Raw genomic sequence first — 922746 nt, forward strand, 5'->3', positions numbered from 1 at the left:
ACAGGCCCCGTCCGGGGAACTCGGGGACCGCTTTGCCGGCGGACGGTGGACCGGCGGCGCCGGGGACCGTTCCCGGAGCCGTTCCCGGGGCCGTTCCGGAGTCGGTTCCGGGCGCCGGGCCTTCCGGCCCGTCATCGGCCCCGATGTCGTTCCCCATCCCGGTCACCAGCAGTTCCCAGGTACGCGGCCCCGGCAGTCCGTCCGCCGCCGTGCCCTGCCAGCCCTGGGCCTGCTGGAACGCCCGGGTCGCCCTGCGGTCCGCGTCCGACCAGCGCGGGCCGGGGCCCGAGGTGTAGTAGCGGGCGCCGCCGCGCTCCACGAGCATCCGGCCGAGCTGGGTCACGTACTTGTTGCTGGCGCCGGTACCGAAGTACGCCCGCCCCGGGAACCGGGCCGCCGGGTCCGGGGATGCGCCGGGTGCCGAGCCCACCGTGCCGTCCGTGTCGTCCGGGTCGTCCGCGCCGGCGGTGTCGCCCGGGTCCGAGGTGCCGCCCGTGTTCGCGGCGAGGCCCTTGTAGCGGTAGGCCTGATAACGGTCCGAGTGGCTCCAGTACGCGAGCGGGGTGGCCTGCCGGCGGGCGTGCGGGCGGGTCTCCTCGTAGGCGATGTAATAGGTGTGCGTGTAGTCCGTCCAGCCGCCGAAAATGACGACGTGCGAGCCCTTCTCCGGGTCCGACGGATTGTGGAACAGGAGAATGTCTCCGGGTTGCAGATCCTCCTTCGGAATGAGTACTCCGTACTTGTCGAGGCTGCCCGTCCATTCGTTCCCCGGGAGGTTCCAGGCCATGGAGACGAAGCCCGAGCAGTCCTGCCGGTAACCGTCTCCCCAATAGGTGCTCATGCTGTACGGCACCCGCGCGGCGACCCAGGTCCTGGCCCGGTTGACGATCTCCGCCCGGGTGGTCGGCCGGAGCTTTCCCCATGCCGGTTTCCCGGCCGGGCCGTGCAGCGGGGCCTTGCCGCCCTGAGGGGTGTCGGGCTCGTCACCTGCGGGTACGCCCGGACGGTGGGGGGCTTGCGGGGCGGCTGCGGCCGGCAGGGCGTGCCCCGCGCCGAGCACCGTGGAGGCCGTCGCGGCGACGACGAGGGTCCGCCGTACCGCCGTACGGGCGGGTCCCGGACCCGTTCCCGAGACCGGTCCGGAATACGGGGCGACCTGTCGCCGAAGAACACATCCGGGGCATTCGCAGTCGCTCGCGGGATCGAATTCCTCGAATACCGGAGTCGCCATACGATTCCCCTCACGTCCCAGGCGATGACTTGCGCGCTTCTGCACCCTCGCAGTTTCTCAACTGTCACCCGCTGTCGCATGTTGACGGTCCGAATGATGTACAGCCGGCGTTCGGCCCGGCGCGCGAGTCGGGCGGTCCGGACCACCCATCGGTGTCGGGTAGAGTTGTCGACGTCACCGCGCGCCGCTAGCTCAGTTGGTTAGAGCAGCTGACTCTTAATCAGCGGGTCCGGGGTTCGAGTCCCTGGCGGCGCACAGACGAACGGCAGGCCCTCCGCTGAGGCGGGGGGCCTGTTCGCGTACTGACCGTAAACACTTCGGAACCATCCGCGCACAAGCGGTCCCAATTGCACCAATCGGGCTCAACAGCCGTCACAATGAGCGCGTATGACCGGTAAACACCGTGTTTCGCATCTTGCGATCATGCTGAACGGCGTAGAACCCTGGGCTGCAAGATGCTGCGGATACGCAGCCATTGGGGGCGGACCGGTTGCGCCGGCACGGGGATGGGGCCTCGTTCATGAACGGATGCCGAGGGGGGCATCATGCAACCGGAAGGGCGCTCTTCCATGTCTATAGAGTGTGGATTATGGATGACGTGGGGGCAGTGGTCCATTACTGATGCGTCTGTGACGGCCAAGGGGGGCCCAGCAGACGTATAAGAACCGACAAACACGCGGTGACATGCGTGTGGGGGGATGACTCATGACGTCGACGCCGACGGGCGCCCGGCATAACTTCGACGCATCACAGACGACCCAGCTCAGGGTGCCGTCAAACCGGACCGGTGGATTCCGCCGGATCAAGAAGAGTCTGCCGAAGTACGACTACGAGCACTACAGCCGGCTGGCCGGACCCCTCACACAGCCCGACCCGACCAAGCCGTACACGGTCAAGTACCGGTCTCTGCTCTCCCAGGAGCCGCACCGCCTGCGGGCCGCGCTGATGCTGGGCGCCGCACCGCTGCTCTCCGTCGTCCTGCTGGTCTGGCTGCTCCAGCCCGCGCACTGGACGGAACGCGACTACCCGGCCTTCGACTTCCTGCCGGCGCTCGACATCGTGATGCTCGTCTCGATCGGCCTGATCGAGCTGTTCCGCTGCCTGAACGTGCTGTCGAACGCGCACGCCACGCTGGTCGCCCGCGACCCGATCCCGGTGGTGCCCGAGACCGGCACGAGAGTGGCGTTCCTCACCTCCTTCGTGCCCGGCAAGGAACCGCTGGACATGGTGACCAAGACGCTCGAAGCCGCGGTGCGGATCCGGCACCGCGGCCTCATGCATGTCTGGCTGCTGGACGAGGGCGACGACCCCGAGGTGAAGGCCGTCTGCGCCCGCCTCGGGGTGCACCACTTCTCCCGCAAGGGCATCGCGAAGTGGAACCAGCCCAAGGGCCCGCACCGCGCCAAGACGAAGCACGGCAACTACAACGCCTGGCTCGACGCGCACGGCGACGACTACGACTTCTTCGCCTCCGTCGACACCGACCACGTACCGCTGCCCAACTACCTGGAGCGGATGCTCGGCTTCTTCCGGGACCCGAACATCGGCTTCGTCATCGGCCCGCAGGTGTACGGCAACTACGACAACTTCGTCACCAAGGCCGCCGAGTCCCAGCAGTTCCTCTTCCACGCGCTGATCCAGCGGGCCGGCAACGCCTACGGCTCCCCGATGTTCGTGGGGACCAGCAACGCCGTACGCATCAGCGCGCTGAAGCAGATCGGCGGGCTGTACGACTCGATCACCGAGGACATGGCGACCGGCTTCGAGATCCACCGCCACAAGAACCCGGCGACGGGCAAGAAGTGGCGCTCGGTCTACACGCCGGACGTGCTCGCGGTCGGTGAGGGTCCCAGTGCCTGGACGGACTTCTTCACCCAGCAGATGCGCTGGTCGCGCGGGACGTACGAGACGATCCTCAAGCAGTACTGGAAGGGCTGGTACTCGCTGCCGCCGAGCAAGCTCTTCAACTACACGATGATGATCATCTTCTACCCGATGTCCGCCCTCAACTGGATCCTGGCCGCGCTGAGTTGCGCGCTGTTCCTGGGCCTGGGCGCCTCGGGTGTGAACATCGACCCGACCGTGTGGCTGATGCTCTACGGCAACGCCTCGGCGCTGCAGATCGGCCTGTACATCTGGAACCGCCGGCACAACGTCTCCCCGCACGAGCCCGAGGGCTCCGGCGGTGTGGCGGGCATGGTCATGTCGGCGCTGTCCGCGCCGCTCTACGCGAAGGCCCTGATCGACTCGGCGCTGCGGCGCAAGAGCAAGTTCGTGGTCACGCCCAAGGGCGACTCGGCGAGCCCGGACCGCTGGTTCGCGACGTTCCGCTACCACTGGTACTTCATCCTGATCTTCGGCGGCTCGATCGCGGCCGGCTTCACCTTCGGGCACTCGCACCCCGCGATGATCATCTGGGCGACGTTCGCCACGGCGATCACCGCGACGCCGATGGTCGTCTGGCGGCTCATGCTGCGCCAGGAGAAGAAGAAGCTCGCCGCCGGCCCCGGTCCCGCCGAACCGCAGGACGCCGTGGCCACGCCGCAGCCGTTCGTGCCCGCCCAGCCGACGCCACACGCGCCACACGGCTCACTTCCGTCGCACGCCCCACACGCCCCCCACTCCACCCACGCGCCGCAGCACAAGCCCCAGTGGGCCGCATCGGGCGGGACCGGCGGGGGCAGCGTAGGGGGCGAGGGCAACGACCAGACCATGCAGATCGCCCTTGGTGGACTTGGGGGACGTAAGGAATGACAGACCGTGCAGGCCGCCGCCGCGCCCGTCGTCTCGCGATAGGCACGGCGGTGGTCCTCGCGTTGGCGGGGATGAACGGGCCGTGGGTGTACCGCTTCAGTACCGAGAAGTACCACGACTACAAGATCAACAGACCGGAGTACAAGGCCGAGAACGGCAAGTGGGAGGTGGTGAACTTCCCGGAGGAGTACCGGCAGAACACCATCCACGCGGCCCTGCTGCACACCGGCAAGGTGCTCCTCGTCGCGGGCTCCGGCAACAACGCGGACAACTTCGACGCGAAGAAGTTCGACACCCGCGTCTGGGACCCGGTCAAGGGCACGATCAAGAAGATCCCGACGCCCGCCGACCTGTTCTGCACCGGCCACACGCAGCTCTCCAACGGCAATCTGCTGATCGCGGGCGGTACGAAGCGGTACGAGAAGCTGAAGGGTGACGTCACCAAGGCGGGCGGCCTGATGGTCGTCCACAACGAGAACCCGGACAAGCCGATCACCCTGCCCGCGGGCACCAAGTTCACCGGCAAGGAGAACGGCAAGACGTTCGTGTCGAAGGACCCGGTCGTCGTGGAGCGCGCGACGAAGGTCTTCGACAAGGCGACGGGCGCGTTCCTGCGCAACGAGCCGGGGCTCGGCCGAATCTATGTCGAGGCGCAGAAGAAGGGCGCCAAGTACGAGACCGGTACGCAGGACAACTACCGCGTGCAGGGCCTGTCGGGCGCCGACTCCCGCAACACGTACGGCATCGCCGAGAAGATCGCCCTGGACAAGAAGGACTTCCAGGGCATCCGGGACGCCTATGAGTTCGACCCGGTCGCCGAGAAGTACATCAAGGTCGACCCGATGAACGAGGCCCGCTGGTACCCCACGCTCACGACCATGTCGGACGGCAAGATCCTCAGCCTCTCCGGCCTGGACGAGATCGGCCAGCTGGTGCCGGGCAAGAACGAGGTGTACGACCCGAAGACCAAGAAGTGGACGTACACGACCCACACACGCCAGTTCCCGACGTACCCGGCGATCTCGCTGATGCAGAACGGCGAGATGTTCTACTCGGGCGCGAACGCGGGCTACGGCCCCGACAACGTCGGCCGTGACCCGGGCGTCTGGAACGTGGCGACCAACAAGTTCACCAAGCTGAAGGGTCTGAGCGACCCCAACATGCTGGAGACCGCCGGCACGGTGCTGCTGCCGCCGGCGCAGGACGAGAAGTACATGGTGATCGGCGGGGGCGGGGTCGGCGAGTCCAAGCTCTCCAGCAGGAAGACCCGCGTGATCGACCTCCTGGCGGACGACCCGAAGTTCACGGACGGCCCGTCCCTGGAGAAGGGGACGCGCTACCCGCAGTACTCGATCCTGCCCGACGACACGGTGATGATCTCGGGCGGCTCGGAGGACTACCGGGGCCGTGGCGACTCCAACATCCTCCAGGCCCGTATGTACGACGCGAAGACCGGCAAGATGAACAGGGTCGCCGACCCTCTGGTGGGCCGGAACTACCACTCGGGCTCGATCCTGCTGCCCGACGGCCGTCTCATGTTCTTCGGCTCGGACTCGCTGTACGCGGACAAGGCCGACACCAAGCCGGGCAAGTTCGAGCAGCGCATCGAGATCTACACGCCGCCGTACCTGTACCGCGACGCGCAGCCCTCGCTGTCGGGAGGCCCGCAGACGATCGCACGCGGCGCGTCGGGGACCTTCAAGTCCCAGCACACGTCGACGATCAAGGCGGCCCGTCTGATCCGCCCGAGCGCCTCGACGCACGTCACGGACGTCGACCAGCGCTCCATCGCCCTCGACCTGAAGAAGACGAAGGACAGCATCACGGTGACGGTCCCGAAGAACCGGAACCTGGTGGAGTCGGGCTGGTACATGCTCTTCGTCACGGACGACCAGGGCACACCGAGCAAGGCCCAGTGGGTCAAGGTGCCTTGATCGGGCTGCGAAAGCCGGTTGGCGCCCTTCGAAAGAAGGGCGCCAACCGGCTTTCGCCTTTCAGGGGCGCGGGGAACTGCGCGACAAGCCACGACGCACCCGCAGCCGACACGCCACAGAACCCCCCACCCCCTTGGTCACCCAGTGGCCTTCGCAAGCTTCAACGCATAAGAAGCCCACCACTGCCCGGCCTTCGGCCCCCCCTTGCACTCCCCGTCGGACTCCCCGGGCCGCTTGACCCACAGATACGCGTCCACAAGCGGATCAGCCGTCTTCACGGTCGGAGACTCCCCCAGCGCCCTCCCGGGAGGGTTGCACCAGTTCTCGTCCGCCTCGCCCCCGGTGTAGGGCCCGTTCCCGTTACGGGACGTGTCCACCACGAAGTGCTTCCCGCCGACCTTCGCGGACAGTTCCTTGCCGTACTTGATGGAGTCGGCCGTCGAGTAGAAGTTGGACACGTTGACGGAGAACCCGTCCGCCTTCTCGATGCCCGCCCACTTGAGCGGCTCGAAGATCTGGTCGGGATGTGTCCATCCCGCGTTCCCCGCGTCCAGGTACACCTTCGTGTTCTTCAGCGCCGAGAGCGTGTCGATCGCGCCGCTCAGCAGGTCGTACCGCTCCTCGTGGAACTCGTCCTGGGTGCAGCCGTCCACCAGGTGGAGGATCGCGTCCGGTTCCAGGATCACCGTGGCCGCGCGGTCGCCGATGCCCTTGGCGACGCCGTCGATCCAGGCGCGGTAGCTGTCGCCGTCGGCGGCGCCTCCGCTCGAGTACTGGCCGCAGTCGCGGTGCGGGATGTTGTAGAGGACGAGGAGTGCGGAGCGGTCCGCCTTCTGCGCGGCCTCCGTGAAGCCGCGGGCCTCCGCCTCCGGGTTCTCCGGGCTGATCCACTCACCTGTCGGCTGCTCGGCGATCTTCCGGATCTGCTCGGCGTCCGTGGTCTTGTCGTCCTTGACGTACGCGGCGACCTGTTCCGCCGCGTTGCCGTCGGGGTTCACCCAGAACGGGTTGGTCCCCTTGGGCTGCTGGGTGATCCGGGCTTCCGCCTCCTTGCCCGGCTCGTCGCCGTCCCCCTTGTCGGAGGACCCGGAACAACCGGTGAACAGCAGCGCCGCCCCCAGCGCCGCCACGGACGCCCGCCCCCAGGTCGCCCCCTTACTGCCGAACATCGAACTCCCCCTCGGATGCACTGTCCTGGTCCCCCCCTGGATGCAGTGTCGTAAGCCTCAATCCTGACATAGGTGGCCTGGCACCCACGAGGTCGCCAGTGCCTTGTCGGTTACCTGTTACACCGTGTTCGGCCGGGGTAGACGAGGGCCGGGGACTTTGAACGCCCGGGCCCGAACCGCGACACGGAGCAGCTCGTAGAACTATCTACTACCTGCATGGATAACTCACAGCCACAGGAACGGGACTTGGCGTCAATCTCCCTCTAGGCCTAGGCGCTCATCCGTTCTACAGTCGTCTCAGACGGCCCCAGCCCCCGGCCATCAGTTCACCGTCCGTAATCATGGGCGGGCACCGAACCTCCCGCGCCGGTCGCCGGGTTACTCCCGCAGCCCGTGCGCCCGCGGTCGAGGACCAGCCCGGTCGACGGCTCTGGGGGGAGCGGGTCGTCGACCGGGCAGGTTGGGACTGGGAGGGACGTACCGGAGGGCAGGGTCAGACGGCCGCGCCCGTCAGGTACGCCGACACGATCACGTTCGCCGTGTAGGTGCGGGAGGCCCGGTCGAACGTACCGCCGCAGGTGATGAGCCGGAGTTCCGCGCGGCCCGACTGCCGTGTGCCGTACGCCTGTTGGGCGTCGAAGCGGTCGCGGGACAGGACCCGGACGTCGTCGACGGTGAACTCGGCGACCTTGCCGTCGGCGCGGGTGACCCGGATCGTCGCGCCCGGCCGCAGGGTGCTGACCTTGTAGAAGACGGCGGGCCTGGTCTCGGTGTCGACGTGTCCGACGAGGAGGGCGGTACCGGCGGCGCCGGGCCGGGTGCCGGATCCGTACCAGCCCACGACGCCCGCCTGGTCGAAGGGCGGCGGGTCGATCGCGCCGAGCCGGTCGAGGCCGCGGGCCACCACCGGGGCCTGCACGCCGAGTTCGGGTATGTCCACGCGCTGCGGCAGGGCGCCGCTCAACGGTTCGTGCGCGGGCGGGAGTTCGGGGTCCGGGGGGCGGCCGACGGCGGCGACGTCGCCGGTGGTCGGCGCGGATATGCCATGGCGTACGTCGGTCATCTCGCGGCCCCACAGCCACAGCCCGAGAAGCAGCAGCGCCCAGGTCACGCCCATGGTCAGGCGCCCGGTGCCGGGGGATCGTTCGCGGTCGTCGTCGGACATGGCGTCTCAGTCCGTCCCACGGCCCCGGCGGAACCCGCGCACCGCGACGACGACCGCCGCCACACCCGCGAGGACGAGACCGACCACCGCCTGCCGGGTGCCGGGGCCGGTGCCCCGGGCCTCGTCGGCGGCCAGTTCCTCCGCCGCACCGCCACCACCGGCGGGCACGGGGGCGACGGGCGAGGCGGCGGCCGTACGGGAGGGCTCGACGGGGGACTGCTTGTCGGCCCCTTCGTCCGCTTCCTTGGCGGCCACGGCGATCACGCCCCTGACCTTGCCCTCCTGCCCGCCGCAGCCGACCGTGACGTCGTACGTGCCAGGCGCGAGCGAGGAGCGGACGCGGGACCCGCCGACGAGCGCCCCGTCCTGCCCCTGCACGGCGAGCAGCACATCGGCGACGAAGGCCTCCGACTTCGCGGTCCCCGTCTTGCCCGTACAGCCGCGTACGACCAGCCGTACGTCGCTGCCGGGTGCCGGGGACGCCGGAGTCACCGAGACGCCCCCGCCGGCGGCGAACGCAACGGGTACGGGAGCGAGCGCTGCGGCGACCGTGGCACCGGCACAGAGAGTGAGCCGCACAAAACCCATCGTGAACCTCCAGACATCTGGAGACTCCTCCTCCGGGCCCCGGTCCGCATCTCCGGAGCGGGTACGGCTGCTCCGTACGGGTTGTGGATGGTTTGGCTCGGGCGCGAAGGACGACCGGCTCAGACGCGGTCGACGAGGTCCGCGATGGAGTTGACGATCTTGGACGGGCGGTACGGGAAGTTCTCGACCTGGTCGGGGCCGGTCAGACCGGTGAGCACCAGGAAGGTCTGCATCCCGGCCTCGATGCCGGCCAGGACGTCGGTGTCCATGCGGTCGCCGATCATCGCGCTGGTCTCGGAGTGGGCGCCGATCGCGTTCAGCCCGGTCCGCATCATCAGGGGGTTCGGCTTGCCCGCGAAGTACGGCTTCCGGCCGGTCGCCTTGGTGATCAGTGCGGCCACCGCGCCGGTCGCGGGCAGCGGGCCCTCGGTGGAGGGGCCGGTCTCGTCCGGGTTGGTGGCGATGAAACGGGCGCCGCCCTCGATCAGGCGTACAGCCTTGGTCATGGCCTCGAAGGAGTAGGTGCGGGTCTCGCCCAGGACCACGTAGTCGGGCTCGTGGTCGGTGAGGATGTACCCGATGTCGTGCAGGGCGGTGGTCAGGCCGGCCTCGCCGATGACGTAGGCGGTCCCGCCGGGGCGCTGGTCGTCGAGGAACTTGGCGGTGGCGAGCGCCGAGGTCCAGATGTTGTCGACGGGCACCTCCAGGCCCATGCGGCGCAGGCGGGCGTGCAGGTCGCGCGGGGTGTAGATCGAGTTGTTGGTGAGCACCAGGAAGGGCTTGCCCGACTCGCGCAGCTTCTTGATGAAGGCATCGGCGCCGGGGATCGGCACGCCCTCGTGAATGAGCACACCGTCCATGTCGGTGAGCCACGAGTCGATGGGCTTGCGGTCTGCCATGTCCGGTCTCCTGCTCCTGCACTGCGATCTGCGTTGCGTCCAGCATTTCCGTACACGCGTACGAGGTGTCGCGTGCGCCCCAGCCTGTCACAGCCCGGATCTTGGGGGAATGGCCGGTTTATGTCCGTCCCACGGGTCGGACCCGGGCGAGCAGCATCATTCCGGCACCGGCCAGCACCAGGGCGAGGGCGATGCCCGCGAGGCGGAGGGCGGTGTCGTGCCGACCGGTGCCGGCGAGCTCGCCGATGTGCGGTGGCAGTCCGTCCCGTACGCCGGGTACGGGACGGGTGGACGACGGGTCGGTGGCGGAGGAGGCGGGGGCTACGACGCGGAAACGGTAGTCGTTGGACTGGCCGACCCAGTCGCCGTCGCCGTCGTGCCGCTGGACCACGGCGGCGTTGGCGACGACGTCGTTGGCCACCGCTCCGGCGCCGATCGCGAGCCGCACCCGCACGGAGACGGTCCGCCCGGGCCCGACGGTGAACCCGGGAAACCCGTCGCCGTCGAACACCCCGATGGTCTCGTCGGCGTCGGTGGCCTCGAACCGCACCGGGTAGGGGCGGGTGCGGTGCTCGTCGTAGAACTCCAGGCGCGGCTGAGCCGTCGTCAGGGCACGGCGCTCGTCGACGAGTACGAGGACGGGGTGGATGTCCGTGCAGACGCGGGCGGTGTTGTTGGTGAGGTCGAGGCGCCAGGTCCGGTGCTCACCACCGGCTTCGTAGGCGGCGGGGCCGCCGTGGATGCGGGTGGTGAGGGGGAAGGTCCGGTCGGTGGGGGCGGTGGCGCAGGTGGCCGCGGGGGCGAGGGCGGGGGCGGCCAGGGCGCCCGGCGCGGCGAGGAGGGCGGCGGTCACGGTCGCGGTGACGGTCGTGGTCACGCAGGTACACAGTCGCATGAACACATGACCATGCCGGTGTGGTGGGGTCGGTGGACGGCACCGCTCCGGGGGGTGTGGCGCTACGCCCCGAACGGGCTCGCGAATGCGCCCGATCGGCGGATGCGACGGACGCGGCGGATGCGGGGGACGCGGCGGTGATTCACGCTTCTTCGTCGGCGTGGGTGAGATGGCCGTCGGTGAGGCGCCAGTAGTGGAGGTGGTGGGTCTGGCGCCAGGTCTCGGGGCCGGCGAGGCCCTGCGCGATCCAGGCGTGGAGTTGCGGGAGTGCGGCTTCCTTCAGGGTGGCGCGGATGACGGCTCGGTCGGCCGCGTCGACCGGGTGGACGTCCACGTAGAAGCCGACGCTGTCCGGGTGGATGCCCCCGCCGTAGGTGCGGGACTCGGGGGCGAGCCACCTGGCTCCGAGCACGATCGTCCCGCTGTCGGTCCCGGTGAGGAAGCTCAACTCCCTTATGTGGGAGGCGAGATCACCGAGGGACTCGTTGACGTCGGTGGTGGTCAGCGGCCAGGCACGATGCCGGGGAAGTCTGCGGCTGCGGCGCCGGCGCCGGTTGCGTGCGGTCATGGGCTGAGGATCGCAGGATTGGGCGGCCGGCCCCACGGAGTTTTTCCGGGGAAGGGGGAGGGAGGAGTCGCACGGGCGGTGGTCCCGCTATCCCTCGGCCCGTCCGAACAGCGGCGCGAGGAGCAGTTGGGCCGCGCCCTCGGCGACTCCGCGCGCCCCGCCGGGGGCGACCCGCACGGGCACCGGCTGCTCGGCGCCCTCGCGCCGGGCGCGGCCGGTGAGAACGGCGGCTACCCCTAGTACGAACCGTTCCGGTTCCGCGGCGACGGTACGACCGCCCAGCAGCACCCGGTCGATGTCCAGCAGCCCCACGAGGTTCGCGGCGCCGGCGCCGAGCACCCGGGCCGCCTCGTCCAGGTCGCCCCGCGCAACGGCGCCGAGACACAGCGCCTCGATGCAGCCTCGGTCGCCGCAGCTACAGGGCGGCCCGTCCAGTTGGACGACCTGGTGCCCGAACTCGCCCGCGCCGGTCCTGGTCCCCCGGTGCAGCGCGCCGCCGATCACCAGACCGGCCCCGAGCCCCGTACCGAGGTGGAGGTAGGCGAAGGATCCGCCCTCGCCCCCGAGCGCCAGCCCGAGCGCGGCGGCGTTGGTGTCCTTGTCGACGGCGACCGGCACCCCGAGCCGCCGTGCCAGCGCATCCCGCAACGGAAACCCGTCCCACTCGGGAAACCCGGTGACCCGGTGCAGCACGCCCCGGACGTGATCGAGCGGCCCGGGCAGAGCCACCCCGACCCCGAGCAGGACACCGCCTCGCACACCCGACCCACCGGGCCCGCCGGGCCCACCGGCCTCACCGGGCCCGCCAATCGCACCGGACCTGCCGACCTCCCCGGCCACCCCTGGTTCGCCTGGGACGACGGCCTCCCCGGGGTCTCCGGGGTCCCCGAGCTCTCCGGGCTCCCCGCCGAGCAGCGCCTCGGCCTTCGGCGACCCTTCGCCGAGCCGTGCCCCGCTCCTCCCGTGCCACCCGCCGCGCGGCGCCCCGGCCTCCCTGCGCGACACCTCGCTCGCTCCCGACTTCCCGCCGGACAGTCCACCGGCATCCCCCGGCCCTCCGCCGAGCGGCGCCTCGTCCTCCCCGGGCCCCCCACCAAGCAGCGCCTCACCCTGCCTCGGCTCCCCACCAAGCAGCACCGCGATCTCCCCGCGCGACGCCCCGCTCGCCCCGGGCCGCCCGCCCGGCAGTACCTCCCACTCCCGCGCCCCCTCGCCGCGAAGCGCCACGCTCCTCCCGGGCCCTCCGCCAAGGAGCGCTCCGACCTGCCCGCGCGGCAGCCCGCTCGTCCCCGGCCCCCCGCCGAGCAGTCCCCCAGCGCCCCCCAGCCCTCCCCCGAGCAGCGCCTCCACCTCGCCGGCCACCCCCTCGACCACCTCATCCGCGCCCGCGCCCAGGTCCAGCGGCGCTCGCCGCTCCCCCACCACGGTCCCCATGAGGTCGACCAGCACCACCCTCACCTCGTCCCGGTCCAGGTGGACGCCCACCGCGTGGCCCGCCTCCGGCACCAGCCGCAGTACCGTGCGCGGCTTGCCGCCCGTCGAGGCGCGGTGGCCCGCCTGGGCGGCCAGGCCCTCTGCGCGCAGACGTGCGGTGATCTTGCTGACCGCCTGGGGGGTCAGACCGGTCCGCTCGGCCAGTTCGAGGCGGCTGATGCCCTCGGCACCGGCCGTGCGCAGGAGGTCGAGGACGAGTGCGGCGTTGTGGCTGCGCAGGGCCGGCAGGTTCACCCCGGGAACCGTGACGGTGGCGGTCGTGGTGGGGGTGGCGTTCGTCCTGTTCACGCGAACCATTGTCCCCGGCGCTTGCACTTTGGCAACAGCGTTGCCAAAGTGGACGGCATGACTGGTACGACTGGTACGACTGGAATGCCCCGCACGTCCGGTGCACCCCTCCGCCTCGGCCTCGTCGGGTACGGCCTCGCGGGCTCCGTCTTCCACGCCCCGCTGATCGCCGCCACCGAGGGCCTCGTCCTCGACACGGTCGTCACGGCGAACCCCGAGCGGCAGGCGCAGGCCCGCGCCGGGTTCCCGGACGTACGGATCGCCGCCACCCCGGACGAGCTGTTCGCCCGCGCCGACGAGCTGGACCTGGTCGTCGTCGCGTCCCCGAACAAGACGCACGTCCCGCTGGCCACCGCCGCACTCAAGGCGGGTCTGCCGGTCGTGGTCGACAAGCCGGTCGCGGGCACGGCGGCCGAGGCGCGTGACCTCGCCGCCCTCGCCGACCAGCAGGGACTGCTCCTCTCCGTCTTCCAGAACCGCCGCTGGGACCATGACTTCCGCACGCTCCGCAAGCTGGTCGCGGAGGGCGAGCTGGGCGACGTGTGGCGGTTCGAGTCACGGTTCGAGCGGTGGCGACCGCAGACCAAGGGCGGCTGGCGCGAGTCCGGCGACCCGGCGGAGTTCGGCGGCCTGCTGTACGACCTCGGCAGTCACGTCGTCGACCAGGCACTGGTCCTCTTCGGCCCCGTCGCCTCCGTGTACGCCGAGACGGACATCCGCCGCCAGGGCGCCGAGACCGACGACGACACGTTCATCGCCCTCACCCACACGAGCGGCGTCCGCACCCATCTGTACGTCTCCGCGACCACCGCCCAACTCGGGCCGAGGTTCAGGGTGTTGGGCTCGCGGGCCGGGTACGTGAAGTACGGCCTCGATCCGCAGGAGGACGCCCTGAAGGCGGGCGGGCGGCCGGGGGACGCGGGCTGGGGGCTCGAACCCGAGAGCATGTGGGGGCGCGTCGGGGCCGGCGAGTCCCCGCTCACGGGTGGCGGACGACCGGAGCCGACACTGCCCGGCTCGTACGAGAAGTACTACTCTGCGATCGCCGCGGCCCTGCGCGACGGCGGTCCCAACCCGGTGACCGCGCTGGAGGCGGCAGCCGCGCTCGACGTGCTGGAGGCGGCCCGGCGTTCCGCGAACGAGAAGGTGACGGTGACCCTGCGATGACCAGCCACAGCCAGAAGGCCGGCAGCCACAAGGTGAGCGGACAGCCGTCGCTCGGGCCGCGCATCGCGCCCGAACTCACCCCGAGCGTCGAGGAACTCGAAGCACAGCAACGGCACCTGGTGTTCCGGCAGTTCTCGTACGAGGACGCGTGGGCGCTGGGTTCGCTGCTGGTGGAGCTGGCGCGGGAGCGGCAGGCGCCGGTGGCCGTCGACATCCACCGGGCCGGTCAGCAGCTCTTCCACGCCGCCCTGCCCGGCTCGACCCCCGACAACGACGCCTGGATCGACCGCAAGCGCCGGGTGGTGGAGCGCTACGGCGCCCCCTCCTACCTGGTGGGCGCCCGATTCCGCGCCAAGGGCACGACGTTCGAGGACGACTCGCGCCTCGACCCCGACACCTATGCGGCCCACGGCGGCTCGTTCCCGATCACCGTCGAGGGCGTCGGCGTGATCGGGTCGGTGACGGTGTCGGGGCTGCCCCAGCTCCAGGACCACCGCATGGTCGTGGAGGCGCTGGAGATCTTCCTCAAGGTGTGACGGGAATTATCCCGAGGGACCCTCCGTTTCAGGGAGCCAGGCACGGCATCCGGACTCGGAGGGGAACAGAACCGATGACCCAGGTCAGCACGTCACAGGTCGGCTCACTGAAGGAAACCGTCGGGCGGTACGGCATCTGGAGTTTCGGGCTGCGTTCGGAGGACCGCGAGGGGCTCACCGAGCGCACCGAGGCCGCCGCCGAACTGGAGGAACTGGGCTTCCGCGCCCTCTGGTTGGGCGGCAGCCCGGGCGTACAGCAGGCGGTCCCGCTCGTCCGGGCGACCTCGCGGCTCGTCGTGGCGACCGGCATCCAGAGCATCTGGCAGCACGGGGCCACCGAAACGGCGTCCGCCGTAGCGGAGTTGGAGGCGACCCATCCCAGCCGCTTCCTGCTCGGCCTGGGGGTGAGCCACGCCGGGATGGCGGACCGCTACCGTCGCCCGTACGCCTCGATGGTCGAGTACCTCGACGCCCTGGACGCGGCCGGACTGTCCGCCGACCGCCGGGTGCTGGCCGCGCTCGGCCCGAAGATGCTGGGGCTCTCGCGGGACCGCGCCGCCGGCTCGCACCCGTATCTGGTGACCCCCGAGCACACCGCGCAGGCTCGTGAAGCGTTGGGCGAAACGCCTTTGCTGGCACCGGAGTTGAAGGTCGTACTGGACACCGACCCGGAACGGGCCCGGACGACCGCCCGTGGCACCCTCGCCATGTATCTGGCCCTGCCGAACTACACCAACAACTTCCTGCGTATCGGCTTCACCGAGGACGACATCAAGGACGGCGGCAGCGACCGTCTTGTCGACGCGGTGTTCGCCTGGGGCAGCGAGGACCGGATCCGTGAGCGGATCGACGCCTTCCACACGGCGGGCGCGGACCATGTCACCCTCCAGGTCATCGAGGACCAGAGCAGGGGCACCCTCCCTCGCGACGGCTGGCGCCGGCTGGCGGGCCTGCTGAAGCCCTGAACCGGCGGCGTTTCCTCCGGATGTGTTCGGTCGTTGGTCTGCACGTGTCATCGGGCGGGATCCAGGAGCCCGGTGACACGCATGCGAACGGAGAAGTCCCGTGCGATTGACCGATATCCACCGTTGCGAGATCCGGCCCGGACGGCTCGTGACTTGGACCCTGCATCCGACGACCGTCGAGAGCGCCGCCGAACTGCCGGAGGACACCCGCCCACCGGCGTACGTGCAGGAGGCCCATGTCCGGACCGCGCGTACGGTGCGCGAGGACGGCCTGTTCGTACCGACCTGGCTCGGTACGGCCTTCGACATCCCCGGACGGGTCGATCTCGACGTCCTCCAGGGCGCGTTGCGGGCCTGGACGCTGCGGCACGAGACGCTGCGCAGCGGATTCCGGTGGGTCGACGGCCCACCCGGTTCCCCGGACGACGAGCTGCGGCGCTTCACGCTCGCCCCCGAGGACGTCGTCCTGCACCGCGAGGACGTCGGTGAGTTCCGGGACGGAGCGGTGCTGCCCCGCTATCTGCAGGATCGGTTCGACATCGCGGCGGACGCGCTGACCTGGCCGAACTTCATCTACAGCGCGGTCGTCAGGGACGACAGCACCAGCGTGTACATGGCGTTCGACCACACCAACGTCGACTCGTACTCGATCTTCCGTATCGCCGACGAGATCCACCAGCTCTACACGGCCGCCCTCGACGGCAGGACGCTGGACACTGCGCCGGTCGCCAGTTACGTCGACTTCTGCGCGAGCGAGCGTACGCACGCCGACGGGATCGACGAGACGCACGCGATCGTCGACGAGTGGCGGAAGTTCATCGCCCGGTGCGACGGCAGGCTGCCGAACTTCCCCGTCGACCTCGGCCTCGACCCCGAAGGACCGCTCCCCACCCAGAAGTTGATGCGGGAGTGGCTCACGGACGACGCGGACGCGGCGGCCTTCGAGGCGTACTGCCGTCCGTACGGCGGCAGCATGACCGGCATCCTCGCGGCCACCGCTCTCATCGTGCGGGACATCGGCGGCCAGCAGGTGTACCGCACCGTCGTGCCCTTCCACACCCGGGCCAGGTCCGAGTGGTCGGACTCGGTGGGCTGGTACGTGGGCGGCGCGCCGATCGAGATCCCGGTGGGCCAGGTGTCGGACTTCGACGGCGCGCTGGACCTGGTCCGCACCGCGCTGCGGGCCAAGCGACCGCTGTCGAGGATGCCCATCGCCCGGGTGCTGAAGCTGCTGGGCTCCGACTTCCGGCCCACCTCACCGGACCTGTACTCGATCGTGTCGTTCGTCGACACCCGGGGCATCGCGGGCTCGGAGCGGTGGGACGACCTGAAGGCGTACGGGCTGATCCGGGTCTCCTACGGCGACCAGGTGTGCGCCTGGACCACCCGCCTCCACGAGGGCCTCCAGTTCGCGGCCCGCTACCCGGACACGGACATCGCGCAGAAGAACATGCGCCTGTACGTGGCCGAGCTGCGAAACCTGATCAGGTCGGTGGCGCGGGACGCGCCCACCGACAGGGGCGCGGGGAACTGCGCGACCAGCCCCCACGGACCCGCAGCCGAAGATCCCGCCCCCAGCGGAGCGCTCACGCGTCCTTGAACTCCTGACGCTGCCGCCCGAGCCCCCCGATCTCCAGCTCCACCACATCCCCGGCCCGAAGGAACGGCTTGGGCTCGGGCGCACCCAGCGCAACCCCGGCCGGCGTACCCGTGTTGATGACGTCACCCGGGTACAGGGTCATGAACTGGCTGACGTACCGCACGACTTCGGCGACCCCGAAGATCTGCTCGGCGGTCGTCCCGTTCTGCTTCAGCTCACCGTTCACCCACAACCGCAGTCCGAGGGCCTGCGGGTCGGGCACCTCGTCCGCGGTCACCAGCCAGGGCCCGAGCGGGTTGAACGTCTCGCAGTTCTTCCCCTTGTCCCAGGTCCCGCCCCGCTCCAGCTGGAACTCGCGCTCGGACACGTCGTGCGCGACCGCGTACCCCGCGACATGCGCGAGCGCCTCCTCGTGCGAGCCGAGGTAACGGGCCGTACGTCCGATGACTACCGCGAGTTCGACCTCCCAGTCGGTCTGCGTCGACTCACGCGGCACAAGCACCGTGTCGTACGGCCCGACGACCGTGTCCGCCGCCTTGAAGAAGATCACCGGCTCGGCGGGCGGCTCGGCGCCGGTCTCGCGGGCGTGGTCGTGGTAGTTGAGCCCGATGCACACGATCTTGCCGATACGGGCCAGCGGAGGCCCGATCCGCAGTCCGGTCGCGTCCAGCACGGGCAGCTCACCGGCGTCGGCGGCGGCCCTGATCCGGGCGAGCGCCGCGTCGTCGGCGAGCAGCGGTCCGTCGATGTCCGGGACGACTCCCGACAGGTCCCTCAGGGTTCCCTCGGTGTCGAGCAGTGCGGGCCGCTCAGCCCCTGCCGTACCGACTCGCAGCAGCTTCATGATCGATCTCTCCCTCGGATACGTCTACGTCCCCGGCCATGCCCTCGGTCATTATTCATCGGAGGACTGGTCGATCGTCCAAGGTAGACGGCCTGTCCGCAATACCCGGTTCACGTAGTGGACCCCGTAGGGGATCCCGCGGTCACCGGCGCGAGCTGCCAGCGGTACAGCACCGCCCGCTCGACGGCGCTCCAGGTCGTGCTGGTCACCATGTAGAGCGCGGCGGCCAGCGGCATCACGGCCACGGAGAAGAGCGTGAAGAAGGACATGAAGGGCGCAAACTTCGCGGCGGACGCGAGCCCGGGCACCGCCTCGTCGCCTCCGGTGTTCACCGACATCGGGTTGGCCGCCATCACTCGCTTCATACGCCGGTAGTTGAAGGTGGCGACACCGGCGACAAGGACGAACAGGCCGAGGTAGACGAGCCCGGCGGCCCCGAGGATCCCGTCACCGCCGAGCGCGTCGGCCCACCGGTCGCCGAGCGGCGCGGCGAACAGCTGGTGGGTGAGGAGACCGTTGGTCCGGCCGCCGATCTCCGGGTTGGAGAAGAGGTGGTAGAGCAGGAAGAACGCCGGCAACTGGAACAGGCTCGGGAAGCACCCCGACAGCGGCGAGACCTTCTCCTCGGCGTGCAGTGCCATGATCGCCTGCTGGAGCTTCTTGGGGTCCTTCGCGTGCCGTTTCCGCAGCTCGGCGACGCGCGGCTGCAGCGCGGCACGGGCCCGCTGGCCACGCGCCGCCGCACGGGACAGGGGGTGCACGAGGAGTCGTACGAACGCGGTGAACAGGATGATCGCGACGGCGGCCGAGGAAGCGTGGAAGAGGGGCTGGAGCAGGTCGGCGAGATGGGCGACCAGGCCCGCGAAAGCGGACAGGAAGGTGGACATGGGTGAGCCCTCCGAGGGGTCTCGTCGTGCCGGGATGAGGAGAGATCGGCAGGACGACCCGCGCGGGGGCACGCCACAGAGGATTGTGGTGCTGCGTGCCCTACGCGGTGGCCGTCGGGAGGGCGAGTCCGGGGGCGCGGGGGCGGGTACGGCCGCGGGCGTCGGGGTCCCGTTGCGGCAGGAAGGCCGTGCGGCGGGCGCGGTCGCGGATGGCCGTACGGACCCGGGTGGGCGGCACGGCGGGCGCACAGCGCGAGGCGATGAGCGAGCAGGCGACGAACGCGGACCCGGCCGCGGCGGTCGCCGCGAGGGCGACGGCGGCGGAGAGGCTGCCCGCGTCGAGCAGGGCGACCTCGATGAGGAGCAGGAACAGCGCGGCGGCGGTACGCGGGTTCACCCGGACCGGACTCCAGCTCCGGATCATGCCCACGCCCCCCTTCTCGTACGACTGTCTGCGCTGCACTGCGGTGCGGTGCTCTGCGGTGCGTGCGTCCTGCTGTTCGTTATACAGGATGCCCGGCTCGGCTCAGCGGGGTCGCATCGATGTGAGCCTGCCCCAGACGACCAGACGGTAACGGGACGTGTACTCCGGGGTGCAGGTGGTGAGGGTGAGGTAGTAGCCGGGGGCTCGGTAGCCGTAGGCCGGCCTGACGATGGAGCGGGGGACGGCCCTGATCACGCCGTCGTCGCGGGCGGAGGTCTGCGGAAGGGTCCGGTCGACGGTGTACGAGTACACCGCGTCGGCGGTCTCGACCTGGACGGCGTCGCCGCGTCGCAGCCGGTTGATGTACCGGAAGGGTTCGCCGTGGGTGTTGCGGTGCCCGGCGAGGGCGAAGTTCCCGGCCTGGCCCGGCTGTTGGGTGCCGGGGTAGTGGCCGACGTACCCCTTGTTGAGTACGGCCGGCTTGCTGACGCCCTCGGCGACGGGGACGCGGAGGCCGAGCCGGGGGATGCTGAGGATGGCGTACGCCTGGGACCAACTGGGCGTGGAGTAGCTGGAGTTGGCGAGCCGGGTGCCGTCCCGGCCGACGGCACCGGAGGAGTCGGCGGAGCCCGATGGATCGGAGCCGCTTTCCCGGCCCGCCGGGCCGTCCTGGCTCCCGCCGGGACCCGCGGGGTTCCCCCACTCTTCCTCCAGGGCCCGCACCTCCCGCTGGGCGCCCTGCTCGGCCTGGTGGTTGGTCCACCACAGCTGGTGGACGACGAGGAGCGCGAGGACGGTGCCGAGGGTGACGAGGAGTTCGCCGCAGCTCCACGCCACGCGGCGGCGGAGTGCGCGCCGGCGGAGCGTGCGGTGCCGTACGACAGAAGCCCGAGCCCGCATGCGTACGCCTCCTCCGCGCCCTCACATGGGTCGGGCGCACCATAGGCCAGACCTCGCGAAGTCACCAGGCCTGCCTCCGGCCCTGTCCCCCTCCCCTGTCCGTCCCCTCCCTGTGAGCCCCCTTTGTCCAATGGTTTTAGAAAGCGCTGTCATAACTCTCGACAACCCCACGCGCCGCACCTGATGCTTCCTTCTGGCAAGAACGGGGCAGGTCACATCCGGACGGAGAAGCCATGATCCGACGCAGATCGCTGCTGGCCGCGGCAGGAGGCACTGTCCTCGGCAGCGCCCTGGCGACGGGCACCGCACGGGCCGACGCGACCATCACCGTCAACCCCGCGACGAAGTACGGGACTTGGGAAGGCTGGGGCACCTCGCTCGCCTGGTGGGCGAATGTGTTCGGCGCCCGGGACGACTTCGCGGACCTCTTCTTCACCACCAAGTCGGTGACGTACAACGGGACGTCGCTGCCCGGCCTCGGCCTGAACATCGCCCGCTACAACCTCGGCGCGTGCAGCTGGAACAGCGTCGGCGGCACGACCATGGTGGCGTCGGCGAACATCCCGGCGTACAAGCAGATCGAGGGCTACTGGCAGGACTGGAACAACGAGGACCCCACGTCCTCGGCCTGGGACTGGAGCGCCGACGCGACACAGCGGGCGGCGCTGACGAAGGCGGTGGCACGCGGTGCGACCACCGAGCTGTTCGCCAACTCGCCCATGTGGTGGATGTGTTCGAACCACAACCCGTCGGGTGCCTCGGGCGGCGGCAACAACCTCCAGACCTGGAACTACCGCCAGCACGCCTCGCACCTGGCAGCCGTGGCCCTGTACGCGAAGAACAACTGGGGCGTGAACTTCGCGACGGTGGACCCCTTCAACGAGCCCTCGGCGAGCTGGTGGACGGCCACCGGCACGCAGGAGGGCTGCCACATGGACTCGTCGGTCCAGGCCGCCGTACTCCCGTACATGCGAAGCGAGTTGAACGCCCGGGGCCTGACGGGCGTGAAGATCTCGGCCTCGGACGAGACGAACTACGACGTGGCCCGCTCGACCTGGGCGGCCTTCGGATCGTCGACGAAGGCCCTGGTGAACCAGGTCAACGTGCACGGTTATCAGGGTTCCGGTGGCCGCCGCGACCTCCTCTACACGGACGTGGTGACGACGTCCGGCAAGAAGCTGTGGAACTCGGAGACGGGCGACAAGGACGGGACCGGCCTGACCCTGGCGTCGAACCTCCTCTACGACTTCCGGTGGCTGCACCCCACGGCCTGGGTGTACTGGCAGGTCATGGACCCGACGGCGGGCTGGGCGATGATCGCCTACGACCCGAGCACCCTCCAGCCGACGACGGTCCAGACGAAGCACTACGTGATGGCCCAGTTCAGCCGTCACATCCGCCCCGGCATGACTATCCTCGACACGGGCGTCAGCTACGCGGTGGCGGCGTACGACGCGAGCGCGAAGCGCCTGGTGATCGTGGCCCTGAACACGTCCACGTCGGCCCAGACGCTGACCTTCAACCTCGGCAACTTCACCACGGTGACGGGCGGCTCGGGCGGTCTGGTCCCGCGCTGGAACACGGTGACGGGTGGCGGCGGTGACCTCTACACGGCCCGCTCGGACAGGTACCTGAGCGGCAAGACGGTGGCGGTGCCGTTCGCGGCGGGCGCGGTGCAGACGTTGCAGGTGGACGGCGTGACCATCTGAGCCGAGGAGAGACGGTCGGCACTGTGCCGACTGTCTCTCTTCTTTGTCGGGCGTCGGCAGTACGGTGATCTCATGCGCCCCGACACGCCTCCGGAAAACGTCGACCACATCGCCGAAGCGGCCCGCCTGGAGCGGACCGCCGGCCTCTACCCCGAGGACGCCGAACACCTGCTCGTGCAGGCCTCGGCCCACCTGGAACTGGCCGGCGACCGCCCCGCCGCGTCAGCCCTGTACGACCGCCTGCTGCAGTCCCCCGCCTCCCTGGAGAACCCGCACCTCGTGCGGGCCCTGAAGGCGTCGAACCTGTGGGAGTACGGCCACGAGGCGGAGGCCCGAGCGATCATCGACGGTGTCCGCGCGGCCCGCCCGCGCGACCCGGCGCCCTGGGTGATCGTCGCGGAGTCCCTGGAGTCCCACGACGAGTTGGAGGCGGCCCAGGAGACGTTCACGGAGGCGGCCCGTCTGCTGGTCTCGGACGCGCAGGAACCCCCGTACTCGACCCATCCGCTCCTCTACGGCCGCCACCGCGTACGCCGGATGCTGGGTGTCGCCCACGACGAATGGGACACCCTGGCCGACACCCTCCACTCGTCGCCGGTGTCGCTGGACGAGCTCCACGACCCCAAGCGCGTCTGGTCCCTGGGCTCGGACAACCCGGCGGAGCTGCAGGCGGAGATCTCCCGGCTGCGGGCGGAACTGGGCGCGTTCAGGGAGGCGCTGTCCCGGCCGTTCCCGGTGGCGGTCCTGCACTGGCCGGCGGAGGAACTGACGGAGCTGGTCACCGCGTATCCCGGCCTGGCGGACGAGTACCCCTCGCACGAGGAGCACCTCGCGACGATAGAGGCGTCCCTGCGGGAGCTGGCGGCCTCCGGCACGGCCAACCTGGGGATCGTCACGGGGACGGTGCCTTCCTACGAGGCGTTCGCGGCTTCGGAGCAGTCGTCTCCGGGGGCTGTGGAGCTGTTGCCGCAGTACGCGACGACGCTGGCGGCCCGGGGGAAGGCTGTGGGGTGGCCTCCGCAGCGGGGGGCGGTTTGCTGGTGCGGTTCGGGGACCGCTTACGAGGGATGCCACGGGCGGGTGGCGGTGTAGGGGGCGCGAGGACGAGGTCGGGTGGGGCGGTCGGGGGCCGTGATTTCCGCCCCCTGTCCGCCCGTTGAAGTGGTCGGCCGGATCAAGTAGCGTCACCGACATGAACACCGGACCGGCGCTTCGACGCCACACACGGATCGGCTGTCCGGTGGAGGTCTGACCCTGCGGCGGGTGCGCAGAAGGCACCCGCTCGGTTCGACATCCACTTCGGCGCCCAGTTCGGCACGCGGACCTCCCAGTGCTTGTGCACTCCGAGTCCGTTCCTCGTGTCGAACAATATTGAGGTCAGCCGAATGACAGTCGCGTTCAACCACACCATCATCGCGTCCAAGGACCGCCAGGAGTCGGCCCGCTTCTTCCGGGAGCTGCTGGAACTGCCGGAAGCGCCTTCCTGGGGCCCGTTCACCAACATCCAGCTCCCCGACGGGGTGTTGCTGCAGTTCGCCGAGCCGCCGGTGGACATCCAGATGCAGCACTACGCGTTCCTGATCGACGACGAGCTGTTCGACCGGGCGTACCGGCGGCTCTGTGACCAGGGCGTCGAGCACTGGGCCGACCCCCAGATGCGACACCCTGGCGAGATCAACAACGAGCACGGCGGCCGAGGCGTGTACTTCAAGGACCCCGGCGGCCACGCGATCGAGCTGATCACCCGCCCGTACCTGTAGTCGTCCGTACCTGTAGCTGCCTGTACCTGTGATCCGTATCCGTACATGTGGCTGTCCGTACCTGTAGCCGCCCGTGGGCCTTGCGGGGCCCGGGGGCGGTTCACCCGACGGTCGGCCGGCCCGGTACGTCCGGTGCCTGGGGCCTCATCGCGTCCGACACGGACCTGACTCCGCCGTGCGCGGTGAGGCCTTCGTCGACGGGGATCTCCGCTCCGGTGATGAAGGAGGACGCGTCGGAGAGTCGGAGAGGAGGAAGACCACGGCCCTCACTTCTCACGCGTGAGGCCGGGGTGACTCCGCCGCCGGCGCTTCGGTCTCCGCTCTCGATCCCGGGCAGGCGGCAGATCGTCACTCCGGGTGCGGAGCAGGTCGCACGCCCGCGTCGGAAGCGGCCGCGGATGCGCTCGCGCGTCGGTCGCGGACTGCCTCAGTCGAACCACTCCGGCTCGCCCGCGTCGATCAACTCCCCCAGCAGACGGTGGTCTTCGAGCGCCCGCACCAGCAGCGGCGCCAGGGCCCGCAGGGCGTCCGCGTCCTCGCCGTACGCGACACACATACCCGCCTCGGGGTCGAGGCCGAAGCGGTCGGTCAGTTCGGGGGCGAGTGAACGCACCGCGGATCGTGCCACGCCGGCCCAGCTGTACCCACCGCCTTCGTACCCGCGGTCCGCGAAGACCTTCTCGGTGGCCAGCATGTGCTGGTCACTGAGCATGAGGCAGTAACTGCCGGGCTTGTGGTCGTACTCGAAGAAGACCAGGGGGGCGAAAGTGTCGCGATCAGTCATGCGCCGACCATATGGGCCGCCACTGACAATCGAACACGCCCGGCTCGTCGGGTTGAACGTCGCTCACTCCCTGGTGAAGGTACCGAGCCCGGTCGTGTCGAGGTTCTCGACCCGGACCTTGCCGACGCGTGAGTCGGACCCGGTACCGAAGCCGCCGAAGGTCACGCCGGACAGCCCGACGGCGTTTTCGCCCGTGGTGCGGTAGCTGAAGGTGTCGCCGTCGTAGTGCCGCAGGGTGAACCGCTGTTTCTTCGGCCCCAGTTGCATGACGAGGTCGTCGCCCTGGGCGCTCACGGTCATCGGGCCGTAGAAGTCGTTGGCGTACGTTCCGGTGTAGGCGCTGTCCGCCCTGGCCGGTGCGGGCCGTGGCGGAGGCTTGGTGTAGTCGGTCTCGGAGCGTTCGCCCGCCGCCGCCCGCTGGATGACCGGGCCGAGGAACGTCAGCCAGTCGACCGTGGGCCCACCCGTCTGCGCGGTGTCGAGGAAGGTACTGGCGATCGCCTCGGGTACGCCGATGGGCTCGCCGTTGGTGAGGACGACGATGCCGAGGTTCTCCGAGGGCAGCAGCGTGACGTTGGTGGCCGCGCCCATGGCGAAGGCGCCGGAGTGGCCGAGCTTCAGCCTGCCCTCGTCGTCGTAACCGACGTTCCAGCCGAGCCCGTAGAACCCGGTCCTGCCCGCCGGCGTGTGCGGCGGCCCGGAGACGATGTGCGGCAGGTGGGTCTCGTCCAGCGCGGCGCCGTCGACGACCTGCCGTCCCTCGAACTCCCCGTTGCCGAGCTGTAGTCGGAGCCACTTCACCATGTCCCGGACGGTGGAGCTGGCCCCGCCCGCCGGGCTCTGCGCGTCCGCGTCCCGCACGAACTCGGCCTGCCAGGTGTCGCCCTGCCTCACATGGGTGACGGCCTTGTTCTTGGCCTTCTCGTAGTCGGCGAAGGAGGAGCTGGTGGAGTCCATGCCCAGCGGCCGGTACAGCTTGTCGGCGGACAGCTTCTCCCAGCTGGTGCCCGCCGCCCGCGCGACGGCGACCGCGGCTTCGGTCGGCCCGAAGTTGGTGTACGCGTAGCTGGCACGGAACGGCGTCAGCGGTTCGTGGCGCAGCCGCTCCAGGATGTACGAGCGGTCGTAGCCGAGGTCCTCCAGGAGGTCCCCGGCGTGGTCGGGCAGCCCGCTGCGGTGCGAGAACAGGTCGGCGAGCGTGACATGGCGGGTGACCCAGGGGTCCTTGAGGGCGAAGCCGGGACTGTGCTCGACGACCGGGTCGTCCCAGCCGACGGTCTTCTCGCCCACGGCCGCGGCGACCACGGTCGACGCGACCGGCTTGGAGACCGAGGCGAGCTGGAAGACGGTGTCGGGGCCGACCTTGCCCTCCGCGCCGGCCTTCCGTTCGCCGAAGCCCTTCAGATACAGCACCTCGTCGTCATGGACCACCCCGACGGCGACCCCCGGCACACCGGTCCTGCGCATGGCGTCCCGTACGACTCCGTCGAGCCGGTCCACCGCGGCGTCGACCTTGGCCCGCGTGAGCCTCGGCGGCGGCTGGGCCGGCGGGACGGTGGGCAGCCGCGACGCCTGGGCGGCGGCCACCCTGTGGACGGCGGCGGAGGTGTCGGCGTCGGCGTCGATACCCGTGCAGCCGCTGCCGGCCAGGGCCGCGATCAGACCCAGTACCGCAGCGGAGCGAAGGCGCCGGGCGTGCGCCTGGTCAAGGCGAGACATGTTCTCCAGTGAAGGCCCTGCCTCGACGCCTGTCGCGTCGACGAGCCATTCGGGGGCCATTCGCGGGCCACCTTCTCGGTCACCCGTGCGACTCCGAACGAGTGGACTCGCCGGTACTCGATCGGAAGGGGGTCTTCTCGACGAGTCGCCGATGGTGATGTTGCCGCCCGAACCCGTGACTGGAAGAGGCACCCCCAGATGCGACGTACCTCCCGCCGCCGGATGCTCGCCGCAACACTGTTCGCGGCATGTGCTCTGGTCCCGATGGCAGCGCCTCCCGCCGCGGCCGTCCAGACCGCAAGGGTCGACCGGCCCGACCGGCACAACTGGCACGACCGGCACGACCGGCACGACCGGGACAACTGCCCGCCGGACGGTCTCGGCCCGGAGGTGACCGCCCGGCTGGACAAGGCGATCGAGGACGTCCGCCGACAGGCCGACATCCCCGGTGTCGTCGTAGGCCTGTGGATGCCCGGCAAGGGAAGCTACGTCCGCGCGACCGGTGTCGCCGACACCACCACCAGCCGGCCGATGACCACCGACGGCTTCGTACGGATCGGCAGCGAGACCAAGACCTTCACGGTCACCGCGTTGCTCGAACTCGTCGACGACCGGCGCATCCGGCTGGACGACCCGATCTCCCGCTACGTCCACGGCGTACCGAACGGTGGCCGGATCACGCTGCGGCACCTCGCGGAGATGCGCAGCGGCCTGTTCCCGTACACCTCCGATCCGGACTTCGTCCAGGACCTGTTGAGCGACCCGCAGCGCTCCTTCACACCTCGGGAAGTGCTCGCGTACGGCTTCAAGCACAAGAACACCTTCGCGCCGGGGAAGGAGTTCCAGTACTCCAACACCAACCTCGTCCTGCTCGGCCTGGTGATCGAGAAGGTCAGCGGTCAGCGGCTCGCCGACTTCATCGACGGGCGGGTACTGCGGCCGGCTCGCCTGCCCCACACCCTCTTCCCCCAGGGACCCGAGTTCCCCGAGCCGCATCCCCGCGGCTACACGAACCAGACGTTGAGCGGCGCGGTCACCGACTCCACGGACTGGAACCCCAGCTGGGCCTGGGCGGCCGGGGCGATGATCTCCGACCTGCACGACCTGCGCCGCTGGGCGGGCATCGTCGCCACCGGGAAGCTGCTCAGCCCCGAGACCCAGGCCCAGCGCCTCAAGACGTTGCCGACCGGCCTCCCCGGCCTCAGCTACGGCCTCGGCATCTTCGAGACCGGCGGCTGGATCGGGCACAACGGCTCCATCCCGGGCTACGAGACGGTGACCGTCTATCTGCCCTCGAAGAAGGCCACGCTGGTCATCATGATCAACACGGACATCACGAGCGGGGGGCAGGAGCCGTCGACGCTGCTGGCTCGGGCGGTTACGGGGGTTGTTACGCCGGGGGATGTGTATGACGGGGGGATTGCTCCGCGGTAGGGGTTTTGCCGGGTGAGGTGAGCTGGGGGTGGTGGGGCCGGGTGCAGCTCACCTCACTCTGGAACCGCGACGCTGAAAACACTCGATGACAGCGGACAGAATCCGTATGCCGCCGACTTCGACACCCCGAACAGCGAAGCCAGTTGGCGCACAGTGAGGTTGGTCCGCCAGTACGTAGCCACCAGCAGCACCCTGTTCTTCAACCGCGGCTTCCGCCACCGCCTCTTCCCACTGTGCCAGTGCCTTCGCGTCGCAGCCGGACCAAATTGCCAAACGCACACGGATTGAGCCCTACGCACCAGGCTGTCCAGACACCTCGGGGCCCTAACTCTCGTCAAGCTGGGGGGCTCAGATAAGCGCTAAAATCGCTCTTGCCGGTAACAGAGGCGAGGTCAGTATCCGGACCACCGGACGTAGCAATCGCCGTGCTGGTCCGATCCGCTAGGGTCGTCATTCCGATAGGGATACCACCAGTCCTCACCCTTTTCCTTAGCGAGTTCCTCGATGTCCTTTTGAGTGAAGATGAGACAGAACTCTTCGATGAGTGACTGTTGGCCGCTCGCTCGATGGAGCGTCAACGTTCCCTTGTACTCTCCAGCCGCGAATTTCCAATCCTCTGCCACGAAGCTAAGGAAAGGCATCTGCGGCTTATCCTGTGCGATCACGAAAGGGTTTGGGTCCCCGGCGTGCTCCCATCCATCCTCCGGACGGCGCTTAAATCTGATCACCTCGTCCCACCAGAAGCGGGCGCGTGGGGAACGGTCGGATTTCCCTTCAGGATTCAGCTGAAAATCCACATCGGTGACGATTTCGAGATCCTCGGTCTTTTTCGGTGCAGCGATAGTGAGCTGCATGAAAAAATAGGCGTTGCCATTCTGCCCGACGCGCAAAACGTGAGGCAGCGACAGCTTGATGGCAGGCCTCTCATGAAAGAGCACAAGGTTGTAGATGGACAGACTCAAGGCCGCGAGACTGGCGACGGTAGTGGTCCAGCTCTGCAGTGCCCCCAGCCGCCCAGGCCATCGGCTGGGCTCATCCGGCGTACCTCCGTACATGTACTTCAAGCTGAGCGGCATGTGAATCGACGTCAAACGGGAAGGGCCCACGAGAGTGACCCGACCGAAAGTAGGGTGTCGAATCACACGTAACGGGACCCCGACTCCGCAACGGCTCGACTGGCACCGCAACGGCTTCAGGGCGGAGTGTCAGTGGGCTCTGTTACACATGAGCGCAGCCGTCTGCGCGATCAAAGGAGCCTGCGTGTCTGAGTCGGGAAGCCTGTCGCACCCTGTCGCGGGGGTGTACGAGGAGCTCATCACGCTGCGGTGCGAGCAGCAGTTGAAGGAGCTCGCGAGCCTCGGATGGCATCCGGTGAGTGACACGCTGGGAGCAGAATCGGTACCGCACGTCCTGGCAAGACATGTCGCGACGACCGTACGACGCGTGCTGTTGGGTCTCCCCGCCGAGGAGCGGGTACACGCGGCGAACCACATCCTGGAGTCCATCAGCACTCTCAAGGGAGCCCAGGAATGGGTGGACCTGGTCGCGGCCGGCCCGCGCCAGCTTCTTGCCCTGACTCGGCAAGAAGCCCCTGGCGTCTTCGCCGTACGCCCAGGCATCCCGCTATCCGACACCGCGCTCATCACTAATTCGCCGGATGACCCCAGCCTCGGCTTCGAGTTGCGTGCCGAGCTCGCCACCGCTGATCGCGTCGATCTGCTCTGCGCCTTCGTCAAATGGCACGGCCTGCGCATCATCGAGCAGTCACTACAAGCCGCCCGTGAGCGGGACGTGCCGATACGCGTCATCACGACGACCTACATCGGGGCGACCGAGCGACGCGCACTGGATCGGCTGGTGCAAGAGTTCAATGCCGAGGTCAAGGTCAACTACGAGACGAGGTCGACTCGACTCCACGCCAAGGCCTGGTTGTTCCGGCGGATGAGCGGTTACGACACGGCGTATGTCGGCAGCTCCAACCTCTCCAAGGCGGCGCTGCTCGATGGGTTGGAGTGGAACGTCCGGCTGTCCTCCATCGCCACACCCGACGTGCTGCGGAAGTTCGACGCGACCTTCGAGGCCTACTGGAGTGACCCGTCCTTCGAGTTGTACGACCCGGACACCGACGGCGCTCGACTTCAGGAAGCGCTGGCGATCGCCGGGGGCACCTCAAATACCTCGGCTGCAGATCGCCGAATCACTCTGTCGGGTCTCGAAGTACGCCCCTACGCCCACCAACGCGACATGTTGGAGCGCCTCGAAGTAGAGCGTGAGGTGCATGACCGGCACCGGAACCTTCTGGTCGCGGCGACAGGCACCGGCAAGACCGTGATGGCCGCTCTGGACTACAAGCAGCTACGCAAGAAGCACGGCCGTGACCTGCGACTGCTGTTCGTCGCTCATCGCAAGGAGATCCTCCAGCAGTCCCTGCGGACCTACCAAGACGTCCTAGTAGACGCGAACTTCGGTGAATCCCTACACAGCGGGGAGATCCCAGAGCGTTGGACGCATGTCTTCGCCAGCGTGCAGTCACTCAACGCGCGGGCGCTGGACCGGCTCGCTGCTGATCACTTCGACGTGATCGTGATCGACGAGTTCCATCACGGGACTTCGCCGACGTACCGGAAGATCCTCGATCACTTCGAGCCACTGGAGTTGCTCGGACTGACCGCGACTCCCGAGCGCATGGACGGCAAGAACATCCAGGACGAGTTCTTCGATGGGCGCATCGCTGCCGAGATGCGGCTGTGGGAGGCCCTGGAGAACGAACTGCTGAGTCCCTTCCACTACCTCGGTATCAGCGACAACACCGACCTCAGTACGGTGAAATGGCATCGCGGGGCGTACGACGCAAGCGCTCTGAGTGAAGTGCTGTCCGCTAACCATGCGCGAGCCCTGCTGGTCCTGAAGGCCGTTCAGGAGAAAATCGCCGACCCACGTGCCATGCGCGCGTTGGGCTTCTGTGTCTCTGTCGCGCACGCGCACTTCATGGCGGAGTCCTTCCGCAAGACCGGCCTCAACGCCGTTGCCCTGTCTGCCGGAACGCCTTCTGACGAGCGCAAGCAGGCACTGGCTGACCTCGCCTCTGGGACGTTGCAGGTGATCTTCTCGGTCGACCTCTTCAACGAGGGCCTCGACATCCCTGACGTAGACACTCTGCTCCTGCTGCGCCCCACCTCTAGCGCGACGGTGTTCTTGCAGCAACTCGGCCGAGGACTCCGGCGTACCGAGAACAAGGCGGTACTGACAGTGCTGGACTTCATCGGCCAGCACCGCAAAGAGTTCCGCTTCGAGAACCAGTTCCGTGCCCTGACAAATCTGACCCGCAAGCGGCTCCTGGACAACATCGAGCATGACTTCCCACAGCTTCCATCCGGCTGCGAGATCATCCTTGAGGAGAAGGCGAAGAAAACCATCATCGCCAACATCAAGGACCAGATCGGCGTCAACGTCACTGCCCTGGCACGCGAGGTAGCTGATTACGCCGAGCTGAAGCTCAGCCATTACCTGGACGAGAGCGGACGCGAGCTCAAGGAGCTCTACCGGGGCAACGGGAACTCCTGGACTGGCCTACTCCGTCGCTCCGGCCTCCTGAAAGGGGAGGCTCCGGAAGGTGAGGGCGCGCTCCTCAAGCGCGTCTCCGCGTTCCTGCACGTGGACGACCCGCTACGGGTTGCCGCGTACACCCGGATGCTGGAGGACGACGCCCCTGCCTACAGTGCCCTTGACGAGCAGGGACAGGCTTACGCCCGCATGCTCTTCTTCCAGTTGTGGCCACTCGGCGGCATTGTCCGCAAGGGGTACGCCAACTACGACGCTGGATTTGCGACCTTGCGCAAGCAGCACGCGTTCCGAAGTGAGCTGCGCCAGGTGCTGGCGTACAACCTCGCCCACACCGAGCACGTACCGATCCCTCTCTTGGGCTTGGGCGGTCCGGGTGGCGTCCCACTCACCGTGCATGCCTCGTACAGCCGCGAGGAGATCCTGCCTGCGTTGGGGCAGTCGTACATCGGGGGCTTCATGCCGGCCGATTTCCGCGAGGGCGTGAAGTGGTGCGACTCGATCAAGACGGATGCGCTTCTCATCACGCTGGAGAAGGACGAGAAGGACTTCTCGCCGCAGACCAGGTACCACGACTACGCGCAGAGCGAGACTCAGTTCCATTGGGAGTCCCAGAACCAGACGTCAGAGACCTCCCCTACCGGCCTTCGCTACCAACGGCATGTCGCTGAGGGCAGTCATGTCCTGCTCTTCGTGCGCCGCTACAAGAGCACCGACATAGGGGGTGCCCAGCCGTGGATGCTGCTCGGCCCTGCGGAGTACGAAAAGCACTCGGGTAGCAAACCGATGGCGATCACGTGGAAGCTGAAGCATGAGATCCCGGCGGACGTCTGGACGTACTCGACGATCAAAGCTGGGTAGCGCCTCACGTTGAGCTGCCCACCACCCCCGCTTCCGCTTCGAAGTGCATCTGTGCTCGGTCCAACGCCTCATCCGCGTCGCGGCCGTGTGCCCGGAGCCAGTGGAGGAGGTCAGCGATCGCACCGATTGCTGCCTCCTCCGCAAAGGCTGCGCTCAGCCGCTCCGAGGCGGCTGTGGGCGGCAACTTCACCCCGCCGTAGAGGTCGAGCACCTCTTCCGCTCTCGTCACGTGAGGTCCTCCGCGGTGACTGTTAGGCGAGGTCAGCGTGGTGGGGAGCTCGCACCACGTCATCTTGCGGTCTGCGAGAAGCTGCACGCCCCAACGGTCTGCGATGAAAGTGATGAGCTCCATCCCTCGCCCGGATTCGGAGTTGAGGCCCTGGTTAAGGAGCGTGGGCAACGCGCGGGTGTCGGGATCGTAGACCTCGATCCGAAGGCGGGTGCCCTTCATAGAGACAGCAAGGGTGGTGGGGGTGCCGGGACCGATGTGTGTGATCACGTTGGAGACGAGTTCGCTGACGCAGAGCTGGGCCGCGTCGATGAGCTCGTCCAAGCCCCAGAGTCCGAGATGGATCCGAAGCACGCGCCGTAGGCCCGCGACTTCCTCCGGCTCTGCCAGAAAGTGAAGGTCCCAGGGCTTCCTTGGCATGCAGGTGGTGCAGTCCATGCTCAACTCCTTCTCACCCCCGCCGAGTTGCACAGCGCACTCGGTCGCACACCTAGAGTTGCATTGGAACTCTCAAAATGGAACTCTCATAACAGCCGAGAAGGAGCGCGCCGCCGAAACTCGCGCCCCCGGCGCACACCGCCTTGCCGACCTGCGCAGGCAACCAGGACGATCTGATGGATCGACACGAAGGGTTTGTAGGCATGCCGATTGGACCCACCACGCGAAGGCGCCAGCTGGGCGCGGACCTGCGCCGTCTACGCGAACTCAAGAGGCTGACCCTTGAGGAAGCAGGCTCACGCGTCGGCATCTCAAAGGCAACGCTGAGTCGGTACGAGACGAAGGAAGGCACGGTCAAGTGGCCGGCCGTGGACGCGCTTTGCCGCGAATACGGAGCCACCGAGGCGGAACGGCTGGCTCTTGTTGAGCTAGCGAAGGGCGCCCGAATCCAAGGTTGGTGGCGGTCACTCGCCGACCCCATCCCCGACTCCATGAACCTCATGCTCACGCTTGAAGACGAGGTCGTACGCGAAGATCACTACGCCTGTATGTACATCCCTGGGTTGCTCCAGACCCGCAAGTATGCGGAAGCCGTTCACCGGGCTTCGGAGGTTCAGTGCGCGGAGCGGGAAGTACAGCACATGGTGGACATTCGTATGAAGCGGCAGGAGCTCCTTGAGCGGGAGGAGCCGCCGCACATCTGGTCCGTGGTCGACGAGGCAGCCATCAGGCGGAACGTCGGCGGACGTGAGGTCATGCGGGAGCAGCTGCAGCATCTGCTCACCATGTGCGAGCGCCCGAATATCACCATCCAAGTACTCCCCTTCTCAACAGGAGCCCACGCAGCCGCAGTTGGTAGCTTTGCCGTCCTGCGCGGGCCGCAGCCCGACCTGGATGTGGTCTACGTAGACCTTCTCGGCGGCGGACTCTTCATGGAGAAGCCCCAGGAACTGGACCGCTACAGGTTGGCGTTCGAGTACCTGAGCGCACAGGCGCTCGATCTTGAGTCTTCGGCAGCACTCATCGCCCGTATAAGCAAGGAGACGTGATGACCGCACCGTCCGCGCCCGCTCTTTCGTGGTTGAAGTCCTCTTACAGCGGGGGAAGTGGGACGGAATGCGTTGAGTGTGCGCGGACGGCAGACGGCACCGTCATACGCGACTCAAAGCGTTCCAGAGGTCCTGTAGTTGCTGTTCGAGGCCAGGCGTGGCAGGTGTTCATAGGGGCGTTGAGGAACTTGGGGCTTGGAGGTTGAGGACTCGCGCCTTCAACGCCGCCTCAATCAACGGTCTTTGCCTGCCCTGGTGTTGCTCATAACCACGCGCAGTCGTTACAGCGCATCGATGGCCTTCACGATCAGCACCCGAGCCTCCGCCCCGTACACAGCCAGGCCCCGGAGCTACTCAAAAGCCTTGATGTACAGGGCAATCTCGGAGGGCTGCGTAATGTTCACCTCCGCAGAGAACAGTTCCACGGACACAAGCGTGTCGTCGTGCACGTCAAACGTCTCCTGTGGCCACAACGCACGCTCTCGCGTCGACATGGGGATGATGCCGAACGACACCGCCGGCAGCACCCCAGACTCCCCCGACTACGGCCTGATGTCACCTACGCCGGACGGTCGACATATCGCACACTGTTCGACAAGGACAGGTTTGTCATGTCCACACCTCGATGAGGGAGGATGTCCGATGGAAGAAGGATGTAGGTTCACGCGGCGCGCGGCGCTGGCTGCGGCGGCCGGAGGGGTCGTAGCGCTGGGTTCCGGGGCGTTCGCCGGCACCGCCCGGGCGGCGACGGGATCGGCAGGGCGGAGCGCCGCTGCCCCGCCGACCGGGACGGTGCGGGTGTTCTGGCTCAGGCCCTCGGACGTGGCGAACGACTCGCGGTACCCCAACGGCATCACCAGCGTCATGGTGGAGTCGCAACGCTATTACCGCCAGGAACTCGGCGTGACGTTCAAGCTGAACAATCCGGCGGTGGAGGTGGTCCAGGGCAACCACGGACGGGCCTGGTACGAGAACACGCCGAACGGCGGCGAAGAGTACTGGTGGGTCGTCTTCAACATGCAGCAGGAGCTGAAAGCCAGGTTCGGTCTCGGAGATCCGGACTCGCGCTGGCTGTGCGTCGGCGAGGTCAGCGCCGAGAAGACGAACGTCTCCGGCGGCGGTGGAGGTGGCGGCTGGGTGCTCCTCAGCGGCCACGACGCCGACGGTGCCGCCGGGATCAACGGCGCGATGAACCGGTGGTACGGCGGCATGGTGCACGAGTTGGGCCACGCCTTCGGTCTGCCCGACTCCACGCACACCGACGGCACACCGATGTCCGCCTCGTTCTACGACTACCCGAACTGCCACTTCAACCAGCAGCAGAAGAACGGGATACGGAACGGCCCGTACCGCAGCTTCCTGTCCTGAACTCAGGGTTGCGTCGTTCTCTCGGTCGGCCGGTCGTTGCTGGTACGGGCCTGATGCCCCAGCTCGGACGTGATGGTGCGAACTCGTCTCCACCTGTGTGGACGTCCGGACATCACCGGCCTCGGGCGCCTTCCCCAACCGCCCCCTCAGCCCTCCTGGCCGCCTCGCCCCGCCCGTACCCAGGTCCGTATGCGCGTCCAGGGGCGCGGGCGGTCCCTCCGGGGGTGGATCACCTGGGTGTAGTGAGACCCCAGCCCGGCTGCCGACACTCCGGTGTTCCGTACCCGGTAGACCAGATTCCCGGCGATCACGGCGCTGAGGACCGTCAGCAGGAAACCGCCGTTTCCCGCGCCTTCGGAGTCCGTGGCGATGCCGTAGACGGTCATGACCGCGAAGGGGACCGTGACGGCGGCGAACATCCAGGCCAGCCCGCGGTACAGCTGCTGACGTCGTTGCGTCTCCCCGGCGTCGAGAACTCGGATGGTGACGTTCTTCCGGCACGCGGGGCAGACGACCTTGACGGCCTCGGGGCCGTGGTCGGGCCGGCGGAGACGTATTCGCGTCTTCCGTTCGGCCCTGCTGTTGTGGATGAGATGGAAATCAACGTGCGAGTGAACCGGCTGCACAACTCCCCCCGTTGGCGTGGTCGCGCCCACTGCCGACAGCACGCCTGGGCGGAGCATGGCAGCAAACGCACCAGGTGAACAGGGACCGGTACACGGGACTGATAGGCAGGGACTGGCGCACAGGGACTGGCGCACAAGCGCTGGGCACCAGCCTTCGTCCCTCGCTGCGGCCTCCACCTCAGGCTCCCCTCAGTTCAGTGCCTGCGGTTCGGGCTCCACTTGCACAGACCGAACTCATGGCCTGAGCAGCCGTACGAGGGCTGGCGGCAATGACAGTTGCAGCAGTAGCCGTCGGCCGCCGTCAGAAGCAGATCCGTGATCCACCGCCCGTGAAGCGGTCGAAAAACCAGTGGAACGGCGCCACTGTGCGCCATTACCGTGCTGCCGAGCCGAGTCGTCTGGGTAAGGACGTGCCGTTGTACACCGTGTGAGACCCCCCGAGTGCTGATCTGTCGCGCGTCGCGCATCCACGCATGTGCGCCGTGCTGCTTTTTGCTGCGGACTTCTCACACTGAAACCGGTGTACTTCTGTGCTCGAAAACTGGGTTGTCACGCCCACCTGCCTGCCGCTCGTTCTCCGTCGTTGCCACGCATGCGCGTCCGAGCGCTTCCGGGCGAACGGCAAGTTTCGCGTCAACGCCAACCACAAGCTCATCGACGCGTGGCTCCTCGTCCTCTGCACCTCTTGTGGGGAGACTGCGAAGCTCACGATCCTGGAGCGGATGAACGTGCGCTCCATACGGCCTGAGCTGCTGGACCTGATGCATGACAACGACCCTGTACTGGCAGCTGAGTTGCTCCAGGATCCGGTCGTACGGCACCGGAATCGCATCGCCCTCGACTGGGACGACGCATGGCGCCTCGACACCGGCGGATCGGATCACCCGGACCATGAGGTGAGCGATGCGATCGATGTATCGGTCCGCTTCGCAGCGCGGATCCCTGTCCGGCCGGTGCGACTGATCGCTGAAGGTTTCGGTCTCTCGCGGGCCGAGGTCGAGAGACTGGTCACCGAGGGGAAGCTCGTTTCGGCGGCCCGGCTGAGCGGCAAACTCTCCGGCGACTTCACCTTCACGCTCAAGCACTGAGCCTTCTTCGGGAGCAAGGGCCTGTCCGGCGGGATCCGCCGGACAGGCCGCCCGGCGCACGATGCTCAGCGGCCCCCGTCGGCGGCCGTCTCCCGCTTCTCCGAGCGCCGACACCGCCACCGCTACTGACACCGCCACGCGAAAGACCGGACGGTCAGAAGCCTCGGTGCACCCCGTCCGCATCGACGGCCTCCGCGAACTCCCTGAAGTCCATGTTCGAGATCGACAGGTTGTTCTCGATGCCCCACAGCTCGCTCGCCACGACCCGGAAGCAACGTCCGCGCTCCTCCTTCAGATCCACGACGAGGAGCGGGAACTGCACCGAGGCCAGGGCCGTCGTGTCCGCCAGGACGAGGATCGGGTGCTCGTAGTCGGCCGGGAGCCTGCCGATGACCTCCTCCGCGGTCACTCCGGTGAACCGGGCGTCGGCGACGAGTTCGACGTACGGCAGGAAACCGTCCTCGCTCGGTGTGGCGAGGGCCTGCCCCAGGGCCTCCCACGCGGGGTCGCCGGAAAAGTCGGTGCGCAACACCAACGTGCCCGAGGTGCGCGGCAGTTGTTCAGTCATCCGCGCACAGTACTGCCAGTCTTCAGGAGATCAGGTCTTCCTGGCCTTGTCGTAGCGCCCCAGGAAGCGCGGCGCACCGTTCTCCACCCGGTGCAGGAAGAGGCCGTTGACCAGGTTGAACTGGCCGGTCTTCGCGTCGAATTCGATGGTCTTGGCCAGTCCTTTGTAGGTGGACGCGCGGAGTCTGCGCACCATGGCGCCCCTCTCGACCTCGACAGCCCCCAGCCCGCCCAGGCTCTGGGCGACGAAGAGCAGCGCGTCGTACGCCTCCACCGCGAAGCGCTCGACGGTGCGCACCCCGAATCGCTTCTTGTACGCCGTCACGAAGCCTGCGGCGGCGGGCAGTTCGGCCGGGTCGACGTAGGTCGCGCTGATCAGCCAGCCCTCGGCCGCGGCACCCGCCTCGGTGAGGAACGTGGGCTCCAGGACCGGTTCGGGGGCCATGCGCGTGCCCTGGAACCCGGCCCGGACGAGTGAGCGGGCGCACAGGGCGGCCCGGTGCGGGGAGGTGCCGGAGTAGACCACGGCCTCTGCCCGGGCGGCGAGCACGGCGGCGGCGACCGTGTCGAAGTCCTCGCTGTCCGCGGGGACGGCATGGGTGGTCGTCGTGCCTTCGGCGGGCGGGTACATGGTCAGGGATCTGACGTTCTGCCAGCTGGTGCGGCCTGCCGCCTGATCGTCTATGAGGGCGGTCCTGCTGCTCTTCTCGACGTGGGTGAGGTAGTGGATGAAGGGCGTCGACAGTGTGTTCTCGTCGGGCCTGAGCTGGAAGAACGCGCGTTCGGAGAGGTCCGGGTCCAGGCCGGCGGAGACGGTGACGACGGGCAGCAGTGCCTTCTCGTAGCGGGCGATGGACGCCTGGGTCGCGGCGTTGCCGGTCGGGCCGATGACGGCGTACACGTCGGGGTCCGCGACGAACCTTCCGGCCACCTCCGCCGCCCGTTTCGCCTCCCCCGCGTCGTCGAGGACCTTCAGGGCCAACTCGAAGGTACGGCTGCCTGGCGAACCAGAACTTCCTGAACGGGAGCGGGAGTTGAAGTCCTCCACGGCCAGCCGCGCTCCCCTCTCCTGCGCCCGGCCGATCGTCCTGTCCGTGCCCGTGAGGTCCGCGTGCACTCCGATGACGTACCGGGACAGTGGTCCCGAGCCCGTTGTCCCGCCCTCGCCGCCCGCCGACGGCCGGGAGGCCGCCCAGGCCGCCAGGCCGCCGCCGGTCAGGGCCACCGCTGCCGCCGAGCCCAGGGTCAGCAGGCGGCGCCGGGAGGGGGAGGGCTGTTGCGCCGGCTGTACGAGGGTGGACGGGCCGGGGTCGGGGAGGGCCAGGACGGCGGCCGAGCGTCGTGCGATCAGCCGGGGCAGGGTGGGCGGCAGCCAGTCGTCCCCGGCCTCGCCCGCGCCTTCATCCTCGCCCTCGTCGGTCAGGGCGTCCCGTACCGCCCGTGCGGTGGGCCTGGCCTGCGGGTCCTTGGCCAGGCAACTCGTCAGCAGCGGGACCAGGGACCGGGGCACCGCTTCCAGGTCCGGTTCCTCGTGGACCGTACGGAAGAGGATGGCGGCCGGGGTGCCGGTGCCGAACGGGCGGTGGCCCGTTGCCGCGTACGCCAGGACGCAGCCCAGCGAGAAGACGTCGCTCGGTGGGCCCATGTCACCGGCTCGCGCCTGCGCCTGTTCCGGCGAGAGATAGCCGGGAGAGCCGATCACCACGTCGGTCGCGGTGAGCGAAGTCGCCGTGGTGGACCGCGCGATGCCGAAGTCGATCAGCCGGGGGCCGTCCAGGGCGAGCAGCACGTTGTGCGGCTTGACGTCCCGGTGCACCAGGCCCGCCGCGTGCACCTCGGTGAGCGCCTCGGCCAGCCGGGCGCCCAGCGCGCGTACCGTACGGTCCGGCAACGGCCCGTACAGCTCGACGGCCTCGGCGAGCGACGGGCCCGGTACGAAGGCGGTCGCCAGCCAGGGCTCGGGGGCCTCCGGTTCCGCCGTGGTGACCGGCACCACCCACCGTCCGGTGAACCCGGTCGCCGCCTCGGCCTCGCGCCGGAACCGGGTGCGGAAGCCGTCGTCGGCCGCGTACTCGGCGCGAATCACCTTCAGTGCGACCAGCGCCCCGCCCGTCGAACGGGCCAGGTAGACCACGCCCATACCGCCCGAGCCGAGCCGGCCCAGCAGCCGGTGGCCGCCGACGAAGGGCGGGTCGCCCGGCTTGAGCGCGTGCACTCCCACACGGCCTTCCGCACGGTCTTCGGCGCGCGGGTCGCCCGCGTGGCCGTCCGGGTGCGCCCCGCCAACCGCCCCGCCCACCGCTACGCCTCGGAGGGGGCTTCGCCGAGGAAGCGGAACCGGCCGCCCTCTACCTGGTGCAGGAAGACGCCCCACCCGGCGAACGTGCCGTCCTCCGGCTTGAAGGAGAACTCCTTGGTGATGCCCTTGTAGCGGCTCTTGCGCAGCAGACCCACCAACTCCTGGCGGCTCGGCGGCTGTCCGGTCTTCGCAGCCTTCGTACCCGTCGTGTTCTTCGTACCCGTCGTGTTCTTCGTTGCCGTCGTGTTCTTCGTTGCCGTCGTGGTCTTTGTTGCCTTCACCAACTCCTGGAGGACGAGGTTGACGGTGTCGTACGCCTCGGCGGCGTAGTAGCCGGGCGCGGCACCGTAGCGCTTGCGGAAGGCGGTGGTGAAGGCCGCCGCGGCCGGCACGGCGGTGGGGTCGACGAAGGAGGAGGTCATCAGCCATCCCTCGGCCGCGTCCCCGGCCAGATCGAGGAACGCCGGGTCGATCACTGCCTGCGAGCTCAGCCTCGGCCTGTCGAAGCCGACGCCCGCAAGTTCCCGGGCCGCCTGGGCCGCGCCCTGCGCGTACCCGGCGTAGATGAAGGAGCCGATCCCGGCCCGCAGCATGTCGGCGACCACGGGTGCCAGGTCGTCGGTGCCCGCCGGAACCACCCGGGGGTAGGCCGGCCTGCCCAGGTGACGCAGCATGAGAACGCTGATCGAGGCGGTTTCCTGGGCGTACGTCTGCCCGGTCCGGTCCTGGAGGACGCCGGGCCGCGCTGTCTCCTTCTGCCCCATGAGGTAGACGCTGATCGGGAGAGCGACCGCCGCGTCACTGGGGCGGCAGTGCACGAAGGACCGGTACTGAGCCGTCGTCAGGATCAGCCCTCCGGCCGAGACGCACAGCAGCGGCAGCAGGGCCTCGTCGTAGGCGGCGAGGACCGCGTGGGCGGTCTCGTCGTTGGTCGGGCCGAGCACGGCGAGTACGTCGGTGTCCTGGATCAGCGTCTTGGCCGCGGCGGGTGCCCGCGCCGCGCTGCCGCCGTCGTCGACCGTCTTCAGAGTGAGCTCGAACGGCTTGTCCTTACGGGAGTTGAACTGCTCGACCGCCAGTCGCGCGCCCCGCTCCTGCGCCCGGCCCGCCGTCCGCTGCGCGCCGCTGAGATCCGCCTGGACCCCGATGGCCCAGCGCCGGGCCGCCGGTGTGCCCGGGGTGTCCTCGTCGCGCAGTGCGGCCCAGGCCGCGGCCCCGCCCGCCGCCATGAGCACCGCCGCACCCGAGGCCAGGAGCAGTCGGCGCCGGCCCGGCGACGGCGGCTCCGCGTCCTGTCCTGCTTCGGCTGCCGCGCCGGCGGCCAGCACGGTCGGCTCGATGTCGGGAAGCGCCAGCATCTCGGACGAGCGGTCCGCGATTCCCCGTACGACGTCGTCGGGCAGCCAGTCGGTCTGGCCGCTGTCGGGGACGGCGTCCTCGACCAGCAGCACCGTGCAGATCTGCTCGGCCGTCGGACGGTCCGCGGGGTCCTTCGCCAGGCACATGTGCAGCAGCGTCAGCAGTTCGCCGCTCGCCGCGTCGTCGCCGGAACCGGTGCCGGGCTCGTCGCCCGACTCGATGCCTGCCAGGTCGGGCTCGTCGTGGACCGTGCGGTAGAGGAGGGCGTCCACCGCGCCGGTGCCGAACGGCGGATGGCCGGTCACCGCGTACGCCAGCAGACAGCCCAGCGAGAAGATGTCGCTCGCCGGGCCCACCTGGGCGCCGCGTGCCTCGGCCTGTTCCGGAGAGAGGAAGCCTGGTGTGCCGACGACCAGGTCGGCGGAGGTGATCGCGGTCTCGTCGACCACGCGGGCGATCCCGAAGTCGATGAGGCGCGGACCGTCCACGGCGAGCAGGACGTTGGCGGGCTTGACGTCGCGGTGGACCAGCCCGGCGGCGTGCACCTCGCTCAGCGCGGCGGCGAGCATCCTGCCCAGGAGTCGCACGCTCCGGGCGGGCAGCGGACCGTGGCGGGCGACGGCCTCGCCGAGCGAGGGGCCGGGCACGAAGGCGGTAGCCAGCCAGGGTTCCGCCGCGTCCGGGTCTGCGCCGGTGACGGGCACCGCCCAGGGGCTCGTCACCCGGCGGGCCGCCTCGACCTCGCGGCGGAACCGGGCACGGAAGTCCGGCTCGTCCGCGTACTCGGCCTGGATGACCTTGACTGCGGTCAACGTCCCGGCCTCGGTACGGCCGAGGTAGACCACACCCATGCCACCGGCGCCGAGGCGGGCCAGCAGTCGGTGTCCGCCGACGGAGGAGGGGTCGGTGGGGAGCAGACGCTCGCTCATTCCGCCGCCTCCAGTTCGGTCTCGACGTCGCTCAGCATCTGGGACAGTCCCGGCAGCAGTGCGGCGGTGACCTCTGCATCGGTCCGGCCTGTGGCGCCCCTGCCGACGGCAGCCACGGTGACCTGGCCCAGTCGGCTCTGAGACCAGTAGTAGTAGTGAGGGCCGCCGAGTTCGTCGCTGTGGTATTCGCCGGCTTCCGCGAGCGCGTCCTCGGAGGTGAAGTTGCCCCCCAGCCCGAACGCCGAGCCCTGGGAGATCAGTCCGGTGATCCGCTCGCCCTCGCGGAGCTGCTGGTCGGGGCAGCGCAGTCCCTCTTCGAGGGTCTCGGCCATCTCCCAGGCGGCGTCCGTCACGGTTCGGTGCACGGTGACGACGGAAGTGATGCGGATCGGGCCCTTGCCGTCCTCCGCGGGCAGTTCGCTGTAGCGGGTGAGTGAGGCGAGCACCGTCGCGGGCAGTGACTCGCGCCGCCAGACACAGTTCGCGTCGAGCACGGGCCAGTAGCCGGGGTCACTCTCGTACGGGTCGCGCCTGACGAAGCCGGGCCCCCAGCTCACGGGCTCCGCCGCGACGGCGCGGGCCAGGCGTACGGCCTGTGCGCGGGTCTTCGGCAGGCGGGCGGGGTCGGGGTCGAAGGCCAGAGCTGTGGGGCTGGGGGCCGGGGTCGCGCTTGAGTCCGCATCCGGGTCGGGGCTCGAAGCCGGGCTGGAGCGTGTGCCACCACTCGTTGTCGGGCCCTTGGACCCGGCGGTGCTGTCCCCTCCCGAACCGGAACAGCCGGTCAGTAACAGCCCGACGCCCACCAAGACGCCGCAACACCGCCCCAGCGGTCTCCGAAACACCCTCAACTCCCCCCACCCGCCCCCGCGTTCCCCCCGCTGGGAGCGTAGCGACTATGCCGGCGGGACACTACGAACATGTCGGAGTCCGTCGCTCCGTCCCGGACGGGACCGGTCACCCCGCCCGGCCGGTTACCCAGGATCACGGGTTAGCCTCGCCCGTAGCGCACGTACACGCACCCGTACACGACTGCTGTACGACCCGATCCAGCGGAGGCAGGCCACCATGGCGAAGACGACCAAGGTTCCTACGGCGCTCGTGGCCGCCACCGGCCTCGTCGGTGGGTACGCCGTCGCCCGCTGGAGCAGGAACCGGCAGCTCGGCGGGACCGTGCTGGCCGTCGCGGGTACCGTCGCCGCGCAGCGCTGGCAGGAGCAGGCGGGTGTGACGGCCGCCGGGGCGCTGACCGTCGCGTACGTCGCCGCCTTCGCCGGATCGCACCCGCTGGCCAAGAAGGTGGGCGCCTGGCCTGCCGTGTTCGGGGTCGCCGGAGCCGTCGCTCTCGCCTCCTGGGCCGTCGCCGACCGGCACGAGACGCTCCGCTGAGGTGCCGTGAATTGCTGCGGCGCCGTCGGGGCTGGTCGCGCAGTTCCCCGCGCCCCTTGGAGGAGGGGCCTGCGGCCCGCCTCCAAGGGGCGCTCATCCGGTGGTCTGGAACGCCCTCCGATACGCGTACGGGCTCGTCCCGACGACCCTTCTGAAACGGTCCCGGAAGGCCGTCGGCGACCCGAACCCCGTCTGGGCGGCGATCCGTTCGACCGGGTACGTCGTCGTCTCCAGCAGGTACTGCGCCCGCCGCACCCGCGCCCGGTGCAGCCACTGCAGGGGTGTTGTGCCCGTCTGTTCGCGGAAACGGCGGTTCAGGGTACGGGCGCTCATGCCGGCCTGCGTCGCGATGTCGGCCAGCGTCAGGTCGCCCTGGTCCGCGTGCTCCTCCAGCCAGCGCAGTACCGGTTCCATCGTCGCGCCCGCCGGGGCCGGCGGCTGGGCCTGGACGATGAACTGGGCCTGCCCGCCCTCCCGTTCGAGGGGCATGACGCACATCCGGGCCGCGTGCGCGGCGACCGCCGAGCCGTGGTCGTTGCGGATCATGTGCAGGCACATGTCCAGGGCCGCCGCCGCGCCCGCCGAGGTGAGGAACCGGCCGTTGTCGACGTACAGGACGTTCGGGTCGACGGTCACCTTCGGGTACCTGGCCGCGAGGTCCTGGGCGGCGATCCAGTGCGTGGTCGCGCGCAGGCCGTCCAGTAGGCCCGTCGCCGCGAAGAGGAACGCTCCGACGCAGATCGAGGCGATCCGCGTCCCGTTCGCCGCCGCCGCGCACAGCGCCTCCGCGACGCCCGGCGGCAACGGCCGGGTCGGGTCGGCGGTGCCCGGCAGGACGATCGTGTCGGCGTCCGCCAGCGCGTCGAGCCCGTACGGCGCCCGCACACCGAACGGCCCGGCGCTCACCTCGTCGCCCGCGGTCACCGAACAGACCCGAACGCGGTACGCCTCCCGTCCGTCCGGTAGCCGCGCCCATCCGAAGGCGTCGATCGGCGCGGAGAGATCGAACGGGATGACTCCCTCAAGAGCCAGTACGGCCACAGTGTGCATGGCGAGATCCTAGGCATACGACCGATTACAGCCAGGGGCTGCAGGGAGGGACCGATGGCAGGATCCCCTGCTGGATACGCCCTGGCGCCTTGGCGAGAATCCGTTGCCCCCTGGCAAAACCGCCACTTCTGCGCGCCGCTCCCCCGCCCCTACCGTCACCCCGTGACCAAGTTCCTCCTCGCCGTCCACGTCCTCGCCGCGATCGTCGCCGTCGGTCCCGTCACCGTCGCGGCCAGCATGTTCCCGCCCGGCGCCCGCAGGGCACTCGCGGCGCCCGACGATCCCCGGGCGCTGGAGACCGTACGGCTCCTGCACCGGATCTGCCGGGTGTACGCCGGGGTCGGCATCGCCGTACCCGCCCTCGGGATCGCCACGGCGGCCGGCATGGGGGTGATGGGCGACGCCTGGCTGATCGCCTCCATGGCGCTGACCGTGGCGGCGGCGATCGTCCTGGTGGTGCTGGTGCTGCCACGGCAGGAAGCGGTCGTCGAAGGTGCCGCGGGAGGCGCCGACCGGGCGACGACCGTTCAACTCGCCATGTTCACCGGCGTCTTCAACCTCCTGTGGGTCACCGTGACGGTCCTGATGATCGTCCGTCCCGGCTCCACCACAGGAGCCTGACCCGCCCCGCCCCGCTCCGCCCCGCCCCGCCGCGTCGCAACGCCGCCCCGGTCAGTCGCAGTTGTAGTTCTGCACCAGGTACTGGTCGGCGATCTGGCCGCGCCAGGCGATGCACTCACCGCGTGCCGGGATGGTCACGGGACCGGCGTAGGTCGTGAAGGCGCCCGAGTCGCCGTCGCTGATCTCGTTGTGGTCCATCTGGTACAGCTTCGCGTGCATGTAGAGCCGGGCGCCCGGCTTGCTGCGGACGGTCACCGCGCACGCCTCGCCCGTCTTCTCGTTCCACGTCAGGTACATCGTGCCCAGCTTGTCGAGGTCATAGAAGTCCACGACCTCGAACCCCTTTCCGCAGACCCCGTTGTACTGGGCCTCGACGACTCCCCGTGTCGCCGCGGACGCCGGCCCGGCGAGCGCGGTCGTACCGAACACGCCGGCGGCGGCCAGTGCGGTGACGACGACGGCCCGAACAGTGCGCTTCATCATGATTCCCCCGGTTTATGCCGATAGGCGCTTTCCGCGCCCGGCTAATGAGACCGGCGATGCGGGCCATCGGTTGCGGTACGCAGTGTCACCGTCTTGTCACCACTGTTCCCGGCGCACCCCCCGGCCTCCTCCGGCCTCACCGCCGACGGACCGGCACGCCGACACCAGCCCCTCCGTCGACTCCTCCTCCTCGCCCCGGAACGCCCGTCCGACCCCAGCCGCTACCAGCACCCCCGCCGCGATCACCAGCGTGAAGAAGGCCCAGGTCAGCGGCCAGGCGTTGGCGAAGCCGTCGGGCGGGCCCGGATGGGTTCGCAGGGAGACGTACATGAGCGTGGCCGGTGGGACCGCGATCAGGAGCAGCGGCCAGCCCCGGCTGTCGCGGTGCCCGAAGTAGGCGGCCAGAAGCAGCAGCAGGACGCCCAGGGCGACGACCCCGACGCCCGTCACCGGGGTCGTCTCGTCGATCGAACCCGCGCTCTCGACGCGGTTGCGCAGATCCCAGGGGACGCAGACGACGTACGACGCCGAAGCGACCGCGGCGCCGAGTGCGCGCGTCAGCCAACGCTCGGCCCAGGGACGTGTCCCCAGCGGCCCGAGCAGTTTCCCGGTGGTGCCGTTCCCCGTTGTCTCGGTCATACGTACGAGGGTCACCTGTCCGGAGGCGGTCCGACAGAGTACGCGTACTCAGGTGCCGGTACTCAAGCGCGAGTGATCAAGTGCGAGTGATCAAGTGCGAGTGCTCCGCCGCGTTCTCGACCGCGTACCCGACCGTGGGCGTGGGCTACACCCCCACCGCCCGCGACACCACGTAGATCAGCAGCCCCGCCAGTGAACCGACCACCGTGCCGTTGATGCGGATGAACTGGAGGTCGCGGCCGATGTGCGCCTCGATCTTCTTCGTCGTGTGCTCGGCGTCCCAGCCCGCGACCGTGTCCGTGATCAGGGAGGTGATCTCGCCCTGGTAGGTCGTCACGACATACACCGCCGCGCCCTCCACCCAGCCGTCCACCTTGTTCTGCAGTCCGGCGTCGACCGACATCCGGGACCCCAGCGACAGCAGCGACGCCCGTACGCGCAGCCGCAGTTCACTGCGCTCGTCCTCGGCCGCCGAGACGATCATCGAGCGTACGGCCGTCCAGGCGGACGCGATCAGGTCCTGGACCTCGCCGCGCCCCAGGACCTCGGTCTTCAGCCGCTCGACACGCGCGCGCGTGTCCGTGTCGGACTGGAGGTCGGAGGCGAAGTCGGTGAGGAAACGGTCCAGGGCGCCGCGCGCCGGGTGGGAGGGGGCGTCGCGCATCTCGGTGACGAACCGCAGCAGTTCCTTGTAGACGCGCTCGCCGACCTTCTTGTCGACGAACTTGGGCGTCCAGCCGGGCGCGCCGCCCTGCACCGCGCCCATGACCTCCTCCTCGTGCAGGACGAGCCAGTCGTGGGCGCGTACGCAGATCAGGTCGACGACGCGTTTGTGGCCGCCGTCCACGACGACCTTCTCCAGCATCTTCCCTATCCCGGGCGCGATCTCCTGGGCGTCGGCCCGCCGGGTGATGGCCTCGCCGACGACCGCCTGGACGTCGGAGTCGCGCAGGACGGTGAGGGCTCCGCGCAGGGCGGCCGACAGCTCCGCCGTGACCCGGTCCGCGTGCTCCGGCTCGGCGAGCCACGTACCGAGGCGGCTGCCGATGCCCACGGCCCGCAGACGCTGCCGTACGACGTCCTGGGAGAGGAAGTTCTCGCCGACGAACTCGCCGAGGGAAACGCCGAGTTGGTCCTTCTTGGTGGGGATGATCGCGGTGTGCGGGATGGGCAGGCCGAGAGGATGACGGAAGAGGGCGGTGACCGCGAACCAGTCGGCCAGCGCACCGACCATGCCCGCCTCGGCCGCCGCGGCGACATACCCCGTCCAGGCACCGGCGCCCTGCTCACCGGCCCACTTGGCGAGGACGTACACGACGGCGACGAAGAGCAGCAGCCCGGTCGCCGTGAGCTTCATACGGCGCACCCCGCGTTGGCGCTCCTCGTCGGCGGGGCTGAAGGAGGTCATCGCGCGGCCCGGGACAGCTCCGGCGCGGGCGACGGGCACGGCACGGGTCCGCCGCTGCCCATCAGTCCCATCAGTCCCATCAGTCCCGTGAGTCCCGCCGGTCCTGTCGGCCTCCCCGGTCCCTGTGGTCCCTGTGGCCCCTTCGACCCCTTCGGTACCGCCTTCTGATCCCGTTTTGGTCCGTTCCATTCGCTCCACCATTCAGTGATCCCTCACACATTGTCCCTTCCTGACCGACTCCCGGAACGGAACAAGAGTTCCCTGCGTATACCCGGAGGGAGCCGATCCGAAGGATTCGGCCGGCTCGCACAGGCCCATCCCGCATCATGGGCTCAGCCCACCGGAGCCCCACGCTCCCCGCCGTACGAGGAGTTACGCATCCCATGACCAGGCGCCACGGTTATGGCCTGCTCGCCGCGATGGTCACCCTCGTCGTGGCCATGTCGGCCGCGATATACGTCGGGGCGACCCTCGACGACGGCAGCCGGCACACCAGAGCCGGCAGCCAGGGTCGCGGCGACACGGGCAACGATGTCGCCCCCGCCTCCACCGGCGCCTGGGTCGCCACCTGGGCCGCCTCCCCGGTCGAGGGCGAGCCCGGCACCGAGGCAAAGGGCCTGGCAGGCCGCTCCCTGCGCAACGTCGTGCACACTGCGGCCGGCGGTACGGGTGCCCGTGTCACGCTCTCCAACCTCTACGGCAAGCAGCCGCTGACCATCGCCCACGCGTCGGTCGCCGTCGCCGCCGCCGAGAACAGCGCCGCCGCCGACGCCGCGACCATGCGCCGGCTCACCTTCGGCGGCAGCCCCTCGGTGACCGTCCCGGCCGGGCGGCAGATCGTCAGCGACGCGGTCCGGATCACCGTCCCCCGCGACAGCGACGTCCTGGTGACGACGTACTCGGCGGTCCCCTCCGGCCCGGTCACCTACCATCCCCGCGCCCGGCAGATCTCGTACGCCGCCCTCGGCGACCGCACCGAGGACCCGCACGCCACGGCATACACCGAGCGGACCGAGGCCTGGCGTTACGTCACCGCCCTGGACGTCCTCAGCGACCAGGCCAACGGCACGGTCGTCGTCCTCGGCGACTCGCTCACCGCGGGCAGCACGTCCAGCGTGGGCGCCAACAGTCGCTGGCCCGACGTCCTCGCCGACCGGCTGCACGCGGCGGCGGAGTCCGGCGCCGACGTGCCCCGCTACAGCGTCGTCAACCAGGGCATAGGCGGCAACCGCGTCCTGCGGCACGGCGGCGTCGGCGTGCCGGCGCCCAACGCGAGCGGACTGTCGCGGTTCGGACGGGACGTCCTGGGCCGTACGAACGTCAAGGTCGTCGTCATCGACCTGGGCGTCAACGACATCCTGCGCGCCCACGACCCCAAGACCCTCAGGGCGTCCTCGATCGTCTCCGGGCTGCGTGAGCTGGTCGACGACGCGCACCGACGGGGGCTGCGGGTGGTGGGCGCGACGCTGATGCCGTTCGGGGGCTTCCACGGCTACTCGGCGACCACGGAGGCGCTGCGGCAGGCCGTGAACGCGGAGATTCGGAGTGGGCGGGTGTTCGACGCGTACACGGACTTCGACAAGGCGCTGCGCGATCCGTACGACCCTCGGCGGTTCCGGGCGGACTACGACTCGGGGGATCACCTGCATCCGAGCGACAAGGGGTACGCGCGGATGGGTGAGGTGTTCGACCTGGAGAATCTGAAGGGGGCGGCACCGGCCCAGCTGTGAGCCGGCCCGGCCCAGCGACAGCCCCGGCTCAGTCCTCGTCCCGCTTGTGCAGGTCGTGCACGCCGTGCCGGAACCCGGAACCCGGGCCGAAACCGGAGGCGGAGCCACCAAGCTCTCCCCGGCCCTCCCGCCGCTCCAGCTTCTCCTGACGGCGTTCCTCCTTCAGGCGCTGACGCTCCGCCTTCGGAAGTTTGCGGGTCACTCCGACACCGCCCCAGAAGGCGAACCCCTGGATGATCACGCGGGGCGCGCCGGGATCGCCCACCACACCCTCCTGGCTGTGGTCGAACCCGCCCATGATGCCGATGCCTCGCACGACGACCTCGACACCGGGCGGTACGACGATGTTCACACCACCCATGATCGCGACACAGTTGATGACCACCTCACGGTCGGCGAAGTTCGCCTCGCGCAGGTCGAGTTCACCGCCACCCCAGAACGCGAACGAGTTGAACTGCCTCGGCACCGTCCAGCGCCCCCTGCGCTGGAACCCGCCCATGATGGCGACACCCCACCGCGAGGACCCCTCACCCCCGACGATCCGGTCCGGCCAACTCCCGCTCCCCGCAGGCTGCTTGACCATGTTCACGGCGGGCACACTCACCCCGGCCCCAGGCAGGTCACGGGTGATCGGCGCCAACTCGCCGTACGTACGCGCCTGGTAGGTCGCGTCCAGCCGCTCCTCGAACTCGGCCATGTCGAGCCGGCCCTCCGCGAGGGCGTCCCGCAGTACCTCGGCGACTCGTTCACGATCGGCGTCGGAGGCGCGCAGCTCCGGAAGGTCGTCCGTCATGCACGCAGCCTACGAGGTCCCCGCGAGGGAGGCTACGAGGCCGCGCGCCCCGACTTCTCGGCCTGCTCGGCGTACATTTTCGCGATCACGGCCTCGATGTCCGGCTCCCGCACCGACAGATCCACCAGCGGATACTCCGCCGCGATCCGCGCGACCAGCGGAGCCGCCGACTCCGACGCCGGGAACGCCAGCCACTGACGCGGGCCCTCCACCCGTACGACCCGCGCCGACGGCACGTCGATCGGGGGCAGTTCGCGCTCCAGGTCCACGACGAGGGTCCGCTCGCTGTCGCCCACCTCGTGCAGGCCGGTCAGCGGGCCGTCGTACATGAGCCTGCCGTGGTCGATGACCATGACCCGCGAGCACAGCTGCTCGATGTCCTGGAGATCGTGCGTGGTGAGCAGGACCGTCGTACCGCGCTCGGCGTTCAGGTCGCGCAGGAACTCACGCACCCGGGCCTTGGAGATGACGTCCAGGCCGATCGTCGGCTCATCGAGGTACAGCACCTCGGGGTCGTGCAGCAGCGCCGCCGCGATGTCGCCCCGCATCCTCTGGCCGAGGGACAGTTGACGGACCGGCACGTCCAACAGATCGGCCAGTTCGAGGAGTTCGACACAGCGGTCGAGATTCTCACGGTAACGGGCGTCGGGGATGCGGTACATGCGGTGCATCAGCCTGTACGAGTCGATCAACGGGAGATCCCACCACAACGTCGTACGCTGCCCGAACACCACCCCGATGCGCCGCGCGAGACGCGTACGCTCACGGGACGGGTCGATGCCGGCGACGCGCAGCCGACCGCCGCTGGGGGTGAGGATGCCCGTCAGCATCTTGATGGTCGTGGACTTCCCGGCACCGTTCGGACCGATGTAGCCGACCATCTCGCCGCGCGCCACCCGGAAGGAGATCGAGTCGACCGCCCGCACCTCACGCCGCTCACTGCGCATGAACCCGGTCTTCTTGCGCACGTCGAAGACCTTCTCGACACCGTCCAGCTCGATGAAGGACTCGTTGAAGGACTCGTTGAAGGACTCGTTGGACGAGTCGTTCGACTCGTCGAAGGAACCGTCCACTCGACTGTGACCGCGACTGTCCATGCGCCCTAACTCCCCGTGCTCCGGTACGAACGAAGTCCCGCCCGCCAGGCCAGCCCGGCCAGCGCACAACAGCCCGCCGCCACCAGCGGCGGCAGGAACGCCACCCACTCCGGCAGGTCGAGCGGGTAGGGGCGGCCCAGCACATACAGCGCGGGCAGCCAGTTGACGAAGGCCAGCGGGAAGACGAACGTCACCCCGCGCACCAGGTCCTGCGCGAAGAGACCCGGCGGATACTGCAACAGCGTGGCGCCGCCGTACGTGAACGCGTTCTGCACCTCGGAGGCGTCCCGCGCCACGAACTGGAAGGCCGCGCCCCCGACGAACACCGCGCAGAAGATCGCCCCACCACTGATCACCATCACCGGCACCAGCAGCACCTTGAGCACCGTCCAGTGGACGTCGTCGAGCGCGAGCAGGGCGTAGCCGAGCACCAACAGACCCTGGGTGATCCGGCCGAGGCGGCGCAACGCGAACCGGTCCGCGGCGACCTGCGCGAGCACCGGCGCCGGCCGGACCAGCAGCGTGTCCAGGGTGCCGTCGCGGACCCGGCGCCCGAGCCGGTCCATCGACCCCACGACGAGATCCGCGGTCCCGAACGCGATCGCCGACAGCCCGTACAGGAACGCGATCTCGGGCAGCGAGTAGCCGCCGAGCCGGTCGATCTGGGAGAACATCAGCACGATCGCCAGGAAGTCGAGCCCGGTCGCCGCGAAGTTCCCGATCGTGGTCATCACGAAGGAGGCCCGGTAGGCCATCGTCGACCGGATCCACATCGCGGCGATCATCCGATAGGTCCGTACGCCGTCGACCACACGCTCCCGGCGGCTGAGCGGCCCGTCGTCCCAGTCGTCGCGAGTCCACCGCTCGCCCCGGACACCGGTCTTCACCGCACCGGCGACACCCACGTCACCCACCCTGAACCACCACCCGCCGAGTAGCGACCGCCTGCAACAAACGCCCCGCCCCCAGCAGCGCCACCGCCCACCCGGCCTGGAAGGCGAACGTGCCCAGCGGATCCGCCGCCCCCAGCAGCATGTCCGCCGGCGCCTGGATCAGCGCCGCCCACGGCAGGGCCCTTACGACCTCGCCAAGCACCCCCGGGAAGACGTTCAGCGGCAGCACCATGCCCGAGCAGAAGACACCCGCGAGCCACGCCATCTGGGTGATGCCCGCGCCGTCCATCAGCCAGAACGCGGCCAGCGCCACCAGGAACCGGAAGGAGTAGCTGACCAGTACCCCCAGCACGACCGCGACCAGGAACGTCAGCCAGGTCAGCGGTGAGGCCGGGAGCGACAGGTCGAAGAGCCAGGCGCCGATCACGAACGGGATCAGCCCGCGGCCCAGCAGCTGGAACAGGGCCCGGCCCAGGTCCTGGGCCAGCCACCACAGCTGGAGGTCGGCCGGCCGGTACAGGTCGATCGCGATGTCACCCGTACGGATACGCTCGATCAGCTCTTCCTCGAAGCCCGTGCCCATCACGCACATGGTCGTCAGCAGTGCCTGGCCGAGCCACACGTAGGTGAGGGCGTCGGACTGGTCGTACCCGCCGAGGTGGGGTCTCTCGTCCCACAGGGCGATGTAGGTGTAGGCCAGGATGATCCCGAAGACCGTGTTGGTGAACACCCCCGCCAGCGTGGCCGCCCGATAGGTGGCATACCGTCGGAAACCCCCCGCAGCGACGGCCGCGTACAACCGCCCAGAACCCACGAGACCAGCCTTTCCCAACGCGTCCGGACCGAAGCGCAGGAGCCTAGTCCTCACTCCTGTCCGCCCGCCACGCGTTTTCCGGCAGGAAGCGTGCCGAGGTCAGGGAACTGATCGCCTGGTGCGACAGTCTTCAAGAGGGGGCGCAGAAAACGTTTGAAGTGGTGAATGAGGTCGTACGGGAACGTACGACGCGAAACAGGAGTCCGTGCACGACATGAGCGACCAGCCAGAGCCGCAGCAGCCGACGCAGGGCTCGGCACCCAAAGAACCCGACGCGCAGCCCGAGCGAACCGTCGAGCAGCCCGCCGTGCGAGCCGACGCGGAACCCGACATGGAACCCGTTGCGGAGCCCGACGTCGAACCCGTCGCGCGACCCGAGCAGACCCTCGCGCAAGCCGCCGCGGAGCCAGAGGCACAAGCCGAGCGAACCGTCGTGCAACCGGTCGTCCAGGCCGACGTACGGACCGACGTACGAACAGACGCGCAGCCCGAGGTGATGGCCGGCGGGAAGCCCGAGACCGCCAAGAAGGCCAAGAAGGGCAAGCGTCCCCGGCGGACCGGATGGCGGCGGCTGGTCCCGACCTGGCGGTTCCTGCTCAGCGCGTTCGTGCTCGGAACCATGATGCTCATCGCCCTGTTCGCGCTCGGCTACTACATGGTGAACATCCCGGCGGCGAACGCGGCGGCCACCAAGCAGAGCAACGTCTACCTCTACGCCGACGGCAGCCAACTCGCCCGCGACGGCGAGGTCAACCGGGAGAACGTGACGCTGTCGCAGATCTCCAAGGACGCCCAGCACGCCGTACTGGCCGCCGAGGACCGCGACTTCTACACCGAGTCCGCCATCGATCCCAAGGCGATGATCCGCGCCGCCTGGAACACGGTGACCGGCAAGGGCAAACAGTCCGGCTCGACGATCACCCAGCAGTACGTGAAGAACTACTACCTCGCGCAGGAGCAGACCGTCACCCGAAAGGTGAAGGAGTTCTTCATCTCGATCAAGCTGGACCGGGTGAAGACGAAGGACGAGATCCTCGAGGGCTACCTCAACACCAGCTACGCCGGCCGCAACTCGTACGGCCTCCAGGCAGCCGCCCAGGCCTACTACGGCGTCGACGCCGTCGACCTGACCGCCGGCCAGGGCGCCTACCTCGCCGCGCTGCTGAACGCGCCGAGCGAGTACGACGTGATCGCCCACCCCGAGAACAGGCCGGCCGCACTCGCCCGCTGGAACTACGTCCTCGACGGCATGGTCACGAAGGGCTGGCTGACCGAGTCCGCGCGCAAGGCCATCACCTTCCCCGAGCCGAAGCAGTCGATCGTCTCGACGGGCATGTCCGGCCAGCGCGGCTACCTGGTCAAGGCGGTCAACGACTACCTCTTCGAGAACAAGATCCTCACCGAAGACCAACTCCAGCTCGGCGGCTACCGCATCACCACCACCCTGCAGAAGTCCAAGCAGGACGCCTTCGTCAAGGCGGTCAACGACAAGGTGATGAAGAAGCTCGACAAGAAGAACAACAAGGTCGACAACTACGTCCGCGCGGGCGGCGTCGCCATCGACCCGGCCACCGGCAAGGTCCTCGCGATGTACGGCGGCATCGACTACACCAAGCAGTACGTCAACAACGCCACCCGCCGCGACTACCAGGACGGATCGACCTTCAAGCCGTTCGTGTTCACCTCGGCCGTCCAGAACGGCTCGCAGACCCAGGACGGCCGGACGATCACCCCGAACACCTACTACGACGGCACCAACAAGCGCCCGGTCGAGGGCTGGAACGGCGGCGAGTACGCCCCCGAGAACGAGGACCAGTACTCGTACGGCAACATCACCGTCCGCACGGCGACGAACAAGTCCGTCAACTCCGTGTACGCGCAGATGGCCGTGGACGTCGGCCCCGCAAAGGTCAAGCAGACGGCGATCGACCTCGGCCTGCCCTCCGACACCCCCGACCTCAACCCGTACCCGTCCATCGCGCTCGGCACGTCGACGGCCAGCGTCCTCGACATGGCGGAGGCGTACGCCACGCTCGCCAACCACGGCAAGCACGGCACGTACACGATCATCGACAAGATCACGAAGGACGGCGAGGAGGGCGCCGTGACCCTCCGGAAGCAGGAGACGAAGCAGGTCGTGACGCGCGAGGCCGCCGACACGACCACGGCGGTCCTGCAGAGCGTGGTCGAGGACGGCACGGCGACGGCGGCCCAGGAGGCCGACCGCCCGGTCGCCGGCAAGACCGGCACGGCCGAGGAGGACACCGCGGCCTGGTTCGCGGGCTACACCCCCGACCTCGCGACCGTCGTCTCGGTCATGGGCCAGGACCCGGTCACCGGCAAGCACAAGTCGCTGTACGGCGCGATGGGCCTCGACCGGATCAACGGCGGCGGCGCCCCCGCCGAGATCTGGGCACAGTTCACCAAGGACGCCCTGAAGGGCAAGAAGGCGAAGGACTTCGACCTCCAGCTCCAGCCAGGCGCCGACGAGGTGCAACTCCCGCCCGCCGACACGCAGCCCGACCCCGGCACGGACGCCGGCCAGGACAACGGCGGCACCACGGACGGCGGCCAGGAAACCCCGGGCGCGACGAACGGCGCCACGACCGGGGCCACCCCGACGACCGGCGGCACGACCACGGACGGCGGCACCACCACAGGCGGCACGACCACGACCGGCGGCACGACGGACACCGGCGGGACCACCACCACAGGCGGCACGACGGACACCGGCGGCACGACGGACACGGGCGGCACCACCGACACCGGCGGCACAACGGACTCGGGCGGCACCACCGCCGACACCGGCGGCACGACGGACTCGGGCGGCACCACGGGAGGAACGACACCGGGGACGACAGGCGGCGGACTCAGCGCGTTGAGACGGGACTGACGCCACCACCGACACCGAGACCGGCACCGACACCGACACCGACACCGACGGCAGACGACAAAGGGGCTGGTGACCATCGTCACCAGCCCCTTTGGGCGCCGCCGCCCCACAGGCCTACAGATACAGGCCGGTCGAGTCCTCGGAGCCCTCGAACCGGTCGGCCGCGACGGCATGCAGATCGCGCTCACGCATCAGCACATAGGCGACCCCGCGCACCTCGACCTCGGCAAGATCCTCCGGGTCGTACAGAACACGGTCGCCCGGCTCCACCGTCCGTACGTTCTGCCCGACCGCGACGACCTCAGCCCAGGCCAGCCGACGCCCGACGGCCGCCGTGGCGGGAATCAGGATGCCGCCGCCGGAACGCCGCTCGCCCTCGCTGGCGTCCTGCCGCACGAGCACACGGTCGTGCAGCATCCGGATCGGCAGCTTGTCGTGATGGGTGCTCTGCTCATTGCTTTTGGCGCTCACACTCCGAACCTACCTGCCTCTTCAGCCCTTGCGCCGCCGGGTGCCGAGAGCGAGCAGCCCGACCAGCCCCACGACCACCAGGGCAACAGGCACGATCCGCTCGATCCGGGGCGCCCCGTCCTCATCGACGAACTGTCCCTTGACGTCACCGACGACCCGGTTGACGCCGACGTAGGCGCGCCCAAGGGTGTGATCGATGTTCGAAACGACCTTGGCCTTGGCATCGCCGACGATCGTCTTCGGGTGCACCCGCACCCCGATCTCGTCGAGCGTCTCGGCCAGCGTCTCGCGACGACGCCTGATGTCCGCCTCGATCTGCGCCGGGGTTCTGCTGCTGTCCGAGGTGTCCGCCACCGTACGCCCTCCGAAGTCCGCTGATGCATTGCTCCGGACAGTCTGTCAGTTCCACTCGGGCCCGCACTGTCAGCACCCCCGGTTAGGCTCGGACCGGCACCTTTCCAGGCCGCACGAGGACGTACGAGGAGACCAGACGGATGAGCGAGCGACTCCAGCCCGGTGACGTGGCCCCGGCCTTCACCCTGCCCGACGCCGACGGCAACGAGGTGTCGCTGGCCGACCACAAGGGCCGCAAGGTCATCGTCTACTTCTACCCGGCAGCCCTGACCCCCGGCTGCACCAAGCAGGCCTGCGACTTCACGGACAACCTCGACGTCCTCGCCGGCGCGGGCTACGACGTGATCGGCATCTCCCCCGACAAGCCGGAGAAGCTCGCGAAGTTCCGCGAGAAGGAGAACCTGAAGGTCACCCTGCTCGGCGACACGGACAAGACGGTCCTTCAGGCGTACGGCGCCTTCGGCGAAAAGATGAACTACGGCAAGACGTACGTCGGCGTCATCCGCTCCACGGTCATCGTGGACGAGGAGGGCAAGGTCGAACGGGCGCTGTACAACGTCCGGGCGACGGGCCACGTAGCGAAGATCATCAAGGACCTGGGCGTCTGACACCCCCTTCCCCGCTGCTCGCGCGGCCCGTACCGAAGCAATTCCGGTGCGGGCCGCTTTGCGTTTTGGGCGTGACTGTCCGATAAGCGGTTCGTTACTCCGTACGAGACCGCGAACTGGTGGTCGGGAGACGGAGGGGACTCGATGGGGGCAAGTGCGTACAGCAAAGAGCGGCTGGAGGAGGCGGCTCGGGGGGCGCGGACGCTGTCGGAGGCATGCGGGAGATTGGGGGTGGATCCGACGAGTCAGAAGCGGCGGTACATCTCCCAGCGGATGAAGAAACTAGGGGTGGATGTCGTTCACTTCGAGCGCGAAGGGGCCAAGTGGACGAGGGAGATCCTTGAGCCGGTGGTTTCGGCGTCATCGAGCGTCAACGAGGTTCTACGGCGACTCGGGCTCGAGGTGGTCGGCGGGCATCACACGAACATCTCCCGTCGCATCAAGGCTTACGGCATCGACACCTCGCACTTCACGCCAGTGGTCCGAACGGAGCGGCAGCGTTACAACCAGCGTCGGCGGGCTGCCGAGGAGATCCTGGCCGAGGACACCTCGGCACATCCCAAACGGGTCCCGAGCAGTCGCCTGAAGCGGGCGATGGGCGAGCTGGGCATGGAGGAGCACTGCGCCCTGTGCGGGATCGAAGGGGTTTGGCTCGGGGAGCAGCTCCCCCTCGAAGTCGACCACATCGACGGCAACTGGCGGAACAACCGCGTTGAGAACCTGAGGCTCCTTTGCCCCAACTGTCACTCGACAACGGACAGTTACCGCGGACGCGGCAAGGGGCGTGCCTCATGACCAGCGGAGTGCAGTACACCCGCGAGCGCTTGGCCGAGGCAGCGGCTCGGTGTTCCGACCTCGACGAGGTCATTGCCTTCTTCGGCACCTCGCCATACGGCTACCTCCGCAAGTACCTCACCAAGCGATTCGCCCACTTCGCCATCGACATCTCGCACTTCGCCCCATGCGGCAGGTCCGCCCGGCCCACCACCGACGAATTACGGACGGCCGTCGCCGAATCCACCTCCTTGGCGGAGGTGCTACGCCACCTCGGGCGCACGGACAACGGCACCCAGCGGACGAAGCTGCACAAGTGGATTGCCGACGATCAGTTGGTGACGGCACATTTCCTGGGGCAGGCACACCAGCGGGGAAGGCCGGCCCCGAACTCCAAACGGCCTGAGGATGTCCTGGTGAAGCACGAGGGCAAGCAACGGACGACGACAACGCGTCTGCGTCGAGCGCTCAACGAGGTCGGCGTAGCCGAGGAATGCGCCGGGTGCGGCACCGGCCCGGAGTGGCGCGGCAAACCCATGACCCTGGAGATCGATCACATCAACGGGGACTGGAGCGACGACCGGCGGGAGAACCTGCGGTTGCTCTGCCCCAACTGTCACGCGATCACCAGCACCTGGTGCAGGGGAGGCAGAGGGCGGCAAGCAACTCCCGGTACGATGGCAGGCGGCTAGCGGCGGTGGTGCAATGGCGACACAGCAGACTTAGGATCTGTGGCCCTTGATCGGGCTTGAGGGTTCGAATCCCTTCCGCCGCACACAAGCGGCCTGTGAATCGAAGGATTGATTCACAGGCCGTTCCTGTTCTCACATCTCAGCCCAACAACTCCCGAACCACCGGCACCAACCCCCGGAACGCCTGCCCCCGATGACTGATCGCGTTCTTCTCGGCCGCCGTCAGCTGTGCGCACGTCCTCGTGTCGCCCTCCGGCTGGAGAATCGGGTCATAGCCGAAGCCGCCCGAGCCCTCCGGGGCGTGTCGCAGTACGCCCCGCATCCGGCCCTCGACCACCCGTTCCGTGCCATCCGGAAGCGCCAGGGCCGCCGCGCAGGCGAAGTGGGCGCCCCGGTGTTCGTCCGCGATGTCCGACAGCTGGGCCAGGAGCAGCTCCAGGTTGGCCCTGTCGTCGCCGTGCTTCCCTGCCCAGCGGGCCGAGAAGATTCCCGGGGCGCCGTTGAGGACGTCGACGCAGAGGCCCGAGTCGTCGGCCACCGCAGGGAGGCCCGTTGCCTGGGCCAGGGCGTGGGCCTTGAGGAGGGCGTTCTCCGCGAAGGTGACGCCTGTTTCCTTGACGTCGGGGATGTCGGGGTAGGCCTCCGCGCCGACCAGGTCCATGGGGAGGGCCGCGTCGGCGAGGATCTGCCTCAGCTCGGTGATCTTTCCGGCGTTGCGGGTGGCGAGGATCAGGCGTGTCATGGCGTCCAGTATCCCGGGCTCACCCGCGGCCGCTCACTCCGTTTTACGACAGCTACGACGTGCAGACCTTCGTCAGTTCGCCCGCCGCGTCGGTGACTCCGCTGATGTCCGGGGTCGCGTCGCCCTTGTCGATGGCCGTACGGACGTTGTCCACGGCCGTGTTGAGGTTGTCGACCGCCTTGTTGACGTCGGCGTTGTCCGTCTTGTCGCCGATGTCGGTGAGGTTCTTGTCGATCGACTCCAGGGCTTCGCTCGCCTGGGTCGGGTCGTTCGCCGCGTTCTCGACGGCCTGCTGGAGGTCGGAGACGCTGGTGGCGATGGCGTCGGCGGTCTGGACGCAGTCCAGGGCCTTGTTGACGGCGTCGCATCCGGTGGTGAGCCCGGCGGTCAGCGCGACGGCCGCCACGGTGGCGGCGATGGCGGTGGCGCGGCGCCCCTTTCCGAGTCCTCGTGCGGTGCGGATTCGGCGGCTGACGGGCATGGTTCGGGTTCCCTCCGTTGACTGTTGACTACTGGTCGGGCGCGCGGCAGCACTCGTCGCCGTACACCCGTCTTCCTGCGTGTTCTGCGTGTCCCTGCATCCCTGGAGACGCTGTGGAGTGGCGGTGCGGTTGCCCGCGACCGCCACTCTATTTGGTGTTCCCTTTACCTTTCCAGGGTGGCGTCCAGCGCCTTGCGCTGGAGGGCCGTCAGGTCCGTGCAGCCGGCGACCGCGAGGTCGAGGAGTGCGTTGAGCTCCTCGCGGGCGAACGGTTCGGCTTCGGCGGTGCCCTGGACCTCGACGAAGCGGCCGTCGCCGGTGCAGACGACGTTCATGTCGGTCTCGGCGCGTACGTCCTCCTCGTAGCAGAGGTCCAGCAACGGCACTCCGCCCACGATGCCTACCGACACCGCGCTCACCGTGCCTGTGAGGGGCTGGCGGTTGGCGCGGATCAGCTTCTTGCCCTGGGCCCAGGTGATGGCGTCGGCGAGGGCGACGTACGCGCCGGTGATGGCGGCCGTGCGGGTGCCGCCGTCGGCCTGGAGGACGTCGCAGTCGAGGACGATCGTGTTCTCGCCGAGCGCCTTGTAGTCGATGACCGCGCGCAGGGAGCGGCCGATGAGGCGGCTGATCTCGTGCGTGCGGCCGCCGATCTTGCCGCGCACGGATTCGCGGTCGCCGCGGGTGTTGGTGGCGCGCGGGAGCATCGAGTATTCGGCGGTGACCCAGCCCTCGCCGCTGCCCTTGCGCCAGCGCGGGACGCCCTCGGTGACGGAGGCTGTGCAGAAGACCTTGGTGTCGCCGAAGGAGACGAGGACGGAGCCCTCGGCGTGCTTGCTCCAACCGCGTTCGATGGTGACGGGGCGGAGTTGTTCGGGGGTGCGGCCGTCGATACGTGACATGGCGACGAGCCTAGCCGTAACGGCGGAAGGGGCCCTTCCCGTACTAGGAGAGGGCCCTTCAGGGGTGAACGCCCGTGCTGGGTACGGGGGTTCGGATCCGCGTTCGGATCGGTATTCAGATCTGAACGCGGATCCGCGGTTCAGAGCCGTGGCCAGATCCGGGATCTACATCATGTCTTCGATGTCCGCCGCGATCGGGTCGGCGTCCGTGCCGATGACGACCTGGATGGCGGTGCCCATCTTGACGACGCCGTGGGCGCCGGCGGCCTTCAGGGCGGCGTCGTCGACCAGCGAGGCGTCGATGACCTCGCAGCGCAGCCGCGTGATGCAGCCCTCGACCTCTTCGATGTTGTCGAGGCCGCCGAGGCCGGCGACGATCTTCTCTGCCTTGGTGGACATGTCGTACTCCCTGGTCCGAGCCGCTTTGTCGCAGTAACCCACAGTTGACCGATCTTCGCGAGCGGTCTGCGCACCGTCCGCGCACTGTTCGCGACTGGTCTACACCAGTCTGCATCCGTTGTGAAATCGTGGGTTCCTTATGCGCCCTTCACCGTGCTACAACATGGTCTACACCACTGACTGGTGTAGACCATGTACCACCCGTTGGAGGAAGTATGAGCACCGCCACCACCGCGGCGGTCCCCGCGAAGAAGAGGGGATCCGGCCTGATCCAGGGCCTGCAGAAGGTCGGCCGCAGCCTGCAGCTCCCGATCGCCGTACTTCCGGCGGCGGGCCTTCTGCTCCGGCTCGGCCAAGCCGACTCCCAGGAGAGGTTCCACATCCCCGCCGATGTGGCGAAGGTGTTCGCCGGAGCCGGCGGCGCCCTGCTGGACAGCTCCTTCGGTCTGCCCCTGCTGTTCTGCATAGGCGTGGCCATCGGCTTCGCCAAGAAGGCCGACGGCTCGACGGCGCTGGCCGCAGTGGTCGGGTTCCTCACCTACTACGCGGTGATCCACCAGTACCCGATCAAGGACGGCCACGAGGGCGCCACCTACACGGGGACCGGACTCGGCGGCGGTTTCTGGCAGAAGGGCAACGAGGCCGCCCAGACCGCGACCTTCCAGAACCCGGGCGTGCTCGGCGGCATCATCCTCGGCCTTCTGACGGCGGTGCTCTGGCAGCGCTACCACCGCAAGCAGCTCGTCGACTGGCTCGGCTTCTTCAACGGCCGGCGACTTGTGCCGATCATCACGGCCGCCCTCGGCACCACCCTCGGCGTCCTGGTTGTCCTGGGCTGGCAGCCCATCGGTGACGTGATCACCAACTTCGGCGAGTGGATGACGGGTCTGGGTTCCTTCGGCGCCGCTCTCTTCGGTCTCATCAACCGCGCGCTGATCCCGATCGGCATGCACCAGTTCGTGAACTCGGTGGCCTGGTTCCAGATCGGCGACTTCACCAACTCCGCCGGCACCGTCTTCCACGGCGACCTGCCGCGCTTCTTCGGCGGTGACCCGTCCGCCGGAATGTTCATGACCGGCTTCTTCCCGATCATGATGTTCGGTCTGCCGGCCGCCGCCCTCGCGATCGCGCACTCCGCCCGGCCCGAGCGTCGCAAGGCCGTCCTGGGCATGATGATGTCGATGGCGCTGACCTCGTTCGTCACGGGTGTCACCGAGCCGATCGAGTTCACCTTCATGTTCATCGCCCCGGTGCTGTACGCCATCCACGCGGTCCTCACCGCGATCTCGATGGCTGTGACCTGGGCCCTGGGCATGCACATGGGCTTCAGCTTCTCGGCCGGCTTCATCGACGTCTTCATCAACTGGGGCATCTCCACCAAGCCCTGGCTGCTGATCCCCGTCGGCCTGGTCTTCGGCGCGATCTACTACGTCGTCTTCCGCTTCGCCATCACCAAGTTCAACCTCCCCACCCCCGGCCGCGAGCCCGACGAGGAGGTCGAGGATCTCACCAAGGCGTGAGAGTCCGGCCGTACCGCACAGCATGACGAGGGCCCCGGAACCCGAGAAGGAGTCGGTTCCGGGGCCCTCGTACGCCTACGGATGCCTATGAACGCCAGGAATGCCTACGAACGTCTATGAACGCCCACGAAGCGTCAGATCTCGTACGACGCCCTCGGCGCCGCCAGTTCCACCGGCCCGCTGAACTCCGCGCGGGCGTCGAGCAGGTTCACCTGCGGGTCGGTCCACGGGGGGATGTGGGTCAGGACGAGCTTGCGCGCCCCCGCGCGTTTCGCCGTCTGGCCTGCCTCGCGGCCGTTGAGGTGCAGGTCGGGGATGTTCTCCTTGCCGTGCGTGAACGCGGCCTCGCACAGGAACAGGTCGGTGTTCCGGGCGAGTTGCTCCAGCGTCTCGCTGACGCCGGTGTCCCCCGAGTACGTCAGTGACTTCCCGGCGTGCTCGATGCGGATGCCGTACGCCTCCACCGGGTGACGCACCCGCTCGGTGTGGACGGTGAACGGGCCGATGTCGAAGGTGCTCGGCTTGACCGTGTGGAAGTCGAAGACCTCGCTCATGGAGGAGGCGGTGGGGGTGTCGGCGTAGGCGGTGGTGAGGCGGTGTTCGGTGCCCTCGGGGCCGTAGACCGGGATCGGGTCGCAGCGCCCGCCGTCGTGGCGGTAGTACCGCGCGACGAAGTACGCGCACATGTCGATGCAGTGGTCGGCGTGCAGATGGCTGAGAAAGATCGCGTCGAGGTCGTACAGACCGCAGTGGCGCTGCAACTCGCCAAGGGCACCGTTGCCCATGTCGAGTAGCAGCCGGAAGCCGTCGGCCTCTACGAGGTAGCTCGAACAGGCCGATTCCGCGGACGGGAACGACCCCGAGCAGCCGACGACGGTGAGCTTCATAAAGCAGAAACCTCCGCGGGCGGGGAGCGTCAAAACGAACGTGACGGGGTTCTTGCGGTGCGTCGAGCGTAAGGCGCAAAACCTCCCGTCGCTCCTCCGCCAAGGGCTGTTGTGGGCGAACTCACCTGTGCTGTCACCGGTTCGGCTGGACCTGGAGTGCCGGTAGCGCGGGCGGGTCGGGGGGTGCGCCGGTACCGTCTTCCGTATGGACACGTCATGGTGGCTCGCCCTGGCGGCCGTCGTGCTGCTCGCGCTGGTCGCGGCGCTGGTGGACGGCTGGGGACGCGGGCACAAGCCGTCAAGGCGCGGGGGCAGGCCGCCGGGGCGGGCCGAGGGGCCGAAAGGTCAGCGGGGGCGGGCTGCGCGGCCCCGGCCCGCGGAGATCTGGTGGGCGAACGTGCCCTTCGAGGACGGGCCGGGCGGCAAGGACCGGCCGTGTCTGGTGCTCTCGGTGCGCGGGCGGCGTGCGACGGTCGCGAAGATCACCAGCAAGTACCACGACGAGCGGCCCGGAGTGATCCCGTTGCCGCCGGGTGCCGTGGGCGACGCCCAGGGCCGGCCGAGCTTCCTGGAGACGGACGAGCTGCGTGACCTGCCCGTGGGCGAGTTCCGGCGTCGGGTGGGGGTGGTGGACCCGGCCCTGTGGGACCAGGTCCGACACCTCGCCACGTAGATCACATGGATACGGGGCCTACGCCCAGAGCTGGCCCTGCAGGGTCTCGATGGCTTCCTCTGTGGTGGCCGCCGTGTAGACGCCTGTCGAGAGGTATTTCCAGCCACCGTCGGCGACGACGAAGACGATGTCCGCGCTCTCGCCCGCTTTGACGGCCTTGTTGCCGACGCCGATCGCGGCGTGCAGTGCGGCGCCGGTGGAGACGCCCGCGAAGATGCCCTCCTGCTGGAGGAGTTCCCGGGTGCGGGTGACCGCGTCCGCCGAGCCGACGGAGAAGCGGGTGGTGAGGACGGAGGCGTCGTACAGCTCGGGTACGAAGCCCTCGTCGAGGTTGCGCAGGCCGTACACCAGGTCGTCGTAGCGCGGCTCGGCGGCGACGATCTTCACGTCCGGCTTGTGCTCCCGGAGGTAGCGGCCGACGCCCATCAGGGTTCCCGTGGTGCCGAGGCCGGCCACGAAGTGGGTGATGGAGGGGAGGTCGGTGAGGATCTCCGGGCCGGTGCCGGCGTAGTGGGCGCCCGCGTTGTCGGGGTTGCCGTACTGGTAGAGCATCACCCAGTCCGGGTGCTCGGCGGCGAGTTCCTTGGCGACGCGTACGGCGGTGTTGGAGCCGCCGGCCGCGGGGCTGGGGATGATCTCGGCGCCCCACATGGCGAGCAGCTCGCGGCGTTCCTGCGAGGTGTTCTCGGGCATCACGCAGACCATGCGGTAGCCCTTGAGCTTGGCGGCCATGGCGAGCGAGATGCCGGTGTTGCCGGAGGTCGGTTCGAGGATCGTGCAGCCGGGGGTGAGCCGGCCGTCCTTCTCGGCCTGCTCGACCATGTGCAGGGCGGGGCGGTCCTTGACCGAGCCGGTGGGGTTGCGGTCCTCCAGCTTCGCCCAGATCCGTACGTCGGCGGACGGCGACAGCCGCGGCAGGCGCACCAGGGGGGTGTTGCCTACCGCGGCCAGCGGCGAGTCGTAGCGCATGGGTGCCAGGGGCCTATCAGGCCATGCCGCCGGCCACGGCCGGCAGGATCGTCACGGTGTCGCCGTCGGCGAGCTTGGTGTTGATGCCGTCGAGGAAGCGGACGTCCTCGTCGTTGAGGTAGACGTTGACGAAGCGGCGCAGCTTGCCGTCGTCCACGATGCGGGCCTGGACGCCCGTGTGCCGGGTTTCGAGGTCGGCGAAGAGCTCGGCGAGGGTCGCCCCGGCACCGGGGACGGCCTTCTCGCCGTCGGTGTAGGTGCGGAGGATGGTCGGGATGCGGACCTCGATGGCCATGGCTCGGGGCTCCTGTCGGGAGTGGTAGGTCGATGGGCGCGCGGCGGCGCGAAAAGCGTGTTTCAGCAGGTCATGCATGTGAGGCGCCGCGGCTCACGGCCGTACGGCGGCAGGGGGCAGCGTCAACAGATGGCGCTGGCCAGCCTGCACAGGTCGACGTGCAGCCGCGCCACGAGCAGCAGGGCGCCCGGCGTCTTCTCGCTCACGTCGTAGGAAACCATGGGCTCATCGTATCGATTCCCGGTGCGGATCCCGGAGACCTGTCCCGCATTCTGGATATTTTCGGGCCGCCAGGTGAGATAGGCAGGTCGCGGCGGGCGTCAGTAGGCCTCCACGACGTTGACTTCTTCCTCCGTGACGACACCCTCGATGATCCGGAAGGAGCGGAACTGGAACTCGCCGAGGCCGTCCGTGTCGGCCGTGGACACGAGGACGTAGTGGGCGCCGGGCTCGTTGGCGTAGGAGATGTCGGTGCGGGAGGGGTGGGCCTCGGTCGCCGTGTGGGAGTGGTAGATGATCACCGGCTCCTCGTCGCGGTCGTCCATCTCGCGGTAGAGCTTCAGCAGGTCGCCGGAGTCGAACTCGTAGAACGTGGGCGACATGGCCGCGTTCAGCATCGGGATGAAGCGCTCGGGGCGGTCGGTGCCCGCCGGTCCGGCGACGACGCCGCATGCCTCGTCGGGGTGGTCCTTGCGCACGTGGGCGACGATCTGGTCGACGAGGGCCTGGGTGATGGTCAGCATGTTCGCCAGGATAAGCAGAGGGGCCGCCCGGTACCGAGGAGTGGTACGGGACGGCCCACATGCCGGAATGCCATGACGCCTCGGAAGATCTCAGGGCATCAGGGTGGACACGAGTGTCTCCTGCAGGCCGCCCAGCCACAGATACGCCATCACCATCGGCTTACGCGGGTCCTCGTCCGGCAGCCGGTAGAGGAGGTCGGTGTCCTCCTCGTCGACGACGTCCAGGCGGGAGCCGATCGCCAGGCGCAGGTCGTTGAGCGTGCCCAGCCACTGCTGGGACTCCTCGTGCGCCAGTTTGAGCACCGCGCCCCCGTCGCCGGACGGCGTCAGCGCGTCCAGTGAGCGGATCACCGTGAGGGCGCCCTCCCGCTTGCCGGTCCGCAGGTCGTTCTCGGTGAACCGGCGGAACTCTGCGGAGTACTCCCGCTGCTCCTCGGCCTCGCCGGGCGACGACGGTACGTCGACGGGGTCGCCGTAGGCGTCCGGGAACAGGCGTTTGAGTACCGGGTCGGAGGGCGGCTCGCTGGGGCCCTCGGCGAACAGCTCGGCGAGCGGGTCGTCGGAGGCGTCCTCGGCGGGGCCGGGGCCGATCAGCTCCAGGAGCTGTACGGCCAGCGACCGGATGATGGAGATCTCGACGTCGTCGAGCGCGACGGCCGCGCCGCCGCCGGGGAGCGGTTCGAAGTGTCCTGGCATTGAGTGGTTCGCTACTTCCGGTCCTGCTGGAGGGTGGCCCACAGACCGTAGCCGTGCATCGCCTGCACGTCGCGTTCCATCTCCTCGCGACTGCCGCTGGAGACGACCGCCCGGCCCTTGTGGTGGACGTCCATCATGAGCTTGGTGGCCTTGTCCTTCGGGTAGCCGAAGTACGTCTGGAAGACGTAGGTCACATAGCTCATGAGGTTGACCGGGTCGTTGTGGACGATGGTGACCCACGGGACGTCGGGCTCGGGTACGGCGAAGGTCTCCTCCGCCGGCTCGGTGCGTTCGATCTCTACGGGAGCGGGTGACGTCACACGGCCCATGCTGCCACCAGAAGGGGGTCACGGGCCAAACGGAGCCCGGGAGGAGACTGCCTGGAGGCCGCTCGGGGGCCGCTCGTAGGTCTCTGGAAGGTCGCTGGAAGGTCGCTCGTGAGCAGAAATCGTCAAACTGACGAGATGGGGGTAGCATCCCGTCCATGAACACAGCGGACCTTGGGCTGCCGGTGGACGTTCCCTCGACGGCGCTCTTCACTGATCACTACGAGCTGACGATGCTCCAGGCGGCCCTGAAGGCGGGCACCGCCGACCGGCGGTCGGTCTTCGAGGCCTTCACCCGGCGGCTGCCGGAGGGCCGGCGCTACGGCGTCGTCGCGGGCACCGGACGGGTGCTCGACGCGGTGGAGAACTTCCGTTTCGACGCGGCCGTCATCGACTTCCTGCGTGAGCACCGGATCGTCAACGAGGAGACCCTGGAGTGGCTGGCCTCGTACCGGTTCCGCGGGGACATCTGGGGCTATCCCGAGGGCGAGGTCTACTTCCCGGGCTCGCCGATCCTCCGGGTGGAGGGGTCCTTCGCGGAGTGCGTGCTCCTGGAGACGGTGATCCTCTCCATCCTCAACCACGACTCGGCGATCGCGGCGGCGGCGTCCCGGATGGCCTCGGCCGCCGGTGAGCGCCCGCTGATCGAGATGGGCGCCCGGCGCACCCACGAACTGGCCGCGGTGGCCGCCTCCCGCGCCGCGTACGTCGGCGGCTTCACCAGCACGTCCGACCTGGCCGCCGGATTCCGCTACGGCATCCCGACCGTCGGGACGAGCGCCCACGCGTTCACCCTGCTCCACGACAGCGAGCGGGACGCCTTCCAGGCCCAGGTGGACTCGCTGGGCCGGAACACGACACTGCTGGTGGACACGTACGACGTCACCGAGGCGGTACGGGTGGCCGTGGAGGTCGCCGGGCCCGAGCTGGGCGCCGTGCGCATCGACTCCGGGGATCTGCTCCTGGTCGCGCACCGGGTGCGGCAGCAGCTGGACGCGCTGGGGGCCGGGCGGACGCGGATCATCGTGACCTCGGACCTCGACGAGTACGCGATCGCCTCCCTGGCCGCGGCGCCCGTGGACGCGTACGGGGTCGGCACCCAGTTGGTGACGGGTTCCGGCCACCCCACCTGCTCGATGGTCTACAAGCTGGTGGCCCGCGCCGAGTCGGCGGACCCGAAGGCTCCGCTCGTCCCGGTGGCGAAGAAGTCGAGCGGCGGCAAGACGTCGGTCGGCGGCCGGAAGTGGGCTGCCCGGCGGCTCGACCGGGACGGTGTCGCGGAGGCCGAGGTGATCGGTACGGGACCGGTGCCCGTCGAGCTGGCGGACCGGCAGCTGCTGGTCGAGCTGGTCAAGGGCGGCCGGGTCGTCGCCCGCGAGCCGCTGGACGTCGTACGGGACCGGCATGCCGCCGCGCGCGCCAACCTGCCGCTGTCGGCGACCCAGCTGTCGCGCGGGGAGGCCGTCATTCCGACGGAGTACGTGCCCGTGCACGTCTGACACCCCGGGTGCACAGGGGCAACGGGCGTCCGCGTCCGCCAGTTGCCCCGGTTGCCCCGAATGCCCCCTGCCGAAGCGGTGCGGAAGACTCTAGGCTCGGTGGTTCAGTAGTTCGCATTGTCCCACCGGCCGGGCCCGCACCCCTCCGTACGACCGACCCGCCGTCACCGCCGAAACGGCCGTACGGCCGAAACCGTCGAAGGAAGACCGCCCATGCGCCGCGCCTTGATCGTCGTAGACGTGCAGAACGACTTCTGCGAGGGAGGCAGTCTCGCGGTGACCGGGGGTGCCGACGTGGCCGCCGCGATCACCGAGCTGATCGGGCAGGCCCCCGCCGGTTACCGCCATGTCGTGGCGACCCGCGACCACCACATCGCTCCCGGCGGCCACTTCGCCGACAACCCCGATTTCCAGCACTCCTGGCCCGCGCACTGCGTGGCCGGCACGGAGGGCGTCGGTTTCCACCCGAACTTCGCCCCGGCGGTCGCCTCCGGCGCGGTCGACGCGGTCTTCGACAAGGGCGCGTACACGGCGGCCTACAGCGGCTTCGAGGGCGCCGACGAGAACGGGGTCGCGCTGGCCGACTGGCTGCGGGCCCGCGGGATCGACGAGGTGGACGTCGTCGGCATCGCGACCGACCACTGCGTCAGGGCCACCGCCCTGGACGCGGCCCGCGAGGGCTTCCGCACCCAGGTCCTGCTGGACCTCACCGCCGGAGTGGCCGAGGAGTCCACGGACCGGGCCCTGGAGGAGCTGCGGGCGGCGGGCGTGGAGCTGTCCGGCAAGCCAGTGGTGTGACGGCCCTACGCCCGCTCAGTCGCCCAGGACCAGCCACTCACCGTCGCGCATCAGATCCCGGTCGGCCATCTCGGGCACGGTTCCCCACGCCTTGACGACCTCCGGGGTGACCTGGAACCAGACGTACGAGGGGCCGCTCTCGCGGGGGTCCCAGCCGTCCTTCGCGGTGAAGGCGTCGCCCACGCCGGCCGGCAGTTCCTCGTGGGTCAGCGTGCGCGCGGTGCCGTGCATCAGGACCACGTCCCGGGTGGGGCCGAAGCAGAGCCGTACCCGGCCCGAGGCGCTCAGGTTGCGGCCGGTCGGGTTGGTGCGGCGGGTGGCCAGCCACACCGTCCCGCCGTCCCACCAGAAGGCCAGCGGGACGAGGGTGGGCTCGCCGTCGGCATCCGCCGTGGCGACCCATACGTCGTTGTCCCGGTCGAGCCGCTCCAGCGCCTCGCGCCTGCGCTGTTCGATGCTGCGGGGTCCGTCGGGGTGAGCTTCGGCTGCCGTCATCCGGCGAGGTTATGGCGTACGCCGGTACTTCACATCCCGCGACGGTCCTACGTCGCAGGGCTGAGGGCGGAGACCGGACCGCCGTGGAACTCCCTGGACCACCCTCGACACCCTCGACATCACCGACATCTCACACCCGCGCCGGCGGCCTCCGCAGGAGCGACCTGATCGGGTGCCACAGCTCCGGGCGCTCCGGGGCCGACGGGACGCCGTTGTCCGGGGCGGTGCGCCATATCAGGCCGTCGGGGTGGTGGAGGACGGCCGTGATCTCGTCGGGGCTGGGCGGGGCCGCGTTGCCCCGGAGGTAGACCGCCCGCAGGCCGAGGTTGCGCAGGCGGGTCAGGGCCCTGGCCCGGTTCTGGGCCAGCACCAGGACACGTACGTCGTCCAGTCCGACGCCTGTCGGTCTGCCGGTCGGGGCGGTGGGGCTGGGCAGGTTCAACGCCACCACCACGCTGCCACTGGGCAGCTTGCAGAAACCTCCTGCGGCCATGCGGTCACACCCCCCGTGGGACTCGGTGTCAATAAGAAAGCCACAGGAGGCACCTAAACACGATCGGCCGCGACCCGCCAGGGGGTCACGGCCGATCATGCTCTGACCTGCGATTATGTGGACTACTTCACCGCAGGGCCCACCTGGACCGAGATCGTGGAGCCGTCCTTGGCCTCCTTGACGATCTTGATCTTGGTGTTGGTGTCAGTGATCTTCACGCCCGCGAGCGGGGTCGCCGCGTCGTAGTACGTGGAGGTGTGGTCGTTGAAGACCGGCACGCCCTTCTGGGAGGCGACCTTCGTGAGCACGTCCGCCTTGTGAAGCCGGAGCGCGTCCGTGCGGTACAGGCTGAACGGGGAGTCGTAGGACTGGATGCGGTTGCGCATCAGCGTGCCGTCCGCCCACTTCAGCGGGGTGGGGTGCGCGTCCACCGGAAGGATCTTGCCGAGACCGTTGTGCGCGGTCACGTTGTTGTCCTTCTGGGAGGTGTCCCACTTCCAGATCAACAGGCCGTTCTGGTACGGGAAGTGCTCGACCCAGGACGGACGGGTCGTCGAGAAGCCGAAGTTGTACGGGCCGACCTTGAGGGTCTTGTCGTACGACACGTACTGGCGGTTCTCGGCGATGTAGTACTGCGCGTAGCTGTCCGTGAAGGACGCGCCGACGCGCTTGAAGCCCTTCGTCTTCCAGGCCGCGTCCGCGCTCTCCGCGTTGTCGGCGAAGAGCGTCGCGCCGTCGGCGGTGAGGGTGATCTCGTCGGCCGCGAAGCCGGTCTGGGAGACGCCGCCGTCGGACGAGTAGCGGAAGCGCAGGTCGAACTCCTGGCCCGCGTAGGCGTCCAGGGAGTACGACAGCTTCTTGTACGCGTCCACCGTGCCGGTGAGCGCCGGGTTGCCGCTGCCGTCACGCGGGATGGGCGCGCCGTCGACCGTGCCGTCGACGGGCTTGAAGGTGACGCCGCCGTCGGTGGAGACCTCGGTGTAGAGGAAGTCGTAGTCGGCCTCGATGTCGTACCAGCCGTCCAGGGCAAGGGTGGCCGAGGACTTGCCGGTGAGGTCGACCGAACGGGTCAGCGTGTTGTTGAGGTCGTTGTCGCTGCCGCTCCACCACTGGGTCGCGCCCTGTGCCGGGGTGACGACCTCGGTGGTGACCGTCTTGTTCGGCAGCTGGACGACGAGCGCCTGCGGGTTCCTGGTGTTGTACTCGGCGACGCCCAGCTTGTGGTTCGACTTCTTTCCGGCCTTCGCCGTGTCGTAGTCGAGCCAGCCCAGCTGGAGTTTGTCCCAGGCGGTCATGTCACCGGGCAGGTTGCCGATGTTGTCGCCGCCGGTGCCGAGCCAGGAACCGGACGACATCAGGGTCCAGAACCCGGTCGAGTTCTCACCGGTGTTGGTGGTGTCGTAGTGGTCCGGCAGACCGAGGTCGTGACCGAACTCGTGGGCGAAGACGCCGAGTCCGCCGTTCTCCGGCTGGATGGTGTAGTCGCCGACCCAGATGCCCGAGTTGCCGATCTCGGTGCCGCCGAGCAGGTTGCCCACCGGGCCGGTCGCGCCCTTGTCACTGCCGAACGCGAACCAGCGGTGCGCCCAGATGGCGTCCTCGCCCTGCGCGCCGCCGCCCGCGGACTCGTCCTCACCGGCGTGCACGATCTGGAAGTGGTCGATGTAGCCGTCGGGCTCGTTGAAGTTGCCGTCGGCGTCGAAGTCGTTGCGGTCCCACTGGTCGTACGCGGCCAGCTGGGTCTTGATCGCCGCGTCGGTCGCGCCGGCTGCCTTCTGCGCCGCGACCCATGCGGCGACCCCGTCCTGCACCGCGTACCAGGCGCAGTTGTCGGGATCGCAGCTGTTGGACCCGTAACGGGCCTCGTTGTAGGGGACCTTGACCCAGTCCGAGACCGTGCCCTCGATGGAGTAGCGGCCCGAGGACTGCTTCTCGTAGTACTTCTTCATCGACTCGGTGTTCTTGCCGGTGCCGAAGTAGAGCTTCTTGAAGTGCTCGGTGTTGTAGTCCGCCTGCCAGGCCGTGCTGTTGTCCTGGGTGCGGTCCGGCGCGGCTATCTCGTTGTGCAGCGGGCCGGGCGTGCCGCCGTAACGGCTGTCGATCTGGTCGCCGAACTCGACGAGGATCGTGAAGATCTTGTCGGTCCGCTCGCGGCCGAGCTCGACGTACTTGCCCTTGCCCTTGCCGCTCTTCAGCTGTACGACCTGCGAGCCGTTACGGGTCTGGGCCTTGGCCTCGCCGGAGATGACCTGCCTGAGGGCTTCCTCACGCTGGGCCTCCTGGGTCGCGCTGAGCGGCCCGTCGAGGTCGTGGTCGGCGTGCTGCTGCTCCGCCGGGTCGTGCCGGTTCGCGGCCGGCACGGCCGAAGCGCCCTTGCCTGCGCCCGAGTCGGCCTCCGCGATGGCATAGGTGGAGAAAGTGGCGGCGGCTGTGGCGAGTGCTACGCCGACGGCCGCCGTTCTGAACGTCCAGGGTCTGCTGGTCACTTGAGGGTCCCTCCCCCGCGCCCGTCCACGCGGATGGGGGGTTCCTGGTTCGGAAGCTCTCCGCGGGCGGTATACGCGTGTAGTCAAGTGACGTAATTTGACTAGAGGTTTAGAAGAAAAGACAGACCTTGACTTGAACAGGTCAAGTGCATTATGCGGAGTTGACGTCCGCCATATGTTCGCCATGCGGACACCGGGATCACGTGCCGCCCGCCGCCCGCCCATCGCCCGACCGGCGCGCGGGCGCGTCCACTTGCTGGACGCCATGACTCCGTGCGCCCCCTGTGCTCCGGAGCCGTGTGTTAGGTCACGCTTACTGCGCGTTCCAGTCGGGCATGGACGCGATTAGAGTCGGTCGGCGGAACGCCGGATGTCCGGTGCAAAGCCAGGCCGACCCGCGCCTCACCCCCCGTTCACCCCCCGAATCCAACGAGGACTCGATTGCCATGCCTCGTCAGACCGCGCCTCGTCCGACCGTCGCACAGCTCGCCTACGGGTCGTGCACCGTGATTCTCTCGACGCTCGCCATGCTGCTGCTGTCTCAGACGAATTCGGGTCCGGGGGTCGCACTGATCGCCCTCGTGGGACTCGTCCTGGGACTGCTCGTCGCCATGACCGTGCCCCGGCCCAAGCCGGCCCGGGCGACCTCACAGATCGTCGCCTCGTCGTCGGCCGCCCCGGCGCCGCGCGAACGCGTCCCGGTACAGGCCTCTTCGGGCCAGCAGGACTGACCCGCCCTTCCGCTCCGCCAACGGCGGTTGGGCGGGGCCCGCATGATGCGGGCCCCGCCCAACCGCCGTTGCCATCACCGGAGTTGATCAACCGGTGCTGACCACCACCGTCTTGGCCGCCTTGTCGTGCAGGCCCTGCCTGTACGGCTTGTCGAAGAAGCTCCAGCCTCCCGAGATCGCCGTCCAGATACAGGCACAGCAGAACGCGAACGGGATCCACAGCACGAGCGACCGGATGAGCGCGCTCTGCACGGAGGGCGTGGCGCCGTTGTCGAGGTTGGCGACCCGGAGCCGGAGCCACTTCTTGCCGAGCGTCTGCCCGGTCCGGGAGATCAGGATCGTGTCGTACGCGATGTAGAGCACGGCGGCGATGAACGACTGGCCGAGCGAGCGGCCGTACTCGATCTTGTCGCTGTCGACGTCGTACTCGTTGACGTTGAAGCCCAGGGTGATCAGCCAGACGACGACACCGACGAGGATCATGTCGATGAGCCGCGCGAGCACACGCCGGCCGCCGTCGGCGAGCGGGGGCATGCCCGAGAGGGGGTCGCCTGCACCGCCGTACGGGTCACCGCCGCCGCCCGCGTACGGCGGGCCGCCACCTCCATAAGGGGTGCCGCCACCTCCGTACGGCGAGCCGCCGCCGATGGGGCCTGAGCTGCCGTACGGATCGCCTGCGCCGTACGACGGAGGCGGTGGCTGCTTCCTGAACGGGTCGTCGTCCGGTGGCTGCTGACCGGAGCCGGGGGGCGGTTCGCTGCTCATGGCCCGAGTGGACCGCGAACCACCCGCCTCCGCATCCGGCGAGGGGCCGTCCGGGCTACCGGATCAGGTGATGCGCACGCCGTACCCGCCCCACCCACGTCGAACGTACGGCCGCCGCACGCCTGTGTGCGCTCAGCCCGCCACGAAGGTGTGCGCCGCCTTGTCGTGCCAGCACTGGCGCCACGGGCGGTCGAACAGACACCACAGGACACCGACGATGCCGATGCCCAGCAGCCCCGGGACGGCGTAGACGAGCCAGCGGCGCAGGGCCCCGCCGAACGACGGGGGCTCGTGGCCCTCGATGTCCCGCACCTCCAGGCCGACCAGCTTCTTGCCGAGAGTGCGGCCCCACTTGGCCGTGGGCCACGCCTCGGACAGGATCCCGGCCAGCAGCAGCACGGCCAGCACGATGCCCAGATACAGCCCGGTCGTGCCGTCCAGCAGCCACACGGTCACGGTCTCGCCGGAGAGCTTGGCCGCGTCGATCTTCTCCGTGATGTGGTCGACGGCCATGGTGCCCAGCGGCACGGCTGCCGCGGCGGTGAGTGCGCCGACGACCAGGGTGTCCACGAGCCGCGCGAACAGCCGCTTGCCGAGGCCCGCCGGACGGGCCGACGCCTGTCTGCGGGCGGCGGCCTGGAACACGTCCTCGACGGGCGGCTTCCAGGGCGCGAGGCGCCGTTCCCCGCCCTCCTCGGGTCCGCCCGGGCGGGGTGCCTGCATGGCCCAGGAGGGCTGGCCGCCGCCGCTGCCGGGGGCCATGGCCGCTCCGGCGCCGGGCGTGTTCTGCTGGGGGACGGCCGGGGTCGTGGGCAGCAGGGCCGGATTCGCGCCCTGGGCCGCCGACGCGCGGGCCGCCGCGGCCTTTCCGGCGCCGAAGCCGCGGCCGTTTCCGGGCGAGGGTGCGGGCGCGGGTGCCGTGACCGGGCCCTGCGCGCCCTCCGGCGAGCCCGCGCTCCCCGGCTGCGCGCCGCCCGCCCCGCCTTCGCGCTCCGTGCGCGGGGAGAGCGCACGGAAGGTCATGGTGCCCTCGGAAGGCGCGGGGCCACGGGTGCCGGGGACGCCTCCCTCGGCGCCGGCTGCGGCCGGTCCCGGGGTGGGCCGGCGGAACACGAACGTGCCCGACTCGGGCATGTCACCGGCGTCCGGCTCCATCGGCGGGATCGTCGCCGAACCGTCCGTACGGGCCGACCGCCCGTCCGGCTGGACCGGGGGCTCGTTCACAGCTCTGGGGTCGGCGGTCCTCGGGGAGGCGGCCGGCGCCGGGAAGCCCCAGGAGACATGGCGGTCCCGGTCGCCGCCGAACCCGGACTGATGGGAGCGGTCGGCGCCCCACGCGGACGCCGGTTCGGGCCGGCTGCCGTGCTGGGCCTCGGCCGGGGTCGCCCGGCGCGGCTCGGCGCCCGGCGAGTGCGGTTCCTCGTCGAAGAAGTGCGGCCCGGTCTCCTCGACCCGCGCCGCGGCGGGCGCGCCGTCGGACTGCGCCGGGCGGCTGGTGCCCGGCACCCAGGCGGTGCCGTTCCAGAACCGGACATATCCAGGAATGGACGGGTCCGGGTAAAACCCTTCGCGGGGCCTGTCGTCACCGGGGGCCGGGGTTGGGGCGCTCATGTCCGTCGTCCCGTATCTGCTCGGGGGTCATTTGGGGTGCCCCACATCTATCAGACCGGCGCATGCGCCGATGCCCCTCCCGCGCTACCTACTCCCTTCGTGACAGCTTCTGCCATCTGTCGCGACGGCTGCGACACCGTTCGCAAAAAACTTCTCCGAAAAACCTCTCGGAACCCGCGTAATGCTGACGCCTCCCCGCGCTCTCTCCTCGTACGGGCCCGATGCGGGCCCCTGAAACGAGAGGAAGTGCCCGTCATGAGTCACGCCATGAACACCGTGGTGGAACGGGAACTGGAGCTGAAACTCATCCTGTCGCCGGAGCGGAGCATTCCCGTCCCCGCCCGCCTCACCTACCGGACCAACGATCCGTTCGCCGTCCACATCGCCTTCCACATCAGCTCCGAGAACCCGGTGAACTGGACGTTCGCCCGTGAACTCCTGGTCGAGGGGGTGTTCCGGCCGTGCGGGCACGGTGACGTCCGGGTGTGGCCGACGAAGGTCGACGGGCGCAGCGTCATCCTGATGGCGCTGAGCTCACCCGACGGAGACGCCCTGCTGGAGGCGCCCACCGCTCAGGTGTCGGCGTGGCTGGAGCGCACCCTCCGGGCGGTCCCCCCGGGCTCTGAGGCCGAGCAGCTCGGCATCGACGACGGCCTGGCCGAGCTGCTCGCACCCACCCCTGGCTGTTACGACGAGCTGTGGCTTCGCGACCCGTGGCCCTCGGACGAGTCGCAGGACGGGGAGGGATAGGGATGACGCCCACCTCAAGTGGTTCAGAACAGTTTGCCCGGGTTCAGGAGGCCGAGAGGGTCGAAGGCCGCCTTGACCGCGCGTTGCATCTCCACGCCCACCGGGCCCAGCTCGCGCGCGAGCCACTCCTTCTTGAGGATGCCGACGCCGTGCTCGCCGGTGATCGTGCCGTCGAGTTCCAGGCCGAGGGCCATGATCTCGTCGAAGGACTCGCGGGCCCGCCGGGACTCGTCGGCGTCCTGGGCGTCGAAGCAGACCGTGGGGTGGGTGTTGCCGTCGCCGGCGTGGGCGCACACCCCGATGGTCAGCTGGTACTTCTCGGCGATGCGCTCGACCCCTTCCAGCAGCTCACCGAGGCGCGACCTGGGTACGCACACGTCGTCGATCATCGTCGTGCCCTTGACCGCTTCGAGCGCGACGAGGCACAGCCGCCGTGCCTGGAGGAGGAGTTCGGACTCGGCGGCGTCGTCGGCGGGGACGACCTGGGTGGCCCCGGCCGCCTCGCAGAGGGCGCCCACGGCGGCCAGGTCTGCGGCGGGGTCGTGGGTGTCGAAGGCGCAGAGGAGCAGGGCCTCGGTGGTCTCGGGCAGTCCCATGTTGGCCAGGTCGTTGACGGCCTTGACGGTCGTACGGTCCATCAGTTCGAGGAGGGACGGCACATGACCGCCCTCCATGATCCGGCACACGGCGTCGCACGCGGCGGCGGCCGACGCGAACTCGGCGGCCAGCACGAGCTGCTGGGGCGGCTGCGGCTTCAGTGCGAGCACCGCCCGTACGACGATGCCGAGCGAGCCCTCCGAGCCGACGAACAGGCGGGTGAGGTCGTATCCGGCGACGCCCTTCGCGGTCCGCCGCCCGGTGGACATGAGGCGCCCGTCGGCCAGCACCACGTCCAGGCCCAGTACGTACTCGGCCGTGACGCCGTACTTCACGCAGCACAGCCCGCCCGACGCGGTGCCGATGTTGCCGCCGATCGTGCACATCTCCCAGCTGCTGGGATCCGGGGGGTAGTACAGACCGTGTTCGTTGACCGCGCGGGAGAGCGTGGCGTTGATGACGCCGGGCTCGACGACGGCGACGCGGTCGACCGGGCTGATCTCCAGGATCCGGTCCATCTTCACCAGCGACAGCACGATGCAGCCCTCGGACGCGTTGGCCGCGCCCGACAGTCCGGTACGGGCGCCCTGCGGGACGACCGGGACGCGCAGTTCGGTGGCGATGCGCATGACGTGCTGGACCTGTTCGACCGTGCGCGGCAGAACGACCACGGCCGGGGTCCCGGCCTCGCAGAAGCTCGCCATGTCGTTGGCGTAGGCGGACGTGACGTCCGGATCGGTGAGCACCGCCTCGGCCGGCAGCTCCGCGAGCAGCCGGTCCGTGAGGTTGCCCTGGGCTTCGTCGGGTGCGGCTTGGATACGGCTCATGATCACAGCGTCGCACCCGGGGCCATCGGTGTGAACCCCGTCTGCGAGGCGCTTTCGGTACGGGAATCCGGTCGTCGTATTGACGCACAGTGAGCGCCATGGAGATGGAGAGAGTCCGTGGCCGTGGTCGTGTACATGTCCTTCCGCGCCCGTTGATCGCCGCACTCGCGGGGTGTGCGGTACTCGGCGGCGCGCTGATGCTGTTGCCCCCGGACCGCCCGGCCGCGGCGCCCGCACCGGCGCCGGGTCCGGCGGCCCGGGCGGAACTGGCGGTGACCGGCGGGGTGCCCGCCGCGCTGCCCGACCTGGCGGCGTTCATCGGTGACCGTGAGGCGTTCGTACGCACCCATGCGCGTGACGGGCAGGCCTGGGCGCAGCTCGGCTCGGCCTATGTGGAGCGCGGTCGGCGGACGGGGGACGCCGCCGACTTCCCCCGGGCGGAGCGGGCGCTGCGTACGTCGCTGAAGGTGCGGCCGGCGAACGGGGCCCGGAACGCCGAGGGGCTCGTGGGTATGGCCGCGCTGGCGAACGCGCGCCGTGATTTCCCGGCCGCCCGGGAGTGGGGGGAGGCGGCGCTGCGTCAGGCGCCGAAGCGCTGGACGTCGTACCCGCCGCTGCTCGACGCGTACACGGGCCTGGGTGACTACAAGGCGGTCCGGCGGACTCTGGAGCAGCTGCAGGGGCTGCGTTCCGGGGCGGCGGTGATGGCGCACGCTGCGGGCGTGTACCGGGACCGGGGGTGGCGCGAGGACGCGCAGGCGGCGCTCGCGGACGCGGCGGCGCGGGCCGCGACCCCGGCCGAGGAGGCCGAATGGCAGTACCGGGCGGGCGAGTTGGCGTGGGAACGCGGCGAACCGGCCGACGCGCTGCGGCACTTCGAGGCTGCGCTGCGGCTCGACCCCGGGCTGTCGTCCGCGCGGGCGGGTGAGGGGCGGGCGTTGGCCGCGCTGGGCCGTGCACGGGAGGCACAGAGCGCGTACCGGGCGGCGCTGGCCGAGCGGCCGTCGCCTCAGTACGCGCTGGAACTGGGCGAGTTGTACGACTCCCTGGGCCGGTCCGAGGATGCGCAGGCGCAGTACGCGGCGCTGCGGGCACGGGTGGTGAAGGAGCAAGCCGGTGGCGTGGACGGCGAGTTGCTGCTCGGGCGGTTCGAGGCGGATCACGGGGACGCGGGATCGGCAGTACGGCGGCTGCGCGCGGAGTGGGCGCGTCAGCCGGGGCTCGATGTCGCGGACGCGCTGGGCTGGGCGATGCACCGGGCGGGCCGGAGCGAGGAGGCGCTCGCCTGGGCGAAGCGGACGACCGACAAGGAGCACGGCGCCGAGGTGCGCAGTGCTCTGTACGTGTACCACCGGGGCATGATCGAGCGGGAGTTGGGGCTGACGGGTCCCGCGCGCCGGCACCTGGAGGAGGCGCTGCGGATCAACCCGTACTTCTCGCCGGTTGGCGTACCGGCGGCGAAGGAGGCGTTGGCGGCGCTGGGCGAGCCCGAAGCGTCGGGATCGCCCAACTGACCGCACGGGCAGACCGGTTACAGGTTGCCGCGCTTGTCCTGCTCCCGTTCGATCGCCTCGAAGAGGGCCTTGAAGTTGCCCTTGCCGAAGCCCATCGAGCCGTGCCGTTCGATGATCTCGAAGAAGACGGTCGGACGGTCCTGGACCGGCTTGGTGAAGATCTGGAGCAGGTAGCCGTCCTCGTCGCGGTCGACGAGGATCTTCAGCTCGCGGAGGGTCTCGACGGGGACGCGGGTGTCGCCGGCCCACTCCCCCAGGGTGTCGTAGTACGAGTCGGGTGTGTCGAGGAACTGGACCCCGGCCGCCCGCATGGTCCGTACGGTCTCGACGATGTCGCCCGAGTTGAGGGCGATGTGCTGGACGCCCGCGCCGCCGTAGAACTCCAGGTACTCGTCGATCTGGGACTTCTTCTTGGCGATGGCCGGCTCGTTGATCGGGAACTTGACCTTGAGGGTCCCGTCGGCGACGACTTTCGACATCAGCGCGCTGTACTCGGTGGCGATGTCGTCGCCCACGAACTCCTTCATGTTCGTGAAGCCCATGACCTTGTTGTAGAAGCCGACCCACTCGTTCATGTGGCCGAGTTCGACGTTGCCCACGCAGTGGTCGATCGCCTGGAAGGTGCGCTTGGCGGGCGGTTCGACGATCGGGGCCGCGGCGACGAATCCCGGGAGGTACGGGCCGTCGTACCCGACCCGCTCGACAAGGGTGTGGCGGGTCTGGCCGTACGTGGCGATCACGGCGAGGACGACCGTGCCGTGATCGTCCTTCAGCTCGTACGGCTCGGCCAGCGAGCGGGCGCCGTGTCCGACGGCGTACTCGTAGGCGGCACGGGCGTCCGGGACCTCGATGGCGAGGTCGACGACGCCGTCGCCGTGCTCGGCCACATGTGCGGCCAGGAAGTGGCCCCAGGTGGTGGCCGGCTTGACGACGGAGGTGAACACGAACCGGGCGGAGCCGTTCTCCAGGACGTACGACGCCGTCTCGCGGCTGCCCGTCTCCGGTCCGGAGTAGGCGACGAGCCGCATGCCGAAGGCCGTGGAGTAGTAGTGCGCCGCCTGTTTGGCGTTGCCCACGGCGAAGACGACCGCGTCCATTCCCTTGACCGGGAAGGGATCTGCCTGCCGGGCGGTGTCGGGAGTGTGGTGTGTGGTCTGCGTCATGCTCGCAGCCTGGTCCCGTCACGGCAAGATGCGCAACAGTTTGCGCGAGAGCTGGACATTCTGCTCAGCTGTGGGCAGGGATGTACGGGCTTTCTGTACAGGATGACCATCCCATCGGGGAGGCTGCTGTGGCGATCGACGAGCTGGACGGGCGGATCATCGTGCTGCTCGCGCGGGAGCCGCGGATCGGCGTACTGGAGATGTCCCGGCGGCTCGGAGTGGCACGAGGGACGGCGCAGGCGCGCCTGGACCGGCTTCAGTCGAATGGCGTCATCCGGGGGTTCGGGCCGCAGGTGGACCCGGCGGCCCTCGGCTATCCGGTCACCGCCTTCGCGACACTCCAGATCCGGCAGGGGCAAGGGCCGGACGTACGGGCCCACTTGGCGTCCGTACCGGAGGTGCTGGAGCTGCACACGACCACCGGCAGCGGGGACATGCTGTGCCGGCTCGTGGCCCGCTCGAACGCCGATCTCCAGCGGGTGATCGACCGGGTCGTCGGTTTTGATGGCATCGACCGGGCCGCCACGGCGATCGTCATGGAGAACCCCGTTCCGCTGCGGATCATCCCGCTGGTGGAGCAGGCGGCCTCGGAGCACGGCGACTGAACCGATACGGGTGAACCGGGCGGGTGAACCGGAACGGGCTGAGGGTGGTGGCGGTGAGCTTCTGGGAGTACCTCGGAAACCGCCATCAGCAGCTGCTGACCGACGCGTTCCAGCACGCCGGTGCCGTCTTCCAGTGCGTGGTCCTGGCGACCGTCCTCGGGGTGGCACTCGGTGCCGTCACCTACCGGAGCGAGTGGGCGGGGAATCTGGCCACCACTGCCACGTCGACGATCCTGACGATCCCCTCGCTCGCGATGATCGGCCTGCTGATCCCGGTGGTGGGCCTGGGTGGGCCGCCCACGGTCGTCACCCTCACCCTCTACGGCCTCCTCCCGATCGTGCGCAACGCGATCGTGGGCCTGCGCGGTGTCGACCCGTCCCTGGTGGACGCGGGGAAGGACATCGGGATGTCCCGGGTGGCACGGCTGGCCCGGGTGGAGCTGCCGCTGGCGTGGCCGCCGATCCTGACCGGTATCCGGGTCTCGACGCAGATACTCATGGGCATCGCGGCCATCGCCGCCTACGCCTCCGGTCCGGGGCTGGGCAATGAGATCTTCCGTGGCATCGCGTCGCCGGGCAGCAGGAACGCCCCGAACCAGGTCCTCGCGGGCACGCTGGGGATCATGGTGCTGGCGCTGCTGTTCGACGCGGCGTACGTGGTCGTCGGCCGGCTGACGATTCCGAGGGCGATCCGTGTCTCCTCGGCGAGCAACTACCACCCCGCCGAAGACCTTTCGTGTCCGGGTTCGTGGGCACGAGGGCGGTGGCGGCAGTGAAGCGGCTCAACCTCGCCCGCGTGCGGAATGCGGACGGAGAGGGATGTGCGGGCGTGACGACTACGACGGTCGACGCCGATGCGGATGCGGATGCGGATGCGGATGCGGAGAACAGGACCGGGACCGGCGGGGCTGCGGCTTCTGCCACCAAGTCCCCTACTGCCAGGCTCGGTTGGCAGCGGCTTACGCTTCTGCCCAGCTTCCTTGTCCTCGTGCTGTTCGCCACCTGGCTGTGGTTCCGGCAGGCCGATCTGGACGCGATCTCCGAGAACGCGCTGTCGAACGGGCAGGTGTCGAAGGCCCTTCGGCAGCATGTAGAGCTGACGGCGATCTCGACGTTCTTCGTACTCGTCCTCGCGATCCCGCTGGGCGTGCTGCTGACGCGCAGGGCTCTTCGCAGAGTGGCCCCGGTGGCGATGGCGGTCGTCGCCATAGGGCAGGCGACCCCGGCGATCGGTCTGCTGGCGCTGCTGGTGATCTGGCTGGGCACCGGCCGGAAGGCGGCCCTGATCGGCATCGTGGCGTACGCGGTCCTGCCCGTCCTGTCGAACACGATCGCCGGCCTGAAGGCCAACGACCCGGCTCTCCTGGAGGCCGCGCGGGGCATCGGCATGTCGTCGACGGAGGTGCTGGCCCGGGTCGAACTCCCGCTGGCGGTACCGCTGATCCTCGCGGGCGTGCGTACGGCGCTGGTGCTGAACGTGGGCACGGCGACGCTGGCAGCGTTCGGCGGGGGCGGTGGACTGGGGGTGCTGATCACTACCGGGATCACCAACCAGCGGATGCCGGTGCTGATGCTGGGCTCGGTCCTGACCGTCGTACTGGCGCTGCTGGTGGACTGGCTGGCCTCACTGGCCGAACTGCTGCTGCGGCCACGGGGGCTGGAGACGGAGACCTGGGGAGCGGACTGACATGGCTGTCCCCGTTCGCCCCGAACAACACGAACGCCCTGGCCGTGAACCAAGGCGAACTTGGGGCCTGAAGAGGTGGCCGGCGATCAGGGAGATCCTCGCCCCGGTGACAGCGAGGCTGACGAACACGGTGGCGCGGGACTGGATGCGGTCGGAAGGGTTCGTGAAGCAGGGGATACAAAGAGGGCGTTGCAAAGAAGTACTTGCAAGGGTTTCTTTGCAAGGCTATCTTTGTATGCATGACGGAGCACGAAGAACGCAAGGTTCGCCACCTTGATGCCCGCTCACTGCGCGGCCTCGCCCACCCGCTGCGCATGCAGTTGCTGGACTCCCTGCGTCTGCGCGGTCCGGCGACTGCGTCCCAACTGGCCGAGAAGCTCGGGGAGTCCAGTGGGGCGACCAGCTATCACCTGCGCCAGCTCGCCGCGCACGGCTTCGTCGAGGACGCGCCGGAGCACGGCAAGGGGCGGGAGCGGTGGTGGAAGGCGGTCGCCGATGGCCTGTACTTCGACAGCGGCCAGTTCAAGGACGCCGACCCCGAACTGCGCGGAGCGACGGAGCTGTACCTGCACGAGATCGCGAACAGCCACACCCGCGAGCTGTCCACCTGGCTCGGCACCCGGGACGACTGGCCCGAGGCCTGGTCGCGCGGCTCCGACATGAGCAACGCGACGCTACGGCTGACACCCGACCTCGCCGAAGAGCTCGTCCGCAAGATGCATGAACTGATCGAGGGATACCGCGGCGTCGTCGTCGCCGAGGACACCCCCGAGGCAGAGCAAGTGCGCGTTCACACCCATCTGTTCCCCGTCAAGACGGACTGAGAGGTCACCGCCGATGAACCCCGAGCCCTACCTCACCCTCCACCACCTCCGCGCCGCCGACCTCCGTGCCGAGGCCGACGCCCACCGACTCGCCCTCGCCGCCAAGCAGCCCCCGCAGGACCTCCGCACCCGCGTCGGCTGGACCCTCGTAGAGGTCGGCCTGCGGCTGGCCTCCGTGCCGCCGAAGCCGCGGATCGCCTGAGGCCTAGCGCCTCTCGGGCGGAGGCCCGCTGGACTCCCGTACGACCAGCGGCGGATCCACCTCGTGCAGGACGCGTTCCGTCGAGCCGGGGTTCGTGATCTCGTCGACCAGCAGGCCGATGCCCTCGGTGGCCACCGAGTCGAAGTCCTGCGCCACCGTGGTCAGCGCGGGCTGCTGGAAACGGGCGGCCGGGATGTCGTCCATCCCGACGACGCTCACCTCGTCCGGAACGCGGCGGCCCCGCTCGTGCAACGCCCTGACCAGGCCGATCGCCATGTCGTCATTGGCCACGAAGACCGCGGTCATCGCCTCGTCGTCCGCCAGTCGCAGGCCCGCCTCGTAACCGCTCGCGCAGGACCAGTCGCCCTCGACGGGCTCGGCCACGGGCAGGCCCGCCTCGGCCAGCGCGGACCGCCAGCCCTCCGCACGGTCGCGGGACGCCCACCACTGACCGGGGCCCGAGACATGCCGGATCTCGGTGTGCCCCAGATCGATGAGGTGCCGGGTCGCCACATACCCGCTGCGGTCCGACTTCTCCGCCGAACGGATCCGCCGGGCCGCGACCAGACCGGGAAAGCGGCCGATGGTGAGGATGGGGACGTCCAGCCAGACCTTGACGGGACTCCCCTCGTCGATCGCCTCCGACAGCACGATGCCGTCGACGCCCTGTTCGAGGAGGCTGTCGATGGCCTCGGCGGTGCTGTGTTCGTCGTCTTCGGTGGTGTGGGCGACGCTGACCGAGTAGCCGAGCCGGCGCGCCGAGCGCTCTATGGCGACGAGCATGGTCATGGGCCCGTAGAGGCGGGCGCCGAGGGAGATCACACCGAGGCGCCGGCTCCGGCCCGAAGTGAGGCTGCGCGCCGCGCCGTTGGGGCGGTACCCGAGTTGCTGGGCCGCCCGCAGGACACGCGTCCGGAGCTCTTCACGGACGTACGGCTCGTTGTTCATCACACGCGAGACCGTCTTCTGGGAGACACCGGCGAGCCGAGCGACATCGCTGCTCGTCGCCGGTGGCCGCGAAACGCCGTCCCGACCGTGGGTACCCGTACCGGCCACCGAAGCCTCTCCCCCGTTTTCGCCAAGACTGCGCTGTCAGAAATCTGTTGGGATCAGTGTGCGGCTCGACCCCGTGAATGGTCAATGATCACCGTAATCCACAGGAAACGGCGTGCAACAGCAGCGACACAAGTATTGACGTCGGCTTGATCCGAGCCACAGACTCCGGGCCTGACTACGCAGTCATGCGTGGACTCGGAACAGAGCGACCGGAGGGGTAATGCGGAGAAGGCAGACTAGACGAAAGCCGGCGAAGGTGCTGGGGAGTCTCGTCGCGGCAGGCGCGCTGCTGGCGGTGCCCATGGCCAGTGCGCAGGCCTACAACCCGACCGGCGGGATCCTCTACCAGCTCGGCGACGAGCCGTGTCTGAAGGGCCGGGGCAACTGCGCGGTCTACCCGAAGTCGGCGGAGCTGCCCGGCGGGCGGCTGGTCGCGTCGTTCGAGAAGTCCACCGTGGTGACGAAGTCGGGCAGCGCCGACGGCCAGACCCTCCCGGTCTACAAGAGCGACGACGAAGGAACGAGCTGGCAGCCGCTGTCCGAGGTCAAGGCTCCGGCGTACCTCTCCACGGACCCCAGGTACGCCAAGTACACGAGCAACTGGACCAACCCGTACCTCTACGTCCTTCCGCAGAAGGTCGGGGCGCTCAAGAAGGGCACCCTGCTGCTGGCCAGTGTGGTGTCGGGCGACGACTACTACTACAAGGAGCACAAGGCCGCCGACCCGAACTGGACGCCGAACAACGACGGTGACCGCAAGGACCTGGCGATCGCCCTGTACTCCAGTGTCGACGAGGGCAGGAGCTGGAAGGTCGTCAACGTCATCGCGACCGCCGGCTGGCAGGGCGGGAGCGCGGGCGCGGTCGGCCGGAACATCGCGGCGGCGAACACGTACCGGCAGGTGGACCCCCTCTGGGAGCCGTACCTGATGGTCTACGACGGCAAGCTGGTCTGCTTCTACTCCGACGAGAACGACTACACCGGCTTCGACCCGGCCACCGGTGTCCCGGTCCTCGACCCCGCCAACGACACGGCCACCGACTCGCACGGCCAGATCCTCGCCCACCGGACCTGGGACGGCAGTGCCGCCAAGTGGAGCGACCCGGTCGTCGACGTAGCCGGGGCCGCCCAGGACATGGGCGGCGGCAAGACGGAGATCGGCGGCGGACGGCCGGGCATGACCAACGTCGTCCCCACGACGGACGGCAGATGGCTGCTCACCTTCGAGTACTGGGGCGGCGGGGCCAACACCCGGTATGTGATCGCCGACAGCCCGCTGAAGTTCTTCCGCGGGAGCCAGACAGGCATGTCCGTCGGCTCGCTGCCGGTCGTATCCGGTTCCCGGCCGCTCTCGGGCGGCGGCAGCCCGGTCCTCATCCGGATCCCCGACGGGCGCCTGGTGTACAACGCCTCGAACAGCGGCGACGTCTGGGTCAACGAGAGCGGGCGCAGCGACGGGGTGTGGACGGAGTACCAGACGACCTCGCCGGCCGGCTACAGCCGCAACCTGCAGTACGTCGACAGCACCGGACGCGTCGCGATCCTCAACAACCAGGGCACCTCCACGATCGCCTTCGCCGAGGTCGACCTCGGCGAGTCGTCCGGCACGTACTACCGGCTGCTGAACCGGAAGACCGGACAGGTGATCGGCACCGGCAACAGGACCAACGACGCCAACCTGGGCAACGGGGACGTACCCGACGTGACCCTTGAGGACGCCGGGGCGGCGGCGAACCCCGACACCCAGTCCTGGCACGTGGTGACCGAGCCGAACGGCGGCACGACCCTGCTGAACAGGTCCGGCGGTCGCGCGGCCTCCATCTGGACCGGCAACGCGACGGTCGGCCAGCGCATCGGCCAGTGGGTCGACAACAGCGCCACGGGCAGCTGGAACCTGATCAAGACGGACGGCGGCTTCTACAAGCTCCAGTCGCTCAAGAACACGAACCTGTACCTGACCGGCGCGACGGCCGGGGCGCCTCTGACCTTGCAGAACGCGGCGACGGACGGCTCGCAGGACTGGAAGTTGGTCAAGTGAGGTGAGGTGAAGTGAGGTGAGACGGGGCCCGGGGGGAGGCTTTCAGGAGCGGGGTCTTTCAGGAGCGCGGGGAACTACGCGGCAAGCCCCCACCGGCTCGCAGGCGAACAACTGCGAGCACTGGCCGCCAGGCCACTGGCGGCTCGGCCACTAGCAACTCGGCACAGCCCCCCGCCCCGTCTCCAAGGCCACCAACGCCCCGATCGCCCCCTTGAGCGAGGTGACCGGAATCAACCGCAGCCCCTTCGGAAGCACCGACTCCGCGTCCGAGCACTCCGCCCTGGGCACCAGGAAGACGGTCGCCCCGTCCCGCCGCGCGGCCTGCGTCTTCAGGGCCACGCCCCCCACCGCGCCGACCGTGCCGTCCGCGTCGATCGTCCCCGTACCGGCGATGGTGCGACCACCGGTCAGGTCACCGCCCTTGCCGTCACCGTCCAGCTTGTCGACGATGCCGAGGGAGAAGAGGAGTCCCGCGCTGGGGCCGCCGACGTCGGAGAGCTTGAGGCTGACCTTGATCTTGCCGGAGTCCTCGTCCAGGTACTTCAGGGCCGCCTCGGCCGCCGCGTCCTGCGACTCCTTCATCTCGGCCGCGTTGTGCTCCTCGATCTCCTTGGTGCTGTTGCCGCTCGGGTAGACCGAGTCGCGCGGCATCACGGCCTGGTCGGTACGGAACCAGCCGTCGAGCACGTCGCCGAGGCTCACGTGGGTGTCCGGGCCGGTCGCCTCGATGGTCGTCATCCTCAGTTCGCCGCGCGTCTCGCGGGGCGTCGCGCCGGTGATCGTGATGACCGCGTCGCCGTCATTCTCGCCGAGCACGTTCGCCGTCATACCGGGCTGCGCCACGGCGAACGGCAGCGGCGCGAACACGGCCGTGGCGAGGAGGGCCACGACGGGCAGGGCACAGACGGCGACGGCCCGGGGGCGCGTGAGGCGAGAGAGCACGAGGTCAATCTAACGCGGGGGCCGCTTCCGCCCGGGGGCGGCTGCCCCGGCCCCGGGTTCGCGAGGGCCCGCCCGTCAGCGCAGTGCCTCGGACACTTCCCGGGCCGCGTCCATGACCCGCGGCCCGACCCGCTCGGGCACCGCGTCGGCGAGCATCACGACCCCGACGCTCCCCTCGACCCCCGTCACACCGATCAGCGGAGCCGCGGCCCCGCTCGCGCCGGCCTCCAACTCCCCGTGCGTGAGGGTGTATCCGGGGTCGGTGGGAGGCTGCTGCCGGGCGGAAAGGATGGCCTTGCCGGCCGCGCCGCGCTCCAGGGGGTGGCGGAAACCGGCCCGGTAGGCCACGTGGTAGTCGGTCCAGGTCGGCTCGACGACGGCCACGGCGAGCGCCTCCGTCCCGTCGACCAGGGTCAGATGGGCGGTGGCGCCTATGTCCTCGGCCAGCGACCTGAGCGCGGGCAGCGCTGCCTCCCGTACGAGCGGGTGCACCTGACGCCCCAGCCTCAGCACTCCCAGCCCCACCCTCGCCCGGCCGCCCAGATCACGGCGTACGAGCGCGTGCTGCTCCAGGGTGGCCAGCAGGCGGTACACGACGGTCCGGTTCACGCCGAGCCGGGTCGACAGTTCGGTGACGGTCAGACCGTGGTCGGTGTCGGCGAGCAGCTTGAGGACGCGCAGTCCCCGGTCGAGCGTCTGGGAGGTCTCCGCGGTCACGACGCCCACTCCTTCACGTGGTGAGGTCGGCAGCTCCCTGGCGGCGGGTGCGTCGCCGGTCCCGTGGGCGACGCGCGTCAGAGGCGGCCGATCGGCGGCGGCCCAGGGCTGTCCCGGACACTGTCGCTTCACGACTGCGCTCCGCGGCGTCGCTGCCACGGGGCGTGTGCGTTGCGGGGACAGTAGCGAAGGCGGTTCGCTCAGCGGAAGGCTACGTCCAGAATCCGGTCACTCCGCGGTACGGACTACTGCGCTTCCTCCCGATATGCACGGCGTGTGCATGGCCGCACACGCCCCTCACCGGACATGCCGGTCGACTGTGAGGCGATCACCGCATCCGGGTGGCCCACTCCTGCACCTTGGCGATGCGCTGTCGCAACTGTCCGGCGGTCGCCTCGGCGCTCGGGGGCCCGCCGCAGGCGCGCCGCAGCTCGGTGTGGATCACCCCGTGCGGCTTGCCGGTCTGATGGACGTACGCGCCGACCATGGTGTTGAGCTGCTTCCTCAGCTCCAACATCTCCTTGTGGGAGACCACGGGCCGCCGTTCGGCGGGCAGTTCGAGGAGATCGGCCTCGTCGTCGGGCTTCTTGCGGCTGTGCGCGATCTGCCGGGCCTGCCGCTTCTGCAGCAGCATCTGCACCTGGTCCGGCTCCAGCAGCCCCGGAATCCCGAGGTAGTCCTGCTCCTCCTCGCTCCCGGGGTGCGCCTGCATGCCGAACTCGGCACCGTCGTACAGCACCCGGTCGAAGACAGCGTCGGACTCCAGCGCCTCGAAGGAGAACTGCTCCTGCTCGCCGGTGTCCTCGTCCTCCTCCCGGTTCGCCTCCTCCATCTCCTTCTCGGATTCGGCGTACGGGTCCTCCTCGCCCTGTTTCTTGGGCTTGTCGAGGGCGTGGTCGCGCTCGACCTCCATCTCGTTGGCGAAGGTGAGGAGGTCGGGGACGGTCGGCAGGAACACGGAGGCGGTCTCACCGCGCCGCCGGGAGCGCACGAAGCGCCCGACTGCCTGGGCGAAGAAGAGAGGGGTGGAAATGGTCGTGGCATAGACGCCGACCGCCAGCCGGGGCACGTCGACGCCCTCGGACACCATGCGGACGGCGACCATCCAGCGGGAGTCGTTGTTGGCGAACTCGTCGATGCGGTTGGAGGCACCGGTGTCGTCGGAGAGGACGACGGTCGCCCTGGTCCCCGTGATGTCCCGGATCAGCTTGGCGTAGGCGCGGGCGGACTCCTGGTCGGTGGCGATGACGAGCGCCCCGGCGTCCGGGATGCCCTTGCGCACCTCGGTCAGCCGCTTGTCGGCGGCGCGCAGCACGCTGGGCATCCACTCACCACGCGGGTCGAGCGCGGTACGCCAGGCCTGCGAGACGGCGTCCTTGGTCATCGGCTCGCCGAGCCGGGCGGCGATCTCGTCCCCCGCCTTGGTACGCCACCGCATCTGCCCGCTGTAGGAGAGGAAGATGACCGGCCGCACGACATGGTCGGCCAGCGCGTTCCCGTACCCGTAGGTGTAGTCGGCTGAGGACCGCCGGATCCCGTCGTTCCCTTCTTCGTACGTGACGAAGGGAATGGGGTTGGTGTCGGAGCGGAACGGCGTACCGGTGAGCGCGAGTCGCCGGGTGGCGGGCTCGAAGGCCTCAAGACAGGCCTCACCCCAGGACTTCGAGTCACCGGCGTGGTGGATCTCGTCGAGGATGACGAGCGTCTTGCGCTGCTCGGAGCGATTGCGATGCAGCATCGGCCGCACGCCGACACCCGCATACGTGACGGCGACGCCGTGGTACTCCTTGCTGAGCGGCCCGGCGCTGTACTCGGGGTCGAGCTTGATCCCTATCCGCGCCGCCGCCTCGGCCCACTGCTTCTTCAGATGCTCGGTGGGTGCGACCACGGTCACCTGCTGCACGACGTGGTGGTGCAGCAGCCAGGAGGCGAGCGTCAGCGCGAACGTCGTCTTGCCGGCGCCGGGAGTGGCGACGGCGAGAAAGTCACGCGGCTGCTCCTTGAGGTACCTCTCCATGGCCTTCTGCTGCCAGGCCCGCAGCTTGCTGGCGGTGCCCCAGGGGGCACGGCCGGGGAAGGCGGGCGAGAGGTGATGGGCGGTACCGGGGGATGCGCTGGCGGCGGTGGTAGTCACGGTCTCCGGGGGTGCTGGGTCGGGCGGCTCTGGCGACGGCTGTAACCACAGCGACGACTGGGGCTACGGCTACGTATGACAACCGGGCCACCCTACCGGCGGCCCGGGGCTGTCAACGTGCGTACGACGCGGGGCGACCCGGGGATGGGACTCAGCTCACACCGACGGCTCGGCCAGGTCTCGCAGCACCTCGGAGATGGCCTTGACCTCGTCCACACTGCCGGTGGCCACCGCGATCACCAGACGTTCGGCGACATCGATGTCCGGCCGCAGCTGGACATCGTTCAGCGCCAGAAAGACGACGCAGGAGGTCCACGCCGTGCGCTTGTTGCCGTCGACGAAGGGGTGATTGACAGCGAGCGACTGCAGGAGGGCCGCCGCCTTGTCGAACAGGTCGGAGTACGCCTCCTGCCCGAACATCGCAGCCGAGGGACGATGCACGGCCGACTCCAGCAGACCGGCGTCTCGGACGACAACTTGCTGATCATCGACAGCGAGTCCGGCGATGTCCAGAACGTCCTCGGCCGACAGATAGACGTATGTCACTTGAGCCGCTCCAGCAGTTCGGCCCACTTGACGGTCTGCTCCTTGGCGGCTTTACGGACCAGCGCCTCGTGGGCCGTCCTGGAGAGGTAGTCGTCCACAGCCTTCAGCAATATGGCGTGCATACTCGTCCCCTCCTCCTCGGCGCGCAGCTTCAGAGCTTCCGTCTGGTCGTCGCGAAGACGCAGGTTCATAGCCATACCAAAACGGTACCACTCGATGGGGCCAGACTGGTACCACTCAAGATGGAGTGGCCCGCACCCGCGTAGTCACCCAAGCCCCCACCAACGCCACCCCCGCCATCGGCAGAAACACCGCGGCGAAGGCACCCGGATGGGAGCCGCCGCCGGACGCGGCGGAGGCATGAGCCACCGTTCCCCCGCCCAGCGCGGCGAAGGCCGCACCCCCGCCGGCCAGCAGCACCACGTTGGAGAGCCCGTCGGAGATCTGCAGGGCTGCGGAGTTGGTGCCGGCCTCCTCGGGGGCGGAGAGCTGAAGCAGCAGCACGCTGGTACTGGCGATGACGAGCCCCATCCCGAAGCACCCGAACGCCCACACGACCGCGAGGGTCCACACCGGCACGGCGTCGATCAGCACGGCGGGCGCTGCTGCGATGGAGGCGGCGACGACGACCATCCCGACCGTCATCAGCCGCTCCCGATACGGCTCCATCCGCGCCCGTGCCTGCACGGACGACCCCAGCGCCCACGTGACGCCGCCCGCCGCGAGCGAGAACCCGGCCAGCGTCGGCGACAGCCCCCGCTGCGTGACGAGCATCAGCGGGATGAAGGACTCGGCAGAGATGAACGCCCCAGCGGCGACCCCGCGCAACAGGACGACGGAAGGCAGCCCGCGCGCGGCCCGATAGGTCCCCCGGGGAAGCAGCCCGAGCACGGCGGGCACGAGCAACGAGACGCCGAGGAGCCCGGGAAGGAGCGAGAACCAGCTCAAATCCTGGGCCGCGTACTGAAGCAGCCCGGCACCGAACGAGATCCCGAGCGCAAGCCGGATACGCCGCCGACCCCCCTGCTCGTCCCGCTCCCCCGCCTTCACGGGCCCGCCCGCCAGCCGCCGTATCTGAGGCAGCGCGAGGGCGAGCGGAAAGACGACAAGGACCGGAATCCCGACGAACACCCACCGCCAGCCGAGCTGCTCGGTGACGGCACCGGCGGCAAGCGGCCCCACGACGGAGGGCACAACCCAACTCGCGGCGAACGCGGCCATGATCGAGGCCCGCAACCGCTCCGGATAGGCCCGCCCGACCACCACGTACAGGGAAACGATCACCAGTCCACCCCCCAGCCCCTGCACGGCCCGCCCGGCGATGAACAGCCACATGACCCCGGCGGTCCCGGACAGCAGCAACCCGGCCGCGAAGGCGGCGATCCCGGTGGTCAGCGGCCCCAGCGGCCCTCTACGGTCCGACCACTGCCCGGCGAGCACCATCCCGAACAGACTGGTCGTGAAGTACCCGGAGAACGCGAACGCGTACAGCGACACCCCGTCCAGCTCCCGCGCGGCGACGGGCATGGCCGTCCCCACGGCGGTCGCCTCGAAGGCGATCAGCAGCACGACGGAGACGATCCCGACACTGAGCGCCCGATAGGAACGCCCCAGCACCCCCTCACCGGGTACGGCAGCCAAAGGGTTGTCCGCGCCGGCGGTGTCGTCAGCGACGCCGGTGTCGCCCGGTTCCAGTGAGGTCATGCAGGCCAGCGTAAGGGTCGTCCCCCACCTTGACCCCTGTCGGAGGTAGGACCCCACCCGGGACCTTGGTCGTACGCCCACCGGCCGCCGACCCCGCCCTTCCCCCCCGCCTGGTTCATGAACGGCGTGTGGCAGTCCCGTTGCAGCGCGCCCGGCTCCCTTGTTCCTCCGCCCACCCCGCCCCTACGGTCAAGTCACGAAGTTCGGAACGGAGAGGGAACGGTCACACAGACCACCCCACCACCCTCCGCTCCCAGCCCGGCCGTGTGCCCGAGTGGTTTAGGGACTCGCCTGCAAAGCGAGTTACGTGGGTTCGATTCCCGCCACGGCCTCAACGGCTTGAAGAGGCAAATTGATAGGGCGGCACTCCCTCAGGGGTGCCGCCCTATCGTTCGTCTCCGTCTGACCAACGGAGGACTGGCTCGCAGCAGCCCGACTAGGTTGGGCGCATGACGAGCCTTGAACATCCGCAACTGTCCGGGCTGGGAAGGAACCCAGCAGTTCCTCAGGACGTCTTGGTACGTCTGGCCACGCACAAGGCTGGTCGACACGGTATATCGCTGCGTCGCGGGCGGCTGGAGGACGCAGTTGTCGAGGCTCTGCTGAAACACGGCGACGGCAGGACCGCCGTGCCCCTTCACGGGGACCGGGTCTCCCCGGCGATGCGCCGAAGGATTGCAGAGCATCCCGATCCGGCGATCCGCGACGCGTACGTGGACTTCGTCCGCGACATGGTGGACTGCGGGGTGGCGATCGGCATCGACGATCTGGAGGAAGCCTACGGGCAGCCTCGGACCGCTCTCGCTGCCGCGCCGGATGCGAGGTTGCGCGCCGCGGTCGCGCGAACCTGGTACGGCCGGCCTCTCGCCGTGCAAGTGGGACTACTCGCCGATCCGGATCCACAGGTCCGCGCAGCCGCCACCGAACAGAAGAAGCCGGGTGTTCCTCCGGAGTGGAGGGACCGCTGCTTCACTGATCCTGCTGTGCGCGTCAACGTGGCGCGGTACACCCCGCTCACCCTGGACCAGTTCGCACAGCTCATGAGGAGCCAGGAAAAGGAGGTCTTTCAGGCTGTCGCCGGAAACCCATACCTGTCGGCAGAGATGGTCGCCCGGCTACTGGACATCGAAGACCCCTTCGTGCGGGTCGCGGTGGCACACAGTCGCCATGTGGACGACGAAACCCGGGACCGGCTGTATGCGCTCGTAGAAGCCGAACACGCGGACGGAAGCATCGAGGCCAACGTAGCTCTGAACTGGAATTTCACCGAGCCGGAATGGCTGCATGAAGCGCCCCTGAACGAGCGGATGACCTACCTGGACTGCCGGTACACGATATTTCGACGTGTACTGGCCTCCTGCCACGATCTACCTGCCGAGGCATGGCATCGGTTGGACAACGACCCGGAACTCGTAGTTCGCCGCGCCGCCGCCCGTCGGCCGGACACACCCTCGGATGTACTGGAACGACTGGTTCGCAGCGATGGCGACATACTCCACATCCGGCCACTACTCGTCGACCACCCCAACTTCCCTCGTCACACTCTGCGCACGCTCGTCGACGAACCAAGCGCGAACGTGCGCTACCTCGCCCTTCAGGACCCAGAACTACCCGTGGCAGCCCTTCAGCAACTCGCCTCGGACGCCGAGCCCTTCCTCCGCGGTGGGGTCGCCCGTCATCCCAACATCACGGAGGCGCTGCTGGAACAACTGCTGTCGGATCCGGACCCACAGGTCGCCGACGATGCTGCTGCCAACTCGGCGCTGCGGCCGACCCAGATGCATCGAATCCTCACCGCTGTCGGCTTGTAACGCCGAAAGGAGACTCAGGCACAGAACCCATGTTTTCCCGGTCTCCGTGGAGCTGGGAGGTAGCAGGACATGGTTCCGATCATCCACGTCAGCTCCTCGCCTTCAAACTTCCGGCTGCACGTTCCACTTCTCCAGAGACGACTTATTGGTGGAAGCGTCCGTGAACTCCAGTACCCATGGGCCCGTGTTCACGTCGACAGCTTTGCCGAACCCGATCCAATTGCCTTGATCCTGCACCCCATGTGCTCGATGAGCATCAGGAGCTCAGATGCTCATGCAGCATCTTCCAGCAACCGTCCCGCCACACGATGAGGTTGGTACCCCGCCCCTGGCCAGAGCGTGGTTCGCCGTCGACGACGCCGGTCCAGGCAAACCGATAACGGCACACCGCGACTTCTGCGGTCAGCACCGGCCACTCCAGATCCCGGATCTCGTACACCTCGTCGAGGATCCTCGCGAACGTCTTCTCGATCGCGGACCGGATCTCCCCGATGCCCTGATATGAGCCGTCCGAGAACCAGTACACGGGCGTCCTCAGCGATGAACGGCACGACCCGCTCGATGTCATGACTGTTGTTGGCCCGCTCGTACTCGCCCATGAACGCTGCGAGTTCAGGTTCCAGGGATGCCTGATTCGTCACGACGGTCATCATGCCGATGGCCGCGCTCCACCGTCACCACCGTCGTCCCCATTGCCGCCTGGGTAGTCCCACTTCAATCCCGCCCTCCGGGGTCACCGCACGACTCTGTTCTTCGCCATCCATCCACATACTGGCAGTTGGACTCGCCTCGGTGGAGCCGCCGGCGGACGCCCTGGCCACCGCAACCTCGGTCTGCCAGCAGGCTCATCACTCACTCGAGTGCGGCTGTGCGAACTCATCAGCGAGAATGCCCATCACCACGAGATCGTGGTACCGGCCGGCGCAGAATACGTGATCACGCAAGCGCCCCTCCTCGGCGAAGCCAAGCCGACGGTGCAGGGCCAGCGATGCCTCGTTGTGCGCGAAGATCCGCGCTTCGCACTTGTGGTATCGCCGCTCGGCGAACATAAAACGCAGCAGCATCCCCACAGCCTCAGCCGCGTAGCCCTTACGCCGGTGCCCGGCGCCCATCGTGACGCCGTACTCGAACCGCCCCGCACGTGGATCAGCGTGGCGCGAGCTGACAGCCCCGACGATCTTCCCCGTGTCCACGGCTTCGATGACCAACCCGAAGCAGTCTCCGCCGGACTTCGCGACGGCCTGCTCCTTCGCCCAGGCCCGGAACCCCTCGGCAGACCGGGGCGGGTTCAGCAGGTCGCCCAACCGCTCCTCGTCGACAGCGAAGCCCATGAAAGCCGCCCAGTCGTCAGGCTCGATACCGCGCAGACGTACCCGCTTACCGGTCCAGAACGAAGTCATCCCCTATTCGATCATGCGGATGACATGGCACACAGAACCTCCGGGTCCTACATGAACTGCCTTTTCATACCGGTGGAACCAAAACAACTTGGTACATCAGTGGAGCCACAAAAGGCTGGCGCGCTGGCGCCCAAAGAAGTGCCTACAAACAGCGATGCAAGTTCGGTACATCTAGGACAGAACCAGACCTATAGCCCACCTAGTACTCCAGCTGTAGATAGCGATCATGCTCTGCTCGCGGCTTGACGGCTGTAGTGGCTGGCCCGGGAACGAGCTTGATGACGCCGTCGCCAGCGGGACCAGCGGAGCCAGTGGTCTGGCTCGTGAACAGGCCGGCTAACCAGGGTGATGAAGAGTCTCTGGATTTCGTTGCAGGTCAACGGGATCAGGTCGTCGGGGCTGGGGCGGAGACGGTGCTCGTCGGCGCGGACGACGGCCAGGAAGGCGTGGGCGAGCATGGCGAGGGTGACCCAGCGGGACCAGGACGTGTAGCGGCGGAGCTGGTGCTCGTCCAGTCCAGCCAGACCCTTTCCTGACTGGAACGTCTCCTCGACCCTCCATCTGGATCCCGCGACCCGCACCAGGACGGTCAGGGGTACCGGCTCGGGTGAGTAGCAGCGGTAGTAGGCGAGTTCGCCGGTGGTGCGGTTGCGGCGGATCAGCAGGTGGCGGTGGCCTGGCGCGGTGCTGGGCAGGTCGATGTGGGCCCAGTCGTAGAAGCGGTGTCCTTTGGCTCCGGCTCCGGCGGACAGCTTCTGCCAGGCCCGCTTGGGGATCTTCTTGGCCAGGATGTCCGCGCGGAACTTCCTGGCCCCGGTGGTGACCTCATGGGTGCGGGCGACCGCGAGCACGTATCCGGTAGCGCGGTCCTCCAGGGCGGCGCGCAGTGTGGGGTTGCCGCCGTAGACCTCGTCCCCTGCCACCCAGGATGTCTGGTGGCCGGAGTCCAGGAATCGCATGATCATGCGGGCGGCCAATTCGGGCTTGGTGGCGAACGCGGTGCTCGGGTCGAGTCCAGCGGCCTGGCAACGGTCGGGTTGGTCGGTCCACGAGCGCGGGATGTACAGCTCGCGGTCCAGTGCGGCATGTCCGCGCCGACCTGCGTAGGCGAGGTAGACGGCGACTTGGGCGTTTTCGATTCTGCCCGCGGTGCCGGTGTACTGGCGCTGGACGCCGACGGTGTGGCTGCCCTTCTTAACGTCGCCGGTCTCGTCGACCACGAGCACCGCCTGGGCGTCGTGCAGGTGCTCGACCACGTAGTCGCGCAGATCGTCGCGGACTGCGTCGGCGTCCCACTTGGCGCGGCTCAGCAGGTGCTGCATGGCGTCGGGAGTGGCCTCGCCGGCCCATTCGGCGATGGTCCAGCAGTTCTTCCGAGGCAGGTCCGCGAGCAGTCCCAGGACCAGGTGCCGTATTCGCCGTCGGGGTTCGACCCGGGCGAACCTGCCCGCGATGCGGTCCATCAGCCCCTCGAAGGCTTCCTGCCAGGGGGCAGCGTCTACGCTGTGACCTGCGGCCACCGCGTGATTGTTTGTCTTCACACACCGATGATCAACGGTGGCCGCACCTACCAGTGCCAGCCGGGCGGCACGGCTCGTCGAAGGAGACGCAGTGCTGGGATTGCTGGGCTTCTACGACGAACTCGACACCCCCTCTGGCCAGCCGAACGGATCGATCCGCGACGCCGTCCGGTCCGTCGGCGAGCCGGACGAGGCGGACCTGGTGGCCTATCTGGACGCCGGCCACGTCCTGATCGACGTCATGGAAGCGGGCCACGACGTGATCACCGGCAGCACCCACCGACACTCTCCGGGATGCTCGTCACTGGTGACCGACGGCACCTGGTTGTGGCGCCAGGACTTCCCGCACTACCTGGAAACGCACCATGTTTCGCTGCCCCAGACGTTCCTCGAACACGTCCGCAGCCTGAACTACCGGATGCCCACCATCGCCGTCGCGCAGTTCGCTCCGCACTACGACGAGACCATGCACCTGGTCGGCTGGGCCTCGGCTGTCCCGTGGCGATCGACTGCGACCACGCTCGTACCTGAACCCCGAGCAGTGACCAGCAAAGCCCAGTTCGACGCGGCGATGCTGGCCCACGACCGGAACCGGCCTCAAGGCAGCTGGGGCAAGCGGCGTAAGCCACGAAAAGCGTAGGCACCAGCAGCTCAAGAGCGATCTACAGCTGGAGTACTAGCGTCGTTGCTGGCACAACCGACATCGGCGAGAGGATCACCCCCATGCCCGAGCAGACCAACGCCACCCCGGAGGGCTACACCACCGTCGCTCCCTGGGTCGTCACCGACGACACAGGGGCCTTCCTCGACTTCGTCGCCCAGGTCTTCGACGGCGAGGAGCTCGGGCGGGTGCTGACGGAGGACGGTCTGGTCGGGCATGGTGAGATCCGGGTCGGTGACACCGTCGTGCTGGCATTCGACCGGCATGCGGACTGGCCCGTCATGCCGAGTCTGCTGCGGGTGTTCGTCGCCGATGCGGAGAAGGTGTTCTCACGGGCCGTCGCTGTCGGCGGCCAGGTCGTCACCGCGGTGTCGGACAACGCCTTCGGGCAGCGCGGAGGGCGCATCAAGGATCCCTTCGGCAACATCTGGTGGGTGGTCAGCCACATCGAGGACGTCGCCGAGGACGAGATGTGGAAGCGGCTGCAGGACCCCGTGTACGCCGAGTCCATGCGCGTGGCCCAGGAGACTCTCGACGCCGAGCTCGGCGGTCGGGATCACGGGCGCAGCAGTACGCCTGTCCGGAAGACCGGCTGACGCGAGCCAGGAACGGCAGGCGGCAGGCCGACTCGCCTTCAGAGCACCCTGCCCGCCTCGCCGTCGAAGTCGATCGTCTTCGCTCGGTGCATCAGCCACAGGGTGAAGGCGAGGGTCGAGACGTCGGTGTTCAGGCGGTGGAGGGTGCCCTCGGGCTCGTTCCAGGTGAGGATCGTGCCCGTTCTGCCGTCCAGCACCAGGCTGTTGCTCTCCGCCGGACGGCCCAGGTGGCCCAGGCGGATCAAGTCGCCTGCCCCCTGCGGGAGTTCGGCTGCCGGGTCCTCGTCCGCGCAGTACTCGGCGAGTGTCGGCAGCGGTATCTCCGTGTCCAGTTGGAAGAGGGAGCCGTCCTCCGGGAGTCCCGTGCCGCTCAGGAAGCGGCGGGTCGGCTCGTGGGTGAGCGGTGCCGGGAAGTCGACGTCCTCGAAGCGCGCCACCCTGCCGTGGCCGAACGCCTGCTCAAGGAGCCGGGCGGGCAGGTCCAGGGCGAGGCCGGACTCCGCGCCGGAGGCCGCGATCCGGGCCAGCGGGCGGATCGAGGCCGCCATCTTCCAGTACGGCAGCACATCACCACCGCCGCCGGTGCCCTGCGCGAACACCGTCAGCAGGTGCCGGGACGTCTCCGCCAGGGTCCGAGGGCCGGACCGGCCCGCGGAGAAAGCCAGCTGGCCTCGCGCGGCAGCCATCTCCTCCGTCGCCGCCGCGAACCGCAGCAGCGACTCCAGGGAGGAAGCCGGTCCACGCCGGTTCGTCGTGGCGGGGCGGTGATGCGGGAAGCGCGTCGAGGGCGTCCCTCCCGCCGGGTTCACCACCGTCCGCAGGGCAGCGGTGCGCAGTGCGCCGAACCTCAACCGGCCTCTGCCGGAAGGCAGTCCCACGCGCGTCAGCGACTCGTACTCGTCCCTGGTCGGAGTGATCGTCGTGCTCATGGTTTCCCCCGCGCATGGTTGTTCACAGTCCCCCGGGCGCGACGTCGAAAACGTCCGCTGCCCGGCAGGCCCTCCCACTGACCAGAACACTACGCGGCACCACTGACAACGGCCCCTGACCTGCGACGGAGACCCAAATCCAGCCGTCGACCCAGCCCTCAGCCGAAGTACACGCCACCCACGACGACCACGACCGCCGCCACCAGGAACAGCAGCACCCACGCCAGCACCTTGCCGGGCGTCGGCCCGGGCTCGTAGCGCTGCGGCTCCTCCGACATCGGAGTCGGATTCGGAGTCGGTGTCTCGTCCGAATACGGATACGGATTCGGATTCGTCATGACGTCGCCGTCACTGTCACCACCGCCGCCTGCGGGCGGATCGGCAGGCGGTTCACCGGGCGGCCGGTCGCCGCGCGTACCGCCGAGGCGATGGCCGCCGGGGACGTCACCACCGGTACCGCGCTCGCCGCCTTCGCGCCGAAGGGGGCGACCACGTCCCGTTCCTCGACCAGCTTGACGATGTGGATGTCCGGGGCGTCCAGGGCGGTCGGGAGTGCGTAGCCCGTGAGGTCGGGGTGGCGGATCAGCCCGCGCGCGGAGCGCAGGTTCTCCGTGAGCGCGATGCCGACGCCCTGGGTGACGCCCGCCTCGATACGGGCCGCCAGCTGGGCGGGGTTCAGCACGCGGCCGACGTCCTGGGCGAGCGCCAGTTCCACCACACGCACCGAGCCGAGCTCGATGTCGACGTCCACCACCGCGCGGATCGCGCAGAACGCGAGGCCCACGAAGGCGTCGCCCTGGCCTGCCTCGTCGAGCGGTTCCGTGGGGTGGGGGCGGCACTGGGCCGTGGCCCAGAGTTCCTTGCCGTCCATCGCCTCCGTCACCGTGGTCGACAGGACGCCGTCGTACGAAGTGATCTTGCCGTCGGTGATCTGGAGCAGTTCCGTGGACATGCCGAACTTGTGCGCCAGGGGCTGGAGGAGCTGGGTGCGGACCATTTTCGCGGCCCGTTCCACCGCGCCGCCCGACACCCAGGTGTGGCGGCCTCGGGCGCCCGGGCCGGCCGGGGGCTGGTCGGTGTCGACCGGGGCCACGTGGACCTCGTCGATACCGAGCGTCTCCTGGACGATCTGGCGGGCCAGGGTGGTGAAGCCCTGGCCTGTCTCCACGGCCGCGCACAGGACCGTGGCGATGCCGTCGTGGACCTTGACGGTGGCCGTCGAGACCTCGTCGGCGCCCTCGGCACCGAGCATGTGGACCATGCCCAGTCCGTAGCCGACACCGCGCCGGACGGCGCCCGGTTCACCCGCGCCCTCGGGGCCGCCCGGGAGCAGCCACTCGTCCTCGGGGGTGTCCTTGGGAAGTGGCGGGAGCGGGAAGTCCCTTACCGCCTGGAGGAGTTCGGCGACCGGGGCCGGGCAGGTGACGGACTGGCCGGTCGGGAGCACGTCTCCCGTGGCCATCGCGTTGCGCAGACGCAGCTCGGCCGGGTCGACGCCCAGCTTCTTCGCCAGCTTGTCCATCTGGGCCTCGTAGGCCGCGCAGACCTGCATCGCGCCCTCGCCGCGCACATGGCCCGAGGGCGGGTTGTTGGTGCGCACCGCCCAGCCCTCGATGAAGGCGTTGGGGACGACGTAGGGGCCGCAGGCGAAGGAGACGGCCGCCGCGAGGGCCTCCCCCGAGGTGTCCGCGTACGCGCCCGCGTCGAGCAGGATCTGTGCCTCGACCTTCACCAGCTTGCCGTCGGTGTCCGCGTGGTGGCGGTAGCGCAGGAGGGTGGGATGTCTGTGGACGTGGCCCAGGAAGGACTCTTCGCGGGTCGCCGTCAGTTTCACCGGGCAGCCCGTTTTCAGGGCGAGGAGGCCGAGCGGGAGCTGGAAGCCCTGGTCCTCTCGGTCGGCGGTGGCGCCGGGGACTCCGGTGACGACCACCTTCACGCGCTCGGGTTCCAGGCCGTAGCAGGCGGCGGCCGCGTCACGGTCCGCGTGCGGGTCGGTGGAGGCGAGGTACAGCTCCACACCGCCGTCGGGGCGCGGTACGGCGAGCCCCGCCTCGGCGCCGATGGGGGCCGGGTCCTGGCGGCCGATCCGGTAGAGGCCCTCGACGACGATCTCGCCGACCGCGTCCGGGTCGCCGTGGCGCAGCGGGATGTGCCGGATCAGGTTGCCGTCGGGGTGCAGCGGTTCGGCCTCGAATGCCTGCTCGGGGTCGGTCACCGGGTCGAGTACTTCGTACTCGACGATGACGGCCGCCGCCGCCATGCGCGCGGTGTCCGGGTGGTCGGCGGCGACTGCGGCGATGGGCTCCCCGTGGTGGCGTACCACTTCTGAGGCGAACATCGGGCGGTCGGCTCTGCCGCGGCCGTGCAGTTCGACCCCGGGCACGTCCTCGTGCGTCACGACGGCCCGTACGCCGGGCATCTCACGCGCGTGGGTGGTGTCGATGGAGAGGATGCGCGCGTGCGGGTGCGGTGAGCGCAGCACGGCGGCCCACAGCAGGCCCTCGGCCCACAGGTCGGCGGCGTACGGGAACGTGCCCTCCGTCTTCGCGCGCGCGTCGGCGGCCGGCAGCGATACGCCGAGGCCGTGCGGGAGTGCCTCCGCGTCGGGGTCGGCCGCCGCGGCCGTGGTCGCGGTGGCGGCTTCGTTGCTCACGTCTGGCCTCCGTCCTGGCCGTGAGTCTGGTCATAGGCGTGCGAGTCGTGGTTCCGGGCGGGTTCGAAGCCCGGGGCGTCGAACGCGGAGGGGTTGACGCCGCCCCCGCCCGGTCCGGCCTGGTGCGGGATGCGTGTCTCGCCGTCCTCGCCCTCGGCGTCGGCGGCGTGCGCCTCGCGTTCGGCGACGACCTCGCGGACCGCCTCCAGGACGCCCCGGTAGCCGGAGCAGCGGCACAGGTTGCCGCACAGGGCCTGGCGCGTCTCCAGTTCGGTCGGGGCGGGGTTGCCCTCCAGGAGGTCGTGCACGGTCATCGCCATCCCGGGGACGCAGAAACCGCACTGCACGGCCCCGCACTTGGCGAGCGCCCGCTGTACGTCCGAGGGCTGCCCGTCGGTGGCGAGGCCCTCCACGGTGCGTACCTCGCTGCCGGCGGCGGTGACCGCGGGCACCAGGCAGGAGGCGACGAGCCGTCCGTCCACCTGCACGTTGCAGGCCCCGCACTCGCCCTGGGAGCAGCCGTCCTTGGCACCGGCGAGGCCGAGGCGCTCGCGCAGTACGTAGAGCAGCGACTCGCCGATCCAGGCGTCGGGGACGGGCCGGTCGGAGCCGTTGACGCGCAGCACGTACGAGGCGAGGGGGTGTTCCTCGCCGGGCAGCCCGGGGGCGTCGTCGGCCGGATCGGCCGCGTCGGGCTCTGCTGCGGGTTCCTCGTCGGTCGCCCTGGCACCGGATGCCTCGGGGTCCGCGTCCGGCTCACCCTCCACGCCCTCCACGGCCTCCTCGGCGGCCTCCGGGGAGGTTTCCGGCCCAGGAGCAGGGTCGGGCTCCGTGGCGGCCTCTGCGGGGCCGCCAGGGCCCTCGCCAGGGCCGGGGGCGACCGTGGTCGGATCCTGGTCCTTGTCGGCGACCGCGTGACCGGCTTCGGTGACGGCATGACCGGTGGCGTCGGACCGGTGACCGATCCCGTCGGCCGTACGACCGGCGCCGTCCGTTTCGTGCACCGTTTCGGGCGCGTACGTCGTCCCCGCGCCGTTCGTCCGGTCGGCCTGCGACTCCGGGTCGGTTCCGGGCGCCCAGGGCCGTGCCGGTGACTCCGTCGCCCAGGGCGCGGACGCGCCGCCGGGGAGCGTGGCGGGCGGCGTGCCGCCCCACTGCTCGACCAGCGCCGACGTGCTGAACTCGCCCGATTCGTCCGGAAGGTCGCCGTTGGCGACGGGGATCCGCCACTCCCCGGTCACCTCGCGGCCCGGGGATCCGGGAGCGGCGGCGCCCGGCGCACCGGTGCCCTGGTCGAAGGCCCACTGCCCCGTGGAGCTCTGGTCGTAGCTGAACCCGTCGTGCCGCTGCGCCTCCTGGGGCACGGCGTTCGGGTCCGGCCACTGGGTGCCGCCGGGGGGCGCGGGAGGCATCCCCCACGCGCCCGGGGAGCCGTCCTCGGCACCCGGAGCCGCCGCTATCTGCGGGGGCACGTATCCGTGGCCGGGCGCGGCCAGCGGGCTGTCCACGGAGGCCAGGAACGCGTCGATGCCCCCCTCGGGGAGCTTCACGAAGGCGGTCGCACCGTCGTCGTAGTCGCCCTGGGGCAGCGGGTCCCAGCGGCCCCCGCCACGGGGCGCGCCCTCTGCGCGCTGGTCCCCGTGCTGCTCCCGTTGCTGACTCCCGCGCCGGTCGCCGTACTGGTCGTCGCCGTACTGGTCGTCGGTCACGACAGTGCCCTCCCCAGTGCTCGTCGGGCCAGCGCGGCGACAGTGCGCCGCAGGTGCAGGACCGCGGGCGGAAGCGGTGGTACGGAGCCGTCCTCGGCCGGGGCCGGGTCGGGAATGCAGGCCGCGGCGACGTACTCGCCGAAGGCACCCAGTGCCTCCGGGACGATCGTGCGGTTGTTGTCCCAGTCGATGAGCCGGGCGACCCACTGCTCGGCGTCCAGGGGACGCAGCGGCATCGGCGCTATGGCGCCGACGGCGCACCTGACTCCGCGCCGGGCGGGGTCGAGGACGAGTGCGACGGACGCGAGGGCACGCCCGGGGCCGGTCCGTCCGGTGGCCTTCAGGAAGACCTGGGGTGCGTGCAGCAGGGGCACGCGCACGAAGCCGATAAGTTCACCGGCGCGCAACAATTCGACGCCTGCCAGCAGGTGCGACACCGGGATCTCACGGCGGGCGCCACCGGGGCCCGCGATGATCAGCGTCGCCTCCAGGGCGGCCAGCACGGGCAGCGCGTCCCCCGTGGGGGCGGCCGTGGCGATGTTGCCGCCCAGGGTGCCCGCGTTGCGGATCTGCGGCGGGCCCGCGGCACGCGCGGAGGCGGCCAGGGCCGGGATCAGGGCGGCGAAGTCGGGGCGGCCCATCCGCGCGTGGGTGAGGCCGGCGCCGAGCAGGGCATGGCCGTCCTGGTACTGCCAGCCGCGGATCTCGCTGATCCGGCCGAGGCCGACGAGTGCGGCGGGCCTGAGCTGCCCGGAGTTGACGGTGGCCATGAGGTCGGTGCCGCCCGCCACGGGGACGGCCGCCGGCATGGCTGCGAGCGCCGCGACGGCCTCGTCCAGCGAGGCGGGCAGCGTCACGGCCTGCGCCGCCTGCGGTGCGTGCGTGGTCAAACCGGCTGCCCCTTCCCGCTGCCCCACCTGGTCCCACCTGTGTTGCCGTACGGTACGTGCTGACAGGGCGGACGTGGCAACTCTGGCACATTCTCGCGAGACCCGAACGCAGGGGTCCGCTAGGAGGCATTCGCCCACCTCATCGGCGAGATGGTCCGTTTTCGCACGACATCACCGATCGGTTCCGATTGGAACTGATCGGTGAGCGTTGAGGGCGTTTTCATCTGTGAAGCCTCAGCGGGGCCTCACACGTTCGGGGGCGCTCCCTCGATCGGACGTCCGAGGACCCCTGGCCGCTGCTGCCACGGATGCGGCCCCGCCGGCGGCCGGTAACCGACACCTAGGGCGTCAAGTCGCCCGTAATGGGCGGTCATCCGGCGTTCGAAGCCGGCGTAGTCCCGTTCGGCGGGCGCGGGCAGGGCGCTCCAGGCGACCTCCGCGAAGGCGGCCAGCCGAGGGAACGCCTGGTAGTCCACGCGTCCGGTGTCCTCCATCACCTCGGTCCACAGGTTGGCCTGCGTGCCGAGGACGTGCCGCGACTCCTCGGGGCCCAACTCCGCTGGAACCGGCTCGAAGCGGAAGACATCCTCAAGGGTGCGGACGTACCCGATGGGGACGGGTTCGTCGGCGCCGCCGTGCTGACGGTGATCCAAGTACACCTGCTCCTGAGGGCACATGACGACGTCGTGACCCGCGCGCGCGGCCGTGATGCCGCCCGCGTAACCGCGCCAGGAGGAGACGGCGGCGCCGGGTGCGAGGCCGCCCTCCAGGATCTCGTCCCAGCCGATGAGCCGCCGCCCGTGCGCGGTGAGCCAGGTGTCGAAGTGCCTTACGAACCACGACTGGAGCCCGTCCTCGTCGCCGACCCCGAGTTCCTTGATGCGGGCCTGCGCGGTGCGCGACTCCCGCCACTGCTCCTTCGCGCACTCGTCGCCGCCGATGTGCACGAAACTCGAAAAGTGGCCGGCGTCCGCCGGGAACAGGTCGAGGACTTCCTCGAAGACGCCCTCGTAGAAGCGCAGGGCGGTGTCAGTGGGGGCGAGTACGTTGTGGCTGATCCCCCAGTTGTCCCAGACGGAGAGGGAGGTGGTGTCGATGACGTCGGTGTTGCCGAGTTCCGGATACGCGGCGATGGCGGCCTGCGAGTGCCCCGGCACGTCGATTTCGGGGACCACACTGATATGCCGTTCGGCGGCGTAGGCGACGATCTCGCGGATGTCGTCCTGGGTGTAGAAGCCACCGTGCGGCTTCTCCTCCCACAGCGGTGAGGCTCGGTGGCCGAATTTGGTCCGGGCCCGCCAGGAGCCGACCTCCGTCAGCTTCGGGTACCGCTTGATCTCGACGCGCCAGCCCTGGTCGTCCGTCAGATGGAAGTGGAAGACGTTGAGTTTGTGCGCCGCCATCAGGTCCAGGTAGCGAAGGACGCCTTCCTTGGGCATGAAGTGCCGGGCGACGTCGAGCATGAGGCCGCGCCAGCGGAATCGGGGGGTGTCCTCGACGATGGTGCCGGGGACGAGCCACTGCCGGCCAGGGGTGACAGGGGCACGCCGGAAGGCAGCGGGGCCGAGCAGCTGACGGAGCGTCTGCGCGCCCCAGAACACACCGGCCGGCCCGCCGCCGTGGATGGCGACGGCGTCCCCGTCGACGTACAGCTTGTAGCCCTCAGGACCCAGGTGACCGACGTCCTCGGGCAGCACCCGCAGCCGGACGGTCTCGCCTGCGGCCCCCGCTCCGGGCGGCAGCGAGAGGCCCGTCGCCGCCCCCAGGACACCGCGCAGCCAGCGGGCCGTCGCCTCGGTACCGGGCCCGGCGTCGATCACCGTGGTCTCGTCGAGCACGAAGCCACCCGCGTTGCCGACGCCACGCACGGGCGCCGGGATCAGTTCGGTCACGTCAGTCACGTCAGTCCTTAACCGCTCCACCGAGCCCCGACACCAGTCGGCGCTGCACGAGTACGAAGAACACCAGCACCGGAATCGTCATCACTGTGGAGGCGGCCATCACGCCGCCCCAGTCCGGGTCGTCGGGCTTGTAGAAGACCAGCAGGGCCATCGGCAGCGTCGGCTGGGAGAGGTCACTGATGTTGACTTCTTCCCTCTCGTGAACGAGGGGGATTCCTACGGCTCGCGCCGTAGGGGTTGTTCGCCGCGTTCAAGTCCCGGTCATGGGTCGTACCGCAGCTGTCGCACGTCCACGTACGGAGGCTGAGCGGCATCTTCTTCTGCAAGGTGCCGCAGACGGAACACAGCTTGGAAGAAGGGAAGAAGCGGTCCACCGCGATCACTTCCCGCCCGTACCAGGCGGCCTTGTACTCCAGCATGGAACGGAACTCGCTCCGACTCGCGTCCGAGATGGCCCGGGCGAGCGTGTGGTTCTTGACCATGTTGCGCACAGTCAGGTCCTCGATCACGAGCGTTTGGTTTTCACGCACGAGCCGAGTGGTGGGCTTGTGGAGCGTGTCCCGGCGCCGATCGGCGATCCGGGCGCGGATCCTGGCGACCTTGCGCCGCGCCTTGGCCCGGCTGGTTCCAGCACCCCTGGCCTTACGGGACAGCTCCCGCTGAGCCCTGGCGAGACGGGCGCGATCACGGCGCTCATGCCGGGGGTTGGTGATCTTCTCGCCGGTAGAGCCGGTAGAGAGGGTCAGTAGGTGGTCCGGGCCGACATCGATCCCGACCGCCACATCGGCGGCCGGAAGTGGCTGCAGGGTGAGGTCGTCGCACAACATCGAGACGAACCAACGACCCGCCGCGTCCTGCGAGACGGTCACCGTTGACGGCGTCGTCTGTTCCGGGAGCGGGCTCGACCACACAATTTCCAGCGGGTCCGTCATCTTCGCCAGCGTCAGACGGCCATCACGGAAACGGAACCCGCTGGTGGTGTATTCGGCGGACTTCCGGGACCTCTTCCGCGACTTGAAGCGCGGGTACCTCGCCCGCTTGCCGAAGAACTGGGTGAACGCGGCCTGCAAGTGCCGAAGTGTTTGCTGCAACGGCACCGACGACACATCGCTCAGGAACGCCAGTTCCTCCGTCTTCTTCCACGCCGTCAGCATCACCGAGGTGGCGTTGTGGTTGACCCGTTCCTGCCTGGTAGCCCACGCCTCCGTACGGGCGGCAGGGGCAAGGTTGCAGACCTTGCGGACGCAGCCGAACGTGCGCAACAGCTCAGCTGCCTGTACATCGTTCGGACAGAAGCGGTACTTGAACGCCCGCTTCACACATCCCTCAGCCATTCTCACAAACCAATAATGCAGTATGTGATGTTCAAATCCGCAGGTCATGGCACTGCGATCCGATCTGGAGAAGAGTCCCAGCCTCGCGCCCTGCTCCGCAGGAGTCCATTTCCCCCCCGGCCGACACCGGGGGTATCCGCGAAAGGACTCCGCTGAACATGACGGCAAGGGGTCTTGACGGCGTCTCCACCGCTCTGTGACCGGCCGACGCATCCCGTGCAGCGCCAGACAGCACAGAGGTCCCCAGGGCGCGCAAAACGCACCCGGGACCTCTGCGACTACTGAACCACCGGCCGGCGCGGCCTACTTCTTGCCGTCGCCCTTGCCCTCGTCGCCGCCGGAGCCCATGGACTCGTAGATCTCCTTGCACATGGGACACACCGGGTACTTCTTCGGGTCGCGGCCCGGTACCCAGACCTTGCCGCACAGCGCCACGACAGGAGTCCCGTCGAGGGCGCTCGCCATGATCTTGTCCTTCTGGACGTAGTGGGCGAAGCGCTCGTGGTCGCCGTCGCCGTGCGAGGTCTGCGGCGCCGGTTCGACGAGGGTCCCCGTACCAGTCCCGCGCTGGGGCTGGGTCTCAGGTTCAAGAGTGCTCATAACCGCAAGGGTACTGAAGGTCACACCCCTCAGTTCAGCGAAGGGTCGTCCGGATACGTCGCGACCATCGCCAGTTCGCTGCGCTGGCGCCTGAGAACCTCGCGCCACAGGCGTTCCGGGGACGGGCAGGAGACGTCTCCGGGTTCCGACTCGACGACGTACCAGGCGCCGTCCGTCAGCTCGGCCTCAAGCTGCCCCGGGCCCCAGCCCGCGTACCCGGCGAAGATGCGCAGTGACCCGAGCGCCTTCGCGAGCAGCTCCGGCGGTGCTTCCAGGTCGACGACGCCGATCGCGCCGTGCACGCGCCGCCAGCCGAGAGGGGTGCGCTCGCCGGACACGCCGCCGGGGATGACCGCGACGCCGAGTGCCGAGTCGAGGGCCACCGGGCCGCCCTGGAAGACGACCCCCGGTTCACCCGCGAGTTCCGCCCAGCCCTCCAGGATGTCCCCGACGTCCACCGGGGTCGGACGGTTGAGGACGACACCGAGGGAACCCTTCTGGTCGTGGTCGAGAAGGAGCACGACCGCGCGGTCGAAGTTCGGGTCCGCCAGGGCGGGCGTGGCCACGAGCAGTCGCCCTGTGAGCGAGGACACCTCGGTCATGCCAGACATGATCCCGCATCTTCCCCCTTTGCGGGGAGCCAATCGGGGTACCGGGGTGAAGGCAGGTCAGGGCGTGGAGGGGCGGAGCGGGCGCGCGCTCGCGCCGGTGACCCCATGTGCCCGGCGGCGAACGGTTCGTGTTGTGGCAAACCTATGACACGGCTGAGCGGCGCTTGGGCTTACAGAAGGGGGGTGTGCGGCGATTACCCTTGCTCCCTGGCTCCTGCGCGTGCCTGTACGACCGCGTCCTGCACGACGGGCCCGCCAACACCCCCCGCCCAACTCATCGGAACGCGAGATACATGACGGTCAACGGCACAGACGACGTACTGATTGTCCACGGCGGCACCCCGCTGGAGGGCGAGATCCGTGTCCGCGGTGCGAAGAACCTCGTACCGAAGGCCATGGTCGCCGCCCTGCTGGGCAGTGCGCCAAGTCGACTGCGCAATGTCCCCGACATCCGTGACGTCCGTGTCGTGCGCGGGCTGCTCCAGCTGCACGGGGTGACGGTCCGTCCGGGCGAGGAGCCCGGCGAGCTGATCATGGACCCGTCGCACGTGGAGAGCGCCAACGTCGCCGACATCGACGCGCACGCGGGGTCGAGCCGTATCCCGATCCTCCTCTGTGGTCCGCTGCTGCACCGTCTCGGGCACGCGTTCATCCCGGGGCTCGGCGGCTGCGACATCGGCGGCCGGCCCATCGACTTCCACTTCGAGGTGCTGCGCCAGTTCGGCGCGACGATCGAGAAGCGGGCGGACGGGCAGTACCTGGAGGCTCCACAGCGGCTGCGCGGTACGAAGATCGCACTGCCGTACCCGTCCGTGGGCGCGACCGAGCAGGTCCTGCTGACCGCGGTGCTGGCGGAGGGCGTCACCGAACTGTCCAACGCGGCCGTGGAGCCCGAGATCGAGGACCTCATCTGCGTACTGCAGAAGATGGGCGCGATCATCGCCATGGACACCGACCGCACCATCCGGGTCACCGGCGTGGACTCGCTCGGCGGCTACACCCACGCGGCCCTCCCGGACCGTCTGGAGGCCGCGTCGTGGGCGTCGGCGGCGCTGGCGACCGAGGGCAACATCTATGTCCGCGGCGCCCAGCAGCGGTCGATGATGACGTTCCTGAACACCTACCGGAAGGTGGGCGGTGCCTTCGAGATCGACGACGAGGGCATCCGCTTCTGGCACCCCGGCGGCCAGCTGAAGTCGATCGCGCTGGAGACGGACGTACACCCCGGTTTCCAGACCGACTGGCAGCAGCCCCTGGTGGTCGCGCTGACGCAGGCGACCGGCCTGTCCATCGTCCACGAGACGGTGTACGAGTCCCGCCTCGGTTTCACCTCCGCGCTCAACCAGATGGGCGCACACATCCAGCTCTACCGCGAGTGCCTCGGCGGCTCCCACTGCCGCTTCGGGCAGCGCAACTTCCTCCATTCGGCCGTCGTGTCGGGCCCCACGCGCCTCCAGGGCGCCGACCTGGTCATCCCGGACCTCCGGGGCGGCTTCTCGTACCTCATCGCGGCCCTGGCCGCCCAGGGGACGTCCAGGGTGCACGGCATCGACCTGATCAACCGGGGCTACGAGAACTTCATGGAGAAGCTCGTGGAGCTGGGCGCGAAGGTGGAACTACCGGGCAAGGCACTCGGCTGACCACCGGCCCTCTCTCCACTCCCGCCCAGGCCCGTTCCGGGTCTCGGCTGGGGGTCCGGGGGTTATCCCCGGGAAGACACAGCATGGAGAAGCTCGTGGAGCTGGGCGCGAAGGTGGAACTACCGGGCAAGGCACTCGGCTGACCACCGGTCGTACGAACGCCGATGGGCGGTCACCCCGATTTGGGTGACCGCCCATCGGCGTCAACTGCAGCGCCCTGAAGGGGCGCGGGGAACTGCGCGACCAGCCACGACGGCCCCGCAGTCGCCCACGGCGCCAAGCCATGACGGCGAACAGGCGCCCTTACTTACCCTTGGCGGCTTCCTTGAGCTTGGAGCCCGCGGAGACCTTGACGCTGTAGCCGGCGGGGATGTCGATCGGCTCGCCCGTCTGCGGGTTGCGCGCGGTGCGAGCGGCACGGTGGGTGCGCTCGAAGGTCAGGAAGCCGGGGATGGTGACCTTCTCGTCGCCCTTGGCGACGATCTCACCGACGGTCTCGGCGAACGCGGCCAGAACGGCGTCGGCGTCCTTGCGGGTGACCTCGGCGCGGTCGGCCAGCGCGGCCACCAGCTCACTGCGGTTCATGTTGTTACTCCCGTGTTCTTCTTGCTGTTGAGGCGTGCCCCGCGGCGGAGCCACATGGGGGGCACAGCGAAGCCGATGCTGCCAGGGTCCTCGGTGGGTCCCCGGACCCGGGTCCGCCGTCGGACCCTCACGCCCGAAGACGCATCCTGCCCCCACCTGCGGCGGGAAAGCCAATCCGGCGCCCCTGGGGAGTCACACGAACACCCTTGGGAGTCACACGGACAGCGTGAGCGGCCGGGGCCGACAGGCTGAACCTGGCCGCCACCCTAGAGCCGCCCGGGGGCAGGACGCCCCCGACGCGCCGGTACGAGGGCCCGTGGTAACCGTCACATATACGGCACCGGGAACCGGGAACTACTCGGCCGCCGCCTTCGCGGCTTCCCGCACCGCACCCGCCACCGCGCCCGCGACCTTGTCGTTGAAGACGCTCGGCACGATGTAGTTCGGGTTCAGCTCGTCCTCGGTGACGACGTTCGCGAGTGCGGTCGCCGCCGCGAGCATCATCTCGGTGTTGACCGTGCGGGACTGCGCGTCCAGGAGACCGCGGAAGACGCCCGGGAAGACCAGCACGTTGTTGATCTGGTTCGGGAAGTCCGAGCGGCCGGTGGCCACGACAGCGGCCGTCTGACGGGCGATCGTCGGGTCGACCTCAGGGTCGGGGTTCGCAAGTGCGAACACAATCGCGCCCTCCGCCATCGCGGCCACGTCGTCGCCGTCGAGGACGTTCGGGGCCGAGACACCGATGAAGACGTCGGCGCCGCGCACGGCCTCCTTGAGGGTGCCGGTGAGGCCCTCCAGGTTGGTGTTGTCGGCGATCCAGCGCAGCGGGGAGTCCGGGGCCGCGTTCACCAGGTCCGCGCGGTCCGCGTGGACGACGCCCTGGATGTCGGCGACGACCGCCTGCTTGACGCCGGCCGCGATCAGCAGCTTGAGGATGGCCGTACCGGCCGCGCCGGCGCCGGACATGACGACCCGGATGTCACCGATCGCCTTGCCCGTGACGCGCAGGGCGTTGGTGAGGGCGGCGAGGACGACGATCGCGGTGCCGTGCTGGTCGTCGTGGAAGACGGGGATGTCCAGGGCCTCGCGGAGGCGGGCCTCGATCTCGAAGCAACGCGGGGCCGAGATGTCCTCGAGGTTGATGCCGGCGAAGCCCGGGGCGATCGCCTTGACGATCGCGACGATCTCGTCGGTGTCCTGGGTGTCCAGGCACAGCGGCCAGGCGTCGATGTCGGCGAAGCGCTTGAAGAGGGCCGCCTTGCCCTCCATGACCGGCATGGCGGCCATCGGGCCGATGTTGCCGAGGCCCAGGACGGCCGAGCCGTCCGTCACGACCGCGACGGTGTTGCGCTTGATGGTGAGGCGGCGGGCGTCCTCGGGGTTCTCGGCGATCGCCATGCACACACGGGCCACGCCCGGGGTGTAGATCATCGAGAGGTCGTCACGGTTGCGGATGGGGTGCTTGGACGCCATCTCGATCTTGCCACCGAGGTGCATGAGGAACGTACGGTCCGAGACCTTGCCGAGGCTGACGCCCTCGATGCCGCGGAGCTTCTGCACGATCTCGTCGGCGTGCGCGGTCGACGTCGCCGCGATGGTGACGTCGATGCGGAGCAGTTCGTGGCCGGAAGCGGTGACGTCGAGGCCGGTCACCGAGCCTCCGGAGGACTCCACGGCGGTGGTGATCTGAGAGACCGCGGTTCCGCTCGCGGGCACCTCCAACCGGACCGTGATCGAGTAGGAGACGCTGGGCGCCGTTGCCATGGCCGACTTCCTTCTGCTTTCACCCTGATGCTTGGTTTGCCGTCCGATCGTCGCACCTACCGCGGAGTAGCTGGTAGCGGGGCCTCGATTGCGAACGTTTTGTTCTCAATAAGTTCTTCGGGACACACGAAACAGAAGACGAAACAGAAGAGGTCCACGTCACTGGTGACGTGGACCTCTTCCGTACTTCTGCGTTCAGTGGCACCGACCCGCCATGCTCGCCTCGCGGCAAGTGGTCGCTCGTAGCGACGAAGGTTGGGCCCGGGGGCTTGGATCGAGCCGGTGCCACGTCAACGGTAACAAACGATCCCCGTAAGGCAATTCCCATCGGCCACTGTCTTTGCCTCAGTCTCGGAGAAGGTCCGGTACCCCCTGGGCATCGGGCTCGTCGCGGTCCGCCGAGACGACCGTGAGCTGCTGGGTGGCGCGGGTCAGCGCGACGTACAGGACGCGCAGGCCCGCCGGGCTCTCGTCGGCGATCTCCGCCGGGGAGACGACCACTGTGGCGTCGTACTCCAGGCCCTTGGCCTCCAGGCTGCCCAGGGCCACCACGCGGTCGCCCAGGCCCGCCAGCCAGCGGGCCGCCTCCTCGCGGCGGTTCATGGCCACGACGACGCCCACCGTGCCGTCGACGAGGTCGAGGAGCCGGGCGGACTCGTCACGGACCGACTGGGCCAGCGAACCCCGTACAGCCACGAACCTCGGTTCCACGCCCGTCGAGCGGACCGCCCTGGGGGACTCCGAGCCCGGCATCGCCAGGGCCAGGACCTTGGCCGCCAGTTCGGCGATCTCGGCCGGGTTGCGGTAGTTGACGGTGAGGGTGAAACGGCGGCGCGGGCGGCTGCCCAGGGCCTCGTCGCGGGCCTGGGCCGCCTCGTCGGGGTCGGACCAGGAGGACTGGGCCGGGTCGCCGACGACCGTCCAGGTGGCGTGCCGGCCTCGGCGGCCGACCATGCGCCACTGCATCGGGGTGAGGTCCTGGGCCTCGTCGACGATGACGTGGGCGTACTCGGTGCGTTCCTCGGCGAGCCGTTCGGCCCGTTCGCGCTGTGTCTCCTCCCGTACCGGCATCAGCTCTTCGAGGCCGCTGAGCTGGTCCAGGGGGTCCGCCTCGCGTCTCTTGCGGGGGCGGGCCGGGGCGCCGAGGATCGCGCCCAGCTCGTCCAGCATGGCCACGTCGTGGACCGAGAGGCCGTCGCGCTTGAGGGCGCGGGCGACCCGCCGGACCTCACCCGGGTTGAGGATGCGGCGGGCCCAGCGGCCGAGACGGCGTTCGTCGGACATGGCGGCGAGGACCGACGCGGGGGTCAGTTCGGGCCACCAGGCGTCCAGGAACGCGATGAAGTCGTCCTCGCTCGTGACGTCCTCGTCGAAGGAGGACCGCAGTTCCGCGGCCAGCTCCCGGTCCGTGTGGCGGCTCTGGGCGCCCGAGCGGGCCCACAGGGCGTCCAGGAGAAGCCTGCGGGCGCGGGGGCGCAGCAGGTTGACCGGGGCCGTGCCGCTGAGCGCCGACTCGCGGATGCGGGCCAGCTCGGGGGCCTCCAGTTCGATGCGGCGGCCGAAGGCGACGACCCGGAGACGGCTGGTCGACGTGGCCTGGTCGTTGTGCTCCAGGGCGCCTCGCGCGGCCTTCCGCAGCACCCCGAGCATGCGGTACGAGCCCTTGGCGCGGGCCACCGCCGGGGAGTCGTACAGGGTGGCCTCGGCGCCGTCGACGAGGGATCCGATGGCGCGGATGGCGACCTGGCCCTCCTCGCCGAGGGAGGGCAGGACGCCCTCCGTGTACGCCACGAGCAAGGGCGTGGGCGAGACGATCAGGATGCCGCCCGCGTACCGGCGCCGGTCCTGGTAGAGCAGGTAGGCGGCGCGGTGCAGGGCGACGGCCGTCTTGCCGGTGCCCGGGCCGCCCTCGACGTATGTCACCGAGGCGGCGGGGGCCCGGATCACCAGGTCCTGTTCGGCCTGGATGGACGACACGATGTCCCGCATGGTGTGGCTGCGGGCCTGGCCGAGGGCGGCCATCAGTGCGCCGTCGCCGATCACCGCGAGCTCCCGGCCGTCCAGGGACGCCTTCAGCTCGGGGCGCATCAGGTCGTCCTCGACGCCGAGGACCCGCCGGCCCTTGGAGCGGATGACGCGGCGGCGGACCACCCGGCCCGGGTCGACCGGGGTGGAGCGGTAGAAGGGCGCGGCTGCGGGTGCGCGCCAGTCGATGACGAGGGGCGAGTAGTCCTCGTCGAGGACGCCGATACGGCCGATGTGGAGGGTCTCGGCGATGTCGGCGGTGCCGTCGGGGCTGACGGCCCCTTCCGCGGCCTCCACGGCCGTGTAGGCGCCGTCCGGGCCCTTCTTGCCGTCCATGCCCCGCAGCAGGTCGATACGGCCGAAGAGGAAGTCCTCGAACTCGTTGTTCAGCCTGTTGAGGTGGATGCCGGCGCGGAACACCTGGGCGTCCCGTTCGGCGAGCGCGCCCGGGGTGCCGACCTGGCCTCGTTTGGCCGCGTCGTGCATGAGGAACTCGGCCTCGTTGATCTTCTCCTCAAGACGCCGGTACACCCGGTCCAGGTGTTCCTGTTCGACGCTGATCTCGCGGTCGCGGACGGAGTCCTGTACTGAGGAGTCCTCGACCGGTACGAGCGCCGTTTCCTGCTGAGCCTGAGCGGCCACCGGGCCCCCTTCTGACGTGCTGGGCAGCCGTCAACCGTACGCGAAAAAGAGGCCCTGATGCTACGAGTCCGCCCCAGGACACCGTACGAGTCTTCGTACGAGGCGTCCTGGGGCGGTCACGGAGCGATGGTGAAACAGGGGTGGAACGGGTGGTGGAGGGTCAGGCGTCGACCTCGACGAGCTTCTTGCCGGTGGAGTCGACAACCTCGTAGTGGTCGATCTCGTCGGTGCTGAAGGCCGTTCCTCCATGGATGAAGAGCGGGTTGCGGGCCGCTTCGGTCGTGGCGTCCTTGATGCCGTAACCGGCCGTCGGGACTGACCAGTTGGACATCGTCTCGCGCGAGCCGTCCTTGCCGACGGCGATCAGGGAGCACTTCAGCGGGCCCTTGACGCCACCCAGCTCCAGGACCGCGCTGACGCCCCAGGCCTTCGACTGCGTCGCCACGGTCGCGGTGACCTTGGTGCTGGGGTCGGTGGCGGAGACCCGGTCGTCCATGAGACCGAAGGCGTCCTTGGCGGAGCCGGTGACCTTCGTCGTCGTCACGGTCGGCGACGGAGTGGCCTGGCTGGCGGTTTCGCCGCCGGTCGTGGCGAACACCGCGGTCGGGCCGCCGATGATGAGGGCCGCCGCGGCGGCCACCATGTAGAAGCTGCGCCGACGCTTGCTCGCACGCCGTTCCGCGACCTCGTCGACCAGCCGCGTCGCGAGCTGTGGGCTCGGGCGGGCGGACAGCGACTCGCCGATGGCGGGAGATCCCTGGGCACCGGGCAGGTCCGCGAGAGCGGCCAGCATCGGTTCCATCCCGGCCAGCTCGTCGAGCTGCTGGGCGCACCACTCGCAACCGGCGAGGTGTGCCTCGAAGGCCGTGGCCTCCGCGTCGTCGAGGATGCCGAGGGCGTAGGCGCCTACGGTTTCGTGTTCGTTCGGGCCTTGGGAACCCTGCATTCCTCGCATGGAACCAGGACTACCCGCTCCGAACCCCCCGTAAATGCTCATGCCGTCACCCCCCGCTCCTCCAGTGCGAGCTTCATCGAACGCAGGGCATAGAAGACCCGTGAGCGCACCGTTCCGCTGGGTATGCCCAGCGTTTCGGCGGCTTCGTTCACGGTACGCCCCTTGAAATAGGTCTCGACCAGGACCTCCCGGTGGGCAGGGGTCAGGTCGTCCAGCGCGTCCGACAACGTCATCAGCCACAACGCCTTGTCGATCTCGTCCTCCGCGGGGATTACCTCCAGCGGCGACGGGTCCACCTCCTGCGGCCGGGCCTGCCGGCTGCGGTGGCCGTCGATGACGATGCGCCGGGCGACCGTCACCAGCCAGGGGCGTACCGAACCGGTTGCCCGATTGAGCTGACCGGCGTTCTTCCAGGCACGGATCAGCGTCTCCTGCACGACGTCCTCGGCTCGCTGCCGGTCACCGGCGACCAGCCTGAGGACGTATGCCAGCAGGGGCCCTGCGTGCTCTCGGTACAGCGCACGCATCAAGTCCTCGTCGGGTTCCGAGGGCTGGGACATGCGATGTCGGGCCCTCGGTGCTTGTTCATTGGCCACGACGGAATACTTGCGCACGCCCACCTCCGCTGTCCCGGGTTCTCCCGGTCGGTCGCTCCCCCCCAGGTACGGAAGTGGCATGCGGGATGTTCAACGCGTCACCACAACTTTCTTTATCTGGATGCGACGTCAGGGACAAGGGAGCACATTCCTGCCGCAAGTGCTTTACATTTTCGCCACACTGGCAAGATCGGGGCGATGCCCGCGGCGCGCCGACTGGAAACTCACGTGTAACCAAGGTCACTGCCGCCCTTGCGAGTTGGCAAGCCCGATTCCGCCCGAGAGGCGCCCTATGGGTGATCTGCGACCGGAATCCGCGCGTGGTCCACGCGCACGCCCGGAGGGTCTACGCGCGCGCCAGAGCCGCCCGCCGACGATGTCTCGCGACCCGCTCCCGGTTGCCGCAGATTTCACTGGAGCACCATCTGCGCCGTCGGCCCCGGGAGGTGTCGAGGTAGACGATCGAGCAGTTGTCGCCCTCGCACTGGCGCAGGCACGCGCGTGCCACGGGGTCGGTGAGCAGTTCGACGGCGTCCCGGGCGACCGCGCCCAGCAGGGCCGCGCAGTCGGGCGGCCCGTGCAACTCCCGTACGAGCGTGCCGTCCTCGGCGTGGACGGCACGAGGGGCCGGGGGCGCCGGGCGGGCGAGTTCGTTGAGGCGGGTGACGGCCCGGTCGAGGGGACGGGGGTCGGCGCCGGGGGTGCTGTGCACCAGCTCACCGGTCAACCGGCCGGTCAGGTCCCGCAGTTCGCGGAAGTGCGCGACCCAGGAGGCGTCGGCGTGGTGCAGGGGTGTGCCCGCCGGGACGAGTCCGGAAGCGGCGATCCAGGCGCGGAGCGGCTCGACGGCGCCGAGCCGTTCGTCGGGATGGGCGGTCGCCAGCAGATCCAGGCAGACCCGCCCGGCGTCGAAACGAAGCTCGTACGAGGCTGTGGCCACGGTCGTCTCCGATGCCATGTGCCTGTCACCGCCTAGGAGTCGCCACCGTGCGGAGCAGCCGGGATGCCGGTGGGATGCCAGTGAGGGGAGTCCGAGGAACCGTTCCCTCTACAGTGCCTGGCCGGTGTCGCGGCCGGAACCCCTTGTACGGCTCGCTCCGCGGGATGGGCGGTTTCTTCGTCCGCGGGCCGGTGGGGGTCGCTCCGCGGGACAGGCGGTTCCTCGACCGCGGGCCGGTGGGGGTCGCTCCGCGGGACAGGCGGTTCCTCCACCCCAGGCCCGTGGGGGTCGCTCCGCGGGACAGGCGGTTCCTCCACCCCAGGCCCGTGGGGGTCGCTCCGCGGGACAGGCGGTTCCTCGACCCCAGGCCCGTGGGGGTCGCTCCGCAGGACAGGCGGTTCCTCGACCACGGGTCCGTGGGGGTTGGTCGCGCAGTTTCCCGCGCCCCTGGCGGGCGCGTCGCGCCCGGGGCGTCAGTGGGGCTCGCCCTGTCAGGGGCACGGGACGGCCCCACCGGCCCGCGGACGAAACAACTACCCGTCGGAGTACTTCGCGTCCGCCGCCGGGTCCAGGGCGAGGCGGTAACCGCGTTTGACGACCGTCTGGATCAGTTTGGGCGCGCCCAGGGCGGTGCGCAGGCGGGCCATCGCCGTCTCCACGGCGTGCTCGTCGCGGCCGGCTCCGGGCAGCGCGCGCAGCAGTTCGGCGCGGGCGACGACCCACCCCGGCCGCCGGGACAGCGCCCTCATCAGGGACATCCCGGCCGGCGGTACGGGCCGCAGCACGCCGTCGACGATGACGGCGTGCCCGCGGATCTCGACCCGGTGCCCGGCGATCGGCAACGCCCGTGCCCGGGCCGGGAGTTCCTGGCAGAGGAGCTGTACGAGGGGGCCGAGCCGGAAGCGTTCCGGGGACACCGTGTCGACGCCGTGGGCCTGGAGCGGCAGCGCGGTGACCGGGCCGACGCAGGCGGGGAGGACGTCGTGGTGGAGGGCGGCGAGGAGTTCGGGGAGCAGGCCCCGTTCCTCGGCGCGGGAGAGAAGGGACGCGGCGGCGGGGGCGCTGGTGAAGGTGAGCGCGTCCAGGCCGCGCGAGACGGTGGAGTCGAGGAGCCGGTCGACGGGGCCGATGTCCTCCGGTGGCATCCACCGGTAGACGGGCACACCGACGACCTCGGCGCCCGCCGCCCGCAGCGACTCCACGAAGCCGGGCAGGGGCTCGCCGTGCAGCTGGATGGCGATACGGCGCCCGTCGACGCCCTCCTCCAGAAGCCGGTCGAGCACCTCGGCCATGGACTCGGAGGAGGGCGACCACTCCTCCTTGAGCCCGGCGGCCCGGACGGACCCCTTGACCTTGGGCCCGCGCGCCAGCAGTTCCACGCCGCCGAGACAGGCGAGCAGGTCCTCCCCGAGCCCCCAGCCGTCGGCGGCCTCGATCCAGCCCCGGAAGCCGATGGCGGTGGTGGCGACGACGATGTCCGGCGCCTGCCCGATCAACTGCTTGGTGGCCGCGAGCAGCTCGCTGTCGTCGGCGAGCTGCACGATCCGCAGGGCGGGCGCGTGGACCACGGCGGCACCCCGCCGCTGGAGAAGTGTCCCGAGTTCGTCGGCCCGACGCGCGGCCGTGACACCCACGGTGAACCCCGCGAGGGGGCCGTGGTCGGGAGGCCCGTTCTCCGGTTGTGCCGGTCGCTGCTGTTCGTCGTACATGGCTCTCGTCCCGCAGTCGGGTCACGTCTGCACAAGCGTGCCGAACGAGCCTGTCAACAGCGCGTGACAGGCTCGGTTCGACTTCATGTCGCTGGTGTTACTTAAGCCGCTTTGGGCGAAGGTCACACCTCGGCGTAGCTGAGCTGGGGCTTCGCTTCGGAGGAGGCGGTTTCCGTGGCTTGTACACCCGCCGGGCGGCGAAGGTATACGGCCCAGGTGACCAGGAAGCAGAGCCCGTAGAAGGCGAGGAAGGCGACGAAGGCTCCGGTGCCGGAACCGACGCTCAGGAAGGACTGGCGGAAGGCGAGGTTGATACCGAGGCCGCCGAGCGCGCCCACCGCGCCGATGATGCCCATGGTGGCACCGGAGAGCCGGCGCCCGTACGCGGCGGCCTCCTCGCCCTCAAGCCCCTTGGCGAGCGCCTTGGCCTGGAAGATGCCGGGGATCATCTTGAAGGTGGAGCCGTTGCCGAGGCCGCTGAGGACGAAGAGCACGATGAACGCGACGGTGAACAGCGGCAGCGACTTCTGCATGGAGGCCATGACGATGACACCGGTGGCGCCTGCCATGGCGACGTAGTTCCACAGGGTGATCTTCGCGCCGCCGTACTTGTCCGCGAGGGCACCGCCGATGGGCCGGATCAGCGAGCCGAGCAGCGGGCCGATGAAGGTGACGTACGCGGACTGGAGCGGCGTACGCCCGAACTGGGTCTGGAGGACCAGGCCGAAGGCGAAGCTGTAGCCGATGAACGACCCGAACGTCCCGATGTAGAGGAACGACATGATCCAGGTGTGCGCGTCCTTGACGGCTTCCTTGGCGGCGCCCGTGTCGTTCTTCAGGTGCGCGATGTTGTCCATCTTGACCGCGGCGAGGACGGCGGCGATCAGGATGAGCGGGATGTAGATCCCCAGGAGCACCCGCGGCCCGCCGCTCGCGCCGATGACCGCGAGGCCGATGAGCTGCACGACCGGGACACCGATGTTGCCGCCGCCGGCGTTGAGCCCGAGAGCCCACCCCTTTTTCCTGAGCGGGAAGAAGGCGTTGATGTTGGTCATGCTGGAGGCGAAGTTGCCGCCGCCGATACCGGCGAGCATGGCGCAGGCGAGGAACGTGTTGAACGACGTCCCCGGTTCCATGACGACGAACGCCGCGATCGTCGGGATGAGCAGGAGCGACGCGGAGACGATGGTCCAGTTCCGGCCACCGAAGAGGGCTACGGCGAAGGTGTAGGGGACGCGGACGACGGCGCCGACGGCCGTGGCCATCGACACGATGAAGAACTTGTCGGCCGGGGTGAGCCCGTACTCCGGTCCCATGAACAGCACCATCACGGACCACAGCGTCCAGATGGAGAAGCCGATGTGCTCGGAGAGCACGGAGAAGAACAGGTTGCGGCGGGCGACCTTCTCGCCGGTCGCGTTCCAGAAGGCCTCGTCCTCGGGATCCCAGTGCTCGATCCAGCGGCCTCCCCTGCCGGGTGCGGGGGCTGAACTAGGGGCTGTCATGACGCCTCCACGGTGGTCCGGGGCTCGGGTGGTTCTTTTTTGGGGTGCTGAGCGGTGATGAGTCCCGAAGGTAGGCAGAGCGCGTTTCCGCCCTGTGGCTGTGGGTGACCGGAAGGGAACTTTGCTCTCACCCCGCGAGGAGGTGGGATGAGAGGTTACGCAGACGCAGGTAACGGCCAGGGCACGGCGGTGCCTCTTGGGGTACCGCGGGGTGGCTCCGTGAGTACGCGTACTCAGGACGACTGAGTCTCTCGGCTCTCACACGGCCGGTCCCTGTTCTCGACGATGAAGCGCCCGGTCCGCGTCGAGAGAGGTACCCATGCGTCGTGATCTGCAGTTGCGCGTTGCCACACCGGAGGATCTGGAGTGGGTCCACGAACTGCGTCATCGGGTGTACGCACAGGAGCTGGGCCAGCACGCGCCGGACCCGACCGGGCGGCTCAGCGACGGGCTGGACGGCGACAACGTCTACCTGGTCGCGGCGCGAGGGGCGGTCCGCATCGGTTTCGTCAGTCTGACTCCGCCTTGGCCGGGACGGTACGCACTCGACAAGTACCTCACCCGTGACGAGTTGCCGCTGCTGACCGAGGCCGGTCTGTTCGAGGTGCGCATCCTCACCGTCGAGCCGCGCTGGCGGGCGTCGGCGGCAGCACCACTGCTGATGTACGCGGCGCTGCGCTGGATCGCCTCCAGGGGCGGTCGCCGGATGGTGGCGATGGGGCGGACCGAACTGCTCGACATGTACCTGGCCGCCGGTCTGCGCCCGGTGGGCCGTACCGTCCGCAGCGGTGCGCTGACGTTCGAGGTGCTGACCGGGAACGTGACCGAGCTGTCGAAGGCCACGATGGACCGTTACCGCACCACCCTGGAGCGGCTGCGGTCCGAGGTGGACTGGCGGCTGGACATGCCGTTCGCGCCCCGACCGGACGGCTGCGAGCACGGCGGCGCCTCGTTCACCGCCATCGGCACGGACTTCCGCAACCTGCACCGGCGGCACCGGGTTGTCGCGGCCGACGTACTGGACGCCTGGTTCCCGCCGGCCCCCGGGGTGCGTGCGGCGCTCGCGGAGGATCCGGGCTGGGCCGCCCGGACCTCGCCGCCGACCGGCGCCGAGGGTCTGCTGGCGGAGATCGCCGCGGCCCGGGGGCTGCCGGAGGAGACGCTCACGGTCGGCGCCGGTTCCTCCGACCTGATCTTCCGGGCGTTCGGCCAGTGGCTGACCCCGGAGAGCCGGGTGCTTCTGATGGATCCGGGATACGGCGAGTACGCCCACGTCACGGAGCGGGTGATCGGATGCCGGGTGGACCGGTTCCGGCTGCGCCGCGAGGACGGCTGGCGGATCGATCCGGCCCGGCTGGCGGCAGCCGTCGGGTCCGGTCGCTACGACCTCGTGGTGGTGGTCAACCCCAACAACCCGACCGGCCGCCATGCGCCGGCCGCGGAGTTGCGCTCGTTGATCGCCGCCGCCCCGGCTCGAACCCGCTGGTGGATCGACGAGGCGTACCTCGGCTATGTCGACCTGGCCGAATCGCTCGCCGACCTGGCCGTCACGGACCCGCGGGTGGTGGTGTGCACCTCGCTCTCCAAGATGTACGCGCTGTCCGGCGTGCGGGCCGCGTACCTGGTGGCCGAGCCGGTCACCGCGGCGCGGCTGCGCCGGTGGACGCCACCCTGGCCGGTCGGTCTCCCCGCGCAGCTGGCGGCGGTGGCGGCCCTGCGCGACCCGGCGTACTACACCGGCTGCTGGCTTCGCACCCACGCGCTGCGCCGACGGCTGGCCGCCGACCTGGCCGGGCTGGACGAGGCCGTCGTGGTCGAGGAGGGCGTGGCGAACTTCCTCAACGTGACCCTGCCGTACGGCGGGCCGAGTGCCGCGCAGGTGGTCGCCGAGTGCCGCCGCCACGACGTGTATCTGCGCGACCTGTCGCCGTTGTCGCCGGAGTACCAGGGGCGCACCGTGCGGATCGCGGTCAGGGACACCGTCGAGAACGCGCGCATCGTGGCCGCCTTTCGGGCCGCGCTGGAGGTACTGCTGCCCGGTTCGGCCTCGCTGGTCTCTCCGGTCGAGGGCGTTCCGGCCGCCGGATCCGCCCGGTGATCACCGTGGCCTCCCTGACGCCCTGTCTTGGCGGGGCGCTGGCGCTGGGCGGCGTCGCGGTGGCGGCGTCCCGGCGCCGTGAGCTGATGGTCCGGTGGTGCGCCTGGGCCGTTGGGGTGCCGCTGGTCACCGGTGCGTTCTGGTGGGGCCGCCCGGGCGCCGCGGTCCTCGCCGTCGTGGTCGGGGTGATCGCGGTGATCGAGTTCGGCGGGCTGATGCGGCTGGGCCGGTTGGACCGGGTGGTGCTGGCCGCGGCGGTGACGGGCGTGGTGCTGGCCGCCTGGCTGGCGCCCGGACAGGTGCTCCGGGTGGTCGCGATCGGGGCACTCGCCGTGGCCGCGGTGCCGCTCCTGGCAGGCGACGCCGACCACGGCCTGCGCCGACTCTGTTCAGGCCTGCTCGGGCTGGCCTGGCTCAGCGTGCTGGCCGCACTGGTGCCGCTCGGGGCGAGCGCGCTCGCGCTGTTCATGGCCGTCTCGATCGCCGACATCGTGGCGTACTTCGCCGGTCGGGGTCTGGGCGGACCGCGCCTGTCGCCGCTGTCACCGGCCAAACGGTGGAGCGGGACCCTGGCAGGGGCCGCGGCCGGTCTCGGCGTGCTCGCCGCACTGTCCGCGCTGACCTGGCCGATGACGGCGGCGGTGGCGGTCGGCGGCCCGGCCGGAGACCTTCTCGAGTCCATGGTCAAGAGAGGGGCACAGGTGAAGGACACCGGCCGCTGGCTGCCCGGCTCCGGCGGCCTGCTGGACCGGATCGACTCACTGCTCGTCGCCCTGGCCGTCCTGCTGCTCCTGCGCTGACCGGGAAACCCGGCACCCACCGAGGTGCCGGGTCGTCCCACTCCCCGTCGCTCAGCCCCGCCGTCGTCCTCCCGCACGCTTCGCCCCGTCCGGCCACAGCCGTGGGCTCCGCTTGGCCGCCACGTCCTCGATCCAGCCCAGTGCCAGTATCGTCAGGCCGATCAGAGGCCAGACCAGGACGAACATCCACAGGTTGTACGTCGTGTCCAGCGCGGACACCATCCCCTCCGTCATGAACGGGAGTTCGTACAGGCGGTCGATCAGCGGGACCGTGGCCATGATCAGGAGGTTGTGCCAGAGATAGATCGTGACCGCCCGGTTGTTGGAGAGCGTGACCAGCCGGTCCCACTTCGCCAGGCGCCCCGGCAGCTCCTGCCACGACGGGGAGTACTGGAGCAGGATCACCACGAATCCGAACGACCACATCGCCTGGGCCAGCGGGATGTCGTTGAGGTCCCAGCCGTCGGGACCCTTGTGGCCCGAGGCCCACCAGATGCCGAAGGCCATGAGCAGGGCCGCGCACGACACGGACACATAGCGCGGGACCTTCTTCAGCAGGCCCTCGTGGTGGGCGAAGCCCAGCACCCAGCAGCCGCCGTACACCGCGAAGTCGGTCACCGCGTTGCCCGTCTCACCGGGGATGGTGACAACTCCCGTACCGACGATCGCCGTCAGGGCCAGTGGGGCGAGCAGTGTCGGCCACGGGAACCGGCGGAACGCCCACAGCAGCAGCGGCGACGCGATCACGAACCACAGATAGGCCCGCAGGTACCAGAGGGGGCCCGCGGCCTGGACCGCCCAGGTGTTCTCCAGGAGTCCGGACTGGGAGCCGATGCTCCACGGGTAGGGCGGGGCGCCGATCGGGATGAGGTAGTTCAGCAGTTCGACCAGGCCCCAGGTGCCGCCGTGGTCGGGGTCCTTCGCCGGGTTCCAGCCGCCGAGGAACATCAGCGCAAGCGCCACCGCGCTGAACGCCCACAGCGGGGGCAGCAGGCGCCGGATCCGGCCCCGGATCACCCCGAGCGCCGGGCGCTTCAGGGAGCGCGCCATCAGGGAGCCGGCCAGCGCGAACATCACGCCCATGGACGGGAACAGCACGGTCAGCCAGGCCCAGCCGAACAGGTGGTACACCACGACCCGGACCAGGGCGATGGTGCGGAGCAGGTCGAGATAGCGGTCACGTCCCGGCTTCTTCGCCGGGGCCTCGGTGACCGCTTCCTCGGGCACCGGCTGCTGCGGCACGCCGTACGGGGGTGTGCCGGTCTCGTCGTACGGCGTCGTGGCCGCCGTATGTCGCTCGGTCATGCCACGGGCCTCCGGTCGGCGCTGCCGCTCGTCCGGGCGGCCGGTACGGCGTCCGGCGCCGACCCGACGACGCCGGTGCGCCGCAGCTTCTGCCAGCGCAGCCGGCCGCCGGTGAGCGCGGTGATCCAGGACTGGAGCAGGACGACGTACATGAGCTGGCGGTACAGGATCTGTTGCAGGGGGAGGGAGATGAGGTGGGTCATCTTCTCTCTGTCGAGGCGGAACGCGTAGGCCGCGCAGATCAGTTGGATGGCGAGGACGCCCAGCCACGCGAAGACGGTCTTCTCCGTCGGGCCGAACACCAGCCCGTACAGAAGGAACACGTCGATCAGGGGGGCCAACAGCGGCGCCACCACCATGAACAGGGACACGAAGGGCAGGCCCACGCGGCCGAAGCGGCCCGACGGGCCCCGTTCGATCACGGAGCGGCGGTGCTTCCAGATCGCCTGCATGGTGCCGTACGACCAGCGGTAGCGCTGGGACCACAGCTGCTGGACGGATTCCGGGGCCTCGGTCCAGGCGCGGGCGTTCTCCGCGTACACGACCCGCCAGCCGTCGCGGTGCAGTGCCATGGTGATGTCGGTGTCCTCGGCGAGCGTGTCGTCGCTCATCCCGCCGACCCGCTTCAGGGCCGACCGGCGGAACGCGCCCACCGCGCCGGGGATCGTCGGCATGCAGCCCAGGACGTCGTACATCCGGCGGTCCAGGTTGAAGCCCATCACGTACTCGATGTGCTGCCAGGCGCCGATCAGGGAGTCCTTGTTGCCGACCTTGGCGTTGCCGGCGACGGCGCCGACGCGCGGGTCGCCGAAGGGCTGGACGAGTTCGCCGACGGTGCCGGGCTCGAAGACCGTGTCGCCGTCCATCATCACGATCAGGTTGTAACGGGCGTTCGCCACACCCCTGTTGAGGGCGGCGGGCTTGCCCGCGTTGAGCTGGCGCACGACGCGTACGTTCGGCAGGCCCATGTTCTCGACGATGCGGGCCGTGCCGTCGCTCGACCCGTCGTCGATGACGAGCACCTCGATGGGATGCTCGCTCCGCATCAGTGAACGCACGGTGGCCTCGATGCACTTGGCCTCGTTGTACGCCGGGACGAGCACCGACACCGGTTCGGTGATCGGCGGGCCCCAGCTGAAGTCGGGGCGCCGGGTGCGGCGGGCGTGGAGGACGGAGAGCAGCAGCATCAGGCCGAACCGGGCGAACACGAGGACACCGATGATCGCGAGGCAGACCACCAGTACGCCGGTGATCCCGTCGGAGGCCCGGACCAGGAAGGTCCACGCCTGGCCCTTCGCCAGTTCGACGCCGGCGACCGGCGTGTGCGCGCTGGGCGCGTCGAGGGCCTCGGTGAGGTTCTGGAACGCGTATCCCCGCTTCTTCATGTCGGGCAGGAAGCGGTCGAGGGCCTCTACGGTCTGGTGGCGGTCGCCGCCGGAGTCGTGCATGAGGACGATCGCGCCCTTGCCGCCCTTGGGGGTGGCCTGGCGGATGATCGCGTCGACGCCCGGCTTGCGCCAGTCCTCGCTGTCCGTGTTGTTGACGACGGTGATGTAGCCGCGCTTGCCGATGTACTCCGTGACCGGCCACGACTTGTTGTCCATGGCGTCGGCGAAGGAGGAGTACGGCGGCCGGAACAGCGAGGTACGGATGCCCGCCGCACCGGCGAGCGCCAGCTGGTTCTGGGACAGCTCCCAGTCGATTCGTTTCTTCGACTGGAAGGAGAGGTCGGGGTGGTTGAAGGTGTGCAGTCCCACCTCGTGGCCCTCGTCGACCATGCGCCGTACGAGTTCCGGGTAGCGCGAGGCCATGGTGCCGGTGACGAAGAAGACCGCGTGCGCGCGGTGCTCCTTGAGGACGTCCAGGACCTTGGGGGTCCACTTCGGGTCCGGGCCGTCGTCGAACGTGAGGACGAGTCGGTGGTCGGGCATCCGCAGGCTGGTGGTCTGGCCGCTTCTGGTGTCGATGACCGGGCCGCCCTCCAGGATCTTCTCCGGCACCCGGTCGGCGGAGGCCTCGGTCTGGATGCGGTGGTCGGCGAGGATTTCGCTGTGCACGTACCCGCGCAGCATCAGCATCGCCATCAGGGCGACCAGGATGAGCGAGGGAAGCAGCAGGCGCATGGGCAGCCGTCGGCGCCGGGCGGCGCCCCCGGCGCCGTTCCGGGCGCCGTGGCGGCGGGTGCGGGATGCCATCAGAGGTGGTTCTCCGGGGACGAGGAGATCAGAACAGGGTCGACAGGGACAGCGGATGTTCTGCTGGGCGGGGTGAGCGGGGCGCCGATGGCGCCGGGGTCACTCGGTGCGGCCGGGCTCGCGGCGGTCGGGGCCGGGTCGCCCGGACCGTCGGCGACCGTGCCGGTGCCACCGTCGGTGGCGGCCGGCGAGCGGGCCGACCGGATGCCGGCGCCGCCATGTGCCATCGGGAGCTCCTACGCCGTCGTGCCGGCCGGCGCCGAGGCGGTGCCCGGGTCGCCGGTGGCGTCCGAGCCGCTCGGTGCGGCCGGGCTCTCGGCGATCGGGGCCGGGTCGCCCGGACCGTCGGCGACCGTGCCGGTGCCACCGTCGGTGGCCGGGGAGGACGACGGCGACGGGTCGGGCGAGGTGGCGACGCTTTCCGACGGGCTCGGCTCCGGCGCGGTGGACACCGACACGGACGGCTCGGGGTCCGGGCCGGGTGTGGTGGTCCCCGGGTCGGGCCTGCCGACGCTGGCCGACGGCCTGGGCGCGACGGACGGACCCGGTTTCGTGGCACTGGGCGAAGCGCCCGGCGAGACGGCGGCGGCCCCCTGAGACGGAGCTACCCCCGCGCTCACGGACGCCCCCGAGGTCGGCACGACCCCGGCCGAGTCCGACGGCCGCACCGACTCGGCGGGCAGCGGCGAGGTGTCGACCTTGCCCGCCGGCTGCTCGTCCTGCTGGCCCGGTACCGGCAGCCAGGGCGCGTCCGAGTTGCCGGAGAGGAGGGTGGCGACGATGACGACGGCGTACACCGCGCAGGAGATGCCGACGACCATGCCGATCCGGCGGTACCGGCGGCTGCGGCGGCCGGTCTCGTCGACGAAGACGGGGCCGTCACCGGCACCGGCGTCCGAGCCGTCCTTGGCCTGCCGTACGAGGAGCTCCTCGAACTGCCGGCCCACTCCGTCGAGCTGGACCGTCACCTCGTGCGGATCGTGGGTGTGGCCGAACTCCGCCGCGTTCTCCCATGGGCGAGCGGGGAACGTTTCGTTTGGTCCGGTCGCTCCGGTCGCTCTGCTTTCGCCCGAGCGCGGCTGGGCGTGCGCGCCTCTGACTCCGGATCGCCCGGGGCGCACCGGTGCTCCGGCGTGCCTCTGTCGGGGCACAGGGCCGGTGCTGCCTGGGGTAACTCCGGGTAGCTGCTGGGTTCCGGACACGGTGGCGCCTTCTGCGTCGGACCGTTCCGGTTGGGCGCCTTCACGCCACTTTTTCACATGCACGCACATCCCCCCACGGGAGCTTTTCGGGCGCGCGTACGATTCCGGGATTTTCGTACTACCGATGTTCGAATCGGACCCCCATCCGAATCGAGCGCCCCATTTATCACACTGCATCCGGGCCTCGAATGTAGCGCACATGGAGGTCTCGTGTTTGCCATGTGTTACTTGTGAACCGAAATGAGGTCGGAGTCACTGGCCGGAATCCACCCGCCGACAGGCCTCCGCAACCACCCCTCCTCCGCCGCGAGTCGGGCCGCGGCCCGTCGCAGAGCGTGAAATCCCGGGTGCACCAGCCCCCTCCGCCACACCAACGACACGGGGGACAACGGAACGGGATCGACCAGCGGTCGCACCACCGTCCGAGGCAGGGCCGGGAATTCCACCACGGCGAGGACCGGGGTCCGCATCTTGGCCATGATCCGTTGGAACTCCTCGTCGCCCACCGCGAGCGGCGCCGGTGGCGCGATTTCGATGCCTCGGCCCGCGAACAGCTGACACGCGAGGTCGGTCCACTCCGGGGTCCGGGGGTTCCCGGCACCGGCGTACACGGTCTCCCCCGCCAGCGCCGCCAACGGCACCTCGGGCAGCGCGGCCAGCCGGTGGTCCTCGGGCAGGACGACCGCCATCGGCTCGTAGCGCACGAGCTGCTGGTCCAACTGCGCCCGCACCACCGGATCCAGGCCCGCGAACCGTCCGAACGACGCGTCGAGCCGGCCCGCGAGCAGCTCACCCGCCGCGAAGGTGAGCCCGCTCTCGAACCGGGCCATCAGCTCGTGCTCCGGGGCGAGTTCACGCGCCAGGTGCAGCACCCGCCGCCCGGTCGTCAGCCCCGGTGAGTTCAGGTCCACCAGCAGCGGCCGGGCCTCCCCGAACGCGGCGAGCAGCTCGTCGTGGGCCGCCAGCACCCGCCGGGCGTACGGCAGCAGCCGCTCCCCGTCGGCCGACAGCGCCACCCGCCGGGTCGACCGTACGAAGAGATCGGCGCCCAGCTCCCGTTCCAGACGCCGGATGTCACGGCTCAGCGCCTGCTGGGCCACGTAGAGGCGGGCGGCGGCCCGGGTGAAGTGCAGTTCCTCGGCCACGGCGACGAAGGCGCGGAGGAGACGGGGGTCGAGGTGACTCGTGGCAGACATCCGGCGAACTTACAACGAGAGTGCGTCAATCGCCGGGGATCAGGTGTTGGACCCCGTGATCGACTCCGGGCGACGGTGGACGCATGCCGCAACCAGCACCCCGACCACCTTCCCAGCCACTCTTCGCCGTCACCCAGGACTCCCTGGTCATCGCCGACCTCGGTTCCCGAGGCCGTACCCGTACGGCGGACGACCACCTCCCGCCAGGCCCGTACCGCCGCCTCTTCGCCGTCCCCGGTGCCCGCGCCTTCACCGCCGGGAACCTGATCGCCCGGCTCCCCATGGGCATGTTCAGCGTGAGCGCGGTCATCATGATCGCCGGGTCGCGCGGCTCGTACGCCCTCGCCGGCGCCGTCACCGCGACCGGGCTCGCCGCGACGGCCGTGGTCGCCCCCTGGACCGCACGGCTCGTCGACCGGTACGGCCAGGCACGGATCGCCGTACCGGCCACGGCACTTGCCGCCCTCGGCTCCCTCGCCCTGCTGCTCTGCGTGCACCACGGCGCCCCCGACTGGACCCTCTTCGCCGCGTACGCCGCCACCGCCACGACCCCCAACACGGGCGGGATGTCACGCGCCCGCTGGGCACATCTCCTGGACGGGGAAGCGGAAGCCCTGCACACCGCCAACTCCTTCGAACAGGCCGCCGACGAACTCTGCTTCATGCTCGGCCCGGTTCTCGCGGCCTTCCTCTGCGGGGCGTTGTTCCCGGAGGCGGGCACGCTGGTCGGGGCGGCCTTGATGATGACCGGCGTTCTCCTCTTCACCGCCCAGCGCTCGACCGAGCCGCCCGTCCGGCCCCGCGTCGAAGGGCTCCACACGCGCGGTACGTCTCCGCTGCGCGCCCCCGGCATGCGCCCCCTGCTCGCCGTCTGCCTGGCCACGGGCGCCGTGTTCGGGTCGATGGAGGTCGTCACGATCGCCTTCGCCGACGAACGGGGGCACCGGGCGGCCGCCGGTGCCGTCCTCGCCCTCCAGGCCGCCGGGTCGTGCACGGCCGGTCTGCTGTACGGGGCGCTGCGGCCGACCGGGTCCGCCGAGCGGCGCCACCCCTGGTGCCTGGCCGCGATGACGGCGCTGATGACACTGCCGCTGCTCGCCGCCGCCCTGACCGGCTCGCTCCTGGTCCTCGCGGGCGCGCTGCTCGTGGCGGGGATGGCCACCGCGCCCACCATGATCACCAACATGACCCTGGCACAGGACCGCACCCCCGAGGGCCGTCTGAACGAGGGCATGACCCTCGCGGTGACCGGCCTGCTCGGTGGCATCGCCTGCGGTTCGGCGGCCGGCGGGTGGGTCGCGGAACACGTGTCGGCCACGGCGGGGTTCGCCGTTCCGGTCGGGGCGGCGGCGAGCGCGCTGCTGCTGTCGCTGCTCACGCACGCCAACCGGGGTCCCGTCAGCCGTAGTTCACGACCCGCGCCGACCGGGACCGCGTAACCCGCGCTTCACGGCCCGCGCCAACCAGGGCCGCGCCACCCGCACCAACCGGAGCCGCGCCACCCGTACTTCACCGCCCGCACCGCCCGCGCCACTCACACGCCCCGCACGACCCTCAGCCAATTCGCGCGCACCCCATTGACTCGTTCACACGCCACACATACCTTCGCCCGTCGAAGCGCTTCGACTACGCACGTCGAATCAGTTCGACGACCCTGCACGACAGGTGACCGAGATCCATCCGACTCCCCTGGAGGCACTGGATGTTGACGGCGAAAAGGCATGGCAGGTGCATGATCACAGCGGCCTCGACCCTGGTCGGGGCCCTGTTGCTGGCTTCCTGCGGCGGCTCGGACAGCGGATCGTCCGACGGGAAGACCCTACGCCTCTGGCACTACGAGGGCCCCGACAGCGCGATGGGCGCGGCCTGGAAAGTGGCGGTGGAGGAGTTCGAGGCGACGCATCCGGGCGTCAAGGTGGAGTTCGAGGAGAAGGGCTTCGAACAGATCCAGAAGACCGCCCCCATGGTCCTCAACTCCTCCGACGCGCCGGACCTGATGGAGTACAACAAGGGCAACGCGACGGCCGGCCTGCTCTCCACACAGGGGCTGCTCACCGACCTGACCGCCGAGGTGACGAAGCGCGGCTGGGACAAGAAGATCGGCGCAGGTGTCCGCACCACCAGCCAGTACGACGCCAACGGCGTGATGGGCACCGGCAGTTGGTACGGCGTGCCCAACTACGCCGAGTACACGATGGTGTTCTACAACAAGGACCTCTTCGAGCGGCACGGGATCGCCGTACCGACATCGCTCGACGAACTCACCACCGCCATGGACAAGTTCGTCGCCGAGGGCATCACCCCGCTGGCGAGCGCGGGCGCCGAGTATCCGGCCCAGCAGTACCTGTACCAGCTCGCCCTGTCGAAGGCGGACCGTGCCTGGGTCGACAAGTACGAGCTGTACAAGGGGAAGACGGACTTCCATGACGCCGCCTGGACGTACGGCGCGGAGACCTTCGCCGACTGGGTGAAGAAGGGGTACTTCGGCAAGAACTCCAGCGGCCTGAAGGCCGAGGACGCCGGCGTCTCCTTCATCCAGGGCAAGAGCCCGATCCTTTTCTCCGGCAGCTGGTGGTACGGCCGCTTCAAGAGCGAGGCGAAGTTCGACTGGGGCACGTTCCTGTGGCCCGGCTCCGGCCTCACCCTCGGCTCCGGCGGCAATCTGTGGGTCGTGCCCAAGGGCGCCGGGAACAAGGAACTCGCCTACGACTTCATCGACATCACCATGTCGGAGAAGATCCAGAACCTGCTCGGCAACAGGGGCGGGATCCCGGTGGCGGCCGACCCTGCCGCCATCACCGACCCGCAGGCCAAGTCGCTCATCGCCGACTTCAACACCCTCTCCGACCGGGACGGGCTCGCCTTCTACCCCGACTGGCCGGTCCCCGGCTACTACGACGTCCTCGTCTCCGAGGTCCAGAAGCTGATCACGGGCAGCGCGAAACCGGACGCGGTCCTCGACTCGTTGCAGGAGGCGTACGACAAGGGCGTACCGAAGACATGACCGTCACCGTCGAACGGGCCGGCGGACGGGGCCGGAACCGGGTCGCCAACTCCTCGCGCCGGCACGGAAGTTCGCGGCGCCGGGAGGACTCGTACACCCTCTTCCTCCTCCCCGGAGCGCTCGCCTTCCTCGCCGTGATCGTCGTGCCGTTCCTGATGAACACGGGGGTGAGTTTCACCGACTGGCGGGGCGTGGGCACCCCGGAGTGGTCGGGGCTCGCCAACTACCGGGCGCTGATGGACGATTCGGAGTTCTGGGCGTCGTTCCGGCACAGCCTGTTCATGGTGGCGGCGATGGCGGCCGTGCCCACCGCGGTCGGACTCGTCCTCGCCGCCGCCCTGTTCGACTTCGTCGGCAAGTACTTCGGGAGTCGCTGGGCGGCCGTGCTCCGCGCCTGCTTCTATCTCCCGCAGGTGCTGCCGATCGCGGTCGCGGGCATCGTCTGGAGCTGGATCCTCGCACCCGAGAACGGCTCGCTGAACGAGGTGCTGAAAGCTGTCGGGCTCGGCTCCTGGCAGCAGGACTGGCTCGGCGACCCTGACATCGCGCTCTACAGCGTGATGGGCGTGATGGTCTGGGTCCAGCTCGGCTTCCCGCTGGTCGTCTTCATGGCGGGCCTGCAACGCGTCGACCCGCAGCTCTACGAGGCCGCCGAACTGGACGGCGCCGGCTGGTGGCGCCGCTTCCGGCACATCACGGTCCCGCAGATCCGCCCCGAGATCTACGTCGTCCTCACCTGGTGCACGATCGCCGCGCTGAAGGTGTTCGGCGCGGTGTACGTCCTGACGAAGGGCGGCCCGGGCGGCGCGACGAATGTGCCGTCCTACTTCTCCTTCACCACGTTCTTCGAGAAGACCCAGGTCGGCTACGGCGCAGCCGTCTCCACCGTCCTGACGGTGATCATCCTCGCCGTCTCGCTCATCGGCCTGAAGCTCCAGACCCGGGCCGAGGACGCCGAGGACGCTCCGACAGGGGGACGGGCATGACGACCGCCCTGCGCCGCTACCGCCGCCACCCGGTGCTCGTCGCCCTCGTCCTCGCCGCCCTGTTCATGGTCGTGCCGTTCCTGATCGTCGCCGTCAACGCCGTGAAGTCGCCCGCCGAGTACTCCGCCAACGGCCCGCTCAGCCTCCCCGAGGGCATCTACCTCGACGGGATCAAGGACTTCTGGGAACGGGTCGACTTCGGGCAGAAGCTCGTCAACTCGGCACTGATCAGCGGGTCGGTGGCCGCCCTGGCAGTCGTCCTGTCCGTGCTGAACGCGTACGCGATCGGCGTCGGCCGGATCAGGGGCCGCACCTGGGTCCTCGCCTTCTTCGTCCTCGCCAACATGCTGCCGCAGGAGGCGCTGGTCTACCCGGTGTACTACCTGAGCAAGGAAGCCGGCCTGTACGACACCCGGTTGAGCGTGATCATCGTCTTCACGGTGATCCAGGCCGCCTTCGGTACGTATCTCCTCTCCTCGGTGCTGGGCCAGTTCCCCCGGGAGATCATCGAGGCCGCGCGGATCGACGGCGCGAACAAGTGGCAGGTCCTGTGGCGGATCGTCGTCCCGGTCAGCCGCCCCACCCTCGGCGTGCTCCTCGTCTTCTTCTTCATCTGGACCTGGAACGAGTTCCTGCTTCCCCTGGTGATGCTGATCTCCAACGACAACCAGACGGTGTCGGTCGCCCTCGGCGTCCTCCAGGGCCAGCGCCTGATGGACGCCACGATGACCAACGCGGCTGCCCTGCTGGGTGTGTTGCCCGCTCTCGTCTTCTTCCTCGTCTTCCAGCGAACACTCACCCGCGGCATAGCCGTGGGTGCCGTCAAGTAATCCGGCCAAGCAAGCCCACCCAAGCCGAGTAGGCCAAGTAAGGGGTATGCGCGTGAAGTTCACCGACGGCTACTGGCTACTGCGCGAGGGCGTCACCGCCGCCCACCCGGTCGAGGTCCTCGATGTCACGGACGCCGACGGCACGTTGGACATCCACGCGCCGACCCAGCCCATCCGCCACCGCGGCGACCTGCTGAAGGGACCGGTCGTGACGATCAGCGCCCACGCCCCGATGCCCGACGTCATCGGCGTCACGTTCACGCACTTCCAGGGCGAGCAGCCGCAGAGCCCCCGGTTCGAGGTGCGGAAGGAGGATCTGACAGCCCACACCGAGTACGACGAGGAGCACGCGACCCTGACCTCCGGCACCCTCTCCGTCCGGGTCAGCCGCACCAGCCCCTGGCACGTCGACTTCCTCGCCCACGGCCGTGTCCTCACCAGCAGCGACCCCAAGGGCATGGGCATCATGCGGGACTCGACCACCGGCGCCCACTATCTGCGCGAGCAGCTGGGGTTGGGCGTCGGGACGAGCGTGTACGGCCTCGGTGAACGCTTCGGCCCGCTGGTCAAGAACGGCCAGGTCGTCGACATGTGGAACGCCGACGGCGGCACGGCGACCGAACAGGCCTACAAGAACGTCCCGTTCTACCTCACGGACGCGGGCTACGGAGTCTTCGTCGACCACCCCGGCCGGGTCTCCTTCGAGGTCGGCTCGGAGGCGGTGTCACGGGTTCAGTTCAGCGCCGAGACACAGCAGTTGACGTACTACGTCATCCACGGGCCGACCCCCAAGGACATCCTGCGCAAGTACACGGCCCTGACCGGCCGCCCGGCGCTCCCGCCGCCGTGGTCGTTCGGCCTGTGGCTGTCGACGTCCTTCACCACCTCCTACGACGAGGAGACGGTGACGTCGTTCATCGAGGGCATGCGGGAGCGCGAACTCCCGCTCTCCGTCTTCCACTTCGACTGCTTCTGGATGCGCGAGTTCAACTGGTGCGACTTCCGGTGGGACCCGCGGGTCTTCCCCGACCCCGAGGGCATGCTCCAGCGGCTGAAGTCGAAGGGCCTGCACATCAGCGTCTGGATCAACCCGTACATAGCCCAGCGGTCGCCACTCTTCGCGGAGGGCAAGGCACTTGGCCATCTGCTCCGCCGACCGGACGGCAGCGTGTGGCAGTGGGACCTGTGGCAGCCGGGCATGGCCCTGGTCGACTTCACCAGCCCGGCCGCCCGCGACTGGTACGCGTCGAAGCTGGAGGCGCTGCTCGCCCAGGGCGTCGACTGCTTCAAGACCGACTTCGGTGAACGGGTCCCGCTGGACGTGGAGTTCGCCGACGGCTCGGACCCGGAGCGGATGCACAACTACTACACCTACCTCTACAACAGGACAGTCTTCGACGTGCTGCGCAAGCACCGCGGCGAGGGCGAGGCGGTCGTGTTCGCACGGTCGGCGACGGCCGGCAGCCAGCAGTTCCCGGTCCACTGGGGCGGCGACTGCGAGGCGACGTACGAGTCGATGGCGGAGTCACTGCGCGGCGGACTGTCCCTCGGGCTCTCCGGCTTCGGCTACTGGAGCCATGACATCGGCGGCTTCGAGGGCACCCCGAGCCCGGCGCTCTTCAAACGCTGGATCGCCTTCGGTCTCCTCTCCTCCCACAGTCGCCTGCACGGCAGTTCCACCTACCGGGTGCCATGGCTGTTCGACGAGGAGGCCGTGGACGTACTGCGGCTGTTCACCCGGCTGAAGCTCCGACTCATGCCGTATCTGTACGAGGCCGCCCGCACCGCCCACACCGAGGGCGTCCCGATGATGCGGGCGATGGTCCTGGAGTTCCCGGACGACCCCGGATGCGCCCACCTGGAACGGCAGTTCATGCTCGGCCGGGACCTGCTCGTCGCCCCCGTGTTCAGCGACGAGGGCGAGGTCTCCTACTACGTCCCCGAGGGCGAGTGGACCCACTTCCTCACCGGCCGCACGGTCACCGGCCCCCGCTGGATACGCGATCGCCACGGCTTCGACAGCGTGCCGCTGCTGGTCCGCCCCGGGTCGGTGATCCCGGTGGGCGCGGTGGACGACCGCCCCGACTACGCGTACGCCGACGGGGTCACACTGCACGCGTACGGCCTGGAACGCGGCGCCCAAGTGACGGTCTCGATAGGCGACTTGACGTTCACGGTCGTCCGCGAGGGCGACACCCTGCGGGCGTCGTGCAGCGATCCGTCGGCGCCCTGGGGACTGGCGGCGGGCAGACGAGAGGTGCGGGCGAAGGCGGGCACCGGGTTCCTGACGGTGGAGCTGGGACCGGCCGGACCGAAGTCGGCGGAACAGGGATCGGCGGCACCGGGGCCGGTCGAGTCGGGAGACGAGTGATGGTGAAGATCACCGATGTGGCGCGGCACGCCGGGGTCTCCCCGAGCACGGTGTCGTACGCCCTCAGCGGCAAGCGCCCGATCTCCGAGGAGACCCGGCAGCGCATCGAACGCTCCATCCACGAACTCGGCTACCGCCCGCACGCGGGCGCCAGGGCCCTGGCGAGCAGCCGCTCCAACGTACTGGCGCTGGTGATCCCCTTGCGGACCGGCATCCACGTCCCGGTCGCGATGCAGTTCGCGGTGTCGGTGGTGACGGCGGCGCGCCGCCACGACCACGACGTCCTGCTGCTCACCCAGGAGGAGGGCGACGGCGGTCTGCGCCGGGTGGCGGACACGGCCCTGGTGGACGCGTTGATCGTGATGGACGTCCAACTCCACGACTCCCGGCTGCCGTTGCTGCGTGCGCTGGACCTGCCGTCGGTCCTGATCGGCTTCCCTTCCGAGCCGACCGGCCTGACCTGTATCGACCTGGACTTCAGGGCGGCGGGCGAGCTGTGCGTCGAACGGCTCGCGGCCCTGGGGCACCGGGTGATCGCCCTGGTCGGCTCACCGCCCGAGGTGTACGTACGCCGGACCGCGTTCGCCCAGCGCGTGGTCCAGGGGTTCACTGCGGCGGCGGACCGGGGCGGGCTGTCGTCCTCGGTGCACCCCTGTGAGGCGACGCCTGCCGCGGCGAGGGTGGTCGCGGAACAACTCCTGCGCGAACACCCGGCGTTGACAGGGGTCGTCGTCCACAACGAAGCGATCCTGGAACCCCTGATCGATGCCTTCGAGCATCTCGGCCTACGGGTCCCCGGCGACCTCTCGGTCACCGCGATCTGCCCGGACGACGTGGCCGAGAACCTGCCCGTACCGGTCACCTCGGTCGCCATACCGTCGGCGGAGATCGGGACGCGGGCCGTGGACCTGCTGATGAAGAAGCTCAACGGCACGGGCCACGTCCCGGAGGCGACACTCCTGCCACCCAGCCTGACGGAACGGGCGAGCACGGTGGCACGGGCGGCACCATGAACCCGTAACTCTGTCGGGCGAGTCGGCCGAACCAGCCGGTCCGGTCATGGGAACTACTCCACCGTCACCGACTTCGCCAGGTTCCGGGGCTGGTCCACCTCGTTGCCCCGGGCCGTGGCCAGCTCACAGGCGAAGACCTGCAACGGCACGGTGGTGACGAGCGGCTGCAGCAGGGTCGGGGTGGCCGGAACGCGGATCAGGTGGTCCGCGTACGGCACCACCGTCTCGTCCCCCTCCTCCGCGATGACGATGGTCCGCGCACCCCGGGCCCTGATCTCCTGGATGTTGGACACGATCTTGTCGTGGAGGACGGACCGCCCCCGCGGCGAAGGCACGACCACGACGACCGGCACGTCCTCCTCGATCAACGCGATGGGCCCGTGTTTCAGCTCACCGGCGGCAAAGCCCTCGGCGTGCATGTAGGCCAGTTCCTTCAGCTTGAGCGCGCCCTCCAGCGCCACCGGATACCCGACGTGCCGCCCCAGGAACAGCACCGTGTTCTTGTCGGCGAGCGAACGTGCCAGCTCACGCACGGGCTCCATGGTCTCCAGCACCCGCTCGACCTCACCGGAGATGTCCGCGAGGTCCCGCACGACGGCCCGGATCTCGTCGCCCCACTTGGTGCCGCGCACCTGCCCCAGATACAGGGCGACCAGATAGCAGGCCACCAACTGCGTGAGGAACGCCTTGGTCGAGGCCACCGCGACCTCGGGCCCCGCGTGCGTGTACAGCACCGCGTCCGACTCGCGCGGGATCGTCGAGCCGTTGGTGTTGCAGACGGCCAGCACCTTGGCACCCTGCTCGCGGGCGTGCCGCAGCGCCATCAGGGTGTCCATGGTCTCGCCGGACTGGGAGATGGCGATGACCAGGGTCCGCGCGTCGAGGATGGGATCCCGGTACCGGAACTCGCTCGCCAGCTCGACCTCGCACGGAATGCGTGTCCAGTGCTCGATGGCGTACTTGGCGATGAGCCCGGCGTGGAAGGCCGTACCGCATGCCACGACGACGACCTTCTCGACCTCCCGCAGCGCACTCGCGGGAATCCGCACCTCGTCGAGCGTCAGTGAGCCTGCCGCGTCGATACGGCCGAGCAGCGTGTCGGCGACGGCCTTGGGCTGCTCGGCGATCTCCTTGAGCATGAAGTAGTCGTAGCCACCCTTCTCCGCGGCCGACACATCCCAGTCGACGTGGTACGACCGCGCGTCCCCCGGACCGCCGTCGAAGCCCGTCACCGTGACCCCGTCCCGGCGCAGCTCCACGACCTGGTCCTGACCCAGCTCGATCGCCGACCGTGTGTGGGCGATGAACGCGGCGACGTCCGAGGCGAGAAAGGCCTCGCCCTCCCCGACGCCCACCACGAGCGGCGAGTTCCGCCGCGCCCCGACGACGACATCAGGCTCGTCGGCGTGCACGGCGACCAGCGTGAACGCACCCTCCAGCCGCCGGCAGACAAGCCGCATCGCCTCGGCCAGATCGGCACACGCGGAGAACTCCTCGGCGAGCAGATGGGCGACGACCTCGGTGTCGGTCTCGGAGACGAGTTCGTGCCCCCGCTCGGCCAACTCGGCCCGCAGACAGGCGAAGTTCTCGATGATCCCGTTGTGGACGACTGCGACGCGCCCCGCGTTGTCGAGATGCGGATGGGCGTTGGCGTCGGTCGGCCCGCCGTGGGTGGCCCACCGGGTGTGCCCGATGCCCGTACCGCCGGCCGGCAGCGGCCGTTCGACGAGTTCCTTCTCCAGGTTGACGAGCTTCCCGGCCTTCTTGGCACCGGCCAGCCCGCCATCGGCCAGTACAGCCACCCCGGCCGAGTCGTACCCCCGGTACTCCAGCCGCTTCAGCCCGGCCATCACGACATCGAGAGCCGACTGCGACCCCACATAACCCACGATTCCGCACATGCTGCGCAGCCTACGAGCGAACACGCGCCACACCTGTGCACCGAGTGCCCGAAATCGGAAATTCCCGCCGGGAGCACGAAGGCCCCCGGCGGAGAGGGAATCCCGGTGGATCAGGCGAGCTTGGCCAGCTGAGCGTCGACGATCTCCGTGGGGAAGTCGTAGTCCTTGCCGGTGGAGGCCGAGGCGAAGTTGACGGCGGGAACGTAGACGACGGTGGCGCCCTTGCGGACGACGACGGCCTTCATCGGAGCCTTCAGACCGGCGTCCACGGTCACCGTCAGGGCGAGCGCCTCGTCCGCTCCTTCGGGCGCCGCGGTCCTGGTCACCTTCAGGGCGTCGCTCTTCGTGCCGGTCACCGTGTAGGAGAACCCGGCGGCGCACTTCTCGGCAGAGGTGTTCAGGTCCTTCATGGCCTGCTCCGCGCCGCCGTCCTCGTAGGAGGCCAGCGTGATGACGGCCTGCTCAAGGTCGAGGGCGGCGAGGAACTGGTCCTCGTCACTCGCCCCGGCGGCGGGCTTCTCGGCGTCGCCCTTCCAGGTCCGCTTCACCGTGGCCGCCGGCTTGCCGACGTAGGAACCGGACTGGAGGTACGCCAGCGGCACGCAGGCCGCGTCGTCCGACGACACCTTGTCCTGCGCGATGTCGTCCTTGGCCGGCACCTTCTCGGTGAGGGTCCCGCTCTTCACATCCGCCTGGACGAGGGCGACCTTCGCCAACTCGGCGGCGGTGAGCGCCTTGGCTGCGGTCTTGCCCTCGCCGGCCTTGTCGCCTCCGCCGGCTGCCTCGGCGGCGGGTTCGGGAGCGCTGCCGCAGGCGGTGCCGAGAAAGGCGAGCGCGGCGACGGAGGCGGTGAGGGCGGTACGGCGAACGACGGTGGATCTCAAGGAAGAAGGCTCTTTCTCTTCGGATTCTCTGTGCGTGCTCCAGGCATGCTTTACGCGCACTTTACTCAAAGCCTCCACGCAAATGATCGACAAACTACTGTTCGATACCCGTCCGTGACACCGGGCGTGACGCACTCCACCCCCCACCCCGTCCACACTCCCGTAACAATGGACTGTGATCTCTCCGGTCTCCTCGATGCCCCGGAGCGCCCACCGGCAGCGGCCGGAGGCGACTCCCTACGTCGACCTCACCCGTGCCGAGTGGAGTGCGCTGCGCGACAAGACGCCGCTTCCCCTCACCGCCGAGGAGGTGGAGAAACTGCGCGGCCTGGGCGATGTCATCGACCTGGACGAGGTGCGGGACATCTACCTCCCGCTCTCCCGCCTCCTCAACCTCTACATCGGCGCCACGGACGGGCTCAGAGGAGCTCTGAACACCTTCCTGGGCGAACAGGGCGCCCAGACCGGCACCCCGTTCGTCATAGGAGTCGCGGGGTCCGTGGCCGTCGGGAAATCCACCGTCGCCCGACTCCTCCAGGCGCTGCTCTCCCGCTGGCCCGAACACCCCCGCGTCGAACTGGTGACCACCGACGGCTTCCTGCTCCCCACCGAGGAGCTGACAGCCCGCGGCCTGATGTCACGCAAGGGCTTCCCCGAGTCGTACGACCGCCGGGCCCTCACCCGCTTCGTCGCGGACATCAAGGCGGGAAAGGACGAGGTCACGGCCCCCGTCTACTCCCACCTCATCTACGACATCGTCCCCGACAAGAAGCTCACGGTCCGCCGCCCCGACATCCTGATCGTCGAGGGCCTGAACGTCCTCCAGCCGGCCCTCCCCGGCAGCGACGGCCGCACCCGCGTCGGCCTCGCCGACTACTTCGACTTCAGCGTGTACGTCGACGCCCGCCCCGAGGACATCGAGCGCTGGTACCTCAACCGCTTCCGACGGCTGCGCGAGACGGCGTTCCAGAACCCGTCCTCGTACTTCCGCAAGTACACGCAGGTGTCGGAGGAGGAGGCCCTGGACTACGCGCGCACCACCTGGCGCACCATCAACAAGGTGAACCTCCTGGAGAACGTGGCACCCACCCGGGGCCGCGCCACCCTCATCATCCGCAAGGGCCAGGACCACAAGGTGCAGCGTCTCAGCCTGCGCAAGCTGTAACCGGGCCCCGCCACAACACTCGCCGCACACGGCCCGGTTACCCTGCCCCCATGCTCCACCTACGCCTCATCACCCCGGCCGACAGAACGAACGACGTGGTCCAGCTGATCGGGAAGACGGTCGGCACGACCCACCTCGTCGTCCTGCCCGGCGCCGCGCGCAACCCCGCCGGGGACGTCGTGATGTGTGACGTGGCCCGGGAGGCGGGCGACGAACTCATCGCCGGGCTGCGGGAGTTGGACCTGGACGTGACCGGTTCGATCGCCGTGGAGAACATCGACCTGTCACTCTCCGAGCACGCCGACAAAGCGGAGAAGGACGCGCCCGGCGAGGGCGCGGACGCGGTCCTGTGGGAGCACCTCGCGGACGCGACGCACGAGGAGTCGACGCTGTCGATCACCTACGTCGCCTTCATCACGCTCGCCACGATGATCGCGGCCTGCGGTGTGGTCCTCGACAACGCGATCCTGATCGTGGGCGCGATGGCGGTGGGCCCGGAGTTCGGCCCCCTGGCCGGCCTGAGCACAGCCCTCGTCCAACGCCGCCCGAGACTGGCGGCCCGCTCCCTGATCGCCCTGCTGGTGGGCTTCGCGGCGGCGATGCTGGTGACGGTCGGTTTCAGCTACTTCATGGACGCGGTCGGCCTGTTCACCGAGGCGAAACTGGAGGCGGAGCGCCCCAACACGGGCTTTGTCTACGCCTACGACTGGTTCTCGTTCGTCGTGGCGGTCCTGGCAGGCATTGCCGGCACCCTCTCCCTGACGTCGGCGAAGTCCGGCGCCCTGGTAGGTGTCGCGATCTCCGTGACAACGATCCCGGCCGCCGCGAACGCGGCAGTGGCCCTGAGCTACGGCGACACCACCCAGACCACGGGCTCCACCATCCAGCTCCTCCTGAACCTCCTGGGCATCATCCTGGCCGCCACCCTCACGCTGCTGGCCCAGAAATGGCTGTGGAACACCCAAAGAAAAACAAGCCGAGCTTCCTGAGAGGGGCAAGCACGGACGTGCCCCTACAGGGGCGCGGGGAACTGCGCGACAAGCCACAACGAACCCGCGGCCCGCAGCGAGCCAGATCCCCACCCCCGAACCCGGCCCGCCAACTACCCAAGCGCGGACTTCACCACATCCGCCAACCGCCCAGCCACAGACCGAGCCTGATCAATATCAGCAGCCTCGACCATCACCCGAACCAACGGCTCGGTCCCGGAAGGCCGCAACAACACCCGCCCCGTAGCCCCGAGTTCCCGCTCGGCCTCGGCCACCGCAGCAGCCAGCTCCACGGACGACCCCACCCGGGTCCGGTCCACGTCAGGCACATTCACCAGCACCTGCGGCAACCGCACCATCACCCCGGCCAGATCCTTCAGCGTACGACCGGTCTGCGCGACCCGAGCCGCCAGCAGCAGCCCCGTCAGCGTCCCGTCGCCGGTGGTCGCGTGATCCGAGATGATCACGTGCCCGGACTGCTCACCGCCCAGCGCGTACCCGTGCTCCTTCATCTCCTCCAGCACATAGCGGTCCCCGACCGCCGTCTGGATCAGAGACAGCCCTTCCCGCTCCATCGCCAGCTTGAAGCCCAGGTTGGACATCACCGTCGCGACCACGGTGTCGGCACGCAGTACGCCACGCTCCCGCATCGCCAGCGCGAGTACGGCCATGATCTGGTCGCCGTCCACCTCCTCACCGGTGTGGTCGACGGCGAGGCAGCGGTCGGCGTCACCGTCGTGGGCGATGCCGAGGTCGGCGCCGTGTTCGAGGACGGCGGCCTGGAGCTTGCCGAGGTGGGTGGAGCCGCAGCCGTCGTTGATGTTGAGGCCGTCCGGCTCCGCGCCGATGGTGACGATCTCGGCGCCGGCCCGGGTGAACACCTCGGGCGAGACCAGGCTGGCAGCGCCGTGCGCCTCGTCCAGTACGACCTTCAGACCGTCCAGCCGGTTCGGGAGCACCCCGACGAGATGGCTGACGTACCGCTCGAAGCCCTCGTCGTACGACCGCACCCGGCCCACGCCACCGCCCGTCGGACGGTCCCAGGGAGCGCCGGTGCGGTGCTCCTCGTACACGGCCTCGATCCGCTCCTCCAGCTCGTCGTCGAGTTTGTGACCCCCGCGGGCCAGGAACTTGACGCCGTTGTCCGGCATGGCGTTGTGGCTGGCCGAGAGCATCACGCCGAGGTCGGCTTCCAGCTCGGCGGTGAGGAACGCCACCGCCGGGGTGGGCAGCACACCGACGAGCAGGACGTCGACGCCCGCGCTGGCGAGGCCCGCGACCACGGCGGCCTCCAGGAACTCCCCTGACGCACGTGGGTCCCGTCCGACCACGGCGACCGGCCGGTGGCCCTCGAACGAACCCGCCTCGCCGAGTACATGGGCCGCCGCGACGGACAGGCCGAGAGCCAGCTCGGCCGTCAGGTCCACGTTGGCGACACCGCGCACGCCGTCCGTGCCGAAGAGTCGTCCCACTGGTGTCCTCCGAAGATGCTGGGAATGTGCGCACTGTACGTAGTACGGCTCATGCGCTGAGGGGCCTGTGTGTCGTACGGCTCATGCCGAGTGTCCATGCCGGACCTGCCTACGTATATCCCCTGTGCCTGTTTCCAGGCTGTCGGGAACGATCCCCGAACCTGTGCCGCAGGCCTGTGATAGGTAGCCATGAGCCTCTGAAAAGTAACGTCCCCTGTAAACGAACCGCCCCGACGGCACGGAAGTGCCGCCGGGGCGATGCGTACGAGACGTGTGAAACGTCCGAGAACAGCGAGCGATTAACGCTTGCTGTACTGCGGGGCCTTGCGGGCCTTCTTGAGACCGGCCTTCTTGCGCTCGACCGCACGGTCGTCGCGACGGAGGAAGCCGGCCTTCTTGAGGGCGCCGCGGTTGTTGTCCACGTCGGCCTCGTTCAGCGCGCGGGCCACACCGAGGCGCAGGGCGCCGGCCTGGCCGGAGACGCCGCCACCCGTGATGCGGGCGACAACGTCGTAGCGGTTGTCGAGCTCGAGCACCTTGAAGGGCTCGTTGACTTCCTGCTGGTGCACCTTGTTGGGGAAGTAGTCCTCAAGGGTGCGACCGTTGATCTTCCACTTGCCGGTGCCCGGGACGATCCGGACGCGGGCGATGGCGTTCTTGCGACGGCCCAGGCCGGCGGCCGGCTGCGGGTCGCCGAAGCGACCGTCAAGGGCCTCCACGTACTCGCCCTCGACGACGGGCGCCTCGGACTCGGTGGTGTAGCTCTCGACGTCGGCGTTCTCGAACTCGACATCGGCGTTCTCGTCGAGCGGCTGCTCGACAGTGGTCTCGGCCACGATTCTCCTCAGAATTCTTTACGTCTTAGGGGGTGGCCGGAACTACTGCGCGACCTGGGTGATCTCGAACGGCACCGGCTGCTGGGCAGCGTGGGGGTGCTGGTCGCCCGAGTAGACCTTCAGCTTCGACAGGCACTGACGGCCCAGGGTGTTCTTGGGGATCATGCCCTTGATGGCCTTCTCGACGGCCTTCTCGGGGTTCTTCGCCAGAAGCTCGTCGTAACGGACGGAGCGGAGACCACCCGGGTAACCGGAGTGGCGGTACGCCATCTTCTGGGTCTTCTTGTTGCCGGAGAGGTGCACCTTGTCGGCGTTGATGATGATGACGAAGTCACCAGCGTCGACGTGGGGCGCGTAAATCGGCTTGTGCTTGCCGCGCAGAATGTTCGCGGCAGTGGTGGCCAGACGGCCCAGGACGACATCCTGGGCGTCGATGACGTACCACTGGCGAGTGATGTCGCCGGGCTTAGGGCTGAACGTACGCACTTCGTAGCCTTCGCTTCTTCAGTGGATGGGTCCTGACACATGGCATCACTGAAGCGATCGTGCAGCTGGGGACGACAGTGCCGGGAACGCTGCCCGTATGCCGCCCACTGGAAACTGCTCCAGGGAACCTACGTAAGGGCTTCTCGTGTGAGAACGACCAAGCCGATACGCATAACGAACGCCCAGGCTACCCGCGCGGCCCCGGACGGGTCAAAACGAGCCCGGCGGGCACCGGACGACAGCAGGCGGACGGCCACGCGCGGACCCGCCCAACGACCGCCGCAACGGACAGTACGGGCCGGTGCGTGAGAAACCCTGCTGAACCCCGACCGAACCCCGACCCGGCCCCGACGGCGTTGCCCCTGTGGCACATGAGAAGGCCCTGAGACGCATCGGCACAGGGGTTGCACGGCGTCTAAGATGCGCCCATGAGCTTTGGGCAGGGGGGACCTCAGTGGGATCCCTGGAAACCGAATACCCCGCAACAACCGTGGGACGACCAGAGCGGCCGGACCTCTCAGCCGTCATGGGAAGACCAGACCGGCCGGGCCCCGCAGCAGCAGCCGTGGGCCGGCCAGTTCGGCGGCCAGGCCCCCGACTGGGCGGCGCTCGCCGACGCCTCCGAGACCCGTAACAGACGCCGCAGACTCCTGCTGATCGTCGGGGCCGCGGTGGCCACCGTCGGCGTGGGCGCGGCCGTGGCGATGGCCGTGGTCAACGCGGACGGCGACAGCCAGGCCTCCAACAAACCGACCTCCGGCCTGCCCGCCACCGCGGACATCCCCAGCGACACCGCCTCGACGCCGTCGTTCGCGCCGACGAGCGCGCCGCCGCCGCTGGATCCGAAGGACTTCATATCCAGTGTGAAGAAGGACACGGCGCCGCTGAGCCCGGAGACCCTCTTCCCCGGTACCCAGCTGACGATGGGCGAGCGCCTCTACAAGAAGGGTCCGACCGCCGACACCAAGAACTGCGCGTCGGCCGCGAAGAACACCCTCCCGAAGATCCTCACGGACAACGGGTGCACACGCTTCCTGCGCGTCACGTACAGCAAGGACGGCATCGCGGTCACAGTCGGCGTGGCCGTCTTCGACACCGAGGCGCAGGCCACGAAGGTCAAGGCCACGGCGGACAAGAAGAGCATCGTCGAGTCCCTGTCCGGCGGCGGTGTCCCGACCTTCTGCCGCGCGGCGATCTGCCGCTCGACGACCAACTCCTACGGCCGCTACGCCTACTTCACGATCGCCGGCTTCACCGACGGCAAGAACGTGACGACGAAGAGCACGGCGGTCTTCACCACGGGCGACGACCTGGGTGAGTTCGCCTTCCGCCAGATCAGGCGCCGCGGCGAGGCCCAGGCTTCGGCGGCCAGCCAGTAGTACACCCCAGCAGCCCCCTCCCGCTCCGGCTCCCGATGGCCGACGATCACCGATCGTCGGCCATCGGCCGTCGTGCGCCCTTCGCTCAGTGCACTTCGCCCCGCACCCGCCGAGCCTGGAGCTGCCGCCCGGCGAGCTGGTCGTCCGCCGGATAGGCGACCTCCTCCAGGGTCAGCCCGTACGGCCGTACGACATGCACGGCACTGTCGCGCACCCGCGCGTCCAGCACCCGTCGCGGCCACTCCACCCCCCGGTGCCCGTCGCCCACGAACAGCAGCGCGCCGACCATGGACCGCACCTGGTTGTGGCAGAAGGCGTCGGCGCGGACCTCGATCTCGACGATGCCGTCCAGCCGCCGGCGCACCCCGAAGTCGAGGACCTCACGGACCGTCGACGCCCCCTCGCGCTTCTTCGCGTACGCGGCGAAGTCATGTTCCCCGACAAGGGACTTGGCGGCGGCGTCCATGGCGACGACGTCCAGCTCCCAGTCGTGCCAGAGCACATGGTTGCGCAGCAACGGATCCACGCCCCCGGGCCGGTCACCGACCCGGTACACATAACGCCGCCACAGGGCGGCGAACCGCGCGTTGAACCCGCCCGGCGCCTCTGCCGCACTCCACACCCGCACGTCTTTGCTGAGCCGTCCGGCAAGCCTCTTGAGTAGCTTCTCCTGGTGCTCGCCCCACACCTCCACCGGCAGATCGACATGGGCGACCTGCCCCCGAGCGTGCACCCCGGCATCGGTACGCCCGGCCACGGTCAGCTCGTACACGGCCTCCCCGGACCGGGTCACCGTCCGCAGGGCGTCCTCGATCTCCCCCTGTACGGTCCTACGGCCACCGGCCTGCTTGGCCCACCCGGAGAAAGCGGTGCCGTCATAGGAAAGGTCCAGTCGCACCCGCACGAACCCGGGCTGTACGTCGTCACTCACAAACAGATCCTCACTCACACAGGCACAGGCTGGGAACGCGAAAGCGGGCCCACCCGAAAGGGCGGACCCGCAACGCGAGGCAAAGGCCTCAGGCGTCCTTGGACTCCTCGTCCGCGGCCGGAGCCGCGTCCTCGACGACCTCGTCGGACTTGGCCTCGACGGCCTCGTCCTTCTTGAGGGTGTCTTCCTTGACGGCACGCTTGGTCGCCGCCTCGGCCTCACCGGTGGCCTGCTGGGCCACGGTCAGGGCCTCCACCAGCTCGATGACAGCCATGGGCGCGTTGTCGCCACGACGGTTACCAATCTTGGTGATACGGGTGTAACCACCCGGGCGGTTCTCGTAGCGCGGGCCGATCTCGGTGAAGAGCGTGTGGACGATGCTCTTGTCCGTGATGACCTGGAGCACCTGACGGCGGTTGTGAAGGTCGCCCTTCTTCGCCTTGGTGACCAGACGCTCGGCGTACGGACGGAGCCGGCGCGCCTTCGCCTCGGTGGTCGTGATCTTGCCGTGCTCGAAGAGCGACTTCGCGAGGTTCGCAAGAAGCAGCTTCTCGTGCGCGGCACTGCCGCCCAGACGGGCACCCTTGGCGGGCTTCGGCATGATCTTTCTCCTTGTTGTCTGCCCCGGCCGTATCAGGTACCAGAGTCAGTGTCCGAGCAGGCGATCACCTGTCGGAGATCCGGGAGCAGCCCCGAAGGGGCGATCCCGGAAGGGGCACGGGGAACTGCGCGACAAGCCACAACGCACCCGCACCCAAAATCAAACGCTGAGTCCCGAGCTCCTAGTACTGCTCAGTCTCAACAAACCCAGCATCCACATCATCGTCGGCGCCAAAGGCGTCAGCCGCGGCGGTCGGGTCGAACCCGGGAGGCGAGTCCTTGAGCGCGAGGCCCATCCCGGCAAGCTTAGCCTTGACCTCGTCGATCGACTTCGCGCCGAAGTTGCGGATGTCGAGCAGGTCCGCCTCGGACCGAGCCACGAGCTCACCCACGGAGTGGATGCCCTCACGCTTGAGGCAGTTGTACGACCGAACGGTGAGCTCCAGCTCCTCGATCGGCAGCGCGAGATCAGCGGCAAGCGCGGCATCCGTCGGGGACGGGCCCATGTCGATGCCCTCGGCGTCGACGTTGAGCTCACGGGCGAGCCCGAACAGCTCGACGAGCGTCTTACCGGCAGAAGCCATGGCGTCACGGGGACGCATGGCCTGCTTGGTCTCGACGTCGACGATCAGCTTGTCGAAGTCGGTGCGCTGCTCGACACGCGTGGCCTCGACCTTGTACGTGACCTTCAGAACCGGCGAGTAGATCGAGTCGACCGGAATACGACCGATCTCCTGCCCCACCTGCTTGTTCTGAACAGCGGAGACGTAGCCGCGACCGCGCTCGACGGTGAGCTCGACCTCCAGCTTGCCCTTGCCGTTGAGCGTGGCGAGGACGAGGTCGGGGTTGTGCACCTCGACACCGGCCGGCGGCGCGATGTCAGCGGCGGTGACCAGGCCGGGACCCTGCTTGCGCAGGTACATCACGACCGGCTCGTCGTGCTCGCTACTGACGACCAGCTGCTTGATGTTGAGGATGAGGTCCGTGACGTCTTCCTTGACACCCGGCACGGTGGTGAACTCGTGCAGAACGCCGTCGACACGGATGCTGGTGACAGCCGCACCCGGAATCGAGGACAGAAGGGTCCGGCGGAGGGAGTTACCGAGGGTGTAGCCGAACCCCGGCTCCAGCGGCTCGATGACGAACCGGGAGCGGAACTCGTCGACGACCTCTTCGGTCAACGAGGGACGCTGAGCGATCAGCATGTGGAAATCCTTCAGTCATGGACACCCGCTATTTGATGCCCGACCAGTAATACAAGGGTACGGGCGATACAGCTCCGAGGAGCCATACCGCCCGAAACCTCAAACCGCCAAACGACAGTCGAACGTCAGATCAGACGCGACGGCGCTTGGGCGGACGGCAGCCGTGCTGCGACATGTGGGGGCCGACCCCCACACCCCCAGCCGAAAGCAACCGCGCCACCCTGAACCGGTGCGTCAGACGCGACGGCGCTTGGGCGGACGGCAGCCGTTGTGCGGGGTGGGGGTGACGTCCTGGATGGAGCCGACCTCGAGACCCGTCGCCTGGAGCGAACGGATGGCCGTCTCGCGACCCGAGCCCGGGCCCTTGACGAAGACGTCAACCTTGCGCATGCCGTGCTCCTGCGCGCGACGGGCGGCCGACTCGGCGGCCATCTGCGCGGCGAAGGGGGTGGACTTGCGCGAGCCCTTGAAGCCGACGTGGCCGGCGGAGGCCCAGGAGATCACGTTGCCCGCGGGGTCGGTGATCGAGACGATCGTGTTGTTGAACGTGCTCTTGATGTGAGCGTGCCCGTGAGCGACGTTCTTCTTTTCCTTGCGGCGCACCTTCTTGGCAGCGCCCTGACGACCCTTGGGGGGCATCTACTACTCCTACGGGGAGGTGGTCGGTCCTACAGCGAAGACCGCTGATGAAGCGTTGTCCGCTGAGGACTACTTCTTGCCCGGCTTCTTCTTGCCGGCGATGGCGCGACGCGGGCCCTTGCGGGTACGAGCGTTCGTGCTGGTGCGCTGACCGTGGACGGGCAGGCCACGGCGGTGGCGAATACCCTGGTAGCAGCCGATCTCGATCTTCCGGCGGATGTCGCCCTGGATCTCGCGACGGAGGTCACCCTCGGTCTTGATGTTGGCGTCCACGTACTCGCGGATCGCGACGAGCTGCTCCTCGGAGAGGTCCCGAACACGGGTGTTCGGGTCAATGCCCGTCTCCGCCAGCGTCAGCTGGGAAAGGGTCCGGCCGATGCCGAACACGTAGGTGAGGGCGACCTCCACACGCTTTTCACGCGGGATGTCAACACCGGAAACGCGTGCCATTCAATGGCTCCAGTTGTCGTTCGGAGGTCTTCCACAAAGCCGTTTCCCAGCCGCCGTATGAGGTACGAACTGGGTCCCCGGCCTCCGACCGGGGGTATCAGCTCCACTGAACGACGGTCGAACTGCAACCACCGAACTTCGGACCTGGGCTCTGCGTATGAACATGTACTACTGCTCGCGTCGCGCGAATTTCTGCGGGTGCAGAAGGTGGGTCGTGCGTCAGCCCTGGCGCTGCTTGTGGCGCGGGTTCTCGCAGATGACCATGACCCGACCATGACGGCGGATCACCCTGCACTTGTCGCAGATCTTCTTGACGCTCGGCTTGACCTTCATGGGGTGAGGTTCTCCGGGTCAGTTGCCGGCGGCCCCGCTTTCACGGGACGTGGGCAAGATCTACTTGTATCGGTAGACGATGCGGCCACGCGTCAGGTCGTACGGAGACAGCTCCACCACGACCCGGTCGTCAGGGAGGATACGGATGTAGTGCATCCGCATCTTGCCGCTGATGTGTGCCAGGACCTGGTGGCCGTTCTGGAGCTCAACCTTGAACATGGCGTTCGGAAGAGACTCGACGACAGTGCCCTCGATCTCGATGGCACCTTGCTTCTTGGCCACGCTTCGCCCTTCGAATCGACTACCTTGATCGACTCCCATGCGTTCCCTGATGGGCGCATGCGGACATGCGGGTGCACGAGAGCCGACGAGTCAGTCTACGTCAGCACACCCGGAAAGACGAATCGAGGAAGAATGCCCCGCAGCGGTGATCCTTAACCAGCAAGGGGGTTCCACAGGCCCAGAAGCGGGGCGCGGAGGACACACCACCGACCCGACACAGGGCACAGGAGGGACCGAACACACTCTCGCCGAAGCCCCCAGGCCAGCACCGGAAAACCCAAAAATGGAACCCCACCAGGGATACAGGAACGGCCCCCTGGCCGGGGTCCACCGGGTCCGGGGCCACAATCCCGGGCGGGGCGCAGCGGACGCAACCCGCGGGATGCAGGGGACGCAGTCCCCGCGAGGGGCACACGGGCGAAGCCCCGAGCGGAATGCAAGGAAGTGCAGGAGCCGCACCCCCTGGTGGGGTTCAGGGCTCTGGCCCCGGGCCAGTTCGGGAGTACACCCCCGGGCCGGTTTCAGGACCCCAGCCCTCACCGGGGTGCAGGGGCGAAGCCCCGGACGGGGTGCAGGGGACGCAGTCCCCGCGAGGGGTGCAGGGGACGCAGTCCCCGCGAGGGGTGCAGGGGACGCAGTCCCCGCGAGGGGTGCAGGGGACGCAGTCCCCGCGAGGGGGTCCAGGGGACGCAGTCCCCGCGAGGGGGTCCAGGGGACGCAGTCCCCGCGAGGGGGTCCAGGGGACGCAGTCCCCGCGAGGGGGTCCAGGGGGCTGCGCCCCCTGGTGGGGTCGAAGGGGCGGAGCCCCTGGGGATGGGACGGGTAGGGGCGGCGGGGGCGAGGAAAGCTCCTACGCCAGCGGATCCGGCGCCGCAGTCACCCCATGCTCGGCCAACTTCGCCGCACCCCCGTCGGGAGACGTAAGCACCAACGGCCCCGCCTCGGTCAACGCCACCGAATGCTCCCAGTGCGACGACCACGTCCCGTCCGTCGTGATGACCGTCCAGTCGTCCGCCAGGACCTCCGTCCTCGGCGTACCCAACGACACCATCGGCTCGATGGCCAGACAGAACCCGGGGACCAGCTTCGGCCCCTTCCCCCGCTTGCGCTCGACGTAGTTCAGCAGATGCGGATCCATGTGCATCTCGGTCCCGATGCCATGCCCGCCGTAGTCCTCGATGATCCCGTACCGCCCGCCGCCCGCCTTCGGCTGACGCCGGATGTACGTCTCGATCGCACGCGAGATGTCGACCAGCCGGTTCCCCAGCTTCATCGCCGCGATCCCCGCCCACATCGACTCCTCCGTCACCCGGGACAGCTCGATCAGCTCCGGAGCATGCCCCGACCCGACGAACGCCGTGTACGCCGCGTCCCCGTGCCAGCCGTCGATGATCGCGCCGCAGTCGATGGAGATGATGTCCCCGTCCTTCAGCACGACCTCGTCGGACGGGATGCCATGGACGACCACCTCGTTGACGGAGGTGCAGATCGTCGCCGGGAACCCGCCGTACCCAAGGAAGTTCGGCTTCGCGTTGTGCTCTGCGAGCACCTTCCGCGCGACCTCGTCCAGATCCTTCGTACTGGCGCCCGGCACGGCCGCCTCACGAGTGGCCGCGTGGATGGCGGCGACGACAAGCCCCGCCTCGCGCATCTTGGCGATCTGCTCGGGGGTCTTGATCTGCACCATGGGAACTACGGCCTTTCCTGAACCGATCGGTCTGGGAGCGAACGAACACACAACAAGCCAACGATACGGCGCCCCGCCCCCCACGCAGCAGCCGCGGTCCCCTGACAGGAAACCGCGGCTGTCCGACGTACTGACAAGCACTGATCACTGAGCACTGGGTGCCCAGCACTGAACCGAAGGACTACTCGCCCTCGCCGTCACCCTTCAGCGCGGCCATCGCCTTGCTGGTGACATCCTCCACCTTGCCCAGCGCCGAGATCGTCACCACGAGGCCCTGGGCCTTGTAGTAGTCGATGATCGGCTCGGTCTGGGTGTGGTAGACCTCCAGCCGCTTGCGAACCGTCTCCTCGGAGTCGTCGTCACGCTGGTACAGCTCGCCACCGCAGGTGTCACAGACACCCTCGGCCTTCGGCGCCTGGTACGTGACGTGGAAGACGTGCGCCGAGTCGTTACGGCAGATGCGGCGGCCGGCGATGCGCTTGACCACCTCGTCCTCGGGGACCTCCAGGTCGAGGACCGCGTCCAGTTTCATGGACTCGGCCTTCAGCATCTCGTCCAGCGCCTCGGCCTGCGAAACGTTCCGCGGGAAGCCGTCCAGCAGAAAGCCGTTCACCGCGTCGGACTGCTCCATGCGGTCCTTGGCCATCGCGATGGTGACCTCGTCCGGCACCAGGTTGCCCGCGTCCATGTAGGACTTCGCGAGTTTCCCGAGATCCGTCTGCTTGCTGATGTTGGCCCGGAAGAGGTCGCCCGTGGAGATGTGCGGGATCAACAGGTTCTTGGCGAGGAACGCGGCCTGCGTTCCCTTCCCGGCACCAGGCGGCCCGACGAGGACGATTCGCATCAGCGGAGGAACCCTTCGTAATTGCGCTGCTGGAGCTGGCTCTCAATCTGCTTCACGGTCTCAAGACCCACACCCACGATGATGAGGATGCTGGTCCCGCCGAACGGGAAGTTCTGGTTTGCATTGAAACCGACCAACGCCATCGTCGGTACGAGAGCGATCAGACCCAGGTACAGCGAACCCGGCCAGGTGATCCGGTTGAGTACGTAACTCAGGTACTCAGCAGTCGGCCGACCAGCCCGGATGCCCGGGATGAAGCCACCATACTTCTTCATGTTGTCGGCTACTTCTTCGGGGTTGAAGGAGATGGCGACGTAGAAGAACGCGAAGAAAACGATCAGCAGGAAGTACGTGACGATGTAAACCGGGTGGTCACCCTTGGTCAGGTTCTGCTCGATCCATGTCTTCCAGGCGGACGTGCCGCCGGAGAACTGCGCGATCAGCGCGGGGATGTAGAGCAGTGACGAGGCAAAGATCACAGGGATGATGCCGGCCTGGTTGACCTTGAGCGGAATGTACGTCGACGTGCCGCCGTAGGACCGGCGGCCGATCATGCGCTTCGCGTACTGGACCGGAATACGGCGCTGAGCCTGCTCGACGAAGACCACCAGCGCGACCATGACGAGGCCGACGGCGATGACCGTACCGAACTCGATCCAGCCGTCCGCCAGGTCGCCCTGGGTCTTGATGGCCCACAGCGCGGACGGGAAGGTGGCGGCGATCGAGATGAACATCAGGATGGACATGCCGTTGCCGATACCGCGGTCGGTGATGAGCTCACCGAGCCACATGACGACGGCCGTGCCGGCGGTCATGGTGACGACCATGGTGATGGTCACGAAGATCGACTGGTCCGGGACGATCTCGCTGGCGACGGTGCAGCCGCTGAAGAGCGCACCGCTGCGCGCGGTGGCGACCAGACCGGTGCCCTGGAGGATGGCGAGAGCCACTGTCAGGTAACGGGTGTACTGCGTGATCTTCGCTGTGCCCGCCTGGCCCTCCTTCTTGAGGGCTTCCAGACGCGGGATCACCACCGTCAGCAGCTGCAGGATGATGCTCGCCGTGATGTACGGCATGATGCCCAGCGCGAAGATCGTGATCTGCAGCAGTGCCCCGCCGCTGAACATGTTCACCAGACCGAACAGGCCCTGGCTTCCGTTCTTCGAGACGGCGTCGATACACGTCTGGACGTTCTGATAGTCGACACCTGGGATCGGGATGTGCGTACCCACCCGATAGACCACGATGATGCCGAGCGTGAAGAGCAGCTTCTTGCGCAGGTCGGGCGTCTTGAACGCCCGGGCGAACGCGGTGAGCACGGTGCCTCCTGCGACCCCCGCGCTACTGCGTAGAGGTGACGGTTTTGAGGTTCGACGAATACGTTGACAGATAACTAACAGCCGAGAGGGGTCTGGAGTTCCTAGTGAACACAACAGACTCAACTTGACAGTGCTGGCCACCTTACCGGCGACCATGCTTCCTAGGAACGACCAACCGGGGATACCCCATTTGTGGGGTATCCCCGGTAGGGATCGCTCAAGTCATCGAGACGCCTGTGGTGTTCAGAGCAGCTCGGTGACGGTACCGCCGGCGGCGGTGATCTTCTCCTTGGCGGAGCCGGAGACGGCGTCGACCGTCACCTGCAGCGCCACGGAGATCTCGCCCTGGCCGAGGACCTTGACGAGGCTGTTCTTGCGAACCGCACCGTTGGCGACGAGCCCCTCGACGGTGACTTCGCCACCCTCCGGGTACAGCGACGCCAGCTTGTCGAGGTTCACGACCTGGTACTCGGTCTTGAACGGGTTCTTGAAGCCCTTGAGCTTCGGGAGACGCATGTGGAGGGGCATCTGGCCACCCTCGAAGCGCTCCGGAACCTGGTAACGAGCCTTCGTGCCCTTGGTACCACGTCCAGCCGTCTTACCCTTCGACGCCTCACCACGACCCACACGGGTCTTGGCGGTCTTGGCGCCCGGGGCAGGACGAAGGTTGTGGATCTTGAGCGGGTTGTTCTCCGCCATGATCAGTCGACCTCCTCAACCGTCACGAGGTGGCGGACGGTGTGAACCATTCCGCGGAACTCGGGGCGGTCCTCCTTGACGACCACGGTGTTGATCCCCTTGAGACCAAGGGACCGCAGGGTGTCACGGTGGTTCTGCTTGCTGCCGATGTACGACTTCGTCTGCGTGACCTTGAGGCGAGCCATTACGCACCCGCTCCCGCACGCGCACGGAGCAGAGCCGCGGGGGCGACGTCCTCGAGGGGCAGACCACGGCGAGCCGCGATCTCCTCGGGACGCTGCAGGCCCTTGAGGGCCGCCACGGTCGCGTGCACGATGTTGATCGCGTTCGACGAGCCGAGCGACTTCGACAGGATGTCGTGAACGCCGGCGCACTCGAGGACAGCACGCACCGGGCCACCGGCGATAACGCCGGTACCGGGGGAAGCAGGCTTGAGCAGGACGACGCCCGCGGCCTTCTCGCCCGTGATCGGGTGCGGGATGGTGCCCTGGATACGGGGGACCTTGAAGAAGTGCTTCTTGGCCTCTTCAACACCCTTGGCGATCGCGGCCGGCACCTCCTTGGCCTTGCCGTAACCGACACCGACGGTGCCATCGCCATCGCCCACTACGACGAGCGCAGTGAAGCTGAAGCGACGACCACCCTTCACAACCTTGGCGACGCGGTTGATCGCGACAACGCGCTCAACGTACGCGGTCTTCTCGGCGGCAGCAGCGCCGCCGTCACGGCCCTTCCGGTCCCGCCGCTCGCCGCCACCGGCACCGCTTCCGCGGCGCTGGGGTCCAGCCATTGGATTACCTCTCTCTTTTTCCGCTAGCTACGCTGCGCTGCGACGGTTAAGTCGCGAGCGCGACGGGCGGCTCAGAACTTGAGCCCGGCTTCGCGGGCGGCGTCGGCCAGGGCGGCGATACGCCCGGCGTACCGGCTGCCACCACGGTCGAACACGACGGTCTCGACACCGGCGGCCTTGGCGCGCTCGGCGACGAGTGCGCCGACCTTGCCGGCCTGCGCCGACTTGTCTTCGCCCTCGTTACCGCGGATCGAGGCGTCCAGGGTCGACGCCGACGCCAGGGTGTGACCCTTGATGTCGTCGATGACCTGGGCCACGATGTGGCGGTTCGAGCGGGTTACCACCAGGCGAGGACGCTCACCGGTTCCGTTGACCTTCTTACGGATCCGGATGTGACGACGCTTGATGGCAGCACGCTTGTAAGCGTCGCCCTTAGCGATCTTCGTACCGTATGCCATGGCTTACTTACCCGCCTTTCCGACCTTGCGCCGGATGACTTCGCCCTCGTACTTGACACCCTTGGCCTTGTACGGGTCGGGCTTGCGCAGCTTGCGGATGTTGGCCGCAACCTCGCCGACCTTCTGCTTGTCGATGCCCTCGACCGAGAACCGCGTGGGGTTCTCGACCTTGAAGCTGATGCCCTCGGGGGCGTCGACGGTGATCGGGTGGCTGTAGCCGAGCGCGAACTCAAGGCTCGTGCCCTTCGCCGCCACGCGGTAACCGACACCGCTGATCTCGAGCTTCTTCACGTAACCCGCGGTCACGCCGGTGATCATGTTCGCCACCAGCGTGCGGGACAGGCCGTGCAGGGCCTTGTTCTGACGCTCGTCGTTGGGGCGGGTGACGTTGAGAACGCCGTCCTCACCCTTGGCGATGTCGATCGGCGCAGCGACGGTGTGGGAGAGGGTGCCCTTGGGGCCCTTCACCTGGACCGTACGGCCGTCGATGGTGACGTCCACGCCGGCGGGAACCGTGATGGGGAGCTTGCCAATACGCGACATAGCTGTTTCCTCCGTTCCCTTCTACCAGACGTAGGCGAGGACTTCTCCGCCTACGCCCTTCTTGCCGGCCTGCTTGTCGGTGAGGAGACCGTGCGACGTGGAGATGATCGCCACGCCGAGGCCACCGAGCACCTTGGGCAGGGAGGTGGACTTCGCGTACACACGCAGACCCGGCTTCGAGATCCGCTTGATGCCCGCGATGGAGCGCTCACGGTTCGGGCCGAACTTCAGCTCGAGGACGAGCTTCTTGCCGACTTCGGCGTCCTCGACCTTCCAGCCGGTGATGAAGCCCTCCTGCTGGAGGATCTCCGCGATGTGCGACTTGATCTTGCTGTGCGGCATCGCGACATCGTCGTGGTACGCCGAGTTCGCGTTACGCAGACGAGTCAGCATGTCCGCGATCGGATCAGTCATGGTCATGAATTGGCCTTCGGCCTCTCTCGCCGGGGTTTCCTGGATGCGCCATCCCTCTCCCCACTCACTCAGTGGCGGGACGGGTGCGGTGCGGGGGACCTACGGCGTAGTAAGTCGTACGGGCGGCAATCAGGCGCCCAACCCTCCCAGCCTAAGCCATGGAGGGGTGGGCACCTGACCACCCATTTGCTTACCGAGAGCTTCCGGAATCCCGAATTAGGGGATTACCAGGAGCTCTTGGTCACGCCCGGCAGCTCGCCACGGTGAGCCATCTCACGAAGGCACACGCGGCACAGGCCGAACTTGCGGTACACGGAGTGCGGACGGCCACAGCGCTGGCAGCGCGTGTAGCCACGTACACCGAACTTGGGCTTACGAGCAGCCTTGGCAATCAGAGCCTTCTTCGCCATCTCGCTTACGCCTCCTTGAAGGGGAAGCCGAGGTGACGGAGGAGCGCGCGGCCCTCAGCGTCGTTGGTCGCCGTGGTCACCACGGTGATGTCCATACCCCGGGTGCGGTCGATCTTGTCCTGGTCGATCTCGTGGAACATGACCTGCTCGGTGAGACCGAAGGTGTAGTTGCCACGGCCGTCGAACTGCTTGGGAGACAGACCACGGAAGTCGCGGATGCGCGGAAGCGCGAGCGACAGGGTGCGGTCCAGGAACTCCCACATGCGGTCGCCACGAAGCGTGACGTGGGCACCGATCGGCTGACCCTCACGCAGCTTGAACTGCGCGATGGACTTGCGGGCCTTGGTGACGGCCGGCTTCTGACCGGTGATCGTGGTGAGGTCGCGGATGGCGCCCTCGATCAGCTTGGAGTCGCGGGCGGCATCGCCCACACCCATGTTGACCACGATCTTGACGAGGCCGGGGATCTGCATGACGTTCTCGTAGGAGAACTCCTCACGCAGCTTGCCCGCGATGTCCTCGCGGTACTTCGTCTTGAGACGCGGAGTCGTGGTGGTAGTCATCAGATGTCCTCACCCGTCCGCTTGGCAACGCGGATCTTGTTGCCCTCGTCGTCGAAGCGGTAACCGACACGCGTGACAACCTTGTTGCCGTCCTTCTCAACGACCAGCTGGACGTTGGAGACGTGGACGGGCGCCTCGGTCGTGACGATGCCGCCGGCCTGCGAACCCTTTGCGGTCGGGCCGGCCTTGGTGTGCTTCTTGACCCGGTTGACACCCTCGACCAGGACGCGGTCCTCACGGGGGAAGGCCGCGATGACCTTGCCCTGCTTGCCCTTGTCCTTACCGGTGATGACCTGAACCAGGTCGCCCTTCTTGATCTTCATGCTTACAGCACCTCCGGCGCGAGCGAGATGATCTTCATGAACTTCTTCTCGCGCAGCTCCCGGCCCACCGGGCCGAAGATACGGGTGCCACGAGGGTCGCCGTCGTTCTTCAGAACAACAGCGGCGTTCTCGTCAAAACGGATGTACGAGCCGTCCGGACGGCGGCGCTCCTTGACGGTGCGAACGATGACGGCCTTGATGACGTCACCCTTCTTCACGTTGCCACCGGGGATCGCGTCCTTGACGGTGGCGACGATGACGTCGCCGATGCCCGCGTAGCGGCGACCGGAGCCACCGAGGACACGGATGCAAAGGATTTCCTTCGCACCAGTGTTGTCGGCGACACGCAGTCGCGACTCCTGCTGGATCACGTCTATCTCCTGATTGTCTGCCGGTTCCCGGCGAGCTCCGCAAGGGTTCTGCGGAGCTCACCGAGCCTGGCGGAACTGTCCTGCGGGGGTGCCCGCAGGAGGACTTACTTGGCCTTCTCGAGGATCTCGACGATGCGCCACCGCTTCGAGGCGGACAGCGGCCGGGTCTCCATGATGAGGACACGGTCGCCGACGCCGGCAGCGTTCTGCTCGTCGTGGGCCTTGAGCTTGTTGGTACGGCGGATGACCTTGCCGTACAGCGCGTGCTTCACGCGGTCCTCGACAGCGACGACGACGGTCTTGTCCATCTTGTCGCTGACGACGAGACCCTCACGGGTCTTGCGGAAGCCACGGGCCTCAGTGGTGCTCTGCTCAGTCACGTTGCTCTCGCTCATCAGGCGCTCTCCACCGTTTCGATGCCCAGCTCGCGCTCACGCATCAGGGTGTAGATCCGCGCGATGTCCTTGCGGACGGCCTTGAGCCGCCCGTGGTTCTCGAGCTGACCGGTCGCCGCCTGGAAGCGGAGGTTGAACAGCTCTTCCTTGGCTTCGCGGAGCTTGTTGAGAAGCTCCTCGTCACCCAGTTCGCGCAGCTCGGACGCCTTGGTACCGGCCGACATCACGCTTCACCTGCCTCGCGCTTGACGATCCGGCACTTCATCGGCAGCTTGTGGGCTGCGCGAGTGAGGGCCTCACGGGCGATCTTCTCGTTGGGGTAGGACAGTTCGAACATGACCCGGCCCGGGTGCACGTTCGCGATCCACCACTCGGGGGAACCCTTACCGGAACCCATGCGGGTCTCGGCAGGCTTCTTCGTGAGCGGGCGGTCCGGGTAGATGTTGATCCAGACCTTGCCGCCACGCTTGATGTGGCGGGTCATCGCGATACGGGCCGCCTCGATCTGGCGGTTGGTCACGTATGCCGGCGTGACGGCCTGAATGCCGTACTCGCCGAACGAGACCGCCGTACCGCCCTTGGCCATGCCACGGCGCTTCGGGTGGTGCTGCTTGCGGTGCTTGACCCTACGGGGGATCAGCATTTCGGTCAGGCCTCCGTTCCGGTGCTTTCAGCAGCCGGAGCGGCAGCCGCCGGAGCCTCGGCCTTGGGGGCCTCGGCAGCGGGAGCCTGCTGCGGCTTGCGGCCGCGGCCGCCACGCTCGCCACCACGGCCACCACCACGGGCCGGACGGTCGCTGCCGCCACCGGCACCGCCGCGGGCCGGGCGGTTACCCGCACGGGCAGCAGCGTTCTCGGCGCGGACCTCGGCGATGTTCTTGACGTCGCCCTTGTAGATCCAGACCTTCACACCGATACGGCCGAAGGTCGTCTTGGCCTCGAAGAAGCCGTAGTCCACGTTCGCGCGGAGCGTGTGCAGGGGCACACGGCCCTCGCGGTAGAACTCCGAGCGGGACATCTCGGCGCCGCCGAGACGGCCACCGCACTGGATCTTGATGCCCTTGGCGCCGGCCTTCATCGTCGACTGCATGCTCTTACGCATGGCCCGACGGAAGGAGACACGCGAGGACAGCTGCTCGGCGACGGCCTGAGCGACCAGCTGAGCGTCGAGCTCGGGGTTCTTGACCTCGAGGATGTTGAGCTGGACCTGCTTCTTGGTCAGCTTCTCCAGGTCGCCGCGGATACGGTCGGCCTCGGCGCCACGGCGGCCGATGACGATGCCCGGACGCGCGGTGTGGATGTCGACGCGGACGCGGTCACGGGTGCGCTCGATCTCAACCTTCGAGATGCCGGCGCGCTCCATGCCGGACGTCATCATCCGACGGATGGCGACGTCTTCACCGACGTAGTCCTTGTACAGCTTGTCGGCGTACCACCGGGACTTGAAGTCCGTGGTGATGCCGAGCCGGAACCCATGCGGGTTAACCTTCTGGCCCATTACCGGGTTCCTTCCTTGCTGCTGACGACCACGGTGATGTGGCTGGTCCGCTTGCGGATCCGGTAGGCGCGACCCTGGGCACGCGGACGGAACCGCTTCAGAGTCGGACCCTCGTCGACGTACGCCTCGGTGATGACGAGGCTGCCGGCGTCGGTGTGGTCGTAGTTGTGTGCGGCGTTGGCGATGGCGCTGTCAAGCACCTTGCCGACCGGCACGCTCGCGGCCTGCGGGGCGAAACGCAGGACCGCCTGAGCCTCCGTGGCATCCATGCCACGGATAAGGTCCACCACGCGGCGGGCCTTCATGGGCGTAACGCGGATGTACCGCGCCTGGGCCCTGGCTTCCATGGTTGTCCTTCCAGTGTCTGTCATGGTCGATTCCACCCCGCGTTAGCGGCGCTTCGACTTCCGGTCGTCCTTGACGTGACCCCGGAAGGTGCGCGTCGGCGAGAACTCGCCGAGCTTGTGGCCGACCATCGACTCGGTGACAAACACCGGGATGTGGGTCTTGCCGTTGTGCACCGCGATCGTGTGGCCGAGCATGGCCGGGATGATCATCGAGCGACGGGACCAGGTCTTGATGACGTTCTTGGTACCGGCTTCGTTCTGTACGTCCACCTTCTTGATGAGGTGTCCGTCGACGAAGGGTCCCTTCTTGAGACTGCGCGGCATCTAAACCCGCTCCTAGCGCTTCTTGTTCGTCTTGCGGCGGCGGACGATGTACTTGTTCGAAGCCTTCTTCGGCGAACGAGTACGACCCTCCTTCTGACCCCACGGCGAGACCGGGTGACGACCACCGGAGGTCTTGCCTTCACCACCACCGTGCGGGTGGTCAACCGGGTTCATCGCCACACCGCGGACGGTCGGGCGGACGCCCAGCCAGCGCTTGCGGCCGGCCTTGCCCCAGTTGATGTTGCTCTGCTCGGCGTTGCCGACCTCGCCGACCGTGGCGCGGCAGCGCTGGTCGACCAGGCGGATCTCACCGGAGGGCATACGAAGGTGGGCCATCGTGCCCTCCTTCGCCAGCAGCTGCACCGAGGCACCGGCGGAGCGGGCGAACTTGGCGCCGCCACCGGGACGGATCTCGATCGCGTGGATCGTGGTACCGACCGGGATGTTGCGGAGCGCCAGGTTGTTGCCCGGCTTGATGTCGGCCCCAGGACCGTTCTCGACGCGGTCACCCTGCGACAGGTTGCGGGGGGCGAGGATGTAGCGCTTCTCGCCGTCCGCGTAGTGCAGCAGCGCGATGCGCGCGGTGCGGTTGGGGTCGTACTCGATGTGCGCGACCTTCGCCGGCACGCCGTCCTTGTCATGGCGACGGAAGTCGATGACGCGGTAGGCGCGCTTGTGTCCGCCACCCTGGTGGCGAACGGTCACACGACCGGAATTGTTACGGCCGCCCTTGCTGTGCAGGGGGCGAACCAGCGACTTCTCCGGCGTGGACCGCGTGACCTCGACGAAGTCGGCGACGCTGGAGCCACGGCGGCCCGGCGTAGTCGGCTTGTACTTGCGGATTCCCATTTCTCAGTCCTCGTCCGATATCGGACGATCCGACCCGCTTACGCGGCCGGACCGCCGAAGATGTCGATACGGTCGCCCTCGGCGAGGGTCACGATCGCGCGCTTGGTGTCAGCGCGCTTACCGAAACCGCTCTTGGTGCGCTTGCGCTTGCCGATGCGGTTGATCGTGTTGACCCCGGTGACCTTGACCGAGAAGACCGCCTGGACGGCCTGCTTGATCTGGGTCTTGTTGGTGCCGGGAGCGACGATGAACGTGTACTTGTTCTCGTCGATGAGCGCGTAGCTCTTCTCGGACACGACCGGCTTCAGCAGGACGTCACGGGGGTCCGTGTACGACTTGCTGACCGGCGTGACGACGGTGTTCTTGCCCTCGGCCTCGTGACGCTTCGCCTTGGCGACGCGCGCGGCCTTGGCGGCCTTGGCCGCCTTGGAGGCAATGGCGGGGTGACGGATCGCCATCAGACCTCGCTCCCTTCGGTGTCAGTGGCCTTGGGGCCGGACACGAAGGACTCGAAAGCGGCCTGGGTGAAGACCACGTCGTCCGAGACGAGAACGTCGTACGTGTTCAGCTGGCCCGGGTCCAGGATGTGCACCTGGGGCAGGTTGCGGGCGGAAAGCAGCCCGGCCTCGTCGGAGCGCTCGATGACCAGGAGCACGTTCTTGCGCTCGCTGACCTTGCCGAGGAAGCTCTTCGCGGCCTTGGTGGAGGGGGTGTCGCCCTCGATCACGCCGGTGATGACGTGGATACGAGCGTTGCGGGCCCGGTCGGTGAGGGCGTGGCGCAGGGCCGCGGCCTTCATCTTCTTCGGGGTCCGCTGCGAGTAGTCACGCGGGGTGGGGCCGTGAACGACGCCACCGCCGGCGAACTGCGGCGCACGGGTCGAACCCTGACGGGCGCGGCCGGTGCCCTTCTGACGGTAGGGCTTCCTACCGCCACCACGGACCTCGGCGCGGGTCTTGGTCTTGTGCGTGCCCTGACGGGCAGCGGCCAGCTGTGCGACGACGACCTGGTGAAGCAGCGGGATGCTGATCTTCTCTACGTCGAAGATCTCCGCGGGGAGCTCGACGCTTCCGGTCTTCTCGCCAGCGGGCGAAAGGATGTCAACAGTGCTCATCGGTACCTCAGGCCCCCTTGGCCGCGGTGCGGACCAGGACGAGGCCGCCGTTCGGACCAGGAATCGCGCCCTTGATGAGCAGCAGACCCTTCTCCGCGTCAACGGCGTGGACGGTCAGGTTCTGGGTGGTGACCCGCTCGTTGCCCATGCGGCCCGCCATGCGGACGCCCTTGAACACACGGCCGGGGGTGGCACAGCCACCGATCGAGCCGGGAGAGCGGTGCTTGCGCTGGACACCGTGGCCGGCGCCGAGGCCCTTGAAGTTGTGACGCTTCATGACACCGGCGAAGCCCTTGCCCTTGCTGTTGCCGGTCACATCCACCTTGACGCCGGCCTCGAAGGTCTCGGCGGTGATCTCCTGGCCGAGGGTGTACTCGCTGGCGTCAGCGGTACGGATCTCGACGAGGTGGCGGCGGGGGGTGACGTCAGCCTTGGCGAAGTGACCCTTGAGGGGCTTGTTCACCTTGCGAGGGTCGATCTCGCCGAAGGCGATCTGGACCGACTCGTAGCCGTCGGAGTCATTCGTACGGACCTGGGTCACGACGTTCGGACCGGCCTTGACGACGGTGACGGGAACAACACGGTTGTTCTCGTCCCACACCTGCGTCATGCCGAGCTTCTCGCCCAGGATGCCCTTGATCTGCTTAGCCATTCTCAGATCACCGTCCCCTAGAGCTTGATCTCGATGTCGACACCGGCCGGGAGGTCGAGTCGCATCAAAGAGTCAACGGTCTTGGGCGTCGGGTCGAGAATGTCGATCAGGCGCTTGTGCGTGCGCATCTCGAAGTGCTCGCGAGAGTCCTTGTACTTGTGCGGCGACTTGATGACGCAGTACACGTTCTTCTCAGTGGGCAGCGGCACCGGGCCCGCGACCGACGCACCAGTTCGCGTCACCGTCTCGACGATCTTCTTCGCCGAGGAATCGATGACCTCGTGGTCGTAGGCCTTGAGCCGGATGCGGATCTTCTGTCCCGCCATGGCTACTCAGTAGTCCTTTGTCTAGTGAAACGCTCTGCAACCCGGAGGTTCGGGTCCCGTCCTCCGACCCACGCGGTCGGGTGTGTCGCGCTCCTGCCGCACAGATATCCGCTAGGGATTTCCCTACGAGGGACGCGGCCCGCCCGAAAGCAACCGCAGGACCGGGGGCTGGGCTGCATCTAAATCCGCTAGATGCATGGCCACCGGGCGCCTGGTCTGCACCCCGCTGACACTTCCCGGAAGATTCCCGTACGTCCGCCCCAGCGCTGCCTTACGGCAGTTGAGGCGACGAGTACTGTGGGACTCGCTTCCGGTCCTCCCGACGGGAGGCGCGCAACATCGGCGCTCGACCGAGCAACTCCGACAGTCTGCCATACGGGGCAGGGCCTCCGCCAATCGAGCCGGAGAGAATACCCGCAGGGTGACGAAGGTCAAACCCTCGCGGGGCGTGTCCCCCGGTCGGCGGCATCGGCCATGATCCTGGTGTGACGCATGACATGGACCTGAACAGGGCGGCGGCGCGCCTGGAGTCCCACATACGGGACTGGCGGGCGCAGGGCATACGGGCCTCGGACGACCTGTGGGCGGCGGACGGGCGCGTGGTGGAGGTGCGGATCACGTCCCCGTCCTGGCAGATCCCGCTCATGGTCATACAACTGTACGAGTCCGGCCACGCCCGTGCCGTGTTCCTCTCGGCGGCCGAGACCGTCGAGGAACGTCACCAGGTCGCGTCCCTGGACGAGTGGAGCGCGGTACTGACGGGGGCGGTGACCCGGGCGGCCCGCATACGCCACGCACAGGCCCGCCTGCTGACCAAATCCTGTACGACCGGCTGGCTGGACTGGATCCACGGCGAGCTGTGGCTGCTCCCCGATGGCCTGCTGCGTATCCGCAGCGGCTTCATGACGACGTTGATGAACGGCAACGGCACGGGCTCCGGCCTGACGGCACAGGACCCGTACCGGCCCATCACCTACGACCCGGAGACCGTCCTGACGGCCCACCCCACGAACAAGCTGATCCCGTTCGCAGGGATGGCCACGGCACGCCTGCACGGCGGGGTGGCCACCTCCGGCCTGGAGGTGGCCATGACGGACGGCACCCGCCACAAACTCCTGTGGGCGTCCTTGGACCCGGCCCGGCGGGTACTGCGGGAGCGGTTGCTGCCGCTGCTGGGCGCGAGGCTCAGTCACTGACCGGATCAGCGGACGTCGATGTAGTCCTGGGCGCTGGTCGCGGTACCGGTCGTCGAGTTGCCGTAGTACACCCACCGGAAGAATCCGTCGGTGGAGGCGGTGACGGTCGTACGGAGGGCACCCGCACTGTTGGTGGTGACCTTCTTCAGCGTCTTGAACGTCGTGGCGTTCTTCGCGCGGAACTGGAGACTCACCGTGCTGCCGGCGTAGGGGCCGTTCTTGTGGGTGGTCCAGTTCGCCCGGGTGAGCTTGCTCGTCAGGGTGAGCAGCTTGCCCTTGGTGACGGGCTCGGGGGTGGCGTCGGCGACGGAGAGCTTGGCGGCGCGGCGGAGGGAGACACCTCCGGGCCTTGTCTCGAACTCCTGGGCCTCAGGAGTGACCTCGTCGGCCTTGAACAGCCGCAGCGACACAGCGATCTTCCAGTTGGTGGCGTCGCTGTTGGAGTCGATCTGCCCGCGGGACGGATGGGGATCGATGTAGAGGGTGGCCTCGCAGCGGGCCTTCTTGGAACTGACGTCGTAGCAGGTGTATCCGCCCAGCCCTATGTAGCTGTCGCCGGTGTCGGCCGCCTGCGTCAGACTTCCCCGATACAGGAAGGGCTCCGCGTAGTAGCGGAACGGGTGGTCAGTGCTGTACCCGGGAGGCAGCTCGATATTGAAGGTGACGGGCGGCTCCACGATCGCCGTGCCGACCACGATCGGCTTGCCGTTGTTGATGACAAGGTCCGACACGACGATGCCCGTGTCCTTCGCCTGCGCGGCCGGGGCGTTGAGCAGCGAGAGCGCGAGGGCTCCGGCTGTCGCGATCACGGCGGCGGTACGTCTTCGGTTCATTCAGACCTCTCCGATGTCCCAAGGGCTTCCAAAGGGAGCGGAAAGGCTACATCGGTGCGATCAACTGGGCGGTCGACGTCGGTCTCACCGAAACCGTCAGTCCCCCGCCCTCAGCCCCTCCCCCACCGCCGTGAACGCCGGCTTCCGCCCGAACTCCTCGTCCATCAGCGTCGCCGCCCCCTGTCCGCCGAAGACACCCGGCACCCACGAGTACTTGTCGCTGAAGCCCCACACGGTGAAGGAGGTGCACCGGCGCGCCTGGACACAGGCGTCCAGCAGCCCGCGGAAGTACGTCGCCTGCGTCGCCAGTTTCGTCTCGTCCACCGGGAGGATCATCCGTACGTCGACCTCGGTGAACGCCGTCTGCATGCCCAGCTTCTCGAAGCGGGCGAGGTTCTCGGCGACCTGGCCCGGGAAGCCGTACTGGATGGCCAGGTGCCCCTGGATGCCGAAGCCCTGTACCGGGACCCCTTCCGACCGCAGCCGCTTCGCCAAGTCGTAGTAGGCGGTCGACTTCGCGTTGATCCCCTCGACGTTGTAGTCGTTCAGGAACAGCTTGGCCTTCGGGTCGGCCGCGTGGGCCCAGCGGAAGGCGTCCTCGATGTACGAGGGCCCCAACTGCTGCAACCAGATCGAGTTCCGCGGTGAACCGTCCTCCTCGAAGACCTCGTTCACCACGTCCCACTGGTAGATCCTGCCCTTGTACCGCTTCACCTGCTTGGTGATGTGGTCCCGGAGAATGCCCCGCAGCTCGGTCGCTCCTATCGAGCCGTCCGCCACCCCCGTCGTCAGCCACCCCGGCAACTGGTTGTGCCACACCAGCGTGTGCCCTCGCACCGCCTGCCCGTGCGCCCGTGCGAAGCGCACCAGGTCGTCCGCCGGCTGCCAGTCGTACGTCCCCCGGCTCGGCTCCACCGACTCCCACTTCATGACGTTCTCGGCGGTCACCGAGTCGAACTCCCGTGCAGTGGTCCTGCGGTACGTCGTGTCGTCGGCCAGCGCCGCCATGTCAACAGCGGTGCCGATACGTACGCCGGTACCGGCCGCCAGCGCCCTCAGCGGGACGGGGTGTGGGTGCGCCGACGCGGGCTGCGCACCCACACCCGCGATCACCAGCATCGAGCCCAGTACCGCCGCCGAAACGGGCATGCGGAAGACGTTCATGTGCGGTCCCCTCACTTGGTGTGTTGCCTGTATGTGCTCAGCGGACGCGACGGCTCTCCAGCGGCCCCAGATACGTCGGTGTCAGCCCGCCCGTGTCGATCACCAGCCGCTGCACCACCACCGTCGGGTCGACCACCCAGAACTTCAGCCGGTGGACGCCCGCCGCGGCGACCGCGTGCCTCGTCGCCGTCACGTTCACGTTGTCGGAGGTGTGGCGGGCCCACTGCTTGTTCATCCGGCCGTCGTCCGCACCCGTGACCGCGTGGATGTCGACCTGCTGCGGCTCGGCCTCGTCGAACGACACCGCGTAGCGCAGCCCGCCCGTCGGGAGCGTCGGGTTGCGCGGCGACAGATACGCCCACACCGTCACCTCACCCGCCGACAGCAGGCTGACCTCGTACTCCAACCGCGGCGAGACCTCACCCGAAGCCCCACCCGGCGTCCGGCGCGGAGCCGTCACCGGCCACGGCGTCATCCCCGCGCCCGTGCGGCCGATGCGGTCCAGCCGCCGCCAACTCCCCACTTGCCGGGTGTAGTTGGCAGCGTCGATAGCCACATAGCCCCCCGCCTCCACAAACCCCCGCAGCCCCCGCCGCTGCCTACGCGAAGGTTTCTCCGCGACGCACCCGACGGTCACCGACGCCCCCGCGCCCGACACCGTCAACGAAGCTTCCGCACGGTCGCCGTCCGGCACCCGCGCCCAGTCCACCGACACCGTCAGGCGCACCTGCTGCTCGACCTGCCCCCTCGGCCGGTCCACCACCAGCCACGGCACCGACGACTCCACCCGGTACTCGAACGGCGTACGCCCCCGGTTGAACACCTCGACGTACTGGTCGGGCCGCGTCTGGTACGGGCTGAACACCGGCAGCGCGGCCGAACCGGAGGATCCCCCCGGCCACCACTCGCCCGAGTCCTCCGAGCCGTCGACCGCCACCCCCAACTCCGCGCCCACCGGCAGCTCCACGCGCCGCACGGCAGGGAACAGCACGTCCGGGAGCGCCACGTTGTCCTTCTCGGGCTGCTGCCAGGGCGCGTTGGGGCCGTACCGTGCCACGTCTCCGTAGTCGATGTGCGGCTGGGTCTGGAAGCCCTCCCACTTGCCGTCCGCCACCTGGTGGTTGAAGCGGTCGGCCAGCGCGAAGTCCCGCTCCAGGCCCTCCTCCGCCTCTGCCGCAAGGTCGTTCGTCGCCGCCCGCCCCTGGGCCGCGTACAGGAGGTTCTTGAACTCGGCCTCGCGCAGGCCGTACAGGTTCGCGGTCGCCTCCACCTCGTACCCGACGAGCTCGTACCACGCGTCCTGCACCCGGGCGGGCAGGCGTCTGCGCACCCGCTCCGCCTCCCTCGCCAGCCCCTGCCACTCCTCCGTCGCCCGCTCCAACTCCCGGTGGCCGAAGAAGAAGGGGGTCTCCTGGTCGTCGTACACGATCGCCGACTCGTCCTTCGTCGGGTCCTTCGCGGGGTTGAGCGTGATGCGGCGGTTGAGCAACTCGGGCTTGCGGCGGGCCTGCAGCTGCCCGTACTCGGCGAGCACCGAGGCGATCGCCGCCGCGTGTTCGGCGCCGAAGTTCTGGCGGGCGTACCGCCGCTCCCACTCCTCCAGGTTCGCCAGGTCCCAACGGGCCGGATTCCAGGCGTAGTCGAGGAAGAACTCCGTGGGCAGTTCGTTCCCCTTCAGGTCGCCGACGTTCGTCACCCACAGTCCGTGGTTCCCGTACGCGTGGGCCTGGTGGAGCTGGTCCCAGAGGTTGTGGAGGTTGGCGGTGTCCACCCACTTGTAGTTGCGGCCGACGCCCACATAGTCGAAGTGGTAGTACAGGCCGTAGCCGCCGCTCCTCGCCGGTTCCGCCGGGTCCGGGTGCTTGCGGATGTTGCCCCAGTTGTCGTCGGTCAGGACGACGGTGACGTCGCCGGGGACCCGTAGACCCCGGTCCCAGTAGCGCTGGACCTCCTTGTACAGGGTCCACACCTGCGGGGTCTCCCCTACGGGCTTCCCGGTCACCTCGGCGATGATCCCGCGCTGCGTCTCGATGATCTCCCGCATCAGCTCGATGCCGTCGCCGTCCGGCAGGCTCGTGTCGCCGTTGCCGCGCATGCCCAGGGTGACGACGCCCTCGAAGCCCTGGTCGACCATCCGCCGGATGCCGTCGCGCCAGTACGCCCGGACGGCCGCCGCGTTCCGCCGGTACGACCACTCGCCCGTGCCCCCGTACGGGTCCCGCCCGGGAGTCACCACATTCCCCGCGCTGTCGCGCACCGCCGGTACCGCGTGCCGGTTCCACTCCTCGATGCCCCGCATCATCGGCGCCTCGTGGGACGTGCCCATGACGATGCCGTACGCCTTCGCCCGAGCATGGTTCTCCGGGTCGTCCTCGGCGAACGCCCTGCCCCACACGGCCGGCCAGAGGTAGTTGGCCTTCAGGCGCAGCAGCACCTCGAAGACCCGCTCGAAGAAGTCGGCGTTGAAGCCTCCGGGGTGGCCCGGCGCCTTCCCGGGGCCGAAGAAACGAGGGGCCCAGGTCCCCAGCGCCGGGTTCTCGTCGTTGATGAAGATGCCCCGGTACTTCACGGCCGGGGTGCCCTGCGTATGCCTCCCCGGCAGCACGTACACCGCGTCCCGGTGGACCGGGGGTACGTCGTCCCACCAGTACCAGGGCGAGACCCCGATGCCGTACGAGACGTCGTACGCGCCGAAGATCGTGCCGCGCGGGTCGCTGCCCGCGATGACGAACGCCCGGTCGACACCCGGCATCGGACGCTCCACGACGGTCTGGAGCGAGGTCTCCCAGCGGCCCGCGATGCCCTTGACGTCCAGCTTGCCGGCCCGGATCAGACCGTCGATCAGCGGGCTGCGGCCGATCGTGCCGACGAGGATCACCTCGCGGGCGACGGTCGCGGCCGGACGTACGCCCGTGACGCGTTCGATGTCGTCCCGCAGGTCACCGGCGACCCGTACGACGCCGGGGTGGTCCTCGGCGCTGACGACGACCGGCGCCCCGACGACCGCGAACGCGCCGCCGGTGAACGAGATGTACGCGCCGGAGTCCGTGCGGCGCACCGCGCCCTCCCCCGCCCACGCGACCCCCGACAGCACCGGCACCGCCGCGAGACCGGCCCCAAGGACAGCTCTACGGCTGACGGCCCCAGACATGACGCACCCACCCCTCCGCCGAATTTGGTCAGTGGCATGACAAATGTTGGGGTGGGTGCACGGAGTGAACAATGGGTCGTACGCGCCGAATACTTTCGTAACAGCAAAGCCGGAAAAGCAAAGAGGCCCGCACGACCGAAGTCGTACGGGCCTCTTCAGGTAGCTCGTGAGAGATACCGGGGTCAGGCTCTCAAGCCAACAAGGACTACTTGTTGATCTTGATGACCTGGCCGGCGCCCACGGTCCGGCCACCCTCACGGATGGCGAACTTCAGGCCCTCTTCCATGGCGATGGGCTGGATGAGCTCGACGCTCATCTCGGTGTTGTCGCCCGGCATGACCATCTCGGTGCCCTCGGGGAGGGTAACGACACCGGTCACGTCCGTGGTGCGGAAGTAGAACTGGGGACGGTAGTTGTTGAAGAACGGCGTGTGACGGCCGCCCTCGTCCTTGGACAGGATGTACGCCTGCGCCTCGAACGAGGTGTGCGGGGTGACCGAGCCGGGCTTGATGATGACCTGGCCGCGCTCGACGTCCTCGCGCTTGATGCCACGGAGGAGCAGACCGACGTTCTCGCCCGCCTGGCCCTCGTCGAGCAGCTTGCGGAACATCTCGATGCCGGTGACCGTGGTGGTGGTCTTCTCCTGCTTGATGCCGATGATGTCAACGGTCTCGTTGACCTTCAGGACACCACGCTCGATACGGCCGGTGACGACCGTACCGCGACCGGTGATCGTGAAGACGTCCTCGACGGGCATGAGGAACGGCTTGTCGACGTCACGCTCGGGGGTCGGGATCGCCTCGTCGACAGCAGCCATGAGGTCGAGAACCGACTTGCCCCACTCGGCGTCGCCCTCGAGCGCCTTGAGCGCCGAGACCTTGACGACCGGCAGGTCGTCGCCCGGGAACTCGTACTCGGAGAGGAGCTCACGAACCTCGAGCTCGACGAGCTCCAGGATCTCCTCGTCGTCCACCATGTCGGCCTTGTTCAGCGCGACGACGATGTACGGCACGCCGACCTGGCGGGCCAGGAGCACGTGCTCCTTGGTCTGCGGCATCGGGCCGTCGGTGGCGGCCACGACCAGGATCGCGCCGTCCATCTGGGCGGCACCGGTGATCATGTTCTTGATGTAGTCCGCGTGACCCGGGCAGTCGACGTGGGCGTAGTGACGACCCTCCGTCTGGTACTCGACGTGCGCGATCGAGATCGTGATACCGCGCTGACGCTCTTCAGGAGCCTTGTCGATCTGGTCGAAGGCCGAGGCCTCGTTCAGGTCGGGGTACTTGTCGTGCAGCACCTTGGTAATGGCGGCCGTGAGGGTCGTCTTACCGTGGTCGATGTGACCGATGGTGCCGATGTTGACGTGCGGCTTAGTCCGCTCGAACTTTGCCTTCGCCACTGGGGTCCTCCTGCGGAGTGGTTCTGGTACGCCTTACTCATCGGCGCCAGGTGATCTTTGCTGGGATGCCGCCCGCCGGGGTCTGCCCTCCCGGGTTTTCCCCGGCGGTCGGTGTCAAGCCTAAAGCGTGTAAACGGGGTGTGTTACTCGCCCTTGGCCTTCGCGATGATCTCCTCGGCGACGTTCCTGGGAACCTCGGCGTAGGAGTCGAACTGCATCGAGTAGCTTGCGCGACCCGAGGTCTTGCTGCGGAGGTCACCGACGTAGCCGAACATCTCCGAGAGGGGCACAAGGCCCTTCACGACGCGGGCGCCGCTGCGCTCCTCCATGGCCTGGATCTGGCCACGGCGGGAGTTGAGGTCGCCGATGACATCGCCCATCGACTCCTCGGGCGTGGTGACCTCGACGGCCATCATCGGCTCCAGGAGCACGGGAGAGGCCTTGCGCGCGGCCTCCTTGAACGCCTGCGAACCGGCGATCTTGAACGCGAGTTCGGAGGAGTCGACCTCGTGGTAGCCACCGTCGAGAAGAATGACGCGGACGCCCGTCATCTCGTAGCCGGCCAGGATGCCGAACTGCATGGCCTCCTGCGCACCGGCGTCCACCGACGGGATGTACTCCCGGGGGATACGGCCACCGGTCACCTTGTTGACGAACTCGTACGCCGGGCCGTCGGACTCGGTGATGGGCTCGATCGCGATCTGCACCTTGGCGAACTGACCGGTACCACCGGTCTGCTTCTTGTGGGTGTAGTCGTGACGCTCGACGGCCTTGCGGATCGTCTCACGGTACGCGACCTGCGGCTTGCCGACGTTGGCCTCGACCTTGAACTCGCGCTTCATACGGTCGACCAGCACCTCGAGGTGCAGCTCGCCCATACCGCCGAGGATGGTCTGGCCCGTCTCCTCGTCCGAGTGAACGTGGAAGGAGGGGTCCTCCTCCGCGAGACGCTGGATGGCTACACCCAGCTTCTCCTGGTCACCCTTGGACTTGGGCTCGATGGCGACCTGGATGACCGGCGCCGGGAAGTCCATGGACTCCAGGATCACCGGGTTCTTGTCGTCACAGAGGGTCTCACCGGTCGTGGTCTGCTTCAGACCCATCACGGCGACGATGTCGCCGGCGCCCACCGCGTCGATCTCCTCACGCTTGTTCGCGTGCATGCGGTAGATCTTGCCGATGCGCTCCTTCTTGCCCTTGACGGAGTTCAGCACCGCGGTGCCGGTCTCCAGGCGGCCCGAGTAAACCCGGACGAAGGTGAGCTTGCCGAGGTGCGGGTCGCTCATGATCTTGAACGCCAGCGCGGACAGCGGCTCGTCCTCGGACGGCTTGCGCTTGACGACCAGCTCGGGGTCCTTCACGTCGTGGCCCTCGATGGCCTCGACGTCGAGCGGGGTCGGCAGGTAGCGCACGACCGCGTCGAGCAGGGGCTGGACGCCCTTGTTCTTGAACGCGGTACCACAGAACACCGGGGTGACCGTGACGCCGCCGGACTTGCCGGACGCGATGGTGACACGACGGACCGCGGCGTACAGCTGCTCCTCGGTGGGCTCCTGGCCCTCCAGGAACAGCTCCATGATCTCGTCGTCGTGCTCCGCGACCGTCTCGACCAGCTGGCCGCGGTACAGCTCGGCAGCCTCGGTGTGCGTGGCCGGGATGTCGACGACGTCGTACATCTCGCCCTTCGCCGCCTCGGCGGACCACACGAGCGCCTTCATGCGGACCAGGTCCACAACGCCCTTGAAGTCCATCTCGGAACCGATCGGCAGCTGCATGATGATCGGAACGGCACCCAGCCGGTCCTTGATCATGTCGACGCAGCGGTGGAACTCCGCGCCGGTCCGGTCGAGCTTGTTCACGAAGCAGATGCGCGGCACGCCGTAACGGTCGGCCTGACGCCACACCGTCTCGGACTGCGGCTCCACACCCGCGACACCGTCGAACACCGTGACGGCACCGTCGAGGACGCGCAGCGAGCGCTCTACCTCAACGGTGAAGTCGACGTGCCCGGGGGTGTCGATGATGTTGATGGTGTGGTCGACGTCGTCCAGCGGCCAGTGACAGGTGGTCGCAGCAGAGGTGATCGTGATGCCACGCTCCTGCTCCTGCTCCATCCAGTCCATGGTCGCGGCGCCGTCGTGGACCTCACCGATCTTGTAGCTGACGCCGGTGTAGAAGAGGATCCGCTCAGTGGTGGTCGTCTTGCCCGCGTCGATGTGGGCCATGATCCCGATGTTGCGGACCCTGGCCAGGTCAAGTGAAGTGGTAGCCATAAGGCTTCGGTCTTCTCTCGGTCTCGATGTGGGTTGCGACTACCAGCGGTAGTGCGCGAAGGCCTTGTTGGACTCGGCCATCTTGTGGGTGTCCTCACGCTTCTTGACGGCCGCACCGAGGCCGTTCGAAGCGTCGAGAAGCTCGTTGAGCAGACGCTCGGTCATGGTCTTCTCGCGACGGGCGCGGGAGTAACCGACCAGCCAGCGCAGCGCGAGCGTGTTGGCGCGACCGGGCTTGACCTCGATCGGAACCTGGTACGTCGCACCACCGACACGGCGGGACTTGACCTCAAGGGTCGGCTTGATGTTCTCCAGCGCGCGCTTCAGCGTGATGACCGGGTCGTTGCTGGTCTTCTCGCGCAGGCCCTCCATGGCGCCGTACACGATGCGCTCGGCGGTGGAGCGCTTGCCGTTCAGCAGCACCTTGTTGATCAGCGACGTGACAAGAGGAGAACCGTAGACCGGGTCGATGATGACCGGGCGCTTCGGGGCGGGGCCCTTACGAGGCATTTTCTACTTCTCCTTCTTGGCGCCGTAGCGGCTGCGGGCCTGCTTGCGGTTCTTGACACCCTGGGTGTCAAGCGAGCCGCGGATGATCTTGTAGCGAACACCGGGCAGGTCCTTCACACGGCCACCACGCACGAGCACGATGGAGTGCTCCTGCAGGTTGTGTCCCTCACCGGGAATGTAAGCCGTGACCTCGATCCCGCTGGTCAGACGCACACGCGCGACCTTACGCAGGGCCGAGTTCGGCTTCTTCGGGGTGGTCGTGAACACACGCGTGCAGACACCACGGCGCTGGGGCGAACCCTCGAGCGCGGGCGTCTTGTTCTTCTCGACCTTGTCTTGCCGGCCCTTCCGGACCAGCTGCTGGATCGTAGGCACTACTTCTCCGGTTTCTGTGTGCCGATGGTGAAGCTAACCTGGAACATCGCCGACCCACGCGGTCGGGTGTGTCGAATACTGCAGACTCCCACCGCGAGGCGGGAAGGGCGCAGATTGCGGCGGTCACTTACGGCTCCCCGTGCGGTTCGAAGGCACGCACGAGGGCCAGGGCACACCCCAGGCACAAGGTCTGAGCGTACCTACCTCAACGACTTCGGTCAAAACAAATGGAGGCCGGTACGACACGCCGGGCTTCGGACGGCTCGCGAGCCCACCTTTGACCGCTTGTGGCATTGTCCGCCAGCCTTTGATCGATTGCGAGCCATGATGGCTGAATCGCGCCCTTTACAGCCCTGAGGTGTCACCCGTTCAGTACCTTGATCCGTCCGCTGCGACGATTCGGGGGCAGAGCGTGATCAGGACGGCCGCGTATTCACCGGACGACGGGGGCCTGGACGACCGGGTGCCCTTCCTCGCCCGCCTTGAACAAGAGGACCGCACGGCCCTCCTGGCCCTGGGCCGCGAGCTGAATTTCGCCACCCGGGTGACCCTGATCCACCAGAGCGAGCCCTCCTCCCACGTCCTCTTCCTGGTCCAGGGCTGGACAAAGGTCACGGCGGCGGCGGCCAACGGCTATGAGGCACTTCTCTCACTGCGCGGCCCCGGCGACATCGTCGGCGAGTCGGCGGCGCTCACCGGGCGCCCCCGGTCGGCCACGGTGACCGCGCTGGAGTCGGTGCGGGCGGTGGTCGTGGAACACGAACGCTTCAAGGACTTCCTGGGCCGTTCACCAGCTGTCTCGTTCGCCCTGCTGGGCCTCACGGCCGACCGTACCCGGGCCGCGGACCGCCGCCGTCTGGAGTTCGCGTCCATGAACGTACGGGAACGCTTCGCGATACTCCTCCTCGACCTCGCCCGCACCCACGGCCGCCGCACCCCGGACGGCATCGAACTCTCGGTCCCCCTGAGCAAACAGGAACTGGCGGGCTCGGTGGGCGCCTCCAGGGAGATGGTCCAGCGCCTGCTGCGTGAACTGCGCGAGAAGGAGGCGGTGGAAACGGGGAGGCGGGCGATGCTGATACGCCGCCCGGACATCCTGCGAAAGATCGCGGCGTCCGAGGGATGACGAAGGTTTCCCTGCCGGCACCGGCCTCGACACCTCAAGCCCTGGCCTTGGCGTCTCAGGTCCCGGTCTCGGCGTCTCAGGTGCCGCTCTCGGCACCTCAAGCGCCAGCCTCAGCATCCCAAGCGCCGCTCTCGGCACCTCAAGCGCCAGCCTCAGCATCTCAAGCGCCGCTCTCCGACACCTCAAGCCCTGGCCTTGGCATCTCGCGCACAGGCCTCTGCACCTCAAGCCCTGGCCTTGGCATCTCAAACACTGGGCTAGACATCTCACGTGCCGGCCTCGGCATCTCAGGCGCCGACCCAGGCATCTGAAGCGCAGGCCCGCATTTCCAGCCCGTCCGGCGATTGAGGACGAGCGCGTTCAGCGCGAACGGGGGTCTGGGGGCAGCGCCCCCAGCAGACCAGCCGACCTCAGCCTCGAAATCCCCTTCTGTGTACCCCGTCACACTCCGACTGCGTCATCCGCCCTCACACACACCCACCCCCACCCGCCACGCTGCTGCAAGCAACCCCCACGCGTCGAAGGGCGACCATGACCGACCCCGTGAGCCGCACGATCCTGCTGCTGGACATAGAGAGGTTCAGCGACCGGGACGACGTGGAGCAGGCGTACCTGCGGCGCATGCTCTACGACATCACCGACCGCGCACTGGAAAGCGCCGGCATCGACGAGACCCGTCGCCTGCGTGCCGACCGCGGGGACTCCGTGATGGAGCTCATCGACGCGAACGCCCCGGTCACCGCCCTGCTGCGCGCCCTCCTCGTGGAGGTGCCGGCACAGTTGCGGGACGTCAACCGTCGCGCGTCCAGCTCGGCCCAGATCCGGCTGCGCGGGGTCGTGGCGACCGGGTACGTGGCCGTGGACGAGCACGACGGCTGGGTCGGCACCGACCTGAACAACGCCTGCCGGCTGCTGGACGCCCAGCTGCTGCGGGCGGCCCTGCGCGAACGCCCCCACGACTTCGCGCTGATCGTCTCGGACGCCCTGTACACCGGCGTCGTACGGCACGACCATCGCGGTATCCCGGCCGACGAGTTCCACCCGGTCGGGGTGGACACCAAGAACGGCCCGATGAGGGCCTGGCTGCACGGCCCACTGCCCAGCGGCCACAAGGCGGCCCCGGCCGACAGCCTCGGCCCGGCCGACCAGGACCACCGTGACACGGGGGCGGGGGAGGCGCCGGGCGGTCTGGGGGACCGCCCGGCGCCACAGACCCCGCCGGCACCGGAAGCGACGGAGGCGACGGCGGCACCGAGAGTGCCCGCACAGGGCACCTCCCCCGAGAGCCGTCCCGCCCCGGGCCCCGTCTTCAACTTCAACGGTGCCGTGAACATCGGCGGCAGCGTGGTCACCGGCGACCAGCACGGTGTCAGCGGCGGCCAGGTCACCGGAGACGTCAACCTGGGCGGCCACACCGGGGGTGACGGCTCATGAGCACCCCGGACGCGGCGGAGGCCGCCCGCCCCGGGCCCGAGGACGCGTCCGCCTCGGCCGACGGCAAGGACGGCAGAGACGGCACGGCCAAGGACTCGAAGGAGTCCAAGGAAGCGGAGGGCTCCGAGGGATCGGAGGAGCGCGAGCAGCCCCAGACCGCCTGGTCGGCCCGGCGCGATCTGATCGACCACAGCCCGCGGACCATGAACGTCGGCGACCGTTCCCGCTTCGGCGGCAGCATGGTCGGCGGCAGCCAGCACGGCGTCAGCGGCGGCCAGGTCGCCGGTGACGTGATCATGGGCAGCAAGACGGAGATCCACCAGTGGTCGTTACCCGGTCTGTCCGCACCGTCCGCCGCCACCTCCGCCTCCGGTGAGGTCCCGCAGACCACGCTCGACCGGCTCGCCGCCTCGTTCGTCGCCGCCGACGCGACCGTCGAGGCCCTGCTGGCCCGGCTGCGCAGAGACCGCGTCCTCGTCCTGTCGGGCGCCCGCTTCACCGGCAGACACACGGCCGCCCTGATGCTCCTGCACCAGCTCGGGGCGGCCCCCGTACACATGCTCGACCGCGACACGAACCCGGGCACGCTGGCGGACAGGTTCACCACACCGGACGTCACCGGCGAGGCAACCGCGGACCGAGCCACAGCCCACCCCCGCGGCTACGTCCTCGCCGACCTCGCCACCCGCCGGGACCGCCCCCTCCGCGAGCACCACCTCCTCGCCGCCCGCGACCGCCTGGCCGCGCAGGACGCGTATCTCGTCGTCACCGTCGGTCCGACGGCCGTCCTGGAGGACGTACAGGCCGTCAACTGGCAACCGCCCCAGACGGCCGACGTACTGGCCGCCCACCTCCGCACCCGCGTCGCCGACGACGAGACGGCGGCGAAGCTGCTCGGGCTCCCGGACGTCACCGAGTTCCTGAGCCGCAGCCACCAGCTCCGCGAGGTCGCCAACTTCGCCCAACTGCTCGGCCGGTACGCGGCCGGCGAGGTCGGCGAGAACGCCGTCGCCCAGTTCTCCCTGATCTCCCTGGAGAACCAGGTCCAGGAGTGGTTCGAGGAGGACGAGGCGTCGATCCATCTGCGCGACAAGGCGTTCCTGGTCGCGCTGGCCGCGTTCGACGACGGCCCGTACGCCCTCACCGCCGAACTCAGCGATCTGCTCTACCGGTTCCTCCAGCAGACCCAGAACCCGGCGGGCGTCCCCGAGGTCCCCGTCTTCGGCACCCACATCGGCAAACGCCTCCAACTCGCGCGCGCCGAGCGGTACGAGGACGACGAGCACACCGAGTGGGGTCCGGTGACCCAGCAGAAGGCCCGGTTCACGGACGACCGCGCCCCCCTCGTACTCCTGCGCGAGGTCTGGACGGGCCACCCCTCCGCGCGCCCCGCGCTGATCGACTGGCTGCGCCGGCTGGCCGACGACGGCCGCCCTCTCGTCCGTACCCGGGCCGCGTCCACGGTTGCCGTCCTGGCCCGTACGGACCTGCCCTCGGCCATGGCCCTGGTCATCGAACCCTGGGCGACCTCCAACCGCTTCCGGCACCGCCTGGTGGCCGTCAACGCGCTCACCCTCGCCCATCTCATCGACACGCCGAACATCCCGCGGATCCTCGACGAGTGGTCCAAGGGCGAGGATCGGCGACTGCGCTGGGTGGCTGTGCGGGCGTACGCGCTGATCGGCGCCGAACGCCCCGAGCAGGCCCTGGCCGCGCTGCGCACCGCGGCCCGCGGCCTGCGCCGGGACCTCGCCGACCCCGACGACTTCGACCGCGAGATGGCCCGTGAACTCAACGAGGCCGTCGCCCTGTTGCTCCTCTCCGAGGCCGGCGACCGGGTCCTCGCCGAACTGCGCCTGCACCTCCCCGACGACCGCGCGGTGCACGACCTGACCGTCGGCGGCTTCGTCAGCGCCTGCCGCCACACCCAGGACGACGAGCGGTACGGCCATCCGCTGGTCCTCGGCTGGTACGCGCAGTCGGTCACCGAGGGCTCGGCCGCCGCCCACGGCATCCCCTTCCTGTGGCGGGCGGCGCTGAGCGACCCGAACGCGACCCGGCCCGCCCTGGACGTCCTGCGCGAGTGGGTCCTCGTCGCCGACCGCTCGACGACCACGGAATGGGCGCTGGCGCACTTGTTGCCCACCCTGGTCACCACCCCGGCGGAGTACCAGCGCCTGGGCCACCTCCTGCGGACGATGCCCGGCGAGGACGGCGCGGCCCCGCCCGCGGTGGCGGCCCGCCTCCTCACCACGCTCCCGATCCGCTAGCACGTCACGTCCCCGCTCACCGAGGAGCAACGCACGATGCCCGCCTTCCACCGCCCGCCCGAGTGGCAGCAGTCCGCCGACCGGCACACCCAGCTGATCGACCCCGTACTCACGGTCCGCCAGTTGTCGCGCTTCGAGCTCTCCCTGAAGTCGACGGTCCGCATCGACCACGCGCTCGTCTTCGCGACCGCCAAGGGCGGCTACGAGGCCTACCTCCCGCCCCGCCGCCCGACCCGCAGCGAGATCGCGGCCCGGCACTACACGGCGGTGTACGAGGTCGACATGGGCGTCCACCCGTTCTCCGGCACGCTCACGCTCCCCAGTGACAACGACGCGTTCGAGTTCTCGGCCGAGGTCGACATGTCCTGGCAGGTCATCGATCCGGCCCGGTTCGTGGACAGCGGCCACCGGGACGTACCGGGCCTGCTCATCGGTGAACTCCAGCGCGCGGCACGCCCGGTGAGCCGGCGCTTCCAGATCGCGGACAGCGCGGCGGCGGAAGGGGAGCTCCTCCAGGCGATCAACGTCCTGGGCCCGCTGGGGTCCCCGGCCGGCCTCCAGACGACCTGGACCCTGCGCCTGCGCCGCGACCAGGAGAACATCGACCACCAGCGCCGCCTCCAGGCCATCGACCACTCGGCGACCGAGCAGGTGCGGGCGGCCCAGCGCGGCGCCGACATCGACGTGGAGGTGGACCGCCGCAACCGCGGGCAGGACGCCCTCCAGATCGAGCGCGCGATGGCGTACGGCGCCCAGCAACAGCACCTGGCCCTCCAGCAGCAGCGCTGGGACTACGAACAGGCGGCCCTGCAGAGCGGCCAGCAGCACCAGCTCTCCATCCAACAGGGCCACCAGGAACTGGAGTTGCAGCAGATAGAGGCCCAGAAGATCGCCTTCTACCAGTGGCACCTGCAACAGGGCGGCGTCCAGGCCTGGGCCCTCCACCTCGCCCAGCACCCCGAGGACTCGCGCATGGTCATGACGAGCATGCGCGACGACCAACTCCGCATGATCCAGGCCCAGATGGACCTGGTGAAGGACCTGCTGCACGGCGACAACGCGGAGAAGTTCGAGCTGGAGGGCCCCAAACAACTGGCCCTGCGCACAGTCAGCGACATCCTCACCCAACGCCTCCCGGGCGTCCCCCAGACCCCTCCGCCCCTGCCGGGCGGCGACCCGGCCCTCGGCGACCCGTACGCGGCGTCCGGCCAGGGAGCGCCAGGGGCGCCCGTTCAGCCCGGATTCACCCCCGGGCAACCGGGATCCGTCCCGGGCCGGCCCGTCCCCGACCGGTTCGACCCCGCGTACCCGCACCCCGGCCGCCCCGAACCCGCCGACCGGCCCCCGAGCGACGTGCCCCCGGCCCAGGCGACCCAGCCGCCGCCGATGCCCGCCTCGCCCGCATGGCCGACGGCCACCCCGGCCCCGGGCACCCAGCCCCCGGCAAGCCCGTACCAGGGCGCCCCGCAGCCTCCCGCGCCCGCCCCGGACCCCACCGCGCCCTACGGAACCGCCCCCGCGTACGGCGCCCCGGGCCCCGCCGGTTTCCCCGGCGCCCCCACACTCCCCGCCCACACCCCGCTGACCCCGCCCACTCCCCCGCCGTACCAGCAGCCGTACGTCGCTCCGCAGACGCCGGGCGCCCACGGCACTCCCGCGGCCCCCGCCTGGCAGCCGCCCCCGGGCTACGGCAGCACCCCGACCATCCCCGACCAGCAGAACGCGGCGCCGGCCGAGCCGGCAGAAGGCCCCGATGCCGGAACCGAGGACGACAGGGCAGGCAGCGCCACATGACGACGCTCGACCCCCGACCCACCCCGGCGCCGACCCCACCAGCCACCTCCGCCGACCAGACCCAGCTCTGCGAGCGCCTCCTCGCGGACCTCCGTACCGAGATCGCCCGCGCCGACACCAAGGCGTCCGTGCTGGTCGCCGCCCTGGGGATGACCGCCGGTGGGTTCAGCGGCCTGCTGGCCGGGCGGAACTGGAACCCGGCCTCGCTCACCGTTCTCGGCACCGTCGTCTGGGCCCTCGGGGCCGCGTCCCTGGTGCTGTCCCTGTTCTCGCTGCTCCTCGCCGTCCTGCCCCGCTACCGCTCCGAACCGTGGACTCCCGGCCAGCCCCTCTCCTACTTCGGCGACATCCAACAGGCCGTGCGGCTGGGCCAGTTGGAGGCAGCGCTCGCCGACACCCGGCGCGACCCCACGGCCGCGCTCACCTCGGCGCTCAGCGAGACGAGCCGCATCGCGGCCCGCAAGCACCAGTGGATCCGTACCGGCCTGATCTCCTTCTCCGCCGGAACGCTGCTCCTCCCCGCCTCACTGCTCATCGGCTGAACACAACGGACCGCTCACTCGCCGTCCCCGCCCGTGAAGGAAAACCATGACCCAGCCACCCTCGTCACCACCGGAACACCCCGAGCCCTCCGAGCAGTCCCTGTTCCCGCCGACATACCCCGAGCAGACAGCTGCCCAGCCCTCGCCCCCGCCGCAGTACCCCGGCCACCCCGCTCCCCCGTACCCACAGGCCGCACAACAACCACCCCGGTACCCGGACCCGCCCCAGCAACCCCGGTACCCGGACTCCACCGAGCCCCCGACCTACCCGGGCTCGGCCACACCACCCCCGTACCCGGGCACCGCCCAGCCCTCGACCTACTCCGGCGCGACTCAGCCGCCCCCGTACCCGAACCCCGCCCAGCACCCGACCTCGCCGGGCACCACCCAGCCGTCCACGTACCCGGGCACCACCCGGCCCCCGACCTACCCGGACTCGGCCACACCACCCCCGTACCCGGGCACCGCCGAGCCACCGACCTACCCCGGTGCGCCCCAGCAACCCCAGTACCCGGACGCCGCCCAACCCCCGACCTACCCCGGTGCGCCCCCGAACCAGCCCCAGCCGCCCACCTACCCAGGCGCGGCCCCGAACCAGCCCCAGCCCCCCGCATACCCCGGCGCGACCCCAACCCAACCCCCGCCCTACCCCCAGGCAACCGCCCAGCCCATCCCCCCGCAGTACGCTCCCCCGCAGCAATCTCCGACCCCACCCACCTCACCCACCACACCCACTTCACCCTTCACGCCCCCCGCAGCGAGCCCCACCTCTCCCCCAGCCCCGGCGGACGCCGCCACGCACCCCCACCACATCTCCACCGACCGCGGACGCGTCCACATCTCCGCCCACCAGCGCCGTACCGACGCCACCGCCGTGGGCAACCTCCTCCTCTACCTCCCGAACTTCCTCTGCAGCCTCCTTGTCGTCAGCATGTTCTCCCTCTTCTTCGGCGACCTCGCGTTCCTCGTGATCATCGCCTGGATACTGAGCGGCGCACTCGTCTTCCACCGGCCCACCGAAAGCGCCCTCGCGCGCCGTTTGCTCCACCTGCGCTACCCCACTCCACAAGAACGAGCCAAACTCGAACCGGTCTGGCGTGAGGTCACCGCCCGCGCGGGCGTCGAGGGCCGCAACTACGAGCTCTGGGTCGAGGACAGCGACGGCCTGAACGCGGTCGCCGCCGCCGGCCACATCGTCGGCGTCACCCGCTTCGCCATGAACGAGCTGCCCAACGGCGAACTCGCCGCCGTCATGGCGCACGAGCTGGGCCACCACGTCGGCGGCCACGCCTGGTCCGGGCTCCTCGGTTACTGGTACGCGCAGCCCGGTCGCCTCGCCTGGCGGTTCCTGCGCGCCTTCTCCGTGTTCGTCTTCAAGGTGTCCCGCGCCTTCTCCTGCTTCGGCGTCGGCTTCGTCGTGCTCGTCCTCGGCGGCATCGCCATGGCGACCATCAGCACCCTGTACGGCCTGCCCCTGCTGATCCTCGGCGTGCCGTACGCGCTCGCCGCCGTCGGCCGCCGCGCCGAACTCCGCGCCGACGAGCACGCGGCGGCCCTCGGCTTCGCCCCGATGCTGGCCTCCGTACTCGACAAGCTGCACCAGGAGGAGCAGCGGCAGACGGCCGCTCTCGCCGCGCTCAACAACGGCGTGGCGCCCCAGGAGAGCCCTCTGAGCAAGCTGCTCTCCTCGCACCCGGACCACCACACCCGGCTGCACCACCTCCAGCCGTACCTGCAACAGCGCTGAGGAAACGCCGAAGGGCGGCCACCCCGTACGAAACGGAGTGGCCGCCCTTCAGCGAACGTACGCCTTACTGGTTGTACGGACCGTAGTCGTAGTCCTCCAGCGGAACGGCCTGGCCGGAGCCCGTGCCGAACGGCGAGTAGTCGATGTCGTCGTAGCCGACGGCCGAGTACATCGCGGCCTTCGCTTCCTCGGTCGGCTCGACCCGGATGTTGCGGTAGCGGGACAGACCCGTACCGGCCGGGATGAGCTTACCGATGATGACGTTCTCCTTGAGGCCGATGAGGCTGTCGGACTTGGCGTTGATCGCCGCGTCCGTCAGAACTCGGGTCGTCTCCTGGAAGGAGGCGGCCGACAGCCAGGACTCCGTCGCCAGCGAGGCCTTGGTGATACCCATCAGCTGCGGACGGCCGGAGGCCGGGTGGCCGCCTTCCTGGACCACACGACGGTTCTCGGTCTCGAACTTGCCACGCTCGACCAGCTCGCCGGGCAGCAGCTCGGCGTCGCCGGACTCGATGATCGTCACGCGGCGGAGCATCTGCCGGATGATGATCTCGATGTGCTTGTCGTGGATCGACACACCCTGCGAGTTGTAGACCTTCTGGACTTCGCCGACCAGGTGGACCTGGACCGCGCGCTGACCGAGGATCCGCAGCACGTCGTGCGGGTTGGTGGCACCGAAGGTGAGCTTCTGGCCCACCTCGACGTGGTCACCCTCACGCACCATGACCTTGGCGCGCTTCGAGATCGGGAACGCCGTCTCGTCGCTGCCGTCGTCCGGGGTGATGACGATCTTCTTGGTCTTCTCGGTCTCCTCGATACGGACGCGGCCGGCCGCCTCCGAGATCGGGGCGACACCCTTGGGCGTACGAGCCTCGAAGAGCTCGACGACACGGGGCAGACCCTGGGTGATGTCGTCACCGGCCACACCACCGGTGTGGAAGGTACGCATCGTCAGCTGGGTGCCGGGCTCACCGATGGACTGGGCGGCGATGATGCCGACCGCCTCACCGATGTCGACCAGCTTGCCGGTGGCCAGCGAACGGCCGTAGCACATGGCGCAGGTGCCGACGGCGGACTCGCAGGTCAGGACCGAGCGGGTCTTGACCTCCTCGACGCCGTGCCGGACCAGCTCGTCGATGAGGACGTCACCGAGGTCGGTGTTGGCCGGGGCCAGCACACGTCCGTCGATGGTGATGTCCTCGGCCAGCGCACGGGCGTACACCGACGTCTCGACGTTCTCGGTCTTGCGCAGCACACCGGCTTCGTCGCGCTCGGCGATCGCCAGCTTGAGGCCACGGTCGGTGCCGCAGTCCTCCTCGCGGATGATGACGTCCTGCGAGACGTCCACCAGACGACGGGTGAGGTAACCCGAGTCGGCGGTACGCAGGGCGGTGTCGGCGAGACCCTTACGGGCACCGTGGGTGGAGATGAAGTACTCCAGCACGGACAGGCCCTCGCGGAAGGACGCCTTGATGGGACGAGGAATCGTCTCGTTCTTGGCGTTCGACACCAGACCACGCATACCGGCGATCTGACGCATCTGCATCATGTTTCCTCGGGCACCCGAGTCAACCATCATGAAGATGGGGTTCGTCTTGGGGAAGTTCGCGTTCATCGCCTCGGCAACCTCGTTGGTCGCCTTGGTCCAGATCGCGATGAGTTCCTGCGTGCGCTCGTCCTTGGTGATCAGACCGCGCTCGTACTGCTTCTGGACCTTCTCGTCCTGGGCCTCGTAGCCCTTGACGATCTCCTTCTTCGCCTCGGGAACGACGATGTCGGAGATGGCCACGGTGACACCGGAGCGCGTGCCCCAGTAGAAGCCGGCCGCCTTCAGGTTGTCGAGCGTCGCCGCCACGATGACCTTGGGGTAGCGCTCGGCGAGGTCGTTGACGATCTCACCGAGCTGCTTCTTGCCCACCGAGTAGTCGACGAACGGGTAGTCCTCGGGCAGCAGCTCGTTGAAGAGCGCGCGGCCCAGGGTGGTGCGCAGGCGGAAGGTGTCCCCCTGCTGCCACTCGGGCTCGTTCTCCTCGCGGGCCGGCGGGGTCCAGCCGCGCGGCGGGATGGTGCCCACCGGGAAGCGGATGTCGATCGCCGACTGGAGCGCGAGCTCGCCGTTGTCGAACGCCATGGTCGCCTCGGCGGTGGAGCCGAACGCGCGGCCCTCGCCCTTGACGTCACGCAGTTCACCGTCGGTGGTGAGGAAGAACAGACCGAGGACCATGTCCTGGGTCGGCATCGTCACCGGACGGCCGTCGGCGGGCTTGAGGATGTTGTTCGAGGACAGCATCAGGATGCGGGCCTCGGCCTGCGCCTCCGCGGAGAGCGGCAGGTGGACGGCCATCTGGTCACCGTCGAAGTCCGCGTTGAACGCGGTGCAGACGAGCGGGTGGATCTGGATGGCCTTGCCCTCGACCAGCTGCGGCTCGAAGGCCTGGATGCCGAGGCGGTGCAGCGTGGGCGCACGGTTCAGCAGAACCGGGTGCTCCGCGATGACCTCTTCCAGCACGTCGTACACGACGGTCCGGCCACGCTCGACCATGCGCTTCGCAGACTTGATGTTCTGCGCGTGGTTGAGGTCGACCAGCCGCTTCATGACGAACGGCTTGAACAGCTCCAGCGCCATCGCCTTCGGCAGACCGCACTGGTGCAGCTTCAGCTGCGGACCGACGACGATCACGGAACGCGCGGAGTAGTCCACACGCTTGCCGAGCAGGTTCTGACGGAATCGACCCTGCTTGCCCTTCAGCATGTCGCTGAGGGACTTCAGCGGGCGGTTACCGGGACCGGTGACCGGACGGCCACGACGACCGTTGTCGAACAGCGCGTCGACGGCCTCCTGGAGCATGCGCTTCTCGTTGTTCACGATGATCTCGGGAGCACCGAGGTCGAGAAGCCGCTTCAGACGGTTGTTCCGGTTGATCACACGGCGGTACAGGTCGTTCAGGTCGGAGGTCGCGAAGCGGCCACCGTCCAGCTGCACCATCGGGCGAAGGTCCGGCGGGATGACCGGGACGCAGTCGAGAACCATGCCCTTGGGGCTGTTGGAGGTCTGCAGGAAGGCAGACACGACCTTCAGCCGCTTCAGCGCACGGGTCTTCTTCTGGCCCTTGCCGGTACGGATGATCTCGCGGAGGCGCTCGGCCTCCTCCTCCAGGTCGAAGGACTCCAGGCGCTTCTGCAGCGCCGCGGCACCCATCGAACCGTCGAAGTAGGTCCCGAAGCGGTCGCGCAGCTCGCGGTAGAGCAGCTCGTCGCCCTCCAGGTCCTGGACCTTGAGGTTCTTGAACCGGGTCCACACCTCGTCGAGGCGGTCGATCTCGCGCTGCGAACGGTCGCGCAGCTGCTTCATCTCCCGCTCGGCACCTTCGCGCACCTTGCGGCGTACGTCGGCCTTGGCGCCCTCGGCCTCCAGCTCGCCCAGGTCGCTTTCCAGCTTCTTGGCGCGGGCTTCGAGGTCGGAGTCGCGGCGGTTCTCGATCTGCTGCCGCTCGACCGAGACGTGCGCCTCCAGCGAGGGCAGGTCACGGGTACGGCGCTCGTCGTCGACGTACGTGATCATGTACGCCGCGAAGTAGATGACCTTTTCGAGGTCCTTCGGGGCGAGGTCGAGCAGGTAGCCAAGACGCGACGGAACGCCCTTGAAGTACCAGATGTGGGTGACGGGAGCGGCGAGCTCGATGTGGCCCATCCGCTCACGGCGCACCTTGGCGCGAGTGACCTCGACGCCACAGCGCTCACAGATGATGCCCTTGAAGCGGACGCGCTTGTACTTGCCGCAGTAGCACTCCCAGTCCCGGGTCGGACCGAAGATCTTCTCGCAGAAGAGTCCGTCCTTTTCGGGCTTGAGCGTGCGGTAGTTGATCGTCTCGGGCTTCTTGACCTCGCCGTGGCTCCACTGACGGATGTCGTCCGCCGTAGCCAGGCCGATCCGGAGCTCGTCGAAGAAGTTGACGTCGAGCACTATGCGTCAATCCCTCTCAGGGTTGTAAGTCATGGGGTCTGATACGGGGGTCCTGGGGCCGGCGGGCCTTGATCGCTCAAGGCCCGCCGAACTCCCGTCAGACCTCTTCGACGCTGCTCGGCTCACGCCGGGACAGGTCGATGCCGAGCTCCTCCGCCGCGCGGAAGACGTCCTCGTCGGTGTCACGCATTTCGATGGACATACCGTCACTGGACAGCACCTCCACGTTGAGGCAGAGAGACTGCATCTCCTTGATGAGCACCTTGAAGGACTCGGGGATGCCGGGCTCGGGGATGTTCTCGCCCTTGACGATGGCCTCGTAGACCTTCACGCGGCCGGTCACGTCGTCGGACTTGATGGTCAGCAGCTCCTGGAGGGCGTATGCGGCGCCGTATGCCTCCAGCGCCCACACCTCCATCTCGCCGAATCGCTGGCCACCGAACTGGGCCTTACCACCCAGCGGCTGCTGGGTGATCATCGAGTACGGACCGGTCGAACGGGCGTGGAGCTTGTCGTCGACCAGGTGGTGGAGCTTGAGGATGTACATGTAACCGACGGAGACGGGCTCCGGGAACGGCTCGCCGGAGCGGCCGTCGAACAGCGGGGCCTTACCGGTCGGGAGCACCATGCGCGAACCGTCGCGGTTCGGGATGGTGTGGTTGAGCAGACCGGCCAGCTCGTCCTCACGCGCACCGTCGAAGACGGGGGTGGCGACGTTGGTGCCGGGAGCGACCACGTCGGCCTCGATGGCCTGGAGTCGCTGCGCCCAGTCGTCCGCGAGGCCGGAGACGTCCCAGCCGCGGCTGGCGAGCCAGCCGAGGTGGATCTCCAGCACCTGTCCCGGGTTCATTCGGGACGGCACACCCAGCGGGTTGAGGATGATGTCGACCGGAGTTCCGTCCTCGAGGAACGGCATGTCCTCGATCGGAAGGATCTTCGAAATAACACCCTTGTTGCCGTGACGGCCGGCGAGCTTGTCACCGTCCGTGATCTTGCGCTTCTGCGCCACGTAGACCCGAACCAGCTGGTTCACGCCCGGCGGCAGCTCGTCGCCCTCTTCACGGTCGAAGACGCGGACACCGATGACCTTGCCGATCTCACCGTGCGGCACCTTCAGCGAGGTGTCGCGCACCTCGCGCGCCTTCTCACCGAAGATCGCGCGGAGCAGGCGCTCCTCGGGGGTCAGCTCGGTCTCACCCTTGGGCGTGACCTTGCCGACGAGGATGTCACCGGCGACGACCTCGGCACCGATGCGGATGATGCCGCGCTCGTCGAGGTCGGCGAGGACCTCCTCGGAGACGTTCGGGATGTCCCGGGTGATCTCCTCGGGGCCGAGCTTGGTGTCACGGGCGTCGACCTCGTGCTCCTCGATGTGGATCGAGGAGAGGACGTCGTCCTGGACGAGGCGCTGCGACAGGATGATCGCGTCCTCGTAGTTGTGACCCTCCCAGGGCATGAAGGCGACGAGCAGGTTCTTGCCCAGCGCCATCTCGCCTTCCTGGGTGGCCGGACCGTCGGCGAGCACCTGGTGCTCGACGACCCGGTCGCCCTCGTTGACAACAACCTTCTGGTTGACCGAGGTGCCCTGGTTGGACCGCGAGAACTTCGCGACGCGGTACGTGGTGTACGTGCCGTCGTCGTTGGCGACGGTGACGTAGTCCGCGGAGACCTCCTGGACCACACCCGCCTTCTCGGCCTTGATGACGTCGCCGGCGTCGACGGCGCAGCGGTACTCCATGCCCGTACCGACGAGGGGAGCCTCGGCGGTGATCAGCGGCACGGCCTGGCGCATCATGTTCGCGCCCATGAGGGCACGGTTGGCGTCGTCGTGCTCCAGGAAGGGGATCATCGCGGTCGCGACGGACACCATCTGGCGCGGGGAGACGTCCATGTAGTCGACGTCGTCGCCGGGGATGTAGTCGATCTCGCCGCCACGGCGGCGGACGAGTACGCGGGACTCCTCGAAGCGCATGTCGTCGGAGAGGATCGCGTTCGCCTGGGCGATGACGAAGCGGTCTTCCTCGTCGGCGGTCAGGTAGTCGACGTCGTCGGTGACGACACCCTCGACGACCTTGCGGTACGGGGTCTCGACGAACCCGAACGCGTTGACCCGGCCGTAGGAGGCGAGCGAGCCGATCAGACCGATGTTCGGGCCTTCAGGGGTCTCGATCGGACACATGCGGCCGTAGTGCGAGGGGTGCACGTCACGGACCTCGAAGCCGGCCCGCTCACGGGAGAGACCACCCGGGCCAAGAGCCGACAGACGGCGCTTGTGGGTGAGACCCGACAGCGGGTTGTTCTGGTCCATGAACTGCGACAGCTGGCTGGTGCCGAAGAACTCCTTGATGGAGGCGACGACCGGCCGGATGTTGATCAGGGTCTGCGGCGTGATCGCCTCGACGTCCTGGGTCGTCATGCGCTCGCGGACGACTCGCTCCATACGCGCCAGACCCGTACGGACCTGGTTCTGGATGAGCTCGCCGACGTTGCGCAGACGACGGTTGCCGAAGTGGTCGATGTCGTCGGTCTCGACGACGATCGTCGTGCCGTTGTCGCCAACGGTCTCGGTCTCACCGGCGTGCAGCTTCACCAGGTACTTGATCGTCGAGATGATGTCCTCGACGGTCAGCACACCGGCGTCCAGCGGGGCCTCGCCACCCAGCTTCTTGTTGACCTTGTAACGGCCGACCTTGGCGAGGTCATAGCGCTTCGGGTTGAAGTACAGGTTCTCCAGAAGCGTCTGCGCGGCCTCACGGGTCGGCGGCTCGCCCGGACGGAGCTTGCGGTAGATGTCGAGCAGCGCGTCGTCCTGGCCCTGGGTGTGGTCCTTCTCCAGGGTGGCGCGCATCGACTCGTACTCGCCGAACTCCTCAAGGATCTGCTCGGTCGTCCAACCGAGAGCCTTCAGCAGAACGGTCACTGACTGCTTGCGCTTGCGGTCGATGCGGACACCGACCATGTCGCGCTTGTCGATCTCCATCTCCAGCCAGGCACCCCGGGAGGGGATCACCTTGGAGGAGAAGATGTCCTTGTCGGACGTCTTGTCGATGGAGGAGTCGAAGTAGACACCCGGCGAACGGACCAGCTGCGACACGACGACACGCTCGGTGCCGTTGATGACGAAGGTGCCCTTGTTGGTCATGAGCGGGAAGTCGCCCATGAAGACCGTCTGGGACTTGATCTCGCCGGTCTCGTTGTTGGTGAACTCGGCCGTGACGAAGAGGGGCGCGGAGTACGTGAAGTCGCGCTCCTTGCACTCGTCGATCGAGTTCTTAGGAGGCTCGAAGCGGTGGTCGCGGAACGTCAGGGACATCGACCCGGAGAAGTCCTCGATCGGGGAGATCTCCTCGAAGATCTCCTCCAGACCGGACTTGGTGGGGACGTCCTGTCCGCTGTCCAGAGCCGCCTCGACACGAGCCTTCCACGCGGCGTTACCGAGCAGCCAGTCGAAGCTCTCGGTTTGCAGCGCAAGGAGGTTCGGAACCTCGAGGGGCTCCTTGATCTTTGCAAAAGAGATGCGCAGCGGGGCAGTGCTGGCGCCATGGTTCGGATTCGCGGAGGCAGTGCGCGAGGCGGCCAAGAGGGGGTCCTTCCGAGGGCTCGGACTCACTACGCGCGTACCGGCCCCCCACTGGGGCACAGAGACGGGCATTCCTCGACCGGCCGGAAAAGGCCAGGTCGGAGACGGTCCGATCGTCGGTGCTCAAGCGAGGGCATGCCCCTGGTGACGGGCAGGAGGCAGCTAACAGGCAGCGCAAAGGGTCAGTGTAGCCACTAGGCTCACTGATGTCCAGTGCGGGTTTTTGAAGACCCTCGTTGTTCTCAACCCCTGCTGCAAGCCACGCCCTCGATGCCACATCGATACTGCCCTGTTCGCCACCGATCCATGCCTCGGATTCGGATCGTTGTGACGACGCGTCCTGAGAATTGCGCGCTCTGTGCGGTTCGTCAAGGCCTCCATGCCCAAACCCGGTGCTGCCATCGTCACGTGCGGCACAGCATCAGGGGCGTTCAGAGGCACGACGAAGATCACCTTACTCGCCGTCACCGAGCGTGCAAGGCAGCCACGACCCGACCCCTCGAACGCCGAAGAGCGACCACCCAGATGGATGATCGCTCTTCACTGCGTCAGCGTTACAGGGCTACCAGAAGCCCTACGTCAGCTGCCGCGAGAGTCCTCGACGGACCCTCAGTGGGGTCACTTGACCTCGACGCCGGCGCCGGCGGCCTTGAGGGACTCGGCAGCCTTCTCGGCGGCCTCCTTGGCGACCTTCTCGAGAACGGGCTTCGGGGCGCCGTCCACGAGGTCCTTGGCCTCCTTGAGACCCAGCGAGGTCAGCTCACGCACGACCTTGATGACCTGGATCTTCTTCTCGCCGGCACCCGTGAGGATGACGTCGAACTCGTCCTGCTCCTCGACGGCGTCGGCAACGGCGGCGGGGCCGGCCGGGGCAGCGGCGACCGCGGCGGCGGCGGTGACGTCGAACTTCTCCTCGAAGGCCTTAACGAACTCGGAGAGCTCGATGAGGGTGAGGGTCTCGAACTGCGCGAGCAGCTCTTCCTGGGACAGCTTCGTCGCCATGTTGGGCGATCCTTCCAGTCAATTCGGCAGGTGCCGATGTAAGTGTCGGCGGGCGTACGTTCGGCCCGCGTCGACCGCCACGTCAGGCGGCGGTCAGAGTGCGAGCCGAATTACTCGGCACCGCCCTGCTCGGCGAGCTTGACGCGAAGCGCTTCCGCGGTGCGGACGAACTTCGACGGAAGCGCCTGGAAGAGCGAGGCAGCCTGAGACTGCTTGCCCTTCATGGCGCCCGCCAGCTTGGCGAGCAGAACCTCGCGGGACTCGAGGTCCGCAAGCTTCTTGATCTCGTCGGCGGACAGCGCCTTACCGTCAAGGACACCGCCCTTGATGACGAGGTTCGGGTTGTCCTTGGCGAAGTCACGAAGACCCTTCGCCGACGTCACCGGGTCACCGGTGATGAAGGCAACCGCCGTCGGACCGTTGAACAGGTCGTCGAGCGTCGAGATCCCGGCCTCGTTGGCCGCGATCTTGGTCAGCGTGTTCTTCACCACGGCGTACTGGGCGTCTTCACCGAGCGAACGACGCAGCGTCTTGAGCTGCGCCACGGTGAGACCCCGGTACTCGGTCAGCACAGCGGCGTTCGAGCTACGGAACTGGTCCGCGAGCTCGGCTACCGCGGCAGCCTTGTCGGGCCTTGCCATAAGCGTGGCCTCCTTCCGGGTGATGAGGACCGCTCAGAAGGAGACTGGGAAAACGAAACGCCCCGGCGCAGGCGCACGGGGCGTGAGCTCGACCAACCGAATTCCGTGAGCGGAGTCCGTCCGGGAGCACATCCACAGTCACACCTGCGCGGGTCGTCCGCAGTTCAGCGGATCCTTCGGCCACCAAGTCCTCTTACGAGCACAAGGCAACGACCAGCGGTCTTTGGCTTCTGGACGAGAGTACGTGAGGGCGTCCCCGTCAAGCAAATCCGCGCCCCTGCAAGGGGCGCGGGGAACTGCGCGACAAGCCCCCACGGCCCCGCAGACAAAAGAACCGCGCACCCACCGCAGGCTCTAACCGGCCTGCCCACCCTTCATCATCTCCGCCAGGTCCGCGACATCCTTCGCAGCCGGCGCAGCAATACTCACCGGCTTGTTGAAGTCGTCGAAGGTGATGGTCATGTCGAGGGGGCCCTTGTCGGCCGCGCCGCGCATCCGGAACTGCTTGGTGATGTCACCCTCGCCGATCCACATGTCCATCGTGAACTTGTCGATGCCCATCTTCTCGTACTGCTCAAGGCTCTTCTCGCGCTGCTCGCGGGTCACCTTGGTCTGCGACTTGAGGGAGTCCCGGAACTGGTCGAGGGTGACCGTGCCCTGGTAGTGGGTGGTCTTCACCCCGTCCACGGTCTCCTTGCCGACCTCCTTCACGTCCTTGGAGCCGGTGAGGAAGGTGGACTCCTGGGCGGGGTTCTTGTCGGCCTGGCCCGCGGCCCCGAGGGACCCGCCCGCGCCGCCCAGCGCGCCCATGTCGAACTTGATCCAGCTCTTGCCGTCCATCTCCTTGGCGGCTGCCGCGCCGCCGCCTATGAACATCGCCTTGTCGACGAGCCGGATCTCGGCGGTGCCGTCCGCGCCCTTGTCGAGGGCGGTGATCTTCATGCTCATCGCCACGTCGGGCTTGAGGCGCATCTTGGCCTCGGCCTTGACGCGGCCCTCCTCCGGCGTCTTGCCGGTCATCCGGTAGCTGAGGGAGGTGATGTCCTCCACGTTCTTCGCCGCCTTGGCGACAGCCGCCGCCGGCGTCATCTTCGGCGACTCCTCCGAAGCCCCCTTGGAACAGGCGACAGCACCCGTGCCGATGAGCAGCACAGCGAGGCCTGCGGTTCCCGCACGTACAACAGAAGCAGCCATGATTCCCCCAAGGAACACTGCGAACACACGGTCGATTCACAGAGACCGTGAGCCTAACCCGGTGGGGCGGATGAGGCTTCCGAATTCCCCAACAGGTCCTTGAAGTCCGCGGTGTCCCCGGCGTCCGGCGCCGCGACCGCCGCCTTCACTCCGTACGCGCTGTAGTACGCCGTCGAGGACATCCGCCCGCTCGACAGCTCGCCCCGCTCGACCTTCTTGACCAGCAGATTCCGGTCGTTGACCCAGATGTCGACCGTCTCGGTGGTGACACCGGCCTGGACGAGCTGCTCCTTGAGGGCGGAGTCGGCGAGGGCGGCCACCTCCACCGCGCCCGAGTAGTGCGTCGTACGCTCCCCGCGCACCGTCTCCGTCCCGGCCCTGCGGACGTCGCCCGAGGCCAGCAGGAGCTTGACCGGCTGGATCGGGGCGGTGTTGCGCAGCTGGTCCTTCAGATACGTCCCCGAGCCGCCGGGCAGGTCGGCCAGGTCGTCGTAGTCGTACCTGATCCAGTGCTTGCCTCGCATCCGGGCGGCGAACTTGTCGCCGACCTTGGCGTAATAGGCGTCGGGCAGCAGCCTGGCCTCCATGGAGGAGCTGTTGAGCGCCCGCATGGACTCGGCCAGCTCTCCCCCGGTGTACGTGATGCTGAGCCTGCCCACCGGCTCACCGGCCCAGCCGAGAACGCCGGCCGTCCGCATGGAGAGCAGGTCACCCATGACGGAGGAGGAGCTGACCCGGGCGGAACCGGCCAGGTCGGTGGCCTTCTCGACGGCGTGCAGGGCGGCGGCCGTACGGGCGTCGAGGCGGTCCGCGCCCCGGGTCTGCTCGGCGCCCCCGTCGTCGGGTTCACCGGAGAAACTGCACGCGGACATCGTCGCGCCCACCGCGACCAGCACGGCGGTGACCACGACCGGCCGGACTCCCCGCCGCAGGCCCCGTATGCCCCGTACGCCGCTGTCCCTCATCCGTAACCAACCCCCTCGTACACCCCGTGATCTTCACGCTAACCCCTCGGTACGACAACGGGCCCCGCACCTCGAAAGGTTGCGGGGCCCGTCGTACGAACGCGTACGCGCGGCTACCGGGGTGAGCGGGAGGCTCAGACGGCGGCCGGGTCCTCCTCGACGAGGAGGTTGCGGGTGCGGTTGGGGTCGAGCGGAACACCGGGGCCGATCGTCGTGCTGACGGCGGCCTTCTTGATGTAACGGCCCTTGGCGGCGGACGGCTTCAGACGGAGGATCTCCTCCAGCGCGGCGCCGTAGTTCTCCACCAGCTTGGTGTCGTCGAACGACGTCTTGCCGATGATGAAGTGCAGGTTCGAGTGCTTGTCGACGCGGAACTCGATCTTGCCGCCCTTGATCTCGGTCACGGCCTTGACCACGTCCGGGGTCACGGTGCCCGTCTTCGGGTTCGGCATCAGACCACGCGGGCCGAGGACGCGGCCGAGGCGGCCGACCTTGCCCATGAGGTCCGGGGTGGCGACGACGGCGTCGAAGTCCAGACGGCCCTTCGCCACCTCGTCGATCAGTTCGTCGGAGCCGACGATGTCGGCGCCCGCGGCGGTCGCGGCCTCGGCACGGTCACCGGTCGCGAAGACCAGGACCCGGGCGGTCTTACCGGTGCCGTGCGGGAGGTTCACGGTGCCACGGACCATCTGGTCGGCCTTGCGCGGGTCTACACCCAGGCGGAAGGCGACCTCGACGGTGCCGTCGAACTTGCTCGTGGAGGTCTCCTTGGCGAGACGGACGGCCTCGAGCGGGGCGTAGAGCTTGTCCCGGTCGATCTTGGCGTCCGCAGCGCGGAGAGACTTGCTGCGCTTGCTCACTTCTGCTCCTGATGTTGTTCCGAGGAGTCGTGGTACGGACCGAGCAGGTCCTGCCACGCACTGCTTAAGGCTTACGAGGTGGGGCTCAGCCCTCGACCGTGATGCCCATCGAACGGGCGGTGCCGGCGATGATCTTCGACGCGGCGTCCAGGTCGTTGGCGTTCAGGTCGGGAAGCTTGGTCGTGGCGATCTCACGGACCTGCGCCTCGGTGATCTTGGCGACCTTGGTCTTGTGCGGCTCGCCAGAGCCCTTCTCGACACCCGCGGCCTTGAGGATCATCTTCGCGGCCGGCGGCGTCTTGGTGATGAAGGTGAAGGAGCGGTCTTCGTAGACCGTGATCTCCACCGGGATCACCCAGCCACGCTGCGACTCGGTCGCGGCGTTGTAGGCCTTGCAGAACTCCATGATGTTGACGCCGTGCTGGCCGAGCGCGGGCCCGACCGGCGGGGCGGGGTTGGCCGCTCCGGCGTTGATCTGGAGCTTGATGAGCCCCGTGACCTTCTTCTTCTTGGGAGGCATTGCTCTCTCCGGGTCCTAGTGAGAGTTTTCAGCCCCCTTTCCGGATCATCCGGACGGAGGCATACCGCACAACGATAACGGGTATCCATGCGCGGCCAAAAACCGAGCAGGTCAGACCGTCCCCCGCAAGCGGGAGGTGCCCCCAGTAGGAGCATGGTCTGACCTGGTCGGAGGCATCTGTTCCAGAAGTGCTAGTTCTTCTGGATCTGGTCGAACGACAGCTCGACCGGGGTCTCGCGGCCGAAGATCTCGACGAGGCCCTTGACCTTCTTCGAGTCGGCGTTGATCTCGTTGATGGTCGCCTGCAGCGTCGCGAACGGGCCGTCGGTGACGGTGACCGAGTCGCCGACCTCGAAGTCCAGCACCTGGACCTCGAGCTTGCGGGACGGAGCCGGCCTGCCCTCGGCCTCGGCGGCCTCACGGGCGGCCTTCTCCTCGGCCTCCGGCGCGAGCATCTTGACGATCTCGTCCAGGGTCAGCGGGTACGGGTCGTACGCGTTGCCCACGAAGCCGGTGACACCGGGGGTGTTGCGGACGACGCCCCAGGACTCGTTCGTCAGGTCCATGCGGACGAGAACGTATCCGGGAAGCTTGTTCTGGCGGACCGTCTTGCGCTCGCCGTTCTTGATCTGGGCGACCTCTTCCTGCGGCACCTCGGCCTGGAAGATGAAGTCCTCGACGTTGAGCGAGACGGCACGCTGTTCGAGGTTGGTCTTCACACGGTTCTCGTAACCGGCGTACGTGTGGATGACGTACCACTCACCGGGGAGCGTGCGCAGTTCCTCGCGGAGGGCCTCGACGGGGTCGACGGGCTCGGCCTCTTCCTCGACCTCTTCGGCCTCGACGAGCTCTTCGTCCTCGTCGGCATCGGCCTCGGTGACGTCGGCGTCCTCATCGTCCTCGATGTGGACGGCGTCTTCCTCGGCGGGCTCCCCCACGGCGGCGTCCGCAGCGTCCACCTCGTCCTCGACCTCGTCAACGCCCTCGACGATGTCGAGCTCGTCATCCACGGACTCGTCCGGCACGATGGCGTCGTTCAGGTTCGGGTCAGACACGGTGGCTGCTTCTTCCTGGATACATGTGGGTGGAACATGCGAAAGGGGCGCCGCACCCGGCGCCCTTCGCTCTTGGCTCAGCCGAAGACGTACTTGGCGGCTTTGTCGAGGCCAAAGTCAATCACAGTCACCAGGCCGATCATGACGATCACAAAGACGATCACCACGGTCGTGTACGTCGTCAGCTGGTTGCGCGTGGGCCAGACGACCTTGCGGAGCTCCGCGACAATCTGGCGGTAGAAAACCGCGAGACGCTTCAGCGGGCCCTTCTTGGCGCGCTTACCGCCCTTACGAGTCTTCTTGTCCGACTCGGGCGCCTCATCCTGGGCATCAGGCATATCGATGGAGCCCACGGCGTCCGCCATTCGTCCTCACCTGTTCCCGGGTCGTGGCCGTGCCGCGCCCGGTCTGAGCCGCACGGCGATGCATTGCAGTACGTACATGCGCACACCGCCTGGTGAAAGGCGCGTGTAGCAGGGCCGGAGGGACTTGAACCCCCAACCGCTGGTTTTGGAGACCAGTGCTCTACCAATTGAGCTACGACCCTTTGTGGTTACTCCAACGTACCGTACTCGTCCGGATGCAGGGTGTGCACCGAATAAGCGCGGGCCGGTGAAGGCCAACGAGGTGAGAGTGTACGTGCTTCGGAGCCGGTCGTCGAACAGAAAGCGCCCGCCGGGCCGTTGCGGGCGGAAGATCGCCCAGCCCAGGTGTCGGATCCGGACGCTTGTTCAGCCGTCGACCCTGCCTGGTGACCGTCCGCCGTTCCCGTAGGTGGTCCGGGCTGACCAATAGGTGAAACCCGTGTGCCGGGGAGGTTTCCGGTCTGAAACGATGGGCACCATGAGCGCTGCAACCCCTTCCACCGCGCGCCGGGTCTCCGCCCGAGTCGGCGCGATCTCCGAGTCCGCCACCCTCGCCGTGGACGCCAAGGCCAAGGCCCTGAAGGCCGCCGGGCGCCCGGTGATCGGCTTCGGCGCCGGTGAGCCGGACTTCCCGACCCCGGACTACATCGTCCAGGCCGCCGTCGAGGCCTGCTCGAACCCCAAGTACCACCGCTACACGCCGGCCGGCGGTCTGCCCGAGCTGAAGGCCGCGATCGTCGCCAAGACGCTCCGCGACTCGAACTACGAGGTGGACGCCTCCCAGGTCCTGGTGACCAACGGCGGCAAGCAGGCCATCTACGAGGCGTTCGCCGCGATCCTCGACCCGGGCGACGAGGTCATCGTCCCGGCCCCGTACTGGACGACGTACCCGGAGTCGATCCGTCTCGCCGGCGGTGTCCCGGTCGAGGTCGTCGCGGACGAGACCACCGGCTACCGGGTCAGCGTGGAGCAGCTGGAGGCGGCCCGTACCGAGCGGACGAAGGTCGTCCTGTTCGTCTCCCCCTCGAACCCGACCGGCGCGGTCTACAGCGCCGAGGACACCGAGGCGATCGGCCGCTGGGCCGTGGAGCACGGTCTGTGGGTGCTGACGGACGAGATCTACGAGCACCTCGTCTACGGCGACGCGAAGTTCACCTCGCTCCCCGCGATCCTCCCCGAGCTGCGCGACAAGTGCATCGTGGTCAACGGTGTCGCCAAGACGTACGCCATGACGGGCTGGCGGGTCGGCTGGATCATCGGCCCGAAGGACGTCGTCAAGGCCGCGACGAACCTCCAGTCGCACGCGACGTCCAACGTGTCGAACGTGGCCCAGGTCGCCGCCCTCGCCGCCGTCTCCGGGAACCTGGACGCCGTCGCGGAGATGCGCGTGGCCTTCGACCGCCGCCGCCACACCATCGTGCGGATGCTCAACGAGATCGACGGTGTGATCTGCCCGGAGCCCGAGGGCGCCTTCTACGTCTACCCGTCGGTGAAGGCCCTGCTGGGCAAGGAGATCCGCGGCAAGCGCCCGCAGGACTCGGTCGAGCTGGCCGCGCTGATCCTGGACGAGGTCGAGGTGGCCGTCGTACCCGGTGAGGCGTTCGGCACACCGGGCTACCTGCGCCTGTCGTACGCCCTGGGCGACGAGGACCTCGTCGAGGGCGTCAGCCGCATGCAGAAGCTGCTGGCCGAGGCGACGGACTGAACCCTGTACGGAACCTCGTACAGAACCTCGTGAGACGAGTGGGCCGCTTCCCTTCGGGGAGGCGGCCTTCTCTCGTCTCTCGGTACGAGCGTCAGTGCGAGCAAGACCACGTTCAGGGAAAGCGCTACCGATACGAGCCGGACGTACGGCAGGATCCGAGAATGGAGCACGTACGTGATGTCTCTGAACTGCCGAAAGCCCATCTGCATCTGCACTTCACCGGGTCGATGCGGTCCGCGACCCTGCTGGAACTGGCCGACAAGTACGGTGTGCGGCTGCCCGAGGCGCTGACCGACGCCCTCACCAGTGGCGAGCCGCCGAAACTCCGGGCGACCGACGAGCGGGGCTGGTTCCGCTTCCAACGGCTGTACGACGCGGCCCGGTCCTGTCTGCGGGAGCCCGAGGACATCCAGCGGCTGGTCCGCGAGGCCGCCGAGGAGGACGCGAAGGACGGCTCGGGCTGGCTGGAGATCCAGGTCGACCCGACGTCGTACGCCCCTCGTCTGGGTGGTCTCATCCCGGCGCTGGAGATCATCCTGGACGCGGTGGAGACCGCGGGCCGGGAGACCGGGATCGGGATGCGGGTCCTGGTGGCCGCGAACCGGATGAAGCACCCCCTGGACGCGCGCACGCTGGCCCGCCTCGCCGTGCGGTACGCGGACCGGGGTGTCGTGGGCTTCGGGCTCTCGAACGACGAACGGCGGGGCATGGCCCGGGACTTCGACCGGGCCTTCGCCATCGCGCGCGAGGGGGGTCTGCTGTCGGCCCCGCACGGCGGCGAGCTGACGGGACCGTCATCGGTCCGCGACTGTCTGGACGACCTGCACGCGACCCGGATCGGCCACGGGGTGCGGGCGGCGGAGGACCCGCGCCTGTTGAAGCGCCTCGCGGACCGCCAGATCACCTGCGAGGTGTGCCCGGCGTCGAACGTCGCCCTGGGGGTGTACGAGAAGCCCGAGGACGTGCCGTTGCGCAAGCTCTTCGAGGCCGGTGTGCCGCTGGCGCTGGGCGCCGACGACCCGCTGCTGTTCGGCTCACGGCTCGCGGCCCAGTACGAGATCGCCCGCGAGTACCACGCCTTCACGGACGCGGAACTGGCCGAACTGGCCCGCCAGTCGGTGCGCGGTTCGGCGGCACCCGAGGGCGTACAGACGAAGCTCCTGGCGGGGATCGACGACTGGCTGACCTCGTAGCCCTGGGGTCCCCAGGGGATTCCTAGAGGCTGACGCCGACCGTCACCGGTTCGTTGACGAGGGTGACCCCGAAGGCGTCCCGGACCCCGGTGACGACCTCGCGGGCGAGGGCGAGCAGGTCCTCCGTGGTGGCCCGGCCGCGGTTGGTGAGGGCCAGGGTGTGCTTGGTGGAGATTCGGGCGGGTCCGGTGCCGTACCCCTTGGTGAAGCCGGCCTTGTCGATCAGCCAGGCCGCCGAGGTCTTGGTGCGGCCCTCTCCTGCCGGGTAGGCGGGCGGTACGGCATCGGTGCCGAGCCGCTCCGCCACGCGCGCGTGGAACGCGGCGAACTCGGCGTCCGTGAGGATCGGGTTGGTGAAGAAGGACCCGGCGGACCAGGTGTCGTGGTCCTCGGGGTCCAGGACCATGCCCTTCCCCGCGCGCAGCTTCAGCACGGTCTCGCGGGCCGCGTCCAGCGCCACCCGCTCGCCGGGCTCGACACCGAGGGCGCGGGCCGTCTCGGCGTACTTCAGGGGCGCCGACAGCCCGTTCGCGTCCTCCAGGGCGAAGCGGACGCGCAGGACGACATGGCGCTCGGGGTCCGCCTTGAAACGGCTGTGGCGGTACGAGAAGGCGCAGTCGGGGCCCGCGATGGTGACCGTCTCGCGGGTGACCCGGTCGTAGGCGACGACCTCGGTGATCGTCGAGGACACCTCCTGCCCGTACGCACCCACGTTCTGGATGGGTGTCGCACCCGCCGAACCAGGGATTCCGGCGAGGCACTCGATCCCGGCGAGCCCAGCCTCGACCGTGCGCGCGACGGCGTCGGTCCACACCTCGCCGGCGGCCAGCTCCAGCTCCGTGCCGTCGAGGTCGACGCCGGTCGTGGCGATCCGCAGAGCCGTGCCCGCGAACCCCTTGTCGCCGATGACCAGGTTCGAGCCGCCGCCGATGACCAGCAGCGGGGTTCCGGAGTCGTCGGCCTCGCGGACGGCGGCGACGACCTCGGCGTCGGTCGTCGCCGTGATCAGCCGGTCCGCGGGACCTCCGAGCCGGAAGGTGGTCAGCGGGGCGAGGGGCGCGTCGTGGATTTCCTGCACGCGCCAAGACTACGAGACGGTTCCCGGGGACCACGCGGGCGTGAGCCCGTTCACCCGCGCGCCCGCCCATCCTCTGGCAGCAGCACGCGCGCGTACGGCCCCGCCGGCGAGGATCGGGGCCGTACGCGCGTGCAGCGGTCCTACGGGGGTTCAGTGGGCGGCCGTCTCCAGCACCGGCGCCGGCTCGGCGGACTCAGTCTTCGGCGCGGGGCGACGGGTGGCCGGGATCAGGAGGGCCGCGACGCCCGCGAGGGCGACCACCGCGGAGCCGACCACCAGGGCGGGCCGGAGACCGTCGACGAAGGTCTGGCCGGTCTCGTAGCCGCCCTGGGCCGCGAAGATCGATCCCATGACGGCGATGCCGAGAGCGCCGCCGACCTCGCGCAGGGCGTTGTTGGCCCCGGAGGCGATGCCCTGTTCGCTCGGGCGGACGCCGGACATCACCAGGTTGGCGGCCGGTGCGAAGAACAGGGCCATGCCGATGCCGCTGATGATCAGGCCGGGCAGCTGGATGGCGTAGGAGGCGTCCGCCGTGACCACGAAGGCCATGTAGCCGAGGCCGGCGGCCTGGAGGAAGAGGCCGGTGGCGACGACCGGCCGGCCGCCGATCCGGTCGGAGAGGATGCCGGCGATCGGGGCGACGAGCATCGGCATACCGGTCCAGGGCAGCATCCGCAGGCCCGCCTCGGTGGGCGAGTAGCCGAGTACGCCCTGCATGTACTGGCTGAGCAGGAAGATCGACCCGAACATCCCGAGGAACATCAGCAGGGAGGCCGCGTTGATCCCGGCGAAGGCGCGGGAGCGGAAGAGGCGCATGGGCAGCATCGGGTTCTTCGCCCGGATGCCGTGGACGACGAAGGCGACGAGGAGCGCACCGCCCGCGATCAGCCCGGTCAGGACGTAGGAGCTGGTCCAGCCGTCGGCCGGGCCACGCACGAGCCCGTAGACGATGCCGAACAGGCCGCCGCTGGCCAGCAGGGTGCCGGTGACGTCGAGCGGGGCGCCGGTGCCGTGCGACTCGGCGAGGCGCAGCCGGGCGAGCGGCAGCAGGGCGAGGCCCAGCGGAACGTTCAGCCAGAAGATCCAGTGCCAGGAGATGTGCTCGGTGAGGCTGCCCCCGATGAGCGGTCCGGAGGCCACGGCGAGACCGTTGACGGCACCCCAGATGCCGAACGCCATTCCGCGCTTGGCGGCCGGGACGGCGGCCGTGAGCAGGGTCAGCGTCAGCGGCATCATGATCGCCGCGCCGACGCCCTGGACCGCGCGGGCGGCGATCAGCGAGTCGATGCCGGGGGCCATGGCCGCGGCGGCGGAGGCGCCGGTGAAGACGGTGAGCCCCACGATGAACAGCCGACGTCGGCCGAAGCGGTCACCGAGGGCCGCGCCGAACATCAGCAGCACGGCGAAGGTGAGCGTGTAGGCACTCACGGTCCATTCCAGGTCCCCCAGCGCTCCCCCGAGATCCTTGCGGATGGAGGGCAGCGCGGTGGTGACGACGAGGTTGTCGAGGGCCGCCATGAACCCGGCGACGCTGGTGATGACGAGCGCCCAGACGGCTCCACCGCGCGGTGCGCCGGTCCTGCTCTGATCTCGCTGCTCGCTCTGCTGCTCTGACATCTCTCCCCCTGGGGATGATCGCTGCCGATGGTTCCGATGAGGTGACTTAGTTATTGATCACTAACTTTTACGGTCAAACGAAGGCCGCGAACACCGGCCCGTACCCCTCAGGGTTCGACCCGCCCCTTGATCTGCGCCGAGGGCCACATCCCCTGCCAGACCCGATGCCCGGACGGAAACCCCATGGCCGCAAGGGTGTTGATGAGCATCCCGTAGGCCAGGAAGGTCGTCGTCTCCTCCCCGACGGGCACCTCCACGGCATCCCAGAGCTTCATCCAGCCGGCCCGCACGGCCTCGCCGAACTCATGGTCGCCCTCGGCCTCGGCGGCGGCGACAGCCACGTACGTCTGCATCTGCATCTGCAGCCGCTCGGGGTGCTCACTGATCAACTGCGCGTACGCGTCCGCCATGGAATGCAGGGCTTCCTCACCCTCCAGCCCTTCGGCCGCCTCCCCCAGGACCCGACACACATCACCCATGCACCGCTGGGAGGCAGCGGCGAACATCGCCTTCTTGCCCGGGAAGAGTCGGAAGAGGTACGGCTGCGAGACGCCCACCCGCTTGGCGATCGCCTCGGTGGAGGTGCCGTAGTAGCCCCTCTGCGCGAACTCGGTGATCGCCGCGCGGATGACGCTCTCGCGTCGCTCCTCTGCGCTCATCCTGACCATGCGAGTAAGTTAGTACTCAATCACTAACCATGTCAACGGATCCCCGAAGCTGGAACTGGGTAAGGGGCGCCCGCCATAGCGAACGCCCCTTACCAAGCACCGGAATTCATCGAACTGTCGTGCTCAGCCCAGCCGGACGACAGCCCGGGACATGCCCAGCACCTTCTGTCCCGCGCACATCGCGAGGAGGTCGACGCGGACCGTGTTGTCGTCGAGCTTGGCCCCGACCTTGCCGCTGACCTCGATGGTCGCGCCCTGATCGTCGTTCGGGACGACGACCGGCTTGGTGAAGCGGACGCCGTACTCGACGACAGCCCCCGGGTCGCCGACCCAGTCGGTGACGACGCGGATCGCCTCGGCCATCGTGAACATGCCGTGCGCGATGACGTCGGGCAGACCGACCTCGACCGCGAACTTCTCGTTCCAGTGGATGGGGTTGAAGTCCCCCGAGGCGCCCGCGTACTGGACGAGGGTGGCGCGGGTCACGGGAAACGTCTGCGCGGGCAGTTCGGTGCCGACCTCGACGTCGGCGTAGGAGATCTTCGCGGAATCGTTCGCGGAATTGGCCGTCATGGGGTCAGCCCTCCTCGGCCGGGCGGGCGACGAGCTTGGTCCAGGCGGTCACGACGTGCTCGCCCGCCTCGTCGTGGACCTCGCCGCGGATGTCGATGATCTCGTTGCCCGCCATGGACTTGACGGCCTCGATGGTCGAGGTGACGGTGAGCCGGTCGCCGGCGCGGACGGGGCGGACGTAGGCGAACTTCTGGTCGCCGTGCACCACCCGGCTGTAGTCCAGACCGAGCCGCGGGTCCGCAACGACGTCTGCCGCCGCCTTGAAGGTGATCGTGAACACAAAGGTGGGCGGGGCGATCACATCGGAGTGACCGAGGGCCTTGGCTGCCTCGGGGTCCGTGTACGCGGGGTTGGCGTCACCCACCGCCTCCGCGAACTCGCGGATCTTCTCCCGGCCGACCTCATAGGGCTCGGTGGGCGGATAGGACCGCCCCACGAAGGACTGGTCGAGCGCCATGGGCTCGGCACCTCCTGAATCGAACTGGATCGCACTGGTCGCGTGGTCGCATGGTTCGCGGCTGCTGTGCTGCTGTAACGACGCGAGGCCGCCCCCCAACCAACAGGGGACGGCCTCGACGTACGAGCCTGATTTATCGCGTTTCGCGATGCGCGGTGTGCGCATTGCAACGCGGGCAGTGCTTCTTCATCTCCATTCGATCCGGGTTGTTACGCCGGTTCTTCTTGGTGATGTAGTTCCGCTCCTTGCACTCCACGCAGGCCAGCGTGATCTTCGGGCGGACGTCGGTGGCAGCCACAGGAGTGCTCCTTGACGAACGGATGGGACGTTGAACGCATACGAGAGTAGCCGATCGAAGGACCGACCCCGCAATCGGCTACTGTCAGTAGCGGTGACCGGACTTGAACCGGTGACACAGCGATTATGAGCCGCTTGCTCTACCGACTGAGCTACACCGCTGTGATGCGATCGGACCCCGTCTTGCGACGGGGACCTCTCACACCAGAGCCCCAATGCGGAATCGAACCGCAGACCTTCTCCTTACCATGGAGACGCTCTACCGACTGAGCTATTGGGGCGAGCGATGAAGACATTACACGCTCGCCACCGTTCACCCAAATCCGTTTCGCGGCACCCTCCCCGGCCTGTTCCGGCCCCCGTTCCGCACTCCGCCCGCGTTCCGTCCGGGCTCCCAAAACCCCTTCCCCAGCAGCCTCGAAGCCCCCTTCCGCAACCACTCCCGCAACCACTCCGGCATCCGCTCCCACACCCCCTCGCCAGCGAACTTTCCCGTCCGGCGGACCACACCGGTACGACTATTGCGCTCCTCCGCAACAGGGGAGGACGCCCGCCCTAGGCTCGACTCACTCTGCGTGATCTTGTGTCCCCGCTTGCGCGCAGCCGCCCCCGAGCACAGGAGCGCGATGCCCGACAGCCAGCCGCAGCCGCCCCGCTCCTCGTCGCCCGCTTCTTCGGGGGACCCGGCAGCGCTTCTCCTGTGTGGGGCACGTCTCACCGACGGCCGGACCGTGGACGTACGGCTGGGCGGCGGCCGTATCGAGGCGGTCGGTACGGTCGGCAGTCTCAGCGCGTACGCCGCCCGCGTCGACCTCAGCGGCTACCTGCTCCTGCCGGCCCCCGCCGAACCGCACGCGCACGGCGACACGGCCCTGTCCGCCGACGCCGACGGCCCGGTCTCCTACGACCCTCAGGACGTCCAGCGCCGGGCCACCGAGGCCGCTCTGCTCCAACTGGGCCACGGGGCCACAGCGTTGCGCTCGCACGTCCGCATCGGCGACGTACCGGGGCTGGGGGCCCTGGCCGCCGTACTGCAGGCGCGGCGGGCCCTGCGCGGCCTCGCCGAACTGACGGCGGTGGCGATGCCGCGCGTACTGACCGGCGCCGCCGGGGCGGACGGTCTGGCGATGCTGAGGGACGCCGTCAAGATGGGCGCCTCGGTGGTGGGCGGCTGCCCGGACCGCGACCCCGATCCGACCGGCTATGTGGAGGCGGTCCTGGAGGTCGCCTCGGAACACGGCTGCCCGGTCGATCTGCACACGGACGGTGACGACCCGGCCCGGCTGGCCCGGCTGGCGGCGATGGCGGGCGGTCTGCGCCCCGGCGTGGCCATCGGCCCCTGCGGCGGCCTCGGTCGGCTCCCCGCCGAAGTGGCCTCGCGGGCGGCGGACCAACTCGCCGCGGCGGGCGTGACGGTGACATGCCTCCCCCAGGGCGGCTGCGGCGGCGCGGAACGCCGTGCCACGGCTCCGGTACGACTGCTGCGGGCGGCCGGGGTACGGGTGGCGGCGGGCAGCGGCGCGCTGCGGGACGTGTCGAACCCGGTGGGCCGCGGGGACCCCCTGGAGGCGGCGTATCTGCTCGCGTCCCGGCACGGCCTGCGCCCGGAGGAGGCGTACGACGCCGTGAGCACGTCGGCGCGGGCGGTGCTCGGCCTGCCGGAGGTGCGGGTGGAGGCGGGCTTCCCGGCGGAGCTGCTGGCGGTCCGGGGCGACCGTCTGGCCGGCGCGCTGTCTCTCGCCTACAGCCGAATCGTGGTGCACAGGGGGCGCGTTGTGGCACGGACCAGCGCGGTGCGGGAGTACTGCAACACACCGGCAGTGGCCGCGCTGGACCTGCCGCGGCAGGGGCGTACGGGGCAGTCGTGAGGTGAGTGAACGGTGAGGCTTCGGCAGTGCGGACGGACGTCGTGCGGGCTGTGCGGCGAACGGGTTCGGCGGGGCGTACGGTCGAAGGCATGCGCATTGTCATCGCTGGAGGTCATGGTCAGATCGCGTTGCGGCTGGAGCGTCTGCTCGCCGCGCGTGGTGACGAGGTCGCGGGCATCATCCGCCGCCCCGAACAGAGCGACGATCTGAGGGCGGCCGGTGCGGAACCGGTCGTGTGCGACCTCGAGTCGGCGTCGGTGGAGGAGGTCGCGGAGCTGCTGCGGGGCGCTGACGCGGCGGTCTTCGCGGCGGGCGCGGGCCCGGGCAGCGGGACGGCCCGCAAGGACACGGTGGACCGGGGAGCGGCGGTGCTGTTCGCGGACGCGGCGGTCCGGGCGGGAGTACGCAGGCACGTGGTCGTGTCGTCGATGGGCGCGGATCCGGCCCACCGGGGTGACGACGTCTTCGACGTCTACCAGCGGGCGAAGGGCGAGGCCGACGCGTACGTCAGCGGCCTGGACGCGCTCGACTGGACGATCCTGCGCCCCGGCGCCCTGACGGACGACGCCGGCACGGGCCGCGTACGCCTGGAGGCCGACACGGGGCGCGGCTCCATCCCGCGCGACGACGTGGCCGCCGTCATCACGGAACTACTGGACACTCCGGCGACAGCGGGCCTGACGCTGGAGCTGATCGGCGGTTCGACGCCGGTTTCGGTCGCGGTGAAATCGGTCGCGGGGAACTGAGGGCGAGCGGACGAACGGTTGACGCGCCGGGGCCAGAAGATCGGCAGGGGCTAGAAGAGGGGCAGCTGGCCGGGGAATTCGGGTTGGACGTACCCGTCCAACGACGGCTGGGCCGCCCCGAGTTCCGCCTGCCGCCGCGATCCCGGGCACGAAACGAGCTCCCCGCTCCCCCGGGCTCCCTGCGGATCGTGCCGCGCGAACCTCCCGGCGACGACAGCGATCTCCCGCCGACACTCGGGACAGCTCCGGCGACGGGACGACGACACGAACGACGGCCGTGACAGCGATGACATGGGGTCACTCTCCCTCATGGCTCCAACGCGCGCCCGCAACGAAAAGACCCACTTGGCAACGCGTGGATTCGAACTGCGGAAGACAGCGGCGACGTGCCCCCCGTACGGCGATTCCTCACGACTGAGCGGCCCGTGGGCGCCGTCCGTGCCTCGTCCACGGATTCCGAAAGGGAGCGTTCGAACACGATGCGGAGTGAGATAGTGCACTGCTCTCACGGACGCACGACAAAGGGCCCGTCACCTGCGATGAAGTAGGTGACGGGCCCTTTGTTCAACCTGTGGCGGCGCCAGGGTTCGAACCTGGGTAGGCTGAGCCGGCAGATTTACAGTCTGCTCCCTTTGGCCGCTCGGGCACACCGCCAGGGTTTGCTGCCCTTTCGAACCGCTTTTCGGCGGTGCTCCGTGGCAACGACGTAAACGATACCCGATGGACAGGGGTGCTTCGCCACTCGATTGAGCGGCACTCGGAGGGGAGGGGGTGGCTAGGCTTATACGGATGCGGCCCGGGACGTACGCCGGGCTCGGCTGCTGTCCCCACGCATGCCGATACGCACCCCACAGATTCCGACAAGTACCCCATACAAGGAGCCACAGGACATGGCCGACTCCAGTTTCGACATCGTCTCGAAGGTCGAGCGGCAGGAGGTCGACAACGCCCTCAACCAGACCGCCAAGGAGATCTCCCAGCGCTACGACTTCAAGGGCGTGGGTGCCTCGATCTCGTGGTCCGGCGAGAAGATCCTCATGGAGGCGAACTCCGAGGAACGGGTCAAGGCGGTCCTCGATGTGTTCGAGACCAAGCTGATCAAGCGCGGCATCTCGCTGAAGTGCCTGGACGCGGGCGAGCCCCAGCTCTCCGGCAAGGAGTACAAGCTCTTCGCCTCGATCGAGGAGGGCATCTCCCAGGAGAACGCGAAGAAGGTCGCGAAGATCATCCGTGACGAGGGCCCGAAGGGCGCGAAGGCCCAGGTCCAGGGCGAGGAGCTGCGCGTCAGCTCGAAGAGCCGTGACGACCTTCAGGCCATCATCGCCCTCCTCAAGGGCAAGGACTTCGACTTCGCACTGCAGTTCGTGAACTACCGGTAGTCCACAAGTGGTCGGGGAGGGGTGGGCCGTCCTGCGGTGCCCACCCCTCCCCGCTGCCGGCAGCCGACTGCGGATCAAGTACGCGCTCAGTCGCGCGAGTTGCCGAACAGAATGCGGTACGCGATCAGCAGCACCAGTGAGCCGCCGATCGCCGCCGCCCACGTGGTTCCGTCGTAGAACTGTTTACTGATGGGGTGGTCCAGGAAGCGCGCCGAGATCCAGCCACCCAGGAACGCGCCCGCGACGCCGATGACCGTCGTGCCGATGAAACCGCCCGGGTCGCGCCCCGGCAGCAGAAACTTGGCGATGGCCCCGGCCAACAGCCCAAGGATGATCCAGCCGATGATGCTCATGTCCTGAACCTGCCCGTCTGTGCTGTGCTCGAACTGTCCCGGCGCTGTGACTTGCGACGTCGTCGACCTCGTCGTGTCGGTGCGTTCGGGCTGATGCGTTGTTCGTGTTGTGTTGCTGTGCACGACGTCAGCGCGGTGCCCGGCGGTTGCACCGGTCAGTAGGGTGCGGCCCATGACACAGCCCGGTGCCCGATCGACCCCTGAACTGCGACGCACCCTTGGTGTCGGGGACGCCGTTGTCATCGGGCTCGGGTCGATGGTCGGAGCCGGTGTCTTCGCAGCTCTGGGACCCGCGGCACGCGCGGCGGGGTCCGGGCTGCTGCTCGGGCTCGCCACAGCGGCCGTGGTCGCCCACTGCAACGCCATGTCGTCCGCCCGGCTGGCCGCCCTCTATCCCGCTTCCGGCGGCACCTACGTGTACGGGCGCGAGCGGCTCGGCGCCTTCTGGGGCTATCTCGCGGGGTGGTCGTTCGTCGTCGGGAAGACGGCTTCCTGTGCGGCGATGGCGCTCACCGTGGGCACGTACGTCTGGCCGGATCAGGCGCACGCTGTGGCGGTCGCGGCCGTGGTGGCGCTGACCGCGGTGAACTACGGCGGAGTCCAGAAGTCCGCCTGGCTGACTCGGGCGATCGTGGCAGTGGTCCTCGCTGTCCTCGCTTCCGTGGTGGTGGTGTGCCTGACCTCTGGCGCCGCCGATGCCGACCGGCTGGAGGTCGGGGCCTCCTTTGGCGTGGGCGGAGTGCTCCAGGCGGCCGGACTGCTGTTCTTCGCGTTCGCCGGGTACGCCCGGATCGCGACCCTCGGCGAGGACGTGCGGGATCCCGCGCGCACCATCCCGCGTGCGATCCCGACGGCCCTGGGCATCGCGCTGGCGGTGTACGCGGCGGTGTCGGTGGCTGTCCTTTCCGTGCTGGGGTCGGGCGGGCTCGGGCAGGCGACCGCCCCACTGGCCGACGCTGTACGGGCGGCGGGCGTGCCGGGGCTGGTGCCGGTCGTCCGGGCCGGTGCCGCCGTGGCCGCGCTGGGCTCGCTGCTCGCCCTGATCCTGGGCGTCTCGCGGACGACGCTGGCCATGGCCCGTGACCGTCATCTGCCGGGTGCCCTGGCCGCCGTGCATCCGCGCTTCGAGGTACCGCACCGGGCCGAGCTGGCCGTGGGCGCGGTGGTCGCTGTGCTGGCCGCGACGGTGGACGTACGGGGCGCTATCGGCTTCTCCTCCTTCGGGGTTCTGGCTTACTACGCGGTGGCCAACGCCTCCGCCTGGACTCTGAGTTCGGCTCCGGCGTCACGGGTGGTGCCGGCGGTGGGGCTCCTCGGCTGTGTGACGCTGGCGTTCGCGCTGCCGGGGGTGTCGGTGGTCGTGGGCGGGGGCGTGCTGGGCTTGGGGGCGGTCGCGTTCGGCGTACGACGGTGGTGGTCGGCTTCGCGGTCGTCGGCCGGACCTGACCGCTGACGGAACTCGCGTCGGCTACGAGGGCTCGACCGGCGGTGCTGTCGCCGTGCGTATGCGGAATTCGGGCCAGGGCTCCAGGTCCGTATCGTCGCTGGACTCCTCGTACCAGCCCGAGCCGTCGAGCCAGGTGTGCAGCCACTCCGCGAGGCCGGGGGCGTCGGTGTACCACGCGTGGTCGGCGTCGTCGGCGTTCGGTTCGAAGAGCAGGACGGTGCCTTCCGGTGTGCGGCAGTCCACGCACGCGTACATCCCGCAGCCCCAGTGGGATATCGGCAGGATGCCCTCGGGCCAGGGCCAGTCCGGGTCCTTGCGGGCCGCCTTGCGGTTGGCGAGGTACTGGGCGACGACGGGCGGCTCACCGGCGGGCGCGCCGTCGAGCAGGGGCAACAGGCCGTAGGAAGGGCCGAATCCGCCGTCTCCGATCCGGAGGTAGAGCTCGGCGAGGAGCGGCGGCAGACGGAAGCCGAGGACGGTCTCGGCACGGTCGAGCGTTGCCGCGTCCACGGGGGCGGGGAGTGAAGGCCAGCCCCACGGACGGGTGTTGTGCGCCGCGGCGGCCACCCGTGTCAGCAACTGCTCGGTCTCGGTCATGGATTCATCATGCAGGCCGCCACTGACAATCGCGGCGGCCTGTGGACAACCCACGGGCCGGGACACGATCCCGCCCGCAGGCTGTGGAAAACCGTCGGGCGGGGACGACGACGCCCCCGCCCTCTTCCGTCTCCGGCCGTGCTACCAGCGGGAGCTGAACGGCTGGTCCGTCGGCACGATTTCGCGGCCCAGCGGCAGCAGCGAGACGGGGATGAGCTTGAAGTTGGCGATGCCGAAGGGGATGCCGATGATCGTGATGCAGAGAGCCACGCCGGTGACGACGTGGGCCAGGGCGAGCCACCAGCCCGCGAGGACGAGCCACAGGACGTTGCCGACGCAGGAGGGGGCGCCCGCGTCGCGCCGCTCGACGGTCGTGCGGCCGAAGGGCCACAGGGCGTAGGCGCCGATCCGGAAGGCCGCGATGCCGAACGGAATTCCGATAATCGTGATGCAGAGCAGCGCGCCTGCCGCCAGATAGGCGAGGAACAGCCAGAAGCCGCTCAGGACGAGCCAAATGACGTTGAGGATTGTCTTCACTGGTGGCGACCTGCCATCTTTTCGAGCCGGGCGATGCGCTCCGCCATCGGCGGGTGCGTAGAGAACATCTTGGAGAGTCCCTGGCCTGGGCGGAAGGGGTTCGCGATCATCATGTGACTCGCGGTCTCGATACGCGGCTCGGGAGGCAGCGGGAGTTGTTTCGTGCCCGCCTCCAGTTTGCGCAGGGCGCTCGCGAGGGCCAGTGGGTCGCCGGTGAGCTGGGCGCCCGACGCGTCGGCCTCGTATTCCCTGGAGCGGCTGATGGCGAGCTGGATGACAGTGGCCGCGAGTGGGCCCAGGATCATGATCAGCAGCATGCCGAGGATGCCGGGGCCGTCGTCGTCGTTCGAGCGGCCGATCGGGATCAGCCAGGCGAAGTTGACCAGGAACATGATCACGGAGGCCAGCGCGCCGGCGACCGACGAGATGAGGATGTCGCGGTTGTAGACATGGCTCAGCTCATGGCCGATGACGCCGCGCAGCTCGCGCTCGTCCAGGATGCGCAGGATGCCCTCGGTGCAGCACACTGCCGCGTTGCGCGGATTGCGGCCCGTCGCGAACGCGTTCGGTGCTTCGGTGGGCGAGATGTACAGGCGCGGCATGGGCTGGCGGGCCTGGGTCGAGAGGTCGCGGACCATGCGGTACAGGGCCGGAGCCTCGAATTCGCTCACCGGGCGGGCGCGCATCGCGCGTAGAGCCAGCTTGTCGCTGTTCCAGTACGCGTACGCGTTCGTGCCGATCGCGATGAGGAGTGCGATCACAAGGCCCGTACGGCCGAAGAAGCTGCCGATGACGATGATGAGTGCGGACAGTCCCCCGAGGAGCAGGGCTGTCCTGAGCCCGTTGTGCCGGCGGTGCACGGTACGCCCTCCTAGTGGTGCGGCAGGGGAACCCTGGTGTCAGGTCCAGTGGACCCTTCTGTACTGGTCAACGCCAGGCGGGGATTCGCAGTTCCCTTGCGTGCTCGGAGGCACGCGTGAGCCGTCCGGGTGAGGTCCACGCGCGCGTGCCGGGAGGCGGGGGTCAGAAGAGGCCGGTGTCGGCGAAGCGCAGTACCAGCTGGGGTGCGCCGGAGAGGGCGATGGCCAGGACGGCGGTCAGCGCGATGGCGGCTGTCAGGGGGGCCGGGGCGCGGTGGCGTTCGTCGGTGCCCTCGGGGGCGCGGAAGAGCAGGGCCGTCCACTGGAGGTAGTAGAAGAGGGCGATCACCACGTTGACGGCCATGATCACGGCCAGCCAGCCGAGTCCGGCGTCGACGGCCGCGGAGAAGACGGTGACCTTCGCGAAGAGGCCGATGATGCCCGGCGGCAGTCCGGCGAGGCACAGCAGGAAGAAGCCCAGGACCAGCGCTGCCAGGGGGCGGGTGGCGTACAGGCCCCGGTAGTCGCTGACGCGGTTCAGGGGCTTCGTACGGGCCACCAGAGCCGCCACCGCGAAGGCGCCGAGGTTCACGGCGGCGTACATGAGGGCGTACGCGACGGTGGAGCCGATCGCCTTCTGGGCGTCGTCGGAGTACGCGGCGGCGGCGATCGGTACGAGGAGGTAGCCGGCCTGGCCGACGGAGGACCAGGCGAGCAGGCGTACCGCGCTGTACGCGCGCGTGGCCTGCTGGCGCAGGGCGCCGACGTTGCCGACGGTCATGGTGAGCGCGGCCAGGGCGGCCAGTGCCGGGCCCCAGACGTCGGCGTACGACGGGAAGGCGACGACGGTGACGAGGATCAGGCCGGAGAAGCCGACGGCCTTGCCGACGACCGACAGATAGGCGGCGATCGGCAGGGGCGCGCCCACGTAGGTGTCGGGTACCCAGAAGTGGAAGGGCACGGCTGCCGTTTTGAAGGCGAAGCCGATGAGGGTGAGGACGACGCCTGCCTGGGCGAGGGTGTGGAGCTGTGGGTCGACGTGCTGGATCCGGTCGGCGATCTCGGTGAGGTAGAGGGTGCCCGTGGACGCGTACACGAAGCTGATGCCCATGAGGCTGACCGCGGTCGCCGTCACGGAGGACAGGAAGAACTTGAGGGCCGCCTCGGAGGACTTCCGGTCGCCGTGCCGGATGCCGACAAGGGCGAAGGCGGGCAGGGAGGCGACCTCCAGGGCGACGATCAGGGTCGCGAGGTCGCGGGAGGCGGGCAGAAGGGCCGCCCCGGCGGCGGAGGACAGCAGCAGGAACCAGTACTCCCCTTCGGGGAGTCCCCGGTCTGCGTCCTTGAGGGCGGTGACCGAGAGGAGGGCGGCGAGCAACGCGCCGCCGAGCACCAGGAACTGGATGACGAGGGTGAAGCGGTCCGCCGTGTAACTGCAGACGTCGGTGCTGCCGTTGAGGCAGAAGGTGGAGCGGTCGCCGTCCAGGAGGGGCAGCAGAAGGAGGGCGGACGCGGCGAGGCCGGCGACCGAGGTCCAGCCGAGGACTGCCTTCCTGTTGTCGCCGATGAACAGGTCGCCGACCAGTACGGCAAGCCCCACGAGGGCCGCGACGGTGGGCGGCGCGATGGCGAGCCAGTCGACCGACTGGACGACGGACTGAGCCGCGGACTGAGCCGGGGAGCTCATCGGGGGCCTCCTGAGAGGAGCTGCTGCACGGCCGGGTCGGTCAGGCCGAGGAGGGCCTTCGGCCAGAGTCCGGCGACGACGGTGAGGGCGACGAGCGGGGCCCAGGCGGCGAGTTCGTACGTCTGTACGTCGGCGAGCTGGGGGGCGTCCGGCTGCGGGGCGGCGCCCATGCAGACGCGGCGTACGACGATGAGCATGTACGCGGCGGTGAGCAGGGTGCCGAACGCGGCGATCGCCGTGTAGGTGAGGAAAGCGGGGCGACTGAGGTCGTCGGCGGGGTCGAACGCGCCGAACAGGGCCAGCATCTCGCCCCAGAACCCGGCGAGACCGGGCAGTCCTAGCGAGGCGACGGCGGCGAAGGCCACGAGGCCGCCGAGGCGCGGGGCCCGGCCGTAGAGGGCGGCGCCTGTCTCCTCGGCGAGGGTGTCGAGGTCGGTGGTGCCCGTGCGGTCCTTCAGCGCACCGACCAGGAAGAAGAGGAGGCCGGTGATGAGGCCGTGGGCGATGTTGGCGAAGAGCGCGCCGTTCACGCCGGTCGGCGTCATGGTCGAGATACCGAGCAGCACGAAGCCCATGTGGCCGACGGAGGAGTAGGCGATGAGCCGCTTGAGATCGCCCTTCGCGCCCTGCCGGGCGAGGGCCAGACAGGCCAGGGAACCGTAGATGATCCCGACGACGGCGAACGCGGCGAGGTAGGGCGCGAACGTCCGGAATCCGTCAGGCGTGATCGGCAGCAGGATGCGTACGAACCCGTACGTGCCCATCTTGAGCAGGACGCCCGCCAGCAGGACCGAGCCGACGGTCGGGGCGGCGGTGTGGGCGTCGGGCAGCCAGCTGTGCAGCGGCCACATCGGCGTCTTGACCGCGAGCCCGATCCCGATCGCCAAAGCGGCCGTGACCTGCACGGATGTGCTCAGTCCAGAGCCGTTGTCAGTGGTGAGTGCCATGATGTCGAACGTGCCCGCTTTGATCCCGATCTGGAGCAGGCCCAGCAGCATGACCACGGATCCGAGCAGGGTGTAGAGGATGAACTTCCAGGCCGCTCGGGTCCGTTGCTCACCGCCCCAGCGGGCGATGAGGAAGTACATCGGGATGAGCACCATCTCGAAGGCGAGGAAGAACAGCAGCAGGTCGAGGACGGCGAAGGTCGCGAGGGTGCCGGACTCCAGGACGAGGAGGAGTGCGACGAAGGCCTTCGGGGAGGGGCCGGCGGGCAGCTTGAAGTAGGAGTAGAGCGCGCAGAGGAAGGTCAGCAGCGCGCTCAGGACCAGAAGGGGGAGGGAAATGCCGTCGACGCCGAGGTGGATCCGCACGTCGAGTGCGGGGATCCAGCTGATGTCGGTCGTGGCCTGCATCTTCGACGGGTGGTCGTGGTCGACGCCGAGCGCGAGGGCGATCGCGGCGATGAGCACCGCACCGGTGACGGTGACACCGTGCCGCAGCACGGCCTGCTCGGGCGACTTCCCCTTCAGTCCGGGCGGGGCCGGCAGAAGAGCGGCGACGGCGCCGATCAGCGGCCCCACGACGAGGAATGCCAGAAGGAACTGCATCACTGACTCGTTGATATCGATCACGCCTGCTCACGCTCCCGTGGCGACGAGGAGGACGGCGACCACCAGGACGACGGTGCCGGCGAGCAGCGCGCTCACATAGGTCTGGACGTTGCCGGTCTGTGCGCGCCGTACGGCGGTACCCAGCAGGCGGGGCAGGGCACTCGCACCGCGTACGTAGGTGTCGACGACCTCTCGGTCGAGGAACCGGACGACGGTCGCGGCGGCCTGGACCGGGCGGACGAGCAGCGCCGTGTACAGGGCGTCCAGATGGAAGCCGACGGCCGCGTGGCGGTGCAGCGGGCCGAGCAGAAGGCGTCCGGGGTCCGCCGGGTCGGGTGCGGTGGCCATGTCTCCGTAGGCGGGGGTGTGGGTGGCGATGGCCTCGGCCTCGACGAGACCGCCGTCCGCGTCAGGGTGGGCCGCGACCGCGCCCATGGGTACGCGGGCCGCCAGGGCGGTGAGCTGGCGCCAGGTTCCATAGGTGACGAGACCGCCGACGAGGGCCATTCCCGTGCCGAGGACCGAGGTGGTGAGGGTCGGGGTCAGGTCGTGTCCGTCGAACCAGTCGGGCAGCCTGCCGTACGCGAGCCCGCCGAGGGCGAGGGAGGGGATCGCGAGCACCCAGAGCACGGTGGTCATCGCGACGGGCTGCCTGCCGTGGTCGGGGGCCTCGGCGCCCCGGCCCCGGAAGGCGAGCAGCCAAAGGCGGGTCGCGTAGGCGGCGGTGAGCAGGGCCGAGGCGAGGCCGGCGACGAGGACGATCCAGCCGGCGGCGCCGGGGATGCCCTCGGCGTGGCCGGAGGTGACGTGTTCGGCGGCGCCGAGGACGGACTCCTTGGAGAAGAAGCCGCTGAAGGGCGGGATCGCGGCGAGCGCGAGGAGCGCCACGGTCATCGTCCAGTAGGCGTCGGGGATGCGGGTGCGCAGGTTGCCCATGCGGGACATGGCGGCCAGCGAGTTGGTGCCTGAGGCGTGGATGATCACGCCAGCCGCGAGGAAGAGCAGCGCCTTGAAGGCGCCGTGGGTGAGGAGGTGGAAGACGGCGGCACCGCGGTCGCCGACGGCGAGGGCGCCGGTCATGTAGCCGAGCTGGCCGATCGTCGAGTAGGCGAGGACGCGCTTGATGTCGTCCTGGGCGAGGGCGGCGAGGGCGGAGCCGGCCATCGTGACGGCGGCCATGACGGCGAGGACGACCAGTGCGGCCGCGGAGGCCGCGAAGACGGGGAGGAGCCGGGCGATGAAGTAGACACCGGCGGCGACCATCGTCGCGGCGTGGATCAGCGCGGAGACGGGCGTGGGGCCCGCCATCGCGTCGGGGAGCCAGGTGTGCAGCGGGAACTGCGCCGACTTGCCCGCCACACCGGCCAGGAGCAGCAGGGCGATGAGTGTCGGGTGGTCGAGTCCGCCGGTCGCGACGGTGCCGAGGATCTTCGTGATCCGGAAGGACCCGGCGTCGGTGGCGAGCGCGAACAGGCCGATCAGGAAGGGGACATCACCGAGCTTGGTGACGAGGAAGGCCTTGAGGGAGGCGGCCCGGGCTTCCGGGGTCTCCCAGTAGTGGCCGACCAGGAAGTACGAGCAGATGCCCATGATCTCCCAGCCGACCAGCAGCACCATCAGGTCGCCGGAGTAGACGACGAGCAGCATCGCGGAGGTGAAGAGGGAGACGAGAGCGGCGTACGAGGGGTAGCGCGGGTCGTCGCGCAGATAGGCCGTCGAGTAGATCTGCACGCAGGTCGCGACCAGGCCGACCAGGACGGCGACGAGGGCGGCGAAGCCGTCGATGTGCAGGGCGAGTTCGACGGGGACCGAGCCGGTGGGTGTGAGCTCGGTGGCGGCGTCGACGGCCCGGTCGCCGCCCTGGCGTACCGCGACGACCACGGCGAGGGCGAGCGCCGTGAGGGGCGGCAGTACGGCGAGGGGGCGTACGAAGCCGGGGGCCGTGCGGCCCAGGAGCAGGCCGGCCGCGGCGCCGAGGAACGGGAGGAGGGGGACGAGGACGGCGAGGGTGGTCGTGGTCACGCGGTGGCCTCATCCTTCTCGTCTTCCGTGAGGGTGGCTTCGTCGGGGCCGTGCGGCTCGGCGGTGTCGCGGAGCTTGTCGATGTCCGCGGTGCCGCGGTTGCGGTGGACGGCGAGGACGATCGCCAGGCCGATGCCGATCTCGGCGGCGGCGATGGCGATGGTGAACAGGGTGAGGGCCTGGCCGGAGTGCAGGGTCTCGCGGGTGGTCCTGCTGAGCCAGACGTCGAAGGCGACGAGGTTGAGGTTGACGGCGTTGAGCATCAGCTCGACGGACATCAGGACCAGGATCGCGTTGCGGCGGGCCAGGACGCCGTAGAGGCCGGTGCAGAAGAGGAGGGCGGAGAGTACGGCGGGATAGGCGAGGTGCATCAGCGGGCACCGTCCTGCTCGGTCGACTCGGTTCCCTTGACCGACCCATTTCGCCCGATCGGGTGATTACGGGAATCTGGGACAGAGGGGGAACTACCGGTCGCGGCTCGGGAGTTCAGAGGGGGAGAGCTCGACTCCGCCTTCGTCTTGCGGGACAGGACGATCGCCCCGACCAGGGCCGCGAGGAGAAGTACGGAGAGGGCCTCGAAGGGGAGGACCCAGTTCTGGAAGAGGCTCGCGCCGGTGACGGCGGTGGAGCCCGCGGCGGCGCCGTCCAGGTCGATCCAGGTCGTGCGGAAGGCGTCGACGACGACCCAGACCAGGGCGGCGGCCGAGGCGAGGGCCACGGCGAGGGCGGCCCAGCGGTTGCCGGAGTCGGCGTCCGGGGAGCGGCCGATGGGGGCCCTGGTGAGCATCAGACCGAAGAGGAGGAGGACGACGACGGAACCGACATAGATGAGGACCTGTACCCAGGCGATGAACTCGGCCGTGAGGAGGAGGTATTCGACGGCGAGGCCGCCGAGGGTCACCACCAGCCACAGGGCGGCGTGCACCAGTTGCCGGGTGGTGACGGTGACGAGCGCGGCGCCGAAGGTGACGAGGCCGACGAGGAGGAAGGCGATCTCGACACCGGTCGGGGAGAGGAAGCCGTGGCTTGCGGTGGCGAGGCTCACGACGTTCCCTCCTGCGGCTCGGTGGACAGGGTGGGCTCGTTCGGCCCGTTCGTCTCCGCCTGCGTGGCCTGCGTGGCCGCCAGTTTCTCCGCCGTCTTGCGGGCGGCGGCGATCTCCTTCGGTTCCTCGGCGGCGGGGTCGAGGGCGGGCGGGGCCGGGACCGTCCACATCCACTCGCGGAGCTTGTCGCGTTCATGGGTGAGTTCGTGGATGTCGGTCTCGGCGTACTCGAACTCCGGGGACCAGAAGAGTGCGTCGAAGGGGCACACCTCGATGCAGATACCGCAGTACATGCAGAGGGAGAAGTCGATGGCGAAGCGGTCGAGGACGTTGCGGCTGCGCTCCCGGCCACCGGGGGCGGCGGCCGGGACCGTCTCCTTGTGGGAGTCGATGTAGATGCACCAGTCCGGGCACTCGCGGGCGCACAGCATGCAGACCGTGCAGTTCTCCTCGAAGAGGCCGATGACTCCGCGGGAGCGGGGCGGAAGGTCGGGCTGGGCGTCCGGGTACTGCGCGGTGACGGTCTTCTTCGTCATCGTGCGGAGGGTGACGGCCAGGCCCTTGGCCAGGCCACTGCCGAGAATCGGAGCCATGGTTACTGGATCACCACCTTCACGATGCCGGTGAGGGCGATCTGGGCGAGGGAGAGGGGGACGAGGACGGTCCAGGAGAGCTTCTGGAGCTGGTCCTCGCGCAGGCGGGGGTAGGTGACGCGCAGCCAGATCACGACGAAGGCCAGCACTGCCGTCTTCAGGAGGGTCCAGACCCAGCCGAGGCCGTCGGCGGACCAGGGGCCGTGCCAGCCGCCCAGGAAGAGGACGGTGGTCAGGCCGCACAGGACGACGATCCCGGCGTACTCGGCGAGGAGGAAGAGGGCGAAGCGGAGACCGGTGTACTCGGTGTAGGCGCCGAAGATGATCTCCGAGTCGGCCACCGGCATGTCGAAGGGGGGCCGTTGGAGTTCGGCGAGGCCGGCCACGAAGAAGACGATCGCGCCGACGATCTGCCAGGGCAGCCACCACCACTCGAAGGCGTCGAGGATGCCGGGGAGCGAGACCGTTCCCGCGGCCATCGCGACCGAGGCGGCGGTGAGGAGCATCGGGAGTTCGTAGGCGAGGAGTTGCGCGGCGGTGCGCAGACCGCCGAGGAGGGAGAACTTGTTGGCCGACGCCCAGCCGGCCATGAGCGAGCCGAGGACGCCGACGCCCATGACGGCGAGGACGAAGAAGATGCCCGCGTCGACGACCTCGCCGACGGCGCCCTCGCCCGGGCCGATCGGGATGGCGAGGAGGACGAGGAGGTACGGGAGGAGGGCAACAGCGGGGGCGAGCTGGAAGATACGGCGGTCGGCGCCGGCCGGGACGATGTCTTCCTTCTGCACGAACTTGACGCCGTCCGCGACGAGTTGGGCCCAACCGTGGAAGCCGCCGGCGTACATCGGGCCGAGGCGGCCCTGCATGTGGGCCATCACCTTGTGCTCGGCCTGACCGACGATCAGGGGGAAGGTGAGGAAGACGACGAAGACGATCAGAAGTCGCAGGGCGACGTCGAGCGCGTCGTTCACTGCGAGCCTCCTGAGGGGGTGTCGGGCACGGGGTTGCCGGGGGCGGGATTCTCGGGGGCCGAGTTCTCGGGAGCGGGGTCCTCGGTCGCCTCAGGGGCCCTCGTGGGTTCGTCGAAGGCTGGGCGGGCGTGGTGCCAGGGGGCGTCCGCCGTGGATGGTGACTCGGGGGCCCCGGTCGCCGGCGGCTGCGGTTGCTGCGATGCCGAGCCCTGACTCGCGCTGCGCGCTCGGCGGGGTGCAGCCGTCGCGGTCGGCGGGGTCGGTGAGACCTCCGTCGGGGTGCCCTCCGGCGCCGGGGTCTCGCCTGCCGGGGCCTGGCTTGCCGAGCCGTCCGATGCCGTGCGGGCGCGGCGTACCGGGCGGTCGCCTGTCGCGCGGCCTGCGGCGGCGCGGGCCGGGCGGGCCGGGGCCGGAGGGAGCTGGCCCTTCAGGGGGCCCCATTCGTTGGGGTCGGGGACACCGGGCGGGAGCATCTGGCGGCGCTTGGGCCCGCCGTGTTCCGACTCCCCCGGTTCCTTCGCGCCCGGCCAGGCCTTGGCGACGCGGGCCGCCAGCACGAAGTCCTTGCGGAGGGGGTAGCCCTCGAAGGTCTCCGGCAGGAGGAGGTGGTCCAGTCCGGGGTGGCCCTCGAAACGTACGCCGAACATCTCGTGCGTCTCGCGCTCGTGCCAGGCGGCGCCCGCGTAGACGTCCACGAGGGAGGGGAGCACGGGGGACTCGTGCGGGACCGTCGTCCGTACGAGGAGGCGGCGGACCGGGGAGAGGGCGACCACGTGGGCGGCGACGCGGAAGCCCGTGCCCGGTTCGTCGACCGCGCTGAGCCAGTCGAAGTAGGTGCAGGAGAGGCGGTCGCGCGCTGTCTCCAGCGCGGCGGTCCAGGACGTCGGGGGTACGTCGACGGTCAGGACGTCGTACGACTCCTCGGCCGTGGCCTCCGTACCGAAGAGTTCCTCGGTGGGGGCGGGCAGCCAGCCGGTTGTCGTCATCTTCCGGTTCCCTCCCCCGTGGTCGGCGGCTGCACCAGGGGGCTCTGGAGTGCGGCCGGGGTCGGGCGGGTCGCCGCGCCGGACGCGTACCGCTCGCCCAGGGACTCCCGGGCGATCTTCTCCTGGAGTTTGAGGATGCCCTGGAGCAGCGCCTCGGGGCGGGGCGGGCAGCCGGGGACGTAGACGTCGACCGGGATGATCTGGTCGACGCCCTTCGTCACGGAGTAGGAGTCCCAGTACGGGCCGCCGCAGTTGCTGCACGCGCCGAAGGAGATGACGTACTTCGGCTCGGGCATCTGTTCGTACAGGCGCCGTACCGCCGGGGCCATCTTGTCCGTGACCGTGCCCGAGACCACCATCAGGTCGGCCTGGCGCGGCCCGGGGGCGAAGGGGATCACACCCAGGCGGATGAAGTCGTGGCGGGCCATGGACGCGGCGATGAACTCGATCGCGCAGCAGGCGAGGCCGAAGTTGAAGACCCAGAGCGAGTAGCGGCGGCCCCAGTTCAGGACCACCTTCATCGGCTCGGGGGCCAGGCGGGCGAGGGCGCCCAGGCGTTTCGGCTCCGGCAGCAGCACCGGCGCCGGAACGGGCACAGGGGCCGGAGCATTCGTTTCTGGCGTCACGTCCATGTCAGGACGCCCTTCTTGTATGCGTAGAGCAGGCCCACGGCCAGGAAGCCGAGGAAGACGAACATCTCGACGAGAGTGGCCGCGCCGTAGCCGGGGGCCGCGAAGACGGTCGCCCAGGGGAACAGGAAGATCGAGTCGACGGCGAAGATGACGTAGAGGAAGGCGTAGACGTAGTAGCGGACCTGGGTGTGGGCCCAGCCCTCGCCTACGGGGTCGACACCGCACTCGTACGTCAGGAGCTTCTCGGGGGTCGGGACCACGGGGCGCAGCAGGCGCCCGGCCCCGAAGGCGACCGCGACGAAGAGCACGCCGACGGCGGCGAGCAGTCCGACGACGGAGTAGGACTGGAAGTACTCCGACGCTGCGATGTGCTCTGTCGTGGCTACGGCGGTCGGTACCGGCATGTCCGTCCCTCGCTCCTCGGCCTGTCGGAGATCCGTACGGACGGGAGTCTAGGGCCTGCTAAAGAGACCGTAAGCAGCCCGTCACGCATGGCCATGCCCGACTGGTGCGCAAGTGGTGTGCAAGGTGGGGTTTTCCCCCGGGTCGCCGGGCGGTCCGCCTCATGGCGCCGGGGCGCGGCGGCGGGCAGGCTGGCGGGCATGACCGCACGTATCACCGCCGCCAGCGCGGAACCTGAGGGCGACCGACTGCCCCCTGTCCGTTTCGCCCTCGAACCGCACACCTGGAAGGAGATCGCCCACCTCCTGGCCAACCTGCCGATGGCGCTGTTCGGTTTCGTGTATGTGGTGACCGTGGTGAGCACGGGTGCCTTCCTCACGCTCACGGTCGTCGGTCTTCCGATGCTCGCCGCCGGGCTGATGGGCGCGCGCCTGCTGGGCAGGTTCGAGCGGGCGCGGGCCAGGGTGCTCCTCGGGGTGCGGGTGGACGAGCCGAGTCCACTGCCTCTGGGTGGCGGTCGGGGCGGCCGGGAGCTCGGGGTCTTCGGGCAGATGATGCTGGCACTGAAGGACCCGGTCGGCTGGCGCACCATCCTGTACGACTTCATCCGGCTGCCCTGGGGCATCCTCACCTTCACGCTCACGCTCGTGTCGCTCTTCGTGCTGTGGCCCGTACTGCCGTTCCTGGCACGGGCGCTCACGAACGTGGACCGGGCGATGGTGCGCGGGCTGCTGTCGCCCTCCGACGAGCTGGAACGCCGTATCGCCGAACTGGAGTCCGACCGGGGGGTCGTGGTCGACACGGCCGCCGCCGATCTGCGGCGTATCGAGCGTGATCTGCACGACGGGGCGCAGGCCCGGCTGGTGAACCTCGCGATGGGGCTCGGGCTGGCCAAGGAGAAGCTGCTGGAGGGCCAGGCCGACGAGCAGGTGGCGGCGATGGTCGACGAGGCGCACGGCGAGGTGAAGCTCGCGCTTCAGGAGCTGCGCGACCTGGCGCGCGGGATCCATCCGGCCGTGCTGACCGACCGGGGGCTGGACGCGGCGCTGTCCTCGGTGGCCTCGCGGTGCACCGTGCCGGTGAAGGTGAGCGCCGACCTGCCGGCCAGGCCTGCCGCCGCCATCGAGGGCATCGCCTACTTCACGGTCTCCGAGCTGCTCCAGAACATCAGCAAGCACAGCGGGGCACGGAACGCCTCCGTCGACGTCTGGCGCACCGAGGACAGGCTGCTGATCCAGGTCTGGGACGACGGGCGCGGCGGCGCGCGGCTCGACGGCGGTACGGGGATGGCGGGGCTCGCGGACCGGCTGGGCGCGGTGGACGGGCTGTTCGTCATCGACTCGCCCGAGGGCGGCCCCACGACGGTCACGGCCGAACTGCCCTGGCGGGAACGGGTCGAGGCGTAGGTAGGGAAAACCCCCGGGGGAAGACGCCTACGTGCTCCATGGTCCGTGGCGCTCGGTGCGAGCAGGCTGAAGACAGACGAGCAGGACACCGGCGAGCAGACAGGCAGACGAACGAGCTGTCTGGCCGGCGAGCCGACTAGTAGAAACGGACTGGACCGATGGCCATGGAGTACGGACAGGGGTACGGGCAGCAGGGCGGCCCCGGGGCCGGATTCCACGGGACGGCCGGCGGGGGCGCCGGAGAACGGCGGCATCGGTTGCCGGCCGTGTTGCGGGCGCCCGTCGAGGCGCGCAGCCTGCGTGAGTTCGCGTATGTGCTGCTGAGCCTGCCGGTCGGCGTGCTGGTGTTCTCGTACGCCGTCACCCTGGCCTTCACCGGCTCGCTCCTCCTCATCACCTTCCTCGGGATTCCGGTGCTGGCCGTGGGCCTGGCGGGGTGCCGGGGGTTCGGTGTGCTGGAGCGGAAGATGGCGCGCGGGCTGCTCGGGCTCGACGTGGCCGAACCGGAGCCGGCGCGGGGACGCAAGCCCGGAGCGGTGGCCTGGATGGGGGCCGTGCTCAAGAGCGGGACCTCGTGGCGGCATCTGCTGTATTCGGTGCTGCATCTGCCATGGGCGATGTTCTCCTTCCTGGTCTCGGTGATCTTCTGGGTGTACGGATGGGCGCTGCTCACGTATCCGGTGTGGTTCTGGCTCTTCCCGATGTACGGCGGACAGGACGGTCTTCAGCTGTACGGCGACGAGACCCACAGCATCTATCTCGACAACCCGTTCGAGATCACGGTGACCGCGCTGGTTGGGCTGTTGTTCACCATGGCAACGCCCTGGATCGTGCGGGCACTGACCCTCGTGGACCGGGTGATGGTGAAGGGGCTGCTCGGGCCGACGCGGCTGGCGACGCGCGTCGTCGAGCTGGAGTCCGACCGGGGGGTCGTCGTCGACACCGCCGCTGCCGATCTGCGCCGTATCGAACGGGATCTGCATGACGGTGCGCAGGCTCGGCTGGTGGCGCTGGCCATGGATCTGGGGCTCGCGAAGGAGAAGCTCACGGAGGATCCGCAGGCCGCGGCGCGGATGGTGGACGAGGCGCACGGCGAGGTGAAGACGGCGTTGCAGGAGCTGCGGGACCTGGCGCGGGGGATTCATCCGGCGGTGCTGACGGACCGGGGGCTGGACGCGGCGCTGTCCTCGGTGGCCTCCCGGTGTGTGGTGCCGGTGCGGGTGGAGGTGGATCTGGTGGAGCGGCCGGCCGCTGCGATCGAGGGGATCGCCTACTTCACGGTGTCGGAGCTGCTGCAGAACATCAGCAAGCATGCGCGGGCGACGGGGGCGTCGGTGGATGTGTGGCGGGTGGAGAACCGGCTGATGCTGCAGGTGGTGGATGACGGGGTGGGGGGTGCGGATGCCTCCGGCGGGTCCGGGTTGGCGGGGCTGGCGGGGCGGCTCGATGCGGTGGACGGGATTCTGGTGGTGGACTCTCCGGCGGGTGGGCCCACTCGGGTGACCGCGGAGTTGCCTTGGCGGGGGTGAGGTTGGTGGGGGGCGGGTTTTTCGCCCCCGCCGCCCTTACCCGCCCCATCCCGTTCCTGGGGCTGTGCCCCGGACCCCCTTCGCGCTGAAGGCGCTCGTCCTCAGACGCCGGACAGGCTGGAGGGTGCCGGGCGGCGCCTGAAGGTGCTGCCCCGGCTGGACCGGTGCGACGAGACGACGGGGACCACCTCCTGGGAAAACCCGTCGACAACAACCCCTTCCTCGTCCGAATACTGGGATGCTGGAGCCTGGTGTTCGGACGGGGTGGGGAGCCGGGAATCGTGGAGGACAGGGTGCGGGTGGTCATCGCCGAGGATTCAGTGCTGCTGAGAGAGGGCCTGACCCGGTTGTTGACCGACCGTGGGCATGATGTCATCGCCGGTGTGGGTGACGGGGTCGCGCTGATCAAGACCATTACCGAGCTCGCCGCGCAGGACGAGCTCCCGGATGTCGTCGTCGCGGATGTGCGGATGCCGCCCACCCATACCGACGAAGGGGTCCGGGCCGCCGTACAGCTGCGGAAATCGCATCCGGGACTGGGTGTGCTCGTGCTGTCGCAGTACGTCGAGGAGCGGTACGCGACCGAGTTGCTCGCCGGGTCGAGCCGGGGCGTCGGCTATCTCCTGAAGGACCGGGTCGCCGAGGTTCGGGAGTTCGTGGACGCGGTGGTTCGGGTGGCCCAGGGGGGTACCGCGCTCGATCCGGAGGTGGTGGCCCAGTTGCTGGGCCGCAGCCGTAAGCAGGACGTGCTCGCCGGGCTCACTCCCCGGGAGCGCGAGGTGCTGGGGCTCATGGCGGAGGGCCGGACGAATTCGGCCATCGCTCGTCAGCTCGTCGTGAGTGACGGTGCCGTCGAGAAGCACGTCAGCAACATATTCCTGAAGCTGGGGCTCTCCCCCAGCGACGGCGATCACCGGCGTGTACTGGCCGTTCTGACCTACCTCAACACCTGACCGCTTGACACCTGACACCCTGTCAGTGCCTCGGGGCGGGAAATCGTGACAAGTCCGGGCGTCGTAGCGTCTCAAATTGGCGTCCATCATGCGATCAGTCCCGGGAAGGCCACCCTTACCGACGTACTGTTGATCCTGGGAGGGTCCGCGGGAGGACCGGTCCCAGGCCGCCGCCTCGAAGGAGGTCCAGTTCAGTGACCAGCCAGGTCAGCAGTCCAGCGGAGAGTTCAGCGGAGAAGGCCGGCTCGGACGTCGGAGCCGTCGGAACCGTCGTGGGAGAGCAGCGCAATCCGGCGGGTGTGAAGGACGTACGCCGCCTCGATCGGGTGATTATTCGGTTCGCGGGGGACTCCGGGGACGGCATGCAGCTCACGGGGGACCGCTTCACCTCCGAGACCGCGTCCTTCGGGAACGATCTGTCCACTCTGCCGAACTTCCCCGCCGAGATCCGAGCGCCCGCAGGCACCCTGCCGGGCGTTTCCTCGTTCCAGCTGCATTTCGCCGACCACGACATCCTCACGCCCGGGGACGCGCCCAATGTGCTGGTCGCGATGAATCCGGCCGCGCTGAAGGCGAACATCGCCGATGTGCCGCGCGGCGCGGAGATCATCGTCAACACGGACGAGTTCACCAAGCGGGCCATGCAGAAAGTGGGGTACGCGGCCTCCCCGTTGGAGGACGGCTCGCTCGACGGGTACAGCCTGCATCCGGTGCCGCTGACCACCCTCACCGTCGAGGCCCTCAAGGAGTTCGCGCTCTCCCGCAAGGAGGCCGAGCGCAGCAAGAACATGTTCGCGCTGGGCCTGTTGAGCTGGATGTACCACCGGCCGACCGAGGGCACCGAGAAGTTTTTGGCCACGAAGTTCGCCAAGAAGCCCGAGATCGCCGCCGCCAACCTGGCCGCGTTCAGAGCCGGTTGGAACTTCGGGGAGACGACCGAGGACTTCGCGGTCAGTTACGAGGTCGCGCCGGCCTCCACCGCGTTTCCCACCGGTACCTATCGGAACATCTCGGGGAACCTGGCGCTGTCGTACGGGCTCATCGCGGCCGGTCAACAGGCCGATCTGCCGCTGTACCTGGGGTCCTACCCGATCACACCGGCCTCGGACATCCTGCACGAGCTGAGCAGACACAAGAACTTCGGTGTCCGCACCTTCCAGGCCGAGGACGAGATCGCCGGTATCGGGGCCGCGTTGGGCGCCGCCTTCGGCGGGTCGCTGGCCGTCACCACCACCTCGGGTCCCGGTGTGGCGCTGAAGTCCGAGGCGATCGGGCTGGCGGTGTCGATGGAACTGCCGTTGCTGGTCGTCGACATCCAGCGCGGCGGGCCGTCGACCGGGCTCCCGACCAAGACCGAGCAGGCCGATCTGCTGCAGGCCATGTTCGGCCGCAACGGTGAGGCCCCGGTCCCGATCGTGGCCCCGCGCACACCCGCAGACTGCTTCGACGCCGCCATCGAGGCCGCCCGTATCGCCCTCACCTACCGCACCCCGGTCTTCCTGCTCTCCGACGGGTACCTCGCCAACGGCTCCGAGCCCTGGCGCATCCCCGAGGTCGACCAACTCCCCGATCTGCGGGTGCAGTTCGCCCAGGGACCCAACCACACCCTCGACGACGGCACCGAGGTCTTCTGGCCCTACAAGCGGGACCCGCAGACCCTCGCCCGCCCCTGGGCCATCCCCGGCACACCCGGGCTCGAACACCGCATCGGTGGCATCGAGAAGCAGGACGGCACGGGCAACATCTCCTACGACCCCGCCAACCACGACCTGATGGTCCGTACCCGTCAGGCCAAGATCGACGGCATCGACGTACCGGATCTGACGGTCGACGAGCCGTCCGGCACGGCCAACACCCTGGTGCTGGGCTGGGGTTCCACCTACGGGCCGATCACCGCGGCCGTGCGCCGGCTGCGCGCGGCCGGGCAGCCGATCGCGCAGGCCCATCTGCGCCACCTCAATCCGTTCCCGAAGAATCTCGGCGAGGTGCTGCGGCGCTACGACCGTGTCGTGATCCCCGAGATGAACCTCGGCCAGCTCGCCACGCTGATCCGGGCGAAGTACCTGGTGGACGCCCACTCGTACAACCAGGTCAACGGTATGCCGTTCAAGGCCGAACAGCTCGCCACGGCTCTCAAGGAGGCCATCGATGGCTGAGACGTCCACGGAAGGCGCCGGTACCGGCTCGATCGAGGCACTCACTCTGGTGCCCAAGGCCGAGGCCAGGCAGTCCATGAAGGACTTCAAGTCCGACCAGGAAGTGCGCTGGTGCCCCGGCTGCGGGGACTACGCGGTCCTCGCCGCCGTGCAGGGCTTCATGCCCGAACTGGGGCTGGCGCGGGAGAACATCGTCTTCGTGTCCGGGATCGGGTGCTCCTCCCGCTTCCCGTACTACATGAACACCTACGGGATGCATTCGATTCACGGGCGGGCACCCGCCATCGCGACCGGGCTCGCCTCGTCGCGGCGCGATCTGTCCGTCTGGGTGGTCACCGGTGACGGCGACGCGCTCTCCATCGGCGGCAACCATCTGATCCATGCCCTGCGGCGCAACGTGAACCTCAAGATCCTGCTCTTCAACAACCGGATCTACGGGCTGACCAAGGGCCAGTACAGCCCGACGTCGGAGGTCGGCAAGATCACCAAGTCGACGCCGATGGGGTCGCTGGACGCGCCCTTCAACCCGGTGTCGCTGGCGATCGGCGCCGAGGCGTCCTTCGTCGCCCGGACCGTCGACTCCGACCGCAAGCACCTCACGAGCGTGCTGCGCGAGGCCGCGGCCCACCCCGGTACGGCGCTCGTCGAGATCTACCAGAACTGCAACATCTTCAACGACGGCGCCTTCGAGGTCCTCAAGGACCGGCAGCAGGCCGAGGAGGCGGTGATCCGGCTGGAGCACGGACAGCCGATCCGGTTCGGGGCCGACGGCGCCAAGGGTGTCGTACGGGACCGGGCGACCGGTGATCTGAAGGTGGTCGCCGTCACCGCCGACAACGAGGGCGACGTGCTTGTGCACGACGCGCGCTCCGCGTCCCCGACCACGGCGTTCGCGCTCTCCCGGCTCGCCGACCCGGACACCCTGCACCACACGCCGATCGGCGTCTTCCGCTCGGTCGACCGGCCCGTCTACGACACACAGATGGCCGAGCAGCTCGACACCGCGATCGTCCAGAACGGCAAGGGCGACCTGAGCGCGCTGCTCGCCGGCGGCGACACCTGGACCGTCGTCGGATAAGCGGACGGCGCGAGTGGCTACTGGGCCCGGGTCCTTTCGGCCCGGGCCTCGTCGTACGCCCGGCGGGCCTGGTCCACGTCAGGCATGCGCGCCGCCGTCCAGTCGGCCAGGGCCTTGACCTGGGTGGCGGCCTCACGGCCGATGTCGGTGAGCGAGTAGTCGACGCGCGGCGGGATGACCGGCTTCGCGTCCCGGTGGACCAGTCCGTCGCGCTCCAGCGTCTGGAGGGTCTGCGTCAGCATCTTCTCGCTGACCCTGCCGATGGCCCGGCGCAGCTCGCTGAAGCGGTACGGGCGCTCCAGCAGCTCCATGAGGACGAGCACACCCCAGCGACTGGTGACGTGCTCCAGGACCAGCCGGTGCGGACACATGCCCTCGGCGTCGACCGTCTCGTACTTGCCCATGATTTCGGCCTTGCCCATGATTTCGGCCTCGGCGCCAGCTGCCGTACTCGCTGCCGCATTGACTGCTGCACTTACTTCCATGTAAGTACCTTACTTGAAAGTGGGTACTTTCCATGAGTTAGCGCTTCTCCTAGGGTTAGTGCCAGCCCCACATCCCACAAGGAGATACGCAATGAGCATCGTCGTCACCGGAGCCACCGGCCACCTCGGTCGTCACGTGGTCGAGCAGCTGCTGGAGAAGGTTCCGGCCGACCAGATCACCGCCGTCGTGCGCGACGCGGAGAAGGCCTCCGGCTTCGCGGCCCGCGGTGTGAAGATCGCGGTCGCCGACTACAACGAGCCCGGGACCTTCGACGGCGTCATAGCCGCCGGTGACAAGGTGCTGCTCATCTCCGGCAACGAGTTCGACAAGGGCCGGGTCGGCCAGCACCAGGTCGTCATCGACGCCGCCAAGGCCGCGGATGCCGCGCTGCTCGCGTACACCAGCGCCCCGGGCTCCCTGTCGGCCGCTCTCGCCGACGACCACAGGGGCACCGAGGCGGCGATCCTCGCCTCCGGCGTCACGTACTCGCTGCTGCGCAACGGCTGGTACAACGAGAACTACACCGAGCAGCTGCCCGTCGCCCTTGAGCACGGCGTCACCCAGGCCGCCGGTGAGGGCCGGGTCGCCTCCGCCTCACGCGCCGACTACGCCGCCGCCGCTGTCGCGGTGCTGACCGGCGAGGGCCACGAGAACTCGACGTACGAGCTGAGCGGCGACACCAACTGGAGCTTCGCCGAGTACGCGGCCGAGGTGTCCAAGCAGTCCGGCAAGGACGTCGCCTACAACGCGGTCTCCGTCGAGGTCTTCACCGGCATCCTGGCCGGCGTCGGCCTGCCCGAGGCCCTCGCCGGGATCCTCGCGGGCGTGGACGCGTCGATCGAGAAGGGCGAGCTGGCCGGCACCCCCGGCGACCTGTCCCGTCTGACCGGCCGCCCGACCACGCCGATCGCCGAGTCGATCGCCGCCGCACTCAAGGCCTGACCCTCACATCTCTCAGGGGCGCGCACTCCCCCGTAGCGCCCCTGAGGACGCCCGCCCCCGCCTGTCATGACCGTATGCCGATACGAGCATGACAGCCGGGGGCGCTCGGCGTTACCGTCGTGAACGCATGTCCATATGGTCATGTGCTGGTACGAGGGGAGACGCCGGTGGCCGGCAAGCCGACGAGCGAACAGCGCACAGGTCTGCTGAACGGCTTCGCGGCATACGGGATGTGGGGCCTCGTCCCGCTCTTCTGGCCGCTGCTGAAGCCGTCCGGGGCGGTCGAGATCCTGGCCCACCGGATGGTGTGGTCCCTCGCCGTCGTCGGTATCGCCCTGCTGGCGCTGCGCCGTTGGGCCTGGGCGGGCGAGTTGCTGCGGCAACCGCGACGGCTGGCACTGGTCGCGGTCGCCGCGGCGTTCATCACGGTCAACTGGGGTGTCTACATCTGGGCCGTGAACACCGGGCACGTGGTCGAGGCCTCGCTCGGCTACTTCATCAACCCGCTCGTCACCATCGCCATGGGCGTGCTCCTGCTGAAGGAGCGGCTGCGGCCGGTGCAGTGGACCGCGGTCGGCGTCTGCCTGGCCGCCGTACTCGTCCTGACGATCGGCTACGGCCGGCCGCCCTGGATCTCCCTCTGCCTTGCCTTCTCCTTCGCCACGTACGGCCTGGTGAAGAAGAAGATCAACCTGGGCGGGGTGGAGTCGCTGGCCGCCGAGACCGCGGTCCTTTTCCTGCCCGCGCTGGCGTATCTGCTGTGGCTGGGCGGCCGGGGCGAGGCGACCTTCGGCGCACATGGCGCCGGGCACGCCGCCCTCCTCGCGGCGACCGGCATCGTGACCGCACTCCCGCTGGTCTGCTTCGGCGCGGCGGCGATCCGGGTGCCGTTGTCGACGCTGGGCCTGCTCCAGTACCTGGCCCCCGTCTTCCAGTTCCTCCTGGGCATCCTCTACTTCCACGAGGCCATGCCGCCGGAGCGCTGGGCCGGGTTCGCGCTGGTGTGGCTCGCCCTGATCCTGCTGACGTGGGACGCGCTGCGGGCGGCCCGGCGGGGAGCTCGGGCGCTCAGGACAGCGGCCGACCCGGTCCTCGTTCCGCCGACGGTGGAGGCCACTCAGGACGTACGCGGCTGACAGGGCGTACAGCGAGCCGTTGTCGGTGCGGCATGTTTGTCGGTACGGCATGTTCAGTGCGGCCTGTTTGTCAGTGCGGCACGTTATAAGTGGTCCCCATGACACAGACACCCGCACACGACGCCCCCACCCCCGTGCACTGGAAGCTGGTCATCGACTGCGCGGACCCGCACGCGCAGGCCGACTTCTGGGCCGCCGCCCTCGCGTACACGGTCGAGGACCACAGCGCGCTGGTCGAACGCCTGCTGGGTCTCGGCGCCGTACCGCCCGAGCTGACCGTCGAGGCGCACGGGCGCCGCGCCTGGCGGGACCTGGCCGCCGTACGGCATCCCGGTGACCCGTACCAGGAGGAGAGCGGGACGGGCCTCGGGCGGCGGCTGCTCTTCCAGCGTGTACCGGAGCCGAAGACGGGCAAGAACCGGCTCCACCTAGATCTGCACCCGGGCCCGGAGCGGCGGGTGGCCGAGGTCGAGCGGCTGACAGGGCTGGGGGCGAGCGTGCTGCGGGAGGTACGGGAGGCGGGCGGCGAGTGGGTGGTGATGGCGGATCCCGAGGGGAACGAGTTCTGCCTTCACTAGCCCCGCTCCGGGCCCGGACACGCTCCAGCCATCATCAACTGGTCATGTCCATGTTCATCCGGTATGCGAACCCGCTGTCCATATAGCGCTCTTGACGAACCATTAGCCAGAGCTTCACCATCCAGGCACCCATCCGTTGTGGAATCCCTGTGATTCCCGAGGAATTCGGAGCCCCCCACATGAAGCTCTCGGTTCCCGGACGCGCCGCAGCCACCGCTGTGGCCGTCACCGTGCTCGCCTCCACCGCGCTCCTCACCACGGGCTCGGCGGCCGGCGCGGCCCCCGCCCCCGACTCCGCGCCGGCGGTCAAGCTCGCCGCCGCGCCCGACCTGCCCCTGGCCAACGTCAAGGCACACCTGACCCAGTTGCAGTCCATAGCCACCGCCAACGGCGGCAACCGGGCCCACGGCAGAACCGGCTACCGTGCCTCGCTCGACTACGCGAAGGCCAAACTGGACGCGGCCGGATTCACCACCACCATCCAGCAGTTCACCGCGTCCGGCCGTACCGGCTACAACCTGATCGCCGACTGGCCCGGTGGCGACACCAACCAGGTGATCATGGCGGGCTCGCACCTCGACAGCGTGACCGCTGGCGCCGGCATCAACGACAACGGCAGTGGCTCGGCGGCCGTCCTGGAGATCGCGCTCGCCGTCTCGCGCGCCCAGTACCAGCCCACCAAGCATCTGAGATTCGGCTGGTGGGGGGCGGAGGAGCTGGGCATGGTCGGGTCCCGGTACTACGTCAACAACCTCTCCTCCGCGAACCGTTCACGCATCAAGGGCTATCTGAACTTCGACATGATCGGCTCGCCGAACCCCGGCTACTTCGTCTACGACGACGACCCGACCATCGAGCAGACCTTCAAGGACTACTACGCGGGCATCGGCATCGCGACCGAGATCGAGACCGAGGGCGACGGCCGCTCCGACCACGCGCCCTTCAAGAACGTGGGCATACCCGTCGGCGGTCTGTTCAGCGGCGCCGACTACATCAAGACGGCGGCACAGGCGACCAAGTGGGGCGGTACCTCGGGCCAGGCGTTCGACCGCTGCTACCACTCGTCCTGCGACACGACCGCCAACATCAACGACACCGCCCTCGACCGCAACAGTGACGCGGCCGCGTACGCCGTGTGGGAGCTGTCGGAGTAACAGCGCGCACCTTCCACAGGCTCAACAGGCTCGACGGACGCAATAGGCGCAACGAGTTCAACAGGTTCATCAGGTTCAACAGGGGGCGGTCAACCGGTCGGCACGTAGGCCGGGTTGGCCGTCCCCGCCGTCTGCCGCGGCCGGACGGAGGAGAATGCGGTATGACGGATCTCCTGATCTCGGAAATCGCCGCCGCCGTACGGGCACGGGAAGTGACGGCCGTCGACGTCGTCACGGCCGCGCTCGCGCGGATCACCGCCGTGGAGCCGGAGTTGTGCGCGTTCGCGGAGGTGTGGGGCGAGACGGCGGTACGGCGGGCGCGCGAGGTCGACGAACGGGTCGCCGCGGGTGAGCGGTTGCCGCTCGCGGGCGTTCCGGTCGCGGTGAAGGGGCGGTACGGGGAGCGGGCGGCGGACGCGGTACGGCTGACCGCCGCCGGGTGTGTGCCGCTGGGCGCCACGTCCGTACCCGCGCCCGGGGCCGGAACTCCCTGGCAGACATGGGGACTCGGGGCCGGCGGACGAACGGTCAACCCATGGCGGGCGGACCGGGTGCCGGGCGGTTCGTCGGCCGGGGCCGCTGCGGCGGTGGCAGCGGGTCTGGTGCCGCTCGCCACCGGCGCCGACGGGGCCGGGTCCGTCCGTATCCCGGCCGCGTGGTGCGGGGTGTTCGGCCTCAAGTCGACGAACGGAAGCCTGCCGCATCCCGACCGGACACGGCTGAGCGCGCCGGGTGCGGTCGCCCGGCGGGCGGCGGACCTGAGGGCGTACTGGCGGTGCGTGGCGGGGGCCGGTGGGCGAGCGATGGATGTGGCGGGCGGTAAGGCCGGCATCGGCGTCGGCGACCAGAATCGCGTGCGACGGCCGCTTGTCGCCGTCTGGTCCGACTCGCTCGGTTTCGCCCGCACCGATCCCGGGCCCGCCCTCGTCGCGCACGGCGCCGCGCTGCGGCTCGACGACGCCGGGGTCGTACGGCTGCTGCCGCCGGACGATGCCCCCTTGCGCCTCGACGACCCGGGGCCGGCCTGGCTGGCGCTACGGGCGCCGGACGCGGACACGGGTGACCGCACAGGCGGCGACGCGGCGACGGCGTACCGGCTGCGCGCCGTCAACGACCGGCGGCTGGCGGAGTTGTTCAGCCGGGCCGACCTGCTCCTGACCCCCACCACCCCGAACCCGCCGCACGGCCACGAGGGCCCGGGCGACCGGTACTCGACCGCGCTCACCTGGGCGTTCAACCTCAGCGGGCACCCGGCGGCGAGCATCCCCGCGGGCTTCGGCCCGGACGGCTGCCCGGTCGGCCTCCAGGTGGTGGCCCGGCACGGCGAGGAGGAGGTGCTGCTCCGGGTCATGGCGGAGGCGGAGGAACGGGCGGGGCTGCGGGCACCCCTGGCCCGATAGTGGGGCTAGCCAGCCATCAATGCGCATGCATATACTGCATGCGCATGCATGCATTGCTCGTGCGCCCACAGTCCCCGCGCACCCGCCGTACGTCCACCGCACCGCACCGCACCGCACCGGGAGTCGATCATGAACCGCAGCTTTCTCTTCCTGCTGGGCAGCAGCCGCAGCGACGGCAACACCGAGGCGCTGGCCCGCCGGGCCGCCGAACAACTGCCCGCCGATGTCGAGCAGCGCTGGCTGAGTCTCGCCGAGCACCCGCTGCCCGACTTCGAGGACCTGCGTCACGACGCGGACCATGTCCGGCCCACCGGGAACAACGCGGCTCTTCTGCTCGACGCCACGCTCGCGGCCACGGACATCGTGATCGCCTCGCCGCTGTACTGGTACTCGGTCTCCGCCTCCGTGAAGCGCTACCTCGACCACTGGTCGGGCTGGCTGCGCACACCCGGTCTGGACTTCAAGGACACCCTCGCCGGGCGCACCCTGTGGGGCGTCACCGTCCTCGCGGCGCCGGAGCAGACGTTCGCCGACCCGCTGGTCGGCACGCTCAGCAACTCGGCCGCCTATATGGAGATGCGGTTCGGCGGGGTGCTGCTCGGCAACGGGAGCAAGCCCGGTGACGTACTGAACGACACCGACGCGCTCACCCGCGCGAAGACGTTCTTCGACTCCGGGTTCAAGCAGTGATGTCCTTCGTCGTGAACCGCGCCCAGGCCGCCGAGCCGAACACCGCCGCGTACAGGGCCTGGATGCCGAGGTTCTTCACCAGGTCGTCCCAGTAGACCGGTTCGCGCATCAGGTCGGCGAAGGACAGCCAGTAGTGGGAGAAGAAGTACGGCTGGAGTGCGCTCAGTTGGGGTATCTGGTCGAGGATCTGGACGGTGATGAGCAGCCCGACGGTCGTCGCCATCGCCGCGATGCCGCTGCTCGTCACGGTGGAGACGAACAGGCCGAGAGCCGCCACCCCCATCAGTGACGCGGCGACGACCAGTGCGATCAGCAGCGCCCGGCCGAGGCCCTCCGTGAAGCTGATGCTCGTGCCGGAGATCGTCATCAGGTCGCCGAGCGGGAAGAGGAACGCGCCGACCGTGAGCGCCGATATCGCCACCACCAGCGTCGCCACCAGGCAGAACGTCAGCGTGGTCGCGTACTTGGTGAGGAGCAGGCGAGTACGGCCGGCCGGGGCGACCAGCAGATAGCGGAGCGTGCCCGCGCTCGACTCGCCGGCGATCGCGTCACCCGCGATGACGCCGACGGCCATCGGGAGGAAGAAGGGGAGGGTCGCGGCCAGCGCCGTGAACACCAGGAACAGACCGTTGTTGCTGATCTGCGAGATGAACGCGGGGCCGCCGCCTCCGGCGGGGCCGGCCGAGGAACCGTCGTCCGTCTCGATCTTGACCGCTGTGCCGACGAGGATCGGTACCGCCGCCAGTACGCCGAGCAGTGCGAGGGTGCGCCAGCGACGGAACGTGGTGAGAAGTTCGTTGCGGAAGAGAGCGCCGAGGAAGGTCGTTCGGCGGCCAACGGTCAGTTGTGACTTGTCGCGCGGTTCCCCGCGCTCCTTGGGGGCGCTCGTCTCAACCTGCGACATCGAAGCCCTCCCCCGTCAGCGCCACGAACGCGTCCTCCAGGGACGCCCGTTCGACGCCGAAGCCCCGGACGCGGACGCCCGCGCCGACCAACGCGGCGTTCAGATCGGCGAGTTCGCGCTCGCCGTCCGGCACCTCGCCGGTCACCCGGTCCCGGTTCTCGGTCACGACCACGTCGCCGACGCCCTGTTCCTTGAGTACGCGGGCCGCGTCCGCCGCGTCGGGCGTCGTCACGACCAGCCGGCCGCGGGCCCCGGCGGCCAACTCGGACACCGGGCCCTGGGTGATCAGCCGCCCCTGTGCCATCACGGCCGCGTGCGTACAGACCTGCTCGATCTCGTCGAGAAGGTGGGAGGAGAGGAAGACGGTGGTGCCGTCCAACGCCAACTCCCTTACCAGGGAGCGGATTTCACGCATCCCCTGTGGGTCCAGCCCGTTCGTCGGCTCGTCGAGGACGAGCAGCCGACGGGGCTGGAGCAGTGCCGCGGCGAGACCGAGCCGCTGTTTCATGCCCAGCGAGTACGCCTTCGCCTTCTTGCCTGCGGCGGCCGTCAGGCCCACCCGGTCCAGCGCCGCCGCGACGCGTGTACGCCGGGTGCGCGGATCGGCGGTCGGGTCGGCGGCGTCGTACCGTGCGAGGTTGTCGCGGCCCGAGAGGAAGCCGTACAGAGCGGGCCCCTCGATGAGTGCGCCGACGTGGGGCAGGACGGCGCGGGTGGCGCGGGGCATCGGCTGCCCCAGCACCCGCGCCGTGCCCGACGTCGGCTCGATCAGGCCCATCAGCATGCGGATGGTCGTCGTCTTGCCGGAGCCGTTGGGCCCGAGGAAACCGAAGACGCTGCCCGCCGGGACGGTGAGATCGAGAGCGTCGACGGCGAGCTGTCCGCCGCGGTAGCGCTTGGTGAGGGCACGGGTGACGATGACCGCGTCGTCGTCATCCCGGTCCACCTTCTGCGGCTCCGTGGCGGACGGTTCCTCCATGGGCTCCCTCAATCGTCATGCGTGTACGACGGTTCCCCTAGGGGAGTCACTGGGCCGCGTTGGCCGCCTTGACCAGGGCGTCCTTCGTGACGGCGCCGACGTAGAGCTTGCCGTCGTCCGTCATCAGGGCGTTGATCAGGCGGGTCTTGAAGACCGTGCCCGAGCCGAAGTCGCCGGAGACCTTGTCGCCGAAGGAGTCCAGGAACCCGCCGAACGCACCGGCGTCGGGCGAACTGCCGGCCGACGGCATACCGCCGCCCTCGGTCCCCGAGTCGAACGTGGCGATGGAGTTCCAGCCCTCGCCGATGACCTTGACGCCATCGTCTCCGAGCCCGTCCGGCGTGCCCTCGTGGCCCTCAAACCCCTTGAGGTCCCCGTCGAACTTCTTGTCGAACCTCTTGTCGAGGTCCGCCCCGCCCTTGTCAACGTCGTGCGGGACCTCCGTCCCGTTCTCCTCGGTGACCTTCGTCCCCTTGGGCGGGGTGAAGTCGAAGGTCGAGGCCGCGGGCTTGCCGAAGTCGACGTCGACGAAGCCGGCGTCCACGACGGCGGCACCGCCGCTCGCCGGGGTGAGCGTGAACTTCAGGGGCGTCCCGGTCTTCGAGTCGACCGCGATGCTGATCGCCCCGACCGTGGACCCGGACGCCTTCGGCTTGATGACCAGCTTGTACGCGTCCCGGCCGGCGACCTGGGCGGTGCCGTCGACGGTCACGGACGTCGTGTCGTCGACCGCCTTCAGGGCCTCCTCGGCGAGCTGACCGGGCGTGGCCGTCGTGTCGTCGCCGGGCAGGATCCGGTCCTTGCCATCGCCCTTGCCCTTGTCCTTGCCGCTCTCGGACGCGGGGGCCGTCGCGTGGTACGCCTCGTTCGACGCGCTGTCGTACGCCCACACCTCGTCGCCGTTGTGGATCACGCTGTACTCGGCTGCCTTCTCCAGCAGCGACAGCTTCTGCTTGTCGGGGCCGTCGGCGGCGACCCGCACCGTGTGCGTGCCGGTGGCCAGCTCAAGGAGTTTGGCGCTCGGGTCGGCGGCCGACCCCGAGCCGTCGGAGCCCCCTCCGAGTCCGCCGGACAGGAGTCCGCTCTCCAGGCCGCCGAGGTCGGGGAGTCCCAGATCCACGCTGATCTTGACCGTGCCGGACAACTGCTGCACGTCCGAAGCGGCGATCTTCTCGATGAGTTCCTGTGCGCTGATCTTCGGCAGATCGGGGTCGCCGGAGCCGGCGAACGCCGGTACCAGCCCGATCGTCGCGACCGTCAGACCGATCACCACGGCCGGGGCGGCGTACCGCGCGGCCTTGCGGCGCCGGGACGGCACGTCCTCGGCCTCGATCTCGGCCTCGATCCGGTTCCCGGCCTTGGCCTCTTCGTACGGTGCCATGTGTGCCTTACCTCCGTCGTCGGCGGCGGCTGTCCGTCCCACACTTGTCCACCCTGAGCCGCCATTCTCACCCGAACCGGTGAGGAGTGGTGGTTTCCATCTCACCAAATCGGCGACGGGGAATCGTCAGACCTTGGGCTCAACTCCGTGTACTGCTACGGGATGACATGAGGAGCCACAGCTTCCCCTGACCCGTAGGGGTCACCCCCTGCTTTCAGCCCGTCCGGCGTTTGAGGACGAGGCCCGTTCAGGGCCGAAGCGGGGGTCTGGGGGCGCAGCCCCCAGGAACGGGCTGGGCGAGGGGCAACCCCTCAGCCGGCCCGATGCACCACCGCATCGCACATCTCCACCAGCGCTGCCTTCGCATCGCACTCCAGCAACGGCGCCAGCGCGGCCCGCGCGTCCTCCGCATACCGCACCGTGTCCCGCCGAGCCTGCTCCAACGCCGGATGCACCCGCAGCCGGGCCAACGCCTCCGCATGCCGGGCGTCGTCACTCAGGTCGGAGTCCAGCAGCTCGCACAACGCGGCATCCTCGGCCAGCCCCAGCCGGGCCACCCGCTCCCGCAGCCGCAGCACGGGCATCGTGGGGATGCCCTCCCGCAGATCCGTCCCCGGCGTCTTCCCCGACTCGTGGGAGTCGGACGCGATGTCCAGCACATCGTCCGCGAGCTGGAAGGCGACGCCGAGCCGCTCCCCGTACTGGGTGAGCACATCCACGACGCTGTCGTCGGCCCCGGACATCATCGCCCCGAACCGGCAGGCCACGGCCACCAGCGAACCGGTCTTCCCGCCCAGCACGTCCAGATAGTGCTCGACGGGATCCCGCCCGTCCGACGGTCCGGCCGTCTCCAGGATCTGCCCGGTCACCAGCCGCTCGAACGCCTCCGCCTGCACCCGAACGGCCTCGGGCCCGAGGTCGGCGAGGATGTGCGAGGCGCGCGCGAAGAGGAAGTCGCCGGTCAGGACCGCGACGGAGTTCCCCCAGCGCGTGTTGGCGCTGGGCACCCCGCGCCGCACCTCGGCCTCGTCCATGACGTCGTCGTGATACAGCGTCGCGAGGTGGGTCAGCTCCACCACCACCGCCGACGGCACGATCCCCGGCGCATGCCGGTCGCCGAACTGCGCCGCGAGCATCACGAGCAGTGGCCGGAACCGCTTCCCGCCGGCCCGTACGAGATGCTGCGCGGCCTCCGTGATGAAGGGGACCTCGCTCTTGGTGGCTTCGAGCAACCCTTCCTCGACAGCTGCCAATCCGGCCTGGACATCGGCTTCGAGAGCCTGGTCCCGCACGCTCAGCCCGAACGGCCCGACGACGGTCACGAGGGATCTCCTGTCTGCTGGTGTCTACTGGCGGTCACACGGTGTGTCGATAGATCGCTGCCATCACTCAAGTCAGCGTATCCGGTCACGTTTCGATCACCGCGAGCGCCCGCCCGTCCAGGCCAGGCGCTATCGGATCACGACCGGAATGTTTTTGATCAGTCCAAAGCATGGACATTTATAAACATCCCGTACCCGGCCAGTGCACGCACACGCCCATACATCGCCTCACCTCTCCCCCCTCCACCGCGACCGTCACCGAGACAACGCCGTGCGTCACACGAGAGGTTCCGCCTTCGCAACGGACACGCACACCCAAGAGGCTCCAAATCCCCCAAAACGCCTACTCGCCCCACCTGCGCCACCGCTACCCCCACCCCGTGATTCGAGTCACGTCCGCAAACAACCCCCACCACCCCCACTCCGCAAACTCCCTATTCACAAAAGGCAAGTTACCTCTGCACGCCTTTCGTCGATTGACCCTTTTATCCCCAATGTGAATCCCAAATGGGCAAGTCCTGCATTTCTGCCCCTTGTTCCACCCGTGTGCTCTCGCATACGTTTCGCGCCACACCGGGCGGACCGCCGAATCCTGCCACCGCCCGCAGAGCAGACAACACACCCACCCACACGTGACTCACGCAGGCAGGAGCGGGGGACCCAGGCAAGCCGCCGGTCCGGACATCCACGCCGGAGCGGCTAGGGGTGAAGCCGTGCGCCGCCAACGCGCCCGGCCGGGCATCTCCCGCCCGAACCCGACAGCTCACCTCGCAGGCGCCGGAGAGGACTCACCATGCCCGTACGACGTCGGCACCACCGCGCGAGAACCCCCCGCCACCCGCTCGCGCTCACCCGCACACTCGCCATCGCCGGGACGGCCGCCGCAGCCCTGGTCATCCCCTTCCTGACCGCGACCACGGCATCGGCTGCACCGTCGGTCACGTCATCGACGACGACGTACTACGCGAACAACCTGGACGGCTGGATCCGCGAATCGCTCGACATCATGGCGCAGAACGGAATCCCCGGAACGTACGACGGCATCTACCGCAACATCATCCGCGAGTCGTCGGGCAACCCGTACGCCATCAACAACTGGGACTCGAACGCGGCAGCCGGCACCCCCTCCAAGGGGCTCCTCCAGGTCATCGACCCGACCTTCGCCGCCTACCACGTCGTCGGCACCTCGTACGACCCCTACGACCCGATCGCGAACATCACCGCGGCCTGCAACTACGCGGCGGCGCGCTACGGATCGATAGACAACGTGTTCGGGGCCTACTAGCCGGACCGGGTCGGTAGGCAGCCCGGTCGGCCGGGCCGGCCCAGACCTACCGGGCAGACCCGGCCGACCCGGCCGGGTCTCCTATCGGCCCGCGCCGCCCCCGAACAAGCGCTCCAGCACCACCGCGATCCCGTCGTCCTCGTTCGAGAGGGTGACCTCGTCCGCCACTGCCCTGAGCTCGGGATGGGCGTTGGCCATGGCGACCCCGTGGGCCGCCCAGTCGAACATCGGGATGTCGTTGGGCATGTCACCGAAGGCGATGGTGGCGGCCGAGGTCAGCCCGAGATACTCGGCCGCCAGCGCGAGCCCCGTCGCCTTGGTGATGCCGCATGGCTGGAGTTCGACGGTGCCCGGCCCCGACATGGTGACCGTCGCGAGGGAACCGACCGCTCCACGCGCCGCAGACGCCAACTCGTCGTCGGACAGGGACGGGTGGCGCAGCAGCACCTTGCTGATGGGCGCGGCCCACAGATCGTCCCGGTGCGGCACCCGTACGGCGGGCAGCGTCGGGTGCGGCATCAGGTACCCGGGTTCGATGAGCGTGAGCCCGTCGACGCCGTCCTGGTCGACGGCGGCGTACACCTGACCGACCTCGGCCTCGATCTTGCCGAGCGCGGTCTCCGCCAGCTCCTGGTCCAGGGTCACCGACCACAGCAGACGGTCGGCACCGGCGTCGTACAACTGCGCCCCCTGCCCGCACACCGCGAGCCCTCCGGCACCGAGGTCGTCGAGCAGCGGCCGGACTCTCGGAGCCGGCCGTCCCGTCACGACCAGATGCCGGGCACCTGCGGCCGTGGCACGCGCCAGCGCGGCCCGCGACCGGTCGGAGAGCGTGTCGTCGGCACGCAGGAGCGTTCCGTCCAGGTCCGTGGCGATCAGTGCGTATGAGGTGGGAGCGGCCATGATCCAGAGAATACGGACCGTTCGACCCATCGGTCTCCGTCCGAACCGGACGACGTTCGTTCTCCCTCCGGCAACAGCCCCCGTGTCTGCGCCAGTTCCTGCCACAGGCACTGGCGCGGGCACTGGCGCAGACAGGCACGAGCAGCCCGACGACGCGGTACGGCGAAGCCCTGGTTCACAAGATCGAGCGAGGCACGCGTTGACCGGGCGAACCAGAACCCGAGCCCTGTCTCTGCCCCACCCGCGCCCTACGCGTGCGCCGCCAGATGCCCCGCCAGCCTCGGTGACGCGAACTCCGTACCGCACACGAACCGCATCACCGGTCCGTACGAAGCGGCCGCCGGCAATCCCGTGAAGTACAACCCGGGTACGGAGGACTCATACCCGGTACCGAGCCTCGGCGTCCCCCGGCTCACCGCCAGCTCCGTCCGCAGCTCGTGCCCGAGGAAGTCCATCGCGGCTATGTCGACGTGGTAGCCGGTCGCGGCTATGACATGGTCGGCCGACAACTCCCGCGTCCGGCCGCCGAGTTCCCGCACGGTCAGCACCGGCCGGCCGCCTGCGAATCCCACCCCGCTCCCCGAACCGTTCGCCTCCACCGCACCGTTGGTGCCCTTCTCCCTCTGCGCCTCGGCCGCCCGCGGAGCCGCCGCGCCCTCCGCAGCCCCCGCAACGCCCGCCCGGACTATCCGCGCGACCTCGCTCACCTGCACTTTTCCTTCGAACCGGTCGCGCAGCCACCATGCCCCGAGCGGTCCGAGGACCCGGCGTACCAGGTAGTGGCGGGCCTGGGCCGGGAGGTAGCGGTAGGGGTGCGGATAGTAGGTGAGCGCCCAGAGCGACCACGCGTTGCCGAACGGTGACTCGGGCCGCAGTCTGGGCTGCTGCCACGGGGGCGCGCCGAAGGCCACGCGGCCGGTCCCCCGCGACACCACCCTTACCTGCGCTCCCGCCTCCACCGCCAGCGCCGCCGTCTCCAGCGCGGACTGGCCCGCGCCTACGACGATCAGCTCCCTGCCCGCGAACCGGCTCAGGTCGTGGTGCTGCGAACTGTGGGACACCGGTCCTGTGGGCGAGGGCCCGTCCGGCACGGCGCTCGCCAGTTCCGGGGGCAGATGCGCGAACCCCGACAGCCCTGTCGCCACGACGACCGCCCGCGCGGTGAACAACTCGCCCGAGTCCAGCTTGAGTTCGAAGCCACCACCGCTGCCGGCGCCCTTGTGCCGCCGGTCCACGGACACCACCCGCACCCGCTCCAGCTCGGGCACCAGCCGCTGCTGGAACCACTCGCCGTACGCGATGAAGGTCTCCACCGGGACGATGTCCTCGTCAGTGACCAGCCGGCGCACCCCCACCGCGTCGCAGTAGTCCGCCAGGGTGTGACCACGCTGCGGGGCATCGATGCTGGATGCCGCCGGCGTCGACTTCAGGAGCATCCCGGCGGGCATGTGGTCCCGCCAGCTCACCATGGGCTCGCCGAACACTCGCACCGGAATGCCCCGCGCCCGCAGATGCGCGGCGGTGGACAGACCGAACGGTCCCGCGCCGATAACCGCTACCGGATGATTCACGAAGTCCCTCCCCAGGACGCTGCTTAGCCACTTCGTGTTGCTCTGTTGCTCTGTTCCCCTGTTGCACTGCTGCTCTGCCGCTATCGCCCAACCGCCCACCCCTGCTGTCAGCCACCGCCGTTGCCACGACGGCTGGTCCGCCACAGCTGATACAGATGCTTCGCGCCCGGCCGCACGAAGCGGGCGAGCATCGTGAGGAACGGCAGCGGATCGTCACCCGCGAGCCAGGCCAGTTCCGTCCCGCTCGCCCGGGTCGGCGCGTGCGGCGTCGTGTAGCCGCTGCGCCGGTAGGCCAGGAGGGCGGGCAGATCGATGTTCTCCACGATGTACCGGTGCCCGGCGCGCTGTTCCCCCTCCGGAACGGTGCGGCCGGTCAGATCGAGATGCATGGCCCGGACGACGTCCACCCCGGCCTCGCTCTCGAAGAGCCGGAACTGGGCGCCCATCCGCGGGTTGAAGTCGAGGAGCTTGTACTGTCCGTCGCGCCGGTCGAAGCGCAGGTCGAGGTCGATGATTCCGGTGAAGCCGATCTGCTTGATAAAACGCGCGGCGAGGTCCGCGAGTTCCGGATTGTCGACGACGTACGCATTTGCTGTCATTCCTGCGTGTGGCGGCCATGAACGGACCTTCACGCCCGTGAACAGCGCGCGCGGGTTCGAGTCCGCGTCGAAGTAGGCGTGCACGATCCAGTCCTCGGCCTCCTCCCGGGGCAGGTACTCCTGAAGGATCACGCCGGGACGCTCACCCCAGTCGCGCGCCAGGGACAACAGTGCTTCCCGACTCGCGATGCGCGTAGTGCCGCTGACGGCGGGCCGGGCGCGCCGCACGAACGCCTCCCGGTTCTTGGCCACCACCGGGAACCGTGCCGTCCGCGCGAACCGCTCGATGTCGTCGTACGACTGCGGGAAGGAGGCGGCCGGAGTCGGTATGCCGTGCTCCACGCACAACTCGTGCAGCCCCTGCTTGCTGGCGAGCCGGCGCGGCAGTCCCGCTTCCACACGCGGGAAGAGAAACGCGTCGCCCAGTTCCTTCTGCCGCTCGGCGATCAGTACGGCCGCCTCCTCGTCCGTGGGAACGAGGACGACGGGACGCCCGATCCGCTTCCCGATCCGCAGCAACCCCTCGACGAGCCGGTCCGGTTCCTCGGTCCCGGTGGTCGGCCAGACGAACGCGCGCCGCAGATAGCGCGACGAGGCCGCAGGCGTGTAAGGGTCCTCGGTGATCGCGTACATCGGAACGCCCAGCCGCCCCAGGCTGCGGATGGCCCCGACACCTCCGTGGTGCAGCGGATAGTCACCGAACTTCACGATCAGCGCCGGCACGGCATGGTCGGCCGAAAACGGCACACTGCTGTTCCTGGCCACGGGTCCCCCCACGTGTCCCCCCTACGGACCGGCCCCACCCCGTCCATGTCCCCCAAAGGACGCTAAGCCGGAATCACCCACTCCGGACAAGACCTATCCGGACATTACGAACTCTTTAGGCACTGGGAACACTGCCCTGAGCCCACAACTCACCCGTAACCTGTGGCGCGACCACATGGCCACACGAGAGCGAGGCAGCACCCCATGCCCCCCTTCGATGTCCCCGAGGGCGACCCCTTCGGCCCGCACAACCTCCCCTACGGTGTGTTCTCCCCGGCCGGCTCCACGGACCGCCGGGTCGGAGTCCGTCTCGGCGACCATGTCCTGGACGCGGGCGCCGCGGCCGTCGCCCTCGGCTCCCCCTACGTCTCCGTACTGGCCCGCCCCACCCTCAACCCCCTTCTCGCCGCGGGCCGCACGACCTGGTCCGACATCCGCCGCGCCCTCACGGCCTGGGTCACCGTCCCGTCCCACCAGGACACCGTCGCCCCGCTCCTGCACCCTCTCTCCTCGGTGACGCTGCACCTTCCCTTCGAGGTCGCGGACTACGTCGACTTCTACGCCTCCGAGAACCACGCCCGGAACGTCGGCCAGATCTTCCGCCCCGACGCCGCGGACTCCCTGACCCCCAACTGGAAGCACCTGCCCATCGGTTACCACGGCCGCTCGGGCACGGTCGTGGTCTCCGGCACGGAGGTCGTACGCCCGTCGGGTCAGCGCAAGGCCCCCACCGACCCGGCCCCGCTCTTCGGCCCGTCGGTCCGTCTGGACATCGAGGCGGAGGTCGGCTTCGTCGTCGGCACGCCGTCGTCCATGGGCAGCCCTGTGGCCCTGTCCGCCTTCCGGGACCACGTTTTCGGCCTCTGCCTACTGAACGACTGGTCCGCCCGCGACATCCAGGCCTGGGAGTACGTCCCGCTGGGCCCGTTCCTCGGCAAGTCCTTCGCCACGTCCGTCTCGGCGTGGATCACGCCGCTGGACGCTCTGGAGGATGCCCGGATCGCCCCGCCTGCCCGTACCCACCCGCTGCTTCCCTACCTCGACGACGCCGAAGAGGAGCCGGGCGGCTACGACCTACGTATCTCCGTCGCCGTGAACGGCCACACCATCTCCGAGCCCCCCTTCTCCACCATGTACTGGACGGCCGCACAGCAACTCGCCCATATGACCGTCAACGGTGCCTCTCTGCGCACCGGCGACCTCTACGGCTCGGGCACGGTCAGCGGCCCCACCGAACGAGAACGCGGTTCCCTCCTCGAACTCACCTGGAACGGCACCGCCCCCCTCGACCTCCCCACCGGCAAGCGCACCTTCCTGGAGGACGACGACGAGGTCACCCTCACCGCCTGGGCCCCGGGTCCGAACGGCACCCGCGTAGGCCTGGGCGAGGTGACGGGCAGAATCACTCCGCCGAGCTGAGCGCAGCGCCGGGAACAGCGCGCGGGGCAGGCGATCCGGCGCCGGGGAAGAGAACCGGACTCGCCCCCAGCCCCGCCCCGCGCCCTCCCCCGAAATCGAGTCCAGCCCCTACATCCAGTCCTCCGGCTCGGGCTCCATCTCCATCTCGGGCCAGTCGTCCGGCTCCGTCCGGTCCGGCTGCGGCCCTGATTTCGCGACTGCGGTGTCACCGCCAGGGGAGCCTGGCGCGGTCCCCGCTCCGGACACCGGCGCCCCGCCCAGCGCGGCGAGCGCCTTCAGCACGCCCTCCCCGTACGTGGCGAGCTTCTTCTCGCCCACCCCGCTGATTCCGCCCAGCTCGGCGACCGACTCGGGCCAGACACTGACGATCTCCCTGAGTGTGGCGTCATGGAAGATGACGTACGCCGGAACCCCCTGCTCACGAGCCTGTTCGCCGCGCCAGGTCCGAAGTGCCTCGAACGCCGGCTGCAGCTCCGTGGGCAACTCGGCCGCCGCTGCCGCCGCTTTGGCCTTCCGCTCGCCCCGGCCGCCGCCTCCGGACGACTTCGCGGTCGCCGCCTTCTTCGGTTCCTTCCGCATCGGCACGTCCCGCTCGCGCCGCAGCACTGACCCGCTCTCCTCAGTCAGCACCAGCGTCCCGTACTCCCCCTCGACCGCGAGGAGTCCCTGCGCCAGCATCTGCCGTACGACCCCGCGCCATTCGCCCTCGGTCAGCTCCTCGCCGATGCCGAACACGGAGAGCTGGTCGTGGTCGAACTGGATCACCTTCGCGGTCCGCCGGCCCAGCAGAATGTCCACGATCTGCACCGCGCCGAACTTCTGCCGCCGCTCACGCTCCAGCCGCCACACCGTCGACAGCACCTTCTGCGCGGCGACCGTGCCGTCCCAGGTGTCCGGCGGCACCAGGCACGTGTCGCAGTTGCCGCAACCGCCCGGCTCCGGGTCCTGCCCGAAGTAGGCGAGCAGCTGACTGCGTCGGCACTGCACCGTCTCGCACAGCGCCAGCATCGCGTCCAGGTGCGCGGCGGACCGACGCCGGTGCGCCTCGTCGCCCTCACTGCCCTGGATCATCTTGCGCTGCTGTATGACGTCGTTCAGTCCGTACGCCATCCAGGCCGTGGACGGCAGTCCGTCGCGCCCCGCACGGCCCGTCTCCTGGTAGTAGCCCTCGACCGACTTGGGCAGGTCGTAGTGGGCGACGAACCGGACGTCGGGTTTGTCGATGCCCATCCCGAAGGCGATGGTCGCCACGACGACGAGGCCGTCCTCCCGCAGGAAGCGCGACTGGTGCGCCGCACGCGTGCCCGCGTCCAGCCCCGCGTGGTACGGCACCGCCTGCACGCCGTTGGCCGACAGGAACTCGGCCGTGCGCTCCACGGAGTTGCGCGACAGGCAGTAGACGATGCCGGCGTCGCCCGCGTGCTCCTCCTTCAGGAAGGACAGCAGTTGCTTCTTGGGGTCGGCCTTGGGGACGATCCGGTACTGGATGTTGGGCCGGTCGAAGCTAGCCACGAAGTGGCGGGCGTCCGGCATGCCCAGCCGCTGGGTGATCTCCTGGTGCGTCGCGTGCGTGGCCGTCGCCGTGAGCGCGATCCGCGGGACGTCCGGCCAGCGCTCGCCCAGCAGCGACAGCGCCAGATAGTCGGGCCGGAAGTCGTGTCCCCACTGCGAGACGCAGTGCGCCTCGTCGATGGCGAAAACAGCGATCTTCCCGCGCGAGAGCAGGTCCAGGGACGACTCCAGCCGCAGCCGCTCCGGAGCCAGGTACAGGAGGTCCAGCTCACCGGCCAGGAACTCGGCCTCCACCACCCGGCGCTCGTCGAAGTCCTGTGTGGAGTTCATGAACCCGGCCCGCACGCCGAGCGCCCGCAGGGCGTCCACCTGGTCCTGCATCAGCGCGATGAGCGGTGAGACGACGATCCCCGTACCCGGTCTGACCAGGGACGGAATCTGGTAGCAGAGCGACTTGCCGCCGCCGGTCGGCATGAGGACGACGGCGTCGCCGCCCGCCACCACATGCTCGATGACGGCCGCCTGCTCGCCGCGGAAGGAGTCGTACCCGAAGACCCGGTGCAGCGTGGCCAGTGCCTCGCTGCCCTCCGCCCCGACCGCTCCCGGACCCTCGCCGGCTTCCGTCATCACACCTGACCCGCCCATCACGCTCATCGCGCTCATCGTCGTGTCCCCCGTACGTCGCGCCTCGACCACTGCGTCCACCATAGGGGCCCGTACCGACAGCCCCGGAGTTATCCACAGGCCGCCCCGCCACACCTCCGTCCCGGTGGCACCGGGCCGCTCACCCGGACCGGGGTGTTCAGCCCAATGGGCCCTTCGTGTGGCGCCCCCCAAAACCCCGGGACATGCTGCTCGGGCGGGACGAGGGGAGGCCCGCCCAACGGACCGGCGCCCCGCGCGCCTCTTGGACCGGCGCCCTTCCACGCGCCTCTCCCGCTCTAGGAGTCACCATGCGCTGCCGCCAGCTCAAGGTCGCCGTCGCCCTCGCCACGGCCGCCGCATCCCTCTCCCTGGCCGTCGCCCCCGCGCACTCCGCGCCGGGCGACCCCGTCGACCCCACGGTCTGGACCCAGCTGGCCAAGACGCTCGAAAGCACGGCGAAGTACCAGTACGCCCCGTTCGCCGTCACGGCCGGCTACAAGCCCGCCTTCTGCTCGACCCACCCCACGCTCGGCGGGATGGGCTTCCACTACATCGACAAGAACCTCTACGGTTCACTCGATCCGGCGAAGCCGGCCGCACTGCTGTACGAGGACAGGGCCGACGAGGACTGGATGGACGAGGTGTCCGACGCGAGCTGGGTCGACGACCTCGACGCGCTGGACGGGGGCGCTCCCGCTGTCGTCACCCCGAGCGCCTCCGCCGAGTCGCGCAGGCTCGTCGCCGCGGAGTGGATCGTGGTGGACAAGGACCAGAACCTGGCAACCGACGACGACCGTCCCAGCATGTTCGGTGTCCCCTTCGACGGTCCGATGCTCGGCCACGAGCCGGGCATGCCGATCCACTACGACCTGCACGCCTGGGTCTGGAAGAAGAACCCCAACGGCATGCTCGCCCGCTGGAACCCCACGGTGACGTGCCCGACTCCGTGAAACGCGTTGGGCCCCGGTCCACAAGGAGACCGGGGCCCAACGCGATCCGTGAAACCTACTGATCAGCGCACGAAGACGCCCGCCTGGTTCGCCAGGTCGAGGAAGTACTGCGGCGCCACACCCAGCACGACGGTGACCGCCACCCCCACCCCGATCGCCGTCATGGTCAGCGGCGACGGCACGGCGACGGTCGGTCCGTCGGGCCGGGGCTCGCTGAAGAACATCAGCACGATGACCCGGATGTAGAAGAACGCGGCGATCGCCGACGAGATCACACCGACCACCACCAGTGCCCCCGCGCCGCCCTCGGCCGCCGCCTTGAACACGGCGAACTTCCCGGCGAAACCTGAGGTCAGCGGAATGCCGGCGAAGGCCAGCAGGAACACCGCGAAGACAGCGGCCACCAGCGGCGACCGGCGCCCCAGCCCCGCCCACTTGGACAGGTGGGTCGCCTCGCCCCCGGCATCCCGCACCAGGGTGACCACGGCGAACGCCCCGATCGTCACGAACGAGTACGCGCCCAGATAGAACAGGACGGACGAGACCCCGTCCGGTGTCATGGCGATGACACCCGCGAGGATGAATCCGGCGTGCGCGATGGACGAGTACGCCAGCAGCCGCTTGATGTCGGTCTGGGTGATCGCGACGACCGCGCCGCCCAGCATGGTGACGACCGCGACGCCCATCATGACCGGCCGCCAGTCCCAGCGCAGGCCCGGCAGCACGACGTAGAGCAGCCGCAGCAGCGCGCCGAACGCCGCCACCTTCGTCGCCGCCGCCATGAAGCCCGTCACCGGGGTGGGCGCGCCCTGGTACACGTCGGGCGTCCACATGTGGAACGGCACGGCGCCGACCTTGAAGAGCAGACCCATGACGATCATCGCGGCGCCGATGAGCAGCAGCACGTCGTTGCCCATGGTGTCGGCGAGTGCCGGGTTGACGTTCTTGATGGTGCCGTCGACGACCTGGGCGATCGTCCCGTACGACACCGAGCCCGCGTAGCCGTACAGCAGGGCGATGCCGAACAGGGTGAACGCGGAGGCGAAGGCGCCGAGCAGGAAGTACTTGACCGCGGCCTCCTGCGACATGAGCCGCTTGCGGCGGGCCAGGGCGCACAGCAGGTACAGCGGGAGCGAGAAGACTTCCAGGGCCACGAACAGGGTCAGCAGGTCGTTGGCCGAGGGGAAGATCAGCATGCCGCCGACCGCGAAGAGCAGCAGCGGGAACACCTCGGTGGTGGTGAACCCGGCCTTCACCGCGGCCTGTTCGCTGTCACTGCCCGGCACGGACGCCGCCTGCGCGGCGAACGAGTCGACACGGTTGCCGTGGGCCTCGGGGTCGAGGCGCCGTTCGGCGAAGGTGAACAGTCCGACCAGGCCCGCGAGCAGGATCGTGCCCTGGAGGAACAGTGCGGGCCCGTCGACGGCGATCGCGCCCATGGCCGCGATTCCGGCCTTGGTGGTGCCGTATCCGCTCGTCGCGAGCCCCACGACTGCGGCGAACGCGGCGGTGAGGGCGACGACGGACACGAACAGCTGTACGTAGTAGCGGGATTTGCGGGGCACGAAGGCCTCGACCAGGATCCCGACGATCGCCGCACCGATGACGATGAGGGTGGGCGACAATTGCCCGTATTCGATCTTCGGCGCGTCGATCTTGGAAATCGGATCGGCCGCCGTTGTCCACAGGCTGTGGACGGCTGCTGCGCTCACTTGGCCGCCTCCACCTCGGGCTGGGGGTCCTTCTTCTGGACGTCGGACATGGTCTGCTTGACCGCCGGGTTGACGATGTCCGTCAAGGGCTTCGGATAGACGCCCAGGAAGATCAGCAGCACGATCAGGGGTGTCACCACCACGAGTTCACGCAGCCTGAGGTCCGGCATCTCGGCGACCTCCGCCTTCACCGGGCCCGTCATCGTCCTCTGGTAGAGGACGAGGGTGTAGAGCGCCGCGAGGACGATGCCGAAGGTGGCGATGATGCCGACCACCGGGTAGCGCGCGAACGTGCCCACCAGGACCAGGAACTCGCTCACGAAGGGCGCGAGACCAGGGAGCGACAGCGTCGCGAGCCCACCGATCAGGAACGTGCCGGCGAGCACCGGGGCGACCTTCTGGACGCCTCCGTAGTCGGCGATGAGCCGCGAGCCGCGCCGCGAGATCAGGAAGCCGGCCACCAGCATCAGCGCGGCCGTCGAGATCCCGTGGTTGACCATGTACAGCGTCGCGCCCGACTGGCCCTGGCTGGTCATCGCGAAGATGCCCAGGATGATGAACCCGAAGTGCGAGATCGACGCGTACGCGACCAGCCGCTTGATGTCGCGTTGCCCGACCGCGAGCAGCGCCCCGTAGATGATGCTGATCAGCGCCAGTACGAGGATGACGGGCGTCGCCCACTTCGACGCCTCCGGGAACAGCTGGAGGCAGAAGCGGAGCATCGCGAAGGTGCCCACCTTGTCGACGACCGCCGTGATCAGTACGGCGACCGGAGTGGTGGCCTCCCCCATGGCGTTGGGCAGCCAGGTGTGCAGCGGCCACAGGGGCGCCTTCACCGCGAAGGCGAAGAAGAAGCCCAGGAACAGCCAGCGTTCGGTGTTCGTCGCCATGTCCAGCGAGCCGTTGGCCCGCGCGGCGGCGATCTCCGTGAGCGAGAAGTTCCCGGCGACCACGTAGAGGCCGATCACGGCCGCCAGCATGATCAGGCCGCCGACGAGGTTGTAGAGGAGGAACTTCACCGCCGCGTACGAGCGTTGGGTGGACGCCGTTTCCTCGCCGTGCTCGTGGGCCCGGTCGCCGAAGCCGCCGATGAGGAAGTACATCGGGATGAGCATGGCTTCGAAGAAGATGTAGAAGAGGAAGACGTCGGTGGCCTCGAAGGAGATGATCACCATCGCCTCGACGGCCAGGATCAGCGCGAAGAAGCCCTGGGTGGGCCGCCAGCGCGTGTTTCCTGTCTCCTGGGGGTCGGCGTCGTGCCAGCCGGCCAGGATCACGAACGGGATCAGCAGCGCGGTCAGCGCGATGAGCGCCACGGCGATGCCGTCCACGCCCAGCTCGTACCGCACCCCGAAGTCCTTGATCCAGGCGCGGGATTCGGTGAGCTGGTAGCGGTCGCCGCCCGGGTCGAAGCGCACCAGGACGACCGCCGCGAGCACCAGCGTGGCGAGCGAGACGATCAGCGCCAGCCACTTGGCGGCGGTGCGCCGGGCAGCCGGTACGGCCGCCGTGGCGATCGCCCCGAGGGCCGGGAGCGCCGCCGTCGCTGTCAGGAGGGGAAAGGACATCGGTATCAGACCGCCCTCATCAGCAGGGTCGCGGCGATGAGGATCGCCGCACCGCCGAACATCGAGACCGCGTACGAGCGCGCGTAGCCGTTCTGCAGCTTGCGGAGCCGTCCGGAGAGGCCGCCCATGGAGGCCGCCGTCCCGTTGACGACCCCGTCGACCAGCGTGTGGTCGACGTACACCAGGGAGCGCGTGAGGTGCTCTCCGCCGCGTACGAGGACGACGTGGTTGAAGTCGTCCTGGAGGAGGTCGCGCCGGGCGGCCCGGGTGAGCAGCGACCCGCGCGGGGCGACCACCGGGACCGGACGTCGGCCGTACTGGGCGTACGCGGTGCCGACGCCGATGACGAGCACGACCATGGTGGACAGCGTGACCGTGAGGGCGCTGATCGGCGGGTGGCCGTGCGCGTGCTCGGTGACGGGCTCCAGCCAGTGCAGGAAGCGGTCGCCGATGCCGAAGATCCCGCCCGCGAAGACCGAACCGAAGGCGAGGACGATCATGGGGATCGTCATGGACTTCGGGGACTCGTGCGGGTGCGGCTCGTTGCCGTTCTCGTCGGGCTGCCAGCGCTTCTCGCCGAAGAACGTCATCAGCATCACGCGCGTCATGTAGTACGCGGTGATGGCCGCGCCGAGCAGAGCCACGCTGCCGAGGATCCAGCCCTCGGTGCCGCCCTTGGCGAACGCCGCCTCGATGATCTTGTCCTTGGAGAAGAAGCCGGACAGACCCGGGAAGCCGATGATGGCGAGGTAGCCGAGGCCGAAGGTCACGAAGGTGACGGGCATGTGCTTGCGGAGGCCGCCGTACTTGCGCATGTCGACCTCGTCGTTCATGCCGTGCATGACCGAACCGGCTCCGAGGAACAGCCCGGCCTTGAAGAAGCCGTGGGTCACCAGGTGCATGATCGCGAAGACGTAGCCGATGGGGCCGAGGCCGGACGCGAGGATCATGTAGCCGATCTGCGACATGGTCGAGCCGGCCAGCGCCTTCTTGATGTCGTCCTTCGCGCAACCGACGATCGCACCGAAGAGGAGCGTGACGGCGCCGACCACGGTGACCACCAACTGGGCGTCGGGCGCCGCGTTGAAGATCTCCCCGGAACGGACGATCAGATAGACGCCCGCGGTCACCATCGTCGCCGCGTGGATGAGGGCCGAGACCGGGGTCGGGCCCTCCATCGCGTCCCCGAGCCAGGACTGCAGCGGCACCTGCGCGGACTTGCCGCAGGCCGCGAGCAGCAGCATCAGGGCGATCGCGGTGAGCTTGCCCTCACCCGTCTCACCGGTGGCTTCGAGGACCGGCCCGAAGGCGAAGGTCCCGAAGGTGGTGAACATCAGCATGATGGCGATCGACAGGCCCATGTCGCCGACGCGGTTGACCAGGAAGGCCTTCTTCGCGGCGGTCGCGGCACTGGGCTTGTGCTGCCAGAAGCCGATCAGGAGGTACGAGGCGAGGCCGACGCCCTCCCAGCCGACGTACAGCAGAAGGTAGTTGTCGGCGAGGACGAGCAGCAGCATCGCCGCGAGGAACAGGTTGAGATAGCCGAAGAAGCGGCGGCGCCGCTCGTCGTGCTCCATGTACCCGATCGAGTACACGTGGATCAGCGAGCCGACGCCGGTGATCAGCAGGACGAACGTCATCGACAGCTGGTCGAGCTGGAAGGCGACGTCGGCCTGGAAGCCCTCGACGGGGATCCAGCTGAACAGGTGCTGCATCAGGGCTCGGTGCTCGGCGTCCTTGCCCAGCATGTCGGCGAAGAGGACCACGCCGATCACGAAGGAGGAGGCGGCGAGGGCCGTGCCGATCCAGTGGCCGACGGCGTCCAGCCGCCGGCCGCCGCACAGAAGTACGGCCGCTCCGAGCAGAGGCGCCGCCACCAGCAGCGCAATCAGATTCTCCACGATTCAGCGACCCCTTACAGCTTCATCAGGCTGGCGTCGTCGACCGAGGCCGAGTGGCGGGAACGGAACAGCGACACGATGATCGCGAGCCCGACGACGACCTCCGCGGCGGCGACGACCATCGTGAAGAAGGCGATGACCTGGCCGTCGAGATTGCCGTGCAGCCGGGAGAAGGTGACGAACGCGAGGTTGCAGGCGTTGAGCATCAGCTCGACGCACATGAAGACGACGATCGCGTTGCGCCTGATCAGGACACCGGTGGCGCCGATCGTGAACAACAGGGCGGCGAGATACAGGTAGTTGACCGGGTTCACTTCGACGCCTCCCCGCTGTCCGAGCGACCGTTCGAGCCGATGTTGGTGCGCTCCAGACGGTCCTCGGCGCGCTGTTCCAGGGCCTTGAGGTCGTTGATGGACTCGGCCGACACATCCCGGATCTGGCCGCGCTGACGCAGCGTCTGCATGACCGACAACTCGGCCGGAGTGCCGTCGGGCAGCAGGCCCGCGACGTCCACCGCGTTGTGCCGGGCGTACACACCGGGGGCGGGCAGCGGCGGCAGGTGCTTGCCGTCCCGCACACGCTCTTCGGCCATCTCACGCTGGGTCTTGGCGCGCTCGGTGCGCTCGCGGTGCGTGAGCACCATGGCGCCGACGGCCGCCGTGATCAGCAGGGCACCGGTGATCTCGAAGGCGAACACGTACGTCGTGAAGATCCGGTCGGCCAGGCCCTCCACGTTGCCGTTCGCGTTGGCCTGGCCGAGGCCTGCGAACTCCTTGAGCGAGGCGTTCCCGATGCCCGCGACCAGGAGGACGCCGAAGCCGAGCCCGCACAGCAGGGCCAGCCAGCGCTGGCCCTTGATGGTCTCCTTGAGGGAGTCCGCGGCGGTGACACCGACGAGCATGACCACGAAGAGGAACAGCATCATGATCGCGCCGGTGTAGACGACGATCTGGACGACGCCCAGGAAGTAGGCGCCGTTGGCCAGGTAGAACACCGCCAGGATGATCATGGTTCCGGCGAGACAGAGCGCGCTGTGCACGGCCCGCCTCATGAAGACGGTGCACAGGGCTCCGGCCACGGCGACCGTGCCGAGCACCCAGAACTGGAACGCCTCACCCGTGGAGGTGCCGGCGGAGAGAGTGGCTGCGGCGGCGAGCTGCGCGCTCATGCCCCCACCCCCTCTTCCTCTGGCTTCTCGCCCTTGGAGACGGCTACCTGGCGCACCGTGCCCGGTGCGGCCTCGGTGACCAGCCCTTGGTAGTAGTCCTGTTCGTCGGTGCCAGGGAAGATCGAGTGGGGCGATTCGACCATGCCCTCGTCGAGTCCGGCGAGCAGTTGTTCCTTGGTGTAGATGAGGTTGGCGCGGCTGCTGTCGGCCAGCTCGAACTCGTTCGTCATCGTCAACGCGCGCGTGGGGCACGCCTCGATGCACAGCCCGCACAGGATGCAGCGGGCGTAGTTGATCTGGTAGACCGCGCCGTACCGCTCGCCCGGCGAGTAGCGCTCCTCGTCGGTGTTGTCGGCGCCCTCCACATAGATGGCGTCGGCGGGGCAGGCCCAGGCGCACAGTTCGCAGCCGACGCACTTCTCCAGGCCGTCCGGATGGCGGTTGAGCTGGTGCCGTCCGTGGAACCGGGGAGCGGTGGTCTTCTCCTGCTCGGGGTACTGCTCGGTCAGCCGCTTCTTGAACATGGCCTTGAAGGTCACGCCGAAGCCGGCCACGGGGTTCTGGAAGCCGGGCTTCGTCTGCCCGGTCTCCTTTGGCTCCTCAGCCATCGGACGCCTCCTTTCCATCCAGGGATCCGTCACTGCCAGTATCCGGTCCACCACTGACAATCAACTCGCGCTCACGGCGCGGACGCCTGCGCGGCACCGCCGGCGCCTCCTGTCCCGGCAGTGGCGGCACGGGGAATCCGCCCGCCATCGGGTCGAAGGCGACGGGCTCGGCGGCAGCCGCCTCCTGCGCCCTGCCCCGGTCGCGGAAGATGTCGACCACGAAGGAGAGCAGCAGCAGGGCAAGGACACCGCCGCCGACGTAGAGGGCGATGTCGGCGAAGTCGTAGTTCTCGTTGCGCAGGGTCTTTACGGTCGCGACGAGCATCAGCCAGACCAGCGAGACCGGGATGAGGACCTTCCAGCCGAGCTTCATCAACTGGTCGTAGCGCACGCGCGGGAGGGTGCCGCGCAGCCAGATGAAGAAGAACAGCAGCAGCTGCACCTTGATGACGAACCAGAGCATCGGCCACCAGCCGTGGTTGGCGCCCTCCCAGAAGGTGCTGACGGGGTAGGGAGCCCGCCAGCCGCCCAGGAAGAGCGTCACCGACACGGCCGAGACGGTCACCATGTTGACGTACTCGGCGAGCATGAACAGCGCGAACTTGATCGACGAGTACTCGGTGTTGAAGCCGCCGACCAGGTCGCCCTCGGACTCCGGCATGTCGAAGGGGGCGCGGTTGGTCTCGCCGATCATCGTCACGATGTAGATGAGGAAGGAGACCGGCAGCAGGACGATGTACCAACGGTCGTGCTGCTGTTCGACGATGGTCGAGGTCGACATCGAACCGGAGTAGAGGAACACCGAGGCGAAGGCGGCGCCCATGGCGATCTCGTACGAGATCATCTGCGCGCAGGACCGCAGACCGCCCAGCAGGGGGTAGGTGGATCCGGAACTCCAGCCCGCGAGCACGATGCCGTAGATGCCGACCGAGGCGACCGCGAGGATGTAGAGCATCGCGATCGGCAGGTCGGTGAGCTGCATCGTCGTACGGGTGCCGAAGATCGAGACCTCGTTGCCGGCCGGTCCGAAGGGGATGACCGCGATCGCCATGAAGGCCGGGATGGCCGCGATGACCGGCGCGAGGATGTAGACCACCTTGTCCGCGCGCTTGACGATCAGGTCTTCCTTGAGCATCAGTTTCACGCCGTCGGCGAGCGACTGGAGCATGCCCCAGGGGCCGTGGCGGTTGGGGCCGATGCGCAGCTGCATCCAGGCGACGACCTTGCGTTCCCACACGATGGAGAACAGCACGGTGATCATCAGGAAGGCGAAGCAGAAGACCGCCTTGACGACGACCAGCCACCAGGGGTCGGTGCCGAACATGGAGAGGTCTTCAGCGGCGAGGTACGGGCTCATGCCTCCACCTCCTTGGGAGCGTCGGAGGCGAGGGTCGCCGGGCCGATGCGGACGAGTGCGCCGGGCAGCGCCCCGGTGTCGGAGGCGACGCCGCCTCCGGTGGAGTTCAGCGGCAGCCAGACCACGCGGTCGGGCATCTCGGTGACCTGGAGGGGGAGTTCGACCGTCCCGGTGGCACCGGTCACGGCGAGCAGATCGCCGTCCTTGACCCCGGCCTCGGCGGCCGTGGCGGCCGACACGCGCGCGCGTGCGGCGTGCCGGGTCCCGGCGAGCGCGTCGTCGCCCTCCTGGAGACGCCCCTGGTCGAGCAGCAGCCGGTGCCCGGCGAGCACCGCTTCCCCGGCGGCCGGACGTGGCAACTGGGCGCCGATCTCCAGAGGGTTGGTGGCCCGCGTCCCGTCCCAGGAACCGAGTCGGTCCAGTTCCGCCCGCGCGGTCCGCAGATCCGGGAGCCCCAGGTGTACGTCCATGGCATCGGCCAGCATCTGGAGCACACGGGCGTCGGACGGCGCGACACTCCGGGTCATCTGGTCGGGCTTGAGCGCGGCCTCGAAGAGACGTGCCCGGCCCTCCCAGTTGAGGAAGGTGCCCGCCTTCTCGGCGACCGCGGCGACCGGCAGTACGACATCGGCGTGTTCGGTGACCTCGCTGGGCCGCAGTTCCAGCGACACCAGGAAGCCCACTTCGTGAAGGGCTTCACGCGCGCGTGCCGGATCGGGCAGGTCGGCCACCTCTACGCCGGCGACCACCAGGGCCCGCAACTCGCCGACGGCGGCGGCCTCGACGATCTGGCCGGTGTCGCGGCCGAAGCGGTGCGGAAGCTCGGCCACGCCCCAGGCGACGGCGACCTCGTCCCGCGCGCGCGGGTCGGTCGCCGGACGGCCGCCCGGCAGCAGCGACGGCAGCGCGCCTGCCTCGACGGCACCGCGCTCCCCCGCCCGGCGCGGGATCCACACCAGCTGGGCGCCGGTCGTGGAAGCGGCCCGCACGGCGGCGGTGAGCCCACCCGCGACGGCGGCCAGCCGCTCTCCCACGACGATCACCGCACCCTCGGTGCGCAGCGCCTCGGCGGCTGTCACCCCGCTCTCCTCCAGCCCGAACCCGCTCCCGAGTGCGTCCAGCCACTCGGTCTCGGTGCCGGGGGCGGCGGGCAGCAGCGTGCCGCCGGCCTTCTCCAGGCCGCGCGTCATGTGCGTGGCGAGCGAGAAGACCTTCTGTCCGTGTCCCTTCCAGGCCTTGCGCAGCCGCAGGAAGACGCCGGGCGCCTCCTCCTCGGACTCGAACCCGACCAGCAGGACCGCGGGCGCCTTCTCCAGGGAGGTGTACGTGACACCCGTACCGTCGAGGTCGCGTCCGCGTCCGCCGACCCGGGCGGCCAGGAAGTCGGCTTCCTCGGCGCTGTGCACGCGCGCGCGGAAGTCGATGTCGTTGGTGTCGAGGGCCACCCGCGCGAACTTGCTGTACGCGTAGGCGTCCTCGACGGTGAGCCGGCCTCCGGTGAGAACGCCCGCACGGCTACGGGCCGCGAGGAGTCCCTGTGCCGCCGCCTCCAGCGCCTCGGGCCAGGAAGCGGGCTCCAGGACGCCGTCGGCGTTGCGCACCAGGGGCGTCCGGAGCCGGTCGGGCTTCTGCGCGTACCGGAAGCCGAAGCGTCCCTTGTCGCAGATCCACTCCTCGTTGACCTCGGGCTCGTTGGCCGCGAGGCGCCGCATGACCTTGCCGCGCCGGTGGTCGGTGCGGGTGGCGCAGCCTCCGGAGCAGTGCTCGCACACCGAGGGCGAGGAGACGAGGTCGAAGGGGCGGGAGCGGAAGCGATACGCCGCCGAGGTCAGCGCGCCGACCGGGCAGATCTGGATCGTGTTCCCGGAGAAGTACGACTCGAAGGGGTCACCCTCACCGGTGCCGACCTGCTGGAGCGCGCCGCGCTCGATCAGCTCGATCATCGGGTCGCCCGCGATCTGGTTGGAGAAGCGGGTGCAGCGGGCGCACAGCACGCACCGCTCGCGGTCGAGCAGCACCTGCGTGGAGATCGGCACGGGCTTCTCGTAGGTCCGCTTCCTGCCCTCGAAGCGGGACTCCGACTGGCCGTGCGACATGGCCTGGTTCTGCAGGGGGCACTCGCCGCCCTTGTCACAGACCGGGCAGTCGAGCGGGTGGTTGATGAGGAGCAGCTCCATCACACCGTGCTGGGCCTTCTCGGCCACGGGCGAGGTGAGATGAGTCTTGACGACCATCCCGTCCGTACAGGTGATCGTGCAGGACGCCATGGGCTTGCGCTGGCCCTCGACCTCGACGATGCACTGGCGGCAGGCGCCGGCCGGGTCGAGGAGGGGGTGGTCGCAGAAGCGCGGGATCTCGATGCCGAGCTGTTCGGCGGCGCGGATCACCAGGGTGCCCTTGGGCACGCTGATGTCGATGCCGTCGATCTTCAGCGAGACGAGATCTTCCGGCGGGACCGCCGCGTCGCCCCCTCCGGAGGGAGCGCTCGTGGTCACCGTCATGCGTTCACCTCCGTGCGGTCGGCCCAGGCCGTGGACTTGGCCGGGTCGAAGGGGCAGCCCCGGCCCGTGATGTGGTCCTCGTACTCCTCGCGGAAGTACTTGAGGGAGGAGAAGATCGGCGAGGCGGCGCCGTCGCCGAGGGCGCAGAAGGACTTGCCGTTGATGTTGTCGGCGATGTCGTTCAGCTTGTCGAGGTCGGACATGACTCCCTTGCCGGCCTCGATGTCGCGCAGCAACTGCACGAGCCAGTACGTCCCTTCACGGCAGGGCGTGCACTTGCCGCAGGACTCGTGGGCGTAGAACTCGGTCCAGCGGGTGACGGCCCGGACGACACAGGTGGTCTCGTCGAAGCACTGGAGTGCTTTTGTGCCGAGCATGGAACCCGCGGCGCCCACTCCTTCGTAGTCAAGAGGGACGTCGAGGTGCTCGTCGGTGAACATCGGTGTCGAGGAGCCGCCCGGTGTCCAGAACTTCAGCCGGTGGCCGGAGCGCATCCCGCCGCTCATGTCGAGGAGTTGGCGGAGCGTGATGCCGAGCGGGGCCTCGTACTGGCCCGGATTGGTGACATGGCCGCTGAGTGAGTAGAGCGTGAAGCCCGGGGACTTCTCGGTTCCCATCGACCGGAACCATTCTTTGCCCTTTTGCAGAATCGCGGGAACCGACGCGATCGACTCGACGTTATTCACAACAGTTGGGCACGCATAGAGCCCTGCGACGGCAGGAAAGGGGGGACGGAGCCGCGGTTGACCCCGGCGGCCTTCGAGCGAGTCGAGCAGTGCGGTCTCTTCACCACAGATGTACGCGCCCGCACCCGCGTGCACGGTGAGTTCGAGGTCGCGTCCGCTGCCGAGCGCGTCCTTGCCGAGGTAGCCCGCCGCGTAGGCCTCACGTACGGCCTCGTGCAACCGCCGCAGCACTGGCACGACTTCACCACGCAGATAGATGAAGGCATGCGAAGACCGAATGGCATAACACGCGATCACAATGCCCTCGATGAGGCTGTGCGGGTTCGCGAAGAGGAGCGGGATGTCCTTGCAGGTTCCCGGCTCCGACTCGTCGGCGTTGACAACTAGATAGTGTGGTTTTCCATCGCCCTGAGGAATGAACTGCCATTTCATTCCCGTGGGGAATCCCGCACCGCCGCGGCCACGCAGACCGGACTCCTTGACGTACGCGATGAGGTCGTCCGGGGTCATCGCGAGGGCCTTGCGGAGTCCCTCGTACCCTTCGTGCCTCCGGTAGACGTCCAGACTCCAGGACCGGTCCTCGTCCCAGAAGGCCGACAGCACGGGTGCCAGCAGCTTCTCGGGGCTGGTGTCGTTGATCTCGGGTGCCAATGTCATCACTCCCCCTCCTCGGTGACGGGCCCCGCCGGGTGGGAGGGGTCGGAAGCCGCCGTGTCCTGCGGCGCGTCGTGCGAACTGAGGTGCTCGGCGGGCGACGGGGCGTGCGGCGGCGTGCTCTTGGAGGAGCCACCCCTGGGGTGCACCACGCGCGCGGGGCTCTCGCCCTTGGCCAGCCGGAGCCCGATCAGTGAGGCGGGGCCGGAACTGCCGCTCGCCTCGACGGCCCCGTCCCGGGTGTCGGGGAAGCCCGCCAGGATGCGGGCGGTGTCCTTGAACGTGCACAGGGGGGCACCGCGCGTGGGTTCGACCTGCACGCCCGCGCGCAGGTCGTCGACGAGGCGCTTGGCGCTGGCCGGGGTCTGGTTGTCGAAGAACTCCCAGTTGACCATCACGACGGGTGCGAAGTCGCAGGCCGCGTTGCACTCGATGTGCTCCAGGGTGACCTTGCCGTCCTCGGTGGTCCCGCCGTTGGCGACACCGAGGTGCTCCTGGAGGGTCTCGAAGATGGCGTCGCCGCCCAGCACCGCGCACAGGGTGTTCGTGCAGACGCCCACCTGGTAGTCGCCGGAGGGGCCCCGGCGGTACATGGAGTAGAAGGTGGCGACCGCGGTGACCTCGGCCGTGGTCAGACCCAGGATGTCCGCGCAGAACCGCATCCCGGTGCGTGTGACATGGCCCTCCTCCGACTGCACGAGATGCAGCAACGGCAGGAGGGCGGACCGGGAGTCCGGGTAGCGGGCGATGACCTCGCGGGAGTCCGCTTCGAGCCGGGCTCGAACGTCGTCCGGGTAAGCGGGCGCGGGCAGTTGGGGCATGCCCAGGCTGACGCCCTCGGGGGTGGTGGTCACCGGTCGACGCCTCCCATCACGGGGTCGATGGACGCGACGGCGACGATGACGTCGGCGACCTGGCCGCCCTCGCACATCGCCGCCATGGCCTGAAGGTTGGTGAAGGACGGGTCGCGGAAGTGGACCCGGTAGGGCCGGGTGCCTCCGTCGGAGACGGCGTGCACCCCGAGTTCGCCCTTGGGTGACTCGACGGCCGCGTACGCCTGTCCCGGCGGGACGCGGAAGCCCTCGGTCACCAGCTTGAAGTGGTGGATCAGGGCCTCCATGGAGGTGCCCATGATCTGCTTGATGTGGTCCAGGGAGTTCCCCAGACCGTCCGGTCCCAGGGCGAGCTGGGCGGGCCAGGCGATCTTCTTGTCGGTGACCATGACCGGGCCGGGCTGGAGCCGGTCCAGGCACTGCTCGACGATCCTGAGCGACTGGCGCATCTCCTCCAGCCGGATCAGGAAGCGGCCGTAGGAGTCGCAGGTGTCGGCGGTGGGGACGTCGAAGTCGAACGTCTCGTAGCCGCAGTACGGCTGGCTCTTGCGCAGGTCGTGCGGGAGGCCGGTGGAGCGCAGGACCGGGCCGGTGGCGCCGAGGGCCATGCAGCCGGCCAGGTCGAGGTAACCGACGTCCTGCATACGGGCCTTGAAGATGGGGTTCCCGGTGGCGAGCTTGTCGTACTCGGGAAGGTTCTTCTTCATCTTCTTCACGAACTCGCGGATGTGGTCCACCGCACCGGGCGGCAGGTCCTGGGCGAGTCCGCCGGGGCGGATGTACGCGTGGTTCATCCGCAGGCCCGTGATGAGCTCGTAGATGTCGAGAATCATTTCACGATCACGGAATCCGTAGATCATGATCGTGGTGGCGCCCAGTTCCATACCGCCGGTGGCGATGCACACGAGGTGCGAGGACAGCCGGTTGAGCTCCATCAGGAGCACGCGGATGAGGGTGGCCCGGTCGGAGATCTGGTCCTCGATGCCGAGGAGCTTCTCGACGGCGAGACAGTAGGCGGTCTCGTTGAAGAAGGACGTCAGATAGTCCATGCGCGTGACGAAGGTCGTGCCCTGCGTCCACGTGCGGAACTCGAGGTTCTTCTCGATGCCGGTGTGCAGATAGCCGATGCCGCAGCGGGCCTCGGTGACCGTCTCGCCGTCGATCTCCAGGATGAGGCGGAGCACGCCGTGGGTGGACGGGTGCTGCGGGCCCATGTTGACGACGATGCGCTCGTCGTCGGCACGGGCCGCGGACTGGACGACCTCGTCCCAGTCGCCGCCGGTGACCGTGTAGACGGTGCCTTCGGTGGTCTCGCGCGGAGTTGCGTGCTGCGTGCTCATGAGTACGACCTCCGCTGGTCCGGAGCCGGGATCTGGGCGCCCTTGTACTCGACGGGGATGCCGCCGAGGGGATAGTCCTTGCGCTGCGGGTGGCCCGGCCAGTCGTCCGGCATCATGATCCGCGTCAGGGCCGGGTGGCCGTCGAAGACGATCCCGAAGAAGTCGTACGTCTCGCGCTCGTGCCAGTCGTTCGTCGGGTAGACGGAGACCAGGGACGGGACGTGCGGGTCGCTGTCCGGGGCGCCGACTTCGAGGCGGATCAGCCTGTTATGGGTGATCGAGCGCAGGTGGTAGACGGCGTGGAGCTCGCGGCCCTTGTCCTGCGGGTAGTGGACTCCGCTCACGCCCGTGCAGAGTTCGAAGCGCAGAGCAGGATCGTCGCGCAGGGTCTGGGCGACGGCGAGCAGGTACGCGCGTTCGACGTGGAACGTCAGCTCCTCGCGGTCGACGACCGTCTTCTCGATCACGTTCTCGGGGACCAGACCCTGTTCCTCCAGGGCGCCCTCGAGTTCGTCGGCGACCTCGTCGAACCAGCCGCCGTACGGCCGCGCCGAGGCTCCCGGGAGCCGGACGGAGCGGACCAGGCCGCCGTAGCCCGAGGTGTCGCCGCCGTTGTTGGCGCCGAACATTCCGCGCTGGACGCGGATCTCCTCGCCGCCGTCGCCGCGCTGGCCGGGGAGGTTGGAGGCGGCGAGGTCCTTCTCGGGGTTGACCCCGTCGGTCGCCCCGCCTGCTCCGGTGCCGTTCGCGTCGCTCATCGCAGCAGCCCCTTCATCTCGATCGTGGGGAGTGCCTTGAGCGCGGCCTCCTCCGCCTCGCGGGCCGCCTCCTCGGCGTTCACGCCGAGCTTGGAGCTCTGGATCTTCTGGTGGAGCTTGAGGATCGCGTCGATCAGCATCTCGGGCCGTGGCGGGCAACCGGGCAGATAGATGTCGACCGGGACGATGTGGTCGACGCCCTGCACGATGGCGTAGTTGTTGAACATGCCGCCCGAGGAGGCGCAGACCCCCATGGAGATCACCCACTTGGGGTTGGGCATCTGGTCGTAGACCTGCCGCAGTACCGGCGCCATCTTCTGGCTGACCCGGCCGGCCACGATCATCAGGTCCGCCTGGCGGGGTGAGCCGCGGAAGACCTCCATGCCGAAGCGCGCGAGGTCGTATCGGCCGGCGCCGGTGGTCATCATCTCGATGGCACAGCAGGCGAGTCCGAACGTGGCGGGGAAGACGGACGCCTTGCGCACCCAGCCCGCGGCCTGCTCGACGGTGGTCAGCAGGAATCCGCTCGGCAGTTTTTCTTCGAGTCCCATGTCTTAGAGGCCCCTCAGTCCCATTCCAGGCCGCCGCGCCGCCATACGTACGCGTACGCCACGAAGACGGTGAGCACGAAGAGCAACATCTCCACGAGCCCGAAAACACCCAGGGCGTCGAAGGTGACGGCCCAGGGGTAGAGGAAGACGATCTCGATGTCGAAGACGATGAAGAGCATCGCCGTCAGGTAGTACTTGATGGGGAATCGCCCACCGCCGGCCGGCGTGGGTGTCGGCTCGATCCCGCATTCATAAGCTTCGAGTTTGGCCCGGTTGTACCGCTTCGGGCCGATGAGCGAAGCCATGATCACGGAGAAGATCGCAAAGCCTGCCCCGAGGGCTCCCAGTACGAGGATGGGCGCATACGCGTTCACCGCTCCTCGCTCCTCTCAGTCGGCACTGACTGCTGGCGATTGCATGGGTCCGGCGCCGCCCCGTCCGCCCGCCAACCCCGCCCGTCCAGACGAAGATCGCGAACATGTGAAGCAGGTCACAAGCCCAACTGCCCCGCATCCTATGCCCGACCGTCTGTGATCTGCGACACGGGGTATTACCGAACCTTTGTGATCTCCACCACCCGACGAAGGATCATGAAGTCGGATGAGCGGTGATCTTCACACTCGAAGCGTCCACGTGATCACCAGAGGTGACATCTTCTCCGGTTACCGCTGGTCACGAGCGGCATCTCAATATCAAGAGACTTCTCGTGCATGCAAATTGGAGATGGACGGGGCCGCTTGATAGTGGAGCGCGTTCACACATCGGAGGGAGTCGCGCGGCGAATGTGGACGCACGGACGTGCGTGCACGCGTTCACGAGCGACGGCGATCGGCGAATCCCTCGCGGGACGCACTCCGACCGGTGACCGTTCCGTGACCTGCGCCACACCTGTGAAGGCCTGTGAAGATCGGGGGTTGGCCACGGACCGCAACCGATGGTAGGCGGCGGGCAATTCGGGCGTACCGATGAAAGTGCATGATCACAGGCATGATCGCCTGTGTCCGCAATGCCCGTTACGGCGTCAATAAAGAGTGACGGTCCGGGAATTTGGGGCCTCGATTGAACAACTGTGGCGCACCACACGTTTCTTGAAGGTATGGAGGAGTCGCTGGTACCGCTAGTACCCATGTCCCACACCGCTACCGCTCACATACGAAGCCACCGGAAGCCCCGGCGTGCCGGCACCTCGTCGCTGGCGATGCGTGCCGGAGTCGCCGGTGGCGTTCTCAGCACCCTGGCAGTGGCGGGTGCGTCCGGTGCGGCGTACGCCGCCGAGTCCGGGCCGCAGACCATCGAACTGCCCACCCTCACGGCCGACCTGGCCACTCAGATCGCCGAGTCCGCGGACGCCACGCAGCTGGCCGCCGCGAACTACGAGCTCGATGCCGAGCGCGACGCCGCAGCCGCCAAGGCGGCTCAGGAGGCCAGGAAGGACCTCGCGGAGGCGAAGCAGAAGGCGGAGGCCAAGGAGAAGGCAGAGGCCGCCCGTAAGGCCGCTGCGGAGGCCGCTGTCTCCCGTTCCGCCGAGCGCGCGACGCTGGCGGCCTCGAACACCGGCTCCAGCTCGGTGGCGTCGCAGGTGACCGCCCCCGCGAGCGGCAGTGTCGCGACCGTCATCGACTTCCTCAAGGCGCAGCTGGGCGACGCCTACGTCATGGGCGCCACCGGCCCCAACGCGTGGGACTGCTCCTCCCTGGTCCAGGCCGCGTTCAAGCAGGTCGGCGTGGACCTCCCCCGGGTCTCGCAGGACCAGTCGATGCAGGGCACCGAGGTCTCCCTGTCGAACCTCGAGGTCGGCGACATCCTGTACTGGGGTGCGAAGGGTTCGGCGTACCACGTCGCGGTGTACGTGGGGAACGGCCAGTACCTGGACGCGGCCAACCCGTCCAAGGGCGTCGTCATCCAGGACCTGTCCGGCTACCCGGCCTCGGGTGCGGTGCGCGTGCTCTGAGCGGGCGCTTGAGGATTCACGTGTGAGGGCCGTTGCCGCTGGTGGGCAACGGCCCTTCTCCGCCCCTGCGGGGGACGGCTGTGTGAGGCTGAAGCCTCGGTGCTTTCGGCACTTCACACAGCAGAAGGAGAGACAGCGATGCCACGTGTCTTCGTACAGGGCAGGCCCGTCGACTCGTATCCGCGGCTCACGCCCGAGGCACGGCGTGGAGCCGTGCGGCGGATCACCGAAGTGGGCGAAGAGATCCTGCACAAGCCGTGCCGGGACGTGACCGAGTTCGGGCCCGAACTGGCCGCGCTCATCGACGACATGTTCCTGACGATGTACGCGGCCGACGGAGCCGGGCTCGCGGCCAACCAGGTCGGTGTCGGTCTGCGGCTGTTCGTCTACGACTGCCTGGACGACGACGGTGTCCGGCATGTCGGGCACATCGTCAACCCGGTGCTGGAGCCGCTCGACGCCGGCGACCGGCGCCTCCTCGACGAGGGCGAGGGCTGCCTGTCCGTGCCGGGGGCCGTGATGGACGTACCGCGTCCTGATCGTGCCGTCGTGCGCGGGCTCGATCAGGACGGGAACGCTCTGGTCGTCGAGGGGACGGGGTACTTCGCCCGGTGCCTGGAGCATGAGACGGACCATGTGAACGGGCGCGTGTATCTGGATCGGCTCTCCGGGCGGGAGCGGAAGGACGCGCTGCGGCAGGTGGCGGACCGTCGCGAGGAAGTGTTCGCGCGACGGGCCGCCAAGCAGGAAGCCCTCACCTCCTGAGAGGCCCTCACCTCCTGAGGCAAGGGCCTCCGCCGGTCACGCCTTCGGGGCCACCTTGCTCAGGCCGTTGATGATCCGGTCCATCGCGTCGCCGCCCGTCGGGTCGGTCAGGTTGGCCAGCATCTTCAGGGTGAACTTCATCAACAAGGGGTGGGTCAGACCGCGTTCGGCCGCGATCTTCATGACCTTCGGGTTGCCGATGAGCTTCACGAAGGCGCGGCCGAGCGTGTAGTAGCCGCCGTAGGTGTCCTTGAGCACGCGCGGGTAGCGCTGGAGCGCGATCTCCCGCTGGGCCGGTGTGGCCCGCGCGTGGGCCTGGACGATGACGTCGGCGGCGATCTGGCCGGATTCCATGGCGTAGGCGATGCCCTCGCCGTTGAAGGGGTTCACCAGGCCGCCGGCGTCGCCGACGAGCAGCAGCCCCTTCGTGTAGTGGGGCTGGCGGTTGAAGGCCATCGGGAGAGCGGCGCCGCGGATCGGGCCGGTCATGTTGTCGGAGGTGTAGCCCCAGTCCTCCGGCATCGACGCGCACCAGGCCTTCAGCACCTCACGCCAGTCCAGCTCCTTGAAGGAGTCCGAGGTGTTGAGCACGCCGAGGCCTACGTTGGACGTGCCGTCGCCCATGCCGAAGATCCAGCCGTAGCCGGGGAGCAGGCGGTCCTCGGACCCTCGCCGGTCCCAGAGTTCCAGCCAGGACTCCAGGTAGTCGTCCTCGTGGCGCGGAGAGGTGAAGTACGTACGGACCGCGACGCCCATCGGACGGTCCTCGCGGCGGTGCAGGCCCATCGCCAGGGACAGGCGGGTGGAGTTGCCGTCGGCGGCGACCACCAGCGGGGCGTGGAAGGTGACCTCGCGCTTGTCCTCACCGAGTTTGGCGTGCACGCCGGTGATGCGGCCGGTGCGGTCGTCGGTGATCGGGGCGCCGACATTGCAGCGCTCGTACAGCCGCGCGCCCGCCTTCTGGGCCTGGCGGGCGAGCTGTTCGTCGAAGTCGTCGCGCTTGCGGACGAGTCCGTAGTCGGGGAAGGAGGCGAGTTCCGGCCAGTCGAGCTGGAGGCGGACACCGCCGCCGATGATGCGGAGGCCCTTGTTCCGCAGCCAGCCCGCCTCCTCGGAGATGTCGATGCCCATCGCGACGAGCTGCTTGGTCGCCCGGGGCGTGAGGCCGTCGCCGCAGACCTTTTCGCGCGGGAAGCTGGTCTTCTCCAGCAGCAGTACGTCGAGTCCGGCCTTCGCCAGGTAGTAGGCGGTGGTGGAACCGGCTGGCCCGGCCCCGACGACGATGACATCGGCGGTGTTTTCGGAGAGGGGCTCGGTCACGACGGGTTCTCCCCAAGACTCTCAAATCTGCGTGCCGACAGGCACTGGACATGGGCAGTCTATTCAGCAGTACTGATCACCCGGCTGAAGGGCTGCCCCGTGAACCGAGCGCTCCCCGTAGTACGCCTGCGTGTTCCCACCGACGAGGACGCCTTCGCGTGGCACCGGGTCTTCGACGACCCCGATGTCATGGAGTTCCACGGGGGCAGATCGGCGGAGCTGTCCGTCTACGAGGAACTGACCGCCCGCCAGCGCCGGCACGACGCCGAGCACGGGTTCTGTTTCTGGACCATGCTCGACGAGTCGGACCAGGTCATCGGCTTCACGGGCGCCCAGCCGTGGCCGCGGGACTGGGGGCCCAAGGGCGAGATCGAGATCGGCTGGCGGCTCGGACGGGCCCACTGGGGACAGGGATACGCCACGGCGGCGGCCGGGTTGACCCTGGAGCGGGTGCGCGCGGCGGGTGTGTCCAGCGTGGTCGCGATGGTCGACGCCCGCAACGAGCGGTCCATCGCGGTCACCCGACGGCTTGGCATGCGGCTCACCGATGTCTTCACGACGCCGACGCTGAAGCAGGAGGGGCACTGCTACCGGCTTGATCTGTGATCGGCTTGGCCTGAGATCGCTTTGGTCCGCGATCGGCGTGATCCGCGACCGACTCGGTCAGCGACCACAGACAGTTACAGACGGTAGTAATTTCGCGCAGAAAAACACTTAGCGCTTCCGGACGGTACGTGGCCGGAGTTACCCTGCCCGTACCGCTGGGGGTGACGTCTGTGCACAGAACACCCAACACAACCGAAGTGCGCGTACCGAAACTCGTCGGCCTGATGGCCATGGACGCGCGCGAGAGGGCCCGGGCGCACGGAGTGCTCCTTGCCGCGCCCGATCGGCCCGAATTCCAGCTCACCGTCGTCGACTACGTCGTACGGCAGTATCCGCCGCCCGGCGTCGCGATACCGCGCGGTGCCGTCGTCACCGTGTGGTTCGACTTCGGGGAGGGCGAAGGCGGCGGGGGCGCGGGGGTGCGCGAGCCGCGGGTGCCGAAGCCGCCCAGGGGTGGACTGGAGCGCGAACTGGACCGCCCCGGGGACGCGTTCGAGGTGATCAGGTGATCAGGTGATCGACAGCGAACAGAGGACCGGGAAGAGGAATCCGCCAGCTTCAGCTGCCGCCCCCGCTACGGCTACGGCTGCTTGAAGCCTCGGTGCAGGGCCACGACGCCGCCCGTGAGGTTGCGCCAGGCAGTCTGCGACCAGCCCGCTTCACGCAGCAGTTCGGCCAGGGCCGGCTGGTCGGGCCAGGCGCGGATGGACTCGGCGAGGTAGACGTACGCGTCGGGGTTCGAGGAGACCGCGCGGGCGACCGGGGGCAGGGCGCGCATCAGGTACTCCGTGTACACCGTGCGGAAGGGCGCCCAGGTCGGGTGCGAGAACTCGCAGATCACGACCCGTCCACCGGGGCGCGTGACCCGGTACAGCTCGCGCAGCGCCGCGCCCGTGTCCTGGACGTTGCGCAGCCCGAAGGAGATCGTCACCGCGTCGAAGGTGTCGTCCTTGAAGGGCAGCTTGGTGGCGTCGCCCGCCGTGAAGGGCAGCCAGGGGTGGTTCCGCTTGCCGACCCTGAGCATCCCGAGGGAGAAGTCACAGGGGACGACGTACGCGCCCGTGCGGGCGAAGGGGAGGGAGGACGTGGCCGTACCGGCGGCCAGGTCGAGGATCCTCTGCGCCGGGCGGGCGTCGACCGCCTTCGCGACCTCCTTGCGCCACACACGGTCCTGGCCGAGCGACAGCACGTCGTTCGTGAGGTCGTACCGTTCCGCCACGTCGTCGAACATCGAGGCGACTTCGTGCGGCTGCTTGTTCAGGGATGCGCGGGTCACGTGCCCATTGTGGCAGTACGTACGTCATGACCTTCCGGCGGCACGGGCGCGGGCCGGGCGCATCTGACGCGCCCGGCCCGCGCCCGCACCAGTCGCCCGCACCAGTCGCCCGCACCAGTCGGTCGGTCGGCCGCCTACGGCAGCAGTTTCGGTTTCTTCCTGGCGGCCACGTCCTCCACCCAGCCGCACAGCAGGATGAACACGCCGATCAGGACCCAGCCGACGCCGAACATGAACCACTGGCTCTCCAGCGGCAGGTACTTCTCGAAGGCCGGGACGTTCCAGAACTGGTCGATCAGCGGGACGGCCAGGATCAGCGCGATCTCGTGCCAGAGGTAGAGGGTGACGGCGCGCGCATTGAAGATCGTCACGATCCGGTCGAGCCGCTTGTGGCGGGTGAGCCCCGCGAAGTCGATCTCGAAGTGCGCCTTCGCGTACATCAGCAGCGTCACGAAGCCCGCCGACCAGAACGCCTGCGCGAGCGGGATGTCGTCGAGGTCGTAGGAGCCCGTCTCGGCCTGGTGGGTGAAGGCGTACCAGCCGCCGAAGCCGATGGCGGCCAGCGAGAGGAGGACCACCAGTGCCGGCTTGAGTCGTTGCAGGACGCCCTCGCGGTGCGCGAAGCCGAGCACCCAGCAGAAGAGGAAGGTGGCGAGGTCGGTGAGGCCGTTGCCGAAGCGGTTGTCCGGGGGCTCCCAGAGGTAGTGGAACACCACGATCGGGGCCAGGGAGAGGAGGAGTACGGCCACCGGAGCCAGGCGGAACGTCCTCAGGAGCACCGGGGAGAGCAGGACGAACCAGAGATACGTGCGCAGGTACCAGAGGATCTCCCAGGCCTGCTCGCCCCAGGCGTTGCCCGGCGGGTCGCCCAGCGGCACTACCCAGAAGACGATCTGCCAGCCCGGCATCCAGTCGTGGACCATCATCGCGACGACCACGAAGAAGCCCCAGAACCAGAAGGGCGGCAGGAGCCGGCGGACCCGGCTCCTGATCACCTTGAGGGCGGGGCGTTCCAGGGACTTCGCCATCAGCGTGCCGGCGAGGGCGAACATGATCCCCATGGAGGGGAACACCATGCCCGCCCAGGCCCAGCCGAAGGTGTGGTACGTGACGACACGGACCAGGGCGACCGCCCGGAGGGTGTCGAAGTAGCGGTCGCGGCCCGCCGGTTTCTGCGCCTTCGGCGCGGATTCAGGCGCGATCTCCGGCCCGGACTCGGGAAGTTCCGTCTCCAGAAGTTCCGTCCCCGGAAGTTCCGTCCCCGGAAGTTCCGTCTCCTTGGTGTCGTTGACGTCGGGCGTCACGAACTCCTGCTGGCCGTAGCCGACTTGCCCGTAGTCGATCTGGCCGTAATCGACCTGGCCGCCATCGACGTACTGCTGGGGGTACGGCTCCTGCGGATACGGCTGTTGCCCGTACTCGTAGCCATAGTTGTTGTTGCCGTAGTCGTTGCCGTAACCATGGTTCTGGCCGTAGCCCTGCTGATCCGTCCCCCAGCTCATCAGCTTGCCCCCGCCGGAGTGCCGACCTCGCCCGTGCGCTTCAGTTTCTGCCAGCGCAGACGGCCGCCGGTGAGGGCGGTGATGCACGAGTGGATGAGGACGAGGTACATCATCTGGCGGTACGCGAGTTGCTGCAGCGGCATCATCAGCAGGTAGCGGTACTTCTCGCGGTCCAGGCGGAACGCGTAGGCGGCGCAGACGAGTTGGATGCCCAGCACCGCGAGCCACGCCAGCAGGGCCGCCTGGAAGTCGATGAAGATCATCGAGTAGGCGGTGAAGACGTCGATCAGCGGGGCGAAGACCGGCGTGACGATCTGGAAGATGACCACCAACGGCATGCCCACGCGGCCGAAGCGGCCCGACGGACCCTTGTCCGTAAGGGACTTGCGGTGCTTCCAGAGAGCCTGCATCGTGCCGTACGACCAGCGGTAGCGCTGCGACCACAGCTGCTTGAGCGAGGCGGGCGCCTCCGTCCAGGCCCTGGCGTGCTCCTGGTAGACGACCCGCCAGCCCGCGCGGTGCATCGCGATGGTGATGTCGGTGTCCTCGGCGAGCGTGTCCTCGCTCATGCCGCCGACATCGAGGACCGCGTCGCGGCGGAACGCGCCGATCGCGCCCGGGATGGTGGGCATGCAGCGCAGCAGGTCGTACATGCGCCGGTCGAGGTTGAAGCCCATCACGTACTCGATGTGCTGCCAGGCGCCGATGACGGTGTTGCGGTTGCCGACCTTGGCGTTGCCCGCGACCGCGCCCACCTCGGGGTCGGCGAAGGGCTGCACGAGCTGGTGGACGGCGTCCGGTTCGAAGACGGTGTCACCGTCCATCATCACGACGATGTCGTAACTGGCGCTGCGTACACCGTTGTTGAGGGCGGCCGGCTTGCCCGCGTTCTCCTGGCGGATGACCCGGACGTTCGTCATGCCGAAGGTGAGGGCAGCGTCGCGCGCGATCTGGGACGTGTTGTCGTCCGAGCCGTCGTCGACGACGATGATCTCGATCGGGTGGGTGCTCTTCGCCAGCGACTCAAGGGTGTTGGCGATGCACTCCTTCTCGTTGTACGCGGGCACGATCACGGTCACCGGGCGGGTGACCGTCGGTCCCCAGCTGAACTTGCCGCCCTTGCCGCGTTTCCGGTTGCGTTGCCGGTAGTGGCGGCGGGCGAGGATCAGCATCATCCCGAACCGGCCCATGACGGCGAAGCCGACGACCGCGAGTCCGGTCGCCAACCCCGGTACCGCCCATTCGGCGACGGCGACAGCCGCGATGAGTGCCTTGCCCTCGTAGAGAGTCGCGCCGGTGGCGGTGCGGTGGGCGGCCTGGAGGCTCGACGTCCCCGTGCTGCCGGGGCCGATGCCCGTCTGACCGTTGCCGGCCCCACCATTGCCGAGCTGGCCGTTGCCCTGCCGGCCGGTCGGCGCGCCGCCGGGCAGCTGGCCCTCGGCGGTGCCCGGCGCACCCGTGGCCGCGCCTGTGCCCGTACCCGAGCCCGCTGAGCCCTCGGTGGCACTCGTACCTGTGCCGGTCCCCGTATCCGTACCTGTGGCCGTCTGCCGGGCGCTCGACGCCTGTTGCTGGATCGCGCCGCTGATGGTGGTGAAGGTGTAACCCGCGGCCTTCATCTTCTTGATGTACGTCGGCAGCGCCTTGATCGTCTGCGAGCGCTCACCGCCGGCGTCGTGGAAGAGCACCGAGGCGCCCTTGCCGTCCTCCGGTGTGGCCCACTTGACGATCTTCGAGACGCCGGGCCGCTTCCAGTCGTCGCTGTCGGTGTCGACGAAGACGCTGGTGTAGCCCTCCTCGCCGAGCTTCTTGTAGACGGGCCAGCTGTAGTTGTCGATGGCGTCCGCCTCCGACGAGTACGGCGCCCGGAACAGCGTCGTCGTGATGCCGGCCGCGCCCGCCAGCGCGAGCTGCGTCTGCTGCATCTCGCGGTTGACGCGGGCGTCGCTCTGGTAGGAGAGGTCGACGTGCGTGAAGGTGTGGATGCCGATCTCGTTGCCCTCTTCGACCATCGTCCGCACGATGCTCGGGTAACGCGACACCATCGAGCCGACCACGAAGAACGTGCCGGGGACGTCGTACTCCTCCAGGATCTTCAGGACCTGGGGCGTCCAGGTGGGGTTCGGACCGTCGTCGAAGGTGAGCGCGATGGTCTTGTCCGGCACGGACTGGGTCACGGCCTGCCCGTTGCGGAAGCTGAGTATCGGCCCGCCGTTGATGATCTTGTCGGGTACGTCGTTCGAGCTGGCTCCGGTGCGTACGCGCTGGTCGCCGCCGACCTCCGCGCGCAGATAGCCGTCGAGCAGCATCACGCTGGTCAGCGCGAGCAGGAGCAGCATGGCGAGGATGACTCGCGGTTTCTGCAGCGCCGCGGCCTTGCCGGCGGCCCGCTGCACCTTCGAGGGGGCGCGCCTGCGGCCGCGTCGTGAGGTGGTCGTCGTAGTCATGTGGTGGCTGCGTTCCGGTCAGTTGGCGTCCGCGGAGGCGGACGCGGTGGCGGTCGCGGTCGGTGCCGAAGCGGGCGGCTCGCCCGTGGCGATGCCCGCCGGCGGGGTGCCGGAGGGCCTGACGGGCGGGGTGGCGACGCCGGTGGGAGCACCCGACGGGGCCGCTCCGAAGCCGCCCTGCGGCTGCTGGTTGCCGCCCGGGCCCTGATTGCCGCCGGGGCCGCCGCCTCCGAAGGGCAGCAGCGAGGACGGAGTGAGCGACGTGCCCCAGCCCATGAAGGCCATGCCGAGCACGACGGCATACCCAAGACAGACGACACCGAGGAAGGTGCCGAACCGGCGGAGCAGTTTCGCCCGGCGGCCGGAGTTGTCGACGAATACGGGACCGTCTACGGACCCGTTTGACCCGTTGGGCCCATTGGATCCGTCGGACCCCTTACCGCTCTTACGGCGTCGGCCGCGGCCGGCGGCACGGTTTTCGATGTCAGGCTCGGAATGCATTCCCCGGACATTAGGAGGCCTTTATGTGACCGAAACTCTGGTTCTCATGTGAGACGCCCATGAGAAACTCCTTAACCTGTGCATCTTCTGAGAGATTCCCCGGAAGCCTGCGCAACCCACCCTCAATGGAAAGGAGTTGATTGTCCTGCTTGCTTGCCCCATTCGTGCCCTTCACGGCGCGCTGTCCATGAGCCCGCTGTGTGTCCACTGTCCTCATGAAGGACAGGCTCGTGTGAGACCTTTCCACTTCGGATCCACTTGGGAAACACACTTTGTTTCCATCCTGAGACAGATATCACTCAGACATCACTGAGACAGAAATCACGAGAGCGGGTGCGTGCGCGATGAGGCGTTTTCTGAGGTCGGCCGCCGGATTCACATGTCTGGTGGCACTGACCTGCGTCGGGTGCTCGTCCGGCTCGGACAGCGACACGGACAGCGGCTCCGACGCCGCGTCCGAGGCCCCTTCCGGACAGGTCTCGCCAAGCGTCTCGCCCTCCGCGAGCACCTCCTCGACGACCGAGTTCGCCCCGTACGTCAGCGCCACCGACGCGAACGCCAACGACAGCGCCGGCTCACCGACGGCGTACAACCTGGCGTTCGTGATCTCGGACGGTACGACGTGTACGCCGAAGTGGAACGGTACGACGGCCATCGGCGACTCGGCCGTCAAGTCCCGCATAGCGAAGCTCACGGGGACCGGCGGCTCGGTGCGTGTGTCCTTCGGCGGCGCCTCCGGCAAGGAGCTGGCCGAGGTCTGCGACAGCGCGTCCGCCCTGGCCAAGGCCTACGGCGCCGCGTTGGACGCCGCCGGTTCGACCCAGGCCGACTTCGACGTCGAGGGCGACACCCTCACCGACTCCGCCTCCGTCGAGCTGCGTTCGAAGGCGATCGCCCTGCTGCAGAAGGAACGCACCGACCTGAGCGTCTCCTTCACCCTGCCCGTCATGCCGACCGGCCTCGACGACGACAGCGTGGCCCTGCTCGACTCGGCGAACAACAACTCCGTGCAGGTGTCCACGGTCAACATCATGACGATGAACTACAGCAGCGAGCACACCGGCGACATGGGCGACTACGCACTCGCCTCGGCCGCCGCGACACACGATCAACTCGCCGACATATTCGGGCTGTCGGAGGCGGGGGCGTGGCAGGGCATGGCGTTGACGTCGATGATCGGGGTGAATGACGTCGACAATGAGACGTTCTCCTTGGCGGACGCGGCAGAGGTGCGGACGTTCGCGGAGGAGAAGGGGATTGCGTGGGTGTCGATGTGGTCGACATTTCGGGATCAGGAGTGCGAGGAGGGGGTTTCCTCGGCTGATGACGCGGCAACAAATTGCAGTGGGGTTTCTCAGGATGCGGGGGCGTTCGGGGTGGCGTTTTCAGGGTGAGAGGGGTGGGATCTGTTGTTTGTCGGGTGCAGGTGTGTGTGGGCTTGTCGCGCAGTTCCCCGCGCCCCCGAAAAACGACAACTCACCGGCGTCGGTGAACCAGTCGTCCCGCGCACACCGTGGCCAGACACAGCCCGCCCTCGTCGAATACCGCCAGGTCGGCCCGCTCGCCCTCGACGATCACCGGAATCCGCGTCCGCGTCCGCGTCAGTGTCCGCGCCAGTACGACGACCTCGTTGCGTTCGGCGGCCGACCGCAGTTCGGGTGAGGTGACGTACTCCTCCAGCACCGCCACCGCACCCCCCTTGAGCACGGCGTGCACGCGTTCACGTGGGGACGGGGCGTCCGGGAGCGGGCCCTCGTGGACGAGCCCGGGGCCCAGGACGCCGGGCCAGCGCCGCACCCGCGCCCCCGGGAACCGCTCCGTCACCTCGGCGACCGGGCCCACGGCGGCGACCCGGTTGCCGTCGACGGCGACGGCGGCGTCCTTCAGAGGCTCTTCGTCCCAGCCGACGCGGACCTCGTCGGCAGCATGAATCGTCAGCACAGGAAGGCCAGTTGGTCGGTTGGATGGATGGGCGGACGGACGGATGATCTGTCGGTCAGTTGCTGGCGAGGAGCTTCAGCTCGGGGTGGGCCGTGCCGCCCTCGATCGCGGTGGACGAGATGTGGGACATGACGCGCTCGTCGACCGGGTCGTTCGCCGGGTCGTCGTGGACGACGATGTGCTCGTACGTCGTGGTCCGCTGGGCGGGGACGCGGCCGGCCCTGCGGATCAGGTCGATGATCTCCATGCGGTTGGAGCGGTGCTTGGCGCCCGCCGCGGAGACGACGTTCTCCTCCAGCATGATCGAGCCGAGGTCGTCCGCGCCGTAGTGCAGGGACAGCTGGCCGGCCTCCTTGCCCGTGGTGAGCCAGGAGCCCTGGATGTGGGCGATGTTGTCCATGAAGAGGCGGGCGATGGCGATCATGCGCAGGTACTCGAAGATCGTGGCGTGCGTACGGCCCTTGAGGTGGTTGTTCTCGGGCTGGTAGGTGTACGGGATGAAGGCGCGGAAGCCGCCCGTCCGGTCCTGTACGTCACGGATCATCCGCAGGTGCTCGATGCGCTCGGCGTTGGTCTCGCCGGTGCCCATGAGCATGGTGGACGTCGATTCGACGCCCAGCCCGTGCGCGGTCTCCATGATCTCCAGCCAGCGTTCGCCGGACTCCTTGAGGGGCGCGATGGCCTTGCGGGGGCGCTCGGGGAGGAGTTCCGCGCCGGCGCCGGCGAAGGAGTCGAGACCGGCCTCGTGGATACGGGTGATCGCCTCCTCGACCGACACCTTCGAGATCCGGGCCATGTGCTCGACCTCGCTCGCACCCAGGCTGTGGATGACGAGCTGCGGGAACTCGGCCTTGATCGCGGCGAAGTGCTTCTCGTAGTACTCGACGCCGTAGTCCGGGTGGTGGCCGCCCTGGAACATGATCTGCGTGCCGCCGAGTTCGACGGTCTCCGCGCAGCGCCGCAGGATGTCTTCCAGGTCCCGGGTCCAGCCCTTGGCCGTGTCCTTGGGAGCGGCGTAGAAGGCGCAGAACTTGCACGCCGTGACGCACACGTTCGTGTAGTTGATGTTGCGCTCGATGATGTACGTCGCGATGTGCTCCGTACCCGCGTAACGGCGGCGGCGTACGGCGTCGGCGGCGGAGCCGAGGGCGTGCAGCGGGGCGTCGCGGTAGAGGTGGAGCGCCTCTTCGGGGGTGATCCGCTCACCTGCCGCCGCACGTTCGAGGACGGCTGTGACATCAAACGACAGATGGTCGGCGTTCTCGGTCACCGGGCGTCCCTTCGGAAGGCGTGGGGCGGACCGTTCCAGCCTACGTCAGTGCCCTGACCCGCCTCACGTCAGCGTCCCGCCACGCCTCACGTCAGGCCGCGTACGCCCCGATCAGCAGCCCGACGAACGCGCCCGCGATCAGGAACGGCCCGAACGGGATCGACGTACGGCGACCGGCCCGCCGCGCGATGACGAGCCCGAGCCCGTACAGGCCTCCGAACAGGAACCCGGCGAAGGTGCCGAGTACGACACTCCCCCAGCCGTACCAGCCCAGGACGGCCCCGAGTCCGAGGGCGAGTTTCACATCGCCGAAGCCCATGCCGTTGGGGCTGATGAGGAAGAGCACGAAGTACGCGCCCCCGAGCACCAGGGCGCCCAGCAGGGCGGTGGGCCAGTCACCGGCGTGTTCGGGCAGCAGGGCGGCCCCGCCCAGCAGGACGAGGGCGGCGGCGGCCAGCGGGAGGGTCAGCGGGTCGGGCAGCCGCTGCACCCGGAAGTCCACGACCGCGAGCAGCACCCCGACGGGCGCGAGCAGCAGCCAGGCCCCGAGCTCGGGCCGGGTACCGGTCGCGGCGGCGAGCGCGGCACAGACGAGCGCGGTGGCGAGGGCGAGGAGGGGAGTGCTGGGGCCGTAGGACGACTGACTTCGGCCGTACGAGGGTGCTGTCGCGTCCGCGGCGAGGTACCCCGCGTCCGGGGCGGGCTCACCTCCGGCGCAGGTCGCGCAGCGCGCCAGGCCGAGCCAGCCACCCAGGGGGTGCCCCTGCGGACACCTGTCCTGCCAGGGCTCCTCCGGCTGGACGGAGAAACGGTAGGCGGCGCGGGGTACGAGCGTCCCGGCCGCCGCGCCCCACAGCGCGGCGACCACGACGAGCAGCTGGTCGATGTCGATGCTCATCCCACTGCCGCTGTGCCGTCGCGCCACGTCGGCAGCAGTTCGTCGAGGAGGGCCTCGGTGCGGGGCGGCAGTCCGCGCGCACCGCTGCGGCGGATCAGGTCGGCGGCGACCTGCTGGAGCTTGTCCGTGTCGCCGGTGGAGTGTGTGGCGCGCAGGAGTTCGTGCCACAGCCGCTCGTCGCCGGGGGCGGAGTTGAGGGCGGCGGTGAGCGCCTCGATGGCCCGCTCGGCACGGTTCTTCACCAGGTGGAACTCGGCGAGCGCGAGCCCGATGTCCGCGACCAGGAGCGGGAGTTGGGCGTCGATGATCTCGTGCGTGAGCCAGCCGTAGCGACCCTCGGGACGGTCGGCGAGCAGCGGCCCGCGCACCAGCACCAGCGCGTCGGTGAGGAGCCGCCCGCGGACGACCCGGCTGTCGACGCCCTTGCCCTGCGTGGCCTCGTGGTAGAGGGAGCGCAGCACATCGAGGTCGGACACGACCGACTTGGCGAGCGTGAGCCGCCCGTTGGCGTCGGTGGCGAGGCGGGGGGTGCCGTCGGGGTCGGTGCCGAGCCAGACGCGCAGCCGGTCGAGAAGCGCCTCACGGACGTCGTCGGTGACACCGCGCGGCCAGAGCGCGGAGGCGAGCACCCGCGGGTGCACACCCTCGCGGTGCAGCAACAGCAGTGCGAGCGCCTCGTGTTGGAGCGGGCTGCGTTCCCCGTCAGGGGTGTCGAGGCCGATGATCTCGTACGGGCCCACGAGCCGGGCGTACACCGCCGGCCGTCCCTGCTCGCTGATGTCGACGAGGAAGGGCGGTGTGTTCGTCGGGCCGTCCGGAGTGCCGTCGGGGTCGGCGCTGACGAACAGCTCGACGACCGCCCGCTGCAGGTCCAACGGCAGTAGCTGGGCGTCGAGTTCGAGCCCGAGGAGGGGCGCGAGGAGCTTGCCCTCGCTGGTGATCTCCAACTCCCAGGCGGCGCCGGGCAGATCACCGCTCTCGGTGCCGACGAGGTATCCGATGCCCAACCGGCTTGCGTCGGAGGCGAGTTCGGCGAGCTTGACGGCGTCGTCGGCGGAGGGTTCGGCGGCGAGGAGCACGAGGTGCGGGGCCCAACGGGTGTGCTGGGCGGGCCCGGTGCGTCCGGTGAGTACGGAGTCGTGGCCGGCCGCACCCAGCGCACCGCGCCGCTGCCGGGTCTCGGCCTCCATCGTCTCGACGAGGGCCTCGATGTCGTCGAGGTGGCGCAGCCGGTTGGGGGCGAGGGGGGTGAGGTCCTGGCCGAACCCGACGAGGGTGATGGTCATCCGGTCCGACCACCCGTTGGTGGCCAACTCGGCGGCGACGGACGCGAACACGGCGGCCCGGTCGGACTCGCTCCCGCTCAGCGAGACGATGCCCGGCACGGACTCCAGGTTGAGCAGCAGGCGTGAGTCGTCCATGGTCCCGAGGCTGACGAGGCCCGGGTAGGGAGCGGCGGTGTCGACATCCTCGTAGCGCTCGGCATCGGTCCGGGACAGCAGCCAGAACGTCTGGTCCTGGCCGAGCTGCCACGGGGCCGGGGGCCTCCCGGCGGGCTGGGCGAGCTGGAGGTGCAGGTCACCGTTGCTGAGCCAGGCGGCGTAGACGGTGGGGAGCGGGCGGGACTCCCCGGCGAGGGAGGCGGCGAGGCCGCGCAGCGCCCGGTCGAGCAGGCGTACGCCTTCGGGGTCGGCGCCGACGAGGAGCGCGTCCTGGGCGTCGGCGGCGTCACCGGTCGGCGTGGGCGGCTCCATACCGCGCCGCCCGCCGAGCGCACCGAGCGCCGACTGCCACAGCGCCTGCCTGCGCCGACGCCCGAGGGCACCGAGGAGACCGGCGGCGAGGAGGGGCGCGCCGACGAGGGCTTCGGGAAGGCCGAAGGAGAAACCGGCGTCGGATTCGGCGGAGGTCGCGGTCTCCGGGGCGGCGTGCTGCTCGTGCTGTACGGCGGGGGCGGCCTGGGAGCCGGTTGCGGCGCGCCGGTCGGAGAGGCTGATGCGGGTGGTGTTGGTGTCGAGGGAGGCGGTGCCGCCCTGCTGACCGCCGCCGGCCCGCTGAGCGTGGTCGCCGGTCTGGGCGTACTGGTTGATCTGCTGCGCGACCTGCGGGGAGACGGTGGCACCGCTGTCGGAAGCGGAGGTGCTCGTGCCCGCGCCGCCCGCGCCGGTACTGGGCATCTCGACGAGGTCGCCGCCGCGGGCGTCGCCGGGCATCTGCATGATCCAGCCGGGGCGGATCAGACTGGCCTCGGAGAGCCGCGAACCGTCCGGCTGCACACGGTCCTTGTTGAGCTGGTAGATCTCGCCGTACCGGCGCCCGTCGCCGAGGTGCCGCTCAGCTATCTCCCAGAGGGAGTCGTGGTGACGCCCCTCGGGAGGCTGAATCCGGTAGTACTTGGTGTCCTCGGCCTTGGCCGACGGCCCCCCGGCCTCCGCGTGACTCGCGGCATCGGCGGCCTGCTTCCCGAGCGCGGCGGCGGTACTGGCCGCCTGCTCCTGCTGCTGCGCGAACATCCCGCTCAGTGAACCGCCGGGCGTGGCCTGGGCGGAGGCGACGGTGCCCCTCTGGTTGTCGTCGTAGCTGTTCCCGAGCTGCGAGAGGCCAGGGGTGAGGGAGGCGGCCGTGGCTCCGACCAGCAGCAGCGCGGCGACGAGCTGCCGTGCGAGCAGCTGACTCGGCCCGGCCCCGGGCACCCGCCCCGGCATCCCGACGCCGGACAGCGCGGCCTTCACCTCGACGAGCACACACGCGGTGAACTGGGCCCAGGCGATCCACACGATGACGCCGAGGACGCCGGTGAACGTCTTGACCGTGATCTCTTCCTGCAGCCAGTCCAGGGAAGGCGACCCGTTCGGGAACGGCCAGCCGACGAACACGGCGAGCGCGTAGGGCACCCCGAGGAGCAGACCGGCGAGGGCGACGAACGCGAAGAACGCCTTGACGAAGTCACCGAAACTGCGCCGCCGCCTCGGCAGGGGCTGCGGCGTACGGTTCCTGGGCCCCGACGGGTCTCCCGACGAGCTTCCCGTCCGGCTTGAAGTGCTGCGTCGCGGCATGGCGGGTGTCCTGGGTTCGTGTCGTGTGGGGTGGCAGGGAGATGTGGGGGTGTGCTGAGCCTATCCGGATCTTATTTCGGGCGTGGAGGGTCGGTGGCGCCCGGTCCGAGTCGGGTACGGATGCCGGGTACGGGTGCCTTGTACGGAGGGCGGGTCCGGGTGCCTGGTATCGATGCCGGTACCGACGGCGCCCGGCACACGTACCGTTCGCAACCGCCACGACACACTCCTCACGGTCCCCACACAACCCCCTGGCGGCACACAAATGCCCTCTACGCACCCCTGATAGCTTCGTTCTCTGCAGTACACACGCATCAGCACGCATCAGTTCTGACTCCGGGGGAGATCAACCGTGGCCCGCCGCGCCCTGTCCATCACCGTCACCACGCTCACCGCGACAGCGGCCCTTCTGCTCACCGGATGCGGCGGGGGTGGCGATGATTCGACGCCGGACGACATCAAGGGGGCGGATTCGGGGGCGAGTAGTCCTTCGGCTTCGGCTTCGGCGACCACTGAGGGAGACGCGGGGGCCCCGGACCTCAGCGTGCCGGCGGACGTGAAGCTGGTCTTCGACTTCGATGCGCCGTCCGATGCGAAACACGCGGCTGCGCTCGCCGACGCGGAGAACTACATCCGGGCGCTGGCCCACGGCATCGTCAAGCAGGACCCTGACGACCCGGCGTACCAGTACTACTCGGGCGACCAGGCCGCGCAGTACGCCAAATCCCAGATCCAGGCCTGGGTAAAGGGAGGCTGGACCCCCACCGGGACCGACAGATACCACAGCTCCGACGTCACCACGCTCAGTGGGGGCAAGCGGGTCCTTGTCACCTTCTGTGAGAACCAGGCCAAGTTCTACAGCAAGGAGATCAAGAGCGGGAAGGTCATCCGCACCGAGGAAAACCTGGACAGCTACTTGAAGTACAGCCTGCTCATGCTCCCTCCGTCCGGCTCCTCCCAGGTGTGGAAGGCTCAGGTCGTCGAGGTCAAGGGCAAGGTGCAGGAGTGCCGGTGACGACACTGCCCATGCCCTCCCTGCGTCTGACAGCAGCCGCTGCCGTAGCCCTGACGCTCTGGAGCGGCGGCACCGCACACGCGAACACGATTCCGGGCAAGACGACCACACCGTCGGGCGGCGCCGAAGGCAAGAACGTGTTCGCCTCCGCCTCGTACAGCAACATCAAGGTCACCCAGGTCAGCGGCCCGACTGGCGGCAAGCGGGGCAGCATCTCGTCGACGGACGTCAACTGGAAGCCCCCGCCCTGCTGGTACGAACCCGTGTTCACGCCGGAGCAGCTCAAGGAGTTCTCGGAGACGGTGGGCCTGGGATACGTCAGTCCCCATGTGTCCTGGGGTGGCGTGAAGTTGTGGACCGACCACTACAGGGACAGCAAGGACGCCACCAACTGGAACGACGACTCCTTCTCGAGCGCGAGCGGCTACGACGACTACAACCTCGGCAAGGAGGGCTACTTCTGGCGCGGTGTCGCACCTGACACCGCGGACCCTGATTCCTGGGGTTGCGACCGTGTCATGTTCTGGCAGAACGCGGGCGAGATCCCCGCCGTGCCGAACGCGCCCACGCCGAAGATCCTCGCCGAGTACGCCTACAACAAGGTCGAGGTCCCTGGCACCGAGATCGAACTCCGCCCGACGGCCAGGTCCACCGTCAACCTGCCCACCTGGGTCTGGCTGGACAAGGGCACCTTCCAGGAGGTCAAGGTGCGCGCCGAGCTCCCCAACACGGGCCTGTGGGCGGAGACGACGGCCAAGCCGGTCGCCCTCCACCTGGACCCGGGCACGCCCGACGCCACCGTCTACCCGGCCTCGGGCGACTGCACGATCAACGACGACGGCTCGATCGGTACGCCGTACACAGCGGGCAAGGCGTCCGAGGCCCCGCCGTGCGGGATCACGTACCTCCGCGCCACCGATGGCAGCCCGTACCAGCTGAAGGCCTCCGTCACCTGGCAGATCACCTGGCAGGGCAGCGACGGCACCGGGGGCGACCTCCCGAACGGCACGTTCGATACGACGCAGGGCATCGACGTCCAGGAGATCCAGTCGGTCAACCGGTGACGTGAGCCGAGTCGTGGCGGGCGGGACGGGTCAGCCCGTGCGGTGAGTCAGCCCGTGCGGTCGGCGAACAGGTCCTCCGCGTCCGTCGCGTCGACTGCCCGCCTGGCCCAGATTTCGAGCTGCCCCAGGTCGGAACAGGCCTCCACTCGGTCCCGCACGGAGTCCGGAACGGTGATGCCGCGCCACTTGAGGATGTGGAGGATCATCGACGCGCGTTCCTTCTCGATGCCTTCTTCGCGGCCCTCTTCGCGGCCCTCTTCTCGGACCTTCTCGGCGACCTCGTGGCGGAAGAAGTAGTTGACCGGCATCATCAGTTCCTTCCAGATCTTCTTGGCGTGGGCATCGCCCAAGCATGACTCGACGAACTGCGCGAGCATCCCCGCGCCTTCGGGATCAGTGTTCTCCAGTGCTGCCGCCAGCGGTTTCAGTATGGCAGCGGCACCTGGACCCTTACCATGCGTCATCGCTGAGAACGCTGCGAGGAACACGTCCCGTTCGGCCTCGGCTCGGTCTGCGATGAGCGGCACGTTCTCCGGGCTCAGTACGAGCGGCCGCACGGTGAGCGAGTGCCAGCCGGGCAGGCCCAGACGGATCGGCTTCGCCGCCCACCGAGCCGTGGACCTGCTCTGGGTCAGGACGATCAGCACTGGCTCCCAACGGTACTTCGCGTACAGGTAGCTGAGGTAGTACGCCCAACTGCTCCGTTTCCTCTCGTCCAGTTTTCCCTGCGATTCGACGACCAAGAGGTACGTACCCTCGTCCGTCTCCGCCCTCAGCAACGTGTCCACGCGTCGCTCGATCGGCTCGATCTCGGTCAGATCCGCGTTCAGCACCGCGAATTCACGCGGCTCGGGGATGGGAATGTGCAGTACGCGCTGAAGGGTGCGTGTGAAACCCGCCGGGTCCTTCTGGCAGATCCGGTGCAGGCCCTCATGCGACGAGCCGACCATCCGCTCTCCTTTCCATCTTCCGTTCGGTGCGATAAACGAGTCAGGCCGCCACGAGGTCACCCCACACGTACTTGCCCTTGACGCCGCTCCTGCTCAGCGGCTGCCAGCCCCAGAGGTCTGCGCACGAACCGACCAGGGCGAGGCCGCACCCCTCCTCCCTGTGCGCGAGTTGCGTCAACTCCTCTGCCGAGGGAGGCGGTTGGGGCGGTTCGGGATCGGCATCCCACGCTCCGACGCGCAGTACGCCGGCCCGCATGCGCAGGCGCAGGGCTACCCGGCCCTTGGTGTGGCGTACGGCGTTGGAGACCAGCTCCGTTGCGAGGAGTTCGGCGACGTCGGTGAGGCGGATCAGGCCGTGCATCGTGAGGATGAGGCGGACGGTACGACGGCAGACGGTGACGGCGCGGAGGTCGTGGGGGATGTGGAGGACGTACTCCCAGGGTGCGTTGACGGCGGGGGCGTTTCCTTCGGTTTCGGGCATGCGTGAACTCCGTTGAGGGGGAGGGGAGTTGACTGGTCGCTGGGAATGCGGGCGGTGGCATGCCGCAGCCGTCGTGGCAGGACGGGGCGGTGCGCTTCCGGGGTCCCGGTGGTTCCGCAGTGCGTGCGTCGCATCACTGAAGGTAGGGCACTATTTTCTGCCCGCGCAACCTTTTGTCGTATCCTGGCACCCGAACGTGGCATTTCTTCAGGCTGTTGAGAATGGGAGAGTGCGTGGCACCAAGGAGCCACCCCACCGCGCGACAGGTGCGCCTGGGGACAGAACTACGCAGGCTGCGTGAGGCCGCAGGGTTGAAAGCCCGGGAAGTGGCAGCATTCCTGAACTCGACTTCGGCCCAAATGAGTCAAATGGAGGCGGGCATCGCAGGCGTCAGCGCGGACCGCATCCGCCGACTGGCGGCCCACTACGGCTGCACAGATACAGCGTTGATCGACTCCTTGGCCGCAATGACCGGCGACCGGGCGCGTGGCTGGTGGGACGAGTACCGAGGTGTTCTGCCCCAGGTGAATCTGGACGTGGCCGAGGCCGAGCACCACGCAACCTTCCTGCGCGAAGTCGTCGTCACCCAGGTTCCCGGACTCCTCCAGACCCCGGACTACGCCCGCGCCGTCTTCGGGTACATGCGCCCGGAGCTGCCCGAGAGTGAGTTGGCGCCCCGGGTGGAGCACCGCATGAGGCGGCGCAGAGTCGTCGAGGGCGACAGCCCCACCCCGTACGAGACGATCGTCCACGAGTTCGCCCTACGCATCCGTGTGGCCGACCGCCAGGTCTCCCGTGCTCAACTCCGGCAGATCTTGGAGCAGATCGAGCAAGGGCACGTGACCGTGCGCGTAATCCCCACCGACCAGGACGGCTTCGGCGGCGCAGGCGCCTCGATGATGTACATGGGTGGTCAGGTGCCCCAGCTCGACACTGGGTTCCGGGACGGCGCATCCGACACCGCGTTCATCGACGTGGAACCTCAACTGAGGACGCTTCGAACACTTTTCCGTAAGATGGAGGAGGCGACGCTGGACCCCACAGCGTCCCGGGATTTCATCCAACGGCTGTCGAAGGAACTGTGAGGCACGCCCCATGACCCAGTCCCTGAACTGGCAGAAGTCCACCTTCTCCGGCGGCGCCGAGGGCAACACCTGCGTGGAGATAGCCGAACTCCCCACCCGCATCGCCGTACGCGACTCCAAAGACCCGGGCCATGGCACGCTCTCGTTCCCGGCCCGGGCCTTCACCGCGTTCATCGGGACGCTCAGGGACGACACGTACGACACTTCACGCTCAGCCGTCTGACCACGATCTGCTCCGCGCGAGACAGCCGCCGCGCTGCCGAGGGGCGCCATCCCCCTGGCCGACTCAGTCCTCCGTGAACTCCTTCTGGACGCAGACCTCACCGGGGCCGTTCCAGCACAGCTTCATCAGGTACTTACCCGCGTACGGGACGACGTTGTAGTCGAAGTAGTCGCAGCCGGCATCGCCACCATCAGCCTTGGTCTCCTTCAGCTGCCACCCGGCCACGTACATGTAGAGCTTGCCGGTGACACCGTGTCCGTCGGCTCGCGTGTCGCATACGCGGAAGGTGTCGGGGTCGGGGTCGAGGTGGGTCATCGTGCCGATGGTGTGCCCGCCGCGATTCAGTTTCAGCGTGGTGTCGGCCGCACTGGCAGAGCCCGTCGCGCCAACGACAAGGGCGACGGCTCCGGCTACCGCGACGGCGCCTTGAACCACTCGATTCTTCCGCATGGCATCTCCTAGTGATGTGTTCATGCATTCAGTGATCAACATTTACGAAGAACCTGGGCACAACTACGGTTCCGTGGCTTCGAGTCCAAGCGGATGAGCGACGGCGACAAACGAGCCCGAGCGATGTGAACGGCGGCCGACTTGCCCCGCCCGACTCACCCGACCTCGTTCTCCGCCACCGCCTCCCCCCGTACCGTCACATCCCCGCCGTAGAAGAGCCCCGTGAACACCGGCGAGTACGTCAACTGCACCTCGACCTGCACCTCGTCGGCGTTCGCCGCCACGCAGTGGGACGCGCCCGTGTCCGCGGCGGACATGCCCATTTCCTGGGCGAAGGCCTTCACTCTCGCGTCGCAGTTCTGGAAGTTGATCGGGGCGCCGCCCGCCGCGTTGCCGTAGAGGGCTTCGAGGTCGATGTCCTGGGCGGCGTAACGCGCCGCCTGTTCTGCGATGTCCGCCGCCCGTTCCCGCTTCGAGATGGACATGCCGCCGTCGATCACGAAGGCGGAGAGGGAGAGGAAGAGGAGGGCGAAGATGATCACCGCGCCCGCGCCCGATCCTCGGTCGTCGAGGTGGGTCAACCGACGCTCGGACCAGTCTCGTACGGCAGAGGGCACCCTCGGTCTCAGCGTCACACTGTCCTCCGGAACGGGTCCAGCGGTGAGCTGAAGGTCGCCGTCAGCGTCGTCGGGATGTCAAGGCCGAGCATCGCCAGGCCCCGCACCTCGCAGCTCACCTCGACCGAGAAGATGGTGTCGGGCTCGAAGCCCGCACTGGTCTGGGTGACGGTGACCGGGCCCGAGCAGACGTCCGTCAGATCGGCCTCGGCCGCCTTCCTGGCCTCCGCCATCGCCGTCCCGTGGTCCTTCTGGATCGACCCGGCCCGGGCCGCGTCCCGCGCCGCCCCGTCAAGTGCCCCACGTCCGTCGACCAGTTGCCCGAAGGCCACCAGCACCAGGATGAACATGATCATCACCGGGGCGAGGATCACCACCTCGATGGTGGACAGGCCCCGGTCACCGTAATTTCGCACGCCGCAACTCCGCGCGCCGGAAGGCGAGTTCATCAGTTCTCCCCCTCCCGCACGAACCGCTCCACGGGCCCCACTGACTGCGCGTGCACCGTCAGATCGAAGCCCGGGAAGACCGTGGGCACCCGTGCCGTGATCTCCACGCCCACCGTGTTCTGCTCCGGCTGGAGCATCGTCACGTTCGGAGACAGGACCAGGGTCGGGCCCAGTTGCTGGATGTAGCTGTCCACCACGTCCTGCGCCTCGCCCCGCCATGCGCCCGGCTGGTCGTGCGCCATGGCGCGGGCCTTGCGGGCGCCGGCCTGGGCCGCCGCCTGGGCCACGTGGTCCGCGAAGAAGTACAGCGCGAACTGCACCGTCGCGAAAATCATGAAGAAGAGTACGGGCGTCAGCAGCACGAACTCGATCGCGGTCATGCCGGAGTCGGACGTGCGGGAACCGGAAACGCCGGAGCCGGAGTCCAGGCTCCCGCCCGTCCCGGCATCACCGCGGGCGGACGCCGACTTCCGTGCGGCCTCCACCCTGCGGCGTACCCATCTGCCTGCACCACCCACGAGCAACCCCGTCAACTCGACCCCGTACACCCCGTTTTCGTACGTGCGATCAGCAGGTGCCGCTTGCCTTGGCGCCCTTGATGCAGTCGCCGACCTTGTTGGCGCCGTCGCTCAGCGCGGTGTTGATGATCGCGGCGACCACGCCGACGATCGCCACGACGACCGCGGAGATGATGACCCACTCGACCGCGGACGCACCGCGGTCCAGTTCACCGGAGCGGGCGCGCTGCACGCGGGCCTGCAGGAAGGTGACCAGGAAGTCCATTGCCGGGATCCCGGTGCGGAAGTTCCGTCCGTTCATGGTGAGTTGTCCTCTCAAAACAAATCTTGGGGATGGGCAGTACTGGAAACGGGAGACGACTCAGACCTGGAACACACGCATCGCCGCCGGATAGATCAGGAACACCAGGAACCCCGCGCACAGCAGCAGTTGCGCCACGAGCATCGACTGCGACTTCTCGCCCGCGCTGCCCTCGATCTCCGCCAGTTCGCGGTGCCGCATTGTCTCCGCGCGGGAGGCGAGCGACTCGCGCACCTTCGCGCCGTCGTCCGCGACCAGGGCGAGGGAGGCGGAGAGGTCCTTGAGTTCCTCGACGCCCAGTTCCTCACCCAGTGAACCGAGCGCCTGCCACTGGCTGGTGCCGGTGATACGGGCGTCCGCGAGGGCGTTGCGGATGCGCTGGGTTGCCCAGCCGTCCGACACCTCCGCCGCCGCCATCAGCGCCTCCGGCAGACCCCGGCCGCCGGCCAGGCTCATCGACACCAGGTCGAGGTACGCCCCGATCACGCGCCGCAGGTCACGTCGCTTGTCGGCGGCGTCCCGTCGTACCTCCAGGTCGGGCAGGAAGAAGAAGACCACTGCGAAGAGCAGCGCCATCCAGACGGGGATGGCCGGGCTCCTGCCGATGCCCAGCGTCAGGACGATGACGAAGAGGAACGGGCCGAAGAACAGACCGGCCGCCCCCAGCAGCACCTTCGTCGCGAGGAAGTTCTCCCAACTCCGGTCCAGGACGGCCAGGTCGGCCCGCAGCGAGCGCTGCTCCCAACCCTGCTGGAAGTAGAAGTCCGAGACCCGGACGCCCACTTGGGCGCGGAACGAGCCGATCCGGCCGGCGTCCTGCGTCCGATGGGCCGACTCGTACGCCGCCCCCCGCGCCCGCATCGCGTCGACGCGTGCCACCTGCGAGACCGCACTCCGCTTCGACGGCATCAACGCCCGTACGAGCACGTAGATGCCGAGGCCCAGTACGGCGCCGACCACCACCGGCATGGTCAGGTCGTTCATCGACGTACCCCCTCTTCAGCCCCGTACGGCGCCGGTCCTTGCGTTCCTTGGGCCGGCGTCGTGGACGGCCGTACGAACTGCACCGACGGATCGTCCCGGACCAGGAAGCGTTCGGGTGTCTCGATGGTCGACAGCTTGCGCAGCCACCAGAAGCCGAGCGCGAACAGGCCGCAGACACAGGCGAGTACGAGCTGTCCGATCGGCGTTCCGTACGGCTCCACGAACTCCCGGTTGAAGATGGCGAGTCCGAGGACGAAGCCGACCGACACCACGACAACGATCTGTACGGACCGGCGAGTCGACGACCGCTGCGCCATGACCCGCTGACGCATGTCGACCTCCTCGCGTGCCGACTTCGCGAGCGCGCCCAGGACTTGGCGCAGACCCGGGCCGCGCAGCCGCGAGTTGAGGATGAGCGCCGCGACGATGATGTCGGCGGACGCGTCGTTGATCTCGTCGGCGAGCTGCTGGAGCGCCTCGGGGAGCGGGGTGCGGGAGCGGAGCCGGTCGACCATCGCGTCCAGATGCGGACGCAGTACCGGTGCCGCCGCGCGCGCCGACGCCGGGATCGCCTGTTCCAGGCCTACCGCACCGGCGATCGTGTCGCGCAGCGACTCAGTCCAGGAGGCGAGGGCCTCCACGCGCCGCATGCCGGCCCGTTCCTCCGCCGCGCCGCCGAAGAGACGGTCCCAGAAGAAGACGAGGACGCCGGCCGCGATACCGGCCACCGCCCACCGGGTGAGCACCAGCACCGCGAGTCCGACGAGGGCGGCGAGCGAACCGCGCTGCCCGGCGAACCGGATGAGTTCGTTGGCGCGCTCGGTGGCCTTCTGCTTCTCGTGCTCCGGCTTGACCGGCAGCCCGCGGATCGCGACCGCGAGCAGCGCGAGCCCGCCGCCGACGGCGATACCGGCCCCGAGCGAGTACAGGACCTCGATGGAGAACAGTCCGCCCATGGAGCCGAGCGAACCGACAGCCGCGGAGTAGGTATCCCCGTGCATGTCCCCGTACGCCGAGGCATCACTGGTTGTCGTCATGATCATGGTCACCCCCAGTTCCCGCCGGGCAGCCTGTACCCGTGCGCGACCAGATCGTCGAGGCAGGAGAGGGGCGCGTGCGGCACGATGCGGCCGTCCGGGGTCTCGGCGAAGACCTCGCTGGACAGCACACGGCCGTCCACGCCGTTGACCTCGCGGACAGACGTCACCATGCGCTGGAGCCGGCCGCCCGTCTGGTAGTTGTTGCGCCGCTGAATGAAGACGACGAAGTTCACCGCGCCCGCGACCAGCATCTGGCTGGCCTCGATGGGCAGCCGTTCCTTCGCCTGGAGCGCGTACGTGGAAATACGGTTGAAGACCTCGTGCGAGCTGTTCGCGTGGATCGTGGAGAGCGAACCGTCGTTGCCCTGCGACATCGCGTTGAGCATCGTCACGATCTCGTCGCCGAGCACCTCACCGACGATGACGCGCGAGGGGTTCATACGCAGTGACCGCCGCACCAGCTCGGCCATCGAAATCATGCCCTGGCCCTCGGAGTTGGGCAGTCGCTCCTCGAACGCCACGACGTTGGGGTGGAGTTCGGGAAACTGGTCGAGTCCCAGCTCCAGCGCACGCTCGACGGTGATGAGACGTTCGTGCGGCGGGATCTCGTTGGCGAGGGCCCGAAGCAACGTCGTCTTACCGGCGTTGGTGGCACCCGCGATCATGATGTTCTTCCGGGCGCGCACGGCACAGGCCATGAAGTGCGCGACTTCCGGGGTCACGGTGCCGTTCCCGACGAGGTCGGAGATGAAGACCTTCCCCATGCGCGCACGACGGATGGAGAGCGCGGGACGCCGGGTCACGTCCATGACGGCCGACAGACGCGACCCGTCCGGCAGCCGCAGGTCGAGCTGCGGATTGGCGGAGTCGAAGGGCCGGGAGGAGAGCCCGGAGTAGGCGCCGAGCACCTGGATCAACTCGATGAGTTCCTCGTCGGACTCCGCCACCGGGTCACCGGCAACCTCGCGCCCATCGGAATACCCGACGAAGACCTGGTCGTACCCGTTGATGTCGATGTTCTCGACGTCGACGTTGTCGAGCAGCGGCTGCAGGCGCCCGACGCCGAAGAGCGCGGCGTGCACGGCAGCCGCGTACTGCTCCTCGGTCTCGGCATCCAGGGGAGTACGCCCGGCGTTGATCTCGGTGCGGGCGTGGTCCTCAAGGATCTGGGCGATGACGGCCCGCGCGTACTGCCGCTCGTCCTCACCGGACATCGGCGTGACGTTGGAGGCCTGGTCGAGCCGACGCTGCTCGGAGATCCGGTCACCGGCTTCCTGCCGGAACCGCTTGACCAGCGAGTGGTCGACAGCGGTCATCGGCCGGCTCCGGCATGGCCGGGTTGACCACCGGCGGGACCGGGCTGACCGGGAGCCTGGCCCTGATAGCCCTGCTGAGCCTGGCTGGGTACGGTCCATGCGGCGCCGTACTGCTGATACAAGTCCGAAGTCACCTTGCGGGCCGACCGGATGAGCATCGACTTGTCGAGCCGCCCGCGCTTGCGCCCGGCCAACTGCTCGGCCCCGGCCGGGTCTTCGGCGAGCGTGCCGACGACGCGTGCACCCGTCTGCGCGTGTACGAGCATGTCGTTGACCTGGTTGACCAGCTTGCCCGAGTTGTTCGGATCGGCGACGAGGACGACCCCGATGAAGGGTGTGCCGAGACTGGCGGCGCCGCGCGGACCGCCGTGCAGCTTGGTGGAGAGAGCGGCGGCGCGGTCACGCACACGGGCGATGGCTTCCGGCTCGGTACGCGAGATGAGCAGCACGAGCGCGGCGTGCGGAAACAGGTCGACGACAGGGGTGTCCCCACTGATACGTCCGCAGTCGGCGATGACGTCGGCAGGCGCGGTCGGGGAGTCACCGAGCTGCGCGAAGGCGCTGCCGAGGGTGGGCCAGAGCCCCGCGAGCCCGGCAGCCTGCTCGGCGATGCCCAGCCCGACGAGCACTTCGAGCCCGCCGCTCAACGGCTGTACGTGGTCCCAGAGTTGATCGGGAACAAGCCCGCGCCGGGCGGTCGCGGCGATGGACAGCATGCCGGTGTTGGGGTTGAGCATCCCGCCGTGCGCGGCGGCACTGCGGTAGACGAGGTCACCGCCGGCCGGGTCGGTCTCGGCGAGCAGCGCACGCCGAGGCCAGACCGCCGCGAGCGCGACGGCGGCGGTGGTCACGCCGGGTGACCCCTTGTCGGCGGCAAGAACGATGAGCGCCATGGTTCCGGGGCCGCCTTCAGCTGCTGGGGATGAGCACGAGAGCCACTTGGCCTGCGGCAGCGGCCTGAGCCAGCTCGGCGGCCTTGGCGCTGTCGACGGTGAGGGTGACGGGCAGGTTGGTGCTGCTTATGACGTCACCACTGCTCGCCTGCGGCTTTACGAAGGTGACCTTCGCCTTGTCCACGATCAGGCTGGTGCTGGCGCCGGACGAAGAGGACGAGTCACTGGAGCCGGTGTTGGACGAGGAGCCTGTGGTGCTGCCGACGCGGTAAGCGGCAACAACGTCTCCGGCTTCGAGGCCGGTCGGGTACTGCCCCTCTTTCAGGGAGAGCCCGACAGTGGCCTGCCCGGCGGCGACGCCGGTCTCGGCGGCGAACATCTCGCCCACGGCGACGACGCCCTTGGGGATGGCGCTGACGGCCTTCAACTTCATCAGACCATCCAGCTGGCTCCACGGGACGTAGTGGATGCTGTCGTCGGCCGCGACCAGGACGGACGCCGTGTTGGCCTTGGTGACAGACCCTCCGGCCGGGATGTCACCGGTGACCTTGACGACCTCGATCCGGTCCCCGGCCCGCAGCACCAGCATCGTCGCGCCCAGCGCACCGACCAGGATCAGCAGCACCGCAAGAGCGGCAAGAGCCGGTTTGCGCTCGCGAGGCGGCGTCGGGAGCCGCTCACCGGACATCGGCTGAGCGGGCATCGAGGAACGGCCGCCGCCCGCACCCGTACGCTCTTGGATCTTCACGCAACAGCTCCCCGTACACCCAAGAAAAATTCTGCCAATTTACATGCTAAATAGGACACTTTGCTCGTGATATGCGCGATGCGCGCGTTACGCCCCTTGCTGGACGTACCGCCCGATCCGGCCAATCAGCCAGCGCTGGAGTGAGTGTCAAGCCATGGCACCGTATCAGCCGCACATAAGCCCCTCAAGGCGCGTTCTGGATCGTGAACAGCCCGGGGCACAACGTTATTCACGTGCAACTTCGACCGTACGGTTCCCCGTTGGGCGCAGCGATACGGATACGACATCTGCTGTGCACGCGCGAATCCGTTGCCGACCCGACACCCACAGGCCGGACAACCCGCGCCACCACCCCACCCTTCACCACGGGTCTGCCATGAGGCCTGCACGATTCGCTCACGCGACGCCGGGCCGCCGTAGCGGAAGCAGTGCCACCCAGCACCGGAGCCGATGGACCTCACCGCACTCGATCAGGGACTCAAGAGACTCAAGAGAGTGAGGACAACCCGTCCAAGAACCGCCCTGGAGCCGAGATCAACGCACCACGAAGCGACAGGTTCCGTGTGTACACGCCCTCGAAGAGGGTCGCGAGACTGATGTCGACGGAGTCCACCGCCCCGTGAGCCGTTCCGGAAATGCTCTTCGGATCTGACGCGCTGGAACGGGCCATGACGATCCGGGACTCCGGGCGTTCCAACACATGATGCCGCCGGTTTCCTTCCTCCCGGTATCGGTACTCCCGTCCCACCGCCCAGATCTTCAGAGCCCGGCCACCTCTGCTCATCCGCAAGGTCTTCCGGGTGAAGGACGCATGCTGCCCCGCCACGCTCAACTTCCCTTCGGCCAAGCGGGGCCGCCCACCGTACCGAATGCTTTTGAAGGAGGACATCGGAATGTTCTCGCCGGTCACCATGGCACCGATGATCTCCCTGGGTTCGGACACCTCTACGACTTCCAGGGCAGGCACGATCAGTTCCACGAGGCCCAACTGCCCTACAGGGCCACGCCAAAAGGTCACGCGAGCCTGTTCCCGCGAGGTAATGGTGTTCGTGTACCGCTCGAGCTCGAACATGAATTCAGCCACAGTCATCTCACACTCAGTCATCTCACGCTCAATGGATCACGCCTAATCGAACCAGCCGCCGATGGCCTTGCCGACGCTCTTCGCGCCGTCGGCGAGCTTGCCGGCCCCCTCGCCGATCTTCTCCCCTGCCCAGGCTCCGGCGTCCGCGACCTTCCCGGGGAACTTCTTGACGGTGTCCCAGTTGTCGACAATGGTTGCGACACCATAGACAGCACCGGTGACCACCGCCGCACCGATCGTGACCGGATTGGGAGCGATCATCGCCGCCGTGAGGGAGGCGTTGAAAGCCACGCCAGAGACCTTCGCCACGTACCCGGCCTTGTCCCGCTTGAAGGCGTCGACGGGGTTTCCTTCCTGCACCAGGTCGACGGCACCGATCACCGTGGACACCGCGCTGCCACCGACGCCGGCCGCACGCCACCAGCCGGCGGTACGCAGGGCGGTCCCGGCTCCGGATGCGAAGGCCCCGAACCGGCCCGCTCCGGTAGCCCTGCTCAAGTTGGAGGCGTTCTGACCGACCTTGAGCAGGTTCGCCTCCCAAGCCCACTGCTTTCCCGAAAGGGCAGCGAGACTGTCCTTTCCGGTGAGTACGTCGAGGATCGGAGCGGGAGTACGTGCCCCGATGGTTGCAGCCAGAGATCGGATCTGCGCAGGAATAAGGCGGGACGTCGACTGCCCCTTCAGGAGCTGGGCAAGGGTGGTCCCAGGCGCCTTCAGGAATTCGACACTGCCGGCATTCTTGAGGCTCTTGAAGTACTTGATCAGTTGGAGGGTGCCCGCCGCCGTCATCTTGAAGGCGCCCGGAACTGTGGAGGCCATCGCTGTGATGTCGATGTAATCCCCGACGACTTCTCCGAGGTTCTTGTCATTCGTGACCTTGGCGACAGCATCGGACTTGATGCGCTGGATCCAGTCCGAAAGCGTCTCGCCCCTCTGCCGTTCCAGCCACTTGGTATCGAACTTGTCGCCGTTCGCGACGGAGGCGTTCGCGATCAGCATCGCGTCAGGCGGAAGGTTCGCGCCCTTCAGTTCCTCCGCGGTGAAACCCGCGTACAGAGCGGCAGCCCTGGGATCGCCGTTCTCCGCTCGCAGAATGGCCGAACGCCGTCGAAGGTCGACCGCCGTGTCGTCGGTCCAGGACCGTATGGGTTTGAGGGCGCTCAGCTTGTCGGATACGCCCAGGTGGGACGCACGGGTGAATGCCTCGTCCAGTTTGTCCCGCAGTTGACCTCTGCCGTCGAGCAGTCGGGCCAGGTGTTCCATGTCCTCCGGATTAGCCATGCGCTTGGAACTGTCGCTCATCTTTTCCCCGTGATGATCAAATTGATACGCGGAGCCTGGATCTCGTGATCAGCTGGACTCAAACGGCACGGAACGCCGAAGTACCAACCGACCAACCAACCAATCTCACCCTTGTGCGGACTTCGCGGCGAGCTGGCTCCCGTCCGGCAGTAGATCCGTGATCAGCTGCCAGAGTTCCTTGGCCGAGGTGCGCCGCACCTTCAGCTCGCTGCTCGCGTCCACCTGACCGTCGACGACCGGCTCGGCGGGCAACTCGCGCAGCCAGTACCCCTCAAGTCCGCAGTCCCACACGGCCAGCGCGGAGACGGCCGCGCCGCCGGCGTTCCGCGTAGGACCGTCCCCCTGCCAGACCACGGTCATCCGCCACATGCAGTTGAGCTGGGCCAGCACCTCGGCGAGCCGCACCGGGGCCCCGGTGACCCCGGCCACGGCCTCCGGCTCCTCGAACTGCCCGGCCTCCATGCGCTCGATCACCTGATCCAGCGTGCCCATGGTCGAGGCGATCTCCTCAGCGCTGTCGGTCGCGTCCGTGAAGTCGCGATGCAGGTCCACCATCCTGGCGAGAGCCCATACGAGCGTCTCGGGTTCGGCGGGTGTGTACTCCGACTCCTGATCGCCCGGCCAGCACTCGTGCGTGAAGATGAAGTCGTCGCCGACGACGGCCCCATTGCTGGACCCACCCTGCGGGCCGGTCATCTCGACCCGCGCGATGACTCTCGGTTCCATCAGCGTGGCGACGAGCGGGTACAGATCGGCCGAGATCTTGTCTTCGGCATCAAGGATCCCCGCCTCCTTCAACTCGGAGTGCGCCTGCGCCAGTTCACCTGGAACCTGCCCCTCCTCCACAAGGAGTCCCAGCACACTGACATGGGAATCGGACAGCCGCAGCCGGCGCCGAGCCGTATCAATGGAAGGCATTCTTTCCTGTCCCCCTGCAATCGGACCGCGATCAGAGATCGTTGAACCGGTTAGAGATCGTTGAACGGGTTAGAGATCGTTGAATCGGTTGAGGAAACGTCCTGGCAGCGACACCAGCGCACCGAACGCCGACAGGTTCCGCGTGTACACGCCCTCAAGGACGAGCGCGATGCTGATGTCGAGGACGTCCGCATCGCCCTCACAGGTCCCCGAGATGGTGCGCGGATTCGTCCAGCTGGAGCGGCTCATCCGCACGCCCGCACCGGACCGCGTCAGCTGGTGACTGCGCTTGCCGCCCAACTGGGCATAGGCGTAAGTGCGTTCCTGGACCCGGATCCGGAGAGCTCGCCCCTTCTTTCCGGGCCACCACACGCTCCGGGAGAGTTCCGCGGTGTCCCAGCCGAGGCGCAGCTCGCCCCGGGCCAGCAGCGGACGCCGCAGGAAGCGCAGCCCGAGGTATGTGGTGAGCGGAAAGCTCTCGCCGCTCACCGCCACCTCGCAGTACTCCGACGGATAGTCGCCGTGCTCCGTGGGAAGGGCCAGCTGGATCTCACCGAGCCCGTTCACCTGGCCGACCCATGAGAAGACCTCGCCACGGGCCCCTTCGACGGATGCCGAACGTTGCAGCTCGAACGAAACCCCACTCATACGCCTGGCACCTCCCGCTCCTCCACCGTCCCTGCTGGACCGGACCCGGCCGAAACCCGACGCAATAGTAAAGGGAGAGCAATGAAAGCGAATGATCGGCCCCTCTCGCAGCAGCCCACCACCCAGCTCCTGCGCAGACAAAAACGGAGATGACAGTGGCGACGGGGGCAAGTTGGACCCTAGAAGCGGCGCCTCTGCCCCGCACAGAAGAGCGCTGAACCAGCCGTCAGGAAGAGTCCAGCCGTAATCCCCAGACCGAGGGCATCAGGCGTACGCGCGCCGGGCAGCGCCTCGATCCACGGGTCGAGCGCTCCCTGCGGATCCTCGAAGAGAACGACCTCCTGCCCCACCTTGAACTGGCCGTAGCAGTTCTGCTGTTGCGACAGGTCGCGCACGGTGCCGCTCGTGTCGACGACCCGGCAGACGGCCAGTTCGGTGCTCCTCTTCACCCCCTGGCGCTCCCCGGTGTCCGTGACCACGGCGTGCACCCGCTCACCGAACTGCTTGATGTACGTCTCGTAGAACGCGGGCCCGGCGAAGAACGGCAGCGCCAACGCGGCGACGGACGCGAGCGTCGCCGCGCCCGCACGATGCCAGACGCCGCCCGCGACAACGGCAGCGGCGGCGGCCGCGCCCAGGGCGACGACGACTCCGGCCCACATGCCGTACGGGTACTGGCCCAGGACCCCCGCGGCGACACCCGTCACAGGGATGAGGAGGGCCCACTTCAACGTGTTGAGTGCACGACGCGAGGTTGAGGCCGGGACCGAGACCGAGGCCCTGGTTGGGTCGTCGGCGGGCGATTCGGTCTTCGCGACCAGCGGCATCTCGTACGTCTCCATCATCTTCATCGTCTTCACGTCTTCACGTCTCCGTGCGGATTCGCTCCCACGAGTCCATCGTTTGCAGACACTAAACGGAATCCGGGACGCAGGAAATGAGTACCCGTACCCATGCGGGCGCCCTGCCGCACCGTGCACCCTCTTGACCATGCAGACGCAGATGACCACGCAGCCGCCCAGCCTGTCTCCGCAGCGACGCCCCGGCAGGCCGGGCGCGATCATGCTCGGTGCGGCGTTGTGGGGCGCCACCTTGTTCTGCACTCTGTACGTCGTCGCCCCATGGGTGATGGGGACGCTGCGCCTCGCGTTCAACCTGACGCTCGTGGCCTCGGCCGCGATGTTCGGTGTCAGCCTCAACCATGATTTCGGCGTACCCAACAGCCTGCTGGCACCAGTGACTCTCGCCACCAGCGGAGCGCTGTGCGCCATCGCGTGCTGTTTCTCCACCGTACGAGCACTTCCGCGCAGCCACCGGGTGGCAGCCCTGGGCGGCTGCGCACTGTTCGCACCGCTCCTTGCGACCCTCTGGATGATCTGCTCGTGAGCCACCTCTTTGTGGCCGGCCCCGTCCGAACACGATCAGGACACGGAACTGTCGATTCCAACCACCTAGATCCCCAATTGCCCCCTTCGCCGACGGGTTCGCTCTGGCGAAACCAAGAACCACACCGCTAGCGTCATTGCCCTTGACCAACCCTCGCCCCACCGGGAGCCGACCGTGGATCGCCGTTCTTTGCCCGTTGCTGCCGCCATCAAGGCGGCAACTCCCGAGGCGGTCCGCCCGAAGGACAAGTTCGGCTCGGCGAGCAGTGCCGAATGCTCCGGTCAGCAGTCCTCGTTGACTCGGCGAACATCCAAGTAGGTCTACGGACAAAGGAAACAATCTGATGCGAGCACACCACGTGCGGACAACCGCTGCGGTCGTTGCCCTCGTCTGCTCAGTCGCCGGATGCTCAGGATCGCTCGGAGGCTCCGAGAAGGAGAAAGAGAAGGACAAGGGGGCAACAGGAACCACATACAAGCAGGCAATGGACGCCATGTATCCCGACGCCCTCAGCGCGATGAAGGCGACCATGCCCGGCATCGAGCCCGAAGAGTCCTCTGGCGGCAGCTACGAATGTGGGGGATGGGACTTCATCGACAGCAAGGACGCCAGCAAGCTGAAAGCGGTGGCTGACATCAGGATTCCTGGTGACCCCACTGACACACGGCAGTCAGATGCACTGGTGGACGCTGCGGTGAACTACCTCACCAAGAAGGGCTGGAAGATCGACACCAGGCAGGACGCACATCCGCCCGCCGAATCCGACGAGGTCATCAAGTACCTCCAGAAGCCTGGCGCTTCCGGATTCATCAGCGTCTCCGCTACGCCTTTCAAGCTCACGTCCGGAAAAATCTCACAGACCCTCACCACTCAGGTGATCACCGACTGCCTGCGCAACCCCGACTGGAAGAAATAGTGAACGAATGACCGAGCGAACGCGGGGGTCAGTTCCCTCCGCCCTCCGACTCCTTGCCGCGCTGCGTGGCGGACTTCTCAAGGCTGTCGGCCATTGATCCCAATTTCCCCTTCCTGATTTTGAGTTCCCCGCGCACCCTTTCGGCAGTAGGGCCCTGCCAGCGTTCGTCCTGCTTGGCCTGAGAGTCCGCCGCAATCTCGACGGGATCATCGAGAAGCTTCCTGACATCCGCTGCCAACTGGCGGATCTTCCCTGCCTCTTCCGTTGCTCCCACAACAAATCCTCTTTTCCCCAGGGAACTTGCTCGGATCAGCCTCTCGAACGTCTCTCGACAGATCCTATCGACAGGATACGGTACTAGATATGTCCTTGGTTTTCGCTGACCCAGACATGCTTGAGCGCCTGGCGAAGTCCCTCGACAGCAAAGCCGGAGAGATTCCGCACCTCAAGTCCCGGGCAGCGACACTTGGGGTCTCGGCCGACCTGCCCGGATTGCCCGCAATCGCCAGCTGGTTGGGCGAGACCGCCTCCGACCTCCGTCGACGCGCGAGAATCCTCAGGGCTCCTTCCGAGTCTCCGTTCGGATCACTTTCGAGCTTCGGTCTGCCGACTTCCCTGGCGAAGAACCCGGGAGCGGGTGACAAATTCGAGTCGGGCCTCAAGGCCGTCATCGCGGACAACAAGAACGGCACACCGAAGGAACAGGCCCAGGCGGTCAAGGACTACTTCGCCACCTTGACTCCCGAGGAGCAGGCCGCCCTGGTGGTCGCGAACCCCGACCTCGTCGGAAACCTGGACGGCGCCCCGGTCAACGTACGGTTCGCGGCGAACCGCATTTCCATTCAGAAGGAGTACGACCAGGAGTCGCAGTACCTGAATGGACTCGCGCCGAACGATCCGGCCTACGCACGCACCAAGGCGCGCGTCGATGCTCTGCGCAGCTTCCTGAATCCACGGATCAAGAAGTTCGTCGATCCGGCGACCAACAAGGTTAAGACGGTCGAGGTTCCTCGGCAGTTCCTGGTCTTCGACGCCCACTATGGATCCACTGCCGATCCGAAGGCATCGCCCTTTCCGGATGGCAGGGTGGCCGAGGTCGTCGGCGATCTGGAGAACGCCGATAACGTCGCATTCCGCGTCCCGGGTATCACGAACCGGCTCGACAACTTCAACGGCTTCAGCCGCGGTGGATACGATCTGGCCACCGACAAGAACGGCTTCGAGCAGCCCGACACGGCTGTTGTCAGCTGGCTGGGCTATGACACTCCCGAAATCGGCGACTCCGTGGACCCCGCCAAGGCCGAGGTCGGCGGCAGACAGCTCAACGCTTTCCGCCAGGGCATCTCCGTGAACCTCCAGCCCGACGCGGGCACCAGCATCTTCGCCCACAGTTATGGAACCCTGGTAACCAGCAAGGCACTGCAGAACGGCCTCACGAACATCGACAACGTGACGTTCATGGGAAGCCCCGGGCTGGGGCCGAACATCCACTCCGTCGCCGACTTCAACATGCCGAACACCAAGTTCTTCGCCATGCGCGCCCCCGAGGACCCGGTGTCCTACACACAAGGGCACGGAGACGACCCGGCCGACTTCGCGGACATCACCAGGCTCGGCACCAACGGTGCCAAGGGGCACTCGATGTACTACGACGTGGGAACCGGATCCCTGGCGAACATGCGGAGCATCCTGTTCCAGGGCGGTGAGCGTCTCACCTTCACCGACACCACTCTCGACGAGGAGATGACGGGTGCCGCGGAGATGCGCAAACTGGTCGCGTTCCTCCATGAGAAGGTACCGCCCGAGGTCGTCAGCGAGATGGGTGGGGACCTCGACCCCATCGTCCAGGGGCTCCTCAACGGCAGAAGCAAGTTCACCGACGTCATAGGGCCGATCCATGCGGTGCTCAACAAGCACAACATGCTGGACCGGGTGAAACCGGATGAACTCGTGGGCGAAGTCACCACCCTCGCATCGCAGTTGGCGTACAAGGAAGCGTTCAAGGCGGCCAAGGAGCACGGCGCGCCCGACTGGGTGGCGGCTACCGCGGCCACCACGGCAGCAGGCTCCACCAAGGGACTGCTCAGCGTCGCGACCTGGCCCGTGGTCAAGGTCATGGAACTCGACCGGCTGCAGAACAACACCCGCCAGTTGTTCAGTGGGCTCGCCGCCGGCGGCCGCGAACTCTTCACCGAGGGCACGGCGCTGGCAGGCACGCTCATGCACGACGGAGGCCGCGTCCTCAGTGACAGCACACAGATCGCCGGAAGTGTGTTCAACACGGGTGGGCGCGTGGTGTACGAGCTCGGCGACACTCTGATCAACCCGGCCAACGCGTTCGAGAACGCCGGCGACATCACCAGGTCCTTGAAGGCCACGAAGGACACGTTCGTGGAAAAGGGCGCCGACATCGTCAACACGGTGGACCACGCCGTGGATCAAACCGTCCAACAGGGCGGCAAGATGATCAGCAGTGGCCTCGACACGGGAAAGAAGGCCCTGGACAAGGGCGGGGACGTATTGGACTCGGTCGTCAACTTCGTCTTCTAGCTCCAGAACCACGGATCCAGCACTACGGAAGGGAACACTGTGGCCGAGGAAAAGGCACGAGCCGAGCTGATCAGCGCGGTCAAGTCCGTGATCACCACCGTGATGCCCGGTGCGACGGTGATGGACCTGCCGTCCGTGGTCTCACCCGAAGCCGTCGCGATCACCGCCTTCGACGCGTCGGACACCAGGGCGCCCGGGGAGCTCGCCGACGCGTTCATCGCGCACCTCCGGGCAGACGACTGGGTGGTCGACGACAGGCAGCGCAAGGAAGCGGAGCCGACCTTCCACGCCGCCAAGTCCGAGCTCGGCGGCGGCGCCTTCACCGTACAGACGGCCGCCGTGTCCTTCAGCGGCGTGGCGGACCACGGATGATGATCGGATGACACGGACCACACAGACCACAAGGACGACCGGAACGCCCGAGACGCCACAACAGCCGAAGACACAGACAGGTCCCCGTCGATGAATGTCGAACACGCCCAGCAGACCACGGCCGCCGAGATCCGTACGGCCATCAAGGCCGCGACTCCGAGGGCCGTGTACCCGGACGACGAGTTCGGTTCCCCCGAGTCCCCCTCCGTCCGGGTGGCCGGCTGGGACCCCGAGGAGACGCAGTCGAACGAGCGTCTGCTGAAACAGAGCACCAGCCACCTCACGAAGCACGGCTGGAAGGTCTTCCCCGAGACGACGGACAGCGACGACCGCTCGGCCCGCATCATCAAGCCCGGCCTCGCGAGCGGACGACTCTACGCGTCGAACCAGAGCCTCACTTTCACGGGCAGCGTCGAGGTGTGACGGGCATTGCCACTCGTGACCGCGCCGCCCTTCTTGCCACTCTGGCCCAAGCTGTGACCTGAACGCACCCCCAGCACCGTTTCACGCTCCGGGGGTGCGGGCTGTTCCCGAGACCCGATCCACCGCCCTCGGGCCAGTGCGGCTAGGGTCGAGGAGCACCTCAGCAGACCACCTGTGGAGACAGACTGATGTTCGGCAAGAACAGGCACGTCGACGAACCTCCTGTTCCTCCTGTTCCCTGGGCCGATGTGTGGGAATTCGCCATCGGCAACGAGGAACGACCCGCGGCCGGACAGCGGAAACATCCAGTGCTCGGAGTCCGTGCGTTCAGGGTCCCCTCCGGCGGAGGCGCACAACGCGTCCACGCTCCCTGCGCGTTCTTCCCTCCAGGAAGCCCACCCGGCTCCCCGTCGTCCTCGCCCACCGGACTCCGCCTGTACGAGGACGCCGAGGGACGGCAACTCCTCTGCTCCGTTGATGATCCGCAGGAAACCAAAGGCGAACGCCGATATCACGTCCGCGACGGGCAGGGGCAGGCCATTGGCACGATCCGCCGCCTCGCACCGCTCAAGCATGCTTTGAAACCCACCTGGCGCATCGACCAGCCCAGCCATCCGGAGATCGTGAGCAGCGCGGAATGGGCGAAGAACGGCACGAAGGAGATCGTCCAGCGCGGTGCCGGCAAGTTTCTCCTGGGTGCCATTCAAGCCGTGGCGGACATGGGGGCTGACGGCGGCGATCAGGCCTCCAAGTCACGTGTGCTTGAGTGGAAGGCCGACGGCGAACTGGTGATGACCTCCGACGGTAATAGCCGATTCCTGATCCGAGTGGCGTGGCTCGACCGCCGCCTGGTCTTCGCATTCGCACTTCTGCGCACCAGCTGACCGACACACCACCCAGCCTCGCCCACAATGTTATATTTTCCCCATCTGCTATCAAATACTAGCGAGTTGGGGTAATTGACCCAAATAACTCACTGTAGAGAGCGGCCATGGAGGCAGAAGTGGCTTTCGGCAGGAGCAGGTCGGCGGCCGACGAGCCCTCCATGGAAACCGTCCCGTGGGCCGCTGCCGGGCAGTTCGTGATCGGTACCGTCGAGCGTCCCGAGACGGCGAAGCGCAAGCGGATCGAGTGGGGCAAGCCCGCCGTGCGGGTGCCCAAGGGTTCCAAGGATCTGCAGGTACTGGCTCCTTGCGCTTTCCTCGGATCCGCCGACACCCACAGCGCCGCCCTGCCCTCGCGCCCCGAGCACACGTTGTACGAGGACCCCGACGCGCGTCAGCTGCTCTGCTACGTGGAGCCGGCCGTCGAGGCCGACGGAGAGCAACGCCATGTGGTGCGGGACGGCCAGGGCCTGGTCGTCGGAACGCTCACGCGCGTACCGCCGAAGCGTCGTCCGTTCAAGCACACATGGCGCATCGAGCAGCCAGGCCACCCGGAGATCGTCGGACGCGGCGAGTGGGCGAGCGGTGACGCCAAGGAGGTCGCAGGCCGTATGGCCGGCAAGTTCGTCAAGGGCGTCGTCAACGCGATCGGCGACATGGGCGCGGAGGGCGGCGATCAGCGCTCGAAGTCGCGCTCGCTGGAGTGGCGCGCCGACGACAAGGTCGTGATGGTCTCGGAGGGCAGCGAGCGGGTCACCGTGCGGGCGGGCTGGATCGACCGTCGTCTGGCCTTCGCGTTCGCGCTCGTCGGTGATCACTGAGAGGCGCTCCCCCGCGCCCGCTGCTCGGCCGCAGTCCCGTGTTCACATACGCACTTCTGCCCGGCAGTTGACCGCCGGGCGCTCCAACCCCGCCCGTATCATGGTGCGCCCATTCACCACCTGCCACTGAGGGCCCGGTTTGATGTGCTTTAGGGGGATGAAGCATGGCTATGCGGAGCGCCAATCCAGACGATCTGGATCAGCTCGCGAAGCTGCTGGACGGCCGGGGCGGTGTCCAGGACAAGCTTGACGAAGCCTTTACAAGGGCGTCCCAACTCGGTGTCACAAGCAAACTCACCTCACTCAAGCCGCTTCGTTCCTGGGTGACGGACGCAGGACCGGATCTGCGCAAGCGAGCGACCTTCGCCCGGCTGGAGAGTGGCGATCCCCAGGCCGGGCTGCGCTGGGCCGGCTTCAGCCCTCAGGACCTCGAGAAGTACAAGCAGGAGGGTCTGTCGCCCGATGTGCTGCTGCTGGCCAACTCGGTGGCGGCCAGCGACGACCCGAAGGCCGACACCTTCAAACGACGCGTCAATGAGTCCCTGTCGGACTACATCGACCGGCTGAAGGCGCACGCGATCGCACAGATTCCGGGGCTGGCGCCGCACGAAGAAACGATCGCCACCATGATCGGGCTCTACGGCGACTGGGGCTCGATCACCAAGTCCGCGGCCGTCGTCACCATCCAGGGAACCTCACTCACCAAGGTTCTCCTCGGCAACTCCCTGAAACAGGGCGTGATGCGCACCTGGCAGACCCGAATAGGTACCGCTCTCAGCGGGTCCAGCAACGGGCTCATAAAATCGGCCGGCAACGGCCTCATCAGGTGGACCCCGAAGATCCGCTCCCTGAGCGCCCCCGGCAGTTGGCTGCCCGGACAGCTCGGCCGGCTGTTCTCCGGCAGTTCCCTCTACCAGAACGCGAGCCGGGTCCCGCTGACGAGCGGCCTCCGCGGGGATCTGTTGGGCAACGCGTACAACTGGGCGCGCAACACACCGCTCATGCGCAGCTTCGGCGTCAACGGGGCCATCGACTTCCTGGTCGGGTCCGACGATGTCGCCAAGATGTATGGCGGCTTCACCCATTCCGGGCAAGCAGTCCAACGCGCGGGCAATGCCAGCCTGCTCAAGGTCTTCACCAAGGCATCGAACGCCCAGCGGTTCGCCAACTCTCTGCCGAGCGCGGCACGGGGAGCCGGCGCTCTGCGTACCGGCCTCGGCGCCGCCGCCAAGACCGCAGGCTTCCTGCGCGGTGCCGGCGTCGTCGGTGGCGTCCTCTCCACGGGCTTCAGCGCGGCCAACGTGATCTCGCAGGGCAATCCGGTCGACGCGTTCAAGAGGAACGGCGCGGGATACGTCGCCGACATCGCCGAGGTCGGATTCAACGCCTCCCTCACCGCGGCCATGGTCGCCCCCAACCCGATCACCATCGGCCTCGCGGTGGGCACAGGCCTCATCTATGGCGGGGCCAAGGTCGTCGAGCACTGGGACGACATCAAGAAGGGTGCGGGCGAGGCGGCGAACTGGGTCGGCAACAAGGCGTCGGACCTTGGGAAGAGCATCGCCAAGTCCAAGGCGAACCCCATGAACTGGTTCTGATCCCAGGACAGTTGAAGGGGTTGCGCAGGGTCCAGGTCGTGGTGGAGGACAGCCCGTTGGCGACGCCATTCCGGCATGGTCCGCCGTGCCGCGAGCGATCAATCCTGCGGGGCCGCGACGAGCGTGACGCGCTGCCCCGTCTCCACGGCTTGGCAGCCGGTCATCCCTCCGGAGTCGGCAGCGGCTCCACGATCAGCTCATCCTTGTCCGGCAGAAGGTCCGTGATCTTCTCCCAGACCTCCGCGGAGTCCGAGCGGACGAGTACCAGGGGGCTGTCCGGGGTGACCTGGCCGGGCATGATGGGTTCTTCGGGCTTCTCTCGGAGCCAGTAGCCGAGCGGACCGCAGTCCCATACCGCGAGGGCCCGGATCATCGTGGAGCGTTCGCCTTCGTGCTCGCCGTCCCAGGCCGTGGTGATGCGCCAGGTGGCGTTGAGAGCGGCCACGAGTTCCACGAACCGGCCGAGCTCGGGGTCCTTGAGGCCGGCGTCCGATTCCACCACCGCCTTGCGAACGAGGTCCCGGGCCGCGCCGTCGTCTCCGCCGCCTTCGCCGAGTGCCACGAACGCGGTGTCCAGCGCCCCCATCGTGGTCTCGACCCGGACGACCTCCGCGGAGCCGTCCGCCGGGGCCTCCCCACGGTGCAGGTTGACCTTGCGGGCCAGGTCCCACACCAGCGTGTTGGGCTCGATCGAGACGTACTCGGACTCCTCCTCGCCGGGCCACCCGTCGTGGGAGAAGACCGCCTCCTGGCCGACGATCACGCCGTGGTTGACCGGACCGTGCTCGCCCGTCACCTCCACCTGGATCATGACCATGGGATCGGCGAGGGCACCCAGCAAGTCCCGCAGCACCGGGGCCAGTTCACCCTCCTCGCCGATGAGTCCGATCCGCTGGAGCTCGACCAGGGAGTCCCAGAGCTCCTCGGGAGGCGTCTCACCGTCCAGGAGGTGGGCGAAGACCGCGATGTGGCGGTCGGCCAGCCGGAAACGTGCGCGGGAGCTGTCGTACGAAGGCACTGTTCTCGTTTCCTCCCGTGAGTCAGCGGTGGCGCCGGCTCACTTCTTCGTATTCTGCAGTTCCGTGGCGCTCTGGGCGCACTGGTGCGCCTCGTCCCGCAGCGCCTTGGCCACCGTGCCGCACGTCGTGTGCCAGGCCCTCAACTTGCCCCGCACGTCATCGGCGTTCGGGCCCGCCCAGGTCTTCATCGCGGTCGTGCTGTGATTCTTCGGAGTGTTCACAAGCGAATCGATGTGATCGGCCAAGGACCTCAACCGCGCGGCACGCTGGTTGAGTTCCTGGATGTCAGGATTTGCCATAGCAGCCTCCCCCGCTGTCTCAGGAGCCCCAGCATACTGCCGGAGCATTACCGCTTTCCTGGGCCCCCGGCCCTGTGTGACGCCCTTGTGCAGCACCCGTGTGCAACGGCCACAAGTCCCCGAAGATCTCATCCCGGGCAGCGCTGGACGGGAACTACGGGTCGTGCGGTAGCGTCCCCTGTTGCAAACGGATAGTCCGTTTGCCTGTGTTACACGGGGAGGATCGCCATGGATCGCGGTGCAGATCTTCAAAGGCTTCGGGACCTATCCAAGACCTTCGGTCGGAAGGCCCAGGAGCTCCAGGTTCTCATCAGGGCCCTGGAGACGGCCACTACTGAGAGCTCGAGCTACTGGAAGGGCCCCAAGGCCGACCGGTTCCGGGACGACTGGAACGGTGTGAAGCCGACCTTCGACAAGTGGGTCGACACGCTGAACGACGCCAGCAAGTCGGCGAACACCAGCGCCGACAACATCGAGCGCGCCACCTGATCCAGGGGCGACCGTCGTACGAAGCCGGGGCACCCACCTCCAGAAAGATCCCGGAGGGCGGGTGCCCCGGCCTTTGTAGCCCTGTACCTCGCGCTTGGTGCTCAGCCGTTCATGACCGCCTGGATCGGCATATAGGTGCCGCCCGAGATCAGCAGACCGCTGCCCACCGGGCCTCCCCCGCTGTTGGCGGGAAGCCGGATGCCGAAGAGCTCGCCCTCCTGCGGGCTCTGGGGCGTCAGCAGCATGCCGTTGCGCGACTTGCGGGCATCGACCGCGAACCCCCGGTACTGACTGGAGAGCGTGTCCGTCGTGCCCGCGGCGATGAGGCCGACGCCACCGTCGACGCCCTTGCGGATGACGCCCTCCAGGGCCTCGTCCAGCGGGGTGTCGTACAGGAGCTCCGCGTCGTCCACCACGACGACGTACGGGCGCCCGCCGATCTGTTCCTGGAGTTCCTCCAGGTCGAATCCCGAACTCTCCGCGTTGAGGATGCCGAACACGCCCTCCCTGCCCTCCAGTTCCCTCAGCGGTGACCGGCGGGGGGTGATGATCACCAGGGCCGTGCCGACCCGCAGCAAGGACTCGGCGGCACTCAGAAGTGCCGTCGAACGACCGGACTTGGGCGGACCCGCGATCACGAAACCGGGGCCGTTCTCCTCCAGGTCGACGCCCAGCGGCCGCAGTTCGTCGCCGCCCACGCACAGCAGCGCCCACAGCGGCGACGGCGCGAAGTCGGGATCCAGGGCCAGCGCCTCGGCAGCCGTGATGCGGGACGGCAGGGCGTCGACGCGCATGGGACGGCGGGCGGCCGGGAGCCGCCCGTAACGCGCTGTCGTCTCCTCCGCGATGTCCCGCAGCGCCCGCACCTGCGCCTGCCCTGCGGGGTCCGCCGTGAGCAGGCTGATCTGGGCCTCGTCCACTCCCACGTCGGTGATGCGCAGCGCGCGGCCCGCAGGCATGCTCTTGGGCACCTCGCGGGTCTGGAGTCCCGCCGTGGAGTAGTCGTTCGGGTCCGAGAAGCGCAGCACGAGCCGGTCGGCGAAGGCGGACGAGACATGGCCGCTCAGACCGGTCCGGTCGGCGGTCATGACGACCTTCAGACCCACCGCGGAACCTTCACGGAAGATGCGCTGGGCCACCTCCAGCAGCTGTCCGTAGTTGTAGCCCTCGAAGGTGGAGACGAAGCCCTCCCAGCCGTCCAGCAGCAGCACCATCCACGGCAGCCGGTCCTCCGGAGCGGCACTCGCCCGCTGTTCGGCGAGGCTCGACGCACCTTCCATGGCGAGGAGTTGCTGGCGCCGGGCGATCTCCACGAGCAGCCGGTCGATCAGCCGCCGGACCCGGTCGGGCTCGTCCCGGCTGACCACGGCGCCGACGTGCGGCAGCCGCATCAGGGGGAGGAGCGCGTTCGACCCGCAGTCGATCCCGTAGACGTGGACATCGTGCGGAGATGTGGTGCGGGCCAGCGACCCCGCCAGCGAACGGAGCGCCGTCGACCTGCCGGACCGGGCGCCGCCGAGCAGCAGGGTGTGCTCGCCGTGGACCAGGTCCAGCGAGATGGGCTTGCGGCTCTGCTTCGCCGGCAGGTCGATCAGGCCGAACGGGATCGGCGCCACGTCGTCATGGGCGGCCGACTCGTCACCGTACGCGGCGAGTTCGTCCAGCGTGACGAGGTCGCCCAGGGGCGGCAGCCAGGGGCTGCGCTGTTCGCCGAAGCCCATCCGCTGCGCGCCGTCGCGGACGGCGTCCACGAGGACGGCGAGGTCGGTGACCATGGTCCCGTCGTCCTCGGCCTCCTGACGCCTGGGCAGGGGGCGGCTGTACGAGCTCCACGGCAGGGGAAGCATCGTCGCCTTCGGACCGCTCCCGCCGGTGGCGGGCCTGCGGCCACCGATGCGCGCCGACTGCACGCCGACCAGGGACTGGGCCCCGGAGCGCACATACGCGCGGCCCGGTGTGGACTTGGCGATCGCGCCCGAGTCCGGGGCGTCGATGACGTCCATGGATTCGGAGGCGTCCGTCACGCGCAGGGCGATGCGCAGGTTCGTGTTGGCGCGGATGTCCGCGCTGACAACGCCCGCGGGCCGCTGGGTGGCCAGGATGAGGTGCACGCCGAGGGAGCGGCCCCGGCGGGCGATGTCGACGAGTCCCGCGATGAAGTCGGGGAGTTCGGCGACCAGTGAGGCGAACTCGTCGATGACCAGGACGAGTCGGGGCATCGGCTCCAGTTCGGGGCGGAGCTTGCGGGTGTCGTTGTAGTCCTCGATGTCCTTGGTGCCGGTGTTGAAGAGGATGGTCTCCCGGCGGTGGAGTTCGGCCGCGAGCGAGGCGAGGGCCCGCTCGGTCAGATGGGCGTCGAGGTCGCTGACCATGCCGACCGTGTGGGGCAGGCGGGCGCAGTCCATGAAGGCGCTGCCGCCCTTGTAGTCGATGAGTACGTAGTTCAGGGAGTCCGGCCGGTTGGCGACGGCGAGCGAGGCGATGATCGTCTGCAGCAGCTCGGACTTACCGGCACCGGTGGTACCCGCGACGAGCGCGTGCGGGCCGTCGCGCCGGATGTCCAGCACGAACGGGCCGTCGGCGGCGATACCGATGGGCGCGGCCGTCGTGGAGCCGCCCGCCTGCCAGATCCGCTGCACGTCCCCGCCGTCGGGGTCGGGCATGCCCAGCAGCGTGAGCAGCCGGGCGGCGGTGGGCAGGGCGCTGTCCGCGTCGTCACGGCTGACGTCCCGCACGGGGGCGAGGGAACGGGCGAGCAGTTCGCACCACTCGGGAGTGACCTGGTCGGCCAGGACCTCCCCGACCGACTCAAGACCGTAGCCGCGTACCCGGACATGGTGTGCCGCGTCGGGCGACCAGCACACCACGGCCTTGCACTCCTCGGGCAGCAGCCGCTCGTCCTCGTCGATGCACAGCGCGAGGATCCCGTACTGCGGGCCCTCGGTGAGGAGTTGGGGAACTCCGGGCACCCGGCGCAGCAGCCGTGCCCCGTCGAGGATCACCAGGATGTTGGTGTCCGGGTACATCTGCCCCAGCATGTTGTTCTGTTCGCGGGCCGCCTTGCGGCGGCTCAGCTCGTTCAGCAGCTCGTTGACCCGGCGGGCGATCGCCTCGGAGTCGGACGCGACGAGCGCGACGCAGTCCTGGCCCTGGTCGGGGTTGGTGTGCGGCAGCCAGTGCACCCAGCTCCACTCGACACCGATGGCCTGCGTGGCGGAGAGCGAGACGAGCGAGAGATCCCGGGGGCTGTGCAGGGCCGCGGCCTGTACGGCGAGCCAGCGGGCGGTGGCCAGCGCCCTTGCGCGGTCGCCCGCGATGCCGACCACGCCGAGTTGGGAGAACGGCAGGGCGACCGGTACGTCCGCCAGGACCGGGGGTTCCGGCCGGTCCTCGTCGTAGCTGTTGCCGCCGCGCCCCATGGCCAGTTCGACGTCGGACGGCAGCCCGCCCGCGCCGATCCGCAGCAGCATCGCGTCGGGGTCGGTGAGTCTGCGTTCCCACAGCCGGCGGCGCGGTCCCGTGGCGAAGAGCAGGATCTCCGCCGGGTCGGGCTGGTCGGCGCGCCGGGCGCGCTGCTCCTCCTTGCCGACGACGACCAGTTCGGCCTCGTGGGCGGCGAGATCCTTCTTGTACTGCTTCATCGAGGTCTTGTGCTTCTTCTTGCCCTCGCGGTTCTCGCTGAACCACTGGCCCGCCATCATCATGGGGCTCATCAGGCAGAAGAGCAGCATGTAGATCTGCTTGGTGACGAAGTACATGGTGAGCCCGAAGACCATGGGCATGAACGCCATGATGGCCTGGAAGCGGGCCCGTTCGCCTTTGGTGGGCGGCTGCGGTACGACGAGCCGGCGCCGGGGCCGCAGGGGGTTCAGCCGGGGCGGGCGGTTGTAGGCGAGGCCGCCCTCGCTCATCGCGGAGAGATGAGCGTCCGGCTGGGCCACCTCGTCGAGCACGAGCAGCGAGTCGCCGACGTGGACGACACCGCCGAGCGGCCACGAGGTCTCGGCGTCGACCGTCTCGTCGTCGAGCAGGACCTCCGTTCCGCCCTGCGCGCCGAGTACGGCTCCGCCCTTGACGTCGATCCTCAGCCGGAGGGCCACGGGCGGCAGCGAGGGGTCGGGCAACGAGAGTGTGCAGGTGGGAGCCGATCCGACGGTGGTCACGCCGGCGCCCAGGCGCACCACGCGACCGGAGGCGGGACCGCCGGCCACCCTCAGCTCGTACTGGCCCACGGGTTCGCCCCGGCGCAGCAGCGGACCGACGTTGTCGTCGACGGACACCCGCATGCCGTCACGCAGTACGGACGCCGCCGGGGTCGCTGGATCGCAGTAGAGGCCGTCCGCCCAGAGGGACGGCGGTCCTGTCCGCGCCGCGCCGTAGCCCGGCAGACCGGCCAGGGACGTACCCGGCATCGGGACGACGACGTTCCCCGGCGCACCCCCCGGCGACCCGCCCGGCCAGGCGGGCGTCTCGGCCAGACTCTCCGCGACGTCGCCGGCCGTGGCGGCATCGTCCGTCGTGATCACGACGTCCTGCGGCTCACCACCCTCGCGCACGACTGTCACCAGCACCCGCATCGTGGTTTTCCTCCCCGTGGGCCCTTGCGGCCACAATCGTTACTTCAGCTAACGGACACTAAAGCAGTCCCGGTTCCGTGCCCTGCTGCCGGTATCGGTCCCGCCCGCGCCGGACAGCGGGCAGAGCCCCGATCTCGCAGCGGTGGGCCGCCAGCAGGGAGTTGCCGAAGTTAACGAGACCTGCCAGGGCTCCCCGGTGCTTGTTGTCGCGCGGGAAGTCGTCGTGGGCAGTCGACCTTCGCCGACTACTCGACCCTGGACATCCGGGCCACCGGATCCCCCGCCTCCGGGTTGTCCGTCTCGTACTTCAGGTCGTCGCCGACCGGAGTGAGCAGCACCCTGTGCGACCCCGTGGTGCACACGTTCCTGTTCGACTTGGCGGCGATCGACGTGACGACGAGCCGGGTCTTCGTGACCTCCTTCAGGATCAGTACGTCGTCGCAGATCCCGCCGATCTGGTCGGTCTGCCGGAAGGTGCCCAACTCGTCGCCCACGGCGGCCTGTTGGACCGTCACCCGGAACGTCCCCATCGGCACCACACCGTCGAGGGCGACGGCCGACCCCTCCCAGGTGCCGATGTAGGACGCGGGGACCGCCCCCGGACCGCTCACGGGGTCCGGCACCATGCTCTGCGACGGGTTCTCCGCGGCCTGGCCGGAGTCCTCACTCGCCACCGGGGACCTGGCCGCGTCGGTGCCGCTGCTCTGCGCCGTGTTGCTGTCGCCGCCCCCGCCGGGCAGCAGGTCGAACAGGTACACCGAGCCCACCGTCACCGCGGCCATCGCACCCGCCACCGCGAGGGCAACCGTGCAGCTCAGCTTCCGTCCGCGCCCGCCGGCGACGGGTACCGAGGTCGCCGCCACGCTCACGGAGACCTTGCCGGGCGTCCGGTCCTCCGGCTCCGGTTCCGCGTCCCGAGGCCCCGGCAGCGCCGGAAGCCCCGGACCCGGCATCACCGGCGGCGGCCCGAACTCCCCCGCTCCTGCCCCTGCTCCCGCGCCCCGTACCGCGGGCGTACTGAACCCCACCGGCCCGGACAGCACACCCTCCTGAGCCTCCGCCTCCGTCTCAGCCCCCGCCGCATCCAGGTTCAGCAACGCCACCGCGCTCCGGCTGACCCGCTCCACCAATGCCCCCGGCAGCCACCCGCCCGCCACCAGCCGTGCCGCCCCCTCCGGAGCGAGCCGCCGGGCCACCTCGCCGGGGGCCGGTCGCACCGCCGGGTCCTTCGCCAGGCAGCCCTCGACCACCTCCCGCAACTCACCGCCGAGTCCGTCGAGTTGGGGCTCCTCATGGACGACCTTGTAGAGCAGGGCCGCCGAGGAGTCACCGGGGAAGGGGGACCTGCCGGTCGTCGCGTACGCCAGTACCGCGCCCAGGGAGAAGACGTCCGCCGCTCCCGTGACCGGCTTGCCGAGGATCTGTTCCGGAGACATGTAGCCGGGCGAGCCGACCGAGACTCCGGTCGACGTCAGGGACGCCGTGCCGTCCGTGGCCCGGGCGATGCCGAAGTCGATGAGGAGGGGGCCGTCGAGGGTGAGGAGGACGTTCGAGGGCTTCACGTCCCGGTGGACGAGGTTCAGGTCGTGCACGGCGGTCAGCGCCTCGGCGAGGCCGGCGCCCAGTGCCCGTACGGAATCCAGGGGCAGCGGACCGTCGCCCGTGATCGCCGCGGTCAGGGAGGGTCCGGCCGCGTACGCCGTCGCCACCCATGGCACCGGGGCCTCGGGGTCCGCGTCCAGGACGGGGGCCGTCCAGGCGCCGCCGACCCGGCGGGCGGCCTCGACCTCGCGCCGGAACCGGGCCCGGAACTCCTCGTCGAGCGCGAAGTGCGGGTGCACGATCTTGACCGCGACGGTACGGCCGCCGGTGCTGCGCCCCAGGTAGACCCGGCCCATCCCGCCCGAGCCGAGCCGCCCGAGCAGCCGGTAGGGCCCCACGACGGTCGGCTCACCGACGTCCAGCGGCTGCATGACCCCACCTCTCCCCCGTACACACCTCATACACGCGCATGCGCCCGTACGACGCGCGCCGGTCCCGCGCGCGAGCAGCAGCCTACGGCTCCAGGAGGTCGACCTCCACGTCTGCGGGGAAGCCAGTCGTGGGGCCCACCCGGCGGGCGAACTCCCGCACGGCCGCCAGCTGCGGTCCGCCGAAGCGGAAGTCGAGGGTCGTGAAGTAGCGCTCCAGGACCTGCGCGTCGAACTCCTCCCAGCGCGCCGCCTGTTCGGCGACCTTGCCGACCTCCTCCAGGGAGACGTCGCGGGAGGCGAGGAACGCCTCGTGGACCTTCCGGGTCAGGACCGGTTGACGCTCCAGGTAGTCCTTCCGGGCCGCCCACACCGCGAAGACGAACGGCAGACCCGTCCACTCCTTCCACAGGGTGCCCAGGTCGTGCACCTCAAGGCCGTAGCGCGGGCCGTCGAGGAGGTTGGCGCGCAGTGCCGCGTCCCCGATCAGCACCGCCGCGTCCGCCTCCTGCATCATCAGGCTGAGATCGGGCGGACACGTGTAGTAGTCAGGCTGTACGCCGTACCGCTCGGCCAGGAGCAGTTGCGCCAGGCGCACGGAGGTGCGGGAGGTCGAGCCGAGTGCGACCCGTGCGCCGTCCAGGCGGTCCAACGGGACCTGGGAGACGAGCACGCACGACATCACCGGGCCGTCGCAGCCGACGGCGATGTCGGGGAAGGCGACCAGGTCATCGGCGTTGCGGAGGAACTCGACGAGCGTGATGGGCCCGATGTCGAGGTCTCCGCGCACCAGCTTCTCGCTGAGCTTCTCAGGGGTGTCCTTGGTCAGCTCGAGGTCGAGGAGCGTGCCTGTTCTCGCGAGCCCCCAGTACAGGGGCAGGCAGTTCAGGAACTGGATGTGGCCGACGCGCGGCCGGGTGCGAGAATTGTCCACATCGCGAGGCTAACGGGCGTTCGGTACGGTGCACCCTCCCGGGGGTTGTCAAGGCCGCGCGCCGCCTCTCAAACGTCCGAGTGACGTGATCTTGACCTCTATTGCTTTCACCTGCCTGCATGCTAGGCTCGCCGCAAGTTGCAGTTTGGTTTCCCTTGCAGTACAGAGCCTGCGGAGCATCTGACCGTGGGCTCTCGTCGTATTCAGATGAATGCAGTTGTTTACAAGTTTTTGTTTACACCTTGCAGGTTCTGGAGCAGGGCAACCCTTTGGGCCCAAGGAGGGCTTATGGCTACCGGAACCGTGAAGTGGTTCAACGCCGAAAAGGGCTTTGGTTTCATTGCCCAGGAAGGCGGCGGCCCGGACGTCTTCGTCCACTACTCCGCGATCAACGCGAGCGGATTCCGCTCTCTCGAAGAGAACCAGGCGGTTTCCTTCGACGTCACGCAGGGTCCCAAGGGCCCGCAGGCGGAGAACGTCAGCCCGATCTAAGTTGTCGGCTCAGCTGAGCCGCATGCTCTGATCCGGAACGTGTGCAGTACCCCAAGGAGCTCCGAGCCGTCACGACGGCATCGGAGCTCCTGCCTTTCCGTCACCCGTTCCGTCCCACGCGTTTCACACACGATGGACGTGGACATCGCTCGGGTTGAGCACGCCGAGGTACGCCTCGATGTCCTCCGGGTCGCTGGTGAAGATCACCGCGCTGCCGTGCTTCACGGCGGACAGGGCCACCCAGGCGTCCACCGCGTCCGGCTTCTTCCCGACAGGAAGCCGGGCCTCTCCCAGAGCCGCGCCGACGCGGCGCCAGTCGGTGAGGTCGGGGCCGGCCGCGCACGCGATGCACTCGGCCTGTCCGGCCCTGGTCTCCCGCATGGCCGGTTCGGATGTGCGGGCCCCTGGCACGGTGCAGTCCCTCAGAACACCGGCCAGGGCATGAACGAGCGTCGGCCGAGGGCGCCAGACCTGCGCCAGGACCGGACCGAGGACAAGTGCGCGATGGGGCGCGGCCTCGAGGCCGCGGTGAAGGGCGACGGCCTTCCCCTTGCGGTCCGCGAGAGCGATGAGCATTCCGGTGTCGTACACCGGCACTCTTACCGTCACGCGGCGTGCCCGGGGCGGACCGTGCTGCGGTCTTCGCCATAGACGAGGTTCAGCGCTGCCTCGACGTCCCGACGTTCCTGTTCGGTCAACTCCGGTGCGGCCTCGCCCGGTTCGCTCGGCAGGGCCGCAGCCTCCGCTTCCGCCCGGGCGATGACGGCGTCGACTCCGGAGAACTGTTCCTCTATGGCCTCGGTCTCCGCCATCTGGCGCGTCGCGGCGTGCACGAGGTACGCCGAGATATCCAGCCCCGCCCTCTCGGCATGCCGCCTGATGCGATCGGCCTGCTCCTGCTCGAGGCTGATGCTGATCCGGGTTCTGGTCGTCGCCATGAAATCAGTGTATGACGCGTATTACGGCCTGCTCAAGCGGAAGCGACTCACCCGCGTCCCCGGGTCCGATTGTCGGTGGGCCCGACTAAGGTCCCCGCCATGACCGACACAGACGCCACCCCGGGTAACGACACCAACCCCGACTTCGTCGCCGCTACCCGCGTCTTCTACGACGCCATCGCCGAGGACTACTTCGACCGCTTCCGCTCCGGGCTCGCCAACCAGCCGTTGGAGCGGGCCGTGCTCGCCGCCTACGCCGAGTTCGTACGGGGTTCAGGGGGCGGCAGCGGCCAGGTCGCCGATCTCGGGTGCGGGCCGGGGTGGGTCACCGGGTTCCTCGACTCGCTCGGGCTGTCGGTGTTCGGGCTGGACGTGTCGGCGGCGATGCTGGCGGTGGCCCGGCGGGAGCATCCGGGGCTGCGTTTCCAGCAGGGCTCGATGCTGGAGCTGGACCTCGCCGACAGCACCCTCGCCGGTGTCGTGTCCTGGTACTCGACCATCCACACCCCGGCCGACCAACTGCCCGCCCTCTTCGCCGAGTTCCGTCGTGTGCTGGCGCCGGGCGGGCATCTGCTGCTCGGCTTCCAGGCGGGGGACGTGCACAAGCACCACGACCAGCCCTTCGGACGCCCCGTGTCCATGACCTTCCAGCGGCGCCGGCCCGAGCGGATCGCCGAACTGCTGACGGAGGCCGGGTTCACGCTCGCGTCACAGACCGTGCGGGCGGCGGACGAGGAGGCCGGGGAGTCGTCCCCACACGCGTTCCTGATGGCCCGCAGACCGTGAGGGACAGGAACCGAGGGACCAACGACCCGGTGACCCGGCGACCTGGTGGCCGGGCTCAGTATCCGTAGTCCTCGGGGTCCGGGGGCGGCTGGTAGTTCTTGTACGCCTGCCACTCTCCGGGGCGGTCCCTGATCGCCTGCAACAGCTCTCCGAAGAGCTTCCCCTCGTACAGCACCCCGCTGATCTCCTCGGGGACGCGGACGTCGTTGATCACGGCGGTGGGTGTCCCCGGGCCCTTTCCGGGCTCCGTGCCGACAGCTTCGTAGGCGTGCTCGGAGGCGGTCACGAAGGAGCGGTACTTCATGGTCTTCACCGCCGACTCGAACGCGGGGGTACGCAACCCGTCGACCTGCGCGGCCAGTTGGAGGAGTCGGGCGTCGGTGAAGCCGTCGTCAACCTCCTCGGGCTGGTTGGCGTACAGCACCTCGTGGTACTCGGCGAACCTGCCGACGTCCAGCGCGGCCCTGAGCGCGTTGGCCGCCTTCTTCGAGCCGCTGCCGCCGAGCCTGTCGTCGAGGAAGGAGGCCAGGGTGTACTCGGCCTTCACCTCGCGCCGCAGCACGGCGTTCTGGAGCTCCTGGCCGCCGCCGGTCGTCTCGAACTCCTCGCAGACCGGGCAGCGCATGTCCTCGTACATGTGCACGGTCACCTCGGCGGTCGGGTCGCCGACCGTGATGGTCGTACCGCTCACGGCGAGCTTCTCCGGCACCTGCGCCAGCGTGTCGTACGGCTCCGGATTCCCGTAACTCTGCCCGCATCCCGCGACGAGCGACATGCCCAGTGCGGCCATGCCTGCCACCGCGACCGCCGTCGTCCTTCTTGACGCGGCGAACCGCCCCCCGTGCCTCACACGCACTTGTTGCCTCCCCAGCAATCAGCGCGACCCTAGGGCATGTTCATGCGGAACGCACAGGTATATCGCCCGCTGCGGGCCCCAGCGCTCTCCCGGTGGTCTCCCGGTGGTCTCCCAGTGGTCTCCCTGCGGTCAGAGCACCCCCGCCGCCGCCAGGGCCGCCACGTACCCGAAGGTCATCGCCGGGCCGATCGTCGAGCCCGCGCCCGCGTAGCTGTGGCCCATGACGGCGGCGCTGGCGTTGCCGGCGGCGTACAGGCCGGGGATCGCCGTGCCGTCGGCCCGCAGGACCCGCGCCCGGGCGTCCGTCCGTAGGCCGCCCTTGGTTCCGAGGTCGCCGGGGACGATCCGGAAGGCGTAGTACGGCGGCAGCCACAGGGGTGCCAGGCAGGAGTTCGGGAGGACGGCCGGGTCGGTGTAGTAGTGGTCGTACGCGCTGTCGCCGCGCCCGAAGTCGGTGTCGTCGCCGTTCAGGGCAAGGGAGTTGAAGCGGCTGACCGTAGTGCGGAGGGCGGCGGACGGGACGCCGATGGAGGTCGCCAGGGCGTCGAGGCTCCACGCCTTGTACGCGGCACCGGAGTTGTACCAGTCGGCCGGGAGCACGAAGGTGGGGCTGACGTCCTTGAACAGGTACCGGTTGCGGTAGTTCTGGTCGACGATCAGCCAGGCCGGGATGTCCGGGTCGGTGGCGTTGCGCTCGTACATGGTGTGGACGACGTCGCTGTAGGGACCGGCCTCGTTGACGAAGCGGGAGCCCGCCGCGTTGACCAACAGGCCGCCGGGGAGGGTGCGTTCGGCGAGGCAGAAGTACGGCTCGCCGGGGAGCGGGATCGCCGGGCCCCACCATGCGTCGTCCATCAGGGCGAGGGAACCGCCGGCGCGCTCACCCGCCCGGATTCCGTCCCCCGTGTTCTCCTTCGCGCCGACCGTCCACTGCGTACCGATGGGCTGTTGCTGGTACTGGGCGCGCATCGCCGCGTTGTGCTCGAAGCCGCCGGAGCCGACGATCACGCCGCGTCGGGCGCGCAGGAGACCGGATGCGCCGTTGCGGGTGACGACGGCGCCGGTGACGGTTCCGGCTTCCGAGTAGAGGTCTATGAGAGGGGTGTTGAGCCAGACCGGCACCCCGGCCGACGCCAGCCCCGCGCGTAGTCCGGCCGCGAGAGCCTGGCCCATGGTGAGCGGGGTCTGCCCCTTGAGGGCGGCCTTCGTGCCGCGTGCCAGACACTCGATGGCGACGGCGGCGCCCTTCGCGTTCACGGCGGCGAGGGCCAGCCATTTGTAGTCGGCGCTGAAGACGACCATGCCGGACGGGACGGCGAGGTAGGGCGGGTTGAGGTGGTCGAGTTCGGCTCCGAGGACGTTCCCGTCGAGCTGATCGGGCTCTATGGAACGGCCGCCCGGGAGCCCGCCGGACAACTCCGGGTAGTAGTCGCTGTATCCCTCCATCCAGCGGAACCGGAGAGGGCTGTTCGCCATGACGAAGGAGAGCATGGCGGGTCCGTGGGCGAGGAAGGCCTGTTGGCGGGCGACGGGCACGTCCGGTCCGACGACCGCCGCGAGGTAGGTGGCGGCCTTGGCCGGGGTGTCCGGCACACCGGCGGCAAGGATCACGGAGTTGTTCGGTATCCAGATCCCGGCGCCGGAGCGGGCCGCCGACCCACCAAAAGTGGGCGCCTTCTCGACAACAACACAGGTCAGCCCCTGCTTTGCGGCCGTGAGCGCGGCGGTCATCCCGGCGGCGCCCGCTCCGACGACCACGACGTCGTACGTCCCGAGGAGGGGCGGGGCCGCGACAGTGGCGGCGTGGGCTGTTCCCTGCCCAGCCGCGACACCCACCCCGACGGCGACACCCGCCGCAGCGGCACCTGCCAACACGCCTCGTCTGGAAGGGAGTTCGGGGCGCCCTGAAGGTTCAGAACGGTCGATTCGATGGATACGGCCGGTAAGTCTCGCGGGGTCCACTTCTGGGTTCATGGGGCGGGAATGTCGTACTTGGGTCTTGTGAAGTCAAGGCCTATACCTGACCGACAGTGAAAACTGCTCGACCGCACCTCCCCCTGGAGAGATCCTCTCCGCATGGAGTTCCTCTGCTACCACCGCGACCGTCCCGACTCCCTGGCGCTGCGCTACGAACTGCTCGAAGAGCACTGGTCGTACATGGACCAGTACGCCAAGGAGATGATCGCCCGGGGTCCGACCTTCACCGTCGACGGCGAGACCCTCACCGGCAGCGTGCACATCCTCGACCTGCCCGACCCCGCCACCGCCCGCGCGTTCGCCTTCGACGAGCCGGGCTACCAGGCCGGCGCCTACCGGGACGTACTGCTGCGCCGCTGGCGCAACACGCTCGGGCGCACGATGTGGGAGTTCCCCGGCGGCCCGACCGAGGGCAACCGGTACCTGGTCCTCGGCCTCGGCACAGGCGAGCCCGCCAACCTCGACCTGCCGTCCGACCGGGACGACGACCTGATCGCATACGGCCCACTGCTGTCCGACGACGGCACCACCTGGCTGGGCACGGCGGCACTGCTCCGCGCCCCGGACGCGGATACGGCCCGCACCGTCCTCGCGACCCCGGAGCGGTACGCGGACATCGAGGTGCACTACTGGCAGTTCGGGGGGCGGTCGTGACGACGTGAGTTACGCCCGATCGAAGCGCCTCAAGAAGGGAAGGAGTCCAGGAACGGACGCCCGTGCGTGCGCATCAGTTCAATCACTCGTGCGTACACGGCGTTGTCCTCGATCACGAGAGCCATGCGCGTGTTGGTATTGAAGAGGGTGCCCAACGCAACCCTCGTTCGAAGGACAACCCAGCCCGGCTCGGAGCCGTCCCAGAGGTAGTGGTACTCGGCGGCCCCGTCCGGCACTTGATCTGGCTCCACTCCGAGATATTACCCACGCACAACTCACCTGTCTTTGAGCGGGAGTTCCGCCCACACCGTCTTGCCGACGACCCGCTCCGACACTCCCCACATGCGGGCGAGGACCGACACGATGATCAGGCCCCGGCCGGTCTCGTCGACCTCCCATCGGGGCACCATGCGCAGCCGCCGGTCTCCCCTCGCATCGCTCACCTCGATACGCAGAGTGTCCGGCGCGAGCAGCAGGAGGCGGAGTTCGAAGTCGCGTCCGGGTACGCGGCCGTGCGTGACGGCGTTCGCGGCGAGTTCGGCGACGACGTGCTGTGCGGCGTCGTTCACGTCGCTGTCGTGCGGGTATCCCCACTCGGCGAGTTGCTGCGCGGTGAGGCGTCTGGCGAGGCGAGCGCCGCGTGGGGTGCAGCTGAGGCGCTGGGTCAGTTCGTCATGGTGGGTGGAGATTTGTGGGTTCACGTCACCGAGCGTGGCCGCCCCGCCCTAACCTGACCAGGGGCGACGGGTGGACTCCGGGTATCCGTACGGGTGCGGTGAGTTAGGAGTACGGGTTGTCGGCCGTGCCCATGATGTCCACGATGAGGTGAGGGCGGTGGCGTACATGACCGAGGACGCGGAGCGGAAGCCGGAGACTCCGGCGGAGGAAGAGGGTACGACGGGGTTGTTCACCGCGCTGGGCAAGATGCTCAAGCGGTTGCGGGAACGGGCGGGGCTGACCCAGAAGCAGTTCGGGGAGTTGGTGGGGTACGGGCCGGACGCCATCTCCGCCATGGAGCGGGGCGTACGGATCACGAGGCCCGAGCTGCTGCAGAAGGCGGACGACATCCTCAACGCCGGTGGGCTGTTGAAGGACGCGATCCCCGAGATCGAGGAGGCGATGAAGAAGGCGCGGACTCGGCATCCCGATTGGTACCGAGGGTACGCGGCACTCGAAGGGGAGGCCGCCGAGCTGCACTACTACGCCAATCAAGGGGTGCCCGGCCTGCTTCAGACAAAGGACTACGCCCAAGCAATGTTCTCGCGCCGGCGACCGCTCCTCGACGAGGAAACCATCAACAAGAGGGTCGCCGACCGCCTGTCACGCCAACAGGTCTTCGACAGGTGGCCCGCCCCCATGTGCAGCTACGTACTGGAAGAAGTAGTGCTGGATCGGCCGATCGGCGGTCAGGCTGTGCGCCAAGGGCAGTTGAGGCAGTTGCTGCAGATCGGCAGCATGCGGAACGTGGAGATCCAGGTGATGCCGACCGGTATCGAGGACCACCCCAACATGGGTGGTGCCTTCAACCTGTTGACGCCCCAAAAGCACCCGCAGGTCGCGTACACCGAGGTCCAGGGGCACCCGCGGCTCATCACCGCCTTGGAAGAGGTCCGGAAGATCGCCGACCGCTATGGGATCATGCGGGCGGTGGCCCTGCCGCCAGCGGAGTCCCGGGCCCTGATCGAGAAGAAGTTGGGGGAGCTATGACAAGCCAACGACTCAACTGGTTCAAGTCCAGCTACAGCGACGGCGAAGGCGGCGAGTGCCTCGAAACCGCCTACACCTGGCGCAAGTCCAGCCACAGCGGCGGCGAAGGCGGCGAATGCGTAGAAGTCGCCCCCTGCCCCCACGCCATCCACGTCCGCGACTCCAAGAACCCCCACGGCCCCCACCTCACCCTCTCCCCCACCACCTGGTCCGTCTTCCTCAGCCAGGCGGCTGTGTAACAGCTGTAACAGCTGTGCTGCGTACACGGCCGAGGTGGACTTACCGGTGGCCGCCGCGGTGATGATCAGGACATGACCACGATCACCCGCGCCGCCACAGCGGCAGCGATCTGCGCGGCGGTGCTGCTGACCGGCACCGCCTGCACCAGCGGCGACGACGGGCCGACGACCTCGGCCAAGAAGTCGGCCCCGCCCACGCCCACCGCCTCCGCCGAGCCCGCAGCCGACGCCAACGCCGACGCCGACGCCGTTGAAGACGTCGACGGCGAGTCCGTCACCGAGGCTCCGCAGATCGAGCGAAAGACCATCGCCTCGTTCGCCAACGGGCAGTTCGGTCGTGTCATCCCCCTCAAGGGCGGGCTCCACAAGGGGACCCTCGGGATCGCCCTGAACTGCGAGGGCAAGGGCACCGCGAAGGTCGAGGTCCCCGCGCTCGGTGTGACCTTCAAGCAAGAGTGTGCGGACGGCAAGGTCGCCAGCATCTACAACGAGATCGAGGTCAGCGCCGCTGCCCGGCACGCGTACGCCCAGGTCACCGGTACCTCCGGGGTGCGTTGGTCGGTCTCCGCCGGGCAGTGACGCACCCCGTGAGCCAAAGCCCGCTAGGAGACTGAGGCTGCCGAGCTCAGCGAAGGAACATGGGGATAGACCGCCGACCGGTGCTGGAAGCTCAGGATCTTCGGGTTCTGGACGACGCCGTCGCGGATCTCGATGGCCTTGCTGACCGTGACGTCGGCGTCCCATGCCGCCGGGCCGCTCATCACCTTGCGCAGATACGGCAGGAGCGCCTCGCTGATCTCCCAGGTGGCGGAGTTCCACAGGTGGGACGGGCTGTGGTCGACCCCGTAGTAGTGGCAGCCCGGTCCCACCGTGTACATCGGTTCGCCGAAGGTCGTGGGGCGGGCGAAGGCGAAGCCCATGCCCTCGTCGCAGGCTACGTCGATGAAGAAGGTCCCCGGCCTGAACAGGGCGAGTTCCTCGTCGTTGACGAACATGAGCGGCGCGTCGGTGTCCTGGAGGATGCAGTTGACGATGACGTCGAATCCGGCCAGGTACTCCGCCAGCGGCATGGAACCGGCCGCGGTGACCGCCCGCAGGCGTGACGGATCGTCCTCCTGCTCCTCGAAGTGGGCCATCACGACCGAGGGCATCGGCGAGGCCACCGCCGCTGCGGCGCGCTGGGTGAGCACCGTGACGTCGGTGACCCCCATGGCGCCCAGGCCCGTGACCGCGCCGCGTGCCGTGGCGCCGAAGCTGATGACCACCGCGCGCAGGCGGCGGCCGTAGTGACCGGTCAGCCCGCCGAGCTGGAGGGTGTGCAGCACCGAGCAGTAGCCGGCGAGCTCGTTGTTCTTGTGGAACACATGGACGCTGAAGGCGCCCGCGGAGGTCCAGTGGTTCATGGCTTCCCAGGCGATCAGGGTCAGCCGTCGGTCGATGGCGAGCTGCGTCATCTTCTCGTCCTGCACACAGTGCGGCCAGCCCCACAGCACCTGGCCCTCGCGCAGCTCGGCGACGTCCTCGTGCATCGGCTTGGGCAGCAGCATGACGTCGCACTCGGCGATGAGCTGCTCGCGCGAGCGCAGGCCCGCCACGAGTGGGCGCAGCGCGTCGTCGGCGATGCCGAAGCGCTCGCCGTAGCCCTGTTCGAGGAAGATCTTGTCGCGCAGGTCAGGTGCGATTCGGTCGAGGTGGCGGGGGTGCAGGGGCAGGCGGAACTCGTTCTCCTTGTGCGAGGAGGCGAGTACTCCGAGAGTCATCAGGCTCATGTGGGGCGGCTCATTTCCGACCGGACGCGATGCGTCCCGGCATTGCCGTTCCCCGAGGGCGACGCCGAAACGGATGACGGCGTGCGAAGTGCGCTCGGTACCGCCACGGTACTCCGGTTCAGGTCTGCCGAGTGCCTGTCGCTCGTATGAGCGAATGGCTGGCACCGGCACGTCAGCGGCCCAGTGTCGCCCCTACGGCCTCCCACGCCCGCCCGCTCAGCAGTGGCCGGAAGCCGGTGAAGAGGGCGAGCAGGTCCGGGCCCCACTGTTCGCGGAACACCGGGTTCACTCGGGCCAGGTCCAGCTCGTTCGCTGCCGTCAGCTCGGCGAGGTCCTCGCGTCGGCTCCGGTACACCGTCCGGGTGCCGCCGGTGAAGCGGTCGTGGAACGGCGCGTCCGGGGTGGCGAGGCCCGGGTAGGTGGCCTTGCGGTCCATGGCGGAGTAGACGTGGACGATCTCCTCCGCCTCCGCGCCGATCACTCTGGCCAGTTCGGCGCGGCGGTCGAGGGCGAGCAGGGCTGTGGGGAAGCCGTCGGTGCCGTAGGCCGCGTGGCAGAGGCCTGCCAGACGGAGGGCGGGGCGGGCCTCCCAGGAGGCGAGCAGACGGTAGACCCGGCAGAGGTGGGCGAGCAGGGTGCCGCCGGGGTGCCCTATCTGTTCTGCGCCCAACTGCCTCAGGAATCCCACTGCCTGGGCGGCGGCGGAGGTCGCGAGGGCGGGAGGAGAGGCAGGAGAGGGAGGAAAAGGTGGAGACGGAGAGGGAGAGGGAGGGGAAGCGGACATGGGGTGGCGTCCTCTCGGTGCGCGAAAGGTCGGCACCCGTCCGCTCCCCACCCTGTGGTCCGGACCCCGGCGGGGGCGCGGGACGGGTTGCCGCCTGGGCCCTGCACTGATCGTGACGTACTGGCTCGTAGCCAGTCAATCCTAAGGTTCTGTCATCAACTCCAAGTGTTAGCTTGGGTGTTGTGACTCTGGATGACCTGCGCGTCTTCGTAGCCGTGTGCCGGGCGGGCAGCCTGAGCGCGGTGGCCCGTGATCTCGCGTGTACGCAGTCGGCCGTCAGCCAGCATGTGAAGCGGCTGGAGCGGGAGACGGGCGTCGCGCTGCTGGAGCGGCACGCGCGAGGCGTCGTACCGACCGAGGCGGGACGGGTGTTGCAGACCGCCGCCTCGGAGGGCATCGCCGGGCTGGATCTCGCGCTGCGGCGGCTCAAGGATCTCGTCGACGGGGAGAGCGGGTCGGTGCGGGTCGCCACCGGCGCCACGACCGTGCGGCACTTCATGGCGGAGGCGGTTGTCGCCTTCCGGCGTCAACACCCCAAGGTGAGCCTGGAGTTCCGTACGGAGAACTCCAGCCGGGGATGCTTCGCCGCGCTGGCCGACAGTGAGCTGGATCTGGCGTGGATCACCATCGGGGGGCCGGTACGGGGTATCGAGCAGCGGGTGGTGATGGAGCTGCCGTGGGTGCTTGCCGTGGGTGCGGGTGAGGCTCTTGCGGGGCGGGCTCGGGCCGAGGTCGACGATCTGCGTGACCTGCGGTTGATTCGGTTGCCGCCCAACTCCACTTCCGCCGCGCATCTGGACGCGGCGTTCGCGGAGGTGGGGGTGCGGCCGGCGTTCGACACGAGTGTCGCCGACTGGGACACGGCTCTGTTGCTGGCCGAGTTGGGGTTGGGGTGTGCGGTTGTTCCGGCTGTGCCCGATCTGGTGGTGCCGGGTACTGACGGGCCGGTGCGGCTCATTCCGTTGCCCGCGCTTCGGCCGTTGGCGGTGGGGTGGGCTGTGCGGCGGTGGGACGCGCTGAGTCCTCTTGCGCGGGTGTTCGCGGATACCGTCGCTGAGCGTTGCGGTGGTGGTGGTTAGGTTGCTCGTCGGCCGTCGGCCGCGGGCCGTCGTGGGCTTGCCCTGTCTCGCGGCGGAACCGCAAATCGATACGCCCCCGCTCCACTGAAGGGGCGCGGGGGCCGACCACGACCACGACCGCCCCGCCCTGCCCCGGCCTGCCCCGGCCTGCCCCGGCCTACCCCGGCCTACCCCGGCCTACTGCTCGTACAGCCCCTCCACCTCCGCCGCGAAGTCCTGCATGATCTCGAACCGTCGCAGCTTCATCGACGGTGTCAGATGACCCGCCTCCTCCGTGAAGTCGACGGGGAGGATGGCGAACCTGCGGATCGACTCCGGGCGGGAGACGAGTTTGTTGGCCTCCTCGACCGCCCGTTGGATGACGGCTCTCAAGTCGGCGTCGTCCATGAGGAGTTCGGCCGGTACCGGGTGCTTGCCCTGCATCTGGCGCCAGTGGGTGAGGCCCGGGGGATCGAGAGTGATCAGGGCCGAGATGTAGGGGCGGCCGTCGCCCACGATCATCACCTGGGAGATCAGGGGGTGGGCCCGCAGCCAGTTCTCCATCGGCGCCGGGGCCACGCTCTTGCCGCCGGCCGTGATCAGGATCTCCTTCTTGCGACCGGTGATCGTCAGATAGCCCTCTTCGTCGAGGGAGCCGATGTCGCCGGTCGCCAGCCAGCCCTCCGGCGCCGCCGGGACGACACCGCCGGCGCCCGGATCCCAGTAGCCGCGCAGGATCTGCTCGCCCGCCAGCAGCACCTCACCGTCGGCGGCGATCCGCACCCGGGTGCCGGGGAGGGGCCAACCCACCGTGCCCACCCGGGGTTTGAGCGGAGGCGTGATCGTGGCCGCGCCGGTCGACTCGGTCAGGCCGTACCCCTCGTAGATCTCGATGCCCGCACCGGCGAAGAACCCGGCCAGGGGGCGGCCGAGGGGTGAGCCGCCGCAGATGATGTAACGGACCCTGCCGCCCATGGCGTTGCGGATACGGCGGTAGACGATGGGGTCGTAGAAGGCGCGCGTGGTGCGCAGCCCGCGGCCGGGGCCGTGGCCGATGCCGTGGCGCTGGTCCTCCACCGCTTCGCTGTAGCGGCGGGCCACGCCCACCGCGCGGTCGAAGGACGCGACCCGCTTGCCCGTCTCGGCCCTGGCGCGGGCCGTGTTGAAGACCTTCTCCAGCATGTAGGGGATGGCGAGCAGACAGGTGGGCTTGAAGGCCGCCAGGTCCCCCAGCAGGTCGTCCGACTTGAGGCTCGGGGCGTGGCCCAGCCGCACCCCCGCGCGGATGCACGCGATGGCCACCATCCGGCCGAAGACGTGCGACATCGGCAGGAACAGCAGCACCGACGCCTCCTCCTTCGTCCGCTCACGGAAGACGGGGTAGAGGAGTTCGATGGCGTTGTCGACCTCGGCGAAGAAGTTGCCGTGCGTGAGCGCGCAGCCCTTCGGGCGGCCGGTCGTGCCCGAGGTGTAGATGAGCGTGGCGAGGGTGTCGGGGCCCAACACCCCACGCCGTACGGCGACTTCCTGGTCCGGTACGTCCTTGCCGAGCTCCGCGAGCCGGTCCAGGTGCCCCTTCTCGAAGACCCACATGTGCCGGAGATCGGGGATGCGGTCGCGTTCCGGACCGAGGGCGGCGGCCTGGGCGAGGGTCTCCGCGGCGAGGGCCACCGCGCCGGAGTCCTGGAGGATCCAGCGGGTCTGGAAGGCGGAGGACGTCGGATAGATGGGTACGGTCACCAGGCCCGCCGCCCACGCGGCGAAGTCCATGAGCGTCCACTCGTATGTCGTCCGCGCCATGATGGCCAGCCGGTCGCCCGGCATCAGGCCCTCGGCTATCAGTCCCTTGGCCACGGCCAGGACCTGCTCGGCGAACTCGGCCGCCGTGACATGCTCCCAGACCCCGTCCGGCGTGCGGCGGCTGAGGGCTGTCGCCTCGGGGTCCTCGTTCGCGTTGTCGAAGGGGATGTCCGCGAGCGAGCCGTACGTCACGGGTGCGACGAACGCCGGTACGGACACCTCCCGCACGGCTCCGTCCAGTCGCCGGATCTCGGGCTCGACCAGGAGCGGCTCGCCGTCGTAGCCGACGGCGGTCACGATCTGTTGCGAGGCCGGGGAGGACGGAGAGGACGGGAACGACGACGACACGAGCGGCTCCTGTGGCGTGCAGCGGCCTTCCGGTGGGCGTGCACCTCCGGTGGGTTCACCACAGATGTACGGATTCGGCGCCGCCGCTGTTCAGAAACCGGATCGTACGACTCGCACGTGTGGGGGCGGTGCGGGTTCGGGGGTGATGGAGCGGCGGGGGTGTGCAAGCTCAGACATCACACAGGTTACCCATGGTTCGTCTTGCCCTGTCCTGAGCGTTTTTCACGTTAGCACCGGCCACAGGCGCCTTCCTAGGCCTTCTTCACACCTCCCCACACAGGACGTGCCGTGTCCGTCAGGGGCGACATATGGCTTACCTCCGGTAACCTTACTCCAGAGTAAGTAAGCCGTCGAGCCATACAGACTCATATCGAGCCGGGAGTTGCGTAGCCGTATGCCTGCACACACCCTCGACCGGACGCCCGCCCTCGCTCCCCTGCTCGCCCGGGGCGCCCTGCTGTCCCCCTTCAAGAAGGCCGCCCTCGACAGGCCCCGCCCGGCCGTCGGCCACCCGGGCACCCGCCTCGTCCTGCCCGGCGTACGCATCGACCTCGCCCGCCTCGCCGCCTACGAGCGGGTCTGTGGCTTCCCCGTCGGCGACGACAGCCTCCCCATCACCTATCCGCACGTCCTCGGCTTCCCCCTGGCCATGCTCCTGATGACCGACCGGCACTTCCCGCTCCCGCTCCTCGGGTTGGTCCACACCTCGGTGGAGATCGTCCGCTGGCGCCCGCTCGCCGCCACCGGCACCTACGAACTCACCGTTTACGTCGAGGAGTTGACGCCCCACCGACGCGGCACGGAAGCCGCGGTGCAGACGGAGGTACGGGAGGGCGAGGAACTGGTGTGGGAGTCGCGGAGCACCTATCTGGCCAGGCACCGCACCGAGGGCCGTGCCACCGGTGCGGCGCCCGCCGGCCACGAAGGCGAGGCGCTGCCCCGGGTCACCGAGTGGCGGCTCGGCGAGGACATCGGCCGTCGGTACGCCGCCGCCTCCGGCGACCGCAACCCCATCCACCTGCACGCTCTCGCCGCCCGCCTCTTCGGCTTCCGGCGCGCGATAGCCCACGGCATGTGGACCGCCGCCCGCTGCCTCGCCGCCCACGGCACCCCGCAATCGGCCCTGGTGCGGACCGACTTCAGGGCGCCGGTACTGCTGCCGGGCGCGGTGGAGTACGGGGCGGACGGCTTCGGGAGCTTCGAGCTGCGGGGCGAGGGGCGCGTGCACCTGCGGGGCGAGGTACGGCGGGTCTGAGGGCGCGCTCCGCTGGGGGTGCCGTGAGGGGCTGTCGGTTCGCTATGGCGGTTGTCGGTTCGCTGCGGCGCCGTCGTGGTTGGTCGCGCAGTTCCCCGCGCCCCTGGCAGGCGCGCCCTGCCGAGGGCGCCGTGAGAGGTTGTCCATTCCCTGCGGCGCCGTCATGGCTCGTCGCGCAGTTCCCCGCGCCCCTGGCGGGCCGGACTTGCTCAGGTTTCCGTCTCGGCGGCGTTGGTCGTCTCCGTCGGGGGTGACCAGGGGTTGCCCTTCATCAGGCTGTCCAGGCCTGCCCAGGCGAAGTTCATCAGGGTTGTCGCCGCCTGTTTCGCGGTGACCCCTGGGGTGGTGTTGGCCCAGGCGGCGAGGGACTCGGCGGCACCGACGAGGGCCACGGCGAGGCCGGCGACCTCCCGTTCCGCCAGCGAGGGGTCGCGGTGGGCTTCTCGGGCGGCGACCACGATCAACTGGGTGACGAACGCGACGAGTTCCTCGCGCATCGCGGCGACCTCGGTCGCGAACGGCTCACCGTGCGTACGGGCCTGGAGGTGCAGTACCGACCAGCCGTCGGGGTTCTGGGCCGTGTGCGTGAAGAAGGCGCGCAGGCCGTCCCAGAGCTGGCGGTCGGCCGGCAGGGCCGGTTCGACGCCGGCGCGGACCGCTTCGGTGAGCGTCCTGGCCTCGCGCCGGATACAGGCGGTGAAGAGGTCTTCCTTCGAGTTCAGGTACAGATAGACCAACGGCTTGGACACACCGGCGAGTTCGGCGATCTCGTCCATCGACGCGGCCATGTAGCCGCGCTGGCCGAAGGTCCGTACGGCGGCGTCCAGCATCTGCTGCTCACGGACGGCACGCGGCATCCGCTTGTTCTTCACAGCACCCATGGGGGCAAGGGTAGTTGTGCGGTCGGGTGTGCCGTGAGGTCAGGTCAGGTCAGGAGGGCTGACTCTGGGGCTGTCCCTGGGACTGGGTCTCGGCCTCGGCCTCGACGCGGGCCGCCTCGTCGACCGCCTCGTCCTCCTGGCTGCGGTTCGCGTCCAGGTTGGCCTTGACGCGGTCCACCCTCTCGACGATCTGGATCGACGCCCGGTCCCGCTCCTTGCGGAGCACCACGAAACTGATCGGGGCCGAGATCACCAGGGAGAGCAGGATGATCCACATGCCATTGGAGCCACCCAGGCCACGCGGGGCGATACCGGCGTACACGAGGCCCCATACGACCAGCAGGCAGGCCACCAAGATCCCGAGGCGCATCAGCGTGTAGCGGAGCATCTCAATCCACTCTTCCGGTTCCAAAAAGGGGTACCGACCAGTGAAGCACGGCGAGGTCCCGATCTTGCAGGGGGGTGCGCGGGCTCACGACAGCGGCAGCAGCATGATGATGTCGTCGCGGTCGTCGCCGGGTGCGACCCGTATCGCGCCGGGTACGCGGCCGACCTCCTTGTAGCCGCAGGAGCCGTAGAAACGCTCCAGGCCGTGGCCGCCGCGGCAGGTGAGGCGGATCGCCTCCGTGCCCTCGAAGGTGCGTGCCGCGTCGGCGGTCGCCGCCAGCAGGTCGCGGCCGTAGCCCCTGCCCTGGTGACGGGGGTGCACCATCACCGTGTACAGCCACACCCAGTGGGTCATCAGCCGGTGGGTGTTGAAGGTGAAGAAGGCGCTCGCGGCGACCCGGCCGTCCTCGTCGTGCGCGACCAGGAGCCGGGTCCGTCCGGTCGCCATTCCCACGAAGTGGTTCACCAGCTCGGGCCGGATCGTCTCCCTCTCCACGGGGGCGACGAAGCCGACGGCACCGCCCGCGTTGGAGACGTCCGTCCACAGGTCGAGGAGCCCGTCGCGGAGGTCCGGGGTGACGGCGGGGTCAAGAGTGAAAGTAAGGGACACCTGAGCATCGTAAGACTTACCCAAGATCGCGCCGTTCCCGCCCCGGCACCGTTCGCCGCGTCGTCCCGCTCGTCCGTCCGCCCGCCCGCGCGGCCGTGGCGAGGCGTAGGCGTAGCTGTAGGCGTAGCTGTAGGCGTACGAGACCGGGAATGGGGCCATGGTGGCCGTTCACCGGCCGTCATGGCCCCATCTGGTCGAGAGGGACACGCATTCCCGCGCTCCTGGAGCGAGGGGAACCTTCACACCCGCATCGGCTGCGGGGAGTCCCGGCGTGCCGGGTCCGGACCGTCGTACTCCCGGATGATCTCGTACCGCGTGTTGCGCTCCACCGGCCGGAAGCCGGCGTCCCGGATCAGGTCGAGCAGGTCCTCACGGGTGAGCTTGTTGGGGGTGCCGTAGTTGTCGGCGTCGTGGGTGATCTTGTACTCGACGACCGAGCCGTCCATGTCGTCGGCGCCGTGCTGGAGGGCCAGCTGGGCGGTCTGGACGCCGTGCATGACCCAGAAGACCTTGACGTGCGGGACGTTGTCGAAGAGCAGCCGGGAGACCGCGAAGGTCTTCAGAGCCTCCGCGCCCGTGGCCATCTGCGTGCGCGCCTGGAGGCGGTTCCTGACCTTGCCGTCCTTCATGTCCACGAAGTCGTGCTGGTAGCGCAGCGGGATGAAGACCTGGAAACCGCCGGTCTCGTCCTGGAGTTCACGCAGGCGCAGGACGTGGTCCACCCGGTGCCGGGGCTCCTCGATGTGGCCGTACAGCATCGTGCTCGGGGTCTTGAGACCCTTCTCGTGCGCGAGGCGGTGGATGCGCGACCAGTCCTCCCAGTGCGTCCGGTGGTCCACGATGTGCTCGCGGACCTCCCAGTCGAAGATCTCGGCGCCACCGCCGGTCAGCGACTCAAGGCCCGCGTCGATCAGCTCGTCGAGGATCTCGGACGCCGACAGGCCGCTGATCGTCTCGAAATGGTGGATCTCCGTCGCCGTGAACGCCTTGAGGGAGACGCTCGGGAGGGCCGCCTTCAACTCCCGCAGGGAGCGCGGGTAGTAGCGCCACGGGAGGCTGGGGTGCAGGCCGTTGACGATGTGCAGCTCGGTGAGGTTCTCGCCCTCCATCGCCTTGGCGAGCTTGACCGCCTCCTCGATGCGCATCGTGTAGGCGTCCTTCTCGCCCGGCTTGCGCTGGAACGAGCAGTAGGCGCAGGAGGCCGTGCACACGTTGGTCATGTTGAGGTGACGGTTGACGTTGAAGTGGACGACGTCACCGTTCTTACGGGTCCGCACCTCGTGCGCCAGCCCGCCGAGCCAGGCCAGGTCGTCCGACTCGTAGAGCGCGATGCCGTCCTCGCGGGTCAGCCGCTCACCGGCCCTGACCTTCTGCTCCAGCTCGCGCTTGAGTCCGACGTCCATGCCCACACCTTTCTCCGACAACTCGACCAACCGTACGCCCATGCCCTCAGTGCTCTTCCGGCAGCTCACCGACCCTGTTCTCCCACTTCGTGGAGAGCACGATGGTCGTACGGGTCCTGGAGACGCCCTGGGTCCCGCTGAGCCGCCGGATGGTCTTCTCCAGCCCGTCGACGTCGCTCGCCCGCACCTTGAGCATGAACGAGTCGTCGCCCGCGATGAACCAGCAGTCCTCGATCTCGCTGAGGTCCCGCATGCGGCGCGCCACGTCCTCGTGGTCGGCCGCGTCGGAGAGCGAGATCCCGATGAGGGCGATGACGCCGAGGCCGAGCGAGGCGGAGTCGACGGTGGCGCGGTACCCGGTGATGACACCGGCCGTCTCCAGCCGGTTGATGCGGTCGGTGACGCTGGGTCCCGACAGACCGACGAGGCGCCCCAGCTCGGCGTAGGAGGCCCGGCCGTTCTCCCTCAGGGCCTGGATGAGCTGCCTGTCCACGGCGTCCATGCGATCGAGCCTTCCGATGAAGAATCCTGAAAATTACTGAAGATGAAGCTGAAGCTGAAGCTGAGGATTGGTGCGGTCGAAGTTGCTGAAGATGCTGCGGTCCTGAAAGTGATGAGCGGTACTGCCAGTTGCTGATACGTACGCCGGCTCAGTCGTTATCAGTACGGGACGTACGAGACTGTCCCCCGCCGCCGAGTTCGCCCTTCCAGCGGCTGTACAGCCCGTGCGGGACGCCCGCCGCGTCGAGCACGCGCCCGGCGACGAAGTCCACGAGGTCCTGGATGTGGGTGGCGCCGGCGTAGAAGGCGGGCGAGGCCGGTACGACGCTCGCGCCGGCGTCGTCCAGGGTCACCAGGTGACGGAGGGTCTGCCCGTTCAACGGGGACTCCCGTACGGCGACGACGAGTGCGCGCCGTTCCTTGAGGGTGACACTGGCCGCCCGCTGCAACAGGTCCTTCGACAGCCCTAGCGCGACCCCGGCCACGCAGGCCGTGGAGGCGGGCACGATCAGCATCCCCTTGGCGGCGTACGACCCGGAGGACGGCCCGGCCGCCAGATCCCCGGCGTGCCAGTACCGTACGCCGCTGATCTCCACGTCGAAGGTGTCGGGCTTGCCGTCGGCGCCCCGGGCCAGCCATTCCCCCAGGTCGTCCTGCCAGTGGGCGTCCCGGAAGGCGATCCCGGTCTCGTCGAGCAGTGTGAGCCGGGAGGCTCGGGACACGACCAGGTCGACGCTCTCGCCGGCGTCGAGAAGGCCGCGCAGCACTGCGGCGGCGTAAGGCGTGCCGGAGGCGCCGGACACCCCCACGATCCAAGGCGCACGCGGCGTCTCTCCTGGCTTGAGTGGGTTCACGACACGGAGCTTATCCGGCATCGTGGGGCGGGAACCGGGCGAGGCCGCCTGGGCGTTCCCTGTAAGGGGCGAGTTGATTCGCCCGTCATGGGCGGGGCGGGGGTCTGTCATGTGGGACAAGTGGAACGCGGCGAGAACGGGCCGGGCCGGTGCTGGTCCCGGTCTGTCACGGAGTGACCGGCTTGCGCGTGGCGGCGAGCTGTCCGGCGGCCTGCTGTCCGGCGGCGAACGAGCGATGGCAGCGGCCAAGCTGATGCTGGGCTGGGTGGCGCTGCTGTGGCTGCTCGAGGTCGTCGACGTGGTGAGCGGCCACGCGCTGGACGGTCTCGGCATCACCCCCCGCACAAGCTCCGAGCTGGTCGACGTCGTTCCCGCCGCCTTCATCCACTTCGGCTTCGCCCATGTCGCCGCCAACAGTGTCCCGCTGCTGGTCCTCGGCTTCCTCGCGGCCCTGGGCGGTCTGCGCCGGTTCGCCGCGATCTGCGCACTGATCATCGTCGCCGACGGGCTGGGAGTCTGGCTCGTCTCGCCCGCGCACAGCAACACGGCGGGCGCCTCCGGTCTGATCTTCGGCCTTTTCGGCTATCTGATCGTGACGGGCTTCGTGGAGCGCCGTCCGCTGGGCATCCTGGTCGGCCTGCTCGTGGCCGCCGTCTGGGGCACCTCGATCCTGACGGGGCTGGCCCCGACCCAGACGGGCATCAGCTGGCAGGGTCACCTGGCCGGGCTGATATCGGGGGTGGGCGCGGCCTTCCTGTTCCGGCGCCGGGTGCCTCCGACGGCGTCGCTCATGCCGTAGAGGGTGCCCGTAGAGGGTGCGGTCGGGGGTGTCGGGCGTTCCATGGCCCGACACCCCCGAACCCGACCACCCGGCCACCCGGCCACCCGGCCACCCGATCGGGTCAGACCGTGAGTCCGCGGACGAGCAGATCGAGCAGCGCACACCCGAAAAGAGCGATGCCGATGAACCCGTTGACGCTGAAGAACGCCCTGTTCAGCCGGGACAGATCATGCGGGCGCACGATCCTGTGCTCGTACACGAACGCGCCCGCCACGATCAGCAGGCCCAGCCAGAAGAACGCCCCCGCGTCCGTGACGAGCGCGTACCAGACGAACAGGCCCGTCGTCAGCGCGTGACAGACCCGGGCGCTCCACACCGCAGCCGGGATGCCGAAGCGTGCGGGCACCGACAGCACGCCGGTCTCACGGTCCGTCTCGACGTCCTGGCAGGCGTAGATCAGGTCGAAGCCGCCGATCCAGATGCCGACGGCCAGCCCCAGGATCACCGCGTCCCAGGACCACTCCCCCGTGATCGCCAGCCAGCCGCCGACCGGGCCCATGGCCTGGGCGAGTCCCAGGATGGCCTGGGGGAAGTTCGTGAACCGTTTGCCGTACGGATAGACCACCATCGGGATCACCGCGACGGGGGCGAGGGCCAGGCACAGGGGGTTCAGGAGGGCCGCCGAGCCGAGGAAGACGACGACGGCGATCAGCGCGCCGGTCCAGGCGTGCTTCACCGACATCGCGCCCGTGACCAGTTCGCGGTGGGCCGTGCGCGGGTTACGGGCGTCGATCTCGCGGTCGATGATCCGGTTGACCGCCATCGCGAAGGTGCGCAGACCGACCATGCAGACGGTGACCAGGAGCAACCGCCCCCAGTGGATGTTCCGGTCGGTCTGGAACATCGCCGTCAGTGCCGCGATGTAGGCGAAGGGCAGCGCGAAGATCGAGTGCTCGATCATCACCAAGCGCAGGAACGCCTTGGTGCGGCCGGGCTGGGGCAGTGCGGCGGATGCGGATGCGGAACTCACAGGCCGTATTCCTTCCAGCGTCTGTCGACCTTCTCCACCGTGTCCGGGTCCGACACGACCATCTCCGGCCAGCCACCGTCCCGCGTGTACCCCTCCTCGGGCCACTTGCGGGTCGCGTCGATACCTGCCTTGCCGCCCCAGAACTGCTGGTAGGAGGCGTGGTCGAGGTGGTCGACAGGGCCTTCGACGACGGTCAGGTCGCGGGCGTAGTCCGTGTTGCCGAGGGCGCGCCAGGCCACCTCGTGCAGGTCGTGCACATCGCAGTCCGCGTCGACGACGATGATCAACTTGGTCAGGGACATCATGTGGGCGCCCCAGACCGCGTGCATCACCTTCTGCGCGTGCTTGGGGTACTTCTTGTCGATCGCCACGATCGCGCAGTTGTGGAAGCCGCCGGCCTCGGGGAGGTGGTAGTCCACGATGTCCGGGATGATGATCTTCAGCAGCGGCAGGAAGAAACGCTCCGTGGCCCGGCCCAGCGGGCCGTCCTCGGTCGGCGGCCTGCCGACGACGATCGACTGGAGCAGCGGACGCCGCCGCATCGTCACGCAGTCGATCGTGAGCGCCGGGAACGGCTCCTGCGGGGTGTAGAAGCCCGTGTGATCACCGAAGGGGCCCTCGGGGAGCATCTCCCCGGGCTCCAGCCAGCCCTCCAGCACGACTTCCGCCTGCGCCGGCACCTGCAACGGCACCGTCTGGCAGTCGACCATCTCGATCCGCTTGCCCGCGATGAACCCGGCGAACAGGTATTCGTCGATGTCGCCGGGGAGTGGGGCCGTGGACGCGTAGGTGACGGCGGGCGGGCAGCCGAACGCGATGGCGACCGGCAGCCGCTCGCCCTTGCGCGCCGCCACCTGGTAGTGGTTCCGGCTGTCCTTGTGGATCTGCCAGTGCATCCCGATCGTGCGCTTGTCGTGCCGCTGGAGGCGGTACAGCCCGAGGTTGCGGACCCCGCTCTCCGGGTCCTTGGTGTGCGTCAGCCCGAGGTTGAAGAAGGAGCCGCCGTCCTCCGGCCAGGTGAAGAGCGCCGGGAGACGGTCGAGGTCCACCTCGTCGCCCTTGAGGACGACCTCCTGCACCGGCGCGTTGTCCGACTTCACCTTCTTCGGCGGTACGTGCGTCATCGCGCCGAGCTTGCCGAAGGCCTCCCGCACACCCACGAACCCCTGCGGCAGCTCGGGCTTCAGCAGCCCGCCGATCCGGTCGCTGATGTCCGCGTACGACTTCAGCCCCAGCGACTTGAGCAGCCGCCGGTCGGTGCCGAACACGTTCATCGCCAGCGGCATCGCCGAACCGCGCACGTTCTCGAAGAGCAGCGCGGGCCCGCCTGCCTTCTGCACGCGGTCGACGATCTCCCCGACCTCCAGGTACGGGTCCACCTCGGCCTTGATGCGCTTGAGGTCGCCCTCGCGCTCCAGCGCCCTGAGCAGGGAGCGAAGATCGTCGTAAGCCATGCGTTCCAGTATCCGTCACCCACTACCCTGGACTGGTCAGCGGGGGCCGGACGCGACCGTCAGCGCGCCCGGACAGCGACTCAAGGGGATTCGAATACATGCTGCGGGTGCTGTTGATCCTGGTGCCGCTCGCGCTGAGCATCTACGCGTTCATCGACTGCGTCACGACGCAGGAGAAGGACGTCCGCTTCATGCCCAAGCCCGTGTGGGCCATTCTGATCCTGCTGTTCCCGCTGGTCGGCTCCATCTCCTGGCTGATCATCGGCCGTGACCGTGCCACCTCCCAGCGCATCGGTGGTGCCTCGGGCGGCCGGTGGATCGCCCCGGACGACAACCCGGAGTTCCTGAAGTCCCTCAAGGACGACAGGACCGGGAAGACCGACAAGAGCGCGGACGAGGTCAAGGACGACGACGCCCATCTGCGGGACTGGGAGGCCGACCTGCGCCGCCGCGAGGAGGAGCTGAAGCGCCGGGAGAGCGGCGAGGATCCCAAGGAGTAGATCCCGAGGAGTAGCCCCTTCGGGTGCTGCCGGGAGCCTCCGTATCCTCCATATCCCCGTACAGGCATACAAGGTGTACGCCGTCGAGCCCCCCGAAGCGGACAATGCGCCCCTGGGCCGGGCCCGGCGCGGGCCGGACACTTACCTCGCATGACGACTGCTCCGGCGAGTACGCCCGTGACCCCGGCCCCCGAGTACGGCGACAAGGTCATCGCCGTGGAGACGGCGGGTTCGGAACCCATTCCGGACGCCGAACGGCACGGCGGCCCCCTCCAGTTGCTGTGGACCTGGGCCTCCCCGAACATCGAGTTCGCGACCGTCTACATCGGCGTGATCTCGGTCCTCTTCTTCGGTCTGGACTTCTGGCAGGCGTCCGCGGCCCTGCTGCTGGGCATCGCGCTCGGTTCGCTGACGCACGGGATCCTCTCCCTCGACGGTCCCCGGTTCGGCGTACCGCAGATGGCGATCGGGCGGTTCTCCTTCGGGTTTCGGGGGAATCTGCTGCCGGCCGGTGTGAACGCGCTTGTCGCGGGTGTCGGTTGGTTCGCGGTCAACAGTGTGAGCGCCGCTTTCGCGCTCAACACGCTGACCGGCCTGCGCCCGCTCCCCTCCCTGCTGCTCGTGGTGGCGGCGGAGATCGTGATCGGATTCATCGGCCACAACTTCGTGCACGCCTTCGAGAAGTACGCGTTCCCGGCGCTGGCGGTCGTGTTCCTGCTGGCCGGTGTCTGGACGTTCAAGGAGGCCGACCTGGGCGCGCCCGGAGCCGGCGGGGGCATCGGCGGCTTCCTGCTCGCCTTCAGCGCGGCCTGGGGCTACACGGCCGGCTGGAACCCGGGCGCCTCGGACTACTCCCGCTATCTTCCCCGTACGGCCGACCGCTTCCGCACCGCGCTCTACCCGGCCGTGGGCCTGTTCGTGTCCGTCTCGGTCGTGGCGCTGATCGGCGCGGCCTCGGCGACGATCGTCGCTCCCGAGGGTGCGAGCCCGACAGCGGCCTTCACGGGTCATCTCCCGGGCTGGCTCGGCGACCTGGTACTGCTGGCGATCATCCTGGGCGCGGTCTCGGCGAACGCCCTGAACGTCTACTCCTCCGCGATGTCGGTCACGTCCCTGGGCTTCCGGCTCCCCGCATGGCTGGGGCGCGGCGCGATCGTCGTGCTGTGCGGGCTCGCGGGTACGGCGGCGGCCTGGTCGTCGCTGGCGGACGCGGGGCAGGCGTACGAGGCGTTCCTGCTGGTGATCGCGTACTGGGTGGGGCCGTGGCTGGGGGTGGTGCTGGTGGAGCGGTGGCTTCGGGCACGGACGCCGGTGGAGGCGCTGAGCGCGCGGCTGTCCGACCGGTCCTTCGCCAACTTGCCTGGTATAGCTGCTCTGTTGGCGGGCATCGCGGTGTCGGTGCCGCTCTTCTCGAACCAGGAGAAGTACGTGGGCTGGGTGCCGGAACAGTGGCCGGCCTTCGGCGACATCACGTGCCTGGTGGGGTTCGTGGTGAGTGCGGGGTTGTACGCGGGGTTGCACCGGGTGTCGCGGCGGGCCGCCTGACCGGTACCGACCACCTCGCGCATCGGCCGGGCGTACATCCCCTACACGCCCGGCAGATATCAGCTGCACATCATGAGCACGTCATTTTTGACCGACAGTCGCCCCGCCCCAGCTCAGGAACAGGCGGGTCCGGCGGGTCGGACAGGTCAGACGCCGCTCAGCATCGGCAGCGTCGACAGGTGCTCCTCCGGGACGTCGAAGGCCTGCGTCAGGGTGCTGAGGTGCGGGGCGAGCCGGGTCGTGAGGGCGTGCAGAGTCTCCGGCAGGGCGCGTACCTGGTCGGCGGTGAGGGCCTGTTCGGCGAGCAGCAGGCCACTGCGGGCGCTGACCTGGCGGAGGAGGAAGAGCGCGCTCAGGTCCTCCAGGACGGAGTGCGTGATCGGGTCCGAGACGCTGTCGCAGGCGGCGAGTAAAGCGTCGGCGGCCTGGCCGACCGTGTACGCCTCCACGAGGTTGAGGGCGGCGTCGGACGCGTCGTTCCAGCGGCTGAGGGCGTCGCCGTCGTTGTCGCGACCCAGATCGCGGCGGGCGGCGAGGTGCCAGTAGCGCTCGGCGGTGGCGAGGGCGCGGCGCAGCAGCCCCAGGTCGGTCAACGGCTCGTCGCCGGTGGGCCGGGCGGGCTCCTCCGCCACCTCCAGCCCGAAGATCATCCCGGCGCCGGCGTTGCACCAGATCGCCATGTTGTCGCCCTCGGCGGTGATCGTGCCGTCGATGTCACCGGCCATGGTGGCGATCCCGTTCACGGGGAACAGCCCTCGGGCACCGCACCGTTCCCGGCTCTCGATCGCGATCTCGCGGGCCCGCCAGGTGATCCAGCCCTTGCTGACGGCGACCAGCCGCTCGGCGGCCACGCGGTCCTCGGGCGTGTGGGTGACCCAGCGTTCGGTGGCCGCCCGGTGCAGGAAGGTCATGGCGTAGGCGGTCGCGGTGTGGTCGAGGAGGCGGGTGTGGTGGCTGCGATGGGCGGCGAGCGGGACACGCTGCCCCGCGACCGGCCCGGAGATGTGCCGGGTGTACGAGTACCGGACAGCGATCGCGAGTGCCGTCCGGGCCGCCCCGAGCGCGCAGGCACTCATGCACAGCTTGCCCCCCGTGACCCGGCTGATGGCGTGGAAGAAGCGCTTGCGCGTACTGGCGACCGAGCTGGCGAGGCTTCCGTCCGGCAGGAGTTGTCCGTGGGCGCCCTGGACGAGAGCGGTGCGGGGCAGCCGTACGTTGTCGAAGTTCGTGGCGCAGTGGTCCACCGATGCACCGACGCGCTCCGGCAGCAGGGTGACGGTGATGCCGGGCAGGGTGCCGTACTCGTCGCTCAGCGGGGTGAGGAAGAGGAAGGCGCCCAGGTCCTCGTCGTCGACGATCAGCCGGGCGGCGACCACCGCGGTCTTGGGGCCGCCCGCGGTGCTGGTGTTGGGCATGTACTTCTGCGCCCCGGGGTGCGGGGTGTGCAGGACGAACTCGTCGCGCTCCCTGTCGTACCGGGCGACGGTCTCCAGCGCCGGTACGTCGTTGCCGTGCGCGCGCTCGGTGACCAGGAACGTCCCTATGCGGGACATCGTGGTGAAGTCCGTCAAATCGCGCGGCGGGGAGACCTGGTCGTCGACGACGCTGCCGAGAAAGAGGTTGTAGTGAATGGTGGCCACGGTGACCGTGGGGCCGTCCATGGGGCAGATCCACTCGTGCAACGCCGCTAGTCCGCGAGGGTCGTTGACGAAGTGTTCGGGCGAGGGAACGTGTCTGTTCAGTGCCCTCAGCCGCCGATAGGTGAGCTGCTGTCGCTCCCGGGTCCCCAGTCCCGGCCGATGCCGGAACAGTTCCTCCGAGGCCGCTCTGCGCCAGCGGCCGTGGACCTCGTCTCCGTCCGCTCCGTCACGGAAGAGGAGGCTGGTGATGGCGGCTTGATCAAGCACTGGACGGGGCGTGCGAGTCTCCGTGGTCATGATGATCAAGATGCCCATTGCTATTCGGGGATCAACCAATTGTGACCAGGAGCACTTAAAAATCGGCCAATATACATCATTAATGGACGGGAATCGGCCGAAGTGCGACAGCGGCGATTCAGGCGACTTCGAACACTCAATCGACCCCGGCGGGACGCCCGGCGCCGGCTAAGCGGAATCCGGATCGGGCCGTCTTCCTCGTAACGCTTTTCGTGTCTCGGCCCAAGAACGGGTGAAGGGCGAGTGACGCTACGAACAGGACACGAAGGAGACACCAGTGGACGCTGCGGAGCCGGAGAGGTTACGGGGTGGACCCGCCGAGGCCGTGCGGGACCCGGAGCTCTTCGAGGCGTTCTACCGGCGTCATGTCGACGCGGTGATGCGCTTCGTGGCCCGGCGGGTCGACGACCCCCACACGGCGGCCGACCTGACGGCCGAGATCTTCCTCGCCGTTCTCGACTCGGCCCACACCTACCGCCCGCGCCTGGGCAGCGAGACGGCCTGGCTGTACGGCATCGCACGCAACGTCGTGTCGTCGGAGCGCCGCCGGGTCGCCAGGGAGGCCGAGCGGGACCGGCGCTTCTCCGGGCGGCGGCTGCTGGAGGCCGACGACATAGTCCGCATCGAGGACAAGCTCGACGCCGAGAGTCCCGGGCGGCGCGCCCTGGCCGCTCTCGAACGACTGCCCGAGGGCGAGCGGGCCGTCCTGGAGCTGATCGTGGTCGACCAGCTCACGATCCCGGAGGCGGCGGCCGCGCTGGGCATCCGCCAGGTCACGGCCCGGGTCCGACTCCACCGGGCCCGAAAGGCGCTGCGCGGCGAGGCGAACTCCGAGGCGACTCCCAGGGCTGTGGAGCCGACGCCGGACACATCACTTTTGTACGTCAGGAGGGGCGAGGCATGAGCACGAGGACGACGCCGTTCGAGGAGCGGCTCCTGGCGGAGCTGAAGCGGGAGATCGGGCTGCGCGAGGGCCTGTCGACAGAGGCCGACCCGGGCGGGCGCGGGACGAACGCTTCCGTACGACGTCTGCTCACTCCCCGCCGGATCGCCCTCGCCGCAGCGACCTGTGCGGTGGCCGGGCTCGCCGCGGTGGTCGTACCGGGTACACCGGCCGACTCGGTGGCGTTCGCGGTGGAGAGCCACGGTGACGGCAGTGTCACGCTCACCATCAAGGACCAGTTGATCGGTATCGGGGCCCAGTACGAACTCGCGGAGGAACTGCGCTCGAAGGACATCCAGGTGATGGTGAACGTGCTCCCCCCCGGCTACGTCTGCGACCGGGACGTCGTGGTCTGGGCGACCGGAAAGCACGGCGAACGTGTACCCATCGTCGCCCTTCAGTGGAACCGGGAGATCACCCTGGGCCCGGGCAACGTGCTGGTGTTCGAGAACCTCAGCGGCCACACCCAACCGCACAGGGTCAACGCCTACACAGGCAAGGGCGAGGTCAAGCCCTGCGTCCCCGTGAAGCCCACCCCATGACCGGCACGCCGGACGCCGCATCGCAACGCCTGGCCAGACTGGGCTGGCTGGACGCCCTGCGCGGCATCGCGGCCCTCGTCGTCGTGTTCGACCACTCCTCGTATTCCTTCCTCCCCGAATTCCGGCGGGAGTTGATGCCGGAGTTCAACACCAGCCGGTTCGGCATCATGGTGTTCTTCCTGGTGAGCGGGTACATCATCCCGGCGTCGCTGGAACGCCGGGGCTGCGTGCGGACGTTCTGGATCGGGCGGGTCTTCCGCATCTACCCAATGTGCCTGGCTGTCGTAGCCGCACTCCTCACCCTCAACCTGCTGGGCGTCGCGGACTTGCGCACCGGCCTCGGCACCGTCACCTCCGCCGTCGCCCATCTCACCCTGTTCCAGGAGCTGTTGGGCACCCCCAGCATCCTCCTCGTCCTGTGGACACTCTCCTACGAGATGGCGTTCTACCTCCTGGTCGTCGCCCTCTTCACGGTCCGCCGCCACGAGCGGTCGGCGCCGGTCGCCGTCACCCTGGCCGTGCTGGCAGCCGTGAGCGTGGCGGCGGGGATCACGCTCCCGCCCTCCGCCCTGTCCGACGCGGTCGGCACCGGCCGGCTGGTCGCGCTCGCCGCGGTCGCGCTGGTGGTCGCCATCTGCTGTACGAGCGCCGGATCACCCCGACTCCGCGTGTTCGGGGGTGTGGTGGCCGGGGTCATGGCGCTCGTCCTGGTCCTCTTCAACGGCACGGTTCCGGTGTGGGAGGGCCTGGTGATCCTCGCCGTGATGTTTCTCGGCACGGTCGTCCACCGGGCCGAGCACGGTCGGACCCCCTGGCGGTACGCCGCCCGCACAGCCGTCGTGGTCGTCACCTGCGCCGTGGGCAGCGCGTACGGCTACGGCGACGGGGACCACTTCACACGCCGCGCCTGGATCACGGCGTTCCTGATGGCCGTACTCACCTTCGGCACCGGACTGGCGCTGCGCCACCGCCGGGTACCGCGGGCGCTCATCGCCCTGGGGACGATCAGCTACTCGGTCTACCTGCTGCACCCGGTACTGCTGACGGTCACCGACAGCACGATCGGCCGGTGGCACCAGGACAGCCCCGTACTCGAAGTGGCCTTCTTCGCCGCGCTGTTGCCGCTGTGCGCGCTGACCTATCTCTGCGTCGAGGCGCCGGGCCAGGCATGGGGACGGAGGCTGGCGCGACGCCGCCCGAACAGACCTGGCGCGAGCGGGTCGGGCTCCGACGCCGACCGAATACGTTGGCGCTCGGTCGCGACGGCAGGTAGAAGAGGAGACGATGACCACCTTCTCCTTCGACTTCGACGCGAGTGGCAGCGTTACGAGCTTCAGCGCGCGGCTCCAACCCTCCGAGGCCGCTCTGCTGTACGAGGCTCTGATCTACCCGGGAACGGGAACGGAAGCCGACGACGCCTACCTGACCCTTCTGCTCGGCGCCGGCCGGGACGTGGTCGACGATCTCCTCGCACGCCTGCTCGGGCCGCACGCGGGGCCCTTCGACATTCGGTTCCGCCCGGACGAACTCCACGTGCTGCTCTGTGCGTTGACGAACGCACCCACCCATTTCGTCCAGGCCGGTGGCGAGTTCTGCCAGGAGTCCTTCCACATCCGGCTGGGCCACCTCCGGCAGGAGTTCGACGCCCTGGCCCTGACCATCAACAACGCGGCCTACACGGCGTACATGACCCCTACCACCCACGCCACCCAGGCGGTCCAGACGGTCCAGGCGGTGGCCGAATGAGACTGAGCGTCCGCCTCACGCGAGACGGCGATGAGTTCATCGCCTGGGTACGGCCGTACCAGGCCGACGTCCTGCACCGGGCGCTGACCGTCCTCCTCGACGGCGCGGACGGTGGGGACGGTGGGGACGGCGGGGGCAACGGGGATATCACCCTCGCCATTCGGCTCGGAGCGAGCCGGGAGACCGTCCAGGCCCTCACCGAACGTTTCGCGGTCGGGTGGACGGAGTCACGCGAACTCCGGCTCACCCTGGGAGAGTTGCACCTGATGCACAGCGCCCTGACCGGCGCGCCCGTTCTGTTCCTGGAACGGGGGCTCTTCTCGGAGAGGGCGTTCCACGAAGCGACGGACTCCTACCGCGAGCACTTCGACGAGCTGGCGCTGAGCCTTGTGAACTACCCTCATCAGGACGGAAGTTGACCGACAGGAGCGCAGGGTGACGCAGGACCGGGTCCATATCGAGGGCATCGACACCAGTAGGCCGCACCCTGCCCGGATCTACGACTACCTGCTGGGCGGCAAGGACAACTACGAGGTCGACCAGCAGGCAGGCGACGCGCTCGCCGGCGCGGCACCCGAGGTGCGGATCGGCCTGCGGGCCAACCGCGCCTTCATGCGGCGCGCCGTGCGGCACGTCGTCGCCAGCGGCGTACGTCAGATCCTCGACATCGGCACCGGGCTGCCCACCTCGCCCAACGTCCACGAGGTCGCCCAGGAGCTCGTACCGGAGGTGCGGGTCGCGTACGTCGACAACGACCCGATCGTGAAGGCGCACGCCGACGCGCTGCTGAGCCGCTCCGGTGGCGGGACCAGCACCGTGCTCGCCGATCTGCGCGACCCGCGGGCCGTCCTGGACCACCCCGACGTCCGCCGGGTCATCGACTTCGACGAGCCGGTCGCCCTGCTCCTGGTCGCCGTCGTCCACTTCCTGACCGACGCGGAGAAGCCCGGGGAGATCGTCGCCACCCTGCGCGACGCACTACCGGCCGGCAGCTTCCTGGTCCTCTCGCACGCCACGGGCGACTTCGCGGACCGTACCGACGCCCAGGCCGAGTACAGCAGGAAGGCGACCGCCAGTCTGAACCTGCGCCCCCGCGCCGAGGTGGAGCGGTTCTTCGACGGTTTCGAGCTCCTCGAACCCGGCCTGACCCAGGTCCCGTTCTGGCACCCGGACGCCCCGCCGCCGGAGCGGTCCGAGGAGATCGGTATCTACGGTGGTGTGGCGCGCAAGGTGGGCTGAACGCGCGCGTCGAACACACCCGCGTGGAACGGACGCGTCAGCAGGTCGCGGTCATCGCCCGTCGGACGCCCCGGACCTGATCCTCAGCTCCCGCACGGCGGACGGTACTTCCACTGCGGGAAGTACTGCCGCCATTCGGTGCGAGTGATCGTCGGGAAAACCGTTGCGCAGATCCGGGAGGCGGCGCGTTCGGTGTCGGGGTCCCAGAGCAGGACCGTCCAGTCCTGGCTGCCGGTGGCCAGGGTGCGGCCGTCGGGGCTGAAGGCGAGGGTGTCCACCGGCTTGGTGTGGGCGGTCAGCAGCGCCGGTTCCCGGACCTCGCCGCCGGCTGTCAGACCGTACAGCCGCACCTTCCGGTCGGAGCTCGCGGCGGCCAACTGTCGGCCGCTGGGGGCGAAGGCGACGGACATGATGCCGTCGGTGTAGCCGGTGAGGCGGTCGCGGGCGAGGGGGTGGCGGGGGTCGGCGAGGTTCCACAGGCGTACGGTGCGGTCCTCGCTGCCGGTGGCCAGGGTGCGGCCGTCGGGGCTGAAGGCGACCGACTTCACCGCGCCGGTGTGGCCAGTGAGGACCGAGAGCCGGGCCGGATTCTGTCGGCGGGTGACGTTCCAGAGGGTGGCTGTGCTGTTCCGGCCGGCCACGGCCAGGGTGCGACCGTCGGGGGCGAACGTCACTGAGTCCACCGCGCCGGTCAGCCTCAGGGCGGACAGCGGGCGGGGGTGGCGTACGTCCACCGTGTTCCAGAGGCGTACGCCCTGCTCGCCGCCCGTCGCGAGGGTGCGCCCGTCGGGGCTGAACGCGAGCATGTTGACGTTGCCGATCCGGGCAGGGACCGCCTCCAGCGGGCGGGCGCGGCCTGCTGCTCCCAGGGCCCACATGCGCAGAGTGCCGTCGGCACCGGCGCTGGCCAGGGTGCGGCCGTCGGGGCTGAAGGCGACCGACTGGACGGGCCCGGTATGGCCGGTGAGCGGGGCCAGTGCGCGTGGACGGCGCTTGTCCGCGAGGTTCCACAGGCGCACGGTGCCGTCGTAGCTCGCGCTGGCGAGCATTCGGCCGTCGGGGCTGAAGGAGACAGCGCAGAGTGAACTGGTGTGACCGGTCAGGGCCGGGCCGGGCAGGTCCCAGAGGCGGGTGCTCCGGTCCTCGCTGCCGCTGGCCAGCGTGCGGCCCCGGGGACCGAAGGCCAGCGAACCGACGCTGCCGGTGTGGCCCGGGAGTACCGCCGCCTCACGCGCGGAACCGGAACGGGTCACATCCCATCGGCGTACGGTCGCGTCAGTGCTGCCGGTGGCCAGTTGGCGCCCGTCGGGGCTGACCGCGACGGCGTTGACCGCGTCGGTGTGCGCGATGAGCGTCTGCGTCTCACGGAGCCGACGCGGCCGGGTCACATCCCACAACCGTACGGTGAAGTCGGCGCCACCGGTGACCAGTTGACGCCCGTCCGAGGCGAACGCCACCGCGTTCACCCGGCCGATGTGGCCGGCGCGGCCGGGGTGACCGCGGCGGCCGGGACGGTCGGGACGGTCGGCCTCGCCGGTCCTGTCGGTCGTGCCGGCCCGACCGGGCACGGTCGACAGCAGCCGCAGGTGGTCGTGCGACGCGGCCAGGTTCCACAGCCGCAGCGCCCCGTCACCATGCCCCGTGGCCACCGTCCGCCCGTCCCGGTGGAACGCCACCGAGGTGACGTCGCCGCCCACGTCCATGGTCGTGTGGCCGCCCGGTCGGCGGGGATCCGTCAGCTGCCAGACCCGGATCCCGTCACGGGCGGCGGCCACGAGGGTACGTCCACGTCCCTCGGAGCCGAACCCCACTCCGACGACCGGACCGGCACCGCCCGGCAGCGACGCCGCGAGCCGGGGGTGCCGGAGGTCGCCGAGGTCCCACACCGCCACCGTCCCGTCCTCGCCCCCGGCAGCCAGCAGCCGCCCGTCGGGGCTGACGGCGACCGTGCGGACGGTGCCGCCGAGGCGGCCGACCGTGACCGGCTCGGCCGGCCGGTGCGGATCGGGCACCCGCCGTATCCGCACCGTCCGATCGTCGTCGCCGGTGACCAGGAGGCGCCCGTCGGTGCTGAAGGCAACCGCGGTGACGGCGCCCGTGCCGGTCAGTTCAGTGGCGTACGAAGTGGCGAAGGAGCTGAGTACGCTGCCGCGTGCTTCGGGGGTGGGCGACAGACGGTAGGCGGCCAGACTGAGTTGGGCGGCCAGCGCCGGGTTGACCGTCCGCAGCGCCGCGGCCCGTTCGGCGACCCGCTGGGAGCCGGCGACGTCGCGCTGCTGGTTCGCCGCCCGCTGCGCCCGTACGGCGAGGGCCGCGGTCGTGGTGGTCAGCACGAGCAGGACGCTCAGCAGGCCCACGCCAAGGCGCCGAAACCGGGCCCGGCGCCGCACCGCCATGTGTTCCGCCGCCTGCGCGGCCAGCCCCGCAGCGAGGAACTCCCGCTCCGGCACGGACATCGCCGTACGGTCGAGCCCGGCGGCGAGGGTGAGACGGGTGCCTCGGTAGAGCGCACCGGGCTCCCGGGCCAGTGCCTCCCAGGCCTGCGCGGCGTCGGTGAGGCGGCGCGCCGTCCGGGTGGCCTCGCGGTCCTCGGTCAGCCAGCCGTGCAGCCGGGGCCAGCATCGGATCAGTGCCTCGTGGGCCAGTTCGACCCGCTCGCGGTCCAGGGTCAGCAGTCGTGCGCCGGCCGCCAGGTCCAGTACGGCACGGGTCTCACCGGCACCGTCACCGGCCGGCCCGTCCAGCTCCGCCAGGCCGTCCAGCTCCGCCAGGCGGGCCGGCCGCCGCGTGTCCTCCGTCCCGTCTCCCAGTGCGGTCAGCCGTACGAACACCTGCCGGGCCAGCTTCTGCCGCCCCTCGTCCAGCTGCTGGTAGAACTCCTCGGCGGTGCGTGCGAGGGCGCCCTCCAGACCGCCCGCCGCCTCGAACGCGTCCAGCGTCAGCGCGTTGCCCCGCCGTCGCCGCCACGTCTGCAACAGCGCGTGCGACAACAACGGCAGCACGCCGGCCTGGCCGTGCGCCTGCGCGGTGAGTGTCGCCAGCAACGCGCCCTCGATGGTCAGCCCGGCCTGCTGAGCGGGCTGCACGACGGCACGGCGCAGCTCGTCCAGACTCATCGGCCCGACCGGCACCTGCGCGTCACGCATCGCATCCACCAGGGTCGCGTGGCGGGTGCAGTGCGCGTAGAAGTCGGCGCGTACTCCCAGCGCGACGCGACATCGGCCGCCGGCGTCCGAGGCGGCGGAGACCAGTGCCTCGATGAAGCGGTTGCGCTCGACAGCGTCCTGGCAGAGCGTGAAGGTCTCCTCGAACTGGTCGACGACCAGCACCAGTTCGCCGTCACCGGACCCGGCTGACCGAGCGGCGATCTGTCGGATCAGGCGCCCCAGGTTCTCCGGGTCATCACGTAACTCCCGGTACAGGGCGCCCGGCGTGGCTCCCGCCAACGCCCCCAGTCGCACGGCGCACTCCTCCAGTGGCCGCACCCCAGGCGTCAGTACGACCACCGTCGTCGCAGCCACGGCCTCGAGCCGAGGCACCAACCCGGCCCGCAGCAACGACGACTTGCCCGACCCTGAGGCCCCGATCACCACCACGAACCGCTGCCGCTCCAGCCGCCCGGCCAGTTCCTCCAGTAGCCGTTCCCGCCCGAAGAACCACTTGGCGTCCTGCTCCCGGAAGGAACGCAGCCCCGCGTACGGCGAAGGCGCGCCGCCCTCATCCCCCGGTCCGGGCTCCGGGTACAGCTCCCCCAACAGCTCGGCGGCCTCCCGCCAGCGCTCCCGCCACTCCTCGGTGTCCCCGTCACAGGCGCGCACGTACGCCAGTGTCACCGCGAGCGTCGGCAACCGCTGCCCGGAGGCCGCGGAGGACAGGGTCGAGATCGAATAGTGCGCCTGCTCCGCCAGCCTCCGGTAGGGCGGATTCCCCGCCTTCCGCCTCAACTGCCGCAGCCCTGCGGCGAATTCGAACAGCGGACCGTCCCCCGCGATCAGCGGTCGCTCCTTGCGCGGCATTACCGCCCCTCCCCGATGGTCCCCGTGGCTCCCCGTTTCCCCCGTGCCACACCCTGCACTGCGGAGTCGTATTTTTCAGGACTTGTTTGTTCGGCACCAGGCTCCGAACGCGAACAACGCCAAACCCGCTAAACCTGAAGCCGACGGCCCAGCCGCCCTCGTGGCGACCGGACACCGTCCGCCATGCACCACACACCACGGGCCGCACCGGCACCGACCACAGTGAGTACGCCGCGGCGGACGCGATCCCTGAGGGGGAAGAAGTGACCAGAACGATCCAGAAGAAGAGCGTTCTCGGCCTGATCGGCACAGCGACAGGCCTCGCCGGCCTGCTCCTGGCCGCGGCACCGACGGGCGCGGCGGCGGCGGACACGTCCGCCGCCGCGGCAACGAAGCACTGCGTCGTCCTCGTGGGCAAGGCGCCCGCCGACGGCGGTGCCTCGCCCGAGCTGTACCGGTACTGCTCGAACAAGTCCGCCGCCGACGCCCGCGCCCACCTGAAGTCGTCCGACGCTCTGTCCAAGAGCGGAGGCAGGTCGATTCAGGCGACCGCGCTGATGGAGTGGTACTCCGACCACAACTACGGCGGCAACCAGACCACGGTGTACGGCGACTACGGTCCGTGCGACGGCTCGGGCTACTCACTGCATCCGGACAGTTACTGGTCGACGAACCTCACCTCGGCGCGCGGATACGGCACCTGCACGGTGGCGGTCTTCCACAACCGCGCCCTGAACTACGCCGCCACCGGTCGGCTCCCGGTGCCGAACGTCGGCGGGGCGCTCAACGACAATGTCGGACTCATCCAGGTCTACTACGGCTGAGTTCTGACGATCGGTGACATCCCGGTGTGCCCGGCGGAGCCTTCCGCCGGGCACACCGTGCGTCAGCGGGACGTGAACGCCACGAACTCGGCCCAGGCGGCGCGGGTTATGACGATCGCCGGGCCCCCAGGAGCCACCTTGCTGTCACGGACCGGGACGACGCCTGGGAATCCGGGGGCCACCTCGATGCAGTTGCCGCCGTCGTTGCCGCTGTAGCTGCTCTTGATCCAGGTCGCCGTGTCGAGTTCGTGCCTGTGCATGATGCTCGTAACCCTCCATCACGTCGCTGATCAGAGCGGCGGATTCGCGGGCCGACGGAATGTCCGCCCTGAGCACATCATAGGTCTGGCTATGGCGTAGATAGTCTGCTGGATCATTGCTGAAGTGCCCTTGGCTCAACGACTCCGAGTAGACCCATCGCTCGTCCGCGAGATCGATCAGGGACATGGAACTCTTGGGCGGGACAAGCCCGAAAAGGCCTGTCGGGACCACCTGGATACGGATGTTGGGGCGCTGTCCGACGCCCAACAGATGCGCACACTGGTCCCGCATGACCTCCGGGCTGCCGACCGCGTTGCGCAGACAACTCTCGTCCAGGACAGCGACGTACAACGGCCCGTCGTCCGCAAGGAAGCGCGGCTGGCGGCTCAACCGGGCCCTGACGCGTTCCTCCACCTCGCTGCCGGTCGAGATCTGGGAGAACAGAGCGCGCGCGTAGCCCGGCGCCTGCAACAGGCCGGGGATGACCTGCTCCTGATACTCCCGCAGTGCCACCGCATCCGCGTCCATCCGCGCCCGACGCGCGAACCAGTCCGGATGCTGCACCTCCGGATACCAGTCCACCTTCTTCCACAACCGCAGCAACACCCCGCCCGTACCCAGCAGTTCGTCGCAGGCCTTCGCGAACGTGTCCTGTGGAACGCTGACGCCCGCTTCCACCTTCGCCACATGGGACCGGTCGCACGGGATCTGCTGCGCCAACGCCGCCTGCGTGAGCAGCGCGGCCTCGCGGAAGTGCTTCAACACCTCGCCGAACAGTGCGGCATTGCTGACCCCGGCCCCGGAGCCGTCGTCGCCGTTCCGTCGCACCACGCGTCCCCCTCATGTGCCAATGCCCCATTCGCACGCCCCAGGCGTTGATACGGACCGTTCCCCTCAGCCACGCTCGATACACCCAGAGTAATGACGCGCGTACGGAGTGAGCGGGCATGGCAGAGAAACAGCAGGAAGTACAGCAAGTCGAGTGGCCGACAACCAGGGACGAGCGGCTGAGCGTGAGCGTGCGGGAGGTCAACCGGCGTTCAGTCACTGACCTGTTGACCTCGACGAGCTACCCGACCCCGCCCACCCCCGTACCCGGCTGCGTCACCTGCGACGAGCTGGCCGTGCTGCGGCACCTGGCCCGCCACGAGGGCGACGGCAGCCGGGAGACCGACGCCGATGTGCTGCTCCGCCGCCACCAGCGTCAGACGCATCCCGGGTACGGGGACAACCCGCCGCCTCGACGCCGGATCTTCCGGTACGTGCCGTACTCCATCGTCCAGGACGGCTCCGCCGAGCCCGAGTACGAGGCATGCTGCGTCTCGGGGAACGAGGCCGACTGCGGGGCGGTGTCGGGACGGCACCCGGACCCGGCCGAGGTCGAGGAGTGGCAGCGACGGCACACCCAGGAGACCCGCCACACGCGATACCGCCGCTGCTTCGCCGACTACTCCGTACTGGAGCCGACGGCGTGAGCCGATCGTGACCTCGGTGACCTCGGTCAGCGAGCGTCGCTCTCGGGCTCCGGGCGCGGAAGTTCGTCGAGGTCGAGGGTGAAGGTGCGGCCGTCGGTCCGGGAAGCCGTCGCCGACCTCGGTATCGGTGCCACTCAGGACCTGCTGCGCCGGGCCGAAGAGGTCACCCGGTTCCTGCCCCGGCTCTGGCAGGCCACCGAGGACATCCTGACCAGCAACCCTGACATCACCGAGGTCACCGAACAGATCTCAGAGCGGTACTGATCGTCCACGGGCCGGCCATGTCAATGGGCTCACCCAGCGCGCCAACCACTCCCCCCAGCTCATCGCCCTTACCCCGCCCGCAGAAACCCACCCGTCCGAGAACCGACCCCGGCAGCCGCCTCTGCCCCCGCCGCCTCCGCGACCTGCTCCGGTGTCCCCTCCGCCACCACGAGCCCTCCCCCTGCGCCGCCCTCCGGGCCGAGGTCGACGAGCCAGTCGGAGGCGCGCATGACGTCGAGGTTGTGCTCGATGGTCACCACCGAGTGTCCCGCGTCGACCAGGCGTTGGAGTACGTCGATCAGGCGCGCGGTGTCGGCGGCGTGCAGGCCGGTGGTCGGCTCGTCGAGGAGGTAGAGGGTGCGGCCGGTCGCGCGGCGCCCCAACTCCTTGGCCAGCTTGAGGCGTTGGGCCTCGCCGCCGGAGATGGTGGTGGCGGGCTGGCCCAGCGGGAGGTAGCCGAGGCCCACGTCCGAGAGGCGTTGCAGGCGGGCGGAGATCTGCCGTACTCCCCGGAAGACGGCGAGCGCCTCGTCCACCGTGGCGGCCAGCACCTCGGCGATGTCGTACCCGTCGTAGCGCACCGCGAGCACCTCGCTCCGGAACCGGCGGCCCCGGCAGCCCGGGCACCGCACCTCGACCGCGGGCAGGAAGTGCATGTGCACGGCGAGCACACCGGCGCCCTCGCACCGCTCGCAGCGTCCGCCGGGCACGTTGAAGGAGAAGGCGGCCGGAGTCAGCCCCCTCGACCTCGCCGCATCCTGCGCGGCGAAGAGTTCCCTGACCGGGGTGAAGACGTCGGCGTACGTCGCCGCGTTCGAGCGCGGGAGGCGGCTGATCGGCTCCTGGTCGATCGTCACGACCTTGTCGAGGTGCTCCCAGCCGTCGATACCGTCATGCTCCCCCGGTGGCACCGAAGTCACCGACAACGCCCTTGTCTCATCCAGACGTTGATGTGCCGCCCTGCCCAACACGTCGAGTATCAGGGTCGACTTGCCCGAGCCGGACGGCCCGGTGACCGTCACCAGCCGCCCGAGCGGAATCCGTACCGTGACGTTTTTGAGGTTGTGGGCGCGGGCCCCGCGAATCACCAACTCCGTTCCTGCCTCCGGGCGTTGTTTGCGTGCGGGGTGCTGGAGCCGGCCCGACAGATACGCCCCGGTGACGGACTCTTCCGTCGCCGCCACCTCCTCCGGTGTTCCCTCGGCGACGACCCGGCCGCCGTCCCGGCCCGCGCCCGGACCGATGTCGACGACGTGATCGGCGGCCCACAGCACGTCCAGGTCGTGCTCGATGACGAGGACCGTGTTGCCCAGGTCCCGCAGGCGGCGCAGTACGTCGACGAGGCGGGCCGTGTCGGCGGGGTGCAGTCCGATGGTCGGCTCGTCGAGGACGTACAGCATGCCGGTGAGGCCCGAGCCCAGCAGCGCGGCCAGGCGCAGCCGCTGGGACTCGCCTGCGGAGAGGCTGGTGCTCGACTGGTCGAGGGTGAGGTAGCCGACGCCGGTGTCGACGAGCCGGCGTATCCGTTCCTCCAGGTCGGCGACGACGGGTTCGGCGAACCGCCACTCGTCCCCCGTGGAGAACGCCCTCAACTCCGCTACCCAGTCGGCGAGTTCATCGAGGGGCAGGCGGGACGCGGTCGTGATGCCGAGGCCGTGCACGGTGACGGCCCGGCTCTCGGCGCGCAGTCGTGTCCCCGCGCACGCCCCGCAGGGCTCCTTCACCATCGAGCGCTCGGCCTTCTGCCGGTAGGCGGTGTCGTCGACGCGGTCGGCATAGCGCCGCATGAACGCGGTGACGACTCCCTCGAAACGGCCCCCGGAGACGGTGGCCGGCGGTTCGACGCCCGGGTCGGGGAGGTGACTGCGGAACTCGGGCGACTCGACCCCGTAGAGAAGCAAGTCCCGCGCGGGTATGGGTAGTTCCGCCACCGGGGTGTCAGTGTCGAAGGTGAGGCCGTAGTGGCGGGCCGCGGCTCGCAGCAGGGGCAGGTTCCGCTCGACGAGCTGCCCGGGCCAGCCGCGCACCGCACCGGCGGCGACGCTCGACTCCTCGTCGACCAGGGTCCGTACGTCCACCTGGATCACCTCGCCGAGCCCGGTGCAGGACGGGCAGGCCCCGGCGGGCTTGTTGAAGGAGAAGGAGCCCATGACGAGTTCGGGCACGGGGGCGGAGCAGTGCGGGCAGGCGACACCCCCGCTCCCTTCTGTCTCCTCCTCGTCGTCTTCCGGGGAGCCTGCGTACGACGGCGGGACGGGCTCCCCGCAGCTCGGGCACGGGCGTACGCCGATCCGGGACCACAGCAGCCGCAGATAGGTGAAGACCTCGGTCGCGGTGCCGACCGTCGAACGCGGGCCGCGCCCTGCCGGACGCTGGTCGACGCTGACGGACGGGGACAGGCCGGTGATCGAGTCGACGGAGGGCCGGCTGACACCGGCGGTCGCCACGCCCCACGCCTCCATGTACTGACGGTGGCTCTCTCGGTGGAGGGTGTCGAGGGCGAGCGTGGACTTGCCGGAACCGGAGAGACCGGTCACGACGACCAGTTTCTGCTTCGGGATCGCGAGCGAGATGTTCTTGAGGTTGTGGAGACGGGCACCTTTGATGTGCATCACGGAACTTCGGTCATCCATACCTTCAAGTTTTTCATTGAAGTTCCTCTTGAGGCTTTCCCTCATAAACCCTGGGAGTGACTTGGCTTGACTGCCTCTAAGCTTCAAATCCGTGAAGAACCATGAGGTACGGCTGCGGCCCGTCGATCTCGCCCGACTGTCCGGCCTGTCCACTCAGCAGATCCGCAACTACGAGGACGCGGGCGTCCTGCCCCCGGCGGCCCGGACGGAGTCGGGGTACCGCGTCTTCGGGGACGTACACCGTCGCGCGCTCCTGACCTACCGGGCCCTTCAGCCCGGGTACGGGCCACTGGCGGCGACCGCCGTCATGCGCGCCCTGCACGACGGGGACCTGCCGGGCGCCCTCGCGCTCGTCGACGCGGCACACGCCGGGCTGCACGAGCAGCGGACAGCACTGCGGGCGACGCGCGAGGCACTGGAGGCGCTGGCCCGCCGGCGGACCCCGAAGGCGACGCCCCATACGACCGACCTGCGGATCGGCGAGGTGGCCGCACTGCTCGGCGTACGGACGTCCGCGCTGCGGGTGTGGGAGACGGCGGGCCTGCTCACCCCGGCCCGCGAACGCGGCACGCGCTACCGGCAGTTCGGCCCCGACGACGTCCGCGACGCCCGCCTGATCCAGACCCTCCGCCGCAGCCACTACCCCCTGGACCAGATCCGTCCCGTACTGGAGGAACTGCGCCTGCGGGGCGGCACGGAGGCGCTGCGAGCGGCGGTCGAGGCACGCGGGGAGGCACTGGCGGGGCGTACCCGGGCGATGCTGGCGGGGGCGGGGCGGCTGGCGGAGTACATCGAGCACGTCGAAGTCGTCGAGGGTGTCGAGCGCCCCTCCCTGAACCTCTAAGGCACCAGATCCAGCATCACCGCACGCGGGAGCGACGGATTGCCGGCCGCCGCCTTCACCACCTGCCGGTCCTCGTCGGCGAGCAACTCCACGACGGCCTGGGGCGGGAGGGCCGGGTGACCGGCGGCTATGGATCTCGCCTCGTCGTCCGCCAGGCAGGCGAGCAGCGCCCGCGGTGTCGCGTTGCGATGCCGGGCGACCTCGCGGAACACCTTCTTCACCGGCGGTTGGTGGCGGGTGAGGTCCTCCAGCAGCGTCCCGGACGCGTCCGGGTTGGTCGCCACCTTGGCGAGGACCCGGACCCCGTGCCGGTCGACCATGTCACGCAGTTGCGCCTCGGAGAGGCCAGGGTGCGGGGCGATGGTCTTGAGCACCTTCGCGTCGGGGTCGGTTGCCAGCGCGTCGCGGATCCCGGCGGGCAGATCCCGCCGCAGCGCCAGGAGCATCCGTACGGCCGACTCGGTCGAGCGGGCCAGTTCCTCGACCTCGGCGGGGGACGCGGTCGCGATCCTTGGTGGCAGGTCGGCGCGGAGTTTCGTGGTCGCGGCCAGCCGGACGAGGACATCGAGCGGCACGTTGGGGTTGTGCGCGAGGTGGCACCGTACGTCCTGGTCCTCGTCGTCGGCCAGGGCGCGCATCAGGGCGTCGTCGATCAGCGGGTTCCCGGCGAGGTAGGCGCGGATGCCCGGAACGGGATCCACGGCGAGACGTCGGCTCACCTCCGGGGGAAGGTCGGGGCGGTCGACGAGGGCCCAGCGCAGCCGCTTCGACGGGTGGTCCGCGAAAGCGACCACGGCTTCGGTGGGTGTGGCCCGGTTCTGCAGAGCCGCGTGCCGTATGTCGTGCACGGCGGACCCATGGGTGCCGTCACAGGTGGCGTCCGGCGGCAGACCGAAGTCGGTCTCCTCGCGGTCGCAGACCAGGCACCGTCGCGCGGGGGGCAGCTGCTCGCCGTCGATCAGTGCCGCCAGTACGGCCGGCGGAGTCGCCTCGTTCCAGGCCACCGACCGGCGGACCTCGGCGTGCGGATGCTCCGCAAGCCTCGTGACGACCTCCGGAGTCGCCGTCCACAGCGCGAGTTCCGCGACGACCTGCACGTCCGGGTCTGCGGCGAGCATCTCGACGGCGTCGGGCGGGAGGCCCCCGTATTCGGCCAGTCGTTGCCGGTTCCAGGAATCCGGGTCCGCCGCGAGGACACGGCCCCACTCCGGGTCGCCGCGCCCCTCGTCGAGCAGGGCGAGAGCGGCGTCCGGGTCGGCCGCGGGATCGACGTCGGCGGTGGTCAGACGGCCCTCGCGGGCAAGCGGTACGCCGGTCTCCGGGACGCGCGTGTACAGCGCGAGCGCCTGCGCGTCGCTGAGGTCGGCGCGGCCGGCGAGATCATCGGCGAAGTCTGCGTCCTCGTCCACGTCGGGACCCGCGAACGCGATCAGCCGGTCGACGAGTTCGGACGGAAGAGCGGTGTTGGCGGCGAGCCCGCACAGGACATGGCCATGGACGTGGGTCACAGGAGCATTCTCGCCGGGGCGCCGCACGGTCGTCAGGCATTTTTTCGCGTACCCCGCCCGGCCCGGTCCCCCACGACAGTCGATCGTCTGGACAATGTGCGGCGAATTTTGACACGGTGGTGCGAGCCGGCCGGCATTCGAACGCGCGAGCGAAACAAACCCGACCCCGCCTTGAGGGAGTTCACCGTGTCGTCGCCTCTCCCGCCCTCCGCCCACCCCGGCCTCGCCCCCGAAGCCGCCGCCTTCTACCGCACCCACAGCACCTTCTCCGACCCCGGCGACCTCGCCCGGCTGTATGCGGATCTCCCCGCAGACCCAGCCCGACTCGCCCGCACAGCACGCGACTTGGTGATCCATCGGGGCGAGGGCGACCAGTTCCGCCACACGCATCCCACCGACCGGCTGCACCACGACGCCGATGCCCGCTACGTCGACGACATCCTCCGGATCGTGATCGCGCGCGACGGCTCGCCGCTGACCCGGCGGCGCACGGCCGGGGACCGGTTCGTCGGTGTCTGCCGGGACTTCGCGCTGCTGCACTGCTCGTTACTGCGGCACAGCGGCATTCCCGCCCGGGTGCGGTCCGGTTTCGCCGACTACTTCCGGACGGACGGCTTCCACTGCGATCACGTCGTCACCGAGTACTGGGACGAGTCGCGCGGCTGGCTCCTCGCCGACGCTCAGCTCGCCGATCCGGACGTGAAGGCCGCCGGTCGCGTCGACTTCGACCCGATGGACGTACCGCGTGACCGTTTCCAGGTCGCCGGCCGGGCCTGGCGGGACATCCGGGCCGGGGACGCCGACCCCGACACCTTCGGGCTCTGCCCGCCGGAGGACGGGCCGCTGAACGGCGAGTGGTTCGTGGCCGGCAACATACGGCTCGACCTCGCCGCGCTGAACAAGGTGGAGACCCTGCTGTGGGACATCTGGGGCACGGAGGCCGAGGCGGACGGGCGGACCATGACCGAGCCCGTCCGTGAGCTGTACGACCGGGTGTCGGTGATCGTCGCCCCCGACGCTCCCGACGACGTTCCCTTCGAGGCCGCCCGGCGGATCTTCGCCTCGGAGGACGGGCTGCGGACACCGAGGACCGTGCTGGAGTGGTCCGAGTACAACCCGCCCCGTCAGGTCACCCTCCGGCCCTTCTGACCTCGCCCAGGCCCGCGCGGACCCCGGCGCCCTCGCCGTCCCCTACGCCACCGTCCGCAGACCACCCGCTCCCAGCCCGAGCCCCGCCCCCGTCCCCCGCACCACCCGCCACGCGCAGGTCGCCGTGAGCAGTTCGCCGAGCAGGTCCGGGTCGTCGATCTCCAGGCCGAGGAGGGACTCGATGCGTTCCAGGCGCTGGTAGAGGGACTGGCGGCCGATGTGGAGGAGGGTCGCCGTGCGGGTGGGTGAGCAGCCGTTGCGGAGGTGGACCTCCAGGGTGCGGACCAGGTCGCTGGGGTGGGCCGCCTCCCAGGCCAGAAGAGGGCCCAGGGTGTGCTGGACCAGGCGGGTCAGGCGGTCCTGGTTGGCGTCCACGCCCCCTCGGGTCAGTTCGCGTTCGAGGGCGAGCGCCCGGGACGACGTCACCAGGGGGCCCTGCGGGGCGTTCGGCTCCGGTGGCGGCACCGTCAGGGCCAGTTCCAGGGTCGTACGGGCCGCGCGCAGCGTCTCGCTCCAGCGCAGCCAGCCGTTGCCCGCGTCGACGGCGTGGCCCACGGCGACGGTGAGGCCGGGGGCGGCTGCCGTACGGAAGGCGTCCTGCACCGCCCGTACGGGGTCCCGTCCCGTCTTCGCCCCCGACCCCGGCAGGACGGCGACGAGGGCGAGCACGTCCCCCGGGAAGGCGGCCCGCAGCACCGACCCGCCCAGGGTGCGCGCCGCCCGGTCCACCGCACCGACGTCGCGCGTGCCGTGCACGGAGACGCCGATCAGCTGGGCGCCCGGGCCCGGGTGGAAGCCGGCGAGGGCGGCGCGGGCCTCGACCTCGGGCTGGTTGAGGGCCTGGCCGTCGGCGAGGTCGGCGAGCAGGGCGGCGGTGTGGTCGTCCCCCCAGGGGCGGACCACCGTACGGCCGGACAGGCCCCGGGCGACGATCGCACGGTTGGCGGCCTCCGTGATGCGTACGAAGGGGACGACTCGGCGCAGGGCGAGGAGGGGCAGGCCGAGGCGGCGGGCCTCGTCCGTCACCTCGGGCGGCATGGCGGGCAGCGAGCGGCCGATCTCCACGGCCAGGCCCGCCGCGCCCCGGGCGGTCAGCTCACGCACGTACCGGCGCCGTACCTCCTCGTCGGTGTCGGTGAGGCCGAAACCGTTGGTCAGCAGCAGTTCGCCGCCGTCGAGGAAGTTCGCGCCCTCGTACACCTCGCTGGAGTGCACCCAGCGCACCGGGCGGTCCAACGCGGCCTCGCCGGTGAGGAGTTCGGGCTCGGCGGCGCGGACCGGGTCGAGGGCCAGGACTTCACGGAGGGTGAGTGCGGGCACGGGTGCCTCCCAAGGCGCTGACACTTCGTCCTGCTGGGGGATGCCCGGAGAGTACTTTCCGCACGTTGCCCCGGTGTTTCCGCCGACGCAGAGTGAACCCATGGACCAGGTGCATCAGGGAGGCCGGATGGATCAGCTGGATCAGGCACTGGCACGGTCGTGGCTCGCCGTCGCCGTCGAGGAGGCCCGTGCCGGGCTCGCCGAGGGCGGTATCCCGATCGGCGCCGCGCTCTACGGCGCCGACGGCACGCTGCTCGGGCGTGGGCACAACCGGCGCGTCCAGGACGGTGACCCGTCGACGCACGGCGAGACCGCCGCGTTCCGGAATGCGGGACGGCAGCGCTCGTACCGTGGGACGACCATGGTCACCACGCTCTCCCCGTGCTGGTACTGCTCCGGTCTGGTCCGGCAGTTCGGTATCTCCCGGGTGGTCGTGGGAGAGGCCGTCACCTTTCACGGCGGCCACGACTGGCTCGCCGAGCACGGCGTCGAGATCGTGCTGCTCGACGATCCCGAGTGCGTCGACATGATGCGCGACTTCATCACGAACAATCCCGCACTGTGGAATGAGGACATCGGTGAGTAACCCCACGTCGAGCGAGCCAACGTCGGCGGCGGCCCCCGCCGCACCCCGTATCCCCACCGTCGACCTGCGGCCCTGGCTGTCCGGCGACGCGGAGGCCCGGGCCGACATCGCCCGTACCGTCGACTCCGCGCTCCAGACCGCCGGTTTCCTGCTGGTCACCGGGCACGGCGTCGACCCCGCCCTGCGGACCGGCATCCGGGAGGCGGCCCGCGCCTTCTTCGCGCTGCCGGCCGAGGTGAAGGAGCGGTATGCGGTCAAGGTGGGTGGGAGGGGGTGGCTGGGGCCGGGGGCCGAGGCGAACGGGTACTCGGAGGGGACCGAGACCCCGCCCGACCTGAAGGAGTCGCTGACCTTCGCCACGCACGAGCCCTTCGACGACCCGGCCGTCAACGCCGAGTGGTACGCGCCCAACGTGTGGCCCGCCGAGGCGCCCGAGCTGCGGAGCCTTTGCGAGGAGTATCTGAGGCGGATGGGCGAGCTGGAGAAGGAGCTGCTGACTCTCCTCGGGTCCGCTCTCGGGCTCGAACCCGACTTCTTCTCCCGGCACATGGACCATCCGACGTACGGCTTCAACATCAACTGGTATCCGGGGGTCGAGGTCGTCGGCGAGCCGGAGCCCGGGCAGTTCCGGATCGGGCCGCACACCGACTTCGGGACGGTCACCATCCTCGACCGGCAGGCCGGGAAGGGCGGGCTGCAGGTCTACACGGACGAGGGCGGCTGGGAGGACGCGCCCTTCGACCCCGAGGCGTTCACCATCAACATCGGTGACCTGATGGCCCGTTGGACCGGCGACCGCTGGCGCTCGGGCCGGCACCGGGTGCTGCCGCCGCCGGCCGACTCCCCCGCCGAGGAGCTGATGTCCCTCGTCTACTTCGGCGAGTGCACCCCGGGCACGATCGTCGAGTCGGTACCCGCGCCGGTGGGCCGGGTCGCGTACGAGGCCTTCGACTCGCACGTATACCTGCGGGGGCAGCTGGACTCGATCACGGTCGAGTAGAACTCCGCAGCGCATTGGACATCGGACGATAATTTCGTAACACAACGGACATCCGGCGATCTGGTCCGATCCAACTCCCTCTTCCTACACTGGTGTTGCTGCAACAAACTGCAGACTGAACAGCACCATGGGCCGCGCCAGGGGGAGGGATGCGGTGCTCAGACGGCTGCACGGACGCGGGGCGCTCTTCGACACCGAACCGCCGGGGCTCGCGCCCCGGCTCGTCGGACTGAGACCGCACCACCACATCGCCGCTCCCCTGGAGCATCCGCGTGAGCTGCCGTTCGTGGTGCTCACCGCGGGGCGCGGGCTCGGCAAGAGCGCGGTCCTCGGTGAGCTGCGCGCCGCCTACCAGCGGCACACCCCGGTCGCACTGATCGACTGCGAGGACCCGCAGTTCACCCCGTCGCCCGAGCGGCACCCGGCACAGGCCTGGTCGCCGCTCGCGCAGGCGCTCCTGGTGATCGCCGAGCAGCTCGCCGAACCGGTCACCGGCGCCCGGCGGATCGCCTTCCCACGGCTGATGTCGGGGCTGATCGCGGTGGCCGCCGGCGGCTGGGGCAACGCCGACACCGAACGCATCCGGTGGGAGGTCCAGCGGATGCTGCTGCTCAACGAGAGCGGCTCGTGGTTCACCGGGTTCGCCGCGCGCTGGGCGGGCCGGGTGGCCGCCAAGGCGGTCGCGGCGGCGATCAGCGACGACCCGCTGGTCTCGGCGGTCATCGAAGCCACGCTGGAGGCGATGACGGAACGTTCCGCGAGCACGCGGCAGCGCAGGGCGTCCACCTGGTACCGGACGTACCCGAACGCCGGGGACCGTGCCGAGCTCGGACTCCGGCTGCTCTCCGACCACTTCAGGGCCGGCGGCACCTCCCGCGAGCACGCCGAGCGCTATCTCGTCCGGGCCCTGCTCGCCGACCTCACCGACGCCTACACCGGAGTCCGGGCGCATCTCCAGCGCCTGGGCCGCCCGCTCGTCCTGGTCGACAACGCGCAGGGATCTCCGGGACGCGAACTGATCGAGCAGGTGCTGCGCGACCGCGCCGAGGGCATAACCGACCAGGTCGCCTTCGTCGCCGCCGTGCGTGGCAGCAGCGGCCAGTCCTCGCTGCGCAACACCGTGCGCCGGGATCTGCGCGAGACCACCCAGCGCACCCGCTGGACACCGGGCGACACGGCCTCCTCCCGGGCCCTGCTGGTGTCGCTGCCGCCGCTGTCCTCCGACGACACGCTGCACATCGTCGACGCGGTGTGCACGGGTACGGCGGTGCCCGTCCCGGCCGAACTCCCGCCCGCCACACACCGGTTGACCTGCGGGAACCCGCTGGGCATCGCTCTGGTCGCCGAGTCGGCCCGGCAGAACCTGGGCCAACTGCCGCCCACCGCGCCCTTCGGCGCCCTGCTCACCGCCGAACTCACCCTGCACGAGGACCGCGAGGGCCGGCCCGCCTATCGCGAACTCCTCGACCGGCTCGTCCCCGCCGAGCGCCTCGACGAGCTGACCGTGCTGGCAGCCGCCCACGACCACGACTCGGCCTGCGCGCTCGCCGCCTCCCAACTCCCGGACGACTTCGGCCCGTCGAGCGTCCGCGCGCTGGAGACCCGGCTCGTGACGGAGGGACTCCCCGCCGTCCAGGGGCAGTTCGTCGGCGACGCCTTCGTCCGCACCCTGCTCCTGCTGCGCCTGCACCACCGGCACGCCGACCACGGCAAGTGGCGCGACGTCCACGAGACCCTCATCCAGCACTACGAGGGACCCGAGCCGTCGAAGGCCCGCTACCGCCTCCACCACGAACTCGCCCTCGGCGACACCGGACCGGCGGTCGCGTATCTGCGCGACACCTTCCACACCCTCGACACCCGCACCTGGCTCGACACGCTCCTGTTCATCGCGTCCGCGCCCTACTTCCACGCCCACGACGCCGAGGGCCACGACTTCGTCGGCGGCGACCACCAGCGCGCCCGGATCGCCTTCGGCCACACCGACGCCGAGCAACGGCCGCCGGACGACGTGGACGCCGTACTGCATCTGCGGGTACGCAGACTCCTGCACGCCGTCTGGCAGTTGACCGATCCGCTGGTGCTGCCCGACCGGAAACTGTGCGACCGGCTGCGCTACGAGCTGGTGCAGCTGTCCGACGACCCGCGCGCGAGCAACGCGCTGCTCTGGCAGGCCTCGCAGGAGTGGCCCGAGGCGGCGCTGGCCGGCCGGCCGCTGCGCACCCCGGGCGACGAGGACGCCGACGACGACCGGAACCGGAACGACGGAGGCGTGTGATGGCTCGCAGCGGTTTCAGGGGTTTCGGGGCGTGGCTGCGCGAGGGGGTGTGGGCGATCCCGCTGCGCCGCTATCTGGCCTTGTTGGTCACGGCGGCGCTGGTGACCGGTATCGGCTTCGCGGTCAGGGCCCTCACGCACGACGACCGCTCCTGCGCGCCGGGGGTCGTGCGGCCGGCGGGCAGCGACGAGTGCGTGGGTGTGTCGACGACCGACTACTCCTTCGGCCGGAAGCAACTCGCCGACACGATCAGGGCGATCGACCGCGAGAACGACTCCCTCAGGAGTGGCTATGTCACCGTCGCCCTGTTCGAGCCGTTCACCGCGACCGACGACGACAACCTCGGGGATGTGCTGCACGAGCTCCAGGGCGCGTATCTCGCCCAGTGGAAGGTGAACCACGACGCGAACGGCGAGGGTCCGCCGATCCGGCTGGTGCTCGCCAACCCGGGCCGTACGGGCGCCCATTGGGAGCACACGGTCGACCAGCTGGAGCGGATGACGACGACCTCGGACCGGCTGCGCGCGGTCACCGGCATAGGGCTGAGCACGGAGGAGAACACCCGGGCAGTGAAGGAGCTGACGAGGCGCGGTATCCCCGTCGTCGGCACGTCCATCACGGCCGACAGCCTCGCCAACGGCCAACAGGGCAACCCCGATGGCCTGAAGCCCTTCCCGGGGCTGGCCCGCACCGCCCCCACCAACACCGACGAGGCCCGCGCGCTCGCCTCCTTCGCCAAGGTGGCGGCCGACAAGGCGGTGCTGGTCTACGACGATCCGGGCGACCCGTACACGCTCACACTCCAGGCGTCGTTCGAGAAGCTCCTGACGGGCTCGCGCTACCAGCCCTGGCCCTTCACCCCGCTCGCCGACCGCACCGAGGAGGGGACCACCGCCAACGACTTCCGGCAGATCAGGGAGCTGGTGTGCGACACCGCGCCCGGCGTGAACACCATCCTGTTCGCCGGACGCCACACCCAGCTGCGCCAGTTCATCAACGCGCTCGGCGAACGAGGCTGCCAGCAACGGGAGTTCACCATCCTGACCGGTGACGACGCCTCGTACCTCACCGGCGACAGGAAGCTCGACCCCGAAGCCCTCAAGCACGGCATCTCGGTGCGCTACGGCGCCCTCGCCCACCCGGACGCCTGGATCAAGAACCCCCCGAAGACCGGGGGTTCGGCGACGGACGCCCAGGACCTGAACGAACTGCTGAGCGCCGCCCAGGCCAACAGGACCGCCAAGAGCGACAGGCCTTCACCGATCGGCCCCATCGACCTGGAGGACGGCCAACTCATCATCGCGTACGACGCGATGCGGCTCACCGTCGAGGGCGTCCGCGAGGCCACACCCCGCGGCCGGAGCGCGCCGACACTCGCCGACGTGGGCGACGAGTGGACGCTCATCAAGGGCTCGTCGGGGCGGGTGAACGGCGCGAGCGGCTGGATCTGCCTGGACAACTACGGCAACCCGTACGACAAGGCCGTACCGATCGTGGAACTGACCCCCGACCGGCATGCCCGCTTCGTGGAGATCGCCTGGCCGACGGGCAGGCCCCCGGAGAAGGACTGCCTGCCGCCGTCGTAACCGCTGTCTCCGCTGCTCAGACGCCCGCGTACGAGTGCTTGCCGCTGACGAAGATGTTGACGCCGTAGTAGTTGAAGAGGAAGCACGCGAACGCGATCAGGGCGATGTACGCGGCCTTGCGGCCCTTCCAGCCGGCCGTGGCGCGGGCGTGCAGGTAGGTGGCGTAGGCGACCCAGGTGATGAACGCCCAGGTCTCCTTGGGGTCCCAGCCCCAGTAGCGGCCCCAGGCGTCGCCCGCCCAGATGGCGCCCGCGATGATCGTGAACGTCCACAGCGGGAAGACGGCGGCGTTGACGCGGTACGAGAACTTGTCGAGTGACGCCGAGGCGGGCAGCCGCTCCATGACGGAGGTCGCGAAGGTGCCGGGCTTGCCGCCGGACGCGAGCTTGTTCTCGTAGGAGTCCTTGAAGAGGTACAGGATCGTGGCGACCGCGCCCACGTAGAAGACGGCGCCGCAGAGGATCGCCGTGGAGACGTGGATGTACAGCCAGTACGAGTGGAGTGCGGGAACGAGCTGGTCACTGGCGGTGTACAGGACGGTGACCGCGAGACCGAGGTCGAGCAGGACGGTCGTGACCAGGGGGAGGCCGAGCCAGCGGATGTCCTTCTTCAGCGCGAGGAAGACGAGGTACACACCCACGGCGGTGGTCGAGAAGGTGAGGTTGAACTCGTACATGTTGCCCCACGGCGCCCGCTGCACGGACAGCGCGCGGGCCAGCACCCCGGCGAACTCCACGAGGAACGCGACCACGGTCAGGGACACGGCGATACGCCCGTACAGGTCGCCCTGCTCGTCCCCGCCATGGGCCCCGGGCCCGTCCGGCACGTCCCGGGCCCCGGCCGCGGCCCGCACGACGACCTTCGGCCGCTCCAGTACGGCGGTCCCGCCGGCGTTCTTGACGGTCACCTCCGGTGCCTTCGCCCCGGCCGCCCCGGCCGGCTTCGCGGTGAGCGCGGCGGCCGTACGGCTGACCTTGCTGCGGCTGCCGAAGATCCACTCGGCGATGTAGGTGAAGAAGGCCAGGGTGTAGACGGCCATCGACGAGTAGATCAGCGTGTTGCTGATGTTCGCGAGGTGCTCGTTGGTCGCGGTGGCGAGAGTCGTCGCGTGTGCGAGGTCGGTCGCGGTGGCGAGAGCAGACATTTACTTCTCAGCCCCTTCAGCAGGTACGACGGTGGGGTCGGGGGTGGGGTCGGGGGTGGTGGCATCGGAATCGGAGTCGGCATCGGGGGCGCCGGGCGCCTGGTCGTACAGGGTTCCCGCGAGGTCGCCGAGCTCCTCGGGAACCTTGGCGGACTCGCTGCGGCCGAGGCCGCCCATCTCGACGACGGTGACGCCGCCCTGGCCCTTCACCGCCCGCACCCACACCCTTCGGCGCTGGATGAACAGGGAGCCGGCGAGGCCGAAGATGGCGACGATCGCGCCGCCGAGCGCCCAGCCGGCGGCGGGCTGCCGGGTGACCTGGAAGTTGGCCCACTCCTTGGTGCCCTGGTAGGTGATCGAACCGGCACCGTTCGGGAGCTGCATGGTCTCGCCGGGCTTCAGGTTCTCGCGCACCTGCTGGCCCTTGGCGTCCTTGTACGCCTTCATGTGGGTCTTGTCGAGCTGGTACACGCTCTGCGGGAGACCCGCGTCGACCCCGAGGTCCCCGTGGTAGGGCGCCAGGTTCAGTACCGGGTTCTCCAGCGAGGGGAACTGCGAGGCGACCTCGTTGCCCGGAACGTAGGTGGGCAGGAAGAAGGCCTGGATGCCGAGCTGTTCCTCGACGCCCTTGGGATCGCGGTAGCCGTCCATGACCTTGATCGCGCCGGAGGAGGTGACGTTGGAGTCGAGGGGCAGGAGAGCGACGGCCTGGTCGAAGACGATGTCGCCCTTGCCGTCGCGGACGGTGATGACGGGCGCGTAGCCGTGAGCGGTGAGGTAGACCTTCGAGTCGCCGATCACCAGCGGCTCGTTGACCTTGACGGTGCGCTTCTTGGCCTTGCCGTAGGCGCCCACGCTGTAGTCGACGTCGGCCTGGTAGGTGCGCGGGGTGCCGCGGTTGGGGCCGGTCGTCTCGTACGTGCCCTTGAAGTCCTTCAGGTGGAAGCTGAAGGGGTCGAGGTCGTCGGTGTCGAAGAGGGTGCCGGACTTGAAGTCGTCGTACTGGGTGAGCGTGTTGGAGAAGCCGCCGCCCTCGATGATCAGGCTGTTGCCCTCGGACTTGTAGAGCTGGCCCCAGGCGAAGGCGGTCAGCATCACGATCAGCGCGATGTGGAAGGCGAGGTTGCCGACCTCGCGCAGATAGCCCTTCTCGGCGGCGACCGCGTCCCCGGCGAGATGGGCGCGGAAGCGGCGCTGCTTCAGCAGTACGAGGGCTGCCTCGCGGACCTGCTCGGGCTCGGCCTCCGTACGCCACGTCGTGTACGCGGGCAGCCGGGTCAGGCGGCGGGGCGCGCCCGGCGGGCGGCTGCGCAGCTGGCCCACGAACTGCCAGGTGCGGGGCACGATGCAGCCGATGAGCGAGACGAAGAGCAGGATGTAGATCGCCGAGAACCACACCGAGCTGTAGACGTGGAACAGGCCGAGCTTGTCGTAGAGCGGCCCCAGGAAGCTGTGCCGCTGCATGAAGTCGGCGACCTTGGTCTCGTCCGTCCCGGACTGCGGGATCAGCGAGCCGGGGATCGCCCCGAGCGACAGCAGGAACAGCAGCAGCAGCGCGACCCGCATCGAGGTGAGCTGGCGCCAGAACCAGCGGGCCCAGCCGATGACGCCCAGGGAGGGCAGTCCGGGAGCCTCCTCCTGGGGGGCGGTGGACAGCTGGGAGCCGGCGGCGCCGAGTTCTTCCTGGTCGTCGTTGTTCCCGGGCGCGGGGGCAGAGGTGCCGCCGGTGGTGGTGCTGTTGCTCATCGGTCAGATCCCCACAGTGAAGCCGTTGGACCAGGTCTGCATCTCCTGCACCAGACGGTCCCACGCGCCGGTAAGGAGCAGCACACCGGTAAGGATCATCATCGTGCCGCCGATGCGCATGACCCACACATAGTGGCGCTTGACCCAGCCGAAGGCACCGAGCGCCCTGCGGAAGGCGACCGCGGCGAGCACGAAGGGCACGCCGAGGCCGATGCAGTAGGCGACCGTCAGTACGGCCCCGCGCCCCGCGCTGGCCTGGTCGAAGGCGAGGCTGTTGACGGAGGCGAGGGTCGGGCCGATGCAGGGCGTCCAGCCGATGCCGAACAGCGCGCCGAGGAGGGGGGCGCCGACCAGTCCGGCGGCGGGCTTCCTGTGGAAGCGGAACTCTCGCTGGGTGAGCCAGGGCATCAGGCCCATGTAGAAGACACCCATGAGGATCATGAGGACGCCGAGCACCTTGGACAGCGTGCCCTGGTGCTCCTGCAGCGTCTGCCCGAAGTAGCCGAACAGGGCTCCCGTGGACACGAACACGGCGGTGAACCCGAGCACGAAGAGCGAGGCCCCGGCGACCATCCGCCCGCGGCGGGCCTCGCCGAGATCGGTGCCGGTGACGCCGGTGACGTACGACAGATAGCCGGGTACGAGGGGCAGCACGCACGGCGAGAAGAAGGAGACGAGGCCGCCGAGGAGGGCGATGGGGAGGGCCAGTATCAGGGCCCCGTTCAGCACGGTCCTGTTGGCCTCGGGGACGGAGGCGGCGAGCGTGAGCACGCCGGTCACGTCCGTGATCACTCCGCTCACGTCACTTCTCCGCGAGGACGGGCTTGAGCATCTTGCGGAGGTTGTCCTCGCTGAGCGCCTGGAGCGAACGGGCGGCGATCCGGCCCTGCCGGTCGAGGACCAGCGTGGAGGGGATCGCCTTCGGGTTGAGCGTGCCCTTCTTGAAGCGGAGCATCAGCTTGCCCGTGGGGTCGTACAGACTCGGGTACGTGACGCCGTACTGCTTCTCGAAGGCGACCGCCGGACGGGTCTCGCCGTCGCGGGTGTTGATGCCGACGAACTGGACGCCCTGGTCCTTGAGGTCGGCGGAGACCGCGACGAAGTTCTTCGCCTCCAGGCGGCAGGGCCCGCACCACGAACCCCACACGTTGAGGACGACGATCTTGCCCTTGTAGTCGGCGACGTCGAGCTGCTTGCCGTCGATGGTCGGCCCGGAGAGGTCGGGGGCGGCGACCCGCTTGCCCTGGGCCACCGTGGCGATGACGCCGTCGGTACCGGTGACGAAGTTGGTGTCGCCGGAACCCCCGGACGTACCGCCGGAGGTGCACGCGGTCAGGGCCAGCGCGGAAGCGGCGACCGCGGCGGTGAACAGGGCGGCCCGGCGGCTACGGACATGGCCACGGGCACGGTTCAGGGGTCGGTCCGGGAAGAGGGAGACGCGGCTGGCGGCACTCATGTGAAAAGTTTCGCATGTCCGTTCCGAGGATCTTGCGCACCCCCCTTGCGGGCGGAAACCCGCATTTCAGGCGGCGTTTCCGGTCCCCGTCGTGCCCCCGGTCGCGGTCTTCTTCGGATCGGCCAGGAACCCCTGCCAGCCGCCCACCGGCGGCTGCCCGACATCGAGGGTCCGCAGCTTCTCCAGCACCTCGGGCTTCTGTACGTCCAGCCAGTCGACGAACTGCCGGAAGGAGACGAGCCGGATGTCCTCGCCCTTCTCCTTCTCCCGCGCGATGTGCTTGAGGGCGGCTTCGACGGCGTCCATGTAGATGCCGCCGTTCCAGTGCTCGAAGTGGTTGCCGATGAAGAAGGGGGCACGGTTGGTCTCGTACGCCCGCTGGAAACCGGCGATGTAGGAGCCCGTCGCCTGCTCGCGCCAGGCGGGGTAGTTGTAGGCGGGGGCGTTGGTCGAGTTGATCGACTGGTTGGCCAGGATGTTGTAGTCCATCGACAGGACCTCGAACTTGTGGCCGGGGAAAGGTATCGCCTGGAGGGGGAGGTCCCAGACGCCCCCGTTCTTCGTGGGCCACACCTGCCGGCCGCCGGGCGAGGAGGCGTCGTAGCGCCAACCGAGTTCGCGGGCGGTGGGCAGCAGGTTGTTCTGGCCGAGGAGACAGGGCGTACGGCCGCCGATGAGCTCCTTGTCGTAGTCGAAGGGGAGCGCGGGCAGGTCGGTCCACCCGGTGTTGGTGCGCCACTCCTTCACGAAGCCCTTGGCCTGCTGTATCTCGCTGCGCCACTGCTGGGGCGTCCAGTTGGCGACCGTGCCGTACCCGGAGCAGAAGTGGCCGTTGAAGTGGGTGCCTATCTCGTGGCCGTCGAGCCAGGCCTGCCGGACGTTGGTGAGGGTCGCCTTGACGTGGTCGTCGGTGAGGTAGCCGATGTCGGAGGCGCCGGGGGCGTTGTTCGGCGGGAGGTACTTGCGCTTCTGCGACTCGGGGAGGAGGTAGAGCCCGGAGAGGAAGAAGGTCATGTGGGCGCCGTGCGTCTTCGCGAGGTCGAGGAAGCGCGGGAAGAGTCCGTTGCCGACCTCCCCCGCACCGTCCCAGGAGAAGATCACGAACTGCGGCGGGGTCTGCCCGGCCTCCAACGGCACGGGCCTGCCGGGCTGGTGGGGCTGCCTGCCGGTGAACGAGGTGGAGCCGTCACCGATGGGCCTGGCGGCGGGGGCGGTGTGGCCGGTGGAGGACGGCTTGCCGGAAGGTCGGTCGCCGGTGGAACCTCCGGACCCGTTCGACCCCTCTCCCAGTACGGTTCCGCAGCCGGCAGTACCCAGAGCGGCGGCGGCACCGAGGCCGAGCCCGAGCGCGCCCCGTCGGCTGAAACCACCGACGCCGTCACCGTTCTTGCCGTGCATGGGATCCCCATTCGTCGTACTCGCTGATGGTCACCCAGTCAGAGGGCACGACGAACAGGGAGGTTCCCCGTATTGTCACGCACTTCGGAACAAATGCAACAAGTGTGTCACTAGTCACTCAAAGGGCGAAAGTTTCCGAAGCCTTGGTTGATCAGGCCCCGAAAGCCTTGCTCTTCCCCTTCACCGGCTTGGCGCCCGCGAGGAGATGGGCCGGGACGAGGTCACGTGCGGGCTCGGTGTAGCCGACCGACACGATCTTGTCGCCGCGGTAGGTGAAGGTGGTGAGGGAGGCGAGCGTGCACTGCCGCTTGCGGGGGTCGTGCCAGAGCCGCCGCCGCTCCACATAGCTGCGCACGATCCAGATCGGCAGCTGATGACTGACGAGCACGGCCTCGTGCCCACGGGCGGCGTCCTTGGCGGCGTCCAGCGCCCCCATCATCCGCACGACCTGGTCGACGTACGGCTCCCCCCAGGACGGCTTGAAGGGGTTGACGAGGTGCTTCCAGTTCTCGGGCCGCTTCAGGGCGCCGTCCCCGACGCCGAAGGTCTTGCCCTGGAAGACGTTCTCGGCCTCCAGGAGCCGCGCGTCGGAGGCGAGATCGAGCCCGTGCGCCTTGGCGATGGGCGTCGCGGTCTCCTGCGCCCGCTCCAGCGGGGAGGCGCAGACGTACGTCACATCACGCGGGGCGAGGTGCTCGGCGACCCGGTCGGCCATCCGCCGGCCCAGCTCGGAGAGGTGGTAGCCCTCCAGCCGCCCGTACAACACCCCTTCGGGGTTGGCGACTTCGCCGTGCCGCATGAGGTGTACGACGGTGATGTCGCTGTTCGACCCGCTGCTGACGTCGTTGCCGGCGTCGTTGTTGATCTCGCTCATGCTGCCGTGGCCTCCGCCGCCGCACGGGCCGCCGCCGGAAGGGCGTCGGCGATTTTCTGGATGGCCCGCTCGTCGTGCGCCGTGGAGACGAACCAGGACTCGAAGGACGATGGCGGGAGATAGACGCCGTTCGCCAGCATGGACTGGAAGAACGCGGTGAAGCGGAACGACTCCTGCGTCTTGGCGTCCTCGTAGTCACGCACCGGCCGGTCCGTGAAGAAGACGGAGAACATGTTGGAGGCGTTCTGCACGGTGTGCGCGACGCCCTCCTTGGTCAGCGCCTCGCCGACAAGCCCCTGGAGCTGCGCGGAGACCGCGTCGACAGTGACGTACGCGGCCTCGTCGAGCAGCCGCAGCTGGGCGAGCCCGGCGGCGGTGGCGATCGGGTTCCCGGAGAGGGTGCCGGCCTGGTAGACGGGCCCGACGGGAGCGAGGTGGGCCATGACGTCGGCGCGCCCCCCGAAGGCGGCGGCGGGGAACCCACCGCCCATGACCTTCCCGAAGGTCATGAGATCGGGCCGGACGCCATCGATCCCGAACCAACCGCTGCGACTGGTCCGGAACCCGGTCATGACCTCGTCGGACACATACAGCGCACCATTCGCCGCGCAGGCGTCCCTGAGCCCCTGGTTGAACCCGGGCAGCGGCGGCACGACGCCCATGTTGCCCGGGGATGCCTCGGTGATCAGGCAGGCGATCTCGCCCGGGTGCGCGGCGAAGGCGGCGTGCACGGCGTCGAGGTCGTTGTAGGGGAGCACGATGGTGTCGCCGGCCTGGGCACCGGTGACGCCCGGGGTGTCGGGCAGCGCGAAGGTGGCCACTCCGCTCCCGGCGGCGGCGAGGAGCGAGTCGACGTGACCGTGGTAGCACCCGGCGAACTTGATCACCTTGGCTCGCCGGGTGAACCCACGGGCCAGCCGGATCGCGGACATGGTGGCCTCGGTCCCGCTGGACACGAGCCGCACCTGGTCGAGGGGGTCGATACGGGCGACCATCTCCTCGGCGAGAGCGACCTCGCCCTCCCCCGGCGTACCGAAGGAGGTACCGCGCGAGACGGCCTCCTGCACGGCGGCGATGACCTCCGGGCGGGAGTGCCCGAGGATCATCGGGCCCCAGGAACAGACGAGGTCGACGTACTCGCGCCCATCGGCGTCGGTGAGATACGGGCCACTCCCCGACACCATGAACCGGGGCGTACCGCCCACGGCGCGGAAGGCACGCACCGGCGAGTTGACGCCGCCGGGTGTGACGGCCGTCGCACGGTCGAAGAGGCCCTGCGAGACGGGCGCTTCGTATGAATAGGGCAACCCACTCGCCATTCCGCTGGCTGCCCCGCTAGACGTTTCGCTCATGACCTGCGACTTCTCCGACTTCTCGGACTCCGGTTGCCAGTGACCCCCTCAGGGTAGGCGGCCGGACAGGGGGGCGTCGGCCCCACCCGTCTGCGAAACTGGGACCGGACACACACACGGACACAGAGACACGCAGCTCATCGGGCCGTACATATGGACGATGGGCGGACGATGGTGTTCAGAGGCTGCGAAGATCCTGCGGACAGGTGTTTCAACGCACGTTTCGGCGGGCGGACGTGGGGGAGGTCACTGACACGATGATCGGGTTGCGCGACGGGGCTCGCGCGTCCTAGAACAGCAGTCGGGTGGAGATATGCATCGCGGTGGCGGACTGGGCGAGGGGACTGACGACCTGGGTCCTCGACGTGCCCGGCGGGGAAGGCACCGACGCGACGTGGAGGAAGCGGCAGCGGCAGAAGCGGCACGGCAGGCACAGGCCCAGGGGATGGGCCCCGGGCAGGGAACGGGTGCGGGACAGGGCATGGTCCCTGGCCAGAGCACGGTTCCCGGGCTGGGCATGGGATCGAACGGTGTGCCCGAGAGCGTCGACCGGAGGGTCGAGCGACTCCGGGCGGCGAGCGGGAACGGCGGTCGGAATGGTGGTCGGGTGGGGGTGACGTACAAATACTTCGGCGCGCCGGACGGCGCCACGGCAGCCCGCGTCCCGATCTCGATGCGTCCCGAGGAACTCGGCGGCGACGAACTCGGCATGAACGGCATGTTCACCAAGATCAAGCCCGAGACGATGGCCGCGATGGTCCTCACGGGCATCGAGGGCGTCCCCCTCAACAAGGTGCCCCCGCTGGAACTCGTCGTCCTGCACCCCGACTACGCGGTGGTGAAACTCCCGATGACCGTGGTCGACCCGCTGCGGGGCATAGGCGAGGAAGCGGTGGGTGCGGCGGCGTTCATCTGGTCCACGGTGCCGGACCGGGGTGGGCCTCGGGACGCGTTCAATGTCTATCAACTGCTGCACGAGTGGCAGGACTTCAGCCATCGGCTGCATGAGGCGGGGCATCAGCCTTATTGCCTTGTGTGGCCGTGAGGCAGGGCTTCGTGTGATGTGCGGGCGGGGTTCTCGGACCCCGCCCTTTCGTGTTCCCGGAGGGGCCGGCAGGGAGCCGTGGGGCCGCTGTCCTGCGTCCCGGGTTCTGTGAAGGCGTCGTCGATCGCCCGGACTTGGGGAGTTTGCACCAGCTGTCGTCAAGCACGGCTTCAACGGGCCGAACAGGAGCACACTGGGCAGTACGAGGCAGGCGGCCCGACGGCGCAAGGGACATGCCGTTCGATCAGGTCCGGTGCAGGGCCGTCGGGGAACTCTGGAGTCCGGGGAGTCCGGGGAGTCCGGGGACACAGTCCGCGGCAGGAAGCACCGGCCGGCCGGGGTCCCGGTCCTCGACGACGGGCGCCCGATGCGGGCGAGCACCTGTGGCCGCGAGGCGCGAGGGTGGTCCGGGCCCCTCGCGTCGACGCCTCGCACTGACCGTCCTCGCCACCCACCCCGGGGTGCGCGGGAGTTCATCCCGGGCTAGGACAGGGCTGGGGAGGACGAAGGGCTGGAGCTGCGTTGTCGGCGATGCGGCTCCAGCCGCTCACGGTGGTCGGACCGTCAGGGAGAAGACGGTTGCGGACACAGTGAACTGCTCGCCGAACGCGGGCGGTTCGCATGGTCGCGTGCGGCTCCCGCCGTGCGGGTGAGGCCACCGGGCGGCGCGTCGATGCCGGGGACCTCCCGGAACGTGCCCGTACGAGCGCGTGGTACGCCCCAACCCGGGCAGCTTCGGCCTGTCCATCGCAGGACCCGAGGACTAGGCTGCTTCGTAGACGTCCCAGACCCCGGCGGCATGTTTGTTACCCGAACACAGATGGCTGTGGGGTGCGGACCCTTCGTCTTCACCCGGCGCATTCCTGGAGGGAACCGGGTGGATCCGCTTGTCCTGCCGCGCAGGTCGTCGGACCGTCGTTGCTCTGCCTCCGCCGAAATCACGCCCACGCCGGGAGCGCGTTCAGGGAGCCGGAACTCCGGCACCACCGCGCCCGCTGCCGGATGGTCTCCGAACCGAGGCGTCATGCCCCAACCTCAGCTCACCGTTCACCGCCAAGACCGAGGGACGCGGGCGTTGATCACCCTGGCCGGTGAGATCGACCTCGAATCCGCGCCGCTGGTGCGGCTGTCCCTGGAACAGTGCCTGCGAGACGGTATCCGCGCCATCGACATCGACCTCACCCATGTCACCTTCTGCGACTGCAGCGGACTCAACGCGTTCTTCCTCGCCGCGCAGCAGACCACCGCGGTCGGCGGCACCCTGCGGCTGCACCGTCCGACGCCCATGCTGGCCCGGATGCTGGACCTCGTCGGCCCGCCGGCCGCACTCGCTCCGGTCCCGCCGGACGGGCCCGTCGCACTGGTACCCGTACTCTCGGGCGACAAACCATGACGGCAGGCGCCCGGCCAGCACGCTCACGGAAGCCGGAGATCTCGCGACTCCGGTGCTGCTCGGTGCCCGGCCCCGGAGCCGGACCACGACGCCTGTGAGGAAACCCGAAGCACGGGCGCCGACCACCGAACATGCCGCCGTCATTCCCGCCCGTTCAGGCCGGGACCGGTCTCCATCGAAGGTGCCCACCATGGACCAACAGCTCCTGGCCAAGACCTTCGTCGAGCTGGCCGACAACCTGGTCGCCGACTTCGACCTCGTCGACTTCCTGCGCCTGCTGACCGACCGCTGCGTCAGCATGCTCGACGCGAGCGCGGCCGGGGTGCTGCTCGCCGACGGGGCCGGCAAACTCCACGTCATGGCCGCCTCCGACGAACAGGTGCGGCTGCTGGAGCTCTTCCAGATCCAGAACGCCGAAGGCCCCTGCCTTGAGTGCTTCCGCACCGGCGAACCGGTGATCGTCCACGACCTGACCCGGGAGATCGACCGCTGGCCGCGCTTCGTCACAGCAGCCCACCGCAGCGGATTCGGGGCCGTCCAGGCCCTGCCCTTGCGCCTGCGGGACGACACCGTTGGCGCCCTGAACCTCTTCCGCGCCGCCCCCGGCCCCTTCGACCCGCCCGCCACACTCATCGCCCAGGCCATGGCCGACGTAGCCACCATCAGTCTCCTGCAACACCGCACCGCCCACCGCAGCACGATGCTCAACGACCAGTTGCAGACGGCGTTGATCAGCCGGGTGCTGATCGAACAGGCCAAGGGGAAGCTCGCCGAGCGCCAGGGCATCGACATGGAGCAGGCGTTCAGCGCGCTGCGCGGTTACGCCCGCTCCCACAACCGGCGCCTGGCCGACGTGGCCCGCGATTTCATCGAGGACTCCGATTCCCTGGCCGGCCTGGGTGCCTGACCCGCACACGGGTCACCTGCGCTGTTCGTGGTCCCGGTAGCCACCGGGAGCCGAGTCGGTGCCGACCCGCATCACTCTCTTGCACCTCCGCCTTCCATTCCGTCAGAAACCGACCCGGTACGACAGTTTCGATCACCCGTACGGATACCGGGAGAAAAGACGACCGACCGGTCCCGTCCCGCCGGTACTCTCCTCGATACGGCCCGCCCGTGCCCCCGGCCCTCTCCGTACTGTCCAGTTCCGCGCAACAGAGGCCCTGCGCAAGGCGAAAGCCCCCCATGACAAGTGACAGAGGAGATGGGGCACATGGGCCTGCATCCTGGCCTGCTGAGCAAGTTGCGTGTGGTCACGGCCGACGGTGAGTTGGACCTGACGACCGTGCCGGCCTTCGCACGCGATCTGGAAGACGCCCGGCGTGGCAGTGGGCGGCTGTTCCTCGTCGTCGATCTGTGTGCCGTCACGTTCATGGACGGCAGCGTTCTGGATCCGCTGTGCGAGGCGTGGGAGGACTGTCACGACCGGCTCGGATGGGTACGGGTCGTGTACCGTCGGCCGGCCGCCGGTCTCGTGTTCCGGGCCGGCGGTCTGCTGGAGCGGTTCCCGCGGTACGCCGATGTCCAGGATGCCTGGCAGGACGTACCCGCGGACCGTGCGGTGGCGGACCGGCCCGCGTAGTGTGCTGAGCAAGCCGAGCGGCACTGCATTCTGACGTGCCACAGCCGGCGCGGGACGGAGACCGGTGATCAGCGACGGCATGGCCGAGGTCCTGCGGTCGCTGCGCCTGGGTGAGGTGAGCGACCCGGCTCAGGCGTGTGCCCAGGCGCTGGGCGCCGAGGGCGTCGTGCTGTCACTGCTGGTCGGCCCGGCCCCGACGGCAGAGCCCGTCTGGTGCCATCCCGAGCTGAGCGCACGCTTCGAAGAGCTTCAGTTCACGCTGGGTGAGGGGCCGGGTCCCGACGCCGTCAGCACGGGTTGGCCGGTCGTCGAACCGGACCTCGGCCGGGTGCGCCCCGAGCGCTGGCCCGCGCTGCTGCCGGCCGCCCGCGATCTGGGTGTGCACGGTGTGTGCTGCTTCCCGCTGGGCATCGGAGCCATCCGGGTCGGCGTACTGACCGTGCTGTGCGACGGCGACCGGCGGCTGAGCGAGCAGCAGTACACGGACGCCACCGCCCTCACCGCCGCGCTGACCGGAGCCTTCCTGAACGGACGCCCGAGTGGCGCGGACGGGAACGTGCGCGGATTCGACATGTCCCTGGACCCACCGTCGGGGCTGCGCCGCGCGGTCGTTCACCAGGCGACGGGAATGATCAGTGTCCAACTGGGCGTGGCCATGGAGGAGGCGCTCCTGCGCCTGCGTGCCCACGCCTACAGCAGTGAGCGCCCCCTCGGCGAGATCGCGGCGGACGTGGTCGGCCGCAGGCTCCGATTCGACGACGATGTGAGCGGGCCGCATTCGCCCGACGGTGGAAAGGGATGATCGGCATGGCCCGTGAACAACGTCTGGCCGAGATCTTCGTGGAGATCGCGGACTCCCTCGTCGAGGACTTCGACGTCATCGACCTGCTGCACCGGCTGTCCGCACGCTGCGTCGAACTGCTCGACGTGTCGGCGGCCAGCATCCTGCTCGCGGACGCGCACGGTGAACTGCAGGTCATCGCCGCCTCCGACGAGCACACCCGGCTCCTGGAACTCTTCGCGCTCCAGCACGACCAGGGTCCCTGCGTCGAGTGCTACCGCACCGGTACCGCCCGCACGAACATCGACCTGACGCGGCCGGAGGCCACCGCCGGCTGGCCGCGCTTCGCCCCACAGGCCCGCGAAACGGGTTATGTGGCCACCCACGCCATCCCGCTGCGCCTGCGCAACCGGGTCGTCGGCGCCCTCAACCTCTTCCAGACCACGCCGCACCATCTCGGCGACGACGACATCGCGCTCGCCCAGGCACTCGCCGACGTGGCCACCATCACGATCCTCCAGCAGCGCACGCTGGAGCAGTCGCACGTGGAGAACAGCCAGCTGGAGAACGCGCTGATCAGCCGCGTCCTGGTCGAGCAGGTCAAGGGCGTCCTGGCGGAACGCTGGGAGACCTCCGTCGACGACGCCTTCGCGACGTTCCGGTCGTACGCCCGTGCCCGCCACCTGCGCCTGTCGGACCTCGCCGTACAGATCATCTCGGGCGACTTCGACACCTCGGCCATCCCCGCTCCGGTGCCGGACCGGCCCGGCGACCAGCACGCCTGACCGGTCTCGCGCCTCCGCTGCGGGGAGTAGCGTGGGGTCATCGGGAGCACCTCGCGCACCGGCCCCGCTACCGGTGTCGTTCCTGGTGAGCAACGACACCGGACAACTGACCAAGGATGCCTTCAGACGGAACGGAAGCGACCCCCGATGATGTACGACCAGACACGCGCCCAGCAGCCCGCCAGCCAGACCCGGGGCTCTGACGAGCGCCGCAGGCCGGGCCCGCAGCCGCTGCTCCCGTCGGACGAACAGGACAAGATCGTCCACCGCCTCCAGCACGCCCTGAACACCTTCGCCGACACCCCGCTCAAGGCGCTGGAAGAAGCCGAGAGCGCCTACGACGAGGCCACCGCCCAGCTCGTGAACGCCCTCGCGGAACGCCGGAGTCTCCTGCGCGCCGGCTGGCAGGACCAGAACCCCGAAACGCCGCCCACCGAGGCACAGTCCGACGAACTCCGGCTCGCACTGCGGCAGTACCGCGAGCTCACCCAGCGTCTGCTGCGCCTCTAGGCAGCCCCTGCCAGTGCTGTGACCGGGAGGGTTCACCGTGTCGCGACGGCTGGCCCGGCGCCTCGACGCGTTGGTCGGACCACCGAGGTACGTGCGGTAAGAGCTGTGGGCCTCCGCCTTGCGATGCACCGCACGGGCAGCCCTCTCAGGCGGAAAAGACGGGCAGGCGTTTAATCGGATGTGCTTGCGGCGCGGGGTTGTTAGGTTCGCCGTGTGCCGAAGCTGAATCAGATCATCGCAGTCGAAAAGGGCGTCAAGTCCAAGGCCCTCCAGGAGCTCACCCAGGCTCACCAGGACGTGCAGAAGCCCGCCCTGCTGGCAGGCATCTCCCGGACCTACCAGCCCAAGGACGAGGAGGGCGAGCAGCTGCCGCCCGAGTCCACGCGGGTGCAGATCAAGGCCGAGGATGCTCTGCGGGTGACCGCCGGGACGCTGACGCGGCTCTTCGACGTGACCGCGACGAAGGACTGGGCGAACCGGTCCGCGGCCGCGGACGTGGTGGTCGACGGTACGGTGCTGTTGCCCCAGGTGCCCGTCCCGTACCTGTTGTTCCTGGAGAAGCAGCTCACCGACCTGCACACCTTCGTTCGCAAGCTGCCGGTGCTCGACGCCTCCGAGTCGTGGAACCTGGACCCCTCGACGGACTCGTGGAAGACGGACCCGGTGCGGACCATCCGCACGAAGAAGGTTCCGCGCAACCACGTGAAGGCCGAGGCCACGGAGAAGCACCCGGCACAGGTCGAGGTGTACTACGAGGACGTCCCGGTCGGTTACTGGACCACGGTGAAGTTCTCCGGCGCGCTGCCCGCCCGGCGGGTCAACGAGCTCCTCGACCGCGTCGAGAAGCTTCAGCAGTCCGTCAAGTTCGCCCGCGAGGAGGCGAACAACACCGAGGTCACCGACCAGCGGGTCGGCGACGCGGTATTCGGCTACCTGTTCCGGTAGCCTCCACACACGCCCTCCGTCGCGAGCGGAGGGTGCGCGATGAGCGCAAGCTGAAACTGATGTTGAAGCTGATGAAGGGGTGTCAGTTGGGGGTTCGAATCCCTCTCCCCGCACCACGTGCGGGGGTGGCCCAAGCCTGGCAGAGGCGGCCCCGTGAAACTCAGATTCTCGCTCCAGTCTCAGTATTCGCCGCCGAACACCGGATCGACCGAGCGTGGGCGAACATCGACGGATGGGGGTTCAAGTCCCCTCGGCGCCTCTCTCGTGGCGCTGTAGTTCAAAGGCAGAACACGTCGATCTCAACATGACCCGCGATTCTTAAACGCCGTCGGTGTGCGCAAATGGGTGGCAAGCTGGAGCCCGGGAGCTGGACATGCTCCCGGGCTCCGTCACGTTCCGGCCCGCGGCTTGTGCTGTGACCGGGACGGTTCACCGGGTTGAGTGGTCAGGCCGCGGTGGACAGGGGTCTGCCGCCCCAGCGGATGTCGCTTTCGCTGCGGATGCGGGCGCGTAAGCACCGCAGGGCCTCCCGGCGGGCTCGCGCCCAGCACGGTCGGGCGAGTGGTGGCCGTCTGGACGATGCGCTGGAGTTTCTGGCCCTCCTGCTCGGTCAGTCCGCGAGCCCGGACCGGTTTCGCCATCCCGCCGTCGCACACGTCGCCGGCCACGAACTCTTCCACTGGCAGGCACAGTTCCGTCCGCTGAACCACGACGAGGACGACGAGTACGAGGAGGAAGACCAGGGCCTGTCCGGTCGGCGGGGATGACACCGGACAGGCCCTGGCGTGTTGGGGCGCCGTTGGACGCGGGGCGGTCGGCCGGGGTGATCCCCTCGCCGACCGTCGGTCAGTCGGTCAGTCGGTCAGTCGGTCAGTCGGTCAGTCGGTCAGTCGGTCGAGGTGCAGCAGGACCGTGGTGTCCGGTGGCAGCGTGCCGTCCTTGTTCAGGGGGCCCGAGGCGAGAAGGGGGACCCAGGTGCCGGGGAGCGGGATCGGGCGGTCGGTGAGGTTGACCGCGCACCGCAGGGCGTTGTCGCGTTCGAAGAGGAGGGTGCCGGGCGGGCCGGCCAGCCATCGGAACTCCTCGCTCCGCAGGCCGGAGTTGGTACGGCGCAGGCGCAGGGCGGAACGGTAGAGGTGGAGCATGGAGGTGGGGTCGGCCCGGTTGGCTTCGGCTGTGTACGACTTCCAGTCGTCGGGCTGGGGGAGCCAGGGCGTGGCGGACACGAACGTGCCGAAGCCGAAGGGCGGGGTGTCGCCGGTCCAGGGGAGGGGGACGCGGCAGCCGTCGCGGCCTCGGACGGTGTGGCCCGAGCGTTCCCAGGTGGGGTCCTGGAGGGCCGACTCGGGTAGGTTCTCGACCTCGTACAGGCCGAGTTCCTCGCCCTGGTAGACGTAGGCGCCGCCGGGCAGGGCCAGCATCAGCAGGGCCGCCGCCCGTGCCCGGCGGGTGCCGAGGGCGAGGTCGGCGGGGTGGCCCTGGTCGCGCGCCGGGTTGGTGACGCCGGTGTGGGCGCGGCCGTAGCGGGTGACGTGGCGGGTCTCGTCGTGGTTGGAGAGGACCCAGGTGGCGGGGGCGCCGACCGTCGCCAGATCGGTGATCGTGCGGTCGATGACCTCCCTCAACCGGTCTGCTTCCCAGGCGCACTTGAGGAAGTCGAAGTTGAAGGCGGTGTGGAGTTCGTCCGCGCGGAGGTAGTCGGGCATGCGGCCGGGGCGTACGTGGGCCTCGGCGACGAAGATGCGGGGGTCCGGGTAGCTGTCGGCGATGGCGCGCCAGCTGCGGTAGATGTCGTGGACGCCGTCGCGGTCCCAGTGCGGGTGGTTGTCCTGGCCCTCGCCGGCGATGACGGAGAACTCCGGCAGGCTCAGGTCCGGGAGCGCCGGGTCCTTGACCATGCCGTGGGCGACGTCGATGCGGAAGCCGTCGACGCCCAGGTCGAACCAGAAGCGCAGGATCGACTCGAACTCGGCCCGGACGGCCGGGCTGTCCCAGTTCAGGTCCGGTTGCTCGGGGGCGAAGAGGTGGAGGTACCACTGGCCGTCCGACGTACGGGTCCAGGTGGGGCCGCCGAAGGCCGCGTACCAGTCGTTGGGGGGCTCGCCGCCGTTCTCCCCTCTCCCCTCGCGGAAGATGAACCGGTCCCGTGCCGGGGAGCCGGGCGGAGCCGCCAACGCCTCCTGGAACCAGGCGTGTTGGTCCGAGGTGTGGTTGGGGACGATGTCCAGGATCACCCGCAGGCCCAGCTCGTGGGCCTCGGTGATCAGCTTCCGGGCCTCGTCGAGGGTGCCGTACGTGGGGTGGATGCCGCGGTAGTCGGAGACGTCGTAGCCGCCGTCGGCCAGCGGGGACGGGTACCAGGGGTTGATCCAGATCGCGTCGACACCGAGGTCGGCGAGGTACGGAAGGCGGGAGCGGAGGCCGGCGATGTCGCCGGTTCCGTCGCCGTCACCGTCGGCGAAGCTGCGTATGTACACCTGATAGATGACCGCGGAGCGCCACCAGAGGTCGTTCGCGGCGTCGTGCGTGAGGGTCGGGTTGTGCATGTCGCTCGGTCCTGTCGGAGGGAGTGTCCGTGTCGCATCGGGTTTCGCGCCCGGCTATCCCTTGGTCGCGCCTGCCGTGCCGCCGCGGACGAAGTGACGTTGGAAGGCGAAGAACACCAGGGCCACGGGGATGGTCATGAGCAGGGTCGCCGCGAGCTTGATCGGGTACTGGTTGCCCTGGCCCAGTTGGCCGGAGACGAGTGAGGCGACCCCGGTGGTCAGGGTGTTCAGGTCCGGGCTCTGGCGGGACACGATGAAGTGCGGCAGTTCGTTCCACGACCCCTGGAACGACAGGATGGTCAGGGTGATGAGGGCCGGCTTGGCCATCGGCAGTACGACGGACCAGAAGATCCGGAAGGTGCTGGCGCCGTCGATCCGGGCCGCTTCCTCGACGCTGACGGGGATCGACTCGAAGAACTGCTTCATGATGAACACCCCCGCGGCATCGGCGAGAAGCGGGACGATCATGCCCGAGTAGGAGTCGTACATCCCCAGTTGGTTGAGGACGAGGAACTTCGGGATGAGCAGGACGACCCCGGGCACGGCCATGACCGCGATGACGGCACCGAACAGCGCGCTCCGGCCGCGGAAGCGCAGTCGGGCCAGTGCGTATCCGGCGAGGGAGTCGAAGAAGACGCGGCCCGCGGTGACGAGGACCGCGACGACAACGGAGTTGGTGAACCAACGCGCGTAGTCCGCCTCGGCGAGCCGGCTGAAGGCAGCCGTCGTGAAGTGGGTCGGCCACAGCGACAGCGGATGGCTGGTGGCGTCCGCGTCGGTCTTGAAGCTCGTCGCGAGCTGGATGAGGAAGGGGTAGATGTAGAGCAGCGCGATGGCGACGAGGGCGGTGTAGCCGAGTACACGGGTGAGGGCGCCGCCACGGCGTGTGCGGGCGGGTGTGCCCGTGCCGTCTACGTCGGCGTGCTGGTGCTGTGTGCTCATCGCGTGCCTCCGTGGACGTCGGCTGTGGCCGCCGGGGCGGCTGCGGTCGTGGGCGCGGTTGCGGCGGTTCGGGGCATGGGCATCAGATGGTCCCCGTCGTCGGGCCGGATCCGGAGCGGGCCGCTTTCGCCGCGCGCCGTGTGGCGGCCTTGGCGCGGGCCTCGTCCTTGTCGCGCAGGACGAACCGCTGCAGGAGCGTCAGTGCGACGATGATCGCGAAGAGGATGAAGGCGATGGCGCTGCCCTGTCCCCACTCGTTGTCGATGAACGAGGACTGGTACGACAGGAACGCGGGGGTCATCGTCGTCTTGCCTGGTTCGCCCCTGGTCATGACGTAGATCTGGTCGAAGACCTGCCAGGTGCCGATGAGTCCGAGGGTCAGGACGAGGAAGAGGGTCGGCTTGAGCATGGGCAGCGTCACGTGGCGGAACCGCTGCCAGCGTCCGGTGCCGTCGATCTCGGCGGCCTCCTCGACTTCGAGGGGGATGTCCTGCAGCGCGGCGAGGAACATGAGCATGAACGTTCCCCCGGTCGTCCACACGACCAGGATGATGATCGCGGTCATGGCAACGCTGGGACCGGAGATCCAGTCCCAGAGGGACAAGCCGCCGACGGTGGCGTCGGCGAGTGCGGCAGGTGGCGCGTCGGTGTTCACTCCGAGGGCGCCGAGGGCGAGATGGATGACTCCGCGCGGATCGGCGAACCAGGCCGGTCCGTCGACTCCGATCTTCGCCAACAGGGAGTTGACGACACCGCTGGAGGAGAAGATGAACAGGAAGACGACCGAGATCGCGACCGAACTCGTCACCGACGGGAAGTAGTACGCCGTCCGGAAGAACCCTTTCCCCTTCAGCCGTCGCCCGTTGACCAAGAGCGCCAGGCCCAGCGCGAGCGCGGTCTGCAGCGGGACGACGAAGAGCACGTAGTACGCGTTGTTGCGCAGGCTCATCATGAAGTCGCTCTGCGCCAGGCCGGATTCGGTGACCAGCGGCGCGTAGTTCTGTCCGCCGACGAAGTCCACGCCCGAGGAGAAGGGGCTGCCCTGGCCGTTCCAGTCGGACAGGCTCACCCAGAGCGCCATGACGATCGGCACGACCAGGAAGAGTCCGAGCACGACGAGGACAGGTGAGACGAACAGCCAGCCGGCGAGACCTTCCCGGCCTCGGATACCGCCGCGGGGGGCGCGGGTACGGCGGCCTCCGCCTCCGCCCGCCTCGGCAACGGCTGTCGTACGGACGGATGCCGGGCCGCTGCCCGGGCCCTGTGCGGGCCCGGGATTCGGTTCACTCATCGCAGGTTCACTCTCGTTCCGTTCGTGTCCGGTTGATCCAGGGGATCCGGGTTACTGGCCTACGACCGCCTCCGCGTTCTTCTGCAGCCGCGCGAGGATCTGCTTCGGGTCGGCGTTCGGCAGCCCTTGCAGACCGGTGTCGAAGTCCTCGAGGACCTGTTCGATCTTCGCCACGTTCACCGGGGCCTGGGCGTATGCGGCGCCGTCGATGAACGCCTTGTCCTGCGGGTACTGGGCGACATAGTCGGCCGACGCGGACTGCCTCGACGGCATCACGCCGAACGCCTTGGCGAAGGTCAGCTGGATGTCCTTCGTGGTCATCGCCTTGACGAAGTCGAGGGCCGCGGCCTTGTTCTTGCTCTTCGCCGCGATGCCCCAGCACTGGGTGAAGGCGAGCGTGCCCTTGCCGGACGGGCCGGTCGGCAGCGGAACCGTCTTGTACTTGACGCCCGGGTAGTCGTTCTTCATGGCGCCGACGATCCAGTTGCCCTCGATCGTCATGGCGGCCTTCTGCTTGCCGAAGGCCTCGCCCGACCAGCCGGAGTCGAGTTGCTTGGGGTACTTCGTCGAACCGTCGGCAAGCAACGACTTCACGAAGTTCAGGGCCTTGAGGTTCTCGGGAGAGTCCGCGGTGACCTTGGTGGCGTCCTTGTTCGTCACCCAGCCGCCGGCCTGGACCATGAAGGCGCCGATCCGGTCACGCGTGTCGCCGAGTGCGAGGCCGACCTGCTTGCTGGTCGTCAGCTTCTTCGCCACGGCCGCCAGCTGATCCCAGGTGGTGGGGATGTCGGCGTCGGTCAGGCCGGCCTTCGACCACGCGGTGGTGTTGATCTGCAGGCCGAGCGTGGAGAAGTCCTTGGGGACGCAGTAGAGCTTGCCGTCGTAGGTGAAGGCCTGACGCAGCGCAGGGTAGAAGTCGTCCTTCCCCTCGAAGCTGTCGCCGTACGGTTCGAGGTTGCCCGCGCTCGCGTACGTCGCGAAACGCTTGGAGTCGACGTAGAAGACGTCGGGCGGATTGTTCGAGGCGAAGCCCTGTCCCATCTGCTGGGCCATGTCCTGGGCCGGGGTGACGGTCGCCTTGTTGCCGGAATCGGTCGCCCACGTCTGGACGGCCTCCTTGACAGCTTTCGTCTCGGCGTCGCCGCTGGACTCTATGAGGACGTTGAGCGACGCGGGCCCGGCCGACGCCTGGCTGTCCGCCTGGTCGGTGTCGTCGTTGAACCCGCTGCCGCCACAGGCCGACAGGCTCAGCGACAGCAGTGCGGCGCCGCCGACAACCCAGCGTGTACGCGGATTTCTCATGATAAATCTCCTTGCGCAGGCCGGCCCGAGGTACCGGCGGTAGAGGGGGATCGCGAGCCGTCGCCGCACTGGGGGCTGTCAGCGGGATGGCGGTGTCGGCCGAACGGACCTGAAGAACCGTTCGGCTGGGTGGAAACCGGGGTGGGTGCTGTTGTGCGGCTCAGCCGCTCGCGCGGACCACGAGCCGGGGCGGCAGCAGGACCGGGGCGGGCGGGGCGGACAGTGGTTCGCGGGCTGCCAGCAACTCCTGGAGCATCCGCAGACAGGCGGCGGCAGCCTCGTCGTAGGGCTGCGCCACGCTGCTCAGACCGACGACTGCCGCGGTCGGGGAGTCGTCGAAGCCGACCACCGCGACATCGATGCCGGGGCGCAGTCCACGCGTGGTGATCTCGGTCCAGGCCCCGAGGGCCAGGGAGTCGCTCGCGCAGACGATCGCAGTCGGCGGGGTGGGCAGGTCGAGCATCGCCGCGGCGGCCTTGCGGCCGGTGTCGAGCCCGTCGGGGACGCCCATGTCGTAACCGGCGGGGACGTCGACTCCGGACACGGCGAGGAGGTCGGACCAGCCCCTGCGCCGGTCGTCGCCGACCTCTAAACCGGCCGGCCAGCCGAGGAAGGCGATCCTGCGGTGGCCGTCGTCGACCAGGTGCCGGGTCGCGGCAAGGGTCCCTTGCGCGCCGTCGACATCGACCCAGCCATGCGGCTCGGGGGCCTCGGGTTCGGCTCCCCAGGGCCGGCCGAAGGTCACGAACGGCACCCGGCGCTCGGTCAGCCATGCCGTCCGGCGGTCGCCGGCGTGGGTGGCGTGCAGAACGAAGGCGTCGAGGTCGTGATCGTCGAGAAGCTGTTCGTACAGGGAGCACTCGTGGTCGTCGTCGGTGGCCGTGAACACCACGATCCGGTAGCCGGCCTCCTGGGTACGGGCGGTCAGCGACTGGAGGAAATGGGCGAGGACGGCGCCGTTGACTCCGTCGCGCGGCGGCTCTATACGCGCACCGATCAGCTGTGAACGCCGGGTCCGCAGCGTCCGGGAAGCCTGGTTCGGGCGGTAGTTGAGCTCCTTGATGGCGGCCTGCACCCGGGCCAGGGTCTCCGGCCGCACCCGATGCGGCGCGTTGATGACGTTGGACACGGTCTGTGTCGACACGGAGGCATGCCGCGCCACGCTTTCGAGTGTTACTCGCGCCATCGCGAAGCCACCTCCACAAAGTTCACTGCGCCGCAGCGTATCGCCGTCGCGGATGCCGAATCATCACGGCATCGCGATTGGATTTGAACGTTAAATTTAGCGTTCCAATCGGTTACTGTGGCGATCGGCGCCCGGACTGTCAAGAGTCGGCGCAGTCACGAATCGTCATCCCGAACCGCCCACACGACACGAGGGCACCGGACGGAGCTCCCATGACTTCACCCCAGCGGCAGCCGCTCCTGCACGACCTCGCGGTCACCCTCGCCGCCCCGACCGTCGTGCTGTCCCGGCCGGACGGCGACCTCGACGCCGCCGCTCCCGGGGCCGGCGTACAGGGGCTTTTCCACGCGGATGTGCGCGCGGTGAGTCTGCTGCGGGTGACGGTGCGTCCCGGCGGAGGGACGGCAGAGGGTGATGCCGGGACGGTGGACAGTGGCACCGGAAGGACGGACGGTGACGCCGGAGCGGCGCGTGACGACGGCTGGCTGCCGGTCGTCCCCGTCATGAACGCGACGGACGGGCCCGGCCGCAGTCGTTTCGTCGGCCTGGCCCAGGCGCTCGGCGACGCCGTTCCCGACCCGACCGTCCGGGTCGACCGGCGGCGCATCCTCAATCCCGGTCTGCTCGCCGAACAGCTGACCGTCAGCTCCACCGCGACGGCGCCTGTACGTCTCGCCGTGCGGGTCGAGATCGCCGGGGACCTGGTGCCGCTGGAGCACGCGAAGGCGGGCCTGGCAGCCCGGCGTCCTCTGGTGGCGGTAGCTCAACTGTCGTCCGGTACAGGCGTGTTGAGCTGGGGCGACGGCACGACCGCCGTCGCCGTCAGCGCCCCCGACGCGACCCCCGACGCCGAGCACTCCACACTGACCTGGACCCTCACGGTCGCGCCGGGCGAGAGCGTCGACCTGCACCTGGCCGTCGAGGTCTCGGAACCCGACGCGGTCGTCACAGCCGCAGACCCCCGGCCCACCTGGCGGAGCCCGGACGTCGCCGCCGACGACCGCCGGCTGCCCGCCCTCGTCGCACAGAGCCTGGACGACCTCCACTCGCTGCGCATGGCCATGACCGCGTCGCCCGGTGACACCTTCCTCGCCGCGGGCCTCCCCTGGTTCTTCACGCTCTTCGGCCGGGACAGCCTGTGGGCAGCACGGATGCTCCTGCCGCTGGGGACCGAACTCGCCCTGGGCACCCTGCGCACCCTCGCCGCCCAGCAGGGCACCCGCACCGACCCGGCGACGGAGGAGGAGCCGGGCAAGATCCTCCACGAGGTACGGCGCGGGGCCTTCGACGACGGCAAGGGCCTTGTCCTGCCGCCGGTCTACTACGGCACGGTCGACGCGACCCCGCTGTGGATCTGCCTGCTCCACGACGCCTGGCGCTGGGGCCTGCCCGTCGCCGACGTCGAGGCCCTGCTGCCCGCGCTCGTGGCCGCGCTCGACTGGATCGACTCCGCCGCCCGTGCCGGAGACGGATTCCTCTCGTACGTCGACCACCGGGGCACCGGCCTGGCGAACCAGGGCTGGAAGGACTCCGCCGACGCCGTCCGCTTCAGCGACGGCCGGCTCGCCGAAGCGCCCCTGGCTCTCGCCGAGGTGCAGGGTTACGCCTACGAGGCGGCCCGCGCCGGAGCTGCACTCCTCGACGCCTTCGGGCTGCCGGACGGCGACCGCTGGCGGACCTTCGCGGCCGACCTCGCCGACCGCTTCCGTGCCCGCTTCTGGGTCTCCGACCAGCAAGGCCCCTACCCCGCCATGGCCCTTGACGGCTCGGGCCGCCCCGTCGACGCCGTCGCGAGCAACATGGGCCACCTCCTGGCCACCGGGATCCTCAACACCGACGAGACTGCCGCCGTCGCCGCACGACTCGCAGCCCCGGACATGTCCGACGCCTACGGCCTGCGCACGATGTCGTCCCGGTCCGGCGGCTACGGCCCGCTGCGCTACCACTGCGGCACCGTCTGGCCGCACGACACCGCCATCGCCGTCACCGGCCTCACCCGCGCCGGCCACCCCGACGTCGCCGCCCGGCTCATCGAGGGCATCCTCGACGCGGCACCGGCCTTCGACTACCGGCTGCCCGAACTCTGGGGCGGCGACGCCCGCACGGACAGCCCCGCACCGGTCCCCTACCCAGCCGCCTGCCGACCACAGGCCTGGTCGGCGGCATCGGCCATCGCCTTCCTGACGGCCCTGACCGGCCTCGACCCCGACGTCCCGGCGGGCCGCCTCCGCTTGCGCCCCACGGGCCCGCTCCCCGTCGGCGCGCTCACTGTCGCAGGGCTCAGGATCGCGGGAGAACGGCTCGACGTCACCATCGGCTCCGACGGCCGGGTCGAGTCGGTGTCGGCGCCCGGGGGATTGATCGTCGAGGAGGGCGCTGCGCTGCGAGGCTGAGGATCTTCCGGCCTACGGGTGACGCGAGCCGATCAGTCGCGCCGGTGACGCCGGTGGCGGCACGGTCACCGGGGAACGGCCGGGTTGCTCGGCCCGAGGAGCGAGGGTTTCGAGCAACTCGGGCCGGGTGAAACGGAGTTACTTCCCAGGCGGCGCCTCTGAGCGCTCGCCGGTGCTCCGGTGCCCGACCGTCGAACGCCTCAGTCGACAGGAACCGCCCGGTACTCCGAGGCCAGCAGACCGAAGAGGAGATCGTCGGTCCACTCCCCCTTGATCCAGGCGCTCCGGACCAGGTGACCCTCGCGGCGGAATCCCACCCGCTCCAGCAGTCGCGCCGAGCGGACGTTACGCCCGTCGCAGGCGGCCGAGACCCTGTGCAGGCCCTCCTCCACCAGCAGGAACCGCACCAGCCGTGCGACCGCCTCGGTGGCGTACCCGTGCCCCTGGAACTCCGGGGCGAACGTGAAGCCCAGCTCGGCCTGGCGTCCGTCCTCGCTGCGGCACACCCCGATGTCGCCGATCAGCCCCGGAACGTCCCGTCGCTCGACGGCGTACTGGAACCAGCCCGGAGCACCGGGGTCCCCGGTAGAGAAGGTGGCCGCCAGCCGCTCGGCCTCCGGCAACGGCACCGGCGACTCCCAGGACTGGTAGCGGCTCACCTCGGGGTCCGACCGGTACGCCGCCAGGGTCGGCGCGTCCGCCTCGGTGAACCTGCGGATGAGTAGCCTCGCCGTCTTCATGCCTTCGTTTCCCTTCCCCTCAGCGGTAGTTGAGTCAACGGTTGTTGATTCAGCGGTGGTTGATTCAGCGGTAGTTGAGTTCCGCCAGCTCGGTCGCGAGCTTCCTCGGCATGGGCGTGCGGCCCAGCAGGGGAAGCGCGATGTTACGCGCTCGGCGCATCACGGGGTTGCGGGTGGTGGCCATACGGGTCATCCGGTGGGTGAAGGCGACGACACGCTGGGCGACGGGGCGGCGCCGGGCCTCGTAGCCGTCGAGTTCCCCTGTGGCGAACGCCCGGCCGAGGGCGTGGCCGTCCTGGATGCCGGTGTTCATGCCCTGGCCGCCGGCGGGGCTGTGCACATGCGCGGCGTCGCCCGCCAGGAACAGACGGCCGGCCCGGTAGTGGTCGGCGACCCGGTGGTGCACCCGGAACCGTGAGGACCAGGCGAGTCCGGTGACCTCGGCCTGGCCGGGGGCACGCTCGTCGAGCAGCCGTTGGACGAAGGCCAGGTCGGGGGTGGGCGGGGCGTCGTCCACGGTGGCGACGACCCGGTAGTGGCCACCGGGGAGCGGCGCGACGACGGCGAGACCGTGGGTGGCGAAGGTGAGCGACACCTCGGCAGGGCCGGGCGCCCAGTCCATCACCACGTCGGCGAGCACGAAGGACTCCTCGTAGGTGCTGCCGGTGAAGCCGATGCCGGCGGCTTCACGGACGGTGCTGTGCATGCCGTCGGCGCCGACGGCGTATGCGGCGCGCAGGGTTTCCCCGGTGCTCATGGTGAGCGTCACGCCGTCGGCGTCCTGGACGACGGACACGACCTCGTACGGGCGGTGCACGGCACCGCCGAGCGCCCGCAGCCGGTCCAGCAGCACGCTCTCGGTCTCGTCCTGGGGAACCATCAGGGCGTACGGGTGGGCTGTGGGCAGCCCGTCGAACGGCACGGTCAGCAGACGCCGGGAGCCGTCGCGGACGCCGAAGCGGGTGACCTGGATGCCGCGGGCGATCAGTTCCTCGGAGGCTCCCAGCTCGTCGAGGACCTCCAGGGTGCGGGCGTGTACGACGGCGGCGCGCGAGGTGTTGGCGCCCTCCGCCAGCTTGTCCAGGACGACGAAGTCGATACCGGCGGCGGCGAGCGTGACGGCGAGCGCGAGTCCGGCCGGACCGGCGCCCACGACGGCGACCTCGGTGCGGGCGGGCAGTGCGGTGGCGTTCACGTCATTCACGTTGTTCGTGTTGTTCGTGTTGTTGTTCATGGCGGCCTCCTGCCAACGAATGTTTGCCAACAAGTGTTGGCCAACGCCTGTTGGCATGATGCTCGCACTCGCGCTGGAAAGTCAACACCTGTTGGCCTACAGTCGTTGGCATGAGTCAGCACACCGAGCCCACCAGCACGGACACCAGCACGGACACCGGCAGCGCCGACAAACGCTCCGACCGCACCAAGGCAGCGATCCTGCGCGCGGCACGCGAACGGTTCGCGGCCCAGGGCTACGAGCGCACCACCATCCGGGGTGTGGCCGCCGACGCCGACATCGACCCCTCGATGGTCATGCGGTACTTCGGCAACAAGGCGCAGCTCTTCGACACGGCGCTCGCCATCGACCTGCGTCTGCCGGACCTCACCGGCGTCGCTGCGGACGAACTGGCACGGGTGCTGGTACGTCACTTCCTCGACCGCTGGGAAGGCGACCCGGCCGACGAGGCGCTGCTCGTCCTGCTCCGCTCGGCGGTCACCAACGAGCACGCCGCGGCGCGGATGCACGAGATCTTCGCGACCCAGGTCGCCCCGACGCTGGCCGCAGCCCTGGGCCCGGAAACCGCCAGACGCCGGGCCGGCCTCGTCTCCGCCCAGCTCCTCGGCCTGGGGCTGTCCCGCTACCTGCTGCGCCTTCCGGCGGTGACCGCCCTCACCCGGGAAGAGATCGAGGACGGCCTCGCACCGGCCATCGAGGCCGTCCTTCATTGAGAGGCGATGGTGAGGGAGGTGGTGGTGAGAGAGGTGGTGAGTTGTCCGGTCAGCGCGTCGCCTCGGCGCCCCCGTTCACCCCGCTCACCCCTTCCTCGTACCGCCCCCGCATTTCCGAGAGCACGCCGAACGCCGCCGCCGTCAGTGGTACGGCGAGGAGCATTCCGAGGATCCCCGCGAGGGCTGCGCCTGCGGTGAGGGCGAGGAGGATGACCGCCGGGTGCATCTGGAGCGTACGGCTCTGGATCATCGGCTGGAACACGTTCCCCTCCAGGAGCTGGACGAGGGTGACGACACCGAGGACCCACAGCGCGGTGGTGAGTCCGCCGTCCGCGAAGGAGACGAGGACCGCCACCGCGCCCGACAGGAAAGCGCCCAGATACGGGATGTACGCGCCGATGAACACCAGCGCCCCCAGCCCGATGGCGCCCGGCACCTGGAGGATCAGCAGGCCGACGGTGATGCAGACGGCGTCGATGAACGCGACGATCGTCGTGCCCAGCATGAAGCCCTCGATCGCCTGGAAGGCGCGGCGGGCCATGACCTCCAGGGTCGCGCCGGAGCCTCGGGGCGCCAGCGAGTGCAGTGAGGCGACGGCCCGGTCGGAATCGCGGAGGAAGAAGAAGAGGAGCAGGATCGCGAGCGTTCCGGTGGCGATCATCTCGGTGAGCAGGCTGACGCCGCTCAGCACACCGGAGACCGCGGTACCGCCGAACTTGGACAGCAGGTCCTGGGCGTTCGTGGCGAGTTCGTCCAGGGCGGTGCCGACCACATCGAACCGCTCGCTGAGGTCCTTCGCCGCGTCCCGCAGCGAGCCGACGATCTGGTCACCGGTGTCGAGCAGGGCGTTCACCACGATGTACGCGGCCCCGCCCATGACCAGGATCACGGCGGCGCAGGTCAGCCCGGCGGCGAGCGACTTGTTGAACTTCATCCTGACCAGCCGCCGGTAGAACGGGCCGAGCAGGGCGGAGAGGAGCAGAGCGAGCAGCACCGGCGTGACGGCGGTCTGGAAGGTGATGCAGAACCAGACGCCCACGGTGATCACGCCACTCACCAGAAGCAGCAACACGCTTCCGGCGGCGATGCGCCGGGCGGGACCCGACAGCAAGGGGGTGGGGGTATGCCCGACGTCACGCACCGGCGTGTTCTTGAGCACACCGGTGGTGCGTACGGTCGTACGCGTCCGGTGTATCCGCGGGCCGCGTCGCCCCTGCTGTCTGTTCCGGCTCGCACCGACTCGCCCAGGGACTCCCGTACGGCTGTTCATCGTGTTTTCGTCTCCGCTCACCCGCATGACCGCTGTCCACGGCGCTTCGAAGATCGTGCTGTACCGCGGCGAAAGGGTAGACGGGCGCGGGCCCCGCAGGGTTGAGAGGGCGTGTGGAGGCCGCCGAGGACGGGTGGAGCGCGGGCGGAATTCGGGTGCAGTTCGGGTGGAGGCACGCCGTCCGGAAAGCAGCGCCGAAGCTGTGGGGTCCATAAGAGCAGGTGTGGCTCCGCCGAGGCTGGGCAGGCGCGGACGTTATGAGCACCCCCACCGACCGGAGCACGACGGTCGACGCCGTTGACGCCGTTGACGCCCTTGACGCGTCCATGGAGCGGAGCGCGCAGACTCTGCCCGCGCCGACGGCGGAACCGCGGCGCAGATCCGGCGGCGGGCGGGGTTTCCCGTCGGCGCTGCGTGGTGGTGGGCGGGTGGCGGGGCTGGACGGGCTGCGGACGGTCGCGGTCGTCCTGGTGATCGTGTACCACGTGAAGCCGGACCTGGTACCCGGCGGCTCGGTGGGCGTGGACGTCTTCTTCACCCTCAGCGGCTTCGTCATCACCCGACTGCTGATCGCCGAGTACGCCCGCACCGGCGGCATCCGTCTGCGGTCGTTCTACAAGCGGCGGTGGCTGCGGCTCGGGCCGGCCATGCTGACGATGTGCGCGGTCACCGCGCTCCTCTCACTCGCGCTTCCGCTGCCGCTGTTCGACGGGGCGTGGAAGGCGGCGGCGCTGGCGGCGGTGTCGGTGGTCAACCTCGTACGGGCAGGTGAGTCCGGCGCGTACTCCGACCTCACCGGTCCCCTCAGCCACACCTGGTCCCTGGGTGTGGAGGAGCAGTTCTACCTGGCGTGGCCGATCCTGTTCCTGCTGCTTCTACGGCACACCACGGCACGGAGGGCACTGGCCTGGGTCGCGGCCCTGTGCGTCCTGCCGCTGCTGTGGCGCCTCGCCCTCTGGGACCCCACGGCGGCCCACCGCATCTACAACGGCCCCGACACCCGCGCCGACCAGCTCCTGATCGGCGCACTGCTGGCCGTGGTCCTGGCCCGGCTGCGCGCCGACGATCCCAGGCTGGCGTCGCTCCGCCGCTGGGCGGGACGCCTGTGCTGGCCCGCGTTGGCCCTGCTGGCCCTGGTCGCCTGGCAGATCCCGATCGCCGACACGAGCGCGTGGAACCCCGTCTGGTACACGGCCGGCTTCATGGTCGCCGCCGTACTGACGGCCACGGTGGTGGCGACCCTGGACCTGCTCCCAGGGTCGTGGCCGTCCCGTCTGCTGTCGATCGGGGCGCTGGCCTGGGTCGGCCGCAATCTGAGCTACGGGATGTACCTGTGGCACTACCCCGTCATCCGCCTCCTCTCCGACCTGGGCGTACCCGACGACCAGCTGCTGCCGATGGGCATGGTGGCGACGGTCGCGGCGGCCCTGGCGTCGTACGCGCTGGTGGAACGGCCGCTGCTGCGACGGGGGTGAGAGCCCCTCCGGGGGTACGGGGCCCGATGTCAGTGGGCCGCCCTAGACTCCGGCGCACCATGACCGACCATCACCACACACCCCTCGCGCCCGCCCTCGGCTCCATGACCGTGCTGGTCGCGGCCGTCATCGTGCACGACCGGGCAGCAGGCCGTGTCGTTCTCCTCCAGCGCGGCCCGCGCGCCAAGTTCGGCCAGGGCCTGTGGGACCTGCCCCTCGGCAAGAGCGAACCCGGCGAACCGATCACCGACACGGCGGTGCGCGAGCTGTACGAGGAGACCGGGCTCACCGTGCGGCCGGAGGCCCTGCGGGTCGCCCACGTCGTCCACGGCGCCGAGGGAGTCCAAGCCCCCAACGGCTACCTCACCGTCGTCTTCGCCGCCCACGCCTGGACCGGCGAGCCGGAGAACCGCGAACCCGACAAGCACGCCGAGGTCCGCTGGGTCGAAGTCGACGCGCTCCCCCAGGAGTTCGTGCGCACGAGTGCGGGCGCGCTGCGTCGCTATCTCGACGGCGGGCCGCTTATTTCACTGGCCGGGTGGGGGTAGACGGGGACTAGGATCGCAATCTTCGGCCGGCGGAAGCCGCCCGGAGTCCCCTTGAGGCTGTGCCGACACCATGAACCCGGCAACGACGAACCCGTCAACGACGAACGTCGAAGACATTCCCCCCACCCGACTCCGGCTCGACCGCGCACTGGACCGCCTGGACATCGTCTTCCGTGGGATGACCGCCCGCGCCGACGAGGCTCAGTGCGACTGCCACTGGGGCAGCGAGGAAGAGCTCGCGCTGCTGAAGGTCCCGGACGTGGAGCTCGACCCGGACCTGCTGTACCGCACCTGGCACGCCTGTGACTGGACGGACCACGGCGCGGTACTGCGGCGCGTCCTGCCCCAGTTCGCCAGAGCGCTGGTCGGCGGCCTCGTGGAGCCGCACCAGATGGACGAGGTCGGGCGTTCGTTCTCTCGTGGCCACTGCTACCGGTGGCCCGTGCGCCAGAACACGGCGGTGTGGGAGTTCCTGCACGCCTGGTGGGCCCACAGCCTCACCGACCCGGATCCCGTTGCCCCCGTGTACGAACTCCTCGCCCTGTGCACCGAGGCGTCCGGCATCATCAGCCCGTGGCTCACGGTCTGGGAGGGACTCGATCACCCGGTGGCCGACCGGCACTTGGCGGAAGCGGCTACCCAGTGGGAGTACGACCTGCTGAGAGACGAGCTGCCCTGGACCATGTGGGTGTGGGAGGACGACGACGTGGACGCCGCGCGCACCGAACTCTCGGCCTGGCTGGTCCGCCACGTCCCCGCCCGGCTGCAGGCCCAGGACGACGCGACCGAGGAACTCCTGCACCTGGTACGGCTGATGGGCCTCACCGATCCCGCCCGCTATGAGGACCCGCACTGGCCCAGCGACCGCCACTGAGGTCGCACCGGGTCCCTGTGCACCGGGATCCGGGCGGCCACGGCCCTCCCCCTAAAGGACTTTGGGAAAAGAACCAACTACCTTCCCCCTCCCGCCCGTTCACACCGGTTCACCCCCGTTCGCCTCCGTTCACTCTCAGGAGTGACGCGGTTGCGGCGAGTGGGTGCGGAGAGTTACGTTCCCCGAAACAACCTCACAAAGACGACGGCCCCCGCCAGGACGGCAATCCTGGACGAGGGCCTGACCGCTCAGGAAGAGAACGACTTCCCAATGGCTGGAACGCAGTCTAACGCGCCCTCGTGCGCCAACTCCGGTGCGACGAACACTCCGAACTCACCTTCACCGAACACGCCGAACACACCCACCTACGGTGTGATTCACGTGCGCACCCGCCTCACCGCCGACTTCACGGTGATCTCCAACGCCCTCGCCCAGCGGCGCGGCAGTGCGGTCACCATCGGCGTCGCGGCCTACATCCTCTCCGTACCCGACGGCGCCCGCATCAGCATCGCCGCGCTCTGCGCCCACTTCGACGAGGGAGAGATCCTGATCTCGCGTGCGCTGCGGGAGTTGGAGGCGGCGGGCCATCTGGAACGGCGCCGGGTAAGAGGGCCGAACGGCAAGGTGCGTACCCAGACCTTCTTCTACGACGTTCCGCGCGGCGCCGGTGACCGGGCGACCCCTGCTGCGCAGCCGGTGCCCCGGCCGGGGAAGTCGGAGCCCGCCGAGGACAGCAGCCTGACGGCAGCGCCTGCCACCGAAGCGGCGACGACGGCTACGGCTACGGTCACGACGGCGGTGGCGGAAGCGGTAACTCCCCTCAGTCTCCCACCCGTTGACCCTCCGTCCCCTCCCCCGCTCGGCCTCGACGAAGCCGATCCCCAGGCCGTCGTCATCCTCGCCTCGCTCCGTATCGTCGACCGGCGGCTGATTCTGTCCCGCAGTGAGGTCGCCGAGTTGGCCCCGGCGGTCACCGCGTGGCTCGCGCAGGGGCTTGGCCCCGAGGAGATCACCGGGGTGCTGACCACCGGGCTCCCCGACCACTTCCGCGCCCGCCCGGCACGCGTACTGGCGTTCCGTCTGCGCGAAGCGCCGCTCCCGGCGCCTCCGAGCACCCCACCGGCCGTGACGGCCTTGCCCGTCGCCCTCCGCTGGCAGACCTGCGACGGCTGCGAACGGGCGTTCCGGGCGGCGGGGCCCTCCGCGTGCCGTGACTGCAGGACAGCCAAGGCGGCTTGATGGCTCGGGGTGCCGGTATCCCGTTGCCGGAGGCGGCGTGAAGTCGGCGAACAGAGTTCAGCGCAGCGACGGATGCGCCTCGTCGCTCACGGTCCACAGCTCCGGATCCATGTTCTCTCTCTGGATGCCGATGAGGGTCAGACTCGCCGATGCCGCGAGAGCCAGGATTCCCGCAGCCGCGCCAAGTGCCAGGCCCAGCGCGTGCGGTACGAGACCGAGCAGATAGGGAACCGCCGTGAGGGCCGCGGCCGCCGCGATGAGCAGGGCGCGGGTGTGCGCCTTCGGGAGGAACCGGGAGGGGTGGGGAAGCGGCTCGGCGGCAGGCCCGCTGCCGGTCTCGCACACCGGCGCCGCCCCGCCGCGCAGCCAGTGCTCGCAGTCCTGTTGTCCGGTCCGGCCCCAGACCACGTGGCCGGTGTCGGACACGAAGGCGGCGGAAACCCCGCGTGTCTTGTCCGTGGCCGCGATGTCCTTCCATCGCCTGGGCCAGCACAGCCAGCCGGAGTGACCGGGCAACTGGGCAGCGGCGTAGGACAGATGCTTGTCCCCGATCATCACGCGGAAATTGTCGCCGGAGTACATGGGCTGGAGTCGGATGACCCTTTGCCCGCCAGGATCTCCGCCGGTGTCGCCGTCGGAATCGCCGCCGAGATCTCCCTCGGGCACCAGATCGACCCAGTACGAGTTGGTGGTCGTGATGTCGCCGACACCGGTTCCGGCGGGCGCCCGATAATCCTGCCTGACCGCCGTGGCGAACTGGACACGGACCGCATGCACGCTGCCCGAGGCGGCATCCTCCATGAGCATCCGCTGACCGGCACCGAGCTGCGTCTTGAGCAGACCGATGGCGTACAGGGACATCACGACAGCGAAGAGCAGGGTGATCCCGCACCACGCACTGCCGATGACCGAGCCGCCCGTGCCGGCGGCAGCGCGAGCTGCGGCGTACGGCGCCCAGATGGTGAGGTAGACCGCGGCGATGTACCCCCAGTCGCGGCGCACCGCCCCCAGCGTGGTGGGTATCCCCTCCCGATGAGCAGAGGGGAGCGGTATCCGTTCCACCGGCGGCGCCGCTCGGACAGCCAGCACCCAACCGCCGACAAGCAGGGCCGCCAAGGCCAACGGAACCAGAACGTCCAGCCGTGGAGCCTCCGCGTCGTACCGCACGATCGTCATGCCCAACCCGCCGGCCAAGCACGCCAGCGCTGCCCCACCGAGAATTTTGGCAAGCAGAGTAGAACGATTCCGCATCCGGCCCCCCTGACCGTGGCGTGAACATGCCGTGCTGGAGGGGGAGATTACGCGAAGAGATCCGTTGGCGGAAGCACGGTCCGCGTGTCCGGCCAGCCGCGAAAATCGCTGTCCTATTGTCAGAACGCGGTGATAGAGAGGCCATGTACGCGAGGCGCTGGTGGCCCGGTAGCCGTAGAAGCGGGACGAACGAGCAGGACGAACGAGCAGAACGCAACGCCAGAACGTCACAGGAGCCCACGCACGTTGTCCCAGGAACGCGAACACCCGGATCACCGCGCTGCCGATCTCGGCCTGCGCGCCGACTGCGGCAACTGCTTCGGGCTGTGCTGTGTCGCACTGCCGTTCGCGGCCTCGGCGGACTTCGCGACCGACAAGGACGCCGGGCAGCCCTGCACGAACCTGCGAGCCGACTTCCGCTGCGGCATCCACACACAGCTCCGGCAGCGGGGCTTTTCGGGATGCACCGTCTTCGACTGCTTCGGCGCGGGGCAGAAGGTCTCCCAGGTCACCTTCGGCGGGCAGGACTGGCGGCAGGCCCCGGGCACGGCCCGGCAGATGTTCGACGTGTTTCCCGTCATGCGACAGCTCCACGAACTCCTCTGGTACCTGGCCGAGGCACTCACACTGCCGCCCGCCCGCCCCATCCACGGCGAACTGCGCCGCGCCCTCGGAAAGACCGAACACCTCACCGGCGGCAGCGCCCAGGATCTCGCCGAACTGGACATGGCGGCACACCGGGGCGACGTCAACGCTCTGCTGCTGCGTGCGAGCGAACTCGTACGGGCCAAGGTCACGGGCCGCAGGAAGGACAAGAAGGACCGGCGGGGAGCCGATCTCATCGGCGCCGACCTCAAGGCCGCCGACCTTCGGGGCGCCAACCTCCGCGGCGCCTACCTCATCGCCGCCGATCTCAAGGGCGCCGACCTGAGAACGGCCGACCTGATCGGCGCCGACCTGCGGGACGCCGACCTGAGCGGTGCGGACCTCACCGACAGCATCTTCCTCACCCAGTCCCAACTCGACGCGGCCAAGGGCGACCCCGCCACGAAACTGCCGCCGGCCCTCACCCGCCCCGCGCACTGGTAGCCCCTTGGCGACGACCACGTACGAATGGCGCGGCGACTTCGACAACGCCTACCTCAACTCGCTGCACGCCGAGGGCTTCGGCGGTCGGCCGGGAACCACCGACTGGCGCACACGGCTGCGACGTCACAGCCTCGGCTGGGTCTGTGCCCGGGACGGCGGCTCCCTCGTCGGATTCGTCAACGTCGCCTGGGACGGCGGAGTTCACGCCTTCGTCCTGGACACGGTCGTGGCCCGGAGCCACCGGTCCCAGGGGATCGGCGCCATGCTGATCGCCACCGCCGCACAGCACGCCCGTGCCGCCGACTGCGAGTGGCTGCACGTGGACTTCGAGGAACACCTGCGTTCCTTCTACTTCGAGGCCTGCGGTTTCCGGCCCACAGACGCAGGTCTGATCCCCCTGTAGACGACTCGGGTCGGGCGACTACTCGCAGGCGCCCGCCCATCCTCCGCGCTACCCGAGCTGCGCCCTCCTCCGCCACTCCACTTCCTCGGCGGTCATCGGGCCGTGGACGCTGTACACGTCGCCGACCCGCAGATTGTCGGGCGTTCGGTGCTCGCCGTAGGTCCCTATGACGGTGACGGCCACCCTGGAACCGGGCTGCCAGAACGTACGGAAACACGGCCCGAGCGTCGGGATTTCGGGGATCTCCAGCAGGGGGACGCCGCGCCGCGCCAGCAGACGCCGCAGCTTCTCGAACCGAAGCCTGGGAGTGAACCGCCCGTACCGGGCACGAAGTGCGTCGTGGACGTCGGTGCGGTTCCGGTGCGCGAGCCGGTGCACCTGCAGGGTGAAGTGGTGGCCCGACCAGGGGTGGTCGGTGGAGGCGCGGTCCCAGAAGAACTCGACGAAGCCGTAGCCGAGACACATGCTCTGGTCGCTGAAGTGGTCCTCGGCGAAGTCCGGCCCCAGGGTCTCGGCGACGCGCCCGGGAGAATCCGCAGGGCCCGCGCCGAGCACGGTGCCGGTGGTGACGACGTCCACGTAGAACGCCAGGGAATGCGGGGTCAAGGTCTGATCCTCGATCCGGTGTGGTCCAGCATGGCGTGGGGCACGTCCCCAACGGGGTGTGCACCACCCCGGCCGCTGCACCAACTCCGGTGCCTCCGGCGCGAGTTCACTCGGACTGCGTGACCGGGGACCGCATACCGAGCCACTGCTCGGCGTCCCAGGCCTCGAACCGCTCCACCTCGGTGAACCCCAGCTTCGCCGCGACACGCATCGAGCCGACGTTGGCGGTCTGGGTGGTGAGCACCACCGGCTCACCGGGAAGCGCGTCGGCGAGCCAGTCGAGCGCCGCCGCGCACGCCTCGGCTGCGTACCCGGATCCCCACACCCCCGGCAGGAACAGATAGCCGAGATCGGCCTTCCCCGCGGCAGCCGGGCGGCTGTGCCCGGTTGCCCTCCTGAGCAGGATCTGGCCGATCATCGCCCCGTCGAGATCGACGACGAAGCTCCCGGGCCAGCGCTCGGGCGTCCCGGGCATCTCGCGTTCGAGCTCGTCACGCTGCCGGGGGCCACCGAGGTAGGTGTGCACCTCCGGCGAGGCGAGCAGCTCGACGAACGTCGGACGGTCCCGGGGCTCGGACTCACGGAGCACGAGCCTCTCGGTCCTGATCGGGGTGGGCGGCCAGGCGACGGGTCCGAGATCGGTCATACCGGCCAGCCAATCAGCAGGCCGGGCAGCGATCAAGTCTCTTACCCAAGGCCCCCGTTGCTCTTCAGCAGCTGCCCGTTGACCCACTGCCCCTCCGCCGAGCACAGGAAGTCGACGAGGTGGGCCGTGTCCTGCGGGGTGCCCAGGCGGGCCAGCGGGGTGTGGCGGACGGTGTTCGCCCGGTCCTCGTCGGACATCCAACCGGTGTCCACCGGGCCGGGGTTGATGACATTGGCGGTCACCCCGAGGTGTGAGAGTTCGTGGGCCGCCGCCAGAGTGATGCGGTCCAGCGCCCCCTTGCTCGCTCCGTACGGCAGGTTGCCCACCGTGTGGTCGCTGGTGAGGGCGATGATCCGGCCGGTTCCCGGGATCGCCGTGAAGCGGCGGCCGAACTCCCGGATCAGCAGCCAGGTCGCGCGTGCGTTGACGGCGAAGTGGCGGTCGAAGCTCTCCAGGGTCGTGTCGAGCAGGCCCGAGTCGACCGACTCGCAGTGGCACATCACCAGGGCGGTGGCACCGGCACTCGCACCGGCACCGGCCATCCGGCGCCCGGCCTCGTCGAAGACGTGGGCCGGGGTGTCCGGGTCGGCGAGGTCCGCCTCGATCGCCGTGCTCGCGGCGCCCAGCTCGGCCAGGGACCGGGTGATCGCCTCGGTCGCGCCGGACTCGATCCCCCAGGACATGCGTGTGTCGTAGGGCGTCCAGTAGGTGAAGGCGATGTCCCAGCCCGACGCCGCCAGCCTGCGGGCGATCCCGGCACCGATCCCGACGGTGCGGCCCACTCCGGTGACCAGGGCGAGCGGGCGGGTGGTGGGAGGGGCCGGAGTGTGGTCGGGGCGGGGCTCATCGGCAGGCGTCGTCACGGTTCGGGATCGTCCATGACGGTCGCCGGCTCAGCAACCGCTTTTTCCCGTGGTCGAAGCCGATCGTGGTCGAAGTCGGCCGTGGTCGCCGGGAGCCATGAGTCCCCGGCCCCTGCCCCCGGCCACCGGGCGCCATCCGCCATCTGTCGGCCCCCGGCCACCGGCCCCCGACCCCCAGGACTCCTCAGCTCGCCGGCCGCCGAATCCGATCCCCGTAGTGCCGCTCCAGACCCAGGTTCCCCTCGAACCCTCCGGGCACGTTCGCCGACACGTACACCGGCGGACGCTCGCCCGCCGCGATCAGCAGCGCCGCCGTCTCCGCCACCGCCATCTGCACCAGCATCACGCCGGTCAGCGTCGACAGGGCGCACACCGCGCCCCCGCCCGGCAGCTCCAGCAGGGCGTCGCCCGTGGGGGCCGCGTTGTCCAGCACCACGTCCGCGATGTCGGCCAGCTTCTTGCCGCTGGTGTGGCCCGCCGGGACCGTGCGGGTGTGGGTGAGGGAGGTGATCGCGAGGATCCTGTGGCCGCGCTCCTTCGCCCGGAGGGCCATCTCGACGATGACGTTGTTGACACCCGAGTTGGAGATGATCACGAACAGGTCGGAGGGGTGCGGCGAGGCGAGGTCGTACAGACGCTCGGCGATGCCCGGCTTGCGTTCCAGGAGCGGGTCGTCGAGGGCGCTGGGGTCGTCACCGCCGTAGAGGACGAGGTCGGCCATGCTGAGGCGGTTGGTGGGGACGAGGCCGCCGGCCCGGCCCGCCAGTTCCAGGACGAGGGCCTGGGAGTGGCCCGTACCGAAGGCCTGGATCACACCGTCCGCGCGGATGCAGTCCGCGATCAGGGCGGCGGCGCGGGTCACCGACTCCTGGACCGCCTCCGACCCGGTGATGCGGTCGAGAACGGCCCGGCTCTCGCGCGCGAACCCCTGCGCACTGACGGACTCGACGGACACTCGACACTCCCCACCGGTGGATTGAACCACCCACTCTACCTCAATCGGTGAATCAATAAATCACAGTGTACGGGCTGCGGGCAACGCGCCACGAGCAAAGCCCGCACGGGCGGCGCCCGCTCCCGCCCACCGTCGGCCCGACCTGGTCCTGGAATTCAAACTGCTCTATAGCCGGTGGCTGATACATTCGTCCCTGCCATCAGTGCAGCCAGCCGCACAGTCGTACAGCGCCGAGGAGATCGGTTAACCCCATGGAACGGACCGGCTCCGGCAACGGGATGCCCTCGACCGACGTCACCACCCTCATCCGTACGGAGCTGCCGCGCCTCGCCGGCTCCCTGCGGAAGGTGGGTGAGCTGATCCTTGAGGACCCCGCCGCCGTCACCCACTGCTCCGCCGCCGAGCTGGGCCGCCGCACCGGCACCTCCCAGGCCACGGTCACCCGGTTCTGCCGTGCCATCGGCCTCGACTCCTACCAGCATCTCCTCATCGAGCTGGCCCAGGAGCGCGGTCGCGGCGAGGTCTCCGACTGGGGCACCGCCGAGATCGGGCCGGACATCTCCCCCGACGACAGCCTGGAGCGGGTCGTCCAGGTCGTCGGCAGCGCAGATCTCCGCGCCATCCAGCAGACCATCGACCGTATCGACCTCGACTCCATCGAGCGCGCCGGCCAGGCCGCCGCCCGCGCCCGCCGCATCGACGTGTACGGCGTCGGCGGCAGCGGAGCCGTCGCCCAGGAGACCGAGACGCGGCTCTTCCGCATCGGCTGCGCGGTGCGCGGCTGGACCGAGGTGCACGCCGCCCTGACCTCGGCCGCCCTCCTCACCCCCGCCGACGTCGCCATCGGCATCTCGCACTCCGGCTCCACCCGCGAGACCATCGAACCCTTCGAACTGGCCAAACAGCGCGGCGCGACCACCGTGGCCATCACCGCCGACCCGAAGTCCCCGCTGGCCCGCGCGGCCGACGTACGGCTCATCTCCTCCTCCTCGGAGACCAGTTTCCGCACCGAGAGCATCGGCGCCCGCCACTCCGTGCTCGTCCTCATCGACTGCCTGTACGTCCGCGTCGCCCAGCTCTCCTACCAGCGCGCCAGCGCCTCCCTCGCCCTCACCGACCACATCGCCAGGGAGCACGCGGTGAAGTCCCGCCGCACACGCTGAGCAGTCGTACGACGCCATAAGAGCCGCCTCGGGTGATTTTGCCCCGAGGCGGCTTTTGCATGGATGAACCACCAAGGAAACTTGAAGATGGTTGTTTGAACCATCCAAGCGGTGCCACGATGGGCGTCCGCGTCTTCCCCGGGCATCGCTCGTCCCACCCGGACCACGAACACCACCCGCGAAGCGGTCGCCGTCGGTTCCGGAACCTAAAAGCAACACGGCACCCCATTGACCTCCGATGAATTCTGGTCCACATTTTCATCAGCCGGAGTCAAAGTTGGTGAATTGAACCAGCACCCAGCATCCGCGTCCAGGAGGGCAGCAGCAATGCGCGCAAGAAGACTGACCGGGTCCCTGTCCTGTCTCGTCGTACTGACGTTGACGGCCGCCGGATGCGGCCTCTCCGGAGGCTCCGACGACAGCGGCGGCGCCACCGCCGGTGGCTGCTCGGTCGACAAGGGCAACGTCGGGTCGGGGAAGCTGACCGGCGACGTCAAGGGCACGATCACCTTCCAGACCACCAACCTGAAGAAAGACTTCGGCGACTTCTTCAACGGGGTGATCGCCGACTTCCAGAAGGCCCACCCCGGCACCAAGGTCAAGTGGATCGACGACCCCGGCGACAACACCTTCACCAGCCGGACCGTCGCCGACGCCCAGGCCTGCACGATGGCCGACGTCATCAACGTCAACGCGCCGACGGCGACCGCCCTCACCAAGGCCGGCTACCTGCTCGACATCGGCACCAAGGACCCGGACTCGTCCAAGCCCTTCGTCCCGTCGTTCTGGAAGACCGCCACCTTCGCGGACGCCTCCGGCAAGTCGATCCACACCACGCTGCCCTGGTACACCGGCGGCGTCCTGCTGACGTACAACAAGGACCTGCTGGAGAAGGCCGGCATCGACCCGGCCAAGCCTCCGACGAGCATCTTCGGGCTCTTCGCCGACTACGAGAAGGTCGCCAAGGCCTCCGACGGCAAGTACTTCGCGACGATGGCCAACCCGATCTGGCGCATCCCGGCCGACTTCGACCAGATGGGCATCAAGGTCCTCTCCAACGACGGCAAGTCCGCCGTCTTCGGCGACGACCCGCGCACCACCCAGTGGGTGGAGTGGATGGCGAAGCTGTACAAGGAGGGCGCGATGCCGAAGGACTCGCTGTCCTCCAGCAACGACCCGTCCACGCTCTACAGCCAGGGCAAGGTGGCCTACGGTTCGACGAACCCGAGCTTCGTGCGGTTCGTCAAGCAGAACAGCCCGTCGGTCTACGCCAGGACGGCCGTCGGCCAGCAGCCCTACGACGCCCTCGGCGTCGCCTCCGCCGGCGCCCCGCAGTACATCTCGGTCGCCGCGACCAGCAAGCACGCGGCCACCGCGCTGTCGTTCGCGGAGTTCCTCACCAACGCCGAGAACCAGACGGCCTGGTGCAAGGACCCGGCCGTGGTGATCTTCCCGACCACCACCGAGTCGCTGAACGACCCGTTCTTCCAGAACGTCACCGGCACCGACCCGTTCTCCCAGGCCCGCAAGCTCGTCGCCGACCAGCTCAAGACGGCCTCCACCAACCAGACCAACCTCTCCCCGGCCGTGCAGAACGCCATCGTGTCCCAGGTGCAGCTGGCCATGCAGGGCAAGAAGAGCGCGGCGGACGCCGTGAAGGACGCCCAGGAGAAGTCCAACGAGCTGCTGAAGCAGGGCAGCTGACGGTGACGGCACAGATCACGAACCCGGTGTCCGGCGTAGAGGCCCTGGCCTCCACGCCGGCCCCGGTCCCGTCCCCTCCTCCCTCCCGCCTCCGCCGGATCGCCAGGGCCGCGCTGCCCGGTCCCGCTCCCGGGGCCAACGGAGCTGCCATGTACCGCCGTTGGTGGCTGCCGTGGCTGTGGACCGCCCCCGCGATCGTGTGCGCGGTGGTCTTCGGGGTGTTCCCCTTCCTCAACACGGTCCTGCTGTCGTTCACCAACGCCAAGCCGCTGGGCGGCGCCGCGGGTTTCGTCGGACTCGACAACTACACGCGGATGCTCCAGGACGACGACTTCTGGCTCGCGACCCGCAACAGCATCCTGTACGCGGTGATCGTCGTGCCGCTGATGGTGCTGCTGCCGCTGATGCTCGCCGTCCTGGTGGAGAAGAACCTGCCCGGCATCGGCTTCTTCCGCTCCGCCTTCTACACGCCGGTGCTCGCCTCCAGCGTGGTCGTGGGCCTGAGCTGGCAGTGGCTGCTCGCGGACGACGGCCTGGTCAACACCTGGCTGGAGAAAGCCCACTTGATCAGGTCGGCGATCCCCTTCCTCTCCGACTCGTGGCTGATCCTGCTCTCCGCGATGGGCCTGACCCTGTGGAAGGGCCTCGGCTGGTACATGGTCTTCTACCTGGCCGCCCTCGGGAACGTGCCCAAGGAACTGCACGAGGCCGCGCAGATGGACGGCGCCGGCGCGATCCGCCGTTTCTGGAACATCACGATCCCCGGCGTCCGGACGGCCATGATGCTCGTCGGCACCCTGACGGGCATCGGATCACTCCGGGTCTTCACCGAGATCTACATGCTCGGCAGCTCCACCGGCGGCCCCGGCGGCGCCGACCGCACCCTGCCGTTCTACATCCGGGACGTCGGCCTGGACCCGATCACCGGCAACGCGGGATACGGCTCGGCCGTCAGCGTCGCCCTGTTCGCACTCACCCTGGGCCTGACCCTGCTGGCGCAGCGCCTGACCAAGGAGGACGAGTCATGACGACGACCGTCGTCGAGACCAAGGGCCGTCGCCTGATGCCGCGTTGGCGTGACTACGGCCGCCCGCGCGAGCTGATCGTCCGCTATCTGCTCCTCCTCCTGGTGCTCGGCCTCACCGTGGGCCCGCTGCTGTGGCAGCTGCTGGCATCCCTGAAGGGCACGAGCGAGGACGTCTTCGGCGCGAACGCCACCCTGCTGCCGCACCACCCGACCCTGCGCGCGTACCGGACGGTCTTCGACCAGGTGCCGGTGTTGTCGTACATCAAGAACAGCCTGATCGTGGTCGCCCTGTCGGTCACCAGCCAGCTGGTCTTCTCCACGACGGCCGGCTACATGCTCTCCAAGCCCTCCTGGAAGGGCCGCAGGGCGGTCTGGGTGGTGCTGATCGCCTCGATGATGTTCCCCTTCGAGTCGATCATGGTCTCGCTGTTCATCAGCATCCGCGACCTGGGCCTGATCGACAGCCTGGCCGGCGTGTGGCTGCCGGGCTTCGTCGGCGCCATCAACGTCCTGCTGATGCGCGGCGCGTTCCTCGCGGTCCCGCGCGAGATCGAGGACTCGGCGATGCTGGACGGCGCGAACGAGTGGCAACGCTTCAAGTACCTGTACCTGCCGTCCGCGTGGGGCGCGATCATGGTGGTCGTCATCAACACGTTCATCAGCGCCTGGGACGACTTCCTGTGGCCCCTGATCGTGCTGCGCTCCGAGAGCAACATGACGCTGACGCTGGGCCTTTCACGACTCCAGTCGTCGTCGTTCGGCTACGACCAGCGGATGGTCATGGCCGGTTCGGTGATCTCGGTGGTGCCGGTGCTGGTGCTGTTCGCGATCACGCAGCGGTGGTTCTATCGGGGGGTGGCTGCGGGGGCTGTGAAGATCTGAGGGCTTGAGGACGAGGGGCGGGCGGGGAGACATCAGGTGCCTCGATGCCCGCCGACCTTGTGACACCCCTGCGGCCGGAACTATGGCCTCCGTCACAGGCGCCGGGTTCACACCCTGATCAGATGGCCGGATGCGTAGACGCGCCCCCTTCCACCGCCCGGCTCTCGCCAGGACCGCTCCCCTCCTGTCGGCTCTCGCCGCGACCGCCCTGCTGCTCACGGCCTGCGGGACGGAGCGCGCGGGCGCCGGGAACACCGGCGCCGACGCCGACGCGGCCGAACCGCCGTCTGCCACGCAGGTCGACGATCCGGGCAAGGACGGCGTACGGATCACCAGGCTGAGCCTCCCATCGGCCTCACCCTCGCTGTCGCCCACACCCACCCGCAGCTACTCCGTCTCCGCCGACAGCCTCGGCCTCGCCACGGACTCGGGGGTCGTCGCCGATTACGAGGTCACCAACAACGGCACCGAGACCCTGACCTACTCGGTCGTCTTCACCTTCATGAGCGATGACGGCGGGGCCGTGACCAGCCAGACCTCGACCGTGCGCGACGTCGGCCCCGGGAAGACGGTGCGGGGCACGGTCCGGGCCGGGGAACTGCCCCCCGGCGCACCACGGGTGACGCGGGCCAAGGTGCTCGAAGTGACCAAGGTCCCCGCGAGCGAGGCGCCGGCCGAGCCGGGCACCTGCCCCGCCTCCGGGATCCGGGTCAGCGCCGACGCGGGCGACGCGGCCATGGGGCTGCGCGTCGTGGGCCTGCGTCTCGACAACTGCGGCACACGCGACTACACCGTCGAGGGCTATCCGCTGCTGAAACTCCTGGACAACGAGCGCAAGCCCGTCGACGGCATCAAGATCCTCGACGGCAGCAGCGAGATCACCACGGGCGCCAGCCCCGACAACCAGCCCCGCCCCATCACACTCAAACCCGGCGAGTCGGCGACCGCCGGCCTGGTCTGGCGCAACACCACGACGTCCGGCACACCGGTGAACGTGCCCTATGTGCAGGTCCGGGCGAAGGCCGGTGCCGACCCGGTGACGGTCACCCCGAACCTCGACCTCGGAACCACCGGAAAGCTCGGGGTCAGACCGTGGGAGAAGGCTGAGCGCTAGTCCGGACGACAGGCCCGGTGGTGCGGGTCGCCGCGTATCCACGCAGGCCCGTCCAGCGGCTCGGCCCGGAGACCCGCGGTCCAGAGACCCGCGGTCCCGCTGTCACCGCCCTCCCCTAAAGTCGCCGCGTGACCCACACCCCCTCCCCCTCTCCCTCTCACCTCACCGCGATCCGCGACTCCTACGACACCGTCGCCGCCGACTACGTCCAACTCGTCAAGAACCCGACGGAGTTGGACCCCCTGTCGCGCGCGATGCTGGCCGCGTACGCCGAAGCCGTGCAGGCCGCCGGCCTCGGCCCGGTCGCGGACCTGGGATGCGGCCCCGGCAAGGTGACCGCGCACCTGGCAGCCCTGGGTGTGCCCGCGTTCGGCATCGACCTGTCCCCGAAGATGATCGAGCTGGCCCGCCGCGCCCACCCGGAGCTGAACTTCACCGTGGGCTCGATGACCGCCCTCGCGCTCCGGGACAACGAACTCGGCGGCATCCTCGCCTACTACTCCACCCATCACACCCCACCCGAGCATCTGCCCGCCGTGTACGCCGAGTTCCACCGCACCCTCGCGCCCGGCGGCCTCCTGATGCTGGCCGGCCACGTGGCTACCGACGAGCCTCTGCGTCTGAGTCCGACACAGGCCTACGGCGGCCACCCGGTGTCCTACGAGTCCCATCTGCTCCCGGCCGAACGGATCGCCGAGCTGCTGAGGCGGGCCGGATTCGTGATCACGGCGCGGCTGTCGCAGGAGCCCGCCGAAGCAGCAGGCGCGAAGAGGGCATTCGCCACCGTCCTGGCCCGGAAACCCGAACCCTCCACACCGTCATAGTGGTTTGTCACAGTTGGCGCCCCGACATCAACGGCCGCAATTCGTTTCGTCCCCCCGGGGCCGGCACCCTAGTGTGGCGCAGTGCCGATTCCTGTTCAGCCTCACGCCCAGCCTCAGATTCAGTTGATCATCCTCAACGGTGGTTCCAGCTCGGGGAAGTCCGAGATCGTACGGTGTCTGCAGGCCGAACTGCCGGACCCGTGGCTGGCGTTCGGGTGCGACTCGTTCGTCGACGCCCTGCCCGCGAGGATGCGGGAGTCGGACGCGGGGATCGCGATCACGACGGACGGCGAAGTGAGCGTCGGGGCGGACTTCCTGGCACTGGAGGCCGCCTGGCGGGAAGGCGTCGTGGCGATGGTCCGGGCTGGCGCCCGGGTCGTCATCGACGACGTCTTCCTCGGCGGAGCGGCGTCCCAGCGGCGCTGGCGCAAGGCTCTTGGTGAAGTGGACGGAGTGGGTGACCTGCCCGTGCTGTGGGTCGGTGTCCGGTGCGAGACCGCCGTAGCCGCACGCCGCGAGGTCTCCCGGGGAGACCGGGCCGTGGGGATGGCCGCCGCGCAGGCGAACGTCGTGCACGAGGGCGTCGTCTACGACCTGGAGGTCGACACGTCGCACACCGGGTCCCTGGTGTGCGCGCGAACCATCGCCGCCCGCGTTCACGAAGTCGAGTGACCACGAGCGCTCCAGGCAGCGCCGAAGCGCTGGGCGGGTGATCAGGACTCCCGCCCAGCGCTCGTTCGCCTTCGGTTGCCGCCGTTACTCCGGGCTGCCGCCCGCACCGCGTTCGCGGCGCCGGAGCAGCGCCTGCCAGATCTGGTCGGCGACGGTTCCGGTCACCAGCGCGGCGACGGCCGCCACGTACCAGGGCAGCCCCAGGGCCGCGCAGGGGGCGATGGCCGCGACGAGGGCGATCAGGTTGAGCCACCAGGGCGTACGTACGATCACGCGGGTCACCTCTCGGGGGGCGGCCATCAGCGGCAGTTCTTCTTGCTGACCTTGGTCAGCTTCTTGTTCGACGGCACGATCTTGGTCTGGTAGCAGCCCATCGGTGACAGTTTCCAGTTGCTGATCTGCTTCAGCCACTTGGCGAGGTTCGTCCAGGCGTTCAGGCCCGCGGCCCCGCAGATCATCTTGCCGATGCCGGCGATCTTGGCCGGGAGCTTGGCGACAGTGCAGCTGTACAGCCAGCCACCCCAGCCGGAGACGATCGCGATGTCGCCGTAGGCCTTCCACTCGACGCCCTTGGCGTTGAAGTAGATGCCCAGTCCGAAGGTCAGCTTCGGGTCGGCGACCACCGGGAACGCCGTGGTGGCGGTGAAGCCGACCGTCTGGATGAGCCGGTCACCCTCGACACGGTACGACGTCGCAACCGCGTTGCCGTTGGCGTCCCGGGCCCATGGGGCGTCGATGAGGCCGTGGGTCACCGGCTTCTCGTCAGTGCCGGAGGACACCAGGACGGTGTCCCCGTCGAACGGGGTGAGCGTCGCGCCCGCGGGCAGCCGCATCGTGGACGTGTACTCGTGGGGCGCCGTGGCGTTCTTGATGACCTGGAGGGTGCGGACGCCGCCCTCCAGGGTCGGCTGGGCAACGGTGTCGACGGGGCCGTTCGGGTCGGCGTAGACGACGTTGCCGTTGAGGGCGACACCACGGGGCTGGGTGATGGGCAGGCCCACTCCCATGCCGCCGCGGTCGGCTGACTGGACGCTGATGGTGTCAGCGGTGCCCCAGGGCACGCCGACCGTGTTGCTGCCGGTGTCCGCGATCGCCGCGTAGGTGCTGTCGCTGGTGGTGGCCGGGGTGACGTCGGCGGCGTCCAGAGCGGTGTTGACCGTCGCCAGCGCCTTCATCTCGGGCGTGAGCACCATGCCGGTGTCGACGGTGAAGGTGACGGGCTCGGACCAGCCGTTGCTCCAGTGTGTGCCGTCGTCCGTGGTGGTCCGGAAGGAGTATGTCCTGCCGTTGACCAGTTTGCCCGCCGGGACGACGACCTTGGACGTCTCGCCGGTGGGCACGGGGGCCGCGACGACGCTCGTGACCACCTGGCCGGTGGCGGTGTCGGTGATCTGGTAGGTGCCGCGAACCGAGTCGTCGTTGTTGGAGTCCTCGGGGGTGAACCTCAGCGTGGGCGTCGTGGAGTTGACCCGGTAGATGCCGCCCTGCGTGTAGAAGGGCGGCCCGGCCTGGAGGTTGCTGCCGGACTTGGGGCGGTAGTTGTAGCTGACCGTCAGCTGGGGAATCTGCTCGGCGGTCGACTCGGAGGAGTAGAAACGCTTCCAGGCGTAGGTGTCCGACTCGTTCGCGGCCTTGAGCGCGATGCTGCCCGTCTCGGCCTTGGCACTGGCCCAGGTCTGGGCGAGAGAGGTGACGTCCGCACTGACCCAGCCGGCGTTGTCGCAGGAGGCGCCGCGTGTCTCGCTCGACGTGGCGATCTTCTCCAGTCGCGCCGGCTGGTTGCTCCAGCGCGTGTCGGTGTCGGCTCCGTTCGCCGCCCACACCTCCCACGGGCGCGTCTCGCACGACCAGGAGTGGTAGTTGTACAGCGACAGCTTGGCGCTGCTGACCAGTGCGTCGGCGAACACCGAGGTGTCCCAGGTCAGATACGAACGGGCGATGCGCTTGCGGGACTTGGCGGTGTCCGCGTAGTCGCCGGGCCAGCCGAGCTTGAGGTCGGTCGACGCGGACTGGTCGGTGGTGTCGCCGTCCTGGACGAACGTGTCGAAGAGGGAGCCGAGGGCGTCCGTGGCCGGATCGATCGTCACGGGGTACCGGGTGTCCGGGTCGGACAGGAAACCGGCGTCCGGGGTGAGCGTGAGTTCAACCGTGTCACCGTCCTGGGACAGGGTCATGGGAACCCGTACGGAGTTGGTGTGCTCGCCGGAGCGGGGGTCGACGCGCGCGTCCCACATGACCGGCGCAGGCATGGTGCCGACCTCGTCGCCCGATTTCCGGTCCGTGAGGGAGACCGAACCGTCTTTCTGCTGCACCGCGCTCAGCCCGGGCAGGGTCAGTGGCACCGTCCACGGAGCCTTGTTGCCGACTGGCCGGTCCTTGAGGACGAGGAACTGCTCGAATCCCTCGCGGGTGGCGTCGACGACCAGGTCGGCGCCAGGCACCGCCTGGTGGCCGTCGACGGCCGGGGTGGGCAGCCCGCCCTTCCACTGCACGGCCATGCGGCGACTGCCCATGCCGAGCGTGACCAGATCGCGGTTGGCGGAGTCCGGTGCGGCTGCCGCCGCGGTGACCGAACGGGCCTTCACTCCACCCGCTCCGGCCAGCCGCAGCCCCTGGGGGTGGGCCTTGGCGACCACGCTCCCGTCGGGACGCCGGGTCAGTGTGGCGTCCACGTCCACCCAGTCGCCGTCACGCAGCATGCGAACGGGGCCGGAACTGAGCTCCGTGACGAGGGTGCCGTCCGGACTCGCCCAGGTGGTGGAGGACTCGGTACGGCGTTCCAGCACCTCCACCCGCCGGTTTCCGGCCTTGGCGGCGACGATGGCCGCCTCCGGGGTGTTCGCCTCGGTGACGACGCCCGGTCGGGGCACGTCCGCGACGGTTCCCCCGGCCGCCGCGGACGTGCCCGGGGTGCTCGCCGAGGCAGGAGCGGCCGGTGCCGCGGAGCCGAGCAGAGCGAGTGAGGTGAGGGCCGAGAGCCCGCTTACGGCGTAGGCGCGCAGGGGTATGCGGCGTCGGTTGCGGGGGCGCGGAGAGCCCACGGACTGAGTGTTGCGCATGAACGGAGTGGTCCGATCCGTTTGTGAAAAAAGTATGAGAAGCGTGAAGTTATCCCGACCGGGCGAAACCGGGCAGCACGTAGATCACTTCAGATCTGGGCAAATAGGATCATTCGGAGAAGTGAAGTGCGTCACGGTTTCTCGATACACGCACACCGGGGTGGACTGTTGATCAATAGACGTGTATCGGATCTTCGCGATGTCGATGACCGCACCGATCAGACCGTGACACCGAGCACGACCGGTACGGCCCCCAGCGCCCCCCGCGCCGACTCCGCCACCCGGATCTCCACACTCCCCGGCAGCACCACCCGCTCCAAGGCCCCGTCCACCTGGGCGAGTTGTTCCGTTCCGAGGGTGAAGGCGACCGTACGGCTCTCTCCCGGGGCCAGGTCGACGCCCTGGAAGGCGCGGAGTTCGAGCGTCCGGGGCCACACCGTCGTACGCAGCGGGCGGATGTAGAGCTGCGCCACCGAACGACCGGCCCGTTGTCCGGTGTTGGTGATCTCGACCTCGCAACTGGCGCCGTCATCAACGATGTTCGGAACGCCGTACGCGAACGTCGTGTACGTCAGCCCCTGCCCGAAGGAGTACAGCGGCTCAGCGTCCTCGTCCACGTACGACCCGTACTCCGTGTCCTTGTGGTTGTAGTAGACGGGGAGTTGGGCCGCCGAGCGCGGCACCGACACGGGGAGGCGGCCGGTCGGGGCCGTGTGGCCGAGGAGGATCTCGGCGATCGCCTCGCCGCCCCAGGGGCCCGGGTACCAGGCCGTCAGCAGCGCGGCGGCGTGTTCCGCCGCCTCGGGGACCGCGTGCGGGCGGCCCTGGATCAGGACGACCACCGTGGGTGTGCCCGTCGCCGTCACCGCGTCCAGCAGGGCGTGCTGGGCCCGGCCCAGGCGCAGGTCGGCCAGGTCGACGCCCTCGCCGCAGGTCATCTCCGACACCACGGTGCGCGCTGCGCCGTTGGCGTCGAACTCCGTGTCCGGGGTACGGGCACTGCTGCCGCCCAGGACCAGTACGGCCAGGTCGGAGGCCGCTGCCGCCGCCACCGCTTCGGGGATGCCGGAGAGGTCGCCGCCGGTCAGGGTGCAGCCCGGGGCGTGGCGGATCTCCGTCCCGGGGAGGGCGAGGCGGTTCAGGGCTGCCAGGACGCTGGCTCCGGTGCCGGGGCGTTGGGGAGCCGTGTAGTCGCCGAGCTGGTGGGCCGTGGTGGCGGAGTGCGGGCCGATGACGGCCATGCGGGAGACCCTGGCCGGGTCGACGGGCAGGACACCCGCCTTGTCGTGGAGCAGGGTGACGGCTGAGCGCGCAAGGGCCGTGCTCAGGGAACGGCCCTCCTCGGCGGACGGCAACTCGGGTGCCGTACAGGGGTGTTCGAAGAGGCCAAGGCGGAACTTCAGGGTCAGGACCCGGGAGACGGCCGCGTCGAGCACCGACTCCTTCACCAGGCCTCGTTCCACCGCCTCCGCCAGGTGGGTGAATCCCTCGTCCCAAAGGCTCAGGTCGACACCGGAGTTGAGGGCGAGAGCACCGGCGGAGACCTTGTCACCGGTGATGCGGGCGAGGCGGTCCACCGCCAGGCCGTCCGCCATGACCAGGCCCTCGAAGCCCCAGCCACCACGATCCCCGCCTCCGCGCAACAACCCGTTCAGCAAACGGCCGTTGGCCGAGCACGGGATGCCGTCCACCTCGTTGTACGCGGCCATGACGGCCGCGGCACCGGCCCGTACGCCCGCCCTGGCCGCCGGGAGGTGGATCTCGTGGAGTTCACGGGGGCCCAGCTCCGACTCGGCCGAGTTCCGGCCGCCTACCGTCGCGCCCTGGCCGGCGAAGTGCTTCAGGACCACCGGGGCCTTGTCCGGGAAGAATCTCCCCTGCTCGTCCATGTCCCCCTGTGCGCCTCTCACCAGCGCCTCCGTCAGGCGCGCGGCAAGGTAGGGGTCCTCCCCGAAGCACTCCTCCGTACGCCCCCAGCGCGGGTCCCGGGCGATGTCCAGCGCCGAGACCAGGGCCAAGTGACCGCCCCGGGCGCGGAGTTCGGCGGCGGCGTGGGAGGCCGCCCGCTCGTACAGGTCCGGGTCCCAGGTGGCGCCCACCGCCAGGTTGACGGGGAGGACCGTGCCGTCGAGGGCCATGAGGCCGTGCGGTACCTCCTCGACGAAGAGAGCGGGGATGCCCAGACGGCTGCGTTCGAGCACGTGGCGCTGGACCAGGTGGGCCAGTGCCGGGCCCGCCTGCGCGTCGGCGCCCGTCGAGTGGTCGACGCCGGACCAGGCATCGGCGCGCAGGAGTCCGTACAGAGCGCCGAGTCCCTCGAAGCGGTCGGTTTCCTCGTACAGGGCCTCGGTCAGCTCGAACTCGCCGTCCGGGCGGCGGCGGTAGGCGTCCCAGCCGTACATCCGCTGGTTGAGCTGGCCGACCTTCTCGCGCAGGGTCATCCGGGCCAGGAGGTCGGCGACGCGGGCGTCGACCGGGGCGGCGGAGTCTCGGTAGAGGGGGTGGGGAGAGGTCACTGGTGCTTCTCCGGGTGCGTGACGGGGGCGGTGTCGAGTGCGAGGCGCGCCAGCGCCACCGCGCCCCGGCTGCCGTCCGGGACCCAGTGCGCGACCAGGCCGAGGGCGCCGAGATGCCGATCCAGGGGGGCGGTCAGCGGGCCTTCGGGGCCGAGCAGACCGCCCGTCGCGACCACCGACTCGCCCGGAGCCGGCTCCAACGCCCGTACGCAGTCGGCGAGATGACCGGCAGCCTCCTCGATGATCGCCCGCGCGAGGACGTCCCCCACCCGGGCAGCCTCGGCGACCAGCGGGGCGAGCCGGGCCAGTCTGACCGGCGGTTCCGCCATGACGGCGGGCAGGACGTGCCGTCGGTAGGCCTCGCGGTCGGCACGGGACCAGGCCCGACCGACGTCGCCCTCATCCTCGTACGCCAACGCCTCGCCCTCGTACGGGAGAACCGCCTCCGGCACCCCCAACTCCCGTCCCACCCGTGCCGCCAGAGCCGTGTCGCCGCCCCGCCGGTCCGCCATGCGCAGGGCGACCCGGACCGCTTCCCGGCCGATCCAGAAGCCGCCGCCGTCGTCGCCGAGGAGCCAGCCGTCGCCACCGACCGTCTTCTCGCAGCGGCGGGCGGTGATGCGCATCGCGACGGCGCCGGTACCGGCGACGAGGGCCAGACCGTCCGGCGGGGTGTCCGGGGCGGCGGCGAAGGCGGCCTCGATGTCGCTGCTGATCCGGATCGCGCGCGGGGGGACGAGGATGCCGAGTCGTCGCAGGGCTTCCGTCAGCGCGGTGCGGGCGTTGACGCGGCCGGGTTCGTCGGCGGTGCCGGCGGCGCCCGCGAAGCCGCCCGCGACGGCGACGACCCGGGGGCGGTCCGACTCCGGCACAGCCAGGGCGAGGGCCTCGACCAGGTGCTCGGTCAGCTGCGGTACGGGGACGGTGAGGGCGTTGCCCGGCCCGGCGACGCCCTCACCGAGCGGGCGCCCGTCGGCGGCGGAGGCCAGCACGGCGCGCGTACGGGTGCCGCCCGCGTCGAGCCCGACAACGAGGGCGTCGGCCGCCGGAACACCGCGTTCGCCCGGGCCGGGGTCCCGAGAATCCCGACCCAAATCTTGGTTCAATTCATTGCTCATCGCGCACTATGGTGGTTCATACATTCGCCGAGGACAAGACCGACTCGCGGCCCGGCGCAGTCACGCACGTCCGAGGAGGACCTGTGAGCACACCCCCCGCCCCCCGTTCCACCCCTCGTTTCGGCGTCAACTACACACCGCGCCGGGGCTGGTTCCACTCCTGGTACGACTTCGACCCGGCCCTCGCCCGGGAGGATCTCGACCAGATCGCCGGGCTGGGCCTGGACCACGTACGGATCTTCCCGCTCTGGCCGCTGCTCCAGCCGAACCGCACGCTCATCCGCGCGTCCGCCGTCGAGCAGGTGGCGCAGCTGGTGGACGTGGCGGCGGACGCGGGCCTCGACGTCATGGTGGACGGCGTGCAGGGCCACCTCTCCAGCTTCGACTTCTACCCGGAGTGGACCCGCAGCTGGCACCACCGCAACGTCTTCACCGACCCGGAGGCGATCGAGGCGCAGGCCGAGCTGCTGCGGACACTGGGCCGCGCGCTGGCCGGCCGTCCGAACCTCCTCGGCCTCCAGCTCGGCAACGAGCTCAACAACCTGGTCGAACACAACCCGGTGACGGTGGCCGACATCGACCACTACCTGGACACCCTGCTGGCCGCCGCGCGAACAGGACTGGGACCGGAGGGCGGCCTGGTCACGCACTCCGCGTACGACGCCGCCTGGTACAGCGACGACCACCCCTTCACCCCGGAGGCCTCGGCCGGCAAGGGCGACCTGACGACCGTCCACCCCTGGGTGTTCTCGGCCGACTGCGCCCGCCGCTACGGCCCCCGCTCCCCGCAGGTCCAGCACCTCGCGGAGTACGGCGTCGAGTTGGCCACCGCGTACGCCGAGGACCCCGCCCGGCCCGTCTGGGTCCAGGAGACCGGCGCCCCCGAACCGCACATCCCGGCGGCCGACGCCCCCGGCTTCGCCCGCGCGACCGTGCTCAACGCCGTCGAGTGCGCCAATCTGTACGGGGTCACCTGGTGGTGCTCCCACGACGTCGACCGCTCCCTGGCCGACTTCCCCGAACTGGAGTACACCCTCGGCCTGTTCGACTCCACGGGCCGCCCGAAGCCCATCGCCGAGGCCCTCGCGGAGACGGTCGCCGAGCTGCGCGCCGAACCCCGCCGGGCCGAGCCCCGTACGACTGCCCTGGTCCTGGACTGCGCACCGGGGACCCGTTCGATTTCGGGTCCGGGAGGCGCGTTCTTCGAGGCGTGGATGCGGCTGCGGGCGGAGGGCGTGCGCCCGGCGGTGGTGCCGGCGGAGCGGGCCGAGGACGAGACCTACCTGACGGCACGGGGCATCAAGGAAGCCGTACGGCCCGGGGCGAGCAGCAAGTAGCAGGAGGCCGAGCCCCCCGGGCTCGGCCCGACCGGAACCCAGCGACAAAGGGACATGATCCCCAGGGCACGGGTTCGTCCCGGGCCGGCAGCGACCGGCCTGCTTTCAGGGGCGCGGGGAACTGCGCGACCAGCCCCCACCGGCCCGCACCCCACACACCACCTCAGGCACCCCCCACCAACACTTCGGCCAGCGCCCGCAAATTGACCCGCCCTCGCCCGTACGAACACAACGATCCCGAACTCGCACCGCTGTCGGGCAACCCGGTGTCCACCAGCACCGCGTCCCCCCGCCCGGCCGCCAGCGCCGCCCGCAGCTCCGCCTGCCACGGATACAGCCCGGCATCCGACGTGGCGACCACCAGCGGCACCCCGGCAGCCCACCGCAGAACCCCCTCGGCCAGCGCCGCCGGATCCACCGGAGCCTCGTTCAACGCCATGCCCGAAGCCGTGGGATCCAGTGCGCGCACCGCGCTCAGCAGATCCTCGCCGCCCCAGTTCAGCGCGGGATGCGGCGGCGGAAACAGATCGAGGACGTACGCACCCCGCCCCGGAGGAGACACCGCGCCGCCCCCGGAACCGGCGGAGCCACCCCGCACGGCCCGCCGAGCCGCGTCGAGTCCCGCACCCGCTTCCCACGGCGCGACCGCGCCCTCCTCCACCACGCCCGCATACCGCTCCGCCAGCTTCCGCACCCGCCCGGCGGCCTCCCGTACCCGCTCCTCCGCGAGCATGCCGTCCCGCAGCGCGCCGATGACCGCGTCCCGGCAGGCCAGGGTGGTCGCCAGGTCCGGTACCGCCACGATCACCTGGTCGGCGCCCGCGGCCAGGGCGAGCCGGGCGCCGGCCGCCTCGCCGTACCGGTCGGCTATCGCCTTCATCTCCAGGGCGTCGCTGACCAGGACCCCTTCGAAGCCGAGGTCGTGACGGAGCAGGTCGCCCAGGATGCGGCGGCTGAGGGTCGCGGGCCGCTCCGGATCCAGCGCCGGGTACACCACGTGCGCGCTCATCAGCATCGGCACGCCCGCCGCCACGGCCGCCCGGAACGGCTCGACATCGGCGCGGATCTCGTCGTACGACCGCGGGTCGACCGCCATCTCGTGGTGGCTGTCGGTCACCGTGCCGCCGTGGCCGGGGAAGTGCTTGGCGCAGGACGCGATACCGCGTGCCTCGGTGGCCGTGATCCAGGCACGGAGATGGCGGGCGGCGAGCTCCGGATCGGCGCCGAAGGAGCGGGTGCGGACGATCGGGTTGGCGGGGTGGTGCTGGAGGTCGGCCACGGGGGCGTACGAGACGGTGATGCCGAGCGAGGCGAGATGACCGGCGAGGGCGTCGGCGCAGCGGGCGGTGAGGTCCGGGTCGTCGACGACGCCGAGGGCATACGAGCCGGGCACCTCGGGCGCGCCCGCGGCGACGAGGTGGCCGATGCCGCCGCCCTCGTTGTCGATGGCGACGAGGAGATCGGGGCGCAGGGCGCGCAGTTCGTCGGTGAGGCGGCGGACCTGGTCCGCGTCGCGCACGTTGCGGGTGAAGAGGATCACCCCGCCGAGGCCGCGCTCGATGAGCCGCTTGAGGGTGTCCGGGACGCCGGTGGTGCCGTCGAAACCGGCGACGAGGCACCGGTGGACGGCTTCGTCGAGGTCCAGGGGCAGGTCGACGGACAGGTCGAGGGGCAGGTGGTGCTGGGGCTGCTGCTGCATCGACTTCATCGACGTCATCGGAGGGCCTCTGGGTTCGCGGGCAGATAGTTGGATGATAGAAGTCACCAAAACTTCAGCACAAGGTGAATCAAACAACCAAAATTCCCGACTCATTTGCCCCGCACATGCCGAATACGCCCCTCGCACGCCATGCCACGGACGCCCCGCATTCACCCCCGACCCCCACGATGCGCCCATGAACCGCACCGCCCTCGCCCTCGCCGCACCCCTGTGCGCCCTGCTGGCCACCGCACTCCCCGCCCACGCGGCGGACCGTTCCACCTCCGGATCCACCTCCGCCTCCGCCGACAGCTACGGCACCAAGGCCTCGTACACCCCCCAGCAGAGCCTGCGGAGCTACCAGCAGCCCCCGAAGGGCTTCGTCCCGGTGTTCACGGAGAACGTCTCCCGGCACGGCTCGCGGGCCGCGACCGACAGCTCGGACGGCGACCTGATCCTCAAGCTGTGGGACCAGGCCAAGAGCGAGGATCAACTCACCGCGCGCGGCAAGGAGTTCGGGCCGAAGGTGCGCGCCCTGCTCGCCGCCATGGCCAAGGTCGGCTACGGCAACCTCAGCGGACGCGGGAAGAGCGAGATCGCGGGCACGGCCGTACGGATGGAGAAGCGGCTGCCGGGTCTCTTCGCCGGCATCGCGAGGAACGGCGAGAAGATCGACGTCGTCAGCTCCGGACAGGGCCGCGCCGTCGACAGCGGGCAGCTCTTCGCGGACACCCTCGCGGCCACGGACCCGGCGCTCGAACCGCTCATCGGCACGGGCCGCACCGACAAGGACCTGCTCTACTTCCACAAGGCCGCCGGTGGCGCCGCCTACCGCGACTACATCGCGAACGACCAGCGCCTCGCCACCACCCTCACGTCGATCACCGACCAGCCGAAGACCCACCGCGCGGCATCGGACGTACTGCGGAAGATCTTCAAGCGCGGCTTCGTGCAGCGCATCGTCGACGGTGAGTTCGCGACCACCGCCGGCAGCGCGGTGGACGCGGCCGAGGCGGTCTACAACCTGTACGGCATCGCCCCGGCCATGAGCGACGAGAGCCCCGGCGGCAGGGGCTGGCACATGGACCGGTACATCTCGCAGGGCGACGCCGCCTGGTTCGGGTATCTCAGCGACGCCGAGGACTTCTACGAGAAGGGTCCCGGCTTCGCCGACAGCGACATCACGTACAAGATGGCGGACGTCCTGCTCGACGACTTCTTCAAGAAGGCCGAGACCGCGCAGGACAGCACCGCCGACGCCGGCACCCTCGGCGCCGAACTGCGCTTCACGCACGCCGAGGAGATCATCCCGCTGGCCGCACTGATGGGCCTGCCCGGCAGTACGCGAGGGGTCGGCACCCAGCGGCCGTACACCTACGGCGACAACCCGTGGCGGGGCGCGGCGGTGGCACCGATGGCCTCGAACATCCAGTGGGACGTGTTCCGCAAGGGCGACACCACCCTCGTACGGATGCTCTACAACGAGAAGGAGACCGCCTTCAAGGCCGGCTGCCGACCGGTGTCCAAGGGCAGCAAGTTCTACGACCTGGATGAGCTGGAGCGCTGCTTCGGCCGTACTTCCTGAGGTACGGCCAAGAGGGGTACGCGTATACGGATACCCCGTATCCCTATACGCCACCCCGGCTAGGATGACCCACGTGACAGCCCGCGCACAGCGACACCAGCGCACGCACCCACCGACCTGGTGGGCGCGGGCGTTCGTCGTGCTCGGGCTGCTGGCGGGCGTTCTCGCGATGCACGGCCTCGGGCCGGGCGGCATGTCCGCCGGGATGACGGACGCCTCCCACCATGGCCACCAGGCTCAGCGGATGGCCATGCAGGCAGGGCCCGCCGACGAATCCGTCTGCCACGGCATGGGTTCGCACGGCGGCCACGCCCACCACGCCGACGCGACCTGCGCGTCCGGCGCCGTCCCGGCGGGCCACACGTTCCCCGCCCTCACACCCGACCCGGCCGGCGCCCCGGTCCCGGCCGCCCGCGCCGACCGCTCGCTGCCCCGCTCCCCCGAGGGCGCCAGAGCACCACCGTCCCTCGCCGAACTCCAACTCCTGCGGATCTAGAGGTCACCGCACGTCTCCGGCGTGCCCCGCGTACCTCAATTCCCTTCTCCACAGCAGGAGTTCCATCATGCGCAAAACCCGTAGGACCCTCGTCGTCATGGCCGCCACAGCCGCGCTCGCCCTGACCGCGTGCGGTGGCAAGGACAGCACCAGCACCGGCAGCACCACCAGCGGCAGCACGGCCGAGGACCACAACGCCCAGGACATCACCTTCGCGCAGGGCATGATCCCCCACCACAAGGGCGCCCTGGAGATGGCGGAGGAGGCGGCCGACAAGGCTTCGTCGGCCGAGGTCAAGTCCCTCGCCGCCCGCATCGAGAAGGCTCAGGCCCCGGAGATCGAGACCATGTCGGGGTGGCTGAAGAGCTGGGGCAAGGACGTCCCGGCGTCGACGGAATCGATGCCCGGTATGGAGGACATGGAGTCGATGCCGGAGATGAACCACGGTTCGGCGGCCGAGGACTTCGACAAGGCGTTCCTCGCCATGATGATCGAGCACCACAAGGGCGCCGTGACGATGGCCACCACCGAGAAGGCCAAGGGCGAGTACGGCCCCGCCACCTCCATGGCCGACGACGTCATCCGCACCCAGAACGCCGAGATCACCGAGATGAACAAGCTCCTCGGCAAGAACTGACCCAGACACCGCTGGTGAGCCGGCCGACCGCCGCTACCGGGCCGGCCGGTTCACCCTTCCCCGCCCACCGTGAACCCGATGACCGCCCCGCCCCCGTCCCGCCGGTTCGCGAAGGGCGCCCCGCCGTGCGCGATCGCCACCTCGCGCACGATCGACAACCCGAGGCCCGAACCCGGGAGGCTACGGGCGTCGGCGGCACGGTAGAACCGGTCGAACAGGCGCATGAGATCGCCCTCGGCGACTCCGGGCCCGCGGTCGAGCACCTCGACCCGGATCGCGCTCTGCCGTCCGCCGGTCCGTGCCCGTTCCGGCCCGGTGACCGCGATCTCGATCGGCGTCGTGCCGCCCCGGTCGAACTTCGCCGCGTTCTCGACGAGGTTGGAGATCGCGCGCTGGAGCGCGGCGGGGCGGGCGTCGGCGGCCGTCTCACCGCTCACCCGGACGACGACCTCCCGCCCGGTGCGCCGCCGGGCCACCACCGCGACCTCGTCCGCGATGTCGGCGAGGTCGATCCGCTGCTTGGGCTCGGCGTCCGACTGACCGGCCGCCAGATCCACCAACTCGTTGACCAGATCGGTGAGTTCACGCGCTTCGAGGGCCAGGTCGTCGACCAGGTCCTCCCGGGTCGCGGGCGGCAGCTCGTCGATGCGGCGCAACAGCGAGATGTTCGTACGGAGGGAGGTGAGCGGGGTGCGCAGCTCGTGCCCCGCGTCCTGGACCAGTCGGCGCTGGTCCTCCTCCGACTGGGCGAGCCGGCCCAGCATGCGGTCGAAGGACCGGCCCAGGCGGCCCACCTCGTCGGACCCGGTCACCGGCACCTGGATGCCGAGCCGGCGGGTGCGGGCGACGTCCTCGGCGGCGGAGGCGAGGATGCGCAGCCGGTGCGTGATCCGCCGGGCCAGCCACCACCCGAACAACCCGGCCGCGACGACGACCGCGGCCATCATCAGGATCGTCCGCTGCTGGAGCTCCCGCAGCAGGTCCTCCGTGTCGCTGAACTCCTGGGCGACCTGCACCGCGCCCCGCCCCACGTTCCGCTCGCCGCCCAACGAGACGGTCGCGACGCGATAGACGTCCTGGCCGACGGCGACGTCCTTGTGCTGCACGGCCAGTCCGGCGACCGGGGAGGCGGCGATCCGGCGGTCCTCGGCGGTGACGGGCAGCGCCGGACTGCCGCTGTCGATCACCTCACCGGCCGGCCCGAGCACCTGCACATCGGTACGGCTGGGCCGGACGATGTCGTGCCCCGGCTCGGACGACGAGAAGTCCTGCGGCGTCATCGTGTTGTGCCGCACCTCGTCCTGGAGGTCCTGCACGACCTCGGCGAAGGCGGACTGCTGGTCCACCCGGACCAGCCGCGCGGCGGCGTCGTACGACAGGAACCCGACCAGCACCGTCACCCCGGCGGCGACCGCGGCGAACGACACGGCGAAGGTGGTCCGCAAGGAGGCCAGTCCCGCCCTCCGCAGGGTCACTCAGTCCTCCCGGAGGACGTAACCCACGCCTCGCACCGTGTGGATCAGTTGCGGCGCGCCCGGCTCGTCGAGCTTGCGGCGCAGATAACCGACGTACACGGCGAGGTTCTTCGAGCCCGGACCGAAGTCGTAGCCCCAGATACGGTCGTAGATCGTCGAGTGGTCGAGGACGATCCCGGCGTTGCGCACCAGCAGTTCCAGCAGCTCGAACTCGGTCCGGGTCAGCTCCAGCTCCCGCGTCCCGCGCCACACCCGCCGTGCCTGGAGATCCATCCGCAGCCCGGCCGCGGCGAGCTGCCGCTCGGGAACAGCGGGTTCCCTCAGCACGGGGGAGGCGGGCACTCCGAGGGGGGCGACGCCCTTGGGAGGGCGCTGCTCGCCGGCGCCGGTGCGCCGCAACAGCGCACGGAGCCGGGCGAAGACCTCCTCGACGTCGAACGGCTTGACGACGTAGTCGTCGGCGCCCGCGTCCAGGCCCGCGATCCGGTCGGCGGTCTCCACGAGCGCGGTGAGCATCAGGATCGGCGTACGGTCCCCCTCGGCGCGCAGCACCCGGCACACCTGGAGCCCGTCGATGCCGGGCATCATCACATCCAGGACGAGTACGTCCGGCGGGGTGCGATGCGCCTGGGCGAGCGCCTCGACGCCGTCGGCGACCGCGGTGACCCGGTAGCCCTCCAGGGTCAGGGCCCGCTCCAGGGCATGGCGGATGGCACGGTCGTCCTCAGCGAGCAGCACGGTTTGGGGCACCCGCCCAGTGTGCCAAGGGGGGCTCTTACTCGCCTCTCACCCTGACCCTCACCCTCACCCTCACCCGCGTTCTCAACTCCGGAGCGCGTTCAGCTGCTGCTCGAACGGGACTACCTCGAACCCACCCGCCAAGGGCTTCGGCACCGGGGGCCGCTGTGCCGACAGCCCTGACAGCCCCGACACCAGAGCCGTCAGCTCCCCCGCCGCCCGCTCGATCCGCTCCGCGAGCCCCTCCGCGCCCCAGTCCTCCGACGCCGCGTACACGGCCGTGGGCACCACCACGGCCCTCAGATACGCGAACAACGGCCGCATCGCGTGCTCCAGCACCAGCGAATGCCGGGCCGACCCGCCGGTCGCGGCGACCAGCACCGGCTTCCCCGCCAGCGCGTCCTTCTCCAGCACATCGAAGAACGACTTGAACAGGCCGCTGTACGAGGCCGAGAACACCGGTGTGACCACGATCAGCCCGTCCGCGCGCGTCACCGCGTCGAGCGCGTCCGCCAGCTTCCGTCCCGGGAAGCCGTTGGTGAGGTTGTGCGCGATGTCCACGGCCAGCTCGCGCAGTTCCACGACCTGGATGTCGACGGCCGGACCTGCCTTCCGGTCCACCGCGGCGGCCAGCCGGTCGGCCAGCAGCCGGGTGGACGACGGAACGCTCAGCCCCGCCGAGACGACGACGAGCTTCATACGGCGGTCTCCTCCTTCTGCTGCTCCTGCTCCTTCCGCGCGGCGGCCAGCAGGGACGCGTGGGTCGGCGCGTCCGGCACATCGGCCGCCCGCCCCTTGGCGAACTCCGCCCGCAGCACCGGCACGACCTCCTCGCCGAGCAGGTCGAGCTGCTCCAGCACCGTCTTCAGCGGCAGCCCCGCATGGTCGACCAGGAACAGCTGGCGCTGGTAGTCACCGGCGTACTCCCGGAAGGCCAGCGTCTTCTCGATGACCTGCTGGGGGGACCCGACGGTCAGCGGGGTCTGGTCGGTGAAGTCCTCCAGGGAGGGCCCGTGCCCGTACACCGGCGCCTCGTTGAAGTACGGCCGGAACTCGCGTACCGCGTCCTGCGAGTTCTTCCGCATGAACACCTGGCCGCCGAGCCCGACGATGGCCTGCTCGGGAGTCCCGTGCCCGTAGTGCGCGTACCGGGACCGGTAGAGCTCGACCATCCTCTTCGTGTGATCGGCGGGCCAGAAGATGTTGTTGTGGAAGAAGCCGTCGCCGTAGTAGGCCGCCTGTTCGGCGATCTCGGGCGAGCGGATCGACCCGTGCCAGACGAACGGCGGTACGTCGTCCAGGGGCCGGGGTGTCGACGTGAACCCCTGCAACGGCGTCCGGAACTTCCCCTCCCAGTTCACGACGTCCTCGCGCCACAGCCGGCGCAGCAGGGCGTAGTTCTCGACGGCGAGGTTGATGCCCTCACGGATGTCCTGCCCGAACCAGGGGTACACCGGGCCGGTGTTCCCGCGGCCCATCATCAGGTCGACGCGCCCGTCGGCCAGGTGCTGGAGCATCGCGAAGTCCTCCGCGATCTTCACCGGGTCGTTGGTGGTGATGAGGGTGGTGGAGGTGGAGAGGACCAGCTTCTCGGTCTGCGCGGCTATGTAGCCGAGCATCGTGGTCGGGGAGGAGGGCACGAACGGCGGGTTGTGGTGCTCACCGGTGGCGAACACGTCGAGCCCGACCTCCTCGGCCTTGAGCGCGATGGCGACCATGGCCTTGATGCGCTCGCGTTCGGTCGGCGTACGTCCCGTGGTCGGGTCCGGTGTGACGTCGCCGACGCTGAAGATCCCGAACTGCATGGTCGCTCACCCTCCAGGTTGTTAACTCTTCAACTATAGCGTCCGGGTGCGACAACCGCGCCCCTTCCAGAGGTATTCCATGCCGTGCTAGAAAGCGGCGGAGGATGATTTCCATCTCACGAGAACGAGGTTCTTGCATGAGTGTGCCGAGTACGACGAATACGACGGGTGCGACGAATACGACGAGTGCGCTGCGAGCCGTGGTGGTCGGGGCGTCGAGCGGTCTGGGCCGGTGCACGGCGATCGACCTCGGCAGCCGGGGCAACCACGTCGCCCTGCTCGCCCGCAGACACGACCGCCTCGTCGACGCGGCCAGGGAGGCGGGCCCCGACGCACTCGCCATCGCCTGCGACGTCACCGACGAGGAGTCCTGCCGGACGGCCATCGAGGAGGCCGCCGACGGACTCGGCGGCATCGACGCCCTCGTCTACACCACCGGCATCGGCCCCCTCGCCCCCGTCGAGAAGACCGACGCCGACACCTGGCGCCGGATCATGGACACCAACGTGATCGGCGCGGCCCTCGTCACCAACACCGCGCTCCCCCACCTCTCGGCAGCCGCGGGCACCGCCGTCTACCTCTCCACGGTGGGCGCGTCCATCACGCCCGCCTGGCCCGGGTTCGCGGGCTACCACGTCAGCAAGGCGGCCCTGGAGAAACTCGTCGAGGCATACCGGGTCGAACACCCCTCCGTCGGCTTCACCCGGTTCGTGGTCAGGGACTGCGGGGGCGGCGACGGGGACTCCCGCACCGAGTTCAACAACGGCTGGGACATGACGTACGCCGCCGAGGTCGTACCCGTCTGGCGGCAACGCGGCTACCTGACCGGCGACCTGCTCGACGTCTCCGAGTTCCTCCGCACCCTGGACGCCGTACTGCGCTGCGGCGGCACCATCCCCGAGGTGACGGTGACCCCGCGCGCGAGCCGGAAACCGTAGGCGCCGACAGAGAACGTCAGAAGTAGTACGCGTCCCCGGTGTCGAGCACGAGCACTCGCTGCCGGTCGTTGCCCCGGTTGCGGTCCACGACACCGCCGCTCCAGACCGTGCCGATCTCCAGCGCCACCTCGGCGGGCATGCCCCGAAGCCGCACCCTCAGCCCGATCTGCTCGCCCACACCGTCGGCGGCCAGCGCCCCCGTCCGGCACACGACCACCCGCGCTCCCAGCCGCGCGCACCCGTCCGGCAACTGCTGCCGGGCGGCCAACGGCACCGACCAGGTCAGCTGTACGGTCGCGTCGGCGACGGCGGACGGCCCGTGATTGCGCGGGGTCACCCGCAGGTCGATCCGCCCACGTTCCAGCGAGACGGCCCCGTGATACGCGAGATCCGCCTCGGGCCCCTCACTGTCGGCACCGGCGAACCCCCCGACCCCGACCAGACCGACCGTGGTCAAACCCGCCACCAGCCCACGCACCCAAACCCGCATGCTCACACCACCCACTCCTCGCCCGGAAGACCATCACCGTCGTCGAAGCGATGTATCCCACCTGACGCGCCCCGCAGGCGCCCTCCAACAGGTGACGGTGGGAACAGAGGACGGCGAGAACCGGGACCGGGGACGGCGAGCGAACGTGCGAAGCTGCCCGCATGTCGTCGGTCCTGCGCTCCGTAGCCCTGTTCGTCATCGCCGCCCTGTTCGAGATCGGCGGCGCGTGGCTGGTCTGGCAGGGCGTACGGGAGCACCGCGGCCGGTTGTGGATCGGCGCGGGCGTGCTGGCCCTGGGCGCGTACGGGTTCGTCGCCACCCTTCAGCCCGATGCCCAGTTCGGCCGCATCCTCGCGGCGTACGGCGGAGTCTTCGTCGCCGGTTCACTGGCCTGGGGCATGGCCGCGGACGGCTACCGCCCGGACCGCTGGGACGTGACGGGCGCACTGATCTGCCTCGCGGGCATGGCCGTGATCATGTACGCCCCACGAGGCGACTGACGGACCGACTGACGTGCGGACGAACGGACCGACGAACGAAGGCAGCCTGGTCAGGCGAGCTCGTCGGGCAGCAGCCCGAGCTGTCCCAGGAACTCCATCTGGTCGAAGTAGAGCCGGTAGTCGACGATGTGACCGTCCCTGACCGTCGCGACGTCGACACCCCGGATGCGGATCTCCTTCTGCGTCGCCGGCAGGTGGTCGCCGGAGGGCAGCGGGATCGGCCCGGTGTTCCGTCCGCTGAAGTAGCCCTCGTCGACGGCGGTGTCGCCGATCTCGTACGCGTGCACGGACTCGTACGTCGCCTCGGGCACCGCGTCCGTCATCTGCCGCCAGTACTCGACGATGTTGTCGCGCCCGTGGATCTCCCCGCCGTCGGGGGTGACGGCGACCGCGTCGGGCGCGTAGATCTCGGCGACGGCCTTGAGATCGGGCGTCGAGGTGAGCGCCTCCGTGAGCCGGTCCATGACGTCACGTGCTTCTCCCATGATCCACCTCCGTTGCCGCGGATCACCCACCTCATTTTCCCACCGCCGCCAGGTCCCGGCAGCACGGCGCGGGCCCACCCTCCGGACACCCCGCCGCCCGTCGGCCCCGCCTGCCTATCCTGGACAGCGCGACCCTCACCCCGAGCACCCCGAAACCCGAGGAGCAGTTCCATGGCCAGCGCCGCCCCGTCCGCCGCCTCCCGCATCGCCGTGATCACCGGCGCGAGCAGTGGAATCGGCGCCGCGACGGCCCGCCGACTCGCCGCCGCCGGTTACCGGGTCGTGCTGACGGCCCGCCGCAAGGACCGTATCGAGGCGCTGGCCGAGGAGATCAACGCGACGGGCGGCCAGGCCACGGCGTACCCCCTGGACGTCACCGACCGCACGGCGGTCGACGAGTTCGCGACCGCCTTCAAGACGATCGGCGTCCTCGTCAACAACGCGGGCGGCGCACTCGGCGCCGACCCGGTGGCCACCGGCGACCCGGCCGACTGGCGCCAGATGTACGAGACGAACGTCATCGGCACCCTCAACCTCACCCAGGCCCTCCTCCCCGCCCTGACGGCGAGCGGCGACGGCACGATCGTGGTCGTCTCCTCCACCGCAGGCCACGGCACGTACGAGGGCGGCGGTGGCTACGTCGCCGCCAAGCACGGCGCCCACGTCCTCGCGGAGACACTGCGCCTGGAGATCGTCGGCACCCCGGTCCGGGTGATCGAGATCGCCCCGGGCATGGTGAAGACGGACGAGTTCGCCCTGACCCGCTTCTCCGGCGACACGGAACGGGCGGCCAAGGTCTACGAGGGCGTGGCCGAGCCCCTCACCGCCGACGACGTGGCGGAGACGATCACCTGGACGGTGACCCGCCCCAGCCACGTCAACGTGGACCTCCTGGTCCTGCGCCCCCGCGCCCAGGCGTCGAACACGAAGGTCCACCGGGACGCGTGATGACGGATCCGACGGACGGCGCAGAGGACACAGAGGACACAGAGGCCACAGAAGCCCGCGACCGGGACCAGGAACAACAGCTCCTGGCCCTGGAGAAGAAGCGCGAACGGTACGTCTGGTACTACCTCGCGTACTTCCTCTTCGGCATCCACCTCGTGGCGTTCGTGATGATCTACGCGGTGAAGCACGCCCCCAAATAGGAGGCGTGCTTCGGGGCGTCAGCCCTTCACACAGACGACCTGCTTCAGCTTCGCCACGACCTCCACCAGGTCCCGCTGCTGGTCGATCACCTGCTCGATCGGCTTGTAGGCACCCGGGATCTCGTCCACGACGCCGGAGTCCTTACGGCACTCCACGCCCCGCGTCTGCTCCTCCAGGTCCTTCGTCGAGAAGCGCTTCTTCGCCGCGTTGCGGCTCATACGCCGGCCGGCACCGTGGGACGCCGAGTTGAAGGACTTCTCGTTCCCGAGGCCCTTCACGATGTACGACCCCGTGCCCATGGAACCGGGGATGATCCCGTATTCCCCGGACCGGGCGCTGATCGCACCCTTGCGCGTGACGAGGAGGTCCATGCCCTCGTACCGCTCCTCGGATACGTAGTTGTGGTGAGCGCTGATCTCCGGTTCGAAGCTCGGCTTCGCCTTCCGGAACTCCTTGCGGATCACGTCCTTCAGGAGCGCCATCATGATCGAGCGGTTGTACTTCGCGTACTCCTGCGCCCAGAAGAGGTCGTTGCGGTAGGCCGCCATCTGCGGGGTGTCCGCGATGAAGACGGCGAGGTCGCGGTCGATCAGCCCCTGGTTGTGCGAAAGCTTCTGGGCCACGCCGATGTGATGGTCTGCCAGCTCCTTGCCGATGTTGCGGGAACCGGAGTGGAGCATCAGCCAGACAGAACCGGTCGTGTCCGTGCATACTTCGACAAAATGGTTGCCGCTTCCGAGCGTTCCGATCTGCTTCGTGGCACGTTCCTGACGGAACTTCACCGCATCCGCAACCCCGTCGAACCGCCCCCAGAAGTCCTCCCACCCCCCGGTGGCGAACCCGTGCAGCCGCCCCGGATCCACGGGACTGTCATGCATCCCCCGCCCCACCGGAATCGCCTCCTCGACCTTCGACCGCAGCCGGGACAGGTCACCCGGCAGGTCGTTCGCCGTGAGCGACGTCTTGACGGCGGACATCCCGCAGCCGATGTCGACCCCCACCGCCGCCGGGCACACCGCACCCTGCATCGCGATGACCGACCCGACCGTCGCCCCCTTGCCGAAGTGGACGTCCGGCATGACGGCGAGGCCCTTGATCCACGGCAGCGTCGACACGTTCCGCAGCTGCTGCATCGCGACGTCCTCGACCGACGCCGGGTCGGCCCACATACGGATGGGTACCTTCGCGCCCGGCACTTCCACGTACGACATATCGTCCTCATTCCCCCGAAAATCCAACAGAAGTCTTTAATCGCAAAACCGGCGCCAAGGTCAACGAAAGGGATGCCGGACCGGCGTTCACGGTGGTGCGTGCGATACACATTGTCTGCCGGTGACGCCCCCGTGCGGCAAGTGAATAACCAGCGGGGACACTGGAGCGAGCACCGTCCACAAAGATCGTCGAGAGGAACCTGACCGTGCAGCGGAAGGCCTACGTACCCGGCGTCGCCGCCCTCCTCGCGGCGTTGCTGGCCGGCTGCACCAGCGGCTCGGGCAGTGGTGACACCGCCGAGGACGCCAAGCCCGGCGACAGCGGCACCACGACCGCCGCGGCGCAGCCCGGCCGCTACCTCACCCTCCCCGAGCCCTGCGGCGCGGTCGGTCGCGGCACCCTCGACTCGCTGCTGCCCGGCATCAGGCAGATCACGGACGAGGACCAGCGCGAGCAGGCGTACGAGGGCGAGTCGACCCTCACGTACAACACGGACCGCAAGGTCGGCTGCCGCTGGAAGGTGGAGTCCACGGACGCCACCGACCATCTCCTCGTCGACTTCGAACGCGTGGTGTCGTACGACAACTCGGTGAGCGACGACAGTCAGGCGACGGACCTCTTCGCGACCAAGGTGGCGGACGCCGACCTCCCGGAGCCCGTCGCCTCCACCACCGCGACCGCCACCGAGTCCGCGTCCCCGCCCGCCACCGCGTCCGGCTCCCCTTCCTCCTCCGCCGCCGCCACCGACGCGGCGTCGGCCTCCGTCTCCCCGGACGCCGACGCCGACACCGAGTCGGCCGCCGCCCTCCAGCCCCGCCTCCTGGACGGCCTCGGGGACGAGGCGTTCCTCGACGACGAGCTGACCTCCGCCGGTTCAACCGCCCAGCAGCGCACGGTGACTGTGGCGTTCCGCACGTCCAACGTGATCGTGACCATCGAGTACTTCGAGCAGCCGACGGCGCTCGGCACCGTGCCCGACAGCAAGGAAATGCAGGACAGGGCACAGAAACTGGCCTCGCAGCTGGCCGGCGCGTTCGACTAGGAACCGGCGCGTGCCCCTTCGCACCCGCCCTCCGCAAAGGGCGTGAAGCAAGGCAGCGCGCCCCCCTCACCGCGTACCGTGGCCCCTCGGACCCGATCCGACCGCAGGAACCGAGAGCCGCAGGAACCAGAGCGCGATGAGTGAAGGAACCATGCACCGACCCGCACAGCGAGACCAGCGCAGCCGGAACAGCAGCCTGAACACCGGAGTGACGACGAGGCGGCTGCACCGCGCCCTCGCCACCCTGGCCGCCGTCCCCGTCATCCTCCTCGTGGCCGTCGGCTGCTCCTCCGACTCGGGATCCGATTCCGGGTCGGGGTCCGGTTCCGCCGACAACGCGGCGCAGGAGACGGCCGGTGCGGGCGAGACGGTGAGCGCGTCGCCGACCGTGCAGGCCGCGGCGTACCAGAAGCTTCCGGAGCCCTGCACGGTGCTGTCGACGAAGACGCTGAAGGACCTTGTCCCGAAGGGTGTGAAGTCGGGCAAGGAAGGATCGTCCAACGACACGTCCACGCGCGGCAGTTGCTCATGGACGAGCCTCGTGAACAACGGGGTGAAGGGCTCCCAGTTCCGCTGGCTGAACGTGTCGCTGCTGCGCTTCGAGTCGACCGCGTCACGCGGCTCCGGCGACGAGCTGGCGCAGGCGTACTACGACAGCCAGGTACAGGACGCCGAGTCGACGGCGGGTGCGAAGAACACCAGGTCGGAGGCGGTGACCGGGGCCGGCGACGCGGCGACGTCCGTGCACTACGACCTGAAGAAGAAGGAAGGGTCCTTCCGGCAGCAGACGGTGGTGGTCCGGGTCGAGAACGTCGTCGTGACCCTCGACTACAACGGTGCCGGGCTCGCGGGCGAGAAGACGCCGAGCGCGGACAGTCTGACGAAGGCTGCGGTGAAGGCCGTCAAGGAGGCCGTCGCGAAGGTGTCCTCGGCGAACGGCGAGGGCGGCTCGGGCACCCCTGCCCCGACGAACTCCCCTACCTCGTCGGCGAGTTCGTCACCGAAGCCGAGCGCTTCACCGTCCAAGGCTGCGTCCAAGGCACCTGCCTCGTCCGCGTCCCCCTCAGCGTCGAAGAAGAGCTGACCTTGTCTCGGCAACACGTACGCCGTACACATGTGCCACCCTGTTGCGCGCAACAACACGCACTGGGAGGGGAGTACGGGTGGCCGCGCCACTGCAACTGACACGAATGCACCGGGTTCTCATCGGCGTGGTCGTCGCCGGTGCGGTGGTCATCGCCGGGATCGGCTTCGCGGGTTCGTACGCCGCCGTCCGTGAACTGGCCCTGAAGAAGGGCTTCGGGAACTTCAGCTACGTCTTCCCGATCGGCATCGACGCGGGTATCTGCGTCCTGCTCGCCCTGGACCTCCTCCTCACCTGGATCCGGATCCCGTTCCCGCTGCTGCGCCAGACGGCGTGGCTGCTCACGATGGCGACGATCGCGTTCAACGGCGCGGCGGCCTGGCCCGACCCGCTGGGTGTGGGCATGCACGCCGTCATCCCGGTGCTGTTCGTGGTCTCGGTGGAGGCCGCCCGGCACGCCATCGGCCGGATGGCCGACATCACCGCCGACAAGCACATGGAGGGCGTCCGCCTCACCCGCTGGCTCCTCTCCCCGCTGCCGACGTTCCTTCTCTGGCGCCGGATGAAGCTGTGGGAGCTGCGCTCCTACGACCAGGTCATCAAGCTGGAGCAGGAACGTCTCGTCTACCAGGCCCGTCTGCACGCCCGCTTCGGCCGGGCCTGGCGGCGCAAGGCCCCGGTGGAGTCCCTGATGCCCCTGCGCCTGGCCCGCTACGGCGTCCCCCTCGCGGAGACGGCCCCTTCGGGCCTGGCGGCGGCGGGCATCGAACCGGCACTGCTGCCGCCGGCCCCACAGCCTGCCCTGGAGGCTGCCGACGCGGGCGCGAGCAGTCGTACCCCGGAGTCGGCGGTCGCCGTACAGAACAACCCGGCAGCAGCCCAGGAGCAGCGCCCCGCGCCCGAGGGCGGCGAGCCCGCCGGGCAGCAGGACGACGCCGAGCCCCAGAATCCGTGGCTCCAGGCGCGGGACCCCCGGGCCATCGCGTACCAGGGTGGCTACGACCCGACCTACGACCCCGAGCCCGCGGACGCCCAGTGGTACGCGGAGCAGCAGCAGGCCGAGCAGTACGACGCCCGGCAGCAGTACGAGAGCCGGCAGCAGTACGAGGCCCAGCGGCAGTTCGAGGAGCAACAGCGCTTCGAGCAGCAGCGGTTCGAGCAACGGATGTTCCCGCAGCAGCGGGCCGAGCAGTACGAGGAGCAGCCGCAGGCCCCGGCCCCGGAGTCCTTTCCGGAGCCCTCGCCGGAGGACACCGGTACCTTCCCGATCCCGGCCGGGCCGGGCCGCACCCGTGAGATGGGTGCGGGCGGCGGTACGGAGCCGACGGAGGAGGACTACTACCTGGTCTTCAAGAAGTCGATAGACGGCAGCTACCCCACCTCGGGCCAGTTCCGAGGCAACGTGGAAGACACGTACGGCACGAAGATCCCGCAGCGCGAAGCCGACCGGATGGTCGCCCGCTTCACCAACCGCCACACGGCGGAACTGCAGGACGACCACATCGCGTAGTCCCGCAGGCTCTTCGGCTGTACGAGGTACGCAGGACGGGGCGCCCGGAACTCACCGGGCGCCCCGTCCTCGTATCTCGTACGAGCGGGTATGTGCTCCCTACTCGCCCAGCAGGGCCCGGACCCGCTCCTGGCCCACCGCGAGCAGCAGCGTGGGCAGACGCGGACCGGTGTCCCGTCCGACGAGCAGGTGGTAGAGCAGCGCGAAGAACGTGCGCTGGGCGACCTTGATCTCGGCCGGGAGTTCCTTCGCCGTGGCGTCGGCGGAGAAGCCGGCCTGGACCTTGGGGACGCCGTAGACGAGATGGCTGAGGCCGTCCAGGGACCAGTTGTCGGCGAGGCCGTCGACGAGGAGCCGCAGCGACTGCCGCCCCTGCTCGTCGAGGGACTTGATCAGTTCGCTGTCGGGCTCGTCCCGCACGATGGTCCGCTGATCGGCCGGCACCTGCGTGTTGATCCAGGCCTCGGCCTTGTCGAGCCGGGGCCGCACCTCGTCGAGGGAGACCAGCGGGTCGGCAGGGTCCAGCTCGCCCAGAATGCGCAGCGTCTGGTCCTCGGCACCGGCGGTGATGTCGGCGACGGAGGCCAGCGTCCGGTAAGGCAACGCCCGCGCGGTACGCGGCAGTTCACCCGCGGCGGTACGCACGGCACGGGAGTGCGCGGCCACGTCGGCGGGAAGAGCCGATCCGTCCGCCACCTTGGCGTCGAGCTTGTCCCACTCGTCGTAGAGCCGCTGGATCTCCTGGTCGAAGGCGATCTTGAAGGACTGGTTGGGCCGTCGGCGGGCGTACAGCCAGCGCAGGATCTGCGGCTCCATGATCTTCAGCGCGTCACCGGGCGTGGGCACACCACCCTTGCTGCTGGACATCTTGGCCATGCCGCTGATGCCCACGAAGGCGTACATGGGCCCGATCGGCTGCTTGCCGCCGAAGATGCTGCCGACGATCTGCCCGCCGACCTGGAAGCTGGACCCCGGGGACGAGTGATCGACACCGCTCGGCTCGAAAACGACCCCCTCATAGGCCCAGCGCATCGGCCAGTCGACCTTCCAGACCAGCTTGCCGCGGTTGAACTCGCTCAGCAGAACGGTCTCGGAGAACCCACAGGCCGTGCAGGTGTACGTCAGCTCGGTGCTGTCGTCGTCGTAGGCGGTGACGGTGGTGAGGTCCTTGCCGCACCCGCCGCAGAAGGGCTTGTACGGGAAGTACCCGGCGGACCCGGAACTCCCGTCGTCCTCCGCGGCGGCCCCGGACCCCTCGGCGGCCTCGACCTCGGCCTCGTCGACGGGCTTCTGGGACTGCTGGGGCTTCTTGCCGGGATTGCCAGGAGTACCGGGGGCCTTCTTGGTCCGGTACTGGTCGAGGATCGCGTCGATGTCACCCCGGTGCTTCATGGCGTGCAGGATCTGCTCGCGATAGACACCGGAGGTGTACTGCGCGGTCTGACTGATCCCGTCGAACTCGACACCGAGTTCGGCGAGCGCCTCGACCATCGCGGCCTTGAAGTGCTCGGCCCAGCTGGGGTGCGCGGACCCCTTGGGCGCCGGTACGGCGGTCAGCGGCCGTCCGATGTGCTCGGCCCAGGAGGAGTCCACACCGTCGACCCCGTTCGGCACCTTGCGGTAGCGGTCGTAGTCGTCCCAGGAGATCAGATGCCGGACCTGGTACCCCCGGCGCCGGATCTCGTCGGCGACGAGATGCGGAGTCATGACCTCGCGCAGATTCCCCAGGTGGATGGGCCCGGAGGGGGACAGCCCGGACGCGACAACAACGGGTTTGCCGGGGGCTCGACGCTCCGACTCCTCGATGACCTCATCCGCGAAACGGGAGACCCAGTCGGTGGTCTCGGTGCTCTGAGCCACGATCGGCACGTCCTCTTTTTCTGAGAGTTCCTCAAGGCCAGCCGGTACGGTCGGACGGCTGACCGACCCATTCTCCCAGGTGGGCCCAGAACCACGAAAACGGCTTTTCGGCGAGCCTCCGACGACACCGGGCCCGGGCGAACGCCACTGGGCACCACCGGGTGCGGCACCGGCCTTGGGACCACCCGCCGCGACGCCTACCAGCACCCACCCATCCCCGACCGAATGGTTACACTCCGTCACCATTCTCATGGTGGGCGCCGCCAAGTAAGCCACCGGACACCACCCGCCGGTCACACCAGGTGATCAGCAGCCGATGACTCCGTCAGCGTGACGTACGGTCGCGGCCGCAACCGAAGCGGCCCTCGCGGGGCTCTGGACCTGTGATCCGCAATTCGCCGCTGAGGAGACAGAAATGACGCCCTGGAGCCACGAGAGCCTCAGTACGTGCGCCGTCGTCGACCCGTACGCCGCACACCACGGTGACCATGCCTGGTCCACTCCCGCCCAGTCGTGCGACGACCTCGACTACTTCCTGCCGCCACCCAACCCCGCCCACCGTCTCGACTACGCGCTCACCCCGCACGACGAGCAACGCCTCGCCCTGCACGCGGCGCTCACCGTCGCCGGCATCCCCCCGATGCCCGAGGACCGTGCCGTCATCGAGCAGCTCAGCGCCCTGCCGACAGACGTCAACAACACCCTCCAGCGCTGGCTGCATCACGCCCATCCCAGCCCGTCCGTCATTTGAGGACGAGCGCGTTCGGCGCGAAGGGGGGTCTGGGGGGCCTGGGCGAAAACCCACACCCCGGCCCCGGCCCCGCCTCACTCACGAAAACCCCTTGGCCCCCCGTGGGATACTGGCCCCATCCACACGTACCCACCAGGAGAACGGCACCCACTCCTATGGCCCCGGTCAAGTCCCTCACCGCCACCGTCAACCAGCGCCTCGCGGACGCCCTCACGGCAACCCTGCCGGAGGCACCCTCCGCGGACCCGCTGCTGCGACGCAGCGACCGTGCGGACTTCCAGGCGAACGGCATCCTCGCCCTCGCCAAGAAGGCCAAGGCCAACCCCCGCGACCTGGCGACCCAGGTCGTGGAGAACATCGTGTCCGGTGACGTGATCAAGGACATCGAGGTCTCCGGCCCCGGCTTCCTGAACATCACGCTCACCGACAGGGCGATCGTCGAGAACCTGGCGGCCAGGTCCACCGACCCGGACGGCCGTCTCGGCGTACCGCTCGCCGCCCACCCCGGCACGACGGTCATCGACTACGCCCAGCCGAACGTGGCGAAGGAGATGCACGTAGGCCACCTCCGCTCCGCGGTGATCGGCGACGCGGTGGTCCAGCTCCTGGAGTTCACGGGCGAGAACGTGATCCGCAGGCACCACATCGGCGACTGGGGCACCCAGTTCGGCATGCTCATCCAGTACCTGGACGAGCACCCGGGCGAGCTGGACCACAAGGCGGACACGGCGGACGCCGAAGCCAGCGGCGAGGAGGCGATGTCGAACCTCGACCGCCTCTACAAGACGGCCCGCAAACTCTTCGACTCCGACGAGGAGTTCAAGACGAGGGCGCGGCTGCGCGTCGTCGACCTCCAGGCCGGCGACCCCGCCACGCTCGCCACCTGGCAGAAGTTCGTGGACGAGTCGAAGATCTACTTCTTCTCGGTCTTCGAGAAGCTGGACATGGAGATCCGGGACGCGGACATCGTCGGCGAGTCGGGCTACAACGACATGCTGGACGAGACATGCCGCCTCCTGGAGGAGTCGGGCGTGGCGGTCCGTTCGGAGGGCGCCCTGTGCGTCTTCTTCGACGACATCAAGGGCCCGGAGGGCAACCCGGTCCCGCTGATCGTCCGTAAGTCCGACGGGGGCTACGGCTACGCGGCCACCGACCTCTCGGCGATCCGCGACCGGGTCTTCAACCTGAAGGCGAACAGCCTGGTCTATGTGGTCGACGCCCGGCAGTCCCTCCACTTCAAGATGGTCTTCGAGACGGCGCGCAAGGCGGGCTGGCTGAACGACGAGGACGTCAAGGCGTACCAGCTGGCCTTCGGCACGATCCTCGGCAAGGACGGCAAGCCGTTCAAGACGCGTGCGGGCGAGACCGTACGGCTGGTGGACCTGCTGGACGAGGCGGTCGACCGCGCCACGACGGTCGTACGGGAGAAGGACACCCTGGGGCAGCTGTCGGACGCCGAGGTCGCCGAGCGGGGCGCCCAGGTGGGCATCGGCGCGGTGAAGTACGCGGACCTGTCGACGTCGGCGAACCGGGACTACAAGTTCGACCTGGACCAGATGGTGTCGCTGAACGGCGACACGAGCGTGTACCTCCAGTACGCGTACGCCCGTATCCAGTCGATCCTGCGCAAGGCCGGCGAGGTACGCCCGCAGCCGCACCCGGAGCTCGAACTGGCGGACGCGGAGCGGGCGTTGGCCCTGCACGTGGACGCGTTCGCGGAGACGGTGGCGGACTCGGCGACGGAGTACGCCCCGCACAAGCTGGCGGCGTACCTGTACCAGTTGGCATCGCTGTACACGACGTTCTACGACAAGTGCCCGGTGATCAAGCCGGCCCCGCCGAAGGACATCGCCGAGAACCGTCTGTTCCTGTGCGAGATCACGGCGAAGACCCTGCACCAGGGCATGGCGCTCCTGGGGATCAGGACGCCTGAGCGCCTCTGAAGCGCTGAAGCGCCTGAAGCCGGACACCCGAGAACAGGTGTCCGGCTTCTGCCGTTCTATCGCTTTTCCGCATGTCGGCCCGCCGGGTGCTCCGCCGGAGGACATTCTGGTCGTATGAACCTGGCCCGCAAACGCAACCGACGTACCACGACCGCGGTTCTCGCTCTCCTGACGGCTGCCGCACTCGGGACCACCGACGGCAGCGCCGGAGCGTCCAACACCGTCACCGCGCCACGTCAGTCGAAGCTGATCGCCTCGTCCGTCCTGGGAAGCGACTACAAGATCAAGCTGACCGCGCTGCGGTCGTCGCAGGACGAGTACGCCGCCTCCGTGCGACTGCAGGTCTACACGCAGACCGCCGACGGGGCCTGGAAGGAGTCCGACCGGGTCACCGTGGGCGAAGCCGACGGGTGGTTCTGGTTCCCGCTCACGGGCAAGGTTGCCGTCTGCGAGTTCTCTACCGCGAGCACGGAGCCCGCGCCGCTCACCGTGAGTCTGCTGGTCACGCCGTCCATCGGCTGCTCCGAGCCGGCGCACTATGTCGTGAAGCAGGGCAGGGTGCTCGCCGGCTGAGGCCTGCCGGTCGACCCCGGGCAACTCCCGCACAACACGAAGGCCGCCCGGAAGAATCCGGGCGGCCAGGGCACGGGGACGATGCCCTCGGTACGAACCTCAGATGTGCGTCGGGGCGAACTTCGGGTTGTGACCGTACCTGTTCTCGCCCTGCTCGCCGTCGAGGCACACGAAGACCAGCAGCGTGATCCACCCGACGACCGGGATGATCCCGAACAGGATCCACCAGCCGGAGCGGCCCGTGTCGTGCAGTCGACGCACGGTGACAGCCAGGGTGGGCAGGAAGACGGCCAGGGCGTACACACCGCTGAGGATCTGCACGCCGATGAAGCTGTCGATGACCAACAGCACGACGTCGACGATCAACGAGAACAGCGTGAACATCCAGTATTCCTTGCGGCGCGCACGCCCGCTGAACACCACGTACTTCTTGAGCACGTCGAGGTAATAGTTCATTGCATCCCCCCAGGGAACGATGTGGGCCCGCCGAGCGGATCAGGCCAAGGGGAGAAGTTACGGAGACTGACGGGAACTCGTCAATAGGGTTAATCGTTGCAGGTAACGGGCAGAAAGCTGCTCACCACACGGAATCGAGACGAGTCCTGGTCGTCGATTTCAGGACAGATCCACGCAAGATCATCGACAACGACGGCACACCAACCGGCCGTTCGGGGCACGGAGCATCTCCGGCCACCGAACCATGGCCGATCCATTGCCAGTTCTACGCCAGTCCGACGCACGTTCGAGGCCATGCCGACACCGGACCGATCTCGAACCGTTGCCGACACCGCCCGCCCCAACAGGCCTCCCAGCGCCTGTTCTCAGGGCCAGGTCCCGTTGTCAGTGGCAGGCCCTACAGTCACCGACATGGCGACACTTCCCAACCCGCTGCCCCACCTCACGGCCGACCCCACCGGCAGCGCGCTCGGCCTCGCACTCCCCGCCGGCAGGCTGATCGACGCGACGGACGAGGGCCCGTGGCACGAGCCCCTCCTCTGGCACGCCGAAGCGCCCTCGGCCCCGGGCGACTGGACCACGCACCACGACGCGTGTCGGCCCACCGGGCTCCTCCCGGTGGTCATAGAGGTGGGCGGCGGCCAAGGCGGGCCCCAGGAATGGGAGTTGATGCCCGCCGACACCTCCTACCCCGGGGACCACGACGCCGAGGAGGTCCTCACCGGGTTCTGGGAGGAGTACGCCGCACAGGACGAGACCTGGCCCGGCCTGGCCCCAGCCACCTTGAACACCACCAACACCGAGCAGGCCGACGCCGACGTCCTGGCCGCCCGACTCGCCGACTCGCTCCTCGCCCCCGGCTCCTCCTTCAAGGCACCGCGTCTCGCCCTCGTCCCCGCCCGCCGTTCAGCCGACATCCCCGCCGCCATCGGCTGGTCCGGCCCCGCGAACTACGAGAGCGACACGGCCCGCCTCTGCGCGGTACTCCGCTCCTGGGAGGACCGCTTCGGCATACGGGTCCTGGCGCTCACCTTCAACCAGCTGGTGCTGACCGTGGCCGCCCCGCCGACCACTCTCGCCGAGGCCGAAGCGATAGCCGCCGAACACTTCGCGTTCTGCCCGGACAACATCACGCAGGGCACCCACACCACCCTGCGCGCATACGCCGAACACGAACTGCTGGCCAAGCAGACCTGGTCCTTCTGGTGGGACTGACCACGCCCTGACAGGGGCGCGGGGCTGTGTCGACATGCGGCTCCGCCGCGCGGGCGCGACCAGCCCCCACCGGCCCGCAGCCGACGAACCGCGTATCCAGCCCCCCAACCAGCGGAGCGCTACCGCAACCCCGCCCCCAACCGCCGAAGCCCCTCCCCGATCTCCTCCGGGGTCTGAGTGACAAAGCACAACCGCATCGTCGCCCGCTCAGCCCCTCCCACCTCGCCCGCGTAGAAGGACGCCCCCGGCACGTACGCGACGCCCCGCTCCACCACCCCACGGAGCAGGGCGGTGGTGTCGTACGACGCCGGAAGGCGGGCCCAGAGGAACATGCCGCCCTCGGGACGGGTCCAGGTCGAGCCCTCCGGGAGCGCGTCCCCGATGCCGTCGAGCATGGCGGCGCGCCGCTCCCCGTAGACGCGGGCCACGCGCCGCACATGGGCGTCGAGGTCACGGTCGGCCAGGTACCGGGCGGCGGCGAGCTGGTTGACGGTCGGGGTGTGCAGGTCGGCGGCCTGCTTGGCGACAACGCACGCGCGCAGCAGCTCCGCCGGTGCCCGCAGCCAGCCCAGCCGCAGCCCCGGCGCCATGACCTTGGAGAAGGAGCCGAGCAGGACCGTACGATCCTCCGCACCCGGGCAGGACGCGATCCACGGCACCCGATCGCCCTCGAAGCGCAGCTCGCCGTACGGATCGTCCTCGACGATCCACAGCCCGAGCCGCGCGGCGACCTCCGCCACGGCGGCCCGGCGCTCGCCCGGCATCGTCTGGCCGGTCGGGTTCCGGAAGTTGGGCACGGTGTAGAGCAGCTTGGGCCGGTGCCTGACGACCAGCTCCTCCAGCACTCCGGCGTCGACCCCGTCCTCGTCCTCGGGTACGGCGATCACCCGAGCGCCGGCCAGCCCGAACACCTGAAGTGCCGCGAGATAGCAGGGGCTTTCGACGAGGACGACATCCCCGGGGTCGAGCAGCGCGGTGGCGAGCAGCGACAGCGCCTGCTGGGAACCGGTGGTGACGAGCAGGTCGTCCGCGTCGGTGGGCAGGCCGCGTCGGGTGTGCCGGAGTGCGAGCGCCTCGCGCAGGGCCGGCTCACCCTCGGTCGTGGCGTACTGCAGGGCCCGCGCGGGCGTGTCCGCGAACACGTCGCGGAACGCGGCGGCCACACCCTCCGAGTCGAACAACTCCGGTGCGGGCAGCCCGCCCGCGAAGTTGATCACCTCGGGCCGCGCGATGACGGCCAGGATGTCCCGTACGGCCGACCCACCGACCGTCCGTGCCCGCGCGGCGAGGGCGGGCACGGAAGCGGCGGCGGAGTCGGAGGGGGAGGCGAGTGGCACTGATGCTGCGGGGGCGGTCATGTGCGGCTCCTTCGGGCGGGCGATACGGCTCCTGCCCACACCCTAGGGAAGTGCGTGCCGCCTACAACCGCTTTTCACGATGCGGACGCCCGCACCGCGTTCAGCCCTTGCGGCCACTCGCCCCGTACACGTTGATGTCCGCGTCCGTGACGTCGTTGATGTCGCGGTAGCGGACCTTCTCGATGTCGTCCAGGGAGTCGAAGTACGCGGCCTCGACCTGCTCCGGGACCGGCGCGCCGCCGTCCGGACGCCAGTGGTGGGCGGGCACGACACCCGGCTCGTCGAGGGTGAGCCCGTTCTCCTCGAAGAAGCGTTCCACCTCGGCCCTGGAGCGGAGCACGAAGGTGAACCCGCGCTCGGTGTACGTCCGTTGGACCGCGCGGATGTTCTCGGGGTTCAGGTCCTCGGTGAGGTGGCTGAGGACGAGCCGGCTGCCGGACGGCAGCGCGTCGACCAGCTCGCGCACGATGTCGTACGCCTCCGGCTCCGCCACGAAGTGCAGGACAGCCGCGAGGACGAGCGCGATCGGCTGGTCGAAGTCGAGGGTCTTGCGGGCGTGTTCGAGGATCTGGGCCGGGTCGGCCAGGTCGGCGTCGATGTAGTCGGTACGGCCCTCGGGCCCGCTGGTGAGCAGGGCGCGTGCGTGGGCGAGCACGATCGGGTCGTTGTCGACGTACACGACCCGGGTGTCCGGGGCGATGCGCTGGGCGATCTGGTGGACGTTGTCCTGCGTGGGCAGGCCGGTACCGATGTCGAGGAACTGCCGGATGCCCTCCTCCGCCGCCAGGGTGGTGACGGCGCGGCGCATGAAGTCCCGGTTGTGCCGGACGTCCAGGTAGCCGCGCGGATTGGCGGCGAGCGCCGCGGCGGCCGCGTTGCGGTCGGCCGGGTAGTTGTCCTTGCCGCCGAGGAAGACGTCGTAGACCCGGGCCGGGTGGGCCTTGGTGGTGTCGATCCTCCTTCTCAGCTCGGCGGGGTCCTGACTGAGAGCATCGCCGCTCATGTGGCCTCTCCCTGGGGAGCCTGATGTCCAAACCTCTTCAACTTCGACGGACAACAACCTAGCCGCCGACCGCAGTTGATATTCGAAAATCGAAAATCGACCGCCGGGCCGTCCCGGAGTCCGCTCGCGCCGTCCCGGACCGTTCCGGAACCGGACATCATCCCCGCAGGTCAGCACGCCGGTCCATGGACCGGCGTCCCGGATTCACCACGAAACATGGTGCTGGGACGGATCACGGCACAAGCTGTTGCCAGCCGAACGGCACCGTCACCCCTCCCCTTCCCCTCCGAAAGGGCACGCCCATGTCCGTACGCACCTCCCGTACGCGCCTGTTCGCCGCCACGGCGGTCGCGCTCGTCGCGCTCACCACACTCACGGCGTGCGAGGACGGCCAGGGCGTACGGGACGAGGGCCCGTCATCGGCATCGGCCAAAGCCCACCGGACGCAACCGGACCCTCACCCCCAGCCCCGGACTCACAGCATGCGGGCAGCCTCGGTGGCCCAGTAGGTGAGGATGTTCTGCGCGCCGGCGCGCTTGATCCCGGTCAGGGTCTCCAGGATGGCCCGCTCCCGGTCGACCCAGCCCTTCTCCGCCGCGGCCTCGATCATCGAGTACTCGCCGGAGATCTGATACGCGGCGACGGGCACGTCCACGGCGTCGGCGACCCGGGCGAGGATGTCGAGGTAGGGCCCGGCCGGCTTCACCATGACGATGTCGGCGCCCTCCTCCAGGTCGAGCGCCAGCTCCCGCAGCGACTCCCGGACATTGGCGGGGTCCTGCTGATACGTCTTCCGGTCCCCCTTCAGCGAGGAACCGACGGCTTCCCGGAAGGGCCCGTAGAAGGCGGACGAGTACTTGGCGGTGTAGGCGAGGATGGCGACGTCCTCGCGCCCGATCTGGTCGAGGGCATCCCGGACGACCCCGATCTGCCCGTCCATCATCCCGCTGGGGCCCACGACATGGGCCCCGGCGTCGGCCTGCACCTGGGCCATCTCGGCGTACCGCTCCAGGGTGGCGTCGTTGTCGACGCGCCCTTCCGCGTCCAGTACCCCGCAGTGCCCGTGATCGGTGGTCTCGTCGAGACAGAGGTCGGACATGACGAGCAGCTCGTCCCCCACCTCGGCCCGCACATCACGGATGGCGACCTGGAGAATCCCGTCCGGGTCGGTACCGGGGGTCCCGAGGGCGTCCTTCTTGCCCTCCTCGGGCACCCCGAAGAGCATGATCCCGGAGACCCCGGCCGCCACGGCGTCCACGGCTGCCTTCTTCAGGCTGTCCCGGGTGTGCTGGACGACCCCCGGCATGGCGGAGATCGGAACGGGCTCGCTCACGCCTTCCCGCACGAAGGCGGGGAGGATGAAGTCGGCGGGGTGCAGTCTCGTCTCGGCGACCATGCGCCGCATGACGGGCGAGGTACGCAGCCGCCGAGGACGCGCACCGGGAAAGGATCCGTACTTCGACATACCGACACGCTACGCCCGCCCCACCCCCACCTTTGCCGACGCGACGTCGGCAGGCACTCTTCAGCACCGGCCGCACTTCCGGCCCGTCCGGCGTTTGAGGACGAGCGCCTTCAGCGCGAAAGGGGGTTCGGGGGCGCAGCCCCCGAGGATGGGACGGGTAGGGGCGGCGGGGGCGAGAACAACCCACCGCCACCCCACCCCCACTACGTCGTGCGCCGACGCCGAGCCCCGGGCCGCCGCTCACTCGGCCGGGTAACCGGATCCCCCGACTCCACAGCGGAAGCCCTCCGCCGCAGCCCGAAGTCCGCCAACGCCTCCGCCAACTTGTGCACGGACGGCTCCGGAGCCATGACATCGACCCGCAGCCCATGCTCCTCGGCGGTCTTCGCCGTGGCCGGCCCGATACACGCGATCACCGTCACGTTGTGAGGCTTGCCCGCGATCCCCACCAGGTTCCTCACGGTGGACGACGACGTGAAGAGAACGGCGTCGAAGCCGCCCCCCTTGATCGCCTCCCGGGTCTCCTGCGGCGGCGGCGAGGCCCGCACCGTCCGGTAGGCCGTGACGTCGTCGACCTCCCAGCCCAGCTCGATCAGCCCGGCGACCAACGTCTCCGTGGCGATGTCCGCCCGAGGCAGGAAAACGCGGTCGATCGGATCGAAGACCGGGTCGTAGGGAGGCCAGTCGTCCAGCAAGCCGGCAGCGGACTGCTCCCCGCTCGGCACCAGATCGGGCTTCACACCGAAGGCGACCAGCGCCTTGGCGGTCTGCTCGCCCACCGCGGCGACCTTGATCCCGGCGAAGGCACGGGCGTCGAGCCCGTACTCCTCGAACTTCTCCCGCACGGCCTTGACCGCGTTCACCGAAGTGAAGGCGATCCACTCATAACGGCCCGTGACCAGGCCCTTGACCGCCCGCTCCATCTGCTGCGGAGTCCGCGGCGGCTCGACGGCGATCGTCGGCACCTCGTGCGGCACTGCCCCGTAGGACCGCAGCTGGTCGGAGAGCGACGCCGACTGCTCCTTCGTACGCGGCACCAGCACCCGCCAACCGAACAGCGGCTTGTTCTCGAACCACGACAGCTGCTCGCGCTGAGCGGCGGCGAACCGCTCACCGACCACGGCTATCACGGGCCGGCCACCGTCGGGCGACGGCAGGACCTTGCCCTGCTTGAACGTCTGGGCGATGGTCCCCAGCGTGGCCGACCAGGTCCGCTGACGCGTCGTGGTCCCGGCGATCGTCACGGTCAGCGGAGTGTCCGGCTTGCGCCCGGCCGCGACCAGCTCGGCCGCCGCCGCGGCCACCGAGTCGAGCGTCGTCGAGACGACGACCGTCCCGTCGGAAGCCCCGACCTCGGTCCAGCAGCGGTCCGACGCCGTACGGGCGTCCACGAACCGGACGTCCGCGCCCTGCGCGTCCCGCAGCGGCACACCCGCGTACGCGGGCACGCCCACGGCAGCCGCGACACCCGGGACCACCTCGAACGGAACGCCGGCGCGAACGCACGCCAGCATCTCCTCGGCGGCGTACGCGTCGAGCCCGGGATCCCCGGACACCGCACGCACGACCCGCCTGCCGCCCCGTGCGGCCTCCATGACAAGATGTGCGGCATCCCGCACAGCGGGTACACCAGCGGTTGTTGACGCGCCGTCAACAACCGTTAGTTGAGGCGTGCCTGTGCCTGGATACGTGCTGCCAATAGGCGTGTCCAATTCGGTGTTGAGCTCGGCAACGCCTTGTCTGGCGTGCGCGCGTACGACGTCGAGCACCTCGTGCTCGGCGACCAGTACGTCCGCGTTCGCCAGCGCCTCGACGGCGCGCAGAGTCAGTAGTCCCGGATCCCCGGGTCCGGCACCGAGAAAGGTGACGTGCCCATGGTCCGGACCGGCGGGAAGGTTGGTGGGGCTCACTGTGCTCGCTCCCCCATCAGACCGGCCGCGCCCTTGGCAAGCATCTCGGCTGCGAGTTCACGGCCGAGCGCCATTGCTTGGTCGTACGTCTCGGGCACGGGACCGGTGGTGGACAGCTGCACCAGCGTCGAGCCGTCGGTCGTGCCGACGACGCCGCGCAGGCGCATCTCCTTGACAATCTGCCCGTCGGCCAGCAGGTCGGCCAGCGCGCCCACAGGGGCGCTGCAACCGGCCTCCAGGGCGGCGAGCAGTGACCGTTCGGCGGTCACGGCGGCCCGGGTGTCCGGGTCGTCGAGCTCGCCGAGTGCCGCGATCAGGTCAGAGTCGTGGGAGGTGTTCCCCGCTCTGCACTCGATCGCCAGGGCCCCTTGGCCAGGGGCAGGCAGAACCATGTCGACCGACAGGAAGTCGGTCACCTCGTCGGCGCGCCCGATGCGGTTGAGGCCGGCCGCGGCCAGCACCACCGCATCCAGCTCACCACTGCGCACGAACCCGATCCGGGTGTCGACGTTCCCCCGGACCGGTACGACCTCGATGTCCAGGTCGTGGGCGCGTGCGTACGAGTTCAGCTGGGCCGTGCGCCGCGTCGAGCCCGTCCCGACCCGCGCGCCGCGCGGCAGGTCGGTGAACTTCAGCTCGTCGCGCGCCACCAGTACGTCACGCGGATCCTCGCGCTCGGGTACGGCGGCCAGCACCAGGTCGTCGGGCTGCGCGGTCGGCAGGTCCTTCAGCGAGTGCACCGCGAAGTCGACCTCCCCGCGCAGCAACGCATCCCGCAGGGCGGTCACGAAGACGCCGGTGCCGCCGATCTGGGCGAGGTCCTCGCGGGACACGTCGCCGTACGTCGTGATCTCGACGAGCTCGACGGGACGCCCGGTCAGCCGGTGCACGGCGTCGGCGACCTGTCCGGACTGGGCCAGGGCGAGTTGACTTCGCCTGGTCCCAAGTCTCAGCGCCCCTTGTACTGGCTCACTCATGCTCGCCCTCGGCTCTCGGCGTGGTCGTCATCGTTGTCCGCCCGATCCGCCCAACGGGATACACCGTCGACCGTCTCCTGGTCGAGGTCGAACAGGGTGCGCAGCGCGTCCGCGTACCCGGCGCCGCCGGGCTCGGCCGCGAGCTGCTTGACCCGTACGGTCGGCGCGTGCAGCAGTTTGTCGACCACGCGCCGCACGGTCTGTGTGATCTCGGCCCGGTGCTTCTCGTCGAGCCCGGGCAGCCGCCCGTCGAGCCGGGCGATCTCACCGGCGACGACATCGGCGGCCATGGCGCGCAGCGCGACGACGGTGGGGGTGATGTGCGCGGCCCGCAGGGCGGCCCCGAAGGCCGCGACCTCGTCGGCGACGATCCGCCGGACCTGGTCCACGTCGGCCGCCATCGGGACGTCCGCCGAGGCCTCGGCCAGCGACTCGATGTCCACCAGCCGCACCCCGGCCAGCCGGTGCGCGGCGGCGTCGACGTCCCGGGGCATCGCCAGGTCGAGCAGCGAGAGCACGGCCGGGGGCCGCGCCGCACCGGCCGGCGTCTCGGGGCGGCGCTGCTCGGGAATCCGCCCGAGGGTGGCGGCGGTCAGGGCGAGCGCGGCGATCAGTTCACGGTCGTCGTCGGGCGTACGACGAGCGGGGTCCCGTCGGCCGACGGTGCCGTTGTCGACCCAGGCCGCGTGCTGTTCCAGCGTCGCCGCGTCCATCCCGGCGACGGCGGCCTCGCCCATCACCGAGAACCCGGCCGACTCCTGCACAGCCTGCCCGGCCTGCCCGTTCTGTACGGCGGACAGGTCCAGCGGACAGCCGTCGTCGGTGCCGATGCTGGTGGGCGGCAGGACTCCGCGTACGTCGCCCGTCGCGGTCGTACGAGGGGCCGGTCCGGCCTCGTCCGCCGGTACCCGGCCCTCGACGGCCGCCGCGATGATCTCGGCGGTCAGGACCAGCCCGGTCGCGCCGGTACAGGAAACGGCTATATCGGCACGTGTCAGCTCGAACGGCACCGATTCCATCGGAACCGCGCGGGCGGACACGGACGGCACGCCGCCCTCGTCACCGTCGGAGCCCTCGTACTGGCTGTTCTCGCTGTTCTCGTTGATGATCTGCGCGAGCCGCTCGGCGCGGTCCGGGGTCCGGTTGGCGACGACGATCTCGGCGACCCCGAGGCGCGCGAGCGTGGCGGCGGCCAGCGAGGACATGGACCCGGCACCGATCACCAGGGCTTTCCTGCCCGCGGCCCAGGCTTCCACGGAAGCCCCGGTTACCTTCCCCCCGGCCAGCTGCTGGAGCCCGAAGGTGACCAGGGACTGTCCGGCCCGGTCGATGCCGGTCTCCGAGTGAGCGCGCTTGCCGACCCGCAGGGCCTGCTGGAACAGGTCGTTCAGCAGCCGGCCGGCGGAGTGCAGATCCTGCGCGAGAGCGAGCGAGTCCTTGATCTGCCCGAGGACCTGCCCCTCGCCTACGACCATGGAGTCGAGCCCGCAGGCGACGGAGAACAGGTGGTGGACGGCCCGGTCCTCGTAGTGCACGTACAAATACGGGGTGAGCTCGTCCAGGCCGACCCCGCTGTGCTGGGCGAGCAGCGTGGACAGCTCGGCGACACCCGCGTGGAACTTGTCCACGTCCGCGTACAGCTCGATGCGGTTGCAGGTGGCGAGCAGCGCGGCCTCGGCGGCCGGCTCGGCGGCGACGGTGTCCTGAAGCAACTTGATCTGCGCGTCCTGGGACAGCGCGGCGCGTTCGAGGACACTCACGGGAGCACTGCGGTGGCTCAGCCCGACGACGAGGAGACTCATGCCGGCATCACGGCGGGAACGTCCCCGTCAGGTCCTTTGCCACGACCACCACTGCGGCCCCGCACCTTGGCCGCGACCACCGGGGCGGCGTCGGCCGCCACCGCGTCGGCGGCGGCAGCTGCGGCGTCGGCCTCCTCGCCCGCCTTGCGCTGCTCGTGGAAGGCGAGGATCTGCAGCTCGATGCTGAGATCGACCTTGCGTACGTCGACACCGTCCGGGACGGTCAGCACGGTGGGCGCGAAGTTGAGAATGGAGGTCACACCGGCGGCGACGAGCCGGTCGCACACGGGCTGGGCGGCACCGGCGGGGGTGGCGATAACGCCAATGGACACGCCGTTGTCCGCGATGATCCTTTCCAGATCGTCCGAGTGCTGCACCGGAATACCGGCGACGGGCTTTCCCGCCATGTCGGGATCGGCGTCGATGAGAGCGGCCACCCGGAATCCACGGGAGGCGAAGCCGCCGTAGTTCGCGAGGGCGGCGCCGAGATTACCGATACCGACGATCACAACCGGCCAGTCCTGGGTCAGCCCCAGCTCACGCGAGATCTGATAGACGAGATACTCGACGTCGTACCCCACGCCACGCGTCCCATAGGAGCCCAGGTAGGAGAAGTCCTTGCGCAGCTTCGCGGAGTTGACGCCCGCGGCGGCGGCCAGTTCCTCGGAGGAGACCGTGGGTACCGAGCGCTCCGACAGTCCGGTCAGCGCACGGAGGTACAGCGGAAGCCTGGCGACGGTGGCCTCGGGAATCCCTCGGCTGCGGGTCGCCGTTCGGTGAGTTCGGCCAGTTGCCACGGTGCTCCTGCGGGTAGCGCGGGGCTGCAGGCGGTCACACGTTCCTGGACCGCCCCGTCGAATGCAGGTTATGTCTTTGTGAACGCGTGCACAAAGATGGTGTCCGTTTTGCCCGCCCAACGTGACCGGGGTCACGCACACCCGTCGCACGCGTATGGAACCGGCGCACAAGCACCGTTGTCCCTCGCCGTCACAGGCACCGTTCGGGGGCAAAACCTCACACACTCCTCATGAATCCCGCCCCCGAGATCTGAACCGCACTCGATCCTAGGCGACTTTCCGGACCACTTGGACTGCCCGGTCAGCACTTGGTCAGAACTCGACCACTCGGTAATCCATCGGGAATCTATGTGAGGGCTTTGCGAAGACGTTCTTCGCTGACACGCCAGAACGTGTGCTGGGCGCCGTCGATGAGCACGACAGGGATCTGTTCCCAGTACTCACGGTTGAGTTCTTCGTCCTGAGTGATGTCCTTCTGTTCCCACGGCACCCCGAGATCGGCACACACCTTCTCGACAACTCCCTGTGCGTCATCACACAAATGACAACCGGGCTTCCGGATCAGAGTGACGAGCCGGGACTGTGGCGTACGACGGTCGCTGCGCCGAAAGAGGGGACTCATGCGCCCATTGTCCCGCCCCGGCCAGGGAGCTGTCCGGCCTCCCGGAGCGGGACCCGGACCGGTCCTTTAACTGTGCGGTCGCGGAGAGTTCACAACCTCCAAACCTCTCGACTCCGGAAGCACCGAACAAACTGGCTATGCTCACGCCATGGCCGCTCTCGGATGGCTCACTCCCCGTAGGCGCTCCGCCACGGCGCGGAGCGTGTTGGCAGGCGAGGCCTCTGCGGAGGCAGCGCGCAAATCCTCCCAGGAGCTGGAGGAACTGACGTCCGCGCCGGAACTGTCGGGCGACGCCGAAGAACCGGCGTTCCCCGTACTCGGTGACGTCAGGGCCGCCGCCTTCTTCGACCTCGACAACACCGTGATGCAAGGCGCCGCGATCTTCCACTTCGGCCGGGGCCTGTACAAACGGAAGTTCTTCGAGTCCCGCGATCTCTACCGATTCGCCTGGCAGCAGGCGTGGTTCAGGCTGGCCGGCATCGAGGACCCCGAGCACATGCAGGACGCCCGGGACTCCGCCCTCTCCATCGTCAAGGGCCACCGTGTCGCCGAACTGATGTCGATCGGCGAGGAGATCTACGACGAGTACATGGCCGAACGCATCTGGCCGGGCACGCGCGCGCTGGCCCAGGCACACCTGGACGCGGGCCAGAAGGTGTGGCTGGTGACGGCGGCCCCGGTGGAGATCGCCACGGTCATCGCCCGCCGCCTCGGCCTCACCGGCGCCCTGGGCACGGTCGCGGAGTCGGTGGACGGCGTATACACGGGCAAGCTGGTGGGCGAACCCTTGCACGGCCCGGCCAAGGCGGAGGCGGTACGCGCCCTGGCGACGGCGGAGGACCTGGACCTGACCCGTTGCGCGGCGTACAGCGACTCGCACAACGACATCCCCATGCTCTCCCTGGTGGGCCACCCCTACGCGATCAACCCGGACGCCAAGCTCCGCAAACACGCCCGCCAACTGGACTGGCGTCTGCGGGACTACCGCACCGCCCGCAAGGCGGCGAAGGTCGGCATCCCGGCGGCAGCCGGCGTAGGAGCGGTGGCCGGCGGCACAGCGGCAGCCATCGCCCTCCACCGCCGCCGCCGCTGACCCCCGAGACCCCTTCAGGGCCGAGAAACAATCATTCGCCCCGGATTACCCCCGTAACCCCTCCACCAGTCCCGTTGGCCGTACACAGCCACAACACGCCCTGAGCGGAGCTCAACTCGGCCTCAATCGATCAACAACCTGTCACTTTGCGGCACTTGAACGGGCGCCAATAGGTAACAGAAGCGACGTAATCGATGATTTGAGCAACCGGGTGTAGCAGTGCCTGTACGAAGCGTTATTCTCCTCAGACGCAAACCGGTACCCCTCCGTCGCTACGACGGGTGAAAGGTCCCGCACTGCACGTGATGGAAGCTCTGCCTCTGGGAGTCCCGTGTACCCACACGTCGGGGTTGACGCCTCGGGCCTGGCTACGCTGCGCGCAACGGTCCTAGACCTGTTGCGCGGCTTCGTCCCCACCGCGTACGCCGCACCCGCATTCGCCACCGCCGCACCACTCGGCCCGTGCTACGCACTGGCCGACGGAACCGCCGCGGTCGGCAGACGAGGACGCGCGGCCGGCGCCGCCGCTCCTCGCCGCCCCGCCGCGGACAGTGACAGCGCCCGCATGATGGACCTTGTCGAGCGTGCCCAGGCCGGTGAGGCCGACGCCTTCGGCCGCCTCTACGACCAGTACAGCGACACTGTGTACCGGTACATCTACTACCGGGTGGGCGGAAAGGCCACCGCGGAGGACCTGACGAGCGAGACGTTCCTGCGCGCCCTGCGCCGCATCGGAACCTTCACCTGGCAGGGCCGTGACTTCGGCGCCTGGCTCGTCACCATCGCCCGCAACCTCGTCGCCGACCACTTCAAGTCCAGCCGTTTCCGACTCGAAGTGACCACGGGCGAGATGCTGGACGCCAACGAGGTCGAGCGTTCACCGGAGGACTCCGTCCTGGAGTCCCTCTCGAACGCCGCTCTCCTCGACGCCGTGAAACGCCTCAACCCCCAGCAGCAGGAGTGCGTGACACTGCGCTTCCTCCAGGGGCTGTCCGTCGCCGAGACCGCGCGCGTGATGGGCAAGAACGAGGGTGCCATCAAGACCCTCCAGTACCGCGCCGTCCGCACACTCGCCCGGCTCCTCCCGGAAGACGCGCGCTGAGCACCGTACGAGGTACTCCGCGCACGCCCACACCGGCACACCCCCGCGCCGCACCCGCGCCCGAAGATCCACCGGGCGCAGACCCACGCCGCTCCCCGGACCGCACTGCGGACTCGGCCTGTTTCACCCGCCCAGGGACCGCACACTCAGCGACCGCCAACTCACCTTCCGTGAAAGTCCGTTGAGTTCGCGGTCCGATCATCCGCCGTCCGTAACCCAAGTGCCGCGCCACTCGTTGTGCGGGATACAGGCTCCCTGTGGTCACTCCCTGGCCGTCTCCGATCACCCGATCGAGTGGATGTGGTCAGGGATGTGCAACCCTCAGGACCCCCTGGGGAGCCGACCGTCATGACGAGAGGAGGTGCCGCCAGTGATCGCGAACGTTTCGGCGCACCGGCGGGCGAACGCCTTCGCCCAGGCCCTGGAGGAGCTGTCCGACCGGGACTCGGCGGCCGAGCAGCCCGAAGGACCGGCACCGGACACCGCACCGGAACCGGCCCCGGCTGCCGCGGAACGGGCGGACCACCAGGCGGACCACCGGGCGGAACGGACCGAACCGAACCGACTGGTGGCCCTCGCGACCGGTCTCGGCGAGCTGCCCAAGCCAGTGCTCGACCCCGCGGTCAAGGTCGTCCACCGGGCCCAGCTGGTGGCCGCGATGGAGGCCATGCTGCGGGACGGCACGGTGCCGGGAGGCGAGGCGGCGAACCCTTTGGTGCCCGAGCAGCGCTCCCGGGCCAAGGGCGCTCACCGGGCGAGCGGGCTGGGGAAGTTGCGACCCCGTACACGGCTGACGAAGGGTCTCGCCGCCGGCGGACTCAGCGTGGGTGTGGCCGCCGGAGCCTTCGGCGGTGTCGCCGCTGCCAGTTCCGACGCCCTGCCCGGTGACTCGCTGTACGGCCTCAAGCGCGGCATCGAGGACATCAAGCTCAACTACCTGGCCGACGGCGACAGCGAACGCGGTCAGGTCTACCTCGACCAGGCCTCGACGCGGCTCAACGAGGCCCGCCGGCTGATGGAGCGCGACCGCGCCGGTCAGCTCGACCACGAGTCGCTCGGCGAGATCCGCCGTGCCCTCTCCGGTATGCGGCACGACGTCTCGGAGGGCCACCGTCTGCTGCACGAGGCCTACCAGCGCGACCCCGACTCCCTGGGCCCCATCCAGGCCCTGGACACCTTCTCCCGCTCCCACCGCGAGGCATGGGGCGCTCTGCGCGACCGCCTTCCCGTACAACTCGGGGATGTGAGCCAGGAGGTGTCGTCGGTCTTCGACGCCATAGACCAAGAGGTCGCCCCCCTCCAGTCCCTGCTCCCGAAGCCTCCTTCCCCGAGCGGCGGAAGCGGAAGGGGCGACAACGGGGATCAACGGCAGGGCTCCGGACCGGGGTCGAGCACCAGCTCGTCCGGTTCCGACCGGTCGGCCGCGCCCAGCAACACCGGCGGCGACTCCACGGACGGGCGCGGCTCCAGCAGCGGCAACCCCAAGCCGTCCGCCTCCGGCGCCGGCAGCGACGGCCTCCTCGGCGGCAACACCGGGGACCTCCTCGACCCGCCGCAGAACAGCGGCACGGCGTCCCCGTCGACGACAACCCCGTCCATCACCGAGCCCGACGTCACGCTCCCGCCGCTCCTCCCGGGCCTCCTGCCCGGCCTGGGCATCGACAGCGAGGACGCGAGCTAGAGCAGTCCCTTGTACGTCGGTGGGGCGCCCTTCGCAGGAAGGGCGCCCCACCGACGTACAAGCACTGGCCGAAGACGAACCGGCGTCAGAAGAAGACCGACCGCCGCTGCACCAGCAACTTGTACAGGGTGTGCTGGATCTGTTCCCTGACCTGGTCCGTCAGATTGAACATCAACATCGGGTCCTCGGCCGCCTCCGGTGAATAGCCGTCCGTGCGGATCGGCTCACCGAACTGGATCGTCCACTTCGTGGGGAGCGGGATCGCGCCCAGCGGACCCAGCAACGGGAAGGTCGGCGTGATCGGGAAGTACGGGAAGCCAAGCACCCGGGCCAGCGTCTTCGCGTTGCCGATCATCGGGTAGATCTCCTCGGCCCCGACGATCGAGCACGGGATGATCGGCGCGCCCTGCCGCAGGGCCGTCGACACGAAGCCACCCCGCCCGAAACGCTGCAGCTTGTACCGCTCGCTGAACGGCTTGCCGATGCCCTTGAAGCCCTCCGGCATCACACCGACCAGTTCACCGCGCCCCAGGAGCCGTTCCGCGTCCTCCGCACAGGCCAGGGTGTGACCGGCCTTGCGGGCCAGCTCGTTGACCACCGGGAGCATGAAGACCAGGTCCGCCGCGAGCAGCCGGAGATGGCGGCCCGCCGGATGGTTGTCGTGCACGGCGACCTGCATCATCACGCCGTCCAGCGGCAGCGTCCCGGAGTGGTTGGCGACGATCAGGGCGCCACCCTCGGCCGGGATGTTCTCGATGCCCTTGACCTCGACCCGGAAGTACTTCTCGTACAGCGGGCGCACCAGAGACATCAGAACCTGGTCGGTGAGTTCGGCGTCGTAGCCGAAGTCGTCGACCTCGTAGTCCCCGGTGAGCCGGCGCCGCAGGAAGGACAGGCCGCCCGCGATACGCCGTTCAAGGCCGCCGATGCCACCGCTGTCGGAGGCGGGCGACGGGGACTGGTGCCCGGGCTGGTCCTGGGACTCCTGGGGCGGCTGTTGCTCTCGTGTCACCTGAACATCATCCTGCGGGCGGGCTCGTCCCGGCAGGGGCTGGACCTCGCGAACCACCGCCGATTCGCCTTTGCGTCGGCCGCTGCCCGCGCTCCGGCGGCGCGACGGCCGCGGGACGGCGCCCGCGCGGGACCTGTCGTCGTCGAACGGAATGACCTTGGCATCCGCCATCGTTGATGCGCTCCTCGGTTGGCGCTCTGCGTCGGTGAGCTGTCGCCGTCAGGTCGCTTCGCCAGCTGTCGTGACAGTTGTGGTGGTGGTCGTGTCGCGGGCGGCGCCGCCCGCGAAGGGTACGAAGGGCAGCGCGGCGATCCGGTCGACGACCCGCGCGAGGGCCGCCGGCGGCAGTAGACCGGGACCGCGGACGCGCGCGAAGTCCTCGAACGTCTCGGCGGTCGTGAACTTCGGCTGATAGCCCAGAGTCTCGCGCATCTGGTTCGTCGCCACGACCCGGCCGTGTGTGAGCAGCCGGATCTGCTCGGGCGAGAAGTCCGTCACGCCCAGCGTACGCACCAGTGAGCCGGCCCAGGTGACCGCGGGCAGCAGCAGCGGCATGGTGGGACGGCCGAGCCGCCGGGAGCACTGCGAGAGCAGCAGGACTCCGTCGCCGGCGATGTTGAACGTGCCGCTGTTGAGCGTTCCGCGCTCCGGTTCGTGCGAGGCGAGGCGCAGGACCTCGATCACGTCGTCCTCGTGCACGAACTGGAGCCGGGGGTCGTAGCCGAACACGGTCGGCAGGACCGGCATCGCGAAGTACTGGGCGAGCGGCGAATCCGCCGTCGGCCCCAGGATGTTGGCGAAGCGCAGCACAGCCACGGCGACGTCGGGCCGGCGCCGCGCGAACCCGCGCACATACCCCTCGACCTCCACCGCGTCCTTGGCGAAGCCGCCGCTGGGCAGCGACTTGGGCGACGTGGTCTCGGTGAACACCGCCGGATCCCGGGGCGCGGAGCCGTACACGTTCGTACTGGACTTCACGACCAGCCGCTTCACGGCGGGCGACTTCTGACAGGCACCCAGCAGCTGCATGGTGCCGATGACGTTGGTCTCCTTGACCGTGACCCGGCTGCCAGTGCCCAGCGCGATGCCCGTCACGTCCAGGTGCACGACCGTGTCGGCGTTCGTCTCGGCGAGCACCCGCGCGATGGTGGGCTGCCGGATGTCGGCCTGGATGAAGTCGGCGCCGCCCAGATGGTGCTCGGGGGGAACCGCGTCCACCGCGATGACCCGGTCCACCTGGGGGTCACGCTGGATCCGTCGTACGAACCGGCCCCCCAGTTGACGGGCCACTCCGGTCACGAGCACGACCTTGCCCAAGATCAGCGCCTTCCTTCCAGCCGTGTTTCCCGTGTGCAGCCCAACCTAGCGGGTTGTTGTTGCGCTGTGATGACCGCCCGATGCATGAAGTCACGAGGATGCCGAACATACGATCAGACCAAGCCATGTGCCACACAGTCGTACACACAAGCTAGTACGACTGTGGCCCCCCACCGGAAACCGGTGGGGGGCCACAGCCTTCACACTCACGCTCGCGCTCTCGCAGCGTCGCGGAGAAGTGGCGGTCCCGATCTCGCGATCGGACCGACTACTTCTTGTTGCGACGCTGAACGCGCGTGCGCTTCAGCAGCTTGCGGTGCTTCTTCTTGGCCATCCGCTTGCGCCGCTTCTTGATAACAGAGCCCACGACTACCCTCGCTCACTTCTCATCACTCGGCGTTGGGCGCCATGGGCCCATACGACCTACAAGGGGCCAGCCTACCCGTCCGAGCGCTGAGGTCGTAATCGAGGGCGATCGAGGAGATCAGACGAGATCAGGGGGGACCCGGTAAAGCCTTGAGGGTCCCCATCCGCCCCCCTCGACCGCCGTCAGGCTGTCTCCACCCCCACATAGCTCTCGCGGAGGTACTCGTGAACCGCTTGCTCGGGGACGCGGAAGGACCGCCCCACCCGGATCGCGGGCAGATGACCGCTGTGCACCAATCGGTACACGGTCATCTTGGACACTCGCATCACCGAGGCGACTTCCGCCACGGTTAGGAACTGAACCTCGTTCAGAGGCCTCTCGCCAGCTGCAGCCATGACACACCTGAACCTTCCGCACTCGACTGGCCACCGGCTTCCCCTTCCGGTGACTCTTCGTCGCTGCGTGCTCACTCCCCAATGTAGGGGCGGGTGATGCGAGTGGGGAAGAGGTGCACCCATCGCATGCCCATCACAGGCCTACTGTGACAGACACGCTCGATTGAGTACGTAGCGGGTAAGCGGCCGGTAGTAATCAGACCGCACGGCGTCATCAAGTGGAACGACGACGGACACGCGCCCCTCGGCCTCACCGACGAAGAGCGCGGGATCGTCCGTATCGGCCAGCCCAATGGCCTCGAACCCCAGTTGACCTGCACCGCAGACCCATCCGTGGTCCCCGATCACCAGCTCCGGGAGCCTCCCGCCGGCTTCGGCGGCGGCCGCCAGAGCCGTCCGAACCGGGAGGGGAGAGTGCGTGTGTGCGCCCGGCTCACGCCCGGCGGCCCCAGCACCCGGTTCCCGTACGAGCGCGACTCCTCGTACGTAGTCAAGGTTGTACGTGCGTAGACCGAACCGGGTCGTTATGTCGACAGAGCTACCCTGCGCCGGGGTGAGGACAGCACATCCCGCCGCCGACAGAGCGTCCGCCAGCGCGGCGTAGAAACCGAGCAGTCGGTGCGGGTGACCGGTCCCCAGAAGTACGGGAGCCCGGCGTCGCACGGCTGCGGAGAGTCGCTCGGCGAAGGCATCGAGGGCCACGAGTGTCCGTTCCGGATCGATCACATCACATCCGGAGGTGCACTGCGGATCGGCCGAAACCCCACATTTGTCGGCCATCAGCCCGAGCAGATCCCGTTGCCGCCAAGTCCATTCGGGATCGAGTCCGATCAGTACCCGGGGATCACGGGCGGCGAAAAGCCGATAACTCCGCAGACTCTCCTCCCGCGAGGTGGCCACGGGCCCGGCGAGACGGGCGGCCAGGAGATGGGCACGCAACGCCCCGGCACTCAACACGTCAACGATGGTGGCGCAGCCACCCGCCCCGGATGCCCAATATGCGGGGAACACCCCACAGTTGGCGTAATCGCACACCTCTCACTCACGGCCGCCGTGACACTGGTGACACTCATGACGGAACAGTGACGAGACACCCAGAACCCTTCCGGCGGTTCTCCCGTCTCAGAACATGTGCGCACCGAGCGCCAGTTGACCGTCATCACAGGGGGAACACCATGAAGCTGTCCCGTCGCCGAAGCACCACCACCGCCGCTCTCGCGTCCGTCACCGCTCTCGCCGCCCTCGGCGGCCTGTTCGCCACCGCGGCGCCGGCGTCCGCCGCGTCGAACTCGAGGGCCGAGGACCTCTGTGGCCCCGGCTACAAGACCGTCGCCACCACGGCGGTCGGCAGCGTCGGCCGGATCTACGTGACGTGGAGCGAGGCCGAGGGCAAGACCTGCGCGGTGACCCTCCGCAACTCGACCGGCCCCCGCACCCAGATCCGCATCGAGCTCAATGTCATCGCCGACCACGAGACCACCTCGGTCCAGGACGCCGACAGGTACCTCAGTTACGCGGGCCCGGTGTACTACCCGTCCCGTGGCTACTGCGTCCAGTGGTTCGGCGCGATCAACGGCGTCCAGGGGTCCGGCACGGGCGTCTGCAACTGACGTCGGCGCGCGTCCCGCACAGGAATCGACCCCGGCACCGAGCCCGCGACCAGGGCTGCCGGGGTCGGCTCCCCGCGCACCCACAGCCGGCGTCACCACCTACGCCAGCAACCCCCGCAACGGGAAAACCGCCTTGCGTGCCGCGATGACCGCCTGGTCCAACCGGTCGGCGGGGTCGTAGCCCGACTCCCAGTCGGCGTAGGACACCGGCCACCGCCCGTCCGTCATCCGCGCGGGCGCCAACTGCCGCGTACGCGCGAACACTTCCTGCCGCCACCCCTCCGGGATCACGGCCGTGGGCTCGACAGCCCGCCCCGCCGCGATCGCCACCAGGTGCGTCCAGGACCGAGGTACGACCTCCACCACCGCGTATCCGCCGCCGCCCAGGGCGATCCACTTCCCGTCGGCGTACTCGTGCGCGAGGTCGTGACAGGCGACCTGCACCGCCCGCTGCGCGTCCAACGACACGGCGAGATGCGCGAGCGGATCCTCGAAGTGGGTGTCGGCCCCGTGCTGGGTGACGATCACCTGCGGCCGGAAGTCGGCGATCAGCTCGGGCACGACCGCGTGGAAGGCCCGCAGCCACCCGGCGTCCCCGGTCCCGGCCGGCAGCGCGACGTTGGCCGCGCTTCCCTCCGCCGGGCCCGCCGCCCCGGTCTCCTCGGGCCACCCGGTCTGCGGGAACAGCGTGCGCGGATGCTCGTGCAGCGAGATCGTCAGAACCCGCGGGTCCTCCCAGAACGCCGCCTGGACGCCGTCCCCGTGATGCACGTCCACATCCACGTAAGCGACCCGCTCGGCCCCCAGCTCCAGAAGCCGGGCGATGGCCAACGAGGCGTCGTTGTAGATGCAGAACCCGGACGCGCCCCCGGGCATCGCGTGATGCAGGCCACCCGCGAAGTTGACGGCGTGCAGCGCCTCCCCGCGCCACACCGCCTCGGCGGCTCCCACCGACTGCCCGGCGATCAACGCGGACACCTCGTGCATCCCGGCGAAGGCGGGATCGTCGACGGTCCCCAGCCCGTACGACTGGTCGGCCGCCCCCGGATCGGCGGAGGCCGCCTTGACCGCCTCGATGTAGTCCTCACGGTGCACCAGCCGCAGGGTCGACTCCCCGGCGGGCTTCGCCGAGACCACGTCCACTTCCCGGTCGAGCCCGAAGGCGTCGACGAGTCGCCGGGTCAGGGCTAGCCGGACCGGATCCATCGGGTGGTCCGGACCGAAGTCATACCCCGTTACTGCCTCGTCCCACATCAGCTGTGCGCGCCCGCTCATGCCCGTCACCGTATCCGGCGGGTCCAGGATCGAACGACCCCGCGTACCTCAACGTCACCAGGACCAACACCATCGGGACGAGCATCGCCCCCCGGTAGCTCCACAGATCACCCAGCGCCCCCACCAGAGGCGAACCGACCAGGAAGCCCACATAGTTGAAGATGTTGAGCCGCGCGACGGCGGCATCCGACGCCCCGGGGAACAACCGCCCGGCAGCGGCGAAGGTCTGCGGCACGATCACACACAACCCGAGCCCCAGCAACGTGAACCCGAGCATCCCGACCCACGCCCCGGGCGCCACGGCCACCACGCCGAACCCGAGCGCCGCCACCAGCGCCCCCGCCCGCACTACGGCCACGGCCCCGAACCTCCGCACCCCGATGTCCCCGATGGTCCGCCCGATGAGCGTGGTGACCATGTACACGTTGTACGGGACGGTGGCGAGCTGCTCCGAACTCCCGAGCACGTCCTTCAGATACTTCGCACTCCAGTTGGAGACCGTCGAGTCCCCGATGTAGGCGAACGTCATCACCAGACACAGCGGCAGCAGCATCCTGAAGACGAGACCGCCAGAGCCGGCCCCTCCACCGAGCGCCTCACCCGGCACCGAGTCGGACTTCGACTCGTCCCCGCCCCCGTCCCGCGCATCGACGTACCACCGGCTTCCGACCAGCGCGAGCGGCAACATCACGGCCACCACCGGCAGGTAGGACACGAAGAGGTCGAGATGCCAGTGCGCACCCACCCAGGCCAGCGAGGCCCCGATGATCCCGCCCAGGCTGAACGCCGCATGGAACCCGAGCATGATGCTGCGCCCGTACGCCCGCTGCAGACTCACCCCGAGCATGTTCATCGAGGCGTCGAGCCCACCGACGGCCAGCCCGAACGCCCCCAGCGCCACCGCGACCTCGGCCACATGGTCCCCGGCGCCGACACCGAGCAACGCCAGGAGTACGACGGGCTGCGACCACCTCAGTACGAGGCTGGGCGGCACCCTCTTCACCAACTGCTCGGCGCACACACTGCCGACCCCGGCCAGCACCGGCACTGCGGCGAGGAAGAGGGGCAGCAGCGCGTCGGAAATACCGTACCGGTCCTGAATGGCCGGGATCCGTGTCACGAGCAGCGCGAAGGCGGCGCCCTGGGCGAAAAAGCTGAACGCCAGCGAGGCCCTGCCGCGCCGCAGCACATCTGTCATGGCGGCGAGCGTAGGGCCCCGGCTTACTCGTGGGTAGATGCTCAGGAAGATGAATTCCGCTCACCTTTGATCTCACCCAGAAACAACACCCCGCTAGGCACGTTGAGTAATCACCACATCACAACGGGTACCGAAATCGGCGCCAATTCCAGCCACGCCGGCGTCGCTGCCACGATCGCGATACCGAGCGACCTCATCGCGGAGCATCCCCTTCATGGGATCAACGGCAAGCGCACCGCCGACGAGAACGGCCCCCAGCATCGCCCCGACCATCACGAGGGTGCCGAGCCAGACCATGGTGTCGACGGGGAGGACGTACACCCCCACGATCCGCGCGACGCACTCCCCCAGCAGAGCAACGCCCCACACCACCGAGAAGGTCCGCTCGGCCCGCCGGAACGGCATGGACCCGGCGGCCAACCGCTGCCAGGCGGCGTCGCGCTCGGCGTCCCCCCTGATGAGGAACGGCTTCATCCCCTCGGTCATCATCGGCCGTCCCAGGCGGACCGACACCAGCACTCCGATTCCGACGACACTGCTGACCCCGCTGTCCTTCAGGAGCATCAGCCGAGCGTCCCCGGCGACAAAACTGAGCAGCACGCCCACGACATTGACCGCGAGGATGAGCGCGGCCATCGCGTTGACCGTCCGCCCCCGCACCACGCTCCACCCGGTCCGCACCGCGGGAACGGCACTGCTCCACCCGAGTGCGGCGACGGCACTCATCCCGAGCCCGTCCCTGAACACGTAGTACGACCCGACGGGAACCGCCACATCGAGGACCAAGGGCAGAAGGCTCCGGCGAAGGGCGGCCGAGTTCGTCATCACTGTTGTCATGCCTCAAGCCTCGCGGTCACCCCGCCCCCGCCAACAGAAACGATCGTCCAGATCCGGGGATGACAATTGTCAGCCGCCGCCCGTGCCCAACCTCAAACGACCAGCTCAGCCAACTCGCCCATACTGCCGAAGAGTTGAGTGGCCCCGACCAGCCGCTCGGCAGGGGTCATGGCGGTGAACCCCAGCACGTCCATCCCGGCGGCAACAGCGGCCCGCACCCCCAGCGGACTGTCCTCCACCACCACACACCGGTCAGCCGCCACTCCCATGCGCTCCGCCGCATGGAGAAACAGATCCGGCGCCGGCTTCCCCCGCCCCACATCCTGGGCACTGAAAACCCGCCCGGCGTCGAACCACCGCTCAAGCCCGGTAGTCCGATGCCCCACCCGAATCCGCTCATGACTCCCGGAGGAGGCCACGCAGTACGGCACTCCGTCAGCCCTCAACTTCTCCAGTACGTCGACCACGCCGGCCACCGGCTTCAGCTCCCGCTCGAAGGCAGCGAACACCCGCCCGTGAAAGACGTCATCGAAGTCGTCCGGCAACCGCCGCCCACTCCGCTCCTCCACCAGATCGTGTACGCGGTGCATGGCGGACCCCATGTAGTCACGGAGGGAGTCCTCATAGGAGGTCGGATGCCCGAGCTCGGTGAGATAGGCGGCCAGAAGCGTGTTGGAAATCGACTCACTGTCGACGAGAACACCGTCGTTGTCGAAGATGACGAGGTCGTAGCGCATAACTGGACCCTAAATGACCGGACGACTCTGAAACGCAGAAAAGCCCTGTACCGGTGAACCCGGTACAGGGCTTTTCGCAATATTTGTTCGGCGGTGTCCTACTCTCCCACAGGGTCCCCCCTGCAGTACCATCGGCGCTGTGAGGCTTAGCTTCCGGGTTCGGAATGTAACCGGGCGTTTCCCTCACGCTATGACCACCGAAACACGGTGAAACACATATCAACCGCACCACACCCGGTGGCCCCGGGCATGGGGTTGTTCGTGGTTTCAGAACCAACACAGTGGACGCGAGCAACTGAGGACAAGCCCTCGGCCTATTAGTACCAGTCACCTCCACCCGTTACCGGGCTTCCAGATCTGGCCTATCAACCCAGTCGTCTACTGGGAGCCTTACCCCATCTAGTGGGTGGGAACACTCATCTCGAAGCAGGCTTCCCGCTTAGATGCTTTCAGCGGTTATCCCTCCCGAACGTAGCCAACCAGCCATGCCCTTGGCAGGACAACTGGCACACCAGAGGTTCGTCCGTCCCGGTCCTCTCGTACTAGGGACAGCCCTTCTCAATGTTCCTGCGCGCGCAGCGGATAGGGACCGAACTGTCTCACGACGTTCTAAACCCAGCTCGCGTACCGCTTTAATGGGCGAACAGCCCAACCCTTGGGACCGACTCCAGCCCCAGGATGCGACGAGCCGACATCGAGGTGCCAAACCATCCCGTCGATATGGACTCTTGGGGAAGATCAGCCTGTTATCCCCGGGGTACCTTTTATCCGTTGAGCGACGGCGCTTCCACAAGCCACCGCCGGATCACTAGTCCCGACTTTCGTCCCTGCTCGACCCGTCGGTCTCACAGTCAAGCTCCCTTGTGCACTTACACTCAACACCTGATTGCCAACCAGGCTGAGGGAACCTTTGGGCGCCTCCGTTACTCTTTAGGAGGCAACCGCCCCAGTTAAACTACCCATCAGACACTGTCCCTGATCCGGATCACGGACCCAGGTTAGACATCCAGCACGACCAGACTGGTATTTCAACGACGACTCCACAAACACTGGCGTGCCCGCTTCACAGTCTCCCAGCTATCCTACACAAGCCGAACCGAACACCAATATCAAACTATAGTAAAGGTCCCGGGGTCTTTCCGTCCTGCTGCGCGAAACGAGCATCTTTACTCGTAGTGCAATTTCACCGGGCCTATGGTTGAGACAGTCGAGAAGTCGTTACGCCATTCGTGCAGGTCGGAACTTACCCGACAAGGAATTTCGCTACCTTAGGATGGTTATAGTTACCACCGCCGTTTACTGGCGCTTAAGTTCTCAGCTTCGCCACACCGAAATGTGACTAACCGGTCCCCTTAACGTTCCAGCACCGGGCAGGCGTCAGTCCGTATACATCGCCTTACGGCTTCGCACGGACCTGTGTTTTTAGTAAACAGTCGCTTCTCGCTGGTCTCTGCGGCCACCCCCAGCTCGGAGAGCAAGTCTCCTCACCAGTGATGGCCCCCCTTCTCCCGAAGTTACGGGGGCATTTTGCCGAGTTCCTTAACCATAGTTCACCCGAACGCCTCGGTATTCTCTACCTGACCACCTGAGTCGGTTTAGGGTACGGGCCGCCATGAAACTCGCTAGAGGCTTTTCTCGACAGCATAGGATCATCCACTTCACCACAATCGGCTCGGCATCAGGTCTCAGCCCTAATGTGTGACGGATTTACCTATCACACGGCCTACACCCTTACCCCGGGACAACCACCGCCCGGGATGGACTACCTTCCTGCGTCACCCCATCACTCACCTACTGCAGGTCTGGTCCGTCGGCTCCACCACTCCCCCTTGCCCGAAGGCTCCGGGGCGGCTTCACGGACTTAGCATCGCCTGGTTCAATGTTTGACGCTTCACAGCGGGTACCGGAATATCAACCGGTTATCCATCGACTACGCCTGTCGGCCTCGCCTTAGGTCCCGACTTACCCTGGGCAGATCAGCTTGACCCAGGAACCCTTAGTCAATCGGCGCACACGTTTCCCACGTGTGTATCGCTACTCATGCCTGCATTCTCACTCGTGAACCGTCCACCACTAGCTTCCGCTGCAGCTTCACCCGGCACACGACGCTCCCCTACCCATCCCAGCCGCCGTTGGGCGTATGTGCTGGAATGACACGACTTCGGCGGTACGCTTGAGCCCCGCTACATTGTCGGCGCGGAATCACTAGACCAGTGAGCTATTACGCACTCTTTCAAGGGTGGCTGCTTCTAAGCCAACCTCCTGGTTGTCTGTGCGACTCCACATCCTTTCCCACTTAGCGTACGCTTAGGGGCCTTAGTCGATGCTCTGGGCTGTTTCCCTCTCGACCATGGAGCTTATCCCCCACAGTCTCACTGCCGTGCTCTCACTTACCGGCATTCGGAGTTTGGCTAAGGTCAGTAACCCGGTAGGGCCCATCGCCTATCCAGTGCTCTACCTCCGGCAAGAAACACACGACGCTGCACCTAAATGCATTTCGGGGAGAACCAGCTATCACGGAGTTTGATTGGCCTTTCACCCCTAACCACAGGTCATCCCCCAGGTTTTCAACCCTGGTGGGTTCGGTCCTCCACGAAGTCTTACCTCCGCTTCAACCTGCCCATGGCTAGATCACTCCGCTTCGGGTCTTGAGCGCGCTACTGAATCGCCCTATTCGGACTCGCTTTCGCTACGGCTTCCCCACACGGGTTAACCTCGCAACACACCGCAAACTCGCAGGCTCATTCTTCAAAAGGCACGCAGTCACGACTGTATGTGCAAGCAGATACAGCGACGCTCCCACGGCTTGTAGGCACACGGTTTCAGGTACTATTTCACTCCGCTCCCGCGGTACTTTTCACCATTCCCTCACGGTACTATCCGCTATCGGTCACCAGGGAATATTTAGGCTTAACGGGTGGTCCCGCCAGATTCACACGGGATTTCTCGGGCCCCGTGCTACTTGGGTGTCTCTCAAACGAGCCGTTGATGTTTCGACTACGGGGGTCTTACCCTCTACGCCGGACCTTTCGCATGTCCTTCGCCTACACCAACGGTTTCTGACTCGTCTCACGGCCGGCAGACCATGAAAGAGAGATCCCACAACCCCGTATACGCAACCCCTGCCGGGTCTCACACGCATACGGTTTGGCCTCATCCGGTTTCGCTCGCCACTACTCCCGGAATCACGGTTGTTTTCTCTTCCTGCGGGTACTGAGATGTTTCACTTCCCCGCGTTCCCTCCACACACCCTATGTGTTCAGATGTGGGTGACAGCCCATGACGACTGCCGGGTTTCCCCATTCGGAAACCCCCGGATCAAAGCCTGGTTGACGACTCCCCGGGGACTATCGTGGCCTCCCACGTCCTTCATCGGTTCCTGGTGCCAAGGCATCCACCGTGCGCCCTTAAAAACTTGGCCACAGATGCTCGCGTCCACTGTGCAGTTCTCAAACAACGACCAACCACCCACCACCCCACCCTCACGGGCGAGTTCACTGGGGCCGGCACTGAAGGCGGCTTCACAGCCGTACCCTCAGACACCCAACAGCGTGCCCGACCATGTCCCGCCCGGAGATCATGCTTTCCACGCCCTCTTGCGAGAGCAGTACTTACAAGCCTCCGACCCGTGAACCCGGCCGAATAATCAACGTTCCACCCATGAGCAACCAGCACCGGACATTCGCCGATGTACTGGCCTCTGACCAGCAACCCGAAGGCTCCTGGTAAGAAATGCTCCTTAGAAAGGAGGTGATCCAGCCGCACCTTCCGGTACGGCTACCTTGTTACGACTTCGTCCCAATCGCCAGTCCCACCTTCGACAGCTCCCTCCCCGTGAGGGGTTGGGCCACCGGCTTCGGGTGTTACCGACTTTCGTGACGTGACGGGCGGTGTGTACAAGGCCCGGGAACGTATTCACCGCAGCAATGCTGATCTGCGATTACTAGCAACTCCGACTTCATGGGGTCGAGTTGCAGACCCCAATCCGAACTGAGACCGGCTTTTTGAGATTCGCTCCGCCTCACGGCATCGCAGCTCATTGTACCGGCCATTGTAGCACGTGTGCAGCCCAAGACATAAGGGGCATGATGACTTGACGTCGTCCCCACCTTCCTCCGAGTTGACCCCGGCAGTCTCCTGTGAGTCCCCATCACCCCGAAGGGCATGCTGGCAACACAGAACAAGGGTTGCGCTCGTTGCGGGACTTAACCCAACATCTCACGACACGAGCTGACGACAGCCATGCACCACCTGTACACCGACCACAAGGGGGCGACCATCTCTGGCCGTTTCCGGTGTATGTCAAGCCTTGGTAAGGTTCTTCGCGTTGCGTCGAATTAAGCCACATGCTCCGCTGCTTGTGCGGGCCCCCGTCAATTCCTTTGAGTTTTAGCCTTGCGGCCGTACTCCCCAGGCGGGGAACTTAATGCGTTAGCTGCGGCACCGACGACGTGGAATGTCGCCAACACCTAGTTCCCACCGTTTACGGCGTGGACTACCAGGGTATCTAATCCTGTTCGCTCCCCACGCTTTCGCTCCTCAGCGTCAGTAATGGCCCAGAGATCCGCCTTCGCCACCGGTGTTCCTCCTGATATCTGCGCATTTCACCGCTACACCAGGAATTCCGATCTCCCCTACCACACTCTAGTCTGCCCGTATCGAATGCAGACCCGGGGTTAAGCCCCGGGCTTTCACATCCGACGCGACAGACCGCCTACGAGCTCTTTACGCCCAATAATTCCGGACAACGCTTGCGCCCTACGTATTACCGCGGCTGCTGGCACGTAGTTAGCCGGCGCTTCTTCTGCAGGTACCGTCACTTTCGCTTCTTCCCTGCTGAAAGAGGTTTACAACCCGAAGGCCGTCATCCCTCACGCGGCGTCGCTGCATCAGGCTTTCGCCCATTGTGCAATATTCCCCACTGCTGCCTCCCGTAGGAGTCTGGGCCGTGTCTCAGTCCCAGTGTGGCCGGTCGCCCTCTCAGGCCGGCTACCCGTCGTCGCCTTGGTGAGCCACTACCTCACCAACAAGCTGATAGGCCGCGGGCTCATCCTTCACCGCCGGAGCTTTTAACCCCCACAGATGCCTGCAGGAGTATTATCCGGTATTAGACCCCGTTTCCAGGGCTTGTCCCAGAGTGAAGGGCAGATTGCCCACGTGTTACTCACCCGTTCGCCACTAATCCACCCCGAAAGGCTTCATCGTTCGACTTGCATGTGTTAAGCACGCCGCCAGCGTTCGTCCTGAGCCAGGATCAAACTCTCCGTGAATGTCAACCCGTAATCGGGTCACACCACGAGAGCGGAACAGTCAAGCGGAATAAGCCCGACCGTTCACAGCGTCCTCGCTGTGTTTACTGCTTCAAAGGAACCTCGTCCTCCCGAACGGGAGAGACGGGGTATCAACAAACTTGGCGTTGATTTTTGGCACGCTGTTGAGTTCTCAAGGAACGGACGCTTCCTTCGTACTCACCCTCTCGGGCTTTCCTCCGGGCAGTTTCCCTTCGGTCTTGCGCTTCCGACTCTACCAGACCGTTTCCGTATCCGATTTCCTCGGTGCTTTCCAGGATCCCGCTTTCGCGTTTCCCTTTCCGGCGACTCCGACTCTATCAGATCCTTTCGGGCCTGATTCCCAGTCAGCGGGGCTTGTCTTCCCGGCTGTTGGGCCGTTCCGACGAGTGAGACTTTAGCGGATTCCCTGCCTCCCGAGCCAATCGGGGGGTGTGCCCTTTCGAACGCGGATTCCTCATTTCACAAATACGCATGCCAATGACATGCCAGCGGCGCGACGACAGCTCGTCGACCGTTGCTCGGTACCTGTGGAATGGCTGTCCGGGGACCGACCGGGGTCGGCGCTCACGTCGAACAACTCGGAGAACACTACGTATGGGCCTAGGGAGTGTCAACTCGGTGTCGGAGGGGGCACTGGCGGCGTAGTCTCGTGGATGTGACTACGCATACGTGCACCCAGCAGTGGTGGGTCGCCTGACGGCGGCCGTACTCACGTATGTACCCAACGGCCGCCGCCTCGGCGGCCGTTGTTGTTTCTCCCTCCAGGGGGTCGGCCGGCCGGGTGCGGTGGTCTCGACCAGGAGGTGGAGAAGAGATGACGCGGGTCTTCAGTGGGATCAAGCCGACCGGGCATCTGACACTGGGGAACTACCTGGGGGCCATGCGGCGGTGGGCCGCGGTGGACCAGCACCGGGCTGACTCCCTGTTCTGCATCGTCGATCTGCACGCGCTGACCGTGGACCACGATCCCGCGCGCGTGCGGCGGCTCAGTCGGCAGGCGGCCACGCTGCTGCTGGCTTCGGGGCTCGACCCGGAGCTGTGCACCGTCTTCGTACAGAGTCATGTGGATGAGCACACGCGGCTGTCGTACGTGCTGGAGTGCGTCGCGTCCGACGGGGAGATGCGGCGGATGATCCAGTACAGGGAGAAGGCGGCCCGGGAGCGGGCGCGGGGTGGGAGTGTGCGGCTGTCGTTGCTGACGTATCCCGTGCTGATGGCGGCGGACATCCTGGCGTACGGGGCCGATGAGGTGCCGGTCGGGGACGATCAGACGCAGCATGTCGAGCTGACCCGGGATCTGGCGGTGCGGTTCAACCAGCGGTACGGGCATACGTTCGTGGTGCCGAGGGCCACGCGTCCGGCGGTGGGCGCGCGGGTCATGAATCTGCAGGACCCGGCGTCGAAGATGGGGAAGAGCGAGGACGTCGGGCCCGGGATCGTCTATCTGCTCGATGAGCCCGATGTGGTGCGGAAGAAGATCATGCGTGCCGTGACCGACAGCGGGCGGGATGTCGAGTACGACCCGGAGGGGCGGCCCGGGGTCGCGAATCTGCTGGAGATTCTGGCGGCCTGTACGGGTGGGGAACCGTCGGAGCTGGGTGGTGTGTATCAGTCGTACGGGGATTTGAAGAAGGACGTCGCGGAGGCCGTGGTCGAGGCTCTCGGGCCCCTGCGGGATCGGCACAGGGAGTTGTGTGCGGATCCCGCGTTTGTGGAGGGCGTGCTGCGGGACGGGGCGGAGAGAGCGCGGGCGATGGCTCGGCCGACCGTTGATGCCGCCTACCGTGCGATCGGGCTGCTGCCTGCGGCCTCCGAGGCGGAGGCCGTGACCGAGTCCGTGGCGGTGGTGAACATGGGCCGGTAGGCGCGGTGGCGGCCGGACTCAGTTGTTGCCGGCGGCCAGGGCTCGGCTGCGGTCGCGGGCGGCTTCGAGGGCGGCGATGAGGGCGGCTCGTACGCCGTGGTTCTCCAGTTCGCGGATGGCGCTGATGGTGGTGCCCGCGGGAGACGTGACGTTCTCGCGGAGCTTCACCGGGTGTTCGCCGCTGTCGCGGAGCATCACGGCGGCGCCGATCGCGGACTGGACGATCAGGTCGTGGGCCTTGTCGCGGGGCAGGCCGAGCAGGATGCCCGCGTCCGTCATGGCTTCGACGAGGTAGAAGAAGTACGCCGGGCCGGAGCCGGAGAGCGCGGTGCAGGCGTCCTGCTGGGACTCGGGGACGCGGAGCGTCTTGCCTACGGCGCCGAAGATCTCCTCGGTGTGGGCGAGGTGGTCGGCGGTGGCGTGGCTGCCGGCGGAGATGACCGACATGGCCTCGTCCACGAGGGCCGGGGTGTTCGTCATGACGCGGACGACCGGGGTGCCGGTGGTGAGACGGGCCTCGATGGACGTCGTGGTGATGCCTGCGGCTCCGCTGATGACCAGGCGGTCGGCGGGGACGTGGGGCGCGAGCTCGTCGAGGAGGGTGCCCATGTCCTGCGGTTTGACCGTGAGGATCAGGGTGTCGGCGGTCTTCGCTGCCTCTGGGTTGGTGACCGGGGTCACTCCGTAGCGGGTGCGGAGTTCTTCGGCTCGCTCCGGGCGGCGGGCGGTGACCAGGAGGTCGGCGGGGGCCCAGCCGGCTCGGATCATTCCGCTGAGCAGCGCTTCGCCGATTTTGCCTGTGCCGAGGACTGCGACTTTTTGGGTCATGGTTGCGGTGCCCTCCGGGGGTTGCGTCGTCCGGGGCCATCCTCGCATCGGGGGCGGGTGGGTGGGGTCGGTGTCCGGTGGGCGGGATGTCGCTCGCCCCCGCTCTCGCCACCTCTGCCCGTCCCACCCACCCCGTTCGGATCCCATGTGTCACTGGGTTCGGCGGCGGAGGGTTGCCGCTCCCAGGGTCAGGACGAGCAGGGCGCAGGTCGCGACGATCAGGATGTCCCGTACGAAGGTGGCTGTGATGTCTGTGTGGGCGAGGACCTCGTTCATGCCGTCCACCGCGTAGGACATGGGGAGGACGTCGGAGATCGCTTCCAGGACCGGGTGCATGTTGGAGCGGGGGGTGAAGAGGCCGCAGAGGAGGAGTTGGGGGAAGATCACCGCCGGCATGAACTGGACTGCCTGGAACTCCGACGACGCGAAGGCCGAGACGAAGAGGCCCAGGGCGGTGCCCAGCAGGGCGTCGAGCAGGGCCACCAGGAGGAGCAGCCAGGGGGAGCCCGTCACGTCCAGGCCCAGGAGCCAGACCGCCAGGCCGGTGGCCAGGGCCGACTGGATGATCGCGAGGACTCCGAAGGCCAGGGCGTAGCCGGCGATGAGGTCGCCCTTGCCGAGGGGCATGGCGAGGAGGCGTTCGAGGGTGCCCGAGGTGCGTTCGCGCAGGGTGGCGATCGAGGTCACCAGGAACATCGTGATGAGGGGGAAGATCCCGAGGAGCGATGCGCCGATGCCGTCGAACGTGCGCGCGCTGCCGTCGAAGACGTAGCGGAGCAGGAACAGGAGCAGGCTCGGGAGCACGATCAGCATCGCGATGGTGCGCGGGTCGTGCCGGAGTTGCGCCAGGACCCGGATGGCGGTGGCCGTCGTTCGGGAGGCGTTCAGGGCCGAGGTGGAACTGGGGGTTGGGGTGGGCGACGTGGTGGTCATCGGGTCTGCTCCTTTTCTGTCGTCGACTTCTTCGCTTCGTCCACCAGGTGCAGGAAGGCCGCTTCCACCGTCTCCGTCGCCGTGCGGGTGCGGAGGGCGTCCGGGGTGTCGTCGGCGAGGAGTTCGCCGTCGCGCATGAGGAGGAGGCGGTGGCAGCGTTCGGCCTCGTCCATGACGTGGGAGGAGATGAGGAGCGTCGCCCCGCGGGTGGCCGCGATGGTGTGGAAGAGGGCCCACAGGTCACGGCGGAGCACGGGGTCCAGGCCCACCGTCGGTTCGTCCAGGACCAGGAGTTCGGGGGTCCCGAGGAGGGCCACCGCCAGGGAGACGCGGCTGCGCTGGCCGCCGGAGAGGTTGCCCGCGAGGGCGTCGGCGCGGGTGGTGAGATCCACGTCGGCGATGGCTCGGGTGACGTTCTCCTGGCGGCGTTCGGCGGCTGCGCGGCCGGGGTCGAGGATCGCGGCGAAGTAGGCGAGGTTCTGGCGGACCGTCAGGTCGTCGTAGACCGAGGGGGCCTGGGTCACGTAACCGATGCGGGTGCGGAGGGTGGCGTGGCCGGCGGGGTGGCCGAGGACGTCCAGGGTGCCGGTGACTTTGGCCTGGGTGCCGACGATCGCCCGCATGAGGGTCGACTTTCCGCAGCCCGAGGGGCCGAGCAGACCGGTGATCTGACCGCGCGGGACGGTGAAGTCGAGGCCGCGCAGGACTTCGCGGGTGCCTCGTACGACGGTGAGGGCTTGGGCCTGAACGGCTTGGAGAGCCCCTCCAGGTGGCGGATCGCTGTAATTCATCATGTGATGAATAATGCTCTCGGTCCAGGGGTGCGTCAAGTACGGCGGGTGAGTGGAGTGGGGGCGCAGGCGCGTGGCGGAGTGATCGGAAGGTGGCGGTCCGGTTCCAGTGACTCCGGGGGCTTCCGCTGACTCAGGTTTTCGGTGGTGGGACGGGAGAAGGGGTGCTGCGTCCGCCCGGCTCTGCCGACAATGGGTTTCATTCGCCCGTGCCCTGCTTCCGTTCGCTGTCGGAGGTGCATCTGTCATGCGCTTTGGCGTCCGCAAGGCCGATCTGCTCGCCTCTCTCGTCGTCTTCCTCGTCGCGCTGCCCCTGTGCGTGGGCGTCGCCGTCGCCTCCGGTGTGCCGGCCGAGCTGGGGCTGGTCACCGGGATCGTCGGCGGGCTCGTCGCCGGCGTGCTGCCCGGGAGCAGCCTGCAGGTGAGCGGGCCGGCGGCGGGCCTCACCGTGCTCGTGTACGAGGCGGTGCGCGCGTACGGGCTGGAAGTGCTCGGTGTGCTCGTGTTCGCCGCCGGTGTCGTGCAGTTGGGGCTCGGGGCGTTACGGCTCGGGCGGTGGTTCCGGGCCGTGTCCGCGGCGGTCGTCCAGGGGATGCTCGCGGGCATCGGGATCGTGCTGGCCGCCGGGCAGGTGTACGCCATGGGCGACATGAGCGTGCCCGCGGACGCGCTCGGGGCGGTGCGCGGGCTGGCCTCGCTTCCCGGGGACGCCGATCCCGTGGCGTTCGGTATCGGGGGCGCCACCGTCGTCGTACTCCTGCTGTGGCGGCGCTGGGCGTGGGGGTCGCGGCTGGTGCCGGGGCCGTTGGTGGCGGTGGCGCTTGCCGCGGGGGTGACCTGGGCGTTCGACCTGGATGTGCGGCGGGTGGAGGTTCAGGGGCTGCTGGCTGCCGTACGGGTGCCGGAGGCCGCGGATTTCGGGCGGCTCACGGAGGTGGGGGTGATCGGGACGGTCGTCGCCTTCGCCCTGGTCGCGTCCGCGCAGTCGTTGTTCGGCGCGGCGGCCGTCGACCGGCTGCATCGGGGGGCGCGGACCGACTACGACCGGGAGTTGCTGGCGCAGGGGGTCGGGAACGCGGTGTGCGGGGTGCTCGGGGCGTTGCCGATGACCGCGGTGATCGTACGGAGTGCCGCGAACGTCGAGGCGGGGGCACGTACGAAGGCGTCACGGGTGCTGCACGGGGTGTGGCTGCTCGTCTTCGTGGCCGTCGTGCCCGGGGTGCTAGGGGTGGTTCCGGTGGCTGCTCTGGCCGGGCTGCTGGTGCATGCGGGGTGCCGGCTCGTGCCGGTGCGGGAGGTGGGGGTGCTGTGGCGGGGGCATCGGGGGGAAGTGGTGGTGCTGGCGGTGACGGCCGGTGCCATTGCTGTGGCGGGGTTGTTCGAGGGGGTGGTGGTCGGGCTGGCGCTCGCTGTGGGGAAGACCGCCTGGGATGTCAGTCGTGTGCGGGTGGAGATCGGTGCCGGGGCTGACGGTTGCGTTGTTGTGAGGGTTTTCGGGCACGCGACGTTTTTGCGGTTGCCCGGGTTGCTGGATGCCCTGGATGCCCTGGACGTGGCGGACAGGGTCGACGTGGTGGAGGCGCGGGGTGGTGCGGATGCTCCGGCCGCGTTGCCTCGGGGGCCTGCCGTCCGGCTGGAGTTGGGCGGGCTCCGGCATGTGGATCACGCTTGTGCGGCGGCCCTGGAGGGGTGGGCCGCCGCACGGGGGCATGAGGTGGTGGGGGTGCGTGGTCAATGAGTGGTCGGGGTGCGGGTGGGCGTGGGCGTGGGCGTGGGCGTGGCTGAGGTTTTGGCTACCAGGAGGTCCACCTCGTAGGTCTCCTCCAGCGTCCCGGCCGGGAAGAGCTTGAGGAGGAGGTTGCGTTCCTCGGCCAGGAAGGCTGCGGCGGCCTCCTTGTCGTGGACCAGGAAGACGGAGTGGCTGCCGATATTGGCCAGATGGGTGTCGATCGGGACGTGGCGGCTCCACCGGAGTTGGCGGCGGGCGAAGTCGAGGCGGCCCGAGGGGTCGGCGGCGCGGCGGGAGGCGTTGCTCTGCTCGACGCCCACGTCGATGCCGAAGAAGTACTGGATGCGGTTCGCCTGGGCGGCGATCCAGGGGATGTCCAGGGCGTACCTGTTCCACCACAGGGCGAGTGCGCCGCCTGGGCGCAGGACGCGGAGCGCCTCCGGGACGGCGTGGTCCGGGTCGGTCCAGTGCCAGGACTGGGCGTAGGTGAGGAAGTCGACGGAGGCGTCGGCCAGGGGGAGTGCGTTGCCGTTGCCTCGGACGATCGGGACGTCGGGGAGGGTGCGGCGGAACTGGGCTGCCATGCCGTCGCCGGGTTCCACGGCGATCACGTGGGCGCCGCGGGCGTGGAGGAGCGCGGTGGATATGCCCGTGCCGGCGCCGATGTCTGCGACGCGGGAGCCGGGGAGGGGGTTCGCGGCCAGGTGTTCCATGGCGTCGAGGAGGGCGGGGGGATAGGAGGGGCGGTTTTCGGCGTACTGGGCTGCGGCTGTGTTGAAGGAGGTGGCTCGGGAGGGGGTGGGGGGTTGGGTGGAGGCCGTCATGTGGACATGGTGGCTGGGGGTGTCGGTGGGGGGAGAGCGTTTGGGGAAGAGTTGGGGGGCGGTGGAGGAGAGGGCCGGGGTGCCGGTATCGAGCCCTATGGCCTTCGTCGCTTCGCCGGGTTTCCTGTTCGGCGGGTGGTGCGGCGGGTCTGTTGGGCGCGGGACGCCTCGTATTCCTGGCGGTGGAGGGACTCGCCGGGGGCCTCTTTCAGGGTGCGGAGGAAATAGGCGGCCAGGGAGCCCACGAAGCCGACCGCGAGGAGGCCCCGTAGAGAGGCCTGGCGGGCCGGGTCCGGGCGGGTGGTGAAGGCGCCCCAGGTGTGGCCGAACGCCAGTGCGCTGCACACCGCGAACATCACCAGCACCAGGAGGGTCACCACGCCTCCTACCTCCGCGATCCGCAGGCCCTCGTAGGCGAAGCGCAGGATCAGGCAGGACGCCACTGTCGCCGCCAGTGAGCCCGCGGCCACTCCCACCCGGCGGGCCCGGTAGCCGGCGTCGTGGTCCACCCAGGTCGTGCCGAAGAAGCGGATGGGCTCGGGGCGGGGTTCCGGACGGGCGCCGCCTGTCGTACCTGTTGTACCTGTCTTCTCGCTCACCGCTCGATTATCGCCAGCCGGGCACCGGCACCGAATGCCGGTACCGGTGCCCGGGGGCGTGACCCGGGTCAGGAGCAGTGCGCCGCCACATAGCCGTCGCTGCCTGTCAGGACGTACGCGTCCGAGACGTACTCGCCGTTGTCGATGTTGTCCCAGATGTTCGACGTGCCGTACGGACCGGCGATCGACTCACCGGGGCGCTGGCAGTAGATCGGGATCCTGGCGCCCTCGGCCAGTACGCGGACGATCGTGTAGTTGGTGCTGGGGCCGCTGCGGACGTTGAGGCGATAGCCGGGAGCGACCGCGTAGTAGCGGACGGACGTGGTCGCCGTCGACGCGGTCGCGGCTTCCGCCGTGGTGAGCGTCAGCTCCGTGGCCTCGTCGGCCGTTCTCTCCCCGATGTGGTCTGTGGACATGGAAAAACCTCCCCCGTTGGACCCCCATGACTGCCATGGGGTCCGGGTGATACCCCTGAAACACGCCATCAAACACATGTACTGAACTCGTACACCTGCGTCAGCAAGCCGCCTCTGTCACGTACCCCTCATCGACTAGGCTCCGTGCGTCGCGCGCGCGGCCGAACAGCACGGGGAACAGCACGGGGGTGAGCCCATGACGTCACAACGGAACTCCGGAACCGGCGCGGAAGCGGAATTTCCGGAGTACGCCGGTCAGTACCGTCTGGAGTCACGGCTGGGTTCCGGCGGCATGGGCGTGGTGCACCTGGCCCGGAGCACCTCCGGGATGAAGCTCGCCGTCAAGGTCGTACACGGCGAGTTCGCCAAGGACCCCGAGTTCAGAGGGCGGTTCCGGCAGGAGATCGCCGCCGCCCGGCGGGTCAGCGGTGCCTTCACCGCGCCCGTCGTCGATGCCGACCCCGACGCCGAACGGCCTTGGATGGCCACCCTGTTCATCCCCGGGCCGACCCTCGCCGACGAGGTGAAGCGGAACGGGTCCATGAATGCCGGGCAGTTGCGGCGGCTGATGGCCGGGCTCGCCGAGGCACTGCGGGACATCCACCGGGTCGGGGTCGTCCACCGGGACCTGAAACCGAGCAACGTGCTGCTCGCCGAAGACGGTCCGAAGGTCATCGACTTCGGCATTTCTCGGCCGAAAGACAGCGAACTGCACACCGAGACCGGCAAGTTGATCGGCACGCCGCCGTTCATGGCACCCGAGCAGTTCCGGCGCCCCCGCGAGGTGGGACCCGCCGCCGACATCTTCGCCCTGGGGTCGGTGATGGTGCACGCGTCGACCGGGCGCGGGCCGTTCGACTCCGACAGTCCGTACGTTGTCGCCTACCAAGTCGTGCACGACGAACCGGACTTGACCGGCGTGCCGACCAACCTCGCGCCGCTGGTGCTGGGTTGCCTCGCCAAGGAGCCCGAGGACCGGCCCACTCCCGATGAACTCATGCGGGAGCTGCGGTCGGTCGCCGCCTCGTACGACACGCAGTCGTTCGTACCGGAGGAGGGGCGCGGGAGCCGCTCCCCCGCTTCCCCCGACCCTGCTTCCTCCGACCCCGCTTCCTCCGACCCCGCTTCCTCTGCCGCCAACTCCCCTTCGTCCGCTGAGCGTTCGGATCGGCGGCGGTTGCGCAGGCGCGTCCTCGTCGCCGCGGGGGCCCTCGTCCTCGCCGCCGGGTGTGTCCTCGCCTCGGTGCGGGTGTTCGGCGGTGGCCCGACGGTCGCCGAGCCCACCGACCGTTCCTCCAGGACCAGCACCGGTACGACGGCCGCCGCTGCCGGTTTCCGGGCCTGGGCGGTGCGGCCGGACACCGGCGCCCACGCCGGTATGCCCCAATGCTCGTACGGTGGCGGGAAGTTGTTCTGCGCCCAGAAGGGGCTCGTCTCCGCCGTCGATCCCGCCGACGGCACCGTCCTGTGGCGGCACCCGATCGACGCCACCCTCATTCCGAGCCGTCCGCCGGTCCTGTCGGGCGGGCTCGTGCACCCCCCGCTGGACGAGGGCACCCTCCTGGAGGCCCTCGATCCGGACACGGGCCGCACCCGCTGGCAGGAGACCGCGGCCGACCGCGTAGGCCTCGGATACGCCGACGGCATGACCCTCGTCACCGGCACCGACGGCAAGGTCACCGGAGTCGACAGCGCGTCCGGCGACAGCAGGTGGAACCGGCGGATCGCCGGTCTGAGCGGCCCGCGACTGTTCTCCTTCGCCGACGACCGGCTCGCGTACGCGACGAGCCCGGGCGCGGACGGGGCGAGTACCCGCGTCGCCGCGCTGGACCCCGGCACCGGTGACGTGCGCTGGCAGGAGAAGCTGAACGGGCAGCTGAAGCCCATCGGCACCACCGCCGCCGGCGCCTCCGTCTTCTTCGCCGCCATCGACACCGTGTACGGGGACACGGTCGCCGTCGTCGACTACGACCCGGCGACCGGGGCCTCACGCAAGGTCGAGGTGGCCGTTCCGCTCCAGCGGGCCCATGGTGTCGTGCGCGGGGACACCGTCTATCTGGTGGGCGGCGGAGGAACGGTGATCGCCGTGGATCTGAAGGCGGGGAAGCAGCTCTGGCGGCTGGAGACAGCCGTGAGCCTCGCCTCGGCTCCCGCCGTGGACGGGCGGTACGTGTACTTCACCGCCGCCGACGGACGGCTCCTCGCGGTGGACGCCCGTACGGGGACGCTCGCCGGGCAGACGTCGCCGCGGCTCGGCCCGGCCCCGGACACCATCGCGGCCTCACTGCCCGCTCCCGTGGCCGCCGGTGGACGCGTCTACGCGAGCGCTCCCGACGGTTCCGTCTTCGCCGTGGACGCGGCTCGCCCGGCCGACTGGTGATCGGGGGCGCGCCGGACCCGTACGACGTGGGAAGCGCGTACCGAACAGCGTGCCGGAACAGCATGACGAAAGGGCCGCTCGTGAGGAGCGGCCCTTTCGTGCGTGTGCAGATGCGGACGCAGATGTGCGATTGGGCTCAGCCCAGCAGTGACACGTCCCGCACCGCGCCCCTGTCGGCGCTCGTCGCCATCGCCGCGTACGCGCGCAGGGCCTGCGAGACCTTGCGTTCGCGGGCGACGGGGGCGTAGACGCCGTTCAGGGCCTCGCGGCGGGCCGACAGTTCGTCGTCCTCGACCAGGAGCTCGATCGTGCGGTTCGGGATGTCGATGCGGATGCGGTCGCCGTCCTTGACGAGGGCGATGGTGCCGCCGGCCGCGGCCTCCGGGGAGGCGTGGCCGATCGACAGGCCCGAGGTTCCGCCGGAGAAGCGCCCGTCGGTGACCAGCGCACAGGCCTTGCCGAGGCCTCGGCCCTTCAGGTACGAGGTCGGGTAGAGCATCTCCTGCATGCCGGGGCCGCCCTTGGGGCCCTCGTAGCGGATGACGACGACGTCGCCTTCCTTGACCTGCTGGGTGAGGATCTTCTGGACGGCTTCCTCCTGCGACTCGCAGACGACCGCGGGGCCCTCGAAGGTCCAGATCGACTCGTCGACGCCGGCCGTCTTCACGACGCAGCCGTCGACGGCGAGGTTGCCCTTGAGGACCGCGAGGCCGCCGTCCTTCGAGTACGCGTGCTCGGCGCTGCGGATGCAGCCGCCGGCGGCGTCCGTGTCCAGGGCCTCCCAGCGCTCGGACTGGGAGAAGGCCTCGGCCGAGCGCACACAGCCGGGGGCCGCGTGCCACAGCTCCAGGGCCTCCGGCGACGGGGAGCCGCCGCGCACGTCCCAGGTCTTCAGCCAGTCGGCGAGGGACGAGCTGTGAACCGAGTTCACGTCCTCGTTGAGCAGGCCCGCGCGGTGCAGCTCGCCGAGGAGGGCGGGGATGCCGCCGGCCCGGTGCACGTCCTCCATGTAGTACGTGCGGTCCTTGGCGACGTTCGGCGCGACCTTCGCGAGGCAGGGCACCCGGCGCGAGACCTCGTTGATGTCGTCCAGGTCGAACGGGACGCCCGCCTCCTGGGCGGCGGCCAGCAGATGCAGGATCGTGTTGGTCGAGCCGCCCATCGCGATGTCGAGGGCCATGGCGTTCTGGAAGGCCGCGAAGGTGGCGACGTTGCGCGGCAGGACCGTCTCGTCGTCCTGCTCGTAGTAGCGGCGGGTGATGTCCATCACCGTGCGGCCCGCGTTCTCGTACAGCGCCCGGCGGGCCGTGTGGGTGGCCAGCACCGAGCCGTTGCCCGGGAGGGCGAGTCCGATGGCCTCCGCGAGGCAGTTCATCGAGTTGGCCGTGAACATGCCCGAACAGGAACCGCAGGTCGGACAGGCGTTCTCCTCGATACGGAGGATGTCCTCGTCCGAGATCTTGTCGTTCACGGCGTCGGAGATCGCGTCGACCAGGTCGAGCGTGCGGACCGTGCCGTCGACCAGCGTGGCCCGGCCGGACTCCATCGGGCCGCCGGAGACGAAGACCGTGGGGATGTTGAGCCGCAGAGCGGCGTTCAGCATGCCCGGGGTGATCTTGTCGCAGTTGGAGATGCAGATCAGGGCGTCGGCGCAGTGGGCCTCGACCATGTACTCGACCGAGTCCGCGATGAGGTCGCGGGAGGGGAGGGAGTACAGCATGCCGCCGTGACCCATCGCGATGCCGTCGTCGACGGCGATCGTGTTGAACTCGCGCGGGATGCCTCCGGCGGCGGTGATGGCCTCGCTGACGATGCGGCCGACCGGCTGGAGGTGGGTGTGACCGGGCACGAACTCGGTGAAGCTGTTCGCCACCGCGATGATCGGCTTCCGCCCGATGTCGGCCCCCGGTACACCGGAGGCGCGCATAAGGGCGCGGGCGCCCGCCATGTTGCGGCCGTGGGTGACTGTGCGGGACCTCAGCTCGGGCATCTTCGCTCGCCTCGCTACTTCAGAGAGTTATGACTGAAGTCGAGCGTACGCCGGTCGTTCCGGTTGCAGACGCGGTGTCCGAAATACGGGATGGGCGTCTCGGGTTTTGGGTGCGGTGCCGGTGCCGGTGCGGGAGCTTGGTGGTCGGGTGCGGGCCCGGTGGGGGCTTGTCGCGCAGTTCCCCGCGCCCCTAACGGCCGGGCCCGGCCAGGTGGGCCTGAATGACAGGGGCCACCCTCTCGATGATCTGCTCAGGGTCCGCCGAGGCCAGGGGTTCGACCCTGATGACGTAGCGCAGCATCGCGATGCCCACGAGCTGGGCGGCGGCCAGTTCGGCGCGCAGTTCGGCGTCCGGGAGATCCAGGCGGCCGGCGATGCGGCGCAGCACCTGGGCGGAGACGATACGGCGGAAGACCCCGGCCGCTGCCTCGTTGTTCATGGCGGAGCGGACGATCGCGAGCAGCGCCTTGCGGGTGGCCGGGGTCTCCCAGATGCCGAAGAAGAAGCGGGCCAGCCGCTCCCCGACGTCGTCGAGCGGGCCCTCGACGATCGAGCCCGGCGCCTCCAGGACGGGGCCCATGGCGACCGCGATGGACGCCTCGAAGACCTGCTCCTTGGTACCGAAGTAGTGGTGCACCAGCGCCGGGTCCACCTCGGCGGTCTTGGCGATGCCGCGTACGGACGTCTTGTCGTAGCCCCGCTCGGCGAACTCCTCGCGGGCCGCCGCCAGGATGCGGTCGCGGGCGGCGGGGGCGTCCGCGGAGTCCGTACGGGAGGGGCGTCCCCGGCGGCGCGGGGCTGCGCTGGTCACGGGCGCGGTCCCCCGCCGGGGACGGCTCTGACGGACGAGGCCAGGTGGAGGCGGGTGAAGGCGAGCGCCTCCGCGAGGTCGGCCTCGCGCTCGGCGCTGGACATCGCGCGGCGCGTGTTCACCTCGATGACGACATGGCCGTCGAAACCGGTGACCGCGAGCCGTTCGAGCAGTTCGGCGCAGGGCTGCGTACCGCGGCCCGGGACCAGGTGCTCGTCCTTGTTGGAGCCGTTGCCGTCGGCGAGGTGGACATGGCCGAGGCGGTCGCCCATGAGGTCGATCATCTCCATGGCGTCGCTGCGGGACGTCGCGGTGTGGCTGAGGTCGATCGTGAAGTGCCGGTAGTCGTCCTTCGTGACGTCCCAGTCGGGGGCGTACGCGAGCATCTCGCGGTCTCGGTAGCGCCAGGGGTACATGTTCTCGACGCCGAACCGGACGTCCGTCTCGTCGGCCATGCGCCAGATGCCGGTGACGAAGTCACGCGCGTACTGCCGCTGCCAGCGGAAGGGCGGGTGTACGACGACGGTCGTCGCGCCGAGCTTCTCGGCGGCCGCCTGGGCGCGCTGGAGCTTGGTCCAGGGGTCCGTGGACCAGACGCGCTGGGTGATGAGGAGGCAGGGGGCGTGGACGGCGAGGATGGGGATCCGGTGGTAGTCGCTCAGTCTGCGCAGGGCCTCGATGTCCTGGCTGACGGGATCCGTCCAGACCATGACCTCGACGCCGTCGTAGCCCAGACGGGCGGCGATCTCGAAGGCCGTCGCCGTCGACTCCGGGTACACGGAGGCTGTGGACAGCGCGACCTTCGCATCCGGGATGCGTACGACTGGCTCCGCCATGGAGGACAGGTTACGGGGTGCGTGGGTTGGGTGGCCGGGGGGTGCCTGTTCGCCGTGGGGGTTCGGTTGTTGGGCGGGTGCGGGTGCGCTGTGGCTCGTCGCGCAGTTCCCCGCGCCCCTGCGGGGTTGCCGCCCGGGTCTCTCTCAAGTGGTCCTACTCCGTGCCCATGTGGGTGCCCATGTGGTCCAGGCGACGGAGGATCACGCCCTCGCGGAGGGCCCAGGGGCAGACCTCCAGGGTCTTCACGTCGAAGAGGTCCATCGCCGCCTCGGCGACCAGGGCGCCCGCGACCAGCTGGTTGGCCCGGCCTTCGGAGACTCCGGGGAGGGCTGCCCGTGCCGCTGTCGTCATGCCCGCGAGTTCGGGGACCAGGGCCGCCAGGGACTCGCGCTTCAGCTCGCGCTGGACGTACAGGCCCTCCGTGGAGCGGGCAGCCCCGGCCAGGCGGGCGAGCTGCTTGAACGTCTTCGACGTGGCGACGACGTGGTCGGGGGCGCCGAAGCGGCTGAACTCGCCCACCGTACCGGCGATCTGGGCGCGTACATGGCGGCGCAGGGACCTGATGTCGTCGGGGTCGGGCGGGTCGCCGGGGAGCCAGCCCGCGGTCAGGCGGCCGGCGCCGAGTGGGAGGGAGACGGCGGTGTCGGGCTCCTCGTCGATGCCGTACGCGATCTCCAGGGAGCCGCCGCCGATGTCGAGGACGAGGAGCTTGCCGGCCGACCAGCCGAACCAGCGGCGGGCGGCGAGGAAGGTGAGCCGTGCCTCCTCGGAGCCGGTCAGGACCTGGAGCTCGACGCCTGTTTCGGCCTGCACGCGCGCGAGGACGTCGTCGGCGTTGCTCGCCTCGCGCACCGCGGAGGTGGCGAACGGCAGCAGGTCCACGACGCCCTTGTCCTCGGCGGCCTGGAGTGCGTCCTGGATCACTGCGACGAGTTTGTCGACCCCCTCGGGGCCGATGGCTCCGGCGTCGTCGAGGAGTTGGGCGAGCCGCAGCTCGACCTTGTGCGAATGCGCGGGCAGGGGGCGCGCGCCGGGGTGCGCGTCCACCACCAGCAGATGCACCGTGTTCGATCCCACGTCGAGGACACCGAGTCTCATGGACGGAACGCTACTGCCAGCCGCGCCCGCATCCGTCCCCGGAGCGGTGCCGGAAGGGGCTCCGGGCCACTTACCCTGGACGCGTGCCCAAGACGAAAAAGGCAAAGGCCGACAAGTCGGCAGCCGAAGCCCTCCCCGCGAAGTCCGCGAAGGCCGTGAAGTCCCCGAGACCCGCGAAACCTCCGAAGACGGTGGTGGTGAGCGACGAGAAGGGGCTCGACTTCGCGCGCGCGTGGGTGGAGTTCCCCGACCCGGCGGACGAGGAACAGGTCTTCCGCTGTGATCTGACCTGGCTGACCTCCCGCTGGAACTGCGTCTTCGGAAGCGGCTGCCAGGGCATCCAGGCCGGCCGCGCGGACGACGGCTGCTGCACGCTGGGTGCCCACTTCTCCGACGAGGACGACGAGAAGCGCGTCGCCGGACATGTGGCGCGGCTCACGCCCGACATCTGGCAGAACCACGCCGTCGGCACCGAGTCCGGCTGGACCTCGGAAGACGAGGAGGGGTCGCGTCAGACCCGGCCGTACCAGGGGTCCTGCATCTTCCAGAACCGGCCCGGGTTCGCGGGCGGCGCCGGCTGCTCGCTGCACATCCTGGCGCTGAAGGAGGGCCTCGAACCGCTGGAGACCAAGCCGGACGTGTGCTGGCAGCTTCCGGTGCGTCGGACGTACGACTGGATCGACCGGCCCGACGACACGCGCGTGCTCCAGGTGTCGATCGGTGAGTACGACCGGCGCGGCTGGGGTCCGGGCGGCCACGACCTGCACTGGTGGTGCACGTCGGCGACGTCGGCGCACGGCGCGGGCGACCCGGTGTACGTCTCGTACCGGCCGGAGCTGGTCGAGCTGATGGGCAAGGCGGGGTACGACCGGCTGGTCGAGTTCTGTGAGGAGCGGCTGGCCTCGCAGTTGCCGCTGCTGGCTCCGCATCCGGCGGATCCCGTTCGCTGACGCGGCCCAGCAGGGCTCAGGAGGCCATCGAGGGGGAGGGGCTGGGGGAACCGCTGTCGACGGGCGGCGACGAGCCTCCGGGGTCGGCCGGGGTCGAGGTCACCGAGGCCGTCGGGGTGGGGGTCGGTGTGGGCTCCGGGTCCGGTGACGAGGACGGTGGCGGGTCGCTGGGGGGCGGCGTCGCGGGCGCGGAGGTCGTCGGGTCCGGGTCCGGGGGCGGAGTGCTCGGGCGGGGCGGGCCGGGGGCCGGTGGGTGCACCGGGGTCGGGTCCGGGGGTGTGGGCGCGGTGCCGTACCCCTCGATGGAGACGACGGCGGACGCCGGTGCGATCGACACGCGCGCGCTCCAGTGACCGGCCGGTTCGCGCAAAGGGTCGACGTACACCTTGATCGTGAACGACTCGCCGGGCCGCAGCGTTCCCGAGGAACGGCTCGGATACAGCCAGGACGCCCCTGTGGACGCCGTCCAGCGCACCGGGGTGTGCCCGGACGCGGTGAGGGTGATGAGCGTCGTGTCGCCGTCGCTGGACGCCTCCACGGTGAGCAGTCCCGGGCTCTCCTTCGCGCCGGGGACCGCGCTGACGACCTCCACGGAGACGTCCGGTGAGCCGTGGTCCTTCCTGACGAGGCCGTTGTCGGGGCCGGTGCCCGCGTTCCCCGCGTTGCCCGCGTTCTCGTAGCCGCCGCCCGCGGCCTGGCCGTCGAGACTGTCGTGGCGCTGCGCCTCGCTCGCGGTGGCCGACCTGTCCCCCGGGCCGCCCTCGCCGGTCACCGGCGCCCCGCGGTAGGCCGCCCACAGGGCGAGCACGGGAGCCGCGACCACGGTGGCGACGACCGTGGTCGTGACGGCACGCGCGCGTAGCCGGTCCCTTCGGGCGGCGCGGTCCTTGGGGTCCATCGGGAAGCCGCGCCGGTCGAAGCGCGGAGCGGCGGCGCCCCGCGCGCGCGGGAGGTGCGCCATGGCGACGTGCAGGGCCGCGCGGGGCGCCTCCAGGACGGGCAGTTCGGCGGGCGTGACGCTGGTCCCGGGCCAGGAGCCGGGAACGGCCCGCTCGGCGACACGGCGGCACCGCGGGCAGTCGTCGACATGCCGGACCAGTTCGCGGCGCAGCGCCGTGCTGAGCACCAGCTGGTGGTCGCCGGTGAGGCGGGAGACGCTCGGACAGGCGCCGGTCTCGACGACGGCGAGGGCCGCGCGGGTGCGTTCGACCTCGCAGGCGGCGGAGGCGAGCAGGTCGCCGGCGGCGACGGCGTCCAGGCCCAGTACGCCGGCGACCTCGTGCGCGGCGAGCTTGTGGCGCACGGCCAGTTCGAGTGCCTCGCGCTGTTCGGGGGTGGTGCCTGCGGCCTCCGGCCAGGCGAGCTGGGCCAGTTCACGCCGGTGCGCCTCCTGGGCCTCCTCGGAGACGGGGGCGGCGGAGTCGGGGGCGGCCTGGGGCGCGGGGGCGGCGGACGCCTGCCGCTTGCCGCGTCGGCCTGCCGCGTGGGTGCTCTGACGTTTCTGCTTGGCCTCGGCGAGCTTGCGCAGACAGGCCCAGCGGGCCAGGGCGTACAGCCAGGCCCTGCGGTCACCGGCGGACTCCGGGCCGCGCGGGCTGCGGCGCTCGGCGAGCGCGAGGACGTCGCCGAGGGCGGCGGTGGCCGTGTCGTGATCGCACAGGACGGACAGGCAGTAGGTGAACAGGCCGTCCAGATACGGCTCGTAGCGCGCGGGCGGGCGCTGCACCAGCGTGCGCCCCGCCGCCCGGTCGCGCGCCTCACGGTGCGCCCGGTGTGCGCCGGTGCTGCGGGTCGGGGTGTCCGGACTACTGCTCATCACCCGTGCGACCGTAGGCGCCTTACGACGGCCCCTCCCCCCACCTTGAGCACATTTAATCCGTACGGGTGAAACGATCCCTCAATAGGGGACAGCAACCCCGGATTCGATGGCCTGTTCCCGCCCTGACGTGGCCGATTAGCGCGGGGAGCGCGGCTTCCGGCACCCGTCGGTGACGGTGGTGGCGGTGATGTCAGTGCGCCCGGCTACGGTTCGTCCCATGGCTGTTCGCACGAAGACCGCTAAGGACCGTCCGTCCTACCGCTGCACCGAGTGCGGCTGGCAGACGGCCAAGTGGCTCGGCCGCTGCTCCGAATGCCAGGCGTGGGGCACGGTCGAGGAGTACGGCGCGCCCGCGGTCCGTACGACGGCACCGGGCCGGGTCACCACCTCCGCGGTCCCCATCGGCCAGGTCGACGTCCGCCAGGCCACCGCCCGCAGCACCGGCGTGCCCGAGCTGGACCGCGTACTGGGCGGCGGGCTGGTCCCCGGTGCCGTGGTTCTCGTGGCCGGTGAGCCGGGCGTGGGCAAGTCGACGCTCCTCCTCGACGTCGCGGCGAAGTCGGCGAGCGACGAGCACCGCACGCTCTACATCACGGGTGAGGAGTCCGCGAGCCAGGTCCGGCTGCGCGCCGACCGCATCAGGGCGATCGACGACCACCTGTTCCTGGCCGCGGAGACGGACCTGGCGGCGGTGCTGGGCCACCTGGAAGCCGTGAAACCGTCCCTCCTGATCCTCGACTCCGTCCAGACGGTGGCCTCGCCGGAGATCGACGGCGCCGCGGGCGGCATGGCCCAGGTGCGCGAGGTCGCCGGGGCGCTGATCCGCGCCTCCAAGGAGCGCGGCATGTCGACACTCCTGGTGGGTCATGTCACCAAGGACGGCGCCATCGCCGGCCCGCGCCTCCTGGAACACCTGGTGGACGTGGTCCTGTCCTTCGAGGGCGACCGGCACGCCCGCCTCCGTCTCGTCCGGGGCGTCAAGAACCGCTACGGCACGACGGACGAGGTCGGCTGCTTCGAACTGCACGACGAGGGCATCACGGGCCTCGCCGACCCGAGCGGCCTGTTCCTGACCCGGCGCGCCGAACCGGTGCCGGGGACCTGTCTGACCGTCACCCTGGAGGGCCGCCGCCCGCTCGTCGTCGAGGTACAGGCGCTCACCGTCGACTCGCAGATCCCCTCCCCCAGGCGGACGACATCGGGGCTGGAGACGTCCCGGGTCTCGATGATGCTCGCGGTTCTCGAACAACGGGGCAGGATCAGCGCACTCGGAAAGCGGGACATCTATTCGGCGACGGTCGGCGGGGTGAAGCTCTCCGAGCCGGCCGCGGACCTCGCGATCGCCCTCGCGCTGGCCTCCGCCGCGAGCGACACCCCGCTGCCCAAAAACCTGGTCGCGATCGGCGAAGTGGGCCTCGCGGGCGAGGTCAGACGGGTGACGGGGGTGCAGCGCCGACTCTCCGAAGCCCACCGTCTGGGCTTCACGCACGCACTCGTTCCCTCGGACCCCGGCAAGATCCCCGCCGGTATGAAGGTCATCGAAGTCGCCGACATGGGGGACGCGCTCCGGGTGCTTCCGAGGTCGCGTAGGCGAGAGGCCCCACGGGACGACGGGGACCGCCGGTAGACTTTGCCCAGGTCTCGCCCGTCCGTACGAACAACGTGTGCGAAACGGGAGCGCCCCAGAACCTGCGACCGGAGGAGTGCAGTGGCAGCCAACGACCGGGCAGCAGCTCCAGGAAAGTACGGTGGGAGCTCCGGTGCCGATGGCCTGATGCGCGCCTCACTGAGCGCCGTGGCACCCGGCACGGCGCTGCGCGACGGGCTTGAACGGATTCTCCGCGGCAACACCGGCGGACTCATCGTGCTGGGCTCCGACAAGACCGTCGAGGCGATGTGCACGGGCGGTTTCGTCCTGGACGTCGAGTTCTCGGCGACGCGGCTGCGTGAGCTGTGCAAGCTCGACGGCGGCATCGTGGTCTCCTCGGACCTGTCCAAGATCCTGCGGGCCGGCGTACAGCTGGTCCCCGACCCGAACATCCCCACCGAGGAGACGGGCACCCGGCACCGCACCGCCGACCGCGTGTCGAAGCAGGTGGCCTACTCGGTGATCTCCGTCTCCCAGTCCATGAGACTCATCGCGCTGTACGTGGACGGCCAGCGCCGGGTCCTGGAGGACTCTGCCGCGATCCTGTCCCGCGCGAACCAGGCCCTGGCGACCCTGGAGCGCTACAAGCTCCGCCTCGACGAGGTCGCGGGCACACTGTCCGCGCTGGAGATCGAGGACCTGGTGACGGTCCGGGACGTCTCCGCGGTGGTGCAACGCCTGGAGATGGTCCGCCTCATCGCGACGGAAATCGCCGGGTACGTGCTCGAACTGGGCACCGACGGGCGGCTTCTGGCCCTCCAGCTGGAGGAGTTGATCGCGGGCGTGGAGCCGGAGCGCGAGCTGGTGGTCCGGGACTACGTCCCCGAGCCGACCGCCAAGCGCTCCCGCACGGTCGACGAGGCACTCGCCGAACTCGACGCGCTCAGCCACGCCGAACTGCTCGAACTCTCCACGGTGGCCAAGGCCCTGGGCTACACGGGCTCACCCGAGACGCTCGACTCGGCGGTCTCCCCCCGCGGCTTCCGCCTCCTGGCGAAGGTGCCGCGCCTGCCCGGCGCGATCATCGACCGCCTGGTGGAACACTTCGGGGGCCTGCAGAAGCTGCTGGCGGCGAGCGTCGACGACCTCCAGACGGTGGACGGGGTCGGCGAGGCGAGGGCGCGCAGCGTGCGGGAAGGACTGTCGCGGCTGGCGGAGTCGTCGATTCTGGAGCGGTACGTGTAGGCGAGCCGCGGAGATGGGCCCGAAGGGCCGACGTGTTCGGCCCTTCACGCTCCTTCTCGGTCCCGGCTCTGCCGCTCCTCCTCGGTCCTTTTCTCAGTCCTGCTCAGTCCTGCTCAGTCCTTGTCCAGCACGAAGGACGTCTGGGCCTTCGGGAAGCCCTGGACCTGTGCCTCCACGAGGTAGGTGTCGGCTGTCGCCGATCCCGCCTTCGGGGTCGCGCACTCGGGGGCGCTCGCCTTGCGGTCCCACTCGAAGGTGTACGTGATGCTGCCGCCGGCCGAGACCCGGAACAGCAGACCGGACGTGTCCTTGGGGCAGTCGTCCGAGACCCAGATGTCGTCGTCGCTGCTGGTCTGCGTGATCGTCACGACCGCCGCCTTCGGGCCGAGGTCGATCTTGCAGTCGTTGGCGGAGGAGTTCTTGGCGACCAGCTGGAAAGTGGGCGTCTCGTCGGGCGCGTAGGTGTTCTGGACACTGCGCAGGCTCAACCGGAGGACGCCGGCGGTGCAGTTGGGCAGCGTCGAACCGGCCGGAAGGGTGTCGCCGCTGCCTACGCTGCCGTTGACGCCGTCGTCCGTGCCGGAGCCGCCGCTGCCCGTCCCGGCGGAACCGCTGTCGCCGCCGGAGCCGTCCGAACCCCCGGAGCCGGCCGAGCCGGAACCGGAACCCGAGCCGCCGCTGTCCGTACTGCCGGAGCCGCCGGTGTCCGTGCTGCCCGACTCGTCGCGCCCGCCCGGGGCTTGACTGATCGCGGGCCCCGAACCGGACGGTCCCGGGGTGATCGTCTGCACGGGATCCTTGCCGTTGGCGCCGTCCGTGCTCTTGTTGCCGCCTCCGCCGCCGGAAGCGACGATCCAGATGCCCAGCAGCGCCAACAGGGCGAGCACAGACAGCAGAACGGCCCTCCGTCGCCAGTAGATGGAGGAGGGAAGCGGCCCGACCGGATTGCGCATAGATCCCACGGCGCAAACTGTACGAGAGATCAGACAGTTCACTCGCCCCACCCGCCGCCGGGGACCTAACTTTTCCGGATCATCATCCCGGCGAAGGGAGTTGGTGACGTGGCCGAACTCCACTCGGGCACGCAGCAGTTCACGGCCGGTCGGGCCTGGGCTCCTCAACCCGTAGGGCGTTCACCGTCCAGCCCGTCCGGCGCTTGAGGACGAGTCCCCTTCAGGGCCGGAGCGGGGGTCCGGGGGCGGCAGCCCCAGGAACGGGATGGGACGGGTAGGGGCGGCGGTGGCGAAGAACCAACCCAGGTCGCACCGCACCGCACCACATCACCCACCCCCGCATCCCCACATGGCAGGATCGGAACCGCCATGACTGCGCCCACGAAACCCCCGCACCGCGACACCGCCCCCAAATCCCTCCCCTCCTCCATCGCCGACGGCACCCCCCTCCACACGCCCGTCATCGACTGGTTCGACGAGCACGCCCGAGACCTCCCCTGGCGGCGCCCGGAAGCCGGCCCCTGGGGCGTGATGGTCAGCGAGTTCATGCTCCAGCAGACGCCCGTCAGCCGCGTACTGCCCGTCTACGAGCAGTGGCTCGCCCTCTGGCCCCGCCCCGCCGACCTCGCCGCCGCCCCCTCCGGCGAAGCCGTCCGCGCCTGGGGCCGGCTCGGCTACCCGCGTCGCGCCCTGCGCCTGCACGGCGCCGCCGTCGCCATAACGGAACGCCACGGTGGCGACGTACCCACCGAGCACGCCCAACTGCTCGCCCTGCCCGGCATCGGCGAGTACACCGCCGCGGCCGTCGCGTCCTTCGCCTACGGCCAGCGGCACGCCGTACTGGACACGAACGTCCGCCGTGTCTTCGCCCGTGCCGTCACCGGCGTCCAGTACCCCCCGAACGCCACCACGGCCGCCGAACGCAAGCTCGCCCGCGCCCTGTTGCCTGCCGACGAGCCCACGGCCGCCCGGTGGGCCGCGGCCTCCATGGAGCTCGGCGCACTCGTCTGCACGGCCAGGAACGAGACCTGCCACCGCTGTCCGATCGCCGCCCAGTGCGCCTGGCAGCTCGCCGGGAAGCCCGAGCACGAGGGCCCGGCGCGGCGCGGCCAGACGTACGCCGGTACGGACCGTCAGGTACGCGGCAAGCTGCTCGCCGTACTCCGCGAAGCCCACACCCCCGTACCGCAGGCCGCGCTCGACAGCGTGTGGCACGAGCCGGTCCAACGTGCCCGGGCCCTCGACGGGCTCGTCTCCGACGGTCTGGTCGAGCCCCTGCCGGGCGGGCTGTACCGCCTGCCCCACAGCTGAGACGGACCGCCGGGGACGCACAGCCAAAACACATGCCCGGCGTTCCGCAACGCCCCGACACCCTTCCGCAACACGCTCACCCCATGCACAAATCACCACTTAACCCCACCAATTACCCCACCCGCTTACCCCTTCCCTATTTCCGTTACACAACCGACGGACAGCCGAGCGCTCCCCGAAGGCTGGCTCGGACAACCCCGTGACAACGGCTCCGTAACTTCATCCCTGTACAGACCACAGGGCAGTGAAGGCCGACCGGCAGGGCGGGTCGGAAACGGGGACGGAGGCGGTCGAGATGGCGCAGCAGGGCGAGGTGCTCGAGTTCGAGGAGTACGTCCGCACACGGCAGGACGCGCTGTTGCGCAGCGCCCGTCGACTGGTCCCGGACCCCGTCGACGCGCAGGACCTGCTGCAGACCGCGCTCGTACGGACGTACGGCCGCTGGGACGGCATAGCGGACAAGCGGCTCGCTGACGCCTACCTCCGCCGGGTGATGATCAACACCCGGACCGAGTGGTGGCGTGCGCGCAAGCTCGAAGAGGTGCCCACCGAGCAGCTCCCGGACGCGTGCGTCGACGACTCCACCGAGCAGCACGCGGACCGCGCACTCCTGATGGATGTCATGAAGGTTCTCGCACCCAAGCAGCGGAGCGTCGTCGTGCTGCGACACTGGGAGCAGATGTCCACGGAGGAGACGGCCGCCGCCCTCGGCATGTCGGCCGGTACGGTCAAGAGCACGCTGCACCGGGCGCTCGCCCGGCTCCGGGAGGAGCTGGAGGCCCGCGATCTGGACGCACGCGCGCTGGAGCATGAGGAGCGGGAGCGTTGCGCGGCCTAGGCACAGGGGCGACCGATCCCGGGGTCCCACGGACACGGACACGGGCGGGCACGACGGACTCGGACACGGCCTCACCCCCAGGCCAAGGCCCTGGTCCTGCCCATGTTTCTGGTCCTGGCCCTGGCGCGGGCTCACGGGAGTGGCCGGGGCACGTCCCCGGGCTGCTCATGGGGCCGGCCCTGTCCGCCCCTGCCCGGCGGGCCTTTCAGGCGGTGATCACGGCGACGGCCGTGCTCGCCGCCCTCGCCCTTTTCGCCTCCGCCTGCGCCACCGGCGGCACCGGCGCCCGTGACGAGGGCCCGGCCGGCACCGACTCGGTCGCGGGCAAGCTGAGCGCCACCCCGATGCCCTCCGCGTACGCCACTCCGGACGACGTGGACGCGGTCGAGCTCGTCAAGGAGGATCCGGGGGTCGCGGCCTCGGTCAAGCGCGCGCTGAAACCGTGCGTCGGGGACGAGTACCCGGTCGACGTGTCGTACGGGAACCTGACCGACGGAGCCGCCGACGACGTCGTCGTCAACGTCATGACCTGCAGCGATGCCGTCGGCGTCGGTTCCTATGTGTACCGCGAGGCGGGGGACGGGTACCGGAACGTCTTCAGGGCCGAGGAGTCCCCGGTGTACGCGGAGATAGACCGCGGCGACCTGGTGGTCACCAAGCAGGTCTACAAGAAGGACGACCCGGTGACGAGCCCGTCGGGCGAGAATGTGATCACCTACCGCTGGACGGCGGGCCGCTTCGCCCTGGAGTACCGCACGCACAACGAGTACAGCGGCGCGGTCGACGGCGACGCACCGACGACGGCCCTCAACTGACCCGCACCACCCCAGTACCGAATTCCGACCCCGTACCGCCGCCACACACGAGACGAGAACTGAGAGCACCCGGGATGGCAGACCAGACCCACGTCCTCTTCGTCGAGGACGACGACGTCATCCGCGAGGCCACCCAACTCGCCCTGGAGCGGGACGGCTTCGCGGTCACCGCCATGCCCGACGGGCTGTCGGGCCTGGAGGCGTTCCGCGCCGACCGCCCCGACATCGCCCTCCTGGACGTCATGGTCCCGGGCCTCGACGGGGTCAGCCTGTGCCGCCGTATCCGCGACGAGTCCACCGTCCCGGTGATCATGCTGTCGGCGCGCGCCGACTCGATCGACGTGGTCCTGGGCCTGGAGGCGGGCGCCGACGACTACGTCACGAAGCCCTTCGACGGTGCCGTCCTGGTCGCCCGGATCCGCGCGGTCCTGCGCCGCTTCGGCCACGCGAGCGGCCCGAACGCGTCCGGCTCCGAGGGCAGCGCGCCCGTGACCGGCGGGGTGCTGGTCTTCGGGGACCTGGAGATCGACACCGAGGGCATGGAGGTCCGCAAGGAGGGCCGGACGGTGGCCCTGACCCCCACCGAGATGCGGCTGCTGCTGGAGTTCTCGTCCGCGCCGGGCACGGTCCTGTCCCGCGACAAGCTCCTCGAACGCGTGTGGGACTACGGCTGGGGCGGCGACACCCGTGTCGTCGACGTCCATGTGCAGCGGCTGCGTACGAAGATCGGCCAGGACCGGATCGAGACGGTCCGCGGCTTCGGCTACAAGTTGAAGGCCTGAGCGGGCCCATGCGACTGACTCGGTTCACGGGCATCCACACCGGGCTCAGGTGGAAGCTGAGCGCCGCCATCGCGCTGGTCGGCGCGCTCGTGGCGGTCACGCTCAGCCTTGTCGTGCACAACGCGGCCCGGGTCTCGATGCTGGACAGCGCACGCGACCTCGCGGACGAACGCGTCCTGATCGGACAGAGCAACTACAACCTGTCGGGGCGGCCCAACTTCCCTGGCATCAAGGTCGACGACCCGAACCTGCCCGAGGAGCTGCGGGAGAAGGCCGCGCAGGGCCGCCGGGCGACCTATGTGACCGACCGGCCGGACGGGGTGCCGGACATCTGGGCGGCCGTACCGCTCAAGGACGGGCACATCATGTCGCTGCACACCGGGTTCACCGACCGCAGTACGGACATCATGGCCGACCTCGACCAGGCGCTGATCATCGGCTCGATCGCCGTCGTCCTCGGCGGCAGCGCGCTCGGTGTGCTCATCGGCGCGCAGTTGTCGCGCCGGCTGCGCAAGGCGGCTGCCGCCGCGAACCAGGTCGCCAGGGGCGAGACGGACGTACGGGTGCGGGACGCCATCGGCGGTGTCGTACGGGACGAGACCGACGACCTCGCCCGGGCGGTGGACGCGATGGCGGACACACTGCGGCAGCGCCTGGAGGCGGAACGGCGCGTGACGGCGGACATCGCGCACGAGCTGCGTACGCCGGTGACAGGCCTGCTGACGGCCGCCGAACTGCTGCCGCCCGGGCGCCCGACGGAGTTGGTCCTGGACCGGGCGCAGGCCATGCGCACGCTGGTCGAGGACGTCCTGGAGGTGGCCCGTCTCGACGGCGCGTCGGAACGGGCCGAGCTGCAGGACATCATGCTGGGCGAGTTCGTGGCCCGGCGGGTGCTCGCGAAGGACCCGGAGATCGCCGTACACGTGGTGCACGAGTCGGAGGTCACGACGGATCCGCGGCGGCTGGAGCGCGTCCTGTTCAATCTGCTGGCCAACGCGGCACGGCACGGCAAGGCGCCCATAGAGGTGTCGGTCGAGGGCCGGGTCATCCGCGTACGCGACCACGGCACCGGCTTCCCGGAGGACCTGCTGGCGGACGGACCGAGCCGCTTCCGTACGGGGAGCAGTGACCGTTCGGGACACGGCCACGGTCTCGGCCTCACCATCGCCGCAGGCCAGGCCCGAGTTCTGGGCGCCCGCCTCACGTTCCGCAACATACGTCCACCGGGCGCCCCGGAGCACGTCCCCGCGGAGGGCGCGGTGGCAGTCCTGTGGCTCCCGGAACACGCCCCGACCAACACGGGCAGCTACCCGATGCTGCCGCGCGCGAGCAGCTGAGGGGGCAATCCCACCCACCCGTTCACCGCATCGACGTCCCGCACCATTCAGCCCGTCCGGCGTTTGAGGACGAGCGCCTTCAGCGCGAAGCGGGGTCTGGGGGCGCAGCCCCCAGTGGGGGTCCCCCCTCTGGGGGAGGGATGGGTCGGGTAGGGGCGGCGGGGGCGAAACAACCACAGCCGAAGACCCCCGGGGGCAGCCGCACCCGAGGGCCTTCGACACCTCACCGTCCCCCAGCCCCCACGTCAAACCGCCTCAACCACAGTCCCCTTGACCGAAGCCGAAGCCGAATCGGAACCCGAGCCGGAGCCCTCGCCCTCGCCACCCTTCTCCGGCTCCGCCCCCTTCAACGGAACCTCCTTCACGAACACCGCCGCCACCAGCACCACGACCGCCACGACAGCCCCCAGCAAAAACGCCGAGTGCGTCCCGGAAGCCACCGCGTACTGGTACGCCTCCCGCGCCGCCGCCGGCAACTTCGCCAGGCTCGCCGCATCCAGCTGCGCCGACTGCTCGGTCACCTTGGAGCCCAGCGCCCCGGCCCGCTCGCTCATCACGTCCTGCACCCGGTTGTTGAACAGCGCCCCCATGATCGCGACCCCGAACGAGGACCCGAGCGTACGGAACAGGGTGGTCGTGGAGGACGCGACGCCCATGTCCTTCATCTCGACACTGTTCTGCGCGACCAGCATGGTGATCTGCATCAGACAGCCGAGGCCCGCCCCGACCACCGCCATGTACAGACCGGACGTCAGCCGCGAGGTCTCCGTGTCCATCTGCGCGAACAGGTACAGCCCGACGCTCAGCAGCACACCGCCGACCAGCGGGAACACCTTGTACTTGCCGCTGCTCGTCGTCACCCGCCCCGCCACCATGGACACGACCATCATCGACGCGAGCATCGGAAGCAGCAGCAGCCCGGAGTTGGTCGCGGACGCGCCCTGCACGGACTGCTGGTACAGCGGCAGGAACAGCACCGCACCGAACATCACGAAGCCGGTGATGAAGCCGATGATCGACATCAGGGTGAAGTTGCGGCTGCGGAAGATGTGCAGCGGAATGATCGGCTCGGCGGCCTTCGTCTGCCAGAACACGAACCCGACGAGCGAGGCGACGCCGATCCCGATGAGCTCCATGATCATGGCGGAGCCCCACGCGTACTCCGTACCGCCCCAGGTCGTGACGAGCACGATCGACGTGATGCCGACCGTCAGCAGCGCGACGCCCGGATAGTCGATGCGCGTCTTCGCCCGCTTCTTCGGCAGGTGCAGCACGGCGCTGATGGCGGCGAGCGCCACGACACCCAGCGGCAGGTTGATGTAGAACGACCAGCGCCAGCCCAGGTGGTCCGTCAACGCCCCGCCGACCAGCGGTCCGCCGATCATGGCGAGTGCCATCACGCCGGCCATCATGCCCTGGTACTTGCCCCGCTCACGCGGCGGAATCAGGTCCCCGATGATCGCCATGACCCCGACCATCAGGCCACCGGCGCCAAGTCCCTGCACGGCCCGGAAGCCGATCAGCTGTCCCATGTCCTGGGCCATACCGCTGAGCGCCGACCCGATCAGGAAGAGCACGATCGAGCTCATGAAGACGCCCTTGCGCCCGTACATGTCACCGAGCTTGCCCCAGATCGGGGTGGAGGCGGCGGTGGCGAGCGTGTAGGCCGTCACGACCCACGCGAGGTGTTCGAGCCCGCCCAGTTCACCTACGATCGTCGGCATCGCCGTACCGATGATCATATTGTCCAGCATTGCGAGCATCATCGCGATCATGAGCGCGAGCAGCACCACACGCACGCTCCGCGGCTGCTTGCCCTGCTGAACCTGCTCGCCTTGCCCGCCCTGTTCGTCCACCACTGCCCGCGTGTCCGCCATCGTGTCCGCCCCACTCCCCCACGTACTCCTACTTACTTGCCGCCCGGCAAGTTGGCTACACTGGGAAGCTAGACCTCTAACTAGCCGGGCGTCAAGTAAGTTTTGTCCCAAGGGCACTCCCGAGGGTTTAGCAGCGGAAGCAGGAGTACGGGCATGGACCGCACCAAGCAGCGTCGACGTGGGGACACCCGTCAGCGCATCCAGGACGTGGCGCTCGAACTCTTCGCCGAACAGGGTTACGAAAAGACCTCGCTGCGGGAGATCGCCGAGCGCCTCGACGTCACGAAGGCGGCGCTCTACTACCACTTCAAGACCAAAGAAGAGATCGTCGTCAGCCTGTTCGAGGATCTGACGAAACCGATCGAGGACCTGATCGAGTGGGGCCGGCGGCAGCCGCACACCCTCGACACGAAGCAGGAGATCGTACGCCGCTACAGCGAGGCGCTCACCGAAGCGGCCCCCCTCTTCCGCTTCATGCAGGAGAACCAGGCGACGGTACGGGACCTGAGCATCGGCGACATGTTCAAGACCCGCATGCTCGACATGCGGGAGATCATCATCGATCCGGACGCCCCCCTGGTCGACCAGGTCCGCTGCATCAGCGCGATGTTCACGCTGCACGCCGGGATGTTCGTGCTCCAGGACCTCGCGGGCGACGCGGAAGAGAAGCGCCAGGCGGTCCTGGAGGTCGCGATCGGCCTGGTGACACAGGCACACGAGGGCACTGACCGGCCTCTGTAGCCGCAGCGCCCTCGACCGGCCGGGTCACACACCGAGCAGACAACGCCCACAGGTCACACAGAGCAGACAGACCAGAGCAGTCGAACCGGTCGAACCGGTCAGACAGTCACGCCCTTGGCCCGCAGAAAGGCCACGGGGTCGACGGCGGACCCGTAGTTCGCCGTCGTACGGATCTCGAAGTGCAGGTGCGGGCCGCTGGAGTTGCCCGTGTTGCCGGACAGGGCTATGCGCTGCCCGGTGGCCACGACCTGGCCGACCTTCACACTGATCCGCGACAGATGGGCGTACTGCGAGTACGTCCCGTTGCCGTGCTTGATGACGACGGCGTTGCCGTACGCCGAACCGTCACCGGCGCCGTTGCCGCCGGCCTTGACGACGGTGCCGCCGTGCGCGGCGACGACCTTGGTACCGCTCGGCACCGCGAAGTCCTGGCCGGAGTGGGTGGACGACCACATGTTGCCGGCCTGGTTGAAGCTGGCGCTGAGCTTGTACTTCTTGACCGGGTCCACCCAGGTGGCGGCCTTCTTGGCGGCGGCCTGAACCTGCACGGCCCCCGTCGCACCGGTCTCGGCGGCGGCAGCGACCCCGGTCACCCCCAGGACGATCGACACCCCGAGCCCGGCGGCCAGAGCCGAGACGCGGGAGACACGGGAGACGCGGGTCGTACGGGACAGGGTGGTGGCGCGCTGGAACATCGAGACCTCATGGGGACGGGGACAGAAAAGCCACCCGGCACAGGCGATCCCGCCGGATGGGCAACCCCTTGGTAACCCCGAGCCCCGCCGATCCCCAAACTTCCGATCTACGACACAAGTTCGTAGACGACCACAAATTTACCCACTTCTTGACAAAACAACCGAAGCAACCACCCGCCACAAACCCCTACCGACCCGCACCCTCACCCACTAATCGCCCTAGTAACGGACATTTCGCCTGTGCCTCATGTCACCGGGCCGCAAGATCCATCGACGTACGACTGTGACGCGCACAACTCGCCGCCACGGGACCGGTAATGGGCCGAATAAACCCGCGCCGACTACTGGCACCTCGCCGCTACCCGTGAGTAATGTGCCCTTCCCATCAGCGCCACTCACTCCCGCAAGCATGTCCCTGACATCTGCATGCCCTGGCACCGCACGGCCCTACGTGAGAGGACCCCCAACTCCGATGACAAGAGGCTCAGCAGGCTCCTGGACGCCCTGGACCCGCCGTATCGGCCTGACCGCTGCCGCCGCGATCGCCGCGGTGACCCTGGCCGGCCCCGGCACCGCCCAGGCCGCGACCACCGCTGCCACCGCGTCCGTGTCGGCAGCCGCCGAGGACGTCGACTACGCCACCTGGCAACAGGACTGCCAGACCGTGATGGACCAGGCCCTGCCCTATCTGAAGCAGCGCATAGCCGCCGCCTCCAAGGGCGAGAAGCAGGCGATCGTCTTCGACATCGACAACACCACCCTGGAGACCGACTACGGCTTCAGCTACCCGTCGCCGGCCAACGCACCCGTGCTGAAGGTCGCCCAGTACGCCCAGGACCACGGCGTCGCCCTGTTCTTCGTCACCGCGCGCCCGGACATCATCAAGCCCTTCACTCAGTACAACCTCACGTACGTCGGCTACAACGTGACCGGGCTGTACGTCCGCAATCTGATCGACCTCTTCAAGAACGTGGCCGACTACAAGACCGCGCAGCGCGTCGACATCGAGTCGAAGGGCTACACGATCATCGCCAACATCGGCAACAGCGCCACCGACCTGTCGGGCGGCCACGCCGAGAAGACGTACAAGCTGCCGGACTACGACGGCCAGCTGTCGTAGGTCGTCAGGGCATACGAGAGGGGCCGGTGCTGGAAAGCACCGGCCCCTCTCGTTCAGTTCAGGCGGTACCCGCAGGCGAAGAGCCTCGGGCAGCGCCCTCAGGCGCACCCCGGAGGGTCACGCCTCCTTGCTCAGGTTCGGTCCGGCACCGCCGGCCGCCTGCTCGATCGGCGGGACGTCGGGCAGCGCCGACTTCTCCTCACCCCGGAAGGTGAAGGTCGCGGTCTCACCCTCGCCCTCCGTGTCGACGACCACGATGTGACCGGGGCGCAGCTCGCCGAAGAGGATCTTCTCGGAGAGCGTGTCCTCGATCTCGCGCTGGATCGTGCGACGCAGCGGGCGGGCGCCCAGGACGGGGTCGTAACCCTTCTTGGACAGCAGCTCCTTGGCGGCCTGGGAGAGCTCGATGCCCATGTCCCGGTCCTTGAGGCGCTCGTCCACCTTGCCGATCATCAGGTCGACGATCTGGAGGATGTCGGCCTGCGTGAGCTGCGGGAAGACGACCACGTCGTCGACGCGGTTGAGGAACTCGGGGCGGAAGTGCTGCTTGAGCTCGTCCGAGACCTTGTTCTTCATGCGCTCGTAGTTGGACTTCTTGTCACCGGAGGCCGCGAAGCCCAGGTTGAAGCCCTTCGAGATGTCCCGCGTGCCGAGGTTGGTCGTCATGATGATGACCGTGTTCTTGAAGTCCACGACCCGGCCCTGGGAGTCGGTCAGGCGACCGTCCTCCAGGATCTGCAGCAGCGAGTTGAAGATGTCCGGGTGGGCCTTCTCGACCTCGTCGAAGAGGACGACGGAGAACGGCTTGCGGCGGACCTTCTCGGTCAGCTGGCCGCCCTCTTCGTAACCCACGTATCCGGGCGGGGAACCGAAGAGACGCGACACCGTGTGCTTCTCGCTGAACTCCGACATGTCGAGGGAGATCAGCGCGTCCTCGTCACCGAAGAGGAACTCGGCCAGGGCCTTGCTCAGCTCGGTCTTACCGACACCGGACGGACCCGCGAAGATGAACGAACCACCGGGACGCTTCGGGTCCTTCAGACCGGCACGCGTACGACGGATCGCCTTCGAGAGCGCCTTGACGGCGTCCTTCTGGCCGATGACCCGCTTGTGGAGCTCGTCCTCCATGCGCAGCAGGCGGCTCGACTCCTCCTCGGTCAGCTTGAAGACCGGGATGCCGGTGGCGGTCGCCAGGACCTCGGCGATCAGCTCGCCGTCGACCTCGGCGACGACGTCCATGTCGCCGGCCTTCCACTCCTTCTCCCGCTTGGCCTTCGCGGCGAGGAGCTGCTTCTCCTTGTCACGGAGAGAGGCGGCCTTCTCGAAGTCCTGCGAGTCGATCGCGGACTCCTTGTCCCGGCGCACGCCGGCGATCTTCTCGTCGAACTCGCGCAGGTCCGGCGGCGCGGTCATCCGGCGGATGCGCATCCGGGAACCGGCCTCGTCGATGAGGTCGATCGCCTTGTCGGGCAGGAACCGGTCGGAGATGTACCGGTCGGCGAGCGTCGCCGCCTGCACCAGGGCCTCGTCGGTGATCGAGACGCGGTGATGCGCCTCGTACCGGTCGCGCAGGCCCTTGAGGATCTCGATCGTGTGGGGGAGGGAAGGCTCCGCCACCTGGATCGGCTGGAAGCGGCGCTCGAGGGCCGCGTCCTTCTCGAGGTGCTTGCGGTACTCGTCGAGCGTGGTCGCACCGATGGTCTGCAGCTCACCACGGGCCAGCATCGGCTTCAGGATCGAAGCGGCGTCGATGGCGCCCTCGGCGGCACCCGCGCCGACCAGCGTGTGCAGCTCGTCGATGAACAGGATGATGTCGCCGCGGGTGCGGATCTCCTTGAGGACCTTCTTCAGGCGCTCCTCGAAGTCACCGCGGTAGCGGGAGCCGGCGACCAGCGCACCGAGGTCCAGGGTGTAGAGGTGCTTGTCCTTGAGGGTCTCGGGCACCTCGCCCTTGACGATGGCCTGGGCGAGACCCTCGACGACGGCGGTCTTGCCGACGCCGGGCTCACCGATGAGGACCGGGTTGTTCTTGGTGCGGCGGGACAGCACCTGCATGACCCGCTCGATCTCCTTCTCGCGCCCGATGACCGGGTCGAGCTTGGATTCGCGGGCCGCCTGGGTGAGGTTCCGGCCGAACTGGTCGAGGACCAGGGACGTCGAGGGCGTGCCCTCGGCGGGGCCGCCACTGGCGCCGGCGGTCTCCTTGCCCTGGTAGCCGGAGAGCAGCTGGATGACCTGCTGCCGCACCCGGTTGAGATCTGCGCCCAGCTTGACGAGGACCTGGGCGGCGACGCCCTCGCCCTCGCGGATCAGGCCGAGCAGGATGTGTTCCGTGCCGATGTAGTTGTGGCCCAGCTGAAGGGCTTCGCGGAGCGACAGCTCCAGGACCTTCTTGGCACGGGGGGTGAAGGGGATGTGCCCGGACGGGGCCTGCTGCCCCTGCCCGATGATCTCCTCCACCTGCTGGCGGACCGCCTCGAGCGAAATCCCGAGGCTCTCCAGGGCCTTAGCGGCGACACCCTCACCCTCGTGGATCAGGCCCAGGAGGATGTGCTCGGTGCCGATGTAGTTGTGGTTGAGCATCCGGGCTTCTTCCTGAGCCAGGACGACAACCCGCCGCGCGCGGTCGGTGAACCTCTCGAACATCGTTAATCGCTCCTCAGAGCGGTCAGGCAGTAAGGGGACGCTCCCCTCCCTGTCCTTCCGCAGCTTAGTCCCGCAAGCGGGGACCGCTCATTCCAACTGCCGACACCGGACCGAGAACCAACACAGCCTCCTGACCCCGTACGCCGACATATGCTCCAACCCGATCGTGCGAGACGATGTTCCCGCAGGCCAGGGAGATACCCTCACTATCAGTACGCCGATGGCGAACGTGAGACGCCCTTTTCTGCGTGTCGCCCCCTCCCACTAGGGATTGTCTTACCCGTACGGACCGACACTCCATGCCGGATGCACGGGTTCCCTCCGCTACGGGCGAACAACCTTGCGCCGCCGAACTGCTCCGGGCTTCCCCGAAATCGGCACTCTGTGCGCCCGACAGGACACCCAGCGTAACTCGCGGCCTCTCGCGGCGGTTGGCTTTGACATGGTCCCCACGGTCCCCCTTCCTCGTCGCCCTCTTGATACGGACGACACCCCTGGTGGTCTCACGAGTGACACCGGTACCGATGTCACCGGTGACATCCGCCGTTGGTACGAGAACGAACTGGGGTGGGCGACAGTGCCCGGTTCCGGTTCCTCGGGGTCTCCGCTGCGGCTGGCCGTGGGCCTGTGCTTCGACGTGCTGGACGTGCCGGCGGAGGCGGGCTTCGCGACGCTGCGCCAACGGGCGCGGACACGGGCGCCGGGTTCCCCTGTGGCCCTGTGCGGGGACCGGATGCTGGTCCTGGTGGCCGCGGGCAGCTCGGACGAGTTGCCGGGGCTGCTGGACTGGCTGGAGTGGGGCGGGCTCACACCGGACCTGAGGGCGATCGGCGCGGGCGGCCACATCGAGGCACCCCTGCCACCCGGGTTTCCGGGGCTTCCCGCACTGCCCGGATTTTCCGGCGGTACGGGCGACTTGCCGGGCCCGACAAATCCGCAGGGGGCCGCTGTCTGGCTGCGGCCCCCTGAAACAGGGTGCGGGACGGAAATCCCACTGCCGACGATGTCGGCCCTGGGGGGCGTCGGAGGCGCCCCCGATCTCGTACGGCTGGTGGACACGCTGGCGACGCAATGCCATCGGGTCCGACTGCGGCGCGCGAGCGCTCAGCCGTTGGCCTTCTCGTAAGCCTCACGAATGGATGCGGGAACGCGGCCACGGTCATTGACCTCGTAACCGTTCTCCTTCGCCCAAGCACGGATCTGCGCGGTGTCCTGGCTGCCGCCAGTGACGACACGCGCCTTTCCACGCCCACCCGAAGCGCGACCTCCAGTGCGACGGCCGCCCTTGACGTAGGCGTCGAGGAGACCGCGAAGCTTGTCGGCATTGGCAGTCGTGAGGTCGATCTCGTACGTCTTGCCGTCCAACGCGAACGTCACGGTCTCGTCGGCCTCGCCACCGTCGAGGTCGTCGACAAGAAGGACCTGAACCTTCTGTGCCACCGGATTTCCTTTCATCGATAACTCGGGAGCCGAGGCTGCGGCATGCGCCGCCGATTCGCGTCCCCTGTTATATGCAGTACTGCAGTACATCGGAAAGCAAACCGCTTTTGCCGGAAAAACACAAACCCCCGGGAGAGACCGGCCTCCCTTCCCCGGGCCGGAAACGTGCGCGTTTCGGACATAGGGAACCGGGGCAGGGCGCCCGACAGGAATTACCCGATGCCCGATCACAGATGCAGAAGCATCCGGCTGTTGCCCAAGGTGTTCGGTTTCACTCGTTCGAGACCGAGGAACTCCGCGACGCCCTCATCATAGGAACGCAGCAGCTCGGCGTAGACATCGGTGTCGACAGGTGTCTCGCCGATCTCCACGAAGCCGTGCTTCCCGAAGAAGTCCACTTCAAAGGTCAGACAGAAAACGCGACGAACACCGAGCCAGCGGGCGGTCTGCAGCAACTTCTCCAGCAACTGATGTCCGACACCGGAACCTCTGAGGTCGGGGTTCACGGCAAGAGTGCGGACTTCGGCGAGGTCTTCCCACATGACGTGGAGTGCACCGCACCCCACGACCTCACCGTTGTCGTCGCGTTCCGCGACCCAGAACTCCTGGATGTCCTCGTAAAGAGTCACCGTCGCTTTGTCGAGCAGGATACGGCCACGGACGAACGAGTCAAGGAGTCCGCGTACGGCCTGGACATCGCTGGTCCTGGCCCGCCGGACGGTGATGGCTTTCGCTGTGACTTCGGGACGGATCGCTGACATGAGCGGACGCTATCGCCCGGTGGTGTCCTGGACCGAGGCGGGGTTCTCGTAGGCGGTATGTTCCGCGGCTTCGGTCTGTTCTGTGTGTTCGGTCTGTTCGGTCGGCTGAGGCCGTTCGACCTGTTCCGGCCCTTGGACGATGTGAACGGCATCCCTGAGGGCGAGCCGCTGTTCTTCGCTCATCATGCCGAAGAAGGCGACGAGAGCGGCGGCGGGGTTGTCACTCTGCGACCAAGCGTCGTTCATCAGCGCGGCCGAGTAGGCGGCACGGGTGGAGACGGCCTCATATCGATAGGCACGGCCTTCCGCCTCGCGACGGACCCAGCCCTTCTGATGGAGATTGTCCAAAACGGTCATCACCGTGGTGTACGCGATGGACCGTTCCTGCCGAAGGTCTTCCAGGACTTCTCGAACGGTGACCGGGCGGTTCCACTTCCACACCCGCGTCATGACCGCGTCTTCGAGTTCTCCCAATGGGCGAGGCACAACTCAGCACACTAGTGGGAGAAACGGTGAATAGCGCGAAGGACGTGCACATTCACCGCCGAACAGCTACGAAACGGGGCGATCCTGTCCGGCCTGCCGGGTCTGCTCGGCCCGGGCGAGGGTGGCGTCGACGACGGCGTCCTCCTTGGCCTTGTTGGCACCGCCCTGACTCTTCACCATCGTCACGATCACACCGATGAAGAGCACGGCCATCACTACGGGGGGCACGAGCGCGGAGACGTAGTCCATGGGGTCCAGAGTAGCCAGGCCCGAAGAAAGGCCCGGGCGGGGGCCCGGGCCTTGGCAATTCCAGCTCTGTCCGGCCTGACTCCTCGGCCCGACTGTTCGACCTGTTCGGTTTGCCTGTTCAGCCCGCGGCGAGTTGTTGTGAGGGGTTCGCGGGCGGGGTCGGCTTGCGGCGCGGGAAGACCTCGCCCGGGGTCGGGACGGGTCGGGCGGGCTTGGGGGCGTCGGGTGCGGGCCGGGGGGCGGGAGCGGGCCGCTCATGAGGCTGCTTCTCCGCGGGCTTCTCCCCTGGCTTCCTGGCGGGCTCCTCGGTGGCGAGACCGCCGGGCAGGGCAAGAAGGCGGGTCCGGGAGGCCGGCACCGTGGGTGCGACCGGCGGACGGCCGGACACCCTGGCGCCCAGCCGGGCCCGTACGTCCCGCTCCGCGTGCCGCAGACAGCGGTCCAGGAGGGCTGCGGCGATCGGGTTCCCCCGCAGCGCCCGCAGGGCGGCGAGGTCGTCCGGGTCCGGGCGGTACCCGGAGCTCAGCGCCTCCTCCAGGAGCGTGAGGAAGCCGGCTGCGGTGCCGGGCAGGGCGGCGCGGTAGCGGGCGAGGTCGGCCACGAGGAAGGCCCGCAGCCTGACCCCCTCGTGCGCCGCCTCGTCGACGGACTCGGCAAGCCGGAGACAGTCCTGGACGTCCTCTGCGGAGGCGGGGCCGGGGTGGAGGGCGAGGGCGAGGGCGCGACGGAGCACACGCAGCTCCTCCGCACCGAACGCCATGCCGCCGCGAGATCCGAATGGCGTGGGCATGCGGCGACGATACGCGCTAATCAGACAAACTCGACATTGAGAGAGGGTGTGGCGCGGGGAGCCACCCAGGTGGCCGTGCACCGTCTTCGGGCCCGCGGACAGGAACAGCTCACATACGGGACACGTTCCGCTCGTACACCAGCCGCAGCCCGATCAGCGTCAGCCACGGCTCGTGCTCGTCGATCACCGACGCCTCGCCCAGCACCAACGGCGCCAGCCCGCCCGTCGCGATCACCGTCACGTCGTCCGGGTCCTGGGCCAGCTCCTTCGCCATCCGGGTCACCACACCGTCCACCTGACCGGCGAACCCGTAGATGATGCCCGCCTGCATCGCCTCGACCGTGTTCTTGCCGATCACCGCCCGGGGCCGCGCCACCTCGATCTTCCGGAGCTGCGCCCCCTTCACCCCGAGCGCCTCGACCGAGATCTCGATGCCGGGCGCGATCACCCCGCCGACGTACTCCCCGCGCGCGGACACCGCGTCGAACGTGGTCGCCGTACCGAAGTCGACGACGATCGCGGGGCCCCCGTAGAGCTCGACGGCGGCGACCGCGTTGATGATGCGGTCCGCGCCGACCTCCTTCGGGTTGTCGGTGAGGATCGGCACGCCCGTCTTCACGCCGGGCTCGACCAGCACCGCCGGCACATCGCCGTAGTACCGCCGCGTCACCTCGCGCAGCTCGTGCAGCACCGACGGAACGGTCGCGCAGATGGCGATGCCGTCGATGCCGTCGCCCAGCTCGTCCCCGAGGAGGGGGTGCATGCCCATGAGGCCCTGGAGGAGGACCGCGAGCTCGTCGGCGGTGCGGCGCGCGTCCGTGGAGATGCGCCAGTGCTCGACGATCTCGTCGCCGTCGAAGAGCCCGAGGACGGTGTGCGTGTTTCCTACGTCGATGGTCAGCAGCATGGCCTTGTACCTACTCCGCCGCTCGCAGGTCGAGACCGATGTCGAGGATCGGCGAGGAGTGGGTGAGGGCGCCGACCGCCAGGTAGTCGACGCCGGTGTCGGCGTACTCCTTGGCGTTCTTCAGGATGAGCCGGCCCGAGACCTCCAGCACGGCGCGGCCGTCGACGACCGCGACCGCCTCGTCGCACTCGCCGGGGGTGAAGTTGTCCAGAAGGATCAGGTCGGCGCCCGCGTCGACGACCTCGCGCAGCTGGTGCAGCGTGTCGACCTCGACCTCGATCGGCACCTCCGGGAAGGCGTCCCGTACGGCCTTGAAGGCCTGGGCGACGCCGCCGGCGGCCACCACGTGGTTGTCCTTGACGAGTGCCGCGTCCGACAGGGACATGCGGTGGTTGACGCCGCCGCCGCAGCGGACCGCGTACTTCTCCAGGGAACGCAGGCCGGGAGTCGTCTTGCGGGTGTCGCGCACGCGCGCCTTGGTGCCCTCCAGGACGTCCGCCCACGCGCGCGTGGCGGTCGCGATGCCGGACAGGCGGCACAGGAGGTTGAGGGCGCTGCGCTCGGCCGTCAGGAGGTCACGGGTGCGGGTCGTGACGCTGAGCAGCTTCTGGCCGGCCTCGACGCGGTCGCCGTCCTCGACGTGCCGCTCGACCTCGAACTCGTCGGTGCAGACCACGGAGACGACCGCCTCGGCGATCCGCAGACCGGCGACGATGCCTCCCTCGCGGGCGGTGAAGTCGGCGGTGGCGCGGGCCTCCTCGGGGATGGTCGCGACGGTCGTCACGTCCACGCCGCCATCGAGGTCCTCCTGGATGGCGACGTTGGCGATGTCCTCGACCTCCAGGGGGTCGAGGCCGGCGTCGGCGAGGAGGGCGGCGAGCGCGGGGTCGAGGCCGCACTCCAGGTACACCTCGTCTGCCATGTCGGAGGCAGCGCCGCAGGCGCAGCCGTCGCCGCAGCCGCCGCTCTGGGCGAGGGGAAGGTCGGGGGTGCTCACTTCTGTCACTGCTCCTGGGGACGGTGCTCCGGCTGATGATGCCGGGTCGGGGGGAAGTCTGCGGTGTCGGTGGTGTGTACGGCCAGCGTCCGGTCGGGATTCAGCCGTACGACGATGTGGCGGTGCCAGGTCGTGTCGTCGCGCTCGGCGTGGTCCTCGCGCCAGTGGCAGCCGCGGGTCTCCGCGCGCATGCGGGCGGCGGCGACCAGGACGCGGGCCACGCACAGGAGGTTGGTGGCCTCCCAGGTGTCGACGCCGGGCTCCGCGGTCTTGCCGTTCTCGTCGAGGGCGTCGCGGGCGTCGGTGTGCAGTTTCTGGATGGCCGCGGCGGCCGTGTCCAGGGAGGCCGCGGAGCGCAGCACTCCGGCGCCCTCGGTCATGATGCGCTGGATCGCGAAGCGGGCCTCGGGGGCGAGCAGCGGGTGCGCGGGCTTCTCGGGGTGCGGCAAGGGTGCGGGCACGCGCGCGTGGAGGCCGTTTCCGGCGTGGGCCGCGGTGATGTCGGCGACGATGCGCTCGGCGTAGACCAGGCCCTCCAGGAGGGAGTTGGAGGCGAGCCGGTTGGCGCCGTGGACGCCGGTGCAGGCGACCTCTCCGCACGCGTACAGGCCGGGGACGGTCGTGCGGCCCCGGGAGTCGGTGCGGACGCCGCCGGAGGCGTAGTGGGCGGCCGGGGCGACCGGGACGGGCTCGGTGACCGGGTCGATGCCGTGGGCGCGGCAGGAGGCGAGGATCGTCGGGAAGCGGGTCTCCCACATGTGGGCGCCGAAATGCCGGGCGTCCAGGAACATGTGTTCGGCGCCCTGTTCCAGCATCCGGCGCGTGATGCCCTTGGCGACGATGTCCCGGGGCGCGAGTTCGCCGAGTTCGTGCTGGCCGGTCATGAAGCGCACTCCGTCGGCGTCGACGAGGTGGGCGCCCTCACCGCGTACCGCCTCGGAGACGAGCGGCTGCTGGCCCTCGGCGTCGGCCCCCAGGAAGAGCACCGTGGGGTGGAACTGGACGAATTCGAGGTCGCTGACCTCGGCACCGGCGCGCAGGGCGAGGGCGACGCCGTCTCCGGTGGACACGGACGGGTTGGTGGTCGCCGAGAAGACCTGGCCCATGCCGCCGGTGGCGAGGACCACGGCGGGCGCGTGGACGGCCCCCACGCCGTCGTGCTGGCCCTCTCCCATGACGTGCAGGGTCACGCCCGCCGTACGGCCGTCGGCGTCCGTCAGGAGGTCCAGGACGAGCGCGTTCTCGACCGTGCGCAGTCCCCGCGCGCGGACGGCCTCGACGAGTGCGCGGGAGATCTCCGCGCCGGTCGCGTCACCGCCCGCGTGCGCTATGCGACGGCGGTGGTGGCCACCCTCCCGGGTCAGTTCCAGTCCTCCTTCGGAGGACTCGTCGAAGTGGGCGCCGGTCTCGATGAGCCGTCGTACGGCGTCCGGGCCCTCGGTGACGAGGATCCGTACGGCCTCCTCGTCGCACAGGCCCACGCCGGCCACCAGGGTGTCAGCGAGGTGCTGTTCGGGGGTGTCGCCCTCGCCGAGGGCCGCCGCGATGCCGCCCTGGGCCCAGCGGGTGGAGCCGTCGTCGAGGCGGGCCTTAGTGACGACGACCGTCTTCAGCCCGGCCGCGTCGCAGCGCAGGGCCGCGGTGAGCCCGGCGACGCCGGAGCCGACGACCACGACGTCCGCGGACAGGGCCCAGCCGGGGGCGGGGGCGTGCAGCCGTATGCCGGTGGAGGTGCCGGCGCGGCCGGCGGTGGGGCCTGTGGTGCTCACAAGGCGGCTCCGGGGGTTCCGAAAATGAGAGGGATGTTGTCGATCAGCCGGGTCGTCCCGACCTTGGCTGCGACGGCGAGGACGGCTTCGCCCGTGAAGTCGTCCGGGATCTCGGTGAAGTCGGCGGGGTCGACCAGGGCGAGGTAGTCGAGGACCAGCGGGGGCCGGAGGCGGGCGGCGTCGTCCAGGAGGAGGCGGGCGGCGGCCCGGACGGCGGCGGGAGCGCCTCCGGGGACCTTCGCGACGGCGTGCGCGTCGGCGGCGGCGCGGGATTCGCCGATCGCGCTGAGGGCCTGGGCACGCGCGCGCGTGGCGGGCACCTCGCGGGCACGCGCGCGCAGCGCCTCCTGGGCGGCGTGCCGGTCGCTGCCGGCGAACAGTGCCTGGGAGAGGGCGAGGGCAGTACGCCGTTCCTCGGTGGAGAGGTAGCGGTTGCGGCTGGACAGGGCCAGGCCGTCGGCCTCGCGGACGGTCGGGACGCCGACGATCTCCACGCCGAAGTTCAGGTCGCGGACCATCCGGCGGATCATCGCGAGCTGCTGGGCGTCCTTCTGCCCGAAGAAGGCGACGTCGGGCCGGGTGAGGTGGAGCAGCTTGCCCACGACGGTGAGTACACCGTCGAAGTGCCCGGGGCGCGTGGCCCCTTCCAGCCGCTCCCCCATGGGACCCGCGCTGATCCGCACCTGGGGTTCGCCGCCCGGGTAGACCTCCTCCACGGAGGGGGCGAACACGGCGTCCGCGCCCGCCTGTTCGGCGAGTCGGACGTCGGCGTCGAGAGTGCGCGGGTAGCGGTCGAGGTCCTCGCCCTTGCCGAACTGGAGGGGGTTCACGAAGACGGTGACGGTCACGAAGCCCTTGGGGCCGACGTGTTCGCGGGCGGTCCGGATCAGGGTGGCGTGGCCTTCGTGGAGGGCGCCCATGGTCATGACGACGGCGTTGTGTCCCGGCACACCGATGTGGCCGTGGGCGTCCGCCAGACCGTCCGTGTCGGACACAAGTCCCCAGAAACCGCTGCTCATCGCTCTCCCCCGTCGCTCTTCGGGTTTTCGGGACTCGCGGGCGGGCTCGTGCCCTCCGCGAGCACCCCGAGGAGGTCCTCGGCCAGCTCAGGCTTGAGCAGGCCGTGCGCGAGCGCCCGGTCGGCGGTCGCGCGGGCCATCGCCAGATAGCCGGCGACACTCTGCGGGGAGTGCTTGCGCAGCTCCGCGACATGGGCGGCGACGGTGCCCGCGTCCCCGCGCGCGACGGGCCCGGTGAGCGCCGCGTCCCCGGAGCGCAGCGCGTTGTCCAGGGCGGCGCCCAGGAGCGGGCCGAGCATCCGGGCGGGGGCCTCGACGCCGGCCGTGCGCAGCAGTTCCATGGATTCGGCGACCAGGGTCACCAGGTGGTTGGCGCCCAGGGCCAGGGCCGCGTGGTAGAGCGGGCGGCTCTCCTCGTCGATCCACTCGGGCTCGCCGCCCATCTCGATGACGAGGGCTTCGGCGGCCAGCCGCAGCTCGGGGCGTGCGGTGACCCCGAAGGAGCACCCGGCGAGCCGCTGGACGTCCACGGCAGTGCCGGTGAACGTCATGGCAGGGTGCAGGGCCAGCGGCAGCGCGCCGGCCCTGAGGGCGGGGTCCAGGACCTTCGCGCCGTACCGCCCGGAGGTGTGCACGAGCAGTTGCCCCGGGCGTACTGCGCCGGTCTCGGCGAGGCCCTCGACGAGGCCGGGCAGGGCGTCGTCCGGGACGGTCAGCAGGACCAGCTCGGCGCGCTCCATGACCTGGGCGGGCGACACCACGGGCACGTCCGGGAGCAGCTGGGCGGCCCTGCGGACGGAGGCGTCGGACACCGCGGAGACGGCCACCGGGCGGTGCCCGGCGAGTCGCAGTGACGCGGCCAGCGCGGGGCCCACGCGTCCGGCACCGACGACGCCGACGGTGAGCCGCGCGGGGCGGTCTCTGGGGTCTGGCTGTTGGAATGTACTCACTCGACGACGGCCTTCCCGTTCCAGTCCGCTCGGGGTACCGGACGATGTACCGGACGATTTCTCGTCATGTTAACGCGATCGGTCCGGGAGGCGTCCGGTTGTCCACAGGCTGTGGGTGCCCGCACGCCCTCCGCGCACGGTCCCGCGGAAATCCGCGTGACCGTCCGATCCCGCGCGCGGGATGATCGCGGGCATGAGCGACACGGCCGACACGGCGGATGACGACGGGCGACCGGGCGAGGAACCCGGCACGGAGCAGGGCACGGAACAGGGCGGCAAGGAACGGCGGCTGCGACGGCGGGCCGCACTCCGGGGCGCCGAACGGGTCCTGGCGCGCCCGGGGTTCCTGGGGACGATCGGGCAGCGGCTGGCGCTGCTCGACGAGGCGCGGGAGTCGTACGACGTGGACGAGCCGTCCGACATCTACGGCGGCGGGATCGTCGAGACCCTGGAGGAGCGGGTCGCCGGACTGCTCGGCAAGGAGGCCGCCGCCTTCTTCCCGACCGGCACGATGGCCCAGCAGGTGGCCCTGCGCTGCTGGGCGGGCCGCACCGGCAACCCGGCCGTCGCCCTGCACGCGCTCGCCCACCCCGAGGTGCACGAGCGGAACGCGCTGAGCACGCTCGGCGCACTGCGCCCGCTCCGGGTGACGAGCGAGCCCAGGATGCCGACGGCCGACGAGGTGCGCGACTTCGACGAGCCCTTCGGGACGCTGATGCTGGAACTCCCCCTCAGGGACGCCGGTTTCGTGCTGCCCACCTGGGAGGAGCTGTCCGAGGTGGTGGCGGCGGCGCGGGAACGCGACGCGGTCGTGCACTTCGACGGGGCCCGTCTGTGGGAGTCCACCACCCACTTCGGCCGCCCCCTGGACGAGATCGCGGACCTCGCGGACAGCGTCTACGTGTCGCTCTACAAGTCCCTCGACGGCTACGGCGGTGCCGTCCTGGCGGGCCCGCGGACCCTCGTCGAGGAGGCGAAGGCGTGGCGGCACCGGTACGGCGGCGCGGTCTTCCAGCAGTTCCCGACGGTTCTGTCCGCCCTGGTCGGCCTGGACCGCGAACTGCCCCGTCTCCCGGAGTACGTGGCCCACGCGCGCGTGGTCGCCGCCGCGCTGCGCGAGGGTTTCGCGGCGGCCGGGGTGCCGTGGATGCGGGTGCACCCGGAGGTGCCGCACACCAACGAGTTCCAGGTCTGGCTGCCGTACGACCACGAGGTCGCCGCGGAGGCCGCGATCCGGCAGGGCGAGGAGACGAAGACCCTTCTGTTCGCCAACGAGTGGGGCCGCGGCGGCCCGGGCCTCGCGGTCACCGAGGTGTTCGTCCGCGCGGCCGGCCTGGAGTGGACGGCGGACGACGTGAAGGCGGCGGTGGCGGAGTTCGCGGGGCGGTTGTAAGGGCCCGCAGGAGCGTTCTCGCGGGCCCTTGCGGGGGCGTTGTCAGTGGCGGGGTGCACCATGTGGACATGAGCGTGAGCATCGACGTGTGCGGGCTGGGGCGGGAGCGGATCACCGTCGTGCCCTCACCGCTGGCCGAGCTCGGCATGGCGCTGCACGCACTGGCCGAGCCGGGGCACCACCCCCGGCTGCAGGGCTGGGCGACAGGGGTGACAGCCGGGCTCGACCCGCATCTGGCCGACCGGATGTGCGAGGCCGACTTCCTGTGGCGATCCACGTTCTCGGACCTCTTCCTGCCGTACGCGGGCCTGGGCGCGGGCACGCTCCCCGGTGGCACGCTCGGCGCGGAACTGGACCAGCTGGACCGGCTGACGGACGAACAGTTCGTGGACGCCTGCCTGGAGTTCACCTGCGCGCTGCCGTACGACGAGCAGGGCGCAGGCGCCCTCACCGACGCCAGGGCACGGCAGCGGGCCCTGGATCTGGCCGTCTCGCGCGGCCCCCGCCAGCTCCGGTTCACCCGGCGCCTGCTGGACGACCCGCCCCGGATCCGCACCTGGCTGCGACAGCTGCTGGCGGACTGCGAGGACGCCTTCTTCGCCGAGACCTGGTCACGGCTGCACCCCCAGCTCATGGCGGACGCCCGCCACAAGACGGACCTCCTGCACCTCAAGGGCCTGCCGGAGGCGCTGGCTTCCGTGTCGTCAGCGGTCACCCTCGACGAGAGCGCGGGCCGGATCACCGTCGACAAACTGGGCACCGGCCACACTTCGGCGGCGGGCAGCCTCCTGCTCGTCCCGACGAGCCTGGGCCGGCCCCATCTGATGGTCCTGCACCGGTACGGCTGGCAGCCGGTCCTGCACTACCCGGCGGGCTCCACCGAGCTCGCCGCCCCGGCCTCGGTCGAGCAGCTCGGCCTGCGCCTGACCGCGCTGTCCCATCCGGTGCGGATGCGGCTCTGCCGCCAGCTGGCCCGCAGCTCGTTCACCACGACCGAGCTGGCGCACACGCACAACATGACGGCACCCGAGATATCCCGGCACCTGGCCGTCCTGAGAAAGGCGGGCCTGACCACCACCCGCCGCCGAGGCCGGTACGTCCTGCACCAGCTGGACGTCACGATGGTGGCCCGGCTGGGCAGCGACTTCCTGGAGGGGATCCTCAGGTAACCGGCGGATCGCCCGGCAGCTCGACCGGTGGACCGCCCGCCGCCGAGCAGGCGGTCAGCCGCCCCCGCCGGCCCGCACGAGCCCCGTCTCGTACGCGAGGACGACCACCTGCACCCGGTCCCGCAGCCCCAGCTTGGTCAGGATGCGGCCCACATGGGTCTTCACGGTCGCCTCCGACAGCACCAGCCGGGCCGCGATCTCCCCGTTCGACAGTCCCTGGGCGACCAGGATCATGACCTCGCGCTCACGGTCGGTGAGCCGCTCCAGTTCCTTGTACTGGGGCTGCTTGCCGGTGGCCGGCAGCATGGGCGCGAAGCGGTCGAGGAGCCGCCGGGTCGTCGAGGGGGCCACGACCGCGTCGCCGCTGTGCACGGAGCGGATGGCGGTGAGGAGTTCGCCGGGCGGCACGTCCTTGAGCATGAAGCCGGAGGCGCCCGCCTTCAGCCCGGAGAAGGCGTACTCGTCGAGGTCGAAGGTGGTCAGGATCAGCACCTTGGGCGGGTTGTCGCCCTGGCAGATGCGCCGGGTGGTCTCCACCCCGTCGAGCTTCGGCATGCGTACGTCCATCAGCACGACGTCGACCTCGGTCTCCCGGAGCACCTGGAGAGCCTCGACGCCGTCGCCCGCCTCCGCCACGACGTCCATGTCCGGCTGGGCGGCGAGCACCATCCGGAACCCGGTGCGCAGCAGCACCTGGTCGTCGACGAGCATCACACGGATGTGCATGGCGGGGTCCTCCGGTCGGTACGTGTCGAACATCAATGCGTTGATCGAACGTGCACGTGTCAGTGGGCTGGTTTGAGCGGCAGCAGGGCACTGATGCGAAAGCCGCCACCCGGGCGCGGGCCCGCGTCCAGGGTGCCGCCCACCATGCCGACGCGCTCGCGCATGCCGATCAGGCCGTGGCCCTGTCCGTCGGCGCCGCCCTCCTCGTAGTGCTCGTGCGGGGCGCCCTTGCCGTCGTCCTCGACGAGCAGGCCGAGACCGTCGTCGAAGTAGACCAGACGCACGCTCGCTCCGGTGTTCGGGCCGCCGTGCTTGCGGGTGTTGGTGAGCGCCTCCTGCACGATGCGGTACGCCGTCAGCTCCACGCCGCTGGGCAGCGGGCGCGGGGTGCCCTCGATCTTGTAGTCGACGGGCAGGCCCGAGGTACGGCACTGCTCGATCAGGTCGTCGAGCTGCTCGACGTCGGGCTGCGGAACGTACTCGCAGCCCTCCTGGTGCTCGCCGGTGCGCAGCACGCCGAGCAGCCGGCGCATCTCGGCGAGGGCCTGGCGGCCGGTGCCGGAGATGGTCTCCAGGGCCTTTTTCGCCTGGTCGGGGGCGGTGTCGAGGACGTAGGCGGCGCCGTCGGCCTGGACCACCATCACGGAGACGTTGTGCGCGACGACGTCGTGCAGCTCGCGGGCGATCCGGGCGCGCTCGGCGGCGACCGCGACCTTGGCCTGTGCCTCGCGCTCCCGCTCCAGACGGGCGGCGCGCTCCTCCAGCTGGGCGAAGTAGGCGCGGCGGGTGCGCAACGAGTCGCCGAGCACCCAGGCGAGGGCGAACGGCACCGCCAGGAAGACCATCAGGGCGAGATTGCCCGCAGTGCTCGACTCCTTCTCCGGCCAGCGCAGCTGGGCCAGCGGGGACGCGAACAGACCGCCGATCAGCGCGAACCGTGAGGCCCAGGGGGGCCCGCTCGCCGCCACGGTGTAGACGATCACCAGCAGGGCGAAGTCGGCGGGCACCGGTTCGACGTCCAGGACCAGCTGCGCCAACCCGACCGCGGCGGCCAGCACGAGCATCCGCTCGGGCATACGCCGGCGCAGCGCGATCACCAGGCACAGCAGGACCGTCAGGACGGCGACCACCGCCGGGGACGCCGCACCCGGAGTGTCCTGGACGGCTCCGCTCAGCATGGAGATCCCGAACTGGCAGACGGCCCAGAAGCCGTCGACCCATGTCGGGTGTCTGCGGAGGAAGTCATAGACGCGTTGCACGTAACCCAGCGTAGGGAAGCGTTGTGCGTGCCGGGGTCAACCGGAGGGTCGATCCGCAACGCCTCCGCGTACTCCGCAAGGTGGAGAGCCTCTCCCCTGGGTGGCGGGGGTCCAGGCCCTAGCCTGACCCCGTGGCAGGAGAGACAGCGGGCGCGGTGGCGGGCCGGACGGCGGGCGAGTGGCGTGGCTGGCGTGCGGCGACACAGGAGGCGCTGTACGGCGAGCAGGGGTTCTACCGCCGGCCCGAGGGTCCCGCCGGGCACTTCCGTACGTCCGTGCACGCGTCGCCGCTCTTCGCCGGTGCCGTGGCGCGGCTGCTGTGCCGGGTCGACGAGGCGCTGGGCCGCCCGGCGTCGCTCGGTTTCGTCGACATGGGCGCGGGCCGGGGCGAACTCGTCACCGGCGTCCTCGCGGCCCTGCCCCCGGAGGTGGCCGCCCGCGCGCGCGGGTACGCCGTCGAGCTGGCCGACCGCCCCGTGGACCTCGATCACCGTATCGAGTGGCTGGCCGAGCCCCCCGTAGGCGTCACCGGCCTGCTGTTCGCCAACGAGTGGCTGGACAACGTCCCCGTGGAGGTGGCCGAGGTGGACCCGGCGGGCGTGCCGCGCATGGTCCTCGTACGGCGGGACGGGACCGAGCGGCCCGGGGAGCCGGTGGCCGGTGCGGACGCGGAGTGGCTGGCGCGCTGGTGGCCGTTGCCGCCGGAGCCGGGGGCGCGGGCCGAGATCGGGCACCCCAGGGACACCGCCTGGGCCGCCGCCGCGGCCACCCTCGGCCGGGGGCTGGCCGTCGCCGTCGACTACGCGCACACGGCCGACGCCCGGCCGCCCTTCGGGACGCTCACCGGTTTCCGGGCCGGGCGTGGGGCAGCGCCCGTGCCGGACGGCTCGTGCGACCTGACCGCCCATGTGGCGCTGGACGCCTGCGCGGGGCCGGGAGCGCGGCTGCTGACCCAGCGGGAGGCCCTGCACGCCCTCGGGGTGGCCGGCGGGCGCCCTCCGCTGTCCCTGGCGTCGACGGACCCCGCCGCGTACGTACGGGCCCTGGCGGGCGCCGGGGAGGCCGCCGAGCTGACGGCGACGGGCGGGCTCGGGGATTTCGGGTGGCTGGTGGAGCCGGTGGGGATCGCCGACCCGCTCCTCTGAGGACCCGCTTCTCCGAAGTGCCGTTCCTCCGAAGTCCCGCTGTCAGGACTTCCGCCCTACTTGTCGATGTCCCCGACCACGAAGAACAGCGACCCAAGGATCGCCACCATGTCCGCGACCAGCGTCCCGGGCAGCAGGACCGCCAGCGCCTGGATGTTGTTGTAGGAGGCCGAGCGCAGCTTCAGCCGGTACGGGGTCTTCTCGCCCTTGCTGACGAGGTAGTAGCCGTTGATGCCGAGGGGGTTCTCGGTCCACGCGTACGTGTGCCCCTCGGGCGCCTTGAGGACCTTCGGCAGGCGCTGGTTGATCGGGCCGGGCTCCAGTTCGGCGAGCCGGTCGAGGCAGGCGTCGGCCAGGTCGAGCGCGTTGTGCGTCTGCTCCAGGAGGCACTCGAAGCGGGCGAGACAGTCGCCCTCCTGCCGCGTGACCACCTTCAGGGTGTCCTGGAGCTCCCCGTACGCCAGATACGGCTCGTCCCGGCGCAGGTCGAAGTCGACGCCCGAGGCGCGCGCGATCGGCCCGCTCACGCCGTACGCGTGCACGGCCTCCGGCGGCAGCACGCCCACACCGCGCGTGCGCCCCCGGAAGATCTCGTTGCCGAGCACCAGGTCGTCGAACCGGTCCATGCGCGAGCGCAGGGACGCGACGGAGGCACGCGCGCGCGTGGTCCACCCGGCCGGCAGGTCCTCCTTGAGGCCCCCCACGCGGTTGAACATGTAGTGCATGCGCCCGCCGGAGACCTCCTCCATGACGTGCTGGAGCTCCTCGCGCTCCGTGAACGCGTAGAAGATCGGCGTGATCCCGCCCAGCTCCAGCGGGTACGAGCCCAGGAACATCAGGTGGTTCAGCACCCGGTTCAGCTCCGCGAGCAGCGTGCGCGTCCACACCGCGCGCGTGGGGACCTCCATGCCGAGCATCCGCTCCACGGCGAGGACCACGCCCAGCTCGTTGGAGAACGCCGACAGCCAGTCGTGCCGGTTGGCCAGCATGATGATCTGACGGTAGTCACGCGCCTCGAAGAGCTTCTCCGCACCGCGGTGCATATAGCCGATCACCGGCTCCGCGTGCTGGATCCGCTCGCCGTCGAGCACCAGCCGCAGCCGCAGCACACCGTGCGTGGACGGGTGCTGGGGCCCGATGTTGAGCACCATGTCGGTGCTCTCCGCGGCGCCGCCGATACCAACGATCGTCTCCGTGGGCTCCGTCGTGGGACTCATGGACACAGTCTGTCGTACGTACGCTTGCGGTATGGAGACGGGGAGCCCGGAAACCGCGGGCGAAACGCTGGGCGAGGGGCACGACGAAGAGCGCGGCGAACCGGTCTGGACCGGGCTGCCGCGGGACCTGCTGCGGATGCGCAGGCTGCTGCTGGTGGTCTGGCTGGTGCCGCTGACGCTCGGTGCGGGGCTGCTGCCCGGCCTGCTCGCGGGGCCCGCCTGGGCGGCCTTCGCGCTGCTGCCGCTGGTCCTGCTGCTGTGGGGCTGGCGGATGCTGGGCCGCAACTGGGCGTCCTGGCGGTACGCCGAGCGCGCCGACGACCTGCTGATCAGCAGGGGTGTGCTGTGGCGCGAGGAGACGATCGTGCCGTACGGGCGGATGCAGCTGGTCGAGGTGACGTCCGGGCCCGTCGCGCGGCACTTCGGGCTGGCCAGCGTGCAGCTGCACACGGCCGCCGCCGCGACCGACGCGCTCATCCCGGGCCTCGAACCGGCGGAGGCCGAACGGCTGCGGGACCGGCTCACCGAGCTCGGCCAGGCCCGATCGGCGGGACTGTGACGACCCCCGGCACCGAGACGGACGTACCCACGGAGAACGGCAAACAGCCGGTCGTCGAGCAGCGGCTGCATCCCGTCACACCGCTCAGGCGGGCGTGGGCGCCGGTCGCCGTGCTCATCGGGTGGGCCGTGCACGACCCCAACCAGGCGCAGCGGCAGCTGACCCGGCTGACGACCACGACCCTGCTGCTCGGCCTCGCCGTGTGTCTCGTCGGTGGCGCCCTGTACGGCTTTCTGACCTGGTGGTTCACCCACTTCGCGGTGACCGACAACGAACTGCGCATCCGTACCGGCCTGTTGTTCCGGCGCACCGCGCACATCCGGCTCGAACGCATCCAGGCCGTCGACATCACCCAGCCGCTGCTGGCCCGGGTCGCGGGCGTCGCCAAGCTCAAGCTGGACGTCGTGGGGACGGACAAGAAGGACGAGCTGGCATACCTGGGCGAGGGGCACGCGCGTGCCCTGCGGGCCGAACTCCTCGCCCGCGCCGCCGGGTTCGCGCCCGAGACGGCCCACGAGGTGGGCGAGGCACCGTCCCGGCAGCTGCTGCACATCCCCGCGCGCGTGCTCGCCGTCTCCCTGGTGCTGACCGGGGCGACCTGGGGATCGCTGGCCGCCGCACTGGTCGTACCACCGGTCCTCTGGTTCGCCACCCACAGCCTGTGGACAGTGCTCGCGACGGGCGTCCCCCTGCTCGGCGCGGCGGGCGCGAGCAGCGTGGGCCGGTTCATCAGCGAGTACGACTGGACGGTCGGCGAGTCCCCGGACGGGCTGCGCATCGACCACGGGCTGCTCGACCGTACGCACGAGACGGTGCCGCCGGGGCGCGTACAGACCGTACGGATCGTGGAACCACTGCTGTGGCGGCGGCGCGGGTGGGTCCGGGTGGAGCTGGACGTGGCGGGCTCGTCCAACTCGGTGCTGGTGCCGGTGGCTCCGCGTGAGATCGCGGAGGCGGTGATAGGCCAGGTGCTGCCCGGGGTGACGGTGCCCGCGTCGCTGTCGCGCCCGCCGCGCCGGGCGGGCTGGTGCCTGCCGTTCTGGTGGCGGGGCTACGGCATCGCCGTCACCGACAGCGTCTTCGTCTCCCGGCACGGGCTGCTGCGCCGCAGCCTGGCCCTGGTCCCGCACGCCAAGGTCCAGAGCGTACGGCTGGAGCAGGGGCCCTGGGCGCGCTTCAAGGGCCTCGCGGACGTCCATGTGGACACGGGGGCCAACAAGACCGTCACAGCCGGTCTACGGGACGCCCAGGAGGCCGCGGAGCTGCTCCGGGGTCAGGCGGAGCGCTCCCGGACGGGACGGCGGGACGCGCGACCGGACCGGTGGATGGCGTAACGGGCGCATGCGTTCGAACCCGGAGCGGAGTGACCGGTCGTCAGACCGTCAGGAATTCAGGAAACCGCGCTCCGCAGCCCCTGCAGGTCGATCTGCTCGGTCTCGTCGTGCGCCGTCAGGTCGATCACCTGACCGATGCCGACCCCGCGCGACTCCTCGTCGGCGGGCTTGAACTGCGCCTCGGACTCCGCCTTGTGCAGCGCGAGCGCCTCCTGTCCGACGACGTCGGCGAGGTCCTCGTTCTGTACGGCGTCCAGCGCGGCCGACGCCGTCGCCTTCTGCGTGCCGAAGAAGTCGAACCCGCCGGGGACGGCGGGCCTGCGCAGGGGCGCGGTCGTCGGTACGACGGCCACCGCGGTCGGCACGGTGTAGTGCCCGAAGCCGCGCACGGGCTTGGCGGGCTTCGCCTCGGCGGGGTTGGCGGCGGCGCGCGTATGCCCGCGGGCCGCCTCGGGCTTCCCCATGGCCTCGTCCTCCAGCACGGCCTCCGCCTTGTCGGCGGTGGGGCTGTCGGGGACCTCGGGGGTTCCCGGGACCTCGGCGGCCGGCTCCGCGACGGCCGCGCCCGGTTCGGCCTTCGCCGGAACCTCGCCGTCGAACCTGGCCAGTGCCGCCCGCGCCCGCAGGAACAGCGCGGAACCCTCCGGGGAGAAGATCGCCGGTGCCGCCGGGCTCTCCCCCGACTCCGTGGCTTCCTGGCCCTCCGCGTCCTCCGCGTCGTCCGGGGCCTGCGCACCGACCGCGCCGAGCGCCGCCGACACCCCGGCCGCAGCCGCGTCCAGCGCTGCCGCGTCGGAGTTGGAGTCGGCCTTGTCCGCCGCGTCCGCCGACTCGCCCGAGCCGGTCGTGAGCGTCCGCGCCGCGTCCTTGGCCGCGGCCGGCTTCACGTCGACGTCCGTGTCCGCATCCCCGTCCACGTCCGCATCCGCGTCCTGAGCGGGTATCGAGGCCTCCAGCTCCAGCAGGCGCCTGCCCTCCAGCGCGCTGGCCCGCTCGGTCTCCGCCGTGGCGTACCGCCGCAGCAGCGCCGCATGCTCGTTGCGCAGCCCCTGGAGCTCGGACCGCTTGGCGCGCAGCTTCTGCTCCAGCTTGACCCGCAGTTCGCGGGACTCCTCCAGGTCGGTCTCCAGCTCGGCGGCACGCTCCTCGTGCCGCCATTCGTCGCCCGCACGCGCGCGCGTGAGGTCGGCGACCTGCTTGCCCGCCTCCCCGTCCCAGCGGCGCATGACGGCCGCGCCCACGACCGTGATCGCCGCGGCGAACGCGGCGATCACCCGGAGGACGCCGGTATCCGTGAACACCCATGGCCCCAGGGCGCAGACGAGCGAGACGCCCGCGATCGCCGCAGGAGGCAGCAGCCGGTGCAGAGGTGGTGAATGGCGGTGACGTCCACGTGGCATGGCCAGAAACTTACCGCGCGTAGGCGAATCTTGGTGCCTCGCGCGGTAAAAACACAGCAGTGCCAGAGCCTTCACAGGCCTTGGGGCGTCAGCGCTCCGTCAGCCGCTGGCTCAGCCACTCCAGCGAACCGGGGATCTCCCGCCGCCAGGTGTTGAAGTTGTGGCCGCCGCTCTCCAGGACGATCGTCGAGATCCTGGTCGGTGCCTTCGTCTTGACGAGGTCCACGAACCGCATCGTCGGACCGTAGTTGGCCTCTCCGTGCCTGCTGGTGGTGACCAGCAGGGAGACGTCCGGCGGCGGCATGTGCTTGATGTACCACTCCAGGTCCGCGTGGCGCTTCAGCTTCTTGTCACCCTGGAAGAGGTCTCCCGTGGTGGCGTCGATCGGCGCCTTGTAGGACGGCGACAGCCCCACCGCCGCCGTGTACACGCCCGGGTGGTGCATCGCGAGCTTCAGCGCGCAGTACCCGCCCGTCGAGTCGCCGATGATGCCCCAGCTGCCCGGCCTCGGCCCCACCCGGTAGTGGCCGGCGACGGCCGTCGGCAGGTCCCGCGCGAAGAACGTCTCCGTCTGCGGCCCGCCCGGCACGTCCACGCACTCGGTGTCCCGGGGCGGCGCCACGGTCGGCCGCAGCATCACCAGGATCATCGGCTGTGCCCTGCCCTCCCGCGCCAGCTCGTGCGCGGTGTTCGGGAAGTCGAGCTTGCTGACGAGGGCCTTGGCGGTCCCCGGATAGCCGGTCAGTACGACGACCACCGGGAAGGTGCGCTTCGCGTACTGCGGCTGGAAGTACTCCGGTGGCAGATAGACGTACGCCGGAGAGGTGATCCCCGTCTTCTTGCCGACGACGCCGATCTTCTGGATCTGGCCGCCGACCCTGGGCAGATGGCCGCCCGGCACACTCACCGACTGGGTGGACAGCACCTGGAAACCGCCGTGCGCCCCGGTGCTGTGGTCGACGACCACTCCCTGGTCGGTCTCCTTGCCCAGGAGGTCGTCCCAGGAGGCGTAGAAGCCGAAACTCTGGTTGACGGCGAGACCGACCGAGGCGAACACCGCGACCTGGGTGGCCAGCAGCAGCACCGTCCGGCCGCCGACGGCCCGCCAGTTGGGGCGCGCCAGCCGGGGCCAGAACACGATCGTGCCGATGAACAGCAGTGCGGCGGCCAGGATCGCCAGCGCCAGCACTGTCTTGCTCGTGAGACCCATGACTGCAGTCGCCCACTCTCTTCGCCGGCGACCCGCGCGCTTCCTTCACTGCGGCTTGCCCCGGGCTTTGGATGTCCTTTGATACGGCTTTCCACGGGGGAGTGAACCTCTTCCCCTGAGACACCGTCCTAGAGGGCGCAATGTCGCCGGATGCCGGATTGGCTCCGGATTCCAGGTCTCTCGCAGAACTACGGGATGCGATGTCTGTCAGGATAGATGGGGAAATGTCGGGCGAGGTTCCGGGACGATCAAGCCGAGTGCGGCGCATACTGCGCGGCCCGCGTCCCGAGGCCGTCCCCGCCGTCGTCGCCCGGGCCTGTGCGCTGGTGGGTCTGGTCGACATCGCCGCGGGAGTCTTCCCGCGCTTCAGGCACAGCCGGATGCACACGATCGCGGAGGTGCTGCCCGGCGCGCTCGGCCCGTTCGCCGCCGCGCTCTCGCTCAGCACCGGCGTCCTCCTGCTGCTCCTCGCGCACGGCCTCAGGCGCCGCAAGCGCCGCGCCTGGCGCGCCGCCGTGGCCCTGCTGCCGGCCGGCGCCGTGGCCCAGTTCACCTACCGGCACTCGATCGTCGGGCTCGTCATCTCCGTACTCCTGCTGGTGGTGCTCCTGCGCCACCGCACCGAGTTCGAGGCGCTGCCCGACCCGCGCAGCCGCTGGCGCGCACTCACCAACTTCGTTCTGATGAGCGCCGGTTCACTCGCGCTCGGGCTGGTCATAGTGGGCGCGCACAGCGACCGCATGTACGGCGACCCGAGCCTCGCCGACCGCATCACCCACGTCCTGTACGGCCTGTTCGGCTTCGAGGGCCCCGTCGACTACGACGGACCCACCTCCTGGACGGTCGGCTTCTCGCTCGGCGCCCTCGGCCTGCTCACCGCCCTCACCACCATCTACTTCGCCTTCCGGCCCGAACACCCGGCCGCACACCTGACCCCGGAGGACGAGGACCGGCTGCGCGTACTCCTCGACAAGCACGGCCGCCGCGACTCCCTCGGCCACTTCGCGCTCCGCCGCGACAAGGCGGTCGTCTTCTCCCCCAGCGGCAAGGCCGCCGTCACCTACCGCGTCGTCTCCGGCGTGATGCTCGCCAGCGGCGACCCGATCGGCGACGTGGAGGCATGGCCGGGCGCCATCGAACGCTTCATGGACGAGGCCAAGGCCCACTCCTGGACCCCTGCCGTCATGGGCTGCTCCGAGACCGGCGGCGAGGTCTGGACCCGCGAGACCGGACTCGACGCCCTCGAACTGGGCGACGAGGCGGTGGTGGACGTCGCGGATTTCTCCCTCTCCGGGCGCGCGATGCGCAACGTGCGCCAGATGGTCAAGCGCATCGAACGCGCGGGCTACGAAACCCGGGTACGGCGCATCCGTGACGTCGGGGAGACCGAGCTGGAGCGCATCCGGCTCGCCGCGGAGGCCTGGCGCGGCACCGACACCGAGCGCGGCTTCTCCATGGCGCTGGGCCGCATCGGCGACCCTGACGACGGCGACTGCCTGATCGCCACCGCCCACAAGGCGGACGACCAGCCGGGCCCGTACGGCGACCTGAAGGCGATCCTGCACTTCGTGCCCTGGGGCACCGACGGCGTCTCCCTGGACCTGATGCGCCGCGACCGGGCGGCCGACCCCGGCATGAACGAACTGCTCATCGTGGCCGCCCTGGAAGCCGCCCCCCGCCTCGGCGTCGCCCGCGTATCCCTCAACTTCGCCATGTTCCGCTCGGCGCTGGCCCGCGGCGAGAAGATCGGCGCCGGACCCGTCCTGCGCGCCTGGCGCGGCCTCCTCGTCTTCCTCTCCCGCTGGTTCCAGATCGAGTCCCTGTACAAGTTCAACGCCAAGTTCCGCCCCCGCTGGGAGCCGCGCTTCGTGGTCTACCGCACCTCCAGCGACCTGCCCCGCATCGGCCTCGCCGCGATGCAGGCAGAGGGCTTCGTGACCCTGGCCCTCCCGCCCTTCCTCCGCCGCCGCACCGCGGCCCGCCGCCCGTGCGCCCACGCGGCGGCGGACAGAGGGACGACAGTGCGCGCGGTGTGAGGCGGTGACGCGGACGAGCCCACGCATTGCGTTTCGACCGAGCCGCGAATGTTCTCTCCCCCCGAGCCGACGATGTCTTTTCGACCGAGCCGATTAACAAACCGAGACGGGTGGGTGGGTGGGAAACAAATACCCCAAGCCACAACGCACCCGCACCAAAGAACCCGCCCAACCGCCGGGGGCCTACGCTGAACGCATGAACAACCACAGCGGACGCGGCCGCGTCAGCGGCCTCCCGGCCTGGGACCGCTGCGCGGTCATGGGCGTCGTGAACGTGACCCCGGACTCCTTCTCCGACGGGGGCCGCTGGTTCGACACGACCAACGCCGTCAAGCACGGCCTCGACCTGGTCACCGAGGGTGCCGACCTGGTCGACGTCGGCGGTGAGTCCACCCGCCCCGGCGCCACCCGCGTCGACGAGGCCGAGGAACTCAAGCGCGTCGTCCCCGTGGTCCGCGGCCTCGCCGCCGAGGGCATCACCGTCTCCGTCGACACCATGCGCGCCTCGGTCGCCGAACAGGCCCTCGCGGCCGGCGCCGCACTTGTCAACGACGTCAGCGGCGGCCTCGCGGACCCCGCGATGATCCCTGTCGTCGCGGCCTCGGGCGCCCCCTTCGTCGTCATGCACTGGCGCGGCTTCCTGGAGGGCGGCAACGTCAAGGGCGCGTACGCGGACGTCGTCTCCGAGGTCGTCGACGAACTGCACGCGCGCGTGGACGCCGTACTGGCCGGAGGTGTCGCCCCCGACCGGATCGTCGTCGACCCGGGCCTCGGCTTCTCCAAGGACGCCGATCACGACCTGGCCCTCCTGGCCCACCTCGACCGTCTGCACGGCCTGGGTCACCCCCTCCTGGTCGCCGCGTCCCGGAAACGGTTCCTGGGCCGCGTACTGGCCGGCCCCGAGGGCGCCCCGCCGCCCGCGCGGGAGCGCGACGCGGCCACCGCCGCCGTCTCCGCGCTCGCCGCCCACCAGGGCGCCTGGGCGGTCCGCGTGCACGAGGTCCGCGCCACCGCCGACGCCGTACGGGTCGCCCGCGCGGTCGAGGAGGCCCGCGGCGCGGAAGCGGTCCGCAGCGCCGAGGGAGCCCGGTGAGCGCGCCCCACACCGACGTCGAGCAGGTCGAACTCGCCAACACCGCCTTCTACGAGGCGCTGGAACAGGGCGACTTCGACGAGTTGTCCACGCTCTGGCTCACCCCCGCCGACCTGGGCGTCGACGAGGAGTACCACGACCCGGCGGAGACCGGCGTGATCTCCTGTGTGCACCCGGGCTGGCCGGTGCTGACCGGACGCGGCGAGGTGCTCCGCTCCTACGCGTTGATCATGGCCAACACCGAGTACATCCAGTTCTTCCTGACCGACGTGCATGTCTCCGTCACCGGCGACACCGCCCTGGTGACCTGCACCGAGAACATCCTCAGCGGCGGCCCGGCCCCCGAGGACAGCGACGAGCTGGGGCCGCTGGTCGGCCAGCTGGTCGTCGCCACCAACGTGTTCCGCCGCACCCCCGTCGGCTGGAAACTCTGGGCGCACCACGCCTCCCCGGTCCTCTCGGAGAACGACGAGGACGACGGCGAGGCCGACGACACACCCTCCTGACATCGTCCTGACCCGAACGCGGCCGAAAGTGGTTGGAATCACGAACACGGGGTAAGTGCGGCTACCAGCCCGTGAGCAGCCGTGTTCCCACGGGGAAACGCCCGATGAACCCTCCTGGTCATCACATGGACCGGCCCCTCGTGGGGCGGGCACTGTCAGTGCTCGCGGGTAGATTCGGAAACGGCTGCCCGGGTCGACCGCACCCGGCCCGAAGCGGCCGTCAACGACGATTGCAGGAGTGATTCGCGTGGATCGTGTCGCGCTGCGCGGCCTGAGGGCCCGGGGACACCACGGCGTGTTCCCGCAGGAGCGGGAAGAGGGCCAGACCTTCGTCGTGGACCTCTCCCTCGGCCTGGACACCCGTCCGGCCGCCGCCGACGACGATCTGGCGAAAACCGTGCACTACGGCATCGTGGCGGAGGAGGTCGTGGCCGTCGTCGAGGGCGAGCCCGTCGACCTCATAGAGACGCTCGCCGAGCGCATCGCGCAGGTCTGTCTGAAGCACCAGGGGGTCCAGGAGGTCGAGGTGTGCGTCCACAAACCGGGCGCGCCGATCACGGTCCCCTTCGACGACGTGACCATCACCATCACCCGGAGCCGAGTATGACCGCCTCGTTCACCGAGAGTCACAGCGACCCGACCGTCCAGCCGGTGCCCGCCTCCGTGGTGCGGCAGGTGGACGCCGCCGACACCACCCTGCACAACCCGAAACGCGCCGTCATCTCCCTCGGTTCGAACCTCGGCAACCGTCTGGAGACCATCCAGGGGGCCATCGACGCCCTGGAGGACACCCCTGGCGTCCGCATCAAGGCGGTCTCCCCCGTCTACGAGACGGAGCCGTGGGGCGTCCCGGAGGGCAGCCAGCCGTCGTACTTCAACGCGGTGGTCGTCCTGAAGACGACGCTGCCCCCGTCCTCGCTCCTGGAGCGCGCCCACGCGGTCGAGGACGCCTTCCACCGCGTCCGCGAGGAACGCTGGGGCCCGCGCACGATCGACGTCGACATCGTCGCGTACGCCGACGAGGTCTCCGACGACCCGTCCCTCACCCTCCCCCACCCGCGCGCCCATGAGCGGGCCTTCGTCCTCGCCCCCTGGCACGACGTGGACCCCGAGGCCCAGCTGCCCGGCCGCGGCCCGGTGGCCGCGCTCCTGGAGACCGTCGCCCTGGAAGGTGTCGCGCCCCGCACCGACCTGGAACTCCAGCTGCCGGAATAGCCGTTAAGGTCATGTCGACCGCAGGTCGGCGGTCCGGTCCGGGGAGCTGAAGGGACACCGTGAGAGAGCTGCGCGTCAAGATGCTGGCCGGCGTGTTCGTCATCGCCGGGGTGCTCTCCTGGGCGGGCGCCCGGCTGTGGAACTCGGTGGGGACGCTTCCCAGCGTCCCGCTGGCCGCCCCCGTCGTCCTCGCCCTGATCGCCGCGGTCCTGCTGGCCACGGCCCTCTCCCTCCGCGCCCGCCTCAAGGCCCAGCGCGACCGGCGCCCCGGCGCCAAGGGCGTCGACCCCCTGATGGCCGCCCGCGCTGTCGTCTTCGGCCAGGCCAGCGCCCTGGTCGCCGCCCTGGTCGCCGGGATGTACGGCGGCACGGGCGTCTTCCTCCTGGAGTCCCTGGACATCCCGGCCCGCCGCGACCAGGCCATCTATGCCGGCTTCTCGGTCCTCGCCGGAATCGGCGTCATCGCGGCCGCCTTCTTCCTTGAGCGCGTCTGCAAGCTCCCGGAGGACGACGACAACAACGCGAGCACCGCCCCGGCCTCGTAAGCAGGCCTGGCGATGGACGCCCCAAAGGGGCGCGGGGCTCTGCTTGATTTGCGGCCACCGCCGCGCGGGCGCGACCAGCCACGACGAGCCCGCCGCCGATCCACCGGCCTGCCCGCGGAGCGCTCAGCGGGCCATGATCAGACTCATCGCCTCGTTCCGGGTGGCCGGATCCCGTAGCTGACCACGCACCGCCGACGTTATGGTCTTCGCGCCCGGCTTCCGAACGCCTCGCATCGACATGCACATGTGCTCGCACTCGACGACGACGATCACGCCTCGCGGCTCCAGGATCTTCATCAGGGAGTCGGCGACCTGTGTGGTGAGCCGCTCCTGCACCTGTGGCCGACGGGCGTAGACGTCCACGAGCCGGGCCAGCTTCGACAACCCGGTGATCTTGCCGTCGGCAGACGGGATATAGCCGACGTGGGCGACCCCCACGAACGGCACCAGATGATGCTCACAGTTGCTGAGGACCTCGATGTCCTTCACGAGCACCATCTCGTCGTGCCCCAGGTCGAACGTCGTCGTCAGAACGTCCTCGGGCCTCTGCCACAACCCCGCGAATATCTCCCGGTACGCCCGCGCCACCCGCGCCGGCGTCTCCCTCAGCCCCTCGCGGTCCGGGTCCTCGCCCACGGCGATCAGTAGTTCGCGTACGGCGTTCTCGGCCCGCTTCTCGTCGAAGTCGCCGATCGTGCCCTCGCCGTCCAGCGTCACGGGGTCGGTCATCTGGTGCCTCGTTCCTGTCCCTGTCACGCGTGTGGACCACGCGTCGCACGTGCGGGCATACCGAAATGCCGCGCCCCCCAGGCTAGGTCCTGGGGGGCGCGGCATCCATTCCGGGCCCACTGAGCGGAAGGGGGCAGGAGAGCCGGGATCAGCTCTCGGTGCGTTCCTCCGGCACCGGCTCCGTCGCGGGGACGGACTCGGTGGCTCCGGCCTTGGCGGTGATCGCCGGCGCCGAGCCGTTGGTCCCGTTCGTCAGCGACAGCTCCTTGGGGGAGAGCACCGGCGGGCGGGTGGACGGCGTACGGCGGGAGGAGCCGGTCCACGCGGGGCGGGCCGGGCGCTTGATGATCGGAGTGAAGATCTCGGCGATCTGCTCCTTGCTCAGCGTCTCCTTCTCCAGCAGCTGGAGCACCAGCGCGTCGAGGACATCGCGGTTCTCGACCAGGATCTCCCAGGCCTCGTTGTGCGCGTTCTCGATGAGCTTCTTGACCTCTTCGTCGACGAGCGCGGCGACCTCTTCCGAGTAGTCGCGCGGGTGCGACATCTCCCGGCCCAGGAAGGGCTCGGTGTTGTCGCCGCCGAACTTGATCGCGCCGAGGCGCTCGGTCATGCCGTACTGCGTGACCATCGCGCGGGCCGTTGCCGTGGCCTTCTCGATGTCGTTCGCGGCACCCGTCGTCGGGTCGTGGAAGACCAGCTCCTCCGCCGCCCGGCCGCCCAGCATGTAGGCCAGCTGGTCGAGCATCTCGTTGCGGGTGGTGGAGTACTTGTCCTCGTCCGGGAGCACCATCGTGTAACCGAGGGCCCGGCCGCGGGACAGGATCGTGATCTTGTGGACCGGGTCGGAGTTCGGGGAGGCCGCCGCGACCAGGGCGTGGCCGCCCTCGTGGTACGCGGTGATCTTCTTTTCCTTCTCCGACATGATCCGGGTCCGCTTCTGCGGGCCCGCCACGACGCGGTCGATGGCCTCGTCGAGCGACGCGTTGTCGACCAGCTTCTTGTCGCTGCGGGCGGTGAGCAGCGCGGCCTCGTTGAGGACGTTGCTCAGGTCCGCGCCGGTGAAGCCCGGCGTGCGACGGGCGACCGCCGACAGATCGACGTCCGGAGCGACCGGCTTGCCCTTCTGGTGAACCTTGAGGATCTCCAGACGGCCGAGCATGTCCGGGCGGTCGACCGCGATCTGGCGGTCGAATCGGCCGGGACGCAGCAGCGCCGGGTCGAGGATGTCGGGCCGGTTGGTGGCGGCGATGAGAATCACACCGCCCTTGACGTCGAATCCGTCCATCTCGACGAGCAGCTGGTTGAGCGTCTGCTCGCGCTCGTCGTGACCGCCGCCGAGGCCGGCGCCGCGATGGCGGCCGACCGCGTCGATCTCGTCGACGAAGACGATCGCCGGGGCGTTCGCCTTGGCCTGCTCGAAGAGGTCACGGACCCGGGAGGCACCGACACCGACGAACATCTCGACGAAGTCGGAACCCGAGATCGAGTAGAACGGAACGCCCGCCTCGCCCGCGACAGCACGTGCGAGCAGCGTCTTGCCCGTACCGGGAGGCCCGTAGAGGAGCACGCCCTTCGGGATCTTGGCGCCGACGGCCTGGAACTTGGCCGGCTCCTGCAGGAACTCCTTGATCTCGTGGAGTTCCTCGACCGCCTCGTCCGCGCCCGCCACGTCGGCGAACGTCGTCTTCGGGGTGTCCTTGGTGATGAGCTTGGCCTTGGACTTCCCGAACTGCATGACCCGGGAGCCGCCGCCCTGCATCTGGTTCATCAGGAACAGGAACACGACGACGATGAGGACGAAGGGGAGCAGCGACAGCAGGATGCCGACGAAAGCGTTCTGCTTGGTCGGAGAGACCGTGTAGCCGTCCGGAATCTGCTTGTTCTGGAATTTGTCCTGGAGAGTGTTCGCCAGGTTGACGCCCTGATCGCCGATGTAGCTCGCCTGGATCTTCGAGCTGCCCTCGACCTTCTGGCCGTCCTTGAGCTGGACCTTGATGACCTGTTCGTCACCGGTGGTGATCTTGGCCTGCTCGACCTTGTTGTCGTTGATCGCCTGGACGACCTGGCCTGTGTCCACCGTCTTGTAGCCGCCGGACGAGCCGACGACCTGCATCAACACGACCACGGCAAGGACGGCCAGCACGATCCACATGACCGGCCCACGGAAGTATCGCTTCACGTCCATCCATACGGAGCGGTGCCGCCCCGTCCCTCCTGCCATAGTGAGTTTGACAAAGACTGTTCTAAGAACTGCTCTTCGGACGGTACCCCAGCATTGTCACCCGAAAGCGCACGGGCTGGCTGTCAATACCGTCCACGCCTGCTCCAACGGCGGGAAGGCCGCCGGGGTTCCCGGACGTCCCACAGGACTCGCCCTTTGGCTCAGCGGCCTCGGGACTCAGCCGCCGTAGACGTGGGGCGCGAGCGTACCGACGAACGGAAGGTTCCGGTACTTCTCCGCGTAGTCGAGGCCGTAGCCGATCACGAACTCGTTCGGGATGTCGAAGCCGACCCACTCCACGTCGATGGCGACCTTCGCGGCCTCCGGCTTGCGCAGCAGGGTGCAGATCTTCAGCGACTCGGGCTCGCGCGAGCCGAGGTTGGAGATCAGCCAGGACAGGGTCAGCCCGGAGTCGATGATGTCCTCGACGATGAGGACGTGCTTGCCCTTGATGTCGGTGTCGAGGTCCTTGAGGATCCGCACCACACCGGAGGACTGGGTGCCCGCGCCGTACGACGACACGGCCATCCAGTCCATGGTGAGGGGGGTGGACAGCGCCCGGGCCAGGTCGGCCATGACCATCACCGCGCCCTTGAGGACACCGACGATCAGCAGGTCCTTGCCCGCGTACTCCGCGTCGATCTTCGCGGCCAGTTCGACCAGCTTCGCGTCGATCTCTTCCTTGGTGATGAGTACCGACTTGAGGTCGGCACCCATGTCTTTCGCGTCCACCCGCATCACTTTCGGTCGCCCGTCGCCATTCGCACGGCTCGCCGACCCCTGCCCCGCCCCGAAGGGGGGTGAGATTCAGCCTTGCCGAATCACCAGTCTGCCACCCTGCCGCTGGGCGACGACCCGGCCGGGGAGATTGATGGCTCCCTGACCTCGCCAGCCGGTGATCAACCGGTCGACTTCCTCGATGTGGCGGGCGAACAGCGAACCGGCCGGAGCGCCCGCCTCGATGGCGGCGCTGCGCAGGATGCGGCGGCGTACGGCGGGCGGCAGCGCGTACAGCTTGGCGCACTCCAGGAGGCCCGCCGTGTCCCGTACCGAGGCCTCGGCCTGGCGGGCCCAGGTGTCGAGGGCGTCGGCGTCGTCGCGGGAGAGCTGGGCCGTGCGGGCGAGGGCCTCGACGACACCCTTGCCGAGGGCTTTCTCCAGGGCGGGCAGTCCCTCGTGGCGCAGCCGGGACCGGGTGTAGGCCGGGTCGGCGTTGTGCGGGTCGTCCCACACCGGGAGGGACTGGACCATGCACGCCTTGCGGGCGGTCTGCCGGTCGAGCTGGAGGAAGGGCCGGCGGTAGCGGTCGGGAGCGCCCGGCCGCCCGGAGACGGCCGCCATCCCGGACAGTGAGCGGATGCCGGAACCACGGGCGAGGCCCAGCAGTACGGTCTCGGCCTGGTCGTCGCGGGTGTGGCCGAGGAGGACCGCGGTGGCGCCATGACGTTCGGCCGCGGCGTCGAGGGCGCTGTAGCGGGCGTCGCGGGCGGCGGCCTCGGGGCCGCCCTCACGGCCGACGGCGACGGCGATCGACTCGACCGGGGCGAGGCCGAGTTCGGTCAGGCGCAGGACGACCTCGTCGGCGCGTAGGTCGGAGCCGGGCTGCAGACCGTGGTCGACGGTGACGCCGCCGGCGCGCAGACCGAGTTTGGGCGCTTCGAACGCGAGAGCGGAGGCGAGCGCCATGGAGTCGGCGCCGCCGGAGCACGCCACGAGGACGAGCGGGGCGGACTCGCCGGGGGTGGTGGGGGCGGGGAGGAGACTGTCGGGCGAGGTGTGCGCGGTCAGGATGTCGTGGAGAGCGCGGCGAACCGCCAGGCGTATCGCCGCGACCGCAGGATGGGGACCCATGTCCGGTTCCCTTCATGAAGTTTTCGGGGGGTGAGCCGACTTCGGTCACTCAGAGTGTGTAGATGGTGACAGAAACGGGGCGTTCCCCGAGCATTGCACGCCTACTCATGCTCCACGGTCCCTCGGACGGGTGATTGAAGGGGCGTTCACCTGCCGTCGGCCGGATTCATTCACCACGTATTCCAAGGGCTCACTGGTCCGCCTTGCGGTGCACCCGCGCGACCCAGTCCGCCGGTTTGGCGATCTCCGCCTTCGTAGGAAGCGTGTTCGGGGAGGTCCACACGCGGTTGAAGCCGTCCATGCCGACCTGGCCGACAACGGCACTGACGAACCGTTCGCCGTCCCGGTACTGCCTGAGTTTGGCGTCCAGACCCAGCAGCTTGCGCAGCGCGAGATCCAGCCGTGAGGCACCCTTGGCCCGCCGTTGCTGGAACTTCTCCCGGATCTCCGCCACGGACGGCACCACCGCGGGGCCCACACCGTCCATCACGAAGTCGGCGTGCCCCTCCAGGAGGGACATGACGGCGGTCAGCCGGCCGAGGATCTCCCGCTGGGCCGGTGTCTGCACCAACTCCACCAGGGAGCGCCCGCCGTCGTCCTCCTCGCCCTCGGGCCTGCCGCCCGCGAGGGACTGAGCGGCCTCCCTGATGCGCTCCAGGAACGTCATGGGGTCGACGTCCGTCTCCCCCAAGAACGACTGGATTTCGCCCTCAAGATGGTCGCGCAGCCAGGGCACGCCCGTGAACTGGGTGCGGTGCGTCTCCTCGTGCAGACACACCCAGAGCCTGAAGTCGTGGGGCTGTACGTCGAGTTCGCGCTCCACATGGACGATGTTCGGCGCGACGAGGAGCAGCCGGCCGCCGCCGTTCGCGCCCGCCGGGAGTTCGCGGGTGGCCGGGGCGAAGGTCTCGTACTGGCCGAGCACGCGGGACGACAGGAACGACAGGAGCATCCCCAGTTCGACGCCGGTGACCTTGCCGCCGACCGCGCCGAGGACGGCTCCGCCCGGTGAACTCCCGCGCCGGTCCTGCATCTTGTCCAGCAGGGGCTTGAGCACCTCGCGGAACCCGGCGACGTTCGCCCGTACCCAGCCTGGACGGTCGACGACGAGTACGGGGGTGTCGTGGGCGGCGTCGCCTCCCATCCGGGTGAAGCCCCGGACGTGTTCCTCCGAGGCCTTCGCGTGCCGGCGCAGCTCCGCGACGATGGCCCGGGCCTCGTCACGGCTCACCTCTGGTCCCGGCCGTACCAGCCGGGTCGCGGTCGCCACCGCGAGATTCCAGTCGACCATCCCAGCAGATGCAGCACCACCGATGCTCGTCATGCGTCAACCGTACGTGAGGGGTCCCTCCGGGGGCAGGGCAGTGAGGTCGGCAGGGCCCGGGCCGATGGTTCGGCACCCGGCCCTGTCGGCACAGCCGGTCAGCCGCAGCCGCAGGACGCCAATGCCGTCGCCGTGCGGTCCAGGGCCGCCTGGGCCTCCGTCTTGCTGGTGGTGTCGGCAGCCAGGAAAGCGAAGGCCAGGAGGCGGCCGTCCCGGTCGACGACCGTGCCCGCCAGGGCGTTCACGCCGGTCAGGGTGCCTGTCTTGGCCCGTACGACACCTGCCGCGCCGTCCGTGTAGCGGGCGCTCAGGGTGCCCGTGAAGCCTGCCACCGGGAGGCCCGTGAGGGCCGCGCGGAGTTCGGGGTGGGACGGGTCGCCGGCCTTGGCCAGGAGGGCCGTGAGGAGGTTCGGGGTGAGCAGGTCGGCGCGGTTCAGACCGCTGCCGTCCGCGAAACGGGTGCCGGACATGGGCAGTCCGAGCTTCGCCAGCTGGGTACGGATGGCCCGGGCGCCGCCCGCGAAGTCGGGCCGGACGCCCGTGGCGAGCGCGGTCTGGCGGGCGAGGGCCTCCGCGAGGTCGTTGTCGCTGTTGGTCAGCATGCGCTCGACGAGGGCGGAGAGCGGCGGCGAGGAGACCTTCGCGAGGGTGGTCGCGCGGCCCGTGGCCTTGGAGGGGCCGGGGGAGGTCGTCCTGATGCCGTGCTTCGCCAGCAGGGTCGCGAAGGTGCGGGCCGCGTCCACCGCCGGCTCGGTGCTGCGGTCGGCCGTTCCACTGGTCGAGTCGTTCAGGCGGGCCTCGTCGGCCATCAGCGCGCTGACCAGGGCGATGTTGCCGCCGTTGTCGGCCCCGATCGGGTGGAGTTCCGGGCCCGCGTAGAGCGTGGTGTCGTACGACAGCGTCACCTGGCGTACGCCGCGCTTCTTCAGGGCGGCGGCCGTCGAGTCGGCCAGGGTGCGCAGGCTCGCCCAGCCCTCCGGGTCCGTACGGGCCGTCAGGGTGGGGTCACCGCCGCCGACCAGGACCAGTTCGTTGGTGTCGGGCTCCAGGGCGGCCCGGGTGGTGAGCCGGTGGTCGGCGCCCATGGCGGAGAGCGCGGCGACGGCCGTGGCGATCTTCGTGGTCGAGGCCGGGACGAGCGCCTCGTCGGCCCCCAGGCCGTACAGGCGCTTCCCGGTGGCTACGTCGACGACGGCGGCCGTCCGGCGGGTGCCGAGCGCGGGGTTCTTCAGGAGCGGGTCCAGGACGGTCGCGAGGGCCCTTCCGCCGGGTGCCGCCCGCAGGGTTCCGGTGGCGCTGCCGAGGCCGGTCAGCACGGAGGGGGCGCTCGGCGCGGGTGCGGGCGCTCCGGCCGACGTACCCGAGGTGGCGGAGGTGTCGGACGTACCGGAATTACGACCGTGATCTGTCCCACCGGATCGCTCCTGGACGGCCGCCCAGTCCCGCTCGGCCGTACGCTGGCCGGAGGAGTCCCAGGGGCCGGCCGCGGTCACCACGCCGGCGGTCAACGCCAGTCCGGCGGTGGCGGCGCCTGCGGTGTACTGCCAGGTCCGGACCGTGTTCGGCATCGACAACGGCAGTATCTTCAGGTTGCCCGGCTTCGGCAGACCGGCGAGCTTCGGGGCCACCGCCCGTGTGATCCGCGCGACCCGCGGTTTCACGGCGGCTGTGGCTCGTCCGGCTCGTTCGAGTTGCGGTCTCACCGTCGCCGTCGCTCGTCCGAGTCGCGGTTTCACAGCCGCGCCGACCCGTCCGAGCTGGGGTTTCACCGTTGCCGCGGCTCGGGTGAGACGGGGTCCCACGGTTCGCGCGAGCCGCGCCATCCGTGGCCTCGCGGCCCGCCAAGGCCTCAGCTCTGGCACGACCACCAGCCCCTTTCGCGATCACACACCTGCGTGAGGGACACTTAACCACCAGAACTATGTGCTGATCATGGAGGAGCCACCGGTGGAGTTCGACGTCACGATCGAGATTCCGAAGGGTTCACGGAACAAGTACGAGGTGGACCACGAGACCGGTCGGATCCGTCTGGACCGTCGCCTCTTCACCTCGACGAGTTACCCGGCCGACTACGGCTTCGTCGAGAACACCCTCGGCGAGGACGGCGACCCGCTGGACGCGCTGGTCATCCTGGACGAGCCGACGTTCCCGGGCTGTCTCATCCAGTGCCGCGCGATCGGCATGTTCCGGATGACGGACGAGGCCGGCGGCGACGACAAGCTGCTGTGCGTGCCCGCGCACGACCCGCGCGTGGAGCACCTGCGGGACATCCACCACGTGTCGGAGTTCGACCGTCTGGAGATCCAGCACTTCTTCGAGGTCTACAAGGACCTTGAGCCCGGCAAGTCCGTCGAGGGCGCCAACTGGGTGGGCCGCGCCGACGCCGAGGCCGAGATCGAGCGGTCGTACAAGCGACTCAAGGAGCAGGGCGGCCACTGAGGTTCCCTGGCTCTGCGGACACCGTTGAGCCCAACGGGCCGCACGCGTACGCGTGCGGCCCGTTCGTGTGTCTGTGCGCATACTGAAAGGCGTACCGGAGGGGCACGCGCAGGGAGCGATACGGAGTGACGGACGAGGACCGCAAGCCGGCGTCGGACGAGGCCAGGGGCGTCTACGCGATTCCCCGTGGCGGTGCGGCCTCGGCGGGCGGTGACGGGGAGTCGTCCACCACCTCCGAGTTCGCGCTCCCCGAGGGAATGGCCCCGCCCAGGTCCGTCGGCGGCGAGGCCGAGACGACCTCCGAGTTCGCGCTGCCGGACGGGCTCGACGTTCCGCAGCCGCCCGGCGGCGATTCCGGTGGACCGGCCTCGGCCTTCAGCACCCCGGCCACGTACCGGGCGCCCGCCTTCACGCCGCCCTCGGGCATCCCTGTGGTGAGTCTCACCAAGGACGTGCCCTGGCAGGACCGGATGCGCACGATGCTGCGGATGCCGGTGGCCGAGCGGCCCGCGCCGGAACGGCTGCAGAAGGCGGCCGAGGACGACGGGCCGGCCGTCCCGCGCGTGCTCGACCTGACGCTGCGCATCGGCGAACTGCTGCTCGCGGGCGGCGAGGGTGCCGAGGACGTGGAGGCGGCCATGTTCGCCGTCTGCCGGTCCTACGGCCTCGACCGCTGCGAGCCGAACGTCACCTTCACCCTGCTGTCGATCTCGTACCAGCCCTCGCTCGTCGAGGATCCGGTGACGGCGTCACGGACGGTCCGGCGCCGGGGCACCGACTACACGCGCCTGGCGGCCGTCTACCGGCTTGTGGACGACCTGAGCGACTCGGAGACCGCCGCGTCCCTGGAAGAGGCTTACAGGCGCCTTGCGGAGATCCGACGCAACCGGCACCCGTATCCCGGCTGGGGACTCACCGTGGCCGCCGGGCTGCTCGCGGGCGCCGCCTCCGTGCTCGTCGGCGGTGACGTGGTCGTGTTCGTGGCGGCGGCGCTCGGCGCGATGCTGGGCGACCGGCTGGCGTGGCTGTGCGCGGGGCGCGGGCTGCCGGAGTTCTACCAGTTCACGGTGGCCGCGATGCCGCCGGCCGCGATCGGGGTCGCGCTGACGGCCGCGCACGTGGACGTGAAGGCGTCCGCCGTGGTCACCGGTGGGCTGTTCGCGCTGCTGCCCGGGCGGGCGCTGGTGGCCGGGGTGCAGGACGGGCTGACGGGGTTCTACATCACCGCGTCCGCGCGCCTGCTGGAGGTCATGTACTTCTTCGTGGGCATCGTCGTCGGGGTTCTGCTGATCCTGTACTTCGGCGTGAAGCTGGGTGCCGAGCTCAACCCCGACGCGGCGCTCGGGAGCGTGCAGCGGCCCCTGTGGCAGATCGGCGCGTCCATGCTGCTGTCGCTGACCTTCGCGATCATGCTTCAGCAGGAACGTTCCACTGTGCTGATCGTGACGCTCAACGGGGGTGTGGCGTGGAGCGTGTACGGCGCGATGCGCTACACCGGCGACTTCTCTCCGGTGGCCTCGACGGCCGTCGCGGCGGGGCTGGTCGGGCTGTTCGGGCAGTTGCTGTCGCGGTACCGGTACGCGTCCGCCCTGCCGTACACGACGGCGGCGATCGGGCCTCTGCTGCCGGGATCGCCGACCTATTTCGGGCTGTTGTCGATCGCGCAGAACGACATGGACGCGGGGTTGGTCTCGCTGTCCAAGGCCGCGGCACTGGCCATGGCCATCGCCATCGGGGTGAACCTGGGGTCGGAGATCTCGCGGTTGTTCCTGAGGGTGCCGAGCGGCTCCGCCGGGGGGCGGCGGGCCGCCAAGCGGACGCGAGGGTTCTAGTTCCGGGTGCGTTCGCTTGGCGTTGGGCGCCCAGGCGTTCGGGGGTTTCTGTTGTGGGGCGGGTGCCGGTGCGTTGTGGCTTGTCGCGCAGTTCCCCGCGCCCCTAGGGAGTTGCCCCGCGCGTCGGTCCTCAGTTCTGGGGGTAACCGTTGTTCTGGTTGTTGTACGGGTACTGCTGCTGGTCCTGCTGGTAGCCCTGGGGGTACTGCTGGGCGTAGGGCTGCTGGGCGTAGTACTGGTCGTAGCCCTGGTTCTGGTCGTACCCCTGGTTCTGGTCGTACTGCTGCTGGGGGTACTCGTCCTGCTGCTGGGCCGGGGGGACGCGGCGCAGTTGAGTGGTCGCGTCGTCCATCATCTGCTGGGCCGGGGGCTGCTGTTGGGGCTGCTGGGGCGGGTTCTTCTTGGCCTTGCCACGGGCTCGGGCGAACTCGATGATGATCGGGACGACCGAGATGAGGACGATCAGCAGCAGGATCGGTTCGATGTTCTTCTTGACGAAGTCGATGTTGCCGAGCCAGGAGCCGAGCAGGGTGACGCCCGCGCCCCAGAGGACGCCGCCGATCACGTTGAAGGTCAGGAACGAGCGGTACTTCATGCCGCTGACGCCGGCGATGATCGGCGTGAACGTGCGCACGATGGGCACGAAGCGGGCCAGGACCAGGGACTTCGGGCCGTACTTCTCGAAGAACTCGTGGGCCTTGGTGACGTTCTCCTGCTTGAAGAGGCGGGAGTCCGGTCGGTTGAAGAGCGACGGGCCGACCTTCTTGCCGAACATGTAGCCCGCCTGGTCGCCGAGGATCGCGGCGACGCAGATGAGGGCGACCGCCCCCCAGAGGGGGAAGTCCAGGGTGCCCGCGGTGATCAGCAGGCCCGCCGTGAACAGCAGGGAGTCGCCCGGCAGGAAGAAGCCGATGAGCAGACCGGACTCGGCGAAAACGATCAGGAGCAGGCCCCAGATGCCGAACTGGTCCAACAGGTAGTCCGGATCCAGCCAGCTCGGTCCGAGGGCAAGCGTCGTCACTGTTCCGGGCTCCTGAGGGCTTGGCAGAGAGATGAGGGGGCCAAAGCTATCAACGCGAGGTGGCCCCTCCGGGTTCCCTCAGCCTCCATGCGCCACTCCGGGGTGCGCTGTGCGGCGACTGGGACCATCCTGTGAGGTTATGGGTATCGAAGAGTACGGCGGCGGCCAGGGACCTCAGTCCGACGTCCTGGTGGTGACGACGAACGACATCCCCGGCTACCGGGTCGAGCAGGTCATCGGTGAGGTCTTCGGGCTCACCGTGCGGTCACGGCATCTCGGCAGCCAGATCGGGGCCGGGCTGAAGTCGATGATCGGCGGCGAGTTGAAGGGGCTGACCAAGACCCTCGTCGAGACGCGCAACCAGGCGATGGAACGTCTCGTCGAGCAGGCACGCGCGCGTGGCGCCAACGGCGTGCTGGCGTTCCGCTTCGACGTGACGGACGCGCAGGACGTGGGCACGGAGGTGTGCGCCTACGGGACCGCGGTGGTCCTGGTCCGGGAGTAGCCCCGGACCAGGCCGCCTCTACGAGGTGTGTCCACGCGGTACGTGTGGGCGGTGCGTCTAGGCGGTGTGCCGGGCCGCGTTCGCCGTGATCGCCTCCCGGAGGTGTTCGGCGAGGCCCGGTCGCATGGATTCGTAGAACTGCTTGAAGCGCTCGTCGGAGACGTACATGTCGGCGAGGCCCTGGTGGGCTTCGTACGTGCATTCGTAGAACCACTTGGTGATGTGTCGCCGGTGTTCCTCGGCCATGGCCATGGCGGCCTCGCCCGACGAGGGCTCACCGGCGGCCATCAGGTCGTCGTAGCGCTCGCCCCAGGAGGCCACCTCGGCCTGCATGTGCTGCCAGTCGTCCTTCGTGTACGTGGCCGCGCGGCGCTGCGACTCCGTGTACGCGTCCGTGCCGCCCCAGCGGCGCTCGGCCTCCTCCGCGTGTGCCTCCGGGTCCTTGTCGCCGAAGACCTCGAACCTCTCCTCGGGTGTGAGGTTGATGCCCATTCTGCGTGCCTCCATGGCGTGCTCCACGGCCGCCGCCATCTTCTGGAGCCGTTCGATCCGGGCGGTCAGCAGCTCGTGCTGCCGGCGCAAGTGCGCGCGCGGATCCGCCTTCGGATCGTCCAGCAGTGCGGCGACCTCTTCGAGCGGGAAGCCGAGCTCCCGGTAGAACAGGATCTGCTGCAGCCGGTCGAGGTCGGCGTCGTCGTAGCGCCGGTGGCCCGCGTGACTGCGTCCGCCCGGCACGAGGAGGCCGATCTCGTCGTAGTGGTGCAGGGTGCGCACCGTGACGCCGGCGAAACCGGCGACCTGTCCCACGCTGTAGCTCACTTCCGCTCCCTTCTCGGTACGCACTCCACACTGCTTCCTCACCCCGCGTGAGGTGCAAGCCCCGCGGCCCGGGCCTACCGTCGTAGGCATGCCATTGCACCGTGGGGACAGCGAAACACCCGACGACAAAGGCGACGGGCGCAGGCTCGCCGTCAACCCGTTCTACGGGGAGGCCAATCCGGTCGGCGGTATGACCGAGGCCCCGCCCACGCACCGGCTCGCGGACGCCCCGCTGCCGCCGACGACGGCGTACCAGCTCGTGCACGACGAACTGATGCTCGACGGCAACTCACGGCTCAACCTGGCCACCTTCGTCACCACCTGGATGGAGCCGCAGGCCGGCGTCCTGATGGGCGAGTGCCGGGACAAGAACATGATCGACAAGGACGAGTACCCGCGCACCGCCGAGCTGGAACGGCGCTGCGTGGCGATGCTCGCCGATCTGTGGAACGCCCCCGATCCGGCCGCCGCCGTGGGTTGTTCGACCACCGGTTCGAGTGAGGCGTGCATGCTGGCGGGGATGGCGCTGAAGCGGCGGTGGGCCGCGCGCAATGCCGACCGGTATCCGGGGCGGGACGTCCGGCCGAACCTCATCATGGGCGTCAACGTGCAGGTCTGCTGGGAGAAGTTCTGCAACTTCTGGGAGGTGGAGGCGCGTCAGGTGCCCATGGAGGGCGACCGGTTCCATCTGGATCCGCAGGCGGCGGCCGAGTTGTGCGACGAGAACACCATCGGGGTCGTCGGGATCCTCGGGTCCACCTTCGACGGGTCCTACGAGGACATCGCCGGGCTGTGCGCGGCCCTGGACGCCCTTCAGGAGCGGACCGGGCTCGACATCCCGGTGCACGTCGACGGGGCCTCGGGGGCCATGGTGGCGCCCTTCCTGGACGAGGACCTGGTGTGGGACTTCCGGCTGCCGCGTGTGGCCTCGATCAACACCTCGGGGCACAAGTACGGGCTGGTCTATCCGGGCGTCGGCTGGGCGCTGTGGCGGGACAAGGAGGCCCTCCCCGGGGAGCTCGTCTTCAGCGTCAACTACCTGGGCGGCGACATGCCGACGTTCGCGCTGAACTTCTCGCGCCCCGGGGCCCAGGTGGTCGCGCAGTACTACACGTTCCTGCGGCTGGGCCGCGACGGCTACCGGGCCGTGCAGCAGTCCACGCGGGACGTGGCGCGCTCCCTCGCCGGGCGGATCGAGGAGCTGGGCGACTTCCGGCTCCTCACGCGGGGCGACGAGCTGCCCGTGTTCGCCTTCACCACCGGGCCGGACGTGACCGCGTACGACGTCTTCGACGTCTCGCGGCGGCTGCGTGAGCGCGGCTGGCTGGTGCCCGCGTACACCTTCCCGGAGAACCGGCAGGACCTGTCCGTACTGCGGGTCGTGTGCCGCAACGGCTTCTCCGCGGACCTCGCCGAGCTGTTCCTGGAGGACCTGGAGCGGCTGCTGCCCGAACTGCGCCGGCAGCCGCACCCGTTCACCCAGGACAAGGGCGCGGCCACCGGTTTCCATCACTGAACGCGGCCCATGGGTACCGGCCCGAGCGGCCCTGGTGGGGCCGGGCGCGCCCCGAAAGGGGCGCGGGGAACTGCGCGACCAGCCCCCACCGGCCCACAGGTACATGACCACGCATCCAGCGGAACGCTCACCTGCTCAGGCGGCCGAACCTCCGTACCGCCAGCGGGAAGAAGACCGCCAGCAGGGCCAGCGGCCAGGCGACGGCCGCCCAGAGGTGGCCCGGTTCGCCGCCGGGGTTGCCGAACAGATCGCGTACCGCGGTGGCCGTCTGGGACATCGGGTTCCACTGGACGGCCGTGCCCAGCCAGCCCGGCATGGCCTCGGGGACGGCGAAGGCGTTGGACAGGAACCCGACGGGCCAGACCAGGATCTGGACCGCCTGCACCAGCTCCGGCTTTCCGGCCACCATGGCCAGCTGGATGCCGATCCAGAGCATGGCGAACCGGAAGAGCAGGAGCAGCCCCAGGGCCCCCAGGAGGGCCGCCACGCCCCCGTGGGCGCGCCAGCCGATGGCGTACCCCACCGAGAGCATCACGGCGAGTCCCAGGGCCGACTGGAGCATGTCGGCGGCCGAACGGCCCACCAGGACCGCGCCGTTGGCCATGGGCATCGACCGGAAGCGGTCGATGACGCCCTTGTTGAGATCCTGGGTGACGGCGATCATCGTGCCCTCCAGGCCGAAGGCCATGGTGAGCACGAGCATGCCGGGGACCAGGAAGTCGACGTAGTCGCCCTCGACGTCCCGGCCGCCGCCGACCAGATAGCCGAACATCAGCAGCAGCATCACCGGGAAGACCAGCCCGACCAGCACCTGGACCGGCTGCCGCGCCCAGTGGGCGAGTTCGCGGCGGGTCATGGTCCAGCAGTCGGCCAACGCGCGCGTGCCCGGCCCACCGGTCGCCCTGTACGTCTCGTACGTCGTCACACGGCCTCCTTGGCCCGCTCGTCGCCCCCGGTGAGGTCCAGGAACACCTCGTCCAGCGTCGGGCGCCGCAGGGCGACGTCCTCGGCCTCGATCCCGGCCGCCTCCAGGGCCCGTACGACCCCGGAGAGCGCCGCCATGCGGTCGGTGACCGGGGCACTCAGCAGCCGCCGGTCGGGGTCCACCGAGACGCCCTCGGGGGGTACGGGCAACAAGGCGACGGCAGCGCCCAGTTGACCGGCGTCGCGCAGGACGACGTCGATGCGGTCGCCGCCCATGGCCGCCTTCAGCTCGTCGGGCGTGCCGTCGGCGACGACCCTGCCCCGGTCGACGACCGAGATCCGGTCGGCGAGTTGGTCGGCCTCCTCCAGGTACTGGGTGGTGAGGAGGACCGTCGTACCGCCGCCGACGAGGGAGCGGACCGCCGTCCACACCTCGGTACGGCCGCGCGGGTCGAGGCCGGTCGTCGGTTCGTCGAGGAACAGCACCTCCGGGTCGGTGATGAGGGAGGCCGCGAGGTCGAGCCGGCGGCGCATTCCGCCGCTGTACTGCTTGACCGCCTTGCGGCCGGTGTCCGCGAGTCCGAAGCGGTCGAGGAGCTCGACGGCCCGCACGCGCGCGTGCCTGGCACCCAGGTGGTGGAGGCGGCCGAACATCTCCAGGTTCTGCCGGCCGCTCAGCTCCTCGTCGAGCGCCGCGTGCTGCCCGAGCAGACCGATGCGGCAGCGGACCTCCCGGGCCTCGGTCAGCACGTCGTGGCCGGCCACCTCGACCCGGCCGCCGTCGGGCCTGAGCAGCGTGGACAGGATGCGGACCAGGGTCGTCTTGCCCGCGCCGTTCGGCCCGAGCACTCCGTGCACAGTGCCGCGGGCGACCAGGAGGTCGAGTCCGGACAGTGCCTCTTTGCCGCCGTACTTCTTGTGTGCGCCTTCGACGGTGATCGCCGCGTCGGCCACGAGTCGCCCCCTTCACCGGAACCTTCTAGTCAAACTTGATTACCGAGCCAAAGTAACGCACCCGGTGACATTGGTCAAACTTGATTAGTGCTCGGCTAGCGCCAGTCCCCGGGGTGCCGGTCCCCCGTCGCGTACGGGTTCTCCTCACCCTCGGCCAGCACGCCGACGAACGGTTCGCCCTCCCCCGCGAAGGTGTACGCCCCGCCCTCGATCCGGGCGATCAGACTCAGCGTCCACTCGGCCTCGGCGTCGGCCGTGTGGATCCAGAGGTTCATGATCTCGCCGATGTGGCCGAGCTGTTCGGGGCCGTCCTCGGGCACGTAGTGCTCGGTGACCGAGGACCGCCACTCGTCGATGCGCCGGGTGCGTTCCCTGAGAAGGGTCACCGCCTCGGCGCGCGGCAGGTCGACGATGAAGCCGATGGCCGCCGACTTGACGTCCATCTTCTGGTCGTACGAGGTCAGCGCCTCGCGCAGCAGCCGCAGGAACTCCTCGGTGCCCAGGTCGGTGATCTCGTACTCCGTGCGCGGCGGGCCGCCGGCCGTGGAGGGCGCGATCTCGTGCGCGAGCAGCAGCCCCTGCTTGGCCATCTGCTTGAGCGCGTGGTAGATCGAGCCGGGCTTGGCGTTGGACCATTCGTGCGCGCCCCAGTACTCCAGGTCGTTGCGCACCTGGTAGCCATGGGCCCGCCCGTGCTGACGGACCGCACCGAGCACGAGGAGACGGATCGCTGACATGCGGGCCACATTAGGGCCCTGCCGTCAAGCGGCCCGCTCCCGGGCCACCAGCTCGAAGGCGGTGGCGCCGTCGAGGGACTCACGGATGATGTCGGCGTGACCGGCGTGCCGGGCGGTCTCGCGGATCAGGTGCAGCGCCAGCCAGCGCATGGAGACGCTGGCCTGGGGCGGGAACCAGGGGTCCGGCGGGAGATCGAAGGTGACGTCGAGGCTCGGCACGGACCGCAGGAACGCCTCGGTCTCGGCGGCGACCTTCTCCCAGTACGCGAGCTGCGAGGCGACGGTCTCCCCCTCGACGAGGACGAAACACTCGTGCCAGTTCGACTCGTCCCGCTTGACGGCCGGCGCCTCACCCTTCGCCCGCGCGATCCAGCCCTGCTCGACCTCGGCGACATGCTTGAGCAGCCCGGACAGGGACAGCTCGCTGGCGCTGGGCTTGCTCGCCGCCTGCTCGTCGGTCAGCCCGAGCAGGGCCCGCCGGATGCCGCCGCGCTGCTCCTCGATGAAGGAGAGAAGCGCTCCGAGCTCGTCGCCGGGTGCTTCGGAGGGGACGTGAGTGACCATGGTGGGCCGCCTTTCATCGGGTGGTGCGGGCCTGCTCTGCCTGACACCGATGAAGTTACGGGGGCTTGCGGTCAGGTTCTGTCCGCAAGCCCCCGGGTCGCCCAAGAAGATTCCACGAAGTGCTACGAGGTCCTGCGAGGCCCTAGAACGGGAAGAAGCTCCGCCCGTGCTGCACCGAGATCCACTTCTGGGTCGTGAACGCCTGCACCGTCGCCTCGCCGTTCAGGCGGCCGATGCCCGAGGACTTCTCGCCGCCGAAGGCGACCAGGGGCTCGTCGTGGACCGTGCCGTCGTTGACGTGGAACATGCCCGTGTCGATCTGCTTGGCGAAGGCGATGCCGCGTTCGACATCGGCCGTGTGGACGGCGCCGCTGAGGCCGTACGGGGTGTTGTTGACGAGGCGAACCGCTTCGTCCTCGCCGTCGAAGGGGACGAGGAGGGCCACCGGGCCGAAGATCTCCTGCTGGAGCAGGGGCGAGTCGGCGGGGAGATCGGTCAGGATCGAGGGCTCGACCAGGTTGTCCGTCGTCGTGCCGTGCAGCAGCGCTGTCGCGCCCTCCTCCAGGGCCCGGCGCACCACGCCCGAAACGGCCTCGGCCTGGGAGGAGTTGATCACCGGGCCGATGACCGTCGCGGGGTCGCTCGGGTCGCCGACCTTCAGGGACCTCACCTTGGCCACGAACTTCTCGGTGAACTCGTCGGCGATCCGTCGGTCCACCAGGACACGGTTCGCGGCCATGCAGACCTGGCCCTGATGGACGTACCGGCTGAAGACCGCCGCGTCGACCGCGTAGTCGATGTCCGCGTCGTCCAGGACCACCAGGGCGCTGTTGCCGCCGAGTTCGAGGACCACGTTCTTGAAGAGGGGCGCGCAGACGGCGGCGACATGGCGGCCGACACCGTCCGAGCCGGTGAAGGAGATGACCTTCGGGACCGGATGTTCCAGGAACGCGTCGCCGATCTCGGCTATGTCCGTGATGACGACGTTCAGGAGGCCGGGCGGCAGGCCCGCGTCCTCGAAGATCTTCGCGACCAGGGAGCCGCCGACGACCGGGGTGTCCTGGTGCGGCTTGAGGACGACGCCGTTGCCGAGCGCGAGCGCCGGGGCGACCGACTTCAGGGAGAGGAGGAAGGGGAAGTTGAAGGGGCTGATCACACCCACCACACCTACCGGGACGCGGTAGACGCGGTTCTCCTTGCCCTCGACCGGCGACGGGACGATCTGTCCCTCGGGGGTCAGCGCCAGGCGGATCGACTCGCGCAGGAACTCCTTGGCGAGGTGCAGTTCGAAGCCGGCCTTGAGGTGCGTGCCGCCGAGTTCGGCGATGATCACGCCGGCGATCTCCTGCTCACGGTCCTCGATGATGCGCAGGGCCTTCTCGAAGACCGCGCGGCGGGCGTACGGGCTGGTCGCGGCCCATTCCTTCTGGGCCGCGGCGGCGGCGCGGTACGCCTCGTCGACCTCGTCCACCGTGGCGATCGTGATCGAGGCGAGCTTCTCACCGTCGTACGGATTGAAGTCGATGATGTCCCAGGAGCCGGTGCCCGGGCGCCACTCACCGCCGATGTACTGCTGCGCGAGGTCGGTGAAGTAGTACTCAAGCGACGACATGCGATCCCTCAATCCCTCAATCCCGTATCACGGTCTGATCACACGTCATCGTACGTGCGTCCCAAGGGAGTTGGGGGAGGGAATCGAGGATCACCAGGGACCCCGGTCAGGAGAGTTGCAGCAGGCCTCTCAGCAGGTCCCGGCTCTCGTCGGGGCCGGGGCTGTCCTGTTGCAGCTCCTTCATCGCCTTCTCGTACTGCGTGACGTCCTCCGCCTTGTCCAGGTACAGCGCGCTGGTGAGCTGCTCCAGGAAGATCACGTCGGACAGGTCGGACTCCGGGAAGCTCAGGATCGTGAACGCGCCGCTCTCGCCCGAGTGTCCGCCGAAGCCGAACGGCATGATCTGCAGCCGTACGTTGGGGCGCTCGGAGATCTCGATCAGGTGCTGGAGCTGACCGCGCATCACCTCGCGATCGCCGTACGGGCGGCGCAGCGCGGCCTCGTCCAGGACGACGTGGAACTCCGGGCCGCCGGTGGAGAGGAGGTACTTCTGCCGCTCCATGCGCAGGGCGACACGGCGCTCGATGTCGGCGGGGCTCGCGCCCTTCATACCGCGTTCGACGACCGCACGCGCATACGCCGGGGTCTGCAGCAAACCGTGCACGAACTGCACTTCATAGGCGCGGATCAGCGATGCCGCACCCTCCAGGCCCACGTAGGTGGGGAACCAGTTGGGCAGCACATCGGAGTAACTGTGCCACCAGCCCGCGACGTTGGCCTCCCTGGCGAGCGAGAGGAGCGCGTTGCGCTCGGCCTCGTCGTTGACGCCGTACAGCGTCAGCAGGTCCTCGACGTCACGTGTCTTGAAGCTCACCCGGCCCAGCTCCATACGACTGATTTTCGATTCGGAGGCACGGATCGAGTAACCCGCCGCCTCACGCGTGATGCCCCGCGCCTCACGCAGTCGCCTCAGGTGTGATCCGAGCAACATGCGCCGCACCACCGATCCCGGCTCTCCCGCGCTCACGTTCGTCACCCTCCCCAACCTCTCCAGGGGCCGCAGTCTGCCACTAAATCACTCCGAGCAGTACTCGTCCGGTTACTCAAATGGGAAGACGTCAGAGCGTACGCACAGGCAGAGGCAAGGGGAAGACCAGCCAGAGGTGGAAAGTTGGCGGAAAAAATGACCAAGAAGCGGTACGGGTGGGTCCAATTCAGGCGCGTGCACGTGCATCTGCCCTTGCATCCGCCGTACGCATCGGAAACCATGGTCTCGCGCCACCGCTGCATCGCAAGGACTGCATCGCAACGACCGCGATCTCCCGGGAGTGCCTCGCATGGGGATGAATGGATCGACCATGCTCGAGCCTTTAAGGCAGGGGCTTCCGCCACTGGATCCCTCGACCGTGTCCAACGCGGCGTCGTGTGCGCTGCCCGCCCGCTACGAAGCGGTGCGCGAGGCACGGCAGTTCAGCAACAGAACACTCACCCAGTGGGACATCGGCGACCGCCTGGACGATGTCTGCCTGGTCGTCTCCGAGCTGGTCACCAACGCCCTTCGGCACGCGCTGCCCACGGACCCCCCGCACGCGTCGCCCCAGGAGCCGCCCGTCAGGCTGCATCTGATGCGCTGGACCGAGCGGCTGGTGTGCGCGGTGCGCGACCCCAGCAGGGAGAGCCCGGTGGCGTACGACACCGAGGAGTTCTCGGAGGACTTCTCGGCCGAGTCGGGGCGCGGCCTGTTCCTCGTCGACTCGTTCAGCGACAGCTGGGGCTGGCACCCGCTCTCGGGCGCGCTGGGCGGCAAGGTCGTCTGGGCCCTGTTCGGGCTGCACTCCGCCGAGTGAGGAACCGTGGCGTTTCTTCGCGCCACGGTTCTACGCGCGTCACCGTGTGCGGTACGACGATTACGCCCCGTTTCGACCGGCCCGGGGGCCGAGACGCCTGACGGGGCGGTCAGCTCGCGGTCAGATGGTCGAACTCGCCGTCCTTGATGCCCAGGAGCATCGCCTCGATCTCGGCGCGCGTGTAGACGAGCGCCGGACCGTCGGGGAAGCGCGAGTTGCGCACCGCCACCTCGCCGCCGGGCAGCCGCGCGAACTCGACGCAGGAACCCTGCGAGTTGCTGTGCCGGCTCTTCTGCCAGGCGGCGACCCCGTCCAGCCGCGCGGCGGCCATGCCGTTGTACACGCCGGACTCATCGGCTGCGCCAACGCCGTACACGTCGTGGTCCACAGGTCGCTCCCTGGTGGTGCACTGGCTGGTGAGGCCATTGGTGCGGTGGTCAACTCTGCCGGATCATAACTCTGTTCACGTGCAGACGCATGGACAGATGCACAGGCGTATGCAAGGGCATACGCACGGTCAGATGCACGTGCACGCCAGGTACTCGCTCCACTACTCACCTTGACGCACGCGCGCCCCCGCGCGTTCCACCGCACGCCCGCACCCCCGCCTCCTGGGACAGACGGAGACGGGGGTGCGGGTGGGGCGACGGCGGGGGCGCGCACACGGATCGCGCAGGTCGCGGCGGCTACCGGGACACGTACGGCAGCAGTGCCATCTCCCTGGCGTTCTTGATCGCGCGGGCGAGCAGCCGCTGCTGCTGGGCCGAGACACGGGTGACCCGGCGGCTGCGGATCTTGCCGCGGTCGGAGATGAACTTCCGCAGCAGGTCGGTGTCCTTGTAGTCGATGTACGTGATCTTCGCCGCGTCCAGCGGGTTGGGGCGGGCCTTGAGGGGCTTGCGTTCGATCTTGCGGGCCATGACGGGGTCAGACCTCCAGGAGGGTGTCGAAGGCGGGCGGCAGGCGTTTCCAGGCGGTGCGTCCGCCGGCGTACTCGGCGTCGGTGAGCAGGCAGGACTCCAGGAGCTGTTCGAGTCCGTCGCGGTCGAGGCCGGGGGACGTGAACACCAGGTGCTGGCAGCAGTCGCCGTGTTCCGGGTGCCAGTCGAGGGCGGCGGCGGCCCGGCGCACGGGCGGGACCATGTCCCAGGCCGCGTCCGGGAGCGAGGCGAGCCAGGGGCCCGCGCTCTCCACGCACAGCGCGCCGCCCGCCGCGTCCCAGTGGAGCAGCGTGTCGGGGTGGTCGGCGAGCCAGAACCGGCCCCGGCTGCGGGCGGCGGCGCAGGTCAGATCCTCCAGCGCCGCGTACAGCCGCTCCGGGTGGAAGGGGCGGCGCCGGTGCCACACGAGGGTGGACACGCCGTGGGCGTCGGCCTCGGCCGGCAGCAGCGCGCACGCCGGGTGCTGGGCCGCGTCGGCCGCCTCGACGTCGAATCCGGCGAGGGCGGCGGAGGCGAGCGCCGAGAGCGGGGCCGCCTCCTTCCCGGACGCGTCGGCCACGCCCGCCAAGTCCCCTGGGTGGCCGCCCAGGACCGGGACTTGGCGGGCTGTCGGGTGGAGCTGCGCGAGCAGCTCGCGGTCCTCTTCGTCGGCGTCCGGGGAGTCGACGAGGGCGAGGACGGTGGCGTACTCCAGCTGGCGGGCGAAGGTGTCGGCGACCGTGCGCTGGTCGGTGGCCGCGGCGGCGAGGCCGCCTTCGGCCAGGTCGTCGCCGTTGCCGAGGTACGGCAGCAGCAGCGCCGGGTCGACGGCGGTGATGACGCCGGTGACCGTGAGGCCGCCGGCCGTCACCACCTCGGCCATCGCCTTGGGCTCGACGGAGTCCCACAGTTCGACGATCGCCAGCCGGGTCCGCCCGGCGTCCGCGAGCCGCCGCAGCTCCGGGACGAGATCCTCGCGCAGGGCACAGCACGCACAGTCGTTGACCAGGGGCGCCTCGCCCGCGGAGAGGATGCCGGTCGTGTCGCTGATGGTCCGGACGACCGTGCCGGCCACGGCCGTGGCGAGGTCGTGGTGGAGTACGACGCTGCCGGGAACGTCGGCGAGCAGCCGCGCGACGGTCGCCCTGCGGGCGTCGGCGTGCAGTCCGCCGACGATCGCCACGGAGAGTTCGTGAGCCCCCAAGGGCCCGTGCTCATGCACCTGCACGTGTGTTTCCTCAGTCCTTCTTGCCGTACCGGCGCTCGAAGCGCTCCACGCGGCCGGCCGTGTCCAGGACGCGGGCCGTGCCGGTGTAGAAGGGGTGGCTGACGTTCGAGATCTCGACGTCGACGACGGGGTAGGTGTTGCCGTCCTCCCAGTCGATCGTCTTCTCGCTGGTCATCGTGGACTGGGTGAGGAAGGCGTGGTTCGCGGCCCGGTCCCGGAAGACGACGGGCCCGTACGCCGGGTGGATTCCTTCACGCATGGCGGCTGATCAGCGCTCCTCTCGGAAGTCGACGTGACGGCCTGCGACCGGGTCGTACTTGCGCAGGGTCATACGGTCCGGGTCGTTGCGGCGGTTCTTGCGGGTGACGTAGGTGAAGCCGGTCCCGGCCGTGGACCGGAGTTTGATGACCGGCCGGAGTTCGTTGCGAGCCATGCTGGTATCTTACTGAAAACGACTTCCATTTGCATAACTCGACCGAGAGAGGTGCGTCACCTTGTCCGCCCACTGCATGCTGTCCGGCGCCCAGCCGGGCTTCGGCAACACCATCAGCCACTCCCACCGGCGTACGTCCCGTCGCTTCAACCCCAACATCCAGTCCAAGCGGTACTGGCTGCCGAGCGAGGGCAGGTACGTCCGGCTGCGGCTGAGCACGAAGGGGATCAAGACCGTCGACACGATCGGCGTCGAGGCGGCGGTGGCCCGGATCCGGGCCCGCGGGGTCAAGGTCTGACGGGCGGAGAGGACGAAAGGTACGGAGGCGGTAGCGACATGGCGAAGAAGAGCAAGATCGCGAAGAACGACAAGCGGCAGGAGATCGTCGCGCGGTACGCAGCGCGGCGGGCCGAGCTGAAGGAGATCGTCCGGCGGCCGGCTTCGACGGACGCGGAACGGGCGGCGGCGCGGCGGGAGCTGGAACGGCAGCCGCGTGACGCGAGCGCCACGCGCGTGCGCAACCGGGACCAGGTGGACGGGCGGCCCCGCGGCTACTTCCGGGCGTTCGGGCTGTCCCGGGTGGGCCTGCGGGAGCAGGCGCACGCGGGATTCCTTCCGGGAGTTCGTAAGTCCTCCTGGTAGCTTGCAGCGGTTGTGTCGTGCGGTCGTGCGGTCGTACGACTATCGCTGGCGACTACTGGTTGGGAGCTTCCCGGTGACTTCGGTGACGTACGCGCGCGTGCTGACGCGCAGAGCGGGTGTGGCCTCGGCGGCCGGGGTGGCTGCCGTCCTCCTGCTCGCCGGATGCAGTGGTGACGGGGGATCCGACGACGGGCCGGCGAGTGGCGGTACGGACTCGTCGGCCTCGTCCTCCTCGCCGTCGCCCTCCGACGCGGGCGGCGGTGAGAGCGGCAGCGGTTCGACCACTACGGACAGTGCGCTGGTGGGCAGCTGGCTGACCACCAGCAAGGGCAGTGCCGTGGCACTGATGGTCACCGGGGCGAAGGCCGGGCTGTTCGCCACCGGGGGGACCGTGTGCAGCGGTACGGCGGGCAAGGAGGCGGGGATGCAGATGGTCCGCCTCACCTGCTCGGACGGGAACAAGGACCGGGCCGAGGGAATGGTCGACTCCGTCGACAAGACGTCGATGAAGATCACCTGGGAGAGCAGCCTCGGCACGGAGACGTACACGAAGGCGCAGGGCGATCAGCTTCCGTCGGGGTTCCCCACGGCGGGGCTGGGGTCCTGACCCTCGGGGATCCGGATCCGTACGGGAGGATGCCCGCCCGGGGCCCTGGCCGCCCTATGCGCCGGGCAGGCGCTGGTGGGCGTGCAGGGCCGCCCGGACCGCTGCCGCCGTGCCCTCCGTCCAGCCCGCTTCGTCCGTCACGCCTCTCAGGCGGGTCGTCGTGGTCGTGGGGAACATCTGGTCCAGGTGGGCGGTGACCGCCAGGTCCCGGGTGGCCAGGACCGGGAGGAGGGGGGCGGTGGTCCGCGTCGCCGCCGCGTCCGCCGTCTGTGCTTCCGCCGCTGCCGCCAGGCGGGTGCCCATCTTGTGGGCGTAGGCGGCCAGGAACGACTGACGGAAGGTCTTCGTCCGGTTGCGGCCCTTCGCCCGCTGCGCGGCCTCCGCCTTCGTCATCGCCGCCGTGGCCTGCACCAGCAGGGACGTGTAGAGGAGTTCCACCGCCTCCAGGTCGGGCTCGAAACCCACCACCGTGGAGAAGCCCAGGGCCTCGTTCCACACCGCTCGACAGCGGTTCGCGTCGGCCACGGCGTGCAGAAGGACCGCCTTGGCCTCCTCGTACGGGGCGTCCACACCCAGGCGCCGCGCGCGCGGGGCGTCGCCCGCCGGGGCGCCGGCCGCGAGCAGGGCCTCGTCGATGCTGTGCCGGGCCATCAGTTCCTGGGCCTTCGCGCTCAGCGCCTCGGCCTCCTCGGGGAACCCGGTCGCCTCCGCCTTCGCCAGCAGTGCGCGGATACGGGGCAGCATGCGGGACTCCGGGTGTTCCCGGCGGGCGCTCTCCCCCGGCAATGTCCGCGGCTCGTCCAGGGACTCCAGTGTCGGCAGGGTCAGTAGCAGGCGGTACAGCTCCAGGACCGTCGTCGCGTGCGTGAAGCGGTCCGTGCGGGGCGGGGCGGGGGTCGCGGCGAGGCCGGTCAGCTGTTCCGTCCAGCGGCGGCCCCGGGCCCGGTCGTTCGGCGCCTGGGCGGTGATCAGCGCCGCCACCAGGCGTACGTGCACGTCGTCCAGCTCGCGCCGTACGAGGCGTTCGACGTCGGCCGGCTGCCAGCCGCGTCGCCATGCCGATGCCACGAACTCCTCGCCGCGCCGGGCGAGTTCGGCGTCCGCGGCCGGGTCGGCGGCGAGCAGGGACGCGCCCGTGTCGAGAGAGGTGTCCGTGTCTGCGTACAGGGCGGCCTGGAAGGCGCGTTCGACGGTGCCGGGCGGAGAGGGCTTGCTGCTGGTCACCGGTCGATCGTTTCATGCCGCCGACAGCTACTGTCAACTTCGGGTTGACAGCATTCTTGCTGACAACCTACGGTTGACACATGACGACCAATCAGCCCGTCCGGGCCTCCGTACGTCTCGACGACCTCATCGAGGCCATCAAAAAAGTGCACACCGACGCCCTCGAACAGCTCCAGGACGCGGTGATCGCCGCTGATCACCTCGGCGAGGTGGCGGATCATCTGATCGGGCACTTCGTGGACCAGGCACGGCGTTCCGGTGCCTCCTGGACCGACATCGGCAGGAGCATGGGCGTCACCCGGCAGGCCGCGCAGAAGCGGTTCGTGCCGAAGGGCGAGTCGGACCTCGACCCGAGCCAGGGCTTCAGCCGCTTCACGCCACGGGCCAGGAACGTGGTGGTCCTCTCCCAGGAAGGGGCCAAGGCCGCCGGCAACGACCAGATCCGCATCGAGCATCTGGTCCTCGGCCTCCTCGCCGACCCGGAGAGCCTCGGCGCGAAGGCGATCACCGCGCAGGGCGTCACCCTGGACAGCGTGCGCGAGGCCGCGACCGCCGGCCTCCCGCCACGCGGCGAGAACGACCCCGCCCTCATCCCCTTCGACGCCAACGCGAAGAAGTCCCTCGAACTCACCTTCCGCGAGGCCCTGCGCCTGGGCCACAACTACGTCGGCACCGAGCACATCCTCCTCGCGCTGCTGGAGTTCGAGAACGGTGAGGGGGTGCTGTCCGGCCTCGGCCTCACCAAGCCGGCGACCGAGGAGTACGTCGTCGCGGCCCTCGCCAAGATCAAGGTGGAGTTCGGCGAGCAGAGCTGAAAATACTGGAAAGCGCAGGTCGGGGGCATTGTCAGACCCTCCTGCCACACTCGTGGACATGGCAGGCGTGGCGGAGACGGCCGAGCGGTGGGCGCTCGCTCCGGCCGAGGACGGCGGCGTGGAGATCGCCCCCCTCGGTCCGGACGGGCTGCCCGCCGGGCCGGTGCGCCGGGAGGCGGATCTCGGCGCGGCCGTCCGTGACCGGCCGGAGGTCACGCGGTGGGTGTGGCGGTCCACCCCCGAGGTCTATCCGCGACTGCTCGGCGCGAGGGTGCGAGTCGAGCGGTGCTACGACATCGAGGACGCCGAGACGCTCCTGCTCGGCCACGAGGGGCGGCTCGGCGAACCCCGGTCCGCTGCGGCGGCCCTCGCCCGGCTGCGCGGCGGTCCCGTACCACCGGATCCGCCGCAGCGGTCCGCCGAACCGGGCGCGCAGTCGCCCCTCTTCGAACCGAGGCCGGTGCACGTACCGCTGGCGGATCTGCTGGAGGTGTACGCCGACCAGCAGCGGCGGCACGACGCGACCGCGCACCCGGACCGGATGCGGCTGCTGACGGCCGCCGAGTCGGCGGGGATGCTGGTGGCCGCCGAGATGAACAAGGCGGGACTGCCGTGGAGCGCGGACGTCCATCGCGCCCTGCTCCACGAACTGCTGGGCGAGCGGTACGCGGGCGGTGGTGAGCCCCGGCGGCTCGCCGAGCTGGCGGACGAGGTGTCGGCGGCGTTCGGACGCCGGGTGCGGCCCGATCTGGCCGCCGATGTCGTCAAGGCCTTCGCGCAGGCGGGGATCAAGGTGCGGTCCACGCGGAGATGGGAGATCGAGAGCATCGACCACCCGGCGGTGAAGCCCCTTGTCGAGTACAAGAAGCTGTACCGGATCTGGGTCGCGCACGGCTGGTCCTGGCTCCAGGACTGGGTGCGGGACGGGCGGTTCAGGCCCGAGTTCCTCGCGGGCGGGACGGTCACCGGGCGCTGGGTCACCAACGGCGGGGGCGGCCTGCAGATCCCCAAGGTGATCCGGCGGGCGGTGGTCGCCGACCCGGGATGGCGGCTCGTCGTCGCCGACGCCGACCAGATGGAGCCTCGGGTGCTGGCGGCCATCTCTCGTGATCCCGGGCTGATGGAGGTCGCGGGCCGCGAGACCGACCTCTACCAGTCCGTCTCCGAGCGCGCGTTCTCCGGCGACCGGGAGCAGGCCAAGCTCGCCGTGCTGGGCGCGGTGTACGGACAGACCTCCGGGGACGGCCTCAAGAACCTCGCCGCGCTCAGACGCCGGTTCCCGAAGGCGGTGGCGTATGTGGACGAGGCGGCGCGCGCGGGAGAGGAGGGGCGGCTCGTGCGGACCTGGCTGGGGCGTACGTGTCCCCCGGCCGTGCGGGCCAACGACGACTCGGTGGAGGAGGCGGGCATCCCGCTCCCGGAGGACGAGTCGGGCATCGCCCCTGCGGGAGGGGCGGGGGCAGGGGCGCAGGAGTGGGTGCCGGGGTACGCCTCCTCCAACTCCCGTGCCCGGGGCCGCTTCGCGCGCAACTTCGTCGTCCAGGGCAGCGCCGCCGACTGGACGCTGCTGCTGCTCGCCGCGTTGCGCCGGACCTGTGCGGGGATGGCCGCCGAGCTGGTCTTCTTCCAGCACGACGAGGTGATCGTGCACTGTCCGGAGGCGGAGGCCCAGACGGTCGTGGCGGCGATCCGGGAGGCGGCGGAACTGGCGGGGCGGCTGACGTTCGGCGAGACGCCGGTGCGGTTTCCGTTCAGCACGGCGGTGGTGGAGTGCTATGCCGACGCCAAGTGACGCGCGTCAACCCCGGCCGGCCGTCGGATCTCCGCCTGCCGCCTCGGCCGCGGCCAGTTCACGGGCGTAGTCCCTGATCAGCTCGTGGGGTGCGTAGTGGCCGTACGCGGTCTCCGCCAGGAGGGCTACGTCGACGAGGCGGTTCAGGGCTGCCCCGGCGCGGCGTTCGTCGGTCCCGGTGAGACGGGCGAGGAGCGGGGCGTCGTAACCGGGGAGGTCCAGGGTGCCGATGCGGCGCAGGGCGAGAGCCGCGTCGCGGTCGGTCTCGTGGACGGAGGTGTGCAGCGCGTCGTGGGCGCCGGCCAGGGAGCGGCGGACGCTCAGGTCGTCGTACTCCAGAAGCGGCAACCTGCTGTCGGCGGCGGCCAGTTGAACGGCGAGCACGTCCGGAGCGAGGGCCCGGCGGGCGGCGAGGCGGGCGGCGACGACGCGCAGGGCGAGCGGGAGGCGGCCGGTGAGTTCGACGAGGGGGTGGGCCGCGTCGAGGTCGTCCCGCCCGGACGCCGCACGCAGCAGCTCGGCGCTCTCCCCGCCGGTCAGAGGGGCGAGGGGGAAGCGGCGGGCGCCGTCGAGAGCGGTCAGCGGGGACCGGCTGGTGACGATCACGGCACAGCCCGGGCCCGCGGGAAGCAACGGCCGTATCTGCGCGGCACCTTGGGCGTCGTCCAGGACCAGCAGCGTGCGGGTCGGCGCGAGGAGTGAACGCAGTAACGCGGCTGCCGCGTCCGGGTGTTCGGGGATGCGGAGCGGATCGGCGCCGAGGTCGCGCAGCAGGGTGGTGAGGGCGTGGGCGGGGGTGAGCGGGGGCGCGGCGGAGGTGCGGCCGTGCAGGTCGACGTACAGCTGACCGTCCGGGAAGCGGCTCCGGAGCGCGTGGGCGACGTGCAGCGCCAGGGCACTCTTGCCCACTCCGGGCATGCCGTGGATCACGGCGACGGGGGCGGCAGCCGTGTCCTCGGGCCCGGGGTACGGCTTTGGGGCCAGCGTCCGGCGCAGATCGTCGGCGACGGAGGTGCGGCCGGTGAAGTGGGCAGGGGGTGGGGGCAGTTGGGCGGGCCGGGGGACGGGAGGCGGGGCGGATGCCCGCGCGGATCGCGGTACCGGCTCGGGGCGCGACGAGGCCGAGGCGGGGCGTGGCGCAGACTCGGGGCGCGGCGTCGACTGGGGCCTTGGTGAGGCCGAGGCGGGGCGCGACGTCGGCCCGGGTCGGAGTACCGGCTCGGGTCGCGACGAGGTCGACCCGGGTCGCGGCGTCGGCTCGGATTGCGGCACCGGCTCGGGTCGTGCCGAGGCGGACCCAGGTCGCGGGGCTGACGCGGGCCACGGCGATGCCGAAGCCGATCGCGGCGTCGGCTCGGGTCGCGACGAGGCCGAGGCGTGGCGTGGCGCAGACTCGGTGCGCGGCGCAGACTCGGGCCTTGGTGAGGCCGAGGCAGGGCGCAACGTCGGCCCAGGTCGGAGTACCGGCTCGGGTCGTGCCGAGGCGGACCCAGGTCGCGGCGTCGGCTCGGGTCGCTGTGTGGGAGTGGGGCGCGATGATGCCGACGCGGCTCGTGGTGTGAAGGGGGAAGCCGGTCGCGGGGCCGAGCCCGAGGTCGGTTGCGCGGGGACGTAGGGAACAGCCAGGCCGGTGGTCGTCGCAAGGTCGGCGGGCATCGCGAAGCCGCCCGGAACATCCGGATCACCCGAGGTCCCCGAAGTCCCCGAAGTTCCCGAAGTTCCCGAGGTTCCCGGACCCCTTCGGCGTCCCAGCCTCTCTGGGTCTCCCCACTCCTCCGGGGCTGCCGCACCCGCCGAGGTCCCGGGTCCTGCCAAGCTCTCTCGGTCCCTCTGGTCCGCCGGGCCTGCCGGAGCTCCCGGCCGCTCTCGGCCCGCCGGACGTGCCGAGGACCCCGAACCTCCCGAACCCGCCTGGTCCGCCAGAGGTCCCGGCCGCTCCCGGCCTGCCTGGCCTGCCTGGCTTGCCCGGCCTGCCCGGCCTGCCACAGTCCCCTGGGCTGCCGGGCCACCTGACGACTCCCTGGCTGCCAGGCCCGCCCGGCCTCCCGGACCTGCCGAGCCTCCCCGGTTCGCCGAGTCCGCGGAGGCCCTCAGGTCGGCCACGTCCGGCAGGTCTGGCAGGTCGGGGGCATTCGTCGGGCCCGCCGGCAGCCTCAGTACCTCCACATGGGCCGCCCGTACCGCCGCCCCCGGTTCCACGCCCAGTTCGTCGAGGAGGCGGTTGCGCAGATCGCGGTGGACGGCGAGGGATTCGGCTCGGCGGCCGGTGCGGTGGAGGGTGAGCATCAGTTGGCGGTGGTAGGACTCGCGCAGCGGGTGTTCGGCCGTCAGGGCCGTCAACTCCGGGACCAGGGAGGGGAGACCGGGGCCGCCGACGTACAACTCGGCGTCGTAGCGCCACTCCAGCAGGAGCAGGTGGGCCTCCGTCAGGCGCTGGGTGAACGCGTATCCGACGGTCTCGGGCGGGAGGCCGGTCAGCGGGGCGCCGCGCCACAGGGCGAGGGCGGACGCGCTCTCACCGAGGACGCGCTGCCAGTCCTGGTTGGCGTGGGCGGCCCGCGCCCGTTCGACGTGCGCCTGGAAGACGTGCACGTCCAACTCGCCCGGGCCGACCCGTAGGAGATACCCGGGCGTCACGGCGCGCAGCCGTCCCGGATCGTCCAGGAGCCGACGCAGCCGGGCCACATGGTTGTGCAGCGAGGCCTGCGCGGAGGCCGGCGGCGCCCCGCCCCACAGCGCGTCCTTGAGCGTCTCGACCGGGACGACCCGGCCGGGTTCGAGGAGCAGGGCGGCGAGCAGCGTCCGTACCTTGATGCTGCCGATCGGCTGGATTCCGTCCTCGGTAAGGGCGTTGGGGGCGTCGCCGTCGTACAGAACGGGCGCGCCCAGCAGTCCGAACCGCAGACCGCACCGCATGTTCTCGCCCCACTGCCTTCTCGTCCACCTACCGGACTCCCATGTTAGCGATCTGTTGGTGTGGCCTGATGTGATCACCTCAACGGAGCCGGTCCGAGGGCGCGCGCGTATGACGCGCAGCTCGGGGGAGTGTCGCCGTCGCGGCCGGGTCCGGGTACGCGCGAGGGCCCAGGTCGCCAGAGGTGACGACCAGGGCCCTCGTATCGCGTTCAGCGTGTCGTGTTCAGCGTTTCTCAGACCTTTTTTCGCAGGTCACAGGGCCACAAGGTCACAGTACGGGTGGGCGGCCCAGTCGGGTCAGTGTCCACACCGTTCGCCACCGCATCGGGCGGCGTTCGCCGGCCGGCTCGCGCAGGCCCTCCACGAAACCGCCGAACCAGGCCTTCAGCTCGCGCGTGGAGCCGCCGCGCAGGACGGTGATGGCGATCCAGACGCCCAGGTGCACCGGGATCAGCGGCAGCGGCAGCCGACGGCGGACCAGCCAGACCCGGTTGCGGGCGGTGACCCGGTGGTAGATGGCGTGCCGGGCGGGCGAGGTGCTGGGGTGGCGCAGCAGGAGACGCGGTTCGTAGAGGATCTTCCAGCCCGCGTCGACGGCACGCCAGGCGAGGTCGGTCTCCTCGTGGGCGAAGAAGAAGGCGGCGGGCCAGTCTCCGGTCTCGTCGAGCATCGCCATGCGCAGGGCGTGGCCGCCGCCGAGGAACTGGGTGACGTAGCCGCCGAGCATCGGGTCGCCCGCGCCGGGCCGGGGGACGTGCCGGCGTTGGGTGACGCCGTTCTCGTCGGCGATCCGGAAGCCGACGATGCCGAGCCGGGGGTCGGCGGCGTACAAGTCCCGTACGCGGGTGAGCACATCGGGGTCGATGAGCAGGCCGTCGTCGTCGAGGTCGACCACGACGTCGATGTCGCCGAACTCCCGCAGCCGGGCCAGGGCCACATTGCGGCCGCCCGGGCAGCCGAGGTTCTCGTCGACCTCGATGGTCGTCACCTCGCCGGAGAGGCCGGGGAGTTCGGGCAGTGGACAGCCGTTGCCGACGAGCACGATGCGGTCGGGGGCGAGGTCCTGCTTGGCGATCGACTCCAGCAGCGCGTTCAGCGCGGCGGGCCGGTTTCCCATGGTCACCACGGCCACCGCGATACGCGGCTCCACCGTCATGCCACCCACCAGACCCACCTCGTTCCGGCCGCCGACGTACACCATCGCGGTCGGATGCTATCTGTTTACAGTAAGGATGTATTAAGTACGCATTGAGTACGTCTCTTCTGCATAACACCCTACGGCTTTCCGTCGGCGCCGGGCCCCAGCCAGGTCCGCAGCGCCCACCACCAGTGCAGGGTGCCGGGCGGCCCGGACGATGCGCTGCCCGGCAGATCGTCCGTCAGGGACTCGCCGGTGAGCTGCTGAAGGCGGGCGAGGCGGTAGCGGACGGTGTTGGGGTGGGTGAACAGGGTGGCCGCGGTACGGTCGAGACGGCGGCCGTGATCGAGGAACGCCAGTGCGGTGACCGCGATCTGACGGTGGAAATCGTCCCCGGGGTCGAGGTTCGCCAGGAGGCGGGCGCTGAGCCAGGCGCCCAGGAGCGGCTGGTCGGCGAGGGCGATCTCGGCGGCCAGTTCGGTGAGTTCGTACACACCGTGGCGCCCGTACGGTCCCGCTCCCGGGGCCTGTGCCGCTGTCGCTCCTCCGTCGAGGTCCAGGGCGCGGACGCAGAGGGCGTACGCGGCCCGGAGGTCGTCCAGGGGCACGGCTGGTGAGACCACGACGAGCGCGCCGCCCCCTTCCTCCTCCCACTCCCCCTCCCTCTCCTCTTCTCCGTCCTCGATCGTCTCGCCCACCGGCAGTCGCGGATACAGGCCCACCAGTCGTCCGTCGAGCATGCCGAAGAGGCAGCCGCGCAGGGCGGCGAGGCGGTGGGCCAGCCGCCGGGTGCGGGCCGGGTCGCCGCCCGGGTCGGCGACCAGAAGATGGCGTACGGCGTCGTGGCGCAGCCCGGCACGCGCCAACTCCTCGGCGGCGGGCGCCGGTTCACCCTCTACGAGGAGCCGGTGCAGCAGTCGCGCCCGGGTCTCGCCCAGCGCGCGCGGCGTGTCCCACTCGGCCGTGCGGTACCCGTGGACGACATGCCGTTGCAGGGTGTCGCCGTACTCCTTGAGCCGCAGGACGACGGTGAGCAGCGCGGCGTCGGGCACCCCGGCCGCACGGCAGCGGTCGACGGTGATCTCGACGGTGCGGGTGAGGGCCGCCTGTACTCCGCGCAGTACGGCGGTCATCGGCACGCCCTGGCCGGCCCGGTCGGCGCCGAGCAGCAGAGCGGCGGCGAAGTCCTGGGTATCGGCGCCCTGTTCGTCGTCGTCCCTGTCACCGGGGTCGCGCTCACCAGGGTCGCCCAGCCAGGCGCCGGCCGCGTTGATCATCGCGGTGACGTGCCAGTGGGTTTCCGCCTCGGCGAGCCGGGCCACCTCGGGAGAGTGCTTACGGGCCGCGTGCACGAGTTCGCCCTGGACGTCCTTGTCGGCGGCCATGGCGCGCAGCACCTCGGCGACGGTCTCGCGCTCGGACTGCTCGGACCACTCGGACCGCTCGGGCCGTCCGGTGGGGTCGTTGACGTCGGTGAGGACCGTCATGGGGCTCTCCCTTCCACGTCGGCACGGTGTCGCCGGGGCACAACGGAGGGTCGCATGCGTTGGCTCCCGGCTACTACCGAACAGTCGTACCGACCTGATTCCCTGAGCGCTACCGACGGTAACCCCAGGCTCGCCACAAACACGCCCTTCTCACGGCCGCCCCACACGCCCGTGCACGCGCATCTGGTCCCGCATCGGTGTCTGCACCCGCACCCCGCACCCGCCGTACGTCTCTCCCGGAAGGCACCCCCATGGAGCACTTGACTGACCCGGTCAGCCGCCGCCGGGCGCTGACGCTGGCCGGCGGCGCGGTCGCCGCGACCGCCCTCACCCAGACGGGAACGGCCTTCGCCGCCTCGGCTGCGGCCACCTCTGCCGACGCGATCGTCGTGGGCCACGGACTGGCCGGGCTGGTCGCCACCGCCGAACTCGCGGCTGCGGGCCGCAAGGTGCTGCTGCTCGACCAGGAACCAGAGTCCAACCTCGGCGGCCAGGCCTTCTGGTCCTTCGGCGGGCTGTTCTTCGTCGACTCCGCCGAGCAGCGCCTGATGGGCGTCAAGGACTCGAAGGAACTGGCCTGGCAGGACTGGCAGGGCGCGGCCGGCTTCGACCGGGACATCGACAACCCGCTCGGCCAGGACCACTGGGGCTACAAGTGGGCCCAGGCGTACGTCGACTTCGCGTCCGGCGAGAAGCGGTCCTGGCTGGCCGGTCTCGGCATGCAGTGGTTCCCCTTCGTCGGCTGGGCGGAGCGCGGCGGCGGTCTCGCGGACGGCCACGGCAACTCCGTACCGCGCTTCCACGTCACCTGGGGCACGGGTCCCGCCGTAGTGGAACCGTTCGAGAAGAAGGTACGGGCGGCGGTGGCGGACGGGCTCGTCACGTTCAAGCACCGCCATCGCGTGGACGAGGTCATCCGGACGAACGGCGTCGTCACCGGCGTACGCGGCGCGGTTCTCGAAGCGAGCACCGCCGCGCGCGGCAAGGCCAGTTCACGGACGGTGGTCGGGAGCTTCGAGCTGAGCGCCGAGGTGGTGATCGTGACGTCCGGCGGTATCGGCGCCAACCACGATCTCGTACGGCAGAACTGGCCGGCCCGGCTGGGCACTGCGCCCAAGTCGATGATCACGGGTGTGCCCGCGCACGTGGACGGGCGGATGCTCGCGATCACCGAGAAGGCGGGCGCCCGGATCGTCAACCCGGACCGTATGTGGCACTACACGGAGGGGATCAAGAACTACGACCCGATCTGGGCCAACCACGGCATCCGTATCCTGCCCGGCCCGTCGTCGATGTGGTTCGACGCGACGGGCAAGCGGTTCTCCGCACCCGACATGCCGGGGTACGACACCCTCCACACCCTCAAGTCGATCACCGACACCGGTTACGACTACTCCTGGTTCGTGACGACCCAGAAGATCCTCGCGAAGGAGTTCGCGCTCTCCGGATCCGAACAGAACCCCGACCTCACCAACAAAGACATCTGGATGCTGCTCTCGCGCGCCTGGCAGACCCCGGAGCCGCTCGAACGGTTCAAGAAGTACGGCGAGGACTTCATCGTCTCCACGACACTCTCCGAGCTGGTCCGGGGCATGAACAAGCTGACCGGCACGAGCCTGATCGACCTGGCCTCGCTCCAGCGCCAGATCGAGGCCCGGGACCGGGAGATCGACAACGCGTACAGCAAGGACGCCCAGGTCATGGGCATCCGCAACGCCCTCTCCTACCCCGGCGACGTCCTCAGCCGCACGGCGTCGGCCCACAAGATCCTGGACTCCTCCGCCGGACCCCTGATCGCCGTACGGCTCAACATCCTCACCCGCAAGACGCTCGGCGGCCTCCAGACCGACCTGTCGGGCCGCGTCCTCGACGCCACCGGCACCCCGGTTCCCGGTCTGTACGCGGCCGGTGAGGTCGCGGGCTTCGGGGGCGGCGGGGTCCACGGGTACCGGTCGCTGGAGGGCACGTTCCTCGGCGGGTGCCTGTTCTCCGGACGCCAGGCGGGCAGGGCGGCGGCTGCGGCGACCGCCTGAGGGCTCGGCAATCCGGCGATCCTGAGATCCGGGCCCGACTTCGTTGTACGTCAGGCGAGTTCACGCATCCGCTTCGCGTGAACTCGCCCGGTCCGTGGCTTGCCCGCCGAACCCCGTGCCCCGTCAGGCCCGCAGAGGATTCGAGCGGGCCGCCGCCAGCAGGTACCAGGCGGTCGCGCCCGTGTGGCGGTACGGGTAGTAGCCGAAGCCGAATCCGGTGTCGAGGGGGCTGGTCGCCGAGACGACCCCGGCGCGCTCGGGGAGGCCCCGGCTGCCGACGGTCTGACCGGTGCCGAGAAGCTCCTGGGCGCGCTCGATGGAGGCGACCAGCCGGTGGGCGCGTGCCTCGTCGCCGTGTCCGGCGCGGTCCCGGAGGGCGAGGGCGAGGTGCGCGGTCCCTTCGAACCAGACGCCGTTGCGGTTGGGCCTGGGCTGGAACTCGGCGATGGGGGCGTCCTCGTTCGCCAGCAGACTCGCGGAGCTGAAGGTGACTCCCTCGTACGACTGTCCGGCGGGCACCGTGCTGTTGGTGCGGTCCGCCCGGTCCAGGACGGCCAGTTCGGTGGCGGCCCAGTCCAACGAGCCCGAGTAGCGGCGTGAGCCGAGGGCGAGGTGGGTCCAGGTCTGGGTGTCCTCGGGGATCGGGAACCTGTTGACGGTCACGCCGTCGTTGGTGCCCGTGTAGAAGAAGCCCCTGGACACCCCGCCCGATGCGCCGACCGAGGGTTCCCACATCTTCTCGACGAACGCCCGCGCCCGCGCCCGCCGTTGCCGCCACACCGGGTCCCCGGTGAGCAGGGCGAGCTGTCCGAAGAAGCCGACCAGGTCGGTGTTGTGCTCGGTCGAGCTGAACGGCAGTTTCGCGTTGGCGCCGTCGACCCCGAACTTGTAACCGCCGAGAGGCTGTTGGGTACTGGCGTTCACCTCGATCCAGGTGCCGATCCGTACGGCCGCGTCGAGGAAGCGGCGCTTCCCGGTACGGCGGGCCAGTGCGGCGAGCGCGATACCGGCCCAGGCCATGTCACCCACGGCGGTACCGGTGAACCCGAACTGGGTGCCGACGTTGGCGGTGCCGTCGGCCCGCACGAACCCGTCCGGCTGGGCGACCCCGTCGTAGAAGACGTACGGCCCGACGTTGTAGGCCTGCCGGAGCCTGCCGTCGTCGTACACGGGGTCGTGCGCCTGCGCGTACAGCAGGGCGTCCCCGAGGGCGACGGCCCGGCGGCGGCCCGTCTCGGTGCGTGCGGCGAGGTGGGCGAGTATCGCGAGGGCGTTGTCGTAGGTGAACGCCGTGCTGAACAGGCCCGCCTGGTCGGTGTAGCTCTGGGTGAGGCGGACGTCGCCGTGGTCGGGGTAGGCGTCCATGGCGGCGGCGAGGAAGGCGTGGGCGCGGCGCTCAGCGGAAGTCCCGTAGCCGGTGGAGGAGTTGGCCGCGCCCGCTACGCCTGAGCCCGCTGCCGTGAGCGCTGCGGCGCCGAGGCCTGCGGCGCCGATGAGCGTACGGCGGCTGAGCGCGGGGCCTGGCGCGCCTTCTCTGTCGGACCTGCCGTTCATGGATCTCCTCCACTGGTTTGAGAGCGCTCTCAAAAACGCGCGGGGGCTCATTCTGCTGGTGTGCCCAGGACGGGTCAACGCCCCTGACATGCATGCAGGTTGAACTGCCCGGCAGGGAAAGGAAACCCCGAGCCAGGAGGGTGGCCCGGGGTTTCGTCAGTGGGGGCGGTCGGCCGGTCAGGACATGGACGAGGCGTTGCGCAGCCGCGCGAACGACGTGTCCAGGCCCCGTTTCAGCAGCCGCGCCAGGGGTGCTTCCACGAACTTGTGCACCAGCCAGCTCAGTACGAGGAAGCCGGCGATCACGGACACGACCAGGAGCCGGGCGTCCATCGTGTCGCGCAGACGGTTGATGACCGTCGTACCGACGAGGTAGTGCATCAGATAGAACGGGTATGTCAACGCGCCTGCCGTGACCAGCCACTTCCAGCGGATGCGGTCGGTGTAGCCGAGCGAGATGGCGACCATGCCCAGCAGGAACACGGTGAAGATCAGCACGCTTCCGCGCCAGCTGGAGACCCGTTCGATCGTGTCTATGCGGTGCCCGAGTTCCAGTTGTCCCATCAGCCAGGCCATGCCGAGGATGCCCCAGAGCAACAGGTCCTGGCCGAAGCGGTACATGAGGTAGAGGGCGAGGCCCGCGATGAAGTACCAGGCACCCTCGGGGTTGATGATCAGCGTCGCCGGGCGGAAACCGGCGGCCGGGGCGATCATCGCGGCGGCGCCCCAGAGGCAGCAGAACACCACGACCTTGCGATACGTCAGCCCTGTGACGACAACAGCCATGAAGAGCAGGTAGAAGCGCAGCTCCGACCAGAGGGTCCAGTACACGCCGTCGACGTTCGAGACACGTGAACCGGACTGCAGCATCGTGAAGTTGAGCAGCACTTCGCGCGGCCGGTGCTGCTTCCACACACCGGGCATGGCGACGAGACATGCCGAGGTGAAGACGATGGCGAACCAGTACGCCGGATAGAGCCGGATCACCCGGGAGGTGAAGAACTGCCGTGGGGTACGCCCCCAGCACGACATACAGATGACGAACCCGCTGATCACGAAGAAGATCTCGACGCCGATCCAGCCGTACGCGGAGAACCGGAACCAGGTCGGCATGATGTCGGAGACCGGCCGGCCCCAGATCGCGTTGTCCGGCTGGTTGACCCGCCAGGTTCCGGCGTAGTGGTGGGCGGCCACGACCAGGGCGGCGAGCAGCCGGAGCCCGTCGATCGCGTAGAGCCGGCGGTCACCGCGCCCCGGGATGGCGGCGTGTCTGGCCGTCGTCCGGGTGGGATTCCTCGTCGCCCCGGCCGGCTTCGACTCGCGCTCGGTCGTGGCGAGCGGGAGAGGCTGCCGCGGTGACGGGATCACCTTCTGCATCCCGCCCGCGAGCCGCCCGCGCATCGGCGGCCCACTGTCCGCGCCGTGCATCGACACCTGATTTCCCCCATCGGAAAGCCCACCCACGTCCAACCACCCGCGCCCCGGAAACGGCGGCAGCGGCCGACAGCGGAACGGCGAGCGCTTGCCCGGCGGCAGTCACGGCAAACCCGCGAACACCGTAGAACCTCATGGTTCACGCACAGAGACTTCTGGGTCAGATCGAGGGTTGTAGAGCGGAAGGGGTCTGATTTCGACGGGATGTGGAGGCTTTTGTTCCTGTTGATCTTCGGTCGGGGTCACGTCGCCCTGTGGATCGTCGAAGGGGGCGGCTCGCCGACGGGACCAGGCCTGATCGCATTGGATGTGCAGACGGAAATGAGCAACTTCGCAGCGGTCGCCGACAGGGAGACGAAAGCGAGGTCGCCACCTGTGTCGCCATGGGCGGCCCAGCCGTACGCGACAGCAAGGACCGGATCGACCCGGCGAGGGCGCCGCCTGCCCGCCCTGGAGCAACGGGCCCGACTGGGCGCCCACCGGCCACGCGGTGACCACAGGCGCACGGCAACCTCAATAACAAGACTTTTGTTAAGATGACCTCATGGCCGCATACCCCGCCCCCGGCGAAGGCCCCGTCCGCCCGGTCTCCGTCTCTCTCCACGAGGGCACCATCGCCGCCCTCAAGGAGCGGACCGGCAAACGAGGCATGTCCGCCTACGTCGAAGCCCTCATCCAACGCCAGTTGGAACGGGACCGGCTGCGCGAACTCATCGAGGACGCCGAAGCCGAACACGGCCCCGTCGATCATGCCGCCGTCGAAGCCAAGCGGGCGCTGCTGCGTGGAACCTCAGCCGGCTCAGTGGACGCCGCGTGACGGGCACTCTCGTTCTGGACTGTGAGGGCCTGTCCAAACTCGTACGACCCACACCCGAACTCACCGAGTGGCTCGCCGCAGCCGAAGCCGAGGACATCCGCGTCGTCACCAGCTCGGTCACCCTCGTCGAGGCCCGCGATCCCGGGACCAGCCAGGCCCGATTCGACCACGCCGTCTCCCGCGTCAACATCGTCCCGCCCAGCGAGGTCATCGCCCGCCACGCGAGCAGACTCCTCGCCGCAGCGGGACTGCACGGGCACAAGTACGCCCTCGACGCGATCGTCGCCGCCACGGCACTCGCCTCACCGGCCCCGGTGACCGTCCTGACGTCGGACCCCGAGGACCTCGGGGTGTTGTGCGGGACGGGCGCCCGCGTGATCAAGGTCTGACTGTCGGCTCCACTACCTCTTACGCGTCCTCGAACGGTTCATCACTCCAGCGAAACCATGCCTGGCCGCCCTGAATGTGCAACAGGAACTCCGCGACGGGGCCTGACGGCGACACAAGGGTGAGCGTGCGGGCGATCCGGTCGTAGGCCCCCTCGAACCGGTCGTACTGCTCCGCCTCGACAAACGCGAGCGTCTCGACGAACCACGGCTCGACCTCAGCGAACCCCGGCTCGGGTACGAAACGGCCGCTCAGCCAGGGGAAGTCGGCGTCGTCGATCACGATCTCGCCGAGCACCCTGCCGTCTCGCTCCAGCCGCCAGACCTCGCCCTCAAATCCCACCTGTGCCCCCTCCGACCCCGAGAATCTGACCGCACCCTAAATCCCGCCACTGACAGCGGGCCAAAGTCGGCCGCTCTCCGATGCAGGTCACCACTCCTCCCCCGGTGCCTGCAGCACGTACGGGCGTACGACGTCGTCGGTCGTCGTCCAGTTCGGAGGACGGGGTGGGGGTGGCGACTGCCAGCAGTCCTCCTCGGGGAGGAGCAGGTCGGCCGGGTTCCTGCGTCGGTGCCGGCGTCGCCACCGGGCGTGGTGAGGGCTGGGCAGGGTCCAGACGTACGGGTCCGGGGTGCGTGGGGGCTGGGCTGCGGCGGGGATGGTTGGCGGACTCGGTGGACGGGGGCGGAGTACGGCGGCCAGCCTGGTGATCAGTCGTGCCGTCAGCCGGAACATGCGGGGGCGACTTCCGGCAGCGGGAATGTGGCCCAGGAGCACTTGGTGAACCGGCGCAGGTCGCATCCCCATTGCGCGGCGAGGGCCGAGATGACGGCCAACCCTCGCCCGTTCTCGTCCTGTTGGCCGGCGGTACGGGGTGCCGGGATCTTCTCCTTGTCGGGGTCGGAGACCTCCAGCAGCAGTTGGTTGCCTTGGAGGGTGAGGGTCACCTCGACCAGGGAGAAGGTCACTTCGCAGTGCCGTACGGAGTTGGTGACGAACTCCGTGGCCACGAGGGCGACATCGGCGGCGAGGTCGGTGGGCAGGCCCCAGTCGGCGAGGGCTTTGCGGACCTGGGCGCGGGCTTCGGGGACGTTTCTGGGGTGCTTGGGGATGCGGAAGGTGGTGGCTTGGTGGGGTTGGGGGCGGGGCTGGGGTGAGGTGGGTTCGGGCATGGCGGAGTACCCCCTGACGCTCGGTCACATGCACGCCGTGCAGCGGTGCAAGTGCACCGAGGCTAGACATCAGATCCCAACTCACGCAATGAGAACTTATGCACACGTGCATAAGATGCCACTATCGAGTGAAGCTGGCCTGCAAGTGCCCGTTGGACGGGCAGACTTGGCAACCCGCGAGGCCAGGAGATGGAGGCGACGACATGCCCGCAGGTGGGAAGCCGACCGTGCGCAGCAGACGGTTCGGCCGCAAGATGCAGCAGCACAGGGTCGGCGCCGGGTTCGATCAGGCGCAGGCGGCTGCCTTCATCTACGGATCGCGATCCAAGATCAGTCGCATGGAGGACGGCATCACCACCGCCAAACCCGCGGAGGTGCTCCTGCTCCTGGACAGGTACGGCGTCGGCGACGAGACGGAGCGCGAGCACCTTGTGTGGCTCGCGAAGAACAGCGGTCACCATGGCTGGTGGCTCGAACACGCCGCCCACCTGCGGCCGGACTACCTCGACCACATCGCGTTGGAGGACGACGCGACGTACATCAGGGAGTGGCAGCCGGTGCTGTTCCCCGGGCTCCTGCAAACTCCCGCGTATGCGGAAGCGGTCATCACGATGGGGCCCAACTTCGTTGCCCCCGAACGGGTCGTCCACCTGGTGAAGGCCCGGGAGGGCCGCCAGGCGAAGATCGGAGAGGGTGGAGCGACGTACACCGCCATCCTCTGGGAATCGGTCATCACGCAGCCTTTGGTGAACGTCGAGATCCACCGGGAGCAGCTGTCCGCGATCCTTGAGGCAGGCAAGCGGCAGAACGTGACGGTGCAGGTGCTGCCGCTCACCGCAGGGGTACTGGCGGGATCGACATCCGCCTTCTCTTCCTTCAGCTTCGATTCCGAACCGTCCGTCGAAGCGGTGACGTTGGACAACCTGAGGGGTACATCGGTCCTGGAGAGCGCGGAGGACCTGGCCGCTTACGCCAATGCGTTCGACCTACTACGATCGGCAGCACTGGCGCCGGACGCGACCGCGCGACTCATCCGGCGCGTACTGCGGACCACCAAGGAAGACACATCGTGACCGAGCCGATTGGCCCCTTCCGGAAGTCGTCGTACTCCGGACAGGAGAACAACTGCGTTGAGGTTGCCACCCGTGGCATAGGCGGCCGAGCCGTGCGCGACAGCAAGAACCAGGCCGACGGCCCACTGCTCACCTTCGCCCCGGGCGGCTGGCAGGCCTTCCTGGTCGGCGCCAAGACCGACGGCTTCGACCACTCCGCGCGGGGCTGACCCTCGTCTAAGGAAGACACAACGTGACCGAGGTTGTAGGCCCCTTCCGGAAGTCGTCGTTCTCCGGTGCGGAGAACAACTGCGTCGAGGTCGCCGACACCACCACCGGCGGCCGAGCCGTGCGCGACAGCAAGAACCAGGCCGACGGCCCACTGCTCACCTTCGCCCCGGGCGGCTGGCAGGCCTTCCTGGTCGGCGCCAAGGCCGACGACTTCGGCCGATCCACGCGAGGCTAGCGCCGTGAACAGCGGGTTCTCGACGCCCGCCTGGATGCGCTGAGGCCCTCCAGGTTAGCCCGCTCGACAGAAAGAGCCCTGCCGCATGTCGTCCGAACCCGGGAGTCCGCAGGGCCCCGAGTGGCAGACCGTCTGCCGTGTCTGTGGGTACGACGACGGTGTGGAGCCCTTCTGGGAGCAGGGCTGGCCCAACGAGGGTGCCATCTGCCCGTGCTGCGGCAACGAGCCCGATGTAAGCGACGTCAGCGTCACGGGGCTCCGCACCTATCGCGGTTACTGGCTCGGCCAGGGCGCCCCATGGTTCTCACCGGGTTCCCGGCCGAAGGACTGGGACCTGCTGGAGCAGGTGACCCGCATTCCGGCCGAGTGGCGCTGACCGCCCAGCCGGAAGCCGGAATGCGGGGCCGGTCTGCTGAGCCAACGGAACCGAGCGTCCGGGGCCTCGAAACGAACGGCACCCGGAAGAACCCGCACACCTCCACATGCGCTCACCGCCCACCCGTGATCGGATGCTGTCGTGGACCGGCAGCGGGCCGGCGACGAGAGCGCGGGCGAGGGTAAGGGCGAGAGCGAGGACCTGGGCGTGGAAGCGCCTGAGGGTGGTCCGGGGTTCTGGCACGTCTGGTCGGCGCGGGTGCGTGAGCTGCTGGGGCAGATCCTCGACGGGACGCCCGCCGCCATCGCCGTCCTCGACACCGAGCTGCGCTTCCGGTACGTCAACGCCACCCTCGCGCACATGAACGGCGTACCGGCCAAGGAACACATCGGGCGTACCGTCGCCGAGGTCGTTCCGGGCGTCGATCCCCGCGAGGACGTGCTGCGGGCCGTCATCGCCGACGGCATCCCGCGCGAGACGATCTCCAGCGGTCACACCCAGGCCGACTCCCCCCTGGAACGCCGCTACTGGCACGGCGCCTACCACCGGCTGAAGCAGGACGGCCGGACCCTGGGCATCGTCGGCATCGTGCTGGAGATCTCGGCCGCCCGGCAGGAGCAGCGCGAGCTGGAGCGGGCCCGTGAGCGCCTCGCCCTGCTCGACGAGGCCGCCACCCGTGTCGGTACCACCCTGGACATGGACACCACCTGCCAGGAGCTGGCCGAGTTCCTGGTGGCGAAGCTCGCCGACGCCGCCACCGTGAAGGTCCTCCCCGAGCACGGCACCAGTCGGACGCCCCGCGACGGATCGCTTCGGCTGCGCCGGGCGGCGCTGGCCGCTGTGCCCGAGCTGGAAGTGGTGATGCGGCCCCTGGGGCGGCCCGGCGAGTACGTCGACCATCAGCCCGGCTCGTCCGTCGTCCGCTGTCTGGAGGCCGGACGGCCGGTGATCGACAACCTGATGGACGAGCAGGACATCGGCCGCGCCGCCGCCCACACCGGCAACGTCGGCGCCTACCTGGCCGCCGGTATCCACTCCGCCCTGATCGTGCCGCTGACGGCCCGCGGCCACGACGTGGGCACCGTCACCATGGTCCGGGCGGGCGACTCGCCCCTGTTCGACGAGACCGACGCCGTGATCGCCCAGGACCTGGCCGGCCGGGCCGCCATCAGCCTCGACAACGCCCTCCGGTACACCGCCGAGCACAACGCCGTCGTCCAGTTGCAGCGCGCCCTGCTGGCCGAGCCGGGCCGGCCGCACCCGGACATCGATGTCGCCTACCGCTACCGGCCCGCCGGGCGGGGTGTGCTCGTCGGCGGGGACTGGTACGAGACCGTCGCCCTCGACGACGGACGTACGCTGCTGGCCCTCGGTGACGTGATGGGCCACGGTCTGGAGGCCGCCGTAGCGATGAGCCGCTACCAGGCCATGCTGCGCGTGGTCGCCGCCCGTGAACCCGGCCCCGACCGCATCCTGCTCGAACTCGACCACCTGCTGCACACCACCGCCGCCGACCGCCCCGCGACCTGCGTGATCGCCATCGCCGACCCCGGCAGGGGCATCTGCACCTACGCCAGCGCCGGACACCTCCCACCCGTCGTCTTCCGCCCCGACGGCCGGGCCACGCTCCTCCCCGTCCCGCCCGGACCGCCCCTGGGCACCGGCCACAGCCGCTACGTGTCCTTCACGGCCCCCTGCGAGCCGGGCCACACCCTCCTCCTCTACACCGACGGCCTGATCGAGCGCCGCCACGAGGACATCGACGCCTCCCTGCGCCGCCTCACCCGCATCCGTGGCTGCCCGGCCCCCGAGGACCTCCTCGACCTGGTCCTCGACCGGGTCGCCCCCGCCGACCCGGAGGACGACATCGCGCTGGTCGCCGCCAGGTACAACGGGGGCGGAAGCTAGAATTCCGGCCGGTCGACGAGGCCGACGAGCGGGAGCGGGGAAGTCATGACAGCGGACCGAACAGAACATGCGGCAGAACACGCGGCAGAACCTGCGGAGAAGGCCGAACGCTTCGAGGTGACCCGAGCCATAGCCGCACCCGCGACCCGGATATTCGACGTGCTGTGCGACCCCAACGGGCATGTGGCGATCGACAGTTCGGGCATGCTCCAGTCCGCCGACGGCGAGGCCGTGCGCGCGGCCGGAGACTCGTTCGTCGTACACATGGACCGCGAGGCGCTGAACGACCGGCCGATGGGCCGCTACGACGTCACCGTGGAGATCACCCGGTTCGAGCAGGACACGCTCATCGAGTGGACGCCGACCCACCCCGCCTTCCAGCCCTCCATCAACCACCGCTTCGGCTACCGGCTCCGCCCCACCGCGGACGGCACCGAGGTGACCTCGTACTACGACTGGAGCCTCATCCACGAGCGGTACCGGGCCGCCGGGATCTTCCCCATCCTCCAGGAGTCCGCGCTGCGCGCCACGCTGGGGATTCTCGCCCGGACGGTCGAGCGGGAGGTCTGACAAGTACGGAAGGTTGACCAGTACCTGACGTGATGCCTGTGGGGCCGCTGTTAGTCTCGTGACCGTTGTCATGGGGGGACAGCCGGGGGGCTGGACCATCTCTTTCCGTCCAGCCGCTGTCCAGGAGACCCGCATTGGCCCGTCGCCGCCGTACCGCTGCCGCTTCCCGTGGCCTCATAGCCGCGCTCGCGGTTCTCACCGTGACCGCCGGTCCCGGCCCGCTCTCCGTCCCGGCGGGCGCGGAGACCACCGCCGCCGCAGGCGGCGCGGACACCGTCTTCCAGTCGGACCGGTACGTCCCGCGCCACGACCGCCTGTACTCCGCCGGTCCGAGCGGCTACCTCCACGCGCAGGAAGGCCGGTCCGGCTACCTCTGGACCTCGTACGGCACCGGTACGACCACTGAGCTGGGCGAACTGCCCCGGGTGGAGTCGGCCGCGTACCTCGGCTCGTCGTCCGACACCGTGACCGACGTCGTCTCGTCGGCCGAGAAGGTCGTCCTGCGGGACATGGCCGCCGGTACCAGCACCGACGTCGCGATCACCCACGGCACGTACTGGGGCACGTACGGCAGACACGTACTGGCCCAGGCCCGGGACACGGCCGGCAACCGGATGCTGTGGCTGTACGGAGACGGGGCGCCCGCCGAAGGCACGACGGTCGACGGCTGGCCCACCGGAATCACCGCCAACTTCACCGTCCTGGGCGGCGACAGCGGCACCGCTGTCATCAGCTACGCCCTCGCCGGCCAACGGCACCTGGCGCTGGTGGACCTGGCCGCCGCGAAAGTCACCGGTGACGTGGTGGTGTCCGCCGCTCCGACGGCCGTAGCGCTGAGCGCGGACCGGCTGGTGTGGTACGCCACCGTCACCACCGCCCACGTTCTGGACCGCGCCGACCTCTCGGCCGCCGAGACGACGGTGCCCCTGCCCGGCACCGGAGGCAACCCCTATGTGGGCATCGCCGGCCGCTGGCTGGTGGTCGCCCGTTCCGCGCCGGCTTCCAGCGACCTGGGCGACGTGTCCGGCCGACCGCTCATGGCCGTTCCGCTGGCGGGCGGCGACGCGCTCACCCTCCTCCGGCACGCGAACACGTCGGTCACCCCGACGCCCGACGGCGGCCTCCTGGTCGCGGGCGGCACCGACTCCGCGCACTGGGCGGTACGGAAGCTCTCCGACACGGGGGCAGGGACACCGACGCTGACGGAGGTGACCGCCGTTCCGCCGGTGGCCGCGGAGATCGACCGGCTGTCGCTGCAGAACGGCAACCTGGCCACCGACGAGGCCGACAGCAGCGCCTACCCGAGCTTCTTCACCCGGCGGATCTCGACGACGGGTACGTCCTATTCGGCGGGCCCGCGGACCTGGCACATGTTCAGCACCTATGGGAGGACGGGCCCGTACTCCACCGGGGACGGGCGCACGCTGGTGGTCCACCCCGACTCCGCCCCCGACGGGCCGGGCTCGTCGGTCCAGTCCCTCGACGCCACCGACAGCGCGGGATTCTTCTTCCCCTCGACCGCCGGAACCGTCCTCGACGCCACCGGCCGCTACGCGATCGTCAACGGCACCTCCCCCGCCAAGCAGTACGTCGGCGACCTCGGCGTCTACACCGACCTCAAGCCCATCCTCACCCGCTCCGTCACCGCCGCCTCCGTCTGGGGAGCCACGCTGTGGACCCCGGGCACCGCCAAGGGTGTCGTCAACGCGCGGGACGTGCGGACCAACAAGACCACCGACACCGTGAACACCGGCGCCCCCTGCACGCCCAAGGAACTCCAGGCCGTGGGCCGCTGGCTCTACTGGTCCTGCGGCCCGACCGCCTCGGCCGGCGTCTGGGACCGTACGACGAAGAAGAACATCCCGGTGCCGTCCGGCGAGGCGCTCCTCGGCGACGGCTATCTCGTACGCCACGACACCTCGGCCGGAGCCCTTCTCCTCACCGACTTCGCCGACGGCAGCGCGGCCACCCGGAAGATCGGCGACCTGGCGGCTGGCAACTCCAGTCTGCGTGGGGCGACTTGGACCGTCGACAAGTTCGGCGGCCCGGCGGCCTACGTCGACGCGGACCGGCGGATCCACCTGGTGCCCAGCGGGGTCGCGCCCCAGCCGCTCGGCCTCGTCGAGTCCGAGGCGACCGACAACAAGCACGAGGGCGACGGGGACACCAACCCGTGGTGGCAGTGGCGCGGAGTGTTGAGCAGGCCCGCCGCCTCCTGGAAGGCCACGATCACCAGCAGGGCCACCGGTGCCCTGATCCGTACGTACACCGGCGGCGAGGCGGACAGCGCGCCGACGGTCCGCTGGAACCTGCGCGACAGCGCGGGCGTGCTGGTGCCCAACGGCGCCTACACGTTCAAGCTGACGGCCCCGCCGGCCGACGGCTCCGGAGCGGCGCTGACGATGTCACGCACGGTGAACATCTCCACCGCTGTCCCCGTCCGCCACGACTACATCAACAACTCCTGGGAGCCCGACGGCATCGGCGACGTCGTCGGCCTCAAGCCGTCCGGTGTCATCAGCTACATCCCGGGCAACGGCAAGGGCGCGTTCGGCACCACCATGTCGGCCTCGGGCTGGCCCTCGACGGTGACCCTGGTCCCGTTCGGCGACCTGAACGGCGACCGCGACAACGACATCCTCGTCCGCTACACCAGCGGTGAACTGCGCGCCTACCGGACCGGACACGCGCGGACCTTCACCACCAGCACCTCGTACACCTCGTTCGGCAAGGGCTGGAACCAGTACAACCTGCTGACCTACCCGGGCGACATCACCGGCGACGGCCGCCCCGACCTGATCGCACGCAAGGCGTCCACCGGCGAGGTGTTCCTCTACAAGGGGGCCGGCGGGAACAGGCTGGCGGCACGCGTCCGCATCGCCGCGAACTGGTCGGGCTACAAGAAGATCGTGGGCGTCGGCGACCTCAACGGCGACGGCCACGGCGACCTGCTGGCCCAGGACACGTCCAACACCCTCTGGCGGTACGAGGGGACCGGCACCGGCGGCTTCAGCGCGCGGGTGAAGGTCGCCGCCGACTGGGGCTCGAACTACAACGCCGTCATCGGCATCGGCGACATCACCGGCGATGCCAGGTCGGACATCGTCTCCCGGGACACGGCCGGCAACGTGTGGCGCAACTCCGGCAACGGCAAGGGGTCGTTCGGGCCCCGTACGAGGATCGCGACGGGCTGGCAGGCGTACAAGGGCCTTTACTGAGACGCGGGGCCCCGCTGCTGCGACGCGGTCGCGGTCACCCGCTGACGCGGAGAAATGCCTTCCGAACGAGGACGGCGGAGACCTTGGACAGGTCTCCGCCGTCCTCGTCGGAAGGCACTTTCGCGGGCCCGGTCCTGACCGGGAAGCGCGGGCTAGCGGAGGCGCCCGCCTCGCTGGTCCGCGAGCCGATGGACCGCCGCGACCAGCGTGTCCACCTCCTCGTGCGTGTTGTAGAAGGCGAACGACGGCCGGACGGTGGCCTCCACGCCGTACCTGCGCAGGATCGGCTGCGCGCAGTGGTGGCCCGAACGCACCGCGATGCCCTCCTCGTTGAGCGCCGTGCCCACCTCGGCGGGTTCGTAGCCGTCCAGTACGAACGACACGATGCTCGCCTTGTGCGGGGCCGTGCCGATCAGCCGGAGCCCGGGCACCCCGCACAGGCCCTCGGTGGCGTGCTCGACCAGGGTGTGTTCGTAGGCGCCGATGTTGGGCAGGCCGATGCGCTCGACGTAGTCGATGGCCGCGGCCAGCCCCACCGCGTCGGCGATGTTTCCGGTGCCCGCCTCGAAGCGGTTCGGCGGCGGTTGATAGACGGCCCGCTCGAAGGTGACGTCGGCGATCATGTTGCCGCCGCCCTCCCACGGAGGCATGTCCTCCAGGATCTCCCGCTTGGCGTAGAGCACCCCGATCCCGGTCGGCCCGAACAGCTTGTGCCCGGAGAAGACCAGGAAGTCCGCGTCCAGCGCCCTGACATCGATCGGCAGATGCGGGATCGACTGCGCCGCGTCGACCAGCACACGTGCCCCGGCCCGGTGCCCGAGCTCGATGATCTTCTCGACCGGTACGACGGTGCCGAGCGCGTTGGACATCTGGGTGACCGCGACCAGCTTGGTGCGATCGGACAGCAGGTCGGTGTACGCGTCGAGCAGGAGCTGCCCGGAGTCGTCGACCGGGATCACCTTGATCACGGCGCCGGTCTGCTGCGCCAGCATCTGCCAGGGCACGATGTTGGCGTGGTGCTCCAGGTAGGAGATGACGATCTCGTCACCGGCCCGGAGGTTCTTGGGCCCCCATGCCTTGGCGACCAGGTTGATCGCCTCGGTGGTGCCCCGGACGAACACGATCTCCTCGGCGGAGCCCGCCCCGATGAACCGGGCGACGGTCTTCCTGGCACCCTCGTAGGCATCCGTCGCCCGGGCGGCCAGCTCGTGCGCCGCCCGGTGGATGTTGGAGTTCTCCCGCGAGTAGAACTCGACGAGCCGGTCGATCACCGCCTGCGGCTTCTGTGTGGTCGCGGCGTTGTCCAGCCAGATCAGCGGACGGCCGTTGACCAGCTCGGACAGGATCGGGAAGTCCCGGCGGACCGCCCGCACGTCGAACGCCGGATGCTGGTCGAGCGGCAGCCCCACCGGTGCGCCGGGTGCGCCCGGTACGCCGGGTGCGCTGCCCTCCTGGACGAAGTAGTACGGCGCGGTCGTCGCCGTCGGTGCCGCGGGATCGGGCAGGGGTGGCAGCCCCAGATGCCCGAAGCCGGGAAGCCCCGGCGCCTCGGCGGGGAACCCGGGGGCCTCATTGAGGAAGTAGAACTGCCCGGGGCCCGCGAGCTGGGCCGGTGCGGACATCGGTGCGGCGGCCGGCGGCCCGGGTGCCACCGGCGTCACCGGCAGGGCAGGCAGCCCCGGGGTGGGTCCGGCAAGGCCGGGCGCACTCGCCGCGTAGGCGGCGGGGGCGCTGGTCGGCGGTGGCCCGGCCGGCGGGCTCATCCCCGCGGTCGGCGCCCCAGGCGGCGGATCCGCGGCCGGCAGACCGGCCGGTACCGGCCACCCCGACGAGCCGTCGGGCCCGGAAGCCCGCGTGCCCGCCGACGAACCGTCGCGCACCGGAACCCGGCCGGCTCCCGACGTCCCGCCGAGGGCCGGAGCCCGAGTGCCCGTCGGCGGGACGTCGGGAACCGAAGACCGCGTGCCCGCCGACGGACCGCCCGACGAACCCTCAGGCACCGGAACCTGTGAGCTCGTCGGCAGGCCGTCGAAGACCGGGGCCTCTGCGTCCGGCGACTGCCCGGGGAGAGCTCGGAAGAACTCCCCGGCCAGCCGGTTCAGCGTCGCCTCGTCCGGCAGCCACGCCGGGGCGGCTTCGTTACCGGTAGCTGGGGGCGTAGTCATGGAACTTGTCCACCTCGACGTCGTCGAGCACGGCGAGCGCGTCCTCGGTGAGCACCGCGAGCGAGCAGTACAGGGAGACCAGGTAGGAGGCGATGGCACTGCGGTCGATCTGCATGAAGCGCACCGACAGCCCCATCCCCTGCTCGCCCGCGAGCCCGGGCTGGAACAGTCCGACCACGCCCTGGCGCGACTCACCGGTGCGCAGCAGCAGGAACTTGGTCTTCCCGTTCTCCAGCGGGACCTTGTCCGAGGGGATGATCGGCAGCCCGCGCCAGGTCAGGAACTGCGAGCCGAACATGCTCACCGTGGCCGGCGGAACACCGCGCCGGGTGCACTCCCTGCCGAACGCGGCGATCCCCTCCGGGTGGGTGAGGAAGAAGGCCGGCTGCTTCCACACCTTCGTGATCAGGGCGTCCAGGTCGTCCGGCGTGGGCGGCCCCGTCAGCGTGGAGATGCGTTGCGTGGGCGCCACGCTGCTCAGCATCCCGTACTCCGGGCTGTTGATCAGCTCGCCCTCCTGGTGCTCCTTCACCGCCTCGATGGTCAGCCGCAGCTGCTGTGCGGTCTGGTCGTGCGGGCTGGAGTACAGGTCGGCGATCCGGGTGTGCAGGTCCAGGACCGTCTGGACGGCCTTGAGCCGGTACTCCCGGGGCTCCTGCGAGTAGTCGACGAAGGTGTCGGGGAGCGGCGACTCGTCATTGGTGTCGCACTCGATCTGCACCGACTCGGGGTGAACGACCCTGTTCACCCGGTAGATGCCTGCCTCGACCGGCACCCAGGACATCAGGTGCGTCAGCCAGCGAGGCGTGATGGAGGCCATCTGCGGAACGGTCTTGGTGGCGTTCGCCAGGGTCCGCGCCGCGTTGTCGCTCACCGACATCGATCGCGACGGTGGATTCACAGCCGTGGTCATTCCGGCATCTCCTTTCCGCGCCCGAGAGACGGGCACGCGTCATGCGATGGGGGGCGAGAACATCGACGGCGACGCGCGCGGGTACATGCGCGGGCTTGCGCACGAGGAAGTGCACGAAGTACACGAGGAAGTGCGCGGTCGAAATCTCTCGCACGAACTTTCCCACCCACCCTCCCAGCGGCGGCGGTAGCGGACCAATGCGTGTTTTCGAGGCTGTCATCGAAGCTGGCTATGATTCGCGGATGATCGACCTGAGTCGACTGCGCGTGCTGGTGGCTGTCGCCCGTGAAGGTTCGATCACGGCTGCCGCCGAGGCCCTGCACTACGCTCAGCCGTCGGTGAGCCATCAGCTCGCCAAGCTTGAGGCCGAGGTCGGCGTACCGCTGTTGCAGCGGATGGGGCGCGGTATCCGGCTCACCGACGCGGGCCGACTCCTGGTGGACCGTGCCGAGTCGATCCTCGAACAGGTCGAGTCGGTGCACGCCGAACTGGACGAACTGGCCGGGCTGCGCACCGGCCGGGTCCGCCTGGCCGCCTTTCCCTCGGCGCTGGCCACCCTGGTGCCACTCGCCGCCGCCCGTGTCACCGCCGAGCATCCCGGCATCGAGCTCATCCTGCGCGAGGCCGAACCCCCGGACGCGCTCAGCGCCCTGCGCAACAACGACGTCGACGTGGCGCTGATCTTCGAGCACGGCGACCCGCCCCAGCGCGACCGCCGCGACACCACCATGACATCGCTCCTCGACGAGCCGCTGTACATGGTCACACCGGCGGACCGCACCTGGGACGGCCCCCGGGCGGAGCTGGCGACCTACGCCGGCACCCGCTGGATCGCCGGCTGCGAACGTTGCCGCGAACATCTCATCGCGGCCTGCGGACGGGCCGGTTTCTCGCCGGTCGTCGAGTTCGAGACCGACGACTACGTCGCCGTACAGGCGCTTGTCGCGGCCGGCCTGGGCGTGAGTCTGCTGCCCGGCCTCACCCTCCTCGCCAACAGGCACCCAGGGGTCAGGCTGGACCGGATCCCCGGCATGCGCAGACAGGTCGTGGCCGCCGTGTACGGCAAACCGCCCGCGTCCCAACCCGCCCAGGTGTTCCTCGACGCGCTCAAGGCGACCCTGGCCGAACCGGACTGGCCGTCCTGACAGCACGTGCCGACCGGCCCGCTCGCGAAGTGCCCGTCGCCCGTTGAACGGCGAGGGCGGGGCGGGGGCGGCCGGATCATCCCCCATGTACGCGTGCGTCGGGCGGTGAGCGTGCCGCCCACTGCCACCGTCGCCCCGACGCCGCCCCGACGGCGCACCAGCGCGTCCTGGCCGAACGGGCTACCGCTATGTCGCCGTGCGGGTCCGCGAGTTGGAGGGTGCCGGGCCCGAGGGGCGCTCAAGCAGTCGATCCGTCATCGCCCGCCCGCGTCGCCCGCCCGCCCCGGGAGGTCCTGCTCGGCCCAGATGATCTTTCCGGCCGGGGTGTAGCGCGTACCCCAACGGCGGGTCAGCTGGGCGACCAGGAACAGCCCCCGGCCGCCCTCGTCGGTGGTCCGCGCATGGCCCATCCGGGGCGAGGTGTTGCTGGCGTCGGACACCTCGCAGATCAGCCTGTCGTGCCGGATCATGCGCAGCCTGACGGGTCCCGTGCCGTGCCGGATGGCGTTGGTGACCAGCTCGCTGACCACCAGTTCCGTGGTCATCACCAGGTCCTCCAGTCCCCATCCGAGGAGCTGGCGGACGGCGAGCTCCCGGGCGCTCGCGACGATCGCCGGATCCGTCGGCAGGTCCCACGAGGCGACCCGGTCGGCGCCCAGCGCGTGCGGCCGGGCCAGGAGCAGAGCGACGTCGTCGGTCTGCGGGCCGGTCAGCAGATTGTTCACGACCGCCGAACACAGTTCCTCCGGCGGCAGGCCGGACTGTGCGAGCACGTCGCTGAGGCGGGACAGCCCGACGTCGATGTCCTGGTCGCTGCTCTCGATGAGACCGTCGGTGTAGAGGGCGATCAGGCTTCCCTCGGGGAGGGAGATCTCGGCGGACTCGAAGGGCAACGAGCCGAGGCCCAGCGGAGGGCCCGCCGGAAGGTCCGGGAAGGTGACCTTGCCGCCGGCGGTGACCACGGCGGGCGGCGGATGTCCGGCCCGGGCCATGGTGCACAACTGGGTGACCGGGTCGTACACGGCGTAGAGGCAGGTGGCGCCCAGTACCGCGGTGGCGACGGGCTCGTCGTCGCCGCCCTTCTCCTCCGCCAGACGGATCACCAGGTCGTCCAGGTGGGCCAGCAGCTCGTCGGGGGGCAGGTCCATGTCGGCGAGCGTCAGAACGGCGGTACGCAGCCTGCCCATGGTCGCCGCGGCGTTGAGGCCGTGCCCGACGACGTCACCGACGACCAGGGCGACCCGGGCGCCGGACAGCTGGATCACATCGAACCAGTCGCCGCCCACCCCTTCCCGTGCGTCGGCCGGCAGATAGCGCGAGGCCACCTCCATGGCGGTCCCGCCGTTCAGCCCCTGCGGGAGCAGACTGCGCTGCAGGGCCAGTGCCGCGGTGTGCTCACGGGTGTAGCGGCGGGCGTTCTCCACCCAGACCGCGGCCCGGCCGACAAGCTCCTCGGCGAGCAGCAGATCGTCCTCCTCGAACGGCTGCGGATGCTCCATACGGATGAAGGTCGCCACCCCCAGCACGGTGCCGCGCGCGGACAGCGGCACCCACATCACCGAGTGCATCCCGAACTCCGCGATGCTCCTGGCCCGCGCCGGGTCCTCCTGCACCCAAGGGGCGGTGGTCGCGTCCAGGAACGGCTCCAGCACCGAGGCGCAGTTGACCATGCTCTCGAAGTACGGCGAGGACCGGGGCGCGTCGATCGAGTCGCCGGTGGCGATCACCGACTCCGGGCAGCCCTCGTGGATCGACTGCTGCCCGGCACGCCGCACCAGATACGCGCTGTCGGCCGGCCCCGAACCGGGTTCGTCGCCGTGCAGCACCGCTTCCAGCAGATCGACGGTCACGAAGTCGGCGAGCCGCGGCACCGAGAAGTCGGCCAGTTCCTGGGCGGTCCGCATCACGTTCAGCGTGCCCCCGATGCAGGCGCTGGCCTCGCTGAGCAGGGCCAGGCGCTCCCGGGCCCGCCATCTGTCGGTGACGTCCATGCCCATATAGCACACGCCCAGCGGGTTGCCGTCCGGGTCGTCTAGCCGAAAGAAGGAGGTGGAGTAGGCGTGTTCCTGGTGGGGATCCGCCCAGGTCCAGCCCCGGTACTCGTAGTCGATGACCGGCACGCCGGTCTCCAGCACCCGCCGCATCTGCGCTTCGAGCGCCTCGGTGTTCAGGCCGGGCAACGATTCCGACATCCGGCGCCCGAGCCGCTTGTCGCGCGGCACACCGCCGTAGCGCTCCAGGGTGTCGTTCATCCACACGTACCGCAGGTCCGGGCTGAGCACGGCCATGCCGAGGGGCGAGCGGGTGAGGAAACCCTCCAGCACCTGCCCGCTGACCGCCCAGGTCGGAGCCTTCGACACGTCGATCGCGGTCACGAGCCAGGTCCTGCGGTCGTCGGTGTCCGACATCGCGGTCACCCGCAGCCCGACCTCGACACGGTGGCCGTCACGGTGCCGGGCGCCCACCAGGCCGCCCCAGCTCTCCCGGGTCCCGCACTCCTCGGCGACCTCGGCCGCCCGTGAGGCGTCTTCGGACTGTGCCAGCAAGGTGGTGGCGGGGCGGTCGAGAACCTCAGCCGCGCCGTATCCCAGGAGCCGCTCAGCGGCCCCTGTCCAGCCGATGACCATGCCATTCGCGTCGATCACCGCAGCGGCCACATTCGCCATCTCGAACGGTCCATGCACTCCGTCCGGTGTTACCTCCTTGGGGAACATCATGAAAGCCGTCCCATCTGGCGGATGGCATATGGGACATTCTATTGCGTATCGCCCGCCACTGCTCTTCTCCGGACCGCCCATGGGCCTCGCCCTGCTCCGTGCCCTCGGCGCCACCGGAAAACCGGGAGTGGAGCGCCCGCGAACAGGCCAGGGCGGCGGAGCAGCTCAGCGGTACGGGCGAGGCAGGCGGCCGGACCTCAGTCCGGCAGTGCGCGGGCGAGCACCTGGAGGACGGCGTCCCCGGTTCCCGGACGGAGTTCGCCGAGCCCTTCCCAGCCCCATGCCCGGAACGCGGCCCGCGCCCCCGCGTTGTCGGGGTCGAGCAGGACGACCGCCAGCTCCGCGTCACCTGCGGCGAGCAGCCTCTCCTGAAGACGACTGCCGATCCCGCGCCGACGGTGCTCCGGCAGCACCATCAGATCTCCGACGACGAACACCTTCCCGGAGGCGGTCAGTTCCTCGGCCTTGTCGGGAACCACACCGACGAATCCCCGCCACCACGAGCCGTCACGGTGCAGCGGATACCCGTACGCCATACCCGCGGGCTCGTCGTCATCGCCGTCCTGGTCGTCGGCCGCCACCATGTCGAAGCCCGGCCGCTGGACATCCTCCGCGAGCCTGGCCAGGAAGCGTTCCCGGTTGCGGTATTCCTCGCCCGGGGGTTCCTCGTAGGCAGCCACGTACAGGTCCGCCAGCTCCTCCCGGTCGCCATCGGCCTGCCACCGACTCAACCGGCGGAAGAACACCTCGCCCATACCAGTCCCCTCGCCCGTGCCGCCCGGCAGTCAGCCTGCCCGGCCACCTCCGAGCTTATGCGGGACGCCCGTCGCGGTACGCCTCGGAGCAGACAGGGCCCGGTAGTTGTGGAGCGGCCGGGCTCCGGCACCGTCCACGGGCTGACGGCTCCCGGTCACAGCACGAGGGTCACAGGATGAGGAGAGCGACCGCCCAGAGAACGCAGAGCACCGCCAGCACCGGGCCGAGCGGAAGGCCGTGGTCGCGCGCCGGGCTCTCGTCGGCGGGGCGGAGCTCGGGGTGGGCGTGCATGGCGGAGATCTCCTCCATGGCTCTCACATACGACGGGCGCAGGCGCAGTCGGCGTTCCATCCAGGGCCAGCCCAGGGACAGCGACCAGGTCTCCCCGCCGGCCCGGCGTATCTCCAGGACACCGTCGGTACAGGCGACCGCGCCCAGCTCCTCCCAGGTCACCTGGCGGACCTTGTACGCCCCGGCCAGCCACAGCCCCGAACGATCGGCGGTGACACGCCAGTTGAGGAGGATCGCCAGCACTCCCGGCGTGAACGCCAGCCCCAGCAGGGGCAGGACATGCCATCCCAGGCCATCCGCCCGCACGTCGTCCAGGCCGAACTTGATCACAGCCGCGACGAACACCACGCCGGACAGCGCCACGCACCGGGTGAACAGGCCCGGGCCCCAGCGCACCGGCCGGTCGACCGGCCGCATCGACACCGCGGTCCGCTCCACGAGCGCCGGATCCCGCCGGTCGACGCGACCCTCCACAGGCTCTTCCAGCAACGGCCGCTGATCAGCCTTCGGCAACCGCGCCGGACCGGTGGTGACCAGGACCACCCGCTCCCCGTCCGGCCCTGCGGTGACGATCACCAACTCCCCGGCGTCGCAAGGCGGCCCGTACAGCACCGCCTCCCGCAGTCGGGTGTCGAGAGTGGGCTCGTCCTCATACTCGTCCTCGTCCTCGACTTCGTCCCCGTCCTCGTACTTGTCGAAAGGGGGGCCGCCCGCCCCGGCCCGGTCATCGAGGTCCGGGTAGGCCAGGCAGCGCAGCAGTGGCGTACGGCCGGCGGTGTCGTCGGCGGCGTAGAGCCAGGTGTCGACGTTGTGGTCCACGCGTTGCAGCACCCGCAGTACGGGAGTCGGCCCACGGCGCAGCGCGGCGGCCCGGCGGCGTGCCAGGACGCCCGTGGCGAGGAAGGTCAGTCCCGGCAACCCGGCGGCCAGGGTGAGCAGTTGCCAGCCGAAGGCGTCGTACGGTTCGGCGGCCAGGCGGCTCCAGTCGCCGTCGGACAGGACGGTCACGGCACTGTCGGTGTCGTAGTCCTCGGGGGAGGCGGCGTCGACGGTGCGCTTCGTGCCGTCCGAGGCACGGACTCGCAGCGTGTCCTCGCCATGACCGATGACGACGGCCGACACCGATTCCGCCTTCGCGGCCCGCTGCTCGTCCTCGTGAACGCCCCGCAGGCCGAGGCCGACAGCCAGGCCTGCCACGGCGCACAGCACGAGCCCGGCGGCGACGGGGACGCACCCTCGGCGCAGCGGACCGATGTCTTCGGGGAGCGGGTGCCGCGCCCCCGCTGTGGCAAGTTCGGCGAGTCGCCGCTGCCGCCCGCGAAGAGCGAGCCGCTGCCACGACGCGGCCCATCCGAAGGCGAGGGCCACGATCACTGCGGTGTTGGCGGCATCGGAGGCGGCGGACAGAGGGAACTCCTCCATCGCCACGACGGCCGCCAGCACCGGTCCGGAGACGAGTGCGAGTTCCGGCAGCCGGACGTACCAGAGCAGTTGTACGACAGCGAGGCCCATCTGGATCATGCCCAGCCAGTCCGGCCCGCACGGGTCCGCCAGCGTGCAGGGCCGCTCCGGTTCCAGGACCATCGCCGCGATCACGGTCACCACAAGAGCCAGTACCGGCCACCGGGGCTCTGCCCAGCGCGGCAACCGGAGATCCGCCCAGCGGAGCGTGTCATGGGACAGCCAGGCAGGAGCACTCGCGGGTGCGGCTCCGGGCGGAAGGGGAACGGGAAGGTCGCTCACCTGAGCGATTATGCGGCCTGGGAACCTGTCGCCCATGTGCGAGACGCGATGACCGGTAGGCGTGAGGAGTCCTGATGTCGGATCAGCGGTGGATGCGTGAGCGATCCCGCGTCGCGTGGGAGGCCATGAGCGGGAGCGAACGCGCGGTCGTCGTCCGAGCCGCCCGCACGGGCGAATCGACACAGGGCCCTGCCACCGCACTGCTGGCGCCGCACTGGGCCTGGGCCGTCATCGGGCCGCCCGGTGCGCGCAGGCGCTATCCCTGGCAGGACGTCTTCCTCGACGTCAGGCCCACCGCTTTCCTCACCGACGTCTACGACGGCAAACCGCGGAACGACGTCCGCACATATGTCCGCCGTGCCGCCCGGCGGGTCGAGGCGGCGTACCTGCCGTTCCTGGAATCCCTTGGTGTGGAAACGGGCCAACCACCGGAGTTCACCTTGGAGCCGCCGTCGGGACTCGAACCCGAGTCCCAGTGGCGCTCCGGCTCGGACACGACGACCGACGTCGACGCGCTCACCCAGGTACTCCACCGGGTGATCGAGGGGGTACGGCAGGAGCCGTGACGCGCCCTGCGGCCGGGGGTGCCGACCCCTCCGCCACCGTGCGCCAGATCTCGGCGGCCAGGTCCGGCAGGCCGGCCTCCTGTACCGTCGTGGCCAGTTTGCGCAGCCGGTCCAGGGCGCCCGGCAGGTCGGAATGGATGTCGAGCAGGCCGCGCAGGGCCTCCAGCCGGACCCGGTCACGGTAGGTGAACAGGTTGGCGCCCTCCTCGGCCCGGCCGCACATCGCCTCGGCGGTGGCCAGGTCGCCCTGCCGGTAGTGGAGTTGGGCGTGCAGGAACTGGAACTCGTGCCGGTGCAGTGGGGAGCCGACGAGGTCCAGCGCCGGTTCGACCTCGCGGAGGCGGACGGCGGCCTCCTCCACGCGCGGCGGGGCGGTCTGGAGTGCGAGTGACGCCGCCGCAAGCCGCAGGCGCATCCACAGCGTCAGGTCCTCATGGCTGTCGAGCGCGGCGAGGGCTTGCCGGAGCAGTTCGGCGGCCCGGGTGTACTGGCCCAGCCTGGTCTGCACGGTGGCGGCGACCCAGAAGGACTCCGCGGCGAGCGCCCCGTCGGTCCGGGACAGCGTGTGGCACACCTCGCCGCTCAGCCGGGCGGCCTCGGCGAGGTTGCCCAGTTCGGCCTCGGTGGAGGCGAGGAGCAGCCGGCTGCGGGCCGTATCGGCGGCGGGCACCTGGAGATGGTGCTGCTCACACAGGCGCAGAGCCTCCCACACGAGGTTGCGGGCCTTGGCCACGTCGCCGAGATGGCGCAGGGAACGGGCGAGCCGGATGAGAGTGTGCACCTGGAGGGCGGGGCGGGCCAGGGCGTCGCTGAGCCGGTGCAGCTCCCCCAGGGTGTCGCGCTCCTCCGCGTAGTCGCCGAGCGCGCCGTGCAGGCGGGCCAGATGGGCCAGGGCCTGCCAGCGGGTCTGTTGGTCGGTGGTGCCGGGCTCCGCGAGGGCTCCCTGGAGCATGACGCGCAGTTCGGCGTCGCGTTCGCTCCCGGACAGCGTGTACAGGGTGGCCAGGACGTCGCCGAGGTCGCTCGCCGGTGGCTGCTCGAACGAGGCGACGGGCACTCCGAGCCGTTCGGCGAGGTAACCGACCGCGCGGGGCGTCGGCGGGCGGCCGCCGGACTCCAGTCGGGACAGATAGGTGGCCGACATTCCTGCACCGGTGAGGTCCGCCTGCGATTTGCCCTGCTGCAGGCGCAGTTGCCGCAGGCGCCGACCGAACTCCGGTTGTTCCAGCATCCGCTGCCACCACCCCAGTAGAAACGTTTGTCGTACGGCGGTCGGGCCGAAGCGGGCCGACCGTCCGCCGCCCTGGCAAGGGTTGCCGAAGAGTGGCAACCACTCTACAGGGTGACGAACGGCCGGGAGGAGTCCGGTTACGGCCAGTCGATGTCGTCCAACGACGCGGCCTGGGCCGACACGGCCGTGACCTGCCGTCCGGTGTCCCCCGCGACGGCCCCGGCGACCTCGACGCCGAGCAGTGACAGAAGGGCCGAGAGGCCCAGGGTCGCTGTTAGGTGCAGAACATTCTTCACGTGACTTGATCTCTCTTGGGTGTCCTCACGGCACCGCCCTCGCGACTGTCGTCGCGCCGGGCGCCCCCCTTGGGCCGGCGGATGCGAGGGAACCGTAGTCATCGGTCACGAGGTTTGACAACACTTGACAAATTTGGAAAGTGCTTCGTAGCGTTAGGCAACCCGCAAAGGTCGGCGGTGTGCCCGCCAACGACCGGCCGTGACGAAAGGGCGTCTATGACCAGCCAGTTCGACCTTCCCACCGCGACCGAGGACCCTGTCCTCGCCTACCATCGCGGTGGCAAGCTCGCGGTGGTCGCCACGACACCGCTGGCGGACGCGGCGGATCTCTCCCTGGCGTACACGCCCGGCGTCGCCCGGGTCTGCTCGGCGATCGCCGAGCGGCCGGAGCTGGCATACGACTACACCTGGAAGTCCTCCGCGGTGGCCGTCGTCAGTGACGGGACCGCCGTTCTCGGGCTCGGTGACATCGGCCCCGAGGCCTCCCTGCCGGTCATGGAGGGCAAGGCGATCCTGTTCCGGCAGCTCGCCGGGGTCAACGCGGTGCCGCTCGTGCTGGACTGCACCGACACCGACGAGATCGTCGAGACCGTGGCGCGGCTCGCCCCGGCCTTCGGCGGGATCAACCTGGAGGACATCTCCGCGCCGCGCTGCTTCGAGATCGAGCGCCGGCTCCAGGAACGGCTGGACATCCCCGTCTTCCACGACGACCAGCACGGCACCGCGGTCGTCACGCTCGCCGCGCTGTGGAACGCGGCCCGGGTGACCGGCCGCGAGCTGCGCGAACTGCGGGCCGTGGTCGCGGGTGCCGGCGCCTCCGGGATCGCGGTCGCACGCATCCTGCTGGACGCCGGAATCGGGGACATCGTGGCCTGCGACAGCAAGGGCGTCGTCCACCAGGGGCGCGACGACCTGAACCCCGCGAAACGGGCACTGGCCAAGGCCAGCAACCGGCGTGGCCTGACCGGCACCACCGCGGACGCCATGCGCGGCGCCGACGTCTTCATCGGCCTGTCCGGCAGCCCCATGGCCGAAGAGCCCTTCGCCACGCTGGCCCCCGGGGCGATCATCCTGGCCCTGTCCAACCCGGACCCGGAGATCCTCCCGGACCGCGCCCACCGCTACGCCGCCGTGGTCGGCACCGGACGCTCCGACTTCCCCAACCAGGTCAACAACGTCCTGGCGTTCCCCGGCATCTTCGCCGGCGCCCTGCGCGTGCGCGCACCGCGCATCACCGAGTCCATGAAACTGGCCGCCGCCAGGGCCCTGGCCGACGTGGTCGCCGGCGAGCTCACGCCCGACCGTGTCCTGCCCGACTCCTTCGACCCCCGGGTGGCTCCCGCGGTCACGGAGGCGGTGGCCGCGGCGGCCCGGGCGGAGGGGCTGGCCCGGGTCTGACGAGGGCACGACCGACCGCTCACCCGACCGGCCACCGCACACGACCGACCAACCGAGGGAACGAGACACCGTCATGACGCTGCACGCCGTCGTCGGCATCAACTGGGGCGACGAGGGGAAGGGCCGGATGATCGACTATCTGGCCCGGGACGCGGACCTCGTGGTCCGCTATCAGGGCGGCAACAACGCCGGCCACACGGTCGTCAACGAGCTCGGCACCTTCAAGCTCCGACTCGTCCCCTCCGGTATCTTCCAGCCCGGCACCGTCAACGTGATCGGCCCCGGTACCGCCGTGGACCCCGAGTCGCTGGACGCGGAACTCACCGAGCTGCGCGAACGCGACATCGACACCTCGGGACTGATGGTCTCCGACCGGGCCACCGTCTGCTTCCCCTTCCACCGCGACCAGGACGCCTGGGAGGAGGACCGGCTCGGCGACCGCCCCTTCGGCTCCACCCGGCGCGGCATCGCCCCCGTCTACGGCGACCGCTACCTCAAGCGGGCCATCGCGATCGGCGAGCTCTTCGACGAGAACCTGCTGCGCGACCGTCTCGCCCCGGTCGTCGAGTGGAAGAACCTCGCCCATGCCGGCCTCTACCCGGACCGGCCGCCGATCAGCCTCGACGACATGGTCAAGTGGGGCCTGGAGTACGGCGAGCGGCTGCGGCCGTACGTGCGGAACGTGGTGCCCGAGCTCGCCCGCGCCGAACAGCGGGGCGCCCACATCATGTGCGAGGCCCAGCTCGGCGCCTTGCGCGACGTCCTGTACGGCATCTACCCGTACACCACCTCCGCCAGCACGCTGGCCGGCCACGCCCCCGTCGGCTCGGGCCTGCCCGGCGCCCGGCTCGCCCACGTCACCGGTGTGATGAAGGCCTTCTCCACCTGCGTCGGCGAGGGCCCGTTCGTCACCGAGGAGCACGGAGACTGGGCCGACACCCTGCGCCGTGCCTCCGGCGAGTACGGCGTCAACACCGGCCGCCCGCGCCGCATCGGCCCCTTCGACGCCGTCGCCTCCCGCTACGGCGTCCTCCTCCAGGGCGCCCACGAACTCGCCCTGACCAAGTTGGACAGCCTCAGCGGCGTGCCCGATCTGCGCATCTGCACGTCGTACGAGATCGACGGCCGACGGACCGGCGACTTCCCGATGAACCATCTGCTGGAGCGGGCCCGGCCCGTCTACGAGACCGTGCCCGGCTGGGACGAGGACCTCACCGGCATCCGCGACTTCGACCGACTCCCGCCGGCCGCCGCGGCCTACGTCCTGCGCGTCGAGGAGCTCGTCGGCGCACCCGTGCGCTACGTCTCCGTCGGCCCCGAGCGCGACCAGCTGATCGACCGCGGCCCGCGGCCCGGCCGTTGACCGGACCGGCCCGCCGCGCCCCCTCGGAGATCCACCGGAAGTCCTCTCCTCACATCGTCCCGCCCCTTCACGACGAAAGGCTCGACCCAACCACCATGTCAGTCGAACACGGGGTAGTGCGGACGACCGGTGCGGACCACCGCTACGCGGTCGCCGGCATGGGAGCGACCGGTGTCGGCGTCTTCGTCGCCCTCGTCCGCTCCCTGGTTGCAGGCGGCCGGGCGGCCGGAGCCGAGATACACATATTCGAGACCAAGGAGCGCCTCGGCGCCGGCGTCGCCTACAGCACGCCACACGACTGCCACCTGCTGAACATGCGCGCCGCCACCATGAGTGTGCACGCCGACGACCCCGACCACTTCGTGCGCTGGCTGGCCGGCCGCGAGGACGTGTCGGCATCGGACGCGGGGGAGTACGTGCCGCGCCGGTTGTTCGCCGAGTACCTCCAGGAGTTCTTCGGGGACGCGCTCGCCGAGGCGCGGCAGCGCGGCATAAAGGTCGTCACCCACAAGTCCGTGGTCAGCGACTGCCGTGAGGACGAGCGCGGAGTCCATCTCATCGCCGGACTCGACCACTTCGTCTTCGGCCGGGTCTTCCTGTGCCTGGGCGACCTGCCCTCCACGGAGTACCTGGAGTTCACCAAGCTCCCCACCTACGTCCACTCCATGTGGCAGGGCGCGGGCCTGGAAGCCATCGGCCCGGACGCCACCGTCGGCATCCTCGGCACCAGCCTCACCGCCGTCGACGCCCTGCTCCAGCTGCGCACCGCAGGCCACCGCGGCGCGATCACCTGCTTCTCCCGGCGCCGTTCCCTGCCCAAGGTCCAGGGCCCGCGCGTGCGGCACACCCTGCGGCACGTCACCGAGGCCAACCTGCGGCTGCTGACCGGTGACTTCACCCGGCAGCTGGAGTTCACCGAGGTCGCCGAGCTGTTCCGGCGCGAGCTCGAGGACGGTCTCGGGATCGCCATCGACTGGACGCGGGTGCTGGCCCGCCCGAAGGAGATGTTCACCCACACGCTGGCCAAGGACGTCGAGCTCGCCGAGAAGGGGCAGACCCTTTGGTACTCGATCCTCGACGCCACCTCCGAGATCGTCCCGCTGGTGTGGCGCAGCATGTCACCCGAGGCCCGCGCCTCCTTCATGACCGAGCACCTGTCGATCTGGTCGATGTTCCGCCACTGCATGCCACTGGACAACGCCCGCCGACTGCTCGACATGGCCACCGACAACGCCTTCACCGTCGCCAGCGACCTCACCTCGGTGTCGTACGACGAGGACGCGCGGGCCTTCCGCATCGAGGCGGGCGGCGCCGCGCACCACGTCGAGTGGCTCGTCAACGCCACCGGCACCGGCTTCGCCCTCGATTGCTCCGACTCCTCACTCATCCAGAACCTGCTGATGCGCGGCGACATCACCCCGCATCCGCTCGGAGGCATCGACGTCGACTTCGACACCCTGCGCGTGGTGCGCCGTGACGGCTCGCTCTCCGCGCGCGCCCACTACATCGGCCCCCTCACCAGAGGCGTGCACTTCTACACCAACTCCTTCGAGACGAACCTCGCCAACGCCCATAGCGCCGTGGCGGCGGCCCTCACCCGTCTCGACAGCCCGGCCGCGGCCTGATCCCGGCCGCCGTACCCACCGTCAGGAGATCCCTCATGCGGGTGGCGTTCCTCGTCGGCAACGACCTCACGTCCCATCTGATCGTCGGGCAGGTGCTCGACGACGTCCTGCAAGCCGGCCACACCCCGTACGTCTGCTACACCCACCAGCGGCCCAACCCCAAGGCCGAGCCCGAGCTGCGCGAACTGTTCACCTACGAGCGCACCCTGCTCAACAGTTGTGTCCACCCTTACCTCGACAGCCTCCCGGCCCCTTTGCACGGCGCCCTGCTGCCCCCGGCCGGCATCGCCAAGCTGTACCGCGAGCGGGCGGTCGTCCGGGTCGTCGAGGACGTCAACTCACCCGCGTTCATCGACTTCCTGGCCGCCGAGAACGTGAGCGCCGCGTTCTCCGTGCGCTGCTACCAGAAGTTCCGCGCGCCGCTGATCGACCACTTCCGGCCCGAGCCCGGCGCTCCCGCGCTCTTCGCCAACCTGCACCCCGGCATCCTGCCTCGCTACCGCGGTGTGCTGACCTTCGCCCGGTCCATGCTGCACGGCGAGCGGGAGGCCGGATTCACCCTGCACCGGGTGAACGAGGAGTGGGACGCGGGCGGCGTCATAGCGATGTCCGGCGCGCCGCTCGACTACGGGGTCTCGGTGCTGGAGAACATGGCCGCCCAGCGCGGACAGGCCGCCGCGCTGCTGCTCGACGCGATCGCCTCGGCCGCCGCCGACGGCAACTGGACCGACCGGCCGCAGGACCCCGACGAGGTCGGCTACTACTCGCACCTGTCCCGCGCCGACCTCGACGAACTGCACCGCAAGGGCATCGAGCTCTTCCGGCCGCGCGCCGTCATCGACCTGCTCACCAGCGCCTACACCCCGCCCGGCTCCCCGCAGCGCCTGGAACTCGGCGGCATTCTCGCCGGGATCACCAGCCGCCGCCCGGAGTTCGCCGGTGTGCCCGCCTGAACCCCGACCCCACCCGACCCGTCACCCACTGCTCCGAAGGGACGCCCCATGGCGCTGGACCGCGAAGAGATCGTGCAGATCGTCAGCGAGATCTGGGAGGACCTCCTCGACACCGACGTCGAGGAGGACGACGACTTCTTCGACCTCGGCGGCTACTCGCTGCTGATCGTCAACGTCGTCACCGAGGCCCGCAAGCGCGGCCTGGAGATGTCGGCCAACGACATCTACACCCACAAGACCCCGGCCGCCCTCGCCGACGCCCTGAGCGCATCGGCAGCGGGCGCCCCGGCGGACGGCCCCGCCGACCCCGACTTCAGCACCGTCTGGGAGACCGGCCTGAGCCCGCTGGGTACCGAGCCGTCGCCGACGCTCGTGCCGCTGGCAGCCGAGGGCACCGGCACGCCCGTCTTCTGCTTCCACTGGGGCACCGGCAACGTGCGCTTCCTGGCGGACCTGGTCGACTCCTTCCGCGGTGAACGGCCCGCGTACGGCCTGGAGATGGTCGGCATGTGGAGCCGGGAGCGGCCCGCGCTGTCCCTGGTGGAGATGGCCTCGCGCTACCTGCGCGACATCCGCGCGGTCCAGCCCGAGGGCCCGTACCTGTTCGTCGGACCGTGCGCCGGCGGCCGTATCGCCTACGAGATCGCCCGGCAGCTGGAGGAGAGCGGCGAGCAGGTCGCCGTACTCGCCGTCGTCAACACCATGCCGCCCGGCAGCACCGAACTCGACGCCGCCTGGGGCCTTCGCGAGCTGTACGACTTCCGTCTCGCCTCGCTGCGCGAGCGCTTCGAGGTGCCCGACCTGCTCACCGACCAGGAGCGGCTGACTCGCGGCATGGTCGAGATCGCCTGGCTGGACGAGAACGTCGACCCGGCCGACCTGCACTGGCGGCAGGCGGTGTGGGCGGCCGGCATCTTCGCCCAGGAGCACTACGAACCCCGTCCCTACGGCGGTGAGGTCACCGTCTTCCAGCTGGCCGAGCACGCCGACCGCCCCGAGGCCGACTGGGGCCGGGTGGCCGCCACCACCGAGACCCACACCTTCGAGTCGGCGGGCACGCTGCCGCTGCTGCGCGACGCCGCCTTCGCCCAGGTCCTTGCCAAGAAGCTCGCGTCGTACGCGGGCTGAGACCGCTCTCGTACACCCAACTCCCGTATCCCGAGGTGAATTGACAGTGGCAGGCAACAGAGCCGCCACGGCGGTCCGCAGTTGGGCCGCCGACATGGTGCCGGCGCCCGGACCGGCCCGTGGGCTCGCGGTGCTGACCGTGGTGCAGTCGGTCGGCTTCGGCCTCTTCCTCAGCTCCAGCGCCATCTTCTTCCGTACGTCCGTCGGTCTGACCGCCGGGCAGGTGGGGCTCGGGCTCTCCATCGCGGGTCTGGCCGGCCTGCTGTTCACGGTCCCGATCGGCAAGCTCGCCGACCGGCTCGGCGCGCGGCGTCCGCTGCTCGCCGTCTACGCGACGCTGGCCGTGCTGTTCACCGGATACAGCGCGGTCGGCGGCTTCGCCGGGTTCGTCGCGCTGGCCTGCGCGATCTCGGTGTGCGAAACCGCCTCCCATCCGCTGCGCATGACCCTCACCCACGAGGTGTTCGAAACCGACGCCCGGGTGAAGGTCAGCGCCCAGATGCGATCGCTGTTCAACCTCGGCTTTCTGCTGGGCGCGGCGGTGGCGGGCGGCGCGCTCGCGGCGGGCGGACGGTCCGCGTTCCTCACGGTGATCCTCCTGACGGCGGCCGCCCACGCGTGCTGCGCCGTGCTGACGGCGAGACTGCCGGGGCGGGGCGGCGCCGCCGCCGCGAAGGAAACCGCGGATTCCGAGGGGGAGACCTCCGGAGACGGGACCGCCGAGGACGAGGAAGCCGTCAAGGCACTCGACGGGCCGAAGCGGCCACGGTCCGGGCTGCGGGACGTCCGCTTCGTGGCCCTGTCGCTGCTGTGCGGCGTACTGGAGCTGTACCAGCCGATCCTCACGGTGGCGCTGCCGCTGTGGATCATCAGCCGTACGCATGCCCCGGGAGCGGTCAACTCCGTGCTGCTGATGGTGGACACGGTTCTGGTCATCGCGTTCCAGGTCGCCGCGAGCCGCGGGGCGGAGACGGCTCCCGGAGCCGCCCGGCTGCTGCGCCGCTCCGGAGTCCTGCTCGCGGTCTGCTGCCTGCTCTTCGCGCTGACGCAGGACGCCGACGCGTGGGTCGCCGTACCGCTGCTGCTGATCGGCACCACGGTGCTGGTTCTCGGTGAACTCAGCCAGGCGGCCGGCTCCTGGGGACTCTCCCTGCACCTGCCGCCACCGGGCCGGCAGGGCGAGTACCAGGGCGTGTTCGCCCTGGGCCGCGGCTTCCAGCAGACGGCGGGCCCGTACCTGGTCACGGCCCTGGCCGTACATCAGGGCCGCCTCGGCTGGGCCGTCCTGGCCGCGCTCCTGCTGGTGGCGGGCCTGGCCTGCCCGCCGCTGACCCGGGCGGCGGAGAGGACCCGCGGGCCCGCCAAGGACCAGGACCCCGTACCGGCGCCGAGCCACTGAGCCTCGGCCCCACCCGGCCGCCCCGACCCCCGAGTGTGAGGACGTATGCAACCCGACCCGCGCTGGAACCGCACCGCCCACCCCTATCCGCGGGGTGAGTCCGTACACGGCATCGTGGCCGCGATCGCTGCCGCCACCCCCGACGCGGTGTGTCTCGTCGAGGGCGGGCGGAGCATCACCTACGGCCTTCTGGACCGGGCCTCCACCGCGTACGCCGTCCGGCTCGCCGCCCTCGGGGTACGCCGCGGCGACCTCGTGCCGGTACGGCTGCCGCGCGGCGCGGAGCTGGTCGCCACCGTGCTCGCCGTGCTCAAGCTCGGTGCCGCCTATGCCCTGGTCGACGGCGCCTGGCCGGCCGCCCGCGTGCAGGACGTGCTCGAACAGACCGACGCGCGGGTGCTGGTGGACACGGTGGACGGGGGCGCCGTCCCGGGTGAGGCGGTCATGCGCTGGACGCCTCCGGAGGGTGGGCTCACCGCTGTCGACGGAGAGGCCGCCGGTGCCGGGTTCCGGGCCGTCGCCGTCACCGGCGACGATCCCTGCTGCGTGTTCTTCACCTCCGGCACCACCGGCCGACCCAAGGGCGTCCTCACCCCGCACCGGGCGACCGTACGGCTGTTCCGCCCCGACGGCTTCGCCCGGTTCACCGCGGACACGGCGGTGCCACAGGCCGCTCCGGTGCCGTGGGACGGCTACTCGCTGGAGCTGTGGTCGGTGCTCCTCAACGGCGGCACCTCCGTCGTCGTACCGGAGCCCTACCTCTCCCCCGGCGCCCTGCGCGCCGGTGTGGCGCGGCACGGCGTCGACACGGTCTGGCTGACCGCGAGCCTCTTCAACATGATCGTCGACGAGGACCCGGACGCGTTCACGGGGATACGCCAGGTCATGACCGGCGGCGAGCGCCTCTCCGTACCGCACGTCCGCCGCTTCCTCGACCGTCACCCCGGCATCGCCCTGATCAACGGCTACGGCCCGGTGGAGAGCACCGTCTTCGCGACCACGCACCGCATCCGGCCCGAGGACTGCGGGCGGCCGGGCGGGATCCCGATCGGCCGGCCCGTTCCCGACACCCAGGTGCACATCCTCGACGGCGACCGCGTCTGCGCCGTCGGCGAGACCGGCGAACTGTGCATCGCCGGCCACGGACTCGCGCTGCGCTACCTCGGCCGCCCCGAGCTGACCGCAGAGAAGTTCACCGAGGTCACCATCGAGGGCGCCCCCGTGCGCGTCTACCGCACCGGCGACCTGGCCGCCTGGGACGAGGACGGTCTGCTGCGCTACCTCGGCCGCGCCGACCGGCAGGTCAAGATCCGCGGGCACCGGGTCGAACCGGCCGAGGTGGAGCGGCAGATCGAGGCCCTGCTGCCCGCCGTGCGGCGCGCCACCGTACTCGCCCTGCGCGACGAGGCGGGCGCCTGCCGCGGCCTGGCCGCCTTCTGCCTCCCGGCGCGGCCGGGCGACCCGCTCGACGGGGCGCTGGAGACCGTACGCGCGGCCCTGGTCTCCTACCACCGCCCCGAACATCTGCTGAGCGTCGACGACCTGCCGCTGACCGCCAACGCCAAACTCGACGAACGCGCCCTGCTGGACCTGTTGCCGGGCGAGGAGACCACCCCGACCGCGTCCGCCCTCACCGCATCCGCTCCGGCGGTGGAACCGTCGTCCCCGCCGACGAGCGGCGACCCGCACCTCGACCTCGTCACCGCCGTCTTCGCCGACGTCCTCGGCCGGACCTCCGTGCCCGTCGACGCCGAGTTCACCGCGCTCGGCGGCACCTCGCTGGGCGCCGGACGGGTGTGCGCCCGGCTGAGCGCGCGGCTCGGCCGCCCCGTACCGCTGGCCGTGCTCTTCGAACACCCCACGGCCGCCGCCCTCGGCGCCCGGCTGGCAGAACCGGCCGGTGAGGAAGACGCGCCGACCGCCGAGCAGGCACCGGACGAGGTGCCGCTCACGTCCGTGCAGTCGGGGTTCCTGATCCGCCATCTGCTGGAGCCGGACGACCGCGCCGGCCACTGCCTCGCGGCCTGGACGATCGACGGCGACCTGGACCGTACGGCGCTCACCGGCGCCCTGGCCGACGTGCACGCCCGGCACCACGCGCTGCGCTCCGCGTACCGCACCCACAAGGCCCGCGCCTTCGCCGTCCCCTCGGACCAACCGCCGCCGCAGCCGGTCGAGTTGCCGCCCGCGGCCTCGACCGAGGCCGCCCTCACCGCCGTACGGGAAGCACTCGCGGCCCCCCTCGACCCGGCGGAGTCCGTCGTCTGGCAGGCGGTGCTCGGACCGGTCGCCGGCACCCGGACCACCGTCCTCGGGTACGCCGTGCACCACATCGCCTTCGACGGCTGGTCCGAGTCCGTGCTCGCCGCCGACCTGGCCACCGCGTACAACGCCCGCCTGGACCGGTCCGTCCCCGCCTGGACGCCGGCCCCGACGGCCGCGCAGGTGTGGGCGGTGCGCACCCGCCACGAGCGGGCCGCCGACCTGGCCGCGCAGCGGGAGCGGCTGACGGCCGCGCTCACCGGCGTCCCGGAGCTGCGGCTGCCCGTGCCCCGGACCCCCGCCGGACCCGAAGTCCTGCGTACCGAGGTCGCGTTGACGGCCACCGAGGCCGCCGGCGTCGACAGGATCGCGTCGGACGCCGGGCTCACCCGGTTCGCGGTGCTGCTCTCGCTGTACGGTCGGGCGCTCGCCGATCTGACCGGGCAGGACGACTTCGGCGTCGGCGTGCCCGTCGCACAGCGTGTGGACCCGCTGCTGGAGACCGCCGTCGGCTGCCACATCGGGATGGTGTGCGTACGGCTGCGGGGCGCGGCCCTCGGCGACGGCGGTGGTGGCGGTGGCGCGGCGCGTGCCGTCGCGGCCGGGCGGCTGGTGCGGGAGGCGTTCGCCTGCCAGGACATCGGCTTCACCGAGGCCGTCCGTCTGGTCAACCCGCCCCGCAGTAACCGCAGTCCGCTCTTCCAGACGGTGTTCGCGCTCCAGGACAACAGCACCGCCGAACTACCCCTGACGGGCCTCACCACCGCCTTCCACCGGCTGCCCTATCCGGGCATCCCCGCCGAGATCCAGACCGAGGTCTGGCCCCGGGCCGACGGCGGACTGCGCCTGGTCGTCAACTCCCGCGCCGACGCGCTGGATCCGACCGCGGCGGAGGCCCTGGCGAAGACCTTCGCGGACCTCGTCCGCACCGCCGCCTGATCCCTGCCCCGACGGGCTCGCAGAAGTACGAACAGTTCCGGCATCCCGACGTTCCGACCCGAAGGGAACGACACCCCACATGACCACGACCCCCGCCATGGCCCGGCTCGACGCCGTGCGCTCGCTGCCCGGCCTCTTCCGGCTGGTGGCCGCCGAACAGCCCGACACGATCGCGGTGATCGACGACGGCCGCACCCTCACCTACGCCGAACTCGACCGCGCCTCCGACCGGCTCGCCGCCCGCCTCGCCCACACCGGCGTCCGCCCCGGCGACCTGGTCGGCCTGCTCCTGGAGCGCTCGGCCGACATCCCCGTGGGCATCCTCGGCGTCATGAAGGCGGGCGCCGCCTATGTGCCGCTGGACCCGTCCTACCCGGGCGAACGGCTTCGGTACATGATCGCCGACGCCGGGGTCACCACCGTCGTGGGCGACCGCGAGCAGGCGGTCGAGCGCGGCCTCGACACGGTCGCCGTCCTGTCGCCGCACGGCGACGGGGAAGCCGAACTCCCCATACCCGCCCACGAGTCGACCGGCGACGAGCCCGCCTACGTCATCTACACCTCCGGCTCCACCGGCAACCCGAAGGGCTGCGTCGTCGGCCACCGCCAGGTCCTCGCCCTGCTGCGGGCCGCGCTGCCGCTGTTCGACGTGACCGCGGACGACCGGTGGGCGCTGTTCCACTCGTTCAGCTTCGACGTCTCCGTCTGGGAGTTCTGGGCCTCCATGGCCACCGGCGCCACCGCCGTGACCGTCCCCCTGCGCATCGCCCAGTCCCCGGCCGACTTCCTCGCGCTGCTCGGCGCCGAACGGGTCAGCGTCCTCGGCCAGGTGCCGTCCGTCTTCCGCTCCCTCGCCATGGCGTACGAGGAGGCCGGCCGCCCCGAACTCTCCTTGCGCTACCTGGTGTTCGCAGGCGAGGCCATCGACCTCGACGTGGTCGCCGCCTTCCTGAAGGCCTACCCGGGCAGCGCGCCCACGGCCGTCAACATGTACGGCCCCACCGAGACCACCGTCTACGCCACCCACCGCGCCCTGTCCGACGCCGACTTCGACGGTCCGGTGCGCTCGCCGATCGGCGCCGGACTGCCGCATCTGCGCCTGGAGATCCGCGACGCCGACCTTCGGCCCCTGCCCGACGGTGAGAGCGGCGAACTGCTCATCGCCGGCCCGGGCGTCGCCGACGGCTACCTCGGCCGCCCCGATCTCACCGCCGAGCGCTTCGTCACCCTCGACGGACCCGACGGACCCGACCGCTACTACCGCACCGGCGACCTCGCCCGCCGTCTGCCCGACGGCTCCTTCGAGTACCTCGGCCGCAACGACCAGCAGATCAAGCTGCGCGGCTACCGCATCGAACTCGGCGAGGTGGAGGCGGCGCTGCGCGGCCACGACCTCGTCAAGGACGCCGCCGTCACGGTGATCACCACCGCGGCCGGGGCCACCTTCTTCGTCGCCTGCGTCGTCGTCGCCGAGAACGCGCCCGCCAAGCCCGCCGCCGAACTGCGCGGGTACGCCCAGACCGTCCTGCCGCGCTACATGGTCCCCGACCGCTACCAGGTCGTGGACGCCCTGCCGCTCACAGGCTCGGGCAAGCTCGACCGCAAGGCGCTCACCGAACTGGCCGCCACCCGCCCGGCCCGCACCCCGAAGGCGGCCCGATGAGCCCCGCCCCGCAGCATGCGGCCGGGCCCTGGCCGAGTCGGCCTCCGCGGCCACGGCGGATCCCGCGGCCCGGCCGACGGACCGCCTGAGGGCGCTCCGCGTCTGGCCACTGGCGGTCATGGCAGTCACCTGCCACCGACACGTCATGACACCGAACCTTCGCAGCCTCCAGGATCTGTGCAGGTACTCGACACCATCCGAGCACCATGGAAGAGAGGACCCGGACCTTGCTGTCCATCACCAAGGAGTTCCACTTCTCCGCGAGCCATCAACTGTCCGGCCTTCCACCGGACCACCAGTGCGGCCGGCTGCACGGCCACAACTACGTCGTGATGCTCGAACTGAGCGGGCACGCCGACCTGTTGGCCGACGTCGGCTTCGTGCGCGACTACGGCGAACTGGGCGTCGTCAAGAAGTGGATCGACGACACCGTCGATCACCGTCATCTCAACGACCTGCTGCCCGAGGTGAATCCGACGGCCGAGCACCTTGCCATGTGGATCTACCGGACGTGGTCTGCGGACTTCCCGGAGCTGACCGCCGTGCGGGTCTCCGAAACGCCCAGGACCTGGGCGACGTACCGGCCCGCCGGTCCCACCGACTGACCGCGTACCCGACCGGATCACCGGACGAGTTCCCGCACGAGTTCCCGCACTACTACCCGGACACCGTTCCGGATCGACGAGCCCGGTCGGGCTCAAGGGGGTGGTGAAGATGGCGGTTCCGAAGCTCGTGGTGAACGAGATGTTCGGACCCACCTAGCGCCGTACAGGGCGAAGGACCTTCCACCGGAAGGTCGTGTGCGTTTCTGCGTCTCGGCGGTTGCAACCTGACCTGCCGCTGGTGCGACACACCGTACACGTGGGACTGGAAGGGCGAGTCGGACAGCGGCATCGCCTACCGTGCGGCGGACGAGCTGCACGCGCTGACCGTCACCGAGGTCACCGAGCGGCTGCTCGGCTTCGGTGTCGACCTGATCGTCGTCTCGGGCGGTGAACCGCTCAGCCAGCAGGACCGGGTACTGCCCGTGATCCGGGCCCTCCGGGAACACCGGGTGGCGGTCGAGTTCGAGACCAACGGCACCGTGGAGCCGAGCGACGCGCTGGTGGCGACCGGGGCCCGGTTCAACGTGTCTCCGAAGCTCGCGCACTCGGGGGTCGCCGAGGAGCGGCGCATCGTCGCGCAGGCTCTGCGGCGGTTCGCCCGACTGCCGGAGGTCTCCTTCAAGTTCGTCTGCGGTGACACCGCCGATCTGGCGGAGGTCGACGAACTGGTGCGCCGGTTCGATCTCAAGAACGTGTGGGTCATGCCCAGGGGTCAGTCCCCCGAGGAGATCGACGCGGGAATGCGCACGCTCGCCGATGAAGTGACGGCACGTAAGTGGAATCTGTCCGGACGACTGCATGTCAACGTGTGGGGAAGCAAGCGGGGTGTCTGAGTGAGCAGCAGCATCGAAGTGTTGACCGAGGATCTGGCGCTGTTGGAAGGGGAGGACAAGGACCCGTTGGAGTCGATCGCCCGCCAACTGCTGGTGGCGATCGGCGAGGATCCCGACCGTGAGGGGCTCCAGGAGACGCCGGCCCGTTACGCACGCTGGTGGCGCGAGTTCACCGGGTACGACCCCGGGACCGTGGACACCCTCTTCGAGACCACGGCCAGCGGCAGCCTGGTCGCCGTCTCCGGCATCAGCGTGTGGTCGCTGTGCGAGCACCACCTGCTGCCGTTCTCCTGCCGGTTCACCATCGGCTATCTGCCGCGGCAGAAGATGCTGGGCCTCAGCAAGTTCGCCCGGATCGCGCACCAGCACGCGCACAAGCTGCAGTCGCAGGAACAGCTGTCGCAGCAGATCTGCGACGACGTCGAGCGGCTCACCGGCTCCCCCGACGTGGCGGTCGTCGGACGTGGCGAGCACCTGTGCATGGGGATGCGCGGCATCCGGACGCCCGCCACCATGACCACCGCCGTGTGGCGGGGCGCGTTCAAGGACGCGGCGCTGCGCAGCGAGCTCATCGCACTCACCAACGACCGCAACTGCTGAGGAGAGGACACGGCATGCGGATCTCCGAACCCAGGCGGACCGGACTGAGCTTCGACGACGTCCTGTTCGTACCCCGGCGCACCTCGCTGACCAGCAGGCGGCAGGCCGACACCAGCAGCGAGCTGCTGCCCGGGCTGACCCTGAGGGTGCCGGTCGTCTCGGCCAACACCCAGTGGTGCACCGGCGACCGGATGGCGGCGGCGATGGCACAGCGGGGCGGCCTCGGCATCCTGCACCGGATGCAGACCGTCGAGCAGCAGGTCGCCCAGCTGGACGCGGTCAAGGCCGTACGGGTCGACGGTGAGCAGGGCGAGAGTCCCACGCTCGACGCCGCGGGGCGGCTGCTGGCCGGTGCGGCCGTGGGCGTCACCGGCGACTGGCGCGAGCGCGCGGCCCAACTGGTCGCGCACGGCGCGGACGTCCTGCTGGTGGATGTCGCGCACGGGCACAGCGACCAGGTCATCGACACCGTCAAGGAACTGCGCTCCACCTACCCCGGCACGCCGCTCATCGCGGGCAACGTGGCCACGGCGGAGGGCGTACGGGACCTGGCGGCGGCCGGCGCCCAGTCGGTGAAGGTGGGGATCGGGCCGGGCGGTGTGTGCACCACGCGGCTGGTCGCGGGCACCGGCGTGCCGCAGCTCACCGCCGTCATGGACTGTGCCGACGCGGCGGCGGAGGCCGGCGTGACGATCATCGCCGACGGCGGCATCCGGCAGGCCGGTGACATCGCCAAGGCGCTCGCGGCCGGGGCCCACGCCGTGATGCTGGGCTCGGCGCTCGCGGGCGCCGACGAAAGCGCGGCCACCCCGGTGGAACGGGACGGCCGGCACTACCGGGTCAGCAACGGCTTCGTCTCACTCGGCATGGAGCTCACCCTGCGCAGGGCGGCCGGTGGCACGGTCACCCAGGAGGAGCTGGACGACTACGTCCCGGAGGGTGTCGAGGCGACCTTCCCCGCCTCCGGGCCGCTGTCGCGGACGCTGCGCCAGCTGGTCGGTGGTGTGCAGTCCGCGATGAGCTACTCGGGCGCCCGCGACCTGGGCGCCTTCCGCGCGCAGGCCGAGTTCGTCCGGGTGACGGCCGCCGGCCGCGCGGAGAACGTTCCGCACGCCCGTGAGCGGTCGGTGCAGATCGACACCGACCACGCCGCGAAGGCGGTGGCGGGATGAGCGGGACGCAGACCACCGCGCAGGACGCCGTGGCGGGCGAGCAGCCCGGCATGTGGACCCGGCAGGGTCCCTACCTCCTCGACATGGCGACCTTCGGGCAACTGCTGGAGGACATCGCCGAAGAGGTACGGGCCGCGGGCTTCGTGCCGGACGCCGTGCTCGCCGTGGCCCGCGGCGGGCTCGCCGCGGGCGGATATCTGACCTGCGCGCTGGACGTGCCGGTGATGCACACCGTGCGGGTGCGCCGCACGGCCGACGACAGCCGGTACGCCGCCAAGCAGCGCCCGGTCATCGACGGCCCGCTACCCGTCGGACTGGGCGCCGGCGACAAGGTGCTGGTCGTCGACGACATCGTGGGTACGGGCACGACCGCCGACACGGTCCTGGAGTTCCTGGCCGACGCCGGGGTCGCCCGGCAGGACGTGCGGTTCGCCGCGGTCGTACGCAACCACCGCAGCGGCTACGAGCCGGATCACTGCCCCGCGGTCATCGACGACTGGATCGTCTTCCCCTGGGAGACGGCCCGGGAGACCACGGACGACTGCCGTCCGTTCCCGGCCGGGGCACGGGTGCGCCGGTGAGGCGCCGCGGACCGGGCGGCGGCTTCCCGGGCAGCGGACTGACCCGGTCCGCGGACGCGGGCACGCTCGGGTTGCCCGGCTGCTACGACGCCGTCGACCTGTACACGTACGACCGGCGGATCAGCAGCCGCGTCGAGGCGGCGCAGACACTCGCCGGGATCGAGAAGGAGCACGGGGCCCGGCCGACGGTGGTGTTCACGGACATCGCCGAGCGGCCGGGTACCCGGGTGCTGTGCCACCCGTATCCGAGGGAGGTGCTCCTGGCCGCGTTGGGCACGACGGAGGAGAAGCACCTTCCGGAGATGTCCCGGCGGCTCGCCGGGCCCGTCCCGTCACACGGCACCGCCGAGCGGCCTGCCGTGACGCGGCGGGAGTTGCCCGGGCTGCTGGACGATCTGCCGATCCTCCAGCACCGGCCCGCCGACGCGGGGCCGTACATCACGGCCGGGGTCGGCGTGACCACGCGGCCCGACGGCAGCGGCGTCAACCTGGGCTTCTACCGCACCCAGGTGGTCGGCCCCGACAAGGCGCGGATCTTCCTGGACCCGCGCACCGACGGGCACCGCAATCTGCTCGCCTGGCTGGAGACCGGCCGCCCCATGCCGATCTCGCTGTTCCTCGGCGCCGACCCGGCGGTGACCGTGGTGGCCGCCTCGCGGCTGCCGGCCGAGGGCGACGACTACGACATCGCGGCGCGGCTCCTCGGCCGCTCGCTGGGCGTGGGCGGTTTTCCGCCGGTGCCGGACGACGCCACCCATGTCGTCACCGGGTTCGTCGAGGAGCGGGACGAGGTCGAGGGGCCGTTCGGCGAGTTCAAGGGCTACTACGCCGAAGCGCGGCGCAGCAACGTGCTCACCGTCACCGGAGTGTCCGCCACGCCGGGCGCGCCGTGGCCGACGATCGTGGCAGGAGCCCGGTCGGGGCTGACCCTGATGAGCTTCCAGAACGAGTACCTGATGTACGCCCATCTGCAGGGCCTCGGGTATCCGATCAGGTCCGTGCACTACTCGGTCAGGGCGCGGGGCGAATTCGTGGCGTACATCGAAACGGACGCGCCGAGCCAGGAACTGGTGCGCGAGGCGATGGCCTTCGACGTACGCTCCAAGGTGGTCATCTGCGGCCCCGACCTCGCCAACCCGGGTCAGGCACTGGCCACTTACGGCTTCACCACCCGGACCGAGCCCTACTACCGCAAGGGCCGGGTGGAGGGGGAACGGATCGGACTGGCCCTGGTGATCCCACCGGACGGCTGGCCGACCGAGTACTGAACCGGGCACCGACACCGCACCGAGTGAGGACTGCACGACGATGGATCGATTCGCGCGAGCGCTGCCCGCGGCCCTGTTGGTGATCCCCGGGCCGGGCGGCACCGTGACCTTCATCCGCCAGCTCAAGGGGCCGTACGCGAACAACTGGCTGCTGCCCGGGGGCGGCATCGAGCCGGGCGAGCCGGCCGAGGCCGCGGCGCTGCGGGAGGCGCGTGAGGAGACCGGTATCGCCGTGCGCTCCTGTTCGCTGTTCGCCGTCTACGAGTTCACCGGCACCTGGGAGCAGGGGGGCTACCACCTGCTGATGTTCGCCTTCCTGGCCGACGGCGAGTACGCGCCGCCGCCCGGATTCGCCGGGGACAACGTCGGCGCGATCCGGCAGGCCCGGATCGGCGAGATCGACATGCACTCCACGGATCTGCAGATCCTCACCGATGCCGGACTCGCCTCCTACGACGAGGAGACCATCGCCCGGGCGCTGGCCGCGGACGGTGTCACGATGCACGCGCACCGGGTGGCGTCCACCGCCCGGTGCGGTGCTCCGTGAGCGCCGGATCCGCAGCCAGGGCCCGGCAGGTGCTCTGCCGGCAGCCGATCGTGAGCCGCGCCGCACGCAGCCCCAGAGCCAATGCCTCCCCGGGGCTCGCGCCCCTCACGAGGTGGACGACGAACGCGGACGCCAGGGCGTCGCCGGCCCCGGTGTCGTCGGCGCACGGCCCGGCCTCGGCGGGCAGGGTCAGCGGCACCGGCTGCTCGGCGGAGACGACGGTGGCGCCGGCCGCACCCGCGGTCACCACGACCACGCGGGGCCCGAGCCCGAGCAGCCGGAGCGCCTGCTCGGCCGGGGTGGCCCGCCGTCCGGTGAGTGCCTCGGCCTCGCGGACGTTGAGCAGCAGCACGTCGTACAGCGGCAGCAGATGGGCGCGCGGGCCGAAGTCCCGTTGCCGGGTGGGCAGACAGCACATCGGTGTGCCGTTCTTCCTGGCCTCCCGCGACACCCAGGTGAGCAGGTCCTCGTCGAGCCCACCCTCGGCGACCACGGCCTTCGCCACCGCGACGGCCCGGGCGAGGGAGGCTCCGGCGAGGGACTTGGCCGCGGCCGGGTCGGGCAGCGTTATCCGGGAGGTGATCTGCCGTCCTTCCGCGTCGAGCAGGACGTCCCAGCGGCCCGTCCCGTCGGCGGTGCGCAACACATGGAGCCCTACGCCCAGGCCGGTGAGGTCCGCTTCGATGTCCGCGGCGTCCTGCCCGAACCCGGACAGCCCGGCGAAGACCGCGCGGGCGCCGAGCCGGGCCGCGTTGACCCCGAGGTTACGGCCGACGCCGCCGTAGTGCCGCTGCACGCCCCAGAGTTCGACCCCGCCCAGGGTGCCGGCGGCGAAGTACTTGCGGTCCACCACGAGCGAACCCAGCACGAGCACGTCGCACCCCACAGAATGACCCCCGGATATCGAAGAGAGAGGAAAGGGATTGATGGCAGAGGAGATCGACGTCGCCAAGCGGGGCGGGGGAATGCAATCGACCTCGGAAGAACTCGAAAGGCGCGAGACGCGCGCGTTCCGGTGGAAGTTCTGCCTAATTTATCTGGCCGGTGTCTTCGCCGCCACAAGTATGGGGAAAATGACGCCGATATCTGTGGCGCTGCGCGCGGATCTCTCTCTTTCCCTGGCCCAAGTCGCGCTGCTCACCTCGCTGGTGACCGCGGTCGCCGCCGTCCTCGGCCTGTTCGTCAGCTATCTGCTCCGGCCGCTGCCACCGCACCGCATGCTGGTCGCGGGGCTGGTGGTGATGGGTCTCGCCGGACTGCTGTGCGCCCGGGCCGACAGCTTCGCCGCGATGCTGGGCGGCAGGCTGGCGGAGAGCGTGGGGTACGTCGTCGTGGTGATCGTCGCGCCCGTGCTGCTGTTCGCGCTGGGTGACGGCAAGCGGCTGACCGGGGCGCTGGCGATCTGGGGGACGTTCATGCCGGTGGGCCTGGCGCTCGGCTCCTTCGCGGGCGGGGTGCTGTCCGCATGGCTCGACTGGCGCGGGTGGCTGACGGTGGCCGCGGCGGCGACGCTCGTGGTCGCGGCGGGTGCCACCCGGCTGCCGGCGGTACCGGTTGCGGCGCGCACAGACGCGACGGGGCCGGGGAGCCAGGACCGGGCGGCGCGGGTACGGCGGCTCGCGCGTCCCGTCTCGCTGGGCGCCGGATTCGCGACCGTCAGCGGGTCGATCGTCGCCTTCGTCACCCTCTACCCCACCTATCTGCACGAGGAGTTCGGCCTCTCCACCGAGTCGGCCGGCACCCTCACCGGGGTGGTGTCGCTGGCCGGGGTGGCCGGCGGCTTCCTGGCGAGCTGGCTGCTGGTACGGGGCGTCCGGGTGACGTACCTGTTCCTGGTCGCTCTGTTGATGCCGGCCGGGGCGTTCGCCGCCTTCGCCGGGGCGGGGGGACTCGGGCTGTCGGTGGGCAGCGCGCTGATCATCGCGCTCGCCAACGAACTGGTGGTGGCCACCGTGTTCGCGGCGGTGCCGCTGGCCGTACGCGCCACCTCCGACCTCGGGGCCGCCAACGGCCTGGTGGCCCAGCTGGGAAGTATCGGAGCACTGGCCACACCGCCCCTGGTCGGGCTCGCGGTGACGGCGGTCGACGGCTGGTGGGCCGTGGGCCCCTGTCTGCTGGGGGTGTGCGTGGCGGGCCTGGTGCTGTTGCAGATCGCCGTGCGGCAGTCGGCGTACGGGAACACGAGCGTGAAGGAGGCGGCATGACCGTCCAGTACGTGATCTTCGACTGGGCGGGCACCCTCACCCCCTGGCACACGGTGGACCTGCCAGGCATCTGGCGGGAGACCGCGGTCTCCCTGGACGGGGTCGGCGCGCGGGAGGCCACCGAGGTGGGCGAGAGGCTGTTGCGGGCCGAGGGGGAGCTGATGGCGCGCTGTCGCGAGACGCAGTGCTCGGCCCGGCTCGACGAGGTCTTCGAGCACGCCGGGGTGACGCCCACACCACGGGCCCTGTCGGCCTACCGGCAGGCCTGGGAGGCGCACACCCTGATCGACCCGCAGGCCCCGGAGATGTTGGAGGGACTGCGCGAGCGGGGCCTGGGCATCGGCGTGCTCTCCAACACCCTGTGGCCCGCCGACTGGCACGACGAGATCTTCGAGCGGGACGGGGTGCTCGGCCATGTCGACGCCACCGTCTATTCCAGCGAGGTGGCGTGGACCAAGCCGCACCCGGACATCTTCGCGGCGGTGATGGCGAAGCTGGGCGCGGTGTCGGCGCGGTCCTGCGCATTCGTCGGGGACCGGGCCTTCGAGGACGTGTACGGGGCTCAGCAGGCCGGAATGCGAACCATTCTGGTGCCGCACAGCAGCATTCCGGAAAACGAACTGGTCGCGCGGGACGCGGTCCCGGACGCGATGGTCGCAACGCTGAAGGAGGTATTGACCGTGGTGGATGAATGGAACCGGCCGGAGCGGTGAATTCGGAGCTTCTCCGAAACCGATCGATGTCCGTGCCGGACGCCGGCCGGCACCTCCGACGGTGCCGGCACGCCGACCGCGTCCAGCACGGTGGGCGTGTCCGGGGCCACCCGGATCGGGGCGTGACCGCGGGCCGGGACGGAGCCCTCTTCGGGCATCCGGTCGAGCAGTGCGACCAACGGGTCGACGGCGCTCAGCCGGAACCGCGCGCGGCCCAGCCCTCCTTGCACCGGCGGTTGGCGGACGACGCCGAAGTACGGCAGCCGGGCGACGGCCTGTGCCGCCGGCAGCGAATGCCCGCCGAGTGCGAGGAAGGCGTCCTGGGCAGGTTCGCCGCATCGTCCGGTACGGCGCTGCCGACGACCGTGGGGTGGGGGAAGGCGGGCCAGTCGATGTCGCCGTAGGACGTACCGGCGAGGCGCTCGGCGAGAAGCGCACGCTCCGTGGGGGACATGGCATCGAGACGTGCCTGCGAGACGGCCTGCCGCGCGGGGCCGGTGGCGCTCATCGGGCGGATGCCTTCGCGGCCGATGCGGTCCGCGCCGTGCGGGCGACCAGGCTCAGCGTTCGCCTGCCGTCCGGTGCGCGTTGACGAACTCGACGCAGGACGCCGGCCGGCACCTGAGCGAACTCGGGCCAGACCGAATACCGGCCCGGCGTTCACCATCACGAAGAAATGCCCGTTCGGGCCGTCGAGGAAATTCGACATCACGCCTCACTCTCAAGCTGGGGTCCTTTCTCGATGAACAGCACGTCGACCGATTGCGGGGAATGCACCCGAGTGGAGTCAACAGGCTCAGTCCCACGCCCAGTTGTCGGGCGCCGACGGCGTGGTGTCCTGAACGGACACTTCGTGACCGGTCGTGGAACCGGCCTCGGTCGCCTGCGCGGCGGAAATCACCGGAAGACTGAAAAGCACGGAGAGGAGCGTCACTCCGAAGGCCTTCTTGATAAAAAGACTCATTTCAACCTCGCAGTTTTCGGGCGTTTCGACGCAGCACGGACGGGAACTCGATGTCATCGAGAGGGAGTTGCGTCGTTCCGGAGGCCTCCCGCCTTCGTGGGGAAGGCAGTTCCGGTCGACTCGCCAAAGCCTGGCTTGAGAGCGGGCCCCGTGCCAGCGATCACCGATGGCAGGTGGCGGACATGGCCTACAGCGGCCAGCCGGGGGCACCGGACGCGCTGCTGACCGTTGGGTGTCATGACCTCAAGCGGCCCGGCCCAGCAGGCTCCGCCGACCGGGCCCTGCGCATATCTTCGCCATTGGAGCCCGGGCTCCCCCGTTCTTCCGCGGTCACGCCTCGGCCGCCCACTCGGTTTCCCGTCCCGAAACTCAAAGAACCTTCAGGAGCAATCCAATGTTCATCTCAACAGGCCTGCCCGAAAGGGCCGTCAAGCCCTGGGTCGTCGGTGTCGTGGAGGAGGCGCTGCGGGCCGGTCCCGTCACGGCTGCGGACAGTTTCCACGATTTCGGCGGCTCGTCGCTGACAGCCATGCGGATCTGTATCCGCATTCACAAGGAGACGGGTGTGGAGATCGCCCCCGAGGTGCTGATCGACAGCGACACGATCGGCCAGTTCGCCGACGAGGTGGCCGCCCGGAAGAACAAGTGACCGCGAATCAGGCGACGAAAGAAATGGCCCTGATCCACGAGGCGGTGAGCTACCACGCGCGGCACACCCCGGACGCCGTCGCCCTGGTCGACGGGGACGAACGCATCAGCTACGCGGACCTCGACGCCGCGTCCGGAGTTCTCGCACTGCGATTGCGTGAACGAGGTGCCGGCCCGGGACGCCTGATCCCGGTCGTCCTGCCGCGGTCGGCACAGCTCGTCGCCGTACTGCTCGGGATTCTCAAGTGCGGGGCCGCCTATGCCGCGTTGGACGTCCGTTGGCCACAGGCCCGCGTACGCGCCCTGCTGGACCTCATCGATCCGCCCCTGGTCGTCACCCACGATCCGCTGCCGGGTGCCTCGTCGCCCACCTGGGCGCCTCCGGCCGGCCCGCCGAGACGGCCGGCCGGCACCTGTTCGGACGTCCTTCCGCGTATCGACGTAGCACCGGGCGATCCGGCCACGGTCTTCTTCACCTCGGGTACGTCCGGCCGGCCCAAGGCCGTGGTCTCGCCGCATCGGGCGACCACGCGACTGACACCGACGACGGCCCTCTGGTCGGGGCCCGGACGCGTCACGGCACAGGCTGCGCCGGTCTCCTGGGACGCCTTCTCGCTGGAGGTGTGGGGGACGCTCACCGCGGGGGGAACCTGCGTCGTGGTCCCGTCCGCCCGCCTGCTTCCGTACACGCTCCGCGCCCTGGTGCGCGAGGCCGACGTCAGCACCGTCTTCCTGACCACGTCCCTGTTCCACCTGTTCGTGGAGGAGGACCTCGGAGCCTTCCAGGGGCTGAGCGACGTACTCACCGGTGGCGAACGCCTGTTGGCCGGTCCGGCCCGCCGTTTCCTGACCGCGTACCCCGACCTGCCTCTGACCAACTGCTACGGCCCGGTGGAGAGTTGCGTGTTCGCCTCCGTCCACAGGGTCACCGCCGGTGACTGCGCGGCCCCGGACGGCATCCCGCTGGGCACCGCGATACCGGGTACGGAGATCCACGTCCTGTCCGGGAACACGCCGGTGGCTCCCGGCGCGACGGGGGAGATCTGCGTCTCGGGCGACGGTCTGGCACGGGAGTATCTGGGAGCCCCCGAGCTCAGCGCCCGCAGCTTTCCCGTCGTCCCGATCGGGAGCCGTCCGACGAGGATCTACCGGACCGGCGACCTCGGGCGGACGGACCACCGGGGCGTGCTCCACTTCCGCGGCCGGTCCGATCGCCAGATGAAGATCGCGGGCCACCGCGTCGACCCCGAGGAGATCGAGGAGACGGGCCGGAGCATCCCCGGCGTGCGCGACTGCGTCGTCGCGGCCATCGCGGACCACCTCGGAAGCGGCACCCGACTGGCCGTGTTCTACACCGTCGACCCGGCACCCGGCCCCGGCGGCCGGGATCTGCGGCCGTCCGCACTCCGCAGCGAGCTGGCGACACTGCTTCCCGCCCACCTCGTACCGCACGTGGCCCGCCCGGTGCCGGAACTCCCCCTCACCGCGAACGGAAAGATCGACCACGCGGCCCTGCGGGCGTATCTGGCCGCCCCCGTCACCACCAGCACCGTGAACAGGAACTCGTGATGACCACCAGCCTCCCCGGGCAAGCACACCCCGGGCCCTCCACAGTCACCTACCCGATGTCGTACGAGCAGGAGTCGATCTGGCTCACCGACGCCGTCGGCGACAGCACCGGGCTGTACGTGGAATCGTGGGTCCACCGCATCCGGGGCGACTTCAGCGCGGCTGCCGCGCAGCAGGCCCTGACCGGCATCGTGCGCCGGCACGAATCCCTGCGCAGCCGACTCCACATCCACGGAAACCGGGCCCGCCAGGAGGTCCTGCCCCCCATGCCGGTGCCCCTCACCCGGCGCCGGGTGTCCCCCGCGGACCTGGAGGCGGCGATACGTGAGGTGGTGTCCCGGCCCCTCCCGCTGGAGAAGCCTCCGCTGCTGCGCGCCTGCCTGCTGGAGGTCGGCGAACGGGATGCCGTGCTGGCGGTGGCCGTCCACCACGCGGTCGTCGACGGATGGGCTCTGCACCTGCTCGACGAGGAGTTCAGCGACCTCTACCGCGCGGCACTGACGGAACGCGCCCCCGAACGCCCCGAACCGCCCCTCCAGTTCGGTCCGTGGGCACTGCGACAGCGAACGTCAGCGGGTCCGCGGGAAGTCGTCGACGCCTACTGGAAGCCCGCCCTGGCCGACGCGCCGTCGGAGTCGACCTTTCCCCTGGATCACCCCCGCCCCGAGGTTCCCGGCCACCGCGGCGGTCTGGTCGAGTTCACTCTCGACGCGGATCTCACGCGCCGACTGCGAGGCCTCGGCCGGCGGTTCAAGGCCACACCGTTCGTCGTGTACGCCGCCGCCGTCACCGCCCTGCTCGCCAGGCACGGTCAGCAGGACGTCGTCCTGGGAACCCCGGTGTCGCGACGTGACGGCCCCGAGCTGGAACCGATGATCGCCTGCCTGACGGACGTCATGCCACTGCGGCAGACCGTCGATCCGACGCGGTCGTTCGGTGAACTCGTCCTGCACACGAAGGAGACGGTCCGCTCCGTCACCGCGCACAAGAACGTGCCCTACACCATGCTGGTCCAGCAGACGGGAGCGCAGCGCAGCCGTTCTCGTCTCCCCCTCTTCCAAGTCGTCCTGACCGTGGACGACGCACCCGCTCCGGGACTGTCCCTGCCCGGCGCGCAGGCCGAGCGGCTCTACCCGCACGACGGGACTGCGAAGTTCGACGTCTTCTTCCACCTGATCCCGCAACGCGACGGCTGGCGCGGGCGGCTGGAGTACGCCGAGGACCTCTTCTCCCCCGCCACCGCCCGCCAACTGGCCGAACGCCTGCGGCTGTTGTTGCTCGACGCGGCGGACGACCCGGCCCGCGCGGTGGGAGACCTCGCGGTGACCACCGCCGCCGACCGGTCGCTGCTCGACACCTGGGCGGACGGACCGACCCCGAGAGGGACCCCGTCACCGGCCCACCTCGTCGTGGACCGGTCCGCCCGGTCGGCACCCGATCTGCCGGCGGTCGTCCACGGTCGCGAACACCTCACCTACGCACAGCTCGAAGCCGAATCCGACGCGCTGGCCGCGCACCTGCTGACCGTGGCGCACCCCGGTGACCGCGTCGGCATTCTGCTGGAACGGACGGTCCGACTGCCGATCGCGGTCCTGGCCGTGCTGAAGGCCGGTTGCTGCTGCGTGCCCCTCGACCCGGCCTATCCCGCCGAGCGGATCACGTTCATGCTCCGCGACAGCCGCTGCGGCGCCGTCCTGACCAGCAGTCGGCTCCAGCACCACATCACCCTGCTGCCGGACGTGCCCCCACTGCTGCTGGACGAACACCGGCCGACGGCACCCGGCCCCCGACCGGGCCTGCCGGACGTTCACCCGGAAGACCCGGCCTATCTCCTTTACACGTCCGGGTCGACGGGCCGGCCCAAGGGCGTCGTGATGCCCCACCGGTCGCTGGCCAACCTCGTCCAGTGGCAGTCCCGCCGGTCCGCGCGGGGAGCCACGACCGCCCAGTTCGCGCCGCTCAGCTTCGACGTCGCCTTCCAGGAACTGTTCAGTACCTGGGCGGCAGGCGGCACCCTCGTGCTCGTCGACAACGAGGTGCGACGCGACCCGGCCCGACTGCTCGCGCTGATCCGGACAGCGGCGGTCGAACGCCTCTTCCTTCCCTATGTGGCCCTCCAGCAGATCGCCGAGTACGCCGCCGTCGGCGACTGGCACGGGCCGTCCCTGCGCGAAGTGATCTGCGCCGGCGAGCAGTTGTTCGTCACCCCGGCGATCAGGGACTTCTTCACACACCGCACCAGTGCCTCGCTGGAGAACCAGTACGGTCCCACCGAGACCCACGTGGTCACCGCCGAACGCCTCTGCGGCGACCCCTCCGCATGGCCGGACCGCCCGAGCATCGGCCGCCCGGTGCCCGGAGCTCGAATACGTGTCCTCGACGACCGGCTCCGGCTCCTTCCTCCCGGAGCGGTGGGAGAGATCTGCATCGGGGGAGAAAGCGTCGCGACCGGATACCTGGCACGTCCCGACGCATCACGCCAACAGTTCGTCCAGGACCCCCACGATCCCGGCACCGGCCGCCTGTACCGCAGTGGCGACCTGGGGAGGTTCCGGCCCGACGGCAAGATCGAATTCGCGGGACGCCGAGACGGACAGGTGAAGATCCGCGGCCACCGAGTGGAATGCGGCGAAGTCGAGGCCGTGATGAAATCGGTCCCCGGCGTCGCCGACGCCGTCGTGACGGTCGACGCCACCGTCGTCCACGCCAAACGGCTGACAGCCCACTACATACCCGCCGGCGGTGCCGCCCCCGACACGCGGGAACTGCGCCGCACCCTGCGGAGCCGGCTTCCCGAGCACCTGGTTCCCTCCGTGTGCCTCGCGGTGCCCGCCTTCCCCCTGACCCCCAGCGGCAAAGTGGACCGCGCCGCCCTGCGGCCACCGGCACCTCGCGACCGGCGCTCCGCCGCGGAGGCTGCCACACCCGGCCTCGACGCCACGGAGCGCCGAGTGGCGGCGCTCTGGAGCGAACTCCTGGGAGCCGACCGTATCGGGCCGGACGACGACTTCTTCGCTCTGGGCGGCAATTCGGTCCTGGCCGTCCGACTGCTGCTCAGGATCCGCGAGGAGTGGGGGGTCCAGCTCACCCTCGGATCGGTGTTCGCCGCTCCGACGGTCGCGCGCTTGGCGGGAGTTCTGGCCGACGACGCACCGCCGGTCCCGCCCGATCCGCTGCCGGACGCCGGACTCGACCCCACGATCACACCCACAGCCACCGTCGTACGGGTCGCACGCGAGCCCGGACACGTACTCCTGAGCGGGGCGACGGGCTTCCTGGGAGCCTTCCTGCTAAGCCAGTTGCTCACCGCCACCCCGGCCACCGTGCACTGCCTGGTGCGGGCGAGTGGAACCGGTTCGGGAACGAAGCGGATACGCGCGGCACTCGAGCACTACCGACTGTGGGACGACACCTTCACCGAGCGCGTCGTGGCGGTCCCCGGCGACCTGGCTCAGCCCCGACTGGGCCTGTCCGAGGACACCTTCACCCGCCTGAGCCGTCACATGGACGCGGTCTACCACGCCGGAGCGAGCGTCAACCTCACCCAGTCGTATCGGCAGTTGAAGAACGCGAACGTGCGCGGCACGGCCGAGATGCTGCGCCTCGCCGCCTCCTTCCGGTCGGTGCCCCTGCACCACATTTCCACCGTGGGCGTGTACGCGGGCGACCTGGCCGGCCGCACACACATCCGTCCGGAAGACCCCCTCCCGCCCGCGGCCACTCTGTGGAACGGGTACGCGCAGAGCAAATGGGCTGCCGAGATGTTGCTGGAAGAGGCGAGAGGACGCGGGCTCCCGGTCTCGATCTACCGTCCTACCCGCATCGCCGGTGACACGGCCCACGGTCTGTGCCAGCCGTCCGACTATCTCTGGCTCCTGCTGAAAGGGTGCGTCGAGGCCGAACTGGCGCCGGCCTCCCCGGAGACCGACTTCGATCTCGTCCCGGTCGACGTCGTCGGCAAGGGCGTGGTCGAACTGTCACTCATGCCGGAAGCGGCCTCCGGCACCTTCCATCTGGCCGGCGGCCGGAATCTCAAGCTGGCGACAGCGGTGAACTGGCTGTGCGGCCTCGGGTACCGGATCACGGAAACCTCGTTGACGGCCTGGCGGGACACGCTGGCACAGGACGAAACCAACGCGGCCTTTCCGCTGCTCTCCCTCATCTCACCGGAGGAAACGCTCGGAATGAGGGATGCCACCCCCTCGTTCGACGCGGAAAGCACCTGGGACGTGCTGTCGAAGCGCGGCATCAGCCTTCCGGAGATGAACAGGGAGTATTTCGCCGCGCAGGTTCACGCGTTCGTGAAAGAAGGATTTCTCCCGCCCCCGCGTTGAGGAAGCGCTGAGCGCACGGCGGCCGTGGCGGTCGAGAGCGCGCGACGGCCGACGGAGGCGCCGGTCACCGGCCCGGCGTCCCCGTGACGGTCGAGGGCGCACGGGGCCGGCTCAACCGGCCCCGGACCCACCGCCGTCCGGCTGGAAGGGGTCTTGTGACGCCGCCCACACGCCGAGCGTCAGATCCGCCGTGCAGGAGATCAGCCGCCAGCCCGCGAACCAGGTCCGGCCGAGCCACTCCGCCCAGGCGCCGGCGGCCACCTTCTCGGCCTCCAGCAGGTTGGCGGCCGTCACGAAGGTCATGGCCATCAACAAGGGCGGGCTGGGGACGAGGCTGACGTGTTCCACCCCCGGCTGCGCATCACTCCGGATCCGTTCGGATGCCATGCCCCAGAGCTGCTGCGCGGCTCCAGAGGCGGCCTGCCGATCCGGCTGAAGGACAACCTTGATGGCGTACATGCGAAGAACATACGCATCTGAGGGCTCCTGGACAGTCCGCGGGCTCGACCTCATGCGGACATGACATGGATATGCCACCGCGTCGTTATAACCGCGGGACGACCACCGCACCCCATGCGGCGCCACATGGGGCGTCACGCATGTGAGGAATCGATCACTCATGTTGATCAGAACATGACGGACAGTATGATGCGGCGGAACCGCGGCACTCGATTCGCCGCGGGAATGGGGGAATACAGCAATGCTGGAAAGCACCGGGCTGGCCACGAGGGATCAGCACGTCTACCGCACACTTCTGCTCCATCCGGGCTGGAACATAGGCGATGTACAACAGTACCTCGGCCTGCCGGAGGACGAGATCCGCGCGGCACTCGACCGGCTCGCGTCGATGTCCCTGCTGCGCCCCAGCGCGGAGGCCGATCGTTTCTTCCCCACCAACCCCGAGATCGAACTCAAGCCCTTCTTCGAGCGCAGGGAGGCCGAGCTCGACGAGCAGCGGGCCAAGCTCTCCCGTGACCGGTCGACAGTGGCGGCACTGGCCGCCGAGTACGCCGCGCTGCGTCTCCAGGCGGGAGCGCCGGGCCTGGAACGGCTGGAGGGTCTGGACAGCGTCCGCATCCGTCTCCAGGAACTCGCCCGGAGCGCCACCTCCGAGGTCCGGGCCTTCATGCCCTGTGGCACGCTGAGCCCGGGAGCGCTGGAGGCGGCTCGTCCCCTGGACGAGAACACGCTGGCACGTGGCGTGCGCATGCAGACGGTCCACCTGGACAGCGTGCGCAACGACCACCCCACGGTGGAGTACGCCACATGGTTCACGGCGCGGGGAGGCCAGACGCGTACGGTCCCCTCGCTGCCCATGCGCCTGATCCTGTGCGACCGCTCCATCGCCGTCATTCCGGTGAACCGGGAAGCCAGCCAGGAGGGCGCGTTCGTCATCCACCTCTCCAGCGTGGTCGCGGCCCTCAACGACCTGTTCGACCTCGTCTGGGACCGCGCCACCCCGCTCGGCGACGTCCCGGTCCTCGACTGCGAGGGGCCCAGCGACCGCGATCTGACGATCCTGAAGATGCTGGAGGACGGTTTCACCGACGAGGGCATCGCACGCAAGCTGGGCGTCTCCATCCGCACGGTCCGCCGGCTGATGGCGGACATGCTCAAGAGACTCAACGCCCAGAGCCGCTTCCAGGCCGGCGCCGAAGCCGTTCGCCTGGGCTGGCTCTGACACGCCACGGCCCGAGGCCCGACTGAACGGCGGGCCTCGGACCGTGGGGAGGCGGCGACAGGGAGATCGCGAGCTACAGCTTGAGCATGAGGTGAGCTGTCGAGCATGCGGCGGATCAAGACCCGCCCTGCCACCAGACCTCAAAAAGCAAAAGCCCCAGGTCACGGCGAGTGAGTCCTGGGGTTTCTCGGAGCCGCCTTCGGGATTCGAACCCGAGGCCTATGCATTACGAGACCATGAGCGTTCGTGTTACGTGATGTTCCGTCGTACTGTCCGGTGTGTCGGCGGCGGTTGAATCCTGACCCGGTGTGGGCGGTCGAGTTCTGACCCACCGGGTCTGGTTGCCGGTGTTCAGTCGGTGTCGTGTGTGGCGGTGGGGACGCGTCCGAGTTGGCGTCCGCGCATGCGGTAGGAGTCGCCTTTGAGGGAGTGGACCTCGGCGTGGTGGACGAGGCGGTCGATCATGGCGGCGGCCACGGTCTCGTCGCCGAAGACCTCGCCCCAGCGTCCGAAGGGTTTGTTGCTCGTGACGATCACACTCGCTCTCTCGTATCGGTTCGAGACCAGTTGGAAGAACAGGTTCGCGGCCTCGGATTCGAAGGGGATGTAGCCGACCTCGTCGACGACGATCAGCGGATAGCGGGACAGTTTGGTGAGCTCGGCCTGGAGGTGTCCGGCGTGGTGGGCGGCGGCCAGGCGGTCGACCCATTCGGCGGCGGTGGCGAACGCGACCCGGTGGCCGGCCTGGCAGGCGCGGACCGCGAGTCCGATCGCCAGGTGTGTCTTCCCGGTCCCCGGCGGTCCGAGGAAAACGGCGTTCTCCTTGCCGGTGATGAAGTCCAACGTGCCCAGATGGGCGAGTTGTTGGCGCGTTATGCCGCGCAGATGGGTGATGTCGAGTTCCTCGATGGTCTTGATCGCGGGGAAGCGTGCGGTGCGGATGCGGGCCTCGCCGCCGTGGGACTCGCGGGCGGAGACCTCCCGCTGGAGGCAGGCGACGAGGAACTCGGTGTGTGTCCAGGTCTCCTTCAGGGCTCGTTCGGCCAGGCGTTCGGCGGCGTCCAGCAGGGCCGGGGCTTTCATCGCCCGGGCCAGGAAGGACAGGTCGGCGGCGGTCTGACGGCCGGTGCGGGGCCCCGCCGGGGCGGTGGTCTTGGTGGTGGCGGGCATCAGGAGACCTCCGGATCATCGGCCTGGCCGCCGCCCTCGATGAGGGTGAACATGCGGTCGTAGGAGTCGAGTTGGCGTTGTTCGACCTCGACGAGATCGCTTGCGGTGGCGGCGCCTGGCCGGCGGGCGGCCTGGGCCTGGGAGGCTTGGTGGTGGCGGTAGTCGCCGCGCAGAACGGCGGCGGCGCGGGCATGGACCGGGTCGGTGATGGTCTGCTGCTTGGCCCAGCAGCGTGGATGGCGGGCGACTTCCGCCCCGCCGGGTGTGAGGGTCACGATGACTTCGTCGGTGTCGGTGCGGACCTGGACTTTCTTGCCGATGGCCAGGGGGTGCACGGAGTAGTCGCAGGTGTCGACGCGGATGTAGTGGTCGCGGCCGATGCGGGTGGCGAAGCGCCACCAGCGCGGCGGGTCGACGGGCGGCAGGGCGAGCATCTGGGCCCGGTCGGCTTCCCACCGGTCGATGGGGCGGGCTCCGAGGGTGCGGTGCTGGCGTCGGTTGGCGATGGCCAGCCAGGTGGTCAGCTGGGTGTTGAAGTCGTCGGGGCCGGTGAAGGTGCGGCCGGGCAGGAAGCTGGTCTCCAGGTAGCCGTTGGCCCTCTCCACCAGCCCTTTCGCTTCTGGGTCGCGGGGTCGGCAGAGGTGGATCCGGGTGGCGAGCAGGCCCGCGAACGCGGCGAAGTCGCCGGTCACCTTGCCGCGGCCGATGCCGGCCTCGTTGTCCCAGACCAGCATCCGTGGGACCGCGTTCCAGCCGGTCAGAAGCTTCCAGTGGCCGTCGATCAGGTCGCCGGTGGTGCGGGTGGGCAGCATCCGCGCCGTGATGATCCGTGAGTAGCCGGACACCATCACGAGCACCGGCGGGTGGCCGGACTGGCCGTAGCCGAGCGGTATGTCGACGGGTGGGAACCACAGGTCGCACTGGGCCAGCTCGCCGGGCTGATAGGTGGTGCGTGAGACCGGATCGACGGGCAGATAGGCGGGCCGCAGCTCTCGTACGCGTTCTTTGAGGACGGTCATGCCACGGTCCCAGCCGATCCGTTCGGCGATCACGGTCGCCGGCATCGTCGGGGCCTGCTTCAGCAGTTCCCGGATCTGCGGCTCGACCGCGTCGACCGCCGAGCCCTTGGCCGGCCGGGAGTAGACCGGCGGCCGGTTCGTGGCCAGGGCCCGCTTCACGGTGTTCTTCGAGATGCCCAGCTGCCGGGCGATCGCCCGGATCGGCATCTGCTCGGCCCGGTGCAGCCTGCGGATCTCTGCCCAGTCCTCCACGGAAATCACCCTCTTCTCCTGACCTTCGATCAAGATCAGGTTGGTCAGAAGACCACGAAGTGGGTCAGTTTTGATCCGCCGTCAGAGGGTCACGATTCACCCGTCGCCGACACGGTGACGTTTGTACTGATCAGAGCACGTGCGGCAGGTTGACCGGTGCTCCTTCGTGTTGCACCGTCCAAAGGCGTCTGTCCACCGGCTGTCCACCGGCTGTCCACCGGCGGAATTACTGAGGTGCCGCCAGAAAGAGCGCCCCGAGCGCGCAGACTCATCTGTCCAGAGGGCTGGCAGGACGATCAGGAGCGTTGTCGATCCTCTACAAGTGGTTCTCCCTTCCTCAGCTCGTTCATCCAGCAGCAGGTCGGCGTCACGGCGGTCGCCGGGGAGCTCGTCACAGATGGCTCCCCGGCGACCGCCCCTGTCCGGAAGGTCAGGAGGAGAGATCCCGCTGTTCCCTGATCCGGCGCAGGCGTTCCGCGACAGGCACCTGTCCTGGGGGTCTCAGGATGAACTTGCGCTTCATCTCGTCGAAGTCGTCCAGGTAGCAGGACACGCGGTCGCCCACCTGGTAGTTGTCGTCATCCTCGATATAGAGGACGTCGATGAGGCCGTCCCATGGCAGGCCCAGGTCCACGATGACTCCCCAGCGGAAAACCGCCGTGGCCTCTCCCTCGACGAGAGTCCCCATGAGGCCCATCTCGGTTTCGCTCACCTCACCACTGGTCACTGTTTCATCACTCTCAAGGGGTAGGAGTTGATACCACTGACACGGCGATCGCCGTTGTCCGGAAGGTCAGGAGGAGAGACCTCGCTGCTCCTCAAGCCTGCGCAGGCGTTCCGCGACAGGCACCTGTCCTGGGGGTCTCAGGATGAACTTGTTCTTCATCTCGTCGAAGTCGTCCAGGTAGCAGGACACGCGGTCGCCCACCTGGTAGTTGTCGTCATCCTCGATATAGAGGACGTCGATGAGGCCGTCCCATGGCAGGCCCAGGTCCACGATGACTCCCCAGCGGAAAACCGCCGTGGCCTCTCCCTCGACGAGGGTCCCCACGAGGCGCATCTCGGCCTCGGGAACCTCACTCTCGGCCATTTCTCTCACCCTCGTTCGTCGACGCCGAAGAAGAATTGCCCCTCGTCGTGCACGCCGACAGGGAAGATCGATCTCTTGATCTCCTCACCCCATTCCAGGAACCTGCCCCCTCTCCCACACACAGCGTCGCCCGCGAGCCGGTCCGGTCCCTCTGGTGAAGTAGAGGAACGCGTCAGGCAAAGACAGCAGAAGTTACTGCCGCCACCTCACGCAGAAGCCCCGCCAGGGCGCAGCACCTGGCGGGGCTTCTTGCCGGCGTTACCGACGCCTCTGGTGGAGTTCACCAGCGGTGGCACGGGACCCGCGATCGACTGGAGGCGTCCTTCCTACCAAGGCGGGCAAGGCAGACCTCCCGCCCGCCTCGGCTCCAAAAACTCCTCTCGAAATACTTCCAACGAGGCTCTGAGCAGCGGGATTTCGACCTCAGGACGAACGAAGCTCAGGCGTGCGGAGTCGCTGTCGAACCGAAATTCAAGGAGGAGTTCACCCCTCACCCCGTTGATCATCTCAACGACTTCCATCGACTCATAGTCGTCATGGTCGCTCAAGATGATCAAAGCAGCGAACTCGCGGCCCCGAACAGAAAATTTCCTCATAGCCATCCCTCGAACTGTATTCCGCCACCGCGCATGCTCCATCGGGCACCGCGACCGGTAGCGGAATCCATGATTTCGAGCACTGATCCGCCGTAATGGGCCGAGGCAGAACTGATGGTCCTGGAAGCGCCCGGGTTACCCAGAAGTTCACCCAGCAACTCCATGCCGCCTCTGTTCACTGCGCCCTTGTCGGTCAGACGGTTGGCTCCGTTGAGGAACGGAGCGTACTTGGCCACGTGGTCCGCGGTCCGCTTGACCGGGTCGGTGTGTTTCTGCAAAGCCCTTCCCGCCTCGGTCGCATGGTACTCATATTGGAAGGGCTTGCCGCCCTTTGGCGGGATGGGCCGCAGCGCCGCCGTGCTCAGGTCCAGGTCCGTCGCATCGGCAAGTCCACCACAGTTGTGAACGAGGAGTGGCGTGGCGCCGGCCAGCACGTAGTAAGTGTGGGCGTCACTGACGGTCAGGTTGTGAACCGTGGCCGATCCGCTGGTCCAGCGCTCCACCCCCGTGATCTGAACCAGAGTGCCCGCGCTGGTGCGCAGCCACTGGCCGTTCCTCAACTCGGTGGCATCGACCCACTCGCCAAGTTCGGGAACCCAGAAGGGGTGCCCATCCGTCGCAGTGATCGTGTCCGTCGCCGTGCCCTCGGAGCCGTCCGTGTCGACGGTGAGCTCCACCAGGTGCTTGACACCTTCGCCCTTGATCTCGGCGGTGACCGTCTCCGTGGTCGTCTCACCGGTCTCGGGGTCCGTGGCCAGGACCTTGTCGCCCAGCTCGACATCCTCGATCGGCTTGGTCGAGCCGTCCGCCATCAGGACCAGCGTCCCAGGGATGAAGCTGTTGTCCGTCTTGCACGAACCACCTTGGGCGGGCGCGTCGGCATCCTTGCCACCACCGGTGTCGGACTTGCTCTCCGCCCCGTCGCCCTTCTTGCCGCCGGAGTCGCCCTTCTTGACCTCGGGTGCCTCCTTGGCCTTGGCCGGCGGAGCGGGGGCGGGCTTCTCCTTCGGCTTCGGGGTGACCGGCGGGGTGACGTTGTCGGCCGCGTCGACCGCGTCCTCGGTCTTCTTGGCGGCCTTGGTGGCATCGCTCGCCATGTCGACGGCGTCCACCGCTTTGTTGACATACCGTGCGCCCTTCGCCGCCGTGGCCGCATAGCCCGCGATCGGGATCGTCGAGGCATAGGACAGGCCCGCGTCGATGTAGTTGCCCTCGGCCGTGTACCAGACGCCGTTGAGCAGGTCGGCAGGCTCGCCGAAACCGGGGACCAGGCCCACGACGTCGAGGGCACCGTGACCGATCGGGCTGATCCAGGACTCGCCCCAGTACAGGCCCGTCGGGTCCGGGAAGGCGAGCGGGTTGTTACGGCCATACGCGTAGGCGTTGAGGTGTTGCGGGTCCCCGACGTTGAGCATGGGGTCGACGGAGACGAAACGCCCGGTCGCCGGGTCGTATGCGCGGGCGCCGAGCTGGATCAGACCCGTCGTCGCGTCGGCCGTGCCGCCCACGAAGGACTTGTCACCCGGCCACGCGCCTGCCGTCGGCTTGGCACCCCGCACCTCGCCGAAGGGGAGGGTACGGCGCTGTGTGACCGCCGAGTCCGCCGCCTTGATCGCGATCTCGGCCGTGCCGTTCTGGCCGCCGACCAACCAGGTCACCCCGGCAGTCGTACGTACCGCGATCCGCTGCCCGGCGTGGGAGTAGTAACGCGTGCCCGACAGGGCGTTCTTGGCGGTGTCGAGGCGGATCTCCTGGCTGCCCAGGTACAGCGTGACGGCGCCCTTCTCCTTGCGGAGCAGGCGGCTTCCGTCCGGGCCGTACACGTACGAGGTCTTGCTTGCCTCGTCCAGGGCGTCGCCGGACAGGTACGGGGTGACCGCGCTCAGACGGCCTTCCTCGTCCCAGTCCAGCTTCTGGTCGACCGCCGGGAAGAGATCCGTCGCCGCCTTCGTGCGGCGGACGGTATTGCCCACCTCGTCGTACGCGAAGGACTGGGCCGCCGTCACCTCCTTCGCCGACGAGCCACCCGAACCCAGCATGACCGTGCGGACTTCCGCCGACTTCAGGGCATGCACATGTGTACCGCCCTTGATGTCCTGCGCCTTCGGCACATACGTCGTCGATTGAGTGATCGCCGCGTCGCCAGTCGAGCCGGTGGCGTGGCGGACCTCGCCGGTGCGGTTGCCCGCGGCGTCGTACGCGTATGAGTGCCGGTACGGTGCCGGGCCTCCGACGGTCGCCTCACCGGCGCTGGGGGCGCAGGTGGTGGCCGTCTGGGTCCACGCGTCGGTCAGGCGGCGCAGATAGTCGTAGGTGAAGCACTGGACGTCCGCCGTCTTGCCTTCGGGTGCGTCGGCAATCCCCAGGATGTTGCCGACGGCGTCGTAGCCGTAGGTGATGTCGGAGTCGGGGGTCTTGACGATCTCCCGGTCGATACGGGCGCGCTCCAGGCGCCGGGTGCCCTCTTCGTAGGTGTTGGTGAGCCAGGTGTACTTGTCGGCGCTGGCAGTGCCCAGCGTGAGCTGAAGCATCTCGCCGTAGTTGGAGTACCGGGTCTCGCGGGCGTAGTCCGTCGAGTCGCCCAGGGTGAAGGACGGCAGACCGGTCGCCGTATAGCCCGTGGTGATCGTCTCCGCCGGGAGCCCACCGGCCGCCGGAAGGCCGACGTCGTCGATCGAACCGTCCGCCTTGTACGACGCCGTCGAGGAGTAGGTGCCGGCCAGCTTGCCCGTACTCGCGGAAGCGGGGATCTTCACCGACGTCTTCGTCGGGCGGCCCGCCACGTCGTAGGCGTCGACCGACTTCGTGTAAGCGTCGTCACCCACCCACTTGGTGGCCGAGACAAGACGGCCCTTGCCATTCGGGACGGTGGCGCTGTCGTACTCCCAGGTCGTCAGTTTCTTGTCACCGTTGTGGACCGAGCGCTTCCGGCCCAGCTTGTCGTAGGAGTAGGTGAGGGTGACCTCACGCTGGTTGCGGACCGTCCTCATCTGGTCGAGGTCGTTGTACGTCATCCACGTCGTGCCCGCGTCCGGGTCGACGGACATGGTCTGACGGCCGCGTACGTCGTAGTCGTACGACCAGAGGTTGCCCGACTGATCCTTGACCTCGGCGAGGCGGCCCGCCGCGTCGTAGTCGTAGGACGTGATGTCCGCCGCTCCCGTCGGCGAGTTCGCTTTGAACTCCAGGACCTTGGTCGTCTGCCCCTGGGCGTCGGTGTACTCCGCGGTGGGTGCGGCACCGGTCGGCGGGTCGACCGTCGTGTGGTCACCGTGGTACGCCGTCTTCGTGCGCCACTTCTCGGTGCCCGCGACCCGGAAGATCGAGTCCGTCGCCCGGCCCGCCGCGTCATAGACCGTCTCTGTCTCCCGAGGTGTCCCCTCAGAGGCGTCCACCACGTTCACGAACGTCGCACCGACGGCTGCCGTGTTGTAGAACGGTCCGATCTCCTTCACCGCCAGCCCACGGCTGTCGTACTCGGTGGTCGTGATGACGCGGCCCGAGTTCGCGGCCGGGGTCTGAGTCTGACGGGGCCTCAGCAGGCCATCGCTGAGCTGGTGGCTGGTGGCCACCGAGCCGTTCGGCAGCAGCGACTTCGTCGTGGTGACCACCGGCGCGTTGTTGCGGACCAGGTAGCCGTATTCCAGGCTCGCCGTGTCCGTCGCCTTGGCCCGGCCCGGGAGCCAGACCTTCAGCAGGCGGCCCAGCGCGTCGTACTCCAGGTCTGTGCGCTGCTTGTTGGCGTCGACCGTGGCCGTGACCAGGCCCCAGCGGCGGTCGACCGTGGAGGTCGTGGTGTTGCCGAGTGGGTCCTCGACCTTCATGCCCGTGACCGGCCCACCCGTTACAGGCGTGTACGTCGTCTTCGTCGTGTTGCCCGCCTGGTCGGCGGATTCCACGACACGGCCGTGAACGTCGTACCTGGCCGTCGACGTCGTCACGAACTGCGGGGTGCCGTCGTCCGCGTACCCCTTGACCTTCTCGCTGCGCACCACGTCGCCCTTGGTGGGCGTGGTGCCGTACGTGTCGCGGTCGTCGTACCAGGTGCGGACGTCGGAGATCGCCTCACCCTTGTACGAAGTCGGCGCGCCGTCGTCGCAGTTGACCGGGACCACCGTGACGCGCTTGAGCAGGGTCAGCAGGTTCGCGTCGGTATTGCGGTTGTACTCGTTCGTCGTGCAGGTGTCGTCGTCCTCGACCGCCAGGTCGCCGGAGTCGGAGGAGCGGACGAGCATGCCGTACGAGTCGTAGAAGTGCTCGATGGCGGCGCGGCGGACCTTGCCGTCGTCGAGGGCCGTGCGGGTCTTCGTCGCCTTGACGGCGGCGAAGCTCGCCTCGTCCTTGCCCTCCGTCGCCGTGGGCTCGGACTTCCACGGGGTGCTGACCGAACCGGTCACCTCCGCACCGCCGTTGAAACTGCGCTGTTCCAGCAGGAAGCCCTGGTGGCGGCTGTCGTCGCGGACCTTCGTGCCGTCGGAGGCGGTGACCGTGACGGATTTGGTGCCGCCGGACTCCTTCTCCCGGTCGCCGTCCATGCCCTGGAGGTAGGTGGTCTCCGTGCGGAGCTGTTTGCTGCCCGCCTCACCGGTCTTCATGGTGACCGAGCGGAAGCCGCGCCACTGGTTCCAGGTCTTCTTCTTCGTCTTGACCAGCTCACTGTCGTCGAAGGCCCAGGCGGCACCCGAGTAGTCGTACGACGTGACCTTGTTGGGGCCGGTGACGGTGACCTCGTCCTCGATCACCGTGTCGACGACGAACTTGTGGAACCAGTCCTCCTTCTCCCCGACCGTGCCCTCCTTCGACCAGAAGGACGGCATGCAGCGCTTGGTGTTGGTCTCGGGGGTCGGGAGGTTGGACGGGGTGCACTCGGTCGGCTTGTAGTTGACCGAGATCGTGCCGCCGGTCTCCGACTGGATGGCCCGGATGCGCCACTTGTACATGGGCAGGCGGTCGTCGGAGCCGGTGTCGACGCGGTTGGCGTCCTGGCGCTCGTAGAAGGTGACCTTCGGGAGCTTGTTCGCGCCGTCCTTGCCGGAGTGGGTGACCGACTCCAGCCACAGGGCCGGCGCGTGCGTGGTGTCGGCGCTCTGGTACTTGTGCGCCAGGTCCCACTCGTCGACGTCCCCGTACGTCTTGCCGTCGGAGCCCAGGACCTGCGTGGTGACCTTCGCCAGCCGCTTGCGGGAGAAGAAGGTCGGGGACCACTGGTCCTTGCACTCGGTGTCGGAGGTGCAGATCTGCTCGAACGGCACGTCCGGCCAGCGCTTGGCCGTGGACTCCTTCAGGTCGGCCGGCTCACAGTCGGCGACCGCGCCCGTGCAGCGCTCGGCGACGTCGAAGACGACCTGCGAGGGCGCGGTGGTGGTGTTCTCCTTGCCCTGCTGATCGCCGTACTCGATCCGCTTGAGCCAGCCGCCGCGGTCGTAGGGGACGACCTTGTCGCCGCGCACGCTGTCGTACTTGTTGGTCTCGGTGCCGTAGTAGTACGTCATCGAGTTGCCGTGCACGTCGACGACGTAGTCGAGGTTCCAGCGCCAGGCCTGCTGGCAGCGGGAGTCCTTGAAGGTGTCCGCGTGGCAGGGCTCGTCCTTGTCGTCACCGAATACCGGGACTTCGAGGGTGGCGCCGGTGTTCTCTGTGTCGGCGGCCTCGGACTCGCGCTTGCCTTTGCCGAAGTGGTAGCGGGTGCCGTCGGTGGTGGTGACGACCCAGTACTCGTCGTTGTTGTCCGAGTTGAAGCCGTCGTACTTACGCTCGATGAGGGTGCCGTCGTCCTGCTTCAGACGCCACTGGTCCTTGCCCTTCTTGACCAGCTCACCGGCCCGGCCGCCGAAGTTCATGGTGGCGTTGTCGGAGTGCCAGCACAGGTCGTACTTCTGCGACCCGGCGTCGTCGTGGCCGTCCTCCGTGCAGGCCTGGTACGAACGCTCGATGTAGCCGGCGCTGAGGTCGAAGCCCTCGCCGATCCAGGAGGTCTGGTTGTTGCTGGAGGCCGTACGGCCGTCCGTGGAGGCGGAGTTGTAGCCGAGCCCGAGCTGCGGGGAGGGTCCGGCGACGGCCGGCGGCACCCGCAGCGGGTACTGCCAGGTGAAGCCGCCGGTCTGCGCGGCTACCTGCCAGGAGGCGGAGGGGGCCAGCGAGGTCGCGGTGTACGAGCCCGAACCGCCGGAGGCCGCCGCCGCGACGGCGAGCAGCGGGGCCTTGGCGGCCGACAGCGCGGCCACGTCGGCGGTGAGCTTCCGCGCGCGCACGTCGTTGTCGGTCTTCAGCGGGGTGCTGGTCCGGCACGTGTCCGCCGTGGGCGTGGTCAGCGCGCAGGCGGGGAGTTCGACCAGCCGCAGCCGCTGGGCCCAGTCGCCGCCGTAGGCCTGGGCGAAGGCCGCGTAGTCGACCTCCACGGAGACCCTGCCGTTCGTGGCCGACGTACGGCTGTCGGCGCGGGTCACCTTCAGCAGCAGGCCGTCGATGCCCGCCTTCTGGGCGGCGGCGTGGCTGAGGACGTCGACCTTGGCACGGGTCGGTGTGGCGGCAGCCATCGCGGAGCGGGTCACGCCCTTGGCCGGGCCGACGCGGACCGGCAGCGAGCCGGCCTTCGCGCTCGACCGCGCGCTCCGCTTGCCGGAGCCTGCCAGGTCGACGGTCGCACTTCCTGCCTTCGGCCAGGCGGCCTTGGGGTTCAGTGCTTTGCCATACCCCTTGGTGTGCTTGAGCGGGGTGGCCTGGCCGTCCTGTTCGACAACCGGGGTGGAGACGACGTCCTGGGTCTTGGGGCGCCGCTGCTCCCGGGCATCGTCGGGGTCGTCGCCGAGGGCCGGGGTGCCCTGGAGCAGGGTGACGGTCAGGGCTGAAGTGAGGGTGACACCGAGGGCTTTGGCCCAGGGGTGTGTTCTGTGTCTGCGAGATGCGCGCATGCGCGCTCCCCCTCCCGTTTGGGTGTGGAAAAGTGCCCTGGGTGCCCGAGGGTCCGGGCACCCAGGTGGACGGCTCTGGTCAGGAGTCGTCAGTGGTGGTCAGCGGTCATCAGTTGTTCGCGAGCCGGAAGATCTCCGTCCCCGACAGCAGGCCGGGGACGAGGCGCACGTCGTCGATGTCACCCGCGAAGGGGTCGGACCAGTCGGCGCCGTACTGGGCGCGGCCGATGTTGAGACCCTTCGTGGCGTTCCAGACGTCGGTGACGGTGGCGCTGCCCTGCTCCTCGCCGTCGACGAAGAGCGTGAACCTCCGGGCCACCGGGTCGTACGTACCGGCCAGGTGGACCCACTTGTTCACGGTCGCGGGACGCTCGCTCGCCGACATGGCGCGTACGAGGTCGGAGTCCGCCGTGTCGCTGATGTGGCGGCCGAAGATCCAGCGCTTGTAGGCGGTTGAGTAGTAGAGGTTGAATCCGTTGCCCTGGCTGCCCGCCTGGCTGATCACCGAGATGTTCTTGGCCAGCGACGTGGGCCGCACCCACGCCGAGACGGTGAACGCCTGGCCGGTGTGGACCGGGGACACGGCGGTGGCGTGGTCGGTGGTGCCGTTGAAACGCAGCGCCCTGTCGGCCGGGGTGGTCGCGGAGTTGTGGCCGGCGACCCAGTCGGCTCCCTTGACCGTCAGGTCCCGGCTATGGCCGGAGCCGTCGGGGGCGGTAGCGCCGGAGGTCTGGTCGAGGCCGTAGACGGCGGCGGCGCAGGTGTCTGCGAGGACGTCGGCGCAGGCGCGGTCGACGGTGAAGAAGTACTTCTCCAGCGGGCCCCGGTTGCCGGCCCGGTCCACGCTGCGGACGTAGAGCACGTTCGGTCCGAAGGTGCTCGGAGCGACCTCGACGGTCGCCGTGCCGCCGAGAGCGGTCGGGTCAGCCTTGCGGGTGGGAGTGTCGTTGCCGAGGTCCCACTCGTAGAACTCGACGTCGTTCTTGAACACCGAGTCGGAGTTGCCGTTGGCGGAGAAGGTGAAATGCCGCTTGGTGCCAACCGGGAGGTCGGCTTCGGTCGCCACCGGCTCGACGTGCGGCTCGGTGTCGGGCCGCTCCACGTCCACGACGAACTCGCACCAGTCGGACCACGCGGAGTACCCGGAGTCCTTCAGCTTGCCGGTGGAGCCGTCGTAGGTCTGGGCTCGCCAGCGGTAGCCGCCACCGTGCTTGAGCTCCCTGACGGGGATCTCCCGCTCGAACTTGCCCTCGTTCTGCGGTCCGTCCTTGCCCTCGTAGACGAGGGGCCGACTTGTGTCCTGGTCCCACACCTGGAACGCCGCGGTCAGGTTCTGGCCGCTGCCGTCGGTGTGCGAGTCGGCGTCGGTGCCGGTGACGGACATGCGAGGGGTCGCGTCCCGGATCCACGGCCGCTTGGTGTTGTCGGTGGTGCAGGTCTTCTCGTCCGGGTTGGTCAGCCGCTCACCGGTGGGCTTGTCCGGGCGGGTGTTGTACGTGAGGACGAGCTTGGCGTTGTCACCCCGGAACCGCTTCCAGGAGTTGGGGTCGTCCTCGTCGGCGGCACGCAGCGAGAAGGCGATCGGGTCCTCGCCTGCGGCCTTCTTACGGACGGAGGCAGTGAGGTTCTCGTTGCTCTCGTCGGCGTTGTCCGCGAAGTCGACCCAACTCGCCGGCGCGTCCGGGCTGCAGCTGTCACCCCGGCCGTACGCGACGGTCCTGTCGACCATCAGGTCGCCGTCCTTGGGCTTGTTGTTCCAGTTCGTGGCGGAGTCGACACCGCCCTCGGCGACCATGTGCAGGTTGACGGCGCTCTTGGTACAGGAAAAGGAGAAGGTCTCGTAGACCTCGAAGACCGCCTTGGAGATGGTGCGGTTCTGCCAGCCCTTCGTGGCGAACTGGAAGTACATACGGTTCGTGTACGGCGAGCCGCTGCACACGTAGTAGATGCCGCCTATGGTCTTGGCCGAGCAGCGGCCGACACCCTCTTCGTCCTTGAACTTGTGGAACTCCGTGCTCGGATGCGAGCTCGACACGTACAGCCACTCGCTCTTCGACATCCCGGCCTCGGGATCGATGTAGACCGGGAAGTCGGTGTCGGCGGCGGTGAGCAGGGCACGGTCCGGCTCGACGGTGACGGCCGTCGCGGAGACGTCGAGGGTCATGTCAACGACCTTCGCGCCCGCGTCGGGAGCCTCCTGGGCCGGGGTGTCCGTGCCCGAGGCGGGGACGGCGTCGGCGGGGAGCCCGGCGTTCGCGGAATCCCACATCTTGGGTGCCTGACCGCCGAAGACCCGCTCGCCGGAGGCGTCCACGGCCTGGAGGCCGCCGGTCGGGCCGGTACCGAGGTCGAGGCCTTGCGACCGTACGGGCAGCCGCAGTGCGGCCAGCTCCTCACTGCGGCCCGCCTCCGGTGTCTTCACCTCCAGGACGTACGAGTAGCCGGTGACCGAGGCGCTGGCCAGCAGGTCCACGCCCGGCAGCACCTCGCGGTACTCGGCGGTGTCCCCGTTCAGGACCGGCTCGGGCAGCGGTGTGGGCCAGCTCAGCGTGAAGGACTTGCCCTCCTCGCCGAGCGTGACGAAGTCGGACGAGCCGCCCGCCGCGAAGGTCAGGTCGACGACGGCGGCCTTCGGCCCGAACGTGCCGTCCGGCCGACGTTCGAGGGTCGCGTCGGCCTTCACCCAGCTGCCGTCGGAACGCTCCACCCGCTGCGGCTGGACGCTGGTCTCACTGGTCAACGAGCCGTCTGGGTTGGCGAAGACGAGTTCGTCCTCTGTGCGCTGCTGAATGATCTCCACTGGTTCGCCGGTCTCGGCTGCCAGTGCGAACGCAGCCGCCTCGCCCGAGGCCGGCGGTGTGCTGCCGGCCGCACCGGCCGGACTGGTGACGGCGGGCAACGAGCCCAGGACGACGGCGCCACCGAGCAGCACGCCGAGCGTCCGGGCAGCACGAAGCCGCCGGAACCAAGGGTTGGTCATGCCCTTGTCTCCCCCCAGGCTCTCCCCAGAGCCCGCTATGAAAATGATGTGGCCATGCCGTACAGCAGTGGCCAGGGAAACGCATGGGACTTCCTTTACCGGATCAAGGGCATTTCTAGAGCGAACCGCCCCACAGCGCACGCACCGCTCACGCCTTACGAACGGTCCTTGGTGCGGGAGGACGCGCGCGGCACGTACAGCGGATCCGCCTACTGCGGCTGGATCGTGATCGGAGAGCCGACGCGCCAGCAGGGTGGAGCCCACGCCGGCCTCACGCAGGCTGCGCACAACCCCCATCGGTGTCAGACCGGTGCCGACCGTGTCACCGGAAGACGCCATCGCCCTGAGCCGGGCGGCACTGAATCCAGAGGACGTGCCCGGACGGCTGACCTTCATCATTAGCTTCGGCGCGAAAGACGTGCACCGGCTCCTGCCAACGGCCGTCGACGCGGTGGCCCGCCACAGTTCGGCACAAACCGGTGCAGGATCAACACAGGTATGCGTGGGCACCTCCGGCTCCTTGCCCAACTCGAATAGGAAGGGCCGCTACGAGCCGGAGGACGCCATCTCTCATACGACGGCATCGCAGACGGATACCTGACCGCGTCGGAGCTGAAGTTGTCCGGACCGGACAGTCCCGCCGCTTCCGATCGCCGCGTAGACAGTCGTATTTTCACCCCGTCGGTCCAGGTCCAACCTCAGGCCACTGGCGGAGTGCCCGACCCACGCATTGCGATGCACAGACTCCAGAGGCACAACTTGGGTCGATAACAAGGTCATCCAAAACAAGAAACCCCAGGTCACGGCGAGTGAGTCCTGGGGTTCCTCAGAGCCGCCTTCGGGATTCGAACCCGAGACCTACGCATTACGAGTGCGTTGCTCTGGCCATCTGAGCTAAGGCGGCGCGCTGTCCACACCATGGTGCGATCAGCAACGTCGGCAAGTCTACACAGTTTTCGGAGGTGCTCCGCACACCCCCTGAGCCCTCCGCACCGGCGCTCGCCCCACTGCTACGAGCACCGCTTCCCCGCCGCCGGACGGGTCCCCCGGAGCAGATACGCGTTGATCGTGTCGTCGACGCAGTCGCTGCCCCGCCCGTACGCCGTGTGGCCGTCGCCCTCGTAGGTCAGGAGGCGGGCGGAGGAGAGTTGGCGGGAGAGCGACTGGGCCCAGGGGTACGGGGTCGCCGGGTCGCGGGTCGTGCCGACGACCACGATCGGGGCCGCACCCTTCGCCTCGATGCGATGCGGCTCACCCGTAGGCCGCACCGGCCAGTACGCGCAGCTCAGGGAGGCCCAGGCCATGACCTCACCGAAGACGGGGGACGCCTTCTCGAAGGACGGCAGTGCGTCGCGCACCTGGTCGGGGCCGGTGTACGCCGCCGGGAGGTCGATGCAGTTCACGGCCGCGTTGGCGAACATCAGGTTCGAGTAGCGACCGTCGGCGTCGCGCTCGTAGTAGCTGTCGGAGAGGAGCAGCAGGCCCGCGCCGTCCTTGTCGCGCATCGCCGAGGTCAGCGACTCGCGCAGTTGCGGCCAGGTGCTCTCGTCGTACATCGCGGCGATCACGCCGGTCGTGGCGAGGGCCTCGCCCAGTTGGCGGCCGTCCGCGTCACCCGCCGGGATCGGCGCCGTGTCGAGGCGGTCGAAGAACGCCTTCAGGTTCGTGCCGACCTTGCTCTCCTCCGTCCCGAGCGGGCAGTCCCGCTGCCGTACGCAGTCCTTCGCGAACGCGTCGAACGCCGTCTCGAAGCCGGCCGTCTGGTCGAGGTTGAGCCGGCGCGCGGGCAGGGAAGGGTCCATCGCGCCGTCCAGGACCAGCCGGCCCACACGGTCCGGGAAGAGCCCCGCGTACGTCGCTCCGAGGAACGTTCCGTAGGACGCTCCCACGTACGTCAGCCGCCGGTCGCCCAGCACCGCCCGCAGGATGTCCATGTCCCGGGCCGCCTCCACCGTGGACACGTGCCGCAGCAGGTTGGGCGAACTGCTGCCGCAGCCCTCCGCGAACTTCTTGTACGCGCCGACCAGTTCGTCCGTCTCCCGTTCGTTGTCGGGAGTCGTGTCGGTCTGCGTGTACGCGTCCATCCCGCGGCCGTCGAGGCACTCGACGGGCTCGCTGCGCGCCACCCCGCGCGGGTCGACCGCGACCATGTCGTAGCGCGCGCGGATCTCGGCCGGGTAGCCGATCCCGGCGTACGCCTGCACGTACCCGACCGCCGAACCGCCCGGCCCGCCCGGGTTCACCAGCAGCGAGCCGAGCGGCCTGCCCTTGCCCGTGGCCTTCTTGCGGGAGACGGCGAGTCGGACGTCGCCCTCGGCCGGAGCCGCGTAGTCCAGGGGTGCCTTCATCGTGGCGCACTGGAAACCGGGCACACCGCACGACCGCCAGCTCAGCTTCTGCGCGTAGTACGACGCGAGGCCGGTCGGCGCGGCCGACGAACTCGCCGCACTCGTCGAACTCCCCGTGGAACAGGCGGAGACGAGCAGCGCGGCGACCGCGAGCAATGTCCAGGTCTGACGAGGTGTGCGCCTCATATGCATTCAGCGAGCGTAACCCTGCGAAACCATCCGGATACCCTCTGTCCGCAACATGACTCGTACGGGTTACCCGCCGCCACGTCACGAGTTGCTGATGCCGGCCGTCAGCCCGCTCTCAGCGCCAGCGTCATCGCCTCCACGGCCAGCAGCGGTGCCACGTTGCGGTCCAAGGCCTCGCGGCACGCGGCGATCGCGTCGATGCGGCGGAGCGTCGACGCGGGTGAGCCGGCGCGGGCCAGGCGCTCCAGGGTGTCCTCGGCATCGGTGTTGGCGATCGCCAGACGGGAACCGAACTGGAGGGCGAGAACGTCGCGGTAGAAGCCGGTGAGGTCGATCAGGGCCAGGTCGAGGGTGTCACGCTGGGTACGCGTTCTCCGGCGCTTCTGGCGATCCTCCAGCTCCTTCATCACGCCCGCCGTTCCGCGCGGCATCCGGCCGCCCTGGGCCGCGCCCATCGCCTGCTTCAGCTCCTCCGTCTCCTTCACGTCGACGTCCTCGGCGAGCTGCTTGGCGTCCTCCGACGCCGAGTCGATCAGCTCCTGGGCCGCCTTCAGACAGCCGCCGACGTCCTCGACACGGAGCGGCAGCCTGAGGACGGCGGCCCGACGCTCCCGGGCCCGCGCGTCCGTGGCGAGCCGACGGGCGCGGCCGATGTGGCCCTGGGTTGCCCTGGCCACGCTGTGCGCCACGTTCGGCTCGATACCGTCCCGGCGGATGAGGATGTCGGCCACCGCGTCCACCGGCGGGGTACGCAGGATGAGGAGACGGCAGCGGGAGCGGATCGTGGGCAGCACGTCCTCGATGGACGGGGCACACAGCAGCCACACCGTGCGCGGCGCGGGTTCCTCGATGGCCTTGAGCAGCACGTTGCCCGCGCCCTCCGTGAGGCGGTCAGCGTCCTCCAGGACGATGACCTGCCAGCGTCCGACAGCCGGTGACAGCTGGGCCCGCCGGACCAGGGCGCGGGTCTCCTTGACGCCGATGGAGAGGAGATCTGTACGGACGATGTCCACGTCGGCGTGATTGCCCGTCAGACTTGTGTGGCAGCCGTCGCAGAACCCGCAGCCGGGGACTCCGCCCAGGGCACGGTCGGGGCTCACGCACTGCAGGGCGGCGGCGAAGGCGCGGGCCGCCGTGGACCGGCCGGAGCCGGGCGGGCCGGTGAAGAGCCAGGCGTGCGTCATCTTCGACGCGTCGGGCTGGGGCGCGCCCGCGGCGACGGCGGTGACCAGGGCGTCGGCATCCCGCGCGGCGGCCTCCAGCTGCGCGCTCACCTTCTCCTGGCCCACCAGGTCGTCCCACACCGGCACGGGAACACCGCCCTTCCGTCACGCCTCGTCGGTCATGCCTCTTCGGCACGCCGTTTCGTCATGGCTTGCCACGCGGAGTCCATTGTGCGGGTCCCCACTGACAATGGGTCTCCACTGGCACTGGGTCCCGGGTGGCACTGGGTCCCCACCTCCACTTCCAATGGGTCTCCCATGCCGACGGGTCCCGCTGCCGACGGGCTTCCACCGGCAGCGGCCCCGCCTCAGCGGCGTCGCCCGCCCCGTCCCCGGCCCTCGTCCCGGTCATCGTCCGCGTGCGATCCGAACAGTTCGTCGGCCAGCGTCGGCAGGTCGTCCAGCGGAGTCTCCTCCGCCCAGTCGGAGCGCGGGCGCCGACGCGGGGTGCCATCGGCGTCGAGCTGGGGCAGTTCCCGCGTACGGTCCTCACCGGCCCCGGACTGTCCGTCCGCCCGCTCGTCCCGGAAGAACCCCGGTGGCACACGATCCACGGGCACGCTGTCCCGCCGACCCGCGCCGTCCTCCCGTACGGCAGGCAGCACCGCGGTCTCATCGGCCGCGCCCGGAGGCACGGGCGGCAGCACAGCCGTCTCGTCGGCGGCCCCCGGAGGAACCGGCGGCAACACCGTGGTCTCGTCCGCCGCTCCCGGCGTCACAGGACGCAGCACAGCCGTCTCGTCCGCCGCACCCGAAGGAACCCTGGGCAACACCGCGGTCTCGTCGGCCGCCCCCGGAGGAACCGGCGGCTTCTGCAGCTTGGCCGTCACCTCGGAATCGGAACCGCCGGGCCGACCGCCCTCCGCCGCACCCGCACCGGACCTCGCAGCCCCAGACCCAGACCCAGCCCCAGCCGCATCTGCGCCCGCGCCGGAAGCCGAGCCGGTACCCGTACCCGCTCCCTCAGCGGCAGTTGCGGAAGCCGCCGCCGAAGCCGAAGCCGCTGCCGAGGCTGCGGCAGCCGTCGCGGCAGCCGCAGCCGCCGCCTCCGCGATCCGCCGCCGCTCCGCCTCGGCCCGGACCAGCGCCTCCTCGGCCTTCCGCTGCTTCTCCAGGCGCCGTTCCTCCGCCTCCGCGTGCAGCCGCGCCTCTTCCTCGGCCTGCCTGCGTCGGCGGTCCTCGTCGGCCTTGCGGCGGGCCTCGGCCTCGGCTCGGGCCTTCTCCTCCGCGAGCAGCCGTACCCGCTCCTCCTCGGCGCGGCGGCGCGCGTCCTCGGCCCGCTGCCGGGCCTCCTCCGCCTGGCGTTCGGCCTCGCGGCGCTGCGCCTCCTCCAGCTCGCGGCGCTTGCGCTCCTCCTCCTCGGCACGCAGCCTGGCCAGCGTCTCCTGGCGCTCGCGCTCAAGGCGCTCCTCCTCGGCCTTGCGCGCGGCCTCTTCCTCCGCCTTGCGCCTGGCCTCCTCCTCGGCCGCCTTGCGGGCCTCCTCCTGGGCCTTCACCTCGGCCTCGGAGAGCGGCAGCATCTGGTCGAGCCGGTGGCGGACGACCGTCGTGACGGCCTCGGGCTCCTGTGCCGCGTCCACGACCAGATAGCGCCCCGCGTCGGCGGCGGCCAGCGTGAGGAAACCGGACCGCACGCGCTCGTGGAACTCGGCCGGCTCCGACTCCAGCCGGTCCGGCGCTTCGGTGAACCGCTCGCGCGCGGCTTCCGGGGAGACGTCCAGCAGGACGGTCAGATGCGGGACCAGGCCGTCGGTCGCCCAGCGCGAGATGCGCGCGATCTCCGTCGGGGAAAGGTCACGGCCGGCGCCCTGATAGGCCACCGACGAGTCGATGTACCGGTCGGAGATGACGACCGCGCCACGCTCCAGAGCGGGCCGTACGACGGTGTCTACGTGCTCCGCGCGGTCCGCCGCGTACAGCAGCGCCTCCGCGCGGTGCGACAGACCGGCGCTCGACACGTCCAGCAGGATCGACCGCAGCCGCTTGCCCACCGGGGTCGCCCCCGGCTCGCGCGTGACCACGACCTCGTGGCCCTTGGCCCTTATCCACTCGGCGAGCGCCTTCGCCTGCGTGGACTTGCCCGCCCCGTCGCCGCCCTCCAAAGCGATGAAGAAGCCGGTCGTGGCGAGTGCCTGCGCGGGGTCGTCGCCGCCGCGCACCGCGTCCCGCAGGTCGTGCCGCAGGGGCACGCCGGAACGGTCGTCGGCCTTGGCGAGGACCAGCGCGGCCACCGGCAGCAGCAGCGCGCCCACCAGCATCAGCGTGAACGCCGCGCCGCCGTGCGCGAACACGAACTTGCCGCTCTCCAGACGGTGCGGGCCGATGAGGGCCGCCACCAGGGGGGCGATCAGCGCGGCCAGCGCCACGGACACCCGTACGACCGCGTGGAGATGCTCGGTCAGCCGCGTGCGCCGCTGGTCCTCGGTCTCCTGGTCGAGCAGCGTGTGCCCGGTGTTGGCGGCGATACCCGCGCCGATGCCGGCGAGCCCGACGATCAGGAGGACCGTCGTCACGTCCGGGACCAGCCCGGCGGCGAGCAGCGCGACCCCGGTGAAGGCGACGGCCAGCGCGAGCAGCCGGCGCCGCGACAGCGCCACCAGCACCTTCGGTGCCGTACGGATGCCGACGACCGTGCCGCCGGTCAGCACGAGGACCAGCAGCCCGAACGTCACCGGGCCGCCGCCCAGGTCCTTGGCGTGCAGGACGGCCACGGAGACGGCCGCCGCGACAGCGCCGGAGACGGCCGCGCAGGCCAGGACGAGCAGCGGGATCGCGCCCGTACGGCCGGTCTCGGCGGCCGTGCCGTACTTGGGGCGGCGCAGGCCTTCGAGCGGTGACCGCGCGCGCGGGGTGCGTGTGTCGGGCAGTTCCAGGGCGGTGAGCACGGACAGCGAAGCGGCGAAGAGCCCTGCCGCGACATATGACCCGAAGGCCGCCTGATGCCGGCCGAACCATTCGATGCCCGTGCCCAGCAGGTTGTTGATGAGCCCGGCGACGACGAGCGCGGCGCCCGCGAGCGGCAGCGCGACGAAGGTCGTACGCAGGGACAGGCGCCGCAGGGCGTCCATGTGGTCCGGCAGCGGGCGGACCGTGGCCCCCTCCGGGGGAGGCGTGGGCAGCAGCGCGGGCGCCGCACTCTCCCGGCACACCGTCCAGAAGCGCTCGGCGACCCCGGTCACGAAGACGGTGACCAGGAGGACGGCGAGGGCGTTCTCCGGCGTCCAGTCGATCCACAGGGGCGCGATGATCATGAGTATGGTGCGCAGTCCGTCGGCGCCGACCATGGTCCAGCGGCGGTCGAGCGGCCCCTCTTTCGAGGTGAGCGATGTGAGCGGGCCGAGCAGGACGGCTCCGAAGAGCAGCGTGGCCAGAACGCGTGCCCCGAAGACGGCCGTCACGGCGAGCGCCACGCCCCGGTAGCCGCCGCCGAACGAGCCCTCGGCGACGGCCGACTGGAGGACGAGGACCACCAGGACCAGCAGCGCTAGCGCGTCACCGACACCGCCCACCAGCTGCGCGCTCCACAGCCTCTTCAGCTGGGGCCGGCGCAGCAGGGCACGGACGGCGCGTTCGCGGGAGTCCGCGACCAAGGCGTCGTCGGGGGCCTGGGTGGTGGCCGTTGGCTGCTCTGCTGGCGTCATGCTTTCAGCCTATCGGCAGCCACCGACAGCTCGAAGTGGCCGCCCTGACGTGCGACCGCCCCGACACCAGATGGTGCCGGGGCGGTCGTCTCACGAAGCTCGCGTGAGGGCGGAGTGAAGACGGTCACCGCAGTCGGTCACCACCGCCGTCACCGCAGTCGTCACCGCAGTTGGTGACCGGCGCTCGGTCGCGACCACTCACCGGTGTTCACCCATGTTCACCGGTGTCGTCGCGACCGACGGACTCACTCCTCGCCCGTGGCCCTCGCAGCGGTCGCCTTCTTGGCCGGAGCCTTCTTGGCGGCCGTCTTCTTCGCGGTGGTCGTCTTGGCTGCCGTCGTCTTCTTGGCGGCGGCTGTCTTCGTCGTGGCCGCCTTCTTGGCGGGGGCCTTCTTCGCCGGAGCCTTCTTCGCCGTCTTCTTGACCGGCGACTTGGCGCGCTTCTCGGCGAGCAGCTCGTAGCCGCGCTCCGGGGTGATCTCCTCGACGCTGTCGCCGGAGCGCAGGGTCGCGTTGCTCTCGCCGTCGGTGACGTACGGCCCGAAGCGGCCGTCCTTGACGACCACCGGCTTTCCGCTGACCGGGTCCGTGCCCAGCTCCTTCAGCGGCGGCTTGGCGGCGGCCCGACCACGCTGCTTGGGCTGGGAGTAGATCTCCAACGACTCTTCGAGGGTGATCGTGAAGAGCTGGTCCTCGGTCTGCAGCGACCGCGAGTCCGTGCCCTTCTTGAGGTAGGGCCCGTAGCGCCCGTTCTGCGCGGTGATCTCCACGCCCTCCGCGTCCTTGCCGACGACCCTGGGCAGGGACATCAGCTTGAGCGCGTCCGCCAGCGTCACCGTGTCCAGGGACATCGACTTGAACAGCGAGGCCGTGCGCGGCTTGACGGCGTTCTTGCCGGTCTTCGGGGTGCCCTCGGGGAGCACCTCGGTGACGTACGGGCCGTAGCGGCCGTCCCTGGCGATGATCTGGTGGCCGGACTCGGGGTCGGCGCCCAGCTCGAAGTCGCCGCTCGGCTTGGCCAGCAGCTCCTCCGCCAGTTCGACGGACAGCTCGTCGGGAGCGAGGTCCTCCTGCACGTCGGCGCGCTGGTGGTTCTCGGAGTCCTTCTCGCCACGCTCGATGTAGGGGCCGTAGCGCCCGACGCGCAGCACGATGTCGTTGCCCACCGGGAACGACGACACCTCGCGGGCGTCGATCGCGCCCAGGTCGGTCACCAGCTCCTTGAGACCGCCGAGGTGGTCCCCGTCGCCGTTGCCCGCCTCGGCCGCGCCGCCGACCGCCGGAACGGGAGCGCCATCGGTGCCCACGCCGAAGTAGAAGCGCCTCAGCCACGGCACGGACTGGGCCTCGCCACGGGCGATGCGGTCGAGGTCGTCCTCCATCCGGGCGGTGAAGTCGTAGTCGACGAGCCGCCCGAAGTGCTTCTCCAGGAGGTTGACGACGGCGAAGGAGAGGAAGGACGGCACCAGGGCCGTGCCCTTCTTGAAGACGTAACCGCGGTCGAGGATGGTCCCGATGATCGACGCGTACGTCGACGGGCGGCCGATCTCGCGCTCTTCGAGCTCCTTGACCAGCGACGCCTCGGTGTAGCGGGCCGGGGGCTTGGTGGCGTGCCCGTCGACCGTGATCTCCTCGGCGGACAGGGCGTCGCCCTCGTTCACCTGGGGCAGACGGCTCTCGCGGTCGTCCAGCTCGGCGTTCGGGTCGTCGGCGCCCTCGACGTACGCCTTCAGGAAGCCGTGGAAGGTGATCGTCTTGCCGGAGGCGCTGAACTCGGCGTCACGGCCGTCGGCGGACGTGCCCGCGATCTTCACGGTGACCGAGTTGCCGACCGCGTCCTTCATCTGGGAGGCGACCGTGCGCTTCCAGATCAGCTCGTAGAGCCGGAACTGGTCGCCGGTCAGGCCCGTCTCGGCCGGAGTGCGGAAACGATCACCCGACGGGCGGATCGCCTCGTGCGCCTCCTGCGCGTTCTTGACCTTCCCGGCGTACGTCCGCGGGGACGAGGGCAGGTAGTCGGCGCCGTACAGCTGGGTGACCTGGGCACGGGCGGCGTTGATCGCCGTCTCCGACAGGGTCGTGGAGTCCGTACGCATATAGGTGATGAAGCCGTTCTCGTACAGCTTCTGCGCCACCTGCATGGTCGACTTCGCGCCGAAGCCGAGCTTGCGGCTGGCCTCCTGCTGGAGCGTCGTCGTACGGAACGGGGCGTACGGCGAGCGGCGGTACGGCTTCGACTCGACCGAGCGGACGGCGAAGCTGGTGTCCGCCAGGGCGGCGGCCAGGGCGCGGGCGTTCCCCTCGTCCAGGTGGAGGGTGTTCGCGCTCTTCAGTTGTCCCAGGGAGTCGAAGTCGCGGCCCTGTGCGACGCGCTTGCCGTCGACGGCCGCGAGGCGGGCGACCAGCGACGACGGGTCCGACGAGTCTCCCGCGCGGCCGGTCGCGAAGGTTCCCGTCAGGTCCCAGTACTCAGCAGAACGGAAAGCGATGCGCTCGCGTTCCCGCTCCACCACAAGTCGCGTCGCGACCGACTGGACACGGCCGGCCGACAGGCGCGGCATGACCTTCTTCCACAGGACCGGCGAGACCTCGTAGCCGTAGAGACGGTCGAGGATGCGGCGGGTCTCCTGGGCGTCGACCAGCTTCTGGTTCAGCTCGCGCGGGTTGGCGACGGCGGCCTGGATCGCGGCCTTGGTGATCTCGTGGAAGACCATCCGCTTGACCGGGACCTTGGGCTTCAGGACTTCCTGGAGGTGCCACGCGATGGCCTCGCCCTCGCGGTCCTCATCGGTTGCGAGGAAGAGTTCGTCGGAGTCCTTCAGCAGGTCCTTGAGCTTCTTGACCTGGGCCTTCTTGTCCGCGTTGACCACGTAGATCGGCTGGAAGTCGTGTTCGACGTCCACCCCGAGGCGGCGCACCTCACCGGTGTACTGCTCGGGTACCTCGGCGGCGCCGTTGGGGAGGTCGCGGATGTGCCCGACGCTCGCCTCGACGACGTATCCGGGGCCGAGATAGCCCTTGATCGTCTTCGCCTTGGCAGGCGACTCGACGATGACGAGTCGGCGGCCGCCCTGTGCGGTCTCGCTGGTCGGGGACAACTTCGCTCTTCTCTCCGGTCGACACTCGGGGTCTCCCCCGGCCTTGTTCCCGGGGTCGGGTCATGCTGACGCTGCGGAGTGTGACGGTACATCCCGCCCCCGTGTCAAACGGGAAAAGCCCGCAACGGCCACTCGAACGGTAACCCGACTACCGCCATTCCTGCCGCCCGGAGTGTCGACCCGCCCCTTCGAGCCTATTCGGAGGGTCACCCACCGGTTACCTGCACGGCCACGCCGTATGCGCCACCCATAGGTCTCTCGCCCACCTCACACCCGGGTCAGGCACCATGCGCCGACCCCGAGGGCGACCAGCCCGGCGACGCTCGCGAGGACCGCCGATGCGACGGGGTTCACACCGTGGGCGACGGGCGCCCGGTGCCGCACCCGGGTCGCGGTCCACACCAGCAGCCCGCCCCCGAACAGGCCGAACACCATTCCCACGAAGATCGCCGGTCCGCTCTCCATACCCCTGTGCGCCCCTCTCCTGCCGCCCGGGAGTCCCCGGACCCGGGAGGCTGGCACGTCCGGGAAGCGTCCACGCGAACCCGAGGTGAACGCCGGGCGGACAGCGGGCACGCGTCCCTGCGACCGCCCGCCGACCGACCTCGAAGCATCCGGGCGTACGGGCCGGCCGACCACGTTCCGTCGTGGGCGGCGCCCGTGAATCTCACAGTCGGCAGCGCGCGACCCGCCCCGGACCGGCCGCCCAACTCGGCGTGAATATGCCCCCGGAACCCCGTCCCCCACACGCTCGGTACGACGGCACAGGCGCCGCAAGCGATCGGCCCACGCCACCCGCATGCTTCCCCATGCCTCGCGCGCCGCCCCTGCGCCTCCCACTGCCGTACGGCAGTGGGGTACGCGACCTGTCGTACCCCTATCGGCCACGGAGTCCCCCTCCACCGTGGTCGCCACGGCGTGGACAACAGCCTCACGGCGGCGGAACCGGCAGTACAGCGCCCCACGGCACCACGCCCCTGCCCGGGCTCACTCGCCCGACGGCTCCAGAAAGCCCTGTTCCACCAGCAACCTGATCTGCGCGGGCGTGCGGTCCCGCAGCGACACCGGGTCCTCGCCGACCAGTTGGGCGATGGCGTCAAGAATCCGCCCGGCGCTCAGGGTGCCGTCGCACACGCCTGCGAAGCCCGCGCCGACCGTGTCCACCTTGGTGGCCCGGCGCATCCCGCGGTTCTGGCGCAGCACCACGTGTTCCGGGTCCTCGGCGCCGGGCAGCCCGACCTGCTCCTGCACGACCTCGGCCGCCAGTCTGAAGTGCCCGGCGAGCAGAGCCGCGTCGTCGTGCGCGCGCAGGTAGTCCAGGCGCTCGAAGTGCGCGCGAACCGTGTCCCCGAGCGGCTGTTCGACCGGATGGGGCCACTCCTCCACGGTGATCGACGGCGCGGTCGCCCCCGTCCTCCGCAGTGTGATCCAGCCGAACCCGACCGACCTCACCTTGCGCGCCTCGAACTCGTCCAGCCAGGCGTCGTACCGATCCCGGTACTCCGCCGGGTCGGAGCGGTGGTCGCCGGCGTCGCGCAGCCACAGCTCGGCGTACTGCGTGACGTCCTGCACCTCGCGCTGCACGATCCAGGCATCGCACCCGCGCGGCACCCAGGACCTGAGCCTGTCCTGCCAGTCCTCCCCTTCCACGTGCTGCCAGTTGGCGAGGAACTGCGCGAACCCGCCTTCACGCAACCGCTCCCCCGCCTCCTGAACGAGCGTGCGGCACAGATCGTCCCCGCCCATCCCGCCGTCCCGGTACGTGAGCCGCGCACCCGGCGAGATCACGAACGGCGGGTTGGAGACGATCAGGTCGTACGTCTCGTCCTCCCTGACCGGCTCGAAGAGCGAGCCCTCGCGCAGGTCCGCCGCCGGGGCGCCGGACAGGGCGAGCGTCAGCGCGGTGATGTGCAGGGCGCGGGGGTTGAGGTCGGTCGCCGTCACGCGCGTGGCGTGCTGGGCCGCGTGCAGCGCCTGGATCCCGGATCCGGTGCCGAGATCGAGCGCGGAGCCGACCGGCGTACGGACGGTGATACCGGCGAGAGTCGTGGATGCCCCGCCCACCCCGAGCACGACGCCCTCGTCGTGACTGCCGATGCCACCGGCCCCGCCGACCGCGCACCCCAGGTCGGACACGATGAACCAGTCCTCGCCGCCCGGCCCGCCGTAGGGCCGTACGTCGACGGAGGCGGCCACCTGACCGTCGTCCCCGGAACCGTCACTCCCGGACACCAGCCACCCGCTCGCCACACAGTCGTCGACGGGCAGCACACGCGCCACGCGAGCGCGGGACACGGATTGCTGCAACAGGAACAGCCGTACGAGCAGTTCGAGCGGCGTGTCTCCCCGGGTCGCCCGGAGCGCGGGCACGGTCTCGCTGCGCGCCAGGGCGGCGTACGCGGGCGCGCCGAGCAGGTCGAGGAGCCCGTCGGCGGTGAAGTCGGCGGCCAGAAGGGCGTCCCGGAGGCGCGCGGCGGCATCGGGGCGGTCGGCGGAGGGCAGGGCGTGCAGGCTGGCGTTACTCACGCCCCCATTGTGGCCGCCCTGCCGCTCCGCCGCGCACGCCTGTGGACAGACGCGCGCGGACACTTCGTACACCTGTGGAGAACTCCCGCCGGGGCGCGGCAGGGCGGCCGGAGCGGTCAGCTGGCCGTCGAGGAGACCCCGGGGGACGCGGAGGTCGACTTGCAGCTCTCCTGCTTGGCCATCGACTTGCCGACGTCGCCTTCCTCCAGGGCCTTCAGGGCGTCGTTCCCGCTCTGGCTGAGCTTGTCCAGCTGAGCGGCGACGCCCTTGAGACCGTCGGCGAACTTCGCCTGGTTCTTGGTGTCGAGTCCGTCCACCTGCTTCTTCAGACCCGCGTAGGAGGCCGAGATGTCGTTGAGTTCCTTGACGGCGTTCGTCTTCTTCGTCTCGCCGTCGTCGACGTTCGGCGCGCCCGCGGTGTTCACGGCCGCACCGATCGCCTTGTAGGCGTCCGCCATGTCCTGGAAGGCCTGGGCGTCGGTCTTCTGGACGGCAGCCGGTGTGCTGTTGTCGGAGGTCTCCTTCTGGATCGCGGCGTTGGCCGCCTCGATCTTCTGCGCCTGCGGTTTCACCGCGTCGCACACCTGCTTGGCCCAGGCATCCAGCTTCTCGTTGCCGTCGTCGCTGCTGCATCCCGACAGCGCCAGTACCAGTACCGCACCGCCGGACAGTGCGACCGCGAGCTTCTTGTTCACCGGATTGGTCCCTTCCATGGCTCTCGGCCCCGGAACATACACGCCAACTGGGCGACATCAGCGTGACGGACATCCGCTTGATGTGTTATTGCAGCCATTTGCACCAAGAGAGAGAAGGCTCACGGAAATGGCGTGCAACCCACGCCAAGCGGGCGGACGGCACGTCACAACGCGCCGCCCGCCCGCTGGTTGGCCGGATCTGACCGGCCGTAAGACTCCGCCGGTGACGGAGACGCGGTCCGCGGACCCTGCTCGGGCTACGAAACCACTGCGGGATCAGCCGACTTGGCCGCCCGCTCCGCCTCCTCCCCTTCGTCCTCCCCGGCGACCCCGCGCCGCTTGGAGACGTACACCGCACCCACGATCACCGCGATCGACAGGACGGCGATGACGATGCGCAGTGCGAGGTTCTCGTCGTCGCCGTAGCTGAACTTGATGATCGCGGGCGCTACGAGCAGCGCGACCAGGTTCATCACCTTCAACAGTGGGTTGATGGCCGGGCCCGCGGTGTCCTTGAACGGGTCGCCGACGGTGTCCCCGATGACGGTCGCCGCGTGGGCCTCGCTGCCCTTGCCGCCGTGGTGGCCGTCCTCCACCAGCTTCTTCGCGTTGTCCCACGCGCCACCGGAGTTGGCGAGGAACACCGCCATCAGCGTGCCCGTGCCGATCGCGCCCGCGAGAAAGGCGCCGAGCGCGCCGACACCGAGCGTGAACCCGATGGCGATGGGCGCCAGGACAGCCAGCAGCCCGGGTGTGGCGAGTTCCCGGAGCGCGTCCTTCGTACAGATGTCGACGACGCGTCCGTACTCCGGTTTCTCGGTGTAGTTCATGATCCCGGGGTGTTCGCGGAACTGCCGCCGCACCTCGTAGACGACCGAACCCGCCGACCGCGAGACCGCGCTGATCGCCAGCCCGGAGAACAGGAAGACGACCGCCGCGCCGGCGATCAGACCGACCAGGTTGTTGGGCTGCGAGATGTCCATCACCAGGTTCAGCGGCCCGCCCTCGCCGACCTTCTCGCCCACGTCACGTGCCGCGGTCGTGATCGCGTCGCGGTACGACCCGAAGAGCGCCGAGGCCGCCAGGACCGCGGTGGCGATGGCGATGCCCTTGGTGATGGCCTTGGTGGTGTTGCCGACGGCGTCCAGGTCGGTGAGCACCTGCGCGCCCGCGCCCTGGACGTCGCCGGACATCTCGGCGATGCCCTGCGCGTTGTCGGAGACGGGCCCGAAGGTGTCCATCGCGACGATGACACCGACCGTGGTGAGCAGGCCGGTGCCGGCCAGTGCCACCGCGAACAGCGCCAGCATGATGGACGTACCGCCGAGCAGGAACGCCCCGTACACACCGAGGCCGATCAACAGGGCGGTGTAGACGGCCGATTCGAGCCCGATGGAGATGCCGGCGAGGACGACGGTGGCCGCGCCGGTGAGGGAGCTCTTGCCGATGTCCCGTACGGGTCGTCGGTTTGTCTCGGTGAAGTAGCCGGTCAGTTGCTGGATCAGGGCCGCCAGCACGATGCCGATGGCCACCGCGAGAAGCGCGAGGATCCGCGGATCGCCGCCCTTGCCGGAGATGGCCGCGTCGGTGACTCCCTCCAGATCGGCGTACGACGACGGCAGATAGACGAAGACGGCGATCGCGACGAGTGCGAGCGAGATCACAGCGGAGATGAAGAATCCGCGGTTGATCGCGCTCATGCCGCTGCGGTCGGAACGCTTCGGCGCCACCGCGAAGATGCCGATCATCGCCGTGAGGACGCCGATCGCGGGCACCAGGAGCGGGAAGGCGAGTCCGGCGTCGCCGAAGGCGGCCTTGCCGAGGATCAGCGCGGCGACGAGCGTCACGGCGTACGACTCGAAGAGGTCGGCCGCCATACCGGCACAGTCGCCGACGTTGTCGCCCACGTTGTCGGCGATGGTCGCGGCGTTGCGCGGATCGTCCTCCGGGATGCCCTGCTCGACCTTGCCGACCAGGTCGGCGCCTACGTCGGCGGCCTTGGTGAAGATGCCACCGCCGACACGCATGAACATGGCGATGAGGGCCGCACCGAGGCCGAACCCTTCGAGGACCTTCGGCGCGTCGGCCGCGTACACCAGCACGACACAGGAGGCGCCCAGCAGGCCGAGGCCCACGGTGAACATGCCGACGACGCCGCCGGTACGGAAAGCGATCTTCATCGCTTTGTGAGAGACGTCGGTGAGATCCTTTTCCGGCTCACCTTCCGCCGGTGTCGCTTCCCGTGCCGCGGCGGCGACACGCACATTGCTGCGCACGGCGAGCCACATGCCGATATAACCGGTGGCCGCCGAGAACGCGGCGCCGATCAAGAAGAACACCGACCGTCCGGCGCGCTGATTCCAGTCGTCCGCAGGTAGCAGCATCAGCAGGAAGAACACGATCACGGCGAATACGCCGAGCGTGCGCAACTGCCGTGCCAGATAGGCGTTCGCGCCTTCCTGGATCGCCTTGGCGATCTCCTTCATGCTGTCGGTGCCCTCGCCCGCCGCGAGCACCTGGCGCACCAGCACCCCGGCGACCACGAGCGCCGCCAGGGCGACGACGCCGATGACCATCACGATCAGTCGGTTGTCGTCGGTCAGTACCGCGGCTGCGAAGGTTGTGGGTTGGTCGAACCGATGAGGGGTAGAAAGCCCCGCCATTCGTCCTCCTTGACGCTTGGGCTGAGCTCAAGATGTGGACGGGATTGTAGGTACCGGAAGCTGATCAAAACAGTACGCGGAAACGGAATAGATCGCCCCATGCTATTCAGCAAATGATCGGCGGAAGTTCCCTGAAAGATCCCCGGGTGATCCATTGACCCACATGGCGTAATGCCGCAGGCGCATTGATGCTTGATCGAGTTTTCGCGCAACGGATCGTGAATACCTTCACGAAGGGATCGTGAATACCTTCACTAATTCTGGGATCACGCCATAAAAACGCCAAGGGCCCTGCTCAGCAGGGCCCTTGAGGCTGTACGGGGGTGAGGCGGGTCGGGCGTCAGGAGAGGAGCGTGGCCGGCGGCGTGGTCGGCCAGCTCATGCGGATCGATCCGCCGTTCTCCCCCGCGGTGACCTCGACGTCGTCGACGAGGCCGCTGATGACCGCGAGGCCCATCTCGTCCTCCTCGGCATCCACGTCCACGCCGCCGTCGGCGCCCGAAGCGTTGTCACCGGGAGCCGAGCGGGGTGCTTCGTCTCCGACCTCGATGGAGAACAGCTTCTCCTCCTCGGTCAGCGTCACCCACACGGGCTCCGAGATGCCGCCGCTCTGGTGCAGTCCGACGGCACGGGAGCAGGCCTCACCGACGGCGAGTCGCACCTCGTCGAGTACGGCCTCGTCCACTCCGGCCCTGCGCGCCACCGCTGCCGCCACCAGTCGGGCGGTCCTGACGTGCTCGGGCAGCGCGCTGAAGCGGAGTTCAACGGTGGCCATGCATCCCCCTCAAAATACGGGCGTGCGGTCAGGGGGTCGGATCGCCGAGACCCGGACCCCCCTCGTTAACTTCTTCCGTCGCCGGACGCGTCTACGGGTGACCGCACACGCGTCCGGTAAACGGCCGTCAGTCGGTGGCCGCCACCGCTTCGTCGACCGAGGTGTGAATCGGGAACACCTTGGTCAGACCGGTGATACGGAAGATCTTCAGAATGCGCTCCTGGTTGCACACCAGGCGCAGCGAGCCCTCATGGGCACGCACACGCTTCAGGCCGCCGACCAGCACGCCGAGCCCGGTGGAGTCGAGGAAGTCGACGCCCTCCATGTCGACGACGAGGTGAAAACTCCCGTCGTTGACCAGCTCGACCAGCTGCTCACGCAGCTTGGGCGCGGTATAAACGTCAATTTCGCCACCGACCTCGACGACCGTACGATCGCCGACGGTACGGGTCGACAGGGACAGGTCCACGGATCCTCCAGCACCTTGCTATCGAGCGGTCATCCCAAGGGACACCTCGGCAGAGTCCCCAGGACGGTTCGCCAGCCGCGATGGCATTCAATCACTTACCGCAGGGCGTGCACGACGCCTTGGGCCCATTGTCCGTCACGCCAGTGACACACTCGATGCCGATGGCCAAGAATCACCGATCCGAACGACCCTCGGCTTTCGCCGCCTCGCGACCCGATCCGGGCACGATCCTGGACCGGCTCGCCTCGGGGCCGAGCCGGGCTTCGCGCATCACTCATACGGAGCACTTGCCCCCGCGTGCGGGCCGTCATGCCGTCTGGCCGGACCGGATTCGCGCCGAGGTGATCGCGGCCGTCCAGGCAGCCGGTATCGAACACCCCTGGGCCCACCAGGCACTGGCCGCCGAGCACGCCCTGGACGGCGACAACGTGATCGTCGCCACAGGCACCGCCTCGGGCAAGTCGCTCGCGTACCTCGTACCGGTCCTCTCGTGCCTTCTGGACGGCTCCGAGGCCCCCAACGGCCGGGGGGCGACCGCCCTGTACCTCGCGCCGACCAAAGCCCTCGCAGCCGACCAGCGACGTTCCGTGAAGGAACTTTCACAACCTTTGGGAAACGCGGTACGACCTGCCGTGTACGACGGCGACACTCCCGTCGAGGAGCGCGAGTGGGTGCGCCAGTACGCGAACTACGTCCTGACCAACCCGGACATGCTCCACCGGGGGATACTCCCGTCCCACCCCCGCTGGGCCTCCTTCCTGAAGTCGCTCAAGTACGTCGTCATCGACGAGTGCCACACCTACCGCGGCGTCTTCGGCTCCCATGTCGCCCAGGTCCTGCGCCGGTTGCGCCGCCTGTGTGCCCGCTACGGCGCCTCCCCCGTCTTCCTGCTCGCCTCCGCCACGGCCGCCGAACCGTCCGTCGCGGCAGGCCGTCTGACGGGCCTCCCGGTGATCGAGGTCGCGGACGACGCCTCACCTCGCGGTGAACTGGTGTTCGCCCTCTGGGAACCGCCGCTCACCGAACTGCACGGCGAGAAGGGCGCGCCCGTCCGCCGCACGGCCATCGCCGAGACCGCCGACCTGCTGACCGACCTCACTCTCCAGGGCGTGCGCTCGGTGGCCTTCGTACGCTCCCGTCGCGGCGCCGAGCTGATCTCGGTGATCGCCCAGGAACGGCTGTCCGAGGTCGACCGCTCGCTGGCCCGGCGCGTGGCCGCCTACCGCGGCGGCTACCTCCCCGAGGAACGCAGAGCCCTCGAACAGGCCCTCCACTCCGGCGAGCTCCTCGGCCTCGCCGCCACCACCGCCCTCGAACTCGGCATCGACGTCTCGGGGTTGGACGCCGTCGTCATCGCCGGCTACCCGGGCACCCGCGCCTCCCTGTGGCAGCAGGCGGGCCGCGCGGGACGTGCCGGGCAGGGCGCGCTGGCGATCCTGGTCGCCCGCGACGACCCGCTGGACACCTTCCTCGTCCACCACCCGGAGGCCCTGTTCGACCAGCCCGTCGAGTCGACGGTCCTCGACCCGGACAACCCGTACGTCCTGGCCCCCCACCTGTGTGCGGCGGCGGCGGAACTCCCCCTGACCGACGATGACCTGGAGCTGTTCGGCCCGGAAACGGCAGCCCTGCTCCCGCAGTTGGAGGCCGCGAAGCTGCTCCGCCGCCGCACCAGCGCCTGGCACTGGACACGCCGTGAGCGGGCCGCCGACCTGGCCGACATCCGAGGCGGTGGCGGCAACCCGGTCCAGATCGTCGAGGAGGGCACGGGACGGCTGCTCGGCACGGTCGACGCGGGCGCCTCGCACACGGCCGTGCACGAGGGCGCGGTCCACCTCCACCAGGGCCGCACCTATCTCGTCCGCTCCCTCGACCTGGCGGACTCGGTCGCCCTCGTCGAGGAGGCGAACCCCCCGTATTCGACGGTCGCCCGCGACACGACGTCCATCGCCGTCCTGGAGACGGACACCGAGATCCCCTGGGGCGACGGCCGCCTCTGCTACGGCTCCGTCGAGGTCACCAACCAGGTCGTCTCCTTCCTGCGCCGACGTGTCATCACCGGTGAAGTCCTGGGCGAGACAAAGCTCGACCTCCCTCCGCGTACGCTGCGCACCCGTGCCGTGTGGTGGACCGTCACCGAGGACCAGCTCGACGCGGCCCGCATCAACCCGGAGATCCTCGGCGGCGCCCTGCACGCCGCCGAACACGCGTCGATCGGCATGCTGCCCCTCTTCGCGACCTGCGACCGCTGGGACATCGGCGGCGTCTCCGTCCCGCTCCACCCGGACACCCTCCTCCCCACGGTCTTCGTGTACGACGGCCACCCGGGCGGAGCGGGCTTCGCGGAGCGCGCCTTCCACACGGCCCGCTCCTGGCTGACGGCCACCCGCCAGGCCATCGCCTCCTGCGAGTGCGACGCCGGCTGCCCGTCCTGCATCCAGTCCCCCAAGTGCGGCAACGGCAACGAGCCCCTGCACAAACGGGGAGCGGTGCGATTGCTGACGGTTCTGCTGCAGGGGGCGCCGGACGAGAAGGCTCCGGACGAGAAGGGCTAGCACCCGCCCGGAGCGTCCCTACGGGCCTCCGTACAGGGGGTCCGGGTGGGGCGGGTGTACGGAGTCGGCTCAGGTCGGTCTCAGCGGGCCAGGGGGCCCTGGTGGACCCGCTCTCGACCTGACCTCCGCCTCGAACAGGCCCTGTCCGGACATCACCGTCAGGTCCGACGTCTCACCCACCATCGCGCACCGCACGAGCCGGGTGCCCTGGGCCGCGGCCACCCGGTCCGCCCGCGCACAGGCCGCCGAGTCGCCCTCCGGCCAGTGGTCCGCCGCCGCGAGCGCCGCCAGATCCGCCCCCGCAGCGGCCCGATGCCGGACGACAGCGGCCTGCCCGATGGCGAGCACAACGCCGAACACCACACAGAGCACGGCGATGGCGCCCACGCTCCAGACCGTCGCGGAGCCACGGTCGGAGCGGGCCGAGCGCGCGGAGACAGCTCCGACGAGCCTGGCGGGCCACCCGCCTCCCCGACGCCTCACGCGCCCACCCCCACCGTCTCCTCCGCCAACGCCACCGCTTCGTGCGCCACATCGACCGTGAGGCCACCCAGCCCCGGCGGCCGCGCCACCACCCGCACGCGCACGAGGTCGCCCTCTCTGCTGACGGCGATCTCCGCCCCGCGCGGGGCCGCGCCCCGGGCCACCGCGGCGACCGCGTCGGGCGGGTCCTGGCGGGCGGCGGCCCGGGCACCGGCCCGGGCCGCGTCCACACACTGGATCTGCGCGGCGGCGACAAGCAGCGCCCAGACCAGCGCCATCGAGAACAGCACCAGCGCCGGCAGCACCACGGCAGCCTCTGCGGTCACGAACCCCCGGTCCCGGCCCAGGCGTTCACATTTTCGCATCGAGGGCCTTCTTCACGATGGCCTGCAACTCCGAGCTGACCTGCCCGCTCGTCACCACCTTGTAGAGCACCGCGGCGAAGGCCACTGCCGCGATAATGCCAACAGCATATTCAGAGGTCACCATTCCGGCATCCCTCCGCTCCACCAGCACCGCACGCGTCCTGCACACCAGGGCCAACACTTGTCCCCGCACCACTGCGAACATCTCAACTCCCGTAATTTGCAACTCTGTCGATGACTTGTTGTCGATGACTTGCTGTTGATGACGGCCCTTGACGGCCTGCTCCTGAACCCGCACCGCTCGCGTCATTCACCACCCCCGCCCAGCAACCCGTCCGCCAGCCCGACCACCACGGGCAGTACGCCGACCGCGATGAAGGCGGGGAGGAAACACAGCCCCACCGGTGCCGTCACCATGACGGCCGCCCGCCGGGCCCGTTCCGTCGCCGTGCGCCCCCAGTCGGCGCGGGTGTCTGCGGCGAGGCGTGCGACGGGGCCGGACGCCGGTACGCCCGACTCGTCGGCCCTCTCCAGCAGCCTCGCCAGGGGGCCGGCACCCGGTATCGACGCCAGCCTCCGCCAGGCTTCGGCAGGTTCGCCGCCGAGCCGCACCTCTGCCGCACCCCGCGCCAGCGCCTCCCCGACCGGCCCCGCCAACGCCTCGCCCACCGCCTGGGCAGCGACCACCGGGCCGGCGCCGGCCGCGATACACGCAGCCAGCAGATCGGCTGCGAGCGGGAGTTGCCGGGCCGCCTCGGCAGCGTCGACGCCCGCCGCAGCATCACCGTCCGTCCGCCGCAGCCGCCACCGCCACAGCCCGAACCCGGCGACCAGCCCCACCACGACGCCGGCCATGCCACCGACCAGCACCCACCCGCCGCTCACCGCACCCGCCACGGGCAGCCACCGCCGTGCGGCACCCCGCGCCCCGAACCACCGTCCTGCCGGGCCGCGTTCCCGCTCCGCCTCCAGCGTGAGCAGCCGGGCCAGCCTGCGGCGCACCCTCCGTTCACGCCGGACCGACGCGATCCACCGCAGCAGCCACGCCAGGGCCAACGCGACCCCCAGCGCCACCCCCAGCCTGTGGAAAACTTCCGCGCTCACACCAACTCCCTTCTCCGAACACGCTCGACAGCCGTACCGAGACGGCCCATGTCGTCACACACTTCCCGGCCCTCATGCCGCCTCCGCTCCCCGCACGATCCGCAGCGCCCACCACAGGCCCACGCCCTCCAGCACCCCGCCGACCAGCAGGCAGCCCAGTCCGGCGCCGGTGTGCAGCAGCACGTGCAGCGGGTCGGCGCCCAGAGCCGTGCCCAGGACCAGGCCGAGCACCGGCAGACCGGCGAGCATCACCGCCGTCGACCGAGCGCCCGCCAACTGAGCACGCAGATCGGCGCGCTGATCCCGGTCGGCGCGCAGGGCTCCTTCGAGGCGATCCAGTCCGGCCGCCAGTCCGGCCCCCTGGTCCACGGCCACCCGCCAGCACGCCGCGAGGCCCAACAGCCCCTCCGCGCCCGCTTGTCGGGCCGCCGCGGCGAGCGCCCCGGGGACATCCCCGCCGAACCGTGCCGCCGCCAGCACCGACGCCTGCGCCTCACCGAGGCCGCCGGAGTCGCGTGCCGCCCGCAGCAGCGCCTCCCCCGGCTGCCGCCCGGCGCGCACCTCACCGGCGAGCGCACCGCAGAGCGCGATCACCTCGTCGTCCCGTCGTTCCCTCGCCCGGCGCACCTCACCGGCCAGCCTGACCCGGCGCAACAGCGGCACCCCGGCCGCGCCGACCAGCGCCGGCACCACGGAGGCCCCCAGCAGCGCCACCACGAGCCCGACGGCCACCGAACACCACTCGGCCCGCAACCGCCCGCGCAGCCGCCGTAGTTCACCGACCGCGCGTGCCCACGGAGGCGGTCCGGTCCCCACAGCCCCGCCTCCGGCGAGCAGCAACTCCGCCCGCCGCGCTCCCGGACACCGCCCGCCCAGCAGCCAGCAGACCGCCCCGACGCACACCCCGGCCGCGCCCACCGCAAGCCCGCCCGTCCCCGTCACGTGCCTTCACTCCCCTGCCCCTTGTCGCCGCCGGCGCGGAGCAGCCCCCGCAGCCGCTCCCACCCCCGCTCGTACGCGAACGCCTCCCTGCCCCACCGCAGCGCCGGCACCGTCACCACCAGCCCCGAGGGGTCCCGCTCCAGCACATGCACCTCGGCGATCCGGCGCCGCCCGGCCCGGTCGCGGACGAGATGGAGGACCACCGACAGCGCGGCCGCCAACTGGCTGTGCAGCGCGGCCCGGTCGAGCCCCGCGGCCGTACCCAGCGCCTCCAGCCGCGCCGGCACGTCCGTCGCGGCGTTCGCGTGGACCGTCCCGCAGCCCCCTTCGTGACCCGTGTTGAGGGCAGCCAGCAGGTCGAGCGCCTCGGCGCCCCGGACCTCCCCGACGACCAGCCGGTCCGGCCGCATCCGCAGTGCCTGCCGCACCAGGTCCTGGAGCGTCACCAGGCCCGCGCCCTCCTGGTTGGCGGGTCTGGTCTCCAGCCGTACGACGTGCGGATGGTCGGGCCGCAGCTCCGCCGAGTCCTCGGCGAGCACGATCCGCTCGCCCGGGCCGACCAGCCCGAGCAGGGCACTCAGGAGGGTTGTCTTCCCGCACCCCGTACCGCCGCTGATCAGGAAGGACAGCCGTGCGTCGAGCAGTGCCCGCAGCACCCGGTCGCCGCCCGGCGGCATCATCCCCGCGGCCATCAGCTCGTCCAGGGTGAACGCGCGCGGCCGTACCACCCGCAGTGACAGGCAGGTGCAGCCGACGGCCACCGGGGGCAGTACCGCGTGCAGACGGGTCCCGTCGGGCAGCCTGGCGTCGACCCACGGCCGGGCGTCGTCGAGCCGCCGTCCGGCTACCGCGGCGAGTCGCTGCGCGAGCCGTCGTACGGCACCGGCGTCCGGGAAGGAGACGGCGGTCAGTTCGAGTCCGCCGCCCCGGTCCACCCACACCCGGTCCGGGGCCGCCACCAGCACGTCGGTGACCGACGGATCGGCGAGCAGCGGCTCCAGCGGGCCGGTGCCGACCAGCTCCGACCTCAACCGCTCGGCGGCGCCCAGCACTTCGGCGTCCCCGAGCACCCGCCCCTGCTCCCGCAGGGCCTGCGCCACACGCGCGGGTGTCGCCTCGGCCCCGCTTTCGGCCAGCCACTGCCGTACGCCGTCCAGCAGCCCGGCGGACGCCCCCGGACCCTCGTCCCAGCGCACGCCGTTCATACGCTGCCCGCCTCGGCCAGCGCCCGCTCCCAGAACACCGTGCAGAACCGGGCCAGTGGTCCGCGTGCGGCCGCTCCCGGCGGCGCCTTGCCCTCGTGCGGGCGTGCCAGGGCCGATTCGACGGGGACCTCGCCTGCCAGAGGCAGGTTGAGCAGCCGGGCCACCTCGTGGTCGTCCAGTCCCGGCGAGTACGGCCCACGTACCGCCACGCGCAGGTCGCGCAGGACCATACCGACGGCGGACGCCACCCGGCCGGCTGCCGCGACGGCGCGCAGTTCGCCGGGGACCACCAGGATCCCGACGTCCAGTTGGGCGAGGACTTCCGCGACGCCGTCGTCGATGCGCCGCGGGAGGTCGACGACGACCGCGCCGCCGCGCCGTCTGGCCGCGGCGAGCACCGCCCGTACCGCTTGGGGCGGGACGGCCACGCAGTCTCCGCGGTCCCAACTCAGCACCCTCAGGGAGTGCAGTTTCGGCAGCGACTCCTCCAGGGCGCCGCCGCCGACCCGGCCGCGTGAGGCGGCGAAGGCCGGCCAGCGCAGTCCGTCGGCGGTCTCGCCGCCGAGGAGTACGTCGAGTCCGCCGCCCAGTGGATCCGCGTCCACGAGCAGGGTGCGCAGTCCCTCGCGCGCGGAGGTGACGGCGAGCGCGCAGGCCAGCGTGGACGCTCCGGCCCCGCCCCGGCCGCCAATGACGCCGACGGTGAGCGCCGGCCTTCCGACCCCCTCGGCGACGTCGGCGATCCGGTCGACGAGCCACTGCTCGCCGTCGGGCAGCATCAGGACGTGGTCGGCGCCGATCTCGACGGCTCGCCGCCACACCCCGGAGTCGTCCTGGTCCCGCCCGACCAGCACCACTCCCCGGCGGCGCGCCGCCCCACGGACCCGCCGTACGGCGTCGTCGCCGACCAGGACGAGCGGTGCCGCCTCCCAGCCACCGCCTCGTTCGGGCACCCCGTGGTGCACTTCGGGTGTGGCACCGGCCGCCGCGCACAGGCGCAGCAGGTCGTCCAGCAGGTCGGCGTCCTCGGTGACGATCAGCGGTCCGCTCTGCCGCCCCTCTGCCGCGGGCTGATCGTTGTCGTGTGTGATGGCTCCAGCCATGATTTCCGGCCCCCTTCGCTATGAACGGCCGACAGAAACCGGCCAAACGCGTCCGACAAACGGAACCGGCCATGAACTGGCCGCCGACTGGACGCGCTGGAATCACGGTGCGGCGAACCCGGAAATCGTGTGGATCTTGGTTGAAATCTGTGGACAACTCGATGGTTGTGAATATCGCTCTCACCCAAACAGGTGACGGCTGTGCCACTTTCCACAGAGCAGCGCTTCAGTTACCCAAAGTGACGACATGCGGGCATACGAAAGAGGCGGCCTGAGCCGCCTCGGACGGCACCACGGCCGCGAAAAGTGTGCTTGGGGAGAGAGAAAACCTGCCCGGACATGCGACGACCCCCGCCGGGGGGGAGAGCGGGGGTCGTCCCCTCGGTTCGACTCGGGGGGGGGAGGAGCCGGACCGGGTTAGCACGGTCGCGAACGATCCGTGACTTCCATGGTGTACCCGAGAGCCTTCCCAGGCAAACCCACGCGCCACACCTTACGCCGAATGGTGGGCGCATATGCTCAGCCTCGTGGAAAACCACTCCTTGCCCCGCACAGCCGCCTTCTTCGACCTGGACAAGACGGTCATTGCGAAGTCGAGCACGCTCACGTTCAGCAAGTCGTTCTACCAAGGCGGTCTGATCAACCGCAGGGCCGTCTTGCGTACCGCCTATGCCCAGTTCGTCTTCCTGGCGGGCGGTGCCGATCATGACCAGATGGAGCGTATGCGCGAGTACCTGTCCGCGCTGTGCCGCGGCTGGAACGTCCAGCAGGTCAAGGAGATCGTCGCCGAGACGCTGCACGACCTGATCGACCCGATCATCTACGACGAGGCGGCCTCCCTCATCGAGGAGCACCACACCGCCGGCCGTGACGTGGTGATCGTGTCCACGTCGGGCGCGGAGGTCGTCGAGCCGATCGGTGAACTGCTCGGCGCGGACCGGGTGGTGGCCACACGCATGGTCGTCGGCGACAACGGCTGCTTCACGGGCGAGGTGGAGTACTACGCGTACGGGCCCACCAAGGCCGAGGCGATCAAGGAGCTGGCCAAGTCCGAGGGATACGACCTGGCTCGCTGCTACGCGTACAGCGACAGCATCACCGACGTCCCCATGCTGGCTTCCGTCGGCCATCCGCACGCCGTGAACCCGGACCGCGCACTGCGCCGGGAAGCGGTCGCCCGTGGATGGACGATCCTGGACTTCCACCGTCCGGTCAGGCTGAAGCAGCGCTTGCCCGCGCTCTCCGTACCGCCGCGTCCGGCCCTGGTCGCCGCCGCCGCGATAGGCGCGGCGGCGGCCACGGCGGGTCTCGTCTGGTACGCGAGCAGGCGCCGACCGACGATCGTCTGAGTCGCCCCTCCCGGCCCACCCAGGGACATCCGGCACACCAGCGCCCGATTCAGTCCCGTTTGAGGACAAAAGTAAAGAAGTGCAGTCAGGGCTTCCGCTTGCCGCGGTCCAGGAGTAGAAAGGACTCAACGGCCCGCGAGACCAAGGACATCCGAAAGGATCACCCTAATAACGCATTTGGCCCCACGGACCTAGCATGAACACTGGGCACCCACGCGACGTCGACCCGTCGATTACGGGCCAGCCGCACCAGGTTACGGGCAGAGTTCCCGACCTGATGGGCAATACTCCGAGGACGCTTGGTAACCCGGGTGGACATGCTGGCGGCGGTACGAATCCTCGTACCGCCGCATCCCGTTGAAGGCCCTCCGCGGAGGGCCTTTTCGCTTCCTCCGCCGTTCCCTCTGCCGTTCTTTTCCTATGCCGTTCCTATGCCGCCCCGCGTTGCAGCGCCTCGCACACGGCCACCGATTCACGCGCCCCGAGGGTGACCGCCCGGCCACAGTGGGCGATCCACGCCGCCATACCCTCCGGAGTGCCGGAGACATAGCCGTCGAGGGCCGCCAGATAGGCCGCGCGACCCGGTTCCGCGTGGCCGACCTCGGCCGGGCACACGGACTTCGGGTCGAGGCCGCTGCCGACCAGGACGATCCGCTCGGCCGCGCGCGCGACAAGGCCGTTGTGGGAGCCGAAGGGACGCAGTGCGAGGAGTTCGCCGTGCACGACGGCGGCCGTGACCAGGGCAGGGGCCGAGCCTCCCGCGATGATCAGTTCCGCGAGCCCCTCCAGCCGCCCGGACACCTCGGCCGCGCTCGGCAGCGGCAGTTCGACCGTCGGCTCGTCGACCGGCTCACCGTCCTGCCGCGGACGCCCCACCTCGTCGCCCGTACCCGCGGCGGCGACCAGATGCAGCCGGGCCAGCACGCGCAGCGGCGACTGACGCCAGATGGACAGGAGTTGGCCCGCCTCCGCGGTCAGCCGGAGGGCAGCGCCGACGACCCTGGCCTCGTCGTCACCGCTGAAGTCGGTGCGCCGGCGCACCTCTTCGAGCGCCCAGTCGGCGCCGGAGAGGGCCGCGGAGCCGCGCGCACCGCGCAGTGCCGCCTCGCCGGTGATCTCGTTGCTGCGCCGCCGCATGATGCGATGTCCGTAGACCCGGTCCACGGCCTTGCGTACGGACTCCACGGAATCGGCCACCCCGGGAAGTGATCCCAGGGCCGCGAGCGGGTCGGCGTTCGCGTCTGTCGTACTCATGAGTACGACCCTACGCACTCCGGGGAGCCAACCCACGAAGGAGTGGACTTCCTCACGCCCCCTGGACACTCTTGGCGATCACTGCACTACCGTTAGTGAACATGAAAATTGCTTTCGTCGGGAAGGGCGGCAGCGGCAAGACCACGCTGTCCTCCCTGTTCGTCCGTCACCTCGCCGCCTCCGGCGCGCCGGTCCTCGCCATCGACGCCGACATCAACCAGCATCTGGGCGCCGCGCTCGGCCTCCACGACTCCGAGGCCGCCGCGATGCCCGCGATGGGCGAGCGGATGGAGCTGATCAAGGAGTACCTCCGCGGTGCGAATCCACGCATCGCCTGCGCCGACGCGATGATCAAGACGACGCCACCCGGCGAGGGCTCGCGGCTGCTGCGGATCCAGGAGACCAATCCGGTGTACGACGCCTGTGCGCGGCCGGTGGAACTCGACGGCGGCGCCGTCCGTTTGATGGTCACCGGCCCGTTCACCGAAGCCGATCTCGGAGTGGCCTGCTACCACTCCAAGACGGGCGCGGTGGAGCTGTGCCTGAACCATCTCGTCGACGGCCCGAGCGAGTATGTCGTCGTCGACATGACCGCGGGCTCCGACTCCTTCGCGTCCGGCCTGTTCACCCGCTTCGACATCACGTTCCTCGTCGCCGAACCGACCCGGAAGGGAGTCTCCGTCTATCGCCAGTACAAGGAGTACGCCCAGGACTTCGGGGTCACCCTGAAGGTCGTCGGCAACAAGGTGCAGGGTCAGGACGACCTCGACTTCCTCCGCGCCGAGGTCGGGGACGACCTTCTGGAGACGGTCGGGCACTCGGACTGGGTACGCGCCCTGGAGAAGGGCCGGCTCTCCCGGTTCGAGTTCCTGGAGGACACCAACCGCCGTTCCCTGCGCCGGTTGCACACGGCCGTCGACGCCACGTACGAGCTGCGTGACTGGGAGCGCTACACGCACCAGATGGTCCACTTCCACCTGAAGAACGCCCACTCCTGGGCCAACGCCCGCACCGGGGTCGACCTGGCGGCCCAGGTCGACCCCGGCTTCGTACTGGGCGAGGAGCCGGCGGCAACCACCGTCTGAGGTCGGGTGCGCGCAGCGCCCCGATAGGGGCGCGGGGAACTGCGCGACCAGCCCTCACCGACCCGCACCCGGCAAACCGCCCCGAACGACCCGCCGCGAACGACCCGCACCCGGCGGAGCGCTACCGCTTGGCCGCCGGAGCCCCCGGTACCCCCTTGGGTGCCGGGGCCGGGCGCCCGGCCAGGAAGGCCTCCCAACCCCCCTTCGGAGCCTCACCGACCCCCAGCGTGCGCATCTTCGCCAGCGTCTGCGGGTCCTGCGCGTCCAGCCAGTCGGCGAGCTGCCGGAAGGAGACGCACCGGACGTCGGCCTTCGTGCAGACGCGTTCGATGACCTCCTCGACGGCACGCATGTAGACGCCGCCGTTCCAGGACTCGAAGTGGTTGCCGATGAGCAAGGGCGCGCGGTTGCCGTCGTGGGCGCGCTCGAAGCCCTTGAGGAGACCGTCGCGGAACTGGTCGCCCCAGTACTCGTGCCGGCCCTCGGCGCCCGTACGCGCACCGGACTGGTTCATGTAGAAGTTGTAGTCCATGGTCAGCGTCTCGAAGCTGCGGCCGGGGACCGGGACGAGCTGCATGGACAGGTCCCACAGGCCCTGCTTCTTCGCGGGCCAGAGCTGGTCGTTGACCCCGCTCGTGTCGTAGCGGAAGCCCAGTTCGCGGGCCGCGCTCATGAAGTTCTTCTGCCCTTCCAGGCATGGCGTTCGTGCGCCGACGAGTTCCTTCTCGTAGTCGAAGGGCAGCGGGGAAGCCTTCTTCATGCCCGTGGTGGTCTTCCAGGACTTCACGAAACGTTTCGCCTGGGCGATCTCGTCCTTCCAGTCCTCCACCGACCACTCGCCGACCCCACCCCCGCTGCCGCAGAAGTGGCCGTTGAAGTGGGTGCCGATCTCGCTGCCCTCCAGCCAGGCGAGCCGCAACTGCTTCACGGTGTCGGCGATGCCCTGCTCGTCGTTGAAGCCGATGTCGGAGCGGCCCGGCGAGTGCTGGGGCGGCCGGTAGAGGTCGCGCTTGTCCTCCGGGAGCAGGTACACGCCGCTCAGGAAGTACGTCATCGTCGCCTTGTTGGCCTTGGCCACCTTGCGGAAGCGGGAGAACAGCCGCTGGCTGTCCTCGCCCGCGCCGTCCCAGGAGAAGACGACGAACTGCGGCGGCTTCTGGCCGGGCTTGAGCCGCTCGGGCCTTGGCTGGTAGGGCTGGGCTCCGGTGTACGCGGTGGAGCCGTCGCCGATCAGCCGGACCGCGCTCTTGGGTGCCGGGGCCGGCGCCGCCTTCTTGGCGCCGTGCGTGCCTTCCTTCACACCGGAGGAGCCGGTGGTTCCCGCCCCGCAGCCGGCGAGTGACGCGGCACAGGCCGCGACGGCCACGACGCCCGCGGCGATCCTCTTGGTGACGGCCATGTCCGCCCACCTCTTCCTTCGTTCGGGCCGGCGCTTTCGGGCGCGGCGCCGTCAAGGTGGCATGGAGACCAGGAAGGAATTAGTACGACAAGCCGATCAAAAGTTCAGTTCACTCGCCAGAGTGATTTATTAACCCATTTGCCCCGAAATTACATACACGCCCTTTACTGTGCATTACGATCCGTTTACCGAGCGTTGAAAATCCCGCCGCTTGCACGCCGTGACCCACGGCCGCGACCCGACCCCCCGCCATCGACGGGGGGACCACCTGTTCCGCGACCGCGCTGCCCCGGAGGAGACGGGAAACATGTCTGCCTGCGTCCCCACTCGCGCCCCCGACCGGACTCGGACGAAGCGCATGCACCAGCCACACAGCCCCCCACAGCCGCCGACACCGCCCCGCCGCTTCCGCATCGCGGGCGCTGATGTGTCGGCCTCCATCGCGGTCTTCCTGATCGCCCTGCCCCTCTCCCTGGGGATCGCCCTCGCCACCGGCGCACCGCTCCAGGCCGGCCTGGTCGCCGCCGCCGTCGGCGGACTCGTCGCCGGACGGCTCGGCGGCTCCCCGCTCCAGGTGAGCGGCCCCGCCGCCGGGCTCACCGTCGTCACCGCCGAGCTCATCCAGCGGTACGGATGGCGTACGACCTGCGCCATCACCGTCCTCGCCGGGCTCGCCCAACTCGGCCTCGGCTGTCTGCGCGTGGCCCGCACGGCGCTCGCCGTCAGCCCCGCCGTCGTCCACGGCATGCTCGCCGGGATCGGCGTGACCATCGCCGTGGCCCAGCTGCACATCGTCCTCGGGGATACGCCGGAGAGCTCGGTCCTCGACAACGTCCGCGCGCTGCCCGCCCAGTTGGCCGGCCTGCATCCCGCCGCCGTGTCGATGAGCGTGCTGACCCTGACTCTGCTCCTGACCTGGCCACGGCTTCCCGGCCGGGCGGGGAGCGTGCTGCGCAAGGTGCCGGCCGCGCTCGTAGCCGTCAGCGGCGCCACACTCGTCGCCGCGCTCGCCGGGCTGAGCCTGCCCAAGGTCGACCTGCCGTCCTGGCGCAGCCACGCGCTGGCAGGGCTGCCCGAAGGGCCCGTGCTCGGCGTCATCGCCGCCGTGCTCACCACCACACTGGTGTGCAGCGTGCAGTCGCTGCTCGGCGCGGTCGCCGTGGACAAACTGGTCGCCTCCCGGCCCGAACTGCTGGCCGGAGGTGCCGGTCTGCCAGGAGCCTCGGCCCGCGTCGGCCGCTCCGACCTGAACCGTGAACTGCTCGGCCAGGGCGCCGCCAACATCGTGTCCGGGGTTCTGGGCGGGCTGCCGGTCGCGGGGGTGGCCGTGCGGAGTTCGGCGAATGTGCAAGCCGGTGCCGTGAGCCGGAACTCCACGATGCTGCACGGCGTTTTCGTAGTAGTCGCCGCGCTGCTGATGGTTCCGATCCTGGAGCTGATCCCGCTCGCCTCACTCGCCGCCCTGGTGATGGCCGTCGGCATCCAGATGGTGTCCCTGCACCACATTCGCACGGTGACCCGCCACCGCGAGGTCCTGGTCTACGCGGTGACGACCCTGGGCGTCGTCGTCTTCGGCGTCCTCGAAGGAGTCACGCTGGGCGTCGCGGTCGCCGTGTCCGTCGCCCTGAACCGCCTCGCCCGCACCCGGATCACCTACGAAGTCAGACACGACGAGACAGGGGGCATCCATTACGTACACGTCCGAGGACAGTTGACGTTCCTCGCGGTGCCCCGGCTCAGCCGGACCCTGCACCTCGTGCCCCAGGGGGCCGACGCCGTCGTGGAGCTGGACGGGTCGTTCATGGACCACGCGGCGTTCGAATCGTTGCAGGACTGGCAGAACACGCACACCGCACAGGGCGGCACCGTCGAGGTGACCGGCCGGGCAGGGACACGTATCGCCGAGCCCGCGGACGCCTCCGACTGCCGCTGCCGGCCCTGGACGCCCTGGCGCAACCACCAGTGCGAGGGCCCGGAGTCCGGACCGGCGCGCGGGGAGACGGAGGACGGGTCCGGCGAGGAGAGCGGCCGGACCGGTTCCTCCGGCTCGCCCGACCCGGCCGACTCCGCGGGATCGGTCGGTGCCGTCGAGCCGAGCGGGCATCAACTCGCGCGCGGGATCAGCGCGTTCCAGCGCAACACCGCACCGCTGGTGCGCGGCGAGCTGGCCAGGCTGGCGCGCGAGGGACAACAGCCCTCACAGCTGTTCCTGACGTGTGCCGACTCGCGCCTCGTCACCTCGATGATCACCTCCAGCGGCCCCGGTGACCTGTTCGTCGTACGGAACGTCGGCAACCTGGTGCCGCTGCCCGGCGAGGAGAGCGGGGACGACTCGGTGGCGGCAGCGATCGAGTACGCGGTCGACGTGCTGAAGGTGCGGTCCATCACGGTGTGCGGGCACTCCGGGTGCGGGGCCATGCAGGCACTGCTGAACATGGAGCCCGACGGGGCGCGGACCCCGCTCAGGCGGTGGCTGCGGCACGGGCTGCCGAGCCTGGAGCGCATGGCCTCGAAGGCCCGGCCCTGGGCGCGGCTCGCCGGGCGGGCGCCCGCCGACGCGGTCGAACAGCTCTGTCTGACCAATGTGGTCCAGCAGTTGGAGCACCTGAGGGCGCACGAGTCGGTGGCGCGGGCGCTGCGGGAGGGCGTACTCGATCTGCAGGGGATGTATTTCCATGTGGGTGAGGCGCAGGCGTATCTGCTCACCGGGATGGTGGGCGGCGACGAGGTGTTCGATCATGTGCGGGCGGCCGGACTGTCCGCCTGACGGGGAGGGGTGAACCAGGCGACCGTCACGTACGTGACCTTGGTTGTGCCCCTCTCGAAGAGGCGCGCCGGCGGAAGAGGCCCGAGAAGATTTAAAGGTCTAAACCAATTTTCCGTCGGCCCTTGTCAGCGGGCCCCCCGGTCTGATGAGCTGTGGCCTGGGACACAACGGTCGCCCCGGCAGAGCACCGTAAGGGAGATGTCGTGAGCAACGAAAGCCTGGCCAACCTGCTCAAGGAAGAGCGCAGGTTCGCGCCACCCGCCGAGCTGGCCGCAAACGCCAACGTAACGGCGGAGGCTTACGAACAGGCCAAGGCTGACCGGCTCGGCTTCTGGGCCGCGCAGGCCCGCCGGCTGACCTGGGCCACCGAGCCGACCGAGACGCTGGACTGGTCGAACCCGCCGTTCGCCAAGTGGTTCAAGGACGGCAGCCTCAACGTCGCGTACAACTGCGTCGACCGGCACGTCGAGGCCGGGAACGGCGACCGGGTCGCCATCCACTTCGAGGGGGAGCCCGGTGACAGCCGGGCGATCACCTACGCCGAGCTCAAGGACGAGGTCTCCAAGGCCGCCAACGCCCTGTTGGAGCTGGGAGTCGGGAAGGGCGACCGGGTCGCCGTCTACATGCCGATGATCCCGGAGACGGCGATCGCGATGCTCGCCTGCGCCCGAATCGGCGCCGCGCACAGTGTCGTCTTCGGCGGGTTCTCCGCGGACGCGCTGGCCACCCGTATCCAGGACGCCGACGCCAAGATCGTCATCACCACCGACGGCGGCTACCGGCGCGGCAAGCCGTCCGCGCTCAAGCCCGCCGTCGACGCGGCCGTCGACCGCGTCGACAACGTGGAGCACGTGCTCGTCGTCCGCCGCACCGGCCAGGAGGTCGAGTGGCACGAGGGCCGGGACGTGTGGTGGCACGACGTCGTCGAACAGCAGAGCACCGAGCACACGCCCGAGGCGTTCGAGGCCGAGCAGCCGCTGTTCATCCTCTACACCTCCGGTACGACAGGGAAGCCCAAGGGCATCCTGCACACCTCCGGCGGCTACCTCACCCAGGCCGCCTACACCCACCACGCCGTCTTCGACCTCAAGCCGGAGACCGACGTCTACTGGTGCACGGCCGACGTCGGCTGGGTCACCGGGCACTCGTACATCGTGTACGGACCGCTGGCCAACGGTGCGACCCAGGTGATGTACGAGGGAACACCGGACACCCCGCACCAGGGCCGCTTCTGGGAGATCATCCAGAAGTACGGGGTGACGATCCTCTACACGGCGCCGACCGCGATTCGTACGTTCATGAAGTGGGGCGACGACATCCCCGCCAAGTTCGACCTCTCCTCCCTTCGGGTGCTGGGGTCGGTGGGCGAGCCGATCAACCCCGAGGCGTGGATGTGGTACCGCAAGCACATCGGCGGCGACGTGACGCCCATCGTGGACACCTGGTGGCAGACCGAGACCGGCGCCATGATGATCTCCCCGCTGCCCGGCGTGACCGAGACCAAGCCGGGGTCCGCGCAGCGGGCGCTGCCCGGCATCTCCGCGACCGTCGTCGACGACGAGGCGCGCGAAGTGCCGGACGGGGGCGGCGGCTACCTCGTGCTGACCGAGCCGTGGCCCTCCATGCTGCGCACCATCTGGGGCGACGACCAGCGGTTCCTCGACACGTACTGGTCCCGGTTCGAGGGCAAGTACTTCGCGGGTGACGGCGCCAAGAAGGACGACGACGGCGACATCTGGCTGCTCGGGCGCGTGGACGACGTCATGCTCGTCTCCGGGCACAACATCTCCACCACCGAGGTCGAGTCCGCCCTCGTCTCCCACCCCTCCGTCGCCGAAGCGGCCGTCGTGGGCGCCGCCGACGAGACGACCGGGCAGGCCATCGTCGCCTTCGTCATCCTGCGCGGCACCGCCTCCGAGACCGACACCCTCGTCGCCGAACTGCGCAACCACGTCGGAGACGTTCTCGGCCCGATCGCCAAGCCGAAGCGCATCCTGCCGGTCGCGGAGCTCCCCAAGACCCGCTCCGGAAAGATCATGCGCCGCCTGCTGCGCGACGTCGCCGAGAACCGGGAACTGGGTGACGTGACCACCCTGACCGACTCCACCGTCATGGACCTCATCCAGACGAAGCTCCCCGCGGCGGGCAGCGAGGACTAGAAGAAGGCCGGAACAAGGCAGGAAGAGCACAAGAAGGGGACAAGAGGGTTTCCTCCGGACGGCACATCCCGCGCACCTTAGGTAGGCTAAAGATCGCGTCAACAACGCGACAGGATCCGCGAGGATCGAACAGGTGCGCCGGGAAGTCTGGTCGGCATGCGCTCCGTGCTGCCCACCGACCGGAGGACCCCCGTGGCCGCCCCCCGCACCGCCAACCGCAAGCTCCTCGGACGGCTCTCACTGCCCGAGCGGACGTACGTCGCGGACGCCCTGCGGACCGAGACCGTCGGCGGGGTGCTGCTGCTCGTCGCCGCGATCACCGCGCTGATCTGGGCGAACACCCCTGTCAAGGACAGTTACGAGGCCGTCCTCGACTTTCACGTCGGGCCCGCCGCTCTCGGGCTCGACCTCTCCCTCCAGCACTGGGCGGCCGACGGCCTGCTCGCCATCTTCTTCTTCGTCGCCGGCATCGAACTCAAGCGCGAACTCGTCGCCGGCGATCTGCGCGACCCGAGGGCCGCCGCGCTGCCCGTCGTCGCCGCCCTGTGCGGAATGGCCGTACCGGCGCTCGTCTACACCCTCACCAACGTCACCGGCGGCGGTTCGCTCGCCGGATGGGCCGTGCCCACGGCCACCGACATCGCCTTCGCGCTCGCCGTGCTCGCCGTCATCGGTACGTCCCTGCCGAGCGCCCTGCGCGCGTTCCTGCTGACGCTCGCCGTCGTCGACGACCTCTTCGCCATCCTGATCATCGCGGTCTTCTTCACCGACGACCTGAACCTCGCCGCGCTCGGCGGCGCGCTCGTCGGCCTCGCCGTCTTCTGGCTGCTGCTGCGCAAGGGCGTACGCGGTTGGTACGTGTACGTTCCGCTCGCGCTCGTCATCTGGGGGCTGATGTACAACAGCGGCATCCACGCCACCATCGCCGGTGTCTCGATGGGCCTGATGCTGCGGTGCACGACCCGGAGCGAGGAGGGGGAGAAACGCTCGCCCGGCGAACGCGTGGAGCATCTGGTACGGCCTCTTTCGGCCGGGCTCGCAGTGCCGCTGTTCGCCCTGTTCAGCGCGGGCGTCTCGGTGTCCGGCGGGGTGCTGGGGGACGTGTTCGCACAGCCCGAGACACTCGGGGTCGTGCTCGGGCTCGTCGTCGGGAAGACACTCGGGATCTTCGGCGGAACCTGGCTGACGGCACGTTTCACCCGCGCCTCGCTCAGCGAAGACCTCGCCTGGGCCGACGTCTTCGCCGTCGCCTCGCTCGCCGGGATCGGGTTCACCGTCTCCCTGCTGATCGGTGAACTCGCGTTCGACGGCGACCCCGCGCTCACCGACGGCGTCAAGGCCGCCGTCCTGACCGGCTCGCTCATCGCCGCGCTCGCCGCGACCGTACTGCTGAAGATGCGGAACGCCAGGTACCGCAGGCTCTGGGAGGCGGAGGAGCGCGACGACGACCTCGACGGCATCCCCGACATCTACGAGGAGCACGATCCGGCGTACCACCTGCGCATGGCCGACATCCACGAGGGGAAGGCGGCAGAACACCGGCGCATCGCCGCGCTCAAGGCCGCCGAACTGGAGGCCGCCGAGCGGGACCGGCTTGCCGAAGTGGTGGGCGGGGCGGGCGACGAGGGTGACGGTCCGGCATGATCTGACACGTAGACGTCAGACATACGGTCAGATGCGTACGCCAGGCGCGTACGTCGGACATCCGAACGTCAGACATTCGAGCAGGACGACCAAGACAACAGGGAGATCTCGATGAGCGCACCCGACGGCAGCCCGGTCGGCGCCGAACGCAGCATCGGCCAGTTGTTCGCCTCGGCGACGACCGAGATGTCCGCGCTGGTGCACGACGAGATCGCACTGGCGAAAGCCCAGCTCAAGCAGGACGTGAAGCGCGGCCTGACCAGCGGCGGCGCGTTCACGGTGGCCGCCGCCGTACTGGTGTTCTCCCTGCCGATGCTCAACTTCGCACTGGCGTACGCCATTCGGACCTGGAGCGACTGGAACCTCGCGGTCTGCTTCCTGCTGTCGTTCGCCGCGAACGTCCTCGTCGCCGTCCTCCTGGTGCTGGTCGGCGTCGTCTTCGCGAAGAAGGCCACGCGGAGCAAGGGCCCGCAGAAGGTGGCCGCGTCCATGAAGGAGACGGCGGGCGTCCTCCAGAAGGCCAAGCCCCACCCCCGGCCCGCCCCGGTGAGTGACGAGGTCGAGGTTGTGGCACGCTCGTCCTCATGACGGACCCCGCCTCACCCCCGGCGCGCCCCTCTTCGACCCAGCCCTCGTCAGCGCAGCCCGCCTCGGCCGTACGGCTTGACCTGCCCGGCGGGCGCGAGGTGGTCCACCGGGATGTCGCAGCAAACGGCGCCCGGTTCCACATCGCCGAGCTGGGCGACGGGCCGCTGGTCATGCTCGTGCACGGGTTCCCGCAGTTCTGGTGGACGTGGCGGCACCAGCTGACCGCCCTCGCCGACGCCGGTTTCCGGGCCGTCGCCATGGATCTGCGGGGCGTGGGCGGCAGCGACCGTACGCCCCGGGGTTACGACCCGGCGAACCTCGCCCTCGACATCACGGGCGTCGTCCGGTCCCTGGGCGAGCCCGACGCCGCGCTGGTCGGCCACGACCTGGGCGGATACCTGGCGTGGACGGCCGCGGTGATGCGCCCCAAGCTGGTCCGACGGCTCGTGGTCTCCTCGATGCCTCATCCACGGCGCTGGCGCTCGGCGATGCTCTCCGACGTCAAGCAGACGGCCGCCGGGTCCTACATCTGGGGGTTCCAGCGGCCCTGGCTCCCCGAGCGGCAGCTCATCGCGGACGACGGGGCGCTCGTCGGGCGGCTGATCCGGGACTGGTCGGGGCCGCGGCTGCCCGACGACGAGGCGGTGGAGACGTACCGCAGGGCCATGTGCATCCCGTCCACCGCGCACTGTGCGATCGAGCCGTACCGCTGGATGGTCCGCTCGATGGCCCGTCCGGACGGCATCCAGTTCAACCGGCGCATGAAGCGGCCGGTGCGGGTGCCGACGCTCCATCTGCACGGCTCACTCGATCCGGTACTGCGCACACGCAGCGCGGCCGGCTCCGGGGAGTACGTCGAAGCGCCGTACCGCTGGCGCCTGTTCGACGGACTGGGGCACTTCCCGCACGAGGAGGATCCCGCGGCCTTCTCCTCCGAGCTGATCAACTGGCTGAAGGATCCCGAACCGGACCGGTGACCGAAGCGGACCGGTGACCGGACGGGGCAAGGGTGCCGGCAGGCCGGACACCCGGTAACTGGAACAGTTGTACTACGAACAGCCAATTGCCTGGCGCATAGGCCAATTGGGGGCGCGTGGGGCGGTTATCGACCTTGGGGCAGGGGCAGACGTCGGGGTATGGGCTGGACGCACGACTACAGTGACGTAGCACGCAATCGCCGCTCGGGCCACGGCCCGAGTTCCCACCAAGGAGGCTCCCCGCACATCGCGGGGACCGATCTGAAGGTGGGAATCCCGCGCATCCTGCGCCGTCGAGCCCGCTGGGTCTCGATGCGCCTGCGCCACCCCCGCCCCTGAGCCCCGTACGGGAACTGTCGTACGGGACCTGTTCGTAGGGGATCCGCCCGGAGAGGACCCGCTCAGAGCGCGCAGCTGTCGCTGTCCACCTGCTGGTTGGCTGTGCGCCCCTGAGCGATGTCCTCCTGGATCTCGTCCGCCGTGAGCGCGTAACCGGTGTCCGGGTCGTCGAGGGACTTCGCGAAGACCACGCCGTACACCTTGCCGTCGGGCGTGAGCAGCGGGCCGCCGGAGTTGCCCTGACGGACGGTCGCGAACAGGGAGTAGACATCGCGGCGGACCGTGCCGCGGTGGTAGATGTCCGGGCCGTTGGCCGTGATGCGACCACGCACGCGCGCGGGGCGGACGTCGTACGACCCGTTCTCCGGGAAGCCGGCGACGATCGCGCTCTTCCCGCTGCTCGCGTCCGCTGTCGCGAACCGCAGCACGGGCGCGCGCAGATCGGGCACGTCGAGTACGGCGATGTCGCGCTCCCAGTCGTAGAGGACGACCGTCGCGTCGTACTTCCTGCCCTCGCCGCCTATCTGGACGGTGGGCTCGTCGACGCCGCCGACCACGTGCGCGTTGGTCATCACGCGCCGCTGGCCGAAGACGAAGCCGGTGCCCTCCAGGACCTTGCCGCAGCTCTGGGCGGTACCCATGACCTTGACGATGGAACGCTGGGCGTTGACGGCGACCGCGCTGTTGGCGAGCGCGGGGTCGGGCGGGTCGACGTCCTTGATGGGCTCGTCGGAGAACGGGCTGAAGACCTGCGGGAAGCCGTTCTGCGCGAGGACCGAGGTGAAGTCCTGGAACCAGGTGTCGGCATCGGAGGGCAGCACCTCCGACACTCCTGCCAGCACCTTGGAGCCGCGGACCTCCTTGCCCACCGTGGGCATCGTGGTCTGCGCGAGGGCGGCGCCGATCAGCCAGGCGACCAGGAGCATCGCGACGACGTTGACGAGGGCCCCGCCGGTCGCGTCGAGGGCGCGGGCGGGCGACCAGGTGATGAATCTGCGCAGCTTGTTGCCGAGGTGGGTGGTCAGGGCCTGGCCGACGGAGGCGCAGACGATCACGATGACGACCGCGACGATGGCGGCGGTCGTGCTCACCTCGGCCTCGTCGGTCACGCCGTCCCAGACAACGGGCAGCAGATAGACGGCGACAAGACCACCGCCCAGGAAGCCGATCACCGACAGGATGCCGACGACGAACCCCTGGCGGTAGCCCACGATCGCGAACCACACGGCGGCGACCAGCAACAAGATGTCCAGCACGTTCACAAGGGCCACCCTGTCACGCGCGCCAGTCCAGCGGGACCTGCTTGTTTCTGTCCCAGGGGCGCTCCCAGCCCGAGTAGTGCATCAGACGGTCGATGATCCCGGCCGTGAAGCCCCACACGAGGGCCGATTCGACCAGAAATGCCGGACCCTTGTGGCCACTTGGGTGCACGGCGGTCGCACGATTGGCCGGATCCGTGAGATCCGCCACGGGGACCGTGAAGACCCGCGCCGTCTCGTTCGGGTCGACGACCCCGACCGGTGTCGGCTCGCGCCACCAGCCCAGCACGGGCGTGACGACGAAGCCGCTCACCGGGATGTAGAGCTTGGGCAGTACGCCGAAGAGCTGGACGCCGGCCGGATCGAGCCCCGTCTCCTCCTCGGCCTCGCGCAGCGCGGCCCGCAGCGGACCGTCGCCCTGCGGATCGCCGTCCTCGGGATCGAGGGCGCCGCCGGGGAAGGAGGGCTGACCGGCGTGGGAGCGCAGCGAACTGGCCCGCTCCATGAGCAGCAGCTCGGGCCCGCCGCCCTCCTCGGGGTTCTCGGCCTTCCCCTCGCCCTCTCCGAAGAGGATCAGTACGGCCGACTGGCGGCCGGCGCCGTCCTCGGGCGGCAGGAAGCGGCTCAGCTGGAGCGGTTCGACCGTCTCGACGGCGTGCACCACCGGATCGAGCCAGCCGGGCAGGCCCTCCTTGCTCAGCGTCGCCTCGCCGCCCTGTGTGTTGCTCGCGCGCGTCACCGCCACCCCCGTTCTGCTGCTTCCAACGCCTGTGGCAGCCCTGTTGGTTCCGCCGCGGCCGGATGGCTCCCGGGCCTCGCCCCGGCCCTCATCCGGCCGCCAGCGGCGGCGCCGGGATGCCGCCCGCGTCGAGGTACGCCTGCGGCGGGTTCAGCCGCTGGCCGGGGAAGCCGCCCTTCTCGTACTTCAGGAGCTTCAGCGCCTTCTCCGGGTCCGTCTCGCCCTCCCCGTACGCCGGGCAGAGCGGGGCGAGCGGGCAGGCGCCGCAGGCGGGCTTGCGGGCATGGCAGATACGGCGGCCGTGGAAGATCACGTGGTGCGAGAGCATCGTCCAGTCGCTCTTGGGGAAGAGCGCGCCGACGGCGGCCTCGATCTTGTCCGGGTCCTTCTCCGCCGTCCACTGCCAGCGGTGCACCAGCCGCTGGAAGTGCGTGTCCACGGTGATGCCGGGCCGCCCGAAGGCGTTGCCGAGAACGACGAAAGCCGTCTTACGGCCCACACCGGGGAGTTTGACGAGGTCTTCGAGGCGGCCGGGCACCTCGCCGCCGAACTCCTCCGACAGGGCCTTGGACAGCCCTATGACGGACCTGGTCTTCGCCCGGAAGAACCCGGTCGGGCGCAGGATCTCCTCGACCTCCTCGGGGTTGGCGGCGGCCAGGTCCTCGGGGGTGGGGTACTTGGCGAAGAGGGCGGGGGTCGTCTGGTTCACCCTCAGGTCGGTGGTCTGGGCGGACAGGACCGTGGCGACGAGCAGCTGGAAGGAGTTCTCGAAGTCCAGCTCGGGGTGGGCGTACGGATAGACCTCGGCGAGCTCCCGGTCGATCCGGCGCGCGCGCCGGACGAGCGCGGTGCGCGACTCGTTGCGGGGCGGCTTCGGGGCAGCGGTCTTGGCGGCGGGCTTCGGGGCGCCGGTCTTGGACGCGGCGGCCTTGGAGACAGCGGTTCCGGAAGCGGCAGCCTTGGAGGCGGGCTTGGCTGTGGCCGACTTCGCGGCGGCGGGCTTCACCGTCGCGGCCCCTTTCGCCGCCGCCTGCTTCCTCGCCGCCGGCTTCTTCGCCGCTGCGGAGGCAGCCCTCTTCACCGACCCGGCCGACCGCGCGGTCTGCTCCTCCGGGGTGCTCTTCGCGTCCGTCCCACCCGCTTCGGCCGTCCCGGTCACCTTCTTGGCGGCTCTCTCCACCGACATCACCTCTGCCGCTTTCTCCGCATTCCGACCCCCACCCGTACCCTGTTCGCCCACAGCGGAATCGGCCTCTGCGGCCACCCGCCCAGCCCCCTTGGCCTGTGCTCTCACCGGCGATTTGGACACCCGGCCAGCCTAGAGCCCGGCACTGACATCCGCCCCGGACCCTGGAGATCGGCGCCCAATTGGCCCCCTGCCACACTGATCGGGACACCCGTGCGGCATCCTTGTGACAGATCACACTGTTTGGACCGTCCGGCAAGATGGGGAACACGGTCCCCGTTAACCGGGGAGCAAGATCCCCTGAGCAGGTCGACAAGGAGAGAACTCGTGGACGACGTTCTGCGGCGCGCCCCGCTCTTCGCGGCGCTCGATGACGAGCAGGCCGCGGAGCTCCGCGCCTCCATGAGTGAGGTGACCCTCGCGCGCGGTGACGCCCTGTTCCACGAGGGCGACCCGGGTGACCGGCTCTACGTGGTCACCGAGGGCAAGGTCAAGCTCCACCGCACGTCTCCGGACGGGCGCGAGAACATGCTGGCCGTCCTCGGCCCCGGCGAGCTGATCGGCGAGCTGTCGCTGTTCGACCCGGGCCCGCGCACCGCCACGGCCACCGCACTTACCGAGGTCAAGCTGCTCGGCCTCGGCCACGGCGACCTCCAGCCCTGGCTGAACGCCCGCCCCGAGGTGGCCGCCGCGCTCCTGCGCGCCGTCGCCCGGCGCCTGCGCAAGACCAACGACCAGATGTCCGACCTGGTCTTCTCCGACGTGCCGGGCCGCGTGGCGCGTGCCCTGCTCGACCTCTCGCGCCGGTTCGGCGTGCAGTCGGAGGAGGGCATCCACGTGGTGCACGACCTGACCCAGGAGGAGCTGGCACAGCTCGTCGGCGCCTCCCGCGAGACGGTCAACAAGGCGCTCGCCGACTTCGCGGGCCGCGGCTGGCTGCGCCTGGAGGCGCGGGCCGTGATCCTGCTGGACGTGGAGCGCCTCGCGAAGCGTTCGCGTTAGCCGGGAGCCGTCCGTACGCGTACGAGGGGCCCTGCCGCATGGCGGGGCCCCTCTCGCGTTCAACGAGTGCACCGCGGGGCGGGGGCCAGGCGGTGACGAGAACGTGTCGAACGGAATCAAGGGGTGGGTGGGATGCACCAGGACAGAGCGCCCGAGTCGGTCTGGGCGGCGGCGCCGGAGCCCGCGAAGCGCCGGTTGCGTCTCTTCCGCCGGGACCCTGAGGCACAGACGCTGTGGCAGTCCGAGTTCGAGCAGCGGGACCTCGGCGAGCCGCTCGGCCTGTGGGCGACGGACAAGGCGGTCGCCCTGGCCCGCTTCGACCGCGTGACGGCGTACGCGCCGGCGTCCGGTGAGCCCCTCTGGACCTGGCAGCCGCCGGGCCAGGACGTGATCGTCGGGGTGTCCCAGGACACCCAGGACGGCCTGGGCATCGTCCTGCACCACGACGACGGCGCGCGGGGCGCCGGGCACGTCCGTCTCACCGCCCTGGACCTCGGCTCCGGGGCCGTGGCCTGGTCGCGCGAGCAGCCGAAGGACCAGCTGGGATACGTCGGCGCCGACCAGACGCGCGAGGTGACGCTCGGCGGCGGCCGGATCGCGACCGCCCCCATCTGGATCGCTGACAGCCAGGGCTGGAAGGGCAACGAACCGCCGGTCGTCCGGTGCCTCGACGCGCGCACCGGCGACGTCCAGTGGGAGCGGTCGCTGCCGGACAAGTGGGGCGACTGGTTCTCCGTCCTGGCGACGGACCCGCCGGTCCTGTCCGTCCGCAACGACGGCAGGCGCTCCCGCCCCCGGCTGTACGTGGTGCGCGAGGACGGCCAGTGGCACACTGAACTTCCTTACGGGTACAAGGACTTCGGACCCGCGGTCGCCGTCTTCGGCGACACTCTCGTCGTTGGGCTGGAACCGGAAGACCCTGCCGGAAACGGCGAGAAGAACGCCGACGCGGTCCTGCGCGCCTACTCCGTGTCGACCGGCGAACAGCTCTGGGAGTGGCGCACCGACCACGGCCGTACGCTCCATCCGCTGGTCCATCGCGGGTACTTCATGGTCGGCAACGGCTACGGCAGCCGGGTGACCGTCCTCGACCCCGCCGACGGCCGGGTCGTCGCGGAGCGCAAGCTCCCGGGCTTCAGCTACCGGGCACGGTACGCGGCCTGGGAGGACCGTCTGGCCGTCGTGTGCCACGCGCTGAGCGAGACCCGCCGCGTGCGGGTGTTCCGCTGGAAGTGACGCGGTGACGTACGGGGTGACACCGCGCCCGGGGCTGGACGAGCAGGGGTTCATCGAGCGTGAGGGCTCCCTCGCGCGCGTGCCGCCCGTTTTCCGGCCCGTCGTCGAAGCGGCTCGCGACCAGGTCGTCGACGTCTTCGAAGCCCGGCTGGACAGCGCGTACGTCTACGGGTCGATCCCGCGCGGCACCGCGCGCGTGGGCCGCAGCGACCTGGACCTTCTGATCGCGCTGCGCGAGGAGCCCACGGAGGCGGACCGGGTGGCGGCGCGGGCGCTGGACGCGGCGCTCGACGGCGAGTTCGAGCAGATCGACGGCTCCGGCACGCTGCTGGTCTCGCGGGCACAGACGCTGAGCGACCTGGAGAGGCACGACCTGGGCTGGTTCGTGTCCTGTCTCTGCACGCCCCTCCACGGTGAGGACCTCGCCGGGCACCTGCCCCGTTACCGTCCCGACTCCCTCCTCGCCCGCGAGACCAACGGCGACCTGGCCCTGTGCCTTCCGCGCTGGCGGCGCCTGATCACCGAGGCGACCGCCCCGGGGGCTCCTGCGGGGGCGGTACGCGCACGCGTGCGGGTCATTTCCCGCCGCCTGGTGCGCACGGGCTTCACGCTCGTCATGCCGCGCTGGGAGGGCTGGACCAGCGACCTGCACGAGATGGCCGAGGCGTTCGCCGCGTACTACCCGGAGTGGGGCCCGCGCATGAGGGAGGCGGCGTCACTGGGCCAGGAGCCGACCGACGACCCGGCCGTCCTGCGGTCGTTCCTGCGCTCCCACGTCGAGGAGCTGGGTTCGTGGCTCGCCGAGGAGTACGCGCGCGTGCACGGCGTCAAGGCGCCCAGGCCCGCACAGGGGCCCTGACAGGCCCTGGATCTAGATGAGGCCGTGGTCGCGGAGGTACTCCAGCTGGGCTCGTACGGACAGCTCGGCGGCCGGCCACAGGGAGCGGTCCACATCCGCGTAGACGTGGGCGACGACGTCGGCGGGGTCGGTGTGGCCGTTCTCGACCGCCGTCTCGACCTGGGCGAGCCGGTGGGCGCGGTGGGCGAGGTAGAACTCGACGGCTCCCTGGGCGTCGTCCAGGACGGGCCCGTGACCCGGCAGGACGATGTGCACGCCGTCGTCGACCGTCAGGGACCTGAGCCGCCGCAGGGAGTCCAGGTAGTCCCCCAGGCGGCCGTCAGGATGGGCCACCACGGTCGTTCCGCGCCCCAGGACGGTGTCACCGGTCAGGACGGCCCGATCGGCCGGGAGATGGAAGCACAGCGAGTCCGCGGTGTGCCCCGGCGTCGGTACGACCCTCAGCTCCAGCCCGCCGACGGTCACGACGTCCCCGTGCCCGAGGCCCTCGTCCCCCAGCCGCAGCGCCGGATCCAGCGCCCGTACATGCGTCCCCGTCAGCTCGGCGAACCGTCCGGCGCCCTCCGCGTGGTCCGGATGGCCGTGCGTGAGCAGCGTCAGCGCGACCCGCTTGCCGGCCTTCCCCACGGTGTCGACGACATGCCTGAGGTGTACGTCGTCCAGGGGCCCCGGGTCGACGACGACGGCCAGTTCGGAATCCGGCTCGGAGACGATCCAGGTGTTCGTGCCGTCGAGGGTCATCGCGGAGGCGTTGGGCGCGAGGACGTTGACCGCGCGCGCGGTGGCGGGTCCCGAGAGAACCCCGCCGCGCGGCTGGCCGGGGAGAGCGGCGGCTTCGGTCATGCGGGGGCACCTGCCGGGGTGTGGGGGGCTGCCATGGGGTCGGTCCCGGTCGCGGTTGCGTGCGGGTTCGTGGTCATGATCGCGGTCGCGGTCGCTGTCGCTGTCATGCGGGGGTTCCGCCGATCCGGATGTGCTTCGTGAACTCCTCGTGCCCCGGCCAGGCGAGCACGATCTCGCCGTCCTCCAGGCTGGCCCTGGCCAGGACAGGGGTCAGGTCGCGCTCCAGAGCCCCGTCGAGGGCACCGGACGCGCTGTCGTACGGGGCCAGCGCGCGCAGGGTCGCGATCGTGGGCGGCATCATCAGCAGCTCGCCCCGGTCGTACGCGGCTGCCGCGTCGGCCGGTTCGATCCACACCGTGCGGTCCGCCTCCGTGGAGGCGTTCCGGGTGCGCTGGCCCTGCGGGAGCGCGGCGACGAAGAACCAGGTGTCGTAGCGGCGGGACTCGAACTCCGGGGTGATCCAGCGGGCCCACGCCCCGAGGAGGTCCGAGCGGAGCACCAGCCCGCGGCGGTCCAGGAACTCGGCGAAGGACAGCTCCCGGGCTACCAGGGCCGCACGGTCGGCCTCCCAGTCGTCGCCCGTGGTGTCGCCGACCACGGAATCGGCGGCCGGGCCCGCGAGCAGGACGCCCGCCTCCTCGTACGTCTCCCGTACGGCGGCGCAGACGACCGCCTGTGCGGACGTCTCGTCGCTGCCCAGGCCCAGCCGGGACGCCCACCACGCGCGCGTGGGGCCCGCCCAGCGGATCAGGTGGTCGTCGTCGCGCGGGTCGACCCCGCCGCCCGGATACGCGTACGCGCCCCCGGCGAAGGCCATGGAGGCGCGTCTGCGCAGCATGTGGACGACGGGGCCGGTGTCGGTGTCCTTCAGGAGCATGACGGTGGCCGCGCGCTTGGGGGTGACCGGGGTGAGGGTGCCTTCGGCGAGCCCGCGGATGAGGTCCGGCCACTCCGGTGGGTACCACTGCCCGTTTGCCATGGGCGGAGGCTATCCGGTGGTGGGCGCATGTTCGAGGGCGCGGGTTTTCTCGCCCCCGCCGCCCCTACCCGTCCCATCCCTGGGGGCGCTGCCCCCAGACCCCCGTATCGCGCTGAACGCGCTCGTCCTCAAACGCCGGACGGGCTGAAAAGCTCCACCTGGACCTCTACCTCCACAGGCGCGTCGAGTGGCAGTACCGCCACGCCGACCGCGCTGCGGGCGTGGACGCCCTTGTCGCCCAGTACCTCGCCGAGGAGTTCGCTCGCGCCGTTGAGGACCGCCGGCTGGCCCGTGAAGTCGGGCGCCGAGGCGACGAAGCCGACGACCTTCACGACACGCGCGATGCGGTCGAGGTCACCGGCGACCGACTTGACCGCCGCGAGCGCGTTCAGCGCACACGTGCGGGCCAGTTGTTTGGCCTCCTCGGGCGTGACCTCCGCGCCCACCTTGCCGGTGACCGGGAGTTTCCCGTCCACCATGGGCAGCTGGCCCGAGGTGTACACGTACACCCCGGACTGGACAGCGGGCTGGTACGCGGCCAGCGGCGGCACGACCGCGGGCAGTGTCAGCCCCAGCTCGGCGAGGCGCGCCTCGACCGCGCTCACGCCTTCTCCCTCTTCAGGTACGCCACGAGCTGCTCGGGGTTGTTGGGCCCGGGCACGACCTGGACGAGCTCCCAGCCGTCCTCGCCCCAGGTGTCCAGAATCTGCTTCGTGGCGTGGACGAGCAGCGGCACGGTCGAGTATTCCCACTTGGTCATGGAGGCGACTTTATCCGCTGGCGCCGGGCGGTCCGCGCCCGCGTTGTCCACAGCCTCCGGCGTAGCTTCGGGCCGGACTGGTTAACCTCGAATACGTGAGCAGGTTCCAGGTCGTCAGCGGTAAGGGCGGGACCGGAAAGACCACGGTCGCCGCAGCGCTCTCGCTCGCCCTCGCCACCGAGGGGAAGCGCACGCTTCTCGTCGAGGTCGAGGGCAGGCAGGGCATCGCGCAGCTCTTCGAGACAGAAGTGCTGCCTTATGAGGAGCGGAAGATCGCCGTCGCTCCCGGGGGCGGGGAGGTGTTCGCCCTCGCCATCGACCCCGAGCAGGCGCTGCTGGACTACCTCCAGATGTTCTACAAGCTCGGGAGCGCAGGCCGCGCCCTGAAGAAACTCGGCGCGATCGACTTCGCCACCACCGTCGCCCCCGGGATCAGGGACGTACTCCTGACCGGCAAGGCGTGCGAGGCGGTCCGGCGGAAGGACAAGAGCGGGCGGTTCGCCTACGACCACGTCGTGATGGACGCCCCGCCGACCGGGCGCATCACCCGGTTCCTGAACGTCAACGACGAGGTGGCCGGCCTCGCGAAGATCGGCCCGATACACAATCAGGCGCAGGCCGTGATGCGCGTGCTCAAGTCGCCCGAGACGGCGGTGCATCTGGTGACACTGCTGGAGGAGATGCCCGTCCAGGAGACCGCGGACGGTATCGCCGAGCTGCGGGCGGCGAAGCTGCCGGTGGGGCGGATCATCGTCAACATGGTGCGGCCCGAGGTTTTGGACGAGGCCGAGCTGGAACTCGTACGGGCGGCTCCGCGCAGCGCGCTCGCGCGGTCGCTGTCGGCCGCCGGGCTCGGCGGGGCGCGGCGCGGCGGGAACGCCGAGAAGCTGGTGGACCCGCTGCTGACCCAGGCCGAGGAGTACGCGGAACGGTATGCGCTGGAGCACGAACAGCGTTCCGTGCTGGCCGAGTTGCGGCTGCCGACGCACGAACTGCCGCTGTTCACCGAGGGCATGGACCTGGCAGGTCTGTACGAACTGGCCAACGAGCTGCGGAAGCAGAGGATGTCATGAGTCCGGACCCGCACGACACCGCTTCCCGCCATGGCCTGTCCCCCGCGCGCGTGCTTGAGGTGGACCCGTTGATCGACGATCCGAAGACGCGGATCGTGGTGTGCTGTGGGGCCGGCGGGGTCGGTAAGACGACCACCGCGGCGGCGCTCGGGCTGCGCGCCGCCGAGCGGGGGCGGAAGGTGGTCGTGCTCACCATCGACCCGGCCCGCAGGCTCGCACAGTCCATGGGCATCGACTCGCTCGACAACGTGCCGCGGCGGGTCAAGGGCGTCGAGGGCGCCGGCGAACTGCACGCCATGATGCTCGACATGAAGCGGACGTTCGACGAGATCGTCGAGGCGCACGCCGACGGTGAGCGGGCCGCCGCGATCCTCGCCAACCCCTTCTACCAGTCGCTCTCGGCGGGCTTCGCGGGCACGCAGGAGTACATGGCAATGGAGAAGCTGGGGCAGCTGCGGTCGCGCGACGAATGGGACCTCATCGTCGTCGACACGCCTCCGTCCCGGTCCGCGCTGGACTTCCTGGACGCCCCGAAGCGGCTCGGGTCGTTTCTCGACGGCCGGCTGATCCGGCTGCTGACGGCGCCGGCGAAGCTGGGCGGGCGTGCGGGAATGAAGTTCCTGAACGTCGGGATGTCGATGATGACCGGCACCCTGGGCAAGCTTCTGGGCGGCCAACTCCTCAAGGACGTCCAGACGTTCGTGGCCGCGATGGACACCACCTTCGGTGGTTTCCGTACCCGCGCCGACGCCACGTTCCAGCTGCTTCAGGCGCCCGGCACGGCGTTCCTGGTGGTGGCGGCCCCGGAGCGGGACGCGCTGCGCGAAGCCGCGTACTTCGTGGAGCGGCTGGCCGCGGAGGACATGCCGCTCGCCGGGCTGGTGCTCAACCGGGTCCACGGCAGCGGCGCCGCCCAGCTGTCGGCCGAGCGTGCGCTCGCCGCCGCGGAAAATCTTGAAGAGCCCCGCATTGTCGATCAGGAGGACGGGAAAGCTGGACTTCGTAACTCTCCCGACACGTACGGCAGTTCAGACCGGCCAGATCATCCGGATCACTCAGCTCACTCGGACGTCGAAGAACACGTCGAAGGCTCCCCCACCGCCACCGACAGTGACCCGACCGTCGACCCGAGTGAACCCACCGTCCAGCAACTCACCGCAGGCCTGCTCCGGCTGCACGCCGACCGTATGCAACTGCTCTCCCGCGAGCAGCGCACACGCGACCGCTTCACCGCGCTCCACCCGGAGGTGGCGGTGACCGAGGTCGCCGCACTGCCCGGCGACGTACATGACCTCGCGGGCCTGCGGAACATCGGCGACCGGCTCGCGACCGAACGGCCGGAGCTGCCGGAGCTTCCCAGGACGAGTGGCTGACCGGGACGGCGGTGACCGACCGAGACGGCTCAGCTCACCGCCAAGTAGTTCTCGTACACCTCTTCCTCGTCGAGGGGCAGGATTCCCGCCCCCCGCTCGTACTCCGTACGCGCGGTTTCGAGCAGCCGACGCCACGAGGTGACGGTGGGACGCCTGCGCAGCAGTGCGCGGCGCTCCCGCTCCGTCATTCCTCCCCACACGCCGAACTCGACGCGGTTGTCGAGCGCGTCAGCCAGGCATTCCGTGCGTACCGGACATCCGGTGCACACCGCCTTGGCCCTGTTCTGCGCTGCTCCTTGAACGAACAGTTCATCCGGATCGGTAGTGCGGCAGGCCGCCTGCGCACTCCAGTCGGTAACCCAGCCCATACCGGCGCCGTCCTCTCCCGAATCGAGGCTCCCCCACGGCGGCAGCGGCATATTCACCGCCGCCAGTTGAGGACGTTACGGAAGGTGGGCACAGCGCAACACCCCCTTCGGGCCCAATCTTGAATGGCCCGAACGGACTATGGGTAAGCGGCAGATCACCCGGGGGAGTGAGCGACCGACATGCGTGACTATCCCGACGAAGCGGGACGGTTCGACTGGGTCACAACGGACACCACGTGACACACGAGGCGGATCCGGGCACGTACTCCACAAAAAAGTTGGGCTACATCCGAAACGTTTCGGGTCTCACGGACGTATTGATACGTGACCTCACTGCTGTGACAGTTGTGAACAGCTTAGGCCAAGGCCTATACGTGTGTCCGGCGAATGAGAACGTAGGCTGCCCTCATGCCAAACAAGCGCTCGGGCGGTGGCCTGTCGGTAGTCCAGCAGGCCGCCAAGTTCCTCGGTGTCAGCGTGCTCTCAGGAGCCGTCATGGCGGGCATCGCCCTGCCCGCCGCCGGCGCGCTCGGTCTCGCGGCCAAGGGGTCGGTCGAGGGGTTCGACGAGATCCCGGCCAACCTGAAGCGCCCGCCGCTGAGCCAGCGCACCACGATCCTGGACGCCAAGGGCGGTCAGCTCGCGACGGTCTACTCGCGTGACCGCACGGTCGTCGAGCTCAAGAACATCTCGCCGTACATGCAGAAGGCGATCGTCGCGATCGAGGACTCCCGGTTCTACGAGCACGGCGCGGTCGACCTCAAGGGCGTCCTGCGGGCGCTCAACAAGAACGCGCAGAGCGGCGGCGTCGCGGAGGGCGCCTCCACGCTCACGCAGCAGTACGTGAAGAACGTCTTCGTGGAGGAGGCCGGCGACGACCCGACGAAGGTCGCGCAGGCCCAGCAGCAGACGATCGGCCGCAAGATCAAGGAGCTGAAGTACGCGATCCAGGTCGAGGAGGAGCTGGGCAAGAAGAAGATCCTCGAGAACTACCTGAACATCACGTTCTTCGGCCAGCAGGCCTACGGCGTCGAGGCCGGCGCCCGCCGCTACTTCTCCAAGTCCGCGAAGGACCTCACTCTCCCCCAGGCGGCCCTTCTGGCCGGCATCGTCCAGTCGCCGACCCGGTACGACCCGGTGAACGACCCGGCGGAGGCCACCAAGCGCCGCAACACCGTGCTCCAGCGCATGGCGGAGGTCGGTGACATCACCCGGCAGGAGGCCGCCGCCGCCCAGGAGAAGCCGCTCGGCCTGAAGGTCAGCAAGCCCAAGAACGGCTGCATCGCGGCGGTCAAGGGCGCGGGCTTCTTCTGCAAGTACGTCGAGCAGGAGTTCCTCGCCAGCCCGGTCTTCGGCAAGACCCGCGAGGACCGGACGAAGATCTGGAACCAGGGCGGCCTGACCATCCGAACGACGCTGGACCCGCAGTCCCAGGCGTCCGTGCAGGCGTCGATCAAGGAGCACGTGTACAAGTCGGACAAGGTGGCGACGGCGGTCACGCTGGTCGAGCCGGGCACCGGCAAGATCCTCGGCATGGGCCAGTCGAAGCCGTACGGCTACGGCAAGAACGAGACCGAGATCAACTACTCGGTCGGCAGCGACCGGGGCGGCTCCAACTTCGGCTTCCCGACCGGTTCGACGTTCAAGCCGTTCGTGGCGGCGGCGGCCCTGGAGGAGGGGCGCCCGGCGATCCAGGAGTACTCGGCGCCGTACGAGATGGAGTACCCGAGCCCGGTCCAGACGTGCAGCGGCAGTCCGTGGATCAACCAGGAGAACGCGAAGGTCGAGAACGAGAGCGAGTCGGAGAAGGGCCCGTACCGCCTGCGCAAGGCGATGGAGCTGTCGGTCAACACCTACTTCGTGCAGATGATCTCCGACATCGGCCTGTGCCCGGTGGTCAAGATGACCGACGCGCTGCACGTGACGCAGGGCAACGGCGACAAGCTCCCCGAGGTGCCCGCCATCGCCCTCGGTTCCAAGGGCATCTCCCCGCTGACGATGGCGAGCGCCTACGCGGCCTTCGCCTCCCGGGGCATGTACTGCACGCCGGTCGCCATCGAGTCGATCAAGCAGAAGTCCAACGGCCAGGAGAAGTCGCTGGAGGTCCCGAAGTCGACGTGCTCACGCGCGATGTCGGAGACGACCGCGGACACGATCAACACCCTGCTCCAGGGCGTCGTCGACTCCGGCACCGGTCAGTCGGCCGGCCTCACCGACGGCCGCGACAACGCGGGTAAGACGGGTACGACGGACGAGCGCAAGAACGCCTGGTTCGTCGGCTACACCCCGACCCTGTCGGGCGCCGTCTGGGTCGGCAGCGCCATGCAGAACGTGAAGATGCGCAACATCACGATCGGCGGCGTCTGGAACGAACTCGTCTTCGGCGGCAAGGTCCCGGGCCCCATCTGGAAGGACGCCATGACCGGCGCCCTCGCGGGCAAGGACTCCGGGAAGTTCAACTTCGTCCCCATCATCGAACCGCCCGTCCAGAAGCCGGACGACAATGACGGCAACGACGGCGGCACCGGGGACGACAATGACGGCAACGACGGCGGCGCGACGGACGGCGGCAACGACAACGGCGGCAACACGACGTTCCCGACCCCGTCCTTCTCCATCCCGGAGAACCTCTTCCAGGGCCAGAGCAACGGAAACGGCAACGGGGGCGGCCGGGGCTGACACCCGGTCCGGGATCGGCGCCGGGCGGCTCCGGAAGCTTCGGGCGCGAGAATCCGGGCCGGTATGACACCTGGGCAACGAGGCAGGACCGCACCATGGGCGAAGGCCCTCGGTGCGGTCCTGCTCACGCTGGTGGTGACGCTCGTGGTCTCCTGGACCGTCGCCGGCTCCCGGGAGTCCGGCCGGGAGCACACCGCCTTCGAGAGCACGCGCGACGACGCCCGCCGCTTCGCCGACGCCCTCGTCGCCAGGGGCGGCACGCTCCCCCGCCAGGACGTCGAGGACACCCTGGAGAAGGCCACGGGCAACGGGCAAGGCAACGGCCTGCTGTACAAGCTGAGTTCCGTGCACGGCCGGACGTAGGTCATCGTGCAGTTCGCACGCGTCTACCGGCGCTCGGCGGCCCTCTTCGGCCCGGCCGAGTCCATGGCCGACCGCTGCTTCACCGTCGACCTGCCCACGTCGGCGGCCACCCGGGAAAACGTCCGCATCGTCGCTCACGATGCGGACGAGTCCTGTACGGAGGTGGCGGCGAGGGTGGGCTGACGTACTCCAACACTGTGGGACGAAGAGGCACTCAGCCGGCGAGGAGCCTCTTCACAACGGCGGCGACCCGGCCGCCCTCGGCGAGGCCCGCGACCTTCGGGTTCACGATCTTCATGACCTGGCCCATGGCACGCGGCCCCTCGGCACCGGCCGCCTTCGCCTCCTCGACGGCCTGCGCGACGATCCGGTTCAGCTCCTCGTCGTCGAGCTGCTTGGGCAGGTAGGCAGCGAGAATCACGCCCTCCGCCTTCTCGCGCTCGGCCTGCTCGGGGCGGTTGCCCTGCGCGAAGGCGTCGGCGGCCTCGCGGCGCTTCTTCGCCTCGCGGGTGATCACCTTGGTGACCTCCTCGTCGGAGAGTTCGCGCTTCTCCTTGCCGGAGACCTCTTCCTGGGTGATCGCGGTGAGGGTGAGCCGGAGCGTCGAGGAGCGGAGCTCGTCGCGCTCCTTGATGGCGGCGTTGAGGTCTTCCCTGAGCTTCGACTTGAGCGTGGTCATGGGATCGATTGTCGCAGGTGCGGCAAGGGCACCGCCCGTGGATTTCCACCGCCCCGCCGCGCCTGACACGATGGGAGCATGCGCGCGCGATACGCAGTACCCCTGGGAATCACGGCGGTTGCCGCCGCCGGCCTCGTCTACTCGGTGGGTTTCGAGACCCGCTTCTTCCGCCTCCGACGGGTGACCGTGCCGGTGCTGCCCGCAGGTATGCGCCCCCTGCGCGTGCTCCAGGTCTCCGACATCCACATGGTCGGCGGGCAGTACAAGAAGCAGCGCTGGCTCCGTTCCCTGGCCGGCCTCCGCCCCGACTTCGTGATCAACACGGGCGACAACCTGTCCGACCCGGAGGGCGTGCCCGAGGTGCTGGACGCGCTCGGCCCGCTGATGGAGTTCCCGGGCGCGTACGTCTTCGGCTCGAACGACTACTACGGCCCCAAATTCCGTAACCCCGGCCGCTACTTGCTCGAGAAGACCCAGGGCAAACACGGCCTCAACGGCAACCCACCCGCCGTCGAAGTGATCCACAACCCGTGGGAGGACCTGCGCGACGGCTTCGACACGGCGGGCTGGCTGAACCTGACGAACACCCGCGGCACGCTGAAGATCGACGGCATGTCGGTCGAACTGACGGGCCTGGACGACCCGCACATCAAGCGGGACCGTTACGCACAGGTGGCCGGCGGCCCCTCGAAGACGGCGGACTTCTCGATGGCCGTCGTCCACGCCCCCTACCTCCGGGTCCTGGACGCGTTCACTGCGGACGCGTACCCGCTGACCCTGGCCGGCCACACGCACGGCGGCCAGCTCTGCATCCCCTTCTACGGCGCCCTGGTCACCAACTGCGACCTGGACACCGACCGCGTGAAGGGCCTGTCGACACACACGGCGGAGGGCCGGACGTCGTACCTCCACGTCTCGGCGGGCTGCGGCGCCAACCGCTACACGCCGGTACGGTTCGCCTGCCCGCCGGAGGCGACACTGCTGACGCTGACACCGCGAGGCTGACTCACGAGGGGGATGGCACGAGGCTGACACCACGAGGGGGATGCCGCGAGGCTGACACCACGAGGGGGGTGGCACGAGGGGGATGCTGACGGTGACGGCTCGGGCGTAACCCACACAGCCCGCCCGGATCGCCCCTTTTGCCAGCCCGCCCTAGCGTGAGGGCATGACCGCCCCGATACCCAGGGACATCCCGGACCTCCCCGCACTGCAGGGCGGCCCGGCCCTCCTCTCCTCCCCCGTCCCCGCCACGGCGGTGGTGACCCCGGCCCGCCGCCCCGTGACGGCGATCTTCCGCCTCCTCACCGCCGCCACGGCGGCCACGGCCGTGGCGGCCGAGCTGCTCCTCGGCAGCCCACTCCACGTCCTGAGCCAGTTCACGATCCAGAGCAGCATCCTGCTGACCCTGGTCATGACCATCTCGGCCTACCGCGCCTGGACAGCCCGCCGCCCCCTGCCCTCCGCCCTGACGGGGGCGGCACTGCTGTACGTGGCGATCGGGGCCCTGGTCCACCACTTGCTGGTGACCAACCCGTCGAGCCCGTTCACCACACCGCCTCCTCCGACGGGCTGGCACGTCCTCACCGACCAGATCCTGCATACGGCGATCCCGATCGCGGCACTCGTGAACCTGCTGCTCCTGACCGCCTCCGACCAACTGCACCTGCGCCAGACGGCACCATGGCTTCTGTACCCCCTGGCGTACCTGGCCTTCTCCCTGGCCCGGGGCGAACTACTCCTCCCGGGCACACCGAACCGCTACCTGTACGGCTTCCTCGACGTGGCCGAGCACGGCTACAAGAGCGTCCTGGGCAACGCCCTCCTGCTCGGCCTCGCCTTCTACGCCCTCGCCGTACTCCTCGTAACCCTCGACCACATCCGCCCGAACCCCGTCCACCACCGCGCCAAAACCGGATTTCGCCTGGGGCCACCCGTGGGCTAAAGTAAGCGACGTCGCCGCGACAAGCAGGACAAGCAGCGACATCGGGGTGTAGCGCAGCTTGGCAGCGCGCTTCGTTCGGGACGAAGAGGTCGTGGGTTCAAATCCCGCCACCCCGACAGTAAAACGCCAGGTCAGGGGCTTGATCCGCTTAGCGGGTCGGGCCCCTGAGTGGTTCCTGGAGATCGTTTGGGAGAACGCCAATCGGCACCGCGAACGGGAGCCGCGCCACGGCCGAGGATCATCCGTCAGATGCCCTTGATCTTTCGGCCGTTACTACCAGGCGTCCTGGATGAAGCTGTCGTGTGCGTGGGATCTCGAAGGTTCTGCGCGCACAACGACGCCTCCATGGATGAGGTCCCGGACGCTCGTTCCGAACAGCACAGTCGGCCGCGCGTACCTGAAGGTGTGGCCAGCGACGAGAGCGGCGGCGATCGAGGGGCTCATGGCGAGCGACGAAGAGACCGTCTGCGAAGCGGTCGGCTACGCCTTCTCCGACAACCCGGCCGAGGGGGGCGCCGTAGGAGTCGACGGTGCAGTGCTGTCGGTGGTCATGCGACACCAGGACATCGGTTCGCTGCCCGGCCAGGCACCAGGCGTCACCCCCAGTGGACGCCTCGCCCTCAAGACCCTCACCAAACGAGATCGCATGAACGGCACCCGACTCCCGACTCTCATCCGGGACGCAGACGTCGTAGCCTCAGGTCCCGCCACCCCGGCAGATTTGCCCCACCTCAAGATCCTGATCCCCAGTGCGGATCAGCCCCTCGGTGTCTCTCGCCGATCCGGCAAAACCGCGGGAGCCTCGAAGGCCGGGCTCCGGCGGGGCGGGGTGTGGTGGTCCATGGCGTGATAATCGGCTTCGCCATGTCACCCCGAACGGCTGGAGGTAACTGTTGTCCTCGATCCATGAGTTCGCCACCTGGGAGCCCCTGCTGAGGCTCATACGTGCCGCGAACGCGGAGCGTCTTGCCGCTCCGGGCGGTTATGTGGCGGGGCAGATCACCCAGGGCAGTTGGAGCGTGCCCATCCGGCGGCCGTCCCCGCCGCCCGGACAGGCCGCCCAGTTCGACGAGGACGAGTACTACGCGGTGCAACGACTGCAGGGCGCGCTCGCGGACGCCGATTCCCACGCCATCTCCTTCGTGGCGGAGATCTCCCCGGGCGGAACGACCGTGCTCCATCTGCTCGGTCCCGGGCCCGCCGTGGAGCCGGGCATCGGCGCTCCGTATCCGGGGGCGCTCATCCTGGTCGAGGATTCCGTTGCCGAACCCTGGCGCCGCCTTCCCCAGCCGGTGCCCGGGGCGAGGCCGGCCCTGTCGGCGGATCCGGTGGCGCTGGAGCGGACGCTGCGCGAGCGGATCCCGGACGCCGTCGGCGCAACCGAGGCGGAGATCGCCGCTGCGGAGGCCCGCCTCGGCGTCGCGTTGCCCGACGAACTCAAGGCGCTCTACCGGGTGACTCGGGCACGTTGGGAGGACTGGGGCGAGGACTACGAGGCAGCGGATCTCGTCTTCGAGGCGGTCGGCTGCGACCTCTTCCCGCTGGACGAACTGTTCATCGCCGACGCGTCGACCCGAGACTGCGACTGGCGGTTCGCGGCGAACGTGGCGGTCGTCACCCGGCCCGACGCCGCGGTGCAGGATCTGGTCGGCTCACCCGGCTGGATCGTCTTCGGCGGCGACGGCGGCGGCGACCTTTACGCGGTCGACCTCACTCCGGGCCCGCACGGACACACCGGGCAGATCATCACCCTGAGCCGCTCGGCCCACACCGACGCCGACCTCGTCGCCGACTCCCTCACCGATCTGGTGCTGAACCGGCACAGCCAAGAGAGTGACGACGAGAGTAGTGACGACGAGAGTGGCGACGAGAGCGGCGGCCGTCGCGAGGGCGAGTCGCCGGTGGTGGCCCGGGTCGGCTCCGGAGGTCTGGACAGTGTCCAGGCCGCAGCCCACCCCGAGCTGGAGGTCCTGCACATCAGCGTGTGGGGGCGCGAGCCCGTCAGCCTCGCCCCCGTCACCGGGCTGCCCCGGCTCCGGACACTCACCGTCTACCCGGGTTCGCTCGCCGACCCGCTGGAGATCGCCGAGCTGACAGGGCTGGAGTTCCTGGAGCTCGCGCCGGAGGACTGGCGTGTCCTCCTCGACGCCGGAGCCGTCCCGCGCAGTCTGCTGGCCGCCTCCATCGAGATTCACGGCGACCGGCATCCGCTCCCGGTCGTGGCCCTCGCCAACGAACTCCTCGCCCTGTGGGGTCGCCCTCCGATCACCCGGACCGTTCTCGACGGCCGTCTCGGCCCCGTGACGTAAGGCAACCGCGAGGCCCTGGGGGCCGCGCCGGGCGCCCGATGCCGCTGCGGAACGTCGGGCCTGTGTGCGCAGTGCCCGGACCCTGTGCCGTTTTCACTCCTATCGTGGAGCAGCACAGCAATGCGCGGTACCGAGGCAGACAGGCAGACAGGCAGAACATGAGGAAACCGCAGATCGACTACTCGGCGGTCTTCCGGGCCCTGCCCGGCATGGTGGCCCTGCTCACCCCTGACCTGGTGTACGTCGACGCCAACGACGACTTCGTGCGGCTGTCCGGGCGTACCCGCGAGCAGTTGGTGGGCCGCTACATCTTCGACGTCTTTCCCGAGAACCCCCATGACCCGGCCGCGGCCGGCATGCGGGAGACCGAGGCCTCGATGCTCCGCACGGTGACCACCGGTGAGCGCGACACCATGGCGCTGCTCCGCTACGACATCGAGGACCCGGCACAGCCCGGCCACTGGCAGGAGCACTACTGGAGCCCGGTCAACGCCCCGGTCCTCGGCCCCGACGGCAAGGTCGCGCTGATCGCGCACCGGGTGGAGGAGGTCACCGACCTCATCCGCGCCTTCGGCGGTCCGGGCGGTGACAGCAGGAACCGCGCGCTGGAGGCCGAGCTCTACACCCGTGCCCGCGAGCTGCAGGAGGTCAACGAGCGGCTGCGCGCGGCGCACGCCCGTGAGCGCGAAGTCGCCCTGGCCCTCCAGGCGGCGATGCTGCCCCAGCCGGGCCCGACCGGGCCGCACAGGGCGGCCGTGCGTTACCGGCCCGCCGTCGGCGCGCTGAACGTGTGCGGCGACTGGTACGACCTGGTCGAGCTGCCCGGCGGGAGCCTCGCGGTCGCCGTCGGCGACGTCGTCGGTCACGGCCTGGCGGCCGCCTGTGCCATGGGGCAGTTGCGCAGTGCCCTGAGCGGTGCCACTCGCGTCGCGGGAGGTCCGGCCCAGGCCCTGGACGCCCTCGATCTGTACGCCCGCTCCGTCGAGGGCGCCGAGTCGACCACCGCGGTGACGACCTTCATCGGCTGGGACAGTCACACCATCACCTACAGCTGCGCGGGCCACCCTCCGCCGGCCCTCGTGCACCCCAACGGCAAGGTCACCTTCCTCGACCAGGCCACCGACCCACCGCTCGCCGCGCGGCCCGAGCACAGCCCCCGCCCGCAGGCCCGTACGTCCTTCACCGAAGGCGCCGTTCTGGTCCTGTACACCGACGGCCTGATCGAATGCCGCGACCAGGACATCGACACCGGCCTGGCCCGCCTCGCCGACTCCCTCACCCGCCACCGGCACGCGACTCCCGAGACCATGGCCGACGCCCTCCTGACCGATCTCCTGCCGCCCACCGGCAACACCGACGACACCGCCCTGATCGTCCTGCGTCTGTGACCCCCCTCCCGGTCGGCCGGTCCGAGCGGGCACCCCTCGGCACACCCCTCGGAACCCCCCTCGGCACCCCTCCGAGCGCGACCGACGCAGCTTGGCTAGGCTTGCTTTAAGTCCACATACATCCCTATTGAGGCATTTTTTACTTGCGCGTCGGAATCGTGCAAAAGTTCTATCGCACATAAGCCCTAAGGAACCGAACATGAGTCTCGGTGCCGGTTTTCCAGCCCTGAAGCGCGGGTTCCTCGCCGGCTCGGTTGCCGTCGGTCTGGTTCTCGTCGGGGCCTGTGGTGGTGGGGACGGGGGCGGTGGGGCCGGGGGCGACAGTCCCAGCGTCGGTGTCCTCATGCCCGGGGGTGGTGCCTCGCGGTTCGGGCAGTTCGACAGGCCGCTCATCGTGGAGAAGCTGAAGCAGTTGTGCCCCGACTGTCCTGCCGCGACCGTCGCCGCCACGGCCGACCCCGCGGTTCAGCAGCAACAGTTCGAGGCGATGATCACCAGGGGTGTGGACGTGCTCATCCTCGCCGCCGTCGATCCTCAGCTGATGCGTCCGTCCGTCGAGGCCGCCCACCGGGCCGGGATTCCCGTCGTCGCCTATGACCGGCTCGCGCAGGGGCCGATCTCCGGGTACGTCACCTTCGACGGGGAGGAGGTCGGGCGGCTCCAGGCCGAAGGGCTGCTGAAAGCCATGGGCCCTAAAGCCGACGGCGGGCGGATCGTCATGATGAACGGGGCCACCACCGATCCCAACGCCGGGTGGTACAAGGACGGCGCGCTTGCCGTGCTCAGGGGCAAGGTGCGGATCGGCAAGTCGTACGACACCGTCGGATGGCGGCCGGAGAACGCCTACGTCAACATGACCGGCGCCATCGCCGCCCTCGGCGCGGAGAACATCGACGGTGTCCTTTCCGCCAACGACAGCATGGCCGGTGCCGTGGTCTCCGCCCTCAACGCGGCCAAGGTCAGGCCGCTGCCCCCGATCACCGGGCAGGACGCCGACCTCATGGCCGTACGGCGGATCGTCAAGGGCGATCAGTACATGACCGTCTACAAGCCCTTCAAGCGCGCTACCGACGCGACCGTCGAGATGGCCGTCGCCCTCGGTCGCGGGGAGAAGGTCGGGGCCATCGCCACCGGGTCCGTCGACAGTCCCACCGACAAGAACGTGCCGGCGGTCCTGCTGCCGTCCGTCTCGGTGACTGTCGGCAATATCGGGGAGACGCTGGTGAAGGACGGTATGTACACCGTCGATCAGATCTGTACGCCCGCTCTCCGGTCCGCCTGTGACCGGGCCGGGCTCAGGTGACGAGGTCGGCATTTCGGCAGTTCGGCAGTTCGACGAGTTCAGCAAGTTCGGTGAGGTCGATGAGGTCTAAGGAGGTGGGGCCCCGTGCCCGGTCAGCCCCTGCTGGCGTTGCGCGGTGTCTCCAAGCGGTTCTCCGCCGTACAGGCACTGGTCGACATCGAGCTGGAGGTCATGGCCGGGGAGGTGGTCGCCCTGGTCGGCGACAACGCCGCCGGGAAGTCCACGCTGGTCAAGGTGATCTCGGGGGTCGGTCCCCCGGACAAGGGTGTTGTCGAGTGGGAGGGCCGCGCCGTCCAGATCCGGCGTCCCCAGGACGCCAGCCTCCTCGGCATCGCGACCGTCTACCAGGACCTCGCGATGTGCGAGAACCTCGATGTCGTCGCCAACCTCTTCCTCGGCCGGGAGATCCACCGCTTCGGTGTCCTCGACGAGGTGGAGATGGAACGTCGCACCCGCGAGCTGCTGCACACGCTCTCCATCCGGATTCCCGATGTGCGGGTGCCGCTCGCCAGTCTCTCGGGCGGTCAGCGGCAGGTCGTCGCGATCACCCGTTCGTTCCTGGGCTCGCCCCGGCTGCTTCTGCTCGACGAGCCCACCGCCTCCCTCGGCATCCAGCAGACCAACCAGCTGCTCGATCTGATCGAGGAGCTGCGCGACCAGGGGCTCGGGGTGCTCCTCATCAGCCACAACATGAGCGACATCAAGGCCGTCGCCGACCGGGTCGCCGTCCTGCGGCTGGGCCGCAACAACGGCCTCTTCGACGTCAACACCACCTCCCAGGAGCAGATCATCTCCTCCATCACCGGCGCGGCCGATCACGCCGTCGCCCACCGGCCGCACCCGGAGGAGGTGTGGCCGTGAGAGATGTGGCCGCGAGAGAAGCGGGGGTGAAAGGTGCGGCGGTGGGAGGTGTGGCCGTGAAAGTGAAGTCGCGTCTCGTGGCCTGCGCCGACGCAGTGCGTCGCAAGGTGCGCGAAGGGGGGCTCGGGCCTGCCCCGGTGCTTCTCGCGCTCGTCGTGACCTGGGTGGTCTTCCAGTGCCTCAACGACCATTTCCTGTCGCCGCGCAATCTTTCCGTCCTCAGCGTGGACATCGTCGGGACCGGCATGGTCGCCGTCGGCATCGTCTTCGTGCTGCTGATCGGCGAGATCGATCTGTCGGTGGGGTCGCTCGCCGGTCTGGCGGGGGCCGTGTTCGCGGCCCTGAACGTGAACCTCGGTATGACGGAATGGCTCGCCGTGGTCATCGCGGTGATCTGCGGTACGGCCATCGGCGCCATCCACGGGTTCCTGTTCGCCCGGTTCCGCGTACCCGCCTTCGTCGTCACCCTCGCCGGGCTGCTGGCCTGGAGCGGTCTGATGCTCTACCTGCTCGGCCCGGACAGCTCCATCCACTTCAGCGAGGACGGACTGGTCGCCACGCTGACCAGCCGCTACTTCAGCGCTCCCGTCCTCACGTACGGCCTGGCGACGCTCTGCACGGCCGGCTATCTGCTCGTCTCGCTGCGCAACCGCGGCCGTCGCGCCGGCGCCGGGATGCCGTGCCGGCCGGTGGCCGAGATCTGGGTGCGTACGGCCCTTCTCGCCGCCGTCGCGTTCGCCACGGTCTCCGTTCTGGGCCGCTTCGAGGGGTTGCCGCTGGCGCTGCTGATCTTCCTCGGGGTCATCGTCGCCTCGGACCTGCTGCTGCGCCGCACGCCGTACGGGCGGCAGGTCCTCGCCCTGGGCGGCGGGGTGGAGGCGGCACGGCGGGCCGGGGTGGACGTGACGCGCGTACGGATCTCGGTGTTCATGGTGTCGGGGACGCTGGCGGCGGTCGGCGGGCTGTTCGTCGCGTCGCGGTTCACCTCGGCGAGCCCGGTCTCGGGCTCCGGCATGCTGCTGATCAACGCCGTCGCCGTCATCGGCGGCACCAGTCTGTTCGGCGGACGCGGCTCGACCTGGTCCGCGCTGCTGGGGGTCCTCATCATCCAGTCGATCGCCTCGGGCATGGCGCTGCTCGGTGTCGAGACGGCCGTGCAGTTCATGATCACGGGTGGGGTGCTGATCACCGCGGTGATCTTCGACTCGCTGGCGAGACGCGCCCCCGAGACACGTGGGCGGGCCTGAGGGACGGCCACTCGGCCCTACGACCACTCATTCCTCCAGTACGTCGTCCCGCCACGCCGTCGCGTGCGGGCCGAACCTGTTCTCGCTCCCGTACGCCACCATCCCGGCGTTCCGGGCCTCGGCCTCCGGCCCGTCCGGCAGGTGGTAGGCGTCGCCCGCGCTCGCCGAACGGGCCTGCACCCTCGTCGCGGTGGCGAGCCGTCGGCGTACGTACCGGGTGAGTGCGTCCGGGACCTCCGCCGGTGCCGTGTCCGCGAGGCAGTCGCCGAGGACCGCCGCGTCCATGAGCGCCTGGGCGGCTCCCTGGGCCTGGAACGGCACCATCGCGTGGGCGCTGTCGCCGAGCAGGGTCACCCTGCCGATGTTCCAACGGGCAAGCGGGGTACGGGTGTTGATGCCGTACCGGAACACCTGCCCCGCGCGTTCGAGGGCGGTGAGCACCCGGCGGTCCCAGCCGGCGAACTCGCGGAGTTGTTCGCCCGGTTCCGCCCGGGCGGTCCACGACTCGTGCGCCGCCTCCGTCGTGAACACGGCGACCAGGTTGAGGAGTTCACCGCCGCGCACCCAGTAGTGGACGACGTGCCGGCCGGGTCCGAGCCAGAGCGCGTACTCCGGCAGGTCCAGGTCGGCCACCTCGGCGGCCGGGAGCAGCGCCCGGTAGGCGGCGGTGCCGGAGAAGACGGCCTCGTCGGCGCCGAAGAGCCACTGGCGGGCGGCGGACCGCACCCCGTCGGCGGCGACGACGAGGTCCGCGGCCAGGCACTCGCCGTCGGCTGTCGTCACGTAGGCGGCTCTGTCGTCCTGGTCGATGCCCACGACCCGCGTGTTCAGCCGCACCGAGCCGGGCGGGATCCGGGCGGCCAGCGCCTGGTGCAGGTCGGCCCGGTGGACCTGCAGATAGGGCGCCCCGAACTCGTCCTCGACCTCGGGGCCCAGCACGTGGCCGCAGATCTCGGTGCCGTCCGACCAGGTGCGGAAGGACAGCCGGGAGGGGTGGACGGCCCGGGCGGCGACCGTGTCGAGCAGGTCCAGCCGACGCAGTACGCGGGTGGCGTTGGGCGCGAGCTGGACACCGGCGCCGATCTCGGTGAAACGCCGCGTCCGCTCGACGAGGGTGATCTCGTGGCCGGCCGCGCGCAGGGTCTGTGCCGCGGCCAGCCCGCCGATACCCGCCCCCACCACGATCGCCCTCATACCCGGCCCTCCCCGATCGGCGTCGTACGGACCGATCCTCGCCGGACGAAACGCCGTCGTCGAGGGCCTCGCGGCCTCCGCTCTCCGTCCGCCCTCTCCTCCGCCCTCTCCTCCGTTTTTCCGGTCGCATGATCGGATGACAGGTTCTTCAAGAGTTCTTCATCATGTCCGTTCTACCGTCGGGCACTGCCCGCCGCGTTCGTGGCCGGGTACGACAGGAGGACGGGGAGAACCGATGAGGACGAATCGGGTACTGCTGGCCGTGGCGGCCTCGGTCATGGCTTTCGCGGTGACCGGCTGCGGAGGCGACGACGGTGGCTCGAAGGTCCCCACGGCGGCGAGCGGGGGAGCGACCACGGCGTCCGGCTCGTCGGCCGGGGACGGCTCCGGCGACGATGTGGCCGCCTACGTCGCGGCTCAGGGCAAGTACGTGAAGTGTCTGCGGGACAACGGGATCGACGCACCCGACCCGGACGCGAAGGGGAACATCGACTTCGGCGGCGGCGACAACGTGCGGGCCCTGAAGAAGGACGCGAAGTTCCAGGCCGCCTCGGAGGCGTGCGCCAAGTTTCTGACGGCCGTTCCCGAGAGCGTCGAGAAGGGCAACCAGCCCGCGCTCACCGCCGCTCAGATCAAGGTGAAGCAGGAGTACGCCACCTGCATGCAGAAGAACGGCGCCGCCGACTTCCCCGACCCGGGTGCCGACGGTATGGGCCAGGGCGAGTGGGACCAGACGTCGGCCGGGGCCAAGCGGGCCATCCGTATCTGCGGGCCGATCGTCGGCGTTCCGGCGACCGCCGCCCCCGGCAAGGGCTGACCGTGGCGGAGACGGACACCATGACCCACTTCGACGACGGCACCGAACCGGCGGACACCGAGCCGCCCCGCGGGGTGCGCGGCCGGCGTACGGCGCTCATCGCCTGTGCCGTGGTCGTCGTGGCGGCCGTCGCCGTGGTCGGGGCTCTCGGGCTCGGCGGCGGCGAGGAGGAGCGCCCGAGCGCACCGCCCCGGGCCGGCTCGGTCGTTCCGGTCACCCGGACGACGCTCACCGAACGCACCGACGTGGACGGGCAGTTGGGCTTCGGTACGGAGATACCGCTGCCGGTGAAGGCGACGGGCACGGTGACCTGGCTGCCCCAGCAGGGCGCGACGATGGAGCGCGGTGACACGCTGCTGCGGGTCGACGACCGCCCCGTGGTGCTGCTGTACGGGTCGATGCCCATGTACCGGGATCTCGGCCTCACCGCCACCGCCACCGCGTCCGACACCGGGGCCTCCGATGCCGGGCAGTCCGACACCGGGACCGACGCCGCCGCCCCCTCCGCTTCCCCCTCCCCCAGCACGGGAACAGGAACGGGAACGGGAGCCGGTGCGCCCGCGCCGCTCACCGGTATGGACGTCCTGCAGTTCGAGACCAACCTCGCCACACTCGGCTACACCGGCTTCACCGTGGACGAGAAGTTCACCGACGCCACCGCGCAGGCGGTCAAGCGCTGGCAGAAGTCGCTCGGGCTGGCCGAGACCGGGACCGTCGGTGCCGGGGACGTCATCTACTCCGCCGGCAAGGTACGGATCGGCCAGCCGGGCACCCGGCTCGGTGAGACCGTCGGCGAGGACACGCTGACGTACACCGGCACCTCACGCAAGGTCGTCGTCAACGCTTCGGCAGCGGACGCCAGTTGGGCCGTACGCGGCACGGCTGTCGGGATCGCGCTGCCCGACGGGAAGTCCGTGAAGGGCGAGGTGGCCTCGGTCGGGCGGCAGGCCAGCGCGCCCGAGGGGGGCAGCACCGAGGGCGAGTCGGGAGCGGGCGCGGCCACCCTGCCGGTGACCATCACCATCGCGGACCAGAAGTCCGTGGGACGGCTGGAGAGCGGGCCCGTCACCGTCGAGTACGTGGGCCGCGAGGTCAAGGACGTGCTGAGTGTGCCGGTCGCCGCGCTGGTCGCGCTCGCCGAGGGCGGACACGGGCTGGAGACCGAGGACGGCCGGTTCGTCGCGGTGCGGACGGGACTCTTCGCCGACGGGAACGTGCAGGTCAGCGGGTCCGGGGTCACCGAGGGCATGAAGGTGAGGATTCCCGAGTGAGTGAGCCTTCACTTCCGGCCGCGTCAACCTCCGTCGCGTCAACTGCCGTCGTGTCGACGCCTGTTGTCGAGTTCGACGCCGTCTCCAAGACCTATCCCGGCGGGGTCGCCGCCGTCCGTGACGTGAGTCTGCGGATCGGGCGCGGCGAACTGGTCGGGGTGGTCGGGCCGTCCGGGTCCGGCAAGTCGAGCATGCTGCATCTCATGGGGAGCCTGGACCGGCCCTCGGCGGGGCGGGTCCTGGTCGACGGGTACGACGTGGCGAAGCTGTCCGACCGTGAGGTCTCCGCGCTGCGGGCCACCCGGATCGGCTTCGTCTTCCAGCAGTTCCATCTGGCCGTCGGTGTCCCGGTGCTGGACTCGGTGGCGGACGGGCTGCTGTACACGGGCATGCCGATGCGCCGCCGCCGGGCCAGGGCAGCGTCCGCGCTGTCCCGGGTCGGGCTCAGCCATCGCGTCCGGCATCTGCCGCACCAGCTCTCCGGGGGCGAGCGGCAGCGGGTCGCGGTCGCCCGTGCGGTGGTCGGCGAGCCGTCGGTCCTGCTGGCGGACGAGCCGACCGGCAACCTCGACTCCGTGTCGGGAGCCGCCGTACTGGAACTCCTGCGCGAACTGCACGCGGCCGGTACGACGGTCGTGGTCATCACCCATGACCTGGAGATCGCCGGCCAACTCCCCCGCCGTATCGAGATGCGCGACGGCCGGCTGATCAACGACACCCTGCAGAACACCGGCACAAGTTCGAGTTCGAGTACGACGATCGGGGCTCATCGGTGACCGACCCCTTGGACAGGCCCAGGCCGTTGCGCGCCGCGCGGCTGCGGCCCGCCGATGTCGTACGGCTCGGTGGGACCGGGCTGCGGACGCGGCCGTTGCGGGTGTTCCTGTCCGCGCTCGGGATCGCCATCGGGGTCGCCGCCATGGTCGCGGTGGTCGGGATCTCCGGGTCCGGGCAGGCGGAGGTGGACCGGCGGCTCGATGCCCTCGGGACGAACCTGCTGCGGGTCGCCCCCGGCGAGTCCCTCGCGGGCGAGAAGGCCAAGCTGCCGTACGAGGCTGTCGCGATGGTCCGGCGCATCCCGCCCGTGGAGCAGGTGACCGCCACCGGCGCGGTCAGCGCCAGCGTGTACCGCAACGAGCGCATCGCCATCGGGCGGACCAACTCGCTGACCGTGCTCGCGTCGGACACCGATCTGCTGCCGGCCGTGGGCGGGAAGGTCAACCGGGGCCGCTGGCTGGACTCGGCCACCGACAAGTACCCGGCGGTCGTGCTGGGTGCCACGGCCGCACAGCGCCTGGACGTGTACACCCCGGGGACCCGGCTGTGGATCGGCGGCCGCTGGTTCTCGCTGATCGGTGTCCTCGATCCCGTACCGCTGGCGCCGGAGCTGGACAGTGCCGCGCTGGTCGGCTGGCAGGCGGCCCGGAGCTATCTGCGCTTCGACGGTCATCCGTCGACGGTGTACGTGCGTGCCGAGGACAGCCAGGTGGCCGCCGTACGGGCGGTGCTGCCGGCCACGGCCTACCCGGAGAAGCCGGGCGAGGTGCGGATCTCGCGGCCCTCCGACGCGCTCGCGGCCCGCGAGGCCACCGAGTCGGCGCTGACCGGGCTGCTGCTCGGGCTCGGCGGGGTCGCGCTGCTCGTCGGGGGTGTGGGCGTGGGCAACACCATGGTCATCTCGGTGCTGGAACGGCGGCCGGAGATCGGTCTGCGCCGCGCTCTCGGGGCGACCCGGGGCCAGATCCGGACGCAGTTCGTGACGGAGTCGCTGCTGCTGTCCCTCATCGGCGGGCTGGGCGGGACGGTGCTCGGCACGGTCATCACGGCGGGCTACGCCCTCAGCCGCGACTGGCCGACGGTCGTCCCGGCCTGGGCCAGTTTCGCGGGCATCGGCTCGACCCTGCTCATCGGCATGATCGCCGGCCTGTATCCGGCGGTCCGGGCGAGCCGGCTGGCTCCGACAGAGGCGCTGGCCGGCACATGACCACCACCGGGCGTTCTGGCCGACGCTCCGGTGGTGCGGAGCGGGGGCGGCCCCGGAATTCGGGACCGCCCCCGCTGTCACGCTATTTCACCGGTCCGGCCGTGCTGAATGTACCGGCCGGTCCGACTGAACCGGACGGACTAGATGCCACAGCTGACGAAGCTGCCACCGTCGCTCAGCAGGTCGTCCCGGACCCAGCCGGTGACACCCGTCGAGTCGTTCCTGAGGAACGTCCAGGTGTAGCCGTCGTTGCCGGCGGTGTAGCAGTGGTAGTCGAGCGTCTGGGTGTTGTAGGCGACGCCCTTGGCAGTACAACTGGTGCTGGAGCCGCTGCGCTCGTTGGCGCCGTTGGCCGTCTTGCCCCAGGAACTGCTGTCCTTGTCCGAGACCGTGGTGCCGCATGCGGCGTGCGCGGCGGCCGGCGTGGCCATGGACAGCGGAACCGCGATGGCAACGGCCGCGAGTGCGGGAACGATTGCCGCGAGTCGACGTTTCATTTCATACCCCCTGTATGTGATTCGTCGCGCTGCAGAGCAGCGACCCCTGCACCCCCTGTGACAACTGGGGTGTCGGTGGCTTAAGTACGATCACCGGACATTCATGCTGAAGAAATAATTCCGCCTGGAGCTGTCCGTTTCTGATACATCAGAGGCTGAAATCGATCCGGGAGGAATTTCGCCACTCCTGAGGCCTTCTGGCTGACACCGCCCTCTTGCGATCCACCGGGTTCCAGGGGAATCCACACCGAAAGGGTCACGCCGATGAGTTTCCGGCTCCGGGTACTCGGCCTGCTCACGCTGGTCGCCATGGCCGCCACCGCCGCCACCGGCTGGCTGACCCTGCGACAGGCGAACCGCCAGGTCCAGGAGACCGTCACGGCAGGCCGACAGGAAGTCTCCCGGATCACCGGCGAGCTCCGGACGTACGGATTCACCCACGGGACCTGGGACGGGCTCTCGCCCACGGTGGCCTCCCTCGCCCAGGACACCGGCCAGCGCATCCGGGTCGCCACGGAGTCCGACGTCCTGCTCACCGACTCGGACGCCCTGGCCGGACGTACGCCACGCGAACCCAGCAGCCAGCCCGCGGTCCTGGTGGACCCGCGGCCCGTACTGAAGGTTCCCGCGGGTCAGGTGCGCCGGATCTCGATGAAGCAGGTCGCCACGGCGATCTCCGACTACCGCGCCGAGATGACCTACGCGGTCTGTCTGACCCGGGCCGGAGCCGAGCCGACCGCCCGCCCCGACAATCTGGGCATCCCCCGGATCAAGGCCGACCGGCGGCCCGCGCAGTGCCCCGCGCCGAAGGAGTCGGCCGATCCGCTCACCCCGGCGGACCTGGTCGCCCTTCAGCCCTGCGAGGCCGAACAGCGCTTCGCCGCCTGTCTGCAACGGGTGTTCAACGAGCGGATCGGTTCCGTCGCCCCGCCCCGCCTGGAGGTCCGCCTCGGCGTGCGGAACGAGTCGGCGCCCACCCTGGCCGCCGCGCCCACCATGGCCGTCGCGGCGGGCGTCGCCCTCGCGGTCATCGCCGGCGCACTGCTGCTGAGCAGCGCGGTCCTGCGTCCCGTACGGGCCATGACGGTCGCCGCGAAGGGACTCGGCGAGGGCGACCTCGGGCGCCGGGTGCCGGTCTCCGGGCGGGACGAGATCGCGCAGCTCGGCGGCGCCTTCAACCGGATGGCCGACTCGATCCAGGCCGGCGAGGAACGACAGCGCCGGCTCACCGGGGACATCGCGCACGAGCTGCGCACCCCACTGGCGAACCTGCGCGGATATCTGGAGGCACTGCGGGACGGGGTCGTCGACCCGACCCCCGAACTGCTCGACTCCCTCCACCGGGAGGCCCTGCTCCAGCAGCGGATCGTGGACGACCTGCAGGATCTCGCCCTCGCGGAGGCGGGTGCGCTCACCTATCACCCCGCCGACGTCGACCTGCGCGACCTCCTGGAGGCCGGGCGCCGGGCCCATCACGCCCAGGCTGAGGCGGCGGGTGTCGCGCTGCTCGTGGAGGCTCCGGCGTCCGTCCATGTCACCGCGGACCCGGACCGGCTGCGCCAGGTCGTCGGCAACCTGGTCGGCAACGCGCTGCGGGCCACCCCGGCGGGCGGCTCGGTCAGCCTGGCCGTGATGCCCCGCGGCGAGCTGGCCGTCGTGGAGGTCCGGGACACCGGCAAGGGGATATCGCCGGAGGACCTGCCCCACCTCTTCGACCGCTTCTGGCGCGCGGACGCGTCCCGGGGGCGCGCGACGGGCGGCAGCGGCCTGGGGTTGTCGATCGCCCGGCAGATCGTCACCGATCACCGGGGCACGATCGACGTCCGCAGTGCGGTGGGCGCGGGGACGACGTTCACGATCGTGCTGCCGCGCTCCGCCGCGCCCCTTCAGGGCGCTGTCGAACCGTCCGCGAGACGGTAGCCCCGCCCGTACACCGTTTCCAGCAGCCGGGGTCTTCCCGGACTCTCCGCCTCCAGTTTCCGGCGTAAGTTCATGACGTGGGCGTCGACCGTGCGCTCCAGTACATCCCGGTCATAGCCGAAGACGCGTTCGATTATCTGGGCCCGGGTGAAGACGCGGCCGGGTTCGCGGGCCAGGGTCTCCAGGATGGAGAACTCCTTGGAGGTCAGCACCACCGGCCGGCCCGCCATCCGTACCTCGAAGCGCGCCGTGTCCAGCTCCATCTCGCCGACCCGCAGCACCGACGACTGCACCGCAGCGCCCGCCTTCCGGGACCGGCGCAGCAGAGCGCGCACCCGTGCGGTCAGCTCGCGGGGGCTGTACGGCTTGGTGAGGTAGTCGTCGGCGCCGAGGTCGAGGCCGAGAAGCATGTCCTCCTCGGTGGTGCGGGCGGTGAGCAGCAGGATCGGTACGTCCGACTCGGTGCGCAGGATGCGGCACACGTCGAGCCCGTCGACCACGGGCAGCATCACGTCCAGCACGATGAGGTCCGGCCGGGTCGAGCGGGCCCGCTCCAGGGCCGCTCGGCCGTCGGCCACCACCTGTACCGCGTTCCCCTCCCGTTCCAGATAGATCCGGATCAGGCGGGACTGCATCTCGTCGTCTTCGGCGACCAGAATCCGAGCGCTCAACGGTTCTCCCCCAACAAGGCCCTGCGCATACCGGCACCGTACTGCGCCCACAACGCCGTTCGGCACCGGTCCCTCCCCACGTGGGGACCGGTGCCGAACGATGGACGGGAATCCGGGAGGCCCGGACGGTGCCGGTTCCACGGATCTCGGGCCCGCGTGGTGCGACCGACACCCCGGCCGGCGATGTCCGACGGGATCTGGCCGAGAACGTTCGGTTCCCTGGCCGCCCCGGGGATCGCTGCGCTGGTGGTCCGGGTGGACGCCACGTGGCTGGTTCCTTGTTGCGTCATGATCCTGCCATCCAGGGCTCCAGGAGAGGAGGTTCCGGTGCAGGACGGACGGCTTAACCGCAGGTCAGCCGTATAGAATGGATTTTCCGGTCCGGATGACACCGGACGACCACGCGGGGGAAGTAAGGGGTGGAGACCTTGAGTTCCGACTCAGGGCCACGCACGGCCTTCGCGGAGCGGCTCTCGCTGCTGTACAAGGAGGCCGGTAATCCTCCCCTCAAACGGGTGGCCGAGGCCGTCGCCCAGTTGCAGCGGGTCGACGAACGCGGGCGCCCCGTGCGCGTCTCCGTCCAGCGGATCAGCGACTGGCGGCGGGCGAAGAACGTGCCCGCCCAGTTCGCCGCCCTCGCCGCCGTACTGAGTGTCCTCGTCCCGCAGGCCCGGCGCGACCGGCCCGTGCCCGTCTCCCCCGGGCTGTACGACATGGTCCAGTGGCAGCGCCTGTGGGAGCGTGCCGTCGCCGACCCGGTCGGCGACCGGGTCACCGGGTCCCTGGACGAGGAGGAGCCGCCCGCCGCCGAGGTCACGGCCGTGCCGGGCGGGGTGTGTCCCTACCGGGGCCTCGCCGCGTACCGCCTGGAGGACACCCGGTGGTTCTTCGGCCGGGAGCGGAGCACCGACACCCTCGTCGCCCAGCTCCGCGCGGCGGAGACCGCCGACACGGCCACGGGGGGTCTCGTCATGCTCGTCGGCGCCTCCGGGGCAGGCAAGTCCTCCCTGCTGAGCGCCGGCCTGGTGCCCGCACTGCAGGAGGGGGCGCTGGGCGGCCCGGGTGAGCCGGCCCGCGAGGTCCTTCAGCTCGTCCCGGGCAGTGATCCCCTCGCCGAACTGACCCGCCGCATACCCGGGCTCTCGGAGATCCTGTCCCCCGCCGGCGAGCCGGCCGCCGAGCCCGGAACGCCCGAATTCGCCCATTCGGTACGGGAGACGGTCACCGCCTGGGCCCGCCGCGACGCCCCCGACTCCTCGACCGCCGCCCCCGCCCGCCCCGTCGTCATCGTCGACCAGTTCGAGGAAACGTTCACCCTCTGTCTCGACGAGACGGTCCGCAACACCTTCATCCAGGTCCTGCACGCCGCTTCGTCGCCCCCCGGACCCGGTGAGCGGGCCGGCTTCGGCGAGGGGGCGCCCGCGCTCGTCGTCCTCGGCATCCGCGCCGACTTCTACGACCAGTGCCTGCGCCATCCCGAACTCGCCGACGCGCTCCAGCACCGGCACATGGTCCTCGGACCGCTGACCACCGCCGAGCTGCGGGAGGCGGTGAGCGGCCCCGCCAGAGCCGTCGGCCTGGAGCTCGAACCGGGGCTCGCGGAGCTGATCGTGCGGGAGGTGAGCACCGGCGGACCACGCGGTGGAGGTACCTCCCACGCCTTTCGGGCCATGGGGGAGCACGACGCGGGCGTCCTGCCGCTCCTCTCGCACGCCCTGCTCGCCACCTGGCAGCGCCGCAAGGCGGGCCGGCTGACTCTGTCCGGCTACCGCGCGGCCGGCGGCATCCAGGGAGCGGTCGCCGCGACCGCCGAGCACGCCTGGACCAGCCTCGACCCGGCGGCCCGCACCGCGGCGAGGCAGCTGCTGCTGCGGCTGGTCCGGCTGGGCGAGGACACCCAGGCCACCCGCAGACGCGGTACGCGACGGCAGCTGGCGGCCGAGTCGACGGACCCGGGCAAGACGGAGGAGTCCCTCGAAGCGCTGGTGCGGGCCCGGCTGGTGACGCTCGACGCGGAGAGCGTGGAGATCACCCACGAGGCGCTGCTGCACGCCTGGCCGCGCCTGCGCGACTGGATCGAGGAGGACCGGGGCGGCAACCTGCTGCGCCAGCGCCTGGAGGACGACAGCAGATCCTGGGAGGAGTCGAAGCGCGACTCCTCCCTCCTCTACCGGGGCTCCCGGCTGGAGCAGGCGCACACCTGGGCGAAGTCCGCCGGCGACACCTTCCTGACCCGCAGCGCCGTACAGTTCCTGGCCGCCTCGGTCAGGCTGCGTCGGCGGACCGTCCTGATCAGCCGCGCCGCCGTCGCCGCGGTGGTCGTGCTGGCCCTGCTGGCCGCGGGTGCGGCGCTGATCGCCCGGCAGCAGCGCGACGACGCGGTCTTCGAGAACGTGCTCGCCGAGGCCGACCGCGTCCAGTACACGGACCCGTCGCTGTCGGCGCAGCTCAGTCTGGTCGCCCACGAGCTTCGCCCGGACGACGCGAGCACCCGCAGCCGGCTGATCTCGATCGTGAACACCCCGCTGTCCACCCCGCTGATCGGCCACACCGGCGCCGTCTACCTCACCACGTTCAGCCCGGACGGGCGGCTCCTGGCCACCGCCAGCTACGACAGGACCGTACGCCTGTGGAACGTGGCGGACCCGTCGAACCCCAAGCCGATCGGCAAACCCCTTGCAGGGAACGCGAGTTGGGTGAGCAGTGCGGTCTTCAGCCCCGATGGCCGCACCCTGGTCAGCGCGGGCGACGACGGCACGATCCGCCGGTGGGACCTGTCCGACCCCGCACATCCACGCTCCCTCGGCGCGCCCCTGACCGGCCACGACGGCACGATCTATCTGATCGCCTTCAGCCCGGACGGCCGTACGCTCGCCTCGGCCGGCGAGGACCGCACGGTCCGCCTGTGGAACATGGCCGACCCTGCCCGCCCCAGGTCGATCGGCGCCCTCACCGGCGCGGGCGCCGCGGTGCGCGCGATCGCGTTCAGCCGCGACGGACGGACACTGGCGGCGGGCGGCGACGACAACGCGATCCGGCTGTACGACGTGTCGAAACCACGCGACCCGAAGCAGTACGACACGAAGCTGACCGGGCACACGGACCTGGTGCACTCCGTCGCCTTCAGCCCCGACGGCCGCACGCTCGCCAGCGGCGCCGCGGACGACACGATCCGGCTGTGGGACGTGTCCGACCCCGCGCACGCCGCCCAGCTCGGCGCGCCGCTCACCGGCCACACCGACGCGATCTGGTCGGTGGCCTTCAGCCCGGACGGGTCCACACTGGCCGCCGCCAGCGCGGACAGCACGGCGAGCCTGTGGAACGTCAGCGACCCGCAGTACCCCTCGCAGGTCGGCGAACCCCTCGCGGGCAGCAGTGGCGAGATGTACGCGCTGGGCTTCAGCCCCGACGGCCGTACGCTCGCCACGGGCAGCGGCGACAGCAGGGTCCGGCTGTGGTCGCTGCCGACGTCGGACATGATCGGCCGGCTCGGCGTGTTCCGTCCGGACGGCAAGCTGCTCGCCACGGGTTCACGCGACGGACAGATGCGGCTGTGGAACGTGGAACGGCCCGACCACCCCGTGGCACAGGGCGAACCGTTCACTCCCGGGGAGGGTGAGGTACGGACACCGGTGTTCTCCCCGGACGGCCGTACGCTCGCGATGGCGTCCGGAAACAGCACGGTGCAGCTGTGGAACGTCGGCGACCCGAAGCATCCCGTCGCCTGGGCGCCCCCCGTCGGACTGAAGACCCGGTTCGCGGCCTCGGTGGTGTTCAGCCCGGACGGACGCACACTGGCCACGGCCTACGAGGACTTCACCATCCAGTTGTGGGATGCGAGCGACCCGGCCCATCTGCGTCCGCTGGGCTCCCAGCTCACCGGATACAAGGGCTACGTCAGCTCCCTCGTCTTCAGCCGGGACGGCCGCACGCTGGCCGGCTCCAGTTCGGACGGCACGATCCGGCTCTGGAACGTCACCGACCCGTCGAGGGCCACCCTTCTCGGCAAGGCGCTCAAGGGACACCTCGGTCCGGTCAACGAGCTCGCCTACAGTCCGGACGGCCGTACGCTGGCCAGCGGGAGCGACGACGGCACGGTCCGCCTCTGGGACGTCACCGACCCGGCCGAGACGCACAGCCTGGGCTCTCCTCTCACCGGGCACACCGAGGCGGTCGAGTCACTGTCGTTCAGCCCGGGCGGAGAGGTACTGGCGAGCGGCGGCAACGACAACGGTGTCCGGCTCTGGAACGTCAGCGATCCGTCGAGGGCCACGTCCATCGGCCAGTCGATGAGTCCCAACGCCAAGACGGGCAACTTCCTGGCGTTCAGCCCCCGCGGCGGCATCGTCGGGGTGTCGAGCGGCGCGGACACGGTCCGGCTGTGGAACCTCGACGTCGACGCGGCGGTCACCCACATCTGCTCGACGACCCGGGGGGTCCTGACGGCGGAGAAGTGGCACGAGTATCTGCCGCGACTGTCGTACGAGCCTCCGTGCGAGGAGTAGAGAACAGGCGGGACCTGTCCTCCGCTCTCCCCGCTCACTCTCTCCGCTCACGCGAAGTCGTACACACCCCAGTCGGCGATCTTGCGGTAGCCGATGCGCCGGTAGAGGGCGTTGCTGGTGGGGTTGGCCGGGTCCGCGTACAGCACGACGTCCGTGGCGCCCGCAGTGAGCGCGGCGCGGCCGACCTCGACCGTCACGGCGCCCGCGTAGCCGTGACCGCGCAGGTGGGCCGGGGTGTAGACGGGGTCGACCCGGACATGGCCGGCGACCATCGGGTTCACGCCCGCCATGGAGACGGGGGTGCCGTCCGGGGTCTCCCAGTAGGTGTAGCGCTTCTCGCCGAAGCGGGTGCCGGCCCAGGTGTCGGCGTTGATGGTGACGTCTTCCTTGAGGTCCTTCGCGAGCTCACGGCACCACTGCATGAGGTGCTCGTGCTCGTCCTCGCCCACGGGTCGGCCCCGGCCCTCCGGGACCGGCTGGGGCGGGGTGAGGGTGCCGAGGCGGTACAGGTTGATCGCGGTGCGGAACGCCGGCGTCGCGCCGGTGCGCCGCTGCCAGGCATCGGCGAAAGCGGTGGCGGTGCCGTGTTCGGCGCTGACCCCTGGGAACCGGTGACCGAGGTCGGCCAGGCGGTCGGCGAGGCCGTCGGCCTGCTCGGGGTCGAGGGGGGTGACGCTCAGGAGGTTTCTCCGGGTGAAGCGGTAGAAGACGGCGCTGACCTCGCCCGATCGCTCCAGCCGACCGAAGAGGGGGGTTTCGCCGGCGTCCGCGACCGCTCCGCCCGTTCTCAGCTTCTCGAAAGTGGTCAGCGCGGTGGTGTGCAGGGCGGGCCGTGACCGCAGGAAATCCCCGGCTCGGGCGAGGAACTCGTCGACGTCTTCGGTGAGGTACCAGTCATCCGGGCGCATGCTTCATGATCCCCGAACTGCTCGACACCGAGAAGCGCTTGCTCACTGTCGACTGCGGTCCACGGAAACGGTTGTACTGAAGCAGGGGTGAATGAGAGTGATCCCAGTCACAACTGGTCGTCATAGGGGAGCACTCGACTCCCACTGAGCATGCAGTCTTGTTACCCTTGGCCAGAGCCCGATCGCTGGTGCATCCCCCGTCGCCAGCGGTCGGGTTCTTTGATGCCCGGATCCTGCCTCAACCGGTCTGTACGAGCTTCTCGAAGAAGAACTCGTGCTTGAGGAACGACGTCTCGTGTTCCGCCCCCGGGTAGGGCGGGATCAGCTGGGCGGCCTGGAAGAGGCGCCAGCCGTCCTCCAGGGCGGCGACGCCCGTGTCGTACGGCGGCTCGTCGCTGTCCCCCGTCGTGGGTCGGGTCGCGCCGGTGCCGTCGTAGCGGGCCCAGCCGACGACCGGGGAGTCGAGGGCCGATGTGGCGAGGTACAGGACGAGGACCTGCTGCCGCACGGTGGTCGAAGTGGTCACGCGCTTCTCCTCTGCGCAGGCCGGTTGGTGATGCGGGTGGCCCAGTACTCGATGTCGAAGTCGGGATCGGCGGACAGGAAGCGCCAGAGCCTGATCCGGTTGTGGATCTCCAGCCTGGCGGTGGCGTGCTCGTACCAGGGGAAGGTGTGTCCCAACTCCTCACGCACAGCCGGGTCGTGCAGGTCCCCCGTGTCCCAGAGCCGTACCTGCGGCACGGTCGGGTTGAACCGGATCTTGTACATGTGGCGGACGATGTCGCTCTCGTTGCGCCGGCCTCCGTGCCAGATGCCGTGGTGCAGCAGGATGACCGTGCCGGCGGGGCAGGTCAGCCGGGTCTGGCCGCGCAGGTTCTGGTAGCGGCCGGTGTCGGACTCGTTGGTCCGGCGCAGATGGCTGCCCGGGACGATGAGCGTGCCGCCCATGTCCGCGGTGACCTCCTGCGGGTAGTACATGAGCTGCACGTCGAAGGCATCGGTCCGCAGATCGATGAGGGCGTCGGCGTGCAGCGGCTGCGCACTGCCCTCACGCGGTTCACGCGTGTGCACGTGGTGATGGTCGACGGTCGGATCCGCACCCACCAGGCTCTCCAACGCGCCCGCGACGGCGGGGAGTTCGACGAGTCGCCGGGCGAAGGATCCCTCGGGGAACGCCTTCGGCACAGGGGTGCCGTACGGCACGGAGGGCAGCCCCTCCGCGAAGACGCCGGGCGCCTCCTTGTTGAGTTCCCCGGGCACGATGCCGTCGAGACGCAGGACACCCTGGGCCACGAACCGCGCCACCTGGACAGTACTCAGCAGTTGTCGTGTGGTTGGCATACGGCAACCGTAGGAAGAGACGACCCTGAAGTCGTGGGCCGTAATCGGCAAGTGCTGGTGGTTTTCCACCATGGCCCAACCCGTGGAGTCGGCTCCTGGCGCCTGTCGGGGGAACCGGCCACCGTCGTCTCGCGGATCGTTCGTGCCGCCGGACGGACGGCACCGGACCGACGGTACAAGCCGATCCGCTCCGCCTGCCCGCCTTGCCCGGTTGCCTACCTGCCCGCCGCAGCGGCAGCCGCCACCGCCGCCCGTGCCCGGGACCTGAACGACTCCAACTTGTCCACCGGCTCCGTCAGTTGGCGACTCCGGGAGCGGATGCTGACGTCGTGGCCCTCGGCCGCCCTGCGCAGTGCGCCGACAGTGGCCCGGTCCTTCGGGATGTGGGAGAAGGGGTCGAAGGAGTACCAGCGCATCGCGTTCTCGTGGGTCATCCTGACGGTGTCCTCGTCCGGGACGGAGTGCTTCTCCAGGACGCCGTGGACCTGTTCCGGCGCGTCCGGCCACATGGAGTCGCTGTGCGGGTAGTCGCCCTCCCAGCAGATGTTGTCGATGCCGATCTCGTGCCGGAGCTTCACACCGAGGTCGTCGCTGATGAAGCAGGTCAGGAAGTGCTCGCGGAACACCTCGGACGGCAGCTTGCCGCCGAAGTCCTGGAGCGTCCACGTCGCGTGCATCTCGAAGGTGCGGTCGACGCGCTCCAGGAAGTACGGGATCCAGCCCGTGCCGCCCTCCGACAGCGCGATCTTCAGGTCCGGGTACTCCTTGACAGGCCTGGACCAGAGCAGGTCGGCCGCCGCCGAGACGAGGTTGATCGGCTGGAGCGTGATCATCACGTCCGGCGGTGAGTCGACCGCCGGGATGGCGAGCCTGCCCGAGGAACCGATGTGCACCGACATGACCGTGTTCGTGTCGGACAGCGCCTGCCACACCGGGTTCCAGTACTCGTCGTGGAAGCTCGGGTAGCCCAGCGCCGCCGGGTTCTCCGGGAAGGTCAGGCTGTGACAGCCCTTCTCCGCGACCCGGCGGATCTCGGCCGCGCACAGCTCCGCCGACCAGATCGCGGGCAGTGCCATGGGGATGAAGCGGCCCGGGTACGCACCGCACCACTCGTCGATGTGCCAGTCGTTGTACGCCCGCACCAGCGCCATCGAGAAGTCGTCGTCCTCCGTGGCGAACAGACGCGCCGCGAAGCCGGGGAAGGAGGGGAAGTTCATCTGGGCCAGAACACCGCCGGCGTTCATGTCCTTGATGCGCTCGTGCACGTCGTAGCAGCCGGGCCTGATCTCGTCCATGCCCTGGGGGTCGAGGCCGTACTCCTCCTTGGGCCGCCCGGCGACCGCGTTCAGCGCGGCGTTGCCGATGGTGCTGTCGCGGAACTGCCACACGTCACTGCCGTCGTCGCGGTGGACCAGCTTCGGAGCGTCGTCCAGATACCGCTTCGGGAGGTGGTTCACGAAGATGTCCGGCGGCTCGATTATGTGGTCGTCCACGCTGATCAGGATCAGGTCGTCCCGTTCCATGACGTTCCTCCGCAGTGGTCCGCAGTGACTGCACAGTGGTTCCGCAGTTTTTCCGCAGTGATTTCGACCTTCTCTGTCAACGTAAATTAGCTTCTCACTTTCAGAGAATCAACCGTCCGGAGGCAATGGCGAGGGGCGCGGGCCGGACCGTTCCGTTCGTTCGTTCGTAGAATCACCGGCGGCCCGCAGCACGGACGTCGACGGACGGATGAGTGAGAGCACAGTGTTCGAGTACGAGAAGGACGGCGCCGCGATCTACCGCCAGTCCTTCGCCACCATCCGCGCCGAGGCCGACCTCGCCGGGCTGCCCGCCGACGTCGCCCAGGTCGCCGTACGGATGATCCACGCCTGCGGGATGGTCGACCTCGCGGGCGACCTCGGCTACACCCCCGGCGTCGTCGCCCGCGCCCGCGAGGCCCTGCGTGCGGGCGCCCCCGTCCTCTGTGACGTCTCGATGGTGGCCAGCGGCATCACCCGCAAGCGGCTCCCCGCCGGCAACGAGGTCCTCTGCACGCTCACCGACCCGGCGGTGCCGGACCTGGCGGCGAAACTCGGGACCACGCGCAGCGCCGCCGCGCTGGAGCTGTGGCGCGACCGGCTGGAGGGTGCCGTGGTGGCCGTGGGCAACGCGCCCACCGCGCTCTTCCGGCTGCTGGAGATGATCGAGGAGGGCGCGCCCCGCCCGGCCGCCGTGATCGGCGTTCCGGTGGGCTTCGTGGGCGCGGTCGAGTCGAAGGAAGCGCTGGCCGGGCACCCGTCCCGGCTGGAGCATCTGGTCGTACGGGGGCGCCGGGGCGGAAGCGCCATCGCGGCGGCGGCCGTCAACGCGATCGCCAGCGAAGTGGAGTGACAGGGACGATAAGGGCTGACAGGGGCGCCAGGAGGGGGGCTTACGCCTCCGCCTCCGCGGGCTCCCGTGGGGCCAGTCCCGACGTCCACCTCTCCTCGATCCGGCCGACCTTCCACACCACCAGGGCGACGGCCCAGGTCCCGAAGAACAGCCCGACGATGACGTAGCCGACGATGTTGAGGTCGAGGCCGGAGACCTGGTCCCAGAACGGGCCGTGGAGATCCGCCTGGTCGGCGATCAGGCCCAGTATCTCGACCGTGCCGATGATGAACGCGACGGCGACCGAAAGGCCGGTGATCGTGAGGTTGTAGTAGACCTTGCGGACCGGCTTGGAGAAGGCCCAGCCGTACGCGAAGTTCATGAACGAGCCGTCGATCGTGTCCAGCAGCGACATCCCGGCCGCGAAGAGGACGGGCAGGCACAGGATCGCGTACCAGGGCAGCCCCGAGGCCGCGCCCGAACCGGCCAGCACCAGGAGCGCGACCTCGGTGGCCGTGTCGAAGCCGAGGCCGAAGAGCAGGCCCAGCGGATACATCTGCCACGACTTGGTGATCGACCTCGTGAAGCGGCCCAGGAGCCGGTTCATGAACCCCCGGCTGTTCAGCTGCTCTTCGAGGGCGTCCTCGTCGAAGTGGCCGGTCCGCATCCGCCGGAAGACCTTCCAGATGCCGGCCAGGATGACGAGGTTGATGCCGGCGATGAGGTAGAGGAACGTCCCGGAGACGGTCGTACCGATGAGGCCGGTGACGGCGTGCAGGTGGGAGTCGTCGTCCTGGACGGGGCCGGCGAGGGCCTTGACGCCCAGTGACAGCAGCAGGGCGAGGGCGAAGACGACGCTGGAGTGGCCGAGCGAGAACCAGAACCCGACGGACAGCGGGCGCTGCCCCTCGCTCATCAGTTTCCGGGTCGTGTTGTCGATGGCGGCGATGTGGTCGGCGTCGAAGGCGTGCCGCATACCGAGCGTGTAGGCGGTCACGCCGATACCGATACCGAAGGCCTTCCCACCCACGCTGTAGTGCTCGGGCGCGACGATCGCCACGAGCGTGAACCAGCCGATGACATGCAGCGCCACGATGAACGCGGCCATGCCGCCGACCCTGATCCACTCCTCACGACTCATCGCTCCAGCCTTCTGCCATCGACAGTTACCTGCAATCAATGTGCAGTAAAGCTCCCGACAGGTTTCGGTCAGGAGTATCGAGACATCAGCCAGTGCAGGGCCTGCTCCGGGCCGTCGGCCACCCGTACGCCCTCCAGCACCGCCGGGCGGCGTACGACGACCACCGGCAGCCCTGCCTCCCTCGCCGCCGTCAGCTTCGGGGCGGTGGCCGGGCCGCCGCTGTCCTTCGTGACGACGACGTCGATGCGGTGGCGGCGCAGCAGCTCGCGTTCGCCGGGTTTGCGGGGTTCGCCGCGTTCGCCGGGCTCGCCGTCGAGGGTGAAGGGGCCGCGGTCGAGCAGCACCTCCATGCGGGCCGGGTGCGGGGGCTCTGGCGCGTCCACGGAACGGACGAGGAACCACAGCTCGTCCAGCGCGGGGACGGCGAAGGCGGCCAGGCCCAGGCGCCCGGTGGTCAGGAACACCCGTCGGCCCAGCGCGGGCAGCAGCGCGGCGGCCTCCTCCAGGGAGCCGACCTCGTGCCAGTCGTCGCCCTCGACCGGCACCCAGCCGGGGCGCCGGAGCGCGAGCAGGGGAACATGGGCTGCGGCGGCGGCCCGTGCCGCGTGGAAACCGATCGTCTCGGCGAAGGGGTGGGTGGCGTCGATGAGAGCGTCCACCTGGTGCGCGCGCAGCCACTCGGCGAGCCCCTCGGCCCCGCCGAAACCACCCACGCGCACCTCGCCGGGCGGCAGTCGGGGCGTGGAGACACGTCCGGCCAGGGAGTTCGTCACCCGGAGCGCGGGCAACCCCGTACCGGCGGCGATGAGCTCCGCGAGGCGGCGGGCCTCGGTGGTTCCGCCCAGGATCAGTACGTGCGGCACGAGAACCGGGTTCCCTTCATGAGCGGCGAGTGGCGATGAGCAGTGGTGCGGCCGAGGCCAAGGGCGGGCGCGGCGCCCAACTCAAGCACACCGGTCTGCGCCCCGGCTGGACCACCGGCGCCTGTGCGACCGCCGCGACGACAGCGGCGTACACCGCCCTGCTGACCGGGGACTTCCCCGACCCGGTGACGATCACGCTGCCCAGGGGGCAGACACCGGCGTTCGCGCTGGCCACCGAGGAGCTGACCGGCTCGTACGCCATGGCGGGCATCGTGAAGGACGCGGGCGACGACCCGGACGTCACCCACGGCGCGCTGGTCCGGGCGACCGTACGTCTGCTGCCCGCCGGGTCGGGCGTCGTCTTCCGGGCCGGTCCGGGCGTCGGCACGGTCACCCGCCCCGGGCTGCCGCTGCCGGTCGGTGAACCGGCGGTCAACCCGGTCCCCCGGCAGCTGATGCGCGACCACATCGGCCGGGTGGCCGCCCTGCACGGGGGCGGAGACGGGAACGGAAGCGGGATCGGGGGCGGGGGCGATGTCGAGATCACCGTCTCCATCGACCACGGCGAGGAGATCGCCCGGTCCACCTGGAACCCGCGGCTCGGCATCCTCGGCGGGCTGTCCGTCCTCGGCACCACCGGGATCGTGGTCCCGTACTCCTGCTCGGCGTGGATCGACTCGATCCGGCGGGGCGTGGACGTGGCCCGGGCCGCCGGACACACCCACGTCGCCGGGTGCACCGGCTCGACCTCGGAGAAGACGGTCGTGGCCGCGTACGGGCTCCCCGAGGAAGCCCTGCTCGACATGGGCGACTTCGCGGGGGCGGTGCTGAAGTACGTACGACGGCATCCCGTCGAACGGCTCACGATCTGCGGCGGGTTCGCGAAACTGTCGAAGCTGGCGGCCGGTCATCTCGACCTGCACTCCGCGCGTTCCCAGGTCGACAAGGGACTCCTGGCGGAACTGGCCCGGCGCGGCGGCGCGAGCGAGACGCTGGCCGCCGAGGTCGCGGACGCCAACACCGGCCTCGCGGCACTCCAGTTGTGCACGGCGGCAGGTGTCCCGCTCGGCGACCTGGTCGCGGTGGCCGCACGCGACGAGGCCCTCGCGGTGCTGCGCGGGGCGCCCGTCGCGGTCGACGTGATCTGTATCGACCGGGCGGGAGACATCGTGGGGCGCAGCGGGGTGGCCTGACGGTCCGTCGGCAACCCCGGTCTGCAACCACTCGTCCCGGTGAGGCAGTCTTTCCCCTCGTGGCGATCCTGGGGAACCTTCCGAGTCAGAGCGGGCCGAACGCGCCGGGTACGGGTGATCCCGCCGCTCACATGATCGTGTGCGGCGACGACGGGCTCGCGCACCGGCTGGCCCACGAACTCCGCAACGTGTACGGAGAGCAGGTCACGCTCGTCGTCCCGCCCTCGGAACGGAACGTACGGCCACCGGTGGTCGTCCGGGCCGCCGGAACCGCGTCGGCGCTGCTCGACCGGATGACCGCCGTCGTCAACCGGGCGGCGGGAAACGGGACCACGGGTGGACCCACGACTGGGACCACGGGTGGAACCACCGGTGCGGGCAGTGGTGCCGGCCGTGATGGTGAACCCGGGCTACGGGAAAGGGTGTTGGAGGCCGTCGAGCTGACCGAGGCGGTGCTCGCCGAGGCGGGTGCGGAGCGGGCCGCCGCCCTGGCCCTCGTGTACGACGACGACGAGACCAACATCCGCGCCGCGCTCACCGCCCGCCGACTCAATCCACGACTACAGCTCGTACTCCGGCTCTACAACCGGCGGTTGGGCCAGCACATCGGGGAACTCCTCGACCAGGCATCGGCGTTGGCGGCGGCGGCCGACAACACCGGTGACGGCGGCGGCTATCCGGACCACCGCTCCGACGCGTCCACCACCGTCCTGTCCGACGCCTACACCGCCGCCCCGGCACTCGCCGCCACCGCGATCACCGGTACCAGCAAGGTCGTTCAGACCGACGGGCTGCTGCTGCGCGCGGTCGAACGGCTGCCTCCGGCGCCGGGCGAGGTCGCCGACCCGGGCCTGTACACACTCGCCCTGCTCTCCGCCACGAGCAGCGACCCGGCCGGCGCTGACGGCTCGGAGGGCAGCGGCGACCAGGGGCCCCAGCTGCTCCCCGACGAGGCGGCGGTCGCGGCGGCGACCGGGCGCGCGACGGTCGTGCTCCAGCAGGTGGCGTACGCGTACTCCGGGGCGTCGATGTCGGGCGGCCGGGGCGTGGTGCCGCCGTTCGCCTCCCTCTTCTCCCGGCGGCTGCGGTGGTCGCTGGCCGGGATGGTCGGCTGTGTGATCGCTCTCGCTGTCGCGCTGACGGTCGCGACGGGCGAGCATCCCGTCCACGCGACGTATCTGACCCTCCTGGACCTCTTCGCCATCAACGATCCGGCGCTCGGCGCCTCGACGACCCGCCAGATCCTCCAACTCCTGTCCGGGCTGGTCGGGTTGCTGCTGCTGCCGGTACTGCTGGCCGCCGTGCTGGAGGCGCTCGGTACGTTCCGCAGCGGGTCCGCGGTACGGCGTCCGCCGCGTGGGCTGAGCGGGCATGTGGTGCTGCTCGGGCTCGGCAAGATCGGAACGCGGGTGCTGACCCGTCTGCGCGAGCTCAACATCCCGGTGGTGTGCGTCGAGGCGGATCCCGACGCGCGCGGGCTCGCCACGGCGCGGCGGCTGCGGGTGCCGGTGGTGCTGGGCGACGTGACCCAGGAGGGTGTCCTGGAGGCCGCGAAGATCAGCCGTGCGCAGGCGCTCCTCGCCCTCACCAGCGCCGACACGACGAACCTGGAAGCGGTGCTGTACGGGCGTTCCGTACGGCCCGACCTGCGCGTCGTCCTGCGCCTGTACGACGACGACTTCGCCACCGCCGTGTACCGCACCCTGCGGGCCGCGCACCCCGGCGCCACCACCCGCAGCCGGAGTGTGTCGCATCTGGCGGCGCCCGCGTTCGCCGGGGCGATGATGGGGCGCCAGACGCAGATCCTGGGCACGATTCCCGTCGAGCGACGGGTGCTGCTGTTCGCGGCGATGCGGGTGGGCGGGCATGCGCAGTTGGAGGGACTGACGGTCGGCGAGGCGTTCCGGGCGGGGGCGTGGCGGGTGCTGGCACTGGACACGGGGGCGGGTGCCGTCGGCGCGGACGGGCGTCCGTCGGGGCTGGTGTGGGATCTGCCGGCGACGTATGTGCTGCGGGCGGAGGACCGGGTGGTACTGGCCGCGACCCGGCGGGGGCTGGCGGAGCTGCTGGGGAGGCGGCGGGGGGGAGCGGGCGGGGGCGTAGTTTCCTCGGCCTGACGGCGCCTGCCGTGCTTCAACTGTGCAGTCGGGATGCTTCGCGACCGTGCACTCGGCGGACGGCGTCGGTCTTCTGCGGATTTGGTCCTCATTGGCCAGCCGCCGGATATGCGCCGCACAGTTTCTCGTAGTGATCGCACAACGCGTTCAGAGAACGGGACAGACGGCGCGCGTACGCGATGTGCGCACTCAGGGCGGGGCCTGGCTTGATACGCACCTTCCTGCACGTCTCGGAGATGGCCATCCGGGCGTCCGCGCGGGTGAGGGTGTCGTCACCGCGCCGTGCTGAGGCAGCCCGCCCCAGTTCGGGGATGATGAGCGCCAGGTGCCCCTTCAGCATGAGCATCAGCGTGTGCAGTTCCTCCACCGAGGGCACTGCGGCGTCAGTCGCAAGCAGTCGGTACGCGCTGGCGCGCATCGTCTCGACGTCGAGGGGCAGGGAGGTGTTCGCCGTCACAACCACTCCCCCCGTGAACGGGCGTTGGCCACCGCGACGGCCGAACTCAGAGCATCGGCGTCGGTGACGGTCCGGAGATTCTCCGGCCGCGCATCCCATTCCCGTCCCCCACCGACCGGCCGGACCTGTACATACGGCCCCTCAAAGCCCATGACCTTGCCGATCCTCCCGGTGTCGGCGTCCTCGACGATGTCGCCGAGGTTCGGCTTGTACGCGGTCATGCTCACCCGGCCTCCTGCGCCGACAAGGCCAGCGCTCGCGCCTGTCCGTTCGGTGGAAAGGCGTAGGAGCGCACCGAAGTGGCCGCGCCCGGCTCAATATCCCGAGCGTGCGCCAGCACCATCCCCTGACGCTGAGCCCTGCGACGTCGGGCGTGAATGAGGATGGCCCCCCACATCTCCGGCGACGGATCGCGCACGATCACGCCTGAGCCGTCTTCCCGGTCTGCATAAGGAATGGGGCTGCTGGATGCAGGCGGCCCGAGCAGGAGTGTTCTCATCCGTTCGAGCAACCGTGGTACAAGGTTCACGTCGACTCCTTCGTAGTCGGCCGCGCCCCGGGGTGTTCACGCACCGCCGGGGTTTGGTGGCGTCTCCCAACGGAGGTCACGCCGTGGTCATGCCGCTCGGCAGCCGCACGTGACGATCTGCCACACGCGGGTGCTGCCACGGACCACTACGTGTCCGGCCGTGCGCAGGGTCTTGTTGACGGCCCCACAGTGGAAGCAGGCCTCGCCGTGCAGTCGAACGAGGCTCACTCGCTCGTCGACGTCCGTCGGCACGAGCGGGAGTGCATTGGCCATCCCCGATTCCCATCTGCTGGTTTCTACGCGTGTGACAGATGGTGGGGTCCGGCAAGAGGCACAAGTACCCCAGTGAGGGGTAGTTGGGTGAGGTCGCTCAGGTGGCAGCGCACCATTCGGCGAAGTTGGTGAGGCTCTCCGAGTCGGAACGCTTCAAACGACGAAGCGTTCCGGCGTCCTCACGGACCCACAGGTGTTCACGCGTGTGCTGCGGGGCGATATGCCGCGCGACCTTCAGCGACTCGAAAGCATCATCCGCGAGCCCGGACCACAACTGGGCCCGGGCAAGCTCGATGTAGAAACCTGATCGCCGTTCAGCTGGGAGGTCCTGGGGCGGCTTCCACTCCCTTGCGACGTCAAGGGCGCGGTGAACGTGGTCGTTTCCCAGGCTGACGGCGACGGAAACCTCGTGGATGCGGACGGAGTCGGGACCGAACGCAGTGCCGCAGTACACGTCCTCCCGCACCTGGTCGGCAAGGGAACGGGCCTCGTCAAGGTGAGCGGCGGCGGCCGAGGCGTTACGTGCCCGGCCCGCAATAACGGCGGCCCGCATGTGCAGTGCGCCGCGTGCTGCGATCTCCGGCGTCGTACGAGCGGCCGGTGCGGAGTCCAGAGCATGTTCCAAGGCGAAGCGCGCAGGTTCGCAGATTCCCGGACTACCCTGCGCACGAACCCGTCCGTTGTTCGGTTCATTCTGCCGAGCCGGGCTACGAGTTCGCGCGGGCGCGGCCGTCAGGGGCGTGAGGAACGGCGGATGGTCGTCACCTCCCGGAGTCCACCCCCTTGCGTCCGTTCGGGGCCGCTCAGCGCGCGGACTGCGGTGAGGCCGCGTACATGTGGCCGTGTGGCACTGACCCCTCCGATCGAACCGATGCTCGCCGAGACATGGCGGGCCCTGCCCCCGGAAGGAGCCCTGCCCGGCGGTTTGATCGCGGAGCAGAAGTTATGGACAGGGTTTGTTGTTGTCCGTTGTCCAGTGCCAACGGCCTGCTGTGATGTCTCTGACGTGGATCCCCAGCTGGAAGTGGCCGATCGGGCGGTGAACGCACACCCACGCCGTATGCGTGGCCGTAGCTATTGTCGTCAGTGTCGTATCAGGCCCGCTCGTTTGACGGTCGCCAGCAGCGGGGTGGTGTCGATGACGGTGACCGTTCCAAGGGGCCGACGGCGTTGGTGAGGAAGGTGTACAGGGCGTCGAGGTTCGCGGCGGCGACGGCGGACCGCGTCCGCACCGCGCTTACCGGCCTGCCTCCGGAACCCGGTCGGCACCGACGAGGCACTGCTGTACCGGTGGTTCGCCGGCACCGCTTTCCTCGGTGCCGTGACAGGCGGTGCCCGTGTGGACGTCGCCGGCACCGACCTGTTCACCGCCGGCAGTGGAGCCTTCACCGCACAACGCCACGTCGAAGACCTGCTCCCCCTCACCGGCCAACCGCGCCCGGACCACACCGGATCATGACCGGGTCAACGCCGGACAGCAAGCGGCGGCCGCATCGTGAAAGTCGATGCGGCCGCCGCTGCCTTGAGAAGGTTCCGTCGCCCGACGGTGATGCCGGGACAACGAGAATCAGACGCCGTAGGGGTTTTCGATGATGTAGACCCAGTCCCCCTCGGCCGTCCTTCTCATCACCTCGACCGACTTTCCTTGCACCGTGCCGCTCTCGCTCGTGATCCGCCAGGGCACCTGGACCATCGCCAGGTCGCCGTTCTGATGGACCGACGCGGCCCCCATCTCAAAGGTTCCGGGCGAGGCGAGGTAGGGCTTCAGCGCCTCCTTGATACCTTCTCTGCCGTAGACCGGCTCCTGTCCCGGTCCCGGCACGAACATCGCGTCTTCGTCGAACAGGGAACCCAGTCCGTCGAGGTCCCGGTCCTTGAGGTACTGGGCGAAGCGCTCGTGCACGACTTCCGGCTTCATATTCTTTCCTTTTCTCTTCGCTTCTTCGTTGCGGACGAGCGGGTCGGCTACCGGCCGATCCATGTGAGCCATTGACCGGTGACGGACGGCGTCAGCCCCAGAAAGCTGCTGGGCGCTGTCGTGCGCGCCAGTGCGGTGACCGCAGCCGCTCCCGCGACTGCGGCGGCATAGGAGGAGCGGGCCGGTGCGCCACCGGTACTGGGTGAGGTGTCAGCGGGTGTGCGGCTCCGGCAAGGTGACGGGCTCGCCCGGGGTGGGCCAGTGCAGCGGGGGCCGCATCGAGAACGTGGATACGGCCGCCGCTGCCGTGAGGAACTTCCCTCGCCCGACGGTGATGCCGGGATGACGAGAATCAGACGCCGTAGGGGTTGTCGATGATGTAGACCCAGTCCCCCTCGCTCGTCCTCCTCATCACCTCGACCGCCTTCCCCTCCACGATGCCGCTCTCGCTCGTGATCCGCCAGGACGGCTGGACCATCGCCAGGTCGCCGTTCTGATGGACCGACGTGGCCACGACCTCCATGGTGCTGGGCGAGGCGAGGTAGGGCTTGAGCGCTTCCTTGATGCTTTCCCTGCCGTAGACCGGCTCCTGTCCCGGTCCCGGCACGAACATCGCGTCTTCGTCGAACAGGGAACCCAGTCCGTCGAGGTCCCGGTCCTTGAGGTACTGGGCGAAGCGCTCGTGCACGACTTCCGGCTTCATATTCTTTCCTTCTCTCTTCGCTTCTTCGTTGCGGACGGGCAGGTCGGCTACCGGCCGATCCATGTGAGCCATTGACCGGTGACGGACGGCGTCAGCCCCAGAAAGCTGCTGGGCGCTGTCGTGCGCGCCGATGATCCTGTCCGGCACGGGGGGCGAGGCCCTCATGCAGCGCGGTAACCGCGGCCGCTCCCGCGTCTGCGGCGGCATGGGAGGCGGCCGGTGTGTCGGCGGCGGCGTGGATGTGTCAGAGGGTGTGGGGGTCGGGCAGGGTGACGGGTTCACCCGGGGTGGGCCAGTGCAGCGGGGCGCCGGCGGCGTCGAAGGTGTGCTGGACGTGGCTGCGGTCTTCGGTGTAGTGGGCCCAGCCCTCGGCGTGCACGGCGACCACGAGGGGGTCGCCGAGCAGGCGGCGGGCCTCGACGGCCTGGACCGCGGTCAGCGACAGCCGTACGTCACCGAATGCCTCGAAGCCGGCCGCGCCCAGGTGTAGCAGCGCCACGTCGATGCGGTACCGGCTGGCCAGGGCGCTCATCGCGTCCAGGTCGACGGTGTCACCGGAGACGTACACGCTCGGTGTGGAGCCGTCGTCGGTGTGCAGGAGGAAGCCGGTGACCGGGCCGGTGAGTTCCTCGGTGCCGAGGGGGCCGTGGCGGGCGGGGACCGCGGTGATGTTCAGCGGCGTGCGTCCCGGCTTCGACAGGGTCCGGGTCTGCCAGGGCTCCAGGCCGACGGCCGCACCCCCGAGATCGGTGGCGCCGGCGACGGTGGTGAACACCTGCGAGGCGCCGGAGGCCACCGCACGCCCGGCGGTGTCGAGGTTGTCCAGATGCCCGGTGTGGCTGACCAGGACCGCGTCGAGAGCGGGCAGTTCCCCGGGCTTCAGTGCCGGGTCGGCGGTCTTGCGCACCGGGACCGGGCCGTCCTGGTACTCGGTGCCGGCGGCGTCGAAGGTCGGGTCTGTCAGCAGCGTCCAGCCGGCCAGGCGGATCAGCGCGGTGGGGCCGCCGAGCACCGTCACGGTGTTCGCGTCACGGGTCACGGCGTCGTCGGTTGCCACGGGTTACTCCTTGACGATCAGGGGTTGGTCCCCTCACTCTGACCGAGTTACTTTCTAGAGGGAAGTACATACCTTCAGGTGAGGTGAGCACGTGCAGGAAAGCACGCGAGGCAACGTCCGTAATCCCGCCTGCCCCGGCAGGCAGCTGTTCGACCTGGTCACCGCCCGGTGGGCCGCCCTGGTCCTGGTCGACCTCATGAACGGCCCGCAACGCTGGTCCGAGCTGCGCCGTCGGGCCGGCGGCGTCAGCGACAAAATGCTCGCGCAGACCCTGCGCGACCTCGAAACCGGCGGACTGATCACCCGCACCGTTCACACCGGCCGCCCACCGTCGGTGCAGTACGCCCTGACCGACCTCGCCCGCGACGCCACCCCCGCACTGCAACACCTGCAGAACTGGGCCGAAGAACACACCCACGACTACGACCACCACCGACGCACCCACACCACCCACCCGACACCCTGAACAAGGCAGGTTCAACGCACACACGTCACCGCGCTTCGATCTGACGCGAGTGCGGGATCGGCGGTGGGAGTGGTGAGCGTCGAATCCGGCAGAGACCAGGTCGAGGACATGGTCGACGTCTTGCACCATGCGTCGGTTGTGCGGGGCTGTATCGCCCGGTCAGCGGATCCGGGGCAGGGCCTTGTCCGGGTGCGCGGCGTGTACGTACTTCACGGCGATGGAGGGGTGGATGCCGAAGAGGCGGACGAGGTGGACCGGGTCGGCGGTCTCCCGGGCCTCATCCAGGATGCGGTCGGCCCATACCTGCCGTGGCAGCAGCCCGATCTGGTCGAACGCGGCCCGCATCGCGCAGTAGCTGACCTGCGGGGAGGCGGGGTGCCGGTAGGTCTGGGAGGTGATCAGCAGATGCGGGTTGGTGGCCTGGGGCCAGCGGCGGCGGCGCTCGCGCAGCCAGTCGGCCACCAGGCCGGTGCTCAGGTCGTCGAGGTAGGCGCAGTGGGTGTGTTCGCCCCGCCGCACTGTCAGGATCCGGCGGGCAAGGTCAGGGTCTGACAGGCCGAGCCGGGCGACTTCCACGGCGCGCACGGCATGGATGGCAACCAGGCCGACGATGAGCCGCGCGGCGGGACCGTCGAGCTGGTCCAGGACGCCGGCCAGGCGGTCGCTGGACAGCGGCCGTGGCAGGTGTACCCCTACACGCCGGTGCAGCCCGGCCGTGGGGTCGCGGAAGATCACCCGCTCCTGTTTCAGGGCCCGGAAGATGCTGCGCAGCACGCCGAGCAGACCCCGTGCCACGTTGCCCTGGTAGCGGGCGAGTTCGCTCTCGATGTGACCGGCGGTGACCTGCCGCAGGTCCAGCCCTGCTGCCGTCCACGAGGTCAGGGCGGGCCAGGCCATGCGCAGGTATCGGCGAATGAGCCTCCAGTCTGCCGGGGGATGCCGGTAGCGGCCCTGGCCGCGCAGGACCCGCACCCAGGCGTTCAGCTGGTCGGCCATCGGCGCGGGAAGCCGAGCGATCCGCGTGTGCAGGGCCTTCTCGTCGTGCCGATCGCGCCGCTCCTGGCTCATGTCCGTCAGGCGTGGCTGCACCTGGCGCTGAACGTCGGCGAGCAGCTGCCGTGGGGTCTCGAAGAGTTCGTCGGCCTCCAGCAGGGCGTGCGCGCGCAGGAAGGAGATCACACGGCAGGTGGCGGCGGTGCCGGCCGCGACGGTCCCCGCCAGGGAGCGGACGTCGCGCTCGGGGATCGGCTCGTGCGCCCCCAGCCGGGCCAGCAGCGTATGCAGGACCAGGGCCGCACCACCGGGCACGTTGCGTTTGTCGGCGAGCCAGGCCCGCGGATAGCCAGCGGTGAAGGTATCGAACAGCTCCTGTGCAGGAGCCGGCAGCGGGGGCAGCGAGAGGACGGGGGCGTGCGGCTCGCGGTGCCAGGTCCGCGGCATCGAGAACAGCGACAGCTGCCCCGCGACGACCGGCACCGGCACTGTCCGGCCGGTCGGGGCGCTCACTTTGCGGGCCCGGGCGCGTGCACGCGAGAGCGGGCCGGAACGAGGGTGCACCACGAAGCCCAGCTCCCCGGCCCGCCGCTTGAGCTGGTGCGCGAGCGGCCCGGCGAAAGCGAGCTGCGTGAAAGACACCGCCACCGTCTGCGGGCCGACCTCGTGCACATACGCCAGGCAGCCGCGGCACAAGTCCTTCCGCGCGTGCAGCGGCAGCCCGTCCCGCCGACACCGCGGGCACCGGTCCACCCGGTAGCGATCCCGGTTCTTGCGCCATTCGTCACAGCCGCGGCACAGGGCCGTCGTCACACCCCAGCACCCACAGTCCGCGCAGGACCGCACAGGCCAGGACACACGCGGCGGGCTGGTGCGCGGCCTCAACAACCCTGCCTGGGCGAGCAGTTCACCGGCGGCAGCCTTCAGCGGCAACCGCACCTGATCGAGCATCTCCTCTGAGACCAGGACCTCCCCCTCGGCATCCCGGATCGCCAGCGCACACCGGATCAGCCGCAACACCATCTGCGGCCACGTCCCCGACAGCCCCGCGCTCGCCGCCCGCTGCCCAGCGAGCTTCTGCAGGACCTCCTCCTCCGGCCACGTGCGACCGCCGATCCGCCGGGCATCGCCGCGCTCGAAGCGCCGCCGGACCGGAAACAACGGCAGCTGCCCGCACAGCACGGCGGGGCAGATCCTCGGGTCGTCGACCAGACCTCGCGCCTCCCGCGGCCCCAGAAAGGGAGCGGCCGAGCCCCGCGGACGCGGCAGGTTCCGTGCACCCTGCTGCCCCAGACCCAGCACGAAGACGTGCAACTGAGTGGGCCCGGGGAAGACGGCGTCGACGCCGGCTCGGATCTCCTCACGCACCGCGATCACGCACGGCCGGCACAGCCCGTCACCATCCACCGCACCGACCCGGCAGCACCGCGGACACCGCGCCGTCTCGCGGTTCTCCAGCCAGCCACGACAGCTCCAGCACAGCCCGTTCACCAGACGGGGCACGCCCCAGTCCAGGCACAACCCGCACTGCCGCACCAACACCACAGCGCCTGCCGTCAGTTCGGCGGCCGGAGCCGGCGCGGGCCGTCCCGGCGAGGCACCGGCCGTACCGGCCCCGCCTCGCCGCCGACCGCCCGCTCCCGCTCCTCCTGGTCCGCCGCGGCGGCCACCGGCTCGGCCTCCAGCAGGTCGGCCACCGTGCACTGAAGCGCCGCGCAGATCTTGTCCAGGTCCTCCAGCCGCACCGTCACCGGAGTGCCGCCCCACAGGGCGGCGACCTTGCTCAGCGACGGCGTGAACCCCACCTTCGCGAACGCCGCCTGCAGGTCGACCGGCCGCCAGATGTCACGCTTGGCAGCCGCCCAGCGCAGATTCCACTTCACCGCAAACTCCCCCTGTCCGCGACCAGCCGCTGCCCGGCCCGCGCCGCCGACTGCCGCCAGCGTTCCGCCTGCTCCGGATCGGCCTGGGCCGTCGCGAGATAATTGACCGTCGTAGTCGTCCAGATATGACCGAGCATCCGCTGCACTTCCCACAACGTCATCCCGCGCTCGTAGTTGTGGGTGGCGCACGCGTGGCGCAGCAGATGCGGAAACAGCTCAGGCACCGGCCCCGGCAGATACAGGCGCGACGCCGCCTTCAGCGCCCGCCGGAACGTAGCCGGGACGATGGCCGGCGCGACCGGCATGTTCAGCGCCGCCACCGGCCCCGGCAGCCGCTCGGAGGGAAACAACGGCGCCGCCGGACGCTCCGGGTCATCCCGGAACAGGCCACGCACCTCCTCCACGTACCACCACAACAGCTCGCGGCCCTCCTCGAACAGGAACGCCTCCCGCGGCCGCGGACCGGACCCGCGCGCCCCCTTGCCCTGGACCACGAACCGGCCCCACCGGCCCGACTCCCAGTGCACGTCCCCCAGCGCCACACCGCACAGCTCCGCCGCCCGGACCCCGGACAGATAGGCGATCTTCGCCATCACGTAGTCCCGGCACGCCACAGCCTCCTTGCGCGACTGCGGCAAAGCAGCCCGCCACGCGGTGAAGAACTCCCGCATCGCCCGCTGCGACGGCGGCACCCGCAGCCCGAAATCGCCACGATGACGGGGCCGGTTGAACGAGTCGACCGGCGACTCCACGACCGCGTCGAACAGTCGGTGGATCTCCCCGGCGTACCGCTGCTCCAGGAACGCGAAGTACGCGTCAATCTTGTTGATCTTCGCAAGAACCGTCGGTCGGGCCCGCTTGCCAGGGCCCGCGAAGTATCGGTCCAACGCAGCCGGCGTGAGCTGCCACGGCACGACGTCGTAGTGCTCACACAGCTCGATCACCGGCTTGACCAGCTGGTCGATCGACGCCGGCATCAGCCCTGCCGCGTCCCGCGCCCATTGGTACTCCGCGAGCGTGTCGAAGAAGTACGACCGCTCATCCCGCTGACCCGAGCGGCTCGACCGATAGGTGTGGAGAGAGAAGACCTCCGCCAGACCGACCGCATCGCGCCCAGGAGCCAGGGAACGGGTTTCGGATTCCCCCATGAACCCGCAGATTACGAGCATCACTCGCAGAATCTGCGAGTGATTGCGGGAATCTCACACCCTTGAGGGACACCTCGAACACCGGTGTCCTACCTGCTGACTTCAGCCGATCGCACCCCTGGGGTCCGCCCAGGAACCCGTGCGTACTCCAGTTACGTAGTCCCGCAGCGTGTGCGCGTGCGGCGAAGAAGGTCTCGGTGCGTACATAGGCAACGGATGCGGACAGAAGCGGATCGCCCGCCTCGGCCCCGGCCCACCGCATGAGGTCGATCAGACGTGCCGACAGGTCGCGGGCACCGAACTTGTAGGCGACGGCATCCGCAGACCGATAGGCCCTGACCAGGAGTCCAGCCAGTTCGGCTCGCTCAACGGCGGAAGCCGTGTGATACCCGCGGGCAAGCTCGCCGAGGAGTTCAGGTAGCTCGCGGGCGATGCGGGTGTACTGCGCCGCCAGTCTCCAGCGGGCGGCTTCCGCGACAGTTGCACGCAACTCAGGGACAGGACGGACCGGGCCGTCGTCGGGAAGGTCGTACGTCGCGATCGCCGCAGACAGCGACGGCAGCGCGTCGTGGACGCGAGTGCGAGCCGTGTCTCGGTCGGCGAGGAGGAGAGTGGGATCGATACCGAGAGCGTCTGCGATGGCTTCGAGGGTGGTGCCGCTGACACCGCGCTCACCACGCTCGATCTTGCGGACGGTGCCGAGTGCCACGCAGGCGGCAGCCGCGAGTTCCTGCTGCGACATCTTCGGACGGACAACACTGCGGTAGTAGGCGATCCGCCTTCCTACCCCGCCGCCGGTGGGTGCAGCCATGGTTGCTCCAGTTCAAGGCTGGTGGGGCCGCTCGCTTCAGCCGCCGACGATCTCGGTGAGCTGAGTGAGGTTGTCGATCCGCCAGTCCGCCGTCGCGACGACATCCGGGTCGTTCGCCCACAGATGTCCCCACGGGCCGCGACGAATGTGAGCGACACGCAGCCCTGCCGCCTTCGCCGGGAAGACGTCGTTGGCGGGATGGTCACCCACGTACACGGTCTCGCTCGGGGCCGCCTGGGCCACGTCCAGAACACGCTCGAAGAATGCCGGCTGCGGCTTCGCGACACCCCACTCCCCCGACGTCACGATCAGGTCCGCCGGGAGATCCAGGCCGCGCAGCAACTCACCTGCACGAGCCGTCTGGTTGCCCGCGATGATGACGCGTGCACCGAGCCGTCGCAGCTCGGACAGAGCAGACCGTACGTCACCGTAGAGATCGCTCTCATCGAGCTGCTCACCACGGCCGGCAGCCTCGCGGGCCCGATATTCGGCGCCGATGTCGATGTCCGGCCGAACCAGACGAAGGGCGTCGGCGTTGTCGCGGCCCTGGGCCACGACAGCACCGACGACCGCGGAGAGGGTGTGACGGGGGACGGCCAGCCAATCAGCCCAGGAAGCCCAATAGCGGTCGTCCCGGGTGATCGTCTCTCCGACGTCCAACACAACGGTCTCAGCCACCCTGCGAGCCTAAAGCACAAGGCCGCAGGCACCGTCGCCGTACGTGACTTCAAGGACCTCGACGGTCCCGCTCTGCTGATGCCGTCCACTTCGTTCGAGGCTCTCGTCACCGGTGTGCGTGAGAGCCTCTTCGAGTCCTGACGCACCTAGGACCTGTCCAGTCGATCTTTGAGGCGATGGCGTCTGACACCCGCGTATTTCGTCGTCGAAGGTCTCGTCGAGTGAGGTAGAAGGACGGCATGGATACCGCCGTACTTGAACAGATGCTGGATGAGACCTTCGATCACGCTGTCGTGCACCACGGATACACCAACTACATGCGCGACTACGAGGTCATCGTCTACGCGACGGCTGATCCCCATACCGGTATCACGCCATCCCACCTGCGGTATCTCTTCCGGTACTGCGTCGAGGCCCGATGCGAGACGTCGGTGCCGGCGGAGACCTGGCGGATCTCTATGGACGACCGGCTCATCGACCACGAAACCGGTATCGACCTCGACGGATACGTCTGGGGCGTGAAGTGGCACGGTCTGTACCCGGGAGCCAAACTTCTCCCTGAGTCGGAGGAGACCCGCCGCTGGTCGAAGGCCCTCGGGATCGACTTCCATGAGGTACGCATGGAGACCAACGCACACAACCTGACCTTGCTCTTCTCGGACCTTCAGGTGAGCGAGGTCCCGGTCGGATACACACCCTTCGTCACGGAGTAGGAAGCAAGGTTCGTGTGATCTTGCGACCGGCGCGTGGTCTGGTCGTTCTTCCTGTCATGGGGCGGGGCGATCTGAGCGATGCCGAGTGGGCACGGCTGCGGCCGTTCCTGCCGGTCAGCAACAGGCGTTGTGGCCGGTGGCGGGATCACCGGCAGGTGATCGACGGGATTCCGCACCGGGTACGGACCGGCGTGCAGTGGCGTGACCTGCCCGAACGGTTCGGGCCATGGAAGACGTCTACGAACGCCACCGGCTGTGGTCAGCCGACGGGACATGGGAGCGTCTGCTCCAGCAGGTCCAGGCCCAGGCCGACGCGGCCGGGAGATCGACTGGGACGTCTCGGTCGACTCCACCATCGTGCGGGCGCATCAGCATGCGGCGGGCGCCCGCACCGACCCGCCGCCGCCCCTCGCGTCAAAGGGGGCCGAAGGGCCAGAACGTCAGGACGAAACGCCGTGGCAGAGCCTGCACGCCCGCCTGGTGGAGGTGGTGCGGGAGGTGAGGGCATGGGCCGCTCGCGCGGCGGGTTCACCACCAAGCTCCACCTGAGTGCGGACGGCCGCTGCCGCCCGCTGTCCCTGGTCGTCACACCAGGTCAGCGGGCGGACTGCACGCAGCTCAAGCCGGTTCTGGAGAAGATCCGCGTCCCGAAGCTCGGGCCGGGCAGGCCGCGCAAGAAGCCGGACAGCGTCGCGGCCGACAAGGCCTACAGCAACGGGCCCTGCCGCGGCGATCTGCGGCAACGGGGCATCCGGCACACGATTCCCGAGAAGACCGACAGTCAGGCCGCCCGCATACGCAAAGGGTCGAGCGGCGGACGGCCACCGGGTTTCGACGAGGACCGGTACAAGAAGCGCAACACCGTCGAGATGAGCAAGCCGCAGTGCTGTCATACCTGCGGTTCGTCGTCATCGCCTTGGGTTCCTTCCTTGTTCTGGATTATCGTCATCCGCTGGTGGTACAGCCAGGGTTGGCGAGCTCCGTGGCCCCGTGGCAGTTCATGCAGGCGGCGGAGGCGTTCAACTTCGGTGCGGTCGGCGTGGATCACCCAGGACCGGCGCCGGTCGTCCTGCTGATGGGCGGTGACCCAGCCCTTCTTGATCCAGCCGAAGAGCGTGACGCGGGGCATGCCGATCTCGCGGGCGAGATCGCTGGGCCACCAGTCGTCGGGGCCGAGGGGCCGGGCGTTTCGGCGGAGGGTCTGTTCCTGCCGGCTGATACAGCCCAGTTCGCGCAGTAGTTCGCGGACGCCTTGAGCGCCGAAGTGCTCGCGGCGTTTGGGCGGGCGGAAGCCTTCGGCGTTCAGGATTGTCGCGATGACGGGGGCGGCCTGTCCGGCGGCGGCCAGCTCCCGGGCCCGGGCGGCGAGTTGGGGGAAGTAGCTGAGTTGGTCCAGGCGGCCGACTGGGCGGACGGTCGCGCCGTCGGTGCGGTGGCCTCCGGCCCAGGTGATCTGGACGGTGACGCGTTCGCTGTCGTCGACCACGCTCACGCGGACGTTCTCGATCAGGTGCCGCATCAGCTGTTTGCGGTCCGTGTCCGTGGTGGTGGGCGCCCGCCACACCGCCGGGAGGTCGCCGGCCAGGGCACGGATCTGCTCGCGCTCGGCTGCCGTGAGGAAGCGGGGCCGGGCCGCGGCGAAGCGGTCGTACTCCTCGCCGAGTTGCTGCCGCTCGGTCAGCGTGGACTCCCAGTTACGCTCGAGTTCGCGGACGACCAGGCGGTTTTCGGGTTCGGCGAGCTGGTACTGACGCCGGGCCCGGTCGATGGCATAGTCCGCGCGTTCCAGGCGCTGACGCCAGATCCGGTCCACTTCCTGGCGCCGGTGCTGGGCCTGCTCGGCCGCGGCCAGCGACACTTCCAGAGCGGCCGGTGCCATCGCGGCCAGCAGCAGAACGGTGACATAGCGGTCGAGACAGGCACCGGCCAACTGCTGGCACAACTCGCCTCCGTAGTCGGCCTTGACGCGGCTGCACTCGTACTTCGGCCATAGCTTGCCGCCCTGGCCGCGTTGGTAGTGGACGGTCATGCGGGTTCCGCAGCGGCCGCAGTAGATCAGCCCGGCCAGCAGCGCCGGCCCGTCGCGCAGGGCACCCATGCTCAGTGAGCGGGTCCGGTTCGCCTCGATCCGGGCCAGGTTGCGTTCGTACTGTTCAATGCCGATATAGGCGGGCAGAACTGCGGGCAGGTACACCAGCCAGTCCTCGCGCGGCTTGCGGACCCGGCCGGTGCTCGGGCGGCCCGGCACCCGGCGGCGGGGGTCGGTGCGGCTGCGGCCATAGACATAGATCCCCGCATAGGCCGGATGCCGGAGCATGTTCTGGATCACGATCCGGCTGGGCCGTCGCCACACCAGCAGCCCCTTCTCCGGCCCTTCGCGGGTGCGGATGCCCATCTGGATGCCGTGATCGACCAGGAACCGCAGCACCCCGTTGATGAGACCGAGTTCGTCGAACAGGTCGAAGACCAGGCGGACCACGGTCTGCACCTGCTCGTCCGGGTCCTTGACGACCTGGCCGTCCGCGAGCCGGAGATAGCCCACCGGCAGGGGCACCGCTAGCTCGCCGCGACGGGCCTTGCCGATCCGTCCGTTCCACATCCGCTGCTTGATCAGATGCAGTTCGGCCTCGCTGATCGTGCCCTTGAGTCCGAGCAGCAGGCGGTCGTTGTGTCCGGCCGGGTCATAGACCCCGTCCGGGTCGGCGAGCAGGGCTCCGGCCAGGGCGCACAGTTCCAGCAGCTGGTGCCATTCACGGCCGCTTCGTGCCAGCCGGGACATCTCCACGCCGAGGACCAGGCCCACGTGGTCCAGGCCGACCTCGGAGACCAGCCGCTGAAAGCCGGGCCTGTCCACCAGACCGGACGCCGAATGGCCAAGGTCCTCGTCGATCACCAGGACCCGGGACGGCGCCCACCCCAAGTCGACCGCACGCTGGGTGAGTCCGTACTGCAGCCGGGTCGACTCCGCGTGGTCGAGGACCTGCTGCGGAGTCGACTGACGGACATAGACGACCGCGAGACGGTCGAGATGCCGGGGCTGGATCTTGCCCTCAAGCCGTTCCCACGGAGCTCTCACCACCACAGGACTCACCCCCGCCCCGTCCGGCCTCGACCACCATCCGTGTCGTCAGCTCGGCCAGCAGACACACCACCAGCTGACGGCTCAGTTCCGGAACGCTCTCCCACCGCGGCATCTGGGGAGCTCAGCGACGACATCCTCGGACACTCCGACCCACCACCCTCGCCACCACCGACCTGTCGCTCCCGCAACCGCTGAACAACAACAGCGGCACGAAGCAGGGCGTCCACCTCTATGACAGGCACATTCCCCGCCTCAGAGTCGTCTATGTGTGCATTACGGCTTGCTCCTTGAGCGGGCCATCAACCGTCTGAAGCAGCACCGGGCGGTAGCCACCCGCTATGACAAGCGCCGTTACGTCTACCTCGGCACCGCGACCGCTGCAGCCCTCACCATCTGGCTCCGAACATGATCGACCGGACAGGTCCTAGTACTCCAGCAGTACTTCGTGGCTTGACCTGGGGAAACGTCGAGCGGTGGGAGTGTAGCGGGCGGGAAGTCGTCACGGACGGCTTCTGCCCGCACGCCCCTCGAAGGAGTGCCCCCGACGGCAAGGTCGCCCCGGGCCTGGGAAGCCTCGGGTCGTGATCACCGAACAGGCAGCCGAGACCTGGGACCGCGACCTGGACCACCTCTTCACCGCCATCGGGCGCCACTTCGGCCGTGTCGAACCACGCCGCCACATGCGGGACTACGTGCGCGCACTGCTCGCCCCGGTGGCCCGAAAAAACAGCTGGCAACTTGCCGAACACGCTGGCCACGCCACCCCAGACGGACTGCAGCACCTGCTCTCCCGAGCCCGCTGGAACCCCGACGACATCCGCGACGACCTGCAGACCTACGTCGCCGAACACCTCGGCCGCCCCGACGGTGTACTGATCATCGACGACACCGGGTTCCTGAAGAAGGGCACTACATCCGCCGGAGTCCAAAGGCAGTACTCCGGCACCGCCGGCCGCACCGAGAACTGCCAGATCGGCGTCTTCGCCGCCTACACCACCACAGCCGGCCGCGCCCTGGTGGACCGGGAGCTCTACCTGCCCAAGTCCTGGACGGACGACCGTGACCGCTGCCGCGCCGCCAAGGTCCCCGACGAGCGGGAGTTCGCCACCAAGAACACCCTCGCGGCGACGATCGTCCGCAGGGCGCTGGCCTCGCCGCTGCCGGTCGCCTGGGTCACGGCGGACGCCGCCTACGGACAGGACAACCGCTTCCGCCGGATGCTGGAAACATCCGGCGTCGGCTACGTCCTCGCCGTCCCCAAGTCCCAGTTCTCCCTGGCCGGCCCACGCATCGACAAGGCCTTCGAGCAGGCCCCCGACCAGGCATGGGAACGCCGTTCCTGCGGCGCGGGCGCGAAGGGACAGCGCGAATACGACTGGGCAGCCGTCCAGTTGCGCCCAGTGTCCGAGTACGACCACCAGGACGGCGTGTTGATCCGTCGACGGTGGGCGCTGGCACGGCGCAGCTTGAGTCGGCCGGACGAAATCGCCTACTACCTCGGCTACGCACCGCTGGATGTCGGTGTGGACGAACTGGTGCGCGTCGCCGGCGCCCGGTGGGCGATCGAAGAGTGTTTCCAGGCAGCGAAGAACGAGTGCGGCCTGGACGAGTACGAAGTCCGCCGCTACGTCGGCTGGTACCGGCACATCACCCTGGCCATGCTCGCCCACACCTTCCTCGTTGCGATGAGCGCGCGAGCAGCCGAAAAGGGGATCCACTGGTGAGGATGCCGTGGTCATCGAGCTCACCGTGGCAGAAGTGCGACGACTCCTGGCAGCTCACACACCCCGAGACCTTCACACCCTCACTCACGTGTTGAGCTGGTCGCACTGGCGCCGACGACGCCAAGCGGTGGCCCGCCGCTGCCACTACCGACGTCGGGGGCACTCCTTCGAGGGGCGTGCGGGCAGAAGCCGTCCGTGACGACTTCCCGCCCGCTACACTCCCACCGCTCGACGTTTCCCCAGGTCAAGCCACGAAGTACTGCTGGAGTACTAGTCGGGGTCCGCTCCAGTTCGTCGATTCCTTGGCAGCGCGACGGGCCGCCCCCAGAGCTAGGCAGTTGAGCAGGGCGGTGTTCCGAGTCGGCGCTATTGGGGGACGGTGACCAGGATGCGGCCGTGGCCACCGCTGGTGTCGACGTGGTCGTGGGCTTTGGCGATGTCTTCCAGTGGGTAGCGGTCGCCGACGGCGACGGTGAGGGCGCCGACAGCGGCGGCGGAGGTGAGGTCGCGGGCGGCCTGGCGCTTGGCCTCGGCGGGGAAGTCGTCGCTGCCGAGCAGGCGGAGGGTGACGTTGTTGAACAGCAGCGGCCAGAAGGGGATCTCCGTGCGGTCCGTGCGGGTGGCGTAGGCGGCGATGACGGCCCCCTGGGCAGCGACGGCGTTGTCCAGGTCGGCGTTGTCGGACAGTGCGACCTCGATGATCCGGTCGACGCCCCGTGGCGCGTACGAGCGGATGGCCGCGGCGGGGTCGTCGGTGTCCAGGGCGACGGCGTGGGAGACGACAGCCGGGTCGACGTGGTCGAGGTCCGCGGTTCGGCGGACGGTGGCGATCACGGTGGCACCTGCCCAGTGGGCGAGCTGGGCGGCCAGGGAGCCGACGCCGCCGAGAACTCCGTGGACCAGAACCAGTCGGCCGTCGACCGGGCCGTCGGCGAAAACGGTGCGGTGGGCGGTGATGCCGGGGATGCCGAGGCTCGCGCCCAGCTCGTCACTGAGGTGGTCGGGCAGGGGGGCGGCCTGGTGGTCGGGTACGACGGTGTACTGGGCGGCTGTGCCGAAGGGGCGGTAGGACTGGGCGCCGTACACCCAGACCCGTTGTCCGACGCGGCGGGCGTCGACCCCGTCGCCCACGGCGTCGATGGCTCCGGCGGCATCGCTGTGCGGGATCACCCGGGGGAAGGGCATGGACGAGCCGAGCCAGCCGCGTCGTTTCTTGGTGTCGCCGGGGTTGACGCCCGAGACGGTGACGCGGACGCGGACCTCGCCGGGGCCGGGGACGGGATCAGGGAGTTCGCCGACGTGCAGGACATCGGTGGCGGGTCCTTGGGCGTCGTACCAGGATGCAAGCATGGGGGACCTCCGTGGGCAGTCAGCTCGCGGGAGCGGCGGGTGCATGTGGATCGCTGTCGGTGCCCGAGGTCTCGAAAGCGGGCGGCTTCTCGCCGAGGGTCTCGCGCAGCCAGGTCCGTTCGGCGCGGCTGGTGGCGCGGGCGGTGAGCAGCATGCCGCGCCGGTAGGGGTCGGCGATCTCCTCGGCGCGCAGGGGCCGCTCGTTGGCGTAGAAGAAGCTCGCCGGCTCTTCCAGGAACTCCAGCCGTCTGCGCAGCACCGCGTGTTGTTCGGCCACGTCGGGCAGGTGGGAGAGGAAGGCCAGGACGATGTAGAACCGGGTGAAGTCGGTGATCTCGTGGTCGGCGGGCTTTCGCAGGCGCTGAAGCATGTCTGCCCGCCCGGGCTCGGTCAGGCTGAGCACGTATCGGCCCGCCCCCGCGGCCGGGTCGGCGCGCCGCTCGATCAAGCCCGCCGTGGTCAGGCGATTGATCGCCGGATACAGGCTGCCGTCGCTGACCGGCCGCGTATAACCGGTCAGCTGTGAGACGCGGCGGCGCAGCTCGTGTCCGGGCAAGGAGGCCTCGGCGAGGAAGCCGAGTATCGCGAGTTCCAGCATGAGTCCATGTTCGCACACTGACATCGAAACGATGCAAACATCGATTCGATGTTACGCTCGCAGGCAGCCCGCCCGAAAACGTCTCTGGAGAGGCACAGCAAGATGCCATCGCAGTCCACCGAGTCAGTGATGAACCGTTTCGTCGAGTTCATCAACACGGGCAACGAGGATCTCGCCCGCGAGGTCATTTCTCCGGACGCGGTGTTCCACGCGCCAAGCCACCCGGAGCCGCTGCGGGGGCCCGATGGGTACATGGAAGTCCTCGGGATGATGCGCAGCGCCTTCCCCGACGTCCAGTGGACTCTGGAGGAGACGGTCACCGAAGGCGACACCGTGGCCGCGCGGTTCACCATGCGGGGAACCCACGACGGTGCGTTCTTCGGGATCCCGGCGAGCGGCAACAAGATCTCGGTGCAGGCCATGAACTTCTACTACCTGGCCGACGGCCGGATCGTCGGCGAACGGGGCCAGCCCGATCTCCTCGGGGTGATGCAGCAGATCGGTGCCGTACCGGCGCCGTGAACCTCGTGGCGCCGGGTGGGCCTTCCGCCGCGCGGGACTGCCGCTGGACGGAGAAGGGTGGGGCGGGTGGGGCGGGTGGGCAGCACCCGCCCCCAGAACGCCCTCACGCCCCCAAGTGCCGCTCCACGAACTCCAGTTCCAGCCGGACCTGTTTGATGCGCTCGTCCACCACCAGTGATCCATGGCCCGCGTCGTAGCGGTACACCTCGTGGACCGCGCCCCTCGTCTCCAGGCGCTTCACGTAGTTGTCGATCTGGCGGATCGGGCAGCGCGGGTCGTTCACCCCGGCCGAGATGTACACCGGCGCCTTCACCGCGTCGACGTACGTCAGCGGTGACGACGCCTCGAAGCGTTCCGGGACCTCCTCCGGTGTGCCGCCCAGCAGCGTGCGGTCCATCGCCTTCAGCGCTTCCATCTCGTCGTGGTACGCCGTGACATAGTCCGCGACCGGCACCGCCGCGAGGCCCAGCGCCCAGGCGTCGGGCTGGACACCGAGGCCGAGCAGCGTGAGGTAGCCGCCCCAGGAACCGCCGGAGAGGATCAGCTGGTCGGGGTCCGCGAGGCCCGAGCCCACCGCCCATTCCCGGACCGCCGCGATGTCCTCCAGCTCGATCAGACCGACCCGGTGTTTGAGGGCGTCGGTCCACTCGCGCCCGTACCCGGTGGATCCCCGGTAGTTGACCCGTACCACCGCGTACCCGTGGTCGACCCAGGCCGCCGGGCCCGCCGCGAACGAGTCGCTGTCGTGCCAGGTGGGCCCACCGTGGATGTCGAAGACCGTCGGGAACGGGCCGTCCACTCCCGCCGGCTTCTGCACCAGCGCGTGGATACGGCCCCCCGGCCCCTCCACCCACACGTCCTCCACGGGCACCGAACCCGGGGACTTCAGCCCGGGCGGGTCCAGGACCACCGCTCCGGTCGTCGAGCGCACCGACGACGGCCGCTCCGACGACGACCACAGGTACTCCACGCTGCCGTCGGGCCGGGCCGTCGCCCCCGAGACCGTGCCGGGGGGCGTGGGCACCTTCACCAGCTCGCGCGAGTCCAGGTCGTAGCGGAACAGCTCGCTGCGCGCCTCGAAGCCGTGGGCGATCAGGAGACCAGAGCCGTCCGGATACCACTCCGCGCTGACATCGCCCGGCAGGTCGAGGCCGAGGTCCGTCTCCTCCCCGCTCACCACGTCCCACACGAGGGGCTCCCAGCGCCCGCGCCGCTGATGCCCGACGAGCAGCCGTGTGTCGCCCTCCACCGGAGCGAAGCCCAGCACCTCCAGGCCCAGCTCCTCCGCGCCGCCCTTGGTGTCGTCGAGTTCGGCGACCGTCGTACCGTCCGGGCGCAGGACGCGCAGCGCCGAGTGCATCGCGTCGCCGTGCTCCGTGTGCTCGATCGCGATCAGCGAACCGTCGTGCGAGAGGTCACCGACGCCCGCCGACTCACGGTGCCGGTAGATCACCACCGGGGGCGCGCCGGCCACCGCCAGATGGATCGTCGTGCCGTCCTCGTCCGTCGAGCGCCCCACGACCGCCGTACGACCGTCCCGGGCGAGCGCGAGCCCCGCCGGGTACGAGGCCTCCAGACCGGGCGTCGCGACCTCGTCCTCGCCGCCCGCGAACGGCTGCCGACGCCATACGCCGAACTCGTCGCCGTCCTTGTCGTCGAACCACCAGATCCACTCGCCGTCGGGCGACAGCACACCGTCCGTCGTGCCGTTCGGCCGGTTCGTCACCTGGCGCTGTTCGCCGGTGGCGCGGTCCCAGGCGTACAACTCGTACGTCCCTGTCGCGTTGGACACGAACAGGGACCGGTCGGGGGCGTCTTCCGCCCAGTCGGGGAGGGAGACCCGCGGGGCTCGGAACCGCTTCTCCCAGTCGGGCATGGCTTCTGCGTAGCTCATGTCTCTATGTAACCCGATCGGCGGTCTGCTGCGGCGCACGATCTAACGCTGCAGCGGTGTCCCGCCGGATCGGTCGCCGCCGGAGTCCGGCAGGGCCGTGTGGACGTCCTTCCTCGACGCGCCCAGCTTCGTCAGCACCCGGGCCACGTGTTTCTCGACTGTGCGCGGGGACAGGAACAGGGTCTCGGCGATGTCGTGGTTGGTGGCCCCGCCGGACAGCAACTCGGCGACCTCCAGTTCCCGGGGCGACAGCTCGCTCCCGTAGCCGCGCCGGCCACGGCGCCCCACCGCCGCCACGCCGAGTTCACGCAGACGGTGCCGGCAGCGCGCGGCGTCACCGGTCGCACCCAGGTCGGTGTAGCCGCGCACGGCCTCGGCCAGGTGTCCGGCCGCGTCCTCCGGTTCGGCGCACGTCAGGGCGTCGCCCCGGTGTTCGGCGGCCTTGGCCACCTCGTAGGGGCGGCCGATCTCCTGCCACCTCCGCTGCGACTCGGCGAAGTGCTCGGCGGCTTTCACCCGCTCGGTGGTCGCCGTCGGCCCGGTGGCGCGGAGCAGCAGCCCCTGGGCCAGTTCCAGTTCGGCCAGGGCAGCCGGCGCGTCCCGGTCGCGGACACCGGACTCGGCCTCCGTCACGAGTTGTTCGGCCGCCGTGCGGTGCCCGCAGCCCAGCGCGGCCTCGACCGCGACGGGAAGCAGGCCGAAGGTCCGTGTCCAGGAACCGAGTCCACGCAACGTCGACAACGCCGGTTCGGCGGCCACCCAGGCTGCCTGCGGGTCGTGCTGGGCGAGCCGGACGGCCGTGAGGGCGGCGGCGACCCCCAGGGTGACGTCCGCCGAGGTGCCCCCGTGCTCCGCGGCGGCGACGAAGTGGTCGAGGGCCCGGGAGTGCCGGCCCTGGGCGAGGGCACGGTGTCCCTGGCACAGCAGTCGGTCGACCTCGACCTGTCTCATATCGGGGTGAGCGCGTTCCAGGGCGGCGTACTCGCCGTCCAGGCCGGCCCAGCGGCGGACCAACTGGTCGACGCGCAGTTCCTGGGCACGGACGAGGAACTCGAACGGCCGACCGCCCACGCCGTCCGCCAGGTCTCTCACCTCGAGCAGCAGGGCGCGGGCCCGCCGGTCGTGGCCGAGCTGGATGGCCGCGGTGATGAGGTTGTACAGGGCGAAAATGGTCTGGCTCAGCACCACGCCGTCAGCGCCGCGCCGCGGCAGCCGGTCAACCAAGGGCCAGACGGCGGGATCACCGTCCCTGGCCATCAACAGCAGCCGGACGTTCCTGACCACCGTCCGGCTCGCCTCGTCGGTACCGTCCGCCACGGCCTGCTCGGCCCGGCCGAGCCATGTCCACCCCTGCGTGGCGGCGCCGTCGAGGTCGTGCAGGGCCAGCGCGATCATCGCCTTCACCGCCTTGCGCGGGAGGGTGGCCAGCTCGTCGACGGCGTGTTCGAGCTCGCGGAAGCCGGCAGGGTCGCGGTCGATGTTGAGCATGGTCAGACCGAGTTCCAGGCGGATCTCACCCCGGGTGGCCGCAGGCAGCCGCGGATCGGCCAGTACGGCGCGCAGCTCGCGGACGGTCGCCGCGTAGTCGATGCCGAAGTTGACGATCCGGGCGAGCGCGAGCGCGGCCCGGGAACGTAGCTCGGTGTCCGCCCCGGACTGGGCCAGGATCTGGTGCAGGAGCGTGACCGCGGTGCCGGTGTCGCCCAGCGCGACGGCCTGTTCGGCGGCCTCCTCGGTGCGATCGAGCCAGCCCTGCTGGTCGCCGACGGCGAGCGTGTGGTGCGCGATCTGCACCAGCGGCAGCGGGTCGTGCGTCTGGAGCTCGTCGATGGCACGCCGGTGCAGGCGGACCCGGCGCGGCCCGAGGATCCGCCAGTAGGCGACCTGCTGGGCCAGCACGTGGCGGAAGGCGTACCGGCCGGTGACGGTCTCGCGCAGCACCGCCGCCCGCAACGCCTCGGTCAGCGCTTCGGCGGCCGGGTCGCCGTCCAGTCCCGCGACCTCGGCGAGCAGCGCCTCGGTGGCGGGCACCGCCAGTACGGCCGCCGCGTCCACCACCGCCGCCCCGGCCTGGGACAGCGATGTCAGACGCTCGGTGACCGCTTCCCGCAGACCGCTGGGCACAGCGGCCCGCTCCAGCTCCCCGACGTCGCGGCGGGCCTGGGCCCGGAGCGTGAGCAGGTCTTCCTCGGCGACCAGCGGCAGACCCTCACTGCGGCGGTGGAGCACCGCGCACAGCTCGGGCGTGGCCTGTGCGCCGAGCGCGATTCCGGCCAGGTCGGCGATGTCCGTCCCGGTGAGCGGCGACAGCCGGATCACGGTGCCGTCCGCACCGGGCGGAGGCCGGTAGGCCGCGCCCAGGACAGGGGTCCCGGGCGGCAGGTCCTCGGCCCGGTAGGTCACCACCAGCGCGAAGTGCTCGGGCAGGTCCCGGGCGAGCAGCAGAAGCAGCTCGCGGGTCGCGTCATCGACCCAGTGCAGGTCCTCGACCACCATCACCACCCGCCCGATCGAGGCGAGCACCGTGCGCACGGCCCGGATCAACTGGTGGCGTGCCGCACGCGGGTCACCCGGTTCGGGCGGTGCCGGTGGCAGGCGGTCGGCCAGGTCCGGCAGCAGCGGAGCCAGCGCGCCGGCCGTGGGCGGAAGACCCGTGTCCGGCAGCCACGGACCGACCTTGCCGAGCGCGTCCACCACCGGCCCGTAGGGCAGGGGCTCGCGCAGCGGGTGGCAGAAACCGGTGACCACCCGCCAGCCCTCCGACCGCAGGATCGCGGTGGCCTCCCTCACCAGCCGGGACTTCCCCATGCCGGCGTCGCCCTCCACCATCACCACAGCCGGTGGCCTCCGAACGGCGTTGAGCAGCCGGTCGAGTTCGTGGCGGCGTCCGACGAACGCGAAGCCCCGTCCCAAGCCCGCAGCACCACACTGGTCAGCCGTCCCGGCCATCCCGTCACCGTCCTCCGCGGACACTGCTGCCGTGCGCCACTACCCATCTTGGCGGCCGTACATACCCACTCTAAGCAGCCCCCATTGTTCCGTCCCACCGGTACCGGCAGCGTCGAACATGCGCCCCCGGGCAGCGTGCGTCCCGGCCGAGGCGCATCCCCGTGCAGGGTGCGTGGCCAGGCAGGGAAGGAAAGATGGGTCGTCCCGAGAAACCGCTGGATCCCGACGAAGGTCCCGTTCAGCGCTTCGCGAGCGAACTGCGTGCGCTGCGGGCCGACGCCGGCAGCCCCACCTACCGTTCGATGGCGTGCCGTGCCCACTACTCCCCCACCGCGCTGGCCCAGGCCGCCGCGGGCGACCGGCTGCCGTCCCTGGCCGTGGTCGTGGCCTTCGCCCGGGCCTGTGGCGGGAATCCGGACGAATGGCAGCGACGGTGGTCGCTGGCCGCCGAGGAGTCGGCCGCGTTCCGGGACGACGACGTCGCCCTGTCGCCCTACCGGGGGCCGGAGCGGTTCGAGAGTGAGCAGCGGCACCTGTTCTTCGGGCGCGACCGTGTGGTGGACAGCCTGCTCGACCTCATACGCACGAAGCGGTTCGCCGCGCTGTCCGGACCGTCGGGCAGCGGGAGGTCCTCGCTGCTGCGCGCCGGTCTGCTGCCGGTCCTGCGAGATGCCGCGCGGTGCGCCGGACACCCGGTCACCGTCCACCTGATCACGCCGGGACCACGGCCGGCGACCACGTACGAGCGGCTGTTGTCGCCCGGCGCCGACGACCCGGAACGCTGGATCGTCGTCGACGAGTCCCACGAGCTGGGCACGCCGGTGCCGGACCTGGACGAGCGGCTGCGGTTCGTCGAACTGCTGATGGCCGCGCGGCGACCGGAATCGCGGCTGAGGGTGGTCCTCGACCTCAGGCCGGACTTCCTGTGGTGGTGCCCGCGTCGGACACCCTGGCTCGACGCACTGACCGACTGCACCGTGCGGATGCCGGGGATGACGTCGGCGGAGCTGCGCGAGGCGATCGTCCGCCCGGCGGCGGCTGCCGGGCTCGCCGTGGAACGTGATCTCACGGCCCGGCTGGTCGACGACTTCCTCGGGCAGCCCACCATGCTGCCCATGCTCTCGAACGCGTTGCTGCGCGTCTGGTGCCGTCGGCGCGGCCGGGTGCTCACCCTGGCCGACTACGAGGAGATGGGCGGGGTGCGGGGCTCCCTCGCCACCACAGCGGATGAAGTGTTCGACCGGCTGTGCGCCCGGCAGCGGCTCACCGCGCGCAGGGTGCTGCGCCGTTTTGTCGCCCCCGACGAGAACCGCTCCTACGTGCGCCGGCCGGTGCGGCCGTCCGAGCTGCGCGCGTTCGAGGACCGGGAGACGCGGCCGGTGCTGAACACGCTGGTCGGCGCCCGGCTCGTCACACTCGGCGAGGACTCCGCGGAGCTCACCCACGACGCCGTGATCAGCGAGTCTCCCAGGCTGCGTCGGTGGCTGGAGGAGGACCGCGAGCGCCTGCTGCACCACCGGTATCTGACCGAGGCGGCGGGAGCCTGGCAGGAGCTCGGTCACGACGAGTGCGACCTCTATCGCGGCAAGCGCCTCGCCATCGCGGAAGGCCTTTTCCTCAGCTGTCAGGAACCCGACGAGCTGACCGGTCTGGAACGCGAGTTCCTCACCGCTTCCCGCCACGCTCAGGGGCACCGCCACGCCGCGTGACCACAACGCGTGGACGCGGCTGAAGGGGGTGTGACCGCCGCGCGGCGGTCACACCCCCTTCAGATGTGCTAGCTCCGTCCCGCGTAGTGGAACGTCGAGTAGTGGTCGTTGGTCCAGAACAGGTCGCCGGTACCGATCGCCCGGACGATCCGGTTGGCGTCACGGCGGGGAACCGCGTCGTCCCGCTGACGGTCGTAGATGGTCGTGTTGTACTCCTGGAAGGTCCCTGTGTACCCATGGCTGGAGCTGGGGGCCGCCGGGCTGTTCATGAAGTTGATGAGGCCCTGGTCGCGGTCGTAGAACCGGCCGCCGGTGAAGACGAAGTCGGAGTGGGTAGCCCCGTTGCTGTCAGTCCAGTGGGCCGCCTCGATCCACTCCCGGTCACCGAGGTTGCGCCAGTTCGGCCATCCCATATTCTCCCAGAAGTCGATGCCCAATTCCATGTTGCTCGGCGGATTCTGGGTGTGCTGGGCACTACCCGAGACCGGCGCCGGCTGCGCGGAGGCGACACCCGGGGCGGCGACACCTATTCCCAGGGCGAGCGTGGAGGCGACGAAGCCCACGGCGAACGCACGCCTGCTCTTGACAACGAGTTTCTTCATGCTGATCGGATTCTCTTTCACTTGCCACTCCGCCGTGTTCGGCGACTTACGGCAAATCATTACAACTGGGCAATTGTCCAGCTATCCCCTGCCGATGGGTGTGGACAATCCGCCGCCCGAGCGACGGCAGTCCGATTGCCGGCGGCAGGGTGCGGCCTTCCCGCATGACCAGCTGACGGCACTGACAGTGCTGACTGCGCTGACGGCCCCGGCCGACCCCGCGAACCCGGCGCCCACCCCCGCCCCGTACCTTGGAAGGCGTGTACCGGTTTCTGCTGACGCCCCGTTGGTGGGGGATCAACGTCTTCGTGCTGCTCGCCATCCCCTTCTGCGTGTTCATGGGGTCGTGGCAGCTGAGCCGGTTCGAGGACCGGGTGCAGGACCACAGGACCGCCACCGAGGAGGTCTCCGCCGAGAAGGGGGAGGCCGCCCGGCCGCTCGCGGAGCTGCTGCCCGTCGACAAGAAGACCTCCGGGGACCGCGTCACCGCCACCGGGCGGTACGGCAAGCAGCTGCTCGTCCCGGACCGGCGGCTCGACGACCGCAGCGGCTACTACGTGCTGACCCTGCTGCGGACCGACGAGGGCAAGGCGCTGCCCGTCGTACGCGGCTGGCTGCCCGGTACCGCCGACCCCGCGAAGGCTCCCGCCCCGCCCGCCGGTGAGGTCACCGTCACCGGTGCGCTCCAGGCGTCCGAGACGCCGGGGTCCAACGGTGTGAGCGCGGCGGGCGGTCTCCCAGCCGGGCAGACCGGCGCGATCAGCGCGGCCTCGCTGGTGAACCTCGTGCCGTACGACGTGTACGACGCCTGGGTCACCCTCGACAGGGGCGACTCGGGGATGAAGGCCGTACCGGCGACCGCGCCCGCGGACACCGGGCTCGACCTGAAGGCGTTCCAGAACCTCGGCTACACCGGCGAGTGGTTCGTCTTCGCGGGCTTCGTCGTCTTCATGTGGTTCCGGCTGGTGCGCCGCGAGGCGGAGTTCGCGCGGGACGCGGAGCTGGGGCTCACGCCGCCCGACGAAACACCCGCAGCCCCGGAACCCTCTCGGGAAAACGCCACCGCCTGACCCCCGGCCGACCACCCGTTGAGCACCGCTCGGTACTGCTGAGCCGCTCGGTGCTGCCCGGGTGGTGGCCGAGTGCCGCCGGTACTACGTGGTCTCCGCCATGACCCCGGTCTTGTACACCGTGCCCGCGCAGGCGTTCGACACCGTCGCCGTCACCGTGGGCGAGCCGGCCTCCGCCGTGTAGGACACCGACACGCTGCCGTCGTCCACCGTGCCGTCCTCCGTGACCAGTTGGGGCGTGGTGCCCGTCTCGCCGCCGGTGGAGGTGGTCCCGGCCGAGTCGGTGCTCGGGCTCGGGGTGGGCGTCGGTGACTCCGTGGAGCCGCCCGTCGTGCCGCCGTCGGTGGTGCCGCCGCTCGTGGGGCAGGTCTCCGAGGGCACCCAGGCGAACTGCACCGTGTACGCCGCACCCGGCGCCAGCACCAGTCCGCTGACCGAGGCCGACGGGTCGGGCAGGCCACCGGCCGCGTCCCCCGCCGAATGGTCGGCCGTGGCCACCTTCGACGAGTCCGCCGCACCCTCCGTCAGCGTCGACACCGTGCCGGTGCCGCCGACCGTACAGCTGGCGCTGGAGACGTTGACGACGCGGAACGTGCCGTACACCGCGCCGCTGCCGTCGGGGGCGCCGACCGAACCGGTGGCCGAGCCCAGCTGGGTCGCGTCGCAGGTGGGTGTCGTCGCGGAACTGGACGTCGGATCGGCGCCGCCGGTCGTGCTGCCGCCGCCGCTGCCCTTGTCCGGGTCGGTCGCGCCGCCGGAGGGGCTGGTCGTCGGCTTGTCCTTGACCGTGCCGGAACCGCCCCCCGAGGTGCTCTCGCCGCCGTCCGGACCCTTGCCGTTGTCCTTGTCGCCCCCGGTCTGCGAGCCGTGGCCCGCGATGACGGAGGGGTCGGCCTCGGAGCCTGTGACGTTCGAGACGTGCAGCAGGGCCGGGACGGCCGTGCCGATGAACAGCGCGGCGGCGGCCAGACCGATCGCCGCATGGCGCTTGCGGGCCCGTCGGGCGGGCACCGCGCGCCGGAGATGGTCCAGCACCGCGTCGGTCGGCTGGATTCCGCCCACCGCCTGGTGCAGCATCGTGCGCAGCGCCAGCTCTTCCGAGCCGAGCCCGTCCAGGCTCTCGTCGTCGGGGCCGTGATTCACAGTTCCGTTCCCAGCATGCGATTGCTTGTGCTTGTGCTCTTGCTCGTGGCGGCCTGGTCCAGGGACTCCGGCCAGCCAACTCCCTTTGGATCGGGCTCCGTTCACAGGAACCCTACCGGCCTGGAACTCCTCGGTCCGGAAACCGTCGCTCCCTGAACCGGCACTCCCGTGCCCTTCATTCCCGGCAGCGGGCGCGCCCGATTCCTCGGGTCCCGACCCCGCCGCCTCCTGTCCCTCGGGCCCCTGCGCCTGGTCCCTCTCCCGGTCTTCGCCCTGGCCCTGGCCCTGATCGCCGCTCATGCCGGTTCCTCCATGGCGATGCGCAGCGCGGCGATCCCCCGCGAGCCGTACGCCTTCACCGAGCCGAGCGATATGCCCAGAGTCTCGGCGACCTGGGCCTCCGTCATGTCCGAGAAGTAGCGCAGGACGAGGACCTCGCGCTGGCGGCGCTGGAGGCCCTTCATCGCCTTGATGAGGGAGTCGCGCTCCAGCAGGTCGTAAGCCCCCTCCTCCGCGCTCGCCATGTCGGGCATCGGCTTGGAGAGGAGCTTCAGGCCGAGGATGCGGCGGCGCAGTGCGGAGCGGGAGAGGTTCACCACCGTCTGGCGCAGATAGGCGAGCGTCTTCTCCGGGTCACGGACGCGCTTGCGCGCCGAGTGGACCCGTATGAACGCCTCCTGGACGACGTCCTCGCAGGACGCGGTGTCGTCGAGGAGCAGCGCGGCCAGACCGAGGAGGGAGCGGTAGTGGGCGCGGTACGTCTCGGTCAGGTGATCGACCGTCGTCCCCGCCGCCGCGCTCTCGTCGGCGCCGTCACGCTGGTTGGGTATGCGGGCCGGCCGCGCTGCGGGCATCGGCGCGATCACCGGCATGCCGCCGGGCGCACCGGGCACGCGGGGTCGGCGGGGCGGACGCAGGGTTGTGCCGCGCGTCGCCGCTCTGAAGTCCAGTACCTCTGCCACGCATGTTGGACACGCTTACCCCCGTCAGGGTTGTACGCATCCGGCATCACTTTTGCGTCATCCGACACAGCCACCCTCATGCGTCCCGCTCTTCCCCTAAATCCATGGTCACCGCGCGTCCCCCGCATGGTCACGGCGTCCCACGCCCCGGAAGGGCGACCGCAAAGACGCTCCCCACCGTCCGCGCGGTTGCGGAAGGCGGGGAGGAAAATCTTCGGTTCTCGCCGATCTCGCCGATCTCACCTGGATCCTACAAACGTTTTCTGCCATACCCAGAGTGATTTCCGACAAGATCGACAGATCGCGAACAGATCAGAACAGAGGGTTACCCGCAGGTCAGGCCATGGTCAGGCCCCGGTCAGGTGGCGGTCAGCGGGAGGTCAGGGAAGCGTCAGGACGTCGTCAGGCCCGCTCGGCCGCCACCAGCTCGGCGATCTGTGCCGTGTTGAGCGCGGCGCCCTTGCGCAGGTTGTCCCCGCACACGAACAGCTCCAGCCCGGTCGGGTCGTCCAGCGACCGCCGGACCCTGCCGACCCAGGTCGGGTCGGTGCCGACCACGTCCACCGGGGTCGGGAACTCCCCCGCCTCCGGATTGTCGAACAGCACGACCCCGGGTGCGGTGGCGATGATCTCCCGGGCCCCGGCGACGGTGACCTCTCCCTGGAACCGGGCGTGGACGGTCAGCGCGTGCGCGGTGACGACCGGCACGCGTACACAGGTCACCGCCACGGGGAGCTTGGCCAGCCCGAGAACCTTGCGGGTCTCGTCCCGCAGCTGCATCTCGTCCGACGACCAGCCGTCCGCCCGGACCGAACCGGCCCACGGTACGACGTTCAGCGCGACCGGCTCGGGGAACGGCCCCGTCCCCTCGCCCACGGCCCGCCGTACGTCTCCCGGGTTGGTCCCCAGTTCCGTACCGGCGACCAGGGACAGCTGCCGGCGCAGGGTGTCCACGCCGGCCCGGCCCTCCCCGCTCACCGCCTGGTACGTGGAGACCACCAGCTCGCGCAGACCGTACTCGGCGTGCAGCGCGCCCAGGGCGACGATCATCGACAGGGTCGTGCAGTGCGGGTTGGCGATGATCCCGCGCGGGCGCTGCCGTACCGCGTGCGGATTGACCTCGGGGACGACGAGGGGCACCTCCGGGTCGAGCCGGAAGGCGCCCGAGTTGTCGATCACGACGACGCCCTTGGCTGCGGCGATCGGCGCCCACCGTTCGGCGATGTCGTCGGGCACGTCGAACATCGCGACGTCGACACCGTCGAAGGCCTCCTCCGACAGCGCGACCACCTCGACCTCCTCGCCGCGCACGGTCAGCTTGCGGCCGGCCGAGCGCGGGGAGGCGACGAGACGGATCTCGCCCCAGATGTCCGCACGGTGGGACAGGATCCGGAGCATGACGGCACCGACGGCGCCGGTCGCTCCCACCACCGCGAGCGTGGGCCGCGCGGCGGACCGGGGCCCGGCACTCGCCCCGGACGCGACCGACCGAGCACCCACCGATCCGATCGCCGCGGCCGATCCGGGTGCGGTCGGCCCGGACACGGACGGCCGAGGACCGGCCGATCCGCTCGTGGCGGCCCAGCCGGGCGCGGCGCCGATGGTCGATCCCGGCGCGGTCGATCGGTGCGCGGCCATCAACGGCCGGTGCCTCCGTAGACAACGGCTTCGTCGCTGTCGGAGTCGAGGCCGAAGGCCGAGTGCACGGCTCGGACGGCCCCGGGGACGTCGTCCTCGCGGGTGACCACCGAGATGCGGATCTCGGAGGTCGAGATGAGCTCGATGTTCACGCCCGCGTCGGACAGCGCCTGAAAGAAGGACGCGGTGACGCCCGGGTTGGTCTTCATACCCGCGCCGACCAGCGAGATCTTGCCGATCTGGTCGTCGTAGCGCAGCGACTCGAAGCCGATGCCGCCCTTCGCCTTCTCCAGGGCGTCGATGGCCTTGCGGCCCTCGGACTTGGGGAGGGTGAAGGAGATGTCCGTGAGCCCGGTCGACGCTGCCGACACGTTCTGCACGATCATGTCGATGTTGATCTCCGCGTCCGCGATCGCGCGGAAGATCACCGCGGCCTCGCCCGGCTTGTCCGGGACGCCGACGACCGTGATCTTGGCCTCGGAGACGTCGTGGGCGACTCCGGAGATGATGGCGTGCTCCACCTGCTGGTCCCCTTGCGACTTGGGATTCTCGTTGCTGACCCAGGTGCCCGGCAGTCCGGAGAAGGACGAGCGCACATGGATCGGGATGTCGTAACGGCGGGCGTACTCCACACACCGGTGGAGCAGCACCTTGGAGCCGGACGCGGCCAGCTCCAGCATGTCCTCGGAGGAGATCCAGTCGATCTTCCGGGCCTTCTTCACCACGCGCGGGTCGGCGGTGAACACACCGTCGACGTCGGTGTAGATCTCGCACACCTCGGCGTCGAGGGCGGCGGCCAGTGCGACGGCGGTGGTGTCCGAGCCGCCGCGCCCCAGCGTGGTGATGTCCTTCTTGTCCTGGCTGACGCCCTGGAACCCGGCGACGATGGCGATGTTGCCCTCGTCCAGCGCGGTCCGGATGCGCCCCGGCGTGACGTCGATGATCCGGGCTTTGTTGTGGACCGAGTCGGTGATGACGCCTGCCTGGCTGCCGGTGAACGACTGGGCCTCGTGACCCAGGTTCTTGATCGCCATGGCCAGCAGTGCCATGGAGATCCGCTCTCCGGCGGTCAGCAGCATGTCGAACTCACGCCCGGCAGGCATCGGAGACACCTGCTCGGCGAGATCGATCAGCTCGTCCGTCGTGTCGCCCATCGCTGAAACGACGACGACCACTTGGTGGCCGTTCTTCTTCGCTTCCACGATTCGCTTGGCGACGCGCTTGATGCCCTCGGCATCGGCTACGGATGAGCCTCCGTACTTCTGCACGACAAGGCCCACGTGCGCTCCTCGCTCAGTCCGTCTCGGGACCGCTGCTGCGGTCGGCTCAGTCTAACGAGCGGCCGAATTCCCCCTTCGGGGTATCGCATGGTGAGATGTCCCGCTCACCGCAGCGATCTTCGGCCGCTCCGGACGGCACATGCCCATCTCGCCACGGAATACGCGTGACCAGTGTGAATTAAGTTTCAAGGACTAAGGTGCCGCTGTGCGCGTACTCCTGGTGGAAGACGATGAACCGGTGGCCCAGTCGCTGAGGCGCGGCCTGCTGCGCTACGGCTTCGAGGTGGCGTGGGTGTCCACGGGCGGCGCGGCGCTCAGCCACACCGAGCCCTACGACGTCGTCCTGCTCGACCTCGGCCTGCCCGACACCGACGGCCTGGACGTCTGCAAGGCGCTGCGCGCACGCGGTGACGTCCCGATCATCGTCATCAGCGCGCGCAGCGACGAGACGGACCGGGTGGTCGGCCTGGAACTCGGCGCGGACGACTACGTCTCCAAGCCCTTCGGCGTACGAGAGGTCATCGCACGCATAAGGGCGGTGATGAGGCGCGTCCAGCCGCGCGACCGGGCCACCGAGGCCGGCCCCGACCGGTACGGCACCCGCCTGACGATCGACCGCAAAGCCGCCCGCGTCCGTCTGGACGGCGACGAGGTCGCCCTCGCCCCCAAGGAGTACGACCTGCTGGCCTTCCTCACCGAGGAGCCGGGCGCGCTGATGTCACGCGAGCAGATCATGGAGGCGGTCTGGGACGCGAACTGGTTCGGGCCGACCAAGACGCTCGACGTCCATGTGGCGGCGCTGCGGCGGAAGCTGAAGGGTGCGATCGCGATCGAGGCGGTACGGGGCGTCGGCTTCCGGCTGGAGATCGTCAAGAACGCCGACGGGGGCGACGGGGGCCTGGGCACCTCATGAACCGCCAGCTCATCCGGAGTTACATCCTGCTCGTCGCGGTGGCCATCCTGCTGTTCACGGTGCCGGTGGCGTTCACGCTGACCAAGCAACTCCGGGACGACACAAGGCAGTCCGTCCTACGCGAGGCCAACACCATGGCGCTGGTGCTGGGCAACGGGGACGCCATCTCGTGCGAGGCGTTGACCGAGGTGGCCGAGGCCTACCGCGAGGGGACACCCGGCCAGGTCCAGGTCACCCCTACCAGCAGCTGCGCTCCCGCCCTGCCGAGGCCGACCGGGGACGCGGCCCTGACCCGGGCCGTGGAGAAGAACAAGCCCACGACCGACTGGGGTTCGGACTTCATCTGGGGCAAGCATCTGACGGTCACCGTCCCCGCGCAGGGGGATACGGCCGTGCGGATCGTGTACTCCACGTCGGACATGACCAAGCGGTTGTGGAGCATCTGGGGCTTCCGGGCGGCACTGGCCGTGCTCGTCCTGGCCGCCGCCGCCGCGATCGGAGCGTATGTCGCGCGCCGGATCACCGCCCCGCTCCGCGAACTCAACGGTATGGCAAGCAAGTTCAGCGACGGCGACCTGACCGCGCGCTCACGGGTGACGGGGCCGCCGGAGACCCAGACGCTCGCCCGCACCCTCAACCAGGGTGCGGAACGCCTGGACACACTGGTCGCCTCGCAGCGGATCTTCGTGGCGGACGCCTCCCACCAACTCCGTACCCCCCTCACGGCGTTGCGTCTGTCGCTGGACAACATCGCGGACGGCACCGACGACGAGTTCGTACGGGAGGACGTGGAGCAGGCGACCGCGGAGGTCGTCCGGATGAGCCGTCTGGTCAACGGGCTGCTGGTGCTGGCCCGGGCCGAGGCGAAGGTCACGGCGGCGGAGCCGTTGTCCCTCAGGGACATCGTGGACGAACGCCTGTCGGTGTGGAGGCCGGCCGCCGACGAGCGTGGAGTCACCATCACGCTCAGGGGGAGTGGGGTTGCCGACGGCCGGCTGCTTGTGCTGGCCAGCCCCGGTCACCTGGACCAGGTACTGGACAACGTTCTTTCCAACGCCCTGGAGGTCTCACCGGACGGCGGGACGATCACCGTACGGGCACAACCCCGGGGCGACGAGATGGAGTTGACGGTGGCGGACGGGGGTCCGGGTATGTCGGACGCCGAGAAGTCACGCGCCTTCGACCGCTTCTGGCGCGGCCAGGGCCTCACCGGACGCTCCGGCTCGGGCCTCGGCCTCGCCGTCGTCAAACAGCTGGTGACGGACGACGGCGGGACGGTTGCCCTGGCGGACGCGCCCGGAGGCGGGTTGAGCGTGGTGATCAGCCTGCGGGCGGCGACCCAGAAGGGCACCGGCTGACCTGCCCACCTTGCTTACCTTGCCGATCCGGCAGCTCGGGACCGTTGCGGTCCCCGGGCCGATCAGCCCTCGGGCATCATCGAGGAGTGGTGGTTGACGATCAGCCACTTGCCGCCCCGCTTCTCGTACTCGTACGTGTAGCGGGCGTCGACCCTCTTCTTCTCGCCGGTCTTCGGGTCGGTGAGGATGAAGTAGTAGGAGCCGGCGTCGATCGCCGAGTTGTCGTCCAGGATGTTGATGTACGACTTGATCTTCTTGCCGACCGGCTTGTTCAGCAGGAAGTGGTCGAAGTAGTCCTCGATCTCGGCGTGGTTGGTCCGGATCTTGTTGGAGACGGTCGGCAGCAGCACCGCGTCCTTCGCGTACCGGTCGGTGACCTTCTCCGCGTCGCCGGTCTGCAGGGTCTTGTTCCAGCCGTCGAAGAGGGCCGCGATCTGCTTCTTGGTGGGCTTCTTCGGCTGGTCGGCACCCGCCGCGCTGACCCCGGCCGTCACCGTCGCGGCGGTGACAAGGGCGGTGGCTGTGACGATGGCGGCGCGTATGCGGGTCTTGCGGTTCATCGCAACTCCTGTACGGGTGAGGGGGGTTCACCTCCTCCGCAGCTCCTGCGGTGGAAGTGACTCCAGCTTCGCTTTCCGCTGGTTAGCCCCCGTACAAGGGACGTACAGGGGCCGGGAAGGAAGACTCCAACTCACTTATGGCGATGACCTGATCACGTTCCGGAGTGGCTCGGTTGCGCCATCGGTCGGCCGATCCTCGGCATGGTCCGCACGATCTCCTTGGAACGGGCCTCACTGCCGACGGCGGTGACCATGCGGGTCATGACATCGCTCACGATGTGCGCAGTGCCGCGCATGGTGGATCCGCAGGTTGTCAGGCGGCCCGGGAAGACCGGGTGTGGTTCTACAGGGTGGCGCCGCTGCCGTACGCGGGCGTACAGGTCCTTGACTTCGGGTCGGCTCGAAGGTCTACCGGGGACGTCGAGGGGGCCGCCGCCCTTGTTCGACCGGACCAGCCTCCGATCGGCGCACGGATGACCTCTCAGTTGTGCTGTTCGTCATCCAGCAGTGCGAGGGCGTTGCGCATGCCCTGTTCGAGGAGTTGGTCGGCGAGCTGCCTGTCGGTCAGGGCACGGGAGAGCTGCAGTGTCCCGGCCATCATGCCGAGGAGGCCGAGCGCCCGCAGACGTGCCGAGGGTGGATCGTGGGGTGCCAGGCGGGCGGCGAAGCCGTCGATGAGAACCAGCGCGCCGTCGGTATAGGCCTGCCGGGTGGGATCCGTGGAGCGGGCGATCTCGTCGAGCAGGGCGGCGTTGGGGCAGCCGTCCTCGATATTGTCGCGCTGCTCGGGGGAGAAGTACCAGCGCACGAGCTGTTCGAGTCCGGCACGGCCGGGCGCCGCCAGCGCGACGATGTTCTCGTGCTGGGCGCGCATCTGGTCGGCGACAGCCGTGGCCACAAGGTGGTCCTTGGAGGCGAAGTAGGCGTAGAAGGTGCCGTTGGTCAGGCCCGCGTCCTTCATGAGCGTGGCGACGCCGGAGCCGTCGATGCCGTCCTGCTTGAGCCGGCGACCGGCCGTTGCGATGATCCGCTGCCGTGTCTCCTGCTTGTGTTCTTTCGTGTACCGCACGATGTGTTCCTCCTGGGAACCCGGGCTCGCGCCCCGGCTGCTGCTGGTCGGGTCAGTGTGCCGCGCCGACGAGGAGAGCGGGGAAGTTGATCATGACGGTCTGCCGTTTCGGGTCGTGGGGCTCCAGGACGCCGCCGTCGGTGATGGACAGCCGGTCGCCTCGGACGGCGGTGGCGGAGGGTGAGGCGAGACCGCCACGGCATCACCGATCCGCCCGCGACGGGAACGGACCAGATGACGCCCCGAGGCCGGACCGGGAGGTCAGGCGAGAGGGGGCGGTGTTCGTCGAAGCCACGCCGCCGCTTTCGGACGGGTTCGAGTAAGCGAGGGGTGAACGTCAGTTCGGCATCCGGTTGAATCTGCGGACGATGCGGTCGAAGATCCGGGCCGGAAGGACGCGGTGAAGCACGCTGATGCTTGCGGCCGTCGAGCCGGCGGTGCGCCGCAGTTTCGGTTTCCTGCCGGTGGCCGCCGCGACGATCACCTTGGCCACGGCAGCGGGATCATCGCCGCCGCTGGTGTTTTTCGCCAGCACCTCGTCGAAGGTGCGCCGTCCCGCCGCGTACAGCGGCAACGGAGTGTCGCCCTGCACGCTGTGGTCCCCGAACGGGGTGTTGATCGGGCCGGGCTCGACCAGCAGGATCCGGACGCCGTGCTCGCGGACCTCGTGGTCCAGCGACCCGGAGTAGCCCTCGACCGCATGCTTGGTCGCGGTGTAGATGGCCATGAACGGGCTGGGGACGAACCCGCTGAGGGAGGAGACGTTGATGACGCGTCCGCGCCGCTGAGCGCGCATGTGCGGCAGAACCGCCTTGGTCATCCGCATGATGCCGTAGACGTTGACGTCGAAGACCTCCTGCGTCCGCGCGACGGAGAACTCCTCGGCGGCGCCGTTGGCACCGACGCCGGCATTGTTGACCAGGACGTCGATGCGCCCGAACCGGTCGATCACCTGCTTGACCAGGGAGGCGACCGAATCGTCGCTGGTCACGTCGAGGTCGAGGTAGGTCACCCCGGCGGGTGCGGTGACCCGCGCGGTGTTGCGAGCGGTTCCGATCACCTCGAAGCCCGCCGCGGCGAAGGCGCGGGCCGTCTCCCTGCCGATGCCCGATGAGGCACCCGTCACGAGCGCCACCGGTTGAGTTGTCACCATTACGGTCTCCCTTGATTTTGAAGTACGCCCGATTGTCGTACGTTCGTATGTCTTACGTTCGTACGACCATAGAGTGGTCGCCCGGTCGACGGCAAGTGGTCGCGTGATTCGCACACCAGCCGCGCCCAGTTCTGCTCCCTCGCCGACAGCTCGGCCCAGTCGCCGAAGGCCCGCCGCGGCCATCCTGATTCGGACGAGGACGTCCGAGCGCCGCCCCACGAAGATCGCCGGGACGCCGTCCATGGTGTCCAGCAGCGTCCGCAGATGGCCCGCACATGCCGGGCCCGGCCGGCCGGCTTCTTCTTCCTCTTCTGCTTCCTCTTCTGCTTCGACTTCGCCAGGTGCGTGAGGTGGACGTGCTCGGCGTCGCTCAGCCTGAGCGCGCCGGCCAGCTGCGCCAGCTCCTGGCGGCGCAGCCCCCACCAAGGAGGCCCTGGTGGCCGAGGCGGCTCAAACCGCTTTCGGGGAACGTGACCTGCTCCTGGCGTCGCTCGACACGACCCACGGAGGTCACGACACCGCGCGCGGCGCCTTCGTCGACTTCAATCTGTCGCCGAGCACCGCGACCAGCCCGGCACCGGTTGCCCCACCGCCGGATTCGCCGGGGACATGGCTCGCCAGTCCACAGCCGGGGAGTTGCGCGAAACGTACGCGGCCGGAGTCCGGGAATTCGCCGCGTGGATGTCCACCGACGCCGACAACAGCCTTCCCGTGGTGGCCACCCTGGTCGGCGCGATCCTGCTCGCTCGGGCAACGGCGGGCACAGAGCTGCCGGAGAAGATCCTGGAGTCGACCCACAAAGCCCTGACCGCACCACACGGGCCTCGACCCGGAATCCTGGAGACAGGGGCTGAGCGACGGGGATCCGACGCCACATAGGCAGGCGATCGCCGGAATCCCAGCAGCACGCGGTGGCGGTAGCCTTCCGGCCGCCCGCCCCACCCCTCCGGCCAGGTCGGAACGGGCAGCGACAGCCGGATGACCTGCCGTTTGGGGATTCGGACCCTGACGCGGCCGAGGCCCCCGGATGGCCACCTGGGTGAGTCCGGGCCGCGCTTCAGCGAGGCAGCAGGACCTCGACCTGCCCCCGGATGTCCTGCGCGATCTCCTCGACGCTCAAGGCGATGTTCACGCTCGCCGCCATGCTGAGCATCATCACGGCGGACACGATGTGTGCCAGCGTCGCGGCGTCGCGCTCCGTGACCCGTTCGTCCCGGCGCAGCACGGCGGCGACGGCCTCCTCGGTCTGCGCGACGATGGCGAGTGCCGCGCCGTGCCGGGGCTCCTCGGGGTCACCGAAGACCATCTCTCGCAGGTAGGTGCGTCCGTTGTCGATCTGGACGCGGTTGCACTCCACGATCGGCCGGACGATCGCCATCACCGCGTCCAGCACGCCCGGGACGGCCTCGGCGTCCGCCCGGCCCTGCTCAAGTGCTTCGACGTACTTGGCGTTCTGCACAAGCAGGAGGAGTTCGCCCTTGGTCTTGGCATAGAGGAACAGGGTCCCGGTGCCGATGTCGGCCTTGTCGGCGATCTGCTGGGTCGTGACCTCTTCGACGCCGTGTTCGGCGAACAGTTCGGTGGCGGCAGCGACGATGCGGTCGAATTTCTCCTGTTTGTTCCGCTCGCGCCGTCCGACCGACCGGGGGGCGACAGACATGGCGGTGTCCTCCAGGAGTAGATTCTGACTGTAGTCAGTTACGATTGCAGTCATAACTGCGCGGGCTCGAATGTGGCTCCGCTCATTATCCCACGGTCGGGCCAGGAGTCATCGCTCCGTCCGTGCACAGCCACGCACTTCACATCCCCCTCGGAAAGAAGGAACCCATGCCCTCCCTCGATGGAGCAGTCGTCCTCGTCACCGGCTCCAATGGCGGTATCGGCACCCACTTCGTCCACGAAGCCCTGGCACGCGGCGCCGCCAAGGTCTACGCCACCGCCCGTTCCCCCCGCGCCTGGGACGATGACCGCATCGTCCCCCTGACCCTTGACGTCACCGACCGCGCGTCGATCGACGCGGCCGTCGCCGCCGCTGCGGATGTCACCGTGCTCGTCAACAACGCGGGCGCCATCCCGCCGAGCGCGAGCCTGCTGGACGTCACCGAGGCGGACATCCGGGCGAACATGGAGACGAACTTCTTCGGACCGGTCCTGCTCGCCCGCGCCTTCGCACCGATCCTCGCCGCCAAGAAGGGGTCGATCCTCATCGACGTGCACTCCGTTGCCAGTTGGTACGCCTTCGGCGGCGTCTACAGCGCGTCGAAGGCCGCACTGTGGTCGGCCACCAACTCGCTGCGCATCGAGTTCGCACCCATGGGCGTCCACGTGACGGGTGTGCACATGGGCTACGTCGACACCGACATGGCCGCGCACGCCGACGGACCCAAGATGCTGCCGACGCAACTGGTGACGACGGTCTACGACGCTGTCGAGGCCGGAGAACACGAGGTCCTGGCCGACGAGTTGACCAAGGGGGTCAAGGCGGCTCTGAGCGGTCCGGTCGAAGCGCTCTACCCGGACCTGCACCGCACGGACGCCTGAGCCTGAGCCTGAGCCTGTTCCTCGGTCCCGACGTGATCCCTTCAGGCCGGAAACCCATGATCCATCGCGTTCGAACAGTTGGCAGACCGGTGTCGCGAAGGGGTACACGATCGGGGCCGTCGAGCCGCGGATGACCTCGGCGGTCGATCCGGCAGCAGCCCGAGCAGCAGATCCGGCGGTCCCGCGTCGCATCTGCGCGCCGCTCACTCCTGGTAGCGCGGGAGGATCTCGCCGTTCTTGACGTAGGTGAGGGCGGCGGTGACGTCGTAGGCGTGGATCGCGGAGACCTGCGGTGCCAGTCGCTCGGACAGGCCCTGGATCACATCGCCCGCGAAGAAGGCGTCCCGTGCAGCGGTGTCGGTGAACCCGAGGCCGACCGAGGCGTGGAAGTGCTGGTCGTGAGGGTTGTCGTGGGCGACGTCCGGGGTGTCCCAGAGCTTTTCGATCCAGGGCAGGAACGTCTGCGTGCGCAGTTCCTTCAGTACTCCGGTGCCGGCGAGTGCGGGAGCGAGCTGCTCGTTGACGAACCTCCGGAAGGCGCCGGCGCCGACCCCGTCTCTGCGGCGCAGGTAGATCAGCGCGCGGGCGCCGACCGTCTCTCCGGGGCCTGCGACGTCGTACCAGCGAGAGGAGTTCGGCGGGCCGGCGTAGAGCAGGGTGCGGCGGAACACGTTGATCTCGTCGGCGTAGGCCAGCTTCGTCTGCTTGCGCCCTTTCAGAGGTGCGAGCGCCGATCGGAAGGTGACTTCCGCGACGCCGTCGATCTTCCGGTCGGCGGGGATCGCTGTCTGGACCCCGCCGGTGGCCGGCCACAGGCCCGGGTTGTGCTCGGCGAGGTGGATCTGCCGGTACTCCTCCAGGCCCGGGGTGGCGGAGATGATCCCCGAGTGCGGGCCCTTCCAGTGGTCCATGCCCCTCTGGCGGGGCTGGTCGGTGCGCACCCACAGCAGGATCGAGGAGGTAAGGCGCTTCTTCACTTCAGGGGGTGCGACGGCCGGTGACGTACTCATGATGTTGCCCTGCTCTTCCTGGTCAGGCACTGGTCATCGGGCGAGGAACTCGACCGCCACGGGGGCGAACCGGTCGTGGTACTGGAAGATGCCGCCGTGCCCGGAGTCGGGGTAGATGATCAGCTCGCTGCCCTTGATGCGCAGGTGCAGGTCCTCCGACAGGACCGAGGGCACCATGCGGTCGTTGTCGCCGTTGGCGATCAGGGTGGGCTGTGTGATCGTCGACAGGTCGTCGGGGGTGGAGCGCCCCCACTTCTTGATCGCCTTCAGCTGTGTCTGGAACGCCTTGGTCCTGATGTCCGCGTCGCGGTCGACGGTGCGCTCCTTGAGCCGGTCGACGAACGCGCGCGCGGCGGGCTTGCCGGTGGCGTTGCGGTTGAAGAACAGGAACTCCTTGGGGTCCGAGCGGGTCAGGGTGGCGCGCAGGATGTCCCAGTAGGTGACTCTGGCGACCTTGTCCATGTCCTTGCCGCCCTTGGGCCCGGTGCCGGTGAGGACAAGCTTGCGGACGAGCTCGGGGTGCTTGACCACCAGGGCCTGAGCGACCATGCCGCCGAGGGAGAAGGAGAAGACGTCGATCTTGTCGAACCCGAGTGCCCTGATGAAGGTGTAGGCGTCGTCGGCCATCGCCTCGACACTGTCCGGCACCTGACCGGTTGACGCCCCGACACCACGGTTGTCGAAGGCGATGACGTGACGGCCCTTCGCGATGGGATCGATGATGCGGGGGTCCCAGTTGTCCAGGGTCGCGGCGAGGTGGACGAAGAAGACGACGGGGATACCGCCCTTCGGGCCCAGCTCGCGGTAGGCGTAGGTGACGCCACCGGCGCTGACGGTGCGGGCCGGGGCCTTCGCGTAGGACGTGATGACGGCTTCGTTCGGGGTGTCGGTGCTGCTCATGGCGGATTCTCCTCGTGTGTTCTGTGTCGCGGTGTGTTCTGTGCCGCGGTGTGTTCGTGTCGCCCGTCGCGGTTGCGCCGGGTGAGCTGGGTCAGCCGGGTGAGCCGGGTCAGCTGTTCGCGATGACGGCCTTGCCGCGGATGCCGCCCTGGGACAGGGACCGCAGCGCCTGCGGGGTCTGGTCGAAGCCGACCACCTTTCCCACGACCGGGCGCACCACGCCCTGGTCGATGAGAGTGGTGATCTGGCGGAGCTGGTCGCCGCTGGCGCGCATGAACAGGAACTCGTACGTCACGCCGAGCTTCTTGGCCTGCCTGCGGATCTTGCCGCTCAGGGCTGCGACCGCCAGGCGCATCAGCGGGTTCAGGCCGGCCTCGCGGGCGAACGCGGGGTCCGGGGGGCCGGAGATCCCGATGGCCTTGCCGCCGGGCTTGAGCACCCGCAGGGACTTGGCGAGGGTCTCCCCGCCGATGCTGTCCAGCACCAGGTCGTAGCCGGTCAGGAGCTGTTCGAAGTCCTGGGTGCGGTAGTCGATCACCGTGTCCGCGCCGAGCGCGCGCACGAAGTCCGCGTTGGAGCCGCTGGCGGTCGTGGCAACGTGCGCACCGAGGTGTGCGGCGAGCTGGATCGCGATCGAACCGACCCCGCCGGCGCCGGCGTGGATGAGAACCTTCTGCCCGGGCCGCACCTTCCCGCGCTCCACCAGGGCCTGCCATGCCGTGAGCGCCGCCAGGGGCAGTGAGCCGGCCTCATCCATGTTGATCGAGGCGGGCTTGAGCGCCAGGTCGTCCTCCGCTACGGCGATGCGCTCGGCGAAGGTGCCGATGCGGTCCTGGTGGGGCCGGGCGTAGACCTCGTCCCCGGGCCTGAAGCCGCGAACCGCCGCCCCGACGCTGATGACGGTGCCCGCGACGTCGTTACCCAGGATCAGCGGCAGCTTGTAGGGCAGGACCTGCTTGAACTCACCGGCGCGGATCTTCTCGTCCAGCGGGTTCAGCCCGGCGGCCTCCACCCGCACCAGCACGTCGTGCTCCCCCACGGTGGGCTCGGGGACGTCCGCCTCCTGCAGCGGCTCCTTGTACTTGGTGACGACGAACGCTCTCATGGGGCGCCTCTCCTTGCCTTAGTCCCATTTATCCAGGTCTGAGACCAGGTCGGCCAATTCAGCACGACTTCCGGGGCCTCGCCTCGCTCGGTCAACCCGAGTACACTCAACTATGAGCGCACTCAGAATTATTGTCAAGGGAGGTCCCCATGGGACGCGGTCACATGCCGATCGGGCGGCGCGAGCTGGCCAAACAGGCCAAGCGCGAGCGCATCATGACCGCGGCCCGCGAACTGTTCGCCGAACACGGCGTCAGCGGGGTCACGACGCAGCAGATCGCCCACCGGGCCGACGTCGCGATCGGGACGCTCTACCTGTACGCGTCCACGAAGGCCGAGTTGCTGATCATGGTGCAGAACGAGAAGTTCGCCGCTGCGATCGACGACGGCCTCGCCGCTGCGAACGCCGCCGTCGGGCTGGGCGTGCTGGAGCCGGTCGCCGCTCTCATCCGTCCCGTGGTGGAGTGCCTGAGGGAGCACATCGAGAACGGCCGCACATACCTGCACGAACTCGTCTTCGGCGACCCGGCCGAGCCCTACCGGCAGGCGGGTCTCACCCTTGCCGGCCGCCTTGAGGACGGCATCACCGGCCTGCTCACCCACAACGACTACATCGGTGCCGCCGACGCGGCAACGCTGGCGCGGGTGATCACCGCGATCATCCACATCAGCACCACCGCCACCGTGTACGTGCGCCGCAGCGCCGAAGCCGTCCTCGCCGACATCCGCGACCAGATCCACGCCACCCTGGCGCCCCACCACCGCACGGCATGACCGCTCGCTCCACACCCCGACCGAGGTGGAGTAGGTCTTCAACGGCGGAAGCGCGACACCGTGGTGAACACCTACCAGGGCATGGTCCTGGCCACCCTCCCGAAGATCGGGAAGCGGTCAGTCCACGAACTCCTTGAGGGGCTCGGTGTCGAGGGTGATGTTCACGGGGTCGGGGAGCTTGACGGTGGCGCCGAAAGGCAGCTTCTCCTCGTGCCGGTAGCGGCCGTTCGATGGCTGGTTGAACACCACAACCGAGCCGTCGTCGCGATCGATGAGCAGGTACACGGGGATACCGGCGGCCGCGTAGCCGTCGGGCTTGTCAACCCGGTCGCGCTGATGGGTGTCGGAGTCGTACGACGTGACCTCGACGGCCATCAGAGCGCCCTCCGCCTCGGACCACTCGCCATGTCCTTTGAGGCTGCCCAGCGGGACGAGTACGCCATCGGCACGCGCACGCCCTTTGCGGTAGCGCTCCGTCTTCAGGCCACTCTCCGAGTGCAACCACAAATCAGGGCGATGCTGCATGCACACTCGCTGCAGCCACGCGATCATCTCGCGGTGGTTGCCGTCCGCCATGGGCTTGACCACGAGCTTCCCGTTGATGAATTCCAGCCACACGGTCTCCGGGGCATGGCGCTCCAGCTCCTCGAAGTCCTCGACGGACATCTGCGGCCGGTGCTCGGTCATCCTTGGGCTCATGGCGTCGCCTCCTCGACTCCATCGTGCCCTGACCGGTACGTCCCGCACACTCACCGCAGCCCCGCCGCGCGGCGCAGCGCGTTGACCCGGTCGGTGACGTCCACGACCTCGTCGGCGCCCGGCAGGCCGCCGGTGCGCTGAGCGGGGAGGAACGTCTCGGGGACCGGGGTGTGCACCGGCCCCTCCAGCTCGCACTCCGCCAGGCATTCACGGCACAGTCCGCTGACGATCTCCGTCGTGCGTTCGTCGGCGTCGCACAGACCGCAGACACTGATCACGCGGGTCACACGGGCGCGGCCGGCGGCCTGCTGTCCCGGCTTCGACTTCTTCGGCGGCATCTTGCTCTCCAGTCGCTTGCGGGCGAGTCCGCCCGGGTTGGTGACGTCGGGCGGGAGGCCGTCGGTCAGGGCTCGGGTGATGTCGTCGGCGCTCGCACCACGGGACAGCCACTCCGCGGCGAGAGATTCGAGGGAACGGCAGTCGCCGTCGGACAGGGGCATACGTGCGTCGGCGGCGCGGAGTTCGGCGAGCGTCTGGTAGGCCGCGCTGGGCTGCTCGGCGGGCTGTTCGTCCGACTCGGCGTCGGGCGTCCCGTCCGACTTCCCACCCGTCTCGGGCCGCACGGCTTCCGGGGCCCGCGCCTCAGATCCCTCGGACTCCACGGGCTCCGCGGGCTCCTCGGGCACAACGGCCTCCTCGGGTACAACGGGCTCCTCGACACGGGCCAGCCCCGGCTGATAGCGCCCGGTGACGTCCCTGCCCCGGCGCTCCCGTACGAACTCCGCCCACCACTCGGCCGACCTGCGGGTACGCGACCAGTACGTGCGCGTCACCCACCGCATCGAGTTGTCCTCTGCGGTGATGTGCTCCTTGATCCAGCGCAGGTGTCCGGCGAGGGTGATGCGGCCCATCGAGACACGTACGGCCTGCTGGCCGTAGCGGGGGTGCTCGGCTGCGATCGCCTTGTAGCCCATGGCGTGGCCGTCTTCGAGGTGGTCGACGAAGACGGCGATCTCACGGTCGCGAGGGCGCAGATGTGCGAAGTCCGGGTCGGCGTGCGGTTCTTCGTCACCCGTTGCGCGTTTTCCGTAGCCCGTATTGGCCATCGGGTGGGACGGGGACGGCAGGGCAGGGCTAGGGTTGGCGTAAGCCACCATCGAAGGTTCCGTTCGATGCGTAGGTCTAGGCCCTGGCACTGGTGCTCTAACACCGGCCGGGGCCGATCTATTTGCTTGTGTTTGCCGTGAACCTAGAGTGGCTTTACGTTCCGGCGCAAGCTGATCACGGAACGTCACCCGTTCGGGTTACGCCGTCTCAACTCCCGTACAGAATTGGTTGGTTGGTTGGGTTTTCACCCATCCCAAAACCCAGAACCCAAAACCCAGAGGAAGAGCTCGAAGCCCGAGACTCAAGCTCCGGGCTGAGCTGCGAAGATGAACGCCGTCCAGGCGGGGGCGGTTATGTACAGCTCGGGGCCCGTGGGGTTCTTGGAATCGCGGATGTGGACGGTTGATCGGGGGGCGGGGAGGGCGACCTCGACGCAGTTGCCACCCTCATCGTCGCTGTAGCTCGACTTGAACCACTGCAACTGCTCGGTCACGGCTGATCCACCATCCGTTCGAGGAAACGGGCCGACTCAGCGGGGTTGAGAGCCTGCGCTCGAATCATGCTAAGCCGCTCCATCACCCGGCTGACAACCTCCGGGTCGGCCGTCAGATCGCTGGCGAACGGGCCCTCCGAGAAGGCGAGTCGCTCGTGTTCCCGGGTCTCCAGCAGCACCATGGGCCCCATCAGCGCGGCAGTGATGGCCCGCTCGAAGGGGAGCACTTGCAACGCGACGTTTCGCAGGGAAGCCGATAGCAGCAGTCGGTGCAACTGCTCGGCGTTCACCTGAGAGCTGCGCAGTGCCGCCTCGTACAGAACGAAGCTCAGGCCCACCGGCGGCTTCCGGTCCGTGAGGATGGCCTGCCGCTCCATGCGTGCCGCGATCCGCTCCTCCACGGTGTCCTCGTCCAGGGGCGGATAGCGGCTCTCGATCAGTGAGCGCGCGTATGCCTCGGTCTGCAACAACCCTGGGATCAGGGCGACTTCGTACGACCAGAGACTGATCGCCTGCTGCTCGTACTGCATGAAGTCCTGCGCCCGAGCCGGAAACGGCTCCCTCTTCACGTACTCCTTCGCGGCGCTGAGCAAGCCGTCCGCGCGGCACAGTTCATCCGCCGCGTCGAGCACGCGGGGCGTCGGCATGCGTACGCCCTGCTCCATGGACTTGATCGTGTCCGGCGAGTAGTTGGCGGCGGCGCCCAGTTCCTCGCGGGTGACGTTCGCCTTCGTGCGCCAGCGTTTCAGCTGGTTGCCGCTGTAACGCCAGGTGCCCGGCGACGGCTGCGAGTTGGGGTTGGGTTTGGGGTTGTACTGGACTGACACAGCGGCCACCTCCGACTGATACACCCCGGTGTGTATCACCTCAGTCGCTACCGAGCGTAGCCCGGTGCACGTCACCGTGTGACCATGACGAACGCGATCCCCCACCACCGCCCCGACTGGGTGCCCCTCGCCGGCCACCATCTCCGCCTGTCCGGCGTCCACTTCGACACGATCCGTGTCCAGGGCGTACGCGGGGAACAGGTCGCCGCCGACCTCATCGAGGCGACCGACGGGGACGCGGGGCCCGTCGTCTGCGAGGTGACCGGCTTCCGCTGGATGTACTTCCTGCTCGCACCCGGGGAGGTGAGGAAGCACAACTGGCCCTTGGGCGTACAGCGGTTCGGCGAGAAGGGATCGCGCACCGTGACGTACATCGGCATCCCGGCGCTGGACGGGAACACGTGGCCGTTGCGGTGGTACAGCGAGCCGACTCCGGGCGCCCCACATGTGAATGCGGAACGATTGCACGCGGTGTTGGGACTGGCCGGGATGTAGGTCAGGACCGCGCTTTGCAAGCTATGGACAGCTGCCGTCGCATGTCTTCCGTCAACTCGTGGTTGTCGCCGAGTGCCCGGCTGCATTCGGCAAGTGCCTGGCCGAACATTTCGATCCCCCGTACGGTATCCCCTGCCAACATGTATGCGGCGGCGAGGTTTCCTCGCAAAACGAGCGTGTCCCGGTGCCTCTCACCTAATACCCGAAGGCAACTGTTCAGCGTCTGTTCCATCAGCGGGATCGCACGGCCCAAATCCCCTGCTTCCTTGTATGCCGTACCAAGGCTGCCCCGCAGGACCAGCACGTCAGGGTGGTCCTGCCCCACTCCGAGTCTGGCCTCCAACGTCCGCTCGAACAACGGAATCGCCTTCCCGAGAGCCCCCACCGTCAGGTACGCGTTGGCAAGATTGCTCTGCGAGGACAACGTGTCCGGGTGATCCTTGCCCAATACCCGGAGGCAATCAGCCATCACCCGCTCCATCAGAGGAATCGCCCGTGGCAGGTCACCCGCTGACCTGTATGCGTAGGCCAGGTTTCCCCGAGAGACCAGCGTGTGCGGGTGATCCTCACCCATGACCCGCACATGGCCTACCAAATTCTGCTCAAACAATGGGAGCGCCTTTCCCACATTCCCTGCGACCGCATACGCGCCGGCAAGGTTTCCCTCGAGGACAAGGGTCAACGGGTGATCCTCACCCAATTGCCGCACGCGACTCTCCAGTGTCCCCTCGAACAACGGGATTGCCCTCTCCAAGTCCCCCGCCGTCTGGTACGCGCTGGCCAGGTTGTTCTGCGAGGCCAACGTGTCCAGGTGATCCTCCCCCAAATTTCGCACGCGAGCCTCCAACGTCCGCTCCAACAACGGGATCGCCCGCCCCAGATCCCCCGCTTCCTGGTACGCGACAGCAAGGTTGCCCTGCGAGGTCAACATGTCGGGGTGATCCTCACCGAGCAACCGGACGGCCGCTGCCAAAGAGCGTCCGAAGTAGTGGATGGCTTGACTCAACGGACCTTGCTGTTGGAGGAACCGCCCTGCCTGCACCAACATCAGGGACATCTCCGCAGAGTCCTCGGCTGGATCACTCACGTCGAGAAGCGCTTCGACATGCGGGAGCAAGGCTCTCCAAGTGGGCCAACCCGCAACGTTCAGGCCAGGACTCTGCGGAAGTTCACCGAGCATCAATTCCACAGCCCGGTCACGTGCAGCACGAATGCTTCCCCGATCTCGATGAGGATCGTCCACCGCCGGAGTCCGGGCCACCGTCTGCACCAGTCGGTGAACGCCGACCCCCGCCCGGTCGAGCGTGATCATGTTGTAGTCGGCCAGCAGCCCCAGGAGTTGGGCGAGGTCCATGGGATCCTCGGCCAGCGGCGTGAAGAGGTCGCGTGGGATGCCCGTCGGGGCATACCACGCGGCGATTCGCAGAATGTCCACGGCACGTGGGTCCAGCTCCTGGAGTGCGTCCAGCGTGATGCGCCAGATCCGGGCCACCGTCCGGGCGGGATCCGAGCCGCCGGGTGCCGTATCCGTGGCCCGCTCGGGATATCGACGTAGATGAGCCCGGTACTCGGCTGCCGTGATTCCCCTCTGTCCGATGAAGGCACCCGCTTGTTCCAGTGCCAGTGGTAGGTGTCCGAGGTCGTCGGCCAAAGCGCGCGCCTCATCTTCTTCTTCGTCGTCTCCGACGAGGCGCGACAGCAGCTCCAGCGAGGCTTCGTCGTCCAGCACAGGCAGCGCGATCGGGTCGCCGACCCAACCCCGCTGGTACCTGCTGGTGATCAAGTGGCGTCCAGCTGACCGGAGTTGGCCGGTCCAAGCGTGCAACTGCTCTGGTTTCTCGGCATTGTCGAAGACCAGGAGCCAGCCCGGATGGGTCTGCAGCCACCCGACGGCCCACTCGGCGGCCTGTGCGGTGGTGAGCCCGGAAACTGCGCCGCCCCGCAGACGGATCGTGAGGGCAGCAAAGCCCGCCTCGATCAGTTCGGGGGTGTCCGAACGGATCCACCACACCAGCCGGTAGGCCTTCCCGTGGTTGTGCGCGTAATGCAGGGCCAGCGTCGTCTTGCCGACCCCACCGAGTCCGTGCACCGTCTGGGTGATCGTCTGCGACTCCGTCGAGAGGGCTCTCTCCAGCTCGGCCATCATCTCCGCCCTACCGACAAAGATCGGCGACGGCAGCTCCGGCAAGTTGTTCACACCCGACGGAACTTCGACGTCGTACGCCGTTGCCGTACGCGGCGGACCCTCACGGTCGGCAGCCGTAACGTCCTCCGGAACCAACTCCCCCACCGCCGCGACGAACCCGGGCCGCGCCGCCAGCGACACCACCGACACCGCCGTCAACTGATCCCCGTCGTAGTCCCGTTGCCGGTCGGTCGTCACAACCCCGATAAGCCGCCCCCGCGCGAACAACGCCGCGCCCGACGCCCCCGCCCACCGTGACTTCTCGTCCGGTTTGCTGGGGACGGCGACCCCGTCGACGTACGCGGCGATCAGACCACCGGACTTGAGCCCGGTCAGCGTCTCGATGTGGCCGCGGATCTCCTTGGTGTCGCGGATGCCGTCCCGCATCTCCGAACGGGGAAATCCGACCGCAACGCACTTCAACCGCTCGTCCCTGACCACCGACCCGTCGATCCGACCCCATCGGACAGTCTCAACGCCCGTCGGCGGCACCCACCCCGGATCCGTGATCCTGACCAACGCACCGTCCGCCTACGGCTCCCGTTCCAGATCGGGTGCACCCTGCGGCCACAGCACCTCGGCCGCAACCCACTTCGGCTCCTCGGAACCCAGCCGCCGGACCTCCAACACCCCACAGCCCAGCACATTGTGAAGAGCCGTCAGCACCAGCCGATCCGCCACGAGATACCCGGTCCCCGAACACTTCCCGACCGGGTTCCAGATCTCCACGACCCGCCGTATGTCCACCGACCAACACCCCCGTGCCTGCTCCCCGTTACTCGGGGCGTTCCCCGGACTTATCCGCGATACGCAGATCCACGCCCTCGGCATCGACCGGCTGAAGTGTGATCTTCACGCGGTTCGTCGTGCCCTTCGACCGTGCGGCCCTCGCCTCCGCACCGAACGGCAGCACCAGCACCTTCGCCCGAGCCTCCCCGTCCTTCTTCACGTCCACGGAGAACTCGACCTCGACAGGCCCGGTCCGAAACTGAATCTCCTGCCCCGCCCCGTCCCGCGCCGCCTGCTGAAGCTCCGCCCGGATCGCCCCGATCGCCTCGGCCAGACCCACCCACGCCTCGTCCGCCACCCAACGCCCCCTTACATCCCCTTACGGGAATCCCCGTACACGCGCTGTGGGGCGCAGCGTACTCGCCGCGCCCCACCCGGGACGTCCCCTATCGGTGATCCCACCGCCGGTCAGGCCGCGCCGACCACCCGGTCCCCGTACTCGATCGTCACAGTGACCCTCGCCCCGAGCCCCTCCGCATACGTACGCATCGTCTCCAGGTTGTGGATCTCTCCCCGCTCGATCTGGGAGACCCTGGCCTGGGAGATGCCTACCGACTCGGCCACCTGACTCTGCGTCAACCCCTGCTCCTCGCGGATCTCCCGCAGATGGTGACCCAGCACGTGTGCCTCGGTCGCCGTACGCGCCGCCTGCTTGCGGGACTCCCATTCGGCGTCGGACAGCTCGGGGTGGTTCTCCCGGATCCGGCGCTTGACCTCTGCCCAGCTGCTGTACTGGCTCATCGGGCCTTCCCGTCCTCTCCCGCCTTGTCTGCGGCGGTCAGGTACTCCTCATAGCGAGCCTCGGCGAGGGGGACCGACTCGCGGTACCAGTCCCTCCAACGGCCTGACTTGTCTCCTGCCACCAGCAGAATCGCCTCCCGCTTCGGATCGAAGACGAACAGGATGCGGATCTCAGTGTTCCCCGAGCTACCTGGCCGCAGCTCCTTCAGGTTGTGGGTACGGCAGCCGGAAAGCCTGTCCACGAGCGGACGCCCGAGCGCCGGCCCGCTTTCTGTCAGCATGTCGACCGCCGCTTCGACGAGGTCCGCCGACACCGGATCCTCCTCTGCCAGCTTGAGCAGCCACGACTCCACCGATGGGTGGAGGTTGATCTCCCAGTTCATGCTCCGCATCCCAGCCTACGGCGCACACCAGCAGAAGGGAATCCTTATATCTTCAGCTCAACGGGTGAATGGCAACACGATCCAAGTGACGTGAACGCTACTTGACCGTCCGCAGCCCCAGCGGCTCCGCGATCTCCTCCGCCATCACCTTGCCGGCCTCCTCCGCCAGGGTCTCGTCGCCGAGTTCCTGGTCCGTGTCCAGGCCGTCCAGCTCCGCCAGGGGCTGGTTCAGGCGGACATGGGCGACCAGGGACTGGAGCGCGCGCAGGGTCGCGGACGCGGTCGAGCCCCAGTTGGAGAAGTACGAGAACTGCCACCACCACAGGGCCTCCGTGGTGCGGCCCGCACGGTAGTGGATCATGCCGTGGCGAAGGTCGGCGATGACGTCCGCCAGGTCGTCGGAGATACGGGCCGGGACCGGGGCCTTGCGGGGCTCGTAGGGGTCGAAGACCTCCGAGTAGACGTCCACCGGGTCCAGCATCAGCGCCAGCCGTTCGCGGATGTCGTCCACGTCCGGCTCCGGGCCCATGTCGGGCTCGTAGCGCTCGTCCGGGAGGATGTCCTCGTGCGCGCCGAGACGGCCGCCGGCCAGCAGCAGCTGGGAGACCTCCAGGAGGAGGAACGGGACCGCCGAGTCCGGCTCGTCGCCCTTCGCCACCTCGGTGACGGCCACCAGGAAGCTCTCCACCTGGTCGGCGATCTGGACCGCGAAGTCGTCGGGGTCCTGCGTCGTGTTGTGCAGCGTGGCGTCAGACATCTAGAAGTCGTCTCCCCTCGAAGGCGCGGCCAAGGGTCACCTCGTCCGCGTATTCCAGGTCGCCACCCACAGGGAGGCCGCTGGCCAGGCGGGTGACCTTGAGGCCCATGGGTTTGATCATGCGGGCGAGGTAGGTCGCTGTGGCCTCGCCCTCCAGGTTCGGGTCCGTGGCCAGGATCAGTTCCGTGACCGCGCCGTCCGCGAGGCGGGCCAGCAGTTCCCTGATACGGAGGTCGTCCGGGCCCACCCCTTCGATCGGGCTGATCGCGCCGCCCAGGACGTGGTACTTGCCCCGGAACTCACGCGTCCGCTCGACCGCCACGACGTCCTTGGGCTCCTCGACGACACAGATGACCGTCGGGTCCCGGCGCGGGTCGCGGCAGATGCCGCACAGCTCCTCCTGCGCGACGTTCCCACAGGTCGCGCAGAAGCGGACTTTCGCCTTCACTTCGAGGAGGGCGTGCGCGAGGCGCCGTACGTCCGTCGGCTCCGCCTGGAGGATGTGGAAGGCGATCCGCTGCGCGCTCTTGGGACCGACGCCGGGGAGCCGCCCCAGTTCGTCGATGAGGTCCTGGACCACGCCTTCGTACAACGGACTGCCTTTCCTGTTTCCGGTCGCGTTTCCGGTCGTGTTTCCTGTCGTGCTTCGGGTGCTTCGATCCTGTTGTACGTACCGTAGTTGGCCGCCGCCCACCTGAGGAAGGCGGGACGGGGGGCGCGCGGTGCGAACGTCAGAACGGCAGACCGGGAATGCCGCTGCCGCCGCCACCCAGACCCTGGGCCAGCGGGCCCAGCTTCTGCTGCTGAAGCTGCTGCGCGTTCTCGTTCGCCGCCTGTACGGCCGCCACGACCAGGTCGGCGAGAGTCTCCGTGTCCTCCGGGTCGACCGCCTTCGGGTCGATCTTGAGGGCCCGCAGTTCACCGGCGCCCGTCACGGTCGCCTTCACCAGACCACCGCCCGCCTGCCCGTCGACCTCGGTCCGCGCCAGCTCCTCCTGCGCGTTCGCCAGGTCCTGCTGCATCTTCTGGGCCTGCTGGAGCAGCTGCTGCATGTTGGGCTGGCCACCACCGGGGATCACGATCAGCTCCTCGTTGTCCGTTGTCCGTTGTCCGTTGTCCGTAGTCGTGCGAGTCGTGCGAGTCGTGCGAGTCGTGCGTGCGAAATTCGGCGTTCGGCACGAGCCTACGTGGTCGGCTGTGCCGTCGCTCCAGCACTCTTTCGAGTGAGCCGGTCCTTTGGCCTATACCTGATCAAGGGCTTCTTCCGAGCGGAAAAGAAACGAAAGCCCGGTCACCGCCACCCATTGGGCGGTAGGAATGGGGCGGCGCGACAGCTTTACACCGGCACCAGACGTCACGCGGGCACCTTACGGTGTCACGCACTGTGATGGATTGTGCTCAGTCTGCTCAGTTGCTCAGCCATGTGGTCAGTCTGTTCAGCCAAGGGAGTGCCGGGTGAGCCAGCCGGAGATGCAGCCCGAGGGGCCGCCGCAGAGACCGCCCCACGACGGGCGGAGCGAAGGTCCCCCCGAGCTGGGTTTCGCCGGGCTGCGGCCCGGGGACCTCACCGGCCGGCCCTTCCCCCTGGGCGACTGGGGCGAGCCCGCGCCGCGCCTCGACGAGCTGTACCGGTGGGTGGAGCAGGGAGCCCTGGAGACGGCGGCCTGGTATCTCGCCGACCGCGTCTGGAAACGGCGCGGGGCCCGGGCACTGCGTACGGGCGCCGCGCTCGGGGCGGTCGCCGGGGCCGCGCTGCCGCTGCTCGATCTCACCGGGGTGATGGGCGGGGTCGCCCCCTGGGGGTATCTGGCGATGCTGGTCGCGGTGGCGTGCGTGGCCGCCGACCGGTTCTTCGGGGTCACCTCGGGGTGGATAAGGGACGTCGCCACCGCGCAGGCCGTGCAGCGACGGCTCCAGGCGCTGCAGTTCGACTGGGCGTCGGAGAGCGTGCGGGAGGTCCTGGGCCCGACGGAGGGCACGGCGGGCGAGGCCGCGGACCGGTGTCTCGGGGTGCTGCGGAGGTTCTCGGAGGACGTGACGGAGCTGGTCCGGGCGGAGACGGCGGACTGGATGGTGGAGTTCCGGACGGGCTCCGCGCCGCTGGGCATCCAGTCGGCGGGGATGGGGATGCCCCGGCAGGACGCGACGGTGCATCAGGGGCGCTTCGGGGTCGCCGCACCGGGTGCGCGGCCGAACATGCCTCGACAGAGGCCGCCGGAGGCGCGGTGAGGTAGGTGGCTCCGACCGTGGAAACCCCGCCAGGGAATCCCTGGCGGGGTTTCTTGCATCACCGACCTGTCGAGATCACCGGTCGTTCAGGGCGGCTCGCGGTCGGGCGGTCGGAGCACCGGTCACGTCATCAGTGACGTCATCAGTCCACCAAGTCCGTCCAGACGTTGAAATCGGTGTCGTCGACGACGTCCTCACCGAGGCCGAGCTCGTCCCCGAGCACCAGATAGCGCTCGTAACGGGCCTCGCCGATCGGTACGGAGTACGCCTTCACCGCCCTCAGCAACAGCCGGAAGGCGAGATCCGCGTCGATGTCCACCGCCTGTTCCAGGGCCGGGACGACACCCGCAAGCGGGTGGTAGGAGTGGTGCGCCGTCCTCTGCTCGAGGGCAGGTCCGACCGATCTCACTTCGGCTCGGACCGCCTCCTTCGTCGCCTCGTCCACCACAGATGTGGCGGTGACGGGCGAGAAGGAGTGATCGTTGCGCCGGATCCTGCCGGTGCAGATGTCAGCGATCCGGCACAGCCACACCCGGCCGTCGATCCCGAGGCGTTCCAGGTCGAATTCCCGGAACGTCCCCGCCAGCCACAGGATCTCGACGTCCCGACTGGACAGAGGTGAGTCCAGGAGCACGAGACAGTCCCGCAGAAGCTGGTGGGCGAACGCCCCTTCGAACCGGTCGGCGACGCTCTCGACGACCTCCAGGCCCGCGGCCTCACTGTTGACCAAGGGGTAGCGGATCCATTTGATGAGCCCACTGAGCCCGATGTCGACACCGAGGTGCCGGTGTGGCTGCGCCATGCTCGCTTCTCTTTCCTACCTCGGGTAGCTGGTGAAGATGACGAAGTTGTCCGGGACGCCCGTAGCCTCGTCCCCTGGGTGCGCCTTCCCGCGCACCGCCTTGATCCTGATGACCACCTCGTTACCCGCATCGGTCGGCGCTGCGGCCCCCGAGCGGTAGACCTTGCCGAGCGAACCCTCGCCCCGCAGCGTCCAGTCGATGGGGAAGAGGTCGAAGCGGGGGTCGAAGATCGTTCCCTTTGGCTTCTTCCGCTGCGCGGTGATCCACTTCGCGAGCTTCTCCCCGTTCTTCGGGCTGCGCTTCAGCCACTGCTGGAAGGCCTCGTTGGTGGCGCGCATCGCGGTGGCCTGGTCGTTCCAGACCGACACGACGCCATCCTTGGCGATCTTGTCCGTCAGCCGCTGCCCGCTGATGGTCACATGGTCCGTGAGGGTGTGTGCGCCGTCCCTGCCTTCATCGCCCACGAGGTTCAGACAGTTGTGGACAAGCACGTCCTCGGGCCGCTGACCCGACGTGCGCACGAAGAACGTACGCAGGTCGTCGACCGTGAGGTCGTAGACGGTACGCGGCGCCAGGCCCGAGCGGTCCCGGAGGGCGCTCAGCGCGCGGACGGAGCCGTCCGGGGTGCGCAGGAGGTCGCCGACGCGCAGGTCGGAGACCAGCGTCCAGCCACGGTCCACCACGTAGAACTTGTGGCCCGCGGTGCTGGTCAGCGTGCCGCCGCCGGCGACGGTGAGGTCCACCAGCCGATCGGTGTCGTGCTGGAAGGTGTCGGTCACCTTCCGGGCCAGCAGCTTGCCGGAATCCGGATCCGTGGCCAGGACGAGGTCACCCACGCCCACCTGACTGATGGGCCGGTGTGAACCGTCCGCCATCAGCACCGGGGTCTCGGCGGGGAAACTGTTGCGCGCGCAGGCCGTGAACGCGTCCTCGTAGATGTTCACCTGCTGCGCGACCTTGGCGAGCGTCGCGGGATCCAGGTCCAGGGTCTTGAGTGCCTTGAACGCGTCGGCGACACCCACTCCGGTCTTCATCGCGGCGTCCAGAGCCCGGATTCCCTCGAAGACCTTGGTGAACGCCTTGCCGGGGATGAAGTTGCTCAGGGCCCAGGCGCAGCCGCTGACGCTGCCGTGCCAGCAGTCGACGAAGTCCTGGACCAGGACCGCCTTGATGATCTTGTAGGTAAGGGTCTGCTGGATGAGTTCCAGCTTGGAGAAGTACTCGGTGACGTCCTTCTTCAGCCCTGGGATGCGCTTGCTCTCGATGAGCATCGTGTCCTCGGACGGACAACTGATGCCCTCCGGGATCTCCGGGTTGTTGCAGAGGAAGAAGTCGACCATCGCGCTGAACGTGACCGTGAACGTGACGGTGCAGCCTTCGAAGCCGATCTCGATCTTGCAGGGGTCGTGCTGCCTGGCGTCGGTGATCTCGATGCTTTCCTCGTCGACGACGTACCACGTGCCGCCGACTCCGGTGCCCGCTCCGGTGGAGACCTGCTTGTTCGCGGCGTTGCGTGCCGCTGCCTCTGCCGCCTGCTGCGCCTCCTGCGCGTACTTCAGCGCGTCCTTCGCCGCCTGTTCCGCTTCCGTGGCGGCTGTGTCGGCGCGGTCGGCTGCGGCGCGGGCGTCCTTGGCGGACTGTTCCGCCGCGGCTGCGGCCTCGCGAGCCGCCGACGCGTCGAGGGCTGCCTGGTCGGCGGAGGCACGCGCGTCCTTGGCGTAGCCCTCGGCGCGGCCGGCTGCCTGGTCGGCGGCTGTCGCGTCGGCGGCGGCCTGTCGGTCGTACTCGATGGTGCGGGCCAGGGACGCCGATGCCTGGGAAGCGGCCTTGGCGGCGTCGGCCGCGTAGCCGAGGGCCTCCTTGGAGTAGGTGCGGGCGGTCGCCGCGTGGGTGGCGGCGTTGGCCGCGTACTGGTAGGCGATCTTCGTGTCGCCGGTCGCCTGGTCGGCGAGGTTCTTGGCCGCTGCCGCTTCCGCCTGCGCGTTCTTGGCGTGGGCGTCGGCCACGGCCTGCTGCTGGTCGGCGATCGACTTCGCCGACTGACCGGCCAGCACGACCAGGCCGGCGGCCGAGTCGGTGGTGACGTACGGGGAGCCGAGCTCGATCGCGTCGTTGGCCGGCTTGGCGACCTGGGACGCGGCGTTGCCCGCGTCGACCGCGGCCTGCGCGGTGACATGGGCGAAGCCCGCGGCCTTCGCCGAGGCGGCCAGGGCCTTGGCGGCCTCCTTGTTCGCCTCGTCCGCCTGGGACATGGCGGTCTTGGCCAGCGCCTCCGCCTCGTCCGCCAGCTTGACAGCCGTCATGGCCTCGGAGGAGGCGTGCTGGGACGCTGTGATGGCGTCGGCCACGGCGCTGGTCGCGGTGGCGACGGCGGCATCGGCCCTCAGCTTGGCGGCCTGGGCGGCGTCCGCGTTCGAGCGGGAGCGCTTGGCCGCCGCTTCGGCGCGGGTGGCGGCGGCGTCCGCCTCGGCTGCCGCCTGGGTGGCGGCGTCCGCCGCGGCCCGGGAACGGCCGGCAGCCGCTTCCGCGTCATCCGCGTGCGCGGAGGCCGCGTCCGCCGCCGCCCTGGACTCCCCGGCGCTGCTGTCGGACTCGTGGGCCTGGGCGAACGCCTCCTTCGCGTCCGCCTTCGCCCGGGAGGCGTCCGCCTTCTGCTCGGCGTCCCAGGCGTCGTCCCGCAGATCGCGGGCCTTGTCGCGGGCCGTCACCGCGTCGTTCTTCCGCGCGACCGCGGTCGCCTCGGAGGCTTCGGCCTTCTCCTTGGCGTCCTTCGCGTTCGCGGCCTCGGCCTGCGCGGTCCGCTTGTGCTGGTTGGCCTCGATCTGCTTGGCGGCGGCGATGTCCTTCTCCGCCTTGGCCGTCTTCTCCTCGGCCTCGGCCGCGAGCCGCTTGGCGCGCGCGTCGGCGGCAGCCGCCTTCGCGTCCGCTTCAGCCTTCAGCGCGGCGCCCAGCTTCGCCTCCGCCGTCTCCTTGTCCTTCTTGGCGTTGTCCCGGTGCAGCTTCGCCGCGTCCGCCGCGGCCTTCGCCTGCAGCTCGGCCGTGTGAGCGGCCTCCTTGCGGAACTCCGCGTTGACCTGCGCGGCCTGGGCCTGGGCCCGCTGCGCGATCGTCTCGCTGTCACCCGCGGCAGCCCTGGTCGCGGCCTCGGCTGTCTCAGCGGCCTTCACCGTCGCCGTCAGCGCCGCCACCGTTCCCTTGGTGACCTGCGCCTTCTGCTGACCGACCAGAAGCCCACGACCCCGCGGCGCGCCGGCGGCGTCCGCGATGCCGTACGCGGCCTGCTCGGCGGCGTCGGACGCGGTGGCCGCCTTCTTGGCGTTGTCCAACTGGGTTTTGATCGCGGCCAGTTGCTTCTTCGCCGCCGCCTGGGCGTCGGTGACGACCTTCTTCGCCTTGTCGAACTCGGCCTTCTCCGGGTAGAGAGGGCTGTCCGTGCCCTTGTGGCCCGACGGCTTGATCAGGAACTTCTGCGAGTCGGCGTTCTTGCAGTCCAACAGCCGTGCGTCCGTGCTCTTGGTGAACGCGCTCAGGTCCAGGCACTTGCCCGTGGTGACGCTCTTCAGGGGCGAAGTCGCACGGACGTCGCCCTTCCACGACTGACCCGCGGACTTGTAGCAGTCGAATATCTGGATCTTCGTGCCGTTCGCAGCGGCGTTTCCGGCCACGTCCAGGCACTTCTGCGAGCCGACACCGCGGAGGTGGAGGTCGCCCTCACTGCCCTCGAGCGTCCACTGCTGGGACGCGCCGCCGTTGCAGGTGAAGATCTGGACGGGTGTGCCGTTGGTTTTGCCATTGCCCGCGACGTCCAGGCAGTTGCCCTTCGCGCCCGGCACCTCGATCGTCACATTGCTCTCGCCGATCCAGCCCAGACCACCCGCGGACCAGTAGTCCTGCCAACGGGTGGCGTAGTCCGCGAGCCATGACTGGCCGAGGACCTGGCCCAGGGCGAACGTGCCGTCCCGCAACGCGTTCGTGGCGTTGAGGCCGGAGGTGAGAATCTGCTGCCGCTGCGTGGCCTGCGCGGCGATCTCCTGCTGCCACTCGGCGGACGCCTGCGCGACCTCCTTGCCGAGAACCCTGTTCGGGTCGATCGGGGCGTGCCAAGCACACGACGCGAAGCGGGCCTTCAGGTCCTCGACCGCGATACGGAACTCCGGGGTGCCCGGGGCCGGCGCGGTGCGGGGGAAGCCGCCGGAGGCCAGGAAGATCCGGGCGTCATCGGCGAACACCCTGGGAACGAAGAGCACATTGGGTTCGATCTTCCCCGAGTTCTTCTTCCACAGCTTCCACGCCTGCTGCTCCTCCGGTGTCCCCCCGGTGGTGTACAGCGGGTCGCCGATCGCGAGCGCGGCGGCCTTCGTCTTGTCGTCGGCGGTGGGCGACGGATCGTAGAACGGGGAGAACAGGTCGACCGAGCTGCCGTACGACTGCCACAGCCACGGAAGCAGCCCGGTCTGGTCGAGGATCTCGAACTTTCCGCGCGGTTCGCCGGGGTAGGAGGTCAAGCCGCTGACGGTATTGGCGAACGCGAGCTCCTGGGCATCGACCTTCTTGACCCACTGGTCGGTGACAGCGCTGTCCGCGCTGAAGGCCTGGTGCAGCGGGGTGGTGGAGTCGGCGAGGTCCCGGCGGAGCTTCTGGTGGAGCTGATCGGCGGGCAGCCCTACGGCGTTCTGCGCGAGGGCGAACAGGTTGGGCCCGCCCTTGCGCAGACCGTAGGCGGCCACGCACTGGTCCTCGCGCAGCTGCTCGGCCGCTTTGGAGTCGAAGCCGTCGTACGAGTCACCCGTCGCGGCGACAGGTTGTGCGGAGTTCCGGCCGAGCACGTCCGGCTGGACTGCCAGGCCGCCTAGAACGGCCAGGGCGGCCACGGACGTGACTGCGGAGGTGAGAGTGGCAGAGGTTCGTGATCTGGGGGCGAACAACCCCGGTCTGAAGCGCAAAAGCAAATCCTTCACAGAAAGCGAGCGAGGGCAGGCGGGGAGGCAGACAGGGCGGAGGCGGACAGGCAGAGGGACCGCCCGAAGAGGCGGTGGGCCACGCGTGGGTCAGCCCGCCGTACCAGCGCGGGAAGAAGGACCGCGGACAACAGCGGTCGAGCAGGTGTTCACAACGAGCCGGCATCGCGGCATGACGAACCAATCCCCCGTGGCGGCACAGTCCCCCCGGCCACCGAATGACGTGAGCGCGTCACGGGAGGGGTGGTCGAGGCCCCTGCCGTCGGCGCGGCGCTCACCATAGCCACAGGCCAACAGGGCATGACAAGAGCCGACTCCCGCGTCCGGATCGTGGAACGGGAAACCACTTGCCCTGCGATTCACTGCACGACACGAGCAAACAGCGTGCTCACAGCGGGAGTTACATGTGTGGGACGCGTAAAGAAAGCGTGCGCACAGGAGTTTGATCTCGGCCATAAATTGGCCAGAAGTCACTCATGCGTCGACGTCGGCGTTCAACTCTCCCTCTCGTACGCCAGCTTCCCGCCACCGCCCGCCGTCGCCCGTTCCAACGTGCCGTCCTTGCCCAGGGTGAGCGTCGAAGCGGCGCCCGGGGAACAGGCGGAGAGCGGTTCGCCGGTGGTGACCCGGGACGGGCCGATCCTCAACAGGGTCTCGTCGGTGGGCCGTTCCGTCAGGGCGGCGACGAACACGCAGTGGTAGGTACCCGTGGAAGCCGTGGGGCCGTCGGCGACCAGGGTCAGCACCCTGTCGCCCACCCCGCCCTGTCTGATGGTCAGCCGACGTGTGTTGTGGCCCGTGGAGTTGTCGATCGAGGCGGTCCAGGTGCCGAGGAAGCCGGACGGTACGACACCGGCCGACGGCGAGGTCGGCGTGGGGCTCGGGGGCGTGGGCAGGATGTCGTCGTCGCCGTTCAGCAGAGCGACTATGGACGCGCCCGCCCCGAGGACGACGACCAGCGCGGCGGCCCCGAGCGCCAGCGACAGACGGGACCTCCGTTTCCGCGCCTCCGCCCGCTCCGCGCGCCCTGCGGCGTGGAGGTGGGCCGTACCGGGGGGCGACATGCTCCACGCGACCGGCACGACGGGCTCTTCGAGCGCCGGGTCCCCTGGCCAGACAGGGGGCCGCCGACTGTCACCGGCGGTGGCGGTGATGGGCTGCGGGTGGTGCTGGGGGTGTCCCTGGCCGGGATGGACGGGCTGTCCGGCGGGCGGCGCATGCTCGGGCGTGACCTCCGGCTCTTCCGGGTTCGGCTCGTCCCGGTCCGGCGCTCCCCCGAGGCCCGCTGCCCGAGCCCCCGTCCCCGTCCCCGTCCCCACCTCCGCAGCCGCATCACCCTCCGCCTCCGCCTCTGCCTCCGTATCGAGCAACTGCACCGCGTGTCGCCCCAGTTGGGCGACCAGCGCGCCCGGCAGCCAGATGTCCCGCCCGTGTCCGTCGGTCCCGTCCGCGACGGCGTCGGCCGACACCCCCGTACGTTCCAGGATCTGTCGCGGTGTGGGCCGCTGGGCCGGGTCCTTGTGCAGGCAGTCGCGGACGAGGGCGGCCAGGCTCTCCGGGACGCCCGTCAGGTCGGGTTCCTCCTGCGCGATGCGGAACATCATGGCGTGGGCCCCGCTGCCGGCCGCGCCGAACGGCAGGGCGCCCGTGCCCGCGTACACCAGGACGGAGCCGAGACAGAAGACGTCGGCCGCGGCGGTGACCCGGTCGCCCCGCACCTGCTCGGGCGCCATGAACCCGGGTGAGCCGACGAGCGCGCCCGCGCGCGTGAGGCCGCCCTCCGTGAGGGTCTCCAGGGCGCGGGCGATACCGAAGTCGATGACGCGGGGCCCGTCGATGGTGACCAGGACGTTGGACGGCTTGAGGTCGCGGTGGACGATCCCGGCGGTGTGGATGTCGTGGAGGGCGTGCGCGAGCCCGGCGGCGAGGACGCGCACCGAGTGCTCGGGCAGCGGCCCGTGGTCGTGCCCGACGACCTGCGCCAGGCTCGGCCCGGCGACGTACCCGGTGGCGACCCAGGGGACAGCGGCCTCGGTGTCGGCGTCCAGGACGGGTGCCGTCCAGCGCCCCCCGACGCGCCGCGCGGCGGCGACCTCCTGCCGGAAGCGGGCCCGGAACTCGTCCTGCTCGGCCAGTTCCCGCCGGACCAGCTTGACGGCGACCGTGCGCCCCCGTTCGGAGCGCGCGACATACACATGCCCCATCCCGCCCGCACCGAGCCGCGCGACCAGCCGGTACGCCCCGATCCGCACCGGATCACCGTCCCGGAGCCTCTCCATGCCCGCGCCGCCTCCCCCTTCTCACCTCCCCCGCACCGCCCTACTTTCCCATCAGGACACGCGACAACCTGTCGTGTAAAGCGCCGGACCGCAGACAGGACGCCGATATCCCGCCGTCACCCGGGGCACCTACGCTCCCCGCATGACCCCTCAGCCCAACCCCCAGACAGGTGCGGCCGTGAAGGCCGCCGACCGTGCGCACGTGTTCCACTCCTGGTCCGCGCAGGAGCTCATCGACCCGCTCGCCGTCGCCGGTGCCGAAGGGGCGTACTTCTGGGACTACGACGGCAGGCGGTATCTGGACTTCACCAGTGGGCTGGTGTTCACGAACATCGGCTACCAGCACCCGAAGGTCGTCGCGGCCATTCAGGAGCAGGCCGGGCGGATGACGACCTTCGCGCCCGCGTTCGCCGTCGAGGCGCGGTCGGAGGCCGCCCGGCTCATCGCTCAGCGGACCCCGGGCGATCTCGACAAGATCTTCTTCACCAACGGTGGCGCCGACGCCGTCGAGCACGCCGTGCGCATGGCCCGGCTGCACACCGGGCGGCCCAAGGTGCTGTCGGCCTACCGCTCCTACCACGGCGGCACCCAGCAGGCCGTGAACATCACCGGCGACCCCCGCCGCTGGCCCTCCGACAACGGCACCGCCGGTGTCGTGCACTTCTGGGCGCCCTATCTCTACCGGTCCAGGTTCTACGCGGAGACGGAGGAGCAGGAGTGTGCCCGGGCGCTTCAGCACCTTGAGGACACCATCACCTTCGAGGGCCCTTCCACCATCGCGGCGATCATCCTGGAGACCATCCCCGGCACCGCGGGCATCATGATCCCGCCGCCCGGCTACCTCGCCGGGGTGCGGGCTCTCTGCGACCAGTACGGGATCGTCTTCGTCCTGGACGAGGTCATGGCCGGGTTCGGGCGCACCGGTGAGTGGTTCGCCGCCGACCTGTTCGACGTCGTGCCCGACCTGATGACCTTCGCCAAGGGCGTCAACTCCGGATATGTGCCCCTGGGTGGCGTGGCGATCTCGGGTGCCATCGCCGAGACCTTCGCCACCCGCCCCTACCCCGGCGGCCTCACCTACTCCGGGCATCCCCTCGCCTGCGCCGCCGCCGTCGCCACGCTCACCGTGATGGCGGAGGAGGACATCGTCGGGCAGGCCGCCCGCACCGGCGAGAACATCATCGGACCGGCGCTCAGGGAGCTGGCCGCCCGGCATCCGAGCGTCGGCGAGGTCCGCGGCACCGGAGTCTTCTGGGCCCTGGACCTCGTACGGAACAAGGAGACCCGGGAGCCGCTGGTCCCGTACAACGCCGCTGGGGAGGCGGGCGCCCCGATGGCCGCGTTCGGCGCCGCCGCGAAGGCGAACGGGCTGTGGCCGTTCGTCAACATGAACCGCACCCATGTCGTCCCGCCCTGCAACGTCACGGAGGCCGAGGTCAAGGAGGGGCTCGCCGCCCTGGACGCGGCGCTGACGGTCGCCGACGAGTACACCGAGGGGCAGTGAGCGGGCGCGGGTAAGAGCGGGACACCGGCGGAAGGTGGGTAAGCGCACAGGAAAGTTCTCCGGTAACCCGAACGCGTAAGGTGACGTGCTCGTAGACATATGCGAGTAGTCATCCACACGCGCGAAGGGGGAGGGCCCCGACCATGCCCGCCAGCAGCGGCAACGGCGCCGTGACCCGCAGCACCCTGCGGCAGCAGATCGCGGCCGCGCTCCGCGACGAGGTGCTGGCCGGCCGTCTCCAGCCGGGCCAGGAGTTCACGGTCAAGGAGATCGCCGAGCAGTACGGCGTCTCCGCGACGCCCGTCCGCGAGGCCCTGGTCGATCTGTCGGCCCAGGGCCTGCTGGAGGCCGACCAGCACCGCGGCTTCCGTGTGCACGAGTACTCGCCGGCCGACTTCCGGGGCATGATCGAGGCCCGCGGTCTGGTCACCGACGGCATGTTCCACGGCCTGGCGAAGGGTCTGGCGACCGTTGCGGCGGGGGGTCCGGCAGGCGGTCGGCCCGGCGGTCGGGTGAGTGGCTTCGCCGTTGACAGCCCGGGACCGCGCGGCTTCTTCGTCCGCGTCGGCGACCCCCGTGCCGCCGCCGCCCTCGCCGGTGTCCGCCGCCGGGGCGAGGAGGCACGACGTGCCGCCACCGCCGGTGAGCTGAACATCCTCATCGGCTACGACCTGCGCTTCTGGCGCGAACTGGGCGCCCTGTTCGGCAACGAGTACCTCACCGACTTCCTGCACCGGCTGCGCGTCCAGTCCTGGGTGTGCGCGGTGCAGCACCTGCGCCGGGTGAGCGACCTGCGCGGTCACCTGTGGTCCCGGTACACCGAGGTCGTCGACGCGCTGACCCTCCGCGACCTCGCCGAGGCGCACAGGATGGTCGACGACTACGACCTGCACTCCCTCGCCCTCATAGAGGGCCTGTCCAACGACCGCTCCGCAGGCTCCGGCCAGTCCGACCGCTCCGGCCTCGCCTCCGACGGAGGCGAGGACAAGGAGCAGGAGAAGGACGAAAGCGACGAGAAGGACGAGAAGGACAACGGCAAGGACGACGGCGTCACGGCACCGGCGGAGAACGGGGGCACCCTCGGATGAGCGCTCCCACCCGCACCACCGGCACCCTCGACCTGACCGTCGTCGTCCCCGCCTACAACGAGGAGGAGCGGCTCGGCCCCACCCTCGCCGCCATCACCGGTCACCTCCAGGAGAACGAGGGCCGCTGGGGCGACTGGGAGGTGGTGGTCGTCGACGACGGTTCCACCGACGGCACCCGCGACCTCGTCACCGGCCTCGCCGACCCCCGCGTCCAGCTCGTCACCAGCCCCCGCAACCGGGGCAAGGGCCACGCCCTGCGCCTCGGCGTCGCCGCCTCGCGCGGTGCCCGCGTCCTGGTGACGGATGCCGACCTGGCCGCCCCCATAGAGGAACTGGAAGTACTGGACAAGGCGCTCACCGAGGGGCACGCGGCGGCCATCGGCTCCCGTTCCGTCCCCGGCGCGACGATCGAGCACCACCAGCACCGGGTGCGTGAATTCCTCGGCCGGGCCGGCAACCTCCTGATACGCAGGGTCGCGGTTCCCGGCATACGGGACACCCAGTGCGGCTTCAAACTGTTCGACGGCGACCGTGCCCGTACGGCGTTCGCCGCGTCCCGGCTGAACGGCTGGGGCATCGACGTCGAGGTCCTCCAGCACTTCCGCCGCGCCGACTGGCCGGTCGCCGAGATCCCGGTCCGCTGGGCCCACCAGTCCGGCTCGAAGGTGCGCCCGCTGGACTACGCCCGTGTCCTCGCCGAACTGGCGGCCCTCAAGGCGCGCGCGGTCCGCCCGGCCGACCTCCTCGCGGTCACCCTCTTCCTGCTGATGGCGGTCGCCCTGTACGCGGGCCGCTGGCTCGACCCGGCGGGCCGCTACCTCCCCGACTCCCTCCAGGACCAGAACCAGTGGGAGTGGTTCTTCGCGGTCACGGCCGACAACATCGGCCACCTCCGCAACCCGCTCTTCACCGACCTCCAGGGCTTCCCCGACGGCGTGAACCTCATGGCCAACACGGTCATGCTCGGCCTCTCCGTCCCCTTCGCACCGATCACGCTCCTCGCCGGACCGGCCGTCTCCCTCGCCCTGGTGATGACCCTGGGCCTCGCGGCGACCGCCACGGCCTGGTACTGGCTGATCGTGAAAAGGGTCGTACGGCAACGGGGTGCGGCCTTCGCCGGAGCGGCCCTGGCGACCTTCGCGCCCCCGATGGTCAGCCACGCCAACGCGCACCCGAACTTCGTCATCCTCTTCATGATGCCGCTGATCATCGACCGCGCCCTGCGGCTGTGCGAGGGCGAGCGGGTCACCCGCAACGGCGTGGTCCTGGGCCTGATGGCGGCGTACCAGATCTTCCTCGGCGAGGAGCCGCTCCTCCTGGCGGCGATGGGGATGGTGCTGTTCGCCCTCGCCTACGCCGTCGTGCACCGGGAGGTGGCGAAGGCCGCCTGGCGTCCGCTGCTGCGCGGCCTGCTGATCGGTGGCGCGGTCTGTCTCCCGATCGTCGCCTTCCCCCTCTACTGGCAGTTCTTCGGGCCGCAGAGCTACAAGAGCGTCCTGCACGGCGACAACGCCGGCAACAGCCCGCTCGCGCTGCTCTCCTTCGCCGAGCGCTCCCTGGTCGCGGGCGACGCGGACAGGGCGAACGCCCTCTCCCTCAACCCCACCGAGCAGAACGCCTTCTACGGCTGGCCGCTGGTCCTGCTGGCCTTCGCGATCGTCGTACGGCTGTGGGAGCGCACGGTGGTGAAGGCGCTGGCCTTCACGGCGGTCGCCGCGGCGCTTCTGTCGCTGGGCCCCGAGTTCCGCATCCCGCTGAGCGACACCGTGCTGCCGGGTCCCTGGGCGCTGCTCGCCAAGAAGCCGCTGTTCGAGTCGGTGATCGAGGGCCGGGTCGCGATGATCTGCGCGCCCGCGCTGGGCATGCTCCTGGCCATCGCGCTGGAACGGCTGGCGGCCACCCGCAACCTGACCACGCAGTACTTCGGCACGCTGGCCGTCCTCCTCGCCGTGCTGCCGATCGTCCCGGCCCCGCTGAAGACGGTGGAACGCACGGCCGTGCCCCCCTTCATCGCGGACGGCATGTGGAAGTCGTACGTCGGGAAGGGCGAGTCGCTCGTCCCGGTGCCCTTGCCCGATCCCGGCAACGCCGAGGCGCTGCACTGGCAGACGGCGGCCGGCCTCGGGTTCAAACTGCCGGGCGGGTACTTCAACGGGCCGTACGGCGAGGAGCGCGTGGGCATCTACGGCGCCTCACCCCGCTTCACCTCCAACATGCTGCGGGACGTGCGCTACAACGGCGTCGCGCCGACGATCGGCGCCAACTGGCGGGCACAGGCCAAGAAGGACTTCGCGTACTGGAAGGCGGGCGTGCTGGTGCTGGCACCGCAGGGCAACGACGGGGTGCTGCGCGAGACGCTGGAGCAGTTGACGGGCCAGAAGGGTAAGTGGACGGGCGGGGTGTGGGTATGGGACCTGCACGACGGGTCGTGAGCCCCCTCCCGGGCTGTTCCTGACCTGTTCCTGACCTGTTCCTTTCGTTGTCTGGCCCGTCACACGGGGGTCCGACCCACCCACCACCCACTACGCTTCCCTGACTGCTCTGCCCACGGTGCCTGACCACCGCCTGCGACGATGCGAGGAGTTCTCCTTTGGCCTGTGACCTGTGGCTGGTCCCACTCGTCGACGTGCTCTGTCACACCCCCGACAACCCCTTCGCCGACGAACTCGCGCTCTACGACAAGGTGCTGGGCGAGGCGGGACTGCCTCCGGTGCCGGTCTACGCGTACATGCCGGGGCTGTCCGGCGACGTGGCCCCGATCGCGGGCTTCGACTACGACGCGCTGCACTTCCTGCGCCGCGCGTATCTCCTCCAGGTGTGCGGTCTGCCGGTGACGCCGGTGGACGAACTGGGCGGTGACTACGAGCAGTTGCTGGAGATGTTCGAGGCGACCGCCCAGCAGTCGCACCTGGTCTGGCACTACGACCACGCGGGCGCCTACGTCCCGGTGGACTTCCCACACCCTCTTTCGAGCGACGAACTCCTCGCGGGGGGCGGCCCGTTGGGCTCGTCCCAGACCCTGCTGAGGGAGCTGGAGTTCGTGGCTCCCTCGATCGGCATCGACCCGGCGAACCCCCCGGTGGCCCCGGCCCCGCCGCTGACCCCGACGTCACTGGAGGAACCGGCGGCACCCGCACCGCACGACTCGAGCCCGTTCGCCCGGGAACGGCACGTGTGGCTGGGGTTGAACGCGGCGGCGACGCGGAGCCTGGCCCAGGGGTCGATGATCGTCTTCAGCTGAGCGTGGGCGTGGGCGCACGCGGCGGCACGCTCACCGGATCTGGGAGAGCCCCTTCTGCAGATCCTCGGCGTTCATGATCGGGGTGAACGAGACCTTGGCGTTGAACTGGGTGAAGAACGGCTCGGCGGTGGCCGGCATCTGGGAGGAGTCCTCCATGTCGAGGACCATCCAGCAGCACCGGCAGCCCTCGTCCGGTCCGAAGTACGCCGCCTCCGGCTTGAGGTGGTCCATGGTCTCCTTCAACAGCTCCGGCAGCTTGCCGCTGCGTATGCCCTCGTTGCCCTTCTCGGTGTCGAACTGCGCCTTGAGCAGAACGCGCATGGCACTCACCTTCTCCTGATCGACGCGCGGGCACGCAGTCGTACGCACTCGCACCAAATCAGGATATGCCCGGCATCGATACTTGGCGTGCGCACGTTCGGCCCACCCGAAATGCGCATATCGCGACCGGATGATCACCATGCGTGCATGAACCAACGCATACGCACCCTGGTGCCACTTGCCGCTTTCACGGCGTCGGCGATGGTGTCCCTGTTGCCGGGCACAGCCACGGCGCAGACGGCCCCCGCCACCACCATGGTCAAGCTCCCGGCCGGCTACTGCTGCCAGGAACTCGCCCCCGCCGGCGACAGCCACCTCGCCCACGTCCTCGCCGAGGCGGACCTCACCGTCCCGGCGGACGTCTCCGTCGGCATCAACTGCCATCCGAGCAACTTCACGCCCGAGGAACACGTCGAGGAGTGCGAACCCGGAGTCGCCGTGGAGTGCGTCGCCGACGCCCACGCGGGCCGGTACGGGCTCGTCGCGCTGGGCTGCGTCCCCGCGGGCTCCGTCCACATCGTCGACCTCCACCGCGCGGGTGGCGCGCGTACGGGACAGGACGCACGTACGGGACGGCTGGTGACCGCGTCATGAACGTGAACACGAACCGGATCCGCACCCTCCTCGGCGCCGGCCTCACCCTGGCGGTCACCCTCACGCTCACCGCCGGGCCCTCGCCCGCCGCCGCCGCGACCTGGCCGGCCGCGAAGCGCACCCAGAAGGTGACCGCGACCATCAAGGTCCCCGCCGGCACCAAGAACTACGACTTCACCCGCTTCGTCGGCAGCGGCGCCCTCGGCGGCGGCGACCAGACCGAGAACCAGCCGCCCATCCTCGAACTCGCGGACGGCGCCACGATCTCCAACGTGATCATCGGCGCACCGGCCGCCGACGGCATCCACTGCCGGGGCACCTGCACCATCAAGAACGTCTGGTGGGAGGACGTCGGCGAGGACGCGGCCACGTTCAAGGGCACGCGTGCCAACCAGACGATGACGATCGACGGCGGCGGTGCCCGCAAGGCGGCCGACAAGGTGTTCCAGCACAACGGCCCCGGCACGTTCGTCATCAAGAACTTCGAGGTCGAGAACTTCGGCAAGCTGTACCGCTCCTGCGGCGTCTGCAAGACCCAGTACCAGCGCAACGTGATCGTCGACAACGTGACGATCAAGGCGCCCGGCCTGGACGTCGTCGGCATCAACGCGACCCCCTACGGCGACACGGCCAAGCTGACGCGCGTCACCGTCATCGGCGACGCGGCCCGCAAGATCGTGATCTGCCAGAAGTTCCGCGGGACGACCGTCGGCGAGCCCACGAAGACGGGCTCGGGCCCGGACGGCAGGAACTGCATCTACCGCACGTCCGACGTCACCTACAAGTAGCGGTAAGGAAGAGACATCGTGGTCACCATCAAGCGTCTGTACCGCCTGCCGTTGCTCGTCGGACTGGCGAGCGCTGCCGTAGCGGCACCACTGCTGCTCGCCCCCGGCGCCTCCGCCGTCCCCGCCCCTGCGGCCGTCGCCAAGCCGACGGACATCTGCACGGCCTTCAACACGGTGAAGGTCCCGCCGTACTACCTCAACAACAACGTCTGGGGTGCGAAGGGCGCGACGGGCCAGGAGTGCACCTGGCTCAACTCGTACAAGAACGGCAAGATCAACTGGGAGACGTCCTTCGACTGGAAGGGCGGCGACCCGCACGGCGTCAAGGCGTACGCCAGCGCCGTCCTGGGCTGGCACTGGGGCTGGAAGGACACCACCACCAAGCTCCCGGTCCGCCTCAACAGCGGCCGTAAGGTGACGTCGTCCTGGAGCTTCAACATCACCCAGACGACGCCGACGGTCATGAACGTCTCGTACGACCTCTGGTTCCACCAGAAGTCCAACCCGGACTGGCAGGACCAGCCGCACGACGAAATGATGGTCTGGCTCAACCGCCAGAACGGCGCGGGCCCTCTCGGCACGAAGCGCGAGACGCTGACCGTGGGCGGTGTCGCCTGGGACCTCTACGTCGGCAAGATCGTCAACACGAACAGCAGTTGGAACGTCTTCTCGTTCGTCCGCAAGACCAACACCAACTCGCAGACGACCGACCTGACGGCCCTGACCGGCGCGCTGGTCCAGCGCAAGCTCATGGCCAACACCAACTACCTGACCAGCGTGGAGGCGGGCACCGAAGTCTTCAGCGGCAAGGGCAAGTTGAGCACGTCGTCGTACTCGGTGAGTGTGGGCTGACGACCCGCCGGCCGTCCGGGGCCCGCGTCCTTTCGGGGCGCGGGCCCCTTCCCATTGCCGGTGCCGGAAGCTACCGCTGACGCGGCAGCCTGAGGGTCCGCACGAGGGGCATGTCCGCGTACAGATCGGGGTCGACAGTCAGTACACGCCGGCCGTTCGGCCAGTCCGCCGTCGGCCGGGACAGGTGGACCGCGTGGCCGAGCCGCCACTCCACCCCGTCGCGCAGCAGCGCGCCCACGGTGGACGCGCCGGCGAAGTCCAGCTCGACGATCTCGACGGCGGGCAGGGCGCCGATGTGCTCGGCCAGCCCCTTGCGCATGCCGTCGGCAGCGGCGAGGCAGAGCGCGGGCACGTACACGTGCCGGGTTGGCCCGTGCTCGGTGTTGGACACGAACTGCGAGGCGAGCGAGTTGCCCGACCCGAGCGCCAGCAACGCCGACTCATCGAAGACGACCCCGGTCGACCCGGAGGGTCCAGACCTTCCGCCTCCCTTTGCGGTGCTCACAGGCTCTCCACCTCCTGTCCGGCCTCCAGGTCCTGCCACACCTTCTCGACCCTGTCGTGGTCCTCGTCGGTGAGGATGACCCCGAAGTGCGTCTCGCAGTACGCCTTGGTCTCCTCGTACCGCTTCCGCAGCTCCTCCTGGGTCGGCGTGGCCCCCGCCAGCTCTGCGATCAGATCGCGCATGGTCATCCCGCGCTCGCGGGCGAGCACCATGAGGCGGTCACGGACCAGGGGGTCGACCTTGACGGTGGTGTCAGCCATGACGACAGTATACCTGCGGTATACCGTCTCGGGCCGCTCAAGCAATGCGGTCATCCTGTTTCCTCCCGGGTGGGTGACCCGGCCGCACGGACGCACGGCCGGGAGACTGTGTACGACGCCTACGCGGGCGCGGGCCGCCCCTGCAGCAGGGCGCGGGCCAGAGCCCCGCCACGTCGTGCCGCATCGCGATAACTGCCGGAGGCGTCGGGCTTGCGGATCTCAACGGTCGTGACGGGTACGGCCGTTGTCGCTCCGGACGCCGCCCGACCTGCCGACTCGACGGCGGCAGCGACCGGCGCGACTGCAGCGGCCGGTGCGGCCGGGCATTTGCGGCGCAGGCGGTCCTCGACGATGGCGCGGGGCGAGTACAGCCGCGAGGGCAGCCCCTGCGTCAGCGCCGCGCGTACCTGTGCACTGCTCGCCCCCGCCGCCCACCACTCCTCGACCAGCGGCGCCAGCCGCAACGCCTCGGCGGCACCGAGGGCCAGCCGGGGCTCGGTACGGCTGAGCGAGCCGAGCAACCGCGCGGCGAGCGCGGTGCGTTCGCCGGGCGGAGCCCCGGGCTCGGCCGGTGGCACCTCGCCTGCCGCCGTCTCGGCCGACGGCGCGTCGGCCGACGGCGGGGAGGGAGGTTCTTCTTCCCTGGTCTTTTCGACCGAAGGGAGAGCTCCCGAAGCCCCGGATTCCGACTCACCGGAGGCCCGGTTCTGAACTTCTTCGGATTCACCCGCAGGGGGCTCGTCGTCGTACGGAGTGTCGAACACCTCGTACACGGTGGAGAATTGCCCGGACTCCTCGTCCTTGCGCACCACCCGCCGCAGATACCGGGATTCCTCCAGCTCATGCAGGGCGGCAGCGATCCGCGCCCGCCCTTCCTTGCGCTGCTCGGCGAGGGTACGGATGGTGGCGCGGGCGCCGTTCGGCAGGCTGAGGAGGTACGTCAGTACGCCTACCGCGCACCAGGAGAGACTCCGGTCGCGGAGAAGGGCGTTGGAGAAGACTGAAAAGGCGCGCGTGGGCGTCGTACGATGAATGCGCATCTGGAGGTCGATTCTCTGGGTGCCGAGCCCCCGGGTGTTGGCGCACCGCGGGGGCGTTCTTTGTTGCCGTGACTCTAAGGGCACGCAGAGCGACGAATGCAAGCTGAACGGGCTTTTCTCGGGCGGAAGTTCACGTTCTTCACTCTTCGGGGTGAAGTGCCGCCTTCAGAAGCAACGCGTGTACGAGGTGATCTCTCCCCGTCGGCCGATAACGCCAAGTCAGCGGCCATGTCTGGCCGTTGAGCGCCGGGACGGGGATGAAGGCGATGCGGCACGGACCGGACGCGAGACAGGTGACTCCCGGTGGCCAGACCCGGCGGGTCGTCGCACCCACGGGCACGAGGAAGTAGACCGCACGACTCCCGTTCGCCTCCTCAACCACAGGCCCCGGCGCACCGCCGGTCATCCGCGCCAGCCGGTCCGCCGCAGCCCGGCCCTCGTCGCCGTCCACCCGTACCGCGTCGAACTGGACGCCCGCCTTGCGGAGTTGGATACCGGTGGGCGGGATCCAGTCGGGGATGTCGAGGGTGTCGGGGATCTCAGGGGCGAGTGGGGGTTCGGCGAGGTTTGTCTCGTCACTTTCTGTGTTCATGGGGACAGTTTCGGCAGGTGGGGCTAGCTTCTTCCATAACTCTGCGTCGAGAGTTGGTAGCTGTCGGAATTCGACGTGGGTCGGTGGTGACCAGTTGAGTTCGGTTGAGTTCGGGAGTGACCGGATGGCGAGTTCGGACAACAAGGTGGAAGCGGGCGGCACGGCACACATGGTCGCCGCCCTCGCCAAGGCCCTGCGCGAGCAAATGGGGCTCACGCAGGAGGAGTTGGGCAAGCTGATCGGCTACACGGCATCGGCGGTCAGCGCGATGGAGACGTGCGCGCAGCCCGCGAGCGACAAGATGCTCGTCAAGCTGGAGGAGGTGCTCGGGGGTGGGCTGGGCGTCTTCGAGAAGGCCCGGAAGTGGATGCTGCTGGAGAAGTACCCGGCCCGGTTCCGGGGGTTCGCGGGGCTGGAACGCGGCGCGGTCACCATCTCCTCGTACGCCAACTTCGTCATCGACGGGATCTTCCAGACCGAGGCGTACGCCCAGGCACTCATCCGGGGCGGCTATCCGGCGGTCTCCGACCAGAAGCGCGAGGAACTCGTCGAGGCGCGGCTCGCCCGCCGGGCGCTCTTCGACCGCGACCCCGCCCCGCTGGTCGAGCTGATCCTCGAAGAGAGCGTGCTACGGCGGCCGTTCGGCGACCGGGACGTCATGCGCGGGCAACTGCTCTCGCTCGCAGAGGACGCCCAGAGGGAGAATGTGTGTCTGCAAGTACTACCGTTGGAACGCGGGTTGCGCGGATCGCACGCCGGTGACCGAGGCCCCATGAACCTCCTCGTCACCGAGGACCACGACCACGTCGTCTACATGGAGATCGAGGACCAGGGCATCCTGATCAGCGATCCCCCCGAGGTGGCACAACTCGCCCACCGCTATGCGAAGATCCGATCGCAGGCCCTGAGTCCCGACGACTCACTCGGCCTCATCGAACGGTTGGCAGGAGAGGAACCATGAGCGACGCCGGTGCACTGCGATGGTTCAAGTCCAGCTACAGCGACAGCGGCGGCGGCGCCTGCGTCGAAGTCGCCTACGCCTGGCGCAAGTCGACGTACAGCGACGGCGGCGGCGGTAACTGCGTAGAGATCGCCCCCTGCCCTCACTCCCCCACCGCCGCGATACACATCCGCGACTCCAAGAACCCCGGCGGCCCGAACCTCACCGTCGCCGGTGAGGCCTGGGCCGCGTTCCTCTTCTACAGGTAGTACCAGTCGACGGCCACGTCCTGGCCGCCGAGGCCGGTCGCGATGATGGAGACGTTGATGACGGGGTTGCCCTTGGCCTTGCCGCCCACGTACCAGCACTTGATGAACTGGAAGCCGCGCGAGGGCGGGCAGCTCGCGTCGGAGCGGTAACCGACCTTACGGCCGTCCATCGTCAGGGTGTCGGCGGCGAGGAGATGCACGCCGTCCCAGTACGAGTCGGATCCCGCCCCGTCGCAGGCGGTGAGCTTGCTGCCGGTCGAGGCGTCGCCCGTCGAGCCCGCAGCCTGCTGGGTGCCGTTGTACCAATGGGTGGAGGCGCAGTTGGCCAGCCGCTTCACCTGCGTCGCGCGCCAGCTGAAGTCGCCGCTGTACTTCAGCGTGTCCGCCAGGGCTGTTCCGGCGGTGATGCCGAGCGCGAGTGCCATGGCGGTCAGCACCATGCCGATGCGGGCCGCGATCCTTGCTCGACGTGAGTGCTTGGGGGGCGTGGGCGTCATGGTCCTGTCTTTCGTTCTGGGGGGAAGAACTGATGACTGGACGTGAGAATGGCTGGCCCGTCGACCGTCGGCGTGACGTGATCATTCCTCGGCCGTAACGAACTCTCTTTTCTCCCGGCGATCTTGCTGTGAGCCTCCTTTGCCCGTGTCTTTACCGACCTGCTGACAGCCGTGGCAACCCCCCCTTGCCCGCCCCGCTGTCCGGCCACATAGCCTGCTCCGAGGATTCCGTTTTCTCCCCGGCCTGAGCTCCGGGACTTCCTCGGAGGCAGCCGATGAACGACATACGGTGCACCCAGTGTGGTGCCGTGGGGCTGCAGCCGGGCTTCGTCGAGGACTCCGGGCAAGGCGCTCGCGGGTTCGCCCGGTGGATCGAAGGGGCCCTTGAGCGAGGCCCGCTGGGCGGTGCCAAGAGGATGGGGCGGCCTCACTGGCAGATCGACGCCTATCGCTGTCCCAACTGCGCGCACCTGGAACTGTTCGCCGCTCAGCGTGACTAGCGACTAGCGACTAGTAGGGCTTGGTCAGGTGCGGTCCTTGATGGCGTGTCTTCCTGATCGGTCGTGCCGTTGATCGGGTGTGCTGGGTGGGGAGTTGGCTGCGGTCCGGTGTGATCTGGAGGACTTCGCGGCGGAGATGTTCGAGCCGTTCGCGCGGGCAGATCAGCGGCGGTGGGGCGAGGTATATCTGCGGGGCCTGCTGCTGGACGGCGGGCGCAAGTCGGTGGAGCCGATGGCCGCCCGCCTGGGCGAAGACGGGAACCGGCAGGCCCTGGCCCACTTCGTCACTTCCAGCCCGTGGGACGCGGCACATGTCCGGGCCCGTTTGGCCTGGCGGATGCAGCCGGTCATCAAGCCCACCGCGTTGATCATCGATGACACCGGGTTCCTCAAGGACGGGGACGCGTCCGCGTGCGTGACCCGGCAGTACACCGGCACCGCGGGCAAGGTCACCAACTGCCAGGCCGGGGTCTCGCTGCACCTGGCTTCCAACGGCGCCTCGGCGGCGGTGAACTGGCGTCTGTTCCTGCCCGAGAGCTGGGATCCCGCCTCGCCGAAGGCGGATCCGGTCAAAGTGGTCCGCCGTGCCAAGTGCGCCATCCCTGCCCAGGCGGGCCATGTCGAGAAGTGGCAGCTGGCCCTCGACATGATCGACGAGACGCGCTCCTGGGGCATCGAGGTGCCCCAGGTCATCGCCGACGGCGGCTATGGGGATACCGCCGCCTTCCGGCTTGGCCTGGAGGAACGCGGTCTCCACTACGTGGTGGGCATCTCGACCACGACCACCGCGCAACCCGGGGACGCACAGCCGTGCACCCCGGCCTACCCCGGCCGGGGACGACGGCCGGTTCCTGCCTACCCCGAGCTGGCACAGAGGGTGAAGAGCCTGGTCATCGCGGCCGGCAAATCTTCCGCACGGCCAGTGCAGTGGAGGGAGGGATCGCGGCCGGGCAGTGGCCGCAGCGGGCACAAACGCATGTACTCGCGCTTCGTGGCCCTGCGGATCCGGCCCGCCGGACGTGAGATCTGCAAAGCCACCCCCGGCGCCGAACTGCCGGTGCGCTGGCTGCTGGCCGAATGGCCAGCCGACCAGGACGAGCCCGTGCAGTTCTGGCTCTCCAACCTGCCCGAGACCACCCCGTTGCCCGTCCTCGTGCGCACCGCGAAGCTTCGCTGGCGCATCGAGAACGACTACCGAGAGATGAAGCAGGCCCTGGGCCTGGCCCACTTCGAAGGCCGAACCTGGCCAGGCTGGCACCACCACGTCACCCTCGTTTCGGTCGCCCACGCCTTCTGCACCCTGCAGCGACTGAGCCGATCCCCAAAAGAGACGGCGTCGGCCTGAGCCTCTACCGAGTCGTTCGCGAGCTGCAGTTACTCCTCGTGATCTGGACCGGCGCCTGCCCCACCTGTCACCGCGACATGCCAGACCTCGCACCAACATGACCAAGCCCTACTAGCGACTAGCGACTAGCGACTAGCGACTAGCGACCGATCAAGTCGCCCCCGACTGCCGTCAGTTCCACATCAACGTCCGGCAGCGGGAAACTACGGCAGCGTTGCCGGGCGCTGGCCTCAGCAGTGGCAAAGCACGTCGATGACGACGGTGTCGGGGTCGAGGCCGTCGAGATAGCGGTCGGCCTGTTCCCAGTGGCCGTCTGTTTCCCCGTCCGTCCACGAGCCGTCAAGGGCGACCAGGGCGAAGCTGGGCACGGCGCTCCGGGCCGACCACAGCCGGGCTTCCTCGTGGTCGTGCGCGAAGTATTCGACGGGGTCGCGGGTCAGGAACGACATGTCAAAGTGCGGGTCTCCCGCAAGGGCCCGCTTGACCACGTCCTGGATGAGCGGCTGGAGGAGATGCTCCTCCTTGGCATCTCCCCGGGAGTAATTTTCGGGATCGGCCTCGTGGCGAGCGAGGAAGTCCGCGAAGGCGCGCGCCGGCGGGTGTATCGCGGTCAGCTCGGTCCAAGCGGCGAGGCGGGCGTCGTACGCGCCCACCGCTCGGTTCCGCATACCGTCGAAGTCGAGCAGGCCCCGGGGCCCGCCGTAGCATTCCAGCGGCCCGAGGGCATCGAGCCTGGCCTTCCTGCGCGGCACGGTGGACGCTGTGACGAGCCTGCGGTCGTCGGCGTGTTCGGGCAGCACGAGGTAGGCGTTGCCCGCGCCGTTGTGGATGGCCCACCAGTCCCAGTGGCCGTCCGGACTCCACTCCTCGGTGAGCTCGGAGTTGTAGGGCGCCAGGGCGGCGGCTACCGCCTTCGGAACCTTTCGAGGCGCGGTCGGCGGCAGGCACACGGTGGCGAAGAACTTGGTCATGCCCGGGAGCGTAAGTCCTGGGATTCTTCCGCCCGCCCGTCCGCCCGTCCGTACGACCGCCCGGTGGCGCACGCGCCGTCTCGTGCCGCGAAGTGTTCTCCTGCTCGGTCGCGTGGTCACGACGTGGGGAACCGGATTCCCGCGATCGGCGAAGTACTGGTGAAGGCACAGGACTTCAGCACCATCGAACCGACGAAAGGAGCCCCGATGACCGTCGAGCCAGACGTCAGAGTGGGGCAGGAGAGTGACGCCTCGGTGGTCGAACGGTCGTGGCACGAGCCCGAGGTGTTCGCCGTGCTCTTCGACCGCCATGCCGACTCGGTGCACGGATACGCGGCGCGCCGGCTCGGCGGGGAGGCGGCCGAGGACGTGATGGCGGAGACCTTCACCACCGCGTTCCAGCAGCGCTTCCGGTACGACACGGGGCAGGCCGGCGCCCGTCCGTGGCTGTTCGGCATCGCGACCAACCTCATCAGCCGCCACCGGCGTGCCGAGGCCCGGAGGCTGAGGGCGCTCGGACGGCTGCCTCCGGACGGCACCGGCGGCGGCCGGGCCGACGAGACGGTCGCGGACCAGGTGGCGGCGCGGGTCAGCGCACAGGCGGTAGGGCGTGAACTCGCCGGTGCGCTGGCCCGGTTGCCCGCCCGTCATCGGGACGTCCTGCTGCTGGTCGCCTGGGCCGACCTCGGCTACGAGGAGGTCGCGCGCGCCCTGAACGTACCGGTGGGGACGGTCAGGTCGCGGCTGCACAGGGCCCGCAGAAAGGTTCGCGAGGCATTGGGCGGAGCTGATCCAACAGCTCTCCAAGAGGAATCCGGGCAATCAGACGATGGAGGTTTCCGGCGATGAACGAACTCAAGCTCCTCAGGGAGTGGGACGCGGGCGCGCCTGCTCTCACGGATGCCGCCCGTACCCGTGCACGCTTCCGCCTGCACCAGGCGATGCGGGAGCCCGGCGCGGTCACGACCATCGGCCGCCGTCCGCTGCTGCGGGTCGCGGTGGCCGCCGTAGCCGCTGCGACGGTCACCGCGACTGTGGTGGTCGCCCAGAACACGGGGGCCTCGCCCCCCACCCAGACGGTGAGCGCGGCCACCGTGCTGCGAGGGGCTGCGGCCGAGGAACGCAGGCTCGAAAAGCCGATCGCGCCACGCGATGACCAGTTCATCTACAGCAAGGAGATCATCAAGGAAACCCCGGTCGGAGGCGGCCGCACCAAGACATACGTCGACGAGAGCTGGAGCTCGGTCGACGGCTCCAAGAAGTCGTACCTCAGCGAGCTGGGCGATGGCGTCTGGGACCCGCCGTTCGAGCCGGGGGAGAGCATTTGGCCGCCGAACAGGTGGTCGGAGCTGAAGCAACTGCCCACCGACCCTGTCAAGCTGCCGTTCGCGCTGCGCAACCTCCTCGGGAATCCGGAACCCGACCGGCCTTTGAGGGCCTCCGAGTGGCCGCTGGTCCAGTTCGGCCTCTCCGGCCTGCTCCGCAAGCCCGTTCTGCCGAAGGGACTGCGCGCCGCGACATTCGAGGCACTCGCCACCGTCCCCGGCATCAAGGTGCTGCCGGGCCGGACGGACGCGGCGGGCCGCCCGGGCGTCGGCATCCAGTACGTCGATCCCAACATGCCCCGGGGGGGCGGCGCACAGGTGCTGGTCTTCGACGCGAAGACGTATCAGTACCTCGGTATGCGCGACCAGCGCACAGAGGGAGGGACGACGTACGAGCAGTGGTCCTATCTGGTCGCCCACGGCGTCGTGGACCGAGTGATGCAACGCCCCTGAGGCCTCTGACGCCTTCTGCTGCTCCGGCACCCCTGAGGCCTCTGACGCCTTCTGCTGCTCCGGCACCCCTGAGTGGTCACTCCGACGCTCCGCCGCGACCGCTCGACGCCCGGGAACCTCACCGCGGCGTCGAGCGGTCGCGTCGTGCCCGCCCTACCGAAGTCCCCGCCTCGCCCAAGTCCCCTTTTGTATCGAGCATTTGACACAAGATCCCGGCCGAGGCATCTTGTACCCACCGCTTGATACAAGATGATCTGGGGGGATCTCCACATGCTCGACATGCTCGACACCGCCCCGCTCCAGGCCCGGTTCCTCGACCACGCCGAGTACTACGCCCGCTGGTCCGGTCTGGCCATCGGCCTCGTGGTCGCGCAGGCCCTGTCCACCCTGGGGGACGTCGAGTTCGAGCAGCGCGTCGTCTTCTGCATCACGGCCTTCGGTCTGTGCGCGGTGGCCGGTGTCCTGCTCGCCGACGCCCTGACCCTGCGCCCCCAGGAGGCGGTACGCACCGCGAGTCTCGCCCCGCGCCTGGTCAGAGATCATGTGCCGCCGCACATGGGCCCCCTGATCGCCCTCCAGGGCGTCTCTCTCGTCGCCCTGCTGGTGATCGCGGCCGCCACGGCCTCCGTCGACCCCGACCGCGTGTTCAGCACGGGCAAGGTCGTCCACGTCACCTGCAACGGGATGCGGGCGCCCCTCGGCCCCTGGCCCGGCCTGTACTACAGCCTCCCGATGTTCGGCGCCCTCGCCGTCGCCACCCCCACCTGTGTCTGGGCTCTGCGCCGCATCGCCCACGGCCCGGGCGAGGAGCAGCAGCGCCGTGACCGCGCCTGGGCGGTCACCGGGGCCTGGGGCCTGCTGGTGTCGAGCCAGCAGCTGTACGCCGTACTGATGGTCACCGTCTCGCTGACGGAGACGGGCTGTGCCGGCGTGCTGGGTGCCCTCACCTTCTGGATGTTCTACCCTCTGGCCCTGCTGAACCTGTTCACCGTCGCCTGGTCCCTGGTCACCGTGGTCGCCCCCCGCGCGGTCGAGAACGAGACGGCCGTGGACAGGACGGCCAAAGACGGGACGTACGACGATGAGTGACCCCGCCGTCCGCGTCGACACCACCAGCCAGGTACCGCCGTACGAGCAGATCCGCGTCCAGCTCGCCGCGCTGATCCGCACCGGCCGACTGGTCACGGGCGAGCGCCTGCCGACCGTGCGCCAGCTCGCCACCGACCTCGGGCTGGCGCCGGGCACCGTGGCCCGCGCCTACCGTGAGCTGGAGGCCGCCGAGCTGATCCGCACCCGCCGTGGCGCGGGCACCCGGGTCGCGGCCCTCCCGTCCGGGCCGTACGCGCACGACGCCGACCAACTCACCACTCTGGCGCGGGACTTCACCTCCGCGGCCCGTGCGCTCGGCGCGAGCACCGAGGACATCCTGACCGCCGTCCGCGACGCCCTGGACCCGGGGCCCGCCGCCTCCCCGGCCACCGCCGGCAGCCGAGCGGGTGGCCCCAAGACGGCAGGCATCGGCGCAGGCCGCAGGAGCGGGAAACTGGCCTGAGAGGCCGTTGGCCGCATCCCGTACCGCCCGCACCGCCCGTACCCCCTGTACCGCCCGTGTCGCCGAACCAAGGTTCCGCCGGTTCAGAGGCTGCGGGCGGTGATGTCGCCGTAGTTGGTGGTGGCGTGGATGTTGAGCTGGGCGGCGGCGCCGTCGGTGTTCTGGAGTGCGTTGTCGATACGGCCGTAGGCGGTGCCGGCGTCGAGGGTCGCCGAGACTCCGCGGGCTGCGCCGACCGAGATCTCGCCTGCCTCGGTGCGCAGGGTGACCGTGCCGCGTACGGCCTCGGTGACGCGCAGGTCGCCCTTGAGGGTGCGGAGTTCGCCGGGGCCGCCCAGGCGGCCGACGGTGATGTCGCCGGACTGGAGGGTGAGGCGGGCGCCGTCGGTCTCGTCGAGCTTGACCGTGCCCTGCGCGCACTCGTAGGTGACGTCACCCAGGCGTCCCACGCCCCGGAGTTCGGCACTGGCCGCCTTCGCCTCGACGCGGGAGCCGGCCGGGAGCTGGACGGTGACCTCGACGGAGCCCGACTGGCCGAGGACGCGGTTCTTCGCCGGTGCGGCCTCGATCCGCAGGACGCCGTCGTCGTGGGCGACCGTGATCCGCTCCGCCGCCTTCGTGTCGCGGCTCGACGAGGCGTCGACGGGCAGGACCTCGACGGTGGTGTCGGCGCGGTCGGCGGCGATGAACCGGATGCGGCCCGCGGGGATGTCGAGGACGGCCAGGACCGGGGCGGGGGTGTCGAACTTCTGCATCATGCTCTCCCAGAGCTTCGAATCTGTTGTTTCGAACAATGGAAAAGCTACGTTGCGTTCGCCATTTCATCAATGAGCCTGTTGCGTGTTATTGACATAACCGCAGGTGAAAGCAGGCAAATCATTGCAATGGAATGGGGTCTAACGCAACACCAGCATCCGGGTCTGTTGCAATGAATTGAAAGCGAACGCTACACTCGCACCGGCCGGGACCGACAAGAACCACGAAGGAGACCGCGATGCCGGGAGGCAGGCTCAGCCAGCCCGAACGTCAGCAGATCGCGCTGGGGCTGGCCGACGGCCTCGCCTACGCGGAGATCGCCCGACGCCTCGAACGCCCGACCTCCACCGTCACGCGTGAGGTGATGCGCAACGGCGGCCCCACCGCCTACCGCGCCGAGGCGGCCCACCGCGCCACCGAACGCCGCGCCCACCGACGCAGGACCACCGCACCCCGGGGGCCGCAGGCGCCGGCGCCCGCCTACGGGCGTGACGCCGAGGCCGTACGCGAATACGAGGAAGTGTTCACCACCGTCCTCACGGCGTCGGGCATGCCCACGATGATGTCCCGGGTGATGTCCTGCCTCACCCTCACCGACTCCGGCAGCCTCACCGCGGCCGAACTCGTCCAGCGCCTCGACGTCAGCCCGGCGTCCGTGTCCAAGGCGATCACGTTCCTGGAGAGCCAGGGCTTCGTCCGCCGGGAAGCGGGCGAACGCCGCCGCGAGCGCTATGTCGTCGACGACGACGTCTGGTACGAGTCGATGCTGGCCAGCGCCCGCGCCATCGCCCAGATCGTCGGGATCGCACAGCAGGGCGTCGGCGTCCTCGGCTCCGGCACCCCGGCCGCCGCCCGTCTGGAGAACATCGCCCGCTTCCTCGACTTCGTCTCCGAGAGCACCGTCCGCGCCGCGGAACAGGCCCGCGAAGTCCTCCACACGAAACCCGCGACACCCTCGGGCGGCAGCGCCGAGCCGCCGCGCGAAGACCGGTGACGGGACTCCGACCCCGTCAGGCGCTCAACCTGCTTACGCCGCCCACCGGGTGACGGGTCGTCAGCCATCCGCGCGCACCCGGCCCGAGGCGGGTCTCCTGCGGGCCGCGGAACCCCAGTGACCGCAGCTGGTCCCCGTGGCGGGGGGACGTCGTGATCGCGACGGCGGTCGCGGCCTGGTCGTCCACGGCACGCAGACCCGGGGCCAGCAGGTCGGCGGCCACGGTGTGGTCCCAGGCGCTGGTGTCGTCCAGCGCGCCGACGATGAACACCTTCCAGTGGGGCAGGTCGGGTCCCACGCCCTTCAGCCACATCGGCAGCATCGGCAGGGCCGGGCAGTCCTCCGGGCCGGTGGCGAGCTCACGGGCGAGCAGGCTGCTGAAGCGGGTGTCGGGGGGCTCGGACCCGACCCCCGGCGGCAGCCAGACGGCAGCGGCGAGGAGGCCGCCGTCCGACCGCTCGGCCACCCATATCCGGCCCTCTTCGAGGGCGTAGTGGGCCAGCACGAGCCGCATGGCGCTCTGTGCCCGCGCCCAGTCCGGAGCGACGAAGTCGCCGAAGGACGAGGGCCGGGGCGACGCGATCATGCGCACCACCGCCGGCACGTCCACCAGTTCCGCCGGGCGTACGGCTGCCGTCGGACGCAGTTGAACCATCGTCACGGGCATTGCGGTCGCGGTCGTCGTCGTCATCTTCGTGTTCTCCATTTCAGGCCGCCCGGCTCGTGCCGGTGAGGATCCGGGTGGGCCGCAGGTGAGGTACGCGCACGTCGAGGCTGACGGGACGTTCGAGCTGCGGCCCGGGCTGGGTCTGGGTCTGGGTCTGGGTCTGGGTCTGGGTCTGGGTCTGGGGCCGGCTGAGCAGGACCACGCCGCGTGCGGCCGTCACCCCGCCCGCGAGGGCGAGCAGGGCGCCGGTCGCGCCGTACTGGAAGCCCTCGCCGAGCAGGGTGACTCCGATGGCTGACGCGGCGACCGGATTGACGAGGGTGAGGAGTGCGAGCGGGCCGCCGAGACCACTGCCGTACGCCTTCTGGGCGAGCAGCAGCCCACCCGCGGCGAACCCGACGGTGAGGACCGCGAGCACCACCGCGCTCCACGACATCCCCACCCCGACGGCGAGCTTCTGGGCCAGCGTGGAGCCGACCCCGGAGGCGATGCCGGAGGCCGCCGCGAAAGCCAGGCCGCCCGCAGCCGAGCGACCCGAGGCCAGGCGTACGAGCACCGCGATGACGGCGGCTGCGGCGAGCGCGACCAGCAGAACCCCGGTCGTGCTCAGGGTGCGGTCCGGCCCGCTCCCCGAGGCGGTGACCGTCAGCAGCGACGTCAGCCCGAAGAGCGTGAGAGCCATGCCGCGCCACTGCGTGCCCGAGGTCCGGCGGCGGGCGACCAGCGCGCCCAGGGGCACCGCCACCACGAGGGTCAGTACGCCCAGCGGCTGTACGAGGCTCAGCGGGCCGTACCGCAGCGCGACCACGTGCAGCAGCGCGCCGGCGGCGTTGAGGAGAACCGCTCCCCACCAGGAGCCCCGGGCGAGCGCCCCGCGCAGATTCACCGTTCCGGCCGCGGTCCGCTCCTGAACCACGGCGGCCGTGGCGTAGCAGAGCGCGGAAACGAGGGAGAGGGCGACGGCCAGGAGTACTGGGGAGCTCGTCATCACATATTCCCATCGATACGAAACGGTTTCGTACCGACAAGCTACGGTGGTCCGCATCGAAACGCAAGCGTTTCTTTAGGGCGGCCTCCGCCAATGCCCGGTGGCGGAGGCAGCAGCGGCAGCGGCAGGCGTCGATCACGGGCGCGGCGTCTCCCGACTCGCGCAAGTGAAGGTGCCGCCCAATCGCGGGTCGGCCAGGCCCCGTTCGGCATCGACCCTGGTCACGGAGCCATCGAATCCGGATAAATTGCCAATTCTCCGGCAACCATCCGGTCCCGGCAGCGTCTTACAAGCGCATAGGCTCACTCCCTGCCTTGACGTACGGGTCGGCCACATGGGAACCGGTGCTGCGGCATCCCGCGCACCCCTTCTCGCACCTCACCGCACCGCGCCTCGCACCACACCTTCAGCGAATCCGGGGGGATTCATGTTTCGCACCATCCATATCGGTCGTCCACTCGCCATGGGGGCGGCCGGCATGCTGATCTCGCTGGGCGCGGTGGCCGCGACCGCGCCCGCCGTGTGGGCCGGGCCGGGAACGCCGACTCCGTCGGCCGGGCCCTCGCAGGCCTGCTGCCACACCGAGTTGACCGTGGACGGGCCCGCCGGGGTGGGGTTGGCCGGACAGCCGGTCGGGTTCACCGAGAAGATCACCAACACCTCCGCCACCGAGTCGGAGGACGTCTTCCTCAACCTGGTCGCGGACGCCGGCGCCGGCATGCCGGAGAACGGCCTGGCCATCTGGTACCGCACGGACGAAGGTGCCTGGGAGAAGGTGACGCTGGAGTACCGCAGCGGTTCGTTCCAGGGCGCGCTGCCGCTCACCATCACCCTCGGTCCCGGCGAGAGCCGACTCCTCCACCTGCGCCTCGGGCTGCCCATGGGCGAGCCGCACAACGGGAACAGCGACGGGGGCACCAGATCCGTCGAGCTGACCTCCTCCGTCGGCGCCGCGGACGGTTCCTGGGTCCTTCAGGACCGTGACGTCCGGACCGTCGCCGTCCAGGGCCTGTCCGCCGGCCTCACCGGCGTACCCGCGACGGCCGTGCCCGGCGGGGCGCCCGTCGAGTTCGAGGCGACCCTCTCCAACACGACGGCGTCCGACTACGTCAACCTCGGCAGCGTCCTGTTCACCGACCGGTACGCCACCGTGCAGGTGTTCCGCGAGGGCGGCTGGGTCACGCTGAACCCGGTTGTCGCCGATGCCGAGTCCGACACGTTCGGCCACTACCTGCGCGGCCACGACCACACGGCCCCGGTGGGCAGCAGCAGCACCGTTCCGGTACGGGTCACCTGGGCGGCGAACGCTCCCCTCGGCAGAACCACCCTGACCCAGAGCGTCATCGTCAACGAGGGCCGGGTCCCCTTCCGGGGCACCTACGTGGGCACCGCATCCGCCCAGGTGAAACTGACCGCCGGCCAGTCGGCAACGCCGAGCGCGTCGGCGTCCGCGAGCGCGAGCCCGACCACAACGGCCCCGGGCCCGACCGGCAGCGCCTCCCCCACCGCAGCCACGCCCACGCCCACTCCCACGCCCACATCCACCGCGTCCACCCCGCCCGTCGGCTCTCCGGCCGACACCGGCACCCAACTGGCCAGCACCGGCGGCGACAACGGCGGCACGCTCGCACTGTCCCTCGGCGGCACCGCGTTCGTGCTCGCCGGAGGCTCCCTGGCCGCCTACACGCGGCTGCGGCGCCGCGCGTAGGGCCAGTTCGACACCGCTGACGCCGATGGGTACCCGCCCTCGCCGGAGCGGGTACCCATCGGCGTCAGCGGCCCGATCGGGGCCGGGGCACAGACGTCAGGCGGGGAACACCGCCGTACCGCCCTGCGTCAGCTTCCAGTTGGTGACCGCGAAGTCGGCGGGGTTCAGGGTCCCCTTCGTCGTCACGTAGTCGATCATCAGCTGGCGGATCTCGTTCGTCGAGCTGTACGCGATGTCGGCGGCGGCGATGTGCGGGTAGCCGGAACCCCCGTTGGCGCGGTAGTTGTTCACCGCCACCACGAAGACCTGGTCGTCCGTGACCGAAGTACCCTTGTAGGAAAGGTTCTTGATCCTCGAACCCTCCGCCTGCGCGATGTCGATCTCGTACTCGACACCGGCGGCCGTGTCGTACATGTAGTCCCAGAAGTTGTTGGCGTTCGTCAGCGTCGCGGTGTCGACGGCCGTGCCCGCCGGCACCTGGTGGTAGTACTTCGCCGCGAACTCCAGGTAGTCCCTGAGCTGGGCACCCGTCAGCTTCTTGCCGTACAGGGTGTTGTCGTAGATGTAGAGCCCGGCGACATCGCGGATGCTGACATCACCCTTGGGGATGTCGGCGCTACGGCTGAAGGGCGCGGCGACCGAGATCAGCGGAAGGGCGGCATCCGCGCTCGACAGGCCGGTTGCCACGGTGGCCATCTGGACCTGGTGGATGAAGTCCATGACGGGTACGTCCTTCCAGCACGCCTCCGCCGCCGACAGATCCGCCGTACACGTGCCGACAGCCGTGTTGACGTACTTCACGACGAGATCGTGGTCGGCCTTGAGCAGCCTGGTGATCTGCTCGTCCTCCGCGACGGCGTTGCTGTTGAGCGTCTTCGCCTTCGTGCTGGTCACCTTCCACTGACCACGCTCCAGTTCGAGCTCGAAGTCGAAGACGGTCAGGCGCATGCCGTAGCAGTACGGCTCCGAGAGGACCACGTCCTTGCCGGTCGCCTTGTTCGTCACCGTGTACGACGACACCTCGGTGTGGGTGTGCCCGACGAGGATCGCGTCGATCCCGGGCACCTGCTCCGCCACCAGGTTCGACGCGTTCTCGACGTACGGCAGCTCGTTCCCGTACGACGAACTGCCGTCCAGGCCCGAGTGATCCGTGAGGAAGACGACGTCACAGCCGAGGGCGCGCATGCGCGGGACGTACTTCTTCGCCTGCTCGACCAGACCCGTGAACGTCATCTTCCCGGCGACGTTGTCCTTGTCCCACAGGGCGATTCCGGGGTTCGTGAGGCCGAGGATGCCGACCTTGATGTCCGGTGCGCCGGGGACCCGGATGCGCTTGACGGTGTACGGCTGGAAGGCGGGCCGAAGCGTCTTCGCGTCGAGGGCGTTCGCGCCCAGGAGCGGGAACCTGCACTGGCTCTCGAACTTGCGGAGGGTGTCGATGCCGTAGTTGAACTCGTGGTTGCCGAGGGCGGCTGCGTCGTAGCGCATCGCGTTCATGGCGACGGCCATCGGGTGCTCGGGCGCCCGCTTGCCCTTGGTGCCAGAGCCGTCGATGGGGTCCACGCGCGCGTAGTAGTACGCCAGTGACGTGCCCTGGATGATGTCGCCCGCGTCGACGAGCAGGACGTGGTCCTCGCCCTTCTCCGCGCGCTGCTGCTTGATGAGGGTGGCCACGCGGGCGACACCGACCGAGTTGCCCGCCTTGTCCGTGTAGGCGGCGTCGGTGTAGTAGTCCCAGTCGAAGACGTGGCTGTGCAGGTCGGTGGTCCCCAGGATGGAGAAGGACCAGGTGCGGGGCGGCTTGCAGTGCGCGCTGTCGGCACGGTCGGCGGCCTGCGCGGGCGCTGCCGCGACGGATCCGGCGGCTGCCACGACGGCGCCGGTGACGGCCGACTTGTGCATGAACTGACGGCGGTTCATGGGCGATATGGGCATGGGCGGGACTCCTGGGCAGCTGGGACGACTGAGCGGCAGAGGACAGCGGGCGGGTGGCTACACGCGTAGATCGTGGCGGCACACGGGCCCGCCAGGAACCAAGAACAGGCCATGACAGGCCATGTCCCGGTCAATTCCACCGAAAAGCGGGACTCCCACCCACCCCGTTAACCCCGTGTGAACCTTCTGTCAGTGGTGTGACCTACGCTGCTCTTCACTTGTTCCACACAGAGACCAAGTGGCCCCACTGCGGGGCACTTTCGTACCGGGGGGTTCGAAACCATCGTGCACAGACGCACTCTCTCGACCGCACTTGCGGTCGCACTCACTTTCGGTTCCGTCGCGCTCACCACCGGCGTCGCGGGCACCGCCATGGCGGACGATCAGCTGAACCTGGGCATCAACTCGTTCGGTGCCATCGCCGTGGACGGCGTTCACCAGCGGGTCTTCGTCAGCGATCCGGTCAGCAGCCGGGTCGTCGCCCTGGACTACCGGGGCAACTTCGTCGCAGAGGTGTCCAACCTGCGCGGCGTCAAGGGCCTGGAGCTGTCCGCCGACTCCAAGACGCTGTACGCGGCGGTGCCCGATGCCCCGAGCACCACCGGCGACGCGATCGTCGCCATCGACGCGGCCACGGTCACGGTGTCGGCGCAGTACCCGACGGGGGACGTGAACCCCCAGTCCGTGGCCGTCGCGGGCGGCAAGCTGTGGTTCGGATACGGCACCCCGGGCACCGGCAACATCGGCTCGGTCGACCTGACCGACCCGGAGCACAAGGTCACCCTGGACGCCGACGCGGCCAAGCCGTGGAGCGCCGCTCCCCTGCTGGACGCCGCGCCGGGCTCGGGCAGCCTGGTCGCGGGCCTGCCCGGTCTGGCCTGGTCCGAGCTGGGCGTGTACGACGTCTCGTCGGGCACCGCGACCGCCACCGCGCGCAAGACCGTCGCGGGCAGCGAACTGCGCGACCTCTCGGTCACGCCGGACGGCGGACGGGTCGTCGTGGCCGCCCAGGACCCGTACAACCACGTGACGTACAAGACCTCCGACCTCACGTCGGACGGCAAGTACTCCAACACCGCGGGGTCCGCCAACGCGGTGGCCGTCGCCCCCGACGGCACGGTCGCCGCGGGCAACGACACGTACTTCGGCCAGGGCCTGAACGTCTACAAGCCGGGCCGCGCGGCCTCGGTCCGGGACTACGACCTCATCAACGGAGGCAGCACCGGCAGACTCTCCACGGCCGGCCTCGGCTGGGCACCGGACCGGTCCCGCCTCTTCGCGGTGACGGCCGCCGACCAGGACAACAGCTACGACCTGCGCATCCTGAACAACCCGACGAAGGCCGTCACCAGCGTCTCCGTCACCGCCCCCGCCAAGTCCGACCGTACGAAGAAGCTCACGGTCAAGGGCAAGCTCACCAGCAAGGTGGCCGTCCCGGCGGGCACCAAGCTGACGATCACCCGCAAGGACCTGGACAACCCGAGCGGCCGGAAGATCGGCACGGCGACGGTCGCGGCGAACGGCACGTTCTCCTTCACCAACAGCCCGCCGGCCGGCGGCAAGGTGACGTACACGCTGTCGTACGCGGGTGACGCCGACCACCTGGCGTCCTCCGGCTCGGACACGGTCGACGTCTCGCGCGCGGCGACCACACTCCGCCTCTCCAACAACAAGAAGACGTACGACTACGCGAAGAGCGTCAAGTTCACGGCGCACCTCGGCAAGACGTACAAGAACCGCAAGGTCGAGATCTGGGCCGACCCGTACGGCTCCGACCGGCCCAACAAGCTGGTCAAGGCCGGCACGGTCAACAGCAACGGCGACTTCTCGGCCACGTACAAGCTCACCCGCGACACCCGCCTGACGGCACGCTTCACGGGCGACTCGCGCTACGCGCCGAAGACGGTGGCCAGCACGGTCTACACCAAGGTCAAGGTGTCGACGTCGATCAGCCGCCAGTACAAGAACAAGAACGTGTACGGCCAGACCTACGCCTACTTCCACCAGGCCACGGTCCCGCTGTTCACCACGTCGATGACGGCGTACCCGCACCGCCAGCAGCGCCTCCAGATCGAGTACTTCTACGAGGGCACCTGGTACGACGGCGGCTCCCAGTACTTCGCCCTGGACTCGGCCGGCATCTCCCGCGTGGAACTGGGCGGCACCCACGACATCGGCTTCCGCTTCCGGATCCGCTCGTCGTACATCGACGGCGCCCAGGCCTCGGGCGACAACGTGAACACGACGACGCACGGGGCGTGGAAGTACTTCATCTTCACGAGCTGAGTACCCAAGCCCCAAGGTCCGGTGGACCTGAGGGATCGAGAGAACCGGCTGCCTCTCAGCGCACGCTTGACTACGCTGAGTGGCAGCTGGTCCGTCTCAGGGGAAAGGCGCGTCATGACGTCGACGACAGAGCGACCGATCGCGACAAGCTGCACGGATCCCGCCAGCTTCGAGGGCTTGCTGGACGCCCTCGACAGGCTCTACGTGCCGGACGGCTACTAGCCCGAGATCATCAAGGGGAACATCGTCGTGTCGTCGTGGTCCAAGGGGTACTACTCCCGCGTCATGAAACTGGTGCGCCGGCAGCTTGAGGAATACCTCCCCGAAGGTCACCTCATCGATTCGTCACCCCTTCTGTTCGTCTTCCCGGGCGCCGAGCGTGCGTACGGACCGGACATCCACGCCGCACACGAGCGGGCGCTGGAGACCGACAGCAACCGCCTCGACGGCGAAGGCCTCTCCTTCGTCGCCGAGCTGACCTCCCCCTCCACCCGGATCGACGATCTGACCGACAAGGTGGAGGTCTATGCCAAGGCAGGCGTCCCCGTCTACCTGGTCCTCGACATGCAGGAGGAAGAGGCCAGCCTGTTCCTGGAGCCGTACGAGCACGGCTACAAGTCCCGTCTCACCAAGCCGTTCGGGGAGAAGCTCTACATCCCCGACCCCTTCGGCTGCGAGCTCGACACCGCCGGGTTCCAGGCACCTCCTGACGAGAGCTGACCCCGGAAACGGCGGAACGGCTGAGGGGCACCCCGGACGGGGGTGCCCCTCAGCCGTTCTCAGCCGTTCTCAGCGGTTCTTCCGCCCTAGATGAACGAGTTGATCTCGATCGTCTCCGTGCGCCCCGGCCCGACCCCGATCGCCGAGATCGGTGCCCCGGACATCTCCTCCAGGGCCTTCACGTACGCCTGGGCGTTCTTCGGGAGGTCCGAGAACGTCTTGGCCTTCGTGATGTCCTCCGACCAGCCGGGGAGGGTCTCGTAGATCGGCTTCGCGTGGTGGAAGTCGGTCTGGGAGTAAGGGAGTTCCTCGACGCGCTTGCCGTCGATCTCGTACGCCACGCAGACCGGGATCTCCTCCCAGCCGGTGAGGACGTCGAGCTTGGTGAGGAAGAAGTCGGTCAGGCCGTTGACGCGGGTCGCGTAGCGGGCGATGACCGCGTCGAACCAGCCGCAGCGCCGGTCACGGCCGGTGGTGACGCCCCGCTCGTGGCCGATGCGGCGCAGCGCGTCGCCGTCCTCGTCGAAGAGCTCGGTGGGGAAGGGGCCGGCGCCGACGCGGGTCGTGTACGCCTTGAGGATGCCGATGACCCGGCTGATCTTCGTCGGGCCGACGCCCGCGCCCGTGCACGCGCCACCGGCGGTGGGGTTGGACGACGTGACGAAGGGATAGGTCCCGTGGTCGATGTCCAGGAGCGTGCCCTGGCCGCCCTCGAAGAGGACCACCTTGTTGTCGTCGAGCGCCTTGTTGAGGACCAGGACGGTGTCGGCGACGTACGGCTTGAGCCGGTCCGCGTAGGTGAGGAGTTCCTCGACGATCTGGTCGGCCTCGATCGCCCGGCGGTTGAAGACCTTGGTGAGGAGCTGGTTCTTGCCGTCCAGCGCCGCCTCGACCTTCTGGGTCAGGATCGACTCGTCGTACAGGTCCTGGACCCGGATGCCGACCCGGTTGATCTTGTCGGCGTAGGTCGGACCGATACCGCGCCCCGTCGTGCCGATCTTCCGCTTACCGAGGAAGCGTTCCGTCACCTTGTCGACGGTCACGTTGTACGGGGTGATGATGTGAGCGTTACCGCTGATCAGGAGCTTGGACGTGTCGACGCCTCGCTCGTTCAGCCCGTTCAGCTCGGAGAACAGGACCGACGGGTCGACGACGACGCCGTTGCCGATGACGGGTGTGCATTCAGGTGTGAGGATTCCGGAAGGGAGGAGGTGCAGGGCGTACTTCTGGTCGCCCACGACTACCGTGTGGCCGGCGTTGTTGCCGCCCTGGTAGCGCACCACATAGTCCACGGACCCGCCAAGCAGGTCCGTAGCCTTCCCCTTACCTTCGTCACCCCACTGAGCACCGAGCAGCACAAGTGCGGGCACGCGCGTACACCCCTTCCGGGCGGGGCATGTCCAAGGCCAGGGGCGTACGTGTCAGAGCTGACAGCTCATGCCTCGTACACCGTGCGACCATCGTCGGCCGCAACCCGTCGGACCCGGATGCCCCGGAATAGACCAAGCCCCTGGCGCAATAGCGCAAGGGGCTCTTGCACAAAGATGCTACCCGAGGAAGCGAGGCATGACCGAGGTGGCGACTTCCGACCAGCTCCTCGTGGTCATCGACCCGGTCGCCCGGCAGACGGACGGCGAGTCTGTACGAATCGCGAAAGACGTGCTCAGCGCGGGTGCGAGAACAAAAGTGTGCCTCCCGGAGGGGCCCGAGGAATTCGCTCGGGCGCTCGCCCGGAGAGGCTCCCGACGCCCGGTGGTGATCGGCGACGACCGGGCCCTGCTGCGGACGGTGGCCCTGCTGCACCGGCAGCGGGAACTGGCCGGATGCGCACTGTCGGTCGTCCCGGTGGGCGCGATCGGAGTGCTGACCCTCGCCCGCTCGCTCGGCATCCCCACGGGCGCGGTGGCCGCGGCGCGGGCCGTCCTGGAAGGCGCCGAACGCCGTCTGGACCTCCTCGTCGACGACAGCGACGGGGTGGTGGTGGGCGCGGTGCGCATTCCGGCGCGACGAGGCCCGGCCGACATCGACGACTCCGGCGAGGTGGATGTGGACATGGATCCGGGGGCCGCGGCTCATCCCTGGCTGCGGAGCTGCCAGTCCCTGGTACGCACACTGGCGGCACGGCCGGTCCGGGGGACGCGGGGAGCCCGGGTGGCCCCGCTGCCGGGCGGCCCCGGGCCCTCACGGCTGCGCGTCGAGGTGGACGGGGTGACCCTCGTGGACCTCGACCAGCCGGTGGAGGCGGTGACCCTGACACCGGGGGTATCCGGGGGCGCCCGGGTGGAGGTCCGCCCGGTGTCGGTGGGGGCGGAGGCGTCTCCGCTGGGGGCGGTGGGGGTACGGGTGACGGTGTCCGGGGCGGATTTCCGGTACCGGGCGGACTCGGGGCTGGTGAGCGGGCCTGTACGGCGGCGGACGTGGGTGGTGCGGGAGGGGGCTTGGGGGCTTACGTTGCCGGGCTAGATCTGGCCTGGAGGGTTTCGCCCCCGCCGCCCCTACCCGTCCCATCCCTGGGGGCTGCGCCCCCAGGCCCCCCTAACGCGCTGAACGCGTTCGTCCTCAAACGCCGGAGGGGCTGGCTATCCAGCCCCTCCGGCGTTTGAGGAGCGGGGGTTCGGGGGCAGCGCCCCCGAAGACGGGCCGGGCAGGGGCGGCGCGAGCGAATCCGACTCGTCCTTCAGCCCCACCCCCGTCAGCCCCAGTTCCCGCGCCCTCCCCATCAGTGCCGCCAGTTTCGACGCCGCCGTCTCGTACGTCAGGCCCAGTGGGGGCCTGATGTTGGACAGGCAGTTGCGGTCGGCGTCCGTGGTCGTACCCGGCCGGGGGGCGTACGTCAGATACGCGCCCAGCGAGTCCGCCGCCGACATGCCGGGCCGTTCGCCGATCAGGACGACCACCATCGCGGCGCCCATCGCGTGGGCCACGTCGTCGCCGAGGGCCACCCGGGCCTGTTCGGCGAGGATCACCGGGGCCACCCGCACACCCGGGTCCAGCAGTGCCGTCGTCGCCCGCACCATCGGCGCCGCGTGCTCGTGCACCGCCCGGCTGGACAGCCCGTCGGCCACCACGAACACCAGGTCCCAGTCACCGCCGGGGAGGTGGGCACGGTCGATGTCGTCGAGGCGGCGCCCCAGGTCGGGACGCTGGAGGTAGGTGAGGCGGTCACCGGCGGCGCTGCGTACCCGTACCGTCGGTTCGCCCGTCAGGCCTGCCGCGACGACCTCCGGTTCGAAGGGCGAGTGCACCGCGTCCCGGGCGGCGGCATGCGCGGCCTGCAACTCCAGCCGGTGGCGGGTGGGGAGGGCCGAGCCCGCGCGGCCCAGACCGATCCTGGCCTGCGTATGCCGCCGTAGCGCCGCCCACATGGTCAAGTCATCTGCCACAGAGGCAAGTTGACGATCCGTCATGCCGCCAGTTCCTTTCCGATCGCCGTCAGCGGATGTGCCGTACCGGAGACGTCCCGGATCGCTCCCCGCTCGTCCAGCAGGCCGATGCCGTCCAGCCACGCCTCGAACTCCGGTGCCGGGCGCAGCCCGAGGACCTCGCGTAGGTACAACGCGTCGTGGTACGAGGCGGATTGGTAGTTGAGCATGATGTCGTCGCCGCCCGGTGTGCAGATCACGAAGGACGCGCCCGCGACCCCGAGCATCGTGAGCATCGTCGCCACGTCGTCGTCATCGGCGTCGGCGTGGTTCGTGTAGCAGATGTCCAGGCCCATGGGCAGGCCGAGGAGCTTGCCGCAGAAGTGGTCCTCCAGGGCGGCCCGGAGGATCTGGCGGCCGTCGTAGAGGTACTCGGGGCCGATGAAGCCGACCACCGTGTTCACGAGCAGCGGGTCGTAGCGCCTGGCCACCGCGTAGGCCCGCGCCTCCACCGTCTGCTGGTCCACCCCGTGGTGCGCGTCGGCGGACAGCGCGCTGCCCTGCCCGGTCTCGAAGTAGAGCGCGTTGCGCCCGACCGTCCCCCGGTTCAGTTCGCCCGCCGCCGCGTACGCCTCGTCCAGCAGCCCCAGGGTCACCCCGAACGAGGCGTTCGCGGCCTGCGTACCCGCGATGGACTGGAAGACCAGGTCGACCGGCGCTCCCCGCTCCATCAGGTCCACACTCGTCGTGACATGGCACAGCACGCACGACTGCGTGGGGATCTGGTACCGCTGTATGACCCCGTCCAACAACTCCAGCAGATCCCGCACCGCCCTCGGGCTGTCCGTCGCCGGGTTGATGCCGATCACCGCGTCGCCCGAGCCGAGCAGCAGCCCGTCCAGCAGGGCTGCCGCGACGCCCGCCGGGTCGTCGGTCGGGTGGTTGGGCTGGAGGCGGGTGGCCAGCCGGCCGGGCAGTCCGATCGTCGACCGGAAGGCGGTCACGACGCGCACCTTGCGCGCCACCGCGACCAGGTCGGCGTTCCCCATCAGCTTGGACACCGCCGCCACCATCTCGGGCGTCAGCCCCGGCGACACGGCGGCAAGCGCCGCCGCGTCCGCCGCCTCCGACAGCAGCCACTCCCGGAACCCGCCCACGGTCAGTCCGGCCACCGGCGCGAACGCGGCCAGGTCGTGCGTGTCCACGATCAGCCGGGTCACGTCGTCGTCCTCGTAGGGAATCACCGGCTCGGCGAGAAATTGAGCCAGCGGCACCTCCGCCAGCGCCCAGCGCGCCGCGACCCGTTGCTGCGCGGAGTCGGCGGCGAGGCCGGCGAGCCGGTCGCCGGAGCGCTCGGGGCTCGCGGCGGCGAGCAGGCGCGCGAGGGAGTCGAAGCGGTAGCGGTGGCCGCCGAGGGTGGAGGTGTACGAGCTCATGGCGACGACCGTACGAGCCACGTGTTGCCGCCAGATTTCTAAAGGTCTGGTTGACAAACATTTAACGCCCCGACACCCTTGACCGACTCATTCGGGCTACAGAGTTCCACCCCACCGGCAGTGTGCGGAAAAGCAACCAGGAAGGGGCCACCCGATGGCAGTGGACGAGGGCGTAGCCCCGGCGGAAGGTACGAGTACGGGTGCAACTCCCGGCGACGACGGCACGGTTCACCGGCTGAAGCCGAACGCGATCGGGCTGCTGGGCGTGGTCTTCATGGCTGTCGCCACGGCCGCGCCGATCACCGCGATGACGGGCAACGTGCCCTTCATGGTGTCGTCCGGCAACGGCATCGGCGCCCCGGCAAGCTACCTGGTCGCAATGGTCGTCCTGGCAATCTTTGCCGTCGGCTTCACGTCGATGGCGAAGCACATCACGTCCACCGGCGCCTTCTACGGCTTCATCTCCTACGGCCTCGGCCGCACGGTCGGCCTGGCCTCCGGGCTGCTCGCCACCTTCGCGTACGTCGTCTTCGAGCCCGCCCTGATCGGCATCTTCTCGACCTTCGCGACCGAGACCGTGAAGGACCAGACGGGCGTCGGCGTCCCCTGGTGGGTGTTCGCGATCGTCATGCTCGCGATCAACGCCACGGGTACGTGGTTCGGGGTGTCGGTGGCCGAGAAGCTGCTGATCGTCCTGCTCGGCACCGAGGTGACGATCCTCGCAGCGATGGCGATCTCGGTCGCCCTGCACGGCGGCGGCCCCGACGGCTTCACCTTCGGCCCGGTCAACCCGGTCAACGCCTTCCAGGGCACCAGCGCCGGACTCGGCCTCTTCTTCGCCTTCTGGTCGTGGGTCGGCTTCGAGTCGACGGCGATGTACGGCGAGGAGTCCCGCGACCCGAAGAAGATCATCCCCAAGGCGACGATGATCAGCGTCCTGGGCGTCGGCGTCTTCTACGTCTTCGTCTCCTGGATGGCCATCACGGGCAACGGCGAGAAGGAGGCCGTCGCGGCGGCCTCGTCCTCGAACCCCCTCGCCCTGTTCTTCAACCCCACCGAGCACTACGTCGGCCACTGGGCGGTCGTCGTCATGCAGTGGCTGATGATCACCGGCTCGCTGGCCTGCGGCATGGCCTTCCACAACTGCGCTGCCCGCTACATGTACGCCCTGGGCCGCGAGGGCGTACTCCCCTCCCTCAAGCGGACGATCGGTCGCACCCACGCCGACCACGGCTCCCCGCACATCGCGGGCCTCGTCCAGACGATCATCAGCGCCCTCCTGCTGCTCGGCTTCTGGGCCGCGCACAAGGACCCGTACACGGGTACGTACGTCCTGCTGGCCATCCTCGGCACCATGGCGATCCTCGTCGTCCAGGCCGTCTGCTCCTTCGCGGTCCTGGCCTACTTCCGCAAGAACCACCCGGAGAGCCGCCACTGGTTCCGGACGTTCACCGCCCCGCTCATCGGCGGTGTGGCGATGCTCGCGGTGGTGGTGCTCCTGGTGTCCAACATGGGCGTCGCGGCGGGCCCGGAGTCGGGCTCGATCGTCCTCAAGGCGACGCCGTGGCTGGTCGCGCTGATCGCGGCGGGCGGCATCGGCTACGCCACCTACCTGAAGCACCGGGCCCCCGAGCGGTACGCGCTGCTGGGGCGGACGGTGCTGGAGGAGACGAAGGAGCGGTAGCCGTACGGGAGTTGAGGTCACGACGAATCGAGCACACCCTTCGGGCAGGGTTCCCGACGCACCGCACTTCGCGTCAGGAACCCTGCCCGAAGGTCCTCGCCCGCTCCTCGCGCCACCGGTCCATCAGCTGGGTGAGCTCGCCCTCCAGATACTCGAAGAAGGCGAGCGTCTCGGCGATGCGCCGGCCGCCGGGACTCTCGACGCCGAGGCTGTCGACGCCCACACGCAGGGTCTGTCCCCAGCGCTTGAGGACGGCGTCGCGGTTGGTGATCGCCTCGTACCACTGGTCGCTGTGCACCCGGTACCGCTCGCGCCGCGAGCCGGGTTCGCGCTCCCGCGAGACCATGTGCACCTGGGAGAGATAGCGCACCGCGCCGGAGACGGCGGCGGGGCTGACCTGAAGCTGTTCGCCGAGTTCGGCCGAGGTCAGGGCGCCGGCGTCGGAGGCGAGCAGCGCGGCGAAGACTCGGGCGGCCATGCGCTGCATCCCGGCCTCGACGAGCTGGGCGGCGAAGCTCTCGACGAAACTGGACACCGCCTCGGGGTCCCGCCCGCCCTCTGCCGCACCCGGCTCCGGTTCCGTCGTCATGCGCAGAGTGTAACCGTCATTCATACACTTCCTTAACTTCACAAATTTCTGAAGTAAGCGTACGTTCGGAAACATGACGAAGGCCAGCCCCGCCATCGAGGTATCCGGACTCCACAAGTCGTTCGGCAGGACGCACGCCCTGGACGGTCTCGACCTGACCGTGGAGACCGGCGAGGTGCACGGCTTCCTCGGCCCCAACGGCTCCGGAAAGTCCACCACCATCCGGGTCCTGCTCGGCCTGCTGCGCCCCGACTCGGGCACCGCGCGGATCCTGGGCCGGCACCCGTGGGCGGACGCGGTGGAGGTGCACCGCCGGATCGCGTACGTCCCCGGCGACGTCACCCTGTGGCGCAACCTCTCCGGCGGCGAGGTCATCGACCTGTACGGCAGGCTGCGCGGCGGCGGACTCGACAAGGGGCGCCGGGCGGAGCTCATCGACCGGTTCGAGCTGGACCCGACCAAGAAGGGCCGCACGTACTCGAAGGGCAACCGCCAGAAGGTGGCGCTGGTGGCGGCGTTCGCGTCGGACGTCGACCTGCTCATCCTCGACGAACCGACCTCGGGACTCGACCCGTTGATGGAGGAGGTCTTCCAGGCCTGCGTGGAGGAGGCACGGGACAGGGGTCGTACGGTCCTGCTCTCCTCCCACATCCTCAGCGAGGTCGAGGAGTTGTGCGACCGGGTCAGCATCATCCGCAAGGGCCGGACCGTGGAGAGCGGCTCGCTCGCCGACCTGCGCCACCTCACCCGGACGAGCATCACGGCGGAACTGGCGGGCGCGCCGAACGGGTTGGCGGGGCTCCCCGGTGTCCACGACCTCGACGTACAGGGGCAGCGAGTGCGACTACAGGTGGAGACCGACAAGTTGGACGCGGTGCTGCGCTCGCTCACGGAGTCGGGCGTACGGGCCCTGAGGTCGACGCCACCGACACTGGAGGAGTTGTTCCTGCGCCACTACCAGGACGAAGTGGTGACCCGTTGACCGCCATCACGTCGGCCCTGACCGGCCGGAGGACCGGCGGTGCACGTCAACTCGCCGGTACCGCAACCCTGTTGACGTTCAACCTGCGGCGCGACCGGGTGATGATCCCGGTGTGGGTCGCGGTGACGGCCCTGATGGTCCTCTCCCTCCCGGGCTCCCTGGAGAGCGTCTACTCCACCCCCGCCGAACGCGCGGACATCGCCCGCCAGATGCTCGCCAACAGCTCACTGCGGGCCACGTACGGCCCGGTGTTCAGCGACTCCATCGGCGGCCTCACCGCCTGGCGCATCGGCGGCTACGCGGCGATCCTCGCCGGCATCATGAGCCTGCTCGTCGTCGTACGGCACACCCGTGACGAGGAGGAGAGCGGACGCCAGGAACTGATCTCGTCGGCGATGGTCGGCCGCCGGGCCCCGCTGACGGCGGCCCTGCTCACCGCCCTGGTCGCCGACGCCGTCCTCGCGCTGCTGATCGCGGGCGGCCTGGCCGGCCGGGGTGCGTCGGGGGCACTGGCACTGGGCCTGGGCATCGCAGGCGTGGGAGCGGTGTTCGCCACCCTCGCGGCGATCGTCGCGCAGTTCACGGAGAGTGCGCGGCTGGCGAAGGGCCTGACGGGCGGCCTGCTCGGCGTGGCGTTCGTGCTGCGCGCGGCGGGCGACTCCGCGACGAACGACGCCTCGTCACCGCTGACCTGGGTCTCACCGATCGGCTGGCTGGAGAACGTACGGCCCTTCGCGGACGAACGCTGGTGGGTGCTGGGCCTGTTCGTGGCCGCGACCGCGCTACAGGGCTGGCTGGCCTACGAGTTGGCGGGCCGCCGGGACGTCGGCATGAGCTTCTTCCCGACCCGGCCGGGACCGGCGACGGGCCGCCTGGGCACGGCGGGCGCGCTGGCCTGGCGGCTGCAACGGGGCGCCGTCCTCGGCTGGAGCATCGGCTTCCTCACGGCCGGGGTCGCCTTCGGCGGGCTGACGAAGGGCGCGGCGGACCTGGTCGGCGACAACGCCAGAACCCGGGAGATCATCGAGCGGATGGGCGGCCAGTCGGGCATCGAGGACGCGTTCCTCGCCACGATGGCCGGCATGTTCGGCATGCTGGCGGCGCTGTACATCGTCTCGTCGGTACTCCGGCCGCACACGGAGGAGACCTCCCAGCGGGCCGAGCCGATCCTCGCCAACGCGGTGGGACGGCTGCGCTGGGCCGGCGGCCACCTGGCGATCGCCTTCGGCGGCGCGGTACTGATCCTGCTCCTGAGCGGCCTCGGCCTGGCACTCGGCTACGGGGAGGGAGCGGGCCCGATCCTCGCGGCGAGCCTGGCGCAGGTCCCGGCGGTGTGGGTGGTCGGCGGACTGGCGGTACTGCTGTACGGGGTCTGGCCCCAACTGGCCTTCGCGGCCTGGGGAGTTGCCGGGTTCGTCCTGCTGGTCGGGTGGATCGGACCGGCGCTGGACGTACCGCAGGGGGTGCTGGACCTGTCACCGTTCGGGCATCTGCCGAAGCTGCCGGGCGGGGAAATGAGCTGGACGCCGGTGCTGGTGCTCACGGGGGTTGCGGTGGGGCTGGTGGGGGCGGGGGCGGCCGGTCTGCGGCGCCGCGACCTGTCGGCCTAGTTCACCCGTCCGCCCGGCTTCCCGTGGGACGACCGCGGACGAAGCGGCCAGAGAGGCCGATCACCGCGTGCCCCGGCCGGGGTACGCGGTGATCGGCCTCTCTGACGACAGGGCTGTCGAGCTGTCAGGGATCAGCGTTCCCCGGCTTCCCTTCGTCTCATCCGGGTTCTGATGTAGGCGGCGACCGCGACGACGACGAGCACCATGGCCGCGTCCTCGGCCAGCGTCCAGAGCGCGTCAGCGACGGAGTGACCGAAGCCGACCGCGGTCAGGAAGTGCGCGAGGGCGATGGCGAGGAGCATGAGGGCGAATCGCGACAGCGAGAACCCGCGCTTCTTCTTCTCTTCGTTTTCCATGGTCCTAACCCAGCCTTGATTTGATGACGTTGGTGATTCTGGTCACCAGCCCCGTGAGGTGAAGGTGGAGGCCGACCTTGGCGGCAACCTTGTTCTCGACCTTCTCCGCGGCCCTGGCGATGAACGACCTCGCCTTGCGCAGGAACGTCTTTCCGGTACTGGTTTTCAGGAACCTCATGGTCGCGCCCCCGAGGACTCCGCCGGCGAAGGCGGCGATGACGAAGTTACTGATCGCCTCACCCCAGGAGAAGCCGCCGTCCCAGCGTGTTTCCACGTAGTACGACACCGCCGACGACAGGCCGGTGACCATCGCGCTGCACAGGGCGAAGGCCACGGTGGCCACGGCCCCGCAGAAGACCTCGCCGACCGCCTCGATGCCGTATTCGGTGGCCCACACGGCCGCCTTGCACAGACTCTTCTTGACCGGGTGCTTCCAGGAGGGGCACTGGCCGTTCAGGTCCTGGCAGTTGACCGGGTCGCCGTTGCAGTAGTCGTACGAGGTGGCGCTGCCACCCGTGACCGGGTCGGTCTGGAGGAAACGGCCCGTCGTGGGGTTGTAGAGGCGCAGGCCCATCAGGGTCAGGCCGGTGGGAGTGTCGCTGGCCCGTCGGGAGCTGCCCTGCCAGCCGTAGCGGATCGCCGCGGTGGTGTTCCCGTACTCGTCGTAGGAGTAGGCCGTCGCCGTGGTCGTCGCCGTGGCCAGGGTGACCGCTGTGTCACCGTGCAGGTCCGCCAGTTGGAGGGTGACCGCTCCCGTCGCGGACGTCGTCGCGCCCAGGGCGCCACCCACGTCCGGGACCGAGCGGGTGACCGTGCCGGAGGAGTCGGCGGTCCAGGTCGGGCTGTCGGTGTCGTCGGCGTAGTGGTTGGTCGCCGTCGTACCGCTCGTCCAGGTGGTGCCGCCGTCCGTGCTGGTGGCGTTGGCGGTGACCGCCTGCCGGTGCGCCGCGTCCAGGGCCCAGGTCTGCTTGGCAGTGCCGGTCGCCTCGCTGCGGGCCAGGTCGTCGGTGTAGTAGGTGAGTGTCGCGTCGGGGGTGGTCAGGGTGCGGCCGTACGCGTCGTACGTGTAGCCGGTGTCCGTGACGCGGTCCGCGCTGTCGTAGGTGTGGGTCGCGGTCGTGGTCGTCGTGGTGGTCGTGTCGGCGCAGTCCGCCGTGCTTGTGTCCGTCGTCAGCTTCGTACGGTCCCAGCTGGTGGCCGACGCGAAGGTATAGGCACGGGTGGTGCAGGTCGCACCGGTGTCGTCCTGCGCCTCGGTCAGGCGGCCCGCCCCGTCGTAGGTGTAGGCGGTGCTGGTGGACGCGCCGTTGTTCTCGGCGTGGCCGGACTCCATGCCCAGGATCGTGTAGTCGGCCTGGTCGTCGAGGACGGTGGTGCCGGCCGAGTCGGTGTAGGTGCGGCCGGTCGGGGAGCCGATGGTGTCGTAGGTCTGGGTCAGGGTGTAGCCGCCGGGCAGGGTCTCGGCGGTCAGGTCGCCGTCGGCGTCGTAGGCGGTGGCCGTGAAGGTGCCCGCCGCCGAGTCGGTGACCTTCGCCGGGTAGCCCGTCGTGCTGTCGTAGGTGTACGTCGTGGTGGACGGCACGGAGTCGGTGACGGTCACCGGGCGGTTCAGGCTGTCGTACGCCGTCGTCGTGGTGTTGCCGGAGCCGTCGGCGTAGGAGATCTGGCGGCCGAGGCTGTCGTAGGCGTGGGTGATCGTCTGGGAGTTGGCGGTCTGGGTGGCGAGCAGACCGGTGGACGGGTCGTAGGCGTACGTGGTGTCGGGGGTGCCGGTGCCCTGGCCGCCGCTGATGACCTTCTTCGTGACGCGGCCGGCCGCGTCACGGCTGAAGGTGGTGGTGCGGGTCGAGCCGTTCGCGGTCTCCGTGAGGGTGTCGGGCTCGCCGAGTCGGTCGTACGTGTAGGCCTTGGTGACCAGCTCCGACGGGTTGGAGCCGCCGCCGGTGACGGCCGCGCCCGGGGCGACACGACAGGTGAGGCCGGCCCACTCGGGGCGGCCCTGGCAGGTGCCGGAGCCGGTCGCGGACCAGTAGGTGGTGACCGTCCGTGTGGTGGCGTTCTTGTCAGCGCCCGTGCTGGTGAGCAGGTTGCCGTCGCTGTCGTAGGTGTAGGCGGTGGTCAGGGCGAGTCCGGACGGGTCCGTGACACCGGTCAGTGGCAGGCCTGTCGTCCAGTCGTAGGTGCTGGTGTCCTTGGTCGTGTCGCCGTCGGCCGGGTAACCGGTGACGGCCGCGCCCACGGTGGTCGACGTCAGCAGGCCGGAGACGGTGGCGCCGCTCGGGCGGCCCTCGTCGTAGGCGTACGCCGTGTGCGCACGGGCCGGCACCTCGGTTCCTGCGGCCAGGTCGGCGTCGCTGGTACCGCCGGGCAGGGTGTGCTGGAGCGTGACGGTGTGCAGGGGGTCGTAGACGTCCGAGAGCAGCGTGGCGCCGCCGGTGCCGGTCGTGTACTGGGAGACGGTGGACAGCAGGTCGGCAGCCTGGGCGGGGCTGCCGGCCCCCGCGATCGCACCCGCGAGGATCGGGTCCCGGCTGGTGGTCGAGCCGAGGGCCAACTCCCGGTTTCCGGCGGTCAGTTCACGGGTGACGTCGCCGTCGCTGTCGTACTCCGTGGTCGCGAGATGTCCGCCCGGCACCGCGGTGTTGACCTCGCGGCCGTTGGCGTCGAGGTAGGAGATCGCCGCCGTGGTGTAGGCGCCGGAGCCGAGCGTGCTGCCGTCGTGCGAGGACGGCGTGGTGGCGGAGGCGGGGAAGACCGCCGCGCCGTAGACGGGGTTGTCGTGCTGGCCCCAGGTGGCGGTGGTGGCCGGGGCGAGCTGGTTCGGCGCGGACGTTCCGGAGACCGGGACGTCGTAGACGACGCTGGTGGTGGCGGTGCCGTCGGTGACGGAGGCGCTGCCCGCCTTCAGGGTCGGGCGGGACGCGGTCAGCAGCATGCCGTCGCCCGCGTCGCCGTTGGTGCCGACCTTGTCGTAGGTGAACGTCCAGGGCAGCTCGCCCGGATCGGTCTCAGTGGCCACGCGGCCCGCGCTGTCGTAGGTGTACGCCGTCTTCAGCGGGGTGCTCAGGCGTGGGTCCCAGGCCTCACGGAGGCGGCCCGAGGTGTCGTACGCGTACTGGGCGACGGGGGTCGCGGTCGCGGCCGAACCGCCGGGGGCCGTTGCCCACAGCTTGATCTGGCTGACCTGGCCCGCATAGTCACCGAGCGCCGAGGACGTCGCCGTGGTGCCGGAGGCGTAGACGAACTCCAGGACACGGCAGTCGGCCGTGGACGGGGCGGACGCACAGGTCGTGGCGGACACCGCGCTGGTGGGCGCGATGACGTACTGCGGCTCGGCGAGCACCTCGCCGTCGGCGAGATGGACCGCGCGGGACGCCACGGTCGTGGTGTTCGCGCCGGAGTTGCTCACGGCGTACGAGGTGGCCGCCTGCCAGGTGGGCGCGGTGCCCGCCACCTTGCTGAAGGTGGTGACGCTGCCTCCGGTGTCCTTCAGCGTGTAGGTGTCGCCGGCGAGGGTCAGGGTGAGGTTCTCGGCGCCCGGCTCGGGGGTCCAGGCACCGGACGAGGACAAGGTGAAGCCGGTCTGGCCGCCGGTGGCGTCCATGACGGCGACCGAGGTGGTCGACGTCGGCCGCACATACGTCCAGTCGGACGTCGACGCGGTGATCCCCGACGTCCAGTTGGGGCCGAAGACGGCGACCTGGCCGCTCTGGCCCGCCCCCGCCAGCGGATCGCGGGAGGAGAAGGTACGGGTGATCGCCGCGCCGAACGCGCCGACGTCCGTCGCGTCGAGGCCGAAGTCGCCGGTGAGCAGGTTGACGGAGCCCGGACCGACCGCGCTGCTGGGCGCGTTGTCGGCCTTGCGGTCGATGGTGACCGTGGCCGGGTCGGTGCCGTAGGTGTTCGTGCCGTCCGTGAACAGCGCCCGCACCTGCACCGGGCCGTCGTCGGAGAGCTGGCTCGTCGCCGCCCAGGTGAGGTCGGCGGGGTTGGCGGAGGAGGCGAAGGAGACCGGCCAGGAGGACACGGCCGATCCGTCCTTGGTCACGTCGGCGACGGGGATGGGCTGCCAGCCGACACTGTCACCGATCCGGAACTGGTACGTCACCCCGGTGAAGGCCCCGGACTGCGTGGCCGACAGGGTCACGTCGTCGTCCGTGGTGTCACCGGTGACGGGGGTGACGAGACCGGCCCTGCCCACACCGAACGCGTAGGAGGTGGTGGAGGTGGAGACGTTGCCGCCCGAGTCGATCGTCCGGGCGTACAGGGTGTGCCAGCCGTTGGCCGGGGTGATGTGGACGGTCAGCGGGTCCCCGCCGTTGCCGTCGGCCGTGTCGAACACCTTGTTGGGGACAGCCGAGTCGTCCAGTCCCCACGCGTAGCCCTGCCCGTCGCTGGAGGAGGTGTCGAGCGTGCAGGTGGCGCCGCTGTCGGACTTGTCCGTCCAGACACCGGAGGGGTACGCGTCGCAGGAGACGGTGGGTACGGCGGGCTTGGCGACGTTCGGCACGAAGTACACGTACGACGACCAGGAACCGTAGTCCGTGCCGTCGTAGCCGCGCACCCTCAACCGCAGGTGGGCGGCGGCCAGTTGACTCGCGCTCGGAATGGTCAGCGTGGCCGTGCCGCCGGACGACACGGAGGACGAGGTGGCGGTGTACGAGTAGGTGGTGTCGGCGTAGGCCGGGTCGTTGGTGATCTCGAACTGCGCCTTGACCGTGGAGCCGTCGGCGTCCGAGACCTTCGCGGACAGGGTCGGCGTGTAGGTCGTCACGTACCGCTTGCCGCTGTACGCGTTGACGGCGGACGGCGACACGGCAGCCGAAGTCGGCTTCGTCGGGTACGAGTTGTAGGTCACGACCAGTTGGGGGGCGTACCCGGAGGTGGTGTAGTTCGCCGACCGGAAGCGGCGCCAGGTCGTCGGGTCGGTCTCGTCGGCGCTGCGCAGCTGGACTCCGTAGTTGGCGGAGCCGTCCGCCCAGGCCTGCACGATGGGCTGCATGTTCCAGCTCGACCACGCCGCCGGGCAGGAGGAGGAGTACCCCCAGTGGCCGGTGTTGGTCGCCACGCCCGTCGTGGTCGTGGTCGGCTGTGCGGACCAGGTGACCGAGGACGAGGACCAGGAGGACGTGATCCGGCGGGCCTGCGTCGCGGCGCCGGACGTCGAACACGTCGACGAGTAGTAGTTGTAGAGCTTCATCGTCGCCGACGTGATGTCCGTCCCGGCGAACTTCGACACATCGAACTTCAGATAGGCGCGGGCGACATCACTGCCGCTGTCGTACGTGCCCGACTTGAGCTCCTGCGACGAGACCTGGGAGTCCGTGTAGTCCGGCGTCTGCACCCAGGTGTCGGTCGTCACCGCGAGCGTGGTGGTCGGGTCGACGGTGACGGGGTAGGTCGCCGTGTCGAGGAAGTGGGCGTCAGGGGTCAGGACGAGCGTCTGCGTGCCGTCGTCGGCCGTCTCGACCTTCGTCGTGACCTGCTCCTGGTGCGCGGACTCGCCCGAGGCGGGGTCCTTGGAGGAGTCCCACATCATCGGGGCGGGGGCCTCGGCCACCAGTTTGCCGCCGGAGTCCTTCAGCAGCAGATGTCCCGAGCCGGCCTGGGCCAGCGTCAGGCCCTTGAGGTGCAGCGGGATCCGGTAGCTGACCGACCTGTCGGACGGCCGGCTGCCCAGCGTGACGTTCTCCGAGAAGCCCTGCGCCAGGGCGGTCGCTGTCAGGGTCTGACCTTCGCCCAGGTCGTACGAGGCGGTCGCGTCCTTCACGGTGGGGGTGGGGAGCTTGTCCGTCCAGCCGACGCCGAAGGATCTGCCACCTTTGGTGACCGAGGCGAGGTCGGTGTCCCCACCGTCCGACACCGCGATGTCCGCGGCGGCCACCTGCGGCTCCAGATCGGCTCCGGTGTCGGCGAGGCTGGTGTCGATGTCGTGCCAGGCGCCGTCCTCCTGCACACGGATCGGGCCCGCGTAGGCCTCGGTCCGCATGCTGCCGTCCGGCAGCGCGTACGTCGTCGAGTCGGTCGTACGTTCCGACAGGACCTCGATCTTCCGGTTCTGCAGCCGCGCCGTCAGCTGGGCCGAGGTGGCGTCCTTCGCCTCTGCCGCGCCGTACCGCGCCTTGGCCGGCCGGTCGGCCGCGGCGGACGCGGACGTCGCGGCGCCGGCCTTCGCGGTCCCGCTGCCCGGCAGGGCCACGGCCGTGCCGCTGCCCGAGAGCGTCAACGCCGCCTCGGCGACCAGTGCGGCGGCGGCCAGGATGCCTATCGCACGTCTGCTGGAACCGGGTCTCGCGAATCCGCCCCATCTGCTGGGTCTGCCGGATCGTGACTTGCTGCGCACGGATGTCCCCCGCGATCTCTCTGCCGATGATGCTTGTGCCGTACCCGACGCATGCGACGCGCCAGGAGCAGGAGATCTTTACATCGCCCTCACAACGGACCTGGGCGGTGACTGTGCGCATCTTCAAGTTCAGGTATCGACATCGAAAAGAAGCCGCCTAGGGATACGGGACTGAAAACGTTTCAGGCATCCAACAAAACCTGACATTCACTGACATCTAAGCCACTACCACCTCGCCAACCAGGGCGTTTCGCCCTAGCTCCAACGGCTCATTCTTGATCGACGCTTTACGGAAATTGGTCTTAAGCAGGCAAGAAATGGACAGCTGGTTTCCAGACATAAAATCTCACACAGCGTCAGAACCGGACGGGTTCGGCCCACATGGATCGAGCAAATCGATCTGAGCTACGGCAACTTGGGCACGGCGCCCCGATGGGCCGGGCGGGCCGGGCGCGGAACCCGCTGCCCCCGCGGGCGCGTCCCTCGCAGACATGGGACAACGCGCACAGGCCTCCGCGGGATGTCTGACCGTCACCCTCGGGGTGTGCGCCGGGCTCACTGTGTGGGTCGTCCGGGCGCAGGGGCGGGTCCGGCGCTTCGAGCGGGGCCCCGACTGGAGTGTCTTCTACGCCGAGTTGCCGTTGCTGTTCCTCGCCGGCATCGCCGCAGGCCTGGGCGGCTGGGCCGCCGTGCAGGGACTCGGGGCGCGGCGCAGGTCCCGACACCGGTCCCGACACCGGTCCCGGCTCTGAGGTCGGTTCTGGGATCGGTTCGACGGTCGGCTCAGACCTCGACCCTCAGCCCCTCCAGCCCCCTGATCACGAAGTTCGGCTTCCGCACCGGCTCCGCCGCCAACCCCAGCCCCGGCGCCCCCTCCAGCAGCGCCCCCATCGACGCCGCCAGCTCGATCCGCGCCAGCGGAGCCCCGATGCAGTAGTGGATGCCCGCGCTGAACGAGATGTGCGGGTTCTCCGTCCGCGTCAGGTCCAGGCGGCCCGGGTCGGCGAAGACGGCCGGGTCGTGGTTGGCCGCGCCGAAGAGGAGCGCCACCTCGCTCCCCCGCGGGATCACCGTCCCGTCGATCTCGATGTCGTCCAGTACCCAGCGTTCGAAGAGCTGGAGCGGGGTGTCGTAGCGCATCAGCTCCTCCACGGCGGAGGGGATCAGGGAGGGGTCCGCGCGCAGCGCCGACAACTGGCCGGGGTTGCGGAACAGCGCCCACCAGCCGTTCACCGTCGCGTTGACCGTCGCCTCGTGGCCCGCGTTGAGCAGGAGCACGCACGTCGAGATCATTTCCTGTTCCGTCAGGCGGTCGCCCTCGTCGTACGCGGCGATCAGGCCCGAGATCAGGTCCTCGCCTGGCTCCTTGCGACGGGTCGCGATCAGGTCGGTCAGGTACTGCGTGAACTCCTCCGACGCGCGTACCGCCTTCGCCGCCGTCTCCTCGGACGGGCTCAGCTCGTACATGCCGCAGATGTCCGCCGACCAGGGGCGCAGCGGGGCCCGGTCGCTCTCCGGGATGCCCAGCATCTCCGCGATCACCGCGACCGGCAGCGGCTCCGCCACGTCGGTGAGCAGGTCGCCGCCGCCCGACTTCACCAGGTCGGCGACCAGCTTCGCCGCCAGTTGCTCCACGTACGGCTTCAGGCCCTCCACCGTGCGCGGCGTGAACGCCTTCGACACCAGGCGGCGGATACGGGTGTGGTCCGGCGGCTCCAGGTCCAGCATGCCGTGGTCGTTGAGGGTGTGGAACGGCTCGTGCTCCGGCGGGGGTGCCGTGCGGCCGAAGTCCTCGTGGGTGAAGCGGTGCTGGTACGTCCGGCCCAGGCGGCGGTCGCGCAGCAGCGCCGAGACGTCCGCGTGGTGCGGGACCAGCCACTGGTTCGTGGGTTCGTAGTACACGACCCTGCCGCGGGCGCGAAGTTCCGCGTACGCGGGGTAGGGGTCCGCGACGAACGTCGGGTCCCACGGGTCGAAAGCCAGGTCGGAAGCAGCTGCCATGCACGGACGCTAGCCCGAGCCACCCTCATCTGACCAGGCATGTCTCACCGTACGGCAGGCCGCCGACAGGCGGAGTTCGTGTGGGCAGACTTCACTGCCGTGAACTATTGACCTGCCCGGTGATCCCGGGCTTACGGTGGCCGCCCCGAACAGGAGTACCCCACCCATGACCAGCTTGTACGTGCGGGAGATCACGCGCGAGGAGCATCTGGCCCACCTGCGGCGGTCTCCCGACGCGAGCCATCTCCAGATCCCCGAGTGGGGCGGCGTGAAGCCCGACTGGCTGCCGGAGAGCATCGGCTGGTTCGAGGGCGAGGCCACGAACCAGGAGGTGGGCGATGCGATGGTCGCGGCCGCGCTCGTCCTGTACCGGCCGCTGCCCGGCACGCGGCGCTACCTCGCGTACCTTCCCGACGGACCCGCGATCGACTGGCGGACCCCTCGGCTGGAGCGCTGGCTGGACCCGCTCGTCGCCCATCTGGAGCGGATCGGGGCGTTCTCGGTACGGATAGGGCCGCCCCTGGTCGTACGCCACTGGGACACGGCCACCGTGGCGGCGGGCCTCGCCGACCCCGGCGTACGGCATCTGCGCGAGCTGCCCACGGCCGGCATCGACGGCTACGCGCTCGACGCCGCGGAGCGGCTGCGACGGCTCGGATGGCGGCCGTGCGACGAGGACGACGGCAGCGGTTTCGGTCTCGGCCAGCCGCGCTACGGCTGCCACATCCCGCTGGCGGGCCGCTCGGAGGCCGACCTGCGCGCCGGCCTCGCCCCGCACTGGGAACAGGCCCTGCACACATCCGAGCTGGCGGACGTCCGGGTCTCCTGGGTGTCGGACGCCGACCTGCCCGAGTTCCACCGCCTGTACACCGCGACCGCCGCCCACGACGGCTTCAAGGCACGCCCGTTGGACTACTTCCGGCGCATGTGGCAGGCCCTGAACGCCGAGGACGACGACCGGCTCCGCCTCTACGTCGCCGAGTACGAGAGCGAGGTGCTCTCCGGTGCCCTCATGATCAACGTCGGTTCCCGGGCCTGGCACTCGTACCCCGCCTCCGGCCGTCGGGGGCGCCAACTCCGGCCCAGCAGCGCGCTGTTGTGGCGCATGCTGTGCGATGCGCGGGCGTCCGGCGTCGAGACGTACGACCTGCGCTCCATCACCCCGGCCCTCACCGAGGACCGCCTCCTCGGCCGGCTCCACTTCAAGACGGGAGCCGGCGGCCGGCCCGTGGAGTACCTCGGGGAGTGGGAACTACCGGTGGGCAGCCAGGGCAGGATGCTGCAACGGGCGTTGCGGGTCTACCTCGGCCGCAGATGACCCACACCGTCCCGCAACCCGCCATCGGCCAGCCCTCCGCCCCTCACCCCGGCGTCACCAGCCGCGCCTCGTAGGCGAACACCGCCGCCTGCGTACGGTCCCGCAGGCCCAGTTTCACCAGGATGCGGCTGACGTGCGTCTTGATCGTCGACTCGGCGACCACCAGCCGCCCCGCGATCTCGACGTTCGACAGACCCTGCGCGATGAGGACGAGCACCTCGGTCTCCCGGTCGGTCAGCTCGCCGTACGCCGACTGCGCACCCGCCATGAGCCGCGGCGCCTCGGAGAGCTTCGAGAACTCGGTGATCAGGCGCCGGGTGACCGAGGGGGCGAGCAGCGCCTCCCCGGCCGCCACCACCCGTACCCCCTCGGCCAGTTGACGTGCCGACGCGTCCTTCAGCAGAAACCCGGACGCCCCCGCCCGCAGCGCCTGGTACACGTACTCGTCGAGGTCGAACGTCGTCAGCACCAGCACCTTCGCCGTGGCGTCCGCCGCGACGATCTCCCGGGTCGCCTCGATACCGTTCAGTTCGGGCATCCGGATGTCCATCAGGACGACGTCCGGGGCAAGTTCACGCACCCGGTCCACCGCCTCCCGGCCGTTCACCGCCTCACCGACGACCTCGATGTCCGGCATCGCGTTCAGCAGCACCGAGAAGCCCTCGCGGACCATCATCTGGTCGTCCGCGATCAGTACGCGGATCGTACGGGCGCTCATGCCTCCCCCGCCCCGTTCTCGTCCGTGGCACTCGCGACCGGGAGGAAGACCGTGACCTCGTAGCCCCCGTCGGCCGCCGGGGCCGCCGTCATCTCGCCGCCGAGCATGGCGACCCGCTCGCGCATCCCCGTGAGGCCCTGGCCCGCACCCTGGGTCGGCGTCTGCTTCACGAACGACACCTCCCCCGCAGGGCCGTTGACTATCCGCAGCCCCAACCCGCCCAGCACATAACCGATCTCGACCCGTGCGCTCGCACCCGGCGCGTGCCGGAGCGTGTTGCTCAGCGCCTCCTGGACGATCCGGTAGGCCGACAGCTCGACGCCCTGCGGGAGTTCACGTACCGCACCCGTCACCACCTTCTCCACTCCCAGACCCGCCTCGCGCACATTGGCGAGCAGCCCGTCGAGATCGGCCAGGGTCGGCTGCGGAGCGTCGGGAGCCTCGTAGTCCTTCGCCCGTACGACGCCCAGGACCCGGCGCAGTTCGGTGAGCGCGGCCACCGCGTTCTCGCGGATCGTCGCGAAGGCCTTCGTCAGCTCCTCGGGCGGGTCCTCCACCCGGTAGGGCGCCGCCTCCGCCTGGATGGCGACGACCATCATGTGGTGCGCGACGACATCGTGCAGCTCACGCGCGATGGTCGTCCGCTCCTCCAGCAGGGTGCGCTGGGAACGCTCGTGCGCGGTCACCGTCTGCTGGGCGGTCACCTCCTCCTCGGCGGCCCGGCGCACCAGCAGCACGGTCACCACGAGCAGCGACAGCGCGGCGACGAAGAGGAAGGGGACGGCGTTGCTGTTGTAGTAGCGGTTGCCGAAGATGCCTTCGGCGGCCATGCCGTACGCCGCCGTCAGCGCCCACATCCAGGCGGCCGTACGCGGCCGGGTCCGGGCGGCCACGACCGTCAGCACCACCAGATGGGCGACGAAGCTCGCGGGCAGCCAGGGCCAGTCCCCGCTCCCGGCCTGGCCGATCACGGCGACGACCGGGATCGAGGCCAGGGAGAACCAGAAGGCCCCGACCGGCCGGACCAGCGTGAGCAGGATCGGCCCCGCCGAGAAGAGGGTCACGGCCAGCGCTTCGAACAGGTCCCCCCCGCTGTCGGCGAAGGAGACGAGCACGGCCAGCATCGCCGCCGCGCCCACCAGGGCGTGCCGTGTCCAGACCGCGTACGGGCGCAGCCGCCGGGGCAGCACCCGGGCGATCCGGCCGGGCTTGTTCCTCAGGGGCAGCGGGCGGTAGGCGAAGGGGTCGTCCAACAGGTCCGCGCGCAGCCCTGCCAGAGCGTCCATGGCCAGCCGGAACTCGGGGCTGCGCGACAGACCGTCGCCCGCCGGCCTCGGCTCGGGGTTCTTCTGCGTGTGGGTCGTCTCAGTCACATACAGCACGGTAGGCGCCGGACAGGCAGCCGTCGTCCGCAGCGAGAGGGGTTCTCCGCCGTCCGTCTCAGGTACTACGGCGCCCGCGCCCTCCCCCTCCCGACCTCACCAGGCCAGCTGGGCGATCTCCTCCGCCACCACCGCGCACGCGTCCGCCACCGGGTCGATCAGCGGGAAGTGACCGACGTCCGCCAGCAGCGTCACCCCGACCACCTCACCGGCCTTCGCCGCAGCGTCCGCGTACGACTCGGCGACGATCTCCGGAACGTCGATGTCGGTGCGCCCCTGTACGAGGGTGGTCGCGATACCGGTGGGGACCAGCAGCGCCGGGTCGGCGTAGGGCTGACGCTCGGCGAACTGCCCCTCTCCGCCCAGGAGTTGACGGACGGCGTCGGAGCAGACGGCCAGCTTCTCGGCGACGGTGAAGTCCGCGATCGGGGCGAGGGCGACCACACCGCGCAGCGGGGCGGGACGGGCCAGGAACCAGGGGGCGTCGGCGGGGAGGAGGTGCCGGGCGGAGACCCACAGGGCCAGGTGTCCCCCCGCCGAGTGCCCGGTGACGACCATGCGGCGCGGGTCGGCCTGCGGAAGGTGGGCCGCCGCGAGCGCGGGCAGGGCGTCCAGCGCCGCCGCGACGTCGTCGAAGGTGTCGGGCCAGCGGCCGGCGACGGTGGGATCGTCCTCGCCCCGCCGGTACTCCACGTTGGCCACGGCGAACCCGCGCCGGGCCAGGAATCCGGCGAACGGCGTGATGTGCCGACGGTCGTACGGCGCCCGCCAGGCACCCCCGTGCAACACGACGACCAGCGGCGCGCTCTTGTCGTCCGGTCGCGACTCGGGACCGTGCGGGGCGTAGAAGTCGATCACCTGGTCGGGGTGGTCGCCGTACGCGGCGGTGGCGTCGGGTTCGACGGGCGGGTGCGAGAAGGCGGACCGCTCCTCTTCCGCCGCGCGCGCGGCCACGGCATCGTCCGGCATGCTCCAACCCCTCAGCGACGAAACGGATTTGGCGGACCGGGAGAGAACACGGCCGTTGTCGGGACGCTATCAGGCCCGGTGAGGCCCGCCGACACGCGGATGTCGCCCTCTGTGAGGGCCGAACCGATCTGCGGTGCTCGTCCCCGACCCGGCCGACCTGGCAGAACACGACCGGGCCCGGCCGCGGGGGTGGTGCGGCCGGGCCCGGTCGTGGCGGGCGGTCAGCGGGCTCAGTACAGGCCGGTGTAGCCGCTCCAGCCGGTGGCGATCCGTGTCTTCGTGCCGAAGGTGGCGGACGCCGTGCCGTTCCAGCGCCACAGGGCGCCCGCGCTGTCCCGGCCGACGAGGTCGGGACGGCCGTCACCGGTCAGATCGCCGGGTACGGCCAGGGCATTGACGCTGATGCCGCCCGCGATCCGGACCCGGGCACCGAAGGCACCCTTGCCGTTGCCGAGCCACCGCCACAGCACGCCCGCACGGTCCAGGCCGACCAAGTCGCCGATTCCGTCGGCGTTCAGGTCACCCGCACCGACCAGCCGGGTGTAGCCGCCCTGGCCCGCGACCAGCTTCACCCGCGCCTCCAGACCACCCTTGCCGTCGGCGGAGTACCGCCACAGCACACCCGCCTTGTCACGCGCGACCAGGTCGGCGCGACCGTCACCGGTCAGATCACCCGGCGACGTCAGCACGTCGTACCCGCCGAAACCGGTACCGAGCACACTGTGCGGCGGGGTCTTCGGCGTGAACGCCTTCCCGCAGATGCCGTCGTACCGGGTCAGACGCCCGGCGGAGTCCCGGACGAGGAGGTCGTTGCACGCGTCGCCGCTCAGGTCGCCGAACGGCACGAAGACCGACGAGGTGGGCCAGCCGCCGGCCAGGGCCTTGTGCGCGCTGTCGATGGTGCCGCGCCCGGTGCCCGGCTGGATCGCGAGGCGGCCCGCGCTGTCGAAGGTGACCAGGTCACCGATGCCGTCCCGGCCGAAGTCATGACGCTCCGGCGAGCGGACCGACACCGACTTGTCGTAGAGCACCGTGTCCGTCGTCGTCGCCGTGCCGTTCGCCGCCCGGGCGGTCAGCTTCACCCGGTAGGTGCCGGTACGGACCAGTGTCCCGTTCTCCGCGAGCCCGTCCCAGGTCGCGGCGATCTTCCCGCTCGCCGGGCCGCCGGTGAACGTCCGCACCACGGCGCCGGCGGAGTTCGCGACCGTCAGCTTCCAGCTCGCGGCCGGCCGGCTCACGTGCCACACGCCCGCGAAGACGTCACCCTGGCGCAGATCGACCGAGGCGGGAACGGTCGCGTCGGTCGCCGTGAGCGGGGAGGTGGTCACCTGCGGCCACTTCACCGTCACGTCACCGGACGCCGTCAGGTAGGCGACCGGACCGCCGAACCGGTCCACGTTCCAGAACCGGCCACGCAGATCGGCCGGAGCGTGCGGCGGAGACGGCAGCGGACCGAGGTCCTCCGTACGGACCTGGTTGGAGGGGACCGCGCCCTTCAGGTACGTGATCAGCAGCTTGCCGGCGTCCTCGTCCTGGGAGACCAGGTAGCCGTCGCCGAGCCGTGCGAAGCCCTGCGGCACCTCCTGCTCCACGTGTGTCTTCTGGTCGTAGACGCCCGCCGGTTTGCCCGGTCCGCAGGACCAGTAGACGTACCGGCCCACCACCTGCAGATCCGACAGAAGGCAGTTGCCGAGGGACGGGCTGTCCAGCTTCCGCATCGACGGCAGCGAGAACCTCTCGAAGACGGTCCGGCCCGACGAGTCGGGCCGGACCGTCCACAGGGTGTTCCCCCACAGGGCGACGGCCGACCAGTCGCCGGAGGACAGCACCTTGCTCCCGTCCCGCACCTGCTGAGTGCCCCCTGCCCGGACCACCGAGTACGAACCGGACGCCGCCAGAACCGCCGACACCTTGTCGTCCGAGTGACGGACGGTGCCCTCTCCCGTACCGGTGAAGCGCAGGCACTCGCCGCGGCACGTGACGTGGACGGGGCTGCCGAAGGGGTCCTGCACCTCGTATCCGAGGTCGCCCAGGTTCTCCGGCGGTGCGGCGGTCAGCGTGCCGTCGGCGGTGAGGGAGAGCGCGGAGGCCGTGAGATCGGTGCTGGAACCGTCCGACCGCTCGGTGCCGAGCAGCACCCGCCCCTGGTCGACCGCGACGCCGCCGACCTCGTACTCCGAGACGGCGGGAAACGGCACCACCGGTTCGGCGACCGGGGTCCCGTCCGGGCCCAGGGCGATGCGCTGGAGCGCCCAGTGCTCCGCGTCCGTACCGCCCTGAATGTAGAAACCGCCGTCGTCGCCGTCGACGAAACTGCCGTTCGCGGCGGCCAGCACCGTCCGGGGTGCGCCTCCGGTCACCGGCACCGCGAGGATCGCGCTGGGGGTGGTGTCCGGATTCGCCGGGTACACCAGCCAGTCGCCGAGCGCGCGAGCCTGGCGGACGACGGGAGCCGGAAGATCCACCAGATGACCGGGCACCTCCGGGTGCCGGCGGTCGACGACGTACGCGCGTATGGAGCGGAAGGCCTTGTCCACAGCCATGAAGTACACCGTGTCGCCGGCCAGGTGGGGGCTCTCCAGGACACCGAAGTCGTCGCTCGGAACGTATTTCACCGAGGCGGTGTCGAAGTCGAGCAGCACGGTGCGCCAGGGGGTGCCACCGCCGACCGGCTGGTACCAGAACGCGGCCCCCCGTGTGTCCGACGCCCCCTCCTCGTTGACGTTCCCGGCGAAGTCGTCCGCGACACCGGTCACGGGCCGGTCGACCGGCTGCCCGCCTCCCTTCGGCACCTCCAGCAGGTGGAGCGTCCACTTCCCACCGATCTTGCGGGAGACCAGCAGGCGGCTCTCGGCGAAGACATGGCTGACCCGGTCATCGGGCGCCAGGGAGAACCGCGTCACCGCGCCGGTGGAGTAACGCCGGATCTGGTACACGTTCGATGTCCCGGAAACACGTTCCAGCCCGAGGCCACCGTTGTACGCGTACGTGGTCACGTAGGGCGTCGACCTGGTCGAGCCGTCGTGGCCGACCCAGGTCGCCAGGTTGCCGAAATTCGGCTCCCCGCCCGCGACCAGGTACCCCGTGCCGTCCGCGGCGGCCAGGGCCACGGCCCGGGGCCAGTCCCGGTGCGGGCCGGTCAGCGTGACGGATGGCATGTCCCCGCTGTCGGCGGCCACGGCGGGCCCGGACGCGAGTTGCAGCAGCCCGGCCACCAAGGCCAGGGCCGCCGCGACCGGGACGACCCCGGCCCTCGACCGGCTTCTTCTCGACTTCGTACGCGGAGTCGTGCCTCTCACGCTTCCCACCCCCGTCGTGTTCCTTCAGCCCATTTCCGTCCCGTCAGACTCACGCCGAAGCACAGACGTTGTACGGGTGGGGCACAGGAATCAGCGGGGGGTGGATCACGCCTGCCGCGGCCGGGTCCGTCAGCCGGCCACGACCTCGCCCAGTACCCGGGCCGCCCGCTCCACGTCCGCGAACCCGACGTACAGCGGTGTGAACCCGAACCGCAGTACGTCCGGCCGCCGGAAGTCGCCGACGACTCCCCGCTCGATGAGCCGGCTCATGACCTCCCCCGCGTCCTCGCACCGCAGCGCGATCTGACTCCCGCGCTCGGCATGCGCGTCCGGCGTCACCGACTCGACGCGCCCCTCCGGGACGTACTCGTCGACGCACTCCAGGAAGAAGTCGGTCAGGGCGAGGGACTTGGCCCGTACGGCGTCGATGCCGACCCCCTCCCACACCTCCAGAGCCGACTCCAGGGCGAGCATCGAGAGGATGTCCGGCGTACCGACCCGCCCCCGCGTCGCACCCGGGGCGGGGGCGTACTCGGGCCGCATGCCGAAGGGGTCGGCGTGCGAGGTCCAGCCGGGCAGGGGCGAGTCGAACCGCTCCTGGTGTGCCTGGTTCACGTACAGGTAGGCGGGCGAACCGGGCCCGCCGTTCAGGTACTTGTACGTGCACCCCACGGCGAGGTCCACCCCGTGCTCGTCCAGCCCGACCGGCAGGGCGCCCGCGCTGTGGCACAGGTCCCAGACGGCCAGGGCACCGGACTTGTGGATCGCGGCCGTGAGGGCGGGCAGGTCGTGCAGCCGGCCGGTGCGGTAGTCGACGTGGTTGAGCAGGACAGCGGCGGTACGCTCACTCAACTCCCGGGGTACGGCGCCCGGTTCGAGCGCACGCAGGGTGCAGCCGGTCATCCGGGCGGCGGACTCGGCGATGTATCCGTCGGTGGGAAAGGTGTTGGCGTCGACGAGAATCTCGTCACGGCCGGCTCCCGCCAGCCTGACGGCCCCCACAAGTGCCTTGAAGACATTGACACTTGTCGAGTCACCGACGACGACCTGCCCGGCCGCCGCACCCACCAGCGGAGCGATACGGTCACCGATCCGCTCGGGCGCGGTCCACCACCCGCTCTCGTCCCAGGACCGGATGCGCAGCTCGCCCCACTCCCGGCGCACTACGTCGTCGAGCCGGCCGGGGACGGACGCGGGCAGCGCGCCGAGCGAGTTCCCGTCCAGGTAGGTGACACCGAAGTCGAGCACGAACTGCGCGCGTACCTTGGCGAGTTCGTCGCGCGAGTCCAGCTCCCGGGCCAGATCGTCCTTTGCGGGCAGCAGCTTGGGGGCAGGCAGCTCAGACATGGGACCTCGCCGTCCACAGCTCGGGGAACACGTTCTTCTGCGCCCGCTTCTCCAGCCAGGCCACCCCGGCGGAGCCGCCCGTACCGGCCTTGGCGCCCATGGCCCGCCGGGTGGCGACGAGATGGTCGTTGCGCCAACGCCACACCAGCTCGGCCACGTCCGTCAACGCCTCGCCGAGGCGCGCGAGTTCGGCCTCGGGGTCACCGGAGTAGAGCGCGGTCCAGGCGGCCTCGACCTCGGCCGACGGCTCGTACCGCTGGGACACGTCCCGGGACAGGACGGCGTCCGGGACGGGGTACCCGCGCCGTGCGAGCAGCCCCAACACCTCGTCGTACAGGCTCGGTTCGTGCAGCGCCTTCTCCAACTCGGCGTACACGCGCGGTGCGGCCCGATGGGGCACGAGCATCGACGCGGACTTCTCACCGAGCAGGAACTCCATCCGCCGGTACATCGCGGACTGGAACCCGGAACCCTCACCGAGGGCGGCGCGGTACGAGTTGAACTGGGCGGGGGTGAGCTGGGCGAGGGGGCGCCACGAGGCGTTGAGCGCGTCCAGCTCACGCACGGAACGCTTGAGCGCGGCGACGGCGGTGGGGACGTCATCGCCGCGCAGAGCCTTCGCGGCGGTCTCCCACTCGTGCACGATGACCGTGAACCACAACTCCATGACCTGGGTGGTCACCAGGAAGACCATCTCGCCGGGGTCGTCGGAGAGGGTGTGCTGGAGGTGGGTGAGGACATCGGCCTGGACGTAGTCCTCGTACGGGGTGGTACCGGCGAAGTCGAGATGCGGGGTCTCGGGCTCCGAAGCCTCGGGGGGCTGAGCCTGGAGGGACATCGCTGTCTCCTGTTGTACTCCGGGTAGCGGTCCGCCCCTGCCGAATTCCGACACGGGGGCCCCGGTCCCCGGGGCATTCAACACAATCGTGCCCCGGATCCGCAAGGCTCGCCCGTTCACAGGCAGGCCTTGCGGATCATGCGTACAGACAGGGGACTACCGGCCGAGCGCCTGGGCCACAACCGTCACCGGACGCGCGAGATGTTCGTCAATGTCTCGATCTGCCCTCATCAGCCAGGACAGAGGGCTCCCCGGCTGCCCGCTCGGCAGAGTGGTGACACACCCCACGCAACCGCCCTCCGCGACTGAACTCCACTTGCAACGTATCCGCGTCCATGGCGCCCGCGGCCCGCCTTTCCCGCACGATTTCCTCCACGGACAGCAAAGACAGATCGATCATGAAAGCCTGCTGCCCGCCGGCTTGCGCGGCCAATTGCCTCGTATCCGTATCCGAATCCGAATCCATATCTGTGGTGCCACCCATGGTGATCGCCGCAGCAGAACCGTCACGCGCGTCTCGACCGCCTACCGCACTGTCCTCCGGTTCGCCGACGGCAAGGAAGCGCCCCGTTCCCGACAGCAGAAGGCCGAGTGGGGTGTGGTCCTCCGCACCGGCGGAACGTGCCGCCCGCACTGCCGACTCCAGGCCGGCGACCGTCACACACCGGCCGACATCAGCCTGATCCGCCGCATCCTCCGCAGCCGCCAGTCCACGGATCACCACTTCCATGAACGGCACCAACTGCTCACGGTTCATCCTGCGATGGCGGGCTTCCTCTGTCCATCCTCGGACGGAGGTCGGGTCGAACCAGATCAGATGAGGGGTCCAGTCCGCGTCGAAGCGGATGTATCCACGAGGCAGTGGCACCCATTTGACGCTGTGCGAGTCACTGCGCGGCGGGCAGAGAGGCAATCGCGTCGGGCGCCGGTCCGCACCGGGCCCGGGCCGCAGCCCGTCCGCCTCCTCCTGAAAGATCACGTCGGCCTTTTCCCGAAACGCGTCGTACTCGCTCTTGTCCGTATAGATCGCAATAAGCAGTGTCTGCGGCGCACGGCGCTGCAGACACTGCCTCAGCTCCCACAGGGTTCCCTCAGAAGTACCCGCGGCGAGGAGCACCATTCGGGCGTCGTCAATGAGGGAGGCCACCGTCGGCTGCCAGTCGTTCAGGGGCAGATACAGCCTCGCGGCTCCCAACAAGGGGAGTGCTTCGTCCGGCTGGCCGACGGCAATCACCCGCGCCAGTCTGTTGAAGGCACGGGAGATGCCCTCCTCAACGGTGCGGGTGCTGGTGTTGACGAGAGAACCTCCCACCTGCTGAAACCGGCTGAAGGCGTGCGGCATCGCTGCCCCCTTCACGTCGGATGTGAAAGGCCGGAGGTACAACACGTAGGGTCCACGCTTCGCGTCCGCCATCGTCCGCACCACCGGCACACTGTGACGGCGCCCGCGTCGTCTGAGTCTGCGACCACCCAGAAGCGACGCGGCACCGAACGCGATGACCGCTCCCACAACCAGCACGCGGTACCACAGCGGCTCGGTGACGCCCAACGGCGAGAGAATTGTCCGCGTGCGACTGACACCCGCGATGAAGGACAGCGCGCCCAAGACTGACAAGAAGGTGCCGGCCAAGCGCATGGCCCAGCCTAAGAGCCTGTGTTGACGTCGTCGCGGCGCGCCAAAGATTCTGGTTTCGTCCCCGGTCATGCGATCTGGCTACCAAGCGAGACATCATGATCACAAGCTGAATGGTGTGGTCACCGCAGAACCCGCACGGCGACCCGCACGGCGCTGACCACGGGCGCCCCGGAGGACTGTCCCCAAGTGGCAGACTGCTTCCATGACGACGCACAGGAACCTGCTCGGTGGCCCGGAGCCGACATATCTGCCGGAGAACGAAGAGGCGTATCACCTGCTCAGTGAGGAGTCCCTCGCGCCGGCCGAGGTCGCGGCGAAGCATCCGACGTTCTCGCTCGCTTGGGCAACGCTCGCGGACGACGCGTTCGAGGCGGGGCGAGTGATCGAGTCGTACGCCTATGCGCGCACCGGCTATCACCGCGGTCTGGACGCTCTGCGCCGGGCCGGTTGGAAAGGACACGGCCCCATCCCCTGGGACCACCGGGCCAACCGCGGGTTTCTTCGCTGCCTCGGAGCCCTCGCTCGTGCCGCCGGCGAGATCAACGAGAAGGACGAGACGGAGCGTTGCTGGCAGTTCCTTCAGGACAGCAGCGCCGAGGCGTACGCCGAGCTGAAGCGGTAGGGCGGAGCGCGTCCGAGGGTCCGGACGGCGGGGGCGGGATCAAGGGCGGTCACCTTTCACCGTGCCCGCTTCCTCCGCCGTACTCACCCCTTCCAACGGCGGAGCCGTAACACACCCGTGCGTCCGGCACTCCGGGGTCGCACACCCCACCTCCGGCCTCCGCACCGTCACGAACGCCAGCACCGACCCCACCACCAACACCCCCGCACACACCACCATCGCCCGCCCGAACGCCTCGTCGAACGCCGTCCCCGACCGGTACGCCTCCTCCCCCATCCCCGTCACCAGCGGCAACGCGGCCACCGCCACCAACCCCGCCGCCCGCGCCGCCGCGTTGTTGACCCCGCTCGCCAGCCCCGCCCGTTCCGTCCCCACCGACGCCAGCACGCTCGACGTGAGCGGCGCGACCAGTGTCACCAGGCCCAGCCCGAGCACCAGCACGGCGGGCAGCACATCGGCGACGTACGACGCCCCCGGCCCCACCCGCAGCATCAGCAGCATCCCCGCCGCACACAGCAGCGGCCCGACCGTGAGCGGCACGCGCGGGCCGATCCGCTCCGCCAGCTGCCCCGAGCGCGCCGACAGCAGCAGCATCAGGGCGGTCGTCGGCAGCAGGGCCGTACCGGCGCCCAGGGCCGAGTAACCGGCCACCACCTGCAACTGGAGCGCGGAGAGGAAGAAGAAGCCACCCAGGCCCGCGTAGACGCACAGGGTGACCAGGTTGACGGCCGTGAACTGGCGCGAGGCGAAGATGTCCAGCGGCATCATCGCGTCCTGGGCGCGCCGCCGCTCGACGTACACGAAGGCCACCCCCACCGCGACCCCCACCACCGCCGCGAGGACCACGACCACGGAACCGGACCTGGCCTCGATCAGCGCGTACGTCACCAGAGCGAGCGCCAGGGCCCCCAGGACCGCGCCGAGGACGTCGAAGCGCCCGTGCACCGCCCGGCCGTCGCCGGACTCGGGAACATGACGTACGGCGATGGGGACGCAGAACAGCGCCACCGGCACGTTCAGCAGGAACACCCACCGCCAGCCCGGACCGTCCACCAGCCAGCCGCCCAGGAACGGCCCCACGGCCGCGCCGATGCCCCCGAAGCCGGACCACAGACCGACCGCCCGCCCCCGGTCGTCGGCGTGGAAGGAGGCCTGGATGATGGCCAGGGAGCCGGGGGTGAGGAGCGCGCCGCCGATGCCCTGCAGGGCGCGGGCGGCGACGAGGACACCGGCGTTCGGGGCGAGGCCGCAGAGCAGCGAGGCGACGGCGAACCACACCACGCCGACCACGAAGACCCTGCGGCGGCCGTACCGGTCCCCGAGCGAACCGCCCAGCAGGATCAGCCCGGCCAGCGTCAGCATGTACGCGTTGACCGTCCACTGGAGGGCGGCCAGATCGGCGTCGAGGTCGCGGCCGATGCGTGGCAGCGCGACGTTCACGACGGTCGAGTCCAGCAGGGCCATGCTGGAGCCGAGGACGGTGGTGAGGAGGATCCACCTGCCCTGGGGCGAGGCGAGGCGTACGTCCGACATGCCCCCAGGTATACAGCGAGCCCGGCGCGGGAAACAGCCGCCGGGCTCGCGGAAACCCACCTCTCGGGAGAGAGCCGGGTTACTTGGTTACTTGATCTTCGTACCGGCCGACCGCAGGTCCTGCGTGGCCACGACGACTCGCGCGGCCATGCTCGCCTCGGCCAGCTTGCCCCACGTCCGCGGGTCGTACGTCGACTTGGAGCCGACCTCGCCGTCGACCTTCAGGACGCCGTCGTAGTTGCGGAACATGTGGTCGGCGACGGGACGCGTGAAGGCGTACTGGGTGTCGGTGTCGAGGTTCATCTTCACGACGCCGTTCTCCAGCGCGGTGGCGATCTCCTCCGCCGAGGAGCCGGAGCCGCCGTGGAAGACGAAGTCGAACGGCTGGGAGCCGGCCGGCCGGCCGTACTTCGCGGCGACGCCCTCGTTCAGTTCCTTGAGGAGGTCGGGGCGCAGAACGACGTTGCCCGGCTTGTACACGCCGTGGACGTTGCCGAAGGACGCGGCCAGCAGGTAGCGGCCCTTCTCACCGAGGCCGAGGGCCTCGACCGTACGTAGGGCGTCGTCGACGGTGGTGTAGAGGGAGTCGTTGATCTCGTGCGAGACACCGTCCTCCTCGCCACCGGTCGGCGTGATCTCGACCTCAAGGATGATCTTCGCGGCGACGGCGCGGGCCAGCAGCTCCTGCGCGATGGAGAGGTTGTCGGCGAGGGTCTCGGCGGAACCGTCCCACATGTGGGACTGGAACAGCGGGTTGCGGCCCGCCTTCACGCGCTCCTCGGAGACCGCGAGCAGCGGACGTACGTACCCGTCGAGCTTGTCCTTGGGGCAGTGGTCCGTGTGCAGGGCGACCGTGACCGGGTACTTCTCGGCGACGATGTGCGCGAACTCGGCCAGGGCGACGGAACCGGTGACCATTTCCTTGCTGTACTGACCGCCGAGGAACTCCGCACCACCCGTCGAGATCTGGATGATGCCGTCGCTCTCCGCCTCCGCGAAGCCGCGCAGGGCAGCGTGCAGGGTCTGGGTCGAGGTCACGTTGATGGCCGGGTAGGCGAACTTGCCTGCCTTTGCCCGGTCAAGCATTTCGCTGTAGACCTCAGGGGTTGCGATGGGCATGTGTCCGCTCCTCGTGATGTGCGGGTTGGCGATCTGAAGATCTGGCGTACTGCGTACCTGCGGCCCTGACCTAGACCCGGTTGCGAGACCTGGGAAGCGACGTCATCGTCGACCCCATCTTTCCAGACGTTTCGCCCGGTACTGAGTCCGGTGTTCGTCAGGTGGGACGCCCGGTACCCGGTCGAGCCCTCGGCCGGGGCCTCAGTCCAGGCCCAGGTCACTCTTCGAGTACGCGAAGAGGTACGGCACCCCGGCGCCCTGCTCGATCTTCTCGGCGGCACCCGTCGCCCGGTCGACGATGGTCGCCACGCCCACCACCTCGGCGCCCGCCTCGCGCACGGCCGCCACGGCGGTGAGCGGCGAGTCGCCGGTCGTGGACGTGTCCTCGACGACCAGCACGCGCCGCCCCTCGATGCTCGGCCCCTCGACACGCTTCTGCATCCCGTGCGCCTTGGCCGCCTTGCGCACGACGAACGCGTCGAGGCGCTGCCCGCGAGCTGCGGCGGCGTGCATCATGGCCGTCCCGACCGGGTCGGCCCCCATCGTCAGCCCGCCCACGGCGTCGAAGTCGAGCCCCGCCTCGGCCGCCAGGTCGAGCAGCACCTGCCCGACCAGCGGCGCGGCCTGGCCGTCGAGGGTGACGAGGCGGAGGTCGATGTAGTAGTCGGCCTCAAGACCCGACGACAGGGTCACCCTGCCGTGCACGACGGCCTTGTCCTTGATCTGCCGCAGCAGCGCGCCGCGTACGTCTACGTCGTTGTCGTTGTCAATGCCTGCACTCATGGCAGCCAGCCTAGACGGGGTCGTCAGAGGGCTCGCCAGCTCCACGTCATCGTGGCTTCCAGGGGCTCGATGGGCGTGACGAGACGCGGCAGGGTGTTCAGCCCGTTGGGCGGCCCGGTCTGCGGTTCCACGCACACGGCTGCGTCCTGCTCGTCGTACACGACGACCCATTCCTCGGGGCTGGTCACCTTCAGCTCCAGGCGCTGCGGCCAGGTGAGGGTGACGTCGACACCGCCGGGCATGCCGAAGCAGTCGTCCCAGGGGCCGGGCTTCGGGTCGACACGCTTCCCGGTGGGCAGGTGGTCGTCGCCGCGCTCCTCCTGCCATGCGGGCGTGAAGGCGACCTGCACCTCCGCCGGTGCGTCCGCCCCGCCGAGGTTCCGGTTGAACCAGGGGTGCCAGCCGATCTGCGCCGGGAAGGAATCGCCGTACGTCTCCACGGACATGGTGAGCGTGAGGGAGTCGGGGGTCAGCGCGACGAGTTGGGTGACGCGCCCGGCGTAGGGCCAGGGCTCCACGAGGTCGTACGTGATCACGGCCTCGTCGGCGGTGGTGCGGGCGACGCGCCAGGCGCCGTCGCGGACGGTGCCGTGGATGGCGTGCGGCGGGGCGTTGAGGGGGAGTTGGCGTACGGTGCCGCCGTCGAAGAAGCGTCCGTCCCGGGTGCGCCCGCACCAGGGGACCATCGGAAAGCAGCCGAACCGCTCTCCCTGCCGCAGCAGTTCGACCCCGTCGACGCGCAGCCCTCCGACCCGGCCGCCGTTCCCCGGCTGCACGGTCACCTCCGCGTCACCCGCGGCCAGCGTGATCTCAGCGTTACTCACGCGTCGACCCTACCGGCCTCCTCACCCCGCGTTCGCAGCCGAGGCCCCCCACCGCATCAGCGCCGTTTCCGCAGCACCCGCCCGACCACGATCGCCGACGCCACCACCAACGCCGCAGCAGGCGCCGCCCACCTCAACGTGACGTTCCCCGACACCTGCTCCGGCGGCGGCACCGGGGCATACCGCCCCCGAGGCGGCGCATGGTCCACTTCCTCCGCGCTGCGCCCGATCATCGTCCGACGCGCGTGCGCGGCCTCGGCAGGCGGCTCACCGGCATCCGTGAACCGCTCGGAGACCTGCTCCCCCTCGCCGAGGACACCGTCGTCGAGCGCGCCAGGATCGTGCGGAACGTCGACGTCGGGAACCGGGATCTCCACCACCGCCGGAGGCTCCTCGATCACCCCGGACGACCCGACCTCCTCCGAGCCCTCCAGCCCTTCCGACTCCCCGGCAACCTCCCCCAGGCCCTCCCCGAACCGCCGCAACAACCGCGTCCCCGCCGCGGCGACCGCGTCCGGGGGAAGGCCGGCCACGCGCCCGTCCGCGGTCACCGCGCCCCCGAACACCAACGCGGAACCGCTCCCGTCCTCGATCCCCCGCACCCGCAACGTCAGCGCCAGCTTCACCGACCCACCACCGCGGACCTCGACGGCGTCACCCTCCACGAGGTAGACCCACTCCCCGTCGTCCTGGCCTTCCGCGACAGCGGCAGCGACCCGCAGCGACCCGCGATACGTGATCGTGTGCCCCCCGACACGCACCTTCAGCCGCCCGGCGACCCCGGTGGCCGCGGGATCGGTGCCCGCGTCCTGCTGGAGTCCGGGGACCGCCCGGGCGATGCGCGCGGGGTCGGCGAGCACGTCCCTCAGCCGCTCCGCCGGAACCGGAACGAACACCTCATGGTCCATAAATCCCGAGGGTACCCAGCACGGCCCGCACCGCACCCGTGCATCCGGGGATTCCGAAGGGATCCCCGGGATCCGCACCCGGGCGGCCCACCCGCTCAGTAACGCGGATGCACCAACGTCGAAGCCCGCAGCCCCACCACCCGCATACGCGCCGCAGCCCGCGCGTCCGCCGCCAGCCCCGCCTGGGTGAGCGTCCGCAGCCGAGGCACGGTGGGCCCGTCCACCCGCAGCCGGGGCGCGGGCCCTTTGGCCGTCGCCAGCACGAACCCCCAGTCCTGCGGAGCCCGCACCGCCCCCACCCCAGCCCCAGCCCCCGTACGGTCCGGTCCGGCCACGCGATACGGCACCGTCCGCAGTCCGGCGGCCCGGATGGTCGTCTCGACGGTCCAGAACGCGTCCGGCCGGGCGGAGACCGGCCCGCCGTGCACGACCAGCCGGCCGCCGTCGGTCAGCACCTGCCGCGCCAGCCCGTAGAACTCCTGCGAGTACAGCTTCGTACTCGCCGTGATGCCCGGATCCGGCAGATCCGAGACGACCACGTCGTACGCGGCCCGCGCGCCGCGCAGCAGCCCGAAGGCGTCCGCCGTCGTGACATGGACGCGCGGGTCGTCGAACGCGTGTGCGTTCAGTGCGGCGAGGGCCGGGTCCCGGCGCGCCAGCGACACCACGCCCGCGTCGAGTGCGACGACGTCCACCCGCCGTACGCCCGGGTGGCGCAGCACCTCCCGCGTGGCGAGCCCGTCGCCGCCGCCGAGGACGAGCACGCGCGCGTGCGGGCCGTCCATCGCGGGGTGGACGAGCGCCTCGTCGTAACGCCGCTCGTCACGCCCGCCGACCCGCAGCCGTCCGTCCAGGAACAGGTTCAGCGGCCGGCCGTCCGTGCCGCCCGTGAGAACGACCTCCTGTACGCCGGTCCGCAGCGCCACGCGTACGTCGTCGCCGTACATCGCGTGCCGGGCGGCGCGTTCGAAGTCGTCGACGAGTACGGCCGCGGCGGCCAGGACTCCGATCACGGTCAGGTTGGCCACCACCAGCAGCCAGCGTCCGCGCCGGGTGAGGTCCCGCCGGAACAGGCCGAGGACGAGGGCGCCGCCCACGAGCGCGTTGACCGTGCCGGTGAGCAGGGCGCCGGTGAGCTGGCCGAGCCACGGGAGGAGGAGGAAGGGGAAGGCCAGGCCACCGACCAGGGCGCCCACGTAGTCGGCGGCGAACAGGTCGGCGACGGCGCCGCCCGCGTCCTGGCGGCGGATGCGCTGGATCAGCTCCATGAGCAGCGGCACCTCGGTGCCGATCAGCAGACCGATGACGAGGGAGAAGGTGACGAGGAGGACGCGCGGGCCGTTCGCCCACGGGCCGCCCCAGTCGCCGGTCCACGCGAACACCGCGTACAGGGCCATCGCGCTGCATCCGCCGACCAGCGCGAGCGCCGCCTCGACCGCGGCGAAGCCGGCCGCGGCACGGCAGCGCAGGCGTTTCGCGGCGAGCGAGCCGATGCCCATCGCGAACACCATCACGGAGAGCACGACGGACGCCTGGGTGACCGAGTCGCCGATCAGGTACGAGGCGAGCGCGACGAGTTCCAGCTCGTACACCAGTCCGCAGGCCGCACAGACGAAGGCACCGGCGAGGACCAGGAACCGGCCGGCGCCGGGCCGGACGGGCAGCCGCGTGGGACCGCCCCAGGACGGAGGGCTGCCCGGCGGGGCCGGCACCTGCGGTTCGATCACGCTGGGAACGCTACGTCACACCCCGGGTACGCTTCGTCACCCACACGTGTGGTCTCTGTTTACGCGGAGGAAGCCGGTGTGAAGCTCCGGATCCGCCGCCGCCCACCGCTCGTCGCCCGCCGCTCGTCGCCCAGGAGACCGCCGTCGCGCGGAAGTCCGTCACCGCCCGCAGTCCGTGGCCCGGAAGGCCTCAGAGGGCCGCCGCCACCCGTACCCCGACCCGCGTCCTGGTCGCCACCAGCTGCCCGTCCTGCGGATAGGCGTGCCAGGTCCGCCAGTGCACCTGCCCCTCGTGCCGCTGGGCCAGCATCGCGGTGAAGGCGTGCGGGCTGCCGGGGAAGACGCCGGCCAGGCCGTGGGGATGGTCGGCGACCAGGGCCAGCAGTTCCTGGGCACGCCCGGCGAACGATCCCGGCGACAGAACCTCGACTCTCGCAGCGAACTCGTACTCCCAGTCGTCGATCCGTTTGGCGACGCCGAGCGGGAGGGGCGTGCTGGAACCCGGGATGCACGCGACCGTCTCCGAACAGATGCCCTGTCGCTCCTCCAGGAGCACCTGGTGGGAGGCGCCGAGGAGTCTCAACTGGAGTTTTGCGTCCGCCAGTTCGAGGTCGAGGGTGGCGAGGGCGGGCAACGGCTCCCGGCCCAGGGCCCAGGCCAGGTCGGCCGCGCGCGTGTCGGTGTAGGCGGTGTTCAGGGTCGTGAGCATGGATCGGCTCCGCTAGCACGCAAAGGGAGGGAGGTCAGGCTGAGCAAGGTGTGGACGAGCAAGGTGTGGAGGAGCGAGGTGTTGATGAACGAGGTGGGGGTCCGGTGTACACCGGTCGACACGGGTCGACACCGGAAGATCAGCCCAGTCAGAGGAACGTCCAGGGACAGGGGACGTCCGAGGGGCTGTGTTGGTGATGTAGAGGGAATCATGAACGGTGGCGCCGCCACAGCGTTTTTACCCAACTTCGTGGGGTTTCCATCCCTCAGAGGGCTTCACAGCTCAATTGTTCAATCGCGGCGTACGCCCGAGCGTGCGAAGGAAGCCCGCAAGCGGGCGTACGAACGCCCGCCGGTACGACGTGTACGCACGTCGTACCGGCGGGCGCTCACCCCGCGGTCCGGATACGGTTCCCCCCTCCGGAGCTCAGCTGCCCCGTGTCAGCTGCCTCCACCGCATCCGCCCCCGCCTCCCCCGCAGGACGATCCGCCGCCACAGGACGAGCTTCCTCCGCAGGAGGAACTCGAACCGCACGACGAGCTGCTCCCCGAGTCACCGGAACTGCTGGAGCCCGCCGCTCCCCCGGCCCACCAGCTGTCGCTCCCCCGGCTCCGCCGCCCCCGCCGGTAGTGCGCCGTCTGGACCCGCTGCCGGCTCCCCCGGGAAGCCCGGACCACCGCGGTCAGCACGCTCGCCGCGATGAACAAGCCCACCAGGATGACAAGGGCGATGATGGCTACGACCATGACGTCACCCTCCTTTCGTTCCCCCGAGGCGGCCCCCCGTGGGCACCTCGCCGTCTTGCGTGACGGGGGGATGCCCGCTCGTCTCACCTGCCAAAGCAGAGTTGAGGAAGTCCAGAGCTTCGGCGCAGGATGACGACCATGACCAGCAGCGCACGCCCCTTCCTCAACCGCCGGCTCGCCGAGTTCGGGACGACGATCTTCGCCGAGATGTCGGCGCTCGCCGTCGCCACCGGCTCGATCAACCTCGGCCAGGGTTTCCCGGACACCGACGGCCCCGAGGAGATTCGCGAGGCTGCCGTGCGGGCGCTGCGCGACGGCCGCGGCAACCAGTACCCGCCCGGTCCGGGCGTCCCCGAGCTGCGTACGGCGATCGCCGCGCACCAGCAGCGCCGGTACGCACTCTCCTACGACCCCGACCGCGAGGTCCTGGTGACGGCGGGCGCGACGGAGGCCATCGCGGCGACCCTGCTGGCGCTGCTGGAGCCGGGCGACGAGGTGATCGCCCTGGAGCCCTACTACGACTCCTACGCGGCGTGCATCGCGATGGCGGGCGCCGCGCGGGTGCCGGTCACACTGCGCCCGCACGAGGGCGCGTTCCGCCTTGACCTGGACGAGCTGCGGGCTGCGGTGACGCCCCGCACCCGTCTCCTCCTGATCAACACCCCGCACAACCCGACGGGCACGGTCCTGACCCGCGAGGAGCTGACCGCCATCGCGCAGCTCGCCGTGGAGCGCGACCTGCTGGTGGTCACCGACGAGGTGTACGAGCACCTGGTCTTCGACGACGCCGGGCATCTGCCGCTGGCCTCCTTCCCCGGGATGCGCGAACGGACGGTCTCTATCGGGAGCGCCGGGAAGACGTTTTCGTTCACCGGTTGGAAAGTGGGCTGGGTCACATCCACACCGGACCTGGTCACGGCGGTCCGCTCGGCGAAGCAGTTCCTGACGTACGTGGCGTCCGGCCCGTTCCAGTACGCGGTGGCGGAGGCGCTGTCCCTCCCGGACACGTACTTCGAGGCGTTCCGCGAGGACATGCGGCACAAGCGGGACCTGCTGTCGACCGGCCTCACCGAGGCGGGCTTCAAGGTCTTCAACCCCTCGGGCACGTACTTCATCACCACCGACATCCGCCCCCTCGGCACCGCGCTGTCCGAAGGCGGCGACGGCTTCGCCTTCTGCCGCGCCCTACCGCAACGGGCCGGCGTGGTCGCCATCCCGAACGCGGTCTTCTACGACCACCGGGACGAGGGCGCACCGTTCGTACGGTTCGCGTTCTGCAAACGGACAGACGTTCTCGACGAGGCTGTAGCCCGCCTCAAGAGGCTCGCCGCCTGAGATCGCGCCGACCAAGGTCTCCACCGCCGCCCACCGCCGCAAAGGTGGGCTTATGACTGAATTGCGCCCGTCGTCGCAGCAGCGGGGAAGACTCATTCAAGCCAGGCAATGCGAAGGCAAAGTGACCCCAAAGGGGCTTCTCCGCAGGTCCGACCGCAGGGACGGACGTGAGCCCGCTCTCCCTGTTGGCCAATTCCATGACGGCCGAGCAGTCCACATGGTGGTCAAGTGATCGATTTGAAGATAGTGTGCAGGCGTGCCGGGCACTCGAAGACCGAGTGGCCAAGCATCATCGGATTCCCCATTGACCGTGAGGAATCCGGAAGAAGTTCTGTAATCGGGGGAAAGAAGTCCGGGGGGACCTTTCGGTTTCCACGCCTGTGCAGGTCGCCCACATGGGCTCCGCCCCCTTGCGACGACGCAAGGCAAGGTGTAATTCGAATGAATCGCAATACTCTGCGAATGGCGGCGGTTTCGGCCGTCACCGCCGTCACTCTCGGCGGGGCCGCCGGCCTGGCCCAGGCCTCCGAGGCCCGTGCAGCCACGCCTCAGACCGTCTCGGTCACGCAGCAGGTCGAGGCCCAGCAGGCCGCACGCAGCCTGCTGGCGAGCCCGCTGGCAGTCGACCTCACGGCCGCCGAGCGGACCGCGCTGAACGCGATTGCCAGTGGTGAGCGCGCGGAGACCCGCATCAGCTGGAGCGCCATCAGGGCCGCCTTCAGCAGGGTCGCCGGCTTCGCCAGGGCCATCGCGGGCACGTACACGAAGTTCAAGGAGTGGCACGACGCCCTGTCCTGGTGGCAGAAGGCCCCGCTGAGGGCCATCACCCCGGGTCTGACGCTCCTTGACATCTACAACGCCCTCCACTGACGACAGCCGATCAGGGGACTCTTTCACTCGCACTCTCTGACCGAGTGATCTGACCGAGTGAGTGGCGTGGGTGGGGTTCGCCCAGGTGGACCCCACCCGCGTGAGGCCAAGGAAACGATGGAGCATCAAGGATGACCGACAGTAAGCCCCCCCGGGCCATCACCGAAGGCGCGTGGGCGCTGCCCCTTCTGACTCTCGCGCCATTGGCCGCCATCAGGCTCCTCGCGGACCCTTCCACGCCATGGCTCACCATTTCCTGGGGGATATTTACTCTGTCTGTCCTCTTGGTGGCCATTGGATGGACGACGGTGTTCCGTCGCGGAATGCGCGGGTCCGCAGCATGGGGCACGTGCATTCTTGTGCGCGTCGTTCTGGTCTGGCAGCTCATTTCTCTCGTGCGGCAATAGGCCAGGACCGGCACAATCGCGCACTTTCGCCACACAGCCAAAGAAGGTGTATCGGGGGAAGAAGCCCGGAGGGCCTTTCGGTTTCCACGCCTGTTCAGGCTCTCGTGCGGACTCCCTCCCCCTTGCGATGACGCAATAGAAGCGTACATGAACCGAAGCAATCTGAGTACGGCTGCTTTTTTTGGTCAAGGCTCCACCGACCGGCCGGTTGGCCGACCGTTTGAAGGATTCACGCAGTGAAGAAGGGTGACGCACTCGTCGAGGCCAAGAGCCTCGGTCTTTCCTTCGGGTCCAAACGGGTCGTGGATGACGTCTCGCTGACCCTGCGCGCCGGTGAGGTGACCGGCTTCGTCGGAGCCAACGGAGCGGGCAAGACGACGACGATCCAGCTCATGCTGGGCCTCTTGCGGGGCGAAGGGCAAACCCTCTTCCTCGGCAGACCGCTGCACGAGTGGGGCGCACCCGGGACTGTCGTCGGCGCGGTACTGGGAGGTGTTGCGGGCCATCCCCAGCACCGCCTGCGCGCACATCTGCGCATGGTGGCCGCCGGATCAGCGGTGCCGGATGAACGCGTCGACGAGTTGCTGGAGACTGTCGGACTGGCCGATGCCGCCCGGCTGAAGCTGTCCGAACTGTCCCTGGGTATGGCCCAGCGCGCGGGCATCGCGCAGGCACTGCTGGGTGATCCGCCCGTGCTGGTTCTCGACGAGCCCGCGAACGGACTCGATCCCCATTCGATCCGCTGGCTGCGGGAGTTCCTGCGTGATCAGGCGGCGCAGGGCCGGGCGGTGCTGGTGTCCAGTCACCTTCTCGGGGAGATGGAACAGTTGGCCGATCAGGCGGTGGTGCTGAGCCTTGGCCGGGTCGTGGCAGCCGTGCCGATGACCGAGGTGCTGGAACGGGCCGCCGGCCAACGTGTGGTGATCATAGAGGCGCCAGAACTGCCCGCACTGACCCGGCTGCTGGCAGAGCACGGCGGGCGTCTCTCTCCCACCGGCGGACAGGGCGCGACCGTCACGGGGCTGGACCGTGTGCAGATCGGCACGCTCGCCATGAAAGCCGGGGTTCCGCTGTACTGGCTGCAAGAGGAAAAGCCATCTCTGGAGGACTTCTATCTGGGCGTAGCGGAAGAGGAGTTCAGGATCTCGTGACATCTGTCGTACTGAAGGCTCCGGTTGTCGTCCGGCCCGTTGAAGCGTTTCGCAGGGCATGCCGGTATGAATGGCGGCATCTGACCGAATTGCGCTCGACATGGATCCTGCTCGGCGTGGTGGCGTTCCTGAGTCTGCTGACCGGGATCACGGTCCTGCTCGACCTGCGCGGACAAAACACGGTCAGCTCCGCGACCGTGGCGGACACGATCGCGTGGACCCCGCTGGCGACGCAGATCCCGGCCCTGTGCTTCTTCGTGCTGGTGCTGGGTACCGGGCCGGTCTCGACCGACCTGTTGTCGGGCGCCGGACGGACAACCTGGCTGACTGTGAACGGGCGTCGCACCGCATATGCGGCAAAGTGCGCGGTCGGCTTCACCGTTGGCTCCGGTGTGGCCGCCATCAGCGCACTGACGGGAGCGCTCTCCTGCGCGGTGACCCTGGCGGTGGCCGGTGCCCCCCAGCCGGCATGGACAGAGATCCTCGCGCCTGCCGCACGGTTCGTCGGGTGGATGGGGTGCTGGGCGCTGCTCTGCATGGCCCTGGTCGCAGTGCTGCGAAGCCGTATCGCCTCTGTCCTGTTCCTGGTCCTGTGGCCACTTCTCGGTGAGCGCCTCACCGGCGCACTGCTCGGATACGTCCCGGGGCTGGAGAGCGTGAAGGACTGGCTGCCGTTCGCGGCTGGGCGAGCGATGCTCACCGATCTGTCGACCGTCTCGGGCGAGGACAAGGCCTTTGCGCAAGCACTGGTCGGCTCCCACCTGTCCACGCCGGTCGCTGTAGCCGTGTTCTTCCTGTATACGGCGGCCCTTACGGCTGCGGGGCTGTGGGCGTACTGCCGGAGAGACGCCCGAGCGGGCTGACTGGATCTTCCGTCCCGCGGCGCGCCGACAGAGATCGATTTTCGCTACGCCACCGGACGACCACCGCGGACGAACGACCCGGCATCCGCTCGCTCAGAGAAGCCGGGCCGTTTCCCCAAAGGACTGATTACTCGGTGTCTTTGGGATGCCTGGTCGATGCGTAGACGAGGACGACAGTCGAGGCCTCCGGGCTGACCAGGTATCGCACCCTGCCGCCACTCGTGATCTCGTACTCCCACTGTTCCAGACGGAGCCCTTCCATTCCCTGGTGGCGTGCCTGCCGCGAAGCTGGTGCTGACGGTTCCAGTTGGCACGCGACAGCGGGTCCGTGCGAAGGGCTTCCAGGCAGCGATGCGCGTTCGGCAACGCCACCCGACACAACTCCTCCCAACCGGTCGCGGCCTCCGTCGTTCCGTGGACGACGTTCCAGCCGCTCAGCGGAGGGACGCTGACCCGGTCGCCTTTCTTCGGGCTCACCCGTGCACCTCGACCGGGCCGAGGTCGACGTCACCAAGCGGACGGAGGGCTTGCCTGAGCTGGTCAGGGTCGGCGTTGATGCGGGCGGTTGCCCGCCACGAGACGATCGCTCGGTGCACAGCCTCCCTGGCACCCAGCTCAGCGGCGTCGGACAGTGCGTCCAGGAGTTCGACGGTGAATTCCCGGACTTCTTCGTCGTCCAGGTGACGCACCCATGGGAACACCTCGGGCAGCGCGAGCAGAAGCGACCTGGCACCACCGTCCTGCTTCATCAGGGCAAGGAACAGCCGGGACGCGGTGGTCAGGTTCTCCTCGCTGCGCTCGGCGTGTATGGCGGTGGTCAGCACCATGTCGGGCGCATCTCGATGCGTGACACGCAGGCATCCCAGGGCGGCAGCCCTCGCGGCGACCGCCTTCGGGTTCCGGGATGCCCGGCGGCCTCAGGGGCGGTGGCGGCCGACCTTCAACTCACCTATGAACGCGGGGCAGGACGGTATGGGCGGGGTGCGCCAGCAATCCGTAACGTCGCGGAGTCACAGCATTCAGCCCCGCTGGCACAGTCGCTTCCCGAAGCGGGGGCCGGACGGCGCCCCGTGCCGAGAGGAGCCATCGTGCCCACAGCTACGAAGAGCAGATTCGGTCTGGCCCTGCTCGCCACCGGTGCCGTTGTCGCCGGCACACTCGCGCTCGCGCCGCCGGCAGGCGCCGCAGGCGGCTCGTGCTCCGGGCCAGGACCGACGGTAAACGGATACGCGACGGTCTACTGCGACACCTACGTCACTGCCAGTGTCACCCAGGGCAGCACTCCCTACGAGGGCGACTCCCGTGAGGTCGGCATCCTCTACGCGGGCCACAACTGGTTCGTGTGCCAGATCAAGGGCCGGGAGAACCCGGTGATCCAGGGCGCCCACAACAACTGGTGGCTGGAGACCCTGGCCGATGTCGTCACGCGTCCCGGCGCCTCCGGGTGGGGCTCCTTCCCCGCCACCGCCGTGGTCCAGGGCGGCGACTGGGAGCCCGTCCCCGGCGTGCCCATCTGCTGACCGGAACGGGACGGGCAGGCCCAGAGACGGGTAGGCCCGGAAACGGCGAGAGCCCGGCCTTCCCGGCCGGGCTCCTCCATGCACACATACACAGCCGTACAGACAGGACTACTCCGCGTCGTCCTCGGGCTTCTCGTCGGCGTCCTCGGCGTCCGGCTCCAGGCCGAGCTGCTCGACGAGCCACTTGTCGAACTCGATCGCGGCGCGCACCCAGCTCACCGTCGATGACACGAAGTGCTCCAGGCTGACGCCCGTCCCGATCAGCATCTGTGCCTCGCCGATCAGGCGGACGGTGCCGTCGTCGTGCGTGTGGCTGTACACCTTGGGCCACAGGGTCCGGCGGTTCCAGTCGTCGATCGACTCAAGAAGCGCGGGCTTCTCCTCGATCGGGTGGGACCGGTCGTAGAACGTCCGCACCGAGAAGACCTGCTGGTCACCCTCGCCACGGAACATGAAGTACGTGCGGAACTGCTCCCACGGCGCCGCGAGGTCACCCTCGTCGTCGACGACGTACTTCAGCTCCATCTGTTCCAGGAGCTGCTTCACAAGGTCCTGGTCCGGGACGACGGGGCCTGCCGGTCCTTGCTGCTGCGGCTCGGGCTGGCCCCCGAAGTTCGGAATCGAGGACGGGTCGATGGTCACCGTGAATTTCCCTTCGTACGGATCCCGCCATCCTCTCCCATGCGGGGCGGGGGGTGGCAACCCCCGCCCCCGACGGTTCACCGATGGTTGGCGTAATTCAGCTCAGAGCGTTTTTTCACTGGCCGGACCCACGATCAGGCCCTCCCCGAACGTGTCCACCCGGACCGTGTCGCCATCCTTGACCTCGCCCGCCAGGATCTCCTTGGCGAGGCGGTCGCCGATCGCCGTCTGGATGAGGCGGCGGAGCGGGCGGGCGCCGTAGGCCGGGTCGTTGCCCTCGTCGGCGAGCCAGGCCAGGGCGGCCGGGGTGATGTCCAGGGTCAGACGGCGTTCGGCCAGGCGCTTGGCGAGACGGTCGATCTGGAGGCCCGCGATGCGCTCCAGTTCCTCCCTGTTCAGAGCGGAGAAGACGACCATGTCGTCCAGGCGGTTCAGGAACTCCGGCTTGAAGGAGGCCCTGACCACCTCCAGCACCTGCTGCTTCTTCTCCTCCGCCGAGGTCAGCGGCTCGACCAGATACTGGCTGCCGAGGTTCGACGTCAGGACCAGGATCGCGTTGCGGAAGTCGACGGTCCGGCCCTGGCCGTCCGTGAGGCGGCCGTCGTCCAGGACCTGGAGGAGGACGTCGAAGACCTCCGGGTGGGCCTTCTCGACCTCGTCCAGGAGCACCACGCTGTACGGGCGGCGCCGCACCGCTTCCGTCAGCTGGCCGCCCTCCTCGTAGCCGACGTAGCCGGGAGGCGCGCCGACCAGCCTGGCCACGCTGTGCTTCTCGCCGTACTCCGACATGTCGATGCGGACCATCGCCCGCTCGTCGTCGAAGAGGAAGTCGGCCAGCGCCTTCGCCAGCTCCGTCTTGCCGACGCCCGTCGGGCCGAGGAAGAGGAAGGAGCCGGTGGGGCGGTCCGGGTCGGCGATACCGGCCCTGGTCCGCCGTACGGCGTCCGAGACCGCCTGTACGGCCTCCGACTGGCCGATCAGGCGTCGACCCAACTCCTCCTCCATACGCAGGAGTTTCTGGGTCTCGCCCTGCAGGAGACGGCCGGCCGGGATGCCGGTCCAGGCGCCGACCACGTCCGCGATGTCGTCGGGGCCGACCTCCTCCTTGACCATGGTGTCCCTGGAGGCCTCCACCTCGGCTTCGGAGGCTTCCTCCAAGTCCCTTTCCAGGGTGGGGATCTCGCCGTAGAGGAGTTTGGAGGCGGTGTCGAAGTCGCCGTCGCGCTGGGCCCGTTCGGCCTGGCCACGGAGTTCGTCGAGCTTCTCCTTCAGCTCGCCGACCCGGTTGAGGGACTGCTTCTCCTTCTCCCAACGGGCCGTCAGACCGCGCAACTCCTCCTCCTTGTCGGCCAGATCACGGCGCAGCCGTTCCAGCCGCTCACGCGAGGCAGGGTCGGTCTCCTTCTCCAGCGCGAGTTCCTCCATCTTCAACCGGTCCACTGCGCGCTGGAGTTCGTCGATTTCCAGAGGGGAGGAGTCGATCTCCATACGGAGGCGTGACGCCGCCTCGTCGACCAGGTCGATCGCCTTGTCGGGGAGGAAGCGGGAGGTGATGTAGCGGTCGGAGAGGGTCGCCGCGGCCACCAGGGCGCTGTCGGCGATGACGACCTTGTGGTGGGCCTCGTAACGGCCCTTGAGGCCGCGCAGGATCGCGATCGTGTCCTCGACGGAGGGTTCCGCGACCAGGACCTGCTGGAAGCGGCGCTCCAGGGCGGGGTCCTTCTCGATCCGCTCGCGGTACTCGTCGAGGGTCGTCGCGCCGACCATGCGCAGTTCTCCGCGCGCCAGCATCGGCTTCAGCATGTTGCCGGCGTCCATCGCGGAGTCGCCGCCGGCGCCCGCGCCGACGACCGTGTGGAGTTCGTCGATGAAGGTGATGATCTGGCCGTCGGAGCCCTTGATCTCCGCCAGGACCGTCTTCAGCCGCTCCTCGAACTCCCCGCGGTACTTCGCCCCGGCGACCATCGCACCGAGATCCAGCGACACCAGCCGCTTGTTCTTCAGGGACTCCGGTACGTCGCCCTTGACGATGCGCTGGGCGAGGCCCTCGACGACGGCCGTCTTGCCGACGCCCGGCTCTCCGATGAGGACCGGGTTGTTCTTCGTACGCCTGGACAGGACCTGGACGACCCGGCGGATCTCCTGGTCACGGCCGATGACCGGGTCGAGCTTGCCCTCCCGGGCGGCGGCCGTGAAGTCCGTCCCGAACTTCTCAAGGGCCTTGTACTGGCCCTCGGGGTCGGCTGTGGTCACGCGGCGCCCTCCCCTGCTCTTCTGGAACGCGTCCAGCAGCTTCTTCGCATCGGCGCCCTGCTGGGAGAGTACGTCCCTGGCGGGGCCGCCCTTCGCGGCGATGCCGATGAGGAGATGCTCGGTGGAGAGGTACTCGTCGCCGAGCTCCTTCGCCCGTTCGGCCGCATCGGCGATGACCGAAAGAAGTTCCCGGTTGGGCTGCGGGGGTGCGACGGTCGAGCCGGTCACGCTGGGCAGGCTCGCGAGGACGCGCTCGGCGCCCGCGCGTACGGCCGCCTGGTCGGTCCCGGCAGCGACCAGCAGGTCGACGATGTTCTCGTTGTCCTCCCCCGCGAGCAGCGCCAGCAGCAGATGCGCGGGGGTCAGGTCCGGGTGCCCCCCGGACACGGCCCTGCTGGTGGCCGCGTTGATCGCGTCCCGGCTCCTGTTGGTCAGCTCGGCGTCCACAGTCGCTGTCTCCCTTCCCTGTCCCGGTCGTGACTGACACAGCTAGCGTACACAAAGTTGAGTCTATTCCACTCAAGGTGGGAGGGAGTGGCTGGGCAGACCAAAAACCGCCCATCCCCAATGACGGATGGGCGGTGCAGGGAGAACCGGCGTGCGATTACTTTCGGCCAAGCGAGCGGGCGCGGTACCCACTCCAGGACACCCTCAAACCCTGATATTTCGGCAGAAATAGCAGCGGCGTCACCGTGTTCAGGTCACGGTGACGCCGCTACTGGGGGGAAGCACCTGAGCGATCTACTGCGACGGGGGAATCGCGTCAGGCACTGCGGGGGGTGGCTGAGATGGTCTGTACGTCCTGGAAATCGGGGAGATCCGGGATGTCGGGGTGGTCCAGCCGGTGGTCGCGCTGGTCCAGGTTCACAAAGATCATTCCGTACCGAATCGCACACCGTACTGGCTGCGGCGCCCCCCGAGGCCGCCGCAGACACCGGTATGCCCTAACGTCCTCTTCGTCGTCCCGCGTCACGACGACCGGCTCTCCGAACACGGTCACCATCAGCGAGTCACCGCTGTGGGGGATGGCGGTGACCAGGTCGATGAAGTGCCAGCCGGAGCGGTAGGCGGTGGCCATTTCGCGACGGAAGGAACGGTCGTCGGGTGGAGTTGTCATGTCAATCCCACGTGCTGTCAAACGGAGCGTTGGGGGACTGCGTGACACTGTCACCAGCAATCACGGAGTGCGTGGTCAGCGGCGGCCAGCTACTGTCCGCCCTACTGTCACCATCCGCGCCGGACAGGCCACTCAGTGCTCCGAAAACCAGGACGGCAGAGAAGGCTGCGACAAGCACCCAGCGAAGCATTTTCTTACTCATATTCGGCTTCGTCCTCACTTGAAGGTCCCTCTTTCCCCCGTCGAGTAAGACGATGGCTCATTCGGGCACGTCATGGCCACACAATCGGTGCATCATGTTCCTGCACGTTCAGGACCCTGGGGGGTGGAGATTTGGTGATGAATGGGACTAAAGCGACACATCCCCATGCGGTGACCGAGTTGTGCGAGGAGGGCAGCCGTCTTTATGCGGCCGCCCTGCGCACCGGACGCATCGCTCGCTCAGACGTTTCGAACACGCCATGTCTGATGGAGTTCGTCCTCCTCCAGCCCGACCCTGACGATCCCGCCTGGCTGCGACCAGTACCCCCGTCGGTGGCTCTTACCCAGTGGCTGAGCCCGATAGAGCGCGAGATCAGCGAACGCCGAAGGCGCTCGATCGAGCTGGTCGATTCCTTCGAACCGTTTATGGCCCTCACCACCCAGCCGGCGGAGAGCATGCACGCGATCACCGTGCTGGAGGGCAACGACCGGATCAACGCCGCTCTCAACCTCGCCACGGCCCAGTGCCAGACCGAGATGCTCACCGTCCAGCCCAGCCAGGGCGGCGCCCGCCCCGAGCGCAGTCTCCTCCAGGCGCTGCAACGCGACCGCCCGCTGATCGAACGTGGTGTGAAGCTGCGCACGCTGTATCAGCACACGGCCCGCTACAACCCCGAGCGTCTCGCGTACGTGGACCAGTTCGGCGACGGCAAGGTGGAGTACCGCACGATCGACGAGCTGGTCGAGCGACTCATCATCTGCGACGAAACGGTTGCCTTCCTCCCCGTGCGCGACGACCGGCAGGTCGCCCTGGAGCTGAGGCACACGGGTCTGGTCCGCTACCTCATCAAGGTGTTCGAATTCATGTGGAACCGCGCGGTCCCGCTGAGCGCCGGTGCCCCCTACGAAACCGCGCCCGACGGCCTCACCGACATCCAGCACTCCATCGCCAAGCTCCTCATCGAAGGCCATGTCGACGAGGCCATCGCCCGCCGCCTCGGGATGAACGTACGCACCTGCCGCGCCCACATCGCCAAGCTGGCCACCGCCCTGGGCAGCGGCAGCCGCGCCCAGCTCGGGTTCCTGATCGCGCAGTCGGGGATCCTCGACCAGGGTCACTGAGGAGAGAACCGCCCAGTGACCCCGTCCCCCCATCCCGAGCACGGACCGGACGACCTCTGCGAACCGGCATCGGCTCTGTACCGGCGCGCCCTGCTCGAAGGCCATGTACGCGGCGCCGACGCCGAAGACGCTCCCTGTCTGATCGACCTCGGCCTGCTGCACCCGGCCGTCGACGACCTGAGCCGGCTGGAGCCCGTCGCCCCGTCGGTCGCCCTGCACCGGCTGCTGCGCGGCGCGGCGGAGCGCATCGTGGCCGAGCGACGGCACGAGGAACGGCTGGCCGAGCTGTTCGAACCTCTGCTGCGCGTGGAGACGCCAGCCATGCGGACCGAGGCACCGACGATCAGCGTCCTGCTCGGCAGCAAGCGGATCAACCACGCCATAACCGAGGCCATGGCCACCGCCACCCGGGAACTTCTCTCCGTCCAGCCGAGCATCGAGTACGCCAAGGGGCTCAGCGGGCAGGCGCATGCCGTGGCCATGGATCGCGACCAGGCACTCCTCGACCGGGGGGCCCGCATCCGCACCCTCTACCAGGCCACGACGCGCCACCAGCCCCTCGTCTTCGACCGCTACGAGAAGCTGCGCGGGGACGCGCAGGCCCGTTTCCTCGACGAGGTCACCGACCGGATCCTCGTCATCGACCGCACTGTCGCCTTCGTACCCGACCGGACAGGCCCGGCGGCCTCCGACGTCGCCCTCGAGGTACGCCACCCCGCCCTGATCGCGTACTTCGTCACCGCCTTCGAGGGGCTGTGGCAGCTGGCCACCCCGATGTACCCACAGTCCGTCCAGCTACCGTCCCTCAACGGCGTCACGCCCCGCATGCGGGCCATCGCCGCCCTGCTCGTCGAGGGCCACACCGACGCCGTCATCGCGACCCGCCTCGGCATGAACATCCGTACCGCCCGCGTGCACATAGCCAAGCTCGCCGCCACCCTCGGGAGCGGGAGCCGCGCCCAACTCGGTTATCTCATCGGGCAGTCGGGGATTCTGGAGCAGGAGCCGGGGCGGCGGCCCCCGGCGGAACCGTCGGCGCCGGAAGACTGAGCGCCACGCCGCCGCCCGGCGCGGCGACCGCCGACGGGCCGTCCAGGCCCGCCTGTGCGATCCGTACCCCCAGCTGCGTCCGGCTGACCGCCCCCAGCGTCTCCGAGAGCCGGGCGATGTGCGCGCGGCAGGTGCGGACGCTGATGCCAAGACGCTCCGCGACCACCGCGTCCTGGTGGCCCTCGGCGAGCAGTGCGGCGATGGACCGCTCGCGGTGCGAGATGCCCTCGATGCCCGTGTCGGGGAGCGGGGCAGTCAGCGGGGCGGCCAGGCGCCACAGGCGGTCGAAGACCGTGCCGAGGTACTGCACCAGCGCCGGGTGGCGGATCTCCAGCGCTACCGTCCGCTCCGCGTTCGCCGGGATGAAGGCCACCGTGCGGTCGAAGAGGATCAGCCGCTCGACCACCTCGTCGAGGGTGCGCGCCTCGGCGGCTCCGCCCACCAGTTCGAGGTAGTTGAGCAGTCCCTGACCGTGCCGGGCCACATGGTTGTACAGGCCGCGCATCCGTACGCCGCGTCCGCGCAGTTCGAGCGCCCGGTGCAGGCCCTCGGAGAGTTCGTACTCGCGGCGGATGCCGCCGGGCTGGACGGTGAGCACCTCGGTCGTGCACGCCTGGGTCGCCTCGTCCATCGCGGTCTGGATGCGGGCGAGACCGTCCAGGACACGCAGGGCCGTGCCCTCACCGGAGCCGAACCCGAACCCGTGGCCGGGGCCACCACCGCCGGCTCCTGAGCCGGAACCGGCGTACTGGCTCTGCTCGCCGAGGGCGGTGTACCGCTCGAAGGCCGCGACCGCCGAGCCCACCCGGCCCTGGCTCGCGCTGACCTCGTCGTAGACGCCGCGCAACAGCCGGGTCATGACCTCCTGCGGGGAGGTCGGCACCAGCCAGGCCATGTCGTCGGGGTCCGGGTGCAGGAGGGCGAGTTCGAGCAGACACGGGACCGCCTCGGCGTCCCGGCGCTGCACACGGCCCCGCCGTACGGCCCGGGAATACACGCGATCCCCGGCCTCGCACAGTCGGTCAGCACCGTGTGGATGCTCGTCCGTCCCGTGCCCGGCCATCGCCCCATCCCACTACTGGTTCCAGCTCTTTGCAGCGCCACTATGCGCGGCCCGGACGTGGTCCGCAACACGGCAGGGTCCGTCTCGCGCCCCCAATCCCCTTACTATGTCCGACTTTCGCCCCTCCTCCGCCCGTGTCCCTGCAACAAGCTGACGGTGGTGGGACGTTGCTCCCGGCGGCATTGTGGATGGCGCTTCCCAAGGGCGTGACGGGGGCGCCGCGAGGCGCGAACGGGGGAACGCCCGAAGCGGCCCCGGCAGGATGCCCCCCATCCGGCCGGGGCCATCGGCTGCCCCGCACGGCGCGAGGCGACCGGAGTGAAAGCGCGTGCCACACCTTTCGCGCAAGCTCCCGGAAACCACTCGGAGATCGTCCCGTTACGTCCCGCCCCTACCGTCAGGCCATGGCGGACATATTTGACGCATACGCGTTGGCCGACGCGTGGGACGAGATGTTTGTGCGGCCGGGTGAGGTCAGGACCGCCTACGAGCCGGTACTGGCGGCACTCCAGCCCATCGAACCGACCGAACTGCGCTTCCGGGCCGACCAGATGGCCCGGGCGTTCACCGACCGCGGGGTGACCTACGCCTTCGCGGGTGAGGAGCGACCCTGGCCGCTGGACCTCGTACCGAGGATCCTCGACGCGCTGGAGTGGGATCTCATCCAGCGCGGGGTCGCCCAGCGGGTACGGGCCCTGGAGGCCTATCTCGCGGACGCCTACGGGCCCTGCCGGGCCTTCGAGGACGGTGTCGTGCCATGGCGGCTGCTGCTCAGCTCGCCGCACTTCCACCGGGCCGCCCAGGGCATCGAGCCGCCGGGCGGGGTACGCATCCATGTCGCCGGCATCGACCTCGTCCGGGACGAGGCCGGGGACTTCCGGGTGCTGGAGGACAACGTCCGGGTGCCGTCCGGGGTGTCCTACGTCATCGAGAACCGGCGGGCGATGACCCGCGTCTTCCCGTCCCTCTTCGCCGAGCAGCACGTCGTCCCCGTCGACGGCTACGCGCAGCGCCTGCTGGCCGCGCTGCGCGCCGCCGCGCCCGCCGGGGTCACCGATCCGCGGGTCGTGGTCCTGACCCCCGGTCCGAGCAACGCCGCCTACTTCGAACACGCCCTGCTGGCCCGGCTGATGGGCGTGCAACTGGTCGAGGGGCACGATCTGGTGTGCCGTAAGAACCGGGTGTGGATGCGGACCACGCGCGGTGAGGTACCCGTCCATGTCGTATACCGACGGCTGGACGACGACTTCCTCGACCCGCTCCACTTCCGGCCCGACTCGGTGATCGGCTGCCCGGGCATCCTGAGCGCCGCCCAAGCGGGCACCGTCACCCTCGCGAACGCGGTCGGCAACGGCATCGCGGACGACAAACTGCTCTACACGTACGTACCCGATCTGATCCGGTACTACCTCTCCGAGGAACCGATTCTTCCGAACGTGGAGTCGTTCCGTCCGGATGAGCCGGGGCAACTTGAGGCCGTCCTCGACCAGATCGACCAGCTGGTCATCAAGCCGGTCGACGGTGCCGGTGGCCAGGGCATCGTCATCGGGCCGAAGGCCGACCGGGAGACCCTGGAGCAGTGCCGGGCGGCGGTGGCCGCCGATCCCCGGGGCTGGATCGCGCAGCGCCCCGTCGCACTGTCCACCTCACCCACCCTGGCCGGCGAGCGGATGGCGCCGCGCCACATCGACCTGCGGCCGTTCGCCGTGAACGACGGCAGCGAGGTCTGGGTCCTGCCGGGCGGGCTGACCCGTGTCGCCCTCCAGGAGGGCAACCTCATCGTCAACTCCAGTCAGGGCGGCGGCTCCAAGGACACCTGGGTGCTCGCCGAGGGGCCCGCCGAGACCCCGGACCCGGTACCACCGGCCGGCGCACCGCCCGAGGTCGCCCCGCGCCAGCACGGACCCGACGGCAACCTCACCCTCGTACAGGAAGGGGCGCAGCAGCAGTGAACGACGTGATCCTCTCCCGGATAGCCGAGGCCCTGACGTGGACGGGCCGTTACGTCGAGCGGGCCGACGCCACGAGCCGCATCCTGGACGCCTATCTGCACCGCCTGCTGGAGGACCCCTGGCGCGACGAGGACGCGGCCTGCCGCTCCCTGTACGCCATCCTGGGCGTCGACGCGGGCGGCCAACCCGTCGACATGCAGCAGGTGTTGGACCAGCTCGCCTTCGATGCCCGCTCGACGTGCGCGATCGAGGGCGCGCTCGGGGCGGCCCGGCTCAACGCCAGAAGCGCCCGGGAAGCCGTCTCCTCGGAGATGTGGGAGTGCCTCAACTCGACCTGGCACGCCCTCGCCGACCAGCGGCTCGCGGCCCGACGCACGGGCCCGTACGCCTACTTGGAGCTGGTGCGGCGCAGGTCCGCGCTCTTCTTCGGCCTCGCGGACTCCACCATGAGCCGGGACGACAGCTGGCGTTTCGTGGTGCTGGGGCGCAGCCTGGAGCGGGTGGACATGACCGTACGGCTGCTGTCGGTACGGGTGTTGGACGCCGCCCACGCCCCGGACTGGCCGACCCTGCTGAGCGCGAGCGGCGCCGACGAGGCGTACGCGCGGGTGTACGGCGGTTTCGGCGACACCCCGAGAGTGGCCGAATTCCTGCTCCTGGACCGGGACTTCCCGCGCTCGGCGCTGCACGCGCTGACCACGGCCGAGGAGTGCCTCGCGGCTCTGGGCCGCCCGCGCCAGGACCCGGCCCGACGCCCGATCGGACGGCTGCGCACCCGCCTGGAGTATCTGGACTCACAGGCCATGGAAGACCAACTCCCTGTGCTGCTGCGGGACTTGCAGACCGCCTGTATGGCCTCGGCGGAGGCGGTCGCGGAGAAGTTCTTCCCGTACCAGGGGCCCGTGGAGTGGGCCCAGGAAGGAGCGCGAGCAGTATGAGCAGCAATGGGACGGGCAGCATGGCGAACAGTGGGTCGAGCGGCGGGGCGAGTGGCGGGGCCGGTCGCATGGCGATCAACGCGCCGACGAACTCGGCGATGACCCGCCGGCTCCGTATCCGGCATGTCACCCGGGTCGCGTACGCGCAGGCCGCGGTCTCCTCGCACAACGAGGTCCGGATGACCCCGCTGACGCTCCCCAACCAGACGACGCTGGACGCCCGGGTGACCGTGAACCCGACGACGCCGACCTGGTCGTACTGGGACTACTGGGGCACGCAGGTCACGGGTTTCGACCTGATGGACCCGCACGCCGATCTCACGATCACCGCCCAGAGCCTGGTGGAGACGGCCCCGCCGGGCCCCCTGGAGCCCGCGCCGAGCTGGGCCGAGGTGGCCGACCGGACGGCGAACTCCCGGCTGCTGGAGTACGCGACGGCGACGGGCCGGACGACGGTGCCGCCCGAACTGGTGGCACGGGCGCGCGAGGTGGCCGTGGGCCTCGACCCGCACGAGACGGCGACGGCGGTGTCGTCGCTGGTCGCGGACCGGGTGTCGTACCTGCCCGGCACGACGGGCGTGAACACCTCGGCGGCGGAGGCGTGGGAGCAGGGCGCGGGCGTCTGCCAGGACATCGCGCATGTGACGATCGCGCTGCTGCGGGGTCTGGGCCTGCCCACCCGCTATGTCTCCGGCTACCTCCACCCCGAGCGGGAGGCGGAACTGCACCGCCCGGTGGCCGGCCAGTCCCACGCCTGGGTCGAGTACTGGGCGGGCGACTGGTGCGGCTACGACCCGACGAACCGGACGCGCGCCGACGAGTCCCATGTGGTGGTCGGCCGGGGGCGCGACTACGACGACGTGACACCGCACAAGGGCGTGTACCGGGGGGTGGCCGGGGGGCCGCCGGAGGTGACGGTGGAGTTCACGCGGGTGGCCTGAAACGGCCGTATGAGATGTGCGCGCCCCGGGGCAGGTCGGTGCCCCGGGGCGCGCGCCCGTACCGGCGGGCGGGGTGCGGCTACGCACACCCACCTACGCCCACTTATGACTACTTACAACTACTTACATACACTTGCACCTGTTTACGGCAACTTTCGGGCGTTGTCGGCTACTTCAGGCCGAGCGCCTCGCACTCGTCCTCAAGCTTCGGGGTGCAGATCTCGGCGAGCTTGTAGATGCCGTCCTCGATGACCGTGCTCTTGATGTTGGCCTTCGTCAGGGCCACGACGCTCACCAGCTGGGAGGGGACGTCCTTGTTCGTGGGGCTGTCGACCTTGTCCCGGGTGAGGGCGTCGAACTGGATGTCGCGGCCCTGGATGCGGGCGACGGCCATCTCGGCCGCCGTCTGGGCCTCCTGCGGGTACGACTTGTAGACGCTCATGTACTGCTCGCCGGAGATGATCCGCTGCACGGCGGCCAGTTCGGCGTCCTGCCCGGTGATCGGCGGCAGCTTGGTGACGCCCGCGGCCTCCAGGGCGTTGATGATGCCGCCCGCCATGCCGTCGTTGGCGGAGTAGACGCCGGCGATGTTGTCCTTGCCGATGGCGGCGATGGCCTTCGTCATGTTCGCCTGGGCGTTCTCCGGCTTCCAGTCCTTGGTGTCGAAGGACTGCGCGATCGTCACCTTGCCGTTCAGCTCGGAGAGGGCGCCCTCCTTGAACTGCGCGGCGTTCGGGTCGGTCACCGACCCGTTCATCATGACGATCTTCTTCGACTCGCCGACATCACCGCCGAGCGCCTCCAGGAGGGAACGTCCCTGCACCTCGCCGACGAGTTCGTTGTCGAAGGAGATGTACGCGTCGATGGGGCCCTCGGCCAGCCTGTCGTACGCGATGACCGGGATCCCGGCGTCCTTGGCCTTCTTGACCTCGCCCGCGATGGCGTGCGCGTCCACGGCGTCGAGGAGCATGACGTCGACCTTGTCGTCGATCATCTGCTGCATCTGGCGGGCCTGCTTGGCCGCGTCCGCATCGGCGTTGGCGTAATCGACCTTGCCCTGGCCGCTGGTGAGCGACTCGACCTTGCTCTTGATGATCGGGTAGTCGAACTTGTCGTAACGGGTGTTCGCCGTCTCCGGAAGCAGCAGCCCCACCGTGATGTCGTTGCCCTTGGCGGGCGTCGCCTCGCCGGCGTCCCCGCCGGCGTCGAGGGTGCCGCAGCCCGCGGCAAGGGAGACCGCGACGGCGGTGGCGGCCACGGCGGTGGCGGAACGACGCAAACGAGCCACACGACTCATGTGAATCGGACGAGCCGGACGAGTCAGACGAAACATTCGGGTGCTCACTTCAGGTGCTTTCCGGACGTGGACGCAGCAGTGCGGCCCATGTGTCTGAAAAGACAACGCGGGCGAGCCCACAGGCGTCAAGCGGAACTACTCATCCGGAGTGCAACGTCACACTCCGTCGCCAGCGTGAAGAAGTGGCGGAAGCCTGCACAAAAGGCCTTCGCACAGCCTCCATGAAGTGCCCGGCCAGAGTGCGAACAGACCCATCCAAGATCCGTACAACCAAGCGCATACCTCACGAGTCCTGATCATCGACGGCTCGATTCCGCCGTTCTCGACGAACGCGCATGGATACGACGCCTGGATACGACGACGGATGCCAAGGACGCCAAGGATGCGAAGGACCGAATGATCTCAGCCAGTCGCACGACGGCCGCGGGGACCGCGAGGGCCACCGCCGCGACCGCTGTCGTGCTCGCCACCGCCGGCGGCCTGCTCACCGCTGTCGCCGCCACACCCGCCTCGGCGGCCACGGTGACGTGCGCCTCTCCCACCTACAAGCGTCAGATCTTCGCGAACACCACCTTCTCCGGCACCCCGAGGAAGACGGACTGCGATGCCGCCATCGCCGAGAACTGGGGCGCCAAGGCCCCCGCCACCGGCCTCCCGAAGGACAACTTCGGCGTCCGCTGGACCGTGACGCGCGACTTCGGCTCGGGCGGCCCCTTCGCCCTCACCGCCGCCGCACAGGACGGCATCCGCGTCTACATGGACGGCGTCCGCAAGATCGACCTGTGGAAGAACGTCACCGCGACCCGCACCAAGACGGTCAACGTCACGATCCCGTCCGGCACACACACCCTGCGCGTCGACTACGCCGCCTGGACGGGCAACGCGAACGTCAACTTCACCTACCCGCCCCGCACTTCGGCAAGCGTCGACAAGGTCAAGCCACTCGCCCCGACAGGTCCCACCGTCACGTACGACACAACAACGGGCAAGGCCAAGCTCACCTGGGCGAAGAACAAGGAGCTGGACCTCTCCGGCTACCGCATCTACCGCCGCCTGAACGGGAGTTCGTTCGGCAGCACCCCCCTCGCCACGACCACCGCCACCACGTACACGGACTCGGCCGTCCCGAACACCGGTGAGACGTACGCCTACGAGATACGCGCGTACGACAAGGCAGGCAACCAGTCCGCCGGCAGTGCCGACGTGACCGCGACGACCGTCGACAAGACGCCGCCGGTGCAGGTCACCGGGGTCAAGGTGACCGTGACGGCGTCCAACCTCCGCCTCGACTGGAACCCCGTCCCCGACGCGTTCTCCTACAGCCTCTACCGGGCGAGCGCGCCGCAGGGCCCGTACACCCGGATCAACTGGGCGATCGGCGACACCTTCATCTACGACAACACGGGCGACATCAAGCAGCGCGCGTACTACCGGGTCACGGCCGTCGACAAGTACGACAACGAGTCCGTCCCCTCCGCGACCGTCGACCCCGGCGTGCCGGACACCACCGCGCCCGACCAGGTCACGGGCCTGACGGCACAGGGCACGACAGCGGGCAACGCGGTCCGCTGGCAGGCGTCCTCGGCCGACGTGGAGCGGTACCAGGTGTGGACGTCCACCGCGGGCCAGGCCGACCCCGACGGCCCGGACATCGCCCTCGACACCTCCTTCAACGACCAGGTGGCGGAGCCCGGCGTCCCCGTCACCTACACGATCCAGGCGGTCGACGCGTACGGGAACATCTCCCCGGTGTCGGAGACGGTGACCGCGACCCGCCCCGCGCCCGGTGAATCGGCGGTGCCGACGAACCTGTCGGGCACGCTCCACGACAGCGACACCGAACTCGACTGGGACTACCCGACGGACAACGCCCCCTCCGACTACCGGGTCTACCGCCGCACGGGTACGAACGACGCCTGGACGCGGATCAGCGAGGGCGACGACCACTGGACGCGGTACAGCCGGAACGGGCTGACGTTCGTCCGCTACGCCGACACCGCCGCCCCGATCGGCCGCGCCTCGTACTACCTGGTCGCCCTCGACCAGCACGGCGACGAGTCGACCCCCACGGGGATCGTCACGGTGACCCGGGGAACCCCGGCCACCGCCACCGCGCCCGCTCCGCCGACGATGGCCCTGTCCGCCCCGTACACGGAATGCACGGCCAACGACTGCGTGGCGCACGGCGGTTCGAACACTCCCCTCACCATGACCCTGACTCCGGACCCGGACCGGCTGATCTGGGGCTACGAGTACAGGTTCACCGGCGACAGCGGCTACACGAGAACCCCGGACGCGACCATCACCTGGACACCCCCGGCTTCCGGCACGTACACCTTCGAGGTGCGTGCGGTGGACTACTACGGGGACCGGACGGGCGCGGCGGCCACGATCCTGTTCAAGGTCGGCTGAGCCCCACCTGCCCCTCTCTTACCTTTCGAACAAAATCACACCAGCCGTACAACCAATTCACACCTTCGCCGGTCCTGATCGTCAACGGCCCACTTCTCGTCGTTGACGATCAGGACTCGAAGGACCGCTTTGAACCCAGCCAGACGCACGACGCAGGCAGCCACCACCGCCCTCGTGCTCGCCACCGCCGGCGCCCTGCTCAGCACCGCAGCCCCGGCCGCCTCCGCCGCTACGACGTGTGTCTCTCCCGTCTACAAACGGCAGTTCTTCGCGAACACCACCTTCTCCGGCACCCCGAAGAAGACCGACTGCGATGCCGCCGTCGCCGAGAACTGGGGCGCGAATGCCCCGGCCGCCGGCCTCCCGAAGGACAACTTCGGGGTGCGATGGACTGTGACGCGGGACTTCGGGTCCGGCGGGCCGTTCGCGTTCACGGTCGCCACGCAGGACGGCATCCGCGTCTACCTCGACGGCACGGTCAAGGTCAACCTCTGGAAGAACGTCACGACGACCCAGAAGCAGACCGCCAACCTCACCATCCCGTCCGGCAAACACACCCTGCGCATCGACTACGCAGCCTGGACAGGCAACGCGAACGTCAACTTCACCTACACGCCCCGCACTTCGGCGACCGTGGACAAGGTCAAGCCCCTCACCCCGACGGCACCCACCGTCACGTACGACAAGACAACAGGCAAGGCCAATCTCACCTGGGCGAAGAACCAGGAGATGGACCTCGCGGGATACCGCATCTACCGCCGCTTGAACGGAAGTACGTTCCCCACCAAGCCCCTCGCGACGACCACCGCCACCACGTACACCGACACCAGCCTCCCGGTGACCGGCGCCGACACCTACTACTACGAGCTCCGCGCGTACGACAAAGCAGGCAACGAGTCCGCCGGTACGGCCGAGAAGCCCGTCACCACCGTCGACCGCACCGCCCCCGCCGCGCCCACCGGGCTGGAGACCGCTCTCTCGTTGTCCGGGATCTGGATCGAATGGACCGCGGTCACGGGTGCGTCGTCCTACCGCGTGTACCGGGCGCCGAGCGGAAGCAGCTCGTACGTCAGCATCGGGAACATGACCACGGCCTCGTATCTGGACACCTCGGCGGTCGAGGAGAGCACCTACACCTATCAGGTGACCGCCCTCGACACGGCCGGCAACGAGTCCGCCCGCTCCGCCGCCGTCAAGGCCACCCGCCCGGACGCCACCGCTCCGCCCGCGGTGACCGGGCTGAAGGTCACGCCGACCGAGTACGGCTTCTCGCTGACCTGGGATCCGAACCCGGCGCCCGACCTCGGGCGGTACCTCGTCTACCGGGGTGAACTCCGGGGCGGCGACGAGGAGAAGGTCTGCTCCGTGCACGAGGTGGAGTGGCTGTCCGCCGACACTACGTCGTACGAGTACGCGACTCTGCCCGACGGCGAGGAGGCCTGCCTCTTCGTGGACGCGTACGACGACAACTGGTGGTCCGCCTGGAGGATGACCGGCGACGCCGACATCGTGGTGGCGACCGAGCTCGACGTGACGCCGAGCGTTGCCACCCCGGAGGGCTCCCCGCTCGAACTGGACGCATCCGGAGCGGAGAGCGACGAGGGCAACCACCTCGACTGGAACTGGAGCTCCGTTTCCCAGGTGACGACAGGCTTCCGCGTCTACCGCTGGAACCCCGCCGCCGGGACGTACGAGAAGATCGCCGACCTCGGCTCCGACGTCACCGACTACTACGACACCGGCGCCCGGCGCGGCACCACGTCCTTCTACTGGGTGACCACCCTGGCCGCGGACGGCACCGAGTCCGTGCCGGCGGGCGACTGGGCGGCCACCGCGCCCGCGAACTGACCGCACACGCACGAAGGGGGCCGGGAGGCAGCTCACCTCCCGGCCCCCTTCCACGTTCGACGACGCTCCTCAGCCGCGCTTCGGCCCCGTGATCGCCTCACCGACGACGAAGCCCGCAGTGGGTCGACTTCCTTGCGGCGATGAAGGACGGAGACCTCCCCTCCCTCTGAACTCTCCGCCACCTTCTCCTGTGGGCGGGCTCCCCTGTGGCGCCTGTGTGGCCCTGGCTCCCCAGCCCGAGTAGGGCCCGGAGTACAGCGAAGGGCCCGCAAGCCGACAACCCAATCCGTCGACTTGCGGACCCCTCAAGCGTGTTGAGCTCGCCTGCTTACTTCTCCGGCGCCCGCTTCGGCCGCCAAACCACCAACGCACTGGTCTGCTGCACTTCCTGATACGGCACCAAGTCCCGCCGATACGAGGCATGCACCGCCGCCTCCCGCTGCTGCATCGCAGCCGCGGCCCCGTCCAGCGCGGACTCCATCTCCGCCACCCGTGACTGCAGAGCAGCCACCTGGTTCTCCAGCTCGATGATCCGCTTGATGCCGGCCAGGTTGATGCCCTCGTCCTGCGACAACGCCTGCACCGTGCGGAGCAGTTCGATGTCGCGGGCCGAGTAGCGGCGGCCCCGGCCGGCGGTGCGGTCGGGGGAGACCAGGCCCAGGCGGTCGTACTGGCGCAGGGTCTGCGGGTGCAGGCCCGAGAGCTGGGCCGCCACCGAGATGACGTAGACCGGGGTCTCCTGCGTCAGTTCATACGGATTGCGTCGACGACCGTCCATCTCGGTCAAGCTCCCTTCGCTGCCTCGAACAGCTCCGCCCGCGGATCCTCGTCCACGGTCGCCTCGCGATACGCCTCCAGTGCGTCACGAGCCTTCCCCGTCAGCTCCGTCGGGACACTCACCTCGACGGTGACCAGCAGATCGCCCCGGGTGCCGTCCTTGCGGACCGCGCCCTTGCCCCGCGCGCGCATCGTGCGCCCGTTGGGCGTGCCCGGGGGCAGCTTCAGGGTGACCGGCGGGCCGCCCAGGGTCGGGACCCTGACCTCACCGCCGAGTGCGGCCTCGGCGAACGTCACCGGAACCGTCACCGTCAGGTTGTCCTCCCTGCGGCCGAACACCGGGTGGGTGTCGACATGGACGGTGACGTAGAGGTCGCCCGCAGGGCCACCTCGCTCGCCGGGCGCTCCCTTGCCGCGCAGGCGGATGCGCTGGTTGTCCGCCACCCCGGCCGGGATGCGCACCTGCATCGTCCGGGAGGACTTGGCGCGCCCGGAGCCGCTGCACACCAGGCAGGCGTGCTCCGCGATCAGGCCCCGGCCCTTGCAGTCCGGACAGGGGTCCGTGAGCGAGAAGCCGCCGCCCGAGCCGCGAGCCACCTGGCCGGTACCGACACACGTCGGGCACACGCGCGGTGTGCCGTTCTTGTCGCCGGTGCCCGAGCACGCCTTGCACGGCGACTGGGACGTCATGCGCAACGGGACCGTCGCGCCGTCCACCGCCTCCGTGAAGCTGAGCGTGACCTCGGTGTCGATGTCCTGGCCGCGCCTGGGCTGCGTACGGGTGGTCCCGCCGCTCCGGTTGAACAGGCCGCCGAAGACGTCTCCGATGCCGCCGCCGAAGCCGCCCGCGCCGGAACCGCCGGCGCCCCCGCCCTGGGCGCCGCCTCCGAAGAGGTCACCCAGGTCGAAGTTGAAGGAGCCCCCGCCCGCTCCGGGGCCGGGGCGGAAGCCACCGTTGCCGAAGAGGGCACGGGCCTCGTCGTACTCCTTGCGCTTCTTGGGGTCGCCGAGGATGTCGTTCGCCTCGGAGATCTCCTTGAAGCGCTCCTCGGCCTTGGCGTTGCCCTTGTTGGCGTCCGGGTGGAACTCACGGGCGAGTTTCCGGTACGCCTTCTTGATCTCGGCCTCGGTGGCGTCCTTGGGGACGCCGAGGACCTTGTAGAAGTCCTTCTCGATGAAGTCCTTGGTGCTCATCCCCGACGTCCCTCCCTTCCTGCGTCAATGCTCACGTCAGCCCTCTTCCGGGCCACCGCTCTCCTTGCCGTCCGCCACGTCGCCCGACTCGGAGGCGGCCTGCGCCCCGGGCTGGGGCTCGGCCACCGCGACCCGCGCGGGACGCAGGTTGCGCTCGCCGAACCGGTACCCCGGCTGCAGGATCGCCACGCAGGTCGTCTCCGTGACGTCCGGCGCGTACGAGTGCATCAGGGCCTCGTGGATCGTCGGGTCGAAGGGCTCGCCCTCCTTGCCGAACTGCTGGAGGCCCATCTTGGCGGCGACGGTCTCCAGCGACTCGGCGACGGACTTGAACCCGCCGACCAGTTCGCCGTGTTCCCTCGCGCGGCCGATGTCGTCGAGCACGGGCAGGAGTTCGGTCAGGAGGCTCGCGATGGCGATCTCCTTGACCACGACCCGGTCCCGCTCGACCCTGCGGCGGTAGTTCTGATACTCGGCCTGGAGCCGCTGGAGGTCCGCCGTGCGCTCACCGAGCGCCGTACGTACCTGGTCCAGCTGTGCCGTCAGACCGGCGACCTGTGCTGCTGCTGCGGTTGCGTCCCCGGCCGGGGACGCCCCCTCCGAAGAGGGGGCGGCCTTCGGCTCGGCGTCGTCCGAGGTGGCGCCGGAAGGGACGTCGGGCTTCTCGTCGAAGCCCGGAGTCTCCTCCGTCACGCGGCACCGTCCTTGCGCTCGTCGTCGACGATCTCGGCGTCCACCACGTCGTCGTCGGCCTTCGGGGCCTCGGCGCCGGGCGCGTCGTCACCGGCGGCCTGTGCCGCGGACGCGTCGGCGTACATCGCCTGGCCGAGCTTCTGCGAGACGGCGGCGACCTTCTCCGTGGAGGTGCGGATCTCGGCGACGTCCTCGCCCTTGAGCGCGGCCTTCAGCTCCTCGATCGAGGCCTCGACCTCGGTCTTGATGTCGCCGGGGACCTTGTCCTCGTTGTCCTTGAGGAACTTCTCCGTCTGGTAGACGAGCTGCTCGCCCTGGTTGCGGGTCTCGGCGGCCTCGCGGCGACGGTGGTCCTCGTCCGCGTACTGCTCGGCCTCCTGGCGCATCCGGTCGACCTCGTCCTTCGGCAGCGAGGAGCCGCCGGTGACGGTCATCTTCTGTTCCTTGCCGGTGCCGAGGTCCTTGGCCGTGACGTGCATGATGCCGTTGGCGTCGATGTCGAAGGCGACCTCGATCTGCGGCACACCGCGCGGGGCCGGCGGCAGGCCCGTCAGCTCGAACATCCCGAGCTTCTTGTTGTACGCCGCGATCTCGCGCTCGCCCTGGTAGACCTGGATCTGGACGGACGGCTGGTTGTCCTCGGCCGTCGTGAAGATCTCGGAACGCTTGGTCGGGATCGTGGTGTTACGCTCGATGAGCTTCGTCATGATCCCTCCCTTGGTCTCGATACCGAGGGACAGCGGCGTCACGTCGAGGAGCAGGACGTCCTTGACCTCGCCCTTGAGGACACCGGCCTGGAGCGCGGCGCCGATGGCGACGACCTCGTCCGGGTTCACGCCCTTGTTGGCGTCCTGACCGCCGGTCAGCTCCTTGACGAGCTCGGCGACGGCGGGCATACGGGTGGAGCCACCGACGAGAACGACGTGGTCGATCTCGGAGAGGTTGATCCCCGCGTCCTTGATGACGTTGTGGAACGGCGTCTTGCAGCGCTCCAGCAGGTCGGCCGTCAGCTGCTGGAACTGGGCGCGCGTGAGCTTCTCGTCCAGGTGCAGCGGGCCCTCGGCGGACGCCGTGATGTAGGGCAGGTTGATCGAGGTCTCGGTGGACGAGGACAGCTCGATCTTGGCCTTCTCGGCGGCCTCGCGGAGGCGCTGGAGGGCCATCTTGTCCTTGCCCAGGTCCACGCCGTGGCCGGCGCGGAACTGCTGGACCAGGTAGTCCATGACGCGCTGGTCCCAGTCGTCACCACCGAGGTGGTTGTCACCGTTGGTGGCCTTCACCTCGACGACGCCGTCACCGATCTCCAGGAGGGACACGTCGAAGGTGCCGCCACCGAGGTCGAAGACGAGGATCGTCTGGTCGTCCTTGTCGAGGCCGTACGCGAGAGCGGCGGCCGTCGGCTCGTTCACGATGCGCAGGACGTTCAGGCCCGCGATCTCGCCGGCCTCCTTCGTCGCCTGACGCTCGGAGTCGTTGAAGTAGGCCGGGACGGTGATGACCGCGTCCGTGACCTTCTCGCCCAGGTAGGCCTCGGCGTCGCGCTTCAGCTTCTGCAGGATGAACGCGCTCATCTGCTGCGGGTTGAAGTTCTTCCCGTCGAGCTCGATCTTCCAGTCGGTGCCCATGTGGCGCTTGACCGACCGGATGGTCCTGTCGACGTTGGTGACCGCCTGGCGCTTGGCGACCTCGCCGACCAGCACCTCACCGTTCTTCGCGAAGGCGACGACGGACGGCGTGGTCCTGGCACCCTCGGCGTTGGTGATGACGGTGGGCTCGCCGCCCTCCAGAACGCTGACGACGGAGTTAGTCGTGCCCAGGTCGATGCCGACCGCACGTGCCATTTCAATTCCTCCAGCAGCAATGACTTAAGCAATGACTTGAGTGGAACAGGCTCAAGTGTGCATCACTCCTGCCGCGTGGTCAACAGAGCTGAGTCGACCACACTCAACTCTTATCCGTTCCTTACACGCAATGCCGCTCTGACCTGCGCCGATTGCTCGGCAGGAGGCCTCCGGAGCCCGTACACGGGAACTCTCAGCAGCCCCAGTACGACCATCCCGGCCACCCCCACCACCCACCACGGCCCCGATTCGCCGGCCCATCCGGCGTGCGCGAGCACCCCCGTCAGCACCGCCCCGAAGGCACCCGCGCCGAGCAGTACGGCCGCCCCGCGCGGGGTGAGCCCCAACCGCCGCAGCCGGTGCGCGAGATGATCGGGTCCGCCACGCAGCAGGGGCCGCCCGGCCAGCCGCCGCGACACCACGACGAGCACGGCGTCCGCGCCGGCCACGGCGGTGAGCGCGAACAGCACCCCCGCGCTGGACGCCGGTTCGTGTCCGGTCCGCACGACCACCGCCGCCGAGGCCAGCACGAACCCGGTGAACAGGGACCCGCACGCGCCGAGGGCGATCCGCGCGGGATGCCAGTTGTGCATGAGGAACCCGGTGAGCGCGGCGGCCAGCACGCTCAGCAGCACGGCGAGCCCGTCGAGCACCTCGACGGCGGCGCACGCGGCGACCCCGAAGGCGGTCAGCACCCCGACCGTCCCCACCAGCCCGTCGGCATGGTCGAGGGCCCGGAAGGCGAGGGCGACGAACACGATCCAGACGGCGGCGAGCAGCCCGACCCCGAACCCCAGCTCCCCGTACGGCACGACGAACGCGGCGGCAACGGCCGTACCGACGACAAGGAAGCGCGCCTTCACCCGCCGTACGTCGGCCACGAGCCCGAGTGCGCCGACGCCCGCCCCGGCGACGAGCAGTTCACCGACGCCGTCCCCGAGGGGGGCGTACCCGGTCCACTCCCCCGCCCCCGCGACCAGCCCCGTCGCGAGCACGACGGCGAGCCCGCCGAGCAGTGGCAGGGGGCGCGCCCGGCGCCGGTCGAGCACGCCGAGGCGCAGGGCGAGTGTCCGCAGGAGGGCGGCTAGGACGGCGGCGAGGAGAAGGGCGGCGGTGGCGGCGATGATCCCGTAGAGCACAGGCTCACGGTAGGCGGAAACGTAACAATTCTGTACGAATAACACGACTTAACATCGTCTGATCCGATCGGCTTCGATCTACGACTCAGGCAAGCCTGAGCGATCCAGATCACTCCGCCCCTGACTACAGTGCGGGCCAAGATGTTGGGTAGTCTCTGACAGACTGCCTAAGTTACCGCTTAGTAATACGCGCAGGCCTGAGGAGCCCTCCCATGCAACTCGCCGCGATCATCGTGTCGCTCGTCCTGACCGTGATCGGCGTCGCGCTGCTCGCACGCGCCATCGGTCAGTTCGTCCGGTTCTTCAAGCTCGGCCAGCCGGTCCCGGCCGGCCTCCGGACGGACAATCCGTACCAGCGCAGTGTGACGCTGGTGAAGGAGTTCCTCGGCCACACCCGGATGAACCGGTGGGGCATCGTCGGCTTCGCCCACTGGTTCGTGGCGGTCGGCTTCCTGACGCTGCCGCCGACCCTGGCGCAGGCCTTCGGCCAGCTCTTCTCGGCGGACTGGACGCTGCCCGTCATCGGAGGCTTCCTGCCGTTCGAGCTGTACATCGAGTTCATCGGCGTGATGACGATCCTCGGCATCGCCGTGCTGATCGTGATCCGCCTGCTGAACCTGCCCTCGCGCCCCGGCCGCAAGTCCCGCTTCGCGGGCTCGAAGGCGGGCCAGGCGTACTTCGTCGAGTACGTCATCCTCACCATCGGCCTCGCGATCTACACGCTGCGCGGCCTGGAGGGCGCGATCCACCACGTCGAGCACTACGAGGCCGGTTACTTCGCCTCGTACCCGCTCGTCCTGGCCTTCAAGGGCCTGAGCGTCGGCACACTCCAGAACCTCATCTACTTCACCGCGATGGTGAAGATCAGCACGTCGTTCGTCTGGATGATCGTCGTCTCGCTGAACACCAACATGGGCGTCGCCTGGCACCGCTTCCTCGCCTTCCCGAACATCTGGTTCAAGCGCGAGGCGACCGGCGGCACGGCCCTGGGCGCCCTCCAGCCGATGACGTCCGGCGGCAGGCCGATCGACTTCACCGACCCGGGCGAGGACGACGTCTTCGGCGTCAGCCAGGTCGAACAGTTCTCCTGGAAGGGCCTGCTCGACTTCTCCACGTGTACGGAGTGCGGTCGCTGCCAGTCGCAGTGCCCGGCCTGGAACACCGGCAAGCCCCTCTCCCCCAAGCTGCTGATGATGTCGCTGCGGGACCACGCCCACGCCAAGGCCCCGTACCTGCTGGCGGGCGGCGGCAAGACGGCGGAGGGCGAGGAGAAGGCGAGCGAGGAGCAGCTCAAGGACGTCCCCGCCGCCGCCCTCGCGGAGGCCGAGCGCCCGCTGATCGGCACCCTCGAAGAGAACGGCGTCATCGACCCGGACGTCCTGTGGTCCTGCACCACCTGCGGTGCCTGCGTCGAGCAGTGCCCGGTGGACATCGAGCACGTCGACCACATCGTCGACATGCGCCGCTACCAGGTGATGATCGAGAGCGCCTTCCCCTCCGAGGCGGGCACGATGCTCAAGAACCTGGAGAAGAAGGGCAACCCCTGGGGCCTGGCGAAGAAGCAGCGCCTGGAGTGGCTCAAGGAGCTCGACTTCGAGGTGCCGGTCGTCGGCAAGGACATCGAGGACCTCACCGAGGTCGAGTACCTGTACTGGGTCGGCTGCGCGGGCGCGCTGGAAGACCGCGCCAAGAAGACGACGAAGGCCTTCGCCGAGCTCCTCCACATCGCGGGCGTCAAGTTCGCGATCATGGGCGGCGACGAGAAGTGCACCGGTGACTCGGCCCGCCGTCTCGGCAACGAGCCCCTGTTCCAGGAACTGGGCATGGAGAACGTGGCCGCGCTGAACATGGCGTTCGGCGAGGATGACGAGGACGAGTCGACGAAGAAGCCCAAGTCGGCCAAGAAGATCGTCGCGACCTGCCCGCACTGCCTGAACACCATCGGCAACGAGTACCCGCAGCTCGGCGGCGACTACGAGGTCATCCACCACACCCAGCTGCTCCAGCACCTCATCGACGACGGCAAGCTGCTCCCGGTCACCCCGGTCGAGGGCCTCATCACCTACCACGACCCCTGCTACCTGGGCCGGCACAACAAGATCTACACGCCCCCGCGCGAGATCATGTCGGCCGTCCCCGGACTGCGCCAGCAGGAGATGCACCGCCACAAGGAACGCGGCTTCTGCTGCGGCGCGGGTGGCGCGCGGATGTGGATGGAGGAGCGGATCGGCAAGCGCATCAACAACGAGCGCGTCGACGAGGCCCTGTCCCTGAACCCCGACATCGTGTCCACGGCCTGCCCCTTCTGCCTGGTCATGCTCACCGACTCGGTCAACGGCAAGAAGAACGACGGCAAGGCGAAGGAGTCCATCACGGTCGTGGACGTCGCCCAGCTGCTCCTGGAGTCCGTGAAGACCCCGGTCACGGACGACGACGAGCCCCCGGCGGGCGAGACGGAGTCGGAGAGCGCACCCGAGCCGCAGCCCGTGAAGTAGGCCGGAGAGCAGGGTTGTTCGAGCGGGGCCGACGCCGGTGGCGTCGGCCCCGCTCGGCTTCATCGCTCGGTTTCATCGAACTCCCGTACAACCATTGCCCGTTGTCGCGGGTCTTCTCATCGCCCCGGCGATCACCACACTCCTGGAGACCCCTTGCGCTCCCGTGCCTCCCTCCTGGTCACGGCCCTCCTGGCCGCCACCCTGAGTCCGCTGACCCTCGGCGCCCCGGCGTCGGCCGCGCCCGCCAAGCACGTGGACGACTTCAACGGCGACGGCTACCGCGACCTCCTGCTCGGCGACCGGACCGCGACCGTGGCCGGGAAGCGGAACGCGGGCGCAGTCGTCGTCATCTGGGGCTCGGCGACCGGGCTGAACACCGCCAGGCGCTCGGTGATCACCCAGAACAGCCCCGGCATCGATGGCGGCGCCGAGGCGAACGACGGCTTCGGCGCGAAGGTCACCTCGGCCGACCTGAACAAGGACGGTTACGCCGACGTCGTCGCCAGCTCTCCCGGCGAACTGCACGCCGACCGCCACGGCACGCTCACCGTTCTCTGGGGCTCCCGAACAGGCCTGACCAAGGGCAGCATCTACGCGTCCCCCGGCAGCAAGGCGGAGCCCTTCGGCCTGGACGCCGCGATCGGCGACTTCAACGCCGACGGCCAGTTGGACATCGTCTCCGTGGACGGCGACTTCGTCTGGTTCCTGCGCGGCCCGTTCACCAAGGCGGGCGGGCGCGGCAAGGCCACCAACCTCGACCCGTGGGACGGCGAGAACATCAAGGCCGAGCTGGTGGTGGCGGGCAAGGTCACCAAGGACGGCACCGCCGACTTCGCGCTCATCGGCTACGACGTGGACACCAACAGCAACCGCGTCTGGTTCTACAAGGGCGGCAGGAACGGCCCCGCCAAGCCCTGGAAGCGCACCCTGCCCGCCACCCCCGAGCTCAACGGCTCCAGCGCGGTGATCGCCGACTTCGACCGCGACGGCTACGGCGACCTCGCGATCGGCGCCTCCCGCTCGGGCCGGGGCGGCACGGTCCGCGTCCTGCCCGGCACGGCCACCGGCCCCTCGGGCAGGCTCCTCGCCCTCACCCAGAACACGGCGGGCGTCCCCGGCAGCGTGGAGGACGGCGACTACTTCGGGTACGACGTCTCGGCCGCCGACACCAACGGCGACGGCTACCCGGACCTGGCCGTCGGCGCCCCCTACGAGGCGATCGGCACCAGCCCCTGGGCCGACGGCTCGATCACCGTCCTGCGCGGCGGCTCCACCGGCCTCACCGGCAGGAACGCCCGCCAGTACGACCGCACCACCCCCGGCCTGCCCAACGTCTCCCCGGACAACGCCTGGCTCGGCGCGTCCCTCCTCCTGCGCGACTTCAACGGCGACGGCCGCGCCGAGCTGATCGCCACGGCCAACGAGGGAGGCCGCCTCCACATCCTGCCCGGCACCTCGGCCGGCCCGACGGGCACGGGCTCCCGGACGCTCACCGTCCCGCAACTGGGCCTGGGAGCAAGGGCGTTCATGGGCGCGGAACTGGCGGACTGATCGCCGTACCCGTCGGGCACCCCTGTGTCGCGTTCCGCACCGGCACGGGGGTGTCTTCGCCTCTCGAACACGTGCATCATTGCTGAGCTGAGTCGTTGTCAATGGGGTCAATGGTCCGGGCGGGGTACAGGGTGCGCGTGCGAAGAGGCGGTCGCGGTACGGCGGCCACCAGCGGGTTGGTGGCCCTCGGCGCCCTGGTGGCGCTCACCGCCTGCGGCCCGCTGTCCGGCGACGACCCGGAAGCCGCCGACCGGACCCCCGTCCGGGTCGCCAAGGCCCCCGCCCAGCGCCCGATACCGCAGGGCGACGGCAGCAAGATCCCCGACGACTTCAACGGTGACGGGCACCGCGACCTGGTCCTGGGCGACCTCGTCAAGGACCAGCTCCACACGGACGACGCCGGTATCGGCATCGTCTACGGCTCCCCGGGCGGACTCGTCCCGGGCGCCCGGCAGTTGCTGAGCCCCGCGCGGCAAGCCGCCCGTACGAAGGGCCAGTTGCCGGCGGTCTTCGACGCGGAGGCCACCTGCGACCTCGACGGGGACGGTTTCACCGACCTGGTCGTGTCGACGGACCCGCCCTACAACGGCCAGGGACAGCCCCCGGTACCCCTCCAGCTGCTCTTCGGCTCCCCGGACGGCCTCACCGGCCGCGCGGTCGCCCTCACCATTCCGGCACAGGCCCGGGCCGGCAACGACTGGCCCGACCAGCCGGTGTGCGGAGACTTCGACGGCGACGGCGCCCAGGATCTCGTCGTCCACGCATCGGACGTCCAACTCAGCTATCTGCGCGGCCCGTTCACCCGCAAGGGCGTCCCGCGCAAGGCCGGTGCGCCGATCCCCGCCCCCGGCAACGTCCCCACGGGCCCGGCCGCCGACGTGAACCATGACGGATACGACGACCTCGTCGTCCGTACGGCGGACGGCACCGCGAAGTCGGCGGTCGTCCTGGGCGGCCCGGACGGCCCGACGCGCACCGGAACCGTGCTGCCCGAGGGCATCGACGTCACGCTCGGCCGCTTCGGCAAGGGGCGCGGCCTGGACGCGGCGGTGGGCACGATGGGCGAAACGTCTCTGCGCTACGACCTACCCGACGCCACCACCGGCACCCTCGCCTCGCCCGGCTCGATGCTCGACACCGGCGACTTCGACGGCGACGGCCGCGACGAACTCGTCTCCAGCGGCTCCCGGTTGCGGATCTTCCGGGCGCCGACAGCGGCGGCCGGGCTCTCCACGGCGGGCATGGTGACCGTCGCACCGCCCGCCCACGGCACGACCCGGGTCCTCACGGTCGGGGACTTCGACGGCGACGGACGGGCCGACCTGGTCGTACGGACCTACCGGGGCGAGACCTGGGACGAGGTGGCCGTCTATCCCGGGAAAAAGGGCGGGACGGTCGCGGCTGAGCCGTCGGTGACGTTCTCCAGTTCGGAGTTCCTGTAGAGGCTTGTGGGGGAACACGCCATCCGCGATCTCCCGGACAACCGCTGACCCTCACCGGCGGTCTCCCACGACGTACTCACGGACCGACCACCACACCGACACACGCACACGCACAAACGGGGAGACCACTCATGCGACGCGACCGCACCATCACGACGGCCCTCGCCGCCACCTTGCTCGCCACCGGTCTGGCGCCGCTGGCCCTCACCACGCCCGCCGCCGCGGCCACCGCCAAGTTCGCCGACGACTTCAACGGCGACGGCTACCGCGACTACGCCGAGTACTCCTACGGCGCCGACGACGCGGTCCCGGGGGGCGCCGTCAAGGTCACCTTCGGTACGGCGAACGGGCCGGGCACCAGGATCCAGTACATCAGCCAGAACAGCCCCGGCGTCCCCGGTTCCGACGAGGCGGACGACCTGTTCGGCGAGGTCAGGGCAGCCGCCGACTTCAACGCCGACGGGTACGGCGACCTGGCCGTCGCCGCCACCGGCGAGGATGTCGCAGGGCGGGAGAACCAGGGCACGGTCACCGTCCTGTGGGGCAGCAGGAACGGCCTGTCCGGCGGAACCAACATCCCGGCGCGCTCGAACACCTCGTACGGCCGCATGGGCGCGGACCTCGCGGTCGGCGACTTCAACGGGGACGGCAAGAAGGACCTGGCCGTCGTCGCGGGCGGCAAGGCGTGGGTCTACCGGGGCTCCATCTCCCGCTCGGGCGTATCCGGTTCGGTCACCGCCCTGGACCGGGACGGGATCTTCTTCGAGGTAACCGGACTGGTCGCGGGCAACGTGACCGGCGACAACAAGACCGACCTCGTCGTCATCGGCGACATCGTCACCGACACCTACATCGCCTCGGACGCCTGGTTCGTCAAGGGCGGCAGCAAGCTGGTCCCCGGCCGCACGCTCCGCCTGGAGCGCAAGAACGGCAGCGGCGGCGAGAGCGAGCGCGGCGGCGACGGTGTCATCGCCGACTTCAACAAGGACGGCAAGGGCGACATCGCCATCGGCACCCCCCTCTTCTCCTCCCACCGCGGCGAGGTGAGCGTCTGGTACGGCGCCGCCGCCGGCCCCGCCAGGTCCGCCCGCTTCACCCAGAACACGGCCGGCATCGCGGACACCGCGGAGACGTACGACTCCTTCGGCGAGAGCATCGCCGCCGGCGACATCAACGGCGACGGCTACCGCGACCTCGCGATCGGCGCGGAGGGCGAACGGATCGGCAACAAGCCGTACGCCGGTGCGGTCCACGTCCTGTACGGGCGTGCCGGGGGCCTCTCGACCGCGGGCTCGCAGTTCTTCGCCCGCAACTCGGCCGGCATCCCGGGCGACGTCACCGACGGCGACGTGTTCGGCATGACGGTGCGCCTGCGCGACGGCAACCGCGACGGCAAGGCCGACCTGTACGTCCGCGGCCTCTCGGGCTCGCTGCGCCTGCTCGGCTCGGCGTCGGGCATCAGGACGGCCGGGGTCACGGCGGTGCCGGAGGTCCTGGTCGAAGGCATGCTCCCGTAACGGAGAGATACGGGATGCTTCCCTAGGGGAAATCTGAGGGCCCCTTAGGGGATGTAACAGCTGGGCAGCAAAGCGTGGTCCGAAAGCCCGGGCCCCACGCGTCACTCTCCGGGACCAGGTACGTTCGATGACGTGGCTGGATTCAGGATCGGACGGGGCAGCCGGGACAACCGCGCCCCGCAAGCGCGACCGCAACAACAACCGCGGCAGCAGCCGTACGGCCAGCAGCCCCCGCAGGGCGGCCCGTCGTACGGCTACCCGTCCGCGCCGCAGCAGCAGCCGTACGGCGGCTCGGGCGGCGCCGGACGGCCGTGGCCCCCGCAGGCGACCGCCGGCGGCGGTTACGGCGCACACGGCTCGCACGGCGGGCACGGTGAGCCGGAGTACTTCGGCGACGACAGACAGGGACACGGGCCCGGACACCCGAACGCCCCCGTGGACCCGTACGCGGCCAACAACCCTGGTCACACACAGGCGTTCACGGTCGACGACGACCCGTACAGCCAGGGCGACACCTACCGCGCCGGCTCCGCCTCGGCCCCGCCGGCCGGTCCGCGGCTGCGCTGGAAGGAACTGCTGCGGGGCATCGTGACCTCGCCCGACCGCACGTTCCTCCAGATGCGCGACTACCAGGTGTGGGCGCCGGCCCTCGTCGTCACGTTCCTGTACGGCCTGATCGCCGTCTTCGGGTTCGACGACACCCGCGAGGACACGATCAACGCGACGCTCAGCAACGCGATCCCGATCGTGCTGACGACGGGCGTGGCGATGGTCCTGAGCGCCTTCGTCCTGGGCGTGGTCACCCACACCCTCGCCCGCCAGCTCGGCGGGGACGGCGCCTGGCAGCCGACGGTCGGCCTCTCCATGCTGATCATGTCCATCACGGACGCCCCCCGCCTGCTCGTCGCGATGTTCGCGGGCGGCGACGCCCCCTTCGTGCAGATCCTGGGCTGGGCGACCTGGGTCGCGGCAGGCGTCCTGCTGACCGTCATGGTCCGCCGCTCCCACGACCTCCCGTGGCCGAAGGCCCTGGGCGCGTCGGCGATCCAGCTGGCCGCCCTGCTGTCGATCGTGAAGCTGGGGACGTTCTAGAAACCTCCGGAACACCGGAACACCGGATCTCTGGGACACCGGGACACCCGGACACCGACGGGAGGGCCCCGGCCGCGCGCCGGGGCCCTCCCGTTTCATCGCCTTCTGTGATCTCTTTGGTCAAATTAGACCCAAGAGGTCTAGGCCACCCAATGCCCGCCGGTGTTCACTGCGCCGCATGACGATTCCCCACAGCGCCCGGAGAGCGGGACGGACGATCACCCTCGTCTCCACCGCCCTCGGTCTCGCCCTCGCGGCCGCCACCACGGCCGCCGGGGCCACCACCACCGTCCCGTCGGAGTTCGGCACCGACTACCACGACCCGGTGACGGCCGCCCCGCCCATATCCACCCCCCACACCAGGTCCTGCGAAGTGACCGTCGCCCAGGCGAAGTTCAAGGACTTCACGCCCTACACGGGCACCTACACCCCGCCCACCGCCTGCGGCACCCCGGGCCGCTGGTCGAAGGTGGTGCTCCGCCTCGACGGCAGCGTCGCCGGCCGTCAGTTCGACCGCCTCGGCTACCTCGACATCGGCGGCGTCCAGATGCTCCGCACCTCGACCCCCGAGCCGTCGCAGGACGGCATCGACTGGTCGGTGGAGAAGGACGTCACGCGGTACGAGAAGACGCTGAGCAAGAGCCGGTCCGTGGACATGCTCATCGGCAACGTCGTCGACGACACCTACACCGGCGTCCTCGACGTCAAGGTCACCCTGACGTTCTACGCCCCCGAGCCCGGAACCCGGCCCGCCAGGGCCGGTGGCTCCGCCCCCGACCAGGTCATCCCGCTGAGCGACGGCAACAGCGTCACCACGGGCGCGAAGCTCACCACCCCGCGCAACTCCGAGCGCATCCTGGCCGAGGTGTACGCGACCGGCTCGGGCGGCGGCTGCGAGGAGTTCTGGTACTCGGCGGTCACCCCGTCGGCGTCCTACTCCTGCCAGGGCGGCGACGACGGCCCGTACCGCGAGGTCCAGGTCACGATCGACGGGAAGCTCGCCGGGATCGCCTCCCCCTACCCCAACATCTGGACGGGCGGCTGGTCCCCGTACCTCTGGAGCGTGATCCCCTCCCCCACCGCCTTCGACGTACGCCCCCTGGACTTCGACCTCACCCCCTTCGCCGGTCTCCTCAACGACGGCAAGGCACACACGGTCGACGTGACGGTGGCCGGCGTCCCCGCGGGCCAGACCGGCTGGAGCGCGCCGACCAACATCCTGGTCTGGCAGGACGCCCACAAGTCGGTGGTGACGGGCGCCCTGACCTCGTACAAGGCGACCGACCCGGCCGTCACGAACACGTACACGGACGGCGCCACCCGCACCCTGGACACGAGCGGCAAGCGCCGTCTGACGGTGAGCGGCTACCTGAACACCTCGCACGGCCGCGTGACGACGACGGTCGACCGACGCCTGACCACGGCCATCACACACACCTGGACCCCGGACGAGACCACGGACAACCAGCAGGGCCGCTGGACCGACGACCAGACGGTCCGCCGGGCCGGAGCGACGTCCCGCACCAACCGCACCTACACGCTGGACGGCCGCTCCACCATCGACGCGGACAACCGCCTCCGCGTGCTGATGTCCTTCGGCGACCACGCCCGCATCGACGGCGTCCGCCTGGACGACACGTACGACGGCGACGCGACCTTCACCCTCGGCGTGCCCCGCGACCAGCGCCACGCGGTCGCGACGACCACCGAGCACTACCGTCTGCGCGGCCCGGGCCTGTGCTACGACCGCACACTGGGCACGGAGCAGGGGGTGCTGACGAAGGACGGGCAAGGATGCTGACGGGTCTCAGAGCGCATCCTTCGAGGGAGTGACCGGCTCCCCCGACTTACGTACCGGAGGCATGACACTCCACGGGAAGTTGATCCAGTCGTCGGTCCGCTTCCAGACGTACTCGCACTTGACGAGGCTCTGGGACTTCTCGTATATGACGGCCGAGCGCACCTCGGCGACGTGGTCGAGACAGAAGTCGTGTACGAGCTTCAGCGTCTTGCCTGTATCGGCCACGTCGTCGGCGATCAGCACCTTCTTGTCGGTGAAATCGATCGCGTTGGGAACGGGGGCCAACATGACGGGCATGTCGAGAGTCCGGCCCACGCCGGTATAGAACTCGACGTTGACAAGGTGGATGTTCTTGCAGTCGAGGGCGTACGCCAGCCCGCCCGCGACGAACACACCCCCGCGCGCGATGCTGAGCACGACGTCGGGCTCGTACCCGTCGTCGGCGATGGTCTGCGCGAGCTCGCGGACGGAGACGCCGAACTGTTCGTAGGAGAGTTCCTCGCGTACGACCGTCATACCTGCGTCCGGTGGAAGTTGAGGAAGGACCGCGAGGCCGTGGGCCCGCGCTGCCCCTGGTACCGGGAGCCGTACCGCTCGCTGCCGTACGGGAACTCGGCCGACGAGCTCAGCTGGAACAGACACAGCTGGCCGATCTTCATACCGGGCCAGAGCTTGATGGGCAGCGTCGCGAGGTTGGAGAGTTCGAGGGTCACGTGTCCGGAGAACCCGGGGTCGATGAACCCGGCGGTGGAGTGGGTGACGAGGCCGAGGCGCCCGAGCGAGCTCTTGCCTTCGAGGCGCGAGGCGAGGTCGTCGGGAAGCGTGATGACCTCGTACGTGGACGCGAGCACGAACTCCCCCGGGTGGAGGATGAACGGCTCGTCGCCCTCGGGCTCGACCAGGCGCGTCAGATCCGCCTGCTCGATGGAGGGGTCGATGTGGGGGTAGCGGTGGTTCTCGAACACCCGGAAGAAGCGGTCGAGGCGCACGTCGACGCTCGACGGCTGCACCATGGATTCGTCGTAGGGATCGATCCGCACTCGCCCGGAGTCGATCTCGGCCCGGATGTCCTTGTCTGAGAGAAGCACGCCCCGAGGATACGCAAGGCGCGCGAACCCGACACCATCGGCCGGTTCCGCGCGCCTGCTTCTCTCTCTACGTCTGCTTCCGCTTCACATGTCTGCTTCTACTTCTGCTTCACTTGCTGCTGGTGCTCCGCTGCGGCTGCTCCAACGCCACCGGCACCACACTGCGGAGCCGCGCACAGCGCGGACACCGGACCAGCCGGCCGGGGCCGAGCCGCTCGGCCTGCTGCATCGGGAACGAAGCGGTGCTGAACACGTGCCCTTCGGCACAACGGACGACGGTGCGCTCGATCAAGTCCTCAGAGTCCCTTCCCCAAGAGCCGTCGCCGGTCACTGTCGAGACCGACGAGGAAAGCCACATTACGGGACGAAAAGGGCGACCCTCCAGGCGGCACTCCGATCCCGCCCAGCCCCTCTTCCGCGCCCCCACCGTACGCCCCAACTCCGGCCCCTCACAGCCGGGTCGCACCGCGAAAACGCGTCCGGTTCACGCCTGATCCCCACTCGATTCACGCCCCGTTCCCGCCGGGCTCCCGCCCGGAACACCCCCGGAATCTCCTGGAAACGGAGGCAGGCCCCACGGCTTCGATGCCGGGGGCCTGGCGTACGGTAGAGTGACTGAGCGTTCGGACACCGGTCGTACCGGCGTCTTACGCGGGTGTAGTTTAGTGGTAGAACATCAGCTTCCCAAGCTGAGAGTGCGAGTTCGATTCTCGTCACCCGCTCCATGACAAAGGCCCAGGTCAGAGACCCGGGCCTTTTTGCTGTCGTCGTCGACTACTCGCCTCGTGCCAGATTCGTGCCAGAACGCTGATCGGCGGGTTCGCCGAGTAGGTCATCTGGCACGGTTGCAGGTTCCTGTACTTCCTGGCGTGCCTTGCGCACGGTCGCGTCGAGCCCGGCAGCAACTTCCTGCTGTCGGTCGTCGTCGGAGTGCTGATAGATCAGCGCAGCCTTCTCGGAGGACTGGCCGGCGCGGACCATCGTGTCTTTCAGCGTGGCGCCTGAGCGTGTCGACAGGGTGTGTCCGGTGTGACGAAGGTCGTAGAACCGGAAGCCCTCAGGCACGCCGACGACTACACGCACCCGACGCCACTTCCGGCCGAAGGAGCTGCGTCGGAAGGCGGCGCCCTTCTCCCCGAGGAAGACCAGCCCATCGGGCCCTTTGCCCGCGAACAACTCCATGTGGATGCGCAGTTCCGGGCGGAGGAACTCAGGCAGGAACACGGCTCGGGTGCCCGCTTCCGACTTGGTCTCACCGGGTGCACGGCGACCGTTCGTGCGTTCCGGCTCGGCGATACGCACGGTGACCTTCAGCGCCTGGACGTCGATGTCCCGGCGGCGGAGACCGGCCAGCTCTTCGGGGCGGAGGGGACCGTACGCACCGAGGTAGACCATGAGGCGCCAGCGAGGGCCGATAGCGTCGGCGAGCGCGTCGACCTGGGCCACTGTGGCGATACGACGCTCAGCAGCCTTCTCCTTTCCTGCACCCTTGATCCGGCACGGGTTGCGCTTGATCAGGTCGTCATCCACGGCCGTCTCCATGATGCTCTTCAGGAGGCGGTACGCCTTGGCGATCGTTGTTCTCGCCTTGGTCGTGCGGAGGCGTTCGGCGCGCCATTCGCGGACGAGGGGTGCAGTGATCTCGTCTAGGTCCGATTCGCCGAAGGTGGGAAGGATGTGATCGTCCAGGAGGTAGTGGTACAGGTCCTCGCTGAGGACAGACAGCTCACGCTCTTCCACCCACTTCTCCGCGTAGACCTTGAAGTTGACCGACCCCGCCTCGGGGTCACGCCAGTCCCCACGCCGGATGTCGGTTTGCTTCTCGGCGAGCCAGTCGTCAGCGTCCGCGATCGTCTCGAAGGTTTCCGGGGCCGGGCGCATCACACCGTCGGGGCCCGGATAGCGCGCCTGATAGCGGCCGGACGGAAGCTTCCTGATCGCCCCGAACCGGCGGCGCCTGCCTTTGCCGTTGGCCATCAGGCAGCCCTTCCGTAGCGCGGGCGAGGCCGCCTCAGCGGCTGCACCGTGCGGGACCGAATGAACTCATCAAGCGCGCTCTCCGGGATGCGCACGTGCCGGCCGACCTTCACGTACCGGATGCGTCGCTCCTCGATGAGCCGCCGAGGGAAGCGGGCGGTCGTGCCCAGCAGCTCGGCGACCTGGTCGACGGACAGGTAGCGGTCGGTCATGCGGTTGGCTCTCCTTCCGTTCCGGGAGCGGGTTCGAGGGATGCGGCAAGCCAGGCTTCGCTGTCGGACAGGCCGATTCCGGCGAAGACCCAGGAGGCGAGGACGTATGTCGTCTCCGCCTCGGGGCCGTTCGCTGCTGCCTGTTCTCGGCGCCAGTCGGCACGAGCGGTGCGCAGGGCGCCGAGGGTGGTGGAGTAGCGGCGGGATTTGGTGGAGAAGTGGCCGCGGAAGCCGAGCATGTGGGCCCAGGCGCGCAGGCGGAGGTGTTCGAGGTCCTTGCGTGCGCCGAGGGTCCAGGCGGTGCGGATGAGTCGGCGGGCGTGGTCGCTGATGTCGAGTTGGGCGAGTTCGGCGGCGAACTTGAGCGGCCGGTCGAGGGCGCCTGTCGCGGCTTCGGCGCCCTTGGTGGCGTACTTGGCGATGTACGCGGCTACGGCTCGGTCAGTGAGTTCCTGGCCGCCGTCGAAGTCCTTGCTGCGGATGGTGCGTACGTCGAGTTGGCGACCGAAGGTGAAGGTGTGGTTGCGACCGTCGATAACCGGGCCGTCCACGTGGACGTGGGCAGCGGCGGCCTTGATGGCATCGGTGAGCAGTTCGGCAGTGGCCCAGGCCGGGGGCGGGGTGTCGCCGCCGTTTGGGCCGTCGATGCGTATGACGGCGTGGAAGTGGACCGCGCCGCGCTTCTGGTACTCGGCGACCTTCGCGAAGGAGACCCGGGCGTACTGGCGGAACGCGCGCTGTGGGAGTCCGGCCCGCTTGGCGACCTCGCGGCGTAGGTAGGTGGAGAAGCGGCGCCAGAGCGGACCGGCGTGGGCGTTCCAGAGCACGGCAGCTTCGTAGTCGTACGTGTCCGGGTTGAGCGGCGTGCCGAGTGCGGCGTCGACCTGGTCGTGGTGGACACCGCAGCGGCAGCGGCGGACCGAACCGGCGGGGCCGGTAGGGCGGTTGTGAACCGGGCCGAAGCTCGGAGCAGTGAAGGTGGCGAAGACCCGGGGGTGTGCGGCGACGTGTTCCGGGATGCCCTTGCCACCGCGCAGGCCGGAGGTGATCAGGTGGAAGGTGTCGCGGCGGTAGACCTCGGAGCAGGCCGCACAACGGGTCGTACGGCGGTTGTTGCAGCGGACGAGGAGGTGACCGGCCGGGAGGGTGGAGGAGTCGAGGCGGTGGAGGACGTTGCCGATTTCGCCGGTTCGGGTATTCACGTCGTACTCGGTGCGGTGGCCGTCGAGGCGGATTGGGTGCGTGCAGCCGCCGAGGCCGGAGAGCTGGCGGACAAGTCCGGGCATGGTGCCGAGCGAGGCCAGCTCAGCGAGTTCGGGCAGCGGAGCCGGGGTGGAGCGGGTGATGATGACTTTCTCCTTCTGGCTTCGGTCAGGAGGGGTAGGGCCCCCGGGGCGGCGGATGCTTGGCGGTATCGAGGCCGCCCCGGGGGTCTGCTGATCAGCGGCTGTCAGCGGCGGTGCTGTTCGCGGAGCATCGAGCGCAGGACCACGGCGGCGATGGCGACCGATATAGCCGTGACGGCGACGGCCGCCAGGAGCGCGGTCAGGACGACTCCGCCGACGAGGACGGCCGCGACCGTTCCCGTGCTGATCGAGAGCTGCGGGGCCGCACGCCGAACGGGTGCGGTCGGGCCGGCCGGGGTGTGCGTGTGCGCGGCCGGAGGGGTGGGGTTCTCGGGGTACTTGGGCAGGAACACAGCGAAGCTCTCCTTATCTACTCGTCTAGTCATGTGTGCCGTTTATGACGTCCACTCCGTCGCGCGTGCCGGAGTCGATGGCCGGGGCCATGAAGGTGCGCGAGAGCAGGAAGCCGAACAGGGCGATCACTACGACGATCCAGGTGCGGACGCCGAGGAACTTGACCGCTCCCCAAGCGATGAGTCCGAGGACGAGGACGAGCGGCAGGCTGACGGTCACGGTGTGCGGGGTCCTTTCAGCGGACGGGGCAGGTGTGGGTGCGGGCGGCGAGTTCGGCGGCGGCGCGGCTGTCGTAGTCGGCGGAGAACCCGCAGCGGGGGGCGGTGCAGGCGGCGGTGTGCTTCTCGCGGCCCCGACCGTCGTAGGACGTGGCGACCTGGACGGGGCCGATGCGGGTGACGTTGCGGAAGCGTCGGTTGGCTGGCACAGCCGGTTTCCTTCCTTTGTTCGCTTGTCTGGGGGCGCGCGGACGTGTGTAAATGACCGGCATGTCACAAGGGGCGCGGCAGCTGGCCGCAGTCGGTACGGCCGCGTTGATACTCGGGCTCGCGTGTGCCGGGGGAAGGTGGTGGTTGGGCGAGTCCTGGGCCACCGTGATCACCACGTGCTGCCTTGAAGTACTGATCATTTCGGCCGTCATCGGAACACGGCGACTGATCCGGAAGCGGTAAAGCCTCCCGGCAGGGCCCGCCTTCAGAGTTGGGCGGCGATGGCGTCGGCCATGTGGGCGGGGACGCCGAGGCGGGCGCGGAGGGTGGGGGTGTCGATGGGTGCTCCTGTGCGGGTGTGGTGTTCGGCGGCGACCTTGCGGGCGTGTTGGACCAGGGCGGCCGGGACGGGTACGGCGGGTTGTTCGGGAGCCGGGTTCAGGGCCGGTTGGGCCAGCGGCTCGGATGAGGGTTCGGGCGTGTGCTCTTGGTCCACGATGGCCTCGGCGTCGTTCTCGGATGTCGCCGCCGGTGCGGAGTGCGCGAGGAGTGTTCCGCCGAGGAAGGCGACCGCAGGCCAGCCCGCGACGAGGATGCGCAGCCAGGCCGGCACCTGGTCCAGGTCGAGGAGTCCGGCGGTGGCGACATTGGCGCCGAGGGACGCGGCGAGCGCGATGACGAACCAGCACCAGGCACTCGCTTTCGTGTGGCCGGACCGCAGTCGGCGCCAGGCGACGACGAGCAGCAGGTCGACCGAGACGGGATACGCCCACGCCTTCCACCCGTCCTGTCCGGCCGCCGAGGCGACGTCGTGCAGGTGGGCGAAGGACAGTGCGGCGGCGATGAGCGCCTGTACAAGTACCGCGTCGATGCGGGCCAGTTGGGCGCGCATGGTGTCGCTCCTTCCGGGTTCAGGCATGGGAGGAGTAGGGAGTCGGCGACAGGAGTTGGGCGGGGAGGAGTGTCAGTCGGTCACGGGGCGCGGCTGGAGAGCCGGGGCCGGTGCTTCCACGACTGGTACGGGCACGTCGGGCTGGAAGGGCTTGAGCGCGGGCAGGTCGGGCACCAGGTGGGCCGACTCGCGGCAGATCTCGGCGGCGTCGCCGAGGGAGAGGTACGGGGTGCGGATGCGGGACCAGCCGCCGGAGGTGTCACCGGCCACGGCGAGGCCGGGGCGTTCGGCAGCGATGGCGCAGGCGGCGCCGACGGCTTCGGGGGCGATGTCGCCGAGGGCCATTTTGGCGGAGGCTTCGTCGTTGACGCGGTGGCAGACCCGGCCGGTGAGCTGGGCGCGGAGCATGGTGGCGCCCTTGCCGAGTTCGGCGCCGAAGCGCTGTCCGCAGACCTCCAGGTAGATGCCGGCGGCGCGGCCGAGTTGGGCGAGGCGGATGAGCTGGGTGACCATTTCGTCGCGTCGTTCCTCGTCCTTCTTCGTGGCGACGAGGAAGAGTTCGGCAACCTCGTCGACGAACAGCACGATGGGCACGGGGCGTTGGTTGTCGGGCAGGCCCCAGATGTCCGAGGTGATCTCCTCGTCCGGGGTGCCGGGGGCGATGCCCTGGCGGGCCTTGATCAGGTCGTATCGGTCCTCCATTTCCTTGATGAGCGCGGGCAGCAGCTCGGCGGCCTGGTCGGGGTCGGTGGCGAGTGCGGAGAGCCGGGCGGCGAAGGGTGCCAGTTCGACGCCGCGCTTGCAGTCGATGCCGACCAGGGAGACAGGTTGGCGGGCGAGTCCGGTGACGAGGTGGCGCAGGTACATGGACTTGCCTGACAGGGTTGCGCCGAGGGTGAGTTGGTGCGGAACGGTCCGGTAGTCGCGTACGAACGCGGTCGCGTCCTCCCGCAGCGCCACAGGAACTTTCAGGAGCCCGGTATCGGACTTGCGGGGCATCCGTACCCGGCGCAGTACGTCGAAGCCGACGAGCCGCAGTTCGACGACGCCCGGCTTGACGGTCGTGACGTACACGGCGTGAACGCCCCAGGCGTGCCGCAGCCGTTCGGCCGAGGCGGCGACGTCGGCGGGTTCCTGCCCCGGGGCGAGCCGCAGTCGGATCCGCAGCCCGGTCGAGGTGGGCCGGATGATGCCCCGGCGCGGTGGTACGGGCCGGACCTCACGTCGGGTGGTGGCCTTCACGGCCAGTACCCGCAGCCGGGAGGGAGCCACGGTCAGGCCGCACGCCTCCATGACCGAGGTGTACGAGCCGAGCAGGCGGGCGGTGGAGATCGGCAGGCCGACCGTGGACCAGTACGCCGCCGGGTGTTTGGCCCGGGTGTAGGCGGCCCCACCGCCGAGCGCGGCGAGGGGACCACCCACTTCCAGAAGCGTCGCCAGGTCGCTCATCAGGCGGTGGCCCCTATCGCGGCGGGGAACGCGGCCGGGGTGACAGCGGCGGCGCGGAACGCGATGCCGTGACGCTGCTGCCCGTTGAACACGCTCTCCCACGGCCGGGCGACGAGCCCCGGCAGCGAGACGGGCGCCCCGAGCGCGAGCCCCTCGGAGACACCGCCCTCGGGAACGGTGACCTTGATCAGCGACGACTCGCCGTCCTGGATGTGGACGACACCGATCGTCATCAGTGCCTCACCGCTGACGGCGTCCTTGGCGATCTCGCCCGTCTGCCGGTCGCGGACCTTGGGCTCGGGGGCTTCGGTCAGCAGGATCGTCGCGGCTGAGGTCTCAACACGGATGGTACGCAAGACAGTTCTCCTACCTAGTCATCTATACAAGATGCGTGATGCGAGCCCGACCTTCCGGGCTCACGTGGATCACTCTGACACACAACTTGCCCACTCGTCTATACGAGTATGCCTGTTGGGGTGTACGAGTTCGGAGAAGGAGCCCCGCGCACCACCGCACGTCATGCACTCACGTCGCCGGGAGCTGGTACGACAGGACGTAGGCGTCCGCCGCCATGACGGTGTCGCAGACCTCCACTGCCCGCCCTTCGGTGTCGTACGCGGTACGGATCAGGTGGATCACGGGCACACCGGAGGCCAGCCGCAGCGTCTTGACCTCAGCCGGCGCAGGCATCCGGGCCCGGATCTCCTCCTCGAAGTGGTCGAGGCGGTGGCCGAGTTCTTCAAGACGGGCGTAGATACCGCCGGGCCCGGGGTTGGGTTCGGCAATCGCGGTACCGCGAGCGATGTCGAGCGGGAGGTAGGAGGCAGCGAACTCGACCGGCTTCCCGTCGAGGAGATACCGGCGCCGCCGGGCGAGCACCCGCCGTACCGAGCCGAGGCGGGCGGAGATGTCCTGACTGGCTTTCTCCTCCTTGACCTCAAGGCTGTCGACCTGGGGGTGACTGCCGGCGGCGTCGGCTTCGACGATGAACGCGGACTTCCCCTGCTCTCGGTGCCGCCGGGCGAACCGGTCGGAGGCGAGCCGCCGCACGGGTGGCCGGGGCCGTACGAACACGCCCTTGCCGTGCTCGGCGTGTACGAGTCCCTCCCCCTGGAGGATGGAGAAGGAGTTTCGGACGGTCATCCGGGAAACTCCGTAGTGCTCGACAAGCTCAGCTTCGGAGGGCAGCTTGGCGCCCTCGGTGAACCGCCCACGGTCGATGGCCTCGCGCAGCTGGTCGGCGATCTGCCGGAAGACCGCACGATCGCTCGTGGGGTCGAGATCACCGAGCAAGCCGGATGGGAGTGAGGACACGAGTACTCCTTTAGGTATCTAGACGAGTGGGCGAGTGTTGTTGCTACGGTGGAGAGCCTAGCCACCTGAGAGGGCCGAGGACCGTGAGCACTGACCGTCCGCACTCCGTGAGCGTCGCCGGAGTCATCGTCGACGACCAGGGCCGCGCTCTGTTGATCCAGCGCCGCGACAACGGCCAGTGGGAACCCCCGGGCGGCGTCCTCGAACGCGAGGAAACCATCCCTGAGGCCCTGCAACGCGAGGTCCTCGAAGAAACCGGCATCACGATCACAGTTCCGGCGACCCTCACCGGCGTCTACAAGAACATGACGGGCCTGATCGTCTCGCTGGTCTTCCGCTGCGAGGCCGACAAAGGCACCCCCACCACCGGAACCGAGACCCGCGCGCTGCGTTGGGCCACCCGTGAAGAAGTCTCCGAGCTTGCCGACGAGGCGTACGCGATCCGCGTCCTGGACGCACTCGACGCCATCTCCCCGCCGGCCGTCCGCGCCCACGACGGCGTGAAACTCGTCTAGCCCGAACCCGCTGCACATGGCGGCCTACCAGCACGAAGGAACTTGTATGCACGAGTATACGAGCACTGCGCGGGTCTGGGGACTCACTTGCCCAGGTTTCCCAGAAGAGATCAGCCGGGCCCGCCGCTGGACCCGCGACATCCTGAACGGCTCACCCCTGGCCGACGACGCCGAACTGATCGTGAGCGAGCTGAGCACGAACGCCGTTCTCCATACGGCCAGCGGCCTGGAGACCGGAAGCTTCCATCTGGCTCTCGCTGTCTCGGCGCAGGTGATCGCTCTGTCGGTCACGGATGACGGGGGTACGGGTACGGCCCCGAAGGTCGAGCACCGGGACCAGGAGGCGGAGCACGGCCGGGGCCTGGGCATGGTCAGCGCACTCGCTCACCGGGTCGTGGTCCACGACAGCCACGGCGGCTACACCGTGACCGCGGAACTCTTCACCGGTTCCCGTCCGGGAGGCCACTCGTGCTGACGAACGGACCCCGCAGGGGCTACTGGTGCGAGTGCTGGACCGAGGACCTCACCGAGGCGCAACAGCCGGTGCTCCGGGCGTCTTTCGACGCATACTCGGCGCCCCAGGCGGACAGATGGATCGCCATCGCCCTGCGCACCATCTCACCGGCACTCGACTCGGACGCCTCCGACGAGGCGTGGGCCTGGCTGTACGAGGGACGCATCGAAACACGGAGAGCGCTGCTGCACGCGAACCCCTGCACGGTGTCCGTCACCCACGCCGACACCCGCATCACATGGACGGTCCGACCGACACTCTTCCTACCCCTCGCACACCGACACGGAGTCGAACTCCCAGCCTGCGCACACGACTTCAAAGCCCCTACCAGCCACAGAACCGAGCCCCAGCAGACCGACTGAGTTACAACTTTCTCTACTGGTTCAAGGCGGCTCGCTCCGCTCCCCGCGCGCGGCCCGGCCCCCGGCCGGGCCTGCGCTCCTGTCTCCGCCCCGCTGCAGCCCGGCCGGCGCCCGTGCCGCGCTCAGAGCCATTCGCCGCCTGATGCCAGAGAGGGGTACGACGTGACTGGGGCGGTCGGCTCCACGGCTTTACGCAGCCGCTTTGGGGCGAGCCTCGAAGATCTTGGCCCCAAAGCAGCTCCAGCCCCAAAGCCGCTCCACCGACCTGAAGCGACTATTCTTACGCCCGACTAGGGCTCGAAGCTCTGCCAATTCGAGGCTCACAAAAGCAACGAATCGGGTCGGCTATGTCACTTCGCGCCACCAGGTCGCGGTCGAAGACTATGTGGGCATCCTGATACTTCCACGCGTCCTGATGGGAGAGCGTTCGACTATCAGGTTTCACTCGGGCCCGACGGCCATCGAAAATGAACAAGAATCCGCGACGGTCATATGTAGCAGCTCGATCTCTGGTCCGATCCAGATATTCGGCTATTTGACGCAAACCCTCATGCGCCCGACTTTCGGCATGTCTTCCCGTTATGCGCGGCTTGTCCCCCAGGACACCACTGAGCCCCAACCACTTAATTTCGATCATGCCGATCCGGTTCGAATTCTCCCACTTCACTTCGATGTCCACTGGGTTGCGTTCATCGACGTTACTTTCGGGCCGAATATCTGGGTTCCCCTCGCGTAGGCTGCTCACCAGATGCTGAACGAGCGAATCGCGCATCGTATTTTCGGGTGCAGCCTTCCACATGATTCGCTCATCTTCGCGCCACAGGCCAGCCAATATGCGGCATTGACTAGGTCTCGCGAGCTTTAGAGCGTAATGTTCTAGACAGTCGGCAAGATCGTCAAATTTCGAAATTCCAAAGATTCGCGCGAACCCAACAGAGGGCGGCACATCGCCAAGCTCACCATTTACCCAGAACTCCTCCACCCTCCCTGGAACATAATGGTAAACAACGGCGTCGTGAGCCAGTTCAGCTGGTTCGTACTTCTCTTTCCAGACCCAAAAATCCCCGCCCGCACCAACTTCGACGGTCAAGACACCATCATTATGGAGCGCGAGTCTTCCAGCATCTGTAACCTTGTACGCTTGGCTATGGTCGAGTGGCTTCTTATCAGGATTCGTTCGATAGAAGACCGTTAGAGCCACATTGATCGACTCGTAATCAACCGCCCGGTGAATTTCCTTCAACCGGGGAAGAAAATTACGCAAGATAACCGGCGCTGATTGCCCAAGGCTTTCCGAGGCTACATGAATGTAGTGCCCTCGAGCCATTTCGGCAAGTCGTTCCTTGTCAGCCTCGTTCACGCTACCCCCTCCTAGCGCTCTACTCTAGTAGCCTGCTCCAATAGGAAACTGAGCCAGACTACGGCCGGCACCATGTAGTCAGGAATATCACTGCCTAGAGTAGCCTTAAGCACAGAGAATTGATCATAAACCTGCTTCAAATTGGCGTCCTCAAGCAGTTCCTGAGGGACATCCAACTCAACTGCACGAGCCAAATGCGGCTCACGAGACACACCTGCTTCGACGGAAGATACCGGCATAGCAGCTGATGCCCCTGTGGCCCCCCGTAGATAGGGCGCACGATCCGAGAACCGCCCCAGCCTCATCCACAGCTCCAACTCCTTCTTGCCGGTTGGAGTCAGCCGAAGTTTCTCCTCGTCAGCCGCAAGTAGGCGTTTCGACTTCAGCCATTCCACGGCGTTATAGAGCTCCATGCTCCAGGGCGATGACGCAGGAGTGGATAGGAATTTGTAGCCCCAACTCGCTACAGGCTTCTTGTCGTAAAGACCCAAAAGGCAAGCGAGGTAGATAAAGATCTGAACGGCACTGAGGGTAACTTCTTCGCCCTCCCTGGAGAGTTCAGATGCAACAAAGAGCGCGTCGAAAGAAGCCTCAGGTGCGGCCTGACTCAAAACATTCTCCCATCCAAGCTAGCCTGAATAGCGGCATACGACTGATCGAAGAGTTCCTCAGCTTGAGCCTGCACCTCACTCAGAATTGACCAATTAGTCATACGCTCCACATGCATGGTTTCCCTCCCGCACACCCGTGCCAGCTCCAGCACCAGCCTGTTGGAATTAAGGTTCGCGGTCATGATGAGCCTGTTGTTGCGACGGACAAATTCTCCGAACATTTCCCCGGCGCGACTTTCATATGCGATGTCGAGGGATCCTTCAGGTGTATCAATGAGAAGACAAGCCGGCGAGCGCCCACCTAGCATGTGCTCGGTCAAGGCCATTCGTAGAGCTATGTCAATAAAGTAGCGCTGACTTTCGGAGAGAGCGTCGTGCTCGCGACGAGTCTGTCCATTGACTGTCACGATAAGAAGCGGCCCCCGGGCACGCTGCTCGAGGCGACAATGGAGATCCATGCCAAGGAAAGCACGAGCCAAACTCTGGAAGCGTGGCAGGAACTCAGTCTCAGCTTCCGCATAGGCTTCCGCTAGCTCTTGCGCTACAGGAGCCACGAGGGCCTGGTATTCGTCACGCTTTTCCCGGAACTTATCGCGGCGCTCTTCAGCGCTCCTCTGCTCTGCTTCCAATTGTTTAATTACGTCGGAAATGCCAGAGTTCGCGGTCCTGTTCCGGATCCATTCGGAATTATCTTTCTCGAATTCATCTAGGACTCGAGTAGATTCGCGGAGCTCATCCTGTGCTTCGGTCAGTCGCTCCGTTGCCCTATCAAGATTCTCCTGGGCAGACTTGAGATGCGTGCTGCTTTCTTGGAGTTGCTGATCGAGCTCCCTCAAAGTGTCGAAATCTTCGTCGCCCTCTTGCTCGATCACATGACTGCGGCACAGCGGGCACTGATGAGAATCCAGAAACTCGGTGACTACCTTAACGTCAGCAACGTCCGAGGTGCCACATACACCACAATCTCGCTCATGCAGCAGCCGCAGGATTAGCGGATGATCGCTCATGCCGCTCTCTGGACTCAGGCGATCATTGAACACGCGGTTGTACTGAATCGTGAGTGCATGATGATCAGCAGCCGCAATTCCAACGGCCAGTCGCGCATCCTTCTCTTGCACGACCCTTCTGTCGACAACTTCTACACAGCCGTCGCGAACCTCTGTCAGTCGCCGCTGCTTCTCTTCCAAGTCTTCGTTGTACTCAATGGGAGAACCACTTCTCTCCAGCAAGTCACGGATTTGTGATCTGGCGGACGTCGCTTGGTATTGTGCGTTTCTTGCTTGAGACTCCAAGCGGTCTGCTTTCCTCTGCCACTCACCCGCTGCGTCTGCTCGGGCCGTATCCAGACCAAATGCAAGAAAGAGAGAAAAGCGAGTCACTTCTGGATCCCAGAAGAGCAAATGACGTCGCTCATCAAATGTTACGAGGAAGTGTTGAATATAGACCAATTGATCAAACTTCGCCAAACCGCAATGCTGCACGACGTTGGCTTCGAAGAGTTCGAGGAGCTCCTCGCCCTCCAGACTCTCATCGACATCGACTGACTGCTCTATCTGCACGTCGGGGCCTTGGATTCTCAGATACTTGAGCTCGCCAAGCTGAAAAAATCCGCGAGTGACCTTGTAGTCATGAGAGCCGACACTGAACTCGATCGTTACATCGGCAATGTCTCGATCTGCTTCGGAAATTCGGCCACGAAAATAATCTGGAGTGTTTTTTACTGCGCGCTTTCGATACTCGGCGAGCGACTGCACCTTAGGGTCAGGGTGAGCGACCGCGCCCGTCAGCGAGTAGTTCAAAATAGCCAGGAATGTCGACTTGCCGAGACCATTAGCCCCGGACAAGCAGAAAACACCCTTGTCAAAACTAACTACATTGTGGCTGCGATTTCTGTAAAGCGAAAAATGGGAAATCGTCAGCCGCTTGACTTGCGGCAACACGATCCCGCGCGAGCCCTCACTCATCGCACCTCCCTGATGGGCCGTCATGAAGACGTACTGTAGTAGCGCAACGTCCCACCCGCTAGATAGACTCACTCATCCAGACCGGGCCTCAACCATCGCTCGCTGAAGTGTGACTGACGCACGCCTGGGCTGAGCGCTCCTGTTTTCCACAGCAGAGAGCGCGCTTCGTGATACCGTTTCGCAGTTGTGTGGCTCACACTTGCCTTGCGGCCTCGCCCATCGTGTCCGTCACCTGCGCGACCAACGGAGCCGCGCCCCACAGATCTGATGAGCCACGAGGACCCACGAGGAGTACCCATGGCTCAGGCCGGCGCGAGCGCGCTGACCTCTCACTACCGCCGCTTGCAAGGTAGCTGGAAGGTGTCCAGCAGCACCCAATACCAGCGTCTCGTGGTGCCCAATGGAAATGCCTCCCAGCCATTTCATCGCTGGTTTCATCTGAAAGAGGCCTACTCTTCGCAGCTGTTGTCCCAACTTATGGCCGACAGCTCTTATGTTCCAAACGAAAATCTGGCTGTCTTCGATCCATACAGCGGCAGTGGCACAACTTTGTTGAGCGCCTTGGATATGGCTACCAACCATGGAATTCCGGCTCAAGTTAAGGGCGTCGAGAGAAATCCGTTCCTCTGGGAGCTTTCTCGCGCCAAGGTCTATGGCCGAATCTGTGGCCGAGAAGCAGCTAAGGCATTCGACGTTGCCCTAGATTCTGTGGCTGATGCGTTTCATAGTTCCAGCAGAGAATCTCTACCTATTCCGGATCAGAGTACTCTCCAGAATGAGGCCTATTTCCCGAGGCAGAACGTACGGGATCTGGTAGCTATCCGGAGTTCCATTGATTCGTGCACCGATGGCGAAGTTCGCTCTCTCCTCAGAATTTGTCTCGCCGCAGCGGTAGAGGGCTGTGGGCGTTTGCGCAGGGACGGCCGCGCCTTGCGGTTCGCTCCTAACCGGCAGCCGAAAGACGCTTGGAGCTCATTTAGCGAACGTGCGGGCGCCGTGCTCCAAGACCTCCTTCTCACTGAACCGATTGAAAGTTCCGGAGAAGTGTTTTTCGGCGATGGTAGAGAGGGAGTAAATGAGACAGCAGTATTTGACTGGATCGTCTTCTCTCCCCCTTACCCGAATAATATTGATTACACTGAAGTCTACAAAACTGAGGCATGGATGCTGGGATGCTACGAGACTCCCGCTGAAATGCGTGCACAGAGACAGCTAACGGTGCGCAGCCATCCAAGTATTCGGTTTAATCAAGACTACGCATTTTTGGCCAGTGACGTATCCAGAGAAGTTCAGTCTGCGATCGACCCAATTTTGGAATCAGTTCCTGATGATCGTTATAGCTCCGGTCGCGTGGAGCTTATAAAGGGATACACGGACGACATGCTTCTAACCTTGCAGAAATGCAGGCAGAACATTTCTCCCGATGGGCACCTCGCCTTCATTGTTGGGAACTCGGCGCACGGCGCGGGAGACGATTCATTCGTTATCGCAGCCGATGTCCTAATGGGTACCTTGGCCGAACTGGCGGGCTGGCGAGTCGAGGAAGTGCGAGTCGCAAGACAACTGAGTCGTCGAACTTCCGACAATGAGTTTCTTCGAGAGAGCGTGGTTCTTCTAAGGCCGGCGTAAATCGGGAAGTACGCTATAGCATCCACTGAACTCGACCTTACGTGACGCAGTAGGAGTGCGGGGGGACCGGATAGCCACGGCCGGATCACTTGTCGTTTCGAGCCGTGGACCAGCGGTGGAATGCGCTACTGCGTCAGTCTGGTTGCGACTCTCTGACCAGTGAGTACACAGGGGGCCGCAACCCGCCGGAGCCGTGTTCTCAGGTTCGGGTCTTACTGGGGGTGATCAGCATGAGATGCCTAATGACGCCGTCACCAGCGGAAGCGTTGAGGTCTGGGTCTTCGTGTGTGTGCAGGCGTATGCGGCGCTGAGCGGTCCCATGGCGGGGCCTATGGACTATTTGTGACCAGGGTTTCGGTGCGTCGACGTAGGTCAGCCCACTATTTCAGCGATGCCCTTCATCCGGCGTCGGGCCACTTTGTAGAAGCGGTAGGACGGCTCAAGCTTCTTCAGTTGATCGGCCTCCCCGCAGGCTTGTGGACCACGGCGCAGGTCCGCCAGGACGGTCGCCGTACACCATCATCCAGAGGGGCTGAGAAGGATCCGCTTCGACCATGTAGCGGAGACCGGAGGGGCAGAAACTTCAGCAGCCTGCGCGCCCCAAGTTCAGCGTTTGTGATGGCTCTTGAGGTTAGCTCCTGCGCCGCTGGGTGACTTCAGGTAGTTATTCTCTGCCTCCGTCTCCGTCAACTTGGAGTACAGATGCTGGCGTCCAGACAGCGACCCCAAGGGCGGCGACGGTCAGAATCTCAGCCACAACCAGAGCCGCTTCCGTCGGCAAGACTCGCTCTGGTCTACGACATGGCAGCGTGGCTGAGGCCGGTGGGGGTGCAACGAGGCACACGCGCACCTGCACGGTCGGCTGACCCGCCATCGTGGCGGGCTGTCGTCGGCTGAGGCTCAGACACTCCGGGGCCCAGCTCTTCCAAGGCACGTTCGAGGCGAAGGGACCATGCCATTCGCGTGCCAGATCCTGCGGGGAACCACGGGGAACCACGGGAACTCGTCCCGGGTGCGGCCAGGGCTCCAACACCGCTCCGCCGCAGGTCAGCTCAGCGACCGCCGCCAAAAGACCCGAGCTTCCCAAGCTGAGAGTGCGAGTTCGATTCTCGTCACCCGCTCTTTTCAAGCCCTAGGTCAGCGACCTGGGGCTTGTCTGTTGCCAGGGGTTCCTCGACAGTTCTGGCCCTCCAGGCGTGCGAATTCAGGGCACTCGGCGGGCACGGGGGCTCAGGTGGTGACCTCGGGCCCGACGCCTCCCTCCCCGTCGTAGAGGGGGAGCCGGTCACAGCGGTGGGCCTTTCAGGACTGCAGGCCGTGTCGAGGGCCTGGGCGAGGTCGGCGATGAGAAGTCGGCGCGTCGCTCGGAGTGGTCCAGCGCCCCGGTGACAGCCGCAACGCCCCGAGCACGCGGGCTGGTTCAAAGCCCATGACGGTCAGGACAACCTCTCGCCCCACAAGGCACGCGTGATGGCGGAATGCGCCCGCGTCCTGCGCCCCGGCGGACGCCTCCTCGCCCGCGCCGGCTTCCAGGACATCCAGCGGGTCCACCGCCCCCCTCCATCGACGACTGCGCCCTGGACCCGCTCTTCGACGCCGACACCATCGCCCTCATGACGCCTTCATGCGGTGCCTCGTACCGGACGCGAGGCAGGACGCGGTCGCCGTGGCGGTCGTCGTCCGCGCCCGCAAGACCGCCTGAAGGACGACTGCCGCCACCCGTGGCTCGGTGTCGAGGCCGCTCCTGCCAAGGGCGTAGAGCTCATCGGGCCGGCAGGCATGGGAATGTGCGCCGAGACCTTCGCGAAGAACTGCCCGGACCAGCTCGCGCCGAGGGCGGGGAAATGCTCTCCTGGAAGGAGCCGCAGGAGAACACGCCGATGCGTCACAGCCGGGGTTTCGCTCTCACAGCCGGCCGGTCGGTCGCCCCGACCGGAACGGGTGGGGGGTTGCTGCCCACGCGGGATCTCGCGGCCGCCTGGTTCCTCGTGGTGCTGATCGCCGTCCCCGCGTGGGTGCTGACGATCGGCCAGGCCCAGGACATGGGGGTCGAGCCCGGCACGATGGGGATGGCGCTGCCGCTGTTCCTGGTGCTCTGGGTGACGATGATGGCGGCCATGATGCTGCCGTCCATGGCGCCGGTGGCCATCACCTGGGTCCGGGGCATCGGCCGACAGTCCTCCGGCTGGGCCCGGACCGTCCGCACCGTCGAGTTCGTCGCCGGATATCTGCTGGTGTGGACGGCGTTCGGGCTGCTCGCCTACGCCGGGCTGGCCCTCTCCGGCAGCCTCGTGGACGACCACCCCAGAGCCGGTAGCTGGATCGGCTCGGTCGCCTTCCTGCTCGCGGGCCTCTACCAGCTCGGCCCCTTGAAGCACGTCTGCCTGCGGCACTGCCGCGACCCCCTGGGCCATCTGGTGCGCTACTCCGGCTTCCGGGGGCCGACCCGCGACCTGCGGGTGGGCCTCCACCACGGTGCCTACTGCGTCGGCTGCTGCGCCGGGCTGATGGTCGTCCTCGTTCCGCTGGGCGTGATGAACGTGGCGGCCATGGCGGGGCTGGCCTTGGTGATCTTCCTGGAGAAGCTGTCGCCCCGGGGTGTGCTGCTGGGGCGCGTCGTGGGCGTGGCGTTCCTCGTCCTGGCCGTGCTCGCGCCCTTCCAGGACTGGCTGCTGCCCGGCCTGCAGGACTCGATGCCGTCGATGGACGACATGTGATCCCTGCGCGTAACCGGGTTCCGCTCAGGGGGGCGGGAGGTGCAAGCTGGAAGGGAGACCGTGTCCCGTCCCCGGGACCGGGCTCGGCGCACGCGGTCTCGCCACTCCGAGTGAGCTCCCTGGAGCTCGGCAGGAGGGAAGCGAGATGACAGAACAAGCCACGACTGCGACGCGCTGGCATCTGACCGGCGACTGGTTCGATGTGTGCAAGTGCGCCATCCCCTGTCCGTGCACCTTCGCACAACCCCCGACCTACGGCGACTGCGAAGGCATCCTGGTCTGGCACATCCGGGAGGGCAGCTACGGCGACGTCCGGCTCGACGGCCTCAACGTCCTGATGCTCGGCTCCTTCACGGGCAACGTCTGGGCCGGCGAGCACAGCGACCCCTACGCCGCGGTGTTCCTCGACGAACGCGCCGACGAACAGCAGCGCGGTGCTCTCGGGGCCGTCTTCGGCGGCGAGGCGGGCGGCTGGCCCGCGCAGTTCGGGGAGATGCTCCACCCCGAGATGCGCGGGATGGATGTCGCTCCCATCCATGTGGAAATAGACGATGACCTCGCCACCTGGCGGGCCGAGGTACCCGGCCGGGTCACGGCGGTCGCCGAGGCACTCACCGGCCCGACCACCACCGAGGGCGGGCGCGTCCAGGTCCACAACGCCCCGGGCGCCGAGGTCGGACCGGGCCAGGTCGCCACCTGGGGCCGGGCCACCGTCGACCAGGCGAACGCGTTCGGCTTCTCCTGGGATCGCTCCGGCAAGTCGAGCAAGCACTTCCCCTTCGACTGGAGCGGCCCCGACTGACGCGGGCCTGCGGCGAAGGGGCTGCTCCGAGCCGCCTCCGCCCCGAGTTGTTCGGCCCCCTGGACGACCTGTGGGACAAGTCCGACCGCTGCCGTCGGGCACGGGCAGGGGCACGGGCAGGCGATCATCGGCGAAGTCGTACGCCGGGCGGTCTCGTCCAAGGGTTGAATGCGCCCTGCGTGTCCTTTGTCGGCCCGACCCGCCGAAGCCGACTGTGGCAGCCCCTCACCTCGAACCACTGCCGGACTGCGGGAAGGGGACCACGATCACCCTCGTCGCAGCCGGAATCTAGGGCTTGAGCACCGCCAGTACATCGTCGAGCGAAACGTCGGTGGGGTCACTCATATCGGAACCATCGAACGTCTGCCAGATATAGGACGCCGTCCCGCTCTCCCGCAGGGGATGCAGGTCGGCCAATTCCGGATCGTCGCGGAACCTGTTGAACGCCTCTTCGGACTCCCATTCAACGAGGAACAGGACCTGCCGTGGCGCGAGGTCACCAGCCACGTTGTCCCGGAAGCGACCAAATGCCACCATCCGACCGCCGTACCGCGGAGCCGCTTCCGGCAGGCGGCTGAAATACGCAAGGTATTTCTCCACGTCGACCACATCGAACATATTCAGGGCGTAGAACTTCTTATTCACTGAATAATTCGCACTCATTGCCCATACCCTCTCCGGTGAGTTGTGGTTGGCGGTGAGGCCCCGCCGGGGATCCGGTCTACTTGGCGGGGAGCTGGTCGTACAGGCCGGCCAGTTCGCCGGACAGGCCCGCCTTGACCTGCCGTGAGATGTCATCGGCGAGCACCTCGTACGCGCCCGTCTCGACGCCGTCGAGGGCCAGGGCGGCGACGTCACGCGGGTCGGACTTGGGTGCCTCGACGCCCGCCGCCAGGTCCGTGTCGACGTAGCCGACGTGAAGTCCGGTGACGGCGATGCCGCGCGGCTGCAGCTCCAGGCGCAGGGAGTTGGTCTGCGACCACAGGGCGGCCTTGGAGGCGCTGTAGGAGCCGCCGAGCGCGATCCAGGAGAGCACGGAGTGCACGTTGAGGAGGTGGCCGCCGCCGTTGCGCTCGATGACCGGCACGAAGGCGCGGGTGAGAAGCAGCGGACCGTAGAAGTTGGTCTCGAACTCCCGGCGTACGTCGTCGACCGGGGAGTCGAGGAAGGACGCGCCGACCGCGGCACCGGCGTTGTTGATCAGCACGGTCACGTCCTGCGCCTGTGCGGCGGCAGCCGCCACGGAGGCCGGGTCGGTGACCTCCAGCGCCACCGGGACCGCGTCGGGGTGCGTCACCGTGCGCGGGTCGCGGGCCGTGGCGTAGACCTTGCCGGCGCCGCGTGCGTACAACTCCTCCACCAGGGCCTTGCCGATGCCTCGGCTGCCGCCGGTGACGAAGACGTTGGCGCCCTTGAGTGCGGTCATGGCTGCCTCCACGAGATGAGATCCACAAGGTGGGAAACCGATCGGTTTCGCATCACCGTAAACCGATCGGTTTTCAAGCGCAAGTCCAACAAGGGGCTTGATCGACGACCCGAAGGCGAGGCCCGCCACTTGGACTTGCGCACAGAAACCGATCGGTTTACGGTGGTGAAACTGATCGGTTTCTCGCCGTGCAGGCGAGCCTGGAACCCGCATCCCTGGGAGCACGGATGACTGCCGCGCGCGACGCCGAGGGGCAACCCGTTCCTCCCAGGCTTCCGGCGAAGCCGGCGGCCCACCCGTCGGTGCAGGCCGTACTCGCCCGGCGCGGGACCGGCGGTATCGCGCGTCCGTCGGCGGTGATCGACACGGAATGGCTGCGCGAACTGTGCCTCGCGGCCGGCGCGGACGACACCGCCGCGGTCAGCGTGGATCACCCGGACCTGTCCGGCGAGCGCGAGCACGTACAGTCCGCGCTGCCCGGCACCCGCACCCTGATCGCGATGGCGGTCCGGATGAACCGCGACAACTGCCGCTCCCCGGCCCGCAGTGTGGCCAACCAGGAGTTCCACCAGACCGACGAACAGGCCAACCACACCGCCCGCAGCGTCACCCGGGCGCTCCAGGACTCCGGCTACCGCGCCCTCAACCCGTCCGTCGGCTACCGCTCCCGGGTCACCGATTCCGAGAGCGCCTCCATGTGGCAGAGCCTGTCCTCACCCCCCGGCTACAAGTGCGGCTACCGCCTTGCCGTCCGCCCCGCCGGAGAGGACGTCCTGGGCCCGTACCTGGACGACCGCAAGAACTTCATGGACTGCGTGCTGCGCCCGTTCCAGGTCAAGAAGGAAACCCTGTACGTCCTGCTGGGCTCCCACGCGCAGGAGTACGCCCGGCGCCGCTTCCCCCACAAACCCGCCAAGGAAGTCACCGGTGGCTGGCAGCCCCCGGCGAAACGCTCCGCGTCCCCCGACCGAGAGACACGTACATCATGAGCGGCATCACCCCCTTCCGCGTCCTGCGCGCCAAGCCTCTGTGGATCGCGAACGGCGTCATCACAGGCGTACTCGCGCTGCTGTTCGCCGTGTTCTATGTCGGCGCCAACATCGATCCGGCCGATCACCTGACCAAGCTGCCCGTCGGGCTGGTCAACGCCGACAAGGGAACCGCTGTCGGCGGCAAGCAGGTCAACCTGGGGACCCGGATCGCCGAGTCGATCACGAAGTCCACCGCGGGCGGGGACAGGATCGACTGGAAGGTGCTGGGCGAGAGGGAGCTGAAGGAGGAACTCGGCAAGGGCAAGCTGTTCGGCGCGCTCGTCGTGCCCGCCGACTTCACCTCCTCGGTCACCGCCCTGACCGGTACCACGGCCGCCGGAACCCCGGCCCGTCCGACACTGACGGTGCTGACCAACCAGTCCGCCGGCAGCATCGGCTCCGGCCTGGCCCGGACGGCGACGACCCGGGCGGCCGAGAACGCCTCGCTCCAGGTGGGCAAGGAGATGACCGCCCGGATCGGGACCGCGCAGGCGAAGCTGCCCGCCGCGGCACGCGTCCTGCTCGCAGACCCGGCCGCCGTCATCGTCGAGGACGGCCATCCCCTCGACCCGCACAGCGGTCTGGGCCTGACGGCGTTCTACTATGCGCTGGTCCTGGTGGTCGTCGGCATGCTCTCCGCCAACGTCATCAGCGGCCAGGTGGATCACGCTCTGGGCTACACCCACAACGACCTGGGACCGCTGCGCCTGCACCGCCCGCTGATCCGGGCCACCCGGGTGCAGACCCTCACCATCAGCAGCACCCTCATGGCCGGACTGTCCCTGCTGACGGGCACCCTCGTCATGGCCGGCGCGGTCGGCATCATGGGCATGGACGCCTCCCACCTGCCGCTTCTCTGGCTGTACTCGGTGTGCGCCATCGCGGTCTCGGGGATCGGCGCACTCAGCCTCCTCGCGGTCTTCGGCACGCCCGGCATGCTGCTGGTCACGCTGGTCTTCATCGGGATGGCGGTACCCACCGCCGGCGCCACCACCCCCATCGAGGCGCTGCCCGGCTTCTACCGCTTCCTCGCGGAGTTCGAGCCGCTGCGGCAGATCACCGGCGGCATCCGCTCGATCCTCTACTACGACGCCCAGGGCGACGCGGGTCTGACGCGGGGCTGGGTCATGATGGCGGCCGGACTCGTGGCTGCCGTGCTGTTCGGCTTCGGCGTACTGGGGTGGTACGACCGCAAGGGACTGCACCGCATCCCGGCGGAGACGAAGCCCGAGAAGACCGCCGTCCCGGCGTGACGGCAGGTCGCCCAGGACGGGCCACCACTCGGAGCGGCCCCGGCCCCGGTGCGGTGTGTGTCGCCCTGCCGGGGACGACAGGCGCGCGCACACCGTCATCGCTCGGCGACGGCCCCTTCCCCCCGGGCCGTCGTCGAGCCCCTCCCCGGACCTCCCGGAAACCGATCGGTTTTCATTTCGTCCACTTCGGGTTAACCTCGCGGTATGACCACCGAAGTGAAGCGGAGCCCCAGGGAGCGGTTGCTGGAGGCGGCAGCCGCGCTCACGTACCAGGACGGCGTCAGCATCGGCGTCGAGGCACTGTGCAAGGCGGCGGGGGTGTCGAAGCGCTCCATGTACCAGCTGTTCGAGAGCAAGGACGAGCTCCTGGCAGCAAGTCTGAAGGAGCGCGCCGCCCCCTACGCGGCGACTCTCCTGCCCGCGGCGGACGACGGCCGCTCCCCCCGCGAGCGGATCCAGCACGTCTTCGCGCAGGTGGAATCGCAGGCCGGCGCCCCCGAGTTCCGCGGCTGCCGGTACCTGGCCGTACAGATCGAACTCAAGGACCAGGGTCACCCCGCGAGCCGGGTCGCCCATCAGGTCAAGGCGAACCTGACCGCATTCTTCCGCGCCGAGGCCGAGCAGGGCGGGGCGGGCGATCCCGATCTGCTGGCCCGACAGCTCATCCTGGTCTTCGACGGCGCCAGTGCCCGCGCGGGAATCCAGGCCGACACCCTGGCCGGGCTCATCGCACCCACGGTGACCACCTTGCTCGACGCGGCAGGCGTACGCTGACGCATCGCCCGTCCGACCGACCGCCCGACCGCCCATCCGTCCGCCCGCCCGCCCGTTTCCACCGGCAGCAACATTCCTGCGGTGAGGCGGGAACCTCAGGACGCCCGACTGCGTTCATGTCACTGACGGCCGGACGAGCGGAGCCGTCGGTTCACAGAGTCAACTGCTGATTCCGTACGACGACTTGGCCGGGGGGCAAGAGGCGTGCAGCAGCACCGCGCACACTCCACGCGCCCCGCCGCCGTCGTGCTCTCCGCGCTGCTCGCGGTCCTGACCTTCCTCATGCCGGTGTCGGCCAAGTCGGCGCCGGTGTCCCGCCCGTCCTCGACTGGCACGGCCGCGGCGGCGACCGCGCACGCGACCGCGACCGCCGACTCGCAGCGACCCGTCACCGTGGCGCGCCCCGTGCTCGGCCACGCCGACGCCGTGCCGTACCCGTTCCACCCTTTCCTGGGCCCCGGCACCGGGGCCGCGGCCCCGCACCGCGCTGTCGGCGGTCCCGCCGCGGCCGTTGCGGTCGCGGCAACAGGAGCGAGCCGGGGCGTCCACGCGTATCGCCCGCGCGGCCCGCCGTCCCGATGGAGCACCGAAGTCCGTATCGACGCCTGACCGTTCGCCTCCGCGTCCGGGGCAGACGTCGACTCCGTCTGCCTGCCCATCGTGGAGAACCCATGTCCCGCGCGCCCATGTGGCGGGCGATCATCGCCCTAGGTGTGATCGCCGCCTCGCTCTTCTTCGCTCTCACCCAGTCCGCCCGCCTCGGCCTCGACCTGCGCGGCGGCACCCAGATCGTCCTGGAGACCAGGGACTCACCCGTGGTCGAGGCCGATGCCGAATCGACCCAGCGGGCCCTTGAGGTGCTCCGCCAGCGGGTCGACGCGCTCGGCGTGTCCGAGCCGAGCCTGTACCGGTCCGGACAGCAACGGATCTTCGTCGAGCTGCCCGGCGTACAGGACCCGCGCGAGGCCGCCGAAGTCATCGGCCGTACCGCGCAGTTGACCGTCCACCCGGTGCAGGGCGCGACGGACAAGCAGGACGCGAACAAGGGGAAGCCGGCCAGGGACGGCTCACGCACCCTGGCCGACCCCGACCGGAAGGGGGCGTTCCTCAAGCTCGGGCCCACCGTCCTCACCGGCGACGGCGTC

General features: G+C 69.4%; 835 protein-coding genes, 10 tRNA genes, 3 rRNA genes and 8 pseudogenes (2 of these 856 running past the window's edge). 342 read left to right on the forward strand and 514 right to left on the reverse strand.

The features are described from left to right. Positions 1-1231: the 5' portion of a peptidoglycan-binding protein gene (locus tag OHN74_RS15515; RefSeq protein ID WP_327695157.1), read on the reverse strand. The gene continues 215 nt to the left of window position 1, outside the view; only the first 1231 of its 1446 coding nucleotides appear in the window; the start codon lies at positions 1229-1231; the stop codon falls past the left edge of the window. A 181-nt stretch (positions 1232-1412) separates the two neighbouring features. Here OHN74_RS15515 and OHN74_RS15520 point away from each other — a divergent pair. The 3 genes from OHN74_RS15520 to OHN74_RS15530 all read left to right on the forward strand — a co-directional run bounded on the left by OHN74_RS15520 (position 1413) and on the right by OHN74_RS15530 (position 5919). Next, positions 1413-1486 (forward strand) — tRNA-Lys (locus OHN74_RS15520). Between the two features lie 450 nt (positions 1487-1936). Continuing rightward, on the forward strand, positions 1937-3985 hold the full coding sequence (locus OHN74_RS15525; protein WP_327695158.1) for a glycosyltransferase family 2 protein: 2049 nt from the start codon (positions 1937-1939) through the stop codon (positions 3983-3985). Next, positions 3982-5919: a kelch motif-containing protein gene (locus OHN74_RS15530; protein ID WP_327695159.1), complete on the forward strand. Its 1938-nt coding sequence runs from the start codon at positions 3982-3984 to the stop codon at positions 5917-5919. The genes OHN74_RS15525 and OHN74_RS15530 overlap by 4 nt, the downstream gene beginning before the upstream one ends. Before the next feature lie 137 nt (positions 5920-6056). Here the strand turns inward: OHN74_RS15530 and OHN74_RS15535 are convergent, their stop codons facing one another. From OHN74_RS15535 to OHN74_RS15565, 7 genes are all read right to left on the reverse strand, one after another. Further along, positions 6057-7088, reverse strand: coding sequence for a glycoside hydrolase family 6 protein (locus OHN74_RS15535; RefSeq protein WP_327695160.1), 1032 nt, complete (start codon positions 7086-7088; stop codon positions 6057-6059). 493 nt (positions 7089-7581) lie between these two features. Then, positions 7582-8253 (reverse strand): class F sortase, encoded by a 672-nt coding sequence (locus OHN74_RS15540; protein WP_327695161.1) that lies wholly within the window; start codon positions 8251-8253, stop codon positions 7582-7584. Positions 8254-8259: 6 nt separating this feature from the next. Next, on the reverse strand, positions 8260-8841 hold the full coding sequence (locus OHN74_RS15545; protein WP_327695162.1) for a hypothetical protein: 582 nt from the start codon (positions 8839-8841) through the stop codon (positions 8260-8262). Positions 8842-8960: 119 nt separating this feature from the next. Next, positions 8961-9740, reverse strand: a complete 780-nt coding sequence (locus OHN74_RS15550) for an HAD-IIA family hydrolase (RefSeq protein WP_327695163.1) — start codon at positions 9738-9740, stop codon at positions 8961-8963. Between the two features lie 118 nt (positions 9741-9858). Next, positions 9859-10617 (reverse strand): hypothetical protein, encoded by a 759-nt coding sequence (locus tag OHN74_RS15555; RefSeq protein WP_327695164.1) that lies wholly within the window; start codon positions 10615-10617, stop codon positions 9859-9861. A 160-nt stretch (positions 10618-10777) separates the two neighbouring features. Beyond that, a complete protein-coding gene (locus OHN74_RS15560; RefSeq protein WP_327695165.1) occupies positions 10778-11203 on the reverse strand; it encodes a hypothetical protein in 426 nt (141 codons plus the stop codon). A gap of 87 nt (positions 11204-11290) precedes the next feature. Continuing rightward, positions 11291-12430 (reverse strand): ROK family protein, encoded by a 1140-nt coding sequence (locus tag OHN74_RS15565; RefSeq protein ID WP_443060554.1) that lies wholly within the window; start codon positions 12428-12430, stop codon positions 11291-11293. A 612-nt stretch (positions 12431-13042) separates the two neighbouring features. On the opposite strand from OHN74_RS15565, the gene OHN74_RS15575 reads away from it, so the two are divergent. From OHN74_RS15575 to OHN74_RS15590, 4 genes are all read left to right on the forward strand, one after another. Further along, entirely contained in the window at positions 13043-14152 is a 1110-nt protein-coding gene (locus OHN74_RS15575; RefSeq protein ID WP_327695166.1) for a Gfo/Idh/MocA family oxidoreductase, read from the forward strand. Then, positions 14149-14688, forward strand: coding sequence for a heme-degrading domain-containing protein (locus OHN74_RS15580; protein ID WP_327695167.1), 540 nt, complete (start codon positions 14149-14151; stop codon positions 14686-14688). The genes OHN74_RS15575 and OHN74_RS15580 overlap by 4 nt, the downstream gene beginning before the upstream one ends. 74 nt (positions 14689-14762) lie before the next feature. Then, a complete protein-coding gene (locus OHN74_RS15585) occupies positions 14763-15653 on the forward strand; it encodes an LLM class F420-dependent oxidoreductase (protein WP_327695168.1) in 891 nt (296 codons plus the stop codon). Positions 15654-15753: 100 nt separating this feature from the next. Then, complete coding sequence (locus OHN74_RS15590) at positions 15754-17253, forward strand: condensation domain-containing protein (protein ID WP_327695169.1); 1500 nt, start codon at positions 15754-15756, stop codon at positions 17251-17253. Here the strand turns inward: OHN74_RS15590 and OHN74_RS15595 are convergent. From OHN74_RS15595 to OHN74_RS15610, 4 genes are all read right to left on the reverse strand, one after another. Continuing rightward, complete coding sequence (locus OHN74_RS15595) at positions 17240-18097, reverse strand: fumarylacetoacetate hydrolase family protein (protein ID WP_327695170.1); 858 nt, start codon at positions 18095-18097, stop codon at positions 17240-17242. The genes OHN74_RS15590 and OHN74_RS15595 overlap by 14 nt on opposite strands. A gap of 110 nt (positions 18098-18207) precedes the next feature. Next, positions 18208-18972, reverse strand: a complete 765-nt coding sequence (locus OHN74_RS15600) for a YidC/Oxa1 family membrane protein insertase (protein ID WP_327700141.1) — start codon at positions 18970-18972, stop codon at positions 18208-18210. Positions 18973-19084: 112 nt separating this feature from the next. Beyond that, a complete protein-coding gene (locus OHN74_RS15605; RefSeq protein WP_327700142.1) occupies positions 19085-19408 on the reverse strand; it encodes a DUF6412 domain-containing protein in 324 nt (107 codons plus the stop codon). Positions 19409-19510: 102 nt separating this feature from the next. Continuing rightward, on the reverse strand, positions 19511-20308 hold the full coding sequence (locus OHN74_RS15610) for a class E sortase (RefSeq protein ID WP_327695171.1): 798 nt from the start codon (positions 20306-20308) through the stop codon (positions 19511-19513). A 233-nt stretch (positions 20309-20541) separates the two neighbouring features. Between OHN74_RS15610 and OHN74_RS15615 the strand changes: the two genes are divergently transcribed. From OHN74_RS15615 to OHN74_RS15625, 3 genes are all read left to right on the forward strand, one after another. Beyond that, the gene (locus OHN74_RS15615; RefSeq protein WP_327695172.1) at positions 20542-22017 is read left to right on the forward strand and encodes a beta-1,6-galactanase; all 1476 of its coding nucleotides are present in this window, start codon (positions 20542-20544) and stop codon (positions 22015-22017) included. Positions 22018-22089: 72 nt separating this feature from the next. Continuing rightward, complete coding sequence (locus OHN74_RS15620; protein WP_327695173.1) at positions 22090-23109, forward strand: hypothetical protein; 1020 nt, start codon at positions 22090-22092, stop codon at positions 23107-23109. A gap of 293 nt (positions 23110-23402) precedes the next feature. Continuing rightward, on the forward strand, positions 23403-23777 hold the full coding sequence (locus OHN74_RS15625) for a VOC family protein (RefSeq protein WP_327695174.1): 375 nt from the start codon (positions 23403-23405) through the stop codon (positions 23775-23777). Positions 23778-24204: 427 nt separating this feature from the next. Here the strand turns inward: OHN74_RS15625 and OHN74_RS15635 are convergent, their stop codons facing one another. Both OHN74_RS15635 and OHN74_RS15640 read right to left on the reverse strand, forming a co-directional pair. Further along, on the reverse strand, positions 24205-24561 hold the full coding sequence (locus OHN74_RS15635; RefSeq protein WP_327695175.1) for an immunity 51 family protein: 357 nt from the start codon (positions 24559-24561) through the stop codon (positions 24205-24207). Between the two features lie 63 nt (positions 24562-24624). Beyond that, complete coding sequence (locus OHN74_RS15640) at positions 24625-26280, reverse strand: serine hydrolase (RefSeq protein ID WP_327695176.1); 1656 nt, start codon at positions 26278-26280, stop codon at positions 24625-24627. A 198-nt stretch (positions 26281-26478) separates the two neighbouring features. Here OHN74_RS15640 and OHN74_RS15645 point away from each other — a divergent pair, with 198 nt between their 5' ends. After that, positions 26479-27714, forward strand: a complete 1236-nt coding sequence (locus tag OHN74_RS15645; RefSeq protein ID WP_327695177.1) for a serine hydrolase domain-containing protein — start codon at positions 26479-26481, stop codon at positions 27712-27714. Between the two features lie 107 nt (positions 27715-27821). On the opposite strand, the pseudogene OHN74_RS15650 reads toward OHN74_RS15645, so the two are convergent. Together OHN74_RS15650 and OHN74_RS15655 are read right to left on the reverse strand one after the other, a co-directional pair. Next, positions 27822-28024, reverse strand: a pseudogene (locus tag OHN74_RS15650) (transposase family protein); the annotation flags it as partial. A gap of 82 nt (positions 28025-28106) precedes the next feature. Next, positions 28107-28676 (reverse strand): hypothetical protein, encoded by a 570-nt coding sequence (locus OHN74_RS15655; protein ID WP_327695178.1) that lies wholly within the window; start codon positions 28674-28676, stop codon positions 28107-28109. A gap of 298 nt (positions 28677-28974) precedes the next feature. Between OHN74_RS15655 and OHN74_RS15660 the strand changes: the two genes are divergently transcribed. After that, positions 28975-32136 carry a DUF3427 domain-containing protein gene (locus OHN74_RS15660; protein WP_443060394.1) on the forward strand — a complete coding sequence of 1054 codons (3162 nt, stop codon included), beginning with the start codon at positions 28975-28977 and terminating at the stop codon, positions 32134-32136. Positions 32137-32140: 4 nt separating this feature from the next. Here OHN74_RS15660 and OHN74_RS15665 read toward each other — a convergent pair whose 3' ends face one another. After that, positions 32141-32803, reverse strand: a complete 663-nt coding sequence (locus tag OHN74_RS15665; RefSeq protein ID WP_327695180.1) for an ATP-binding protein — start codon at positions 32801-32803, stop codon at positions 32141-32143. Between the two features lie 203 nt (positions 32804-33006). On the opposite strand from OHN74_RS15665, the gene OHN74_RS15670 reads away from it, so the two are divergent. Together OHN74_RS15670 and OHN74_RS15675 are read left to right on the forward strand one after the other, a co-directional pair. Continuing rightward, positions 33007-33852, forward strand: coding sequence for a helix-turn-helix domain-containing protein (locus tag OHN74_RS15670; RefSeq protein WP_327700143.1), 846 nt, complete (start codon positions 33007-33009; stop codon positions 33850-33852). Further along, entirely contained in the window at positions 33852-34058 is a 207-nt protein-coding gene (locus OHN74_RS15675; RefSeq protein WP_327695181.1) for a DUF397 domain-containing protein, read from the forward strand. The genes OHN74_RS15670 and OHN74_RS15675 overlap by 1 nt, the downstream gene beginning before the upstream one ends. Positions 34059-34133: 75 nt before the next feature. On the opposite strand, the pseudogene OHN74_RS15680 reads toward OHN74_RS15675, so the two are convergent. After that, positions 34134-34385: pseudogene (locus OHN74_RS15680) on the reverse strand (transcriptional regulator); the annotation flags it as partial. Between the two features lie 109 nt (positions 34386-34494). Between OHN74_RS15680 and OHN74_RS15685 the strand changes: the two are divergent. Then, positions 34495-35220, forward strand: coding sequence for a hypothetical protein (locus tag OHN74_RS15685; protein ID WP_327695182.1), 726 nt, complete (start codon positions 34495-34497; stop codon positions 35218-35220). Positions 35221-35366: 146 nt separating this feature from the next. On the opposite strand, the gene OHN74_RS15690 is transcribed toward OHN74_RS15685, so the two are convergent. Beyond that, positions 35367-35846, reverse strand: a complete 480-nt coding sequence (locus OHN74_RS15690; protein WP_327695183.1) for a hypothetical protein — start codon at positions 35844-35846, stop codon at positions 35367-35369. A gap of 530 nt (positions 35847-36376) precedes the next feature. On the opposite strand from OHN74_RS15690, the gene OHN74_RS15695 reads away from it, so the two are divergent. Then, positions 36377-36934, forward strand: a complete 558-nt coding sequence (locus tag OHN74_RS15695; protein WP_327695184.1) for a DUF1062 domain-containing protein — start codon at positions 36377-36379, stop codon at positions 36932-36934. A 154-nt stretch (positions 36935-37088) separates the two neighbouring features. Here the strand turns inward: OHN74_RS15695 and OHN74_RS15700 are convergent, their stop codons facing one another. From OHN74_RS15700 to OHN74_RS15715, 4 genes are all read right to left on the reverse strand, one after another. Next, positions 37089-37502: a DUF6924 domain-containing protein gene (locus OHN74_RS15700; RefSeq protein WP_327695185.1), complete on the reverse strand. Its 414-nt coding sequence runs from the start codon at positions 37500-37502 to the stop codon at positions 37089-37091. A gap of 30 nt (positions 37503-37532) precedes the next feature. Continuing rightward, positions 37533-39716, reverse strand: a complete 2184-nt coding sequence (locus OHN74_RS15705; RefSeq protein WP_443060555.1) for a bifunctional serine/threonine-protein kinase/ABC transporter substrate-binding protein — start codon at positions 39714-39716, stop codon at positions 37533-37535. 86 nt (positions 39717-39802) lie between these two features. After that, a complete protein-coding gene (locus OHN74_RS15710; protein WP_327695187.1) occupies positions 39803-42088 on the reverse strand; it encodes a bifunctional serine/threonine-protein kinase/ABC transporter substrate-binding protein in 2286 nt (761 codons plus the stop codon). Beyond that, positions 42085-42891: a hypothetical protein gene (locus OHN74_RS15715; RefSeq protein WP_327700144.1), complete on the reverse strand. Its 807-nt coding sequence runs from the start codon at positions 42889-42891 to the stop codon at positions 42085-42087. The genes OHN74_RS15710 and OHN74_RS15715 overlap by 4 nt, the downstream gene beginning before the upstream one ends. 262 nt (positions 42892-43153) lie before the next feature. Between OHN74_RS15715 and OHN74_RS15720 the strand changes: the two genes are divergently transcribed. Beyond that, positions 43154-43474 (forward strand): hypothetical protein, encoded by a 321-nt coding sequence (locus OHN74_RS15720; RefSeq protein ID WP_327695188.1) that lies wholly within the window; start codon positions 43154-43156, stop codon positions 43472-43474. Between the two features lie 93 nt (positions 43475-43567). Here the strand turns inward: OHN74_RS15720 and OHN74_RS15725 are convergent, their stop codons facing one another. Then, a complete protein-coding gene (locus OHN74_RS15725) occupies positions 43568-44524 on the reverse strand; it encodes a GlxA family transcriptional regulator (protein WP_327695189.1) in 957 nt (318 codons plus the stop codon). Positions 44525-44686: 162 nt separating this feature from the next. On the opposite strand from OHN74_RS15725, the gene OHN74_RS15730 reads away from it, so the two are divergent. After that, the gene (locus OHN74_RS15730; RefSeq protein ID WP_327695190.1) at positions 44687-45145 is read left to right on the forward strand and encodes a hypothetical protein; all 459 of its coding nucleotides are present in this window, start codon (positions 44687-44689) and stop codon (positions 45143-45145) included. A 51-nt stretch (positions 45146-45196) separates the two neighbouring features. Here the strand turns inward: OHN74_RS15730 and OHN74_RS15735 are convergent, their stop codons facing one another. The 3 genes from OHN74_RS15735 to OHN74_RS15745 form a co-directional block, all read right to left on the reverse strand. Continuing rightward, on the reverse strand, positions 45197-45628 hold the full coding sequence (locus tag OHN74_RS15735; RefSeq protein WP_327695191.1) for a spore-associated protein A: 432 nt from the start codon (positions 45626-45628) through the stop codon (positions 45197-45199). A gap of 96 nt (positions 45629-45724) precedes the next feature. Further along, on the reverse strand, positions 45725-46267 hold the full coding sequence (locus OHN74_RS15740) for a hypothetical protein (protein ID WP_327695192.1): 543 nt from the start codon (positions 46265-46267) through the stop codon (positions 45725-45727). 145 nt (positions 46268-46412) lie between these two features. Further along, complete coding sequence (locus tag OHN74_RS15745; RefSeq protein WP_327700145.1) at positions 46413-47675, reverse strand: DUF445 domain-containing protein; 1263 nt, start codon at positions 47673-47675, stop codon at positions 46413-46415. Positions 47676-48058: 383 nt separating this feature from the next. Between OHN74_RS15745 and OHN74_RS15750 the strand changes: the two genes are divergently transcribed. Next, positions 48059-49405: an SGNH/GDSL hydrolase family protein gene (locus OHN74_RS15750; protein ID WP_327695193.1), complete on the forward strand. Its 1347-nt coding sequence runs from the start codon at positions 48059-48061 to the stop codon at positions 49403-49405. A gap of 28 nt (positions 49406-49433) precedes the next feature. On the opposite strand, the gene OHN74_RS15755 is transcribed toward OHN74_RS15750, so the two are convergent. From OHN74_RS15755 to OHN74_RS15770, 4 genes are all read right to left on the reverse strand, one after another. After that, the gene (locus OHN74_RS15755) at positions 49434-50198 is read right to left on the reverse strand and encodes a DUF1707 SHOCT-like domain-containing protein (protein ID WP_327695194.1); all 765 of its coding nucleotides are present in this window, start codon (positions 50196-50198) and stop codon (positions 49434-49436) included. Between the two features lie 32 nt (positions 50199-50230). After that, on the reverse strand, positions 50231-51295 hold the full coding sequence (locus OHN74_RS15760; protein WP_327695195.1) for an ABC transporter ATP-binding protein: 1065 nt from the start codon (positions 51293-51295) through the stop codon (positions 50231-50233). Between the two features lie 5 nt (positions 51296-51300). Continuing rightward, entirely contained in the window at positions 51301-52107 is an 807-nt protein-coding gene (locus tag OHN74_RS15765; protein WP_327700146.1) for an ABC transporter permease, read from the reverse strand. 94 nt (positions 52108-52201) lie between these two features. Next, positions 52202-53002, reverse strand: a complete 801-nt coding sequence (locus OHN74_RS15770; protein WP_327695196.1) for an ABC transporter permease — start codon at positions 53000-53002, stop codon at positions 52202-52204. Positions 53003-53216: 214 nt separating this feature from the next. Here OHN74_RS15770 and OHN74_RS15775 point away from each other — a divergent pair, with 214 nt between their 5' ends. After that, positions 53217-55895, forward strand: a complete 2679-nt coding sequence (locus OHN74_RS15775) for a transglycosylase domain-containing protein (RefSeq protein ID WP_443060395.1) — start codon at positions 53217-53219, stop codon at positions 55893-55895. 114 nt (positions 55896-56009) lie between these two features. On the opposite strand, the gene OHN74_RS15780 is transcribed toward OHN74_RS15775, so the two are convergent. Further along, on the reverse strand, positions 56010-56366 hold the full coding sequence (locus OHN74_RS15780; RefSeq protein WP_327695197.1) for a GroES family chaperonin: 357 nt from the start codon (positions 56364-56366) through the stop codon (positions 56010-56012). Between the two features lie 21 nt (positions 56367-56387). Beyond that, entirely contained in the window at positions 56388-56720 is a 333-nt protein-coding gene (locus tag OHN74_RS15785) for a DUF3618 domain-containing protein (protein ID WP_327695198.1), read from the reverse strand. Positions 56721-56860: 140 nt separating this feature from the next. Between OHN74_RS15785 and bcp the strand changes: the two genes are divergently transcribed. From bcp to OHN74_RS15805, 4 genes are all read left to right on the forward strand, one after another. Continuing rightward, the gene (gene bcp, locus OHN74_RS15790) at positions 56861-57328 is read left to right on the forward strand and encodes a thioredoxin-dependent thiol peroxidase (protein ID WP_327695199.1); all 468 of its coding nucleotides are present in this window, start codon (positions 56861-56863) and stop codon (positions 57326-57328) included. A gap of 144 nt (positions 57329-57472) precedes the next feature. Further along, positions 57473-58123, forward strand: coding sequence for an HNH endonuclease signature motif containing protein (locus OHN74_RS15795; RefSeq protein WP_327695200.1), 651 nt, complete (start codon positions 57473-57475; stop codon positions 58121-58123). Beyond that, on the forward strand, positions 58120-58794 hold the full coding sequence (locus OHN74_RS15800) for an HNH endonuclease signature motif containing protein (RefSeq protein WP_327695201.1): 675 nt from the start codon (positions 58120-58122) through the stop codon (positions 58792-58794). Before OHN74_RS15795 ends, OHN74_RS15800 begins: the two co-directional genes overlap by 4 nt. Beyond that, positions 58794-58877, forward strand: a tRNA-Leu gene (locus OHN74_RS15805). The genes OHN74_RS15800 and OHN74_RS15805 overlap by 1 nt, the downstream gene beginning before the upstream one ends. Before the next feature lie 56 nt (positions 58878-58933). Here OHN74_RS15805 and rdgB read toward each other — a convergent pair. From rdgB to OHN74_RS15825, 4 genes are all read right to left on the reverse strand, one after another. Continuing rightward, positions 58934-59536, reverse strand: a complete 603-nt coding sequence (gene rdgB, locus OHN74_RS15810) for an RdgB/HAM1 family non-canonical purine NTP pyrophosphatase (RefSeq protein WP_327695202.1) — start codon at positions 59534-59536, stop codon at positions 58934-58936. Positions 59537-59588: 52 nt separating this feature from the next. Continuing rightward, a complete protein-coding gene (locus OHN74_RS15815; RefSeq protein WP_327695203.1) occupies positions 59589-60017 on the reverse strand; it encodes a hypothetical protein in 429 nt (142 codons plus the stop codon). Positions 60018-60181: 164 nt separating this feature from the next. Continuing rightward, positions 60182-60919, reverse strand: a complete 738-nt coding sequence (gene rph, locus OHN74_RS15820) for a ribonuclease PH (protein WP_327695204.1) — start codon at positions 60917-60919, stop codon at positions 60182-60184. Between the two features lie 165 nt (positions 60920-61084). Further along, positions 61085-61318, reverse strand: coding sequence for a glucose PTS transporter subunit EIIB (locus tag OHN74_RS15825; protein ID WP_443060396.1), 234 nt, complete (start codon positions 61316-61318; stop codon positions 61085-61087). A gap of 215 nt (positions 61319-61533) precedes the next feature. On the opposite strand from OHN74_RS15825, the gene OHN74_RS15830 reads away from it, so the two are divergent. After that, positions 61534-62838, forward strand: a complete 1305-nt coding sequence (locus tag OHN74_RS15830; protein WP_327695206.1) for a PTS transporter subunit EIIC — start codon at positions 61534-61536, stop codon at positions 62836-62838. Between the two features lie 134 nt (positions 62839-62972). Here OHN74_RS15830 and OHN74_RS15835 read toward each other — a convergent pair whose 3' ends face one another. After that, entirely contained in the window at positions 62973-63725 is a 753-nt protein-coding gene (locus OHN74_RS15835; RefSeq protein ID WP_327695207.1) for an MBL fold metallo-hydrolase, read from the reverse strand. Positions 63726-63930: 205 nt separating this feature from the next. On the opposite strand from OHN74_RS15835, the gene OHN74_RS15840 reads away from it, so the two are divergent. Next, positions 63931-64398 carry a type II toxin-antitoxin system PemK/MazF family toxin gene (locus OHN74_RS15840; RefSeq protein ID WP_327695208.1) on the forward strand — a complete coding sequence of 156 codons (468 nt, stop codon included), beginning with the start codon at positions 63931-63933 and terminating at the stop codon, positions 64396-64398. Positions 64399-64416: 18 nt separating this feature from the next. Here the strand turns inward: OHN74_RS15840 and OHN74_RS15845 are convergent, their stop codons facing one another. The 6 genes from OHN74_RS15845 to clpS all read right to left on the reverse strand — a co-directional run bounded on the left by OHN74_RS15845 (position 64417) and on the right by clpS (position 67430). After that, entirely contained in the window at positions 64417-65367 is a 951-nt protein-coding gene (locus OHN74_RS15845) for a PLP-dependent cysteine synthase family protein (RefSeq protein WP_053741584.1), read from the reverse strand. 16 nt (positions 65368-65383) lie between these two features. Continuing rightward, on the reverse strand, positions 65384-65662 hold the full coding sequence (locus OHN74_RS15850) for a MoaD/ThiS family protein (RefSeq protein WP_327695209.1): 279 nt from the start codon (positions 65660-65662) through the stop codon (positions 65384-65386). Positions 65663-65784: 122 nt separating this feature from the next. Further along, complete coding sequence (locus tag OHN74_RS15855) at positions 65785-65883, reverse strand: putative leader peptide (protein ID WP_318319503.1); 99 nt, start codon at positions 65881-65883, stop codon at positions 65785-65787. Between the two features lie 99 nt (positions 65884-65982). After that, positions 65983-66405, reverse strand: coding sequence for a M67 family metallopeptidase (locus OHN74_RS15860; RefSeq protein WP_327695210.1), 423 nt, complete (start codon positions 66403-66405; stop codon positions 65983-65985). Positions 66406-66495: 90 nt separating this feature from the next. Further along, the gene (locus tag OHN74_RS15865) at positions 66496-67101 is read right to left on the reverse strand and encodes a DUF2017 domain-containing protein (protein WP_327695211.1); all 606 of its coding nucleotides are present in this window, start codon (positions 67099-67101) and stop codon (positions 66496-66498) included. Between the two features lie 11 nt (positions 67102-67112). Beyond that, complete coding sequence (gene clpS / locus OHN74_RS15870) at positions 67113-67430, reverse strand: ATP-dependent Clp protease adapter ClpS (protein ID WP_327695212.1); 318 nt, start codon at positions 67428-67430, stop codon at positions 67113-67115. A 155-nt stretch (positions 67431-67585) separates the two neighbouring features. Between clpS and OHN74_RS15875 the strand changes: the two genes are divergently transcribed. Beyond that, entirely contained in the window at positions 67586-68926 is a 1341-nt protein-coding gene (locus OHN74_RS15875) for a nicotinate phosphoribosyltransferase (RefSeq protein ID WP_327695213.1), read from the forward strand. Between the two features lie 213 nt (positions 68927-69139). Then, complete coding sequence (locus OHN74_RS15880) at positions 69140-69724, forward strand: nicotinamidase (protein ID WP_327695214.1); 585 nt, start codon at positions 69140-69142, stop codon at positions 69722-69724. Between the two features lie 15 nt (positions 69725-69739). Here OHN74_RS15880 and OHN74_RS15885 read toward each other — a convergent pair whose 3' ends face one another. The 3 genes from OHN74_RS15885 to OHN74_RS15895 form a co-directional block, all read right to left on the reverse strand. Next, complete coding sequence (locus OHN74_RS15885) at positions 69740-70219, reverse strand: pyridoxamine 5'-phosphate oxidase family protein (RefSeq protein ID WP_327695215.1); 480 nt, start codon at positions 70217-70219, stop codon at positions 69740-69742. Between the two features lie 130 nt (positions 70220-70349). Further along, positions 70350-70712, reverse strand: coding sequence for a hypothetical protein (locus tag OHN74_RS15890; RefSeq protein ID WP_327695216.1), 363 nt, complete (start codon positions 70710-70712; stop codon positions 70350-70352). Positions 70713-70834: 122 nt separating this feature from the next. Continuing rightward, positions 70835-73198, reverse strand: a complete 2364-nt coding sequence (locus OHN74_RS15895; RefSeq protein WP_327695217.1) for an immune inhibitor A domain-containing protein — start codon at positions 73196-73198, stop codon at positions 70835-70837. Positions 73199-73644: 446 nt separating this feature from the next. Here OHN74_RS15895 and OHN74_RS15900 point away from each other — a divergent pair, with 446 nt between their 5' ends. Then, positions 73645-73929, forward strand: coding sequence for a hypothetical protein (locus OHN74_RS15900; protein ID WP_327695218.1), 285 nt, complete (start codon positions 73645-73647; stop codon positions 73927-73929). An 87-nt stretch (positions 73930-74016) separates the two neighbouring features. Here the strand turns inward: OHN74_RS15900 and OHN74_RS15905 are convergent, their stop codons facing one another. Together OHN74_RS15905 and OHN74_RS15910 are read right to left on the reverse strand one after the other, a co-directional pair. Then, positions 74017-74694 carry an RDD family protein gene (locus OHN74_RS15905; protein WP_327695219.1) on the reverse strand — a complete coding sequence of 226 codons (678 nt, stop codon included), beginning with the start codon at positions 74692-74694 and terminating at the stop codon, positions 74017-74019. Between the two features lie 132 nt (positions 74695-74826). Then, entirely contained in the window at positions 74827-76305 is a 1479-nt protein-coding gene (locus tag OHN74_RS15910; RefSeq protein WP_327695220.1) for an RDD family protein, read from the reverse strand. Positions 76306-76572: 267 nt separating this feature from the next. Between OHN74_RS15910 and OHN74_RS15915 the strand changes: the two genes are divergently transcribed. Beyond that, complete coding sequence (locus tag OHN74_RS15915; RefSeq protein ID WP_327700148.1) at positions 76573-77055, forward strand: SsgA family sporulation/cell division regulator; 483 nt, start codon at positions 76573-76575, stop codon at positions 77053-77055. 23 nt (positions 77056-77078) lie between these two features. Here the strand turns inward: OHN74_RS15915 and OHN74_RS15920 are convergent, their stop codons facing one another. Continuing rightward, positions 77079-78485: an FAD-binding oxidoreductase gene (locus tag OHN74_RS15920; protein WP_327695221.1), complete on the reverse strand. Its 1407-nt coding sequence runs from the start codon at positions 78483-78485 to the stop codon at positions 77079-77081. A gap of 92 nt (positions 78486-78577) precedes the next feature. Here OHN74_RS15920 and OHN74_RS15925 point away from each other — a divergent pair, with 92 nt between their 5' ends. Further along, a complete protein-coding gene (locus OHN74_RS15925; protein WP_327695222.1) occupies positions 78578-79993 on the forward strand; it encodes a tetratricopeptide repeat protein in 1416 nt (471 codons plus the stop codon). A 17-nt stretch (positions 79994-80010) separates the two neighbouring features. Here the strand turns inward: OHN74_RS15925 and hppD are convergent, their stop codons facing one another. Then, the gene (gene hppD, locus OHN74_RS15930) at positions 80011-81156 is read right to left on the reverse strand and encodes a 4-hydroxyphenylpyruvate dioxygenase (protein ID WP_327695223.1); all 1146 of its coding nucleotides are present in this window, start codon (positions 81154-81156) and stop codon (positions 80011-80013) included. A 128-nt stretch (positions 81157-81284) separates the two neighbouring features. Here hppD and OHN74_RS15935 point away from each other — a divergent pair, with 128 nt between their 5' ends. The 6 genes and pseudogenes from OHN74_RS15935 to OHN74_RS15955 all read left to right on the forward strand — a co-directional run bounded on the left by OHN74_RS15935 (position 81285) and on the right by OHN74_RS15955 (position 84474). Beyond that, positions 81285-81761 (forward strand): Lrp/AsnC family transcriptional regulator, encoded by a 477-nt coding sequence (locus OHN74_RS15935; RefSeq protein WP_327695224.1) that lies wholly within the window; start codon positions 81285-81287, stop codon positions 81759-81761. A 53-nt stretch (positions 81762-81814) separates the two neighbouring features. Beyond that, a pseudogene (locus tag OHN74_RS15940) lies at positions 81815-82456 on the forward strand (ABC transporter permease); the annotation flags it as partial. A 134-nt stretch (positions 82457-82590) separates the two neighbouring features. Then, entirely contained in the window at positions 82591-83448 is an 858-nt protein-coding gene (locus OHN74_RS15945; RefSeq protein ID WP_327695225.1) for an ABC transporter permease, read from the forward strand. Positions 83449-83506: 58 nt separating this feature from the next. Next, a pseudogene (locus tag OHN74_RS42890) lies at positions 83507-83623 on the forward strand (glycine betaine ABC transporter substrate-binding protein); the annotation flags it as partial. Between the two features lie 64 nt (positions 83624-83687). After that, positions 83688-84272 (forward strand): ArsR/SmtB family transcription factor, encoded by a 585-nt coding sequence (locus tag OHN74_RS15950; protein ID WP_327695226.1) that lies wholly within the window; start codon positions 83688-83690, stop codon positions 84270-84272. Positions 84273-84285: 13 nt separating this feature from the next. Continuing rightward, positions 84286-84474: a hypothetical protein gene (locus OHN74_RS15955; RefSeq protein ID WP_327695227.1), complete on the forward strand. Its 189-nt coding sequence runs from the start codon at positions 84286-84288 to the stop codon at positions 84472-84474. A 3-nt stretch (positions 84475-84477) separates the two neighbouring features. Here the strand turns inward: OHN74_RS15955 and OHN74_RS15960 are convergent, their stop codons facing one another. Further along, a complete protein-coding gene (locus OHN74_RS15960; RefSeq protein WP_327695228.1) occupies positions 84478-85530 on the reverse strand; it encodes a LacI family DNA-binding transcriptional regulator in 1053 nt (350 codons plus the stop codon). A 301-nt stretch (positions 85531-85831) separates the two neighbouring features. On the opposite strand from OHN74_RS15960, the gene OHN74_RS15965 reads away from it, so the two are divergent. Then, a complete protein-coding gene (locus OHN74_RS15965; RefSeq protein ID WP_327700149.1) occupies positions 85832-87568 on the forward strand; it encodes an RICIN domain-containing protein in 1737 nt (578 codons plus the stop codon). Positions 87569-87718: 150 nt separating this feature from the next. Here OHN74_RS15965 and OHN74_RS15970 read toward each other — a convergent pair whose 3' ends face one another. From OHN74_RS15970 to OHN74_RS15995, 6 genes are all read right to left on the reverse strand, one after another. Continuing rightward, complete coding sequence (locus tag OHN74_RS15970; protein ID WP_327695229.1) at positions 87719-88510, reverse strand: S16 family serine protease; 792 nt, start codon at positions 88508-88510, stop codon at positions 87719-87721. Between the two features lie 75 nt (positions 88511-88585). Next, entirely contained in the window at positions 88586-89227 is a 642-nt protein-coding gene (locus tag OHN74_RS15975) for an IclR family transcriptional regulator (protein ID WP_319206773.1), read from the reverse strand. 328 nt (positions 89228-89555) lie between these two features. After that, complete coding sequence (locus OHN74_RS15980; RefSeq protein ID WP_327695230.1) at positions 89556-91361, reverse strand: DEAD/DEAH box helicase; 1806 nt, start codon at positions 91359-91361, stop codon at positions 89556-89558. Between the two features lie 156 nt (positions 91362-91517). Continuing rightward, positions 91518-91907 carry a type II toxin-antitoxin system death-on-curing family toxin gene (locus OHN74_RS15985; protein WP_327695231.1) on the reverse strand — a complete coding sequence of 130 codons (390 nt, stop codon included), beginning with the start codon at positions 91905-91907 and terminating at the stop codon, positions 91518-91520. Beyond that, positions 91904-92104, reverse strand: a complete 201-nt coding sequence (locus tag OHN74_RS15990) for a CopG family transcriptional regulator (protein WP_053741608.1) — start codon at positions 92102-92104, stop codon at positions 91904-91906. The genes OHN74_RS15985 and OHN74_RS15990 overlap by 4 nt, the downstream gene beginning before the upstream one ends. A gap of 40 nt (positions 92105-92144) precedes the next feature. Then, the gene (locus tag OHN74_RS15995; protein WP_327695232.1) at positions 92145-93611 is read right to left on the reverse strand and encodes an MFS transporter; all 1467 of its coding nucleotides are present in this window, start codon (positions 93609-93611) and stop codon (positions 92145-92147) included. 260 nt (positions 93612-93871) lie between these two features. Between OHN74_RS15995 and OHN74_RS16000 the strand changes: the two genes are divergently transcribed. Beyond that, a tRNA-Cys gene (locus tag OHN74_RS16000) sits at positions 93872-93943 on the forward strand. A gap of 117 nt (positions 93944-94060) precedes the next feature. After that, on the forward strand, positions 94061-95422 hold the full coding sequence (locus OHN74_RS16005; protein WP_327695233.1) for a hypothetical protein: 1362 nt from the start codon (positions 94061-94063) through the stop codon (positions 95420-95422). Between the two features lie 256 nt (positions 95423-95678). On the opposite strand, the gene OHN74_RS16010 is transcribed toward OHN74_RS16005, so the two are convergent. The 3 genes from OHN74_RS16010 to OHN74_RS16020 all read right to left on the reverse strand — a co-directional run bounded on the left by OHN74_RS16010 (position 95679) and on the right by OHN74_RS16020 (position 98285). Next, complete coding sequence (locus OHN74_RS16010; protein WP_327695234.1) at positions 95679-95948, reverse strand: YybH family protein; 270 nt, start codon at positions 95946-95948, stop codon at positions 95679-95681. A 322-nt stretch (positions 95949-96270) separates the two neighbouring features. Further along, positions 96271-96822: a GNAT family N-acetyltransferase gene (locus tag OHN74_RS16015; protein ID WP_327695235.1), complete on the reverse strand. Its 552-nt coding sequence runs from the start codon at positions 96820-96822 to the stop codon at positions 96271-96273. Between the two features lie 224 nt (positions 96823-97046). Then, the gene (locus tag OHN74_RS16020; RefSeq protein WP_327700150.1) at positions 97047-98285 is read right to left on the reverse strand and encodes an IS701 family transposase; all 1239 of its coding nucleotides are present in this window, start codon (positions 98283-98285) and stop codon (positions 97047-97049) included. 148 nt (positions 98286-98433) lie between these two features. On the opposite strand from OHN74_RS16020, the gene OHN74_RS16025 reads away from it, so the two are divergent. Next, a complete protein-coding gene (locus OHN74_RS16025) occupies positions 98434-98982 on the forward strand; it encodes a hypothetical protein (RefSeq protein WP_327695236.1) in 549 nt (182 codons plus the stop codon). An 83-nt stretch (positions 98983-99065) separates the two neighbouring features. Next, positions 99066-99599: a VOC family protein gene (locus OHN74_RS16030; RefSeq protein ID WP_327695237.1), complete on the forward strand. Its 534-nt coding sequence runs from the start codon at positions 99066-99068 to the stop codon at positions 99597-99599. 38 nt (positions 99600-99637) lie between these two features. Here OHN74_RS16030 and OHN74_RS16035 read toward each other — a convergent pair whose 3' ends face one another. The 10 genes and pseudogenes from OHN74_RS16035 to OHN74_RS16080 all read right to left on the reverse strand — a co-directional run bounded on the left by OHN74_RS16035 (position 99638) and on the right by OHN74_RS16080 (position 110217). Beyond that, on the reverse strand, positions 99638-100528 hold the full coding sequence (locus OHN74_RS16035) for an SUKH-4 family immunity protein (protein ID WP_443060397.1): 891 nt from the start codon (positions 100526-100528) through the stop codon (positions 99638-99640). 158 nt (positions 100529-100686) lie between these two features. Then, positions 100687-100866: a hypothetical protein gene (locus OHN74_RS16040; RefSeq protein WP_327695238.1), complete on the reverse strand. Its 180-nt coding sequence runs from the start codon at positions 100864-100866 to the stop codon at positions 100687-100689. Continuing rightward, positions 100863-103181 carry a xanthine dehydrogenase family protein molybdopterin-binding subunit gene (locus OHN74_RS16045; protein ID WP_327695239.1) on the reverse strand — a complete coding sequence of 773 codons (2319 nt, stop codon included), beginning with the start codon at positions 103179-103181 and terminating at the stop codon, positions 100863-100865. Before OHN74_RS16045 ends, OHN74_RS16040 begins: the two co-directional genes overlap by 4 nt. After that, positions 103178-104890, reverse strand: a complete 1713-nt coding sequence (locus OHN74_RS16050; protein WP_443060398.1) for a 2Fe-2S iron-sulfur cluster-binding protein — start codon at positions 104888-104890, stop codon at positions 103178-103180. Before OHN74_RS16050 ends, OHN74_RS16045 begins: the two co-directional genes overlap by 4 nt. Then, positions 104887-105780: an FAD binding domain-containing protein gene (locus OHN74_RS16055; RefSeq protein ID WP_327695240.1), complete on the reverse strand. Its 894-nt coding sequence runs from the start codon at positions 105778-105780 to the stop codon at positions 104887-104889. The genes OHN74_RS16050 and OHN74_RS16055 overlap by 4 nt, the downstream gene beginning before the upstream one ends. Positions 105781-106025: 245 nt before the next feature. Then, positions 106026-107672: a beta-N-acetylhexosaminidase gene (locus tag OHN74_RS16060; RefSeq protein WP_327700152.1), complete on the reverse strand. Its 1647-nt coding sequence runs from the start codon at positions 107670-107672 to the stop codon at positions 106026-106028. 10 nt (positions 107673-107682) lie between these two features. Further along, a pseudogene (locus OHN74_RS16065) lies at positions 107683-107862 on the reverse strand (carbohydrate ABC transporter permease); the annotation flags it as partial. Then, positions 107855-109015: an RNA-guided endonuclease InsQ/TnpB family protein gene (locus OHN74_RS16070; RefSeq protein ID WP_327700153.1), complete on the reverse strand. Its 1161-nt coding sequence runs from the start codon at positions 109013-109015 to the stop codon at positions 107855-107857. The pseudogene OHN74_RS16065 and the gene OHN74_RS16070, both read right to left, overlap by 8 nt. Positions 109016-109318: 303 nt before the next feature. Continuing rightward, a complete protein-coding gene (locus OHN74_RS16075) occupies positions 109319-109615 on the reverse strand; it encodes a DUF3039 domain-containing protein (protein ID WP_053741615.1) in 297 nt (98 codons plus the stop codon). A gap of 29 nt (positions 109616-109644) precedes the next feature. Continuing rightward, the gene (locus OHN74_RS16080) at positions 109645-110217 is read right to left on the reverse strand and encodes a YqgE/AlgH family protein (protein WP_327695241.1); all 573 of its coding nucleotides are present in this window, start codon (positions 110215-110217) and stop codon (positions 109645-109647) included. Between the two features lie 302 nt (positions 110218-110519). Between OHN74_RS16080 and murA the strand changes: the two genes are divergently transcribed. Next, entirely contained in the window at positions 110520-111866 is a 1347-nt protein-coding gene (murA, locus tag OHN74_RS16085) for a UDP-N-acetylglucosamine 1-carboxyvinyltransferase (RefSeq protein ID WP_327695242.1), read from the forward strand. A gap of 303 nt (positions 111867-112169) precedes the next feature. On the opposite strand, the gene OHN74_RS16090 is transcribed toward murA, so the two are convergent. The 8 genes from OHN74_RS16090 to OHN74_RS16125 all read right to left on the reverse strand — a co-directional run bounded on the left by OHN74_RS16090 (position 112170) and on the right by OHN74_RS16125 (position 122587). Continuing rightward, positions 112170-112451: an HU family DNA-binding protein gene (locus OHN74_RS16090; protein WP_161701580.1), complete on the reverse strand. Its 282-nt coding sequence runs from the start codon at positions 112449-112451 to the stop codon at positions 112170-112172. A gap of 354 nt (positions 112452-112805) precedes the next feature. After that, positions 112806-114215 carry an NAD-dependent malic enzyme gene (locus OHN74_RS16095; protein ID WP_327695243.1) on the reverse strand — a complete coding sequence of 470 codons (1410 nt, stop codon included), beginning with the start codon at positions 114213-114215 and terminating at the stop codon, positions 112806-112808. Between the two features lie 345 nt (positions 114216-114560). Next, a complete protein-coding gene (locus tag OHN74_RS16100; RefSeq protein ID WP_327695244.1) occupies positions 114561-116882 on the reverse strand; it encodes a HelD family protein in 2322 nt (773 codons plus the stop codon). 160 nt (positions 116883-117042) lie between these two features. Continuing rightward, entirely contained in the window at positions 117043-117828 is a 786-nt protein-coding gene (locus OHN74_RS16105) for an anti-sigma factor family protein (protein ID WP_327695245.1), read from the reverse strand. 47 nt (positions 117829-117875) lie between these two features. Next, positions 117876-118397, reverse strand: a complete 522-nt coding sequence (locus tag OHN74_RS16110; RefSeq protein ID WP_044471680.1) for a sigma-70 family RNA polymerase sigma factor — start codon at positions 118395-118397, stop codon at positions 117876-117878. 382 nt (positions 118398-118779) lie between these two features. Then, complete coding sequence (locus OHN74_RS16115) at positions 118780-119391, reverse strand: CGNR zinc finger domain-containing protein (RefSeq protein ID WP_327695246.1); 612 nt, start codon at positions 119389-119391, stop codon at positions 118780-118782. A gap of 515 nt (positions 119392-119906) precedes the next feature. Then, positions 119907-121082 (reverse strand): uroporphyrinogen-III synthase, encoded by a 1176-nt coding sequence (locus tag OHN74_RS16120; protein WP_327695247.1) that lies wholly within the window; start codon positions 121080-121082, stop codon positions 119907-119909. Positions 121083-121204: 122 nt separating this feature from the next. Further along, a complete protein-coding gene (locus OHN74_RS16125) occupies positions 121205-122587 on the reverse strand; it encodes a nitrate/nitrite transporter (RefSeq protein WP_327695248.1) in 1383 nt (460 codons plus the stop codon). A gap of 319 nt (positions 122588-122906) precedes the next feature. On the opposite strand from OHN74_RS16125, the gene OHN74_RS16130 reads away from it, so the two are divergent. Both OHN74_RS16130 and OHN74_RS16135 read left to right on the forward strand, forming a co-directional pair. Continuing rightward, the gene (locus OHN74_RS16130; RefSeq protein WP_327695249.1) at positions 122907-124685 is read left to right on the forward strand and encodes a histidinol-phosphate aminotransferase family protein; all 1779 of its coding nucleotides are present in this window, start codon (positions 122907-122909) and stop codon (positions 124683-124685) included. Continuing rightward, positions 124682-125485, forward strand: a complete 804-nt coding sequence (locus OHN74_RS16135; RefSeq protein WP_327695250.1) for a phosphatidate cytidylyltransferase — start codon at positions 124682-124684, stop codon at positions 125483-125485. Before OHN74_RS16130 ends, OHN74_RS16135 begins: the two co-directional genes overlap by 4 nt. A 51-nt stretch (positions 125486-125536) precedes the next feature. Here OHN74_RS16135 and OHN74_RS16140 read toward each other — a convergent pair whose 3' ends face one another. The 5 genes from OHN74_RS16140 to OHN74_RS16160 form a co-directional block, all read right to left on the reverse strand. After that, complete coding sequence (locus OHN74_RS16140; RefSeq protein ID WP_327695251.1) at positions 125537-126790, reverse strand: acyltransferase family protein; 1254 nt, start codon at positions 126788-126790, stop codon at positions 125537-125539. Then, complete coding sequence (locus OHN74_RS16145; RefSeq protein WP_327695252.1) at positions 126787-128985, reverse strand: polysaccharide deacetylase family protein; 2199 nt, start codon at positions 128983-128985, stop codon at positions 126787-126789. The genes OHN74_RS16140 and OHN74_RS16145 overlap by 4 nt, the downstream gene beginning before the upstream one ends. After that, positions 128985-129212 (reverse strand): hypothetical protein, encoded by a 228-nt coding sequence (locus OHN74_RS16150; protein ID WP_327695253.1) that lies wholly within the window; start codon positions 129210-129212, stop codon positions 128985-128987. The genes OHN74_RS16145 and OHN74_RS16150 overlap by 1 nt, the downstream gene beginning before the upstream one ends. A 9-nt stretch (positions 129213-129221) precedes the next feature. Beyond that, complete coding sequence (locus tag OHN74_RS16155) at positions 129222-129953, reverse strand: hypothetical protein (RefSeq protein ID WP_327695254.1); 732 nt, start codon at positions 129951-129953, stop codon at positions 129222-129224. A 458-nt stretch (positions 129954-130411) separates the two neighbouring features. Beyond that, positions 130412-131383 (reverse strand): LysR family transcriptional regulator, encoded by a 972-nt coding sequence (locus tag OHN74_RS16160; RefSeq protein WP_327695255.1) that lies wholly within the window; start codon positions 131381-131383, stop codon positions 130412-130414. Between the two features lie 83 nt (positions 131384-131466). Here OHN74_RS16160 and OHN74_RS16165 point away from each other — a divergent pair, with 83 nt between their 5' ends. From OHN74_RS16165 to OHN74_RS16190, 6 genes are all read left to right on the forward strand, one after another. Then, positions 131467-132822 carry an MFS transporter gene (locus tag OHN74_RS16165; protein ID WP_327695256.1) on the forward strand — a complete coding sequence of 452 codons (1356 nt, stop codon included), beginning with the start codon at positions 131467-131469 and terminating at the stop codon, positions 132820-132822. A gap of 263 nt (positions 132823-133085) precedes the next feature. Continuing rightward, entirely contained in the window at positions 133086-134387 is a 1302-nt protein-coding gene (locus OHN74_RS16170; protein WP_327695257.1) for an extracellular solute-binding protein, read from the forward strand. Next, positions 134384-135373: a carbohydrate ABC transporter permease gene (locus OHN74_RS16175; RefSeq protein ID WP_327695258.1), complete on the forward strand. Its 990-nt coding sequence runs from the start codon at positions 134384-134386 to the stop codon at positions 135371-135373. The genes OHN74_RS16170 and OHN74_RS16175 overlap by 4 nt, the downstream gene beginning before the upstream one ends. Further along, positions 135370-136203 carry a carbohydrate ABC transporter permease gene (locus OHN74_RS16180; protein ID WP_327695259.1) on the forward strand — a complete coding sequence of 278 codons (834 nt, stop codon included), beginning with the start codon at positions 135370-135372 and terminating at the stop codon, positions 136201-136203. The genes OHN74_RS16175 and OHN74_RS16180 overlap by 4 nt, the downstream gene beginning before the upstream one ends. A gap of 52 nt (positions 136204-136255) precedes the next feature. Continuing rightward, positions 136256-138574 carry an alpha-xylosidase gene (gene yicI, locus OHN74_RS16185; protein WP_327695260.1) on the forward strand — a complete coding sequence of 773 codons (2319 nt, stop codon included), beginning with the start codon at positions 136256-136258 and terminating at the stop codon, positions 138572-138574. Continuing rightward, complete coding sequence (locus OHN74_RS16190; protein WP_327695261.1) at positions 138574-139587, forward strand: LacI family DNA-binding transcriptional regulator; 1014 nt, start codon at positions 138574-138576, stop codon at positions 139585-139587. Before yicI ends, OHN74_RS16190 begins: the two co-directional genes overlap by 1 nt. Positions 139588-139640: 53 nt before the next feature. On the opposite strand, the gene glmS is transcribed toward OHN74_RS16190, so the two are convergent. Both glmS and OHN74_RS16200 read right to left on the reverse strand, forming a co-directional pair. Further along, entirely contained in the window at positions 139641-141488 is a 1848-nt protein-coding gene (glmS, locus tag OHN74_RS16195; RefSeq protein WP_327700154.1) for a glutamine--fructose-6-phosphate transaminase (isomerizing), read from the reverse strand. A 110-nt stretch (positions 141489-141598) separates the two neighbouring features. Further along, entirely contained in the window at positions 141599-142372 is a 774-nt protein-coding gene (locus tag OHN74_RS16200; protein ID WP_327695262.1) for a hypothetical protein, read from the reverse strand. Positions 142373-142568: 196 nt separating this feature from the next. Between OHN74_RS16200 and coaA the strand changes: the two genes are divergently transcribed. Both coaA and OHN74_RS16210 read left to right on the forward strand, forming a co-directional pair. Continuing rightward, positions 142569-143537, forward strand: coding sequence for a type I pantothenate kinase (gene coaA, locus OHN74_RS16205; protein ID WP_443060399.1), 969 nt, complete (start codon positions 142569-142571; stop codon positions 143535-143537). A gap of 50 nt (positions 143538-143587) precedes the next feature. After that, on the forward strand, positions 143588-144526 hold the full coding sequence (locus tag OHN74_RS16210) for a DUF389 domain-containing protein (protein WP_327695264.1): 939 nt from the start codon (positions 143588-143590) through the stop codon (positions 144524-144526). A 113-nt stretch (positions 144527-144639) separates the two neighbouring features. Here the strand turns inward: OHN74_RS16210 and glmM are convergent, their stop codons facing one another. The 3 genes from glmM to rplM form a co-directional block, all read right to left on the reverse strand. Further along, the gene (gene glmM, locus OHN74_RS16215; RefSeq protein ID WP_327695265.1) at positions 144640-145998 is read right to left on the reverse strand and encodes a phosphoglucosamine mutase; all 1359 of its coding nucleotides are present in this window, start codon (positions 145996-145998) and stop codon (positions 144640-144642) included. Between the two features lie 299 nt (positions 145999-146297). Then, positions 146298-146834 carry a 30S ribosomal protein S9 gene (gene rpsI, locus OHN74_RS16220; RefSeq protein ID WP_327695266.1) on the reverse strand — a complete coding sequence of 179 codons (537 nt, stop codon included), beginning with the start codon at positions 146832-146834 and terminating at the stop codon, positions 146298-146300. 42 nt (positions 146835-146876) lie between these two features. Next, positions 146877-147320: a 50S ribosomal protein L13 gene (rplM, locus tag OHN74_RS16225; protein WP_006376008.1), complete on the reverse strand. Its 444-nt coding sequence runs from the start codon at positions 147318-147320 to the stop codon at positions 146877-146879. A 428-nt stretch (positions 147321-147748) separates the two neighbouring features. Here rplM and OHN74_RS16230 point away from each other — a divergent pair, with 428 nt between their 5' ends. Next, positions 147749-148699, forward strand: coding sequence for a hypothetical protein (locus OHN74_RS16230; protein ID WP_327695267.1), 951 nt, complete (start codon positions 147749-147751; stop codon positions 148697-148699). An 85-nt stretch (positions 148700-148784) separates the two neighbouring features. On the opposite strand, the gene truA is transcribed toward OHN74_RS16230, so the two are convergent. From truA to rpsJ, 31 genes are all read right to left on the reverse strand, one after another. Continuing rightward, a complete protein-coding gene (gene truA / locus OHN74_RS16235; protein ID WP_327695268.1) occupies positions 148785-149630 on the reverse strand; it encodes a tRNA pseudouridine(38-40) synthase TruA in 846 nt (281 codons plus the stop codon). Between the two features lie 88 nt (positions 149631-149718). Next, positions 149719-150231, reverse strand: coding sequence for a 50S ribosomal protein L17 (gene rplQ, locus OHN74_RS16240; protein WP_327695269.1), 513 nt, complete (start codon positions 150229-150231; stop codon positions 149719-149721). Between the two features lie 181 nt (positions 150232-150412). Further along, complete coding sequence (locus tag OHN74_RS16245; protein ID WP_055523604.1) at positions 150413-151435, reverse strand: DNA-directed RNA polymerase subunit alpha; 1023 nt, start codon at positions 151433-151435, stop codon at positions 150413-150415. A 234-nt stretch (positions 151436-151669) separates the two neighbouring features. Beyond that, positions 151670-152074 (reverse strand): 30S ribosomal protein S11, encoded by a 405-nt coding sequence (gene rpsK / locus OHN74_RS16250; RefSeq protein ID WP_006376016.1) that lies wholly within the window; start codon positions 152072-152074, stop codon positions 151670-151672. Positions 152075-152143: 69 nt separating this feature from the next. Continuing rightward, complete coding sequence (gene rpsM, locus OHN74_RS16255) at positions 152144-152524, reverse strand: 30S ribosomal protein S13 (protein WP_006376031.1); 381 nt, start codon at positions 152522-152524, stop codon at positions 152144-152146. A gap of 219 nt (positions 152525-152743) precedes the next feature. Beyond that, on the reverse strand, positions 152744-152857 hold the full coding sequence (gene rpmJ / locus OHN74_RS16260) for a 50S ribosomal protein L36 (RefSeq protein WP_003998809.1): 114 nt from the start codon (positions 152855-152857) through the stop codon (positions 152744-152746). A 60-nt stretch (positions 152858-152917) separates the two neighbouring features. Continuing rightward, complete coding sequence (infA, locus tag OHN74_RS16265; RefSeq protein WP_003948620.1) at positions 152918-153139, reverse strand: translation initiation factor IF-1; 222 nt, start codon at positions 153137-153139, stop codon at positions 152918-152920. A gap of 850 nt (positions 153140-153989) precedes the next feature. Then, on the reverse strand, positions 153990-154826 hold the full coding sequence (gene map / locus OHN74_RS16270) for a type I methionyl aminopeptidase (protein WP_327695270.1): 837 nt from the start codon (positions 154824-154826) through the stop codon (positions 153990-153992). Positions 154827-155007: 181 nt separating this feature from the next. Then, on the reverse strand, positions 155008-155670 hold the full coding sequence (locus OHN74_RS16275) for an adenylate kinase (RefSeq protein ID WP_327695271.1): 663 nt from the start codon (positions 155668-155670) through the stop codon (positions 155008-155010). Beyond that, positions 155670-156989 carry a preprotein translocase subunit SecY gene (gene secY / locus OHN74_RS16280; RefSeq protein WP_327695272.1) on the reverse strand — a complete coding sequence of 440 codons (1320 nt, stop codon included), beginning with the start codon at positions 156987-156989 and terminating at the stop codon, positions 155670-155672. The genes OHN74_RS16275 and secY overlap by 1 nt, the downstream gene beginning before the upstream one ends. Positions 156990-157232: 243 nt before the next feature. Then, complete coding sequence (rplO, locus tag OHN74_RS16285; RefSeq protein WP_319090393.1) at positions 157233-157688, reverse strand: 50S ribosomal protein L15; 456 nt, start codon at positions 157686-157688, stop codon at positions 157233-157235. Positions 157689-157690: 2 nt separating this feature from the next. Then, positions 157691-157873: a 50S ribosomal protein L30 gene (gene rpmD / locus OHN74_RS16290; protein ID WP_006376032.1), complete on the reverse strand. Its 183-nt coding sequence runs from the start codon at positions 157871-157873 to the stop codon at positions 157691-157693. Then, the gene (gene rpsE, locus OHN74_RS16295; protein ID WP_006376045.1) at positions 157873-158478 is read right to left on the reverse strand and encodes a 30S ribosomal protein S5; all 606 of its coding nucleotides are present in this window, start codon (positions 158476-158478) and stop codon (positions 157873-157875) included. Before rpsE ends, rpmD begins: the two co-directional genes overlap by 1 nt. A gap of 71 nt (positions 158479-158549) precedes the next feature. Then, positions 158550-158936 (reverse strand): 50S ribosomal protein L18, encoded by a 387-nt coding sequence (rplR, locus tag OHN74_RS16300; protein WP_318322838.1) that lies wholly within the window; start codon positions 158934-158936, stop codon positions 158550-158552. Positions 158937-158939: 3 nt separating this feature from the next. After that, positions 158940-159479: a 50S ribosomal protein L6 gene (gene rplF / locus OHN74_RS16305; RefSeq protein ID WP_055524708.1), complete on the reverse strand. Its 540-nt coding sequence runs from the start codon at positions 159477-159479 to the stop codon at positions 158940-158942. Positions 159480-159500: 21 nt separating this feature from the next. Further along, a complete protein-coding gene (gene rpsH, locus OHN74_RS16310; protein WP_055614920.1) occupies positions 159501-159899 on the reverse strand; it encodes a 30S ribosomal protein S8 in 399 nt (132 codons plus the stop codon). 218 nt (positions 159900-160117) lie between these two features. Further along, positions 160118-160303 carry a type Z 30S ribosomal protein S14 gene (locus OHN74_RS16315; protein WP_003948630.1) on the reverse strand — a complete coding sequence of 62 codons (186 nt, stop codon included), beginning with the start codon at positions 160301-160303 and terminating at the stop codon, positions 160118-160120. 5 nt (positions 160304-160308) lie between these two features. Further along, positions 160309-160866: a 50S ribosomal protein L5 gene (gene rplE, locus OHN74_RS16320; RefSeq protein WP_006376054.1), complete on the reverse strand. Its 558-nt coding sequence runs from the start codon at positions 160864-160866 to the stop codon at positions 160309-160311. Beyond that, entirely contained in the window at positions 160866-161189 is a 324-nt protein-coding gene (rplX, locus tag OHN74_RS16325; RefSeq protein ID WP_006376030.1) for a 50S ribosomal protein L24, read from the reverse strand. Before rplX ends, rplE begins: the two co-directional genes overlap by 1 nt. Before the next feature lie 2 nt (positions 161190-161191). Continuing rightward, entirely contained in the window at positions 161192-161560 is a 369-nt protein-coding gene (gene rplN, locus OHN74_RS16330) for a 50S ribosomal protein L14 (RefSeq protein WP_006376015.1), read from the reverse strand. 104 nt (positions 161561-161664) lie between these two features. Then, a complete protein-coding gene (gene rpsQ / locus OHN74_RS16335; RefSeq protein ID WP_327695273.1) occupies positions 161665-161955 on the reverse strand; it encodes a 30S ribosomal protein S17 in 291 nt (96 codons plus the stop codon). After that, positions 161955-162179, reverse strand: coding sequence for a 50S ribosomal protein L29 (gene rpmC, locus OHN74_RS16340; protein WP_005481220.1), 225 nt, complete (start codon positions 162177-162179; stop codon positions 161955-161957). The genes rpsQ and rpmC overlap by 1 nt, the downstream gene beginning before the upstream one ends. Then, positions 162179-162598 (reverse strand): 50S ribosomal protein L16, encoded by a 420-nt coding sequence (gene rplP, locus OHN74_RS16345; RefSeq protein ID WP_164318975.1) that lies wholly within the window; start codon positions 162596-162598, stop codon positions 162179-162181. Before rplP ends, rpmC begins: the two co-directional genes overlap by 1 nt. 5 nt (positions 162599-162603) lie before the next feature. Beyond that, the gene (gene rpsC, locus OHN74_RS16350) at positions 162604-163452 is read right to left on the reverse strand and encodes a 30S ribosomal protein S3 (RefSeq protein WP_053746346.1); all 849 of its coding nucleotides are present in this window, start codon (positions 163450-163452) and stop codon (positions 162604-162606) included. Further along, complete coding sequence (gene rplV / locus OHN74_RS16355; RefSeq protein WP_052859704.1) at positions 163452-163799, reverse strand: 50S ribosomal protein L22; 348 nt, start codon at positions 163797-163799, stop codon at positions 163452-163454. The genes rpsC and rplV overlap by 1 nt, the downstream gene beginning before the upstream one ends. A gap of 42 nt (positions 163800-163841) precedes the next feature. Continuing rightward, positions 163842-164123 carry a 30S ribosomal protein S19 gene (gene rpsS / locus OHN74_RS16360; RefSeq protein ID WP_013001415.1) on the reverse strand — a complete coding sequence of 94 codons (282 nt, stop codon included), beginning with the start codon at positions 164121-164123 and terminating at the stop codon, positions 163842-163844. Positions 164124-164135: 12 nt separating this feature from the next. After that, positions 164136-164972 (reverse strand): 50S ribosomal protein L2, encoded by an 837-nt coding sequence (gene rplB, locus OHN74_RS16365; RefSeq protein ID WP_006376052.1) that lies wholly within the window; start codon positions 164970-164972, stop codon positions 164136-164138. A gap of 38 nt (positions 164973-165010) precedes the next feature. Then, positions 165011-165430 (reverse strand): 50S ribosomal protein L23, encoded by a 420-nt coding sequence (gene rplW, locus OHN74_RS16370; RefSeq protein WP_164318987.1) that lies wholly within the window; start codon positions 165428-165430, stop codon positions 165011-165013. After that, positions 165430-166086 carry a 50S ribosomal protein L4 gene (rplD, locus tag OHN74_RS16375; protein ID WP_327695275.1) on the reverse strand — a complete coding sequence of 219 codons (657 nt, stop codon included), beginning with the start codon at positions 166084-166086 and terminating at the stop codon, positions 165430-165432. Before rplD ends, rplW begins: the two co-directional genes overlap by 1 nt. Positions 166087-166093: 7 nt before the next feature. Next, positions 166094-166738 (reverse strand): 50S ribosomal protein L3, encoded by a 645-nt coding sequence (gene rplC, locus OHN74_RS16380; protein WP_053746348.1) that lies wholly within the window; start codon positions 166736-166738, stop codon positions 166094-166096. 17 nt (positions 166739-166755) lie between these two features. Continuing rightward, positions 166756-167064, reverse strand: a complete 309-nt coding sequence (rpsJ, locus tag OHN74_RS16385; protein ID WP_003948644.1) for a 30S ribosomal protein S10 — start codon at positions 167062-167064, stop codon at positions 166756-166758. Between the two features lie 485 nt (positions 167065-167549). Between rpsJ and OHN74_RS16390 the strand changes: the two genes are divergently transcribed. Further along, entirely contained in the window at positions 167550-168260 is a 711-nt protein-coding gene (locus OHN74_RS16390) for a hypothetical protein (protein ID WP_327695276.1), read from the forward strand. A gap of 5 nt (positions 168261-168265) precedes the next feature. On the opposite strand, the gene OHN74_RS16395 is transcribed toward OHN74_RS16390, so the two are convergent. From OHN74_RS16395 to rpsL, 7 genes are all read right to left on the reverse strand, one after another. Then, a complete protein-coding gene (locus OHN74_RS16395; protein ID WP_327695277.1) occupies positions 168266-169093 on the reverse strand; it encodes a hypothetical protein in 828 nt (275 codons plus the stop codon). A 96-nt stretch (positions 169094-169189) separates the two neighbouring features. Beyond that, entirely contained in the window at positions 169190-170257 is a 1068-nt protein-coding gene (locus OHN74_RS16400) for an endo-1,4-beta-xylanase (protein WP_327695278.1), read from the reverse strand. Between the two features lie 37 nt (positions 170258-170294). Further along, entirely contained in the window at positions 170295-173408 is a 3114-nt protein-coding gene (locus OHN74_RS16405; RefSeq protein WP_327695280.1) for a glycosyl hydrolase 115 family protein, read from the reverse strand. Between the two features lie 205 nt (positions 173409-173613). Next, complete coding sequence (tuf, locus tag OHN74_RS16410; protein ID WP_053746355.1) at positions 173614-174807, reverse strand: elongation factor Tu; 1194 nt, start codon at positions 174805-174807, stop codon at positions 173614-173616. A 143-nt stretch (positions 174808-174950) separates the two neighbouring features. After that, complete coding sequence (gene fusA / locus OHN74_RS16415) at positions 174951-177080, reverse strand: elongation factor G (RefSeq protein ID WP_327695282.1); 2130 nt, start codon at positions 177078-177080, stop codon at positions 174951-174953. Between the two features lie 39 nt (positions 177081-177119). Beyond that, positions 177120-177590: a 30S ribosomal protein S7 gene (gene rpsG / locus OHN74_RS16420; RefSeq protein WP_005481264.1), complete on the reverse strand. Its 471-nt coding sequence runs from the start codon at positions 177588-177590 to the stop codon at positions 177120-177122. A gap of 3 nt (positions 177591-177593) precedes the next feature. Further along, positions 177594-177965 carry a 30S ribosomal protein S12 gene (gene rpsL / locus OHN74_RS16425; protein WP_003948652.1) on the reverse strand — a complete coding sequence of 124 codons (372 nt, stop codon included), beginning with the start codon at positions 177963-177965 and terminating at the stop codon, positions 177594-177596. Positions 177966-178377: 412 nt separating this feature from the next. Here rpsL and OHN74_RS16430 point away from each other — a divergent pair, with 412 nt between their 5' ends. The 6 genes from OHN74_RS16430 (at position 178378) to OHN74_RS16455 (ending at position 186878) form a co-directional block, all read left to right on the forward strand. Next, complete coding sequence (locus tag OHN74_RS16430; RefSeq protein WP_327695283.1) at positions 178378-179091, forward strand: Crp/Fnr family transcriptional regulator; 714 nt, start codon at positions 178378-178380, stop codon at positions 179089-179091. A 531-nt stretch (positions 179092-179622) separates the two neighbouring features. Further along, positions 179623-180525, forward strand: a complete 903-nt coding sequence (locus tag OHN74_RS16435) for a hypothetical protein (protein WP_327695284.1) — start codon at positions 179623-179625, stop codon at positions 180523-180525. Further along, the gene (locus tag OHN74_RS16440) at positions 180522-182795 is read left to right on the forward strand and encodes a hypothetical protein (RefSeq protein WP_327695285.1); all 2274 of its coding nucleotides are present in this window, start codon (positions 180522-180524) and stop codon (positions 182793-182795) included. Before OHN74_RS16435 ends, OHN74_RS16440 begins: the two co-directional genes overlap by 4 nt. Positions 182796-182831: 36 nt before the next feature. Continuing rightward, positions 182832-184589: a hypothetical protein gene (locus OHN74_RS16445; RefSeq protein WP_327695286.1), complete on the forward strand. Its 1758-nt coding sequence runs from the start codon at positions 182832-182834 to the stop codon at positions 184587-184589. Next, a complete protein-coding gene (locus OHN74_RS16450) occupies positions 184586-185131 on the forward strand; it encodes a Pycsar system effector family protein (RefSeq protein ID WP_327695287.1) in 546 nt (181 codons plus the stop codon). Before OHN74_RS16445 ends, OHN74_RS16450 begins: the two co-directional genes overlap by 4 nt. Positions 185132-185177: 46 nt before the next feature. Then, the gene (locus tag OHN74_RS16455; RefSeq protein ID WP_327695288.1) at positions 185178-186878 is read left to right on the forward strand and encodes a M48 family metalloprotease; all 1701 of its coding nucleotides are present in this window, start codon (positions 185178-185180) and stop codon (positions 186876-186878) included. 64 nt (positions 186879-186942) lie between these two features. Here the strand turns inward: OHN74_RS16455 and OHN74_RS16460 are convergent, their stop codons facing one another. The 11 genes from OHN74_RS16460 to OHN74_RS16510 form a co-directional block, all read right to left on the reverse strand. Next, positions 186943-190842: a DNA-directed RNA polymerase subunit beta' gene (locus OHN74_RS16460; RefSeq protein WP_189147768.1), complete on the reverse strand. Its 3900-nt coding sequence runs from the start codon at positions 190840-190842 to the stop codon at positions 186943-186945. A 97-nt stretch (positions 190843-190939) separates the two neighbouring features. After that, entirely contained in the window at positions 190940-194422 is a 3483-nt protein-coding gene (gene rpoB / locus OHN74_RS16465) for a DNA-directed RNA polymerase subunit beta (protein WP_327695289.1), read from the reverse strand. 618 nt (positions 194423-195040) lie between these two features. Then, positions 195041-195424 carry a 50S ribosomal protein L7/L12 gene (rplL, locus tag OHN74_RS16470; protein WP_327695290.1) on the reverse strand — a complete coding sequence of 128 codons (384 nt, stop codon included), beginning with the start codon at positions 195422-195424 and terminating at the stop codon, positions 195041-195043. A 110-nt stretch (positions 195425-195534) separates the two neighbouring features. Then, positions 195535-196065: a 50S ribosomal protein L10 gene (gene rplJ / locus OHN74_RS16475; RefSeq protein ID WP_020132671.1), complete on the reverse strand. Its 531-nt coding sequence runs from the start codon at positions 196063-196065 to the stop codon at positions 195535-195537. Positions 196066-196419: 354 nt separating this feature from the next. Further along, positions 196420-197259 carry a DUF1396 domain-containing protein gene (locus tag OHN74_RS16480; protein ID WP_327695291.1) on the reverse strand — a complete coding sequence of 280 codons (840 nt, stop codon included), beginning with the start codon at positions 197257-197259 and terminating at the stop codon, positions 196420-196422. A 53-nt stretch (positions 197260-197312) separates the two neighbouring features. After that, on the reverse strand, positions 197313-198224 hold the full coding sequence (locus OHN74_RS16485; RefSeq protein WP_327695292.1) for a hypothetical protein: 912 nt from the start codon (positions 198222-198224) through the stop codon (positions 197313-197315). Between the two features lie 134 nt (positions 198225-198358). Continuing rightward, positions 198359-199084: a 50S ribosomal protein L1 gene (gene rplA, locus OHN74_RS16490; RefSeq protein ID WP_327695293.1), complete on the reverse strand. Its 726-nt coding sequence runs from the start codon at positions 199082-199084 to the stop codon at positions 198359-198361. Between the two features lie 85 nt (positions 199085-199169). Further along, the gene (rplK, locus tag OHN74_RS16495) at positions 199170-199604 is read right to left on the reverse strand and encodes a 50S ribosomal protein L11 (RefSeq protein WP_020132675.1); all 435 of its coding nucleotides are present in this window, start codon (positions 199602-199604) and stop codon (positions 199170-199172) included. A gap of 191 nt (positions 199605-199795) precedes the next feature. Further along, positions 199796-200659: a transcription termination/antitermination protein NusG gene (nusG, locus tag OHN74_RS16500; protein WP_327695294.1), complete on the reverse strand. Its 864-nt coding sequence runs from the start codon at positions 200657-200659 to the stop codon at positions 199796-199798. Between the two features lie 77 nt (positions 200660-200736). Next, positions 200737-201024: a preprotein translocase subunit SecE gene (gene secE, locus OHN74_RS16505; protein WP_327695295.1), complete on the reverse strand. Its 288-nt coding sequence runs from the start codon at positions 201022-201024 to the stop codon at positions 200737-200739. Positions 201025-201133: 109 nt separating this feature from the next. Further along, a tRNA-Trp gene (locus tag OHN74_RS16510) sits at positions 201134-201206 on the reverse strand. A gap of 296 nt (positions 201207-201502) precedes the next feature. On the opposite strand from OHN74_RS16510, the gene OHN74_RS16515 reads away from it, so the two are divergent. Further along, a complete protein-coding gene (locus OHN74_RS16515; protein ID WP_327695296.1) occupies positions 201503-202729 on the forward strand; it encodes a pyridoxal phosphate-dependent aminotransferase in 1227 nt (408 codons plus the stop codon). A gap of 161 nt (positions 202730-202890) precedes the next feature. Then, positions 202891-203922 carry an adenosine deaminase gene (locus OHN74_RS16520; protein ID WP_327695297.1) on the forward strand — a complete coding sequence of 344 codons (1032 nt, stop codon included), beginning with the start codon at positions 202891-202893 and terminating at the stop codon, positions 203920-203922. A 22-nt stretch (positions 203923-203944) separates the two neighbouring features. Here the strand turns inward: OHN74_RS16520 and OHN74_RS16525 are convergent, their stop codons facing one another. From OHN74_RS16525 to OHN74_RS16560, 8 genes are all read right to left on the reverse strand, one after another. Beyond that, a complete protein-coding gene (locus OHN74_RS16525) occupies positions 203945-205000 on the reverse strand; it encodes a UDP-N-acetylmuramate dehydrogenase (RefSeq protein ID WP_327695298.1) in 1056 nt (351 codons plus the stop codon). Positions 205001-205150: 150 nt separating this feature from the next. Next, complete coding sequence (locus OHN74_RS16530; protein ID WP_327695299.1) at positions 205151-206617, reverse strand: DHA2 family efflux MFS transporter permease subunit; 1467 nt, start codon at positions 206615-206617, stop codon at positions 205151-205153. A 107-nt stretch (positions 206618-206724) separates the two neighbouring features. After that, a complete protein-coding gene (locus tag OHN74_RS16535) occupies positions 206725-207285 on the reverse strand; it encodes a TetR/AcrR family transcriptional regulator (RefSeq protein WP_327695300.1) in 561 nt (186 codons plus the stop codon). A 123-nt stretch (positions 207286-207408) separates the two neighbouring features. Beyond that, positions 207409-207858 carry a MaoC family dehydratase gene (locus OHN74_RS16540; protein ID WP_327695301.1) on the reverse strand — a complete coding sequence of 150 codons (450 nt, stop codon included), beginning with the start codon at positions 207856-207858 and terminating at the stop codon, positions 207409-207411. 4 nt (positions 207859-207862) lie between these two features. Beyond that, entirely contained in the window at positions 207863-208315 is a 453-nt protein-coding gene (locus tag OHN74_RS16545) for a MaoC family dehydratase N-terminal domain-containing protein (RefSeq protein ID WP_327695302.1), read from the reverse strand. Positions 208316-208448: 133 nt separating this feature from the next. Continuing rightward, entirely contained in the window at positions 208449-208613 is a 165-nt protein-coding gene (rpmG, locus tag OHN74_RS16550) for a 50S ribosomal protein L33 (protein ID WP_018834916.1), read from the reverse strand. A gap of 88 nt (positions 208614-208701) precedes the next feature. Further along, positions 208702-208774, reverse strand: a tRNA-Met gene (locus tag OHN74_RS16555). A 46-nt stretch (positions 208775-208820) separates the two neighbouring features. Further along, positions 208821-208893, reverse strand: a tRNA-Thr gene (locus OHN74_RS16560). A 345-nt stretch (positions 208894-209238) separates the two neighbouring features. Between OHN74_RS16560 and OHN74_RS16565 the strand changes: the two genes are divergently transcribed. Together OHN74_RS16565 and OHN74_RS16570 are read left to right on the forward strand one after the other, a co-directional pair. Next, positions 209239-210480: an amidohydrolase family protein gene (locus tag OHN74_RS16565; RefSeq protein WP_327695303.1), complete on the forward strand. Its 1242-nt coding sequence runs from the start codon at positions 209239-209241 to the stop codon at positions 210478-210480. An 89-nt stretch (positions 210481-210569) separates the two neighbouring features. Next, a complete protein-coding gene (locus OHN74_RS16570) occupies positions 210570-211226 on the forward strand; it encodes an SDR family oxidoreductase (protein ID WP_327695304.1) in 657 nt (218 codons plus the stop codon). 50 nt (positions 211227-211276) lie between these two features. Here OHN74_RS16570 and OHN74_RS16575 read toward each other — a convergent pair whose 3' ends face one another. Continuing rightward, complete coding sequence (locus OHN74_RS16575) at positions 211277-211519, reverse strand: hypothetical protein (protein WP_164319099.1); 243 nt, start codon at positions 211517-211519, stop codon at positions 211277-211279. A 279-nt stretch (positions 211520-211798) separates the two neighbouring features. After that, a tRNA-Tyr gene (locus OHN74_RS16580) sits at positions 211799-211880 on the reverse strand. A 236-nt stretch (positions 211881-212116) separates the two neighbouring features. On the opposite strand from OHN74_RS16580, the gene OHN74_RS16585 reads away from it, so the two are divergent. Further along, positions 212117-212605 (forward strand): YajQ family cyclic di-GMP-binding protein, encoded by a 489-nt coding sequence (locus OHN74_RS16585; protein ID WP_189147754.1) that lies wholly within the window; start codon positions 212117-212119, stop codon positions 212603-212605. A gap of 86 nt (positions 212606-212691) precedes the next feature. Here OHN74_RS16585 and OHN74_RS16590 read toward each other — a convergent pair whose 3' ends face one another. Continuing rightward, entirely contained in the window at positions 212692-212958 is a 267-nt protein-coding gene (locus tag OHN74_RS16590; protein ID WP_319090700.1) for a GlsB/YeaQ/YmgE family stress response membrane protein, read from the reverse strand. Between the two features lie 172 nt (positions 212959-213130). On the opposite strand from OHN74_RS16590, the gene OHN74_RS16595 reads away from it, so the two are divergent. Continuing rightward, positions 213131-214411 (forward strand): APC family permease, encoded by a 1281-nt coding sequence (locus tag OHN74_RS16595; RefSeq protein WP_327695305.1) that lies wholly within the window; start codon positions 213131-213133, stop codon positions 214409-214411. Positions 214412-214426: 15 nt separating this feature from the next. Here the strand turns inward: OHN74_RS16595 and OHN74_RS16600 are convergent, their stop codons facing one another. The 13 genes from OHN74_RS16600 to OHN74_RS16660 form a co-directional block, all read right to left on the reverse strand. Further along, positions 214427-215002 (reverse strand): SMI1/KNR4 family protein, encoded by a 576-nt coding sequence (locus OHN74_RS16600; RefSeq protein ID WP_327695306.1) that lies wholly within the window; start codon positions 215000-215002, stop codon positions 214427-214429. A gap of 141 nt (positions 215003-215143) precedes the next feature. Further along, positions 215144-215539, reverse strand: a complete 396-nt coding sequence (locus OHN74_RS16605) for a YccF domain-containing protein (RefSeq protein WP_327695307.1) — start codon at positions 215537-215539, stop codon at positions 215144-215146. Further along, positions 215536-216399, reverse strand: a complete 864-nt coding sequence (gene htpX / locus OHN74_RS16610; protein WP_327695308.1) for a zinc metalloprotease HtpX — start codon at positions 216397-216399, stop codon at positions 215536-215538. The genes OHN74_RS16605 and htpX overlap by 4 nt, the downstream gene beginning before the upstream one ends. A gap of 163 nt (positions 216400-216562) precedes the next feature. Further along, positions 216563-218086 carry an NADH-quinone oxidoreductase subunit N gene (locus OHN74_RS16615; RefSeq protein WP_327695309.1) on the reverse strand — a complete coding sequence of 508 codons (1524 nt, stop codon included), beginning with the start codon at positions 218084-218086 and terminating at the stop codon, positions 216563-216565. Beyond that, positions 218083-219660 carry an NADH-quinone oxidoreductase subunit M gene (locus OHN74_RS16620; RefSeq protein ID WP_327695310.1) on the reverse strand — a complete coding sequence of 526 codons (1578 nt, stop codon included), beginning with the start codon at positions 219658-219660 and terminating at the stop codon, positions 218083-218085. The genes OHN74_RS16615 and OHN74_RS16620 overlap by 4 nt, the downstream gene beginning before the upstream one ends. A gap of 6 nt (positions 219661-219666) precedes the next feature. Next, positions 219667-221661 carry an NADH-quinone oxidoreductase subunit 5 family protein gene (locus tag OHN74_RS16625; protein ID WP_327695311.1) on the reverse strand — a complete coding sequence of 665 codons (1995 nt, stop codon included), beginning with the start codon at positions 221659-221661 and terminating at the stop codon, positions 219667-219669. After that, entirely contained in the window at positions 221658-222032 is a 375-nt protein-coding gene (gene nuoK, locus OHN74_RS16630) for an NADH-quinone oxidoreductase subunit NuoK (protein WP_327695312.1), read from the reverse strand. Before nuoK (OHN74_RS16630) ends, OHN74_RS16625 begins: the two co-directional genes overlap by 4 nt. Beyond that, positions 222032-222706 (reverse strand): NADH-quinone oxidoreductase subunit J family protein, encoded by a 675-nt coding sequence (locus OHN74_RS16635; RefSeq protein WP_327695313.1) that lies wholly within the window; start codon positions 222704-222706, stop codon positions 222032-222034. Before OHN74_RS16635 ends, nuoK (OHN74_RS16630) begins: the two co-directional genes overlap by 1 nt. Next, a complete protein-coding gene (locus tag OHN74_RS16640; protein ID WP_327695314.1) occupies positions 222703-223299 on the reverse strand; it encodes a NuoI/complex I 23 kDa subunit family protein in 597 nt (198 codons plus the stop codon). Before OHN74_RS16640 ends, OHN74_RS16635 begins: the two co-directional genes overlap by 4 nt. 2 nt (positions 223300-223301) lie before the next feature. Then, positions 223302-224270 (reverse strand): complex I subunit 1/NuoH family protein, encoded by a 969-nt coding sequence (locus OHN74_RS16645; protein ID WP_327695315.1) that lies wholly within the window; start codon positions 224268-224270, stop codon positions 223302-223304. Further along, a complete protein-coding gene (locus OHN74_RS16650; protein WP_327695316.1) occupies positions 224267-225256 on the reverse strand; it encodes an NADH-quinone oxidoreductase subunit C in 990 nt (329 codons plus the stop codon). The genes OHN74_RS16645 and OHN74_RS16650 overlap by 4 nt, the downstream gene beginning before the upstream one ends. Continuing rightward, positions 225253-225888 carry an NADH-quinone oxidoreductase subunit B gene (locus OHN74_RS16655; protein WP_327695317.1) on the reverse strand — a complete coding sequence of 212 codons (636 nt, stop codon included), beginning with the start codon at positions 225886-225888 and terminating at the stop codon, positions 225253-225255. The genes OHN74_RS16650 and OHN74_RS16655 overlap by 4 nt, the downstream gene beginning before the upstream one ends. Beyond that, positions 225879-226292 carry an NADH-quinone oxidoreductase subunit A gene (locus tag OHN74_RS16660; RefSeq protein WP_327695318.1) on the reverse strand — a complete coding sequence of 138 codons (414 nt, stop codon included), beginning with the start codon at positions 226290-226292 and terminating at the stop codon, positions 225879-225881. The genes OHN74_RS16655 and OHN74_RS16660 overlap by 10 nt, the downstream gene beginning before the upstream one ends. A 198-nt stretch (positions 226293-226490) precedes the next feature. Here OHN74_RS16660 and OHN74_RS16665 point away from each other — a divergent pair, with 198 nt between their 5' ends. The 5 genes from OHN74_RS16665 to OHN74_RS16685 all read left to right on the forward strand — a co-directional run bounded on the left by OHN74_RS16665 (position 226491) and on the right by OHN74_RS16685 (position 233412). After that, on the forward strand, positions 226491-227696 hold the full coding sequence (locus tag OHN74_RS16665) for a sensor histidine kinase (RefSeq protein ID WP_327695319.1): 1206 nt from the start codon (positions 226491-226493) through the stop codon (positions 227694-227696). A gap of 158 nt (positions 227697-227854) precedes the next feature. Then, on the forward strand, positions 227855-229225 hold the full coding sequence (locus OHN74_RS16670; RefSeq protein WP_327695320.1) for a sensor histidine kinase: 1371 nt from the start codon (positions 227855-227857) through the stop codon (positions 229223-229225). 293 nt (positions 229226-229518) lie between these two features. Beyond that, entirely contained in the window at positions 229519-230178 is a 660-nt protein-coding gene (locus tag OHN74_RS16675) for a response regulator transcription factor (protein WP_327700155.1), read from the forward strand. A gap of 194 nt (positions 230179-230372) precedes the next feature. Continuing rightward, on the forward strand, positions 230373-232334 hold the full coding sequence (locus OHN74_RS16680; protein WP_327695321.1) for a 2-oxoacid:acceptor oxidoreductase subunit alpha: 1962 nt from the start codon (positions 230373-230375) through the stop codon (positions 232332-232334). Next, positions 232327-233412, forward strand: coding sequence for a 2-oxoacid:ferredoxin oxidoreductase subunit beta (locus OHN74_RS16685; protein WP_327695322.1), 1086 nt, complete (start codon positions 232327-232329; stop codon positions 233410-233412). Before OHN74_RS16680 ends, OHN74_RS16685 begins: the two co-directional genes overlap by 8 nt. A 17-nt stretch (positions 233413-233429) precedes the next feature. On the opposite strand, the gene OHN74_RS16690 is transcribed toward OHN74_RS16685, so the two are convergent. Next, entirely contained in the window at positions 233430-233834 is a 405-nt protein-coding gene (locus OHN74_RS16690; protein ID WP_327695323.1) for a winged helix-turn-helix transcriptional regulator, read from the reverse strand. 154 nt (positions 233835-233988) lie between these two features. Between OHN74_RS16690 and OHN74_RS16695 the strand changes: the two genes are divergently transcribed. From OHN74_RS16695 to OHN74_RS16720, 6 genes are all read left to right on the forward strand, one after another. Next, positions 233989-234840, forward strand: a complete 852-nt coding sequence (locus tag OHN74_RS16695) for an NAD(P)H-binding protein (protein ID WP_327695324.1) — start codon at positions 233989-233991, stop codon at positions 234838-234840. Between the two features lie 167 nt (positions 234841-235007). Beyond that, positions 235008-235976, forward strand: a complete 969-nt coding sequence (rarD, locus tag OHN74_RS16700; RefSeq protein WP_327695325.1) for an EamA family transporter RarD — start codon at positions 235008-235010, stop codon at positions 235974-235976. Positions 235977-236074: 98 nt separating this feature from the next. After that, positions 236075-236554 carry a VOC family protein gene (locus OHN74_RS16705; protein WP_327695326.1) on the forward strand — a complete coding sequence of 160 codons (480 nt, stop codon included), beginning with the start codon at positions 236075-236077 and terminating at the stop codon, positions 236552-236554. A 179-nt stretch (positions 236555-236733) separates the two neighbouring features. Then, on the forward strand, positions 236734-237708 hold the full coding sequence (locus OHN74_RS16710) for a M28 family metallopeptidase (RefSeq protein WP_327695327.1): 975 nt from the start codon (positions 236734-236736) through the stop codon (positions 237706-237708). A gap of 161 nt (positions 237709-237869) precedes the next feature. Continuing rightward, positions 237870-239108, forward strand: a complete 1239-nt coding sequence (locus OHN74_RS16715; protein WP_327695328.1) for an amidase — start codon at positions 237870-237872, stop codon at positions 239106-239108. 129 nt (positions 239109-239237) lie between these two features. Beyond that, entirely contained in the window at positions 239238-239798 is a 561-nt protein-coding gene (locus OHN74_RS16720; RefSeq protein ID WP_327695329.1) for a flavodoxin family protein, read from the forward strand. Here OHN74_RS16720 and OHN74_RS16725 read toward each other — a convergent pair. From OHN74_RS16725 to OHN74_RS16740, 4 genes are all read right to left on the reverse strand, one after another. After that, positions 239788-240702 carry an ABC transporter permease gene (locus OHN74_RS16725; RefSeq protein WP_327695330.1) on the reverse strand — a complete coding sequence of 305 codons (915 nt, stop codon included), beginning with the start codon at positions 240700-240702 and terminating at the stop codon, positions 239788-239790. The genes OHN74_RS16720 and OHN74_RS16725 overlap by 11 nt on opposite strands. Then, on the reverse strand, positions 240689-241681 hold the full coding sequence (locus tag OHN74_RS16730) for an ABC transporter ATP-binding protein (protein ID WP_327695331.1): 993 nt from the start codon (positions 241679-241681) through the stop codon (positions 240689-240691). Before OHN74_RS16730 ends, OHN74_RS16725 begins: the two co-directional genes overlap by 14 nt. Before the next feature lie 46 nt (positions 241682-241727). Further along, a complete protein-coding gene (locus OHN74_RS16735) occupies positions 241728-243062 on the reverse strand; it encodes a LolA family protein (protein WP_327695332.1) in 1335 nt (444 codons plus the stop codon). Positions 243063-243373: 311 nt separating this feature from the next. After that, on the reverse strand, positions 243374-244384 hold the full coding sequence (locus OHN74_RS16740; protein ID WP_327695333.1) for a polyprenyl synthetase family protein: 1011 nt from the start codon (positions 244382-244384) through the stop codon (positions 243374-243376). A gap of 793 nt (positions 244385-245177) precedes the next feature. Here OHN74_RS16740 and OHN74_RS16745 point away from each other — a divergent pair. After that, positions 245178-245669 carry a transglycosylase SLT domain-containing protein gene (locus OHN74_RS16745; protein WP_327695334.1) on the forward strand — a complete coding sequence of 164 codons (492 nt, stop codon included), beginning with the start codon at positions 245178-245180 and terminating at the stop codon, positions 245667-245669. Positions 245670-245750: 81 nt separating this feature from the next. On the opposite strand, the gene OHN74_RS16750 is transcribed toward OHN74_RS16745, so the two are convergent. The 3 genes from OHN74_RS16750 to OHN74_RS16760 all read right to left on the reverse strand — a co-directional run bounded on the left by OHN74_RS16750 (position 245751) and on the right by OHN74_RS16760 (position 249489). Continuing rightward, positions 245751-246572: an HAD family hydrolase gene (locus OHN74_RS16750; RefSeq protein ID WP_327695335.1), complete on the reverse strand. Its 822-nt coding sequence runs from the start codon at positions 246570-246572 to the stop codon at positions 245751-245753. Positions 246573-246820: 248 nt separating this feature from the next. Next, positions 246821-248143: an NAD(P)-binding domain-containing protein gene (locus OHN74_RS16755; RefSeq protein WP_327695336.1), complete on the reverse strand. Its 1323-nt coding sequence runs from the start codon at positions 248141-248143 to the stop codon at positions 246821-246823. Positions 248144-248250: 107 nt separating this feature from the next. Beyond that, positions 248251-249489, reverse strand: coding sequence for a carboxylate--amine ligase (locus OHN74_RS16760; RefSeq protein WP_327695337.1), 1239 nt, complete (start codon positions 249487-249489; stop codon positions 248251-248253). Between the two features lie 222 nt (positions 249490-249711). On the opposite strand from OHN74_RS16760, the gene fahA reads away from it, so the two are divergent. Further along, entirely contained in the window at positions 249712-250926 is a 1215-nt protein-coding gene (gene fahA, locus OHN74_RS16765; protein WP_327695338.1) for a fumarylacetoacetase, read from the forward strand. Positions 250927-251034: 108 nt separating this feature from the next. Here the strand turns inward: fahA and recQ are convergent, their stop codons facing one another. Continuing rightward, a complete protein-coding gene (gene recQ / locus OHN74_RS16770; RefSeq protein ID WP_327700156.1) occupies positions 251035-253083 on the reverse strand; it encodes a DNA helicase RecQ in 2049 nt (682 codons plus the stop codon). Positions 253084-253391: 308 nt separating this feature from the next. Here recQ and OHN74_RS16775 point away from each other — a divergent pair, with 308 nt between their 5' ends. Continuing rightward, positions 253392-254033: a hypothetical protein gene (locus OHN74_RS16775; RefSeq protein ID WP_327695339.1), complete on the forward strand. Its 642-nt coding sequence runs from the start codon at positions 253392-253394 to the stop codon at positions 254031-254033. Between the two features lie 62 nt (positions 254034-254095). Here OHN74_RS16775 and nuoN read toward each other — a convergent pair whose 3' ends face one another. From nuoN to OHN74_RS16845, 14 genes are read right to left on the reverse strand one after another with little or no spacing between them, the layout of a single operon-like run. After that, a complete protein-coding gene (nuoN, locus tag OHN74_RS16780) occupies positions 254096-255745 on the reverse strand; it encodes an NADH-quinone oxidoreductase subunit NuoN (RefSeq protein ID WP_327695340.1) in 1650 nt (549 codons plus the stop codon). Then, positions 255742-257313, reverse strand: coding sequence for an NADH-quinone oxidoreductase subunit M (locus tag OHN74_RS16785; RefSeq protein ID WP_327695341.1), 1572 nt, complete (start codon positions 257311-257313; stop codon positions 255742-255744). Before OHN74_RS16785 ends, nuoN begins: the two co-directional genes overlap by 4 nt. 5 nt (positions 257314-257318) lie before the next feature. Continuing rightward, positions 257319-259214, reverse strand: coding sequence for an NADH-quinone oxidoreductase subunit L (gene nuoL, locus OHN74_RS16790; RefSeq protein WP_327695342.1), 1896 nt, complete (start codon positions 259212-259214; stop codon positions 257319-257321). Positions 259215-259228: 14 nt separating this feature from the next. Further along, positions 259229-259528, reverse strand: coding sequence for an NADH-quinone oxidoreductase subunit NuoK (gene nuoK, locus OHN74_RS16795; RefSeq protein ID WP_327695343.1), 300 nt, complete (start codon positions 259526-259528; stop codon positions 259229-259231). Then, positions 259525-260382, reverse strand: coding sequence for an NADH-quinone oxidoreductase subunit J (locus OHN74_RS16800; protein ID WP_327695344.1), 858 nt, complete (start codon positions 260380-260382; stop codon positions 259525-259527). The genes nuoK (OHN74_RS16795) and OHN74_RS16800 overlap by 4 nt, the downstream gene beginning before the upstream one ends. Beyond that, on the reverse strand, positions 260379-260990 hold the full coding sequence (nuoI, locus tag OHN74_RS16805; RefSeq protein ID WP_327695345.1) for an NADH-quinone oxidoreductase subunit NuoI: 612 nt from the start codon (positions 260988-260990) through the stop codon (positions 260379-260381). The genes OHN74_RS16800 and nuoI overlap by 4 nt, the downstream gene beginning before the upstream one ends. Then, positions 260983-262347, reverse strand: coding sequence for an NADH-quinone oxidoreductase subunit NuoH (gene nuoH, locus OHN74_RS16810; protein WP_327695346.1), 1365 nt, complete (start codon positions 262345-262347; stop codon positions 260983-260985). Before nuoH ends, nuoI begins: the two co-directional genes overlap by 8 nt. Further along, positions 262344-264848 carry an NADH-quinone oxidoreductase subunit G gene (locus OHN74_RS16815; RefSeq protein ID WP_327695347.1) on the reverse strand — a complete coding sequence of 835 codons (2505 nt, stop codon included), beginning with the start codon at positions 264846-264848 and terminating at the stop codon, positions 262344-262346. Before OHN74_RS16815 ends, nuoH begins: the two co-directional genes overlap by 4 nt. Then, positions 264845-266194, reverse strand: coding sequence for an NADH-quinone oxidoreductase subunit NuoF (nuoF, locus tag OHN74_RS16820; RefSeq protein WP_327695348.1), 1350 nt, complete (start codon positions 266192-266194; stop codon positions 264845-264847). Before nuoF ends, OHN74_RS16815 begins: the two co-directional genes overlap by 4 nt. Next, positions 266191-267009 carry an NADH-quinone oxidoreductase subunit NuoE gene (nuoE, locus tag OHN74_RS16825; protein ID WP_327700157.1) on the reverse strand — a complete coding sequence of 273 codons (819 nt, stop codon included), beginning with the start codon at positions 267007-267009 and terminating at the stop codon, positions 266191-266193. The genes nuoF and nuoE overlap by 4 nt, the downstream gene beginning before the upstream one ends. 29 nt (positions 267010-267038) lie before the next feature. Beyond that, entirely contained in the window at positions 267039-268361 is a 1323-nt protein-coding gene (locus OHN74_RS16830; RefSeq protein WP_327695349.1) for an NADH-quinone oxidoreductase subunit D, read from the reverse strand. Beyond that, complete coding sequence (locus OHN74_RS16835) at positions 268358-269119, reverse strand: NADH-quinone oxidoreductase subunit C (RefSeq protein ID WP_327695350.1); 762 nt, start codon at positions 269117-269119, stop codon at positions 268358-268360. The genes OHN74_RS16830 and OHN74_RS16835 overlap by 4 nt, the downstream gene beginning before the upstream one ends. Continuing rightward, on the reverse strand, positions 269116-269670 hold the full coding sequence (locus OHN74_RS16840; RefSeq protein WP_006382209.1) for a NuoB/complex I 20 kDa subunit family protein: 555 nt from the start codon (positions 269668-269670) through the stop codon (positions 269116-269118). The genes OHN74_RS16835 and OHN74_RS16840 overlap by 4 nt, the downstream gene beginning before the upstream one ends. Before the next feature lie 14 nt (positions 269671-269684). Further along, positions 269685-270044, reverse strand: a complete 360-nt coding sequence (locus OHN74_RS16845; RefSeq protein WP_005476348.1) for an NADH-quinone oxidoreductase subunit A — start codon at positions 270042-270044, stop codon at positions 269685-269687. A 722-nt stretch (positions 270045-270766) separates the two neighbouring features. Here OHN74_RS16845 and OHN74_RS16850 point away from each other — a divergent pair. After that, complete coding sequence (locus OHN74_RS16850; protein WP_327695351.1) at positions 270767-271621, forward strand: C40 family peptidase; 855 nt, start codon at positions 270767-270769, stop codon at positions 271619-271621. A 138-nt stretch (positions 271622-271759) separates the two neighbouring features. After that, positions 271760-272386: a peptide deformylase gene (def, locus tag OHN74_RS16855; RefSeq protein ID WP_327695352.1), complete on the forward strand. Its 627-nt coding sequence runs from the start codon at positions 271760-271762 to the stop codon at positions 272384-272386. 36 nt (positions 272387-272422) lie between these two features. On the opposite strand, the gene OHN74_RS16860 is transcribed toward def, so the two are convergent. Continuing rightward, on the reverse strand, positions 272423-273706 hold the full coding sequence (locus OHN74_RS16860) for a geranylgeranyl reductase family protein (protein WP_327695353.1): 1284 nt from the start codon (positions 273704-273706) through the stop codon (positions 272423-272425). A gap of 99 nt (positions 273707-273805) precedes the next feature. Here OHN74_RS16860 and OHN74_RS16865 point away from each other — a divergent pair, with 99 nt between their 5' ends. Both OHN74_RS16865 and OHN74_RS16870 read left to right on the forward strand, forming a co-directional pair. After that, on the forward strand, positions 273806-274312 hold the full coding sequence (locus tag OHN74_RS16865) for a GNAT family N-acetyltransferase (RefSeq protein ID WP_327695354.1): 507 nt from the start codon (positions 273806-273808) through the stop codon (positions 274310-274312). 197 nt (positions 274313-274509) lie between these two features. Beyond that, positions 274510-274821 carry a PASTA domain-containing protein gene (locus tag OHN74_RS16870; protein ID WP_327695355.1) on the forward strand — a complete coding sequence of 104 codons (312 nt, stop codon included), beginning with the start codon at positions 274510-274512 and terminating at the stop codon, positions 274819-274821. Between the two features lie 71 nt (positions 274822-274892). Here OHN74_RS16870 and OHN74_RS16875 read toward each other — a convergent pair whose 3' ends face one another. The 4 genes from OHN74_RS16875 to OHN74_RS16890 form a co-directional block, all read right to left on the reverse strand. Further along, positions 274893-275588, reverse strand: a complete 696-nt coding sequence (locus OHN74_RS16875; protein ID WP_327695356.1) for a demethylmenaquinone methyltransferase — start codon at positions 275586-275588, stop codon at positions 274893-274895. A 134-nt stretch (positions 275589-275722) separates the two neighbouring features. Next, on the reverse strand, positions 275723-277090 hold the full coding sequence (locus OHN74_RS16880; RefSeq protein ID WP_327695358.1) for an acyltransferase family protein: 1368 nt from the start codon (positions 277088-277090) through the stop codon (positions 275723-275725). Beyond that, complete coding sequence (locus OHN74_RS16885) at positions 277090-279537, reverse strand: bifunctional polysaccharide deacetylase/glycosyltransferase family 2 protein (protein ID WP_327695359.1); 2448 nt, start codon at positions 279535-279537, stop codon at positions 277090-277092. The genes OHN74_RS16880 and OHN74_RS16885 overlap by 1 nt, the downstream gene beginning before the upstream one ends. 18 nt (positions 279538-279555) lie before the next feature. Continuing rightward, positions 279556-280038 carry a hypothetical protein gene (locus OHN74_RS16890; protein WP_327695360.1) on the reverse strand — a complete coding sequence of 161 codons (483 nt, stop codon included), beginning with the start codon at positions 280036-280038 and terminating at the stop codon, positions 279556-279558. A 344-nt stretch (positions 280039-280382) separates the two neighbouring features. Here OHN74_RS16890 and OHN74_RS16895 point away from each other — a divergent pair, with 344 nt between their 5' ends. Next, on the forward strand, positions 280383-281432 hold the full coding sequence (locus OHN74_RS16895; protein WP_327695361.1) for a chitinase: 1050 nt from the start codon (positions 280383-280385) through the stop codon (positions 281430-281432). 82 nt (positions 281433-281514) lie between these two features. Here the strand turns inward: OHN74_RS16895 and OHN74_RS16900 are convergent, their stop codons facing one another. The 4 genes from OHN74_RS16900 to OHN74_RS16915 all read right to left on the reverse strand — a co-directional run bounded on the left by OHN74_RS16900 (position 281515) and on the right by OHN74_RS16915 (position 287203). Next, the gene (locus tag OHN74_RS16900; protein WP_327695362.1) at positions 281515-281979 is read right to left on the reverse strand and encodes an imidazolonepropionase-like domain-containing protein; all 465 of its coding nucleotides are present in this window, start codon (positions 281977-281979) and stop codon (positions 281515-281517) included. 55 nt (positions 281980-282034) lie between these two features. Next, positions 282035-283249 (reverse strand): cyclic dehypoxanthinyl futalosine synthase, encoded by a 1215-nt coding sequence (mqnC, locus tag OHN74_RS16905; RefSeq protein ID WP_327695363.1) that lies wholly within the window; start codon positions 283247-283249, stop codon positions 282035-282037. Between the two features lie 91 nt (positions 283250-283340). Next, complete coding sequence (locus OHN74_RS16910) at positions 283341-284147, reverse strand: A24 family peptidase (RefSeq protein WP_327695364.1); 807 nt, start codon at positions 284145-284147, stop codon at positions 283341-283343. After that, entirely contained in the window at positions 284144-287203 is a 3060-nt protein-coding gene (locus OHN74_RS16915) for a BTAD domain-containing putative transcriptional regulator (protein ID WP_327695365.1), read from the reverse strand. Before OHN74_RS16915 ends, OHN74_RS16910 begins: the two co-directional genes overlap by 4 nt. Positions 287204-287555: 352 nt before the next feature. Between OHN74_RS16915 and OHN74_RS16920 the strand changes: the two genes are divergently transcribed. Both OHN74_RS16920 and OHN74_RS16925 read left to right on the forward strand, forming a co-directional pair. Beyond that, positions 287556-288218 carry a hypothetical protein gene (locus OHN74_RS16920; protein WP_327695366.1) on the forward strand — a complete coding sequence of 221 codons (663 nt, stop codon included), beginning with the start codon at positions 287556-287558 and terminating at the stop codon, positions 288216-288218. Next, positions 288215-289282, forward strand: a complete 1068-nt coding sequence (locus OHN74_RS16925) for a hypothetical protein (RefSeq protein ID WP_327695367.1) — start codon at positions 288215-288217, stop codon at positions 289280-289282. The genes OHN74_RS16920 and OHN74_RS16925 overlap by 4 nt, the downstream gene beginning before the upstream one ends. Before the next feature lie 47 nt (positions 289283-289329). On the opposite strand, the gene OHN74_RS16930 is transcribed toward OHN74_RS16925, so the two are convergent. After that, positions 289330-290232 carry a hypothetical protein gene (locus OHN74_RS16930; protein ID WP_327695368.1) on the reverse strand — a complete coding sequence of 301 codons (903 nt, stop codon included), beginning with the start codon at positions 290230-290232 and terminating at the stop codon, positions 289330-289332. A gap of 40 nt (positions 290233-290272) precedes the next feature. Then, on the reverse strand, positions 290273-290713 hold the full coding sequence (locus tag OHN74_RS16935; protein WP_327695369.1) for an ATP-binding protein: 441 nt from the start codon (positions 290711-290713) through the stop codon (positions 290273-290275). A 233-nt stretch (positions 290714-290946) separates the two neighbouring features. On the opposite strand from OHN74_RS16935, the gene OHN74_RS16940 reads away from it, so the two are divergent. Together OHN74_RS16940 and OHN74_RS16945 are read left to right on the forward strand one after the other, a co-directional pair. Beyond that, positions 290947-291798 carry a helix-turn-helix domain-containing protein gene (locus OHN74_RS16940; RefSeq protein WP_327695370.1) on the forward strand — a complete coding sequence of 284 codons (852 nt, stop codon included), beginning with the start codon at positions 290947-290949 and terminating at the stop codon, positions 291796-291798. Between the two features lie 10 nt (positions 291799-291808). Next, on the forward strand, positions 291809-292021 hold the full coding sequence (locus OHN74_RS16945) for a DUF397 domain-containing protein (protein WP_327695371.1): 213 nt from the start codon (positions 291809-291811) through the stop codon (positions 292019-292021). A 63-nt stretch (positions 292022-292084) separates the two neighbouring features. Here the strand turns inward: OHN74_RS16945 and OHN74_RS16950 are convergent, their stop codons facing one another. From OHN74_RS16950 to OHN74_RS17020, 15 genes are all read right to left on the reverse strand, one after another. After that, positions 292085-292471, reverse strand: coding sequence for a hypothetical protein (locus OHN74_RS16950; RefSeq protein WP_327695372.1), 387 nt, complete (start codon positions 292469-292471; stop codon positions 292085-292087). A 155-nt stretch (positions 292472-292626) separates the two neighbouring features. Beyond that, complete coding sequence (locus tag OHN74_RS16955; protein WP_443060556.1) at positions 292627-293088, reverse strand: pilus assembly protein TadG-related protein; 462 nt, start codon at positions 293086-293088, stop codon at positions 292627-292629. A 14-nt stretch (positions 293089-293102) separates the two neighbouring features. After that, positions 293103-293537, reverse strand: a complete 435-nt coding sequence (locus OHN74_RS16960) for a TadE/TadG family type IV pilus assembly protein (protein ID WP_327695373.1) — start codon at positions 293535-293537, stop codon at positions 293103-293105. Beyond that, positions 293537-294022, reverse strand: coding sequence for a TadE family protein (locus OHN74_RS16965; protein ID WP_443060400.1), 486 nt, complete (start codon positions 294020-294022; stop codon positions 293537-293539). Before OHN74_RS16965 ends, OHN74_RS16960 begins: the two co-directional genes overlap by 1 nt. Before the next feature lie 82 nt (positions 294023-294104). Beyond that, positions 294105-294356 (reverse strand): hypothetical protein, encoded by a 252-nt coding sequence (locus tag OHN74_RS16970; protein ID WP_327695375.1) that lies wholly within the window; start codon positions 294354-294356, stop codon positions 294105-294107. Between the two features lie 60 nt (positions 294357-294416). Continuing rightward, positions 294417-295340, reverse strand: coding sequence for a type II secretion system F family protein (locus tag OHN74_RS16975; RefSeq protein ID WP_327695376.1), 924 nt, complete (start codon positions 295338-295340; stop codon positions 294417-294419). After that, positions 295337-296296, reverse strand: coding sequence for a type II secretion system F family protein (locus OHN74_RS16980; RefSeq protein WP_327700159.1), 960 nt, complete (start codon positions 296294-296296; stop codon positions 295337-295339). The genes OHN74_RS16975 and OHN74_RS16980 overlap by 4 nt, the downstream gene beginning before the upstream one ends. Before the next feature lie 89 nt (positions 296297-296385). Beyond that, on the reverse strand, positions 296386-297696 hold the full coding sequence (locus OHN74_RS16985) for a CpaF family protein (RefSeq protein WP_327695377.1): 1311 nt from the start codon (positions 297694-297696) through the stop codon (positions 296386-296388). After that, a complete protein-coding gene (locus OHN74_RS16990) occupies positions 297693-298589 on the reverse strand; it encodes a hypothetical protein (RefSeq protein ID WP_327695378.1) in 897 nt (298 codons plus the stop codon). The genes OHN74_RS16985 and OHN74_RS16990 overlap by 4 nt, the downstream gene beginning before the upstream one ends. A 16-nt stretch (positions 298590-298605) precedes the next feature. Next, the gene (locus OHN74_RS16995; RefSeq protein ID WP_327695379.1) at positions 298606-299337 is read right to left on the reverse strand and encodes a hypothetical protein; all 732 of its coding nucleotides are present in this window, start codon (positions 299335-299337) and stop codon (positions 298606-298608) included. Positions 299338-299824: 487 nt separating this feature from the next. Beyond that, entirely contained in the window at positions 299825-300409 is a 585-nt protein-coding gene (locus OHN74_RS17000; RefSeq protein ID WP_327695380.1) for a hypothetical protein, read from the reverse strand. Between the two features lie 54 nt (positions 300410-300463). Continuing rightward, on the reverse strand, positions 300464-301723 hold the full coding sequence (locus OHN74_RS17005; RefSeq protein ID WP_327695381.1) for a mucin-2: 1260 nt from the start codon (positions 301721-301723) through the stop codon (positions 300464-300466). Positions 301724-301828: 105 nt separating this feature from the next. Further along, positions 301829-302641 carry a hypothetical protein gene (locus OHN74_RS17010; protein WP_327695382.1) on the reverse strand — a complete coding sequence of 271 codons (813 nt, stop codon included), beginning with the start codon at positions 302639-302641 and terminating at the stop codon, positions 301829-301831. 69 nt (positions 302642-302710) lie between these two features. Next, positions 302711-303289: a hypothetical protein gene (locus OHN74_RS17015; protein ID WP_327695383.1), complete on the reverse strand. Its 579-nt coding sequence runs from the start codon at positions 303287-303289 to the stop codon at positions 302711-302713. 179 nt (positions 303290-303468) lie between these two features. Continuing rightward, the gene (locus OHN74_RS17020; protein WP_327695384.1) at positions 303469-304149 is read right to left on the reverse strand and encodes a hypothetical protein; all 681 of its coding nucleotides are present in this window, start codon (positions 304147-304149) and stop codon (positions 303469-303471) included. A 130-nt stretch (positions 304150-304279) separates the two neighbouring features. Here OHN74_RS17020 and OHN74_RS17025 point away from each other — a divergent pair, with 130 nt between their 5' ends. Beyond that, entirely contained in the window at positions 304280-304675 is a 396-nt protein-coding gene (locus tag OHN74_RS17025) for a hypothetical protein (protein ID WP_327695385.1), read from the forward strand. Positions 304676-305018: 343 nt separating this feature from the next. Beyond that, complete coding sequence (locus tag OHN74_RS17030; protein WP_327695386.1) at positions 305019-305591, forward strand: hypothetical protein; 573 nt, start codon at positions 305019-305021, stop codon at positions 305589-305591. A 28-nt stretch (positions 305592-305619) separates the two neighbouring features. Here OHN74_RS17030 and OHN74_RS17035 read toward each other — a convergent pair whose 3' ends face one another. Then, positions 305620-305865: a hypothetical protein gene (locus tag OHN74_RS17035; protein ID WP_327695387.1), complete on the reverse strand. Its 246-nt coding sequence runs from the start codon at positions 305863-305865 to the stop codon at positions 305620-305622. A 26-nt stretch (positions 305866-305891) separates the two neighbouring features. On the opposite strand from OHN74_RS17035, the gene OHN74_RS17040 reads away from it, so the two are divergent. The 6 genes from OHN74_RS17040 (at position 305892) to OHN74_RS17065 (ending at position 312239) form a co-directional block, all read left to right on the forward strand. Then, entirely contained in the window at positions 305892-308141 is a 2250-nt protein-coding gene (locus OHN74_RS17040) for an alpha/beta hydrolase (protein WP_327695388.1), read from the forward strand. A gap of 39 nt (positions 308142-308180) precedes the next feature. Beyond that, positions 308181-308513 carry a hypothetical protein gene (locus OHN74_RS17045; RefSeq protein WP_327695389.1) on the forward strand — a complete coding sequence of 111 codons (333 nt, stop codon included), beginning with the start codon at positions 308181-308183 and terminating at the stop codon, positions 308511-308513. 90 nt (positions 308514-308603) lie between these two features. Beyond that, the gene (locus OHN74_RS17050) at positions 308604-308936 is read left to right on the forward strand and encodes a hypothetical protein (protein WP_327695390.1); all 333 of its coding nucleotides are present in this window, start codon (positions 308604-308606) and stop codon (positions 308934-308936) included. A 188-nt stretch (positions 308937-309124) separates the two neighbouring features. Further along, positions 309125-309820, forward strand: coding sequence for a hypothetical protein (locus OHN74_RS17055; protein WP_327695392.1), 696 nt, complete (start codon positions 309125-309127; stop codon positions 309818-309820). A gap of 107 nt (positions 309821-309927) precedes the next feature. Beyond that, on the forward strand, positions 309928-310641 hold the full coding sequence (locus tag OHN74_RS17060) for a hypothetical protein (RefSeq protein ID WP_327695393.1): 714 nt from the start codon (positions 309928-309930) through the stop codon (positions 310639-310641). Positions 310642-310811: 170 nt separating this feature from the next. Beyond that, on the forward strand, positions 310812-312239 hold the full coding sequence (locus OHN74_RS17065; protein ID WP_327700160.1) for a PE-PGRS family protein: 1428 nt from the start codon (positions 310812-310814) through the stop codon (positions 312237-312239). A 160-nt stretch (positions 312240-312399) separates the two neighbouring features. On the opposite strand, the gene OHN74_RS17070 is transcribed toward OHN74_RS17065, so the two are convergent. Next, on the reverse strand, positions 312400-313257 hold the full coding sequence (locus OHN74_RS17070) for a hypothetical protein (RefSeq protein ID WP_327695394.1): 858 nt from the start codon (positions 313255-313257) through the stop codon (positions 312400-312402). Between the two features lie 39 nt (positions 313258-313296). Next, complete coding sequence (locus tag OHN74_RS17075; RefSeq protein WP_327695395.1) at positions 313297-313557, reverse strand: WXG100 family type VII secretion target; 261 nt, start codon at positions 313555-313557, stop codon at positions 313297-313299. Positions 313558-313785: 228 nt separating this feature from the next. Here OHN74_RS17075 and OHN74_RS17080 point away from each other — a divergent pair, with 228 nt between their 5' ends. After that, positions 313786-314046 carry a WXG100 family type VII secretion target gene (locus tag OHN74_RS17080; protein WP_327695396.1) on the forward strand — a complete coding sequence of 87 codons (261 nt, stop codon included), beginning with the start codon at positions 313786-313788 and terminating at the stop codon, positions 314044-314046. 101 nt (positions 314047-314147) lie between these two features. Here the strand turns inward: OHN74_RS17080 and OHN74_RS17085 are convergent, their stop codons facing one another. From OHN74_RS17085 to OHN74_RS17095, 3 genes are all read right to left on the reverse strand, one after another. Beyond that, positions 314148-318623 (reverse strand): FtsK/SpoIIIE domain-containing protein, encoded by a 4476-nt coding sequence (locus OHN74_RS17085; RefSeq protein WP_327695397.1) that lies wholly within the window; start codon positions 318621-318623, stop codon positions 314148-314150. A 245-nt stretch (positions 318624-318868) separates the two neighbouring features. After that, on the reverse strand, positions 318869-320596 hold the full coding sequence (locus OHN74_RS17090; RefSeq protein WP_327695398.1) for a serine/threonine-protein kinase: 1728 nt from the start codon (positions 320594-320596) through the stop codon (positions 318869-318871). 82 nt (positions 320597-320678) lie between these two features. After that, positions 320679-321527: a menaquinone biosynthetic enzyme MqnA/MqnD family protein gene (locus tag OHN74_RS17095; RefSeq protein ID WP_327695399.1), complete on the reverse strand. Its 849-nt coding sequence runs from the start codon at positions 321525-321527 to the stop codon at positions 320679-320681. Between the two features lie 288 nt (positions 321528-321815). Here OHN74_RS17095 and OHN74_RS17100 point away from each other — a divergent pair, with 288 nt between their 5' ends. Next, a complete protein-coding gene (locus OHN74_RS17100; protein WP_006380707.1) occupies positions 321816-322019 on the forward strand; it encodes a cold-shock protein in 204 nt (67 codons plus the stop codon). 123 nt (positions 322020-322142) lie between these two features. Here OHN74_RS17100 and OHN74_RS17105 read toward each other — a convergent pair whose 3' ends face one another. Together OHN74_RS17105 and OHN74_RS17110 are read right to left on the reverse strand one after the other, a co-directional pair. Next, positions 322143-322595 carry a hypothetical protein gene (locus tag OHN74_RS17105; RefSeq protein WP_327695400.1) on the reverse strand — a complete coding sequence of 151 codons (453 nt, stop codon included), beginning with the start codon at positions 322593-322595 and terminating at the stop codon, positions 322143-322145. Positions 322596-322624: 29 nt separating this feature from the next. Then, positions 322625-322957 carry a hypothetical protein gene (locus tag OHN74_RS17110; RefSeq protein WP_327695401.1) on the reverse strand — a complete coding sequence of 111 codons (333 nt, stop codon included), beginning with the start codon at positions 322955-322957 and terminating at the stop codon, positions 322625-322627. A 99-nt stretch (positions 322958-323056) separates the two neighbouring features. On the opposite strand from OHN74_RS17110, the gene OHN74_RS17115 reads away from it, so the two are divergent. After that, positions 323057-323743, forward strand: a complete 687-nt coding sequence (locus tag OHN74_RS17115; RefSeq protein ID WP_327695402.1) for a class I SAM-dependent methyltransferase — start codon at positions 323057-323059, stop codon at positions 323741-323743. A gap of 55 nt (positions 323744-323798) precedes the next feature. On the opposite strand, the gene OHN74_RS17120 is transcribed toward OHN74_RS17115, so the two are convergent. Both OHN74_RS17120 and kstD read right to left on the reverse strand, forming a co-directional pair. Then, positions 323799-324617: a thioredoxin domain-containing protein gene (locus tag OHN74_RS17120; RefSeq protein ID WP_443060401.1), complete on the reverse strand. Its 819-nt coding sequence runs from the start codon at positions 324615-324617 to the stop codon at positions 323799-323801. 111 nt (positions 324618-324728) lie between these two features. After that, a complete protein-coding gene (gene kstD, locus OHN74_RS17125) occupies positions 324729-326474 on the reverse strand; it encodes a 3-oxosteroid 1-dehydrogenase (RefSeq protein WP_327695403.1) in 1746 nt (581 codons plus the stop codon). Between the two features lie 201 nt (positions 326475-326675). Between kstD and OHN74_RS17130 the strand changes: the two genes are divergently transcribed. After that, positions 326676-327230 (forward strand): YciI family protein, encoded by a 555-nt coding sequence (locus tag OHN74_RS17130; protein ID WP_327695404.1) that lies wholly within the window; start codon positions 326676-326678, stop codon positions 327228-327230. Positions 327231-327505: 275 nt separating this feature from the next. Here OHN74_RS17130 and OHN74_RS17135 read toward each other — a convergent pair whose 3' ends face one another. After that, positions 327506-327931 (reverse strand): ATP-binding protein, encoded by a 426-nt coding sequence (locus OHN74_RS17135; RefSeq protein ID WP_327695405.1) that lies wholly within the window; start codon positions 327929-327931, stop codon positions 327506-327508. A 142-nt stretch (positions 327932-328073) separates the two neighbouring features. Between OHN74_RS17135 and OHN74_RS17140 the strand changes: the two genes are divergently transcribed. From OHN74_RS17140 to OHN74_RS17150, 3 genes are all read left to right on the forward strand, one after another. Next, on the forward strand, positions 328074-328937 hold the full coding sequence (locus OHN74_RS17140; RefSeq protein ID WP_327700162.1) for a helix-turn-helix domain-containing protein: 864 nt from the start codon (positions 328074-328076) through the stop codon (positions 328935-328937). After that, positions 328934-329176, forward strand: coding sequence for a DUF397 domain-containing protein (locus OHN74_RS17145; protein WP_327695406.1), 243 nt, complete (start codon positions 328934-328936; stop codon positions 329174-329176). Before OHN74_RS17140 ends, OHN74_RS17145 begins: the two co-directional genes overlap by 4 nt. Before the next feature lie 72 nt (positions 329177-329248). Further along, positions 329249-329755 (forward strand): hypothetical protein, encoded by a 507-nt coding sequence (locus OHN74_RS17150; RefSeq protein WP_327695407.1) that lies wholly within the window; start codon positions 329249-329251, stop codon positions 329753-329755. 23 nt (positions 329756-329778) lie between these two features. On the opposite strand, the gene OHN74_RS17155 is transcribed toward OHN74_RS17150, so the two are convergent. Both OHN74_RS17155 and OHN74_RS17160 read right to left on the reverse strand, forming a co-directional pair. Next, positions 329779-330945, reverse strand: a complete 1167-nt coding sequence (locus OHN74_RS17155; protein ID WP_327695408.1) for a N(5)-(carboxyethyl)ornithine synthase — start codon at positions 330943-330945, stop codon at positions 329779-329781. A gap of 172 nt (positions 330946-331117) precedes the next feature. Beyond that, positions 331118-331633: a DUF6817 domain-containing protein gene (locus OHN74_RS17160; RefSeq protein WP_327695409.1), complete on the reverse strand. Its 516-nt coding sequence runs from the start codon at positions 331631-331633 to the stop codon at positions 331118-331120. A 278-nt stretch (positions 331634-331911) separates the two neighbouring features. Here OHN74_RS17160 and OHN74_RS17165 point away from each other — a divergent pair, with 278 nt between their 5' ends. Then, a complete protein-coding gene (locus tag OHN74_RS17165; protein ID WP_327695410.1) occupies positions 331912-332808 on the forward strand; it encodes a LysR family transcriptional regulator in 897 nt (298 codons plus the stop codon). Between the two features lie 177 nt (positions 332809-332985). Here OHN74_RS17165 and OHN74_RS17170 read toward each other — a convergent pair whose 3' ends face one another. Continuing rightward, the gene (locus tag OHN74_RS17170; RefSeq protein ID WP_327700163.1) at positions 332986-334884 is read right to left on the reverse strand and encodes an AMP-dependent synthetase/ligase; all 1899 of its coding nucleotides are present in this window, start codon (positions 334882-334884) and stop codon (positions 332986-332988) included. A gap of 445 nt (positions 334885-335329) precedes the next feature. Here OHN74_RS17170 and OHN74_RS17175 point away from each other — a divergent pair, with 445 nt between their 5' ends. Next, positions 335330-336190, forward strand: a complete 861-nt coding sequence (locus OHN74_RS17175) for a MaoC family dehydratase (RefSeq protein ID WP_327695411.1) — start codon at positions 335330-335332, stop codon at positions 336188-336190. A gap of 209 nt (positions 336191-336399) precedes the next feature. Here the strand turns inward: OHN74_RS17175 and OHN74_RS17180 are convergent, their stop codons facing one another. From OHN74_RS17180 to OHN74_RS17205, 6 genes are all read right to left on the reverse strand, one after another. Further along, positions 336400-337071 (reverse strand): TetR/AcrR family transcriptional regulator, encoded by a 672-nt coding sequence (locus OHN74_RS17180; RefSeq protein WP_327695412.1) that lies wholly within the window; start codon positions 337069-337071, stop codon positions 336400-336402. Positions 337072-337120: 49 nt separating this feature from the next. Beyond that, positions 337121-337459, reverse strand: coding sequence for a DUF4229 domain-containing protein (locus OHN74_RS17185; RefSeq protein ID WP_327695413.1), 339 nt, complete (start codon positions 337457-337459; stop codon positions 337121-337123). An 84-nt stretch (positions 337460-337543) separates the two neighbouring features. Further along, positions 337544-338068: a GNAT family N-acetyltransferase gene (locus tag OHN74_RS17190; RefSeq protein ID WP_327695414.1), complete on the reverse strand. Its 525-nt coding sequence runs from the start codon at positions 338066-338068 to the stop codon at positions 337544-337546. 239 nt (positions 338069-338307) lie between these two features. Further along, positions 338308-339471: an aminofutalosine synthase MqnE gene (gene mqnE / locus OHN74_RS17195; protein ID WP_327695415.1), complete on the reverse strand. Its 1164-nt coding sequence runs from the start codon at positions 339469-339471 to the stop codon at positions 338308-338310. Between the two features lie 46 nt (positions 339472-339517). Next, a complete protein-coding gene (locus OHN74_RS17200) occupies positions 339518-339973 on the reverse strand; it encodes an Lrp/AsnC family transcriptional regulator (protein ID WP_327695416.1) in 456 nt (151 codons plus the stop codon). Between the two features lie 148 nt (positions 339974-340121). After that, positions 340122-340826: a UbiX family flavin prenyltransferase gene (locus OHN74_RS17205; protein WP_327695417.1), complete on the reverse strand. Its 705-nt coding sequence runs from the start codon at positions 340824-340826 to the stop codon at positions 340122-340124. A gap of 235 nt (positions 340827-341061) precedes the next feature. Between OHN74_RS17205 and OHN74_RS17210 the strand changes: the two genes are divergently transcribed. Then, positions 341062-341625, forward strand: coding sequence for a rhomboid family intramembrane serine protease (locus OHN74_RS17210; protein WP_327700164.1), 564 nt, complete (start codon positions 341062-341064; stop codon positions 341623-341625). Positions 341626-341728: 103 nt separating this feature from the next. Here the strand turns inward: OHN74_RS17210 and mqnP are convergent, their stop codons facing one another. After that, entirely contained in the window at positions 341729-342637 is a 909-nt protein-coding gene (mqnP, locus tag OHN74_RS17215; protein ID WP_327695418.1) for a menaquinone biosynthesis prenyltransferase MqnP, read from the reverse strand. Further along, the gene (locus OHN74_RS17220; RefSeq protein ID WP_327695419.1) at positions 342634-344091 is read right to left on the reverse strand and encodes a menaquinone biosynthesis decarboxylase; all 1458 of its coding nucleotides are present in this window, start codon (positions 344089-344091) and stop codon (positions 342634-342636) included. Before OHN74_RS17220 ends, mqnP begins: the two co-directional genes overlap by 4 nt. A gap of 98 nt (positions 344092-344189) precedes the next feature. On the opposite strand from OHN74_RS17220, the gene OHN74_RS17225 reads away from it, so the two are divergent. After that, positions 344190-344591 (forward strand): PLD nuclease N-terminal domain-containing protein, encoded by a 402-nt coding sequence (locus OHN74_RS17225; RefSeq protein ID WP_327695420.1) that lies wholly within the window; start codon positions 344190-344192, stop codon positions 344589-344591. 150 nt (positions 344592-344741) lie between these two features. Beyond that, complete coding sequence (locus tag OHN74_RS17230) at positions 344742-346136, forward strand: purine-cytosine permease family protein (RefSeq protein ID WP_327695421.1); 1395 nt, start codon at positions 344742-344744, stop codon at positions 346134-346136. A 146-nt stretch (positions 346137-346282) separates the two neighbouring features. Here the strand turns inward: OHN74_RS17230 and OHN74_RS17235 are convergent, their stop codons facing one another. Then, complete coding sequence (locus OHN74_RS17235) at positions 346283-348073, reverse strand: acyl-CoA dehydrogenase family protein (RefSeq protein WP_327695422.1); 1791 nt, start codon at positions 348071-348073, stop codon at positions 346283-346285. A 277-nt stretch (positions 348074-348350) separates the two neighbouring features. On the opposite strand from OHN74_RS17235, the gene OHN74_RS17240 reads away from it, so the two are divergent. The 4 genes from OHN74_RS17240 to OHN74_RS17255 are packed head-to-tail and all read left to right on the forward strand — an operon-like array spanning position 348351 to position 352543. Then, entirely contained in the window at positions 348351-348977 is a 627-nt protein-coding gene (locus OHN74_RS17240) for an RNA polymerase sigma factor (RefSeq protein WP_327695423.1), read from the forward strand. After that, on the forward strand, positions 348974-349558 hold the full coding sequence (locus OHN74_RS17245) for a hypothetical protein (protein ID WP_327695424.1): 585 nt from the start codon (positions 348974-348976) through the stop codon (positions 349556-349558). Before OHN74_RS17240 ends, OHN74_RS17245 begins: the two co-directional genes overlap by 4 nt. After that, positions 349555-351723: an acyltransferase family protein gene (locus OHN74_RS42895; protein ID WP_443060402.1), complete on the forward strand. Its 2169-nt coding sequence runs from the start codon at positions 349555-349557 to the stop codon at positions 351721-351723. Before OHN74_RS17245 ends, OHN74_RS42895 begins: the two co-directional genes overlap by 4 nt. Positions 351724-351739: 16 nt before the next feature. After that, entirely contained in the window at positions 351740-352543 is an 804-nt protein-coding gene (locus OHN74_RS17255) for an SAM-dependent methyltransferase (protein ID WP_327695425.1), read from the forward strand. 83 nt (positions 352544-352626) lie between these two features. Here OHN74_RS17255 and OHN74_RS17260 read toward each other — a convergent pair whose 3' ends face one another. After that, entirely contained in the window at positions 352627-356559 is a 3933-nt protein-coding gene (locus OHN74_RS17260) for an nSTAND1 domain-containing NTPase (RefSeq protein ID WP_327695426.1), read from the reverse strand. Positions 356560-356822: 263 nt separating this feature from the next. Here OHN74_RS17260 and OHN74_RS17265 point away from each other — a divergent pair, with 263 nt between their 5' ends. Next, complete coding sequence (locus tag OHN74_RS17265; protein WP_327695427.1) at positions 356823-357383, forward strand: hypothetical protein; 561 nt, start codon at positions 356823-356825, stop codon at positions 357381-357383. Positions 357384-357445: 62 nt separating this feature from the next. Here OHN74_RS17265 and OHN74_RS17270 read toward each other — a convergent pair whose 3' ends face one another. Continuing rightward, positions 357446-357565, reverse strand: a complete 120-nt coding sequence (locus OHN74_RS17270) for a DUF397 domain-containing protein (RefSeq protein WP_327695428.1) — start codon at positions 357563-357565, stop codon at positions 357446-357448. Beyond that, complete coding sequence (locus OHN74_RS17275; protein WP_327695429.1) at positions 357528-358475, reverse strand: DUF5753 domain-containing protein; 948 nt, start codon at positions 358473-358475, stop codon at positions 357528-357530. The genes OHN74_RS17270 and OHN74_RS17275 overlap by 38 nt, the downstream gene beginning before the upstream one ends. 116 nt (positions 358476-358591) lie before the next feature. Here OHN74_RS17275 and OHN74_RS17280 point away from each other — a divergent pair, with 116 nt between their 5' ends. Further along, positions 358592-359119 carry a DUF7848 domain-containing protein gene (locus tag OHN74_RS17280; RefSeq protein WP_327695431.1) on the forward strand — a complete coding sequence of 176 codons (528 nt, stop codon included), beginning with the start codon at positions 358592-358594 and terminating at the stop codon, positions 359117-359119. Between the two features lie 78 nt (positions 359120-359197). After that, positions 359198-359383, forward strand: a complete 186-nt coding sequence (locus tag OHN74_RS17285) for a hypothetical protein (protein ID WP_327695432.1) — start codon at positions 359198-359200, stop codon at positions 359381-359383. Positions 359384-359451: 68 nt separating this feature from the next. Here OHN74_RS17285 and uvrA read toward each other — a convergent pair whose 3' ends face one another. Then, on the reverse strand, positions 359452-362016 hold the full coding sequence (gene uvrA / locus OHN74_RS17290; protein ID WP_327695433.1) for an excinuclease ABC subunit UvrA: 2565 nt from the start codon (positions 362014-362016) through the stop codon (positions 359452-359454). 91 nt (positions 362017-362107) lie between these two features. On the opposite strand from uvrA, the gene OHN74_RS17295 reads away from it, so the two are divergent. After that, positions 362108-362860, forward strand: a complete 753-nt coding sequence (locus OHN74_RS17295; RefSeq protein WP_327695434.1) for a MerR family transcriptional regulator — start codon at positions 362108-362110, stop codon at positions 362858-362860. Here the strand turns inward: OHN74_RS17295 and OHN74_RS17300 are convergent. After that, a complete protein-coding gene (locus OHN74_RS17300) occupies positions 362857-364368 on the reverse strand; it encodes a hypothetical protein (protein WP_327695435.1) in 1512 nt (503 codons plus the stop codon). The two genes, OHN74_RS17295 and OHN74_RS17300, sit on opposite strands and share 4 nt — an antisense overlap. Positions 364369-364554: 186 nt before the next feature. On the opposite strand from OHN74_RS17300, the gene OHN74_RS17305 reads away from it, so the two are divergent. Further along, a complete protein-coding gene (locus tag OHN74_RS17305) occupies positions 364555-365517 on the forward strand; it encodes a transglutaminase-like domain-containing protein (protein WP_327695436.1) in 963 nt (320 codons plus the stop codon). A gap of 42 nt (positions 365518-365559) precedes the next feature. Here the strand turns inward: OHN74_RS17305 and OHN74_RS17310 are convergent, their stop codons facing one another. Further along, complete coding sequence (locus tag OHN74_RS17310) at positions 365560-366837, reverse strand: PucR family transcriptional regulator (protein ID WP_327695437.1); 1278 nt, start codon at positions 366835-366837, stop codon at positions 365560-365562. A 127-nt stretch (positions 366838-366964) separates the two neighbouring features. On the opposite strand from OHN74_RS17310, the gene OHN74_RS17315 reads away from it, so the two are divergent. From OHN74_RS17315 to OHN74_RS17330, 4 genes are all read left to right on the forward strand, one after another. Beyond that, entirely contained in the window at positions 366965-367423 is a 459-nt protein-coding gene (locus OHN74_RS17315; protein WP_327695438.1) for a nucleoside deaminase, read from the forward strand. Beyond that, positions 367416-368423: an isopenicillin N synthase family dioxygenase gene (locus OHN74_RS17320; RefSeq protein ID WP_327695439.1), complete on the forward strand. Its 1008-nt coding sequence runs from the start codon at positions 367416-367418 to the stop codon at positions 368421-368423. The genes OHN74_RS17315 and OHN74_RS17320 overlap by 8 nt, the downstream gene beginning before the upstream one ends. A gap of 127 nt (positions 368424-368550) precedes the next feature. Then, positions 368551-370701, forward strand: a complete 2151-nt coding sequence (locus OHN74_RS17325) for a hypothetical protein (protein WP_443060403.1) — start codon at positions 368551-368553, stop codon at positions 370699-370701. After that, a complete protein-coding gene (locus OHN74_RS17330) occupies positions 370701-372287 on the forward strand; it encodes a hypothetical protein (RefSeq protein WP_327695441.1) in 1587 nt (528 codons plus the stop codon). Before OHN74_RS17325 ends, OHN74_RS17330 begins: the two co-directional genes overlap by 1 nt. Positions 372288-372303: 16 nt before the next feature. On the opposite strand, the gene ccsB is transcribed toward OHN74_RS17330, so the two are convergent. From ccsB to hemL, 7 genes are all read right to left on the reverse strand, one after another. Next, positions 372304-373431 (reverse strand): c-type cytochrome biogenesis protein CcsB, encoded by a 1128-nt coding sequence (gene ccsB / locus OHN74_RS17335; protein WP_327695443.1) that lies wholly within the window; start codon positions 373429-373431, stop codon positions 372304-372306. Next, the gene (gene resB, locus OHN74_RS17340) at positions 373432-375177 is read right to left on the reverse strand and encodes a cytochrome c biogenesis protein ResB (RefSeq protein WP_327695444.1); all 1746 of its coding nucleotides are present in this window, start codon (positions 375175-375177) and stop codon (positions 373432-373434) included. A 3-nt stretch (positions 375178-375180) separates the two neighbouring features. Continuing rightward, the gene (locus OHN74_RS17345; protein ID WP_443060557.1) at positions 375181-375957 is read right to left on the reverse strand and encodes a cytochrome c biogenesis CcdA family protein; all 777 of its coding nucleotides are present in this window, start codon (positions 375955-375957) and stop codon (positions 375181-375183) included. A 22-nt stretch (positions 375958-375979) separates the two neighbouring features. Beyond that, on the reverse strand, positions 375980-376633 hold the full coding sequence (locus OHN74_RS17350; RefSeq protein ID WP_327695445.1) for a TlpA family protein disulfide reductase: 654 nt from the start codon (positions 376631-376633) through the stop codon (positions 375980-375982). Positions 376634-376699: 66 nt separating this feature from the next. Then, complete coding sequence (locus OHN74_RS17355; RefSeq protein WP_327695446.1) at positions 376700-378031, reverse strand: hypothetical protein; 1332 nt, start codon at positions 378029-378031, stop codon at positions 376700-376702. 151 nt (positions 378032-378182) lie between these two features. After that, positions 378183-378905: a histidine phosphatase family protein gene (locus tag OHN74_RS17360; RefSeq protein WP_327695447.1), complete on the reverse strand. Its 723-nt coding sequence runs from the start codon at positions 378903-378905 to the stop codon at positions 378183-378185. Beyond that, entirely contained in the window at positions 378902-380224 is a 1323-nt protein-coding gene (gene hemL / locus OHN74_RS17365) for a glutamate-1-semialdehyde 2,1-aminomutase (RefSeq protein WP_327700166.1), read from the reverse strand. The genes OHN74_RS17360 and hemL overlap by 4 nt, the downstream gene beginning before the upstream one ends. A gap of 640 nt (positions 380225-380864) precedes the next feature. Between hemL and OHN74_RS17370 the strand changes: the two genes are divergently transcribed. The 9 genes from OHN74_RS17370 (at position 380865) to OHN74_RS17410 (ending at position 388065) form a co-directional block, all read left to right on the forward strand. Further along, positions 380865-381302, forward strand: a complete 438-nt coding sequence (locus OHN74_RS17370) for a hypothetical protein (protein ID WP_019061278.1) — start codon at positions 380865-380867, stop codon at positions 381300-381302. A 1024-nt stretch (positions 381303-382326) separates the two neighbouring features. Next, complete coding sequence (locus OHN74_RS17375; protein WP_327695448.1) at positions 382327-382695, forward strand: STAS domain-containing protein; 369 nt, start codon at positions 382327-382329, stop codon at positions 382693-382695. 190 nt (positions 382696-382885) lie between these two features. Further along, a complete protein-coding gene (locus tag OHN74_RS17380; protein ID WP_327695449.1) occupies positions 382886-383602 on the forward strand; it encodes a GAF and ANTAR domain-containing protein in 717 nt (238 codons plus the stop codon). 306 nt (positions 383603-383908) lie between these two features. After that, positions 383909-384277, forward strand: coding sequence for an STAS domain-containing protein (locus OHN74_RS17385; RefSeq protein ID WP_327695450.1), 369 nt, complete (start codon positions 383909-383911; stop codon positions 384275-384277). Between the two features lie 64 nt (positions 384278-384341). Continuing rightward, positions 384342-385079, forward strand: coding sequence for an ANTAR domain-containing protein (locus OHN74_RS17390; protein WP_327695451.1), 738 nt, complete (start codon positions 384342-384344; stop codon positions 385077-385079). Next, positions 385076-385843 carry a GAF and ANTAR domain-containing protein gene (locus OHN74_RS17395; RefSeq protein WP_327695452.1) on the forward strand — a complete coding sequence of 256 codons (768 nt, stop codon included), beginning with the start codon at positions 385076-385078 and terminating at the stop codon, positions 385841-385843. The genes OHN74_RS17390 and OHN74_RS17395 overlap by 4 nt, the downstream gene beginning before the upstream one ends. Positions 385844-385990: 147 nt before the next feature. Next, on the forward strand, positions 385991-386353 hold the full coding sequence (locus OHN74_RS17400; RefSeq protein WP_327695453.1) for a hypothetical protein: 363 nt from the start codon (positions 385991-385993) through the stop codon (positions 386351-386353). Between the two features lie 213 nt (positions 386354-386566). Continuing rightward, on the forward strand, positions 386567-387298 hold the full coding sequence (locus OHN74_RS17405; RefSeq protein ID WP_327695454.1) for a DUF7873 family protein: 732 nt from the start codon (positions 386567-386569) through the stop codon (positions 387296-387298). Positions 387299-387735: 437 nt separating this feature from the next. Next, positions 387736-388065: a hypothetical protein gene (locus tag OHN74_RS17410; protein ID WP_327695455.1), complete on the forward strand. Its 330-nt coding sequence runs from the start codon at positions 387736-387738 to the stop codon at positions 388063-388065. Between the two features lie 111 nt (positions 388066-388176). On the opposite strand, the gene OHN74_RS17415 is transcribed toward OHN74_RS17410, so the two are convergent. The 5 genes from OHN74_RS17415 to OHN74_RS17435 form a co-directional block, all read right to left on the reverse strand. Continuing rightward, positions 388177-389844: a glycoside hydrolase family 13 protein gene (locus tag OHN74_RS17415; protein WP_327695456.1), complete on the reverse strand. Its 1668-nt coding sequence runs from the start codon at positions 389842-389844 to the stop codon at positions 388177-388179. 54 nt (positions 389845-389898) lie between these two features. After that, positions 389899-390786 (reverse strand): carbohydrate ABC transporter permease, encoded by an 888-nt coding sequence (locus tag OHN74_RS17420; RefSeq protein ID WP_327695457.1) that lies wholly within the window; start codon positions 390784-390786, stop codon positions 389899-389901. 82 nt (positions 390787-390868) lie between these two features. Continuing rightward, a complete protein-coding gene (locus OHN74_RS17425; RefSeq protein WP_327695458.1) occupies positions 390869-392077 on the reverse strand; it encodes a carbohydrate ABC transporter permease in 1209 nt (402 codons plus the stop codon). A gap of 51 nt (positions 392078-392128) precedes the next feature. Further along, complete coding sequence (locus OHN74_RS17430; RefSeq protein WP_327695459.1) at positions 392129-393379, reverse strand: sugar ABC transporter substrate-binding protein; 1251 nt, start codon at positions 393377-393379, stop codon at positions 392129-392131. 160 nt (positions 393380-393539) lie between these two features. Continuing rightward, positions 393540-394565 carry a LacI family DNA-binding transcriptional regulator gene (locus OHN74_RS17435; RefSeq protein ID WP_327695460.1) on the reverse strand — a complete coding sequence of 342 codons (1026 nt, stop codon included), beginning with the start codon at positions 394563-394565 and terminating at the stop codon, positions 393540-393542. A gap of 212 nt (positions 394566-394777) precedes the next feature. Here OHN74_RS17435 and OHN74_RS17440 point away from each other — a divergent pair, with 212 nt between their 5' ends. Further along, positions 394778-396958 carry a glycogen debranching N-terminal domain-containing protein gene (locus OHN74_RS17440; RefSeq protein ID WP_327695461.1) on the forward strand — a complete coding sequence of 727 codons (2181 nt, stop codon included), beginning with the start codon at positions 394778-394780 and terminating at the stop codon, positions 396956-396958. A gap of 200 nt (positions 396959-397158) precedes the next feature. Here the strand turns inward: OHN74_RS17440 and OHN74_RS17445 are convergent, their stop codons facing one another. Both OHN74_RS17445 and OHN74_RS17450 read right to left on the reverse strand, forming a co-directional pair. Next, positions 397159-397698: a GNAT family N-acetyltransferase gene (locus OHN74_RS17445; RefSeq protein WP_327695462.1), complete on the reverse strand. Its 540-nt coding sequence runs from the start codon at positions 397696-397698 to the stop codon at positions 397159-397161. 64 nt (positions 397699-397762) lie between these two features. Continuing rightward, complete coding sequence (locus OHN74_RS17450; protein ID WP_327695463.1) at positions 397763-398932, reverse strand: FAD-dependent oxidoreductase; 1170 nt, start codon at positions 398930-398932, stop codon at positions 397763-397765. Positions 398933-399042: 110 nt separating this feature from the next. Here OHN74_RS17450 and OHN74_RS17455 point away from each other — a divergent pair, with 110 nt between their 5' ends. Further along, complete coding sequence (locus tag OHN74_RS17455; RefSeq protein ID WP_327695464.1) at positions 399043-399645, forward strand: TetR/AcrR family transcriptional regulator; 603 nt, start codon at positions 399043-399045, stop codon at positions 399643-399645. Between the two features lie 49 nt (positions 399646-399694). On the opposite strand, the gene OHN74_RS17460 is transcribed toward OHN74_RS17455, so the two are convergent. After that, positions 399695-400915 carry an AI-2E family transporter gene (locus tag OHN74_RS17460; RefSeq protein ID WP_327695465.1) on the reverse strand — a complete coding sequence of 407 codons (1221 nt, stop codon included), beginning with the start codon at positions 400913-400915 and terminating at the stop codon, positions 399695-399697. A gap of 257 nt (positions 400916-401172) precedes the next feature. On the opposite strand from OHN74_RS17460, the gene OHN74_RS17465 reads away from it, so the two are divergent. From OHN74_RS17465 to OHN74_RS17480, 4 genes are all read left to right on the forward strand, one after another. Beyond that, positions 401173-402390: an acyltransferase family protein gene (locus OHN74_RS17465; protein ID WP_327695466.1), complete on the forward strand. Its 1218-nt coding sequence runs from the start codon at positions 401173-401175 to the stop codon at positions 402388-402390. Positions 402391-402449: 59 nt separating this feature from the next. Continuing rightward, complete coding sequence (locus OHN74_RS17470; protein ID WP_327695467.1) at positions 402450-402938, forward strand: NUDIX domain-containing protein; 489 nt, start codon at positions 402450-402452, stop codon at positions 402936-402938. Positions 402939-403008: 70 nt separating this feature from the next. Continuing rightward, complete coding sequence (locus OHN74_RS17475) at positions 403009-403812, forward strand: hypothetical protein (protein WP_327695468.1); 804 nt, start codon at positions 403009-403011, stop codon at positions 403810-403812. Positions 403813-404082: 270 nt separating this feature from the next. Beyond that, positions 404083-405051: a hypothetical protein gene (locus tag OHN74_RS17480; protein WP_327695469.1), complete on the forward strand. Its 969-nt coding sequence runs from the start codon at positions 404083-404085 to the stop codon at positions 405049-405051. Between the two features lie 57 nt (positions 405052-405108). Here the strand turns inward: OHN74_RS17480 and OHN74_RS17485 are convergent, their stop codons facing one another. Next, entirely contained in the window at positions 405109-406227 is a 1119-nt protein-coding gene (locus OHN74_RS17485; protein WP_327695470.1) for a hypothetical protein, read from the reverse strand. Positions 406228-406548: 321 nt separating this feature from the next. Between OHN74_RS17485 and OHN74_RS17490 the strand changes: the two genes are divergently transcribed. Together OHN74_RS17490 and OHN74_RS17495 are read left to right on the forward strand one after the other, a co-directional pair. Further along, positions 406549-407391: a pentapeptide repeat-containing protein gene (locus tag OHN74_RS17490; RefSeq protein ID WP_327695471.1), complete on the forward strand. Its 843-nt coding sequence runs from the start codon at positions 406549-406551 to the stop codon at positions 407389-407391. Positions 407392-407395: 4 nt separating this feature from the next. Then, the gene (locus OHN74_RS17495; RefSeq protein WP_327695472.1) at positions 407396-407794 is read left to right on the forward strand and encodes a GNAT family N-acetyltransferase; all 399 of its coding nucleotides are present in this window, start codon (positions 407396-407398) and stop codon (positions 407792-407794) included. Between the two features lie 48 nt (positions 407795-407842). Here OHN74_RS17495 and OHN74_RS17500 read toward each other — a convergent pair whose 3' ends face one another. From OHN74_RS17500 to OHN74_RS17515, 4 genes are all read right to left on the reverse strand, one after another. Next, entirely contained in the window at positions 407843-408400 is a 558-nt protein-coding gene (locus tag OHN74_RS17500) for a hypothetical protein (protein WP_327695473.1), read from the reverse strand. Between the two features lie 106 nt (positions 408401-408506). Next, positions 408507-409046, reverse strand: a complete 540-nt coding sequence (locus tag OHN74_RS17505) for a GNAT family N-acetyltransferase (RefSeq protein ID WP_327695474.1) — start codon at positions 409044-409046, stop codon at positions 408507-408509. Between the two features lie 41 nt (positions 409047-409087). Further along, positions 409088-409909: an SDR family oxidoreductase gene (locus OHN74_RS17510; RefSeq protein WP_327695475.1), complete on the reverse strand. Its 822-nt coding sequence runs from the start codon at positions 409907-409909 to the stop codon at positions 409088-409090. Between the two features lie 184 nt (positions 409910-410093). Next, positions 410094-410864 (reverse strand): SIS domain-containing protein, encoded by a 771-nt coding sequence (locus tag OHN74_RS17515; protein WP_327695476.1) that lies wholly within the window; start codon positions 410862-410864, stop codon positions 410094-410096. 278 nt (positions 410865-411142) lie between these two features. On the opposite strand from OHN74_RS17515, the gene OHN74_RS17520 reads away from it, so the two are divergent. The 7 genes from OHN74_RS17520 to cpt all read left to right on the forward strand — a co-directional run bounded on the left by OHN74_RS17520 (position 411143) and on the right by cpt (position 418250). Continuing rightward, complete coding sequence (locus OHN74_RS17520) at positions 411143-412027, forward strand: MurR/RpiR family transcriptional regulator (RefSeq protein WP_327700167.1); 885 nt, start codon at positions 411143-411145, stop codon at positions 412025-412027. A gap of 327 nt (positions 412028-412354) precedes the next feature. Further along, positions 412355-413731, forward strand: coding sequence for an extracellular solute-binding protein (locus OHN74_RS17525; protein ID WP_327695477.1), 1377 nt, complete (start codon positions 412355-412357; stop codon positions 413729-413731). 2 nt (positions 413732-413733) lie between these two features. Then, complete coding sequence (locus tag OHN74_RS17530) at positions 413734-414759, forward strand: carbohydrate ABC transporter permease (RefSeq protein WP_327695478.1); 1026 nt, start codon at positions 413734-413736, stop codon at positions 414757-414759. Then, positions 414756-415640 carry a carbohydrate ABC transporter permease gene (locus tag OHN74_RS17535; RefSeq protein ID WP_327695479.1) on the forward strand — a complete coding sequence of 295 codons (885 nt, stop codon included), beginning with the start codon at positions 414756-414758 and terminating at the stop codon, positions 415638-415640. Before OHN74_RS17530 ends, OHN74_RS17535 begins: the two co-directional genes overlap by 4 nt. A gap of 130 nt (positions 415641-415770) precedes the next feature. After that, on the forward strand, positions 415771-416754 hold the full coding sequence (locus tag OHN74_RS17540) for a DUF4232 domain-containing protein (protein ID WP_327695480.1): 984 nt from the start codon (positions 415771-415773) through the stop codon (positions 416752-416754). 128 nt (positions 416755-416882) lie between these two features. After that, positions 416883-417578 (forward strand): class I SAM-dependent methyltransferase, encoded by a 696-nt coding sequence (locus tag OHN74_RS17545; RefSeq protein ID WP_327695481.1) that lies wholly within the window; start codon positions 416883-416885, stop codon positions 417576-417578. Between the two features lie 123 nt (positions 417579-417701). Next, positions 417702-418250 (forward strand): chloramphenicol phosphotransferase CPT, encoded by a 549-nt coding sequence (cpt, locus tag OHN74_RS17550; RefSeq protein WP_327695482.1) that lies wholly within the window; start codon positions 417702-417704, stop codon positions 418248-418250. A gap of 84 nt (positions 418251-418334) precedes the next feature. Here the strand turns inward: cpt and OHN74_RS17555 are convergent, their stop codons facing one another. The 4 genes from OHN74_RS17555 to OHN74_RS17570 form a co-directional block, all read right to left on the reverse strand. Next, positions 418335-418550, reverse strand: coding sequence for a hypothetical protein (locus OHN74_RS17555; RefSeq protein WP_327695483.1), 216 nt, complete (start codon positions 418548-418550; stop codon positions 418335-418337). Next, the gene (locus tag OHN74_RS17560; RefSeq protein ID WP_327695484.1) at positions 418550-421309 is read right to left on the reverse strand and encodes a DNRLRE domain-containing protein; all 2760 of its coding nucleotides are present in this window, start codon (positions 421307-421309) and stop codon (positions 418550-418552) included. The genes OHN74_RS17555 and OHN74_RS17560 overlap by 1 nt, the downstream gene beginning before the upstream one ends. A 218-nt stretch (positions 421310-421527) precedes the next feature. Next, a complete protein-coding gene (locus OHN74_RS17565; RefSeq protein ID WP_327700168.1) occupies positions 421528-423750 on the reverse strand; it encodes a glycoside hydrolase family 3 N-terminal domain-containing protein in 2223 nt (740 codons plus the stop codon). 71 nt (positions 423751-423821) lie between these two features. Beyond that, a complete protein-coding gene (locus OHN74_RS17570; RefSeq protein WP_327695485.1) occupies positions 423822-424943 on the reverse strand; it encodes an N-acetylglucosamine kinase in 1122 nt (373 codons plus the stop codon). 8 nt (positions 424944-424951) lie between these two features. On the opposite strand from OHN74_RS17570, the gene OHN74_RS17575 reads away from it, so the two are divergent. Beyond that, positions 424952-426280 (forward strand): glycoside hydrolase 5 family protein, encoded by a 1329-nt coding sequence (locus OHN74_RS17575; protein WP_327695486.1) that lies wholly within the window; start codon positions 424952-424954, stop codon positions 426278-426280. 163 nt (positions 426281-426443) lie between these two features. Here OHN74_RS17575 and nagZ read toward each other — a convergent pair whose 3' ends face one another. Further along, the gene (gene nagZ, locus OHN74_RS17580; RefSeq protein ID WP_327695487.1) at positions 426444-427988 is read right to left on the reverse strand and encodes a beta-N-acetylhexosaminidase; all 1545 of its coding nucleotides are present in this window, start codon (positions 427986-427988) and stop codon (positions 426444-426446) included. Positions 427989-428175: 187 nt separating this feature from the next. On the opposite strand from nagZ, the gene OHN74_RS17585 reads away from it, so the two are divergent. From OHN74_RS17585 to OHN74_RS17595, 3 genes are all read left to right on the forward strand, one after another. After that, a complete protein-coding gene (locus tag OHN74_RS17585; RefSeq protein ID WP_327695488.1) occupies positions 428176-429564 on the forward strand; it encodes a histidine-type phosphatase in 1389 nt (462 codons plus the stop codon). Between the two features lie 64 nt (positions 429565-429628). Then, complete coding sequence (locus tag OHN74_RS17590; protein ID WP_327695489.1) at positions 429629-430060, forward strand: DUF6153 family protein; 432 nt, start codon at positions 429629-429631, stop codon at positions 430058-430060. Positions 430061-430127: 67 nt separating this feature from the next. Continuing rightward, positions 430128-430697: a DUF305 domain-containing protein gene (locus OHN74_RS17595; protein ID WP_327695490.1), complete on the forward strand. Its 570-nt coding sequence runs from the start codon at positions 430128-430130 to the stop codon at positions 430695-430697. A 50-nt stretch (positions 430698-430747) separates the two neighbouring features. Here OHN74_RS17595 and OHN74_RS17600 read toward each other — a convergent pair whose 3' ends face one another. The 4 genes from OHN74_RS17600 to OHN74_RS17615 form a co-directional block, all read right to left on the reverse strand. Next, entirely contained in the window at positions 430748-432172 is a 1425-nt protein-coding gene (locus OHN74_RS17600) for a sensor histidine kinase (RefSeq protein ID WP_327695491.1), read from the reverse strand. Continuing rightward, positions 432173-432910, reverse strand: a complete 738-nt coding sequence (locus tag OHN74_RS17605; RefSeq protein ID WP_327700169.1) for a response regulator transcription factor — start codon at positions 432908-432910, stop codon at positions 432173-432175. A gap of 84 nt (positions 432911-432994) precedes the next feature. Then, positions 432995-433609 carry an FMN reductase gene (locus tag OHN74_RS17610; protein WP_327695492.1) on the reverse strand — a complete coding sequence of 205 codons (615 nt, stop codon included), beginning with the start codon at positions 433607-433609 and terminating at the stop codon, positions 432995-432997. Then, the gene (locus OHN74_RS17615; protein WP_327695493.1) at positions 433606-434715 is read right to left on the reverse strand and encodes an LLM class flavin-dependent oxidoreductase; all 1110 of its coding nucleotides are present in this window, start codon (positions 434713-434715) and stop codon (positions 433606-433608) included. Before OHN74_RS17615 ends, OHN74_RS17610 begins: the two co-directional genes overlap by 4 nt. Positions 434716-434852: 137 nt before the next feature. Here OHN74_RS17615 and OHN74_RS17620 point away from each other — a divergent pair, with 137 nt between their 5' ends. After that, complete coding sequence (locus OHN74_RS17620) at positions 434853-435653, forward strand: SDR family oxidoreductase (protein WP_327695494.1); 801 nt, start codon at positions 434853-434855, stop codon at positions 435651-435653. Between the two features lie 16 nt (positions 435654-435669). Here the strand turns inward: OHN74_RS17620 and OHN74_RS17625 are convergent, their stop codons facing one another. Continuing rightward, on the reverse strand, positions 435670-436143 hold the full coding sequence (locus tag OHN74_RS17625; RefSeq protein WP_327700170.1) for a hypothetical protein: 474 nt from the start codon (positions 436141-436143) through the stop codon (positions 435670-435672). 161 nt (positions 436144-436304) lie between these two features. On the opposite strand from OHN74_RS17625, the gene OHN74_RS17630 reads away from it, so the two are divergent. After that, complete coding sequence (locus OHN74_RS17630; protein ID WP_327695495.1) at positions 436305-436643, forward strand: YnfA family protein; 339 nt, start codon at positions 436305-436307, stop codon at positions 436641-436643. Between the two features lie 50 nt (positions 436644-436693). On the opposite strand, the gene OHN74_RS17635 is transcribed toward OHN74_RS17630, so the two are convergent. Further along, entirely contained in the window at positions 436694-437128 is a 435-nt protein-coding gene (locus OHN74_RS17635; RefSeq protein WP_327695496.1) for an ester cyclase, read from the reverse strand. A gap of 171 nt (positions 437129-437299) precedes the next feature. On the opposite strand from OHN74_RS17635, the gene OHN74_RS17640 reads away from it, so the two are divergent. Together OHN74_RS17640 and OHN74_RS17645 are read left to right on the forward strand one after the other, a co-directional pair. Then, a complete protein-coding gene (locus tag OHN74_RS17640; RefSeq protein ID WP_327695497.1) occupies positions 437300-438076 on the forward strand; it encodes an SDR family NAD(P)-dependent oxidoreductase in 777 nt (258 codons plus the stop codon). Continuing rightward, positions 438076-438276: a hypothetical protein gene (locus OHN74_RS17645; protein WP_327695498.1), complete on the forward strand. Its 201-nt coding sequence runs from the start codon at positions 438076-438078 to the stop codon at positions 438274-438276. The genes OHN74_RS17640 and OHN74_RS17645 overlap by 1 nt, the downstream gene beginning before the upstream one ends. 18 nt (positions 438277-438294) lie before the next feature. Here OHN74_RS17645 and OHN74_RS17650 read toward each other — a convergent pair whose 3' ends face one another. After that, positions 438295-439488, reverse strand: a complete 1194-nt coding sequence (locus OHN74_RS17650) for an RtcB family protein (RefSeq protein WP_327695499.1) — start codon at positions 439486-439488, stop codon at positions 438295-438297. Positions 439489-439694: 206 nt separating this feature from the next. On the opposite strand from OHN74_RS17650, the gene OHN74_RS17655 reads away from it, so the two are divergent. From OHN74_RS17655 to OHN74_RS17665, 3 genes are all read left to right on the forward strand, one after another. Further along, entirely contained in the window at positions 439695-440531 is an 837-nt protein-coding gene (locus OHN74_RS17655; RefSeq protein WP_327695500.1) for a DUF3558 domain-containing protein, read from the forward strand. Positions 440532-440682: 151 nt separating this feature from the next. After that, positions 440683-441615, forward strand: coding sequence for a DUF3558 domain-containing protein (locus tag OHN74_RS17660; protein ID WP_443060404.1), 933 nt, complete (start codon positions 440683-440685; stop codon positions 441613-441615). A gap of 79 nt (positions 441616-441694) precedes the next feature. Next, positions 441695-443125: a DUF2637 domain-containing protein gene (locus tag OHN74_RS17665; protein ID WP_443060405.1), complete on the forward strand. Its 1431-nt coding sequence runs from the start codon at positions 441695-441697 to the stop codon at positions 443123-443125. 99 nt (positions 443126-443224) lie between these two features. Here OHN74_RS17665 and lysS read toward each other — a convergent pair whose 3' ends face one another. After that, entirely contained in the window at positions 443225-444994 is a 1770-nt protein-coding gene (lysS, locus tag OHN74_RS17670; RefSeq protein ID WP_327695503.1) for a lysine--tRNA ligase, read from the reverse strand. Between the two features lie 406 nt (positions 444995-445400). Between lysS and OHN74_RS17675 the strand changes: the two genes are divergently transcribed. The 3 genes from OHN74_RS17675 to OHN74_RS17685 all read left to right on the forward strand — a co-directional run bounded on the left by OHN74_RS17675 (position 445401) and on the right by OHN74_RS17685 (position 448252). Continuing rightward, positions 445401-445736, forward strand: a complete 336-nt coding sequence (locus OHN74_RS17675) for a hypothetical protein (protein WP_327695504.1) — start codon at positions 445401-445403, stop codon at positions 445734-445736. A gap of 155 nt (positions 445737-445891) precedes the next feature. Beyond that, complete coding sequence (gene argS / locus OHN74_RS17680) at positions 445892-447679, forward strand: arginine--tRNA ligase (RefSeq protein ID WP_327695505.1); 1788 nt, start codon at positions 445892-445894, stop codon at positions 447677-447679. A 114-nt stretch (positions 447680-447793) separates the two neighbouring features. Continuing rightward, positions 447794-448252, forward strand: coding sequence for a hypothetical protein (locus OHN74_RS17685; protein ID WP_327695506.1), 459 nt, complete (start codon positions 447794-447796; stop codon positions 448250-448252). A 99-nt stretch (positions 448253-448351) separates the two neighbouring features. Here the strand turns inward: OHN74_RS17685 and OHN74_RS17690 are convergent, their stop codons facing one another. Continuing rightward, the gene (locus OHN74_RS17690) at positions 448352-448708 is read right to left on the reverse strand and encodes a DUF805 domain-containing protein (RefSeq protein WP_327695507.1); all 357 of its coding nucleotides are present in this window, start codon (positions 448706-448708) and stop codon (positions 448352-448354) included. 411 nt (positions 448709-449119) lie between these two features. Here OHN74_RS17690 and OHN74_RS17695 point away from each other — a divergent pair, with 411 nt between their 5' ends. After that, a complete protein-coding gene (locus tag OHN74_RS17695; RefSeq protein WP_327695508.1) occupies positions 449120-449923 on the forward strand; it encodes a DUF4253 domain-containing protein in 804 nt (267 codons plus the stop codon). 119 nt (positions 449924-450042) lie between these two features. Here the strand turns inward: OHN74_RS17695 and OHN74_RS17700 are convergent, their stop codons facing one another. Continuing rightward, a complete protein-coding gene (locus tag OHN74_RS17700; RefSeq protein WP_327695509.1) occupies positions 450043-451281 on the reverse strand; it encodes an aminotransferase-like domain-containing protein in 1239 nt (412 codons plus the stop codon). A 100-nt stretch (positions 451282-451381) separates the two neighbouring features. Beyond that, a complete protein-coding gene (locus OHN74_RS17705; protein WP_327695510.1) occupies positions 451382-452284 on the reverse strand; it encodes an SAM-dependent methyltransferase in 903 nt (300 codons plus the stop codon). A gap of 302 nt (positions 452285-452586) precedes the next feature. Between OHN74_RS17705 and OHN74_RS17710 the strand changes: the two genes are divergently transcribed. Continuing rightward, entirely contained in the window at positions 452587-452793 is a 207-nt protein-coding gene (locus OHN74_RS17710) for a hypothetical protein (RefSeq protein ID WP_327695511.1), read from the forward strand. Here the strand turns inward: OHN74_RS17710 and hemB are convergent. From hemB to OHN74_RS17740, 6 genes are all read right to left on the reverse strand, one after another. Further along, positions 452760-453749: a porphobilinogen synthase gene (hemB, locus tag OHN74_RS17715; protein ID WP_327695512.1), complete on the reverse strand. Its 990-nt coding sequence runs from the start codon at positions 453747-453749 to the stop codon at positions 452760-452762. The two genes, OHN74_RS17710 and hemB, sit on opposite strands and share 34 nt — an antisense overlap. A 203-nt stretch (positions 453750-453952) precedes the next feature. Next, a complete protein-coding gene (locus tag OHN74_RS17720; protein ID WP_327695513.1) occupies positions 453953-455659 on the reverse strand; it encodes a uroporphyrinogen-III synthase in 1707 nt (568 codons plus the stop codon). Then, positions 455656-456636, reverse strand: coding sequence for a hydroxymethylbilane synthase (gene hemC / locus OHN74_RS17725; protein WP_327695515.1), 981 nt, complete (start codon positions 456634-456636; stop codon positions 455656-455658). Before hemC ends, OHN74_RS17720 begins: the two co-directional genes overlap by 4 nt. Beyond that, on the reverse strand, positions 456633-458438 hold the full coding sequence (locus OHN74_RS17730; RefSeq protein ID WP_327695517.1) for a glutamyl-tRNA reductase: 1806 nt from the start codon (positions 458436-458438) through the stop codon (positions 456633-456635). Before OHN74_RS17730 ends, hemC begins: the two co-directional genes overlap by 4 nt. Then, entirely contained in the window at positions 458435-459235 is an 801-nt protein-coding gene (locus tag OHN74_RS17735; protein ID WP_327695518.1) for a redox-sensing transcriptional repressor Rex, read from the reverse strand. Before OHN74_RS17735 ends, OHN74_RS17730 begins: the two co-directional genes overlap by 4 nt. A gap of 346 nt (positions 459236-459581) precedes the next feature. Next, on the reverse strand, positions 459582-459857 hold the full coding sequence (locus OHN74_RS17740; RefSeq protein WP_327695519.1) for a glutaredoxin family protein: 276 nt from the start codon (positions 459855-459857) through the stop codon (positions 459582-459584). A 148-nt stretch (positions 459858-460005) separates the two neighbouring features. On the opposite strand from OHN74_RS17740, the gene OHN74_RS17745 reads away from it, so the two are divergent. The 3 genes from OHN74_RS17745 to OHN74_RS17755 all read left to right on the forward strand — a co-directional run bounded on the left by OHN74_RS17745 (position 460006) and on the right by OHN74_RS17755 (position 463733). After that, positions 460006-460950 (forward strand): HAD family hydrolase, encoded by a 945-nt coding sequence (locus OHN74_RS17745; protein WP_327695520.1) that lies wholly within the window; start codon positions 460006-460008, stop codon positions 460948-460950. Positions 460951-461281: 331 nt separating this feature from the next. Then, positions 461282-462052 carry an ECF subfamily RNA polymerase sigma factor, BldN family gene (locus OHN74_RS17750; RefSeq protein ID WP_327695521.1) on the forward strand — a complete coding sequence of 257 codons (771 nt, stop codon included), beginning with the start codon at positions 461282-461284 and terminating at the stop codon, positions 462050-462052. Between the two features lie 370 nt (positions 462053-462422). Beyond that, positions 462423-463733 (forward strand): DUF5667 domain-containing protein, encoded by a 1311-nt coding sequence (locus OHN74_RS17755; protein WP_327695522.1) that lies wholly within the window; start codon positions 462423-462425, stop codon positions 463731-463733. An 85-nt stretch (positions 463734-463818) separates the two neighbouring features. Here the strand turns inward: OHN74_RS17755 and OHN74_RS17760 are convergent, their stop codons facing one another. The 5 genes from OHN74_RS17760 to OHN74_RS17780 all read right to left on the reverse strand — a co-directional run bounded on the left by OHN74_RS17760 (position 463819) and on the right by OHN74_RS17780 (position 467781). Next, positions 463819-464916, reverse strand: coding sequence for a lysophospholipid acyltransferase family protein (locus tag OHN74_RS17760; RefSeq protein WP_327695523.1), 1098 nt, complete (start codon positions 464914-464916; stop codon positions 463819-463821). Between the two features lie 48 nt (positions 464917-464964). Next, complete coding sequence (locus OHN74_RS17765) at positions 464965-466062, reverse strand: NAD-dependent epimerase/dehydratase family protein (RefSeq protein WP_327695524.1); 1098 nt, start codon at positions 466060-466062, stop codon at positions 464965-464967. Between the two features lie 268 nt (positions 466063-466330). After that, positions 466331-466429, reverse strand: coding sequence for a 30S ribosomal protein bS22 (locus OHN74_RS17770; protein ID WP_003948845.1), 99 nt, complete (start codon positions 466427-466429; stop codon positions 466331-466333). 182 nt (positions 466430-466611) lie between these two features. Beyond that, positions 466612-466824 carry a helix-turn-helix domain-containing protein gene (locus OHN74_RS17775; protein ID WP_004984898.1) on the reverse strand — a complete coding sequence of 71 codons (213 nt, stop codon included), beginning with the start codon at positions 466822-466824 and terminating at the stop codon, positions 466612-466614. A 141-nt stretch (positions 466825-466965) separates the two neighbouring features. After that, positions 466966-467781, reverse strand: a complete 816-nt coding sequence (locus OHN74_RS17780) for a phosphatase (RefSeq protein ID WP_327695525.1) — start codon at positions 467779-467781, stop codon at positions 466966-466968. A gap of 218 nt (positions 467782-467999) precedes the next feature. On the opposite strand from OHN74_RS17780, the gene OHN74_RS17785 reads away from it, so the two are divergent. After that, the gene (locus OHN74_RS17785; protein ID WP_327695526.1) at positions 468000-468434 is read left to right on the forward strand and encodes a spore-associated protein A; all 435 of its coding nucleotides are present in this window, start codon (positions 468000-468002) and stop codon (positions 468432-468434) included. Between the two features lie 99 nt (positions 468435-468533). Here the strand turns inward: OHN74_RS17785 and OHN74_RS17790 are convergent, their stop codons facing one another. From OHN74_RS17790 to OHN74_RS17820, 7 genes are all read right to left on the reverse strand, one after another. After that, complete coding sequence (locus OHN74_RS17790) at positions 468534-469709, reverse strand: acetoin utilization protein AcuC (protein ID WP_327695527.1); 1176 nt, start codon at positions 469707-469709, stop codon at positions 468534-468536. Continuing rightward, positions 469660-470907 carry an MFS transporter gene (locus tag OHN74_RS17795; protein ID WP_327695528.1) on the reverse strand — a complete coding sequence of 416 codons (1248 nt, stop codon included), beginning with the start codon at positions 470905-470907 and terminating at the stop codon, positions 469660-469662. The genes OHN74_RS17790 and OHN74_RS17795 overlap by 50 nt, the downstream gene beginning before the upstream one ends. 93 nt (positions 470908-471000) lie before the next feature. After that, positions 471001-471744, reverse strand: coding sequence for a VC0807 family protein (locus tag OHN74_RS17800; protein ID WP_327695529.1), 744 nt, complete (start codon positions 471742-471744; stop codon positions 471001-471003). A 92-nt stretch (positions 471745-471836) separates the two neighbouring features. Next, the gene (locus OHN74_RS17805) at positions 471837-472481 is read right to left on the reverse strand and encodes an HAD family hydrolase (protein WP_327695530.1); all 645 of its coding nucleotides are present in this window, start codon (positions 472479-472481) and stop codon (positions 471837-471839) included. 85 nt (positions 472482-472566) lie between these two features. Next, a 5S ribosomal RNA gene (gene rrf, locus OHN74_RS17810) occupies positions 472567-472683 on the reverse strand. A gap of 95 nt (positions 472684-472778) precedes the next feature. Further along, positions 472779-475902: ribosomal RNA gene (locus OHN74_RS17815) — 23S ribosomal RNA — on the reverse strand. A 322-nt stretch (positions 475903-476224) separates the two neighbouring features. Beyond that, positions 476225-477751, reverse strand: a 16S ribosomal RNA gene (locus tag OHN74_RS17820). Together the 16S, 23S and 5S rRNA genes form the textbook arrangement of a ribosomal RNA operon. An 835-nt stretch (positions 477752-478586) precedes the next feature. On the opposite strand from OHN74_RS17820, the gene trpS reads away from it, so the two are divergent. Further along, positions 478587-479636, forward strand: a complete 1050-nt coding sequence (gene trpS, locus OHN74_RS17825; RefSeq protein WP_327695531.1) for a tryptophan--tRNA ligase — start codon at positions 478587-478589, stop codon at positions 479634-479636. Positions 479637-479654: 18 nt separating this feature from the next. Here trpS and proC read toward each other — a convergent pair whose 3' ends face one another. From proC to OHN74_RS17840, 3 genes are all read right to left on the reverse strand, one after another. Further along, a complete protein-coding gene (proC, locus tag OHN74_RS17830; RefSeq protein WP_327695532.1) occupies positions 479655-480464 on the reverse strand; it encodes a pyrroline-5-carboxylate reductase in 810 nt (269 codons plus the stop codon). A 150-nt stretch (positions 480465-480614) separates the two neighbouring features. Beyond that, on the reverse strand, positions 480615-481397 hold the full coding sequence (locus OHN74_RS17835; protein WP_327695533.1) for an ABC transporter permease: 783 nt from the start codon (positions 481395-481397) through the stop codon (positions 480615-480617). Next, complete coding sequence (locus OHN74_RS17840; RefSeq protein WP_327695534.1) at positions 481394-482191, reverse strand: ABC transporter ATP-binding protein; 798 nt, start codon at positions 482189-482191, stop codon at positions 481394-481396. The genes OHN74_RS17835 and OHN74_RS17840 overlap by 4 nt, the downstream gene beginning before the upstream one ends. 244 nt (positions 482192-482435) lie before the next feature. Here OHN74_RS17840 and OHN74_RS17845 point away from each other — a divergent pair, with 244 nt between their 5' ends. After that, positions 482436-483926, forward strand: coding sequence for a SulP family inorganic anion transporter (locus OHN74_RS17845; RefSeq protein WP_327695536.1), 1491 nt, complete (start codon positions 482436-482438; stop codon positions 483924-483926). Here the strand turns inward: OHN74_RS17845 and OHN74_RS17850 are convergent. From OHN74_RS17850 to OHN74_RS17860, 3 genes are all read right to left on the reverse strand, one after another. Then, positions 483920-484741 carry a class I SAM-dependent methyltransferase gene (locus tag OHN74_RS17850; RefSeq protein WP_327695537.1) on the reverse strand — a complete coding sequence of 274 codons (822 nt, stop codon included), beginning with the start codon at positions 484739-484741 and terminating at the stop codon, positions 483920-483922. The two genes, OHN74_RS17845 and OHN74_RS17850, sit on opposite strands and share 7 nt — an antisense overlap. Before the next feature lie 95 nt (positions 484742-484836). Then, positions 484837-485340 (reverse strand): EamA/RhaT family transporter, encoded by a 504-nt coding sequence (locus OHN74_RS17855; RefSeq protein WP_327695538.1) that lies wholly within the window; start codon positions 485338-485340, stop codon positions 484837-484839. A 68-nt stretch (positions 485341-485408) separates the two neighbouring features. Further along, positions 485409-485756, reverse strand: a complete 348-nt coding sequence (locus OHN74_RS17860; protein ID WP_327695539.1) for an SH3 domain-containing protein — start codon at positions 485754-485756, stop codon at positions 485409-485411. A gap of 196 nt (positions 485757-485952) precedes the next feature. Here OHN74_RS17860 and OHN74_RS17865 point away from each other — a divergent pair, with 196 nt between their 5' ends. Continuing rightward, on the forward strand, positions 485953-488136 hold the full coding sequence (locus tag OHN74_RS17865; protein WP_327695540.1) for a serine/threonine-protein kinase: 2184 nt from the start codon (positions 485953-485955) through the stop codon (positions 488134-488136). Between the two features lie 136 nt (positions 488137-488272). Here OHN74_RS17865 and ilvD read toward each other — a convergent pair whose 3' ends face one another. The 4 genes from ilvD to OHN74_RS17885 form a co-directional block, all read right to left on the reverse strand. Further along, positions 488273-490126 carry a dihydroxy-acid dehydratase gene (gene ilvD / locus OHN74_RS17870; RefSeq protein WP_327695541.1) on the reverse strand — a complete coding sequence of 618 codons (1854 nt, stop codon included), beginning with the start codon at positions 490124-490126 and terminating at the stop codon, positions 488273-488275. Positions 490127-490316: 190 nt separating this feature from the next. Next, a complete protein-coding gene (locus tag OHN74_RS17875) occupies positions 490317-490937 on the reverse strand; it encodes a TetR/AcrR family transcriptional regulator (protein WP_327695542.1) in 621 nt (206 codons plus the stop codon). Further along, the gene (locus OHN74_RS17880) at positions 490934-491773 is read right to left on the reverse strand and encodes a sugar phosphate isomerase/epimerase family protein (protein ID WP_327695543.1); all 840 of its coding nucleotides are present in this window, start codon (positions 491771-491773) and stop codon (positions 490934-490936) included. The genes OHN74_RS17875 and OHN74_RS17880 overlap by 4 nt, the downstream gene beginning before the upstream one ends. Before the next feature lie 154 nt (positions 491774-491927). Next, positions 491928-492872, reverse strand: coding sequence for a Ppx/GppA phosphatase family protein (locus OHN74_RS17885; protein ID WP_327695544.1), 945 nt, complete (start codon positions 492870-492872; stop codon positions 491928-491930). A gap of 83 nt (positions 492873-492955) precedes the next feature. Here OHN74_RS17885 and OHN74_RS17890 point away from each other — a divergent pair, with 83 nt between their 5' ends. Next, complete coding sequence (locus OHN74_RS17890; RefSeq protein ID WP_443060406.1) at positions 492956-493822, forward strand: hypothetical protein; 867 nt, start codon at positions 492956-492958, stop codon at positions 493820-493822. Positions 493823-493838: 16 nt separating this feature from the next. Here OHN74_RS17890 and OHN74_RS17895 read toward each other — a convergent pair whose 3' ends face one another. Next, positions 493839-495641, reverse strand: a complete 1803-nt coding sequence (locus tag OHN74_RS17895; protein WP_327695545.1) for a BACON domain-containing protein — start codon at positions 495639-495641, stop codon at positions 493839-493841. A gap of 217 nt (positions 495642-495858) precedes the next feature. On the opposite strand from OHN74_RS17895, the gene radA reads away from it, so the two are divergent. After that, on the forward strand, positions 495859-497268 hold the full coding sequence (radA, locus tag OHN74_RS17900) for a DNA repair protein RadA (protein WP_327695546.1): 1410 nt from the start codon (positions 495859-495861) through the stop codon (positions 497266-497268). Between the two features lie 81 nt (positions 497269-497349). Then, the gene (gene disA, locus OHN74_RS17905; RefSeq protein WP_327695548.1) at positions 497350-498474 is read left to right on the forward strand and encodes a DNA integrity scanning diadenylate cyclase DisA; all 1125 of its coding nucleotides are present in this window, start codon (positions 497350-497352) and stop codon (positions 498472-498474) included. Positions 498475-498587: 113 nt separating this feature from the next. Here disA and OHN74_RS17910 read toward each other — a convergent pair whose 3' ends face one another. Beyond that, positions 498588-499436: a hypothetical protein gene (locus OHN74_RS17910; RefSeq protein WP_327695549.1), complete on the reverse strand. Its 849-nt coding sequence runs from the start codon at positions 499434-499436 to the stop codon at positions 498588-498590. A gap of 360 nt (positions 499437-499796) precedes the next feature. Between OHN74_RS17910 and OHN74_RS17915 the strand changes: the two genes are divergently transcribed. From OHN74_RS17915 to cseC, 5 genes are all read left to right on the forward strand, one after another. After that, positions 499797-500738 carry an A/G-specific adenine glycosylase gene (locus OHN74_RS17915; RefSeq protein WP_327695550.1) on the forward strand — a complete coding sequence of 314 codons (942 nt, stop codon included), beginning with the start codon at positions 499797-499799 and terminating at the stop codon, positions 500736-500738. 295 nt (positions 500739-501033) lie between these two features. Then, on the forward strand, positions 501034-501576 hold the full coding sequence (locus OHN74_RS17920; RefSeq protein ID WP_006374267.1) for a SigE family RNA polymerase sigma factor: 543 nt from the start codon (positions 501034-501036) through the stop codon (positions 501574-501576). A gap of 167 nt (positions 501577-501743) precedes the next feature. Continuing rightward, positions 501744-502391: a hypothetical protein gene (locus tag OHN74_RS17925; RefSeq protein ID WP_327695551.1), complete on the forward strand. Its 648-nt coding sequence runs from the start codon at positions 501744-501746 to the stop codon at positions 502389-502391. 74 nt (positions 502392-502465) lie between these two features. Beyond that, positions 502466-503173: a two-component system response regulator CseB gene (gene cseB, locus OHN74_RS17930; protein ID WP_327695552.1), complete on the forward strand. Its 708-nt coding sequence runs from the start codon at positions 502466-502468 to the stop codon at positions 503171-503173. Between the two features lie 8 nt (positions 503174-503181). After that, positions 503182-504510 carry a two-component system sensor histidine kinase CseC gene (gene cseC / locus OHN74_RS17935; protein ID WP_327695553.1) on the forward strand — a complete coding sequence of 443 codons (1329 nt, stop codon included), beginning with the start codon at positions 503182-503184 and terminating at the stop codon, positions 504508-504510. Between the two features lie 245 nt (positions 504511-504755). Here cseC and OHN74_RS17940 read toward each other — a convergent pair whose 3' ends face one another. Next, positions 504756-506387: an MDR family MFS transporter gene (locus OHN74_RS17940; protein WP_327695554.1), complete on the reverse strand. Its 1632-nt coding sequence runs from the start codon at positions 506385-506387 to the stop codon at positions 504756-504758. Between the two features lie 153 nt (positions 506388-506540). Between OHN74_RS17940 and OHN74_RS17945 the strand changes: the two genes are divergently transcribed. Then, the gene (locus OHN74_RS17945) at positions 506541-507128 is read left to right on the forward strand and encodes a TetR/AcrR family transcriptional regulator (protein WP_327695555.1); all 588 of its coding nucleotides are present in this window, start codon (positions 506541-506543) and stop codon (positions 507126-507128) included. A gap of 98 nt (positions 507129-507226) precedes the next feature. On the opposite strand, the gene OHN74_RS17950 is transcribed toward OHN74_RS17945, so the two are convergent. Then, the gene (locus OHN74_RS17950; RefSeq protein ID WP_327695556.1) at positions 507227-507823 is read right to left on the reverse strand and encodes a M23 family metallopeptidase; all 597 of its coding nucleotides are present in this window, start codon (positions 507821-507823) and stop codon (positions 507227-507229) included. 472 nt (positions 507824-508295) lie between these two features. Between OHN74_RS17950 and OHN74_RS17955 the strand changes: the two genes are divergently transcribed. After that, complete coding sequence (locus tag OHN74_RS17955) at positions 508296-508943, forward strand: HAD family acid phosphatase (protein WP_327695557.1); 648 nt, start codon at positions 508296-508298, stop codon at positions 508941-508943. Between the two features lie 117 nt (positions 508944-509060). On the opposite strand, the gene OHN74_RS17960 is transcribed toward OHN74_RS17955, so the two are convergent. Further along, complete coding sequence (locus tag OHN74_RS17960; protein ID WP_327695558.1) at positions 509061-511589, reverse strand: ATP-dependent Clp protease ATP-binding subunit; 2529 nt, start codon at positions 511587-511589, stop codon at positions 509061-509063. 442 nt (positions 511590-512031) lie between these two features. Here OHN74_RS17960 and OHN74_RS17965 point away from each other — a divergent pair, with 442 nt between their 5' ends. Continuing rightward, positions 512032-512715 (forward strand): SCO3374 family protein, encoded by a 684-nt coding sequence (locus OHN74_RS17965; RefSeq protein WP_327695559.1) that lies wholly within the window; start codon positions 512032-512034, stop codon positions 512713-512715. Here OHN74_RS17965 and OHN74_RS17970 read toward each other — a convergent pair. The 10 genes from OHN74_RS17970 to OHN74_RS18015 form a co-directional block, all read right to left on the reverse strand. Continuing rightward, on the reverse strand, positions 512694-513029 hold the full coding sequence (locus OHN74_RS17970; protein WP_327695560.1) for a histone-like nucleoid-structuring protein Lsr2: 336 nt from the start codon (positions 513027-513029) through the stop codon (positions 512694-512696). The genes OHN74_RS17965 and OHN74_RS17970 overlap by 22 nt on opposite strands. A gap of 227 nt (positions 513030-513256) precedes the next feature. Next, positions 513257-513790 carry an amino-acid N-acetyltransferase gene (locus tag OHN74_RS17975; protein WP_189150567.1) on the reverse strand — a complete coding sequence of 178 codons (534 nt, stop codon included), beginning with the start codon at positions 513788-513790 and terminating at the stop codon, positions 513257-513259. A gap of 9 nt (positions 513791-513799) precedes the next feature. Further along, entirely contained in the window at positions 513800-514240 is a 441-nt protein-coding gene (locus tag OHN74_RS17980; protein ID WP_443060558.1) for a BlaI/MecI/CopY family transcriptional regulator, read from the reverse strand. A gap of 102 nt (positions 514241-514342) precedes the next feature. Then, entirely contained in the window at positions 514343-514525 is a 183-nt protein-coding gene (locus OHN74_RS17985; protein ID WP_327695562.1) for a hypothetical protein, read from the reverse strand. A 118-nt stretch (positions 514526-514643) separates the two neighbouring features. After that, entirely contained in the window at positions 514644-515285 is a 642-nt protein-coding gene (locus OHN74_RS17990; RefSeq protein ID WP_327700172.1) for a hypothetical protein, read from the reverse strand. A 139-nt stretch (positions 515286-515424) separates the two neighbouring features. Beyond that, entirely contained in the window at positions 515425-516222 is a 798-nt protein-coding gene (locus OHN74_RS17995; RefSeq protein ID WP_327695563.1) for a type III pantothenate kinase, read from the reverse strand. A 10-nt stretch (positions 516223-516232) separates the two neighbouring features. Beyond that, positions 516233-517219, reverse strand: a complete 987-nt coding sequence (gene nadC / locus OHN74_RS18000) for a carboxylating nicotinate-nucleotide diphosphorylase (protein ID WP_327695564.1) — start codon at positions 517217-517219, stop codon at positions 516233-516235. 5 nt (positions 517220-517224) lie between these two features. After that, a complete protein-coding gene (locus OHN74_RS18005) occupies positions 517225-518988 on the reverse strand; it encodes an L-aspartate oxidase (RefSeq protein ID WP_327695565.1) in 1764 nt (587 codons plus the stop codon). Continuing rightward, on the reverse strand, positions 518985-520007 hold the full coding sequence (panC, locus tag OHN74_RS18010) for a pantoate--beta-alanine ligase (protein WP_327695566.1): 1023 nt from the start codon (positions 520005-520007) through the stop codon (positions 518985-518987). The genes OHN74_RS18005 and panC overlap by 4 nt, the downstream gene beginning before the upstream one ends. Continuing rightward, entirely contained in the window at positions 520004-520957 is a 954-nt protein-coding gene (locus OHN74_RS18015; protein ID WP_327695567.1) for a Rossmann-like and DUF2520 domain-containing protein, read from the reverse strand. The genes panC and OHN74_RS18015 overlap by 4 nt, the downstream gene beginning before the upstream one ends. Before the next feature lie 193 nt (positions 520958-521150). On the opposite strand from OHN74_RS18015, the gene OHN74_RS18020 reads away from it, so the two are divergent. Next, a complete protein-coding gene (locus OHN74_RS18020; protein ID WP_327695568.1) occupies positions 521151-522350 on the forward strand; it encodes a threonine aldolase family protein in 1200 nt (399 codons plus the stop codon). A gap of 68 nt (positions 522351-522418) precedes the next feature. Beyond that, complete coding sequence (locus OHN74_RS18025) at positions 522419-523519, forward strand: DUF5937 family protein (protein ID WP_327695569.1); 1101 nt, start codon at positions 522419-522421, stop codon at positions 523517-523519. Positions 523520-523573: 54 nt separating this feature from the next. On the opposite strand, the gene OHN74_RS18030 is transcribed toward OHN74_RS18025, so the two are convergent. Further along, positions 523574-524245, reverse strand: coding sequence for a response regulator transcription factor (locus OHN74_RS18030; protein WP_327695570.1), 672 nt, complete (start codon positions 524243-524245; stop codon positions 523574-523576). 59 nt (positions 524246-524304) lie between these two features. Beyond that, the gene (locus tag OHN74_RS18035; RefSeq protein ID WP_327695571.1) at positions 524305-525504 is read right to left on the reverse strand and encodes a sensor histidine kinase; all 1200 of its coding nucleotides are present in this window, start codon (positions 525502-525504) and stop codon (positions 524305-524307) included. Positions 525505-525635: 131 nt separating this feature from the next. On the opposite strand from OHN74_RS18035, the gene OHN74_RS18040 reads away from it, so the two are divergent. Then, a complete protein-coding gene (locus OHN74_RS18040; protein ID WP_327695572.1) occupies positions 525636-526649 on the forward strand; it encodes an SAM-dependent methyltransferase in 1014 nt (337 codons plus the stop codon). A 56-nt stretch (positions 526650-526705) separates the two neighbouring features. Here OHN74_RS18040 and OHN74_RS18045 read toward each other — a convergent pair whose 3' ends face one another. Next, on the reverse strand, positions 526706-527866 hold the full coding sequence (locus OHN74_RS18045; RefSeq protein WP_327695573.1) for an NADH-quinone oxidoreductase subunit D: 1161 nt from the start codon (positions 527864-527866) through the stop codon (positions 526706-526708). A 31-nt stretch (positions 527867-527897) separates the two neighbouring features. On the opposite strand from OHN74_RS18045, the gene OHN74_RS18050 reads away from it, so the two are divergent. After that, positions 527898-528425 carry a PH domain-containing protein gene (locus OHN74_RS18050; RefSeq protein ID WP_327695574.1) on the forward strand — a complete coding sequence of 176 codons (528 nt, stop codon included), beginning with the start codon at positions 527898-527900 and terminating at the stop codon, positions 528423-528425. Then, a complete protein-coding gene (locus tag OHN74_RS18055; RefSeq protein WP_327695575.1) occupies positions 528422-529759 on the forward strand; it encodes a PH domain-containing protein in 1338 nt (445 codons plus the stop codon). The genes OHN74_RS18050 and OHN74_RS18055 overlap by 4 nt, the downstream gene beginning before the upstream one ends. Positions 529760-529815: 56 nt before the next feature. Here OHN74_RS18055 and OHN74_RS18060 read toward each other — a convergent pair whose 3' ends face one another. Beyond that, complete coding sequence (locus tag OHN74_RS18060) at positions 529816-531159, reverse strand: hypothetical protein (protein ID WP_327695576.1); 1344 nt, start codon at positions 531157-531159, stop codon at positions 529816-529818. A gap of 88 nt (positions 531160-531247) precedes the next feature. Further along, positions 531248-532369: an alpha/beta hydrolase gene (locus OHN74_RS18065; protein WP_327695577.1), complete on the reverse strand. Its 1122-nt coding sequence runs from the start codon at positions 532367-532369 to the stop codon at positions 531248-531250. A gap of 224 nt (positions 532370-532593) precedes the next feature. On the opposite strand from OHN74_RS18065, the gene OHN74_RS18070 reads away from it, so the two are divergent. The 6 genes from OHN74_RS18070 to OHN74_RS18095 all read left to right on the forward strand — a co-directional run bounded on the left by OHN74_RS18070 (position 532594) and on the right by OHN74_RS18095 (position 537764). Beyond that, complete coding sequence (locus OHN74_RS18070; protein WP_327695578.1) at positions 532594-534405, forward strand: phosphatidylglycerol lysyltransferase domain-containing protein; 1812 nt, start codon at positions 532594-532596, stop codon at positions 534403-534405. A 196-nt stretch (positions 534406-534601) separates the two neighbouring features. After that, positions 534602-535498 (forward strand): dihydropteroate synthase, encoded by an 897-nt coding sequence (gene folP / locus OHN74_RS18075; protein ID WP_327695579.1) that lies wholly within the window; start codon positions 534602-534604, stop codon positions 535496-535498. After that, positions 535495-536004 (forward strand): nuclear transport factor 2 family protein, encoded by a 510-nt coding sequence (locus OHN74_RS18080; RefSeq protein ID WP_327695580.1) that lies wholly within the window; start codon positions 535495-535497, stop codon positions 536002-536004. The genes folP and OHN74_RS18080 overlap by 4 nt, the downstream gene beginning before the upstream one ends. A gap of 247 nt (positions 536005-536251) precedes the next feature. Next, positions 536252-536611 (forward strand): dihydroneopterin aldolase, encoded by a 360-nt coding sequence (gene folB / locus OHN74_RS18085; RefSeq protein WP_327695581.1) that lies wholly within the window; start codon positions 536252-536254, stop codon positions 536609-536611. Beyond that, complete coding sequence (gene folK / locus OHN74_RS18090) at positions 536608-537219, forward strand: 2-amino-4-hydroxy-6-hydroxymethyldihydropteridine diphosphokinase (protein ID WP_327695582.1); 612 nt, start codon at positions 536608-536610, stop codon at positions 537217-537219. The genes folB and folK overlap by 4 nt, the downstream gene beginning before the upstream one ends. Positions 537220-537278: 59 nt before the next feature. Further along, positions 537279-537764: a DUF3180 domain-containing protein gene (locus OHN74_RS18095; protein ID WP_327695583.1), complete on the forward strand. Its 486-nt coding sequence runs from the start codon at positions 537279-537281 to the stop codon at positions 537762-537764. A gap of 123 nt (positions 537765-537887) precedes the next feature. Here the strand turns inward: OHN74_RS18095 and folE (OHN74_RS18100) are convergent, their stop codons facing one another. The 6 genes from folE (OHN74_RS18100) to dacB form a co-directional block, all read right to left on the reverse strand. After that, entirely contained in the window at positions 537888-538493 is a 606-nt protein-coding gene (gene folE, locus OHN74_RS18100; protein WP_327695584.1) for a GTP cyclohydrolase I FolE, read from the reverse strand. Positions 538494-538641: 148 nt separating this feature from the next. Then, a complete protein-coding gene (ftsH, locus tag OHN74_RS18105; protein WP_327695585.1) occupies positions 538642-540678 on the reverse strand; it encodes an ATP-dependent zinc metalloprotease FtsH in 2037 nt (678 codons plus the stop codon). Between the two features lie 213 nt (positions 540679-540891). Then, on the reverse strand, positions 540892-541452 hold the full coding sequence (hpt, locus tag OHN74_RS18110) for a hypoxanthine phosphoribosyltransferase (RefSeq protein WP_044471976.1): 561 nt from the start codon (positions 541450-541452) through the stop codon (positions 540892-540894). Positions 541453-541521: 69 nt separating this feature from the next. Beyond that, positions 541522-542565: a tRNA lysidine(34) synthetase TilS gene (gene tilS, locus OHN74_RS18115; protein ID WP_327695586.1), complete on the reverse strand. Its 1044-nt coding sequence runs from the start codon at positions 542563-542565 to the stop codon at positions 541522-541524. Positions 542566-542755: 190 nt separating this feature from the next. Next, positions 542756-543889, reverse strand: a complete 1134-nt coding sequence (locus OHN74_RS18120; RefSeq protein ID WP_327695587.1) for a zinc-dependent metalloprotease — start codon at positions 543887-543889, stop codon at positions 542756-542758. Between the two features lie 98 nt (positions 543890-543987). Then, positions 543988-545712: a D-alanyl-D-alanine carboxypeptidase/D-alanyl-D-alanine endopeptidase gene (gene dacB, locus OHN74_RS18125; RefSeq protein WP_443060559.1), complete on the reverse strand. Its 1725-nt coding sequence runs from the start codon at positions 545710-545712 to the stop codon at positions 543988-543990. Between the two features lie 124 nt (positions 545713-545836). Between dacB and OHN74_RS18130 the strand changes: the two genes are divergently transcribed. Together OHN74_RS18130 and OHN74_RS18135 are read left to right on the forward strand one after the other, a co-directional pair. Further along, positions 545837-546328, forward strand: a complete 492-nt coding sequence (locus tag OHN74_RS18130; RefSeq protein WP_053746895.1) for an inorganic diphosphatase — start codon at positions 545837-545839, stop codon at positions 546326-546328. Positions 546329-546453: 125 nt separating this feature from the next. Next, positions 546454-548160, forward strand: coding sequence for a threonine/serine ThrE exporter family protein (locus OHN74_RS18135; protein WP_327695589.1), 1707 nt, complete (start codon positions 546454-546456; stop codon positions 548158-548160). Between the two features lie 130 nt (positions 548161-548290). On the opposite strand, the gene OHN74_RS18140 is transcribed toward OHN74_RS18135, so the two are convergent. Beyond that, a complete protein-coding gene (locus OHN74_RS18140; RefSeq protein ID WP_327695590.1) occupies positions 548291-549181 on the reverse strand; it encodes a DedA family protein in 891 nt (296 codons plus the stop codon). A gap of 139 nt (positions 549182-549320) precedes the next feature. On the opposite strand from OHN74_RS18140, the gene OHN74_RS18145 reads away from it, so the two are divergent. Next, the gene (locus OHN74_RS18145; RefSeq protein WP_327695591.1) at positions 549321-549686 is read left to right on the forward strand and encodes a YbjQ family protein; all 366 of its coding nucleotides are present in this window, start codon (positions 549321-549323) and stop codon (positions 549684-549686) included. Positions 549687-549743: 57 nt separating this feature from the next. Here OHN74_RS18145 and OHN74_RS18150 read toward each other — a convergent pair whose 3' ends face one another. After that, entirely contained in the window at positions 549744-550505 is a 762-nt protein-coding gene (locus tag OHN74_RS18150; RefSeq protein WP_327695592.1) for a MerR family transcriptional regulator, read from the reverse strand. A gap of 88 nt (positions 550506-550593) precedes the next feature. Between OHN74_RS18150 and OHN74_RS18155 the strand changes: the two genes are divergently transcribed. Next, positions 550594-552021: a glutamate decarboxylase gene (locus tag OHN74_RS18155; protein WP_327695593.1), complete on the forward strand. Its 1428-nt coding sequence runs from the start codon at positions 550594-550596 to the stop codon at positions 552019-552021. Between the two features lie 127 nt (positions 552022-552148). Here the strand turns inward: OHN74_RS18155 and OHN74_RS18160 are convergent, their stop codons facing one another. From OHN74_RS18160 to OHN74_RS18185, 6 genes are all read right to left on the reverse strand, one after another. Then, a complete protein-coding gene (locus OHN74_RS18160; protein WP_327700173.1) occupies positions 552149-552877 on the reverse strand; it encodes an ABC transporter permease in 729 nt (242 codons plus the stop codon). Between the two features lie 65 nt (positions 552878-552942). Continuing rightward, positions 552943-553899 carry an ATP-binding cassette domain-containing protein gene (locus tag OHN74_RS18165; protein ID WP_327695594.1) on the reverse strand — a complete coding sequence of 319 codons (957 nt, stop codon included), beginning with the start codon at positions 553897-553899 and terminating at the stop codon, positions 552943-552945. A 95-nt stretch (positions 553900-553994) separates the two neighbouring features. After that, on the reverse strand, positions 553995-554636 hold the full coding sequence (locus tag OHN74_RS18170; protein ID WP_327695595.1) for a PadR family transcriptional regulator: 642 nt from the start codon (positions 554634-554636) through the stop codon (positions 553995-553997). Between the two features lie 24 nt (positions 554637-554660). Then, a complete protein-coding gene (locus OHN74_RS18175; RefSeq protein ID WP_327695596.1) occupies positions 554661-555200 on the reverse strand; it encodes a DinB family protein in 540 nt (179 codons plus the stop codon). Positions 555201-555342: 142 nt separating this feature from the next. Beyond that, positions 555343-556812 (reverse strand): aldehyde dehydrogenase family protein, encoded by a 1470-nt coding sequence (locus OHN74_RS18180; protein WP_327695597.1) that lies wholly within the window; start codon positions 556810-556812, stop codon positions 555343-555345. Between the two features lie 106 nt (positions 556813-556918). Then, positions 556919-557743 carry a helix-turn-helix domain-containing protein gene (locus OHN74_RS18185; RefSeq protein WP_327695598.1) on the reverse strand — a complete coding sequence of 275 codons (825 nt, stop codon included), beginning with the start codon at positions 557741-557743 and terminating at the stop codon, positions 556919-556921. Positions 557744-558089: 346 nt separating this feature from the next. Between OHN74_RS18185 and OHN74_RS18190 the strand changes: the two genes are divergently transcribed. Further along, the gene (locus OHN74_RS18190; protein WP_327695599.1) at positions 558090-558599 is read left to right on the forward strand and encodes an ATP-binding protein; all 510 of its coding nucleotides are present in this window, start codon (positions 558090-558092) and stop codon (positions 558597-558599) included. 109 nt (positions 558600-558708) lie between these two features. Here OHN74_RS18190 and OHN74_RS18195 read toward each other — a convergent pair whose 3' ends face one another. The 5 genes from OHN74_RS18195 to rpmG (OHN74_RS18215) form a co-directional block, all read right to left on the reverse strand. Then, on the reverse strand, positions 558709-558987 hold the full coding sequence (locus OHN74_RS18195; RefSeq protein ID WP_327695600.1) for a DUF397 domain-containing protein: 279 nt from the start codon (positions 558985-558987) through the stop codon (positions 558709-558711). Positions 558988-559285: 298 nt separating this feature from the next. Next, on the reverse strand, positions 559286-559519 hold the full coding sequence (rpsR, locus tag OHN74_RS18200) for a 30S ribosomal protein S18 (RefSeq protein ID WP_006376563.1): 234 nt from the start codon (positions 559517-559519) through the stop codon (positions 559286-559288). Positions 559520-559526: 7 nt separating this feature from the next. Beyond that, positions 559527-560741 carry a CobW family GTP-binding protein gene (locus tag OHN74_RS18205; RefSeq protein ID WP_327700174.1) on the reverse strand — a complete coding sequence of 405 codons (1215 nt, stop codon included), beginning with the start codon at positions 560739-560741 and terminating at the stop codon, positions 559527-559529. Between the two features lie 16 nt (positions 560742-560757). Beyond that, complete coding sequence (locus tag OHN74_RS18210) at positions 560758-561006, reverse strand: type B 50S ribosomal protein L31 (protein ID WP_189150527.1); 249 nt, start codon at positions 561004-561006, stop codon at positions 560758-560760. 9 nt (positions 561007-561015) lie between these two features. After that, the gene (rpmG, locus tag OHN74_RS18215; protein WP_015658813.1) at positions 561016-561180 is read right to left on the reverse strand and encodes a 50S ribosomal protein L33; all 165 of its coding nucleotides are present in this window, start codon (positions 561178-561180) and stop codon (positions 561016-561018) included. Between the two features lie 61 nt (positions 561181-561241). Here rpmG (OHN74_RS18215) and rpmB point away from each other — a divergent pair, with 61 nt between their 5' ends. From rpmB to OHN74_RS18230, 3 genes are all read left to right on the forward strand, one after another. Next, positions 561242-561478 carry a 50S ribosomal protein L28 gene (rpmB, locus tag OHN74_RS18220; protein WP_327695601.1) on the forward strand — a complete coding sequence of 79 codons (237 nt, stop codon included), beginning with the start codon at positions 561242-561244 and terminating at the stop codon, positions 561476-561478. A gap of 38 nt (positions 561479-561516) precedes the next feature. After that, a complete protein-coding gene (gene rpsN, locus OHN74_RS18225) occupies positions 561517-561822 on the forward strand; it encodes a 30S ribosomal protein S14 (protein ID WP_327695602.1) in 306 nt (101 codons plus the stop codon). A gap of 73 nt (positions 561823-561895) precedes the next feature. Beyond that, the gene (locus tag OHN74_RS18230; protein WP_327695603.1) at positions 561896-562429 is read left to right on the forward strand and encodes a hypothetical protein; all 534 of its coding nucleotides are present in this window, start codon (positions 561896-561898) and stop codon (positions 562427-562429) included. 54 nt (positions 562430-562483) lie between these two features. Here the strand turns inward: OHN74_RS18230 and OHN74_RS18235 are convergent, their stop codons facing one another. Next, positions 562484-563653, reverse strand: coding sequence for a DUF2786 domain-containing protein (locus OHN74_RS18235; RefSeq protein WP_327695604.1), 1170 nt, complete (start codon positions 563651-563653; stop codon positions 562484-562486). Between the two features lie 80 nt (positions 563654-563733). On the opposite strand from OHN74_RS18235, the gene OHN74_RS18240 reads away from it, so the two are divergent. Beyond that, positions 563734-564468 (forward strand): Clp protease N-terminal domain-containing protein, encoded by a 735-nt coding sequence (locus OHN74_RS18240; RefSeq protein ID WP_327695606.1) that lies wholly within the window; start codon positions 563734-563736, stop codon positions 564466-564468. 58 nt (positions 564469-564526) lie between these two features. Next, a complete protein-coding gene (locus tag OHN74_RS18245) occupies positions 564527-566260 on the forward strand; it encodes a bifunctional 3'-5' exonuclease/DNA polymerase (protein ID WP_327695607.1) in 1734 nt (577 codons plus the stop codon). 6 nt (positions 566261-566266) lie between these two features. On the opposite strand, the gene OHN74_RS18250 is transcribed toward OHN74_RS18245, so the two are convergent. The 3 genes from OHN74_RS18250 to OHN74_RS18260 form a co-directional block, all read right to left on the reverse strand. Continuing rightward, on the reverse strand, positions 566267-569176 hold the full coding sequence (locus OHN74_RS18250; protein ID WP_327695608.1) for a BTAD domain-containing putative transcriptional regulator: 2910 nt from the start codon (positions 569174-569176) through the stop codon (positions 566267-566269). A gap of 268 nt (positions 569177-569444) precedes the next feature. Next, positions 569445-570377 (reverse strand): glycosyltransferase family 2 protein, encoded by a 933-nt coding sequence (locus OHN74_RS18255; protein ID WP_327695609.1) that lies wholly within the window; start codon positions 570375-570377, stop codon positions 569445-569447. A gap of 74 nt (positions 570378-570451) precedes the next feature. After that, the gene (locus OHN74_RS18260; RefSeq protein ID WP_327695610.1) at positions 570452-571801 is read right to left on the reverse strand and encodes a PucR family transcriptional regulator; all 1350 of its coding nucleotides are present in this window, start codon (positions 571799-571801) and stop codon (positions 570452-570454) included. A gap of 251 nt (positions 571802-572052) precedes the next feature. Here OHN74_RS18260 and OHN74_RS18265 point away from each other — a divergent pair, with 251 nt between their 5' ends. After that, on the forward strand, positions 572053-573834 hold the full coding sequence (locus OHN74_RS18265) for an FAD-binding dehydrogenase (RefSeq protein ID WP_327695611.1): 1782 nt from the start codon (positions 572053-572055) through the stop codon (positions 573832-573834). A gap of 123 nt (positions 573835-573957) precedes the next feature. Here the strand turns inward: OHN74_RS18265 and OHN74_RS18270 are convergent, their stop codons facing one another. Beyond that, a complete protein-coding gene (locus OHN74_RS18270) occupies positions 573958-575388 on the reverse strand; it encodes a Tat pathway signal sequence domain protein (protein ID WP_327695612.1) in 1431 nt (476 codons plus the stop codon). Between the two features lie 177 nt (positions 575389-575565). Further along, positions 575566-576822: an acyltransferase family protein gene (locus OHN74_RS18275; protein ID WP_327695613.1), complete on the reverse strand. Its 1257-nt coding sequence runs from the start codon at positions 576820-576822 to the stop codon at positions 575566-575568. 544 nt (positions 576823-577366) lie between these two features. On the opposite strand from OHN74_RS18275, the gene OHN74_RS18280 reads away from it, so the two are divergent. Both OHN74_RS18280 and OHN74_RS18285 read left to right on the forward strand, forming a co-directional pair. Further along, positions 577367-577639: a hypothetical protein gene (locus OHN74_RS18280; protein ID WP_327695614.1), complete on the forward strand. Its 273-nt coding sequence runs from the start codon at positions 577367-577369 to the stop codon at positions 577637-577639. Next, a complete protein-coding gene (locus tag OHN74_RS18285) occupies positions 577636-578028 on the forward strand; it encodes a type II toxin-antitoxin system VapC family toxin (RefSeq protein WP_327695615.1) in 393 nt (130 codons plus the stop codon). Before OHN74_RS18280 ends, OHN74_RS18285 begins: the two co-directional genes overlap by 4 nt. Before the next feature lie 19 nt (positions 578029-578047). On the opposite strand, the gene OHN74_RS18290 is transcribed toward OHN74_RS18285, so the two are convergent. The 3 genes from OHN74_RS18290 to OHN74_RS18300 all read right to left on the reverse strand — a co-directional run bounded on the left by OHN74_RS18290 (position 578048) and on the right by OHN74_RS18300 (position 579198). Continuing rightward, complete coding sequence (locus tag OHN74_RS18290; RefSeq protein ID WP_327695616.1) at positions 578048-578368, reverse strand: hypothetical protein; 321 nt, start codon at positions 578366-578368, stop codon at positions 578048-578050. Between the two features lie 87 nt (positions 578369-578455). Further along, positions 578456-578761, reverse strand: a complete 306-nt coding sequence (locus tag OHN74_RS18295; RefSeq protein ID WP_327695617.1) for a hypothetical protein — start codon at positions 578759-578761, stop codon at positions 578456-578458. Continuing rightward, entirely contained in the window at positions 578749-579198 is a 450-nt protein-coding gene (locus tag OHN74_RS18300; RefSeq protein ID WP_327695618.1) for an ATP-binding protein, read from the reverse strand. The genes OHN74_RS18295 and OHN74_RS18300 overlap by 13 nt, the downstream gene beginning before the upstream one ends. 203 nt (positions 579199-579401) lie before the next feature. Here OHN74_RS18300 and OHN74_RS18305 point away from each other — a divergent pair, with 203 nt between their 5' ends. The 7 genes from OHN74_RS18305 (at position 579402) to OHN74_RS18335 (ending at position 586788) form a co-directional block, all read left to right on the forward strand. Continuing rightward, positions 579402-580271, forward strand: coding sequence for a helix-turn-helix domain-containing protein (locus OHN74_RS18305; protein ID WP_327695619.1), 870 nt, complete (start codon positions 579402-579404; stop codon positions 580269-580271). Next, complete coding sequence (locus OHN74_RS18310; protein ID WP_327695620.1) at positions 580268-580480, forward strand: DUF397 domain-containing protein; 213 nt, start codon at positions 580268-580270, stop codon at positions 580478-580480. Before OHN74_RS18305 ends, OHN74_RS18310 begins: the two co-directional genes overlap by 4 nt. A 23-nt stretch (positions 580481-580503) precedes the next feature. Then, on the forward strand, positions 580504-580716 hold the full coding sequence (locus tag OHN74_RS18315; protein WP_327695621.1) for a DUF397 domain-containing protein: 213 nt from the start codon (positions 580504-580506) through the stop codon (positions 580714-580716). 85 nt (positions 580717-580801) lie between these two features. Next, the gene (locus tag OHN74_RS18320; RefSeq protein WP_327695622.1) at positions 580802-581092 is read left to right on the forward strand and encodes a hypothetical protein; all 291 of its coding nucleotides are present in this window, start codon (positions 580802-580804) and stop codon (positions 581090-581092) included. Between the two features lie 141 nt (positions 581093-581233). Beyond that, the gene (locus OHN74_RS18325; protein ID WP_327695623.1) at positions 581234-583000 is read left to right on the forward strand and encodes a SpoIIE family protein phosphatase; all 1767 of its coding nucleotides are present in this window, start codon (positions 581234-581236) and stop codon (positions 582998-583000) included. Between the two features lie 45 nt (positions 583001-583045). Then, complete coding sequence (locus OHN74_RS18330) at positions 583046-583570, forward strand: SRPBCC family protein (RefSeq protein WP_327695624.1); 525 nt, start codon at positions 583046-583048, stop codon at positions 583568-583570. A 134-nt stretch (positions 583571-583704) separates the two neighbouring features. Further along, positions 583705-586788, forward strand: coding sequence for an FG-GAP-like repeat-containing protein (locus tag OHN74_RS18335; protein ID WP_327695625.1), 3084 nt, complete (start codon positions 583705-583707; stop codon positions 586786-586788). Between the two features lie 152 nt (positions 586789-586940). Here the strand turns inward: OHN74_RS18335 and OHN74_RS18340 are convergent, their stop codons facing one another. Next, positions 586941-588953 carry a family 2A encapsulin nanocompartment cargo protein cysteine desulfurase gene (locus tag OHN74_RS18340; protein WP_327695626.1) on the reverse strand — a complete coding sequence of 671 codons (2013 nt, stop codon included), beginning with the start codon at positions 588951-588953 and terminating at the stop codon, positions 586941-586943. Beyond that, positions 588928-589866 (reverse strand): family 2A encapsulin nanocompartment shell protein, encoded by a 939-nt coding sequence (locus tag OHN74_RS18345; RefSeq protein ID WP_327695627.1) that lies wholly within the window; start codon positions 589864-589866, stop codon positions 588928-588930. Before OHN74_RS18345 ends, OHN74_RS18340 begins: the two co-directional genes overlap by 26 nt. Positions 589867-590108: 242 nt before the next feature. On the opposite strand from OHN74_RS18345, the gene OHN74_RS18350 reads away from it, so the two are divergent. Continuing rightward, on the forward strand, positions 590109-591011 hold the full coding sequence (locus OHN74_RS18350) for a LysR family transcriptional regulator (RefSeq protein WP_327695628.1): 903 nt from the start codon (positions 590109-590111) through the stop codon (positions 591009-591011). 254 nt (positions 591012-591265) lie between these two features. Here OHN74_RS18350 and OHN74_RS18355 read toward each other — a convergent pair whose 3' ends face one another. From OHN74_RS18355 to OHN74_RS18365, 3 genes are all read right to left on the reverse strand, one after another. Continuing rightward, the gene (locus OHN74_RS18355; protein WP_443060560.1) at positions 591266-593725 is read right to left on the reverse strand and encodes a SpoIIE family protein phosphatase; all 2460 of its coding nucleotides are present in this window, start codon (positions 593723-593725) and stop codon (positions 591266-591268) included. Positions 593726-593925: 200 nt separating this feature from the next. Continuing rightward, positions 593926-594483, reverse strand: coding sequence for a GNAT family N-acetyltransferase (locus tag OHN74_RS18360; protein WP_327695630.1), 558 nt, complete (start codon positions 594481-594483; stop codon positions 593926-593928). Positions 594484-594652: 169 nt separating this feature from the next. Further along, complete coding sequence (locus tag OHN74_RS18365) at positions 594653-596518, reverse strand: hypothetical protein (protein ID WP_327695631.1); 1866 nt, start codon at positions 596516-596518, stop codon at positions 594653-594655. A 74-nt stretch (positions 596519-596592) separates the two neighbouring features. On the opposite strand from OHN74_RS18365, the gene OHN74_RS18370 reads away from it, so the two are divergent. After that, positions 596593-597084, forward strand: coding sequence for a hypothetical protein (locus OHN74_RS18370; RefSeq protein WP_327695632.1), 492 nt, complete (start codon positions 596593-596595; stop codon positions 597082-597084). Here the strand turns inward: OHN74_RS18370 and OHN74_RS18375 are convergent. After that, complete coding sequence (locus OHN74_RS18375) at positions 597035-598315, reverse strand: helix-turn-helix transcriptional regulator (protein ID WP_327695633.1); 1281 nt, start codon at positions 598313-598315, stop codon at positions 597035-597037. The two genes, OHN74_RS18370 and OHN74_RS18375, sit on opposite strands and share 50 nt — an antisense overlap. Before the next feature lie 137 nt (positions 598316-598452). Beyond that, on the reverse strand, positions 598453-598611 hold the full coding sequence (locus OHN74_RS18380) for a hypothetical protein (protein WP_327695634.1): 159 nt from the start codon (positions 598609-598611) through the stop codon (positions 598453-598455). Between the two features lie 216 nt (positions 598612-598827). On the opposite strand from OHN74_RS18380, the gene OHN74_RS18385 reads away from it, so the two are divergent. From OHN74_RS18385 to OHN74_RS18455, 15 genes are all read left to right on the forward strand, one after another. Beyond that, complete coding sequence (locus OHN74_RS18385; protein ID WP_327695635.1) at positions 598828-600009, forward strand: NAD(P)-dependent malic enzyme; 1182 nt, start codon at positions 598828-598830, stop codon at positions 600007-600009. Positions 600010-600082: 73 nt separating this feature from the next. Beyond that, positions 600083-601372 carry an adenylosuccinate synthase gene (locus OHN74_RS18390; RefSeq protein ID WP_327695636.1) on the forward strand — a complete coding sequence of 430 codons (1290 nt, stop codon included), beginning with the start codon at positions 600083-600085 and terminating at the stop codon, positions 601370-601372. Between the two features lie 95 nt (positions 601373-601467). Continuing rightward, positions 601468-602997, forward strand: coding sequence for an FAD/NAD(P)-binding protein (locus OHN74_RS18395; RefSeq protein WP_327695637.1), 1530 nt, complete (start codon positions 601468-601470; stop codon positions 602995-602997). A 35-nt stretch (positions 602998-603032) separates the two neighbouring features. Further along, positions 603033-603950 (forward strand): formyltransferase family protein, encoded by a 918-nt coding sequence (locus tag OHN74_RS18400; protein WP_327695638.1) that lies wholly within the window; start codon positions 603033-603035, stop codon positions 603948-603950. Positions 603951-603998: 48 nt separating this feature from the next. After that, entirely contained in the window at positions 603999-605078 is a 1080-nt protein-coding gene (locus OHN74_RS18405; RefSeq protein WP_327695639.1) for a thioesterase domain-containing protein, read from the forward strand. A gap of 46 nt (positions 605079-605124) precedes the next feature. Beyond that, positions 605125-606477 carry an MFS transporter gene (locus OHN74_RS18410; protein WP_327695640.1) on the forward strand — a complete coding sequence of 451 codons (1353 nt, stop codon included), beginning with the start codon at positions 605125-605127 and terminating at the stop codon, positions 606475-606477. Positions 606478-606522: 45 nt separating this feature from the next. After that, positions 606523-609678, forward strand: coding sequence for an amino acid adenylation domain-containing protein (locus OHN74_RS18415; RefSeq protein WP_327695641.1), 3156 nt, complete (start codon positions 606523-606525; stop codon positions 609676-609678). 79 nt (positions 609679-609757) lie between these two features. Continuing rightward, the gene (locus OHN74_RS18420) at positions 609758-611341 is read left to right on the forward strand and encodes an amino acid adenylation domain-containing protein (protein WP_327695642.1); all 1584 of its coding nucleotides are present in this window, start codon (positions 609758-609760) and stop codon (positions 611339-611341) included. Between the two features lie 206 nt (positions 611342-611547). After that, entirely contained in the window at positions 611548-611946 is a 399-nt protein-coding gene (locus OHN74_RS18425; protein ID WP_327695643.1) for a 6-pyruvoyl trahydropterin synthase family protein, read from the forward strand. A 203-nt stretch (positions 611947-612149) separates the two neighbouring features. Continuing rightward, positions 612150-612779 (forward strand): 7-carboxy-7-deazaguanine synthase QueE, encoded by a 630-nt coding sequence (locus tag OHN74_RS18430; RefSeq protein ID WP_443060561.1) that lies wholly within the window; start codon positions 612150-612152, stop codon positions 612777-612779. Next, positions 612780-613379, forward strand: coding sequence for a GTP cyclohydrolase I (folE, locus tag OHN74_RS18435; protein WP_327695644.1), 600 nt, complete (start codon positions 612780-612782; stop codon positions 613377-613379). It abuts the gene before it with no gap. A gap of 14 nt (positions 613380-613393) precedes the next feature. After that, entirely contained in the window at positions 613394-614551 is a 1158-nt protein-coding gene (locus OHN74_RS18440; RefSeq protein ID WP_327695645.1) for an IMP dehydrogenase, read from the forward strand. Then, positions 614548-615132: a phosphoribosyltransferase gene (locus tag OHN74_RS18445; protein ID WP_327695646.1), complete on the forward strand. Its 585-nt coding sequence runs from the start codon at positions 614548-614550 to the stop codon at positions 615130-615132. The genes OHN74_RS18440 and OHN74_RS18445 overlap by 4 nt, the downstream gene beginning before the upstream one ends. Beyond that, a complete protein-coding gene (locus OHN74_RS18450) occupies positions 615129-616400 on the forward strand; it encodes a UbiD family decarboxylase (RefSeq protein WP_327695647.1) in 1272 nt (423 codons plus the stop codon). The genes OHN74_RS18445 and OHN74_RS18450 overlap by 4 nt, the downstream gene beginning before the upstream one ends. 40 nt (positions 616401-616440) lie before the next feature. Further along, the gene (locus OHN74_RS18455) at positions 616441-616947 is read left to right on the forward strand and encodes an NUDIX domain-containing protein (protein ID WP_327695648.1); all 507 of its coding nucleotides are present in this window, start codon (positions 616441-616443) and stop codon (positions 616945-616947) included. Here the strand turns inward: OHN74_RS18455 and OHN74_RS18460 are convergent. After that, positions 616895-617821 (reverse strand): carbohydrate kinase family protein, encoded by a 927-nt coding sequence (locus OHN74_RS18460; RefSeq protein WP_327695649.1) that lies wholly within the window; start codon positions 617819-617821, stop codon positions 616895-616897. The two genes, OHN74_RS18455 and OHN74_RS18460, sit on opposite strands and share 53 nt — an antisense overlap. Positions 617822-617912: 91 nt before the next feature. Between OHN74_RS18460 and OHN74_RS18465 the strand changes: the two genes are divergently transcribed. Together OHN74_RS18465 and OHN74_RS18470 are read left to right on the forward strand one after the other, a co-directional pair. After that, entirely contained in the window at positions 617913-619151 is a 1239-nt protein-coding gene (locus OHN74_RS18465; RefSeq protein WP_327700176.1) for an MFS transporter, read from the forward strand. After that, the gene (locus OHN74_RS18470) at positions 619148-619864 is read left to right on the forward strand and encodes an HAD family hydrolase (RefSeq protein ID WP_327695650.1); all 717 of its coding nucleotides are present in this window, start codon (positions 619148-619150) and stop codon (positions 619862-619864) included. Before OHN74_RS18465 ends, OHN74_RS18470 begins: the two co-directional genes overlap by 4 nt. Positions 619865-620057: 193 nt before the next feature. Here the strand turns inward: OHN74_RS18470 and OHN74_RS18475 are convergent, their stop codons facing one another. Next, positions 620058-620372 carry a hypothetical protein gene (locus tag OHN74_RS18475; protein WP_327695651.1) on the reverse strand — a complete coding sequence of 105 codons (315 nt, stop codon included), beginning with the start codon at positions 620370-620372 and terminating at the stop codon, positions 620058-620060. Positions 620373-620660: 288 nt separating this feature from the next. Further along, the gene (locus OHN74_RS18480; protein ID WP_327695652.1) at positions 620661-620885 is read right to left on the reverse strand and encodes a hypothetical protein; all 225 of its coding nucleotides are present in this window, start codon (positions 620883-620885) and stop codon (positions 620661-620663) included. A 337-nt stretch (positions 620886-621222) separates the two neighbouring features. Here OHN74_RS18480 and OHN74_RS18485 point away from each other — a divergent pair, with 337 nt between their 5' ends. The 3 genes from OHN74_RS18485 to OHN74_RS18495 are packed head-to-tail and all read left to right on the forward strand — an operon-like array spanning position 621223 to position 627379. Continuing rightward, positions 621223-621477, forward strand: coding sequence for an acyl carrier protein (locus tag OHN74_RS18485; RefSeq protein WP_327695653.1), 255 nt, complete (start codon positions 621223-621225; stop codon positions 621475-621477). Continuing rightward, positions 621474-623045: an AMP-binding protein gene (locus tag OHN74_RS18490; RefSeq protein WP_327695654.1), complete on the forward strand. Its 1572-nt coding sequence runs from the start codon at positions 621474-621476 to the stop codon at positions 623043-623045. The genes OHN74_RS18485 and OHN74_RS18490 overlap by 4 nt, the downstream gene beginning before the upstream one ends. Further along, positions 623045-627379 (forward strand): amino acid adenylation domain-containing protein, encoded by a 4335-nt coding sequence (locus OHN74_RS18495; protein WP_327695655.1) that lies wholly within the window; start codon positions 623045-623047, stop codon positions 627377-627379. The genes OHN74_RS18490 and OHN74_RS18495 overlap by 1 nt, the downstream gene beginning before the upstream one ends. Before the next feature lie 111 nt (positions 627380-627490). Here OHN74_RS18495 and OHN74_RS18500 read toward each other — a convergent pair whose 3' ends face one another. Further along, positions 627491-627838 carry a hypothetical protein gene (locus OHN74_RS18500; protein WP_327695656.1) on the reverse strand — a complete coding sequence of 116 codons (348 nt, stop codon included), beginning with the start codon at positions 627836-627838 and terminating at the stop codon, positions 627491-627493. Between the two features lie 241 nt (positions 627839-628079). Here OHN74_RS18500 and OHN74_RS18505 point away from each other — a divergent pair, with 241 nt between their 5' ends. Beyond that, positions 628080-629060, forward strand: coding sequence for a helix-turn-helix domain-containing protein (locus OHN74_RS18505; RefSeq protein WP_327695657.1), 981 nt, complete (start codon positions 628080-628082; stop codon positions 629058-629060). Positions 629061-629411: 351 nt separating this feature from the next. On the opposite strand, the gene istB is transcribed toward OHN74_RS18505, so the two are convergent. From istB to OHN74_RS18535, 6 genes are all read right to left on the reverse strand, one after another. Then, positions 629412-630230, reverse strand: coding sequence for an IS21-like element helper ATPase IstB (gene istB / locus OHN74_RS18510; protein WP_327695658.1), 819 nt, complete (start codon positions 630228-630230; stop codon positions 629412-629414). Continuing rightward, on the reverse strand, positions 630230-631510 hold the full coding sequence (istA, locus tag OHN74_RS18515) for an IS21 family transposase (protein ID WP_327695659.1): 1281 nt from the start codon (positions 631508-631510) through the stop codon (positions 630230-630232). Before istA ends, istB begins: the two co-directional genes overlap by 1 nt. 421 nt (positions 631511-631931) lie before the next feature. Then, positions 631932-632213 carry a S1 RNA-binding domain-containing protein gene (locus OHN74_RS18520; protein ID WP_327695660.1) on the reverse strand — a complete coding sequence of 94 codons (282 nt, stop codon included), beginning with the start codon at positions 632211-632213 and terminating at the stop codon, positions 631932-631934. Positions 632214-632294: 81 nt separating this feature from the next. Beyond that, entirely contained in the window at positions 632295-632591 is a 297-nt protein-coding gene (locus OHN74_RS18525; protein WP_327695661.1) for a S1 RNA-binding domain-containing protein, read from the reverse strand. Between the two features lie 592 nt (positions 632592-633183). Next, entirely contained in the window at positions 633184-640098 is a 6915-nt protein-coding gene (locus tag OHN74_RS18530) for a polymorphic toxin-type HINT domain-containing protein (protein WP_327695662.1), read from the reverse strand. 109 nt (positions 640099-640207) lie between these two features. After that, positions 640208-643078: a LamG-like jellyroll fold domain-containing protein gene (locus OHN74_RS18535; protein ID WP_327695663.1), complete on the reverse strand. Its 2871-nt coding sequence runs from the start codon at positions 643076-643078 to the stop codon at positions 640208-640210. Between the two features lie 319 nt (positions 643079-643397). Between OHN74_RS18535 and OHN74_RS18540 the strand changes: the two genes are divergently transcribed. Further along, positions 643398-643679 (forward strand): 3-deoxy-7-phosphoheptulonate synthase, encoded by a 282-nt coding sequence (locus OHN74_RS18540; protein ID WP_327695664.1) that lies wholly within the window; start codon positions 643398-643400, stop codon positions 643677-643679. Positions 643680-643908: 229 nt separating this feature from the next. Here OHN74_RS18540 and OHN74_RS18545 read toward each other — a convergent pair. The 11 genes from OHN74_RS18545 to bldG form a co-directional block, all read right to left on the reverse strand. Then, positions 643909-643982: transfer RNA gene (locus OHN74_RS18545), tRNA-Thr, on the reverse strand. Between the two features lie 106 nt (positions 643983-644088). Further along, positions 644089-645618: an alpha/beta hydrolase gene (locus OHN74_RS18550; protein WP_327695665.1), complete on the reverse strand. Its 1530-nt coding sequence runs from the start codon at positions 645616-645618 to the stop codon at positions 644089-644091. A 101-nt stretch (positions 645619-645719) separates the two neighbouring features. Continuing rightward, positions 645720-646925: a DNA polymerase III subunit delta' gene (locus OHN74_RS18555; RefSeq protein ID WP_327695666.1), complete on the reverse strand. Its 1206-nt coding sequence runs from the start codon at positions 646923-646925 to the stop codon at positions 645720-645722. Positions 646926-647146: 221 nt separating this feature from the next. Continuing rightward, positions 647147-650479 (reverse strand): dTMP kinase, encoded by a 3333-nt coding sequence (tmk, locus tag OHN74_RS18560; RefSeq protein WP_327695667.1) that lies wholly within the window; start codon positions 650477-650479, stop codon positions 647147-647149. 245 nt (positions 650480-650724) lie between these two features. Then, the gene (gene topA, locus OHN74_RS18565) at positions 650725-653577 is read right to left on the reverse strand and encodes a type I DNA topoisomerase (protein ID WP_327695668.1); all 2853 of its coding nucleotides are present in this window, start codon (positions 653575-653577) and stop codon (positions 650725-650727) included. A 267-nt stretch (positions 653578-653844) separates the two neighbouring features. Then, the gene (locus OHN74_RS18570) at positions 653845-654042 is read right to left on the reverse strand and encodes a hypothetical protein (protein WP_327695669.1); all 198 of its coding nucleotides are present in this window, start codon (positions 654040-654042) and stop codon (positions 653845-653847) included. A 522-nt stretch (positions 654043-654564) separates the two neighbouring features. Beyond that, positions 654565-656103, reverse strand: coding sequence for a class I SAM-dependent methyltransferase (locus tag OHN74_RS18575; protein WP_327695670.1), 1539 nt, complete (start codon positions 656101-656103; stop codon positions 654565-654567). Positions 656104-656219: 116 nt separating this feature from the next. Then, complete coding sequence (locus tag OHN74_RS18580; protein WP_327695671.1) at positions 656220-656816, reverse strand: small secreted protein; 597 nt, start codon at positions 656814-656816, stop codon at positions 656220-656222. 239 nt (positions 656817-657055) lie between these two features. Further along, on the reverse strand, positions 657056-659461 hold the full coding sequence (locus OHN74_RS18585; RefSeq protein WP_327695672.1) for a sodium-translocating pyrophosphatase: 2406 nt from the start codon (positions 659459-659461) through the stop codon (positions 657056-657058). A gap of 340 nt (positions 659462-659801) precedes the next feature. Continuing rightward, positions 659802-660236, reverse strand: a complete 435-nt coding sequence (locus tag OHN74_RS18590; protein ID WP_327695674.1) for an ATP-binding protein — start codon at positions 660234-660236, stop codon at positions 659802-659804. Positions 660237-660363: 127 nt separating this feature from the next. Beyond that, entirely contained in the window at positions 660364-660705 is a 342-nt protein-coding gene (bldG, locus tag OHN74_RS18595; protein ID WP_005475923.1) for an anti-sigma factor antagonist BldG, read from the reverse strand. An 80-nt stretch (positions 660706-660785) separates the two neighbouring features. Between bldG and OHN74_RS18600 the strand changes: the two genes are divergently transcribed. Further along, the gene (locus OHN74_RS18600; RefSeq protein WP_327695675.1) at positions 660786-663260 is read left to right on the forward strand and encodes a DEAD/DEAH box helicase; all 2475 of its coding nucleotides are present in this window, start codon (positions 660786-660788) and stop codon (positions 663258-663260) included. Between the two features lie 69 nt (positions 663261-663329). Here OHN74_RS18600 and OHN74_RS18605 read toward each other — a convergent pair whose 3' ends face one another. The 7 genes from OHN74_RS18605 to ssd form a co-directional block, all read right to left on the reverse strand. Continuing rightward, the gene (locus OHN74_RS18605) at positions 663330-663743 is read right to left on the reverse strand and encodes an Rv3654c family TadE-like protein (RefSeq protein WP_327695676.1); all 414 of its coding nucleotides are present in this window, start codon (positions 663741-663743) and stop codon (positions 663330-663332) included. Next, on the reverse strand, positions 663740-664108 hold the full coding sequence (locus OHN74_RS18610) for a TadE family type IV pilus minor pilin (protein ID WP_327695677.1): 369 nt from the start codon (positions 664106-664108) through the stop codon (positions 663740-663742). The genes OHN74_RS18605 and OHN74_RS18610 overlap by 4 nt, the downstream gene beginning before the upstream one ends. After that, complete coding sequence (locus OHN74_RS18615; RefSeq protein WP_327700177.1) at positions 664095-664313, reverse strand: DUF4244 domain-containing protein; 219 nt, start codon at positions 664311-664313, stop codon at positions 664095-664097. The genes OHN74_RS18610 and OHN74_RS18615 overlap by 14 nt, the downstream gene beginning before the upstream one ends. Before the next feature lie 101 nt (positions 664314-664414). Beyond that, positions 664415-665212 carry a type II secretion system F family protein gene (locus tag OHN74_RS18620; RefSeq protein WP_327695678.1) on the reverse strand — a complete coding sequence of 266 codons (798 nt, stop codon included), beginning with the start codon at positions 665210-665212 and terminating at the stop codon, positions 664415-664417. Between the two features lie 72 nt (positions 665213-665284). Further along, positions 665285-666154, reverse strand: coding sequence for a type II secretion system F family protein (locus OHN74_RS18625; protein WP_327695679.1), 870 nt, complete (start codon positions 666152-666154; stop codon positions 665285-665287). Next, positions 666151-667359, reverse strand: a complete 1209-nt coding sequence (locus tag OHN74_RS18630) for a TadA family conjugal transfer-associated ATPase (RefSeq protein ID WP_327695680.1) — start codon at positions 667357-667359, stop codon at positions 666151-666153. Before OHN74_RS18630 ends, OHN74_RS18625 begins: the two co-directional genes overlap by 4 nt. Further along, positions 667356-668462, reverse strand: a complete 1107-nt coding sequence (ssd, locus tag OHN74_RS18635; RefSeq protein WP_327695681.1) for a septum site-determining protein Ssd — start codon at positions 668460-668462, stop codon at positions 667356-667358. The genes OHN74_RS18630 and ssd overlap by 4 nt, the downstream gene beginning before the upstream one ends. Positions 668463-668977: 515 nt before the next feature. Here ssd and OHN74_RS18640 point away from each other — a divergent pair. Next, entirely contained in the window at positions 668978-669811 is an 834-nt protein-coding gene (locus OHN74_RS18640; RefSeq protein WP_327695682.1) for an HAD family hydrolase, read from the forward strand. Positions 669812-670240: 429 nt separating this feature from the next. Here the strand turns inward: OHN74_RS18640 and OHN74_RS18645 are convergent, their stop codons facing one another. Further along, positions 670241-671065, reverse strand: coding sequence for an oxidoreductase (locus OHN74_RS18645; RefSeq protein WP_327695683.1), 825 nt, complete (start codon positions 671063-671065; stop codon positions 670241-670243). 101 nt (positions 671066-671166) lie between these two features. Between OHN74_RS18645 and OHN74_RS18650 the strand changes: the two genes are divergently transcribed. Next, a complete protein-coding gene (locus OHN74_RS18650; protein WP_327695684.1) occupies positions 671167-672150 on the forward strand; it encodes an ATP-binding protein in 984 nt (327 codons plus the stop codon). A 121-nt stretch (positions 672151-672271) separates the two neighbouring features. Here the strand turns inward: OHN74_RS18650 and OHN74_RS18655 are convergent, their stop codons facing one another. After that, positions 672272-673549 carry a hypothetical protein gene (locus OHN74_RS18655; RefSeq protein ID WP_327695685.1) on the reverse strand — a complete coding sequence of 426 codons (1278 nt, stop codon included), beginning with the start codon at positions 673547-673549 and terminating at the stop codon, positions 672272-672274. Positions 673550-673856: 307 nt separating this feature from the next. Between OHN74_RS18655 and OHN74_RS18660 the strand changes: the two genes are divergently transcribed. From OHN74_RS18660 to OHN74_RS18685, 6 genes are all read left to right on the forward strand, one after another. Beyond that, on the forward strand, positions 673857-676316 hold the full coding sequence (locus OHN74_RS18660) for a bifunctional SulP family inorganic anion transporter/carbonic anhydrase (protein ID WP_327695686.1): 2460 nt from the start codon (positions 673857-673859) through the stop codon (positions 676314-676316). 203 nt (positions 676317-676519) lie between these two features. Next, positions 676520-678475 carry an acetate--CoA ligase gene (gene acs / locus OHN74_RS18665; protein WP_327695687.1) on the forward strand — a complete coding sequence of 652 codons (1956 nt, stop codon included), beginning with the start codon at positions 676520-676522 and terminating at the stop codon, positions 678473-678475. A 192-nt stretch (positions 678476-678667) separates the two neighbouring features. Beyond that, positions 678668-680119 carry a Na+/H+ antiporter NhaA gene (nhaA, locus tag OHN74_RS18670; protein WP_327700178.1) on the forward strand — a complete coding sequence of 484 codons (1452 nt, stop codon included), beginning with the start codon at positions 678668-678670 and terminating at the stop codon, positions 680117-680119. 111 nt (positions 680120-680230) lie between these two features. Continuing rightward, positions 680231-680707, forward strand: a complete 477-nt coding sequence (locus OHN74_RS18675; RefSeq protein WP_327695688.1) for a phage holin family protein — start codon at positions 680231-680233, stop codon at positions 680705-680707. Continuing rightward, positions 680704-681684, forward strand: a complete 981-nt coding sequence (locus tag OHN74_RS18680; protein ID WP_327695689.1) for an alpha/beta fold hydrolase — start codon at positions 680704-680706, stop codon at positions 681682-681684. The genes OHN74_RS18675 and OHN74_RS18680 overlap by 4 nt, the downstream gene beginning before the upstream one ends. Before the next feature lie 159 nt (positions 681685-681843). Beyond that, the gene (locus tag OHN74_RS18685; protein WP_327695690.1) at positions 681844-682023 is read left to right on the forward strand and encodes a hypothetical protein; all 180 of its coding nucleotides are present in this window, start codon (positions 681844-681846) and stop codon (positions 682021-682023) included. Between the two features lie 62 nt (positions 682024-682085). On the opposite strand, the gene OHN74_RS18690 is transcribed toward OHN74_RS18685, so the two are convergent. The 3 genes from OHN74_RS18690 to nth form a co-directional block, all read right to left on the reverse strand. Further along, positions 682086-683285: a MarP family serine protease gene (locus OHN74_RS18690; protein WP_327695691.1), complete on the reverse strand. Its 1200-nt coding sequence runs from the start codon at positions 683283-683285 to the stop codon at positions 682086-682088. 13 nt (positions 683286-683298) lie between these two features. Next, positions 683299-684021, reverse strand: coding sequence for an NUDIX hydrolase (locus OHN74_RS18695; protein ID WP_327695692.1), 723 nt, complete (start codon positions 684019-684021; stop codon positions 683299-683301). A gap of 88 nt (positions 684022-684109) precedes the next feature. Next, on the reverse strand, positions 684110-685207 hold the full coding sequence (nth, locus tag OHN74_RS18700; RefSeq protein ID WP_443060407.1) for an endonuclease III: 1098 nt from the start codon (positions 685205-685207) through the stop codon (positions 684110-684112). Positions 685208-685534: 327 nt separating this feature from the next. Here nth and OHN74_RS18705 point away from each other — a divergent pair, with 327 nt between their 5' ends. From OHN74_RS18705 to OHN74_RS18715, 3 genes are all read left to right on the forward strand, one after another. Continuing rightward, the gene (locus OHN74_RS18705) at positions 685535-686209 is read left to right on the forward strand and encodes a Crp/Fnr family transcriptional regulator (RefSeq protein ID WP_006382668.1); all 675 of its coding nucleotides are present in this window, start codon (positions 685535-685537) and stop codon (positions 686207-686209) included. 132 nt (positions 686210-686341) lie between these two features. After that, the gene (locus OHN74_RS18710) at positions 686342-687445 is read left to right on the forward strand and encodes an outer membrane protein assembly factor BamB family protein (RefSeq protein WP_327695694.1); all 1104 of its coding nucleotides are present in this window, start codon (positions 686342-686344) and stop codon (positions 687443-687445) included. 4 nt (positions 687446-687449) lie between these two features. Further along, complete coding sequence (locus OHN74_RS18715) at positions 687450-688304, forward strand: nucleotidyltransferase domain-containing protein (RefSeq protein ID WP_327695695.1); 855 nt, start codon at positions 687450-687452, stop codon at positions 688302-688304. A 12-nt stretch (positions 688305-688316) separates the two neighbouring features. Here the strand turns inward: OHN74_RS18715 and OHN74_RS18720 are convergent, their stop codons facing one another. From OHN74_RS18720 to OHN74_RS18735, 4 genes are all read right to left on the reverse strand, one after another. Continuing rightward, positions 688317-689147, reverse strand: a complete 831-nt coding sequence (locus tag OHN74_RS18720) for an MBL fold metallo-hydrolase (RefSeq protein WP_327695696.1) — start codon at positions 689145-689147, stop codon at positions 688317-688319. Positions 689148-689250: 103 nt separating this feature from the next. Continuing rightward, positions 689251-690126: an NUDIX hydrolase gene (locus OHN74_RS18725; RefSeq protein ID WP_327695697.1), complete on the reverse strand. Its 876-nt coding sequence runs from the start codon at positions 690124-690126 to the stop codon at positions 689251-689253. Between the two features lie 128 nt (positions 690127-690254). Beyond that, a complete protein-coding gene (locus tag OHN74_RS18730) occupies positions 690255-690731 on the reverse strand; it encodes a RidA family protein (protein ID WP_327695698.1) in 477 nt (158 codons plus the stop codon). Next, positions 690728-690886 (reverse strand): DUF4177 domain-containing protein, encoded by a 159-nt coding sequence (locus tag OHN74_RS18735; RefSeq protein ID WP_019063748.1) that lies wholly within the window; start codon positions 690884-690886, stop codon positions 690728-690730. Before OHN74_RS18735 ends, OHN74_RS18730 begins: the two co-directional genes overlap by 4 nt. A 95-nt stretch (positions 690887-690981) precedes the next feature. Between OHN74_RS18735 and OHN74_RS18740 the strand changes: the two genes are divergently transcribed. Together OHN74_RS18740 and OHN74_RS18745 are read left to right on the forward strand one after the other, a co-directional pair. After that, complete coding sequence (locus tag OHN74_RS18740) at positions 690982-691959, forward strand: ArsA-related P-loop ATPase (RefSeq protein ID WP_327695699.1); 978 nt, start codon at positions 690982-690984, stop codon at positions 691957-691959. Then, a complete protein-coding gene (locus OHN74_RS18745) occupies positions 691956-693332 on the forward strand; it encodes an ArsA family ATPase (protein ID WP_327695700.1) in 1377 nt (458 codons plus the stop codon). Before OHN74_RS18740 ends, OHN74_RS18745 begins: the two co-directional genes overlap by 4 nt. A gap of 29 nt (positions 693333-693361) precedes the next feature. Here the strand turns inward: OHN74_RS18745 and wblA are convergent, their stop codons facing one another. Next, the gene (wblA, locus tag OHN74_RS18750; protein ID WP_055532849.1) at positions 693362-693700 is read right to left on the reverse strand and encodes a transcriptional regulator WblA; all 339 of its coding nucleotides are present in this window, start codon (positions 693698-693700) and stop codon (positions 693362-693364) included. Positions 693701-694108: 408 nt separating this feature from the next. On the opposite strand from wblA, the gene OHN74_RS18755 reads away from it, so the two are divergent. From OHN74_RS18755 to OHN74_RS18765, 3 genes are all read left to right on the forward strand, one after another. Then, the gene (locus tag OHN74_RS18755; protein ID WP_327695701.1) at positions 694109-696379 is read left to right on the forward strand and encodes a transglycosylase domain-containing protein; all 2271 of its coding nucleotides are present in this window, start codon (positions 694109-694111) and stop codon (positions 696377-696379) included. Positions 696380-696442: 63 nt separating this feature from the next. After that, a complete protein-coding gene (locus tag OHN74_RS18760) occupies positions 696443-696742 on the forward strand; it encodes a hypothetical protein (RefSeq protein ID WP_327695702.1) in 300 nt (99 codons plus the stop codon). A 6-nt stretch (positions 696743-696748) separates the two neighbouring features. After that, positions 696749-696925, forward strand: a complete 177-nt coding sequence (locus OHN74_RS18765) for a hypothetical protein (RefSeq protein ID WP_327695703.1) — start codon at positions 696749-696751, stop codon at positions 696923-696925. 31 nt (positions 696926-696956) lie between these two features. Here the strand turns inward: OHN74_RS18765 and OHN74_RS18770 are convergent, their stop codons facing one another. Next, the gene (locus tag OHN74_RS18770) at positions 696957-697421 is read right to left on the reverse strand and encodes a GatB/YqeY domain-containing protein (protein ID WP_327695704.1); all 465 of its coding nucleotides are present in this window, start codon (positions 697419-697421) and stop codon (positions 696957-696959) included. Positions 697422-697499: 78 nt separating this feature from the next. On the opposite strand from OHN74_RS18770, the gene OHN74_RS18775 reads away from it, so the two are divergent. The 9 genes from OHN74_RS18775 (at position 697500) to OHN74_RS18815 (ending at position 706474) form a co-directional block, all read left to right on the forward strand. Beyond that, positions 697500-698426: a metallophosphoesterase gene (locus tag OHN74_RS18775; protein ID WP_327695705.1), complete on the forward strand. Its 927-nt coding sequence runs from the start codon at positions 697500-697502 to the stop codon at positions 698424-698426. Between the two features lie 163 nt (positions 698427-698589). Then, positions 698590-699366 (forward strand): Pr6Pr family membrane protein, encoded by a 777-nt coding sequence (locus OHN74_RS18780; RefSeq protein ID WP_327695706.1) that lies wholly within the window; start codon positions 698590-698592, stop codon positions 699364-699366. A 42-nt stretch (positions 699367-699408) separates the two neighbouring features. Further along, positions 699409-699482 (forward strand) — tRNA-Pro (locus tag OHN74_RS18785). A gap of 326 nt (positions 699483-699808) precedes the next feature. After that, entirely contained in the window at positions 699809-700216 is a 408-nt protein-coding gene (locus OHN74_RS18790; protein WP_327695707.1) for a hypothetical protein, read from the forward strand. Between the two features lie 43 nt (positions 700217-700259). Then, a complete protein-coding gene (locus OHN74_RS18795; RefSeq protein ID WP_327695708.1) occupies positions 700260-701675 on the forward strand; it encodes an SMI1/KNR4 family protein in 1416 nt (471 codons plus the stop codon). 158 nt (positions 701676-701833) lie between these two features. Then, positions 701834-703063, forward strand: coding sequence for a PP2C family protein-serine/threonine phosphatase (locus OHN74_RS18800; protein ID WP_327695709.1), 1230 nt, complete (start codon positions 701834-701836; stop codon positions 703061-703063). A gap of 199 nt (positions 703064-703262) precedes the next feature. After that, positions 703263-704366: a sugar ABC transporter substrate-binding protein gene (locus OHN74_RS18805; protein WP_327695710.1), complete on the forward strand. Its 1104-nt coding sequence runs from the start codon at positions 703263-703265 to the stop codon at positions 704364-704366. A gap of 84 nt (positions 704367-704450) precedes the next feature. Further along, positions 704451-705227, forward strand: a complete 777-nt coding sequence (locus tag OHN74_RS18810) for an ATP-binding cassette domain-containing protein (protein ID WP_327695711.1) — start codon at positions 704451-704453, stop codon at positions 705225-705227. Between the two features lie 26 nt (positions 705228-705253). Beyond that, the gene (locus OHN74_RS18815) at positions 705254-706474 is read left to right on the forward strand and encodes a sugar ABC transporter permease (protein WP_443060562.1); all 1221 of its coding nucleotides are present in this window, start codon (positions 705254-705256) and stop codon (positions 706472-706474) included. 27 nt (positions 706475-706501) lie between these two features. Here the strand turns inward: OHN74_RS18815 and OHN74_RS18820 are convergent, their stop codons facing one another. Next, positions 706502-707668 carry an FAD-dependent monooxygenase gene (locus OHN74_RS18820; protein ID WP_327695714.1) on the reverse strand — a complete coding sequence of 389 codons (1167 nt, stop codon included), beginning with the start codon at positions 707666-707668 and terminating at the stop codon, positions 706502-706504. Positions 707669-707903: 235 nt separating this feature from the next. Between OHN74_RS18820 and OHN74_RS18825 the strand changes: the two genes are divergently transcribed. The 4 genes from OHN74_RS18825 to OHN74_RS18840 are packed head-to-tail and all read left to right on the forward strand — an operon-like array spanning position 707904 to position 711740. Beyond that, positions 707904-708485: a hypothetical protein gene (locus OHN74_RS18825; RefSeq protein ID WP_327695715.1), complete on the forward strand. Its 582-nt coding sequence runs from the start codon at positions 707904-707906 to the stop codon at positions 708483-708485. Positions 708486-708487: 2 nt separating this feature from the next. Next, positions 708488-709756: a peptidoglycan-binding protein gene (locus tag OHN74_RS18830; RefSeq protein ID WP_327695716.1), complete on the forward strand. Its 1269-nt coding sequence runs from the start codon at positions 708488-708490 to the stop codon at positions 709754-709756. Between the two features lie 50 nt (positions 709757-709806). Next, a complete protein-coding gene (locus OHN74_RS18835; RefSeq protein ID WP_327695718.1) occupies positions 709807-710532 on the forward strand; it encodes an ABC transporter ATP-binding protein in 726 nt (241 codons plus the stop codon). Then, a complete protein-coding gene (locus OHN74_RS18840; protein ID WP_327695719.1) occupies positions 710529-711740 on the forward strand; it encodes an ABC transporter permease in 1212 nt (403 codons plus the stop codon). The genes OHN74_RS18835 and OHN74_RS18840 overlap by 4 nt, the downstream gene beginning before the upstream one ends. Before the next feature lie 140 nt (positions 711741-711880). Here OHN74_RS18840 and OHN74_RS18845 read toward each other — a convergent pair whose 3' ends face one another. Further along, positions 711881-712237 carry an SH3 domain-containing protein gene (locus tag OHN74_RS18845; RefSeq protein WP_327695720.1) on the reverse strand — a complete coding sequence of 119 codons (357 nt, stop codon included), beginning with the start codon at positions 712235-712237 and terminating at the stop codon, positions 711881-711883. A gap of 264 nt (positions 712238-712501) precedes the next feature. Between OHN74_RS18845 and OHN74_RS18850 the strand changes: the two genes are divergently transcribed. Continuing rightward, positions 712502-714157 (forward strand): sensor histidine kinase, encoded by a 1656-nt coding sequence (locus tag OHN74_RS18850; RefSeq protein ID WP_327695721.1) that lies wholly within the window; start codon positions 712502-712504, stop codon positions 714155-714157. Here OHN74_RS18850 and OHN74_RS18855 read toward each other — a convergent pair. Next, positions 714124-714828: a response regulator transcription factor gene (locus tag OHN74_RS18855; protein ID WP_327695722.1), complete on the reverse strand. Its 705-nt coding sequence runs from the start codon at positions 714826-714828 to the stop codon at positions 714124-714126. The genes OHN74_RS18850 and OHN74_RS18855 overlap by 34 nt on opposite strands. Positions 714829-715247: 419 nt before the next feature. Here OHN74_RS18855 and OHN74_RS18860 point away from each other — a divergent pair, with 419 nt between their 5' ends. Further along, positions 715248-719333, forward strand: a complete 4086-nt coding sequence (locus OHN74_RS18860; RefSeq protein WP_327695723.1) for a WD40 repeat domain-containing protein — start codon at positions 715248-715250, stop codon at positions 719331-719333. 47 nt (positions 719334-719380) lie between these two features. Here the strand turns inward: OHN74_RS18860 and OHN74_RS18865 are convergent, their stop codons facing one another. The 4 genes from OHN74_RS18865 to OHN74_RS18880 form a co-directional block, all read right to left on the reverse strand. Beyond that, entirely contained in the window at positions 719381-720241 is an 861-nt protein-coding gene (locus tag OHN74_RS18865) for a GNAT family N-acetyltransferase (RefSeq protein WP_327695724.1), read from the reverse strand. Between the two features lie 238 nt (positions 720242-720479). Further along, positions 720480-720767 (reverse strand): hypothetical protein, encoded by a 288-nt coding sequence (locus OHN74_RS18870; RefSeq protein ID WP_327695725.1) that lies wholly within the window; start codon positions 720765-720767, stop codon positions 720480-720482. Next, positions 720764-721582 carry a phytanoyl-CoA dioxygenase family protein gene (locus OHN74_RS18875; RefSeq protein ID WP_327695726.1) on the reverse strand — a complete coding sequence of 273 codons (819 nt, stop codon included), beginning with the start codon at positions 721580-721582 and terminating at the stop codon, positions 720764-720766. Before OHN74_RS18875 ends, OHN74_RS18870 begins: the two co-directional genes overlap by 4 nt. A gap of 215 nt (positions 721583-721797) precedes the next feature. Then, the gene (locus OHN74_RS18880; protein ID WP_327695727.1) at positions 721798-723105 is read right to left on the reverse strand and encodes an amidohydrolase family protein; all 1308 of its coding nucleotides are present in this window, start codon (positions 723103-723105) and stop codon (positions 721798-721800) included. Positions 723106-723313: 208 nt separating this feature from the next. Here OHN74_RS18880 and OHN74_RS18885 point away from each other — a divergent pair, with 208 nt between their 5' ends. After that, the gene (locus OHN74_RS18885) at positions 723314-723955 is read left to right on the forward strand and encodes a precorrin-8X methylmutase (protein WP_327695728.1); all 642 of its coding nucleotides are present in this window, start codon (positions 723314-723316) and stop codon (positions 723953-723955) included. A 40-nt stretch (positions 723956-723995) separates the two neighbouring features. Here the strand turns inward: OHN74_RS18885 and OHN74_RS18890 are convergent, their stop codons facing one another. Together OHN74_RS18890 and OHN74_RS18895 are read right to left on the reverse strand one after the other, a co-directional pair. Further along, the gene (locus OHN74_RS18890; protein WP_443060408.1) at positions 723996-725114 is read right to left on the reverse strand and encodes a HoxN/HupN/NixA family nickel/cobalt transporter; all 1119 of its coding nucleotides are present in this window, start codon (positions 725112-725114) and stop codon (positions 723996-723998) included. A 29-nt stretch (positions 725115-725143) separates the two neighbouring features. Further along, entirely contained in the window at positions 725144-725938 is a 795-nt protein-coding gene (locus OHN74_RS18895; protein ID WP_327695730.1) for a cobalt-precorrin-6A reductase, read from the reverse strand. 35 nt (positions 725939-725973) lie between these two features. Here OHN74_RS18895 and OHN74_RS18900 point away from each other — a divergent pair, with 35 nt between their 5' ends. Both OHN74_RS18900 and OHN74_RS18905 read left to right on the forward strand, forming a co-directional pair. After that, on the forward strand, positions 725974-727131 hold the full coding sequence (locus tag OHN74_RS18900) for a cobalt-precorrin-5B (C(1))-methyltransferase (protein WP_327695731.1): 1158 nt from the start codon (positions 725974-725976) through the stop codon (positions 727129-727131). Positions 727132-727262: 131 nt separating this feature from the next. Beyond that, a complete protein-coding gene (locus OHN74_RS18905) occupies positions 727263-729248 on the forward strand; it encodes a potassium channel family protein (protein ID WP_327700179.1) in 1986 nt (661 codons plus the stop codon). Positions 729249-729336: 88 nt separating this feature from the next. Here the strand turns inward: OHN74_RS18905 and OHN74_RS18910 are convergent, their stop codons facing one another. From OHN74_RS18910 to OHN74_RS18930, 5 genes and pseudogenes are all read right to left on the reverse strand, one after another. Next, positions 729337-729705 carry a DUF6415 family natural product biosynthesis protein gene (locus OHN74_RS18910; RefSeq protein WP_327695732.1) on the reverse strand — a complete coding sequence of 123 codons (369 nt, stop codon included), beginning with the start codon at positions 729703-729705 and terminating at the stop codon, positions 729337-729339. Further along, positions 729702-729926: a hypothetical protein gene (locus tag OHN74_RS18915; protein ID WP_327695733.1), complete on the reverse strand. Its 225-nt coding sequence runs from the start codon at positions 729924-729926 to the stop codon at positions 729702-729704. The genes OHN74_RS18910 and OHN74_RS18915 overlap by 4 nt, the downstream gene beginning before the upstream one ends. 2 nt (positions 729927-729928) lie before the next feature. Beyond that, a complete protein-coding gene (locus OHN74_RS18920) occupies positions 729929-730234 on the reverse strand; it encodes a hypothetical protein (RefSeq protein WP_327695734.1) in 306 nt (101 codons plus the stop codon). 87 nt (positions 730235-730321) lie between these two features. Beyond that, positions 730322-730507, reverse strand: a complete 186-nt coding sequence (locus OHN74_RS18925; RefSeq protein ID WP_327695735.1) for a hypothetical protein — start codon at positions 730505-730507, stop codon at positions 730322-730324. A gap of 97 nt (positions 730508-730604) precedes the next feature. Then, positions 730605-731135, reverse strand: a pseudogene (locus OHN74_RS18930) (transcriptional regulator); the annotation flags it as partial. A 693-nt stretch (positions 731136-731828) separates the two neighbouring features. Between OHN74_RS18930 and OHN74_RS18935 the strand changes: the two are divergent. Continuing rightward, positions 731829-731966 (forward strand): hypothetical protein, encoded by a 138-nt coding sequence (locus tag OHN74_RS18935; protein WP_327695736.1) that lies wholly within the window; start codon positions 731829-731831, stop codon positions 731964-731966. A 108-nt stretch (positions 731967-732074) separates the two neighbouring features. Here the strand turns inward: OHN74_RS18935 and OHN74_RS18940 are convergent, their stop codons facing one another. The 3 genes from OHN74_RS18940 to OHN74_RS18950 form a co-directional block, all read right to left on the reverse strand. Further along, positions 732075-732425, reverse strand: a complete 351-nt coding sequence (locus OHN74_RS18940) for a YybH family protein (protein WP_327695737.1) — start codon at positions 732423-732425, stop codon at positions 732075-732077. Between the two features lie 352 nt (positions 732426-732777). Next, positions 732778-733128 (reverse strand): YybH family protein, encoded by a 351-nt coding sequence (locus OHN74_RS18945; RefSeq protein WP_327695738.1) that lies wholly within the window; start codon positions 733126-733128, stop codon positions 732778-732780. Positions 733129-733372: 244 nt separating this feature from the next. Further along, entirely contained in the window at positions 733373-734185 is an 813-nt protein-coding gene (locus OHN74_RS18950) for an MBL fold metallo-hydrolase (RefSeq protein ID WP_327695739.1), read from the reverse strand. A 91-nt stretch (positions 734186-734276) separates the two neighbouring features. Here OHN74_RS18950 and OHN74_RS18955 point away from each other — a divergent pair, with 91 nt between their 5' ends. After that, entirely contained in the window at positions 734277-734651 is a 375-nt protein-coding gene (locus OHN74_RS18955) for a winged helix-turn-helix transcriptional regulator (RefSeq protein ID WP_327695740.1), read from the forward strand. Between the two features lie 159 nt (positions 734652-734810). Here the strand turns inward: OHN74_RS18955 and OHN74_RS18960 are convergent, their stop codons facing one another. The 5 genes from OHN74_RS18960 to OHN74_RS18980 are packed head-to-tail and all read right to left on the reverse strand — an operon-like array spanning position 734811 to position 740164. Next, a complete protein-coding gene (locus OHN74_RS18960) occupies positions 734811-737147 on the reverse strand; it encodes a hypothetical protein (protein ID WP_327695741.1) in 2337 nt (778 codons plus the stop codon). 53 nt (positions 737148-737200) lie between these two features. Further along, positions 737201-737527, reverse strand: coding sequence for a helix-turn-helix domain-containing protein (locus OHN74_RS18965; protein WP_327695742.1), 327 nt, complete (start codon positions 737525-737527; stop codon positions 737201-737203). Further along, positions 737524-738675, reverse strand: a complete 1152-nt coding sequence (locus OHN74_RS18970) for a tyrosine-type recombinase/integrase (RefSeq protein ID WP_327695743.1) — start codon at positions 738673-738675, stop codon at positions 737524-737526. Before OHN74_RS18970 ends, OHN74_RS18965 begins: the two co-directional genes overlap by 4 nt. Then, complete coding sequence (locus OHN74_RS18975) at positions 738566-739486, reverse strand: helix-turn-helix domain-containing protein (RefSeq protein ID WP_327695744.1); 921 nt, start codon at positions 739484-739486, stop codon at positions 738566-738568. Before OHN74_RS18975 ends, OHN74_RS18970 begins: the two co-directional genes overlap by 110 nt. Before the next feature lie 36 nt (positions 739487-739522). Beyond that, entirely contained in the window at positions 739523-740164 is a 642-nt protein-coding gene (locus OHN74_RS18980; protein WP_327695745.1) for an HAD family hydrolase, read from the reverse strand. Between the two features lie 239 nt (positions 740165-740403). Here OHN74_RS18980 and OHN74_RS18985 point away from each other — a divergent pair, with 239 nt between their 5' ends. Both OHN74_RS18985 and OHN74_RS18990 read left to right on the forward strand, forming a co-directional pair. Further along, positions 740404-740877 (forward strand): YxiG-like protein, encoded by a 474-nt coding sequence (locus tag OHN74_RS18985; RefSeq protein ID WP_327695746.1) that lies wholly within the window; start codon positions 740404-740406, stop codon positions 740875-740877. Positions 740878-740933: 56 nt separating this feature from the next. Next, positions 740934-741746 (forward strand): annotated as a pseudogene (locus OHN74_RS18990) (IS5 family transposase); the annotation flags it as partial. A gap of 20 nt (positions 741747-741766) precedes the next feature. Here the strand turns inward: OHN74_RS18990 and OHN74_RS18995 are convergent. Then, positions 741767-743959 (reverse strand): recombinase family protein, encoded by a 2193-nt coding sequence (locus tag OHN74_RS18995; protein WP_327695747.1) that lies wholly within the window; start codon positions 743957-743959, stop codon positions 741767-741769. A gap of 584 nt (positions 743960-744543) precedes the next feature. On the opposite strand from OHN74_RS18995, the gene OHN74_RS19005 reads away from it, so the two are divergent. Then, positions 744544-745683, forward strand: coding sequence for an IS701 family transposase (locus tag OHN74_RS19005; RefSeq protein ID WP_443060563.1), 1140 nt, complete (start codon positions 744544-744546; stop codon positions 745681-745683). 366 nt (positions 745684-746049) lie between these two features. Here OHN74_RS19005 and OHN74_RS19010 read toward each other — a convergent pair whose 3' ends face one another. After that, positions 746050-747033, reverse strand: a complete 984-nt coding sequence (locus tag OHN74_RS19010; RefSeq protein ID WP_327695748.1) for an NADPH:quinone reductase — start codon at positions 747031-747033, stop codon at positions 746050-746052. Positions 747034-747052: 19 nt separating this feature from the next. Next, positions 747053-747631, reverse strand: a complete 579-nt coding sequence (locus OHN74_RS19015) for a PadR family transcriptional regulator (protein ID WP_327695749.1) — start codon at positions 747629-747631, stop codon at positions 747053-747055. A 129-nt stretch (positions 747632-747760) separates the two neighbouring features. On the opposite strand from OHN74_RS19015, the gene OHN74_RS19020 reads away from it, so the two are divergent. Further along, a complete protein-coding gene (locus tag OHN74_RS19020) occupies positions 747761-748153 on the forward strand; it encodes an ester cyclase (RefSeq protein WP_327695750.1) in 393 nt (130 codons plus the stop codon). A 103-nt stretch (positions 748154-748256) separates the two neighbouring features. Here the strand turns inward: OHN74_RS19020 and OHN74_RS19025 are convergent, their stop codons facing one another. Both OHN74_RS19025 and OHN74_RS19030 read right to left on the reverse strand, forming a co-directional pair. Then, positions 748257-750047 carry a S9 family peptidase gene (locus OHN74_RS19025; RefSeq protein WP_327695751.1) on the reverse strand — a complete coding sequence of 597 codons (1791 nt, stop codon included), beginning with the start codon at positions 750045-750047 and terminating at the stop codon, positions 748257-748259. Positions 750048-750089: 42 nt separating this feature from the next. Continuing rightward, positions 750090-752960 carry a helix-turn-helix transcriptional regulator gene (locus OHN74_RS19030; RefSeq protein WP_327695752.1) on the reverse strand — a complete coding sequence of 957 codons (2871 nt, stop codon included), beginning with the start codon at positions 752958-752960 and terminating at the stop codon, positions 750090-750092. Positions 752961-753190: 230 nt separating this feature from the next. Between OHN74_RS19030 and OHN74_RS19035 the strand changes: the two genes are divergently transcribed. Then, positions 753191-754705, forward strand: coding sequence for a helix-turn-helix transcriptional regulator (locus tag OHN74_RS19035; RefSeq protein ID WP_327695753.1), 1515 nt, complete (start codon positions 753191-753193; stop codon positions 754703-754705). Positions 754706-754773: 68 nt separating this feature from the next. Here the strand turns inward: OHN74_RS19035 and OHN74_RS19040 are convergent, their stop codons facing one another. Further along, positions 754774-755307 carry a hypothetical protein gene (locus tag OHN74_RS19040; RefSeq protein WP_327695754.1) on the reverse strand — a complete coding sequence of 178 codons (534 nt, stop codon included), beginning with the start codon at positions 755305-755307 and terminating at the stop codon, positions 754774-754776. A gap of 260 nt (positions 755308-755567) precedes the next feature. On the opposite strand from OHN74_RS19040, the gene OHN74_RS19045 reads away from it, so the two are divergent. Next, the gene (locus OHN74_RS19045; RefSeq protein ID WP_327695755.1) at positions 755568-756377 is read left to right on the forward strand and encodes an SURF1 family protein; all 810 of its coding nucleotides are present in this window, start codon (positions 755568-755570) and stop codon (positions 756375-756377) included. Between the two features lie 84 nt (positions 756378-756461). On the opposite strand, the gene OHN74_RS19050 is transcribed toward OHN74_RS19045, so the two are convergent. The 4 genes from OHN74_RS19050 to OHN74_RS19065 form a co-directional block, all read right to left on the reverse strand. Next, positions 756462-757520 (reverse strand): hypothetical protein, encoded by a 1059-nt coding sequence (locus OHN74_RS19050; protein ID WP_327695756.1) that lies wholly within the window; start codon positions 757518-757520, stop codon positions 756462-756464. 296 nt (positions 757521-757816) lie between these two features. After that, a complete protein-coding gene (locus tag OHN74_RS19055) occupies positions 757817-758482 on the reverse strand; it encodes a SigE family RNA polymerase sigma factor (RefSeq protein WP_327695757.1) in 666 nt (221 codons plus the stop codon). Between the two features lie 402 nt (positions 758483-758884). After that, positions 758885-760120, reverse strand: a complete 1236-nt coding sequence (locus OHN74_RS19060; protein WP_327695758.1) for an aspartate-semialdehyde dehydrogenase — start codon at positions 760118-760120, stop codon at positions 758885-758887. Next, positions 760120-761400: an aspartate kinase gene (locus OHN74_RS19065; protein WP_164409969.1), complete on the reverse strand. Its 1281-nt coding sequence runs from the start codon at positions 761398-761400 to the stop codon at positions 760120-760122. Before OHN74_RS19065 ends, OHN74_RS19060 begins: the two co-directional genes overlap by 1 nt. Before the next feature lie 205 nt (positions 761401-761605). Between OHN74_RS19065 and OHN74_RS19070 the strand changes: the two genes are divergently transcribed. Both OHN74_RS19070 and OHN74_RS19075 read left to right on the forward strand, forming a co-directional pair. Further along, positions 761606-762313 carry a response regulator transcription factor gene (locus OHN74_RS19070; protein WP_327695759.1) on the forward strand — a complete coding sequence of 236 codons (708 nt, stop codon included), beginning with the start codon at positions 761606-761608 and terminating at the stop codon, positions 762311-762313. Beyond that, positions 762310-763671: a sensor histidine kinase gene (locus OHN74_RS19075; protein WP_327695760.1), complete on the forward strand. Its 1362-nt coding sequence runs from the start codon at positions 762310-762312 to the stop codon at positions 763669-763671. Before OHN74_RS19070 ends, OHN74_RS19075 begins: the two co-directional genes overlap by 4 nt. Before the next feature lie 62 nt (positions 763672-763733). Here OHN74_RS19075 and OHN74_RS19080 read toward each other — a convergent pair whose 3' ends face one another. The 5 genes and pseudogenes from OHN74_RS19080 to OHN74_RS19100 form a co-directional block, all read right to left on the reverse strand. Continuing rightward, positions 763734-764231 (reverse strand): SgcJ/EcaC family oxidoreductase, encoded by a 498-nt coding sequence (locus tag OHN74_RS19080; RefSeq protein ID WP_327695761.1) that lies wholly within the window; start codon positions 764229-764231, stop codon positions 763734-763736. 152 nt (positions 764232-764383) lie between these two features. Then, a complete protein-coding gene (locus OHN74_RS19085) occupies positions 764384-764527 on the reverse strand; it encodes a hypothetical protein (RefSeq protein ID WP_327695762.1) in 144 nt (47 codons plus the stop codon). Between the two features lie 185 nt (positions 764528-764712). Continuing rightward, complete coding sequence (locus tag OHN74_RS19090; protein WP_327700181.1) at positions 764713-765303, reverse strand: TetR/AcrR family transcriptional regulator; 591 nt, start codon at positions 765301-765303, stop codon at positions 764713-764715. A gap of 334 nt (positions 765304-765637) precedes the next feature. Further along, entirely contained in the window at positions 765638-766453 is an 816-nt protein-coding gene (locus OHN74_RS19095; protein ID WP_327695763.1) for an oxidoreductase, read from the reverse strand. A 113-nt stretch (positions 766454-766566) separates the two neighbouring features. Continuing rightward, a pseudogene (locus OHN74_RS19100) lies at positions 766567-766872 on the reverse strand (MmyB family transcriptional regulator); the annotation flags it as partial. Between the two features lie 190 nt (positions 766873-767062). On the opposite strand from OHN74_RS19100, the gene OHN74_RS19105 reads away from it, so the two are divergent. Beyond that, positions 767063-767332 carry a hypothetical protein gene (locus tag OHN74_RS19105; protein ID WP_327695764.1) on the forward strand — a complete coding sequence of 90 codons (270 nt, stop codon included), beginning with the start codon at positions 767063-767065 and terminating at the stop codon, positions 767330-767332. Between the two features lie 178 nt (positions 767333-767510). Here OHN74_RS19105 and OHN74_RS19110 read toward each other — a convergent pair whose 3' ends face one another. Beyond that, positions 767511-768113 (reverse strand): TetR/AcrR family transcriptional regulator, encoded by a 603-nt coding sequence (locus OHN74_RS19110; RefSeq protein ID WP_327695765.1) that lies wholly within the window; start codon positions 768111-768113, stop codon positions 767511-767513. Positions 768114-768280: 167 nt separating this feature from the next. On the opposite strand from OHN74_RS19110, the gene OHN74_RS19115 reads away from it, so the two are divergent. Then, positions 768281-768994, forward strand: a complete 714-nt coding sequence (locus tag OHN74_RS19115; RefSeq protein WP_327695766.1) for an SDR family oxidoreductase — start codon at positions 768281-768283, stop codon at positions 768992-768994. Between the two features lie 203 nt (positions 768995-769197). Here the strand turns inward: OHN74_RS19115 and OHN74_RS19120 are convergent, their stop codons facing one another. The 3 genes from OHN74_RS19120 to OHN74_RS19130 form a co-directional block, all read right to left on the reverse strand. Beyond that, entirely contained in the window at positions 769198-770004 is an 807-nt protein-coding gene (locus OHN74_RS19120; RefSeq protein WP_327695767.1) for a strictosidine synthase, read from the reverse strand. Between the two features lie 33 nt (positions 770005-770037). After that, complete coding sequence (locus tag OHN74_RS19125) at positions 770038-770904, reverse strand: alpha/beta fold hydrolase (protein ID WP_327695768.1); 867 nt, start codon at positions 770902-770904, stop codon at positions 770038-770040. Positions 770905-771013: 109 nt separating this feature from the next. Then, positions 771014-772009 (reverse strand): NADP-dependent oxidoreductase, encoded by a 996-nt coding sequence (locus OHN74_RS19130; RefSeq protein ID WP_327695769.1) that lies wholly within the window; start codon positions 772007-772009, stop codon positions 771014-771016. Between the two features lie 149 nt (positions 772010-772158). On the opposite strand from OHN74_RS19130, the gene OHN74_RS19135 reads away from it, so the two are divergent. Then, on the forward strand, positions 772159-772782 hold the full coding sequence (locus OHN74_RS19135) for a TetR/AcrR family transcriptional regulator (RefSeq protein ID WP_327695770.1): 624 nt from the start codon (positions 772159-772161) through the stop codon (positions 772780-772782). A 117-nt stretch (positions 772783-772899) separates the two neighbouring features. Here OHN74_RS19135 and OHN74_RS19140 read toward each other — a convergent pair whose 3' ends face one another. The 4 genes from OHN74_RS19140 to OHN74_RS19155 form a co-directional block, all read right to left on the reverse strand. Next, positions 772900-773481: a Uma2 family endonuclease gene (locus OHN74_RS19140; protein WP_327695771.1), complete on the reverse strand. Its 582-nt coding sequence runs from the start codon at positions 773479-773481 to the stop codon at positions 772900-772902. A 50-nt stretch (positions 773482-773531) separates the two neighbouring features. After that, complete coding sequence (locus tag OHN74_RS19145; protein WP_327695772.1) at positions 773532-774587, reverse strand: hypothetical protein; 1056 nt, start codon at positions 774585-774587, stop codon at positions 773532-773534. 302 nt (positions 774588-774889) lie between these two features. Continuing rightward, complete coding sequence (locus OHN74_RS19150; protein WP_327695773.1) at positions 774890-775081, reverse strand: DUF397 domain-containing protein; 192 nt, start codon at positions 775079-775081, stop codon at positions 774890-774892. Continuing rightward, positions 775078-775908 (reverse strand): helix-turn-helix domain-containing protein, encoded by an 831-nt coding sequence (locus OHN74_RS19155; RefSeq protein ID WP_327695774.1) that lies wholly within the window; start codon positions 775906-775908, stop codon positions 775078-775080. Before OHN74_RS19155 ends, OHN74_RS19150 begins: the two co-directional genes overlap by 4 nt. A gap of 84 nt (positions 775909-775992) precedes the next feature. Here OHN74_RS19155 and OHN74_RS19160 point away from each other — a divergent pair, with 84 nt between their 5' ends. Continuing rightward, the gene (locus tag OHN74_RS19160; protein ID WP_327695775.1) at positions 775993-776403 is read left to right on the forward strand and encodes a hypothetical protein; all 411 of its coding nucleotides are present in this window, start codon (positions 775993-775995) and stop codon (positions 776401-776403) included. 1 nt (position 776404) lies between these two features. Here the strand turns inward: OHN74_RS19160 and fxsT are convergent, their stop codons facing one another. From fxsT to OHN74_RS19195, 7 genes are all read right to left on the reverse strand, one after another. Next, positions 776405-778975 carry an FxSxx-COOH system tetratricopeptide repeat protein gene (fxsT, locus tag OHN74_RS19165; RefSeq protein ID WP_327695776.1) on the reverse strand — a complete coding sequence of 857 codons (2571 nt, stop codon included), beginning with the start codon at positions 778973-778975 and terminating at the stop codon, positions 776405-776407. Between the two features lie 388 nt (positions 778976-779363). Continuing rightward, positions 779364-779675 (reverse strand): trypco2 family protein, encoded by a 312-nt coding sequence (locus OHN74_RS19170; protein WP_327695777.1) that lies wholly within the window; start codon positions 779673-779675, stop codon positions 779364-779366. 110 nt (positions 779676-779785) lie between these two features. Then, a complete protein-coding gene (locus OHN74_RS19175; RefSeq protein WP_327695778.1) occupies positions 779786-780118 on the reverse strand; it encodes a helix-turn-helix domain-containing protein in 333 nt (110 codons plus the stop codon). Next, a complete protein-coding gene (locus OHN74_RS19180; RefSeq protein ID WP_371660780.1) occupies positions 780115-780501 on the reverse strand; it encodes a type II toxin-antitoxin system RelE/ParE family toxin in 387 nt (128 codons plus the stop codon). Before OHN74_RS19180 ends, OHN74_RS19175 begins: the two co-directional genes overlap by 4 nt. A 97-nt stretch (positions 780502-780598) precedes the next feature. Beyond that, positions 780599-781258 carry a DUF5063 domain-containing protein gene (locus tag OHN74_RS19185; protein ID WP_327695781.1) on the reverse strand — a complete coding sequence of 220 codons (660 nt, stop codon included), beginning with the start codon at positions 781256-781258 and terminating at the stop codon, positions 780599-780601. Beyond that, on the reverse strand, positions 781251-781850 hold the full coding sequence (gene recR / locus OHN74_RS19190; RefSeq protein WP_327695782.1) for a recombination mediator RecR: 600 nt from the start codon (positions 781848-781850) through the stop codon (positions 781251-781253). Before recR ends, OHN74_RS19185 begins: the two co-directional genes overlap by 8 nt. Positions 781851-781989: 139 nt before the next feature. Beyond that, the gene (locus tag OHN74_RS19195; protein ID WP_006373444.1) at positions 781990-782337 is read right to left on the reverse strand and encodes a YbaB/EbfC family nucleoid-associated protein; all 348 of its coding nucleotides are present in this window, start codon (positions 782335-782337) and stop codon (positions 781990-781992) included. A gap of 376 nt (positions 782338-782713) precedes the next feature. Between OHN74_RS19195 and OHN74_RS19200 the strand changes: the two genes are divergently transcribed. Further along, positions 782714-783487, forward strand: coding sequence for an SLATT domain-containing protein (locus OHN74_RS19200; RefSeq protein ID WP_327695783.1), 774 nt, complete (start codon positions 782714-782716; stop codon positions 783485-783487). Positions 783488-783629: 142 nt separating this feature from the next. Here OHN74_RS19200 and OHN74_RS19205 read toward each other — a convergent pair whose 3' ends face one another. From OHN74_RS19205 to OHN74_RS19215, 3 genes are all read right to left on the reverse strand, one after another. Then, positions 783630-784289, reverse strand: coding sequence for a hypothetical protein (locus OHN74_RS19205; protein WP_327695784.1), 660 nt, complete (start codon positions 784287-784289; stop codon positions 783630-783632). A gap of 15 nt (positions 784290-784304) precedes the next feature. Then, positions 784305-789161 (reverse strand): ricin-type beta-trefoil lectin domain protein, encoded by a 4857-nt coding sequence (locus OHN74_RS19210; RefSeq protein ID WP_327695785.1) that lies wholly within the window; start codon positions 789159-789161, stop codon positions 784305-784307. A 581-nt stretch (positions 789162-789742) separates the two neighbouring features. Continuing rightward, the gene (locus OHN74_RS19215; protein WP_327695786.1) at positions 789743-791527 is read right to left on the reverse strand and encodes a serine/threonine-protein kinase; all 1785 of its coding nucleotides are present in this window, start codon (positions 791525-791527) and stop codon (positions 789743-789745) included. A gap of 142 nt (positions 791528-791669) precedes the next feature. On the opposite strand from OHN74_RS19215, the gene OHN74_RS19220 reads away from it, so the two are divergent. From OHN74_RS19220 to OHN74_RS19235, 4 genes are all read left to right on the forward strand, one after another. Further along, a complete protein-coding gene (locus OHN74_RS19220; protein WP_327695787.1) occupies positions 791670-793031 on the forward strand; it encodes an aspartate aminotransferase family protein in 1362 nt (453 codons plus the stop codon). Between the two features lie 143 nt (positions 793032-793174). Further along, positions 793175-794119, forward strand: coding sequence for a GntR family transcriptional regulator (locus OHN74_RS19225; RefSeq protein WP_443060409.1), 945 nt, complete (start codon positions 793175-793177; stop codon positions 794117-794119). After that, positions 794116-796551, forward strand: coding sequence for a dolichyl-phosphate beta-glucosyltransferase (locus tag OHN74_RS19230; protein WP_327695788.1), 2436 nt, complete (start codon positions 794116-794118; stop codon positions 796549-796551). The genes OHN74_RS19225 and OHN74_RS19230 overlap by 4 nt, the downstream gene beginning before the upstream one ends. A gap of 158 nt (positions 796552-796709) precedes the next feature. Continuing rightward, a complete protein-coding gene (locus OHN74_RS19235) occupies positions 796710-797360 on the forward strand; it encodes a hypothetical protein (protein ID WP_327695789.1) in 651 nt (216 codons plus the stop codon). Between the two features lie 30 nt (positions 797361-797390). On the opposite strand, the gene OHN74_RS19240 is transcribed toward OHN74_RS19235, so the two are convergent. After that, a complete protein-coding gene (locus tag OHN74_RS19240) occupies positions 797391-797681 on the reverse strand; it encodes a DUF3303 family protein (protein WP_327695790.1) in 291 nt (96 codons plus the stop codon). A 147-nt stretch (positions 797682-797828) separates the two neighbouring features. Here OHN74_RS19240 and OHN74_RS19245 point away from each other — a divergent pair, with 147 nt between their 5' ends. The 3 genes from OHN74_RS19245 to OHN74_RS19255 are packed head-to-tail and all read left to right on the forward strand — an operon-like array spanning position 797829 to position 799915. Next, on the forward strand, positions 797829-798275 hold the full coding sequence (locus OHN74_RS19245; protein WP_327695791.1) for a hypothetical protein: 447 nt from the start codon (positions 797829-797831) through the stop codon (positions 798273-798275). Then, entirely contained in the window at positions 798272-799063 is a 792-nt protein-coding gene (locus OHN74_RS19250) for a pectate lyase (RefSeq protein WP_327695792.1), read from the forward strand. The genes OHN74_RS19245 and OHN74_RS19250 overlap by 4 nt, the downstream gene beginning before the upstream one ends. An 18-nt stretch (positions 799064-799081) precedes the next feature. Beyond that, complete coding sequence (locus OHN74_RS19255) at positions 799082-799915, forward strand: GH12 family glycosyl hydrolase domain-containing protein (RefSeq protein WP_327695793.1); 834 nt, start codon at positions 799082-799084, stop codon at positions 799913-799915. Between the two features lie 70 nt (positions 799916-799985). On the opposite strand, the gene OHN74_RS19260 is transcribed toward OHN74_RS19255, so the two are convergent. The 4 genes from OHN74_RS19260 to OHN74_RS19275 all read right to left on the reverse strand — a co-directional run bounded on the left by OHN74_RS19260 (position 799986) and on the right by OHN74_RS19275 (position 802312). Then, complete coding sequence (locus tag OHN74_RS19260; protein WP_327695794.1) at positions 799986-800420, reverse strand: hypothetical protein; 435 nt, start codon at positions 800418-800420, stop codon at positions 799986-799988. Further along, entirely contained in the window at positions 800417-800680 is a 264-nt protein-coding gene (locus tag OHN74_RS19265) for a hypothetical protein (protein ID WP_327695795.1), read from the reverse strand. The genes OHN74_RS19260 and OHN74_RS19265 overlap by 4 nt, the downstream gene beginning before the upstream one ends. Before the next feature lie 119 nt (positions 800681-800799). Further along, entirely contained in the window at positions 800800-801720 is a 921-nt protein-coding gene (locus OHN74_RS19270) for a hypothetical protein (RefSeq protein ID WP_327695796.1), read from the reverse strand. 139 nt (positions 801721-801859) lie between these two features. Further along, positions 801860-802312: a hypothetical protein gene (locus tag OHN74_RS19275; protein ID WP_327695797.1), complete on the reverse strand. Its 453-nt coding sequence runs from the start codon at positions 802310-802312 to the stop codon at positions 801860-801862. A 124-nt stretch (positions 802313-802436) separates the two neighbouring features. Here OHN74_RS19275 and OHN74_RS19280 point away from each other — a divergent pair, with 124 nt between their 5' ends. Continuing rightward, positions 802437-803273: a helix-turn-helix domain-containing protein gene (locus OHN74_RS19280; protein WP_327695798.1), complete on the forward strand. Its 837-nt coding sequence runs from the start codon at positions 802437-802439 to the stop codon at positions 803271-803273. After that, entirely contained in the window at positions 803270-803521 is a 252-nt protein-coding gene (locus OHN74_RS19285) for a DUF397 domain-containing protein (RefSeq protein WP_327695799.1), read from the forward strand. The genes OHN74_RS19280 and OHN74_RS19285 overlap by 4 nt, the downstream gene beginning before the upstream one ends. Here OHN74_RS19285 and OHN74_RS19290 read toward each other — a convergent pair. Continuing rightward, positions 803512-804018, reverse strand: coding sequence for a hypothetical protein (locus OHN74_RS19290; RefSeq protein ID WP_327695800.1), 507 nt, complete (start codon positions 804016-804018; stop codon positions 803512-803514). The genes OHN74_RS19285 and OHN74_RS19290 overlap by 10 nt on opposite strands. A gap of 275 nt (positions 804019-804293) precedes the next feature. On the opposite strand from OHN74_RS19290, the gene OHN74_RS19295 reads away from it, so the two are divergent. Further along, a complete protein-coding gene (locus OHN74_RS19295) occupies positions 804294-804518 on the forward strand; it encodes a hypothetical protein (RefSeq protein WP_327695801.1) in 225 nt (74 codons plus the stop codon). A 79-nt stretch (positions 804519-804597) separates the two neighbouring features. Continuing rightward, complete coding sequence (locus tag OHN74_RS19300; protein WP_443060410.1) at positions 804598-805863, forward strand: IS701 family transposase; 1266 nt, start codon at positions 804598-804600, stop codon at positions 805861-805863. Positions 805864-806093: 230 nt separating this feature from the next. Here OHN74_RS19300 and OHN74_RS19305 read toward each other — a convergent pair whose 3' ends face one another. After that, positions 806094-806834 (reverse strand): hypothetical protein, encoded by a 741-nt coding sequence (locus OHN74_RS19305; RefSeq protein WP_327695802.1) that lies wholly within the window; start codon positions 806832-806834, stop codon positions 806094-806096. Between the two features lie 207 nt (positions 806835-807041). On the opposite strand from OHN74_RS19305, the gene OHN74_RS19310 reads away from it, so the two are divergent. The 4 genes from OHN74_RS19310 (at position 807042) to OHN74_RS19325 (ending at position 810164) form a co-directional block, all read left to right on the forward strand. Next, complete coding sequence (locus OHN74_RS19310; RefSeq protein ID WP_327695803.1) at positions 807042-807683, forward strand: RNA polymerase sigma factor; 642 nt, start codon at positions 807042-807044, stop codon at positions 807681-807683. Beyond that, on the forward strand, positions 807680-808612 hold the full coding sequence (locus OHN74_RS19315) for a CU044_5270 family protein (RefSeq protein ID WP_327695804.1): 933 nt from the start codon (positions 807680-807682) through the stop codon (positions 808610-808612). Before OHN74_RS19310 ends, OHN74_RS19315 begins: the two co-directional genes overlap by 4 nt. Positions 808613-808882: 270 nt before the next feature. Then, positions 808883-809701 carry a hypothetical protein gene (locus OHN74_RS19320; RefSeq protein ID WP_327695805.1) on the forward strand — a complete coding sequence of 273 codons (819 nt, stop codon included), beginning with the start codon at positions 808883-808885 and terminating at the stop codon, positions 809699-809701. After that, positions 809694-810164, forward strand: coding sequence for a GntR family transcriptional regulator (locus tag OHN74_RS19325; protein ID WP_443060411.1), 471 nt, complete (start codon positions 809694-809696; stop codon positions 810162-810164). Before OHN74_RS19320 ends, OHN74_RS19325 begins: the two co-directional genes overlap by 8 nt. Positions 810165-810247: 83 nt before the next feature. Here OHN74_RS19325 and OHN74_RS19330 read toward each other — a convergent pair whose 3' ends face one another. Continuing rightward, positions 810248-810919: a DUF4097 family beta strand repeat-containing protein gene (locus tag OHN74_RS19330; protein WP_327700183.1), complete on the reverse strand. Its 672-nt coding sequence runs from the start codon at positions 810917-810919 to the stop codon at positions 810248-810250. A 239-nt stretch (positions 810920-811158) separates the two neighbouring features. On the opposite strand from OHN74_RS19330, the gene OHN74_RS19335 reads away from it, so the two are divergent. Continuing rightward, positions 811159-811914 (forward strand): GbsR/MarR family transcriptional regulator, encoded by a 756-nt coding sequence (locus OHN74_RS19335; RefSeq protein WP_327695806.1) that lies wholly within the window; start codon positions 811159-811161, stop codon positions 811912-811914. A gap of 16 nt (positions 811915-811930) precedes the next feature. On the opposite strand, the gene OHN74_RS19340 is transcribed toward OHN74_RS19335, so the two are convergent. Beyond that, positions 811931-812605 carry a hypothetical protein gene (locus OHN74_RS19340; protein WP_327695807.1) on the reverse strand — a complete coding sequence of 225 codons (675 nt, stop codon included), beginning with the start codon at positions 812603-812605 and terminating at the stop codon, positions 811931-811933. Between the two features lie 16 nt (positions 812606-812621). Beyond that, positions 812622-813569, reverse strand: a complete 948-nt coding sequence (locus tag OHN74_RS19345) for a hypothetical protein (protein WP_327695808.1) — start codon at positions 813567-813569, stop codon at positions 812622-812624. 427 nt (positions 813570-813996) lie between these two features. Here OHN74_RS19345 and OHN74_RS19350 point away from each other — a divergent pair, with 427 nt between their 5' ends. After that, positions 813997-815277 carry a hypothetical protein gene (locus OHN74_RS19350; protein ID WP_327695809.1) on the forward strand — a complete coding sequence of 427 codons (1281 nt, stop codon included), beginning with the start codon at positions 813997-813999 and terminating at the stop codon, positions 815275-815277. Positions 815278-815373: 96 nt separating this feature from the next. Here OHN74_RS19350 and OHN74_RS19355 read toward each other — a convergent pair whose 3' ends face one another. Continuing rightward, the gene (locus OHN74_RS19355) at positions 815374-817212 is read right to left on the reverse strand and encodes a bifunctional metallophosphatase/5'-nucleotidase (RefSeq protein ID WP_327695810.1); all 1839 of its coding nucleotides are present in this window, start codon (positions 817210-817212) and stop codon (positions 815374-815376) included. 285 nt (positions 817213-817497) lie between these two features. On the opposite strand from OHN74_RS19355, the gene OHN74_RS19360 reads away from it, so the two are divergent. Both OHN74_RS19360 and OHN74_RS19365 read left to right on the forward strand, forming a co-directional pair. Then, the gene (locus tag OHN74_RS19360; protein WP_327695811.1) at positions 817498-819498 is read left to right on the forward strand and encodes an Ig-like domain repeat protein; all 2001 of its coding nucleotides are present in this window, start codon (positions 817498-817500) and stop codon (positions 819496-819498) included. A 231-nt stretch (positions 819499-819729) separates the two neighbouring features. Next, complete coding sequence (locus OHN74_RS19365; protein WP_327700184.1) at positions 819730-820218, forward strand: Uma2 family endonuclease; 489 nt, start codon at positions 819730-819732, stop codon at positions 820216-820218. 86 nt (positions 820219-820304) lie between these two features. Here the strand turns inward: OHN74_RS19365 and OHN74_RS19370 are convergent, their stop codons facing one another. Further along, complete coding sequence (locus OHN74_RS19370; protein ID WP_327695812.1) at positions 820305-821588, reverse strand: adenylosuccinate synthase; 1284 nt, start codon at positions 821586-821588, stop codon at positions 820305-820307. A gap of 196 nt (positions 821589-821784) precedes the next feature. Here OHN74_RS19370 and OHN74_RS19375 point away from each other — a divergent pair, with 196 nt between their 5' ends. Beyond that, positions 821785-822681, forward strand: a complete 897-nt coding sequence (locus OHN74_RS19375; protein ID WP_327695813.1) for a diacylglycerol kinase — start codon at positions 821785-821787, stop codon at positions 822679-822681. Positions 822682-822797: 116 nt separating this feature from the next. Here the strand turns inward: OHN74_RS19375 and eutC are convergent, their stop codons facing one another. Together eutC and OHN74_RS19385 are read right to left on the reverse strand one after the other, a co-directional pair. Further along, positions 822798-823625, reverse strand: coding sequence for an ethanolamine ammonia-lyase subunit EutC (gene eutC / locus OHN74_RS19380; protein ID WP_327695814.1), 828 nt, complete (start codon positions 823623-823625; stop codon positions 822798-822800). Next, a complete protein-coding gene (locus OHN74_RS19385) occupies positions 823622-825016 on the reverse strand; it encodes an ethanolamine ammonia-lyase subunit EutB (RefSeq protein ID WP_327695815.1) in 1395 nt (464 codons plus the stop codon). The genes eutC and OHN74_RS19385 overlap by 4 nt, the downstream gene beginning before the upstream one ends. Positions 825017-825170: 154 nt before the next feature. Between OHN74_RS19385 and OHN74_RS19390 the strand changes: the two genes are divergently transcribed. Then, positions 825171-826700: an APC family permease gene (locus OHN74_RS19390; RefSeq protein WP_327695816.1), complete on the forward strand. Its 1530-nt coding sequence runs from the start codon at positions 825171-825173 to the stop codon at positions 826698-826700. 73 nt (positions 826701-826773) lie between these two features. Here OHN74_RS19390 and OHN74_RS19395 read toward each other — a convergent pair whose 3' ends face one another. Further along, positions 826774-827289, reverse strand: coding sequence for a GbsR/MarR family transcriptional regulator (locus tag OHN74_RS19395; RefSeq protein WP_327695817.1), 516 nt, complete (start codon positions 827287-827289; stop codon positions 826774-826776). A 73-nt stretch (positions 827290-827362) separates the two neighbouring features. On the opposite strand from OHN74_RS19395, the gene OHN74_RS19400 reads away from it, so the two are divergent. Continuing rightward, a complete protein-coding gene (locus OHN74_RS19400; RefSeq protein ID WP_327695818.1) occupies positions 827363-828271 on the forward strand; it encodes an ABC transporter ATP-binding protein in 909 nt (302 codons plus the stop codon). Further along, a complete protein-coding gene (locus OHN74_RS19405) occupies positions 828268-829881 on the forward strand; it encodes an ABC transporter permease (RefSeq protein WP_443060412.1) in 1614 nt (537 codons plus the stop codon). Before OHN74_RS19400 ends, OHN74_RS19405 begins: the two co-directional genes overlap by 4 nt. Before the next feature lie 131 nt (positions 829882-830012). Here OHN74_RS19405 and OHN74_RS19410 read toward each other — a convergent pair whose 3' ends face one another. Together OHN74_RS19410 and OHN74_RS19415 are read right to left on the reverse strand one after the other, a co-directional pair. Beyond that, positions 830013-830237, reverse strand: a complete 225-nt coding sequence (locus OHN74_RS19410) for a hypothetical protein (RefSeq protein ID WP_319092837.1) — start codon at positions 830235-830237, stop codon at positions 830013-830015. 4 nt (positions 830238-830241) lie between these two features. Next, on the reverse strand, positions 830242-836580 hold the full coding sequence (locus OHN74_RS19415; protein ID WP_327695819.1) for a DNRLRE domain-containing protein: 6339 nt from the start codon (positions 836578-836580) through the stop codon (positions 830242-830244). Positions 836581-837071: 491 nt separating this feature from the next. Here OHN74_RS19415 and OHN74_RS19420 point away from each other — a divergent pair, with 491 nt between their 5' ends. Further along, the gene (locus OHN74_RS19420; RefSeq protein WP_327695820.1) at positions 837072-837332 is read left to right on the forward strand and encodes a hypothetical protein; all 261 of its coding nucleotides are present in this window, start codon (positions 837072-837074) and stop codon (positions 837330-837332) included. A 31-nt stretch (positions 837333-837363) separates the two neighbouring features. Here the strand turns inward: OHN74_RS19420 and OHN74_RS19425 are convergent, their stop codons facing one another. Beyond that, a complete protein-coding gene (locus tag OHN74_RS19425) occupies positions 837364-838581 on the reverse strand; it encodes a cytochrome P450 (RefSeq protein WP_327695821.1) in 1218 nt (405 codons plus the stop codon). 166 nt (positions 838582-838747) lie between these two features. Here OHN74_RS19425 and OHN74_RS19430 point away from each other — a divergent pair, with 166 nt between their 5' ends. Further along, positions 838748-839899 (forward strand): lipid II:glycine glycyltransferase FemX, encoded by a 1152-nt coding sequence (locus OHN74_RS19430; RefSeq protein ID WP_327695822.1) that lies wholly within the window; start codon positions 838748-838750, stop codon positions 839897-839899. Positions 839900-839942: 43 nt separating this feature from the next. On the opposite strand, the gene OHN74_RS19435 is transcribed toward OHN74_RS19430, so the two are convergent. The 7 genes from OHN74_RS19435 to OHN74_RS19465 all read right to left on the reverse strand — a co-directional run bounded on the left by OHN74_RS19435 (position 839943) and on the right by OHN74_RS19465 (position 850157). Beyond that, positions 839943-840617 (reverse strand): response regulator transcription factor, encoded by a 675-nt coding sequence (locus OHN74_RS19435; RefSeq protein WP_327695823.1) that lies wholly within the window; start codon positions 840615-840617, stop codon positions 839943-839945. After that, positions 840614-841990, reverse strand: a complete 1377-nt coding sequence (locus OHN74_RS19440; protein ID WP_327695824.1) for a sensor histidine kinase — start codon at positions 841988-841990, stop codon at positions 840614-840616. Before OHN74_RS19440 ends, OHN74_RS19435 begins: the two co-directional genes overlap by 4 nt. Before the next feature lie 105 nt (positions 841991-842095). Next, on the reverse strand, positions 842096-842968 hold the full coding sequence (locus OHN74_RS19445) for an alpha/beta hydrolase (RefSeq protein ID WP_327695825.1): 873 nt from the start codon (positions 842966-842968) through the stop codon (positions 842096-842098). A 230-nt stretch (positions 842969-843198) separates the two neighbouring features. Further along, positions 843199-846276, reverse strand: a complete 3078-nt coding sequence (locus OHN74_RS19450) for an FG-GAP-like repeat-containing protein (protein WP_327695826.1) — start codon at positions 846274-846276, stop codon at positions 843199-843201. A gap of 120 nt (positions 846277-846396) precedes the next feature. Then, positions 846397-847614, reverse strand: a complete 1218-nt coding sequence (gene kynU / locus OHN74_RS19455) for a kynureninase (protein WP_327695827.1) — start codon at positions 847612-847614, stop codon at positions 846397-846399. Further along, entirely contained in the window at positions 847607-848452 is an 846-nt protein-coding gene (locus OHN74_RS19460; RefSeq protein ID WP_327695828.1) for a tryptophan 2,3-dioxygenase family protein, read from the reverse strand. The genes kynU and OHN74_RS19460 overlap by 8 nt, the downstream gene beginning before the upstream one ends. Positions 848453-848660: 208 nt before the next feature. Continuing rightward, a complete protein-coding gene (locus OHN74_RS19465) occupies positions 848661-850157 on the reverse strand; it encodes a hypothetical protein (RefSeq protein ID WP_327695829.1) in 1497 nt (498 codons plus the stop codon). 133 nt (positions 850158-850290) lie between these two features. Between OHN74_RS19465 and OHN74_RS19470 the strand changes: the two genes are divergently transcribed. Continuing rightward, positions 850291-850710, forward strand: coding sequence for a DUF3151 domain-containing protein (locus OHN74_RS19470; protein WP_327695830.1), 420 nt, complete (start codon positions 850291-850293; stop codon positions 850708-850710). A 39-nt stretch (positions 850711-850749) separates the two neighbouring features. Here OHN74_RS19470 and OHN74_RS19475 read toward each other — a convergent pair whose 3' ends face one another. The 7 genes from OHN74_RS19475 to OHN74_RS19505 all read right to left on the reverse strand — a co-directional run bounded on the left by OHN74_RS19475 (position 850750) and on the right by OHN74_RS19505 (position 858313). After that, positions 850750-852243, reverse strand: coding sequence for an MFS transporter (locus OHN74_RS19475; protein ID WP_327695831.1), 1494 nt, complete (start codon positions 852241-852243; stop codon positions 850750-850752). A gap of 87 nt (positions 852244-852330) precedes the next feature. Next, the gene (fbaA, locus tag OHN74_RS19480) at positions 852331-853362 is read right to left on the reverse strand and encodes a class II fructose-bisphosphate aldolase (RefSeq protein ID WP_327695832.1); all 1032 of its coding nucleotides are present in this window, start codon (positions 853360-853362) and stop codon (positions 852331-852333) included. Between the two features lie 201 nt (positions 853363-853563). Beyond that, entirely contained in the window at positions 853564-854145 is a 582-nt protein-coding gene (gene pyrE / locus OHN74_RS19485; RefSeq protein WP_327695833.1) for an orotate phosphoribosyltransferase, read from the reverse strand. 23 nt (positions 854146-854168) lie between these two features. Then, the gene (locus OHN74_RS19490) at positions 854169-854969 is read right to left on the reverse strand and encodes an aldose epimerase family protein (protein WP_327695834.1); all 801 of its coding nucleotides are present in this window, start codon (positions 854967-854969) and stop codon (positions 854169-854171) included. A 56-nt stretch (positions 854970-855025) separates the two neighbouring features. Then, positions 855026-855877, reverse strand: a complete 852-nt coding sequence (locus OHN74_RS19495; RefSeq protein WP_327695835.1) for a carbon monoxide dehydrogenase subunit G — start codon at positions 855875-855877, stop codon at positions 855026-855028. Positions 855878-855972: 95 nt separating this feature from the next. After that, complete coding sequence (locus OHN74_RS19500; RefSeq protein WP_327695836.1) at positions 855973-857604, reverse strand: polyamine aminopropyltransferase; 1632 nt, start codon at positions 857602-857604, stop codon at positions 855973-855975. A gap of 190 nt (positions 857605-857794) precedes the next feature. Beyond that, positions 857795-858313 (reverse strand): DUF2617 family protein, encoded by a 519-nt coding sequence (locus OHN74_RS19505; RefSeq protein WP_327695837.1) that lies wholly within the window; start codon positions 858311-858313, stop codon positions 857795-857797. 875 nt (positions 858314-859188) lie between these two features. Here OHN74_RS19505 and OHN74_RS19510 point away from each other — a divergent pair. The 4 genes from OHN74_RS19510 (at position 859189) to OHN74_RS19525 (ending at position 863685) form a co-directional block, all read left to right on the forward strand. Then, positions 859189-860394 (forward strand): pyridoxal phosphate-dependent aminotransferase, encoded by a 1206-nt coding sequence (locus OHN74_RS19510; RefSeq protein ID WP_327695838.1) that lies wholly within the window; start codon positions 859189-859191, stop codon positions 860392-860394. A gap of 441 nt (positions 860395-860835) precedes the next feature. Next, complete coding sequence (locus OHN74_RS19515; protein ID WP_327695839.1) at positions 860836-861264, forward strand: hypothetical protein; 429 nt, start codon at positions 860836-860838, stop codon at positions 861262-861264. Positions 861265-861907: 643 nt separating this feature from the next. Further along, positions 861908-862822 (forward strand): ABC transporter ATP-binding protein, encoded by a 915-nt coding sequence (locus OHN74_RS19520; RefSeq protein WP_327695840.1) that lies wholly within the window; start codon positions 861908-861910, stop codon positions 862820-862822. After that, on the forward strand, positions 862819-863685 hold the full coding sequence (locus OHN74_RS19525; RefSeq protein WP_327695841.1) for a hypothetical protein: 867 nt from the start codon (positions 862819-862821) through the stop codon (positions 863683-863685). Before OHN74_RS19520 ends, OHN74_RS19525 begins: the two co-directional genes overlap by 4 nt. A 473-nt stretch (positions 863686-864158) precedes the next feature. Here the strand turns inward: OHN74_RS19525 and OHN74_RS19530 are convergent, their stop codons facing one another. Beyond that, positions 864159-864512, reverse strand: a complete 354-nt coding sequence (locus OHN74_RS19530) for a prevent-host-death family protein (protein ID WP_327695842.1) — start codon at positions 864510-864512, stop codon at positions 864159-864161. Positions 864513-864773: 261 nt separating this feature from the next. Between OHN74_RS19530 and OHN74_RS19535 the strand changes: the two genes are divergently transcribed. Beyond that, the gene (locus OHN74_RS19535) at positions 864774-865205 is read left to right on the forward strand and encodes a hypothetical protein (RefSeq protein WP_327695843.1); all 432 of its coding nucleotides are present in this window, start codon (positions 864774-864776) and stop codon (positions 865203-865205) included. Between the two features lie 108 nt (positions 865206-865313). Here the strand turns inward: OHN74_RS19535 and OHN74_RS19540 are convergent, their stop codons facing one another. The 3 genes from OHN74_RS19540 to OHN74_RS19550 form a co-directional block, all read right to left on the reverse strand. Next, positions 865314-865847 (reverse strand): YbjN domain-containing protein, encoded by a 534-nt coding sequence (locus OHN74_RS19540; RefSeq protein ID WP_327695844.1) that lies wholly within the window; start codon positions 865845-865847, stop codon positions 865314-865316. 102 nt (positions 865848-865949) lie between these two features. Beyond that, positions 865950-868547 carry an ATP-dependent chaperone ClpB gene (clpB, locus tag OHN74_RS19545; RefSeq protein WP_327695845.1) on the reverse strand — a complete coding sequence of 866 codons (2598 nt, stop codon included), beginning with the start codon at positions 868545-868547 and terminating at the stop codon, positions 865950-865952. 316 nt (positions 868548-868863) lie between these two features. After that, on the reverse strand, positions 868864-869217 hold the full coding sequence (locus OHN74_RS19550) for a hypothetical protein (protein ID WP_327695846.1): 354 nt from the start codon (positions 869215-869217) through the stop codon (positions 868864-868866). A 339-nt stretch (positions 869218-869556) separates the two neighbouring features. Between OHN74_RS19550 and OHN74_RS19555 the strand changes: the two genes are divergently transcribed. Next, the gene (locus OHN74_RS19555; protein WP_327695847.1) at positions 869557-870540 is read left to right on the forward strand and encodes a helix-turn-helix transcriptional regulator; all 984 of its coding nucleotides are present in this window, start codon (positions 869557-869559) and stop codon (positions 870538-870540) included. Positions 870541-870555: 15 nt separating this feature from the next. Next, on the forward strand, positions 870556-871590 hold the full coding sequence (locus OHN74_RS19560) for a helix-turn-helix transcriptional regulator (protein WP_327695848.1): 1035 nt from the start codon (positions 870556-870558) through the stop codon (positions 871588-871590). Here the strand turns inward: OHN74_RS19560 and OHN74_RS19565 are convergent. Next, positions 871514-872653, reverse strand: coding sequence for a helix-turn-helix transcriptional regulator (locus OHN74_RS19565; protein ID WP_327695849.1), 1140 nt, complete (start codon positions 872651-872653; stop codon positions 871514-871516). The genes OHN74_RS19560 and OHN74_RS19565 overlap by 77 nt on opposite strands. 404 nt (positions 872654-873057) lie before the next feature. Here OHN74_RS19565 and OHN74_RS19570 point away from each other — a divergent pair, with 404 nt between their 5' ends. The 3 genes from OHN74_RS19570 (at position 873058) to OHN74_RS19580 (ending at position 876484) form a co-directional block, all read left to right on the forward strand. Further along, on the forward strand, positions 873058-874605 hold the full coding sequence (locus tag OHN74_RS19570) for a circularly permuted type 2 ATP-grasp protein (RefSeq protein ID WP_327695850.1): 1548 nt from the start codon (positions 873058-873060) through the stop codon (positions 874603-874605). Then, positions 874602-875543: an alpha-E domain-containing protein gene (locus OHN74_RS19575; RefSeq protein WP_327695851.1), complete on the forward strand. Its 942-nt coding sequence runs from the start codon at positions 874602-874604 to the stop codon at positions 875541-875543. The genes OHN74_RS19570 and OHN74_RS19575 overlap by 4 nt, the downstream gene beginning before the upstream one ends. Positions 875544-875641: 98 nt before the next feature. After that, entirely contained in the window at positions 875642-876484 is an 843-nt protein-coding gene (locus tag OHN74_RS19580; RefSeq protein WP_327700186.1) for a transglutaminase family protein, read from the forward strand. Positions 876485-876653: 169 nt separating this feature from the next. Here the strand turns inward: OHN74_RS19580 and OHN74_RS19585 are convergent, their stop codons facing one another. Continuing rightward, entirely contained in the window at positions 876654-877781 is a 1128-nt protein-coding gene (locus OHN74_RS19585) for a sugar ABC transporter substrate-binding protein (RefSeq protein WP_327695852.1), read from the reverse strand. Positions 877782-878177: 396 nt separating this feature from the next. On the opposite strand from OHN74_RS19585, the gene OHN74_RS19590 reads away from it, so the two are divergent. Together OHN74_RS19590 and OHN74_RS19595 are read left to right on the forward strand one after the other, a co-directional pair. Further along, complete coding sequence (locus OHN74_RS19590; protein WP_327695853.1) at positions 878178-880193, forward strand: PA14 domain-containing protein; 2016 nt, start codon at positions 878178-878180, stop codon at positions 880191-880193. 129 nt (positions 880194-880322) lie between these two features. Further along, on the forward strand, positions 880323-882041 hold the full coding sequence (locus OHN74_RS19595; protein ID WP_327695854.1) for a PA14 domain-containing protein: 1719 nt from the start codon (positions 880323-880325) through the stop codon (positions 882039-882041). A 328-nt stretch (positions 882042-882369) separates the two neighbouring features. Here the strand turns inward: OHN74_RS19595 and OHN74_RS19600 are convergent, their stop codons facing one another. The 5 genes from OHN74_RS19600 to OHN74_RS19620 form a co-directional block, all read right to left on the reverse strand. Then, positions 882370-882819: a heat shock protein transcriptional repressor HspR gene (locus tag OHN74_RS19600; protein ID WP_327695855.1), complete on the reverse strand. Its 450-nt coding sequence runs from the start codon at positions 882817-882819 to the stop codon at positions 882370-882372. Positions 882820-882824: 5 nt separating this feature from the next. After that, on the reverse strand, positions 882825-884012 hold the full coding sequence (gene dnaJ, locus OHN74_RS19605; RefSeq protein WP_327695856.1) for a molecular chaperone DnaJ: 1188 nt from the start codon (positions 884010-884012) through the stop codon (positions 882825-882827). Positions 884013-884048: 36 nt separating this feature from the next. Beyond that, entirely contained in the window at positions 884049-884705 is a 657-nt protein-coding gene (gene grpE, locus OHN74_RS19610; protein WP_327695857.1) for a nucleotide exchange factor GrpE, read from the reverse strand. Further along, positions 884702-886546 (reverse strand): molecular chaperone DnaK, encoded by a 1845-nt coding sequence (gene dnaK / locus OHN74_RS19615; protein ID WP_327695858.1) that lies wholly within the window; start codon positions 886544-886546, stop codon positions 884702-884704. The genes grpE and dnaK overlap by 4 nt, the downstream gene beginning before the upstream one ends. 110 nt (positions 886547-886656) lie before the next feature. Further along, positions 886657-887685, reverse strand: a complete 1029-nt coding sequence (locus tag OHN74_RS19620; RefSeq protein ID WP_327695859.1) for an MraY family glycosyltransferase — start codon at positions 887683-887685, stop codon at positions 886657-886659. 212 nt (positions 887686-887897) lie between these two features. On the opposite strand from OHN74_RS19620, the gene OHN74_RS19625 reads away from it, so the two are divergent. The 6 genes from OHN74_RS19625 (at position 887898) to OHN74_RS19650 (ending at position 897583) form a co-directional block, all read left to right on the forward strand. Continuing rightward, positions 887898-890180, forward strand: a complete 2283-nt coding sequence (locus tag OHN74_RS19625) for a heterodisulfide reductase-related iron-sulfur binding cluster (RefSeq protein ID WP_327695860.1) — start codon at positions 887898-887900, stop codon at positions 890178-890180. A 153-nt stretch (positions 890181-890333) separates the two neighbouring features. After that, the gene (locus tag OHN74_RS19630; RefSeq protein ID WP_327695861.1) at positions 890334-891731 is read left to right on the forward strand and encodes an FG-GAP and VCBS repeat-containing protein; all 1398 of its coding nucleotides are present in this window, start codon (positions 890334-890336) and stop codon (positions 891729-891731) included. 131 nt (positions 891732-891862) lie between these two features. Then, the gene (locus tag OHN74_RS19635; protein WP_327695862.1) at positions 891863-893173 is read left to right on the forward strand and encodes an FG-GAP repeat domain-containing protein; all 1311 of its coding nucleotides are present in this window, start codon (positions 891863-891865) and stop codon (positions 893171-893173) included. A 131-nt stretch (positions 893174-893304) separates the two neighbouring features. Continuing rightward, positions 893305-894690, forward strand: a complete 1386-nt coding sequence (locus tag OHN74_RS19640) for an FG-GAP and VCBS repeat-containing protein (protein ID WP_327695863.1) — start codon at positions 893305-893307, stop codon at positions 894688-894690. Positions 894691-894822: 132 nt separating this feature from the next. After that, positions 894823-895782: a Yip1 family protein gene (locus tag OHN74_RS19645; RefSeq protein ID WP_443060413.1), complete on the forward strand. Its 960-nt coding sequence runs from the start codon at positions 894823-894825 to the stop codon at positions 895780-895782. 178 nt (positions 895783-895960) lie between these two features. Further along, a complete protein-coding gene (locus tag OHN74_RS19650) occupies positions 895961-897583 on the forward strand; it encodes a peptide-N4-asparagine amidase (protein ID WP_327695864.1) in 1623 nt (540 codons plus the stop codon). A 6-nt stretch (positions 897584-897589) separates the two neighbouring features. On the opposite strand, the gene OHN74_RS19655 is transcribed toward OHN74_RS19650, so the two are convergent. The 3 genes from OHN74_RS19655 to OHN74_RS19665 form a co-directional block, all read right to left on the reverse strand. Beyond that, complete coding sequence (locus OHN74_RS19655) at positions 897590-898099, reverse strand: phosphoribosyltransferase (RefSeq protein ID WP_327695865.1); 510 nt, start codon at positions 898097-898099, stop codon at positions 897590-897592. Continuing rightward, positions 898096-898671 (reverse strand): dCTP deaminase, encoded by a 576-nt coding sequence (gene dcd / locus OHN74_RS19660; protein WP_327695866.1) that lies wholly within the window; start codon positions 898669-898671, stop codon positions 898096-898098. Before dcd ends, OHN74_RS19655 begins: the two co-directional genes overlap by 4 nt. 109 nt (positions 898672-898780) lie before the next feature. Continuing rightward, positions 898781-898963, reverse strand: coding sequence for a hypothetical protein (locus OHN74_RS19665; protein WP_327695867.1), 183 nt, complete (start codon positions 898961-898963; stop codon positions 898781-898783). A 359-nt stretch (positions 898964-899322) separates the two neighbouring features. Here OHN74_RS19665 and OHN74_RS19670 point away from each other — a divergent pair. Next, positions 899323-899396, forward strand: a tRNA-Gly gene (locus tag OHN74_RS19670). A gap of 49 nt (positions 899397-899445) precedes the next feature. Here OHN74_RS19670 and OHN74_RS19675 read toward each other — a convergent pair. The 10 genes from OHN74_RS19675 to OHN74_RS19720 all read right to left on the reverse strand — a co-directional run bounded on the left by OHN74_RS19675 (position 899446) and on the right by OHN74_RS19720 (position 906643). Then, entirely contained in the window at positions 899446-900648 is a 1203-nt protein-coding gene (locus OHN74_RS19675) for a tyrosine-type recombinase/integrase (RefSeq protein ID WP_327695868.1), read from the reverse strand. After that, the gene (locus OHN74_RS19680) at positions 900648-900860 is read right to left on the reverse strand and encodes an excisionase family DNA-binding protein (RefSeq protein WP_327695869.1); all 213 of its coding nucleotides are present in this window, start codon (positions 900858-900860) and stop codon (positions 900648-900650) included. Before OHN74_RS19680 ends, OHN74_RS19675 begins: the two co-directional genes overlap by 1 nt. Next, positions 900857-902146, reverse strand: a complete 1290-nt coding sequence (locus tag OHN74_RS19685) for a replication initiator (RefSeq protein ID WP_327695870.1) — start codon at positions 902144-902146, stop codon at positions 900857-900859. The genes OHN74_RS19680 and OHN74_RS19685 overlap by 4 nt, the downstream gene beginning before the upstream one ends. 164 nt (positions 902147-902310) lie before the next feature. Then, positions 902311-902559 (reverse strand): SpdD protein, encoded by a 249-nt coding sequence (locus OHN74_RS19690; protein ID WP_327695871.1) that lies wholly within the window; start codon positions 902557-902559, stop codon positions 902311-902313. 25 nt (positions 902560-902584) lie between these two features. Then, entirely contained in the window at positions 902585-902779 is a 195-nt protein-coding gene (locus tag OHN74_RS19695; protein ID WP_327695872.1) for a hypothetical protein, read from the reverse strand. Positions 902780-902795: 16 nt separating this feature from the next. Next, complete coding sequence (locus OHN74_RS19700; protein ID WP_327695873.1) at positions 902796-902987, reverse strand: mobile element transfer protein; 192 nt, start codon at positions 902985-902987, stop codon at positions 902796-902798. 266 nt (positions 902988-903253) lie between these two features. After that, positions 903254-903880 carry a DUF2637 domain-containing protein gene (locus OHN74_RS19705; RefSeq protein WP_327695874.1) on the reverse strand — a complete coding sequence of 209 codons (627 nt, stop codon included), beginning with the start codon at positions 903878-903880 and terminating at the stop codon, positions 903254-903256. 72 nt (positions 903881-903952) lie between these two features. Then, a complete protein-coding gene (locus tag OHN74_RS19710; RefSeq protein WP_327695876.1) occupies positions 903953-905329 on the reverse strand; it encodes an FtsK/SpoIIIE domain-containing protein in 1377 nt (458 codons plus the stop codon). Beyond that, entirely contained in the window at positions 905329-905685 is a 357-nt protein-coding gene (locus OHN74_RS19715; RefSeq protein WP_006382423.1) for an SCO3933 family regulatory protein, read from the reverse strand. Before OHN74_RS19715 ends, OHN74_RS19710 begins: the two co-directional genes overlap by 1 nt. A gap of 169 nt (positions 905686-905854) precedes the next feature. Beyond that, positions 905855-906643, reverse strand: a complete 789-nt coding sequence (locus OHN74_RS19720) for a GntR family transcriptional regulator (RefSeq protein WP_327695877.1) — start codon at positions 906641-906643, stop codon at positions 905855-905857. Between the two features lie 107 nt (positions 906644-906750). On the opposite strand from OHN74_RS19720, the gene OHN74_RS19725 reads away from it, so the two are divergent. Genes OHN74_RS19725 through OHN74_RS19735 form a run of 3 tightly spaced genes read left to right on the forward strand, consistent with a single transcriptional unit; the run spans position 906751 to position 908034 of the window. Beyond that, the gene (locus OHN74_RS19725) at positions 906751-907158 is read left to right on the forward strand and encodes an NUDIX hydrolase (RefSeq protein WP_327700188.1); all 408 of its coding nucleotides are present in this window, start codon (positions 906751-906753) and stop codon (positions 907156-907158) included. Positions 907159-907204: 46 nt separating this feature from the next. After that, entirely contained in the window at positions 907205-907633 is a 429-nt protein-coding gene (locus OHN74_RS19730; protein ID WP_327695878.1) for an ATP-binding protein, read from the forward strand. After that, the gene (locus tag OHN74_RS19735) at positions 907627-908034 is read left to right on the forward strand and encodes a hypothetical protein (RefSeq protein ID WP_327695879.1); all 408 of its coding nucleotides are present in this window, start codon (positions 907627-907629) and stop codon (positions 908032-908034) included. The genes OHN74_RS19730 and OHN74_RS19735 overlap by 7 nt, the downstream gene beginning before the upstream one ends. Before the next feature lie 280 nt (positions 908035-908314). Here OHN74_RS19735 and OHN74_RS19740 read toward each other — a convergent pair whose 3' ends face one another. From OHN74_RS19740 to OHN74_RS19750, 3 genes are read right to left on the reverse strand one after another with little or no spacing between them, the layout of a single operon-like run. Next, positions 908315-909394 (reverse strand): hypothetical protein, encoded by a 1080-nt coding sequence (locus OHN74_RS19740; protein ID WP_327695880.1) that lies wholly within the window; start codon positions 909392-909394, stop codon positions 908315-908317. An 11-nt stretch (positions 909395-909405) separates the two neighbouring features. Beyond that, positions 909406-910005 (reverse strand): hypothetical protein, encoded by a 600-nt coding sequence (locus OHN74_RS19745; protein ID WP_327695881.1) that lies wholly within the window; start codon positions 910003-910005, stop codon positions 909406-909408. After that, on the reverse strand, positions 910002-911969 hold the full coding sequence (locus OHN74_RS19750; protein WP_327695882.1) for an AAA family ATPase: 1968 nt from the start codon (positions 911967-911969) through the stop codon (positions 910002-910004). Before OHN74_RS19750 ends, OHN74_RS19745 begins: the two co-directional genes overlap by 4 nt. 297 nt (positions 911970-912266) lie before the next feature. On the opposite strand from OHN74_RS19750, the gene OHN74_RS19755 reads away from it, so the two are divergent. The 3 genes from OHN74_RS19755 (at position 912267) to OHN74_RS19765 (ending at position 917117) form a co-directional block, all read left to right on the forward strand. Further along, positions 912267-913598 carry a hypothetical protein gene (locus OHN74_RS19755; protein ID WP_327695884.1) on the forward strand — a complete coding sequence of 444 codons (1332 nt, stop codon included), beginning with the start codon at positions 912267-912269 and terminating at the stop codon, positions 913596-913598. A gap of 1880 nt (positions 913599-915478) precedes the next feature. Further along, complete coding sequence (locus tag OHN74_RS19760; RefSeq protein ID WP_327695885.1) at positions 915479-916315, forward strand: DUF2182 domain-containing protein; 837 nt, start codon at positions 915479-915481, stop codon at positions 916313-916315. 145 nt (positions 916316-916460) lie between these two features. Further along, a complete protein-coding gene (locus OHN74_RS19765) occupies positions 916461-917117 on the forward strand; it encodes a DUF1326 domain-containing protein (protein ID WP_327695886.1) in 657 nt (218 codons plus the stop codon). A 288-nt stretch (positions 917118-917405) separates the two neighbouring features. On the opposite strand, the gene OHN74_RS19770 is transcribed toward OHN74_RS19765, so the two are convergent. After that, on the reverse strand, positions 917406-917780 hold the full coding sequence (locus tag OHN74_RS19770) for a DUF1330 domain-containing protein (RefSeq protein WP_327695887.1): 375 nt from the start codon (positions 917778-917780) through the stop codon (positions 917406-917408). A gap of 58 nt (positions 917781-917838) precedes the next feature. Continuing rightward, positions 917839-918543, reverse strand: coding sequence for an SDR family oxidoreductase (locus tag OHN74_RS19775; protein ID WP_327695888.1), 705 nt, complete (start codon positions 918541-918543; stop codon positions 917839-917841). Between the two features lie 227 nt (positions 918544-918770). On the opposite strand from OHN74_RS19775, the gene OHN74_RS19780 reads away from it, so the two are divergent. The 5 genes from OHN74_RS19780 to secD all read left to right on the forward strand — a co-directional run. Further along, the gene (locus OHN74_RS19780; RefSeq protein ID WP_327695889.1) at positions 918771-919532 is read left to right on the forward strand and encodes a hypothetical protein; all 762 of its coding nucleotides are present in this window, start codon (positions 918771-918773) and stop codon (positions 919530-919532) included. Then, the gene (locus OHN74_RS19785; protein ID WP_327695890.1) at positions 919529-920827 is read left to right on the forward strand and encodes a DUF3533 domain-containing protein; all 1299 of its coding nucleotides are present in this window, start codon (positions 919529-919531) and stop codon (positions 920825-920827) included. The genes OHN74_RS19780 and OHN74_RS19785 overlap by 4 nt, the downstream gene beginning before the upstream one ends. A 204-nt stretch (positions 920828-921031) precedes the next feature. Further along, a complete protein-coding gene (locus OHN74_RS19790) occupies positions 921032-921601 on the forward strand; it encodes a TetR/AcrR family transcriptional regulator (protein WP_327695891.1) in 570 nt (189 codons plus the stop codon). Positions 921602-921805: 204 nt separating this feature from the next. Next, complete coding sequence (locus tag OHN74_RS19795) at positions 921806-922210, forward strand: hypothetical protein (RefSeq protein ID WP_327695892.1); 405 nt, start codon at positions 921806-921808, stop codon at positions 922208-922210. A 62-nt stretch (positions 922211-922272) separates the two neighbouring features. Further along, a protein-coding gene (secD, locus tag OHN74_RS19800; protein WP_327695893.1) for a protein translocase subunit SecD crosses the window boundary here: on the forward strand, positions 922273-922746 show its start. It continues 1869 nt past the right edge of the window; the window shows 474 of its 2343 coding nt (coding positions 1-474); it begins with the start codon at positions 922273-922275; its stop codon lies off the right edge, out of view.

Source organism: Streptomyces sp. NBC_00459, from assembly GCF_036013955.1.
Classification (GTDB): domain Bacteria; phylum Actinomycetota; class Actinomycetes; order Streptomycetales; family Streptomycetaceae; genus Streptomyces.

What these genes read in the sequence shown, in the direction of transcription:
- OHN74_RS16615 (WP_327695309.1), bottom strand. Translation starts at nt 218,086, where the DNA reads ATGAGCTCCCCGGCTCAGTCCGCGGCTCAGTCCGTCGTCCAGTCGGTC.
- OHN74_RS18660 (WP_327695686.1), top strand. Translation starts at nt 673,857, where the DNA reads ATGTCTGCCTGCGTCCCCACTCGCGCCCCCGACCGGACTCGGACGAAG.
- rplJ (WP_020132671.1), bottom strand. Translation starts at nt 196,065, where the DNA reads ATGGCAAGGCCCGACAAGGCTGCCGCGGTAGCCGAGCTCGCGGACCAG.
- OHN74_RS17380 (WP_327695449.1), top strand. Translation starts at nt 382,886, where the DNA reads ATGGACCAACAGCTCCTGGCCAAGACCTTCGTCGAGCTGGCCGACAAC.
- OHN74_RS16520 (WP_327695297.1), top strand. Translation starts at nt 202,891, where the DNA reads ATGGAGCACGTACGTGATGTCTCTGAACTGCCGAAAGCCCATCTGCAT.
- OHN74_RS17155 (WP_327695408.1), bottom strand. Translation starts at nt 330,945, where the DNA reads ATGAGCCTGATGACTCTCGGAGTACTCGCCTCCTCGCACAAGGAGAAC.
- OHN74_RS16840 (WP_006382209.1), bottom strand. Translation starts at nt 269,670, where the DNA reads ATGGGACTCGAAGAAAAACTGCCGAGCGGATTCCTGCTGACCACCGTC.
- OHN74_RS18210 (WP_189150527.1), bottom strand. Translation starts at nt 561,006, where the DNA reads ATGCGTGAAGGAATCCACCCGGCGTACGGGCCCGTCGTCTTCCGGGAC.
- OHN74_RS19705 (WP_327695874.1), bottom strand. Translation starts at nt 903,880, where the DNA reads ATGCGCGCCCAACTGGCCCGCATCGACGCGGTACTTGTACAGGCGCTC.
- OHN74_RS18320 (WP_327695622.1), top strand. Translation starts at nt 580,802, where the DNA reads ATGTCGTCCGAACCCGGGAGTCCGCAGGGCCCCGAGTGGCAGACCGTC.
- OHN74_RS17650 (WP_327695499.1), bottom strand. Translation starts at nt 439,488, where the DNA reads ATGTCGTACGTGGAAGTGCCGGGCGCGAAGGTACCCATCCGTATGTGG.
- OHN74_RS17385 (WP_327695450.1), top strand. Translation starts at nt 383,909, where the DNA reads ATGGGCCTGCATCCTGGCCTGCTGAGCAAGTTGCGTGTGGTCACGGCC.
- OHN74_RS17050 (WP_327695390.1), top strand. Translation starts at nt 308,604, where the DNA reads ATGAATGTCGAACACGCCCAGCAGACCACGGCCGCCGAGATCCGTACG.
- OHN74_RS18245 (WP_327695607.1), top strand. Translation starts at nt 564,527, where the DNA reads ATGGCAGGCGTGGCGGAGACGGCCGAGCGGTGGGCGCTCGCTCCGGCC.
- OHN74_RS17375 (WP_327695448.1), top strand. Translation starts at nt 382,327, where the DNA reads ATGCCCCAACCTCAGCTCACCGTTCACCGCCAAGACCGAGGGACGCGG.
- folE (WP_327695584.1), bottom strand. Translation starts at nt 538,493, where the DNA reads ATGACCGACCCCGTGACGCTGGACGGCGAGGGCACGATCGGCGACTTC.
- OHN74_RS16030 (WP_327695237.1), top strand. Translation starts at nt 99,066, where the DNA reads ATGCCCGAGCAGACCAACGCCACCCCGGAGGGCTACACCACCGTCGCT.
- OHN74_RS16685 (WP_327695322.1), top strand. Translation starts at nt 232,327, where the DNA reads ATGGCTGAGACGTCCACGGAAGGCGCCGGTACCGGCTCGATCGAGGCA.
- wblA (WP_055532849.1), bottom strand. Translation starts at nt 693,700, where the DNA reads ATGGGCTGGGTTACCGACTGGAGTGCGCAGGCGGCCTGCCGCACTACC.
- OHN74_RS19205 (WP_327695784.1), bottom strand. Translation starts at nt 784,289, where the DNA reads ATGGCGCAGCCACACCGGCACCTCGGTGTCGACATCGGGCTCAGTGGG.
- OHN74_RS18525 (WP_327695661.1), bottom strand. Translation starts at nt 632,591, where the DNA reads ATGGCCGAGAGTGAGGTTCCCGAGGCCGAGATGCGCCTCGTGGGGACC.
- OHN74_RS19305 (WP_327695802.1), bottom strand. Translation starts at nt 806,834, where the DNA reads ATGACCAAGTTCTTCGCCACCGTGTGCCTGCCGCCGACCGCGCCTCGA.
- OHN74_RS17610 (WP_327695492.1), bottom strand. Translation starts at nt 433,609, where the DNA reads ATGAAGCTCGTCGTCGTCTCGGCGGGGCTGAGCGTTCCGTCGTCCACC.
- OHN74_RS17440 (WP_327695461.1), top strand. Translation starts at nt 394,778, where the DNA reads ATGACTTCACCCCAGCGGCAGCCGCTCCTGCACGACCTCGCGGTCACC.
- OHN74_RS18440 (WP_327695645.1), top strand. Translation starts at nt 613,394, where the DNA reads ATGCGGATCTCCGAACCCAGGCGGACCGGACTGAGCTTCGACGACGTC.
- OHN74_RS16575 (WP_164319099.1), bottom strand. Translation starts at nt 211,519, where the DNA reads ATGTCATCGCTGTCACGGCCGTCGTTCGTGTCGTCGTCCCGTCGCCGG.
- OHN74_RS16750 (WP_327695335.1), bottom strand. Translation starts at nt 246,572, where the DNA reads ATGGCCGCTCCCACCTCATACGCACTGATCGCCACGGACCTGGACGGA.
- OHN74_RS19245 (WP_327695791.1), top strand. Translation starts at nt 797,829, where the DNA reads ATGAACCAACGCATACGCACCCTGGTGCCACTTGCCGCTTTCACGGCG.
- rpsS (WP_013001415.1), bottom strand. Translation starts at nt 164,123, where the DNA reads ATGCCGCGCAGTCTCAAGAAGGGACCCTTCGTCGACGGACACCTCATC.
- OHN74_RS19510 (WP_327695838.1), top strand. Translation starts at nt 859,189, where the DNA reads ATGACGACCATGACCAGCAGCGCACGCCCCTTCCTCAACCGCCGGCTC.
- OHN74_RS18050 (WP_327695574.1), top strand. Translation starts at nt 527,898, where the DNA reads ATGGAGACGGGGAGCCCGGAAACCGCGGGCGAAACGCTGGGCGAGGGG.
- OHN74_RS15890 (WP_327695216.1), bottom strand. Translation starts at nt 70,712, where the DNA reads ATGGCCGCAGGAGGTTTCTGCAAGCTGCCCAGTGGCAGCGTGGTGGTG.
- OHN74_RS16720 (WP_327695329.1), top strand. Translation starts at nt 239,238, where the DNA reads ATGAACCGCAGCTTTCTCTTCCTGCTGGGCAGCAGCCGCAGCGACGGC.
- OHN74_RS19145 (WP_327695772.1), bottom strand. Translation starts at nt 774,587, where the DNA reads ATGGCCAATACGGGCTACGGAAAACGCGCAACGGGTGACGAAGAACCG.
- secE (WP_327695295.1), bottom strand. Translation starts at nt 201,024, where the DNA reads ATGGCGGACGCCGTGGGCTCCATCGATATGCCTGATGCCCAGGATGAG.
- OHN74_RS16830 (WP_327695349.1), bottom strand. Translation starts at nt 268,361, where the DNA reads ATGAGCACGCAGCACGCAACTCCGCGCGAGACCACCGAAGGCACCGTC.
- OHN74_RS15850 (WP_327695209.1), bottom strand. Translation starts at nt 65,662, where the DNA reads ATGGCCATCGAGGTCCGCATCCCGACCATCCTCCGCACCTACACCGAC.
- mqnE (WP_327695415.1), bottom strand. Translation starts at nt 339,471, where the DNA reads ATGGACGTCGGACTCAAGCGCGAGCTGGAGCAGAAGGTCAGGGCCGGT.
- OHN74_RS16395 (WP_327695277.1), bottom strand. Translation starts at nt 169,093, where the DNA reads ATGAACCGAAGACGTACCGCCGCCGTGATCGCGACAGCCGGAGCCCTC.
- OHN74_RS15755 (WP_327695194.1), bottom strand. Translation starts at nt 50,198, where the DNA reads ATGACGGACGACCTTCCGGAGCTGCGCGCCTCCGACGCCGATCGTGAA.
- trpS (WP_327695531.1), top strand. Translation starts at nt 478,587, where the DNA reads ATGACGCGGGTCTTCAGTGGGATCAAGCCGACCGGGCATCTGACACTG.
- OHN74_RS16705 (WP_327695326.1), top strand. Translation starts at nt 236,075, where the DNA reads ATGACACAGACACCCGCACACGACGCCCCCACCCCCGTGCACTGGAAG.
- tilS (WP_327695586.1), bottom strand. Translation starts at nt 542,565, where the DNA reads ATGGGTCCCCATCCTGCGGTCGCGGCGATACGCCTGGCGGTTCGCCGC.
- rplR (WP_318322838.1), bottom strand. Translation starts at nt 158,936, where the DNA reads ATGGCATACGGTACGAAGATCGCTAAGGGCGACGCTTACAAGCGTGCT.
- OHN74_RS15990 (WP_053741608.1), bottom strand. Translation starts at nt 92,104, where the DNA reads ATGGCTATGAACCTGCGTCTTCGCGACGACCAGACGGAAGCTCTGAAG.
- OHN74_RS16275 (WP_327695271.1), bottom strand. Translation starts at nt 155,670, where the DNA reads ATGCGAATCGTCCTCGTCGGGCCGCCTGGTGCCGGGAAGGGAACGCAG.
- OHN74_RS18350 (WP_327695628.1), top strand. Translation starts at nt 590,109, where the DNA reads ATGATCGACCTGAGTCGACTGCGCGTGCTGGTGGCTGTCGCCCGTGAA.
- OHN74_RS15885 (WP_327695215.1), bottom strand. Translation starts at nt 70,219, where the DNA reads ATGACGGCAGCCGAAGCTCACCCCGACGGACCCCGCAGCATCGAACAG.
- OHN74_RS18270 (WP_327695612.1), bottom strand. Translation starts at nt 575,388, where the DNA reads ATGAACGGCAGGTCCGACAGAGAAGGCGCGCCAGGCCCCGCGCTCAGC.
- OHN74_RS19325 (WP_443060411.1), top strand. Translation starts at nt 809,694, where the DNA reads ATGAGTGACCCCGCCGTCCGCGTCGACACCACCAGCCAGGTACCGCCG.
- OHN74_RS15595 (WP_327695170.1), bottom strand. Translation starts at nt 18,097, where the DNA reads ATGAAGCTGCTGCGAGTCGGTACGGCAGGGGCTGAGCGGCCCGCACTG.
- OHN74_RS18925 (WP_327695735.1), bottom strand. Translation starts at nt 730,507, where the DNA reads ATGGCCAATGCACTCCCGCTCGTGCCGACGGACGTCGACGAGCGAGTG.
- OHN74_RS15670 (WP_327700143.1), top strand. Translation starts at nt 33,007, where the DNA reads ATGCCGATTGGACCCACCACGCGAAGGCGCCAGCTGGGCGCGGACCTG.
- OHN74_RS16040 (WP_327695238.1), bottom strand. Translation starts at nt 100,866, where the DNA reads ATGACGAATCCGAATCCGTATCCGTATTCGGACGAGACACCGACTCCG.
- OHN74_RS15925 (WP_327695222.1), top strand. Translation starts at nt 78,578, where the DNA reads ATGGAGATGGAGAGAGTCCGTGGCCGTGGTCGTGTACATGTCCTTCCG.
- OHN74_RS18405 (WP_327695639.1), top strand. Translation starts at nt 603,999, where the DNA reads ATGGCGCTGGACCGCGAAGAGATCGTGCAGATCGTCAGCGAGATCTGG.
- OHN74_RS16115 (WP_327695246.1), bottom strand. Translation starts at nt 119,391, where the DNA reads ATGGCATCGGAGACGACCGTGGCCACAGCCTCGTACGAGCTTCGTTTC.
- OHN74_RS18685 (WP_327695690.1), top strand. Translation starts at nt 681,844, where the DNA reads ATGGGCTGGACGCACGACTACAGTGACGTAGCACGCAATCGCCGCTCG.
- OHN74_RS17015 (WP_327695383.1), bottom strand. Translation starts at nt 303,289, where the DNA reads ATGAGTGGGGTTTCGTTCGAGCTGCAACGTTCGGCATCCGTCGAAGGG.
- OHN74_RS19075 (WP_327695760.1), top strand. Translation starts at nt 762,310, where the DNA reads ATGAACCGCCAGCTCATCCGGAGTTACATCCTGCTCGTCGCGGTGGCC.
- OHN74_RS19110 (WP_327695765.1), bottom strand. Translation starts at nt 768,113, where the DNA reads ATGTCTGTCGCCCCCCGGTCGGTCGGACGGCGCGAGCGGAACAAACAG.
- OHN74_RS16570 (WP_327695304.1), top strand. Translation starts at nt 210,570, where the DNA reads ATGCGCATTGTCATCGCTGGAGGTCATGGTCAGATCGCGTTGCGGCTG.
- OHN74_RS17840 (WP_327695534.1), bottom strand. Translation starts at nt 482,191, where the DNA reads ATGATGAATTACAGCGATCCGCCACCTGGAGGGGCTCTCCAAGCCGTT.
- OHN74_RS15865 (WP_327695211.1), bottom strand. Translation starts at nt 67,101, where the DNA reads ATGCCAGGACACTTCGAACCGCTCCCCGGCGGCGGCGCGGCCGTCGCG.
- OHN74_RS17280 (WP_327695431.1), top strand. Translation starts at nt 358,592, where the DNA reads ATGGCAGAGAAACAGCAGGAAGTACAGCAAGTCGAGTGGCCGACAACC.
- OHN74_RS17990 (WP_327700172.1), bottom strand. Translation starts at nt 515,285, where the DNA reads ATGGCGTTCGGTGCGGAGGAGCTGCGTGTGCTCCGTCGCGCCCTCGCC.
- OHN74_RS17920 (WP_006374267.1), top strand. Translation starts at nt 501,034, where the DNA reads ATGGCGCAGCAGGGCGAGGTGCTCGAGTTCGAGGAGTACGTCCGCACA.
- OHN74_RS16440 (WP_327695285.1), top strand. Translation starts at nt 180,522, where the DNA reads ATGAGCACCCCGGACGCGGCGGAGGCCGCCCGCCCCGGGCCCGAGGAC.
- OHN74_RS18680 (WP_327695689.1), top strand. Translation starts at nt 680,704, where the DNA reads ATGACGGACCCCGCCTCACCCCCGGCGCGCCCCTCTTCGACCCAGCCC.
- rplF (WP_055524708.1), bottom strand. Translation starts at nt 159,479, where the DNA reads ATGTCGCGTATTGGCAAGCTCCCCATCACGGTTCCCGCCGGCGTGGAC.
- OHN74_RS17185 (WP_327695413.1), bottom strand. Translation starts at nt 337,459, where the DNA reads ATGCTCCGCTACACGCTGATGCGCCTCGGGATCTTGGTGGCCTGCCTG.
- OHN74_RS19505 (WP_327695837.1), bottom strand. Translation starts at nt 858,313, where the DNA reads ATGCTCACGACCCTGAACACCGCCTACACCGACACGCGCGCGGCCGAC.
- OHN74_RS17705 (WP_327695510.1), bottom strand. Translation starts at nt 452,284, where the DNA reads ATGAGCGGCGATGCTCTCAGTCAGGACCCCGCCGAGCTGAGAAGGAGG.
- OHN74_RS18475 (WP_327695651.1), bottom strand. Translation starts at nt 620,372, where the DNA reads ATGAGCGCCACCGGCCCCGCGCGGCAGGCCGTCTCGCAGGCACGTCTC.
- OHN74_RS17695 (WP_327695508.1), top strand. Translation starts at nt 449,120, where the DNA reads ATGGCGACACTTCCCAACCCGCTGCCCCACCTCACGGCCGACCCCACC.
- coaA (WP_443060399.1), top strand. Translation starts at nt 142,569, where the DNA reads ATGCCCCGGAGCGCCCACCGGCAGCGGCCGGAGGCGACTCCCTACGTC.
- OHN74_RS17950 (WP_327695556.1), bottom strand. Translation starts at nt 507,823, where the DNA reads ATGTTCCAGCGCGCCACCACCCTGTCCCGTACGACCCGCGTCTCCCGT.
- OHN74_RS16730 (WP_327695331.1), bottom strand. Translation starts at nt 241,681, where the DNA reads ATGGAGGAACCGTCCGCCACGGAGCCGCAGAAGGTGGACCGGGATGAC.
- OHN74_RS18445 (WP_327695646.1), top strand. Translation starts at nt 614,548, where the DNA reads ATGAGCGGGACGCAGACCACCGCGCAGGACGCCGTGGCGGGCGAGCAG.
- OHN74_RS16725 (WP_327695330.1), bottom strand. Translation starts at nt 240,702, where the DNA reads ATGTCGCAGGTTGAGACGAGCGCCCCCAAGGAGCGCGGGGAACCGCGC.
- OHN74_RS18185 (WP_327695598.1), bottom strand. Translation starts at nt 557,743, where the DNA reads ATGTTGCTCGGATCACACCTGAGGCGACTGCGTGAGGCGCGGGGCATC.
- OHN74_RS19565 (WP_327695849.1), bottom strand. Translation starts at nt 872,653, where the DNA reads ATGGCCGGGCACGGGACGGACGAGCATCCACACGGTGCTGACCGACTG.
- OHN74_RS16850 (WP_327695351.1), top strand. Translation starts at nt 270,767, where the DNA reads ATGGAGGAGTCGCTGGTACCGCTAGTACCCATGTCCCACACCGCTACC.
- OHN74_RS18900 (WP_327695731.1), top strand. Translation starts at nt 725,974, where the DNA reads ATGAGCAGTGGTGCGGCCGAGGCCAAGGGCGGGCGCGGCGCCCAACTC.
- OHN74_RS15550 (WP_327695163.1), bottom strand. Translation starts at nt 9,740, where the DNA reads ATGGCAGACCGCAAGCCCATCGACTCGTGGCTCACCGACATGGACGGT.
- OHN74_RS19230 (WP_327695788.1), top strand. Translation starts at nt 794,116, where the DNA reads ATGAGCGCTCCCACCCGCACCACCGGCACCCTCGACCTGACCGTCGTC.
- OHN74_RS17260 (WP_327695426.1), bottom strand. Translation starts at nt 356,559, where the DNA reads ATGCCGCGCAAGGAGCGACCGCTGATCGCGGGGGACGGTCCGCTGTTC.
- nth (WP_443060407.1), bottom strand. Translation starts at nt 685,207, where the DNA reads ATGTCGGTGGAGAGAGCCGCCAAGAAGGTGACCGGGACGGCCGAAGCG.
- bcp (WP_327695199.1), top strand. Translation starts at nt 56,861, where the DNA reads ATGAGCGAGCGACTCCAGCCCGGTGACGTGGCCCCGGCCTTCACCCTG.
- OHN74_RS19765 (WP_327695886.1), top strand. Translation starts at nt 916,461, where the DNA reads ATGACAGAACAAGCCACGACTGCGACGCGCTGGCATCTGACCGGCGAC.
- OHN74_RS19085 (WP_327695762.1), bottom strand. Translation starts at nt 764,527, where the DNA reads ATGCGCGGCACTGCGCACATCGTGAGCGATGTCATGACCCGCATGGTC.
- OHN74_RS15815 (WP_327695203.1), bottom strand. Translation starts at nt 60,017, where the DNA reads ATGCCCGTCAGCCGCCGAATCCGCACCGCACGAGGACTCGGAAAGGGG.
- OHN74_RS16080 (WP_327695241.1), bottom strand. Translation starts at nt 110,217, where the DNA reads ATGACCGAGGTGTCCTCGCTCACAGGGCGACTGCTCGTGGCCACGCCC.
- OHN74_RS19710 (WP_327695876.1), bottom strand. Translation starts at nt 905,329, where the DNA reads ATGAGCGACCTGGCGACGCTTCTGGAAGTGGGTGGTCCCCTCGCCGCG.
- OHN74_RS16210 (WP_327695264.1), top strand. Translation starts at nt 143,588, where the DNA reads ATGCTCCACCTACGCCTCATCACCCCGGCCGACAGAACGAACGACGTG.
- rpsN (WP_327695602.1), top strand. Translation starts at nt 561,517, where the DNA reads ATGGCGAAGAAGAGCAAGATCGCGAAGAACGACAAGCGGCAGGAGATC.
- OHN74_RS17785 (WP_327695526.1), top strand. Translation starts at nt 468,000, where the DNA reads ATGAAGCTGTCCCGTCGCCGAAGCACCACCACCGCCGCTCTCGCGTCC.
- OHN74_RS17690 (WP_327695507.1), bottom strand. Translation starts at nt 448,708, where the DNA reads ATGAACTATTACCTCGACGTGCTCAAGAAGTACGTGGTGTTCAGCGGG.
- OHN74_RS19025 (WP_327695751.1), bottom strand. Translation starts at nt 750,047, where the DNA reads ATGAGCTACGCAGAAGCCATGCCCGACTGGGAGAAGCGGTTCCGAGCC.
- OHN74_RS16930 (WP_327695368.1), bottom strand. Translation starts at nt 290,232, where the DNA reads ATGGTCGGCTCGTCGCATGAGGGCCTGCACCGGATCTGCCAGAAGGAC.
- hpt (WP_044471976.1), bottom strand. Translation starts at nt 541,452, where the DNA reads ATGCGGGTGGACGCGAAAGACATGGGTGCCGACCTCAAGTCGGTACTC.
- OHN74_RS19395 (WP_327695817.1), bottom strand. Translation starts at nt 827,289, where the DNA reads ATGACGACGGAACCGGAGCCGGGTGCGGCAGAGGGCGGGCGGGACCCC.
- OHN74_RS16005 (WP_327695233.1), top strand. Translation starts at nt 94,061, where the DNA reads ATGACGAGCCTTGAACATCCGCAACTGTCCGGGCTGGGAAGGAACCCA.
- OHN74_RS17445 (WP_327695462.1), bottom strand. Translation starts at nt 397,698, where the DNA reads ATGAAGACGGCGAGGCTACTCATCCGCAGGTTCACCGAGGCGGACGCG.
- OHN74_RS15575 (WP_327695166.1), top strand. Translation starts at nt 13,043, where the DNA reads ATGACTGGTACGACTGGTACGACTGGAATGCCCCGCACGTCCGGTGCA.
- OHN74_RS19095 (WP_327695763.1), bottom strand. Translation starts at nt 766,453, where the DNA reads ATGGTGACAACTCAACCGGTGGCGCTCGTGACGGGTGCCTCATCGGGC.
- OHN74_RS17140 (WP_327700162.1), top strand. Translation starts at nt 328,074, where the DNA reads ATGACCGAGGACGCGGAGCGGAAGCCGGAGACTCCGGCGGAGGAAGAG.
- nuoE (WP_327700157.1), bottom strand. Translation starts at nt 267,009, where the DNA reads ATGCCCCAACTGCCCGCGCCCGCTTACCCGGACGACGTTCGAGCCCGG.
- OHN74_RS18550 (WP_327695665.1), bottom strand. Translation starts at nt 645,618, where the DNA reads ATGCATATGAGGCGCACACCTCGTCAGACCTGGACATTGCTCGCGGTC.
- OHN74_RS19185 (WP_327695781.1), bottom strand. Translation starts at nt 781,258, where the DNA reads ATGTCTGACGCCACGCTGCACAACACGACGCAGGACCCCGACGACTTC.
- panC (WP_327695566.1), bottom strand. Translation starts at nt 520,007, where the DNA reads ATGAGCAGCGGTTTCTGGGGACTTGTGTCCGACACGGACGGTCTGGCG.
- tmk (WP_327695667.1), bottom strand. Translation starts at nt 650,479, where the DNA reads ATGACGCCAGCAGAGCAGCCAACGGCCACCACCCAGGCCCCCGACGAC.
- OHN74_RS16190 (WP_327695261.1), top strand. Translation starts at nt 138,574, where the DNA reads ATGGTGAAGATCACCGATGTGGCGCGGCACGCCGGGGTCTCCCCGAGC.
- OHN74_RS16120 (WP_327695247.1), bottom strand. Translation starts at nt 121,082, where the DNA reads ATGTACGACGAACAGCAGCGACCGGCACAACCGGAGAACGGGCCTCCC.
- OHN74_RS18820 (WP_327695714.1), bottom strand. Translation starts at nt 707,668, where the DNA reads ATGAGGGCGATCGTGGTGGGGGCGGGTATCGGCGGGCTGGCCGCGGCA.
- OHN74_RS19225 (WP_443060409.1), top strand. Translation starts at nt 793,175, where the DNA reads ATGCCCGCCAGCAGCGGCAACGGCGCCGTGACCCGCAGCACCCTGCGG.
- OHN74_RS17570 (WP_327695485.1), bottom strand. Translation starts at nt 424,943, where the DNA reads ATGAGCAATGAATTGAACCAAGATTTGGGTCGGGATTCTCGGGACCCC.
- OHN74_RS18060 (WP_327695576.1), bottom strand. Translation starts at nt 531,159, where the DNA reads ATGCCACGTGGACGTCACCGCCATTCACCACCTCTGCACCGGCTGCTG.
- OHN74_RS19180 (WP_371660780.1), bottom strand. Translation starts at nt 780,501, where the DNA reads ATGAACTGGGAGATCAACCTCCACCCATCGGTGGAGTCGTGGCTGCTC.
- OHN74_RS18985 (WP_327695746.1), top strand. Translation starts at nt 740,404, where the DNA reads ATGGATACCGCCGTACTTGAACAGATGCTGGATGAGACCTTCGATCAC.
- OHN74_RS16650 (WP_327695316.1), bottom strand. Translation starts at nt 225,256, where the DNA reads ATGACGACAACCGGCTGGCTGCCCGCCCCCACCGAGGAACTCTTCGGT.
- cseB (WP_327695552.1), top strand. Translation starts at nt 502,466, where the DNA reads ATGGCAGACCAGACCCACGTCCTCTTCGTCGAGGACGACGACGTCATC.
- OHN74_RS18305 (WP_327695619.1), top strand. Translation starts at nt 579,402, where the DNA reads ATGCCCGCAGGTGGGAAGCCGACCGTGCGCAGCAGACGGTTCGGCCGC.
- OHN74_RS19390 (WP_327695816.1), top strand. Translation starts at nt 825,171, where the DNA reads ATGGCAGTGGACGAGGGCGTAGCCCCGGCGGAAGGTACGAGTACGGGT.
- OHN74_RS15905 (WP_327695219.1), bottom strand. Translation starts at nt 74,694, where the DNA reads ATGAGCAGCGAACCGCCCCCCGGCTCCGGTCAGCAGCCACCGGACGAC.
- OHN74_RS17790 (WP_327695527.1), bottom strand. Translation starts at nt 469,709, where the DNA reads ATGAGCGGGCGCGCACAGCTGATGTGGGACGAGGCAGTAACGGGGTAT.
- OHN74_RS17435 (WP_327695460.1), bottom strand. Translation starts at nt 394,565, where the DNA reads ATGGCGCGAGTAACACTCGAAAGCGTGGCGCGGCATGCCTCCGTGTCG.
- OHN74_RS17560 (WP_327695484.1), bottom strand. Translation starts at nt 421,309, where the DNA reads ATGCGCAACACTCAGTCCGTGGGCTCTCCGCGCCCCCGCAACCGACGC.
- OHN74_RS17480 (WP_327695469.1), top strand. Translation starts at nt 404,083, where the DNA reads ATGGCTGGAACGCAGTCTAACGCGCCCTCGTGCGCCAACTCCGGTGCG.
- OHN74_RS18495 (WP_327695655.1), top strand. Translation starts at nt 623,045, where the DNA reads ATGACCACCAGCCTCCCCGGGCAAGCACACCCCGGGCCCTCCACAGTC.
- OHN74_RS15700 (WP_327695185.1), bottom strand. Translation starts at nt 37,502, where the DNA reads ATGACTGAACAACTGCCGCGCACCTCGGGCACGTTGGTGTTGCGCACC.
- OHN74_RS19280 (WP_327695798.1), top strand. Translation starts at nt 802,437, where the DNA reads ATGGCGAGTTCGGACAACAAGGTGGAAGCGGGCGGCACGGCACACATG.
- OHN74_RS16435 (WP_327695284.1), top strand. Translation starts at nt 179,623, where the DNA reads ATGACCGACCCCGTGAGCCGCACGATCCTGCTGCTGGACATAGAGAGG.
- OHN74_RS18340 (WP_327695626.1), bottom strand. Translation starts at nt 588,953, where the DNA reads ATGACTACGCCCCCAGCTACCGGTAACGAAGCCGCCCCGGCGTGGCTG.
- OHN74_RS16815 (WP_327695347.1), bottom strand. Translation starts at nt 264,848, where the DNA reads ATGACGGTGACCACGAGCGCTCCCTCCGGAGGGGGCGACGCGGCGGTC.
- OHN74_RS18915 (WP_327695733.1), bottom strand. Translation starts at nt 729,926, where the DNA reads ATGACCGCGTACAAGCCGAACCTCGGCGACATCGTCGAGGACGCCGAC.
- OHN74_RS18940 (WP_327695737.1), bottom strand. Translation starts at nt 732,425, where the DNA reads ATGAAGCCGGAAGTCGTGCACGAGCGCTTCGCCCAGTACCTCAAGGAC.
- OHN74_RS17575 (WP_327695486.1), top strand. Translation starts at nt 424,952, where the DNA reads ATGGTGGTTCATACATTCGCCGAGGACAAGACCGACTCGCGGCCCGGC.
- OHN74_RS18355 (WP_443060560.1), bottom strand. Translation starts at nt 593,725, where the DNA reads ATGTTCCCCAAGGAGGTAACACCGGACGGAGTGCATGGACCGTTCGAG.
- OHN74_RS15910 (WP_327695220.1), bottom strand. Translation starts at nt 76,305, where the DNA reads ATGAGCGCCCCAACCCCGGCCCCCGGTGACGACAGGCCCCGCGAAGGG.
- OHN74_RS15855 (WP_318319503.1), bottom strand. Translation starts at nt 65,883, where the DNA reads ATGGTTTCCTACGACGTGAGCGAGAAGACGCCGGGCGCCCTGCTGCTC.
- OHN74_RS16990 (WP_327695378.1), bottom strand. Translation starts at nt 298,589, where the DNA reads ATGGCGCTCATCGTTCTTGCCGCCGACAAGGGGTCACCCGGCGTGACC.
- OHN74_RS18180 (WP_327695597.1), bottom strand. Translation starts at nt 556,812, where the DNA reads ATGTCGTCGCTTGAGTACTACTTCACCGACCTCGCGCAGCAGTACATC.
- OHN74_RS15675 (WP_327695181.1), top strand. Translation starts at nt 33,852, where the DNA reads ATGACCGCACCGTCCGCGCCCGCTCTTTCGTGGTTGAAGTCCTCTTAC.
- OHN74_RS15745 (WP_327700145.1), bottom strand. Translation starts at nt 47,675, where the DNA reads ATGACCTCCTTCAGCCCCGCCGACGAGGAGCGCCAACGCGGGGTGCGC.
- OHN74_RS16090 (WP_161701580.1), bottom strand. Translation starts at nt 112,451, where the DNA reads ATGAACCGCAGTGAGCTGGTGGCCGCGCTGGCCGACCGCGCCGAGGTC.
- OHN74_RS17925 (WP_327695551.1), top strand. Translation starts at nt 501,744, where the DNA reads ATGGGGCCGGCCCTGTCCGCCCCTGCCCGGCGGGCCTTTCAGGCGGTG.
- OHN74_RS17470 (WP_327695467.1), top strand. Translation starts at nt 402,450, where the DNA reads ATGACCGACCATCACCACACACCCCTCGCGCCCGCCCTCGGCTCCATG.
- kynU (WP_327695827.1), bottom strand. Translation starts at nt 847,614, where the DNA reads ATGTCTGAGCTGCCTGCCCCCAAGCTGCTGCCCGCAAAGGACGATCTG.
- OHN74_RS17585 (WP_327695488.1), top strand. Translation starts at nt 428,176, where the DNA reads ATGAACCGCACCGCCCTCGCCCTCGCCGCACCCCTGTGCGCCCTGCTG.
- OHN74_RS18025 (WP_327695569.1), top strand. Translation starts at nt 522,419, where the DNA reads ATGAGCGTGAGCATCGACGTGTGCGGGCTGGGGCGGGAGCGGATCACC.
- OHN74_RS16070 (WP_327700153.1), bottom strand. Translation starts at nt 109,015, where the DNA reads ATGGCTGAGGGATGTGTGAAGCGGGCGTTCAAGTACCGCTTCTGTCCG.
- OHN74_RS17150 (WP_327695407.1), top strand. Translation starts at nt 329,249, where the DNA reads ATGACCACGATCACCCGCGCCGCCACAGCGGCAGCGATCTGCGCGGCG.
- OHN74_RS19035 (WP_327695753.1), top strand. Translation starts at nt 753,191, where the DNA reads ATGGGTCGTCCCGAGAAACCGCTGGATCCCGACGAAGGTCCCGTTCAG.
- OHN74_RS16890 (WP_327695360.1), bottom strand. Translation starts at nt 280,038, where the DNA reads ATGCATTCCGAGCCTGACATCGAAAACCGTGCCGCCGGCCGCGGCCGA.
- OHN74_RS19420 (WP_327695820.1), top strand. Translation starts at nt 837,072, where the DNA reads ATGGGACAACGCGCACAGGCCTCCGCGGGATGTCTGACCGTCACCCTC.
- OHN74_RS17330 (WP_327695441.1), top strand. Translation starts at nt 370,701, where the DNA reads ATGGCTCGCAGCGGTTTCAGGGGTTTCGGGGCGTGGCTGCGCGAGGGG.
- OHN74_RS17065 (WP_327700160.1), top strand. Translation starts at nt 310,812, where the DNA reads ATGCGGAGCGCCAATCCAGACGATCTGGATCAGCTCGCGAAGCTGCTG.
- OHN74_RS18710 (WP_327695694.1), top strand. Translation starts at nt 686,342, where the DNA reads ATGCACCAGGACAGAGCGCCCGAGTCGGTCTGGGCGGCGGCGCCGGAG.
- OHN74_RS17595 (WP_327695490.1), top strand. Translation starts at nt 430,128, where the DNA reads ATGCGCAAAACCCGTAGGACCCTCGTCGTCATGGCCGCCACAGCCGCG.
- OHN74_RS19755 (WP_327695884.1), top strand. Translation starts at nt 912,267, where the DNA reads ATGGCTCAGGCCGGCGCGAGCGCGCTGACCTCTCACTACCGCCGCTTG.
- OHN74_RS18970 (WP_327695743.1), bottom strand. Translation starts at nt 738,675, where the DNA reads ATGGGGGAATCCGAAACCCGTTCCCTGGCTCCTGGGCGCGATGCGGTC.
- OHN74_RS16175 (WP_327695258.1), top strand. Translation starts at nt 134,384, where the DNA reads ATGACCGTCACCGTCGAACGGGCCGGCGGACGGGGCCGGAACCGGGTC.
- rplQ (WP_327695269.1), bottom strand. Translation starts at nt 150,231, where the DNA reads ATGCCGAAGCCCGCCAAGGGTGCCCGTCTGGGCGGCAGTGCCGCGCAC.
- OHN74_RS17630 (WP_327695495.1), top strand. Translation starts at nt 436,305, where the DNA reads ATGTCGTCGGTCCTGCGCTCCGTAGCCCTGTTCGTCATCGCCGCCCTG.
- OHN74_RS19125 (WP_327695768.1), bottom strand. Translation starts at nt 770,904, where the DNA reads ATGAGCAGCACCGACACCCCGAACGAAGCCGTCATCACGTCCTACGCG.
- dnaJ (WP_327695856.1), bottom strand. Translation starts at nt 884,012, where the DNA reads ATGAGCACCAAGGACTTCATCGAGAAGGACTTCTACAAGGTCCTCGGC.
- OHN74_RS18400 (WP_327695638.1), top strand. Translation starts at nt 603,033, where the DNA reads ATGCGGGTGGCGTTCCTCGTCGGCAACGACCTCACGTCCCATCTGATC.
- OHN74_RS15525 (WP_327695158.1), top strand. Translation starts at nt 1,937, where the DNA reads ATGACGTCGACGCCGACGGGCGCCCGGCATAACTTCGACGCATCACAG.
- OHN74_RS16035 (WP_443060397.1), bottom strand. Translation starts at nt 100,528, where the DNA reads ATGAGCACGACGATCACTCCGACCAGGGACGAGTACGAGTCGCTGACG.
- OHN74_RS15725 (WP_327695189.1), bottom strand. Translation starts at nt 44,524, where the DNA reads ATGCACACTGTGGCCGTACTGGCTCTTGAGGGAGTCATCCCGTTCGAT.
- OHN74_RS19160 (WP_327695775.1), top strand. Translation starts at nt 775,993, where the DNA reads ATGACGAACGCGATCCCCCACCACCGCCCCGACTGGGTGCCCCTCGCC.
- OHN74_RS17965 (WP_327695559.1), top strand. Translation starts at nt 512,032, where the DNA reads ATGGTCCCCACGGTCCCCCTTCCTCGTCGCCCTCTTGATACGGACGAC.
- OHN74_RS18655 (WP_327695685.1), bottom strand. Translation starts at nt 673,549, where the DNA reads ATGGCCGTCACCAAGAGGATCGCCGCGGGCGTCGTGGCCGTCGCGGCC.
- OHN74_RS18650 (WP_327695684.1), top strand. Translation starts at nt 671,167, where the DNA reads ATGAAAATTGCTTTCGTCGGGAAGGGCGGCAGCGGCAAGACCACGCTG.
- OHN74_RS17100 (WP_006380707.1), top strand. Translation starts at nt 321,816, where the DNA reads ATGGCTACCGGAACCGTGAAGTGGTTCAACGCCGAAAAGGGCTTTGGT.
- OHN74_RS17525 (WP_327695477.1), top strand. Translation starts at nt 412,355, where the DNA reads ATGCGCGCAAGAAGACTGACCGGGTCCCTGTCCTGTCTCGTCGTACTG.
- rpsJ (WP_003948644.1), bottom strand. Translation starts at nt 167,064, where the DNA reads ATGGCGGGACAGAAGATCCGCATCCGGCTCAAGGCCTACGACCACGAG.
- OHN74_RS15825 (WP_443060396.1), bottom strand. Translation starts at nt 61,318, where the DNA reads ATGTCCACCAAGGCAGAGAAGATCGTCGCCGGCCTCGGCGGCCTCGAC.
- OHN74_RS18720 (WP_327695696.1), bottom strand. Translation starts at nt 689,147, where the DNA reads ATGACCGAAGCCGCCGCTCTCCCCGGCCAGCCGCGCGGCGGGGTTCTC.
- OHN74_RS15955 (WP_327695227.1), top strand. Translation starts at nt 84,286, where the DNA reads ATGAACCCCGAGCCCTACCTCACCCTCCACCACCTCCGCGCCGCCGAC.
- OHN74_RS17860 (WP_327695539.1), bottom strand. Translation starts at nt 485,756, where the DNA reads ATGTCCACAGACCACATCGGGGAGAGAACGGCCGACGAGGCCACGGAG.
- rpsE (WP_006376045.1), bottom strand. Translation starts at nt 158,478, where the DNA reads ATGGCTGGACCCCAGCGCCGCGGAAGCGGTGCCGGTGGCGGCGAGCGG.
- OHN74_RS18725 (WP_327695697.1), bottom strand. Translation starts at nt 690,126, where the DNA reads ATGGCAAACGGGCAGTGGTACCCACCGGAGTGGCCGGACCTCATCCGC.
- OHN74_RS17975 (WP_189150567.1), bottom strand. Translation starts at nt 513,790, where the DNA reads ATGTCAGCGATCCGTCCCGAAGTCACAGCGAAAGCCATCACCGTCCGG.
- OHN74_RS18530 (WP_327695662.1), bottom strand. Translation starts at nt 640,098, where the DNA reads ATGCGCGCATCTCGCAGACACAGAACACACCCCTGGGCCAAAGCCCTC.
- rpsQ (WP_327695273.1), bottom strand. Translation starts at nt 161,955, where the DNA reads ATGAGCGAGAGCAACGTGACTGAGCAGAGCACCACTGAGGCCCGTGGC.
- OHN74_RS18295 (WP_327695617.1), bottom strand. Translation starts at nt 578,761, where the DNA reads ATGTTCCGGCTGACGGCACGACTGATCACCAGGCTGGCCGCCGTACTC.
- OHN74_RS16105 (WP_327695245.1), bottom strand. Translation starts at nt 117,828, where the DNA reads ATGCAGGGTTCCCAAGGCCCGAACGAACACGAAACCGTAGGCGCCTAC.
- OHN74_RS19570 (WP_327695850.1), top strand. Translation starts at nt 873,058, where the DNA reads ATGGCGGACATATTTGACGCATACGCGTTGGCCGACGCGTGGGACGAG.
- argS (WP_327695505.1), top strand. Translation starts at nt 445,892, where the DNA reads ATGGCCCCGGTCAAGTCCCTCACCGCCACCGTCAACCAGCGCCTCGCG.
- OHN74_RS18735 (WP_019063748.1), bottom strand. Translation starts at nt 690,886, where the DNA reads ATGACCAAGTGGGAATACTCGACCGTGCCGCTGCTCGTCCACGCCACG.
- OHN74_RS17010 (WP_327695382.1), bottom strand. Translation starts at nt 302,641, where the DNA reads ATGCCTTCCATTGATACGGCTCGGCGCCGGCTGCGGCTGTCCGATTCC.
- OHN74_RS16125 (WP_327695248.1), bottom strand. Translation starts at nt 122,587, where the DNA reads ATGACAGCCCCTAGTTCAGCCCCCGCACCCGGCAGGGGAGGCCGCTGG.
- OHN74_RS18775 (WP_327695705.1), top strand. Translation starts at nt 697,500, where the DNA reads ATGCGCGCGCGATACGCAGTACCCCTGGGAATCACGGCGGTTGCCGCC.
- rplL (WP_327695290.1), bottom strand. Translation starts at nt 195,424, where the DNA reads ATGGCGACGAAGCTGTCCCAGGAAGAGCTGCTCGCGCAGTTCGAGACC.
- OHN74_RS17635 (WP_327695496.1), bottom strand. Translation starts at nt 437,128, where the DNA reads ATGGGAGAAGCACGTGACGTCATGGACCGGCTCACGGAGGCGCTCACC.
- istB (WP_327695658.1), bottom strand. Translation starts at nt 630,230, where the DNA reads ATGCCCGCCACCACCAAGACCACCGCCCCGGCGGGGCCCCGCACCGGC.
- OHN74_RS18640 (WP_327695682.1), top strand. Translation starts at nt 668,978, where the DNA reads ATGCTCAGCCTCGTGGAAAACCACTCCTTGCCCCGCACAGCCGCCTTC.
- radA (WP_327695546.1), top strand. Translation starts at nt 495,859, where the DNA reads ATGGCTGTTCGCACGAAGACCGCTAAGGACCGTCCGTCCTACCGCTGC.
- OHN74_RS16245 (WP_055523604.1), bottom strand. Translation starts at nt 151,435, where the DNA reads ATGCTGATCGCTCAGCGTCCCTCGTTGACCGAAGAGGTCGTCGACGAG.
- OHN74_RS19330 (WP_327700183.1), bottom strand. Translation starts at nt 810,919, where the DNA reads ATGCAGAAGTTCGACACCCCCGCCCCGGTCCTGGCCGTCCTCGACATC.
- OHN74_RS16485 (WP_327695292.1), bottom strand. Translation starts at nt 198,224, where the DNA reads ATGAGGGACAGCGGCGTACGGGGCATACGGGGCCTGCGGCGGGGAGTC.
- OHN74_RS16400 (WP_327695278.1), bottom strand. Translation starts at nt 170,257, where the DNA reads ATGAACGTCTTCCGCATGCCCGTTTCGGCGGCGGTACTGGGCTCGATG.
- OHN74_RS17675 (WP_327695504.1), top strand. Translation starts at nt 445,401, where the DNA reads ATGACGCCCTGGAGCCACGAGAGCCTCAGTACGTGCGCCGTCGTCGAC.
- OHN74_RS16800 (WP_327695344.1), bottom strand. Translation starts at nt 260,382, where the DNA reads ATGAGCGCGCAGCTCGCCGCCGCAGCCACTCTCTCCGCCGGCACCTCC.
- rplD (WP_327695275.1), bottom strand. Translation starts at nt 166,086, where the DNA reads ATGAGCACTGTTGACATCCTTTCGCCCGCTGGCGAGAAGACCGGAAGC.
- OHN74_RS16690 (WP_327695323.1), bottom strand. Translation starts at nt 233,834, where the DNA reads ATGGGCAAGGCCGAAATCATGGGCAAGTACGAGACGGTCGACGCCGAG.
- OHN74_RS17945 (WP_327695555.1), top strand. Translation starts at nt 506,541, where the DNA reads ATGGACCGCACCAAGCAGCGTCGACGTGGGGACACCCGTCAGCGCATC.
- OHN74_RS17565 (WP_327700168.1), bottom strand. Translation starts at nt 423,750, where the DNA reads ATGACCCTGCGCGAGAAGGTCGGCCAGCTCAACCAGCGGATGTACGGC.
- hemL (WP_327700166.1), bottom strand. Translation starts at nt 380,224, where the DNA reads ATGGCGAGTGGGTTGCCCTATTCATACGAAGCGCCCGTCTCGCAGGGC.
- OHN74_RS17760 (WP_327695523.1), bottom strand. Translation starts at nt 464,916, where the DNA reads ATGGCGGATGCCAAGGTCATTCCGTTCGACGACGACAGGTCCCGCGCG.
- OHN74_RS16110 (WP_044471680.1), bottom strand. Translation starts at nt 118,397, where the DNA reads ATGTCCCAGCCCTCGGAACCCGACGAGGACTTGATGCGTGCGCTGTAC.
- OHN74_RS16595 (WP_327695305.1), top strand. Translation starts at nt 213,131, where the DNA reads ATGACACAGCCCGGTGCCCGATCGACCCCTGAACTGCGACGCACCCTT.
- rpsC (WP_053746346.1), bottom strand. Translation starts at nt 163,452, where the DNA reads ATGGGCCAGAAGGTTAACCCGCATGGGTTCCGGCTCGGCATCACCACG.
- proC (WP_327695532.1), bottom strand. Translation starts at nt 480,464, where the DNA reads ATGACCCAAAAAGTCGCAGTCCTCGGCACAGGCAAAATCGGCGAAGCG.
- OHN74_RS18175 (WP_327695596.1), bottom strand. Translation starts at nt 555,200, where the DNA reads ATGGTCACTCACGTCCCCTCCGAAGCACCCGGCGACGAGCTCGGAGCG.
- OHN74_RS18570 (WP_327695669.1), bottom strand. Translation starts at nt 654,042, where the DNA reads ATGGAGAGCGGACCGGCGATCTTCGTGGGAATGGTGTTCGGCCTGTTC.
- OHN74_RS18470 (WP_327695650.1), top strand. Translation starts at nt 619,148, where the DNA reads ATGACCGTCCAGTACGTGATCTTCGACTGGGCGGGCACCCTCACCCCC.
- OHN74_RS16735 (WP_327695332.1), bottom strand. Translation starts at nt 243,062, where the DNA reads ATGGCACCGTACGAAGAGGCCAAGGCCGGGAACCGGATCGAGGCCGAG.
- OHN74_RS17245 (WP_327695424.1), top strand. Translation starts at nt 348,974, where the DNA reads ATGAGCACGAGGACGACGCCGTTCGAGGAGCGGCTCCTGGCGGAGCTG.
- OHN74_RS19655 (WP_327695865.1), bottom strand. Translation starts at nt 898,099, where the DNA reads ATGACGGTCGTACGCGAGGAACTCTCCTACGAACAGTTCGGCGTCTCC.
- OHN74_RS18480 (WP_327695652.1), bottom strand. Translation starts at nt 620,885, where the DNA reads ATGACATCGAGTTCCCGTCCGTGCTGCGTCGAAACGCCCGAAAACTGC.
- resB (WP_327695444.1), bottom strand. Translation starts at nt 375,177, where the DNA reads ATGAGCAACAGCACCACCACCGGCGGCACCTCTGCCCCCGCGCCCGGG.
- uvrA (WP_327695433.1), bottom strand. Translation starts at nt 362,016, where the DNA reads ATGGATGACCGAAGTTCCGTGATGCACATCAAAGGTGCCCGTCTCCAC.
- OHN74_RS16980 (WP_327700159.1), bottom strand. Translation starts at nt 296,296, where the DNA reads ATGGGCGGACTGTTCTCCATCGAGGTCCTGTACTCGCTCGGGGCCGGT.
- OHN74_RS19680 (WP_327695869.1), bottom strand. Translation starts at nt 900,860, where the DNA reads ATGACCGACCGCTACCTGTCCGTCGACCAGGTCGCCGAGCTGCTGGGC.
- OHN74_RS17455 (WP_327695464.1), top strand. Translation starts at nt 399,043, where the DNA reads ATGAGTCAGCACACCGAGCCCACCAGCACGGACACCAGCACGGACACC.
- OHN74_RS17660 (WP_443060404.1), top strand. Translation starts at nt 440,683, where the DNA reads ATGCACCGACCCGCACAGCGAGACCAGCGCAGCCGGAACAGCAGCCTG.
- OHN74_RS19265 (WP_327695795.1), bottom strand. Translation starts at nt 800,680, where the DNA reads ATGGCTGACACCACCGTCAAGGTCGACCCCCTGGTCCGTGACCGCCTC.
- OHN74_RS15795 (WP_327695200.1), top strand. Translation starts at nt 57,473, where the DNA reads ATGGGGGCAAGTGCGTACAGCAAAGAGCGGCTGGAGGAGGCGGCTCGG.
- OHN74_RS15840 (WP_327695208.1), top strand. Translation starts at nt 63,931, where the DNA reads ATGGACACGTCATGGTGGCTCGCCCTGGCGGCCGTCGTGCTGCTCGCG.
- OHN74_RS17025 (WP_327695385.1), top strand. Translation starts at nt 304,280, where the DNA reads ATGCAGACGCAGATGACCACGCAGCCGCCCAGCCTGTCTCCGCAGCGA.
- OHN74_RS17425 (WP_327695458.1), bottom strand. Translation starts at nt 392,077, where the DNA reads ATGAGTGAACCGAATCCCGGGCCCGCACAGGGCCCGGGCAGCGGCCCG.
- OHN74_RS16665 (WP_327695319.1), top strand. Translation starts at nt 226,491, where the DNA reads ATGACCGCACGTATCACCGCCGCCAGCGCGGAACCTGAGGGCGACCGA.
- OHN74_RS17465 (WP_327695466.1), top strand. Translation starts at nt 401,173, where the DNA reads ATGAGCACCCCCACCGACCGGAGCACGACGGTCGACGCCGTTGACGCC.
- OHN74_RS16450 (WP_327695287.1), top strand. Translation starts at nt 184,586, where the DNA reads ATGACGACGCTCGACCCCCGACCCACCCCGGCGCCGACCCCACCAGCC.
- OHN74_RS19295 (WP_327695801.1), top strand. Translation starts at nt 804,294, where the DNA reads ATGAACGACATACGGTGCACCCAGTGTGGTGCCGTGGGGCTGCAGCCG.
- OHN74_RS15875 (WP_327695213.1), top strand. Translation starts at nt 67,586, where the DNA reads ATGAACACAGCGGACCTTGGGCTGCCGGTGGACGTTCCCTCGACGGCG.
- OHN74_RS18800 (WP_327695709.1), top strand. Translation starts at nt 701,834, where the DNA reads ATGAGGAAACCGCAGATCGACTACTCGGCGGTCTTCCGGGCCCTGCCC.
- OHN74_RS16785 (WP_327695341.1), bottom strand. Translation starts at nt 257,313, where the DNA reads ATGTCCTTTCCCCTCCTGACAGCGACGGCGGCGCTCCCGGCCCTCGGG.
- OHN74_RS17460 (WP_327695465.1), bottom strand. Translation starts at nt 400,915, where the DNA reads ATGAACAGCCGTACGGGAGTCCCTGGGCGAGTCGGTGCGAGCCGGAAC.
- OHN74_RS17505 (WP_327695474.1), bottom strand. Translation starts at nt 409,046, where the DNA reads ATGACCGATCTCGGACCCGTCGCCTGGCCGCCCACCCCGATCAGGACC.
- OHN74_RS42895 (WP_443060402.1), top strand. Translation starts at nt 349,555, where the DNA reads ATGACCGGCACGCCGGACGCCGCATCGCAACGCCTGGCCAGACTGGGC.
- OHN74_RS18865 (WP_327695724.1), bottom strand. Translation starts at nt 720,241, where the DNA reads ATGCGCCCGGATGACTGGTACCTCACCGAAGACGTCGACGAGTTCCTC.
- OHN74_RS19555 (WP_327695847.1), top strand. Translation starts at nt 869,557, where the DNA reads ATGAATGGGACTAAAGCGACACATCCCCATGCGGTGACCGAGTTGTGC.
- OHN74_RS19140 (WP_327695771.1), bottom strand. Translation starts at nt 773,481, where the DNA reads ATGAGCCCAAGGATGACCGAGCACCGGCCGCAGATGTCCGTCGAGGAC.
- fxsT (WP_327695776.1), bottom strand. Translation starts at nt 778,975, where the DNA reads ATGCGGGACGGCATCCGCGACACCAAGGAGATCCGCGGCCACATCGAG.
- cseC (WP_327695553.1), top strand. Translation starts at nt 503,182, where the DNA reads ATGCGACTGACTCGGTTCACGGGCATCCACACCGGGCTCAGGTGGAAG.
- OHN74_RS18675 (WP_327695688.1), top strand. Translation starts at nt 680,231, where the DNA reads ATGAGCGCACCCGACGGCAGCCCGGTCGGCGCCGAACGCAGCATCGGC.
- rpsM (WP_006376031.1), bottom strand. Translation starts at nt 152,524, where the DNA reads ATGGCACGCGTTTCCGGTGTTGACATCCCGCGTGAAAAGCGTGTGGAG.
- OHN74_RS18645 (WP_327695683.1), bottom strand. Translation starts at nt 671,065, where the DNA reads ATGAGTACGACAGACGCGAACGCCGACCCGCTCGCGGCCCTGGGATCA.
- OHN74_RS18825 (WP_327695715.1), top strand. Translation starts at nt 707,904, where the DNA reads ATGAGGACGAATCGGGTACTGCTGGCCGTGGCGGCCTCGGTCATGGCT.
- OHN74_RS19550 (WP_327695846.1), bottom strand. Translation starts at nt 869,217, where the DNA reads ATGACAACTCCACCCGACGACCGTTCCTTCCGTCGCGAAATGGCCACC.
- OHN74_RS19010 (WP_327695748.1), bottom strand. Translation starts at nt 747,033, where the DNA reads ATGCTTGCATCCTGGTACGACGCCCAAGGACCCGCCACCGATGTCCTG.
- OHN74_RS19770 (WP_327695887.1), bottom strand. Translation starts at nt 917,780, where the DNA reads ATGAGTGCGAATTATTCAGTGAATAAGAAGTTCTACGCCCTGAATATG.
- OHN74_RS19335 (WP_327695806.1), top strand. Translation starts at nt 811,159, where the DNA reads ATGCCGGGAGGCAGGCTCAGCCAGCCCGAACGTCAGCAGATCGCGCTG.
- OHN74_RS19340 (WP_327695807.1), bottom strand. Translation starts at nt 812,605, where the DNA reads ATGACGACGACGACCGCGACCGCAATGCCCGTGACGATGGTTCAACTG.
- OHN74_RS17105 (WP_327695400.1), bottom strand. Translation starts at nt 322,595, where the DNA reads ATGCTCATCGCTCTCGCGGACCGCAAGGGGAAGGCCGTCGCCCTTCAC.
- OHN74_RS15750 (WP_327695193.1), top strand. Translation starts at nt 48,059, where the DNA reads ATGACCAGGCGCCACGGTTATGGCCTGCTCGCCGCGATGGTCACCCTC.
- OHN74_RS15540 (WP_327695161.1), bottom strand. Translation starts at nt 8,253, where the DNA reads ATGTCCGACGACGACCGCGAACGATCCCCCGGCACCGGGCGCCTGACC.
- OHN74_RS18535 (WP_327695663.1), bottom strand. Translation starts at nt 643,078, where the DNA reads ATGACCAACCCTTGGTTCCGGCGGCTTCGTGCTGCCCGGACGCTCGGC.
- OHN74_RS18045 (WP_327695573.1), bottom strand. Translation starts at nt 527,866, where the DNA reads ATGAGTCCCACGACGGAGCCCACGGAGACGATCGTTGGTATCGGCGGC.
- OHN74_RS18065 (WP_327695577.1), bottom strand. Translation starts at nt 532,369, where the DNA reads ATGGGTCTCACGAGCAAGACAGTGCTGGCGCTGGCGATCCTGGCCGCC.
- OHN74_RS16910 (WP_327695364.1), bottom strand. Translation starts at nt 284,147, where the DNA reads ATGAGCATCGACATCGACCAGCTGCTCGTCGTGGTCGCCGCGCTGTGG.
- OHN74_RS19040 (WP_327695754.1), bottom strand. Translation starts at nt 755,307, where the DNA reads ATGAAGAAACTCGTTGTCAAGAGCAGGCGTGCGTTCGCCGTGGGCTTC.
- OHN74_RS17620 (WP_327695494.1), top strand. Translation starts at nt 434,853, where the DNA reads ATGAGTGTGCCGAGTACGACGAATACGACGGGTGCGACGAATACGACG.
- OHN74_RS17865 (WP_327695540.1), top strand. Translation starts at nt 485,953, where the DNA reads ATGACGTCACAACGGAACTCCGGAACCGGCGCGGAAGCGGAATTTCCG.
- OHN74_RS17225 (WP_327695420.1), top strand. Translation starts at nt 344,190, where the DNA reads ATGCTGCGGGTGCTGTTGATCCTGGTGCCGCTCGCGCTGAGCATCTAC.
- OHN74_RS17995 (WP_327695563.1), bottom strand. Translation starts at nt 516,222, where the DNA reads ATGCTGCTGACCATCGACGTAGGAAACACGCACACCGTCCTCGGGCTC.
- OHN74_RS19285 (WP_327695799.1), top strand. Translation starts at nt 803,270, where the DNA reads ATGAGCGACGCCGGTGCACTGCGATGGTTCAAGTCCAGCTACAGCGAC.
- OHN74_RS19685 (WP_327695870.1), bottom strand. Translation starts at nt 902,146, where the DNA reads ATGCCCGGACTTGTCCGCCAGCTCTCCGGCCTCGGCGGCTGCACGCAC.
- ccsB (WP_327695443.1), bottom strand. Translation starts at nt 373,431, where the DNA reads ATGTCTGCTCTCGCCACCGCGACCGACCTCGCACACGCGACGACTCTC.
- OHN74_RS15615 (WP_327695172.1), top strand. Translation starts at nt 20,542, where the DNA reads ATGATCCGACGCAGATCGCTGCTGGCCGCGGCAGGAGGCACTGTCCTC.
- OHN74_RS17880 (WP_327695543.1), bottom strand. Translation starts at nt 491,773, where the DNA reads ATGGCGGAGCCAGTCGTACGCATCCCGGATGCGAAGGTCGCGCTGTCC.
- hemB (WP_327695512.1), bottom strand. Translation starts at nt 453,749, where the DNA reads ATGTCGAAGTACGGATCCTTTCCCGGTGCGCGTCCTCGGCGGCTGCGT.
- OHN74_RS15845 (WP_053741584.1), bottom strand. Translation starts at nt 65,367, where the DNA reads ATGCGCTACGACTCGCCGCTGGCCGCGGTAGGCAACACCCCCCTGGTG.
- OHN74_RS17615 (WP_327695493.1), bottom strand. Translation starts at nt 434,715, where the DNA reads ATGCAGTTCGGGATCTTCAGCGTCGGCGACGTCACACCGGACCCGACC.
- OHN74_RS17145 (WP_327695406.1), top strand. Translation starts at nt 328,934, where the DNA reads ATGACAAGCCAACGACTCAACTGGTTCAAGTCCAGCTACAGCGACGGC.
- OHN74_RS17835 (WP_327695533.1), bottom strand. Translation starts at nt 481,397, where the DNA reads ATGACCACCACGTCGCCCACCCCAACCCCCAGTTCCACCTCGGCCCTG.
- OHN74_RS17060 (WP_327695393.1), top strand. Translation starts at nt 309,928, where the DNA reads ATGGAGGCAGAAGTGGCTTTCGGCAGGAGCAGGTCGGCGGCCGACGAG.
- ssd (WP_327695681.1), bottom strand. Translation starts at nt 668,462, where the DNA reads ATGGCTGGAGCCATCACACACGACAACGATCAGCCCGCGGCAGAGGGG.
- OHN74_RS18745 (WP_327695700.1), top strand. Translation starts at nt 691,956, where the DNA reads ATGAGTCCGGACCCGCACGACACCGCTTCCCGCCATGGCCTGTCCCCC.
- OHN74_RS15685 (WP_327695182.1), top strand. Translation starts at nt 34,495, where the DNA reads ATGGAAGAAGGATGTAGGTTCACGCGGCGCGCGGCGCTGGCTGCGGCG.
- OHN74_RS18020 (WP_327695568.1), top strand. Translation starts at nt 521,151, where the DNA reads ATGAGCGACACGGCCGACACGGCGGATGACGACGGGCGACCGGGCGAG.
- OHN74_RS19470 (WP_327695830.1), top strand. Translation starts at nt 850,291, where the DNA reads ATGACGACGCACAGGAACCTGCTCGGTGGCCCGGAGCCGACATATCTG.
- OHN74_RS15720 (WP_327695188.1), top strand. Translation starts at nt 43,154, where the DNA reads ATGGCGAAGACGACCAAGGTTCCTACGGCGCTCGTGGCCGCCACCGGC.
- OHN74_RS18345 (WP_327695627.1), bottom strand. Translation starts at nt 589,866, where the DNA reads ATGACCACGGCTGTGAATCCACCGTCGCGATCGATGTCGGTGAGCGAC.
- OHN74_RS17130 (WP_327695404.1), top strand. Translation starts at nt 326,676, where the DNA reads ATGGAGTTCCTCTGCTACCACCGCGACCGTCCCGACTCCCTGGCGCTG.
- OHN74_RS18465 (WP_327700176.1), top strand. Translation starts at nt 617,913, where the DNA reads ATGCAATCGACCTCGGAAGAACTCGAAAGGCGCGAGACGCGCGCGTTC.
- OHN74_RS17315 (WP_327695438.1), top strand. Translation starts at nt 366,965, where the DNA reads ATGGATCAGCTGGATCAGGCACTGGCACGGTCGTGGCTCGCCGTCGCC.
- OHN74_RS19730 (WP_327695878.1), top strand. Translation starts at nt 907,205, where the DNA reads ATGCACGAGTATACGAGCACTGCGCGGGTCTGGGGACTCACTTGCCCA.
- OHN74_RS17355 (WP_327695446.1), bottom strand. Translation starts at nt 378,031, where the DNA reads ATGCACGGCAAGAACGGTGACGGCGTCGGTGGTTTCAGCCGACGGGGC.
- OHN74_RS19060 (WP_327695758.1), bottom strand. Translation starts at nt 760,120, where the DNA reads ATGGCCGCGCACCGATCGACCGCGCCGGGATCGACCATCGGCGCCGCG.
- OHN74_RS15965 (WP_327700149.1), top strand. Translation starts at nt 85,832, where the DNA reads ATGGCCAGTGCGCAGGCCTACAACCCGACCGGCGGGATCCTCTACCAG.
- OHN74_RS15620 (WP_327695173.1), top strand. Translation starts at nt 22,090, where the DNA reads ATGCGCCCCGACACGCCTCCGGAAAACGTCGACCACATCGCCGAAGCG.
- OHN74_RS16315 (WP_003948630.1), bottom strand. Translation starts at nt 160,303, where the DNA reads ATGGCGAAGAAGGCTCTGATTGCCAAGGCTGCTCGTAAGCCCAAGTTC.
- OHN74_RS15580 (WP_327695167.1), top strand. Translation starts at nt 14,149, where the DNA reads ATGACCAGCCACAGCCAGAAGGCCGGCAGCCACAAGGTGAGCGGACAG.
- def (WP_327695352.1), top strand. Translation starts at nt 271,760, where the DNA reads ATGCCACGTGTCTTCGTACAGGGCAGGCCCGTCGACTCGTATCCGCGG.
- rpsK (WP_006376016.1), bottom strand. Translation starts at nt 152,074, where the DNA reads ATGCCCCCCAAGGGTCGTCAGGGCGCTGCCAAGAAGGTGCGCCGCAAG.
- OHN74_RS19780 (WP_327695889.1), top strand. Translation starts at nt 918,771, where the DNA reads ATGACTGCCGCGCGCGACGCCGAGGGGCAACCCGTTCCTCCCAGGCTT.
- OHN74_RS18280 (WP_327695614.1), top strand. Translation starts at nt 577,367, where the DNA reads ATGGCCGCATACCCCGCCCCCGGCGAAGGCCCCGTCCGCCCGGTCTCC.
- OHN74_RS19430 (WP_327695822.1), top strand. Translation starts at nt 838,748, where the DNA reads ATGACCAGCTTGTACGTGCGGGAGATCACGCGCGAGGAGCATCTGGCC.
- murA (WP_327695242.1), top strand. Translation starts at nt 110,520, where the DNA reads ATGACGGTCAACGGCACAGACGACGTACTGATTGTCCACGGCGGCACC.
- OHN74_RS17685 (WP_327695506.1), top strand. Translation starts at nt 447,794, where the DNA reads ATGAACCTGGCCCGCAAACGCAACCGACGTACCACGACCGCGGTTCTC.
- OHN74_RS18420 (WP_327695642.1), top strand. Translation starts at nt 609,758, where the DNA reads ATGACCACGACCCCCGCCATGGCCCGGCTCGACGCCGTGCGCTCGCTG.
- OHN74_RS17360 (WP_327695447.1), bottom strand. Translation starts at nt 378,905, where the DNA reads ATGAGCGAGATCAACAACGACGCCGGCAACGACGTCAGCAGCGGGTCG.
- fbaA (WP_327695832.1), bottom strand. Translation starts at nt 853,362, where the DNA reads ATGCCCATCGCAACCCCTGAGGTCTACAGCGAAATGCTTGACCGGGCA.
- OHN74_RS19345 (WP_327695808.1), bottom strand. Translation starts at nt 813,569, where the DNA reads ATGACGAGCTCCCCAGTACTCCTGGCCGTCGCCCTCTCCCTCGTTTCC.
- OHN74_RS17960 (WP_327695558.1), bottom strand. Translation starts at nt 511,589, where the DNA reads ATGTTCGAGAGGTTCACCGACCGCGCGCGGCGGGTTGTCGTCCTGGCT.
- OHN74_RS19310 (WP_327695803.1), top strand. Translation starts at nt 807,042, where the DNA reads ATGACCGTCGAGCCAGACGTCAGAGTGGGGCAGGAGAGTGACGCCTCG.
- OHN74_RS15835 (WP_327695207.1), bottom strand. Translation starts at nt 63,725, where the DNA reads ATGAAGCTCACCGTCGTCGGCTGCTCGGGGTCGTTCCCGTCCGCGGAA.
- OHN74_RS18250 (WP_327695608.1), bottom strand. Translation starts at nt 569,176, where the DNA reads ATGCGGTGCGGTCTGCGGTTCGGACTGCTGGGCGCGCCCGTTCTGTAC.
- OHN74_RS19785 (WP_327695890.1), top strand. Translation starts at nt 919,529, where the DNA reads ATGAGCGGCATCACCCCCTTCCGCGTCCTGCGCGCCAAGCCTCTGTGG.
- folP (WP_327695579.1), top strand. Translation starts at nt 534,602, where the DNA reads ATGAACAACCACAGCGGACGCGGCCGCGTCAGCGGCCTCCCGGCCTGG.
- OHN74_RS16455 (WP_327695288.1), top strand. Translation starts at nt 185,178, where the DNA reads ATGACCCAGCCACCCTCGTCACCACCGGAACACCCCGAGCCCTCCGAG.
- OHN74_RS16885 (WP_327695359.1), bottom strand. Translation starts at nt 279,537, where the DNA reads ATGACTACGACGACCACCTCACGACGCGGCCGCAGGCGCGCCCCCTCG.
- OHN74_RS19600 (WP_327695855.1), bottom strand. Translation starts at nt 882,819, where the DNA reads ATGGACGGTCGTCGACGCAATCCGTATGAACTGACGCAGGAGACCCCG.
- fahA (WP_327695338.1), top strand. Translation starts at nt 249,712, where the DNA reads ATGCCCCCCTTCGATGTCCCCGAGGGCGACCCCTTCGGCCCGCACAAC.
- OHN74_RS19290 (WP_327695800.1), bottom strand. Translation starts at nt 804,018, where the DNA reads ATGACGCCCACGCCCCCCAAGCACTCACGTCGAGCAAGGATCGCGGCC.
- OHN74_RS17700 (WP_327695509.1), bottom strand. Translation starts at nt 451,281, where the DNA reads ATGACCGCCCCCGCAGCATCAGTGCCACTCGCCTCCCCCTCCGACTCC.
- OHN74_RS17885 (WP_327695544.1), bottom strand. Translation starts at nt 492,872, where the DNA reads ATGAGACTCGGTGTCCTCGACGTGGGATCGAACACGGTGCATCTGCTG.
- dacB (WP_443060559.1), bottom strand. Translation starts at nt 545,712, where the DNA reads ATGGCGCGGCTCGCGCGAACCGTGGGACCCCGTCTCACCCGAGCCGCG.
- OHN74_RS18360 (WP_327695630.1), bottom strand. Translation starts at nt 594,483, where the DNA reads ATGGGCGAGGTGTTCTTCCGCCGGTTGAGTCGGTGGCAGGCCGATGGC.
- OHN74_RS18590 (WP_327695674.1), bottom strand. Translation starts at nt 660,236, where the DNA reads ATGGCCACCGTTGAACTCCGCTTCAGCGCGCTGCCCGAGCACGTCAGG.
- OHN74_RS17085 (WP_327695397.1), bottom strand. Translation starts at nt 318,623, where the DNA reads ATGCGGGTGCTGGTGACAGTCGTGCGCGAGGGTGGTGAGCCGCAGGAC.
- OHN74_RS16710 (WP_327695327.1), top strand. Translation starts at nt 236,734, where the DNA reads ATGAAGCTCTCGGTTCCCGGACGCGCCGCAGCCACCGCTGTGGCCGTC.
- rpmC (WP_005481220.1), bottom strand. Translation starts at nt 162,179, where the DNA reads ATGTCGGCCGGTACCAAGGCGTCCGAGCTGCGCGAACTGGGTGACGAG.
- OHN74_RS18425 (WP_327695643.1), top strand. Translation starts at nt 611,548, where the DNA reads ATGGAAGAGAGGACCCGGACCTTGCTGTCCATCACCAAGGAGTTCCAC.
- hppD (WP_327695223.1), bottom strand. Translation starts at nt 81,156, where the DNA reads ATGACGCAGACCACACACCACACTCCCGACACCGCCCGGCAGGCAGAT.
- OHN74_RS17400 (WP_327695453.1), top strand. Translation starts at nt 385,991, where the DNA reads ATGATGTACGACCAGACACGCGCCCAGCAGCCCGCCAGCCAGACCCGG.
- OHN74_RS15530 (WP_327695159.1), top strand. Translation starts at nt 3,982, where the DNA reads ATGACAGACCGTGCAGGCCGCCGCCGCGCCCGTCGTCTCGCGATAGGC.
- OHN74_RS17450 (WP_327695463.1), bottom strand. Translation starts at nt 398,932, where the DNA reads ATGAACAACAACACGAACAACACGAACAACGTGAATGACGTGAACGCC.
- OHN74_RS15915 (WP_327700148.1), top strand. Translation starts at nt 76,573, where the DNA reads ATGAACACCGTGGTGGAACGGGAACTGGAGCTGAAACTCATCCTGTCG.
- OHN74_RS16600 (WP_327695306.1), bottom strand. Translation starts at nt 215,002, where the DNA reads ATGACCGAGACCGAGCAGTTGCTGACACGGGTGGCCGCCGCGGCGCAC.
- OHN74_RS16015 (WP_327695235.1), bottom strand. Translation starts at nt 96,822, where the DNA reads ATGACTTCGTTCTGGACCGGTAAGCGGGTACGTCTGCGCGGTATCGAG.
- OHN74_RS16545 (WP_327695302.1), bottom strand. Translation starts at nt 208,315, where the DNA reads ATGGCGCTCGACCAGTCCTTCGTGGGGCGGTCCTATCCGCCCACCGAG.
- OHN74_RS15645 (WP_327695177.1), top strand. Translation starts at nt 26,479, where the DNA reads ATGCGACGTACCTCCCGCCGCCGGATGCTCGCCGCAACACTGTTCGCG.
- rdgB (WP_327695202.1), bottom strand. Translation starts at nt 59,536, where the DNA reads ATGACACGCCTGATCCTCGCCACCCGCAACGCCGGAAAGATCACCGAG.
- OHN74_RS15830 (WP_327695206.1), top strand. Translation starts at nt 61,534, where the DNA reads ATGAGCACCGCCACCACCGCGGCGGTCCCCGCGAAGAAGAGGGGATCC.
- OHN74_RS17030 (WP_327695386.1), top strand. Translation starts at nt 305,019, where the DNA reads ATGCGAGCACACCACGTGCGGACAACCGCTGCGGTCGTTGCCCTCGTC.
- rpsG (WP_005481264.1), bottom strand. Translation starts at nt 177,590, where the DNA reads ATGCCTCGTAAGGGCCCCGCCCCGAAGCGCCCGGTCATCATCGACCCG.
- OHN74_RS17090 (WP_327695398.1), bottom strand. Translation starts at nt 320,596, where the DNA reads ATGCAGCCGCTGGACGTCGGTGAGCCGACCGTCGTGGGGCCCTACCGG.
- OHN74_RS19215 (WP_327695786.1), bottom strand. Translation starts at nt 791,527, where the DNA reads ATGGAGAGGCTCCGGGACGGTGATCCGGTGCGGATCGGGGCGTACCGG.
- OHN74_RS17540 (WP_327695480.1), top strand. Translation starts at nt 415,771, where the DNA reads ATGCGTAGACGCGCCCCCTTCCACCGCCCGGCTCTCGCCAGGACCGCT.
- OHN74_RS19775 (WP_327695888.1), bottom strand. Translation starts at nt 918,543, where the DNA reads ATGACCGCACTCAAGGGCGCCAACGTCTTCGTCACCGGCGGCAGCCGA.
- OHN74_RS17915 (WP_327695550.1), top strand. Translation starts at nt 499,797, where the DNA reads ATGACTGCGCCCACGAAACCCCCGCACCGCGACACCGCCCCCAAATCC.
- OHN74_RS19105 (WP_327695764.1), top strand. Translation starts at nt 767,063, where the DNA reads ATGGCTCGCCAGTCCACAGCCGGGGAGTTGCGCGAAACGTACGCGGCC.
- rplC (WP_053746348.1), bottom strand. Translation starts at nt 166,738, where the DNA reads ATGGCTAAGCAGATCAAGGGCATCCTGGGCGAGAAGCTCGGCATGACG.
- OHN74_RS19015 (WP_327695749.1), bottom strand. Translation starts at nt 747,631, where the DNA reads ATGCTGGAACTCGCGATACTCGGCTTCCTCGCCGAGGCCTCCTTGCCC.
- OHN74_RS17430 (WP_327695459.1), bottom strand. Translation starts at nt 393,379, where the DNA reads ATGAGAAATCCGCGTACACGCTGGGTTGTCGGCGGCGCCGCACTGCTG.
- OHN74_RS19750 (WP_327695882.1), bottom strand. Translation starts at nt 911,969, where the DNA reads ATGAGTGAGGGCTCGCGCGGGATCGTGTTGCCGCAAGTCAAGCGGCTG.
- recQ (WP_327700156.1), bottom strand. Translation starts at nt 253,083, where the DNA reads ATGGGCGGGTCAGGTGTGATGACGGAAGCCGGCGAGGGTCCGGGAGCG.
- OHN74_RS15710 (WP_327695187.1), bottom strand. Translation starts at nt 42,088, where the DNA reads ATGAGCGAGCGTCTGCTCCCCACCGACCCCTCCTCCGTCGGCGGACAC.
- OHN74_RS18630 (WP_327695680.1), bottom strand. Translation starts at nt 667,359, where the DNA reads ATGAACGGCGTGCGCTGGGACGAGGGTCCGGGGGCGTCCGCCGGGCTG.
- OHN74_RS18770 (WP_327695704.1), bottom strand. Translation starts at nt 697,421, where the DNA reads ATGACCACGCTCAAGTCGAAGCTCAGGGAAGACCTCAACGCCGCCATC.
- OHN74_RS16960 (WP_327695373.1), bottom strand. Translation starts at nt 293,537, where the DNA reads ATGAACTCGCCTTCCGGCGCGCGGAGTTGCGGCGTGCGAAATTACGGT.
- OHN74_RS17005 (WP_327695381.1), bottom strand. Translation starts at nt 301,723, where the DNA reads ATGAGCGACAGTTCCAAGCGCATGGCTAATCCGGAGGACATGGAACAC.
- OHN74_RS19410 (WP_319092837.1), bottom strand. Translation starts at nt 830,237, where the DNA reads ATGGAAAACGAAGAGAAGAAGAAGCGCGGGTTCTCGCTGTCGCGATTC.
- OHN74_RS18755 (WP_327695701.1), top strand. Translation starts at nt 694,109, where the DNA reads ATGCCAAACAAGCGCTCGGGCGGTGGCCTGTCGGTAGTCCAGCAGGCC.
- OHN74_RS19355 (WP_327695810.1), bottom strand. Translation starts at nt 817,212, where the DNA reads ATGCCCATATCGCCCATGAACCGCCGTCAGTTCATGCACAAGTCGGCC.
- OHN74_RS17555 (WP_327695483.1), bottom strand. Translation starts at nt 418,550, where the DNA reads ATGGCCGCCCCCCGAGAGGTGACCCGCGTGATCGTACGTACGCCCTGG.
- OHN74_RS18945 (WP_327695738.1), bottom strand. Translation starts at nt 733,128, where the DNA reads ATGAAGCCGGAAGTCGTGCACGAGCGCTTCGCCCAGTACCTCAAGGAC.
- OHN74_RS19130 (WP_327695769.1), bottom strand. Translation starts at nt 772,009, where the DNA reads ATGAGAGCGTTCGTCGTCACCAAGTACAAGGAGCCGCTGCAGGAGGCG.
- OHN74_RS18240 (WP_327695606.1), top strand. Translation starts at nt 563,734, where the DNA reads ATGACGACCAATCAGCCCGTCCGGGCCTCCGTACGTCTCGACGACCTC.
- OHN74_RS15800 (WP_327695201.1), top strand. Translation starts at nt 58,120, where the DNA reads ATGACCAGCGGAGTGCAGTACACCCGCGAGCGCTTGGCCGAGGCAGCG.
- OHN74_RS18390 (WP_327695636.1), top strand. Translation starts at nt 600,083, where the DNA reads ATGACGCTGCACGCCGTCGTCGGCATCAACTGGGGCGACGAGGGGAAG.
- OHN74_RS18805 (WP_327695710.1), top strand. Translation starts at nt 703,263, where the DNA reads ATGAGTCTCGGTGCCGGTTTTCCAGCCCTGAAGCGCGGGTTCCTCGCC.
- OHN74_RS19275 (WP_327695797.1), bottom strand. Translation starts at nt 802,312, where the DNA reads ATGAACACAGAAAGTGACGAGACAAACCTCGCCGAACCCCCACTCGCC.
- OHN74_RS17535 (WP_327695479.1), top strand. Translation starts at nt 414,756, where the DNA reads ATGACGACGACCGTCGTCGAGACCAAGGGCCGTCGCCTGATGCCGCGT.
- rplW (WP_164318987.1), bottom strand. Translation starts at nt 165,430, where the DNA reads ATGGCGATCCGTCACCCCGCCATTGCCTCCAAGGCGGCCAAGGCCGCC.
- OHN74_RS19530 (WP_327695842.1), bottom strand. Translation starts at nt 864,512, where the DNA reads ATGGTGCTGACCACCGCCATACACGCCGAGCGCAGCGAGGAGAACCTG.
- OHN74_RS17235 (WP_327695422.1), bottom strand. Translation starts at nt 348,073, where the DNA reads ATGACCACGGAGACTCGCACGCCCCGTCCAGTGCTTGATCAAGCCGCC.
- OHN74_RS17985 (WP_327695562.1), bottom strand. Translation starts at nt 514,525, where the DNA reads ATGGACTACGTCTCCGCGCTCGTGCCCCCCGTAGTGATGGCCGTGCTC.
- OHN74_RS16970 (WP_327695375.1), bottom strand. Translation starts at nt 294,356, where the DNA reads ATGAACGGACGGAACTTCCGCACCGGGATCCCGGCAATGGACTTCCTG.
- OHN74_RS18905 (WP_327700179.1), top strand. Translation starts at nt 727,263, where the DNA reads ATGATCGTGTGCGGCGACGACGGGCTCGCGCACCGGCTGGCCCACGAA.
- OHN74_RS16590 (WP_319090700.1), bottom strand. Translation starts at nt 212,958, where the DNA reads ATGAGCATCATCGGCTGGATCATCCTTGGGCTGTTGGCCGGGGCCATC.
- OHN74_RS17745 (WP_327695520.1), top strand. Translation starts at nt 460,006, where the DNA reads ATGGCCGCTCTCGGATGGCTCACTCCCCGTAGGCGCTCCGCCACGGCG.
- OHN74_RS19640 (WP_327695863.1), top strand. Translation starts at nt 893,305, where the DNA reads ATGCGACGCGACCGCACCATCACGACGGCCCTCGCCGCCACCTTGCTC.
- OHN74_RS16835 (WP_327695350.1), bottom strand. Translation starts at nt 269,119, where the DNA reads ATGAGCGACGCGAACGGCACCGGAGCAGGCGGGGCGACCGACGGGGTC.
- OHN74_RS16530 (WP_327695299.1), bottom strand. Translation starts at nt 206,617, where the DNA reads ATGTCAGAGCAGCAGAGCGAGCAGCGAGATCAGAGCAGGACCGGCGCA.
- OHN74_RS17940 (WP_327695554.1), bottom strand. Translation starts at nt 506,387, where the DNA reads ATGGCGGACACGCGGGCAGTGGTGGACGAACAGGGCGGGCAAGGCGAG.
- nuoH (WP_327695346.1), bottom strand. Translation starts at nt 262,347, where the DNA reads ATGAGCCCGTACCTCGCCGCTGAAGACCTCTCCATGTTCGGCACCGAC.
- OHN74_RS18760 (WP_327695702.1), top strand. Translation starts at nt 696,443, where the DNA reads ATGACACCTGGGCAACGAGGCAGGACCGCACCATGGGCGAAGGCCCTC.
- OHN74_RS17640 (WP_327695497.1), top strand. Translation starts at nt 437,300, where the DNA reads ATGGCCAGCGCCGCCCCGTCCGCCGCCTCCCGCATCGCCGTGATCACC.
- OHN74_RS17000 (WP_327695380.1), bottom strand. Translation starts at nt 300,409, where the DNA reads ATGTTCGAGCTCGAGCGGTACACGAACACCATTACCTCGCGGGAACAG.
- OHN74_RS17475 (WP_327695468.1), top strand. Translation starts at nt 403,009, where the DNA reads ATGAACCCGGCAACGACGAACCCGTCAACGACGAACGTCGAAGACATT.
- OHN74_RS17325 (WP_443060403.1), top strand. Translation starts at nt 368,551, where the DNA reads ATGGGCCGCGCCAGGGGGAGGGATGCGGTGCTCAGACGGCTGCACGGA.
- nagZ (WP_327695487.1), bottom strand. Translation starts at nt 427,988, where the DNA reads ATGAAGTCGATGCAGCAGCAGCCCCAGCACCACCTGCCCCTCGACCTG.
- OHN74_RS16160 (WP_327695255.1), bottom strand. Translation starts at nt 131,383, where the DNA reads ATGTCTGCCACGAGTCACCTCGACCCCCGTCTCCTCCGCGCCTTCGTC.
- OHN74_RS17850 (WP_327695537.1), bottom strand. Translation starts at nt 484,741, where the DNA reads ATGACGGCCTCCACCCAACCCCCCACCCCCTCCCGAGCCACCTCCTTC.
- OHN74_RS15860 (WP_327695210.1), bottom strand. Translation starts at nt 66,405, where the DNA reads ATGCTGACCATCACCCAGGCCCTCGTCGACCAGATCGTCGCCCACGTG.
- OHN74_RS18265 (WP_327695611.1), top strand. Translation starts at nt 572,053, where the DNA reads ATGGAGCACTTGACTGACCCGGTCAGCCGCCGCCGGGCGCTGACGCTG.
- OHN74_RS19515 (WP_327695839.1), top strand. Translation starts at nt 860,836, where the DNA reads ATGAATCGCAATACTCTGCGAATGGCGGCGGTTTCGGCCGTCACCGCC.
- folK (WP_327695582.1), top strand. Translation starts at nt 536,608, where the DNA reads ATGACCGCCTCGTTCACCGAGAGTCACAGCGACCCGACCGTCCAGCCG.
- OHN74_RS16095 (WP_327695243.1), bottom strand. Translation starts at nt 114,215, where the DNA reads ATGGCAACGGCGCCCAGCGTCTCCTACTCGATCACGGTCCGGTTGGAG.
- OHN74_RS16985 (WP_327695377.1), bottom strand. Translation starts at nt 297,696, where the DNA reads ATGACCGCTGTCGACCACTCGCTGGTCAAGCGGTTCCGGCAGGAAGCC.
- OHN74_RS15735 (WP_327695191.1), bottom strand. Translation starts at nt 45,628, where the DNA reads ATGATGAAGCGCACTGTTCGGGCCGTCGTCGTCACCGCACTGGCCGCC.
- OHN74_RS16535 (WP_327695300.1), bottom strand. Translation starts at nt 207,285, where the DNA reads ATGGTCAGGATGAGCGCAGAGGAGCGACGCGAGAGCGTCATCCGCGCG.
- OHN74_RS18615 (WP_327700177.1), bottom strand. Translation starts at nt 664,313, where the DNA reads ATGTTCGCAGTGGTGCGGGGACAAGTGTTGGCCCTGGTGTGCAGGACG.
- OHN74_RS16935 (WP_327695369.1), bottom strand. Translation starts at nt 290,713, where the DNA reads ATGCCCGAAACCGAAGGAAACGCCCCCGCCGTCAACGCACCCTGGGAG.
- OHN74_RS17795 (WP_327695528.1), bottom strand. Translation starts at nt 470,907, where the DNA reads ATGACAGATGTGCTGCGGCGCGGCAGGGCCTCGCTGGCGTTCAGCTTT.
- OHN74_RS17055 (WP_327695392.1), top strand. Translation starts at nt 309,125, where the DNA reads ATGTTCGGCAAGAACAGGCACGTCGACGAACCTCCTGTTCCTCCTGTT.
- OHN74_RS16565 (WP_327695303.1), top strand. Translation starts at nt 209,239, where the DNA reads ATGCCCGACAGCCAGCCGCAGCCGCCCCGCTCCTCGTCGCCCGCTTCT.
- OHN74_RS19080 (WP_327695761.1), bottom strand. Translation starts at nt 764,231, where the DNA reads ATGAACCGCAAGACCCGCATACGCGCCGCCATCGTCACAGCCACCGCC.
- OHN74_RS16515 (WP_327695296.1), top strand. Translation starts at nt 201,503, where the DNA reads ATGAGCGCTGCAACCCCTTCCACCGCGCGCCGGGTCTCCGCCCGAGTC.
- nuoK (WP_327695312.1), bottom strand. Translation starts at nt 222,032, where the DNA reads ATGCACCTCGCCTATCCCGCCGTACTCTCCGCCCTCCTCTTCTGCACC.
- OHN74_RS16640 (WP_327695314.1), bottom strand. Translation starts at nt 223,299, where the DNA reads ATGGCTCCGATTCTCGGCAGTGGCCTGGCCAAGGGCCTGGCCGTCACC.
- OHN74_RS15585 (WP_327695168.1), top strand. Translation starts at nt 14,763, where the DNA reads ATGACCCAGGTCAGCACGTCACAGGTCGGCTCACTGAAGGAAACCGTC.
- OHN74_RS18160 (WP_327700173.1), bottom strand. Translation starts at nt 552,877, where the DNA reads ATGACCCGCCGCGAACTCGCCCACTGGGCGCGGCAGCCGGTCCAGGTG.
- rplV (WP_052859704.1), bottom strand. Translation starts at nt 163,799, where the DNA reads ATGGAAGCCAGGGCCCAGGCGCGGTACATCCGCGTTACGCCCATGAAG.
- OHN74_RS15900 (WP_327695218.1), top strand. Translation starts at nt 73,645, where the DNA reads ATGCCTCGTCAGACCGCGCCTCGTCCGACCGTCGCACAGCTCGCCTAC.
- rplB (WP_006376052.1), bottom strand. Translation starts at nt 164,972, where the DNA reads ATGGGAATCCGCAAGTACAAGCCGACTACGCCGGGCCGCCGTGGCTCC.
- OHN74_RS19495 (WP_327695835.1), bottom strand. Translation starts at nt 855,877, where the DNA reads ATGGACCATGAGGTGTTCGTTCCGGTTCCGGCGGAGCGGCTGAGGGAC.
- rplO (WP_319090393.1), bottom strand. Translation starts at nt 157,688, where the DNA reads ATGGCGGAGAACAACCCGCTCAAGATCCACAACCTTCGTCCTGCCCCG.
- OHN74_RS19790 (WP_327695891.1), top strand. Translation starts at nt 921,032, where the DNA reads ATGACCACCGAAGTGAAGCGGAGCCCCAGGGAGCGGTTGCTGGAGGCG.
- OHN74_RS18455 (WP_327695648.1), top strand. Translation starts at nt 616,441, where the DNA reads ATGGATCGATTCGCGCGAGCGCTGCCCGCGGCCCTGTTGGTGATCCCC.
- OHN74_RS17420 (WP_327695457.1), bottom strand. Translation starts at nt 390,786, where the DNA reads ATGAGCACACAGCACCAGCACGCCGACGTAGACGGCACGGGCACACCC.
- OHN74_RS18375 (WP_327695633.1), bottom strand. Translation starts at nt 598,315, where the DNA reads ATGCTGGAACAACCGGAGTTCGGTCGGCGCCTGCGGCAACTGCGCCTG.
- OHN74_RS17395 (WP_327695452.1), top strand. Translation starts at nt 385,076, where the DNA reads ATGATCGGCATGGCCCGTGAACAACGTCTGGCCGAGATCTTCGTGGAG.
- OHN74_RS19240 (WP_327695790.1), bottom strand. Translation starts at nt 797,681, where the DNA reads ATGCGCGTTCTGCTCAAGGCGCAGTTCGACACCGAGAAGGGCAACGAG.
- dnaK (WP_327695858.1), bottom strand. Translation starts at nt 886,546, where the DNA reads ATGGCACGTGCGGTCGGCATCGACCTGGGCACGACTAACTCCGTCGTC.
- OHN74_RS17980 (WP_443060558.1), bottom strand. Translation starts at nt 514,240, where the DNA reads ATGACGCGGGTGTGGAAGTGGAACCGCCCGGTCACCGTTCGAGAAGTC.
- rplK (WP_020132675.1), bottom strand. Translation starts at nt 199,604, where the DNA reads ATGCCTCCCAAGAAGAAGAAGGTCACGGGGCTCATCAAGCTCCAGATC.
- OHN74_RS17590 (WP_327695489.1), top strand. Translation starts at nt 429,629, where the DNA reads ATGACCCACGTGACAGCCCGCGCACAGCGACACCAGCGCACGCACCCA.
- ilvD (WP_327695541.1), bottom strand. Translation starts at nt 490,126, where the DNA reads ATGCCCGAGCTGAGGTCCCGCACAGTCACCCACGGCCGCAACATGGCG.
- OHN74_RS16130 (WP_327695249.1), top strand. Translation starts at nt 122,907, where the DNA reads ATGCGTCGTGATCTGCAGTTGCGCGTTGCCACACCGGAGGATCTGGAG.
- OHN74_RS18385 (WP_327695635.1), top strand. Translation starts at nt 598,828, where the DNA reads ATGACCAGCCAGTTCGACCTTCCCACCGCGACCGAGGACCCTGTCCTC.
- OHN74_RS17740 (WP_327695519.1), bottom strand. Translation starts at nt 459,857, where the DNA reads ATGAGTCCCCTCTTTCGGCGCAGCGACCGTCGTACGCCACAGTCCCGG.
- OHN74_RS18370 (WP_327695632.1), top strand. Translation starts at nt 596,593, where the DNA reads ATGTCGGATCAGCGGTGGATGCGTGAGCGATCCCGCGTCGCGTGGGAG.
- OHN74_RS19020 (WP_327695750.1), top strand. Translation starts at nt 747,761, where the DNA reads ATGAACCGTTTCGTCGAGTTCATCAACACGGGCAACGAGGATCTCGCC.
- OHN74_RS17210 (WP_327700164.1), top strand. Translation starts at nt 341,062, where the DNA reads ATGGCAGCGGCCAAGCTGATGCTGGGCTGGGTGGCGCTGCTGTGGCTG.
- OHN74_RS19460 (WP_327695828.1), bottom strand. Translation starts at nt 848,452, where the DNA reads ATGTCCCTCCAGGCTCAGCCCCCCGAGGCTTCGGAGCCCGAGACCCCG.
- OHN74_RS18885 (WP_327695728.1), top strand. Translation starts at nt 723,314, where the DNA reads ATGAGTGAGAGCACAGTGTTCGAGTACGAGAAGGACGGCGCCGCGATC.
- OHN74_RS15545 (WP_327695162.1), bottom strand. Translation starts at nt 8,841, where the DNA reads ATGGGTTTTGTGCGGCTCACTCTCTGTGCCGGTGCCACGGTCGCCGCA.
- OHN74_RS16020 (WP_327700150.1), bottom strand. Translation starts at nt 98,285, where the DNA reads ATGGACCGCATCGCGGGCAGGTTCGCCCGGGTCGAACCCCGACGGCGA.
- OHN74_RS19115 (WP_327695766.1), top strand. Translation starts at nt 768,281, where the DNA reads ATGCCCTCCCTCGATGGAGCAGTCGTCCTCGTCACCGGCTCCAATGGC.
- OHN74_RS15880 (WP_327695214.1), top strand. Translation starts at nt 69,140, where the DNA reads ATGCGCCGCGCCTTGATCGTCGTAGACGTGCAGAACGACTTCTGCGAG.
- OHN74_RS16480 (WP_327695291.1), bottom strand. Translation starts at nt 197,259, where the DNA reads ATGGCTGCTTCTGTTGTACGTGCGGGAACCGCAGGCCTCGCTGTGCTG.
- OHN74_RS18415 (WP_327695641.1), top strand. Translation starts at nt 606,523, where the DNA reads ATGCAACCCGACCCGCGCTGGAACCGCACCGCCCACCCCTATCCGCGG.
- OHN74_RS19675 (WP_327695868.1), bottom strand. Translation starts at nt 900,648, where the DNA reads ATGGCCAACGGCAAAGGCAGGCGCCGCCGGTTCGGGGCGATCAGGAAG.
- OHN74_RS18780 (WP_327695706.1), top strand. Translation starts at nt 698,590, where the DNA reads ATGACCGCCCCGATACCCAGGGACATCCCGGACCTCCCCGCACTGCAG.
- OHN74_RS16950 (WP_327695372.1), bottom strand. Translation starts at nt 292,471, where the DNA reads ATGCGGAAGAATCGAGTGGTTCAAGGCGCCGTCGCGGTAGCCGGAGCC.
- ftsH (WP_327695585.1), bottom strand. Translation starts at nt 540,678, where the DNA reads ATGGACGTGAAGCGATACTTCCGTGGGCCGGTCATGTGGATCGTGCTG.
- pyrE (WP_327695833.1), bottom strand. Translation starts at nt 854,145, where the DNA reads ATGAGTGCAGGCATTGACAACGACAACGACGTAGACGTACGCGGCGCG.
- OHN74_RS19625 (WP_327695860.1), top strand. Translation starts at nt 887,898, where the DNA reads ATGCAACTCGCCGCGATCATCGTGTCGCTCGTCCTGACCGTGATCGGC.
- OHN74_RS18505 (WP_327695657.1), top strand. Translation starts at nt 628,080, where the DNA reads ATGCTGGAAAGCACCGGGCTGGCCACGAGGGATCAGCACGTCTACCGC.
- OHN74_RS16670 (WP_327695320.1), top strand. Translation starts at nt 227,855, where the DNA reads ATGGCCATGGAGTACGGACAGGGGTACGGGCAGCAGGGCGGCCCCGGG.
- fusA (WP_327695282.1), bottom strand. Translation starts at nt 177,080, where the DNA reads ATGGCTACCACTTCACTTGACCTGGCCAGGGTCCGCAACATCGGGATC.
- OHN74_RS15605 (WP_327700142.1), bottom strand. Translation starts at nt 19,408, where the DNA reads ATGATCCGGAGCTGGAGTCCGGTCCGGGTGAACCCGCGTACCGCCGCC.
- OHN74_RS17775 (WP_004984898.1), bottom strand. Translation starts at nt 466,824, where the DNA reads ATGGCTGCAGCTGGCGAGAGGCCTCTGAACGAGGTTCAGTTCCTAACC.
- OHN74_RS15775 (WP_443060395.1), top strand. Translation starts at nt 53,217, where the DNA reads ATGAGCGACCAGCCAGAGCCGCAGCAGCCGACGCAGGGCTCGGCACCC.
- rpmG (WP_015658813.1), bottom strand. Translation starts at nt 561,180, where the DNA reads ATGGCTCGCAACGAACTCCGGCCGGTCATCAAACTCCGGTCCACGGCC.
- OHN74_RS15640 (WP_327695176.1), bottom strand. Translation starts at nt 26,280, where the DNA reads ATGTCTCGCCTTGACCAGGCGCACGCCCGGCGCCTTCGCTCCGCTGCG.
- OHN74_RS16540 (WP_327695301.1), bottom strand. Translation starts at nt 207,858, where the DNA reads ATGACGGCCAATTCCGCGAACGATTCCGCGAAGATCTCCTACGCCGAC.
- OHN74_RS16975 (WP_327695376.1), bottom strand. Translation starts at nt 295,340, where the DNA reads ATGAACGACCTGACCATGCCGGTGGTGGTCGGCGCCGTACTGGGCCTC.
- OHN74_RS18330 (WP_327695624.1), top strand. Translation starts at nt 583,046, where the DNA reads ATGACAGCGGACCGAACAGAACATGCGGCAGAACACGCGGCAGAACCT.
- OHN74_RS17080 (WP_327695396.1), top strand. Translation starts at nt 313,786, where the DNA reads ATGGATCGCGGTGCAGATCTTCAAAGGCTTCGGGACCTATCCAAGACC.
- OHN74_RS17220 (WP_327695419.1), bottom strand. Translation starts at nt 344,091, where the DNA reads ATGGCTTACGACGATCTTCGCTCCCTGCTCAGGGCGCTGGAGCGCGAG.
- OHN74_RS15610 (WP_327695171.1), bottom strand. Translation starts at nt 20,308, where the DNA reads ATGCGGGCTCGGGCTTCTGTCGTACGGCACCGCACGCTCCGCCGGCGC.
- nuoI (WP_327695345.1), bottom strand. Translation starts at nt 260,990, where the DNA reads ATGGCTGAGGAGCCAAAGGAGACCGGGCAGACGAAGCCCGGCTTCCAG.
- OHN74_RS19585 (WP_327695852.1), bottom strand. Translation starts at nt 877,781, where the DNA reads ATGAGTCGTGTGGCTCGTTTGCGTCGTTCCGCCACCGCCGTGGCCGCC.
- OHN74_RS16445 (WP_327695286.1), top strand. Translation starts at nt 182,832, where the DNA reads ATGCCCGCCTTCCACCGCCCGCCCGAGTGGCAGCAGTCCGCCGACCGG.
- OHN74_RS18610 (WP_327695677.1), bottom strand. Translation starts at nt 664,108, where the DNA reads ATGCGAAAATGTGAACGCCTGGGCCGGGACCGGGGGTTCGTGACCGCA.
- rpsH (WP_055614920.1), bottom strand. Translation starts at nt 159,899, where the DNA reads ATGACCATGACTGATCCGATCGCGGACATGCTGACTCGTCTGCGTAAC.
- OHN74_RS18145 (WP_327695591.1), top strand. Translation starts at nt 549,321, where the DNA reads ATGGGTATCGAAGAGTACGGCGGCGGCCAGGGACCTCAGTCCGACGTC.
- OHN74_RS18585 (WP_327695672.1), bottom strand. Translation starts at nt 659,461, where the DNA reads ATGGCGGGGCTTTCTACCCCTCATCGGTTCGACCAACCCACAACCTTC.
- OHN74_RS19270 (WP_327695796.1), bottom strand. Translation starts at nt 801,720, where the DNA reads ATGCGCATTCATCGTACGACGCCCACGCGCGCCTTTTCAGTCTTCTCC.
- OHN74_RS15535 (WP_327695160.1), bottom strand. Translation starts at nt 7,088, where the DNA reads ATGTTCGGCAGTAAGGGGGCGACCTGGGGGCGGGCGTCCGTGGCGGCG.
- rplE (WP_006376054.1), bottom strand. Translation starts at nt 160,866, where the DNA reads ATGACTACCACCACGACTCCGCGTCTCAAGACGAAGTACCGCGAGGAC.
- OHN74_RS19220 (WP_327695787.1), top strand. Translation starts at nt 791,670, where the DNA reads ATGACCCCTCAGCCCAACCCCCAGACAGGTGCGGCCGTGAAGGCCGCC.
- OHN74_RS18190 (WP_327695599.1), top strand. Translation starts at nt 558,090, where the DNA reads ATGGGGATGAATGGATCGACCATGCTCGAGCCTTTAAGGCAGGGGCTT.
- OHN74_RS18600 (WP_327695675.1), top strand. Translation starts at nt 660,786, where the DNA reads ATGGCATTCAATCACTTACCGCAGGGCGTGCACGACGCCTTGGGCCCA.
- OHN74_RS16165 (WP_327695256.1), top strand. Translation starts at nt 131,467, where the DNA reads ATGCCGCAACCAGCACCCCGACCACCTTCCCAGCCACTCTTCGCCGTC.
- OHN74_RS19350 (WP_327695809.1), top strand. Translation starts at nt 813,997, where the DNA reads ATGTTTCGCACCATCCATATCGGTCGTCCACTCGCCATGGGGGCGGCC.
- OHN74_RS15740 (WP_327695192.1), bottom strand. Translation starts at nt 46,267, where the DNA reads ATGACCGAGACAACGGGGAACGGCACCACCGGGAAACTGCTCGGGCCG.
- OHN74_RS15625 (WP_327695174.1), top strand. Translation starts at nt 23,403, where the DNA reads ATGACAGTCGCGTTCAACCACACCATCATCGCGTCCAAGGACCGCCAG.
- OHN74_RS19120 (WP_327695767.1), bottom strand. Translation starts at nt 770,004, where the DNA reads ATGAGTACGTCACCGGCCGTCGCACCCCCTGAAGTGAAGAAGCGCCTT.
- OHN74_RS18500 (WP_327695656.1), bottom strand. Translation starts at nt 627,838, where the DNA reads ATGTACGCCATCAAGGTTGTCCTTCAGCCGGATCGGCAGGCCGCCTCT.
- glmS (WP_327700154.1), bottom strand. Translation starts at nt 141,488, where the DNA reads ATGTGCGGAATCGTGGGTTATGTGGGGTCGCAGTCGGCTCTCGATGTC.
- map (WP_327695270.1), bottom strand. Translation starts at nt 154,826, where the DNA reads ATGGTGCAGATCAAGACCCCCGAGCAGATCGCCAAGATGCGCGAGGCG.
- OHN74_RS18485 (WP_327695653.1), top strand. Translation starts at nt 621,223, where the DNA reads ATGTTCATCTCAACAGGCCTGCCCGAAAGGGCCGTCAAGCCCTGGGTC.
- OHN74_RS17200 (WP_327695416.1), bottom strand. Translation starts at nt 339,973, where the DNA reads ATGGACGCCGTGGACAGGCAGCTCATCCAGGCCCTGAGGGAGAACGGC.
- OHN74_RS15635 (WP_327695175.1), bottom strand. Translation starts at nt 24,561, where the DNA reads ATGACTGATCGCGACACTTTCGCCCCCCTGGTCTTCTTCGAGTACGAC.
- OHN74_RS16745 (WP_327695334.1), top strand. Translation starts at nt 245,178, where the DNA reads ATGCCCGTACGACGTCGGCACCACCGCGCGAGAACCCCCCGCCACCCG.
- OHN74_RS18975 (WP_327695744.1), bottom strand. Translation starts at nt 739,486, where the DNA reads ATGGCTGCACCCACCGGCGGCGGGGTAGGAAGGCGGATCGCCTACTAC.
- OHN74_RS16180 (WP_327695259.1), top strand. Translation starts at nt 135,370, where the DNA reads ATGACGACCGCCCTGCGCCGCTACCGCCGCCACCCGGTGCTCGTCGCC.
- OHN74_RS19435 (WP_327695823.1), bottom strand. Translation starts at nt 840,617, where the DNA reads ATGAGCGCCCGTACGATCCGCGTACTGATCGCGGACGACCAGATGATG.
- OHN74_RS18300 (WP_327695618.1), bottom strand. Translation starts at nt 579,198, where the DNA reads ATGCCCGAACCCACCTCACCCCAGCCCCGCCCCCAACCCCACCAAGCC.
- OHN74_RS16140 (WP_327695251.1), bottom strand. Translation starts at nt 126,790, where the DNA reads ATGACCGAGCGACATACGGCGGCCACGACGCCGTACGACGAGACCGGC.
- OHN74_RS18875 (WP_327695726.1), bottom strand. Translation starts at nt 721,582, where the DNA reads ATGCCAACCACACGACAACTGCTGAGTACTGTCCAGGTGGCGCGGTTC.
- OHN74_RS15560 (WP_327695165.1), bottom strand. Translation starts at nt 11,203, where the DNA reads ATGACCGCACGCAACCGGCGCCGGCGCCGCAGCCGCAGACTTCCCCGG.
- OHN74_RS17845 (WP_327695536.1), top strand. Translation starts at nt 482,436, where the DNA reads ATGCGCTTTGGCGTCCGCAAGGCCGATCTGCTCGCCTCTCTCGTCGTC.
- OHN74_RS16145 (WP_327695252.1), bottom strand. Translation starts at nt 128,985, where the DNA reads ATGGCATCCCGCACCCGCCGCCACGGCGCCCGGAACGGCGCCGGGGGC.
- OHN74_RS16230 (WP_327695267.1), top strand. Translation starts at nt 147,749, where the DNA reads ATGAGCTTTGGGCAGGGGGGACCTCAGTGGGATCCCTGGAAACCGAAT.
- OHN74_RS17625 (WP_327700170.1), bottom strand. Translation starts at nt 436,143, where the DNA reads ATGCGGGTTTGGGTGCGTGGGCTGGTGGCGGGTTTGACCACGGTCGGT.
- OHN74_RS15950 (WP_327695226.1), top strand. Translation starts at nt 83,688, where the DNA reads ATGACGGAGCACGAAGAACGCAAGGTTCGCCACCTTGATGCCCGCTCA.
- OHN74_RS18030 (WP_327695570.1), bottom strand. Translation starts at nt 524,245, where the DNA reads ATGCACATCCGTGTGATGCTCGTCGACGACCAGGTGCTGCTGCGCACC.
- OHN74_RS16880 (WP_327695358.1), bottom strand. Translation starts at nt 277,090, where the DNA reads ATGAGCTGGGGGACGGATCAGCAGGGCTACGGCCAGAACCATGGTTAC.
- OHN74_RS16170 (WP_327695257.1), top strand. Translation starts at nt 133,086, where the DNA reads ATGTTGACGGCGAAAAGGCATGGCAGGTGCATGATCACAGCGGCCTCG.
- OHN74_RS15665 (WP_327695180.1), bottom strand. Translation starts at nt 32,803, where the DNA reads ATGGACTGCACCACCTGCATGCCAAGGAAGCCCTGGGACCTTCACTTT.
- rplP (WP_164318975.1), bottom strand. Translation starts at nt 162,598, where the DNA reads ATGCTGATCCCCCGTAGGGTCAAGCACCGCAAGCAGCACCACCCGAAG.
- OHN74_RS19425 (WP_327695821.1), bottom strand. Translation starts at nt 838,581, where the DNA reads ATGGCAGCTGCTTCCGACCTGGCTTTCGACCCGTGGGACCCGACGTTC.
- OHN74_RS17180 (WP_327695412.1), bottom strand. Translation starts at nt 337,071, where the DNA reads ATGGGTGCTGTGAAGAACAAGCGGATGCCGCGTGCCGTCCGTGAGCAG.
- OHN74_RS17175 (WP_327695411.1), top strand. Translation starts at nt 335,330, where the DNA reads ATGCCTGCACACACCCTCGACCGGACGCCCGCCCTCGCTCCCCTGCTC.
- OHN74_RS17110 (WP_327695401.1), bottom strand. Translation starts at nt 322,957, where the DNA reads ATGGCGACGACCAGAACCCGGATCAGCATCAGCCTCGAGCAGGAGCAG.
- OHN74_RS19465 (WP_327695829.1), bottom strand. Translation starts at nt 850,157, where the DNA reads ATGACCGGGGACGAAACCAGAATCTTTGGCGCGCCGCGACGACGTCAA.
- OHN74_RS16775 (WP_327695339.1), top strand. Translation starts at nt 253,392, where the DNA reads ATGCGCTGCCGCCAGCTCAAGGTCGCCGTCGCCCTCGCCACGGCCGCC.
- OHN74_RS17415 (WP_327695456.1), bottom strand. Translation starts at nt 389,844, where the DNA reads ATGCACAACCCGACCCTCACGCACGACGCCGCGAACGACCTCTGGTGG.
- OHN74_RS18880 (WP_327695727.1), bottom strand. Translation starts at nt 723,105, where the DNA reads ATGGAACGGGACGACCTGATCCTGATCAGCGTGGACGACCACATAATC.
- OHN74_RS16150 (WP_327695253.1), bottom strand. Translation starts at nt 129,212, where the DNA reads ATGGCACATGGCGGCGCCGGCATCCGGTCGGCCCGCTCGCCGGCCGCC.
- OHN74_RS19175 (WP_327695778.1), bottom strand. Translation starts at nt 780,118, where the DNA reads ATGAGCCAGTACAGCAGCTGGGCAGAGGTCAAGCGCCGGATCCGGGAG.
- rph (WP_327695204.1), bottom strand. Translation starts at nt 60,919, where the DNA reads ATGTCACGTATCGACGGCCGCACCCCCGAACAACTCCGCCCCGTCACC.
- OHN74_RS16715 (WP_327695328.1), top strand. Translation starts at nt 237,870, where the DNA reads ATGACGGATCTCCTGATCTCGGAAATCGCCGCCGCCGTACGGGCACGG.
- OHN74_RS18850 (WP_327695721.1), top strand. Translation starts at nt 712,502, where the DNA reads ATGAGTTTCCGGCTCCGGGTACTCGGCCTGCTCACGCTGGTCGCCATG.
- OHN74_RS19250 (WP_327695792.1), top strand. Translation starts at nt 798,272, where the DNA reads ATGAACGTGAACACGAACCGGATCCGCACCCTCCTCGGCGCCGGCCTC.
- hemC (WP_327695515.1), bottom strand. Translation starts at nt 456,636, where the DNA reads ATGAGTGAGCCAGTACAAGGGGCGCTGAGACTTGGGACCAGGCGAAGT.
- OHN74_RS17800 (WP_327695529.1), bottom strand. Translation starts at nt 471,744, where the DNA reads ATGACAACAGTGATGACGAACTCGGCCGCCCTTCGCCGGAGCCTTCTG.
- OHN74_RS16075 (WP_053741615.1), bottom strand. Translation starts at nt 109,615, where the DNA reads ATGAGCACTCTTGAACCTGAGACCCAGCCCCAGCGCGGGACTGGTACG.
- OHN74_RS18845 (WP_327695720.1), bottom strand. Translation starts at nt 712,237, where the DNA reads ATGAAACGTCGACTCGCGGCAATCGTTCCCGCACTCGCGGCCGTTGCC.
- OHN74_RS16695 (WP_327695324.1), top strand. Translation starts at nt 233,989, where the DNA reads ATGAGCATCGTCGTCACCGGAGCCACCGGCCACCTCGGTCGTCACGTG.
- OHN74_RS19590 (WP_327695853.1), top strand. Translation starts at nt 878,178, where the DNA reads ATGATCTCAGCCAGTCGCACGACGGCCGCGGGGACCGCGAGGGCCACC.
- OHN74_RS17710 (WP_327695511.1), top strand. Translation starts at nt 452,587, where the DNA reads ATGTCCGTACGCACCTCCCGTACGCGCCTGTTCGCCGCCACGGCGGTC.
- OHN74_RS18170 (WP_327695595.1), bottom strand. Translation starts at nt 554,636, where the DNA reads ATGTCAGCGATCCGTCTCCTCGTGCTCGGTGCGGTCCGTCAGCACGGG.
- OHN74_RS18260 (WP_327695610.1), bottom strand. Translation starts at nt 571,801, where the DNA reads ATGACGGTCCTCACCGACGTCAACGACCCCACCGGACGGCCCGAGCGG.
- OHN74_RS18120 (WP_327695587.1), bottom strand. Translation starts at nt 543,889, where the DNA reads ATGACGAGCATCGGTGGTGCTGCATCTGCTGGGATGGTCGACTGGAAT.
- OHN74_RS19135 (WP_327695770.1), top strand. Translation starts at nt 772,159, where the DNA reads ATGGGACGCGGTCACATGCCGATCGGGCGGCGCGAGCTGGCCAAACAG.
- rpmJ (WP_003998809.1), bottom strand. Translation starts at nt 152,857, where the DNA reads ATGAAGGTCAAGCCGAGCGTCAAGAAGATCTGCGACAAGTGCAGGGTG.
- OHN74_RS18395 (WP_327695637.1), top strand. Translation starts at nt 601,468, where the DNA reads ATGTCAGTCGAACACGGGGTAGTGCGGACGACCGGTGCGGACCACCGC.
- OHN74_RS17350 (WP_327695445.1), bottom strand. Translation starts at nt 376,633, where the DNA reads ATGAGTGCCGCCAGCCGCGTCTCCCTCTTCCCGGACCGACCCCTGAAC.
- OHN74_RS19385 (WP_327695815.1), bottom strand. Translation starts at nt 825,016, where the DNA reads ATGAGCTCGTACACCTCCACCCTCGGCGGCCACCGCTACCGCTTCGAC.
- OHN74_RS17805 (WP_327695530.1), bottom strand. Translation starts at nt 472,481, where the DNA reads ATGCGCTACGACCTCGTCATCTTCGACAACGACGGTGTTCTCGTCGAC.
- rplX (WP_006376030.1), bottom strand. Translation starts at nt 161,189, where the DNA reads ATGAAGATCAAGAAGGGCGACCTGGTTCAGGTCATCACCGGTAAGGAC.
- OHN74_RS19760 (WP_327695885.1), top strand. Translation starts at nt 915,479, where the DNA reads ATGCGTCACAGCCGGGGTTTCGCTCTCACAGCCGGCCGGTCGGTCGCC.
- OHN74_RS17075 (WP_327695395.1), bottom strand. Translation starts at nt 313,557, where the DNA reads ATGGCAAATCCTGACATCCAGGAACTCAACCAGCGTGCCGCGCGGTTG.
- OHN74_RS19400 (WP_327695818.1), top strand. Translation starts at nt 827,363, where the DNA reads ATGACGAAGGCCAGCCCCGCCATCGAGGTATCCGGACTCCACAAGTCG.
- OHN74_RS17485 (WP_327695470.1), bottom strand. Translation starts at nt 406,227, where the DNA reads ATGACGATCGTGCGGTACGACGCGGAGGCTCCACGGCTGGACGTTCTG.
- OHN74_RS19320 (WP_327695805.1), top strand. Translation starts at nt 808,883, where the DNA reads ATGCTCGACATGCTCGACACCGCCCCGCTCCAGGCCCGGTTCCTCGAC.
- OHN74_RS19315 (WP_327695804.1), top strand. Translation starts at nt 807,680, where the DNA reads ATGAACGAACTCAAGCTCCTCAGGGAGTGGGACGCGGGCGCGCCTGCT.
- OHN74_RS15995 (WP_327695232.1), bottom strand. Translation starts at nt 93,611, where the DNA reads ATGACCTCACTGGAACCGGGCGACACCGGCGTCGCTGACGACACCGCC.
- OHN74_RS17730 (WP_327695517.1), bottom strand. Translation starts at nt 458,438, where the DNA reads ATGAGTCTCCTCGTCGTCGGGCTGAGCCACCGCAGTGCTCCCGTGAGT.
- OHN74_RS16585 (WP_189147754.1), top strand. Translation starts at nt 212,117, where the DNA reads ATGGCCGACTCCAGTTTCGACATCGTCTCGAAGGTCGAGCGGCAGGAG.
- OHN74_RS18155 (WP_327695593.1), top strand. Translation starts at nt 550,594, where the DNA reads ATGCCATTGCACCGTGGGGACAGCGAAACACCCGACGACAAAGGCGAC.
- OHN74_RS18580 (WP_327695671.1), bottom strand. Translation starts at nt 656,816, where the DNA reads ATGGAAGGGACCAATCCGGTGAACAAGAAGCTCGCGGTCGCACTGTCC.
- OHN74_RS16915 (WP_327695365.1), bottom strand. Translation starts at nt 287,203, where the DNA reads ATGCCGCGACGCAGCACTTCAAGCCGGACGGGAAGCTCGTCGGGAGAC.
- OHN74_RS19445 (WP_327695825.1), bottom strand. Translation starts at nt 842,968, where the DNA reads ATGCCGGACGATGCCGTGGCCGCGCGCGCGGCGGAAGAGGAGCGGTCC.
- OHN74_RS18790 (WP_327695707.1), top strand. Translation starts at nt 699,809, where the DNA reads ATGGCGAGCGACGAAGAGACCGTCTGCGAAGCGGTCGGCTACGCCTTC.
- OHN74_RS16945 (WP_327695371.1), top strand. Translation starts at nt 291,809, where the DNA reads ATGACCCAGTCCCTGAACTGGCAGAAGTCCACCTTCTCCGGCGGCGCC.
- OHN74_RS19580 (WP_327700186.1), top strand. Translation starts at nt 875,642, where the DNA reads ATGACCCGCCGGCTCCGTATCCGGCATGTCACCCGGGTCGCGTACGCG.
- OHN74_RS16660 (WP_327695318.1), bottom strand. Translation starts at nt 226,292, where the DNA reads ATGCCGGTACCGACCGCCGTAGCCACGACAGAGCACATCGCAGCGTCG.
- OHN74_RS16655 (WP_327695317.1), bottom strand. Translation starts at nt 225,888, where the DNA reads ATGGACGTGACGCCAGAAACGAATGCTCCGGCCCCTGTGCCCGTTCCG.
- OHN74_RS17115 (WP_327695402.1), top strand. Translation starts at nt 323,057, where the DNA reads ATGACCGACACAGACGCCACCCCGGGTAACGACACCAACCCCGACTTC.
- OHN74_RS17520 (WP_327700167.1), top strand. Translation starts at nt 411,143, where the DNA reads ATGCCCTCGACCGACGTCACCACCCTCATCCGTACGGAGCTGCCGCGC.
- OHN74_RS16895 (WP_327695361.1), top strand. Translation starts at nt 280,383, where the DNA reads ATGAGGCGTTTTCTGAGGTCGGCCGCCGGATTCACATGTCTGGTGGCA.
- rpsR (WP_006376563.1), bottom strand. Translation starts at nt 559,519, where the DNA reads ATGGCCCGCAAGATCGAACGCAAGCCCCTCAAGGCCCGCCCCAACCCG.
- OHN74_RS16405 (WP_327695280.1), bottom strand. Translation starts at nt 173,408, where the DNA reads ATGTCTGGGGCCGTCAGCCGTAGAGCTGTCCTTGGGGCCGGTCTCGCG.
- OHN74_RS19375 (WP_327695813.1), top strand. Translation starts at nt 821,785, where the DNA reads ATGACCGAGGTGGCGACTTCCGACCAGCTCCTCGTGGTCATCGACCCG.
- clpS (WP_327695212.1), bottom strand. Translation starts at nt 67,430, where the DNA reads ATGGGCCGTGTGACGTCACCCGCTCCCGTAGAGATCGAACGCACCGAG.
- OHN74_RS15760 (WP_327695195.1), bottom strand. Translation starts at nt 51,295, where the DNA reads ATGGACAGTCGCGGTCACAGTCGAGTGGACGGTTCCTTCGACGAGTCG.
- OHN74_RS19650 (WP_327695864.1), top strand. Translation starts at nt 895,961, where the DNA reads ATGACGATTCCCCACAGCGCCCGGAGAGCGGGACGGACGATCACCCTC.
- OHN74_RS17955 (WP_327695557.1), top strand. Translation starts at nt 508,296, where the DNA reads ATGACAAGAGGCTCAGCAGGCTCCTGGACGCCCTGGACCCGCCGTATC.
- eutC (WP_327695814.1), bottom strand. Translation starts at nt 823,625, where the DNA reads ATGACGGATCGTCAACTTGCCTCTGTGGCAGATGACTTGACCATGTGG.
- rpmD (WP_006376032.1), bottom strand. Translation starts at nt 157,873, where the DNA reads ATGGCTCGCCTCAAGGTCACGCAGACGAAGTCGTACATCGGCAGCAAG.
- OHN74_RS17230 (WP_327695421.1), top strand. Translation starts at nt 344,742, where the DNA reads ATGACGACTGCTCCGGCGAGTACGCCCGTGACCCCGGCCCCCGAGTAC.
- OHN74_RS18255 (WP_327695609.1), bottom strand. Translation starts at nt 570,377, where the DNA reads ATGGTGTACGTCGGCGGCCGGAACGAGGTGGGTCTGGTGGGTGGCATG.
- OHN74_RS19475 (WP_327695831.1), bottom strand. Translation starts at nt 852,243, where the DNA reads ATGTCGGACGTACGCCTCGCCTCGCCCCAGGGCAGGTGGATCCTCCTC.
- OHN74_RS17645 (WP_327695498.1), top strand. Translation starts at nt 438,076, where the DNA reads ATGACGGATCCGACGGACGGCGCAGAGGACACAGAGGACACAGAGGCC.
- OHN74_RS18070 (WP_327695578.1), top strand. Translation starts at nt 532,594, where the DNA reads ATGTCGGGCGAGGTTCCGGGACGATCAAGCCGAGTGCGGCGCATACTG.